General features: G+C 72.7%; 807 protein-coding genes, 14 tRNA genes, 1 other RNA gene, 14 pseudogenes and 4 riboswitches (2 of these 840 running past the window's edge). Of the genes and pseudogenes, 393 read left to right on the top strand and 443 right to left on the bottom strand.

All coding sequences use genetic code 11. The features are described from left to right. From OG937_31365 to OG937_31350, 4 genes are all read right to left on the bottom strand, one after another. On the bottom strand, nucleotides 1–119 hold the 5' end (the start) of the coding sequence (locus OG937_31365; protein ID WUD75874.1) for an alkaline phosphatase D family protein. It extends 1546 nt beyond the left edge of the window; 119 of the gene's 1665 nt are visible here — the first part of the coding sequence; its start codon is at nucleotides 117–119; its stop codon lies off the left edge, out of view. Nucleotides 120–247: 128 nt separating this feature from the next. Beyond that, on the bottom strand, nucleotides 248–1054 hold the full coding sequence (locus OG937_31360; protein ID WUD75873.1) for a DsbA family protein: 807 nt from the start codon (nucleotides 1052–1054) through the stop codon (nucleotides 248–250). A gap of 53 nt (nucleotides 1055–1107) precedes the next feature. Continuing rightward, nucleotides 1108–1755: a hypothetical protein gene (locus OG937_31355; GenBank protein ID WUD75872.1), complete on the bottom strand. Its 648-nt coding sequence runs from the start codon at nucleotides 1753–1755 to the stop codon at nucleotides 1108–1110. A gap of 63 nt (nucleotides 1756–1818) precedes the next feature. Next, nucleotides 1819–3135 (bottom strand): DUF2252 domain-containing protein, encoded by a 1317-nt coding sequence (locus OG937_31350; protein WUD75871.1) that lies wholly within the window; start codon nucleotides 3133–3135, stop codon nucleotides 1819–1821. Between the two features lie 159 nt (nucleotides 3136–3294). Here OG937_31350 and OG937_31345 point away from each other — a divergent pair, with 159 nt between their 5' ends. Then, nucleotides 3295–3831: a hypothetical protein gene (locus tag OG937_31345; protein WUD75870.1), complete on the top strand. Its 537-nt coding sequence runs from the start codon at nucleotides 3295–3297 to the stop codon at nucleotides 3829–3831. Between the two features lie 225 nt (nucleotides 3832–4056). Here OG937_31345 and OG937_31340 read toward each other — a convergent pair whose 3' ends face one another. Further along, on the bottom strand, nucleotides 4057–4665 hold the full coding sequence (locus OG937_31340) for an XRE family transcriptional regulator (protein WUD75869.1): 609 nt from the start codon (nucleotides 4663–4665) through the stop codon (nucleotides 4057–4059). A gap of 226 nt (nucleotides 4666–4891) precedes the next feature. Here OG937_31340 and OG937_31335 point away from each other — a divergent pair, with 226 nt between their 5' ends. Further along, nucleotides 4892–5248 carry a hypothetical protein gene (locus OG937_31335; GenBank protein WUD75868.1) on the top strand — a complete coding sequence of 119 codons (357 nt, stop codon included), beginning with the start codon at nucleotides 4892–4894 and terminating at the stop codon, nucleotides 5246–5248. Here the strand turns inward: OG937_31335 and OG937_31330 are convergent. Further along, complete coding sequence (locus OG937_31330) at nucleotides 5227–5715, bottom strand: hypothetical protein (protein WUD75867.1); 489 nt, start codon at nucleotides 5713–5715, stop codon at nucleotides 5227–5229. The genes OG937_31335 and OG937_31330 overlap by 22 nt on opposite strands. Nucleotides 5716–5766: 51 nt before the next feature. Beyond that, the gene (locus OG937_31325) at nucleotides 5767–6363 is read right to left on the bottom strand and encodes a dienelactone hydrolase family protein (GenBank protein ID WUD75866.1); all 597 of its coding nucleotides are present in this window, start codon (nucleotides 6361–6363) and stop codon (nucleotides 5767–5769) included. A 79-nt stretch (nucleotides 6364–6442) separates the two neighbouring features. Here OG937_31325 and OG937_31320 point away from each other — a divergent pair, with 79 nt between their 5' ends. Further along, the gene (locus tag OG937_31320) at nucleotides 6443–7546 is read left to right on the top strand and encodes a mechanosensitive ion channel family protein (GenBank protein ID WUD75865.1); all 1104 of its coding nucleotides are present in this window, start codon (nucleotides 6443–6445) and stop codon (nucleotides 7544–7546) included. 50 nt (nucleotides 7547–7596) lie between these two features. Here the strand turns inward: OG937_31320 and OG937_31315 are convergent, their stop codons facing one another. From OG937_31315 to OG937_31295, 5 genes are all read right to left on the bottom strand, one after another. Beyond that, nucleotides 7597–9192 carry a Na+/H+ antiporter gene (locus OG937_31315; protein WUD75864.1) on the bottom strand — a complete coding sequence of 532 codons (1596 nt, stop codon included), beginning with the start codon at nucleotides 9190–9192 and terminating at the stop codon, nucleotides 7597–7599. A gap of 36 nt (nucleotides 9193–9228) precedes the next feature. Next, a complete protein-coding gene (locus OG937_31310) occupies nucleotides 9229–9666 on the bottom strand; it encodes a GNAT family N-acetyltransferase (GenBank protein WUD75863.1) in 438 nt (145 codons plus the stop codon). Then, entirely contained in the window at nucleotides 9659–10600 is a 942-nt protein-coding gene (locus OG937_31305) for an RluA family pseudouridine synthase (protein ID WUD75862.1), read from the bottom strand. Before OG937_31305 ends, OG937_31310 begins: the two co-directional genes overlap by 8 nt. A 52-nt stretch (nucleotides 10601–10652) precedes the next feature. Further along, nucleotides 10653–11213, bottom strand: coding sequence for a signal peptidase II (gene lspA / locus OG937_31300; GenBank protein WUD75861.1), 561 nt, complete (start codon nucleotides 11211–11213; stop codon nucleotides 10653–10655). 120 nt (nucleotides 11214–11333) lie between these two features. Next, nucleotides 11334–11828: a TraR/DksA family transcriptional regulator gene (locus OG937_31295; GenBank protein ID WUD75860.1), complete on the bottom strand. Its 495-nt coding sequence runs from the start codon at nucleotides 11826–11828 to the stop codon at nucleotides 11334–11336. A gap of 4 nt (nucleotides 11829–11832) precedes the next feature. Between OG937_31295 and OG937_31290 the strand changes: the two genes are divergently transcribed. Both OG937_31290 and ileS read left to right on the top strand, forming a co-directional pair. Further along, complete coding sequence (locus OG937_31290) at nucleotides 11833–12705, top strand: hypothetical protein (protein WUD75859.1); 873 nt, start codon at nucleotides 11833–11835, stop codon at nucleotides 12703–12705. Nucleotides 12706–13082: 377 nt separating this feature from the next. Then, nucleotides 13083–16211, top strand: coding sequence for an isoleucine--tRNA ligase (gene ileS / locus OG937_31285; GenBank protein ID WUD75858.1), 3129 nt, complete (start codon nucleotides 13083–13085; stop codon nucleotides 16209–16211). Between the two features lie 859 nt (nucleotides 16212–17070). Here ileS and OG937_31280 read toward each other — a convergent pair. The 17 genes from OG937_31280 to mraZ form a co-directional block, all read right to left on the bottom strand. Further along, on the bottom strand, nucleotides 17071–18291 hold the full coding sequence (locus OG937_31280) for a DivIVA domain-containing protein (GenBank protein WUD75857.1): 1221 nt from the start codon (nucleotides 18289–18291) through the stop codon (nucleotides 17071–17073). 46 nt (nucleotides 18292–18337) lie between these two features. Continuing rightward, on the bottom strand, nucleotides 18338–18628 hold the full coding sequence (locus tag OG937_31275; GenBank protein WUD75856.1) for a YggT family protein: 291 nt from the start codon (nucleotides 18626–18628) through the stop codon (nucleotides 18338–18340). A gap of 62 nt (nucleotides 18629–18690) precedes the next feature. Continuing rightward, nucleotides 18691–19272 carry a cell division protein SepF gene (gene sepF / locus OG937_31270; protein WUD75855.1) on the bottom strand — a complete coding sequence of 194 codons (582 nt, stop codon included), beginning with the start codon at nucleotides 19270–19272 and terminating at the stop codon, nucleotides 18691–18693. A 63-nt stretch (nucleotides 19273–19335) separates the two neighbouring features. Next, the gene (locus OG937_31265; GenBank protein ID WUD75854.1) at nucleotides 19336–20097 is read right to left on the bottom strand and encodes a YggS family pyridoxal phosphate-dependent enzyme; all 762 of its coding nucleotides are present in this window, start codon (nucleotides 20095–20097) and stop codon (nucleotides 19336–19338) included. Beyond that, nucleotides 20069–20809, bottom strand: a complete 741-nt coding sequence (gene pgeF, locus OG937_31260) for a peptidoglycan editing factor PgeF (protein ID WUD78947.1) — start codon at nucleotides 20807–20809, stop codon at nucleotides 20069–20071. Before pgeF ends, OG937_31265 begins: the two co-directional genes overlap by 29 nt. A gap of 15 nt (nucleotides 20810–20824) precedes the next feature. Further along, complete coding sequence (ftsZ, locus tag OG937_31255) at nucleotides 20825–22036, bottom strand: cell division protein FtsZ (GenBank protein ID WUD75853.1); 1212 nt, start codon at nucleotides 22034–22036, stop codon at nucleotides 20825–20827. A gap of 246 nt (nucleotides 22037–22282) precedes the next feature. After that, a complete protein-coding gene (locus tag OG937_31250; GenBank protein ID WUD75852.1) occupies nucleotides 22283–23056 on the bottom strand; it encodes an FtsQ-type POTRA domain-containing protein in 774 nt (257 codons plus the stop codon). Nucleotides 23057–23240: 184 nt separating this feature from the next. Beyond that, entirely contained in the window at nucleotides 23241–24332 is a 1092-nt protein-coding gene (gene murG / locus OG937_31245; GenBank protein ID WUD75851.1) for an undecaprenyldiphospho-muramoylpentapeptide beta-N-acetylglucosaminyltransferase, read from the bottom strand. A 6-nt stretch (nucleotides 24333–24338) separates the two neighbouring features. Continuing rightward, nucleotides 24339–25739, bottom strand: a complete 1401-nt coding sequence (gene ftsW, locus OG937_31240; protein WUD75850.1) for a putative lipid II flippase FtsW — start codon at nucleotides 25737–25739, stop codon at nucleotides 24339–24341. Nucleotides 25740–25779: 40 nt separating this feature from the next. Further along, nucleotides 25780–27189 carry a UDP-N-acetylmuramoyl-L-alanine--D-glutamate ligase gene (murD, locus tag OG937_31235; protein ID WUD78946.1) on the bottom strand — a complete coding sequence of 470 codons (1410 nt, stop codon included), beginning with the start codon at nucleotides 27187–27189 and terminating at the stop codon, nucleotides 25780–25782. A gap of 80 nt (nucleotides 27190–27269) precedes the next feature. Beyond that, nucleotides 27270–28334, bottom strand: coding sequence for a phospho-N-acetylmuramoyl-pentapeptide-transferase (gene mraY, locus OG937_31230; protein WUD75849.1), 1065 nt, complete (start codon nucleotides 28332–28334; stop codon nucleotides 27270–27272). Then, nucleotides 28334–29758, bottom strand: a complete 1425-nt coding sequence (locus OG937_31225) for a UDP-N-acetylmuramoyl-tripeptide--D-alanyl-D-alanine ligase (protein ID WUD75848.1) — start codon at nucleotides 29756–29758, stop codon at nucleotides 28334–28336. Before OG937_31225 ends, mraY begins: the two co-directional genes overlap by 1 nt. After that, nucleotides 29755–31350: a UDP-N-acetylmuramoyl-L-alanyl-D-glutamate--2,6-diaminopimelate ligase gene (locus OG937_31220; protein ID WUD75847.1), complete on the bottom strand. Its 1596-nt coding sequence runs from the start codon at nucleotides 31348–31350 to the stop codon at nucleotides 29755–29757. The genes OG937_31225 and OG937_31220 overlap by 4 nt, the downstream gene beginning before the upstream one ends. A 169-nt stretch (nucleotides 31351–31519) precedes the next feature. After that, nucleotides 31520–33487, bottom strand: a complete 1968-nt coding sequence (locus OG937_31215) for a penicillin-binding protein 2 (GenBank protein WUD78945.1) — start codon at nucleotides 33485–33487, stop codon at nucleotides 31520–31522. Nucleotides 33488–33968: 481 nt separating this feature from the next. Next, nucleotides 33969–34406, bottom strand: a complete 438-nt coding sequence (locus OG937_31210) for a septum formation initiator family protein (GenBank protein ID WUD75846.1) — start codon at nucleotides 34404–34406, stop codon at nucleotides 33969–33971. Continuing rightward, complete coding sequence (gene rsmH / locus OG937_31205) at nucleotides 34403–35371, bottom strand: 16S rRNA (cytosine(1402)-N(4))-methyltransferase RsmH (GenBank protein WUD75845.1); 969 nt, start codon at nucleotides 35369–35371, stop codon at nucleotides 34403–34405. The genes OG937_31210 and rsmH overlap by 4 nt, the downstream gene beginning before the upstream one ends. Before the next feature lie 156 nt (nucleotides 35372–35527). Beyond that, nucleotides 35528–35959, bottom strand: a complete 432-nt coding sequence (gene mraZ, locus OG937_31200) for a division/cell wall cluster transcriptional repressor MraZ (protein WUD78944.1) — start codon at nucleotides 35957–35959, stop codon at nucleotides 35528–35530. A gap of 236 nt (nucleotides 35960–36195) precedes the next feature. Here mraZ and OG937_31195 point away from each other — a divergent pair, with 236 nt between their 5' ends. The 4 genes from OG937_31195 to OG937_31180 all read left to right on the top strand — a co-directional run bounded on the left by OG937_31195 (nucleotide 36196) and on the right by OG937_31180 (nucleotide 41748). After that, nucleotides 36196–36738 (top strand): carbonic anhydrase, encoded by a 543-nt coding sequence (locus OG937_31195; GenBank protein WUD75844.1) that lies wholly within the window; start codon nucleotides 36196–36198, stop codon nucleotides 36736–36738. Nucleotides 36739–36846: 108 nt separating this feature from the next. After that, nucleotides 36847–37824, top strand: a complete 978-nt coding sequence (locus tag OG937_31190; GenBank protein ID WUD75843.1) for a MoxR family ATPase — start codon at nucleotides 36847–36849, stop codon at nucleotides 37822–37824. A 34-nt stretch (nucleotides 37825–37858) separates the two neighbouring features. After that, nucleotides 37859–39202 (top strand): DUF58 domain-containing protein, encoded by a 1344-nt coding sequence (locus OG937_31185; GenBank protein ID WUD75842.1) that lies wholly within the window; start codon nucleotides 37859–37861, stop codon nucleotides 39200–39202. After that, nucleotides 39202–41748 (top strand): DUF3488 and transglutaminase-like domain-containing protein, encoded by a 2547-nt coding sequence (locus OG937_31180; protein WUD78943.1) that lies wholly within the window; start codon nucleotides 39202–39204, stop codon nucleotides 41746–41748. Before OG937_31185 ends, OG937_31180 begins: the two co-directional genes overlap by 1 nt. A 183-nt stretch (nucleotides 41749–41931) precedes the next feature. On the opposite strand, the gene OG937_31175 is transcribed toward OG937_31180, so the two are convergent. The 3 genes from OG937_31175 to OG937_31165 all read right to left on the bottom strand — a co-directional run bounded on the left by OG937_31175 (nucleotide 41932) and on the right by OG937_31165 (nucleotide 43926). Then, nucleotides 41932–42342 carry a DUF3040 domain-containing protein gene (locus tag OG937_31175; GenBank protein ID WUD75841.1) on the bottom strand — a complete coding sequence of 137 codons (411 nt, stop codon included), beginning with the start codon at nucleotides 42340–42342 and terminating at the stop codon, nucleotides 41932–41934. A 234-nt stretch (nucleotides 42343–42576) separates the two neighbouring features. Then, nucleotides 42577–43347 carry a methyltransferase domain-containing protein gene (locus OG937_31170; protein ID WUD75840.1) on the bottom strand — a complete coding sequence of 257 codons (771 nt, stop codon included), beginning with the start codon at nucleotides 43345–43347 and terminating at the stop codon, nucleotides 42577–42579. An 87-nt stretch (nucleotides 43348–43434) separates the two neighbouring features. After that, nucleotides 43435–43926 carry an SAV_6107 family HEPN domain-containing protein gene (locus OG937_31165; protein ID WUD75839.1) on the bottom strand — a complete coding sequence of 164 codons (492 nt, stop codon included), beginning with the start codon at nucleotides 43924–43926 and terminating at the stop codon, nucleotides 43435–43437. Between the two features lie 199 nt (nucleotides 43927–44125). On the opposite strand from OG937_31165, the gene OG937_31160 reads away from it, so the two are divergent. From OG937_31160 to OG937_31135, 6 genes are all read left to right on the top strand, one after another. Continuing rightward, nucleotides 44126–44875 (top strand): ATP-binding cassette domain-containing protein, encoded by a 750-nt coding sequence (locus OG937_31160; protein WUD75838.1) that lies wholly within the window; start codon nucleotides 44126–44128, stop codon nucleotides 44873–44875. Then, the gene (locus tag OG937_31155; protein ID WUD75837.1) at nucleotides 44847–46961 is read left to right on the top strand and encodes a YhgE/Pip domain-containing protein; all 2115 of its coding nucleotides are present in this window, start codon (nucleotides 44847–44849) and stop codon (nucleotides 46959–46961) included. The genes OG937_31160 and OG937_31155 overlap by 29 nt, the downstream gene beginning before the upstream one ends. 43 nt (nucleotides 46962–47004) lie before the next feature. Beyond that, nucleotides 47005–47616, top strand: coding sequence for a TetR/AcrR family transcriptional regulator (locus tag OG937_31150; GenBank protein WUD75836.1), 612 nt, complete (start codon nucleotides 47005–47007; stop codon nucleotides 47614–47616). Nucleotides 47617–47905: 289 nt separating this feature from the next. Continuing rightward, nucleotides 47906–48520, top strand: a complete 615-nt coding sequence (locus tag OG937_31145) for a DUF4126 domain-containing protein (protein WUD75835.1) — start codon at nucleotides 47906–47908, stop codon at nucleotides 48518–48520. 10 nt (nucleotides 48521–48530) lie between these two features. Next, nucleotides 48531–50060, top strand: coding sequence for an NAD(P)/FAD-dependent oxidoreductase (locus OG937_31140; protein WUD75834.1), 1530 nt, complete (start codon nucleotides 48531–48533; stop codon nucleotides 50058–50060). Between the two features lie 148 nt (nucleotides 50061–50208). Beyond that, nucleotides 50209–50376 carry a hypothetical protein gene (locus OG937_31135; GenBank protein WUD75833.1) on the top strand — a complete coding sequence of 56 codons (168 nt, stop codon included), beginning with the start codon at nucleotides 50209–50211 and terminating at the stop codon, nucleotides 50374–50376. Nucleotides 50377–50397: 21 nt separating this feature from the next. Here OG937_31135 and OG937_31130 read toward each other — a convergent pair whose 3' ends face one another. The 5 genes from OG937_31130 to OG937_31110 form a co-directional block, all read right to left on the bottom strand. Beyond that, nucleotides 50398–51363 carry a DUF3040 domain-containing protein gene (locus OG937_31130; GenBank protein ID WUD75832.1) on the bottom strand — a complete coding sequence of 322 codons (966 nt, stop codon included), beginning with the start codon at nucleotides 51361–51363 and terminating at the stop codon, nucleotides 50398–50400. Nucleotides 51364–51419: 56 nt separating this feature from the next. Next, complete coding sequence (metF, locus tag OG937_31125; protein WUD75831.1) at nucleotides 51420–52337, bottom strand: methylenetetrahydrofolate reductase [NAD(P)H]; 918 nt, start codon at nucleotides 52335–52337, stop codon at nucleotides 51420–51422. Nucleotides 52338–52490: 153 nt separating this feature from the next. Then, nucleotides 52491–53177, bottom strand: coding sequence for a thiamine phosphate synthase (gene thiE / locus OG937_31120; GenBank protein WUD75830.1), 687 nt, complete (start codon nucleotides 53175–53177; stop codon nucleotides 52491–52493). A 46-nt stretch (nucleotides 53178–53223) separates the two neighbouring features. Continuing rightward, nucleotides 53224–53589 (bottom strand): Rv2175c family DNA-binding protein, encoded by a 366-nt coding sequence (locus tag OG937_31115; GenBank protein WUD75829.1) that lies wholly within the window; start codon nucleotides 53587–53589, stop codon nucleotides 53224–53226. Nucleotides 53590–53689: 100 nt separating this feature from the next. Then, nucleotides 53690–54850 carry an FAD-dependent oxidoreductase gene (locus OG937_31110; protein ID WUD78942.1) on the bottom strand — a complete coding sequence of 387 codons (1161 nt, stop codon included), beginning with the start codon at nucleotides 54848–54850 and terminating at the stop codon, nucleotides 53690–53692. A 127-nt stretch (nucleotides 54851–54977) separates the two neighbouring features. Next, a riboswitch (TPP riboswitch) is annotated at nucleotides 54978–55091 on the top strand. Here OG937_31110 and thiO point away from each other — a divergent pair. From thiO to OG937_31080, 6 genes are all read left to right on the top strand, one after another. Beyond that, on the top strand, nucleotides 55088–56236 hold the full coding sequence (thiO, locus tag OG937_31105) for a glycine oxidase ThiO (GenBank protein WUD75828.1): 1149 nt from the start codon (nucleotides 55088–55090) through the stop codon (nucleotides 56234–56236). It overlaps the preceding riboswitch by 4 nt. Then, nucleotides 56233–56451 carry a sulfur carrier protein ThiS gene (thiS, locus tag OG937_31100; GenBank protein ID WUD75827.1) on the top strand — a complete coding sequence of 73 codons (219 nt, stop codon included), beginning with the start codon at nucleotides 56233–56235 and terminating at the stop codon, nucleotides 56449–56451. Before thiO ends, thiS begins: the two co-directional genes overlap by 4 nt. A gap of 5 nt (nucleotides 56452–56456) precedes the next feature. Then, nucleotides 56457–57260 carry a thiazole synthase gene (locus OG937_31095; protein ID WUD75826.1) on the top strand — a complete coding sequence of 268 codons (804 nt, stop codon included), beginning with the start codon at nucleotides 56457–56459 and terminating at the stop codon, nucleotides 57258–57260. Nucleotides 57261–57436: 176 nt separating this feature from the next. Further along, complete coding sequence (pknB, locus tag OG937_31090) at nucleotides 57437–59347, top strand: Stk1 family PASTA domain-containing Ser/Thr kinase (GenBank protein WUD75825.1); 1911 nt, start codon at nucleotides 57437–57439, stop codon at nucleotides 59345–59347. Further along, nucleotides 59335–60240: a deoxyribonuclease IV gene (locus tag OG937_31085; GenBank protein ID WUD75824.1), complete on the top strand. Its 906-nt coding sequence runs from the start codon at nucleotides 59335–59337 to the stop codon at nucleotides 60238–60240. Before pknB ends, OG937_31085 begins: the two co-directional genes overlap by 13 nt. Nucleotides 60241–60329: 89 nt before the next feature. Next, complete coding sequence (locus OG937_31080) at nucleotides 60330–60866, top strand: DUF4396 domain-containing protein (protein WUD75823.1); 537 nt, start codon at nucleotides 60330–60332, stop codon at nucleotides 60864–60866. A gap of 21 nt (nucleotides 60867–60887) precedes the next feature. On the opposite strand, the gene OG937_31075 is transcribed toward OG937_31080, so the two are convergent. Beyond that, nucleotides 60888–61502, bottom strand: a complete 615-nt coding sequence (locus tag OG937_31075) for a sulfite oxidase-like oxidoreductase (GenBank protein WUD75822.1) — start codon at nucleotides 61500–61502, stop codon at nucleotides 60888–60890. Between the two features lie 161 nt (nucleotides 61503–61663). On the opposite strand from OG937_31075, the gene bfr reads away from it, so the two are divergent. Beyond that, nucleotides 61664–62143 carry a bacterioferritin gene (gene bfr, locus OG937_31070; GenBank protein ID WUD75821.1) on the top strand — a complete coding sequence of 160 codons (480 nt, stop codon included), beginning with the start codon at nucleotides 61664–61666 and terminating at the stop codon, nucleotides 62141–62143. Between the two features lie 25 nt (nucleotides 62144–62168). Here the strand turns inward: bfr and OG937_31065 are convergent, their stop codons facing one another. Together OG937_31065 and OG937_31060 are read right to left on the bottom strand one after the other, a co-directional pair. Beyond that, nucleotides 62169–62477 (bottom strand): (2Fe-2S)-binding protein, encoded by a 309-nt coding sequence (locus tag OG937_31065; GenBank protein ID WUD75820.1) that lies wholly within the window; start codon nucleotides 62475–62477, stop codon nucleotides 62169–62171. A gap of 134 nt (nucleotides 62478–62611) precedes the next feature. Then, nucleotides 62612–63961 (bottom strand): 3-deoxy-7-phosphoheptulonate synthase class II, encoded by a 1350-nt coding sequence (locus OG937_31060; GenBank protein ID WUD75819.1) that lies wholly within the window; start codon nucleotides 63959–63961, stop codon nucleotides 62612–62614. Nucleotides 63962–64255: 294 nt separating this feature from the next. Here OG937_31060 and OG937_31055 point away from each other — a divergent pair, with 294 nt between their 5' ends. Next, nucleotides 64256–64771 (top strand): hypothetical protein, encoded by a 516-nt coding sequence (locus OG937_31055; GenBank protein WUD75818.1) that lies wholly within the window; start codon nucleotides 64256–64258, stop codon nucleotides 64769–64771. Here the strand turns inward: OG937_31055 and OG937_31050 are convergent. Beyond that, complete coding sequence (locus OG937_31050) at nucleotides 64722–65246, bottom strand: DUF1772 domain-containing protein (protein WUD75817.1); 525 nt, start codon at nucleotides 65244–65246, stop codon at nucleotides 64722–64724. The genes OG937_31055 and OG937_31050 overlap by 50 nt on opposite strands. 235 nt (nucleotides 65247–65481) lie before the next feature. Here OG937_31050 and erm point away from each other — a divergent pair, with 235 nt between their 5' ends. Both erm and OG937_31040 read left to right on the top strand, forming a co-directional pair. Continuing rightward, complete coding sequence (gene erm, locus OG937_31045) at nucleotides 65482–66252, top strand: 23S ribosomal RNA methyltransferase Erm (GenBank protein WUD75816.1); 771 nt, start codon at nucleotides 65482–65484, stop codon at nucleotides 66250–66252. 313 nt (nucleotides 66253–66565) lie between these two features. After that, nucleotides 66566–68509 (top strand): anthranilate synthase family protein, encoded by a 1944-nt coding sequence (locus OG937_31040; GenBank protein WUD75815.1) that lies wholly within the window; start codon nucleotides 66566–66568, stop codon nucleotides 68507–68509. 38 nt (nucleotides 68510–68547) lie between these two features. Here OG937_31040 and OG937_31035 read toward each other — a convergent pair whose 3' ends face one another. From OG937_31035 to OG937_31015, 5 genes are all read right to left on the bottom strand, one after another. After that, entirely contained in the window at nucleotides 68548–69210 is a 663-nt protein-coding gene (locus OG937_31035) for a hypothetical protein (protein ID WUD75814.1), read from the bottom strand. Nucleotides 69211–69341: 131 nt separating this feature from the next. Next, entirely contained in the window at nucleotides 69342–70370 is a 1029-nt protein-coding gene (locus tag OG937_31030; protein WUD75813.1) for a 6-phosphofructokinase, read from the bottom strand. Between the two features lie 180 nt (nucleotides 70371–70550). After that, a complete protein-coding gene (locus tag OG937_31025; protein WUD75812.1) occupies nucleotides 70551–71210 on the bottom strand; it encodes a response regulator transcription factor in 660 nt (219 codons plus the stop codon). A gap of 17 nt (nucleotides 71211–71227) precedes the next feature. Continuing rightward, nucleotides 71228–72388 (bottom strand): DUF5931 domain-containing protein, encoded by a 1161-nt coding sequence (locus OG937_31020; protein ID WUD75811.1) that lies wholly within the window; start codon nucleotides 72386–72388, stop codon nucleotides 71228–71230. A gap of 112 nt (nucleotides 72389–72500) precedes the next feature. Continuing rightward, a complete protein-coding gene (locus OG937_31015) occupies nucleotides 72501–73220 on the bottom strand; it encodes a 1-acyl-sn-glycerol-3-phosphate acyltransferase (protein WUD75810.1) in 720 nt (239 codons plus the stop codon). A gap of 127 nt (nucleotides 73221–73347) precedes the next feature. Between OG937_31015 and OG937_31010 the strand changes: the two genes are divergently transcribed. Both OG937_31010 and OG937_31005 read left to right on the top strand, forming a co-directional pair. Continuing rightward, nucleotides 73348–74133, top strand: a complete 786-nt coding sequence (locus OG937_31010) for an alpha/beta fold hydrolase (protein ID WUD75809.1) — start codon at nucleotides 73348–73350, stop codon at nucleotides 74131–74133. After that, on the top strand, nucleotides 74126–74698 hold the full coding sequence (locus OG937_31005; GenBank protein WUD75808.1) for a hypothetical protein: 573 nt from the start codon (nucleotides 74126–74128) through the stop codon (nucleotides 74696–74698). Before OG937_31010 ends, OG937_31005 begins: the two co-directional genes overlap by 8 nt. A gap of 9 nt (nucleotides 74699–74707) precedes the next feature. Here OG937_31005 and OG937_31000 read toward each other — a convergent pair whose 3' ends face one another. The 6 genes from OG937_31000 to OG937_30975 all read right to left on the bottom strand — a co-directional run bounded on the left by OG937_31000 (nucleotide 74708) and on the right by OG937_30975 (nucleotide 79657). Further along, nucleotides 74708–75472: an endonuclease/exonuclease/phosphatase family protein gene (locus tag OG937_31000; protein ID WUD75807.1), complete on the bottom strand. Its 765-nt coding sequence runs from the start codon at nucleotides 75470–75472 to the stop codon at nucleotides 74708–74710. A gap of 126 nt (nucleotides 75473–75598) precedes the next feature. Then, nucleotides 75599–76540: an ROK family glucokinase gene (locus OG937_30995; protein ID WUD75806.1), complete on the bottom strand. Its 942-nt coding sequence runs from the start codon at nucleotides 76538–76540 to the stop codon at nucleotides 75599–75601. Nucleotides 76541–76644: 104 nt separating this feature from the next. After that, complete coding sequence (locus OG937_30990) at nucleotides 76645–77046, bottom strand: DUF5304 domain-containing protein (GenBank protein ID WUD75805.1); 402 nt, start codon at nucleotides 77044–77046, stop codon at nucleotides 76645–76647. Between the two features lie 68 nt (nucleotides 77047–77114). Further along, nucleotides 77115–78347, bottom strand: coding sequence for an ArsA family ATPase (locus OG937_30985; GenBank protein WUD75804.1), 1233 nt, complete (start codon nucleotides 78345–78347; stop codon nucleotides 77115–77117). 1 nt (nucleotide 78348) lies between these two features. After that, a complete protein-coding gene (locus tag OG937_30980) occupies nucleotides 78349–78792 on the bottom strand; it encodes an SRPBCC family protein (GenBank protein ID WUD75803.1) in 444 nt (147 codons plus the stop codon). A 97-nt stretch (nucleotides 78793–78889) separates the two neighbouring features. Further along, nucleotides 78890–79657, bottom strand: a complete 768-nt coding sequence (locus OG937_30975) for a metallophosphoesterase (protein WUD75802.1) — start codon at nucleotides 79655–79657, stop codon at nucleotides 78890–78892. A 284-nt stretch (nucleotides 79658–79941) separates the two neighbouring features. Between OG937_30975 and OG937_30970 the strand changes: the two genes are divergently transcribed. After that, entirely contained in the window at nucleotides 79942–81738 is a 1797-nt protein-coding gene (locus OG937_30970; protein ID WUD75801.1) for an AMP-dependent synthetase/ligase, read from the top strand. A 76-nt stretch (nucleotides 81739–81814) separates the two neighbouring features. On the opposite strand, the gene OG937_30965 is transcribed toward OG937_30970, so the two are convergent. Together OG937_30965 and OG937_30960 are read right to left on the bottom strand one after the other, a co-directional pair. Next, a complete protein-coding gene (locus OG937_30965; protein WUD75800.1) occupies nucleotides 81815–83434 on the bottom strand; it encodes a GMC oxidoreductase in 1620 nt (539 codons plus the stop codon). 55 nt (nucleotides 83435–83489) lie between these two features. After that, entirely contained in the window at nucleotides 83490–84620 is a 1131-nt protein-coding gene (locus OG937_30960; protein WUD75799.1) for a glycosyltransferase family 4 protein, read from the bottom strand. A 136-nt stretch (nucleotides 84621–84756) separates the two neighbouring features. Here OG937_30960 and OG937_30955 point away from each other — a divergent pair, with 136 nt between their 5' ends. Beyond that, on the top strand, nucleotides 84757–86007 hold the full coding sequence (locus OG937_30955) for a DUF2029 domain-containing protein (protein ID WUD75798.1): 1251 nt from the start codon (nucleotides 84757–84759) through the stop codon (nucleotides 86005–86007). Here OG937_30955 and OG937_30950 read toward each other — a convergent pair. After that, nucleotides 85889–87289: an MATE family efflux transporter gene (locus OG937_30950; GenBank protein WUD75797.1), complete on the bottom strand. Its 1401-nt coding sequence runs from the start codon at nucleotides 87287–87289 to the stop codon at nucleotides 85889–85891. The two genes, OG937_30955 and OG937_30950, sit on opposite strands and share 119 nt — an antisense overlap. A gap of 106 nt (nucleotides 87290–87395) precedes the next feature. Here OG937_30950 and OG937_30945 point away from each other — a divergent pair, with 106 nt between their 5' ends. Next, nucleotides 87396–87920 carry a PadR family transcriptional regulator gene (locus tag OG937_30945; protein ID WUD75796.1) on the top strand — a complete coding sequence of 175 codons (525 nt, stop codon included), beginning with the start codon at nucleotides 87396–87398 and terminating at the stop codon, nucleotides 87918–87920. 450 nt (nucleotides 87921–88370) lie between these two features. On the opposite strand, the gene OG937_30940 is transcribed toward OG937_30945, so the two are convergent. The 6 genes from OG937_30940 to OG937_30915 all read right to left on the bottom strand — a co-directional run bounded on the left by OG937_30940 (nucleotide 88371) and on the right by OG937_30915 (nucleotide 94954). Further along, entirely contained in the window at nucleotides 88371–89462 is a 1092-nt protein-coding gene (locus OG937_30940; protein WUD75795.1) for a M48 family metallopeptidase, read from the bottom strand. Continuing rightward, nucleotides 89459–90634, bottom strand: a complete 1176-nt coding sequence (locus OG937_30935; GenBank protein WUD75794.1) for a hypothetical protein — start codon at nucleotides 90632–90634, stop codon at nucleotides 89459–89461. The genes OG937_30940 and OG937_30935 overlap by 4 nt, the downstream gene beginning before the upstream one ends. A 31-nt stretch (nucleotides 90635–90665) precedes the next feature. Next, nucleotides 90666–91721: an NlpC/P60 family protein gene (locus OG937_30930; GenBank protein WUD75793.1), complete on the bottom strand. Its 1056-nt coding sequence runs from the start codon at nucleotides 91719–91721 to the stop codon at nucleotides 90666–90668. A gap of 147 nt (nucleotides 91722–91868) precedes the next feature. Continuing rightward, nucleotides 91869–92894 carry an NlpC/P60 family protein gene (locus tag OG937_30925; GenBank protein ID WUD75792.1) on the bottom strand — a complete coding sequence of 342 codons (1026 nt, stop codon included), beginning with the start codon at nucleotides 92892–92894 and terminating at the stop codon, nucleotides 91869–91871. Between the two features lie 315 nt (nucleotides 92895–93209). Further along, nucleotides 93210–94520 carry an NYN domain-containing protein gene (locus tag OG937_30920; protein WUD78941.1) on the bottom strand — a complete coding sequence of 437 codons (1311 nt, stop codon included), beginning with the start codon at nucleotides 94518–94520 and terminating at the stop codon, nucleotides 93210–93212. A 182-nt stretch (nucleotides 94521–94702) separates the two neighbouring features. Next, entirely contained in the window at nucleotides 94703–94954 is a 252-nt protein-coding gene (locus tag OG937_30915) for a hypothetical protein (protein WUD75791.1), read from the bottom strand. Between the two features lie 114 nt (nucleotides 94955–95068). Between OG937_30915 and OG937_30910 the strand changes: the two genes are divergently transcribed. Then, nucleotides 95069–95848, top strand: a complete 780-nt coding sequence (locus OG937_30910; protein ID WUD75790.1) for a rhomboid family intramembrane serine protease — start codon at nucleotides 95069–95071, stop codon at nucleotides 95846–95848. Continuing rightward, on the top strand, nucleotides 95845–96126 hold the full coding sequence (locus OG937_30905; protein ID WUD75789.1) for an Lrp/AsnC ligand binding domain-containing protein: 282 nt from the start codon (nucleotides 95845–95847) through the stop codon (nucleotides 96124–96126). The genes OG937_30910 and OG937_30905 overlap by 4 nt, the downstream gene beginning before the upstream one ends. Before the next feature lie 47 nt (nucleotides 96127–96173). Here the strand turns inward: OG937_30905 and OG937_30900 are convergent, their stop codons facing one another. The 6 genes from OG937_30900 to OG937_30875 all read right to left on the bottom strand — a co-directional run bounded on the left by OG937_30900 (nucleotide 96174) and on the right by OG937_30875 (nucleotide 103350). Further along, the gene (locus OG937_30900) at nucleotides 96174–97568 is read right to left on the bottom strand and encodes an aminotransferase class V-fold PLP-dependent enzyme (protein WUD75788.1); all 1395 of its coding nucleotides are present in this window, start codon (nucleotides 97566–97568) and stop codon (nucleotides 96174–96176) included. A gap of 150 nt (nucleotides 97569–97718) precedes the next feature. Further along, a riboswitch (SAM riboswitch) is annotated at nucleotides 97719–97835 on the bottom strand. A 127-nt stretch (nucleotides 97836–97962) separates the two neighbouring features. Then, nucleotides 97963–99027 (bottom strand): anthranilate phosphoribosyltransferase, encoded by a 1065-nt coding sequence (trpD, locus tag OG937_30895; GenBank protein WUD75787.1) that lies wholly within the window; start codon nucleotides 99025–99027, stop codon nucleotides 97963–97965. Nucleotides 99028–99155: 128 nt separating this feature from the next. Then, nucleotides 99156–100793 carry a cytochrome bc complex cytochrome b subunit gene (locus OG937_30890; protein ID WUD75786.1) on the bottom strand — a complete coding sequence of 546 codons (1638 nt, stop codon included), beginning with the start codon at nucleotides 100791–100793 and terminating at the stop codon, nucleotides 99156–99158. After that, nucleotides 100790–101830, bottom strand: a complete 1041-nt coding sequence (locus OG937_30885) for a Rieske (2Fe-2S) protein (GenBank protein ID WUD75785.1) — start codon at nucleotides 101828–101830, stop codon at nucleotides 100790–100792. Before OG937_30885 ends, OG937_30890 begins: the two co-directional genes overlap by 4 nt. A gap of 8 nt (nucleotides 101831–101838) precedes the next feature. After that, nucleotides 101839–102648 (bottom strand): c-type cytochrome, encoded by an 810-nt coding sequence (locus tag OG937_30880; GenBank protein WUD75784.1) that lies wholly within the window; start codon nucleotides 102646–102648, stop codon nucleotides 101839–101841. An 81-nt stretch (nucleotides 102649–102729) separates the two neighbouring features. Continuing rightward, nucleotides 102730–103350, bottom strand: a complete 621-nt coding sequence (locus OG937_30875) for a heme-copper oxidase subunit III (GenBank protein ID WUD75783.1) — start codon at nucleotides 103348–103350, stop codon at nucleotides 102730–102732. 169 nt (nucleotides 103351–103519) lie between these two features. Between OG937_30875 and OG937_30870 the strand changes: the two genes are divergently transcribed. Continuing rightward, complete coding sequence (locus OG937_30870; GenBank protein ID WUD75782.1) at nucleotides 103520–103921, top strand: hypothetical protein; 402 nt, start codon at nucleotides 103520–103522, stop codon at nucleotides 103919–103921. Between the two features lie 2 nt (nucleotides 103922–103923). On the opposite strand, the gene OG937_30865 is transcribed toward OG937_30870, so the two are convergent. The 4 genes from OG937_30865 to coxB all read right to left on the bottom strand — a co-directional run bounded on the left by OG937_30865 (nucleotide 103924) and on the right by coxB (nucleotide 108409). Beyond that, complete coding sequence (locus tag OG937_30865; protein WUD75781.1) at nucleotides 103924–105189, bottom strand: Ig-like domain-containing protein; 1266 nt, start codon at nucleotides 105187–105189, stop codon at nucleotides 103924–103926. A 120-nt stretch (nucleotides 105190–105309) separates the two neighbouring features. Beyond that, entirely contained in the window at nucleotides 105310–105708 is a 399-nt protein-coding gene (locus OG937_30860) for a cytochrome c oxidase subunit 4 (protein ID WUD75780.1), read from the bottom strand. Continuing rightward, on the bottom strand, nucleotides 105705–107447 hold the full coding sequence (ctaD, locus tag OG937_30855) for a cytochrome c oxidase subunit I (GenBank protein ID WUD75779.1): 1743 nt from the start codon (nucleotides 107445–107447) through the stop codon (nucleotides 105705–105707). Before ctaD ends, OG937_30860 begins: the two co-directional genes overlap by 4 nt. Then, complete coding sequence (gene coxB / locus OG937_30850) at nucleotides 107444–108409, bottom strand: cytochrome c oxidase subunit II (GenBank protein ID WUD75778.1); 966 nt, start codon at nucleotides 108407–108409, stop codon at nucleotides 107444–107446. The genes ctaD and coxB overlap by 4 nt, the downstream gene beginning before the upstream one ends. A gap of 268 nt (nucleotides 108410–108677) precedes the next feature. On the opposite strand from coxB, the gene OG937_30845 reads away from it, so the two are divergent. Then, the gene (locus OG937_30845; GenBank protein WUD75777.1) at nucleotides 108678–110087 is read left to right on the top strand and encodes a cysteine desulfurase/sulfurtransferase TusA family protein; all 1410 of its coding nucleotides are present in this window, start codon (nucleotides 108678–108680) and stop codon (nucleotides 110085–110087) included. Between the two features lie 46 nt (nucleotides 110088–110133). On the opposite strand, the gene OG937_30840 is transcribed toward OG937_30845, so the two are convergent. After that, on the bottom strand, nucleotides 110134–111108 hold the full coding sequence (locus tag OG937_30840; protein WUD75776.1) for a carbohydrate kinase family protein: 975 nt from the start codon (nucleotides 111106–111108) through the stop codon (nucleotides 110134–110136). 137 nt (nucleotides 111109–111245) lie between these two features. Between OG937_30840 and OG937_30835 the strand changes: the two genes are divergently transcribed. Both OG937_30835 and OG937_30830 read left to right on the top strand, forming a co-directional pair. Continuing rightward, nucleotides 111246–111449 carry a hypothetical protein gene (locus OG937_30835; protein ID WUD75775.1) on the top strand — a complete coding sequence of 68 codons (204 nt, stop codon included), beginning with the start codon at nucleotides 111246–111248 and terminating at the stop codon, nucleotides 111447–111449. A gap of 102 nt (nucleotides 111450–111551) precedes the next feature. Further along, nucleotides 111552–112904, top strand: coding sequence for a hypothetical protein (locus OG937_30830; protein WUD75774.1), 1353 nt, complete (start codon nucleotides 111552–111554; stop codon nucleotides 112902–112904). Nucleotides 112905–112984: 80 nt separating this feature from the next. Here OG937_30830 and OG937_30825 read toward each other — a convergent pair whose 3' ends face one another. Further along, complete coding sequence (locus OG937_30825) at nucleotides 112985–113338, bottom strand: iron-sulfur cluster assembly accessory protein (GenBank protein WUD75773.1); 354 nt, start codon at nucleotides 113336–113338, stop codon at nucleotides 112985–112987. 242 nt (nucleotides 113339–113580) lie between these two features. Between OG937_30825 and nadA the strand changes: the two genes are divergently transcribed. Continuing rightward, entirely contained in the window at nucleotides 113581–114756 is a 1176-nt protein-coding gene (gene nadA / locus OG937_30820; protein ID WUD75772.1) for a quinolinate synthase NadA, read from the top strand. Nucleotides 114757–114771: 15 nt separating this feature from the next. Next, nucleotides 114772–115656, top strand: a complete 885-nt coding sequence (locus OG937_30815) for a GNAT family N-acetyltransferase (protein WUD75771.1) — start codon at nucleotides 114772–114774, stop codon at nucleotides 115654–115656. Between the two features lie 66 nt (nucleotides 115657–115722). On the opposite strand, the gene OG937_30810 is transcribed toward OG937_30815, so the two are convergent. The 5 genes from OG937_30810 to OG937_30790 all read right to left on the bottom strand — a co-directional run bounded on the left by OG937_30810 (nucleotide 115723) and on the right by OG937_30790 (nucleotide 122127). Then, on the bottom strand, nucleotides 115723–118863 hold the full coding sequence (locus OG937_30810; GenBank protein ID WUD75770.1) for an efflux RND transporter permease subunit: 3141 nt from the start codon (nucleotides 118861–118863) through the stop codon (nucleotides 115723–115725). 164 nt (nucleotides 118864–119027) lie between these two features. Further along, a complete protein-coding gene (locus OG937_30805) occupies nucleotides 119028–119714 on the bottom strand; it encodes a response regulator transcription factor (protein ID WUD75769.1) in 687 nt (228 codons plus the stop codon). After that, a complete protein-coding gene (locus OG937_30800) occupies nucleotides 119711–120928 on the bottom strand; it encodes a sensor histidine kinase (GenBank protein WUD78940.1) in 1218 nt (405 codons plus the stop codon). The genes OG937_30805 and OG937_30800 overlap by 4 nt, the downstream gene beginning before the upstream one ends. A gap of 110 nt (nucleotides 120929–121038) precedes the next feature. Beyond that, entirely contained in the window at nucleotides 121039–121317 is a 279-nt protein-coding gene (locus OG937_30795) for a hypothetical protein (GenBank protein ID WUD75768.1), read from the bottom strand. A gap of 21 nt (nucleotides 121318–121338) precedes the next feature. Next, nucleotides 121339–122127, bottom strand: a complete 789-nt coding sequence (locus tag OG937_30790; protein WUD75767.1) for a PspA/IM30 family protein — start codon at nucleotides 122125–122127, stop codon at nucleotides 121339–121341. Between the two features lie 150 nt (nucleotides 122128–122277). Between OG937_30790 and OG937_30785 the strand changes: the two genes are divergently transcribed. Genes OG937_30785 through OG937_30775 form a run of 3 tightly spaced genes read left to right on the top strand, consistent with a single transcriptional unit; the run spans nucleotide 122278 to nucleotide 124842 of the window. After that, a complete protein-coding gene (locus OG937_30785) occupies nucleotides 122278–122913 on the top strand; it encodes a DUF3043 domain-containing protein (protein WUD75766.1) in 636 nt (211 codons plus the stop codon). 47 nt (nucleotides 122914–122960) lie between these two features. Beyond that, a complete protein-coding gene (locus OG937_30780; GenBank protein ID WUD78939.1) occupies nucleotides 122961–123692 on the top strand; it encodes a methyltransferase domain-containing protein in 732 nt (243 codons plus the stop codon). A 49-nt stretch (nucleotides 123693–123741) separates the two neighbouring features. After that, a complete protein-coding gene (locus OG937_30775) occupies nucleotides 123742–124842 on the top strand; it encodes a trypsin-like peptidase domain-containing protein (protein ID WUD75765.1) in 1101 nt (366 codons plus the stop codon). 97 nt (nucleotides 124843–124939) lie between these two features. Here the strand turns inward: OG937_30775 and OG937_30770 are convergent, their stop codons facing one another. Next, a complete protein-coding gene (locus OG937_30770; protein ID WUD75764.1) occupies nucleotides 124940–125146 on the bottom strand; it encodes a hypothetical protein in 207 nt (68 codons plus the stop codon). A 69-nt stretch (nucleotides 125147–125215) separates the two neighbouring features. Here OG937_30770 and OG937_30765 point away from each other — a divergent pair, with 69 nt between their 5' ends. From OG937_30765 to OG937_30755, 3 genes are read left to right on the top strand one after another with little or no spacing between them, the layout of a single operon-like run. Beyond that, on the top strand, nucleotides 125216–126418 hold the full coding sequence (locus OG937_30765; GenBank protein WUD75763.1) for a bifunctional adenosylcobinamide kinase/adenosylcobinamide-phosphate guanylyltransferase: 1203 nt from the start codon (nucleotides 125216–125218) through the stop codon (nucleotides 126416–126418). Between the two features lie 40 nt (nucleotides 126419–126458). Beyond that, a complete protein-coding gene (gene cobT, locus OG937_30760; GenBank protein WUD75762.1) occupies nucleotides 126459–127502 on the top strand; it encodes a nicotinate-nucleotide--dimethylbenzimidazole phosphoribosyltransferase in 1044 nt (347 codons plus the stop codon). A 39-nt stretch (nucleotides 127503–127541) separates the two neighbouring features. After that, on the top strand, nucleotides 127542–129248 hold the full coding sequence (locus OG937_30755; protein ID WUD75761.1) for a phosphatidylglycerol lysyltransferase domain-containing protein: 1707 nt from the start codon (nucleotides 127542–127544) through the stop codon (nucleotides 129246–129248). Nucleotides 129249–129508: 260 nt separating this feature from the next. Here the strand turns inward: OG937_30755 and OG937_30750 are convergent, their stop codons facing one another. Further along, on the bottom strand, nucleotides 129509–130246 hold the full coding sequence (locus tag OG937_30750) for a hypothetical protein (GenBank protein ID WUD75760.1): 738 nt from the start codon (nucleotides 130244–130246) through the stop codon (nucleotides 129509–129511). A 69-nt stretch (nucleotides 130247–130315) separates the two neighbouring features. On the opposite strand from OG937_30750, the gene OG937_30745 reads away from it, so the two are divergent. The 6 genes from OG937_30745 (at nucleotide 130316) to OG937_30720 (ending at nucleotide 138405) form a co-directional block, all read left to right on the top strand. After that, the gene (locus tag OG937_30745; GenBank protein ID WUD75759.1) at nucleotides 130316–131122 is read left to right on the top strand and encodes an adenosylcobinamide-GDP ribazoletransferase; all 807 of its coding nucleotides are present in this window, start codon (nucleotides 130316–130318) and stop codon (nucleotides 131120–131122) included. A gap of 286 nt (nucleotides 131123–131408) precedes the next feature. Further along, nucleotides 131409–132920 carry a leucyl aminopeptidase gene (locus OG937_30740; GenBank protein ID WUD75758.1) on the top strand — a complete coding sequence of 504 codons (1512 nt, stop codon included), beginning with the start codon at nucleotides 131409–131411 and terminating at the stop codon, nucleotides 132918–132920. 303 nt (nucleotides 132921–133223) lie between these two features. Further along, nucleotides 133224–134612 carry a dihydrolipoyl dehydrogenase gene (gene lpdA, locus OG937_30735; protein WUD75757.1) on the top strand — a complete coding sequence of 463 codons (1389 nt, stop codon included), beginning with the start codon at nucleotides 133224–133226 and terminating at the stop codon, nucleotides 134610–134612. A 51-nt stretch (nucleotides 134613–134663) separates the two neighbouring features. Continuing rightward, nucleotides 134664–136427 carry a 2-oxoglutarate dehydrogenase, E2 component, dihydrolipoamide succinyltransferase gene (sucB, locus tag OG937_30730; protein ID WUD75756.1) on the top strand — a complete coding sequence of 588 codons (1764 nt, stop codon included), beginning with the start codon at nucleotides 134664–134666 and terminating at the stop codon, nucleotides 136425–136427. A 402-nt stretch (nucleotides 136428–136829) separates the two neighbouring features. Then, on the top strand, nucleotides 136830–137801 hold the full coding sequence (locus OG937_30725) for a WYL domain-containing protein (GenBank protein WUD75755.1): 972 nt from the start codon (nucleotides 136830–136832) through the stop codon (nucleotides 137799–137801). 88 nt (nucleotides 137802–137889) lie between these two features. Next, nucleotides 137890–138405: a DUF4240 domain-containing protein gene (locus tag OG937_30720; protein ID WUD75754.1), complete on the top strand. Its 516-nt coding sequence runs from the start codon at nucleotides 137890–137892 to the stop codon at nucleotides 138403–138405. 64 nt (nucleotides 138406–138469) lie between these two features. Here OG937_30720 and OG937_30715 read toward each other — a convergent pair whose 3' ends face one another. Next, nucleotides 138470–138955, bottom strand: coding sequence for a GNAT family N-acetyltransferase (locus OG937_30715; protein WUD75753.1), 486 nt, complete (start codon nucleotides 138953–138955; stop codon nucleotides 138470–138472). A gap of 50 nt (nucleotides 138956–139005) precedes the next feature. Between OG937_30715 and OG937_30710 the strand changes: the two genes are divergently transcribed. After that, nucleotides 139006–139908 (top strand): TIGR01777 family oxidoreductase, encoded by a 903-nt coding sequence (locus tag OG937_30710; GenBank protein WUD75752.1) that lies wholly within the window; start codon nucleotides 139006–139008, stop codon nucleotides 139906–139908. Nucleotides 139909–140062: 154 nt separating this feature from the next. Then, on the top strand, nucleotides 140063–141304 hold the full coding sequence (locus tag OG937_30705) for an FAD-dependent oxidoreductase (GenBank protein ID WUD75751.1): 1242 nt from the start codon (nucleotides 140063–140065) through the stop codon (nucleotides 141302–141304). Nucleotides 141305–141874: 570 nt separating this feature from the next. Here OG937_30705 and OG937_30700 read toward each other — a convergent pair. Continuing rightward, nucleotides 141875–143392 carry a regulator gene (locus tag OG937_30700; GenBank protein WUD75750.1) on the bottom strand — a complete coding sequence of 506 codons (1518 nt, stop codon included), beginning with the start codon at nucleotides 143390–143392 and terminating at the stop codon, nucleotides 141875–141877. A 372-nt stretch (nucleotides 143393–143764) separates the two neighbouring features. Between OG937_30700 and lipB the strand changes: the two genes are divergently transcribed. The 4 genes from lipB to OG937_30680 all read left to right on the top strand — a co-directional run bounded on the left by lipB (nucleotide 143765) and on the right by OG937_30680 (nucleotide 146816). After that, nucleotides 143765–144571, top strand: a complete 807-nt coding sequence (gene lipB / locus OG937_30695) for a lipoyl(octanoyl) transferase LipB (protein ID WUD75749.1) — start codon at nucleotides 143765–143767, stop codon at nucleotides 144569–144571. Between the two features lie 39 nt (nucleotides 144572–144610). After that, nucleotides 144611–145585, top strand: coding sequence for a lipoyl synthase (gene lipA, locus OG937_30690; protein WUD75748.1), 975 nt, complete (start codon nucleotides 144611–144613; stop codon nucleotides 145583–145585). Between the two features lie 238 nt (nucleotides 145586–145823). Then, nucleotides 145824–146057 carry a hypothetical protein gene (locus tag OG937_30685; GenBank protein WUD78938.1) on the top strand — a complete coding sequence of 78 codons (234 nt, stop codon included), beginning with the start codon at nucleotides 145824–145826 and terminating at the stop codon, nucleotides 146055–146057. Between the two features lie 78 nt (nucleotides 146058–146135). Further along, nucleotides 146136–146816, top strand: a complete 681-nt coding sequence (locus OG937_30680; protein WUD75747.1) for a DUF4191 domain-containing protein — start codon at nucleotides 146136–146138, stop codon at nucleotides 146814–146816. Nucleotides 146817–146910: 94 nt separating this feature from the next. Here OG937_30680 and OG937_30675 read toward each other — a convergent pair whose 3' ends face one another. After that, nucleotides 146911–147378 (bottom strand): RDD family protein, encoded by a 468-nt coding sequence (locus tag OG937_30675; GenBank protein ID WUD75746.1) that lies wholly within the window; start codon nucleotides 147376–147378, stop codon nucleotides 146911–146913. 199 nt (nucleotides 147379–147577) lie between these two features. Between OG937_30675 and glnA the strand changes: the two genes are divergently transcribed. Then, on the top strand, nucleotides 147578–148990 hold the full coding sequence (gene glnA, locus OG937_30670) for a type I glutamate--ammonia ligase (GenBank protein WUD75745.1): 1413 nt from the start codon (nucleotides 147578–147580) through the stop codon (nucleotides 148988–148990). Between the two features lie 275 nt (nucleotides 148991–149265). Here glnA and OG937_30665 read toward each other — a convergent pair whose 3' ends face one another. Further along, on the bottom strand, nucleotides 149266–149487 hold the full coding sequence (locus tag OG937_30665) for a hypothetical protein (protein ID WUD78937.1): 222 nt from the start codon (nucleotides 149485–149487) through the stop codon (nucleotides 149266–149268). A 145-nt stretch (nucleotides 149488–149632) separates the two neighbouring features. Between OG937_30665 and OG937_30660 the strand changes: the two genes are divergently transcribed. Next, complete coding sequence (locus tag OG937_30660; protein WUD75744.1) at nucleotides 149633–150091, top strand: SRPBCC family protein; 459 nt, start codon at nucleotides 149633–149635, stop codon at nucleotides 150089–150091. Between the two features lie 14 nt (nucleotides 150092–150105). Here OG937_30660 and OG937_30655 read toward each other — a convergent pair whose 3' ends face one another. The 4 genes from OG937_30655 to OG937_30640 all read right to left on the bottom strand — a co-directional run bounded on the left by OG937_30655 (nucleotide 150106) and on the right by OG937_30640 (nucleotide 153464). Then, complete coding sequence (locus OG937_30655; protein ID WUD75743.1) at nucleotides 150106–150900, bottom strand: SAM-dependent methyltransferase; 795 nt, start codon at nucleotides 150898–150900, stop codon at nucleotides 150106–150108. Nucleotides 150901–151028: 128 nt separating this feature from the next. Then, nucleotides 151029–151736, bottom strand: coding sequence for a (2Fe-2S)-binding protein (locus OG937_30650; protein ID WUD75742.1), 708 nt, complete (start codon nucleotides 151734–151736; stop codon nucleotides 151029–151031). Continuing rightward, complete coding sequence (locus OG937_30645) at nucleotides 151724–152404, bottom strand: GntR family transcriptional regulator (protein ID WUD75741.1); 681 nt, start codon at nucleotides 152402–152404, stop codon at nucleotides 151724–151726. Before OG937_30645 ends, OG937_30650 begins: the two co-directional genes overlap by 13 nt. A 58-nt stretch (nucleotides 152405–152462) precedes the next feature. Then, nucleotides 152463–153464, bottom strand: a complete 1002-nt coding sequence (locus OG937_30640; GenBank protein ID WUD75740.1) for a proline racemase family protein — start codon at nucleotides 153462–153464, stop codon at nucleotides 152463–152465. 101 nt (nucleotides 153465–153565) lie between these two features. Here OG937_30640 and OG937_30635 point away from each other — a divergent pair. Further along, nucleotides 153566–154497, top strand: a pseudogene (locus OG937_30635) (IS5 family transposase). A gap of 15 nt (nucleotides 154498–154512) precedes the next feature. Here OG937_30635 and OG937_30630 read toward each other — a convergent pair. From OG937_30630 to OG937_30605, 6 genes and pseudogenes are all read right to left on the bottom strand, one after another. Next, entirely contained in the window at nucleotides 154513–155412 is a 900-nt protein-coding gene (locus tag OG937_30630) for a dihydrodipicolinate synthase family protein (GenBank protein ID WUD75739.1), read from the bottom strand. Next, the gene (locus OG937_30625) at nucleotides 155409–156743 is read right to left on the bottom strand and encodes an FAD-dependent oxidoreductase (GenBank protein ID WUD75738.1); all 1335 of its coding nucleotides are present in this window, start codon (nucleotides 156741–156743) and stop codon (nucleotides 155409–155411) included. Before OG937_30625 ends, OG937_30630 begins: the two co-directional genes overlap by 4 nt. 352 nt (nucleotides 156744–157095) lie before the next feature. Beyond that, nucleotides 157096–157404, bottom strand: coding sequence for a (2Fe-2S)-binding protein (locus OG937_30620; protein ID WUD75737.1), 309 nt, complete (start codon nucleotides 157402–157404; stop codon nucleotides 157096–157098). Further along, the gene (locus tag OG937_30615; protein ID WUD75736.1) at nucleotides 157401–158576 is read right to left on the bottom strand and encodes an FAD-binding oxidoreductase; all 1176 of its coding nucleotides are present in this window, start codon (nucleotides 158574–158576) and stop codon (nucleotides 157401–157403) included. The genes OG937_30620 and OG937_30615 overlap by 4 nt, the downstream gene beginning before the upstream one ends. 26 nt (nucleotides 158577–158602) lie before the next feature. Further along, the gene (locus OG937_30610; protein WUD75735.1) at nucleotides 158603–159697 is read right to left on the bottom strand and encodes a magnesium and cobalt transport protein CorA; all 1095 of its coding nucleotides are present in this window, start codon (nucleotides 159695–159697) and stop codon (nucleotides 158603–158605) included. Between the two features lie 227 nt (nucleotides 159698–159924). Further along, nucleotides 159925–160325, bottom strand: a pseudogene (locus OG937_30605) (SPW repeat protein). Nucleotides 160326–160645: 320 nt separating this feature from the next. Between OG937_30605 and OG937_30600 the strand changes: the two are divergent. Next, the gene (locus OG937_30600; GenBank protein ID WUD75734.1) at nucleotides 160646–161482 is read left to right on the top strand and encodes an undecaprenyl-diphosphate phosphatase; all 837 of its coding nucleotides are present in this window, start codon (nucleotides 160646–160648) and stop codon (nucleotides 161480–161482) included. Here OG937_30600 and OG937_30595 read toward each other — a convergent pair. The 5 genes from OG937_30595 to OG937_30575 all read right to left on the bottom strand — a co-directional run bounded on the left by OG937_30595 (nucleotide 161469) and on the right by OG937_30575 (nucleotide 165211). Further along, entirely contained in the window at nucleotides 161469–162056 is a 588-nt protein-coding gene (locus tag OG937_30595) for a TIGR03086 family metal-binding protein (GenBank protein ID WUD75733.1), read from the bottom strand. The two genes, OG937_30600 and OG937_30595, sit on opposite strands and share 14 nt — an antisense overlap. Before the next feature lie 80 nt (nucleotides 162057–162136). Next, the gene (locus OG937_30590) at nucleotides 162137–163147 is read right to left on the bottom strand and encodes an NADPH:quinone reductase (GenBank protein WUD75732.1); all 1011 of its coding nucleotides are present in this window, start codon (nucleotides 163145–163147) and stop codon (nucleotides 162137–162139) included. 357 nt (nucleotides 163148–163504) lie between these two features. Beyond that, nucleotides 163505–163906, bottom strand: coding sequence for a hypothetical protein (locus OG937_30585; protein WUD75731.1), 402 nt, complete (start codon nucleotides 163904–163906; stop codon nucleotides 163505–163507). Nucleotides 163907–163964: 58 nt separating this feature from the next. Continuing rightward, entirely contained in the window at nucleotides 163965–164834 is an 870-nt protein-coding gene (locus OG937_30580) for a Gfo/Idh/MocA family oxidoreductase (protein WUD75730.1), read from the bottom strand. Between the two features lie 2 nt (nucleotides 164835–164836). Then, the gene (locus OG937_30575; GenBank protein WUD75729.1) at nucleotides 164837–165211 is read right to left on the bottom strand and encodes a 5-carboxymethyl-2-hydroxymuconate Delta-isomerase; all 375 of its coding nucleotides are present in this window, start codon (nucleotides 165209–165211) and stop codon (nucleotides 164837–164839) included. A 218-nt stretch (nucleotides 165212–165429) separates the two neighbouring features. Here OG937_30575 and OG937_30570 point away from each other — a divergent pair, with 218 nt between their 5' ends. Next, nucleotides 165430–166449 (top strand): glutamine synthetase beta-grasp domain-containing protein, encoded by a 1020-nt coding sequence (locus OG937_30570; protein WUD75728.1) that lies wholly within the window; start codon nucleotides 165430–165432, stop codon nucleotides 166447–166449. 66 nt (nucleotides 166450–166515) lie between these two features. Here OG937_30570 and OG937_30565 read toward each other — a convergent pair whose 3' ends face one another. Beyond that, entirely contained in the window at nucleotides 166516–167040 is a 525-nt protein-coding gene (locus tag OG937_30565) for a DUF1203 domain-containing protein (protein WUD75727.1), read from the bottom strand. A gap of 256 nt (nucleotides 167041–167296) precedes the next feature. On the opposite strand from OG937_30565, the gene OG937_30560 reads away from it, so the two are divergent. Both OG937_30560 and OG937_30555 read left to right on the top strand, forming a co-directional pair. Then, nucleotides 167297–168349, top strand: coding sequence for a hypothetical protein (locus OG937_30560; GenBank protein WUD75726.1), 1053 nt, complete (start codon nucleotides 167297–167299; stop codon nucleotides 168347–168349). After that, nucleotides 168346–170316 carry a hypothetical protein gene (locus tag OG937_30555; protein ID WUD75725.1) on the top strand — a complete coding sequence of 657 codons (1971 nt, stop codon included), beginning with the start codon at nucleotides 168346–168348 and terminating at the stop codon, nucleotides 170314–170316. Before OG937_30560 ends, OG937_30555 begins: the two co-directional genes overlap by 4 nt. On the opposite strand, the gene OG937_30550 is transcribed toward OG937_30555, so the two are convergent. Next, complete coding sequence (locus OG937_30550; GenBank protein ID WUD75724.1) at nucleotides 170300–170740, bottom strand: DUF6114 domain-containing protein; 441 nt, start codon at nucleotides 170738–170740, stop codon at nucleotides 170300–170302. The two genes, OG937_30555 and OG937_30550, sit on opposite strands and share 17 nt — an antisense overlap. Then, complete coding sequence (locus OG937_30545; protein ID WUD75723.1) at nucleotides 170740–171396, bottom strand: DUF6230 family protein; 657 nt, start codon at nucleotides 171394–171396, stop codon at nucleotides 170740–170742. The genes OG937_30550 and OG937_30545 overlap by 1 nt, the downstream gene beginning before the upstream one ends. Nucleotides 171397–171864: 468 nt before the next feature. Between OG937_30545 and OG937_30540 the strand changes: the two genes are divergently transcribed. Then, nucleotides 171865–172743, top strand: coding sequence for a hypothetical protein (locus tag OG937_30540; GenBank protein ID WUD75722.1), 879 nt, complete (start codon nucleotides 171865–171867; stop codon nucleotides 172741–172743). Beyond that, complete coding sequence (locus OG937_30535; GenBank protein ID WUD75721.1) at nucleotides 172740–173246, top strand: GNAT family N-acetyltransferase; 507 nt, start codon at nucleotides 172740–172742, stop codon at nucleotides 173244–173246. Before OG937_30540 ends, OG937_30535 begins: the two co-directional genes overlap by 4 nt. 81 nt (nucleotides 173247–173327) lie before the next feature. On the opposite strand, the gene OG937_30530 is transcribed toward OG937_30535, so the two are convergent. The 3 genes from OG937_30530 to pulA form a co-directional block, all read right to left on the bottom strand. Continuing rightward, the gene (locus OG937_30530; GenBank protein ID WUD75720.1) at nucleotides 173328–173660 is read right to left on the bottom strand and encodes a hypothetical protein; all 333 of its coding nucleotides are present in this window, start codon (nucleotides 173658–173660) and stop codon (nucleotides 173328–173330) included. A 29-nt stretch (nucleotides 173661–173689) separates the two neighbouring features. After that, entirely contained in the window at nucleotides 173690–174007 is a 318-nt protein-coding gene (locus OG937_30525; protein ID WUD75719.1) for a TNT domain-containing protein, read from the bottom strand. 384 nt (nucleotides 174008–174391) lie between these two features. Then, nucleotides 174392–179821: a pullulanase-type alpha-1,6-glucosidase gene (pulA, locus tag OG937_30520; protein WUD75718.1), complete on the bottom strand. Its 5430-nt coding sequence runs from the start codon at nucleotides 179819–179821 to the stop codon at nucleotides 174392–174394. Between the two features lie 324 nt (nucleotides 179822–180145). Here pulA and OG937_30515 point away from each other — a divergent pair, with 324 nt between their 5' ends. Beyond that, nucleotides 180146–181603, top strand: coding sequence for a hypothetical protein (locus OG937_30515; protein ID WUD75717.1), 1458 nt, complete (start codon nucleotides 180146–180148; stop codon nucleotides 181601–181603). 314 nt (nucleotides 181604–181917) lie between these two features. Here the strand turns inward: OG937_30515 and OG937_30510 are convergent, their stop codons facing one another. The 5 genes from OG937_30510 to OG937_30490 form a co-directional block, all read right to left on the bottom strand. Next, entirely contained in the window at nucleotides 181918–182955 is a 1038-nt protein-coding gene (locus OG937_30510) for a LacI family transcriptional regulator (GenBank protein WUD75716.1), read from the bottom strand. A 31-nt stretch (nucleotides 182956–182986) separates the two neighbouring features. Further along, nucleotides 182987–184618 (bottom strand): glycoside hydrolase family 13 protein, encoded by a 1632-nt coding sequence (locus OG937_30505; protein WUD75715.1) that lies wholly within the window; start codon nucleotides 184616–184618, stop codon nucleotides 182987–182989. 92 nt (nucleotides 184619–184710) lie between these two features. Beyond that, on the bottom strand, nucleotides 184711–185631 hold the full coding sequence (locus OG937_30500; protein WUD75714.1) for a carbohydrate ABC transporter permease: 921 nt from the start codon (nucleotides 185629–185631) through the stop codon (nucleotides 184711–184713). A 53-nt stretch (nucleotides 185632–185684) separates the two neighbouring features. Beyond that, entirely contained in the window at nucleotides 185685–186686 is a 1002-nt protein-coding gene (locus OG937_30495; protein WUD75713.1) for a sugar ABC transporter permease, read from the bottom strand. A gap of 137 nt (nucleotides 186687–186823) precedes the next feature. Further along, nucleotides 186824–188098 carry an extracellular solute-binding protein gene (locus OG937_30490; protein WUD75712.1) on the bottom strand — a complete coding sequence of 425 codons (1275 nt, stop codon included), beginning with the start codon at nucleotides 188096–188098 and terminating at the stop codon, nucleotides 186824–186826. Nucleotides 188099–188423: 325 nt separating this feature from the next. Between OG937_30490 and OG937_30485 the strand changes: the two genes are divergently transcribed. Genes OG937_30485 through OG937_30475 form a run of 3 tightly spaced genes read left to right on the top strand, consistent with a single transcriptional unit; the run spans nucleotide 188424 to nucleotide 192076 of the window. Beyond that, nucleotides 188424–190082: a glycoside hydrolase family 13 protein gene (locus OG937_30485; protein WUD75711.1), complete on the top strand. Its 1659-nt coding sequence runs from the start codon at nucleotides 188424–188426 to the stop codon at nucleotides 190080–190082. Between the two features lie 25 nt (nucleotides 190083–190107). Continuing rightward, nucleotides 190108–191196, top strand: a complete 1089-nt coding sequence (locus OG937_30480; protein WUD75710.1) for a LacI family transcriptional regulator — start codon at nucleotides 190108–190110, stop codon at nucleotides 191194–191196. Nucleotides 191197–191233: 37 nt separating this feature from the next. Beyond that, nucleotides 191234–192076, top strand: coding sequence for a phosphatase PAP2 family protein (locus OG937_30475; GenBank protein WUD75709.1), 843 nt, complete (start codon nucleotides 191234–191236; stop codon nucleotides 192074–192076). A gap of 24 nt (nucleotides 192077–192100) precedes the next feature. On the opposite strand, the gene OG937_30470 is transcribed toward OG937_30475, so the two are convergent. Next, nucleotides 192101–195061: a bifunctional [glutamine synthetase] adenylyltransferase/[glutamine synthetase]-adenylyl-L-tyrosine phosphorylase gene (locus OG937_30470; protein WUD75708.1), complete on the bottom strand. Its 2961-nt coding sequence runs from the start codon at nucleotides 195059–195061 to the stop codon at nucleotides 192101–192103. 228 nt (nucleotides 195062–195289) lie between these two features. Between OG937_30470 and OG937_30465 the strand changes: the two genes are divergently transcribed. From OG937_30465 to OG937_30450, 4 genes are all read left to right on the top strand, one after another. Beyond that, nucleotides 195290–197554: an N-acetylmuramoyl-L-alanine amidase gene (locus OG937_30465; protein ID WUD75707.1), complete on the top strand. Its 2265-nt coding sequence runs from the start codon at nucleotides 195290–195292 to the stop codon at nucleotides 197552–197554. Nucleotides 197555–197743: 189 nt separating this feature from the next. After that, nucleotides 197744–198643, top strand: coding sequence for an alkaline phosphatase family protein (locus OG937_30460; GenBank protein WUD75706.1), 900 nt, complete (start codon nucleotides 197744–197746; stop codon nucleotides 198641–198643). A 5-nt stretch (nucleotides 198644–198648) separates the two neighbouring features. After that, nucleotides 198649–199914 carry an MFS transporter gene (locus tag OG937_30455; GenBank protein ID WUD75705.1) on the top strand — a complete coding sequence of 422 codons (1266 nt, stop codon included), beginning with the start codon at nucleotides 198649–198651 and terminating at the stop codon, nucleotides 199912–199914. A gap of 20 nt (nucleotides 199915–199934) precedes the next feature. Continuing rightward, on the top strand, nucleotides 199935–200954 hold the full coding sequence (locus tag OG937_30450; protein ID WUD75704.1) for a TolB-like translocation protein: 1020 nt from the start codon (nucleotides 199935–199937) through the stop codon (nucleotides 200952–200954). A gap of 24 nt (nucleotides 200955–200978) precedes the next feature. On the opposite strand, the gene OG937_30445 is transcribed toward OG937_30450, so the two are convergent. Both OG937_30445 and OG937_30440 read right to left on the bottom strand, forming a co-directional pair. Beyond that, nucleotides 200979–201401, bottom strand: a complete 423-nt coding sequence (locus OG937_30445; GenBank protein ID WUD75703.1) for a TOBE domain-containing protein — start codon at nucleotides 201399–201401, stop codon at nucleotides 200979–200981. A 94-nt stretch (nucleotides 201402–201495) separates the two neighbouring features. After that, a complete protein-coding gene (locus OG937_30440; GenBank protein ID WUD75702.1) occupies nucleotides 201496–201921 on the bottom strand; it encodes an ATP-binding protein in 426 nt (141 codons plus the stop codon). Nucleotides 201922–202102: 181 nt separating this feature from the next. Here OG937_30440 and OG937_30435 point away from each other — a divergent pair, with 181 nt between their 5' ends. Both OG937_30435 and glpK read left to right on the top strand, forming a co-directional pair. Further along, a complete protein-coding gene (locus OG937_30435) occupies nucleotides 202103–202870 on the top strand; it encodes an IclR family transcriptional regulator (protein ID WUD75701.1) in 768 nt (255 codons plus the stop codon). Nucleotides 202871–202951: 81 nt separating this feature from the next. Continuing rightward, complete coding sequence (gene glpK, locus OG937_30430; protein WUD75700.1) at nucleotides 202952–204460, top strand: glycerol kinase GlpK; 1509 nt, start codon at nucleotides 202952–202954, stop codon at nucleotides 204458–204460. Here the strand turns inward: glpK and OG937_30425 are convergent. Next, on the bottom strand, nucleotides 204444–205328 hold the full coding sequence (locus OG937_30425) for a PhzF family phenazine biosynthesis protein (GenBank protein ID WUD75699.1): 885 nt from the start codon (nucleotides 205326–205328) through the stop codon (nucleotides 204444–204446). The genes glpK and OG937_30425 overlap by 17 nt on opposite strands. A gap of 95 nt (nucleotides 205329–205423) precedes the next feature. On the opposite strand from OG937_30425, the gene OG937_30420 reads away from it, so the two are divergent. Next, entirely contained in the window at nucleotides 205424–206338 is a 915-nt protein-coding gene (locus tag OG937_30420) for a LysR family transcriptional regulator (GenBank protein WUD75698.1), read from the top strand. 105 nt (nucleotides 206339–206443) lie between these two features. On the opposite strand, the gene OG937_30415 is transcribed toward OG937_30420, so the two are convergent. After that, nucleotides 206444–206839: a GNAT family N-acetyltransferase gene (locus OG937_30415; protein ID WUD75697.1), complete on the bottom strand. Its 396-nt coding sequence runs from the start codon at nucleotides 206837–206839 to the stop codon at nucleotides 206444–206446. A 225-nt stretch (nucleotides 206840–207064) separates the two neighbouring features. On the opposite strand from OG937_30415, the gene OG937_30410 reads away from it, so the two are divergent. Then, complete coding sequence (locus tag OG937_30410) at nucleotides 207065–207649, top strand: hypothetical protein (protein WUD75696.1); 585 nt, start codon at nucleotides 207065–207067, stop codon at nucleotides 207647–207649. A 189-nt stretch (nucleotides 207650–207838) separates the two neighbouring features. Here the strand turns inward: OG937_30410 and OG937_30405 are convergent, their stop codons facing one another. Next, a complete protein-coding gene (locus tag OG937_30405) occupies nucleotides 207839–208084 on the bottom strand; it encodes a hypothetical protein (protein WUD75695.1) in 246 nt (81 codons plus the stop codon). A gap of 879 nt (nucleotides 208085–208963) precedes the next feature. Here OG937_30405 and OG937_30400 point away from each other — a divergent pair. Continuing rightward, nucleotides 208964–209803, top strand: coding sequence for a GAP family protein (locus tag OG937_30400; protein ID WUD75694.1), 840 nt, complete (start codon nucleotides 208964–208966; stop codon nucleotides 209801–209803). Between the two features lie 983 nt (nucleotides 209804–210786). On the opposite strand, the gene OG937_30395 is transcribed toward OG937_30400, so the two are convergent. Then, nucleotides 210787–211353 (bottom strand): hypothetical protein, encoded by a 567-nt coding sequence (locus OG937_30395; GenBank protein WUD75693.1) that lies wholly within the window; start codon nucleotides 211351–211353, stop codon nucleotides 210787–210789. 275 nt (nucleotides 211354–211628) lie between these two features. Here OG937_30395 and OG937_30390 point away from each other — a divergent pair. Both OG937_30390 and OG937_30385 read left to right on the top strand, forming a co-directional pair. After that, nucleotides 211629–211805: pseudogene (locus tag OG937_30390) on the top strand (replication initiation protein). A gap of 2 nt (nucleotides 211806–211807) precedes the next feature. Continuing rightward, nucleotides 211808–211990: pseudogene (locus OG937_30385) on the top strand (integrase). 81 nt (nucleotides 211991–212071) lie between these two features. Here the strand turns inward: OG937_30385 and OG937_30380 are convergent. After that, nucleotides 212072–213433, bottom strand: coding sequence for a glutamine synthetase family protein (locus OG937_30380; GenBank protein WUD75692.1), 1362 nt, complete (start codon nucleotides 213431–213433; stop codon nucleotides 212072–212074). A 271-nt stretch (nucleotides 213434–213704) separates the two neighbouring features. Here OG937_30380 and OG937_30375 point away from each other — a divergent pair, with 271 nt between their 5' ends. After that, nucleotides 213705–215462 (top strand): NAD+ synthase, encoded by a 1758-nt coding sequence (locus OG937_30375; protein WUD75691.1) that lies wholly within the window; start codon nucleotides 213705–213707, stop codon nucleotides 215460–215462. A 689-nt stretch (nucleotides 215463–216151) separates the two neighbouring features. Here the strand turns inward: OG937_30375 and OG937_30370 are convergent. The 4 genes from OG937_30370 to OG937_30355 form a co-directional block, all read right to left on the bottom strand. Continuing rightward, nucleotides 216152–217366 carry an MFS transporter gene (locus tag OG937_30370; GenBank protein ID WUD75690.1) on the bottom strand — a complete coding sequence of 405 codons (1215 nt, stop codon included), beginning with the start codon at nucleotides 217364–217366 and terminating at the stop codon, nucleotides 216152–216154. Nucleotides 217367–217460: 94 nt separating this feature from the next. Beyond that, complete coding sequence (locus OG937_30365) at nucleotides 217461–218495, bottom strand: endonuclease/exonuclease/phosphatase family protein (protein ID WUD75689.1); 1035 nt, start codon at nucleotides 218493–218495, stop codon at nucleotides 217461–217463. 154 nt (nucleotides 218496–218649) lie between these two features. After that, nucleotides 218650–219294 carry a TetR/AcrR family transcriptional regulator gene (locus OG937_30360; GenBank protein WUD75688.1) on the bottom strand — a complete coding sequence of 215 codons (645 nt, stop codon included), beginning with the start codon at nucleotides 219292–219294 and terminating at the stop codon, nucleotides 218650–218652. Next, nucleotides 219291–220895 carry a DHA2 family efflux MFS transporter permease subunit gene (locus OG937_30355; GenBank protein ID WUD75687.1) on the bottom strand — a complete coding sequence of 535 codons (1605 nt, stop codon included), beginning with the start codon at nucleotides 220893–220895 and terminating at the stop codon, nucleotides 219291–219293. Before OG937_30355 ends, OG937_30360 begins: the two co-directional genes overlap by 4 nt. 170 nt (nucleotides 220896–221065) lie before the next feature. Here OG937_30355 and panB point away from each other — a divergent pair, with 170 nt between their 5' ends. The 7 genes from panB to OG937_30320 all read left to right on the top strand — a co-directional run bounded on the left by panB (nucleotide 221066) and on the right by OG937_30320 (nucleotide 227035). Then, a complete protein-coding gene (panB, locus tag OG937_30350) occupies nucleotides 221066–221947 on the top strand; it encodes a 3-methyl-2-oxobutanoate hydroxymethyltransferase (GenBank protein WUD75686.1) in 882 nt (293 codons plus the stop codon). 202 nt (nucleotides 221948–222149) lie between these two features. Beyond that, complete coding sequence (locus tag OG937_30345) at nucleotides 222150–222695, top strand: hypothetical protein (GenBank protein ID WUD75685.1); 546 nt, start codon at nucleotides 222150–222152, stop codon at nucleotides 222693–222695. Nucleotides 222696–222754: 59 nt separating this feature from the next. Then, nucleotides 222755–223288: a sigma-70 family RNA polymerase sigma factor gene (locus tag OG937_30340; protein WUD75684.1), complete on the top strand. Its 534-nt coding sequence runs from the start codon at nucleotides 222755–222757 to the stop codon at nucleotides 223286–223288. Next, on the top strand, nucleotides 223285–223998 hold the full coding sequence (locus tag OG937_30335) for a zf-HC2 domain-containing protein (GenBank protein WUD75683.1): 714 nt from the start codon (nucleotides 223285–223287) through the stop codon (nucleotides 223996–223998). The genes OG937_30340 and OG937_30335 overlap by 4 nt, the downstream gene beginning before the upstream one ends. Nucleotides 223999–224170: 172 nt before the next feature. Then, a complete protein-coding gene (locus OG937_30330; GenBank protein ID WUD75682.1) occupies nucleotides 224171–225151 on the top strand; it encodes an ATP-binding cassette domain-containing protein in 981 nt (326 codons plus the stop codon). Continuing rightward, nucleotides 225148–225969, top strand: coding sequence for an ABC transporter permease (locus OG937_30325; protein WUD75681.1), 822 nt, complete (start codon nucleotides 225148–225150; stop codon nucleotides 225967–225969). The genes OG937_30330 and OG937_30325 overlap by 4 nt, the downstream gene beginning before the upstream one ends. Nucleotides 225970–225979: 10 nt before the next feature. Further along, on the top strand, nucleotides 225980–227035 hold the full coding sequence (locus tag OG937_30320; protein ID WUD75680.1) for a PHP domain-containing protein: 1056 nt from the start codon (nucleotides 225980–225982) through the stop codon (nucleotides 227033–227035). Here OG937_30320 and OG937_30315 read toward each other — a convergent pair. The 3 genes from OG937_30315 to ligD all read right to left on the bottom strand — a co-directional run bounded on the left by OG937_30315 (nucleotide 227026) and on the right by ligD (nucleotide 230498). Next, nucleotides 227026–228576, bottom strand: coding sequence for a M48 family metalloprotease (locus OG937_30315; protein ID WUD75679.1), 1551 nt, complete (start codon nucleotides 228574–228576; stop codon nucleotides 227026–227028). The two genes, OG937_30320 and OG937_30315, sit on opposite strands and share 10 nt — an antisense overlap. Nucleotides 228577–228709: 133 nt before the next feature. Beyond that, entirely contained in the window at nucleotides 228710–229585 is an 876-nt protein-coding gene (locus OG937_30310; GenBank protein WUD75678.1) for an ATP-dependent DNA ligase, read from the bottom strand. A 13-nt stretch (nucleotides 229586–229598) separates the two neighbouring features. Further along, nucleotides 229599–230498, bottom strand: coding sequence for a non-homologous end-joining DNA ligase (gene ligD, locus OG937_30305; GenBank protein WUD75677.1), 900 nt, complete (start codon nucleotides 230496–230498; stop codon nucleotides 229599–229601). A 41-nt stretch (nucleotides 230499–230539) separates the two neighbouring features. Here ligD and OG937_30300 point away from each other — a divergent pair, with 41 nt between their 5' ends. Next, entirely contained in the window at nucleotides 230540–231439 is a 900-nt protein-coding gene (locus OG937_30300) for a Ku protein (GenBank protein ID WUD75676.1), read from the top strand. A 7-nt stretch (nucleotides 231440–231446) separates the two neighbouring features. Here the strand turns inward: OG937_30300 and OG937_30295 are convergent, their stop codons facing one another. Both OG937_30295 and OG937_30290 read right to left on the bottom strand, forming a co-directional pair. Then, nucleotides 231447–234788 carry a winged helix-turn-helix domain-containing protein gene (locus OG937_30295; protein WUD75675.1) on the bottom strand — a complete coding sequence of 1114 codons (3342 nt, stop codon included), beginning with the start codon at nucleotides 234786–234788 and terminating at the stop codon, nucleotides 231447–231449. Nucleotides 234789–235393: 605 nt separating this feature from the next. After that, nucleotides 235394–235909, bottom strand: coding sequence for a hypothetical protein (locus OG937_30290; GenBank protein ID WUD75674.1), 516 nt, complete (start codon nucleotides 235907–235909; stop codon nucleotides 235394–235396). 268 nt (nucleotides 235910–236177) lie between these two features. Here OG937_30290 and OG937_30285 point away from each other — a divergent pair, with 268 nt between their 5' ends. Beyond that, the gene (locus tag OG937_30285) at nucleotides 236178–236969 is read left to right on the top strand and encodes a site-2 protease family protein (protein WUD75673.1); all 792 of its coding nucleotides are present in this window, start codon (nucleotides 236178–236180) and stop codon (nucleotides 236967–236969) included. Here OG937_30285 and OG937_30280 read toward each other — a convergent pair. Both OG937_30280 and npdG read right to left on the bottom strand, forming a co-directional pair. Next, nucleotides 236959–237153, bottom strand: a complete 195-nt coding sequence (locus OG937_30280) for a hypothetical protein (protein WUD75672.1) — start codon at nucleotides 237151–237153, stop codon at nucleotides 236959–236961. The two genes, OG937_30285 and OG937_30280, sit on opposite strands and share 11 nt — an antisense overlap. A gap of 62 nt (nucleotides 237154–237215) precedes the next feature. Then, entirely contained in the window at nucleotides 237216–237932 is a 717-nt protein-coding gene (gene npdG / locus OG937_30275) for an NADPH-dependent F420 reductase (GenBank protein ID WUD75671.1), read from the bottom strand. A gap of 299 nt (nucleotides 237933–238231) precedes the next feature. Between npdG and OG937_30270 the strand changes: the two genes are divergently transcribed. The 4 genes from OG937_30270 to OG937_30255 all read left to right on the top strand — a co-directional run bounded on the left by OG937_30270 (nucleotide 238232) and on the right by OG937_30255 (nucleotide 242121). After that, complete coding sequence (locus tag OG937_30270; GenBank protein ID WUD75670.1) at nucleotides 238232–238915, top strand: FCD domain-containing protein; 684 nt, start codon at nucleotides 238232–238234, stop codon at nucleotides 238913–238915. Between the two features lie 66 nt (nucleotides 238916–238981). Further along, complete coding sequence (locus OG937_30265; GenBank protein WUD75669.1) at nucleotides 238982–239575, top strand: hypothetical protein; 594 nt, start codon at nucleotides 238982–238984, stop codon at nucleotides 239573–239575. Between the two features lie 10 nt (nucleotides 239576–239585). Continuing rightward, nucleotides 239586–240545 (top strand): dihydrodipicolinate synthase family protein, encoded by a 960-nt coding sequence (locus OG937_30260; protein WUD75668.1) that lies wholly within the window; start codon nucleotides 239586–239588, stop codon nucleotides 240543–240545. 301 nt (nucleotides 240546–240846) lie between these two features. After that, nucleotides 240847–242121, top strand: a complete 1275-nt coding sequence (locus OG937_30255) for an MFS transporter (GenBank protein WUD75667.1) — start codon at nucleotides 240847–240849, stop codon at nucleotides 242119–242121. A 21-nt stretch (nucleotides 242122–242142) separates the two neighbouring features. On the opposite strand, the gene OG937_30250 is transcribed toward OG937_30255, so the two are convergent. The 4 genes from OG937_30250 to OG937_30235 all read right to left on the bottom strand — a co-directional run bounded on the left by OG937_30250 (nucleotide 242143) and on the right by OG937_30235 (nucleotide 246085). Continuing rightward, nucleotides 242143–243840: a carbohydrate binding domain-containing protein gene (locus tag OG937_30250; protein WUD75666.1), complete on the bottom strand. Its 1698-nt coding sequence runs from the start codon at nucleotides 243838–243840 to the stop codon at nucleotides 242143–242145. Nucleotides 243841–244010: 170 nt separating this feature from the next. Next, nucleotides 244011–244697 (bottom strand): hypothetical protein, encoded by a 687-nt coding sequence (locus OG937_30245; GenBank protein ID WUD75665.1) that lies wholly within the window; start codon nucleotides 244695–244697, stop codon nucleotides 244011–244013. A 121-nt stretch (nucleotides 244698–244818) separates the two neighbouring features. Then, on the bottom strand, nucleotides 244819–245817 hold the full coding sequence (locus OG937_30240; protein WUD75664.1) for a CapA family protein: 999 nt from the start codon (nucleotides 245815–245817) through the stop codon (nucleotides 244819–244821). Nucleotides 245818–245851: 34 nt separating this feature from the next. After that, a complete protein-coding gene (locus OG937_30235) occupies nucleotides 245852–246085 on the bottom strand; it encodes a hypothetical protein (protein WUD75663.1) in 234 nt (77 codons plus the stop codon). Nucleotides 246086–246149: 64 nt separating this feature from the next. Between OG937_30235 and map the strand changes: the two genes are divergently transcribed. From map to OG937_30215, 4 genes are all read left to right on the top strand, one after another. Next, nucleotides 246150–246998 carry a type I methionyl aminopeptidase gene (map, locus tag OG937_30230; GenBank protein WUD75662.1) on the top strand — a complete coding sequence of 283 codons (849 nt, stop codon included), beginning with the start codon at nucleotides 246150–246152 and terminating at the stop codon, nucleotides 246996–246998. Between the two features lie 124 nt (nucleotides 246999–247122). Continuing rightward, nucleotides 247123–248259 carry an EfeM/EfeO family lipoprotein gene (locus OG937_30225; GenBank protein WUD75661.1) on the top strand — a complete coding sequence of 379 codons (1137 nt, stop codon included), beginning with the start codon at nucleotides 247123–247125 and terminating at the stop codon, nucleotides 248257–248259. 19 nt (nucleotides 248260–248278) lie between these two features. Beyond that, nucleotides 248279–249532 carry an iron uptake transporter deferrochelatase/peroxidase subunit gene (gene efeB, locus OG937_30220; GenBank protein WUD75660.1) on the top strand — a complete coding sequence of 418 codons (1254 nt, stop codon included), beginning with the start codon at nucleotides 248279–248281 and terminating at the stop codon, nucleotides 249530–249532. A gap of 15 nt (nucleotides 249533–249547) precedes the next feature. Continuing rightward, nucleotides 249548–250399: an FTR1 family protein gene (locus OG937_30215; GenBank protein WUD75659.1), complete on the top strand. Its 852-nt coding sequence runs from the start codon at nucleotides 249548–249550 to the stop codon at nucleotides 250397–250399. Nucleotides 250400–250434: 35 nt separating this feature from the next. Here OG937_30215 and OG937_30210 read toward each other — a convergent pair whose 3' ends face one another. Beyond that, on the bottom strand, nucleotides 250435–251181 hold the full coding sequence (locus OG937_30210; GenBank protein ID WUD75658.1) for a bifunctional DNA primase/polymerase: 747 nt from the start codon (nucleotides 251179–251181) through the stop codon (nucleotides 250435–250437). A gap of 377 nt (nucleotides 251182–251558) precedes the next feature. Here OG937_30210 and OG937_30205 point away from each other — a divergent pair, with 377 nt between their 5' ends. Continuing rightward, a complete protein-coding gene (locus OG937_30205) occupies nucleotides 251559–252230 on the top strand; it encodes a biliverdin-producing heme oxygenase (GenBank protein ID WUD75657.1) in 672 nt (223 codons plus the stop codon). A gap of 243 nt (nucleotides 252231–252473) precedes the next feature. Here the strand turns inward: OG937_30205 and OG937_30200 are convergent, their stop codons facing one another. Next, on the bottom strand, nucleotides 252474–253856 hold the full coding sequence (locus OG937_30200) for a beta-lactamase family protein (protein WUD75656.1): 1383 nt from the start codon (nucleotides 253854–253856) through the stop codon (nucleotides 252474–252476). Nucleotides 253857–253902: 46 nt separating this feature from the next. Here OG937_30200 and OG937_30195 point away from each other — a divergent pair. After that, a pseudogene (locus OG937_30195) lies at nucleotides 253903–254164 on the top strand (MFS transporter). Nucleotides 254165–254178: 14 nt separating this feature from the next. Here OG937_30195 and OG937_30190 read toward each other — a convergent pair. From OG937_30190 to OG937_30180, 3 genes are all read right to left on the bottom strand, one after another. Next, the gene (locus tag OG937_30190) at nucleotides 254179–255180 is read right to left on the bottom strand and encodes a putative sulfate exporter family transporter (protein WUD78936.1); all 1002 of its coding nucleotides are present in this window, start codon (nucleotides 255178–255180) and stop codon (nucleotides 254179–254181) included. Nucleotides 255181–255296: 116 nt separating this feature from the next. Beyond that, the gene (locus tag OG937_30185; GenBank protein WUD75655.1) at nucleotides 255297–255860 is read right to left on the bottom strand and encodes a cysteine dioxygenase family protein; all 564 of its coding nucleotides are present in this window, start codon (nucleotides 255858–255860) and stop codon (nucleotides 255297–255299) included. 86 nt (nucleotides 255861–255946) lie between these two features. Further along, nucleotides 255947–256852 (bottom strand): LysR family transcriptional regulator, encoded by a 906-nt coding sequence (locus OG937_30180; GenBank protein ID WUD75654.1) that lies wholly within the window; start codon nucleotides 256850–256852, stop codon nucleotides 255947–255949. Between the two features lie 122 nt (nucleotides 256853–256974). Between OG937_30180 and OG937_30175 the strand changes: the two genes are divergently transcribed. Then, the gene (locus tag OG937_30175; protein ID WUD75653.1) at nucleotides 256975–257829 is read left to right on the top strand and encodes an amidinotransferase; all 855 of its coding nucleotides are present in this window, start codon (nucleotides 256975–256977) and stop codon (nucleotides 257827–257829) included. 28 nt (nucleotides 257830–257857) lie between these two features. After that, on the top strand, nucleotides 257858–259390 hold the full coding sequence (locus OG937_30170) for an NAD(P)/FAD-dependent oxidoreductase (protein ID WUD78935.1): 1533 nt from the start codon (nucleotides 257858–257860) through the stop codon (nucleotides 259388–259390). Nucleotides 259391–259524: 134 nt separating this feature from the next. Here OG937_30170 and OG937_30165 read toward each other — a convergent pair whose 3' ends face one another. After that, a complete protein-coding gene (locus OG937_30165; GenBank protein WUD75652.1) occupies nucleotides 259525–260517 on the bottom strand; it encodes a small ribosomal subunit Rsm22 family protein in 993 nt (330 codons plus the stop codon). An 86-nt stretch (nucleotides 260518–260603) separates the two neighbouring features. Here OG937_30165 and OG937_30160 point away from each other — a divergent pair, with 86 nt between their 5' ends. The 3 genes from OG937_30160 to OG937_30150 are packed head-to-tail and all read left to right on the top strand — an operon-like array spanning nucleotide 260604 to nucleotide 262460. After that, on the top strand, nucleotides 260604–260843 hold the full coding sequence (locus OG937_30160) for a hypothetical protein (protein WUD75651.1): 240 nt from the start codon (nucleotides 260604–260606) through the stop codon (nucleotides 260841–260843). Between the two features lie 44 nt (nucleotides 260844–260887). Then, nucleotides 260888–262183: an MFS transporter gene (locus tag OG937_30155; GenBank protein ID WUD75650.1), complete on the top strand. Its 1296-nt coding sequence runs from the start codon at nucleotides 260888–260890 to the stop codon at nucleotides 262181–262183. 58 nt (nucleotides 262184–262241) lie between these two features. Then, on the top strand, nucleotides 262242–262460 hold the full coding sequence (locus OG937_30150) for a helix-turn-helix domain-containing protein (protein ID WUD75649.1): 219 nt from the start codon (nucleotides 262242–262244) through the stop codon (nucleotides 262458–262460). Between the two features lie 277 nt (nucleotides 262461–262737). On the opposite strand, the gene metG is transcribed toward OG937_30150, so the two are convergent. The 5 genes and pseudogenes from metG to OG937_30125 all read right to left on the bottom strand — a co-directional run bounded on the left by metG (nucleotide 262738) and on the right by OG937_30125 (nucleotide 269462). Beyond that, nucleotides 262738–264327: a methionine--tRNA ligase gene (gene metG, locus OG937_30145; GenBank protein ID WUD75648.1), complete on the bottom strand. Its 1590-nt coding sequence runs from the start codon at nucleotides 264325–264327 to the stop codon at nucleotides 262738–262740. Between the two features lie 252 nt (nucleotides 264328–264579). Continuing rightward, the gene (locus tag OG937_30140; GenBank protein WUD75647.1) at nucleotides 264580–266727 is read right to left on the bottom strand and encodes a SpoIIE family protein phosphatase; all 2148 of its coding nucleotides are present in this window, start codon (nucleotides 266725–266727) and stop codon (nucleotides 264580–264582) included. 260 nt (nucleotides 266728–266987) lie between these two features. Next, a pseudogene (locus tag OG937_30135) lies at nucleotides 266988–268070 on the bottom strand (beta-lactamase family protein). Beyond that, a complete protein-coding gene (locus OG937_30130; GenBank protein ID WUD75646.1) occupies nucleotides 268036–268233 on the bottom strand; it encodes a hypothetical protein in 198 nt (65 codons plus the stop codon). Before OG937_30130 ends, OG937_30135 begins: the two are co-directional and overlap by 35 nt. A gap of 38 nt (nucleotides 268234–268271) precedes the next feature. After that, nucleotides 268272–269462, bottom strand: a complete 1191-nt coding sequence (locus tag OG937_30125) for a multidrug effflux MFS transporter (GenBank protein WUD78934.1) — start codon at nucleotides 269460–269462, stop codon at nucleotides 268272–268274. A gap of 183 nt (nucleotides 269463–269645) precedes the next feature. On the opposite strand from OG937_30125, the gene OG937_30120 reads away from it, so the two are divergent. Continuing rightward, the gene (locus OG937_30120) at nucleotides 269646–270656 is read left to right on the top strand and encodes a Gfo/Idh/MocA family oxidoreductase (protein WUD75645.1); all 1011 of its coding nucleotides are present in this window, start codon (nucleotides 269646–269648) and stop codon (nucleotides 270654–270656) included. Between the two features lie 5 nt (nucleotides 270657–270661). Here OG937_30120 and OG937_30115 read toward each other — a convergent pair whose 3' ends face one another. Both OG937_30115 and OG937_30110 read right to left on the bottom strand, forming a co-directional pair. Further along, a complete protein-coding gene (locus OG937_30115) occupies nucleotides 270662–272305 on the bottom strand; it encodes an alkaline phosphatase D family protein (GenBank protein WUD75644.1) in 1644 nt (547 codons plus the stop codon). A 694-nt stretch (nucleotides 272306–272999) separates the two neighbouring features. Then, nucleotides 273000–273314: a 4a-hydroxytetrahydrobiopterin dehydratase gene (locus tag OG937_30110; GenBank protein ID WUD75643.1), complete on the bottom strand. Its 315-nt coding sequence runs from the start codon at nucleotides 273312–273314 to the stop codon at nucleotides 273000–273002. 34 nt (nucleotides 273315–273348) lie between these two features. Between OG937_30110 and OG937_30105 the strand changes: the two genes are divergently transcribed. From OG937_30105 to OG937_30090, 4 genes are all read left to right on the top strand, one after another. Beyond that, nucleotides 273349–274125, top strand: a complete 777-nt coding sequence (locus OG937_30105) for an SDR family oxidoreductase (protein ID WUD75642.1) — start codon at nucleotides 273349–273351, stop codon at nucleotides 274123–274125. A gap of 113 nt (nucleotides 274126–274238) precedes the next feature. Further along, the gene (locus tag OG937_30100) at nucleotides 274239–274892 is read left to right on the top strand and encodes a hypothetical protein (protein WUD75641.1); all 654 of its coding nucleotides are present in this window, start codon (nucleotides 274239–274241) and stop codon (nucleotides 274890–274892) included. Continuing rightward, nucleotides 274889–277006 carry a bifunctional polysaccharide deacetylase/glycosyltransferase family 2 protein gene (locus OG937_30095; GenBank protein WUD75640.1) on the top strand — a complete coding sequence of 706 codons (2118 nt, stop codon included), beginning with the start codon at nucleotides 274889–274891 and terminating at the stop codon, nucleotides 277004–277006. The genes OG937_30100 and OG937_30095 overlap by 4 nt, the downstream gene beginning before the upstream one ends. Nucleotides 277007–277035: 29 nt before the next feature. After that, nucleotides 277036–278241: an acyltransferase gene (locus OG937_30090; GenBank protein ID WUD75639.1), complete on the top strand. Its 1206-nt coding sequence runs from the start codon at nucleotides 277036–277038 to the stop codon at nucleotides 278239–278241. A gap of 43 nt (nucleotides 278242–278284) precedes the next feature. On the opposite strand, the gene OG937_30085 is transcribed toward OG937_30090, so the two are convergent. From OG937_30085 to OG937_30070, 4 genes are read right to left on the bottom strand one after another with little or no spacing between them, the layout of a single operon-like run. Further along, the gene (locus OG937_30085; GenBank protein ID WUD75638.1) at nucleotides 278285–279514 is read right to left on the bottom strand and encodes a patatin-like phospholipase family protein; all 1230 of its coding nucleotides are present in this window, start codon (nucleotides 279512–279514) and stop codon (nucleotides 278285–278287) included. Then, complete coding sequence (locus OG937_30080; GenBank protein WUD75637.1) at nucleotides 279507–280769, bottom strand: hypothetical protein; 1263 nt, start codon at nucleotides 280767–280769, stop codon at nucleotides 279507–279509. Before OG937_30080 ends, OG937_30085 begins: the two co-directional genes overlap by 8 nt. Before the next feature lie 6 nt (nucleotides 280770–280775). Further along, complete coding sequence (locus OG937_30075; GenBank protein ID WUD75636.1) at nucleotides 280776–281915, bottom strand: hypothetical protein; 1140 nt, start codon at nucleotides 281913–281915, stop codon at nucleotides 280776–280778. 12 nt (nucleotides 281916–281927) lie between these two features. Further along, nucleotides 281928–283754 (bottom strand): hypothetical protein, encoded by a 1827-nt coding sequence (locus tag OG937_30070; protein WUD75635.1) that lies wholly within the window; start codon nucleotides 283752–283754, stop codon nucleotides 281928–281930. Nucleotides 283755–283905: 151 nt separating this feature from the next. Here OG937_30070 and OG937_30065 point away from each other — a divergent pair, with 151 nt between their 5' ends. After that, nucleotides 283906–285729 carry a helix-turn-helix domain-containing protein gene (locus OG937_30065; GenBank protein ID WUD75634.1) on the top strand — a complete coding sequence of 608 codons (1824 nt, stop codon included), beginning with the start codon at nucleotides 283906–283908 and terminating at the stop codon, nucleotides 285727–285729. A 2-nt stretch (nucleotides 285730–285731) separates the two neighbouring features. On the opposite strand, the gene rnpB is transcribed toward OG937_30065, so the two are convergent. Both rnpB and OG937_30055 read right to left on the bottom strand, forming a co-directional pair. Continuing rightward, nucleotides 285732–286131, bottom strand: an RNA gene (gene rnpB / locus OG937_30060) — RNase P RNA component class A. A 29-nt stretch (nucleotides 286132–286160) separates the two neighbouring features. Next, nucleotides 286161–287606 (bottom strand): RNB domain-containing ribonuclease, encoded by a 1446-nt coding sequence (locus OG937_30055; GenBank protein ID WUD75633.1) that lies wholly within the window; start codon nucleotides 287604–287606, stop codon nucleotides 286161–286163. Nucleotides 287607–287671: 65 nt separating this feature from the next. On the opposite strand from OG937_30055, the gene yaaA reads away from it, so the two are divergent. Together yaaA and eda are read left to right on the top strand one after the other, a co-directional pair. After that, nucleotides 287672–288454, top strand: coding sequence for a peroxide stress protein YaaA (gene yaaA, locus OG937_30050; GenBank protein ID WUD75632.1), 783 nt, complete (start codon nucleotides 287672–287674; stop codon nucleotides 288452–288454). Between the two features lie 601 nt (nucleotides 288455–289055). After that, on the top strand, nucleotides 289056–289703 hold the full coding sequence (gene eda / locus OG937_30045) for a bifunctional 4-hydroxy-2-oxoglutarate aldolase/2-dehydro-3-deoxy-phosphogluconate aldolase (GenBank protein WUD75631.1): 648 nt from the start codon (nucleotides 289056–289058) through the stop codon (nucleotides 289701–289703). Here eda and OG937_30040 read toward each other — a convergent pair. The 3 genes from OG937_30040 to OG937_30030 are packed head-to-tail and all read right to left on the bottom strand — an operon-like array spanning nucleotide 289689 to nucleotide 292455. Further along, complete coding sequence (locus tag OG937_30040; GenBank protein WUD75630.1) at nucleotides 289689–290852, bottom strand: bifunctional RNase H/acid phosphatase; 1164 nt, start codon at nucleotides 290850–290852, stop codon at nucleotides 289689–289691. The genes eda and OG937_30040 overlap by 15 nt on opposite strands. After that, complete coding sequence (locus tag OG937_30035) at nucleotides 290852–291595, bottom strand: C4-type zinc ribbon domain-containing protein (GenBank protein WUD78933.1); 744 nt, start codon at nucleotides 291593–291595, stop codon at nucleotides 290852–290854. The genes OG937_30040 and OG937_30035 overlap by 1 nt, the downstream gene beginning before the upstream one ends. Then, nucleotides 291592–292455 carry a Nif3-like dinuclear metal center hexameric protein gene (locus tag OG937_30030; protein WUD75629.1) on the bottom strand — a complete coding sequence of 288 codons (864 nt, stop codon included), beginning with the start codon at nucleotides 292453–292455 and terminating at the stop codon, nucleotides 291592–291594. Before OG937_30030 ends, OG937_30035 begins: the two co-directional genes overlap by 4 nt. 180 nt (nucleotides 292456–292635) lie before the next feature. Here OG937_30030 and OG937_30025 point away from each other — a divergent pair, with 180 nt between their 5' ends. Both OG937_30025 and OG937_30020 read left to right on the top strand, forming a co-directional pair. Further along, entirely contained in the window at nucleotides 292636–293766 is a 1131-nt protein-coding gene (locus OG937_30025) for a hypothetical protein (protein WUD75628.1), read from the top strand. Between the two features lie 59 nt (nucleotides 293767–293825). Continuing rightward, complete coding sequence (locus OG937_30020) at nucleotides 293826–294005, top strand: hypothetical protein (GenBank protein ID WUD75627.1); 180 nt, start codon at nucleotides 293826–293828, stop codon at nucleotides 294003–294005. A gap of 26 nt (nucleotides 294006–294031) precedes the next feature. On the opposite strand, the gene OG937_30015 is transcribed toward OG937_30020, so the two are convergent. The 3 genes from OG937_30015 to OG937_30005 are packed head-to-tail and all read right to left on the bottom strand — an operon-like array spanning nucleotide 294032 to nucleotide 296938. Next, entirely contained in the window at nucleotides 294032–294970 is a 939-nt protein-coding gene (locus OG937_30015; GenBank protein ID WUD75626.1) for a 3-oxoacyl-ACP reductase, read from the bottom strand. A gap of 19 nt (nucleotides 294971–294989) precedes the next feature. Further along, complete coding sequence (locus OG937_30010) at nucleotides 294990–296066, bottom strand: Zn-dependent alcohol dehydrogenase (protein ID WUD75625.1); 1077 nt, start codon at nucleotides 296064–296066, stop codon at nucleotides 294990–294992. 26 nt (nucleotides 296067–296092) lie between these two features. Then, nucleotides 296093–296938 carry a MaoC/PaaZ C-terminal domain-containing protein gene (locus OG937_30005; protein ID WUD75624.1) on the bottom strand — a complete coding sequence of 282 codons (846 nt, stop codon included), beginning with the start codon at nucleotides 296936–296938 and terminating at the stop codon, nucleotides 296093–296095. Nucleotides 296939–297170: 232 nt separating this feature from the next. On the opposite strand from OG937_30005, the gene OG937_30000 reads away from it, so the two are divergent. From OG937_30000 to OG937_29965, 8 genes are all read left to right on the top strand, one after another. After that, on the top strand, nucleotides 297171–298115 hold the full coding sequence (locus OG937_30000) for an ABC transporter ATP-binding protein (protein ID WUD75623.1): 945 nt from the start codon (nucleotides 297171–297173) through the stop codon (nucleotides 298113–298115). Continuing rightward, the gene (locus OG937_29995; protein ID WUD75622.1) at nucleotides 298115–298846 is read left to right on the top strand and encodes an ABC transporter permease; all 732 of its coding nucleotides are present in this window, start codon (nucleotides 298115–298117) and stop codon (nucleotides 298844–298846) included. The genes OG937_30000 and OG937_29995 overlap by 1 nt, the downstream gene beginning before the upstream one ends. Nucleotides 298847–298887: 41 nt before the next feature. Next, nucleotides 298888–300072 (top strand): sensor histidine kinase, encoded by a 1185-nt coding sequence (locus OG937_29990; protein WUD75621.1) that lies wholly within the window; start codon nucleotides 298888–298890, stop codon nucleotides 300070–300072. After that, nucleotides 300069–300683, top strand: coding sequence for a response regulator transcription factor (locus OG937_29985; protein WUD75620.1), 615 nt, complete (start codon nucleotides 300069–300071; stop codon nucleotides 300681–300683). The genes OG937_29990 and OG937_29985 overlap by 4 nt, the downstream gene beginning before the upstream one ends. Before the next feature lie 667 nt (nucleotides 300684–301350). Further along, a complete protein-coding gene (locus OG937_29980) occupies nucleotides 301351–302037 on the top strand; it encodes a class I SAM-dependent methyltransferase (protein ID WUD75619.1) in 687 nt (228 codons plus the stop codon). 22 nt (nucleotides 302038–302059) lie between these two features. Continuing rightward, nucleotides 302060–302935 carry an N-acetylmuramoyl-L-alanine amidase gene (locus tag OG937_29975; GenBank protein ID WUD75618.1) on the top strand — a complete coding sequence of 292 codons (876 nt, stop codon included), beginning with the start codon at nucleotides 302060–302062 and terminating at the stop codon, nucleotides 302933–302935. A 129-nt stretch (nucleotides 302936–303064) separates the two neighbouring features. Further along, a complete protein-coding gene (locus tag OG937_29970) occupies nucleotides 303065–303910 on the top strand; it encodes a DUF5336 domain-containing protein (GenBank protein WUD75617.1) in 846 nt (281 codons plus the stop codon). Between the two features lie 135 nt (nucleotides 303911–304045). Next, nucleotides 304046–305059 (top strand): LLM class F420-dependent oxidoreductase, encoded by a 1014-nt coding sequence (locus OG937_29965; protein WUD75616.1) that lies wholly within the window; start codon nucleotides 304046–304048, stop codon nucleotides 305057–305059. Here OG937_29965 and OG937_29960 read toward each other — a convergent pair. Beyond that, a complete protein-coding gene (locus OG937_29960; GenBank protein WUD75615.1) occupies nucleotides 305046–305582 on the bottom strand; it encodes a hypothetical protein in 537 nt (178 codons plus the stop codon). The genes OG937_29965 and OG937_29960 overlap by 14 nt on opposite strands. 143 nt (nucleotides 305583–305725) lie before the next feature. Here OG937_29960 and OG937_29955 point away from each other — a divergent pair, with 143 nt between their 5' ends. After that, nucleotides 305726–306013 (top strand): hypothetical protein, encoded by a 288-nt coding sequence (locus OG937_29955; protein ID WUD75614.1) that lies wholly within the window; start codon nucleotides 305726–305728, stop codon nucleotides 306011–306013. 7 nt (nucleotides 306014–306020) lie between these two features. Here the strand turns inward: OG937_29955 and OG937_29950 are convergent, their stop codons facing one another. From OG937_29950 to OG937_29940, 3 genes are read right to left on the bottom strand one after another with little or no spacing between them, the layout of a single operon-like run. Then, on the bottom strand, nucleotides 306021–307124 hold the full coding sequence (locus OG937_29950) for a prenyltransferase (protein WUD75613.1): 1104 nt from the start codon (nucleotides 307122–307124) through the stop codon (nucleotides 306021–306023). Then, nucleotides 307121–307858 carry a class I SAM-dependent methyltransferase gene (locus OG937_29945; GenBank protein ID WUD75612.1) on the bottom strand — a complete coding sequence of 246 codons (738 nt, stop codon included), beginning with the start codon at nucleotides 307856–307858 and terminating at the stop codon, nucleotides 307121–307123. The genes OG937_29950 and OG937_29945 overlap by 4 nt, the downstream gene beginning before the upstream one ends. Next, nucleotides 307852–309177, bottom strand: a complete 1326-nt coding sequence (locus OG937_29940; protein WUD75611.1) for a glycosyltransferase family 4 protein — start codon at nucleotides 309175–309177, stop codon at nucleotides 307852–307854. Before OG937_29940 ends, OG937_29945 begins: the two co-directional genes overlap by 7 nt. 402 nt (nucleotides 309178–309579) lie before the next feature. On the opposite strand from OG937_29940, the gene OG937_29935 reads away from it, so the two are divergent. Continuing rightward, nucleotides 309580–310203 carry a TetR family transcriptional regulator gene (locus OG937_29935; GenBank protein WUD75610.1) on the top strand — a complete coding sequence of 208 codons (624 nt, stop codon included), beginning with the start codon at nucleotides 309580–309582 and terminating at the stop codon, nucleotides 310201–310203. Between the two features lie 14 nt (nucleotides 310204–310217). On the opposite strand, the gene OG937_29930 is transcribed toward OG937_29935, so the two are convergent. Together OG937_29930 and OG937_29925 are read right to left on the bottom strand one after the other, a co-directional pair. Next, complete coding sequence (locus tag OG937_29930) at nucleotides 310218–310451, bottom strand: ferredoxin (protein ID WUD75609.1); 234 nt, start codon at nucleotides 310449–310451, stop codon at nucleotides 310218–310220. 4 nt (nucleotides 310452–310455) lie between these two features. Next, complete coding sequence (locus OG937_29925; protein ID WUD75608.1) at nucleotides 310456–311919, bottom strand: aldehyde dehydrogenase; 1464 nt, start codon at nucleotides 311917–311919, stop codon at nucleotides 310456–310458. 115 nt (nucleotides 311920–312034) lie between these two features. Here OG937_29925 and OG937_29920 point away from each other — a divergent pair, with 115 nt between their 5' ends. From OG937_29920 to OG937_29895, 6 genes are all read left to right on the top strand, one after another. Beyond that, nucleotides 312035–313039: an MBL fold metallo-hydrolase gene (locus OG937_29920; GenBank protein WUD75607.1), complete on the top strand. Its 1005-nt coding sequence runs from the start codon at nucleotides 312035–312037 to the stop codon at nucleotides 313037–313039. 100 nt (nucleotides 313040–313139) lie between these two features. Continuing rightward, nucleotides 313140–313217, top strand: a riboswitch (cobalamin riboswitch). Nucleotides 313218–313326: 109 nt separating this feature from the next. Next, nucleotides 313327–314463 carry a terpene cyclase/mutase family protein gene (locus OG937_29915; GenBank protein WUD75606.1) on the top strand — a complete coding sequence of 379 codons (1137 nt, stop codon included), beginning with the start codon at nucleotides 313327–313329 and terminating at the stop codon, nucleotides 314461–314463. Next, nucleotides 314460–315083: an SCO2322 family protein gene (locus tag OG937_29910; GenBank protein WUD75605.1), complete on the top strand. Its 624-nt coding sequence runs from the start codon at nucleotides 314460–314462 to the stop codon at nucleotides 315081–315083. The genes OG937_29915 and OG937_29910 overlap by 4 nt, the downstream gene beginning before the upstream one ends. An 800-nt stretch (nucleotides 315084–315883) precedes the next feature. Next, nucleotides 315884–316912 (top strand): energy-coupling factor transporter transmembrane protein EcfT, encoded by a 1029-nt coding sequence (locus OG937_29905; GenBank protein WUD78932.1) that lies wholly within the window; start codon nucleotides 315884–315886, stop codon nucleotides 316910–316912. Then, nucleotides 316909–318522, top strand: a complete 1614-nt coding sequence (locus OG937_29900) for an ATP-binding cassette domain-containing protein (GenBank protein WUD75604.1) — start codon at nucleotides 316909–316911, stop codon at nucleotides 318520–318522. The genes OG937_29905 and OG937_29900 overlap by 4 nt, the downstream gene beginning before the upstream one ends. After that, a complete protein-coding gene (locus OG937_29895; GenBank protein WUD75603.1) occupies nucleotides 318519–319394 on the top strand; it encodes an ECF transporter S component in 876 nt (291 codons plus the stop codon). The genes OG937_29900 and OG937_29895 overlap by 4 nt, the downstream gene beginning before the upstream one ends. A gap of 323 nt (nucleotides 319395–319717) precedes the next feature. On the opposite strand, the gene OG937_29890 is transcribed toward OG937_29895, so the two are convergent. Further along, nucleotides 319718–320887 (bottom strand): steroid 3-ketoacyl-CoA thiolase, encoded by a 1170-nt coding sequence (locus tag OG937_29890; protein ID WUD75602.1) that lies wholly within the window; start codon nucleotides 320885–320887, stop codon nucleotides 319718–319720. A 327-nt stretch (nucleotides 320888–321214) separates the two neighbouring features. Between OG937_29890 and OG937_29885 the strand changes: the two genes are divergently transcribed. Further along, nucleotides 321215–322468: a cytochrome P450 gene (locus OG937_29885; protein WUD75601.1), complete on the top strand. Its 1254-nt coding sequence runs from the start codon at nucleotides 321215–321217 to the stop codon at nucleotides 322466–322468. A 64-nt stretch (nucleotides 322469–322532) separates the two neighbouring features. Next, nucleotides 322533–322607: transfer RNA gene (locus OG937_29880), tRNA-Val, on the top strand. Nucleotides 322608–322675: 68 nt separating this feature from the next. Here the strand turns inward: OG937_29880 and OG937_29875 are convergent. The 4 genes and pseudogenes from OG937_29875 to OG937_29860 form a co-directional block, all read right to left on the bottom strand. Further along, a pseudogene (locus OG937_29875) lies at nucleotides 322676–322962 on the bottom strand (tyrosine-type recombinase/integrase). A 313-nt stretch (nucleotides 322963–323275) separates the two neighbouring features. Continuing rightward, on the bottom strand, nucleotides 323276–323746 hold the full coding sequence (locus OG937_29870) for a glyoxalase (GenBank protein ID WUD75600.1): 471 nt from the start codon (nucleotides 323744–323746) through the stop codon (nucleotides 323276–323278). A 292-nt stretch (nucleotides 323747–324038) separates the two neighbouring features. Next, on the bottom strand, nucleotides 324039–325802 hold the full coding sequence (gene pstS / locus OG937_29865; protein ID WUD75599.1) for a phosphate ABC transporter substrate-binding protein PstS: 1764 nt from the start codon (nucleotides 325800–325802) through the stop codon (nucleotides 324039–324041). A 687-nt stretch (nucleotides 325803–326489) separates the two neighbouring features. Continuing rightward, a complete protein-coding gene (locus tag OG937_29860) occupies nucleotides 326490–326888 on the bottom strand; it encodes a tetratricopeptide repeat protein (GenBank protein ID WUD75598.1) in 399 nt (132 codons plus the stop codon). Between the two features lie 211 nt (nucleotides 326889–327099). Here OG937_29860 and OG937_29855 point away from each other — a divergent pair, with 211 nt between their 5' ends. Beyond that, on the top strand, nucleotides 327100–327495 hold the full coding sequence (locus OG937_29855) for a hypothetical protein (protein ID WUD75597.1): 396 nt from the start codon (nucleotides 327100–327102) through the stop codon (nucleotides 327493–327495). A 105-nt stretch (nucleotides 327496–327600) separates the two neighbouring features. On the opposite strand, the pseudogene OG937_29850 reads toward OG937_29855, so the two are convergent. After that, a pseudogene (locus OG937_29850) lies at nucleotides 327601–328384 on the bottom strand (aminoglycoside phosphotransferase). A 303-nt stretch (nucleotides 328385–328687) separates the two neighbouring features. On the opposite strand from OG937_29850, the gene OG937_29845 reads away from it, so the two are divergent. Both OG937_29845 and OG937_29840 read left to right on the top strand, forming a co-directional pair. Then, nucleotides 328688–329701, top strand: a complete 1014-nt coding sequence (locus tag OG937_29845) for a DUF1259 domain-containing protein (GenBank protein ID WUD75596.1) — start codon at nucleotides 328688–328690, stop codon at nucleotides 329699–329701. Between the two features lie 133 nt (nucleotides 329702–329834). After that, nucleotides 329835–330155, top strand: a complete 321-nt coding sequence (locus OG937_29840; GenBank protein WUD75595.1) for a hypothetical protein — start codon at nucleotides 329835–329837, stop codon at nucleotides 330153–330155. Between the two features lie 82 nt (nucleotides 330156–330237). Here OG937_29840 and OG937_29835 read toward each other — a convergent pair whose 3' ends face one another. The 5 genes from OG937_29835 to OG937_29815 form a co-directional block, all read right to left on the bottom strand. Next, entirely contained in the window at nucleotides 330238–331434 is a 1197-nt protein-coding gene (locus tag OG937_29835; protein ID WUD75594.1) for an FAD-dependent oxidoreductase, read from the bottom strand. A 98-nt stretch (nucleotides 331435–331532) separates the two neighbouring features. Next, nucleotides 331533–332486 carry an RNA polymerase sigma factor SigJ gene (gene sigJ / locus OG937_29830; GenBank protein WUD75593.1) on the bottom strand — a complete coding sequence of 318 codons (954 nt, stop codon included), beginning with the start codon at nucleotides 332484–332486 and terminating at the stop codon, nucleotides 331533–331535. Nucleotides 332487–332519: 33 nt separating this feature from the next. Next, entirely contained in the window at nucleotides 332520–332924 is a 405-nt protein-coding gene (locus tag OG937_29825) for a RidA family protein (GenBank protein WUD75592.1), read from the bottom strand. Nucleotides 332925–333110: 186 nt separating this feature from the next. Then, a complete protein-coding gene (locus OG937_29820; protein WUD75591.1) occupies nucleotides 333111–333413 on the bottom strand; it encodes a hypothetical protein in 303 nt (100 codons plus the stop codon). A 383-nt stretch (nucleotides 333414–333796) separates the two neighbouring features. Continuing rightward, complete coding sequence (locus OG937_29815; GenBank protein ID WUD75590.1) at nucleotides 333797–333988, bottom strand: hypothetical protein; 192 nt, start codon at nucleotides 333986–333988, stop codon at nucleotides 333797–333799. Nucleotides 333989–334140: 152 nt separating this feature from the next. On the opposite strand from OG937_29815, the gene OG937_29810 reads away from it, so the two are divergent. Continuing rightward, entirely contained in the window at nucleotides 334141–335490 is a 1350-nt protein-coding gene (locus OG937_29810) for a substrate-binding domain-containing protein (GenBank protein ID WUD75589.1), read from the top strand. Then, the gene (locus tag OG937_29805; protein WUD75588.1) at nucleotides 335426–335845 is read left to right on the top strand and encodes a hypothetical protein; all 420 of its coding nucleotides are present in this window, start codon (nucleotides 335426–335428) and stop codon (nucleotides 335843–335845) included. Before OG937_29810 ends, OG937_29805 begins: the two co-directional genes overlap by 65 nt. A gap of 128 nt (nucleotides 335846–335973) precedes the next feature. Here the strand turns inward: OG937_29805 and OG937_29800 are convergent, their stop codons facing one another. Further along, a complete protein-coding gene (locus OG937_29800; protein ID WUD75587.1) occupies nucleotides 335974–338148 on the bottom strand; it encodes a phospholipase C, phosphocholine-specific in 2175 nt (724 codons plus the stop codon). 286 nt (nucleotides 338149–338434) lie between these two features. Between OG937_29800 and OG937_29795 the strand changes: the two genes are divergently transcribed. Further along, complete coding sequence (locus tag OG937_29795; GenBank protein WUD75586.1) at nucleotides 338435–338950, top strand: VOC family protein; 516 nt, start codon at nucleotides 338435–338437, stop codon at nucleotides 338948–338950. 97 nt (nucleotides 338951–339047) lie between these two features. Here OG937_29795 and OG937_29790 read toward each other — a convergent pair whose 3' ends face one another. The 3 genes from OG937_29790 to OG937_29780 all read right to left on the bottom strand — a co-directional run bounded on the left by OG937_29790 (nucleotide 339048) and on the right by OG937_29780 (nucleotide 343455). Continuing rightward, nucleotides 339048–340118, bottom strand: a complete 1071-nt coding sequence (locus tag OG937_29790) for a DUF916 domain-containing protein (protein WUD75585.1) — start codon at nucleotides 340116–340118, stop codon at nucleotides 339048–339050. A 72-nt stretch (nucleotides 340119–340190) separates the two neighbouring features. Continuing rightward, nucleotides 340191–342116: a metallophosphoesterase family protein gene (locus OG937_29785; GenBank protein ID WUD75584.1), complete on the bottom strand. Its 1926-nt coding sequence runs from the start codon at nucleotides 342114–342116 to the stop codon at nucleotides 340191–340193. Nucleotides 342117–342246: 130 nt separating this feature from the next. Then, nucleotides 342247–343455, bottom strand: a complete 1209-nt coding sequence (locus OG937_29780) for a HupE/UreJ family protein (protein ID WUD75583.1) — start codon at nucleotides 343453–343455, stop codon at nucleotides 342247–342249. Nucleotides 343456–343628: 173 nt separating this feature from the next. On the opposite strand from OG937_29780, the gene OG937_29775 reads away from it, so the two are divergent. The 5 genes from OG937_29775 to OG937_29755 all read left to right on the top strand — a co-directional run bounded on the left by OG937_29775 (nucleotide 343629) and on the right by OG937_29755 (nucleotide 348119). After that, nucleotides 343629–344306: a hypothetical protein gene (locus tag OG937_29775; protein WUD75582.1), complete on the top strand. Its 678-nt coding sequence runs from the start codon at nucleotides 343629–343631 to the stop codon at nucleotides 344304–344306. Nucleotides 344307–344813: 507 nt separating this feature from the next. Further along, nucleotides 344814–345338, top strand: a complete 525-nt coding sequence (locus tag OG937_29770; GenBank protein ID WUD75581.1) for a toxin-antitoxin system HicB family antitoxin — start codon at nucleotides 344814–344816, stop codon at nucleotides 345336–345338. Nucleotides 345339–345420: 82 nt separating this feature from the next. Further along, nucleotides 345421–346263, top strand: coding sequence for a DUF4097 family beta strand repeat-containing protein (locus tag OG937_29765; GenBank protein ID WUD75580.1), 843 nt, complete (start codon nucleotides 345421–345423; stop codon nucleotides 346261–346263). A gap of 75 nt (nucleotides 346264–346338) precedes the next feature. Continuing rightward, the gene (locus tag OG937_29760; GenBank protein ID WUD78931.1) at nucleotides 346339–347328 is read left to right on the top strand and encodes an ATP-binding cassette domain-containing protein; all 990 of its coding nucleotides are present in this window, start codon (nucleotides 346339–346341) and stop codon (nucleotides 347326–347328) included. Then, on the top strand, nucleotides 347325–348119 hold the full coding sequence (locus OG937_29755; protein WUD75579.1) for an ABC transporter permease: 795 nt from the start codon (nucleotides 347325–347327) through the stop codon (nucleotides 348117–348119). The genes OG937_29760 and OG937_29755 overlap by 4 nt, the downstream gene beginning before the upstream one ends. 72 nt (nucleotides 348120–348191) lie before the next feature. Here OG937_29755 and OG937_29750 read toward each other — a convergent pair whose 3' ends face one another. The 9 genes from OG937_29750 to OG937_29710 all read right to left on the bottom strand — a co-directional run bounded on the left by OG937_29750 (nucleotide 348192) and on the right by OG937_29710 (nucleotide 358155). Continuing rightward, complete coding sequence (locus OG937_29750; protein ID WUD75578.1) at nucleotides 348192–349853, bottom strand: alkaline phosphatase family protein; 1662 nt, start codon at nucleotides 349851–349853, stop codon at nucleotides 348192–348194. A gap of 114 nt (nucleotides 349854–349967) precedes the next feature. Further along, nucleotides 349968–350639, bottom strand: a complete 672-nt coding sequence (locus OG937_29745) for an HNH endonuclease family protein (protein WUD75577.1) — start codon at nucleotides 350637–350639, stop codon at nucleotides 349968–349970. Between the two features lie 268 nt (nucleotides 350640–350907). Next, nucleotides 350908–351309, bottom strand: a complete 402-nt coding sequence (locus tag OG937_29740; protein WUD75576.1) for a DUF742 domain-containing protein — start codon at nucleotides 351307–351309, stop codon at nucleotides 350908–350910. Next, complete coding sequence (locus OG937_29735) at nucleotides 351306–351755, bottom strand: roadblock/LC7 domain-containing protein (GenBank protein ID WUD75575.1); 450 nt, start codon at nucleotides 351753–351755, stop codon at nucleotides 351306–351308. Before OG937_29735 ends, OG937_29740 begins: the two co-directional genes overlap by 4 nt. Further along, entirely contained in the window at nucleotides 351752–354088 is a 2337-nt protein-coding gene (locus tag OG937_29730; GenBank protein ID WUD75574.1) for an ATP-binding protein, read from the bottom strand. The genes OG937_29735 and OG937_29730 overlap by 4 nt, the downstream gene beginning before the upstream one ends. Before the next feature lie 254 nt (nucleotides 354089–354342). Next, entirely contained in the window at nucleotides 354343–355101 is a 759-nt protein-coding gene (locus OG937_29725) for a Mut7-C ubiquitin/RNAse domain-containing protein (protein ID WUD78930.1), read from the bottom strand. A 535-nt stretch (nucleotides 355102–355636) separates the two neighbouring features. After that, nucleotides 355637–356299: an HAD-IA family hydrolase gene (locus OG937_29720; protein WUD75573.1), complete on the bottom strand. Its 663-nt coding sequence runs from the start codon at nucleotides 356297–356299 to the stop codon at nucleotides 355637–355639. Nucleotides 356300–356484: 185 nt separating this feature from the next. Next, nucleotides 356485–357081 (bottom strand): hypothetical protein, encoded by a 597-nt coding sequence (locus tag OG937_29715; GenBank protein WUD75572.1) that lies wholly within the window; start codon nucleotides 357079–357081, stop codon nucleotides 356485–356487. Nucleotides 357082–357168: 87 nt separating this feature from the next. Continuing rightward, a complete protein-coding gene (locus OG937_29710; protein WUD75571.1) occupies nucleotides 357169–358155 on the bottom strand; it encodes a peptidoglycan-binding protein in 987 nt (328 codons plus the stop codon). A gap of 227 nt (nucleotides 358156–358382) precedes the next feature. Here OG937_29710 and OG937_29705 point away from each other — a divergent pair, with 227 nt between their 5' ends. Beyond that, entirely contained in the window at nucleotides 358383–360389 is a 2007-nt protein-coding gene (locus OG937_29705; GenBank protein WUD78929.1) for an MFS transporter, read from the top strand. 28 nt (nucleotides 360390–360417) lie between these two features. Here the strand turns inward: OG937_29705 and OG937_29700 are convergent, their stop codons facing one another. After that, a complete protein-coding gene (locus OG937_29700; protein WUD75570.1) occupies nucleotides 360418–360924 on the bottom strand; it encodes a hypothetical protein in 507 nt (168 codons plus the stop codon). Nucleotides 360925–361016: 92 nt separating this feature from the next. Next, complete coding sequence (locus tag OG937_29695) at nucleotides 361017–361346, bottom strand: antibiotic biosynthesis monooxygenase (protein ID WUD75569.1); 330 nt, start codon at nucleotides 361344–361346, stop codon at nucleotides 361017–361019. Nucleotides 361347–361445: 99 nt separating this feature from the next. On the opposite strand from OG937_29695, the gene OG937_29690 reads away from it, so the two are divergent. Next, a complete protein-coding gene (locus OG937_29690) occupies nucleotides 361446–361712 on the top strand; it encodes a DUF2087 domain-containing protein (protein ID WUD75568.1) in 267 nt (88 codons plus the stop codon). A 40-nt stretch (nucleotides 361713–361752) separates the two neighbouring features. On the opposite strand, the gene OG937_29685 is transcribed toward OG937_29690, so the two are convergent. Both OG937_29685 and OG937_29680 read right to left on the bottom strand, forming a co-directional pair. Next, nucleotides 361753–362421 carry a hypothetical protein gene (locus OG937_29685; GenBank protein WUD75567.1) on the bottom strand — a complete coding sequence of 223 codons (669 nt, stop codon included), beginning with the start codon at nucleotides 362419–362421 and terminating at the stop codon, nucleotides 361753–361755. Nucleotides 362422–362541: 120 nt separating this feature from the next. Then, on the bottom strand, nucleotides 362542–363210 hold the full coding sequence (locus tag OG937_29680) for a VTT domain-containing protein (protein ID WUD75566.1): 669 nt from the start codon (nucleotides 363208–363210) through the stop codon (nucleotides 362542–362544). A 522-nt stretch (nucleotides 363211–363732) separates the two neighbouring features. On the opposite strand from OG937_29680, the gene OG937_29675 reads away from it, so the two are divergent. The 3 genes from OG937_29675 to OG937_29665 all read left to right on the top strand — a co-directional run bounded on the left by OG937_29675 (nucleotide 363733) and on the right by OG937_29665 (nucleotide 367464). After that, nucleotides 363733–365154, top strand: coding sequence for a family 2B encapsulin nanocompartment shell protein (locus tag OG937_29675; protein WUD75565.1), 1422 nt, complete (start codon nucleotides 363733–363735; stop codon nucleotides 365152–365154). 210 nt (nucleotides 365155–365364) lie between these two features. Beyond that, nucleotides 365365–366132 carry a DUF4097 domain-containing protein gene (locus OG937_29670; GenBank protein ID WUD75564.1) on the top strand — a complete coding sequence of 256 codons (768 nt, stop codon included), beginning with the start codon at nucleotides 365365–365367 and terminating at the stop codon, nucleotides 366130–366132. A gap of 90 nt (nucleotides 366133–366222) precedes the next feature. Beyond that, nucleotides 366223–367464, top strand: a complete 1242-nt coding sequence (locus OG937_29665) for a hypothetical protein (GenBank protein WUD75563.1) — start codon at nucleotides 366223–366225, stop codon at nucleotides 367462–367464. A gap of 93 nt (nucleotides 367465–367557) precedes the next feature. Here the strand turns inward: OG937_29665 and OG937_29660 are convergent, their stop codons facing one another. The 3 genes from OG937_29660 to OG937_29650 form a co-directional block, all read right to left on the bottom strand. After that, nucleotides 367558–368781 (bottom strand): aminoglycoside phosphotransferase family protein, encoded by a 1224-nt coding sequence (locus tag OG937_29660; GenBank protein ID WUD75562.1) that lies wholly within the window; start codon nucleotides 368779–368781, stop codon nucleotides 367558–367560. A 63-nt stretch (nucleotides 368782–368844) separates the two neighbouring features. Next, nucleotides 368845–369069, bottom strand: a complete 225-nt coding sequence (locus tag OG937_29655; protein ID WUD75561.1) for a zinc ribbon domain-containing protein — start codon at nucleotides 369067–369069, stop codon at nucleotides 368845–368847. 20 nt (nucleotides 369070–369089) lie between these two features. Next, the gene (locus tag OG937_29650) at nucleotides 369090–369749 is read right to left on the bottom strand and encodes a class I SAM-dependent methyltransferase (protein WUD75560.1); all 660 of its coding nucleotides are present in this window, start codon (nucleotides 369747–369749) and stop codon (nucleotides 369090–369092) included. A gap of 22 nt (nucleotides 369750–369771) precedes the next feature. On the opposite strand from OG937_29650, the gene OG937_29645 reads away from it, so the two are divergent. Continuing rightward, nucleotides 369772–370416, top strand: a complete 645-nt coding sequence (locus OG937_29645; GenBank protein ID WUD75559.1) for a nucleoside/nucleotide kinase family protein — start codon at nucleotides 369772–369774, stop codon at nucleotides 370414–370416. Here the strand turns inward: OG937_29645 and OG937_29640 are convergent. From OG937_29640 to OG937_29630, 3 genes are read right to left on the bottom strand one after another with little or no spacing between them, the layout of a single operon-like run. Further along, nucleotides 370397–371224, bottom strand: coding sequence for an HAD family hydrolase (locus tag OG937_29640; protein ID WUD75558.1), 828 nt, complete (start codon nucleotides 371222–371224; stop codon nucleotides 370397–370399). The two genes, OG937_29645 and OG937_29640, sit on opposite strands and share 20 nt — an antisense overlap. Then, nucleotides 371221–373659, bottom strand: a complete 2439-nt coding sequence (locus OG937_29635; GenBank protein WUD75557.1) for a phosphoribosyltransferase — start codon at nucleotides 373657–373659, stop codon at nucleotides 371221–371223. The genes OG937_29640 and OG937_29635 overlap by 4 nt, the downstream gene beginning before the upstream one ends. A gap of 29 nt (nucleotides 373660–373688) precedes the next feature. Continuing rightward, complete coding sequence (locus tag OG937_29630; protein ID WUD75556.1) at nucleotides 373689–374855, bottom strand: HpcH/HpaI aldolase/citrate lyase family protein; 1167 nt, start codon at nucleotides 374853–374855, stop codon at nucleotides 373689–373691. 226 nt (nucleotides 374856–375081) lie between these two features. Here OG937_29630 and OG937_29625 point away from each other — a divergent pair, with 226 nt between their 5' ends. Next, nucleotides 375082–375996, top strand: a complete 915-nt coding sequence (locus tag OG937_29625) for a TerD family protein (GenBank protein ID WUD75555.1) — start codon at nucleotides 375082–375084, stop codon at nucleotides 375994–375996. Between the two features lie 25 nt (nucleotides 375997–376021). On the opposite strand, the gene OG937_29620 is transcribed toward OG937_29625, so the two are convergent. From OG937_29620 to OG937_29595, 6 genes are all read right to left on the bottom strand, one after another. Then, the gene (locus tag OG937_29620; protein ID WUD75554.1) at nucleotides 376022–376753 is read right to left on the bottom strand and encodes a Tellurium resistance; all 732 of its coding nucleotides are present in this window, start codon (nucleotides 376751–376753) and stop codon (nucleotides 376022–376024) included. 84 nt (nucleotides 376754–376837) lie between these two features. Then, nucleotides 376838–377980, bottom strand: coding sequence for a DUF475 domain-containing protein (locus OG937_29615; protein WUD75553.1), 1143 nt, complete (start codon nucleotides 377978–377980; stop codon nucleotides 376838–376840). A 16-nt stretch (nucleotides 377981–377996) separates the two neighbouring features. Further along, the gene (locus tag OG937_29610; protein WUD75552.1) at nucleotides 377997–378572 is read right to left on the bottom strand and encodes a TerD family protein; all 576 of its coding nucleotides are present in this window, start codon (nucleotides 378570–378572) and stop codon (nucleotides 377997–377999) included. 62 nt (nucleotides 378573–378634) lie between these two features. Further along, entirely contained in the window at nucleotides 378635–379210 is a 576-nt protein-coding gene (locus OG937_29605; protein ID WUD75551.1) for a TerD family protein, read from the bottom strand. Nucleotides 379211–379283: 73 nt separating this feature from the next. Then, entirely contained in the window at nucleotides 379284–379742 is a 459-nt protein-coding gene (locus tag OG937_29600; protein WUD75550.1) for a peroxiredoxin, read from the bottom strand. A gap of 138 nt (nucleotides 379743–379880) precedes the next feature. After that, nucleotides 379881–380321: a DUF3052 domain-containing protein gene (locus OG937_29595; GenBank protein WUD75549.1), complete on the bottom strand. Its 441-nt coding sequence runs from the start codon at nucleotides 380319–380321 to the stop codon at nucleotides 379881–379883. 406 nt (nucleotides 380322–380727) lie between these two features. Here OG937_29595 and aceE point away from each other — a divergent pair, with 406 nt between their 5' ends. Further along, nucleotides 380728–383469: a pyruvate dehydrogenase (acetyl-transferring), homodimeric type gene (gene aceE / locus OG937_29590; protein ID WUD75548.1), complete on the top strand. Its 2742-nt coding sequence runs from the start codon at nucleotides 380728–380730 to the stop codon at nucleotides 383467–383469. An 81-nt stretch (nucleotides 383470–383550) separates the two neighbouring features. Here aceE and OG937_29585 read toward each other — a convergent pair whose 3' ends face one another. Then, the gene (locus OG937_29585) at nucleotides 383551–383922 is read right to left on the bottom strand and encodes a peptidase inhibitor family I36 protein (GenBank protein WUD75547.1); all 372 of its coding nucleotides are present in this window, start codon (nucleotides 383920–383922) and stop codon (nucleotides 383551–383553) included. Nucleotides 383923–384026: 104 nt separating this feature from the next. Beyond that, a complete protein-coding gene (locus OG937_29580; GenBank protein ID WUD75546.1) occupies nucleotides 384027–385628 on the bottom strand; it encodes an MFS transporter in 1602 nt (533 codons plus the stop codon). A gap of 106 nt (nucleotides 385629–385734) precedes the next feature. Between OG937_29580 and OG937_29575 the strand changes: the two genes are divergently transcribed. From OG937_29575 to OG937_29565, 3 genes are read left to right on the top strand one after another with little or no spacing between them, the layout of a single operon-like run. After that, nucleotides 385735–386418, top strand: coding sequence for a TetR family transcriptional regulator (locus tag OG937_29575; protein WUD75545.1), 684 nt, complete (start codon nucleotides 385735–385737; stop codon nucleotides 386416–386418). 53 nt (nucleotides 386419–386471) lie between these two features. Continuing rightward, nucleotides 386472–387668 (top strand): alpha/beta hydrolase family protein, encoded by a 1197-nt coding sequence (locus OG937_29570; protein ID WUD75544.1) that lies wholly within the window; start codon nucleotides 386472–386474, stop codon nucleotides 387666–387668. Nucleotides 387669–387722: 54 nt separating this feature from the next. Next, on the top strand, nucleotides 387723–388511 hold the full coding sequence (locus OG937_29565; GenBank protein ID WUD75543.1) for a DUF4429 domain-containing protein: 789 nt from the start codon (nucleotides 387723–387725) through the stop codon (nucleotides 388509–388511). Here OG937_29565 and OG937_29560 read toward each other — a convergent pair. Together OG937_29560 and OG937_29555 are read right to left on the bottom strand one after the other, a co-directional pair. After that, a complete protein-coding gene (locus OG937_29560) occupies nucleotides 388472–389491 on the bottom strand; it encodes an aldo/keto reductase (protein WUD78928.1) in 1020 nt (339 codons plus the stop codon). The genes OG937_29565 and OG937_29560 overlap by 40 nt on opposite strands. Before the next feature lie 5 nt (nucleotides 389492–389496). Then, on the bottom strand, nucleotides 389497–389958 hold the full coding sequence (locus tag OG937_29555; GenBank protein WUD75542.1) for a MerR family transcriptional regulator: 462 nt from the start codon (nucleotides 389956–389958) through the stop codon (nucleotides 389497–389499). A 61-nt stretch (nucleotides 389959–390019) separates the two neighbouring features. Between OG937_29555 and OG937_29550 the strand changes: the two genes are divergently transcribed. Then, on the top strand, nucleotides 390020–390838 hold the full coding sequence (locus OG937_29550) for a beta-lactamase family protein (GenBank protein ID WUD75541.1): 819 nt from the start codon (nucleotides 390020–390022) through the stop codon (nucleotides 390836–390838). On the opposite strand, the gene OG937_29545 is transcribed toward OG937_29550, so the two are convergent. Beyond that, the gene (locus OG937_29545; GenBank protein WUD75540.1) at nucleotides 390810–391532 is read right to left on the bottom strand and encodes a cache domain-containing protein; all 723 of its coding nucleotides are present in this window, start codon (nucleotides 391530–391532) and stop codon (nucleotides 390810–390812) included. The genes OG937_29550 and OG937_29545 overlap by 29 nt on opposite strands. 46 nt (nucleotides 391533–391578) lie before the next feature. Then, nucleotides 391579–392325 (bottom strand): GntR family transcriptional regulator, encoded by a 747-nt coding sequence (locus OG937_29540; protein ID WUD75539.1) that lies wholly within the window; start codon nucleotides 392323–392325, stop codon nucleotides 391579–391581. Between the two features lie 106 nt (nucleotides 392326–392431). Between OG937_29540 and OG937_29535 the strand changes: the two genes are divergently transcribed. The 9 genes from OG937_29535 (at nucleotide 392432) to fabF (ending at nucleotide 401444) form a co-directional block, all read left to right on the top strand. After that, complete coding sequence (locus OG937_29535) at nucleotides 392432–393529, top strand: ABC transporter ATP-binding protein (GenBank protein ID WUD75538.1); 1098 nt, start codon at nucleotides 392432–392434, stop codon at nucleotides 393527–393529. After that, entirely contained in the window at nucleotides 393520–394719 is a 1200-nt protein-coding gene (locus tag OG937_29530; GenBank protein ID WUD75537.1) for an ABC transporter substrate-binding protein, read from the top strand. Before OG937_29535 ends, OG937_29530 begins: the two co-directional genes overlap by 10 nt. A gap of 37 nt (nucleotides 394720–394756) precedes the next feature. Next, nucleotides 394757–395626, top strand: coding sequence for an ABC transporter permease (locus OG937_29525; GenBank protein WUD78927.1), 870 nt, complete (start codon nucleotides 394757–394759; stop codon nucleotides 395624–395626). Between the two features lie 10 nt (nucleotides 395627–395636). Beyond that, nucleotides 395637–396452 (top strand): ABC transporter permease, encoded by an 816-nt coding sequence (locus OG937_29520; protein WUD78926.1) that lies wholly within the window; start codon nucleotides 395637–395639, stop codon nucleotides 396450–396452. A gap of 65 nt (nucleotides 396453–396517) precedes the next feature. Next, entirely contained in the window at nucleotides 396518–397717 is a 1200-nt protein-coding gene (locus tag OG937_29515; GenBank protein ID WUD75536.1) for a helix-turn-helix domain-containing protein, read from the top strand. 101 nt (nucleotides 397718–397818) lie between these two features. After that, a complete protein-coding gene (locus tag OG937_29510; protein ID WUD75535.1) occupies nucleotides 397819–398754 on the top strand; it encodes an ACP S-malonyltransferase in 936 nt (311 codons plus the stop codon). A 15-nt stretch (nucleotides 398755–398769) separates the two neighbouring features. Beyond that, nucleotides 398770–399801 (top strand): ketoacyl-ACP synthase III, encoded by a 1032-nt coding sequence (locus OG937_29505; protein WUD75534.1) that lies wholly within the window; start codon nucleotides 398770–398772, stop codon nucleotides 399799–399801. A 73-nt stretch (nucleotides 399802–399874) separates the two neighbouring features. Further along, complete coding sequence (locus OG937_29500) at nucleotides 399875–400120, top strand: acyl carrier protein (GenBank protein ID WUD75533.1); 246 nt, start codon at nucleotides 399875–399877, stop codon at nucleotides 400118–400120. 64 nt (nucleotides 400121–400184) lie between these two features. Further along, complete coding sequence (gene fabF, locus OG937_29495) at nucleotides 400185–401444, top strand: beta-ketoacyl-ACP synthase II (GenBank protein ID WUD75532.1); 1260 nt, start codon at nucleotides 400185–400187, stop codon at nucleotides 401442–401444. 67 nt (nucleotides 401445–401511) lie between these two features. On the opposite strand, the gene OG937_29490 is transcribed toward fabF, so the two are convergent. Continuing rightward, a complete protein-coding gene (locus OG937_29490) occupies nucleotides 401512–402468 on the bottom strand; it encodes a beta-ketoacyl-ACP synthase 3 (GenBank protein ID WUD75531.1) in 957 nt (318 codons plus the stop codon). Nucleotides 402469–402531: 63 nt separating this feature from the next. Here OG937_29490 and OG937_29485 point away from each other — a divergent pair, with 63 nt between their 5' ends. The 3 genes from OG937_29485 (at nucleotide 402532) to OG937_29475 (ending at nucleotide 404634) form a co-directional block, all read left to right on the top strand. Beyond that, nucleotides 402532–403134 (top strand): TetR/AcrR family transcriptional regulator, encoded by a 603-nt coding sequence (locus tag OG937_29485; protein WUD75530.1) that lies wholly within the window; start codon nucleotides 402532–402534, stop codon nucleotides 403132–403134. 72 nt (nucleotides 403135–403206) lie between these two features. Continuing rightward, the gene (locus OG937_29480; protein WUD75529.1) at nucleotides 403207–403869 is read left to right on the top strand and encodes a hypothetical protein; all 663 of its coding nucleotides are present in this window, start codon (nucleotides 403207–403209) and stop codon (nucleotides 403867–403869) included. Between the two features lie 3 nt (nucleotides 403870–403872). Continuing rightward, nucleotides 403873–404634 (top strand): DUF4239 domain-containing protein, encoded by a 762-nt coding sequence (locus OG937_29475; protein WUD75528.1) that lies wholly within the window; start codon nucleotides 403873–403875, stop codon nucleotides 404632–404634. Here the strand turns inward: OG937_29475 and OG937_29470 are convergent, their stop codons facing one another. After that, on the bottom strand, nucleotides 404635–405510 hold the full coding sequence (locus OG937_29470) for an NAD(P)-dependent oxidoreductase (protein WUD75527.1): 876 nt from the start codon (nucleotides 405508–405510) through the stop codon (nucleotides 404635–404637). A 99-nt stretch (nucleotides 405511–405609) separates the two neighbouring features. Between OG937_29470 and OG937_29465 the strand changes: the two genes are divergently transcribed. The 3 genes from OG937_29465 (at nucleotide 405610) to OG937_29455 (ending at nucleotide 408973) form a co-directional block, all read left to right on the top strand. Next, the gene (locus OG937_29465) at nucleotides 405610–406194 is read left to right on the top strand and encodes a sigma-70 family RNA polymerase sigma factor (GenBank protein WUD78925.1); all 585 of its coding nucleotides are present in this window, start codon (nucleotides 405610–405612) and stop codon (nucleotides 406192–406194) included. Then, nucleotides 406191–406973, top strand: coding sequence for an anti-sigma factor (locus OG937_29460; protein WUD75526.1), 783 nt, complete (start codon nucleotides 406191–406193; stop codon nucleotides 406971–406973). The genes OG937_29465 and OG937_29460 overlap by 4 nt, the downstream gene beginning before the upstream one ends. Nucleotides 406974–407614: 641 nt before the next feature. After that, complete coding sequence (locus tag OG937_29455) at nucleotides 407615–408973, top strand: DNA photolyase family protein (protein WUD75525.1); 1359 nt, start codon at nucleotides 407615–407617, stop codon at nucleotides 408971–408973. Between the two features lie 366 nt (nucleotides 408974–409339). Here OG937_29455 and OG937_29450 read toward each other — a convergent pair whose 3' ends face one another. The 5 genes from OG937_29450 to OG937_29430 are packed head-to-tail and all read right to left on the bottom strand — an operon-like array spanning nucleotide 409340 to nucleotide 414746. Beyond that, nucleotides 409340–410161, bottom strand: a complete 822-nt coding sequence (locus tag OG937_29450; GenBank protein ID WUD75524.1) for a DUF1295 domain-containing protein — start codon at nucleotides 410159–410161, stop codon at nucleotides 409340–409342. A gap of 4 nt (nucleotides 410162–410165) precedes the next feature. Beyond that, the gene (locus OG937_29445) at nucleotides 410166–411452 is read right to left on the bottom strand and encodes a cyclopropane-fatty-acyl-phospholipid synthase family protein (protein ID WUD75523.1); all 1287 of its coding nucleotides are present in this window, start codon (nucleotides 411450–411452) and stop codon (nucleotides 410166–410168) included. After that, complete coding sequence (locus tag OG937_29440; GenBank protein ID WUD75522.1) at nucleotides 411449–412723, bottom strand: cyclopropane-fatty-acyl-phospholipid synthase family protein; 1275 nt, start codon at nucleotides 412721–412723, stop codon at nucleotides 411449–411451. Before OG937_29440 ends, OG937_29445 begins: the two co-directional genes overlap by 4 nt. A 2-nt stretch (nucleotides 412724–412725) precedes the next feature. Continuing rightward, nucleotides 412726–413481, bottom strand: a complete 756-nt coding sequence (locus OG937_29435; protein ID WUD75521.1) for a DUF1365 domain-containing protein — start codon at nucleotides 413479–413481, stop codon at nucleotides 412726–412728. Further along, complete coding sequence (locus OG937_29430) at nucleotides 413475–414746, bottom strand: FAD-dependent oxidoreductase (GenBank protein ID WUD75520.1); 1272 nt, start codon at nucleotides 414744–414746, stop codon at nucleotides 413475–413477. The genes OG937_29435 and OG937_29430 overlap by 7 nt, the downstream gene beginning before the upstream one ends. 180 nt (nucleotides 414747–414926) lie before the next feature. On the opposite strand from OG937_29430, the gene OG937_29425 reads away from it, so the two are divergent. Genes OG937_29425 through OG937_29415 form a run of 3 tightly spaced genes read left to right on the top strand, consistent with a single transcriptional unit; the run spans nucleotide 414927 to nucleotide 417324 of the window. Continuing rightward, nucleotides 414927–415637 carry an alpha/beta hydrolase gene (locus tag OG937_29425; GenBank protein ID WUD75519.1) on the top strand — a complete coding sequence of 237 codons (711 nt, stop codon included), beginning with the start codon at nucleotides 414927–414929 and terminating at the stop codon, nucleotides 415635–415637. Continuing rightward, nucleotides 415634–415843 (top strand): hypothetical protein, encoded by a 210-nt coding sequence (locus OG937_29420; GenBank protein ID WUD75518.1) that lies wholly within the window; start codon nucleotides 415634–415636, stop codon nucleotides 415841–415843. Before OG937_29425 ends, OG937_29420 begins: the two co-directional genes overlap by 4 nt. Then, nucleotides 415840–417324: an SDR family oxidoreductase gene (locus OG937_29415; GenBank protein ID WUD75517.1), complete on the top strand. Its 1485-nt coding sequence runs from the start codon at nucleotides 415840–415842 to the stop codon at nucleotides 417322–417324. Before OG937_29420 ends, OG937_29415 begins: the two co-directional genes overlap by 4 nt. 34 nt (nucleotides 417325–417358) lie before the next feature. Here OG937_29415 and OG937_29410 read toward each other — a convergent pair whose 3' ends face one another. Next, on the bottom strand, nucleotides 417359–417841 hold the full coding sequence (locus tag OG937_29410; protein ID WUD75516.1) for a MarR family transcriptional regulator: 483 nt from the start codon (nucleotides 417839–417841) through the stop codon (nucleotides 417359–417361). A gap of 102 nt (nucleotides 417842–417943) precedes the next feature. On the opposite strand from OG937_29410, the gene OG937_29405 reads away from it, so the two are divergent. Continuing rightward, nucleotides 417944–420079, top strand: a complete 2136-nt coding sequence (locus OG937_29405; protein ID WUD75515.1) for an MMPL family transporter — start codon at nucleotides 417944–417946, stop codon at nucleotides 420077–420079. Here the strand turns inward: OG937_29405 and OG937_29400 are convergent. Then, nucleotides 420067–420561 (bottom strand): DUF3145 domain-containing protein, encoded by a 495-nt coding sequence (locus tag OG937_29400; protein WUD75514.1) that lies wholly within the window; start codon nucleotides 420559–420561, stop codon nucleotides 420067–420069. The genes OG937_29405 and OG937_29400 overlap by 13 nt on opposite strands. A gap of 236 nt (nucleotides 420562–420797) precedes the next feature. Between OG937_29400 and OG937_29395 the strand changes: the two genes are divergently transcribed. The 9 genes from OG937_29395 to OG937_29355 all read left to right on the top strand — a co-directional run bounded on the left by OG937_29395 (nucleotide 420798) and on the right by OG937_29355 (nucleotide 431565). Next, nucleotides 420798–421706, top strand: coding sequence for a GDSL-type esterase/lipase family protein (locus OG937_29395; protein ID WUD75513.1), 909 nt, complete (start codon nucleotides 420798–420800; stop codon nucleotides 421704–421706). 206 nt (nucleotides 421707–421912) lie between these two features. Further along, entirely contained in the window at nucleotides 421913–423073 is a 1161-nt protein-coding gene (locus OG937_29390) for a mandelate racemase/muconate lactonizing enzyme family protein (GenBank protein WUD75512.1), read from the top strand. Then, complete coding sequence (locus OG937_29385; protein ID WUD75511.1) at nucleotides 423070–424092, top strand: alcohol dehydrogenase catalytic domain-containing protein; 1023 nt, start codon at nucleotides 423070–423072, stop codon at nucleotides 424090–424092. Before OG937_29390 ends, OG937_29385 begins: the two co-directional genes overlap by 4 nt. A gap of 103 nt (nucleotides 424093–424195) precedes the next feature. Beyond that, entirely contained in the window at nucleotides 424196–425233 is a 1038-nt protein-coding gene (locus tag OG937_29380; GenBank protein ID WUD75510.1) for a hypothetical protein, read from the top strand. A gap of 6 nt (nucleotides 425234–425239) precedes the next feature. Beyond that, the gene (chvE, locus tag OG937_29375) at nucleotides 425240–426364 is read left to right on the top strand and encodes a sugar ABC transporter substrate-binding protein (protein ID WUD75509.1); all 1125 of its coding nucleotides are present in this window, start codon (nucleotides 425240–425242) and stop codon (nucleotides 426362–426364) included. A gap of 65 nt (nucleotides 426365–426429) precedes the next feature. Next, nucleotides 426430–427980, top strand: a complete 1551-nt coding sequence (gene gguA / locus OG937_29370) for a sugar ABC transporter ATP-binding protein (protein ID WUD75508.1) — start codon at nucleotides 426430–426432, stop codon at nucleotides 427978–427980. Between the two features lies 1 nt (nucleotide 427981). Beyond that, nucleotides 427982–429241: a sugar ABC transporter permease gene (gene gguB, locus OG937_29365; protein WUD75507.1), complete on the top strand. Its 1260-nt coding sequence runs from the start codon at nucleotides 427982–427984 to the stop codon at nucleotides 429239–429241. A 27-nt stretch (nucleotides 429242–429268) separates the two neighbouring features. Then, nucleotides 429269–430465, top strand: coding sequence for a galactose mutarotase (locus tag OG937_29360; protein WUD75506.1), 1197 nt, complete (start codon nucleotides 429269–429271; stop codon nucleotides 430463–430465). 215 nt (nucleotides 430466–430680) lie between these two features. Continuing rightward, entirely contained in the window at nucleotides 430681–431565 is an 885-nt protein-coding gene (locus tag OG937_29355; GenBank protein WUD75505.1) for a hypothetical protein, read from the top strand. Between the two features lie 51 nt (nucleotides 431566–431616). On the opposite strand, the gene OG937_29350 is transcribed toward OG937_29355, so the two are convergent. The 7 genes from OG937_29350 to OG937_29320 all read right to left on the bottom strand — a co-directional run bounded on the left by OG937_29350 (nucleotide 431617) and on the right by OG937_29320 (nucleotide 440377). Then, nucleotides 431617–433290 carry a histidinol-phosphate aminotransferase family protein gene (locus OG937_29350; protein ID WUD75504.1) on the bottom strand — a complete coding sequence of 558 codons (1674 nt, stop codon included), beginning with the start codon at nucleotides 433288–433290 and terminating at the stop codon, nucleotides 431617–431619. A 183-nt stretch (nucleotides 433291–433473) separates the two neighbouring features. Beyond that, the gene (locus OG937_29345) at nucleotides 433474–433869 is read right to left on the bottom strand and encodes a hypothetical protein (protein WUD75503.1); all 396 of its coding nucleotides are present in this window, start codon (nucleotides 433867–433869) and stop codon (nucleotides 433474–433476) included. A 255-nt stretch (nucleotides 433870–434124) separates the two neighbouring features. Beyond that, nucleotides 434125–435330: a pyroglutamyl peptidase gene (locus OG937_29340; GenBank protein ID WUD75502.1), complete on the bottom strand. Its 1206-nt coding sequence runs from the start codon at nucleotides 435328–435330 to the stop codon at nucleotides 434125–434127. 86 nt (nucleotides 435331–435416) lie between these two features. Further along, the gene (locus OG937_29335) at nucleotides 435417–436172 is read right to left on the bottom strand and encodes a class I SAM-dependent methyltransferase (protein ID WUD75501.1); all 756 of its coding nucleotides are present in this window, start codon (nucleotides 436170–436172) and stop codon (nucleotides 435417–435419) included. Nucleotides 436173–436257: 85 nt separating this feature from the next. After that, nucleotides 436258–437061: an EI24 domain-containing protein gene (locus OG937_29330; GenBank protein ID WUD75500.1), complete on the bottom strand. Its 804-nt coding sequence runs from the start codon at nucleotides 437059–437061 to the stop codon at nucleotides 436258–436260. A 39-nt stretch (nucleotides 437062–437100) separates the two neighbouring features. After that, the gene (locus OG937_29325; protein WUD75499.1) at nucleotides 437101–437649 is read right to left on the bottom strand and encodes a hypothetical protein; all 549 of its coding nucleotides are present in this window, start codon (nucleotides 437647–437649) and stop codon (nucleotides 437101–437103) included. Between the two features lie 211 nt (nucleotides 437650–437860). Continuing rightward, nucleotides 437861–440377: a glycoside hydrolase family 3 C-terminal domain-containing protein gene (locus OG937_29320; GenBank protein ID WUD75498.1), complete on the bottom strand. Its 2517-nt coding sequence runs from the start codon at nucleotides 440375–440377 to the stop codon at nucleotides 437861–437863. Between the two features lie 150 nt (nucleotides 440378–440527). Between OG937_29320 and OG937_29315 the strand changes: the two genes are divergently transcribed. Then, nucleotides 440528–441151 carry a TetR/AcrR family transcriptional regulator gene (locus tag OG937_29315; GenBank protein ID WUD75497.1) on the top strand — a complete coding sequence of 208 codons (624 nt, stop codon included), beginning with the start codon at nucleotides 440528–440530 and terminating at the stop codon, nucleotides 441149–441151. Nucleotides 441152–441199: 48 nt separating this feature from the next. On the opposite strand, the gene OG937_29310 is transcribed toward OG937_29315, so the two are convergent. The 4 genes from OG937_29310 to OG937_29295 form a co-directional block, all read right to left on the bottom strand. Continuing rightward, entirely contained in the window at nucleotides 441200–442207 is a 1008-nt protein-coding gene (locus tag OG937_29310; GenBank protein ID WUD75496.1) for an NADP-dependent oxidoreductase, read from the bottom strand. Nucleotides 442208–442378: 171 nt separating this feature from the next. Next, nucleotides 442379–442987, bottom strand: a complete 609-nt coding sequence (locus OG937_29305; protein WUD75495.1) for a hypothetical protein — start codon at nucleotides 442985–442987, stop codon at nucleotides 442379–442381. 245 nt (nucleotides 442988–443232) lie between these two features. Beyond that, the gene (locus OG937_29300; protein WUD75494.1) at nucleotides 443233–444096 is read right to left on the bottom strand and encodes an SMP-30/gluconolactonase/LRE family protein; all 864 of its coding nucleotides are present in this window, start codon (nucleotides 444094–444096) and stop codon (nucleotides 443233–443235) included. Continuing rightward, nucleotides 444093–444869: an IclR family transcriptional regulator gene (locus OG937_29295; protein WUD75493.1), complete on the bottom strand. Its 777-nt coding sequence runs from the start codon at nucleotides 444867–444869 to the stop codon at nucleotides 444093–444095. Before OG937_29295 ends, OG937_29300 begins: the two co-directional genes overlap by 4 nt. 235 nt (nucleotides 444870–445104) lie before the next feature. Between OG937_29295 and OG937_29290 the strand changes: the two genes are divergently transcribed. Continuing rightward, nucleotides 445105–447012, top strand: coding sequence for a glycosyl transferase (locus OG937_29290; protein ID WUD75492.1), 1908 nt, complete (start codon nucleotides 445105–445107; stop codon nucleotides 447010–447012). Nucleotides 447013–447125: 113 nt separating this feature from the next. Here OG937_29290 and OG937_29285 read toward each other — a convergent pair whose 3' ends face one another. Next, nucleotides 447126–448304, bottom strand: coding sequence for a glycoside hydrolase family 6 protein (locus OG937_29285; GenBank protein WUD75491.1), 1179 nt, complete (start codon nucleotides 448302–448304; stop codon nucleotides 447126–447128). A gap of 251 nt (nucleotides 448305–448555) precedes the next feature. On the opposite strand from OG937_29285, the gene OG937_29280 reads away from it, so the two are divergent. Continuing rightward, on the top strand, nucleotides 448556–448876 hold the full coding sequence (locus OG937_29280) for a chaplin (GenBank protein ID WUD75490.1): 321 nt from the start codon (nucleotides 448556–448558) through the stop codon (nucleotides 448874–448876). Nucleotides 448877–448955: 79 nt separating this feature from the next. On the opposite strand, the gene OG937_29275 is transcribed toward OG937_29280, so the two are convergent. From OG937_29275 to OG937_29265, 3 genes are all read right to left on the bottom strand, one after another. Further along, complete coding sequence (locus OG937_29275) at nucleotides 448956–450584, bottom strand: S8 family serine peptidase (GenBank protein ID WUD75489.1); 1629 nt, start codon at nucleotides 450582–450584, stop codon at nucleotides 448956–448958. A gap of 381 nt (nucleotides 450585–450965) precedes the next feature. Continuing rightward, complete coding sequence (locus OG937_29270; GenBank protein ID WUD75488.1) at nucleotides 450966–453110, bottom strand: MMPL family transporter; 2145 nt, start codon at nucleotides 453108–453110, stop codon at nucleotides 450966–450968. Nucleotides 453111–453323: 213 nt separating this feature from the next. Further along, on the bottom strand, nucleotides 453324–458108 hold the full coding sequence (locus tag OG937_29265) for an aminotransferase class I/II-fold pyridoxal phosphate-dependent enzyme (GenBank protein ID WUD75487.1): 4785 nt from the start codon (nucleotides 458106–458108) through the stop codon (nucleotides 453324–453326). Nucleotides 458109–458566: 458 nt separating this feature from the next. On the opposite strand from OG937_29265, the gene OG937_29260 reads away from it, so the two are divergent. Beyond that, a complete protein-coding gene (locus tag OG937_29260) occupies nucleotides 458567–459616 on the top strand; it encodes a hypothetical protein (GenBank protein ID WUD75486.1) in 1050 nt (349 codons plus the stop codon). Nucleotides 459617–459810: 194 nt separating this feature from the next. After that, nucleotides 459811–460671 (top strand): hypothetical protein, encoded by an 861-nt coding sequence (locus OG937_29255; GenBank protein ID WUD75485.1) that lies wholly within the window; start codon nucleotides 459811–459813, stop codon nucleotides 460669–460671. A 35-nt stretch (nucleotides 460672–460706) separates the two neighbouring features. Here OG937_29255 and OG937_29250 read toward each other — a convergent pair whose 3' ends face one another. From OG937_29250 to OG937_29225, 6 genes are all read right to left on the bottom strand, one after another. Beyond that, on the bottom strand, nucleotides 460707–461945 hold the full coding sequence (locus OG937_29250; GenBank protein ID WUD75484.1) for a ketosynthase chain-length factor: 1239 nt from the start codon (nucleotides 461943–461945) through the stop codon (nucleotides 460707–460709). Continuing rightward, nucleotides 461942–463240: a beta-ketoacyl-[acyl-carrier-protein] synthase family protein gene (locus OG937_29245; GenBank protein ID WUD75483.1), complete on the bottom strand. Its 1299-nt coding sequence runs from the start codon at nucleotides 463238–463240 to the stop codon at nucleotides 461942–461944. The genes OG937_29250 and OG937_29245 overlap by 4 nt, the downstream gene beginning before the upstream one ends. Next, complete coding sequence (locus OG937_29240) at nucleotides 463237–464142, bottom strand: cupin domain-containing protein (GenBank protein ID WUD75482.1); 906 nt, start codon at nucleotides 464140–464142, stop codon at nucleotides 463237–463239. Before OG937_29240 ends, OG937_29245 begins: the two co-directional genes overlap by 4 nt. 312 nt (nucleotides 464143–464454) lie before the next feature. Beyond that, nucleotides 464455–464655, bottom strand: a complete 201-nt coding sequence (locus OG937_29235; protein ID WUD75481.1) for a hypothetical protein — start codon at nucleotides 464653–464655, stop codon at nucleotides 464455–464457. A 43-nt stretch (nucleotides 464656–464698) separates the two neighbouring features. Beyond that, nucleotides 464699–465499, bottom strand: a complete 801-nt coding sequence (locus tag OG937_29230; GenBank protein ID WUD75480.1) for a family 1 encapsulin nanocompartment shell protein — start codon at nucleotides 465497–465499, stop codon at nucleotides 464699–464701. Beyond that, on the bottom strand, nucleotides 465496–466497 hold the full coding sequence (locus OG937_29225; protein WUD75479.1) for a Dyp-type peroxidase: 1002 nt from the start codon (nucleotides 466495–466497) through the stop codon (nucleotides 465496–465498). The genes OG937_29230 and OG937_29225 overlap by 4 nt, the downstream gene beginning before the upstream one ends. A gap of 125 nt (nucleotides 466498–466622) precedes the next feature. On the opposite strand from OG937_29225, the gene OG937_29220 reads away from it, so the two are divergent. Beyond that, entirely contained in the window at nucleotides 466623–467282 is a 660-nt protein-coding gene (locus tag OG937_29220) for a DUF1275 domain-containing protein (protein WUD75478.1), read from the top strand. Between the two features lie 18 nt (nucleotides 467283–467300). Here OG937_29220 and OG937_29215 read toward each other — a convergent pair whose 3' ends face one another. Continuing rightward, complete coding sequence (locus OG937_29215; protein ID WUD75477.1) at nucleotides 467301–468530, bottom strand: cytochrome P450; 1230 nt, start codon at nucleotides 468528–468530, stop codon at nucleotides 467301–467303. A gap of 379 nt (nucleotides 468531–468909) precedes the next feature. Between OG937_29215 and OG937_29210 the strand changes: the two genes are divergently transcribed. Next, nucleotides 468910–470622, top strand: coding sequence for a histidinol-phosphatase (locus OG937_29210; protein ID WUD75476.1), 1713 nt, complete (start codon nucleotides 468910–468912; stop codon nucleotides 470620–470622). Continuing rightward, nucleotides 470619–471218, top strand: a complete 600-nt coding sequence (locus tag OG937_29205; protein WUD75475.1) for a hypothetical protein — start codon at nucleotides 470619–470621, stop codon at nucleotides 471216–471218. The genes OG937_29210 and OG937_29205 overlap by 4 nt, the downstream gene beginning before the upstream one ends. A gap of 32 nt (nucleotides 471219–471250) precedes the next feature. Here the strand turns inward: OG937_29205 and OG937_29200 are convergent, their stop codons facing one another. The 3 genes from OG937_29200 to OG937_29190 all read right to left on the bottom strand — a co-directional run bounded on the left by OG937_29200 (nucleotide 471251) and on the right by OG937_29190 (nucleotide 474131). Then, nucleotides 471251–472162 carry an NAD(P)H-binding protein gene (locus OG937_29200; protein WUD75474.1) on the bottom strand — a complete coding sequence of 304 codons (912 nt, stop codon included), beginning with the start codon at nucleotides 472160–472162 and terminating at the stop codon, nucleotides 471251–471253. 15 nt (nucleotides 472163–472177) lie between these two features. Continuing rightward, on the bottom strand, nucleotides 472178–472558 hold the full coding sequence (locus tag OG937_29195; GenBank protein WUD75473.1) for a hypothetical protein: 381 nt from the start codon (nucleotides 472556–472558) through the stop codon (nucleotides 472178–472180). Between the two features lie 259 nt (nucleotides 472559–472817). Next, on the bottom strand, nucleotides 472818–474131 hold the full coding sequence (locus OG937_29190; protein ID WUD75472.1) for an alginate lyase family protein: 1314 nt from the start codon (nucleotides 474129–474131) through the stop codon (nucleotides 472818–472820). Nucleotides 474132–474362: 231 nt separating this feature from the next. On the opposite strand from OG937_29190, the gene OG937_29185 reads away from it, so the two are divergent. The 3 genes from OG937_29185 (at nucleotide 474363) to OG937_29175 (ending at nucleotide 476554) form a co-directional block, all read left to right on the top strand. Continuing rightward, the gene (locus tag OG937_29185; protein WUD75471.1) at nucleotides 474363–475607 is read left to right on the top strand and encodes a glycoside hydrolase family 88 protein; all 1245 of its coding nucleotides are present in this window, start codon (nucleotides 474363–474365) and stop codon (nucleotides 475605–475607) included. A gap of 172 nt (nucleotides 475608–475779) precedes the next feature. Next, the gene (locus OG937_29180) at nucleotides 475780–476247 is read left to right on the top strand and encodes a hypothetical protein (protein WUD75470.1); all 468 of its coding nucleotides are present in this window, start codon (nucleotides 475780–475782) and stop codon (nucleotides 476245–476247) included. A 112-nt stretch (nucleotides 476248–476359) separates the two neighbouring features. Beyond that, nucleotides 476360–476554, top strand: coding sequence for a hypothetical protein (locus tag OG937_29175; GenBank protein ID WUD75469.1), 195 nt, complete (start codon nucleotides 476360–476362; stop codon nucleotides 476552–476554). A 377-nt stretch (nucleotides 476555–476931) separates the two neighbouring features. Here OG937_29175 and OG937_29170 read toward each other — a convergent pair whose 3' ends face one another. The 4 genes from OG937_29170 to OG937_29155 all read right to left on the bottom strand — a co-directional run bounded on the left by OG937_29170 (nucleotide 476932) and on the right by OG937_29155 (nucleotide 477933). Further along, nucleotides 476932–477177, bottom strand: a complete 246-nt coding sequence (locus tag OG937_29170; protein ID WUD75468.1) for a hypothetical protein — start codon at nucleotides 477175–477177, stop codon at nucleotides 476932–476934. Between the two features lie 351 nt (nucleotides 477178–477528). After that, nucleotides 477529–477605 (bottom strand) — tRNA-Ile (locus OG937_29165). 168 nt (nucleotides 477606–477773) lie between these two features. Beyond that, nucleotides 477774–477846: transfer RNA gene (locus OG937_29160), tRNA-Asn, on the bottom strand. Nucleotides 477847–477860: 14 nt separating this feature from the next. Further along, nucleotides 477861–477933 (bottom strand) — tRNA-Asn (locus OG937_29155). Between the two features lie 177 nt (nucleotides 477934–478110). Here OG937_29155 and OG937_29150 point away from each other — a divergent pair. The 4 genes from OG937_29150 (at nucleotide 478111) to OG937_29135 (ending at nucleotide 483716) form a co-directional block, all read left to right on the top strand. Continuing rightward, nucleotides 478111–478410 carry a YtxH domain-containing protein gene (locus tag OG937_29150; protein ID WUD75467.1) on the top strand — a complete coding sequence of 100 codons (300 nt, stop codon included), beginning with the start codon at nucleotides 478111–478113 and terminating at the stop codon, nucleotides 478408–478410. Nucleotides 478411–478491: 81 nt separating this feature from the next. Beyond that, the gene (locus tag OG937_29145; protein WUD75466.1) at nucleotides 478492–479946 is read left to right on the top strand and encodes an FGGY family carbohydrate kinase; all 1455 of its coding nucleotides are present in this window, start codon (nucleotides 478492–478494) and stop codon (nucleotides 479944–479946) included. A gap of 69 nt (nucleotides 479947–480015) precedes the next feature. After that, on the top strand, nucleotides 480016–481764 hold the full coding sequence (locus OG937_29140; GenBank protein ID WUD75465.1) for an ABC transporter ATP-binding protein/permease: 1749 nt from the start codon (nucleotides 480016–480018) through the stop codon (nucleotides 481762–481764). 44 nt (nucleotides 481765–481808) lie between these two features. Next, nucleotides 481809–483716, top strand: coding sequence for an ABC transporter ATP-binding protein/permease (locus OG937_29135; GenBank protein ID WUD78924.1), 1908 nt, complete (start codon nucleotides 481809–481811; stop codon nucleotides 483714–483716). A 60-nt stretch (nucleotides 483717–483776) separates the two neighbouring features. Here the strand turns inward: OG937_29135 and OG937_29130 are convergent, their stop codons facing one another. From OG937_29130 to OG937_29100, 7 genes are all read right to left on the bottom strand, one after another. Next, a complete protein-coding gene (locus OG937_29130) occupies nucleotides 483777–485066 on the bottom strand; it encodes an RNA polymerase sigma factor (GenBank protein ID WUD75464.1) in 1290 nt (429 codons plus the stop codon). 131 nt (nucleotides 485067–485197) lie between these two features. Then, on the bottom strand, nucleotides 485198–487114 hold the full coding sequence (gene dnaG / locus OG937_29125) for a DNA primase (protein ID WUD75463.1): 1917 nt from the start codon (nucleotides 487112–487114) through the stop codon (nucleotides 485198–485200). A 31-nt stretch (nucleotides 487115–487145) separates the two neighbouring features. Further along, nucleotides 487146–487595 (bottom strand): GNAT family N-acetyltransferase, encoded by a 450-nt coding sequence (locus OG937_29120; GenBank protein WUD75462.1) that lies wholly within the window; start codon nucleotides 487593–487595, stop codon nucleotides 487146–487148. Nucleotides 487596–487625: 30 nt separating this feature from the next. Continuing rightward, complete coding sequence (locus OG937_29115; protein ID WUD75461.1) at nucleotides 487626–488888, bottom strand: FAD-dependent oxidoreductase; 1263 nt, start codon at nucleotides 488886–488888, stop codon at nucleotides 487626–487628. A 160-nt stretch (nucleotides 488889–489048) separates the two neighbouring features. Continuing rightward, the gene (locus OG937_29110; protein WUD75460.1) at nucleotides 489049–490356 is read right to left on the bottom strand and encodes a deoxyguanosinetriphosphate triphosphohydrolase; all 1308 of its coding nucleotides are present in this window, start codon (nucleotides 490354–490356) and stop codon (nucleotides 489049–489051) included. 36 nt (nucleotides 490357–490392) lie between these two features. Next, nucleotides 490393–491271 (bottom strand): sirohydrochlorin chelatase, encoded by an 879-nt coding sequence (locus OG937_29105; protein WUD75459.1) that lies wholly within the window; start codon nucleotides 491269–491271, stop codon nucleotides 490393–490395. A gap of 112 nt (nucleotides 491272–491383) precedes the next feature. Further along, a complete protein-coding gene (locus tag OG937_29100) occupies nucleotides 491384–491806 on the bottom strand; it encodes a gamma-glutamylcyclotransferase (GenBank protein ID WUD75458.1) in 423 nt (140 codons plus the stop codon). 104 nt (nucleotides 491807–491910) lie between these two features. Here OG937_29100 and OG937_29095 point away from each other — a divergent pair, with 104 nt between their 5' ends. The 11 genes from OG937_29095 to OG937_29045 all read left to right on the top strand — a co-directional run bounded on the left by OG937_29095 (nucleotide 491911) and on the right by OG937_29045 (nucleotide 504286). After that, entirely contained in the window at nucleotides 491911–492585 is a 675-nt protein-coding gene (locus OG937_29095) for a YdcF family protein (GenBank protein ID WUD78923.1), read from the top strand. A 701-nt stretch (nucleotides 492586–493286) separates the two neighbouring features. Beyond that, entirely contained in the window at nucleotides 493287–495404 is a 2118-nt protein-coding gene (locus tag OG937_29090; GenBank protein WUD75457.1) for a molybdopterin oxidoreductase family protein, read from the top strand. 51 nt (nucleotides 495405–495455) lie between these two features. Further along, entirely contained in the window at nucleotides 495456–495674 is a 219-nt protein-coding gene (locus tag OG937_29085) for a type II toxin-antitoxin system VapB family antitoxin (protein ID WUD75456.1), read from the top strand. Further along, nucleotides 495671–496075 (top strand): PIN domain-containing protein, encoded by a 405-nt coding sequence (locus tag OG937_29080; protein WUD75455.1) that lies wholly within the window; start codon nucleotides 495671–495673, stop codon nucleotides 496073–496075. Before OG937_29085 ends, OG937_29080 begins: the two co-directional genes overlap by 4 nt. 111 nt (nucleotides 496076–496186) lie before the next feature. Further along, nucleotides 496187–497527: an FAD-dependent oxidoreductase gene (locus OG937_29075; protein ID WUD75454.1), complete on the top strand. Its 1341-nt coding sequence runs from the start codon at nucleotides 496187–496189 to the stop codon at nucleotides 497525–497527. 1 nt (nucleotide 497528) lies between these two features. Continuing rightward, nucleotides 497529–500114 carry a nitrite reductase large subunit NirB gene (gene nirB / locus OG937_29070; GenBank protein WUD75453.1) on the top strand — a complete coding sequence of 862 codons (2586 nt, stop codon included), beginning with the start codon at nucleotides 497529–497531 and terminating at the stop codon, nucleotides 500112–500114. Beyond that, entirely contained in the window at nucleotides 500111–500443 is a 333-nt protein-coding gene (nirD, locus tag OG937_29065) for a nitrite reductase small subunit NirD (protein ID WUD75452.1), read from the top strand. The genes nirB and nirD overlap by 4 nt, the downstream gene beginning before the upstream one ends. Nucleotides 500444–500471: 28 nt before the next feature. Continuing rightward, nucleotides 500472–501119: a PhzF family phenazine biosynthesis protein gene (locus OG937_29060; protein ID WUD75451.1), complete on the top strand. Its 648-nt coding sequence runs from the start codon at nucleotides 500472–500474 to the stop codon at nucleotides 501117–501119. 648 nt (nucleotides 501120–501767) lie between these two features. Then, nucleotides 501768–501974 carry an antitoxin gene (locus OG937_29055; GenBank protein WUD75450.1) on the top strand — a complete coding sequence of 69 codons (207 nt, stop codon included), beginning with the start codon at nucleotides 501768–501770 and terminating at the stop codon, nucleotides 501972–501974. Between the two features lie 60 nt (nucleotides 501975–502034). Next, nucleotides 502035–502961: an oxidoreductase gene (locus OG937_29050; protein WUD75449.1), complete on the top strand. Its 927-nt coding sequence runs from the start codon at nucleotides 502035–502037 to the stop codon at nucleotides 502959–502961. 167 nt (nucleotides 502962–503128) lie between these two features. Beyond that, complete coding sequence (locus OG937_29045; protein WUD75448.1) at nucleotides 503129–504286, top strand: PhoX family protein; 1158 nt, start codon at nucleotides 503129–503131, stop codon at nucleotides 504284–504286. Nucleotides 504287–504369: 83 nt separating this feature from the next. Here OG937_29045 and ppdK read toward each other — a convergent pair whose 3' ends face one another. Together ppdK and dusB are read right to left on the bottom strand one after the other, a co-directional pair. Continuing rightward, nucleotides 504370–507084 carry a pyruvate, phosphate dikinase gene (gene ppdK / locus OG937_29040; GenBank protein WUD75447.1) on the bottom strand — a complete coding sequence of 905 codons (2715 nt, stop codon included), beginning with the start codon at nucleotides 507082–507084 and terminating at the stop codon, nucleotides 504370–504372. A 400-nt stretch (nucleotides 507085–507484) separates the two neighbouring features. Further along, nucleotides 507485–508633, bottom strand: a complete 1149-nt coding sequence (gene dusB, locus OG937_29035) for a tRNA dihydrouridine synthase DusB (protein WUD75446.1) — start codon at nucleotides 508631–508633, stop codon at nucleotides 507485–507487. 110 nt (nucleotides 508634–508743) lie between these two features. Here dusB and OG937_29030 point away from each other — a divergent pair, with 110 nt between their 5' ends. Genes OG937_29030 through OG937_29020 form a run of 3 tightly spaced genes read left to right on the top strand, consistent with a single transcriptional unit; the run spans nucleotide 508744 to nucleotide 511213 of the window. Continuing rightward, nucleotides 508744–510156: an MFS transporter gene (locus tag OG937_29030; protein ID WUD75445.1), complete on the top strand. Its 1413-nt coding sequence runs from the start codon at nucleotides 508744–508746 to the stop codon at nucleotides 510154–510156. Next, nucleotides 510153–510575, top strand: coding sequence for a MarR family transcriptional regulator (locus tag OG937_29025; protein WUD75444.1), 423 nt, complete (start codon nucleotides 510153–510155; stop codon nucleotides 510573–510575). The genes OG937_29030 and OG937_29025 overlap by 4 nt, the downstream gene beginning before the upstream one ends. Before the next feature lie 50 nt (nucleotides 510576–510625). Beyond that, nucleotides 510626–511213 (top strand): NADAR family protein, encoded by a 588-nt coding sequence (locus OG937_29020; protein WUD75443.1) that lies wholly within the window; start codon nucleotides 510626–510628, stop codon nucleotides 511211–511213. Here OG937_29020 and OG937_29015 read toward each other — a convergent pair. After that, nucleotides 511194–512060: a helix-turn-helix transcriptional regulator gene (locus tag OG937_29015; protein ID WUD75442.1), complete on the bottom strand. Its 867-nt coding sequence runs from the start codon at nucleotides 512058–512060 to the stop codon at nucleotides 511194–511196. The two genes, OG937_29020 and OG937_29015, sit on opposite strands and share 20 nt — an antisense overlap. A gap of 266 nt (nucleotides 512061–512326) precedes the next feature. Between OG937_29015 and OG937_29010 the strand changes: the two genes are divergently transcribed. The 3 genes from OG937_29010 (at nucleotide 512327) to OG937_29000 (ending at nucleotide 515455) form a co-directional block, all read left to right on the top strand. After that, nucleotides 512327–513694 (top strand): MFS transporter, encoded by a 1368-nt coding sequence (locus OG937_29010; protein WUD78922.1) that lies wholly within the window; start codon nucleotides 512327–512329, stop codon nucleotides 513692–513694. A gap of 131 nt (nucleotides 513695–513825) precedes the next feature. Next, nucleotides 513826–514836, top strand: coding sequence for an aldo/keto reductase (locus tag OG937_29005; protein ID WUD75441.1), 1011 nt, complete (start codon nucleotides 513826–513828; stop codon nucleotides 514834–514836). Nucleotides 514837–514870: 34 nt separating this feature from the next. Next, nucleotides 514871–515455 carry a TetR family transcriptional regulator gene (locus tag OG937_29000; protein WUD75440.1) on the top strand — a complete coding sequence of 195 codons (585 nt, stop codon included), beginning with the start codon at nucleotides 514871–514873 and terminating at the stop codon, nucleotides 515453–515455. Nucleotides 515456–515546: 91 nt separating this feature from the next. On the opposite strand, the gene OG937_28995 is transcribed toward OG937_29000, so the two are convergent. After that, on the bottom strand, nucleotides 515547–516929 hold the full coding sequence (locus OG937_28995) for a glycine--tRNA ligase (GenBank protein WUD75439.1): 1383 nt from the start codon (nucleotides 516927–516929) through the stop codon (nucleotides 515547–515549). 182 nt (nucleotides 516930–517111) lie between these two features. Here OG937_28995 and OG937_28990 point away from each other — a divergent pair, with 182 nt between their 5' ends. From OG937_28990 to OG937_28975, 4 genes are read left to right on the top strand one after another with little or no spacing between them, the layout of a single operon-like run. After that, a complete protein-coding gene (locus OG937_28990) occupies nucleotides 517112–518065 on the top strand; it encodes a zinc ABC transporter substrate-binding protein (protein WUD75438.1) in 954 nt (317 codons plus the stop codon). A gap of 34 nt (nucleotides 518066–518099) precedes the next feature. Continuing rightward, complete coding sequence (locus tag OG937_28985) at nucleotides 518100–518861, top strand: metal ABC transporter ATP-binding protein (GenBank protein ID WUD75437.1); 762 nt, start codon at nucleotides 518100–518102, stop codon at nucleotides 518859–518861. Continuing rightward, nucleotides 518861–519754 carry a metal ABC transporter permease gene (locus tag OG937_28980; protein WUD75436.1) on the top strand — a complete coding sequence of 298 codons (894 nt, stop codon included), beginning with the start codon at nucleotides 518861–518863 and terminating at the stop codon, nucleotides 519752–519754. The genes OG937_28985 and OG937_28980 overlap by 1 nt, the downstream gene beginning before the upstream one ends. A 52-nt stretch (nucleotides 519755–519806) precedes the next feature. Continuing rightward, nucleotides 519807–520232 (top strand): transcriptional repressor, encoded by a 426-nt coding sequence (locus OG937_28975; GenBank protein ID WUD75435.1) that lies wholly within the window; start codon nucleotides 519807–519809, stop codon nucleotides 520230–520232. Between the two features lie 67 nt (nucleotides 520233–520299). Here OG937_28975 and OG937_28970 read toward each other — a convergent pair whose 3' ends face one another. Together OG937_28970 and recO are read right to left on the bottom strand one after the other, a co-directional pair. Next, entirely contained in the window at nucleotides 520300–521139 is an 840-nt protein-coding gene (locus OG937_28970) for an isoprenyl transferase (GenBank protein WUD75434.1), read from the bottom strand. A 63-nt stretch (nucleotides 521140–521202) separates the two neighbouring features. After that, nucleotides 521203–521949, bottom strand: coding sequence for a DNA repair protein RecO (gene recO, locus OG937_28965; GenBank protein ID WUD75433.1), 747 nt, complete (start codon nucleotides 521947–521949; stop codon nucleotides 521203–521205). Nucleotides 521950–522005: 56 nt separating this feature from the next. Here recO and OG937_28960 point away from each other — a divergent pair, with 56 nt between their 5' ends. Both OG937_28960 and OG937_28955 read left to right on the top strand, forming a co-directional pair. Continuing rightward, nucleotides 522006–522368, top strand: a complete 363-nt coding sequence (locus OG937_28960; GenBank protein WUD75432.1) for a DUF1304 domain-containing protein — start codon at nucleotides 522006–522008, stop codon at nucleotides 522366–522368. Then, a complete protein-coding gene (locus OG937_28955) occupies nucleotides 522368–522667 on the top strand; it encodes a hypothetical protein (protein WUD75431.1) in 300 nt (99 codons plus the stop codon). The genes OG937_28960 and OG937_28955 overlap by 1 nt, the downstream gene beginning before the upstream one ends. Here the strand turns inward: OG937_28955 and OG937_28950 are convergent. From OG937_28950 to leuA, 5 genes are all read right to left on the bottom strand, one after another. Then, the gene (locus tag OG937_28950; GenBank protein WUD75430.1) at nucleotides 522657–523346 is read right to left on the bottom strand and encodes a response regulator transcription factor; all 690 of its coding nucleotides are present in this window, start codon (nucleotides 523344–523346) and stop codon (nucleotides 522657–522659) included. The two genes, OG937_28955 and OG937_28950, sit on opposite strands and share 11 nt — an antisense overlap. Then, nucleotides 523343–524563: a histidine kinase gene (locus OG937_28945; GenBank protein ID WUD78921.1), complete on the bottom strand. Its 1221-nt coding sequence runs from the start codon at nucleotides 524561–524563 to the stop codon at nucleotides 523343–523345. Before OG937_28945 ends, OG937_28950 begins: the two co-directional genes overlap by 4 nt. A 127-nt stretch (nucleotides 524564–524690) precedes the next feature. Beyond that, nucleotides 524691–526790, bottom strand: a complete 2100-nt coding sequence (locus OG937_28940; GenBank protein WUD78920.1) for an MMPL family transporter — start codon at nucleotides 526788–526790, stop codon at nucleotides 524691–524693. Nucleotides 526791–526956: 166 nt separating this feature from the next. Then, a complete protein-coding gene (locus OG937_28935) occupies nucleotides 526957–527694 on the bottom strand; it encodes a TerB family tellurite resistance protein (protein ID WUD75429.1) in 738 nt (245 codons plus the stop codon). Between the two features lie 182 nt (nucleotides 527695–527876). After that, complete coding sequence (gene leuA / locus OG937_28930; protein WUD75428.1) at nucleotides 527877–529640, bottom strand: 2-isopropylmalate synthase; 1764 nt, start codon at nucleotides 529638–529640, stop codon at nucleotides 527877–527879. Nucleotides 529641–529946: 306 nt separating this feature from the next. Here leuA and OG937_28925 point away from each other — a divergent pair, with 306 nt between their 5' ends. The 3 genes from OG937_28925 to OG937_28915 are packed head-to-tail and all read left to right on the top strand — an operon-like array spanning nucleotide 529947 to nucleotide 532772. Further along, a complete protein-coding gene (locus OG937_28925; GenBank protein WUD75427.1) occupies nucleotides 529947–531065 on the top strand; it encodes a M4 family metallopeptidase in 1119 nt (372 codons plus the stop codon). A 9-nt stretch (nucleotides 531066–531074) separates the two neighbouring features. Next, complete coding sequence (locus OG937_28920; protein WUD75426.1) at nucleotides 531075–531341, top strand: hypothetical protein; 267 nt, start codon at nucleotides 531075–531077, stop codon at nucleotides 531339–531341. 3 nt (nucleotides 531342–531344) lie between these two features. After that, nucleotides 531345–532772, top strand: a complete 1428-nt coding sequence (locus OG937_28915; GenBank protein WUD75425.1) for a carotenoid oxygenase family protein — start codon at nucleotides 531345–531347, stop codon at nucleotides 532770–532772. A 24-nt stretch (nucleotides 532773–532796) separates the two neighbouring features. Here the strand turns inward: OG937_28915 and era are convergent, their stop codons facing one another. Next, nucleotides 532797–533741 carry a GTPase Era gene (gene era, locus OG937_28910; GenBank protein WUD75424.1) on the bottom strand — a complete coding sequence of 315 codons (945 nt, stop codon included), beginning with the start codon at nucleotides 533739–533741 and terminating at the stop codon, nucleotides 532797–532799. A 151-nt stretch (nucleotides 533742–533892) separates the two neighbouring features. Between era and OG937_28905 the strand changes: the two genes are divergently transcribed. Beyond that, nucleotides 533893–534771, top strand: coding sequence for a LysR substrate-binding domain-containing protein (locus OG937_28905; GenBank protein ID WUD75423.1), 879 nt, complete (start codon nucleotides 533893–533895; stop codon nucleotides 534769–534771). 12 nt (nucleotides 534772–534783) lie between these two features. Here OG937_28905 and OG937_28900 read toward each other — a convergent pair whose 3' ends face one another. After that, nucleotides 534784–535131, bottom strand: coding sequence for a cytidine deaminase (locus tag OG937_28900; protein WUD75422.1), 348 nt, complete (start codon nucleotides 535129–535131; stop codon nucleotides 534784–534786). A 61-nt stretch (nucleotides 535132–535192) separates the two neighbouring features. Between OG937_28900 and OG937_28895 the strand changes: the two genes are divergently transcribed. Continuing rightward, entirely contained in the window at nucleotides 535193–535750 is a 558-nt protein-coding gene (locus OG937_28895; GenBank protein WUD75421.1) for a hypothetical protein, read from the top strand. Nucleotides 535751–535756: 6 nt separating this feature from the next. Here OG937_28895 and OG937_28890 read toward each other — a convergent pair whose 3' ends face one another. Genes OG937_28890 through OG937_28880 form a run of 3 tightly spaced genes read right to left on the bottom strand, consistent with a single transcriptional unit; the run spans nucleotide 535757 to nucleotide 538618 of the window. Then, a complete protein-coding gene (locus OG937_28890; protein ID WUD75420.1) occupies nucleotides 535757–537088 on the bottom strand; it encodes a hemolysin family protein in 1332 nt (443 codons plus the stop codon). Between the two features lie 5 nt (nucleotides 537089–537093). After that, on the bottom strand, nucleotides 537094–537591 hold the full coding sequence (gene ybeY, locus OG937_28885; GenBank protein WUD75419.1) for an rRNA maturation RNase YbeY: 498 nt from the start codon (nucleotides 537589–537591) through the stop codon (nucleotides 537094–537096). 13 nt (nucleotides 537592–537604) lie between these two features. Further along, nucleotides 537605–538618 carry a PhoH family protein gene (locus tag OG937_28880; protein WUD75418.1) on the bottom strand — a complete coding sequence of 338 codons (1014 nt, stop codon included), beginning with the start codon at nucleotides 538616–538618 and terminating at the stop codon, nucleotides 537605–537607. Between the two features lie 136 nt (nucleotides 538619–538754). On the opposite strand from OG937_28880, the gene OG937_28875 reads away from it, so the two are divergent. Continuing rightward, nucleotides 538755–539270, top strand: a complete 516-nt coding sequence (locus OG937_28875; GenBank protein WUD75417.1) for a GNAT family N-acetyltransferase — start codon at nucleotides 538755–538757, stop codon at nucleotides 539268–539270. Between the two features lie 22 nt (nucleotides 539271–539292). After that, a complete protein-coding gene (locus OG937_28870; GenBank protein ID WUD75416.1) occupies nucleotides 539293–539520 on the top strand; it encodes an antitoxin in 228 nt (75 codons plus the stop codon). Between the two features lie 11 nt (nucleotides 539521–539531). Here OG937_28870 and OG937_28865 read toward each other — a convergent pair whose 3' ends face one another. Then, on the bottom strand, nucleotides 539532–540629 hold the full coding sequence (locus OG937_28865; GenBank protein WUD75415.1) for a PfkB family carbohydrate kinase: 1098 nt from the start codon (nucleotides 540627–540629) through the stop codon (nucleotides 539532–539534). Nucleotides 540630–540756: 127 nt separating this feature from the next. Here OG937_28865 and OG937_28860 point away from each other — a divergent pair, with 127 nt between their 5' ends. Both OG937_28860 and OG937_28855 read left to right on the top strand, forming a co-directional pair. Continuing rightward, nucleotides 540757–541626 carry an FHA domain-containing protein gene (locus tag OG937_28860; GenBank protein ID WUD75414.1) on the top strand — a complete coding sequence of 290 codons (870 nt, stop codon included), beginning with the start codon at nucleotides 540757–540759 and terminating at the stop codon, nucleotides 541624–541626. A gap of 264 nt (nucleotides 541627–541890) precedes the next feature. Continuing rightward, nucleotides 541891–542706 (top strand): acid phosphatase, encoded by an 816-nt coding sequence (locus OG937_28855; GenBank protein WUD75413.1) that lies wholly within the window; start codon nucleotides 541891–541893, stop codon nucleotides 542704–542706. On the opposite strand, the gene OG937_28850 is transcribed toward OG937_28855, so the two are convergent. The 8 genes from OG937_28850 to hrcA all read right to left on the bottom strand — a co-directional run bounded on the left by OG937_28850 (nucleotide 542694) and on the right by hrcA (nucleotide 552082). Further along, entirely contained in the window at nucleotides 542694–543209 is a 516-nt protein-coding gene (locus OG937_28850) for a hypothetical protein (protein ID WUD75412.1), read from the bottom strand. The genes OG937_28855 and OG937_28850 overlap by 13 nt on opposite strands. 82 nt (nucleotides 543210–543291) lie before the next feature. After that, nucleotides 543292–544281, bottom strand: coding sequence for an adenosine deaminase (locus OG937_28845; GenBank protein ID WUD75411.1), 990 nt, complete (start codon nucleotides 544279–544281; stop codon nucleotides 543292–543294). A gap of 30 nt (nucleotides 544282–544311) precedes the next feature. Next, nucleotides 544312–545226, bottom strand: coding sequence for a ribonuclease Z (locus OG937_28840; GenBank protein WUD75410.1), 915 nt, complete (start codon nucleotides 545224–545226; stop codon nucleotides 544312–544314). 6 nt (nucleotides 545227–545232) lie between these two features. Continuing rightward, nucleotides 545233–545592: a histidine triad nucleotide-binding protein gene (locus tag OG937_28835; GenBank protein ID WUD75409.1), complete on the bottom strand. Its 360-nt coding sequence runs from the start codon at nucleotides 545590–545592 to the stop codon at nucleotides 545233–545235. Nucleotides 545593–545700: 108 nt separating this feature from the next. Beyond that, nucleotides 545701–548976, bottom strand: coding sequence for a PDZ domain-containing protein (locus tag OG937_28830; GenBank protein WUD75408.1), 3276 nt, complete (start codon nucleotides 548974–548976; stop codon nucleotides 545701–545703). An 86-nt stretch (nucleotides 548977–549062) separates the two neighbouring features. Next, nucleotides 549063–549800 carry a 16S rRNA (uracil(1498)-N(3))-methyltransferase gene (locus OG937_28825; protein ID WUD75407.1) on the bottom strand — a complete coding sequence of 246 codons (738 nt, stop codon included), beginning with the start codon at nucleotides 549798–549800 and terminating at the stop codon, nucleotides 549063–549065. A gap of 126 nt (nucleotides 549801–549926) precedes the next feature. Continuing rightward, nucleotides 549927–551066, bottom strand: a complete 1140-nt coding sequence (gene dnaJ / locus OG937_28820; protein WUD75406.1) for a molecular chaperone DnaJ — start codon at nucleotides 551064–551066, stop codon at nucleotides 549927–549929. Next, nucleotides 551066–552082, bottom strand: coding sequence for a heat-inducible transcriptional repressor HrcA (gene hrcA / locus OG937_28815; GenBank protein WUD75405.1), 1017 nt, complete (start codon nucleotides 552080–552082; stop codon nucleotides 551066–551068). Before hrcA ends, dnaJ begins: the two co-directional genes overlap by 1 nt. Before the next feature lie 206 nt (nucleotides 552083–552288). Between hrcA and OG937_28810 the strand changes: the two genes are divergently transcribed. Together OG937_28810 and OG937_28805 are read left to right on the top strand one after the other, a co-directional pair. Then, nucleotides 552289–553023 carry an MBL fold metallo-hydrolase gene (locus tag OG937_28810; GenBank protein WUD75404.1) on the top strand — a complete coding sequence of 245 codons (735 nt, stop codon included), beginning with the start codon at nucleotides 552289–552291 and terminating at the stop codon, nucleotides 553021–553023. A gap of 30 nt (nucleotides 553024–553053) precedes the next feature. Next, nucleotides 553054–553881 (top strand): DUF3097 domain-containing protein, encoded by an 828-nt coding sequence (locus OG937_28805; GenBank protein ID WUD75403.1) that lies wholly within the window; start codon nucleotides 553054–553056, stop codon nucleotides 553879–553881. A 1-nt stretch (nucleotide 553882) separates the two neighbouring features. Here the strand turns inward: OG937_28805 and hemW are convergent, their stop codons facing one another. Beyond that, the gene (gene hemW, locus OG937_28800; protein ID WUD75402.1) at nucleotides 553883–555115 is read right to left on the bottom strand and encodes a radical SAM family heme chaperone HemW; all 1233 of its coding nucleotides are present in this window, start codon (nucleotides 555113–555115) and stop codon (nucleotides 553883–553885) included. A gap of 680 nt (nucleotides 555116–555795) precedes the next feature. After that, a complete protein-coding gene (locus OG937_28795; protein WUD75401.1) occupies nucleotides 555796–557646 on the bottom strand; it encodes a SpoIIE family protein phosphatase in 1851 nt (616 codons plus the stop codon). 239 nt (nucleotides 557647–557885) lie between these two features. Between OG937_28795 and OG937_28790 the strand changes: the two genes are divergently transcribed. Next, nucleotides 557886–561956, top strand: a complete 4071-nt coding sequence (locus tag OG937_28790; GenBank protein WUD78919.1) for a HAMP domain-containing protein — start codon at nucleotides 557886–557888, stop codon at nucleotides 561954–561956. Beyond that, the gene (locus tag OG937_28785; GenBank protein WUD75400.1) at nucleotides 561953–562552 is read left to right on the top strand and encodes a response regulator; all 600 of its coding nucleotides are present in this window, start codon (nucleotides 561953–561955) and stop codon (nucleotides 562550–562552) included. The genes OG937_28790 and OG937_28785 overlap by 4 nt, the downstream gene beginning before the upstream one ends. A gap of 5 nt (nucleotides 562553–562557) precedes the next feature. Here the strand turns inward: OG937_28785 and OG937_28780 are convergent, their stop codons facing one another. The 3 genes from OG937_28780 to lepA form a co-directional block, all read right to left on the bottom strand. Next, nucleotides 562558–564435: an AMP-dependent synthetase/ligase gene (locus tag OG937_28780; protein ID WUD75399.1), complete on the bottom strand. Its 1878-nt coding sequence runs from the start codon at nucleotides 564433–564435 to the stop codon at nucleotides 562558–562560. 222 nt (nucleotides 564436–564657) lie between these two features. Further along, nucleotides 564658–564915 (bottom strand): hypothetical protein, encoded by a 258-nt coding sequence (locus tag OG937_28775; GenBank protein ID WUD75398.1) that lies wholly within the window; start codon nucleotides 564913–564915, stop codon nucleotides 564658–564660. 188 nt (nucleotides 564916–565103) lie between these two features. Beyond that, a complete protein-coding gene (gene lepA / locus OG937_28770; protein WUD75397.1) occupies nucleotides 565104–566969 on the bottom strand; it encodes a translation elongation factor 4 in 1866 nt (621 codons plus the stop codon). A gap of 237 nt (nucleotides 566970–567206) precedes the next feature. On the opposite strand from lepA, the gene rpsT reads away from it, so the two are divergent. Continuing rightward, nucleotides 567207–567473 (top strand): 30S ribosomal protein S20, encoded by a 267-nt coding sequence (rpsT, locus tag OG937_28765; protein ID WUD75396.1) that lies wholly within the window; start codon nucleotides 567207–567209, stop codon nucleotides 567471–567473. 181 nt (nucleotides 567474–567654) lie between these two features. Here the strand turns inward: rpsT and holA are convergent, their stop codons facing one another. Next, entirely contained in the window at nucleotides 567655–568638 is a 984-nt protein-coding gene (gene holA, locus OG937_28760; GenBank protein ID WUD75395.1) for a DNA polymerase III subunit delta, read from the bottom strand. Nucleotides 568639–568678: 40 nt separating this feature from the next. On the opposite strand from holA, the gene OG937_28755 reads away from it, so the two are divergent. Together OG937_28755 and OG937_28750 are read left to right on the top strand one after the other, a co-directional pair. After that, nucleotides 568679–568924: a hypothetical protein gene (locus tag OG937_28755; protein WUD75394.1), complete on the top strand. Its 246-nt coding sequence runs from the start codon at nucleotides 568679–568681 to the stop codon at nucleotides 568922–568924. Nucleotides 568925–568927: 3 nt separating this feature from the next. Then, on the top strand, nucleotides 568928–570364 hold the full coding sequence (locus OG937_28750; protein ID WUD75393.1) for a hypothetical protein: 1437 nt from the start codon (nucleotides 568928–568930) through the stop codon (nucleotides 570362–570364). Here OG937_28750 and OG937_28745 read toward each other — a convergent pair. Next, nucleotides 570327–570593 (bottom strand): GlsB/YeaQ/YmgE family stress response membrane protein, encoded by a 267-nt coding sequence (locus tag OG937_28745; GenBank protein ID WUD75392.1) that lies wholly within the window; start codon nucleotides 570591–570593, stop codon nucleotides 570327–570329. The genes OG937_28750 and OG937_28745 overlap by 38 nt on opposite strands. A 201-nt stretch (nucleotides 570594–570794) precedes the next feature. Between OG937_28745 and OG937_28740 the strand changes: the two genes are divergently transcribed. After that, on the top strand, nucleotides 570795–571193 hold the full coding sequence (locus tag OG937_28740; GenBank protein ID WUD75391.1) for a RidA family protein: 399 nt from the start codon (nucleotides 570795–570797) through the stop codon (nucleotides 571191–571193). Nucleotides 571194–571208: 15 nt separating this feature from the next. Here OG937_28740 and OG937_28735 read toward each other — a convergent pair whose 3' ends face one another. Further along, a complete protein-coding gene (locus OG937_28735; GenBank protein WUD75390.1) occupies nucleotides 571209–572645 on the bottom strand; it encodes an AAA family ATPase in 1437 nt (478 codons plus the stop codon). 72 nt (nucleotides 572646–572717) lie between these two features. Next, nucleotides 572718–573494 (bottom strand): arylamine N-acetyltransferase, encoded by a 777-nt coding sequence (locus tag OG937_28730; protein ID WUD75389.1) that lies wholly within the window; start codon nucleotides 573492–573494, stop codon nucleotides 572718–572720. Between the two features lie 56 nt (nucleotides 573495–573550). On the opposite strand from OG937_28730, the gene OG937_28725 reads away from it, so the two are divergent. Then, on the top strand, nucleotides 573551–573994 hold the full coding sequence (locus tag OG937_28725; GenBank protein WUD75388.1) for a pyridoxamine 5'-phosphate oxidase family protein: 444 nt from the start codon (nucleotides 573551–573553) through the stop codon (nucleotides 573992–573994). Between the two features lie 215 nt (nucleotides 573995–574209). Then, nucleotides 574210–575631 carry an APC family permease gene (locus OG937_28720; protein WUD75387.1) on the top strand — a complete coding sequence of 474 codons (1422 nt, stop codon included), beginning with the start codon at nucleotides 574210–574212 and terminating at the stop codon, nucleotides 575629–575631. Nucleotides 575632–575739: 108 nt separating this feature from the next. Here OG937_28720 and OG937_28715 read toward each other — a convergent pair. From OG937_28715 to OG937_28690, 6 genes and pseudogenes are all read right to left on the bottom strand, one after another. Next, nucleotides 575740–578160 (bottom strand): annotated as a pseudogene (locus OG937_28715) (ComEC/Rec2 family competence protein). After that, nucleotides 578157–578900 (bottom strand): ComEA family DNA-binding protein, encoded by a 744-nt coding sequence (locus OG937_28710; protein WUD75386.1) that lies wholly within the window; start codon nucleotides 578898–578900, stop codon nucleotides 578157–578159. Before OG937_28710 ends, OG937_28715 begins: the two are co-directional and overlap by 4 nt. Before the next feature lie 298 nt (nucleotides 578901–579198). After that, nucleotides 579199–580044, bottom strand: coding sequence for a DegV family protein (locus tag OG937_28705; GenBank protein ID WUD75385.1), 846 nt, complete (start codon nucleotides 580042–580044; stop codon nucleotides 579199–579201). A gap of 102 nt (nucleotides 580045–580146) precedes the next feature. Then, nucleotides 580147–580791, bottom strand: a complete 645-nt coding sequence (locus OG937_28700) for a hypothetical protein (protein ID WUD75384.1) — start codon at nucleotides 580789–580791, stop codon at nucleotides 580147–580149. Nucleotides 580792–581014: 223 nt separating this feature from the next. Beyond that, complete coding sequence (gene leuS / locus OG937_28695) at nucleotides 581015–583870, bottom strand: leucine--tRNA ligase (GenBank protein ID WUD75383.1); 2856 nt, start codon at nucleotides 583868–583870, stop codon at nucleotides 581015–581017. Nucleotides 583871–584136: 266 nt separating this feature from the next. After that, nucleotides 584137–586098 (bottom strand): S53 family peptidase, encoded by a 1962-nt coding sequence (locus OG937_28690; GenBank protein ID WUD75382.1) that lies wholly within the window; start codon nucleotides 586096–586098, stop codon nucleotides 584137–584139. A 336-nt stretch (nucleotides 586099–586434) separates the two neighbouring features. Here OG937_28690 and OG937_28685 point away from each other — a divergent pair, with 336 nt between their 5' ends. Both OG937_28685 and OG937_28680 read left to right on the top strand, forming a co-directional pair. Then, nucleotides 586435–587583 (top strand): hypothetical protein, encoded by a 1149-nt coding sequence (locus OG937_28685; GenBank protein ID WUD75381.1) that lies wholly within the window; start codon nucleotides 586435–586437, stop codon nucleotides 587581–587583. After that, the gene (locus OG937_28680) at nucleotides 587580–589160 is read left to right on the top strand and encodes a ferredoxin (GenBank protein WUD75380.1); all 1581 of its coding nucleotides are present in this window, start codon (nucleotides 587580–587582) and stop codon (nucleotides 589158–589160) included. The genes OG937_28685 and OG937_28680 overlap by 4 nt, the downstream gene beginning before the upstream one ends. Before the next feature lie 87 nt (nucleotides 589161–589247). On the opposite strand, the gene OG937_28675 is transcribed toward OG937_28680, so the two are convergent. After that, nucleotides 589248–589697, bottom strand: coding sequence for a MarR family transcriptional regulator (locus OG937_28675; GenBank protein WUD75379.1), 450 nt, complete (start codon nucleotides 589695–589697; stop codon nucleotides 589248–589250). Between the two features lie 116 nt (nucleotides 589698–589813). Here OG937_28675 and OG937_28670 point away from each other — a divergent pair, with 116 nt between their 5' ends. The 13 genes from OG937_28670 to OG937_28610 all read left to right on the top strand — a co-directional run bounded on the left by OG937_28670 (nucleotide 589814) and on the right by OG937_28610 (nucleotide 602541). Then, nucleotides 589814–591265, top strand: coding sequence for an MFS transporter (locus OG937_28670; protein ID WUD75378.1), 1452 nt, complete (start codon nucleotides 589814–589816; stop codon nucleotides 591263–591265). Nucleotides 591266–591564: 299 nt separating this feature from the next. Next, complete coding sequence (locus tag OG937_28665) at nucleotides 591565–593256, top strand: AMP-binding protein (protein ID WUD75377.1); 1692 nt, start codon at nucleotides 591565–591567, stop codon at nucleotides 593254–593256. Nucleotides 593257–593410: 154 nt separating this feature from the next. Beyond that, nucleotides 593411–594448, top strand: coding sequence for a ribonucleotide-diphosphate reductase subunit beta (locus OG937_28660; protein ID WUD75376.1), 1038 nt, complete (start codon nucleotides 593411–593413; stop codon nucleotides 594446–594448). Between the two features lie 39 nt (nucleotides 594449–594487). Then, nucleotides 594488–594751, top strand: coding sequence for an acyl carrier protein (locus OG937_28655; protein ID WUD75375.1), 264 nt, complete (start codon nucleotides 594488–594490; stop codon nucleotides 594749–594751). Next, entirely contained in the window at nucleotides 594748–595419 is a 672-nt protein-coding gene (locus tag OG937_28650; protein WUD75374.1) for an SGNH/GDSL hydrolase family protein, read from the top strand. Before OG937_28655 ends, OG937_28650 begins: the two co-directional genes overlap by 4 nt. Further along, nucleotides 595416–596972, top strand: a complete 1557-nt coding sequence (locus tag OG937_28645; protein WUD75373.1) for a GMC family oxidoreductase N-terminal domain-containing protein — start codon at nucleotides 595416–595418, stop codon at nucleotides 596970–596972. Before OG937_28650 ends, OG937_28645 begins: the two co-directional genes overlap by 4 nt. A 32-nt stretch (nucleotides 596973–597004) precedes the next feature. Continuing rightward, on the top strand, nucleotides 597005–597349 hold the full coding sequence (locus tag OG937_28640; protein ID WUD75372.1) for a hypothetical protein: 345 nt from the start codon (nucleotides 597005–597007) through the stop codon (nucleotides 597347–597349). A 46-nt stretch (nucleotides 597350–597395) separates the two neighbouring features. After that, the gene (locus tag OG937_28635; protein ID WUD75371.1) at nucleotides 597396–598670 is read left to right on the top strand and encodes an acyl-CoA/acyl-ACP dehydrogenase; all 1275 of its coding nucleotides are present in this window, start codon (nucleotides 597396–597398) and stop codon (nucleotides 598668–598670) included. A gap of 29 nt (nucleotides 598671–598699) precedes the next feature. Then, nucleotides 598700–599617, top strand: a complete 918-nt coding sequence (locus tag OG937_28630) for a hypothetical protein (GenBank protein ID WUD75370.1) — start codon at nucleotides 598700–598702, stop codon at nucleotides 599615–599617. Continuing rightward, entirely contained in the window at nucleotides 599614–600471 is an 858-nt protein-coding gene (locus OG937_28625) for a ThiF family adenylyltransferase (protein ID WUD75369.1), read from the top strand. The genes OG937_28630 and OG937_28625 overlap by 4 nt, the downstream gene beginning before the upstream one ends. A gap of 9 nt (nucleotides 600472–600480) precedes the next feature. Then, nucleotides 600481–601404 (top strand): diiron oxygenase, encoded by a 924-nt coding sequence (locus OG937_28620; GenBank protein ID WUD75368.1) that lies wholly within the window; start codon nucleotides 600481–600483, stop codon nucleotides 601402–601404. Further along, nucleotides 601401–601739, top strand: coding sequence for a DUF4873 domain-containing protein (locus OG937_28615; protein WUD75367.1), 339 nt, complete (start codon nucleotides 601401–601403; stop codon nucleotides 601737–601739). Before OG937_28620 ends, OG937_28615 begins: the two co-directional genes overlap by 4 nt. Before the next feature lie 28 nt (nucleotides 601740–601767). Next, nucleotides 601768–602541, top strand: a complete 774-nt coding sequence (locus OG937_28610; GenBank protein WUD75366.1) for a dienelactone hydrolase family protein — start codon at nucleotides 601768–601770, stop codon at nucleotides 602539–602541. A 74-nt stretch (nucleotides 602542–602615) separates the two neighbouring features. On the opposite strand, the gene OG937_28605 is transcribed toward OG937_28610, so the two are convergent. Continuing rightward, nucleotides 602616–602688, bottom strand: a tRNA-Ala gene (locus tag OG937_28605). A 149-nt stretch (nucleotides 602689–602837) separates the two neighbouring features. On the opposite strand from OG937_28605, the gene OG937_28600 reads away from it, so the two are divergent. Next, a complete protein-coding gene (locus tag OG937_28600; GenBank protein ID WUD75365.1) occupies nucleotides 602838–604112 on the top strand; it encodes a glycosyltransferase 87 family protein in 1275 nt (424 codons plus the stop codon). Nucleotides 604113–604266: 154 nt separating this feature from the next. Here the strand turns inward: OG937_28600 and OG937_28595 are convergent. The 6 genes from OG937_28595 to OG937_28570 all read right to left on the bottom strand — a co-directional run bounded on the left by OG937_28595 (nucleotide 604267) and on the right by OG937_28570 (nucleotide 608206). Then, nucleotides 604267–604339, bottom strand: a tRNA-Ala gene (locus OG937_28595). A 105-nt stretch (nucleotides 604340–604444) separates the two neighbouring features. After that, entirely contained in the window at nucleotides 604445–605098 is a 654-nt protein-coding gene (locus OG937_28590) for a histidine phosphatase family protein (protein ID WUD78918.1), read from the bottom strand. After that, nucleotides 605095–605532, bottom strand: a complete 438-nt coding sequence (gene rsfS, locus OG937_28585) for a ribosome silencing factor (protein ID WUD75364.1) — start codon at nucleotides 605530–605532, stop codon at nucleotides 605095–605097. The genes OG937_28590 and rsfS overlap by 4 nt, the downstream gene beginning before the upstream one ends. A gap of 86 nt (nucleotides 605533–605618) precedes the next feature. Further along, nucleotides 605619–607394: a LytR C-terminal domain-containing protein gene (locus OG937_28580; protein WUD75363.1), complete on the bottom strand. Its 1776-nt coding sequence runs from the start codon at nucleotides 607392–607394 to the stop codon at nucleotides 605619–605621. Between the two features lie 37 nt (nucleotides 607395–607431). Then, nucleotides 607432–608013: a nicotinate-nucleotide adenylyltransferase gene (nadD, locus tag OG937_28575; protein ID WUD75362.1), complete on the bottom strand. Its 582-nt coding sequence runs from the start codon at nucleotides 608011–608013 to the stop codon at nucleotides 607432–607434. Nucleotides 608014–608047: 34 nt separating this feature from the next. Further along, nucleotides 608048–608206, bottom strand: a complete 159-nt coding sequence (locus OG937_28570; GenBank protein WUD75361.1) for a hypothetical protein — start codon at nucleotides 608204–608206, stop codon at nucleotides 608048–608050. 141 nt (nucleotides 608207–608347) lie between these two features. On the opposite strand from OG937_28570, the gene OG937_28565 reads away from it, so the two are divergent. Next, a complete protein-coding gene (locus OG937_28565; GenBank protein ID WUD75360.1) occupies nucleotides 608348–609469 on the top strand; it encodes a M48 family metallopeptidase in 1122 nt (373 codons plus the stop codon). Here OG937_28565 and OG937_28560 read toward each other — a convergent pair. The 5 genes from OG937_28560 to proB all read right to left on the bottom strand — a co-directional run bounded on the left by OG937_28560 (nucleotide 609390) and on the right by proB (nucleotide 614265). Further along, on the bottom strand, nucleotides 609390–610532 hold the full coding sequence (locus tag OG937_28560; protein WUD75359.1) for a hypothetical protein: 1143 nt from the start codon (nucleotides 610530–610532) through the stop codon (nucleotides 609390–609392). The genes OG937_28565 and OG937_28560 overlap by 80 nt on opposite strands. A gap of 65 nt (nucleotides 610533–610597) precedes the next feature. Next, entirely contained in the window at nucleotides 610598–611086 is a 489-nt protein-coding gene (locus OG937_28555) for a hypothetical protein (GenBank protein WUD75358.1), read from the bottom strand. A gap of 71 nt (nucleotides 611087–611157) precedes the next feature. Then, a complete protein-coding gene (locus tag OG937_28550; GenBank protein ID WUD75357.1) occupies nucleotides 611158–612483 on the bottom strand; it encodes a glutamate-5-semialdehyde dehydrogenase in 1326 nt (441 codons plus the stop codon). 90 nt (nucleotides 612484–612573) lie between these two features. Next, entirely contained in the window at nucleotides 612574–613020 is a 447-nt protein-coding gene (locus OG937_28545) for a hypothetical protein (GenBank protein WUD75356.1), read from the bottom strand. Between the two features lie 126 nt (nucleotides 613021–613146). Beyond that, nucleotides 613147–614265 carry a glutamate 5-kinase gene (gene proB, locus OG937_28540; protein WUD78917.1) on the bottom strand — a complete coding sequence of 373 codons (1119 nt, stop codon included), beginning with the start codon at nucleotides 614263–614265 and terminating at the stop codon, nucleotides 613147–613149. Between the two features lie 382 nt (nucleotides 614266–614647). Here proB and OG937_28535 point away from each other — a divergent pair, with 382 nt between their 5' ends. Continuing rightward, a complete protein-coding gene (locus tag OG937_28535) occupies nucleotides 614648–616669 on the top strand; it encodes a hypothetical protein (protein ID WUD75355.1) in 2022 nt (673 codons plus the stop codon). Nucleotides 616670–616747: 78 nt separating this feature from the next. On the opposite strand, the gene galE is transcribed toward OG937_28535, so the two are convergent. Both galE and OG937_28525 read right to left on the bottom strand, forming a co-directional pair. Continuing rightward, nucleotides 616748–617731 (bottom strand): UDP-glucose 4-epimerase GalE, encoded by a 984-nt coding sequence (gene galE / locus OG937_28530; GenBank protein ID WUD75354.1) that lies wholly within the window; start codon nucleotides 617729–617731, stop codon nucleotides 616748–616750. 38 nt (nucleotides 617732–617769) lie between these two features. Next, nucleotides 617770–622173, bottom strand: a complete 4404-nt coding sequence (locus OG937_28525) for a bifunctional glycosyltransferase family 2 protein/CDP-glycerol:glycerophosphate glycerophosphotransferase (GenBank protein WUD75353.1) — start codon at nucleotides 622171–622173, stop codon at nucleotides 617770–617772. Between the two features lie 480 nt (nucleotides 622174–622653). Here OG937_28525 and OG937_28520 point away from each other — a divergent pair, with 480 nt between their 5' ends. Beyond that, the gene (locus OG937_28520) at nucleotides 622654–623670 is read left to right on the top strand and encodes a CDP-alcohol phosphatidyltransferase family protein (GenBank protein WUD75352.1); all 1017 of its coding nucleotides are present in this window, start codon (nucleotides 622654–622656) and stop codon (nucleotides 623668–623670) included. A gap of 99 nt (nucleotides 623671–623769) precedes the next feature. Here the strand turns inward: OG937_28520 and obgE are convergent, their stop codons facing one another. The 17 genes from obgE to OG937_28435 all read right to left on the bottom strand — a co-directional run bounded on the left by obgE (nucleotide 623770) and on the right by OG937_28435 (nucleotide 647903). Beyond that, nucleotides 623770–625209, bottom strand: a complete 1440-nt coding sequence (gene obgE / locus OG937_28515) for a GTPase ObgE (protein WUD75351.1) — start codon at nucleotides 625207–625209, stop codon at nucleotides 623770–623772. 115 nt (nucleotides 625210–625324) lie between these two features. After that, entirely contained in the window at nucleotides 625325–625579 is a 255-nt protein-coding gene (gene rpmA, locus OG937_28510) for a 50S ribosomal protein L27 (protein ID WUD75350.1), read from the bottom strand. A gap of 14 nt (nucleotides 625580–625593) precedes the next feature. Beyond that, nucleotides 625594–625914 carry a 50S ribosomal protein L21 gene (gene rplU / locus OG937_28505; protein ID WUD75349.1) on the bottom strand — a complete coding sequence of 107 codons (321 nt, stop codon included), beginning with the start codon at nucleotides 625912–625914 and terminating at the stop codon, nucleotides 625594–625596. Nucleotides 625915–626146: 232 nt separating this feature from the next. Continuing rightward, nucleotides 626147–630289 carry an Rne/Rng family ribonuclease gene (locus OG937_28500; GenBank protein WUD75348.1) on the bottom strand — a complete coding sequence of 1381 codons (4143 nt, stop codon included), beginning with the start codon at nucleotides 630287–630289 and terminating at the stop codon, nucleotides 626147–626149. A 218-nt stretch (nucleotides 630290–630507) separates the two neighbouring features. Next, nucleotides 630508–631281: a TIGR03936 family radical SAM-associated protein gene (locus OG937_28495; protein ID WUD75347.1), complete on the bottom strand. Its 774-nt coding sequence runs from the start codon at nucleotides 631279–631281 to the stop codon at nucleotides 630508–630510. Nucleotides 631282–631382: 101 nt separating this feature from the next. After that, nucleotides 631383–632477, bottom strand: a complete 1095-nt coding sequence (locus OG937_28490; protein WUD75346.1) for a hypothetical protein — start codon at nucleotides 632475–632477, stop codon at nucleotides 631383–631385. 154 nt (nucleotides 632478–632631) lie between these two features. Further along, a complete protein-coding gene (locus OG937_28485; GenBank protein ID WUD75345.1) occupies nucleotides 632632–634557 on the bottom strand; it encodes a TIGR03960 family B12-binding radical SAM protein in 1926 nt (641 codons plus the stop codon). Between the two features lie 132 nt (nucleotides 634558–634689). Further along, entirely contained in the window at nucleotides 634690–636225 is a 1536-nt protein-coding gene (locus OG937_28480) for a CYTH and CHAD domain-containing protein (GenBank protein WUD75344.1), read from the bottom strand. A 60-nt stretch (nucleotides 636226–636285) separates the two neighbouring features. Next, entirely contained in the window at nucleotides 636286–637482 is a 1197-nt protein-coding gene (gene rodA / locus OG937_28475; protein WUD75343.1) for a rod shape-determining protein RodA, read from the bottom strand. Beyond that, entirely contained in the window at nucleotides 637479–639689 is a 2211-nt protein-coding gene (mrdA, locus tag OG937_28470) for a penicillin-binding protein 2 (GenBank protein WUD75342.1), read from the bottom strand. The genes rodA and mrdA overlap by 4 nt, the downstream gene beginning before the upstream one ends. An 85-nt stretch (nucleotides 639690–639774) precedes the next feature. After that, the gene (mreD, locus tag OG937_28465) at nucleotides 639775–640383 is read right to left on the bottom strand and encodes a rod shape-determining protein MreD (protein WUD75341.1); all 609 of its coding nucleotides are present in this window, start codon (nucleotides 640381–640383) and stop codon (nucleotides 639775–639777) included. Beyond that, nucleotides 640380–641327: a rod shape-determining protein MreC gene (gene mreC / locus OG937_28460; protein ID WUD75340.1), complete on the bottom strand. Its 948-nt coding sequence runs from the start codon at nucleotides 641325–641327 to the stop codon at nucleotides 640380–640382. The genes mreD and mreC overlap by 4 nt, the downstream gene beginning before the upstream one ends. Nucleotides 641328–641449: 122 nt before the next feature. Then, nucleotides 641450–642469 (bottom strand): rod shape-determining protein, encoded by a 1020-nt coding sequence (locus OG937_28455; GenBank protein WUD78916.1) that lies wholly within the window; start codon nucleotides 642467–642469, stop codon nucleotides 641450–641452. Between the two features lie 315 nt (nucleotides 642470–642784). After that, nucleotides 642785–643198, bottom strand: a complete 414-nt coding sequence (gene ndk, locus OG937_28450; GenBank protein WUD75339.1) for a nucleoside-diphosphate kinase — start codon at nucleotides 643196–643198, stop codon at nucleotides 642785–642787. 96 nt (nucleotides 643199–643294) lie between these two features. Beyond that, nucleotides 643295–643630 carry a DUF4233 domain-containing protein gene (locus OG937_28445; GenBank protein WUD75338.1) on the bottom strand — a complete coding sequence of 112 codons (336 nt, stop codon included), beginning with the start codon at nucleotides 643628–643630 and terminating at the stop codon, nucleotides 643295–643297. A 24-nt stretch (nucleotides 643631–643654) separates the two neighbouring features. After that, nucleotides 643655–645139, bottom strand: coding sequence for a bifunctional folylpolyglutamate synthase/dihydrofolate synthase (locus OG937_28440; protein ID WUD78915.1), 1485 nt, complete (start codon nucleotides 645137–645139; stop codon nucleotides 643655–643657). A 127-nt stretch (nucleotides 645140–645266) separates the two neighbouring features. After that, on the bottom strand, nucleotides 645267–647903 hold the full coding sequence (locus OG937_28435; GenBank protein ID WUD75337.1) for a valine--tRNA ligase: 2637 nt from the start codon (nucleotides 647901–647903) through the stop codon (nucleotides 645267–645269). Between the two features lie 427 nt (nucleotides 647904–648330). Between OG937_28435 and OG937_28430 the strand changes: the two genes are divergently transcribed. Continuing rightward, nucleotides 648331–649185, top strand: coding sequence for a hypothetical protein (locus OG937_28430; GenBank protein ID WUD75336.1), 855 nt, complete (start codon nucleotides 648331–648333; stop codon nucleotides 649183–649185). Between the two features lie 66 nt (nucleotides 649186–649251). Here OG937_28430 and clpX read toward each other — a convergent pair whose 3' ends face one another. From clpX to OG937_28405, 5 genes are all read right to left on the bottom strand, one after another. Beyond that, the gene (clpX, locus tag OG937_28425; GenBank protein WUD75335.1) at nucleotides 649252–650538 is read right to left on the bottom strand and encodes an ATP-dependent Clp protease ATP-binding subunit ClpX; all 1287 of its coding nucleotides are present in this window, start codon (nucleotides 650536–650538) and stop codon (nucleotides 649252–649254) included. Nucleotides 650539–650712: 174 nt separating this feature from the next. Next, nucleotides 650713–651348 carry an ATP-dependent Clp protease proteolytic subunit gene (locus OG937_28420; protein ID WUD78914.1) on the bottom strand — a complete coding sequence of 212 codons (636 nt, stop codon included), beginning with the start codon at nucleotides 651346–651348 and terminating at the stop codon, nucleotides 650713–650715. A gap of 99 nt (nucleotides 651349–651447) precedes the next feature. After that, complete coding sequence (locus OG937_28415; protein WUD78913.1) at nucleotides 651448–652050, bottom strand: ATP-dependent Clp protease proteolytic subunit; 603 nt, start codon at nucleotides 652048–652050, stop codon at nucleotides 651448–651450. 241 nt (nucleotides 652051–652291) lie between these two features. Beyond that, on the bottom strand, nucleotides 652292–653686 hold the full coding sequence (tig, locus tag OG937_28410) for a trigger factor (protein WUD75334.1): 1395 nt from the start codon (nucleotides 653684–653686) through the stop codon (nucleotides 652292–652294). A 165-nt stretch (nucleotides 653687–653851) separates the two neighbouring features. Further along, nucleotides 653852–653928, bottom strand: a tRNA-Pro gene (locus OG937_28405). Between the two features lie 111 nt (nucleotides 653929–654039). Between OG937_28405 and OG937_28400 the strand changes: the two genes are divergently transcribed. Next, nucleotides 654040–654110: transfer RNA gene (locus tag OG937_28400), tRNA-Gly, on the top strand. Between the two features lie 569 nt (nucleotides 654111–654679). Here the strand turns inward: OG937_28400 and OG937_28395 are convergent. The 3 genes from OG937_28395 to OG937_28385 form a co-directional block, all read right to left on the bottom strand. Further along, on the bottom strand, nucleotides 654680–656170 hold the full coding sequence (locus OG937_28395) for a hypothetical protein (protein ID WUD75333.1): 1491 nt from the start codon (nucleotides 656168–656170) through the stop codon (nucleotides 654680–654682). 59 nt (nucleotides 656171–656229) lie between these two features. Beyond that, entirely contained in the window at nucleotides 656230–656958 is a 729-nt protein-coding gene (locus OG937_28390; protein ID WUD78912.1) for a polyprenol monophosphomannose synthase, read from the bottom strand. Nucleotides 656959–657493: 535 nt separating this feature from the next. Next, nucleotides 657494–657856 (bottom strand): hypothetical protein, encoded by a 363-nt coding sequence (locus tag OG937_28385; GenBank protein WUD75332.1) that lies wholly within the window; start codon nucleotides 657854–657856, stop codon nucleotides 657494–657496. Nucleotides 657857–658180: 324 nt separating this feature from the next. Here OG937_28385 and OG937_28380 point away from each other — a divergent pair, with 324 nt between their 5' ends. Together OG937_28380 and OG937_28375 are read left to right on the top strand one after the other, a co-directional pair. Next, the gene (locus tag OG937_28380) at nucleotides 658181–659146 is read left to right on the top strand and encodes a CorA family divalent cation transporter (GenBank protein ID WUD75331.1); all 966 of its coding nucleotides are present in this window, start codon (nucleotides 658181–658183) and stop codon (nucleotides 659144–659146) included. A 21-nt stretch (nucleotides 659147–659167) separates the two neighbouring features. Continuing rightward, nucleotides 659168–659542: an arsenate reductase family protein gene (locus OG937_28375; protein ID WUD75330.1), complete on the top strand. Its 375-nt coding sequence runs from the start codon at nucleotides 659168–659170 to the stop codon at nucleotides 659540–659542. Here OG937_28375 and OG937_28370 read toward each other — a convergent pair. Then, nucleotides 659539–660450, bottom strand: coding sequence for a glutaminase (locus tag OG937_28370; protein ID WUD75329.1), 912 nt, complete (start codon nucleotides 660448–660450; stop codon nucleotides 659539–659541). The two genes, OG937_28375 and OG937_28370, sit on opposite strands and share 4 nt — an antisense overlap. Before the next feature lie 36 nt (nucleotides 660451–660486). Next, nucleotides 660487–660939 (bottom strand): Lrp/AsnC family transcriptional regulator, encoded by a 453-nt coding sequence (locus OG937_28365; protein ID WUD75328.1) that lies wholly within the window; start codon nucleotides 660937–660939, stop codon nucleotides 660487–660489. Nucleotides 660940–661056: 117 nt separating this feature from the next. Between OG937_28365 and OG937_28360 the strand changes: the two genes are divergently transcribed. Beyond that, on the top strand, nucleotides 661057–662061 hold the full coding sequence (locus OG937_28360; protein ID WUD75327.1) for an asparaginase: 1005 nt from the start codon (nucleotides 661057–661059) through the stop codon (nucleotides 662059–662061). 60 nt (nucleotides 662062–662121) lie between these two features. Here the strand turns inward: OG937_28360 and OG937_28355 are convergent, their stop codons facing one another. Next, nucleotides 662122–662316, bottom strand: a complete 195-nt coding sequence (locus tag OG937_28355) for a hypothetical protein (GenBank protein WUD75326.1) — start codon at nucleotides 662314–662316, stop codon at nucleotides 662122–662124. A gap of 451 nt (nucleotides 662317–662767) precedes the next feature. On the opposite strand from OG937_28355, the gene OG937_28350 reads away from it, so the two are divergent. Then, on the top strand, nucleotides 662768–663934 hold the full coding sequence (locus tag OG937_28350; GenBank protein WUD75325.1) for an acyltransferase family protein: 1167 nt from the start codon (nucleotides 662768–662770) through the stop codon (nucleotides 663932–663934). Here OG937_28350 and OG937_28345 read toward each other — a convergent pair. Continuing rightward, on the bottom strand, nucleotides 663915–665057 hold the full coding sequence (locus tag OG937_28345; protein ID WUD75324.1) for a serine/threonine-protein phosphatase: 1143 nt from the start codon (nucleotides 665055–665057) through the stop codon (nucleotides 663915–663917). The genes OG937_28350 and OG937_28345 overlap by 20 nt on opposite strands. Before the next feature lie 128 nt (nucleotides 665058–665185). On the opposite strand from OG937_28345, the gene OG937_28340 reads away from it, so the two are divergent. Further along, complete coding sequence (locus tag OG937_28340; protein WUD75323.1) at nucleotides 665186–666415, top strand: GNAT family N-acetyltransferase; 1230 nt, start codon at nucleotides 665186–665188, stop codon at nucleotides 666413–666415. Nucleotides 666416–666496: 81 nt separating this feature from the next. Here the strand turns inward: OG937_28340 and OG937_28335 are convergent, their stop codons facing one another. Together OG937_28335 and OG937_28330 are read right to left on the bottom strand one after the other, a co-directional pair. Continuing rightward, nucleotides 666497–667312, bottom strand: coding sequence for an Fpg/Nei family DNA glycosylase (locus OG937_28335; GenBank protein ID WUD75322.1), 816 nt, complete (start codon nucleotides 667310–667312; stop codon nucleotides 666497–666499). 7 nt (nucleotides 667313–667319) lie between these two features. After that, nucleotides 667320–667808, bottom strand: a complete 489-nt coding sequence (locus OG937_28330; GenBank protein ID WUD75321.1) for a ribose-5-phosphate isomerase — start codon at nucleotides 667806–667808, stop codon at nucleotides 667320–667322. 258 nt (nucleotides 667809–668066) lie between these two features. On the opposite strand from OG937_28330, the gene OG937_28325 reads away from it, so the two are divergent. Beyond that, entirely contained in the window at nucleotides 668067–669413 is a 1347-nt protein-coding gene (locus tag OG937_28325; GenBank protein WUD78911.1) for an amino acid permease, read from the top strand. Here OG937_28325 and OG937_28320 read toward each other — a convergent pair. Beyond that, complete coding sequence (locus OG937_28320) at nucleotides 669377–671083, bottom strand: protein kinase (protein ID WUD75320.1); 1707 nt, start codon at nucleotides 671081–671083, stop codon at nucleotides 669377–669379. The genes OG937_28325 and OG937_28320 overlap by 37 nt on opposite strands. Nucleotides 671084–671419: 336 nt before the next feature. On the opposite strand from OG937_28320, the gene OG937_28315 reads away from it, so the two are divergent. Continuing rightward, nucleotides 671420–672010, top strand: coding sequence for a hypothetical protein (locus OG937_28315; GenBank protein WUD75319.1), 591 nt, complete (start codon nucleotides 671420–671422; stop codon nucleotides 672008–672010). A 66-nt stretch (nucleotides 672011–672076) separates the two neighbouring features. Here OG937_28315 and OG937_28310 read toward each other — a convergent pair whose 3' ends face one another. Next, nucleotides 672077–672670 carry a biotin transporter BioY gene (locus OG937_28310; GenBank protein WUD75318.1) on the bottom strand — a complete coding sequence of 198 codons (594 nt, stop codon included), beginning with the start codon at nucleotides 672668–672670 and terminating at the stop codon, nucleotides 672077–672079. A 252-nt stretch (nucleotides 672671–672922) separates the two neighbouring features. Between OG937_28310 and OG937_28305 the strand changes: the two genes are divergently transcribed. Continuing rightward, nucleotides 672923–673852 carry a carbohydrate kinase gene (locus OG937_28305; protein ID WUD75317.1) on the top strand — a complete coding sequence of 310 codons (930 nt, stop codon included), beginning with the start codon at nucleotides 672923–672925 and terminating at the stop codon, nucleotides 673850–673852. Nucleotides 673853–673906: 54 nt separating this feature from the next. After that, entirely contained in the window at nucleotides 673907–674608 is a 702-nt protein-coding gene (locus OG937_28300; protein WUD75316.1) for an HAD family hydrolase, read from the top strand. Between the two features lie 15 nt (nucleotides 674609–674623). Here OG937_28300 and OG937_28295 read toward each other — a convergent pair whose 3' ends face one another. Beyond that, a complete protein-coding gene (locus OG937_28295) occupies nucleotides 674624–675265 on the bottom strand; it encodes a DsbA family protein (GenBank protein WUD75315.1) in 642 nt (213 codons plus the stop codon). 160 nt (nucleotides 675266–675425) lie between these two features. On the opposite strand from OG937_28295, the gene pepN (OG937_28290) reads away from it, so the two are divergent. After that, complete coding sequence (gene pepN / locus OG937_28290) at nucleotides 675426–678005, top strand: aminopeptidase N (GenBank protein ID WUD75314.1); 2580 nt, start codon at nucleotides 675426–675428, stop codon at nucleotides 678003–678005. 246 nt (nucleotides 678006–678251) lie between these two features. Further along, nucleotides 678252–679226 carry a hypothetical protein gene (locus OG937_28285; GenBank protein ID WUD75313.1) on the top strand — a complete coding sequence of 325 codons (975 nt, stop codon included), beginning with the start codon at nucleotides 678252–678254 and terminating at the stop codon, nucleotides 679224–679226. A 9-nt stretch (nucleotides 679227–679235) separates the two neighbouring features. On the opposite strand, the gene OG937_28280 is transcribed toward OG937_28285, so the two are convergent. Continuing rightward, complete coding sequence (locus OG937_28280; protein ID WUD75312.1) at nucleotides 679236–680978, bottom strand: TIGR03767 family metallophosphoesterase; 1743 nt, start codon at nucleotides 680976–680978, stop codon at nucleotides 679236–679238. 411 nt (nucleotides 680979–681389) lie between these two features. Between OG937_28280 and OG937_28275 the strand changes: the two genes are divergently transcribed. Further along, on the top strand, nucleotides 681390–684689 hold the full coding sequence (locus OG937_28275) for a S8 family serine peptidase (protein WUD75311.1): 3300 nt from the start codon (nucleotides 681390–681392) through the stop codon (nucleotides 684687–684689). 61 nt (nucleotides 684690–684750) lie between these two features. On the opposite strand, the gene OG937_28270 is transcribed toward OG937_28275, so the two are convergent. From OG937_28270 to OG937_28260, 3 genes are read right to left on the bottom strand one after another with little or no spacing between them, the layout of a single operon-like run. Beyond that, the gene (locus OG937_28270) at nucleotides 684751–685215 is read right to left on the bottom strand and encodes a hypothetical protein (GenBank protein WUD75310.1); all 465 of its coding nucleotides are present in this window, start codon (nucleotides 685213–685215) and stop codon (nucleotides 684751–684753) included. 14 nt (nucleotides 685216–685229) lie between these two features. Continuing rightward, nucleotides 685230–685946, bottom strand: a complete 717-nt coding sequence (locus OG937_28265; protein WUD75309.1) for a hypothetical protein — start codon at nucleotides 685944–685946, stop codon at nucleotides 685230–685232. Next, the gene (locus tag OG937_28260) at nucleotides 685943–686473 is read right to left on the bottom strand and encodes a sigma-70 family RNA polymerase sigma factor (GenBank protein ID WUD75308.1); all 531 of its coding nucleotides are present in this window, start codon (nucleotides 686471–686473) and stop codon (nucleotides 685943–685945) included. The genes OG937_28265 and OG937_28260 overlap by 4 nt, the downstream gene beginning before the upstream one ends. Nucleotides 686474–686607: 134 nt before the next feature. On the opposite strand from OG937_28260, the gene OG937_28255 reads away from it, so the two are divergent. From OG937_28255 to OG937_28245, 3 genes are all read left to right on the top strand, one after another. Further along, complete coding sequence (locus tag OG937_28255) at nucleotides 686608–688008, top strand: amidase (protein WUD78910.1); 1401 nt, start codon at nucleotides 686608–686610, stop codon at nucleotides 688006–688008. Nucleotides 688009–688552: 544 nt separating this feature from the next. After that, nucleotides 688553–690637, top strand: coding sequence for a 4-alpha-glucanotransferase (gene malQ / locus OG937_28250; protein WUD75307.1), 2085 nt, complete (start codon nucleotides 688553–688555; stop codon nucleotides 690635–690637). 48 nt (nucleotides 690638–690685) lie between these two features. Beyond that, complete coding sequence (locus OG937_28245; GenBank protein WUD79097.1) at nucleotides 690686–690922, top strand: hypothetical protein; 237 nt, start codon at nucleotides 690686–690688, stop codon at nucleotides 690920–690922. 337 nt (nucleotides 690923–691259) lie between these two features. On the opposite strand, the gene pepN (OG937_28240) is transcribed toward OG937_28245, so the two are convergent. Beyond that, entirely contained in the window at nucleotides 691260–693830 is a 2571-nt protein-coding gene (gene pepN / locus OG937_28240; GenBank protein WUD75306.1) for an aminopeptidase N, read from the bottom strand. A gap of 195 nt (nucleotides 693831–694025) precedes the next feature. Here pepN (OG937_28240) and OG937_28235 point away from each other — a divergent pair, with 195 nt between their 5' ends. The 4 genes from OG937_28235 (at nucleotide 694026) to OG937_28220 (ending at nucleotide 700209) form a co-directional block, all read left to right on the top strand. Next, a complete protein-coding gene (locus OG937_28235) occupies nucleotides 694026–697436 on the top strand; it encodes a beta-N-acetylglucosaminidase domain-containing protein (protein ID WUD75305.1) in 3411 nt (1136 codons plus the stop codon). A gap of 141 nt (nucleotides 697437–697577) precedes the next feature. Next, entirely contained in the window at nucleotides 697578–698117 is a 540-nt protein-coding gene (locus OG937_28230; GenBank protein ID WUD75304.1) for a PadR family transcriptional regulator, read from the top strand. Continuing rightward, complete coding sequence (locus OG937_28225; protein WUD75303.1) at nucleotides 698114–698824, top strand: ABC transporter ATP-binding protein; 711 nt, start codon at nucleotides 698114–698116, stop codon at nucleotides 698822–698824. The genes OG937_28230 and OG937_28225 overlap by 4 nt, the downstream gene beginning before the upstream one ends. Beyond that, nucleotides 698821–700209, top strand: coding sequence for an ABC transporter permease (locus OG937_28220; protein WUD75302.1), 1389 nt, complete (start codon nucleotides 698821–698823; stop codon nucleotides 700207–700209). The genes OG937_28225 and OG937_28220 overlap by 4 nt, the downstream gene beginning before the upstream one ends. Before the next feature lie 102 nt (nucleotides 700210–700311). Here the strand turns inward: OG937_28220 and OG937_28215 are convergent, their stop codons facing one another. After that, a complete protein-coding gene (locus OG937_28215) occupies nucleotides 700312–700848 on the bottom strand; it encodes an HNH endonuclease (GenBank protein WUD75301.1) in 537 nt (178 codons plus the stop codon). Nucleotides 700849–701081: 233 nt separating this feature from the next. Between OG937_28215 and OG937_28210 the strand changes: the two genes are divergently transcribed. The 14 genes from OG937_28210 to OG937_28145 all read left to right on the top strand — a co-directional run bounded on the left by OG937_28210 (nucleotide 701082) and on the right by OG937_28145 (nucleotide 719425). Further along, nucleotides 701082–702140, top strand: coding sequence for a mechanosensitive ion channel family protein (locus OG937_28210; GenBank protein WUD75300.1), 1059 nt, complete (start codon nucleotides 701082–701084; stop codon nucleotides 702138–702140). A 322-nt stretch (nucleotides 702141–702462) separates the two neighbouring features. Continuing rightward, nucleotides 702463–703629, top strand: a complete 1167-nt coding sequence (locus OG937_28205) for an ROK family transcriptional regulator (protein WUD75299.1) — start codon at nucleotides 702463–702465, stop codon at nucleotides 703627–703629. Nucleotides 703630–703747: 118 nt separating this feature from the next. After that, complete coding sequence (locus tag OG937_28200) at nucleotides 703748–705085, top strand: ABC transporter substrate-binding protein (protein ID WUD75298.1); 1338 nt, start codon at nucleotides 703748–703750, stop codon at nucleotides 705083–705085. Next, nucleotides 705085–706032, top strand: coding sequence for a sugar ABC transporter permease (locus OG937_28195; protein WUD75297.1), 948 nt, complete (start codon nucleotides 705085–705087; stop codon nucleotides 706030–706032). The genes OG937_28200 and OG937_28195 overlap by 1 nt, the downstream gene beginning before the upstream one ends. 5 nt (nucleotides 706033–706037) lie before the next feature. Further along, nucleotides 706038–706943 carry a carbohydrate ABC transporter permease gene (locus OG937_28190; protein WUD75296.1) on the top strand — a complete coding sequence of 302 codons (906 nt, stop codon included), beginning with the start codon at nucleotides 706038–706040 and terminating at the stop codon, nucleotides 706941–706943. After that, nucleotides 706940–708202 (top strand): 6-phospho-beta-glucosidase, encoded by a 1263-nt coding sequence (locus OG937_28185; protein WUD75295.1) that lies wholly within the window; start codon nucleotides 706940–706942, stop codon nucleotides 708200–708202. The genes OG937_28190 and OG937_28185 overlap by 4 nt, the downstream gene beginning before the upstream one ends. Beyond that, nucleotides 708193–709209 carry an ATPase gene (locus OG937_28180; GenBank protein ID WUD75294.1) on the top strand — a complete coding sequence of 339 codons (1017 nt, stop codon included), beginning with the start codon at nucleotides 708193–708195 and terminating at the stop codon, nucleotides 709207–709209. The genes OG937_28185 and OG937_28180 overlap by 10 nt, the downstream gene beginning before the upstream one ends. Nucleotides 709210–709439: 230 nt before the next feature. Continuing rightward, nucleotides 709440–710828: a hypothetical protein gene (locus OG937_28175; GenBank protein WUD75293.1), complete on the top strand. Its 1389-nt coding sequence runs from the start codon at nucleotides 709440–709442 to the stop codon at nucleotides 710826–710828. Between the two features lie 17 nt (nucleotides 710829–710845). Next, on the top strand, nucleotides 710846–711865 hold the full coding sequence (locus OG937_28170) for a glutamate ABC transporter substrate-binding protein (protein WUD75292.1): 1020 nt from the start codon (nucleotides 710846–710848) through the stop codon (nucleotides 711863–711865). A 39-nt stretch (nucleotides 711866–711904) separates the two neighbouring features. Beyond that, a complete protein-coding gene (locus tag OG937_28165; GenBank protein ID WUD75291.1) occupies nucleotides 711905–713191 on the top strand; it encodes a hypothetical protein in 1287 nt (428 codons plus the stop codon). Then, nucleotides 713188–715821, top strand: coding sequence for a serine/threonine-protein kinase PknG (locus OG937_28160; protein ID WUD75290.1), 2634 nt, complete (start codon nucleotides 713188–713190; stop codon nucleotides 715819–715821). Before OG937_28165 ends, OG937_28160 begins: the two co-directional genes overlap by 4 nt. Before the next feature lie 5 nt (nucleotides 715822–715826). Beyond that, on the top strand, nucleotides 715827–717014 hold the full coding sequence (locus tag OG937_28155; GenBank protein WUD75289.1) for a protein phosphatase 2C domain-containing protein: 1188 nt from the start codon (nucleotides 715827–715829) through the stop codon (nucleotides 717012–717014). Between the two features lie 53 nt (nucleotides 717015–717067). Beyond that, the gene (locus tag OG937_28150) at nucleotides 717068–718417 is read left to right on the top strand and encodes a VWA domain-containing protein (GenBank protein WUD75288.1); all 1350 of its coding nucleotides are present in this window, start codon (nucleotides 717068–717070) and stop codon (nucleotides 718415–718417) included. Nucleotides 718418–718456: 39 nt separating this feature from the next. Further along, entirely contained in the window at nucleotides 718457–719425 is a 969-nt protein-coding gene (locus OG937_28145; protein WUD75287.1) for an FHA domain-containing protein, read from the top strand. On the opposite strand, the gene OG937_28140 is transcribed toward OG937_28145, so the two are convergent. Further along, on the bottom strand, nucleotides 719406–720557 hold the full coding sequence (locus OG937_28140) for a methyltransferase domain-containing protein (GenBank protein ID WUD75286.1): 1152 nt from the start codon (nucleotides 720555–720557) through the stop codon (nucleotides 719406–719408). The genes OG937_28145 and OG937_28140 overlap by 20 nt on opposite strands. A 53-nt stretch (nucleotides 720558–720610) precedes the next feature. Between OG937_28140 and OG937_28135 the strand changes: the two genes are divergently transcribed. Next, entirely contained in the window at nucleotides 720611–721024 is a 414-nt protein-coding gene (locus OG937_28135; GenBank protein WUD75285.1) for a globin, read from the top strand. On the opposite strand, the gene OG937_28130 is transcribed toward OG937_28135, so the two are convergent. From OG937_28130 to ettA, 3 genes are read right to left on the bottom strand one after another with little or no spacing between them, the layout of a single operon-like run. Beyond that, nucleotides 721025–721717: a hypothetical protein gene (locus tag OG937_28130; GenBank protein ID WUD75284.1), complete on the bottom strand. Its 693-nt coding sequence runs from the start codon at nucleotides 721715–721717 to the stop codon at nucleotides 721025–721027. Beyond that, nucleotides 721714–722166: an acyl-CoA thioesterase gene (locus tag OG937_28125; protein WUD75283.1), complete on the bottom strand. Its 453-nt coding sequence runs from the start codon at nucleotides 722164–722166 to the stop codon at nucleotides 721714–721716. The genes OG937_28130 and OG937_28125 overlap by 4 nt, the downstream gene beginning before the upstream one ends. Nucleotides 722167–722173: 7 nt before the next feature. Continuing rightward, nucleotides 722174–723838 carry an energy-dependent translational throttle protein EttA gene (gene ettA, locus OG937_28120; GenBank protein WUD75282.1) on the bottom strand — a complete coding sequence of 555 codons (1665 nt, stop codon included), beginning with the start codon at nucleotides 723836–723838 and terminating at the stop codon, nucleotides 722174–722176. Between the two features lie 685 nt (nucleotides 723839–724523). Between ettA and OG937_28115 the strand changes: the two genes are divergently transcribed. Further along, on the top strand, nucleotides 724524–725825 hold the full coding sequence (locus OG937_28115; GenBank protein ID WUD75281.1) for an ice-binding family protein: 1302 nt from the start codon (nucleotides 724524–724526) through the stop codon (nucleotides 725823–725825). 748 nt (nucleotides 725826–726573) lie between these two features. On the opposite strand, the gene OG937_28110 is transcribed toward OG937_28115, so the two are convergent. The 3 genes from OG937_28110 to OG937_28100 all read right to left on the bottom strand — a co-directional run bounded on the left by OG937_28110 (nucleotide 726574) and on the right by OG937_28100 (nucleotide 729959). Beyond that, nucleotides 726574–726909 (bottom strand): VOC family protein, encoded by a 336-nt coding sequence (locus tag OG937_28110; protein ID WUD78909.1) that lies wholly within the window; start codon nucleotides 726907–726909, stop codon nucleotides 726574–726576. A 378-nt stretch (nucleotides 726910–727287) separates the two neighbouring features. Further along, nucleotides 727288–728190 carry an NmrA family NAD(P)-binding protein gene (locus OG937_28105; GenBank protein WUD75280.1) on the bottom strand — a complete coding sequence of 301 codons (903 nt, stop codon included), beginning with the start codon at nucleotides 728188–728190 and terminating at the stop codon, nucleotides 727288–727290. A gap of 191 nt (nucleotides 728191–728381) precedes the next feature. Next, a complete protein-coding gene (locus OG937_28100) occupies nucleotides 728382–729959 on the bottom strand; it encodes an MFS transporter (GenBank protein ID WUD78908.1) in 1578 nt (525 codons plus the stop codon). 243 nt (nucleotides 729960–730202) lie between these two features. Here OG937_28100 and OG937_28095 point away from each other — a divergent pair, with 243 nt between their 5' ends. Together OG937_28095 and OG937_28090 are read left to right on the top strand one after the other, a co-directional pair. Continuing rightward, nucleotides 730203–730796, top strand: coding sequence for a TetR/AcrR family transcriptional regulator (locus tag OG937_28095; GenBank protein ID WUD75279.1), 594 nt, complete (start codon nucleotides 730203–730205; stop codon nucleotides 730794–730796). Nucleotides 730797–731276: 480 nt separating this feature from the next. Then, nucleotides 731277–732077, top strand: a complete 801-nt coding sequence (locus OG937_28090; protein ID WUD75278.1) for an SDR family oxidoreductase — start codon at nucleotides 731277–731279, stop codon at nucleotides 732075–732077. Nucleotides 732078–732393: 316 nt separating this feature from the next. Here the strand turns inward: OG937_28090 and OG937_28085 are convergent, their stop codons facing one another. Continuing rightward, nucleotides 732394–732615, bottom strand: coding sequence for a hypothetical protein (locus OG937_28085; protein WUD75277.1), 222 nt, complete (start codon nucleotides 732613–732615; stop codon nucleotides 732394–732396). Between the two features lie 207 nt (nucleotides 732616–732822). Between OG937_28085 and OG937_28080 the strand changes: the two genes are divergently transcribed. Then, the gene (locus OG937_28080) at nucleotides 732823–733839 is read left to right on the top strand and encodes a DNA-directed RNA polymerase subunit alpha (protein ID WUD75276.1); all 1017 of its coding nucleotides are present in this window, start codon (nucleotides 732823–732825) and stop codon (nucleotides 733837–733839) included. A gap of 288 nt (nucleotides 733840–734127) precedes the next feature. On the opposite strand, the gene OG937_28075 is transcribed toward OG937_28080, so the two are convergent. The 4 genes from OG937_28075 to OG937_28060 all read right to left on the bottom strand — a co-directional run bounded on the left by OG937_28075 (nucleotide 734128) and on the right by OG937_28060 (nucleotide 739599). Continuing rightward, complete coding sequence (locus tag OG937_28075; GenBank protein ID WUD75275.1) at nucleotides 734128–735537, bottom strand: Cys-Gln thioester bond-forming surface protein; 1410 nt, start codon at nucleotides 735535–735537, stop codon at nucleotides 734128–734130. 233 nt (nucleotides 735538–735770) lie between these two features. Beyond that, entirely contained in the window at nucleotides 735771–736214 is a 444-nt protein-coding gene (gene ssb, locus OG937_28070) for a single-stranded DNA-binding protein (GenBank protein ID WUD75274.1), read from the bottom strand. Nucleotides 736215–736328: 114 nt separating this feature from the next. After that, nucleotides 736329–737927 (bottom strand): 50S ribosome-binding GTPase, encoded by a 1599-nt coding sequence (locus OG937_28065; GenBank protein ID WUD75273.1) that lies wholly within the window; start codon nucleotides 737925–737927, stop codon nucleotides 736329–736331. A 4-nt stretch (nucleotides 737928–737931) separates the two neighbouring features. After that, the gene (locus tag OG937_28060) at nucleotides 737932–739599 is read right to left on the bottom strand and encodes a dynamin family protein (GenBank protein ID WUD75272.1); all 1668 of its coding nucleotides are present in this window, start codon (nucleotides 739597–739599) and stop codon (nucleotides 737932–737934) included. Nucleotides 739600–739903: 304 nt separating this feature from the next. Here OG937_28060 and OG937_28055 point away from each other — a divergent pair. Beyond that, nucleotides 739904–739976: transfer RNA gene (locus tag OG937_28055), tRNA-Arg, on the top strand. A 176-nt stretch (nucleotides 739977–740152) separates the two neighbouring features. Here the strand turns inward: OG937_28055 and OG937_28050 are convergent. From OG937_28050 to OG937_27995, 12 genes are all read right to left on the bottom strand, one after another. After that, on the bottom strand, nucleotides 740153–741544 hold the full coding sequence (locus OG937_28050; GenBank protein WUD75271.1) for a site-specific integrase: 1392 nt from the start codon (nucleotides 741542–741544) through the stop codon (nucleotides 740153–740155). Beyond that, the gene (locus OG937_28045; protein WUD75270.1) at nucleotides 741544–741741 is read right to left on the bottom strand and encodes a helix-turn-helix domain-containing protein; all 198 of its coding nucleotides are present in this window, start codon (nucleotides 741739–741741) and stop codon (nucleotides 741544–741546) included. The genes OG937_28050 and OG937_28045 overlap by 1 nt, the downstream gene beginning before the upstream one ends. Then, entirely contained in the window at nucleotides 741738–743120 is a 1383-nt protein-coding gene (locus tag OG937_28040; GenBank protein WUD75269.1) for a replication initiation protein, read from the bottom strand. Before OG937_28040 ends, OG937_28045 begins: the two co-directional genes overlap by 4 nt. Beyond that, nucleotides 743113–743298 (bottom strand): hypothetical protein, encoded by a 186-nt coding sequence (locus OG937_28035; GenBank protein ID WUD75268.1) that lies wholly within the window; start codon nucleotides 743296–743298, stop codon nucleotides 743113–743115. The genes OG937_28040 and OG937_28035 overlap by 8 nt, the downstream gene beginning before the upstream one ends. A gap of 91 nt (nucleotides 743299–743389) precedes the next feature. Beyond that, nucleotides 743390–743707: a SpdD-like protein gene (locus OG937_28030; GenBank protein WUD75267.1), complete on the bottom strand. Its 318-nt coding sequence runs from the start codon at nucleotides 743705–743707 to the stop codon at nucleotides 743390–743392. 11 nt (nucleotides 743708–743718) lie between these two features. Further along, a complete protein-coding gene (locus OG937_28025; GenBank protein ID WUD75266.1) occupies nucleotides 743719–743877 on the bottom strand; it encodes a hypothetical protein in 159 nt (52 codons plus the stop codon). Nucleotides 743878–743888: 11 nt separating this feature from the next. Further along, nucleotides 743889–744080 (bottom strand): Mobile element transfer, encoded by a 192-nt coding sequence (locus tag OG937_28020; protein WUD75265.1) that lies wholly within the window; start codon nucleotides 744078–744080, stop codon nucleotides 743889–743891. A 4-nt stretch (nucleotides 744081–744084) separates the two neighbouring features. Then, a complete protein-coding gene (locus OG937_28015; GenBank protein WUD75264.1) occupies nucleotides 744085–744264 on the bottom strand; it encodes a hypothetical protein in 180 nt (59 codons plus the stop codon). Between the two features lie 15 nt (nucleotides 744265–744279). Further along, entirely contained in the window at nucleotides 744280–744945 is a 666-nt protein-coding gene (locus OG937_28010) for a DUF2637 domain-containing protein (GenBank protein WUD75263.1), read from the bottom strand. Between the two features lie 82 nt (nucleotides 744946–745027). Next, complete coding sequence (locus OG937_28005; protein ID WUD75262.1) at nucleotides 745028–746389, bottom strand: FtsK/SpoIIIE domain-containing protein; 1362 nt, start codon at nucleotides 746387–746389, stop codon at nucleotides 745028–745030. Between the two features lie 2 nt (nucleotides 746390–746391). Continuing rightward, nucleotides 746392–746742 carry a hypothetical protein gene (locus tag OG937_28000; protein WUD75261.1) on the bottom strand — a complete coding sequence of 117 codons (351 nt, stop codon included), beginning with the start codon at nucleotides 746740–746742 and terminating at the stop codon, nucleotides 746392–746394. 140 nt (nucleotides 746743–746882) lie between these two features. Beyond that, the gene (locus OG937_27995; GenBank protein WUD75260.1) at nucleotides 746883–747662 is read right to left on the bottom strand and encodes a GntR family transcriptional regulator; all 780 of its coding nucleotides are present in this window, start codon (nucleotides 747660–747662) and stop codon (nucleotides 746883–746885) included. A gap of 18 nt (nucleotides 747663–747680) precedes the next feature. Between OG937_27995 and OG937_27990 the strand changes: the two genes are divergently transcribed. Both OG937_27990 and OG937_27985 read left to right on the top strand, forming a co-directional pair. Further along, nucleotides 747681–748151 carry an NUDIX domain-containing protein gene (locus OG937_27990; GenBank protein ID WUD75259.1) on the top strand — a complete coding sequence of 157 codons (471 nt, stop codon included), beginning with the start codon at nucleotides 747681–747683 and terminating at the stop codon, nucleotides 748149–748151. An 11-nt stretch (nucleotides 748152–748162) separates the two neighbouring features. Beyond that, nucleotides 748163–748624, top strand: coding sequence for a hypothetical protein (locus OG937_27985; GenBank protein WUD75258.1), 462 nt, complete (start codon nucleotides 748163–748165; stop codon nucleotides 748622–748624). A gap of 461 nt (nucleotides 748625–749085) precedes the next feature. Here OG937_27985 and OG937_27980 read toward each other — a convergent pair whose 3' ends face one another. Further along, the gene (locus tag OG937_27980) at nucleotides 749086–749556 is read right to left on the bottom strand and encodes a GNAT family N-acetyltransferase (protein ID WUD75257.1); all 471 of its coding nucleotides are present in this window, start codon (nucleotides 749554–749556) and stop codon (nucleotides 749086–749088) included. 427 nt (nucleotides 749557–749983) lie between these two features. Between OG937_27980 and OG937_27975 the strand changes: the two genes are divergently transcribed. The 3 genes from OG937_27975 (at nucleotide 749984) to OG937_27965 (ending at nucleotide 753469) form a co-directional block, all read left to right on the top strand. After that, nucleotides 749984–750298, top strand: a complete 315-nt coding sequence (locus OG937_27975) for an immunity 53 family protein (protein ID WUD75256.1) — start codon at nucleotides 749984–749986, stop codon at nucleotides 750296–750298. A gap of 644 nt (nucleotides 750299–750942) precedes the next feature. Beyond that, complete coding sequence (locus OG937_27970) at nucleotides 750943–752037, top strand: YDG/SRA domain-containing protein (protein ID WUD75255.1); 1095 nt, start codon at nucleotides 750943–750945, stop codon at nucleotides 752035–752037. Nucleotides 752038–752179: 142 nt separating this feature from the next. Continuing rightward, the gene (locus OG937_27965; GenBank protein WUD75254.1) at nucleotides 752180–753469 is read left to right on the top strand and encodes a hypothetical protein; all 1290 of its coding nucleotides are present in this window, start codon (nucleotides 752180–752182) and stop codon (nucleotides 753467–753469) included. A gap of 693 nt (nucleotides 753470–754162) precedes the next feature. Here the strand turns inward: OG937_27965 and OG937_27960 are convergent. The 18 genes and pseudogenes from OG937_27960 to OG937_27875 form a co-directional block, all read right to left on the bottom strand. Further along, complete coding sequence (locus OG937_27960) at nucleotides 754163–754567, bottom strand: hypothetical protein (protein WUD75253.1); 405 nt, start codon at nucleotides 754565–754567, stop codon at nucleotides 754163–754165. Between the two features lie 487 nt (nucleotides 754568–755054). Next, nucleotides 755055–755219, bottom strand: a pseudogene (locus OG937_27955) (site-specific integrase). 50 nt (nucleotides 755220–755269) lie between these two features. Next, nucleotides 755270–756919: a hypothetical protein gene (locus OG937_27950; GenBank protein WUD75252.1), complete on the bottom strand. Its 1650-nt coding sequence runs from the start codon at nucleotides 756917–756919 to the stop codon at nucleotides 755270–755272. Nucleotides 756920–758055: 1136 nt separating this feature from the next. After that, nucleotides 758056–758643, bottom strand: coding sequence for a flavoprotein (locus OG937_27945; GenBank protein ID WUD75251.1), 588 nt, complete (start codon nucleotides 758641–758643; stop codon nucleotides 758056–758058). Between the two features lie 9 nt (nucleotides 758644–758652). Then, the gene (locus tag OG937_27940; GenBank protein WUD78907.1) at nucleotides 758653–759417 is read right to left on the bottom strand and encodes a phosphate ABC transporter ATP-binding protein; all 765 of its coding nucleotides are present in this window, start codon (nucleotides 759415–759417) and stop codon (nucleotides 758653–758655) included. A 70-nt stretch (nucleotides 759418–759487) separates the two neighbouring features. Beyond that, nucleotides 759488–760462 carry a sortase gene (locus tag OG937_27935; protein ID WUD75250.1) on the bottom strand — a complete coding sequence of 325 codons (975 nt, stop codon included), beginning with the start codon at nucleotides 760460–760462 and terminating at the stop codon, nucleotides 759488–759490. Beyond that, the gene (locus OG937_27930) at nucleotides 760459–761766 is read right to left on the bottom strand and encodes an Ig-like domain-containing protein (GenBank protein WUD75249.1); all 1308 of its coding nucleotides are present in this window, start codon (nucleotides 761764–761766) and stop codon (nucleotides 760459–760461) included. Before OG937_27930 ends, OG937_27935 begins: the two co-directional genes overlap by 4 nt. Nucleotides 761767–761783: 17 nt before the next feature. Next, nucleotides 761784–762659 carry a hypothetical protein gene (locus tag OG937_27925; protein ID WUD75248.1) on the bottom strand — a complete coding sequence of 292 codons (876 nt, stop codon included), beginning with the start codon at nucleotides 762657–762659 and terminating at the stop codon, nucleotides 761784–761786. Between the two features lie 48 nt (nucleotides 762660–762707). Continuing rightward, complete coding sequence (locus OG937_27920) at nucleotides 762708–764597, bottom strand: DUF916 domain-containing protein (GenBank protein WUD75247.1); 1890 nt, start codon at nucleotides 764595–764597, stop codon at nucleotides 762708–762710. A gap of 128 nt (nucleotides 764598–764725) precedes the next feature. After that, nucleotides 764726–766300 (bottom strand): Ig-like domain repeat protein, encoded by a 1575-nt coding sequence (locus OG937_27915; GenBank protein ID WUD75246.1) that lies wholly within the window; start codon nucleotides 766298–766300, stop codon nucleotides 764726–764728. Between the two features lie 56 nt (nucleotides 766301–766356). Continuing rightward, the gene (locus tag OG937_27910; GenBank protein ID WUD75245.1) at nucleotides 766357–767346 is read right to left on the bottom strand and encodes a hypothetical protein; all 990 of its coding nucleotides are present in this window, start codon (nucleotides 767344–767346) and stop codon (nucleotides 766357–766359) included. Nucleotides 767347–767446: 100 nt separating this feature from the next. Next, nucleotides 767447–769936 carry a hypothetical protein gene (locus OG937_27905; GenBank protein WUD75244.1) on the bottom strand — a complete coding sequence of 830 codons (2490 nt, stop codon included), beginning with the start codon at nucleotides 769934–769936 and terminating at the stop codon, nucleotides 767447–767449. After that, entirely contained in the window at nucleotides 769933–771639 is a 1707-nt protein-coding gene (gene pstS, locus OG937_27900) for a phosphate ABC transporter substrate-binding protein PstS (protein WUD75243.1), read from the bottom strand. Before pstS (OG937_27900) ends, OG937_27905 begins: the two co-directional genes overlap by 4 nt. A 56-nt stretch (nucleotides 771640–771695) precedes the next feature. Next, a complete protein-coding gene (pstA, locus tag OG937_27895) occupies nucleotides 771696–772916 on the bottom strand; it encodes a phosphate ABC transporter permease PstA (protein ID WUD75242.1) in 1221 nt (406 codons plus the stop codon). 1 nt (nucleotide 772917) lies between these two features. Next, nucleotides 772918–773946 (bottom strand): phosphate ABC transporter permease subunit PstC, encoded by a 1029-nt coding sequence (gene pstC / locus OG937_27890; GenBank protein WUD75241.1) that lies wholly within the window; start codon nucleotides 773944–773946, stop codon nucleotides 772918–772920. Continuing rightward, on the bottom strand, nucleotides 773943–774650 hold the full coding sequence (locus OG937_27885; GenBank protein WUD75240.1) for a hypothetical protein: 708 nt from the start codon (nucleotides 774648–774650) through the stop codon (nucleotides 773943–773945). The genes pstC and OG937_27885 overlap by 4 nt, the downstream gene beginning before the upstream one ends. A 628-nt stretch (nucleotides 774651–775278) precedes the next feature. Beyond that, on the bottom strand, nucleotides 775279–775797 hold the full coding sequence (locus tag OG937_27880; protein WUD75239.1) for an FxLYD domain-containing protein: 519 nt from the start codon (nucleotides 775795–775797) through the stop codon (nucleotides 775279–775281). A gap of 349 nt (nucleotides 775798–776146) precedes the next feature. Continuing rightward, complete coding sequence (locus tag OG937_27875; GenBank protein WUD75238.1) at nucleotides 776147–778168, bottom strand: M3 family metallopeptidase; 2022 nt, start codon at nucleotides 778166–778168, stop codon at nucleotides 776147–776149. Nucleotides 778169–778227: 59 nt separating this feature from the next. On the opposite strand from OG937_27875, the gene OG937_27870 reads away from it, so the two are divergent. Together OG937_27870 and OG937_27865 are read left to right on the top strand one after the other, a co-directional pair. Then, complete coding sequence (locus OG937_27870; GenBank protein WUD75237.1) at nucleotides 778228–778896, top strand: TetR/AcrR family transcriptional regulator; 669 nt, start codon at nucleotides 778228–778230, stop codon at nucleotides 778894–778896. 193 nt (nucleotides 778897–779089) lie between these two features. Then, entirely contained in the window at nucleotides 779090–779293 is a 204-nt protein-coding gene (locus OG937_27865) for a MarR family transcriptional regulator (protein ID WUD75236.1), read from the top strand. An 18-nt stretch (nucleotides 779294–779311) separates the two neighbouring features. Here the strand turns inward: OG937_27865 and OG937_27860 are convergent, their stop codons facing one another. Further along, nucleotides 779312–781597: an MMPL family transporter gene (locus OG937_27860; GenBank protein WUD75235.1), complete on the bottom strand. Its 2286-nt coding sequence runs from the start codon at nucleotides 781595–781597 to the stop codon at nucleotides 779312–779314. A 119-nt stretch (nucleotides 781598–781716) separates the two neighbouring features. Here OG937_27860 and OG937_27855 point away from each other — a divergent pair, with 119 nt between their 5' ends. Further along, nucleotides 781717–782379 (top strand): TetR/AcrR family transcriptional regulator, encoded by a 663-nt coding sequence (locus OG937_27855; GenBank protein WUD75234.1) that lies wholly within the window; start codon nucleotides 781717–781719, stop codon nucleotides 782377–782379. 39 nt (nucleotides 782380–782418) lie between these two features. Here the strand turns inward: OG937_27855 and OG937_27850 are convergent, their stop codons facing one another. From OG937_27850 to OG937_27835, 4 genes are all read right to left on the bottom strand, one after another. Continuing rightward, the gene (locus OG937_27850; GenBank protein WUD75233.1) at nucleotides 782419–783156 is read right to left on the bottom strand and encodes a VTT domain-containing protein; all 738 of its coding nucleotides are present in this window, start codon (nucleotides 783154–783156) and stop codon (nucleotides 782419–782421) included. A 220-nt stretch (nucleotides 783157–783376) separates the two neighbouring features. Further along, entirely contained in the window at nucleotides 783377–784123 is a 747-nt protein-coding gene (locus OG937_27845) for an SDR family oxidoreductase (protein WUD75232.1), read from the bottom strand. A gap of 424 nt (nucleotides 784124–784547) precedes the next feature. Next, nucleotides 784548–785837 (bottom strand): citrate synthase, encoded by a 1290-nt coding sequence (locus tag OG937_27840; GenBank protein ID WUD75231.1) that lies wholly within the window; start codon nucleotides 785835–785837, stop codon nucleotides 784548–784550. Between the two features lie 131 nt (nucleotides 785838–785968). Continuing rightward, a complete protein-coding gene (locus OG937_27835; GenBank protein ID WUD75230.1) occupies nucleotides 785969–788188 on the bottom strand; it encodes an ATP-dependent RecD-like DNA helicase in 2220 nt (739 codons plus the stop codon). Between the two features lie 192 nt (nucleotides 788189–788380). Here OG937_27835 and OG937_27830 point away from each other — a divergent pair, with 192 nt between their 5' ends. The 6 genes and pseudogenes from OG937_27830 (at nucleotide 788381) to OG937_27805 (ending at nucleotide 794739) form a co-directional block, all read left to right on the top strand. After that, a complete protein-coding gene (locus tag OG937_27830; GenBank protein WUD75229.1) occupies nucleotides 788381–789394 on the top strand; it encodes a LacI family transcriptional regulator in 1014 nt (337 codons plus the stop codon). Between the two features lie 26 nt (nucleotides 789395–789420). Continuing rightward, a complete protein-coding gene (locus OG937_27825) occupies nucleotides 789421–790941 on the top strand; it encodes a sugar ABC transporter ATP-binding protein (protein ID WUD78906.1) in 1521 nt (506 codons plus the stop codon). Continuing rightward, a pseudogene (locus OG937_27820) lies at nucleotides 790931–792899 on the top strand (substrate-binding domain-containing protein). Before OG937_27825 ends, OG937_27820 begins: the two are co-directional and overlap by 11 nt. A gap of 43 nt (nucleotides 792900–792942) precedes the next feature. Beyond that, nucleotides 792943–793845, top strand: a complete 903-nt coding sequence (rbsK, locus tag OG937_27815; protein ID WUD75228.1) for a ribokinase — start codon at nucleotides 792943–792945, stop codon at nucleotides 793843–793845. Beyond that, nucleotides 793842–794231, top strand: coding sequence for a D-ribose pyranase (gene rbsD, locus OG937_27810; GenBank protein WUD75227.1), 390 nt, complete (start codon nucleotides 793842–793844; stop codon nucleotides 794229–794231). The genes rbsK and rbsD overlap by 4 nt, the downstream gene beginning before the upstream one ends. A gap of 64 nt (nucleotides 794232–794295) precedes the next feature. Further along, nucleotides 794296–794739 carry a DUF937 domain-containing protein gene (locus tag OG937_27805; GenBank protein ID WUD75226.1) on the top strand — a complete coding sequence of 148 codons (444 nt, stop codon included), beginning with the start codon at nucleotides 794296–794298 and terminating at the stop codon, nucleotides 794737–794739. Between the two features lie 247 nt (nucleotides 794740–794986). Here the strand turns inward: OG937_27805 and OG937_27800 are convergent, their stop codons facing one another. From OG937_27800 to OG937_27790, 3 genes are read right to left on the bottom strand one after another with little or no spacing between them, the layout of a single operon-like run. Then, a complete protein-coding gene (locus tag OG937_27800) occupies nucleotides 794987–795838 on the bottom strand; it encodes a sugar phosphate isomerase/epimerase (protein ID WUD75225.1) in 852 nt (283 codons plus the stop codon). Between the two features lie 2 nt (nucleotides 795839–795840). After that, entirely contained in the window at nucleotides 795841–797025 is a 1185-nt protein-coding gene (locus OG937_27795) for a dihydrodipicolinate synthase family protein (GenBank protein WUD75224.1), read from the bottom strand. A gap of 2 nt (nucleotides 797026–797027) precedes the next feature. Further along, nucleotides 797028–798185: a Gfo/Idh/MocA family oxidoreductase gene (locus OG937_27790; GenBank protein WUD75223.1), complete on the bottom strand. Its 1158-nt coding sequence runs from the start codon at nucleotides 798183–798185 to the stop codon at nucleotides 797028–797030. Between the two features lie 611 nt (nucleotides 798186–798796). On the opposite strand from OG937_27790, the gene OG937_27785 reads away from it, so the two are divergent. The 3 genes from OG937_27785 (at nucleotide 798797) to OG937_27775 (ending at nucleotide 801728) form a co-directional block, all read left to right on the top strand. Next, the gene (locus OG937_27785; protein WUD75222.1) at nucleotides 798797–799903 is read left to right on the top strand and encodes a LacI family transcriptional regulator; all 1107 of its coding nucleotides are present in this window, start codon (nucleotides 798797–798799) and stop codon (nucleotides 799901–799903) included. Nucleotides 799904–800008: 105 nt separating this feature from the next. Further along, nucleotides 800009–800920 carry a helix-turn-helix domain-containing GNAT family N-acetyltransferase gene (locus tag OG937_27780; GenBank protein WUD75221.1) on the top strand — a complete coding sequence of 304 codons (912 nt, stop codon included), beginning with the start codon at nucleotides 800009–800011 and terminating at the stop codon, nucleotides 800918–800920. A gap of 10 nt (nucleotides 800921–800930) precedes the next feature. Further along, nucleotides 800931–801728 carry a sugar phosphate isomerase/epimerase gene (locus OG937_27775; protein WUD75220.1) on the top strand — a complete coding sequence of 266 codons (798 nt, stop codon included), beginning with the start codon at nucleotides 800931–800933 and terminating at the stop codon, nucleotides 801726–801728. 40 nt (nucleotides 801729–801768) lie between these two features. Here OG937_27775 and OG937_27770 read toward each other — a convergent pair. Continuing rightward, nucleotides 801769–802596 (bottom strand): annotated as a pseudogene (locus tag OG937_27770) (EamA family transporter). Between the two features lie 111 nt (nucleotides 802597–802707). Here OG937_27770 and OG937_27765 point away from each other — a divergent pair. The 4 genes from OG937_27765 (at nucleotide 802708) to OG937_27750 (ending at nucleotide 807262) form a co-directional block, all read left to right on the top strand. Then, nucleotides 802708–803613 (top strand): LysR family transcriptional regulator, encoded by a 906-nt coding sequence (locus OG937_27765; protein ID WUD75219.1) that lies wholly within the window; start codon nucleotides 802708–802710, stop codon nucleotides 803611–803613. A gap of 61 nt (nucleotides 803614–803674) precedes the next feature. After that, nucleotides 803675–804667, top strand: a complete 993-nt coding sequence (locus OG937_27760; protein ID WUD75218.1) for a hypothetical protein — start codon at nucleotides 803675–803677, stop codon at nucleotides 804665–804667. Between the two features lie 79 nt (nucleotides 804668–804746). Continuing rightward, complete coding sequence (locus tag OG937_27755) at nucleotides 804747–806540, top strand: glycoside hydrolase family 3 protein (protein ID WUD75217.1); 1794 nt, start codon at nucleotides 804747–804749, stop codon at nucleotides 806538–806540. 101 nt (nucleotides 806541–806641) lie between these two features. After that, complete coding sequence (locus tag OG937_27750) at nucleotides 806642–807262, top strand: hypothetical protein (protein WUD75216.1); 621 nt, start codon at nucleotides 806642–806644, stop codon at nucleotides 807260–807262. 7 nt (nucleotides 807263–807269) lie between these two features. Here the strand turns inward: OG937_27750 and OG937_27745 are convergent, their stop codons facing one another. The 5 genes from OG937_27745 to OG937_27725 form a co-directional block, all read right to left on the bottom strand. Further along, the gene (locus tag OG937_27745) at nucleotides 807270–808679 is read right to left on the bottom strand and encodes an aminopeptidase (GenBank protein ID WUD75215.1); all 1410 of its coding nucleotides are present in this window, start codon (nucleotides 808677–808679) and stop codon (nucleotides 807270–807272) included. A gap of 136 nt (nucleotides 808680–808815) precedes the next feature. Further along, a complete protein-coding gene (locus tag OG937_27740; protein WUD78905.1) occupies nucleotides 808816–812592 on the bottom strand; it encodes an ABC transporter ATP-binding protein/permease in 3777 nt (1258 codons plus the stop codon). Between the two features lie 241 nt (nucleotides 812593–812833). After that, nucleotides 812834–814441 carry a thiamine pyrophosphate-binding protein gene (locus OG937_27735; GenBank protein WUD75214.1) on the bottom strand — a complete coding sequence of 536 codons (1608 nt, stop codon included), beginning with the start codon at nucleotides 814439–814441 and terminating at the stop codon, nucleotides 812834–812836. Beyond that, nucleotides 814438–815400 (bottom strand): agmatinase, encoded by a 963-nt coding sequence (gene speB / locus OG937_27730; protein WUD75213.1) that lies wholly within the window; start codon nucleotides 815398–815400, stop codon nucleotides 814438–814440. Before speB ends, OG937_27735 begins: the two co-directional genes overlap by 4 nt. Nucleotides 815401–815452: 52 nt before the next feature. Then, the gene (locus OG937_27725) at nucleotides 815453–816925 is read right to left on the bottom strand and encodes a sodium:solute symporter (protein WUD75212.1); all 1473 of its coding nucleotides are present in this window, start codon (nucleotides 816923–816925) and stop codon (nucleotides 815453–815455) included. Nucleotides 816926–817053: 128 nt separating this feature from the next. On the opposite strand from OG937_27725, the gene OG937_27720 reads away from it, so the two are divergent. The 4 genes from OG937_27720 to OG937_27705 all read left to right on the top strand — a co-directional run bounded on the left by OG937_27720 (nucleotide 817054) and on the right by OG937_27705 (nucleotide 821656). Then, nucleotides 817054–818550 carry a PucR family transcriptional regulator gene (locus OG937_27720; GenBank protein ID WUD75211.1) on the top strand — a complete coding sequence of 499 codons (1497 nt, stop codon included), beginning with the start codon at nucleotides 817054–817056 and terminating at the stop codon, nucleotides 818548–818550. A 103-nt stretch (nucleotides 818551–818653) separates the two neighbouring features. Next, on the top strand, nucleotides 818654–819463 hold the full coding sequence (locus OG937_27715; GenBank protein ID WUD75210.1) for a phosphatase: 810 nt from the start codon (nucleotides 818654–818656) through the stop codon (nucleotides 819461–819463). 349 nt (nucleotides 819464–819812) lie between these two features. Continuing rightward, nucleotides 819813–820475 (top strand): response regulator transcription factor, encoded by a 663-nt coding sequence (locus OG937_27710; GenBank protein ID WUD75209.1) that lies wholly within the window; start codon nucleotides 819813–819815, stop codon nucleotides 820473–820475. Then, nucleotides 820472–821656 carry a histidine kinase gene (locus OG937_27705; protein WUD75208.1) on the top strand — a complete coding sequence of 395 codons (1185 nt, stop codon included), beginning with the start codon at nucleotides 820472–820474 and terminating at the stop codon, nucleotides 821654–821656. The genes OG937_27710 and OG937_27705 overlap by 4 nt, the downstream gene beginning before the upstream one ends. Before the next feature lie 15 nt (nucleotides 821657–821671). On the opposite strand, the gene OG937_27700 is transcribed toward OG937_27705, so the two are convergent. The 3 genes from OG937_27700 to OG937_27690 are packed head-to-tail and all read right to left on the bottom strand — an operon-like array spanning nucleotide 821672 to nucleotide 824404. Next, on the bottom strand, nucleotides 821672–822553 hold the full coding sequence (locus OG937_27700; GenBank protein WUD75207.1) for an acyl-CoA thioesterase II: 882 nt from the start codon (nucleotides 822551–822553) through the stop codon (nucleotides 821672–821674). A gap of 31 nt (nucleotides 822554–822584) precedes the next feature. Continuing rightward, nucleotides 822585–823742, bottom strand: a complete 1158-nt coding sequence (locus OG937_27695; protein ID WUD75206.1) for an acyl-CoA dehydrogenase family protein — start codon at nucleotides 823740–823742, stop codon at nucleotides 822585–822587. Nucleotides 823743–823780: 38 nt separating this feature from the next. After that, nucleotides 823781–824404 (bottom strand): TetR/AcrR family transcriptional regulator, encoded by a 624-nt coding sequence (locus OG937_27690; GenBank protein ID WUD75205.1) that lies wholly within the window; start codon nucleotides 824402–824404, stop codon nucleotides 823781–823783. 140 nt (nucleotides 824405–824544) lie between these two features. On the opposite strand from OG937_27690, the gene OG937_27685 reads away from it, so the two are divergent. From OG937_27685 to glmS, 6 genes are all read left to right on the top strand, one after another. Beyond that, on the top strand, nucleotides 824545–826173 hold the full coding sequence (locus OG937_27685) for a methylcrotonoyl-CoA carboxylase (protein ID WUD75204.1): 1629 nt from the start codon (nucleotides 824545–824547) through the stop codon (nucleotides 826171–826173). Between the two features lie 22 nt (nucleotides 826174–826195). Further along, a complete protein-coding gene (locus OG937_27680; GenBank protein ID WUD78904.1) occupies nucleotides 826196–828196 on the top strand; it encodes an ATP-grasp domain-containing protein in 2001 nt (666 codons plus the stop codon). Then, nucleotides 828196–829149, top strand: coding sequence for a hydroxymethylglutaryl-CoA lyase (locus OG937_27675; protein WUD75203.1), 954 nt, complete (start codon nucleotides 828196–828198; stop codon nucleotides 829147–829149). Before OG937_27680 ends, OG937_27675 begins: the two co-directional genes overlap by 1 nt. An 8-nt stretch (nucleotides 829150–829157) precedes the next feature. Next, complete coding sequence (locus OG937_27670) at nucleotides 829158–830324, top strand: acyl-CoA dehydrogenase family protein (GenBank protein WUD75202.1); 1167 nt, start codon at nucleotides 829158–829160, stop codon at nucleotides 830322–830324. Nucleotides 830325–830397: 73 nt separating this feature from the next. Beyond that, a complete protein-coding gene (locus tag OG937_27665) occupies nucleotides 830398–830673 on the top strand; it encodes a hypothetical protein (GenBank protein WUD75201.1) in 276 nt (91 codons plus the stop codon). 43 nt (nucleotides 830674–830716) lie between these two features. Continuing rightward, complete coding sequence (glmS, locus tag OG937_27660; GenBank protein WUD75200.1) at nucleotides 830717–832531, top strand: glutamine--fructose-6-phosphate transaminase (isomerizing); 1815 nt, start codon at nucleotides 830717–830719, stop codon at nucleotides 832529–832531. Nucleotides 832532–832604: 73 nt separating this feature from the next. Here glmS and OG937_27655 read toward each other — a convergent pair whose 3' ends face one another. Then, nucleotides 832605–833201 carry an acetate uptake transporter gene (locus OG937_27655; GenBank protein WUD75199.1) on the bottom strand — a complete coding sequence of 199 codons (597 nt, stop codon included), beginning with the start codon at nucleotides 833199–833201 and terminating at the stop codon, nucleotides 832605–832607. Between the two features lie 111 nt (nucleotides 833202–833312). Continuing rightward, nucleotides 833313–833834, bottom strand: a complete 522-nt coding sequence (locus OG937_27650) for a universal stress protein (GenBank protein WUD75198.1) — start codon at nucleotides 833832–833834, stop codon at nucleotides 833313–833315. A 714-nt stretch (nucleotides 833835–834548) separates the two neighbouring features. On the opposite strand from OG937_27650, the gene OG937_27645 reads away from it, so the two are divergent. From OG937_27645 to OG937_27635, 3 genes are all read left to right on the top strand, one after another. Next, entirely contained in the window at nucleotides 834549–836069 is a 1521-nt protein-coding gene (locus tag OG937_27645; GenBank protein ID WUD75197.1) for a helix-turn-helix domain-containing protein, read from the top strand. Nucleotides 836070–836074: 5 nt separating this feature from the next. Then, nucleotides 836075–836686 carry an oligoribonuclease gene (gene orn, locus OG937_27640; protein ID WUD75196.1) on the top strand — a complete coding sequence of 204 codons (612 nt, stop codon included), beginning with the start codon at nucleotides 836075–836077 and terminating at the stop codon, nucleotides 836684–836686. A 91-nt stretch (nucleotides 836687–836777) separates the two neighbouring features. Continuing rightward, nucleotides 836778–836850 (top strand) — tRNA-His (locus OG937_27635). A gap of 80 nt (nucleotides 836851–836930) precedes the next feature. Here the strand turns inward: OG937_27635 and OG937_27630 are convergent. Further along, nucleotides 836931–837440, bottom strand: a complete 510-nt coding sequence (locus OG937_27630; GenBank protein ID WUD75195.1) for a flavoprotein — start codon at nucleotides 837438–837440, stop codon at nucleotides 836931–836933. 67 nt (nucleotides 837441–837507) lie between these two features. Beyond that, nucleotides 837508–837717, bottom strand: coding sequence for a hypothetical protein (locus OG937_27625; protein ID WUD75194.1), 210 nt, complete (start codon nucleotides 837715–837717; stop codon nucleotides 837508–837510). A gap of 108 nt (nucleotides 837718–837825) precedes the next feature. Here OG937_27625 and OG937_27620 point away from each other — a divergent pair, with 108 nt between their 5' ends. Continuing rightward, the gene (locus tag OG937_27620) at nucleotides 837826–838602 is read left to right on the top strand and encodes an isocitrate lyase/phosphoenolpyruvate mutase family protein (GenBank protein WUD75193.1); all 777 of its coding nucleotides are present in this window, start codon (nucleotides 837826–837828) and stop codon (nucleotides 838600–838602) included. A 7-nt stretch (nucleotides 838603–838609) separates the two neighbouring features. On the opposite strand, the gene OG937_27615 is transcribed toward OG937_27620, so the two are convergent. The 3 genes from OG937_27615 to OG937_27605 all read right to left on the bottom strand — a co-directional run bounded on the left by OG937_27615 (nucleotide 838610) and on the right by OG937_27605 (nucleotide 840637). Continuing rightward, nucleotides 838610–839113 (bottom strand): pyridoxamine 5'-phosphate oxidase family protein, encoded by a 504-nt coding sequence (locus OG937_27615; protein ID WUD75192.1) that lies wholly within the window; start codon nucleotides 839111–839113, stop codon nucleotides 838610–838612. Nucleotides 839114–839168: 55 nt separating this feature from the next. Further along, complete coding sequence (locus tag OG937_27610; GenBank protein ID WUD75191.1) at nucleotides 839169–839357, bottom strand: hypothetical protein; 189 nt, start codon at nucleotides 839355–839357, stop codon at nucleotides 839169–839171. A 251-nt stretch (nucleotides 839358–839608) separates the two neighbouring features. Next, nucleotides 839609–840637 carry a LacI family transcriptional regulator gene (locus OG937_27605; protein ID WUD75190.1) on the bottom strand — a complete coding sequence of 343 codons (1029 nt, stop codon included), beginning with the start codon at nucleotides 840635–840637 and terminating at the stop codon, nucleotides 839609–839611. Nucleotides 840638–840795: 158 nt separating this feature from the next. Between OG937_27605 and OG937_27600 the strand changes: the two genes are divergently transcribed. The 4 genes from OG937_27600 to OG937_27585 all read left to right on the top strand — a co-directional run bounded on the left by OG937_27600 (nucleotide 840796) and on the right by OG937_27585 (nucleotide 845650). Further along, a complete protein-coding gene (locus OG937_27600; GenBank protein WUD75189.1) occupies nucleotides 840796–842142 on the top strand; it encodes an extracellular solute-binding protein in 1347 nt (448 codons plus the stop codon). 26 nt (nucleotides 842143–842168) lie between these two features. Further along, nucleotides 842169–843179: a sugar ABC transporter permease gene (locus tag OG937_27595; protein ID WUD75188.1), complete on the top strand. Its 1011-nt coding sequence runs from the start codon at nucleotides 842169–842171 to the stop codon at nucleotides 843177–843179. Nucleotides 843180–843184: 5 nt separating this feature from the next. Continuing rightward, complete coding sequence (locus OG937_27590; GenBank protein ID WUD75187.1) at nucleotides 843185–844102, top strand: carbohydrate ABC transporter permease; 918 nt, start codon at nucleotides 843185–843187, stop codon at nucleotides 844100–844102. Nucleotides 844103–844177: 75 nt separating this feature from the next. Then, entirely contained in the window at nucleotides 844178–845650 is a 1473-nt protein-coding gene (locus tag OG937_27585; GenBank protein ID WUD75186.1) for a GH1 family beta-glucosidase, read from the top strand. 22 nt (nucleotides 845651–845672) lie between these two features. Here the strand turns inward: OG937_27585 and OG937_27580 are convergent, their stop codons facing one another. From OG937_27580 to OG937_27570, 3 genes are read right to left on the bottom strand one after another with little or no spacing between them, the layout of a single operon-like run. Further along, nucleotides 845673–845873 (bottom strand): DUF397 domain-containing protein, encoded by a 201-nt coding sequence (locus OG937_27580; protein WUD75185.1) that lies wholly within the window; start codon nucleotides 845871–845873, stop codon nucleotides 845673–845675. Further along, nucleotides 845870–846685 carry a helix-turn-helix transcriptional regulator gene (locus OG937_27575; GenBank protein WUD75184.1) on the bottom strand — a complete coding sequence of 272 codons (816 nt, stop codon included), beginning with the start codon at nucleotides 846683–846685 and terminating at the stop codon, nucleotides 845870–845872. The genes OG937_27580 and OG937_27575 overlap by 4 nt, the downstream gene beginning before the upstream one ends. Before the next feature lie 51 nt (nucleotides 846686–846736). Then, a complete protein-coding gene (locus OG937_27570) occupies nucleotides 846737–847498 on the bottom strand; it encodes a GNAT family N-acetyltransferase (protein WUD75183.1) in 762 nt (253 codons plus the stop codon). 37 nt (nucleotides 847499–847535) lie between these two features. On the opposite strand from OG937_27570, the gene OG937_27565 reads away from it, so the two are divergent. From OG937_27565 to OG937_27530, 8 genes are all read left to right on the top strand, one after another. Further along, nucleotides 847536–848156, top strand: a complete 621-nt coding sequence (locus tag OG937_27565) for a hypothetical protein (protein ID WUD75182.1) — start codon at nucleotides 847536–847538, stop codon at nucleotides 848154–848156. Nucleotides 848157–848166: 10 nt separating this feature from the next. Then, entirely contained in the window at nucleotides 848167–848733 is a 567-nt protein-coding gene (locus tag OG937_27560) for a hypothetical protein (GenBank protein WUD75181.1), read from the top strand. A 4-nt stretch (nucleotides 848734–848737) separates the two neighbouring features. Continuing rightward, complete coding sequence (locus OG937_27555) at nucleotides 848738–849757, top strand: hypothetical protein (protein WUD75180.1); 1020 nt, start codon at nucleotides 848738–848740, stop codon at nucleotides 849755–849757. Between the two features lie 99 nt (nucleotides 849758–849856). After that, nucleotides 849857–851593 (top strand): hypothetical protein, encoded by a 1737-nt coding sequence (locus OG937_27550; protein ID WUD75179.1) that lies wholly within the window; start codon nucleotides 849857–849859, stop codon nucleotides 851591–851593. Nucleotides 851594–851647: 54 nt separating this feature from the next. Continuing rightward, nucleotides 851648–852229, top strand: coding sequence for an SUKH-4 family immunity protein (locus OG937_27545; protein WUD75178.1), 582 nt, complete (start codon nucleotides 851648–851650; stop codon nucleotides 852227–852229). 38 nt (nucleotides 852230–852267) lie between these two features. Next, entirely contained in the window at nucleotides 852268–853089 is an 822-nt protein-coding gene (locus OG937_27540; protein WUD75177.1) for an SUKH-4 family immunity protein, read from the top strand. 5 nt (nucleotides 853090–853094) lie between these two features. Continuing rightward, the gene (locus tag OG937_27535; GenBank protein WUD75176.1) at nucleotides 853095–855065 is read left to right on the top strand and encodes a hypothetical protein; all 1971 of its coding nucleotides are present in this window, start codon (nucleotides 853095–853097) and stop codon (nucleotides 855063–855065) included. Between the two features lie 241 nt (nucleotides 855066–855306). Continuing rightward, nucleotides 855307–855774, top strand: a complete 468-nt coding sequence (locus OG937_27530) for an SUKH-3 domain-containing protein (protein ID WUD75175.1) — start codon at nucleotides 855307–855309, stop codon at nucleotides 855772–855774. 31 nt (nucleotides 855775–855805) lie between these two features. Here the strand turns inward: OG937_27530 and OG937_27525 are convergent, their stop codons facing one another. After that, nucleotides 855806–857128 carry a tetratricopeptide repeat protein gene (locus OG937_27525; GenBank protein ID WUD75174.1) on the bottom strand — a complete coding sequence of 441 codons (1323 nt, stop codon included), beginning with the start codon at nucleotides 857126–857128 and terminating at the stop codon, nucleotides 855806–855808. Between the two features lie 186 nt (nucleotides 857129–857314). Here OG937_27525 and OG937_27520 point away from each other — a divergent pair, with 186 nt between their 5' ends. Both OG937_27520 and OG937_27515 read left to right on the top strand, forming a co-directional pair. Next, a complete protein-coding gene (locus OG937_27520) occupies nucleotides 857315–857704 on the top strand; it encodes a hypothetical protein (protein WUD75173.1) in 390 nt (129 codons plus the stop codon). Nucleotides 857705–857737: 33 nt separating this feature from the next. Continuing rightward, nucleotides 857738–858601, top strand: a complete 864-nt coding sequence (locus OG937_27515; GenBank protein WUD75172.1) for a fused MFS/spermidine synthase — start codon at nucleotides 857738–857740, stop codon at nucleotides 858599–858601. On the opposite strand, the gene OG937_27510 is transcribed toward OG937_27515, so the two are convergent. Beyond that, the gene (locus OG937_27510) at nucleotides 858598–859152 is read right to left on the bottom strand and encodes a hypothetical protein (GenBank protein ID WUD75171.1); all 555 of its coding nucleotides are present in this window, start codon (nucleotides 859150–859152) and stop codon (nucleotides 858598–858600) included. The genes OG937_27515 and OG937_27510 overlap by 4 nt on opposite strands. Before the next feature lie 108 nt (nucleotides 859153–859260). Between OG937_27510 and OG937_27505 the strand changes: the two genes are divergently transcribed. Next, nucleotides 859261–859938, top strand: a complete 678-nt coding sequence (locus tag OG937_27505) for a response regulator transcription factor (GenBank protein WUD75170.1) — start codon at nucleotides 859261–859263, stop codon at nucleotides 859936–859938. Further along, nucleotides 859935–861323, top strand: a complete 1389-nt coding sequence (locus tag OG937_27500) for a HAMP domain-containing histidine kinase (GenBank protein WUD75169.1) — start codon at nucleotides 859935–859937, stop codon at nucleotides 861321–861323. Before OG937_27505 ends, OG937_27500 begins: the two co-directional genes overlap by 4 nt. A gap of 70 nt (nucleotides 861324–861393) precedes the next feature. Here OG937_27500 and OG937_27495 read toward each other — a convergent pair whose 3' ends face one another. Then, complete coding sequence (locus OG937_27495) at nucleotides 861394–861633, bottom strand: hypothetical protein (protein WUD75168.1); 240 nt, start codon at nucleotides 861631–861633, stop codon at nucleotides 861394–861396. A 325-nt stretch (nucleotides 861634–861958) separates the two neighbouring features. Here OG937_27495 and OG937_27490 point away from each other — a divergent pair, with 325 nt between their 5' ends. Further along, nucleotides 861959–863455, top strand: a complete 1497-nt coding sequence (locus OG937_27490) for a cellulose binding domain-containing protein (GenBank protein ID WUD75167.1) — start codon at nucleotides 861959–861961, stop codon at nucleotides 863453–863455. 95 nt (nucleotides 863456–863550) lie between these two features. On the opposite strand, the gene OG937_27485 is transcribed toward OG937_27490, so the two are convergent. Continuing rightward, nucleotides 863551–864234, bottom strand: a complete 684-nt coding sequence (locus OG937_27485; GenBank protein ID WUD75166.1) for a TetR/AcrR family transcriptional regulator — start codon at nucleotides 864232–864234, stop codon at nucleotides 863551–863553. 260 nt (nucleotides 864235–864494) lie between these two features. On the opposite strand from OG937_27485, the gene OG937_27480 reads away from it, so the two are divergent. The 7 genes from OG937_27480 to OG937_27450 all read left to right on the top strand — a co-directional run bounded on the left by OG937_27480 (nucleotide 864495) and on the right by OG937_27450 (nucleotide 870660). Then, on the top strand, nucleotides 864495–865379 hold the full coding sequence (locus OG937_27480) for a phosphatase PAP2 family protein (protein WUD75165.1): 885 nt from the start codon (nucleotides 864495–864497) through the stop codon (nucleotides 865377–865379). Nucleotides 865380–865427: 48 nt separating this feature from the next. After that, on the top strand, nucleotides 865428–866552 hold the full coding sequence (locus OG937_27475; protein ID WUD75164.1) for a hypothetical protein: 1125 nt from the start codon (nucleotides 865428–865430) through the stop codon (nucleotides 866550–866552). Beyond that, complete coding sequence (locus OG937_27470) at nucleotides 866543–868102, top strand: hypothetical protein (protein ID WUD75163.1); 1560 nt, start codon at nucleotides 866543–866545, stop codon at nucleotides 868100–868102. The genes OG937_27475 and OG937_27470 overlap by 10 nt, the downstream gene beginning before the upstream one ends. Continuing rightward, entirely contained in the window at nucleotides 868099–869424 is a 1326-nt protein-coding gene (locus OG937_27465; GenBank protein ID WUD75162.1) for an AAA family ATPase, read from the top strand. The genes OG937_27470 and OG937_27465 overlap by 4 nt, the downstream gene beginning before the upstream one ends. A 77-nt stretch (nucleotides 869425–869501) precedes the next feature. After that, complete coding sequence (locus tag OG937_27460; GenBank protein WUD75161.1) at nucleotides 869502–869873, top strand: hypothetical protein; 372 nt, start codon at nucleotides 869502–869504, stop codon at nucleotides 869871–869873. A 112-nt stretch (nucleotides 869874–869985) separates the two neighbouring features. Further along, entirely contained in the window at nucleotides 869986–870534 is a 549-nt protein-coding gene (locus OG937_27455) for a bifunctional DNA primase/polymerase (protein ID WUD75160.1), read from the top strand. Nucleotides 870535–870587: 53 nt separating this feature from the next. Beyond that, a tRNA-Lys gene (locus OG937_27450) sits at nucleotides 870588–870660 on the top strand. Nucleotides 870661–870732: 72 nt separating this feature from the next. Here OG937_27450 and OG937_27445 read toward each other — a convergent pair. Both OG937_27445 and OG937_27440 read right to left on the bottom strand, forming a co-directional pair. Beyond that, nucleotides 870733–871965 carry a M6 family metalloprotease domain-containing protein gene (locus OG937_27445; protein ID WUD75159.1) on the bottom strand — a complete coding sequence of 411 codons (1233 nt, stop codon included), beginning with the start codon at nucleotides 871963–871965 and terminating at the stop codon, nucleotides 870733–870735. A gap of 4 nt (nucleotides 871966–871969) precedes the next feature. Next, nucleotides 871970–873205 carry a M6 family metalloprotease domain-containing protein gene (locus OG937_27440; GenBank protein ID WUD78903.1) on the bottom strand — a complete coding sequence of 412 codons (1236 nt, stop codon included), beginning with the start codon at nucleotides 873203–873205 and terminating at the stop codon, nucleotides 871970–871972. Between the two features lie 330 nt (nucleotides 873206–873535). Here OG937_27440 and OG937_27435 point away from each other — a divergent pair, with 330 nt between their 5' ends. Beyond that, nucleotides 873536–875395: an EAL domain-containing protein gene (locus OG937_27435; protein WUD75158.1), complete on the top strand. Its 1860-nt coding sequence runs from the start codon at nucleotides 873536–873538 to the stop codon at nucleotides 875393–875395. Nucleotides 875396–875462: 67 nt separating this feature from the next. Then, nucleotides 875463–876557: an LLM class flavin-dependent oxidoreductase gene (locus tag OG937_27430; GenBank protein ID WUD75157.1), complete on the top strand. Its 1095-nt coding sequence runs from the start codon at nucleotides 875463–875465 to the stop codon at nucleotides 876555–876557. An 18-nt stretch (nucleotides 876558–876575) separates the two neighbouring features. Here the strand turns inward: OG937_27430 and OG937_27425 are convergent, their stop codons facing one another. Continuing rightward, nucleotides 876576–878060: an NAD-dependent succinate-semialdehyde dehydrogenase gene (locus tag OG937_27425; GenBank protein ID WUD75156.1), complete on the bottom strand. Its 1485-nt coding sequence runs from the start codon at nucleotides 878058–878060 to the stop codon at nucleotides 876576–876578. A 141-nt stretch (nucleotides 878061–878201) separates the two neighbouring features. On the opposite strand from OG937_27425, the gene ehuB reads away from it, so the two are divergent. The 5 genes from ehuB (at nucleotide 878202) to OG937_27400 (ending at nucleotide 882256) form a co-directional block, all read left to right on the top strand. Then, on the top strand, nucleotides 878202–879119 hold the full coding sequence (ehuB, locus tag OG937_27420) for an ectoine/hydroxyectoine ABC transporter substrate-binding protein EhuB (protein ID WUD75155.1): 918 nt from the start codon (nucleotides 878202–878204) through the stop codon (nucleotides 879117–879119). Nucleotides 879120–879173: 54 nt separating this feature from the next. Beyond that, nucleotides 879174–879851, top strand: coding sequence for an ectoine/hydroxyectoine ABC transporter permease subunit EhuC (gene ehuC, locus OG937_27415; GenBank protein ID WUD78902.1), 678 nt, complete (start codon nucleotides 879174–879176; stop codon nucleotides 879849–879851). Further along, complete coding sequence (gene ehuD, locus OG937_27410) at nucleotides 879851–880486, top strand: ectoine/hydroxyectoine ABC transporter permease subunit EhuD (GenBank protein ID WUD75154.1); 636 nt, start codon at nucleotides 879851–879853, stop codon at nucleotides 880484–880486. Before ehuC ends, ehuD begins: the two co-directional genes overlap by 1 nt. After that, on the top strand, nucleotides 880476–881285 hold the full coding sequence (gene ehuA, locus OG937_27405; GenBank protein ID WUD75153.1) for an ectoine/hydroxyectoine ABC transporter ATP-binding protein EhuA: 810 nt from the start codon (nucleotides 880476–880478) through the stop codon (nucleotides 881283–881285). The genes ehuD and ehuA overlap by 11 nt, the downstream gene beginning before the upstream one ends. Before the next feature lie 215 nt (nucleotides 881286–881500). Further along, nucleotides 881501–882256, top strand: coding sequence for an IclR family transcriptional regulator (locus OG937_27400; GenBank protein ID WUD75152.1), 756 nt, complete (start codon nucleotides 881501–881503; stop codon nucleotides 882254–882256). An 88-nt stretch (nucleotides 882257–882344) separates the two neighbouring features. Here OG937_27400 and OG937_27395 read toward each other — a convergent pair. The 4 genes from OG937_27395 to OG937_27380 all read right to left on the bottom strand — a co-directional run bounded on the left by OG937_27395 (nucleotide 882345) and on the right by OG937_27380 (nucleotide 887655). Further along, nucleotides 882345–882417: transfer RNA gene (locus tag OG937_27395), tRNA-Lys, on the bottom strand. A gap of 70 nt (nucleotides 882418–882487) precedes the next feature. Continuing rightward, nucleotides 882488–886177 (bottom strand): S8 family serine peptidase, encoded by a 3690-nt coding sequence (locus tag OG937_27390; protein WUD75151.1) that lies wholly within the window; start codon nucleotides 886175–886177, stop codon nucleotides 882488–882490. A 647-nt stretch (nucleotides 886178–886824) separates the two neighbouring features. Then, nucleotides 886825–887250, bottom strand: coding sequence for a hypothetical protein (locus tag OG937_27385; GenBank protein ID WUD75150.1), 426 nt, complete (start codon nucleotides 887248–887250; stop codon nucleotides 886825–886827). Nucleotides 887251–887355: 105 nt separating this feature from the next. Next, nucleotides 887356–887655 (bottom strand): hypothetical protein, encoded by a 300-nt coding sequence (locus tag OG937_27380; protein ID WUD75149.1) that lies wholly within the window; start codon nucleotides 887653–887655, stop codon nucleotides 887356–887358. 197 nt (nucleotides 887656–887852) lie between these two features. Between OG937_27380 and OG937_27375 the strand changes: the two genes are divergently transcribed. The 4 genes from OG937_27375 (at nucleotide 887853) to OG937_27360 (ending at nucleotide 894280) form a co-directional block, all read left to right on the top strand. Next, nucleotides 887853–887925 (top strand) — tRNA-Lys (locus OG937_27375). Nucleotides 887926–888060: 135 nt separating this feature from the next. Continuing rightward, nucleotides 888061–890175, top strand: coding sequence for a SpoIIE family protein phosphatase (locus tag OG937_27370; protein WUD75148.1), 2115 nt, complete (start codon nucleotides 888061–888063; stop codon nucleotides 890173–890175). Nucleotides 890176–890552: 377 nt separating this feature from the next. Next, nucleotides 890553–892355 (top strand): cellulose synthase catalytic subunit, encoded by a 1803-nt coding sequence (locus tag OG937_27365; GenBank protein ID WUD75147.1) that lies wholly within the window; start codon nucleotides 890553–890555, stop codon nucleotides 892353–892355. Beyond that, complete coding sequence (locus tag OG937_27360; GenBank protein WUD75146.1) at nucleotides 892352–894280, top strand: kelch motif-containing protein; 1929 nt, start codon at nucleotides 892352–892354, stop codon at nucleotides 894278–894280. The genes OG937_27365 and OG937_27360 overlap by 4 nt, the downstream gene beginning before the upstream one ends. Nucleotides 894281–894301: 21 nt before the next feature. On the opposite strand, the gene OG937_27355 is transcribed toward OG937_27360, so the two are convergent. Next, entirely contained in the window at nucleotides 894302–895333 is a 1032-nt protein-coding gene (locus OG937_27355; GenBank protein WUD75145.1) for a glycoside hydrolase family 6 protein, read from the bottom strand. Nucleotides 895334–895505: 172 nt separating this feature from the next. Here OG937_27355 and OG937_27350 point away from each other — a divergent pair, with 172 nt between their 5' ends. The 3 genes from OG937_27350 to OG937_27340 all read left to right on the top strand — a co-directional run bounded on the left by OG937_27350 (nucleotide 895506) and on the right by OG937_27340 (nucleotide 897333). Then, the gene (locus tag OG937_27350; GenBank protein WUD75144.1) at nucleotides 895506–896246 is read left to right on the top strand and encodes a GAF and ANTAR domain-containing protein; all 741 of its coding nucleotides are present in this window, start codon (nucleotides 895506–895508) and stop codon (nucleotides 896244–896246) included. 155 nt (nucleotides 896247–896401) lie between these two features. Then, on the top strand, nucleotides 896402–896791 hold the full coding sequence (locus OG937_27345; GenBank protein ID WUD75143.1) for an STAS domain-containing protein: 390 nt from the start codon (nucleotides 896402–896404) through the stop codon (nucleotides 896789–896791). Nucleotides 896792–896883: 92 nt separating this feature from the next. Continuing rightward, the gene (locus OG937_27340) at nucleotides 896884–897333 is read left to right on the top strand and encodes a hypothetical protein (protein WUD75142.1); all 450 of its coding nucleotides are present in this window, start codon (nucleotides 896884–896886) and stop codon (nucleotides 897331–897333) included. A 73-nt stretch (nucleotides 897334–897406) separates the two neighbouring features. Here OG937_27340 and OG937_27335 read toward each other — a convergent pair whose 3' ends face one another. Next, nucleotides 897407–898477 (bottom strand): Gfo/Idh/MocA family oxidoreductase, encoded by a 1071-nt coding sequence (locus OG937_27335; GenBank protein WUD75141.1) that lies wholly within the window; start codon nucleotides 898475–898477, stop codon nucleotides 897407–897409. Nucleotides 898478–898524: 47 nt separating this feature from the next. Here OG937_27335 and OG937_27330 point away from each other — a divergent pair, with 47 nt between their 5' ends. Beyond that, nucleotides 898525–899706: an ROK family protein gene (locus OG937_27330; GenBank protein WUD75140.1), complete on the top strand. Its 1182-nt coding sequence runs from the start codon at nucleotides 898525–898527 to the stop codon at nucleotides 899704–899706. Between the two features lie 80 nt (nucleotides 899707–899786). Beyond that, entirely contained in the window at nucleotides 899787–900728 is a 942-nt protein-coding gene (locus OG937_27325) for a hypothetical protein (protein ID WUD75139.1), read from the top strand. On the opposite strand, the gene OG937_27320 is transcribed toward OG937_27325, so the two are convergent. Next, a complete protein-coding gene (locus OG937_27320; GenBank protein ID WUD78901.1) occupies nucleotides 900712–902052 on the bottom strand; it encodes a hypothetical protein in 1341 nt (446 codons plus the stop codon). The genes OG937_27325 and OG937_27320 overlap by 17 nt on opposite strands. 262 nt (nucleotides 902053–902314) lie before the next feature. After that, nucleotides 902315–903094 (bottom strand): HAD-IIA family hydrolase, encoded by a 780-nt coding sequence (locus OG937_27315; GenBank protein ID WUD75138.1) that lies wholly within the window; start codon nucleotides 903092–903094, stop codon nucleotides 902315–902317. 192 nt (nucleotides 903095–903286) lie between these two features. Between OG937_27315 and OG937_27310 the strand changes: the two genes are divergently transcribed. Next, a complete protein-coding gene (locus OG937_27310) occupies nucleotides 903287–904279 on the top strand; it encodes a hypothetical protein (GenBank protein WUD75137.1) in 993 nt (330 codons plus the stop codon). Nucleotides 904280–904283: 4 nt separating this feature from the next. After that, complete coding sequence (locus OG937_27305; protein WUD75136.1) at nucleotides 904284–904931, top strand: class F sortase; 648 nt, start codon at nucleotides 904284–904286, stop codon at nucleotides 904929–904931. A 22-nt stretch (nucleotides 904932–904953) separates the two neighbouring features. On the opposite strand, the gene bcp is transcribed toward OG937_27305, so the two are convergent. Further along, nucleotides 904954–905421, bottom strand: coding sequence for a thioredoxin-dependent thiol peroxidase (bcp, locus tag OG937_27300; protein WUD75135.1), 468 nt, complete (start codon nucleotides 905419–905421; stop codon nucleotides 904954–904956). 100 nt (nucleotides 905422–905521) lie between these two features. On the opposite strand from bcp, the gene OG937_27295 reads away from it, so the two are divergent. The 3 genes from OG937_27295 (at nucleotide 905522) to OG937_27285 (ending at nucleotide 906615) form a co-directional block, all read left to right on the top strand. Continuing rightward, the gene (locus tag OG937_27295; GenBank protein ID WUD75134.1) at nucleotides 905522–905845 is read left to right on the top strand and encodes a DUF3618 domain-containing protein; all 324 of its coding nucleotides are present in this window, start codon (nucleotides 905522–905524) and stop codon (nucleotides 905843–905845) included. Between the two features lie 10 nt (nucleotides 905846–905855). Further along, nucleotides 905856–906194, top strand: coding sequence for a co-chaperone GroES (locus OG937_27290; protein WUD75133.1), 339 nt, complete (start codon nucleotides 905856–905858; stop codon nucleotides 906192–906194). Nucleotides 906195–906198: 4 nt separating this feature from the next. Then, a riboswitch (guanidine-III (ykkC-III) riboswitch) is annotated at nucleotides 906199–906262 on the top strand. Between the two features lie 32 nt (nucleotides 906263–906294). Further along, nucleotides 906295–906615, top strand: a complete 321-nt coding sequence (locus OG937_27285) for a multidrug efflux SMR transporter (GenBank protein WUD75132.1) — start codon at nucleotides 906295–906297, stop codon at nucleotides 906613–906615. 99 nt (nucleotides 906616–906714) lie between these two features. On the opposite strand, the gene OG937_27280 is transcribed toward OG937_27285, so the two are convergent. Next, nucleotides 906715–908946, bottom strand: coding sequence for a penicillin-binding protein (locus tag OG937_27280; protein WUD75131.1), 2232 nt, complete (start codon nucleotides 908944–908946; stop codon nucleotides 906715–906717). Between the two features lie 278 nt (nucleotides 908947–909224). On the opposite strand from OG937_27280, the pseudogene OG937_27275 reads away from it, so the two are divergent. Beyond that, a pseudogene (locus OG937_27275) lies at nucleotides 909225–909427 on the top strand (ABC transporter permease). A gap of 74 nt (nucleotides 909428–909501) precedes the next feature. Next, a pseudogene (locus OG937_27270) lies at nucleotides 909502–909657 on the top strand (methionine ABC transporter ATP-binding protein). Between the two features lie 126 nt (nucleotides 909658–909783). Here the strand turns inward: OG937_27270 and OG937_27265 are convergent. After that, nucleotides 909784–910896, bottom strand: coding sequence for an aminotransferase class V-fold PLP-dependent enzyme (locus OG937_27265; protein ID WUD75130.1), 1113 nt, complete (start codon nucleotides 910894–910896; stop codon nucleotides 909784–909786). Between the two features lie 25 nt (nucleotides 910897–910921). Next, a complete protein-coding gene (locus OG937_27260; protein ID WUD75129.1) occupies nucleotides 910922–912247 on the bottom strand; it encodes an SGNH/GDSL hydrolase family protein in 1326 nt (441 codons plus the stop codon). A 173-nt stretch (nucleotides 912248–912420) separates the two neighbouring features. Between OG937_27260 and OG937_27255 the strand changes: the two genes are divergently transcribed. From OG937_27255 to OG937_27220, 8 genes are all read left to right on the top strand, one after another. Continuing rightward, nucleotides 912421–913728, top strand: coding sequence for a DUF445 domain-containing protein (locus tag OG937_27255; protein WUD75128.1), 1308 nt, complete (start codon nucleotides 912421–912423; stop codon nucleotides 913726–913728). A 73-nt stretch (nucleotides 913729–913801) separates the two neighbouring features. Further along, on the top strand, nucleotides 913802–914563 hold the full coding sequence (locus OG937_27250) for a class E sortase (GenBank protein WUD75127.1): 762 nt from the start codon (nucleotides 913802–913804) through the stop codon (nucleotides 914561–914563). Nucleotides 914564–914613: 50 nt separating this feature from the next. Further along, entirely contained in the window at nucleotides 914614–914922 is a 309-nt protein-coding gene (locus OG937_27245) for a DUF6412 domain-containing protein (protein WUD78900.1), read from the top strand. A 101-nt stretch (nucleotides 914923–915023) separates the two neighbouring features. After that, nucleotides 915024–915695: a membrane protein insertase YidC gene (gene yidC / locus OG937_27240; GenBank protein ID WUD75126.1), complete on the top strand. Its 672-nt coding sequence runs from the start codon at nucleotides 915024–915026 to the stop codon at nucleotides 915693–915695. A gap of 56 nt (nucleotides 915696–915751) precedes the next feature. Further along, complete coding sequence (locus OG937_27235) at nucleotides 915752–916609, top strand: fumarylacetoacetate hydrolase family protein (protein WUD75125.1); 858 nt, start codon at nucleotides 915752–915754, stop codon at nucleotides 916607–916609. A 137-nt stretch (nucleotides 916610–916746) separates the two neighbouring features. Continuing rightward, nucleotides 916747–917391, top strand: a complete 645-nt coding sequence (locus OG937_27230; GenBank protein WUD75124.1) for an HNH endonuclease — start codon at nucleotides 916747–916749, stop codon at nucleotides 917389–917391. Next, nucleotides 917388–918056, top strand: a complete 669-nt coding sequence (locus OG937_27225) for an HNH endonuclease (GenBank protein ID WUD75123.1) — start codon at nucleotides 917388–917390, stop codon at nucleotides 918054–918056. Before OG937_27230 ends, OG937_27225 begins: the two co-directional genes overlap by 4 nt. A gap of 48 nt (nucleotides 918057–918104) precedes the next feature. Further along, a tRNA-Leu gene (locus OG937_27220) sits at nucleotides 918105–918191 on the top strand. A gap of 52 nt (nucleotides 918192–918243) precedes the next feature. Here the strand turns inward: OG937_27220 and rdgB are convergent. The 4 genes from rdgB to OG937_27200 all read right to left on the bottom strand — a co-directional run bounded on the left by rdgB (nucleotide 918244) and on the right by OG937_27200 (nucleotide 920401). Next, nucleotides 918244–918852, bottom strand: coding sequence for an RdgB/HAM1 family non-canonical purine NTP pyrophosphatase (rdgB, locus tag OG937_27215; GenBank protein WUD75122.1), 609 nt, complete (start codon nucleotides 918850–918852; stop codon nucleotides 918244–918246). 15 nt (nucleotides 918853–918867) lie between these two features. After that, complete coding sequence (locus OG937_27210; GenBank protein WUD75121.1) at nucleotides 918868–919263, bottom strand: hypothetical protein; 396 nt, start codon at nucleotides 919261–919263, stop codon at nucleotides 918868–918870. 56 nt (nucleotides 919264–919319) lie between these two features. Beyond that, nucleotides 919320–920066: a ribonuclease PH gene (rph, locus tag OG937_27205; GenBank protein ID WUD75120.1), complete on the bottom strand. Its 747-nt coding sequence runs from the start codon at nucleotides 920064–920066 to the stop codon at nucleotides 919320–919322. Nucleotides 920067–920167: 101 nt separating this feature from the next. Next, the gene (locus tag OG937_27200; GenBank protein WUD75119.1) at nucleotides 920168–920401 is read right to left on the bottom strand and encodes a PTS glucose/sucrose transporter subunit IIB; all 234 of its coding nucleotides are present in this window, start codon (nucleotides 920399–920401) and stop codon (nucleotides 920168–920170) included. Nucleotides 920402–920540: 139 nt separating this feature from the next. Between OG937_27200 and OG937_27195 the strand changes: the two genes are divergently transcribed. Together OG937_27195 and OG937_27190 are read left to right on the top strand one after the other, a co-directional pair. After that, nucleotides 920541–921869 (top strand): PTS transporter subunit EIIC, encoded by a 1329-nt coding sequence (locus OG937_27195; protein WUD75118.1) that lies wholly within the window; start codon nucleotides 920541–920543, stop codon nucleotides 921867–921869. A 120-nt stretch (nucleotides 921870–921989) separates the two neighbouring features. Beyond that, nucleotides 921990–922746, top strand: partial view of a PTS transporter subunit EIIC gene (locus tag OG937_27190; GenBank protein ID WUD75117.1) — the 5' portion only. Its footprint extends 497 nt past the window's final position; the window shows 757 of its 1254 coding nt (coding positions 1–757); its start codon is at nucleotides 921990–921992; the stop codon falls past the right edge of the window.

Genomic DNA, 922746 nt, shown 5'->3' with positions numbered 1-922746 from the left:
GCGGCGGAGGCCGCCAGCGGTATCAGCGCGGCACCGGTCACGACGGCGCCGGCCTTGACGACCGAACGGCGGCTCGGTGTTCTCGATGAGGTCTGTGAGGGTGCAGAGGTATCGGTCACGGGGCGTCAGATTACGCGCCGGTAACCCCTTTCCGGGACCGAATGCACAAGAGTTCGGAAGGACTTCGCCCTCCGGTCCCCCGGCGTGAGCCGGGGGACCGGAGGGCGGAACCGGCCACGGGCCGGTGCTACCCCTTGCCGATGATCTGGTCGACCGCGGCCGTGTACTGGTCGGCGGTCATCGCCTGCACGCTGTCGATGGTCTTGTCGTCGAGCTTCACGGTCGGCGTGCCCGTGATGCCGTCGTCGGTGAACTGCTGGTCCATGGTCAGCGCCCACTTGTCGTAGGTGCCGTTGCGGACCGCGTTCTCGAAGGTCTTGTTGCCCTTCAGCGCGTCGACCTTCTGCGCCAGTTCGATCAGCTTGTCGTCGCTGCCGAAGTCGTCCTTGGTCTCCTCGGGGTGGACGTCCTTGGAGTACAGCAGCGTGTGGTACTGGACGAACGCGTCCTTGCTGACGTTCAGGGCGGCGCCCAGCGCGCTCAGCGCGTTCTTCGAACCCTGGCCCTGGGCGAGGCGGTCGTCGAGGAAGGCACCCATGGTGTACGAGATCTTGTACTTGCCGTCCTTGGCGTCCTTCTGGACGGTCTCGCCCGAGGTCTGCTCGAACTGCGCGCACACCGGGCAGCGCAGGTCCTCGTACACCTTCAGCGTGTGCTTGGCGTTCTCGTCGCCGATGACGATCGACGTGCCGTTCTTGCCCGAGGAGTTGGCCGGCTTCACCAGCGGCTTGTCCGCGGCCTTCTCCCAGTAGGTGGGCGCGTTCATCTTGACGACGGCCACGGCTATGCCGGCGCCGAGCGCCAGCACGCCCAGGACGCTGCCGCCGACGACGAGCTGCCGCCGCAGCTTGTCCCGCTTCGCCTGCCGCTCGCGCTCGACGCGCAGCCGCTCGCGGGCGGCGTTCTTGGCGGCTTGGCTGTTTCGCTTGCTCATGGTGGTGTGATCTCCGACTCGTGCGTACGTGGGTGAGGGGTGGGGCGCCGTGCTCAGCGGAAGCCGAGGCGGGCGGGCGGCCCTCGCCGTACGACGGAGTGCAGGAGCAGGGGCAAGGCCGGGGCGGCGGCCACGGGCCCGGCCGCGCCGGGGCGGGCGGTGCCGCGCGGTCCGGCCGTGCGGAAGACCGCCACCGCGACGAGCAGCGGCCGGAAGGCGGCACGCAGCAGGCGGTGCAGGGCGTCCTCACCGCACCGCAGCCACCCGGCGGCGACCAGGCCGACGCAGACGTGCGCCAGGAGCAGCAGCCACGGCGAGGTGCCGGCGCCGGACATCCCCTGCCCCGTGGCGAGGGAGCCGCCGACGTCGCCGCCGTGGCAGGCCAGCGCCTCGTTGATCGAGCGCCACGAGCCGGTGACGGGACCGCCCCCGGGGCCGTAACAGGTGTGCTGGCCCGCGGTGAACAGCGTGTCGAGGGCCAGTTCCAGCGGGACGAGCAGCCCGGCGATCGGCCAGTAGCCGCGCTCCCGGCGGCCGAGCGCGTACGTGACCGCGAAGACGCCCGCGAAGGCCCCCGCCGTGGTCGTCATCGGCAGGGGCTCCCGCGAGAGCATGATGTGGGCGGTCGCGGACAGCGTCACGCACAGCGCGGCGAAGCATCCCGCGCGCAGTGCCCTCAGCCGGGGTCCGGTCCCTTCCATGGCGCAGAGTGTGCCATGCCGGTGTGTAAGCAATGCCTAAACCCCCGAACAAGGCGCCCGTGATCAGAGCCCCGGGATGCGCCCGTTGCGGAACAGGTCCACGAAGATCTGGTGGTCGGCGCGGGCCCGGGCGCCGTAGGAGTGGGCGAACTCCACCAGGGACTCCGTGAAGCCCTCCTCGTCCCGGGCGATGGCCGCGTCGATGGCGTCCTCCGTGGAGAACGGCACCAGCGAGTGCCCGCTCTCGTCGTCCGCGGCCGCGTGCATGCCGGCGGTGGCCCGGCCGAGGTCCGCGACGACGGCCTCGATCTGCTCCGGGTCGTCGAGGTCCGACCAGTCCAGGTCCACCGCGTACGGCGACACCTCGGCGACCAGCTGGCCGACGCCGTCCAGCTCGGTCCAGCCCAGGTACGGGTCGGCGTGCGCCTGCAGCGCGCGCTGCGAGATCACGGTGCGGTGGCCCTCGTGGCGGAAGTAGTCGCGCACCGCCGGGTCGGTGATGTGCCGGGAGACCGCCGGGGTCTGCCCCTGCTTCATGTAGATCACGACGTCGTTCTCCAGGGCGTCGGTGTGGCCCTCGAGGAGGATGTTGTACGAGGGCAGGCCCGCGCTGCCGATGCCCACGCCGCGGCGGCCCACGACGTCCTTGACGCGGTGGCTCTCCGGGTTGATCCGGCTGGTCTCCGGCAGCGTGTCCAGGTACGCCTCGAACGCCCGCAGCACCTTCTCGCGGGTGCCGCCGTCCAGTTCCACGGCGCCGCCCCCCGCGCCGAAGCGGCGGTCCCAGGCGCGGATCTCGGTCATCGAGTCCAGCAGCCCGAACCGGGTCTGCGAGCGGGCGTGGCGCAGCGCCTCCAGCAGCGGGCCCTGCGCCGAGTCCAGCGTCAGCGCGGGGACGGCCTCGCCCTGGGCGAGGGCGCGCACGCGCTCGCGGTAGGCGGTGGCGTAGCTGCGCACCAGGCCGGAGATCACGTCGTCGGCCAGGGCCTTGCTGTAGCCGATCAGCGCTATGGAGGCGGCGAAGCGCTGCAGGTCCCAGGTGAAGGGGCCGACGTAGGCCTCGTCGAAGTCGTTGACGTTGAAGATCAGGCGGCCGTTGGCGTCCAGGTAGGTGCCGAAGTTCTCGGCGTGCAGGTCGCCGTGGATCCACACCCGGGACGTGCGCTCGTCCAGGAACGGGCTGCCGTCCTTGGCGTCGGCCAGGTCCGCGTAGTAGAGGCACGCGGTGCCCCGGTAGAAGGCGAACGCCGACGCCGCCATCTTGCGGAACTTGACCCGGAACGCGGCCGGATCGGCGGCCAGCAGCTCCCCGAACGCGGTGCCGAAGACCTCGAGGATCCGCTCGCCGCGCTCTTCGTCCGTCGTCATGCCTGTGGCCATCGGTGCTGTGCCTCCTGGGCTGGTCCGTGTCTGCCGCGTCCAACGCAGGAGCGTACGCTCGCGTGCCCGGGGACGACCCCCTGCGGGGCGTTATTCGCGTCACCGTCGCACCGCGTCCAACCGGGCACTTCCGGCCACGGTCGCGCGTTCTGGCTTGCGATGAACACCACCAGGGGGCGGGACACCGCGCGCCGCGGCCGGCGGCGCACCATATTCGGGCTGCTACTGATCGGCGGCCTCGTACTGGCCGCCGTGGCGTGGCCCACACTCTCCGCACAGGTCCGCGCGGCCAACTGGCCGAAGCAGCAACCCCGCGGGCCGCAGCACATCACCGCCCGCATGGAGGCCGTCCGCGAGGCCGTCGTCAAGGAGTTCGGCCCCCGCGGCCTCGAGGGCGCCCCCGGCTGCTACCGCGAGGAAGGCGGCATCGCCGGCGGCGGCGAACACCCCCTGGGCCGCGCCTGCGACTTCATGCTCATGCCCGCCGGCAAGAAGGCCACCGGCAAGTCCGACGCCCTGGGCGAGGCCATCGTGGCCTGGGTGCGGGAGCACGCGGACGAATACGGCATCTGGTACGTCATCTACGAGCAGCACATCTGGTCGAGCCGACTCCCCCAACAGGGGTGGAAGTTGATGGAGGACCGCGGGTCCATCACGCAGAACCACTTCGACCACGTGCACATATCGGTCTACTGAGGCAGCGGCCTCGCCGGCCGGCGAGGAGACGAAGCCCACGCCGCTGCGGGACTGTCCCGAGCGCCGCCCGGATAGGTGAAGACCGCACTCCGCTGCCGCGACGAATCCGGTCCCTCGGTCGCGGATCCGGCATCCGGTGCGGCATGAGACTGATCCGCGTGTTGGCGATCGGCCTCAGGGACGACGACGAGCCAGTGCCGTGGGTACCCCGGCACCAGCTCGTCCTCAGCCGTCACCGCTGCCGCCCCCCTTCCCCCGGCTGGGTCTGGCGCGGACGTGCATGCGCTCGCCCTGGCGGCCGAAGAGGCTCAGGATCTCGACGGGTTGGTCGCCGGCGCTGCCGAACCAGTGCGGCAGCCGGGTGTCGAACTCGGCGGCCTCGCCGACGCCGAGGACGACCTCGCGGGCGCCCAGCAGGAGGCGGAGGCGTCCGGAGAGCACGTACAGCCACTCGTAGCCCTCGTGGACGCGGAGGTCGAGCTCGCACTGGCCCGCGGGGACGACGACCTTCCAGGCCTGCGGGGATCCCGGCTGCCGGGTCAGCGGCAGGACGGTGCGGCCGTTCACGCGGCGGGGCTTGAGGCGTACCCGGGGGTCGCCGACCTCGGGGGCGCCGACCAGTTCGTCCAGCGGTACGCGGTGGGCCCGGGCGATCGGCAGCAGGAGTTCGAGGCTGGGGCGGCGCCCGCCGGTCTCCAGGCGGGACAGCGTGCTCGTGGAGATGCCCGTGGCCTCGGACAGTGCGGCCAGCGTGAGGCCCCGCTGTGTGCGCAGGCGTTTGAGGCGGGGGCCGACCTCCGCCAGGGCGGCGGCGATCGAGGACAGGTCTTCCATCCGCCCATTCCACCCCGGCCGTCCCCGGAACGGCAACGAGCGTTGCCGTCGCGCGGAACGAGAACGCGTACGCCGTCGTGGCGATCGGCGGTGGCGCCGCCAGGCCGAGGCGCCGTGCCGACCGTCATCCACGACCTGCCGCGTTCAGCCGCTGGTACTGAGCCGGGCCTCGATCCGCTAGGTTGAACGCGTTCAAAGTGCTGTTCGCCAGGGGGAAGGGGCGGCCATGAGGGCTGAGGCGGGGCGGCCGGAGGCGCGGGCGGGGATCGGGCGGCGGCAGTGGGTGCTCGCGGTGGGGGCGTTGGCCGCGGCCGTGCCCGGGCTGCTCTTCGGGCTGGACAGCTACTACGGAGGCTTCTTCGTGCTGACCGTGGTGCCGCTGGCGCTGCCACCGCTCCTGGGGCGGTTCCCCAGGGTGTTCGCCCAGGCCTGCGTCGTTATCGCACTGGCGCTGGTCACCTGGTCCGTCATCGGCGCGGTGCCGGCGATGTACGTGTTCCTGCCCTCGGCCGCGCTCCTGCTGCTCGCCGCGGCCGCCGGGCAGCGCCGGGCCGCCCTCGCTCAGGGGCGGATCCAGCAGTAGAGGCGCCGTCCGCCCGCCGCCGCGCGGCCGGCCAGCCCGGCGAGCTCCTTGAGGAACAGCCCGAGGACGTCCGGGCCGTGGACGCCGTGGAGACCTCCGGAGGTGCGGGACCACCCCATGGCGACGTCGTCCAGCAGGTCCGCGTCGAAGGCGGCGAGGGCGTCGCGGAAACTGTCGGTGAGGGAGACGGCGACCACCCTGCCCTCGCCGGCCACGCCCACCAGGGCGCCGCGGCGCGGGTCGGAGCGCACGTCCTCGGGGGCGCGGCCGGTGATGAGCACCTCCGCGGGGAGCAACTCCACGACCGGGTCTATGCCCTGGGTCACGTGCTGGTCGCGACCGTCGCCGTCGGCCTCTCGGAACTCGCGAGGCCCGCGGAACTCGCACAGCTCGCGGAACTCCCGGACCACGGCGCGTGCGGCGTCCTTGTCGTCGGCGGCGGAGTAGTACCCGTAGAGAACACCCATGTCCCGGATGATCTCAGCGGGCACTGACAACGGCCCCCGCCCGCAACAGCGTTACGCCTCCCCCGCCGCCCCGGCCTCCGCCGCGAGGTCGGCGAGGAAGTCCAGGGCGACCGCCCAGGTCTGCTCGGCCGCCTCCGCGTCGTAGTCGTCTAGGTCCGGGTCGGTGAAGAGGTGTCCGGCGCCCCGGTAGCGGTGGATCTCCACGTCGGCGCCCGCCTTGCGCATGCGCAGGTACCAGGCGTTCAGCCAGTCGTCGGGCTCGAAGGGGTCCGGCTCGGCGACGTGCAGCTGGACGGGGAGGTCGGTGGCGGCGTCGTCGGCGATGTCGGAGGTGCCGTGCAGCAGCAGGAGGCCGCGGGCCTTCTCGTCGGCGAGGGCGAGGTTCTGCGCGATCGAACCGCCCAGCGAGAACCCCGCGTAGACCAGGCCGCGACCGGAGAGCGGGCCGGAGACGGTGACGGCGCGCATCAGCAGTTCGTCGCGGCCGATCTCGTCCTTGATGGCCATGCCCTCCTCGACGGTGTCCGCGGTGCGGCCCTCGTAGAGGTCGGGGACGAGCACCTCGTGACCGGCCGCGCGCAGCCGGTCGGCGGCGGCGTGCACGGCGGGACGCAGTCCGTAGGCCGAGTGGAACAGCACGATGGTCATGCCGGAGCTCACAATTTCACTTCCCATGAACGGCGCACGGTCGGGTACGGGCTCCATCATGCCCGTTACCGTCGAAGACATGGATTCCGTCATACGGCCGCTCGGCGTGGTGGGCGGCTCCCTCGTCGTGACGCTCGCCGTGGGCTGGGCCGTCGACCACGCGCTGCGCCGGGCCGACGGCCGGCACCCGGAGACCCCGCTGTGGAACCTGCTGCGCCGTGCGCGGCTGCCGCTCCAGCTGGTGATCTGCAGTTCGCTGCTGCGCGGCTCGTACGAGCAGGCGCACCTGGCCCGCGGCCACACCCGCGGGATCGGGCAGGTGCTGACGCTGGTGCTGATCGGGGCCTGCGCCTGGCTGGTCGTCAGGGTCGCGGCGGCCGTCGTGGAGGCGTCCTACTCGCGCTACGCCTCCGCCGCCCAGGACGCGGCGCGGGTGCGGCGGGTGCGGACGCAGGTGAGCCTGATCCAGCGGGTGGTCACCGCGGTCGTCGGCGTGGTGGCGATCGCGGCCATGCTGCTGACCTTCCCCGCGATGCGCGGCTTCGGCGCCTCGATGCTGGCCTCCGCGGGGCTGATCGGCATCGTCGCCGGCATCGCCGCCCAGTCGACGCTGGGCAACCTCTTCGCGGGGCTGCAGATCGCCTTCGGGGACATGGTCCGGATCGGCGACGCGGTGGTCGTGGAGGGCGAGTGGGGGACGGTGGAGGAGATCACCCTCACCTACCTGGTCGTCCGCACCTGGGACGAACGGCGGATCACCATGCCGGTCTCGTACTTCACCAGCAAGCCCTTCGAGAACTGGTCCCGCGGCAACGCCCGGATGACCGGCACCGTCTACTTCCACCTGGACCACGCCACGCCCGTCGACCTGATGCGCGGACACCTCCACGACGTCCTCAAGGAGTGCGAGCAGTGGGACGGCCGGGCCTGGGGCCTGGTGGTGACGGACGCCACCCCGTCCACGATCGAGGTGCGGGCCCTGGCCACGGCGAAGGACGCGGACGACATCTGGACGGTGCGCTGCGTGGTGCGGGAGCAGATGATCGACTGGCTACGCCGCGAGCACCCGTACGCGCTGCCGCGCATCAACACCGCCACCGCCCCCGGCCTGGCCGAGGCCCCGGACCGGGAGCAGGCCACGCCCGGGGCCGAGGACATCGGTCCCGGCCCCGGATCCCGCTAGGCAAATCGCCGGGCCGGCTACCAGGCCGGCCCGGCAACGGCCCGGGCCGGCTACCGGGACACGCGCAGGCTGCGCACGTCGAGCTGGCGCAGCACCCGGTCGACGATCTCGGGGTCGTAGCCGGGCTCGCTGCGGGCGGCGAGGACCTCGTGCCGGGCGGCGGAGAGCATGTCGCGCTGGACGCGCTCGACGGTCCTGATGCGGCGTACGCGGGCGGTGTGCCGCTCGCGCTTCTCGTCGTCGACGATGTCGGGGCAGATCCGGGCCCCGACGTCGAAGGCGCGGCGGTGCAGGAGTTCGGAGACCTCCTCGGAGAAGTCCTCGGTCGCCTCGACCTCCTTCAGCCGCTGCTTGGCGGCGGCCATGGCGCGCAGCGCGAGCAGCATCTCCATGTCGTGCTCCACCTGGGTGTCGCTGCTCACCCCGAGCCGCTTGACGACCTGCGGAAGGGTGAGGCCCTGCAGCACGAGGGTGGTGAGGACGACGGAGAAGGCGATGAAGAGGATCTCGTCACGCGCCGGGAAGGCCTCGCCAGCCTCCGTGGTGTGCGGGATGGCCAGCGCCAGGGCGACGGACGCCACACCGCGCATGCCGGCCCACCACATGACGACGGTCTCCCGCCAGGACATCGGGATGTCCTCGTCGAGGTCGCGCCGCTTGTGCAGCCGTCTGGTCACCGCCGCGGCCGGCATCAGGTAGGCCAGCCGTACGAGGACGACCGCGCCGACGACGATCGCCGCGTGGCTCAGCATCGTGCCCCAGCGGCCGGCGCCGACGCCGAAGACGTTGTGCAGCTCCAGGCCGATCAGGCCGAAGGCGACGCCGGTGACGAGCGTGTCGACGACCTCCCAGAAGGTGGCGCCGACCAGTCGCCCGGTCACGTCGTCGGCGTCGCGGGCGTGTTCGGCGAGGAACAGCGCGGTGGTGAGCACCGCGAGGACGCCGGAGCCGTGCGCCTCGTCGGCGATCGCGTACGAGGCGAACGGGACGAGCAGCGAGAGCCCGATCTGCAGGGTCGGGTCACCCACGACGCCCATCAGCTTGGAGGCGGTCCAGCCGAGCACGACGCCGACGCCGACCGCGACCACCGCCGACAGCAGCAGTTCGCCGAGCGCCTCAGGCCAGGAGAAGGAGCCGGTCACGGCCGCGGCGACGGCGACGTTGTAGACGACGATCGCGGTGACGTCGTTGAACAGCCCCTCGCCCTCCAGGGTCGACACCATGCGGCGCGGCAGGCCGAGGCGCCCGGCGACGGCGGTCGCGGCCACCGGGTCGGGTGGGGCGACCAGCGCGCCGAGCGCGAGGGCTGCGGCCAGCGAGATGCCGGGGACGACGGCGTTGGCGATGGCGCCCACCGCCGCGGTGGTGATCAGCACCAGTGCGACGGCCAGCAGGAAGATGGCCTTCTTGTTGACGGCGAACTGCCGCCAGGACGTGCGCTGTACGGAGGCGTAGAGCAGCGGCGGCAGCACGAGCGGCAGGATGAGCTCGGGGTTGATCTCGACGTTCGGCACGAACGGCAGGAGGGCCAGCACGACCCCGAGCAGTGTCATCAGCACGGGCGACGGCAGCCCCATCCGGTCGCCCAGCGGCACCATGACGATGGCCGCGAGCATCAGGGCGAAGAACAGCGCGAGTTGATCCACAGCCCTAGCGTGGCATGTCGGCCGCCTCCGCCCCGGTCAGAGCACGCGCCTCATCGAGAGGTGCGGGATGCCCGCCTCCTCGTACTCCTCGCCGAAGGACGTGTAGCCCAGGCGCTCGTAGAAGCCGACGGCGTGGGACTGGGCGTGCAGCTCGACGGCGGACAGGCCGTGCCGCCGGGCCTCGTCCTCGATGGCGCGCACCAGGGCCACGCCGATGCCCAGCCCGCGGGACGCGCCGGTCACGGCGAGCCGGCCGAGGATGCCGGTGCCGTCCTCCCCGAGGAGCAGCCGGCCCGCGCCGAGGCCGCCCCCGGGGCCGGTGGCCAGGACGTGCACGGCGTCGGCGTCGTGGGCGTCGTACTCCAGCTCGGCGGGGACCTTCTGCTCGACGACGAAGACCTCGTGCCGCACCGCGTAGTACGCCTTCAGGTCGTCCGGGTCGGCGGCGACCCGGACCTCGTAGGTCTCAGGCACTGTCGGCTCGCACGGCGTCCAGGGCGTACTGCAGGTCGTCGGGGTAGGAGCTCTCGAACTCCACCCAGCGGCCGTCCTCGGGGTGGGAGAAGCCCAGGCGGACGGCGTGCAGCCACTGGCGGGTGAGCTTCAGCCGTTTGGCGAGGGTGGGGTCGGCCCCGTAGGTCAGGTCGCCGACGCAGGGGTGGCGGTGGGCGGCCATGTGGACCCGGATCTGGTGGGTGCGGCCGGTCTCCAGCTTGATGTCGAGCAGGGAGGCCGCGCGGAACGCCTCGACGAGGTCGTAGTGCGTCACGCTGGGCTTGCCGTCGGCGGTCACGGCCCACTTGTAGTCGTGGTTCGGGTGGCGGCCGATCGGCGCGTCGATGGTGCCGCTGAGCGGGTCCGGATGGCCCTGGACCAGCGCGTGGTAGCGCTTGTCGACGGTGCGCTCCCGGAACTGCTGCTTGAGGTCGCTGTACGCGATCTCCGACTTGGCGACGGCCATCAGCCCCGAGGTACCGACGTCGAGCCGGTGGACGATGCCCTGGCGCTCGGCGGCGCCGGAGGTGGAGATCCGGTAGCCGGCGGCGGCCAGGCCGCCGATGACCGTGGTGCCGGTCCAGCCGGGGCTGGGGTGTGCGGCCACGCCCACGGGCTTGTCGATCACGACCACGTGCTCGTCGTCGTGGACGATACGCATGCCGGGCACCGGCTCGGCGACGACCTCCACCGGGCGCGGCGGGGCGGGCATCTCGACCTCGAGCCAGGCACCGCCCGACACCCGGTCGGACTTGGCGGCGGCGCTGCCGTCGATCGTCACCTTCCCGGCGGCGGCCAGCTCGGCCGCCTTGGTCCGCGAGAAACCGAACATGCGGGCGATGGCGGCGTCGACGCGCTCGCCCTCGAGGCCATCGGGGACGGGGAGGGATCGAACTTCGGCAGGCATACTCACCTGATCGAGTATGCCGGATCCGCGGCGCGTCCTCCGCCGCCCCGATCCCGGCTCAGTCCTTGTGGACGGTTCCGTCCGGGTCGAGACCGCGGAAGGACAGCAGGACGATCAGGATGCCGCCGCAGACGATCGCCGAGTCGGCCAGGTTGAAGACCGCGAAGTGGGTCGGCGCGATGAAGTCGACCACATGCCCCTGCAGGAAGCCCGGCGCGCGGAACACCCGGTCCGTGAGGTTGCCGAAGGCACCCCCGAGCAGCAGCCCCAGCGCGATCGCCCACGGCACGCTGTGCAGCTTGCGGGCGATCCTGGCGATCACCACGATCACCGTGACCGCGATCACCGTGAAGACGATGGTCATGCCCTGGCCGAAGCCGAAGGCCGCGCCGGCGTTGCGCACCGCCTCCAGGCGCAGGTAGCTGCCGAACACGTCGATGGGCTCGTGCCCCTCGAGGCTGGTCACCACCCAGATCTTGGAGAGGAGGTCGAGGACGTACGCGAGCGCCGCGACGCCGAGCAGCACGGCGATCCGCCGCGGCCCCTTGCCGGTGACCTCGTCCGTACCGCCGGTCGGCTCCTCGGCCGTGTCCGCCGCGGTCTCCTGTGCCTTCGCCATGTGAGTCCTTCAGCCCTGATCTGCGCCAGTCCGGATCCTGACGCAGACGAGGTTACGGCACATACGTCCGAACAGCGGGGCTGCGGGCGTTCGGGCCCCGCGATTCCCCGGTGTCCGCGGTCAGTGGCGCTCCTGGCGCTGCTTGCAGTCCACGCAGAGCGTCGCACGGGGGAAGGCCTGCATCCGCGCCTTGCCGATCGGCTTGCCGCAGGACTCGCAGAGCCCGTACGTGCCGGAGTCCAGCCGCTCCAGCGCGTGCTCGGTCTGCGCGAGCATCTCGCGGGCGTTGGCGGTCAGCGCCATCTCGTGCTCGCGCGTGATGTTCTTGGTGCCGGTGTCGGCCTGGTCGTCGCCGGCCCCGTCGCCCGAGTCGCGCAGCAGCCCGGTGATGGCGTCCTCGGAGGTGGAGATCTCGGACCGCAGCCGGTCCATCTCGGCCAGCAGCTCGGCGCGTGCCGCGTCCACCTCCTCCTCGGACCACGGCTCCTCGTCGGGCCGTACGGCCAGGTCGCCCGCGGCGACGACGCCCGTCGCCTCGGCGATGCGGGCCGTGGGGACCGCGGAGGCGGACGCCCCTGCCGCGGCCCTACCGGCCGCCGTCTTCTTCGCTGCCACCGTCTTGGCTCCCGTCTTCGTGGCCTTCGTGGCCCTCGTGGTCTTCGCCGCCGCTCGGGCGGGGGTCGTGCCGGTCTTCGCGGTCCTCGCGGGTGCGGCCGTCGCGGCCGTACCGGCGGTCTTGGCGGTCTTGGACGTCTTCGCGGCCTTCCCCGCGGGCGCGGCCTTCTTCGCCGCGGCCGGCGCCTTCGCGGGCTTCTCCGCCGCCGTGACCGCCTTCTTGGCGGGAGGCGCGGTCTTCCTCGCGGTACGTCCCGCGGTCTTCCGTGTGGACGCCGCCTTGGTCGTCTCCTCCGCCACGGCCGCCTTCTTTCCTGCGGCCTTGGCCGCGGTCTTCCCCGCGGCGGGCGCCGCGGCCTTCTTCGCGGCGGGTGCCGCCTTGCGTACGACAGCCTTCTTCGCGGGCGCCTTCTTCCCGGCCGCGGCCTTCTTCGCGGTCGTCCTGGTGGCCGGCGCCGCCTTCTCCGGCGGCGCGGACGTACGGGGGACCGCCCGCTTCGCGGGGGTCCGCTTCCCCTCGGCCGCTCCTTCGCCGGCCGTGGCGGTGTCGCTGCGAGCGGGGGACGCGGCCCTGGCCGGGCGCTTGGCCGCCGCCTTCCGCGCGGTGGGCGCGGCGCTCCTGCGGGCCGCGGAGGCGGCCGCCGGTGCCGTCTTCTTCGCCGTCGTCTTCTTCGTGACGGTGGTCTTCTTCCCCACCATGGCCGAGGCCCCTTCACATATTGTGATCTTGCTCGCGAATCGTGCCGGAACGATAAATCGACTCCGGACCCGCGGCAACGGGGCACGCCGCCTGATCCGCCTGCCGTGCCGGGTCGGGAGGCAGGTCTGCATCCGTTGTGCCCAGCTCTCCACGAGGTATTCCGGTACCAACGGGTAACAGGGTGCGGACCGGGCCATTCGGGTCACACCGGCTCCCCGCGGAAACCCGGCCGACACGGCACCCCGCGGCCCCTTACACTGGGCGGAGCGAAAGGCGTGGAAGGGGACGAGTAGCGCCGTACGCAGCCCATAGCGACCCGGGGACGGTGGAAGCCCGGGGGTGTGCGCGACGTGAAGATCACCCCGGAGCCGCCGGAAGAAAGCCCGCGAGGGCGAGTAGACCCGGTAGCGCGACCCCAATGAGGGGGTTGCGGAGCGAGCCCGCGAGGGCCCGTCCGCAGCCAAGGAGGGTGGTACCGCGGGAGCAGTCACAGCACGTGCTCTCGTCCCTCCGACGGAATACGCACGCGACGTGTCCGCCGGAGGCAGAATCCGATGACGCAGTACCGCCAGGTCCCCGCCCAGGTCGACCTGCCCGCGCTCGAGCACGAGGTGCTCGCGTTCTGGCAGGAGAACAAGGTCTTCGCCCGCTCCCTGGAGCAGACCGAGGGCAAGCCGGAATGGGTCTTCTACGAAGGCCCGCCCACCGCCAACGGCATGCCCGGCGCGCACCACATCGAGGCCCGCGTCTTCAAGGACGTCTTCCCGCGCTTCAAGACGATGCAGGGCCACCACGTGACCCGCAAGGCCGGCTGGGACTGCCACGGCCTGCCGGTCGAGCTCGCCGTCGAGAAGGAGCTGGGCTTCTCCGGCAAGAAGGACATCGAGGCGTACGGCATCGCCGAGTTCAACGCCAAGTGCCGCGAGTCCGTGACCCGGCACACCGACGCCTTCGCCGAGCTGACCACCCGCATGGGGTACTGGGTGGACCTCGACGACGCCTACCGGACGATGGACCCGGAGTACATCGAGTCCGTCTGGTGGTCGCTGAAGCAGATCTTCGACAAGGGCCTGCTGGTCCAGGACCACCGCGTCGCGCCCTGGTGCCCGCGCTGCGGCACGGGCCTGTCCGACCACGAGCTGGCGCAGGGCTACGAGACCGTGGTCGACCCCTCGGTCTACGTGCGCTTCCCGCTCACCTCCGGCCCGCTCGCGGGCGAGGCCGCGCTCCTGGTGTGGACGACCACCCCCTGGACGCTGGTCTCCAACACCGCGGTCGCCGCCCACCCCGACGTCACCTACGTCGTCGCCACCGACGGCCGGGAGAAGCTGGTCGTCGCCGAGCCGCTGCTCGGCAAGGCGCTCGGCGAGGGCTGGGAGGCCACCGGGCAGAGCTTCACCGGCCGCGAGATGGAGCGCTGGACGTACGACCGGCCCTTCGACCTGGTGGAGATGGAGGGCGCGCACTTCGTCGTCAACGCCGAGTACGTGACGACCGAGGACGGCACCGGCCTGGTCCACCAGGCGCCCGCCTTCGGTGAGGACGACCTCAAGACCTGCCGCGCCTACGGCCTGCCCGTGGTCAACCCGGTGCGCCCCGACGGCACCTTCGAGGAGGACCTGGGGCTCGTCGGCGGCCAGTTCTTCAAGAAGGCCGACGAGGCCCTCGTCGACGACCTGCAGGCGCGCGGGCTGCTCTTCCGGCACCTGCCGTACGAGCACAGCTACCCGCACTGCTGGCGCTGCCACACCGCGCTGCTCTACTACGCGCAGCCGTCCTGGTACATCCGCACGACCGCGGTCAAGGACGCCCTGCTCCGCGAGAACGAGCGCACCAACTGGTACCCGGAGGCGGTCAAGCACGGCCGCTTCGGCGACTGGCTCAACAACAACATCGACTGGGCGCTGTCCCGCAACCGCTACTGGGGCACGCCGCTGCCCATCTGGCGCTGCGAGGAGGGCCACCTCACCTGCGTCGGCTCGCTGTCCGAGCTGTCGGAGCTGACCGGCACCGACCAGACCGGCCTCGACCCGCACCGGCCCTTCATCGACGACGTCACCTTCGCGTGCCCGCAGTGCTCCGCCGAGGCCGTGCGCGTGCCCGAGGTCATCGACGCCTGGTACGACTCGGGTTCCATGCCGTTCGCGCAGTGGGGCTACCCGTACCGGAACAAGGAGCTCTTCGAGGGCACCTACCCGGCGCAGTTCATCTCCGAGGCGATCGACCAGACCCGCGGCTGGTTCTACACGCTGATGGCGGTCGGCACCCTGGTCTTCGACCGGAACGCCTACGAGAACGTGGTCTGCCTGGGCCACATCCTCGCCGAGGACGGCCGGAAGATGTCCAAGCACCTGGGCAACATCCTGCAGCCCATCCCGCTCATGGACCAGCACGGCGCCGACGCCGTGCGCTGGTTCATGGCGGCCGGCGGCTCGCCCTGGGCGGCCCGCCGGGTCGGCCACGGCACGATCCAGGAGGTCGTCCGCAAGACCCTCCTGACGTACTGGAACACGGTCGCCTTCCAGGCCCTGTACGCCCGCACCTCCGACTGGGCCCCGGGCGAGGCCGACCCGGCCCCGGCCGACCGCCCGCTGCTGGACCGCTGGCTGCTGGGCGAGCTGGGCGCGCTCGTGCGGGACGTCACCGACGCCCTGGAGTCGTACGACACCCAGCGCGCGGGCAAGCTGCTCTCGTCCTTCGTCGACGACCTGTCCAACTGGTACGTGCGCCGCTCGCGGCGCCGCTTCTGGCAGGGCGACAAGGCGGCGCTGCGCACCCTGCACGACGTCGTCGAGACGGTGACCCGGCTGATGGCGCCGCTGGTGCCGTTCATCACCGAGCGCGTCTGGCAGGACCTGGTCGTCCCGGTCACCCCGGGCGCCCCCGGGTCGGTGCACCTGGCCGGCTGGCCCACGGTGGACGAGGCGCTGGTCGACCCCGTCCTGTCCGACCAGATGGCCCTCGTACGCCGCCTGGTGGAGCTGGGCCGCGCCACGCGTGCCGAGTCCGGGGTCAAGACCCGCCAGCCCCTCTCGCGGGCCCTGGTGGCCGCCTCGGGCTTCGAGGCACTGGGCGAGGAGCTGCGGGCGCAGATCGCCGAGGAGCTCAACGTCGCCTCCCTGGCGTCCCTGAGCGAGGTCGGCGGCTCCCTGGTCGACACCACGGCCAAGGCCAACTTCCGCGCCCTCGGCAGGCGCTTCGGCAAGGGCGTCCAGGCCGTCGCCAAGGCCATCGCCGAGTGCGACGCGGCGGCGCTGTCGCTGGCGCTGCGCGAGGGCGACGCGTCGGTCCTCGTGGACGGCGAGCCGGTCGCCCTGTCGCCGGAGGAAGTGATCATCACGGAGACCCCGCGGGAGGGCTGGTCCGTCGCGTCCGACTCCGGCGCGACCGTGGCGCTCGACCTCGAGATCACCCCGGAGCTGCGCCGCGCGGGCCTGGCCCGTGACGTCATCCGGCTCGTCCAGGAGGCCCGCAAGAACAGCGGCCTGGACGTCGCGGACCGCATCGCGCTGCGCTGGGCCGCGGCGGACGCGGAACTGGCGGAGGCCCTCGCCGAGCACGCGCGGCTCGTAGCGGACGAGGTCCTCGCGACGGACTTCGCCTCCGGCGCCCCGGAGGAGGGCTACGGCCCCGCCTTCACCGACGAGGCCCTCGGCCTCACCTTCCACCTCCGCAAGCGGTAACCCCCGCGGGGCCGCACCCCACACGCCGCCCTCCGCCCACGTTCCCTGTGGGCGGAGGGCGTCGTCGTCCGCGGGCCGTTTGCGCTTGCGGCGGGCGTCCACCCACCCTCCCGCCCGATTGCCCGGCGCGGTCGGTGCGGGCCTGCGCTCCGTTGGTGTGGGGTCGGGGCCGCGCCGGCGCACTCCCCCAGCCTTCGGCCGGGGGGACCCCCACAGCGCTCGCGGTTTACCCCCGCAGTATTCGGCACCGGGTCCCCCGCTCGTCTCCCCCAGCCTTCGGCCGGGGGGACCCCCATGGGCACACCCCGCCACACCCCCTCCCGCGAGTTGGGGCAACTGACGGCCGGTGGGGGTGAGTAAGGCACCTGCGGCAACCCCGGACCGGCTCCTCACCCCCCACCGGCCGTTGGCCGCCGCTCGATACGGAGGGGGCGGGGGATGTGGGGGCACCCCCGGCCGAAGGCTGGGGGAGGGAGGGCGTTCTGGACGCTGACGTGTATTTGTTGTGCGGCACAGACAGCAAGGACCTGGACCGCCCGCCATGCACATAAATATGCGGTCCAGAATGCCCAGCCCCGCAGGCCCCGCCCCCGGCCCACCACGCACGCGCGCAGGCCCGCACCAACCGCGCCGGATGGGGGTCCCCCCGGCCGAAGGCTGGGGGAGGGAGGGAGGGCGGGGGATGCCCGCCGCAGGCGCAAACAACCCGCACACAACAACCGGGCAGCCCGGCGCAGCCGCCCGCAGGCGCAACGGACCCGCACACAACCACCGGGCCGCAAGAGGCACGCCAAAGGGCCGGGCCCCCGAGGGAAGCGATTCCCTGGGGGCCCGGCCCTGTCACGCAAGCCGCAGGCGACTAGTTGTCGTCCTCGTCAATCAGGAACCCACGCATCGGCGTCGGCGCCTGCTGCAGCGGCGCCGGCCCCTGCGGCCGCACCGGTGCCATCGGCTGCGTCATGGCGGGAGACATCTGCTGCTGGCCGCCGTACGTCGGGTTCTGCCCGCCGACGCCGCCCATGCCCTGCCCGCCGTAGCCCTGGCCGCCGCCCATGGTGCCGGCACCGGCCGTGGCCATGCCGCCCATGGTGCCGCCGCCCATCGTGCCGCCCATGCCTCCGGAACCGGAGGACAGGGACGCGGCCGCGGGGGTGCGCGGCGGGGCGAGCGAATCGTCGGCCTGGTTCTCCAGCTGACGCAGCTGGCTCTCCAGGTACGACTTCAGGCGCGTGCGGTACTCGCGCTCGAAGCCGCGCAGGTCCTCGACCTTCCGCTCCAGCGTGGCGCGGGCGGACTCCAGGGAGCCCATGGCCACGCGGTGCTTCTCCTGCGCGTCCCGCTCAAGGGCGTCGGCCTTGGCCCGGGCGTCGCGCTCGAGGCCCTCGGCGCGGCTGCGGGCCTCGCCGACGATCTTGTTCGCCTCGGCGCGCGCCTCGGCGATCGCCTGGTCGGCCGTCTGCTGGGCGAGCGAGAGCACACGGGCGGCGCTGTCGCCACCGGGGCCCTGCTGCTGCATCGGGTGACCGGGACCACCCATGGGGTGCTGGCCGTGCTGGCCCATCGGGCCGGGACCCATGGGACCGCCCTGCATCGGGCCCTGGCCCATCGGACCCTGACCCATCGGGCCTTGGCCCATGTGGCCCTGACCCATAGGACCCTGACCCATCGGGCCGGGACCCATGGGACCGCCCTGCATCGGACCCTGGCCCATCGGACCGGGGCCCTGCTGTGCGCTGGGCCCGGCGGGCAGGGCGAGGCCACTGCCGGGTCCCTGGGGACCGGGGCCGCCCATCTGCTGGGGCGGTACCGGCTGCGGTCCGGATATGGCGGCGGGCACGGGGGCCCCGGGACCGCGGCCGTCCTGCGGCTCGGGCTTGCGCATGCCCTGCTGCTGGTTCTGGGCGGCGGCACGGGTCGCCGCGGCCAGCTTGGCGCGCAGGTCCTCGTTCTCACGGAGCAGACGCGTCAGTTCCGACTCGACCTCGTCGAGGAAGGCGTCCACCTCGTCCTCGTCATAGCCTTCTCGGAGGCGGACGGTCGTGAACTGCTTGTTCCGCACATCCTCGGGGGTCAGTGGCATCTCTTCACCTCAACGTGATCGTCGACATATCGGGAGCCCGCATCGGTCATCCTCGCAAGCCCCCTACGACGGTGAGCAGGATGTACACGATGATCATCAATACGAAGAAGGACAGGTCGAGCGCCACGCCCCCGAGACGCAGCGGCGGGATGAACCGCCGCAGAAGCTTGAGTGGCGGATCGGTGACAGTGTAGGTGGCCTCCAGGACGACCACCATGGGCTTCCCAGGCTGCCACGATCGAGCGAACTGGAAAACATAGTCCATCACCAACCGGAAGATCAGGACGAGCAGGAAACACATCAGCGCGATCCACAGCACCTGGAGTGCGATGTCCATCGCGCTTCCCTCTCCCTTGCTCGTCCATGGCCCTCACGGCCGGTTTCGTACGGTTGCGTATCTCAGCTCTGATTGAAGAACCCGCCCTCGGCGATGCGGGCCTTGTCCTCCGCCGTGACATCGACGTTAGCAGGCGACAGCAGAAACACCTTCTGCGTCACCCGCTCGATGCTGCCGTGCAGCCCGAAGACCAGCCCGGCGGCAAAGTCGACAAGTCGCTTCGCGTCCGTGTCGTCCATCTCCGTCAGATTCATGATCACCGGCGTGCCCTCGCGGAAGTGTTCCCCGATCGTACGGGCTTCGTTGTACGTCCGGGGGTGGAGTGTCGTGATCCGGTACGGCTCTCGTTCCGACACGACCTTAGGCATGATCACCGGCGCGTTCTTCTCCAGGCTATGGCGTTCTTGTGTGATGGATGCCACTGCGGCGATCCGTGGTTCCCGGGGGGCCGGGGCATGCACGATGCGTGCCGGTTCCTCCGGTTGTGTCTGATGTGGTGGCTGATGGGACTGGTGCGGTCGGCGGGAGCGCTCCGGCTCGGGTTCCGGTTCGAACTCGTCGTCGGGGTCGAAGCCCGGGCCGTCGTACCCGTCGTCCTCCACGAGGCCGAGGTAGACCGCCATCTTGCGCATCGCGCCGGCCATGCTCTGCGTCCTCTCAGCGGGGAAAGACCATATTTTTTGTGTGGTCCGACTTGTTTGGTGACGTTACCCGAGCCCGGTCCGGACTCCGAGTACCGCGCTACCGATGCGTACGTGTGTCGCACCGGCGGCGATGGCCTCTTCGAGGTCCGCGCTCATCCCTGCCGAGACCATGTTTGCAGCCGGATGCGACGCGCGCAGGCAGGATGCGATTTCCGCCAGCCGATCGAAGGCGGCGCGGGGTTGACCCGCGTACGGGCCCGCCAGCGGTGCGACCGTCATCAGTCCGTCAAGGCGCAGCCCGGGGGTGGCCGCGACGGTTTCGGCGATCCCTTCGACGGCATCGGGTGCGATTCCGCCGCGGGCGCCCTGCGCCCCGGCCTCGGCGTCGAGCGCGACCTGGACCAGGCAGCCGAGTTCACGGTCGGCCCGCTCGGACTTCATGACGGCCGCGGAGAGCGCGTCGACCAGCCGGAGGCGGTCGACCGAGTGCACGACGTCCGCGTAGCGGACCACCGAGCGCACCTTGTTCGTCTGCAGCTGGCCCACGAAGTGCCAGGTCAGCGGCAGGTCCGCACAGGCATCCGCCTTGGGGGCGGCGTCCTGGTCGCGGTTCTCAGCGACCTGGCGGACGCCGAGTTCCGACAGGATCCGCACGTCGCTCGCCGGGTAGGTCTTGGTGACCACGATCAAGGTCACCTCGTCCCGCGCCCGGCCGGCCGCCGCGCAGGCCGCCGCGATGCGCTCCTCGACCGCTGCCAGGTTCCCGGCCAGCTCGGCCCTTCGCTCTTGCGTACGGTCAGTCACTCGGGCCGTCCAGCCAGACATATCCCGCGAGTCGTCCGGTGGTCCGCTCACGGCGGTACGAGAAGTGGTCGCCGGACTCCATCGTACAAATATGGGATTTCTCCCCCATCGGGACACCCAGTCGGGCAAGTTGGGCGTGCACTCCGGTGGCGATGTCCAGGGAGGGGGTGCCCCAGCTGGTGGTGGCCCGGGCCTCGGGGACGGCGGCGGCGACCTCGTCGCGCATCGCCTCGGGCACCTCGTAGCAGGCGCCGCAGACCGAGGGGCCGGTCATCGCGGTGATCCGTTCCGCGCGGGCGCCGAGGCCGACCATGGCCTCGACCGCCGCCGGGACGACCCCGGCCAGCAGACCCGGGCGGCCGGCATGGGCCGCGGCCACCACTCCGGCGTGCGCGTCGGCCATCAGGACCGGGACGCAGTCGGCGGTCAGGACCGCGAGGGCGAGTCCGGGCCGGGTGGTGACGACGGCGTCCACCTCCGGGACCCGGCCGTCGGCCCAGGGGGCGGCGACCATGGCGACGTCGTTGCCGTGCACCTGGTTCATCCACACCACCCGGGCGGGGTCGAGGCCCAGCCCGCGTGCGGCGAGGTCACGGTTGGAACGGACGGCGGCCGGGTCGTCACCGACCGCGCCGCCGAGGTTGAGGCTGTCGTACGGAGCGGCGCTCACCCCGCCCCACCTGTCGGTGAAGGCGAAGTGGGCGCCGCCCGGACGTGCGTGGTTGAGCGTTATCACGTGTGACTGTGCTTACTTCAGGAAGTCGGGTACGTCGAGTTCCTCGGCGGCGGTGTCCTGGTACGGACGCGCCGGGGGAACCTGCGGGGCGATCGGCTGGGCGGGCACCTCGGCCACCGGCTCCGGCTTCGGCCCCTCCTCACGCTGGGTGACGCTGCCCAGGCCGCTGAAGGCCGGGCGGGCCGGCTCGGCGGCCGGACGGGCCGGCGACGACGGGGAGTTCTCCTCGCGGGAGGAGTACGAGCCGAGCACCTTGTCGCGGTTGCGGGTCGGCGGCTGCCCGCCGTCGAAGCCGGCCGCGATGACGGTGACCCGGACCTCGTCGCCCAGGGCGTCGTCGATGACCGCACCGAAGATGATGTTGGCCTCGGGGTGGGCGGCCTCGCTGACCAGCTGGGCCGACTCGTTGATCTCGAACAGGCCGAGGTCGGAGCCACCGGAGATGGAGAGCAGTACGCCCCGGGCGCCGTCGATGGACGCCTCCAGCAGCGGCGAGGAGATGGCCATCTCCGCCGCGGCGACCGCGCGGTCGTCCCCGCGGGCCGAGCCGATGCCCATGAGGGCCGAACCCGCCTCGGACATCACGGACTTCACGTCGGCGAAGTCGAGGTTGATCAGACCGGGGGTGGTGATCAGGTCGGTGATGCCCTGGACACCGGAGAGCAGCACCTGGTCCGCGGAGCGGAAGGCGTCCAGCACGCTCACCTGGCGGTCCGAGATGGACAGCAGCCGGTCGTTCGGGATCACGATGAGGGTGTCGACCTCGTCGCGCAGCCCGGCGATGCCGTCCTCGGCCTGGTTGGCCCGGCGGCGTCCCTCGAAGGTGAACGGCCGGGTGACCACACCGATGGTGAGGGCGCCCAGCGTGCGGGCGATGTTGGCCACGACGGGCGCGCCGCCGGTACCGGTGCCGCCGCCCTCGCCCGCGGTGACGAAGACCATGTCGGCGCCCTTGAGCACCTCTTCGATCTCCTCGCGGTGGTCCTCGGCGGCCTTCCGGCCGACGTCCGGGTTGGCCCCGGCGCCGAGTCCACGCGTGAGTTCACGGCCGACGTCCAGCTTGACGTCGGCGTCGCTCATCAGCAGGGCCTGTGCATCGGTGTTGATCGCGATGAACTCGACGCCCTTGAGACCGACCTCGATCATCCTGTTGATGGCGTTCACGCCACCGCCGCCGATGCCGACGACCTTGATGACTGCGAGGTAGTTCTGCGGTGCTGCCACGTCGAAGGCCTCTCGCCTCGAGTTACGTATACCTGTGGGGACCGTCGGGAAGGCCGGCCGATCCGAACCCTAACCCTGAGGTTTAGGGTTACCAGTATGTCTGTCCCGCACTGCCTTTGGGACAGGACACTAAATCGACAAGCGGTTCGCGTTCAACGAACACGCCGAACCTCCCGCTTTTCTTTTGACCCTATGTGATCACGCCAGAGCCGGACCAACCAGGGTGTCGAACAGAAGGCTGGGACGTCAACCGTCCGACGCAGCAGGGGATGTTGGGGCGCTCACGTCGAAGAACTCGGCATCGTGCTCGACTTTCATCAGCGCCGTGAGGGCAACCGCTTTCTCCGCCCCTCGATCCGCGCTCCCCCACATCACCGCACGCCCACCGGTCAGTTCGACCGTAATGTCGTCATATGAGCGCACATCGATGAGCTGTGCGTCCCGGTATGCGGCCTTCGGCAGGTCCGCCGCGACCTGAACCGCCGCCGCCAATAGTCGTTTTGTCCCAAAAAGACGATAGCTCGCGGAGTCGCGGTCAGGCCTCAATTCGATGATGGGGACACCCTTGAGAGGAGTGTCCCGCTCGTCGAACCGGAAGCCGTCCGCGTCGACTTCGACGAAGTACCCGTCACCTTTCACAAGGGCGGCGGGAGTTCGCTCCGTCACTTTCAGCGTGATCGCGTGCGGCCACGAACGCTCCACTTCCACGGCGGAGATGCGCGGCAGCCGCGCCTTCAGCCGGCGGGCGATCACGTCCGTGTCCACGGAAACCAGCGGCCCGTCGAGGGGCACCTGCGCGGCGTCGCGCACCTCGTCGGGGTAGAGCACCTCCGTGCCCGTCACGCGGACCTGCGTCGCGCGCAGCCAGGCGGAGCCGTACAACAGCCAGGTACCCGTGCCGCCCAGCACGGTGGCCGCGGCGAGCGCCGTCAGGACGATGAGGCGCCGGCTCCGCCGCGGCGGGCGCTCGGTCCCGCCGTCCTGCTCGCCGGCCGCCTCGACGGTCGTCGGTACGGCCACGTTCGCCTCCGGGGTCGTCGGAACTGCCTTGCGCTTCCGGGCAGGCTAGTCGTCGTGCTGGGTGCCCGGGCGGCCGCGCGCCGCCCGGCGGGCCGGGCCTCCTCCCCCGTGACCCCAACGGAGCACGGGGGACCCCCGGCGTCGCCCGCCGGGGGTGCCGGAGGTGCCCGGCCGGCACCGGGGTTCAGCCGCGGCGGGCGGCGATCGCCTCGTAGACCATGCCGACGAGCAGCTCGTCGGCGTGCGGGCGGCCGAACTCGGCCGCGGCGCGCGACATTTCGTACAGACGGTGCGGATCAGTCAAGACCGGCAGCACGTTGCCGAGCACCCACTCCGCGCTGAGGTCCGCGTCGTCGACGATGACGCCGCCGCCCGCCTTGACGACCGGCTGCGCGTTCAGCCGCTGCTCGCCGTTGCCGATCGGCAGCGGGACGTACGCGGCCGGTAGGCCCACGGCGGAGAGCTCGGCGACGGTCATGGCGCCGGCCCGGCAGAGCATCATGTCGGCGGCGGCGTAGGCGAGGTCCATCCGGTCCAGGTAGGGGACCGGGACGTACTGCGGCATGCCGGGCATGTTGTCGGCGCGCGGGAGCTCGTTCTTCGGGCCGACCGCGTGCAGGATCTGGACGCCGGACTGCTGCAGGCGCGGGGCGACGGAGGCGATCACCTCGTTGAGCCGCCGGGCGCCCTGGGAACCGCCGGAGACCAGCAGGGTCGGCAGATTCTGGTCGAGGCCGAAGGCGGCACGCGCCTCCGCGCGGACCGCGGCGCGGTCGAGGGTCGCGATGGACCGGCGCAGCGGGATGCCGACGTAGCGGGAGTGCCGGAGCTTGCTGTCCGGGGTGCTCACGGCCACGTAGCCGGTGTAGCGGGAGCCGATCTTGTTGGCGAGGCCCGGGCGGGCGTTGGCCTCGTGCACCACGATCGGCACGCCGAGCCGCTTGGCGGCCAGGTAGCCGGGCAGGGCGACGTAGCCGCCGAAGCCGACGAGCGCGTCGGCCTTGGTCCGCTCCAGGATCTGCTCGGCGGCCTTGATGGTGCCGCGCAGCCGCCCTGGGACGGTGATCAGCTCGGGGGTGGGCTTGCGCGGCAGCGGGACGGCCGGGATGAGCGCCAGATCGTAGCCGCGTTCCGGCACCAGCCGGGTCTCCAGACCCCGCTCGGTGCCGAGTGCCGTGATCCCCACGGTCGGGTCCTGCCTGCGCAGGGCGTCGGCGAGCGCGAGCGCGGGCTCGATGTGGCCGGCGGTCCCCCCACCGGCGAGTACGACATGCACCGAAATTCACCGCTCTCCGGACGGTCGCCGTCTGACGAACCGCCTCATCGTCCGTGTCATTGCCCCCGGCCAGTAGCCGGGCCCCCGCGCGTTGAGTGCCGCTCGCGCGGCGGGCTCGCTCCTCGCGAAGGAGATGAGCAGCCCGATCGCGAACATGGTCGGCAGGAGGGCCGAGCCCCCGTAGGAGAACAGCGGGAGCGGGACACCGGCGATCGGCAGCAGGCCGAGCACCGCACCGATGTTGACCACGAACTGCGCCGTGATCCACGTCGTCACGCCTCCCGCGGCAAACCTGACGAAGGGCTCCTCCGTACGACCGGCCACGCGGATACCCGCATAGCCTAGAGCCGCGAAGAGGACGAGCACCGACAGCGTCCCCGTCAGCCCCAGTTCCTCCCCGGTCACGGCGAAGATGAAGTCGGTGTGCGGTTCGGGCAGTTGACCCCATTTTTCCACGCTCGCGCCGAGTCCGGAACCGAACCATCCGCCCGAGGCCAGGGCGTAGATCCCGTGCACGGCCTGCCAGCAGCCGCCACCGGGAGTGACGTCGGTGGCCCCGATGCAGGCCAGCCGGTCCATGCGGTTGCCGCTGGTCTTGATCAGCAGGAAGCCGATCATCCCCGCGACCCCCAGGACGCCCGCGAACAGCCGGGTGGGGGCGCCGGCGATCCACAGCAGGCCGAACAGGATCGCGGTGAGGATGATCGCGGTGCCCATGTCACCGCCGAGCATGATCAGGCCGAGCAGCAGGAAGGCCACCGGCACCAGCGGGATCAGCAGGTGCTTCCACTGGACGAGGAGCTTGAGGTCCTCCTTGCGGGCCAGCAGGTCCGCGCCCCACAGGACGAGCGCGAGCTTGCCGAACTCACTGGGCTGCAGCTGGAACGGGCCGCCGAGGTAGAGCCAGTTCTGGTTGCCGTTGACGGACTGCCCTATCCCCGGCACCTGGACCAGGGCCATGAGGAAGACCGAGCCGACGAGCAGCGGGTAGGACAGCGCCCGGTGCAGCCGCACCGGAACCCGCGAGGCCGCGACGAGCAGGCCGGTGCCGAGCACGGCGGCGAACAGCTGCTTGCGGAAGTAGTACGTGGACGGCAGCCCGTACTCCAGCGCCTTGATCTGCGAGGCGGAGAAGACCATCACCAGGCCGAGCACGGTGATCAGCAGACTGCTGCCGAGGATGACGTAGTACGCGGTCAGCGGGCGGTCCCAGGCCCGCATGGCGCGGTCCAGGACGACCCTGGCGCCGCGCAGCGCGCTGCCCCGCGACGCCTTCCCACCGGGGGTGCGCGCCCCGGAGGCGGCCGCCCCGGGCCGTGACGACGCCGCCCGCGGGGGGCGGGCGGGCGCCTTCAGGGCGTTGCGGGAACGAGAACCGGAGGCGTCACCGTGGTCGGCTGCCGTCATGTCCCCTCCTAGGTCGCGGTGCGTGCCGGGGCGGCCCCGGCTACTGCCCGGCGCCGGGCGCCCGCAGATCCCGTACGGCCTGCGCGAAGGCGTTTCCGCGAGCCTTGTAGTCCGCGAACATGTCCATCGAGGCGCAGGCCGGTGCCAGCAGCACCGTGTCCCCCGGGTGGGCGAGGTCCCGCGCGGCGTGGACGGCCGCCGCCATCGCCCCAGTGTCGGTGCGGTCGAGGTCGACGACCGGGACCTCGGGGGCGTGTCGCGCGAGCGCTTCACGGATGAGGGCGCGGTCGGCCCCCAGCAGCACCGCGCCGCGCAGCCGCTTGGCCGCGCCCTTGACCAGCTCGTCGAAGGTGGCGCCCTTGGCGAGGCCGCCGCCGATCCAGACGATGTGCTCGTAGGCCGCGAGGGAGGCCTCGGCGGCGTGGGTGTTGGTCGCCTTGGAGTCGTCGACGTAGTCCACGTCGTCGATCCGGTCCACGTGGGCGATGCGGTGGGCGTCGGGCCGGAAGGCGCGCAGGCCGTCCCGGACGGCGGCCGGCGGGGCGCCGAACGCGCGGGCGAGGGCGGCCGCGGCCAGGGCGTTGGCGATGTTGTGCGGGGCCGGCGGGTGCACGTCGGAGACCTCGGCCAGCTCCTGGGCGTTCTTGTGCCGCTCGGGCGCGAAGGCCCGGTCGACCAGGATGCCCTCGACGACCCCGAACTCCGAGGGCCGGGGGCTGCCGAGGCCGAAGCCGATCGCGCGGCAGCCCTCCTCGACGTCGGCCTCGCGCACCAGCGCCTCGGTGGCGGGGTCCGCGAGGTTGTAGACGCAGGCGACCTTGTTGCCCTCGTAGATGCGGCCCTTGTCGGCGGCGTAGGCCTCCATCGAGCCGTGCCAGTCGAGGTGGTCCGGGGCGAGGTTCAGGACGGCGGCCGAGTGCGGGCGCACCGAGGGGGCCCAGTGCAGCTGGTAGCTGGACAGCTCCACGGCGAGGACGTCGTACTCCTGCCCGGACAGGACGACGTCCAGGATCGGCGTGCCGATGTTGCCGACCGCCGCGGTGCGCAGGCCCGCAGCGCTCAGGATGGAGGCGAGCATCTGCACGGTCGTGGTCTTGCCGTTGGTGCCGGTGACGGCGAGCCAGGGCGCCGCCCCGGGGCCGCGCAGCCGCCAGGCCAGCTCCACGTCGCCCCACACGGGCACGCCCGCGGCCTCGGCGGCCGCGAAGAGCGGGCTGGTGGGCTTCCACCCGGGCGAGGTGACGATCAGTCCGGTGCCCTCGGGCAGGGTCCGGCCGTCCCCGAGCCGCACGGTGACGCCCAGCGCCTCCAGCTCGGCGGCCTGGGCCCGGGCCGGCTCGTCGTCGCCGTCGTTGACGACCGTCACGCGGGCGCCGAGGGCGTGCAGCGCCTTGGCGGCGGGCACGCCCGAGACGCCGAGGCCCGCGACGGTGACCCGGCGGCCCGGCAGTCCGAGCCGCCCGGCCGCCTCGACGGCGGCCGGCGGAAGTCCGTCCTGACGGGAGCCGGGCTCCTGCCCGGGGGCCGAGGTCACTGCGCGGCCACCCAGCCCGCGTAGAAGAGACCGAGGCCGACGGCCATGCACATGCCCTGGATGATCCAGAAGCGGACGACGACCAGGACCTCGCTCCAGCCCTTGAGCTCGAAGTGGTGCTGCAGCGGTGCCATGCGGAAGACGCGCTTGCCGGTCAGGCGGAAGGAGCCGACCTGGATGACCACGGAGAGGGTGATCAGGACGAAGAGGCCGCCCAGGATCGCCAGCAGCAGCTCGGTGCGGGAGCAGATGGCCAGACCGGCCAGGGCGCCGCCGAGCGCGAGCGAGCCGGTGTCACCCATGAAGATCTTGGCCGGCGAGGTGTTCCACCACAGGAAGCCGAAACAGGCGCCCATCAGCGCCGCGGCGACGACCGCGAGGTCGAGCGGATGCGGTACGTCGTAGCAGCCGGGTCCCGCGGTGATGACGTTGGAGCAGGACTGGCCGTACTGCCACACGCCGATGACGGTGTAGGAGGCGAAGACCATCACCGAGGCGCCGGTGGCCAGGCCGTCGAGGCCGTCGGTGAGGTTCACGCCGTTCGACATCGCGAGGATCATGAACAGGGCCCAGATCACGAAGATCACCGGGCCGAGGGACCAGCCGAAGTCCTGTGTGAAGGACAGCCGGGTGGAGGCCGGGGTGACGCCGCGGGCGTCGGAGAACTGCAGCGACAGCACCGCGAAGGTGATGCCGACGATCAGCTGGCCCGCCATCTTCGCCTTGGCCCGCAGGCCCAGGCTGCGCTGCTTGACGATCTTGATGTAGTCGTCGAGGAAGCCGACGACGCCCAGACCCGTGAAGAGGAAGAGCACCAGCACGCCGGAGATCGTCGGGCGCTCCGAGGTGATGACCTTGGTGAGCGCGTACGCGACGAGCGTGGCCAGGATGAAGGCGATGCCGCCCATCGTGGGCGTACCGCGCTTGCTGTGGTGTTCCTTGGGCCCGTCGTCGCGGATGAACTGGCCGTAGCCCTTGCGGGCCAGCAGCTTGATCAGCATCGGGGTGCCGATGAGGGACAGGAACAGACCGAGAACACCCGAGACCAGGATCTGGTTCATTACTCAGCGCCCCCGCCCTCGACGCCGTCGAGCAGCGCGAGTGCGACCCGCTCCAGGCCGACCGCCCTCGATGCCTTCACCAGCACGACGTCCCCCGGACGCAGTTCACTGCGCAACAGGTCGATCGCCGCCTCAGCGTCGGACACGTGCACCGACTCCTCACCCCACGAACCCTCGTTGTAGGCGCCCATTTGCACCCAGGCGGCCGCCTGGCCGCCGACTGCCACGAGCTTGCTGACGTTGAGCCGGACGGCCAGCCGTCCGACAGCGTCGTGCTCCGCGAGGGCCTCCCCGCCGAGCTCCGCCATCTCGCCCAGCACCGCCCACGTGCGTCCCCCGCGTGCCTCGGCGGCACGGCCCATGGCCGCGAGCGCGCGCAGGGCGGCTCGCATGGATTCGGGGTTCGCGTTGTAGGCGTCGTTCACGACCGTCACGCCGTCCGGCCGTTCGACGACCTCCATGCGCCAGCGGGACAGCGTCCCCGCCTCGGAGAGCGCGGTGGCGATCTCGTCGACGGGCATGCCGAGTTCACGGGCTACGGCGGCCGCGGCAAGCGCGTTCGACACGTGGTGCTCACCGTACAGGCGCAAGGTCACTTCGCTGCACCCGGTAGGCGTTGTGAGCGTGAAGACGGCCTGACCTCGGTCGTTGAGGCGGACGTTCTCGGCGCGGACGTCGGCGTCGGCGGACTCGCCGAACAGCACGACGCGCGCCTTGGTGCGGGAGGACATGGCGCGTACGAGGGGATCGTCCGCATTGAGCACGGCGACGCCGCCGTCGGCGGCCTCCGGCAGCGCCTCGACCAGCTCGCCCTTGGCCTGGGCGATCTGCTCTCGGCCGCCGAACTCGCCGATGTGGGCGGTGCCTACGTTGAGGACCACGCCGATCCTCGGCGGGGTCAGTTCGGTGAGGTAGTGGATGTGGCCGATGCCGCGGGCGCCCATCTCCAGCACCAGGTGCCGGGTGGAGGCGTCGGCGCGCAGCGCGGTCAGCGGCAGCCCGATCTCGTTGTTGAGCGAGCCGGGCGGCCACACGGTGGGCGCCAGCCGCTGCAGCAGCTGGGCGGTGAGGTCCTTGGTGCTGGTCTTGCCCGCCGATCCGGTCAGCGCCACGAGGGTCGCGCCGAGCCTTTCGATGACGTGCCTGGCCAGTGCGCCCAGGGCGACCTGGACGTCGTCCACGACGATCGCGGGCACACCGACCGGCCGGGCGGCCAGTACGGCGACCGCTCCGGCCGCGACGGCCCGCTCCGCGTAGTCGTGACCGTCCACGTGCTCGCCCTGGAAGGCGACGAAGAGGCCGCCCGGCGTCACCTTGCGGGAGTCGATCTCCACGGACCCGGTGACGGGCACCGTCGGGTCCGGTATGTCGTACGTGCTCCCGCCGACCGCGTGTGCGACCTCGGCGAGGGTGAGTGGGATCACAGCTGGTCCTGGTCCTTCTCCTGCGCTGGTGTGCCGGCGGCCCGTTCGATGGCCGCGCGCAGCACTTCTCGGTCGTCGAAGGGGCGTACCACTCCGGCGATGTCCTGGCCCTGCTCATGGCCCTTGCCGGCCACCAGTACGGTGTCGTCCGGCCGGGCCAGGGCGACGGCGGTCGCGATGGCCGCCGCCCGGTCGGGTTCGACGACGACATGGCCCCGCTCGTGCGCGGGCACCCCGGCCGCTCCGGCCAGCATCGCCGTGAGGATCGCGAGCGGATCCTCGGAGCGGGGGTTGTCCGAGGTCAGCACGGCCGTGTCGGCCAGCCGTGCCGCGGCGGCGCCCATCGGGCCGCGTTTGGTCTCGTCGCGGTCCCCGCCGCAGCCGAGGACGATGTGCAGGTTGCCCTTGGTGACCTTGCGCAGGGCCCGCAGCACCGATTCGACGGCGTCGGTCTTGTGTGCGTAGTCGACGACCGCGAGGTACGGCTGGCCCGCGTCGACGCGCTCCAGCCGGCCCGGCACGCCCGGGACGGCGGCGACGCCCTGGGCGGCCGTCTGCGGGTCGATCCCGGCCACCGCCAGGGCCGCGATCGCGGCGAGGGCGTTGGCGACGTTGAAGGGGCCGGGAAGGGGCGAGGCGGCCTCGATGCGCACGCCGCCCGGGCCGACGACGGTGAAGGTGGAGCGCAGCGGCCCGGTCACGACGTGCTCGGCGCGCCAGTCGGCGTCCGGGTGGCCGTCGGCGGAGAAGGTGGTGACCGGGACCTGCGACTCGCGGACCAGGCGGCGGCCGTACTCGTCGTCGATGTTGACCACGCCGGCCTTGCTGCGGCGCGGGGTGAACAACTGCGCCTTGGCCTGGAAGTAGTCCTCCATGCCCGAGTGGAACTCCATGTGCTCGGGGCTGAGGTTGTTGAAGACGGCGACGTCGAAGACCGCCCCGTCCACCCGTCCCAGCACCAGGGCGTGGCTGGAGACCTCCATGACCAGGGACTCGATCCCGCGCTCGCGCATCACCGCGAAGAGTGCCTGCAGGTCCGTGGCCTCGGGGGTGGTGCGCTCGCTCTTGATCCGCTCGTCGCCGATCCGGGACTCGACCGTGCCGATCAGTCCCGTCCTGCCCCCGTGCACCGCCCGCAGGCCGCCCTCGATGAGGTAGGCGGTGGTGGTCTTGCCGGAGGTGCCGGTGATCCCGATCTGCAGCAGGTCCTCACCTGGCCGGCCGTAGATCTCGGCGGCCAGCTCCCCCATCCGCGACCGGGGGTCCTCGACCGTCAGCACCGGCAGGCCGGTCGCCGCCGCGCGCTCGGCGCCCGCCGGGTCGGTGAGGATCGCCGCGGCCCCCAGTTCGGCCGCCTGCGGGGCGAAGTCGGCACCGTGGAAGCGGGCACCGGGCAGCGCGGCGTACAGGTCGCCGGGGCGGACGGCCCGCGAGTCGTGCGTGATCCCGGTGACCGGGGCGGCGCTCGGCGCGGGCGGTTGCGCGCCCAGCCGCGCGGCCAGTTCCGCGGTCGGTACGGGCCGGACCCGGGTGGGGCGGGGTGCGCCCGGCTGCGTCGGTTCGGGGCGGGGGGACTGATCAGCGTGTGACACGGCCGTGAGAGTACCCGCCGGGCCGGGCTCCGGGCCAAAAGCCCCTCGCCGGGCTTCCGGCCTGCTGCTTCCTCCGGTACGGTCCGCGTGCGCGGGGCTACCGCCCGTGCCTTCCGCTGTGGGGTCGTGTCCGTTCACGGCCGCCGTTCCTTCCTCCCCTGCTCGCCGGTCACGGCTTCGAGGGGTCCCACTCGACCGGCAGGTTCGGGGCCTTGGTTCCGCTGGGCGCCGCCTGCAGGGACTTCAGGGCGAACTCCATGACCCGCTTGAACACCGGGCCGCAGATCTGACCACCGAAATAACTGCCGCGGGTCGGGTTCTGGATCACGCAGGACACGGTCAGCCGCGGGTCGTCGGCGGGGGCGAATCCCATGAACGAGGCCGTGTAGCCGCTGTAGGTGCCCGTTTCCGGGTCCACCCGGTTGGCCGTGCCGGTCTTGCCCGCGACGCGGTACCCCGCGATGCGGGCCTTGGTGCCGGTGCCCTGCTCGTCGCCGACCACGGACTCCAGCATGGTGGTGAGCGTCTTGGCGGTCTTCGCGCTGACCACCCGGGTCCTCGGCGCCTGCGGGGACGGCACGAAGCGGCCGTCCGGGCCGGTCGTGCCGCGCACCAGGCTGGGCTCGACCCGTACACCACCGTTGGCGATCGTCGAGTAGACCGAGGTGGCCTGCAGCGCGTTCAGCGACAGGCCCTGCCCGAAGGGGATGGTGTACTGCTGGGACGCGTTCCACTGGTCCGGCCTCGCCAGGATGCCGGGCGTCTCGCCGGGGAAACCGACCCCCGTGGGCCGCCCGATGCCGAATTTCCTCAGGTACGAGTAGAGGACGCGGTTGGCCTGCTTCTGGTTCTTGCCGAGTTGCTCGGCGGCCAGGATCGTGCCGATGTTGCTGGACTTGGCGAGCACGCCGTTCAGGGTCAGGTGCCAGGTGCCGTGGTCCACGTCGTCGTGGAAGACGCGGTCGGCGCGCGGCAGGGTGCCGGGCACCGTGACGTGGGTGTCCGGGGTGGCCACGCCCTCGTCGAGGACCGCGGCCATGGACATCAGCTTGCTGACGCTGCCGGGCTCGTACGCGTCCTGCAGCGCGGCGTTGCCGAGGGCGGTGGGGTCGGCCCGGGTCAGGTCGTTGGGGTCAAAGCCGGGGGCGTTGGCCATGGCCAGCACCTGCCCGGTGCGGGTGTCCTGGACGATCACGTAGCCGCGGTCGGCGTCGGACGCCCTCACCTGCTGGGTGATCGCCCGCTGGGCGGCCCACTGGATGTCCCGGTCCAGGGTCAGCTCCACGTCGGTGCCGGGCTCGGCGGCGCGCTCCTGCACGCTGGCCGTGGGCACCCGGCGGCCGCCGGACTGGGCGTAGGTGACGGTGCCGTCCTTGCCCGCCAGTGCCTTGTCGAGGCGGCTCTCCAGGCCGCCGCCGCCCGCGCCGGCGGCGTTCACCCAGCCGATCACGCCCGCCGCGAGGTCACTCGCGGGGTAGACGCGCTTGGCGTGCCGGAGCCGGAACACCCCGGCGAGGTAGTTGACGCCGTCGCCCTTCTCGGCCCGGTCGGCGAGCGCGCTCTGCAGGTCCTTGATCTGGTTCCAGACCTGCGGCGACTGCTGCCGGGCGATGATCTCGTTGCGGGACCCCGGGTAGTTGGCGAGCTGCTTGGCGATCTTCTTCTGGTCGCCGTCGACGATCGGCGCGAGCAGTTCGGCGGCGCGCGCCGGGGCGTCCTTGGCCTTCGCGTACTTGGGGGTGAAGAGCATCGGGTCGGCCGTGATGTCGTACGCGTCGACGGTGGTGGCCAGGTCGACCCCGTTGCGGTCGGTGATCGTCCCGCGCTCGGCGGCGAGGGTCACCTTGACGTTGCGGTTGACCTCGGCCTTGGCGGCGTAGGTCGCGGCGTCCACGGCCTGCACCTGGAAGAGCCGGATCACGAAGGTGAGCATCACCAGCGTCAGCGCGAAGCTGACCAGCCGCAGGCGCGGCCGCGGCCGGCCCAGCCGCAGCAGCGGCGCACCGGCCGGCGTGACCGGGCGCGGGGGCCTGCGCCGCGGCGGTACGGCCCCGCGGCCGGCCCGGTCCCGGGCGCCCCTGGCGTCGCGTCCGCCGGCCGCCGGCCTGCGGGCCCCGGGAGTGCGTCCGTGCGGCACGCCGGAGGTGCCGGCGCTGCCGGACGTGCCGGATCCCTCGCGGCGGGGGGTGGGCCTGCGGGCCCGCGGGTCGCGGCCCGTCTCGCGGGCGGTCCGGCCGCCGTCGTCACGCGGCCGCGCGCCGCGTGCGGCGGGCTGGCGTGCCCCCGCCTGCTGCCCGGGCGCGGTCCTGCGGCGGGGTTCGCCGGTCTCGCCGCCGCGTGCGGGCGCTCCGGCGTCGCCGTCGCGTCCCCGGGGCACCTGGCGGCGCCGGGGGGCGGCCCCGCCGCCGTCACCGCGGCCGCCACGGCCCCGGGCGTCGGGCCCCGGGCGGCCGGCGCCGTTCTCCCGGTCGGCCCGGTCACGCCGTTCGCCCCGCTCGCCGCGGTCGCCCCGCTCGCGCGGCGGCTCCCCGTCGCGGGTCACCACGCCCCGGCACCTTCCCGGCCGGCCGGACGGGCGGATCGGGGCGGGTGGAGGGCACGGGGCCCCGGAGCAGCGGTCACGGGGTCTCCTCGGGGCTCGTGCTGGGCTTGGCGGAGGCGGACGTCGTCGGGCCCAGGGAGGCGGCCGCGGAGCCGCTGGGCGCGACGGTGGCGGGCGCCGTGCTCGGGCTGGGGGCCGGCACGTACGGCGCGGCGCCGGGGCTGCCCAGGACGGTGCCGTCGGGCGCGAGGAACGCCGGGTTGCCGCCGGGGACCATGCCCAGGTCGCGGGCCTGCTCGTCCAGCGCGTCCGGCGCCGAGTACTGGTCGACCTCCTGCTGCAGCGCCTGCTCCTCGTCGGTGTACTGGGTGGTCTTCTTCTGCAGCTCGCTGAGCTTGAAGGAGTCCCGGTTCACCGCCGAGTTGAGCAGCAGCAGGGTGATCAGGCCGCCGCCCAGCAGCAGCACGATCAGCAGGACGAAGGGCGAGCGCGCCGCCGATGTGCGCCGCCTCACGCCAGGGCCTCGCGGATCCGCTGGGCGCCGCGCAGCCGCGCCGGGGCGGCCCGGCGGTTGGCGGCGATCTCGTCCTCCGTGGGCAGCTCGGCGCCGCGGGTGAGCAGCTTGAGCCGCGGCTGGTACTGCTCCGGCACCACGGGCAGCCCGGGCGGCGCCGTGATGGCCGCGCCGGCGGCGAGGACGCCCTTGACGAGGCGGTCCTCCAGGGAGTGGTAGGACAGCACGACGATCCGGCCGCCCACGGCGAGCGTGGCGACGGCCGCGGGGATGGCGCGCTCCAGCACCGTCAGCTCCCCGTTGACCTCGATCCGCAGCGCCTGGAAGGTGCGCTTGGCCGGGTTGCCTCCGGTCCGCTTGGCGGCCTGCGGCAGCGCCTCGCGGATCAGCTCGACCAGCCGGGCGCTGGTGGTGAAGGGCTCGCGTGCCCGCTCGCGGACGACCGCCTCCACGATCTTGCGGGCGAACTTCTCCTCGCCGTAGTCGCGCAGCACCCGCACCAGCTCGCCCGGCGGGTAGGTGTTGAGGACCTCGGCGGCACTGATGCCCGCGGTCTGGTTCATGCGCATGTCCAGCGGCGCGTCCTGGGCGTAGGCGAAGCCGCGGTCGGCCTCGTCCAGCTGCATGGAGGAGACGCCCAGGTCGAACAGGACGCCCTGCACCTTGGGGACGCCGAGCCGCTCCAGCACCTCGGGGATCTCGTCGTAGACGGCGTGCACGAGGGTGGCCCGGTCGCCGTACGGGGCGAGCCGCTCACCGGCGAGCTTGAGCGCGGCGGGGTCGCGGTCGACGGCGACCAGCCGGACCTCGGGGAACCGCCGCAGCAGTGCCTCGCTGTGCCCGCCGAGGCCGAGGGTGGCGTCCACGACCACGGCGCCCGGCGCTTCGACGGCGGGCGCCAGCATGTCCAGGCAGCGGTCCAGCATGACCGGGACGTGGCGTGGCTCGGACGGGGTGGTGCTCATGAAGCCCTTCTCATCTGCTCGCGGGGACGTACCACTGGGTCCCCGCCCGCTCGTGGGCGGCCTTCTGGCACCGGGGAAGGAGTGCCAGCGGACCGGGGAGCGGGAGGAGGCCGAGCGTCACGTACTCGTACGTGAGCCATCAGGCTACGGGCGAGGTCACAGTAAGCCGGGAGGCACCTCCTGGGACAACGCCGAAAAGGCGTCTTCCTGACCCGCCAGATAGTCCTCCCAGGCCGCCGCGTCCCACACCTCGACCCGGGTGTTGGCGCCGATCACCGCGCAGTCGCGGCGCAGTCCGGCGTAGTCGCGCAGGGGCTGCGGGAGGGTGACGCGGCCCTGCTTGTCGGGGACCTCGTCATGGGCGCCGGCGAAGAGCACGCGCATGTAGTCGCGGGCCGCCCTGGAGGTGAGGGGGGCGCTGCGCAGCTCCTCGGTGAGGGCGCGGAAGCCCTCGACCGGCCATACGTACAGGCAGCGCTCCTGGCCCTTGGTGATGACCAGGCCGTCCGCGAACTGTTCGCGGAACTTCGCGGGGAGGACCAGCCGGCTCTTGTCGTCCAGCCGTGGCGCGTACGTCCCGAGGAACATCCGCACCTCCCGCACCAGGTTGGTCGACCCACTTCGCGCCACTTTACTCCACCGGCCCCCACGGTCAACGAGAAGCCTGCCCTGGCACGGGCGCCCTCGTGGGCGTCCGTGCCCGAATCACCCGCACGGGCGAGCGCGCGCGACGCCTGTGGGTTACCTCACAGTGCACCGGTTTGACCGAGATTTGCCGGACCCCGCAGCAGGTCGGAAGAGACCGTGCCCTCTACGGTCGTGTCATGTCGATAAACGCGCATGAGTCCGCGGTTCCCGCCGGCACCGGCACGGCGTCCGTCACCGACCGGCTGGTCGAGGCGAACCGGCGCTACGCGGAGCAGTTCCGCGACCCCGGCATGGACGCCCGCCCCGTTCTGCAGGTGGCCGTGGTCGCCTGCATGGACGCCCGCCTCGACCTGCACAAGGCGCTGGGCCTGGAGCTCGGCGACTGCCACACCATCCGCAACGCCGGCGGTGTGGTCACCGACGACACCATCCGCTCGCTGACCATCAGCCAGCGCGCCCTGGGCACCCGCTCGGTCGTGCTGATCCACCACACCGGCTGCGGCCTGGAGTCGCTGACCGAGGAGTTCCGCACGGAGCTGGAGGAGGAGGTGGGCCAGCGTCCGACCTGGGCGGTGGAGTCCTTCCGTGACGTCGACCAGGACGTGCGGCAGTCGATGCAGCGGGTCCGGACGTCCCCCTTCCTGACCCACACGGGCGATGTGCGGGGGTTTGTGTTCGACGTGCACACCGGCCTGCTGCGCGAAATCACAAACGAGTAACGGAAGCGGAGTGACGCGGAGCATAGTTGAAGGGGAGAATGCTTCGTGTAACGGGGAGGGCCGGTCCAGGGATGACCGTGTCCCCAGGAACGGGCCGAGGAGAACCGGGTGACGACCTATGACGCGCGAGCGAGCCTCAGCGATCTGACTGCCACGGCGGACCGCGTACGCCGGTCGGTGGAGAACGTGATCGAGGGCAAGCCCGAGGTCGTACGGACTGCGCTGACGGTGTTGCTCGCCGAGGGACATCTGCTCATCGAGGATGTCCCCGGCGTCGGCAAGACGATGCTTTCCAAGGCGCTGGCCCGGTCGATCGACTGCTCGGTCCGGCGCATCCAGTTCACGCCGGACCTGCTGCCGTCGGACATCACCGGGGTCAGCGTCTTCGACCAGCAGCGCCGCGACTTCGAGTTCAAGCCGGGCGCGATCTTCGCGCAGATCGTCGTCGGCGACGAGATCAACCGCGCGTCGCCCAAGACGCAGTCGGCGCTGCTGGAGTCGATGGAGGAGCGGCAGGTCACCATCGACGGCAGCACCTACCCGCTGCCGAGCCCCTTCATGGTCATCGCCACCCAGAACCCGGTGGAGATGGAGGGAACGTATCCCCTGCCCGAGGCGCAGCGGGACCGCTTCATGGCCCGGGTCTCCATCGGCTACCCCAGCATGGAGGCCGAGCTGGAGATGCTCGACGTGCACGCGGGCGTCAGCCCGCTGGACGACCTGCAGCCGGTCGCCCACGCGCACGAGATCGTCAAACTCGTCGACGCGGTACGGACGGTTCACGTGTCGCCGGCCGTGCGGCACTACGCGGTGAGCCTGGTCTCGGCCACCCGGGACCACCCGGACCTGAGACTCGGCGCCTCCCCACGCGCCACACTGCACCTGGTGCGCGCGGCCCGCGCCGCGGCGGCCCTGGACGGCCGGGACTACGTGCTCCCCGACGACGTCCAGACGCTGGCCGGCGCCGTGCTGGCGCACCGTCTGCTGCCGACCGCGCAGGCCCAGTTGAACCGGCGCACCCCGGAGCAGGTCGTCGCGGAGATCGTGCAGCGCACGCCGGTCCCCGACCCGTACGGCAGCCGGTGACCCGGACGACGGGCGGGGGCGCTGGAGGTGCCGCGTGACCGAGCGTGAAAGCGGCTTCCGGGCCGCCCTGGGCGGCCTCACCACGCGGGGCCGCTCGTTCCTCGCCGCGGGGATCGCGGCGGCCGTCTGCGCCTACGTCCTGGGGCAGCCGGACCTGCTGCGGGTCGGCCTGCTGCTGGCCGTGCTGCCACTGGTCTGCGTGGCCGTGCTCCACCGCACGCGCTACCGCGTCGCCGGCAGCCGCCGGCTGTCGCCCTCGCGCGTGCCGGCGATGTCCGAGGCGCGGGTGCACCTGCGGGTGGACAACGTGTCGCGGCTGCCCACCGGCCTGCTGATGCTCCAGGACCGGGTGCCGTACGTGCTGGGGCCCCGGCCCCGCTTCATCCTGGACCGGGTGGAGCCCGGCGGCCACCGCGAGGTGTCCTACCGGGTCCGTTCCGACCTGCGCGGGCGCTACCCGCTGGGGCCGCTGCAGCTGCGCCTGACCGACCCCTTCGGCATGTGCGAGCTGACCCGCTCCTTCAGCGCGTACGACACCCTGACCGTGGTGCCCCGCGTGGAGCCGCTGCCGCCGGTCAAGCTCAAGGGCGACTCCTCCGGCTACGGGGAGAGCCGCACCCGCGCGCTGACCCTGGCGGGCGAGGACGACGTGATCCCGCGCGGCTACCGCCACGGCGACGACCTGCGCCGGGTGCACTGGCGCTCGACCGCCAAGTACGGCGAGCTCATGGTGCGCCGCGAGGAGCAACCGCACCGCGCCCGGTGCACGGTGCTGCTGGACACCCGGGCCGTGGCGTACTTCGGCGCCGGGCCGGACTCGGCCTTCGAGTGGGTGGTGTCCGGGGCGGCCTCGGTGGCGATGCACATGCTGGAGCGCGGCTACTCCGTACGGCTGCTCACCGACACCGGCAGCACGGTGCCCGGGAACGACGGCTTCGGCGGCACCGACTCCTCCGACGCGGCCGGCACCCTGCTGGACACCCTGGCGGTGGTCGACCACTCGGACGGCGCCGGGCTCTCCCGTGCGCTGGACGTGCTGCGCACGGGCAGCGAGGGCCTGCTGGTGGCGTTCTTCGGGGACCTCGACGAGGAGCAGGCAGCGATGGCGGGGCGGATGAGGCAGCGGGCGGGGGCCGCCGTCGCCTTCGTCCTGGACAGCGCCGCCTGGGGGGCGCTGGACGAGGACGGGACGGGACGGCCCGAGGCGCCGCGGACGGGCGCGGACGGGGACGCGCCGGAGGACGGCTCGGCCCGGGCCGTGCGGATGCTGCACGAGGCGGGCTGGACGGTGCTCCCGGCCGCCGCCGGCGACGGGCTGCCCGACCTGTGGCAGCGCGCCGACCGGTACCGGTCGCGTGAGGAGGCGGGGACGCGATGATGAGCGGACGAGGACGGCTCGCGGTCTGCGCGGCGGCGGCGACGCTGATGACCGCCTGCTCGCTGCTGCCGCTGGCGACGCCGAACTCGTGGATCCTGCAGGCCGCCTTCCTGGTGGCGCTGCAGACCGGGGTGGGCGCGCTGGCCCGGCGGGTGCCGCTGGCCCGCCCGCTGACCGTGCTGGCGCAGGCGGTGGTCACGCTGCTGGTGCTCACCTTGATGTTCGCCGGCGAACAGGCCCTGCTCGGGTTCCTGCCGGGGCCCGCGGCGTACACCCAGTTCGGCAACCTGCTGACGGCCGCGATGCAGGACGTGACCCAGTTCGCGATCCCGGCGCCGGTCACCCCGGGCATCCGGCTGCTGCTGCTCGGCGGCGTGCTGCTGATCGGGCTGACCGTGGACGCGCTGGCGGTGACCTACGGCAGCGCGGCCCCGGCCGGGCTGCCGCTGCTGGCCCTGTACTCGATCGCGGCGGGGCTGGCCGGGGGCGACGGCACCCGCTGGCCGTACTTCCTGCTGGCCGCCGTCGGCTACCTGCTGCTCCTGCTGGCCGAGGGCCGGGACCGGATCTCGCGCTGGGGCCGGGTCTTCGGCGGCGTCGGGTCCGGGGCGCGCGCCGGGTACGGAGGACCGACCGGGGCGGTGGCCCCGGTGCGGACCGGGCGCCGCATAGGGGCGATGGCGCTCGGCATCGCCCTGGTGGCGCCGGCGGCGCTGCCCTCGATGGGCGTGGGGCTGCTGCCGACGGGGGGCTCGGGCACGGGCAGCGGGCGCGGCGGCGGCACGATCTCCGCGGTCAACCCCGTGGTCGCGCTCCAGGACAACCTCAACCAGCCCGACGACCGCGTCGTGCTCCGGTACCGGACGAACGCCGTCTCCAACGCGGACATGTACCTGCGGATCGTGGCGCTCGACCGCTTCACCGGTGACAAGTGGGAGCCCGCGCAGCGCTCCCTCACCGGCGTGCCCAAGGTGCTGCCCAGCCCCCAGGGGCTCGGTCCCGACGTGAAGGCCACCGAGGTCACCACCTCGGTCGCCGCGGACAAGAGCTACGTCCAGATGTGGCTGCCGCTGCCGTACCCGGCCACACAGGTGCAGGTCGACGGGCGCTGGCGCTTCGAGCCCACGGGCCGCACCATCATCGGCGACCGGGGCCAGACCACCTCGGACACCCGTTACCAGGTCAGCAGCCTGGCGCTGGAGCCGACCGCGCAGCAGCTGGCGAGCGCGCCGCCTGCGGACGCCCGGCTGCGGGCCGAGTACACGAAGGTGCCGGACTCGCTGCCCGCGGTGGTGGCGCAGACGGCCCTGGAGGTCACCAAGGACGCCACCAACGACTACGAGCGGGCCCTCGCGCTGCAGCGGTGGTTCACCTCGGGCGCCTTCTCGTACGACACCTCGGTGCGCTCCGGCAGCGGCGTGCAGGCCATCACCCGCTTCCTGCGCAACAAGGAAGGGTTCTGCATCCACTTCGCCTTCACGATGGCGGCGATGGCGCGGACCCTGGGCATCCCCGCGCGCGTGGCGGTCGGCTTCACGCCCGGCACCTCGGAGTCGGACGGTGCGTACGCGGTGGGGCTGAAGGACGCGCACGCCTGGCCCGAGGTGTACTTCGAGGGCGTCGGCTGGACGCGGTTCGAGCCCACGCCGACCCGCGGCACCCTGCCGGGCTACACCCAGGAGGCGGCCACCTCCGACTCCGGGCCCGCGGCGCCCGACACCCCTGAGCAGTCCGCGGGGGCCGGGGCCGGCACCGGCCCGACCGTCTCCCCGTCCTGCCTGGGCAAGGACGCCCAGCTCGGCAACTGCGACCCCCTCGGGCAGGCCTCGGGCGTCGGCACGGAGGACGAGCGGCTGTGGCCGCAGATCGTCACGTGGACGCTGCGCGTCCTCGCCTGGGCCGTGGTGCCGCTGGTGGTCCTGGTCCTGCTGCTGCCGCTGCTCTGGCGGCGCAGGCAGCGGTTCCAGCGGCTGCGCGGCGGCGGCCAGGACCCGGCGGCCCTGGCGGCGTGGCTGGAGCTCACCGGGCGCGCCCGGGGCACGGCGGGAGCCGACGGGCAGGGGCAGGGCGGGGCCCCGCAGGGCCTGACCGCCGGCGAGCTGGACGCCATGGGCGCCCGGGACGGTGCCCGGACCCTGGCGGCCTGGCTGGAGCTGATCGACACCGCCTGGGACTACGGTCTGCGGCCCGACGAGTCCGAGACCCCGCGCCGGGTCGCGGCGCGCCTCGTCCGCGACGGGGGCCTGGAAGGGCCCTCGGCGGAGGCGGCGCAGCGCCTGGCGACCGCGGTGGAGCAGGCCCTGTTCTCACCGCGACCGCCGACGACCACGGGCTCCGCGAAGGACGTCCAGCTGGTGCGGGAGGGGCTGCGCGGGAACGCGGACGTCATGACGCGGATCCGCGCCGTGCTGCTGCCGCGTTCCACGGTCCGGGTCGTCTGGCGGTCCGCGGAGCGCTGGTCGGCGGCCTCGGACCGCTTCTCGGCCCGGCTGCGCGGTGCGGGCGATGCCGTGATGCGACCGCTGCGGCAGCGCCGGAGCTCCTGAGGCCCCTGGGGGCCGGCCCGTCGGCCGGCCCCGGGGGTCCCGTCACGAGCGGCGCGCGGCGGTGCGCGGTGCCGCATGTCGGCGGGCCGCATGCCGCACCCCCCGCCGGCCCACGCGAGGACGGCATGGCGAAGGGGGCGGGGTTCCGACCGGAACCCCGCCCCCTTCGTCTTGGTCTGTGTGTCAGTGGCCCTGTTCGTCGCGGCGCCGCTGCCAGCGCTCCTCGATGCGGTCCATCATCTTGCGCCGCGGCTGGTGGCGACGGCCCCGTCCGACGGCACCCTGCGGGGAGTTCCCCGCGGGAGCGGGGGCCGCACCCGGTTTGGCGGCACGGCGCCAGCCGGTGACGGCGAGAACGGCACAGCCGAGCATCACGAGGAAGCCCACGACACTGATCCAGGGCTGCTGGGCGATCATGCCGCCCATCAACAGCCCGATGCCCACCAGGAAGCCCGCCACAGCCAGGTAGACGCGCCGCCTGGTGTAGGTGCGCAGCCCGCTTCCCTCAAGCGCCGACGCGAACTTGGGATCTTCGGCGTACAGCGCTCGCTCCATCTGCTCGAGCATGCGCTGCTCGTGCTCCGAGAGCGGCACGGAGTCCTCCTCCTCGTCGGTCGCGGGGGAGCGACCGGTACGACCCTTCCAGGATAGGCAGGGAATCGCCCCCGTGAAACCCGCCCCACTACGCCAATCCGACGGGGGGTGTTTTCCCCGTCGAACGCCACGTCATGCCAGCATAAGGCCCTGAACCGGGAATCGGGGGGCGTGTGACGGACTCCTCCCGGTGGGTGACCGGAAGAGGCAAGGGGAAGCGCCCCCCGTTCCGGCTCAGCCGCGCTCGGCCAGCACGTGCAACTGGGTCGCCACGGCGTGGAACGCGGGCTGCTCGGCGGCGGCCAGTTCCAGCCTCAGCAGGGCGTCCATCGCGCCCGGTTCGGTGTCCACCAGGACGCCGGGGACGAGGTCGGCGAAGACCCGGACACCGTGCACCGATCCGACCCGCAGTCCGGCGTCGGCGACCAGCGCGGTCAGCTCGCCCGCGGTGAAGCGGCGGGGCACCGGATCGCCCTCGCCCCAGCGGCCGTCGGGGTCGTCCAGGGTGTGCCGGGCCTCGCCGAAGTGACCGGCGAGCGCCCGGGCGAGCACGGCCCCGTGGCGACTGGCGGCGAGCAGGCTGAGGGCGCCGGAGGCGCGCAGGGTGCCCGCGGCGTTGCGCACGCCCTCGGCGGGGTCGTCCACGTACTCCAGCACGCCGTGGCAGAGCACGACGTCGTGGCTGCCGGCCGGCACGACGTCGAGCAGGCCGTGGGCGTCGCCCTGCACCCCGCGGACACGTTCGGTGACGCCTGCCTCCGCCGCGCGGCGTTCGAGGGCGAAGAGCGCGTCGGGACTGGGGTCGACCACGGTCACCCGGTGACCCAGACTGGCCACGGGTACCGCGAAGTTGCCGGTGCCGCCACCGGTGTCGAGCACGTCGAGGACGTCCCGTCCGGCGGCCTTGGCCTGCCGGTCGAGCGCATCGCGCAGGACCTCCCAGACCACGGCGGTACGCAGGGCTGCGCGGGGCCGCAGCGGTTCGGCCCCTCCTGGACGGGACATGCGGACGGCTCCTCGCGGACGGACGGGGCAGGGGACCGGTCGGCCCAGCCTGGGACCCACTCTAGTGGGCCGCCGCCCGGCGGCCGATCAAGCGGGACGGCCGGTCTGCGGCCGGTCCAGCACGGGCTGCAGCACCAGCAGGCGCTCCACGAGCCGCAGGAACATCCCCGTCGCACGGACGAGGTCGTCGGCCTCCCGGGGGCTGACCGCGCCCTGGATGCCGGCCTCGGCGCGTGCCCGCTGACGGGCTCCCGCCTCGAACAGGGCGCTCCACTCGGCCAGTTCGGGCGCGACCTCGGGCAGCACCTCCCAGGCACTGCGTATCCGCTGCCGGCGCCGCCTGGTGGGTTCGGGGCGGCCGCGCACGGCGAGGACGGCGGCCGCGGTGCGCAGGGCGGCCAAGTGGGCGGTGGCGAAACGGTCGTTGGGGGTCTCCAGGGCGGCGGCCTCATCGAGCCCCCGCCGGGCCTGGACGAGCAGGTCGAGGGCGGCCGCGGGGGCGGTGGCCTTGCGCAGCACGGGGTGGACGTCGGCGGCACCGCCGCCGACGACGGCGGCCCTGCGGGCTGGCACGGTCATCACGTTCCTCCTGTCTTCGCATGACGTGTCCGACAGTTCCTGACCTTCACCACTCATCGTGAAGCACACCTCTGACAATCGCGCTGACCTGCGCAAACGGTCGCGGTGGCCGGACAACGTCCCTGGATTCGCGGTCCGGTGACGCCATGCGTTAGTGTTTTTGCACTGACTGGTCAGTTCAAAGAATGGGGGCGGGCGAGTGATCACCGCGGAGGGGTTCGGGCTCAAGGGGCCCCGGGGCTGGGTGTTCCGGGACGTCACCTTCACCGCGCCGGCGGGCGGTCTGGTCGCCGTCGAGGGTGCCTCCGGCTCGGGCCGCACCTGTCTGCTGCTGTCGCTGACCGGGCGCATGCGCGCCACGGAGGGCCGGGCCGAGGTGGCCGGGCTCACGCTGCCCAAACAGCTCGCCGCGGTCCGCCGCGTCGCGGCGCTCGGCCCCGTCACCGGGGTCGCGGAACTCGACCCGGCCCTCACCGTCGGCGAGCACCTTCGGGAACGCGTGTTGCTGCAGCGGCGGTTCGGCGGCTCGCTGCGCGAACTGGTGCGGCCCGGCGCGACGGACGGGGCGCGCGTCGACGAGGCGCTGACGGCGGCCGGGCTGGACCTGTCGACGCTGCCCAAGGCCGAGCGCACCGCCGCCCGGGACCTGGAGCGGCTCGAGGCCCTGCGTCTGGGCACCGCCCTCGCGCTGCTGGCCCGCCCCAAGGCGCTGGCGGTGGACGACGCCGACCACAAGCTGGCCCCGTCGGAACGCGAGGAGGCCTGGGCGATGCTGCGGGCCGTCGCCGCGGGCGGCACGACCGTGCTGGCGGTGTGCTCCCAGGCTCCGGGGGACGCCGTGGTGGTGCGCACCCGGCAGCCCACCACGGAAACCGCCGCGGAAACCGACACGAAGACCGACGACGAGGAGGGGGCGGCCGATGCGCACGCCGAGGCTGGCAGCGCTTGAGCTGAGGAAGTTCGGCAGGGGGCGGCTGCCACGCGCGGCCATGGTGTCGCTGCTGCTCCTGCCGCTGCTCTACGGCGCCCTGTACCTGTGGTCCTTCTGGGACCCCTACGGGCGGCTGGACAAGATCCCCGTCGCCCTGGTGAACGCCGACCAGGGCACCACCGTGAACGGGCAACGGCTCGCCGCGGGCGACTCCATCGTGGACGGCCTGCGGGAGAGCGACACCTTCGACTGGCGCGAGACCAGCGCCGCCGAGGCGGCCAAGGGCGTCGAGGACGGCACGTACTACCTGTCGCTGACCATCCCGCGGGACTTCAGCGCGCGCGTCGCATCGAGTTCCGGCGACCACCCGCGTACCGGCGCGCTCCAGGTGCGCACCAACGACGCGAACAACTACGTCGTGGGGCAGATCTCCCGCACGGTCTTCTCCGAAGTGCGGTCCGCCGCCTCCACCAAGGCGTCGAGGGACTTCTACGACCGGATCTTCGTGGCCTTCTCCGACCTCCACGACGAGACGGTCACGGCCGCCGACGGCGCGGACGACGTCGCCAAGGGCGCGGGCTCGGCCCGGACCGGCTCCAAGAGGCTCGGTGACGGCATCTCCACCGCCGAGGACGGCGCGCGCCGGCTGGCCGGCGGCCTGCACACGGCGAAGAAGGGCAGCAGTTCGCTGGCCGGCGGGCTGGGAGCGCTCGACAGCGGCGCCGGTCAGGTCGCCTCGGGGACCCAGGCACTGGCCGACAAGGTCAACGGTGCCTCGGACGAACTGACCTTCGTCAAGCAGCACGTCAAGGAGATCAACGCGGTGGCCCGGGTCGTCGCCCGCGGCTCGCAGGCCGCCCGTGACGGCATCGGCGACCTGCCGCGGCAGTCGGCGCGGGCGGTCCGCGACGCCGAGGCGGCCGCCGCCGGGATCCACGACGCCTACGCCGAGCAGTGCCCCCTGGGCGCCGTCACCCCCCAGTGCCGGACGCTGAAGAAGGCCGTCGACGCCGCCGACGAGGTGGCAGGCGTCGCCGCCCGTCTCGACACCTACGTGCAGGGGCACTCCGCCGCACTCGACGACCTCCGCGACGACCTCGGCACGCTGCACTCGGCGGCCGTGGCGCTGTCGGACCCGGCGCTCGCCACGAAGCTGCAGAACGCCGTCGACGGTGTCAACCGGCTCAACGCGGGCGCCCACAAGGTGGCGAAGGGGCTGCGGACGGCGTCGGACGGCGCGGGCGCCCTCGACGCCGGGCTCCGGGACCTGGCCTCCGGAGCCGACACCCTGGCGGGCGGGATGTACCGGCTGTCGGACGGCAGCAACCAGCTGACGACCGGTCTGACCCGGCTCACCGACGGCAGCGGTCAGCTCGCCGACGGCCTGCACGACGGCGCGTCCCGGATCCCCGACTACGACGGCGCGGAGCGCGCCGACCGCACCGAGGTGATGGCCGACCCGGTCCGGCTCGCCGCGCAGTCGCTGCACAAGGCGCCCAACTACGGGACGGGCTTCGCCCCCTACTTCATCCCGCTGTCCCTGTGGGTCGGCGCGATGGTCGCCTACATGCTGCTGACGCCGCTCAGCAGGCGTGCCATGGCCGCGGGCGCCCCCGCCTGGCGGATCGCGGTGGCCGGGTGGCTGCCGGTGCTCGCCATAGGAGTGCTGCAGACACTGGCCCTGATGGCGGTGCTGCACTGGGCGATCGGCCTGCAGATGGTGCGGGCGGCCGGGACGGTCGGCTTCCTCGTGCTGGTGACCGCCTGCTTCGCCGCCATCGTGCAGTGGCTCAACGCCCGCTTCGGGCCGGCGGGACGCGTGCTGGTGCTGGCGCTGCTCATGCTGCAGCTCACCTCGGCGGGCGGCACCTACCCGGTGCAGACCAGCCCCGGCTTCTTCAACGCGATCCACCCCTTCCTGCCGATGACCTACGTCGTCGAGGGGCTGCGCCACCTCATCACGGGCGGCGGGCTCTGGCCGGTGTGGCGGGCGGTCCTGGTGCTGCTCGCCTTCACCGCGGGCGCGCTGGCGCTGACCGCGGTGGCGGCCCGCCGCAGGCAGGTGTGGACGCTGGACCGGTTGCATCCGGAGCTGTCCCTGTGAGGCCGCACGGAACCGGGCGCCCGGACCGTAGACAATCGTCGTCATGAACAGTGCACGACGGCAGGCCACCCGGCAGAAGCTCTTCCAGGCCGCGGTCACGCTCATCGCCGAGCAGGGCTTCTCCGCCACCACGGTCGACGAGATCGCCGAGCGCGCCGGGGTGGCCAAGGGCACCGTCTACTACAACTTCGCCAGCAAGAACGAGCTCTTCGAGGAGTTGCTGCGGCACGGCGTCGGCCTGCTCACGGCCTCCCTGAGGGAGGCGGGGGCGGGCGTCACCGCCCGCGGCGGCAGCCACGTGGACGCGATCGACGCGATGATCCGGGCCGGGCTCGCGTTCATCGCCGAGTACCCGTCCTTCACGCAGCTGTACGTGGCCGAGCTGTGGCGGACCAACCGCGCCTGGCAGGACACGCTCATGGTGCTGCGCAAGGAGGCGGTCGCGGTCGTGGAGCAGACGCTGCACGACGCGGTGACGGCGGGCGAACTCAGCGACGAGATCGACGTGCCGCTCACGGCGGCCGCTCTCTTCGGGATGGTGCTCGTCGCGGCGCTGGACTGGCTGTCCTTCCAGCCCGAGCGGTCGATCGACGACGTGCACGCGGCCCTGTCGCGGCTCCTGCAGGGACGGGTCGCGGGGCACGCCCGCACCTGAGCGCCGCACGACGGGGCGCCGCCCCGGCGCGGCCCGATCCCCCGTCGGGCCGTTCCGGGACGGCGCTCCCCCGTGCACCCCCGCTCCGGCCGGGCGCAGCGCCGTTCCGCCGCCCCGTGTCGGCGGTGCCGGTGCCGTGCCCTTCCGTTGCCTCCACCTTGGCGTCCGGGCCGCCCCGCGCTCATCCGTGCGGGTACTCAAGTGGGGGTCTGAGTACAGGTACTCATGACCGGGTCGTATCGCTCAAAGGCCGCGGTGGTTTTCCACGGCTTCGGTAGCATCACGGCCCATGTCGGTACTTCCGCTCGTGTTCACCAGCGGCTGGGCGAGCGGGATCAACGCCTACGCCGTGGTCTTCCTGCTGGGCCTGATGGGCGCCACGGGCGTCAGCGACCAGGTGCCGCCCGCCCTGGAGCGAACCGACGTGCTGATCGCCGCGGGGATCCTGTTCCTCTGCGAGGCGGTCGCGGACAAGATCCCCTACGTCGACACCACGTGGGACGCCGTGCACACCGCGATCCGGCCGGTCGCCGGGGGCGTGGTGGCGGCCCTGCTGGCCGGGCAGGACGGGTCGCTGCCGCAGCTCGCCGCGGGCGCGGTCGGCGGGACGACGGCGCTGGTGAGCCATCTGGTGAAGGCCGGGCTCCGCATGGGCGTCAACACCTCGCCGGAGCCCGTGAGCAACATCGTGATCAGCCTCGCGGAGGACGTCGGCGTCGCCGCGATCATCGTCTTCGCGCTCTTCCACCCGGTGGCCGCGGCCTGCATCGCGGCCGTGCTGCTCGTGCTGGGCGTCATCACGGTGATCTTCATACTGTCGCGGATCCGCCGTGCCTGGCAGCGCTGGAAGGCCCGCAGGGAACGCCGCAAGGCCGGTCGCGGCGTTGTCGGTGGCTGGGGTTAGAGTCCCGTTCATGGCACGGATTGCGGTGATCGGCGCGGGCATGGGCGCCATGGCTGCCGCCGCCCGGCTCGCCACCGGCGGGCACCGGGTGGCGGTGTACGAGCGGGCCGGCACCCACGGGGGCGGGGTGCGGCGACTGGAGCGCGCGGGTTTCGGGTTCGACACCGGCCCGGGCCTGCTGCACCTGCCCGCCGTCTACCGCGACCTGTTCGTCAAGACCGGCAGGGAGAGCCTGGAGGACACCGTCGCGCTGCGCCAGGTCGACCCGGCGAGCCGCCACCTCTTCTCCGACGGCACGTCCGTGTCGCTGCCCAACGCGTCCCGCGGCGGGGTCGTCGCGGCCCTGGACGCGGCGCTCGGCACCGGCGCGGGCGAGCGCTGGAGCGAGCTGCTGGTGCGGGCCCGGGAGGTGTGGGACGCCACGCGCCGCCCCCTGCTGGAGGACGCGCTCGCCGGCGACCCGGCCGCGCTCGGCCGCGATCCGTATCCGGCGCCTCCCGTGCGACGGGGGCTGTTCCGGCGCGGCGCGCCCACCCTGGCCGACGTCGGCCGGCGCGAACTGGACGATCCGCGGCTCGCCGCGCTGCTCGGCTCCTACGCCCTGGCGTACGGCTTCGACCCGCGCACCGCGCCCGGCAGCGCCACCGTGCTGCCGTACCTGGAGCAGACCTTCGGCAGTTGGTACGTACGCGGCGGCATGCGGGCGCTGGCCGACGCCGTGCACGCCCGGTGCGTGGCGCGGAGGGTGGAGTTCCACTTCGGGACCGGGGTCGCGGGGATCGTGGAGAAGGACGGCCGCGCGGCCGGTCTCGAACTCGCCGACGGCACAAGGGTGGAGGCCGACACGGTCGTCGCCGGTGTCGCCCCGTGGCTGCTGCCCCCGCTGCTGGCGCACGGCGCCGGGGGCGTCCGGGGCGCCGACCGCGTGTGGGACGGCATCGGTCCCGGCCCCCGCTGCGAGGGCCCCGGGCGCCTCACGGTCTGTCTGGCGCTGCGCGGCGCCCGGCCCTCGGACGCCGTGCACCGTACGGTCGTCCACACCGCGGACCTGGAGGCCGAGGCGGCCGCACTGGCGCGGGGCGAGCTGTACGACCGCCCGACGGTCACGGTGCTGCGCCCCGACGACGACACCTTGCGGCCCGACGACGCCTCGGAGTCGGTCACGTTGAGCGTCACGGTCCCGCCCCACGGCTCGTCGGGGGTGGACTGGCGGGCGCCGGGTCCGGCCGAGCGCGTCGCGGACGCGGCGCAGGAGGCCGCGGCCGCGGTCCTGCCCGATCTGACGGACCGCCTGCTGTGGCGGGCGGTGCACACGCCCGCCGACACCGAGGAGGAGACGGGCACCCCTGGCGGCCGGCTCCCCCGCCCCGCCCTGGCCGGCGCGGACGGGGCGCATCTGCACCCCGGCAACCGGCTCCTCGTCCCGGGTCTTTACCTGGTGGGCGGCTGGTCCCACCCCGGTGGCGGCCTCGCCCACACCGGCATGTCCGGTGCCATCGCCGCCGACCTCATTGCGGGCGGTCCCGGCGGCAGCCGCTGAGGCACGCGTCCGGCGCCCGGACACCGGTGGCGCCCCCTGCCGCCTGTGCTGCGAGATCGTCGCGCAGACCGAGTTGCCGGGCTCCGTGCCGGAGGGCGCGGACCTTACCTCCCCGGTGCCCTGAAGTCCCCGCTGGAACGCCGGCCAGTTGCTGCGGCACCTCGGGGCGAGAAGGCTGCCCTCGCGATGCGCGGCCCGCTGCTCGGACTTCTGCTCCTCGTCCACCGGCGGCGGCCCGTCGCCGCCGGTGGACGTGCAGGTCCTCGGCGACGCCGGGCCGCTGGACTTCCGGCTGGAGCGGGTCGGCTTCGGCTGACGGGTCCGCGGCCCGCGGGCGCTAGTTGTAGCGGTAGGGGTCGTACGGGTCGTACTGGCCCTGCTGTTGCCCCTGCTGCTGGCCCTGCTGGTCGTAGGTGTTCTGCTGCTGTGGGACGTAGGGCTGCTGCTCCCCGCCCTGCTGCGGCACCCACACGCCGCCCGCCGGGGTGTCGTAGCCGTACTGCTGCTGGGTGCCCTGACCCTGACCCTGGCCCTGCCCCTGGTACGGGTCCTGGTAGCCGCCCGCGTAGGTGCCGTAGGCCGCCGTCTGCTGCTGCTCCCAGCCGCCGGTCTGCTGCTGCTGTCCGTACGCGTCGTACGAGGCGGCGGCGGGCTGCTGTTGCTGCTGGCCGCCGTTCCAGTCGCCGTAGCCGGTGGTGGCGGCGTAGTCCTGGTAACCGGCGCCCGCGTACGGGTCCTGGGCGTAGTTCGGCTGCCCGTTGTACATCGGGTACTCGCCGCTGTCCTCGTGCAGGGGCATGGGCTGGTAGACCTGTGTGGAGTCCATCCCGGCGGGTGCCGCCGCGGCCGGGCCGGCGGCGGCGGCGTAGCTGTCGTAGGACTGCCCGACGCCCGCACCGGCCGGAGTGTCGCCCGCGGGCTCCTCGTACGGCGTCGTCAGGCCGTCGTCCGGCAGCTCGTCACGCTGCGCGCCCCGGCCGCGGCGGCCGGCGGCACGGCGTGGCAGCGGCGGCGCCTCCTCGTCGTCCTCGTCCTCGGCGCCCTCCTTGGGGGACCGCAGCGCCCATCCCTCGACGAAGCCGCGGCGGTAGGAGAGCGTGACGAAGGTCTGGCCCGCGCCGAAGGCGACGGCACCGACCACGATGACGAGGACCGAGGGCAGGTAGACGCCCAGGACGACACCAAGGAACCCCGCGAAGGCAAGCAGCCGCCACCTCAGCCGTGCCTTGTACTGCAGGAGCACTTCACCGAGCAGCCACAGCGCGACCACCCCGAAGGCGATGTAGAGCACTGTGTAGGCCATGAGCGCACTTCCTCACCGTTCACCGTCGTCGGCCCACTGGGGCGGCGGGTCCGCCCTCACGACCTCTGGTGCAGTCCCAGATTCTCGTAGATTTCCAACGACGCCGTGGAGTGATTAAGGGTAATGAAGTGCAGCCCCGGGATGTCCTCGGCCATCAGCCGCCGGCACATCTCGGTCGCGTACTCGACCCCGATCGCCCGCACCGCGGCCGGATCGTCCTTGACCGCGAGGATACGGTCCGCGAGCTCCTGCGGGAAAGGCGCGTTGCCGAGCTGGGCGAAGCGCTCGATCTGCTTCACGTTCGTGACCGGCATGATCTCGGGGATGATCGGGGTCTCGCAGCCCACCTTCCCGACGCGGTCACGCAGGCGCAGGTAGTCCTCGGCGTTGAAGAACATCTGGGTGATGGCGTAGTCCGCGCCGGCCCGGCACTTCTCGACGAAGTGACGCGTATCACTTTCCCAGTCGGTCGAACGGGGGTGCATCTCGGTGAAGGCGGCGACACCCACGCAGAAGTCGCCCGACTCCTTGATGAGCCGGACCAGTTCGTAGGCGTGGTCGACGCCCTCCGGGTGCCGCAGCCACTCCCCCATGGGGTCGCCGGGCGGGTCGCCGCGCAGCGCGAGCATGTTGCGGATGCCCGCGTCCGCGTACTGGCCGATGATGTTGCGCAGCTCGGCGACGGAGTGGTCGACCGCGGTCAGGTGCGCCACCGGGGTCAGGGTGGTGTCGGAGGCGATCCGCTCGGTCGCCCGGACCGTGCCTTCGCGGGACTTGCCGCCCGCGCCGTAGGTGACGGAGACGAAGGTGGGGCCCACCGCCTCGATGCGGCGGATCGCGTTCCACAGGGTCCGCTCGCCCTTCTCGGTCCTCGGCGCCATGAACTCGAAGGAGTACGAGCGCTCGCCGGAGGCCAGCAGCTCACGGATGGTGACCGCGTGATCGGTCCTGGTGGAGGCGGTTCCGAGGGCCATGCGCCTCAGGCTATCGGCGACTACTGGGCCGTCCCAACAGACGACGCCCAAATGTCCACTCCTTGGACATCCCGCACTCGCGGCGCGAGACGGCCGCGTACGGCGGCGCCCGCCCCCCTGCGGGCCACCGCTCCGCCCTCGCCCGGCCCTCGCTCAGTCCTCGTAGGAGCGCACCCGCTTGGCCAGCTCGGCCGCCGCGGCACCCGGGTCGGCCGCCTCGGTGACGGCCCGTACGACCACGATCCGTCGGGCCCCGGCGTCGAGCACCTGCTCCACGTTGGAAAGGTCGATCCCGCCGATCGCGAACCACGGCCGGTCCGTGCCCAGGTCCGCCGCGTACCGGACCAGGCCGAGGCCCGGCGCGGGCCGGCCGGGCTTGGTCGGGGTGGGCCACACCGGCCCGGTGCAGAAGTAGTCCGCACCGGGCTCCACGGCGGCCGCGGCCGCCTCGGCCTCGGAGTGGCAGGACCGCCCGATGATCACCTCGTCGCCGAGAAGCGCGCGGGCGGCCGGCACGGGCAGGTCGCCCTGGCCCAGATGCAGGACGTCCGCCCCGGCGGCGTGCGCCACGTCGGCGCGGTCGTTCACCGCGAGCAGCCTGCCGTGCCGTCCGCACTCCTCCGAGAGGACCGCGAGGTACTCCAGCTCCTCGCGGGCCTCCAGGCCCTTGTCGCGCAACTGGATGACGTCGACCCCGGAGGCGAGCACGGCGTCCGCGAACGCCGCGAACTCCTCCAGGCCGCCGTGGCGCTTGCGCGCGTCGGTGCACAGGTAGAGCCGGGCGTCGGCGAGCTGGGCGCGGATGCCCGTGCTGGTGCTCGTGCTCGTACGCGTGCTCATACGGGCGGGTCCCCTCGGGTGGCTGCGGTGGTGGCGGGTCGTTCGGTCAGACGGCGAGTGCCTGGGCGCGGCGCTTCACCTCGGTGCCGCGGTTGTCGCGCAGGGCCTGGACGGGGGTGCCGGGCAGGCTCTCATCCGGGGTGAACAGCCACTCCAGGGTCTCTTCGTCGCTGAACCCGTCGTCCTTGAGCAGGGTGAGGGTACCCGCGAGGCCCTTCACGATCTTCTCCTCGCCGATGAAGTCGGCGGGGATCATCAGCACCCGGTTCTCACCGCGGCGCACGGCGATGAGCTGGCCCTCCTTGATGAGCTGGCGGACCCGGGTCACCTCCACGCCGAGGCGCTCGGCGACATCGGGGACGTACAGCCAGGAGGGGACGAGGGAGTCAATCTTTGCGTCGATCTCGGTCACAGGACAAGCGTGCCATCCCGGACCGACACCATGGAACCGCTCAGGCCACCCGTTGCTCCGTCCTGACGGGTCCGCTACGCCTCCGACACCACCACGGGTGTCAGACGACCGCCGCCCGGAGCTGCACCGCGGGGTCGGCGGCCAGGGCGTCGTCGAGGTGGACGCCGCGGGCGATGAGCTTGCGGGCCTGCGCCAGGTCGCGGGGCCGGCCGACGGCGAACAGCGCGACCAGCTGGCCGTCGCGCAGCCACAGCACCGACCAGGCGGGCCCGTCCGGGTCCCCGCGCAGCAGCATGCGGTCGGAGTCCACGTGGTACCCGGCGTACTGCACGAAACGCCCGAACTGCTCGGACCAGAAGTAGGGGACGGGGTCGTAGGGCTCGTCGCCGCCCAGGATGTTCGCGGCGGCCGTGCGCGGCCCCTGCACCGCGTTGTCCCAGTGGTGGATCAGCAGCCGCTCCCCGTACCGCGCCGACGGGAAGGAGGCGCAGTCCCCCACGGCGTACACGTCCGGCACCGAGGTGCGCAGCCGGTCGTCGGCGAGGACCGAGCGGTCCGGCCCCAGCTCGACGCCGGAGCCGGCCAGCCACCCGGTGGCGGGCCGGGCGCCGATCCCGATGACGACCGCCTCGGCGGCGAGCACGCTGCCGTCGGCCAGGCGCACCGCGCCCGGCTCGACGGAGGAGACGACCGCGCCGGTGCGCAGCTCCACGCCCTCCTCCGCGTACCAGCCGCGCATCCGTTCGGCGATGTGCTCGGGCAGCACCCCGGCGAGCGGGTGGTCGGCGGCCTCGACGACGGTCACCTCGCACCCGGCGTGACGTGCCGCGGTGGCGAACTCGGCGCCGATCCAGCCCGCGCCGACCACCACGACCCGGTGCCGGTTCTCCAGCACCGGGCGCAGCGCGGTGGCGTCGTCCAGGGTGCGCAGCACGTGCACGCCCGGCGTGCCCTCGCTGCCCGGCAGCATGACCGGCTCGGCGCCGCTGGCCAGCACGAGCTTGTCGTAGCCGACCGGGCCGGCGTCGGTGTGGACCTGCCGCTCCCCGGGGCGCAGGGCGCTCGCGTGCCGCCCGAGCAGCAGTTCGACGTCGATCCCGGCGAAGTCGACGTCCAGCGCCGGGCCCTCCTCGGCGCCGAAGAGCACGCCCTTGGACAGCGGCGGCCGGTCGTAGGGTGCGTGCGGCTCCGCGCCGATCAGCGTGATCGTCCCGCCCCAGCCCTGCTCACGCAGGGACACGGCGGTCTGCACTCCGGCCATCCCGGCCCCGACGACGACGACGCGCTGCTCGCTGCTGCTGGTCACGCGATCACCGTAACGCCGCGGGGGCGCCGCCCGCCGGTACCGGTGCCCTACTCGCCGCGGATGGCGCGTACTAAGGTGGTTCAGGAGCACTCGCGGGAGCCCGGCGCACCGGGCTGAGAGGGCGGCTGGAGCGGCCGCCGACCGTACGAACCTGATCCGGGTCATGCCGGCGAAGGGAGGAGCGGGAACATCATGCACCGTCATGACGCCGTCGTTGTCGGCGGCGGGATCATCGGACTGGTCACCGCGTGGCGGGCCCGCGGGCGCGGCCTGCGCACGGCGGTCGCGGACCCCGAACCGGGCGGCGGGGCCGCCCGGGTGGCCGCGGGGATGCTGGCGCCGGTCACGGAGGTGCAGTACGGCGAGCAGCCGCTGCTGGAGCTCAACCTCGCGGCGGCGCGCCGCTATCCGTCCTTCGTGGCCGAACTGGAGGAGACGACGGGGCTCGACCTCGGCTACCGCACGTGCGGCACCCTCGCCGTCGCCCTCGACGCCGACGACCGGGCGCAGCTGCGCGAACTCCACTCCTTCCAGGAGTCCTTGGGCCTGGCGTCGCAGTGGCTCAGCGGCCGCGAGTGCCGCCGCCTGGAGCCGATGCTCGCCCCCGGCGTGCACGGCGGGCTGCGGGTCGACGGCGACCACCAGATCGACCCGCGGCGGCTGGCCGCGGCACTGGTGCGCGCCTGCGAGCTGTCCGGGGTGGAGTTCCGGCGGTCGCGGGTGGCGCGGGTGGACGTCACGGGCGACCGCGCCCACGGGGTGGTCCTGGAGGACGGCACCCGGATCGCCGCCGGGCAGGTGGTGCTGGCCGCCGGGAGCCTCAGCGGCCGGGTCGGCGGGCTGCCCGCACGGGCGCTGCCGCCCGTACGGCCGGTGAAGGGGCAGGTGCTGCGGCTGCGGGTGCCGGCGGCGTACGCGCCGTTCCTGTCGCGGACGGTACGGGCCGTGGTGCGCGGCGGTCACGTCTACCTGGTGCCGCGCGAGAACGGCGAGCTGGTCGTCGGCGCCACCAGCGAGGAGATGGGCTGGGACACCACCGTCACCGCCGGCGGGGTGTACGAACTGCTCCGCGACGCCCATGAATTGCTCCCGGGCATCACCGAACTCCCGCTGACCGAGACGCAGGCGGGCCTGCGCCCGGGCACGCCCGACAACGCCCCGGTGCTCGGCCGCGGCGCGCTGGACGGACTGGTGCTGGCCACCGGCCACCACCGCAACGGCGTGCTGCTGACCCCGCTGACCGGCGACGTGATGGCCGAGGTCCTCACCGGGTCGGAGGTCCCCGCGCAGGCCCGGCCCTTCTCCCCCGACCGCTTCGCCCTCCAGGAGCAGCACGCATGACCGCGCCCCTCCTTCTGTCCGTCTCCGTCAACGGCGAGGCGCGGGAGGTCGCCGAGGGCGTCACCCTCGACCGCCTCGTCGCGACCCTGACGGTCGCCCCGTCCGGAGTGGCGGCCGCGCTCAACGAGACGGTCGTCCCCCGCGCCCAGTGGCCGGCGACCCCGCTCCGCGACGGCGACCGCGTCGAGGTCCTCACCGCAGTCCAGGGAGGCTGACCCCCATGGCCGACGACCCGCTGACCATCGGCGGCACCACCTTCGAATCCCGGCTGATCATGGGCACGGGCGGAGCGCCCAGCCTGGAGGTCATGGAGCAGGCGCTGCTGGCCTCCGGCACCGAGCTGACCACGGTCGCCATGCGGCGGCTGGACCCCACGGTCAAGGGGTCCGTGCTGTCCGTGCTCGCCCGGCACGGCATCCGCGTGCTGCCGAACACCGCCGGGTGCTACACCGCGGGCGAGGCCGTCCTCACCGCCCGCCTGGCGCGTGAGGCGCTGGGCACGGACTGGGTGAAGCTGGAGGTCATCGCCGACGAGCGCACCCTGCTGCCGGACCCGGTGGAGCTGCTGGACGCGGCGGAGACCCTCGTGGACGACGGCTTCACCGTGCTGCCGTACACCAACGACGACCCGGTGCTCGCCCGGAAGCTGGAGGACGCGGGCTGCGCGGCGATCATGCCGCTGGGCTCGCCCATCGGATCGGGGCTCGGCATCCGCAACCCGCACAACTTCGAGCTGATCGTCCAGCGGGCGACGGTGCCGGTGATCCTGGACGCGGGTGCCGGGACGGCCTCGGACGCGGCCCTGGCGATGGAGCTGGGCTGCGCGGCCGTCATGCTGGCCTCCGCCGTCACCCGGGCGAGGGAACCGGTGCTCATGGCCGAGGCCATGCGGCACGCCGTCGACGCCGGGCGCCTGGCGTACCGGGCGGGGCGCATCCCCCGCCGCCACCTCGCGAACGCGTCCTCCCCGGCTGTGGGACTCGCCACGTTCGACCCCGAACGCCCCGCCTTCGGCGCCTCCTGACCCGTGGCCCGGGCACCCGGCCGCGACCTGCGGGGGTCCGCGCCGGACCGGGGCCGCGCCCGCCCCGTGGCGCGTGGCAGCGCGGGTCACGGGGCGGTCGCGGTACCGCACGGGTGAGGTACAACTTGGGCGCGTTAGCCCAGAAGGGTCATGTCGGCACCGTAAACTGCACCTTCGTGGATACGACGCTTCAGGACCCGCTCGTCGGGCAGACGCTCGACGGCCGCTACCGGGTGGAGTCCCGGATCGCGGTCGGCGGCATGGCGACGGTGTACCGGGCGCTGGACACCCGCCTGGACCGGGTGCTGGCCCTGAAGGTCATGCACCCCGCCCTCTCCGCCGAGCCCGGCTTCGTGGAGCGCTTCATCCGCGAGGCGAAGACGGTGGCGCGCCTCGACCACCCCAATGTGGTGCAGGTCTACGACCAGGGCGCCGACGGCACCTACGTCTACCTGGCCATGGAGTACATCGCGGGCTGCACCCTCCGCGACGTGCTGCGCGACCGCGGCGCCCTGCCGCCCCGCGCCGCGCTGGACATCCTGGAGCCCGTGCTGGCCGCGCTCGGCGCGGCGCACCGCGCGGGGCTGGTGCACCGCGACATGAAGCCGGAGAACGTCCTCATAGGTGACGACGGCCGCGTCAAGGTGGCGGACTTCGGCCTGGTCAGGATCGCGGGCACGCACACCAACACCTCCGCCGGCGGTGTCCTCGGCACGGTCTCGTACATGGCGCCGGAGCAGGTCGAGAGCCCCACGACCGACGAGCGCACCGATGTGTACGCGTGCGGGGTGCTGCTCTACGAGATGCTCACCGGCCTCAAGCCGCACACCGGCGGGACGCCCGTGCAGGTGGTCTACCAACTGGTGAACGAGGACGTGCCCGCCCCGTCCGCCGCCTCCCCCGGGCTGCCCCCGCAGCTGGACGCGCTGGTGGCCGAGGCGACCGCGCGTGCCGCCGCCCGGCGTCCGGCCGACGCCGCGGAGCTGCTGCGGCGGCTGCACGCGGTGCGCCAGGGCATGACGCCCGAGCAGCTGGACCTGGTGCCGCCGGGCGCGCGGACCCCCGTGCACGCCCCCGCGGCACCGGCCGGCGCCGAGGAACCGACGACGGTGGTGCACCGCACCGCGCGCCTGGAGTTCTCGCCCGAGCCGACCCGGCAGCAGCCCCGGGCGGCGACTCGGGCGGGGTCCCGGACGGCGACCCGGCCCCGGCGGCGTCCCGGGGCCATCGCCGTCGTGACGACCCTGCTGCTGGTCCTCGGCGTCGGCGCGGGCATCTGGTACATCAACGACGGCCAGTTCACCCGGACCCCCGCCGTCGTCGGGCTGCCGCAGGCGCAGGCGGAGCGCCAGCTGCGCGACGCCGGGCTGCGGGTCGAGGTCGTCGAGGCGTTCGACCCCACCATGACCAAGGGCAAGGTGGCCTCCACCGACCCGGGCACCGGCGAGCGCATCCGGGACAACGGCACGGTGACGATCACCGTGTCCAAGGGCCCGGAACGGGTGAAGGTCCCGGGCGTGGTGGGCGAGGGGCTGGCGGAGGCAAAGCGGCGCCTGAAGGCCGCCGGACTGAGCCCGGGGACGGTCTCCCGGGAGTTCAGCGACGAGGTGCCGCGGGGCCGGGTGATCTCCACCGACCCCGGCTCGGGCGCGAGCCGCCGGCCGGACTCGGCCGTGTCGCTGGTGGTGAGCAAGGGCGCGCCCGTCGACGCCCCCGACGTGGTCGGGCAGCCGCTGGAGGACGCCCGCCGGCAACTGGAGGACGCCGGGCTGCGGGTCAAGGTGGACCCGCGGCAGGTCTACTCCGACCAGGCGGACGAGGGCGCGGTCGCCGGGCAGACGCCCGGCGCGAACACGCGGCTGGCGGCCGGGGACACGGTCACGCTGCAGGTCTCCAAGGGCCAGGAGATGGTCGTGGTACCGGACGTGCAGGGCCTGGACGTCGACGAGGCGAAGGCGAAGCTGGAGGCCGCGGGCTTCGACGTGCGCGTCATCCAGTTCTTCTTCACCGGCCAGGTCAACAACCAGTCGCCCGCCGGCGGCACCGAGGCACCGAAGGGCAGCACGATCACACTGTGGGTGCGATAGTCACGTCCGATGGCGGCGCCGCCGCCGCGCTCCGCAACCCCGTCGGCGGCCATGTCGCCGTGGCCGGGGGCCTGGCCACCACCGGGCTGGCGGAGGCCGCGCGGATGGGCGCCGAGACCGTGCAGGTCTTCGTCGCCAACCCCCGCGGGTGGGCGACCCCGCCCGGCAGTCCGCGCCAGGACGAGGAGTTCCGCGAGCGCTGCGCCGCGCGGGGACTCCCCGCGTACGTCCACGCGCCGTACCTGATCAACTTCGGCTCGCACACCGGGGCGACCGTCGACCACTCGGTGGACTCGCTGCGCCACTCGCTGCGCCGCGGGCGGGCGATCGGCGCCCTGGGCACGGTCGTGCACACCGGGTCGGCGACCGGCGGCCGTTCCCGGGCCACCGCGCTGGCGCAGGTACGGGAGCGGATGCTGCCGCTGCTGGAGGAGCTGACGCACGACGACGACCCGTGGCTGCTGCTGGAGCCGACCGCGGGGCAGGGCTTCTCGCTCTGCTCGCTGGTGGAGGACCTGGGCCCGTACTTCGACGCCCTGGACCACCACCCGCGGCTGGGGGTCTGCCTGGACACCTGTCATGTGTTCGCGGCCGGGCACGACCTCGCGGCGGCCGGCGGGGTCAAGGCCGTCCTGGACGAGCTGGTGGCGACGGTCGGCGAGGGGCGGCTGAAGCTCGTCCACGCCAACGACTCCAAGGACGTCGCCGGCGCCCACAAGGACCGCCACGAGAACATCGGCGCCGGTCACATCGGTGCCGCCGCCTTCGGGGAGCTGTTCCGGCACCCCGCCACGGAGGGCGTGCCGCTGGTCGTGGAGACGCCGAACGGCGGCCCCAAGGGCACCGGGATGGCCACGGACGTGGCCGTGCTGAAGTCGCTGCGGCCGGTCTGACCGGATCGGACGGGAATACCCCAGGGGGGTAATGCGTTGAGCAGCGAGCACGCACGACGACACCCGCACTCATCCCTGGGGGACACAGGATGCAGCACGTCGAGCACTCCCACCGGCATCAGTCCCACCACGAGCATTCCCACCACGAGCAGTCCCACCACGAGCACCACACGGCGGCCCACCGCACCGGCCCGGCCTCCTGGGGCACCGCCGTCCAGGCCACCCTGCACTGCCTCACCGGCTGTGCGATCGGCGAGGTCCTCGGCATGCTGATCGGCACGGCCCTCGGCTGGCACAACGTCCCGACGATGACCCTGGCGATCGCCCTGGCCTTCGTCTTCGGCTACTCGCTCACCATGCGCGGCGTCCTGCGGGCCGGCCTGGACCTGCGCAGCGCCGTACAGGTGGCGCTCGCCGCCGACACCGTCTCGATCATCTTCATGGAACTCGCGGACAACGGGACGATCCTGCTGTTCCCGGGCGCGATGGACGCCACGCTGTCGGACGCGCTGTTCTGGATCAGCCTCGCGCTGGCCTTCGTGGTCGCCTTCCTGGTGACCACACCCGTCAACAAGTGGATGATCGGCCGCGGCAAGGGACACGCGGTCGTCCACCGGTACCACTGACCCGCTGCGCAGGCCCGGCGGCTACAACTCCGGCCCGTCGCCGGGCTCCTCCTGGTACGAGTAGCGCTGCTCGCTCCAGGGGTCGCCGAGGTTGTGGTAGCCGCGCTCCTCCCAGAAGCCGCGGCGGTCGGACGTCATGTACTCCACGCCCCTGACCCACTTGGGGCCCTTCCAGGCGTAGAGGTGGGGCACGATGAGCCGGGCCGGGAAGCCGTGCTCCGCGGTCAGCGGCTCGCCGCCGCGGTGGGTCGCGAATATCGACTTGGGGTCGGCGAAGTCCGCCAGCCGCAGGTTGGAGCTGAAGCCGTACTCGGCCCACACCATGACGTGCGTGACGTCCGGCGCGGGCGGCGCCAGCCGCAGGATCTCGGCGGTGGAGACACCGCCCCACTCGACGCCGAGCATGCTGAACTTGGTCACGCAGTGGAAGTCGCCCGTGACCGTCGTGTACGGCAGCGCGGCGAACTCCTCGTGGCCCCACGCACGCTTGCCACCGTCCGCCGTGGCGCCGAAGACCTGGAACTCCCAGCGCTCGGGTTTGAACCTGGGCACCGGACCGTAGTGGGTGACCGGCCAGCCCCGCTGGAGCCGCTGTCCGGGAGGAAGCTCCCCTTCGCGGCGTTCGGACTGACCCATGCGTCCATGGTGACAGACCGGATGCAGTGCTACCGACCAGCACCAGGTCAAAGTATGACAACCAGGGCCACCGGAGTAAGTGTGAACTTACTGGATCGCTTCCACCGGCGGTGCGAAGATGCGCCCATCGTGTGGATTCCTCCGGAAAGGACGGGCTTGCCATGCAGGGCGACCCCGAGGTCATCGAGTTCCTGAACGAGCAGCTGACGGGCGAGCTGACGGCGATCAACCAGTACTTCCTGCACGCCAAGATGCAGGAGAACCTGGGCTGGACGAAGCTCGCCAAGTACACGCGGCACGAGTCCTTCGACGAGATGAAGCATGCCGAGGTGCTGACCGACCGCATCCTCTTCCTCGACGGACTGCCGAACTACCAGCGGCTCTTCCACGTCCGGGTGGGGCAGACCGTCACCGAGATGTTCCAGGCCGACCGCCAGGTCGAGGTCGAGGCGATCGACCGCCTCAAGCGCGGCATCGAGGTCATGCGCGCGAAGGGCGACATCACGTCGGCCAACATCTTCGAGGACATCCTCGCCGACGAGGAGCACCACATCGACTACCTGGACACCCAGCTCGAGCTCATCGAGAAGCTCGGGGAGCCGCTGTACATCGCGCAGGTCATCGAGCAGCCCGACAGCTGACGGCCGTCGGCCGGGCCGCAGCCGTTCAGGCGGCGCTGGCCGCCGCGGGCAGCGGGACCGCGACCGGCACCGGCAGTGCGGGCGGGACCGGCAGGGAGGCCGGCGCGGGGGCGCCGAGGGGCTCCGCGGGCGCTCCGGGATTCGCCGTGTCGAGCTTCGTACGGGTGGCACAGCCGTCGCCGCGGCCGAGAAGCGCCTGTATCCGGCGCACGCAGGAACCGCAGTCCGTGCCCGCCTTGCAGGCGGAGGCGATCTGGCGAGGGGTGCAGCGGCCGGCGTCCGCATGCTGCTTGACCTGCTCTTCGGTGATGCCGAAGCATGAGCAGACGTACACGCGGTTCCCCTCTCTCTCGATCCCGGCCTGAGGTTAACCTAACCTTACCCGCCGGGCGAGTGGCTGAAAACCGGCGAGGGGCGCGGATCGATGTGATCCGCGCCCCTCTCAGGGTCCGCAGGGAACGGCCGCCGCTACTGGCCGCGGTACATCTCCGCCACCAGGAAGGCCAGATCGAGGGACTGGCTGCGGTTGAGCCGCGGGTCGCAGGCCGTCTCGTAGCGCTGGTGCAGGTCGTCGACGAAGATCTCGTCGCCGCCGCCCACGCACTCGGTCACGTCGTCGCCGGTGAGCTCCACGTGGATGCCGCCGGGGTGGGTGCCGAGGCCGTGGTGCACCTCGAAGAAGCCCTTGACCTCGTCGAGCACGTCGTCGAAGCGGCGCGTCTTGTGGCCGGAGGCCGCCTCGAAGGTGTTGCCGTGCATGGGGTCGCACACCCAGGCGACCTGCGCGCCCGAGGCGGTGACCTTCTCCACCAGGTTCGGCAGCAGCTCGCGCACCTTGCCGGCGCCCATGCGCGTGATGAAGGTCAGCCGGCCGGGCTCGCGGTCCGGGTCCAGCCGGTCGATCAGCGCCAGCGCCTCCTCGGGCGTGGTCGTCGGGCCGAGCTTCACACCGAGCGGGTTGCGGATCTTCGAGGCGAACTCGATGTGCGCGTGGTCGAGCTGACGGGTGCGCTCACCGATCCAGACCATGTGGCCGGACACGTCGTACAGCCGGCCGGTGCGGGAGTCCACGCGGGTCAGCGCCGACTCGTAGTCGAGCAGGAGCGCCTCGTGCGAGGCGTAGAACTCGACGGTCTTGAACTCCTCGGGGTCCGCGCCGCAGGCGCGCATGAAGTTCAGCGCGCCGTCGATCTCCCGGGCCAGGGCCTCGTAGCGCTGCCCGGACGGCGAGGACTTCACGAAGTCCTGGTTCCAGGCGTGCACCTGCCGCAGGTCGGCGTAGCCGCCGGTGGTGAAGGCCCGTACGAGGTTCAGCGTCGCGGCGGACGCGTTGTACAGGCGCTTGAGCCGCTCCGGGTCCGGCACGCGGGCCGCCTCGGTGAACTCGAAGCCGTTGACCGAGTCACCGCGGTAGGTCGGGAGGGTCACCCCGCCCCGGGTCTCCGTGGGCTTCGAACGCGGCTTGCTGTACTGACCGGCGATCCGGCCCACCTTCACGACCGGCACGGACGCGGCGTAGGTGAGGACGGCGCCCATCTGCAGCAGCGTCTTCAGCTTGTTGCGGATCTGGTCGGCCCCGATCTGGTCGAAGGCCTCCGCGCAATCGCCGCCCTGCAGCAGGAACGCCTCACCACGGGCCACGGCCCCCAGGCGGTCGCGCAGCTGGTCGCACTCGCCTGCGAAGACGAGCGGCGGATACGACTCGAGGTCCGCGATCACTTCGCGCAGAGCCTCGGGGTCGGGGTACTCAGGCTGCTGCGCCGCGGGCAGTGAGCGCCAGGTCTGGCGCCCGGCGTGGGTTTCAGCGTTCACGGTCACGCAGCCCACATTACGTGGTCGTGTCCGTTCCTTTGCGCATCGGACCAGAGGATGAGACGACCGAGTGACCCCCGCGGAGCCCCGTCGGACCCGCCCGGCGCAGGCCGCCGGGGCCCGGAGGGCGAGCCCTCCCCGCCCCCGCGCGCCGGCGCCGCCCGGCGTACGGCGACGGCGCGTCCGGCCCGCGCCGCCACCGCGGAGTCCACCCAGTGAGACGGCCCGCGCCCGGGGGCATACGCTCGGCCCGCACACCGAAGCACGAACACCGGAGCACGGACAGAAGGGGCCGCCGTCATGCCCACACCGTCCGAGGCGTTCACGTACGTGGGGCCGGACGACATCCGCGCCGCCGTGGTGCGGCCCGACGCGGCGGGCCGGGCGGTGCGGTCACCGGACGACGTCCGGGAGTGGCTGGACAGCGCCGCCGCCGACCGCGAGGAGCCCTTCACCTACGTCGTCGACCCGGCCGGCACGCTCCGTCTGGCGCCGCGCCGCAGCGAGCACGTGGCGTGCGCCGGGGGCGGGCCCGTGCCGGCCGCCGGGGAGATCACGTTCGCCGCGCGGGAGGACGGCGGGTGGGAGGTGACCGAGGTCGGCAACCAGTCGACCGGCTACTGCCCCGACCCCGAGGCGTCCTGGCCGGCCGTGGCGGAAGCCCTCGACCGGGCGGGGCTCACCCGCCCCGGCTGGTTCACGCAGGCGGTCGTCTTCCGGCACTGCCCGCGGTGCGGCGAGCGCAACCTCGTCAAGGACGGCGACTTCACATGCGCCCTGTGCGACGCGCCGCTTCCACGGCGGCGCGGCCGCTGAGGACGAGCGCCTGGCCCAGGCAGCCCAGCGCCCCCGTGCACAGGAGCGTGCGCACCAGGTTCCAGCGGACCCAGGCCGCCTCGAACCGCTCGCGCACGGCGGCGGGATCGGCGAGGCTCCCGGGGTCGCCCGCCGCGTCCAGCCGGTCGTTCAACGGGATGTTGACGCCGAAGGTGACGACGAGCACCGCCAGGTAGAGCACGGTCGCGGCGATCACCCACGGGAGCGGACCGCGGCCTCCGTCGCGCAGGCAGAGCGCCACCGCGGCGGCGCACAGCAGCAGCGAACCACCGAAGACCAGCAGGAACCAGCCGTTCTGGATGGCGGCGTTGATGCGCTGCATCGCGTCGACGAGCGTACGGTCGGCCGCCTTGGCCAGACCCGGCATGACGGCGACGGAGAAGGCGAAGAAGAGCCCGGCCATGAGGCCGACGGCGACGGTGGCCGCGACGAGGACGGCGTCTCGGGAAGTCATGCGACCAGTGAAGCCGGGCCCGGTGAGACGGAACATGGCCCGGACGCTCCGCCCCATACGCGAGCGTCCACACGGAGACCGCGGAAAACCGCGTGCGGAACCGACCGGGCCCGGGATACCGTGCGGCACATGGGTTGCACCTACTACATCAAGCTGCGCCGGGCATAGCCGCGGCGCTCTTCGCCGCGGCATCGGGTCCATCGTCGGAACCTCTCATGTCGCGGAGTGCACACCCATGCCTCACCACCGGTCCATGGTGGGCGGCCGGCACGAGCTCGGCCAGAACTTCCTCACCGACCGCACCGTCATCGCCTCCATCGAGGCCCTCGTCGCCGCCACCAGCGGACCCATCGTCGAGATCGGCCCCGGCGACGGCGCCTTGACCCTCCCCCTCAGCCGCACCGGCCGCCCCCTCACGGCCGTGGAGATCGACCCGGGACGCGCACAGCGCCTGCAGCGGCGGCTCCCGCGCGGCGCGCACGTCGTCACCACCGACGTCCTGCGCTACCGCTTCCCGCGCGAACCGCACGTGATCGTCGGCAACCTGCCCTTCCACCTCACGACCACCATCATGCGGCGCGTCCTGGCCGCGGACCGGTGGGAGTGCGCGGTGCTGCTCGTCCAGTGGGAGGTCGCCCGCCGCCGCGCGGGCGTCGCCGGCGCCAGCATGCTCACCGCCTCCTGGTGGCCCTGGTACGACTTCACCCTCCACTCCCGCGTCCCCGCCCGCGCCTTCCGCCCGGCACCCTCCGTCGACGGCGGACTGCTGACCATGACCCGGCGCCCGCAGCCGCTCGTCACCGGCGACCGCCGCGCCTACCAGGCCTTCGTCCAGCGGGTGTTCACCGGCCCGGGCCGCGGCCTGCGCGAAGTCCTCGCCCGCACCGGCCACTTCGACCGCACGGCACTGCGCGACTGGCTGCGTGCCGAACGCGTCCCCCCGCACGCCCTCCCCAAGGACCTCACGGCCGGGCAATGGGCGTCCCTGTGGCGGCTGGTGAGGTGAGGGGCGGCGGCTGCGGCCGCCCGATCCCGCCGGCCCGGCCCGGCCCGGACCAGGACGAGGTCCGGGCCGGGCCGGTTTGCGCCGGTCCAGGACGACACCCGAAAGCGTGGGACGGGGCCGCCGCGTCGTGGGCGGATGCGTTAGGGTGCGGAACATGTACGCGCAGCAGACGCACCTGCAGTGGTGGTGGACCGCGGATCCGGCGGCCCACTAGCAGCGCGTACGCACAGGCAGACGCTCAGGCCGCCCGAGGGGCGGCCTTCGGTGTTTGCGCGGCCGTCCCTTCCCTCGCCGAAGACCGGAAGGAACCGCCGTGGAGAACCACGATCCCGCCGCCGCACCCCCCGCCGCCGCGCTCGTCGAACGGCTGCTGGACCCCGCGTGCCCGCCCTTCGCTCTGCTCAGGCGCAGAGCGCCCGGCCGGGACACGGACACCGTCGAAGTGCTGCTCGGCCCGGTCACGACGGCGGAGCGGCTGACCGGCATCGCGCTGCCGACCGGGGCACCCGAAGGGGCGCGGCCCGCGGTGGACGCACTGGCGCTGGTGCCGTACCGGCAGATCAGGGAGCGCGGCTTCGACGTGCGCGACGACGGGACGCCACTGGTCGTGCTACGGCCCCGTGAGACGTACGAGCTGCCGCTCCCCGAGCTCATGGCGGCCCTGCCCGCGCACGCGGTGCGCGTGGAAGGCGGGGCCTTCGACGTCGACGACGACACGTACGCCGGGATCGTGGAGCGCGTCATCGAGGACGAGATCGGGCGCGGCGAGGGCGCGAACTTCGTCATCCGGCGCACCTTCCGCGGGGAGATCCCGGGGTTCGCGGCGGCCGACGCGCTCGCGCTGTTCCGGCGGCTGCTCGACGGCGAGCGCGGCGCCTACTGGACCTTCGTGGTGCGGACCCCGGAGCGGACCCTGGTCGGCGCGAGCCCCGAGGTGCACGTGCGGATGGCCGGCGGCACGGTCGTCATGAACCCCATCAGCGGCACCTACCGCTACCCCGCGCAGGGGCCGGACGCGGAGGGGCTGCTCGCCTTCCTGCGGGACGCCAAGGAGGCGGAGGAGCTGACGATGGTGGTCGACGAGGAACTGAAGATGATGTGCACCGTCGGCGACCTCGGCGGCGTCGTCGTCGGCCCGCGCCTGAAGGAGATGGCGCACCTGGCGCACACCGAGTACGAGTTGCGCGGCCGCAGCAGCATGGACGTGCGGGACGTGCTGCGCGAGACGATGTTCGCCGCGACGGTGACCGGCTCGCCGGTGCAGAACGCCTGCCGGGTGATCGAGCGCCACGAGCCGGGCGGCCGCGGCTACTACGCCGGTGCCCTCGCCCTGATCGGGCGGGACGCGGGCGGGGCACAGACCCTGGACTCGCCCATCCTGATCCGCACCGCGGACGTCGACGCCGCGGGCGGCCTGAAGGTCCCGGTGGGCGCGACCCTCGTCCGGCGCTCCGACCCGTACGCGGAGGTCGCCGAGACGCACGCGAAGGCGGCGGCCGTGCTGGCCGCGCTGGGGGTCCGCCCCGGACGGGCGCAGGGCCCGGCGGCTGACCGGCCACCGCTCGGCGACGACATCCGGGTGCGGGCCGCGCTGGACGGACGCCGCCGGAACCTGGCCCCGTTCTGGCTGCGCATGCGCACCGCGGAGCAGCCCGGCACGCCGACCGGGCACGCCCTCGTGGTGGACGGCGAGGACACCTTCACCGCGATGCTCGCGCACGTGCTGAGGTCGTCCGGGCTGCAGGTCACCGTGCGCCGCTTCGACGCCCCGGGACTGCGCGAGGCCGCCCTCGCACACCAGGGCCCGGTCGTCCTCGGTCCGGGCCCCGGCGACCCGTCCGACACCGGCGACCCCAAGATGGCCCTCCTGCGCGGCCTCGCCTCCGAACTCGTCCGCGGCCACCGGCACGGCCTGCTCGGGGTCTGCCTCGGCCACGAACTGATCGCCGCCGAACTCGGCCTCGACATCGTCCGCAAGGACGTCCCCTTCCAGGGCGCGCAGACATCCGTCGACCTGTTCGGGAAGGTGGAGACCGTGGGGTTCTACAACTCCTTCACCGCCCGCTGCGACGACGCGGCGGCGGAGGAGCTCGCCATGCACCGCGTCGAACTGATCCGCGACCCCGCCACCGGCGACGTCCACGCCCTGCGCGGCCCGGGCTTCGCGGGCGTCCAGTTCCACCCCGAGTCCGTGCTCACGCTGGGCGGCACGGCGATCGTGGCGGAACTCCTGGCGGGGGTGACGGTGGCGGGCTGACGCCCGCGACCTGCCGCCCGGCACGCGGCCCCGGCAGGTCAGACCGCGGCCGCCGGAAACTGGTGCGTCCGCGGGGTGACCGCGCGGGGCCGGCGGGGGCGGGCGGCGGGGACCGGGTCGGGCACGGGCCCGGGGACGGGCGACAGGAGGGGGCCGATGAGACCCAGCACCGCCGCCACCATGTCCGGGCCCTCGTTGAGGCCGTCCACCACGAGGTCGGCCAGCGCCCGCGAGGGTGCGACGTGGGCGACGTGGCGGTCCCGTCCGCTCTGCAGGTAGTTCAGCAGGGACAGCCGCGGGTCCTGCCGCTGGACCTCGATCTTGCGGAGGATCTTGCGGGCCAGCCGGACGTCGTCGGGGGCGTCCACGTACACCCGCCAGTCCGCCCGTTCCCGCACCGACGGCAGGGCCAGGGCGAACAGGCCCTCGACCACCACGAGGCGCACCCCGGGCCGCGCCAGCGCCGCGTCGATCGCGGCGCTGACGGCGGGCTCGTCGATGGAGCCGGGGTGGTTCCAGTCGAGGATGGCGTGCCCGCCGGCGCTGACCGTCCACACGCCCCTGAGGGGATCGTGCGCGGGCACGTAGTAGTCGTCCAGATGGACCAGTGCGATGCTCTCGGGACACTGCAGCGACAGGGCCTCGGCAAGGGTGGACTTGCCGGATGCGGTGCCGCCTGCGACCGCCAGTACACCCGTCATGCCGGGCGCTCCTCATGTGCTCAAGGGGGATAGACGAAGCGGCCGGACAAGCCGGGTGCAGGGAATGTACGGCCGCGTGATCGCCCATGGCAAGCGGGGAAAGCGCAGACGGCGCCGGGGAAACGCCGTGTTTACCCGAAGAAGACGGCCGCCTCGGTGTAGAGCCGCGGATCGACCGTCTTGAGCTGGGCCGTCGCGTCGCGCAGCGGGACGCGGACGATGTCCGTGCCGCGCAGGGCGACCATCTTGCCCCAGTCCTGGTCGCGGACCGCGTCGATGGCGTGCAGGCCGAAGCGGGTGGCGAGCCAGCGGTCGAAGGCGCTGGGGGTGCCGCCGCGCTGGATGTGGCCGAGGACGGTGGTGCGGGCCTCCTTGCCGGTGCGCCTCTCGATCTCCTTGGCGAGCCACTCGCCGACGCCGGAGAGCCGTACGTGGCCGAAGGAGTCGAGCGACTGGTCCTTGAGCACCATGTCGCCGTCCTTGGGCATGGCGCCCTCGGCGATCACGACGATGGGCGCGTAGCGGATCTTGAAGCGGCTCTCCACCCAGGCGCAGACCTGGTCGACGTCGAAGCGCTGCTCGGGGATGAGGATGGCGTTGGCGCCGCCGGCGAGGCCCGAGTGGAGGGCGATCCAGCCGGCGTGGCGGCCCATCACCTCGACGACGAGGACGCGCATGTGCGACTCGGCGGTGGTGTGGAGGCGGTCGATGGCCTCGGTGGCGATGTTGACGGCGGTGTCGAAGCCGAAGGTGTAGTCGGTGGCCGCCAGGTCGTTGTCGATGGTCTTGGGTACGCCGACGCAGGGGACGCCGTACTCGTCCGACAGGGCGGTGGCGACGCCGAGGGTGTCCTCGCCGCCGATCGCGATGAGTGCGTCGACCTCGTACTTGGCGAGGTTCTCCTTGACGCGGCGCACGCCGTTCTCCGCCTTGAGCGGGTTCGTGCGGGACGAGCCGAGGATCGTGCCCCCGCGCGGGAGGATGCCGCGCACGGCGGGGATGTCGAGCGGCACGGTGTCGCCCTCGAGGGGGCCGTGCCAGCCGTCCCTGAAACCGGTGAACTCGTATCCGTACTCCTGGACACCCTTGCGCACGATGGCACGGATGACCGCGTTGAGCCCGGGGCAGTCTCCGCCGCCGGTCAGCACGCCAACTCGCATGATCCATCCCTTCCCGTTCGCACCATTTGCCTGCGCCCACGACGCTAGCGTGACCGGCGTCACAGGTGGGATGGGCCGTTCGGTGAAATCCCTTGATCCGCGGGGATGTTGGTCCGCCGATTTCACCCTTCCGGGCGGCGCGCGGCGCTGGCGGGCGCGCCCCCGGAGGCGGCGTCGGGGCTATTCCTCGTCCAGTCCGCGTTCGATGGCGTAACGGACGAGTTCGACGCGGTTGTGGAGCTGGAGCTTGCCGAGGGTGTTCTGGACGTGGTTCTGGACGGTGCGGTGGGAGATGACGAGCCGTTCGGCGATCTGCTTGTAGCTCAGCCCCTTGGCGACGAGCCGCAGGACCTCGGTCTCGCGGTCGGTGAGGCGGGGCGCCTCGGGGGTGTCGGCCGCGGCGGGGGCGGGGTCGGAGGCGAGGCGGCGGTACTCGCCGAGGACGAGGCCGGCGAGGCCGGGGGTGAAGACGGGGTCGCCTACGGCGGTGCGGCGGACGGCGTTGAGGAGTTCCTCGCGGCCGGCGGACTTCAGCAGGTAGCCGGTGGCACCGGACTTCACGGCCTCCAGGACGTCCGCGTGCTCGCCGCTGGCGGAGAGCACCAGTACCCGCAGGGCGGGGTTGTCGGCGATGACGTCCTTGCAGACCTGGACACCGGACAGGCCGGGGAGGTTGAGGTCGAGGACGAGCACCTCGGGCATCGCCGCCTTGGCGCGCCGCACCGCCTCCGGACCGTCGCCGGCGGTGGCGACCACCACGTATCCGGCCTCGGTGAGGTCGCGGGCCACCGCGTCCCGCCACATGGGGTGGTCGTCGACCACCATCACCTTCACCGCCATGACCCCAATCTCCTCCCTCACTTCGCGAGCCTCAACTCGACTTCTGTCCCCTGCCCGGGCACCGACACCAGTTCCGCCGTGCCGCCGAGGTCCCGGAGCCGGCCGCGGATGGACTGGGCGACCCCGAGTCTGCCCTCGGCCTCGGCGGCGGCGAGGCGGCCTTCGGGGATGCCGGGGCCGTCGTCGCGGACGCTGACCAGTACGGCCTCGGGTTCGTCCTCGACCAGGATCCAGGCGTGGGCGTCCTCGCCCGCGTGCCGGCGGACGTTCTCCAGGGCGGCGCCCACGGCGGCGGCGAGTTCGCGTGCGGCGCGGGCCGGGACGAGGACGGGGGTGCCGGGGGCGGCGACGGTGACCCGGGCGCTGCCGTACGGGGAGAGCAGCGGGCGCAGGTCGCGGGGCGCGTCCGGGTCCTGGCCGGCGCCGGCCCCGGCCCCGGCATCGGCGCCGGTGGCACCGCGGGGGGACGGCAGGGCGGCGGCGCCGTCGGTGACCAGGGCGCGCAGGGCGGCCTCCTGCTCGCCCGCCATGCGGCCCAGGGCCTCGGCCTCGCCGCCGATCTCGGCGCCGCGCCGCTGCACCATGGCGAGCACCTGCAGCACGTTGTCGTGGATGTCGCGGGCCAGGCGCTCCCGCTCACGGGTGGCGGCCTCGATCTGCAGGGCGCGGGCGAGGGTGCGTTCACTGGCGCGGGCGACCTCGACGACGTACCCGATGGCGATGCTGGCGATGGCCACCAGCAGCACGTTGTGGAGGGTGTCGCGGGCCGGGGCGCCGCGTTCGACGAGGTTGGCGCCGCCGACGAGGCAGGAGGCGGCGGCGGCCCAGCGCCAGCCGCCCTTGATGGCGAAGGCGAGCACGGAGCCGGCGGTCCAGATCGACGGGAGGGTGGGGCCGCCGTCGAGGATGCGCTGGTGCGCCTCGACGGCCGGTGTGATGAGGATGCCGGTGATCGCGACGCCGAGGTCGATGATCAGGAAGGGCCTGGTGCAGCGCTGGGGCGAGCTCACCTTGCCGACGGTGGCCAGCGTCCACACGGCGAGCACCGCCATGTAGGCCGCGCCCGCCAGGGGGTACGCGTGCTCGTGGTAGGCGGCGGCGTAGAGCCCGATGGCGTACGCCGCGGTCAGCAGTCGGTAGCCGGTGAGGGCCCGCCACAGCGGCTGCTCGACGGACATGCGTGTGACGCGTGCGGGCCGCGCGGCGGCGGACCCGCCGGGTCTCCCCCCGGTCGCGCCGGTCTTCTCCCCGGCCATGGGCCGTCCCCCCGTTTCCCCCGGGCGCGTCCGGCTAGGACTCGCCGTGCTGTTGCTGCTGCTTCTTGGCCGCCTCGGCGATCTGCCGCTTGGCGGCGGTCGCGTAGATGTCCACGTACTCCTGGCCGGAGAGCTTCATGATCTCGTACATCACCTCGTCGGTGATCGAGCGCAGGATGAAGCGGTCGTGCTCCATGCCCATGTAGCGGCTGAAGTCCAGCGGCTTGCCGATCCGGATGCCGGGGCGCATCAGCTTGGGCATGACCTGGCCGGGCGGCTGGATCTTCTCCGTGTCGATCATGGCGACCGGGATCACGGGGGCGCCGGTGGCGAGCGCGATGCGGGCCAGGCCGCCGGGCTTGCCGCGGTAGAGACGGCCGTCGGGCGAGCGGGTGCCCTCGGGGTAGATGCCGAAGAGCTCGCCGGCCTCGATGACCTTTATCCCGCTGTTGATCGCGGCCTCGCCGGCGCCGCGCGCGCCGGAGCGGTCCACGGGGAGCTGGCCGACGCCCTTGAAGAAGGCGGCGGTGAGCTTGCCCTTGATGCCGGGCGTGGTGAAGTACTCGGCCTTGGCGATGAAGGTGACCTTGCGGTCGAGCACGGCCGGCAGGAAGAAGGAGTCCGAGAAGGACAGGTGGTTGCTCGCCAGGATCGCCGCTCCCTGCTTGGGGATGTGCTCCATCCCCTCCACCCACGGCCGGAACGCGGCCCGCAGGGGATGCCCGATGGCGATCTTCATCACGCCGTACAACAACCGATGACCTCCTGTGTCTGACGGGAAGACCTTAACGCCAGATCCGCCGGTGCTCTCCCCCGGTGTCGGCCGTCCGCGTACTGTGAGGTATCGCTTTTCGCGCATTCCACCGAACAGGAGACGTACGGTGCCGCTGATGCCCGGAGCCGAGCCCTACCGCCACGACGGCGGCGAGGTCGGTGTCCTGCTGTGCCACGGATTCACCGGCACACCGCAGTCCATGCGGCCGTGGGCCGAGTACCTGGCCGAGCGGGGCCTGACCGTGTCCGTACCGCTGCTGCCGGGGCACGGCACGCGCTGGCAGGACATGCAGCTCACCGGCTGGGAGGACTGGTACGCGGAGGTGGACCGGGAATTCCGCGCGCTGTCCGAGCGCTGTGACCGCGTGTTTGTCTTCGGAATGTCGATGGGCGGGGCCCTGACCCTGCGGCTGGCCGCGCAGCACGGCGCCGCGGTCAGTGGCATCGCCCTGGTCAACCCCTCGGTCAAGGCCGACAGCCATCAGCTGAAGGTCGTTCCCCTGTTGCGCCACTTCGTCCCCACCGTGCCGGGCATCGCGAGCGACATCGCGAAGGAGGGCTCGCAGGAGGTCGGCTACGACCGCACCCCGCTGCGGGCGGTGCACTCACTGAGCCGTTTCTGGACGCTGGTACGCCATGAGCTGCCGCAGGTGACGCAGCCGCTCCTGCTGCTGCACAGCCGGGTCGACCACGTGGTGCACCCGTCGAACTCGGCGGTCGTGCTGAGCCGGGTGTCGTCGACGGACGTCACCGAGACGGTGCTGGAGCGCAGTTACCACGTTGCGACGCTGGACCACGACGCGGAGACGGTCTTCGAGGAGTCGTACGCCTTCGTCGAGCGGCTGTCGGGTGCGGGAGAGCAGGCGGAGAAGGAGGACGCGGCCAGTGGCTGAGCCCGAGGAGGAGCGTCGCCAGGTGCCGGAGGGCGGCGAGCCGGAGCGCGCGCCGCTGGACGAGGAGTCGGCGTGGGCCGAGATCGTCGCGGCGTACGAGAAGGACCCGGAGCCCGGGACGGGTTCCTGGCCCGCGGCCGAGGACGTCCCGGCGGCGGAGCGGGACGGCGAGGGCGGGGCCGACGGCGAGCGTGACGGGAGCGAGGGCACGGCGGACCCGTCCGCGCTGCCCGCGGCGCCGGACGCGACGCGTATCGTCCTGCACCCCGTGCTGTCCGGTCCCCGTGACTACGCGCTCGACGAGGAAGCGGACGAGGGGCACTACGAGCCGCCGGAGCCGCCGCCGCTGCCGGAGGCGGACGTGACGACGAAGTTCGCGTGGCTGGCCGCCGTGGGCGGCCCGCTGCTGATCTTCGGCTTCGTCCTCTTCCAGGAGCCGATGCCGTGGTGGGCGCTCACCGTCGGCGTCGGCGGCTTCCTCGGCGGCTTCGCCACCCTGGTGACGCGCATGCGTCCGGGCGGCGACGAGGACGACGACCTGCCGGGCGGCGGCGCCGTGGTCTGACCGGCGCCGTCAGGCGGACGCGGGCACCTTGAGGGCGGCCAGGACCGGGAGGTGGTCCGTGGCCGCCCTCAGGTCGTGCGGGGTGATCCCGGGCAGGCCGTGCGGGACCCCGCAGCCGAGGACCTCGATGCCGGGGGTCGTGAAGATCGCGTCGATCCGCTGGTGCGGGTCGTACGGGGTGGAGGTGTACTCGCCGCCCCAGGGCCGGGCCGCCCAGGCGTCCTGGAGGTCGCCGGCGAGCCGGCGGAAGGTGCGGCCGTGCGGGCGGTCGTTGAGGTCGCCGCCCACGACCGCGTACGGCTCGCCCATGGCGGCGAGCCGGTCCAGCAGCATGCCGCCCTGGTCGTAGCGCTCGCGGGCCTGGAGCGAGAGGTGGCAGCTGACGACGGACAGGCGGGCTCCGCCGACGCGCACGACGGCGGTGGCGAAGCCGCGCCGGTGCAGGCCGGGTGTGCGGGGCAGCAGGACGTCCTCGGCGCGTTCCACGTGCACCCGCAGGGACGACAGCACGAGAGGCCCGGTGGCGGTGGCCCCGCCGGTGACGGCGACCAGGCCGCAGGCGCGGGCGAGGCGGGCGACGGCCTTGCGCCAGCGGAAGAAGCGGGGTGCCTCCTGGATCAGCGCGAGGTCGGGGTCGCAGGCGCGGATCACCCGGGCGAGCGCGGCGGTGTCGTCCCGCATGGAGCGGATGTTGTAGCTCAGCACGCGGACGACGGCGGAGCCGTCCGGCTCGGTACGGGACGCCGGCAGCTCCGGCAGCGGGCCCTCGCTCACGGGCTCACTGTAGCGGCGGCGCGGTCACACGGGGGCGGCGTGTGCCCGGCCGGGAAGCCGGGTGCCCCCGTCACTCCTGTGCAGGGAGTGACGGGGGCATCGGTGCCGGGCGGGTGACCGCCGGGACTAGCCCTGGCGGGCGAGGTCGGCCGCGCCGACGAGGCCGGCCTTGCCGCCGAGCTGGGCGGCGAGTACCTGGGCGTGCGGCCGGTACTGGCCGCCGACCAGCCAGCGGCGGAAGGACTTGCGGATGGGCTCGAGGACGAGTTCGCCCTCGTCGGAGACACCGCCGCCGACGATGAAGGCGGAGGGGTCGAAGAGCGAGGCCAGGTCGGCGAGCCCGGCACCGGCCCAGCGGGCCAGCTCGCGGAAGGAGTCGATCGCGACCTTGTCGCCGTCACGCGCGGCCCGGCTGATGTGCTGGCCCTGGATGCCCTCGGGCGTGCCGTCGCCGAGCGACAGCAGCAGGGTGGCGTTCTCCGGCTGGGCGACGGCCCGCTGCTTGGCGTAGCGCACCAGTGCCCGGCCGGAGGCGTACTGCTCCCAGCAGCCCTGGCTGCCGCAGCCGCACAGCAGACCGTCCGGCACCATGCGGATGTGCCCGAACTCGCCGGCCACGCCGAAACGGCCGCGGCGCAGCTTGTTGCCGATGATGATGCCGCCGCCGAGCCCGGTGCCGAGGGTGATGCAGATGACGTCGTCGTGGCCCGCGCCGGCGCCGAAGCGGTACTCGCCCCAGGCGGCGGCGTTGGCGTCGTTCTCGACGACCACGGGCAGGCCGACGCGCTGCTCGACCTTGTCCTTCAGCGGCTCGTGGCGCCACCGGATGTTGGGTGCGAAGAGCACCGTGGCGCGCTTGTCGTCGACGTAGCCGGCGGCACCGATGCCGACGGCCTCGACCGTGTGGCCGACACTGACGTCGTGCACCGCGCTCGCGATGGCGTCGACGACCCCCTCGGAGGTCTGCGGGGTCGGCACCTTGACGATCTCGAGAATCGCGCCTTCCTCGTCGACCACGCCGGCCGCGATCTTCGTGCCGCCGATGTCGACGCCGATGGTGAGTCCCATGTATCCCTCAGTATTCGGTCGAGCCCCGCTGCGTCCCACCGTACCGGAGGGCGACCCGCGCCCTGTTCGGGCCCGATGCTCGTCCCGGGTCCGCGTCGCGCCGTTCAGTCCAGGTCGATGCGTTCGCTGGGCGGGGTGTCCCCGCCGGAGGTCCAGCGTCGTTCCTGTCCGCTCACCACCGCGCGGTAGGCGGCCAGGAGTTCGGCGCCCGCGGCGGCGAGGTGGTCGAAGACCTCGGGGTTGCGCTCGACGATCGGCTCCACCGCCTGCTTGACCTGCGAGATCAGTCCCTGCGCCGCCATCTCGGCGGCGGGGCTGCGGAGCATCGACAAGCGGTCGGTGACCGCTTCCGCGAGACGCCGCAGCTCCTCGCCGGCGCTGCCGGGGGTCTGTCCGCCCTGCTGCCGTCGGCGGGCGTTCTCCGCGGCGATGTCCTCCGCGCTCGCCTTGGCCCAGGCGTCGGAATCGGTGTCGGGGCGGCCCGCGCGGTCCGTGGATTCGCTCATGGTGGCTCCGTAAGGCTCCGGGCTTGGTACCCACGACGGTACCCGAACGGGGGCGGCGTTTTCAGCGCTCAGCGGGGCCAAAGACCGGGATCCGGGGCGAACCGGACCTGCAGCGCGCCGTCGCGGAGCGCCGCACCGGCCACGGTGCAGCGGCGCAGCGCGGAGGGCAGCGGGAGGATGCGGCGGTATCCCTCGGCGTCGACGACGAGTTCGTCGCCGCGGCGTACGAGGTCGACGGTGTCGCGTGTCGCGCCGGGCAGTGGCAGCCGCCAGAGGAAGTGGCCCTCGGCGGCGAGCCGGTCCTCGGTGGTCCACGGCGGCGCCGCGGGGCCCTCGGGCGCGTCGGCGGGCGGCTGCGCGGCGAGCCGGGCGAGGTCCTCGGCGCCGCGTGGTTCCCGGCCGAGGTGGGGCAGTTCGTGGAGCGCGGTGGGCGTGCCGGCGAGTTCCGCGCGCAGGGCGCGCACTTCCTTGCGCCGGTGGGCGGCCAGTTCGGTCAGCCAGGGGTCCGGGGACCCGGCGGGCAGCATCCGGTTGGCGACCACGGCCTCGAGGCGGTGGCCGTACAGGGCCAGTCCGGTGCGGGCCCGGCGCACGGCGTCGGCGGCGTTCGTGCCGGGGGCCACGACGAGCCGGACGGTCGTGGCGGCGTCCTCGATCACGGCCTGGGCGGCGGCCAGTTCCCGGTCGGCGCGGGCGGCGGCCTCGTAGGCCCAGGCTCCGGGCGCGGGCACACCGGCGAGCTGGGCGAGGACGGGGCGCAAGGCGCGGGCGGCCTGCCGCTCCTGGGGGACCAGCCGGGCGATGTAGCGGCGCAGTTGCGCGGGCAGCGCGAGGGCGGCGAGGGCGTCGTGGACCGGTGGGAGGTCGACGACCACGAGGTCCCAGCCGCCGGCGGTGTCCCGCAGGGCGCGCAACAGCGCGAAGGCGTCGGCGCCGGGGAGTTCGGTCAGTTCCTCGGGGTCCAGCGGGGCCGCGCCGAGCAGGTCGAGCAGGGAGCCCAGGCGTTGCTGGACGGCCCCGGCGTCGGCCCGGAAGGCGGCGGCCGCGTCGACGCGCGCGGCCCACAGACCCGGTACGGACCCGACCGGCGCGATGGGCAGGGGCGCCGCCCCGTCCGGCCGCGGACCACCGCCGTCCCCGGCCGGGGGCGGCACCGGGCCCAGGACCCCGTCGAGGGAGGCGTCGCGGTCGGTGGAGAGCAGCAGCACACGCCGCCCGGGCGTGCTCGCGGCCACGGCCGTGGCGGCGGCGACCGTCGTGCGCCCGGCGCCGCCCGTGCCGGTGACCAGGAGCGTGCGCACGTCAGCCCTGGGACTCGACGCGCTTCTTCAGGCCGGCGAGGGCGCGGTCGATGATGACCTTCTCGGCCTTGCGCTTGATCATGCCGAGCATGGGGATCTTGACGTCGACGGTCAGCTGGTAGGTGACCTCGGTGCGCTTGCCGTCCTCCAGCGGGGCCAGGATGTAGGCGCCGTCCAGGGTGCGCAGCATCTGGGACTTGACCAGGGTCCAGCGGACCTCGTTGTCGCCCACCCAGGTGTAGGCGAGGGTGTGGTCGTCCTTGATGGCGCCCGCGTCCAGGAGGAGCCTGACCTGCTCGGCACGGCCGTCGCCGCCGGCGGAGAGGATCTCGGCCTCCTTCACCTCGCCGGTCCACTCCGGGTACCGGGCGAAGTCCGCGATGACGCCCATGACATCGGCCGGGGCCGCGTCGATGGTGATGCTCGACCTGGTGTGTTCCGCCATCGCCGTGGCCCCTCCGGGACGTCGCGTCGTACCTGCTGTTGTACGTCTGCTGGTGAAGGCTACCGCCTGGTCGGGCGGCCGGAGACCGCCGGGGCGGTCACCATCGCAGTGCCCAGGGTGTCCGGGTGGAGTTGAAGTGGCCGACGTTGACGCATTCGGTCCTGCCCAGGCGCATCCGCGGCACGAGCGGCTGGTGGACGTGGCCGAAGAGCGCGTAGCGGGGGCGCACCCGGCGGATCGCGTCGAGCAGTGCCTCGCTGCCGCGTTCGAGGCGCCGGGCGACGGTGTCGTAGCAGAGCTCGGGGACGGCGGGCGGGATGTGCGAGCACAGCACGTCGACCTCGCCGAGGGCGGCCACCTTGGCGGCGTACGTCTCGTCGTCGATCTCGTACGGGGTGCGGTACGGGGTGCGCAGCCCGCCGCCGACGAAACCGAAGACCAGGCCGCCGATCTCGGTGGTGGTGCCGTCGAGCACCGTGGTGCCGGGCCGGGCGTACTCCGGCCAGAGCGCGGGGATGTCGACGTTGCCGTAGGTGGCGTACGTCGGGGTGGGGAACGCGGCGAACAGCTCGGCGTACTGGCGGCGCACGGCGGACTCGATGGCGGTGCGCCGGTCGGTGCCGAGCCCCGCCCACAGTTCGCGGTCGAGGGCGCGGGCCTCGTCCCAGCGCAGGGCGGTGCGCAGCCCGACCATGCGGGAGGCGTTCTCGGCCCCGAAGAGGTCGGGGAAGATGCCCCGCGAGTGGTCGGCGTAGTCGAGGAAGAGGATCAGGTCGCCGAGGCAGATCAGCGCGTCCGCGCCCTCGCCGGCCGCGGCGAGGGCCTCGGAGGCGCCGTGGACGTCACTGACGACATGGACCCGCATGACGATCACTGTAGGACGCGCCGGGCGGGGTTGGGGAGGGCACACCGGGGCTCCGGTTACCTGCGGGTCACCGGAGGCCTCGACTAGGCTTCCGACCAGTGGATCCGCACGGTGTCGCGGTGAGCCTGCGGCGTGTGACGACGATGTGACACACAAAACATCTACACGGCACCCCCTACCGCTGAAGCTTTACCGGTGGGTAACGTCCAGGCCGTCCGTTCCACGCTCAACCATGCAGTGGACGCAGCCAGCACCGCCGCCGGCGCCGATGAGGAGCAGCAGTTTTGCGCGAGTTCAGCCTTCCGGCTCTCTACGAGGTCCCCGCGGACGGCAATCTGACGGATCTCATCCGCCGCAACGCCGCTCAGCATCCGGACGTTGCCGTCATCGCCCGGAAGACCGCGGCCGGTGACTGGGCCGACGTCACCTCGACCGCCTTCCTCGCCGAGGTACGCGCCGCCGCCAAGGGCCTGATCGCCTCGGGCGTGCAGCCCGGCGACCGGGTGGCCCTGATCTCCCGCACCCGCTACGAGTGGACGCTGTTCGACTTCGCCATCTGGAGCGCGGGCGCGGTCACCGTCCCGGTCTACGAGACCTCCTCCGCCGAGCAGGTCGAGTGGATCCTCGGCGACTCCGGCGCCGTCGCCGCCGTGGTGGAGACCGAGGCCCACGAGAAGTCCGTGGAGTCGGTGCGCGACCGCCTGCCGCAGCTGAAGCACGTGTGGCGGATCGAGGCGGGCGCGGTGGAGACGCTCGGCGCGGCCGGCACGGACGTCGCCGAGGCGACCGTGGACGAGCGCAGCGCCTGGGCCAAGGCCGACTCGCCGGCCACCATCGTGTACACCTCCGGCACCACCGGGCGCCCCAAGGGCTGCGTGCTCACGCACCGCGCGTTCTTCGCGGAGTGCGGCAACGTCGTGGAGCGCCTGAAGCCGCTCTTCCGCACCGGGGACTCCTCGATCCTGCTCTTCCTGCCGCTCGCGCACGTCTTCGGCCGGCTGGTCGAGGTCGCCGCCATCATGGCGCCGATCAAACTCGGGCACGTCAGCGACATCAAGAACCTTACCGGCGAACTGGCCGCCTTCCGCCCGACGCTGCTGCTGGGCGTGCCGCGGGTCTTCGAGAAGGTCTACAACTCCGCGCGCGCCCAGGCGCAGGCCGGCGGCAAGGGGAAGATCTTCGACAAGGCCACCGACGTGGCGATCGAGTACAGCCGCGCGCTGGACTCGGCCGGCGGTGCCTCGCTCGGCCTGAAGTTCAAGCACAAGGTCTTCGACCGGCTGGTCTACAGCAAGCTGCGCGCCGTGCTCGGCGGCCGCGCCGAGTACTCGATCTCCGGTGGGGCCCCGCTGGGCGAGCGGCTGGGCCACTTCTACCGCGGCATCGGCTTCACGGTGCTGGAGGGCTACGGCCTGACCGAGTCCTGTGCGGCCACCGCCTTCAACCCCTGGAACCGCACCAAGATCGGCACCGTCGGCCAGCCGCTGCCGGGCTCCACGGTCCGCATCGCCGACGACGGCGAGGTCCTGCTCCACGGCGAGCACCTGTTCGCGGGCTACTGGAACAACGAGGCGGCCACCGCCGAGGCCGTCACGGACGGCTGGTTCCACACCGGCGACATCGGGACGCTGGACGAGGACGGCTACATCACCATCACCGGCCGCAAGAAGGAGATCATCGTCACCGCGGGCGGCAAGAACGTCGCCCCGGCCGTGATCGAGGACCGCATCCGCGCCCACGCGCTGGTCGCCGAGTGCATGGTGGTCGGCGACGGCAAGCCCTTCATCGGCGCGCTGGTCACCCTGGACGAGGAGTTCCTGCCCCGCTGGGCCGAGCAGCACGGCAAGTCCGGCCGCACCGTCGCGGAGCTGCGCGAGGACGCGGAGCTGCTGGCCGAGGTGCAGTCGGCGATCGACGACGGCAACGCCGCGGTGTCCAAGGCGGAGGCGGTCAAGAAGTTCCGCGTCCTGGCCACGCAGTTCACCGAGGAGTCCGGTCACGTGACGCCCTCGCTGAAGCTGAAGCGCAACGTGGTACTGCGGGACTTCGCGGACGAGATCGCCGCGATCTACGGCAGGTGAGCCCGCGCTGACGGGCCCTCACCCACATCGCCGGTGGCCGCCGTGCGCCTCGGGCGTACGGCGGCCACCGGCGTTCCTAGGTGATCCCGTCCTGGGCCAGGACCCTGGCCATGGTGCGCTCGGCCAGGGCGGTGATGGTGACGAACGGGTTGACCCCGATGGAGCCCGGGACGAGCGAGCCGTCGACGACGTACAGGCCGTCGTAGCCGTTCGCGCGGCCGTAGGCGTCGGTGGCGCTGCCGAGGACGCAGCCGCCGAGCGGGTGGTAGCAGAAGTCGTCGGCGAACACCCGGTTACCGCCGAACAGGTCGTAGCGGTAGATGGTGGCGTTGGCCCGGTTGACGCGGTCGAAGAGGGTCTTCGCTGCGGCGACCGAGGGCTGGTTCTGGGAGCGGGTCCAGTTCAGCACGGCCGCGTCGGTGGCAGGGTCGTAGACGAAGGTGCCCCGCTCGGGGTTCTTGGTGATCGCGAGGTAGAGGCTGATCCACGTCTCCAGGCCGATGGGGAGCGGGGCGATCTCGGCGAACACCGGGTTGGCGGCGTTGTTCCAGTCGTTGATGCCCATCACGGGGATGGTCGACTGGTGGGCGCCGGTGGGGTTCCACAGGTGGTTGGCGCGGCCGAGCATGATGTTGCCGTTGCCCGCCCAGCCCTTGCCGACGGCGGGGCTGAGGTCGGGCAGGGCGCCCGTCTCCCTGGCGCGCAGCAGCAGTTCGGTGGTGCCGAGGCTGCCCGCGGCGAGGAACAGGGCGCCGCAGCCGACCTCGCGGGTGGCGACGACGGTGCCGGTGAGGTCGGTCTGCGCGACCGTGAGCACGTAGGTGCCGTCGGGGTCGCGGCGGACCGCCTTCACGTGGCTGAGCGTCTCGATGGTGACGTTGCCGGTGCCGAGCGCGGCGGCGAGGTAGGTCCGGTCGAGGCTGCGCTTGCCGAAGTTGTTGCCGTAGATGACCTCCTGGGCCAGGGCCGACTTGGTGGCGGTGCCGGCGGCCTCGCGCTGCATGTGGCCGAAGTCGTAGACGTTGGGCACGAAGGTGGTGGCGAGCCCGGCCCTGGCGGCCTGGGCGCGGGAGACACGGGTGAACTGGTACCACTCGGTGCCCTCGAACCAGTCGGGCGCGATGGTGTTGACGCCGAGCATGCGGTTGGCCAGCGGGAACCACGTGCCGTACATGGCGTCCGCGTCGACCTGCGGGAGGACCTCCCGGAAGTAGCCGCGGTCCGGTGTGACGGCCATGCCGCCGTTGACGAGGGATCCGCCGCCGACGCCGCGGCCGACGTAGACGGACATGCCGGGGTGGTCGACGCGGTCCAGGACGCCGGGGTACGGGGTGATGTCCTTGTTGACCACGTCGAGCCAGAGGAAGGTGGCCAGGGGTGCCGCGGTGCGGGTGCGGAACCACATGGAGCGCCGGTCCGGCGAGGCGGTGTTGCAGAAGACCTTGCCGTCGGAGGCCGGCGTGTCCCACGCCCGCCCCATCTCCAGTACGAGGGTGCTCACGCCCGCCTCGGCCAGGCGTAACGCCGCGACCGCGCCTCCGTAGCCGGAGCCGACGACGACGGCCGGTGCGTAGCCGGCGGGCTCCCCGGCCGCCGCGGCGGCCGGGGAGAGCCCGATGCGGGTGAGACCCATCACGGATGCCGTCTGCAGGGCGGCGAGGCCCAGAATCTGACGGCGCGTCAGGTTTGCTGTCATGGGCGCATCATGGGCGGAACAGCGGATTCCGCCCATACCGTGCGCTCATGGTCTTTTACAAGAGGGCCTTCAGCCGCTCCGCGAGCAGATCCCACCGCCAGGCGTCCTCGACCCACTTGCGTCCGCGCTCGCCCATACGGCGCCGCAGTTCCGCGTCGCCCAGCAGCACCAGGATCCGCTCGGCGGCCTCCGCGGGCTCCCCGCCGCGCACCACCCAGCCGGTCTCGCCGTCCAGCACCGCGTCCGGCGCCCCGCCGGAGTCGCCCGCGACGACCGGCAGGCCGGTGGCCGAGGCCTCCAGGTAGACGATGCCGAGCCCCTCGACGTCCAGCCCGCCGCGGCGCGTGCGGCACGGCATGGCGAAGACGTCCCCCGCGCCGAAGTGCGCGGGCAGCTCCTGCCAGGGCACGGCCCCGGTGAACCGCACCGACTCCGCCACCCCGGTCCGCTCGGCGAGCCGCTTCAGGTCGTCCGCGTACGGGCCGCCGCCCACGACGAGCAGGACGGCGTCGGGCTGGGCGGCCAGGATCAGCGGCATCGCCTCGATGAGGGTGTCCTGGCCCTTGCGCGGCACCAGGCGGGAGACGCAGACGACCACCGGCCGGTCGGTGAGCCCGAGCCGGGCGCGCACCGCCTCGCCGCCGGAGGCCGGGTGGAAGGTCTTCTCGTCCACGCCCGGAGGCAGTTGCACCATGCGCCCGGCGGCCTGCGGCGTCAGCGCCCGGGCGATCCGGGACCGGGTGTACTCACCCAGGTAGGTGATCGTGTCGGTGCCCTCGCCGATCCGCCGCAGCAGCCCGCGGCTCGCGGGCAGCTGCGCCCACCCCGCCTCGTGCCCGTGGGTCGTCGCCACCAGCCGGCGGGCCCCGGCCTTCCGCAGCGCGGGCGCCATCAGCCCGAGCGGGGCCGCCGCCCCGAACCACACCGAGGTGCAGCCGTGCTCACGCAGGAGCTCGGCGGCCCGCCGGGTCACTCTCGGGGTCGGCAGCAACATCGTCGTACGATCACGTACGACCGGGAAGGGCTGCTCGGCGTCGAACGCGGCAACCTCGGAGCCGTCCCGCCAGGTCGACGCGTACACCACCACCCGGCCGGGATCGAGGCGCAGCGCCATGCTGTGCACGAACGCCTGGATGCCACCGGGGCGTGGCGGGAAGTCGTTGGTGACGATCAAGGTCTTGTCCATACGTCGCCGAGGGTATCCGGTGCGGTCCGCGGCAACCGACCGCGGCCCCCCGCGCGTCTAAGCTCCACAGCCTGTCCACGGGTGAGACCGGCATCGTGCATCATCACCACAGCAGAACCGATTCGACGAGGTGGACATGGCAGGCGACAGTGGCAAGCGGCTCCCGGTCGGGCCGGTCCTCGCCTGGGCGGCCACCCGGGTCGTGCTGCTGCTCTACGTCTTCAAGGTGCTCACCCTGTCCCCGCTGGACGTGACCACCGACGTCTCGGTGATCTACCACGGCTGGTACGAGGTCCTGCGGACCGGCACCTTCCCCCACCACGACGTCACCTGGCAGTACCCGCCCGCCGCCGCGCTCGCGGTGCTCGCTCCCGCGATGCTGCCGTTCCTCGACTACGCGACCGCGTTCTTCTGGCTCGCCTGCGCCGCCGACCTCGTCGCCTTCGCGCTGCTGCTGCGCGGTTCGCGCGGCGAGGGACGGCGGGTGGCCGGCGCCTACGTGTGGGTGCTGGGCGTGCCGCTGCTGGGGCCGACCGCGTACGCGCGCTACGACGTGATGGTCACCGCCGTCGCCATGGCCGCGCTGCTGGCCACGGTGCGCCGCCCCAGGGTCGCGGGGGCGCTGATCGCGTTCGGCGCGATGCTCAAGGTCTGGCCGGTGCTGCTGCTCACCGGGGTCCGCGACCGCCGGATCTGGACGGCGGCCGTGGCCGGGGCGGGCGTCCTCGCCCTGGGCTTCTGGCTGTGGATGCCGGGGGCCTTCGCCTTCCTGCGCTTCCAGGGCGAGCGGGGCACCGAGGTGGAGTCCCTGGGCTCCCTGGTCTTCCACATCGCCCGGCACCACGGCTGGCAGGGTCAGGTCCTGCTCAACTACGGCTCGGTGGAGTTCCTCGGGCCCTACGTGGGCCTGGTCAGCGACCTCGCCCTCGGGCTGACCGCGGTGGCCTTCGCCTGGCTGCTGCTGTGGCGGCTGCGGACCCGGACGTACGGCCCGAGCACGCCCTTCGACGCCGCGTTCACCGCGGTGCTGCTGTTCACCACGACCAGCCGGGTGATCAGCCCGCAGTACATGATCTGGCTGATCGGCCTGGCGGCCGTCTGCCTCACGCTGCGGGCCAGCGTGATGGCACTGCCCGCGGTGCTGGTGCTGGCGGCGACGGTGCTCACCCTGTACGAGTTCCCGGTGCGCTTCGCCGACGTCGTCGGCAGCACCGACCTCGGCATCGCCCTGCTGCTGCTCCGCAACGGCCTGCTGGTGGCCGCCTCCGTCATCGCCTGCCGCCGGCTGTGGGTGGCTTCGACGGGCCTGCCGGAGAGGGCGCGCAGGGCTCCGGCCACACCTGTGCCCGAGCACGGCCAGGACGCCGAGAAGCTGCTGACCTGGTGAAGGCCGCCGTCACGGCCAGGCACTGCAACCCCGCCGCGACGGCCAGCGCCACGCCGACGCCCACGAGCCCCAGCCCGGCGGGGCCCGCCAGCGCGTAGGCCAGCGGCAGCTGCACCGCCGTGCCCACCAGGGTCACCCGGACCAGCAAGGTGGCCCCGCCGCCGCCCTGGAAGACGCCGCCCAGCGCGATGAAGCACCCCAGCAACACCAGGTACGGGCCCAGCGTGCGCAGGAAGACCGTCCCGGCCGCCGCCACGCCGGGCTCCGCGCCGAAGGCGGCCATGATCCACGGCGCGGCGGGCAGCAGGACGACCGCCGCGAGGAGTCCCAGCCCGCCGCCGAGCAGCAGGGCCCGGCGGCCTATCGCGTGCCGCTCGTCGCGGCCGGCGCCCAGGTGGTACGCGGTGTGGATCGAGGCCGCCTGGCGCACGGCGTAGAAGCCCATCGTCGCCACGTACATCGCCTTGGTCGCGATCCCGTACGCCGCGACCTGGGCGACGCCCAGCCGGGCCACGATCACCACCAGGGTCAGCGTGCCGGCCATCCGGACCAGGAAGTCCGCCGCCATCGGCGCCCCGGTCACGGCGGTACGGCGCAGCGCGGCCGCCACCGGTTCGGCGGGCGGCACCTGCGCGGCCTGCCGCACCAGGGGGTTCCGGCGCAGCAGCGCCAGCCCCGCGGCGAGGGCCACGGCCCGGCCCGCGACGGTGGCCACGGCGGCGCCCCGCACCCCGAGGGCGTGGATCAGGAACGGGTCGAGGAGCAGGATCAGCCCGCCCGCCAGCAGCGCGAGCCGCATCGGGGTGCGGGTGTCGCCGGCGCCCTTGAAGACCCCGTCCAGGGTGTTCTGGGCGTAGAACACCGCGGTGCCGGGGAGCGAGACCGCGAAGTACCCGGCCGCGAGGCGGACCGCCGCCGGGTCGCCGTGGGCACCGAGCAGCAGCGCCGCGAGCGGCTCCCGGCACAGGAGACCGCCGACGGCCACGGCCGGGGTCAGCAGCGCGCACAGCGCCCAGCCGCCGCGGACCGCCGCCCTGACCGCCGCCGGGTCCCGCGCTCCGGCGGCCCGCGAGACCAGCACCGTCGTCCCCTGCGCGGCCATCAGCACGACCCCGAGCAGCACGTTCTCGGTGTTCGTGGCCACCGCCACGGCCGCGACGGCCGCTCCCCCGCCGCCGAGCCGCGCCACCCACAGCACGTCGATGATCCCGGCGACGACGCCCGCGAGCAGTTCCAGGTAGACCGGGCCGGCCAGTGCGACCAGCCGGGCGCGGTGCGTCATGGGTTCCCCTCCCTCTGGTACCTCGATTCGAGATACCACGTTTAGAGGTATCATCATGGCACCACACGGGCAAGTGCGAACGCATGATCGAGAAAGGTGGCGAACGGTGCTGGAGCTGACGATCCTGGGCTTCCTGTTCAAGGAATCCCTGCACGGCTACGAGCTCAAGGAGCGCATCGCCGCACTCAACGGCCACGTCCGCCCGGTCAGCGACGGCGCGCTCTACCCGGCCATCAACCGCCTCACCTCCGCCGGACTGGTCAGCGAGCACACCGAGCCGGGTGTCGGCGCCGCACCGCGCCGCGTGCTGTCGCTCACCGACACCGGGCGCGCGCGGCTGCTCGCCCGGCTCCGCGACCCCAAGCCGATCGAGATCACCGACTCCACCCGCTTCTTCGCCGTGCTGGCCTTCCTGAGGCACCTGCCCGACGCGACGGCCCAGGCGGCGGTGCTGCGGCGCCGGCTGGAGTTCCTGGAGACCCCCTCCAGCTTCTTCTACGACCGCGGCAGGCCGGTGCGCGCCGAGGAGGCGGACGACCCCTTCCGCCAGGGCATGCTCCGCGTCGCCCGCGCCACGGGCCACGCGGAGCGCGAATGGCTCACGGAGGCCCTCGCGGACCTCACCGCCTGAGCCGTACGCCGTCCGGACGCACGGTATGCCCGCCGGACGGGCACGGGACGGGGTACGCCCGGCTGCCGCCCGGCGGAGCCAGGCGCGTGGCCGGCGACGCCCCGTGCTCCCGGTGAGTCCAGCCGGCATCTTCCGGGGCGGGGTGGCGGGAAGGGTGCGTCGGGCCCTCCGACCGCCCCGGGGCTGCGGCCGGAGGCGTGCGGAAGGCCTCGCCCATGTGCGCTCCGGCCGAACGGGCGGGCCCGGGACGGCGCGGGCCGTACGGGACGTGCTATCGCGCGCAGCCTGGGTGCGGTCCCTGCCCGGGAACCGCCCCGCGGGCCAGGCAACAACGCCGTCTCCGCCCGGCAGGCCGGTGCCGCCCGCCGCGAACGCCACGCACGGAAGCCCCACGTGGGCGACGGCGGCCACCCCGGGACGGCGTCGCCCCGCGACGCGCCGTGCCGGGCGCTACCCCGTGGCGGAGGCGAACGCGCGGGCGGCGGCGATGCGCTGGACGGGGGTGGGGTGCGTGCCGAAGAGGACGTGCAGCAGGCGCGGGGGGTCGGGGTCGGAGACGTTGGTGACGGTGAGGCGACGCTGCATGGCGATGAACCGCTCGGCGTCTCTGGTGAGTTCCAGCGCGTGCACGTCCGCCCGCCGTTCGATCCGCCGGCTCAGGGCGCAGCCGAACGGCCCGGCGCACGCCGACAGCACCGCGGCCACCGCGGCCAGCAGGAACAGCCCGCGGGGGTCACCGGTGCCGTAGGAGGATGCGGTCATGACCGCGGAGAGCACGCAGACGCCCGCCCCCGCGCCGACGGCGCCGAGCAGCGTGCCGCGCGGCACGTCGCGGTGCTTGACGTGGCCCAGTTCGTGGGCGACGACGAGTTCGACCTCCTCCGCAGGGGCCGTGCCGAGCAGCGTGTCGTAGGCGACGATCCGCCGGGTGCGGCCGAAGCCGGAGACGTACGCGTTGAGCGCGGTCGTCCGCCGGGACGCGTCGGCGACGAGCACCGCCCGCACGGGGATCCCGTCGCGCTCGGCCAGGGCCAGCAGCGCGTCGCGCAGGGGCCCGCCCTCCATCGGCCGGAAGCGGTTGAAGAGCGGTTCCAGCACGACCGGGGCGAGCCAGGACAGCACCACGGCCGCGCAGACGGCGCCCAGGGCGGCCCAGGCCCAGCCGAGGCCGTAGTAGCCGTACAGCGCGGCCAGCACGAGCGGTACGGAGACGAGCAGCCCGCGCAGGACGTCGACGGCCCAGCCGCCCCAGCCCTGGGTGACGAGCCCGTAGCGGCGCCGGACGACGCGGACCCGGGCGGAGAACGGCAGGGTGACCGCCTGCTGGAGCAGCACCAGCAGCAGGCCGCCGGCTGCCACGCGCAGGGCCCAGGCGTCGCCGAACAGCCCGGTGAGGGCGGCGCCCGCGGGGGTCAGCCCCAGCACGAGCAGCAGCGCGAGCCCGGCGAGGCGGCCGCCGAGCAGGAAGGGCAGTTGCGCGCGGCGCAGCGCCCTGCCGCGGGCGGTCTCCTCCGGCGTGAAGTCCCCGTCCGTGGCGCTCATCCCAACTCCCCCTTGACGTAGGCCCGCCAGCGCTCGGTGAGGGCGTCCTCGTCGATGCCGAGCGTGCCGCGCAGATCCGCATGGGAACGGTACAGCGCGACCAGCCGATCGGCGCCCCAGGTGTCGGCGATGAACCGGCAGGCCAGCCAGGCGCCCTCGTACGCCTGGGCCTGCGCGGGCGCGCCGGGCGCGAAGTCGGCGTCCGCGGGGAGGTGTCCGGGCGGCCCCGAGGCCGTGACGTCCCGGCGCAGCTCGGGTGCCAGGCTCGCCGCCGTACGGCCGGAGTCCCGGTAGGCGACCCAGTCGGCGAAGCCCTCGGAGAGCCACAGCGGGGTGCGGGAGGTCGTCACGGCGCGCGTGGCGACGTGGGTGGTCTCGTGGGTGAGCACGACCTGACGGCCGAAGGCCGACAGCCCGGCGAAGGCCTCGGGGTTGACGATGACGCGTCCGGCGGGCGCGGTGCCGCTGCCGCCGACCTCCCCGGTGGTGACGGCCGCGACGCCCGCGTACGTCTCCGCCGGGGCGTCCAGGAGCTGTCCCATCCGCCGCAGCGAGGACGGCACTTCCAGCACCACCCGCCCGGTCCAGCCCTGCCCGCCCCAGGCCCGCCGCACCTGCGGGACGGCCCGGTCCGCGTCGGCGGCGTACCCGGCCAGTTCCGCCCGGTCGCCGGTGCCGAGGACGAGGCTGTGGCTGCCGCGGACGACGCGCAGCGGGCCCTGTTCCCACAGCAGGCCGCCGGGGTCGCCGTCGCCGGCCACCCGCCAACGTCCGGCGCCGTCCGCGCGCAGCAGCAGGGACTCGTCGGTGGTGACCGGGGTGCTGTCGTAGCCCCCCAGGCGGTAGCGCAGCTGGACGCGGGCGGTCACCGGGTCCGCGCCCTCGGTGGAGACCAGCCGGTACGACCAGGAGGCGAGCGGGAGCTCCTCCAGGTTGCGGAAGACCTGGCGCTCGGCGGCGTGCCGGGCGGGCGTCACATCGGCCAGGTACGCCTTCTCGTCGTGCCCCAGGACCGCGTCGGCCCGCCGCTCCAGCAGCTGCCGGACGACCGGGTCCCCGGGCCCCCCGTGCTCCGCCGCCCCGTCGCCCGCGGGTCCGCAGCCCGCGAGCAGCACCGCCGCGCAGCACAGCGCGGCGGCCACGGCGCGGGTCGGCGAGCGGAAGAGGGCCACGCCGCCGATCGTACGGTCCCGGCGGGGGCGGTCACGCGGGCCGGGTCACCGCCGAGATCGGCAGCATGGCGACGGGGTCGTAGCGGACCCGGGCGCCGGGGTAGGGGGCGTGGATGACCTGGCCGTCGCCGACGTACATGGCGACGTGACTGGCGTCGCCGCGGTAGATGACCAGGTCGCCGGGGCGGGCCTGGCCGAGCGGCACGTGCCGCCCGGCGTGCAGCTGGGCCTGGGAGGTACGGGGCAGGCCCACGCCGGCCTGGCGGTACGCCCAGACCATCAGGCCGGAGCAGTCGAAGGAGCCGGGGCCGGTGGCACCCCACACGTAGGGGGCGCCGACGGCGGAGCGCGCGGCGGCGACGGCCGTCGCGGCGCGTACGGACAGGGGGCCGAGGTCGGGGATGTCGACCGTGCGACCGGAACGGGAGGCACGGGCCTCCAGGCGGCGGGCGAGCCGGGCCCGATCCTCCGGGGAGAGGGAGTTGACCAGGCGGGCGGCCGCCATCAGCTTGCGCTGCACGGCCTTCTTGCGGGCCGTGAGGCTGGTGCGGGCCCGCTCGAGCTCGTCGAGCCGTTCGGTGGCCCGGGAGCGTTCCTGGTCCAGGAACCGCTGGGCGGACCGGAGTTCGCCCAGCCGCGCGTCGCCACGGCTGCTGATCCGGTCGAGGGTGGCGGCCCGGTCGAGGTAGGTCGCGGGGTCGGGAGAGAGCAGCAGGGCGAGGGTGGGGTCCACTCCCCCGCCGCGGTACTGGGCCCCGGCGAACGTGCCGAGGTCGTCGCGGAGCCGGTTGACCCGCTCCTGGCCGCGCGCGGCCCGGTCCTGGAGCACCTCCACCTCGCGCCGGAGCCGCTGGGTGTTCTCACGGGCGGCGTTGAACTGCTCGGTGGCCCGTTCGGCCTGGGTGTAGAGGTGGTCGATGCGGGCCGCGACATCGACGGAGGTGTCCGCCGGGTCGGCGGCGGCCGTCTGCGCGGTGCCGGCCGCGCCCGCCATCGCGGCGGCGGCCGTGGCCGCCGCCGTCAGGACCGTGGCCCTGGAGGTACGCGGGGCCCGGCCGGGCTGCGGGATGCGTCGATGAGATGGCACGTCGGCTGACAGTAGTCAGCCGGACACGGGGAGTTCAAAGACCGGGTACCGCCGGGCGGCCGGGCGGGACTCCGCTTGCGCAGGTCACCGCCGGACCGTCACCGTACGAGATCACCCGATAGGTTCAACGGGCGTCGGCGCTGCCGGTCAGATCCGGACGCCGAACTGGAACGGCATGTTGTTGATGGACTCGTAGCGCACGACCGTGCCGGTGCGCGGCGCGTGCAGGACCATGCCGTTGCCCGCGTACAGGGCCACGTGGTGCTGGTCGCCGTAGAAGATGACGAGGTCGCCGGGCGCGAGCTGGCTCATCGACAGCCGCGTGCCCGCGTTGGCCTGGGACTGGGAGGTGCGCGGTATCGAGGCGCCGGCCTGGGCGTAGGCCCAGGAGGTGAGGCCGGAGCAGTCGAAGGAGCTCGGGCCGGTGGCGCCGTAGACGTACGGCGAACCGATCTTGCTCTGGGCGGCCGAGAGGGCGGCGGCGGCGAGCGAGGAGGCCGGCGCGACGTTGCCCAGGTCGACGCGCTCGTTGGAGCGGTTGGCGCGGGCGTCGGCGGCGGCGAGGGAAGCGCGCTGGGAGGCGGTCAGCGAGTTGAGGAGCTTCTGCGCCTCGGCGAGCTTCGCCTGGACTTCCTTCTTCTTCTTGCCCAGCTCGGTGCGGGTCTCGTCGAGCTCGTTGAGCTTGCTCGCGGCCTCCGCCTTCTGCTGGTTGAGGGTGCGCTTCTTCTCCGCGATCTGCTGGAGCGCCTCGGCCTGCTTGGTGCTCAGCTGGTCGAGGGTGGACGCCTTGTCGAGGTAGGTGTCCGGGTCGGCGGAGAGGAAGAGCTGGAGCGTCGGGTCGATGCCGCCGCTGCGGTACTGGGCGCTGGCCAGGGTGCCGAGGTCGTCCTGGAGGTCGTTGAGCTCCGACTGCTCGCGGGCCACCTCGTCCTGCAGGTCCTCGACCTGCTTCTGCAGCTTCTGCTGCTTCTCCTTGGCGCCGTTGAACTTCTCGGTCGCCTGCTCGGCCTGCTCGTAGAGACCGTCGACCTTGGCCTTGACGCTCTTGACGGACGGCTTGGCCGGCGCGGCCTGGGCGGCCTGCGCGGACAGGGCGACGGCTGCGGCGGCGGTCGCGGTGAGCACGGTGACACGTGTGCGACTGGCCTGCTTGGGACGACGGTGGGACGCCACTCGGGCGAGCTCCTTCTTCCTCCAGCCGCCTGCCGCATGCATCGGGAACCACGTTCCCCGGCTCCAAGCGTCGGCGTCCCCCGTCGTACGCACGGCACTTCAGATCGGCGGGACCTCCGCCGCCATCCGGACTGGATGATCGACTGGGCAGAGGTTCGAGGCACGACCCTAGTGACCATCTTGTGATCGGATCAAATCCCTGAAGAAAAAAAGTCGCTCGGCAGCGTTTTCTTTACATACATCGCACGTGCAGTGATGACGAGTTGACGCTGCGTCCCCGAAAAGCGCCCCACACGCCCCACGGTGTGCTCCAGGTCACACCCGGGCAAGTCGCTTCAGCAGCAAGGTGGATGCGACCGGGCGGGCGCCGACACGGGCCACACCGTCAGCAACTTCGCGATCGGAAGAAACCACCACAATCGGACGACCGGGAGGTTCCGCCCGAACCAGACGCCGGATCAACTCGTCCGCCGTCTCACCGGCCTTGCTGAACAGCACCCGGACCCCGCGCGGCGGTGCCAGCAGCACCGGGGCGTCCAGATCGGCACCGTCGAAGACGCAGGTGACCTCGGAACCGCTCTGCGCCGCCAGCACGGCCAGGCCGCCCAGCAGCCGCAGCCGCTGCTTCTCCAACGGCAGCGCCGGATAGCCGGTCTTGGTCACGTTGTAGCCGTCGACCACCAGATGGGACTGGGGCAGCGCCAGCAGCTGGTCCAGCAGCGCCGGGTCGTCCTCGGACAGGGCGCGCCGCGCGATGTCCTTGGGGCTGATCGCCCCCGGCGTGACCGCGTCGACGGTGTCCGCGGGCCGGGCGCCCAGGGTGTCGCGCGGCGGCAGCGCGAGCTCCCGGCGCAGTCCCGAGGCGGCGTCGAGCACGGTGTCCAGCAGCAGGCGCAGCCGCATGTCCTCGGTGCTGCGGCCCTCCCGGGCCGCCCGGCGGGACGCCTCCACGGCCTGCTCGGCCTCCGCGAGCCGGGCCCGCAGCCGGCGGGCCTCGCCGTCGGCCGACGTCTTCTCCGCGGCCGCGGCCGCGCGGGTCTCGTCCAGTTCGGCCTCGACCTTGCGCAGCGCCGCCTCGGCCCGCTTCACGTCGCTCGCCGCGCTGCGCAGCTTGCGCTGCAGCGACTCGGCCTCCTTGCGGGCCGCCTCCAGCTCGGTGCGGACCCGCATGCCCTCGGTACGCGCCTGCGCGCGGGCCTCGTCCAGTTCCACCTTCAGCTGCCGCAGCTCGCGCTGCGTTTCCTCGCCCGCCCGTTCGGCGCTGACCCGCTGCGCCTCCTCGCCCGCGGCGGCCACCAGCTTGGCCCAGCCCGCGGGACGCAGCAGGTACGCGGCGGCCGCCACGTCCAGCGGGTCGACCGCGGGGGGCGGGGTGCCGGCGTCCAGCGCATCGCACAGGTCGGGCTCGGACTCGCGCAGCCGTGCGCCCACCCGCTGCCGGAAGGACGGGTCGCCCTCCAGGGCCGTGGCGAGCGCGGTGGCGGCGAACTTGGCGCGACGGCTCGGGGTGAACCGGGCGTACGGGCGCAGCACCGCGGGAAGCTCGCCCGGGGTCAGCCCGCCGAACGCCTCCGCCGCCAGGGCGACCACGCGGTGCCGTACGCCCTCGGGCAGCGGTCGGTCCAGCGCCTCGCCGTGGACGGACTCCTCCGGCGCAGCCGTAGCCTCGGGCGCGGCCGCTTCGTCGCCGCGGCCCGGGTTACCGCCGGTCCCGTCCACCCGTCACTCCCGTCCAGTCCGTGGGCGCCTCCCCGGCCTCCTTCAACCTCTCTGGCCGCGCCGCATTCTTCTATTGTCCCCGGCGGCGCTCAGGCCTGCGTCGCCGCCGCCGCACCGGGGCGGTCGACCAGCTCGACCTGGTCCACGGCGTTGCACCAGCGGCAGCGCACCGACTCCACGGACTCGCTGAGCACCTCGCGCTCCTCGACCGTGGGCTCGCCCGCCAGGTCCAGGTGGACGTACTCGACGACCTTGCTGGAGCGGGTGACGTCGAACCGGGTCAGATTGCCGCACAGGGAGCAACGCCAGCGGGTCGTGGCGGTCGGCAGGGGCACCGGCATCGGTCGTCTCCTCGGTCGCGCGGATGCGTTCCGGTCACCCTACGGCCTCGGTGGTCCCCCGCGCTGCGGCGAGGCACCCCACGACCGTTACGCCCGTTCCGTCATGATCGGTCCATGGTCATCCCGGTGTACGACAAGAACCCCGTCCACCGCACACCCGTGGTCACGTACGCCCTGATCGGGCTGTGCGCGTTGCTCTTCCTCATCAGCCCGTCCTCCGGGCTCAACTACATGTACGGCATGGGCCACGATCAGGTGTGCGCCCAGGCGACGTACTTCGCCCGCTGGGGTGTCATCCCCGCCGAGCTCTGGCACGGCCGGATCCCCCTGGCGCAGGTGCCGATGCCGGCGGACTGCCCGCCGCTGGGGTCCTTCGCCACCTCGCCGTTCGTGTCGGTGCTCACCGCACTGTTCGTCCACGGCAGTTGGGTCCACCTGCTCGGCAACATGCTGTTCCTCTGGGTCTTCGGCGACAACGTCGAGAACCGCATGGGCCGCTTCCGGTTCCTGCTCTTCTACGTCGTCTCGGGCTACCTGGCGACGTACGGCTACGCGCTGGGACACGCCTCCTCCACCCAGACCCTGGTCGGCGCGTCCGGCGCGATCTCCGGGGTGCTCGGCGCGTACCTCTACCTCTACCCCAAGGCCCGGGTCACCAGTGTCTTCCCCTTCCTCTTCTTCCTGCCGCTGCGCTTCCCGGCCTGGATGGTGCTGATCTTCTGGTTCGTCCTCCAGTGGCTCGCCGGCGAGATCCAGCAGACCGGTCCCGGGGTGGCCTACCTCGCCCACATCACGGGCTTCGTCTTCGGCTTCCTGTGCGCGTGGGTGTGCTATCGCGCAACGCCTAAGCTTGAGCCCGCAGCCAGGGCGACCCAAGGAGACCTACAGCCGTGATCACCGCGATCGTGCTCATCAAGACCAGCGTCGACCGTATCCCCGAGATCGCGGAGTCCATCGCCGCGCTCGACAGCGTCAGCGAGGTCTACTCCGTCACGGGGACGTACGACCTGGTCGCCATGGTGCGGGTGGCCCGGCACGACGAGCTCGCGGACGTCATCCCCGGCCGGATCAGCAAGATCCCCGGTGTCGAGGCCACGGACACGCACGTGGCCTTCCGCACCTACTCCCAGCACGACCTGGAGACGGCCTTCGCCATCGGCCTGGACGCGTAGCCCGTCCGCCCGGCGCGGCGCTGCGGGGCCAGGCCGGGCCGGGCCGCTCAGGCCTGGTCCCGGTCCGGGACGCAGCGGCCGTCCTCGGTGCGGTAGCGCCACTTGGCACCGTCCGCCACGAGCTCCCGCACCGCGGCGACGAAGCGCTCCACGTGCTCGTCCGGGGTGCCCGCGCCGAACGAGACGCGGATGGCGTTGAGCGTGGGGGCACCCCCGGCCGAAGGCCCGGCGAGCTCGCCGGGGGCGGCGTCGGGGGCACCGCACTCACCCGGCTCCTGGTCGGCGCCGCCGAGCAGGGTGCGCACCAGGGGGTGCGCGCAGAAGAGGCCGTCGCGGACGCCGATCCCGTACTCGGCGGAGAGCGCCGCCGCGAAGTGGGAGCTGTTCCAGCCCTCGACGACGAAGGAGATGACGCCGACCCGGGGGGCGTCGTCGCCGAACAGCGACAGCACCTTCACCTCGGGCACCTCGGTCAGTCCGGCCCGCACCCGTGCCACCAGCGCCTGCTCGCGCTCGACCAGCCGGTCGAACCCGGCCTCTGTCAGCACGCGGCAGGCCGAGGCGATCGCGTAGGCGCCGATGACGTTGGGCGAGCCGGCCTCGTGCCGGGCGGCCGTGGTGTGCCAGTCGACGTCCACGCCGCCGTCCGCGCGCCGGGCCACCCGCCGCGAGGCGCCGCCCCCGGCCAGGTAGGGCTCGGCCGCACACAGCCAGTCGGCGCGGCCGGCGAGCACACCGGAGCCGAACGGCGCGTACAGCTTGTGCCCGGAGAAGGCCACCCAGTCCACGTCGAGTTCGGCGATGTCCACCGGGTGGTGCGGGGCCAGCTGCGCCGCGTCCAGCACGATCCGGGCACCGTGCGCGTGGGCCGCCGCGGCCAGCTCCCGCACCGGCCACAGCTCGCCGGTCACGTTGGACGCCCCGGTCACGCAGACCAGCGCCGGTCCGTACGGCTCCCGGGCGGCCAGTGCCCGCTCCAGCGTCGCCACGGCCTCCCCCGGGGTGCGGGGGGCGCCCAGGTAGGTCACGTCGGCGTTCCGCCACGGAAGCAGGGACGCGTGGTGCTCGGTCTCGAAGACGAAGACGCTCGTTCCGGCCGGTACGGCGGCGGCCAGCAGGTTCAGCGAGTCGGTGGTCGAACGGGTGAAGACCACCTGGTCGTCGGGGCGGCAGCCGAGGAACTCCGCGACCGTGGCCCGGCTCTGCTCGAACAGGTCCGTCGACAGCTGCGAGAGGTAGCCGGCCCCCCGGTGGACGCTGCCGTAGTACGGCGCGTAGGCCGCCACGTCGTCCCAGACCCGCTGCAGGGCGGGCGCGCTGGCCGCGTAGTCGAGGGCGGCGTAGCCGACCTCGCCCCCGGTCACGAGCGGCACGAGGACGTCGCGCCCGAGCACGGGCAGCGCGGTGTGGACGGACGAGGGCAGGGCAGGGCGCAGCGACATGGCGAACTCTCCTGGGAGCATGCGGGAGTGACGGGACGTCAGTGATGACGGAACAGCCCTCGGCACGACGGGCGAAGGCCCGGGGAGGGGTAGGACGGCTGGGGGCCCGAAAGGCCCTAGCGCATTCGCTTGCTCATGGAGGAACTCCTCTGACCGCGCTTGCCGCAGACCTCGCTGCCTGCGGCCTGGTCATCACCCGGGGCACCCCGCCACGGAAGGAGGGTTGCCGGACAGCGGGCCGGGGCCGTGTCGCTGTCACTCGTGACCTGCGCAGCATCATGCCACACGGGCGGGGCGCCGCAAGCCGCGGTCCGCATCCCGGACGGTCCGCCCGCGGGCGGACAGCACGGAGGGCCGGGGCAACGGCCCCGGCCCTCCACGGTCGTTCCCGCGACTACGCCTGCGTGGCCGCGGCCCACCGCTCCAGCGTCCGCGCGGCCGCACCCGAGTCGACCGACTCGGCCGCCCGGGCGATCCCGGCCGCGATCCGGTCGGTCAGCGAGCCGCCCGCACCCTCCAGCGCCACCAGCGCGGCCGCCGAGTTGAGCAGCACCGCGTCGCGGACCGGGCCCGTCTCTCCGGCCAGCAGCCGCCGGGCGACGTCGGCGTTGTACGCCGCGTCCGCGCCCCGCAGCGCCTCGATCGGCACCAGTTCGATGCCGACGTCGCGCGGGTCGAAGGACTCCTGCTCGACCTTCCCGTCCCGCACCACCCACACCTGGGAGGTGGACGTGACGGTGAGCTCGTCCAGCCCGTCGTCGCCCCGGAACACCAGCGCGGAGGAGCCGCGGCGGGCCAGCACGCCGGCGATCAGCCCGGCCATCCGGGTGTCGAAGCACCCCACGGCGGAGGCGCCCACGCGTGCCGGGTTGGTCAGCGGGCCGAGGATGTTGAACGAGGTGGGGATGCCCAGGTCGCGGCGGGCCGGGGCGGCGAACCGCATCGCGGGGTGGAACTTCGCCGCGAAGCAGAAGGTGATCCCGGTGTCCTCGGCGACCTTCGCCACCCGGTCGGCGGGCAGGTCGAGGTTGATGCCGAGCTTCTCCAGGACGTCGGAGGCGCCGCTGGCGCTGCTGGCGGCGCGGTTGCCGTGCTTGACGACCTTGGCCCCCGTGCCGGCGATGACGATGGCGGACATCGTCGAGATGTTCACCGTCTTGGCCCGGTCGCCGCCGGTGCCGACGATGTCCACGGCGGGGCCGGGGATGTGCAGCGGCTCCGCGTGCGCGTACATCGACTCGACGAGGCCGGTGACCTCCTCGACAGTCTCCCCCTTGGCCCGCAGCGCCACCATGAAGCCGGCGACCTGGGCGTCCGAGGCCTCACCGCTCATGATCCGGTCCATCGCCCACGCCGCCTCCGCGGCGGTCAGGTCCTTGCCGTTCAGCAGCGCACCCAGGACGTCGGGCCAGGAGCCGCCCGCCATTGATGCGCCTCCGGCGGGGTTCACAACGCTCATGGTCCACACTCCATGGGGTCTGACGTGCGACGGGAATCCTTCGGCTCCAGCCTATCGGCGCCGGGGAACGGGAAAGGGCCCCGTCCATCGGATGGACGGGACCCTGCCCGGTGGCACAGCTTCAGTGATCAGTGGTGACCGTGGCCGCTCGTGATCTCCTCGTACTCCTCGACCGTGGGCTTGTCGATCTGCGTCCCCTCGCCGTAGTAGCCGCGGGACAGCTTCGCGCGCAGCTTCGCCGTGGGGCCGACCTTCTTCTCCACGCCGTTCTCGTCGACCTCGGGGCCGACCTCGAGCGGCTTGGGCTGCTCGTGCTGGGTGAGCTTGAACAGCGAGCCCTGCTCCAGCGGCTCGTGGATCTCGATGAACTCACCGTGCGGGAGCCGCTTGATGATGCCGGTCTCGCGACCGTGCAGCACCTTGTCGCGGTCGCGTCGCTGCAGACCCAGGCAGATCCGCTTGGTGACGACGAAGACCAGCACCGGCAGCACGAAGAACGAGATCCGGACCACCCAGGTGATCGCGTTGATCGACAGATGGAAGCGGGTGGCGAAGAGGTCGTTGCCACCGCCGACGAGCAGGATCAGGTAGAGGCTGATCCAGGCGGCGCCGATGCCCGTGCGGACGGGCCGGTTGCGCGGCCGGTCGAGCAGGTGGTGCTCGCGCTTGTCACCGGTGACCCAGGATTCCAGGAACGGGTAGACGCCCATGAAGCCCAGGACCAGCGGGAAGATCACCAGCGGGATGAACACGCCCAGGACGAGCGTGTGGCCCGCGAAGTTGATCTCCCAGCCCGGCATGATGCGGATCAGGCCCTCGGAGAAGCCCATGTACCAGTCGGGCTGGGCGTCGGTCGACACCTGGTCCGGACGGTAGGGGCCGTACGCCCACACCGGGTTCACGGAGACCAGCGCGGACATGGCCGCGATGACACCGAAGACGATGAAGAAGAAGCCGCCCGCCTTGGCCGTGTAGACCGGGAAGAACGGCATGCCCACGACGTTCTTCTCCGACTTGCCGGGGCCGGGGAACTGCGTGTGCTTGTGGTAGACGATCAGGATCAGGTGGGCCACCAGCAGGCCCGCCATGATGCCGGGGATCAGCAGCACGTGGATCGTGTAGAACCGCGGCACGATGTCGGTGCCGGGGAACTCGCCGCCGAAGAGGAAGAACGAGAGGTACGTGCCGACGATCGGCACGGACAGCACGGCGCCTTCCATGAAGCGGATACCGGTGCCCGACAGCAGGTCGTCCGGCAGCGAGTAGCCCATGAAGCCGTCGAACATGCCGAGGAACAGCAGCAGGAAGCCGAAGACCCAGTTGACCTCGCGCGGCTTGCGGAACGCACCGGTGAAGAAGATGCGCATCATGTGCACGAGCATCGCGGCCACGAAGACGATGGCCGCCCAGTGGTGGATCTGGCGGACGAGCAGACCGCCGCGCACGTCGAAGCTGATGTGCAGGGTCGACGCGTACGCATCGGACATCGTGATGCCCTGCAGCGGCGCGTAGGAGCCGTCGTAGACGACCTCGTTCATCGCCGGGTGGAAGAACAGCGTCAGGTAGACACCGGTCAGGATGATGATGATGAAGCTGTAGAGGGCGATCTCGCCCAGCATGAAGGACCAGTGGTCCGGGAAGATCTTCCGCAGGTTGGCCTTGCCCAGGCTGTAGATGCCCAGCCGGCCGTCGGCCCAGTCGGCGACACGTTCGCCGGCGGGCGCCTTTCCGCGCTGCTTCGCGCTCGCGCTCGTGTTGGTGCTCATCCACGCTCCCAAAACGCAGGGCCCACGGGCTCTTCGAAGTCGCCCAGTGCCTCGAGGTAACCCTCACCGTTCACGCTGATGTGCAGCTGCGGCAGGGCGTGACCGGCGGGACCGAAGATCACCCGGGCACCGTCGGAAAGGTCGAACGTCGACTGGTGGCACGGGCAGAGCACGTGGTGCGTCTGCTGCTCGTAGAGGCTGATCGGGCAGCCGACGTGGGTGCAGATCTTGGAGAACGCCAGGATGCCCTGGTGCGCCCACTCGCGGGACTTCTTGTCCTTGATGTCGTCCGGCTGGATGCGGACGATCATCAGGGCCGCCTTGGCGAGCTGCGCCTGGTAGTCGTGCTGCTCCTCCTCCAGGCCCTCGGGCACGGCGAAGGTGAGCGAGCCGACGGCGACGTCCTCGGGACGCAGCGGCTTGTTGGTGTTCTGGTTGATCAGCAGCCTGCCCTTGGACCACAGCGTGTGGCGGAGCTTGTCCTCCGGCAGCGGGCCGAGGTCGCGCAGCAGGAACACACCGGAGAGCGGCACCAGGGTCAGCGCGCCGAGCATGGTGTTGCGGATCAGCTTGCGGCGGCCGATCTGGCTCTCCCCGGCCCCGGTGGCGAAGTCGGCCTTGACCTTGGCGCTGACCTCGGGGCTCGCCTCGATCGGGTGGCGGTCGTCGGCGACCTCGACGTCCGACATCAGCGTGCGGGCCCAGTGGACCGCGCCGGCGCCGATAGCGAAGAGCGAGACGCCGAGGGTCATGCCCAGCGCGAAGTTCAGCGCGCTGATGTGACCCAGCGGCCAGATGTAGACGATCTTGTCGATCGGGATGACCACGAAGCTGGCGATGAAGGCCAGTGTGGCGAGCATCGACACGGTGAACAGGAAGGCCACCGTGCGCTCGGAGGACCTCGCGGCCTTCTCGTCGATGTCCTGGCGGCGCGGCAGGTGAGCCGGGAAGCCCGGGTCCGCGAACGGGTTCTCCGCGGTCGCGAGCTGGCCGCCGCCCTGGTGTGCCGGCCTGTCCGGCAGGTTCTCTTGTGACATGTCCTGACTCATGACTTCTTCGCCTTGGTGGTGTGGGCCGCGAGCCAAATGGCGCAGGCGATCAGGGCCCCGAGGCCGAAGATCCAGCCGAAGAGACCCTCGGTGACCGGGCCGAGGCTGCCCAGCGACATGCCGCCGGGGCTCGGCGCGCCCTCGCCGTTGACGGCGTCGAGGTAAGCGATGATCTCCCGCTTGTTCTCCTCCGGCATCGTCGTGTCGGGGAAGGACGGCATGTTCTGCGGGCCGGTCAGCATGGCCTCGTACAGGTGCTTGTCGCTCACGCCTTCCAGCGTGGGCGCGTACTTGCCGTGCGTCAGCGCTCCGCCCTTGCCCTGGTAGTTGTGGCACTGGGCGCAGTTGGTGCGGAAGAGCTCCCCGCCGCGCGCGGCGTCGGCGCCGGCCGGGTCGTACTGCTCCTCGGTGGGCGTGACCGGACCGGGGCCCAGCGAGGCGATGTACGCCGCGAGCTGGTCGATCTGCTTCTGGTCGTAGATGACCTTCTTGCGCGGCACCTGGGCGCCGGGCTGCTGGGCCGGCATGCGACCGGTGCCGACCTGGAAGTCCACGGCCGCGGAGCCGACGCCGACGAGGCTGGGGCCGTCACTGCCGCCCTGCCCCGACGTACCGTGGCAGCTGGAGCAGCCGACGGCGAACAGCTTCTTGCCCTCTTCGATGGCGAGGGACTGAGAGCTGTCGTCGGCCTGCGCCTTGGGCGCCGGCGCGAGCGCGGCGTACAGCCCCCCGATGGCCGTGAGCGCGACAAGTAGGACGACGAGCGCCGCCAGCGGGTGGCGCCGTCGTGCGGAGAGCTTTTTCACGGATTACCCCGGTGTCAGGATCTCTTGCGTCGATGGTTCTGGATGTCGTTGACCGTGTGCGCAACTCGCGCGGGGCCCCGACTACTTGATCAGGTAGATCGTGGCGAAGAGGCCGATCCAGACGACATCGACGAAGTGCCAGTAGTAGGACACGACGATGGCCGCGGTGGCCTGCTCGTGGGTGAACCGCCGTGCCGCGTAGGTCCGTCCGAGGACCAGCAGGAAGGCGATGAGACCACCCGTCACGTGCAGACCGTGGAATCCGGTGGTCAGGTAGAACACCGAACCGTACGGGTCGGAGGAGAGCGAGAGGCCGTCCTCCTTGACCAGGTTGGTGTACTCGAAGATCTGACCGCCGACGAAGATCGCGCCCATGATGAACGTCACGATGAACCACGCGCGCAGCTTCTTCACGTCGCCGCGCTCGGCGGCGAAGACACCCATCTGGCAGGTGAAGGAGGAGAGCACGAGGATCGTGGTGTTCGTCGCCGAGAACGGGATGTCCAGGACGTCGGCGTGCGCCTTCCAGTACTCGGCACCCGTCACCGAGCGAAGGGTGAAGTACATCGCGAAGAGGGCCGCGAAGAACATCAGCTCGGAACTCAGCCAGATGATGGTTCCGACGCTGGTGAGGTTCGGCCGGTTGACCGACGGGTGCGCGTGCCCGGTTTCTACTGCTGTTGCTGTCGCCACGACCGACATTATGTCGGTCGCTTATCTCGCGCTCACTCCGGGGGGTGCCATTCGGTGTGTCAAGGCCCTTGAGGTAGGGAAAGGCGTCGCCCGAAGGAGCTAACCCTCCTCGAAGCACCCTGCCCGGGAGTAAGGTTCGGCCACAGGCAGGCGACTCCACGAGGGCGAGGAGGCACGGATGCAGACGACCGCGACGGTGCTGGTCTACAGCGACAACAGGAACACCCGGGAACAGGTCCGTCTGGCCGTCGGCCGCCGCCCTGCGAGCGACCTGCCGCCGGTGGAGTACATGGAGTGCGCGACCCTCCCGGCGGTCCTCAGCGCGCTGGAGAACGGCGGCATCGACGCGTGCGTGTTCGACGGCGAGGCCGTCCCGGCCGGCGGCATGGGAGTGTGCCGCCAGGTGAAGGACGAGATCTTCCGCTGCCCGCCGGTGCTGGTGCTCATCGGGCGCCCCCAGGACGCCTGGCTGGCCAGCTGGAGCCGGGCCGACGCGGCGGTGAGCCACCCGGTCGACCCGGTCGCGCTGAACGAGGCCCTGGCGGGGCTGCTGAGGCAGCGGCTGGCCGTCGACGCGTAGCGTCACATCTCGGGCTGAAGACGGGCCTCAGGGGCGTCGGTACGGTCGGCGACGGCCGGGTCGGCGCCCTTGCGCGTTCCCGTCGCACTGCCCTTGCGCCACTCGCTCCAGGACAGGTTCCAGTCGCCGAAGCCGTTGCTGAAGGCGGGCATGTCCTCACCCAGGCTGTGGACGACCGAGACGAGGTCGCCGCGCCGCACGTTGTCGAAGAACCAGTGGGCGTTCTCGGTGCTCATGCCGACGCAGCCGTGGCTGACGTTGGCGATCCCCTGCGAGCCCACCGACCAGGGCGCCGCGTGCACGTACTCACCGCTCCAGGTCACTCGGGTGGCCCACTGGACGGGCAGGTCGTAGGAGTCGGAACTGCCCGAGGCGATCCCCACGGTCTCGCTGCGCATCCGTACGTTGGCCTCCTGACCCAGCACCACCTTGATGCCGTTGCGGGTGGAGAACCCCGGCTTGCCGGTGGTCACCGGGATGGTGCGGACGAGCTTGCCGTTGCGCTTGAAGGTCATGGAGTGCGTCGCGGCGTCGGTGACGGCCTCGATGCGGTCGCCGGTGCGCAGCGTCAGCGGCTTGACGTCACCCCCGTAGAGCGAGCCCTTGATGTGCACGTTGTCCAGGGTGCTGCGCACGTCGATGCGGGCGTGCGCGGGCCAGTAGGTACGGGGGCGGTAGTGCAGGGTCTTGTCGTCGACCCAGTACCAGGCGCCCTCGTCGGCCGCCGGGGAGGCGTTGACGTGCAGGTTGCGCTCGACGACGCTCCGGCCGAGGGCGTCCTTCACGGGGGAGCTGAGCTCGGCGGTGATGGGCTGCCCGACGCCGTAGGTGCCGCTCTCCGGGCCGAAGGTGACCTTCAGATGGCGCTTGGTGCCCGTGGTGTCCACGGCGAGCGTCTTGCGTCCCTGGTGGCCCTTCGCGTCCTCGGTGGTCACCTGGACGACGTAGTGCGCCGCGGAGGAGAGCTTCGAGGTGCTGCGCCAGCGCTTGCCGTCCGCGGACAGGCGGCCGCTCACGTAGCGTCCCGAACCGTCGGTGGCCGTCACGTCGGTGATGCGGTTGCCTTCACCCTTGACGGTGATTTCCAGCGGCTTCTTGGGGTCGGCCTTCTTCGACCCGGTGATTCCCCCGGTCCACACGACCTGGCCGGCGGCGTCGTAGGGGGCGGTGGCGAGGGGATCGCCGCCGCCCGAACAGGAGGCCAGCGGCGCGGAGAGTGTCACTGCAGCGATCGCGGTCGCCATGCGGCGCGGAGAAAAGTGACCCATGGTCACCACGCTAAGCAGAGATGATCTCCGGCGCTCGCCGAGCGCGTACGAACGGGCGATGGCCCGGACCCCCCCATCGGGGTCCGGGCCATCGCCGTGCGGTGCGTGGGCGCCGGGCGCTCACTGGGTGCGGTTCTCACCCCGGTAGTACTCGAAGACCCAGCCCCACAGGCCGACGAGGATGAAGGGCGCGCCGAAGTAGATCAGCCACCAGCCGAAGATGATGCCCAGGAAGGCGGTGGCTCCACCGAAGGCCAGCAGCAGCGGCTGCCAGCTGTGCGGGCTGAAGAAGCCCAGTTCGCCGGAGTCGTCCGCGACGTCCGCATCCTCACGGTCCTGGGCGCCGGTGTCGGCGCGCCGGGCGGTGAAGGCCAGGTAGAAACCGACCATCACGGCGAGGCCGAAGGAGAGGAAGAGCGCCGTGGTGCCGACCGGCTCCTTGGACCACAGGCCGTAGACGACGGCCATGCCCAGGAAGAAGACGGACAGCCACAGGAACAGCTTGCCCTGGAACTTCACTTGCCGCTCTCCTTCTCATCGCCGCCGGAGACGGCCGGAGCCGCGCCGACGTTCTCCAGCTGGTCCAGAGCGGCCATCTCCGGGTGGTGGAGGTCGAAGGCCGGGGATTCGGACCGGATGCGGGGCAGCGTGAGGAAGTTGTGCCGCGGCGGCGGGCAGGAGGTCGCCCACTCCAGCGAGCGGCCGTAGCCCCACGGGTCGTCCACCTCGACCGGCTTGCCGTACTTCGCCGTCTTCCACACGTTGTAGACGAACGGCAGGACCGACAGGCCCAGCAGGAAGGAGCTGATCGTCGAGATGGTGTTCAGCGTGGTGAAGCCGTCGGCGGCCAGGTAGTCCGCGTAGCGGCGGGGCATGCCCTCGGCACCCAGCCAGTGCTGGACGAGGAAGGTGCCGTGGAAGCCGATGAACAGCGTCCAGAAGGTGATCTTGCCCAGGCGCTCGTCGAGCATCTTGCCGGTGAACTTCGGCCACCAGAAGTGGAAGCCGGAGAACATCGCGAAGACGACCGTGCCGAAGACGACGTAGTGGAAGTGCGCCACCACGAAGTACGAGTCGGAGACGTGGAAGTCCAGTGGCGGCGAGGCCAGGATGACACCGGTCAGACCACCGAAGGTGAAGGTGATCAGGAAGCCGATGGCCCAGAGCATGGGTGTCTCGAAGCTCAGTGAGCCCTTCCACATGGTGCCGATCCAGTTGAAGAACTTCACACCGGTCGGTACCGCGATCAGGAAGGTCATGAAGGAGAAGAACGGCAGCAGCACTCCACCGGTGACGTACATGTGGTGGGCCCACACCGTCGCCGAGAGGCCGGCGATCGAGATCGTCGCCGCGATGAGGCTGACGTAGCCGAACATCGGCTTCCGGGAGAAGACCGGGATGACCTCACTGATGATGCCGAAGAACGGCAGCGCGATGATGTACACCTCTGGGTGCCCGAAGAACCAGAAGAGGTGTTGCCACAGCAAGGCGCCGCCGTTGGCGGCGTCGAACACGTGCGCACCGAACTTCCGGTCGGCCTCCAGGGCCAGCAGCGCGGCGGCCAGCACCGGGAAAGCGAAGAGCACCAGCACACCGGTGAGCAGCACGTTCCAGACGAAGATCGGCATCCGGAACATCGTCATGCCGGGGGCGCGCATGCAGATGATCGTGGTGATGAAGTTGACCGAGCCGAGGATCGTGCCGAAGCCGGAGAACGCCAGACCCATGATCCACAGGTCGCTGCCGATGCCCGGCGAGCGGACCGCGTCGGTCAGCGGGGAGTAGGCGAACCAGCCGAAGTCGGCGGCGCCGTTCGGGGTGAGGAAGCCGGCGACCGCGATCAGCGAGCCGAACAGGTAGAGCCAGTAGGCGAACATGTTCAGCCGCGGGAACGCGACGTCGGGGGCGCCGATCTGCAGCGGCATGATCCAGTTCGCGAAGCCGGCGAAGAGCGGGGTCGCGAACATCAGCAGCATCACGGTGCCGTGCATCGTGAAGAGCTGGTTGAACTGCTCGTTGGACACCACCTGGGTGCCCGGGCGGGCGAGTTCGGCGCGCATGACGAGCGCCATCACGCCACCGATGAGGAAGAAGAAGAACGACGTCGCCAGGTAGAGCGTGCCGATCGTCTTGTGGTCGGTGGTGGTCAGCCACTTGACGATGACGTTGCCCGGCTGCTTCGTACGGACCGGCATCTCGTCCGCGTACGCGTCGTCGTGCGCGGCGGCCGCACCGTGGGGTTCGTTGAGAATGCTCACTGGGTCTTGGTCTCCGCGTTCTTGGCGTTGCCGGTGGTGGCAATGCCTGCCGGGACGTAACCGGTCTGGCCCTTCTTCGCCAGGTCCTGGAGGTGCTGCTTGTAAGCCTCCGGGGAGACGACCTTGACGTTGAAGAGCATCCGGGAGTGGTCCACACCGCACAGCTCGGCGCACTTGCCCACGAAGGTGCCCTCCTTGTTGGGGGTCACCTGGAAGACGTTGGTGTGTCCGGGGATGACGTCCATCTTCATCAGGAAGGGAACCACCCAGAAGGAGTGGATGACGTCACGCGAGGTGAGGACGAACCGGACCGACTCGCCCTTGGGGAGCCACAGGGTCGGGCCCGGGTTACCGGTGTCCTGGTCCTTGGAGGCGGGCGTGCCGAAGTCGTAGACGCCGTCGGCACCCGCCGGCGCGTCGAGCTTCTTCGCCGAGATCGTGGAGAGCTCCGCGGGCACCGTGCCGGCCGCCGGGGTCGACGGGTTGCCGTCCACGTCCTCGACGTAGTTGAAGGCCCAGCTCCACTGGAAACCGACCACGTTGACGACGTGGTCGGGCCGCGCGGAGGTCTCCAGGAGCTTGGACTCGTCCCGGGCGGTGAAGTAGAAGAGCACCGAGATGATGACCAGCGGGACGGTGGTGAAGAGCGCCTCGATCGGCATGTTGTAGCGGATCTGGGGCGGGATCTCCACCTTGGTGCGGCTGCGCCGGTGGAAGATGATGCTCCAGAGGATCAAGCCCCATACGAGCACGCCGACCGCCAGCGCGGCGGCCCAGGAACCCTGCCAGAGCGACAGGATCCGCGGTGCCTGCTCCGTGACGGGGCTGGGCATGCCGAGGCGGGGGAAGTCCTCGTATGTGCAACCGGTGGCGGTCGCAAGGACCAGGCCCGCGGCCAGCGCCTGCGGCAGAATCCGCCGCATCGGGCGCCGCGACGAGCGGTCGGAGCCGTAGGGACTCACGTAGCGCCTTCCCGAGAGTCTCGCCCACGCGTCCGGATGCCCGGCCTGTGCTGGTCGGTCGCCCTGGCGCGGGCAGTGGTGTGGATGTTTATGCGGACCAAACCCTACTGGACTCGATTTTGGGGCGCGCGGGGAGGGGTGCCAACGCGCCGGGGCTGCCCCCGAAGGGGTGTCGGGCACCGCCGCGCACCTGCGGAGGGCCCCGTTTCGGGGGCTTTTGACTGGTCCCCAGACGCCGCGTGGGACACCGGGGCGTAGCGTGCAGGACGTGCCCTACTTCGACGCCGCGTCCGCCGCACCACTGCATCCCGTCGCCCGGCAGGCACTCCTCGCCGCGCTCGACGAGGGGTGGGCCGATCCCTCCCGGCTCTACCGCGAGGGGCGCCGCGCGCGGCTGCTCCTCGACGCCGCCCGGGAGGCCGCCGCCGACGCCGTCGGGTGCCGTCCGGACGAACTCGTTTTCACTCCTTCGGGTACTCGTGCGGTGCACGCGGGGGTGGCCGGGGCGCTCGCCGGCCGACGCCGGGTCGGCCGGCACGTCGTCGTCTCGGCCGTCGAGCACTCCTCCGTGCTGCACGCGGTGGAGGACGCCGACGTCACGGAGGTGGGTACGGACCGCACGGGTCTGGTCGACGCCGGCGCCTTCGGCGCCGCGCTGCGCGAGGACACCGCGCTGGCCTGCCTGCAGTCCGCCAACCACGAGGTCGGCACGGTGCAGCCGGTCGACCGGGTCGCCGAGCTGTGCCGGGCGGCGGGGGTGCCGCTGCTCGTGGACGCCGCCCAGTCACTGGGCTGGGGCGCGGTGGCGGGTGGCTGGTCGCTGCTGACCGCGAGCGCCCACAAGTGGGGCGGACCGTCCGGCGTCGGCCTGCTGGCGGTCCGCAAGGGCACCCGCTTCGCCGCCCAGCACCCCGCGGACGAACGGGAGTCGGGGCGCGCGCCCGGCTTCGAGAACCTCCCCGCGATCGTCGCCGCGGCGGCCTCCCTGCGGGCGGTGCGCGCCGCGGCGGACGCGGAGGCGGCACGGCTGTCCGCCCTGGTCGACCGCATCCGCACCGCGGTGCCCGAACTCCTCCCGGACGTCGAGGTGGTGGGCCACCCCGAGGTGCGGCTGCCGAACGTGGTGACCTTCTCCTGCCTCTACGTGGACGGCGAGGCGCTGCTGCACGAACTGGACCGGGAGGGCTTCTCGGTCTCCTCCGGGTCGTCGTGCACCTCCAGCACGCTGACGCCCAGCCACGTGCTGGAGGCGATGGGCGTGCTGTCCGAGGGGAACGTCCGGGTCTCGCTGCCGGCGGGTACGGAGGCGGGCGACGTGGACCGCTTCCTCGAGGTGCTGCCGGGCGTGGTGCGGACGGTGCGGGAGCGGCTCGGCGCGCCGGCGCCGGCGTCCGGGCCCGCGGCGCGGGCGGTGCGGACGGCGGGGGGAGCGGGGGCGGCGGAGGAGGGCGAGCCCGACCTCGTCGTGGACTCCCTCGGCAAGCGGTGCCCGATCCCGGTCATCGAACTGGCGAAGGTCATCGGGGACGTGCCGGTGGGCGGCGTCGTGTCGGTGCTCTCCGACGACGAGGCCGCCCGGCTCGACATCCCCGCGTGGTGCGACATGCGCGAGCAGGAGTACCTCGGCGCGCACGCCGCGCCCCGCGGCGTCGCGTACTGGGTGCGTCGCGTCTCCTGAGGGGCCCGGGGGTTGCGGGCGACTGCCCGCAACCCCGCGGTGGGCCTCAGCGCAGGTGGGCGCGGACCTCTTCGGCGGCCTCGTCGCCGTAGGCCTTGGTGAAGCGGTCCATGAAGTGGGCCCGCCGCAGCTGGTACTCCTGCGTGCCGAGGGTCTCGATCACCAGCGTCGCCAGCATGCAGCCCACCTGCGCCGCCCGCTCCGCCTCGACGCCCCAGGCGAGGCCGGAGAGGAAGCCGGCGCGGAAGGCGTCGCCGACGCCGGTGGGGTCGACCTTGGCGTCCTCCTCCGGGCAGCCCACGACGATCGGCTCCTCGCCGGCCCGCTCGATGCGGACGCCGCGCGAGCCCAGCGTGGTGACGCGGGTGCCGACCCGGCCGAGGATCTCCTCGTCCGTCCAGCCGGTCTTGGACTCGATGAGGCCCTTCTCGTACTCGTTGGAGAAGAGGTAGGCCGCGCCGTCCAGCAGTATCCGGATCTCGTCGCCGTTCATGCGGGCGATCTGCTGCGAGAAGTCCGCCGCCCACGGGATGTCGCGGGAGCGGCACTCCTCGGTGTGGCGGAGCATCGCCTCGGGGTCGTCGGCGCCGATGAGCACCAGGTCGAGGCCACCGACGCGGGCGGCGACCGCGTGCAGCTCGATGAGGCGGGCCTCGCTCATGGCGCCGGTGTAGAAGGAGCCGATCTGGTTGTGGTCGGCGTCGGTGGTGCAGACGAAGCGCGCCGTGTGCAGCACCTCGGAGATGCGGACGGAGGCGGTGTCGACGCCGTGCCGGTCGAGCCAGGCGCGGTACTCGTCGAAGTCGGAGCCGGCGGCGCCGACGAGGACGGGCCGGACACCCAGCTGGCCCATGCCGAAGCAGATGTTCGCACCGACGCCACCGCGGCGTACGTCGAGCGTGTCGACCAGGAACGAGAGGGAGACCGTGTGCAGCTGGTCGGCGACGAGCTGGTCGGCGAATCGGCCGGGGAAGGTCATCAGGTGGTCGGTGGCGATGGAGCCGGTGACTGCGATACGCACGGCTGGAACGCTCCTGCGGAGGCGGGCGGCGGACGGGACCTGTCCACGCTACCGGCTGGGCCGGTGGACGCCGACATGGTGAAACTACCCGATAGTAGGGCTTTCTCCCGTGACGCCACGTGCCTAGGGTCGTATGCATGACCACTCCTCTTCCCCCCGCGCCCCTCGGCGACCCCGAGTCGCTCGCCGAGCTGATCGGCGACTGCCGCAAGATGGCCGCGCACTGGGAGGTCCCCGCGGAGGACGAGTCCGCGCGGGTCAGCCCGGCGAGTCTGCACGGGATCACGGTGCCGGCCGCGTCGTCGCACGTCGTCGAGGGCATGGCCGAGTACGCCGACTGATCGGAACCGCGAGGCGCTCCGGCCCGTCCAAGTGGCGTCCCCCGGTTGAAGGACCGGGACGTCAGCAGCTGTACGCAGCTGTGCGGAGCCGAAGGAGCCATCGTGGAGAGCGAGCCGACGCGAACGCGCCGCCGGCACAGGTCGCCGTGGGTGATGTCGACGGTGGCCGTGGCCGTACTCGCCGCCGGGGGCGGTGGCGCCTACTGGGCCTCGTCGAGTGCCGAGGGCGGTGTCCCGCGCGCCTCGGGCGGCAGCGGGAACGACGCCCCGGAGCCGCTCGAACTGGACGGCGCCACCGGCGGCACGGGAGCCGAGCTCACCGTCCGGGGCGATCTGCCCGACGGCCCCTCCTCCGCTGCCGTGCAGCGGCCGGGCACCGTGTCGCGTGCCGCCGTGGAGCGGCTCGCCCAGGCCCTGGGCGTACCCGGCACGGTGAAGTCCGACCACGGCGTCTGGAAGGCCGGCGGTACGCCGGACGGCGGCGGTCCGGTGCTCCGGGTGAACAAGGACGCGCCGGGCACCTGGGCGTACTCGTACTACGGCGGCAAGCCCCGCAAGGGCCGCGCCCCGGCCCGGGACGACCTCGCGGTGCCGGCGGCGGAGGCGCTGCGCAAGGCCGCGCCGGTCTTCGCGGCGCTGGGACTGAAGGACGCGCGGACGGACGCGAGCGAGGTCTCGGGGGTGCTGCGCACGGTCACCGCGGACCCGCGGGTGGCGGGGCTGCCCACGCACGGCTGGCGGTCGGCGGTGCAGGTCGCCTCGGACGGGCTGCTGGTCACCGGGTACGGCATGATGGCGCCGCTGACCAGGGGTGACACCTACCCGGTGGTGTCGGCGAAGGAAGCACTGAAGCTGCTGGAGCGCCCCGGGACGGGCGGTGACCTGGGGATCGGCGACTGCCCCACCGTGGTGCCGAAGCCCTCCCGTGCCCCCGGCGACGACCCGGGGCTGCCGCAGGTGCTCCCCTGTGTGCCGACGGCGCACCGGCCGATGGAGGTGCGGAAGGCCGAGTTCGGCCTGTCGGCGCAGTTCGTGGCCGGGCGCCAGACACTCGTGCCGTCCTGGCTCTTCGAGGTGGCGCAGGAGGGCGTGACGCGCACCTCGGTGCTGGCCCAGCCGGCGGTGGACCCGGCGTACGTGCGGGGCGGCACGGCCTCGCCCGCGCCCTCGGGGACGGCGGCGCCGGCCGCCGGGGCGGCGAAGGTCGAGTCGTACCGCGCCGAGGGGACGGAGCTGACCCTGCGCTTCTGGGGCGGGGTGTGCAGCGACTACACGGCCTCGGCCGACGAGTCGGGCGCGGTGGTGAAGGTCAAGGTCACCGCGGTGGAGAGGGAGCCGGGGAAGGCCTGCATCATGATCGCCGAGCGGTTCTCCCGCACGGTCCGGCTCGACACGCCGCTGGGCGACCGCAAGGTCGTCGACCTCTCCGACGGCAGCACCGTGCCGCGGAAGTAACCGGCGGGGCCCCGGCAGGGCGCGTCAGGACATGCCGAAGGCGGCGGGCACCCCGGGTGCCCGCCGCCTTCGCGCGGGGCTCAGTGGAACGAGTCGCCGCAGGCGCAGGAGCCGGTGGCGTTCGGGTTGTCGATCGTGAAGCCCTGCTTCTCGATCGTGTCGACGAAGTCGATGGAGGCGCCGCCGAGGTACGGGGCGCTCATGCGGTCGGTGACCACCTTCACGCCGCCGAAGTCCTTCACGACGTCGCCGTCGAGCGCACGCTCGTCGAAGAACAGCTGGTAGCGCAGGCCGGAGCAACCGCCCGGCTGGACGGCGACGCGCAGCGCGAGGTCGTCGCGGCCCTCCTGCTCGAGCAGGCTCTTGACCTTGGAGGCCGCCGCGTCGGACAGGATGATGCCCTCGCTCTGGCTGGTCTCGTCCTGAACCGTCATCTGATCCACTCCCGGGTTGTACGGATGCTGCCACAACGGTGAACCGGTGGCTTCCCGGATTCATTCCTCCGGGTCCCATTCGTCTTGGCGCCATCCATGCTCGCACACCGGGCCCTGTACGGGTAATGCGTCACATTGACGCGAGGGCCATCGTCATTCTGACGCGAACGGGTTATGATAGATAGTGTCAAATAGACGAAAAGGTTTGAACCGCAGTTCCGCAGAGAAAGGGCTTCGGGCCCGTGACCACCACATCCGAACCGCTGGACGTCCAGCCGACCCCGCTCGCCCTACTCCTCCTGGGCCGCGAGTCCGACCCGCGCAGCGAGCGCGGCGTCGACTGTCCCGGCGACCTGCCCGCCCCCTCGGACCCGGATCTGGTGGAGCGCGCCCGCGCCGCCAAGGCGAAGCTCGGCGAGAAGGTCTTCGTCCTGGGCCACCACTACCAGCGCGACGAGGTCATCCAGTTCGCCGACGTCACCGGCGACTCCTTCAAGCTGGCCCGTGACGCCGCCGCGCGCCCCGAGGCGGAGTACATCGTCTTCTGCGGTGTGCACTTCATGGCCGAGTCCGCGGACATCCTGACCTCCGACGCCCAGCAGGTGATCCTCCCCGACCTGGCGGCCGGCTGCTCCATGGCCGACATGGCCACCGCCGAGCAGGTCGCCGAGTGCTGGGACGTGCTCACCGAGGCCGGCGTCGCCGACGTCACCGTGCCCGTCTCGTACATGAACTCCTCCGCCGACATCAAGTCCTTCACCGGCCGTCACGGCGGCACCATCTGCACCTCCAGCAACGCCAAGCGCGCCCTGGAGTGGGCGTTCCAGCAGGGCGAGAAGGTGCTCTTCCTCCCCGACCAGCACCTCGGCCGCAACACCGCGGTCCGGGAGATGGGCTTCTCGCTGGAGGACTGCGTCCTCTACAACCCGCACAAGCCGAACGGCGGGGTCACCGCGGAGCAGCTGCGCGACGCCAAGATGATCCTGTGGCGCGGCCACTGCTCGGTGCACGGCCGCTTCTCGCTGGACTCGGTGGAGGACGTGCGCGCCCGCATCCCCGGCGTCAACGTCCTGGTGCACCCCGAGTGCAAGCACGAGGTCGTCACCGCGGCCGACCAGGTCGGCTCGACCGAGTACATCATCAAGGCCCTGGAGGCGGCTCCGGCCGGTTCGTCCTGGGCGATCGGCACCGAGCTCAACCTGGTGCGCCGGCTGGCCAAGGCGCACCCGGACAAGCAGATCGTCTTCCTCGACAAGACCGTCTGCTTCTGCTCGACCATGAACCGGATCGACCTGCCGCACCTGGTGTGGACGCTGGAGTCGCTGGCCGACGGCAAGGTCGTCAACCGCATCCAAGTCGACCGGGAGACCGAGCACTTCGCGAAGCTGGCGCTGGAACGGATGCTCGCCCTGCCGTAGGGGCAGGATGGGCGCATGATCCTGCGCCCGTTGCACGACACCGACGAGGACGCCGACGCGACAGCGGTCGTGGCCGCCGCCGCGTTCGGCGCCTCCGACGCCCTGCCCGGCGGCGGCCCGCCCGAGGAGATGCCTCCCGGGCGGGCCGCTCTGCTGCGACGGCGCAACCGGTACGTCGCGCGTACCGACCCCGGTGGCTGCTGGCTGGCCGTGGACGACACCTCCGGCATGCCTCTCGGGGTCGTCATGTCGACGCGCCGCGAGGGGACGTGGGGGCTCTCCCTGTTCGCCGTGCTGCCCTCCGCGCAGCGGCAGGGGGTCGGACGCGAACTGCTCGCCGCCGCCATGGCGTACGGGCGCGGCTGCCTGCGCGGCATCATCTGCAGCTCCCCCGACCCGCGGGCGGCGGCGACCTACCGCCGGGCGGGCTTCGCGCTGCACCCGGCGATGCGCCTGGAAGGCGCCGTCCGCAAGGGCGACCTGCCCGCGCCGGACGGGGCGGTGCACGAGGGCTCGGCCAAGCACCGCGACCTGATGGACTCCGTGGACCGGCGCACCCGGGGCGGCGCCCACGGCCCCGACCACGACCAACTGCTCACCGAGTGCCCCCTGTTGGTCGTGGACGACCTCGCCGGGAGCGGCTACTGCTACGTCGACCGGGACGGACACGTACGACTGCTGGCCGCGACCTCGCGGCGGCTGGCGTCCCGGCTGCTCACCGCCGCGCTGCTGAGCCTGCCCGAGGGCACCACCGCGCGGGTCCCCAACCTGACGGCCGAGCAGCAGTGGGCGGTGGACGTGGGCCTGACGGCCGGGCTGGAGCTGAGCACGTCAGGCTGGGTCTGCCTGCGCGGGATGCGTCCGCCCGAGCCGTACATCCCGTCCGGGTTCTTCCTGTAGACGGGGCAGGGCCCGGGGCGTTCACGAACGCCCCGGGCCCTGCCGCCGGTCGTACTGCGCCGGGTCTCAGACCTTGGCCAGCTCCGACTTCTTCTGCGTCTCCTCCTCGCCCGGGCCTGCGGCCCCGGCCGCCCGCTTCAGCGCCTTGCGCTTGGCACGGCGCTCCTTGCGGATCTCGACCATCGTGTAGAGGGTCGGGACGAGCAGCAGGGTCAGCAGCGTCGAGGTGAGCAGACCGCCGATGACGACCACGGCGAGCGGCTGGGCGATGAAGCCGCCCTCGCCGGTCACCCCGAGGGCCATCGGGAGCAGGGCGAAGATGGTCGCCAGCGCGGTCATCAGGATCGGCCGCAGACGGTGCCGGCCACCCTCGATGACGGCCTCCACGACGCCGTACCCCTGGGCGCGGTACTGGTTGATGAGGTCCATCAGCACGATCGCGTTGGTCACGACGATGCCGATGAGCATCAGCATGCCGATCAGCGCCGGGACGCCCATCGGGGTGCCGGTGATCAGCAGCAGGCCGATCGCGCCGGTGGCCGCGAACGGGATGGACACCAGCAGCACCAGCGGCTGGATCAGGCTGCGGAAGGTACCGACCAGCAGCATGAAGACGATGGCGATCGCGGCGAGCATCGCGAGCCCGAGCCCCACGAAGGCGTCGTCCTGGTCCGAGGAGACACCGCCGATCTCGGCGGTGGCGCCCTTGGGCAGGTCGAGCGACTTGATCTTCGACTGCAGGGCGGTGCTCACCGCGCCGGTGTTGTCGCCGGCCGGCGTCGCCGTGATCGTCGCGGCGCGGGCGCCGTCGATCCGGGTCTTCTGCACCGGGCCGGGGGCCTCGACGACCTCGGCGACCTTGCCGAGCTTCACCGGTCCCACGGGGGTGGGGATGGTGAGGGCCTTCAGTTCGGCGACCGTCCCGGCCTTCTGCTCGGAGACCACCCGAACGTCGCGCTCGGTGTCGTCGAGCACCGCGGTGCCGACGGTCGTACCGCGCACGGCCTGGGTGACGGCGGCGCCGATGGTGGCGTCGTTGAGGCCGTACTTGGCGGCCTCGGCCTGCTTGGCGTGGACCTCGATGCGGGGCACGCTCTGCGCGAGGTCGCTGGTGACGTCGGTGACGTCGTCCAGCCCGGCGACGGCGTCGCGGACCTCGGCGCTGGCCTTGGCCAGGGTGTCGGCGTCCGCGGCCTTGACCACGACCGACAGGTTCTGGCTGCCGAAGCCGCCGCCGCCGGAGACCGAGGTCGTACCGACGCCGTCGAGCGTCTTCAGGCCGGCGCGGATCTCGTCGAGGACGCCGGCGCTGTCGTCGGCGTTCTTCAGCTTCACCTGGAAGCTGGCCTGGTTGGCGCCGGTGCCGCCGCCGAAGGCCGCCAGGAAGCCGGAGGAACCGACGGTGACCTGGTAGTCCTGGACCTGGTCGATGCCCTCGAGGAGCTTCTCGACCTTGCGGGCCGCCGCGTCGGAGGCCGCCAGGCTGGTGCCCGGCGGGAGCTCCTGCTTGACGGTCAGGGTGTCCTGGTCGCCCTGGTCGAAGAAGTTGGTCTTGAGCATCGGGGCGAGCCCGAAGGTGCCCAGCAGGACCGCGACCGCGATCGCGATGCTGGTGAGGCGGCGCCGGGTGGCGAAGCGCAGCACGGGCACGTAGAGCCGCTGCAGCAGGCTGCGGGCCTCCTCCTCCTCGGCCCTGCGGCGGATCTCGTCCGGGTCCACGGTGCCGGCGTCGGCCGGGGGCTTGAGGAACCAGAACGAGAGCACCGGGACGACCGTCAGCGACACCAGCAGCGAGGCCAGCAGCGCGGCGGCGACGGTCAGCGAGAACGAGCCGAACAGGGCGCCCACCATGCCGCCGACCAGGCCGATCGGCACGAAGACGGCGACCGTGGTGAGCGTGGAGGCGGTGACCGCGCCGGCCACCTCGCGCACGGCAGCGATGATCGCGGACTGCTTCTCCTCACCGTAGGCGAGGTGCCGCTTGATGTTCTCCAGCACCACGATCGAGTCGTCGACGACGCGGCCGATGGCGATGGTCAGCGCGCCCAGGGTGAGCATGTTGAGCGACAGGTCGCGGGTCCACAGCACGATCAGCGTCAGCACGACGGAGAGCGGGATGGAGACCGCGGTCACCAGCGTCGAACGCAGCGACGCCAGGAAGACCAGGATGATCACGACCGCGAAGAGCAGACCGAGCAGGCCCTCGGTGGTCAGTCCGTCGATGGACTTGGAGACCGCGGGGCCCTGGTCGCTGACGACGGTGAGCTTGGCGCCCTTGCCGAGGTCGCGCTCGAGGTCGGCCAGCTTGTCCTTGACGGCCGAGGAGATCGCGACGGCGCTGCCGTCCTGGTCCATGGTGACGGCGACGCCGAGGCTCGGCTCGCCGTCGGTCCGGGTGATGGAGGCGGCGGCGTCCGGGCGCTCCGCGACGGTGGCGACGTCGCCGAGGCGCACGGGCTTGGGGGCGGCGGGGATCCGCAGGTCCTCGATCTGCCGCACCGAGGCGTACTCGCCGCCGACCTGGACGGTGCGGCTCTTGCCGCTGTCGTCGAAGGAGCCGGCCGGGACGGGGTGGCCGCCGGCCTGCAGCGCCTGCACGAGGGCGGTGGCGCCGAGCTTGCGGGCGGCGAGCTTCTTGTCGTCGGGGGTGACGGTGACGATCTGGTCCTGGACGCCGGTGACGGTCACCTGGCCGACGCCGTCGATGTCCTGCAGGACCGGGACGACCGAGCGGTCGAGCGCGTCGGCGAGTGCCTGCTGGTCCAGGCCGGTGGAGGTGGCGGCGAGGACGACGGTCGGGATGTCGTCCGTCGAGCCGGCGATGACCTGCGGGTCGGCGTCCTCCGGCAGCCGCGAGGAGACCCGGTTCACCGCCTGCTGGACGTTGGCCACCAGCTTGTCGCTGTCGTTGCCGTAGTCGAACTGGGCCATGATCACGGCAGCGCCCTCGCTGGCCGTGGACGTGATGCCCGTGATGCCGTCGACGCCCTTGACGCCGGCTTCGATCGGCTCGACGACCTGCTTCTCGACGACGTCGGGGGACGCGCCCGGGTAGGTCGTGATCACCGACACCATGGGCAGGTCGATGGAGGGCAGCAACTGCTGCTTGAGGGACGGTATCGCGATGGCGCCGAAGCCGATGGCGACCACCGCCATCAGCGCGACCAGACTGCGCTGGGCGAGGCTGAACCGGGACAGCCAGGACATCGTGGTGCGGTCTCTTCTCTGTGCTCAGAGTGCTCGGGTGTTCTCGGGTTGCGGACTTTTGTCAGCCCACGCCACTTTCTCCTGTCGCGGAGGGTGGTTTCCTCAGCCCGAGGTCGTGATTGGTTCCGGGGGCGTACTGCGGATGCGGTACACGCCGGTCGTACTCAGCGCGCCGCGGGCCGCACCAGACCCGACTCGTACGCGGCGACGACCAGCTGCGCGCGGTCGCGGGCACCGAGTTTGGCCATGGTGCGGTTCACGTGCGTCTTGACGGTGAGCGGGCTCACCCCGAGGCGTTCGGCGATCTCGTCGTTCGGCAGCCCCAGCGCGACCTCGACCAGCACCTCGCGCTCGCGTGCCGTCAGCGCGTCCAGGTCCGGGGCCGCCGGTCCGCCCTCCGAGGGCAGCGGGCGCTGACCGCCGCTCTGCGCCAGGAACTGGGCGATCAGGCTCTTGGTCGCCGACGGGGACAGCAGCGCGTCGCCCTCGGCGACGGTGCGGATCGCGGCGAGCAGCTCGGCCGGCTCGGCGCCCTTGCCGAGGAACCCGGCGGCGCCGGCCCGGATCGCCTGCGCGACGTACTCGTCCGCCTCGAAGGTCGTCAGGACCAGGACCGCCACGCCGGTCAGGTCCTCGGCGGCGGTGATCTCGCGGGTGGCGGCGAGGCCGTCCGTGCCGGGCATCCGGATGTCCATCAGGACGACGTCCGCCCGGGTGCTGCGGGCCAGCGCGACGGCCTCGGCGCCGTCCGAGGCCTCCCCCACGACCTCCATGTCCGGCTCGGACTCCACGAGGACGCGGAACGCGCCCCGCAGCAGCGCCTGGTCGTCCGCGAGCAGCACCCTGATCATGCCGGGATTCTCCCATCCCCCCGCCGGGCGGCCGGCTGACCCGGCACCACCAGCGGCAGGCGGGCGTGGACGCGGAAACCGCCCTGCGTACAGGGGCCGGCCTCGCAGGTGCCGCCGAGGGCCGCGGCCCGCTCGCGCATGCCGATCAGGCCGTGGCCGCCGCCCGCGGTGCCCGGGGCCTGCGGGCTGCCGCCACGGTCGACCACGGTGACCTCCAGCGTCCCGTCGCCGCGCACGATGCGGATCTGCGCCCGCGCGCCCGGGCCGGCGTGCTTGTGGACGTTGGTCAGCGACTCCTGGATGACCCGGTACGCGGTGAGGTCCACGCTCGCGGGAAGCGTGCCGGGGTCCTCCTCGGCCACCTCCACGGGCAGCCCGGCCCGGCGGAAGCCGTCGACCAGCTGGTCCAGCACCCCGAGGCCGGGTGCCGGTTCCATGGGTGCGGCAGGGTCCCCCGACTGCCGCAACAGGCCGACGGTCGCACGGAGTTCGTCCAGCGCAGAACGGCTCGCCTCGCGGACGTGCGCGAGGGCCTGCTTCGCCTGGTCGGGGCGGCTGTCCATGACGTGGGCGGCGACACCGGCCTGCACGTTGACCAGGGCGATGTGGTGGGCGACCACGTCGTGCAGCTCGCGGGCGATCCGCATCCGCTCCTCGGCGACGCGGCGCTTGGCCTCCTCCTCCCGGGTGCGCTCGGCCCGCTCGGCGCGCTCCTCGACTGCGGCGACGTAGGCGCGGCGGTGGCGGGTGGCCTCGCCGGCGGCGGCGGCCATGCCGCTCCACGCGAACAGGGCGATGTTCTCGGCGGAGTACCAGGGCCGGGCCCCGAAGAGCATGGCGATCGCGGGCAGCAGCAGGCAGGTGGCGAGGCCGAGCCGGAAGGTGGTGGTGCGGTCGGTGCGCGTGGAGGCGGAGAAGAGCGCCACGACGACGGTGGCGGCCACCGGGGCGCGCCCCTCCCCGGTCGCGGTGAGCAGGTAGACCACGGTGACCGCGCCGGTGAAGGCCAGGACGCCCAGCGGGCTGCGCCGGCGCACCATCAGCGCGGCGGAGCCGAGGACGGCCAGCAGGATGTCGGGGACCGAGGCGTCGTACCGCTCGGTGTGCGGCCCGATGAACATGTTGCCGAGGATCACCGCGAGGACGGCGAGCGCCAGCCCGGCGTCGAGGGCTACGGGGTGGGCCTGCGGCCACAGCCGGGCCCGGTCCTTCATCGATCGATGCTGCACGCTCACCAACGGTACGGGTCCCCGGGAACGGCCGTGCCCCGGTCCGGTGCGGTACCGGGCCGGGGCACTCAGCGGGTGCGCTGGTCGGCGAGGTGTCAGCCGGGGATGAGTCCGCCGTCCCCGAGCAGTGCCCGGACCTCCTCCAAGGTGGCCTCCGAGGCCGGCAGGATCAACTCGGACGGCTCCAGGGAGTCGTCCGGCAGAGGAGTGCCGAGCCGCCGGACGGCGTCGAGGAGCGCGGTGAGCGTGCGCCGGAACCCGGCGTCGTCACCGCTCTCCATCTCCGCCAGGAGCTCGTCGTCGAGCTTGTTGAGTTCGGTGAGGTGGCTCTCGTCCACCGTCACCTGGCCCTCGCCCATGATCCTTACGATCACGACGCCCTCCTCAGGGGTGTCTCACTGCTTGTCGAACCGGGGCTGGTCCTGGGTCTGCGACGGGGTCTGGCCCTGCTGTCCGCTCTCGATGGCCTGCTGCGGGGAGCCGCCGGCCAGCTCGGCCTTCATGCGCTGCAGCTCCAGTTCGACGTCGCTGCCGCCGGAGAGGCGGTCGAGCTCCGCCTGGATGTCGTCCTTGGCGATCCCGGTCGGGTCGTCGAGGGCGCCGGAGGCCAGCAGTTCGTCCAGGGCGCCGGCCCGGGCGCGCAGCTGCTCGGTCTTGTCCTCGGCCCGCTGGATCGCCAGGCCGACGTCGCCCATCTCCTCCGAGATGCCGGAGAAGGCCTCGCCGATCTGGGTCTGGGCCTTGGCCGCGCTGTAGGTGGCCTTGATGGTCTCCTTCTTGGTGCGGAAGGCGTCCACCTTGGCCTGCAGGCGCTGGGCGGCAAGGGTGAGCTTCTCCTCCTCGCCCTGCAGCGTCTGGTGCTGCGTCTCCAGGTCGGTGACCTGCTGCTGGAGGGCGGCCCGACGCGACAGCGCCTCGCGGGCCAGGTCCTCCCGCCCCAGGGCGAGCGCCTTGCGGCCCTGGTCCTCGTACTTCGCGGACTGCTGCTGCAGCTGGTTCAGCTGCAGCTCCAGGCGCTTGCGCGAGGTGGCGACGTCCGCCACACCGCGCCGTACCTTCTGCAGCAGCTCCAGCTGTTTCTGGTACGAGTAGTCGAGGGTCTCGCGCGGATCCTCGGCCCGGTCAAGGGCCTTGTTGGCCTTCGCGCGGAAGATCATCCCCATCCGCTTCATGACACCGCTCATGGGCCTCGCGCGCCCCCTTCATTCAGCTCGCCAGCACACCTCTACAGACCCCACAGTACGGGGCCTGGTTCCATTACCCCACTGTTCTGTTGCTGATGCGCTCATCCTTAGGAACGATCACAGTTCGATGACCTCAGGCGCAGGGAGTAGGTGAGGGGCTGGGGGTCCCGTCGGCGAGCACGTAACCTTGGAGTCGTGTTCCGACGTCGTTCCCAAAGCGAGCAGACCGCGTCCACCACTGTGGTGGACGACCGGCAGCCCCGCGACCCGCAGGCTCCCAAGGGTCGCCCCACGCCCAAGCGCAGCGATGCCCAGGGCCAGCGCCGCAAGGCGGTGACCACGCCCACCGACCGCAAGGCCGCCACCAAGCAGGCCCGCGACGCCCGGCGGGCCGATCTGGCCAAGCAGCGCGAGGCCCTGATGAACGGGGACGAGCGCTACCTGCCCGCCCGTGACAAGGGCCCGGTGCGCAAGTTCGCGCGTGACTACGTGGACTCGCGCTTCCGCATGGCCGAGTTCTTCCTGCCGCTCGCCGTGGTCATCCTCGTGCTCAGCATGCTCCGCAACCCCGCGCTGCAGAACCTCTCCCTGCTGCTGTGGCTCGTGGTCATCGTGCTGATCGTCGTCGACTCGGCCTTCACCGGCTTCCTGCTCCGCCGCGAGCTGGCCAAGCGCTTCCCGGACAAGCCCACCAAGGGCGCGGTCGCCTACGCCCTCATGCGGACCCTCCAGATGCGCCGACTGCGCCTGCCGAAGCCGCAGGTCAAGCGCGGCACCAAGCTCTGAGCGGGAACGGCGGTTTCGCAGGCGCCGCCGGCTCGTGGCTGGACCGGCTGGGCGGGCTCCGGAACACCGTGCGCCAGGAGCTGGTCGCGCGCCAGCTGGACGAGCAGATCACCGCGCGCTTCCCCGTGGGGCGCCGGCTCAGGATCCTCGACGTCGGCCCCGGCCAGGGCACCCAGGCGCTGCGGCTCGCCCGTGCCGGCCACCTGGTCACCGGTCTGGAGGCCGATCCGGAGATGGCGGGGGTCCTGCGCGGGGCCGTGGCCGCCGAGCCGGAGGGCATACGCGAGCGGATCAGCCTCGTCGAGGGCGACGGCCGGGAGACCGGCCGGCACTTCGGGCCCGGCAGCTTCGACGTCGTGCTCTGCCACGGCGTGCTGATGTACGTGCCCGAGCCGGACGCCATGGTCGCCGGGCTCGCCCGGGTGCTGGCCCCCGGCGGGCTGCTGTCGCTGCTGGTGCGGAACGCCGACGCCCTGGCGATGCGGCCCGCGCTGCAGGGCGACTGGGCCGGTGCGCTGTCCGCCTTCGCGGGCGACACGTACACCAACCGGCTGGGGCTCGCCGCCCGCGCCGACCGGCGCGCGGACCTGACGACGACCCTGAGCGCCATCGGCGCGCCGCTGCACGCCTGGTACGGGGTGCGGGTCTTCACCGACACGGCGCCGGACGACTCCGTGGAGGTGCCGGAGGAGTTGCTGGCCGCCGAGGAGCTGGCCGGCCGCACCGACCCCTACCGCGGGGTGGCGGCACTGCTGCATCTGTGCGGCGTACGGAACTGACCGGGGCGGGATACCGGGGACGGGACCCCACGAACGCGACACTTCGGTCATGCGCGATTCGAAGCCCAACCGATGGCGGCCGCCGACGGCGCTCCGGGCGGCGGCCTTGCTGCTGGCCGTCGCGTGCTGCGGGGGCGTGACCGCCGGATGCACGGGGGACTCCCCCTCCCCCGGCGCGGCATCCTCGGCGCCCGCGCCCGTCGCCGCCTCCGAGCTGGCCGGCGCCCGTGATCTGGAGCGCTCCTACCAGCAGGTGGTCAAGGCGGTGCTGCCGTCCGTCGTCCAGATCAACACGTCCGAGGGACTGGGCTCCGGCATCGTCTACGACACCAAGGGCCACATCGTCACCAACGCCCATGTCGTCGGCAACTCCGACACCTTCGAGGTCACCCTCGCCAACAGCGACACCCCGCACAAGGGCCGGCTCGTGGCCGCCTACCCCGAGCAGGACCTCGCCGTCATCGAACTCGACGACCCGCCGAGCGGGCTGCGCGCGGCGTCCTTCGGGCGCTCCCGCGACGTCCAGGTCGGCCAGATCGTGCTCGCCATGGGCAGTCCGCTCGGCCTGAACAGCAGCGTCACGCAGGGCATCGTCTCGGCCGTCGGCCGTACGGTCAGCGAATCCGGGGCCGAGGGCGGCACCGGCGCCACCCTGGCCGACATGGTGCAGACCTCGGCGCCCATCAACCCGGGCAACAGCGGCGGCGCGCTGGTCAACCTCTCCGGCCAGGTCATCGGCATCCCGACGCTCGCCGCCGTCAACCCCACCATGGGCGACTCCTCGGCCCCGGGCATCGGCTTCGCCATCCCCGCGGCGACCGTCACCCGCATCGCGGACCAGATCATCAAGCACGGCAAGGTCGTCGACTCCGGCCGCGCGGCGCTGGGCATCGTCGCGCGCACCGTCCTCGACGAGAACTTCCAGCCCGCCGGGGTGGGCGTCGTCGAGGTGACCCGGGGCGGGGCGGCGGACAAGGCCGGGATCAAGCCCGGGGACGTCATCACCGATGTCGGGGGCGAGGACATCACGACCCTCCAGTCACTGTCCGAGGCCCTGGTCCAGCACGCCCCCGGCGACACCGTGGACGTCACCTTCCAGCGCGGCGGCGGCGAGAAGACCGTCAAGGTCACGCTCGGGCAGCTCCAGTAGCGGCCGGACGCACAGCCGGGGCGGGGTCGTGGGACGTCCCACGACCCCGCCCCGGCGTGGTGCGGCGGCCGGGCCTCCCGGCCGCCCGGGCACGGGTCTACTCGTCGGCGTGCAGGCTCATCGGGCCGTAGATCTTCGTGCCGTCCTCGAAGAGGTGCACCTGGTCGGCGCCTCCCTGGAGGAGGTCCTTCCAGACCTCGCCGATCCAGGACTCGGCGTCGCCTTGCGTGGGGAACTCCTCGGGCTCGACCGCGGGGGTGACCTCCGTGCCGTCGGTCTTCTCGAAACGCCACGTCCACGCCATGTCCGTCTCCTCGTCCCTGGGGGTGCCTGCCCGGCAGCGTAGCGTGCGCGGACGCGAGAGGATCTGCACGTGGAACTGACTCTCCTCGGCACCGGTGGCCCCGACGGTCTGCCCCTCCCCGGCTGCCCGTGCGCGGCGTGCGCGACGGCGGTGGGCGACCAGGCGCGGGCGGCGACCTCGCTGCTCGTGGACGGGGTGCTGCTGCTCGACCTGACGCCGGGTCTCGCGCTGACCGCGGCGCGCTCCGGCCACTCGCTCGCCGGGGTCCGCCAGGTGCTGCTGTCGCACCCGCACGACGGGCCGGCCGTGGAGATCCCGGCGGGGCTGCCCGCGCCGGGCCGGGTGGCCGCCGGGCAGGAGATCACGCTGCTGACCGGGCACCGGGTGCGGGCGGTGCCGGTCGACGCGCCCGGGTCCGGGTACGAGGTGACGGGACCGGACGGCGAGCGGTTGCTGTACCTGCCGCCGGAGTGCGCTCCGGCGGGGCTGCCGGAGGCCGTGGAGCCCTACCGGATGGTGCTGCTGGACGCCGTGGGCCGGCCGGACGGGCTGGCGCGGCTGCGAGCGGCCGGCGCGGTCGGGAGCACCACCGACGTCGTCGCGGTCCACCTGGACCACCGCGTCCACCCCGGGCCGGAGCTGCGGCGCCGGCTGGCCGCGCTCGGCGTACGGGCGGTGCCGGACGGCACGACGCTGACGGTCGGCGACCTGCACGACGTGCCCGACGTGCCGCGGCGCACGCTCGTGCTGGGCGGGGCGCGGTCGGGGAAGTCGGTGGAGGCGGAGCGGCGGCTGTCGGCCTTCCCCGACGTGCTGTACGTGGCCACCGGCGGCACGCGCGGCGGTGACCCGGAGTGGGCGGAACGCGTGGCGCTGCACCGCGAGCGGCGTCCGCAGTCGTGGCAGACGGTGGAGACCTGCGACCTGCTGCCGCTGCTGGCCGAGGAGGACGGGCCCGCGCTGCTGATCGACTGCCTGTCGCTGTGGCTGACGCACACCATGGACGAGCTCGGCGCGTGGGACGACGAGAAGTGGGCGGAGGGCGCCGAGCGCGAACTGCGCCGCCGCGTCGGGGAACTCACCGCGGCGTGGCGCGCCACCCGCCGCACGGCCGTGGCGGTCAGCAACGAGGTCGGCTCCGGGGTCGTACCGGCCACAGCCAGCGGGCGCAGATTCCGGGACGAGCTGGGGCGGCTGAACCTCGCGCTGGCCGACGAGTCCGAGCACGTGGTGCTGGTGGTCGCGGGACAGGCGCTGCCGCTGCGGGGCTGACCTCGGCGCGCGACCCCGCGGACCGGTAGTGTTCGACCCCGTGAGCGGCCTGAACCTTGATGACTTCGCGACCCTGGTGGAGCGTCCGGACGCCGGTGTGCGCCGTGACGCACGCGACCGTTGGCAGCGGCTGGTGCGCCCGGCGAGTGCGCTGGGCGGGCTGGCCGAGCTCGCCGACTGGCTGTCGGCGGCCCAGGGCGCGGCGACCCTGCGCCCGATCGAGCACCCCAAGGCCGTGCTCTTCGCGGCGGACCACGGGGTGGCGGCACTGAAGGTGTCCGCCCGCCCCGGGGGCACCGCGGTCGAGCTGGTGCGGCGGGTCCTGGACGGGGCCTCCCCGGTCAATGTGCTGGCCCGTCAGTACGGCGCGGCGCTGCGGGTGGTGGACGTCGGCGTGGACGTGCCGGCCGATGACCTGCCCGCCGACGTGACGGCGCACCGCGTGCGGCGCGGCTCCGGCCGGATCGACGTGGAGGACGCGCTGACGGCCGAGGAGGCCGAGGCGGCGTTCCGGGCCGGCATGGCCGTCGCGGACGAGGAGGCGGACTCCGGCACGGACCTGGTGCTCCTCGGTGATCTGAGCGTGGGCGGCACCACGGTGGCCGGGGTGCTGATCGCGGCGCTGTGCGGTACCGACGCCTCGGTGGTGACCGGCCGCGGTTCGGGCATCGACGACATCGCGTGGATGCGCAAGTGCGCGGCGATCCGCGACGCGCTGCGCCGGGCCCGGCCCGTGCTGGGCGACCAGCTGGAGCTGCTGGCGGCGGTCGGCGGCGCGGACGTGGCGGCGATCACCGGTTTCCTGCTGCAGGCCTCGGTGCGGAAGCTGCCGGTGGTACTGGACGGCGTGGTGTCCGCGGCGTGCGCGCTGGTCGCGCAGCGGATCGCCTTCCGGGCGCCGGACTGGTGGCTGGCCGGCCAGGCCAGCGGCGAGCCCGGACAGGTCAAGGCGCTGGACCGGCTGTCCATCGAGCCGCTGCTCGACCAGAAGGTGACGGCGGGTGAGGGCACCGGCGCGCTGCTGGCGCTGCCCCTTCTGAAGGCGGCGGCGGCCCTGTCGGCGGAGCTGCCGGAACGTTTCTGACCCATCGCGAACCAGGTCGTTCCCGTAGGATCCGGACTTATGGGAACGGCCGTCTCGGTCTGGCGTGAACGCGCCGCGGTGTCCACCGTCCGGTACCTGCGCCTGGTCGGCCTGGTCGACCTGCTGGGTGCGGTGTGGGTGTCCTTCGGGAACGACATCCGGCGTCATGACGTCGACGAGTACGCCACCCCGTACCTGCTGACCGCCGGCTACACCCCGGCCTTCCTCGCGCTCTTCCTGGCGGTCACGATGCGCCGCAGGAAGCGCGCGGCCTGGCTGCTCAACCTCGTCCTCGCCGGGCTCTACCTGCTGTTCCTGGCCGCGGCGACGGCCGTCCCCGCGTTCCGCGGCCACCCGCAGAACTGGGTGTCGCTGGGGATCACCGCCGCCTTCTGCGCCGCGTTGCTCGCCGGGCGCCGCGCGTTCCGCGCCAAGGGCGACCGCGCCAACCCCCGGCTGGCCGCGGCGGTCGCCGTCGGCGGCGTCGCGGCCGGCGGACTCCTCGCCGCGGGGCTGGTCACCGTCACCGACACCGGGCACGGCTCGACCTTCGGCCAGCGGTACGCGTACGCCATGCTCCGCGTGGTCTCGCTGGCGGACGCCGAGGAGTCCTTCCCGGGGATCTCGACCCCGGGCTGGGTCGACGTCGCCATCAACGCCATGAGCGCCGTGCTGTTCCTGCTGGTGCTGTACGCGGCGTTCCGCTCGCCCCGCGGCCGCGAACTGCTCGGCCCGCAGGACGAGATGCGGCTGCGGGCCCTGCTGGACCGGCACGGCGAACGTGACTCGCTCGGCTACTTCGCGCTGCGCCGCGACAAGAGCGTGGTCTGGTCGCCGTCGGGCAAGTCGGCGATCGCCTACCGCGTCGTCGGCGGGGTGTCCCTCGCCTCCGGCGACCCCATCGGCGACCCCGAGGCCTGGCCCGGGGCGATCGAGGCCTGGCTCGCCGAGGCCCGCGAGCACGCCTGGGTGCCGGCGGTGGTGGGGGCCGGCGAGGAGGCCGGCACGGTCTACGCGCGGCACGGGCTGGACGCCCTGGAACTCGGCGACGAGGCGATCGTCGAGGTCGCCGACTTCACCCTGGAGGGCCGCGCGATGCGCACCGTGCGGCAGGCGTACCACCGGATCGGGCGCGCCGGGTACACCGTCCGCGTACGGCGTCACGAGGACATCCCTGCACGGGAGATGGCGGCCCTGCTGGAGCGCGCGGACCGCTGGCGGTACGGGCAGACCGAGCGGGGCTTCTCCATGGCGCTGGGGCGGCTCGGCGACCCGGCGGACGGCCGGTGCGTCATGGTGGAGTGCGCGGACGGGCGGGGCGAGCCGAGGGCGCTGCTCAGTTTCGTGCCGTGGGGGCGGCACGGGCTGTCGCTGGACCTGATGCGCCGTGACCGGGACTCCGACAACGGGCTGGTGGAGTTCATGGTGATCGAGCTGATCCGGCGCGCGGAGGAGACCGGGGTCGAGCGGGTGTCGCTCAACTTCGCCGTGTTCCGTTCGGTCTTCGAGCGCGGGGCGAGGCTGGGCGCCGGGCCGGTGCTGCGGATGTGGCGGGCGCTGCTGACCTTCTTCTCGCGGTGGTGGCAGATCGAGTCGCTGTACCGCGCCAACGCCAAGTACCGGCCGGTCTGGGAGCCGCGTTTCCTGCTCTTCGAGAAGGGCGGCGAACTGCCCCGGATCGGACTGGCGAGCGCACGGGCCGAGGGCTTCCTCGCCGCGCCCCGCATGCCCTCGCCGCGGCGGTGAGGGACCGGCCGGAGGCCGCGCCGCAGGCTCTGGACGGGGTGCTCGCCCACGCCTACGGCACCGCCTGCGGACAGGCGGCGACGGCGGGCCCGGCCGGGGCGCCGCGGCGGCCTGCACCCGGCACGCGGCCACCACGCGCGCCGGGCGTCCGACGGCCGAGGTGAAGGCCGCGGCCCGTCGGGGCGGAGACGCTCACCGACGCCGTCCGGAGGGACCGGCGAGAGCCGCCGGCGCCGCACACCCGGCGGACGCGCCGGGGCTCAGCGCTCGGTGAAGCCGCCGATCCGGTCCTGGAGCCGCCGCAACGGGCCCGACCAGCGCGCGTCGTGCCGTGCGGCGCGGGCCTCCGCCCGCCGGACCGCCCCGGGCCTGCGGGAGTAGAGCCGCTCGGCCCACAACGAGTCCGGGCGCGCCAGCCGCAGGGCCGCGTACAGCGCGACGAAGGGCACGAAGACGCCGACGACGGCGGAGCGCAGCTTGCCCTTGACGAGGGCGACGAGGACGAACAGGAAGTTGACGGCGATGGTGAGGATCACCGAGACGCGGCTCTGCTGCTCGTCCGGGGTGACCGAGTTGACGCCGAAGGGGACCAGGCCGCAGAGCATCATCAGGACGACGGAGAAGGTGACGACGACGGCCTCGACGCTCTTGCGGCCGCGATCGCTCCAGTACACGTCGTCGAGGTAGAGCACGAGCGCGAACTCGTCGAGCACCAGGCCCGCTCCGGCGCCGAACAGGACCGCGGACAGGAAGGCGCCGAAGCCCCGCGAGGAACTGGCGACGCCCCCGAAGCCGCCGATCGTCATGAGGATGATCCCGGGCACCACGTGGTGGATGTGGGTGCCGCCGGAGGAGATGTTGCGGAAGGGGCCCTTGCCGGCCCGGATGAGACGGGTGATCATCCGCGTGACCAGGAAGGTCAGCACGAACGCGCCCAGCGCGAGGAGCAGCGGCAGCTTTCCCGGCTCGATGATGTTGCGGTACCACCAGTCGCCCATGCCGATTGCTCCAGATTCGCCCCGTACGCGGCACTATACGGTTCCGGCCCGGCGATTACCCTGCACGCCATGACCGCCGACCCCGCTCCCGCGCCCCCCGCCGCCACGGCCGCCGACGGACTGCGCTTCGCCTTCGGCACCCTGACGGTGCTGCGGGTCCGGGTCACCCGCTGGGACCGCCCGGCGGCCCGCGCCGGGATGCTCTGGGCGCCCGTGGCCGGGCTGGTCGTGGGGCTGTGCGCGGCGGCGGCCGGCGGACTCCTGCTGCTCCTCGGCTCGGGGCCGCTGCCCGCCGCGGTGGCCGGCGCCGCCGTACCGGCCGCCCTGACGCGGGGGCTGCACCTGGACGGGCTGGCCGACACCGCCGACGGGCTGGGCAGCGGCAAGCCCGCGGAGGACGCGCTGCGCATCATGAAGCAGTCCGACATCGGGCCCTTCGGTGTGCTCACCCTGGTCCTCGTCCTGCTGGCCCAGGTCGCCGCGCTCGCCGAGCTGTACGGCCAGTCCTGGACCCGGGGTGCGGTCGCCGCCGCCCTGGCCGGGCTCACCGCCCGTGCCGCGATGACGCTGGCCTGCCGTGACGGTGTGCCCCCGGCCCGCCCCGGCGGGCTCGGCGCGGCCGTGGCGGGCGCTGTCCCCGCCCGTACCGCCTGGGCCTCGGCCGCGCTGACGGTGGCGGTCTGCGCCGCCTGCGGGGCCGCCTTCGGCGTGCCGGACGCGGTGCGCTGTGCGGCGGCGGCGGCGGCGGCCCTGGCCGCCGCGGAACTGCTGCTGCGGCGGTGCCGCCGGCGCCTGGGCGGCGTCACCGGTGACGTCTTCGGCGCGTTGTGCGAGACCGCCGCGACGGCCGCGCTGCTGGTGCTCACCCTGGGCTGAGCGCCACGCGACGGCCGGGCGCGATGCGGGCCGACGCCCCAACTCCCGGCGGACGGGCGGGGATCGGGACCCTGTCCGGGGCGCCGCGCGGGCCCGCTCCCATAGGGAAAACCCGCGCCTTCGCCGCCATGGGCGCAGGTCGTGGTCGCAAGCGACAGGAGTGAGCGTAAGGTCGGTGCTGCACCCCCGCCCGTGCCGCGAAGGACGCCCGGCGTCGGGCACGAGGGAGCCGGACGGAGTCCGGCGTCAAGTATTGGACCCCCGAAGGAACAGGATCCGCATCACCGTGACTGCACTGACTCTCAGCACCTCCTCCGCGGCAGCGCTGCGCGCTGACGCCGTCGTCGTCGGCGTGACCAAGGGCGCCAAGGGCCCCGAGGTCGCCGCCGGGGCGGAGGCGGTGGACCAGGCCTTCTCCGGCCGGCTCGCCGCGACGCTCGAGACACTGGGCGCCTCGGGCGCGGAGGGTGAGGTGACCAAGCTCCCCGCCCCGGACGGTCTGAAGTCCCCGGTCGTGCTGGCGGTCGGGCTCGGTGAGGCCCCGGCCGACGGCGCCGCGTACGACACCGAGGCGCTGCGCAAGGCCGCCGGCGCCGCCGCCCGCGCGCTGGCCGGGTCGAAGAAGGCCGCCTACGCCCTTCCGGTGCAGGACGCGGACGCCGCGCAGGCGGTCGCCGAGGGCGCGCTGCTCGGCGCCTACACGTACACCGCGTACCAGTCGTCCAACGGCAAGGCCCCGCTCGCCGAGGTCGCGCTGGTCGGCGCGAAGCCGCGGGACAAGGCCTTCAAGGCCGCCGCCGAGCGGGCCGCCGTCATCGCGGCGGAGGTCAACCGGGCGCGCGATCTGATCAACATGCCGCCGAACGACCTCCACCCGAAGTCCTTCGCCGCGCTCGCGCAGGAGGCCGCCAAGGAGCACGGCCTCAAGATCGAGGTGCTGGACGAGAAGGCGCTGGTCAAGGGCGGCTACGGCGGCATCATGGGCGTCGGCCAGGGCTCGGCGAACCCGCCCCGCCTGGTGAAGATCGCCTACACGGGCGCCAAGGGCCGCGGCGCCAAGCACCTGGCGCTGGTCGGCAAGGGCATCACCTACGACTCGGGCGGCATCTCCCTGAAGCCGGCCGGTCACAACGAGACCATGAAGTGCGACATGAGCGGTGCCGCCGCCGTGCTGTCCACCGTGGTCGCCGCCGCGCGCCTCGGCCTGCCCGTCAACGTCACCGGCTGGCTGGCGCTCGCCGAGAACATGCCCTCGGGCAGCGCCGCCCGCCCCGGCGACGTGCTGAAGATGTACAGCGGCAAGACCGTCGAGGTGCTCAACACCGACGCCGAGGGCCGCCTGGTGATGGCCGACGCTCTCACCCGCGCCTCGGAGGAGAAGCCCGACGCGATCATCGACGTGGCGACCCTGACCGGCGCCATGGTGCTGGCCCTGGGCAACCGCATCTTCGGTGTCATGGCCAACGACGACGCCTTCCGCACCGCGCTGCACGAGGTCGCGACCGAGGTCGGCGAGCAGTCCTGGCCGATGCCGCTCCCGGCCGACCTGCGCAAGGCCATGGACTCCCCCACCGCGGACATCGCGAACATGGGCGAGCGCATGGGCGGCGGCCTGGCGGCCGGCCTGTTCCTGAAGGAGTTCGTCGGCGAGGGCATCACCTGGGCCCACCTGGACATCGCGGGCCCCGCCTTCAACGAGTCCGGCCCCTTCGGCTACACCCCCAAGGGCGGCACCGGCTCCGCCATCCGCACCCTGGTGCGCGTGGCCGAGAAGGCCGGCGAGGGCGAGCTGCTCTGACCGCGGTGTAAGCCTCGGCACATTCCGTACGGCCCCGGGTATGGCACCCGGGGCCGTACGCGTTCGCCAAGAGTGAGCAAAGAGTGCAACCGCTCCGTATTTCGCAAGGGATACCGGCGAGTAGCCCCGGCCGGGGACGTTCCGTACGTCTCAGACACCGGCCCGGTGCCTCGTCGGCCCCGAACAAGTGCGAAGATGTTGTCTCGGCACGACAGGGCCCCGTTTAACAGAAGCGGCCGAACAAAAGCCGCCGCCCGGTCATGACGGACCGGCTCCGGCGTATCCATGCATGGAGGACGTGACGTGGCGAACGACGCCAGCACCGTTTTCGACCTAGTGATCCTCGGTGGCGGTAGCGGCGGCTACGCCGCAGCGCTGCGTGCCGCGCAGCTCGGTCTGGACGTCGCCCTGATCGAGAAGGACAAGCTCGGCGGCACCTGCCTGCACCGCGGCTGCATCCCCACGAAGGCTCTGCTGCACGCCGGTGAGATCGCGGACCAGGCCCGCGAGGCCGAGCAGTTCGGTGTCAAGGCCACTTTCGAGGGCATCGACATCGCCGGGGTCCACAAGTACAAGGACGACGTGATCTCGGGCCTCTACAAGGGCCTGCAGGGCCTGGTGGCCTCCCGCAAGGTCACCTACGTGACCGGTGAGGGCCGGCTCTCCTCCCCCACCTCCGTGGACGTGGGCGGCCAGCGCTACACCGGCCGGCACGTCCTGCTGGCGACGGGCTCCGTGCCGAAGTCGCTGCCGGGCCTGGCCATCGACGGCGACCGCATCATCTCCTCCGACCACGCGCTGGTCCTGGACCGCGTGCCGAAGTCCGCGATCATCCTCGGCGGCGGTGTCATCGGCGTCGAGTTCGCCTCGGCGTGGAAGTCCTTCGGCGCCGACGTCACCATCGTCGAGGGCCTGCCGCACCTCGTGCCGGCCGAGGACGAGAACAGCTCGAAGCTGCTGGAGCGTGCCTTCCGCAAGCGGGGCATCAAGTTCAACCTCGGCACCTTCTTCTCCAAGGCCGAGTACACCGCCGACGGCGTCAAGGTCACCCTGGCCGACGGCAAGGAGTTCGAGGCCGAGGTCCTGCTCGTGGCCGTCGGCCGCGGCCCGGTCTCCCAGGGCCTGGGCTACGAGGAGGCCGGGGTCGCCATGGACCGCGGCTACGTCCTTGCCGACGAGTACATGCGCACCAACGTGCCCACCATCTCCGCGGTCGGCGACCTCGTCCCGACCCTCCAGCTGGCCCACGTCGGCTTCGCCGAGGGCATCCTCGTCGCGGAGCGGCTGGCCGGTCTGAAGACCGTGCCGATCGACTACGACGGCGTGCCGCGCGTCACGTACTGCCACCCGGAGGTCGCCTCCGTCGGCATCTCCGAGGCCAAGGCCAAGGAGCTGTACGGCGCCGACAAGGTCGTCACCCTGAAGTACAACCTGGCCGGCAACGGCAAGAGCAAGATCCTCAAGACCGCGGGCGAGATCAAGCTCGTCCAGGTCCGCGACGGCGCCGTGGTCGGTGTCCACATGGTCGGCGACCGCATGGGCGAGCAGGTGGGCGAGGCCCAGCTGGTCTACAACTGGGAGGCGCTGCCGGCCGAGGTCGCGCAGCTCATCCACGCGCACCCGACGCAGAGCGAGGCCCTCGGCGAGGCGCACCTCGCGCTCGCCGGCAAGCCCCTGCACTCGCACGACTGACCCACGGACACGCAGACAGATCCGCACAGATCGTTAGGAGCAACCGAAACCATGGCGGTTTCCGTAACCCTGCCGGCGCTCGGCGAGAGCGTGTCCGAGGGCACCGTCACCCGCTGGCTCAAGGCCGAGGGTGAACGCGTCGAGGCCGACGAGCCGCTGCTCGAGGTGTCGACCGACAAGGTCGACACCGAGATCCCGGCGCCCGCTTCGGGCATCCTCTCCTCCATCAAGGTGGCCGAGGACGAGACGGTGGAGGTCGGCGCCGAGCTGGCCGTCATCGACGACGGCACGGGCGCCCCCGCTGCCGCCCCCGCCCCGGCCGCCGCGGCGGAGCCCGCGCCGGCTCCGGCGCAGGAGGCCCCCGCCCCCGTCGCGGCCCCGGCGCCTGCCGCCGCGGCCCCCGCCCCGGCCCCGGCCGGTGCCGCCGAGGGCACCCCGGTGCTGCTGCCGGCGCTGGGCGAGTCGGTGACCGAGGGCACCGTCACCCGCTGGCTGAAGTCGGTCGGCGAGAGCGTCGAGGCCGACGAGCCGCTGCTCGAGGTCTCCACCGACAAGGTCGACACCGAGATCCCGTCTCCGGCCGCCGGCACCCTGCTGGAGATCCTCGTCGGTGAGGACGAGACCGCCGAGGTCGGCGCCAAGCTCGCCGTCATCGGTGCGGCCGGTGCTGCACCCGCCGCCGCCCCGGCCCCCGCCGCCCCCGCTCCGGCCCCGGCCGCCGCGGCTCCGGCTCCCGCCCCGGCCGCTGCCCCGGTTCCGGCCCCCGCGCCGGCACCTGCTCCGGCCCCGGTCGCCCCGGCTCCGGTGCCCACCCCGGCCCCCGCGCCGGTCGCGGCTCCGGCTCCGGTCACCCCGGCCCCGGCCGCCCCCTCGGCGACCGCGCCGACCGACGAGGGCGCGTACGTGACCCCGCTGGTGCGCAAGCTCGCCGCCGAGAACGGCGTGGACCTCGCCTCGGTCAAGGGCACCGGTGTCGGTGGCCGCATCCGCAAGCAGGACGTCCTGGCCGCCGCCGAGGCCGCCAAGGCCGCCGCTGCCGCGCCGACCGCCCCGGCCCCGGCCGCGGGCGTCACGGTGCCGGCCGCCGCCGCCGCGCTGCGCGGGCAGACCGTCAAGATGACCCGCATCCGCAAGGTCATCGCCGAGAACATGATGAAGGCCCTGCACAGCCAGGCGCAGCTGTCGACCGTGGTCGAGGTGGACGTCACCAAGATCATGAAGCTGCGGGCCCGGGCAAAGGAGTCCTTCCTGGCCCGCGAGGGCGTCAAGCTCTCGCCGATGCCGTTCTTCGTGAAGGCCGCCGCCGAGGCGCTGAAGGCCCACCCGGTCATCAACGCCAAGATCAACGACGACGGCACCGTCACCTACCACGACGCCGAGAACGTCGGCATCGCGGTGGACTCGGAGCAGGGCCTGATGGTCCCGGTCATCAAGGGCGCCGGCGACCTGAGCCTGGCCGGCATCGCCAAGAAGACCGCCGAGCTGGCCGGCAAGGTCCGCAACAAGAAGATCAGCCCGGACGACCTGTCCGGCGGCACGTTCACGATCAGCAACACCGGCTCGCGCGGTGCGCTGTTCGACACGATCATCGTGAACTACCCGCAGGTCGCCGAGCTGGGCATCGGCGCCACCGTGCGCCGCCCGATCGTGATCAACCACCCGGACCTGGGTGAGACCATCGCGATCCGCGACGTGGCGTACCTGACCCTGTCGTACGACCACCAGCTGGTCGACGGCGCGGACGCCGCCCGCTACCTGAACGACGTCAAGGCCCGTCTCGAGGCCGGCGAGTTCGAGGGCGACCTCGGTCTGTAACCGACCGGAGTCCTCGCGGGACCGTACGACGGCCGAGGCCCCAGCCCCCTCCGGGCTGGGGCCTCGGCCGTTCTCCGGGAACTCCCCCGCCCGTTGAACGGTCCGGGCCCGGCGGACGTACGGAAGGGGGCAGGGCCCGGGGAGCCGGATGCCGGCGAACCCGCCCTGCAGCGACGGCGGATCGGCGAGGCCGACCCCCGCCGGGCGGTGACCGCGTGTCACCGCCCCCCGGCTCCCGCCGGGACGGCACCGTCCCCACCGGCCCGGCCGTCCCGGCGGGTTGCACGCTGCGGTGACCTTCCCCCCGCGCTGACGCGCACGCAGCGGGCTCCGGCGGGGCCGGTCCGGACCTCCCGGACCGGCCCCGTCCCGGTGCCCACGGCGACCGCATAGCCTCGGGGCATGCGTGCGGCACGACTGATCCACCTCGTCCTCCTGCTCCAGTCCCGCGAGTCGATGACGGCCACCGAACTCGCCAAGGCCCTGGAGGTGTCCGAGCGCACCGTCGGCCGGGACGTGCTGGCCCTGTCGGAGGCGGGGGTGCCGGTCTACGCCGAGCGGGGACGCGCCGGCGGCTACCGGCTGGTCGACGGCTACCGCACCCGGCTGACCGGGCTGGCCCGCGCGGAGGCCGAGGCGCTCTTCCTGTCCGGGGTGCCCGCCGCGCTGCGGGCCATGGGCCTGCACGACGCGGGTTCCTCGGCCCGCCTGAAGGTCTCGGCCGCCCTGTTGCCCGAACTGCGGGACGCGCCGCGCTCGGCGGCGCAGCGCTTCCACCTGGACGCGCCGGGCTGGTGGCAGGAACCGCAGACGCCGCGGCTGCTGCCGGCGCTCGCCGAGGCGGTGTGGGGGGACCGGCGGCTGCGGGCCCGATACCGGCGCGGGGAGGCGGAGATGGAGGTGGCGCGCGCGCTGGATCCGTACGGCCTCGTGCTCAAGGGGGGCGTCTGGTACGCGGTGGCGCGTTGCGGCGCGGACGTCCGGGTCTACCGGGTGGACCGGTTCACCGCGGCGGATCCGACGGAGGATCGTTTCAGCAGGGACCCGGACTTCGACCTCCCCGCGTTCTGGGACGCCCGGGCCGCCGAGTTCGCCCGCTCGGTGCTCCGGGACGAGGTCGTCCTGCGCCTGACGCCCGACGGCGCCCGCCGTCTGCCGTACGTCGCCGACCGCACGGCGGCCCGCGAGGCCCTCGCGGCCGCCGCGCCGCCGGACGCACGGGGGCGGCTGACCGTCACGCTCCCCGTCGAGAGCCAGGACGTCGCCTACGAACAACTCCTCTCCCTCGGCCCCGACGCCGAGGTGCTCGGCCCGCCCGCCCTGCGCGAACGGCTGGCCGACGCGGTCCGCGCCATGGCCGCCGTCTACGCCTGAGGGCCGTGCGGTGCGGCCCGCGACACGGGGCCGCGTCTGCCGTGTTCCGCGTGCGTCGGAGGGCCGCAGCCAGGATGCTGGAGCGGTGATGGACGAGACGGAGTTCTGGGAGATCGTCGACAGCACGCGTGAGGCAGCGGGGGGCGACCCGGAGGAGCACGCCGACCTCCTGGTCGAACGGCTGACCCAGCTCGACCCGGAGTCCGTCGTCGACTTCGCGCGGCACTTCGAGAGCCGTTTCAACCGGGCCTACCGCTGGGACGTGTGGGGCGCCGCCGACCTCATGCTGGGCGGCGCCGGCGACGACGCGTTCGACTTCTTCCGGTGCTGGCTCATCGGCCAGGGCCGGCACGTCTTCGAGGGGGCCGTCCACGACCCCGACAGCCTCGCGGAGATGACCGACTCCTTCGACCCCGAGGTCGACGGCGACGCGGAGGACCTCGGCTACGCGGCGGACGAGGCGTACGAGCAGCTCACCGGGGTCCGGCTGCCGGACCTGGACCTGCCGCCGCAGCCCGCCGAGCCGGAGGGCGTCTACATCGACTTCGAGAACACGGCCGCGGTGGCGGAACGATTCCCCCGGCTCTGGGAGCGCTTCGGCTGAGCCGGACCGCGCGCCCGGCCGCACGCCCGGCGTTCCGCGCCGCAGGGCCGTACCGGGTGACCCGTCAGACCCGGCGCCCCATGCACACGTCGTCCACGTAGACGCCGTCCAGCAGGAACTCCCCCCGCAGGACGCCCTCCACGGTGAACCCGGCCGCCTCGTACAGCCGCCGGGCCGGGGTGTTGTGGCCCAGCACCCGCAGCGTGACCCGCACCGCGCCCTGCCGGCGGGCCTCCGCCACGGCCGCCAGGACGAGTTCCAGCCCCACCCCGCGGCCCCGCGCCCAGGTGTCGACCGCCAGGCCCTGGATCTGGCGCACGTGGGCGTTGGAGGCCAGCGGCGTCGGCGGCACCACCCCGACGAAGCCGGCGACGCGGCCGTCGGCCTCCGCCACCAGGAACGCGTCCGGGCCCCAGCGCTCGCTGAAGAAGTCCTCGTTCTCCTCCCGGGGCGGCCGCACCGCGTGCAGGGTCGACCAGGTCGCCCGCTCCAGACGGACGAGCGCCGGGTCGTCGGAGAGCAACGCCGGGCGCACACGGAGGTCGGACATGCGTGTCACCCTCCCACACCACGGGGGCCGTTCCGCGCGACGATGTCCCCATGCGCATCGCCATCACCGGCTCGTCCGGCCTCATCGGCTCCGCCCTGGTCCACTCCCTGCGCTCCGACCGGCACGAGGTCGTACGCCTCGTCAGGCGCGAGCCGTCCGGGCCGGACGAGGTGCGCTGGGACCCGCGGGGAGGCACGGTCGACACCGCGGGACTCGCGGGCGTGGAGGCCGTCGTCCACCTCGCCGGCGCCGGGGTCGGCGACCACCGCTGGACGGACGACTACAAGCGGACCATCCGCGAAAGCCGCGTGCGGGGCACCGACACCCTCGCGCGGGCCCTCGCCTCCCTGGACACCCCGCCGCGGGTGCTCGTCAGCGGCTCCGGCATCAGCGCGTACGGCGATACCGGCGACCGCCGGGTCGACGAGGGCGCCCCGCTGGGCACCGGTTTCCTCCCCTCCGTCTGCCGCGACTGGGAGGCCGCCGCCGGCCCGGCCCGCGACGCCGGCGTCCGGACCGCGTTCGCCCGCACCGGCCTGGTCGTCTCCGGCAGGGGCGGGGCGTGGGGCCGGCTCTTCCCGCTCTTCAAGGCGGGCCTGGGCGGCCGGCTCGGCGACGGCCGCCAGTACTGGAGCTTCATCTCCCTGCACGACCAGATCGCGGCGCTGCGCCACATCGTCGACACCGAGTCCGTCTCCGGGCCGGTCAACCTGTGCGTGCCCGAAGCGCTGACCAACGCCGAGGTGACCCGGGCGATGGGACGGGTGCTGGGCCGGCCCACGGTGTTCGCGGTCCCCGGACCCGTACTGCGCACGGTCGTCGGGGAGTTCGCCACCGAGATCCTCGGCAGCACCCGCGCGGTGCCGCGGGTGCTGCTCGACTCCGGGTTCACCCACGCCCACCCCGGGATCGACGAGGCGATCCGCGCCGCGCTGGCCGAAGAAAGGCACTGAATGCCACCCACAGCCGTTTTCCGGCATCAGTTGGCGCGCGAGTGGGCATGACGGTTCCAGCGCCAGCTGACGCGAGCGGGGAAACGTGCCGACCTCGGGGAGGGGCATCGTGCTCTCTACAGCACGCTCTACGGGTTCACCTACGGACGTGTGCGTGATCGGAGCCGGCCTCGCCGGGCTCTCCGCGGCACATCACCTCACCGGTGCGGGGCTCACCGTCACCGTGCTGGAGGCCGAGGACCGGGTCGGTGGCCGCATGGCGACCGAGAAGGTCGACGGCTTCCTCCTCGACCGGGGTCCACAACTGCTCAGCACCTCCTACCCGGAGCTGCGCCGCACCGCGGTCCTGCGGGGCGTGCAGCTGCGGCCGCTCTCCCCCGGCGTCCTGGTACGGGCCGCCGGCCGCGGCTACCGCGTCGGCGACCCGCGCGGCGCACTCGCCGCCGCGCGGGCGCCCATCGGCTCGCCCCTGGACAAGGCCCGGCTGCGGACGGCCCTCAACCGCCTGGCCGACGCCCCCGTCGAGCGCCTCCTGGACCGCCCCGAGACCACGGCCGCCGCCGCCCTCGCCTCGCGCGGCTTCGCGCCCCGCACGGTCGACGGGTACCTGCGGCCGCTGCTGTCCGCGCTGCTCTGCGATCCGGACCTCACGACGTCCAGCCGGGTCGCCGACCTGGTCCTGCGCGGCTTCGCCCTCGGCCGTACGTGCCTGCCGGCGGGCGGCGCCGTGACGGTGCCGCAGGCCCTGGCGGCCGCGCTGCCGCCGGGGACGGTCCGCACCGGGGTGCGGGCGGTCGCCGCGGCCACCAACGGCGTCCGCACCGCGGGCGGGGACGAGATCCCGTGCCGGGCCGTGGTCGTCGCCACCGGGGCCCGCGCGGCGGCCGGACTGCTGCCGGGACTGCGGGTCCCCGCCTTCCACGGCGTCACCGTCCTGCACCACGCCGCGCCCGCGGCACCGCTGAAGCAGCCCGCGCTCGTCCTGGACGCGGACCGGCGCGGACCGGTCTCCCACACGTTTCCGGCCAGCCTCGTCGACCCCTCCCGCGCCCCCGTGGGCCGCGCCCTGGTCACCTCCGTACTGCTCGGCCGCGCCGCCGCCCCCGCCCCGGACGACATCGCCGTCCGGGCCCACCTCGCGGAGCTCTACGGCACGTCCACGGCGGCGTGGGAGCTGCTCGCCGTCCACCACGACGCCGAGGCGCTCCCCGCGATGACGGCCCCGCACGACCTGCGCCGCCCGGTGCGGATCCTGCAGGGCCTCTACGTCTGCGGTGACCACCGGGACACCAGCACCGTCCAGGGCGCCCTGCTCTCCGGCCGCCGCGCGGCCCAGCGCCTCCTCCGCGACGTCGGCCTCCCCCCGGCGCCCCCCGCCGAACCCCTGGCCGCCTGACCCCGCCCGGGGGCCGGCGCGGCGGCACACCCTGCGCCGCCCGAAGCCGTGCCGACGTGCCCGGCCTGCCCCGGCGCCAACCCGTCGGGGCAGGCGGCACTCCGCCGGTCGTGGACGCGCGGACGGGGCGGAGCCTCGGTGGAACGACACGGCGGCCGCGCACCGGCGCGGTCCCCTTCGCCACCGTCGAGTAGCTGCCGGATCGGTGGCCCGGCGACCGAGGGCTCCCACCTGAGACACCCCGCGCGGCCCGTGCCTCCCCCTGCGGCCGCCCGGTCTCTGCGGCCATCCGACATGGGTGCGCCGTCCTCCGGCCGCCGCGCTGTCCGGCGCGCCCGGCAACCTGGGCCTGCGGAGCCCCCCGCCGCTCCACGGACCGCGCCAGGCCGGTAAGCAGGCCCCCTGCGACCGCCGGACCCCCCACGCGCCCGCGCGAACCCGTCGGGGCCGGACCCCGACGACCGTGGGGCCCGGGTGAACCGACGGCAGCATGCCCCCCGTGGGTACGCCGCCCTCCGGCCGCCGCGCGGTCCCGTGCACCCGGCGGCATCCCCGCGCCGCCGACCGGTGTCACCCCGCCGGGACGCCCAGCGCGGCGGCGCGGTCGTGGAAGGCGCGGACGGGGGCGGCGTCGCGGTGGGTTTCGAGACGGCGGCTGAAGTCGCGGACGTACTCGACGGCGCGGAGCGACCGCATCTCGACCGCGGCCTGCATGGCCTCCGCGCCGAGGGCGCAGGCGGCGTCGACCTCGCCGAGACCGAGGCGCGCGGCGGCCAGTACCGTGCGGCAGAAGACGCGGCTGCGCGCGTACGCGTGGCCGCGCAGTTGCAGCGAGCGTTCGGCGTGCTGCGAGGCCGCGCGGTACTGGCCGAGGTCACGGTGGCAGTGGCCGAACTCGTCAGCGAGCTGGGCCTCGTCGAAGAAGCGCGCCCAGGACGGGACGTCGTCGCCGTTCCTCACCGCCTCCAGGGCGCGTTCGGCCCGCACCAGTGCCGCCGTGCAGGCACGGACCTCGCCGAGCAGCCCGTGGCCGCGTGCCTCCGCGGCGTGGAAGAGCGCCTGCACGACCGGCGGGGCACCGCCGGCGACGCCCTGCTGGGCGACCCGCGCGAGCTGGACGGCCTCGCGGCCGTGCCCGAGGTAGACCGCCTGGCGGCTCATCGTGACGAGGACGTACCCCCCGTAGACCCGGTCCCCGGCGGCCTGCGCGAGCCGCAGCGCCTGCACGAAGTACCGCTGGGCGAGCCCGTGCGCGCCGATGTCGTACGAGGTCCACCCCGCGAGCCGGGTGAGGTCGGCGACCGCCGCGAAGAGGCGGCGTCCCATGGTCTCCCCGTAGGTGCCGCGCAGCATGGGTTCGGCCTCGTGCTCCAGGTAGCGGACGAGGGCCTGCCGCGCGTGGCCGCCGCCGTAGGCGTTGTCGAGGGTGCGGAAGAGCTCGCCGACGGAGCGCAGGGCGGCGATGTCCCCCACGCCGACCCGCTGACCGGTGCCCCCGAAGACCGCGGGCGCGGCGACCGCCACCGGTGCGGGCGCCCCGCGCAACCCGCCCCCCGCGCGCTGCGCCGGCAGCCGCGCCGCCCCCGGACCGCCGCCGTGGCCGGGACCGGCCGGGCCGGTGCCCGGCTCGGGGCCGCGCCCCACCCGGTCGTCCGCCCGGCCGATCAGCCAGTCACGGCTGGGGACGACCAGCCCCGCGGGGGTGAACGCGATCTTGCGGAGGTCGGCCTGGTTCCCGGTGTCCTTCCGCCACAGCCCGGAGATGATCTCCACGGCCTCCTCCGGGGAGGAGGCGTACTCCAGTCCCGCGTAGACCGGGGCGACGGCGTCGAGGCCGAGGTCGTGGGCGGACAGCCGCCGGCCGAGCCGCCGGGTGAAGACCTCGGCGATGAGTGCGGGCGTCGTGCCCCGGGGCTGCTGGCCGCGCAGCCACCGGGTGACGGAGGTCTTGTCGTACCGCAGATCCAGACCGTGTTCGATGCCGAGCTGGTCCACCCGACGGGCGAGCCCGGCGTTGGAGAACCCGGCTTCGGCGATCAGAGCGGCCAGTTGACGGTTCGGGGGGCGCTGCGAGGAACGGTCGGACATCAGTGGTGCGGTCCCCTGCCTTCCGGGCGTGCGGGCGTGCGGGCGTGCGGAGTTGTGTAGTTGCGGGTGTCCGGCTGCGCGGGTGCGCGGCGCCGCGGGCGTCCGGAGCGGTGTTCACCGCCCGCGGCCCTCGGAGCCATCCGCAGAACGGCGCGAATGTAACGTTCTGTATCGACTCACTCACCACCCGAGCGCCTCGCATTCGCCGTATCGGGTGAATCTGCACCCACATATCGGCAGAACGCTTCCTTTGCCCTTCGTCGGGTGCTAAGCCCCCGGCCCCGTGCAGGACACCACCTCACCGGACGTACAGTTGCTGAGGCGCTCTTGACTCGTGGAGGAGCGCCGCAAAGGACCACAAAGGGAGCGGCCGTGAGTGACCTGCGCTTCGTCCACCTGGGCTTCGGCGAGGACGCGGTGGAGTACCTGGAGGCGTGGGAGGAGCAGCGTCGCGTGCACGCCGCGCGCTTCGCCGACGAGATCCCCGACACGTGCCTGCTGCTGGAGCACCCGCCGGTCTACACCGCGGGCCGCCGCACCGAGGACAGCGAGCGTCCGCTGGACGGCACCCCCGTGGTGGACGTCGACCGCGGCGGCAAGATCACCTGGCACGGACCGGGCCAGCTGGTCGGCTACCCCATCCTGAAGCTGCCGCGCCCGGTGGACGTGGTCGCGCACGTGCGCCGCCTGGAGGAGGCGCTGATCAACGCGTGCGCCGAGTTCGGCCTGGAGACCACCCGGGTGGAGGGCCGCAGCGGCGTGTGGGTGCTGGGCGACCCGATCGAGGACCGGCCGCCGGTGATCCCGGGGCTGACCCTGGACTTCGACCCGCGGCTGCAGGACGAGGAGTTCGACCCCCGCCTCTCGGGCCCCGAGTACGCCCCGTCCAACGCCGGCCAGCGCCGCGAGGACCGCAAGCTCGCCGCCATCGGCATCCGCGTCGCGAAGGGCGTGACGATGCACGGCTTCGCGATGAACTGCAACCCCGACAACACCTGGTTCGACCGGATCGTGCCGTGCGGCATCCGGGACGCCGGGGTGGCCTCGCTCAGCAACGAGCTCGGCCGCGAGGTCACCGTCGCCGAGGTCCTCCCGGTGGTCGAGAAGCACCTGCGGCTGGTCCTGGAGTCGGCCGAGCCGCTCCCCCGGGCCGTCCAGGAATCCACAGGCGTACGCTGATGTTCACCAAGGAAATGAAGCCGCGAGAGGGAGTCGGACGTGTCCGCTGTCGCACCTGAAGGCCGCAAGATGCTGCGTCTGGAGGTCCGCAACAGCCAGACCCCCATCGAGCGCAAGCCCGAGTGGATCAAGACCCGGGCCAAGATGGGTCCCGCGTACACCGAGCTGCACGGCCTGGTGAAGCGCGAGGGTCTGCACACGGTGTGCCAGGAGGCGGGCTGCCCCAACATCTTCGAGTGCTGGGAGGACCGCGAGGCCACCTTCCTCATCGGCGGCGACCAGTGCACCCGGCGCTGTGACTTCTGCCAGATCGACACCGGCAAGCCGCAGGCCCTCGACCGTGACGAGCCGCGCCGCGTCGGCGAGTCCGTCGTCACCATGGACCTGAACTACGCCACGATCACCGGCGTCGCCCGCGACGACCTGGAGGACGGCGGCGCCTGGCTGTACGCCGAGACCGTGCGGCAGATCCACGCCATGACCGCCGACCGGGCCGACGGCCGCACCAAGGTCGAGCTGCTGATCCCCGACTTCAACGCGGTGCCCGAGCAGCTCGCCGAGGTCTTCGGCGCCCGTCCCGAGGTGCTGGCCCACAACGTGGAGACCGTGCCGCGGATCTTCAAGCGCATCCGCCCCGGCTTCCGCTACGAGCGGTCGCTGGAGGTCATCACCAAGGCCCGCGAGGCGGGCCTGGTGACCAAGTCCAACCTCATCCTCGGCATGGGCGAGGAGCGCGCCGAGGTCAGCCAGGCGCTGCAGGACCTGCACGACGCGGGCTGCGAGCTGATCACCATCACCCAGTACCTGCGTCCGAGCCTGCGGCACCACCCGGTGGAGCGCTGGGTGAAGCCCCAGGAGTTCGTGGAGCTGAAGGAGGAGGCCGAGGAGATCGGCTTCGCCGGTGTCATGTCGGGCCCGCTCGTGCGCTCCTCGTACCGGGCCGGCCGGCTCTTCCAGCAGGCCGTCGAGCGCCGCGGCGAGCGCGGCGAGGTCGTCGCCGTACAGGCGGTCTGATCACGCTGCGGTGACCTGCGGATCACCGCCGGAACGTGCGGTTCGTCACGTCAGGGGCCCCCGCGGGGGCCCCTGACGCGTCCCTGACGTGCGGTGCGTCCGCGGAGAACGGCGCAAAGCCACCGCCGGGGTTTCACGACGGTTTGACCGACCGGTCACGGACTGGTAACACAATGTGGTGACTCTGGATAAGCGGAACATCCACCCGCGTCTGAGCCGTCCTGAGGGGGACACCACCATGCAGGCCGAGGCCGCACACCTCCACCGCCAGAGCACCACCATCCCCGGCGCCGCCGCCGGCGCGCTGCGCGCCGTGGAGTACTTCCTGTTCCGCGGCGCCGAGGAGACGGCCCGCCGCAACGCCTGGTCCGCCGTCCTGGAGGACCGCAAGCGCGCCAAGGACCGCCGCGACGCCCAGCACGTGATGGACGCCCTGGTCTCCTCGCGCGCCCCGCGCGGCGACGTCCTCTAGACCCCGCGGAGCCTCCGGGCGAAAACCGGACCCCCTCCGGTGGGGCCCGGGACGCGCGGGCCACGTATCCTGTGCGGCATGGCGAGGGAAACATCCGAGAGCAACCCTGGGCGCCTCAAGCAGATCGCCCAGACCTACAAGATGACCAGGCGGGTCGACTCCAAGGTCGGTCTCGTCCTTGCGGCTGTGGGAATCGTCACCTTCGGTGTCATCCTCGCCATCGGCTTCTTGATCGGTCACGAGATCTACGCGGGCATCCTGGGCTTCCTGCTGGCCCTGCTGGCGATGGCGGTCATCTTCGGGCGTCGTGCCGAGAAGGCCGCGTTCGGCCAGCTCGACGGACAGCCCGGCGCCGCGGCGGCGGTGCTGGACAACGTCGGCCGCGGCTGGTCGGTGACGCCCGCGGTCGCGATGACCCGCAGCCAGGACGTCGTGCACCGCGCGGTCGGCAAGGCCGGCATCGTCCTGGTCGGCGAGGGCAACCCGAACCGGGTGAAGGGCCTGCTGGCCTCCGAGAAGAAGAAGATGGCGCGCATCGTCGTCGACGTCCCGGTCACCGACTTCGTCGTGGGCAACGACGAGGGCCAGGTGCCGCTGAAGAAGATCCGCACCACCCTGCTGAAGCTGCCGCGGGTCCTGCCCGGCCCCAAGGTCACCGAGGTCAACGACCGGCTGCGGGCGCTGGGCGACCTGATGAGCAACATGCCGGTGCCGAAGGGCCCGCTCCCCAAGGGCATGCGGATGCCGAAGGGCCGCTGATCGCATACGAAACGGAACGCGAAGTGCCCCGGACGAATCGATTCGTCCGGGGCACTTCGCGTGGTGTGCGCCGCGGTCACATCCGCGGCCGCGGTCACATCCGGATCTGGACCGCCTTCACGGCCCGGTCGTGCATGCCGCGGGTGTCGCGGTCCCAGACCACCGCCGGGATGACCAGCAGGAGCAGCAGCGTCCGCAGCGCCGCCGCGCCCAGGCCCAGCCGCCCGCCGTCCTCCCGGACCACGCGCAGCCGCAGCAGGCGTTTGCCCGGGGTGGTGCCGACGGTGCCCAGCAGCAGCACGCTCATGAGGCCGAAGACCACCGTGGTCCACGGATTGGCCGCGGCCGCGTCACGGTGCGCGATCAGCCCGTATGCGATCACCGCGCACAGGCCCCAGTCGATGAAGAGGGCCGCGATGCGCCGGCCGACCGGGGCGATAGAGCCGGGGCCCTCCTCCGGCAGCCCGAGGCGCTTCCCGCGGTAGCCGAAGTCGACGCCCATCCGCTCCGCGGCGGCCTTCGGGCCCTCGATCCACGATCCGATGACATCCCTGTTGTCCACGGCTCCACGGTAACCCCCCGCCCCGGGGCCCCCGCGTCCGACCCGGCACCCGTGCGGCGGCTCGGTTAACCTGCAAGAAACAAATGGGTCACGAGAGGGAAATGCCCGATCTCTATGGTCGGCACCAACGTGCGCCACCGCACTGGTCGCACCCATGAGCTGCAATCCGGCCTCCCGGGCCGGGCCAAGGAGGAGTTGGATGTCGTTCCAAAACGCCGACGAGGTGAAGAAGTTCATCTCGGACAACGACGTCAAGTTCGTGGACGTCCGGTTCTGCGACCTGCCCGGTGTGATGCAGCACTTCACGGTCCCGGTCGAGTCCTTCGACCCGGACGAGCAGCTGATGTTCGACGGCTCCTCGATCCGCGGCTTCCAGGCCATCCACGAGTCCGACATGGCGCTGATCGCGGACCTGTCCACGGCCAAGCTGGACCCGTTCCGCAAGGACTCCACGCTCAACGTCAACTTCTTCATCCACGACCCGATCACCGGCGAGCAGTACAGCCGTGACCCGCGGAACGTGGCGAAGAAGGCCGAGGCCTACCTCGCCTCCTCCGGCATCGCCGACACCGCGTACTTCGGCCCCGAGGCCGAGTTCTACGTCTTCGACAGCGCCCGCTTCGAGACCAGCGCGAACCAGTCCTTCTACCACATCGACTCCGAGGCCGGCGCCTGGAACAGCGGTGCGGAGCAGGACAACCGCGGCTACAAGGTCAAGTACAAGGGCGGCTACTTCCCGGTCCCGCCGGTCGACCACTTCGCCGACCTGCGCGCCGAGATCACCCTGGAGCTGATCAAGTCCGGCCTGCAGGTCGAGCGCCAGCACCACGAGGTGGGCACCGCCGGCCAGGCCGAGATCAACTACAAGTTCAACACGCTGCTCGCCGCGGCCGACGACCTGATGCTCTTCAAGTACATCGTGAAGAACGTCGCCTGGCGTGCCGGCAAGACCGCGACCTTCATGCCCAAGCCGATCTTCGGTGACAACGGCTCCGGCATGCACGTCCACCAGTCGCTGTGGACCAACGGCGCCCCGCTGTTCTACGACGAGCAGGGCTACGCGGGCCTGTCCGACACCGCCCGCTACTACATCGGCGGCATCCTCAAGCACGCCCCGGCGCTGCTGGCCTTCACCAACCCCACGGTGAACTCCTACCACCGCCTGGTCCCCGGCTTCGAGGCCCCGGTCAACCTGGTCTACTCGCAGCGCAACCGCTCCGCGGCCATCCGCATCCCGATCACGGGTGCGAACCCCAAGGCCAAGCGCATCGAGTTCCGCGCCCCGGACTCCTCCGGCAACCCGTACCTGGCCTTCTCGGCGCTGCTGCTGGCCGGCCTCGACGGCATCAAGAACAAGATCGAGCCGGCCGAGCCCGTCGACAAGGACCTGTACGAGCTCGCCCCCGAGGAGCACGCGGGCGTCCCGCAGGTCCCGACCTCGCTGTCGGCGGTCCTGGAGTCCCTCGAGGCCGACCACGAGTTCCTCCTCCAGGGCGGGGTCTTCACCTCCGACCTGATCGAGACCTGGATCGACTACAAGCGGACCAACGAGATCGCGCCGATCGCGCTGCGCCCGCACCCGCACGAGTTCGAGCTCTACTTCGACATCTAAGAACGCCGCAGGTCACAGCACCTGCATCCCCTCCGGGGCCGTACCGGGGCCGTCGCCTGCGTCCTTCCTCATCCGGAAGACGCGGTCGACGGCCCCGCGCGTTCGCGCCGCCCGGCTGCCCGGCGCGTGCCGTGCTCCGCCAGAGCAAGGCCGACGTCTTCGAGGTCCCGAAGCCGTTCCTCCGCCCTACGCACTACGGTGCGGGCATGGAGCTGGCCAGCCAAGCGCCCATGAAACACCGGCCAACTGACGCCCGCCCTGATCCGCGCGGCCGGTCATGCGAACGGCGAGATTCCCTTGCTCTCCAGGTGAGCGAGTACCGCGTCAAGGCATGCGTCTGCCGTGGCCATGTCCGCGCGGAAGAACGAGTCCTCGCCGAGCGGCCCACCACTGATGATGACCATCCATGCCTTCCTACGCTCGACCATGCGGTCGCCGTCGACCTTGAACACGGTCGTGACCCCGCGCTCGGCCAGCCACCCCATCAGTTCGAACATGTCCACGCGCCCCCTCCGGGAGGATCCTCCCACCCCAGAGCCGGCCGACGGCTTTCCCGGTCCCGGGTGCCGAGTGGGGCGCGTACGGGGCGGGGCGGTGGGAGGATCACCGTGCCATGTGCCGCCGTGTCGAGGAGGGTCCGGGATGCCGTCCGCCGAACTGAAGCACGCCTTCCGGATAGCCGCGCCGCCGGAGGAGGTCTTCGCGCACCTGGCGGAGCCGTCGCACTACATCGGCCTGTCGCCGCTTCTCGTCGACGTCCGCGACGTGCGCCGCAGCGGCGGGACCATGCGCTACACGGCCGTGGAGCGGTTCCGCTTCCTCGGCCTGCTGCGGCACGACAACGTCATCGACGTCACGCTCGTCGCCGTCCCGGACCGCCTGCCGCACGCCGCCGAGATCTCCGGCGAGGTGCGCAGCCCCGCTCGGGTCCGCATGGGCTACCGCTTCGCCATCGCCCGCGACGGGGCCGGCAGCCTCGTCACCGACACCCTGCACCTGCGCACGCCGCCCGGCCTGCTGCGCTTCGCCGCCTCCCAGGCGGGGGCGGTCCAGCAGGCCAGGGCCCGGGTCCTTGCCGCGCGTCTGGACCGGCCCGCCTGAAGGGCGGAGTCCCGCTAGCCGCGGCGGGCCACGCCGCCGTAGAAGCCGATCTCGGCGGAGCGGGGCGGGACCGGGGCGTCGGGGCGCCAGAAGGGGACCTGGACGAGGCCCGGCTCCTCCAGCTCGAGACCGTCGAAGAACCGCTCGACCTCGGAGCGGGGGCGAAGGTTCAAGGTGGCGGTGGCGTTGTTGTAGACGGCCTGGGCGTCGCTGCGGTCGGCGAAGTCGCCGGTGGCGTGCGAGAGCACCACGTAGCTGCCGGCTGGGAGCGCGTCGCGCAGGGTGGCGACGACCTCCGCGGGCTTCTCCGCGTCGGTGAGGAAGTGGAGGACGGCGACGAGGAGCAGGGCGACGGGTTCGTCGAAGTCGATGACCCGGCGGACGTCGGGGTGCTCCAGGACGGCCCGCGGGTCGCGCAGGTCGGCGAGCACGACGCTGGTGGCGCCCGAGCGGCTGAGCAGGGCGTTGGCGTGCGTGTTCACGATCGGGTCGTTGTCGACGTACGCGATGCGGACGTCCGGCGCCACCTCTTGGGCGATCTCGTGCACGTTGGGGGAGGTGGGCAGGCCGGTGCCGATGTCGAGGACCTGGCGGACGCCGTTGCCGACCACGTGCCGGACGGCGCGGCGCATGAAGGCCCGGTTGGCGCGGACGCCGATCCTCACCTCGGGCGCCGCGGCGGCGAGCGCGTCGGCGGCCGTGCGGTCCACCTCGTAGTTGTCCTTGCCGCCCAGCAGGTAGTCGTAGATCCGCGCGGGGTGCGGCCTGCCGGTGTCGATCTCCTCGGCGCGGAAGCCGTTCTCCATCACGCTGCGCTCCTCTCGGCGGCCGTCCGGGCCCTGACCCGGCACCGCTGACGACAGCTTTTCACATCATCAACTTCTCTGCCCACGCGGATAGTTCCTGGTCGAGGGACCGAACGAAGGCCTTCCCGCCCTCAGCGCAGCGCGCAGTCCCCGCACAGCCCGCCGCCGGGCACGCGGTAGTACAGGCAGCAGCTGCGGCGTGCGTAGGCGGGCGCGCCGGCCCCGCTGAGCCGCAGGTCGCCGGCGTCGCGCAGCAGAGGGTCCGTCATCAGTTCCTCCGTCAGCGCGACGGCGCGGGCGGCCGCCTCGGGCCGCGCGCCCTCCCCCAGGCACCAGGAGTGCAGCACCCGCAGGGTGCCGGCGAGGGCCGAGGCGGCGTTGCCCCACAGCAGTCCGGGCGCGACGCCCGACACCGCGTGCACGGCCGCGCAAAGGGGCACGAGGTGGCCGTGGAGGACGTCCTCGCGCAGCCGCCCCGCGGGCACGTCCGGGACGTCGTCCGGCAGCCACAGCTCGTCCGGGGTGGACCGGCCGGGGTGCCACCACAGGCGTCCGCCGGACAGGTCGGGCATGCGGCCGGTCAGCGCCGCCGGGCCGAGCGCGACGGACCACAGCCGTGCGGCCAGCCCCTGGTGGGCCAGCGAGCCGGCGACGCGCCGCTCGGAGGTGCGCAGGCGCCGCCCGACCTCCGCCACCCGGCCGGTGAGCGCGGGCGACGGCCGCCCGGCGTACACCTGCGCCAGCGGCACGAAACCCTCGGCCCGCGGCTCCCCCGGCCCGGTGCGCACGGTGAAGAACGGTCCCGGTCCCACGGCGCCGGCGCCGGTCACCGCGCCCACAGGCCCCTGACGTGCCCGAGGTGGCGGGTCATGACGGCCTGTACGGCCGCGCCGTCGCGGGCGAGGAGGGCGTCCAGCAGCTCCAGGTGCTCCTCGGCGGAGGCCCGCAGCAGGCCGCGCTCGGCCAGCGCGGTGAGGCCGTACAGCCGGGAGCGCTTGCGCAGGTCGCCGACGACCTCGACCAGGTGCTCGTTGCCGGCGAGCGCGAGCAGCCCGAGGTGGAAGCGACGGTCGGCCTCCACGTAGGCGATGAGGTCGCCGGCCGCGGCGGCGGTGACGATCTCCTCGGCGGCCGGGCGCAGCGCCTCCAGCGCCGTGGCGTCGGCGGTGGAGGCGAGGCCGGTGACGGTCGGGACCTCGATGAGCGAGCGGATGTGGGTGTACTCGTCGAGCTGCCGCTCGGAGACCGCGGTCACCCGGAAGCCCTTGTTGGGCACCGGGTCGAGCAGCCCCTCCTTGGAAAGGTCCAGCAGCGCCTCGCGGACGGGCGTGGCGGAGATGCCGAAGCGGGCCGCCAGCGCGGGCACCGAGTGCACCTCGCCGGGGCGGAGCTCCCCCGCGACCAGCGCCGCGCGCAGGGCGTCCGCGACGAGCTCGCGGTAGCTGCCGGAACGCTGCCCGCCGAGGGCGGGCAGGGCGGGCAGGGCGGGCCCGTCGTGCGCTGCCATGCGGTGGCTCCTCCTCTGCGACGTGGCATGTATGCGACCAGTATCGGTGCCCGGGCGGCTAGAGGACGAATCCGGCGGGGAACGGGTCGGCCGGGTCCAGCAGGTACTGGGCGGTACCGGTGATCCAGGCGCGGCCCGTGACGGACGGCAGCACGGCGGGCAGACCGGCCACCTCGGCGGTGCCGGTGAGCCGGCCGGTGAAGTGCGTGCCGATGAAGGACTCGTTCACGAAGTCCTGGTGGAGGGGCAGTTCGCCGCGGGCGTGCAGCTGGGCCATGCGCGCGCTCGTGCCGGTGCCGCAGGGCGAACGGTCGAACCAGCCCGGGTGGATGGCCATGGCGTGCCGCGAACGGACGGCCGTGGAGCCGGGCGCCAGCAACTGGACGTGCTTGCAGCCGCGGATGGTGGGGTCCTCCGGGTGGACGGGCGGGTCCTCGGCGTTGATCGCGTCCATCAGCGCGAGGCCCGCGGCGAGGATGTCGTCCTTGCGGGAGCGGTCGAAGGGCAGGCCGAAGGCGTCCAGGGGCAGGATCGCGTAGAAGTTCCCGCCGTAGGCGAGGTCGTACGTGACCGTGCGGCCGTCGGCGAGGACGGCCTTGCGGTCCAGCGCGACGCAGAACGAGGGCACGTTGCGCAAGGTCACGGCGGTCGCCGCGCCGCCGTCGACGGCGACCTCCGCGACGACCAGGCCCGCCGGGGTGTCGAGGCGGACCGTGGTGACGGGCTCGGTCACCGGCACCATGCCGGTCTCGACGAGGACGGTCGCCACGCCGATCGTGCCGTGCCCGCACATCGGGAGGTAGCCGGAGACCTCGATGTAGATCACGCCGTAATCGGCGTCCGGACGGGTCGGCGGCTGCAGGATCGCCCCGCTCATCGCGGCGTGGCCGCGCGGCTCGTCCATCAGCAGGTGCCGTATGTGGTCGAGGTGGTCGCGGAAGTGGAGGCGGCGTTCGTTCATGGTGGCGCCGGGGACGGTGCCGATGCCGCCGGTCACGACGCGGGTGGGCATGCCCTCGGTGTGGGAGTCCACCGCGTGCAGGACGAGTTTGCTGCGCATGGGGGTGTGTCCTCCTCGTGGGTCGGGGCCGGGCCGGAGCCCGGCTAGGACTTGTCCGGCCGATCATGTGACTACTCGCCGTCCGTGTCGTTGATGTGGACATGGGGCGGGGTGACTTGAGTGATGCCGAGTGGGAACGGCTGCGGCCGTTCCTGCCGGTCAGCAACCGGCGGTGCGGCCGGTGGCGGGATCACCGGCAGGTGATCGACGGGATTTTGCACCGGGTCCGGACCGGTGTGCAGTGGCGTGACCTGCCGGAACGCTTCGGGCCGTGGAAAACGGTCTATGAACGGCACCGGCTGTGGTCAGCGGACGGAACGTGGGAACGTCTGCTGCAGCAGGTCCAGGCCGCGGCCGACGCCGCGGGCGAGATCGACTGGGATGTCTCGGTGGACTCCACCATTGTCCGCGCGCATCAGCACTCGGCCGGCGCCCGCACCGATCCACCACCGGCCCCGGCGTCAAAGGGGGCCGAGCAGGAAGAACACCAGGGCGAAACGGCGTGGCAGAGCCTGCACGCCCGCCTGGTGGAGGCGGTGCGGGAAGTGAGGGCCTGGGCCGCTCGCGGGGCGGCTTCACCAGCAAACTCCACCTGAGCGCCGACGGCCGCTGCCGCCCGCTGTCCCTGATCGTCACACCAGGCCAGCGGGCCGACTGCACCCAATTCAAGCAGGTGCTGGACAAGATCCGCATTCCCAAGCTCGGCCCCGGCAGGCCCCGCAAGAAACCCGACAGCGTCTCGGCGGACAAGGCCTACAGCAACAGACCCATCCGCGAGTACCTGCGACGTCGCGGCATCCGGCACACCATCCCAGAGAAGGCCGACAGCCAGGCCGTCCGCCTGCGCAAAGGCTCACACGGTGGACGGCCACCCGGCTTCGACGAAGACCGATACAAGAAACGCAACACCATCGAACGAGCCATCAACCGGCTCAAGCAGCACCGGGCCGTGGCCACCCGCTACGACAAACGCGGCTACGTCTACCTCGGCACAACCACCGCAGCAGCCCTCGTCATCTGGCTCCGCACATGATCGGCCGGACAAGTCCTAGGCGAGGCCGGCGGCGATCGCGGCCTCGGTGGCGGCCCGGACCTCCTTCTCCTGCTCCGGCAGCAGCGGCATGCGCGGCGGGCGGCAGGGGCCCCCGTACCGGCCGGTGAGGTCCATCGACACCTTGATGGCCTGGACGAACTCCGTCCGGGAGTCCCAGCGCAGCAGCGGGTGCAACGCCCGGTAGAGCGGCAGCGCGGTCGCGGTGTCCCCGGCGACCGCGGCGCGGAAGAGCTCGCCGCAGGCGCGGGGCAGGGCGTTGGGGTAGCCCGCCACCCAGCCCTTGGCGCCCGCGGTGGCCAGTTCGAGCAGGACGTCGTCCGCGCCGACCACGAGGTCCAGTTCCGGGGCGAGTTCGGCCAGCTCCCAGGCGCGGCGCACGTCGCCGCTGAACTCCTTCACGGCCTGGATGTGGCCCGCGCCGTGCAGCTCCGCGAGCAGGCGCGGGGTCAGGTCGACCTTGGTGTCGTAGGGGTTGTTGTACGCGACGACCGGCAGCCCCGCCCGCGCGACCTCGGCGTAGTGGGCGTGCACGGAACGCTCGTCCGCACGGTAGGCGTTGGGCGGCAGCAGCATCACGGCCGAGCAGCCGGCGTCGGCGGCGTGCTCGGCCCAGCGGCGCGCCTCGCCCGAGCCGTACGCGGCGACGCCCGGTACGACGCGCTCGCCGCCGATCGCGGCGACGGCCGTCTCCACGACCCGCGCGCGCTCGGCGGGGGTCAGGACCTGGTACTCGCCGAGGGAGCCGTTGGGCACGACGCCGTCGCAGCCGTTCGCCACCAGCCAGGCGCAGTGGGCCGCGTAGGCCTCGTAGTCGACGGACAGGTCACCTGCGCGCAGCGGCAGGGCGGTGGCGACGAGCACGCCGCGCCACGGGCGGTCGGGGGTGGTGTTCATGGCTCTTCCCTCTCTTCCTCTTCTTCTGCCCCGCCGGCCAGCAGACCGAGCGGCACGGGCCGGGCGAGGGACCGCCCGGGGTCGGTGAAGGGGCAACCGGCGACGGCGGCGACGCCTGGGCCGCAGACGCGGCCCTGGCACCAGCCCATCCCGGCGCGGGTGAGCAGCTTGACGGTGCGCAGGTCGCCGGCGCCGAGGTCGCGGACGGCCTCGCGGACGGCGGCGGCGGGCACCTCCTCGCAGCGGCACAGCAGGGTGTCGTCGGTGACGGTGGACTCCGCCCAGTCGCCGGGGAGCCGGTAGACGGCGTCGAGCACGGCGGCGAACCTCCGCAGCCGCTCGCGGCGGCGGGCGGCCGCGGCCCACGCGGCGGGGTCGGGCTCGGTGCCGCGCAGCCGGGCGGCGGCGGAACGGCCGGCGATCTCCCCCTCGGCCAGCGCGAGTTCCGCGCCGCCGACGCCGGTCACCTCGCCCGCGGCCCAGACGCCGGGGGTGGGGGTGCGCTGTTCCGCGTCCACCTCGAAGGAGTCCGCCAGGTCGGTGTGCGGCAACAGCCCGTGGCCGACGGCGAGGGCATCGCAGGCGAAGCGGCGCCGTGCGCCGTCGGGCCCGGCGAGGGTGACCGCCTCGACGCGGTCCTCGCCGTGGGCGGCGACGACCGTGTGCCGCCAGCGCACGCGGATCCCGTGCCGGGCGAGCCGGACGGCGTAGGCGGCACCCTCCACGGCCTTGCCGAGGGGTACGGCGGTGGCGTGCCGCAGCAGGTCACGCGGGTCGGCGGCCTCGGCGAGCGCCGCGACGCGCGCCCCGGCCGCCGCGAGGCCCGCCGCGACCGGCAGCAGCAGCGGCCCCGTCCCGGCGACGACGACCGTACGGCCGGGGAGCACCAGGCCGCCCTTGAGCATGGCCTGCGCGCCGCCCGCCGTGACGACCCCGGGCAGCGTCCAGCCGGGGAACGGCAGCACCTTCTCGTAGCCCCCGGTCGCGAGGACCACCGCGTCCGCCCGGATCGCGCCCGCCTCGAGCGTGTGGAGGGTGAACCCCGGCTCCATGCACCAGACCTGGCGCTGCGGCAGGTGGGTGACGCGGCCCGTGGCGAGGTGGGCCTCCAGTCGCCCGTGCAGCCCCCGCCAGGTGCGCCACGCGTGGTGCAGGGCCCGTGCCCTGCGCGCCCGGAGTCCGGGCGCGGGCTGCCGGTAGAACTGCCCGCCCGCCTGGGGCGCGGCGTCGACCAGGGCGACCCGTACGCCCGCGTCCGCGGCCGCCAGCGCCGCCGCGATCCCCGCCGGTCCGGCCCCCACGACGGCCAGCCCGTACCTGTCCCCGGTCACGCCCGCCTCCCCCGCGGGCCCGATGCGGGACGCCCCGCGCGGACCGCCCCCGGGAGCGCTGCCGAAGCCCGCACCGACCCCGACCGTCCCCCGTCGACCGCTCCGGCACCGGCGCCGACGCCGGCGGCGGTGCCGCTCGCCCCGATCGTCCCGGCCGACCTGCCGGTGCCCCGGCAGGTCGAGTCCCGGACGGCCGGCGACGTCGTCGCCGTCACCGACGGACCGGTCTGGTCCGCGGCGGGACCCGTCGTCCCCTCCCGAGGATTGCGCTGCCCGCGCGCCTTCGCCGGCGCCCACCGCGGCCCGGCCGCCCGCACCGGGACGAGGCCGGCGGCAGCCTCGACGCGGGCGCTCACGGCAGCTCCCCCGTGCCCACCTGCGGGGTGACGACGTCGCCGGGGTGGGCGGCGGTGACGCAGGCGCGCTGCCCCGGGCGGCCGTTGACCGTGACGAGGCAGTCGAAGCAGACGCCGATGCCGCAGAAGACGCCGCGCGGGGCGCCGTCGACGCGGGTGGTGCGCCAGGACAGGACGCCGGCCGACCAGAGGGCGGCGGCGACGGACTGGCCGGGGTGGGCGGGGATGTCGCGCCCCTCGAAGGTGAAGGTGAAGCCCGGGCCCGGTGCGGCGCGGGCCAGGCGCAGGGGGCTGCGTCGGCTCACGGGGTGGCCTCCTCGGCGGGGAAGCGGTCGGGGCGGAAGGGGGTGAGGTCGAGCTCGGGGCGGGCCCCGGTGAGGCACTGCGCGATCAAGTGGCCGGTGGCCGGGGCGAGTCCGATGCCGGCGCCCTCGTGGCCGCAGGCGTGGTGGAGCCCGGGGACGCGGGGGTCGGGGCCGATCGCGGGGAGGTGGTCCGGCAGGTAGGGCCGGAAGCCGGTGTAGGCGCGCAGCGTCGCGACGTCCCGGAGCACCGGGAACAGGGCGAGGGCCTGAGCGGCGAGGCGGCGGGCGACGGGGAGCGAGAAGGTGCGGTCGAAGCCGACGCGTTCGCGGCTGGCGCCGATGAGGACGGGGCCGGCGGCGGTGGCCTCGACGACGGCGGAGGTCTGCAGGGCGGCGGAGTCGCTGGCGACGTCGGCGACGTAGTCGGCCGCGTACACCTTGTGGCGGACGGTGCGCGCCGGCAGGGGCTCGGTGACCAGGACGAAGCCCCGTCGCGGCAGTACGGGCAGCCGCACTCCCGCGAGGGCGGCCACCTCGCCGCCCCAGGTGCCCGCGGCGTTGACGACGGCCGGGGCATGGATGTCGCCCCGGTCGGTGCGGACCCCGCGCACGGCGCCGTCCGGGGCGCGGAGCACCGCCGTCACCGTGGTGCCGAGCCGCGCCTGCGCCCCCAGGTCGCGGGCGGCGCGGACGAGGCGGGCGGCGGCGAGCCCGGGCTGCACCTGGGCGTCCTGGGGGTAGTGCACGCCTCCGGTGAGGCCGTCCGCCAGGTGGGGTTCGAGCTCGCGCAGCCCGTCCGCCGGGACGGGCACCGCCTCGACGCCGCTGCGTCGCTGGGCGGCGGCAAAGTCCTCCAGTGCGCGCAGTCCGTCCGCGCCGGAGGCCACGACGAGCCCGCCCTTGGCCTCGTACTCGGCGGTCGCACCCAGGTTGTGGCGTTCCGTCAATTCCTGCCACAACCGGGCGGAGAGCAGGGCGAGTCCGAGCTCCGGACCCGGCTCCTTGTCGGAGACCAGCAGATTGCCCTCGCCGGCCCCGGTGGTGCCGCCGGCCACCGGCCCGCGGTCCACGAGGACGGTGCGGAGCCCGGCCGCCGCGGCGTGGAGGGCGCAGGCCGCGCCCACCATCCCGGCGCCGACGACCACGACATCGCAGCTCGTCGGCTTGCTCACGCCGGTAATATGTCACACAGCACTGCTCACAACCAGCCGTTGCGCCGGAATCCTCGGTGGATGACGAAGCAGGCGACGACCATCACGCCCACGGCGAGCGGATAGCCGTAGGTCCAGCGCAGTTCCGGCATGTGCTCGAAGTTCATGCCGTACAGGCCGCAGATCATGGTGGGGACGGCGAGGATGGCGACCCAGGCGCTGATCTTGCGCATGTCCTCGTTCTGGGCCATGGACACCTGCGCGATGTTGGCCTGGAGGATCGAGTTGAGCAGGTCGTCGAAGGAGGTGACCTGCTCGGTGGCGCGGGCGAGGTGGTCGGCGGCGTCGCGGAAGTAGGTCCGCAGGTCGGCCTCGATGCCGGGCAGGGGCTCCTCGGCGAGCCGCTGGAGGGGGCGGCCGAGCGGGGCCACGGCCCGCTTGAGCTCCAGCAGTTCGCGTTTGAGCTGGTAGATCCGGCCGGCGTCGGTGCCGCGGCCGCGGTGGTCGGAGAAGACGTCCGTCTCGACCTGCTCGATGTCCGCGTGGACCGCGGAGGTGACGGCGAGGTACTGGTCGACGACGTGGTCGGTTATCGCGTGCAGGACGGCGGCCGGCCCCTTGGCGAGCTGGTCGGGGACCGTCTCCAGGCCCTCCCGGAGCGGGCCGAGCGAGCCGTGGCCCCCGTGGCGCACCGTGATGACGAAGTCGGGGCCGGTGAAGACCATGACGTCGCCGGTCTCCACGACCTCGCTGGTGGCGGTGAGCCGGTCGTGCTCGACGTAGCGGGCGGTCTTGAGGACGGTGAACAGGGTGTCCCCGTACTGCTCCAGCTTGGGCCGCTGCTGGGCGTGCACGGCGTCCTCGACGGCGAGCGGGTGGAGCCCGAACAGCTCGGCGACACCGGCGAACTCCGCTTCCGACGGCTCGTGGAGCCCGATCCACACGAAGCCCCGGCCGGACTTGCGGACCCGGGCGATCGCCTCGTACGCGGCGCAGTCGTCCTGGCGCAGTCCGTCCATGTAGACCACGCAGTTCACCACCGAACTGCCCAGCGGGGAACGCGCCGGGTGGCTGAGGTCCACACGCCGTTGGCGTACGTGGGTGAGGCGGACGGCTTTGCGGAGATTGCTGATCATCGACATGAAGGGCTCCTACGCAGGCATGCGGCCGCCAGTATTGCCCACGACCGGGCCTGTTCGAGCCCTCCGTCACACCGTCCTTGCACCGTGCGGGCCTTGGGGCGCTCCGCTTCCCGCCGCTCTTCCCGCCCCGCGCCGCCCCCGCGCACGCGCCGGGCCCCTCCGGCCGGTGAGGGCACACGGCGGGAGGGGCCCGGCGGGGTGCGGCGGTGCGAACGCCGCTGCCTCCTTCACATGGCGGGGGTGTCGCGCCGACCGCGGCCGAGGGTGAACGCGGCGACCAGACCGAGCAGGCAGATGACCGCGCCGACCGCCACGTTGTTGGCGATCGCCCCCGCGCCGGGGCCGGTGGTGGACACCACCCAGGGCGAGATGATCATCCAGATGCCGAGGGCCGCGATGGCCCAGCTGAGGCCGTACGTCCTGGCCGGCGCCATGGCGAGGCAGAGCCCGACGCGCGAGAAGTGGACCGTCCAGGGGGAGATGGCGCAGTAGAGGCCGGCGGGGACACCGGCCCGTCGACGAGGGCCACGTCCCGCCCGCCTTCGAGCATGCGGGCGTACCTGTCCCGCATCTCGTGCACGTCGGGGTGACCGGTGATGTCACCTGGCCGGTGGGAAAGGTCGGCCATACGACTCGCCTCCTTCGGGCCTGCACGTCGGACCGACTGCGCGGCCGCGGCACGACCGCATCACCATCGCGCTTCCACGCCTTTTCACGGTAGACATCACCTTCATCACCTTTTCCCATGGGATGCCGGTGATGTGACATGCGCGACAGGCCGCCGGACCGCGCTCCCGCGCGACCGCCCTGTTCGCGAGGTGGCAGCCTGCCGGGGCGTGCGGTCGGGGCGGACCTGGTTCGCGGGGGGCGCGGGACTTCTCTTACACTCCGTAGGGCTCCGGCCGGTGCAGGCCCGGGTATGCCACGTCCTCCGCAGAGATGGGTCCCATGAGCGCCATCAGTATCGGTCAGGCAGCTGTGCTCGGCGTCGTGGAGGGGGTCACCGAGTTCCTCCCGATCTCGTCCACCGGCCACCTGAAGATCACCGAGGGCCTGATGGGCATCCCGGTGGACGACAAGGCCGTCGTCGCCTTCTCCGCGGTCATCCAGTCCGGCGCCATCGCGGCCGTGCTGGTCTACTTCTTCAAGGACATCGTCCGGATCTGCAAGGCGTGGTTCACCGGCATCGTCAACCGCGAGGAGCGGTACCACCACGACTACAAGTTCGGCTGGTGGGTGATCTTCGCGACGATCCCGATCGTCGTCGTCGGCCTGGCGGCCAAGCCGCTCATCGAGGGGCCGCTGGCCTCACTGTGGGTGGTCGCGGGCTCGCTGATCGTCGGCAGCGGCGTGATGTGGGCGGCCGACCAGATGGGCCGCCACAAGCGCGGCGAGGACGACACCACGTTCAAGGACGCCATGCTCGTCGGCTCCTCGCAGATCCTCGCCCTGCTCTTCCCCGGCTTCTCCCGCTCCGGCGCGACGATGTCCACCGCGCTCATCCTCGACCTGGACCGGGTCGCCGCGACGCGGCTCTCGTTCTTCCTGGGCATCCCCGCGCTGACCGGTGCCGGTCTGTACGAGCTGAAGGACGCGCTCGGCGCCGGGGTGGACACGGCGCCGCTCGTCGTCGGGACGGTCGTCTCCTTCGTCGTCGCGTACGCGTCGATCGCCTGGCTGCTGAAGTTCGTGGCCAAGCACTCGTTCAACGCGTTCATCATCTACCGGCTCGTGATCGGCGTCCTCCTCTTCGGCCTGCTGGGCACGGAGGTCATCGCCGCGTAGGCGTACGGCCCGACAGGGCCAGGGCCCGCTCGAAGGCGGTGGCCGCGGCGGGGTCGGCCAGCATGACGGGCGCGGCGAATCCTTCGTACCGGCGGTAGACCTCGGCGTACCGGTCCACGACCGCCAGCACGAACGCGCCCAGGGCCTCGCCGCAGCGGTACTCCTGGCCGGTGGCACGGGCCACGTCCCAGCCGTGGACGGCGAGCTCCTTGACGATCATCGAGGCGACCTCGGCGGCCGGCATCGACCCATGGCCCAGGTCGACCTCCCCCTCCCAGGCCTCCGGCGCCGCCCACGCCGCCACGGCCCGGTCCAGCTGCTCCGCGTACGCCCCGGCCCAGTCCGGGCCGGCGGTGAAGTCGCGGGCGGTGAGCTCCTCGGGCAGCGGCTTGCGCAGCGCGCGGTGCTCCAGGCCGTGCGAGGTGTAGAGGATCCAGTGGTTGAGCAGCGTGCGGGTGTCCCACTCCCCGCAGGGCGTCGGGGCGGAGAGCCGGGCGGGGTCGCCGCCCACCCCGCGGGCGACGCGGGCGGCCTCGCCCGCGGCTTCGATCATGTACGCGTGCAGTTCGGTCATGCGGCCATGCTGCGCGCAGGGGCGGCGGCCGGTCTTGAACAAACGCGACAGCCCGGGCGGCCGCCCGCCGCGCCCGCGGCCTACACGTCCACGACGACCTTGCCCACGACGCCCTCCTCCACCGCCGCGTGGGCGTCGGCGGTGCGCTCCAGCGGGAAGCGGTGCAGCGGCAGCCCCGACTCCTCGCCGGACCGCAGGGCGCCGTCCCGCAGGGCCGCGGTGACGGCCGCGACCGCCTCGCGCTTCGCGGCGTCCGGCATGGTGTAGACGAGCACGCCGTGCCAGCGCAGATTGCGCGCGAAGGTCTCCCTGACGGGCAGCGTGAACTCGGCGCCGCCGTTGTCGGCGTAGTAGGCGACGACGCTGTTCGGCGCCAGCACCGCCAGGTCGAGCCCGCTGTTCACCGCCACCGCGACCTCCACGACGATGTCCACGCCCTCCGGCGCGGCGCGGCGGATCTCCGCGGCCGGGTCGGGGGCCGTGTAGTCCACGACGTGGTGCGCCCCCGCGGCACGGGCGAGCTCCGCCTTGTAGGGGTTGCTGACCGTGGCCACGACGAACGCCCCCGCCCAGCGCGCGAGCTGGATCGCCGCGTGGCCGACCGCGCCCGCACCGCCCGCGACCAGGACGTTCCGGCCGCCGAGGACGCCCGGGGCGAGCCTGGCCGGGCCGCCTTCCGCCACCGTCAGCGCGCGATGCGCGGTCATCGCCGGGATCCCGAGGCTCGCGCCGGTGTCGAAGGACGCGGTCGCGGGCAGCGGCACGGCGTGTGCCTCCGGGAGCGTCACGTACTCCTGGGCGGTGCCGTCCGCCCGCTGCCAGGCGGCCTCCCACAGCCACACCCGCTCACCGGTCCGTCCGGGGTCGACGCCCTCCCCGACCGCGTCGACCACCCCGGCGCCGTCCTGGTTCGGCACCTGCTCCGCGACCGTGGCGGGCGGCCCGCCGCGCCGCGACTTCCAGTCCGTCGGGTTGACCCCCGACACCTCGACCCGTACCCGTACCTCGCCAGGACCCGGCTGCGGCAGCGGCCGCTCGGTCAGGCGCAGCACCTCGGGGCCGCCGCCTTCCGTGTACACGATGGCCTTCATGATCCGTACAAGGCGGCGCCGGGGCGCATTCTTCCCGCCGCGCGCGTGTCCGGTCCGGGTAGGGCCGGCCGGTGCCGGCCGCCCTCGCCCCCGGCGGCGCCTCGTCCTGCACTCCCTGTACGCGCTGCACCACGACGGGTACGTACGGCAGCGGCACGCGGCGCACGTCGCCGGGGTGGCCGAGCCCTGGCGCCGGGGAGCGAGGCACGCCGCGTGCACGGGCGGTTCGCCGCGGAGCACCCGGAGTTCCTCGCCCTCACCGAGCGCCGCGTGGTGCTGCGGGCCGCGGCCGTGGAGACCACGGACCACGCGTCGCCACGACAGATGCGGGCGGGGCGGGGCGCGCGCCGAGGGGCGTTACGCGCGCGCCGCCCGTTCGCACAGGACGGCCGCGCCGGACGGTTCCGGCGGGGGCTCGGGGATACCCACCGCGGCCGCGCCCGGCGACCGGTGCGGGGAGCGGGGGACGAAGGCTCCGCTGGTGCCGCCGCGACCGCGGTGGACCAGGACGCCGGAGACCGGATCGGGGACGGCGTCGAGCGCCGCGCGAGTGCCGGGCAGGGCGCGCCATGCGAGCCAGTGCTCCTCTTCACGGAAGCACAACTCGAAGACGACGCCCCACCCGTACGAGTGCCATTCCCACGCCAGTGCACGGTTGGTGACCGCCGACTCCACGAGCGTCGGCGCATACGCGTCACGCCATGCCGCGGCGGATGTGCTGGCGTTGAGGACTTCGATGGACCACCAGTCCGCTGCCATACCCAAAACGATAGGCACTTCGCAAGTCGCCCGCCAGGGTCCTGCCCCTGACGGCGCGTCACACAGGGTCGGCCGAGGCCAGCAACTCCGTCACGCGCGCCGCGAAGCGGGCGTCGCAGGGGTGGGGGACACCGGTGCGCACGGCCGTGAGCAGGGCGTCGATGGCGTTGCCGAAGGCGGGCACGGGACCGTCGGCGCGGCCGGGGAGCGAGACGACCCCGGAGGTGCCGCGCAGCTCGACGGTCATGCCGGCGGCCGCCGGCGGGGCCGTGAGGCTGAGCGCCGCCGTGCTGGAGGCGCCGCTGTCGTGCCGCAGCACCAGGTGGACGGTGTCGCCGGGCCCCTGGACGGCGGTGAGCGCGGTGACGTCCCCGAGGACCGGGAGGAGCACGGACAGCGCGTGCGGCCCGACGTCCCACAGCGCGCCCTTCTCGCGCCGCCAGGGCGACGCGGCGAAGGGGCTGTCGCCGGAGGTGAACACCGATCCGAACCACTCCGCACGCGCGGTGAACCAGCCGTCCACGGCGGCCTGCTCGTCGATCCAGGCGGAACTCGTGGCGTCGAAGCGGAGGGTGAAGAAGACCACCGACGCGACCCCGGCGGCCTCGGCCACGTCGGCGACGAGGCGGGCGTCGGTCACGGTCGTCGCGACCGGCTTGTCGAGCAGCAGGTGCCGGCCGGCCTCGGCGGCACGCACGGCCAGCGGGGCCTGCACGTCCGGGGGCAGGGCGATGGCGACGGCGTCCACGTCGCCGATGAGCTCGTCCACGTCGGCGTAGGCACGGGTGCCGAGGGTCGCGGCGAGTGCGGCCGCCGCCTCGGGGCGGCGGCCCCAGATCCCGGTGAACTCGACGTCGGGGTGGGCGACGAGGGCGGGGCCGTGGGCGATCTCCGCCCAGGGGCCGGTGCCGAGCAGTCCGATGCGCATGGTCACCGCTCCCCCGCCGGCTCGGTGTGGCTGCGGTACCAGGTGCGGTCGAGCTCGACGACGTCGACGGCGGTCTGCACGCTCAGCCCCGGCGTCGGCGCGAGGTGCTCCCGCAGCAGTTCCAGGACGGCCTCGCTCAGCTGCGTCCTGGCCTCGGGCGTGCGCCCGGACAGGACGGCGGCCCGGACGAACACCAGCGCGTGCTCGGGGGCGCCGTCGGCGAGGACGTACTCGTCGGACCGGCGGAAGCGGGTCTTGCACGCCTCCACCCTGGTGTCGATGGTCTTGGCGACCAGCGGGTGCAACGCGGTCGCGAAGCCGCGCCGGTCGAAGGCGTCCGCGAGGTTGCCGGTGTAGTCCACGGTGATGTGAGGCATGGCACACACCCTACGTCCCTGGTCACGGCGGTCCGCGGGGGCCCGTCCCCGGGGCGGTGGAAGGCCTTCCGCAAGCCCTGCCGGGGTGTCCGGCAGGTGGGACGGCAGCGCGTTCACATCGGGTTAACACACGGGCAATGGATGTGAAATCGCAGGTTGTGAGGCTGCAGCGGCAACACCACCCACCCGCAAGGCCCACGCCAACAAGGATGACGCCCGTGAGCTACAAGGCCGAGTACATCTGGATCGACGGTACCGAGCCGACCGCGAAGCTGCGCTCGAAGACCAAGATCCTCGCCGACGGCGCGGAGCCCGGTGTGTGGGGCTTCGACGGCTCCAGCACCAACCAGGCCGAGGGCCACAGCTCGGACCGCGTGCTCAAGCCCGTCGCCACGTACCCGGACCCGATCCGCGGCGGCGACGACCTGCTGGTGCTGTGCGAGGTCTTCAACATCGACGACACCCCGCACTCCTCCAACACCCGTGCCCTGCTGCGCCCGGTCGCCGAGCAGTTCGCGGGCCAGGAGTCGCTGTTCGGCATCGAGCAGGAGTACACCTTCTTCCAGGGCTCGCGCCCGCTGGGCTTCCCCGAGGCCGGCTACCCGGCCCCGCAGGGCGGCTACTACTGCGGCGTCGGCGCCGACGAGATCTTCGGCCGCGAGATCGTCGAGCAGCACCTCGACAACTGCCTCGCCGCGGGCCTGGGCATCTCCGGCATCAACGCCGAGGTCATGCCCGGCCAGTGGGAGTTCCAGGTCGGCCCGCTCAGCCCCCTGGAGGTCGCCGACCAGCTGTGGGTCGCGCGCTGGCTGCTCTACCGCACCGCCGAGGAGTTCGGCGTCTCCGCCACCCTGCACCCCAAGCCGGCCCAGGGCGACTGGAACGGCGCGGGCGCGCACACCAACTTCTCCACCAAGGCCATGCGCGAGGGCTACGACGCGATCATCGAGGCCTGCGAGGCCCTGGGCCGCGACGACAAGCCGATGGAGCACATCAAGAGTTACGGCTCCGGCGTCGAGGCCCGCCTGACCGGCGCCCACGAGACCGCCCCCTGGAGCGAGTACAGCTACGGCGTCTCCGACCGCGGCGCCTCGGTCCGCATCCCGTGGCAGGTCGAGGTCGACAAGAAGGGCTACATCGAGGACCGCCGGCCCAACGCCAACGTCGACCCCTACGTCGTCACCCGCCTCATCGTCGGCACCTGCTGCTCCGCGCTGGAGAAGGCCGACCTCGTCTGACGCTCCGCACCATCCCCGAGGGCGCCCGTCCACACGCCGGGCGCCCTCGGCGCGTTCACGGCACGTTCACGGCGCGCGGACGGCCTCGAAGAGGAAGCAGCCGTACTCCACGGCCCGTACGTGCACCAGGGCGACCCGCGGATCGGCGAACCGGGCCGCCAGGACGGCGTCGGCGGCGCCCGCGGCGACCTCGTCCGCGGTCAGCCGGACCAGCCGGCCGCCGAGGATGCGGCCCCGGGCGTCGTAGCACCGGAGGACCCGCCGCTCGCCGTGCAGGGCCGCGGGGTAGCCGGGGGCGTCCGGCGGGCCGGGGCAGTCCTCCGCGGCGGCGTGCACGAAGACCGGCCCGGTCTCGTCGTACGGGCCGGGGTCGGCCCCGGTCGCGGCGGCCCAGCGGCGCAGCGGCGCGTAGGCGGCCAGCGCGATCCGCTCCCCCGGTGCGCTGTGCCGCAGGCAGCAGCGGAGCGGGGCGCCGCCCTCCGGGTCCGGCTCGGGGCGGGGGACGAGACCGGCGTCGTCGCCGCCCCGCAACTCCTCGGCGACGGCCGGGTCGAGGGCCCGGACCTCGTACGCGATGCGATGGGTGTCCATGCCCCCAGCGTCGCCCGGACCGGTCAGGAGGTCCGGCGGGATTCGGACGTCGTCTCAGGGCCCGCCACGCGGCGCGGTCGCCGGGCAGCCCGAGCCGGGCGAAGAGGGCACCCCGGTTGCCACCGCGCGGATCCCACAAGGTGTCGTGCGCGGCCAGGGCCCCGGCGTAGGCACGCTGGGCCGGGGTGGCGGTGTGGGCTGCCGGCCAGCCCTCGGGGAAGAACCGGGGCAGATAGGGGCCCAGGTCCGGGTCGGGGTGGCGCCACAGGATCAGCGGCAGGACGGCGAGGGCCGCGGGCAGCAGCCGCTCGGGGTCGGTGACGCGCCGGCACAGGGCGGCGGCGACGGTGAAGCGGGGCCGGCCGGTGAACGTGGCGGGCTTGCGGCCGAACGCCGCGTCGAGCGCGGCCGGGTCGCGCAGGGCGTCCAGCAGCACCGTGTGCGCGTCCTCGTCGCCGTCGAGGGCGGGGGCGAGCGCGGCGCAGACCCGCACGGCCGGTTCGGGGTCGGCGAGCAGGGCCCTGGGCGCCTCGCCCAGCTCCCCCAGGTGGACGGCGAGGGCGGCGCGCTCGTCCGCCCCGGCCGCGACCGAGGCCGCGGTGAGGACCCGGACGACCTCGTCCCTGCGGCCGGCGAGCGCCGGGTGCGCGGCCGTGCGCGCCACGCAGGCGGCCGCGGCGATCCGCACCTGCGGGTCGGGGTCGGTCAGGTGGACGGCGGCTGCCGCGTGGACGGCGGGCAGGGCGTCGTACACCCCCACCGCCGCGCGGACGACCGCCAGGTCGGCCATCTCGTCGTCCCACAGGGCCTGCTGCTCCTCCTCGTCCGCGTTCGCCCAGGCCTCCTGCCACGCGTCGGCCGCCGAGCCGTCCGCGGGGAACGCCCGCGCCCGCCACTCCTGCGCCTCCGCCGGGTCGGGCGCCGCCTCCGCCGCGTACCGCAGGAAGGCCAGCAGAGCCTGCCTGGGTGCGGCCGGGTGCTCCCCGGCGAGCAGTTCCGCGACCTGGCGGACGGCCGGCGGTGTGGCGGGCCAGGGTGTGCCCTGGTGGACGATCGCCCCGTTGAGGTGCTCCAGGGCGGCCCGGACGTCCGCCTCCCGGCCGGTGCGCAGGGCGGCCAGATGCCGCGGGGTGTCCGTGGCGGCGCCGTAGGCGTGGAACAGCCGTGCCCAGTCGGTCTCGTGCATGCGGCCATCATGGCGCGGGGCACCGACAACCCCTGCTCGCGGGCCGGTTGGGCACTCCGGCACCGGGGCGGCGCGCGGTGGCGGGGTGACCATCCCAGGATTCACTCGTTCTACGGAACGTGAACGCCCAGCACGCGACCGCCACCCGTCCCCGGCACGGCGCAGCCGTCATCGTGGACGTCGAGGAGGCGGAGGCCGCACTCGTCGAGAACTACCCGCACCTGGTCCGGCTGGCCTACCTGACGCTGCCGCCGTCGCTCGGCCGGCACCGGAGGGTGCTGACCGCCCACACCCTGACGCAGGGCGTGCTGCCGCGCTCGCCGTGCGAGCCGGACCCCGCCGTGGTGGACGTCCCCGGGCCGCGGGGGACCGTGGACCCGGCGTACGCCCTGGTGCGGCAGGAAGTGCTGGACACGGCACTGGCGTTCGGCCGCGAGCGGGGCTGGCGGGGCCGGCTGCGCAGGACGGTGGTGGGCGGTCCGGCCCCGTACGTCTGGGGCCTGCGGCTGCACACCAAGGCGACCGGGACGGACGAGGCGGAGCTGGACCGGGCGCTGTCCGGGCTGAGCGCGGCCGGACGGGCGGCCTACGCGCTGCTGGAACTGGAGCGGCCCCGGCACGCGGACGGCCGCGAGGTGCGCAGGCTGCTGGTGGCCGCCGGCGTGGCCGACCCGCGGGGCGCCCTGAAGGCCGCCAAGGCGGTGCCGGAGGGACTGCTGCTGGGCGGCAGCGGGTTCGACCCGTGCACGGTGCAGGCCCGGCCGACGGATCTGCTGCGCAGGCGGCAGCACGTACGGGTGGGCCTCATCGCGGCGGGCGCGATCGCCGTGACCGCGACCCTGGTCGCGGTGCTGACCGGCGGGCAGGACCCGTACGCGGCGGGCGGGTCGCCGGGTGGCGCGTACGGGACCGCGGATCTGCTGGACCCGGCGAAGCTGGTGCGGGTGCAGGACACCGCGTGGACCCGCGCCTCCCGGGTGGACTTCACGGCCTGGCCGGCCCGCGGCGGGCGCGCCGGCGACCGGGCGCTGCTGGGCCGGGCGATGGCGGTGTGGGCGCACCCCTCCGGCAACGTCGCCGTGTCGGCCACCACGGGCACCGCCGAGGGACTGCCCGCACAGCAGCCGCAGTTGCTGTACGCGGGGGACGTGGACGGCGCCACCGTGGTGCTGATGTACGACGGCCTGCGCCTGGTGCGCTACGCCGAGCCGCGCGACGGCGGGGGCTCGGCGGCCCTGGACTTCGCCCGGGTGGACGGCGCGGGCGTGACCACGGCGGCCGTGGTGCTGGGCCGCACGGACGGCAACACCCGGTTCCTGACCGCCCCCTGGGTCACCGAGGCGGCCTCCCGCGACCTGCGGGACCCGAGGCGCGCCCCGGCGAAACTGGACCGCACGGCGGACGGGGTGACCGAGCCGGTGCGGATGCCCGGTGCGGACAGCCGTCCCGGGGTGTGCGGGGACACCTGGCCCGCGCTGCAGTTCCGGGCCACCGGCGGGCTCGGCGTGGACCGGCCGTTCCTCCTCACCGACCTCGGCGACCTCGTGCCGGCGCACCTGACGTACCAGCCCGCCTCGGACGCCACGCCGCTGGAGGCGACCGGCCCCACGGGGCTGGCGAACGTGGCCCGGACGGCCTGCAACCTCTCCTCCATGAGCGGCCTGGGCACCCGGTCGGTCAACGTCTGGCGGTACGCGACGCAGCGGCTGCCGGAGGACAACGGGCAGGCGTCGTGGGTCTGCGCCCGCGCCGACACCTGGCGCGGCACGGACGGCCGGGCGCTGGCGCTGTTCCTGCCCCCGGTCTCCGAGCCGGGCACCCCGGGCGCACCGGTGGGCCAGAGCGGCCGGGACAGCGGGGCGTGCGGCCGGGCGGTGCCGCAGGTCCTGGCCGGTGCGCTGTGGAAGTCCACGGCCGGCCACTGGTACCTGCTGGCGGCGGGCAGCCGTGACGTGACGCGGATCAAGGCCACGGGCGGCGTGACCGGCGCCTCGAAGGGCCCGACGATGGCGGTGCGGGCCGAACAGGGCGCCCGGGCCGAGCTGTCGGCGGTGCTCGACTCGGGCGCGGCGCTCACGACGCTGCGCTGAGCCCGCCCTCCCCCGCCCCGGTGGCCCGTTCCGCGGGAGGACCGGCCGCCGGGGCGCCGCGCGGGGAGCGGGCGCGGCGCGGTGCTCCCCCGTCGGGGTGCCAGCCGAACGCGAGGCAGCTGCCGGCGACGCCGAGCAGCAGGCCGACGAAGAAGCCGCCGAGGTTCGAGGTGACCCAGCTGCCCAGGGCCAGCAGGACACCGACGACCGAGTAGAAGAGCCGCTGGGCCGGGTTGAGGAGGATCAGCAGCCCGCAGATCACCATCAGCCCGGGCAGCAGGTAACCCGCCAGTCCCTGCGCGCCGATGTGCAGGACGACGGGCAGCGCGGCCTTCTCGGTCACCAGGATCTCGGCGCCGCCGAGGGTCAGCAGGACTCCTCCCCAGAAGGGGCGGCGGCCGCGCCAGCGACGGAAGCCGGTCATCAGCAGCCCTCGCCGCTGAACTTCAGTTTCAGGCCGGGCAGTTTGAACACCGCGGCCGTCGTGGCGTAGTTGGTCTGCCGCAGGTTGTCGATGGTCACGGTGTCGGACTGCTGGCTGAAGACGCCGATCGGACCCTGGACGCCGGCCTTGTCGAGGGTGCTGGCGTCGTTGCCGATCTCGATGCCGTCGAAGGCGGCGTCGCCGGACAGCTCGGTGGAGTCGGTGGTCAGCCCGCGGGCGGTGACCTTCTCCGCGCCGCCGCCCGCCGTGATGACGAGGTTGGTGGCGCCGAGGTCGACGCTCTGGCAGAGGTCGGTGAGCGTCGCCTTCTTGATCGCGGAGACGACGACCAGGACCTGGCCGCCGGTGTCACCGGTGTTCGGGCTGCCCTCGGCCATCGAGTCGAGGCCGCCGAACTGCGCGAAGCCCTCGCCCTTGAGTTCGGTGGCGGTGACGGTGAACGGCATCCCGGAGATCGTGAACTGCACCCCGAGCGCGCCCTGCGCGGTGAGCACCATGAGCGTGGCGCCGATCGCGGCGGCGGGCACGGCCATCACGGCGGCACGGCGCCAGCGGACGCGGCCGGGCCGTTCGGGGGTGGCCGGTGTGGCGGGTGTGGCGGTGCCGGTGGTTCCGGGCTCTGCGGACGAGGCCATGGCTGCTCCCAGGACATGCGAATGCGGAGGAACGAGCTGACTGGCGCGGTGTCCTGGCGCGGACAGCGGCTGCGCACGTCCGTCCCCGGCGCCTCCCGGCGTGGCGCGAGGGCGTTCACGGTACGGCGCAGTGGCCGGGGTGGAAGTTACAACCGGGTAGGGGCCGGGTCAAAGGCCTTTTGTTCGTCTCATGGTGACGGTGCGTCGGTTCTGTGACGGAGGGGCGCGGCGGGCGCCAGGCAGGGCGGCGAGGAGGCGCGGGCCGGCGGCCGCGGCTCGGCGAGCCGTGCCGCGGCGGCTTCCGGCCCGAGGAAAGGACGGCGGCCCTGCCGTTTTCGTGAACTGACCGGACCGCCGCGCCAACCCCCCACGCGGCGCCGCGAGCCGCCCGGACCTGGCCGTACCCTTGGTAACTACCTCCTGCCGAAGGGTTCAGTTCCGGGCGGCGATGCGGCACCCTGTCGTGCCATGACGACTCCCGCGGACGTCCCCGGGCGCGCCGTCCGGCCCTCCCTGCGCGCGCTGTACTTCGTGCCGCTGATGCTCGCGTGCGGCTACCTGGCGCTGCTCCTGCTGCTGTTCGCCGGCGGCACGGCGGCGTACTTCGCCTGGACCGTCCGCTCCCCGCTGACCGCGGCCACCCTCGGTGCCTCGTACGCCTCCGGGGTGGCCCTGTTCGCGGTGGGGCTGCGGCTGCGGCGGTGGGTGGACGTGCGGATCGTGGCGTACACCTCGCTGGCCCAGCTGGTGCTCATGCTGGGCGTCGCCGTGCTGCACCACGACCGCCTGCACCTGACCGAGGGGGAGGTCGGCGGCTTCCTCGGCGCGTGGGGCTTCGTCGCCGTCCACGCCGTGATGCCGGTCGTGGGGCTGGTCCTGCTGGCCGTACAGTCCCGCGCTCCGGGCGGCGACCCGCCGCGGTCCGGGCCGGCCGACCTCTTCACCGGGGTGCCCATCGCCTGGGTGGCGCTGGTGGGCTGCGGCCTCGGGGCGGCCATGCTCGCGGTGCCCGGCGCGCTGAGCGGCGTGTGGCCGTGGCCGGTGACCGACCTCGACCTGCGGGCGCTGGGCGTGTGGACGCTCACCTTCGGCCTCGGCTCGCTGTGGGCGCTGCGCGAGGGCGATCCGGAGCGGATGCGCGCGGGCGCGGCCGGCTACGCCGCGGTCGGCGCCTTCTCGCTCCTGGCGGTCCTCACCCACCCCGGCGCCATGGACTGGGGCTCGGCCTTCGCCTGGCTGTACGTGCTGGGCATGCTGGGGCTCGTCGGCATGGGCCTGGTGGGCCTGGCCCTCGCGGGACCCGCCGAGCGATGGCCCGGAAACGGTTCCCTGACAATGGAGGCATGAACGACCTCTCCTTCCGCCTCGCACTGCCCGACGACGCCGCCCTCCTCGTCCGCCTCCGGGACGACGCGGCCCGCTGGATGCAGGAGCACGGCATCGACCAGTGGAAGCCCGGCGAGATGGACGAGGACCACTTCCGCACGCGCATGGCGGCGGGCGAGGTCTGGCTCACCGAACGCGAGGGCCGGATGGTCGGCGCCTGGGAGCTGTGGTGGGACGACGAGCACGCCTGGGGGGTGCGCCCGCCGGACGCGGGCTACGTCCACCGGCTCATGGTGGACCGGACGACCGCCCCGCGCGGTACCGGCCGGGCCATGCTCGACCGGGCGGAGCGCCGCATCGCCGAGTCCGGCCGCCCGTACGCGCGGCTGGACTGCGTGGCGGCCAACCCGCAACTGCGGGCGTACTACGAGGGCGCGGGCTACGCCGTCGTCGGAAAGCAGCCCCACAAGCAGAGCGGCAAGGGCAGCCCGTACGCGGTGACCCTGCTGGAGAAGAAGCTGTAGGCGCACGGAACGCGGCGGAGCGGCCCGCCCGGAGGTCGGGGGCGGGCCGCTCCGCGGTGTGCGGCTCACGGGGGCGCCGGGTCAGGTCTCCCGGCGCCGGGCCCGTTCATAGGCATCATGGGCCGCGCGCCGGATCTCCTCCCGGTCGCGGAGCACTTCCTCCATCTCCTGGTCGATCCCGGGGCCCGGGCCTGGCCCGCGGTCGGTGAGCTGGTCGTAGAGGTAGCGGCAGGCCGCGTCCTCGGTGTCGAAGCGCCGGTGCGGGTCGTGCACGCCGCGTTCGTAGTTGCCGACCACCCACGCGTCGCCCTCCTGCCGGAGGTACCTGAAGTCCGGGGGCCTCAGGTCGAACTCGTGGAATCCGGGGACCTCGTACAGCCCGCCGGGCACCCCGCGGAGGCGAGCGCCTCGCACAGTTCACGCCGGTCCCTGGTCGGGGCCCATCAGTTCAGGCGGATGAGGAAACCTTTGGTGACGAGGTTGAGTACCGAGTCGTCCGTGCCCGGGACTGTTCCCTTGAGCACGTACTGGAGGCCGTTGCCCGGCTGCCCGAACCAGGGCTCCGCGGGTCCCGCGAGGACCGTGAAGGGCTTGACGACCTTGTACAGGTGGTAGTTGAAGGGGTAGCCCGCGTCGAAGGTGTTGAGGCTCGACGGGGGAATGGAGCGCTGGGAGTACGGCGAGCCCGCCGGCGCGAGGAACCTGCCGCTCTCGTTGCCGAAGCGGTCGATCCTCTGTCCGACGGCCAGGGTCAGGTCCACGGGGGTGACGTCCGTCCGGGCCCGAGCCGGGGCGGTCGTGGGGGGCCGCGATCTGTGCGCCCGGCCCCCAGTCGTCGGCGTGGGCGGGGACGACCGCGCCCAGGAGGGTGCCGACGAGCAGGACGAACAGGGCGGGAAGGCTGGAAAGCGATATTCGCTGGCGCCGCTTCAAGGGTCCAGGGGACGACGGGAACGAGGCCTCCCGGGACGGAAATCACCGTGCGTCACCGGAGCCGCGCGGATATTTACCCCTGCCGGATCACCCACCGGAACCGACGCGCCGCCGATTCATCCGGATGGCCACCCACTTCGCCCGTACGCAGCACCGCCCGGCCGGGACCCGCGGAGAGCGGGCCGCCGACCGGGCGGTCACGGAACGTGTCGCTACTTCCGGACGAACACCGCGACGGTGCGGCCCGGCACGGTGAAGGTGCCGGACGCGGCGTCATAGGAGGCCCGCTTCACCACGGCGTCGGAGCCCGCGGCCTGCACCGGGTGGAGGGCGTAGCCCTTCCCCGACAGGGCGCCGACCCGCTGGTCCTGGGCCTTCGGGGTCGCGTTGAAGACCACCACCAGCCGGCCCAGCTGCGCGGTGATGACGCCCGGGGTCTCCTGCTCGCCCGAGAGGGGGAAGGACAGCTGCTCCTGGACCTGTGCCGCCGTGGTCAGCCCGAAGGCCGGCTCGGTGGAGCGGATCCGCAGCAGGTCCTGGTACGCGGCCGAGGCCGAGGTGGTCTGCGCGCAGCCGACCCGGAGCGTGTCCGCGGTCAGCAGCGGCTTCGCGAAGGACCACTTGGACTCGTTGTCGGCCTTGGGGGGCAGGCCGCGGCCGAAGCCGTTGCCCGAGGAGCAGTCCCAGTGGATGGCGTTGAACCAGTCGCCGGAGTCGTACGAGTTGCGGTCCAGGGACTTGGAGCGCAGCAGGTCCGAGCCCGCCTGGTAGAGCGCCGGCCCCTGGGAGAGGGCCGGGACGGCCTCGGCGACGACCTGCATGCGTGCCCGGTCGGCGGGCGAGGTGCCCTGGGGCAGCTTGAACGCGAGCGCGTCGTACAGGGCCTCGTTGTCGTGGGCGTCGGCGTAGGCGAGGGCGTCGCCGGGGGCGTCCGCGTATCCGGCGGGTGAGCCGTTGTAGTCGACCTCGGCGCCGCTGACCTCCTTGCCGCTGCTGTCGGTGAAGGAGAAGGACTTCAGGTTGCCGGTGAGGCCGACCTTGATGAGGTCCTGGTAGTGCAGCAGGCGGGCCCGCTGCTCGGCCTCGCTGCCGTTGGCGGCGGAACCGTTGGGCTCGTTGAACAGGCCCGAGGCGAAGCCCTGGACGCCCGGGTCGGAGTCGAAGGGGCCGCCGCCGCGGACCGCGTCGCGGGCCCGGTCGGAGAAGGTGGCGACTCCGGTGCCGGCCATGTTCTTCTGGGTGGCCTGCACGAAGCGGGCGTCGTCGGCGACCTCGCCGAAGTTCCACCCCTCGCCGTAGAGGATGATCTTCTTGCCGTCGACGCCGTCCTTCGCGGGGGTCAGCGCGTCCAGCGCCTTGCGGACGGCGAGGATGTTCGCCTTGGGGTGGTGGCCCATCAGGTCGAAGCGGAAGCCGTCGACCTTGTACTCCTTGGCCCAGGTGACGATCGAGTCGACGACCAGCTTGCCCATCATCGCGTTCTCGGTCGCGGTGTTGGAGCAGCAGGTGGAGTTGGCGACGGTGCCGTCGTCCAGCAGGCGCTGGTAGTAGCCGGGGACGATCCTGTCGAGGACGGACTTGTCGTCCTGGCCGCTCGCGGCGGTGTGGTTGTAGACCACGTCCATGACGACCCGCAGGCCCGCCTGGTTGAGCCCCTGCACCATCTTCCGGAACTCGACGGTGCGCTTCGTGCCGTCCGGGTCGGTGGCGTAGGAGCCCTCGGGGACGGTGTAGTGGAAGGGGTCGTAACCCCAGTTGTAGGCGTCCTTCGCGGCGACCGCGGCCACGCACTCCTGCTGCTTGTCGGAGTCGGCCGGGTAGGCGCCCAGGTCGCAGTCGACGGTGGCCTGGTCGGCGCTCTTCTCCGCGACGGTGGCGAAGTCGAACGCCGGCAGCAGGTGGACGTAGGAGATCCCGGACTTCGCCAGCGCCTTCAGGTGCGTCATCCCCGCCGAGCCGGTGTCGGTGAAGGCGGTGTACTTGCCCTTGTCCCGGGCGGGGACGGTGGAGTCCGCGACGGAGAAGTCCCGGATGTGCAGTTCCTGGATCTGCGCGTTGTTCAGGCCCACGGCCTTGGGCTTGGCCAGGTGCGACCAGCCGCCCGGGGCGAGCTTCGCGTCGTCGAGGTCGACCACCAGGCTCTGCTTCGAGTCGGCGGTCAGGGCGACCGAGTAGGGGTCGGTGACGGTGTTGGTGACGACCTTCTGCACGCCGGGCGCCCAGACCGTGACGACGTAGCGGTACGTCTTGCCGGTCCAGCTCTGCTTGCCGGTCACGCTCCACACGCCGGTGGAGGCGTCGCGCCGCATCGGGACGGTGGTGCCGTCCAGGTCCAGGGCGACGGACCGGGCGGTGGGGGCCCATACGGAGAGCGTGGGCCTGCCGCCGGTGAAGACCGGGCCGAGGGCGGCCTCGGTCGCCTTGGCCGCGTACAGGTCGTCCAGGACGCCCTGGATCTGGACGCCGGTGGCGGACAGCAAGGCGCCATTGGCAAGGTGCTGGGTGGCGACGACCTGGCCGGTGAGGGCGGTGCGGACCCGGTCGCGGTCGCGCGGGTCGATCGTGAAGGCCGCGTAGTCCTTCAGGTGCGGGAAGCGGGCCTTCTGGGCGTCGGTCAGGCCGCCCGTGACGCGCTGCAGGCGCAGCCAATGGCCCTCGCCGGTCAGAGCGCCGTCCTTGATCGCCAGGCCGCCGTCCGGGGCGTAGACCAGCTGGTAACTCGCGGCGGTGTCGCCGGTCTTCCACGCGACGGTGTCGGCGTCGATCCACTGGGCCTTGGCCGCGGACAGGTCGAGGTCGGCGGAGGAGCCGGACGTGGAGGGCAGCAGGTACTTCTCGGTGCCGTTCAGCAGCCACACCTCGTGTCCGTGGGTGGCGAGGTCCAGCGACTGGTCGGCGGGCAGGTCCTTGGTGTCGCCCTTGTGGAGGATGTAGCTGAGTGACGTGGCGCCCGCGGCGAGCGGCACCTCGAAGACCGCGCCGTAGGCGTCGGTCCGCACCGGCTGCAGCGGGGCGGTCCAGTCGGTCGGGTTCGCGGCGCCGGTCCAGGTGTGCAGGCCCCAGCCCGCGTAGTCCCCGTCCGCCCGGTGGTAGTGGAGGACCGCCTTCGTCCTGTCCTGCCCCGGCTCGGTGCCGGACGGGGCCTGGGTGGCGACGGCCTCCTTGCCCTGCTCCACCCAGAGCTCACCGTTCTTGGTGACGTCGATGAAGCGGTCGGCGGCGACGTCCTTGGTGCCGTCCTTGTCGATGACGAGGTAACCGACGCTGGACGCCCCCGGCTTGAGCTTGACGTAGGCGAAGGCGCCGTAGGCGTCGCGGCCGATGAAGTCGTGGCCGGCCGGCCAGGTGGTGCCCTCGCCGTCGGCGATGTCGCCCCAGGCGTACAGGCGCCAGTCCGTGTAGTTGTTGTCCGCGCGCTTGTAGTGGACGACGGCGTAGTCGCGGCTGCTCGCCACCGGGGGCTGCGGCGGAACCGGGGTGCCGCTGGTGGTCCCGGCGGTGGTGCTCGCGGTGCGGCCTGCGGAATCGATCACGACGGCCTTGTACCGCAGCGCGGTGCCGGGCGTCACGTCGTCACCGACCGTCTGGGTGACCTTGTACGGCGCGTGGTCCGCGGAGCCGAGGACCTTCCACGGCCCGTTGCCGGTCTGCGCGGCGAAGACCACGCGGTTGAGCTGCCCGCCGTCGACGTCGGCGGAGAGCTCGACGGTGCCGGTGGCACCCGCGGCGGGGGCCTTCAGGGTGAGGGCCGGCCGGGCGGCGGGGGCGCCGAGCGGCTTGCCCGCCTTGTAGACCACGGTGGACAGCGCCGGGACGGTCACGCCGATCTTCCGGTCGGCGCCGCTGGTGACGGAGCCCTCGGTGCCGTAGAGGGCGGTGAAGGCGGCGTTCGCGGAGCCCGTGGGGACGTCGGCGGTCCGCGCCTCGGTCGCGTTGTTGACGGCGACGACGTACTCGGTGCGGGTCTTCGCGTCGGTGCGGGAGAAGGCGTAGATCCCGGCGCCGTCGGCGACGTGGCGCTCGGTCTGGACTCCGTCGGCGAGCGCCGGGTGGGCCTTGCGGAGCGCGGCCAGCTTCGCGATCGCCCGGTAGAGGGGTGCGCCGGTGTCGTAGGCGTCGCTCGCGTGGGTGCGGTCAGTGCCCAGCTGGTCGTCGTCGAGGTAGTCGGCGGCCTTGGACGCGAACATCGTCTGGCGGGCGTCCTTGTCGCCGCCGGCGCCGGTGAAGCCCTGCTCGTCGCCGTAGTAGACGACCGGGTTGCCGCGCGAGAGGAACATCAGCTCGTTGGCGAGCCGGTCCCGCCGCACGAGTTCGGCGTCGTCGGCCTTCGGGTTGTCCTGCTTCAGGAACGTGCCGATGCGGCCCATGTCGTGGTTGCCGAGGAAGGTGACCTGCTCGTACGCGTTGGCCTTGTCGGTCGTGTACCGGTAGTCGTCACCGAAGACCCCGGCCAGCTTCGCCGCGGAGCCGCCCTGGGAGGCGTACTGACGGGCGGCGTCCTGGAAGGGGAAGTCGAGCGTCGAGTCGAGGCGGCCCTGCGTGACGTATGGGGACGTGATGGCGGTGTCGGCGGAGTAGACCTCGCCGAACATGAAGAAGTCCTTGCGGCCGTGCTTGGCCGCGTAGGAGTCGAGGGCCGTGGCCCACTGGGTCCAGAACGGCAGGTCGACGTGCTTGACGGTGTCGATGCGGAAGCCGTCGACGGCGAAGTCGCGGACCCACTTCCCGTAGATCTCCTCCATGCCCCTCACGACCTCGGGACGCTCGGTCCACAGGTCGTCCAGGCCGGAGAAGTCGCCCTGGTCGGAGCTCTCGCCGGCGAAGGTGGAGTCGCCCCGGTTGTGGTACATCGTCGGGTCGTTGAGCCAGGCCGGGACCTTGCTCTTGGCGGTGACGACGGGGGTGCGGGGGAAGGAGTCGCGGTCGACGGCGGGGAAGCCCTTGCCGCCCTTCGCGTAGTCGGCGTCGTCGAAGGGCACGCCGTCCTTCGTCAGGTAGGGGAACGCGCCCTTGGAGAGGTAGCCGTAGGACTTCTCGTCGTAGTCGACGACGTCGGCGGTGTGGTTGGTGATGACGTCGAAGAAGACCTTCATGCCCTTGGCGTGGGCCTTGGATATCAGCGCCTTGAGGTCGGCGTTGCTGCCGAAGTGGGGGTCGACCTGGGTGAAGTCGGTGATCCAGTAACCGTGGTAGCCGGCCGACGCCTGATCGCCCGAGCCCTGGACGGGCCGGTTCTTGAAGATCGGCGCCATCCATATCGCGGTGGTGCCGAGGCCCTTGATGTAGTCGAGCCGCCGGGTGAGCCCCTTGAGGTCACCGCCCTGGTAGAAGCCCTTGTCGGTGGGGTCGTAGCCGGTGCTGAGCCGGGTGCCGGTCAGACCGCCCCTGTCGTTGGACGCGTCGCCGTTGGCGAAACGGTCCGGCAGTACGAAGTAGAACTGCTCCCGCGTGAGGTCGTGACGCGCCGCCTGGGCGGCGAGCGCCGCGTCGGAGGGCGGTGGGGGCGGGGCGGCCGCCGAGGCGGCGGGTGCCGAGGCGGGGACGGCGAGGGCGGCGGCGAGGGCCGCCACCGCGACGGCTGCGGCGCCGCGTCTGCGCGCGCGTGGGCGCGTGGACGCGGGCAGCCCGGTGTGCTGGGCCACGGGGTGTTCTCCTTGCGGAATCCGTGTGCGGACGGTTGTACCTCTGGGAGCCCACGCGCCATGAGCCATCGCCCGGCAGCGGTGCCGGACCGTGACCGGGACCGTACCTCTTACAGCAGGCTTACAGCAAGATGTCGCAAGGATTTCCAACAGGACGGCCTCGACTGCGGCGGAACGCAGATGACGCCCCGTCACATCCCGGTCCGCCGCGGCCGGTCGCCGAACACTATGAACGCAAAGGCCACGGCTCTGGACCCCCACCGCCTCTGTCCCCAAGCATCGGGGCCCGCGCAACGAAGCGCCGGACGACGGAAGGACGAGACGATGGTCACCGGGCACTCCCCCCACCGCCCCCGGTCCGGATCCGCAGGACACCGCATCTCCGTGACGATCGCGGGCGTCGCCGCCCTCCTCGCCACCGCCCTGGCCGGGCCCGTACCGGCGTCCGCGGCCGACGGGCCCGCCCCCGCCGACTGCCCGGCGGAGCTGGCGGCGGAGGCCACCTGCTACCGGGGCCAGGACGCAGGCGGCGCCTTCTACGCCATGGCGGTCCCGCACGACTGGAACGGCTCGCTGGTCGTCCACGCCCACGGCGGCCCCGACCTCGGCGACACCTCCGACCCCGAACGCAGCACCGGGGACCTGGCGCGCTGGTCGGTCATGGTGAAGGAGGGATACGCCTGGGCGGGCTCCTCCTACCGCCGCGGCGGCTACGGCACGCGGATGGCGGCGAAGGACACCGAGAACGTGCGGCGGCTGTTCGTGGGGCGCTTCGGCACGCCGCGCCGGACCTTCGTCCACGGCCAGTCCTGGGGCGGCGACGTGGCGGCCAAGGTAGCCGAGATCTACGGCACCGGCCGCCATGCGCCGTACGACGGCGCCCTGCTGACCAGCGGTGTCCTGGGCGGCGGTTCACGCGGCTACGACTACCGGGTGGACCTGCGCGTGGTCTACCAGTACTACTGCCGCAACCACCCCAGGCCCACCGAGCCCCCGTACCCCCTGTGGATGGGGCTGCGCGCCGACTCGACGATGACCACCACCGGACTCCGCTCCCGCCTGCAGGAGTGCACCGGCTACGCCTCGCCCCCGCAGGAGCGCACCGCCCTGCAACAGCGCAACCTGGACGACATCCTGGCGGTGACCGGGATCCCGGAGCGGACGCTGGAGTCGCACCTGCGGTTCGCCACCTTCACCTTCCGCGACATCGTGCACAACCGGCTCGGCGGCCGGAACCCGTTCGACAACAGCACCGTCCGCTACACCGGCTCGCACGACGACGCGGCGCTCAACGCGGGCGTGGAGCGCTTCGCCGCCGACCCCACGGCCCGCCGGGACCTGTCCTACGACAGCGACGTCACCGGCGCCGTGTCGATCCCCGTGCTCACCGTCCACGCCATCGACGACCCGACCGCCTTCGTCGAGCACGAGGCGGCCTACCGGGCCTCCCTGGAGGGCGCCCACCGCGGGCGGCTGCTGGTGCAGAACTTCACGCGGGAGAGCGAGCACAGCGAGCTGAGCGACGCGGAGTACGCCGCCGCGATGCGGTCACTGGCGACCTGGGCACGGACCGGGCGCAAGCCCACCCCGGCCTCGGTGGCGGCCTCCTGCCCGGCGTTCGACGCCACCTACGGCACGGGGTGTTTCTTCGAACCGGGGTACGTCCCCCGCTCCTACGCCTCCCGCGTGTACCCCCGCCCGGGGGCGCGGCACTGGCCGGCGCTGTCCGCCGCCCAGGAGCGCGTGTGGAGCCGTCTGGACGGCGTGGGCATCGCACCCTGACCCCCTCCCACCTGCGGTCCCGCCCTTCCGAAAGGTCCCTGCAGAATCTTGCAGAAAGTTTCTGCAGGGGCCTTCCGTCCTGGCCGGAGCGGCTGTTACGTTCCTCTTCAGCCCGGTTCGGCCGGCCGGGGGTCCGCCCCTGACGGCGGGTCCCACGCGCCCGGCCGGCTGGACCGGTCGCCACCGAGACGGAGGCGGGCCCAGGACCGACGAAGCCACCCCGCTGCGCCCCGCCCGGGGCAGGTCCAGGGCCCGCCTCAACACCCGCCGCGCATCAGGCACGGTCGGGGGCGATCAGAGACGACCGGAGACGATCAGGAACGCCGGCCGGCGCCGGGCGCCTGACCCGTGGAGCCGCGGACGACCAGCTCCGTCTGGAAGACGAACTCCGCACGCTGCACCGGGTTGCCGCCGATCTCCTCCAGCAACGCGTTCACCGCGGCCGCGCCCATCGCCTCGACCGGCTGGCGGACCGTGGTCAGCGGCGGGTCGGTGAAGGCGATCAGCGGCGAGTCGTCGTAGCCGACGACCGACACGTCCCCGGGGACGGTCAGCCCCCGTTCCCGCACCGCGCGCACCGCGCCGAGCGCCATCAGGTCGCTGCCGCAGACGATGCCCGTGCAGCCCTTGTCCAGCAGCGCCCCGGCGGCCGCGTGGCCGCCCTCCACGGAGAAGAGGGTGTGCTGGACGTACTCCGCGGCCTGCTCCTCGCCGAGCCCGAGCAGGCTGCCCAGCGACTCCACGAAGCCCTCGACCTTGCGGTGCACGGGCACGAAGCGGTTGGGCCCGACGGCCAGGCCGATCCGCTGGTGCCCGAGCTCCACCAGGTGCTGGACGGCGATGCGCGCCGAGGCGCGCTCGTCCGGCGAGATGTACGGCCCGGCGATCGCCGGGTTGAAGCCGTTGACCAGCACGTAGGGCACGCCCTGGCCGAGCAGGCGGGCGTAGCGCTCGGGGTCGGCGGTGACGTCCGCGTGCAGCCCGGACAGGAAGACGATGCCGCGCACCCCGCGCTCCACGAGCGCCTCCACCAGTTCGTCCTCGGTGGAGCCGCCGGGGTGCTGGGTGCACAGCACCGCGGTGTAGCCGTAGCCGGTCAGGTTCTGCTCGATGACCTGGGCGAAGGCGGGGAAGATCGGGTTGTTGAGCTCGGGGGTGATCAGCCCGATCTGGCCGGCGCTGCGCTGGCGCAGCCGCACCGGACGCTCGTAGCCGAGCACGTCCAGTGCGGCCAGCACCTTCTGCCGGGTGGCGGGGGCGACCCCCGCCTTCCCGTTCAGCACGCGGCTGGCGGTGGCCTCGCTGACCCCCGCCTGGGCCGCGATGTCGGCAAGTCGAGCGGTGGTGTTCACAGTCCCCGACCCTATGCGACCGCGCCGCACGTCAAACGGCCCACCAGACGGTCGTGTCGGCCGGGAGGACGACCCCGTCCGCCGTGACCTCCACGGGGGAACTGGCCAGCAGCACCCGGCCCGGCGCGGGCAGCGTCACCGGAGCTCCGGTGGTGTTGACGGTGCACGCGAAGCCGGGCCGGCGGAAGGACAGCACGCCCTGCGGGGCGTCCTGCCACTGGACCGACTCGCCCGCGCCGAGGCCGTCCCGCTCGCGGCGCAGCCGCAGCGCGGAGCGGTACAGCTCCAGGGTGGAGTCCGGGTCGCCGGTCTGTGCGGCGACGCTGAGCCCCGCCCACTCCTCGGGCTGCGGCAGCCAGCTGCCGCCGCTGCCGAAGCCGTGGCTGGGGCCCTCGGCGGTCCACGGGATCGGCACCCGGCAGCCGTCGCGGAAGCCGTCCTGGCCGGCGGCGCGGAAGAACGCCGGGTCCTGACGGGCCTCGTCGGGCAGGTCGGTGACCTCGGGCAGGCCCAGTTCCTCGCCCTGGTAGACGTACGCGGAGCCGGGCAGGGCCAGCATCAGCAGGGAGGCGGCGCGGGCGCGGCGCAGGTCGTAGCCCTTCCCGTCGGGGGACAGCCGGGTGGCGTGGCGGACCACGTCGTGGTTGGACAGGACCCAGGTGGTGGGCGCGGCGACCGGGCGCATGGCGTCGAGCGAGCGGTCGATGACCTCGCGCAGCTCGACGGCGTCCCACTTCGTGCCGAGGTACTGGAAGTTGAAGGCCTGGTGCAGTTCGTCGGCGCGGACGTAGTTGGCGGTGCGCTCGACGGTGGGGGTCCAGGCCTCGGCGACGGCGATGCGCTCGCCGTCGTACTCGTCGAGGATGCGCCGCCACGAGCGGTAGACCTCGTGGACGCCGTCCTGGTCGAAGAAGGGCAGGACATCGTTGCCAAGGAGCTTGAGCTGCTCGTGGGCGCCGATGTCGGGCAGGCCGTCGGCCTTGACCAGGCCGTGGGCGACGTCGATGCGGAAGCCGTCGACGCCCATGTCGAGCCAGAAGCGCAGGATCGAGCGGAACTCGTCCTGGACGGCCGGGTGCTCCCAGTTGAAGTCGGGCTGCTCGGGCGCGAACAGGTGCAGGAACCACTCGCCGTCGGCGGCACGGGTCCAGGCCGGCCCGCCGAAGATGGACTCCCAGTCGTTGGGGGGCAGTTCGCCGTTCTCGCCCTTGCCGGGACGGAAGTGGTAGCGCGCCCGCAGCGGCGAGCCGGGACCCTCGCGCAGCGCCTGCTTGAACCACTCGTGCTGGTCGGAGGAGTGGTTGGGGACCAGGTCGACGATGATCCGCAGACCCAGCCGGTGGGCGTCGCGGATCAGGCCGTCGGCGTCGTGGAGGGTGCCGAACATCGGGTCGATGGCCCGGTAGTCGGCGACGTCGTAACCGGCGTCGGCCTGCGGGGAGGCGTAGAAGGGGCTCAGCCAGACGGCGTCGACGCCGAGGTCGCGCAGGTACGGGAGCCGCTCGCGGACGCCGGGGATGTCGCCCATGCCGTCGCCGTTCCCGTCGGCGAAGCTGCGGGGGTAGACCTGGTAGATGACCGCGTCTCTCCACCAGTCCGTGGTGGCCACGGGCTGGTCGCAGGAGTGGGGGTGACGGGTGGAGTCCGCCAGGTACTGGGTCATGGTGATCCCTTGGAAAAGTGGTTGCTCGTGCGGCGAGGGGGCGAGGCCGGGGCACCCGGCCGGTGGGCCGGGTGCCCCGGGTCGGACGACGGTCAGGACTTGGCCGCGCCGGCGGTGAGGCCGGTGACCAGGTGCCGCTGGACGACGTAGAAGAAGGCCGACGCGGGGACGGCGATGAGCACGGACGTGGCGGCCATCAGATCCCACTGGTTGTCGTGCTCGCTGATGAAGGTGGTCAGTCCGACGGCGAGGGTGTACTTGTCGTCGCCGAGCATGAAGACCGAGGCGTAGGCGACCTCTCCCCACGCCGTGAGGAAGGTGTAGAAGGCCGCCACCGCCAGACCCGGACGGGCCAGGGGCAGGACCAGCCGGTAGAAGGTGCCGAACGGGGTGAGGCCGTCGACCCGTCCGGCTTCGTCGATCTCCTGCGGGATGGTGTCGAAGTAGCCCTTGAGCAGCCACGCGCAGTACGGCACGGCGGTGGTGCAGTAGACCAGGATCAGCGCCCAGTACGTGTCCAGCAGACCCAGGTCGGCCAGGATGTTGTACAGCGGCACCATGAGGATGGCGACCGGGAACATCTGGGTCACCAGGAAGATCCACATCAGCTGCCGGTGGCCGGGGAAGCGCATCCGGGAGACCGCGTAGCCGGAACTGGCGGCGATGAACACGCCCAGCACGCAGGTGCCGAGGGCGACGATCATGGAGTTCAGGAACCACTGCAGGAAGTTCGTGTCGCCGAGGACCTTGGTGTAGTTCTCGAAGCTGAACTTGCCGGCGATGTCGGCCGGGTGCAGGAAGTCGGTCTTGTCGGGGCCGAAGGAGACCCAGGCGATCCACAGCACGGGGAAGGCCGCGATGAGGCTCGCGGTGATCAGCACGCCGTGGATCAGCACGGACGCGCCCCGGCTGCGCTCGCCGCGGCCGGTGCGCCGGCGTACGGCCGCGCGGGCGGGGGCGGCGGTCGCGCCCTGGTCGGCCCCCGTGGCGGGGAGGTCTGCGGTGGTGCTCATGGGGGTGGCTGCCCTCTCTTGCGTCATGACGATGTCCTGGCCGGGGGCGGCCGTCAGGCGGCCGCGTTCTCGGAGCGGGCGAGCCAGCGCCGGTACACGGAGGCGAAGACGATGAGCATGGACAGGATGATCACGCCGTAGGCGGCGGACCCGGCGTAGTCACGCGGGTCCTGTCCGAAGCCGAGCCGGTAGGCCCAGGTCACCAGGATCTGGGCGTCCTGTCCCGCGCTCGCGCCGAACAGCAGGAAGATGACGACGAACTGGTTGAAGGTCCAGATGATGCCGAGCAGGATCACCGTGCTGCTCACCGAGCGCAGGCCCGGGAGCGTCACGAAGCGGAACCGCTGCCAGGGGGTGGCGCCGTCCATCTCGGCCGCTTCGTACAGCTCGGAGGGGATCGACTGCAGGCCGCCGAGGAGCGAGACCATCATGAAGGGGACGCCGACCCAGGTGTTGACCATGATCGCCGCGGTCTTCTGCCAGAAGGGGTCGCTCAGCCAGGCGGGCGTCGGCAGGTGCAGCGAGTGCAGGACCGTGTTCAGGATCCCGCCGTCGTCGGCGAGGATCAGCCGCCACGAGAAGACGGTGACGAAGGTGGGCACGGCCCAGGGCAGGATCAGCACCAGCCGGTAGAAGGTGCGGCCGCGGATCTTGCGGTTCAGCAGCATGGCGAGGCCGAGGCCGAGGCCGTAGTGCAGGGTGACGCAGACGGCCGTCCAGATGATGGTCCAGGTGAAGTGCGGCCAGAACTGGTGGTCCGCCCCGGAGAGGATCTCCGTGTAGTTCTTGAAGCCCACCCAGGAGAAGGAGTCCGGGATGTGGTTGACGCCGATCGTCCGGCCGACGTTCTGGCTGTTGGCGTCGGTCAGCGACAGGTAGATGCCGCGGACCAGGGGGTAGAGCACCAGCAGGCCGATGACGGCGACCACCGGCGCCACCATGGCCCAGGCATACCAGTTGCGGTTGTACGACTGCCGGATGCGGCTGAGCGGACCGCGGCGCGGCGCCTCGCCACGCTTGGTCTTCCGGGTCCCGCCCTGGACGGCGACGGTCATCTTCGGCACCTTTTCGAGAGGTTCGCTAAGGGTGGTACGGCCGCACCGCACGGCCGGGGGGCATGCGTGCGGACGCGGGCGGGCCGCCCGGTCCGCCCCCCGCTCGGGGGAGGCGGACCGGACGGCTCATGGCTGCCTTACTGGAAGTCCTTGACGAGCTTCTTGTAGGCGTCGGCGGTCGCGTCCAGCCCCTCCTGGGTGCCGGTCTTGCCCTGCAGGACGTTCGTCAGACCGGTGTTGAAGTCGGCGAACAGGGAGCTGTACTCCGGCAGCTCCGGACGCGGGCGGGCGACGTTGGCCAGGATGTCCTGGAACTCGGCGACGCCGGGAGCGGCCTTGACCTCGGCGGTGTAGGCGGAGGTGCGGGTCGGCAGGGTGCCGTTCTTCAGCGCGATCTTGGCCTGGGTCTCACCCGAGGTCATCCAGCCGACGAACTTCTGGGCGGCTTCCTGGTGGGCCTTGTCCGAGCCGGCGTAGACGGCCAGGTTGTGGCCGCCGGTGGGGGCGCCGGCCTTGCCGGTGGAGCCGGCCGGGACGGAGGAGATGCCCAGGTTGGCCTTGTCGGAGAAGGCCGCGCCCTTGTAGATGTTGGTCAGCTCCCAGGGGCCCTGGACGATCATGGCGACCTTGCCGTTGACGAACGCGTCCTGCATGTGGGCGTAGCTGTCGGCGGTCACGTCGAGCTTGTGGACACCCGGGGCGGCGAGCACGGACTTGCTCGCGTCGACGGCCTTGACGGCCTCGGGCGAGTTGATCGTGATCTTCTTCGCCGCGGCGTCGACCATGTCGGTGCCCTCGCCGAAGAGGAAGGGCAGCTCGTAGTAGGAGTCGGCGCGGAGCCAGAAGCCGTCGACCTTGTCCTTGGCCTTGACGGCCTTGGCGACCGCCTTCAGCTCGTCCCAGGTGGCGGGGGCCTTGTCGAAGCCGGCCTTCTTCAGCAGCTCCTTGTTCCACATGAGCGCGAGGGTGTCGGTGACGATCGGGGCACCGTAGGTCTTGCCCTCGTACTGCGCCTGCTTGAGCAGGGACGGGTTGATGTCACCCTGGTCGGCCAGTGCCGGAGTGCCGTCCAGCGGCGCGAGGAACTGGGACTTCGCCCAGGAGGCGGTCCAGCCGACCTCGGCGCGGACGACGTCCGGGGCGCCCTTGCTGCCGGCGGCCGTCTGGAACTTGTTCTGGGCCTGGTCGAACGGCACGTTGACGTACGTGACCTTGATCTTCGGATTCGCCTTCTCGAAGTCCGCGATCAGAGCCTTGTAGGTCGGCGCCTCGTTCGTCGCGTTCGAGGTGTCCCACCAGGTGATGGTGACGGGACCGCCGGCCTTGTCACTGCCGCCGTCGTCGCCGCCGCAAGCCGTCGCCGCAAGCCCGAGCGCCGCAACCAGCGCGGTGGCCGCTATGCCACGCCGCATGTGATCTCCTCCAGGATGAAAGCCCGTGATGGTGCGGGGCGCGTCGCCGCGTCCCCCCTGCCGACTGCGCCTTTGCGGCCGCCGGGCTGTCGAGGAACGTAACAGGGATGAAAGCCCGACGAAAGACCTTGCTGCAAAGACTTGCAAGATCTTCCGATCGTTACATCTGCGTGTCCTCACAGTTGCAGACGGGAGACGTGACGTGGGACGCTCGCGCTCCTGGAAGCCGTTACGCGATCTTCCGCAAATTCTTGAAAGGCATTGCCGATCACGCGGCGGATCGGAATCATCGGCAGGGAACGGCGCCGACTCCCGAGGGACCGACATGACCCAAGAGCTCGCCCCCGTCATCCACGACGCGACCGACGAGACCCCGGCCGCCCCCGAAGGGGGCACACCCGGCTGGTGGCGCAGCGCCGTCATCTACCAGGTGTACGTACGCTCCTTCGCCGACGGCGACGGTGACGGCGTGGGCGACCTGCCCGGCATCCGGGCCCGGCTGCCGTACCTGGCGGAACTGGGCGCCGACGCGGTCTGGCTGACCCCCTTCTACGCCTCGCCCCAGGCGGACGGCGGCTACGACGTCGCCGACTACCGCAGCGTCGACCCCCTCTTCGGCTCCCTCGCGGACGCCGACGCGCTCATCCGCACCGCCCACGAGCTGGGCCTGCGGGTGATCGTCGACATCGTCCCGAACCACACCTCCGACCGGCACGCGTGGTTCCGGGCGGCGCTCACGGACCGGCGCGGGGGGCCGGCCCGTGAGCGCTACCACTTCCGCCCCGGCAAGGGCGAGCACGGCGAACTGCCGCCCAACGACTGGGAGTCGGTCTTCGGCGGCCCCGCGTGGACCCGGGTCGCGGACGGCGACTGGTACCTCCACCTCTTCGCGCCCGAGCAACCCGACCTCAACTGGGACCACCCCGAGGTCCGCGAGGAGTTCGACGCCGTCCTCCGCTTCTGGCTGGACCTGGGCGTGGACGGCTTCCGCATCGACGTCGCGCACGGCATGGTCAAGGCGCCCGGCCTGCCCGACATCGGCCACAAGGAGCAGGTCAAGATGATCGGCTCCCAGGTGCTCCCCTTCTTCGACCAGGACGGGGTGCACGAGATCCACCGCGCCTGGCGCCGGCTGCTCGACTCCTACTCCCCCGGCCCCGGGCCCCAGGAGCTGCCGTCCGAGCGCATCGGCGTCGCCGAGGCCTGGGCGCCCGACGCCGGGCGCATGGCGCTGTACGTCCGTCCCGACGAGCTGCACCAGGCCTTCAACTTCCACTTCCTGCAGTGCCCCTGGGAGGCCGGGGCGATGCGCGCGGTGATCGAGGAGTCCCTCGCCGCCACCGTCTCCGTGGGCGCCCCCACCACCTGGGTGCTCTCCAACCACGACGTGGTCCGGCACGTCACCCGCTACGGCGGCGGTGCGGCCGGGCTGCGCCGGGCCCGCGCCGCGGCCCTGCTGATGCTCGCGCTGCCCGGTTCCGTATACGTCTACCAGGGCGAGGAACTGGGTCTGCCCGAGGTCACCGACCTGCCGGACGAGGTCCGCCAGGACCCCTCCTTCTTCCGGGACAACGGCCAGGACGGGCTGCGCGACGGCTGCCGGGTGCCCATCCCGTGGACCGCCGACGGCCCCAGCCACGGCTTCGGCCCGGCCGGCAGCTGGCTGCCGCAGCCCGCGGGCTGGGGCGGACTGAGCGTCCAGGCGCAGACCGGCGACCCCGACTCCACCCTGGAGCTGTACCGCTCGGCCCTGCGGCTGCGCCGTGAACTGCCCGGCCTCGGCGACGGGCCGATGCGCTGGCTGGACGCTCCCGAGGGGGTGCTGGCCTTCTCCCGTCCCGGCCTGGTGTGCACCGTCAACGTCAATCCGGTGCCGGTCCAACTCCCCGTGCCGGGGCGGCCGGTGCTCTCCTCCGAGCCCGTGGCGTTCACCGGCGGATCCGTCCGTCTTCCGGCTGATTCGTGCATCTGGTGGGCGATCTGAGATGCGACCGGTACAGTCCAATCCTGTGACCGCAAGGCTTGCCGACATCGCAGCCCAGGCGGGGGTGAGCGAAGCGACCGTCAGCCGTGTCCTCAACGGCAAGCCCGGGGTCTCCGCCGCCACCCGCCAATCCGTGCTGGCCGCCCTCGACCTGCTGGGGTACGAACGGCCGGTGCGGCTGCGGCAGCGCAGCGCGGGCCTCGTCGGGCTCATCACCCCGGAGCTGGAGAACCCGATCTTCCCGGCCTTCGCGCAGGTCATCGGGCAGGCCCTGACCCGGCAGGGGTACACCCCGGTGCTGGCCACCCAGACCCCGGGCGGCTCGACCGAGGACGAACTCGTCGAGATGCTCGTCGAGCGCGGTGTCGCCGGGATCATCTTCGTCTCCGGACTGCACGCCGACTCCACCGCCGACGTGGAGCGCTATGACCGGCTGCACGGCCAGGGCGTGCCGTTCGTCCTGATCAACGGCTTCTCCGGCAAGATCAAGGCGCCGTTCGTCTCGCCCGACGACCGCGGTGCCATGCGTCTGGCCGTCACCCATCTGGCGGCGCTCGGCCACGAGCGGATCGGCCTCGCGGTCGGTCCCAAGCGGTTCGTCCCCGTGCAGCGCAAGATAGAGGGCTTCCTGCGCAGCATGGAAGAGGTGCTCGGCATAGCCGCCGACGAGGCGGCCGGGCGCATCCAGCACTCGCTGTTCACCCTCGAGGGTGGTCAAGCGGCCGCCTCCGGCCTGATCGAGTCCGGCTGCACGGCCGTGGTGTGCGCCTCCGACATGATGGCGCTCGGCGCCGTCCGCGCCGCCCGGCAGCAGGGGCTGTCCGTCCCCGGGGACGTCTCCGTCGTCGGCTTCGACGACTCCCCGCTCATCGCCTTCACCGATCCGCCGCTCACGACCATCCGGCAACCGGTCACGGCGATGGGCCAGGCCGCGGTGCGCGCGCTGCTGGAGGAGGTCGGCGGTACCCCGGCACCGCACAGCGAGTTCGTCTTCCTGCCCGAACTGGTCGTCCGCGGTTCGACGGCATCAGGTCCCAAGGCCGGGGCAGCCGTACCCGTACAGCAGTCGACCGGGAGGCGTACGCGGGATGCACGCAATCCCACCGGGGGTTGATCGGACGGCACCGGACCGCATGGCAGACTATCGCCCCATGGGGGAATCGACCGCGAAGACCATGGCCCACCGCAGTGACGCCGTACCACCGCGCTCCATCGATTCCCGTGACGCCGATGGAGCGACGACGGGCAACAGACTGCTGGCGCCACGCCGGCCCCGGCTGTGGTTCGAGATCCTGCTGATCGCCGTCAGCTACTGGATCTACTCACTGGTGCGCAACGCCGTGCCCGAGCAGCAGGACGACGCCATGCGGAACGCGGGCCACGTCTGGGGCCTGGAACGGTCCCTCGGGCTCGCCTTCGAGCACGCGGTCAATCATGCCGTGAACTCCGTAACGTGGCTCATCGTCGCGATGAACTATTACTACGCGACGCTCCACTTCATCGTCACCCTCACCGTGCTCGTCTGGCTGTTCCGCCGGCACCCCGGGCGCTACGCGCCGACCCGGCTGGTCCTCTTCGTGACGACCGGCATCGCGCTGCTCGGCTACTACTTCTTCCCCCTGGCGCCGCCCCGGCTGATGGAGGGCGGCGGCTTCATCGACACCGTGAAGATCCACCACACCTGGGGGTCGATGGCGTCGGGCGACCTGGCGCACGTCTCCAACCAGTACGCGGCCATGCCGTCGATGCACATCGGCTGGTCGCTGTGGTGCGGCATCACCGTCGCCATGCTCGCGCGGCGGGCCTGGGTGCGGGTGCTGGGCGTGCTCTACCCGGTGGTCACGCTGCTCGTCATCGTCTCCACCGCCAACCACTTCTGGCTTGACGCCGCCGGCGGCACCCTCTGCCTCGGCGTCGGCTTCGCCGCCTCCTGGGCGGTCTACGGCGGCCTCGCCTACCGGTTGCCGCGCCAGGTGCGCGTCGCCACGGCGTAGGCGGGCGCGGGCGGCGGGCGCGGACTACGTGGCGTAGAAGAGGCGCTCGACCACCGCGCGGGCCCGGCGCGTGGCCCGGCGGTACTCCTCGACCATGTCGCCCACGTGGCCCGGCTCGTAGCCGAGGTACCGCCCCACCGCGGCGAGTTCCTTGCCGTCGCCGGGGAAGGTGTCCCCGGCGCGGGCCCGGACGAGCATGACGGCGTTGCGCATCCGGCTCGCCAGGATCCAGGCGGCGTCCAGGACTTCCGCGTCCTCGGCGAGGACCAGCCCCACCGCCGCGGCCGCGGCCAGCGCCGGCCGGGTACGGGTGGTCCGCAGGCCGGGGAACTGCGCGCCGTGCTGGAGCTGCAGCAGCTGCACGGTCCACTCGACGTCGCTGAGCCCGCCCCGCCCCAGCTTGGCGTGGGTCGTCGGGTCGGCGCCGCGCGGCAGCCGCTCGGACTCCATACGGGCCTTGAGCCGGCGGATCTCGCGGACCGCCTCCTCCGGCAGCCCCTCGGCCGGGTAGCGCAGCGGGTCGACGAGGCCGATGAAGCGGGCGCCCAGGTCCTCGTCGCCCGCGACCGGTTCGGCGCGCAGCAGGGCGTGGCTCTCCCAGACCAGCGACCAGCGCCGGTAGTAGGCGGCGTACGAGCCGAGCGTGCGCACCAGCGGTCCGCTCTTGCCCTCGGGGCGCAGGTCGGCGTCGATGAGCAGCGGCGGGTCGGTGGTGGGGATCTGCAGCAGCCTGCGCAGCTCGTTGGCGACCTTGAGCGCGGCCTTGGCGGCCTGGTGCTCGTCGGTGCCCTCGTACGGCTCGTGGACGAACAGGACGTCGGCGTCGGAGCCGTAGCCCAGTTCGTGGCCGCCGAAGCGGCCCATCCCGATGACGGCGAACCGGGTCGGCAGGGGCTCCCCCTCGGCCGCCTCGACGGCGTTGACCGCGGCCTGCAGGGCCCCGGTGACGGCGGCGGCGTTGAGGTCGGTGAGGGCGGTGCCGATGGTGTCGGGGTCGTCGCGGTGGACCCCGACGAGGTCCGCGGCCGCGGTGCGGAACAGCTCGCGGCGGCGGACCCCGCGCACCGCGGCGACGGCCTGCTCGGCGGAGTCCGCGCGGTGGACCGCGGCCAGCACCTCCTGGTCCAGCGCACCGCGCGTGCGGGGCTGGAGCCCCTCGTCGTCGGCGAGCAGGGCGACCGCCTCGGGGGCCCGCATGAGCAGGTCGGGGGCGAGCCGCCCGGAGGACAGCACGCGCGCGAGGTTGACGGCGGCGGCGCCCTCGTCCCGCAGCAGCCGCAGGTACCAGGGGGTGCGGCCCAGGGCGTCGCTGACCTTGCGGAAATTGAGCAGACCCGCGTCGGGGTCCGCGGAGTCGGCGAACCAGCCGAGCAGCACCGGCAGCAGGGTCCGCTGGATGGCGGCCTTGCGGCTGACCCCCGAGGCCAGCGCCTCCAGGTGGCGCAGGGCCGCGGTGGGGTCGGCGTAGCCGAGCGCCTCCAGGCGCTGCTTGGCCGCGTCCGGGGTCAGGCCCACCTCGCCGGGGGCGAGCTGGGCGACCGCGTCGAGCAGCGGCCGGTAGAAGAGCTTCTCGTGGAGGCGGCGCACCTCCCGCGCGTGCCGCCGCCACTCCCGCTGCAGCTCCGCCACCGGGTCCGCCCGGAAGCCCAGCGAGCGGCCGAGCCGCCGCAGGTCCGCCACGTCCTCGGGCACCAGGTGGGTGCGGCGCAACTTGTGGAGCTGGATGCGGTGCTCCATCGTCCGCAGGAAGCGGTACGAGGTGTCGAGCGCCGCCGCGTCCGCCCGCCCCACGTAGCCGCCGGCGGCGAGCTGGGACAGCGCGGTCAGGGTGGTGCCGCTGCGCAGCGACGGGTCGGTGCGGCCGTGCACGAGCTGGAGCAGCTGCACCGCGAACTCCACGTCCCGCAGGCCGCCGGGGCCCAGCTTCAGCTCCCGGTCGAGGTGCGCGACGGGGATGTTCTCCACGACCCGGCGCCGCATCTCCTGCACGTCCTGGACGAAGTGCTCGCGTTCGGCGGCCTGCCACACCATGGGCGACAGCGCCTCGACGTACTCCTGCCCGAGCGCCGGGTCGCCGGCCACCGGGCGGGCCTTGAGCAGCGCCTGGAACTCCCACGTCTTGGCCCAGCGCTTGTAGTAGGCCAGATGGCTGGAGAGGGTGCGCACCAGCGGGCCGCGCCGGCCCTCGGGCCGCAGGTTGGCGTCGACCTGCCAGATGCTGCCCTCGACGGTGGTGTCGGAGCAGATCCGCATCATGCGCGAGGCCAGCCGCGTGGCGGCCTGCAGCGCCTTGGCCTCCTCGGCGTCGGGGCGGGCCTCGGCCACGAAGATGACGTCGACGTCGGAGATGTAGTTGAGCTCGTGGCCGCCGCACTTGCCCATGCCGATCACCGCCAGCCGGCACAGGGCGGCGTCACCCGGCGCCTCGGCCTCGGCCATGGCCAGGGCCGCGCGCAGCGTCGCGGTGGCGAGGTCGGCGAGCTCCGCGGCAGTCTGCACCAGGTCGCTGGTGCCGCACACGTCGCGGGCGGCGATGCCCAGCATGCAGCGCCGGTAGGCGACGCGCAGCGACTCGGGGTCGTCGGCCCCGGCCAGCCCCCGTTCGAACTCCGTGGTCCCCGGGTGCAGGTCGGCGTGCTCGTAGGTGACCAGGGCGTGCCAGTCGCGCGGATGCCGGGTGAGGTGGTCGGCCAGGGCCACGGAGGCGCCCAGCACCCCGAGCAGCCGGTCGCGCAGCGGCTTGGCCGTGGTGAGCGTGTCGAGGAGGGTGCGCCGCTCCCCGGGATCGAGGGCCTCGACGAGCCGTACGAGGGAGGCGAGCGCCTGGTCGGGGTCGGCGGTGGCGCCCAGCGCGTCGAGCAGGACCGGGTCGCTGCGCACCGGGGCGAGCTGCTCGCCGCCCAGCAGCGCCTCGGCGGCCACGGCGTCACTGAAGCCGTGCCGCAGCAGCCGCCCGAACCTGGTGTCCCGTCGCCCTTCCAGCACGCCGCCTGCCTTTCCCGGTGCTCCCGGCTGGGCCGATCCGCCCTAGAGAGAGTATCCGCCCTGCCCCGGCTCTGTTACCTGGCGGTATGCCCGGTTCGGGGTGATCGTCCGGCGGTGTGAGCGCGGTCTGGTCCTTCTGGTATAAAGCGCTTGCTGTTTCAGAGGTTTAAGAAATCAACCAACGGTACCCACGGCTACCCATGAGTGGGACGGGGCGGGGAAGAGAACATGCGGCGAATACGTCTGCGCGGGCGTGCGTGGCTCGCGGTCGGGGCGGTCGTACTCGGAGGGGCCGGTGTCATCACCGCCGCGTCCGTGGCGAGCGGTCCGGAGGGGACCGCCCCGTCGGCCGACGCGAAGGGGCCGGTGCACACCAAGGTGGACGCGCTGGCGCTCAAGGGCACCGGCGGTGAGCGGGAGCTGCCGCAGCAACGCACGGGTGCGTTCGGCACGCTCGGCGTGACCTGGGACGATCCGAAGGCGGAGCTGGACGGCACGGTGCAGCTGCGGGTCCGGGCGCAGAAGACCGGTACGTGGTCCGACTGGTTCGGGATCGAGACGCACAACGACGACGCGCCGGACGCCGGCGACGAGTCCGCGGGACGCGGTGGCACCCCTCCGCTGTGGGTGGGCTGGTCCGACGGCGTGCAGGTCCGCGTCCGGTCCGGCAAGGGCGCGGCCGGCATCCCGAAGGGCCTGAAGCTCGCCCTGGTCGGCGAGAGCGACAAGAAGAGCAGCGTCGACGTGGCGATGGCGCCCGCCGCCTTCGCCGCCGACGCCGAGGACTCCGCGTCGCCGACCGCGGACCCCACGGCGACCTCGACGCCGTCCGAGACGACCGCACCGGCCACGACGGAGCCGCCGACCACCGAGCCGAGCGCCACGGAAAGCTCCGCCCCGGCCAGCAGCGCCCCGGCGACCAGCAGCCCGCCCACGACGAGCTCGCCGACGGCCTCCGCGTCCACGCCTCCCACCTCGACGGTGCCCAAGCCGCCCATCGTCACCCGCGCGGGTTGGGGCGCCGACGAGAGCATCCGCGAGCAGACGGAGCCCTCGTACGCGCCGCAGGTGTCAGTCGTCTTCGTGCATCACACGGCTACGTACAACGCGACGAAGCACAGCGGTGACTACAGCTGCAGCGACTCGCCGAGCATCATCCGGCAGATCTACGCGTACCACGTCAGCCAGACCTGGCGGGACATCGGCTACAACTTCCTCGTCGACAAGTGCGGCACGATCTACGAGGGCCGCTACGGCGGCGTGGACCGTGCCGTGGTGGGCGCCCAGACCGAGGGCTACAACACCGGCACGGCGGGCATCGCGGTCATCGGTTACTTCCAGACCGACAAGTACGTCTCCACGGCCACGCCGATGACCTCGCAAATGCTGGGTTCGGTCACCGCGCTCGCCACCTGGAAGCTCGGCCTCGCCGGGATCAACCCCAACCCCGGCACCAAGAGCCAGACCGTCAACGGCAAGGCGTTCTACCCGATCTCGGGTCACCGCGACGGGTTCGCCACCGAGTGCCCCGGCACCAATCTGTACGCCAAGGTGCCCACGATCCGCTCCTACTCCTCCTCCGTCGCCGCGCCGACGCTGAACGGGGTCACCGGCGCCACGCTCTCCGGGTCCTCGTACTACACCAAGGGCACGGCGACGGTGGCCTGGAAGGAGAGCACGCCGACAGCCGTCCTGAAGCGGTTCGAGGTGCTGGTGGACGGCAAGGTCGCGGCCACCGCCAAGGCCACCGCCACCTCCGCGCCGATCACGGTCGCCGCGGGCAAGCACACCGTGACCGTGCGGGCGGTGCACATGAGCAACAAGACGGCGACGTCGGCGAGCTCGTACACCGTGGTCGGCGACACGACCAAGCCGACGTTCACCACCGCCCCCTCGGTGAAGATCCGCAACGCCACGGTGTCCAGCACCTCCGTGCCGGTCTCCGTGAGCTGGAAGGCCGCCGACAACGGCGCGCTCAAGAGCGTCGCGGCGACCGCCCCGACCACGGCCACCTTCGGCCCGACCACCACCTCGTGGAGCACCACGGGCAAGGCGAACACCGCGGTCACGTACGGCCTGAAGGCCACCGACGCGGCCGGGAACTACACCACCGCCTCGGTGAGCCGCACGGCGGCGATCCTGCAGGAGACCTCGGCGACGAAGGCCGGGACGTGGTCGGCGAAGAGCAGCACCAGCTACCTCGGCGGCAAGTCGCTCACCTCGTCCTCCAAGAACGCCAGCCTGACCTGGACGTTCACCGGCCGCTCGGTCGGCTGGGTGGTCTCCCGCGCCTCGACCTCCGGCCAGGCGTACGTCTACGTCGACGGGGTCAAGGCGGCCACGGTGGACCTGAAGTCCTCCACCACCGCCTACCGGCAGACGATCTGGTCCAAGACCTGGAGCACCAGCGCCAAGCACACGCTGAAGGTCGTCGTCGTCGGCACCTCCGGGCGTCCGGCGATCACCACGGACGGCATCACGTACGTCAAGTGACGTCCTGACAGCAAGGGCCCGGGGAACGCGAGTTGCGTTCCCCGGGCCCTTTTGCCTGCGCTTGACCTCAAGATCCAGAACGTACGCACCGTTCCCCGGACCTTCACTTCCGCGGCGCTTCGGACGTCCACGGCTCCCTCCTAACCTGGCGCGGCGCCACTCCCCGTCCCCCCTTCACGGAGGTCCGCCGTGTCCGGCTGGTCCCTGCCCCGTCCCCGTCGCACCGTCACCGCCCTCGCTTCCACCCTCGGCGTCGCCGCCGCCTCCCTCGGCCTGTGGGCCGGACTCGGCGGCGCCGAGACCGCCCACGCGGCCGGCAGCGTGCCGAACCCCGACCACGTGGTCGTGGTGATGCTCGAGAACCACGCCTACAGCCAGGTCATCGGCAGCTCCAGCGCCCCGTACCTCAACAACACGCTCAAGGCCGGCGGCGCCAGCCTGACGCAGTCGTACGGCGTCACGCACCCGAGCCAGCCCAACTACCTGCAGATCTTCTCGGGCGGCAACCAGGGCGTCACCGACGACGGCTGCTACACCCCCGGCTTCAGCTCCAAGCCCAACCTCGCCTCCGAGCTGATCGCCGCCGGCAAGAGCTGGGCCAGCTACAACGAGACGCTGTCCAGCCAGGGTTCCACCACCTGCAGCAGCGGCGACTACGCCCGCAAGCACAACCCGTGGTTCGCCTTCAGCAACGTCCCGACGTCGACGGCGAAGACCTTCGCGCAGTTCCCGACGGACTTCACCACCCTGCCCAAGGTCTCCTTCGTCACGCCGAACCTGTGCAGCGACATGCACGACTGCTCGGTCTCCACCGGTGACACCTGGCTGAAGAACAAGCTGGGCGCGTACGCGACCTGGGCGAAGACCCACAACAGCCTGCTCGTCGTCACCTTCGACGAGGACAACCGGCTGAGCGGCAACCGCATCCCGACCGTGCTCTACGGCCAGCCGGTCAAGGCCGGTTCGTCGTCCGCCACGACGTACAACCACTACAACGTGCTCCGCACGCTGGAGGACCTGGCGGGTCTCACCACGCACGCGGGCAACGCCGCCTCCGCCTCGGACATCACCGGCATCTGGGCGAGCTGAGGCCGGTGTACGTCGCGGACAGCCGCGGCGGAGCCGGCACCGGGGTCCGGGACGCGTCGCGTCCCGGACCCCGGGCCACCGCCGTCGCCCCCACCGTCCTCGTCCTGGGCACCGTCAGCCTCATCACCGACGTCTCGTCGGAGATGGTCACCGCCGTGCTCCCCCTCTACCTGGTCGCCGGACTCGGGCTCTCCCCGCTCGGCTTCGGCCTGCTCGACGGCGTCTACAACGGCTTCAGCGCCCTCGTGCGGCTGGCCGGCGGCCACCTCGCCGACCGGGGCGGCGGCCGGCACAAGGCCGTCGCGGCCGTCGGCTACGGCCTGTCGGCGCTGTGCAAGCCCGCGCTGCTCCTGGTCCACAGCCTGCCCCTGATCGGTGCCGTCCTCGCGGTCGACCGCACCGGCAAGGGACTGCGCACCGCACCGCGGGACGCACTGATCTCGCTGACCTCCACGCCCGGGACACGCGGGCGGGCCTTCGGCGTGCACCGCGCCATGGACACCGCCGGGGCGCTGCTGGGACCGCTGGTGGCGTTCCTCATCCTGCGGCAGGCCGCCGAGGGGTACGACGCCGTCTTCACGGTGAGCTTCTGCGTGGCCGCCGTGGGGGTGCTGGTGCTGCTGCTCTTCGTGCCGGGCCGCCTCCGCGGCGGAGCACCGGTCGCCACGGCCGCCCCCGCCCCCGCCGACGCGCCCGCGCCCTCGCTGCGGGCGTCCGTGGCGCTGCTGCGCCGCCGGGACGTGCGGCGGCTGACGGTCTGCGCGACGCTGCTGGGCCTGTCGACGGTGAGCGACTCCTTCGTCTACCTGCTGCTCCAGCACCGGCTCGGGGTCCCCGACCGCTGGTTCGCGCTGCTCCCCCTGGGCACCGCGGCGGCCTTCCTGCTGCTCGCGATGCCGCTGGGGCGGCTGGCCGACCGTGTGGGGCGCTGGCGGATGTTCCTGGCGGGACACGTCGCGCTGCTCGCCGCGTACGGGCTGATGCTCGCGCACGGCCCCGCGTACGCCGTCCTGCTGCTGCACGGCGCCTTCTACGCCGCCACGGACGGCGTGCTGATGGCCGCCGCCTCCACCGCCGTCCCCGACGAGCTGCGCGGTGCCGGGCTCGCCCTCGTCCAGACCGGGCAGGCCACGGCCCGCTTCGTCGCCTCCCTGGCCTTCGGCGCGGCCTGGACCGCCTGGGGCGACCGCACGGCGCTCACCGCCGCCGCGCTGGCGCTGACGGCGTGCGCGGTCTGCGCCGTGTACCTGCGCCCGGCGCCGAGCACGTGACCCCCGAGGAAAGGCCCCCCATGAACACCCGCAGCCGTCTGTTCGTGCTGCTCGCCGCCGTGGCGGCGCTGGCCGCCGTCGCCGCCGTGTCCGTGCTGCGCGCCGCGGACCGGGCGGCGGAGAAGGACCGCCCGCAGGCGGGCGGCCCCGCGGTCACGGCGGGGGCGGTAACGCTGGCGCCGGACGCGCCCCGCATGGTGTTCCGCAACATGGCGTGGGGCCCGCACCGGGACGAGCTCGCCACGGTCCCGGCCGGCCGCCCCGGGGCCGCGCGCACCGCCTCGGACGTCAAGTGCCTGCGCTTCTACGCGGCCGCGGGCACCGGCATCTGCCTGCAGTCCGTCAAGGGCGCCGTCCAGGACAGCTACCGCGCCGTCGTGCTCGACGCCCGGCTGCACGAACTGCGCCGCTTCCCCCTCGCGGGCATCCCGACCCGGGCCCGGGTCTCGCCCAGCGGGCGCATGGTCGCCTGGACGGTGTTCGTCGGGGGCGACTCCTACGCGGGCACGAACTTCTCCACCCGCACCTCCGTCCTGGACACCCGTACCTGGACCCTCGTCAAGAACCTCGAGGACTTCCGGATCACCAGGGAGGGCCGGCCGTACCACGCCGCCGACGTCAACTTCTGGGGCGTGACCTTCTCCGACGACACCCACTTCTACGCCACCTTGGGCACCGGCGGCCGCACCTACCTCGTCCGCGGCGACACCGCGGCCCGCTCCGTCCGCACGCTGCGCAGCAACGTCGAGTGCCCCTCGCTCTCGCCCGACGGCACCCGGCTGGTGTTCAAGAAGCGCGTCGAGGGCCTGTCCCCCGACGCGCCCTGGCGGCTGTACGTCCTGGACCTGGCCACCCTGCGCGAGACCCCGCTCGCGGAGCGGCGGAGCGTCGACGACCAGGTCGTCTGGCGGGACGACGACACGGTCGTCTACGCCCTCGCCGGGGACTTCGGCGCGGACCTGTGGACGGTGCCCGCCGACGGCACCGGCACGGCCCGCCGCATGATGACGGCGGCGCTGGCCCCCGCGTACCTCGGCTAGGCCGTGCCGCGGCCCCTCGCCCGCTCAGGTCGCCAGTGACACGTCGGTCGCCTTGACCAGCGCGACGACCGCGGCGCCCTCGGCGACGCCCAGCTCGTCGAGGGCCTCCCGGGTGATCACGGCGGTCAGCTCGCGGCCGCCCGCGAAGCCGATCCGGACGGTCGCCATGGCCTCGCCCGGCGTCACGGCGGTGACGGTCCCGGGGACCCGGTTGCGGATGCTGAGGCCCTGCACCGGGGCCGTGGCGAGGGAGACCTCTGTCGCCTTGATCAGCACGGTCACCCCGCCGCCCGGGATGATGCCGAGCTCCCGCACGGCCTCGGCGGTCACGGCCGCCGTGAAGTCCGGTCCCCCGCCGTCGAGGCGCACCGTGACCACGGCCATCACCTCGCCCGGGACCACCGAGGCGACCTTGCCGTCGATCTGGTTGCGAATGCTCAGTGCCATGAGCGGCACCGTAAGCCCGCCCCCGGCGCGCCGCGCGGAACGACCCGCCGCCCGCCCCGGGCCCGGGCGGCGGTCCGGTCCCGCCGGCGGCGGCTCAGGCGGTGACCAGGTCCGCCCAGCGGGTGAAACCGGCGCAGTCGGCACGGATGCCGTGCCGTGTGGAGAGGGCGCCCACGATGCCGAGGCCCCGGCCGTGCTCGTCCGGGTCGGTGGATCCCCCCGGCATGCATGGTCGGGCCGACGGGCCCGAGTCGGTCACCTCGATGTGCAGGGCGCTGCGCCCCTCGACCTCGGTCCAGCAGATGCGCAGGGACGCGGGGCCGTCGGCGTGCACGATCGCGTTCGTGGTCAGCTCCGATATCACCAGCAGCGCGTCCTCGGCCACCTCCGCGCGCAGCTCCCACTCCGCCAGCACGCCCCGTACCCTCCGGCGCACGACGGACAGGGCGCCGGGGATGTGCGACAGCGCGCAGACGTGCACGTCCTCGCGCTGCGGCATCGTCTCGGGCTGTGCCGCCATGGTGTCCTCCTCCCGGGGGAGTCCTGCCGGGTGGACTCCCGGGCCTGCACGAAAGCTTCCGAGACAGGACATCCCGGGTCAATGAATCGGGGTCGTCATTATCGAACGCTGCCCTGAGAGGCCGAACGACCTGCGGAAACGCGCTGATGCCCATCGTGGTCGCCGGGGATAGCATCGACATATGGCCGGCCCGCTCCAGTCCATCGAACGGGCGGCGGCGATCCTCAGGCTCCTGGCCGGCGGTCCCCGCCGGCTCGGGCTGGGCGAAGTGGCCGGCTCGCTCGGGCTGGCGAAGGGAACCGCCCACGGCATCCTGCGCACCCTCCAGCACGTGGACTTCGTCGAGCAGGACCCGGCGACCGGGAAGTACCAGCTCGGGGCGGCCCTGCTGCACCTGGGCACCAGCTACCTGGACGTCAACGAACTGCGGTCCCGGTCGATCAACTGGGCCGACGCGCTGGCCGCCCGCAGCGGCGAGGCGGTACGCCTCGGCACCCCGCTGGAGGGTCAGGTGCTCGTCGTCCACCACGTCTTCCGGCCCGACGACAGCCTGCAGACGCTCGACGTCGGAGCCCTGCTGCCGCTGCACGCCTCCTCGCTCGGCAAGATCCTGCTGGCGTACGGGGCGGCACCGCTGGAGCCGCTGCTGAAGGAGGAACTGGAGGCGTACACCCGGCACACCCTGGTGGTCCCGGAGGACCTGACCCGGGCACTCGCCGAGGTCCGCGAGCAGGGCTGGGCGCCGGAGGTGCAGGAGATGTCGATGGGCGAGGCCGGGGTCTCGGCGCCGATCCGCGGGTCGGGCGGCCTCGTCGTGGGCGCGATCGGCCTGTCCGGCCCGGTCGAGCGGATCTGCGACAGCAAGGGCCGCCCGCTGGCGTCCCTGGTCACGCTGCTCCGCGAGGCCGCGCGGGCGATCTCCAGAGACCTGGGTGCCGCCCGCTGGTGAGGCCCGCCCGAGCACCGGACACCCCGAGCACAGCGAACGCGTCGGAAAGCATCGGAAAGCATCGGAAAGCAGGCCCCGATCATGGTTGAACGGTATGTGATGTCCATCGACCAGGGCACCACCTCCACCCGATGCATCCTGTTCGACCACCGCGGGCGCCTGGTGTCGGTGGCCCAGCGCGAACACCAGCAGCACTTCCCCAGGCCCGGCTGGGTCGAGCACGACGCCCTGGAGATCTGGCGCAACCTCGAGCGCATCGTGCCGCAGGCGCTGTCCTCCGCCGAGATCGCGGCGGAGGAAGTCGCCGCGATCGGCATCGCCAACCAGCGGGAGACGACGGTGCTGTGGGACCGGAGCACGGGCGTGCCGCTGGGCCGGGCGATCGTCTGGCAGGACACCCGCACCGCGCCGCTCGTCGAGCGGCTGCGCAAGGACCCCGGCGACGACTTCTTCCTGGAGCGCTGCTGCCTGCCGCCCTCCACCTACTTCTCCGCGCCGCGGATCCGCTGGCTCTTCGACGAGGTGCCCGGGCTGGGGCAGCGCGCCCGCGACGGCGAGGTGCTCTTCGGGACGATGGAGACCTGGCTGATCTGGAACCTGACGGGCGGGGTCGACGGCGGTCTGCACATCACCGACGCCACCAACGCCAGCCGCACCATGCTGATGAACATCCGCTCGCTGACCTGGGACCAGGACCTGCTGGACTTCTTCGGCGTCCCCCGCGCGATGCTCCCGGAGATCCACGCCTCCGCCGAGAACTACGGCGCGGCCCGGACGGTCCTGCCCGGGGTCCGCATCACCGCCGCCCTCGGCGACCAGCAGGCGGCGCTCTTCGGCCAGACCTGCTTCTCCCCCGGCGAGGCGAAGTGCACCTACGGGACCGGCAGTTTCCTGCTGCTCAACACCGGGACCACGATGATCAGGTCCCGGCACGGGCTGCTCTCCACGGTCGCGTACAAGATCGACGACCAGCCGACGGTCTACGCCCTGGAGGGCTCGATCGCCGTCACCGGCTCGCTGGTGCAGTGGTTCCGCGACCGCCTCGGGCTGATCAGCAGCGCCCCGGAGATCGAGACCCTCGCCCTCACCGTCGAGGACAACGGCGGCTGCTACATCGTGCCCGCCTTCTCCGGTCTCTTCGCCCCGCACTGGCGCAGCGACGCCCGCGGCGTCATCGTCGGCCTCACCTCGTACATCACCAAGGGGCACCTCGCCCGGGCCGTCCTGGAGGCCACCGGCTGGCAGACCCGCGAGGTGGTCGACGCCATGAACGCCGACTCCTCACTCGGGCTGAAGGAGCTCAAGGTCGACGGCGGCATGACCGCGGACAACCTGCTCATGCAGTTCATCGCCGACGTCCTCGACGTCCCCGTGGTCCGTCCCATGGTCGCCGAGACCGTGTCCCTGGGCGCCGCCTACGCCGCCGGCCTCGCCTCCGGCTACTGGCCGGACCTGAAGGTGCTGCGGAACAACTGGCACCGCGCCGGGCAGTGGTTGCCCGACATGGACCCGGAGCGCCGCGACGCCGAGTACGAGAACTGGCAGCGCGCCGTCGAGCGCTCCATCGGCTGGATCAGACAGCCCCCGTGACCGGTGGCGTGACCAGGCCCACCGCCCGGCCGGTCACCCGGACGCGCGGGTCCCGCGGGTCGACGCCGACGAGCAGCTCGCTCGGGCGGCCCATGTCCTCGCCCTGCCGCACGACCACCCGGGCCGCCTCCGGCACCAGGCCGAGCTCGCGCAGGTAACCGCCGAACGCCGCCGCGGCAGCGCCGGTCGCGGGGTCCTCGACGACCCCGCCCACCGGGAAGGGGTCGCGGGCGTGGAAGCGGTCCGCGGCCTCCCGCCACACCAGGTGCACCGTGGTCCACCCGTGGCGGCGCATGACGCCGGCCAGCGCGTCGAAGTCGTACGCCAGGTCCGCCAGCCGGGCCCGCTCCGCGGCGGCCAGCACCAGATGGTGGACCCCTCCGAAGGCCACGTGCGGCGGCAGCGCGGGGTCCAGCTCGCCCCGCTCCCAGCCCAGCGCGGCGAGCGCCGCGTCCAGCTCGGCGTCCTCGGCCGGACGCGAGCGGGTCGGCACGCTGGTGAGCGTGGCGTGCAGCGCCCCCTCGCCGTCACCGGCCGTCAGCACGGGGATCTCCCCCGCCGGGGTGTCGAAGACCAGCTCACCGGGGCCGATGCGCTCCGCCAGCGCGACGGCGGTCGCGACGGTCGCGTGGCCGCAGAACTCGACCTCGGCGAGGGGGCTGAAGTAGCGCAGGGTGAACCGCCGGCGGGCGGGGTCCGCAGCCGTGACGAACGCCGTCTCGGAGTAGCCGACCTCGGCGGCGAGGGCGAGCATGCGCTCCTCGTCGAGGTCCGACGCGTCGAGGACGACGCCGGCCGGATTGCCGCCCGCGGGGTCGGAACTGAAGGCGGTGTAGCGCAGCACGTCGGTGCGGGTCCCAGGTGTCATGCCGTCCACGCTGTCACACCAAGTGCCATTGGCGGAAACGATGGTTGTTCATCGCCCCGATTGATGAGACCGATCGCAGCGGCTACGGTCGAGCCGTGGACACCCGACTGCTCAGCACCTTCCTCACCCTGGCGAGGACGGGGAACTTCACCGGCGCGGCCGCCGAACTGCACCTGTCGCAGTCCACCGTGACGGCACAGATCAAGTCCCTGGAGAAGGAGCTGGGCGTACGGCTCTTCGACCGCATGCCGCGCGGCGCACAGCTCACCGGGGCCGGACGGCGCCTGATGACGGAGGCCGAGGGCGTCCTCGAGGCGGAGACACGCCTGCGCGGCACGGCGGCCGGGGACGCCCGGTCCGGCGGTACCGTCGTCCTCGGCGCCGGGGACACGCTCTGCTCGACGCACGTGCCGCGGATCGTCGCCGCCCTGCGCCGCACCCACCCCGGCATCGACGTCCACCTCCACCCGGCGGGCAGCGACACGGCCGTGGAGGGACTGCGGGCCGGGCGGCTCGACGTCGCCCTGCTGCTGGAGGACCAGGTCGCCCTGCCCGACATGACCGCCCGCCCGCTCGCCGCCGAACCGCTGGTCCTCATCGCCGCCCCCGGCCACCCGCTGGCCGCGCTCGGCCGGCCCGTCACCTGGGAGGAACTCGCCCGGGAGACCTTCTTCCTCCACGAGGAGGGCTGCTCGTACAGCGACCGCGTCGCGCGCGAACTCCTCGGCGTCCGCGACGCCCGGCCGCGGCTGACCCGGTTCGGCAGCAGCGCGGCCGCCCGCACCTGCGTGGCCGCGGGCCTCGGGCTCGGCGTCCTCCCCCGCGCCACCGTCCGCACCGCCCTGCGCGAGGGCACCCTGAGCGCCGTCCCCGGGCCCGGCCTCCCCGACGTACCCGTCCAGCTCGTCCGCCGGCGCGGCCGCTGGACCTCCCCGGCGGTCCAGGCCGTCCTCGACGCGCTGACGGAGCACTTCGCGCGGCACCGAGACGGGGGCTCGGCGGTCGAGTAGGTCACCGTCTCCGGCAGCGTGCGCGCGCCGACTTCGACGGCGGCGGGTACGGTCGTGGTCACGCCCGGGCGGAGCGGCAGCGGAGCAGGTGAGCCGACGGCCGTGTCAGCGTTCGAGGTTCCGCTCGAACCAGTGGTGCGCGTACCGCTCGGTGCTGAATGCCTCGACCTCCACGAATCCCGCGGTCTCGTAGAGGCGTCTGGCCTCCGCGAGCGTGCGGTTCGTCTCCAGTCGCAGCGTCCGCATCCCGCGGAGGGTCGCTTCGTCCGCGAGACGCTCGAGGATGCGGCGGCCCAGGCCGAGGCCGCGAACGTCCGGGGACGCCCACATCCGCTTCACCTCCGCGATCCGCTTCCCGGGGTGGAACTTGAGCGCCCCGCACCCCATCGGAGAGCCCTGCGCGCTCGCCACCAGGAGCAATCCGTCCGGCAGCGTCATCTCCTCGTAACTCGCGGAGAGGCTCTTGGCGGGGTCGAAGCCGGTGTCGAACCGTCGTCCCAACTCCTCGCGTCAATCGTTCTTCAACCGCCTGTCGATGAGGCGTCAATGCCCACGAGGTTGGCTTATGCCGGCATCAGCAACGTCCCATCCATACGCCGGACGCCGGACCGTACGGTGCGCACCGAAGTCCAGGCGTCCGGCGCTTGGCCATCAGCGGCGACCGGTTCTCGGCAAGCCGCGGCAGGTCATCGCACAAAGATCAGAAAGATCGCAGGAAGCAGGAACGTGAACCTCAAGAGCATCTTCGGCAAGTTCGGTATGGCCGTGGCGGTGGGGGCGGTCGTGCTGACCGCGACGCCGTCCGCGATCGCCGACACGATCCCCACCCCCACCCCCGCTCAGGCGGTCGCCAACGCCATGACCCTCCCCGATTGGGATCTCGGCGACGACCACTGTGCGGACATAAAGCTCAAGTCCAAGGCCAGCAATCGTTTCGTCTCCGCCGAGATCGAATACACCGGATACGTCTCCGGAATGCTCCGCGCTCGGTCGACCTCCGCCGGAGACTGGGAGAAGTTCTCCATCTGCCCGGGAAACGGGTTCTACACCCTCTATTCGTACAGCGCCAAGGGCTGGGTGAGCGCCGAGCAGAACTACACGGGCGCCGATGCCGGCATGCTCCGGGCGCGTTCGGGCAGCGTCGGAGCGTGGGAGAAGTTCGACGTCCGCTGCACCGACTACTGCACCCTCAAGTCCCTCGCCAACGGCAAGTACGTGACCTCCGAGCTGGCCTACACGGGCTCCGGCTACGGCATGCTCCGGGCACGCTCGACCTCCGTCGGAGATTGGGAGAAGTTCTTGATCTCCTGACCGGCCGGCTGGTCATGACCACGGGCCAGGGCCGGGCGAGCTGAGACACGACCGCACGGAAGTCGAGCAGGGGGTGAGGCGGCTCGCCTCCTGCCCGACTGCGGCGCTCGCGGCACGCCTGTGTCGTCAGTGGCCCCCGGTAGCCCGGCGGGCCCCACCGGGGGGGTCACCACCGCCGACGCGCTGTGGTCAGGAACTCTCGACGAAGCGGACGGACCACGCGTAGCCGCTCAGGCAGTCGTGTGGGACTCGTCGGACTTCTCTGACCTGGCAACCATCGTGGGCGTACTTGCGGGCGAACCGGTCGAGGCGCTGCGCCTCGGTGAGATCCTCCATGGACAGCGGTGCTCCGACGACGAGGTCTTCGTGGATGACCTCTTCCTGCGCGCCACCGTCCGAGCAGGAAGAGCAATGATGCGTTTTGGGTAGGGCCATGGGATCAGTGTCCTCCTCACGCGGAGGCCCCGACGTACACAGCGCAATAGCCGCACCGCAGCGACCGTCGTGCCCACAGTTCGCATCGAGGGGTCGTGCGGTCGGGCTGCGCATGGCAAGAGCGAATGAGACGGCGCCGGGCCGACAGCATCGGCGCTGCCGGCCCGGATCGCGTCGTACCTGCGTCTACAGGTTCGGGAGGTTCTTGCGGAGCTCGAACGCCGTGACCTCGGAGCGGTACTCCTCCCACTCCTGCTTCTTGTTGCGCAGGGAGTGAATCGGGCTTCCGCCGACCTGCGATGACCAGGACGAGCATCCCTGCGATCTGCGGGAAGCCCGCCTCCGGTTGTCAGTGTCGGTCACCCCTGGGCGCCCTCGTACGTCCCACAGACGGCCCCGCCACGGTACTCGGCGGCGGTCCGACACCCGCTTTTGGCAACCCCATCCGTCCGGCCCGGGTGCTCAGGGTGAGCCGACGGGGTTGCACCTGACGTCGCAGTCATCGCGAGGTTCTCCTGCCACGGATTGGTGCAAGGGTCGCCAAGCGCCCGAACATGGGGCGCCATCGCCCTCACGACTCAATCCTGGTCGCGGACGTCCTGCTACGCAATCGTGGCGCCTGGGCCCTGGGGTCATCTGGGGCGGATTCCCGGGAAGCGCCGGCATTACGGGGCCGAGCTTGATCACTTCGTGTTTTCCCCACGATGGCCGATTACGTTTTGTGCCGCTTCTTCTTCACGGCGCCGAGAAGGAAGGCACCTTCCGGTGCGCCGACTGCCGTCCGGTTCGGGGAAGGCAGTGACGCGGGTGCGGCAGGCCGGCGCCGGAGGCCCCGTGCCCAGAGCAGCCCCGAGGACAGATCCGGCCACGCGCAGGAAGATGGAACTGGGACAGGCCGTCACCAATCTCGGGCTGCCACTCCGCATGACCGAGAAGACGAGAAGACAGCGGCGCAATCGATCGCACAACAACCCGTTGCGCTGCCCAGGCGGTTGGGGCACCGCTTCCGCCTTCCTGTTCCACTGGATCACGGAGGCAACCATGGGCGCAGTCCTCGGTGACGTACTGGGTTTCGCGGCCGCCGTAGCAATCAGCCCGCTCCCGATCATCGCCATCATCCTCATCCTCGCCACGCCCCGGGGACGTCTTAACGGGGTCCTCTTCACCGTCGGCTGGATCCTGGGGCTCTCGGCACTGGGCGCGGTGATGCTCGCGATCGCTTCCCCCGCAGGTGCCTCTGCCCACGATCACCCGGCCACCTGGGTGGGAGCTCTCAAGCTCGCGCTGGGCGTGTTCCTCGTCCTCTTCGGCGCCCGGCTGTGGCACCGGCGCCCGAGAGATCCCTCGCAAGCACGGTTGCCGAAATGGATGGGCGCGATAGACCGCCTTACGCCGGTAAAGGTCTTGGGACTCGGACTGGCCTTGGCAGCGCTCAACGCCAAGAACGCCCCACTGACCATCGCCGCGAGCGCCACCATTGGCTCAGCCGGGCTACCGGTCGGGCAGCAGATCGCATCGCTGGCGATCTTCGTCCTGATCGCCACCCTCGGCCTGCTGGCCCCCTTGGGAGTCTTCCTGCTCGGGGGAGAGCGAGCGAAGACCACACTCGGTACCTGGAAGGATTGGGCAGCTCAGCACAATGTTGCCGTGATGGCGGTCCTGTTCTTCGTTCTCGGGCTGAAACTGCTCGGTGACGGCATCGGCATCCTTACCCCCTGACGACCTGCCCACGAGTGGCACCCCTCGACTGTCAGAGCTCGGGTTCGGCATCCGCCGCATGGCCGACGTGACCGTTCCCGAATCCTTGACTGACGTGCAGCGATCGTTTGATGCGGCCCGTAAGGCGGTGCGCGAGCATCACCGGCCACGGGTCCGGTGCGTGAGTGGACTGATGAGCAGCGGGCCGAGGGAGAGCGGCTGCAAGCTGCGTGGGTAGAGGTCGCCGCGGAGCTGCGGGAGGCCATCGAGGACTCCGGCCTGGAGGCCGAGCTCGGTGCTACGAGCTGGGGCGCGCGCTACGGAAAGCTGCCTATGCAAACGACTACGCCGGCGAGTAGCCCGATCGGGTGGCCGGCGGGTTACGGGCTTGCCCGCAGCCCTCGATCGAGTCGAACGTGTGGACGAATGGCGTGACGCGGTGGAGGTGCCCGGGAGCCCGGGGAACCACCTGTGTACGTCGAGCCCATTCCGGAGTACCGGCGAGAGCGTGTGCGTTTTCAGCTCGACGGCCGCTTCTACCGCGGTGCGGCAACGGAGCGCCGCGAGTCCTCTGACGGCAGGGTGGCCGTTCACCTTCTGCTGTGGCCTGCGCTGCCGGATGGGCGCCGGTGACCGCGGTGAGCCCGATGGAGAAGCAACTCCTGGACGGCGACGTGGTCCGGATCCGTCGCGTTGACGTGCCGCCGGACCAGATCCCGAAGTACGAGGGCTTCGAGCCGGGGCGGCAGCCTCGGGTCCAGATCCGTGTGGGCGGTCAGTGGCATGACGGCGTGGTCTGGCACAAGATTCGGTACCGGGACGGGTGCCCCTGTGCTGGTGCGCCGGCTTACAAGGACGGCTGCGACGTGCGGCGAGGGTGCCCAGGTCACCTGGGCTGTAGGAGCCGATCAGGTCAGCGACGCACCTCGGCTGCGGCGAACCGCCGTTGACCGTGAGTGACCGCCGGATCTGACACGGCTGTGGCACGGCTCCGCCTCTCCCCTTCAGCGTCGACGGTTTGAGCGCCCGCGTCGGCGCCCCAGCAGGCTCGCCTGCTCGCTCTTCAGGTGAGTGAACCGGTCGCGGGTGTACTCCCTTAGCTCCCGGCCGGGGAACGGTATGAGTGACAGATGTTCTTCGTAACTGCCCTCGGCCCACTGCGCGGCGGTGATCTCGTATCCAGCGACATGCGCGCAGAGCTGGAGCAGGGCCGAAGGCATCTCCTCCTCGATCAGGAGATCGGCCTTTGTGACCACCACGTCGCGCATTGCCTGAATGTTGGGGATGAAGACGGTGGTGGCCCATGTGCGCCACCGCGCGAGCTCCTGCTCAGTGGGAGGTATGTCGTGATGGAAGGGATCGCGCCCGTCGGGGCGGGCGTACGTCTCAGAGAAGGTGTCGTAGGCGCGGCTGTTGGCTTCCATCAGCGCGAACAGAGGACCGTAGAAGTCACTCAGCTGGACGTTGACCCGCGTCAGTCGGGCCTGCCTCTGCGCCAGTCGCAGTCCGTTGAGATAGGTCGCCAGATAGCCGATGAACGCCAGCCCGACGGTCAAGATCACTGTGGCCATGAGAGGTGATAGTAGGCCGCTCCGATCGGATCATCTGATCGCTAGTCCCGTTCCCCCGCATGTCCTCGAACTCAAGGTCGGCGGAACGACTTTGGCCGAGAGCTGCTTTGGCGCGAGTGATCATGGCCCCGTAAGCTTCCGGTGCGTCGGGCAGTCTGTGGGCCTGCCCGGTAAAGCACGACGTTGGGGCCATGATCTTCGAGGCTCGCGCCAAAGTGGCTGGCTAACCCATGCCGAGCACGACCCCGCGATCGGCACACCGCTCGTCCCGAGCGTACGACTACGCGGGCGCGGTGCTGTGGAACAACCACGCAGGCGACCTGTGGCGGCTCTTCACCATCTACCTGCGCCGCGAGATCGCCGCCCGCGCCGGACTGTCGCAGACGGCCATGCAGGAGGTGTGCCGGGTCTCCTTTGGCAAGGTCGCCCAGTACCGAAAGCGCGGGGCCGTGCAAATGCGTTGAGGCACTTCTACGCCTCCGTGCTCCTGGACGCCGGCGAGAACATCAAAGCCCTGAGCAGCTACCTCGGTCACACCGACGCGGGGTTCACGCTTCGCGACTACACGCACTTGATGCCGAGCAGCGAGGGACGGACACGCAGGGCCGTCGACAGACTCTACGAAGCCACGAACCCGGCGCCAGACGGCCCAAGTGAGCTGAAACGGCTCCGGGCCGGCAGCATCGCGCTGCCGGCCCGGATCGCGTCGTACCTGCGGTTACAGGTTGGGGAGGTTCTTGCGGAGCTCGAACGCCGTGACCTCGGAGCGGTACTCCTCCCACTCCTGCTTCTTGTTGCGCAGGAAGAAGTCGAAGACGTGCTCCCCGAGCGTCTCGGCGACCAGTTCGCTGCGCTCCATGAGGGAGATGGCCTCGCCGAGGTTCTGCGGGAGGGGCTGGATGCCGAGGGCGCGGCGCTCGCCGTCGGAGAGGGCCCACACGTCGTCGTCGGCGCCGGGCGGGAGCTCGTAGCCCTCCTCGATGCCCTTGAGGCCGGCGGCCAGGAGGACGGCGTAGGTGAGGTACGGGTTGGCGCCGGAGTCGATGGAGCGGACCTCGACCCGGGTGGAGCCGGTCTTGCCGGGCTTGTACATCGGGACGCGGATGAGCGCGGACCGGTTGTTGTGGCCCCAGCAGATGTACGACGGGGCCTCGCCGCCGGCGCCCGCGGTGCGGTTGGCGCCGCCCCAGATGCGCTTGTACGAGTTGACCCACTGGTTGGTCACCGCGGAGATCTCGTCGGCGTGCCGCAGCAGGCCCGCGATGAAGGAGCGGCCGACCTTCGACAGCTGGTACTCGGCGCCCGACTCGTGGAAGGCGTTGCGGTCGCCCTCGAAGAGGGACAGGTGCGTGTGCATGCCGGAGCCGGGGTGCTGGCTGAAGGGCTTGGGCATGAACGTGGCGTTCACGCCCTGCTCCAGCGCGACCTGCTTCATGACCAGGCGGAAGGTCATGATGTTGTCGGCGGTGGACAGCGCGTCCGCGTAGCGCAGGTCGATCTCCTGCTGGCCGGGGGCGCCCTCGTGGTGGGAGAACTCCACCGAGATGCCCATCGACTCCAGCATCGTGATGGCCTGGCGGCGGAAGTCCTGGCCCACGTTCTGCGGGGTGTGGTCGAAGTAGCCGGAGTTGTCGGCGGGCACCGGCACGCTGCCGTCCAGCGGCAGGTTCTTCAGCAGGAAGAACTCGATCTCGGGGTGCGTGTAGAAGGTGAACCCGAGGTCGGAGGCCTTGGCCAGGGACCGCTTGAGGACGAAGCGGGGGTCGGCGTACGACGGGGAGCCGTCCGGCATGAGGATGTCGCAGAACATCCGGGCGGTGCCGGGTGCCTCGGCGCGCCACGGGAGGATCTGGAAGGTGCCGGGGTCGGGCTTGGCGATCATGTCCGACTCGTACACCCGCGCGAAGCCCTCGATCGCGGACCCGTCGAAGCCGATGCCCTCGTCGAAGGCCTGCTCCAGCTCGGCAGGCGCCACGGCGACCGACTTGAGGTAGCCCAGCACGTCGGTGAACCACAGCCGCACGAATCGGATGTCGCGCTCTTCGAGGGTACGGAGCACGAACTCCTGCTGCTTATCCATAGCTATCCAACCTCACAGGTCATGGGGGCCTGTTGTCCGTGCCGGCTCGAGCGAGGGCCAGACCAGTATCACGTCACGGGGTTACCGGTCTGTTTCGGCGGCGGCCGGGACCGCCGGACACCCCTCGCCACCATTGTGATGCACCCTTGCGATCTTGACACAGGGGGCCGACCCCGGAAAGGCCCGTCCGCCATGGCTTCCCGGGCCGAGTGCGCGACCCCACAGGCGTCGCCCACGACATCGCGTCGGTTTGACGATTACACTGGGCGGCGTGCCTCAACTTCGCCTCGCCCTGAATCAGATCGACTCCACCGTCGGCGACCTCGCCGGGAACGCGGAGTCGGTCGTGCGCTGGACCCGGCACGCGGCCGAACAGGGAGCCCACCTCGTGGCCTTCCCGGAGATGGCGCTGACCGGGTACCCCGTGGAGGACCTCGCCCTGCGCTCCTCCTTCGTCGAAGCCAGCCGTGCCGCCCTGGAAGCCCTCGCCGAGCGCCTGGCGGCCGAGGGCTTCGGAGAGCTGCCGGTGGTCGTCGGCTACCTCGACCGCAGCGAGAAGGCCCAGCCTCGCTACGGCCAGCCCGCCGGCTCCCCGCGCAACGCCGCCGCCGTGCTGCACGGCGGGAAGGTCGTGCTGAAGTTCGCCAAGCACCACCTGCCGAACTACGGCGTCTTCGACGAGTTCCGCTACTTCGTGCCCGGCGACACCCTCCCGGTGATCCGGGTGCACGGGGTCGACGTCGCCCTCGCCATCTGCGAGGACCTTTGGCAGGACGGCGGCCGGGTGCCCGCCGCCCGCACCGCCGGCGCCGGTCTCCTGCTCTCCGTCAACGCCTCCCCCTACGAGGTCGCCAAGGACGACACCCGCCTGGACCTGGTGCGCAAGCGCGCCCAGGAGGCCGGCTGCACCCTCGCCTACCTCGCCATGATCGGCGGGCAGGACGAACTCGTCTTCGACGGCGACTCGATCGTCGTCTCCGAGGACGGCGAGGTGATCGCACGCGCCCCGCAGTTCGAGGAGGGCTGCGTCCTGGTCGACCTCGACCTGCCCGCCGCGGACGCCACCAAGGTGCCGGGCGGCATCGCCGACGACGGCCTGGAGATCGAGCACGTCACCCTCTCCGCCGAACCGCTCCCCGCGTACGAGCCCGAGGTGCACGGCGGCGAGGCCCCGCGGCTGGGCGACGACGAGGAGGTCTACACCGCGCTGGTCGTCGGCCTGCGGGCGTACGTCGCCAAGAACGGCTTCCGCTCCGTGCTGATCGGCCTCTCCGGCGGCATCGACTCCGCCCTGGTCGCGGCCATCGCCTGCGACGCGGTCGGGGCGGCCAACGTCTACGGCGTCTCCATGCCGTCGCGGTACTCCTCCGACCACTCCAAGGACGACGCCGCCGAACTGGCCCGGCGGACCGGGCTCAACTTCCGCACCGTGCCGATCGCCCCGATGTTCGACGCCTACATGGGCTCCCTGGGGCTGACCGGACTGGCGGAGGAGAACCTGCAGTCCCGGCTGCGCGGCACGATGCTCATGGCGATCTCCAACCAGGAGGGGCACATCGTCCTCGCCCCGGGCAACAAGAGCGAGCTCGCGGTCGGCTACTCCACGCTGTACGGCGACTCGGTCGGCGCGTACGGGCCCATCAAGGACGTCTACAAGACGACCGTCTTCCGTCTCGCGCAGTGGCGCAACCAGGCCGCGGCGGAGCGGGGCCAGACCCCGCCCATCCCCGAGAACTCCATCTCCAAGCCGCCCAGCGCGGAGCTGCGGCCGGGCCAGGTCGACACGGACTCCCTGCCGGACTACGACGTCCTGGACCGGGTGCTGGCGATGTACGTCGACCAGGACAAGGGGCGCGACGCGATCGTCGCCGCCGGGTTCGACGGGGAACTCGTGGCGAAGGTGCTGCGGATGGTGGACACGGCGGAGTACAAGCGGAGGCAGTATCCGCCGGGGACGAAGATCTCCGCGAAGGGGTTCGGGAAGGACCGGAGGCTCCCCATCACGAACCGCTGGCGCGAGCACGCGTAGCGAGTGCCGGGGGTTGTGGTTGCGGCCCGTCGTTGTGTGCGGGCGGCTGCGCCGGGCTGCCCGGTTGTTTGTGCGCGGGTGCGTTGCGCCTGCGGCGGGCATCCCCCGCCCTCCCGCCCTCCCCCAGCCTTCGGCCGGGGGGACCCCCATCCGGCGCGGTCAGTGCGGGCCTGCGCTCCGTTGGGGTGGGGTCGGTGCCGCGCCGGCGCACGTCCTCAGCGCTCGCGGTTTGCGTCCACGTCGTTGCGTACCGGGTTCGCCGCTCGTCGCTTCCGGGCGCACCCCGCCACACCCCCTCCCGCGGGTTGGGGCGCATGACGGCCGGTGGGGGTTGGAAAGCGGTCCGGGGTTGCCGCAGGTGCCTTTCTGAACCCCCACCGGCCGTTAGTCGCCTACACGGCAGGAGGGGGTGTGGGGGGGTGCCCCCATGGGGGTCCCCCCGGCCGAAGGCTGGGGGAGACGAGCGGCGAACCCGGCGCCGAATACTGCAGAGGTAAACCGCGAGCGCTGTGGGGGTCCCCCCGGCCGAAGGCTGGGGGCGTACGCCGGCGCGGCACCGACCCACAACGACCGCGCGAGGCGGTCACTGACCGCGCCGGGCAATCGGGAGGGCGGCGGGGAAACCGCCCGCCGCAGGCGCAAACAACCCGCACACAACAACGGGCCGCAAGGGGCACCCCGGGCCAGGGTCAGCGCACGCGCTCCCGCACCGCGGACGGCTGCCCGGACACGACGACCCGGGACAAAGAGGACCCCGCGTCCGCGCGCCGCTCCCACAGGCCCGCGACCGTGGCGATCGCCAGCCCCGTGACCGCCAGCACCGCGCCCGCCACCGCCGGGGCGGTGTAGCCGAGGCCGTGCGCGAGGACGACCCCGCCGAGCCAGGCACCGCCCGCGTTGGCCAGGTTGAACGCGGCCTGGTTCGCGGAGGAGGCCAGCGCGGGGGCGTGCCGGGCCTTCTCCATGACGAGCATCATCATGGGCGACCCCGTCGCGAACGCCGCGATCCCGAGCAGGACGACCGTGAGCGCCGCGCTCCACCGGGCGTGCGCGGTGACCGTGAACAGCAGGAGGACGACCGCGAGCGCGCCGAGCCCGCCGAGCAGCGCGGGGCGCAGGGCGCGGTCGGCGAGGCGGGCGCCGAGGAGGTTGCCGATCGTCGCGCCGACGCCGAAAAGGGCGAGCACCAGCGTGACGCTGCTCTCCCCGAACCCGGCGACCTGCGTGAGCATCGGCGTGACGTAGCTGTAGACCGCGAAGACCGCGGCGAAGCCGAAGATCGTGGTGCCCAGCGCCAGCCAGACCTGCCCGCTGCGGAAGGCCGACAGTTCCCGGCGCAGTCCGCCGCCCGGGGCGAGGGGGATGCGGGGCACGAGCTGGGCGATGCCGGCGATGGCGACGAGGCCGATGACGCCGACGGCGAGGAAGGTGGCGCGCCAGCCGAGGTGCTGGCCGAGGAGGGTGGCGGCGGGGACGCCCACGATGTTCGCGACGGTGAGCCCGGCGATCATCAGGGAGACGGCGCGGGCCTTGCGCGCGGGGTCGACCATGCCCGCGGCCACGACCGCGCCGACGCCGAAGAAGGCGCCGTGCGGGAGTCCGGACAGCACGCGCCCGGCCAGCAGCCAGCCGAAGCTCGGGGCGAGGGCGGAGAGCGTGTTGCCGACGGTGAACAGGGCCATGAGGGACAGGAGCAGGGCCTTGCGCGGCATCCGCGTGGTGACCGCGGCGAGGAGCGGGGCGCCGATGACGACGCCGAGGGCGTAGCCGGAGACGAGGTAGCCGGCGGTCGGGATGGAGGTGTGCAGGTCGTCCGCGACGTCGGGCAGCAGGCCCATGATCACGAACTCCGTCGTACCGATGCCGAATGCGCTGATCGCCAGTGCGAGCAGGGCGAGAGGCATGACAGGCCTTTCCGGGGCAGGGTCGGGAGCAGTTATTAGTTTAACTGCGGAACAAAGTCTGCCCGGCCCGTTCTTCCCGTGGGCGAAGAACTCGTTACGGGAGTGCTACCTTCGCCGCCACCGGCCGGTGGTCGCTGCCCGTCGCGGGCAGCACCCAGGAGGCGGTCGGCTCCGCCCCCCTGACGAGGATCTGGTCGATGCGGGCGGTCGGGAACCCGGCCGGCCAGCTGAAGCCGAAGCCGTCGCCCGCGGCGCCCTGCGTGGACCGCATCTGCGAGGTGATGTTGGCGAGCGCGCGGTCGTTCATCGTGCCGTTGAGGTCGCCCATGAGGATGACGTCGGGCAGCTTCTCGTCCGCGACGGCCTCGCCGAGCGCGTCGGCGCTGCGGTCGCGCTCGCCGGCGGTGAAGCCCGCGTTGAACTTGACCCGCACCGAGGGCAGGTGCGCGACGTAGACCGCGACCTTCCCGTGCGGAGTCGTGGCGGTGGCGCGCAGGGCGCGGGTCCAGCCGAGCCGGATGTCCACCGGCCGCACCTGGCTGAGCGGGTACCTGCTCCACAGCCCGACGGTGCCCAGCACGGCGCTGTACGGGTAGCGGGCCTTGAGCCCGGACTCGTAGACGGAGACCTTCCCGGCGGGGATCTCCTCCAGCGCGACGAGGTCGGCACCGGAGCCGATGAGGTCCTGCGCGGTGCGGGCGGGGTCGGGGTTGTCGGCGTTGACGTTGTGGGTCAGCACGGTGAGGTCGCCCCCACCGGCGTCCTTGTCCGTGAGGAGCCCGCCGAAGAAGTGCAGCCACACCACGATCGGCAGCAGGACGGCGATCAGCGCGGTCGCCGAGCGCCGCAGCACGCCGACCACCAGCAGCACCGGGAGCGCGAGCCCGAGCCAGGGCAGGAAGGTCTCCAGCAGGCTGCCCAGGTTGCCGATCCGGTTGGGCACCGCGCCGTGAAAGGCCATCACCACGGCGACGGCGAGGGCCAGTACGGCTGTGACGATCCCCCGCCGCCACATGCCGTCGCCGAAGGACCAGAACCGCCGGAAGCGTCCGAAACGTCCGTTCGCACCCGAACCCTGCGGCCTGGTACCGCCGTCGGTGGTCACGTCCGCGTCGTACGCCTGAGCCATGGGGGGAGTCCTCACTGTCTTGCCAGGTGCTCAGTCGACCATAGGCGATCGACGCCCGGAGGACGGGACTCGCCGGGCGACAGGTTCCCCCGCCGCCCGGCGAAAGGGCACCCTGTGACAGAACCAGGACATTCCGCCTTGTTCCCCCAGGCGTTCAGCACCCGGCGCGGACGCCCTGCAGCACCGAGTCGACGATCAGCTCCGACAGCCCCTCCGGCAGTGCCGCGTCCGGCCGCAGCATCGAACGCGACAGCATGGGGCCGATGAAGAGGTCCCCGAGGAGTTCCGGGTCGATGTCGTCGCGGAGTTCGCCGCTGCGGATGCCCCGGCCCAGGACCTCGCGGACCTGGGCGCGCCGGGCCGCGATGACGGTGTCGTGGTAGGCGGCCCACAGCTCCGGCTCGTTCTGGGCCTGGGCGAGGACGTTGCGCAGCAGGGCGGAGGAGCGCTTGACCAGGGCCCTGCGCCGTATGAATTCGACGCAGGTGACCAGGTCGTCGCGGACCGAGCGGCCTGCGAGCCGCGGGGTCTGCTCGTCGACGGACTTCATGACGTCGAGCATCAGCGCGTTCTTGCCCGCCCAGCGCCGGTAGACGGTGGCCTTGCCGACGCCGGCGGCGCGGGCGATGCGCTCCATCGACAGCTCCCCGATCGTGGCGCCCTCCTCCAGCAGGCTGAGGACGGCCTCGATGATCGCGGTGTCGGCGGCGGCGCTGCGCGGACGGCCGCGCGGGAGGCGCCCGGCGGGCCCGGGGACCGTGTCGCCGTCGGGTTCCGTCGCCGTCCGGGTGCCGGTCACCGCTCCGCCCCCACCGGGCTGACCTCGCGTTCCTCTCCGCCCGCGGGACGCCCCCCGGCGGTCTTGCCGGGCAGGAAGACCACGACGACGAGCATGCCGAGCAGCGCGACACCGCTGGCGACGTAGGCGGTGACGTGCATGGCGTCGAGGAAGGCGTCCGTGGCCGGGGCGAGCAGCGCCTTGCCCGCGGGACCCATGCCCTCGGCCACGGCGCGCGTGGCCTCGATGGACTCGCCGGCCCGGTGCTGCACGTCGGCGGGGAGGCCGGTCAGGTGGTCCGCGATGCCGTCACGGTAGACCGTCGACATCAGCGAGCCCAGCACCGCAACGCCGAGCGCGCCGCCGACCTGCCGGAAGGTGTTGTTGACGGCGGAGCCGGAGCCGGCCTTCTCACGCGGCAGGGAGGACATGATGGCGACGGTCGCGGGCGGCATCACGTGGGCCATGGCCGTGCCCATGAGGAAGAACAGCACCTCCAGCTGCCAGATCGGGGTGTCGGCGTCGAGCAGCTGGAAGCCGAGGAAGCTGAGCGCTATCAGCGCGAGCCCGGCGGCGCAGGTGAGGCGGGCGCCGATCCTGTCGACGACCAGCCGGGCACGGGGCGCGAAGACGAGCTGGGCGACGGCGAGCGGGAGCAGCAGCAGGCCGGAGTCCAGGGCGCTGTAGCCGCGCACGCTCTGGGTGTAGAAGACCATGAAGAAGGTCACGCCCATGAGCGCGAAGAAGACCAGGCCGATCGCGGAGACCGAGGCCGAGAAGGTCGGGTTGCGGAAGTAGGAGACGTCGAAGGCGGGGTGGCTGCTGCGGGCCTCGTGCCAGACGAAGGCGCCGAGCACCACGAGGCCGCCGATGATGGCCGTCAGGGCCGTGGGGGCGGTGAAGTCCGCGAGCTGGCCGCCCTTGATGATGCCGTACACCAGCAGCACCAGGCCGACGATCGACAGCAGCACGCCGACGGGGTCGAGCCGGCCCGGCCGTGGGTCGCGGGAGTCGGGGACGATGAGCACCATCGCGACCAGGGCGACGGCGATGATCGGCACGTTCACCAGGAAGACCGAGCCCCACCAGAAGTGATCGAGGAGCAGCCCGCCGGTGACCGGGCCGATGGCTATCGCCAGGCCCACCGCACCGGTCCAGATGCCGATCGCCTTGGGCTGCTCCTCGCGCTCGAAGACGTTGATGATGATGGCGAGCGTCGCGGGCATCACGAAGGCGCCGCCGAAGCCCATGACCGCGCGGAAGGTGATCAGCTCGCCGGAGGAGCCGGCGAAGGCCGAGAGCACCGATCCGACGCCGAAGACGGCCATGCCGAAGAGGAGCACCTTCTTGCGGCCGAGGCGGTCGCCGAGCAGGCCCGCGGTGAACAGCAGACCGGCGAAGACCAGCGTGTAGGAGTTGATCGCCCACTCCAGCTGGCTCTGGGTGGCGCCCAGGCCGGTCGGGGCGGGCTCGGCGATGGTCTTCATCGCGACGTTGAGGATCGAGTTGTCCAGGACCACCACGAGGAGGCTGAACAGCAGGACGGTCAGGATCCCCCAGCGGCGGCGGTGGACCGCCTCCGGGACGCTGGGGCTCTGCGGCTGGGCTGTGTCGGCGGGCATGCCGTTAACGTAGACCTCATTTCCGATACGGGACCGTCTCGTATTGTAAAACCTCGGCAAAAGGGGGAGTGACGGACGCCCCCCTTTGCGCGGACGGCGGCGCGTGTCAGCATGGAATCGGTCCGGGGACGCCGTCAGGGCGCCTCGAGATGACACAAGGAGCAGTTGCAATGACGCATGCCGTTCCGGCTGCCCAGACGCCCGCCCAGCCCGCTCCCGACAGCAGCAAGGCGCTGTACGGCGGCAAGGGGACACGGCGGATCACCGTCCGGGACATCGCCGCCGCCAAGGAGCGCGGCGAGAAGTGGCCCATGCTCACCGCCTACGACGCCATGACCGCCTCGGTCTTCGACGAGGCCGGCATCCCCGTGCTGCTGGTCGGCGACTCGATGGGCAACTGTCACCTCGGCTACGAGAGCACCGTCCCGGTCACGCTGGACGAGATGACGATGCTGTCCGCCGCCGTGGTGCGCGGCACCAAGCGCGCGATGGTCATCGGCGACCTGCCGTTCGGCTCCTACCAGGAGGGTCCGACGCAGGCGCTGCGCAGCGCGACCCGGCTGGTCAAGGAGGCCGGGGTGGGCGCCGTGAAGCTGGAGGGCGGTGAGCGCTCCGCCCAGCAGATCGACCTGCTCGTCCAGGCCGGCATCCCCGTGATGGCCCACATCGGCCTCACCCCGCAGTCGGTCAACGCCTTCGGCGGCTACCCGGTCCAGGGCCGCGGCGAGGAGGCCGCCCAGCAGCTGCTGCGCGACGCCAAGGCCGTGCAGAACGCCGGCGCCTTCGCCGTCGTGCTGGAGCTGGTCCCGGCCGAGCTGGCCGCGGAGGTCACCCGGATCCTGCACATCCCGACGGTTGGCATCGGCGCGGGCGTGGAGTGCGACGCCCAGGTGCTGGTCTGGACGGACTTCGCCGGGATGACCGGCGGCCGGGTGCCGCGCTTCGTCAAGCAGTACGCGGCGCTGCGCGAGACCCTCGGCGGTGCGGCCAAGGCCTTCGCCGAGGACGTCGTGGGCGGTGCCTACCCGGCCCCGGAGCACAGCTTCCACTGACCCTCCGACGACCTGTCGCGGCGCCACGCGCGACTTCCCCCTGAGGCGGTGCGACCCACCGCCGGCTTCCGCCCCGGGCACCCCCTCCCCGGGGCGGAAGTTTTTTCTGGGGACGTTGAGTACACCGGCCCTCACCCCCGTATGAGTGGGCAACCGCCCACCAGGGGCGGAGCACCGACGAGACAGTGCCGGGGGCCGTGGCATGAACGTTCCGAAGTTGCGCCGATCAGTGGGGGCGGGGGCATTCGCCTCCGCCGCGCTGATCGTCGCCACCGCCTGCAACGCGGGCGTCGACAATGCCAGTCCCCCGGTGGGCGCGATCCAGGCGTCGCAGCCCGCACCGGCGCCCGGCCTCCGGACCGTCGACAACGCCCAGCTCGGCAAGCTGGTCACCGACGAGAAGGGCTGGGTGCTGTACCGCTTCGAGCAGGACAAGCCCAACCCGCCGACCTCGACCTGCACCGGCGAGTGCGCGACCCAGTGGCAGCCGGCCGCCGCGGTCTCGGACACCCAGGTGCAGGGCGTGGACCAGAACCTGGTCGGCAGCGTGAAGCGCCCCGACGGCACGATGCAGCTCACGCTCAACGGAATGCCGCTCTACCACTTCGCGGGCGACAAGAACCCGGGCGACACCAAGGGCCAGGGCGCTAACCGCACCTGGTACGCGGCCACCCCGGACGGCGAGAAGGCCGGGGCGCCCGCGCAGCCGAAGAGCGCCTCCTCCGAGAACGGGTCAGACGGGTACTGATGGGACAGCAGGCATTGAGAGGACTCGACCCCCAGCGATCAGTAGGGCAGGATGCGCTCGTGGCCGACCATCGCTCAGGTGGGGTCCCCGAAGAGGACCTCATGCGGGCGCTCTACCGCGAACACGCGGGTGCGCTCTTCGCATACGTTCTTCGGCTGGTCGGCGGTGACCGCTACCTGGCCGAGGACGTCGTGCAGGAGACCCTGCTGCGCGCGTGGAAGAGCGCGTCCCGGCTCGACCCGGGCGCCCGTTCCCTGCGGCCCTGGTTGGTGACGGTCGCCCGGCGGATCGTGATCGACGGCCACCGCAGCCGTCAGGCACGGCCCCCGGAGGCCTCCCCGGCCGCCCTCGACCAGCTCCCGGCCGAGGACGAACTCGAACGCTCCCTGAGGCTGATGACGATCTCCGACGCACTGGAAGATCTCACCGAGGCCCACCGCCAGGTGCTGATCGAAACGTACTTCAAGGGCCGGACGGTCAACGAGGCCGCGGCGGCGCTGGGGGTACCGCCCGGCACCGTGCGCTCGCGCGTCTTCTACGCCCTCCGCTCCCTGAAAATCGCTCTTGAGGAAAGGGGTGTGACCACCTCGTGACGGTCTACGGTTACGGCTCCGGGGCAGGTACCCCCCACGACCCGCACGTCGACGTCGGGGCGTACGTCCTCGGCGTGCTCGACGACGCCGACATGGCGCGCTTCGAGGAACATCTCGCCATCTGCCACCAGTGCGGACAGCAACTCGACGAGCTGAGCGGCCTCGTGCCGGTACTCGCCGAACTCGCTCCCGCCGGCGCCGGAGTGCCCCTCCCGCCCAGCGGCGACAAGGTGCTCGGACGTCTCCTCGGCAAGGTGTCCGACGACCGCAAGACCCGCGCCAGGCGCCGGATGTTCGCGCTCGCCGCCTCGGTGGCACTGATCGTGGCGGGCCCCACCGTCGCGGTGCTCGCCTCCGGCGGCGGCTCCGACGACGCCCAGGCCAGGGTCTACGCGGAGCAGTTCAAGGGCACCGACAACTCCACGGGCGTCAAGGCGACGGTCGGTGTCAACGAGAAGAAGTGGGGCAGCGAGGTCGGCCTCACCCTCGCCGGGGTCCAGGGCCCGCTGACCTGCCGCCTGGTCGTCGTCGGCAAGGACGGCTCGCAGCAGACGGTCGGCACCTGGAGCGTCCCGACGGCCGGCTACGGCACCTCCGACCAGCCCAACCCGCTCACGCTGGACGGGTCGGCGGGGATGCAGCCGGACTCCATCTCCCGGTTCGACGTGGTCACGTCCCAGGGGCAGCGGCTGGTGTCGGTCACCACGTAGGCCCTGCTGGGCCGATGCCCGACCATGCCGGAGGGGGGACGCGCGATGCGCGTCCCCCCTCGGGCGTTCTCCGGTGGCGCGCGCGGGCGGCCGGGGCCGCGTCGGCACCGTGTCGGTGGGGCTGTCAGCGATATGTCGGCGCCGTGTCGGTGGGGCGCGCGACCGTGGCGGCATGACACAACGGGATGCCAAGAGCGCGGACGCCGCCGTCAGGGTGCGGGGGCTCGTGAAGCGCTACGGGGAGACGAAGGCCCTCGACGGGGTGGACCTGGACGTGCGGCAGGGGACCGTGCTCGGCGTGCTGGGGCCGAACGGCGCTGGGAAGACGACGCTGGTGCGGATCCTGTCCACGCTGATCCGGCCGGACGCCGGCACGGCGACGGTGGCCGGCTACGACGTGGTGGCGCAGCCCCGGCAGCTGCGCCGGGTGATCGGGCTGACCGGGCAGTACGCGTCGGTCGACGAGTCCCTGTCGGGCCGCGAGAACCTCTACATGATCGGCAGGCTGCTGGACCTGCCCCGGCGGGACGCCCGGAGCAGGGCGGACGAGCTGCTGGAGCGGTTCTCGCTGACGGACGCCGCCCGCAAGCCCGCCAAGGAGTACTCCGGCGGCATGCGCCGCCGCCTGGACCTGGCGGCGTCGATGATCGGCCGCCCGGCGGTGCTGTACCTGGACGAGCCGACCACCGGCCTGGACCCCCGCACCCGCAACGAGGTGTGGGACGAGGTGCAGAACATGGTCGCGGACGGCTCGACCGTGCTGCTGACCACGCAGTACATGGAGGAGGCCGAGAAGCTCGCGCACGAGCTGACGGTCATCGACCGCGGCCGGGTGATCGCCGGCGGCCGGGTCGAGGAACTGAAGGCGAAGGTCGGCGGCCGGACCCTGCAGGTGCGGCCGGTGGACCCCGGGGAGCTGGACGCGATGGCGACGGCACTCGGCACGGGGGCGCAGGCCGTACCGGACCACGCGGGCGGGGTGCTCAACGTGCCCATCCTCAGCGACGAGCAGCTGACGGACGTCGTGGCCGCGCTCGGCACGCACGGCTTCGCCATCGCCGGCATCGACACCCATCTGCCCAGCCTGGACGAGGTGTTCCTGGCCGTCACGCGCGGCAGCGGCACCCGGGACCGAGAGGAGCTCGCGGCATGACCGCCGTCACCGTCCCCGCGGGGAACGCCAAGGCCGCCACCGCCGATCCGCGGATCGGGCTGCGCGCCAACCTCCGGCACATCGGCGCCCTCGTGCGGCGCAACGTCCTGCAGATCCGGCAGGACCCGGAGTCGATGTTCGACGCGCTGCTGATGCCGATCGTCTTCACGCTGCTGTTCGTGTACGTCTTCGGCGGCGCGCTGGAGGGCAGCCAGGAGAAGTACGTCAACTACATGGTGCCCGGCCTGATGGCCATGATGGGCATGAACATCGCCATGGCCGTCGGCACGGGCGTCAACTCGGACTTCAAGACCGGGGTGATGGACCGCTTCCGCACGATGCCCATCGCCCGCTCCTCCGTGCTGATCGCGAAGATCGTGGTGGAGATCGGCCGGGCGCTGGTCGCCACGGTGATCCTCCTCGTGATGGGCTTCATCCTCGGACTGCACGTGGACAACGGTGTGTTCGGGCTGGTGGGCGCGGTGGTGCTGTCGCTGACCTTCGGGGCCTCGCTGATGTGGGTCTTCATCCTCCTGGGTCTGGTCGCCCGGACCCCCCAGTCCGTCCAGGGACTCGCCATGATCGTCGTCCTGCCGCTGCAGTTCGGGAGCTCGATCTTCGCCAAGCCCACGACCATGCCGGGCTGGCTGGAGGCCTTCACCCGCTACAACCCGCTGTCCAACCTCGCCGACGCCTCCCGCAACCTGATCAACGGCGGTGCGGTCGCGCACTCGGCGATGATGACGCTGATGTGGGCCGTGGGCATCACGGTGATCAGCGCGCCGCTGGCGGTGGCGAGGTTCCGCAACAAGACCTGATCCTGGAGGCATGGACCCCGTCGAGGCGCTGGACCGGATCGCCTTCCTGCTGGAGCGGGACGGCGCCCCGACGTACCGGGTCCGTGCCTTCCGCGGGGCCGGCGCCGCGGTCGCCGCGATGCCGCCGGAGGAACTCCGGCGGCGCGCGGAACGGCCGGGTGGCCTGGAGGAGGTCAAGGGCCTCGGCCCGAAGACCGCCGCCGTCGTCCGGGAGGCGCTGGCGGGCGACCGGCCCGCCTATCTGACCCGGCTGGCGGAGGGCGCCGCGGACGCGGTCCCCCGCCCGGAGGGCGACGCGGGGCGGCGGATGCGGGCCGCGCTGCGCGGCGACTGCCACCTGCACTCGGACTGGTCCGACGGCGGCAGCCCGATCGAGACGATGGCCCGCACCGCGATGGAGCTGGGCCACGAGTGGGCCGCGCTCACCGACCACTCCCCCCGGCTGACCGTCGCCCGGGGGCTCACCGCCGAGCGGCTGCGCTCCCAGCTGGAGGTGGTGGCCGAGGTCGGCGCCCGCCTCCCCGGCTCCTTCCGGCTGCTGACCGGCATCGAGTGCGACATCCTCGCGGACGGCGCCCTCGACCAGAACGCGGAGCTGCTGGACCGGCTGGACGTCGTCGTCGCGTCCGTCCACTCCAAGCTGCGGATGGACCGGGAAGAGATGACCCGGCGGATGATCTCCGCGATCAGCAATCCGCTGGTGGACGTGCTGGGGCACTGCACGGGACGGCTGGTGGCCGGCAAGCTGCGCCCGGAGTCGGAGTTCGACGCGGACCTGGTCTTCGCCGCCTGCGAGCGCTTCGGGGTGGCCGTGGAGATCAACAGCCGCCCGGACCGCCTCGACCCGCCGCGGCGGCTGCTGCGCAAGGCCGTGGAGGCCGGGGTGCTCTTCAGCATCGACAGCGACGCCCACGCCCCCGGCCAGCTGGACTGGCAGATCCACGGCTGTGCCCGCGCCGAGGAGTGCGGCGTCCCCCCGCAGCGGGTGGTCAACACCTGGGACGCGGACACCCTGCTGCGCTGGACCCGCACCCGCGAGGTGCCGGCGACGGCGTCTCAGGTCTGAGCCGGTGCCCGGTCCACGGGCAGCCCGAGGAGTTCGCGGAGGCCCGAGCTGTCCGGTTCCGCTCCGTCCTGCGGGGACATGGCGGCGTCCACGGCACGGTCCAGGGCGGCGTGGACGCCCTCGTCGAACTCCAGGTGCCTGCCGCGTTCCCAGTCCAGTTCCCAGCGGGCCCGGCCGTCCTCGACCAGGGCCGCCAGCGCCAGGGAGTACAGCCCGTCCGCAGCATCGGCGCGGGCGCGCGCCCGCAGGGAGTCGTCGAGGAGCATGTGGCCCCCGTGGCCGGGGCGCGGCATGCAGTCGACGACCTCCGGCCAGCGCCCGGCGTCGAGGGCGTCCAGCAGCATCCCGAGGTCCGCGGGGGTGCGCAGGACCGCGCGGGCGGCGCGGAGCACCGGCGTCGTCTCGGCTCCGAGTTCCGCCGTCCCCACCTCGGCGGCCAGATCCCGCCACGACAGCTGACGCAGCCCGGCGGCCCCGGGGAGCGCCAGCACGGTGCGGGCACCGGTCGCCGCGGGATCCCCGAGCAGGCCGGCGCCCGCCGGTGACGGCTCGCCGGGGTACGTCCCGGCGGCGTCCGCGGGCAGCGCCTCGATCGCCGCGACCCGCTCGCGCATCGGGGGGTGCGAGTCGTAGGGCGAGGTCTTCTCCCGGGGCGGGTCGGCGATCAGCCGCCGCTCCTCCTTCCGCCAGGTCCCGCTGTCCAGGAACGCGCCGAAGCCGGGGTGCACCTCCTCGGCCGGAGGGAGCAGACCGAGCGCGGTGCCGATGCCGGCGTACTCCCGGACGTAGCGGGTGTGCGCGGCGTCGAGCAGCGGGATGCGCCGCAGGGCGGCGGCGGTGGAGTCGCGCCCGGCGATCCGCGCGGCGGCTTGGTCCGCGGCGAGTTCCCCGAGGCGTGCCTGGGCCTGCGTCGTCCGCAGGCAGAAGCGGGCGTAGCCGGCGAACATCGAGCCCATCGCGTGGCCGATGCCGTTGCCGTCCTCGGCGTACCGCTCCAGGACCCGCATCAGGCCGGCGCGGTTGCGGGCGGCCAGCCCCGCCAGGAGGGTGTCGCGCCGGGCGAAGTGGCCGAGTTCGTGGGCGATGACCGCGTCGACCTGCCGTTCCGTCAGCCCCGTCAGGTACGGGATGCCCAGCACCATCCGCCGGCGCCCGGGGACCAGGCCGAGCACCCAGGAGCTCTGCCAGACGGCCGCCACCGGCTCCGCCACGAGCCAGAGCTCGACGGGGACCGCCGTCTCCATGGCCTCGGCCACCCGGCGCACGCGCGCCCACAGCTCCGGTTGTTCGTCCGCGGTCACCCGCACCCCGGCGGGCCGGTGACGGTTGACGCCGCGGACGGAGGCGAACAGGCCCGACACCAGCGGTGAGGCGAAGGCGACGCTGATGCCCACGAACAGGAAGGTCACGTAGCCCTGTCGCAGCGCGACGTCGGTGAGGACGACGTCCGCGGCGACGATCGACGCGAGAAGGCCGACGGCCATGACGTAGAAGCCGAGCAGCAGCACAAGCAGCCGGACGGCCTGGAGGAACGCGCGCATGCCGGAAGGGGTCTCCTGGGAACCGAAGGGGGAGCCGCGCGCGACGGGCCGAGCGGCGACGCGCCATGGTATTCCCGCGCCGACCGCTGCTCAACGGCCTTTCCGGGGTGGGGTGGTGCACTCCTCCCCGCGGTCACGCGTCGGGCCGCAGGCGGAGCACCGTGGTGAGGGCGTGGCGGCCCTCGCCCTGGAGGATCTCGACGGGGAGCGGTGCGGGGAGGGGGCGGTAAGGGGTGCCGTCGTCAAGGGTCGCGCCGGGCGGGGGCTGCGGGGGGACGAGGAGCGCGGCGAGCTGGGTGCGGAGGGGGGCGTCCAGGGGCGCGGTGGCGAAGGGGCCGTCGCCGAGGTCGAGGACGAGGGCGCGGGGGGCGCGGGGGGTGCCGGTGAAGCCGATGGCCTCGGCGTCCTGCGGGACGGCGTGGCGGAGCTTGAGCCAGTCGCGGCGGTCGGGGCGGTAGCGCTGGCCGCGGCCCTTGACCACGAGGCCCTCGATGCCGGCCGGGGCGAGCGAGGCGTACCAGTGGACGGCCTCGTCGCGGTCGGTCGTCATGGGCACGGCCTGCAGCGGCGGCCCGAGCGGTTCCAGCAGGGCGACGAGGGCCGCACGGCGTTCGCGGTACGGCCGGCCGCGCAGGTCGGTGCCGGCGGCGGCGAGCAGGTCGAAGGCCGCGTAGTTGGCGGGGAGGACGGGGCCGCGGCGCGACCCGCGCAGGGCGCGGCGCTGGAGGGCGCCGAAGTCGACGCGGCCGTCCCGCCAGATGACGACCTCGCCGTCGAGGACGGTACCGGCCGGCAGGGCCCCGGCGGCCTCCGCGATCTCGGGGAAGGTGGCGGTCACGAGCCGGCCGGAGCGGGTCTGCAGGCGTACGGGGTCGGTGAGCACGACCATGCGGTGGCCGTCGAACTTCGGCTCGTACGCGCAGCCGCCGGGGAGGGCGTCGGCCGCGGGCACGGTGTCGACGCGGCGGGCCAGGGCGACGCGGACGGGGAGCGGGAGGGGATCGGTCACGAGGGGGCGCCCGTCACGGCAGGGTGCCGCGGCCGGCGGGGTCGTCCAGGGCGGCCAGCGGGTCGCCGTGGTCGGCGGCGCGCTGCAGGACCTCCTCCGGGGTGAAGGCGAGGTCCTCCGCCTTCCGGCAGGAGGCGACCTCGTCCCAGGTGACGGGCGTCGCGACGCCGGGGCGGTCGCGCAGCCGCAGGGTGTAGGGGCAGGCGGTGGTCTTCGCGGAGGCGTTCTGGGACCAGTCGATGAAGACCTTCCCGGCGCGCAGGCTGCGGGTCATGGAGAACACGACGAGGCCGGGGTGCTCGTCGCGCATGCGGGCGGCGAGCGCCTTGGCGTAGCCCGTGGCGGCGGCCTCGGTGGCGGGTCGCAGCGGCGCGTAGAGGTGGAGCCCCTTGCTGCCGGAGGTGACGGGGAAGGAGGCGAGCCCGTCGTCCTCCATCATCTGCCGCAGGCGTTCGGCGACCCGGCAGCACAGGACGAGGTCGGCGCCCTCGCCGGGGTCGAGGTCGAGGACGAGGCGGTCGTGGGCGTCACGTCCGCCCGCCACGGTCCACTGCGGGACGTGGACCTCCCAGGCGCCGAGGTTGGCCATGGTGACCAGGGCCGGGGTGGAGTCGACGACGATGTGCGGCTCGTCGGCCTCCCCCGCGGTGGTCACCCAGTCGGGCGTGCCGCCGGGCGGGCGTTTGGCGAACCAGCGCTGGGCGTGCGGGCCCTCGGGGGCGCGGACGAAGGAGGCGAGGCGCCCGGCGGCGTGCGGCACCAGCACCGGCGCGACGCGGGCGTAGTACTGCAGCAGCTGTGCCTTGGTGTGGCCGGTGACCGGGAAGACGACCTTGTCCAGGTGGGTGAGGACCACGCGGCGGCCGTCCACCTCGACCGTCTGCCGGTCGGGCGAGGCTGACGGGGCGGGCATAGTCTGGAAAGTCCCCGGAAAGGGACGAAAGTATGCGATCCATGTGGAAAGGTGCGATCGGCTTCGGGCTGGTCTCCATTCCGGTCAAGCTCTACGCGGCCACCGAGGAGCACGGCGTCTCCCTGCACCAGGTGCACGCCGAGGACGGCGGCCGCATCCGCATGAAGCGGTACTGCGAGAAGGAGGGCAAGGAGGTCCCCTACGCGGAGATCGCCAAGGGGTACGAGGACGAGACCGGCCGCACGGTGGTGCTCACCGACGAGGACCTGGCCGCCCTCCCCCTGCCCAGCAAGAAGCTGATCGACGTGCTCGCCTTCGTCGACGCCGACGAGATCGACCCGCTGTCCCTGTCGCGGGCCTACTACGTCGGCGCGGAGACCGCCGCCGCCAAGCCGTACGTCCTGCTCCGCGAGGCCCTGAGCAGCAGCGGCAAGGCCGCCGTCACCAAGATCGCGCTGCGCACCCGCGAGTCCTTGGCGCTGCTGCGCGTCCACCAGGACGTGCTGGTCCTGCACACGATGTACTGGCCCGACGAGCTCCGCGCCGCGGAGGGGCTGGCGCCGCCGGAGAAGGTCACCGTGCGGCCGCAGGAGCTGAAGATGGCGCAGAGCCTGATGGACACCCTTTCCGAGGACTTCGACCTGGAGTCGATGCACGACGAGTACCAGCACGCCCTGGACGAACTCGTCGCCGCCCGGCTGGAGGGCGAACCCGTCCCCGAGATGGCCGAGGTCACCGCCGCCCCCGACAACGTGGTGGACCTGATGGCCGCGCTCCAGGCCAGCATCGACGCCCGCGGCGGGGAGAAGGCCGGAGCGAAGAAGACCGCCTCCGGCAAGGCCCCGGCGAAGAAGACGGCCACCGGGAAGGCCCCCGCGAAGAAGGCGGCGGCCAAGAAGACCGCGGCGAAGAAGACGACGCCCCGCAAGAAGGCGGGCTGAGGACGCGTCAGACGGGCTCGCGCAGCAGCTCGACCGCCTCGGGGAAGGTAAGCCCCCCGCCCTCGCGGTAGGCCGCCGCGAAGTCCTCCTCGCCCAGGTACCCGCGCAGCCGCACCGCGTCCTCGTCCATGCTCGTCCGCTCCCACGGGGTGCAGGCGGTCTGCCGCAGCGCGTCGTGCGCGCCCAGCACCACCGCGGCGCGGCGCGCGGGGCCGCGGACGCCGTCGCCGCTGCGCAGCCCGGCGATCCCGGTGAAGAGCGCGACGCCCGGCGGGAAGAGGAGCACGCCAATGCGCGGCCCGATGACCGGGCTGAGCGGATGCCCCTCCATGTAGGCGACGGACTCGGCGAGATGGGGCAGCCCCCCGTACGGGTCGCCGGCCATGCCGGTGAGCCAGCCGCGGATGGCGGCGAGCAGTCCGACGATGAATGAGGGCATGCCGCGCGGCGGGTCGGCCTGCATGGCGTCGAGCAGCGCGAAGGACTCGTCCAGTTCGCCGCGCCGGGCGAGCAGGGCGATGAGCAGCACCCTGCCGTAGTAGCCCGCGTCGTCGCCCACCGGCCGGAAGGACGCGGCCTCGGCGACTCCCGCGCGGATCAGCCGCTCCCCCTCCTCGAGGTCGCCGGCGTTGGCGAGGGCGTCGCCGAGGCGGACCATCATGATCGGCACGTGCTGGTACGCACCGAGCTTGCGGGCGAGTTCGATGGCCAGGCGGCAGCTGTCCGCGGCACGCGCCCAGTCGCCGGCGTTGGCGCTCGCCTCGGCCTCCGCCGCCAGCGCCTCGGCCATGCCCCAGTCGTCGCCGACCCGGCCGAACAGCTCCCTGGCCTCGCGGATGTCGTCCATGGAGGCGTCGAGCCGGCCCTCCACGTCGTTCATCACCTTGGCGCGGAACTGCAGCGCGAACGCCAGCTCCCACACCCGGCCGTGCAGCCGGCAGCTCTCCACCGTCCCGTCGATGAGCTCGGGCATGCGGTCGAAGCGACCGGTCAGCATCGCGCCGAGCACGCGGAACAGCCCGGGCCGCAGGCTGGACTGCGGCAGCTCCGGCGGGTAGGCCTCGATGATCGCCTCGCCCAGACCGACCAGCCTCGGGTCATTCCACACGTCGTGCTCGCCCATGTACGCGAACACCTCGCCGGTGCGCACCCAGCGCCGCGCCTCGGTGAGTTGCTGCGGCGTCATCGGCAGCGGGTCCTCCAGCGGCCCGCGGTCCAGCGGCGGGAGCCGCAGCGGCTCGGCGAAGGCGTCCACCGGGCTCATCGCGACCACCACGGCGGGCCAGTGGCCGATCTCGCTGCGGTAGTTGCGCATCTCCCAGAACCAGCTGCAGGCGAGCACCAGGCAGAGCGCCTCCTGCTCGTCCCCGGTGTCCACCGCCCGGCGGATCGCCGCCCGCAGGTTCTCGTGCTCGCGCTCCAGCCGGTCCAGCCAGAGCAGTTGGCGCGGTCCGCGCAGCTCGGGGTCGGCGGTGCGCACGTACTCGCGGAAGTACGTGGTGTGGCGGCGCCCCACGGTGTCGCGCTCACCGGCCTCGTCGAGGCGCTCGGCCGCGTACTCGCCGATCGTCTCCAGCATCCGGTAGCGCGCGCCGTCCTCGGCGAGGTCGGCGACGACCAGCGACTTGTCGACGAGCGAGGCCAGGACGGAGGCGACGTCACGGGCGTCCACGGCGCCGCCGTCCTCGCCGCACACCGCCTCGGCGGCAGCCAGGTCCCAGCCACCGGCGAACACGGCGAAGCGTCGCAGCACGATCCGTTCGGCCTCGCTGAGCAGGCCCCAGCTCCAGTCGACGACCGCGCGCAGCGTCTGCTGACGGGGCAGCACGGTGCGACTGCCCGCGGTGAGGATGCGGAAGCGGTCGTCGAGCCGGTCCGCGAGCTGGCGGGGCGTCATCATCCGGAGCCGGGCCGCGGCCAGTTCGATGGCGAGCGGCAGTCCGTCGAGCCTGCGGCACAGCTCGGCGCAGGCCTCCGGGTCCTCGTCCGGGGTGAAGCCGGGGCGGGCCGCCGCGCCGCGGTCGGCGAGCAGCCGCAGGGCGGGGGTCTGCGGCAGCGGGTCCAGCGGCCGGATCAACTCGCCGGGCACGCCCAGGGGTTCGCGGCTGGTGGCCAGCACCGCCACACCGGGGCAGTGCGCGAGCAGCCGCTCCGCGAGCTCCGCGGCGGCGCCGATCACGTGCTCGCAGTTGTCCAGCACCAGCAGCATGCGGCGCTCCGCGCAGTACTCGGTGAGCTGCAGCAGCGGGTCCTTGGCGGCGGCCCCCTTCGCTTCGGCCGCCAGCGCCGCCTCGGTCGCCGAGGCCGCGTGCAGCAGCGTCTCGCGCAGGCCCAGCGCGTTCACCACGGCGACGGCCACGGTGCGCGGGTCCTCCACGGGCGCCAGTTCCGCGAACCAGACGCCGTCCGGCCAGCGCCCGGCGACCAGGTCGCCGGCCTCCTGCGACAGGCGGGTCTTGCCGGTGCCGCCGGGACCCGTGACGGTGACCAGCCGCGCCGCCGCCAGGTCCGCGGCGATCGCGGACAGGTCCGCCTCGCGGCCGACGAAACTGGTCAGCCGGGCCCGCGCGTTGCCGAGCCGCGCCGGGCCCCGGGAGGGTGGCGCCGGCGCGACGACCCCGGCGGGGGCGGGAGGATTCAGCAGCTCGGCGTGGAGGGCGCGCAGCTCCGGGCCCGGATCGGTGCCCAGCGTGTCCGCGAGCTCGCGCCGCACCTCCTCGTACGCCACCAGCGCGTCGGCGCCCCGGCCCGCCTCGCGCAGCGCACGCAGCCGCAGCACCTGCACCGCCTCGTTCAGCGGATGGGCCACCGCCAGCTCTACGGCCTCCGGCAGCACCTGCTCCGCGCGGCCGAGCGCCACCTCGGCGGTGATCCGCAGCCGCCGGGCGTCCAGCCGCAACGCGTCGTAGCGGGGCGCGACGGACCCACGGTCCGGGAGGTCGGCGAGCACCGGGCCGCGCCACAGCGCCAAAGCGGAGTCCAGGGCCTCGGCGGCCTTGGCGGCGTCGCCGTCGGCGAGCGCCCGGCCGCCGTCCTCCACGAGCCGCTCGAAGCGGTAGAGGTCCACGGCGTCCGGCGTGGCGACCAGGCGGTAGCCGCCGTCCACCGAGCCCACGGCCTCATGACCCACGGCCCGGCGCAACCGGGCGACCAGGGCCTGCAGCGCCCCGGTCGCGTCGGCGGGCGGTTCGCCCTCCCACACCTCGTCGATCAGCGCCTCGGTGGTCCGCACCCGCCCGGGGCGCAGCGCCAGCGCGGCGAGCAGCGCCCTCAGCCGCGTGCCGGCCAGCGGCACGACGGTGCCGTCGCCGCGGTGAGCCTGGGTCGTCCCGAGAATGCCGTAACGCACGCCCCCATTCTGTCCGAGCGGCGAGCAAGTCCGCCCCCGGGTTGTGATTGCGGCCCGGGGTGCGTTCCGTTGGGCCCGTCGTTCGTGTGCGGGTTGTTTGCGCCCGCGGGCGGCTGCGCCGGGCTGCCCGGTGGTTGCGTGCGGGTGCGTTGCGCCTGCGGCGGGCGTCCACCCGCCCGCCCTCCCTCCCCCAGCCTTCGGCCGGGGGGACCCCCAACTCCCCCGCCCCCTCCGTATCGTGCGGCGACCAACGGCCGGTGGGGGTTCAGAGAGCGGTCCGGAGTTGCCGCAAGTGCCTCACTCACCCCCCCACCGGCCGTCGTGCGCCTCGACAGCGGGAGGGGGTGTGGCGGGGTGCGCCCGGAAGCGACGAGCGGCGGACCCGGGCGCCGAACGATGTCGGGGTAAACCGCGAGCGCTGTGGGGGTCCCCCCGGCCGAAGGCTGGGGGAGTGCGCCGGCGCGGCACCGACCCAGGCACACGATGCGCAGGCCCGCACTGACCGCGCCGGATGGGGGTCCCCCCGGCCGAAGGCTGGGGGAGGGAGGGCGGGCGGGGGAGAAACCGCAACAGCAACAAACGCGGCGCCGCAGACGAAGAACCGGTCACATCCCTTCGCACCCCTCCGCCCGAAACTCGCCCATCGACGTCGTGGCGTTCCCGTCCCGGTCCGTACCCGGCACCCCCTCCCCCTTGTACCAGCGGACCTGCCCGGGCTCGAGGCTCGCGAACTGCGCCGCCGTGAACGTCACGTGCGCCGTCGACCAGGAGCCGTCGCGGGTCCAGCCGTACAGGCTGTACGTGCGGTGCGGTTCGAGGGAGGCCGTGGGCACCTCGGGGCTCCAGCCCCTGCCGCCGCCGGCCAGCGACCACACCGTGAACCCCGTGGCCGTCTTGGCGCGGCTCCACCTGCCGAGGTCGGCCGAGGCGTCCGCGTGGTCGGAGTCGAAGAGCGTCGCCCCCTCGATGTGGCCCTGGCAGACGAGCATCACCCCCAGCGGCCTGCCGTCCTCGTCCACGGCGATACCCGTGAGCCCCGCGCCCGCGGGACTGCATCCGGTCAGCGTGCCGCACACGGCGATGCCGAGCAGCGCCGGCACGGCGAACCTCTTCCACGTCATGGCTCCCCCGTCCTGACCCCGTCCTCGGGCCCCCCGGCCCCGGACGACTTCAGAGTGCGCCCGCCATGACCCCCGCGGCGACGGAGCGGATGCGATCGATGACGTATCGCAACGCGGTCGCGACCCGGGCGTCGCCGCAGGGCCGCAGGAACGTCCGGCGTCGCCGGGGCGTTATCCCGCCGTGGGTGTGCCCGGCGGCGGCCGGATGGCATGATCGGGCGGCCAGCACCACGACCGATGTCGCACCGCCTCCGCAGGAGCCCGCACGATGACCACCGCAGCAACCCGCAGTGAACGGCAGATCAGCCCGATCTTCCTGGGCCTGGCCGCGATCATGGCCGTGTCGGGCTGGGCGGTGTGGACGGACTTCTCCACCAGCACCGGCTTCGCCGTGTTCCTGTTCGTCGTGTCCGGCTGGATCGTCTCCCTGTGCCTGCACGAGTACGCGCACGCCCGTACCGCGCTGCACGGCGGCGACATCTCGATCGGGGCCAAGGGCTACCTGACCCTGAACCCGCTGAAGTACACGCACGCGCTGCTGAGCATCGTGCTGCCGGTGATCTTCGTGATCCTGGGCGGCATCGGCCTGCCCGGCGGCGCCGTCTTCATCGAGCGGGGCAGGATCCGGGGCCGCTGGAAGCACAGCCTGATCTCGGCCGCGGGCCCGCTGACCAACGTGCTGTTCGCGATCGCCCTGATGCTGCCCTTCACCTTCGGCGTCGTCACGCTGGACCAGGCCCACGCGCCCTTCGCGTCCGCGCTGGCGTTCCTGGCGATGCTGCAGGTCACGGCGGCGATCCTGAACCTGCTGCCGGTGCCGGGCCTGGACGGCTACGGCGTGATCGAGCCCTGGCTGTCGTACCGGACGCGGCGCCAGCTGGAGCCGTTCGGGCAGTTCGGGCTGCTGGCCGTCTTCGGTGTGCTGTGGATCCCCGAGGTCAACGCGGCGTTCTTCGGCTTCGTCGACTCCGTGACGGCGGTCTTCGGGATCCCGGACGGGCTGTCGAGCCTGGGCTACGCCTTCTTCCAGTTCTGGAAGGGCGACCCGTTCAGCCAGTGATCCGCTGCTCGGCGGACTCCCGCTCGGCCTTCGCCTTGCGCAGGTAGTACCAGCACATGTTGCTGGTGAGGCCCGCGATCAGGATCCAGAAGACACCGAGCCAGCTGCCCTCCACGAAGGACACGACGGCGGCGGCCACGGCGAGCGCGCACAGGACGAGCGCGTAGAGGGCGAGGCGGGGCATGGGGGGCGGCTCCTGTCGGGTCGGTCGCGAACCCGCCCATTGTCCCCCATGCCCCCGCGGGCCTAGACGTCGGTCAGGCGCAGGCCGGCGTGGGCCTTGTAGCGGCGGTTGACCGAGATCAGGTTGGCGACCAGCGCCTCCACCTGGTGCGCGTTCCGCAACCGGCCGGCGAAGACGCCGCGGATGCCGGGGATGCGCGCGGCCAGGGCCTGGACCAGGTCGGTGTCGGCGCGGCTGTCGCCGAGCACGAGGACGTCGGTGTCGATCGAGTCGATCTCCGGGTCCTCGAGGGTCACCGCGGACAGGTGGTGGAAGGCGGCGGTGACGCGGGACTCCGGCAGCAGCGCGGCGGCCTGTTCGGCGGCGCTGCCCTCCTCCGGCTTCAGGGCGTAGGCGCCCTGCTTGTCGAAGCCCAGCGGGTTGACGCAGTCGACGACGAGCTTGCCGGCGAGCTCGCCGCGCAGCGCCTGGAGGGTCTCGCCGTGGCCCTCCCACGGGACGGCGACGATGACGACGTCGCTGCGGCGGGCGGTCTCCGCGTTGTCGGCGCCCCGCACCCCGAGGCCGATCCGGTCGGCCGTGGCCTGGGCGCGGTCCGCGGCGCGCGAGCCGATGACCACCTGCTGGCCGGCCTTGGCGAGCCGGTACGCCAGGCCGCGACCCTGCGGGCCGGTGCCGCCGAGGACGCCGACGACGAGGCCGGACACGTCCGGCAGCTCCCAGGGGTCCTTCGCCGGGGCCTTGGGGGCGGGGGTCTCATTGCCACTGTCAACAGTCATACCGCGATCCTGCCAGGTGGGGGCGGTGCATGGCCCGCGCAGGCGCTGTGACGCGTCCCTCGCCGCCCGGCCGGTCCGCACCCCCTCCGCCCCGCGGCGGGGCGCTCCGCGGTGCGTGAAAGCCCCCGTACACATCGGTATTGGCTCGGGGGACGACGGATGTGAGGTATGACATCGGTGTTGCCTCCCGATGCGCGGCCGCGGGGTGGACGCCGGACGTCCCTTGTCCCGAGCGCGCCGCTCGGGACAGCTGACGGAACGTCAAAAGCGCACGACAGCACAGGGAAAGGCGGCCGCCCGTGACCAGAACCGTCGGCAGGAGCCGCGGCCCGGGGCTCCAGGACCGCATCATCGAGCTGATCCACGAGCAGCGGCTCGCCCCCGGCGCCACCCTGCCGACCGAGCCGCAGTTGATGGACCTGCTCGGTGCGAGCCGCAACAGCGTGCGCGAGGCGGTGCGCGCACTGCAGGCGCTCGGCATCGTCGAGATCCGGCACGGCACGGGGACGTTCGTCGGAGAGGCGCCGCTGCGGGTGCTGATGCCCTCGCTCACCTTCCACCTGCGGTCCCGGGTGCGCGCCCTCGCCGACCTCGTCGCGGTGCGCGAGCTGCTCGAGGTCGGCCTGATAGGCGAGGTCGCCGGGACGATACCGGCCCAGCGGCTGGACGAACTCGACGCGCTCGCCGCCCGGATGGTCGACGACCCCGACGCGGACCGGGCCTTCCACGCGCTGCTCTACGCCTCCTGCGGCAACGAGCTCGTGCTGCAGCTCGTGGACCTGTTCCGGAGCGCCTACCACGAGGTCGGCGCCGCCCTGGCGCCCGCCGACGACCCGGTCGAGCGCGTCGTCGCCAACCACCGCGCCGTCGTCGGCGCGCTGCGCACCGGGGACGCGGGCGCGGCCAGGGCCGCCATGCGGCGGCACTTCACGGACGTACGGGAGCGGGTGTCCAGGGCCCTGCCCGCGGACGGCACGGACTGACCCCGTTCGGGTGAGCACGGCGCGAAGCGGGGCCGGGCCGGTGCAGGGTCCGCGAGGATGCGGTGCATGGATGCCGTACGGGTCGAGGTCGTCCGTGAACTGCTGGCCGGGAGCGAGTGGCCGGAGCTGACCCGGTCCTTCGCCGGCTCCCTGCGCGGGTCCGTCCGCCGGGGGCCCGCGGGCGGGCTGCTGCTGGTCGGCAGCGGGGAGTACGAGCCGTGGCACATGGCGGCCCATCTGGACGACGAGGCCGCCTGGAGCGGGCTGCCGGAGCTGTCGCCGACGCTGGTGCGGCACCGCGTGCCGCCGGGCGCGCCCGCGCACCTCGCGGTCGGGACGGCCCGCCTGGAGGCGGCGCGCAGGGGCGAGACGGTGCTGGTGGTCACCCCCGAGCGGGCCGAGGCCGGGCTGCTGGAGCGGGTGGAGGACGCGCGGCGCTCCGGCGCGACGGTGCTGGCGATGGACGCGGGCGACCCGGAGCTGCGCGGGCTGGCGCACGAGGCGCTGACCGTGCCGCCGGAGCCCTCCGAGGTCGGCATGGACGTGCTGCAGCACCTGGTCAGCGCGGCGGCCGGACGCCGGGTGCGGCTGCGGGACCGGCTGCCCCGACTCGCGCGGCTCGCCGAGCAGTTGGTGTCGCCACCGCCCGCGAGCTGGTAGGAAGCGGTCCATGACCGCAACCGGGACCGATCCGCTCCGCCCGCTGCGCGGGGTCGTACCACCTCTGTGCACCCCGCTCACGGAGACGGGGGACGTGGACACCGAGGGCCTGCGCGCCCTGGTCGGGCATGTGCTCTCGGCCGGGGTGCACGGGGTCTTCGCCCTGGGGTCCAGCGGCGAGACGGCCTTCCTCACCGACGCGCAGCGGCGCACCGCGCTCACGGCGGTCGTGGAGGCCGTCGGGGGCCGGGTGCCCGTGCTCGCCGGCGTCGTCGACATGACCACCCCGCGCGTCCTGGAGCACGCGCGGGCCGCCGTCGCGGCGGGCGCCGACGCCCTGGTGGCGACCGCGCCCTTCTACGCGGCGACGCATCCGGTGGAGATCGCCGACCACTTCCGGCGGGTGCGGGACGGGGCCGGCGGGCTGCCGCTGTTCGCGTACGACATCCCCTCGGCGGTGCACACCAAGCTGCCCGCCACGACCGTGCTGGCCCTCGCGGAGGAGGGCACCCTGGCCGGCCTGAAGGACAGCAGCGGCGCCGACGGCCCCATGCGCCGGCTGCTCACCGAGTTGCGCCGCCGCGGCCTGGACTCCTCCTTCGCCCTGCTCACCGGGTCCGAACTCGCCGTGGACGGCGCCCTCCTGGCGGGCGCGCACGGCGTCGTCCCCGGCCTCGGCAACGTGGATCCGCACGGCTACGTACGGCTCCACGCGCACGCCGTCGCGGGACGCTGGCGCGAGGCCGCGGCGGAGCAGGACCGGCTCGCGCGGCTCTACGCCATCGTCGACGCGGGGGCGGACTCCACTGCGATGGGCCCGAGTTCCTCGGCGCTGGGTGCCTTCAAGGCGGCGCTGCGCCTGCGCGGCGTCATCGGCTGCGCGGCCACGGCGCCCCCGCAGGTCCCGCTGGACGACACCGCCGTCGCGGTGGTCCGGCAGCGGCTGGCGGCCGCGGGGCTGATGCGCTGACGGCGCTGCCCGCCACCGGGTCCCGCGCGGGGCGGCGGCCCACGCGGTCGCCGGTGCGTCCGCGATGCCGGGGGCCGCGGCGTGAGCGGCACCCGCAGGTGAGCCCGGCCGTGCCGTCGTCAGCGCGCACCCGCACTCGCGCGGAAGGCCGCCGGCCCACCACCGGTCGCCGGTGACGCCGGTCGAGGACAGGCGGGCCGCATCGGTGCCTCGCGGCCGCCGCCCGACCCGGCCGCTCGCGGGGCACGGGCGGAAAAACCCGGTTGCGCCGCAGGGGTCCGTGCACGGAGCATGCGACCTCGTGTCCAGACTCCTTCCCGACCTCGCACCGTGGCGGACCTCGCGCGACTTCCGCCTGATGTGGTGCGCGGGCCTGATCACGACCTTCGGCAGCTTCCTGACCTTCGTGGCCGTCCCTGTCCAGGTCAAGGAGCTGACCGGCTCCACCCTCGCGGTCGGCGCCCTCGGCGCCGTCGAACTGGTGCCGCTGATCGTCTGCGGCCTCTACGGCGGGGCGCTCGCGGACGCCCTGGACCGGCGCAAGCTCATCCTGTGGACGGAGGCGGCCCTCGGCGTGCTGTCGGCCGTGCTGCTGGTCAACGCCCTGCTGCCGCGGCCGGTGCTCTGGCCGTTGTACGTGGTCGCCGCGCTGACCAGCGCGCTGGGCGGGCTCCAGCGGCCGGCACTGGACGCGATCGTGCAGCGCATCGTCCCGCACGGGCAACTGACCGCCGCCGCCTCGCTGAACGCGCTGCGCTGGCAGATCGGGGCGATCGCGGCGCCCTCCCTCGCGGGTGTGCTGATCGCGTACGCGGGCCTGCGATGGGCGTACGCCGTCGACGCCCTCACCTTCGCCCTCTCGGTCGTCCTCGGCCTCGGGCTGCGGCCCTCACCGCCCTCGCACGATGCGAAGCGCCCCTCGCTGAGCTCGATCGCGGAGGGGGCGCGCTACGCGTGGAGCCGCAAGGAACTGCTCGGCACCTACGTGGTGGACATCGCGGCGACCGGTCTGGCCTTCCCGATCGCCGTGTTCCCCTTCATGGCGGACGACCTGGGTGCGCCCTGGTCGCTGGGCCTGATGTACGCGGCCCTGCCGGCGGGTGCGCTGCTGATGAGCCTCACCGGCGGCTGGTCGTCGCGGGTGCACCGGCACGGGCGGGCGATCGTGCTGGCCGCGGCGGGCTTCGGCCTGTGCATGGCGGCGGCGGGCTGGTCCCGCAACGTATGGCTGGTGCTGGCCTTCCTGGCGCTGGCGGGTGCGTTCGACATGGCCAGCGGGGTGTTCCGGGCGACGATCTGGAACCAGACCATCCCCGACGCGCTGCGTGGCCGGCTGGCCGGCATCGAACTGCTCTCCTTCACCATCGGCCCCCAGTTCGGCCAGGTGCGGGCCGGCGGCTCGGCCGCGCTGCTGGGCCTGCGCACATCGGTGTGGACCGGCGGGCTGGCGTGCGTGGCGGCGGTCGGGGCGCTGGCCGCCTGCCTGCCGACGCTGATGGCGTACGACGCCCGGACCAACGAGCACGCCGTGGGCATGCGGAAGGCGGCGGAGGACACGGTGTCCTCCGCCGCCTGACCCGTGGGGGCCGGGGTCCGATCAGCCGGTGAAGCCGGCGGTGATCGAGGTGAACTGCCAGGTGCTCTGGCTGATGCCGGAGCAGTTGCTGGTCACGCCGCCGCCGGGGCACGGGCGGTCCCGGTTGACGGCCCAGTAGGCGAGCCGGGCGATGTGATGGGAGTTGGCCCAGTCCCGGATCTGGGTCCAGATGGCCGGGGTGGTGTTCTCCTGCTGGTCGCTCAGCCCGTTCATGCCGGAGATGCCGAGGTGGGCGTAGGCGGTGGCGTCGTCCCAGCCGAAGGTGGACTTCAGCTTGGCCTTCAGGCCCTCGGCGGCGTTCACGGTGTTGCCGTACATGTCGGCGCCGCCGCCGAAGTCGAACGGCATGATCGTGAAGACGTCGATGTTGGCGCCGAGCGCGTTGGCCCGCTCGACGAGGCGGTTGCCCCAGTAGCTCGGGCCTGTCGTCGACGTGCCGAAGGTGACGATCGTCCGGATGCCGGGGTTGTTCTGCTTGACGATCTTGAGCGCGTTCAGGACGCGGTCCTGGACGACCTCGCTCTCGAACTCGTCGGTGTTCTCGATGTCGACGTCGATCGCCTTGAGGGCGTAGGCGTCGATCACCTTCTGGTACGCGCCGGCGAGCGCCTCGGGCGTGGAGCAGTTGGGGCCGAGCTTGTTGCCGCTCCAGCCGCCGATGGACGGGACGATGTCGCCGCCCGCGGCGCGGATCGCGTTGATGGTGGACTGGTCGGTGCCGCCGGTCAGCGGCCGGGAGCCGTCCCAGGCGGGGTTGCAGCCGCCGGAGGAGAGGATGAAGGCCATCGTGAACCACTTGATGCCGGTGGCGCTCATCACCGTGGCCGGGCTCGGCGGGTCGCCCCAGCCGAGGTAGAGGTAGGGCGCGGCCTGCTTGAAGCCGGTGCCCCCGCCGCCGCCCGCGTTGGTGGTGACGGTCACGGCGTTGGAGGCGGCGGAGGTGTTGCCCGCGGCGTCGCGCGCCTTGACGGTGAAGGTGTACGAGGTGCTCGCGGCCAGGCCGGTGACGGTGGCGGAGGTGCCGGTCACGGTGGTGGCCAGGGTGCTGCCGCGGTAGACGTCGTAGCTGGTGACGCCGGTGTTGTCGGTGGCGGCGTTCCAGGACAGCGAGACGCTGGAGGAGGTCTTGCCGGTGGAGGTGAGGCCGCTGGGCGCGGTGGGCGCCTGGGTGTCACCGCCGCCCCCGCCGCCGGGGCCGTCGAGGCTGATGTCGTCGGCGTTGTAGGTGCCCTGCGCGTACCAGCCGTGCACGTAGATCTGGACGCTGGTCTGCGAGGCGCCGGTGGTGAAGGGGACGGTCAGCTGGGTGTAGGAGGCGGCGGACGGGGTCCAGGTGGACGCGCCGCCGGTCACCCCGAGGTAGACGTACGCGCCGCGCACCCAACCGGTCAGCGAGTACGCGGTGTTGGGCTGCACGGAGACGGTCTGGGTGCACTGGGCGGTGTCGCTGCTGCTGACGGCGCCGGCGAGTGCCTTGGTGCCGCTGTGCACGGGGCTGCCGACGACCGATCCGCCGGAGCAGGACCAGCCGGAGAGGCTGCCGCTCTCGAAGCCCGGGTTGGCGACGAGGTTGGCGGCGTGGGCGGTGCCGGGCAGGGCGATCAGACTGCCCGCGGCGGCGAGGAAGGCGGCGGTGACGCCGGCGAGGATGCGGGATCTGCGCGATCCGGTACGGGGGACATGACGACGGAAGAGCACGTGACCTCCCAGTGGGGGGCGGCGGGGGGCTGCGCTGTGCGAGTGGTCTGGACCGTTGGTCTGGACCTGTCATCGCGGATTGAAGCGAAGTGTCGTGCTCCCGTCAAGAGGTCCGGACCACTGCCGCCTCCTGGTACGGCAGTGGCCCGGACCGGCCGCGGGGTCCCCGGTCAGCCGACGCGTTCGATGCGCGCCTTCCTGATCAGGAACTTGCCGGGCTCCCGGACCTGTTCGAAGGCCGCGTTGTTCAGCAGCGCACAACTGCCGGAGGTCGAGGTCACCGACACCGTGGTCGACTTGTTGTTGTCCAGGTTGGTCACCTTCAGCTTGGTGCCCAGCGGGAACTGGTTGCTGGAGGCGGCGGGCGCGCCGCCCTCGCCGGAGAGGGTGACCGTCGAGCCCGCGCAGACGACCTGGCCGACGGCGCCGCCGGCCGGCGGCGCGGCCTGACCCTGGTTCTGGCCTTGGTTCTGGCCTTGGTTCTGGCCTTGGTTCTGGTTCTGGCCCTGCTGGTTCTGTCCCTGCTGACCCTGACCCTGACCGGCGGGGGCGGCGGGCGCCGCGGGCGCCGCGGGCGCCGCCTGCGCGGCACCGCATCCGGAGGCCTCCCGCTGCACGTTGATCTGCTTGATCACCGCCTCGCGGTTGGCGATCCGGGCCGCCGACTGGGAGTCGGGATTGGCGCGTTGGGCCGCGATGAAGCTCTCGTTGTTGCGCAGCGCCTGGTCGAGCCCGTCGCACACCACCGACGCATGACCCATGCTCATGGTCACCACGGCGAAGCCGCCGGCCAGGGTGGCCGCGCCGGTCATGAGCGCGATCTTCTGCTTGGTGCTCATCGTGCGTTTCCTGGACATGGGGGCCCCTTTCCTCCGACCGGCCGTCGGTCGGATCCGGTCCACGTGTCCTTGGAAACGGAGCGTCGTTGGTCTGGACCTCAATCCGTTCGGAATCTCGGACAGGAAGGGGTCGTCTGTGCTACGGGTCGGTAGCTTCGCCGTCCCAGCGGACCACCAGCCGCCCGCCCTCCTCCGTGACCTCGTGCCCGAACCCGGCGCAGGCGCGCCGGAACCGCCGGGCGATCCAGGCCCGTTCACCGCGGTCGGCCAGCCGGGTGAAGCAGAAGTCGAGGGCGATCGGCACCGCCTCCAGCCGGACGGGGCGGTGTCCGGCGGGGTCGAAGGTGACGAGGAAGAACAGGCCGCGGTCGTTGCGCAGCCGCGGATCGGTCGCGTAGTCGTCGACGAAGTCGCCGAGGTCGTAGAGCACCCCGTCCGTCACCCCGTGGAAGACGTGCGCGGAACTGCCCGCCACGAGCGTGGCGCCCGCCGTGCGCAGGGCCGCGGCGGCGTCCCGGATGTAGCGGGCCGGGCCGGTGGTCATGTTGGGCCCCCAGTGCGGGGTGACGAGCACCGCCGCCGTCCGCGCGCCCAGGCTCGCGACGCCGTCGGAGAGCCAGCCCGGCACGCCCTCGCGCAGGTCCGCGTAGGCCACCCCGGGGCGGTCCGGTCCCGCGGCGTACTCCGCCGGATGGTCGGTGACGCCGACGACGCCCAGGCCCGGGCGGCCCCCCGCGCCCCCGGGGCCGCCCAGCACCGCCGGGGCGCGCGCCGCGCTCTCGTCCGATCCGGCCCCGACGGCGGCGATCCCGGCGGCGGCCAGGTGCTCCAGCGTGTCCAGCAACGCCGTCCGGCCGTAGTCCAGGGCGTGGTTGTTGGCCAGGTTGACGCAGCTCACGCCCAGGTGCGTCAGGGCGCGCACGGCGACGGGCGGGGCACGGAAGAAGAAGGGCTTGAAGGGGTCGGGCCAGGGCTCACCTCGGTCGGAGATCGCGCACTCCAGGTTGAGGACGAAGAGGTCCGCCTCCCGCGCGACGGCCACGACCTCCTCGGAGAACAGCGCCTCCGGAGGGGCCTCGGCCAGCCGCGCGGCCACCATGCGGCCGAGCATGGTGTCGCCGGCCAGCCCGAGCTTCACCCTTCCATCGTGCACCCGGCGGCCCCCGGCGGGCTCACTCCTCCCCGTCCTCCCGCGAGCGGTCCTTCCACCGCGGGTCGTTCTCCCACTGCAGGTTCCGCTCGGCGGCCGTCTCCATCGCCCGCTCCGCGTCCGCGCGGCTCGGGTACGGCCCCATCCGGTCCTTGGCGGGGCACTCCGGCCCCTCCTCGACCTTGTGGTGCTCGATGCAGTAGAACCACTCGCCGGGCTTCCCCGCGGGCTTGCGGACTCGCCTGAACAGCGCCATCGTCCCTCCTCCTACGACGTCCTGCCGCCATGCTGCCCGACCGGCCGCCGATACACTCGCTGACATGTCTGTCCTGGTTCCCGGCAAGCTCTCCCCCACCCGTCCCGTGCCCGCCTCGATCCCGCGTCCGGAGTACGTGGGCAGGCCCGCACCTCGGCCGTACGACGGCCCGGAGGTGCAGTCGGCGGAGACGATCGAGAAGATGCGGATCGCCTCGCGGATCGCCGCGCGGGCCATGGAGGAGGCGGCGAAGGCGATCGCGCCGGGTGTCACCACCGACGAGCTGGACCGGATCGCGCACGAGTACATGTGCGACCACCAGGCCTACCCCTCGGACCTCGGCTACCGGGGCTTCCCCAAGTCGCTGTGCTCCTCCATCAACGAGGTCATCTGCCACGGCATCCCCGACTCCACCGGGCTGCGCGACGGCGACATCGTCAACCTGGACGTCACCGCCTACATCCACGGGGTGCACGGGGACACCAACGCCACGTATCTCGTCGGTGAAGTCGCCGAGGAGTCAAGGCTGTTGGTGGAGCGCACCCGGGAATCCCTGAATCGCGCCATCAAGTCGGTGAAGCCCGGACGGCAGATCAATGTGATCGGCCGGGTCATCGAGTCCTATGCCAAACGATTCAATTACGGTGTCGTGCGCGACTTCACGGGCCACGGCATCAATACCGCCTTCCACTCCGGCCTGATCGTCCCGCATTACGACGACCCGCGTGCGACCACGATCATGAAGCCGGGCATGACCTTCACCATCGAGCCGATGCTGACCCTGGGCACCCACGAGTACGAGATCTGGGACGACGGCTGGACGGTCGTCACCAAGGACCGCAAGCGCACCGCGCAATTCGAGCACACCCTCGTGGTGACCGACACAGGCGCGGAGGTCCTGACGCTGCCTTGACCTCCTCATGGGGATTCCTTTACCGGAATGCGGCCAAGTCGCGATTGGCCTCGGATAGGTTAGGCAAGCCTTTCACAGGAAAGGCTTGCCTAAGTCATAGCTTCCCGAGCCGCCTGGAGATCGCATGTCCGCCGTCCGCATGTCCGCAGTAGCCGCCGCCGGCATAGTGGTCGCCGTCACGGCCGTCACCGGGTGCGCGGAGAAGGCGGACGGCAAGGCGTCCGACGCCGTCACGGTGACCGCGACGGACACCAAGTGCGAGGTCTCCAGGACCACTTTCCCGGCCGGGCACGTGCAGCTGGCCGTCGAGAACAAGGGCTCCAAGGTCACCGAGGTCTACGTCTACACGCCCAGCGACAAGATCGTGACCGAGCGGGAGAACATCGGCCCCGGCACCAAGGCCACGATCACCGCCGAGATCAAGGCCGGTACGTACGAGATCGCCTGCAAGCCCGGCATGAAGGGCGACGGCATCCGCCAGAAGATCACCGTCACCGGCAAGGGCGCCGCCAAGAGCGACCCGCGCCTGGACGCCGCCGTGGCCGCGTACCGCAAGTACGCCCAGGAGCAGGCCGACCAGACGATCCCGGTGGTCCAGGAGTTCGCCGACGCCGTGAAGGCGGGCGACGTGGAGAAGGCCAAGTCGCTCTTCGCGTCCTCCCGGGTCGGCTGGGAGCGCACCGAGCCGGTGGCCGAGTCCTTCGGCGACATCGACCCGCTGACCGACACCCGCGAGGACGGCCTGGAGGACGGCCAGAAGTGGACCGGCTGGCACCGGCTGGAGAAGTCCCTGTGGCAGGACAAGAAGGCCGGGGCCGAGGAGGGCGCCCTCGCCGACCAGCTCGTCACCGACCTGAAGGACTGGCAGGCGCGCGTCGGCAAGGCCGACATCACCGCCACCAGCATGGCCAACGGCGCCAAGGAACTGCTGGACGAGGTCGCCACCGGCAAGATCACCGGTGAGGAGGACCGCTACTCCCACACCGACCTGTCGGACTTCCAGGCCAATGTCGAGGGCGCGATGAAGGCCTACGAACTGCTGAAGCCGGTCGCCGCCGAGAACGACGCGGCGCTCACCGCCGACCTCGACAAGCAGTTCCCGGCTCTGACGGCGCTGCTCGACAAGTACCGCAAGGGCGGCAGCACCACGGAGTTCGTCTCCTACGACACCGTCGGCAAGGACCAGCGCAAGGAGCTCTCGGACGCGGTCAACGCGCTCGCCGAGCCCCTGTCGAAGCTCGCCGCGGCCGTCGCCAAGTAACCCCGGGGGGCTACGGACCATGTCCGATGAGAGTGTCACGTCGCGTCGCAGGGTGCTCGGCTGGACCGGTGCGGGTGTCGTCGTCGCGGCCGCCGCGGCCGGCGGCGCCGTGGCCGCGGTCCGCTCCGGGGACGACGTGCAGCCCGCGGGCGCCGCGGGCAGCGCGATCGCCTTCCACGGGGAGAACCAGGCCGGCATCACGACCCCGGTGCAGGACCGGCTCCACTTCGCGTCCTTCGACGTCAAGACCGAGGACCGCGAGGAACTGGTCGCGCTCCTGAAGGAATGGACCGACGCCGCCCGGAAGATGACGCAGGGCCGGCCGGTCGGCGAGGGCGCGGTCGGCGGCCTCGCCGAGGCCCCGCCGGACGACACCGGTGAGGCGCTGGGCCTGCAGGCCTCCCGGCTCACCCTCACCATCGGCTTCGGCCCCTCGCTGTTCACGACGAAGGACGGCGCGGACCGCTTCGGGCTGAAGGCGCACCGCCCCGGGGCGCTGGTGGACCTGCCCAAGTTCCCCGGTGACGCCCTCGACCCGAACCGCAGCGGCGGCGACCTGTGCATCCAGGCCTGCGCGGACGACCCGCAGGTGGCGGTGCACGCCATCCGCAACCTGGCCCGGATCGGCTTCGGCAAGGTCGCGATGCGCTGGTCGCAGCTCGGCTTCGGCAAGACCTCCTCGACCACTCCCGAGGAGCAGACCCCGCGCAACCTGATGGGCTTCAAGGACGGCACGCACAACGTCGCGGGCTCCGACAGGGCCACGCAGGACGAGCACGTGTGGGTGTCCGCCGAGGACGGCCCGTCCTGGATGGCCGGCGGCTCGTACCTCGTCGCCCGCCGCATCCGGATGCACATCGAGACCTGGGACCGCACCTCGCTGCAGGAGCAGGAGCAGATCTTCGGCCGGACGAAGGGCGAGGGCGCCCCGATCGGCAGGCAGCGCGAGCACGACGCCCCGGACTTCAAGGCGATGCTCCCGGACGCGCACGTCCGGCTCGCGCACCCGGACAACAGCGGTGTGACGATCCTGCGCCGCGGCTACTCCTTCACCGACGGCACCGACGGCCTGGGCCGCCTGGACGCCGGGCTGTTCTTCATCGCGTACCAGCGCGACGTCCGGGACGGCTTCGTGCCGCTGCAGATGCGGCTGGCGAAGCTCGACTCCCTCAACGAGTACATCCAGCACGTGGGTTCGGCCGTCTACGCCGTACCGCCGGGCGTCCGGGACAAGGACGACTGGTGGGGCCGCGAGCTCTTCCGACACGACTGAGAGGAAGTACCGGCGGTGTTCGCCAACTACCTGATCGGGCTCCGTGAGGGCCTGGAGGCCAGCCTGGTGGTCTGCATCCTGGTCGCGTACCTGGTGAAGACCGACCGCAAGGACAAGCTGCCGCCGGTCTGGCTCGGCGTCGGCACCGCGGTCCTGGTGAGCATGGCCTTCGGCGCCGCGCTGCAGTTCGGCTCCTCCGAGCTGACCTTCGAGGCGCAGGAGGCGCTGGGCGGTTCGCTGTCGATCGTCGCGGTCGGCCTGGTGACCTGGATGGTCTTCTGGATGCGGCGCACCGCGCGGCACCTGAAGGCCGAACTCCACGGCAAGCTGGACGCCGCGATCGCCATGGGCACCGGGGCACTGGTGATCACCTCCTTCCTCGCCGTGGGGCGTGAGGGACTGGAGACCTCGCTGTTCATCTGGACCGCCGTGCAGGCCACCGACGACGGCGTGCGCCCGCTGGTGGGCGCGGTACTGGGCCTGCTGACCTCGGTGGTGCTGGGCTGGCTGTTCTACCGGGGCGCGCTGCGCATCAACCTGGCCAAGTTCTTCACCTGGACCGGCGCCATGCTGGTGGTGGTCGCGGCGGGCGTGCTCGCGTACGGCTTCCACGACCTGCAGGAGGCCGGCTGGCTGCCGGGGCTGGGGACCGAGGCCTTCGACATCAGCGACCGGATCCCGCCGGACTCGTGGTACGGGACGCTGCTCAAGGGCGTGTTCAACTTCCAGCCGGATCCGACGTGGCTGCAGGTCGCGGTCTGGGCGCTGTACCTCGCGCCCACGATGTTCCTCTTCCTGCGCCCCGGCAGGGTCACCGCGCCGGCCGTCAAGCCGTCCGCCGCGGTTCCTGTCGGTGACGAGGGCTGAGGCCGGCGGGAGGTCCCGGACCGCCGCAGCCGGGGTCAGTGCAGCCAGCCGGCCGTCTCGGGCTCGGGCTCGACCTGGGCGCCGGCGTCGGTCAGCACCTCGAGCAGCGGCAGCGGGTCGGGCAGCACCTGGTCGGGTCCGTGGCCTGCGACCCACGCGACGGTGGCGCCGGAGGGCAGACGCGAGGGCGGGAGCAGCACGTAGCTGGCGCGGTGGTGCCAGCGCAGGCCCGGGTGCTCGTCGAGGGTCTCGGGATGGCAGTCCAGCTCGCACGGCCACCACTCGTCCTCGTCGGCCGTGGCACGGGTGGCGGTGAAGAACAGCATCCGCCCGTCGGAGACCGCGACGGGCCCGGCCGCGGAACCCTCGGCGTCCAGCCGCTCCAGGGCGATCCGGCCCGCCTCGGCGGGTACGTCCAGGACGTCGTGGGCGATGCCGGTGGCGGTGATGAAGTTGGCCAGGGGGTGCGCGCGCAGCCAGCGCCTGACCTGCTCCGCGTCCGTGGTGGCCTGGGTCTGCCAGGCGAAGGAGACGGGGTGCGTGCCCGGGGTGGGGCAGCCGATCCGGTCGCAGGAACAGCGGTAACCGGACACGGGCGACGGATGGGCGGCCGGCGCCAGCGGCAGGCCCGCGTCCGCGGCTTCCAGGAGGAGCTCGTCCCGGCGCAGGTCGTCCCCGTTCCGGCCACCGGCGGCCGCGCGGACCGCGGCCCCGTCCACTCCGGCACCGCGCTCCCCCGCTTTGCGGCGCAGCCAGTCGGACAACCTGCCCTTGGTGACCATCGAGCCCCTTTCCTCGCCCGTGAACCCTTGCTCCACCCTACGTAACGAGGGAAAGGCCGTAAGCGGAATCCACGGATGGTGGAAACCATCCTGCTCCCCGTCCGCATTCCGGCCGCGCGCGGGGTCCCCCTGGAGGGATGACCCCGTCCCGGGCGAATTCGGGCACGTTTCCCTTGTCCGCGCTGCCCGCGGCACCCGGGGCGGGGACCGGCACCGGCCTCCCCTCCGTGACCACCGTCACCCGCGGGACGACGTGCCGTCCGCCCCGAAAGGCGAATCCGCGCTAGCCTGGTTTTCCGACAGGTTGTCGGCAACCCGTTGACTTAGGGTCCCCTAAGTTGCGACGATTCCTGCAGGCCCGACGCAGGAGGATCCCCTTGACGCCAGCCCACGGCTCCGCGACCGCACCCTTCTCGGCCGTCATCCGCTCCGCCAGCCACGACCGGCACACCGAGGCCGAGACCTCGACGTTCATCGGCGACCTGCTCGGCGGCCGCCTGGGGGTCGCCGCGTACGCCCGCTACACCGAGCAGCTCTGGTTCGTCTACCGGGCGCTGGAGGGCGCCGCCGCGCAACTGGCCGGCGACCCCGTGGCCGGCCCCTTCCTGCGTCCCGAGCTGATGCGCGTCGCCGCCCTGGAACGCGACCTGGACCACCTGTTCGCCCCCGGCTGGCTCGACCGCGCCCGCGCGCTGCCCGAGACCCTCGCGTACGCCCGCCGCGTCACCGAGACCGCCCGCGCGTGGCCGGCGGGCTACGTCGCCCACCACTACACCCGCTACCTCGGCGACCTCTCGGGCGGCCAGGTCATCCGCGGCATCGCGGAGAAGACCTGGGGCTTCTCCCGCAAGGGTGACGGCGTGCGCTTCTACGTCTTCGACGCGATCGGCAACCCCGCGGCGTTCAAGCGCGAGTACCGGAGCCTGCTGGACGCCCTGCCGGTCGACGAGCTCGAGAAGCAGCGCGTCGTGGAGGAGTGCCGGCGGGCCTTCGCCCACAACTCGGCGGTCTTCGCCGCACTGGGCCGCGAGTTCCCGCTGACCGCCTGACGGCCCGACGGCCCGGCTGGTCCCCGCCGTTCGGGCGCCCGTCCCGCGTAGGCCGTGTCGTCAAATGGCCTCCCCCAACCTTCGGCCGGGGGTGCCCCCACCCCGCAACGCTCCCCCAGCTGACGCTGGGAGGTGTCCCCGGGCACGGCACCCCCAGCGAAGCCGGGGGAACCGCGGAGCCCGCCCTTCGGGCGGTGGGGGACCTCCCAGCGGTAGCTGGGGGAGCTCATTTGAGGACGCGGCCTAGCCGAGGGGGGAGGTCCAGCCCGAGGGGTCGACTCCGCCCGGGACCGGGGCCGCCGGGTCGTAGGGGGTGCGGGTGAAGACGAAGGAGCCGAGGTCGAGATGGCCGACGGTGCCGTCGGGGGCGCGCACCGCGCGGAGGGTCTCGCCGTCGTAGTAGCCGTCCAGGCCGGTCCAGGTGCCGTCCGGTTCCGCGCGGAAGCGGGCGCCGCGGGCGGTGCCGGACAGGGCGGTCAGTTCCAGGTCGCGGCCGGTGCGCACGCGCAGGACGTGCGGGGCGGTGCCCCAGTACCAGGGGCCGGTCAGGGCGAGCAGCTCCGGGTCGGGGTCGGAGACGGGCCGCCAGGGCTCGGGGATGCGGGGCTCGCGCTCGGCGACGATGCGCAGCAGGTCGGCGGCGATCGTCGTGGTCGGGGCGCCGGTGGTGGAGTTGGCGAGGACGACCGCGCCGAGTCCCTCCTCCGTGTCGCACCACAGCCCGGCCACGAAGCCGGGCATCGAGCCGCCGTGGCCCACCAGCACCCGGCCGTCCGGGGTCCTCATCAGCTGCACGCCGAGGCCCTGGTCGCCTCCGGGCGCGGCCGGCCGGCGCATCTGCTCCAGCGTCGCGGGCACCAGGACGCGCTCGTCGCCCGCGGCGAGGAAGGCGGCCCAGCGGCACAGGTCGTCGGCGGTCGACCACAGTTCGCCCGCGGGGGCCATCAGCCCGGTGTCCTGCACGGCCTCGGCCATCATCAGCTCGGCGTAGGGGTGGACGGCCCAGCCGCCGGCGTGCGGGGCCTGCGGGCGGCGCGTCGTACGGGTCATCCCCAGCGGTTCGAGGACCTCGGCGGTCAGCACCTCGTCCCAGGGCCGGCCGTCGTGGAGCGCCTCGACGACGGCGCCGAGCAGGGCGTACCCGGGGTTGGAGTAGTGGTGGCGTTCGCCGGCGGGGTGCAGCCGCGGCGTCCCGCCGAGGAGGTCGGCGGTCTCCGGCCGCAGCGCGCCGGGCGTGCGCTCCCACCAGGGGCCGGGGGTCTCCGCGGCCAGTCCGGCGGTGTGCGTGAGGAGTTGGCGCACGGTGACCCCGTCGGCGGGGGTGCCGCCGATGTGCTTCTCGACGGGGTCGTCCAGCCCGAGGCGTCCCGCGTCGCGCAGCCGCATCACCAGGACGGCCACGAAGGTCTTGGTGAGGGAGCCGATCCGGTACTGGGTGTCCCCGTCCGGGGCGTGCCCGTCCACGCAGGAGCGCGCCCCGGTCCACACGGCCTCGCCGTCCCGGACGACGGCCCCCACGAGGGAGGGGGTGCGGCTGCTGGACTGGGCGACCGCGACGCGGTGCAGCAGGGCCCGGCGGGTGTCCGGGAGCAGGGCGTCGTCGGGGTCGGTCTGTGGTGTCGGCATGCGCTCACCTTAGAGGCGGGCCCCGGCGGGGTGCCGGGCGCACGGCACCGGCTTCGCCGTCCTCCCGGTCGCCCTCGGCCTGCTCGGCCTCGGCGTGGGCCTGGCGATGCAGGCCGCCGTCGGCGCCCTCATGGCCAAGTCCCCGCGGAGAAGGCGGGCGTCGGCTCCGCCCTGAACGACACCATCCAGCAGGCCGGTACCACGCTCGGTATCGCGACCCTCGGCTCGCTGCCGGCCGGCGGCCACGACCGCGAGATGCCCGCCGGCACCCCGAGGAGGCGAGGCACTCCATCGCCGGCGCCCTGGCCGCCGGCTGGGGTCGTCAACTGGTGAGGAGCACGCCGGCGTAGGAGACGGTGGCGATGAGGGTCCAGGAGATCAGGCCGACGGCGGCCACACGCGGCCCGGTTCGCGCCAGGGCGCGCAGGTGCACCATGCTGCCGAGCCCCACCATGGCCATGGCCAGCAGCAGTTGCTGCAGTTGCTGTGCCCCGCCGAGCACGCCGGCCGGCAGGACTCCGGTGCTGCGCACGGCGATCATGACGAGGAAGCCGACGACGAACAGGGGCAGCAGCGGGGTCTGCCGCGCGGAGGCGGCGGCGTCCGGCCCCGCGGCGCCCGACATGGCGTGCCGCCGGCGCAGGGCGTAGGCGACCGCGGCGACCAGGGGCGCCAGGAGCGCGACGCGCATCAGCTTGACGAGCACCGCCTCACCGAGTGCCGCCGGGCCCGCGGTCTGGGCCGTCGCGACGACCTGTCCGACGTCGTGCACGCCGGCGCCGGCCCAGCGGCCGAACTGCACGTCGTCCAGGCCGAGCGGGTGGTGCAGCAGCGGCAGCACGCCGATGGCGAGGGTGCCGCAGAGCGTGACCAGGGCGACGGACGCGGCCACGTCCTCCTCGTCGCTGCCGCTGACCTGGCTCACCGCGCCGATGGCGGAGGCACCGCAGATGGAGTAGCCGGTGGCGATGAGCAGCGGCTGGTCGCCGCGCAGGCCCAAGCGGCGGCCGAGCCAGAGCGTGCCCCAGAAGGTGGCGGCCACGACGCACACCACCATGCCGGCCGTGGCCCAGCCCAGGCCGAGCACGTCGTCGAGGCTCAGCTGCAGTCCCAGGATCACGATGCCGATGCGCATCAGCCGTTTTCCGGCGAAGGTGAGCCCCGGTCGGGCCCGGCCGCGCAGGGTCGCGCGCAGGCCCGGCAGGTTGGCGGCGGCGATGCCGAGGAGGACGGCGGTGGTGGGCACCGGCACGGCGGGCAGCAGCCGGTGCAGTGCGGTCGCCAGGACGGCGCCGAGGGCGGTGACCAGCAGGCCGGGCAGCACGGTCGCGGCGGCCCGGCGGCGGGCCGCACCGCCTCCGGCGGGGGACGCGGCGGGGCGGGCGGTCGGCGCCGCCCCACGGGGGGCGGGCACGGGGGTGCGCGTCGCGGTGCGGAGGTTCACCGTTCGCCGACCGGCAGCCGGTAGACCCGCCGCACGCTGGAGCCCAGGCGGGAGATGTCGGCACCGTAGATGTGCAGCGATATGGCCTTGCCGGTTCCGCCGTTCCACACCTGGTGGATGTCGCCGGGCGGCGCGAAGCCGCAGACCTCGCCTTGGGCGTTGACGACGTCCTGGGTCGGGACGAGGCGGGAGCCGGTGCCGTCGGGGACCAGCCGGTAGCGGCGCTCGTGCTCCTGGCCCTGGTGCACCCCCGTGACGCACCAGGAGACGTGGTCGTGGATGGACGTCCGCTGCCCCGGCAGCCAGACCAGGGCGACGATCGAGAAGCTGCCGTCCTCCTCGGCGTGCAGGATGTGCTGCCGGTAGCGGTCCGGGTCGCCCTCGCGGTGCCGCTCGGACAGCAGGTCGGCGGCGCCGAGGTGCGGCGCGAGCCGTTCGCCCACCAGGTGGGCCGTCGGGCCGGGCGGCAGGCCGCGGCCGACCGTCTCGCGCACCTCGTCGACGAGGCGGGCCAGCCGGGCGGTGGGCGCGGAGAGCGCCGGAACGGTCGCGGAGGTCATGTCCGCAGCGTCCGTGCGCACGGGCCCGCGCGTCCACTGACAGTTCCTTCACCCCGCTTTGCCCCTCCTTATGGATGGGGTGCGGGTCAGCAGCCGCTGCGCCGCTCGGCGACCGCCTTGAGCGCGTCGAGCACCAGGGCCGCGGCCGGGATCCGCAGATGGTCGCGCGGCACGTACGCCGCGACCCGGCGCCGGGAGACGGGGTCCAGCGGCCGGCCGGTGACCCGGTCCAGCCGCATGAAGGACAGCACAAGCCCGGGCATCATCGCGACCCCCAGCCCCTCCGCGACCAGCGACTGCACCACGAGGTTGTCGTCGGTGGCGAAGGCGATGTCGGGGGCGAAGCCCAGCTCGGCGCACTCGTGGAGGAAGTTGACCCGGCAGCGCATGCAGCCGGCGATCCAGCGTTCGTCGGCCAGGTCGCCGAGCCTGACCGAGCGGGACCTGGCCAGCCGGTGCCCGGCCGGCATCAGGACCATGAGCTGGTCCTCCAGCAGCGGGATCTCGACCAGGTCGTCCGGCACCGCCTCGTGCAGCCCGGGGTAGGTGAAGGCGAGGGTGATGTCGCACTCGCCGCGGGTGACCCGCTCCAGCGAGTCGGGCGGTTCGTCCCCCAGCAGCTCGACCCGTATCCCGGGGTGCTCGGCCGCGAGCAGGGCCAGCGCCTCGGGGATCAGGGTGGCGTTGGCGCTGGGGAAGGCGCACAGCCTCACCCGGCCGGTCTCCAGCCGGGTCACCGCGCCTATCTGCTCCCAGGCCACGGTGATGCTGTCGAGGATCGTCTCGGCGTGCCGGGCCAGCGCCTCACCCGCCTCGGTCAGCCGCATGCGCCGCCCGACGCGGACGAAGAGCGCGGTGCCCACCGAGCGCTCCAGGGCCTTCATCTGCTGGGTCACCGCGGGCTGGGTGTAGCCCAGCGCCACCGCCGCGGCCGAGTAGGAGCCGGCCGTGACCACGGTGTGGAAGGTCTTGATGTGCCTGGAATCGAACACCCCCGAATCATAAGGGGAACTTTGGACAACCCGGCAGACGGCCTCCCCGTGCTTCTGGGCGGGCTCCGCCGGGGGGTGTTTGCGTCCGCAATCCGGTGCGGGGTGTCCGCTGCGGGTCCACCATGTCACTACGGCCTCAACCACACCGCGAGGAGCCTTCATTGAGCGCAGCGCGCACCGCCTCGTACCGCCGGTATCTGATGTGCCCTCCCACGTACTTCCGCGTCACGTACTCCATCAACCCCTGGATGGACCCCACGAAGCCGGTCGACCCCGCGCTCGCCCTGCTCCAGTGGGAGGACCTCCGCGACCGCTACCGCTCGCTGGGGCACACCGTCGAGATCCTGCAGCCGCTGCCGGGCCTGCCGGACATGGTCTTCGCCGCCAACGGCGCCACCGTGGTCGACGGCCGGGTCTTCGGCGCACGCTTCGCCAACGCCGAGCGGGCCGCGGAGGCGCCCGCGCACCGCGAGTGGTTCCTGAACCGCGGTTACGGCGAGGTGCACGACCCGCACCACGTCAACGAGGGCGAGGGGGACTTCGCCGTCACCGACAGCTGGCTGCTGGCCGGGAAGGGCTTCCGCAGCAGCCCGCTGTCGCACGCCGAGCTCCAGGAGTTCTTCGGCCGCCCCGTCATCGGCCTGGAGCTCACCGACCCGCACTTCTACCACCTCGACACGGCGCTGTGCGTGCTCGCCGGCGACGAGATCATGTACTACCCGGACGCCTTCTCCCCCGGCAGCCGCGCGGTGCTGCGCCGGCTCTTCCCCGACGCGCTGACCGCCACCCGCCAGGACGCCACGGCCTTCGGGCTCAACTGCGTCAGCGACGGCCTGCGCGTCCTGGTCCCCTCCGGGGCCACCGGGCTGCTGCGGCGGCTGCGCGAGCGCGGCTTCGAGCCGGTGCCGGTGGACATGTCCGAACTGCACAAGGCCGGGGGCAGCGTGAAGTGCTGCACCATGGAGCTGCGCGACTGAGCGTGATACGAAAGGGCGCATGTCGCAGCTGCCCCTTCACCCCTCGTACGACGTCGTGATCGTCGGCGGCGGCCACAACGGCCTGGTCGCCGCCGCGTACCTCGCCCGCGCGGGCCGCTCCGTGCTCCTGCTCGAGCGGCTCCCGGGCACCGGCGGCGCCGCCGTCTCCACGCGGGCGTTCACCGGTCTGGACGCACGGCTTTCCCGGTACTCGTACCTGGTGAGCCTGCTGCCCCGGAAGATCGTCGACGACCTGGGGCTGCGCTTCGCCGTCCGGCGCCGCCGCATCTCCTCCTACACCCCCTACGGCGACGGCGGACTCCTCGTCGACGCCGAGTCGCCGTCCGCGACCCGCGAGAGCTTCGTCCGGCTGACCGGCTCCGACCGCGACTTCGAGGCTTGGCAGCGCTTCTACGGCATGACGCAGCGGGTCGCCGAGCGCGTCTTCCCGACGCTGACCGCACCGCTGCCGTCCCGGGCCGAGCTGGAGCGGACCGTGGACGACCCGGAGGCCTGGTCGGCGCTGTTCGAGCGGCCGCTGGGCGAGACCGTCGAGGCCGCATTCGAGGACGACGTGGTGCGCGGCGTGGTGCTGACCGACGCCCTGATCGGCACCTTCACCCACGCGCACGACCCCTCCCTACTGCAGAACCGCTGCTTCCTGTACCACGTCATCGGCGGCGGCACGGGTGACTGGGACGTGCCCGTCGGCGGCATGGGCGCCCTCACCGACGCCCTGGCGGACGCGGCCCGGGCGGCCGGGGCGGAGATCGTGACCGGCACCGAGGTCACGGCCGTCGAGACCGACGGCACGCGGGCCGAGGTGTCGTTCGAGGGCGGCAGCGTGGGCGCGGGGCACGTGCTGGTCAACGCCTCCCCGTACGCGCTGGCCGGGCTGCTGGGGGAGGCGGCCCCGGAGAAGCCCGAAGGCGCCCAGCTCAAGGTGAACATGCTGCTGCGGCGGCTGCCGCGGCTGCGCGACACCGCGGTCGACCCGCGCGACGCCTTCGCCGGCACCTTCCACATCGCCGAGTCGTACACCCAGCTGGACCGGGCCTACCGCGAGGCGGCCGAGGGCGCGGTGCCCACGGCGCCGCCGTCCGAGATCTACTGCCACTCGCTGACGGACCCGTCGATCCTCGCCCCCGAGCTGGCCGCCCAAGGCGTGCACACCCTCACCCTCTTCGGGCTGCACGCCCCGGCGCGGCTCTTCGCCGACGACCCCGCGCAGGCCAAGGAGACCCTCCTCAAGGCCACCCTGGCGCAGCTGGACGCGGTGCTCGCGGAACCGCTGGCGGACTGCCTGGCGGTGGACGCGGACGGGCGGCCCTGCATCGAGGCGAAGTCCCCCCTCGACCTGGAGCGGGAGGTCGGCCTGCCCGGCGGGCACATCTTCCACCGCGACCTGGCGTTCCCCTACGCGGAGTCGGGCGGCGGCGCCTGGGGCGTGGGGACCGCGCACGCGAACGTGCTGCTGTGCGGGGCGGGCGCGGTGCGCGGCGGCGGGGTCAGCGGCGTCCCGGGCCACAACGCGGCCATGGCGGTGCTGGGCGACCGGTGAGCGCGCGGCCGGGTGCGGCCCTGCGCCCTGCGCCCCGCGCGGTGCCGCACGGCGTCGGCGGCAGGCGGTCGCCCCGCGGACCCGGGGCACGGGGCACAGGCCGTGCCCCCCGGTGGCCCGAGCCCGTCCCGGAGCTACTCCGGTTCCGCCGCAGGAGGCGGCCACGCGTCGCCCCAGGCGACGTCGCGGGCGGCACGGTACAGCGCCCCGTGCCGCTTGCTGACCGTGTCGCGGCGCAGGCCGTCCTCGACCGTGCACAGGTCGATGAGGACCTGTCCCTTGCGGATCTGCGGATGCCGCACCACGCGGTCCGGTGAGCCGTCGCCCGCCGCGGGGAAGCGGGCGGCCGCGACATAGCTGAACTTCTCGTCCTCGTACGGCAGGGAGCCCCCCTTGACCTGCCGGTGCAGCGAGGTGCGGGCGACCCGGGCCGCGAAGTGGCACCAGTCCGGGGCCTGCACCGGGCAGGTGCCGTCGTGGGGGCAGGGCGCGAGGACGTGGAAGCCTGCCGCGATGAGCCGCTCGCGCGCCGCGAGGACCCGGGCGTAGCCGTCCGGGGTGCCCGGTTCGACGACGAGCACGGCGCCGGCTGCGGCGCGTGCCGCCTCGGCGACGACCGCGTCGCGGTCGGCCTCCGTGAGCTCGCCGATGACGTACGACAGCGTGATCAGGTCCGCCTCGGGCAGCCGTGCCCCGGTGCCGAGCGGCGCCTTGTGCCAGCGCGCGTCCCGCACGGCGGCGTGCTCCGCCCCGGCGGCCAGCTCACGGCCGAGTGAGAGCGCCGCGTCCGACCAGTCGAGGACGGTGCTGGTGTGCGTCCCGTCCTCCCAGGCGTCGGCGACCGCCCAGGTCGCGGCGCCGGTCCCGCCGCCCACGTCCAGGTGGCTCGCCGGGGCCCACTCCCCCGCCCTGGCCCGGAACTCCGCCAGCGCCGCGCCGACCGCGGCGTGGGTGGCCGGCATGCGGTACGCCGCGTACGCCGCGACGTCGGTGCGGTCGCGGAGGATCGGGGTGCTGCTGGGCGTACGCCCCCGGTAGGTGGCGATCAGCCGGTCGACGGCCTGGGTGGCACGGCCGGGCGGGAGCCCGTCGAGGAGACCGGCGAGGGCGGCTTGCAGAGAGGACACAAGGGTCAAGGGTAAGGGTCGCCCGGAGCGGGTCGGCCCGGTCGCCGGTAGGGTGCACCGGCACCCGGTCGGCAGGAGGTCGCACGGTGTTCGTGGAGATCGTGCTCACGGCCCTGCCCCTCGACCGCGACGAGGTCGAGGAGGCGCTGGAGGCCGCGTTCGAGGCCGACGGCGAGATCACGGGCGCCGGGACCGGCATGGGCAGCTGCCACCTCGACCTGGAGGTCGACGACGACGTGGACAGGGACGGCGCTCTGCGCAGGATCCACCGCACCCTCCGGGAACTCGGCGCAAGTGACCACGCCCAGGTGATCGTCCGCGGCTGACACCGGCGCTAGGCTCCGCCGTCATGGCCTCGCCGGATGAGCAAGTGACGGATGCACGACGTGACTTCGGCCGCCTGTGGCGCGCCTACGCGGTGAGCGCGGCGGGAAGCGCGGTCGGCTCCGGGGCCCTGCCGCTGGTGGCCGTCCTGGCGCTGGACGTCACGACCTTCCAGGTCTCCCTCCTCGCGGCGCTGTCGGCACTCGCGGGCGCCGCCATCACCCTCCCCCTGGGCGGCCGCGTCGAGCACCGCCGCAAACGGCCGGTCATGATCACCGCCGATCTGCTCCGCTTCCTCGTGCTGCTCAGCGTCCCGGTCGCGGCGGCCCTCGGCGTGCTCACCTTCGCGCAGTTGTGCCTGGTGGGCATCGTCCAGGCGGCCGCGGCGATCGTGTTCGGCGCGGCGAGCACCGCGCACCTCAAGGGCCTCGTCCCGCCGGGGGACCGTCTCCGGGCGGCCTCGCGGCTGGAGACCACCGACTGGCTCAGCCTGAGCGCGGGGCCGCCGGTCGGCGGGCTGCTCGTCACCGCCTTCGGGGCGACGGTCACCCTGGCCGTGGACGCGGTCTCCTTCCTGCTGTCCGCGCTGGGCGTCCGCCGGATCCGCCGCCCCGAACCGGAGCCCCCGGCCCGGGCCGGGTCGCACGGCCGCGGCCGGGACCTCGTGGCCGGCTGGACCTACGTCCTGGGGCACCGCGGACTGCGGCCGCTCTTCTGGAACGCCATGCTCTTCGGCGGGTCCATCATGATGAGCAACCCGCTGCTGGCCGTCCTGATGCTCCGCGAACTCCACTTCACCCCGTGGCAGTACGGCCTGGCGCTGGGACTGCCGTGCCTCGGCGGCGTCCTGGGCTCCCGCCTCACCGCCCCGCTGACCGGCCGGCTCGGCCCGCACCGGGTGCTGCTGCTGTTCGGGGTGTTGCGCACCCCCTGGCTCCTGCTGCTCGCCTGGGCGCCGGCCGGTCCCCTCGGGCCCGTCGTCCTGGTCACCGCCGACACCTTCCTGCTGCTGGCCGCCGGGGTCTTCAACCCGTCGTTCATCACGTACCGCATGGCCGCCACGGACGACCGCGTCATGACCCGGGTGGTGACCGCGTGGTCGGTGAGCTCCAAGACGGCCCAGCCCCTGTCCATGCTGGCCGGCGGCGCCATCGCCGCCGTGGGGGGCGTCCGCGTGGCGATCGTCGTCGCGGGCGTGCTGTGCCTGGCCAGCGCCCTGCTCCTGCCCTGGCGTGCCCTGCCGTCCACGGCGACCGGCCCCGGCCGGGCGGAGGGGCAGGAGGAGGGACGGGAGGAGGGACGGGAGGAGGCCGAGCCCTCGGGGAAACCCGCCACGACCTGAACCGGACTCCGACAACGGGGGGTTGACAACGACAACCCCGGGTTGTCACCCTGTGGTCATGGCAGACACCAGGGACCTCTCCGCGCACGAGCCCGCCCTCCGCCGCATCAAGGAGGTGCGGGCGCAGGCCATCCACCACGCCCGCCTCGCCCAGCAGTTCGCGGCCGAGCGGCGCGAGTTGATGCAGGAGCTGATCGGCCAGGGCGTGTCGCAGGCCGACATCGCGCGGGAGCTCGGGGTGACGCGGCAGGCGATCCAGAAGATGCTGGCGGGCTAGGCACCTTTGCCCGGACCCGGCGTTCACACCCTGGTGCCGTGGCCCTTCGTACGGCGCGAGACCCCCGCGGCCGAGGAACACCGGGAACCCGAGGAACACGCACAGCCCGCGCGGGTCGCGGCGGGCGCGCCACCCACGCGGCGAGGGCGCGGGAGTGGCCACCGCATCCGCGGCCGGCGACGAGACCGGCGCCACGGGAGCGGCCACCCGCTCCGGAGCCCGGACACCCGCCGTCCACCGGCCCGCGAGCCGCCCCCGCGCCGAAGGCACCCCGCGGTCAGGCCGTCGGCCGTGCTGCCGGGGCCGGGGCCGGGGCGGCTTTCGGCGCGCCGGACTGGGGGAACAGCGGTGCGGGGGACGGGAGGCGGCCGTCGTCCCCGGCCGCGCAGCGCTGCGCGATCAGGGCCGCGGCACCCGGCAGGAAGGGCTCCAGTTCACCGGCGAGTGCACGGCAGGCCTGCACGAGGGCGGCCAGCACCGCGTCCAGGCGGCGGCCGGCGGAGGCGTTGCGGTGCCGGCGTTCGGCGCGGGCCAGTTCCCAGGGCCGGGTCTCGTCGATGCAGCGGTTGGCCTCGTCGACGATCCGCCAGACGGCGGCCGTGGCGCGCCGGAAGTCCACGTCGTGCAGAGCCGCCGCGACGGCGTCGGACGCGTCCTGACATGCCGTCAGCAGGGCCTCCGTGCCCGGCTCTCCGGGCCCGCCCGCCTCCGGGACGACGCCGTCACGGAACCGGTGGACCATCGTCACCACCCGGTGCACCAGGTTGCCGAGCCCCCCGGCCAGGTCCGCGTCGGCGCGGGCGACCAGCCGTTCGCGCGTGAAGTCCGCGTCGCCGACCCGAGGCACCTCGCGCAGCAGCCACCAGCGCACCGCGTCGGTGCCGTGCTCGGCGGTCAGTTCCTCCGGGTCGACGGTGGTGCCCGCCGACTTGCTGATCTTGCGCCCCTCCACCGTCAGGTAGTCGTGGACGAGGATGTCCGTCGGCAGCGGCAGCCCCGCCGACAGCAGCATCGCGGGCCAGTAGACGGCGTGGAAACGCAGCACGCCCTTGCCCACCAGGTGCACGCGCCGCCCGTCGCCCGCCCACCACCGGCCGTACGCCGCCTCGCTCTCCCCGTCGGGGCCGCCGTAGCCGAGGCTGGTGACGTAGTTGCCGAGCGCGTCCCACCAGACGTAGATCACCTGCCCGGGGTCGCCGGGCACCGGGATGCCCCAGCCGCGGGCCCGGGTCTGGGACCGGGAGACGGAGAAGTCGCGCAGCCCGCGCGCGAGCAGGGCGAGCACCTCGTTGCGGCGCGCGGCCGGCTCGATGCGCAGCCGCCCGTCCTCGATCAGCCCGCGCAGCTCGTCGGTGTACCGGGACAGCCGGAAGAACCAGTTCTCCTCCGCGACCGTCTGCGGCTCGGTGCCGTGCTCGGCGCAGCGGCCGCCCACCAGGTCGTCCGGGGTGTAGAACTGCTCGCAGCCCACGCAGTACAGGCCCTCGTAGTGCTCGCGGTAGAGGTCGCCCGCGGCGGCGCAGCGGCGCCAGAGCCGCTCCACGCCCGCGCGGTGGCGGGGGTCGCGGCTGGTGCGGATGAAGTCGTCCAGGGAGAGCGCGAGCGGGCCGTCCAGGGCCGCGAAGGCGGCCGCGTTGCGGTCCACGAGGTCCTGGACGGGGATGCCCTCGGCCTCGGCGGCCAGCACGTTCTTCAGCGAGTTGTCGTCGGTGCCGCTGAGGAAGCGCACCGGTTCGCCGCGTCGGCGGTGGTGCCGGGCCAGCACGTCCGCCTGCACCAGTTCGAGCGCGAAGCCGAGGTGGGGGCGGGCGTTGACGTACGGGATGGTGGTGGTGACGTAGAAACGGGAAGCCTGGGGCGCGGTCATCGGAACCTCCGGGAAGGACGGTGGCGGGGCTCCGACGCGCAAAAGGATCGAGGCCCCGGTGGGGGCCTCGGAAGACGCGGACGCGTCCGGTGTCAGCGGCCCCGGGCGGGGGCCATCATCTGCCGGTGGTACGAGTTCGCGATCATGCCTCCATGCTAGCAGCCGGGGCGCCCGGTTCGCGGAACCATTTCGCGAGGAAGGCGGCGCGCAAGAGCCGCCCGGCGTGGGGCGGGACGGCTCCCTGAGGGGTCGTCACACGGCGGGCCGGGCCGGCCGTCCCGTCACGTGGGTGAGCAGCAGGGCGATGTCGTCGTTGCGCGGGCCGGACCGCTGGGCGTGCCCGAGGAGGCTGTCGGCCAGGGCGTCCATCGAGGCCTCCGGGCCGGCCCGGGCGAGGTGCGCCGCGAGGTCGGCGGCGGACACGTCGATGTCGACGCCCGGGGTCTCCACCAGGCCGTCGGTGTACAGCGCGAGCACCGCGCCGGGCGGCAGCGCGATCTCCGTCGTCGGGTAGCAGGCGTCGGGGTCGACGCCCAGCAGCGGGCCGGGCGGCAGCGGCAGCACCTCGGTGGTGCCGTCCGGGTGCCGCAGCACCGGCGGCGGATGGCCGGCAGTGGCCACGCAGGCGGTGTGCCGTTCCAGGTCCAGCTGGGCGTAGAGGCAGCTGGCGAGCAGGCCGGGGTCGAGGTCGACGAGCAGCCGGTTGGAGCGGGCCAGCACCTCGCTCGGGGAGGCGCCCGCGGTGGCGCGGACGGCGGTGCGGACCTCCCCCATGAGCGCGGCGGCGTTCACGTTGTGACCCTGGACGTCGCCGATCGCCACGGCGCACGTGGTCGTGTCGAGCCGGATCACGTCGTAGAAGTCGCCGCCGATGTCGATGCCGCGGGTGGCCGGCATGTAGCGGGCGGCCACCTCCAGGCCGGGGACGTCCGGCAGGGCGCGGGGCAGCAGCCGCGCCTGCAGGCTGATGGCGAGGTTGTGCTCGGCGTCGTACAGGCGCGCCCGGTCCAGGGCCTGCGCGACCAGGCCGGCGATCGAGATGAGGACGCTGCGCTCGCCGGAGGAGAAGGGGTGCGGGCGGTCGTAGGCCAGGGCCATGGTGCCGACGGGCCGGCCCGAGGTGATCAGGGGCAGGAAGGCCCAGGCGGCCTTGCGGTCCCGGACGACCGTGCCGGGGTAGATCCGCAGGAACTCGTCGACGTTGGCGAAGAAGCTCGGGACCCCGGTCTTGAGGACGCGCACGGCCGGGTTGTCGACGTCCATCGGTTGGGCGTCGACGGACTCCATGAAGTCCTCGTGGTAGCCCCGGTGCCCGATGATCCGCAGTCGTCCCTCCTCGGTGGTCAGCAGGGCCACGGCCTGCACGCCGAAGACGGACAGCATCTGTTCGACGACCAGGTCGATGACGTCCTGCGTGCCGACGGCCTCGGTGAGCGTGGCCGACATGTGCAGCAGGTGGTACAGGGCGATGGCCCGGTCCGGTGTGGGGCCCGCGGGCAGTTGCGCCGCGGGGGTGTCCGCGGCCTCGGGCGTGGGGGCGGGCGTGACGCGGACGCTCACGCCGGTGCCGTCCGGGTAGAGCTCGAAGGTGAGCCAGCGGTCCGGTGGGCGCAGCGCCGTGGCCGAGCCGGGACGGCGGCTGATCATCGCGCTGCGGAAGCGGTCCTCGAAGACCGGGTCGTCCAGCCAGGGCAGCAGCTCCCAGGGCTCGGTGCCCAGGAGGTCGGGGACCTCCGCGCCGAGCAGGGCGGCGGCGGTCTCCGTGACGAAGGTGATCCGGCCGTCCAGGTCCAGGGCGAAGGAGCCCTCGGGGAGCCGTTCCGCGAGGTCGGCGGCGGCCATGGCCTCGTCCGGGCCGTGGGTGCGGGTGCGCAGCGCGGGCAGCACCCGCGGCTCGGCGGGGGGCTGCACCGGCTCCCCGTCCTCGGCGGCCCTGCGCAGGAGGCGGCCCATGCGGTCGCAGGCCCCGCGGTACGCCTCCCGGGCCCGCCGGGTGATCCGCCCAGGATGCCCGCCCGGCCACACCAGGCACAGCGCGCCCCAGATGGTGGAGCCGCTGGTGATCGGGGCCGCGGCGAGCGGGAAGTCGTACGGCAGGACGAGTGCGAGCCGGGGGTACAGCCGCGCGGTGTCCTCGTGGCCGCACAGCAGCACCATGCGTCGTTCGCGGACCGCGTCGGCGATGGGGCTGGAGGCGCCGGGCGCCACCCGCCCCCAGATCGTGTCGATCTTGCGCGAGACGCCGACGACCACCGTCAGCCGCAGCATGTCCTGCTCGGGGGTCATCAGGTAGACCAGGCCCATGGAGGCGCCCGTGTCGCGCACCACCTGGCTCAGCGGGGAGTCCAGCAGCGCCGGACCGGTGTCCGCGGCGACGAGACCGGCGAGGTCCGGCGGCATGCCCTCACCGCCTCCCGTCCGGTGCCGGGGCCGGTCGCGTCCTGACCTCGGGGACCATCGACTCCTGCGCCTCCGTTCCGCCGTGGGGGCCGGCCGGCCGACGCGGCGGCCGCCCGGGATCGCCACCCCACGTCAGCTGCCAAACTACCCGATGAACCGCATGCGGCACCTTTCGGGCGCCTGCCCCCGCCGCCCCGCCGCGCCCGGCGCGTCCCTTCGGCCCCACGGGGTTCACGCGGCTCACACCACGCGGCTCACGCCACGCCGAGCGCCCTCGCGAACCGCGTGCCCACGGCCGCCCGGGGCACGCTCCCGTCCCGCCACGTACGGCACGGGTGCACGGAGTTGGCGAGCAGCACCAGGAAGCCGTCGGTGGCGGGGTCGATCACCAGGCTGGTGCCGGTGAACCCGGTGTGGCCCGCCGCCCCGCGCCCCGCGAGGGCACCCATGAACCAGGGCCGGTCCAGCTCGAAGCCGGGGTAGGGGCCGCCGCCGTCCAGCAGCGCACGGCAGAACAGGGCGAGGTCCCAGGCGGTGGAGAACAACCCCGCGTGGCCGGCCACACCCCCCATGACGTGGGCGTTCTCGTCGTGGACGGTCCCGCGCAGCGTTCCGCGGTCCAGCCGGGCCCAGGGCCTGCGCTGGTCCTCGGTGGCGGCGATCCGCGGGGCCCAGGAGGCGGGCGGGTTGTAGCGGGTGTCGTACATCCCGAGCGGGTCGGTGACGTCCTCCCGCACGAGGGCGTCGAGGGCCTCGCCGGTGGTCCGCTCCAGGACGTGCTGCAGTGCGATGAGGTTGAGGTCGGAGTAGATCCGTTCGGTGCCGGGCGCGACGACCGGCGCCTCCTCCCAGAGCAGCTTCGCCCGGGCCTCGGCGTCGGGGTGGTCGTGGAACGGCAGCTCGGGACGGAGTCCGGAGGTGTGGTCGAGGAGTTGTCCCACGGTGATGCGCTGCTTGCCCGCGGCGGCGAACTCGGGCACGTACGCCGCGACCTCCCGGCCGAGTTCCAGCCGGCCCACCGCGACGACGGCGGTGAAGAGCTTGGTCAGCGAGGCCAGGTCGAAGACCGTGTCCGGCCGCATCGCCACCCATCGCTCGCGGGGCAGCTCCACGCCGCGGTCGGCGCCCTCGTCGTAGGAGGCGTACCGCACCGCCCAGCCCACTGCCTCGTGGAGGGCGACCGTCCCGCCGCGGCCCGCGAGCACCACCGCCCCCGCGCACCAGGGGTGCACGGAGGGGGGCACGGGCTCCAGATATGGGGTGATGTCCTCGACGAGCAGACTCAGCTCGTCGCCGCGCAGCTCCGCCTCACGGGAGGTACCTCTCGACAGCTGCGGGGCCATGCTCCTCCAGCAACTTGCGGGCCTTCTCGATGAGGGCCGGCGTCGGCTCACGGCCGGAGGCCATGACCAGGTCCTCCGGATCGATCATGTGTTCGGACCCGGTGTGCAGACAACTGTCCGCGGTCTTCCAGGCCCACCTGCTCTCGTCGATCGGCTCGGACATCGCTGCCTCCTGACTCGGCGCGGCAATGACGGGACGTATCACCGTGCATCAACAGTACGCCGCCACGGTCGGCACAGCCCGGCGAAGCAGACCCAGGCCGCCAGGACGCTGCCCAGCTGCACCAGGGCCATCGGCACCGCCGTGTGCTCGCCCGCGATCCCGACGAGCGGCGAGGCGACGGCGCCCACCAGGAAGGAGGTCGTGCCGAGCAGCGCGGAGGCCGAGCCTGCGGCGTGCCGGGTGCGCATCAGCGCGAGCGCGTTGGTGTTGGGCAGGACCAGGCTCATCGCCGCCATCAGCACGAAGAGCCCCGCGGCCACCGGCACCAGCCCCACCGGCCCGAGCCACCCCGCGGTCAGCGCCAGCAGCACGGCCGCGGCCACGGTGATCACCGCCAGCCCCACCCCGGTCACCTTGTCCATGCTGACCCGCCCGACCAGGATCTTGCCGTTGACCTGGCCCAGCGCCACCAGGCCGACGGAGTTGAGGCCGAAGAGCAGGCTGTAGGTCTGCGGCGATGCCCCGTAGATCTCCTGGACGACGAACGAGGACGCCGAGACGTAGGCGAACAGCGCGGCGAAGGTGAAGCCGCCGGTGAGCATGTAACCGGTGAAGGCGCGGTCGGCCAGCAGCCCGCGCATCGCCCCCAGCGTGGCGCCGAACCCGCCGCCATGCCGGTCCGCGGGGCGCAGTGTCTCGGGCAGGCAGCGCCACACCACGAGGGTGAGCAGCACGCCCACCACGGTCAGCACGACGAAGACCCCGCGCCAGTCGGTGATACGCAGCACCTGCCCGCCGATGAGCGGCGCGACGATCGGCGCGACCCCGGAGATCAGCATCAGGGTGGAGAAGAAGCGCGCCATCGCGACACCGTCGTACAGGTCGCGGACGATCGCGCGGGCGATCACGATGCCGGCCGCGCCGGTGAGGCCCTGCAGCAGCCGGAAGCCGATCAGCAGTTCCGTGGTGGGCGCGAAGGCGCAGACGGCGGTGGCGATGACGTAGAGCGCCATTCCGGCCAGCAGCGGGCGGCGGCGGCCCCAGCGGTCGCTCATGGGGCCGACGACCATCTGACCGAGGGCGAGGCCGAGCAGGCACGCGGTGAGCGTGAGCTGCACCGTGACCGCCGGACTGCGCAGGTCCTCGGTGACCTGCGGCAGGGCCGGCAGGTACATGTCCATGGAGAGCGCGGGGAGCGCGCTGAGCGCGCCGAGCAGGAACGTCACCATCAGGCTGGTGCGAGCTCCTGGGATGTCTCCGGCGCGTCGTACCGGGGTGGACGGCCCCGGTGTGGATATCTGGTCGGGCGGGGTCGCGCCGGCTTCCGGCATGGGTCTCTCTCCGTGGTGTGTGAATCGTTCTCTATGCTCTCAGCAATCACGAGGTGGTCGAGGCCAGGTGGGGGCAGATTCATGACGGAATCGGTCGGTTCCGGTAGGAAAGTGCGCTGGGGCATCCTGGCCACCGGCGGCATCGCAGCTTCCTTCGCCGAGGACCTGAGGGAGATGAAGGACGACGCGGAGATCGTCGCGGTCGGCTCGCGCAGCCTCGCCTCCGCGTGCGCCTTCGCGGACCGCTTCGGCATCCCGCGCGCGTACGGCAGCTGGACCGAACTCGCCGACGACGACGGCATCGACGTGGTGTACGTCGCCACCCCGCACTCGGCGCACCGCGTCGCGGCCGGGCTCTGCCTGCGGGCCGGACGGTCGGTGCTGTGCGAGAAGCCGTTCACCGTCAACGCGGTCGAGGCGCGCGAGCTGGCCGACCTCGCCAAGGCTCGCGGGCTCTTCCTGATGGAGGCGATGTGGACCTACTGCAACCCCGTGGTGCGGCGGCTGACCCAGCTGGTCGCGGACGGGGCGGTCGGCGAGGTCCGCAGCGTGCACGCGGACTTCGGCCTCGCCGGCCCCTTCGAGCCCGGCCACCGGCTGCTCGACCCGGCCCTGGGCGGCGGCGCCCTGCTGGACCTCGGTGTCTACCCGGTGTCCTTCGCCCACCTGCTGCTCGGTGAGCCCGACGAGGTCCAGGCCTGGGCCCACCTGACCGAGCACGGCGTGGACGACAACACCGGCATGCTGCTCGGGTACGACAACGGCGCCATGGCGGTGCTCAGCTGCTCCCTCACCGCCGACACCGCCCAGACCGCGGTGGTCACCGGCTCCGCGGGACGGATCGAGGTTCCCCCCGGCTTCTTCCACCCGGACCGCTTCGTGCTGCACCGCGAGGGCCGCGAGCCGGAGGAGTTCGGCGCCCCGGACGACGGACTGCGCGGGCTGCAGCACGAGGCGGCCGAGGTCATGCGCTGCCTGCGCGCGGGCGAGCGTGAGTCCCCGCTCGTCCCGCTGGAGGGCAGCCTCGCCGTCATGCGGACGCTCGACACGGTCCGGGACCGCATCGGCGTCCGCTACCCCGGTGAGGACTGAGCCCGTCAGGTCTCCCGCAGACCGGGGTCCCCGGCCTCGGTCACGAAGGACGCGGCGGTGGTCAGGTCGGCGCCCGGGGTGGTCACGGAGTCGACGGTCTTGAAGTCGGCCCGCGCCTCCTCGGCGTCCAGCCGCACGGTCACGTAGCCGCGGCGCCCGTCGTAGAACCGCAGGTGCGGGTTGGCGACCAGGAGCGACGACCAGTTGGACGGGCGCGGGGACCCGTTGCGGCCGCTGCTGATCGAGCTGGTGACCAGCTCCGTGCCGACGGTGCGCGAGGTGGGGTCGTCCCAGTCGGCCTTGATGTCCATCGCGTAGTGGACGTGCACGTCGCCGGTGAGCACCAGCAGGTTCTCGATGCCGGCGGCGCCCGCCCCGGCCAGCACGCGGTCCCGGGAGGCCGGGTAGCCGTCCCAGGCGTCCATGCTGAGCGGGGAGGCGGCGGCGGCGTTCTTCCGTCGGGAGAAAACCACCTGCTGCGGGATCACGTTCCAGATGGCGTGCGAGCGGGCGAAGCCGTCCAGCAGCCAGCGCTCCTGGGTCGCCCCGGTCATCGTGCGCGCCGGGTCCTGCGACTCCGGCCCGGGGTCGTGCCAGCGGCCCCGGTACGCCTGGTCGGTGCGGTACTGGCGGGTGTCGAGGATGTCGAACTGCGCGAGCCGTCCGTAGTGGAAGCGGCGGTAGAGCGTCATGTCCGGGCCCCAGGGGAACTGCGGGAGGCGCAGCGGCTGGTTCTCCCAGTAGGCCCGGTAGGCGGCGGCGCGGCGGACCAGGAACGCGTCGGCGGGGCCGTCGTTCTCGCCGCTGCCGCCCGCGTAGTTGTTCTCGGTCTCGTGGTCGTCCCAGGTCACGAACCAGGGGAAGGCGGCGTGCGCGGCCTGCAGGTCGGGGTCGGACTTGTAGAGGGCGTACCGCAGGCGGTAGTCCTCCAGCGTCACCGTCTCCTTGGCGAACCACTCCGGCAGGGTGCGGTCGGTGAGGGCGCGGGCGCCGCCGGTGGCGCTGACGGCGTACTCGTAGAGGTAGTCGCCCAAGTGGAAGACGGCGTCGACGTCCTCGTTCGCGAGGTGACCGAGCGCGGTGAAGTACCCGTCGTGGTACGCCTGGCAGCTCACCGCGGCCAGCCGCATCTCGTACGGGAGGGCGCCCGGCGCGGGGGCGGTGCGGGTACGGCCAGGGGGGCTGATCCAGGGGCCCGCGCGGAAGCGGTAGTAGTACACCCGGTCCGGCTGGAGGCCCTGGACGTCGACGTGCACGGTGTGGCCGAACTCCGGGTGCGCCAGCGCGGTACCGCGGCGGACGACCCGCACGAACCGGTCGTCCCGCGCGATCTCCCACCGGACGGGCACGCGGGCCTCGGGCAGTCCGTCCCCCGGCGCCGGCTCGTACGGGCGCGGCGCGAGCCGGGTCCACAGCACCACGCCCCAGGGCGTGGGGTCGCCCGACGCGACACCCAGCGTGAACGGGTCCTCGGCCAGTGCCCCGGGCGGCGCCTCGGCCGCCTGGGCGGCACCGGCGACGGGCAGGTTCGTGCTGAACGCGAGGGCCACGGCGGCCCCCGTGACGGTCAGGAAGCGGCGGCGGTCGAGCAGCGCCGCCGCGGCGCGCAGCGTGCGGTCATGGCGGCCGCGGGCCCGCGGGTGCGTCACGTGTCCCTCCCTGGCGGTGGGTTGCGTGGCTCCGGTCGCGCACACGGGCTGCCGGAACCCCCCGTTCGGCCCGCGGTGCCCCTGCCTCGTTGTTGACGCCGCGTCAGCTCCGCGACCCGGAACGGCCACCCTAACCGGGACATCTCACCCCCGCGACGCGAAGCCCCCCGTCCGGGAACCCGCGCGCACCACGCGAGCCGGGGCGACCCCTGCCCCGGCGGCACCGCAAGATCACCCCGACCGGGGACACAGGGCGCCACAGGTCACCCACCCCTGCCGTCCGCGTGACGGCCCGTCACGCAGTGGGGGCGCCGCGGGCAGGGCGCGAGCGCCGGGAGGTTACGGCCTCCCCGCCGCACCCGGACCCGAGCCCGCGCACCGCGACGGTCCCAGCTCGCGCCGGGAAGGGGTGGGCGGGCGGGGAGACACCACCCACCCGCACGCACCCCGCGAGGCGCCCGCAGCCGCACCCCCACCCCCGCCGTCGGTGTGACGGCCCGTCACCCAGAGGGTCACCGCGGGCAGGACACGAGCGCCGGGAGGTTACGGCCTCCCCGCCGCACCCGGACCCGAGCCCGCGCACCGCGACCGCCCCACCTCGCGCCGGGAAGGGGTGTGCGGGCGGGGAGACACCACCCACCGGCACGCACCCCGCGAGGCGCCCGCACCCGCACCCCCACACACGAACCCGCCGCTACGCGGCCCCGTGGGCCGGGGCGATGGCCTCGACGCGTTGCGCCAGACCGAAGTCCCGTTCCGTGAGCCGGCCGCCCGCCGCGTGCGTGGTGATGGAGACGGCGACCGACTGGTAACCCAGCGTCAGGTCGCTGTGGTGGTTCAGCTCGTCCTGGATCTGCGCGATGTGCATCACGAAGACCGCCGCCGGGATGTGCGGCAGCCGGTACGTGCGCAGCAGGCTCGCGCCGTCCTCGGAGAGGGACCAGCCGGGCAGCTCGGCGAGGCGGTCCTCGATCTCCTTGTGCGACAGGGGCTCGGCGTAGGGTGACATGGTTTCATCGTGGCACCGCATACCCTGCGGAGCCATGACTGAGATCGCGGGAAATGGAACGGGCGCCGCGCACCGGGTCGCGGTGGTCACCGGGGCCGGGTCGGGCATCGGACGGGCGGTGGCACGCGAACTGGCGGCCTCGGGCTGGGCCGTGGCCCTGGCCGGCCGGCGCGAGGAGGCGCTGCGCGGGACCGCCGACGGGCTACCGGACGCGGCGGTGGCGGTCATCCCGACGGACGTCACCCGCCCGGAGGCGGTGGACGCGCTGTTCGCCGCCGTGGGCGCCCGCTTCGGCCGGGTCGACCTGCTGTTCAACAACGCGGGCATGGGGGCGCCCGCCGTGCCGGTGGACGAGCTGACGTACGAGCAGTGGCGTGCCGTCGTCGACGTCAACCTCACCGGCGCGTTCCTGTGCGCGCAGGCCGCCTTCCGGACGATGCGCGCGCAGCGGCCGCAGGGCGGCCGGATCATCAACAACGGGTCGATCTCCGCGCACGCGCCGCGGCCGCTGAGCGTGGCGTACACGGCGACCAAGCACGCCGTCACCGGGCTGACGAAGTCCCTGTCGCTGGACGGCCGTCCGTACCGGGTCGCCTGCGGCCAGATCGACATCGGCAACGCGGCCACGGAGATGACGGAGCGGATGGCGGCCGGGACCCTGCAGGCGGACGGGCGGTTGATGACCGAGCCCCGGATGGACGTCGCCGACGTGGCCCGCACCGTCGCGCACATGGCCGCGCTGCCGCTGGAGTCGAACGTGCAGTTCGCGACGGTGATGGCGACGACGATGCCGTACATCGGCCGCGGCTGACGCCGCAGCGGGGGCCACAGCCACCCGCGGCCGAATTCGACCACTTCACCCACGGAAATGGTCAAGTCCGAAATACGTCCCATAGGACTGCTTGCGTCGCGTTACGTTGCGGCATGCTCTCCAAGCACCACCGCGACGTATGGTCAGAAACGCCCGCAGACGATGTCGGGTCCGAGGCCGGGCCCCTCGAGCCGGAGACCGAGCTGATAGCGCTGCCCGGCCCCGTGTTCGTCGATTCCAGCGGGAGACGGGCCCGTGCAGTACGCAGGGCCGGCTGGCTGGTCGGCGCGGCATGCTCCGTCTACACGGCGGCGCTGGCACTCAGCCTCTCCGGCGCGACGCCGATCGCGCCGAAGACGCTGCTGCCGCTGCCGGGGGTGCCGAGCACAGCGCCGGACGACGCGGGCTCCTCGGGGACGGGAGAACTCGACGTACCGGCCGACCAGGCCGCAGCACCCCCGGTGACGGCGGGCTTCCTCCGGGCGGGGGCGGCGGCCGCGCCGTCCCCGTCCGGGACGGCCGGCTCCCCGTCCTCCCCCAGCCCCAGCGCCTCCCCGACCAAGCGCCCGGCCAAGGGCGGCGGCGCCCCCGCCACCCCGCGGGCGACCGCGGGCAGCCCGACCACCGGAGCGACCCCGACCACCGGAGCGACGGCGTCCGAACCGGCGCCGTCCGGCTCCCCGTCGGGGCAGCCCAGCGGTTCCACCTCCCCCGCCCCGGGCGCCTCCGACGGCCCCGTCGACCAGCAGCCGCAGGGCGGCCAGTGACCGCCCTGCGCCCCCGCCTCGTCATACCCCTGCTCGCCCTCGTGGTGCTCGTGTGCGTCCTGCTGCTCGGCGGCTACGTACGCGGCGACTTCGAGGCCGACCACCGGGTCCACCCGCCGGTCTCGGCGGACAAGGTGCCGGAGGCGGTGCTGGAGGGCGGCCCGGTCGTCGACACCACCGGTGACAGGCCCCGCTCGTACCGCACCCCGGACCGCACCATCGCCCTCACCTTCGACGACGGACCCGATCCGGTCTGGACGCCGGAGGTGCTGGACGTGCTCGAGCGGCAACACGTGCGCGCCACCTTCTTCGTGACCGGCGGCATGGCCGCCCGGCACCCCGCGCTCATCCGGCGGATGGTCGCCGAGGGCCACGAGATCGGCGTGCACACCTTCTCCCACCCCGACCTGGTGTACCAGTCGCCGGGGCGGATCGACCGGGAGCTGTCCCAGACCCAGCTGGCGCTCGCGGGGGCCGCCGGCATCCACGCCTCCCTCTTCCGCCCGCCGTACTCCTCGACCGCCGACGCGCTGGACGACCTGTCCTGGCCGGTCGTCCAGCGGGTCGGCAAGCAGGGCTACGTGGCCGCCTTCATCGACCGCGACGCCGAGGACTGGCGACGGCCCGGCGTGCAGGCGATCGTCGACGCCTCCGTGCCGGCGAAGCCGGGCGAGGGCGCGATCGTGCTCATGCACGACGCCGGCGGCGACCGCTCGCAGACCGTGGCGGCGCTGGACCGGCTGATCCCGCTGCTCAAGGAGCGCGGCTACCGCTTCGCCACGGTGGGCGAGGCGGTCGGCGCCACGTCCACCAACGACAAGGTCACCGGCTCGGAGCTGTGGAAGGGACGGGTCTTCGTCGCCGCGGTGGAGGTCTCCGAGGCCGCGGTCCCGGCGCTCGCCGTCCTCCTCGCCGGGGTGGGCCTGCTGGTGCTGGCCCGGTTCGCCGCGATGCTGGTGCTGGCGCGCCGGCACGCGCGGCAGCGCCGGGCGCCCGACTTCGGCTGGGGGCCGGCGGTCACCGAACCGGTGAGCGTCATCGTCCCCGCGTACAACGAGAAGGAGTGCATCACCCACACGGTGAACTCCCTCGCCACGAGCGACCATCCCGTGGAGATCGTGGTCGTGGACGACGGCTCGACCGACGGCACCGCCGACATCGTCGAGGCCCTGGACCTGCCCGGCGTCACCCTCGTGCGGCAGCCCAACAGCGGCAAGCCCGCGGCGCTCAACAACGGTGTGGCGCACGCCCGGCACGACCTGATCGTGATGATGGACGGCGACACGGTCTTCGAGCCGGCCACCGTCCGCGAACTGGTGCAGCCCTTCGGCGACCCGCGGGTCGGCGCGGTCGCGGGCAACGCCAAGGTCGGCAACCGCACCCGGATGATCGGGCGCTGGCAGCACATCGAGTACGTGATGGGCTTCAACCTCGACCGGCGCATGTACGACCTGTTGCGCTGCATGCCCACCATCCCCGGCGCGTGCGGCGCCTTCCGGCGGGACGCGCTCCGCGACGTCGGCGGCATGAGCGACGAGACCCTCGCCGAGGACACGGACGTCACGATGGCGCTGCACCGGGCCGGCTGGCACGTGGTGTACGCCGAGCGCGCCCGCGCCTGGACCGAGGCGCCCTCCTCGGTCCGGCAGTTGTGGAAGCAGCGCTACCGCTGGAGCTACGGCACCATGCAGGCGATGTGGAAGCACCGCGGCGCCGTGCTGGACCGCGGGCACTCCGGCCGCTTCGGCCGGGTCGGGCTGCCGCTCGTCGTCCTCTTCCAGGTGCTCGCGCCGCTGCTGGCCCCGCTCATCGACGTGTTCGCGATCTACGGGCTGGTCTTCATGGACCCGTTTCGCACCGCGCTCGCGTGGGCGGGCGTGCTCGCTGTGCAGGCCGCGTGCGCGGCGTACGCCTTCCGGCTGGACGGCGAACCGCTGCGGGACCTGTGGCCGCTGCCCCTCCAGCAGGTGCTGTACCGGCAGTTGATGTACCTGGTGCTGCTGCAGTCCTGCGTGACGGCCGTCAACGGCAGCCGGCTGGGCTGGCACAAACTGCGGCGCACCGGCGAGGTCGGTGCGCCGACCGTCGGCAGCGGCACCGCCGGCCGCGTCTGAACACCCGTATTCTCCCGAGGAGTTGCCCCATGTCCGAAGCACGTGAGGCGGGAGCCCCGGCGGCTCCGCCCCGGCCCGCGGACGGCGCAGGGACGCCCATACCGGGGCCGCGCAGCTCCACCCCCGCCGCCCCCGCCCCCGCCCCGTCCACCGGGGGCGGGGGCGGCGGCCGGGACCGCTACCTCGACCTGCTGCGCGCCCTCGCCCTGGTACGGGTGGTCGTCTACCACACCTTCGGCTGGGCCTGGCTGACCCTGCTCCTCCCGTCCATCGGCATCATGTTCGCCCTGGCCGGGTCGCTGGCCGCGCACTCGCTGCAGCGGCCCGCGCTGTCCGTGGTGCGCGGCCGGCTGCGGCGGCTGCTGGTGCCCTTCTGGCTGTTCGCCGCCGCCGTGACCGTCCTGATGCTGCTCCACGGCTGGCGGCCGCACTCCTGGCACCGGATGCTGCTGTGGATCCTGCCGCTGGCGGACCCGCCCGGCACCGCCTGGGCCGAGCAGATCATCGCCCCGCTCTGGTACATCCGCACCTACCTGTGGCTCGTCCTGCTCTCCCCGTGGCTGCTCAAGGCCTTCCGGGCCGCGCCGCGCTCGTGCCTGGCCGCCTGCGGCGCACTGGTCGTCCTCGCCCAGTACGACCGGCTGCCGCTCGCCGAGCCGGCCCTCACGCCGGTGGTCGACCTCGTCACCTTCGCCGCCTGCTGGCTGCTCGGATTCGCGCACCGCGACGGCCTGCTGGACGCCCTGCGGGCCCGCACCGTGGTCGCCTCGGCCGCGCTCTGCCTCGCCGCGGGCGGCTGGTTCGCGTACACCCACCCCACCGACGAGGGCATCGACCTCGGTGAGATCCCCCTGGCCCAGGCACTGTGGTCTGCCGGTTTCGTCCTCCTGCTGCTGCGCTTCCGCCCGCGCCGGATGGGCCGCCTGCCCGTCGCCGACGGCGCCGTCGGACTGCTCAACGCCCGCGCCGTCACCGTCTACCTGTGGCACGAGGTCGCGCTCTTCGCCAGCGTCCCGCTGATCGACCTGATGTGGGACGTGCCCTTCTTCGAGGCCCATCTCCCTCTCGACGCGACCTGGTTCCAGTTCCTCGTCGTCTGGCCGCTCATCGGCGCCGCCGTCCTGCTGGTCGGCTGGACCGAGGACGTCGCCTCACGGCGCCGGCCGCGCCTGTGGCCGACGGGCGGGCGCAAGCGCGGCCGGCGGGCCCGCGGCCGCGCCGCCGGGGCCCGCTGAGTCACCGCGGCCCGGCGACGACGCCCCGCCGATACCGGCCGCCTCACGGACCGCCGCGCAGCCGGCGGCCCTTGTCGATGACGCGCTGGACCGCGTCGGCCATGAACTCCTCGGCCACGCGCACCTCGTGCGCCGCGCCGAGCAGGCCGGCGGTCCTGGCGAGCAGGCGCTCGGTGTCCTCGTAGCCGCGGGACCGCAGCCGCTCGAAGGCGGCTGGCGAGAAGTCCAGCAGTCCGCTGGGTGTGCCCAGGGTGCCCTCGGGGGTGAGCGGGCGGGACGGGCGGACGCGCAGCAGGGTCAGCCCGGGGTGCTCGATCTGCCGCACGGTCTCGCCCGGGGCGAGCTGGACGACGATGACGATGTCGCAGTGGTCGAGGTCGGCCAGCGCGCGGATGGGCGTGTTGTCCCGGCCGAGCATGCCGTCGCGGTAGTACTCCCCCGCGACCTGGCGCGGCGCGAACAGGAACGGCAGCGCGGCGCTGCCCAGCACGGCCTCCTTGATCTCCGCGTGCTCCAGGCCGTTGAGGTGGAGGATCCGCGAGCGGCTGCCGAGGAGTCCGGCCAGCCATTCGGCCGCCATCTGGCCGGCCCGCAGGTGCGGCAGCGGGTGCGGGGCCAGGACGGGGTACGCCGCGACCCGCATGGTGACGGCCGCGGGGCGTCGCAGCGCGGCCGCGTCGATCGCTCGGTCGGCGAGCCGCTCCAGGTCGCCGTGCGCGCCGAGGAGGCGGACGACCCGGGGCGCGAGGTTGCCGAACCTCTGCAGCAGGGACTCGGAGACGGCCCCGTCCGCGACGGCACGGGTGCCGAACGGGGCGTCGCCCATGCGGGAGGTGAAGTCGCGCCACAGCTCCGCCAGGCGCGCCGCCCCCTCCCGCAGGTTCGGCGCGCCGGCCAGCGCGACCCCGTTGAGGGCCCCGATGCTGGTCCCGGCGATGGCGGTGATCCGCGCGCCGTGGTGGGCCAGGCACTCGACCGCGCCCACCTGGTAGGCGCCCTTGGCGGCGCCCCCCGCCAGTACCAGCCCGAACCGGTGCGAGGCCGTCCCCTGTGCGGTCTCCCACCGGTCCGGGGCCGGTACCGCCCCCGTGCCCGGGCCTGCCGCCGCGCCGTACTCCGGCAGCGGCCCGGAACCGATGCCCGCGGCACGCCGCCGCAGGTCCCCGAAGCGGTCCGGCACGGGACCGCCCCCGTCGTCGGGCCCGATGCCCGGACCGGGTCCGGCGGGCCCCACGCCCCCCACCCCCCGGACCTCCCCCTGGTGCTCAGGCATCGGGCCCTCCCCCTTCCCCCGTCCCCCGTCGCTTCTCGGTCTCGGTGCGCAGCGCGGCGCGCGCCTGGCGGGCGGCGTCGGCCTGCTCGTGGATGACGCCGCGGACGAACTCCTCGTGGGTCACCGCGGGTACGTGGCCGCAGTCGCGGCGGGCGTCCTCGACGGCCACGCGGGCCGGGTCGTCCGGACGGCGCGCGGGCGGCCGGGTGGACAGGTCCAGCGCGCGGGCGACGGCGTAGCCGATCGGGCGGTGCGGCGGGCGCAGCCGCGCGGACAGGCCGATGCCCGCGACCTCCGCGACCATCCGCCGCTCGTCGGGGTCCGGCATGTCGGCAAGGATCCGCTCCAGCAGGGACCGCACCGGCCTGCGGTGCGGCACGGGGAGCGGATCGGCCGCCGGGGTGCGGCCGCCGGACGCCGGACGCGGACCCGGCGGACGGCCTCCGGCCTCCTCGACCGCGCGGTAGGAGGGTGCCGGAGGCGTCCCCGGCCCGGGTTCCGCCACCGGCCTGGCAGGCCAGTAGGCCTGCGCCGCCGCGGCCGCGCGCGGGTCGGCGAGGACGTCGTCGGCCAGGCGCTCCCGCCACCCCTCGTCGCCCGTGACGAACTCGTGCAGCCCCTGCCGTCCGGTCGCGCACTCCCGGGCCAGCAGCAGCACCTGGCACGGCCAGGGCAGTCCGGCGTACGCGCCCTGGTGGCGCCAGCGCCGTACCGCCGTGTCGCCGTCGGCCCAGGCCGACTGCCACAGCTCGGTGGCGAGCACCCGCCGGTCCAGTTCCAGCAGGGCGCGGGCGTGGGTGTCCAGGATCCGCTCGTGCCCGTCGAGGCGTTCGTCGATCTCGGCGAACCGGCGGTCCACGACGTCGATGAACTCGGCCAGGACGGCGGCGAGTTCGCGGATCTCCCGGAACGCCTGGCGGTTCGCCTCGTGCAGTTCCAGCACGCTGTCCTGGAGCTGCTCGACCTCCATGGCGAGCAGGCCCACCGTGAGGTCGGTGAACGCGAGGTGCCGGGCGGTCTCCTGGGCCCAGGCCACCATCCGGCGCTGGGTGAGGGCGAGCGCGGCCTGGGACTCCAGGGCGCGCTGCCGGTCCTTGCGGTTCCACCCCAGGATGACCCGGCTGAAGAAGCCGTGCTCCACCCGGGCGGCGGTCAGGTTCTCCGCCGTCTCCAGGCCGTCCACGATCTCGGCCAGCGCCCGGTTGCCCGCGATCGGGATGCGCCTGCGCAGTTCCCGCAGGTCGACGTCGCGCACGGCGGGTCAGTCCTTCCCGCCGCGCAGGGCGAACACCGTGGGTTCCAGGACGCGCAGTCCCGCCGCGCGGTAGGCGGGGCACACCACGAACGCCACGGGCCGCCCCGGCTCACAGGTCGGCCACAGGATGTGCCGGTCGGGGTCGGCGACGGTGCCGGCGGGCAGGTCGAAGACGAACTCCGTGGGGTGGCCGCTGGCGGCCATCGACTGCAGCAGGTCGGCGGCCTCCTGGCCGACCCGGTCCAGCAGCCTGCGGCCGCGCCGGTCCGGCTCGATCCGGCCGCCGTCGGTGACGATCCGGTTCAGCTCCGCCAGGTCCGGCTCGCCGGTGCCGGTGCCGAAGAGCGCGCCGCACATCTGCCGTACCAGTTCGGCCTCCCGCAGCACCACGTCGTCGCCGCCGTCGGTGGCGGTGCGCGGGCCGATCACCTCGGGGAGGCGCTGGGTGAACAGCGCCTTGAGCCGGTCGGCGAACGCGTAGTGGCTCAGGGCCCGTTCGTCGGTCAGGTCGGTGCGCTCGCTGACCTGGCCGGCCCGCATGAGGTCCAGCACCTCGTCGTGCTCCGCGAGCCTGCGGGCCGCGGCCTCCGCCGCCGCCTCGGTCGCGCCCAGGCGTACGGAGAGCGCGTCGTGCAGGCGCGACAGCCCGTCGATCCGGCTCAGTCCCGCCTCCGCGCGCACGGCCAGCTCCTCCAGCGCGGCCTCGGCGCGCTCGGCCCGGCCGGGGAGCCCGGTCAGGGCGCCGATGCGGGCCCCGAGCCGGGCCTCGCGGCGTGCGGCGTCCTGCTCCAGCGCGGTCAGCCGGCCCTCCAGCTTGTCCAGTTCGGCGATCCGGTCCAGCGCCGCGGACAGCCGCTCCCACTCGGCGCGCGGCACGGTCACCGTCGCGGGGGCCCTGCCGGGTGCCGCCCCGGAGCCTGCCCCCGTCGCCGCCCCCGTCCGAGGCGGCGTACGCCGCTCCGCCTCACGCCGCGGCGCCCGCGGCTCGCGCTCCGCCGTGCCGTCACCGCCGCCGTCACCGCCACCGTCGTGGCCGTCGTCGCCGTCGCGGTCGCCGCCGGGCGCTGGCTCCGCCTTCCGGAACCAACCGAACATGTTCTCCCCCTCGTCCTCGGCGCGTTCTTCCCTGTGGTCCGCACCGCTCATCTGCCGTCGCCCCTACATGCGGTCGAAGTCGACGCGGACCTTGTGACTGCCGCCGGTCGCCGGGTCGAAGGCCTCCACCTCGATCTCGGAGCGGCCGAAGTAGAACAGCAGCCGGATCGGCCGCTCCCGCAGCGGCCGCCCCGCGGTCTCCCCGATGTCGACGGTGAGGCGGCCGATCTCCTCGCAGCCGTCCTCGTCCACGTAGCGGGGCTCGGCCTTGACGGTGCGGTAGACCCGCAGCTCGATCTCGGTCTGGTCCTCCCGGGTGGGCAGGATGGTGAACGGGAAGGCGTCCTTCACCCGCACGCTGTCCAGCCGCCGCACGGCCACGGCGAAGCGGCCCACGCAGAGGATGTCGCCGTCGTCGTCGCGGAACATCCGCATCGGCGAGTCGACGCTCTCCTCGAACAGCTTGGAGGTCTCGAAGCCGTAGGTGTACTTGGCCTGCCGGGACAGGAACACCCGCGGGTTGTAGGCGAAGTGGGTGGCACCCTCCAGCACCGCCAGCGCCGGGTCCGGCGGCACCAGGATGCGGTGCCGGGAGCCGAAGTGCCGGTGCATGCGCTCCCGCAGCCACTGGGACTTGGCGAACCCGCCGACCAGCACCAGGGTCTCCGACCCCGTGGCGCCCGCGCCCGCGGCCTCGCCGCTGGTGCGGCGGATGGCGGCCAGCTGCTCCTCGACCTTGTCCAGGATGCCCTCGACCACGCTGTCCAGGAGGACCTCCACCTCCTCCGGCGCCAGCACCATCCGCTGCGGACGGCCTCCCGCCTCCTCCGTCAGCCGGGCCCGGCTCCCCTCGTCCAGCAACTGCCAGACGGTGACGGGCAGGTCGATCCGGACGGTGTCCATGATGTGCGGGGTGCCGTCCTCGTCCCACTCGACCTCCGCGGTGGTCTTGGCCCGCTCCCATTGCTCGGACAGCTCCAGCAGGTCCCCCGAGTGCTCCCGCTCCAGCCGCCTCAGCAGCTCGGGCCCCAGTCGCTTGCCCAGGGCCTGCTCGCGGAAGGCCTGGTTGACGTACTCCGAGCCGAGCCGGCCACCGGTGGCCACGCCGATCTCGCGGAGCGCGATGAGCTCGGCCGCGTCGCTGGAGGTCTCGTACGCCGTGATGTCCACGGTGCCGCCGCCGCAGTCGACGACCATGAAGCGGAAGCCGTCCACGTTGAGCTGCAGCCGGTCGCGCATGCCGGTGCCGTCGGTCAGGTCGGCCATCCGCAGGTAGCAGTAGAGCGCCGCGGCCTCCGGCTCGATGGACGGCAGCAGCCGCTCCGGGTCGTCGGGGAAGCCGGCGTCCACCGCCGCGCGCCGCATCGCGGCCCGGTCCTCGTCGTCCCAGATCGCCGGGACGGTGATGCACCAGCGGATCTCCCGCTCGGCGTAGCCCGCGTCCTTGATCTGGGCGACCGCCAGTTCCCTGATCTCCCGCAGGTAGGCCGTGATCAGCTCGCGCACCCGGCCGCGGTCGCCGAGGTCGACGATGCCGCCGGTGGTCGGCATGTCCACCGGGCCGCCGTCGTCCTTGAGCGCCATCTTGAACGCGTAGGCGTAGCCCAGGCCGTCCGTCCGGCCGCTGTCGGAGGCCTCCGACCACTGCTTGCGCGCCTTGTGGCCCCAGGCCACCGTGGTGCCGTCCGCGTCGACGAGCAGCGCGGTCAGGTTCTTCGGGTAGTCCACGCGGTGCTCGGGGAACCGGCTGTAGAAGGTGATCCGCCGGGACTGCGGATCGTCGTTCAGCGGGGTCACCACGGCCCAGGCGAAGCCGGTGCCGTGCGTGCCGAAGTCGACGGCGGCCACCACCTTCGGCCTGCCCGCCCCCGACGTGTCGAAGCCGCTCATCGGTCAACTCCCCCCGGTCATGGGGCGTCCGTACCCGCCCCGCACCTGACAGGCTGTCCCAATTCCGCAGTTATCCGGAGGGCCCGGGTGTTGCCAGGGCATATTTGGCAACACCCGGGCAGGGACCGGGCGACGGGAACGGAGGGGGCCCTTGGAGGCGGAACAGAACGGCTTCGGGCGGGAGTTGCGCCGCAGGCGCCAGGCGGCCGGCAAGTCGCTGGGCGAACTGGCGGAGCGCGTGCCCTGCAGTCGCAGCTTCCTGAGCCGGGTCGAGAACGGCATGCGCCGGCCGACGTACGAACTGGCCGAGAGGTGCGACCACTTCCTCGATGCCGGGGGCGAACTGCTGAGCCTCGCCCCGCGGCCGCGGCCCGCCCGCGAGCCCCGCGGCGGCAAGGAGCGCGACGGGGTCCGCGGTCCGGTCCGTACGGCGTCCAAGCTGGTCGACCGTGCCGCGCCCGTGCCGTCCGACGTCCCCGCCCTGGCCTCCGGGTACGGCGAGGAGTTCGATCGGCTCGTCCGGCGCGGCGACCTGCGGCACGCCGCGGGCCGGATGCGCGAGGCGGACCGCTGCTACCGGGAGGCGCACCGGCTGGCCGAGGGGCGGCCGCGCGCCCGGGCCCTGGCCGTGGTGCGGATCTGCCGCCGCTGGTCGGACCCGGGCCAGGTCGACCGGGAGCTGCTGCACCTGATCGGCGACAGCCTGGCCGCCCTGCGCGACGACCCCGGTCCCGAGGCCGGCGCGCTGCGCCTGCAGCTCAACGCGCATCGGGCGAAGAAGCTCTCCATGGCCGTCAGCGCGGACACCGCCGTGCCCCAGGCCGGCCCGGACAGCGGCGCGGCCCTGGCCCGGCACACGCTGCGCGGCCTGGAACGCGCGGACACCGCGGACACCGCGGACGCCTCCGGCGTCGGCGAGGAGGTGCGCTGCGAAGTGCTGACCGAGTGCCGCTGGGGCCTGTACGACTTCGCGCCGGCCGCCGCCTCCCTGGCGCTGTCGGAGCGGCTGCGCGACGCCGCCGTACGCCACGGCTCCGCGCACTTCCGGGGCGAGGCGCTGATGGGGCTGGCCGTGGACCAGCTGCGCATGGGCCGGGTGTACCCGGCGCTGTCCACGGCCCAGGAGCACCGCAGGCACGCCGCCGCGAGCCGCAGCGAACTGGCCCGCTGGCAGCAGCGCACCCTCGACACCACGCTCGACCTGTGGCGCGGCCGGTTCACGGCCGCGGCGGACTGGATCCTGCGGGAGTCCGCCGAGTACGCCGACCGGCTCGCCGCCGACCTGGACGTGCCGGCCGGCAACTTCCGGCAGACCCGGATGGGCCAGGCGTACTGGCTGCTGCGCGAGCAGGGCCGGATGCAGGAACTGTTCGCGGGCGGCCTCGCCGACGACGTGCAGGAGCACGGCTACTTCCCGGTCTGGCGGGCGGGGCTCGTCCTCGCCCTGTGCGAGACCGGCGCCCGGGACCAGGCCGCCGACCTGCTGCAGGCCTTCGCCGACGACACCGACGGCTTCCGCGCCCTGCCCCCGCACGGCTGGGCGGTGCCCACGCTCGCCCTGCTCGCCGAGGCCTGCGCCGCGATCGGCGACCAGGCCGAGCTGCGGCCCCTGGTGGCCCGGCTGCGCGAACGGCTGGCCCCGCACAACGGCACCGGCATCGCCCTGGCCGGCTGGCCCACGGTGCTGGTCGCGCCCACGGCCCAGGCATGCGGTGTGCTCGCCCTGACCGCCGGGGAACCGGACGCCGCCCTCGCGCACTTCCGCCTGGCGGCCACCCCGGCGCGTACCTCCGCCCCGCAGCTCGCCCGGCTCCGCCTGTGGCAGGCCCGCGCCCTGCGCGCCTCCGGCCGCCCGGACGCCGCCGCGGAGGCACCGCGCCTGCTGCGCTCGGCCCGCGCGGTCGCGGAGGAGTACGGGATGGCACGGCTGGCCGCGGAGTGCGCGGCGCTGCCGGCCGAGGCCGGCGGCGGGTGAGGCAGACGAGTCGAGCTGTACGCCGGGTTCTGTCCCCGGTCGGCCTCGCGGCCGGCCGGGCGACGGCCATCCATCTAGGACCGGCGTTGCCGCCGGCCTCGTGCGGTCTACCCGCGGACTCGGGCGGGCACCCTCGATCGTCCGCGCAGGGCCGTCTCACGACGGCCCCTTTTGACCTTGCTCCGGGTGGGGTTTACCTAGCTGCCCAGGTCACCCTGGGCACTGGTGGTCTCTTACACCACCGTTTCACCCTTACCGGGAGCCTTGCGGTCCCGGCGGTCTGTTTTCTGTGGCACTGTCCCGCGGGTCACCCCGGGTGGGCGTTACCCACCACCCTGCCCTGTGGAGCCCGGACGTTCCTCGGCAGGACCAGGGTCCTGACGCGGCCGCCCGCTCGGCTCGTCTGCCGTGGCGACCATGCTACCGGCCGATCACGCCGGGGTGAAAAGCACGGTGTGGCGGCCGGGGTCGGCCTGCGTCAGGCGGACCGGGAGCGGCTCGCCGAGCGGGAGGGGGGAGGTGCCACCGCGGACGCGGGCGACGACGGCCGGGTCACGCAGGTGGACCGTGCCGGAGGTCGGGTCGGAGTCCTTGATGTCGATGACGTAGGCGTCGAAGACCTCGCCGACGCGGTCCTTGAGCAGGGCCGCCTCGACGAGGTCGAGGGAGGCGCTCTCGATGGTGGCCGCGAAGTGCGATCCGCCGCGCATGTCGCGGGGCAGGTCCCGGAACGCCGCCGCGACCCACTCCGGCGGCTCCTGGCCGGCCACCGCGGCCAGGCAGAACTCGGCGGCGTAGCGGTCGACGAGGCGCCGCAGGGGCGCGGTGCAGTGCGTGTACGCCTCGGCGACGGCGGCGTGCACGGCCGGCTCGGCGGGGTGGTCGGGCCAGAAGGGCGTGTAGTCGGCGCCGCGGAACAGGCTCGTCGCCTCGTGCAGGAACGCCGCGTGGGTGGTGCGCTCCGGGTCCAGGGTGCGGACGAGCTCGGCGTACGAGGTCATGTGCGGCCAGTCGATGCGCAGCGCCGCGGCGACCCTGCGCAGCCTGGCCACCTCCCCGTGCGGGGCGAGCGGGAGCGTACGGAGGATGCCGGTGCCGGAGCGGATCATGACGCCTGCCGCGACCATGCCCGTGAGCAGGGATATCTGGGCGTTCCAGGCGTCGACGGGACGCGGCGCCCGGTACCGCAGGGCGTAGCCGCCGTCGAGCTCCACGACCTCCTGCTCGGGCACGTTCAGGGAGATGCCACCACGTGCCCTCTCCTGCTCCTCGCGCAGCCGGCCGACGGTACGGAGCAGCGCCACGGGCTCCTCGGCGGAGCCGGCGTCGATCGCGTGCTGCACGCCCGCGTAGTCCAGCCGGGCGCGGCTGCGGACGAGCGCCCGGCGGACGTCGACGTCGGTGACCGCGCCGTCCGCGTCGAGGTCGATCCGCCACAGCACGGCGGGCCGGTCCTGCCCGGCCAGCAGGCTGGCCGCCCCCTCGGCGAGCACCGGCGGGTGCAGGGGCACCCGGACGTCGGGGAAGTACAGGGTCTGCACGCGCCGGTGCGCCTCGGCGTCCAGCGCGCCGCCGGGCGTGACGAAGGCGGCGACGTCGGCGATCGCGTACGACACCCGGTAGCCGCGGCCGCCCTCGCGGACGGCCGGGTGCATCGCCTGGTCCAGGTCGAGCGACCCGGGCGGGTCGACGGTGAAGAACGGCACGTCGGTGGCGTCGTACCCGGGCAGCCGGGGATCGCGCGCCGCCTCCTCGGCCTCCGCGAGCACGTTCGCCGGGAAGTCCCGCCGCACGTGCAGGTCCGCGCGGAGCGCGTCCAGCGCGGACCTCAAGCGGACTCCGTCGGCGGTGGTGACGCGCAGGGGGCGACGAGGCATGGAGCGAGCCTAAGTCGGGCGGTCGTAGGCTGCACTGCACCGGGGAAACGTGAAGGAGAACAACTGTGCTCGTCCTGCTACCGCCGTCCGAGGGCAAGGCCACCGACGGCACCGGCCCCGCCGTCGACCTGGGCTCCCTCTCCCTGCCCGGGCTCACCACGGCCCGCGCGACGGTGCTGGACGAGCTCGTCGGGCTCTGCGCGGGCGGCGACGAGGACAAGGCGGCGGACGTGCTCGGGCTCAGCCCCGGACTGCGCGGCGAGATCGCCCGCAACGCGGGGCTGCGCGACGCGCGGACCCGGCCCGCGGGCGAGATCTACACCGGCGTGCTCTACGACGCCCTCGGCCTGGACACCCTGGACGCCGCCGCCCGGCGCCGGGCCGCCCGCTCGCTGCTGGTCTTCTCCGGGCTGTGGGGCGCGGTCGGCGTCCGGGACGCGATCCCCGCGTACCGCTGCTCGATGGGCGTGAAGCTGCCGGCCCTCGGGTCGCTCGCCACGTACTGGCGCACGCACCTCGCCGAGGCCCTCCCGGGCGCCGCGGAGGCCGCGGGCGGGGGCCTGCTCCTGGACCTGCGGTCCTCTGCGTACGGGGCGGCGTGGAAACCGGCCCCGCGCAGCGCGCTCGCGGGGCGCACGGCGACGGTGCGGGTGGTGCAGGCGGAGACGCGGAAGGTCGTCAGCCACTTCAACAAGGCGACCAAGGGGCGGATCGTGCGGGCCCTCCTGGAGTCCGGGGCGCGCCCCAAGAACCCCGACGCGCTCGTCACGGCCCTGCGCGACCTGGGCTTCACGGTGGAGGTGCCCGGGCCCGGGCGCCTCGACGTCCTCGTGTCGGACGTCCACTGAGTTCTTGTGCGGGTGGGTTGTCGTGTGCGGGTTGTCTGCGCCTGCGGCGGGCTGTTTCCCCGCCGCCCTCCCTCCCCCAGCCTTCGGCCGGGGGGACCCCCATGGGCGCACCCCGCCACACCCCCTCCGGTCGTGTGGGCGCATGACGGCCGGAGGGGGTCAGAGAGCGGTCCGGGGTTGCCGCAAGTGCTCTACTGACCCCCCACAGGTCGTTGGTCGCCCGCGATAGGGAGGGGGCGGGGGAGTTGGGGGCACCCCCGGCCGAAGGCTGGGGGAGGGTGGGCGTTCTGGACGCTGACGTGTATTTGTTGTGCGGCACAGACGGCACCGATCTGGACCGCCCGTCATGCACATAAATATGCGGTCCAGAATGCCCAGCCCCGCAGGCCCCGCCCCCGGCCCACCACGCACGCGCGCAGGCCCGCACTGACCGCGCCGGGTGGGGGTCCCCCCGGCCGAAGGCTGGGGGAGGGAGGGAGGGCGGGGGATGCCCGCCGCAGGCGCAAACAACCCGCACACAACAACAGGCCGCAAGGGGCACCCCGTTGCACAGGCCGCAACGCGCGTTGCGGGGGACGCACGGGGGCGCCACGATGCCACGGTGCTGAACCTCGCCCCCGCCGCCCCCGTGATCCCCGTCCTCACGCTGGACGACCCCGCCGACGCGGTCCCGCTCGTCCGGGCGCTGGTTCGCGGGGGGTTGACCGCGGTGGAGATCACGCTGCGGACGCCCACCGCGCTGGAGGCGATCGCCGCGGCGGCCCGCGAGGTGCCCGAGGCGGTCGTGGGGGCCGGGACCGTGGTGCGGGCGGAGCAGGTGGGGGCGGCGGCGCGGGCCGGGGCGCGGTTCCTGGTGAGCCCGGGGTGGACGGCGGGCCTGCTCGACGCGATGACCGCGTCCGGGCTGCCGTTCCTGCCCGGCGTGTCGACCGCCTCCGAGGTGGTCGCCCTGGCCGAACGCGGTGTGACGGAGCTGAAGTTCTTCCCCGCGGAGGCGGCCGGTGGCACGGCGTACCTCAGGGCGCTGGCCGCCCCGCTGCCGGGCGTCCGGTTCTGCCCGACCGGCGGCATCGACGCGGAGCGCGCGCCGGCGTATCTGGCGCTGCCCAACGTCGCCTGCGTGGGCGGCAGTTGGATGGTCCCGCAGGACGCCCTGCGGGACCACGACTGGGACCGGGTGGAGCGGCTCGCCCGCGAGGCGGCCGGACTGCGGGCAACGGCGCGGCCCGCGCCGTCAGCGCAGGTGTGACGTGTCGTTGAGCAGCCGCAGCGACGCGTTCCCGTCCCCGTAGTACGCCACCGCCGACAGTGCCGCCGGCGACAGCTCCATCCGGAACAGCGACTCCGGCGGGGCGCCCAGGGCCAGCCGGACCAGGGTCTTGATCGGGGTGACGTGGGTGACCAGCAGGACCGTGCGGCCGGGGTGACGGGCGAGGAGTTTGTCCCGGGCGAGGGAGACCCGGCGGGCGACGGCGGCGAAGCTCTCCCCGCCGGGCGGGGCGGCCTTGGCCGAGCCGAGCCAGGCGTCGAGTTCGTCCGGGTAACGCTCCTTCACCTCGGCGAAGGTGAGCCCCTCCCAGGCGCCGAAGTCGGTCTCACGCAGCCCCTCGTCGACGCGTACGTCGAGGCCGAGCCGGTCCGCGACGGCCTGCGCGGTCTGCCGGCAGCGCGCCAGCGGCGAGGTGACGACGGCCTGGACGGTGCCGCGGGCGGCGAGGGCGTCGGCGGCCCGCCGGGCCTGCCAGAGTCCCTTCTCCGAGAGTTCCGGGTCGTCGCCGCCGCTGCCGGAGAAGCGCTTGTCCGCGGTGAGCGGGGTCTCGCCGTGCCGCAGCAGGACGAACGTGGTGGGCGTGCCGAGGTCGGCCGCCGCCGCCCAGCCGACGGGCGGGGCCTTGGGGGCCTCGTCCACGGCCTCGTCCACCGGCTCCGGCTCGGTGGCGGGGGTGACCAGCGCGGCGGCGGAGCGGCCGGGCTCCCACTGCTTGCCGCGCTTGCCGGCGTCCATCGCCTCGTTGGCGAGCCGGTCGGCGTGCTTGTTCTTCTCGCGCGGGATCCACTCGTAGCTGACCTGCTCGGCCGGCAGGACGGTCTTCGCCTCGGCGGCCAGCGGCCGCATGTCCGGGTGCTTGATCTTCCAGCGGCCGGACATCTGCTCGACGACCAGCTTGGAGTCCATCCGCACCCGTACCCGGGCCTGCGGGTCGATCGCGTGCGCGGCGCGCAGCCCGGCGATCAGGCCCCGGTACTCGGCGACGTTGTTGGTGTGCCTGCCGATGAACTCGGCGGCCTCGGCGAGCACTTCACCCGTGGCGCCGTCGCAGACGACGGCGCCGTACCCGGCCGGTCCCGGGTTGCCCCGGGACCCACCGTCGGCCTCCACCACCAACGTACGGACCATTACAGGCCCGACTCGGGGGTGCGGACGAGGATGCGGCGGCAGTTCTCGCAGCGCACGACCTCGTCGGCGGCGGCCGCCCGCACCTCGTTGAGCTCGGTGATGTTCAGCTCCAGCCGGCAGCCCTCGCAGCGCTTCTGGTAGAGCCGGGCGGCGCCGACGCCGCCGGACTGGCCGCGCAGCTTGTCGTAGAGCTTCAGCAGGTCGGCGGGGACCGAACCGGCGATGATCTCGCGCTCCTTGGTGACCGTGGAGCCCTCGGCGTCGATCTCCTGCAGCACCACGTTGCGGCGCTCCGTGGACTCGCCGGCCTTGGCCTGCACGGACTCCAGGCGCCCGGTCAGCTCCTGGACCCGCTCCTGCAGGCCCTCACGGCGCTCCATGACCTCCAGGACGACGTCCTCGAGGTCGCTCTGCCGCTTGGCGAGCGAGGTGATCTCGCGCTGCAGGTTCTCCAGGTCCTTTGGGGAGGAGACCGCGCCGGAGTCCAGCCGCTCCTGGTCGCGGACGGCACGCTTGCGCACCTGGTCCACGTCCTGCTCGGCCTTGGTCTGCTCGCGGGCGGTGTCGCTCTCCTCGGTCTGGGCGGCGACCAGCAGGTCGCGCAGCTGGGTCACGTCGGAGTTCAGGCGCTCGATCTCCGCGTGCTCGGGAAGGTTGATGCGCTTGTGGTCCAGCTGCGCGAGGCGCGCGTCGAGGGCCTGGACCTCAAGCAGTCGGATCTGGTCTGCGGGCGCGGCTTTCAGCGGGGGGCTCCTGAGGTCGTGGGTTCGTCAAGGGGAAGTGCCGGGGCGTGGGCCGTCCACGGGTCGGTGACGGCGCGCGAAACGTACGTGCGCAGTGCCCAGCCGTGCCGTTCGCAGACCTCGTCGAGCCGGCGCGCGGCCTGTTCGCACCAGGGCCATTCGGTGGCCCAGTGGGCGGCGTCGACGAGCGCGGGCGGACCCGCCTGCTGCGCCTCGGACGCCGGGTGGTGGCGCAGGTCGGCGGTGAGGTAGACGTCCGCCCCGGCCCTGCGTACGTCCTCGAAGAGACTGTCGCCGGAGCCGCCGCACACCGCCACGGTGCGGACCTGCCGCTCCGGGTCGCCCGCGACGCGCAGTCCGGTCGCGGTGGCCGGCAGGCCGGCCGCCGCACGGCGGGCGAACTCCGCCAGCGTCATCGGCTCGGGCAGTTCGCCGATCCGGCCGAGGCCGCGGCGGCCGGCCGGGTCGGCGGGGTCGGGCACGAGGGGTCCGGTGACCCGCAGGCCGACGGCCTCGGCGAGGGCGTCGGAGACCCCGGGATCGGCCCGGTCGGCGTTGGTGTGCGCCACGTGCAGCGCGACGTCGTTCTTGATCAGGGTGTGCACGACGCGGCCCTTGAAGCCGGTCGCCGCGACCGTCGTCGTCCCGCGCAGGTAGAGCGGGTGGTGCGTGACCAGAAGGTCGGCGCCGGTGGCGATCGCCTCCTCGACGACCTCCCGGACCGGGTCGACGGCGAACAGGACCCGGCCGACCTCCGCGTCCGGGTCCCCGCAGACGAGGCCGACGGCATCCCACTGCTCGGCCCATGCCGGAGGCCAGAGGGCTTCGAGGGCGGCGATGACGTCGGACAGTTTCGGCACGGGTCGAGGTTACCGCGCCGGTGGCGGGCGGCCGGAATCCCGGGCTGGTCATGAGCACACCGAGCATCCGAAGTCCGACGGAACGGGACGAGAGCCACCCTTATGTGTGAAGACCACCAACTCGTGTCGGACGCCCGGGCGTGCGAAAACTAGCGTCGTGGCCCGGAGGTGAGCCACACCATGACAGCCTGCGCCACCGAGACCACCACCGTGCGACGGGCCGGGTTCACGATCGCCGCGGACGGCTCCTACGCCGCCTGCCTGGCCCAGGCACCCGACGGGGGTGACGGCTGGTACCCCGAGCGCTGGACGCTCGGCGGGCCCGAGCCGTACACCGTGCCCCTGCCCGGCAACCAGCCCGAGGAACAGTGCTCCGAGGTCCTGCCGCTGCCCGACGGCCGCGTGCTCATCCGCCGCCGGGTCGCCGACCGGTACGACCTCGCCCTGCTCTACCCGACCGGTCCCGGGACCGGCGAACTGCTCGTCGGCTCGCTGCCGGGCGGGGACGCGGAGGCGCGGCTGCTGCCCCCGGTCGCCTCCGGCGAGGCGTACGCGCTCACCTACGACCCGGTGCGCGAGGTGTCGGCGGTGTGGCTCGTGCACGACGACCGGGACCTGCGGCCGCGCCGGCTGGCGGAGGTCCCGGGCCGCTGCGGGGGCGGCGCGTGGCTGGACCGGGCGGGCCGGCTGCTCGCGCTGGACCGCGAGGCGGAGGGGACGGTCAAGACGGTCGCCGTCGACCTGGAGCGGGCCGGGGCGGTCAGCCCGCTGCTGCAGATCACCGAGGGGAGCAACGACCGGTTGCTGCTCGCGGAGCCGGACAGCGGGCTGCTGATAGTGCGCACCGACGCCACCGGCGAGGACCGCATCGGCTGGGGCGTCCTGGGCAGCCGCCGGCCCCTGCGGTTCGCCGAGTGCCTGCGCGTCCCGGACGCGCTGCTCACCCCGTTCGCGGCGCAGCCCGGCCAGGTGCTGATGCCCGAGGCGTGCGCGGTGGCACTGCGCGCGGACGGCCCGCACGGCACCTCGCTGGCGGTCTGGCGGCCCGGGGAACGCGGTACCACCTGGCTGTCGGCGCCGGAGGGTTGGCTGCCCGGGGCCGGCCTGTGGTCGGCCCGCGGGGTGCTGCGCCTGCCGTACGCCTGCGCGCACTGCCCGTGCGGCACGGTGGAGTACGAGGCGCCGCCCGCGGTGCCCGTGCCGCCCCCGCTGGGGAGCCTGGCGGAGGGCGCTCCCGCGGACGTCCCGGAGGCGGCCAGGACCAGCCCTGTGCTCCCTTTGCAGAAGGCGCCGCTGGCCACGGGATCTTGAATCGGTAAACTCCTGCGGCGTTCCGCGCACCTTGCACGCTAGTAACGGGGAGTTTCCTCATGTCCGATGCCCGACACGACACCGACGCCGAGGCCCGCCTCGAGGACGGTTCCGCCGAGGGCCAGCACGCCGGCCGCCACCGCGGTACGGCTTCCGCCCAAGACGACAACGCCCAGGTGGTCCAGGCGCCGCACGGCCGCCACCGCCGCCCCTCCGGGCCCCCCGCCATGGAGGTCTGACGGGCCCGGAGCCCGGAAGGACCGGTTCAGCCCCCGTGGCGCAGGGCCAGGACGTCGGTGGCGGCGAAGGTGTCACCGGGGTCACGGCCCGCCCAGTACGGGGTGAGCAGGTCGTCCAGCTCGTCGTGGGTGAACGCCTCCTTGGCGGTGTCGAACCTCGCCGCGACGCGGGGGCGGTCCATCACCGCCACCATCCCGCCGTGCACGACGAACAGCTGGCCGGTGATCCGGTCGGCCGCCGGTGACGCCAAGTAGCCGACGAGCGGGGCGACATGCTCCACCCCCAGCGGGTCCGGCCCGTCCCCGGGCCCCCCGAGGCCCGCGAAGACGTCCTCGGTCATCCGCGTGCGCGCCCGGGGGCAGATGGCGTTGACGCGTACGCCGTACCTGCCGAGGGCGGCGGCCGTCGACGAGGTGAGGCCGACGATGCCGCCCTTGGCGGCCGCGTAGTTGGGCTGGCCGGCCGAGCCGGCGAGGAACGCCTCGGACGAGGTGTTGACGACCCGGCCGTAGACCGGGGCGTCCGTCGTCTTGGCGCGCTCGCGCCAGTGGGCGGCGGCGAACCGGGTGGTGGCGAAGTGGCCCTTGAGGTGGACCCGGACGACGGAGTCCCACTCGTCCTCGGTCATCGAGAAGACCATCCGGTCCCGCAGGATCCCCGCGTTGTTGACCAGGATGTCGAGGGCCCCGTACGTGCCGACCGCCAGCCCGACCAGCTCCTGCGCCTGCCCGAAGTCGGCGACGTCCCCGTGGTGCGCCACCGCGTGGCCGCCGGCGGCGGCGATCTCGGCGACGACCTCGTCCGCGGGGGTCGCCGACGCCGCGCCGGAGCCGTCGCGGCCGGGCTGCCCGTAGTCGTTGACGACCACGTTGGCGCCCAGCCGCGCCAGTTCCAGCGCCTCCGCACGGCCCAGGCCGCGGCCGGCCCCCGTCACGATCGCCGTCCTGCCGTCCAGCACGCCCATGCCTTCTCCAGCCCTGATGTCAGACCGCGATGCAGGTGCGCAGCGCCTCACCGCTGCGCATCTGGTCGACGGCCTCGTTGATCTGGTCGAGCCGTACGCGGTGGGTGATGAGCCCCTCCAGGTCCACGCGTCCGGCGCGCCAGAGGCGGATGACGCGGTCGTAGGACCGCAGGACGTCGCCGCCGCCGTACAGCGAGGGCAGGATGCGCTTCTCGTCGAAGAAGAGCTCGAACATGTTGATCTGCAGGAGGTCGTCCATCGCCCCGGCGCCGACGACGCAGAGCGTCCCGCCGCGGCGGGTGGTCTCGTAGGCCGTGCGGGCCGTGGCGCTGCGGCCGACGACCTCGAAGACGTAGTCGAAGCCCTCGCCGCCGGTGATCCGGGCCTTGGCGTCGGCCAGTTCCTCCGGGGCGACCGCGTCGGTGGCGCCGAAGCGCAGGGCCGCGTCGCGGCGGGACTCCACGGGGTCGACGGCGATGATCTCCGAGGCGCCGGAGGCGCGGGCGCCCTGGATGACGCTGATGCCGACGCCGCCGCAGCCGATGACGGCGACCGACGAGCCGGGGGTGACCCGCGCGGTGTTCAGCGCGGCGCCGATGCCGGTCGTGACGCCGCAGCCGATGAGGGCGGCGATCTCGTACGGCAGGTCGTCCGGGATGGGCACGGCGCAGGAGGCGGAGACCACGACCTCCTCGGCGAAGGTGCCGGTGCCGGCGAAGCCGAAGACGTCCCCGGCGGGGCGGCGGAAGTTGGGCGTACCGGCGTTCATGAAGCCGGCCAGGCACAGGTGGGACTGGCCGCGCCGGCAGGCCGGGCAGGCGCCGCAGGCCGGGAGCCAGCAGACCAGGACCCGGTCTCCGGCCGTGAGGCCCTCGACGCCCTCGCCGGTCTCGACGATCTCCCCGGCGCCCTCGTGGCCGGGGACGAAGGGCGCGGGCTGCGGCAGGACGCCGCTCATGGCGGACAGGTCGGAGTGGCACAGCCCGGTCGCCCGCAGCCGGATGCGCACCTTGCCCGGGCCGAAGCCCACCGCCTCGATGTCGTCGACGACCTCGAGCTTGTCCTGGCCGATCTCCTGCAGGAGCGCTGCGCGCATGGGGGTTCCCCTCTCCCCTCGGGGGCCTACGAGTACTCGACGACGGTGTCGGCGAGGACCGGCGCGTGGTCCCGTTCGACGGCGGTCGCCGACGCCAGGACGCGGCCCTGTTCGGACCACATCCGGATGCGCAGGGTCTCGCCGGGGAAGAAGACCCCGGCGAAGCGGGTGGAGCAGGACCGTACACGGCCCGCGTCGTCGCCGAGCAGGGTGTCGACGACGGCCTTGAGCGTGATGCCGTAGGAGCACAGGCCGTGCAGGATGGGCCGGTCGAAGCCGGCGTGCTTGGCGAACTCGGGGTCGGCGTGCAGCGGGTTCCAGTCGCCGGAGAGCCGGTAGAGCAGTGCCTGGTCCTCGCGGGTGGCACGCAGGACGGTGCGGTCGGGGGCCCGTCCGGGCGGCTCGGTGCGTGCGGAGGGGCCGCGGTCGCCGCCGAAGCCGCCCTCGCCGCGGACGAAGATCTGCGCGTCGGAGGTCCACAGCGCCCCCTGCTCGTCGGCGACCTCGCGGCGCAGCACGATGACGGCGGCCTTGCCCTTGTCGTACACGTCGGCGACGCGCGAGGTCTGCAGCGCCCGGCCGCGGACGGGGACCGGGCGGTGCACCTCGATGCGCTGCGCGCCGTGCAGGACGGCGGCGAGGTCGATCTCGATGCCGGGCAGGGACAGCCCGCCCCGTGCCTCCCCGGCGGCGACCGAGCCGCCGGCGACGGTGGCGAAGCTGGGCAGGACCTGCAGGCCGGAGCCTTCGAGGGCGTAGTTGAGGGTGTTCGCGCCGAGGCCCAGGTGGTAGAGGATGACGTCCCTGTGGTCCCAGACGAGTTCGGCGCTGCGGGGTTCGGCCGAGGTGGCGGCGACGACGTCGATCGGCATGTCCGGCGGCTCCTTCGCTGCGCGGTGGGCCCTGGCGCGGCCGTCCGCACCGTCGGCCCCGCCAGGGCGTGCACTAGAACGCGTTCTAGCCAGCCCATGTATAACGCATCGCCCGGCCGCTGGGAATAGCTGATACATCGTCAGAACGGCTGCCGGTAGTGACATTTGTCCTGCCCGGGTCCGTACATTCCCCACTGACCCCGCGGGGGGCGGCGGCCCTAGTGTCGGTGACATGACGACGACAGTGAGTTTCACCAGGGCCGTCAAGACGTTCGGCGCGGTACGCGCGGTGGACGGCGTCGACCTGGAGATCCGGCGGGGGGAGTCCGTCGCCCTGCTCGGCCGCAACGGCGCGGGCAAGTCCACCACGATCAGCCTGCTGCTCGGGCTCAACGAACCCGACAGCGGCGAGGTCAGGCTCTTCGGCACCACCCCGCACACGGCGGTCCGGGCGGGCCGGATCGGCGCGATGCTGCAGGACGGCCGGCCGATCCCCCGCGTGACCGTACGGGAGCTGCTCACCTTCGTGGCGCGCACCTACCCCCACCCCATGCCCGTGGCCGAGGCCCTGGAGCTGGCCGGCCTCACCGAGGTCGCCGGCCGCCGCGCCGACCGGCTCTCCGGCGGCCAGGCGCAGCGGGTCCGGTTCGCCGTGGCCCTGGCCGGCAACCCCGAGCTCATCGTGCTGGACGAGCCCACCGCCGCCCTCGACGTCGAGGCCCGGCGCGCGTTCTGGGACTCGATGCGGGCGTACGCGGCCCGCGGCAACACCGTGCTGTTCTCCACCCACTACCTGGAGGAGGCGGACGAGAACGCCGACCGCATCGTGGTCATCGACCGCGGCCGTGTCGTCGCCGACGACAGCGGCGAGCGCATCAAGCGGGCGGTCGGCGGCAACCTCGTCTCCTTCGACCTGGCCGGGACGCCCACCGAGGGCCTGCGGCAACTGCCCGGGGTGGTGACCGTGGAGGTCCGCGGCGACCGCGCACTGCTGCGCTCCGCCGACTCCGACGCCACCGTCGTCGCCCTCGCCGACCGCGGCATGGTCCGCGGCCTGACGGTGACCGCCGCCAGCCTCGAGGACGCGTTCCTCTCCCTGACCTCGCAGTCCTCCGCCGAGGACGCCACCCCCGCCACCGCCACGGACACCGCCGCCCTCACCGAGGAGAAGGTCTGATGCTGCTCGCCTACGTCTCGCTGGAGATCCGCCGCACCCTGCGCGACGCCGGATTCGTGATCTTCGGCGTCGGCATGCCCGTCATGATGTACCTGCTCTTCACCAACCTCGGGGTCAGCGGCTCGGAGGAGGACAAGTCCATCGCGCTGGCCTCCATGGTCGGCATGGCCGCGTACGGCGCGCTGGGCTCGGCGGTGTCCACCGGGTCCAGCGTCGCGGAGGACAAGGGCCTCGGCTGGCTGCGCCAGCTGCGGATCACCCCCATGTCCCCGCTGCTGGTCGTCACCGGCCGCTGCATCAGCGGCTCGGTCACCGTGCTGCCCGCCATCCTGGCCGTCCTGCTGGCCGGCGGGCTGGTCAACGGCGTCGAACTCGAGCCCTGGCAGTGGGCGGCCGTCGGCGGGCTGCTCTGGGTCGGCACCGCCCCCTTCACCCTGCTCGGCCTCGGCAACGGCTACCGGCTGTCCGGGCAGACCACCGGCGTGGTGAACATGGCCTGCAACCTGGGCCTGTCCGTCGTCGGCGGGCTGTGGATCCCCTCGTCCGTCTTCCCCGGCTGGCTGCGGGCGGTCTCCGAGTGGACCCCGTCGCACCGCTTCGGACAGCTCGGCTGGAGCATCGCCGACGGCGCGGTCCCGCAGGCGGGTACCGTCGCCGTGCTCGCCGCCTGGACGGCCCTGTTCGGCGCGTACGCCGTGTACGCCTACCGCCGCTCGGCACGCACCCCGTGAAACCCACCGGCACCGTGGAGAAGAAGGAGGAGACGACGGCCATGGCGACCACGACGGGATCCCGGCCCCCGCTGCCGGCACGCATCTGGCGCGAGTGGCGGAACCTGCGGGTGACCCGGTCCGCCTCCGAGGAGATCGAGGACCTCAAGCCCCCGACCCGCTTCACCTTCCTGCCCTGGCTGCTGATGGGCGTGGGCGCCCTGTCCCACCTCCTGCAGGGCAAGGCCGCCAACCCCTGGCTCGGCGGCCTCGGCCTGCTGGCCTTCAACTCCCTCTACATCGGGGTCGTCTTCACCGCCCTCAACCCGCGCGCCGCGGCCGGGAAGGCGCCCCGGCTGTACCTGCTCGCGCTGGCCGCCGTCACCTACGCCCTCGCCATCGGCTACGGCGGCAGCTGGCTGGTGTTCTTCCCGCTGCTGTCCCTGGCCGTGGGGATCGTGGTGCGCGGCCGGCGGATGGGTCCCGTCCTCGTCGCCCTCGCGGTGTCCGCCGGAATCGTCTCCGGGCTGCGCAGCGGCGACATCTGGGACGGCGTGTCCATCGGGTACGGCAGCCTCATCTCCGGCCTGGTGACCGCGGCCATGCTCACCCTCTTCGACGCGGTGACCCAGCTGCGCGCCACCCGCCAGGAGCTGGCCCGCAACGCCGTCGCCGAGGAGCGGCTGCGCTTCTCCCGCGACCTGCACGACCTGCTGGGGCACACCCTCTCCGTGGTCGTCGTCAAGGCCGAGGCCGCCCGCCGGCTCGCCCCGCGCGACCTCGACGCCGCCCTCGCCCAGGTCGCCGACATCGAGGCGGTGGGGCGCCAGGCCCTCACCGAGATCCGCGAGGCCGTCACCGGCTACCGCGAGGGCAGCCTCTCCACCGAGCTGGACCGCGCCCGCTCGGCCCTGACGGCGGCCGGGATCGAGGCCGTCGTCAAGGAGTCCGGCCCGCCGCTGCCCTCGCAGACCGAGGTCCTCCTCGGCTGGGTGGTGCGGGAGGGGGTGACCAACGTCGTACGGCACAGCGGGGCCACCACCTGCGTCATCGAGCTCGCCGGCGCCGACGGTCGGATACGCCTGCGGATCACCGACGACGGCCGCGGCGTAGGGTCGGGCTCCGGCCTTAAGGGCCTCACGGAGCGGCTGGCCGCGGCCGGCGGTTCCCTCGGCACCGGCCCCGCGCCCCGGGGCGGGTTCCGGGTCGTCGCCGAACTGCCGGTGGAGGAGGAACAGGCCGCATGAGCAGCCCCATCAAGGTCCTGCTGGCCGAGGACCAGGGCATGATGCGCGGGGCGCTCTCCCTGCTGCTGAACCTGGAGGACGACATCGAGGTCGTCGCGCAGGTCGCCGCCGGGGACGAGATCGTCACCACGGCGCTGGAGGCCCGGCCCGACGTCGCCCTGCTCGACATCGAGCTCCCCGGGCGCAGCGGGCTCGACGCGGCGGCGGAACTGCGCGAGCGGCTCCCGCAGTGCAAGGTGCTCATCCTCACGACGTTCGGCCGCCCCGGGTACCTGCGCCGCGCCATGGAGGCCGGGGCGTCCGGCTTCCTGGTCAAGGACGGCCCCGTCGAGGACCTCGCCGCCGCGATCCGGCGCGTCCTCGCCGGGCACCGCGTCATCGACCCCGCCCTGGCCGCGGCCGCCCTCAGCACGGGGCCCAGCCCGCTGACGCCGCGCGAGCAGGACGTGCTCAACGCGGCCGCGGACGGGGCGACGGTGGCGGACATCGCGGCGCGGGTGCATCTGTCGGAGTCGACGGTGCGCAACTATCTGTCCTCCGCCATCGGGAAGACGGGCACCCGGAACCGTACGGAGGCGGTGCGCACGGCCCGCCACAACGGGTGGCTCTGACCCTTTGCCCGGGGTGCGTTCTGTAGGGCCCGGTTGTCGTGTGCGGGTTGTCTGCGCCTGCGGCGGGCATCCCCCGCCCTCCCTCCCGATTGCCCGGCGCGGTCAGTGACCGCCTCGCGCGGTCGTTGCGGGGTCGGTGCCGCGCCGGGGTACGCCCCCAGCCTTCGGCCGGGGGGACCCCCACCTCGGTGCTCGCGGCGCTGCCCCACGTCATACGGCACCGCGCCCACCGCTCGTCTCCCCCAGCATCGGCCGGGGGGACCTCCATGGGCGCACCCCGCCACACCCCCTTCGGTCGTGTGGGCGGCTGACGGCCGGAAGAAAGCGGTCCGGGGTCACCGCAAGTGCCTTACTCACCCCCCACCGGCCGTCGTGCGCCTCGACAGCGGGAGGGGGTGTGGCGGGGTGCGCCCGGAAGCGACGAGCGGCGGACCCGGGCGCCGAACGATGTCGGGGTAAACCGCGAGCGCTGTGGGGGTCCCCCCGGCCGAAGGCTGGGGGAGGGAGGGCGGGCGGGGGACGCCCGCCGCAGGCGCAAACAACCCGCACACAACCCACCGGGCAGCCCGACGCAGCCGCCCGCAGGCGCAACCAACCCGCACACAACAACGGCCCGCACGGGGCACCCCCCGCATCGGGGACCGCACGCGTGGGGGACGATGGGGGCATGAGCACGCCACCCCCCGCAGACGTCCCCGCAGACGTCCCCGCGGACGTCCCCGCGGACGCACTGGCCGCCTTCGAGGCCGCGAAGGGCTTCATGCCCACCCACGAGGGCCTCGCCCTCCACGCGGCCGCCGCCGACGCCGCCACCCGCCTCCCGGGCCTGCCCCTGCTGGAGGTCGGCACGTACTGCGGCCGCTCCACGATCCTGCTGGCCGCCGCCGCCCGCGACGCGAAGACCGTCGCCGTCACCGTCGACCACCACCGCGGCAGCGAGGAGCAGCAGCCCGGCTGGGAGTACCACGACACGGCGCTCGTCGACCCCGAGGTCGGCCTGATGGACACCCTCCCCACCTTCCGGCGCACCCTGCACGCCGCCGGGCTGGAGGAGCACGTGGTCGCGGTCGTCGGCCGCTCCCCGCAGGTCGCGGCGGTGTGGGGGAAGCCGCTCGCCCTGGTCTTCATCGACGGTGGGCACACCGACGAGCACGCCGGCAACGACTACGAGGGCTGGGCGCCGCACCTCGCGCAGGACGGCCTGCTGGTGATCCACGACGTGTTCGCGGACCCGGCCGACGGCGGCCAGGCGCCTTGGCGGATCTACCGGCGCGCGCTGGAGTCGGGCGCGTTCGAAGAGCTCTCGGAGACCGGTTCCCTGCACGTACTGCGGCGTACGGGCCCGGGAATCTGAGCCTGCGGATAGCATCGCTGACGTGTTCAAGACCAAGACACGCATCGCCGTGGCCGTGACCGCGCTGGTGCCGACCTGTGCGGCGGCCTGGCTCGTGTGGACCGCGTCGGGCGATCCGGTAGCCGGTAAGAACGCCGACCTCTCGCTGAGCGAACCGCTGCCGCCCTCGGCCGCGGCGTCGCGGCAGCCGTCGGCGCCGAAGGCCCTGTCCGTCGCCAAGCCGCTCGCCGGGAAGGTCGTCGTCCTCGACCCGGGGCACAACACGAGCAACAGCCGGCACACCCGCGAGATCAACCGCCTGGTGAACATCGGCACCGGCCGCAAGGCGTGCGACACCACGGGCACCGCGACCAACTCGGGGTACTCCGAGGCCTCGTACACGCTGGACGTGTCCCGGCGCGTGAGGGCACTGCTCGCGGCGCGCGGCGCCACGGTGAAGCTGACGCAGGACGGGAACCGCGCGTACGGCCCGTGCATCGACGAGCGCGCCCGGATCGGCAACAAGGCGAAGGCCGACGCCGTCGTGTCGGTGCACGGCGACGGGTCGGCGGCAGGCAACCGCGGCTTCCACGTCATCCTCCCGGCCTCGGTGCACCGCGGCATCGCCGACACCCGCAAGATCGTCGCGCCCTCCAAGCGGCTGGGCACCGCCGTGAAGAACCACTTCGCGACGGCGTCCGGCACCAAGCCGTCCAACTACGTGGGCCGCGGTACGGGCCTGGTCGTCCGCAGCGATCTGGGCGGCCTCAACCTCAGCACCGTGCCCAAGGTGCTGATCGAGTGCGGCAACATGCGTGACCCGAAGGACGCGGCGCTGATGAAGAGCGCGGCATGGCGGCAGAAGGCGGCCAAGGGCATCGCGGACGGCATCACGGCGTATTTGCAGGGCAGGCAGTGATCGACCGGTGTCCATCAGGTCCCGATCCTGTCACCGGGACCCTGCCCGGCTCAGCCGCGGACGCGCGTCCTCATACGATGGGGAACAGCCCTGCGACAGCGATGACGAGACGACTGACAAGGACCCCCAGTGAATAACCGCTCCCTCACCCGAGGAGACGGCGCGGTGATCGGCGCGGCGCTGCTGCTGCTGATCGCCTCGTTCCTGAACTTCTACGCCGCGAAGAACTGCGACGCGGACGGGTGCGCCGTCAGCGCCTGGAAGAGCGAGCTGTTCCCGCTGCTGCCCTCGGTGCACCTGCTGGGCCTGGTCGCCGCCGGCCTGTTCGTGGCCTCGCGTTTCCAGCCCGAGGGGCGCAAGGTGCTCGGCATCGGCCTGGCCCAGTGGGGCGCGGTGCTGTCCGTGGCCGCCGCCTGGGACGCCCTGTGGTCGCTCTTCAACGGCAACGAGGCCTTCGAGCTGGGCGCCGGCGCGTACCTCTCCTTCGTCGCCGCCGCCGCTCTCGCCGCCGCCATGCTGCTCACCCTGCAGGGCCTGCCCGCCCTGAAGGCGCCGCTGCTGCCCGCTCCCAAGCCGCAGCAGCCCCAGCAGGCGCAGCCGTACGGCGGCCAGCAGGGTCAGCCGTACCCGGGCGTGCAGCAGGGCGGCTACGGGTACCCGGGGCAGACCGGCGGGCACGGCGCGCCGGCCGACCCGTCGTTCGGCGGCGGGCAGTACGGCTACCCGCAGGGACAGCAGCAGCCCCAGCAGCAGCCGCCGCAGGCCCAGCCCTCGGCGGAGTTCACGGCCTTCTGGTTCGCGGTGCCCGTGGCACGGCCGCTGTACGCGGAGGACGGTTCGGGCCGGCAGATCGCCGAACTGACCCCCGGCACCTGGTACCTGGCGGTGGACCAGAGCGGCACCACCCTGGTCGCGCAGACCCAGGACGGCCGGCGCGGCGTCCTGCAGGACGCCGACGGCATCCAGCGCGGCTGATCCCCCGCTCCTCGCGCACGCACGAGCCGTGCCCCGGGCCGTCCGGTCCGGGGCACGGCTGTTTCCCTTCCGGGGTGGGGGAGGTTGCCGTACCGTACGGCTGACATACCGTCAGATGCGGCAGGAGGCGTGCGCATGCGGCTCGGTCTGGCCCTCGGCTACTGGGGGCGCGGCCCCTCCCCCGACCACCTGGCCCTGGCGCAGGAGGCCGAGCGGCTCGGCTACGACTCGGTGTGGACGGCCGAGGCCTGGGGCTCGGACGTGTTCACCCCGCTCACCTGGATCGCCGCGCACACCAGCCGGATCCGGCTCGGCACGGGCATCGCCCAGATGGCGGCCCGCTCCCCCACCGCCACCGCGATGCACGCGCTGACCCTGGACCACCTCTCCGGCGGCCGGGTCATGCTGGGTCTCGGCCTGTCGGGGCCGCAGGTGGTGGAGGGCTGGTACGGCAGGCCGTTCCCGCGCAGTCCGCTGACCGCGACCCGGGAGTACGTGGACGTCGTACGGCAGGTGCTGCGCCGCGAGGGCCCGGTGGCGCTGGACGGGCGCTTCCATCCGCTGCCGTACGCGGGGCCGGACGCGACCGGCCTCGGCAGGCCGCTCAAGCCGATCACGCATCCGCTCCGGGCCGGCCTGCCGATCCTGCTGGGCGCCGAGGGCCCGAAGAACATCGCCCAGACCACCCGCATCGCCGACGGCTGGCTGCCGCTGTACTGGTCGCCGTTCCGCACGGACGTGTACGAGGCCTCACTGGCGGACGCGCCGAAGGAGTTCATGATCGCCCCGATGGCGCGCGCCCGGCTGTGCGACGACCCGGCGGAGGGGCTGCTGCCGGTGAAGGCGATGCTCGGCTTCTACATCGGCGGGATGGGCGCCGCCTCCCGCAACTTCCACGCCGACCTGATGGCCAGGATGGGGTACGAGGAGGAGGCGCGGCGCATCCAGGAGCTGTTCCTGGCCGGGCGGCGCGAGGAGGCGGTGGCGGCGGTGCCGGACGCCTTCGCGGACGAGATCTCGCTCGTCGGCCCGCGCGGGAGGATCGCGGAGCGGCTGGAGGTGTGGCGGTCGGGCCCGGTGACCGACCTGCTGGTCACCGCGCCCGACCCGGCCACCCTGCGGGTGCTGGCCGAGCTCATCCGCCGCTGAGCTGGGACAGCGAGGGCACCTTGTCGGTGACCTTGGCGCCGGCGTCCTCGCCGGCCGACTTGACGCCGCTGATGGTGTCCTGGAACGTGCCCACGATGTCGTCCGTGCCCTGGCCGCTGCGCAGCTTGGCCGGCAGGTCCTTGAGCGAGTCGATGCCCGCCGTCAGCGGGGCCACCAGCTTGGAGAGGGTCGGGTCGCCCTTGGCGTTCTCCGAGGCGGCCTTGAGCCGGTTGTAGGCGAAGGCCCCGGCGAGGCCGGCCTTCACCAGGGCGAGCTTGCGGCCGTCGGCGTCCTTCTTGAACTTGCCCTCGCGGTAGGGCTTGACGATCCACTGGTAGGTCGCGCCGGCGGCCAGTCCGGCGTTGGCGACGAAGCGGGTCTTGGCGAGCTTCTGCTTCTGCACGGAGGAGGTGGGGCTCGCGGTGCCGCCGCTCGCGCTCCCGTCGGAGTCGCCGCCGCAGGCGGGGACTCCGAGGAGGACGCCGGAGAGCAGGAGGGCGGTCAGGGCGCGGCGCAAGGGCATGACGGTTTCTCCCGGGGGATGCGGTGCGTGATCGCATCCTCGCCCGGGCCCCGGGGACCGGCCACCGCACAGGGCCGTACGGGGTGTCAGGCGCGCGCCGGCCCGGAACGTTTCAGTCCGCCGATCGGGGCAAGACGGCAGGTATGTCCAGACGTTATCGCGGCAATCTGGCGGCCACGATCATCATGGTGGCCGCGGACGTGGCGGCATTCATCCTGATCCTTTGGATCGTGCTGTGGGTCCTCGACGCCAACCGGGCGAACGACCTCGTGGAGTGGATCCACGACATGGCGTCCTGGCTCGGTGGCTGGGCCCACGACATCTTCTCCACCCAATCCGCATGGGCGCGCACCCTGCTGAACTACGGTCTGCCGGCGGCGGTCTACCTGATCGTCGGGCACGCCGTGGCGGGTCGCGTCAACCGGGCCTGACGCCCGCTCACCGGCCGGCGCAGCACCCCGCCGCCTCGGGCACCAGCCCGAGCGGCAGCCGGTCGCCCCCGAAGACCGCCGTCGTCGCCTCGTCCCCTCCGAGGGCGGCGACGGCGAGCAGCAGGGCCCCGGCCGTCCACGTGGTGCGTTCCCGGGGCCACACGGCAGGTCCGGTGCCGGCCTGCGCGTCGCCCTCGAAGACGTACCCGGTCCAGTACATGCCGTCCTCGGCGCGCAGGTGGCGGATCGCGGCCAGGATCTCCACCGCGCGGTCGGACTCGCCCATCGCCCACAGGGCGAGGGCGAGTTCGGCGCTCTCCCCGCCGGTCACCCAGGGGTTGGGCACCACGCAGCGGACGCCGAGGCCGGGCACGACGAACTCGTCCCAGCGTGCCAGGACGCGCTCCCGGGCGGCCTCGCCGCGCAGCACCCCGCCGAGGACCGGGTAGTACCAGTCCATCGAGTAGCGGTCCTTGTCCAGGAACCGCTCGGGGTGGTGGGCGATGGCGTGCCCGAGGGCACCGGCGGCCAGCTCCCAGTCGGGCTGCGGGTCCTCGCGGTGCTCGGCGACGGCCAGCGCGCAGCGCAGCGCCTGGTACATCGACGAGCAGCCGGTCAGCAGCGCCTCCTGCGGGAACGTCCCGTCCTCCTCGCGCTTCCAGGCGATCTGCCCGCCGGGCAGCTGGAGTTCCAGGACGTACTCGACGGCCGCGTACAGCACCGGCCACATGCTCTCCACGAAGGCGTCGTCGCCGGTGGACAGGTAGTGGTGCCACACGCCGACGGCGACGTAGGCGCAGAAGTTGCTCTCCCGGCCCAGGTCGGTGGGTTCGCCCTCGGCGCCGTCGGCGTAGCCGTAGGCGGCGTACCAGGAGCCGTCCGGGTTCTGCCGTCGGGCGAGCCAGGTGTAGGCGGCCTCGGCGTGCTCGTGCTCGCCCGCGGCGTCCAGCGCCATGGCGGCCTCGACGTGGTCCCAGGGGTCGAGGTGGCCGCCCTCGAACCACGGTATGGCGCCGTCGGGCCGCTGGACGGCGAGGATCCCGGCGACGGTCTGCGCGGCCTGCTCGGAGGTCAGGACGCCGGGCAGGACGAGGTGTTCGGTCCGCCTCACGCGTCGACGCCCGCCTTCGGGTTGTGCGGCTTGGTGGCGTAGGCGACGAAGCTCTTGCCGATCAGCGGGTTGAGCGTGTTCTCGGCGAGCCGGGTGGCCAGCGGCTTCTTCATGATGTCCCAGACCAGCAGCTTGTGGTACAGCTTCACCGGCAGGGCCTTGTCGTTGTCCACGCCGACGGCGCACTTGATCCACCAGTACGGGGAGTGCAGCGCGTGCGCGTGGTGGGTGCCGTACGGGCGCAGGCCGGCCTCACGTATCTTGCCCAGCAGCTCGTCGGCCCGGTAGATGCGGATGTGCCCGCCCTCGACCTCGTGGTACGCGTCGGACAGCGCCCAGCAGATCTTCTCCGGCCCGTAGCGCGGCACGGTGATCGCGATCAGCCCGCCCGGCTTGAGGACGCGCACCATCTCGGCGAGCACGCCCTTGTCGTCCGGGATGTGCTCCATGACCTCGGAGATGATGACGCGGTCGAAGCTGTCGTCGGGGAACGGCAGGCTGAGCGCGTCGCCCTCCATGGCCGTGGCGGTCGCGCCGGCCGGGGCCTCCCCGGCCTCCTTCATGGCGGCGAACCACTTGGCGACCTCGCGGATCTCGTCGCCGTTCCGGTCCAGGGCGACCACGTTCGCACCGCGCCGGTAGCACTCGAAGGCGTGGCGGCCCGCGCCGCAGCCCAGGTCGAGCACGCGGTCACCCGGAGCGAGCGGGAAGCGGGAGAAGTCGACGGTCAGCACGTGGAGTCTGCTTTCGTCCGGGACGGTGACTGGACAGTGGGCCGCGGCCCCCCGGCGGCCTCGATCGCCGCGCGGTAGTGCTCGGCGGTGCCGATGGCGGCCCGCTCCCAGGTGAAGCGGGCCAGTACGCGTTCCCGGCCGGCCCGGCCGAGACGGCGGCGCAGCCCGGAGTCGCGCAGCAGCCGGCCCAGCGCCGCGGCCAGCGCGCCCGGGTCCCCCGGCGGCACGGCGAGGCAGGTCTCCCCGTCCGGTCCGGCCACCTCGGGGATGGCACCGCCGGTGGTCGCGACCAGCGGCGTCCCGGTGGCCATGGCCTCGGCGGCCGGCAGCGAGAAGCCCTCGTACAGCGACGGCACGCACGCCACCTGGGCGCTGCGCACCAGGTCGACCAGCTCCGCGTCGCTGATGCCCTTGACGAAGTCGACGGCGCCGCCCAGCCCGTACCGCTCGATGGCGGCGGCCACCGGGCCGTCGTCGGCCCGCTTGCCGACGACGACGAGGTGCGCGTCGGGGTGCTCGGTGCGCAGCTTGGCGAGGGCCTCCACGAGGTGGACCAGGCCCTTGAGGGGCACGTCGGCGCTGGACGTGGTGACGATCCGGCCCGGCACCTCGGGCACGGACGGGTCGGGCGAGAACAGCCCGGTGTCGGCGCCGATGTGCACGACGTGCACGCGGTCCTCGCGCACCCCGAGGTGGTCGACGATCTCCTGGCGGGAGCTGCCGGAGACGGTCAGCACGGACGGCAGCCGGCGCGAGACCCGCTTCTGCATCCGGGTGAAGCCGTACCAGCGGCGGACCGACGCCCGGCGCTTCCACCCCTGCGCGACGTCGAGTTCGAGCTGCCGGTCGACGGTGATGGGGTGGTGGATGGTCGTCACCAGCGGCGCGCCGAGGGCGTCCGGGCCGCCGAGGAGGCCGTAGCCGAGCGTCTGGTTGTCGTGGATGACGTCGAAGGCCCCGCGCCGGGCGGCCAGGTGACGGCGGGCGCGCAAGCTGAACGTCAGCGGCTCCGGGAAGCCGCCGGTCCACATCGTGCCGACCTCCAGCGCGTCCACCCAGTCGCGGTACTCGCCGCGCTTCGGGGTGCGGAACGGGTCCGGCTGGCGGTAGAGGTCCATGCTCGGCAGCTCGGTGAGGCGTACCCCGTCACCGACCGCGTCGAGCACGGGGTAGGGCTGGGCGCCGATCACCTCGACGCTGTGCCCGAGCCGGGCGAGTTCCCTGGACAGATGGCGTACGTAGACGCCCTGGCCCCCGCAGAACGGGTTCCCCTTGTAGGTGAGCAGCGCGATCCGGAGCGGCCTGGCCTCTGCGGTCACTCACGGCCCCCTTCTCACTGCACTTCAGCGGGAGCGTAGCCGCCCGTGCCTCGCTAGAACAAGTTTCAGAATCGGTTACTCAGGAGTTGGCCCGAGAGCACGAAGATACCTGTAGCCGTGCGGGGTGCCCTGGTCGGTCCGGGTGATTCCCGCCACGCCGCGCCTGCGGCGCGCCCGGTGTTCGCGTGCGGGTTGTTCGCGCCCGCGTCGCCTCCGGCGAGCGGCCGACCCGCAACCAGGTGACCGCGCCGGATGAGGGCACCCCCGGCCGAAGGGGACGCCCGCCGCAGGCGCAGCGCACCCGAACACAACCACCGGGCCGCAAGGGGCACCCCCCACAGAAAGGCACCGCAGTACGCTGGGGGCCGGTTCCGCACGGCGCACAGATTCGGATTGGGACAGATGACCGCAGCTCCTCAGCCGACGCCGTCCCCCGTGCCGCTGACCGAGCGTCAGGAAGCCCGCCGCCGCCGCATCCTGCGCACCAGCGCCGAGCTCGCCGTGCGGGGCGGATTCGACGCCGTCCAGATGCGCGAGGTCGCCGAGCAGTCGAACGTCGCGCTGGGCACCCTCTACCGCTACTTCCCGTCCAAGATCCATCTGCTCGTCGCCACGATGCGGGACCAGCTGGAGCACCTCCACGAGGCGCTGCGCAAGCGCCCGCCCTCGGCCGCCGAGCCCGCGGACCGCGTGGCGGAGACGCTGATGCGCGCGTTCCGCGCGATGCAGCGCGAGCCGCACCTCGCGGACGCCATGGTGCGGGCGCTGACCTTCGCCGACCGTTCCGTCAGCCCGGAGGTGGACGCCGTGTCGCGGCTGACGACCGCGATCGTCCTGGACGCGATGCGGCTGGACGGGCCGCCCGGGCCCGAGCTGCTGTCCGCGGTCCGTGTCATCGAGCACACCTGGCACTCGGCCCTGGTGACCTGGCTGTCGGGACGCGCCTCGATCGCCCAGGTGAAGATCGACATCGAAACGGTGTGCCGGCTGATCGACCTCACCGATCCGCGCCGCGCGAAGCCCTGACCCTTCCGGCCCGTTCACTCCTCGGGCGGGAAGACCGCCTCGCCGGAGTCGGCCAGCGTGATGCTGATCGCCTCCACCGGGCAGCCCTCCGCCGCCGCGAGCAGCGCCTCGGCGGCGTCGGTGTCCGGGGCCGCCGGATGGGACTGGCGGGCGGCGTCGAGGGTGAAGCCGCCCGGCGCGGAGTTCACGCACATGCCCGAGCCGATGCACACCCCCCGGTCGACCTCGAGGTGCCACCGGTCCCCCACGGGGTCAGCCCTCCCAGCCGGCGGGCAGGTGGATCATCTTGTGCTCCAGGTACTCGCCCAGCCCCTCGGGGCCGAACTCGCGCCCGAGCCCGGAGTTCTTGTAGCCGCCGAAGGGTCCGAGCATGTCGAGGCTGAAGGTGTTGACGTTGAAGGTGCCGGTGCGCACCCGGCGGGCGACGTCGATGCCGTGCTCGACGTCGCCGGTCCACACGCTGCCGGACAGGCCGTAGTCGGAGTCGTTGGCGATGCGGACGGCCTCGGCCTCGTCCTCGTACGGCAGCAGGCAGATGACCGGGCCGAAGATCTCCTCGCGGGCGATCCGCATGGAGTTGGTGACGTCGCCGAAGAGGGTGGGCTCGACGTACCAGCCGGTGGGCTGCGCCTGCGGGCGGCCGCCGCCGGTGAGGACCTTGGCGCCCTCCTGCTGGCCGAGGGCGATGTAGTCCAGGGAGCGCTGCTGCTGGCGGCGGGCGACCAGCGGGCCGACCTGGGTGGCGGGGTCGAGGGGGTCGCCGACGACGAGGGCGGAGGCGGCGGCCGCCAGGCGCTCGGCGGTCTCGTCGTAGCGGGAGCGGGGCGCGAGGATGCGGGTCTGGGCGACGCAGGCCTGGCCGTTGTTCATCCAGGCGGCCGAGACGATGCCGGGGACGGCGGTGTCCAGGTCGGCGTCGGGCAGGACCAGCGCGGCGGACTTGCCGCCGAGTTCCAGCGTCACACGGGTGAGGTTGCGGGAGGCGACCTCCATGACGCGCTTGCCGGCAGCGACCGAGCCGGTGAAGGAGACCTTGTCGACGCCGGGGTGGCCGACCAGGTACTCGCTGACCTCGCGGTCGGCGGGCAGGATCGACAGCACGCCCTCGGGCAGCCCCGCCTCGGCGGCGATCTCGCCGAGCAGGTACGCGTCGAGCGGTGACTCCGGCGACGGCTTGAGGACCACCGCGCACCCGGCGAGCAGCGCGGGGGCGAGCTTGGCGGCGGCGGTGAACTGCGGGACGTTCCAGGGGACGACGGCGGCGACGACGCCGGCCGGCTCGCGGCGCACCAGGAGCGGCCCGAGCACGCCGGCCCGTCGTTCCTCCCAGGTGAAGCCGCGTGCGACGGTGATCGCGGCGTCCCACACCATCATCGCGCCGAGCGCCTGCGCGAGCACGCTCCAGGAGTAGGGCGAGCCGTTCTGGGAGCTGATGACGCGGGCGATCTCGTCGTGGCGCACGGCGATCGCGTCTTTGATGCGCATGACGACCGCGATGCGCTCGTCGAGGGCCGTACGCGGCCACGGGCCCTCGTCGAAGGCCCTGCGGGCGGCGGCGACGGCCCGGTCGACGTCCTCGCGGGAGGCGTGCGGCACCCGCGCGAAGACCTGCTCGGTGTGGGGCGAGACGACCTCGATGGTGCCGGTGCCGAGCGGGTCCACCAACTCCCCGCCGATGAAGAGCTGTCCGTGTTCGACGATCCCGTTCCCGTCCATGCCTGTCCCGTCCCGCCTTTGGCTGATGCCTCGTCAGAAAGTGACTCTGCTTCAGAACTGATACCAGTTCTAGTTATGGTGGGCAATGCATGCGACGGAGCGGAGAGGGGCCCTCATGGAGCACGGCGACGGCATCTGGAGCATCCCGGTCCCGATCCCCGACAACCCCCTGGGCCACACGCTCGTCTACGTCGTCGACACCGACCGCGGCCCCGTCCTGGTCGACACCGGCTGGGACGACCCCGCCTCCTACGACGCCCTCGCCCACGGCCTCACCGCGCTCGGCACCCGTGTCGCCGACGTCCACGGCGTCCTGGTCACCCACCACCACCCCGACCACCACGGCCTGTCCGGCCAGGTCCGCGAGGCCTCCGGCGCCTGGATCGCCATGCACCCCGCCGACACCGCCGTCGTCCGCCGCGCCCGCGGCGCCGCACCGGGCCTGTGGCTGGACTACCTCGCCGCCAAACTCGCCGCCGCCGGCGCCCCCGAGGAGCACCTCGCCCCGCTGCGGGCGGTGCGCGCCGAGCGCCGCGCCGCGAACGTACCGGGTCTGCGGCCCGCCCTCCCCGACCGCGACATCGTCCCCGGTGAGCGGGTCCCGCTGGCCGGCCGCGCCATCCGCGCGGTGTGGACCCCCGGCCACACCCCCGGTCACGTCTGCCTCTTCGAGGAGGACGGCCGCCGCCTCTTCTCCGGCGACCACCTGCTACCGGGGATCTCCCCGCACATCGGCCTGTACGAGGACCCCGACGAGACGACCGCCGGCGACCCCCTGGGCGACTACCTCGACTCCCTGGAACGCGTCGCCCGGCTCGACCCCGCCGAGGTGCTGCCCGCCCACAAGCACCCCTTCACCGACGCCGGCGCCCGCGTGCGCGAGCTGCTGGACCACCACGCCGACCGCCTCGCCTCGCTCCGCGCCCTGATCGCCGAGGCCCCGCGCACCCCGTGGCAGCTGGCCGAGGCCATGCAGTGGAACCGCCCCTGGGAGCAGATCCCCTTCCCCTCCCGGAACATCGCCGTCGCCGAGGCCGAGGCGCACCTGCGCCGCCTGGTCAAGCTCGGGCACGCCGAACCCGTGCCCGGGTCGGATCCGGTCGTGTACACCGCGGTGTGAGCCCGCCGGTGTGAGCCAGACCGCACACGGCCGGGCACGGCGCGGCGCGCGGTCCCGGCTAAGGTGTGGTCGACACACCAAGTCCAATCACGTCCGAGCGGGGGAAGCCGGTGCGAATCCGGCGCTGACCCGCAACCGTGAGCCGTCCCCCTCCGGGGAGGGCCCAGCCGGAGCACCCGCACGGACGGGAGCGGCTCTTCCGTCGAGGTACACGGAGCCGGAGCCCGGTGCCGTGACCGCGCGCCCGCATCCGTCTGCGCGACCGCTCACCCGAAAGGCACCACCCGATGCACCTGCGCCGCACCGCCGCGGCCGCCCTGGCCGCCTTCAGCACGCTCCTCATAGCCGCGTCGCCGTCACCGTCGCCCGCGGCGGCGCCCGCCGCGCTGTACGGGGAGGCCGACCCGACGTACGACGGCGTGTGGCGTCAGTCGTACGCGCTGCTGGCGCTCCACGCGGCCGACACGGAACCGGCCGGGAACGCGGTGGAGTGGCTCGCCAAGCAGCAGTGCGCGGACGGCGGCTTCGCCTCGTACCGTCCCGACCCGACGGCGCCCTGCGACCCGAAGACCGAGGACACCAACGCCACCGCCATCGCGGTCCAGGCGCTCGCCGTCCACGGCCAGGACTTCGCCGTCAAGCGCGCCGCCGAATGGCTCGCCAAGGTGCAGAACCGCGACGGCGGCTGGTCCTACAACCCCGGCGGCGCCTCCGACGCCGACTCCACCGGCGTCGTCATCGGCGGCCTCAAGGCCGCCGGCACCGACGTCAAGTCCGTGACCACCGACGGCCGGTCGCCCTACGACGCGCTGCGCTCCCTCCAAGTGGCCTGCGGCAAGAAGGACGGCGGCGCGTTCGCCTACCAGCCCGACCCCAAGTCCGGTGCCCTCGCGGCCAACGCCAAGGCCACCGCCGACGCCGTGCGCGGCGCCGAGGGCGCGGGCTTCGTCGTCGAGGCCCCCGACCGCGACGTCCCCGTGCGCGACGGGTGCGGCGGCAGCGCCTCCGACGCCGGCGCCGCCTGGCTCGCCGGCGGTCTCACCGCCGGCGGCAGCCACTTCGACGCGGTCACCCCGGGCTCCGACCAGAAGACCCCCGACTTCGGCACCACCGCCGACGCCGTCGTCGCCCTCGCCGCCGGCGGCCACCTCGACGCCGCCAAGGGCGCGTACAACTGGCTCGCCGCCAACTCCGCCGCCTGGTCCAAGGACAACCCCACCGCCCTCGCGCAGCTCGCCCTGGCCGCTTACGCCACCGGCAACCCCCTGCGCGACCACATCACGCAGCTCAGCGCCCTCGGTCCGGTCGCGGAACAGAAGCCCGACTCCTCCGGCGGCAGTTCGGTGTGGTGGATCGTCGGCGCCTGCCTGGTCGCGGGGATCGGCATCGGGGTGCTGCTCGCCGGCCGGAAGCACCGGCTGTGAGGCGGCCGCCCCTCACGGCGGCGGCACTCCTCCTGGCCCTGGTGGCCGCCCTCGTCGCGACGCCCGCGCACGCGGCCACCTACCGGTACTGGTCCTTCTGGCAGCGTGACGCGGCCACCGACGCCTGGGCGTACGCCCAGACCGGCCCCGCCCTCAGCCGCCCCGACGACGGTGCCGTCGAGGGCTGGCGCTTCGGCGTCAGCCCCGACGCCGACTCGGCCGCCCGCCCCCGCGGCGCCGCCCGGTTCGCCGATGTCTGCGACGGCACCCCGGCCCGCCCCGGCACCAAGCGCGTCGCCCTGCTGCTCGACTTCGGCACCGCCGCCGACGCCCCGGCCGCCCGCACCGCCTGCGCCCGCGTCCCCGCCGACGCCACTTCCGCCGACGCCCTGGCCGCCGTCGCGCCCCCGCTCCGCTACAACTCCGCGGGCCTCGTCTGCGCCATCGCCGGCTACCCCGCCACGGGCTGCGGCGAGCAGGTCACCGACGACGCCGCGGCCCCCGCGCCCGCTCCCTCCTCCGGTCCCGCGCTCGGCACGTACGGCGCCGCCGCCGTCGTCCTCGTCGTCGCCGCGGCCGCCACCTGGCAGGTCCGGCGGCGCCGGAGCGACCGCCCGTGACCACCGCTACGCCCCTGCCGTGGACCAGCGGCGCGCCGGTCTCCGGCCCGCGTGCCCTGCGGGCCCTCGCCTTGCTTCCGCGACTGCGCCCGCGCAACCGCGACGACCTGACCGGCCCGGCCGCCCGGCCCCGGCGGACGGACCTCCCCTCTGCCGGCACCCCCGCCGAACCACGCACGGGCGACGCAACCGCCGCGCAGGCCGAGGTATCGGGCGCCCTCGCCCGACTGCGTCCGCGCACCCGGGAGGACTTGGCAGGCCCGACGGCGCCGGAGCGACCACTGACCGCCCCTGCGCCCTCCCCGCGGCACGGCGCCGCCGCCCTCCCCTCGCGCGCCGCCAGGGCCGCGACGCAGGGCGCGCACACCGCCGCCACCGCGGCCACCGCCGGTGGGGGCCGACGCCACCGCGCCGGCACCGGCGGACGCGCGGACGGGCCGACCGGCACGCCGGCCACGGCATCGCGGGCCCTCGCCCTGCTCACTTGGCTGCGCCCCCGCAGGCGCGGCGACTCACCCACCCCGGCCGCCCGCCCTGCCGTCTTGGCGGCGCGGCTCCTGCCGGACGTCACCGCCAGGGGCGGCGCAACCGCCGAGCGGGGCTCGGCGGCGCGGACCAGGCGGGCCCTCACGCCGCCCGCGGGGGCCGACCATCACGCCGTCGCCCGTAGCGTGGACGGCGGCGGTTCCGCCCGCTTGCGCGCGCTGTTGCGGCTGCGGCAGCCGGACCACGCCGGTGACGCGGGCGCGGCAGGCGGGCGGGCGGGCCGCAGGCGCGGGCCGCACGCGGGGGCGTGGTGGCTGTGGGCGCTGGGGCTCGCCACGGCCGCGTCGCGGACGACGAACCCGGCACTGCTCGCGCTGCTCGCCGCCGTCGCGGGGTACGTCGTGGCCGTGTGCCGGGTGCCGGACGCACCCTGGTCGCGGTCGTACGCCGCGTTCCTCCGCCTGGGTCTGGTGGTCATCGCCATCCGGCTCGGCTTCGCCGTCGTCCTGGGGTCCCCGATCCCCGGCACGCACACCGTGGTGTCCCTCCCCGAAGTGCCGCTGCCCGACTGGGCGCGGGGCGTCCGTCTCGGCGGGCGGGTCACCGCCGAGGGGCTGTGGTTCGCCTTCCGCGAGGGGATGAAGCTGGCCACGCTCCTGGCGTGCCTCGGCGCCGCCAACGCCCTGGCCAACCCCGCCCGGCTGCTGAAGTCGCTGCCCGGCGCCCTGTACGAGGCGGGCGTCGCCGTGGTCGTCGCGATGACGTTCGCGCCGCACCTGGTCGCCGACGTCCGGCGACTGCGGACGGCCCGAAGGCTGCGGGGCCGCGCGGACAAGGGCGTACGGGCGCTGCTCCAGGTCGGCCTGCCCGTGCTCGAGGGCGCGCTGGAGCGTTCCGTCGCCCTCGCGGCCGCCATGGACGCCCGCGGTTACGGCCGTACGGCCGAGGTTCCGCCCGCCGTGCGCCGGGCGACCGTCGCGCTGACCCTCGGCGGGCTGCTCGGGCTGTGCGCCGGCACCTACGCGCTGCTGGCCGCCGCGGGCGCCGCGTACGGCCTGCCCCTGCTGCTGGCCGGTCTGGCCGCCGCCGTCGCGGGGCTGCGGCTCGGCGGGCGCCGTTCCATCCGCACCCGCTACCGCCCCGACCGCTGGGACGCGACCGCGTGGCTGATCACCGCCTCGGGCGTGGCCGTCGCCGCGCTGACGATCTGGGCCGCCGGGGCGTCCCCCGCCGACCTGGATCCGCCCGTGGTGCCGCTGACCGCGCCGTCGCTGCCGCTGTGGCCCGCGGCGGCCGCCCTGCTGGGGCTGCTGCCCGCGCACCTGAAGGGAGCCCGCCCGTGATCCGCTTCGAGCAGGTCTCCGTCACGTACGACGGCGCCGCGGCGCCCGCCGTGACCGGTGTCGAGCTGACCGTCCCCGAGGGCGAACTCTGCCTGGTCGTCGGGCCCTCCGGCACCGGCAAGTCCACCCTCCTCGGCGCCGTCTCCGGCCTCGTGCCGTACTTCACCGGCGGCGTCCTCACCGGCCGGGTCACCGTCGCCGGGCACGACACGCGCCGCAACAAACCGCGCGAACTCGCCCATCTGGTCGGCACCGTGGGCCAGGACCCGCTCGCGCACTTCGTCACCGACACCGTCGAGGACGAACTCGCCTACGGCATGGAGTCGATCGGCCTCGCCCCCGACGTGATGCGCCGCCGTGTCGAGGAGACCCTCGACCTGCTCGGCCTCGCCGACCTGCGCGACCGCCCGATCAGCACCCTCTCCGGCGGGCAGCAGCAGCGCGTCGCCATCGGCTCCGTCCTGACCGTCCACCCGCGGGTACTGGTGCTGGACGAGCCGACGTCCGCGCTCGACCCCGCCGCGGCCGAGGAGGTGCTCGCCGTGCTGCAGCGGCTCGTCCACGACCTGGGGACGACCGTGCTGATGGCCGAGCACCGCCTGGAGCGGGTCGTGCAGTACGCCGACCAGGTCGTCCTCCTCCCGGGCGGGGGCGCCGCCCCGGTCTCCGGGCCGCCCGCCGAGGTCATGGCGGTCTCGCCGGTCCGTCCGCCGGTCGTCGCGCTCGGCCGTCTCGCGGGCTGGTCCCCGCTGCCGCTGTCGGTGCGCGACGCCCGCCGCGCCGCCGCGCCGCTGCGCGAACGCCTCACCGACCGCACCCCGCCCGCGCCGCCCGCGCCCGCCGCGGGCGAGCCCGTCGCGGCCGTGGCGGGACTCACCGTGCGCCGCGGACGGCTGGAGGCGCTGCGCGGGGTCGACCTGACCGTACGGCCCGGCGAGACCGTGGCCCTCATGGGCCGCAACGGCGCGGGCAAGTCCACCCTGCTGTCCACCCTCGCCGGGATGCGGCCCCCCACGTCGGGGAGCGTGACCGTCGGCGGGCTGGAGCCGTCGCGCACCAGGCCCGCGGAGCTGATCCGCCGCGTGGGCCTGGTCCCTCAGGACCCCCGGGACCTGCTGTACGCCGACACCGTCGCCGCCGAGTGCGCCGCCGCCGACACCGACGCCCGCGCCACCCCCGGCACCTGCCGTGCCCTCGTCGGCGCACTGCTGCCCGGGGTCGCCGACGGCACCCACCCGCGCGACCTGTCCGAAGGCCAGCGCCTCGCGCTCGCCCTCGCCGTCGTGCTGACCGCCCGGCCCCCGCTGATCCTGCTCGACGAGCCGACCCGCGGCCTGGACTACGCCGCCAAGGCCCGTCTCGCCGCGCACCTGCGCGCGCTCGCCGCGGACGGCCACGCCGTCGTCCTCGCCACCCACGACGTCGAACTCGCCGCCGAACTCGCCCACCGCGTCGTCGTCCTCGCCGACGGCGACCTCGTCGCGGACGGCCCCACCCCCGACGTCGTCGTCTCCTCCCCCGCCTTCGCCCCGCAGGTGGCCAAGGTGCTCAGCCCGCTGCCCTGGCTGACGGTCGGCCAGGTCGAGGCGGCCTTGGCGGGCACGGCGTGACCGCGCGTCCGCCGCGCGCGGTCCGGCTGGGCCGCCGGGCCGTCGTCGCGCTGACGCTCGTCTCCGTGATCGGCGTCGCCGCCTTCGGCTGGCCGCTGCTCGCCGACCCGGGCTCGGGGCTGGCCCACAGCGAGGACGCGCCCTGGTTGTTCGCGCTGCTCCTGCCGCTGCTGCTCGCCGTCGTCATGGCGACGATCGCGGACGACGAGGAGGGCCTGAGCGCCAAGTCCGTCGCCATGCTGGGGGTGCTGGCCGCCGCGGGAGCGGCCCTGCGTCCGCTCGGCGGCGGCACGGCGGGCATCGAGCCCATGTTCTTCCTGGTCGTGCTGTCCGGCCGGGTGCTCGGCCCCGGCTTCGGCTTCGCGCTGGGGGCGTTGACGATGTTCGCGTCGGCCCTGCTCACGGGTGGGGTCGGGCCGTGGATGCCGTTCCAGATGCTCTCGATGGGCTGGGTGGCGCTCGGCGCGGGCCTGCTCCCGGGCGCCGCCAGGCTGCGCGGCCGGGGCGAGCTCGTACTCCTCGCCGGCTACGGGGCGGTGTCCTCGATCGCCTACGGAACGATCATGAACCTGCAGGGCTGGCCGTACCTCGGCGGCATGTCCTCCGGGGTCTCCTTCGTGCCGGGCGGCCCGCTCCCCGACAACCTCGCCCGCTTCGTCGCGTACTGCCTGGCCACCTCGCTCGGCTGGGACGTCCCGCGCGCCGTGCTGACCGCCGTCCTGGTCCTCACCCTGGGCCCGTTCGTGCTGCGCGCCCTGCGCCGGGCCACCCGGCGCGCCGCGTTCGGCGCGCCGGTGGCCTTCGTGGACGCGCACGGTGGCGGGGACGGGAGTGCGGACGGCGCGCCGCGCGTGCCGCCTCAGGCGCGCTGACGGGCCGGCGCCGCGAACCAGCGCGCGACGCCGGGCGTCGGGCGCCGAGCGCAGGAACGCGCCGAAGTGGTCGGTGTCGCCGGTGTCGGCCGGCGCCGTCCGCACGCAGTGCGCCGCGAGGTCGGCGCGGCAGATCCCGCCGTTGCCGATCGGCACGTCGCGGTCGCCGCTCGCGGTGTACAGCCGCACCGGCACGGCCGGCCGCCGGCCGCAGGTGCCGGCGGCCTGGTCCATGGCCCGGCGCAGCGCCCCGGTGGGGTGCCCGCGTCCCGGAATGCGGCCGACCCCCGGGCGTACCCGGGGGCCGGCCCCACCCCGCCGGCTCAGATCCGCTGGATGATCGTGCCCGTGGCGAGCGCCCCGCCCGCGCACATCACGATCAGCGCGAACTCCTTGTCCGCGCGTTCCAGTTCGTGCAGTGCGGTGGCGATCAGACGGGCCCCGGTGGCCCCCACGGGGTGGCCGAGTGCGATCCCGCCACCGTTGACGTTCACCTTCTCCAGGTCCTGGTCGAAGACCTGTGCCCAGGACAGCACCACCGAGGCGAAGGCCTCGTTGATCTCGACGAGGTCGATGTCGTCGAGTGTCATGCCGGCCTTGCCGAGGACCGCGCGCGTCGCGTCGATCGGTCCGTCCAGGTGGTAGTGCGTGTCCGTACCGACCAGCGCCTGCGCCACGATCCGGGCCCGCGGCCGCAGCTTCAGGGCGCGCGCCATCCGCTTGGACGCCCACATCACGGCCGCCGCGCCGTCGGAGATCTGCGAGGAGTTCCCCGCCGTGTGCACGGCCGTCGGCATGATCGCCTTCAGCCCGGCCAGTGCCTCCATGCTGGTGTCGCGCAGCCCCTCGTCGCGGTCGACCAGCCGCCACATGCCCTGGCCGGCGAGTTGCTCCTCCTCCGTCGTGGGCACCTGCACGGCGAAGGTCTCCCGCTTGAAGCGCTCCTCGGCCCAGGCCCGCCCGGCCCGCTCCTGCGAGATCAGCCCGAGCCGGTCGACGTGCTCCCGGGTCAGCCCGCGGCGCCGGGCGATGCGCTCGGCCGCCTCGAACTGGTTGGGCAGGTCCACGTTCCACTCGTCCGGGAAGGGCTTGCCGGGGCCGTGCTTGGAACCGCTGCCGAGCGGCACCCGCGACATGGCCTCGACGCCGCAGCCGATGCCGATGTCGATCACCCCCGCCGCGATCATGTTGGCGACCATGTGGTTGGCCTGCTGCGAGGAACCGCACTGGCAGTCCACGGTCGTCGCGGCCGTCTCGTACGGCAGCCCGCAGGCCAGCCAGGCGGTGCGCGCCGGGTTCATCGACTGCTCCCCTGCGTGGGTGACCGTACCGCCGACGATCTGTTCCACGGCGTCGGGCTGGATGCCGGTGCGGCCGAGCAGTTCGCGGTACGTCTCACCGAGCAGGTAGGCGGGGTGCAGATTGGCGAGCGCGCCGCCGCGCTTGCCGATGGGGGTGCGTACAGCTTCGACGATGACGGGTTCAGCGGCCATGTACCTCGTCCTCTCCTCGGCCGCGGGGCGTCCCGGCGCCCACGGCAGAACTAGTACGCGTTCTAGTTCCGCCCAGCAGTCTGATTACCGGCGGTACGCGGGCGCAAGGGGCGTGCACCAAGCCGGCCGATCCGCACCGTCACGGGCCTTGCGACTTGCAGGGGCCGGAGCTACCGTCCACAGGCATATCTGATGGAGCGTCAGCAAGCGGTGCGCGGGGACGTCCGCGGACCGCCACCCAGGGAAGCCCGGAGCCACCACGGAGACATCCGGACCAACCGGATCACGACCCGGACCACGCCGGACCACCCGGACCAGGAGCCGCCGATGTCCGCCACGCCGCCGCCCTCCTCCTGCCCCGCCCTCCCCGACGGCTTCGACTTCACCGACCCGGACGTCAACCAGGAGCGCATACCCCTCCCGGAGTTCGCCGCCCTCCGGCACACCGCTCCCGTCTCCTGGATCCCCCAGCCCCACGGCATCGCGGGCTTCGGGGACGACGGCTACTGGGCTGTCACCCGCCACGCCGACGTCAAGACGGTCTCCACCACCCCCGAGACCTTCTCCTCCCGCACCAACACCGCGATCATCCGCTTCAACGAGCACATGCAGCGGGACCGGATCGACGCCCAGCAGCTGATCATCCTCAACATGGACCCGCCCGAGCACACCCGCCTGCGGCAGATCGTCCAGCGCGGCTTCACCCCCCGCGCCATCCGCGCCCTCAAGGACGCCCTGCGCCGGCGCGCCGAACGCATCGTCGCCGGCGCCGCCGCCCACGGCAGCGGCGACTTCGTCACCGACGTCGCCTGCGAACTGCCCCTCCAGGCCATCGCCGAACTCATCGGCGTCCCCCAGGAGGACCGCGGCAAGATCTTCGAGTGGTCGAACAACATGATCGGCTACGACGACCCCGAGCTCGCCATCACCGAGGAGATCGGCACCGAGTCCTCCATCGAGCTCATCTCCTACGCGATGAACATGGCCGACGAACGCAAGGCCTGCCCCGCCCACGACATCGTCACCAAGCTCGTCGCCGCCGAGGACGAGGGCAACCTCACCACCGACGAGTTCGGCTTCTTCGTCCTCGTCCTGGCCGTCGCCGGCAACGAGACCACGCGCAACGCCATCACCCACGGCATGCACGCCTTCCTCACCCACCCCGACCAGTGGGACCTCTTCCGCGCCGAGCGCCCCCGCACCGCCGCCGACGAGATCGTCCGCTGGGCCACCCCGGTCACCTCCTTCCAGCGCACCGCCACCCACGACACGGAGCTGGGCGGCGCCAAGATCCGCGAGGGCGACCGCGTCGGCATCTTCTACGCCTCCGCCAACCACGACCCCGAGGTCTTCACCGCCCCCGACACCTTCGACGTCACCCGCGACCCCAACCCCCACCTCGGCTTCGGCGGCGGCGGCCCCCACTTCTGCCTCGGCGCCAGCCTCGCCCGCCTCGAGATCGACCTCATCTTCAACGCCATCGCCGACACCCTCCCCGCCATCCGCCTCGCCGGCGCCCCCCGCCGCCTCCGCTCCCCCTGGCTCAACGGCGTGAAGGAACTCCGTGTGACCTACACCTGACCTCGAGCGTGCGTTTGCTGGTCACGGGGTATGGCAGGGTAGGGTGTGCTTTCGCGTGTCCAGCGGGCGTGTAGCTCAGCGGTAGAGCGCTGCCCTTACAAGGCAGATGTCGGCGGTTCGAAACCGTCCACGCCCACCAGTGAGAAGACCCCCAGCCGGTCATGGCTGGGGGTCTTTGACATCCAGATCCGACATCAACGGCCACGCTCACTCACGGCCGGGACGCCTCCGCAGCAGCCGGTCCATGTGGCTGACGGCTTCACGCTGGGTGTCCTGCACGACGTGCGTGTAGACGTTCATCGTGACCGCGATCTGGCTATGGCCCAGGATCTCCATCACCACGCGGGGCGTGACGCCGGCCGCGGTGAGAAGCGTGGCGCAGCCCTGCCGGGCGCCATGCAGCCGGATCACGCGCAGGCGGCGTTTCCCGCCACGCGCGTGAACGAGCGGTACAGGTTACGCGGCTCGACGGGCCGCCCCGTGTGGGTGGTGAAGGGTGGGCTGCGCTTCCCGGCTCCGCCCTCCCAGGACAGCCATGCACGGCGCCGGCGCCTCCACACGCTCGCGGAAGCGGTCGCTGCGGCAGAAGTCACCGTTCCCGGCCCGATCTCGTGACGGTAAGGATTTCCCGCAGCACGAGATCGGTCGAGCAGACCGCAACGGCCGTCCCGCCCATGAATCGCATCGAGAGGGTCACCAGCACGGATGCCGTGCCACTGTCGTGCCGGAACGGGCGGGGAGCCAGGGGGACTCTCGGTGCGCAGAGGGAGGCGCCACCCACTCCATCCGAAGTGGGAAATCCACAGGTCAGGACGGGGTGTCGGCGTCCTGGGTGGAGGTCGCGAACGCCTCGGGGCCCTGCTCCGCCGCTGCCGGGTCCATCCACATGACCTGCCAGCCGTGGCCGTCGGGGTCGAAGAAGCTGCGTGAGTACATGAAGCCGTAGTCCTCGGCGTCATCCGCCTCGGAGCCGCCCGCCGCGAGTGCAGTGGCGCTGACCGTGTCGACCTCATCACGGGACGACACGCTGAAGCAGTACAACGCCAGCGTGTGCGTGGTGGCGTCGGCCATCGGCAGTTTCGCGAACTCCGCGAACTTCTCGCGGCTGAGCAGCATGACGAAGGCCTGCTCGCCGACCAGCATGCAGGCTGCGGACTCGTCGGTGAACTTCGGGTTGAAGCCGAACCCGAGCTTGGCGAAGAACGCCTTGCTGAGTTCGAGGTCCGCTACGGGGAGGTTCACGAACAGCATGCGGCCGGGGTGCGCGGGAATCGTCATGGTGGGTCTCCAGTCGGTGGCTCGATGGCGTGCGTACTGATAGACCGGCCCGACCGGCGGAACTCATCGGTGTGCCTTCGCCCACCGCGTCGAGTTGACCTCCAAGGCAAGGCGATCAGCCACTGGATCGGCCGAGTCTCCACCCGCGTGACAACGCCCAACACCGGCGGACGACCGCCCAGAGCATGCCCGGTGGGCGTGAGGTGAGAACCGCGCAGGCGGCCGTCCCGTCCGGCCGTAGCCGAACGGGACGGCCCACCGGCGGGGGCGTCAGCTCTCCTGCGGATGGGGATCAGATGACGGTCAGCGTCAGGACCGCCGTGTACGTGCCGGGCGGCGTGGAGGTCGGTGCGTCGAAGTCGAGCCCGGCCCCGGCATCCGCGGTGCCGGGGCCGATGCCGGTGGCCAGCGTCCGGGACTCCTTGAGCCCGTTGCCGTCGCCGGGGACGACCGGGGCGCCCGGCGTGATGGACGGGACATTGCCGCGGTCGGCGATCGCGGGGGCCCAGGTCAGGCTGCTCCCGTCAATGGTGCTTCCGGTCGGGCCGGTGAAGTCGCCGACCTGGCCGGATACCGTCCAGCCGATGTTGCCGGAGCGGGTGTCGGTGACGGTGACCGGGGTCATCTGCCCCGAGGTGTGGAGGAACTCGCCCGACGGGTCGAGCACCGGACCGGGCAACTCGACGTGCGGGTCGCCCGCGACGGAGATCAGCAGTGCCCCGGGCTCGAGGGTCGTCGTGATCGACTGCGACCGGCCGCCGGGGGCGGTGCCGTCGCACGGAGTGCTGCCCACCCGGTCGCAGGGGGACGGGTAAGGGGCCGTCAGGGCGAGGGTGTTGGTGCCGTCGGTGGAGAAGGTGGGGTTGTGGCAGCTCTTGATGTCGATGCTCTGGACGTCCACGCCGGGAATCCTGCGGACCTGGTTCAGGGCCGCTTGCACGAGGTTGATGGGCAGCGGCGAGTAGCCCAGTTTGTCCACGTGCTGCTGCCCCTGGCAGAGGAAGTAGTAGGCGAAGGCACCGAGGGACTCGCCCTTCTGAAGGGTGAAGTTGTGCTCCACCTTGGTCGGGACGATCGCGTAGCTGTAGCCGGAGAGAGGATAGGCGCGCGGGTCCGTGCTGTTGTAGACGCCGTCGAGGGCCTGCGTGAGGTAGTCGGGCCAGGAACTGTCCTCGTTGGTCCGCGCCTTCAGCAGCGCGACCGCCACGTTCTGCGCGGTGGGCGCGACGTAGTACCCGGCCTTGTTGAGCACCTTGGCGACCGGGAACCTGGTGGTGAGTGCCGCGTAGGAGTACTCGACGTAGGTGATGGTGCCCACGTTGCGGGACTGCGCCACATAGCCGGAGACGCCGTTCGAGCCTGCCTGGCGGACGAAGGTGCCGCCCGGCACGGCCGGGTAGACCGACGCCGTCCCGCAGGGGGTGCTGCGGCCGGCCCGGCGGCAGTAGTCGTCCCACAGCGACGGGTACTGCTTGCTCATCCATGCGCTGAACTGCGCCGTGGTGCCGGATCCGTCGGAGCGCACCACCGGGACGACCGGGCGGGCGGGCAGCGTGGAAGCGAGCGCGGGATTGTCGGCCTTGATGGCGGGATCGTTCCAGGTCGTGATCTGTCCGGTGAAGATCTTGGCGATGACCTCGCCGGACAGCCGCAGGTCGGTGACGCGCCGGCTGCCGATGGTGAGGTTGTACATGAACGACGTACCACCGGCCACGATCGGCATGTACGCGTACTTGCGGGACGGCGGCGGGTCGGCCACGCCGGAGTCCTCGAGGCCGTAGGGGATGTCGGAGACGGCGAAGTCCACCGTGCTGTTGCGGAAGTGGTTGCGGCCGTCCGACGAGCCCGTGCCGTTGTAGCTCACGCGCATGTCGTACTGCTGGACGTTGGCCGTCCACTGGTCGAGCGCGTTCTGGCTCCAGGTCGACCCGGCGCCCGCGATCGGCACGTGTGTCGCGGCGGTCGCCGGGGTGGCGCCGAACAAGAGGACGGCAAGAAGGGAGAGCGCGGTGACGATTCTCGGGCGGGCGAGGAGTGCCGGAGGCGGGCCGGGCATGGCGGGTGACTCCTGGTCGGTGTGGGTGCGTGCGGGCCGTGGTGGTGGGGCGGTTGCTCGGTGCCCTGGGCGGTGACCGGAGGACCCGAGGTGGGCTCGCCTGCTCATGCGTGCTCGACGTCCCGGCGCGGGCCTGCACAGACCGGTGCCGCTGATCGCCGACCGCTTCCCATGAACCGTCGTTCCCCCCTGTCGCGGGGCACGGTGTCCGTGCCCGCAGCGCGATCGACGGCCGCCCCCTGAGCCTTGATCGCATCGCGTAAGCATGCGCGGATCGCCGCAACCCAGGGCGACGGACAGGCGAAGGACGAACAGCGAACGCACCAACGCCGAGTCCGCGGTGATCCGGGGCTCTGACGGTAGGCGACCGGATCCGCCCGCCCCGAACGGCTGATGAGGGAACAGAAGGCCTCGCCGCCGGTGACGTGGCCGAGCCAGGCTGAGGTGACAGCAACGTCTCATCCTCGACCGGGGTTGGAGGCGCTCCGTCCAGGTCGACGCCGCGCTCAACTCGATGTACAGCACCCGGCGTCAACTCAGTGGCCTACTGCGCTACAACGGCCCAGCACCGAGGCGCACCACCACGGACGAACGCTGACAGTCCGAGCTTGGTCGCTGAACCGCTCCTCAGGGCCCCGAGCTCGATGTACACGCGTCCGGGCCGGTCACCAGGCCACACCGGCGTGTTCAGTTCGTGCTGATGCTCCGGGCCTTGGCCACGAGGCTCGGGGGCAGACCCGGTCCCGCGCACGCGTAGTCGATCAGCTGGTCCCGGTAGGAGGTGTTCGCGAGCTCCGGCGCCAGGGCGATCAGGTCCCGCAGGTCGTCGGACGAGCCGGACAGGCGCGTGCGATAGGCGGCACCCGCCGCGCGCAGGGAGGCTTCGTGCGGTTCGTTCTGCAGACCCTGTTCGACGAGGGCCACCGCTGCGGCGAAGTCGCCCTGCAAAGCACGTACGTCGGCAAGGTCCAGGTAGAGGGACCAGTTGGTGGCATCCAGTGTCAGGGCCTGCTCGAAGGCCGCCGCAGCTTGGTCCAGGTCGCCCATCGCGAGCCAGGTGTTCGCTCGTGCGACCTCGGTCCACATGTCCCGATCGACGGCATCGGCGCGGTCGCACAGGGCGAAGGCCAGTTCGTCAGATCGCCGGGTGCGGAAAGGGAACCAACAAGGCAGGCCCCGCCAGTCACGGTGAGCCCAAGCGGACACGCTCCATCAGCCGTTTCCGTCGCCACCGGGGCGTGCGTACATGCCTGCGCACCGCCAACTGCCCTGACCTGGGCAGATAGCATTCCCCGCCATGAGACGTTCATTGATCGCGCTGGGTACCGCGGGGGCGATCGCTCTTGCCGTGGGCGGCTACGCAGTCGGAGCGACGCAGCAGTCGCGGGCGCCGGAGCCGTCCGTGACGTGTGAGCAGCCGAGGCAGGAGTTCGGGGCTCGGGCCGCGCAGATCCGGAAGCAGCTTCAACGGGAGGAACAGACGGGGGAGATCGATGCCCAGCAGAGCACCTTCGACACGACGCGGGCGAAGATTCTCAGCGTGATCGTGGAGCAGAATCCAACCTGCTTCAAGGCTGGGACTCGTGCAGCAGCCGCGGTCCTGCAGCAGCATCCCTCCGAAGGCGAAGCCGACGTGGCCGTGTGTGATCTCACCGGCATCGAGCCCGATTCGTGCTGGGTCTCCGTCGACTGATCTGCCTGTACCTGCGCCCGCCTTTGCGCCTTCGCCGCAACGCAGCTACTGGCGGCGGTAGTTCACATCAGCTCCTGGGCACTCCGCACGGCAACCGCGGCTCGCTCAGCCGCCTCGGTGCCGGTGCCACGCGGCGGCCGCGGTCTGCATCCTGGCTGTCCACTCGTTCGGGGAGTCGCCGGCGATCTCGTCCCCTGAGCCGGTGCTGGGCTCGCGCGAACGTGTCGAGCTCAAGTCCGGGGGCGGCGGCGAACGCGGGGTGCTCGGCGGACAACTGCTCGGCCTGCTCGGGAGCGGAGGCGATGAGCCAGATGGCCCACAGGGCGGGGTCGATCCACCCGGCGCCTCGGGCGGCCCAGGCCCAGTCGACGAGCCGGGCCCGTCCGGCGATGAGGACGTTGTGCGGGTTCCAGTCGGTGTGGAGCAGCCGGTCCCCGGTGAACAGCTCGGCGTCATCGCCGGCGTAGGCCCGCATCCGGTCCGGCATGGTCCTGAGCGGCAGGTCGGGTAGCGGCAGGCCCGCGAGGGTCTGCATCGCGTCGGCGACGAGGGCCAGGTGGGGCGAGCCGGGGGCGTAGTCGGCGTGGGGGCCGTCGAGGTCCTCGAAGCCGAGGAGGTCCCAGCCCGCGCACTGGGTGTGCCAGAGGAGGGCTGGAGCCGGCGGCGTGACGTGCGGGGCGATGGCCGCTTCGCGTTCCTGCGTCCACGCCCGTGGATGCTCGAGCCGCAGTCCCTTGACGAAGACGGCGCCTGTCGCCGTACGGATACGGGCCGCGATTTCGGAATTGAGGCCCGTCGGGACCGGCTCGGCTTCCAGCACCGGCCCGGTGTGCTTCTCGATGACGGCCAAGACGTCGGCGGGGACCTCGGTGAAGCGGTGCGTCGTCATGGTCGGAGGGTTCCAGAATGGGCCGGAGGGGGCCACGCCGTGCACACGGCACGGCTTCCCCCGGTGACGGTCCGTCGCAGGGTTCGCCTGCCCGGGCCCCTGCACTGCGCCGGTCGGCCGAGCACGCGGAGCTTCGTGGCGCAGTTGGGGGGCCGCCAGGCGTGGCCGGGGCAGGCGTACGGGCTCCGTCGGCGGGCCGGCTCACCCGTTTGCCGACGGGCGCTTCACCCACCTGGCCGCAGTGCTGGTGGTGCTGGGGTCTGTCCGTGGCTCGTCGTGCTTCCATCCCGTCAGGAGGCACACATGATGCGTGAGGACCGACAGCAGGACACCCACCCGCAGGCGGGTGCGTCACGGCGGCATCTGCTCGCCGCGGCCACTCTGGCGCCGATGCTGGGCGGGGCGATCTCCGCGTGCGCGCCAACCGGAACGTCGAAACAGCACAACCACCCGTCGGTCATGCCCGTGCGCACCGCTCTGACGGACTGGAAGGACGTGTCCGTCGCGCTCGGGCGGACGGGCGACATCAGGCGCGAGTTCATGTACCACACGGGTCTGCCGCGCCGGGACCTCAAGGTGGTCTCACAGGGCGTCACCGTCAAACCGGGGCTCGCCCTGGGCTCGCACGTGTCCTTCGTCCGCTACGCCGACGGGAACACGCTGCTGATGGGCGACGTGGTGGTCACCGAGAAGGAGATGCAGTCGTTCGCCGACGTGCTGCACGAGCGCAAGATCGAGCAGACCGCGATCCACAAGCACCTGCTGTCGCAGGACCCGGAGATCTGGTGGGTCCACGTCCACGCGCACGGCAAGGACCCCGTGGCCATCGCCACGGGGCTGCGTGCGGCGCTCGACCGGACCGGCGCCCCGCCGCCGGGGCGGCCGGACCACACGGTGCCGCGCAAGCTCGACATGGACGTCGCCACCATCGACAAGGTGATGGGCATCAAGGGCGGCATCGACGACGGGGTCTACAAGAACACCTTCGTGCGCCGGGAGACCATCACCGACGCCGGCATGGTCCTGCCGCCGGGCCTCGGATCCACCAGTGCGATCAACTACCAGCCGCTGGGCAACGGCAGGGCCGCGGTCAGCGGCGACTGCGCCATGATCGCCAGTGAGGTCCAGGACGTCCTGGCGGCTCTCAGGCGTGCCGGGTGCCAACTCGTGGAGCTGCACAACCACGGGCTGACGGACGAACCGCGGCTCTTCTTCGTCCACTTCTGGGCCGTCGGTGACGCGGTCAAGCTCGCCAAGGGGATCCGGAAGGCGTTGGACGCCACCAACGTCAAGGGTATGGCGGTGGAGATCGGCTGACGCCCGACCGGCAGCGGGTACGGGTGGCCCGACCGCCGCTCCGCGCGGGAAGTCCGTTGCGGCTGCGGCGGTCGGCTCCGTCCGCCCTCGTTGTACCGTCTCCCACAGACGATCACGGGGAGGGGCGACGGGGATGACCAGACGGTGGTACACCGCCCTGGGCGTGAATCTGCTGCTGGGGATCCCGGGCGTGGTGCCGATCTGGATGCTCTGGTACCTCGCCGCGAACTGGCCGCTCGCCGACCTGGGTCTGACCGTGCGGGAGCCGACGGAGAACGACGGCATCCTGCCCGGGCTGCTGCTCTTCGGGCCCGTCGTGCTCCTCTACGCCGTGCTCTGGTGGGTGGCCAACCGGCCCCTCGCCGTCCGGACGGCGCTCACCGCACGCACCTACTGGCTGCTCAGCGTCCTGGGCACGTTGCTGCCGACGGCGGCGCTGATCGCCAACTCCTGATCCCCCGAGCGCCCGCAGCCCCGCAGCCCCGCAGCCCCGTCGCGGGGCGGCTCCCCCGCGGCAGGACATCGCGCGCTGCGGGTCAGGCAGGCGTCCGGACCGCGGGTCCGGAGGGGGCGGGCTGGGGGGTGACGCGGCGGCGGCGGGTGGGGAGGCCCATCGTCGGGTTGGCGACGCCCCAGGCGGCGCCCTTGCAGATCAGTTCCTTGTAGAGGGCGGCGAGCCGTCCGGTCAGGGCCGCGCTGACCGCGCGGTCGTCGGCGGTGACGTACTGGATCAGGCCTTCCTTGCGGCCCAGCGAGATGCACTGGTTGAAGTACCGCAGTGGGGCGTTGGGGAGCTTGCCGCCGGTCAGGCGGGCCGCGATGGCGTCGGCGGCCTGCCAGGCGGTGGGGATGCCCGAGGCGCACGACATCCGCAGCGGCTTGTCGCCGGGGCCCATCGCCAGGGCGGCGTCGCCGATGGCGTAGACGTTCGGGTGGGAGACCGAGCGCATGGTGCCGTCGACCACGATCCGGCCGGTGCCGGTCGTCTCCAGGGTGGTGGCCCCGGCGATCGGGTGGACGGCGAAGCCGGTGGTCCACACGGTGACCGCGGCCGGGATGGAGGTGCCGTCGGAGGTGGTGACGTGGTCGGCCGCCACGGCGGTGACGGTGGTGTGCTCGTGAACGGTGATGCCGAGCCGGTCGACGACCTTGCGCAGGTGCCGGGCGCCCTTGGCGGAGAGCCAGTCGCCGAGGCCGCCGTGGGCGGCGAGGGCGACGGCGAGGTCCGGGCGGGCCTCGGCGATCTCGGTCGCGGCCTCCAGGCCGGTGAGGCCGCCGCCGACCACGAGCACGGGCCGTCCGGCGTCCAGGGCGGCCAGGCGCTCGCGCACCCGCAGTGCCCCGGGGCGGCCGGCGATCTCGTGGGCGTGCTCGGCGGCGCCGGGGACGCCCTGGTCCTTCCAGCCGCTGCCGAGGGCGTAGACGAGGGTGTCGTACGTCAGTTCCCCGGCGCCGTCCGCGCCGTGGACGGCGACGGTCCTGCGGTCGGGGTCGACGCCGGTGACCTTCGCCGCCTTCAGTGCGACGCCGGTGCCCGCGAACATCTCGCCGAGGGGCCGGGTGGTGAGGTCCTGGCCGGTCGCGAGCTGGTGCATCCGGACGCGCTCGACGAAGTCGGGCTCCGCGTTGACGAGGGTGATGGCGACGTCCTCGCGGTGCAGCCGCCTGGCGAGGCGCCCGGCGGCGCTGGCTCCGGTGTATCCGGCTCCGAGGACGACGATGCGGTGCTGCATGTCCTGGCTCCTGTCTTCTCTCCAGCGGGTTCGCCCCTTGAACCGGGCGGCCCGCCGTTTCCTGACAGGAACGTGATGTGAAGCACGTCACACCGGGGTCAGAAGGCGTGGAGCAGGGGTTCCCCGTGGTCGCCGGCCGCCCATCGGCCGGTCGCGCGCCGGAGCTTGTCGGGGTTGACCTGGTTGCGTACGGCGGCGATGCCCTCGGCGGTGACCTCCAGGCACATGACGCCGACGACCCGGCCGTCGACGACCGCCACGACGGCGGGGCCGCCGTTGGCGGCCGTCGCGTGGATCTCGGCCGAGCCGCCGACCAGGGCACGCTTGGCCGTGCCGGGCTTGAACAGGCCGCGCAGGAACTTCGCGACGGCGAGCGCGCCTTCGAACGCCTTCGCGCGGGCCGGGACCTTCCCGCCGCCGTCGCCGACCGCGACGACGTCCTGGGTGAGCAGCCGCACGAGCGGCTCGGTCCGGCCGCTGGTGGCGGCCGCCAGGAACTCCTCGACGACCCGCCGGGTGGCCGCCTCGTCGACCTCGGTACCGGCCTTGCGGGCCTTGCCGTCCGCGATGTGCTTCCTGGCGCGGTGGTGGATCTGCTGGCTGGCGGCCTCGGTGATGTCGAGGATCCCCGCGATCTCGCGGTGCGGGTAGTCGAAGGCCTCCCGCAGCACGTACACCGCGCGCTCGTTGGGGCTGAGGCGCTCCAGCAGGACGAGGACCGCGTACGAGACGGATTCGCGCTGTTCGGCGGTGTCGGCCGGGCCGAGCATCGGGTCACCGGCGAGCAGCGGTTCGGGGAGCCACTGGCCCACGTAGGTCTCGCGCCGGGCCCGGGCCGAGGTCAGCTGGTTGAGGCACAGGTTGGTGAGCACCTTCGTCAGCCACGCCTCGGGGACGTCGATGCGGTCGACGTCGACGGCCTGCCAGCGCAGGAAGGTCTCCTGCACGGCGTCCTCGGCCTCGCTCGCGGAGCCGAGGAGCCGGTAGGCGACGGCCTCCAGGCGGGGCCTGGAGGCCTCGAACCGGTCCACGTCGTGCAGGGTCAGGGCCATGGCCCGGATCCTAGCCCCGCGTCCGGTGTCCGGTCAGTGGGTGATGTCGAGGCGGACGACCGCGCCGATCTCCACGAGCTGGTCGGGCAGGGCCAGGTCGGACACGCCCATGACGGTGCTGGTGGGGCGGTGGTCGCCGCAGTAGGCGGCGTGCAGGCGGGCGACGGTGTCGAAGTGGTCGCGCAGGCCCCTGACCAGGACGGTGGTCTCGACGATCTGGTCGCGGCCGGCGCCGAAGTGCTCCAGCACGCGGTCGAGGTTGTCGAGGGTCGTGCTCATCTGGAGCTCGAAGTCGCCGGTCCCGATGAAGGTTCCGGCGCTGTCGTGGGACAACTGACCCGAGATGTAGAGCGTGTCGCCGGCCTGTACGGCCTGGCTGTACCCGTAGAGCGATTCCCACGGCATGCCGAAGTTGAATTCCCTGGACCGAACGGTCACGGTGCCCTCCTCGTCGTCGACTGGACCGGCCCCGCGTGGACGGGGGCCGACAGCTGAGACCGGAGCCGTCGTGGGGGTGTGACAGGAGCGGGGCGAGGGCGGCCCGCCGGCCGGAAGCCCCGTGGCGGTTCGTCACGGAGCTTCCGGCCGGTCGGGGTGTGCCGCGGTCGGTGGGGCGGGGAGGCCTCAGCGGAACGGGAAGTACCCGCCGCCGAAGCCGCCGACGGGGACGGCCACGGGGACGACGACGACGGGGACGAAACCGCCGTAGAAGTTGTTGCCGTAGAACCCGTTGCCGCGGAAGCCGCCGATGCCGCCGAAGCCGCCGCCGAAGCCGCCGCCGCCCTGGACGTAGCTGGTCGGCGCCGTCTGGAGGGCTGAGGTCGTGATCTGTGGTGCCGCTTCGGCGGTGCCCGCCGCGACGACGGCGAGCAACGGTGCCGCCAGCGCTGCGGCGACAGTCCGGCGGACGGTGATGTTTGCACGCATGTCAATCTCCTTCGTACGTGAAGATTGGTGGACAACGGCCGTGCCATTTCCGACCGTCGTCGAACCGGCTTCGTGTGCCTGGAGCCGGTAGGACGAGGGGCACGTGACCCACGCGTTCTCGCTCACCGGGCAGGGACGCCGTGATGCAAGGCGGCAAACGCCGAGGACATGACCGTGACACGGGTGGGGCCCGTAGTCAAAAGAAAGCGCCCCGGCGCAGCGTCGCGGCGGGCGCTTCTTCGCAGGTCAGGGGCTATGCGAGGGCGCCGTGGGAAATCTTCCGGGCGCCGGGGGCGGGCGTTCACCCACCGGCGGCCCTTGGCCAGGACCCGGGGGTCACGGTCACCCTCCGTCGCCGGCGGTCCGGCCCGCGCCCGGCCGCGTCACACGATCGCCGGGTCCGCCTCCTCGCGCGCCGTCCACGAGGGGCCGTCCGGGAGGGCCGTACTCGCTTCTCCGGTCCCGCGCGACGGGAGGACGACCACCGAGGCGGCGGCCGGCGTGCACAGGAGCCGATCGGCCGCCCGGTGTCCTGCGCCCGCGCGGCGGTGGCACTGCGTTCGTTCGTCCTTCATCTTTCCGTCGCGCCGGGTTGCGGCGGGGCGCGCACTCTTGCGCGATGCGATCGAGGCACGGGGCGGGGGTCGTACGGACGCGCCGTGACGGGCGGAGGGGACCGGGAGTGACGCGAGTGAACGGGGCGGCGGTACGCGGAGGTTGTCCGCGGGTGCGCCGACGGGGCCGGGTGCGGGGGGCCGTCGCCTCGGCGGCGGCGGTGCTCCTCGTCTCCCTGGGCACCGCGCCGCCCGCGCACGCGGCGGCAGGCGCGCCGGTCGCCGGGGCCGGTTCGACGTGGGCAAACGGCCCGCTCGACCAGTGGCGGTACACCGCGGGCAGGTCCGGCCTCGGCATCGTCGGCTACTCCGGCACCGGCTCGGCCGACGGACGCAACCAGTTCCGGAACGGCACCGTGGACTACGCGGTGTCGGACCTGCCGTACGGCCTGACCGAGGGCGGGGTGACCGACCGGCCGCCCGCCAGGCCGTTCGCCTACGTCCCGGCCGTGGTGGGTGGCATCGGCTTCCACTACAACGTGCAGGTCGACGGCGAGCGCATCACGAACCTGCGGCTGTCCCCGGCGACGGTGGCCGGGATCTTCACCCGGGGCATCACCCGGTGGGACGACCCGGCGATCCGGGCGGACAACCCGGGGACCCGGCTGCCGGACGTCCCGGTCGTCCCGGTCGTCCGCGCCGACGCCAGCGGCACCACCGCCGCGCTGACCCAGTGGCTGGCCGACCGGCAGCCGGCGGTGTGGGGCGCCTACTGCGGCGCGGCGGGGCGCGGCGCGGGCTGCGGCGCGACCTCGCTCTTCCCGACGGTCCCCGGGGACGTGGCCGTGGCGGGCTCGAACGGCGTGACCGGCTACGTGGCGGGGCACGCGGGCAACGGCGCGATCACGTACGCCGAGTCGAGCTACGCGCAGATCGCGCGCACGGTGATGGCCAGGCTGCTCAACCGCGCCGGCTACTACACCTCCCCCACCCAGGGTGGTGTGACGGTGGGTCTGGCCACGACCGCGTCCGACCCCTCGGGCACTCGTCAGGCCCGCCGGCGCCTACACCGACCCGGACCCGCGGACGTATCCCCTGCCGATCGTCGGCTACCTGATCGTCCCGACGGCGACCGATCAACGCTTCTCGACGGCCAAGGGGCGGACGCTCGCCTCGTTCGCCTCGCTCGCGCTGTGCGAGCAGGACGCGTCGGCGCGCCTGGGCAACTCCGTCCTTCCGCCGAACCTGGTCGGCAAGGGCCTGAACACCGCGGCAGGCATTCCCGGTTCCACGTCCGGCGACGTCGACGCCTCGGGCTGCGCCGCCTCGGCCGCCGAGGCCCTGCGGAGCGCTCCGCAACCGCGGGCGTGCGACCGGCTGGGCGTCCCCTCGTGCGAGAACACGGCCCCGGGAGGGCACGAGCAGTCGATCACGACGATCGTGGAACCCGGGGCGCTGGTGATCTCCATCGAGGGCAGCCCGCGCGTCGTGCTGCCGGGTCCGGTGCTCGACGCGTCGGGTGAACACCTCCACGCCTCGGGGCGGATGACCCCGGTCACCGTCACCGACACCCGTCCCGGGAGCGTCGGCTGGACGGCCTCGGGACAGGCCGGCGACTTCGCGGGCCCGTACGGCACCGGCATCCCCGCGAGCAGTCTGACCTGGGCTCCCGAGGTCGTGGACGCGGGCAACGTCCGGGGCGTCACGGCGGGCCCCCCGGTACTCCCCGGCGACGACGGCGGGCTGGGGCGGGCCCGGACCCTGGCCACCGGCGCCGGCCCCGGCACCGCCGACGTGGGGGCGCGGCTGGACCTCGACGCGCCCACGGACACGCGGCCCGGCACCTACACGGCGGTCCTGACGCTCACCGTCATCTGACCGCGGCCGGGACGCCGGGCACGGACGCGGCCGGGGACGGGCGACGGCGGTCGCCCGTCCCCGGCCGTTCAGGTCAGGTCAGGTCAAGTGAGGCTTGGTCAGGTCCAGTCGGGTCCCGGCGGATCAGGTCAGCCGGTGACGCTGGCCCGGCCGGTCTCCAGGTGGCCGGTGAAGCGCTGCGACCAGGTGTGGTCGCAGTCGGCCGTGACGGTCACGTCGTACCAGCCGCCGCTGACCTCCAGCGGGCTGACCGTCCACGCCTCCTTGCCGTGCGGGGCGACCCGCACCTTCGTGGGGGCGCCGGGGATGTAGTGGTTGTGCGTGACGGTGAACGTCACCGGCTTGCGGCCGTTGTTGCGCAGCCACAGCTTGAGCTTCGGGTGGGCGGTCGCCCTGCCGTCGTGGTAGCGGGCCTCGACGACGAGGTCCTTGCCGGCGCCGGCGGTGTCGCCGGTGAAGCGGCGCAGGAACCGGTTGGGGCCCGTGACCGTCAGGTCGTAGGCGGTGTCGCCGGCGGCGGAGCCGACGGGACCGGTGCCGGTGACCCGCGCGCCCGCGGGGACGGTGTACTGGCCGGGGAACGCGGCCGGGTACGCGGCCAGGGAGGGGAACCCGCCGAGGTTGTTGTGGACGGAGAAGTGGCTCGCCTTGGTGGCGAAGGGGGCCTCGTTGCCCAACTCCAGCTCGACCGCGCCCTCGGCGAAGCCGGTCAGGTTGGCACTGGGCTGGTACGGCAGCGGGCGGGCCCGCTTGGTGCCCTTCTCCTGCGTGGGCATCGCGTTGTCGCCGGGCAGCGGGGTGTACCGGGTCTCGGGGACGAGCGGGCCGGTGTCGGGCAGGTGGGGCAGCCCGTAGACGGGGGAGGCGAAGTCGAGGGCGCCGGTGAGGTCGCCGCACACCTCGCGCCGCCAGTCGCTGATGTTGGGGCAGATGGCGGGCGTGCCGAGGGCGGTGGTCCACTTCTCCAGGAACTGGATGACCGAGGTGTGGTCGGAGACCTCCGAGGTCACCCAGCCGCCGCGGGTCCAGGGCGAGATGAGCAGCAGCGGCACGCGGAAGCCGAGGCCGACCGGGAGGGGCTCGGTGACGCCGTACTGGCCCATGGTGCCGGAGACGAACTCGTCGGCCTCGCCGGGGGCGGGGACGGGCGGCGGGACGTGGTCGAACTGGCCGTCGTTCTCGTCGTAGTTGACGATCACCAGCGTCGAGTCGAAGACGTCCGGGTCGGCGTGGAGGGCCTCCAGGACGCCGCGCAGGAAGTACCCGCCGTTGCTGGGCGCGGTGACCGGGTGCTCGGAGAAGAACTGGTTGTTGACGACCCAGCTGACCTGCGGCAGCGTGCCGCCCAGCACGTCCGCGCGGATCGCGGCGTTGATGTTGTCGGCGTTGCCCGCGAGGCCGGTGACCGGCTCGGGGACGTCCTTGACGCCGTTGTCGTAGTAGACGTCGCCGGGGGCGGCCCGACCCCCCTGGGTGGGGTCGAGCCTGGCGAAGGTGCCGAAGTACTCCAGGCCGTTGTCGCCGTAGTCGTCGGCGCACTGGTAGACGCGCCAGCTGACGCCGGCCTCCTGGAGCGTCTCGGCGTAGGACTCCCAGGGCAGGAACCTGCCGCGCTCGTCGCCGCCGTCGTTGGCGGTGAAGTCGCCGTGCTTCTTGTCGGCGTTGATGGTGCCGCCCCACAGGTAGGTGCGGTTCGGGCCGGTCGCGCTGAGCACGGAGCAGTGGTAGGCGTCGCCGACGGTGTAGGTGTCGGCGAGGGCGTAGTGGAAGGGCAGGTCCTTGCGGTCCAGGTAGCCGAGGGTGGTGGGGCCGCCCTTGGCGTAGTACCAGCCGTTCATGAGGCCGCCGTACCAGGCGCCGTGCTGGTCGGTCCAGCCGTGGCTGGTGCCGCCGTAGTTGGCGGCGCCGAGCTCGGCGCTCGGCGGGGTCGGGCCGCTCCAGGACTTCGCGCCGCTCAGCCGCCACGGGTACTGGGTCTCGGCGCCCTCCGTCGGCGCCTTGGGCTGCTGCCACACGGACCCGCCGCCGGGCAGCTGGATCGTCGCGCGGTCGCCGAAGCCGCGTACGCCCTTGAGGGCGCCGAAGTAGTGGTCGAAACTGCGGTTCTCCTGCATGATCACGACGACGTGCTTGATGTCGCGGATGTCGCCGTGCGGGCGACCGTGGCCGTGGCCGCGCGGGGCGGGCCCGGCCTGGGCGGGGGTCGCGGCGGCGCTCACGCCGGGCAGCGTGGCGCCGATGGCGGCCGCGCCGGCGACGGTCGCGGCGGTGCCGAGAAAGTCTCTCCGGGACACTGAGGACATGGCTCAAAACCTCCGGATGGGAGATACAACTACCTGGAGACCTTGATCCCGCGTCCTTGCCCACGGGTGTCGGGAACCGGGCGCGGACATGGACGGGCCGAGGCGCCCGTCCTTCCGCCGCCCTGCCTGCCTGCCGGAAGCCCGGCCCCCTTCCCTAATTCTTGACGTGTCAAACAAATGCCTCTATGTTTGCTTGACGCGTCAAGCGATGAATGGAGCTGGGCGGGCCCCGTACCGTCGCCCCCGGGGCCCGCCCGCGCCGCCCCCAGGATGAGGAGTCACGACCATGGCACAGCCGCACGGCGAGGAGCTGCAGGCGATCCTGGAGCGCCAGGCGGAACTGAGGGACCGTTATCTCCTCCCGGCCGGGGAACGCCCGGCACCCACCACCCAGGGGGTCCACCACGCCGCGTTCATCGCCCGGGACGTCGAGGAGACCATCCTCTTCTACCGGGACGTGCTGGGTCTCCCGCTGGTGGACCTGGTCGAGAACCGCGACTACCGCGGATCGACCCACTTCTTCTTCGACCTGGGCGGCGAGAACATGCTCGCCTTCTTCGACTTCCCCGGCCACCCCCACCCCGACTACGCGGAGACGGTGGGCGGCGGCCACCACGTCGCCCTCGCGGTCACGCAGGAGGCCTACGACATGGTGAAGGCCCGCCTCGACGAGCGGGGCCTGCCGTATGCGGCCTTCCCGACCGAGGTCGCGGACAGCATGTTCCTGGCCGACCCCAACGGGCTCAGGATCGAGCTCATCACGGAGCGGAAGGGCTACGCGCTCGGGGAGTACATCCTCTGACGCGGCGGGCCCTTCCCGCGCATCTTCGGGTCCTGGCAGCGGGGCGGAGGCCTCATGGCCCCGGGGCCCCGCGGTCGTCGCGGACTGACGGCCCGGGTCAGCTCTTCTGCGTCTCCTTGTCGCGGAGCGCCTTCTCCACGGCGTCCCGGACGCGGGTGTCCTCGCGCTGCTTGCGCCGCGTGCGGCCGCGGCGGGTGAGGACGATCGCGGCGGCGACGGCCGCGGCGAGGAGGACGATCAGCAGGACCAGGACCCAGGGCACGGCCCAGCCGTGGGCAGTGGCCTCGACCGGGTCCAGGGGGGTGATGGAGCCCGACGCGTCGGTGAGCATCGGGGTGAGGGTGGCGGTCGCGGTGAGGCTGACGGCGGGTGCGACGCCGTGGACGGGCACCTTCACCTTCCAGCTCTCGCCGGGGAGCAGCTCCGGCGGCGCGGGGATGTCGCCGGCCTTCGCCCGCAGCCATCCGAACGGACCGGCCACCGAGACGGACTGGCGGGCCGACAGCATCGCGTTGCCGGTGTTGTGGATCGTGTAGGTGACGGTGGCGTCGCCCGAGGCGAAGGGGCTCGCCGGGCCGTCGTAGTCGACGTGGAGGTCCTCGACGGCGAGCTTCGGCTTGAGCTCCCCGCTGACCCGCAGCTTGACCCGGATGCCCAGTCGCCGGTCCACGTTGATGCCCTGGGCCTCGTCGGACTGCTTGAGCGAGGTCAGGATGCCGCCCACGTAGTCGCCGGGGGTGGCGTTGTCCGGGACGGTGACGGTGAAGGGGATCTCGGCGGTCTTGCCGGGCTTGATCTCGACGCTGTCGCGGTCGGCGTGGACCCAGGCGCCGATCCCGACGGACTTCTTGTCCTTGGTGAGCAGGTCGAGCTGCCCGGTGTCGGTGGTGTAGCCGTCGGCGGCGTAGAGCGCGAGCCGCAGCGCGGAGGTGCTGCGGTTGGCCACGACCATGGCGTCCTTGACCTGTCCGCCGGGGTTCGCGGTGTAGCTGTAGCTGGACCGGTCGTCGCCGAACCCGTTCGCGGCCGTCCTGACCGTCCAGGTGACGTCGCCGTCGGCCGCACGGGCGGGGCCGGCGTGGAGGCCCACGAGGGCGAGGGCCGCGAGCAGGACCAGGACGGCGGTGCGGGCGAGGGGCGTCGTGCGGCGCGGTGCGGACGGGTGCATGTCGGGGTTCTCCTGGAGCGGGAGGCGGGGCAGGCACCGGACGGTGCCTGCCCCGCCGTCAAACGGGTACGGTCAGCTGCTCAGCGCAGTGATCGTGAGGGTGGCGCGGTAGCCGCCCTTCTCGACGCTGTCCGGGATCTTCAGATCCAGGTCGGCGCCGAGCTTGGCGGAACCCCGCGGGTGGCCCTGCGCGGCGGAGCCGAGGCCACGCGAGACGGACAGGCCCTGGCCGTGGTCGTCGTAACCGGACGCCACCGGGTCGCCCGCCGCGGCACCGGCGCCGCCGTCCAGGACGTACGGCGTCCAGCCGAGGTAGGAGCCGGGGAACGTCTTGTCGGCGTCCTTGAAGTCGCCCACGTTGGCCGAGATCGACCACGGGGCGAGCGAACGGCGGCTGTCGGAGACGAGGATCGGGTTGATCTTGCCGCCCGCGACGAAGTGGTCGCCGTTCTGCTCCTTGGCGGTACCGAGGTCCACCAGGCCGTTGTAGCCGTCGATCGTCCAGCCGAACTCACCCGGAGCCGGGTTGGGGACGTTGACCTGCAGGTCCTGCTTGTCCCCGTGGTACGGGTGCACCGTGACGTCGTCGACGTGCGAACCGACCGGCTGGTCGGCGCCGTTGGCGGCGCTGCGGATGTTCTCGACCACGAGCTTGTCGTTGCGCACCTGGACCTTGACGTAGGTGCGGACGTGCTCCTGGTTCTGGACCGAGTTGTACCAGTAGCTGTCCGGGTTCAGCGGGTCGGCGCCGTTGCCCGCGCCGCTGGTGCCGCTGCTGTCCGGCTTGGTGATGTCGTAGTACTTCGAGCCCGAGGCGGAGTTGGCCGTCACGTAGAGGACGCCGCCGGGACCCGGGTACACGTCGGAGGCACCCGGCTGCTCGGCCGGGTTCTCCTTCTCACCGTTCTTGATCAGGTAGCTGCGGGAGTAGCTGTGGTCGTGGCCCTGCAGGACCAGGTCCACCCCGAGCTTGGAGAACGTCGTCGGGAAGTCCAGACGACGCTGCTTGTTGTCGCCGTCCTTGGCGTGCGAGGCCGGCGAGTAGATCGCGTGGTGGTAGACGAGGACCTTCCACTTGGCCTCGTTGCCGTGCTTGTTGATGACGTCGGTCACGTAGTTGACGTGTGCCGCGTCACCGCCGCCGTTGGCGGAGTTGTAGCTGTTGCTGTTCAGGTCGATGAACAGCACGTCCTTGTAGATGTACCAGTAGTCACCGCCGGACTTGGTGCCCGCGGGGTTCCCGTTGTCGTAGTACGGGGCCGAGCGGTCGGTGTTCGGGGTGGTGAAGTGCTGCTCGTAGGCCTTGCCGCCGACGTCGTGGTTGCCGATGGTGGCGGCCCACGGGTACTGGCGCAGCCCGTCGGGCGCGAGGAAGGAGTTCCACTGGGACTCGGTGTTGGCCGTCTCGACCTGGTCACCGCCCGACACCAGGATCTCGGCGTTCGGGTTGGCCCTCAGCGAGACGTCGACCGTGTCCTGCCAGCCGGCCTGGTCGGCGGCCAGGTTGCCGGACGAGCCGATCTGCGGGTCGCCGTAGAACAGGAAGTCGTACTCGCCCTCGAAGTCCTGCGTCTTGAAGGAGTACGCGGTGGACCAGTTGCCCTCGCTGCCGACCCGGTAGGAGTACTGGGTGTTCTCCTTCAGGCCGGTGATCGTCGCGTGGCGGTTGAAGCCGCCGCTGGTGGCGATGTTCGCCGCGCCGATGGCGTCGAAGGTGGCGGAGCCGGCCGGGAACTGGCCGTCGGTCACCTGCGCGGTCGGGGCGACCTGGATCTGCTGCGCCGTGTCGGCGGAGGAGTACCAGGTCACGGTGCGCTGGGTCTCGTTGGCGCCGACACCGAGGACGATGCCGCTGAGGGTGGCGGTGTCGGCGGCGGACGCCGAGGTCACAAGCCCGTTGCCAAGGGCAACCGTCAGGCCGAGGAACGCCGCGGTGGCCCCGGTGGCCACACGGCGCCGCGCGGACCCGGAGGTCCGCGAGGAGTTGCTCGATCTCATTTTTGTCTTTTCCTTCTGTGCACGAATCGTGTGCATCGAGTGGAGACCCCCACGCTCACCTCGGCAGGTAAAGCGAACATAAATGCGAGCTACGTGATAGTTGAACAACGCACGAGCCCTGGACGGAGTCTCAGAATCCGGACACTCGTTGCACGAACCACACCAGCCCCATGACGGACACCCCCGCGGAAATCGCACCCGTGGTCCAGAGCCCGGCCCGCGCCGAACGGCGGCGCAGCACGAGCAGCAGCGGGAAGACGACGGCGATGATGGCCAGTTGGACGGCCTCGATGCCGACGTTGAACACCAGCAGGGACCACAGCAGGGTCCACGACCACGCCTCGTCGATCCCCAGCGCGCCCGCGAAGCCGAGGCCGTGCACCAGGCCGAAGCAGAACACCACGCCGAGGCGGGTCCATCCGGCCCGGTCCAGGCTGAAATGCCCCTGCCCGGCGGCCTCGAGGTCGGTCGCGTGGTCGCCCCGCCGCCAGATCCGCCACAGGTACCAGCCGGCGACCACGGCGATCGACAGCGCGATGACGGGCTCCACGATCCGCGCGGGCACGTCGACCACGCCCAGCGCGGCGAGCATGAACGTCACCGAGTGCGCCAGGGTGAAGCTGGTGGCCGCCAGCACGATCTCGCGCGGCCGCCGCGAACCGGCGATCAGGGCGAGCAGGAACAGGATGTGGTCGATCCCGGTCAGCAGGTGCTCGGCGCCGAGGCGGAAGAACTCCCAGAACCGCTCGTACCAGGACTGGCCGATGGAGAAGGACGGGTGCTCGGCGTCGAGCGCGGCACTGCCCGAACTGCCGTCGACCGCGTACGTGACGATCGTCTTGGTGCCCTTGACGTAGCCCTCGGAATCGGGGAACAGCCCGCTGCGCACCTCGCGGTCCTCGCCCTGCGGGCAGTTCCAGTCCAGGCGGAGGGTGGCGTACGGCACGCCCTCCCGGCGGCCCATCGTGAAGCCTCCGGCCTGGGCGGGGGTGCAGGCCGTGCCGTCGGAACTCACCGCGAAACGCCCGGTGGCGTACGCGACGGCCGACTTCGCGTGCGCCTCCAGCGCCGCGGCCTGGGCGGTGGCGTCGCCGGCGTCGAACGCGGCGGTCCCTTCGCGGAAGAGGGTGTCGTCGTGCTGGTAGTCGGCGGCGGACACGACGAAGAGGTCGTACTCGAGCTGCAGCGTGGTCCGTATCCGGCCTCCGTCGGCCGGGGCGACGTCCACGTACACGGTCGAGGTGAAGCCGTGCGCGAGCGCGGACTGCTGCCCGAGGCCCAGGAAGGCGATCACCGCCGCGGTGATCCCGACGAGGGTGCGGCGGACGCGATGTGACATGTGGCTCCTTCAGGTTGCCACTGCACCGTGCACGTCGCGGGTGAACCGGAACCGGCCGGTCGGCGAATCGTGCGAAAACAAGTTCGACAACGGCGCCCCCTGGATGGAGACGACGGGAACGGGATTGCAGGATGGGGGCAGCACCACCTGTCACCACCCGGAGGTCGATCGCCTTGCGCCCCCCGCTTCGCGCCGCCGCCACCCTGGCCGCGGCCGCCGCGCTGCTCACCGGATGCGGCTCCGGCGACGACTGGTCACACCCGCACCCCAGCCCCAGCGCCGTCGGCACCCCGGGTCCCGGGTTCGTCGACCGCGCCGCCCCGCCCGCCCCCGAGGCCACGGCCACCCCGCGCCCCGGCTCCTGGTCCGGGGTCCACCCCTCGGAGGGCTACCGCGTCGTCCTGCTGACCGCGGGCGACGACCGGCCCGCCAAGGCGCTGGCGACCGCGGTCAAGGAGTGGGCCGAGGCCGAGCACGTCGACCTCAGGACGGTCGTCACCGACCACCCCGCCGACCTCCTCGCCAGCACCACCCGCGCCCTCGACATGCATCCGGACCTCATCGTCAGTGCCGGCAACGACCTGATCGACCCCCTCGCCACGGTCACCCCGAACCACCTCTCCCAGCAGTTCCTCGTGGTGGGCGCGGAGTTGGCCGAGCCCACCGCCAACGTCACCGCCGTCGACTGGTCCGGCGCGTCGTTCCGCGGCGAGGGGCTGGGCATGTCCTCGACGTACGACCCCGCCACCTTCACCCCCGCCCGCTGCGCCGCGGCCGTCCGCGCCGGCGTCGCGGCCGTCCTGGGCGGTGTGACCGGAATCGTCCTCTGGCTCGACGAGCACGGGGGATAGCGCCCCCGGTGCCCGTCCCCTGGCGATCCGCCGACGAGGCCCTGGCCGCGCTCTCGTTCGGGCGGCGTCGGCTCGCGGTCCATGACACCGTCGGCAACCGCGACGACCCCCACCGGCAACCCACCACGCCATCGGCGCGCCCAGGACCGCCGCGCTCGCGGAGACGCTCCGCCTGATCCGGTCCTACCCGCAGTTGGCCGCCATGTGGCGGGCCACGCCTGTGCGCAGCACCGTCACCTCGGAGCGGGCGGGCTGATCGCGGGACGGGTGTACCGGCGGTGGCAGCTCTTGGCACCACATGGCGCCATCTGGCACCACGTGGCACCGCGTGGCACCATCCGGCGCCATCCGGCGCCATCCATGGCACATCGCGCACACGTGGCGCCATCATGGCTCAGGCCACCGCCATCACGTTTCGCCAGGTCAGAGCAACTACGCCGCAGAGTGCGCAATGCGCGGCGCCATTCAGGCTTGCGCATGGCGCCATAGTGGTGCCACTATGACGTCATGGACCTCACCCCGTATGTCGACACCCTCCGCCGTGAACTCGCGGTGGCCGCCGAAGCCGGCGGGGAGGATGCCCGCGAGCTGGCCGAGCGGCTCACCGCTCCGCTGGAGTCGGCGACCCGCCTGACCATGCTCAACGTGCTCTCCGCCGCGATGGACGAGATCACCCGCGAACTCGCCCCCGGCTCGGTCGACGTACGGCTGCGCGGGCTGGACCCCGACTTCGTGGTGACGCTGCCGCCCACCGGCGGCGGCCCCGCGGACCGGGTGGACGCGCCCGTCGAACCGCTCAAGGCCCCGGCCCCCGCCGCGGCCGAAGGCGACGAGGGCGGCACCGCACGCGTCAACCTGCGCCTGCCGGCGCACCTCAAGGCCCGTGCCGAGGAGGCCGCCAACCGCGAGGGCCTGTCGGTCAACGCGTGGCTGGTACGGGCCGTGTCGGCCGCGGTCGACGGCGGCCCGCAGCAGCGTGCGGCGGAGAAGACCCGCACCACCGGACAGAGCTTCACGGGCTGGGTGCGCTAGCCGCGCCCGCGCCCGCTCCACGTCACCCACACCACGTCCCACCAGCGGGGACGACCCCAAGACCCAAGAGGACGGGACAGCCATGCCTTCTTTCGACACCCCCGAACCGATCTCCGTCACCGCCCACGTGGGCGCCGGTTCCATCCGGTTCACCGCGGGCGACCGCCCCGACACCGTCGTCGAGGTGCTGCCCCGCGACCCGAAGCGGGACAAGGACGTACGGGCGGCCGGCCAGACCGAGGTCACCTACGCGAACGGCGCCCTGACCGTCAGGACCAAGGAGCGCTACCTCATCGGGCCCAGCGGCGCCGTCGACGTGACGGTCGAACTGCCCACGGGCTCGCGCGTCAACGTGACCGGCTCCTGGACCCAGGTGCTCGGCGAGGGGCGGCTCGGCGAGGTCCGGGTGAAGACCTCGTCCAACGACGTCCGCTTCGACACGACCGGCCCGCTGCAGCTGACCGCCTCCCACGGCTCGATCACCGTCGACCGGATCGAGGGCACGGCCGAGATCACCACCAGCTCCGGCAGCCTGCGCGTCGGCACCCTCGACGGTCCCGCCGTCCTGAAGAACTCGCACGGCACCACGACCGTCGGCGCCGCGCTCGGCGAACTGCGGGTGCGCGGAGCCCACGGCAACGTCGACGTCGAGCGCGCCGAGAGCTCGGTCACGGCCACCGTCGCCCACGGCAACCTACGCGTCGCCGAGGTCGCCCGCGGCACCGTCCAGCTGGAGACCTCCTACGGCGCCATCGAGGTCGGCGTCCGCGAGGGCACCGCCGCCTGGCTCGACGTCAGCTCCGAGCGCGGGCAGGTGCGCAACACGCTCACCGCGTCCGGGACCCCGGAGGCGACCGAGGACACCGTCGAGGTCCACGCCCGGACCCGCTGGGGCAACATCGACATCCGCCGCGCCCGGGTCTGAGCACCACGACCCCGACCCGCGCCGGCCCCCACCCACTTCAGCCTTCGAATGGAGGGCCCCGTGCCTTCTTCTGTCATGCCCACGCCCAGGCGGGATGACGGTCACGCGTCACCCGCCGCCATCTCCGCCATCGGTCTGCGCAAGTCCTACGGCGACAAGACCGTGCTCGACGGCATCGACCTGCGCATCCCGGCCGGATCCGTGTTCGCGTTGCTGGGTCCGAACGGGGCGGGGAAGACCACCGCGGTGAAGATCCTGTCCACGCTCGTCTCCGCCGACGGCGGACAGGCCCAGGTCGCCGGCCACGACCTGGCCGGGGATCCGCAGGCGGTGCGTGCCGCGATCGGGGTCACCGGGCAGTTCTCCGCCGTCGACGGGCTGATCACCGGCGAGGAGAACATGCTGCTGATGGCGGACCTGCACCACCTGTCCAAGGCCGAGGGACGGCGGGTGGCCGCCGCGCTGCTGGAACGCTTCGACCTCACCGAGGCCGCCGGCAAGCCCGCCGCCACCTACTCCGGCGGCATGAAACGGCGCCTGGACATCGCCATGACCCTGGTCGGCGACCCCCGCGTCATCTTCCTCGACGAACCCACCACCGGCCTGGACCCCCGATCCCGCCACACCATGTGGCAGATCATCCGCGAACTCGTCACCGGCGGCGTCACCGTCTTCCTCACCACCCAGTACCTGGACGAGGCCGACGAACTCGCCGACCGGATCGCCGTCCTCCACAACGGCACCATCGCCGCCGAAGGCACCCCCGACGAACTCAAACGCCTCATCCCCGGCGGCCACATCCGGCTGCGCTTCACCGACCCCACCGCCTACCAGCACGCCGTCACCGCCCTGCCCGGCGCGGCCAGCGACGACGACGCCCTGACCCTGCAACTGCCCAGCGACGGCAGCCAACGCGACCTGCGCACGCTGCTGGACCAGCTCGACGCCGGCGCCGTCCACGCCGACGAGCTGACCGTCCACACCCCCGACCTCGACGACGTCTTCTTCGCCCTCACCGGCGACACCGCCACCGTCCCCCACCAGCCCACGGAGGCCCTGCGATGAGCACCCCGACCCACGCCCTGCGCGACTGCTCCACCATGCTGCGCCGCAACCTCCTGCACGCCCGCCGCTACCCCTCCCTCACCCTCAACCTGCTCCTCACCCCGATCATGCTGCTCCTGCTGTTCGTCTACGTCTTCGGCGACACCATGAGCGCCGGCATCGCGGGCGGCACCCCCGACCGCTCCGCCTACATCGCCTACCTCGTCCCCGGCCTGCTCCTGATGACCATCGGCAGCACCACCATCGGCACCGCCGTCTCGGTCTCCAACGACATGACCGAGGGCATCATCGCCCGCTTCCGCACCATGGCCATCCACCGCGGCTCCGTGATCGTCGGACACGTCATCGGCAGCGTCCTGCAATCCGTCCTGAGCGTCGTCCTCGTAGCGGCCGTCGCCGTCGCCATCGGCTTCCGCTCCACCCACGCCACCCCCCTGGAATGGCTCGCCGCCCTGGCCCTGCTCGTCGGCTTCGCCACCGCACTGACCTGGATCGCCGTCGGCATGGGCCTGGTCAGCCCCAATGCCGAGGCCGCCAGCAACAACGCCACCCCCCTGATCCTGCTCCCCCTGCTGTCCAGCGCCTTCGTCCCCCTGCACTCCATGCCCGGCTGGTTCCAGCCCATCGCCCAGTACCAGCCCTTCACCCCCGCCATCGAGACCCTCCGCGGCCTCCTCCTGGGCACCGGCATCGGCGACAACGCGTGGATCGCCGCCGCCTGGTGCGCCGGACTCACCGTCCTCGGCTACCGGTGGTCCACCGCGAGGTTCAACAGCGCCGGCACCTTCTGATCCGGTGCACGCACCACGGCGGAGGGCCCCGCGCGGCACGCGGGGCCCTCCGCTCGGGTTTCGCGTCCCTGCTCAGTCCGTCGTGAGGTGCGTGTCCATCACCGTCACCAGCGCGGCCCGCCGTTCCGTCCCCTTCGGGGCCCGGGTCTGGTCCAGCCGGAGCGCGGCGGCGCGGCCGCGCAGGGACAGGGTCATGAGCTGGTTGCCGAACCAGGGGCCGCCCGTCTTGCGCCAGCGCAGCGACGGGGTGCCGGCGCGGCCGTGGCGGGCGAGGGCGCGGCCGATGAGCCGGGCGGGGCCCGTCCAGGCGAAGCGGAAGGCCAGGCGCATGAAGCCGGGGATCGTGTTGTGGACCGGCGAACAGGTCAGCTGCAGCAGACGGGAGCGCAACGGCGTGCCGGGGCGGTGGGCCTCGGCGGTGTAGGCGTGGTGGACGTCGCCGGACAGGACGCAGATCGTGGCGGGGGCCTCGGGGTCGTCGGCGGCGTCGGTGAGGAGCCCGGCGAGGGCGTCGAAGGAGTCAGGGAAGGCCGACCAGTGTTCGAGGTCGCCTGCCTGGCGCAGGCGTTCGCCGCGGTGCGTCCAGCGGTGGCCGCGGCTGCCGCCGCAGAGGGCGGAGCTCCACGCCTCGGCGTCGTGGACGGCGTGCGGGAGGAGCCAGGGCAGGGAGGTGCCGATGAGCAGGTGGTCGAAACTGCCGTCGGGGCGGACGTTCTGGCGCAGCCAGTCGAGTTCCGCCGGGTCGAGCATGGCGCGGTCGTGCTCGTCCAGGACGCGGGCGGCGCGTGAGTCGACCATGAGCAGGCGGGTGCGTCCGAGGTCGCGGCGGTAACTCCAGCGGGTGTGCGCCGGGTCGGCCTCCACGCGTGCGGCGAAGGCGCGCAGGGTCTCCGTGCCGTCGTCGGCGGCGCGCACCGCGGCGAGGAGCTTGTCGGCGGCGAGTTCGGCGGGGGTGAGGTTGCCGAGGTGCTGGTGGACCCAGTACGAGGTGAGGCCGCTGGTGACGCGCTCGTGCCACCAGGCCGTCTCCCGCATGGTGTTGCGCCACGTGTGGGAGGTGTTCCAGTCGTCTATGACGTCGTGGTCGTCGAAGATCATGCAGCTGGGCACCGTCGACAGCAGCCAGCGGATGTCCGGGTCGAGCCAGGACTCGTAGTAGAGGTGGGTGTATTCCTCGTAGTCGGCGACCTGGTCCCAGGGCGGCTCGTTCAGGTCGCGGCGCCGGGCGAGCCAGCGGCGGGTGGCCGCGGAGGTCTCGTCGGCGTAGATCTGGTCGCCGAGCAGCAGCAGGAGGTCGGGGCGGGGCGCGTCGCCGGAGCCGATGTGGTGGGCGAGGGTGTCCAGCGCGTCGGGGCCGATGGGGTCGGGTTCGTCCGGGGGCGGCGCGGCCCAGCGGCAGGAGCCGAAGGCGACGCGCAGCGGCTGTCCGTCCTCCCCGCCGTCCCCGACGTGCCCGGCGGTGTGGATGGTGCTCGGCGGGTACGGGGAGCCGGGCAGCGGCCAGACCTGCTGCCCGTCCAGGAGGACGCGGTAGGGCGTGGAGGTGCCGGGGCGCAGCCCGGTCACGGTGACGATCGCGTAGTGGTGGCCCGCGATCTGCCAGGTGCGCTCGCTGCCGGTGGCCCCGTCCTCGCAGGCGACGGTCGCCGTGGCGGGGCGGTCCGCCTCGACCCACACGGTGGCCGTGTCCTCGTCCACGTATCTCAGCAGCGGGCCCAGGCGCAGTTCTGCCATGGCGGTCGGCCTTCCCTCCGTCGTCGTGAGTTGTGGACGTCGGAGGGAAGGCGTGAGTTCCCGGCAGCCGCCCGGGCCGCGGTCCCGGCGGCCGGGCGGGGCCGGGACGCGCCGTCAGCAGCCGCTGAGGACGCTGCTGAGCTTGCTCTTCTCTGCGGAGTCGACCGCCAGGCCGTAGTAGTACTTCACCTGGACCCAGGCGCGCACGTAGGTGCAGGCGTACGCGGTGCGGGACGGCATCCACGTGGCCGGGTCCTGGTCGCCCTTGGCCTGGTTCACGTTGTCGGTGACGGCGATGAGCTGCGGACGGGTGAGGTCGTTGGCGAAGGCCTGCCGCTGGGAGGTGGTCCAGGCGGAGGCGCCGGAGTCCCAGGCCTCGGCGAGGGGCACGAGGTGGTCGATGTCGAGGTCGGAGGCGGCGGTCCAGGTGGCGCCGTCGTAGACGGAGTACCAGCTGCCGCTGGTGGCGGCACAGGAGGAGTCGGTGACCACGCCGCTGCCGTCGCGCTTGAGCACCGTCTCACGGGTGTTGCAGGCCCCGCTGATGGTGATCCAGTGGGGGAACAGGTCGCGGTTGTAGCCGGTGCGGTTCTCGGTGGCGACCCTGAGCGAGGCCAGGTAGGTGCGGGCGGTGGCGGCGCTGACGGGGGTGGGGAGCGCCGCCTGGGCGGTGGGGCCGTTCAGGGTCGCGAAGCCGGCGAACAGGCTGGTGAGCGCCACGAGGAGACCCAGGCGTCGACGCGCGTAGACACCGCGCCGCGCGAGAGCACTGCGTATCCGGGACATAGGGAACTCCCTTGGTGTGGGGGCGTTTGGCCGCTGGAACCGTCGGCCATCCTTCTGCTGGGACGTTTCTGCCGGACGAGCGGCAGGTAACAGGTTGGCGACATGGACACGTCATGTCTAGGGGTCGGACGGCACCGGATCCGCGCCACCGTGCGCCGGGGACGGACCGCGTGCCACGGCCTCCCCTCGCGCCCGCCGGTGCGGCGTGCGACTCCCGCCCGGCCGGGGCGGCTTCACTCCCCCGCGGGCCGGCGCGGGGAACCCGCCCTCACAGGGCGCGCAGCCCGCGGATCACCTCGCGCAGCAGATCCGCGTCGGGCCGCTCGGCGACGGCCGGTGGCGGGTCCACCCGGGCGAGCCCGGCGTCGACCAGGTCGCCGAGCACCACGCGCACCACGGTGACCGGGAGGTCGGCGCCGGCCGCCAGCTCCACCAGGGGCAGCGGCCCCTGACGGCGCAGCAGTTCCAGCAGGGAGGCGCGCGCGTGGTCGGCCAGCCCGTGCGCCCGCGGGTCCGTGGGCTCGCCCAGGGCCCGGACCCGGTCCATCAGCGTGAAGGAGCGCTCCGTGTCGGGGCGGGTACGGCCCCCGGTCACGGTGTACGGGCGGACGATCGGGCCGGACTCCTCGTCGTACCAGCGGTCCTCGCCGCCCTCGGCGCGCCGGGTCACTCCTCGCCCGGCTCGTCCGCCGCGCGGGCGGGAGTGGCCAGGTGCCGTCCGGTGCGCTTGACGAGCAGGCCCATCTCGTAGGCCAGTTGCCCGACGTCCGCGCCCGAGGCGCACAGGACCGCCAGGCAACTGCCCTCGCCGGCCGGGGTGACGAACAGGTAGGCGTCGTCCAGCATCACCATGACCTGGCGGACCCCGCCCACCGCGAACGACCGGCCGGCCGACTTGGCCAGGCCGTTGAAGCCGGAGCACACCGCGGCCAGATGGTCGACGTCCTTGCCGGTCAGCCCCTTGGACGAGGCCGTCGCCAGGCCGTCGCCGGACAGCAGCACGGCCTGGCGCACGTGATCCGTGCGGTCCACCAGGTCGTCCAGCAGCCAGTCGAGGCCCTCGGCGGCCCCGGCGTCCTCGGGATGTGCCGTGCCGGACGGCTCGGCGTCTGTCATGTCGCTGCCCCTCCTTCTCCCGCACCGTCGCGTCCCCGGTTCAGCCCTCGCTGGAAGGCCCCGAAGATCGCCCCCATCTGCTCCGGCGACGGGCCGGCGCCGGACACCTCGCGCCCGTCCCCCGGATCGCCGGTCTCGGCGCGCAGTTGCGGGGCCAGGTTCGCCTGGCGCACCCGCGTGGGCAGTGCCGCCGCCGCGCCGGTCCCGGGAGCCGCGGGCGCGGCCGGGGCCGGCCCGGGGACCGCCCCGGTGGCCGGCTCACGTCTGCGTCGCGGCAGCGGGCCGGACGGCTCCGCCGCGGCCCCGTCACCCGGCGCGCTCCCCGCGGTCACCGCCCGGGCCCCGGTGGCGGTCGCCACGGGCTCCGGCGCCGGCCCGGACCCCGTACCCGGCCCGGCGGTGACGGGCGCCAGCACCGGCCCCGGCAGGAAGACCACCGCCGTGGTGCCGCCGAACGGGGAGCGGGTGAGCGTCACTTCGACGCCGTGCCGGTGGGCGAGGCGGCCGACGACGTACAGGCCGAGCCGTTCGCTGCGCGCCGGGTCGAAGTCCTCCGCGTGCCGGAGGGTGGCGTTGGCCTGTTCGAGCTCGTCGGCGTCCATGCCGAGGCCGCGGTCGTCGATCTCCAGGGCGAAGCCGTGCGCGGCCTCGCCGACCCGCATGGTCACCTGGGTGCGCGGCGGGGAGAACACCGTGGCGTTCTCGACCAGTTCGGCGATGAGGTGGATCAGGTCGACCACGGCCTCGCCGACCACGCCGACCTCCGGCATGGGCGGCACGACCACGCGGGCGTAGTCCTCGACCTCGCCGACCGCCGCGCCGACGACGTCGACGATCGGCACCGGCTTGCGCCAGACGCGTCCCGGCGCGGCCCCGGAGAGGATGATCAGGCCCTCGGCGTGGCGGCGCATGCGGGTGGTGAGGTGGTCGATGCGGAACAGGTCGGCGAGCGCGTCGGGGTCGGAGGTGCGCCGTTCGAGGGTGTCGACGAGCTTCAGCTGGCGGTGCACCAGCGCCTGGTTGCGGCGGGCGATGTTGAGGAACAGCGCCGACATCGCGCGCCGCAGGTCGGCCTGCTGGACGGCCGCCTCGACCGCGGCCCGGCGCGCCGCGTTCAGCGCGCGGCCGACCTGCCCGATCTCGTCCGGGCCCGCGCTGTCGGAGCCGTCGTCCTCCGGCCGCCCGAAGGCGAGCGGCGGCGCCTCGGCGGCCACGTCGACCTGCTCACCCGCGCCCAGCCGCCGGGTCACCTCGGGAAGCTGGCGCACCGCCAGGGTGTCGGCGGCGTCCCGCAGTTCCTCCAGCCGCCGGGTGATCCGGCGCCCGGTGTGGACGGAGAACCAGAGGGACAGCCCCACGCCGAGCAGCCCCGCGCCGCCCGCGGCACCCGCGTACAGCATCTCGCGCCGGGCGAAGTCCCGGCCGCGGGCGGCGGCGTTCTTCGCCGCGTCGGTGCACAGCAGCATGTACCTGCGGACGGCGTCGTCCATGGTCCGCCGCCACGACGCGCTCACCAGCACCTTGCCGGTGCCGGTCGCGCCGGCCCGGAGCAGGGCGTCCTCGCCCTCGACCAGGGACCGGTAGAGCGGCCCGCGCTCGAACTCCCGGAAGAGGGCGCGCGAGTCGGCGGGCAGGGCCGGTACGTAGGTGCGCTGGAAGACGCGGCGGTCCTCGATCGTGGCGGCCAAGCGGCGGAACTGCGTACTGGTGAAGCCGCCGGCGACCCGTCCTCCGGTCACCAGCGCGTCCTCGTGGGAGACGAACTCGCGCACCCGGACGAGCCCGGTGACGTTCTGCGCCTCGCGGGCCAACTGCCCGTTCTGCAGGGCGGTCAGGCCGGTCTGCACCTCGAAGGTGGGCAGGACGACGTCGGTGTAGCGGTCCACGGCGCGCGCCCAGTCGATCCGCCCGGCGATGACGTCGCGGCGCAGCGCGGGCAGCCGGTTCACGGCGGCGAGCGCCCGGGTGAGCACCCGGCTCTGGCCGGCGCTGAGGTCCCCGCGCTCGCCCCGGTCGCCGATCGCCGCGCGCATCGCGGCGATCACCTCGTCGGTGTGCCGCTGCTGCCCGGTGAGGTCGGCCAGCGCGCTCCGGCTGCTCCCGGAGGCCAGGTACGCGGCGGACATCCGCCGTTCGACCTGGATCTGGCCGACGGCGGTGTCGACCGGGGTGCCGTAGTGGACGTAGACGGCCTGCAGCCGGATGAGGTCGCGCAGTTCGCCCGTCACCGAGACCACGGCGAAGGTCCACAGCGAGACGAGGACGACGACGGGGATCAGCACCAGGGCGAGGATCCGGGTGCGGATCGTGCGGCTGCCGGGACGGCGACGCATGCACTCTCCAGGCTGCTCGGACGGTGGACAGCCGGATCCCGCCGCGCCGGGACACGCTACGCGCCCGTACGACTACGTTCCGCTCGGCGGAACCGGTTGCGCAGTACCGTAGCGACGGCCCCTACCGGTGAGTAGCCGGTGGGACGAATCGTGAAGTGCAAGCGCTGTGCCATGGCTCACAGTTGCCGCGGGTTGTGAGCTTTTGGGGCGCTTGTCCCCACCGCGGGAGCCGGCCCCGGAGCCGCCCGCGACCCTCAGGAACCCCCGGCCCCCGACGGCACGGCGGAGCCGCCGCCGAACTCGCCCACCGCGTCCCGGACGATCGCGTCCAGCCGGGCGTGGTGCGCGCCGCGCCAGTACGGGCGCTCGCAGACGACGCACTGCGCGAACACGTCGTAGCTGCGCCGGGTGCCGTGCTCCAGCTTCTCCCACACGGCGTCCTTGTCGGCCTCCCGCAGCGGCCCGTTGCACGCCGTGCAGCGCGTCCAGGGCGCCAGGACGGGGGCGAACCGGCCCAGCACGTCGCGCAGTTGCTCGTCGGGCCGGTCGCTGTAGACGTAGGCGCCCGCCCACAGTTCCCGGCGGCGCAGCAGGCCGCGGTCCCGCGAGAGCATCACCCGCCGTTCGGCGGCCGACCGGGCGGCCAGGGCGGGGTCGCCGATGTCCTCGCTCTCGTACGCGGCGTCGACCCCCAGCAGCCGCAACCGCCGGGCGAGCGTGCCCAGGTGCACGTCGAGCAGGAAGCGCAGCGGCGCCCCCGGCACGGACTGGGGCCGGGTGACGGGCTCGACCTCGACGTGCACGCCGGCGACCGGGACGTACGAGACGGGGACCTCGCGGCCGTCCGCCAGCAGCCGGCCGACCTCGGTGAGCGGGACGCCGAGCGACTCCACGACGTGCCCCAGCGTGGACACGCCGTCGGTGACGACGGTGGTCCGCCCCTCCCGTCGTGGCGCCGCGGCGAAGAGCCGCAGCGCGGAGGCGAAGCTGATGCCGATCTCGGGTCCGTTCACACCGCTCACCCGGCCAGGATGCCACCCCGGCGGCGCGGGGCACACGGGGTTTCCCCGCGGCGGGTCACACCGCGCCGTGCTCGACGAGGCTCCGGGCGCAGTCCAGCACCGCCTGCCGGGCCGGCCACCTTGCGGCCGTCCTCGCCGAGCCCCTCGCGCCGGGCCATGTCCGCCATCCAGCGGAACTCGCCCGTGGCCAGGAAGCGTTCGCCCGCAGCACGGTTGTTCGTTACGGGTGCGGCCTGCTGCGGGGTGCGCCCGGAAGCGACGAGCGGCGGACCCGGGCGCCGAACGATGTCGGGGTAAACCGCGAGCGCTGAGGACGTGCGCCGGCGCGGCACCGACCCAGGCACACGGTACGAGACCCGCACTGACCGCGCCGGGCAATCGGGAGGGCGGTGGGGGATGCCCGCCGCAGGCGCAAACAACCCGCACACAACCCACCGGGCAGCCCGACGCAGCCGCCCGCAGGCGCAACCAACCCGCACACAACAACGGGCCCCAAGGGGCACCCCGGTCCGGGGCGCCGGAGGCGCTAGCGGATGTGGAGCAGGAGCGTCCCGTCGGCGGCGGCCTCGACACGGACCTGGGCGAGGGTGTCGACGTGGACCGTGGGCTCGTGGGCCGCGGCGCGGGGGCCGACACCGACCACGCGCATGCCGGCGGCCTTGCCGGCCGCGATGCCGACCTCGGAGTCCTCGAAGACCACGCAGTCCTCGGGGCCGAAGCCCAGCTCGGCGGCGCCCTTGAGGAAGCCCTCCGGGTCCGGCTTGCTGGCGCTGACGCGCTCCGCGGTGACCATGACGGCGGGCATCGGGAGGCGGGCGGCGTCCATGCGGGCCCGGGCGAGGGCCTCGTCCGCGGAGGTCACCAGCGCGTGCGGGCGGCCCTGCAGCGCGGCCATGAAGGCCGGGGCACCCTCGACCGGGACCACGCCGTCGACGTCGGCGGTCTCCTCGGCGAGCATGCGGGCGTTGTCGGCGTGGTTCTCCGCCATCGGGCGGTCCGGGAGGAGCACCGCCATCGTGGCGTAGCCCTGGCGGCCGTGGACGACCTTCATCACGGCGTCGCCGTCGAGCCCGTGCGTCGCGGCCCACCGGCGCCAGCAGCGTTCGACCACGGCGTCGGAGTTGACCAGCGTGCCGTCCATGTCCAGCAGCAGGGCGCGGGCGGGGACGACGGTGGACGGCGACAGCATGGAACTCCCTCGGACGAACAAATCAAGTGGCCCGCCCGCCGGTCAGGGGAAACGGGCGGAGCCACTTTGTTCCTACACGATACAAAACCGTACCGCGGTTCCGCCAGGGGGGGGTGCCCGAACGCGGCCGCCACCGGACCGGCCGCGCCTCCCGGGCCGGCCGCGCCTCCCGGGCCCCGCGGGCCTCAGGGTGCGTCGCCCGCCCCGTCCACGTACTGCAGCAGTCCGTAGGTGAAGCCGGCGGTCCGGCGGCCGGCCCCCGGCGGGGCCTGCGGGTCGGTGAACTCCAGCCGCCAGCGGGTCGGGGCGTCGCCCTCCAGGGGCCGTGCGGGCGGGAACGCCCGCGCCACCTCGTCGACGGTGCAGGACCACGGCGTGAGGTCCTCGAGGCCCGACAGCCGCGGCCCCCGCTCCTCCGGGGCGCGGACAAGCCACTCGTTCCAGACCGCCCCGCCGCCCGGGGCGCACAGCACCTCGAACCGCAGGGTCGGCCACAGCGGGACCGGCCACAGCAGTGCCGGGCAGGTCAGGTCGCCCACCTTCCGCCGGAGCACCGCCTCGGGCGGCCCGAGCACCGCGCGGTAGCGGCGCTCGCCGCGCGGGAAGCCCTTGGCGTGTCCCCATGCCTGCCAGCGGCGGTTCGCCTCCCGCATCTCGGTACGGCTCGCCCCGAGCGTGCGCAGCGCCTCCTCCACCAGTTCGGGCCGGTGGTCGGCCATGCGCCGCAGCAGGACGAGCTGGAAGCCCCTGGGGCCGAAGTCGTCGATCACCACGCCCCCCATCCTGCCGGAGCGCCCAGGGGCCGGACATGGCGGCGCCCGCCGCGGGACCTGGTCCCGGGGCGGGCGCTCACGGACGACGGAGGCCGGTCAGCCCCAGCCGTTCCCGTTCCCGTTGCCGTCGTCGGAGTCCGGGTCCGGTGTCGCGCCGGTCTTCGCCTCCAGGGCCGCCCGGGTGTTGGGCCCGTAGACGCCCTGCGGATCGCCCTTGACCCCGTAGAAGAACTGGAAGCGGGCCACGGCGTCGCCGACCTTCCGGTCGAATTCGCCGTTCGCGGGGCCGTAGTAGAGCCGCACCGCCTTGAGGCGGTTCTGGAGGTCCACGACGGCGGGGCCGCTGTCGCCGCGCTGCAGCGTCGCGGGCGCGGCCGGCGGCGCTGCCGAGCTGGGCGCCTGGGAGACCTGGCCGCTGGCGGACGCCGTCGGCTGCGACGCGGTGGCGCTGGGCGTCGGGGCGCCGGTCGTGGCCGAGGCCGAGGCGCTCGCGGACGCGAGCGTGGAGGGGGTGACGCTGGGCGAGGCCGAGCGCGAGGCGGAGGCCGAGGGCCGCGCGGAGGACGGCAGTTCGACCGCCGGTTCGGAGGCGCCCTGATCGGGGGCCGCCTCCGTACGGTCCGGCAGGCCGGTCAGCTGTGCGGTGAGGAACACCGCGCCGACGGCGAGGCCGACGGCCCCGATGCCCGCGCCGGCGACGAGCGCACCGCGGCGGCGGCGATGGGCCCCGGCGCGGCGCCTGCTCACGGCACGGGACGGGTAGGGCACCAGTTCACGGGACGTGGCGGCCACCGGCACCGGCAGCCGGTCCGAGGAGACCGTGCCGAGGTCGATGACGTCGGTGTCCTCCTCCGGCCCCGCGGCCCCCGCGGCCCCCTCCGGCGGCACCGGCGCCAGGGGCGCGGTCGGCGGGTCAGCGTCCTGCGGTGGGAAGGCCTCGGCGGCCCCCGCCGCCACGGCGGCCGGGACGGCCTCCTCCGCGTCCGCGTACTCCTCCGGTCCCGGCACGTACGGCCGTACCCGGAGGGACTCGTACTCGTGCTCCTCCTGCGAAGCCGGTGATGCCGGCTTGTCAGACGCCACCGGCGCCCCCTCCCCATCCCCTGACAGACGCAGTGATTATGCAGACCACGCATGCCCGGTGCCCAGGCGCCTCCGTTCCCGACGGTCGTACAAACGGAGCCAATCTTGTGGAAAGGGTGTGAATATTTATAAGGAAGTGACGTGAACGCGGTACCGGAGCCCCCGGTGCCCGAGCGGAACGAGTCCTTATGGCGCAGGACGACACCACTTCCCCAGCGGGGCGGGCCATGGCGGACGGCCCGGCGGAAGTGACCGACAAGCGGTCCGTCTACGTCGCGATCGGCGCGCTCGCGCTCGGTCTGCTGCTCGCCGCCCTCGACCAGACGATCGTCTCCACCGCGCTGCCGACGATCGTCAGCGACCTCGGCGGGCTGAAGCACCTCTCCTGGGTGGTCACCGCCTACCTGCTGGCCTCCACCGCCGCCACCCCGCTGTGGGGCAAGCTCGGCGACATGTACGGACGGAAGAAGCTCTTCCAGTCCGTCATCGTGATCTTCCTGATCGGCTCGGCGCTGTGCGGCCTCTCCCGGAGCATGGGCGAGCTCATCGCCTTCCGCGCGCTGCAGGGCCTGGGCGGCGGCGGCCTGATCGTCCTGTCGATGGCGATCGTGGGCGACATCGTGCCGCCGCGCGACCGAGGGCGCTACCAGGGGGTGTTCGGGGCGGTCTTCGGTGCGAGCAGCGTGCTCGGGCCGCTGCTGGGCGGGCTGTTCGTGGACACCCTCAGCTGGCGCTGGGTGTTCTACGTCAACCTGCCGCTGGGCATCGTCGCGCTCGCCGTGATCGCGACCGTGCTCCACATCCCGGTGCGGCGGACCACGCACCGCATCGACTACGGGGGCATGGTGCTGGTGGCGGCCGCGGCGACCTGCCTGGTGCTGATGACCTCGCTGGGCGGTACGACCTGGGCCTGGGGCTCCTGGCAGGTCGTCGGGCTCGCGGTGCTCGGCGTGCTGCTGGTCGCGGCCTTCGTCCTGGTCGAGCGGCGGGCCGAGGAACCGGTGCTGCCGTTGCGGCTGTTCCGCATCCGCACCTTCTGGATGTGCTCGGTGATCTCCTTCGTCGTCGGCTTCGCCATGTTCGGCTCGCTGACCTTCCTGCCGACCTTCCTCCAGGTCGTGCACGGCTACTCGCCGACCTGGTCCGGCGTGCACATGATCCCGATGGTGGTGGGCATGCTGGTGGCCTCCACCGCCTCCGGCCAGATCGTCTCCCGCACCGGCCACTACAAGGTCTTCCCGATCGCCGGGACCGCCGTCACGATCGTCGGGCTGGTCCTGCTGCACCGGCTCGACGAGACCACCGAGGTCTGGGCGCTGAGCCTGTTCCTGCTCGTCTTCGGCCTCGGGCTCGGCCTGGTCATGCAGGTGCTGATCCTCGCCGTGCAGAACGCCGTCGGCTACGCCGACCTTGGCGCGGCCACCTCCGGCGCCACCTTCTTCCGCTCCATCGGGGCGGCCTTCGGCGTCTCCATCTTCGGCACCATCTTCTCGACCAACCTCGCCCGCGAGATCACCGCCGCCCTCGCCGGGCTCACCCTGCCGCCCGGCTTCGACCCAGCGATGATCCAGTCCGATCCGCGCGGCGTGCGGCAGCTCCCGCCGTCCCTGCGCGACCCGGTGCTGCACGCGTACTCCACCGCCATCACCGGCGTCTTCCTGTGGGCGGTGCCGGTGTGCGCGCTGGCCTTCGTCCTGGCCTGGTTCCTGAAGGAGCAGCCGCTGCGGCGCACGCTCACCGTGCCCGACGCGAGCGAGACGATCGGCACCAACCCCGTGGACCGCTCCTCCCTCGACGAGATCGCCCGCGGCCTGAGCGTCCTCGGCAGCCGGGAGGCCCGCCGCGACCTGTACGTACGGATCACCGCGCTGACCGGCCTCGGCCTCCGGCCCGCCTCCGCCTGGCTGCTGCTGTACATCGCCCGCACCGGCTCCGCCGACCCCGTCGACCTCGCCCTGCAGACCACGGTGCCGTACACGGTCATCGAGGGCGCCGCCTTCGAGGTCGAGGAACACCGCTACGCCGTCCGCCGGGGCAACCCGCTGTACCTCACCGACCGCGGCCAGGAGGTCGTGGCCCTGCTCACCGAGGCCCGCCGCAAGGTGCTGGCCGAACTCCTGGGCGACTGGAACCCCGAACGCCACGCCGACCTGGCCGCCCTGCTCACCCGTCTGACCACCGAACTCTGCGGCCAGGACCAGGACCGCCCCGGCCCCCACCGCCCCGCGGCGTGAGCAGACGGGGCGGCCGGGACCGGGACGGTCACCGCGGTGACCCGGCGAAGGCGGCGAGCGCGGTGAAGTCGGGCTCGCGCAGGCCGACACGCGGGTCGACGTGGTGCAGGAGCGCGGGACCGGGGTGGTGGGTGGCGACCCAGTCCGTGTCGGCGGGGCCCTGCTCGTCGTCGACCCAGGCGAAACGGCGGCCGGCGGCGTACGCCACGAGCGCCTCGGTCTTCCAGTGCACGAGGTCGGGACGGTGCGCGAACAGCGCGGCGCCGAAGTCGACGTACGGCAGCTCGGGCAGGCCGATGACCGGCGCGATCCAGCGGTTGGCCGCCGCCATCCAGGTGGTGGCCCAGCACAGGTCGAAACCCAGCCCGAGCAGCGCCTCGCCGTGCGCGGGGTTGAGCCACACCCGCAACGGGCGCGCGGAGACGCCGGGCATCGGCACCCGCAGCGTGGTGTAGCCCTCGGGCCTGCGGGTGCGCTTGGCCGCGTACGGGTTGAGGGGGCCGTCGACGTCGAGGAAGAGCAGCGGCCGGTCCATGGTCACAGCCTGACGTCCGGTGATCGCGGACGGCAAGGCGGTTTCCCGGGCCGGTGTGCGGCGCCCCGTGGGCACGGGGCGCCGCGCGGGGGTCAGGCCTGCTTCGGCGCGGCCTGCTGGACGACCTCGAAGGACCACAGCGTGGACCCGCTGGCGGCCGGCCTGGGCCGCTCCGCACCGCCCTCGCCGCCCTCGCGGTGCGCGGCCTGCATCGGGCCGGACATCCACGTGCGGAAGTCCTCCTCGCTGCGCCACCGCGTGTAGACGAGGTACTGGTCGGTGCCCTCGACCGGGCGCAGCAGCTCGAACCACTCGAAGCCGTCCGAGCTCTCCACGGCGCCCGCCCGTGAGGCGAACCGCTTCTCCAGGACCTCGCGCTGCTCGGCCGGGACGGTCAGTACGTTGATCTTGACGACGCTCATGTCCCTATCGTGCCAGCCGAAATTCGCGTGCCCCCGATCAACCCCGCGTGTCACGCTGCCCGGCGGAATGTGTCGTCCCGAGCATTGGAGGAGTGCGCTGTGTCCGAGAGCGGTGCGCATGCGGTGTCGGCCCTGTTCTCGCAGGGGCGGCTCACGGTCATCCCGCGCCGGGCGGCGCGGCGCGAGCAGTTGCTGCGGCATCTGACCGAGACCCTCTTCCGGCCGGGGCGGGAGTACCACGAGCGCGAGGTCAACGAGGCGCTGCGCACGGTGCACGACGACTGCGCGGCCCTCCGCCGCTACCTGGTGGAAGGCGGCTGGCTGGAGCGGTCGGCGGACGGTACCGCGTACCGCAGGACGCGCTGAGCCGCGGCCCCGCGCGGCCGGAGCCCGCTGCGCAGCGGTCTCAGCGGCCGGTGTTGTCCCGCGGCTGACCGGGGGCGGCCGGGCCGGGACCGCCCGGCGTGCCCTGCCGTTGCCCCGGTGCGAGCAGGATCACGCACACGGCGATGACCCACAGCCCGGCGAGCCCGAGGCCGATGAAGCCGGCGTACGGGATGAACATCAGCACGCCCAGGACGAAGGCCACCCAGCCCAGCCAGTGCGGCAGCGGGTCGCCGTCGCCGCGGGAGATCGCCAGTCCCGCCCCGAGCAGCATGACCCCGATCCCGGCCAGGATGGGCATGAACAGGTCGCTGCCGAGGGCGTTGAGCGCCTGGAGGGCGCCGCCGCCGACCAGGGCCCGGTCGCTGGCCTCGACCAGGCTGAGGGTGAGCCCGGCGCTGATCCAGAAGCCGAGGGCGGCCAGGATGCCACCGGCGAAGGCGACCTGGGGCAGCCAGCCGGTGCGGTCGGACGTGGCAAGGACGTGCCGCAGGTAGCCGGCGAAGAAGACCAGGAAGAGTCCCGCGACGAGCAGCAGGTACAGGCCGACGCCCTGCCGCGTGTCGTGGGTGAGGTAGAACGCCCTGACCGCGACCCCCGAGCTGCCGATCCCCGGGGTGTCCCCCTGGAGCGCGTAGGAGACGGCGGCGAGGATCACGGCAGCCAGGCCGGTGAGCGGTCCGAGTCGCATCGGGGGGTCTCCGATCCGTCCGTTGGCCCCCCAGACCGGTTTCTGTCCGTACCGATGCTGTCACGGCTCGTGCGGGGCCGCCCATCGGCGGCGCCCACCCGGGGTGCGGACCGGTGCGGCTCAGCGGGCCTCGGCGACGGTGGCCCGTTCGGGCGTGGCCGCGGCCTGCGCGGGCAGCGTCACCGGGACGACCGTCTGGGCGCGGCGCTCCCGGCGGAAGACGTACGCGGCGAGGGAGCCGGAGCCGACCAGCGCGACGGCGGAGGTGGCGGTGCCGAGCCAGCCGGCGCCGAGCCACTGGCCGCCCGCGTAGCCCAGGCCCACGCTGTACGCGGCCCAGGCCAGGCCGGCCAGCGCCGACCAGGGCAGGAACTCGCGGATGCGGCGGTGCGCGGCGCCGGCCGTGAGGCTGACGACGGAGCGGCCGGCCGGGGCGAAGCGGGCGAGCACGACGAGCGCGCCACCGCCGCGGGACAGGACGGCACCCAGGATCTCCTGGGCGGTGGAGAGCCGGCGCGAGTGCGCCACGTGCTGGTCGATCCACTCGCCGCCGCGCCAGGCGAGGCGGTAGGCGGCCAGGTCGCCCAGGGTGGAGGCGACGGCCGCGCAGAGCAGCAGGGCGAGCACGTCGAGGATGTCGTTGCCGCCGGCGGCGGTGCCGGCCGTGGCCGCCGAGATCAGCAGGACGCCGCTCGGCATCACCGGCAGGAAGACGTCGAGCACGATGGAGGCGGCTACCAGGGCGTAGATCCACGGTGAATCGAACAGGGAACCTGCTCCGATGAACACCGCGTCCTCCTCTCCCTGCGAGTGCGCGGCGCCATCGAGGTGTGAGGCGGTGTCGCGCAGAAGCGGTTCTTCTGCGATCCGCTCTCAGCCGTACAGCGTACGCCAGCCATGCTCCTGTGATCCCCTCGGGGCGCGTGACGTTTTCCTCATCTTCGATGGTGACGATCGGGAATAGCACGCGATTAACCGGGAGGGACGACAGAACGTCCCCGGAACGAGATGTTCCGCTCGACTTCCGGCCCACATCATGGACATGCCACGCAATGGGCCCTCCGGCATCCGGCACCCGCCTTCGCACACGCGTACGTCCACGACCGGTCGGCCCACTCCGGCGGGCCCGGGACACCAGGCTCACCCGAATGAGTGAGTGCAGGGCGCTCCATCCGGTGGGTAGCTTCCGAGAGGAAAGCGGCAGAAGGCAGGGGGAACCACCGCACAAGAAACCTCGTTTCACCGTGAATTGATTGCCTAATCCACGCTTTTGTGCGCGTGGGCCATCGGGCCGCAAGGGAAGGACCATCCATGACGGTTGAGCCGGGTGTCGCGTCGGAGGCGGCGACGGGGAACGGCCAGTCTCAGCGGAGTCTGGGCACCGCTGCCGCGCGGAATTTGGCGACGACCACCAAATCCGCGCCGCAGATGCAGGGAATCACATCGCGGTGGCTGCTGCGGGTGCTGCCGTGGGTCGAGGCCGCCGGCGGCGCCTACCGGGTCAACCGGAGGCTCAGCTACTCGGTGGGCGACGGAAGGGTGGACTTCGTCCAGACCGGCTCCGAGGTCCGGGTGATCCCGGCGGAGCTCGGCGAACTGCCACTGCTGCGCGGGTTCACCGACGACGCGGTGCTGACCACGCTCGCCGGGCAGTTCGAGCAACGGGAGTTCACGGCCGGCGAGACGCTCGTGGCCGCCGGGCAGCCGGCCGACCACGTCTTCCTCGTCGCCCACGGCAGGATCGACAAGCTGGCCCCGGCCAAGTGGGACGGCCAGGGCGTGATCGGCAGCATCGCCGACGGCGACCACTTCGGCTCCGAAGGGCTGGCCGGCCCCGACAGCACCTGGGACTACACCGCCAGGGCGGCCACCGCCGTCACCGTGCTCGCCCTGCCGCGCCAGGCCTTCCAGGCCGTCATGCAGCAGGCCGACGGGCTGCGCGAGCACGTCGCGGGCTTCGTCACCGGCACCCAGCAGGCGCAGAACAAGTACGGCGAGAAGGCCATCGAACTGGCCTCGGGCCACGTCGGGGAACCGGACCTGCCCGGCACCTTCGTGGACTACGACCTCTCCCCGCGCGAGTACGAACTGAGCGTCGCCCAGACCGTGCTGAAGGTCCACACCCGCGTCGCCGACCTGTACAACCAGCCCTACAACCAGGTCGAGCAGCAGGTGAAGCTGACCGTCGAGGCACTGCGCGAACGACAGGAGCACGAACTGCTCAACAACCGGGAGTTCGGCCTGCTGCACAACGCCGACTACCGGCAGCGCATCACCACGCACTCCGGACCGCCCACCCCCGACGACCTCGACGAACTGATCAGCCGGCGCCGCAACGCCCAGTACCTGCTGGCCCATCCGCGGGCCATCGCGGCCATCGGAAGGGAATTCAACAGCCGCGGCCTGGTGCCGCACACCATCGATTTCCACGGCCACCACGTGCCGTCGTGGCGCGGAATCCCGATCCTCCCCTGCAACAAGATCCCGATTTCCCGGGAGAACACCACCTCGATCCTGGTGATGCGCACCGGCGAGGACAACCAGGGCGTGATCGGCCTGCACCAGACGGGAATTCCGGACGAGTACGAGCCGGGCCTGTCGGTGCGTTTCATGGGGATCGACGAGAAGGCGATCATCTCCTATCTCGTCAGCACCTACTATTCGGCGGCCGTCCTCGTCCCCGACGCCCTCGGCGTCCTGGAGAACGTGGAGATCGCGCGTCCCGGAGCCTAGGCCCGGAGCCCGGTCCCGGCGCGCACGCGGCCTCCAAGAGCGGCGGCGCGTGCTCGTGGCGAGGCGGGCGGCCCCGGCCGGCCCGTACCGTCCGCCACGAGCACGGCCGTCGGCCCGCCGAACCCCCGGGCGGGGCGGGGGTTTTCCCCACCCCGCTTCCGGTGGGCGGCCTGATTCCGGGCACATCGGACGCTCCGTAGCGTCCTGGGTATGACGAAGAGCACCCGCACGTTGAGGACCCTCGCCGCCGCCGCGGGCGTCGTGGCGCTGATCGGTACGGCGTCCGCCTGCGCGAACGCCTCCGACGACAGCGAGCCGGAGCGCAAGAGCTTCGCGCTCGACGGGAACGAACTGACCATCGACTCCTCCGACAGCAAGGTCGTGGTGAAACCGGCCGACGTGGACGAGATCCGGGTCACCCGGTGGTTCGACGGCTGGGCCGTGTTCGGCGACACGCCGAAGGCCACCTGGTCGATGCACGGGCACACCCTGACCTTCCGCACCAAGTGCCAGGGCGCCGTGCAGGACTGCTCGGTGCGCCACGAGGTGCTGGTGCCGCGCGGGGTCCGCCTGACGGTGGTCAACGGCGACGGCAGCGTGGAGGCGAGCGGCTTCAGCACCCCGCTGGAGCTCACCACGGGCGACGGCTCGGTGGTCGTCCGAAACGTGACCGGCCCGCTCCGGCTCTCCAGCGGCGACGGCCGGATCGACGCCGGCGGCATCCGCTCCCGCGAGGTCAGCGCCCACACCTCGGACGGCTCGGTGAAGCTGGCCTTCGACAAGGTGCCCGACCTCGTCGAGGCGACGACCGGCGACGGACGGGTCAGCGTCGTGCTGCCCCACCAGAGCTACAAGGTCTCCGCACGCTCCGGCGACGGGCACGTCAGCGTGGACGTCCCCCGCGACGACACCAGCGGCCACGTCGTGACGGTCCGTACGGGCGACGGCTCGGTGAGCGTCACGGAAGCCGGCCGCTGACCGCAACCGCCCGGCCCGTGTATTCGTCCCAGCCAGGTGGGAGACTGGAGCGGACAACCACCGGCGGCGGACCTGCGGGAGAGGGCGACTGTGACGACGGCACGCTCGTGGTGGCGGCGCGGTGACAATCTGCGCGCCGACGCCCAGGCCGCGAAGGACGCCGCCGCCGAGGCGTTCTACGAGCTGGACACCGCCCAGCGCGACCTGGTGATCTCCATAGAGACCATCACCGCCGTCGACAGCTCCCCCGCCGCACGGCGCGCCACCGATGACTTCCGGGCGCTGGGCGAGCGCATCGACCAGGTCAGCGCCGCCTACATCGCTGCGGTCGACGCCTACGACCTGGACCGCGACGAGTTGGAGGCCGCCACCGCGGCCCGCGCCCGTACCGAGCTCACCAAGGCGAAGGACGACCTGGTCCGTGCCAGGACCGACCTGGACGCCTTCGCGCGGGGGCTCGGCCCGCTGCTGGACAAGGCCGAGACCCAGCTCGCCCGCCTCGCCCCCGCCGTCGAACGGGCCCGCCAGGCCCTGCTCGCCGCGTCCAACGCACTGGACGCCGTACGGGCATCGGGTCTTCGCGCCGACGACCTCGCGGCCCGGCTGGCGGCCCTCGGCCCGGAGCTGACCAAGCTCAACCAGGGCGCCGGCGCGCACGGCGTGCAGGAGACCATCCGGCGCGCCGACGAGGTGCTGCGCACGGCCGAGGCCATCCGCGCGGAGGCCGAACGCCTGCCCGAGCGGGCCCGTGAGATCGACAAGCGGATCGTGTCGCTGCGGACCCGGACCCAGGCCCTGGCGACCCGCACGGAGGGCGTCGATCCGGTCCTGAGCGAGCTGCGCCGCCGGTTCAGCATGGCGTGCTGGCAGGACCTGCAGCACGTGCCGGAGCGGGCGACGGAGGCCGTGGGCCGCGCGGAGCAGAAGCTCTCGGAGGCGGCGAAGGCCCGCGACGAGCAGCGCTGGCCGGACGCGACGGCCCTGCTCGGCACGGTGCGGGCGCTGCTCGACGACGCCGACGCGGCGGTGTCCGCGGCCGGCGACCGGCTGCGGCGGCTCAACGAGGTCAGCAAGGACCCGCACGGCGAGATCGAGCGGACCCGGTTCGCCGTCCGGGACGCCCAGCGGCTCGCCATGCAGGGCCGTACGACGCCTGAGCAGCGGCACGCGCGCCCCCTCGACGAGGCCGTCGCCCGGCTCGACCGCGCCGTCGACGGACTCCAGGGCCGGCACCCCGACTGGTGGCACTTCCTCACCGAGACCGCCGCGGTGCGCGACGCGGCGACCCGGGTCGTCGCCGCGATCCGCGAGGACCGTGCCTCGGGACGGTAGCCGTACGCGGTGATGAGGCCGTCGGGCGCGGGACGGCCGGGCGGCGGACGGCCGAACCTCCGGCACCCACCCACCGGCACCCGCCCCCCGGCACTACCGCTCGGCGCAGGACAGCGCGGCGCGGATCTCGGCGGCGGGGTCGCCCTCGTGGTAGACCCGCTCGCTCGGTTCGATGTTGTCCAGGAACTCCTGGTAGCGGACGGCGTACAGCAGATGCGCCAGCGGCTCGCCCACCGTGAGCGCCCGCCGGGGGTCGGCCGCGGGCAGCAGTGCCGACCAGGTCCGGACCCAGGCCTCGGCGGCGGCCTCCCAACTGCGTGGGTCGAGGAACTCCCGTGGGCGCAGGCCGTCGAGGACGGGGTGGCCGTAGTGGCTGTCGGCGAAGTCCACCATGACGACGCGCCGCCCGTCGCAACGCCAGTTCCCCGGGCGGAAGTCGCCGTGCACGACGGTGTGCGGCAGCCCGCAGGCGTCCAGTTCCGCGACGAGCGCGGGCAGTCGCCCGGCCAGCAGGCGGGCCCGGGTCCGCTCCGCCGGGGTGAGTTCCCGGCCGGCCTCGCCGTCCAGCAGCCGGTGCACCCGGGCGGCCAGGGTGCGTGGTGTGCGGTCGCACAGCCCGGCGGGCGCCGTCGTCGTGGCGAGCGCGGCTTGCGCGGACGCCAGCCGCCGCACGGCGGCCGCCGCGACCCGCGGGGCGGCCCGCCAACAGTCGTCGCCGGGCACGTGCCCGAGCAGCACCCTCCGCCGCGGGGTGTCCGCCGCCAGGACCTCGGGGACGAACGCCCGGTCCGCGGCGGCGAAGAGCCCGATGACGGTGGCCTCGCAGGCGTTGAAGCGGGGGCTGGTCGTCTTCAGCCAGGCCGTGCGGCCGTCGCCGGCCGTCATGCGGAACAGCCCGGAGAGGTTCCACGTCCTGACCTGCTCGGCCGTGCCACCGCCCAGCACGCCGTGCGCCCAGGCCAGCGCCTCCCGCAGGCCCGGCGCCGTCGCCCAGTCGGCCCGCAACGCCTCCGGGCCCGGGACCGCACGGTCGCCGCCGCTGGCCGCGGGCCCGAGCGGCACTCCGCCGGGCGGCCTGCGCAGGGCCTCGGCGTGGTACGTCACCGCGCCGTCGCGCCCGCCCTCGCCGCCCTCGACCGCGACCAGCCGCAGCACGGCCACCGGCACGCCGAGCAGGGCCTCCAGGCGTGCCACGACCTCCGTGACGTCGGACCACCAAGGGCCCGCGACGGTGAAGGGGCCGCACCCGCCCAGCCGTTCGCCGTCGCACGTCACCACGACGTCGACCACGCGTCCTGCCGCCGGCTGCTGCGTCACCCGGGCAGTGTCCCGCCCTGGGGCGCCGTCCCGCGAACGGTTATCCGGCCCCGCCGCGGCCCGTCAGCCGCAGCAGCCGCCGCCGCAGCAGCCCCCGCCGCCCGCGGCCGGGCGGGGGGCCGCCGCCGCGGAGGCGGCGGCGGTGCCGCCGACCGCGACCGTCGACAGGAGCTTGACGGTGTCGTCGTGCCCGGCGGGGCACTCCGCCGGCGCGGCGGACTCCGCCATCGGCCGGCTCAGCTCGAACGTGGTGCCGCAGGAGCGGCAGCGGTACTCGTAACGGGGCATGGGCACAGATTAACCACGGCTCACAGCTTGCGCGCCAGGGTCAGTCCGTCCGCCACGGTCAGCAGCAGCCCCTCGACGCGCCCGTCGGCCGCGACGCGGTCGTTGAACGCCCGGATCCCCGCCGTGTCACCCGTGGCGCGCGGGTCCACGACCCGCCCGTGGAAGAGCGTGTTGTCGGCGGCGATGATCCCGCCGGGCCGCATCCGCGGCACCAGCTCCTCCCAGTAGTTGACGTAGTTGCCCTTGTCGGCGTCGAGGTAGACCAGGTCGATCCACGGATCGCGCGGCAGCGCCCGCAGCGTGTCCAGGGCGGGCGCGATCCGCAGGTCCACGCGGTCGGCGACACCGGCCTTGGCCCAGGCCTCCCGGGCGACCGCGGTCCACTCCTCGGAGATGTCGCAGGCGATCAGGCACCCGTCCGCGGGCAGCGCCTGCGCCATGGACAGGGCGGAGAAGCCGGTGAAGGTGCCGACCTCCACGACCTGCCGGGCCCCGGTCAGCCGCACCAGGAAGGCCAGCAGCGGACCCTGCTCGCGCGCCGACTGCATGCCCGCCGCGTCACCGAAGCGGGTGTGCGTGATCTCGACCAGTTCCTCCTGGACCGGGTCCAGGGGCGGATTGTGCTCGAGGACGTACGCGTACAGTTCGGGCGTGAGCTGCGGGTTCTTGGTCTCGGGCACGGCTGCTCCTTAAGGTGGCGGCATGTACGTGGATGACGTCCTCGCCCTGGTGCCCAGCATGCCAGGCAGGCGGGTGCTCCTGGGGTTGGCGGGCGCGCCCGCGGCGGGCAAGTCGACCCTGGCCCGTTCGCTGGTGGAGGGGGTCGACGCGCGGCTCGGCGCGGGTACGGCGGCGTACGTGCCGATGGACGGCTTCCACCTCTCCAACGCCCAGCTGGACCGGCTCGGACTGCGCGGCCGCAAGGGCGCGCCGGAGACCTTCGACGTGGACGGCTACGTCCATCTGCTGCGGCGGCTGCGCTCGTGGCAGGGCCGCGCCGTCTACGCGCCGGACTTCGACCGGGACCTCGACGAGCCGGTCGCGGCGGGGATCGCCGTACTCCCGCAGGCCCGGCTGGTGGTGACGGAGGGGAACTACCTGGCCGACGACGGCGCCGGCTGGCACGAGGTCAGGGACCTGCTGGACGAGCTGTGGTTCGTCGAGGCCGACCCCGAGGTGCGTGAGGACCGGCTGCTGGTCAGGCATGTGACGGGCGGTCGCACGGAGGCGGAGGCCCGGGCCTTCATCGAGGCCAGCGAACGGCCGAACGCGCTGCGCGTCGAGGCGACGCGCAGCGCGTGCACCCGGGTGGTGCGGACCGGCGGGGTCAGCGGCGCGCCACGCTGAGCATCCGGCGCAGGATCTCCTCCCCCGCCGCGACGCCGGGCAGGGTCAGCGCGTCGACGTGCGGCGCGCCCCAGCCGGTGTCGGCGAGTTCGCCGTGGCCGGGACGCCAGGCGGTGTGGGCGGCGAGCAGCAGCTCCGCGTCCAGCAGGGAGTCGCCCGCGGCGAGGACGTGGTCGGCGCCGGTGCGGCGGACGACCTCGGCCAGCGCCGCGGACTTGGTGAGCGGCTTGGGCACGGCGTAGACCTTGCGGCCCTGCAGCGAGACCGTCCAGCCGCGCTCCTCCGCCCATTCGGCGAGGTCCTTCACCCAGCGCTCGGGCAGCAGCGACCGCTCCACGACCAGGTAGACGAACAGGTCCTCGGCGACGCGTTCCTTGCGCAGCCAGGACTCGTCGGAGGTGCGGGCCATGAACTCGCGGACCTCGGCCAGCGGCGCGCAGCCCTCGTCGAGGCGGCGGCGCATCTCGGCGTTCCAGTCGTGGTCGGTGTGGCCCTTGACCAGGATGTGCCCGCCGTTGGCGCAGATCGCGTACCGGGGGACGGGGCCCGGGAGGTTGATGCGCCGGTACTGCTTGCGGGTGCGGGTCGTCGCCGGGACGAACTCGGCGGCGGCCGCGAGCCGCTGGATCAGCGCGGCGGCGTTCTCGGTCATGAAGGACAGCGGCCGGCCCTCGTGCACCTCGACGCACAGCAGCCGCGGCGCCTCCTCGTCGGCCATGGACAGGGCCAGGGCCGACGGCGAGTAGATGAGGGTGCGGTCCAGGTCGCTGGCGACGAGGGACTTCACGATCTCGGGGCGCTGCTTCACTTGGCCTCCACCGCCTTGCCGTCCGTGCCGGTCGCGCCCCGGGTGAAGCGGGGGTGGATCAGCCCGACGCACGAGTACGGCAGGTCGTCCACCTCCTCCACCGGGACGCCGCGCTGCTCGGCGAGCAGCCGGATGTGCGCCAGGTCCTGTCCCGCGCCGCGCCGGGCGAGCACCCGCCACGGCACGCGGCGCAGCAGCACCCGGGTGGTCTCGCCGACGCCCGGCTTGACCAGGTTGACGTCCCCGATCCCGTACTCCTCGCTGATCCGCTCGACCGCGGCCCAGCCCTCCCAGGTGGGCGTGCGGTCGCCGGCCTGGAGCTCCTTGACGTCCCGGGCGACCTCGTCGGTCACGGCGGCGAAGCGGGCCGAGACCTCGTCCAGGAAGAGGCCGGAGACGTCCGAGCCGGCCAGCTCGCGGTAGAACTTGGCGCCGTGGAACTCGTCGGGGCCGATCAGGTCCGCACGCAGCACGGTGCGCGAGACGAGGCCGGAGACCGTGGAGTTCAGGCACGCGGACGGGATGAGGAAGTCGTCGCGGGTGCCGAAGGTGCGGACGCACGACCCGGGGTCGGCGAGCACCGCGATCTCCGGGTCGAAGCCCCCGTACGGGGCCACGGCGTCGGCCAGTTCGCGGGTGATGGCGCCCTTGCCGGTCCAGCCGTCCACGAACACCGCCCGCGCGGGGTCGTGGTGCTCCGCCAGCCAGCGCAGGGCGGTGGTGTCGATGCCCCGGCCGCGGACGATGGACACGGCGTAGTGCGGCAGGTCCAGGCCGTGCGCGTGCCGGGCCCAGCGGCGCATCAGCACGCCGACCGGGGTGCCCGCCCGGGCCAGCGACACCAGGACGGCGTCCGGGCCGCGTTCGGCGAGCACCAGCTCGGTCACGGCACCGACGGCGCGGGCGATCCGGCCCGCGGATTCCGCCAGCGCGACCCGGAACAGCTCCTGGTACTCCGCGCTGGGCTGGTACTCCACGGGCAGCGACTCCGCGTAGTGCGCCCCGCCGCTCTGGATCGCCTCCTCGCGCTCCTCGGTCGGCGCCTCCAGTTCGGTCTCGGAGAGGTCCTTCAGCAGCCAGCCGACCTCGTCGGGCGCGTACGAGGAGAACGCGGGCCCGCGCAGCGGCTCCGGGAGCGTCGGGGCGGGCGGGCGGGGTTCGTACGAGGGGACCACGGCCAGCAGGAGCCTTTCGGTGTGACCGGCGAGCTGCGCGAGCAGCCCTCCGGGGGCGTGCAGGGCGGGCGTGTCGCCCGCGCTGTCCACGACGGCGACGATCGCGTCGAAGCCCGCGCCCGCCACGTTGTACGCGTAGCGCTCGCCGGGGCCGTCCGCCGGGTCGTCGTGGTCGGGGAAGGTGATCCGGGTGCGTATCGCGTACCCCGGGTCGTCCACGGCCAGGACCGGGGAACGCGTTGTCGTGGAGAACCGCACCTCCGCGGCGGGCAGGGCGTCCTGCAGTGCCCGCGCCAGCCGCAGCGGGGCGTACATGAGCTCCTCGTTGCCGAGCACGAGGACGCGGGCTGCCGGGGCGTCCCCGGCGCCGTCGCCGTCGCCGGGCGGGCGCAGGCCTTCCGCCAGACGGGCCCCCATCGCGGGCAGCGCCGCCTCCAGCCGCGCGCGGTGCGCGGGTGTGAAGCCGTGCCGGCCGCCGTCGGGCAGCCCGGCGGGCCAGTCCAGGTGCACCCGCAGGGGTACCGCTCCCCCGGCCGGCCGGGCGGGCTCGGCGGCGCCGTGCGCGGCGACCAGCGCCCGGCCGCGCTCCAGCACCCCGTCCGGGAGGACGACGGTGCCCGAGGCCAGGGCGAGGACGTCGACGCCCGCGCCCAGCTCCGCCGCGAACCGGGCGAGCAGTGCGCGGTCGGCCTCCGAGCGCATGTCGACCAGGGCGACCACGACGTACCGGCGGCGCGGGTAGCGGGCGTGCAGCGCCCGCACCGTGTTGAGCACCGTCCGGCCGGTGGAGAACTCGTCGTCGACCAGCACCAGCGGCCCGTCCCCGGCCAGCAGGCCGGTGTCCTCGGGCAGCAGCAGGTGCGAGGTCGCGTGGCTGTGCTCCTCCTCGAAGCCGCCGACCGGCTCGGCCCCGGGGACCGGGCGCCGCGTGGAGTGCAGGTACGGGGCGGTGCCGACACCGTCGGCCACGGCGTGCCCGAGGCCCGTCGCGGTCTCGGCGTAGCCGAGCACCACGGCCCGGGCCGCCTCGTTCTCGCCCAGCAGCTCCCGCACGCGCATCCCGAGCCCGTACCCGGCGTCGTAGACGACGTGCGGGCGCTGCGGCACGTGCTTGCCCAGCACGTTGGAGACGAGCAGGTGCGCCCGCTTGGGGTTGCGGCGCAGGGCGAGGCCGAGCAGACCGCTCAGGCCGTCCCCCCGCAGGGTGACCCCGAGCCGGTCGGCGACCCACTGCCCGGACCAGACGTGCTCCACTGTCATGCCTTCGGCACTCTCCCTCTCGTTGCCGGTCACGATGGCACGCACGCGGAGAGCAGCTCGACGAAGCCGATCTCCTCCCGCGCCACGCCGAAGACCTCGGCGCGCCGCACGGTGCGCTCGGCCCAGGCGCGGTGCGGCTTCACCTCGTTCATCTTGTTCGTGTAGGCCGAGCGCAGCACGCCCCCGCCGCTGCGGTCCTCGTGCAGGATGTCGACGGCGTCGCTCCACTCCTCGTGGGAGACGACGCTGAGCGCGTGCACGGGCTGGACGTGCGAGGGGTGGATGCAGGTCTTGCCCTGCAGGCCGTTCGTCCGGTCCAGTTCGATCTCGCGCAGCAGCCCGTCCATGTCCCGCTGGATGAGGGCCTCGCGCAGGTCGACGGCCTCGGGGACGAAGGGGCTCTGCCGCAGCAGCGGCTTGAACATGCGCTCGGAGTGCTTGAAGTACTCCCAGACCGGTCCGGTGATGGTGAAGCCCGTGCCGTCGGCGCGCCCGAGGACGTTGACCACGTCGGCGATGATCGAGGCGACGATGCGGACGTCGTAGGCGGTCATGTCGGGCGAGCGGCGCAGCCCGTAGGCGGAGCAGAAGTCGGTGACGCCGAGCCGCAGCGCGAGCACGCGGTCGCGGTACTTGTCGACGGTCCGGGAGATGCCGTACAGCGTCTCGGTGCGGGTCTCCAGGTGGAGCAGCTGCGGGGACTCCAGTACCGGCATCGCGTACAGCCGCCGCCCGCAGTCCGCCTCGGCGGCGGCGAGGGCCTCCAGGAAGGGGACCCCGGACTCCTCGGTGAACTTGGGGAGCACGAATCCGGAGAGCAGGGACACGTCGTCGCCGAGCCGGCGCACGAGGTCGGTGATCTGGCCGGGGGTGCGGACCCGTATGAAGAGCAGCGGGGGGTCGCCGTCGGGGATCCGGTGGGCGAGATCGCCGAACTGGCGGACCAGGTTCTCCTCCGCGGCCTCGACCTCCCGGTCGTCGATGGAGTCCTCCAGGCACAGCACCATCGACACCACACCGCGCGCGGCCTGCTTGAGCACGTCGTCGGCGAGCCTCGACCGGGTCGCCGGGCAGTAGAGGGTGGCGCCGAGGGCGACGGCGAGCGTGCCGGCCGACGAGGCCGCGGTGAACTCGGCGGGCTCCCGGTGGAAGAGCTCGTTCCGTACGTCCGGCGCGAGGTGCCCGAAGTGGCGCATGCTTTCCCCCGTGGCAGGTGGTGGTTGGAGAGGTGGGAAGCGTCCCCCGACGCCGTGGCCGATTATCGTACGTGTGAGCCCCCTCCGGACGTTCCCGGCGTACGTGAAAATCAGGTAACCCCCTCGGGTCCGGTACGTGTCGCCCTGTCCCCATCTTTCCCCGCCGGCGCACCCGCCGTACGCCCCGCGTTGTGGGCGCGGCCCCCGGGAGGGCAGGATTGCGCGCATGACGCAGGCGATGGTGAAGGGCTCCAACATCCCGGTGACGGCCTCGGGGGTGCGGGCGGTGCTCCGCTGGAGCCCGGGGGCGGGTGTGCCGGACGTCGACGCCTCGGCGCTGCTGCTGGGTGCGGACGGCCAGGTGCGCTCGGACGAGGACTTCATCTTCTACAACCAGCCCCGGCACCCGGGCGGCGCCGCCCGGCACCTGCCCAAGCGCAGCGAGCCGGCCGGGCTGACGGACGCCGTCGAGGTGGACCTGGCCGCACTCGAGGCGGGCGTGGACCGGGTGGTCGTCGCGGCCTCCGCGGACGGCGGCCCCTTCGCCCTCGTCTCCGACCTGACGGTGCTGCTCTACGACACGGCCGCGGGCTCCGACGCCGAGCCGCTGGCGGTCTTCGACGTCGTCCCGGACACCGGCGACGAGTCGGCGCTGATCTGCGGCGAGCTGTACCGCAGGGCGGGTGGCTGGAAGTTCCGCGCGCTGGGGCAGGGCTACGCCTCGGGGCTGGAGGCGCTCGCCACCGAGTTCGGCATCACCGTCGAGGAGGGCGACCTCGACGAGGCACCGCCGCCGCGGCCGGAGGGCGAGGCGGCCTCGGTGCCGCAGCCCGTGCCGCCGACCGTCCTGACCACCGAGCCGCCCGACGCGTACACCCTGCAGGCCCCCGCGCCGGTGCCCCCGCAGCCCACCGCGCCGCCCGCCTACGGCTACCCGCAGGAGCCGCAGCCGACGGTGGCGGCCCCGGCGTACGGCTACCCGCAGGAGCCCCAGCCGACGGTGGCCGCACCGGCCTACGGCTACCCGCCGCAGCAGCCCGCGCCGACCGCGGCCGCCCCCGCCCCCGCGTACGGCTATCCGCAGCCGATGCAGGGGTTCCGGCTGCCGCCGATGGGCCCGCAGTTCCAGGAACGCCGCTGAGCGCGCCCGGTACGGGGCCGCGCGGTCAGACCTTGGTCTTGTAGCCGCGGCCCCACTGCAGGCCCCAGCCGTACAGCCGGTCGAGCTCGGCCTGGAAGCCGTAGACGTACTTCACCTCGCGGCGCACGGTCAGGTCGCCCTTCTTGTTCTCGATGAGCACCACGGCGCACGAGCGGGCCTGCGGCTCGCGCTCGTCCAGCAGGATCTCGATCCGCGGGCCCGAGCTGGGGAAGATCTCCACCTTGGCGTGGGTGCGGTCGAAGGCGGGCGTGCCGTCGTAGATGTAGACGAAGACGAGCATGCGCTTGAACTCGTCGTGCTTGTCGAGGTTGATGTAGAGCGTCTCGCCGGACGAGCCGCCGAAGCGGTCGTCGCCGGTCATCTGGATGTACGGCGGGGCGTCGAGGTCGCCGAGGAAGTTGCCGAGCGGCTGGACGACGCCCTTGGTCCCGTCCGCCAGCTCGTACATGCACGCCAGGTCGAGGTCGACGTTGACCATGGCGGGGCCGGCGGCCTGCACGGGCTCCGGCTTGAACAGGTGCATCTGGCGGCTCAGCCACGAGCCGCTGCGCTGGTTCCAGCCGCCGGTGTCGGAGGTGCGCATCTGCCAGGACAGGTTGATGCGCAGGTTGCCGACGGCCGCGCCCTGCTTGGACAGCGAGACGACCTGGTGCCGCCTGGTGAGCTCGATGGTGTGCGCGTTCGCCATGTCGAACTGCGCGTTGAAGCCGCCGCTCGGCCGCAGGAAGTTCCACATGTCCGTCCGTCCCCTGCACGCAGGCCGCCCCCCGCCGGGTCGGCGGGGGGGCGGCGTGACCCGAATGTCGTGACGAGACGGGGGTCAGACCCCGCTCGTCACCTCCGCTTTGTCGTCCCGCTGCTCGGAGCTTTCCCCGAGACGGCGGTTTCGCACCACCGACGACCAGTAGGAGGCGCCGATCAGGACGACGCCGATGAGGCCGGTGATGACCTCGTTGATCTCGAACTTGATGGTGACCAGGAGGATGACCGCCAGCGCGCCGATCGCGTAGTGCGCGCCGTGCTCCAGGTAGACGTAGTCGTCCAGGGTGCCCTTGCGGACCAGGAACACGGTGAGCGACCGGATGTACATCGCACCGATGCCGAGGCCGAGGGCGATGATGAAGATGTCGTTGGAGATCGCGAACGCGCCGATGACGCCGTCGAAGGAGAACGACGCGTCGATGACCTCCAGGTAGAGGAAGAGGAAGAACGCCGCCTTGCCCGCCAGGCCCACGGCCGAGGCGCCGCTGCCGGCCGGCTTGCCACCCGCGCTCCGCTCCTCGAGCTCCTCGTCGGCCTCGTCGGCCTCGTCCTCCAGCTTGTCCTCGAAGTAGCTCGAGATGCCGCCGACGACGAGGTACGTGATGAGGCCGCCGATCCCGGCGAGCAGCACCGTGGAGGACTTGTCGCCACCGCCGTGCGAGACGTCCGTGGCGAGCGTGGTGGCGGTGATCAGCAGGGCGACCAGGGCGACGACGACGGAGAGCGTGTCGAGCTTGCCGAGCTTGGAGAGCGGCTTCTCCAGCCAGGCGAGCCACTTGTGCTCACGCTCCTCGAAGATGAAGTCGAGGAAGATCATCAACAGGAACATCCCGCCGAACGCGGCGATCGCCGGGTGCGCGGACGTGACGAGGTGCTCGTACTGTTCCTTGTTGTTGATCGCCAGGTCGATGGCCTCGATGGGCCCGATCTTCGCCGTGATCGACACGATGATGATCGGGAAGACCAGGCGCATGCCGAAGACGGCGATCAGAATGCCGATGGTGAGGAAGATCTTCTGCCAGAAGGCATTCATCTTCCGCAGGATGCCGGCGTTGATCACCGCGTTGTCGAAGGAGAGCGAGATCTCCAGCACCGACAGGATGGCGACGAGGGCAAGCCCCTCCGCACCCCACAGGAAACCGGCGAGGGCGAGGCCGGCGGCGGTGACACCGAACGACCAGCCGAAAGTTCGGAGGAGCACTGGATATCCAATCCCTTTACGAAACGTTGACCCCAAAGTCTAGGGCGATGCCCCGGAGGCCTGATGCATACCCCTGGCCAACGGCTCGGAACTTCCATTCGCCGCCGTACCGGTACAGCTCTCCGAAGATCATCGCCGTTTCGCTGGAGGCGTCCTCGGAGAGGTCGTAGCGCGCCAGTTCGCTCTGGTCGGTCTGGTTGACCACCCGGATGAAGGCGTTGCTGACCTGGCCGAAGGTCTGGCCGCGGGCGTCGGCGTCGTAGATGGAGACCGGGAAGACGATCTTGTCGACCCGCTCGGGCACGGCCGACAGGTCCACCAGCAGGACCTCGTCGTCGCCGTCGCCGTCACCGGTCAGGTTGTCGCCGGTGTGCTCGACCGAGCCCTCCGGGCTCTTGAGGTTGTTGTAGAAGACGAAGTACTCGTCGCCGAGCACCCGGCCCGAGGCGCACAGCAGCGCGCTGGCGTCCAGGTCGAAGGGCGCCCCGGTGGTGGAGCGCGCGTCCCAGCCGAGCCCGATCAGCACGTTGGTCAGATTGGGTGCGGCCTTGGTGAGGGAGACGTTGCCCCCCTTGGCGAGCGTCACGCCCATGCTGTTCTCCTCCCCCGCGGGGCTCGCGGTCCGCCGGACGCGGACCGCGAGGCCCCGGCGAATCAGACGTTGACGCCGAAGTCCTGCGCGATGCCGCGCAGGCCGGACGCGTATCCCTGGCCGATGGCCCGGAACTTCCATTCCGCGCCGTGCCGGTACAGCTCGCCGAAGACCATCGCCGTCTCGGTCGACGCGTCCTCGGTGAGGTCGTAACGGGCCAGTTCCTTGTCGTCGGCCTGGTTGACGACGCGGATGAAGGCGTTGCGGACCTGGCCGAACGACTGCTGGCGGGTCTCGGCGTCGTAGATCGACACCGGGAAGACGATCTTGGCGACCTCGGCCGGCACGCCGGCCAGGTTCACCTTGATCTGCTCGTCGTCCCCCTCGCCCTCACCGGTGATGTTGTCGCCGGTGTGCTCCACGGAGCCGTCGGGGCTCCTGAGGTTGTTGAAGAAGACGAAGTGCTGGTCGGAGAGGACCTTGCCCTCCGTACCGGTGAGCAGGGCACTGGCGTCGAGGTCGAAGTCCGCGCCCGCGGTGGTGCGGGCGTCCCAGCCGAGGCCGACGATGACGGCCGTGAGGTTGGGGGCCTCCTTCGTCAGCGATACGTTGCCACCCTTGCTGAGGCTGACTCCCACGAGTCCTCCCATGTCATCGCGTGCTGCTCGTATCAGGATCAACGCCCTGAGGTTAGTACCCGGTTCCCCAGGACTACAGGGCTTCGAGCGCCTTGACGTACTCGTTCAGGTCACGGGCGTCCGGCAGGCCGTTGACGACGGTCCAACGGACCACGCCCTCCTTGTCGATGACGAAGGTGCCGCGCACCGCGCAGCCCTTGTCCTCGGCGAAGACGCCGTAGGCCCGGGAGACCTCGCCGTGCGGCCAGAAGTCGGACAGCAGCGGGTACTCCAGGCCCTCCTGCTCGGAGAAGACGCGCTGGGTGTGCATCGAGTCGTTGGAGACCGCGAGCAACTGGACCTCGTCGTTCTGGAAGGCCGGCAGCTCGTCGCGGAGCGCGCACAGCTCGCCCGTGCAGACCCCGGTGAAGGCGAAGGGGAAGAAGAGCAGGACGACGTTCCTGGAGCCCTGGAAGTCGGACAGCCGCACGGTCCGGCCGTGCTGGTCCCGCAGCTCGAAGTCGGGGGCCTTTTCGCCTACGGCGAGCGCCATGGTGGACACACCTCTCCGGTGGCGGTGACGGGACCCGCGGCGCGGGCCCCGCGGCCAGTCTCGCACCGCCCCGCCGGGGCAATGCGACGCGCCCCCGCGACGCTCGGTCACGGGGGCGCGGTGCCGGTCAGGAACGCCTCAGCGCTTGCCGGCCTTCGCCGTCTTGGGGGTCACCAGTCGACTGGCGGTCCAGTCCTTGGAGACGTTGACACTGCTGGTCTGAGCCAGGCCGGCGGTCTGCGCGGCCTCTCCGATGTCACTCGGCTCGACGTGCCCGTCACGGCCGGTCTTCGGGGTCATGAGCCAGATCTGGGCGCCCTCATCGATGGCGGACGTGGCGTCGACCAGGGCGTCGGTCAGATCGCCGTCATCATCACGGAACCAGAGGATGACGCCGTCGGCGACGTCGTCGTACTCCTCGTCCGCGAGCTCTTCGCCCGTGATCCCCTCAATACCCTCACGGAGCTCGTGATCGACGTCATCGTCGTAGCCGAGCTCCTGGACCACCTGTCCGGGCTCAAAACCAAGCCGGCTCGCCGGGTTGGTTTGCTCCTCCGCGTGGCCCGCGGTCGCGCTCACGCTCTGCCTCCTGTCATGGGGGTTGTCTTCCCGCTCCTGTGCGGGGTTATGGGCGGTAGTCCACACGGGCGCGGCGGATCGCGCAAGTACCCAGCCGCCCATCCCGCCCAAACGTTGACGTGTCACCGCAACCCGAACCGTGAGGGGTGACGTGGCTCACTCCACTATGCCAGGGTTTCTCCCGAATCGGGGTTGCGGTCGGTCGTACGTCCGAGTGGGCGTAGAGTTGCGGTTTGGTCGTACGGCCACCGGACAGCCATGCGAGAGCCTCAAGAGGGTCTGGAAGAGGGGTCTGTCTCACTTAGTGGTGGTTACCGCTCAGTAGAGATGACGTATCCCGAACGCGCGGTACACGATGGAGGCGGCGCGACCCAGCAGAGCAAGACCCTAGAAGCGAAGGAATAGCGTGGCTTCCGGATCAGATCGCAACCCGATCATCATTGGCGGCCTTCCCAGCCAGGTCCCGGATTTCGATCCCGAGGAGACGGCGGAATGGCTCGACTCGCTTGACGCCGCCATCGACGAGCGCGGACGCGAGCGCGCCCGCTACCTCATGCTCCGCCTGATCGAGCGAGCCCGCGAGCGGCGGGTTGCCGTGCCCGAGATGCGCAGCACGGATTACGTCAACACCATCGCGACCAAGGACGAGCCGTTCTTCCCCGGCAACGAGGACATCGAGCGGCGCATCCTCAACGCGACCCGCTGGAACGCGGCGGTCATGGTGTCCCGGGCGCAGCGTCCGGGTATCGGCGTCGGCGGGCACATCGCCACCTTCGCTTCCTCCGCCTCTCTGTACGACGTGGGCTTCAACCACTTCTTCCGGGGCAAGGACGACGGCAAGGGCGGGGACCAGATCTTCTTCCAGGGCCACGCCTCCCCTGGTGTGTACGCCCGTGCCTTCCTGCTGGACCGGCTCTCCGAGACCCAGCTCGACGCGTTCCGCCAGGAGAAGTCCAAGGCGCCGTACGGCCTGTCGAGCTACCCGCACCCGCGGCTCATGCCGGACTTCTGGGAGTTCCCGACCGTCTCCATGGGCCTCGGCCCGCTGGGCGCGATCTACCAGGCCCGGATGAACCGTTACCTGCAGGCGCGCGGCATCGCCGACACCGAGCAGTCGCACGTGTGGGCCTTCCTCGGCGACGGCGAGATGGACGAGCCGGAGTCGCTCGGCCAGCTGTCCCTGGCCGCCCGTGAGGGCCTGGACAACCTGACCTTCGTCGTCAACTGCAACCTGCAGCGGCTCGACGGCCCGGTGCGCGGCAACGGCAAGATCATCCAGGAGCTGGAGTCGCAGTTCCGCGGCGCCGGCTGGAACGTCATCAAGCTGATCTGGGACCGCACCTGGGACCCGCTGCTCGCGCAGGACCGCGACGGCGTGCTGGTGAACAAGCTCAACACCACGCCCGACGGCCAGTTCCAGACCTACGCCACCGAGACCGGCTCGTACATCCGCGACCACTTCTTCGGTGACGACCACCGGCTGCGCAAGATGGTCGAGGGCCTCACCGACGACCAGGTCCTGCACCTGGGCCGCGGCGGCCACGACCACCGCAAGATCTACGCGGCGTACAAGGCGGCCCGCGAGCACAAGGGCCAGCCGACCGTGATCCTGGCCCAGACCGTCAAGGGCTGGACGCTCGGCCCGAACTTCGAGGGCCGCAACGCGACCCACCAGATGAAGAAGCTGACGGTCGACGACCTCAAGCGCTTCCGCGACCGGCTGCACCTGCCGATCTCCGACAAGGAGCTGGAGTCCGGCGCCCCGCCGTACTACCACCCGGGCCGGAACTCGGAGGAGATCCAGTACATGCACGACCGGCGCAAGGGCCTGGGCGGTTACGTCCCGACCCGCGTCGTGCGCGCCAAGCCGCTGGCACTGCCGGACGACAAGGCCTACGCGGGGACCCGCAAGGGCTCCGGCCAGCAGACGATCGCCACCACGATGGCCTTCGTCCGGCTGCTGAAGGACCTCATGCGGGACAAGGAGATCGGCAAGCGCTTCGTGCCGATCGCCCCCGACGAGTACCGCACCTTCGGCATGGACTCGCTCTTCCCGTCGGCCAAGATCTACAACCCGCTGGGCCAGACGTACGAGTCCGTCGACCGCGAGCTGCTGCTGGCGTACAAGGAGTCCCCGACCGGTCAGATGCTGCACGACGGCATCTCCGAGGCGGGCTGCACCGCCTCGCTGATCGCCGCCGGGTCCTCCTACGCCACGCACGGCGAGCCGCTGATCCCGGTCTACGTCTTCTACTCGATGTTCGGCTTCCAGCGCACCGGCGACCAGTTCTGGCAGATGGCCGACCAGCTGGCGCGCGGCTTCGTGCTCGGCGCCACGGCGGGCCGCACCACCCTCACCGGTGAGGGCCTGCAGCACGCCGACGGCCACTCGCACCTGCTGGCCTCGACCAACCCGGCCGTCGTCGCGTACGACCCCGCGTTCGGCTTCGAGATCGCGCACATCGTCAGGGACGGTCTGCGCCGCATGTACGGCGGGACCCCCGAGGCGAACGAGGACGTCTTCTACTACCTCACCGTCTACAACGAGCCGATCGTGCAGCCGGCCGAGCCGGAGGGCGTGGACACCGAGGGCATCCTCAAGGGCCTGTACAGGTACCGGACCGCCGAGGCGGGCGCGATCCCGGCGCAGATCCTGGCGTCCGGCGTGGCCGTGCCGTGGGCGCTCCAGGCCCAGAAGATCCTCGCCGAGGAGTGGAACGTCCGGGCCGACGTGTGGTCCGCGACCTCCTGGAACGAGCTGCGGCGCGACGCCGTCGAGGCCGAGGAGCACAACCTGCTCCACCCCGAGGAGGAGCAGCGCGTCCCGTACGTGACGCAGAAGCTCAGCGGCTCCGAGGGCCCGTTCGTGGCCGTCTCGGACTGGATGCGGGCCGTCCCGGACCAGATCTCCCGCTGGGTGCCGGGCACCTGGCAGTCCCTCGGTGCCGACGGCTTCGGCTTCGCCGACACCCGTGGCGCGGCGCGCCGGTTCTTCCACATCGACGCCCAGTCGGTGGTCCTCGGCGTGCTCACCGAGCTCGCCAAGGAGGGGAAGATCGACCGGTCCGTGCTGAAGCAGGCGATCGACCGCTACCAGCTGCTCGACGTCGCCGCCGCCGACCCCGGCGCTGCGGGCGGCGACGCGTAACGCCGTCGTCCAGGCCGGGGCCCCCGTCGCGCGACCGCGCGACGGGGGCCCCGGCCTTTCCCGGCTCCCCGCGGGCTGGTGTCACTGGTCGACGATCTGGAAGGCGCGGACCGTGTGCCGGGACTCCGGGACCCAGGTGCCGGACGGGAACGTCACGAAGTCGCCCTCGGTGGAGCACTCGGCGCTCTGATAGGTCGTCACGAGCTTGCGGGTCCGGTTGACGAACGACTTCGCGGACGTCCCGGGCGGTAGCGGCACGCAGGAGTTGACGTCGGTGTCGGCGAGCTCGTGGACCAGGCGCGCCCCGCGGTAGTCCGGTCTGCTCCACAGGCACAGCTCCCCGGGGTCGCAGCCGCCCGCGGGGGCGGCCGTCGCGTGCGGGGCCGGGGCGGCCAGGGCCGCGGCGGCCACGACGGCCGCGGTCAGGGCAAGGGTCAGGGCTGCACTGCGCATGTGGATCACTCCCCCGTGGTGGTCGGAGCTCCACGGTGAACGGCGAGGCCCGGGGCCGCCAAGGGCCCCGGGCCTCGTTCACCCGGATAGGGAATCGTCCGGCGTCAGATGTGCACCCCGCCGCCGGCGGCGTCCGCGTTGACGCCGCGCTTGGTCAGGAAGGCGATGCCCGCCGCGAAGGCGGCCACGATGCCGGCGACGGTGAAGGCCAGCCCCATCCCCGAGAGGAAGGTCTCGTTGGTGATCTTCGTGATCACCGCGACGATCTCGGCCGGGGTGTCCTTGGCGACCGGCGGCACACCGACCACGACCGCGTCGGCGGCCTGCGCGGCCTGCTCGCCCTTGAGCGGGGGCAGTCCGGCCGCGGCCCACTTCTCGGGCAGCAGGCCGTCCACACGGGACGCCATGACCGTACCGAGGACGGCGGTGCCGAGACTGCCGCCGACCTGCATCGCGGAGCCCTGGAGGCCGCCGGCCACGCCGGACAGCTCCAGCGGCGCGTTGCCGACGATGACGTCGGTGGCGCCGACCATCACCGGGGCCAGGCCGAGGCCCAGCAGCGCGAACCACACGGACATGACCAGGGTGCCGGAGTCCGCCTCCAGGCCGGTCATCCCGAACATGGCGACCGCCGTGCACACCATGCCGCCGACCAGCGGCACCCGCGGGCCGAACTTGGTGATCAGCGCGCCGGCGACCGGCGAGCTGACGATCATCATCGCGGTGAGCGGCAGCAGGTGGACACCGCACTCCACCGCCGACATCCCGTGCACGTTCTGCAGGTAGAAGGTGACGAAGAACAGGCCGCCCAGGAAGGCGAAGGCCATCAGCACCATCAGCGCGGTACCCGCGGACAGCGGCACCGAGCGGAACATCCGCAGCGGGATCAGCGGCTCGGAGGCCTTGGTCTCCCAGAACGCGAACAGGACGAACAGCAGCACCGAGCCGACCAGGAAGCCCAGGGTCAGCGGGTCGCCCCAGCCCCACTCCGGAGCCTTGATCAAGCCCCACACCAGGCCGAACATCGCGCCGGAGAGCGCCAGGATGCCGGGGATGTCGAAGGACCGCGGCGCGTTCTCGGCCCGTACGTCCTTCAGGATGACCAGGCCCAGGACCAGCGCGACCAGACCCACGGGCACGTTGATGAAGAAGACCGATTCCCAGCTGACGTGCTCGACCAGCAGACCGCCCGCGATCGGCCCGGCGGCGGTGGAGGCACCGATGACCATGCCCCAGATGCCGATGGCCATGTTGAGCTTCTCGGCCGGGAAGGTGGCGCGCAGCAGGCCGAGCGCGGCGGGCTGGAGCAGCGCGCCGAACACGCCCTGCAGGACGCGGAGCGCGATCACCATGCCGACGCCGCTGGACACGCCGATCAGACCGGAGGTGACGGCGAAGCCCGCGAGGCCGACGAGGAAGGTCTGCCGGTGCCCGAACCGGTCGCCGAGCTTGCCCGCGGTGATCAGCGAGACCGCCAGGGCCAGCATGTAGCCGGTGGTGATCCACTGGATCTGCTCGCGGGAGGCACCGAGGTCGGCCTGGATGGCCGGGTTGGCGACGGCGACGATCGTGCCGTCCAGGGCCACCACCATGACGCCGATGGCGACCGAGAACAGGGTCAGCCAGGGGTGGCCGCGCAGGGGCTTCTTGGAAGGCGCCGGTATCGAGTCCGGGCCCTTGTCGGTGACGACGGAGGCTTGGGTCATGGGCAAGAGATTATGTCAGCCCCTGACATTTGACCAAAGCAGTCATCCGTCGGTAACTGTCAGGAGGCACGCAAGTATCGTGGTGCCCCCTGGAGGTGGACGGCAGATGAAGCACGCGATGCGCGCGACGCCCGTGTGCGGACTGCGCGAACGCAAGAAGCAGCGGACGCGCGACGCGCTCATACGGGCCGCGATCGAGCTGTTCGTCCTCAAGGGGTACGAGCGCACGACCGTCGACGAGATCGCCGCCGAGGTGGAGGTCTCGCAGCGCACCTTCTTCCGCTACTTCGCCGGCAAGGAGGAGGTCGCGCTCGCGCTGGAGGACAGCGTCGAGGAGGCCTTCGTCACCGCGGTGGCCGAGCGGCCGGCCGGCGAACCGCCCTTCGTGGCGCTGCGCGCGGCGCTGGACGATTCCTGGCACAGCATCAGCGCCGTCATCGCCGCCGTCGTGCCGCTGTCCACGTACATGGCGATGTACCGGGTGATCGAGTCCACGCCGCCGCTGCTGTCCGCCCAGATGCGCCACTCGGCGCTCGTCGAGGAACGGCTCGCCTCGGTCATCGCCGCCCGCGAGGGCCTGGACCCGGCGGACCCGCGACCGCGGGTCCTGGTGGCGGCCGTCGGCGGGGTCATCCGGGTGGCCCAGCGGCTGTGGGGCGACGGTGACGAGACCAGCGTGGAGTCCATCCGCCGGATCACCGAGGAACACCTTGACCTGCTGGTCCCGGTCCTGGCACAACCGTGGGCCGAACACGAGGGTGTGTCCGGAATCTCCTTGTTCCAAACGTGACTTGGGTCACGGGGTGCGCAGGGGATCTCCGGCGTCTCCTAGGGTGTCCCCCAGTGAACCTCGTCGACGAGCGCTTCAGCTCCCCCTCCCTGCGCGCCCTCCTGGCCCTGGCCGTGGTCTTCGTCATGCTGGCGACCACCGGCTGGACCGCGCTGCGCCACCACAAGGGCGGCGGGGACGCGCTGGCGGTGGCCACGGCCGCGTGGCGGCACGGCTCGGTGGGCGGGCGTCCGCTCCCCGACCCCCAGGCGGCCCCCGGCGTCATCGCGCGCTTCTTCGCCTCGGTCGGGCCGGACGGGGCCAAGCGGCTCGCCGTCCGCTACCCGCTCGTCGTCGGCAACCTCAACGGCGCCCCGATCGCCCTGCGTTACCAGGCCAACCGGCGCTCGCTCGGCACGGCCCGCGCCCAGGAGACCGCCCGCTCGCACAGCTCCCTGCTGACCGCCGAGGGCCGCCAGGACGCCGCGCAGCGCGCCGAGCGGTACACCTCCCTGCTCGACGGCGGCCGGCAGATCCTCGCCTTCGACCCCACCGGCCGCGGCCGGGCCGCCGAGGTCTTCGGCGATCTCGGCACCGCCGAACGGGTGTCGCTCGTCGTGCCCGGGGTCGACACCGACGTGCTCTCCTTCGAACGCGAGGACGATCCGACGCGCGCCCCCGTCGGCATGGCCCGCTCGCTGTACGCGGCCGAGCACGCCGCCGCCCCGCACACGCGCACGGCCGTCATCGCCTGGGCCGACTACACCACCCCGCAGGGCGTCGGCCTGGACGCCTCCACCGGGGAACTGGCGGAGCAGGGCGCCGTCCGGCTGGCCGCGCTGGTGCGGGCGCTGCCGGCGCGCGGCAGCGTCTCGCTGTTCTGCCACTCCTACGGCTCGGTGCTGTGCGGTGTCGCCGCCCCGGACCTGCCGTCCGGCCGGGTCTCCGACATCGCCGTCTTCGGCAGCCCCGGCATGCGGGTGGACAAGGCGGCCGACCTGGGCACGGCCGCCCGGGTGTGGGCCACCCGCGACAGCACCGACTGGATCGGCGACGTGCCGCACATGGAGTTCGCCGGGCTCGGCCACGGCGCCGACCCCGTCTCCCGGTCCTTCGGCGCCCGCGTGGTGACCTCCGAGGACGCCGAGGGACACGCGGGCTACTTCCGCTCCGGCACCGACAGCCTCGCCAACTTCACCAGCATCGCCCTCGGCCGCTACCCGGACGTCCGGTGCGCCGACGGCAGCCGGTGCACGGCGGACGTGGCCTAGTCCGGCCGCGCCCGGCCGGTTCCCGAAACGGCGACGCGGCCTACGATGACCCGTATGGGTGACGTATTGGCCGGATCCAACGCCGTATGGGAGTTCGATGCCGATGCGGTGCTCATCCGTTACGAGCGGGGGATGCGCAACTCGAAGCTGCTGCAGACCCTGGGGCGGCGGCGTGTCCCCTACGAGGCCCTCGCGGGCGTCGAACTGGTCCCGGGGCGGCGCGGCGCCATCGCGCTGCGCATGCTCCCGCGGCGGGGCGCCGATCCGCTGATGGAGGCCGCGAAGGGCCAGCTCAAGGAGACCGCCGACCCCTACCGCCTGGTGCTGCCCGCCGAGCGGGAACTGCTCGCCGAGTACTACGCCGGGGAACTGCTGTCCGCGATCGCGACGGCCGGCGGCGGCGCGGACGCGGAACCGGCCCCGCGCCACCTGGTGGACGTGCCGTCCGCGCCCCTGTCGTTCAAGGCGTACGACGGCAAGGCCTCCTTCGACGGCGGGACGGTGTCCTTCCGCTGGTTCTGGACGGGCGCCTCGACGGCCAAGTGGAAGGCCGGCGACCAGCACTTCCCGGTCGACGGGCTGTCCGGGGTCGACTGGCGCTCCCCCGAGATGCTCGGCGGCCACCTGCGGCTGCTGCCGCGCGACGCCGACGGCCACCGCTCCGGCAACCCCGACGACGACCCCGCGACCGTCGTGTTCGGCCTCGGGTACGGCCTCGTCCACGAGTCGCTGCCGCTGGCGGCGGCGGTCCTCGCGGCGGTCCAGCGGGCCGCGCGGACGCGGCCCGCCCTGGACCGGGACGGCTACTCGCGCGCCGCCGACGTGGACGACATGTCCGGGTAGCGGTCCCCCGCGACCTGCCCGGCGATCGGTTCCAGCCGGCCCAGCTCGGTCCCGTCCAAGGCGATCCGGGTGGCGGCGGTGTTCTCCCGCAGGCGCTCGGCCTTGCGGGTGCCCGGGATCGGCACCACGGTCAGCCCGTGGACCTGCGCCCGCTGCTGCACCCAGGCCAGGGCGATCTGGGCGGGTGTGGCGCCGTGCGCCTCGGCGACCCGGCGCAGCGGCTCCAGCAGGTCGAGGTTGCGCTTGGCGTTCTCCCCGGAGAAGCGCGGCTGGTACTGGCGGAAGTCGTCCGCCGACAGCTGGGAGGCGTCCTGGAAGGAGCCGGTCAGAAAGCCGCGGCCCAGCGGGGAGTACGGCACGAGTGCCACCCCCAGCTCGGCGGCGGCACCGGTCAGCGAGATCTCGACGTCCCGGCTGAACAGCGACCACTCCGACTGCACGGCCGCGATCGGGTGCACGGCGTGCGCCTCGCGCAGCTCGGCCCCGGTCACCTCGGACAGGCCCAGGTGCTTCACCTTGCCGGCCCGCACCAGCTCGGCCATCGCGCCGACGGACTCGGCCAGCGGCACGGCGGGGTCGCGGCGGTGCATGTAGTACAGGTCGATGACGTCCACGCCGAGGCGGCGCAGGCTGCCGTCGACGGCCTCCCGGATGTAGTCGGGGTCGTTGCGGACGCCCCGGTACCGCGCGTCGTCGGCCTTCCGCTCTATGCCGAACTTGGTGGCGAGGGTGATCTCGTCCCGGTGCTCGCGCACGAAGGGGGCGATGAACTCCTCGTTGGCGCCCAGGCCGTACACGTCGGCGGTGTCGAAGAGCGTGACCCCGAGGTCCAGCGCCGCGTCGAGGGTGGCGCGGGCGGCGGCCTCGTCGGTGGGACCGTAGAACTCGCTCATGCCCATGCAGCCCAGACCCTGCACGCCGACCAGGGGGCCGCCGGTGCCGAGCGTGACCTTGGCGATCGGTTCGTTGTTGTCGCTCATGCCGTTCATGCCCTCTCCGACGCCCGGCGGGCGTCAGCGTAGGTGTCGATCTTGTGGTCGAGGACCGCGAGGGTGTCCTGCAGCTCGGCGATCCGCCGCAGCACGTCGCGCCGGGTCGACTCCAGCAGCTCCTGGCGCTGGGGGAAGGTGTGCTCCCCCCGCCGCACCAGCTCGGCGTAGCGGACCATGTCCGCGACCGGCATCCCGGTCAGCCGCAGCTTGCCGACGAAGCCCAGCCAGTCGAGGTCGCGGTTGGTGAAGCGGCGCTGCCCGGTGTGGGAGCGGTCGACGTGCGGCATCAGCCCGATCCGCTCGTACCAGCGCAGCGTGTGCGCGCTCAGCCCGGTGAAGGCCGCCACCTCGCTGATCGTGTAGCGGTCCCGGCCGTCCGGGAGGGGGCGCCGCGCCTCGTCGGCGCAGCTGCGTACGCTGCCGGGCTTGCTCTTGGCCACCTGCGTCACGGTCATGGGTTCCACGCTAAAACCCTGGAGTGCACTCCAGGCAAGGCCATTCGTTAGGCTCACGCCCATGCGGAGCCTGAACAGCCTGAGCGCGATCGAGAACTGGCCTGTCCCGACGGCCGCGGCGGCGGTCGTCCGCCGCGACGGCACGGTCCTGGGAGCGTACGGCGGGACCGGGCGGCGCTTCCGGCTGGCCTCGGTGACCAAGCCGCTGTCCGCCTACGCGGCGCTGGTCGCGGTCGAGGAGGGCGCGGTCGAGCTGGACGAACCGGCCGGCCCCGAGGGCTCGACCGTACGGCACCTGCTCGCCCACACCTCCGGCCTCGCCTTCGACGAGCACCGGGTGATGGCGGCCCCCGGCACGCGGCGGATCTACTCCAACGCGGGCTTCGACGCGCTGGCGGACCACATCGCCAAGGCCACCGAGATCCCCTTCGCCGAGTACCTGCGGCAGGCGGTGCTGGAGCCGCTCGGCATGCACGCCACCGACTGCCCGGGCTCGGCCGGCGCGGGCGCCGTCTCCACCGTCGACGACCTGGTCCGCTTCGCCGCCGAGCTGCAGGCACCGCGGCTGCTGGCCCCGGAGACCGTCGCCGCGGCGACCTCCGTCGCCTTCCCCGGTCTCAAGGGCGTGCTGCCCGGCTACGGCGGCCAGAACCCCAACGACTGGGGCCTGGGATTCGAGATCCGGGACCACAAGTCCCCGCACTGGACGGGCGCCTCGTCCTCCCCGCGCACCTTCGGCCACTTCGGCCAGTCCGGCACCTTCCTGTGGGTCGACCCCGACGCCGGCGCCGCCTGCGTCGTCCTGACGGACCGTGATTTCGGCGAGTGGGCCCTGCCGTTGTGGCCGGCGCTCACGGAGGCGGTGCTGGCAGAGCTGTGACCAGCGTCAGCGGGATCGGTCCGCAGGACCGGCCGCTGACGCTGCGCAGGAGCGAGCCGGCCAGGTGCCGGGGGTCGGTGGAGGCGGCGACCCGGCCGCGGGCGTTGACCAGGGCGGCCGGCGCGGGCAGGCGGCGCAGCAGGGGCAGCACGGCGGCCTCGAAGTGGCGCAGGTAGACGTCGGCGGCGGCGACGCCGAGGAAGCGGCCGCCGTGCTGGACCGGCACCGACAGGGTGAGGCTGTACTCGTCGGAGCACAGGTAGTCCACGTACGGTCCGGCCACGGCGCGTTCACCGGTGGCGCGGGGCAGGGCGAACCAGTCCCAGTGGGTGTAGTCGGAGTAGGCCGAGGTGCCCGGGTCGAGGTCGGGCAGGAGCGGCCGCAGCCCGTCCTCCCCGTGGTTCTGCCACCACTCCAGCCAGGCCGGTACGTCGCCGAGCAGCCCGGGTTCCGCGATGAAGCCGATGCCGGAGATCAGGTCGTGCCGGCGCCGCAGCCGCTCGTGCAGCAGCGGGCGCAGGGCGGCGAGGTCGGCGGTGGTCGGGGCCCGGCCGGCGGCGCGGACCGCGGCGATGGCGGTGGTGCGCTCGGCGACCTGGGCGACGGCGGCGAAGACGTCCTCCAGGGTGCCGCGGACCCGGTCCACGACGTCGGCGACGACGCTGTCGACCAAGGCGGTTGAGCTGACGGCCACGGCGGCTGCCTCCGGTGCGGGAGGACGGGTGGTGCGGACGCCCGGGTCAGCCGGTGACGGTCAGACGCAGTCCGATCAGGCGCTCCATCGCGTCCTGCACCCGCCGTTCGGCCAGGGACCGGGCCAGCTCCGCGTCGCCGTCGCGCACGGCGCTGAGCAGCGCGCGGTGCAGCTCGACGACCGCCGCGCGGGCGTCGTCCTCCCCGAGTGCGAGACAGATTAGCGCTCCGATCTCCGCCTGGATACGGATCTCCTCCTTGGTGAGACGGGCCGACTGGGCGGCCGCGGCGAGCTCCACGTGGAGCCGGCCGTAGACGCGGCCGCGGGCGGCGAGGTCGCCGGCGGCCTCGAACTCCTCCAGGGAGCGTTCCAGCGGGGCGAGGTCCGCGGGCTCGGTGCGCCGGGCGGCCAGCCGGGCGGCGGTGCCGGCGACGGCGGCCCAGTGGTCGGCGAGGTCGCGCAGTTCCTCGGTGCTCCAGTCGGCCAGCCGGTGGCCGAGCCGGGCGGTGCGCGGCTGGTCGGGGGCGGTGACGAAGCTGCCGCCGCCGCGGCCGCGGCGGGTGGTGACCAGTCCCTGCTGGCGCAGGGCCATGAGGGCCTCGCGCAAGGTCACGGTGGAGACACCGAGGCGGGTGGCGAGCTCGCTCTCACCGGGGAGCTGCTCGCCGTCGGCGAGCAGGCCCAGTTCGATGGCGTCCGCGAGGCGCCGTACGACCGCGTCGACCCGGGCGAGGTTGCCGACCGGTGCGAAGACGGCGTGCAGTGCGCCATTCGAAAGTTTGCTCACCCGCACACCTTCTCACTTGGGGAAAGTTTTACCCCGGCTGGGCCTTGTCCTCTGAACTATAACTTCATAGGTTTTCGATCAACGAGCCGGCGAAGAGAAGGGTTCCCCGCCGATGGAGGGAACGGCCAAGGAAACGGACACCGGGACGCCCGCGATACGCCTGCGGGACCTGCGCAAGTCCTTCGGCCAGGTGCACGCGGTCGCCGGGGTGGACCTGGAGATCGCCGACGGCGAGTTCTTCTCGATGCTGGGCCCCTCCGGTTCCGGCAAGACCACGGTGCTGCGGATGGTCGCGGGTTTCGAGGCCCCCACCGCCGGCACCGTGGAGCTGGCCGGCCGGGACGTCACCCGGCTCGCCCCCTTCGAGCGGGACGTCAACACCGTCTTCCAGGACTACGCGCTCTTCCCGCACATGACGGTGGAACAGAACGTCGCCTACGGCCTGAAGGTGCGCAAGGTGCCCAAGGCGGAACGGACCGAACGCGCCCGCGCGGCGCTCGCCTCGGTCCGGCTGGAGGGGTTCGGCGGGCGCCGTCCGCGACAGCTGTCCGGCGGCCAGCGGCAGCGGGTCGCACTGGCCCGCGCCCTGGTGGGGCGTCCCCGGGTGCTGCTGCTCGACGAGCCGCTGGGGGCGCTCGACCTCAAGCTGCGCGAGCAGATGCAGGTCGAACTGAAGGCGATCCAGCGCGAGGTGGGCATCACCTTCGTCTTCGTCACCCACGACCAGGAGGAGGCGCTGACCCTCAGCGACCGGATCGCGGTCTTCAACGGCGGCCGGATCGAGCAGGTCGGCACCCCCGCCGAGGTGTACGAGCGGCCGGCCACGCCCTTCGTCGCCGGCTTCGTCGGCACCTCCAACCTGCTGACCGACGACACCGGGACGTACAGCGTCCGCCCGGAGAAGATCCGCCTGCTGGGCCCCGGCGCTCCCACCGGCCCCTCGGATGCCCCGGACGCCCCGGACGCCCCGGACGACGGGCTGCGCACCGTCTCCGGCACCGTCGCCGAGGTCATCTACCTCGGTGACACCACGCGCTTCCTGGTCGACCTCGACGAGGGCGGCCGGCTGACCGCCCTGCAGCAGAACCAGGAGACCTCCTCGGCCGACGTCGCCGCCTACCGGGGAACCCGTGTCCGCCTCCAGTGGCACCGCCGACACAACGTCACCGTCCAGTCCCCCCACCCGGAAACGGAGTCCACGTGCGTCTGACCCGTGCCCTCGCAGCCTGTACCGTCCTGGCCCTGGCCACCGCCTGCGGCGGGTCGTCCTCCCCCGGCAAGGGCGCCGGCTCCTCCGGCGGCGCCTTCACCCCGCCCAAGCTCAGCGCGCCCAAGGCCCTGGGCAAGACCGAGGGCGCGGTCAACCTGATCGCCTGGGCCGGCTACGCCGAGGACGGCTCCAACGACAAGTCCGTCGACTGGGTCACCCCGTTCGAGAAGGAGACCGGCTGCCAGGTCAACACCAAGGTCGCGGGCACCTCCGACGAGATGGTCAGCCTGATGAAGACCGGCCAGTACGACGCGGTCTCGGCCTCCGGCGACGCCTCGCTGCGCCTGATCGCCTCGGGCGACGCGGCGCCGGTCAACACCGACCTGGTCCCCAACTACAAGGACGTCTTCGCCAGCCTGAAGATGCAGAAGTGGAACTCGGTGGACAAGGTCGCCTACGGCATCCCGCACGGCCGCGGCGCCAACCTGCTGATGTACCGCACCGACAAGGTCTCCCCGGCCCCCACCTCCTGGTCGGCGGTCTTCGACAAGGCCTCCCCCTACAAGGGCCACGTCACCGCGTACGACTCCGCCATCTACATCGCGGACGCCGCGCTCTACCTGATGAAGACCAAGCCGGAGCTGGGGATCAAGGACCCGTACGCGCTGGACCAGAAGCAGTTCGACGCCTCCGTCGCCCTGCTGAAGGAGCAGAACGCGGACGTCGGCGAGTACTGGAGCGACTACCTGAAGGAGATCTCCGCCTTCAAGAGCGGCGACTCCGTCATCGGCACCAGTTGGCAGGTCATCGCCAACCTCGCCAAGGCCGAGAAGGCGCCGGTCGAGGCGGTCCTGCCGAGCGAGGGCGCCACCGGCTGGTCCGACACCTGGATGGTCTCGGCCAAGGCCCAGCACCCCAACTGCGCCTACAAGTGGCTGGACTGGATCGTCTCGCCGAAGGTGAACGCCCAGGTCGCCGAGTGGTTCGGCGAGGCCCCGGCGAACGAGAAGTCCTGCGCCCTGACCACGGACAAGAACCACTGCACGGTCTTCCACGCGGCCGACGAGCCGTACTGGAAGCAGGTCCACTTCTGGAACACGCCCATCCCGCAGTGCCTGGACGGCCGCACCGACGTCCGTTGCGTGCCGTACGCCAAGTGGGTCCAGGCCTGGACCGAGATCAAGGGCTGAGCCGTCCGTGACGACCCCGTCCACCCCGTCCACCACGATGAGCGGCACCCTCGGGCGGCGGCTGGCAGGTTCCCTGCACCGCCGCCCGCGGCTGCGGCTGTCGCTGCTGCTGTCCGCCCCGCTGCTGTGGCTGGTCCTCGCCTACCTGGGCTCGCTGGCCGCGCTCTTCCTCTCCGCGTTCTGGACGACCGACGCCTTCACCTCCGACGTCGTCAAGGTCTGGAGCACCGACAACTTCCGCACCGTCCTGACCACGGACGTCTACCGGGACGTCGCCCTGCGCAGCGTCGGCGTCGCGGTCGCGGTGACGGTCATCGACATCGTCATCGCCTTCCCGATCGCCTTCTACACCGCCCGGGTCGCCGCCCCGCGGTACCGGCACCTGCTGGTCGTCGCCGTGCTCACCCCGCTGTGGGCCAGCTACCTGGTCAAGGCGTACGCCTGGCGGATCATGCTCTCCGAGAACGGGCCGCTGGACTGGGCGCTGAGGCCGCTCGGCCTGGACGGACCCGGCTACGGCCTGCCCGCGACGATCATGGTGCTGGCCTACCTGTGGCTGCCGTACATGATCCTGCCGGTCCACGCCGGGCTGGAGCAGCTGCCGGCCAGCCTGCTGGACGCCTCCGCCGACCTCGGGGCCCGCACCTGGCGCACCTTCCGGTCCGTGGTGCTGCCGATGGTGCTGCCGTCGGTCGCGGCCGGCTCGGTCTTCACCTTCTCGCTCAGCCTCGGCGACTACATCGCCGTGCAGATCGTCGGCGGCAAGACCCAGCTGATCGGCAACGTCGTCTACTCCAACATCACCCTCGACCTGCCGCTCGCCGCCGCGCTGGGCACCGTGCCGGTCGCGGTCATCGTCGTCTACCTGCTGGCCATGCGGCGCACCGGCGCGCTCCAGAGTCTGTGAGGCCGTGACCATGCAACTCTCCCGTCCCGCCCGCATCGTCCTGCGCGTCGCGGCCGCGCTGGGCTTCACCGTCATCTACGTGCCGCTGCTCCTCGTCCTGCTCAACTCCTTCAACGCCGCCCGCGGCTTCGGCTGGCCCCCCTCGGGCCTGACCCTGCACTGGTGGGCCGACGCGTGGCACAGCTCCGGTGCCCGCTCCGCGCTGTGGACCTCGGTGAAGGCGGGCCTGGGCGCGACGGCGGTGTCCCTGGTGCTGGGCACCCTGCTCGCCTTCGCGGTCTCCCGGTACCGCTTCTTCGGGCGGGAGGCGCTCTCCTTCGTCGTCGTGCTGCCGATCGCGCTGCCCGGCATCGTCACGGGCATCGCCCTGAACACCGCGTTCCGCACGGTGCTGGAGCCGCTCGGCGTCGGGCTGGGCCTGTTCACGGTCGTCGTCGGCCACGCCACCTTCTGCGTCGTGGTGGTCTTCAACAACGTCGTGGCCCGGCTGCGGCGCACCTCCGGCTCGTACGAGGAGGCGGCGATGGACCTGGGGGCCGACACCTTCCAGGTCTTCCGCGACATCACCTTCCCGCTGGTGCGCACGGCGCTGCTGGCGGGCGGGCTGCTCGCCTTCGCGCTCTCCTTCGACGAGATCGTCGTCACCACCTTCACCGCGGGTCCCGGCGTCCAGACCCTCCCCGTGTGGATCTTCGGCAACATGGCCAGGCCGCAGCAGGCGCCCGTCGTCAACGTGGTGGCCGCCGTCCTGGTCGCCGCGTCGGTGATCCCGGTCTACCTCGCCCAGCGGCTGTCCGCGGACTCCGCCGCGGGAGGCCGTATCTGAGCCACGGGTGCACGGAGCCGAGGGGTCCGTGCCATGCATCCGCCCGGATAAGGCAGGCTTGTACCGTGCCAGAACCCGCGCTGAACGCATTCGACCCCGCCCGCGACCACCCCCACTCCGCCACGCTGAGGAGGCTGGAGAAGTCCTCGGGGCGCCTGGCGGCGGCCGCGATCGCGCGGATGGACGGGCAGCTGCCCTGGTACCGGGCCATGCCCCCGGAGAACCGCTCGTGGATCGGGCTGGTGGCGCAGGCGGGCATCGCGGCCTTCACGGAGTGGTTCCGCCACCCCGAGACCCCGCAGGCGATCAGCACCGACGTCTTCGGCACCGCCCCGCGGGAGCTGACCCGGGCGATCTCGCTGCGCCAGACGGTGGAGATGGTGCGCACCACCATCGAGGTCATGGAGGCGGCGATCGACGAGGTCGCGGCCCCCGGCGACGAGTCGGTGCTGCGCGAGGCGCTGCTGGTGTACGCGAGGGAGATCGCCTTCGCGACGGCCCAGGTCTACGCCCAGGCCGCCGAGGCGCGCGGCGCCTGGGACGCGCGGCTGGAGTCCCTGGTGGTCAACGCGGTGCTGTCCGGGGAGGCGGACGAGGGCGTGCTGTCCCGGGCGGCGGCGCTCGGCTGGAGCTCCCCCGACAAGATCGCGGTGGTGCTGGGCACGGCACCCAACGGCGACAGCGAGCTCACCGTCGAGGCGATCCGGCGGGCGGCGCGGCACGCCAAGCTGCAGGTGCTCACCGGGGTGCTCGGCGACCGGCTGATCGTGGTCGCGGGCGGCGACGGGGATCCGCTGCGGGTGGCCAAGGCGCTGATCGGGCCGTTCGCCGCGGGGCCGGTCGTGGCCGGGCCCGTGGTGGGCGACCTGCTGGCGGCGTCGAAGTCCGCGCAGGCCGCGGCCGCGGGCCTGCGGGCGTGTGCGGCCTGGCCCGACGCGCCGCGTCCGGTGCTCTCCGACGACCTGCTCCCGGAGCGCGCGATGGCGGGCGACCGACACGCCCGCGATCAGTTGGTGGAGGAGATCTACAGGCCGTTGGAGGAAGCTGGTTCGGCACTGCTTGAGACTCTGTCCGTCTACCTCGAACAGGCCTCGTCGCTGGAAGGGGCCGCCCGAATGTTGTTCGTTCACCCCAACACCGTTCGCTACCGGCTTCGACGTGTGACGGACGTCACCGGCTGGTCGCCGTCGGACGTGCGCTCCGCATTCACCCTACGTATCGCGCTCATCCTGGGCCGGCTCTCCGACGCGGGGCACACACCGTAGATACGATCAGGGCCTTTGTGGGACACCAACAAATCGCCCGTCGGTTCTTGGTCCCTGTCCCCACGGGCGGGGATCACCTCGCTCAAGAGAGAGTTGAAAGCGTGCTCGTACTCGTCGCTCCCGGCCAGGGTGCCCAGGCCCCCGGCTTCCTGAACCCCTGGCTCGAACTCCCCGGTGTCGCCGACCGTCTCGCCGGTCTGTCCTCGACCGCCGGGCTCGACCTCGCCCACTTCGGCACCAAGGCCGAGGCCGAGGAGATCCGTGACACCGCCGTCGCCCAGCCCCTGCTGGTCGCGGCCGGCTTGGTCGCGGCGGAGCAGTTGTTCGGCGACCCGGCCGCCGCGCGTTCCGCGCTGGGCGCCGTGGCCGGTCACAGCGTCGGAGAGATCACGGCGGCGGCCGTCGGCGGCGTGCTGAGCGCGGAAGCGGCGATGACCTTCGTCCGCACCCGCAGCACCGCCATGGCCCAGGCCGCGGCCATCATCGAGACCGGCATGTCGGCCGTGCTCGGCGGCGACCCGGACCTGGTCGTCGCCCACCTGGGGAACCTCGGCCTCACCCCGGCGAACATCAACGGCGCCGGTCAGATCGTGGCGGCCGGCACGGCGAAGCAGCTCGCGGAGCTGACCGCGGACAAGCCGGAGAAGGCGCGGGTCATCCCGCTGAAGGTGGCGGGCGCGTTCCACACCCACCACATGGCCCCGGCCGTGGCCGTGCTGGAGGAACTGGCGCAGACGCTGCAGGTCTCCGACCCCGCGCTGCCGTACGTGTCCAACACCGACGGTGCGGTCGTCGCCTCCGGCGCCGAGATCGTCTCCCGCCTGGTGACGCAGGTGTCCAACCCGGTGCGCTGGGACCTGTGCATGGAGACCTTCAAGGACATGGGTGTCACCGCGATCATCGAGCTGGTTCCGGGTGGCACCCTGGTGGGCCTGGCCAAGCGCGCGCTGCCCGGCATCGCGACCCTGGCCCTGAAGACCCCGGACGACCTCGACGCCGCCCGCGCGATCGTGGCCGAGCACGGCCCCCAGGAATAAGGAGTCCCCCCAGACATGGCGAAGATCAGGCCCAGCAAGGGCTCCCCGTACGCGCGCATCATGGGCGTCGGCGGCTACCGGCCGACCCGGGTGGTGCCCAACGAGGTGATCCTGGAGACCATCGACTCCAGCGACGAGTGGATCCGCTCCCGCTCCGGCATCGCCTCCCGGCACTGGGCCGGCCCGGACGAGACGGTCGCCGAGATGTCGGTCATCGCGGCGGGCAAGGCCATCGCCGACGCGGGGATCTCGGCCGAGGACATCGGGGGCGTCATCGTCGCCACCGTCTCCCACTTCAAGCAGACCCCGGCCGTCGCGACCGAGATCGCGCACCGCATCGGCGCCGGCAAGCCGGCCGCGTTCGACATCTCGGCGGGTTGCGCGGGCTTCACGTACGCCGTGACCCTCGCCAAGGGCATGGTCACCGAGGGCAGCGCCAAGCACGTCCTGGTGATCGGCGTCGAACGGCTGAGCGACCTCACCGACAAGACGGACCGCGCCACCGCCTTCCTCTTCGGCGACGGCGCCGGCGCGGTCATCATCGGCCCGGCCGACGAGCCGGAGATCGGCCCGACCGTCTGGGGCTCGGAGGGCGACAAGTCCAACACCATCACCCAGACCGTGGCGTGGGACCGCTTCCGTGTGGGTGACGTCGCGCAGCTGCCGGTGGACGAGAACGGGGAGCTGAAGTTCCCCGCGATCACCCAGGAGGGCCAGACGGTCTTCCGCTGGGCGGTGTTCGAGATGGCCAAGGTGGCCCAGGAGGCGCTGGACGCCGCCGGGATCACCGCGGACGACCTGGACGTCTTCATCCCGCACCAGGCCAACATGCGCATCATCGACTCGATGATCAAGGCGCTCAAGCTGCCGGAGCACGTCGCGGTCGCCCGCGACATCGAGACCACCGGCAACACCTCCGCCGCGTCGATCCCGCTCGCGATGGAGCGCCTGCTCGCCACCGGACAGGCGAAGAGCGGCGACACGGCCCTGATCATCGGTTTCGGGGCGGGGCTCGTCTACGCCGCCACTGTCGTTACCCTCCCCTAGGCAACACTCACGCGGCGCGCACTCCCGCCCGCCGCAGCCCGTAGTAACCAGCACGAAGAAGGAGAGCGCCGCCATGGCCACCCAGGAAGAGATCGTCGAGGGTCTCGCGGAGATCGTGAACGAGATCGCCGGCATCCCGACCGAGGACGTCCAGCTGGACAAGTCCTTCACCGACGACCTGGACGTCGACTCGCTGTCCATGGTCGAGGTCGTCGTCGCCGCCGAGGAGCGCTTCGAGGTCAAGATCCCGGACGACGACGTCAAGCAGCTGAAGACCGTCGGCGACGCCGTCGACTACATCCTCAAGGCCCAGGGCTGAGCCTGAGCCACCCCTGGACGACGTGTCTGTCGCCCGCCCTTCTAGACGTGGAGAGACAATCCCTGTGAGCCCGACCAATCACACCGTGGTCGTCACCGGTATCGGCGCAACCACTCCGCTGGGCGGGGACAGCGCGTCGACCTGGGAGGGACTGATCGCCGGGCGTTCCGGCGTCACCCCCCTGAAGCAGGACTGGGCCGCCGAGCTCTCGGTGCGCATCGCCGCGCAGATCGCCGTGGAACCGCTGGAGATCCTGCCCCGCCCGGTCGCCCGCAAGCTGGACCGCTCGGCGCAGTTCGCGCTGATCGCCACCCGCGAGGCGTGGGCCGACGCGGGCTTCACCGCCAAGGCCGGTGAGGACAGCTCGGTCGACCCCGACCGCCTCGGCGCGGTCATCGCCTCCGGTATCGGCGGCGTCACCACGCTGCTCGACCAGTACGACAACCTCAAGGCGTCCGGCCCGCGCAAGGTGTCCCCGCACACCGTGCCGATGCTGATGCCCAACAGCCCCTCGGCCAACGTCGGCCTGGAGGTCAACGCCCGCGCCGGTGTCCACACCCCGGTCAGCGCCTGCGCCTCCGGTGCCGAGGCCGTCGGCTACGCGTACGAGATGATCCGCTCCGGCCGTGCCGACGTGGTCATCGCCGGCGGCACGGAAGCGGCCATCCACCCGCTGCCGATCGCGGCCTTCGCCAACATGATGGCGATGTCGAAGAACAACGACGACCCGCAGGGCGCCTCCCGCCCGTACGACAAGGGCCGCGACGGCTTCGTCCTCGGCGAGGGCGCGGGTGTCGTCGTCCTGGAGTCGGCCGAGCACGCCGCCAGGCGCGGGGCCCGGGTCTACGCCGAGGTGCTGGGCCAGGGCCTGTCGGCCGACGCCCACCACATCGCGCAGCCGGAGCCCACCGGCCGCGGCATCGCCGCCGCGCTGGAGCAGCTGATCGCCGCGACCGGCCTGGACCTGGCGCAGGTCGCGCACCTCAACGCGCACGCGACGTCCACCCCGCAGGGTGACGTCGCCGAGGTCAAGGCGCTCCGCAAGGTGCTCGGCGACCACCTCGACCACGTGGCCATCTCCGCCACCAAGTCGATGACCGGTCACCTCCTGGGCGGCGCGGGCGGCATCGAGACGGTCGCCACCGTCCTCGCCCTGCACCACCGGATCGCCCCGCCGACGATCAACATCGCGGACCTGGACGACGAGATCGACCCCGGTCTGGTCTCCACCGAGGCGCGGAAGCTGCCGGACGGCCCGATCGTGGCCATCAACAACTCCTTCGGCTTCGGCGGCCACAACGTCGTCCTGGCCCTCAAGGCCTGAGCCGTACCGCACCCCTGAGGGCCGGTCAGCCGCACGCGCGGCCGACCGGCCCTCGGTCGTCCCCGGGTCAGGGGCAGCCGACGACCTGCCCGGCCCAGGACAGCCCGCCGCCGAAACCGAGCAGCAGCACGGGCGCGCCGGGGGCGAGTTCGCCGCGCTCGACGAGCTTGGAGAAGGCGAGCGGCACGGAGGCGGCGGAGGTGTTGCCGGAGTCGACGACGTCCCGGGCCACCACCGCCTGCAGGGCGCCCAGTTGGCGTACGACGCCCTCGATGATCCGCAGGTTGGCCTGGTGCGTCACGATGCCCCCGAGGTCGCCGACGGCGACACCGGCGCGGGCACAGGCCTCCTCGGCGATCGGGGCGAGGGTCGTGGTGGCCCAGCGGAAGACCGCCTGGCCGTCCTGGGCGAAGCGGGGCTGCCAGGCGCCGGCCAGCCGTACGGCGTCGGCACGGGTGGGGTCCGAGCCCCACACGACGGGGCCGATGCCGGGGAGCGTCCCCGGGGCGGCATCGGCGGCGCTGACGACGGCCGCGCCCGCCCCGTCGCCCAGCAGGACGCAGGTGCTGCGGTCGCTCCAGTCGGTGAGGTCGGACATCTTCTCGGCGCCGATGACCAGCGCGTGCCGGGCGGCGCCGGCCCGCACGGAGTGGTCGGCGGCGGCGAGCGCGGTGGTGAAGCCCGCGCAGGCGTTGTTGAGGTCGTAGGAGGCGGGAGCCGTCATGCCGAGCCGGGCCGCGACCTGGGCGGCGGTGCTGGGGCAGCGGTCGACGGCGCTGGAGGTGGCCACGACGACCAGGTCGATGTCGGCGGCGTCCAGGCCCGCCGCGGCGAGCGCCTTGCCCGCCGCGGCGCTCGCCATGTCGGCGACCGTCTCGTCCTCGGCGGCGATGTGCCGGGTCGCGATGCCGGTGCGCTGCCGGATCCAGGCGTCGCTGGTGTCGACCATGGCGGCCAAGTCGTCGTTGGTGAGGACACGTTCCGGCTGGTGGTGGCCGAGGGCGGCGATGCGGGATGCAGTCATGGCCGGAACTATAGCGACCGATCGGTCGGACTCTAAATGGGGAGGGGTGGCTACGATGGCCCCATGAGCCCACGCAAGTCCGCCGCCGAGGCACGCCACACCCGCGAGCGGATCATCGAGCGCAGTGTCGCGGTCGCCTCCGTGGAGGGCCTGGAGGGCCTCACGATCGGCCGGCTCGCGACCGACCTCGGGATCAGCAAGTCCGGGCTGCTGGGCCACTTCGGTACCAAGGAGGCCCTGCAGATCGCCGCCCTGCGGCGGGCCTCGGAGATCTTCACCCGCGCCGTCTGGGTGCCCGCCGCGGGGGCCGCTCCCGGGCTCGCCCGGCTGACCGCGATCTGCGAGGCGTGGGTGACCTACCTGGACCGCGAACGCGAGGCCTTCCCCGGCGGCTGCCTGTTCACCGCCTCCGCCGTGGAGTTCGACGGCCGCGAGGGGCCGGTACGGAACGCGGTCGCCCGGCTCTACACCGTCTGGCGCCGCCGGCTGACCCGCGACATCCGGGCGGCCGTGGAACTCGGCGAACTGCCGCCCGGCACCGACCCGGAGCAACTGGTCTTCGAGCTGAACGGGATCTACTTCTCCCTCAACCACGCCGTCCAGCTCTTCGGCGACCGGACCGCCCCCGACCGCGCCCGGCGTGCGCTGCGGCGCGTGCTGAGCTGACGAATCAGCCCTTCGGGGGGATTGGCCGGGTCCCCCGGATGGGCCCGCACGGCGCCGCGCAGGATCTTGTCCATGAGCATCTGGCTGAGGGGGGCCGGCCTCGCGGCGGCCGCGGCACTGACGGTGCTGGGGACGGGGGCGGCCGGGGGGACGGCGTACGCGCATGATCCGCCGGGTCCACCGGGCCCGCCCGTGGTCCGGTTCCTGCCCGACGGCACCGTACGGGTGGAGACCGGCGGCGGCGCCGTCCGCGTGGAGACCCGCGACGGGGAGACGAGGGCCCGGGTCACCCACGGCGGGGACACCGTGGACGCGCGCACCGGCAGCGGCGGTTCGTCCGCGACCGTCCGGCGGCGGCACTGCCCCGCGTACGAGTCGACGGTGAACGCCCGCACGGACAGCGGCGGTTCTCGGGGCTCGGTGTCCTGGCGACACCCCTGCGGGCCGGCACCGCGGCCCACCCCCGCCCGTCCCGTGCGCCGCGCACCGGCCCCCACCCCCACCCCCACGCCCACTCCCACACCGACACCGACACCCACCCCGACGCCCACACCCACGCCGACCCCCACCCCGACGCACCGCGCGGAACTCCCGCCGGTCGCCTACCGCAAGGCGAGCCCGCCGCCCGCCCCCGACGGCCCGAGCATCGTCCATCTCATGCTGCTGGTCACCGCGCCCGCGGTCCTGTCCGCCGCCGCGCTCAAGCCCCGCTCCCAAGCCCGCTCACGGAGGTGATCGATGTCGGACTGGCTCGTCCTGGCCATCGCGATGGCCGCGGCCTGCGCGGTCGTCCTGACCATCGTGGCCATCAACCACCGTCGCATCGGAGACGACGACGACCCCTCGGAGACCCCCGACGTCATCGAGTACATGACGATGATGATCGGCGTGGTGTACGCCATCGTCCTCGGCCTCGCCATCGCCGGCGTGTGGGAGGCGCGCGGCGGCGCCGAGGACACGCTGCACCGCGAGACCCAGGCCCTGCACGAGGTGCGCCAGCGGGTGCAGGTCTACCCCGCCGCCGTCCGCGACCAGGTGCGCGCCGACGTGGACGCGTACGTCTCCTACGTCGCGCACACCGAGCTGCCCTACATGCTCAAGCACGGCGAGAACACCCAGCGCGGCTCGGAACTCCTCGGCAAGGTGCGCCGCGACGTGACCGACTTCGAGCCGCGCACCCCGCTGGCCAACCAGGCGTACCAGCCGGTCGTCGACCAGGTCGCGGCCGCCGACGACGCGCGCACGGCCCGCGGCGAGAACGCCGGGCCGACCATGCCGGGGGTGGTGTGGTTCGGCCTGGTCACCGGCGCCCTCGTCGCGGTGGGGCTGATCTTCAGCCTGCAGATCAGGCGCTCCCGGCGCGAACTGCTCCTCGCCGGGCTCTACAGCGCCCTGATCGCCTTCCTGCTCTTCCTCATCTGGGACCTGGACGCCCCCTTCGGCCGGGACGCCGCCGAGGCGGCGGCGTACTTCACCAGCCTCTTCCCGCACATCGGGTGATCACTTCTCGAAGCTCGCGAAGTACGAGGCCGCCATGTCCTCCCCGCCGTGCCCGAGCTCGGCCGCGCGGCGGAAGCGCTCGGCGCCGGCCGCGGCCACGTCGAGCCGGACCCCCACGGACTCCCCCGCCTCCACGATCAGGCGGGCGTCCTTCTCCGCGGTCCGCACGGCGAAGCTGGGGCTGAAGTCCCCGGCCAGGATCGACGCCCCCTTCGCCTGCAGGTAGCCCATGTCGAGGGGGCCGCCGGAGACGGCCTTGAGGAAGTCCGCGGCGTCCACGCCGAGGCCCTTCGCCAGTGCGAGGGCCTCGGCCGTGCCGTGGGTGACGGTCAGCACCCAGCTGTTGATCACCAGCTTCAGCCGGCTGGCCGCGCCCTCGGCCGCGTCCTCCCCCACCCACACGGTGCGGCTGCCGATCGCGTCGAAGACCGGCGCCACCGTCTGCCGGGCCTCCTGCGGCCCTGCGGCCAGCACCAGGAGCTGCCCGTTCTCCGCGGGCTGCCTGGTGCCCAGCACGGGCGAGTCGAGGAAGACGACGCCGTGCTCGCGGGCGAACCGCGCGAACGCCCCGAGGGCGCCCACGCCCGCGGTGGTGGACTGCGCCCACACCGCGCCCTTCCGCAGCGCCGGCGCCGCCTGCCGCATGGTCTCGAGGGCGGAGTCCGCGTCGTGCAGGATGGTCAGCACCACGTCGGCGCCGTCCACCGCCTCCGCGGGGGTGCCGGCGACGCGTGCGCCGTCCTTGCTGAGCGGCTGTGCCTTCTCCTTCGTACGGTTCCACACACGGACGTCGAGGCCGGCCCTGGCGAGGTTGCGGGCCATCGCGGCACCCATGATCCCGGTGCCCAGGACTGCTGCTGAGGTGGTGTCGGACATGACTGCCACGGTACGACGGACCAATCCGAATCGCTCGCGGCGCCGAATGCCGGACGCGAGACTTGTCCTCGACACACGGAATCGAACGCTGGAGGTGTGGTGAGGGAACCGCTGCGGTTCGGCAGGCCCGCACGGCAGGGGCCGGACCTCTCGGAGCTGCTGCTCGCCGTCGCGCGCGGCGACCAGGAGGCCTTCGCCCGGCTGTACGACGCCGTGAGCGGACCGGTGCTCGGACTGGTGCGCGGAGTGCTCAGGGACCCCGCCCAGTCGGAGGAGGTGACGCAGGAGGTGCTGGTGGAGGTGTGGCGCACCGCCGCCCGCTTCCGGCCGGAGAAGGGCAGCGCGATGACCTGGGTGATGACCCTGGCCCACCGCAGGGCCGTGGACCGGGTACGGTCCGCCAGCGCGGCGGCGGACCGCGAGCACAGGGCGGCGCTGCTGGAGCGCACCCCCGCGTACGACGAGGTGACCGAGCAGGTGGAGGCCCGGCTGGAGGCCGAACAGGTGCGGCGCTGCATGCGCACCCTCACCGAGGTGCAGCACCAGTCGGTGACCCTCGCCTACTACCGGGGGCTGACGTACCGGGAGGTGGCCGAGCTGCTGTCGCTTCCGCTGGGCACCGTCAAGACCCGGCTGCGGGACGGCCTGATCCGGCTGCGCGACTGCCTGGGGGTGACCGCGTGAGCACCGAGGCCGAGCTGCACACCCTCACCGGCGCCTACGCCGTCGACGCGCTGACGCGGCACGAGCGCGCGGAGTTCGAACGCCACCTCGCGGAGTGCGAGGCCTGCGCGCTGGAGGTGCGCGAGCTGGCCGCGACCGCCGCCCGCCTCGGGCTCGCCGCGGCCGAACCCGTCCCGCCCCGCATGAAGGACGACGTCATGCGGCTCATCGTCAACGTACGGCAGGAGCCGCCGTCGGTGCCCGAGCCGCCGCGCGCCGCGGCCCGCGCGATGCGCCGCCGCGCCTCGCAGCCAGCGCGGCGCCGCGTCCGCTTCGCCCTGGCGGCCTGCCTCGCCGCGGCAGCGGCCCTGGGCGGGGTCGCGGTCTGGCAGCAGCAACAGCTCGGCGACCTGCGCCAGGAGAACCAGCGGACCCAGGTCCAGGCGGAGCAGATCTCCCGGGTCCTGGCCGCGCCCGACGCCGTCACCACCTCCGCGAAGCTCGCGGGCGGCGCCAGCGGCACGGTCGTCATCTCCCGCAGCCAGGACCGCGCGGTCTTCTTCGCCCACGGCATGCCCGCGCTGAGCGGCAACCGGGTCTACCAGCTCTGGTACGCCGACGGCGGCACGATGCGCTCCGCGGGCCTCATGCCGAAGCCGTCCGGCGGCGACACGACCCAGGCCGTCCTCCTCCAGGGCACCGTCGACGGCGCCTCCGGCATGGGCATCACCGTCGAACCCGCCGGCGGCTCCCCGCAGCCGACCTCCGACCCCCTGGCCCTGATGAACTTCCCGGCCTGACGCCGCCGCGCCGCGCACCGCGCCGCACCCCGTCCGGTGCGGTGCGCGGGGGCGGGCCGCCCGGCCGGACAATCCGAAGGTCCTGGGCGGCCGCTGCGGCATGGGGCACCACGCCGGGGCTCCCGTCGTACCCCGGGGAGCCGCGCCCCCCCCGGGGGGCACGGCTTCGCCCGCGGCACGGCACCCAGGGCCCGCGACACGGCACCCCGGCCGGACCCCGGGCAGCGCCCGCCCCCGGGGACACCGCGCCCGCGGCTGCCCCGTGGCAACACCGCGATGAGGCAGCCGGCCGAGGGGACCGGGCGAGCCCCGCCCACGGGACACAGCCGTGCCCGAGCGCCCGGGGACGCCCCACACCGGCCACCCGGCCCAACGCACGGTCACACGGCCTCGCCTGCGGCTGCCCTGCGGCGCGGCCCGCCTCCCGAGGACCGGAAAGGCCTGGAGCCCCGGGAGAGCCCGGCCCCCATGGGGCGAGGGCCCCGCGCGGGGGCGCGCCGCCGTGGGGGCGCTCGCGAGGGCGTGGCTCCCCGGGTAACGCCCAGCGCTCGCGGGGCGCGGCGGGGCGCCTCACGCCGCGGTGGGAGGCGGCGCCATAGGCTCGCCGGGCGCGAATGCCGGCCAGGAGGAGTGCCCCGGACGTGACGACGACGTCGATCTGCCTGTTCACCGCCGATCTGCGGCTCCACGACAACCCGGTCCTGCGGGCCGCCCTCGACTCCGCGGAGCAGGTCGTCCCCCTGTTCGTGCTCGACGAGGCCATCGAGGCCGCGGGCTTCGCCGCCCCGAACCGCGCCGCGTTCCTCGCGGGCTGCCTCGCCGACCTGGACGAGCGGCTGCGCATGCGCGGCGGGCGGCTGGTGCTGCGCCACGGGGACGTGGTGCGCGAGACGTGCCGGGTCGCGGAGGAGACCGGCGCCGGGCAGGTGAACGTCGCCGCGGGGGTGAGCCGGTACGCCGCGCGGCGCGAGGAGCGGCTGCGGGAGGCCCTGGCAGCGGCGGGCCGCGAACTCCGGGTGCACGACGCCGTGCTGACCGCGGTGCCGCCCGGCGCGGTGACCCCGGCCGGGAAGGACAGCTTCGGGGTGTTCACGCCGTACTTCCGGCGCTGGGAGACCACGGATCTGCGCCACCCGCTGGGTGCGCCCCGCGTGGTCCGCGTCCCGGACGGCGTGGCGTCCCGGCCGCTCCCGGAGGCGCCCAAGGGCACGTCGCCCGGGCTGCCCGCGGGCGGGGAGACCGGGGCCCGCGAGCGCTGGCGGGCCTGGCGGGCTTCGGGGCTCGCCGCGTACGAGGACCGCCACGACGACCTCGCGGGCGACGCCACCTCGCGTCTGTCGCCGTACCTGCACTTCGGCTGCCTGTCGGCCACCGAGCTGGTCCGGCGCGCCCGCGAGGCCGGCGGGCCGGGCGCGGACGCGTTCGTGCGGCAGGTCGCGTGGCGGGAGTTCCACCACCAGGTGCTCGCCGCCCGCCCCGACGCCGCCTCCCGGGACCTGCGGCCGCGCGGTGACCGCTGGCGCGGTGACGGACCCGAGGCGGACGCGTGGCGCGAGGGCCGTACCGGCTACCCGCTGATCGACGCGGCGATGCGGCAGCTGCGGCACGAGGGCTGGATGCACAACCGGGCGCGGCTGCTGGCCGCGAGCTTCCTGACCAAGACGCTGTACGTGGACTGGCGGATCGGCGCCGCGCACTTCCTGGAACTGCTGGTGGACGGCGACATCGCCAACAACCAGCTGAACTGGCAGTGGGTGGCCGGCACCGGCACCGACACCCGCCCGAACCGGGTGCTCAACCCCCTGGTGCAGGCCCGCCGTTTCGACCCGGACGGCGCCTACGTGCGCCGCTGGGTGCCGGAGCTGGCGGAGGTGCGGGGCGGCGCCGTGCACCGCCCCTGGCGGCTCCCCGAGGACGAGCGGGCCGCCCTGGACTACCCCGCCCCCCTCGTCGACCTCGACGAGGCCCTCGCCCGCTTCCGCGGCGCCCGCGGCAAGTAGCCGCCCCGCGGGTCGACGGCCGCGGCGACGGCCCGGGGGCGTGAGCACCCGGGCCGCCCGCCCCGAGGCACACACGGCGGGCGGCACGCGGGCAGTCCCGCCCGCCGGGGGCCACCCCATCGCCCGCCTCGACGCGGCGCCCAACCCCGCCCACGCGGAACCACGCATCACCACCGCACCACGTGCCCCGCGGGTCGAGAACCGCGGCGGCGGTGGAGCCCCGGCGATCGACCGGCCCGGCGTCCTGCGCGCGGCCTGCCGGAGAAGTCCCGGGCTGCCGGCAACACCCCGCCCGCGCCCGGGGGCGTGGGCACCCGGGCCGCCTGCCCCGAGGCGCCACCGGCGGCACCGTCACGCCCCGCCCCGTCACCCCGGCGGAACGCCGGCGCGCCGGCGCGGGGGCCGGGGGAAGAAGCCGCTGGTGCGCGACGCGTAGGCGGCCCAGTCGGGGCGGTCCGCCATGTGCCGTTCCAGGAGGGCCTTCCCGCTGCCCCGGGTCAGCAGGTACGACATCAGCAGCGGGGACGCGACCGACACCGCGGCGGCCTGCCAGGCGTCGCAGGTCAGCGCGAACAGCCCCCACCAGACGCAGAAGTCGCCGAAGTAGTTGGGGTGCCGGGTCCAGCTCCACAGGCCGCGGTCCATGATGCTGCCCCGGTGCGCCGGGTCGGCCTTGAACCGGGCCAACTGGTGGTCACCGACGGCCTCGAAGAGCAGGCCGGTGAGCCAGAGCAGCGCGCCGACCGCGGCCGCCGGGCCGAGCGGCCCGGGGATGTACGAGGCGGCCTGGACGGGCAGCGAGACGACCAGGACGAGCGCGCCCTGCAGCAGGTACACCGCGCGGAGGGCGTAGGCGGCCCGGCTGCCGCGGGCCTTGGCCAGGAAGGCCTCGTAGCGGGGGTCCTCACCGTGGCCGCGGCCGCGGTGGGCGATGTGGACGGCCAGCCGCAGGCCCCACACGGCGGTCAGCGCGAGCACCAGCGCGCGGCGGGCCGGGTCGCCGTGTCCGGCGGACATGCCGTAGGCGGACCCGGCGACCGCGGTGAAGGCCACGCCCCAGGCGACGTCGACGTAGCGGTGCCTGCCGCGGGACAGGGCGAACGCGAAGGTGGCGAGCATGACGGCGAGCGCGGCCCCGGCCGCCACTGCCACGCCCACCCCGAAGGCGCCCCAGGGGAAGCCGTTCACCGCCTCACCACCCCGCGTACCAGGCGGCGGGCGTGCCGGCCGTGCCGCCGGCGCCGTCGGCCGCGGGCCGGACGGCGAGGATCTGGTCGACGCCCATGCGGCGTTCGGCGAAGGCCAGCGCCCCGCCCGCCAGGTACAGCCGCCACACGCGGGCGGTCTCCTCGCCGGCCAGGAGGACGACGTCGGACCAGCGCCGCTCCAGGGTGGCCAGCCAGGCCCGCACCGTGTGGACGTAGTGCTCGCGCAGGGACTCCACCGCCCGCACCTCCAGGCCCGCGTCCTCCAGCAGCGCCACGGTCCGGCCGAGCGGGCGCATGTGCATGTCGGGGGCGATGTACGTCTCGATGAAGGCGCCGCCACCGGGGGCGACGCGGCCGCGGGACATCTGCTGCACCAGCGCCCTGCCCCGGGGGCGCAGCATGCGGTGGATCGCGCCGGCGAACCGCGGGTAGTGCTCGTCGCCGACGTGCTCGCCCATCTCGATCGCGGTGACCGCCTCGTAGCCGCCGCTGCCCTCCAGGTCGCGGGAGTCGCGCAGTTCGACGGTGACGTACTGCTCCAGGCCGCGTTCGCGGATCCGGTCCCGTACGAAGTCCCGCTGGGCGCGGGAGAGGGTGACCGCGTGGACCTGCGCGCGGTGGGTCTGCGCGGCGTACAGGGCGAGCGCGCCCCAGCCGCAGCCGATGTCGAGCAGCCGCATGCCGGGGCGCAGGTCCAGCTTGCGGCAGATGAGTTCGAGCTTGTCGCGCTGGGCGTCGGCGAGGCCGTACGACGGGTCGTCGTGGCGGGTCCAGTAGCCGCAGGAGTAGGCCATGGAGGCGTCGAGGAGGAGTTCGTAGAAGTCGTTGGACAGGTCGTAGTGGTGGCTGATGGCGGCCCGGTCGCGGCCCCTGGTGTGCGGGGTGCCGTTCAGCCGGGCGCGTCCGCGCGGGGCGGGCGGGCGGGGGCCGACCGCGCCGAGCCGTACGGCGACGCCGGCGGCGCGGAGCCGGTCGGCCGCGCTGAGCCGGGGAGGGCGCAGCCCGCCGTCGCGTGCCGCGTGCCACGCGGCGCGCAGGCCTTCGGTGAGGTCGCCGCGCACGTCGATGTCCCCGGTGATGTACGCCTCGGCGAGGCCGAGTTCGCCGGGCTGCCACAGGAGTCTTCGCAGCGCGCGCCGGGAGCGCAGGACGACCACGGGGGCGTCGCGCGGCCCGGCGGTGCTGCCGTCCCAGGCCCGCAGCCGCACGGGCAGCGGGCCGCCGGTGAACTGCTCCAGCAGCGGGGCGAGGGTGTCCGCGGCGCCCTTCACCTGGCGGTCTCCCCCCGGGTCAGGCGCAGTTGGCACACGTCGAGGTAGCCGGAGCGGAAGCCGGCCTCGGAGTAGGCGAGGTAGAGGGTCCACATGCGGCGGAAGGTCTCGTCGAAGCCGAGGGCGGCGACGTCGGCGGCGCGTTCGGTGAAGCGCTCGCGCCACAGCCGCAGCGTCTCGGCGTAGTGCGGTCCGAAGCCGTCGCAGGAGGTGACGCGCAGCGCAGTGTGCTCGTCGAGGGTCCGCTCGATCGCCTCCAGGGAGGGGATGAGCCCGCCGGGGAAGACGTACTTCTGCATCCAGGTGTGGGTGTCGCGGGTGGCGAGCATGCGCTCGTCGGGCATGGTGATCGCCTGGAGCGCGACCGTGCCGCCGGGGGCGAGCAGCCGGTCCAGGGCGGTGAAGTACACCGGCCAGTACTCGGCGCCGACGGCCTCGATCATCTCGACGCTGACGATGGCGTCGTAGCTCCCGGTCACCTGCCGGTAGTCGCGCAGCCGGACGGTGGCCCGGTCCTGCTGCCCCGCGGCGGCGATCCGGGCCGTGGCGAGCCGGCGCTGTTCCTCGGAGAGGGTCACGGAGACGACCTCGGCGCCGCGGCGGGCGGCGCGGACGGCGAGTTCTCCCCAGCCGGTGCCGATCTCCAGCAGCCGGGTGCCCTCGCCGACGCCCGCCAGGTCGAGCAGCCGGTCGATCTTGCGGTGCTGTGCGGCGGCCAGCTGGGCGCGCCGGGCGGGGAAGCCGCGGAAGACGGCCGAGGAGTAGGTGAGGGTCTCGTCGAGGAAGAGGGCGAAGAGCTCGTTGGACAGGTCGTAGTGGGCGTGGATGTTGCCGCGGGCGCCGTCGAGGGTGTTGCGCCGCTCGGTGGGCTGCCGGTGTGCCCACAGGGCGCGCAGCCGCTGCAGCGGCCGGGGGACGAGCTCGGTGACGTGCGAGGCGAGCACGGTGAGGACGGCCGGCAGGTCCGGCGCGTCCCATTCGCCGGCCATGTAGGACTCGCCGAAGCCGATGAGTCCTCCGGTGCCGACGCGGCGGTGGAAGACCTCGGGGTCGGCGATCAGCACGGTGGGACCGCCCGTGCCGAGGACCGGGCCGCCGTCGCCGAGCCGGCAGCGCAGCGGGAGCCCGCTCAGGGCACGTCGCAGCACGGCACCGGCGACGGCGGCACGCAGCCGTGAGCACCGTGGCGGCGCGGCGACGTCCGGCCAGCGGCGGGGGTCCACGCCGGCGGCGGGTGCGGAAGCGGAGAGTGGGACGGACGTGGTGGACATGGTCACTCGAAACCCTCCTGGGGCGCGTGGACGGGACGGGGCTGCACGGGCAGTCCGCGCAGCAGCAGCCGGATGCCGTGCCGGCGGATGCCGGCCGACACCGCGGCCGTGGACCAGGGGTGGCGGGCGGCGGCGCGCAGCAGGCCCGGCGCGGTGGCCGGACGCCGCTCGCCGCGCACGGTGGCGGTGAACGGGGTGCCGCCGCCGGGCCGTTCCAGGTGGACGGTGAGGTGGAGCCGGTCGTGCGGCTCGGGCAGCCGCATGCGGTAGCCGCCGTCGACGGGGAGGAACGGGGAGACGTAGAAGTCCTTGGCGACGTGGGCGGTGTCGCGTCCGTCGGTGCGCAGCAGGTAGGCGTGCCGTTCCCCGTAGGTGTTGTGGACCTCGGCGACCACGCACAGGAGGGCGCCGTCCCGGTCGTGGCACCAGTACAGGGTCAGCGGGTTGAACACGTGGCCGAGGACCCGGGCGTGGCTGAGCATCCGGACCGGGCCTCCGTGCAGGTCGACGCCCTGCGCGGCGAGCCAGGCGTCGAGGGCGGCCCGTACGGTCGGGTGCCGGCCGCCGAAGTGGTCGCGGGGGTCGAAGCGGGCGAGCGGGCGCAGCGCGGCGGGGAGCCGGGGCGGCCGGGCGGGGTCGGTCAGCCACATGTAGGTGCGGTGGGTGAAGGCGTGCCGCAGCGGATCGGTGCGCACGTGGGTGATCGTGCACTCGTACAGGGCGGGCACCTGCGGCGGCAGGCCCGCGGGGGTCACCATCGCGCCCCCAGGTGGCGGGCGGCCTCGGCGCCGGAGCGGCAGCCGTCCTCGTGGAAGCCCCAGCCGTGGTACGCCCCGGCGAAGGCGGTGACGGGGGTCGCGAGGGCCGGCAGCCGCCGTCGCGCGGCCAGCGACGCGGGGGTGTAGACGGGGTGTTCGTACACCATGCGGGCGAGCACCCGGGCGGGGTCGACGCGTTCCTCTTCGCCGAGGGTGACGACGTAGCGCTCGGGGGTGTCCAGCCGCTGGAGGCGGTTCATGTCGTAGCTGACGCGGACCCCGCCGGGGTCGGGGGCGCAGGTGGGCATGAGGTAGTTCCACGAGGCGCGGGCGCCGCGGCTGCGGGGCAGCAGCGTGGTGTCGGTGTGCAGCAGCGTCGGGTTGCTGGAGTACGGGATGGCGCCGAGCACCCGGCGCTCCTCCGCGGTGGGGTCGGCGAGCAGCCGTAGTGCCTGGTCGGGGTGGGTGGCGACGACCACCGCGTCGTACGTCTCGGTCTCCCCGTCGTCCGTGACGACGTCGGCGCCGTCGGCGTGCCGGCGCAGGGCGCGTACGGGGGTGGCGGTACGGATCGCGGTGAGCCGTTTGACGATGCGCTCGACGTAGACGCGTGATCCGCCGGTGACGGTCCGCCAGGTGGGTGAGCCGCCCACCGAGAGCATCCCGTGGTGGTCGAGGAACCGGAAGAGGTAGACCGCCGGGTAGTGCGCCGCGGTCCGCGGCGAGCAGGACCAGACGCAGGCCACCAGCGGGGTCGTGAAGTGGGCCGTGAAGTACGCCGAGAACTCCCCCGCGCCGAGGAACTCCCCCAGCGTGGTGGTGTCGTCGGAACCGCCCTCCGCGAGCAGCCGCCGGGCCAGGCGGTGGAATCGGGGCACTTCGGCCAGCATACGCAGATAGGCCGGGCGCAGCGCGTTGCGCGGTTGCGCGAAGATCCCCGAGGGGCCACGCGCGCCCGCGTACTCCAGGCCGCAGCCCTCGCAGCGCACGGACATGCTCATCTCGGACTCCTGCGTGGGGACGCCGAGTTCGGCGAAGATCCTCAGCAGGGTGGGGTAGGTGCGCTCGTTGTGGACGATGAAGCCGGTGTCGACGGCGGTCACCCGGCCGTCGCAGGAGGGTACGTCGTGTGTGTGGGCGTGCCCGCCGAGCCGGTCGTCGGCCTCGAACAGCGACACGTCGCAGTGCCGTTGCAGCAGGTAGGCGGCGGTGAGCCCGGCGACGCCGCTGCCCACGACGGCCACCCTTCGCCTTGCTTCGGTCACGTCCCGTCCCTTCGTCGCGGTCCTCTCCCTGCTGGTGGTTCGGAGCCCGCGGCGGGAGGGATTGGTCGGTGCGGCAATCCGCCGGGCGGGCGGCCGCGAATCCATGGGTGGACGCACGTGACGGGCGTCGTCACGGAGGGCGGCCGATAATGACGGAGAGCGCACGAGAGGGGCGATCCGATGACGTACGGTGACGAAGCGGGCGGCGGTACGCCACGTCCGGCGCTGGTCCCGTACGAGCTGCCCCAGCGGCCGCGCGCCGCCGTCCTGGTGCTGCACGGCGGCCGTGCGGAGGGCCTGGAACCGCCCCCGCCGTGGAATCTGCCGGGGGCCCGGATGCGTCCCTTCGTCCGTGCGATCGGCCGGGCCACCGCCGGGCACGCGGTGGCGCTGGCCGGGGTCCGCTACCGGCACCGCGGCTGGAACGGCGGGCGGGAGGACGCGGCGCGGGACGCCCTGCGGGCGCTGGAGGCACTGCGGCAACGCGCCGGGGAGGTGCCCGTGGTGCTGGTGGGGCACTCGATGGGCGGCCGGGCGGCGCTGCGCGTGGCCGGTCATCCGCTGGTGGGCGCGGTCGTGGGGCTGGCGCCGTGGTGTCCCGAGGACGAGCCGGTGGGGCATCTGGCGGGGCGCCGTCTGGTGCTGCTGCACGGCGACCGGGACCGGGTCACCGATCCGGCCGGCTCGCTGACCCTGGCGGACCGGGCGCGGGCGGCGGGCGCCCAGGCCTGTCACCTGGTGGTGCCGGGCGGCGACCACGCGATGCTGCGCGGTGCCGGGACCTGGCACGCCCTGACGGCGCGCCTGGTCGCCGGGCTGCTGCGGCTGCGTCCGCTGCCGCCGGAGGTGGCGGGCGCGCTGACCGCCCCGGGAACGGAGGGAGCGCGATGAGCCTGCGCCTGCGAACGGACGCCCGGCCGGTGGCGGGGCCGCCGGGCACCGCGCCGGCCCCGCGCCACGCCGGGGCGCCGCTTCTGCCGCTCCTGCCGCTCCTGATCACGGCCGCGCTGACGGCACTGGCGGCGCTGCTGCGCACCCTGCTGCCGCCCGAGCCGACGGCCGGCCCCTTCGCCCGCGACGCCGGGAGCCCGCGATGAGCCTCACCTGCCTGGTGACGGGCGCGACCGGCTACATCGGCGGCCGGCTCGTCCCCGAACTGCTGGAGGCCGGGCACCGAGTGCGCTGCCTGGCCCGTACGCCCGGCAAGCTGCGCGACCACCCGTGGTCGGGCGAGGTGGAGGTCGTCCGGGGCGACGTCACCGACCCCGACTCGGTGCGGGCGGCCATGGAGGGCGTGGACGTCGCGTACTACCTCGTCCACGCCCTGGGCAGCGGAGGGGACTTCGAGCGGACCGACCGGGAGGCCGCGGAGGTCTTCGGGTCCCGGGCGAAGGCCGCGGGCGTGCGGCGGATCGTGTACCTGGGCGGTCTGACCCCCGCCGGGGTGCCCGAACGGGAGCTGTCGCCGCACCTGCGCTCACGCGCCGAGGTGGGCCGGGTGCTGCTCGCCTCCGGAGTGCCGACGGCGGCGCTGCGGGCGGCGGTGATCATCGGCTCCGGCTCGGCCTCCTTCGAGATGCTGCGCTACCTCACGGAACGGCTGCCGGTGATGGTCACCCCGCGCTGGGTGGGCACCCGGATCCAGCCGATCGCCGTACGGGACGTGCTGCGCTACCTCGTGGGCTGCGCCACGCTGCCGCCCGAGGTGAGCCGCGCCTTCGACATCGGCGGCCCGGACGTGCTCACCTACCGCGCCATGATGCTGGAGTACGCCGAGGTGGCGGGGCTGCCGCACCGGCTGATCGTGCCGGTGCCGGTGCTGACGCCGCGTCTGTCGAGCCACTGGGTGGGGCTGGTGACCCCGGTGCCGGCGGGCATCGCGCGGCCCCTGACGGAGTCGCTGCGGTACGAGGTGGTCTGCCACGACCGCGACATCGCCGCGTGGGTGCCGGACCCGCCCGAGGGCATGATCGGCGTCGAGGCGGCGCTGCGGCTGGCGCTGCAGCGCATCCGCGAGGCGAACGTGGTCACCCGCTGGTCCTCGGCCTCCGTGCCCGGCGCGCCGAGCGACCCGCTGCCGACGGACCCTGACTGGGCGGGCGGCTCCCTCTACACCGACCGCCGGACACGGATCGTGGACGCCTCGCCCGAGGCGCTGTGGCGGGTCATCGAGGGCATCGGCGGCGACAACGGCTGGTACTCCTTCCCGCTGGCCTGGGCCGTGCGCGGCTGGCTCGACCGCTTCGTGGGCGGGGTCGGGCTGCGCCGGGGCCGCCGGGACGCGACGCACCTGCGGGTGGGCGACTCGCTGGACTTCTGGCGGGTGGAGGAGATCGAGCCGGGCCGGCTGCTGCGGTTGCGCGCCGAGATGCGGCTGCCGGGCCTGGCCTGGCTGGAGCTGACGTCCGGACGGGACGGTACCGGGCGCACCGTCTACGGGCAGCGCGCGCTGTTCCATCCGCGCGGGCTGGCGGGGCACGCGTACTGGTGGAGCGTCTCGCCGTTCCACTCCGTGGTCTTCGGCGGCATGGCGCGCAACATAGCCGCCGCGGCCCGGGCGGGCGCGGCAGGGCCGTAGCAAAGGGCCGCGCGGGGCCGTGACGGACGCGGGCTCAGTCCGGGACGGGGGCCCGCAGGGCGGTCAGCTCGTCGTTCATCGCGGCCAGGAAGCGCATCACGACGACGAGTTCGTCCTCGGTGAAGCGGGCGCGCGCCGCGTCGGTGCCCCGGGCGAGCGGGCGGAAGAACTCCCGCGCCACCTCCATCCCCCGCGGGGCGTAGTGCAGATGGACCACGCGGCGGTCGGCGGCGTCGCGGGTGCGGCGGACGTGGCCGGCGCGTTCCAGCCGGTCCAGGCAGGCGGTGACGGCACCGGAGGTCAGATTGAGGCGTTCGCGCAGCAGACCGGGGGTCATGGCCCCGCCGTGGCCGTCGCCGTCCAGGATCGCGACCAGCGCCTGCACGTCGGTGTGGTGCAGCTTCTGGCTCTGCGCGAAGTCCTGCGCGATGCGGTTGAACTCGCTGTTCATCCTGCGCAGCTGCACGGCGAAGGCCTGCAGCCCGGTCGGGGACTCGTCCTGGAAGTTGTCGGGCACCCCTCCATCGTAAATAATCTCGATGATTAAGATACTCAATAGCTGAGATACATCCTTCCGCACGGGGGCAGTCCCCCGTTCCGCATCCCACGGGAGAGAGCGATGACATCCCTGCCGCGTGCCGTCCGATGGCTGCTGCCCGTGGTGATGCTGGTCGCCTGGCTGGGCGTCGGGGGCACCCTCGGCCCCTACGCGGGCAGGCTCGGCGAGGTCTCCACCAACGACCAGGCGGCCTTCCTGCCGCGCAGTGCCGAATCGACGAAGGCCGTCGCCGAACGGACGGCCTTCAACCGGAACGGGACCGTACCGGCGATCGTCGTCTGGACCGCCGAACGCGGCCGCGTGACCGACGCCCAGCAGCAGGCCGCCACGGCGGCGCTGGCCTCGCTCGCCGGCACCGAGGGGGTCACCGGGCGCCCCTCCCCCGCGCTGCGCTCCGACGACGGCAGGGCCCTGCAGGGCGTCGTGCAGCTCCGCCCCGACCTCGGACGGGACGTCGGGGACGCCGTCGGCCGGATCCAGGACACCGCGGCCCGGGTCGCGGGGACCACCGCCCATGTCGCCGGGCCCGCGGCCTCGCAGGCCGACCTGGGCGAGGCCTTCGCGGGCATCGACGGACTGCTGCTGTTCACCGCGCTCGGCGTCGTGCTGGCGATCCTGCTGCTGGTCTACCGCGCGCTGCTGCTGCCCCTGGTCATCATCGTCGGCTCGGTCTTCTCGCTCGGCCTGGCCTGCGGGGTGGTGTACGTGCTGGCCGACCACGGCGTCGTCCGGGTCGACGGCCAGGTCCAGGGCATCCTGTCGATCCTCGTCATCGGCGCGGCCACCGACTACGCCCTGCTGCTCGCGGCCCGCTTCCGGGAGGAACTCGCGCTCCACGGCGACCGGTTCGCGGCGATGCGCGCCGCGCTGCGCCGCTCGGCCGGGGCGATCGTGGCGAGCGCGGCCACCGTGGCCCTCGGCCTGCTCGCCCTGCTGGCCAGCGACCTCACCAACAACCGGGCCCTGGGCCCGGTCGGCGCCGTCGGCATCGTCTGCGCCGTCGCGAGCAGCCTGACCTTCCTGCCCGCGGCGCTGCTGCTGCTCGGCCGGGCCGCCTACTGGCCCGCCCGGCCCCGGGACAGGCGTCCGGAGGGGGAGGGCGTGTGGCGGAGGATCGCGGCCCTCGTGGACCGCGCGCCGCGCCGGGTGTGGGCCGCGAGCCTGGCGCTGCTGGTGGGCTGTGCCGCCTTCTCCCCCGCGCTGACCGCCCGGGGGGTGCCGCTGGACGAGATCTTCGTCCACCAGGCGCCCTCGGTGACCGCCCAGCGCGCCCTCGGCGAGCACTTCCCCGGAGGTGCGGGGAACCCCGCCGTGGTCATCGCGGAGGCGGACCGGCTCGACCCGGTCACCCGGGCCGCGGCCGGCACCGACGGCGTCGACTCCGTCGCCCCGCTCACCGCCGCCGGCCGGCCCGGCGGGGGCGAGCCGCTCGTCGCCGGCGGCCGGGTCCTGCTGGAGGTGACGCTGAAGGACGCCGCCGACAGCGACGCCGCCAAGGCCACGGTGCAGCGGCTGCGCACGGCCGTGCACGCGGTACCCGGCGCGGACGCGGTGGTCGGCGGCTACACGGCCCAGCAGCTGGACACCCAGCGGACCGCGGAGCGCGACCGCACGCTCGTCGTCCCCGTCGTCCTCGCGATCATCCTGGTGATCCTGGCCGCCCTGCTGCGCAGCCTGCTGCTGCCGCTGCTCATGGTCGCCACGGTGGCGCTCAACTTCGCCGCCACCCTGGGCGTGTCGGCGCTGGTCTTCCGCCATGCGTTCGGCTTCTCGGCGACGGACGCCTCGGTGCCGCTGTACGGCTTCGTCTTCCTGGTCGCCCTCGGGGTGGACTACAACATCTTCCTGATGACGCGGGTCCGCGAGGAGACGCTGCGTCACGGCACGCGGCAGGGCGTCCTGCGCGGGCTGACCGCCACCGGAGGGGTGATCACCTCGGCGGGCGTGGTGCTCGCCGCCACCTTCGCGGCGCTCGGCGTGATCCCCCTGGCCTTCCTGGCGCAGATCGCCTTCATCGTGGCCTTCGGGGTGCTGCTGGACACCCTGCTGGTGCGCTCGCTGCTGCTGCCCGCGCTGGTAAGGGACATCGGCCCGAAGGTGTGGTGGCCGGGCGCCGCGGCGCGCGGGGGCGACGAGCCGCCGGCGCCGGACGGCGCCGCGGCACCGCGGCGGGTGGCGGAGCGTCAGACGACCTGATGCAGCCAGCGCACGGGGGCGCCCTCACCCGCGTAGCGGAAGGGCTCCAACTCGTCGTCCCACGGCTTGCCGAGCAGCTTGGCGACTTCCGTCTCCAGGTCGGCCTCGCCCTTGCGGGCGCGGGCGAGCGCGGCGCGCAGCCGGTCCTCGGGGATGAGGATGTCCCCGTGGATGCCGGTGACGGCGTGGAAGATGCCGAGTTCGGGCGTGCTGCTGTAGCGCTCCCCCTCGGCGGTGGCACACGGCTCCGCCGTGACCTCGAAGCGCAGCAGATGCCAGCCGCGCAGCGCGGACGCCAGTTTGGAGGCGGTGCCGGGTTCCGCCTGCCAGGAGAACTCGGCCCGCCAGGTGCCGGGAGAGGCGGGCTGGCGGATCCAGTCCAGGTTCACGCGCACGCCGAGCACGCCCGCGACGGCCCACTCGACGTGCGGGCAGAGCGCGCGTGGCGCGGAGTGCACGTACAGAACTCCACGTGTCGTCACCGGGACCTCCAGTGTGGGACGAGGTACGCCTTCCCCAGCGGCCTCATGCCCATAACCGAGCCATCCGGGACAGCAGTGGACATTCTGCACTAATCATAACGAATGAGACAAGATCTGACCTCTGATCACCTCTTTCGCACCACCTGTCAGGGAAAAAGCTACCGCGCGGCGTCAGGTGAGGAGTGACGTACTGTCGGGATCAGCGAGAAGTCACCCACTCGTCCGAGGGAGAACGGATGCGCCAGTCGCTCCCGCGCGGGGTCAGCGGCGCCCTGATCGCGCTGGTCACGCTGCTCACGACGGCACTCGGGGCCGGCTGCTCGGCCACCGACGGCCCCGGGAGCACCGAGGCCGGTGCCGCCGGGCGGGCGGGCACGGCGAAGCGCCCCGCGCAGGTGTGGGACACCACCCCCGCCTCGCTGGCCGCGCTCGGCGACTCCATCACCCGCGCCTTCGACGCCTGCGGGATCCTGACGGACTGTCCGGACCTGTCCTGGGCGACCGGCAGCCGCAGCTCCGTGAAGAGCGTGGCCACCCGGGTGCTGAACCGGCCGGCCACCGAGAGCTGGAACCTGGCGGCCAGCGGCGCCCGGATGCACGACCTGCCGGCGCAGGCCGAGAAGGCGGTCGCGCTGCGGCCGCAGCAGGTGACGATCCTGATGGGGGCCAACGACGCGTGCGCGCGCAGCATCGACCGCATGACCCCGGTGGCCGAATACCGCAAGGATTTCTCCACCGCCCTGCGCACCCTCGACAGCAAGCTACCGAAGGCCCAGGTCTTCGTCGCGAGCGTGCCCGACCTGATGCGCCTGTGGGACGTCGGCCGGCAGAACGTGCTGGGACGGCAGATCTGGAAGCTGGGCCTGTGCCCGTCGATGCTGTCCGACGCGGAGTCGATGAGCACGGCCGCCCGCGAACGGCGGCAGACCGTACGCGAAAGGGTGATGGCGTACAACGACGTGCTGCGGCAGGAGTGCGCGCGCCACGTGCGCTGCCGCTACGACGGCGGCATGGTCTTCGACTACCGCTTCACCCAGAAGGAGCTCAGCCCCTGGGACTGGTTCCACCCCAGCGCCGAGGGACAGGCCAAGCTCGCGGGGCTGGTCTACGCGGCGGCCTTCGGGCCGAACCCGGCCGGCGGCTAGGCCCAGCCGGGCCGGGTTCGGCCGTTCGTCCGGGGTTTCGGACACGGAACGGCACGCGTCACGGGCGGACGGACTCACTTCGGCAACATCGCCGACACCTGCCCGGCACACCCATTGACACCGCCGGGAGCCCGTAACTACGTTCCCTTCAACATTTCGAACGTGTGACGAAATCTCGAACGACACCCTGTAAGGGGCGGCTTCCCGTGCGCATCACCGGCATCAGCACCCATGTGGTCGGTACACCCTGGCGAAATCTCACCTATGTACTCGTCCACACCGACGAGGGGCTCACGGGCGTCGGCGAGACCCGCATGCTCGGCCACACCGACGCGTTGCTCGGCTACCTCCGCGAGGCGGAGGCCAACCACATATCCGGTTCCGACCCCTTCGCGGTGGAGGACCTGGTCCGCCGGATGAAGTACGGCGACTACGGGCGGGCCGGAGAGATCGTCATGTCCGGCATCGCCGTCATCGAGATGGCCTGCTGGGACATCAAGGGCAAGGCCCTCGGCGTCCCCGTGTGGCAGCTGCTCGGCGGCAAGGTGAACGAGAAGGTCAAGGCGTACGCCAACGGCTGGTACACCACCGAGCGCACCCCGGAGGCCTACCACAAGGCCGCCCGCGCCGTGGTGGACCGCGGCTACCGCGCGCTGAAGATCGACCCCTTCGGCACCGGCCACTTCGAGCTGGACCACGCGGCCACCACCTACTCCGTCTCCCTCATCGAGGCCGTGCGCGACGCGATCGGCCCCGAGGCCGAGCTGCTGGTGGAGATGCACGGGCGGTTCAGCCCGGCGACCGCGATCCGCGTCGCCAACGAGCTGGCGCCCTTCAAGCCGAGCTGGATCGAGGAGCCGGTGCCGCCGGAGAACCTCAAGGCCCTGGCGAAGGTGGCCGCCCACACCGATCTGCCGATCGCCACGGGTGAACGCATCCACGACCGCTACGAGTTCCGCGAGCTGTTCGAACTCCAGGCCGCCGACATCATCCAGCCCGACCTCGGGCACATCGGCGGCATCAGCGAGGTCCGCAAGCTGGCCGCCACCGCGGAGACCCACTACGTGCTGGTCGCCCCGCACAACGTCGGCGGCTCCGTGCTCACCGCCGCGAGCCTTCAGCTCGCCGGGTGCACCCCCAACTTCAAGATCCTCGAGCACTTCAACGACTTCGCGGACTCCGAGATCAAGAAGGTCGTCAAGGGCGCCCCCGTGGTCGGCGAGGACGGGTACTTCACGCTCTCGGACGCGCCGGGCCTCGGTGTCGAGCTCGACGTCGACGCCGCCGCCGAGTTCCCCCAGCAGCAGGCCCGCTTCGACCTGTGGGCCGAGGGCTGGGAGCGCCGGAAGCCGAAGGGCGCCAAGTGACCGTCCACGCCCCCCGCGCCGTCGTCCTCGACGGACCCGGACGGCACCGGATCGTGCCGACCGGACCGGTCGCGCCCGGTCCGGGCGAGGCGCTGGTCCGCGTCCACGCCGCGGGCATCTGCGGCAGCGACCGGGAGGTGCACGCCGGCACCCGCCCCGAGGGGTACGTCCGCTACCCCGTCACCCCCGGCCACGAGTGGTCCGGCACGGTCGAGGCGGTCGGCACCGGGGTGACCGCCGGCCTGGTGGGCCGGAAGGTCGTCGGCGAGGGCTTCCGCAACTGCCAGGTCTGCGAGCGCTGTCACGCCGGGGAGACCACGCTGTGCAGCGCGCCGTACGAGGAGACCGGCTTCACGCAGCCCGGTGCCATGGCGGACACCCTGACGCTGCCCGCCCGGCTGCTGCACGTCCTGGACGACGCGGCCGACCTGCGCACCGCCGTGCTCCTGGAGCCGGCCGCGTGCGTGGCGGCGGCTCTGCTGAAGGCCCCGGCCGCACCGGGCGAGCGGGTGGCGGTCGTCGGCACCGGCACGCTCGGCATGCTGGCGGTGCAGTTCCTGGCCGCGGTGTCGCCGGCGGAGCTGCTGGTGGTGGGCACCGGCCGGGACCGGGAGGAGCTGGCCGCCTCCTTCGGCGCGACGCGCTTCCGCACGGCCGGCGAACTGGCCGCTGAGGACGGGAAGTACGACCTGGTGGTCGAGGCCGCCGGGTCCGCCTCCGCGGCCCGTGTGTCGGCGGGGCTGCTGCGCCGCGGCGGGCGGCTGGCGCTGACCGGCATCCCCGCGCCGGGAGCGCTCGGGCTCGACCCCACCGACCTGGTGGTGCGCCAGCTGACCGTGCACACGGTCTTCGGGGCGCCGCCCGCCGCCTGGGCCCACACCGTACGGGCCTTCGACGCCGGGATCCTGGACCCGGCGCCGCTGATCACGCACGACCTGCCGCTGGAGGAGTACGCCGACGCCCTCGGACTGCTGGGGAACAGGGATCCGAAGGTGGGGAAGGTGCTGCTGCGTCCGTGACCGCTCCGTGCACGGCGGACATCCGATGTCCCATCCGTGCCCACCCATACCCAATGAACCGAACGTCGTCCGAGATCTCGAACGGCGAGAACGAAGGAGCACCGTGACCGACGCACCCACCCCGAGCCCCGGCACGGCCGGCGGTCCCCGACACCCGGGCCAGTACGCGCTCACCCTCCTCGGTCACGGCGCGCCGGCGGACGACCCGGCCGACACCTCCCCGCACTCCTTCCCCGACGGGGGCACCTGGCGCACCGAGATCCCCTCCGTGGAGGGCCCGGAGGCGCTGGCCACCGTGCTGGAGGAGAGCGAGCGGCTGGAGGTGCCGGTGCACCGGATCAGCCAGGGCAGCGGCATCTGGATGCTGACGGACGCGGAGATCACCGAGATGGTCACCGCCTGCGCCGAACGGGACGTGGAGCTCTGCCTGTTCACCGGTCCCCGGGGCACCTGGGACATCGGCGCCGCCACCCGCACCGACTCCCGCGGCGGGGGCCTGCGCGCCCGCGGCCATGACCAGGTGGCCGGCTGCGTCGAGGACGCGCTGCGCGCCGCCGCCCTGGGCGTGCGCTGCCTGCTCGTCGCCGACGAGGGCGTGCTGTGGCTGCTGCACCAGCTGCGCGAGCAGGGCCTGCTGCCGGCCGACACCACCTTCAAGGTCTCGGCGCTGGTCGGCCCGGTCAACCCGGCGGGTTACGCGGTGTGGGAGCGGCTGGGCGCCGACTCGATCAACATCCCCTCCGACCTGACCCTCCAGCAGATCACCGAGATCCGCCGGGTCAGCCGGGCGCCGATGGACTTCTACATCGAGGCCCCGGACGACCTCGGCGGCTTCGTCCGGCTCTACGACGCGGCGGAGCTGATCCGTCGCGGCGCGCCGATCTACCTCAAGTTCGGGCTGAGCAAGGCCCCCGGCATCTACCCGTACGGACGTCAGCTGCGGGAGGTCGCCCTGACGACCGCCCGCGAGCGGGTCCGGCGCGGCCGCCTTGTGCTCGACCTGCTCTCCCGGCTGGGCGCGGACGGCGGGCTCTCCCCGCTGGGCGCGCGGCAGCCGGGTCCGCTCCACCGCTTCCCCTTGGACATCGCGACCGACCCGGACCAGGCGACCGACCCCCGCCTGGCCGCCGAAAGGATCTGATCAGCCATGCGCATCGCCAGAGCCGCACGTCTGCGCACCACAGCCGCGCTGATAGCCACCCTCGCCCTCGGCGCCACCGCGACCGCCTGCGGGCAGAGCGACAACACCGGAGGCGGCGGCGACAAGGACGGTGGGAAGGGCGGCACCATCGGCATCGCCATGCCCACCAAGTCCTCGGAGCGCTGGATCGCCGACGGCGACAACATGGTCAAGCAGTTCCAGGCCCAGGGCTACAAGACCGACCTGCAGTACGGCGACGACAAGGTCGAGAACCAGGTCGCCCAGATCCAGAACATGATCACCAAGGGCGACAAGCTGCTGGTCATCGCCGCCATCGACGGCTCGGCCCTCAGCGACGTCCTGCAGCAGGCCCACGACGCGGGCATCAAGGTGATCTCCTACGACCGCCTCATCCTGGGCTCGGCGAACGTCGACTACTACGCGACCTTCGACAACTACAAGGTCGGCCAGCTCCAGGCCGGCTACATCCTCGAGAAGCTGGGCCTGCAGGACGGCAGCAAAAAGGGCCCCTTCAACATCGAGCTCTTCGCCGGCTCGCCCGACGACAACAACACCAAGTACTTCTTCAACGGCGCGATGGACACCCTCAAGCCGTACATCGACAAGAAGCAGCTGGTGGTCAAGAGCGGCCAGACCGAGCTCAACCAGGTCACCACCCTGCGCTGGGACGGCGCCACCGCCCAGGCCCGCATGGACGACCTGCTCAGCAAGTCGTACACCTCCGACGACGTGGACGCGGTGCTCTCCCCCTACGACGGCATCTCCCGCGGCATCATCTCGGCGCTGAAGAGCGTCAGCTACGGCACCGGCAAGAAGCCGCTCCCGATCGTCACCGGTCAGGACGCCGAGGTCGCCTCGATCAAGTCGATCATCGCGGGCGAGCAGGCCCAGACCGTCTACAAGGACACCCGCGAACTGGCCAAGGTCGCCGTCCAGATGGGCAACGCGGTGCTGACCGGCGGCAAGCCGGAGACCAACGACTCCAAGACCTACAACAACGGCACCAAGGTCGTCCCGACCTACCTGCTGCCGCCGGTGAGCGTCGACAAGTCGAACTACAAGGAGATCGTCGTCGACTCCGGCTACATCAAGGAGTCCGAGCTCCAGTAGTCCCGGAGCCGGACCACGACCGACGATCGTCACTTCCCACCACCCGAGGAGAACGGAAAGCAGGAATGGCCGGACCCGTCCTCGAAATGCGCTCCATCACCAAGACCTTCCCAGGGGTCAAGGCGCTCTCCGACGTCACCTTGACTGTCGCCGAGGGCGAGGTCCACGCCATCTGCGGTGAGAACGGTGCGGGCAAGTCGACCCTGATGAAGGTGCTCAGCGGGGTCTACCCACACGGCAGTTACGAAGGGGAGATCCTCTTCCAGGGGGAGACCTGCGAGTTCCGCGACATCCGCGCGAGCGAGCAGCGCGGCATCGTGATCATCCACCAGGAGCTCGCCCTGGTGCCGTACCTGTCCATCGCCGAGAACATCTTCCTCGGCAACGAACACTCCACCCGCGGTGTCATCAGCTGGAACGAGACGCTGCGGCACGCGGGCCGGCTGCTCAAGCGGGTCGGGCTCACCGACGGGCCCACCACCCGCGTGGCGGACATCGGCGTGGGCAAGCAGCAGCTCGTCGAGATCGCCAAGGCGCTGTCCAAGGAGGTCAAGCTCCTCATCCTGGACGAGCCGACCGCCGCCCTGAACGACGAGGACAGCCGCAAGCTCCTTGACCTCATCATGGAGTTCAAGGAGCACGGCATCTCCTGCATCATCATCTCGCACAAGCTCAACGAGATCGCCAGGGTCGCCGACTCCATCACGATCCTGCGCGACGGGCGGACCATCGAGACGCTCGACATGAAGGCCACCGACGAGGACGGCCACAGCACCGTCACCGAGGAGCGGATCATCCGCGGCATGGTGGGCCGCGACCTCGACCACCGCTTCCCCGAGCGGGAGCCGGAGATCGGCGAGGTGGCCTTCGCCGTCGAGGACTGGACCGTGCACCACCCGATCGACCAGCAGCGCAAGGTCGTCGACGGGGTCTCCCTCGACGTCCGGCGCGGCGAGATCGTGGGCATCGCCGGGCTGATGGGGGCCGGCCGCACCGAACTGGCCATGAGCGTCTTCGGCCGCTCCTACGGCCGTAACATCAGCGGCCGGGTCTACCTGCACGGCAAGGAGATCCGCACCCGCACCGTCCCGGAGGCGGTGGGCCACGGCATCGCGTACGTCACCGAGGACCGCAAGCACTACGGGCTGAACCTCATCGACGACATCAGCCGCAACATCTCGCTCAGCGCCCTGTCCAAGGTCGCCCGGCGCGGCGTCGTCAACCAGCACGAGGAGGCCCGGGTCGCCGAGTCCTTCCGCTCCACGATGAACATCAAGACCCCGACGGTCTTCGAGACCACGGGCAAGCTGAGCGGTGGCAACCAGCAGAAGGTCGTCCTCAGCAAGTGGATCTTCGCCGGGCCGGAGGTCCTCATCCTCGACGAGCCCACCCGGGGCATCGACGTCGGGGCCAAGTACGAGATCTACACGGTCATCAACGACCTGGCGGCCCAGGGCAAGGCCGTCGTCTTCATCTCCTCCGAACTGCCGGAGCTGCTCGGCATGTGCGACCGCATCTACACGATGTCCGCGGGCCGGCTGACCGGGGAGATCCCGCGCGAGAGCGCGACCCAGGAAGTGCTGATGCGCCACATGACCATGGACCGAGGTAACTGAGATGGGCAGCCCGGTGAAGACCGACAAGACTCCTCCGCCGCCCGCCGGGGGCGCGGCAACGGCCGCCGAGGGCGGCGGCGCGGCGGCCGGAGCCGCCGGCCTCCTGCTGCAGGCGGCCCGGCGCAACATGCGCCAGTACGGCATGATCATCGCGCTGGTGCTGATCGCGGCGCTGTTCCAGATATGGTCCGGCGGCATCCTGCTCAAACCGCAGAACGTCACCAACCTCATCGGCCAGAACAGCTACATCCTGATCCTGGCGATCGGCATGATGGTCGTGATCATCGCCGGTCACATCGACCTGTCCGTCGGCTCGCTCGCGGCCTTCGTCAGCGCGGCCGGCGCAGTGATGATCATCCACCACCACGTCTCGTGGCCGCTCGCCCTGGTCGCCTGCCTGCTCATCGGCGCGGTCGCCGGTGCCTGGCAGGGCTACTTCATCGCGTACGTCGGGATCCCGTCGTTCATCGTGACCCTGGCCGGCATGCTGCTCTTCCGCGGCGGCACCCAGATCTTCCTGGAGGGCCAGTCCATCTCGCCCTTCCCGCGCGGCTTCCAGAAGATCGGCAACGGCTTCCTGCCCGAGGTCGGGCCGCACACCAACTACCACAACCTGACGCTGCTCATCGGTCTCGTGGTGATCGCCATCGCCGTCGTCCAGGAGATCCGCGACCGCCGCCAGCAGCTCGCGTACGACCTGGACGTGCTGCCGCGCAACTTCTTCCTGCTGAAGCTGCTCGCCATCGTCGCCTGCGTCGTCGCCTTCACCATGACGCTGGCCAGCTACCACGGCGTGCCGATCGTGCTGCTCATCCTGGCCGGGCTGCTCATCGTCTTCGGCTTCGTGATGCGCAACGCGGTGATCGGCCGCCATGTGTACGCGCTCGGCGGCAACCAGGCGGCGGCGAAGCTCTCCGGCGTCAAGGACAAGCGGGTCGTCTTCCTGGTCTTCGTGAACATGGGCGTGCTCGCCGCGCTCGCGGGTGTGGTCTACGCGGCACGGCTCAACGCCGGTGTCCCGCAGGCCGGCATCAACTTCGAGCTCGAGGCCATCGCGGCCGCCTTCATCGGCGGCGCCTCCGCCACCGGCGGCGTCGGCACCGTGCTGGGCGCCATCATCGGCGGCCTGGTGCTCGGGGTGCTCAACAACGGGATGTCGCTCGTCGGCATCGGCACGGACTACCAGCAGGTCATCAAGGGCCTGGTGCTCCTGGCCGCGGTCGGCTTCGACGTCTGGAACAAGCGCAAGGTCGGTTCGTAAAGCAGCTACCTATCGAAGGAGCCGCAAGTGAACAGACGTACATTGATCGCGGGCGCGGCGCTCGGGGCGGTCGCGCCCGCGATCAGCGGGACGAGCGCCTGGGCGGCCGGAAGGGCCGGCACGGCGGGGCAGACCGCCGACGCCCGGCACAGGCCCGCAGGCGGGAGCAAGGTGAGCAAGGAACACTTCGGGACCTTGGAGGACGGCACCAAGGTCGACATCTGGACGGTCAGCAACGGCGGGATCACGCTCAAGGTGCTCTCGTACGGCGGTGTCGTCCAGACCCTGGAGCTGCCCGACCGGCGCGGCCGCCGCGTCAACGTGTCCCTCGGATTCGACGACATCGCCGGCTACGTGGCGAACAGCCCGTACTTCGGCGCGTTGATCGGTCGCTACGGCAACCGCATCGCGGGCGGGAAGTTCACCCTGGACGGCCACGCCTACCAGCTGCCCGTCAACGACGGACCGAACAGCCTGCACGGCGGTGACCGGGGCTTCGACAAGCGGGTCTGGGAGGTCGAGGGCTTCAAGGCGGGCTCGGACGCCGGCCTGGTGCTGCGCTACACCAGCGCGGACGGCGAGATGGGCTACCCGGGCACGCTGAAGGTCAAGGTCGTCTACACCCTGACCGCCGACGCGCGGTGGCGGATCGACTACACCGCCACCACCGACAAGGCGACGGTCGTCAACCTCACCAACCACACGTACTTCAACCTGCGCGGCGAGGGCGACGGCGGCATCTACGACCACGAGGTCCAGATCGCCGCCCGCCGCTACACCCCGGTCGGCTCCACCCTGATCCCCACCGGTGAGCTGGCGCCCGTCGCGGGCACCCCGTTCGACTTCCGCTCGGCGAAGACGATCGGCCGCGACATCCGCTCCGCGCACCAGCAGATCCTGTACGGACAGGGCATCGACCACAACTTCGTGCTCGACAAGGGCCGCACCGCCGCGCCCGAGCACATCGTGACGGTCACCGAGCCCGTCTCCGGCCGGGTCATGCGGATCGCCACCACCGAGCCCGGTGTGCAGTTCTACACGGGCAACTTCCTGACCGGGGCGTTCGCCGGCTCCTCGGGCCGGGTCTACCGGCAGGGCGACGGCTTCTGCCTGGAGACCCAGCACTTCCCGGACTCCCCCAACCACCCCTCGTTCCCGTCGACGGTCCTGCGGCCGGGGCAGACCTACCGCTCCACCACCGTGCACTCCTTCGGCACCCGCTGAGCGGCGCGCCAACCTCCCCGCGGGCGGGGGCGGCCGGGATTCTCTCCCGGCCGCCCCCGCCTGTCGACTTCGGGACCGGCACCGGGTGAACCCCCGTCGGCCGTACGGGGATGTTCTGGGCCACCGGAATGACTCCGGCGGAGAGTCCGCGCGCAGACGGGTACGCATCCCGTCGATCGAACCCCGCGCTTTCGCACTCGACGAGGGAGTCCCCCATGAGTCCTGACGGCAGGCCGCCTTCGCCGCGCAGGTCCCGGCGGTACGGACGGCTGACCGGTGTGGTCGTGCCGCTCGCCGTCGCCGCGGCCGCGGTGTCGGCGCCCGTGCTCGCCACGACCCCCGGCGCCGTGACCACCGCGGCCGGCACGACGACGGCCGTGGACGACCCGCGGCCGCCCGGCACGCGGAGCGTCGCCGCGGACGACGACGAGGAGGAGGGCGAGGACGGCGGCCGCGACGAGGAGGCCCGTGACGAGGGCGGTCGCGAGGACGGCGGGGACGACGGGGACCAGCGCGGCGGCCGGGAGACCGACCGGGGCGACAACGGCCGGGACGAGGGCGACGACGAGCGCGCCGACGAGCGCCGGGACGACCGGGGCGACGAGAACGGCGGGAACGACGAGCGCCGGGACGACCGCGGCGATGAACGCGGCGACGAGCGCGAACAGCAGCGCCGCGACGACCAGGGCGGGAACCGCGGGGACGGCCGCAAGGACGAGCGGGGGAACGGCCGGGACGACGGGCCCCGGAACGACCGCGGCGACGGCCGCGACGGATCCTGCGTCAGCATCGACTCCACCCTCCGCAAGGGCGACCAGGAGATCTCCGTCGCGGTGTTCGAGGGCCGGGTCTTCATCGGCGGCCGCACCCTTCCCCGCGGGCCCTTCGTCTGGCACTCCCTCAGCGGCAACCGCGGCTACCCGCGCGGCGTCTGCGGAGCCACGGTGACCTCCGTCGGCTCCGGGGTGTGGGTCAAGGCGATCACCCGGGACGGCCGGGTGGTCGAGACGCACTGCGTCATCCGCGAGGCCCAGGGCAAGCAGAGCTCGTGCGGGGAGTGGAAGACCCTGGACAGCCGCTCGTTCCGGGCGGCCAGGTGACCCCGCGCCCGCGCCGGCCGGTGAGCGACCGGCCCGCGCGGGCGCGGTGCGTCAGGAGGCGTCCTGCCAGTACAGCGCCGGCCGCGGGGTGCCGGGCGGCGCCGACGCGAAGGCCGGCGGGACCTCGGCGGTCAGCGCGGGGTACATGTCCGGAGCGGGCGCCTGGGGGCGCGGCTGGGGCTGCGTCTGAGGCGGCACCTGAGGCTGCGGCTCGGGCCTGAACTCGTAGACCGGCTGCTGCTGGGGCTGCGGCTCGGGCCTGAACTCGTAGACCGGCTGCTGCTGGGGCTGCGGCTCGGGCCTGAACTCGTAGACCGGCTGCGGCTGGGGCTGCGGCTCGGGCCTGAACTCGTAGACCGGCTGCGGCGGCATCGGCGGCGGCCCCATGGGCTGCTCGCACATCGGCTGGGGCGGCGGGGCCTGCTGGATCTGCGGGAGCGGCTGCACCGGCGGCATGGCGGGCTGTACGGGCGGCGCGGGCTGGATCTGCGGCAGCTGCTGCGGAGCGGGCTGCGGGGGCTGCTCCTGGACGGGCGCGGCGGCCGCGGGCGTGGGCGCGGGCGCCGCGTACCAGGTGCTGCCGTACAGCACCGTGCTCAGCCCGGTCAGCAGCCGCTGGACGTCGGCCTGCGGCCGGACCACGAGCCGCATGAAACGGCTGCTGCTGCCCAGCTTGTTGCCGCACTCGCGGACCAGCACCCCGTGCTCGGCCAGCAGCCGGTCGCGCAGCACGGCGCCGTCGACGCCGTCGGGGAGCTTGACGAAGACGAAGTTGCCCTGGGACGGGTAGACGGTCAGCCCCGGCAGCGCCGCGAGCTGCCAGGTCATCTCCTGCCGGTCGCGGGAGACCAGGCGCAGGCTCTGTGCGTACTCCTCGCGGTGGTCCTTGAGCATGAAGACCACCGCCTCCGCGAAGGAGTTGAGGTTCCACTTCGGCAGCATGCGGCGGACCTTCCCGGCCAGCGCGGGGTTGGCGACGAGGTAGCCGAAGCGGATGCCGTGCAGGCCGAAGTTCTTGCCGAGGCTGCGCAGGACGATCACGTTGGGCCGCAGGACGGCCTCGTTGGCCACGCTCGGCCAGGCCTCGGCGTCGGTGAAGTCGAGGAAGGACTCGTCGATCACGACGAGGTCGAGGTCGGACAGGGCGTCCATGAGCGCGACGACGGCGTGCTTGGGGAGGAAGCCGCCGTCGGGGTTGTTGGGGTTGCAGATCACGGCCGTACGGGAACCCCGCGCGCGGACGAACGAGACGAAGGCCGCCGGATCGAGGGCGAATCCGGCGGCCTCCGGGAGGAGGAACATGTCGACGCGCTTGCCGGTCTCCATGGGCTGGTCGGTCCAGCGGCCGAAGGTGGGTATGGGGATGGCCAGGCTCTCGCGGACCAGCAGGTGGTCGATCCAGGTGATCAGCTCGGTGGAGCCGTTGCCCATGGCCACGGTCTGCGGGTTGAGGCCGAGCAGCGAGCACAGCTCGTTGGTGATGACGTCCGTGCTGCTCGGGTAGTAGGTGAGGATGTCCCGCATCGACTCCTGGAGCCGGTCGTACATGGCCGGGCTCGGGAAGTACGGGTTGCACGGGATGCAGAAGTCGACGATGTCGTGTCCTGCGTCGGTGGACGACAGGCCGCCGGCGGCGCGGCGCAGCGCGAAGTACGAGGGACTGTGCGCGGTGTTGGCGCGGAACAACTCGGTGGCATTACCGGTGACGCCGACTGCGACGGTCACGGCAGAACCTCCCTCGATCACGGGGGCCACGCCGCGGCGGCCCGCTTCCCCTTGCCTGCACCACCTTGTCGCACATTCCTCACATCTGGTGCATGTGGGACGTTTGTGGGACAAGTAGTGCGCGGTTCGGCTATCTTGCGGCCGTCCCCGGTCTCATACGGGCCGGGCGGGGCTTCCGTTCAGTCACCGCCTCCCCTGTCCGCGCAGGCCCACGGCGACGGTGGTGATCTGGCCCGCGGCGGCCGGCGCGACGAGCTTCACGTCCCCGGCCGGGACGTGGTTGAGCACCCAGGTCCGTGTCCGGTCCCTGTCCTTGTAGGACTTGGCGGCGACCTTCCGGCCGTCCACGTACAGGGTCCAGGTGTGCGTGGCGGCCCTGGTGCCGGTGGCGTCCACGGACACCGCGAGGCTGCCGCCCCGGTGGTCGGCGAGCGAGACGGCGACGCCCTTGCCCCGTTGGGACGTTCCGGAGACGTGGTCGCGGTCGTGTCCCGCGGCGGAGGCGGTGGCGGCGCCGGTGGCGAGCGCGGTGGCGGCGAGGGTGGTGACGGCGACCGCCTTGACGGAGAACGCGCGCATGGGTTCAACTCCCTTTCGAATGGGGGTAAATTCCGGTCGTCCGGAATTCCGGACACCCACATAGTAGGAGCGGGAATGATGCGCGCACATTCCCGGAAGTGATCGCCGGGACGCCTCCCACCTGTTCTTTCACCTCCCCTCAGGCAACGGATGAGGAATTCTCATCCACCACCGGGAGCCGCCCGGTGAATTCGCGGGAAAGCACGTGCGGGCGATCACAGGAAAAGGCCGCATGAGAATCTCGGCGTGTTTCTCTCAGCCGAGCGTGCCGACGGCCGCGACGAGGAGGGCACGGATCTGGGCGGTGACCGCGAGCCGCTGGGCGACGAAGGCGGGGTCGGTGACCGTGCCGGTGGCCGGGTCGGTGTTGCCGGGGCCGAAGTGCAGCACCGGGGTGTGGACATGGCCGCCCGGGGCGGGCAGCGCGAGCCTGTCCCGCAGCAGGGTGGCCCGGTAGGCGATCTCGTTGGAGAGGTAGTCGCCGCCGCCCCCGGCGCGCGCCGCTGAGCCGGAGGTCGGACCGCCGTCGCGGGTGACGGGGTCGGTTGCCCCGGCGGGGACCTCGGTGACGGTGGTGCGGTCGTACACCGGGAAGGGGCCGGTGCCGGCGGCGGCGAGCGCCGCGTACGGGAGCGTGGACGCCGTCCACTGCGGCTGCCGGTCGGCGACGGCCACGGGGACCGGGACCGGGCCGGTGACGGACAGGCCGGTGTTGTCGGGGTGGCCGCCGCGCCATGCGCCGTTGAAGCGTTCGAGGTCGAAGCGTCCGTCCCGGCCCTGGCTGACGGTGGCGAACAGGTCGACCCGGCGCGGGCCGGGCCGGAAGCGGGGGCGCAGGACGCGTTCGACCGTGCCGTCGGCGAAGTCGCCCCAGCGCACCGGGAAGACGACGGTCTCGACGCGGGCGGCACCCGCGGCGGTCGCGAGGGTGACGCCGTCCAGGGCGAGCGCCGCGGCCCCGGAGGGATTGCTGCAGCGTATGTCGGTGTCCAGCCGGAAGGGGTCGAAGCCGGTCAGCAGGATGCGCCGCACGCCCTCGGCCAGGGGCGGCCGGACGGCGTCCTGTCCGCGCGAGGCGCGCTCCAGTCGGGCCGCCAGCGCGGCACGGCCGGCGGCGGGCAGCGCGAACGCCGGTTGCCACCGCCGCAGTTCCGCGCCGAGGGCGAGCCGGGCCCAGTACAGCGGCCGGTCGTCGTCGTGGCTCAGGTCGCCGCCCACCGCCCCGCGCCCCTGGACCCGGTCCACCGCGGCCCGCCACAGGGCGCGCCCGTGCCGCCGCACGCTCCGGGCGGCCGAGGCCGGGTCGCGGGCCTCCGCCAGGGCCCGGGCGAACCGCGGGGCCGCGGTGTCGAAGCCGCCGCGGCGCAGGATCTCCCGCGGCGCGGCCCGCTCCAGGCGCAGTTCCTCCGCCGTGGGCGGCGGCACGTCGGCGGGCACGGCAGGGCGGAGCGGCAGGCGCATCGCGGGGAACCTCCGGGCGGTCGGGTACGGGTCGGCCGCCCGGAGCATGGCGCACCGGGGCAGCGCTCCGCCAGGGGTCCCGGGCGCTACGCCGGCTTGCGGGCGAGGAAGAAGATGCTCGGCCCGAACCCCACACGGGCCAGCGGGGACTGCAGCGCCCCCTCGGCCCGTACCAGCGTCGCGTGCGGTACCACCCGCTTGAGCCGCGCGCTGCGCAGGTTGGACACCGACAGCCGGCGCTCCACGCGCAGCCCCGCTGCCTCCAGCTGCGCGGCGACCGTGCGCGGGTGGTGGTTGACGAACGGGATGCTGTCGCGCTCGCGGTTCTCCGCCGAGCGGATGTCCACCGGTGACCGCGGCACCCGCCGGCGGTGCGCCGCGTAGCGCAGCCGGTTGGCGGCGTGCGCGAGGTTGGCGGTCTCGACGACGGCGGTGCCGCCCGGCCGCAGCACCCGGGCGATCTCGGTCAGCGCGGCCCCCGGGTCGGGCAGGTGGTGCATGACGCGGATCATGGTGACCAGGTCGACGCTCGCGGAGTGCAGGCCGAGGCCCCCCGCGCTCATCAGCCGCATGCTCACCCCGGCGAGCCCCTTGAGGAACTCCTCCGCGTCGTCCAGCTGCTTGCGGCTGGCGTCCACCAGCGTGACCCGGTCGGCGAACTCCCGCAGCACCGGCACGAGCCGGCCGAAGCCGCCGCCGACGTCCGCCGCGTGGCCGAAGTGCCGCCCTTCGAGCAGCCGCCGCAACGCGGCCACCTCGGCGTCGTGTTCGTAGCCGCGGCCTTCCCAGTAGGTGCGGTAGCTCTGCGGATTGTCGTCGTACTGGTTGGTGCGCTGCGCCATGGCGCGCCTCCCCCTCGCGTGCTCGTCCTCAGGACATAAGTCACGCGGCAGGGGCGGAACGGTTCCCTCCGGATCGCTCCGGCGGCTACGGCTTTCGGAAGTCCAGCCGCCCCACGGGCGCACCCGGCTCCGGCCGCGGCTCGGGCACCTCCTGCGGATGCGTCAACGCACGCACCAGAAGCGTCGCACCCGCCACCGCACCCGGCATGAGCAGGACGGACACCAACGGCACCAGGAAGCACAGGATCAACGGCACACCGAAGCCCAGCGTGAGCGCCATCCGCCCGCGCAGCATCCGCATCCGCATCCGCAACGGGACCTCGCGCCGCTGGAAGGCCACGCCACTGAGTTCGAGGGCGAGGAAGTACCCGGAGACGCAGAAGCCGATCGCGGGGACGACGGTCTGGCCGACGAAGGGGATGAAGCCGGCGGCGAACAGCAGGACGCCCCAGACGGCGACCCGGACCAGCACCCGCAGGCTGTCCCGGGCGGACTGCAGCAGCTCCCGCCACAGCGGGACGTCGGGTGCGTCGGGCGCGCCGCCCTCGGTGACGTCGACCCGCTCGGCGAGGGACTCGTAGAAGGGCTGGCCGACCAGGAGCGTCACCGCGGTGAAGGAGATCACCGCCAGCAGCAGGCCGCCGCCGAAGGCGACCGCGGTGAGCAGCCCGCGGAACAGGCCGCGCCAGGGCGAGTCCCAGTCGTCGGCGAAAGGTGTGGCCCAGGCGGTCGCGTCGTCGGCCCAGAAGGCGAGGACGACCAGTGCCGCCACGTAGCCGACGAGGGTGATCAGCGCCGGCAGCAGCCCGAAGCCGAACCAGCGGCCGTGCCGGAGCACCCAGCGCTGGCCGTCCACGAAGAGCCGTATCCCGTTGGCAAGATCTCGCATGCGCGACAGGGTATGCGAACCGCGCGCGGCCGGTGGGGCTCAGACCATGACCTCGCAGTCCCGGGCGCCCGAGGGGTCCGGGTCGAAGAGGCAGACGTCGGAGCCCGTGTCGCCGGTGACGACGCCGGTGCCGGCGATGTCCTCGGCCTTCAGGAAGAGCACGTCGTCGCCCGGCCCGCCGCCCACGGTGCCGGAGTTGGCCCCGGCGTCGCCGATCAGGTCGACGAGGTCGTCGCCCTCGCCGCCGGTGACCCGGCCGCTGTTCTCGCCGTTGATCTCGATCATGTCGGCCCCGCCGCCGCCGTCGACGGTCCCCGCGTTGCCGCCGTGGACCGTGATGACGTCGACGCCGCCGCCCCCGGCGACCACGACGCCCGCGGGGACGCCGCCCGGGCAGTCGATCTCGTCGAAACCCTCGGTACCGGTGACGACACCCTCGGTGACCGTCCGGCCGTTCACCGTGCAGCCGGCGACGGCGGGCGCGGGCGGTTCGCCGGCCCGCGCGGAGCCGGTCAGCAGCGCGGACGCGCCGGCCAGGACGAGTGCCGCGCCGGCCAGGACCGGACGGGTGCGCCTACGTGCCGTCATCGCTGCTCCTCGGGTGGACGCCCGGAGTGGGGTGCGGTTGGCACGAGCGTCACGTCACGGGAGGCGGCCCGCAATCGGGCGGGGGCCGGCCGGGGGACCGCACCCGGAACGGGGCCTGACGATCCGTCATCATGCGGCGGGCGTCCCCGGGCCGGGCGACGACGACCCCGCACCCCGGGGAGGGTGTCAGGGACCTCCCCGGGGTGGTGGGTCAGCCGCCCACGGCCACCGGGACCGTGAGACGGCGGTCGGCGACGCTGCGCGCGACCTCGGCGGTGTACGTACCCGCAAGAGTGCGCCAGTCACCCTCCGAGGGGTCCCAGATCTGCGCGGCACGGCGGGGCAGCGCGATCCGGGCCTCCGTCACGGCGCCCGCCGGAAGCTCGACCGGGAGGAATCCGGCCAGGACGCGGGCCGGGCGCCCGCCCGCCGGGTCCTCGCCCGCGGGCGCCGCCAGGTAGACCTGGACGACCTCCCGCCCGGGCCGGTCACCGGTGTTGCGCAGCCGTACGGTGAGCGTGCCCAGGGTGTCTCGCCCGCCGTCCGCGGCCGGTCCCTCCGCCGGTGCGAAGGAGGCGTCCTCGTAGGCCCAGTCGGTGTAGCCGAGCCCGTGCCCGAACGGGTACGCGGGCTCCGCCCCGGCCCGCTCCCAGGCGCGGTAGCCGATGAAGACGCCCTCGTCGTAGCGCAGGACCCCGTCCCGGGGCACGACCTCGCCGACCGGGGCGTCGGCCAGCCGGGCTGGCCAGGTGGTGGGCAGCCGGCCGCCGGGCTCGGCGGCGCCGAGGAGGACGTCGGCGAGCGCCGCGCCAGCCTCCTGCCCGGGGAACCACCCGATCAGCACCGCGGCGACCTCCTCGCGCCACGGCATCTCCACCGGCGAGCCGGCGTTCACCACGACCACCGTCCGGGGGTTCACCGCGGCCACCGCGTGCACGAGTTCGTCCTGACGGCCCGGCAGCCGCAGGTCCGCGCGGTCGAAGCCCTCGCTCTCGACCCGCTCGGTGGTCGCGACCACGACCACCGCCACTTCCGCCGCCCGCGCCGCCGCGACGGCCTCCGCGATCAACTCGTCCCCGTCCCGCTGCGGTTCGCCGTGGACGAGCGAGAAGACGACCGCCCGGACCGGCCCCCTGCCGTCCCGGGGCACGACGTGGGTCAGGGAGACCTCGACGGGCACCCCGGCGGTCAGTCCGACCCGGCCGCGTTCGACGGGCGCGCCGAACATCCCCTCGAAGGGGCCGGACTCGGGGCCGGCGGCCTGGGTCCCTTCGTAGACCGGCGCACCGTCCACGACGAGCCGGAAGCCGCCCAGCCCCCGGGTGCCGAAGTGGTGGGCGCCGCTCTCGCGGGGGGTGAAGGTGCCGGTCACCTCGACCGAGTGCAGGGCGTCGTGGGTCACTCCGTCGGGCAGGTCGCCGCCCATCCACTGCACGTGGCCCCCGGGCAGCGTGCAGGTGCCGAGGACCTCGCCCGCGGCGTCCCGGCAGACCGCGCGCAGCGCGAAGCCGGGCCCGGCGGGCGCGAGTTCCTCGTTGGGGTCGGCGCCCACGGCGTAGGCCAAGGGGGTGCCCTCCGGCAGCGCCGCGCGCAGGCCGTCCAGCGGCGCGACCACGTGGGCGGGGAAGACCTGCGCGGACCCGCCGCCGAGCACCCGGGCGTCACGTGCGGCCGCGCCGATGAGCGCGATCCCGCGCACCGCGGCGGGGTCGACCGGCAGGACGGGCCGCCCGCCGCGCGGCTCGTTGCGGACCAGGACGAAGGAGCGGCGGGCGATCTCCCGGGCGAGCGCGGGGCCGTCGATCGCGGCGGGGATCCGGTCGGCGGGCACCGCCGCGGGGGTGTCCGCCAGCAGGCCCACCCGGGCGGCGAGCCGCAGCACGTTGCGCACCGCCGTGTCCACGGCGGACTCCTCGACGCGGCCCTCGCGCACCGCGCGGGCCAGCGCCTGCCCGTAGACGGTGCGCGGTCCCGGCATGGCCACGTCGAGGCCGCCGGCGAGGGCGGCGGCTGTGTCCCGGGCGGCCGCCCAGTCGGAGACGACGAAGCCGTCGAAGCCCCACTCCTCGCGCAGCACCTCGTTCTGCAGCCGGTGGTGCTCGGTCATCGTGGTGCCGTTGACGGAGTTGTAGGCGGCCATGACGCCCCAGGGCCGGGCGTTCCTGACGATGGCCTCGAAGGGCGCGAGGTAGAGCTCGCGCAGGGCGCGCTCGCCGATGACGTTGTCGACGGTGAAGCGCTCGGTCTCGGCGTCGTTGGCGACGAAGTGCTTGACGGTCGTGCCGACCCCGCCGTCCTGGACGCCCGCGACGTAGCCGGTGCCGATCTCACCGGTGAGGTACGGATCCTCGGAGTACGCCTCGAAGTGCCGTCCGCCCAGCGGCGAACGGTGCAGGTTGACGGTCGGGGCGAGCAGGACGTGCACGCCCTTGCGGCGGGCCTCCTGGGCGAGCAGCCGCCCGGTGCGGCGGGCGAGGGCGGGGTCCCAGGTGGCGGCGAGCGCCGTGGGGCTGGGCAGCGCGATCGAGGGGTCGTCCGCGGTCCAGCGCACGCCGCGCACCCCGATGGGCCCGTCCGACATGACCAGCGAGCCCAGTCCGATCTCGGGCAGCGCGGGCAGCGACCACATGTCCTGCCCGGCCAGCAGCCGTGCCTTCGCGTCGAGGTCGAGCTTGCCCAGCGCGCGTTCGACCGCGTCGTCGAGCGGGGTTCCGGAGGTGTCGCTCATGGGGTGGACTCCTTCGTGAGGACGTGACAACCCGTCGCCTGCCTGCCTGACTGGTCGCCATCCTCCGACCCGCGCCCTGTTGATCGGTAGCTGTTGTCACCTCTTCGTTACTTTCAGCCCTGTACCCGGCACCGGGCTAGGCTCACGCCTGTGACGGCCAACGACCGCGGCCGGGGACTCGGCCGCGCGGTCCGCAACGAGGACCGCAAGGCGGAGATCATCCAGGCCGCCCTCGAAGTGATCGCCGAACGCGGCTACCGGGGGGCTTCGCTGGCCGCCGTCGCGGAGCGGGTCGGGCTCACGCAGCAGGGGCTGCTCCACTACTTCCCGACCAAGGAGGCCCTGCTCGTCGCGGTGCTCGAGGTCCGCGACCGGTGGGACATGGCCTCGGCGGCGCTGCACGGCACGGCCTGGCCGATGGAGATGGTGGCCAACCTGGTCGAGTACAACGCCACCCGGCCGGGCGTCGTCCAGGTCTTCAGCGTGCTCGCCGGCGACAGCGTCACCGAGGACCATCCCGCGCGGGAGTACTTCAGGGACCGCTACACGCGGGTGCGCCGCTGGGCCGCCGACTCGCTGCGCGCCGAGTACGGCGGGACGCTGCCCGGCGGCCTCACGCCCGAGCAGGCCGCCCCGTTGCTCGTGGCCGTCATGGACGGTCTGCAGCTGCAGTGGCTGCACGACCCCGGCGAGGTGGACATGCCGGCGCTCTTCCGGCGCTTCGTCGCCCTGCTCGACCCGGCCGGCGACGGCGGGGAACCCGGCGGCGCGTGAGGGGCGCACCCGCCCGGGCACGCCCCTCGTCCCCGTTCCCACCCGCTGCTAATCGGGCAGACGCACCAGCATCTTCCCGGTGTTGTCGCCGCGCAGGACGCCGAGGAAGGCCTCCAGGTTGTTCTCGATCCCGTCGACGACGGTCTCGCGGTAGCGCAGCCTGCCCTCGCGGATCCAGCCGCCGACCTCCTGGACGAACTGCGGCTGCAGGTCGTAGTGGTCGCCGACGAGGAAGCCCTCGATGCGCAGCCGGTTCTGGATGAGCCGGGACAGGTTGCGGGGGCCGGGGGCGGGCTCGGTCGCGTTGTAGAGGGCGATCATGCCGCAGACGGCCACCCGGCCGCGCAGGTTGAGGGCGCCGATGGCCGCCTCGAGGTGCTCGCCGCCCACGTTGTCGAAGTAGACGTCGATGCCGTCGGGCGCGGCCGCCGCCAACTGCTCGGCCACGGGGCCGTCCTTGTAGTTGAAGGCGGCGTCGAAGCCGTACTCCTCGACGAGGAGCTTGACCTTCTCGTCCGAACCGGCGCTGCCGATCACCCGGGAGGCACCCTTGAGCTTGGCGATCTGGCCGACCTGGCTGCCGACCGCGCCCGCCGCGCCGGAGACGAAGACCGCGTCGCCCTCCTTGAGGCCGGCGACGCGCAACAGGCCCGCGTAGGCGGTGAGACCGGTCATCCCGAGCACTCCCAGGTAGGTGCTCAGCGGGGCGAGGTCGGGGTCGACCTTGACCGCGGTCTCCGCGTTGACCAGGGCGTACTCACGCCAGCCGAGGAAGTGCAGCACGTGGTCGCCGGGGGCGAAGCCCTCCGCGCCCGAGGCGACGACCCGGCCGACCGCGCCGCCGTGCATCGGCTTGTCCAGCCGGTACGGCTCCGCGTACGACTTCGCGTCGTTCATACGGCCCCGCATGTAGGGGTCGACCGACACGTAGAGGTTGCGCACGAGGATCTCACCGGGTCCGGGCTCGGGGACCTCGGTCTCGCGCAGCGCGAAGTCCTCGGGCTTCGGCCACCCGTGCGGGCGGGCGACCAGGTGCCATTCACGGCTCTTCGGCATGGGGGAACGCCTCCAAAGCTTTAGGTTCTTAACTAACCATGAGCCTGGATGTTTGAGGAAGTCAAATAAATCGGCATGGGCGTGTCCCGTCGCACACCGCGGCGACGGCCGGTGGGGCCGCAGGACGGAGCGGGTCGGCGGACGAGCCGGGGAGGACGGGCCCGGCGCCCGTCAGGTGCACCACCACAGGAAACGGGTGCAGGAGGGCGTCGGCTTCGGCGTGTGCGTGGGGGGCGCGGACGCCGGGCTCGAGTTCTGCGGCGCCGAGGTGGTGGGTCCCCCGCCGGCGGGGGGCTTGGTCCCGGAGCCGGCGGGCGGGTGGCTGACCGAGGCGGAGGCCGAGGCCGAGGGGGACGGCGACTCCTTGTCGCTCTCCGAGGCGCTGGGCGACGCGGAGGCGCTCGCGCTCTCGGACGCCGGGGCGTCGGAGGCGGGTGCCGCCGGGTCCCCGGAGGTGTCGCCCCCGGGCGAGGAGGTCGGGCTCGGAGAGGCGCCGTCGGTCCGCGTGTCGTCCGAGGCGGCCGAACTCGCGCCCGTCACGTAGCCGGCGAGCGGGAGTTCCGCCACGCTCCAGCCGACGAGCACGATCGCGGCGCCCACCAGGGTGCCGACCAGCAGCCGCGAGCGGCGGCGGGTGCGGACGCGGCGGGTGCGGGCCCGGCTGCCGGAACGGCGCGGGGAGCTCTCCGCGGAGCCCCGCCCCGCGGCCTTGCGGCGTTCCGCACGACCGCCCTCGGGGGGTGCGGCGGTCTCGCCCTCGTCGGTCCCGGGCTCCTGCACGGGCGCGTCGGCAGGCCCGTGCGCACCGAGCTGGTGAGCGGGCGTTCCGCACCCCGGGCAAGACAGGGCGCCGTTGATGTGCCGTCGGCATGCTGCGCAGTAGTCCATTGCCCCGGCAGCGTATGGGACGCGACGATACGACGTACATATGAGTTGACCGTCGATCCCGTGAAACCTCTGTGAAACCCGGGACATGCGGGTTTAGAGGCCGATCAGCCCCGAATCAACCCCGAACCACCACGGAATCAACCACCGAACGGCACATCGGGCATCCCCTGCCCCGCTCCCGGCACCACCAGCAGCGATCCCGACAGGGGCCGCTCCGCCAGCTCCCGGGCGTCAAGGCCCGTGCTCGCGGAGGTGATGTAGAGGTCGGTCAGCGACGGGCCGCCGAACGCGCAGGCGGTGGGCCGCCGTACCGGCACCTCCACGACCCGGTCCAGGTCCCCCCGAGGGGTGTAGCGGCGGACGGCGGCCCCGTCCCACAGGGCCACCCAGACGCAGCCCTCGGCGTCCACGGTGAGGCCGTCCGGGAGCCCCGCGGCCTCCTCGACCTCCGCGAACGGCCGCCGCCCGCGGACGAGTCCGGTGTCCCGGTCGACGTCGAAGACGTCGACGCGCCGGGTCGGGCTGTCCACGTAGTACATGAGGGAGCCGTCGGGGCTCCAGTCGGTGCCGTTGCTGACGGTCACGTCGTCCAGCACCGGCTCGACCGTGCCGTCCGGGGCCACCCGGCGCAGGGTCCCGCCGCCGGGCGCCTCGTCGTAGCGCATGGTGCCGGCCCACAGGGTGCCCGCGGCGTCCACGGCGGCGTCGTTGGCCCGCCGGCCGGGGACGGGGTCGCGGTGCAGCCAGCGGAAGGCGCCGTCCGCGTCGTACAGCCCCACGCCGTCGCGCAGGTTCACCACGACGCCGCCGGCCGCGCGCGGCTTGGCCGCGCCGACGTGCTGCCCGGTCGCCATCACCGACTCGCCGCCGCCGGCCGGGTCGTACCAGTGCACCCGGGAGGCGAGGATGTCCACCCACAGCAACCGCGCGCCGACCGGGTCCCAGGTGGGGCCCTCGCCGAGCCGCGCCCCGGCCTTGAGTGCGAGTTCGACCCCGCTCATCGCGCACCGCCCCGGTGCCCGAGGCGCTCGGACAGCTCGGCGGCCCCCTTGACGGCCAGTTCCTCCAGCTCGGCCCGGCGCTCCTCGGTCCAGCGGATCATCGGCACGGAGATGCTGAGCGCGGCCACCACCCGTCCCGCCGAGTTGCGGACCGGGGCGGCGACGCAGGAGACGTCCGGGTTGGACTCGCGCCGCTCGACGGCGACCCCCCGCTCGCGCACCGCACCGAGCTGGCGCCGCAGTTCGCCGGCCGAGGTGATGCTGTGCTCGGTCATCGCGGGCAGCGGCCCGTCGCCGGGCAGGCGTTCGTCGAGGGCGTCCGGGGGCAGCGAGGCCAGCAGCATCTTGCCGACGGAGGTGCAGTGCGCGGGCAGCCTGCGCCCGGCCGCCGACACCATCCGGACCGCGTGGGTGCTGTCCACCTTGGCGATGTAGATGACGTCGGCGCCCTCCAGGATCGCCACGTGCACCGTCTCGTCGCAGGTCTCCGCGACCGAACGGGCCACCTGCTGCCCCTCGGCCGCGAGGTCCAGCTGCTCGGCGTAGCGGCTGCCGAGCTGGTACGTGCGCACGCCGAGGCGGTAGCGGCCGGACTGACCGGGCTGCGGCACCAGGTAGTTGCGCGCGGCGAGGGTCGTCACCAGCTCGTGCACGGTGGTGCGCGGCAGACCCAGCCTGCGGGTGATCTCGGGCGCGGACATCGTGCCGTCGCCTTCGAGGAAGAGCTCCAGGATGTCCAGGGCTCTGGTCACGGCGGGTACGAGACGTCCCATCTCTGCTCGCTCTCTCCGGCGCCTGTTCGATATTCCGTATAACGATCGGTATCGCGAACGCAGCGTATCCGCGCCGGGTCGTGACGGGCAATGGCCGCGCACCACGCCACGCCGATTGTCTGCTTGTCGGATAACTCTAGGGCCCTTTGCTACTTTCTCAGTGCCCATCAGGGGCTTTGCACCGCTTTCTCACCTTTCGGTGATTCCTTCACCTCTCTCCTCCTACGGGGTCGCCGTGACGATCACGCCCAGCAGCATGCGCAAGACGCCCACCCGGCCTGGCGGGCTCGTCCCCTCACCGGCCACCGGCGACGGCGACCGGCCGGTCCCGGTCCCCGGCGCCCCCCGCCGCTACGACTACGCGCGCCACGGGACGCTCGCCGGACCCCTCAACGACCCCCCGCGGCCAGGGGTGCTGTACCGGGTCAGGTACCGCAGCCTGATCTCCCGCGAAGGGCACCGGATCCGCACCTGGCTGCTGCTCACCGCCGCGCCCCTGGCCTCGCTGGGCGTGCTGGTCTGGCTCGTGCAGCCGCGCCACTGGACGGCCCGCGAGACCGCGCCGCAGTGGGCGCACGTCGCGGACACCGCGATGCTGGTCTCCCTCGGCCTCCTCGAACTCCTCCGCCTGGTCTCCGTCCTCGCCCACGCCCATGCCACCCTGGTCGCCCGCGACCCGGTCCCGGTCGCCCCGGCACCGGGCACCCGGGTCGCCCTCCTGGCCTCCTCCGCCCCGGGCGGGGAGTCCCTGGAGGGGCTGCGGGCCACGCTGGAGGGCGCGGTACGCGTCCGGCACGACGGCCCCGTCGACGTATGGCTGCTGGACCAGGACGACGACCCGGAGGTCCGGCGGCTCTGCGAGACGCTGGGCGTACGGCACTTCACCCGCAAGGGCGTCGCGCGCTGGAACCACCCCAAGGGCGCCCTGCGCGCCGGCGCCCGGCACGGCGACCACAACGCCTGGCTCGACGCCCACGGCGACGACTACGAGTTCACCGCCTGCGTCGGCACCGGCCAGGTCCCGCTCCCCCACTACCTGGAGCGGATGCTCGGTTACTTCCGGGACCCGGACGTCGCCTTCGTCGTCGGACCGCAGGTCCACGGCGACCACGACACCGCCGTGACGAGGGCCGCCGAGAGCCACCGCTTCCTCGTCCACGCCTCCGCGCAACGGGCCGGCAACCGCTACGGCTCCGCCCTGTTCACCGGCACCACCGACGTCGTCCGCGTCTCGGCGCTGCGGCAGGCCGGCGGCATGTACGACTCCGCCGCCGGCGACCTGGCCACCGGGCTGGAGATCCACGCCCGCCGCAACCCCGCCACCGGCCGCAAGTGGCGCTCGGTCCACACCCCGGACGTGGTGGCCGTCGGCCGGGGACCGTCCTCCTGGAACGGCTTCTTCGCCCAGGAGCTGCGCCGCGGCCGCGACGCCCACGAGTCCCTCCTGCGGCAGTTCTGGAAGGCCCCGTGGAAGCTGCGGCCCGGCAGCCTGCTCACCTACACGCTGACGGCCGCCCGTTACCCCCTCTCGGGCCTCGGCTGGATCCTCTCCGCGCTGGCCTGCGTGCTCTTCCTGGGGCTCGGCGCCTCCGGCGCCCCCTTCGACCCCACGGCGTGGCTGGCGCTCCACGGCACCGCCGTCGCGTTCCGGATCGCCCTGTGCCTGGGGACCCGCGGGCGCAACGCCGGCCCCCACCGGCCGAAGGGGTCCTTCGGCGTCGCGGGGTTGCTGATGTCCGCGGTGTCCGCCCCGCTCCACGTGCTCTCCCTCGTGACGACGGTGCTCCGGCGCCCGCCGGGCCGGCTCGCCGCGGCCGAGGGCGACCCGGCCCGCCCGGACCGGCTCGCCACCTTCCGCGTCCACCTGCTGTGGGCGGCCCTGGTCGCCGGTTCGCTGCTCGCCTCGGTCCCCCGCGGCCACGCCCACCCGGCGATGCGCGTCTGGGCCGCGATCGCTCTGCTGACCTCCCTGGTCCCGCTGCTGGTCTGGCGGTGCAGCGTGCTGCGGCGCCGGGTGGCGGGCGCCCTGGCCGCACGGCGGGCACGACGGGCCCGGCGTACGGCCAGGGGCCGGCACCGCGCGCCCAGGCAGCGCGCCTCCGCCCGCATGGCGGCGGTACGGCACCACATGGTGCGGCGCTGAGGAACACGGCAGGACCCGGCACACGAGGACGGCCGCCCGGTACGGGCGGCCGTCCTTGCTTCGTCCTTGCTTCGTCCTTGCTTCGTCCTTGCTTCGTCCTTGCTTCGTCCTCCTCAACTCCCGCCGGGCGCCGCGGGTCCGGACGGGACGGCCACCGAAGCGGGGGCGGACGCCGGAGCCGGGGCATTCGACGGAGCCGGGGCAACCACCGATGGCGGGGCGGACGCCAAGGGCGGAACGGCCACCGAAGCGGGGGCGGGCGCCGACGGGGTCCAGGTGGGTACGGCGGGGGCGGGTCGCAACGCCCGTGCCGCCGGGCGCCGCCCGGCCTCCCGGGCCAGTTCGAGCGCGTACGCCGCCCACCAGTGCCCCGCGGGCGGCGCCCCCTGGCAGGCGCCGTCGGACTCACCGGGCCTGTTCACCCACAGGTAGGCGTCCACCAGCGGACTGCCGGTACGCACCGTGGGCGCGGGGCCGAGCGCCCGGTCCGGCGGATTGCACCAGGACTGCGCGTTCCTGCGTACGGCCGCCCAGGGGCCCTTGCCGTTGCGGCTGGTGTCGATGACGTAGTGGGCGCCGCCGAGCAGCCCGGACAGCCGGTCGCCGTACTCCGTGCTGACCCCGGTGGTGTGGAAGCCGGCGACGTTCAGCGCGAAGCCGTCGGCCCGGCCGATCCCGGCGAGCCGCAGCGCCGCGGCGAGCCGGCGCAGGTCGGGGACCCGCCCCGGGTTCCCCGCGTCGAGGTAGACCCGGGTACCGGTACGCGCCTTGAGGAGCCCCACGGCCTCGGCCAGCAGCGCCGCCCGGCCCGGGGGCGGTACGGCGGCGGCTCCCCCGCAGCCGGCCACCAGACCGGCGACCGCGTCCGGTTCGAGGACCACCACGGCCGCACGGCCGCCGATGCCGCCGGAGACGCCGGTGATCCAGCGGCGGTAGGCGGCCGCGTCGGCGGCGCCGGTCGGGCGGCGGACGCAGTCGCGCCGCGGGAGGTGGTGGAGGACCAGCACCGGGATGCGGTGGGCGCGTTCGGCCGCCGCGGTGATCCGGCGAGCCTCGCCCGCGGCGTCCGGGGTCCGGTCGTCGAGCCAGGTGGCCAGCGGTTGGTCGGCGATCCGCCGCAGCAGCGCGGCATCCGCCGTCCGGCCGCGGGCCTCCCCGGCTTCGGCCTGCCGGGCGGCCCGGCTGTCCGGGTCCACCCAGAACGGGGAGGGCCCGCCGGTGGCCGGCGGGGCCTCCGCCAGGGCGGGGCCTGCGGCCCACCCCGGTGACAGCAGCACCGACGCTCCGGCCATTCCGGCGACGATGCGTCCTGCACCGGCATTGAGTCGTCGAGTGGGTGCGGTGGCAGCGAGAACCATGTGACCCACCGTCACATCGGCGGCCGCGCCCCGCCGTTTCTGGTGCGCCGAACGGTCACCCCGAACCCAGAAAACCGACGATTCGTCACAGGGAATCCAAATCCGGTACGACTATTCGGGTGATCAACCGCATCTCGGGTCAAAACCACTCGTTGACCAAATCAAGACCCTTGGTCCCATCAAGCATGAAAGGCACAAAAGTGATCCGTTTCTCCAAGGCCGTCGCACTGACGGTCGCCACCGGTGCCCTCGTCCTCGGCTCGGCCACCGGCGCCCTCGCCGCCGGTTACGGCGACGACTACGGCAAGAGCGGCGACCACGGCTACGGCAAGGGCTACGGCTACGGCGGCGCCTACGCCTCGGCCATCGCCGTCGGCTCCCCCGGCATCCTGAGCGGAAACGTCATCCAGCATCCGATCAACATCCCGATCAACCACTGCGGCAACGGGCACAACCACTTCGCCCTGCTCAACCCGACGGTCGGCAACATCTGCGTCAACGGCTGACGCAGTCGCCCCACCCATCAGAGGCCGCCGGGGGTACTCCCTCCGGCGGCCTCTGGTCGGAGCAGGGCGGGGCGCCGGGTCACAGATCATTGGTGAAGGCGCTCAGCCGGGCAGTGCCGTAACCGCCGTCGATGGGCACATTGCGGATCGCGCGGCCGGTGAGCCACTCGCTCAGGGTTGCGAAGGACGCGTCACCGTGGGTGTCCTTGTACAAGGCGGCGATCCCAGTGACGTGCGGAGCGGCCATGGCCGTGCCGTCCATGTCGCGGAAGCTCCCGTTGAGATACGCGGACAGGATGCCCATCCCCGGCGCGTGGATGTCCACGCAGGTACCCCAGTTGCTGAACCAGGCCCTGCGGTCCTCCTGGTCGATCGCGCCGACCGTGAACGCCGACTGCGCACTCGCCGGAGAGACGAAGCACGCGTTGAGGTTGTCGTTGCCCGCCGCAGCCACCGGGAAGACACCGGCCCTGGCCAGCCCCTCCACGGCACGGTTGGCGGCGAGCGACCAGCGCCCGGCGAAGGACAGGTTCGCCACCGCCGGCTTCTTGGCGTGCCCGGCGACCCAGTCGATACCGGCGATGACCGCGGAGTTCGCCGTACGCCCGACGCAGGGGAAGACCCGCACCGACACCAGCGTCGTCTTGCGGGCGACGCCCGTGTAGCTGCCTCCGACCGTGCCCGCCACATGGGTGCCGTGCCCGTTGCAGTCCCCGCCGTCCAGACCGTCGCCGATCGCGTCGTAGCCGGGTACGGCCCGACCGCCGAAGTCCGGGTGGGAGAACTCGATGCCGCTGTCGACGATGTACGAGGTCACCTTCGCGCCGGTGGCCCGGACGGAGTAACCGGATCCGCCGAGGGCCCGGTTGTTGATCCGGGTCAGGCCCCAGGGGGTGAAGCCGCCCAGTCCGCGCACCGCCTTCGCCCGTGTGGGTCCGGAGGAGTCCGGTACCGGGGCGGAGGGCGAGGCGGGGCCGGGGACCTGCTCCGGGAGCAGGACCGGCTTGGTCCCCGGCTTCGGGGAGCCGGACGCCCCCGGCGGCCCGGGATCGGTCGCCTGCTCCGGTCCGGACAGTTCCGGTCCGGGCTGTTCCGGTCCGGTCTCCTCGGGCATCGCCTGCTCCGGTCCGGCCGGTTCCGGCATCGCCTGCTCGGGCGGCTGCTGTTCCGATCCCGCCGGCCCCGGGGCCTCCTCCCCGCCGGGTGCCGGCTGTGGTGCCCCGTCTGGGGCGCCCCCACCCGACGGACCCCGGTCCGGGCCGGGGTCCGGTGACGCGGCGCCGGGTGCGGCGGTGTCCTGCGGGAAGTCGACGGGGCCGGTCGGCTCGCCCGGGAGGTCGACCGGATAGGGCGGTTCCAGGTCGCTGTCGGCGGGGGCGTCCTCGCCGAGCGGGATGGTCACCACGGCGTCCTGCTCCACCTCGTCGACACCCGGCGCGGCACGCACCCGCTGCACTTGCCCGGCGGTGAGCCTGGCGGCGAAGCCGGGCAGCGCGTGCCCGTAGGTGAACAGCGGCTTGACGCCCAGCCCGTCGAGGACGGTGTTCGGCGAGGTACCGGGGTCCAGGGTGACGATGTACTGCCCGGGGATCGCGCCCGGGGGGCCGGGCCGCGGTTCCGCCGCGCTCGGGAGGGACGCCGCCAGGGCAAGGGCGGGAAGGGCAGTTATCAGAGCGACGGATGCTGTTCGCCGCAAGGAAATTCGCATCTGCGGGGCTCCTTGACCGTTCTATTCATTTGACCTGACGACCCCCCAGGTCCTGGTTATCATCAGAAATTTCCACCCGCCCGCTTGGACGGCTGTCCAGGTGACGCTCTGGATCCGAAGACTCGCCCATTGGCGGCTTGGTGCGTTGCTCCCGCTGCGCCTACTCGCCGTGCCCGGCGCGACGACCTCACCGGCCGGCATCGCCCGAATCGCCGCCGACAGCACTGGCGACCTGTCGCCCGGGCGGGCCCTGTTCCGCACTGCTTGCCTTGGCCGTGCAACACGCTCCGAGCCCCGCCACAGGGCTGGGCTCGGAGGGATGCCGATTGTCTGCCGATGCATCATGCTGCTGCCAGGCGCCGCCCTTTGGAGACGGCGCGGTCAGTGGCCGGCGGCCATCTCGATCTTGCGAGTCAGTCTTTTCACGGAATCCGGGGCCCACCAGGCCAGGGGGCCGGCCAGCCGGAAGAACACCGGGACCAGCACTCCGCGGATCAGCACCGCATCCAGGAGGATTGCGATGCCGGTGCCAAGGCCGAAGAACTTGGCCAGGGAGACTCCGGACAGGGCGATGGCGAAGAAGGAGACGGCCAGCAGCCCCGCGGCCGCGCTGATGAGGGGACCGCTTTCGCCGAGGCCGGCGCGGACCGACAGTTCAGTGGGGTCTCCGGCGATGTGCCGTTCCTTGATACGGGACAGAAGGAAGATCTCGTAATCCATGGACAGCGCGTACGCCACGCACACCAGGAGTACCGGCATCGTGATGGCCAGCGGCGACGGGGTGAAGCCGAGAAGACCGGACAGATGGCCGTCGTTGAAGACCCACACCATCGCACCGACGACTGCCGCCAGCCCGAGGGCATTGAGCAGAACCGCCTTGACCGGCAGCAGCAAGCTGCCGGTGGCCAGTAGAAGGAGCACAAGGGTGATCAGCACGGTCAGGCCGAGTGCCCAAGGCAGTCCTTTCGCCAACGCACTTGTGGTGTCCACGAGTTGCGGAGCCAGTCCCGCGATGAGCACCTCCCGATGACCGGGCACCGGTGCCGCGCGCACCTGTTTGGCCAGCCGGCTGCCTTGAGGGGAGTAGGGCACGACACGGGTGTGCAGGTCGAGCCGTACGCTCCGATCCTTGCGCAGGGCCGCCGCGGCGCTGTCCGCCGGTGTTTTCGCGGCCTGTGGCCGGCCGTGGGCGAATCGGCCAACGGGGCTGTCCACCCGGTCGACACCGGGCACACGGGACAGCGTCCGGGCGTACGTGGCCAGAGCGGTTGCCGAGGGGTCCCGGTCCCATGCCGGCGCCACCACGCTGATCGTGTCACCGCCGGCGCTGCCGGCGAAGCCCGTACGCAGCACCTCGGCCACCTGTCGGCTCTCGGTGTCCTTTGGCAGGGCGCGTTCGTCCGGGATCCCGAACTGCGCGTGGCCCAGCGGCAGGGCGAGTACCAGCAGCCCGATGGTCGCCATCAAGCCCCACACCGCGGGGCGGCGCATCGAGCCGCCGGCAATGCGGCCCCATAGCCGGCGCTCGGGAGCGACCTGCTCGGCGCGCGTCCGCAGCACGCGCCACTTGTCGACCCGCTTCCCCAACAGCAGGAGCATGGCGGGCAGCGGCCCGAGCGCGCCCAGCACAGTGATCGCCACAGTCGCCACGCCCGCGAACGCGAACGACCGCAGGAAGTACAGAGGGAAGACCAGCAAAGTGAGCAGCACGCTGGCCACGATCGCGGCGCTGAAGACCACTGTGCGGCCTGCTGTACGCAGGGTGCGCAGCAACGCCTCCATGTCATCGCCGCCGCTGGCGCGTTCCTGTCGGTAGCGGGCCACGATCAGCAGGCTGTAGTCCACCGCGAGGCCGAGGCCAAGCGCGGTGATCAGATTGGTGGAGAACACCGAGACCGAGGTCAGCTGGGCCAGGCACCACAGCACGGCCATCGCCCCGACGATGGCCGACATCCCGACGGCCAGTGGCAGCAGCGCCGCGACGACACCCCGGAAGACCAGGACCAGCAACAACAGCGTCAGCGGAATCGCCACCGACTCCGCGAGCTTGAGGTCCTGCTCGGTCCGGTCATTGAGGTCGTTGTTGATCTGGGTGATACCGCCGAAGCGCACCTCGGCGTCACCCCGCTCTCCGGCGAGCCTGGTGTGCAGGTCCTTGGTCTTGCGGTCCGCGGCATCCTGGTCGCCGGCGACGGTGACTGCGGTCAGGCCCGCCGCACCGTCGGCCGAGCGGAGCGCCGGGTCAGGGGTGCGGTAATACGAGGCCACGATGTGCACGCCACGTTCACGGGAAAGCTCCTCGAGCACGGACCGGCCGGCATGGGTGGCCGCCGTACTGTTCGCGTCCCCGCCCTTGTCCCGGACGAGCAGGAACAGGTTGGGCTGTGCGGTGGGGAACTTCTCCCGAAGCAACCGCGTGGCCGCGGCGGAATCCGATGACGGATCGTCGAATCCCCCCGATTTGAGTACGTTGAGTGTGCCGCCCGCGACAACCCCGGCCAGGGCGATGAGGAACAGCCAGGCCACGAGGACAGCGCGAGGGCGGCGCAGCGGTAGCGGAAGGCGCGCCGACCGGCCCGGGGGCAGCGGGCTGCCGGACGCCTCACCGGACGTGATGGTCGCTGTCCCCGTCATGGTCTCGGGGGACGATACTGGGGGAGGCTTCACCGGAGCCTGCTCCTCGCTTCGCGTGTGGACTTCTCGGTCAGGGGCGTCCGCGTACCCGGGGACGCCGGGAGTTCAGCTGTTCAACGAGTGGCAGTGGGAAGCGAGTACGGACACGCAGGACTCGATCTGCTGCGCGGTGTGCTCGCTGGTGACGAAGAACCGAAGCCGCGTCAGCTCCTCCGCTACTGCCGGATGAAGAATCGGGTTGACGCTGATCCCTGCGTCGAACAGTGCCGCAGACAGTCGCAGGGCCTTGGACGAGTCCTTGACGATGGCGGGGATGACCGGCGAACCGAGGCTGTCGCCTGTGTCGATCCCGGCTTGCCGGGCCAGTTGCAGGAAGAGTTCCGCGTTCTCGCGCAACCTCTGCAGTCGCTCCGGCTCCGCGCGCAAGACCCGGAGTGCCGCGAGCGAGGCCGCCGCATTCGCCGGGGTCATGCCCACGCTGTAGACGAACCCGGGGACGGAGGCCTTGAGGTAGTCGACGACGCGTGCCGTACTGGCCACGTAACCGCCACAGCCCGCCAGAGATTTCGACAATGTGCCCGACCACAGGTCCACTGCCGAGCGGTCGACGGCGAAGTGATCGCCGACTCCGCCGCCGTGGGGCCCGACAACGCCGATGCTGTGTGCCTCGTCGATCATCACCATGGCGCCGTGCCGCTGTTTGACTTCGATGAGGGCCGGCAGGTCGACGATGTCGCCATCCATGCTGTAGACACCCTCGACCACGATCAGGACACGGCGGTAATGGTGCCTGATCCGCCCGAGCATCACGTCGAGCGCCGCCATGTCGTTGTGCGGGAAGGGGCGGCGCCTTGCCCCGGAGAGGTTGCAGCCCTGCAGGATGCTGTCGTGCGCGAGGCCGTCGTGCAGGATCAGGTCATCGGGGCCCACGAGGTGACCGATCACGCTCACGTTGGTGGCGTGCCCACTGACCAGGGCGATGGCCGCTTCGCAACCGTTCAGCGCGGCGAGTTCCGACTCCAGCTCGCGGTGCAGTGGCCGGTCGCCGGACAGGAAACGACTCGCCGAAACCGAGGTACCGTATCGGTCGACGGCCTCCTTGACCGCGGCGGCGACCATCGGGTGGCCGGACAGGCCGAGGTAGTTGTACCCGGAGAAGGAGATCAACTCCCGGCCTTCGATCCGGGTGGTGTCCCGCAGTGTGCCTTCGTGCAGCAGGAAGTACGGGCTGCGTCCGAGGGAGGCCCGGCGTCCCTCCATCTCAAGGAGCTCGGGGAAGTCCTCGATACGGCTCTCGGCCCGCACTGCCGTGGCAGGGACCGGATCGGCCATGGCCACCCCGCCCTCGGCAGCGAGTCGGGAATGCCCGTTCGACAACGTAGCCGCAGCGCGCTCGACAGCGACGCGGCCATTCGCCAACGTACTCACGGCACCCTCGGCGCGGGCCGGAAAGGCCGCCGCGGACACGACGGCAGTCGCGATCGAGGCCCTTCGATCCACCTTGAGCAGTTCGGCCACCGCCTCGACCGCCTGGGCAATGGTGGGCTGCCGGGGAATGAATCCCTCAGTGACGCCCTCGGCGACCTCCGGGAAGGCCCGACGAAGCCGCACCAGCAGCTCGGTGGTCATCAGAGAGTCGAAGCCCAGCTCTTGGACGATGTTCAGTTCATCCGTCAACTGCTCCACGGGGAAGGCGCTGACGGCCGACAACTCGGCGTACACGCGAGCACGCACCCGCTCGTAGTCCGCCCCGGCGGCCGGCTCGCGGGCATCACGGTGTCCGACCGTAGGCAGGCTGAGCACATCCATACCAGCGGCCCACTGCTGGATGAGCGGCGGAGTCCCGGCGGGCGAGGCCGCCGGGCGGTCCGCGACGGGAGCGGCCGTGCCGAAGGTCTGCAACAGGTTCAGCTGCTCCCTCAGCAGCGTCACGACGTCATGCATCACGAAATCCTTGTGATCGGGGGAACTCGGGGGAGGGGCAGCGGCGGGTGGCACCTGGGCCGCCCCTGCGCTGTGTGGCTCGGGCAACGCGGCGGGAGCCTTGTTCGTCAGGACGTCCGGAGACCGGTCAGGTCCCGTGACGGTCTGCTGGAGATCCCCCTCGACGGCCCCCAGACCAGGGACGGTGGGCGGGGCTGGGCGCCGTGAGGCGACGCGGGGGTACCAGTACGACTTCGTTGCAAGGGGGGAGGGCGGCAGCGTCACCAGTGGCGTCCCCTCCGGTACGAGCCCCGCGGCGTCGATGTCGACCCCGAGCACGGCGAGCTCGCCGAGCGTGGCGAGGAAGGTGCGGGCCTGGTCGGAACCGTCCTTGGTCAGCGCCATGCACCGGACCGCGCTCTGCTCCGGAACACTGTGCCGTACGGCACCGAGCAGCCCGCTGCCCCCGCAGACCTGCACGAACACCCTCGCGCCGGCCTCGTATGCGGCGCGAGCTGCGTCGCCGAAGCGGGCAGGGGCACTGGCATGGCGGCCCCACAGCTCCCGCAGCACGTCAGGGTCGTCCTCGGCCGCGCCACTCACCGATGAGACGAATTCGTACCGGGGGCGGGTGATCGTACGGGTCGCGAGGTCCGCCGCGAGATCGTCGAGGGCGGGATCGAGAAGTGGGGAGTGGAAACCGTTGGAGACCCGCAGTGACGCGGCCGCCAGGCCCGCCTCCGCACAGCGCCGCGCCAGCTCCTCCAGCTCCGTCGCCGTGCCGCTGTACACGACCTGGCGGGGGTGGATGAAGCAGGCGGCCCACACCTCCTCCAGCCCCTGCGTCACACGGTCCGCCTCGTCCTGCGAGGCCCGGATGACGAGCATGCCGCCACGCCGTACCGACTCTGCGCTGCGCATGCGGGCGCCGCGCGCCAGGAGGAGCCGCAGGCACTCGGATTCGTCCAGGGCACCGGCATTGACCGCGGCGGGGAACTCCCCCACGCTGTGGCCGAAGGTGACGGCCGGGACGGCGCCCAGCGACTCCACGAAGCGTGCGAGCGCCACGCCGAACGCACCGAGCACCGGCTGGCAGACGTCTGTGCCGGTGAGCCGCTCCTGTCCTTCCGGGGTAAGGCTGGCCGGCCCGTACACCGAGTCCAGTAGCGAAAGCCCGTTCTCCGAGACGGCCAGCGCGTCGAAGGCATCGATGGTGGAGCGCACGGCGGGGAAGCGCTCATACAGGTCCCCCACCATCCCCGGCTGCTGGCTGCCCTGTCCGGGGAAGACAAAGGCGATCGTACGCTCCGATGCCGGCAGCGGTGCGACGGCCGAGTACAGGCCCTCGTCCAGCGCGCCCACCCTGCCTTGGGCGAGCGCGGACCGGGCCTGCTGCACCCGCGTCCGCAATTCCGCGTGGCCGCCGGCGACGACCGCGAGCCGGGCCGTGAGCAGCCGCCTGCTCGCCAGGGTCCGCGCGATGGCGCTCAGTGGCATGTCGGGGGCGTCCTGCAGGGTCTCCAGAACATGGACGAGGTGGGACTCCAACCGGTCCACGCTGCCGGCGGAGAAGAGGAAGAGCTGCGGCTCGTCGTCCTGCGTCCCCGGCGCCTCCTCTGGCTGCTTCCGGCCGGTGGTCCGGCGCCCGGCGGCCGGCGGCTCAACTCCGTGCAACCGCGGGCTGGACTCCGGCGCCTCCTCCAGTACGGCGTGCACATTGGTGCCGCCGAAGCCGAAGTTGCTCACTCCGGCGCGACGCGGTTGGCCCCCGGAATGCTCCCAGGGCTCAACAGCTCGCGGAATCCGCAGTCTCGACCCCGCGAGATCCTCCGGACGAGCGGGATCGGTCTCCGGCATGGGCACGATCGTGCGGTGGTGCAGTTCCAACGCGCTCTTGATCAAGGAAGCGGCACCGGAAGCCCCCAGGGAGTGGCCGATCAGCGACTTCACCGACGACAGGCAGGCGGTACCGTCCGAGTCACCCTCGGCCTCCTCTCGAAGCTTGATGATCGCGTCGAGCTCGGTGGCATCCCCGACCATGGTGGCGGTGCCGTGTGCCTCGAAGACCCCGATCGATCGGGGGGAGCATCCGGCATCCGCATAGGCGCGGCGCAGCGCTGTCATCTGGCCATCGCGGCTCGGCGTCATCGGGCCTTCCGCTGCCGCCCCGTCGTTACTTGCGCCGATGCCCTGGATCACCGCGTAGACCCGGTCGCCTGCGGCCAACGCGTCCCGAAGCGGGCGCAGCACGACCACCCCGACGCCTTCGCCCAGTACGAAACCGTCGGCCTCCCGGTCGAAGGGCCTGCACACACCGGCCGCCGAGATCGCCCCTACCTTCGAGAAGGCCAGCAGCGAGCGCGGCTCCAGAGTGAGATAGGCGCCGCCCACCAACGCCACACGGCACTCTCCGGTGGCCAGATGGCTCAGGGCCTGGTGCAACGCGACCAAGGTCGCAGAGCACGCGGCATCGACCGTGAAACTGGGGCCGCGCAGGTCGAAGAACCGGCTCACATTCGCCGCCGCCATGTTGAGCAGCGCTCCCGGAACCGAGGACGGCTGCATGGTGACGATGTCGGGTACCAGTTCCATGTATTCGCTGATGCCCAGGCCGAAGAACACGCCGGCCGACTGGCGGTCGAACTCCTGTCGCTCCCATCCGGCGTCCTGCAGCGCCTCACGGGAGGCGTCCAGGAGCAGGCGGTGCTGCGGGTCCAATCCCTGCACCCGGCGCGGCGACATCCGGTAGTGCCGGGCGTCGAACTGATCGACGGCGGCGATCGGAGCGATGATGTCCGTGTACGTTCCGGCGCGGGCGCGCTTGTCCTGCGGGGTGTGGAAGGGCGTGTGATCCCAGCGTTCGGGAGGCACAGCTCGGAACTGGCGTTCACCCTTGCGGAGCATCCGCCAATATTCGGGGAGATTCCGGGCTGCCGGAAATCTGCAACCCATGCCGACGATGGCCACGTTACGCAACGCAACTCCCAATGCAGATGAGCCAGATGAAATGAAAATCACTCGATGCGCTCTCGGCGGATCCACGCGGTGCGGGGCGGATGGCCTGGCAGGGCGGCTGTGCGCCGTATCCGTGCCCGACCGGGTGAGCAAACTGCCCCAGGTCCCGTGTTTCTAATGCTGTGACAGATTTGAATCGGGCGCCCGTCAGAAGATCCGTTTGAGTTATGACTCCACCTGGCCCGCCCCCGCGGACAGCGGCGACTCCGCCGTTCCGGCCCTTGATCTCCGTTCCGGGACCTTCGACGTTTGCTCGCCGTGGAATCGGGTGCACCGCATAGCGCGCAGTCGCCGTAGCCCACGTGGGGGAAACCTTGGTGACACCGTATCGGGGCCGACCTGGACATCGTTGCCAAGAAAGGGACCAGGGGGTATCGGAACTCCTGGCCCGTCCGAGAGGAACGGTGCAGGTGCAGAAGATCAGGAGGGTCACACTGATGGCCCTGGCAGTGGGTGGCCTGACATTCGGGGGATCTGAGTTCGCCTCGGCCGACAGCGGCGGCGCCACCGCCGACGGCGGCTTTGGCGCGATCGGAAGCCTGCTGCAGCAGAACACCGCCCAAGAACGCGGGCAGAACAACAACTGCGCCAACCCGAACGCTGCGTTTGTGCAACCGGGTCTGTTGGGCGGGCCTACGCAGACCCGCTGCGGGACCGGCGATGCCTCCTTCAACAAGCACACCGTGAACCACGGTGGCGGCAGCCACGCGACCGGCGGCTCGGGCAAGGTCGGCCAAATGATCCAGCAGAACACCGCTCAGAAGGGCCGACAGAACAACAACTGCGCCAACCCGAACGACACCATTTTCTCCCATGGCGAAGGCGTGACGGACAGTTTCTGCATCGACCAGGACGGCTCCCACAACAAGCACACCCTGACCAAGGGCGGCGGCAGCCATGCGACCGGCGGCTCCGGCAAGGTCGGCCACCTGGTCCAGCAGAACACCGCCCAAGAGGGCCGGCAGAACAACAACTGCGCCAATCCCAACCAGTCCGACATCACCGCGAGCGACGACCTGATGGCCAGTCACTGCAGCAACCTGGATCGCTCCCACAACAAGCACACCCTGGCCGTGGACGGCGGCAGCCACGCCACCGGCGGCTCCGGCAAGGTCGGCCACCTGGTCCAGCAGAACACCGCCCAAGAGGGCCGGCAGAACAACAACTGCGCCAATCCCAATGACACGTTCATTACATCGCCGCATACCGGTGCACAGACCCGTTGCGCAAGCATCGACCATTCGACCAACGTGCGAACCGCCGAGTTCAGCGGCGGCAGCCACGCGACCGGGGGCAACGGCGAGGTCGGTCACCTGGTCCAGCAGAACACCGCCCAGGAGGGCCGGCAGAACAACAACTGCGGCAGTCGCAACGGCATGACCCTGATCGCCTCGGGCCACACCCGGACCCAGTGCGTCGCCGTCGACGAGTCCAAGAACTTCGACTCCTTCAATCGGTAGTGAGAGCAGACAAAGCAATGGCCTTCGTGCCGGATCGGCCCCGCCCGGCGTCCCGGACGGGGCCGGCCCCGTTCCCGGCGAAGCGTCGGTTTTCAGTGGGCTGGGCATTCTCGACCGAGCCGGCGGTCGCCACGGCGCGACAGAACGCGAGTGCCGGTACAGCAGACTCGACTCAATGGCAGGGGATCACGACGATGGGACAGCACACGGCGGCCGGCGCAATTGCGCAAAAGGCCCGCAGGGCGGCGGCAGTCCTGCTCACCGCCGGCGCGTTGGTCTCCGCGGGCGGCGGCAGCGCCTTCGCCGATGTGCTCAGCGACACTCCGCTCAGCGGGCAGCTCAATACCGACCAGGACGGAGAGCAGAACCTGGACTGCGGCAACTCCGCCCGCCTGGTCCGCCTCAACATCGGCAAGACGGTGCGGCGGGAGCGGGTCTGCGTCGACACCGACGGTCATACCCGCCGACACAGCGGCCACCCGAGTGGTGCCCGGGCGGTGGGCGGGGCAACCCTCGGCCCTCAGGTCAACACCGCACAGACCGGCAGGCAGAACCTCAACTGCGGCAACTCCGCGGACACGCTCACCGTCAACGTACTGGGGACCATGCATCAGGAGACCACCTGCGTGGCGGTGGACGGCAGCCGCTCCCCCGGCAGGGACCGCGGACACGGCCACGGTGAACACATCGGTGACGCCGGGGCGGAAGGCGGCCACTCGGTCGGTCAGGTCAACACCGCGCAGACCGGCAGGCAGAACCTGAACTGCGGCAACTCCGCGGACACGGCCACCGTCAACGTTCTGGGCACCATCCGGAAGCACACCACATGCGTCGCCGCCGACCACTCCCACCGTGCCGGTCCCGCCACCGTTCATCGGGGCCAGGCCTCCGCCGGCACCACCGAGGTGGTCGGATCCGAGACCAACACCGCGCAGAACGGCCGGCAGAATCAGAACTGCGGCAATCCCGGCACGCTCGTCGACCTTCCCCTCGGCCATAGCGAGCGCGAGACCCGGTGCACCGTGCGGGACAGCTCCAGCCACCGAACACGGTGACCGCGACGATGCCGGGAACACGTCGTGCCCGGTAGTCAGTCAAGCGCTCCCAGGACGACGGCGCTGTTGAACCCGCCGGTGCCGCGGGCGAGCACCACGGCCGTCGTCAGCCGTTCCGGCCGTGTCCAGCGGGTGACCAGGCGGACGCCGTACCGCTCGCGGGCGGCCCGCGCGTCGCCGCCGCGGGTGGGCGGGATCACGCCGGTGCGCAGGGCGAGGGCGGCGGTCACCGCGTCCAGCGCGCCGGCGCCGGAGGTCAGCCGGCCGACGCCCGCCTTGGGCACCGTCACCGGGACCTCCGCCAGCCGGTCGCCGAAGACCCGCTGGAGCGCCGCCGCCTCGGCCGCGTCCCCGGCCGGGTCGCCGGCGCCGTCGGCGAAGACCACGTCCACGTCCCCGGGAGCGCGGCCGGCCTGCTCGAGCGCCGTGGTGACGGCCCGGGCCAGCTGGACGCCGTCGGGCGCGGGCGCCGTGTGGTGGTGCGCGTCGTGCGTGGCGGCGTGGCCGAGCAGTTCGGCGTAACCGCGCACCCCGCGCTCGGCGGCGTGCGCCTTCTCCTCCAGGACCATCAGGGCACCGCCCTCGCCGGGGACGAACCCCGAGGCGTACGGGCTGAAGGGCAGGTAGGCCCGTTCGGGGTCGGTGCCGCGGTGCACCGTGGGCAGGGTGGACTGGCAGGCGAGCGCGAAGGGCGACAGCGGCGCCTCGGTGCCGCCGACGATCACGGCCTTGCCGCCGCGCCGCAGCCGCCGCCAGGCGTGCTTGAGCGCGTCCAGGCCGCCCGCGCCGTCCGCGGCGACGACGCCGCAGCCGCCGGTCAGCCCGTGCCGGATGGAGATCTGTGCGGCGCCGGCCGCGTGGAACCAGGCGATGGACTGGTGGGCGTCGGCCTCGCCGGGCTGCCGTGCCCACAGGGCGTGGGTCTCCCGCTGGCCGGACTCGTTGCCGCCGGAGCCGCTGGAGGTGACCACCGACAGGTGGAACGGGGGGTGGTCGGCGGGCCGCAGCGCCGCGTCGGCCAGCGCCATCTCGGCCGCGGCCAGGGCGAACCAGGTCCAGCGGTCGGTCTCGGCGCGCAGGGTGTCGTCGATCCAGCGGGCGGCGTCGAACCCGGTGACCTCCCCGGCGAGCACGACCGGGGAGCGGCTCGCGTCGGGCCTGCCGATCGGCCGGATGCCGTTGCGCCCGGCGACGGTGGCCCGCCAGTAGGGGCGGGCGCCGACACCGGTGGGGGCGACGACCCCGAGTCCGCTGATGACCGCGCGTGTGGTCATGCCTCCGCCTCCCGTTCCGGGTCCGGCTCCAGGGCCGAGAAGACCATCGCCGACTGGAAACCACCGAGGCCGCAGGCCACCGACAGCGCGTGCCGCACCCGCCGTTCGCGGGCGAGGACCGGCGTGTAGTCGAGGTCGCACTGCGGGTCGGGCCGCAGCAGGTTCGCGGTCGGCGGGATCACCCCCCGCCGGACGGCGAGGGCGCAGGCGGCCATCTCCAGGGCGCCCGCCGCGCCGAGGCAGTGGCCGATGACGGACTTGACGGAGCTCACCGGGACCTTGCGCGCGTACTCGCCGAGGGCGCGTTTGTAGGCGGCCGTCTCGTAGCGGTCGTTCTGCACCGTGCCGGAGCCGTGCGCGCTGATCCAGTCGAGCTGCTCGGGGGCGATGCCGGCCTCCGACATGGCGGAGATGATCGCCTCGCTCAGGTCGTAGCCGTCGGGGCGCAGACCGGTCATGTGGTAGGCGCCGGTCCGGTTGTCCCAGCCGCGGACCTCGCAGTAGACGGACGCGCCCCGGGCGCGGGCGTGCTCCAGTTCCTCCAGCACGAGCACCGCGCCGCCCTCGCCGAGCACGAAGCCGTCGCGCCGGGCGTCGAAGGGCGCCGGCGTCCGCTCGGGATCGCCGGTGAAGGCGGTGGTGGCGCGGATCGCGTCGAAGCAGGCCACCGTGACCGGGGAGATGGGCGCCTCACTCGCGCCCGCCAGCATGACGTCGGCCTCGCCGTCGCTCAGCGTCCGGAAGGCGCAGCCGATCGCGTCGACGCCGGAGGTGCAGCCGGTGGAGACGACCGAGGACGGGCCGTGCAGGCCGTGCCGGAGCGAGAGTTCGGCGGCGGCCGAGGAGGGGTGCATCGCCCGGTGGAGGAAGGGCATGCCGTGGTCCGGGCTGACCTCCCAGTGGCGGCCGCCGTCGCTGGCGACCACGTACTCGTCCTCCAGGGTGACGGTGGCGCCGACGGCGGTGCCGAGGCAGACCCCGATGCGGTCGGTGTCCTCGGCTTCCGTGCGCAGCCCGCTGTCGGCGAGCGCCTCGGCGGCCGCGGCGAGCGCGAACTGGGCGAACCGGCCGTTGCGGCGTATCTCCCGGGGGGTGAGCCCGGCCGCGAGGGGGTCGAAGTCGGCCTCGGCGGCGATCCGCGAGCGGTACCGCGAGGGGTCGAAGCGGGTGATCCGGCGGATCGCCGGCCCGCCCCCGACGATCCGCTCCCAGAACGCCTCCCGCCCGACGCCGCCGGCGGCGACGGCTCCGACGCCCGTCACCACCACCCTGCGCGCGGTACGGCCTGCGGTCACCGGTCGACCAGTTCGCGGCCCGGCGCCGGGCCCTCCGTCGCCGGACCCGTCGCGGTGGCGGCGCGGGCGATGGCGGCGGCCTGCTCGTGGGTCTCGGTGTCGACGTGCCCCAGCTCCGGACGCGGCGCGAGCGGGGCCAGGAAGAACACGGCGCGGGCCACCGCGTCGGAGGTGTTCACCAGCCGGTGGCGGACCCCGCGCGGGACGAGCAGGGCCTCGTTGGCGGCGACGCTGCGCGGGCAGCCGTCGAGGTCCACCCGCACCTCGCCCTCGACGACGACCAGTTGCTCCTGCGAGTACGGGTGGTAGTGCTCGGCGACGGCCTCGCCGGGGCCGACGGTGACCATGCCGCAGAACCCGTCCGTCGTGCCGACCGAGGCGGTGGTCAGCAGGGTGCGGATGTCGCCGCCGCGGCGGGTGTCCGCGTGGGTGTCCAGGGTGCCGACGGGACGGATCCGGCGGGATTCCAGCCGGTCCTTGACCAGCTGCATCTGGACGCGGGAGTTGCTGTTGATGCGTTGCCGCATGCCCTCGTCGTCGACGGGCGCGTCCACCTTCATCCGGAAGTCCTGCAGCCAGCGCATGCGGGTGCTCTCCGGGCCGAGTTCCTCGTACTGCCAGTAGATGTTCATGAACTCGAACGGCCCGGTCTCCAGCCGCCGGGCCCGCACGGTACGGGTGGCCGGGTCGGCGGTGCGCTCGGACACCCAGGACCAGACGCGGCCCTTCTCGTCGGGGTGCATGGTCAGGCGGAAGCGGGTGGTGTCGCCCTCCTGGGAGATGATCTCGGCCTCGGCGTACTCGCTGAACAGGGTGGGCCAGCCGGCGACGTCGTTGGTCCGCAGCCACACGTACCGCAGGGGCGCGTCGATGACGATCTCGTTCTCGGTGTGCATCGTCATCGGGTCCGCACCTCCGCCGCGGGATGGCCGGACTGACGTTCCGTCACTGAGGTCATGGGGGCACTACCTCCAACCGAGCGGGCCGAATAATCACACAATCGGTCCCCGCGGTGACGGAACGTGTCACGCCCTCCCGGCCCGCTCCACCCGTACGGGGGCACACTTCGTGAGGGCCCGTCAGCGGCCCTTCCGGCGCCGGTCGACGCGGGCGGGCAGGACCTCCGCCTCCTCCCCCATCCCGTGTCCCCGCGCGCCGCCCCCATGCCGGCGGACGGGGCACGAGGCGGTCCTGCGTCCGGCGCGGGCCCGCTGTCACGCGCGGTGGTGGGGCGCCTCCGTGCCGTCCACGTGGGTGCCGGGCACCACCGGGGCGTGGGCGGGCGGGAGGTCCTCGGGGACGGGCTCACGACGGCCGTCGTCCTCGCCCGCCGAGGCGGCGTGGCGGGCGGGCCCGCCGGTCCTGACCTCGGAACGGTGCGGCCAGAGCGATGTCTTCCTGTGTTTTCCGGTCATAACGGGCGAATACCCGTATCGGGCGCCCGTCACCCGTCACCCGTCACGCGGCCGTGAGCGCGACCGCCGCCTCCGCCGTGTGCACCAGGAAGGTGAGGGTCTCCTGGAAGTACAGCCGCACGCTGGTGTCGTCGTGCGACAGGTAGCCGATGGACACGTCCTGGCCGATGCGCAGCTCGAAGTCGCCGCCGCGGGTGGAGAGCAGGAACGCCCCGTCGATGGCGGGCGCCCACACGATCTCCCCGTCGAGGAGCCGGGCCAGGTGGGCGTGGATCGGGTAGCCGTAGTGGGAGGTCTCGTTGACGGCGGTGTACGCGTCGGCGCTCAGCGCGAGCGTGTACGGGCCGCCGACGCCCGCGAGGCGGAGCGCGGAGATGGCCTGGCTGACGGCGTTGGGGTAGTCGCGCACGTCCGCGGGGAGGCTCAGCGGCGGGTTCGAGGCGCTCGCGCGGATGCCGGTGATGCCGGCCGCCGCGTACCCCTCGAAGACCGCCCGGTCCTCGGTGAACGCGATGCGCCGGGCGGCGTCCTTCACGGGCTGCCAGTCCGCGTCCTGGGCACCGCGCTCGACGATGTCGACCTCGCCGCGGTCGACCGTGAAGGGCACGCGCAGCTCGACGACCGGCTGCGCGCGGCGCACCCGGGCGAGCACGTCCTCGTGGGGCGCCTCGACCGGGTCGAGGTGGCCGGTGTTCACCCCGGCGAACTCGGGGCCGGCGGCCTCGGGCACGTCGACGATCCGGCGGGCGGCGACGTGGCGCTTGAAGGTGCGCCGTGCCTCCTCCTCCAGGTCGTCCCAGGCGGCTTCGGAGATCGGGGCGAGTTCCCGGTGCAGGTTGTTCATGATGTGACGGTCTTCCTCAGGTCGCCGATCCCCAGCGACTTCGCGGCCGGGGCGGCCACGACGGCGGGGGGATCGGGAAGGTCGTCCAGGAAGTCGGCGGAGGGCACGAAGAAGAGCGTGCCGGTCACGGCCCGGGAGAAGTCCAGGATCCGGTCGTGGCTCGCCTGCCCGTCGCCGAGGAACATGTTGCGCAGCATCCGCTCGGTGACCTCCGGGGTCCGCGCGTAGCCGATGAAGTACGTCCCGAACTCGGCGGTGCCCACCCGGCCGAAGGGCATGTTGTCGCGGAGGATCTGCCGTTCGGTGCCGTCCGGTTCGACGATCGTGGTCAGGGCGACGTGGGAGTCGGCGGGCTTGACGTCGTCGTCCATCTCGATGTTGCCCAGTTTGCTGCGGCCGATCACCCGCTCCTGCGCCTCCACGGGCAGGGCGTTCCAGGCGTCGAGGTCGTGGACGTACTTCTGCACGATCACGTAGCTGCCGCAACGGAAGTCCGGGTCCTCGTCGCCGACCAGGACCGCCTCGGTCGCCTCGGGGCCGACCGGGTTCTCCGTGCCGTCGACGAACCCCAGCAGGTCGCGGACGTCGAGGTACTTGAAGCCGTGCACCTCGTCACGGACCGTGACATGGCCGCGCAGCCGGTCCATGACCAGCTGGGCCAGGGTGAAGCACAGGTCCAGCCGGCTGGCCCGGATGTGGAAGAGCAGGTCGCCCGGGGTGGCGGGCGCCTGGTGGCGGGGTCCGGTCAGCTCGGTGAAGGGGTGCAGTCCGGCGGGGCGCGGCCCGCCGAAGAGGCGGCCCCACACGTTCGACCCCACCCCGGCGACACAGCTCAGCCGCCCGTCGGGGGTGCCGAAGCCGACCGAGCGCTGCAGTCCGGACAGGTCCTCCAGCAGATCGCGGACGGCGGTCTCCCCGCCGGGGTCGACCGTCACGACCAGGAAGATCGCGGACGTGGTGAGAGGGCTGAGCACCGGCTGCGGCAGCGGTTCCGCCATCACCACGCTCCTTCGGTTCGGGGGCGCGCCCGGGTCGGGGCGGACACGCACAAGTCTGCTCCGGGGCCCGGCCCGGTGCATCCTGACCAGGAGCGGCGGCGAACCCCTGCGGAAGGCGGCTGGACATGAGCGGTGGCCCGGAAGGGGACCGGCAGCGCCTGCTGACCGTGCTGCTGCTCGTCCTCACCGTGCTCAGCGGGCTGGTCGACGCCGTGAGCATCCTCAGCCTGGGTCATGTCTTCGTGGCGAACATGACGGGCAACCTGGTCTTCGTCAGCCTCGGCCTGGCCGGGGCGCCCCAGTTCTCGGTCGTCACCTCGCTGGTGGCCCTCGGCGGCTTCGCCGTGGGCATCCTCTTCTGCCGGGCGGCACTGGCCCGGCTGACCCGCCCGATCGCGCTGGTGAGCGCGGCCGCGGTGTGCGAGACCGCGCTGCTGGCCTCGGCCACGGCACTGCACGCGCTGGACGGGCCGCGGCGCGTGCTGGTGGTGGTCTGCGCGGTGGCGATGGGCATCCAGAACGCGATGGCCGGACGCGTCGGCGTCGCGGGCCTGACCACGACCGTGATGACCCGCACCCTGGTCGGGCTGCTCAGCGGCACCGGCGCCACGGCGCACGACCGGCGGATGGCCCTGCGCCAGGCACTGAGCGTCGCCGCCCTGGTGGCCGGCGCCCTGGCCGGGGGCCTCCTGGTGCTCCTGGTGACACCGCCCGCCGCCCTGGGTGCGGCCACCGGGTGCGCGCTGACGGTGGCCGTGGCGGCGACCGTCGCCGCCCGCCGGTGACCCGTCCCGTACCGCCGGTCAGAAACGGACCGGGAGGTCCACCAGGCCGCGGGTGCGCATCGACGGGCGCCACCGCAGCTCCGCGGGATCCGCGTCCAGGGCGAGCCCCGGGAAGCGGGCCAGCAGCCCGGTGAGCGCGATCTCGGTCTCCAGCCGGGCCAGCGGAGCGCCGAGGCAGTAGTGGATGCCGTGCCCGAGGCCGAGGTGCGCGGTGTCGGCGCGGCCGAGGTCGAGCCGGTCGGCCTCCGGGAAGCGGGCGGGGTCGCGGTTGGCCGCGGCCAGCGAGAGCAGCACCGTCTCGCCGGCGGGGACCGTCACGCCGCCGATGGTGACGTCCTCCAGCGGGAAGCGCCGGATGGCCAGCGGCGCCGGCCCGTCCCAGCGGGTCAGCTCCTCGACCGCCGCCGCGGCCCCGCCCGGCTCGGCCCGCAGGGCGGCCAGTTGCCCGGGGTGCGTCAGCAGCGCCAGGACGGCGTTGCCGATGAGCTGCACGGTGTTCTCGTACCCGGCGAACAGGAGGAGGAAGGTCAGCGACATCAGCTCGTCCTCGCTGAGCCGGTCGCCGTCGTCGCGGGCGGCGATCATCGCGGATAGCAGGTCGTCCTCGGGGTGGGCGCGCTTGCGCGCGATGAGCTGCCCGAAGTACCCGAGCATGGCGGCGACCGCCTCCTTCGCCGCGGAGGGACGCGAAGGGTCCGGGGCGACCAGGGCGTCCGTCCAGCCCCGGAAGTCGCGGCGGTCGCCGGGGGCGACGCCGAGCAGGTCGCAGATCACGCGGATCGGCAGTGGCGCGGCATAGGCGGCGATCAGGTCGGCGCGGCCGTCGGGGGCCACGGCGTCCAGGAGTTCGGCGGCCGTACGGCGGACCGGCTCGCGCAGGTCCGCGACGCGGCGCGGGGTGAAGGCCTGCGACACCAGACGCCGGATGCGGGTGTGGTCCGGCGGGTCCATGTTCAGCAGGTTGGCGTCGAGGGCGGGCGGCAGCGCGAACCCCGAGTAGTTGCCGGGCAGGGCGTTGCGCTTGTCCAGGGACAGCAGAGGGTCGCCGAGCGCCTGGCGCACGTCCTCGTACCGGGTGACCACCCAGGCGGGACGCCCGTCGGTGCCGGTGACGCGGTGGACGGGACCGGCCTCGCGGAGCCTGCCGTACGCCCCGTAGGGATCGGCGATCAGCTCGGCGGGGTCAACAAGAACCTGCCCGGGCGGTGTTGCGTCCGGAGCGGCGTTCGGCGGGGTCGAGGAGGCCATGCCCCCACCCTAAGAGCCGGATCGTGGCGCTCCGGCCCCGCCCGTGGGGGACGGCCCGGTACGGGTGATCTTCAGGTTGATCACGGTGGCCAGTCCGCCGACGAATCCGGCGGGAAGCCCGCCGAGCACGATCAGCACCAACAGCCGGCTCGCACACCCGACTCCCGTCCAGGGAACGGCTCCACGACGTCCCGGCCGGCAACCGCCTCCGCACCGCGGTGGAGTGATCACCTCCGTTCCCCGTGTCCCAGCCCACATGTCGCGTCCCGGTGGTGTCCACCCGCGCGGCCCGGGGAGTTCATCCGGCATCCGCAGGCTCTCCTGACGCACGCCCCAGTCAGCGCGGACCGGCGCCCTCGCGGAGGGCAAGGAGCGGATCATGGGCCACGGCCACCAGCACGGGCACGACCACACCCACGCGCACCACCACCACGGCGACGGCGCGGAGTCCCTGCCGCCGGCGCTCGACCTCTCCGTCCCGGACGAGGAACTGACCCCGGGCCAGCTCTCCCGGCGCTCCATGCTGCGCCGCACCGGACTGCTCGGCGCCGGGCTGGCCGCGGGCAGTGTGCTCGCCGGTGCCGGCCAGGCCGCCGCCCACGGCTCCTCCCCGCAGGGGCACCAGGGGCACGGCGGGTCGCGCCCCGGTGGCTACCTGTGGCTGGCCGGCGACCACCACATCCACACCCAGTTCAGCTCCGACGCGAAGTACCGCGTCATCGACCACGTCCGCCACGCCAACGCGAACGGCCTGGACTGGATGGTCATCACCGACCACGGCAGCGAGCAGCACGCCAAGATCGGCGTGGAGAAGGTCAACCCGCAGATCGTCGCGGCCCGCGGGGAGATCTCCGACACCCTGGTCTTCCAGGGCCTGGAGTGGAACATCCCGGCCGCCGAGCACGGCACGGTCTTCGTCCACCCCGGCCGCAACGAGGTCGCCGTACTGAAGGAGTTCGAGAACTCCTTCGACGGCTCGGTCAAGGGTGCCACCGCGCCCACCCCCGCCAACGAGGCGCTGGCCGTCGCGGGGCTGGACTTCCTCGCCGACGCCGTCCGCCGCAAGAAGGTCCAGGACGCGCTGTTCCTGGCCAACCACCCCGCGCGCAAGGGTCTGGACTCCCCGCACGAGATCCGCGCCTGGCGCGACGCCCAGCCCACCATCGCGGTCGGCATGGAGGGCGCGCCCGGCCACCAGGCCGCCGGCCTGCCCGCGCCGCAGGGCCCCGGCTCCGGCCGCGGCTTCTACGACAGCAGCCCGAGCGCCCAGTCCTGGCCCGGCTACCCGCTGGAGAGCTACCGCACCTGGGGCGGCTTCGACTGGATGACCGCCACCGTCGGCGGCCTGTGGGACAGCCTCCTCGCCGAGGGCAGGCCGTGGTGGATCACCGCCAACTCCGACGCGCACAACGTGTACGCCGACACCGCCGTCCGCGGCGGTGGCGACTTCGCCACCCAGGGCCACTACGACGACCCGGTCTACGGCGGCGGACTCAGCCTGACCGACGGCGACTTCTGGCCGGGCCAGTACAGCCGCACCCACGTCGGGGCCGCCGGCTTCTCGTACCGCGCGGTCATGGACGCCCTCCGCGAGGGCCGCGTCTGGGTCGACCACGGCGGGCTGATCAGCGGGCTCGACGCGCGGCTGCGCTCCGGCGGGTACGAGCAGACGCTCGGCGGCATGCTGCGGGTCCGCCGCGGCGACAAGGTCGACCTCGTCGTCGACATCGACCTGGCGAACGGCCCCAACTGGGCCCAGTTCGTGCCGGAGCTGGCCCGTGTGGACGTCATCCGCGGCGCGGTCACCGGCCGGGCCTCCGACCGGGACACCTTCGCCGCCCCGGACACCAGGGTCGTGAAGTCCTTCGAGGTGGGCCGCTCGGCGGGGTCGGTGCGGCTGACGTACTCCCTGGGCCGCGTCGACAAGCCGCTCTACGTCCGGCTGCGCGGCACGGACGGCAACCGCGGCGCCGTCGGCATCAACGGCGCCGCGGTGGACCCGGCCGGCCCGGCGATCGACGTCCTCGGCGACGCGGACCCCTGGAAGGACCTGTGGTTCTACTCCAACCCGATCTGGGTGCTGCCCGCGTGACGACGGCCCCCGCGGTCCTCGGCGTCGACACCGGTTCCCCCGGCCTGCGGGAGGCCGACCACCTGGTCCACCACCTGGTGGACCGGCTCGGCCTCCCCGCGGACACCGTCGCGTGCACGCACCTGGTCCGCGGCGGCGATCCGCACACGGCGGTCTCCCTGACGCTGCCGGACCCCGCCGCCGCGCAGGCGGCGTGGCGCTCGCTCACGGAGACCTCGGGGACCGGCGCCCCGCTGGGCGTCTTCCTGGCCGGCCGCGGCCACGGACCGGCTCCGCTGGCCGAGGCGGCGGCCGGCGCCGCCGCCGAGGCCGCGGCGCTCAGCGGCGGCCGGGCCGTGGTCTACCCGGGCGTCGACGGCCTCACCGGTACGGTCACCGTGGCCGACCTGCTGGCCCGCACCGCGATCACGCGGCTGGTCGTGCTCGGCTCCCCCGCGGACGAGCGGCCCGCGCCGGACGCCGAGGTCCTCACCGCCCGCCACGTCCGCCCCGAGTGGCGGGCCGGAGAACTGGTCCTGCCGCTGGTCCCCGCAGTGGGCGGGCGTCTCGCCCCGTTCGAGGTGCCCAACCCGACGCCCTGCTGCGCGGACCACTGACGAACCACTGACGCCGCGGTCCGCCGGGGGCGTCAGCCGAACACCTCCGGGTGCTCCCGGACCAACTCGCGTATGCCGGAGGCCGGTCTGCCCAGGATCTCCCTGACGTCGTCGGTCGCGCGGTCGTACCGGTTCGCCGCGTGGAGGCGGGCCATGGTGGCGATGTGCTGCCGTACGTGCTCGGGGAGTCCCAGGGCGTCCAGTTCCCCGGCCCACTCCTCGTACGGCACGTCGACGTAACGGACCTTCCGCCCCAGCACCTCGGTGAACTCGGCGGCGATCGCCGTCATGTCCCGGGACTCGGCCCCGGTCAGCTCGTGGACCCGGCCGACGTGCGACGCCGGGTCGGCCAGCACCGCCGTGACCACCTCGGCGACGTCCCGGGCCGCGACGGGGGAGGTCCGCGCGTCGCCGAAGGGCAGGCGGATCGTGCCGTCCCGGGCGACCGAGCGGAAACCGAGGCCGAGGAAGAGCGGGTTCTCCATGAAGACCGTCGGCCGGATGTGGCAGACCGGCACCCCCGACCAGTCCATGACCTGCTCCGCCAGCCACTGCTGCCACTGCTGCTTCGACTCGGACGTGCTGCTGAGGTTCATCTGGGACACCGTCATCTGCGACATGTTGACCAGCACGTCGAGTCCGCCGTGGGCGCGGGCCACGGCCGCCGTCGTCGCGGCGGCCTGCAGGTACTGCGCCGACACGCCCATCCCGAAGTACATCCGGCCGCAGCCCTCGGCGGCCCGCGCGACGTCCGCGGTCCTGGTCAGGTCACCGGCGACCACCTCCGCCCCGGTGTCCCGCAGTTGCACCGCCCGCTCGTCCTCGCGGTGGACGAAGGCGCGGACGGGGAAGCCGCGTTCCCTCAGCAACTCGACGGTCGTGTGCCCGACCGCCCCCACGCTCCCGGCGGCGCCGGTCACGAGGACCATCGGGCTGTCCGGCATCGTCCGGCCCTTCCGTCAGGACGGCGACATCACGCAGGACGCCGGTGCGCCGCCCGCCTCCAGGCAGGAGACAACCGGCTCCAGCGCCGCCGCCAACTGGTCCTGCGTCATGCCGGGGTGCGCCTCCAGCCACTGCGTGGCGAGGGCGGCGAAGGCCTGTACATGGGGATCGGCGGCGATGTCCGGATGGGCCTGCAGGAAGGACTGCAGCGCCTCCTGGACGTCCGCCGCGGACCATCCCGAGTCGCCCGGCAGGCAGTGCGACACGGAGCCGTCCTGCCCGTTCCCGGCGTGGCAGCCGTCATCGGCGACCGCCGTACCGGTGCCGCCGAGGACCAGGGCCCCCGTCGCGAGCGCGGCGATCGTTCCTGCGGCGAGCTTCTTCGGGAGAGCCATGGACTCCACCTCGGATCGGGTGGTCGGATCGGTCGGATCGGTCGGATCGGTCGGATCGGTCGGTGCCGGCGCTCCCGAGGCACCGGGCACACGACGGTGCCTGCGAGGGAGCGCGGATCACCGGCCCCCTGGGGAGGGGCGGGATGGCCGGGGCCCGTGGCACCCGGATCGCGGTGCCGGGCCGTCATCGACAGCTCCAGCACATCACAGTCACCCGGATGGCGCATCCGGAGGGAACCGGGGCCCCGGCCGTCCCCGTTCAGCCCGTGATGCCGTCCAGTTGCTCCGGTACGGGCCGCAGCGCCCACAGGTCACCGCCCGGGGGCGCCTCCAGGTCCGCGAGCGCGGCGCGCGCCCGCCGGTCGCCGTGGTCGGCGGCGGCGTGGACGAGGTCGGAGGCGGCGTAGGCGTGGAAGTCCAGCTCGGGGTGGGGCCACGGCCCGGCACCGGTGGCGGCCGGCAGCAGGAAGTCGACGGCCCGCCGCAGTGACGCACCGCCCGGGCCCGTGTGGTGCCACAGGTCGACGCCCACGTGGTCGCCGACGGCGGCGAGCCGGGTGAAGGCCACCAGGTTGAAGGTGGAGTAGTGCCAGCTGCGGGTGCGCGCCAGCTCCTGCGGCTGGCTGCCGTCGGCGGCGATCTGAGGGTCGATCAGCCCGGCCCGCGCGGCGGTGACGGTCTGCCGGGCGAGCGCGGTGCGGCCGGTGGCGGCGGCGAGCGCGGCGACCTGCATGTGGTGGAAGGTGCCGTGGTTGTTGGCGGCGGCGCCCTCCTGCCTGCCGAAGTCGCTGTCCACCAGCCAGTCGAGGAACCCGTTCTCCCAGGCGCTCATGCCGTCACGGTCCCGCGCCGACCAGCCGGGTGCGCCCAGATCGAGGACCGCGGTGGCGTCGAGGAGGCTGGTGAAGCCCTGGGAGAAGTCGATGATGCCGATGGCACGCCCGTCGTAACGGCACGGGATGGCCTGCGCGTTGCCCAGGTTCGGGTTCATCCGTGTCGCCGGGTCGACGAACCACGTGCGCAGGATGCGGGCGGCGTGCTCGGCGTAGGCGCGCCTGCCGGTGTAGTACCAGGCGAGGGAGAGCTCGTAGGCCGACTCGAAGACCTTGCCCCGCTCGTCGTGGTCGGTGAGCCCGTCGACCTCGGGGTTGCGCTCCCCGTCGCGCTGCACGTACGGGCAGCCCTGGGGGTTGTCCGGGGTCTTGGGCGCGCCGGGCCACCAGTAGGGGGCCTGGCTGAAGTAGTCGTGCAGGTCGCCGCTGGGCGGGACGCGGTCCTTGTCCACGACCGTCCAGGGGCCCTGCCCCAGCCAGGCGTCGGCCTGGACGACGAGGTCCCGCAGGGCGCGGCGGGCCCCCGGATCGCCGGCGCGGAGCCGGGCCTTGGCCCGTACCAGGTCCTTCCCGTCGAGGACGACCGTCCGCGGTGCCGCGGTGGGCCCGCCGGCCGTGCCGTGGTGCGCGTCCGGCCGGGCCGCGGCCGGGGCGGCGGAGGCCAGCGGGACGAGGAGGGCCGCGAGGACGGCGACGACGCCTGCGCGGCGGCGCCGGGAGTGGCCCCAGGGGGTGCGCATATCTCTTCTCCCTCTGTCTCTGTACATGAATGGAGCACATCTCCATGAACGCGCCACCGGAACCTAGGACGGTGCCGACGGGGCGTCAAGAGCGCCCCTCCGGCCATCGCCGACGATTGTTCGTTCACGTACAGGAACTCTCGCCACGTAGGTGTACAGCAATGTCATAGGCATGCCACGCTGACCCTGGCCTCCTCGTGAACCACCCCCCACTCCGAATGGCAGGCACCCATGGGCATCTCCCGGCGCCATCTGCTGACCACCGCCGCCGGCGCCGCCGCGGCGACCACCGCGCTCGCTCCCCCGGCGCAGGCCACGCCCCCCGCGCACACCGCGTACGCCGACGACCCGGCCGCAACCACCCGCACGCTGCGGGAGGCGGCGGACTACGCGGTGGCGAAGCTGCGCGCGGTGGCACCCGGGGTGACCTCCTTCCCGGTCATCACGAAGTTCGAGAAGTGGACCTACTCCGCCGGCGGCGACTGGGTCGGCGGGTTCTGGCCCGGCACGCTGTGGATGGCGTGGCTGCACAGCGGCGACGCGCAGTTCCGCTCCCTGGCCCTCGCCGCCGCGGAACGGCTGGCGCCCCGACGCACCGACACCGGCACGCACGACCTCGGTTTCCTCTTCTCCCCGTCCTGGGTGACCGCCTGGCGCCTGACCGGCGACCCCAAGTGGCGCGACGGCGCCCTGCAGGCGGCTTCCTCCCTGATCAAGCGGTACAACACGGCAGGCCGCTTCATCCGGGCCTGGGGCGCGCTCGGCAGCGCCGAGAACGCGGGCCGGGTGATCATGGACACGATGATGAACCTCGACCTCTTGGCCTTCGCCGGCCGGCAGACCGGGGACCCGGCCTATCTCGACATCGCCGTCGCGCACGCGCGGACCACCCAGCGCCACTTCCTGCGACCCGACGGCTCCACCCCGCACGTCTTCGACTTCGACCCGGCCACCGGCGCCCCCGTCGGGCCCAACACCGTGCAGGGCTACAGCCCCGCCTCCTGCTGGTCCCGCGGCCAGGCCTGGGGCGTCTACGGCTTCACCACGATGTTCCGCCGCACCGGCCACCCGGAGTTCCTCGCCACCGCCCGCAGGCTCGCGGACTTCGCGCTCGGCGCGCTGACGCCCGATCACGTGCCCGTCTGGGACTACCTCGCCCCGCAGCAGCCGAACGACGTCAAGGACGCCTCGGCCGGCGCGGTCATGGCCTGCGGCCTGCTCGACCTCGCCGCGGCCACCGGCACGGCCCGCTACCGCGAGAGCGCTCTGCAGCTGCTCCTCGCCCTGTCCCGCACCTGCCTGACCACCCGCTCCACCCGCGCCCAGGCCGTCGTCGCCCGCTGCACCCGCAACCGCCCCGCCGAGGACGGCGTCGAGGTCTCCGTCCCCTACGCCGACTACTACCTCCTGGAGGGCATCCTCCGTGTCCTGCGCCCCGCGGACGCCGACCGGGCGATCGACCTGTCCACGGTGTGACACGCCGTCCGACGGCGCCGGATTCCCGCGCGGCCCTTCCCCGGCGAACGCGGCAGCGCACCACGGCAGTTGACGCCCCCGCGCAGGTACCGTCGCCCCTCGTCACCGTTCCGTCCACGGCGCCTTCGCGGACGCGTAGGATGCGCAGGCCACTCACACGGGGAGGGCCGGAATGGCCGCCAATGAGAGCTCCGACCTCGCACCGCACGCACGCAGCCGATCAGGGCTGCGTGCAGCACTGGCCGTCTGTGCCGCCGCAACGACGGCCTTCACCCTCGCCGGGTGCACATCGAGCAGTAACGGCGCTACCAGGCAGAAAGCCACAGCCCGGGCCGAAGCACAGTCCGTCTGCCGATCATGGGGCTTCGGCCAGGACGCCGCTCTTCCGGGCCCCGACCCCACTGTGCCGGTACACGTGGACACGGCAGCGGCAGAGGCGAACGCCACCGCCAACAAGGCTTCGCACGCCGAAAACCTCGACACGTCATGGACCCCGCTCGCGCGGGCTTCCCACACGATGGCGGTGATCATGCAGGGCGAGGTCCCGTTCGAGTACTTGCCACCTGATGTCCAAAGCGACTTCCGCGACGCGTACGTCACGGCAGCCGGGGAGTGCCGCGAAGCGTACGCGGCTGGGTGACGACGGGACCCGCAGCCCGCACCCGCCTGCACCCCGCCGACGGTGCGCCTCAGCGAATGGGCGTACCGGCGGCCCGTCCCGGCGGCTGCTCCTGCCACCGGGAGGGCTTGCGATGATCCAGCTCTGCTCCCACTGCAGCGGGCTCATCGAGGACAAGGGCGTGCCGGTCGGCGAGGCCGGCGGCGCATCCGGGCCCAGCGTCATCCTGTACGCCCACCCCGAGCACGCCCACCTCGTCGAGCGCCCCGACGCCAACGGCGCCGCGCTCCTGGCCCGCATCCGCGCCCGACGCGCTGGCGCAGCCTGAGACCACCGCCGGCCTCCGACGGCAAGCACCACGGGAGGCCGACGGCCGAAGCCCCCACCGCAGTTGCCACGGTGGGGGCCTCGTAATGGGTGGGCCGCGTCGTCAAACCGCGCGCTCCACCTGGCATGCCGGGCTTTGACAGGCCGGGCACAGTTCATGGCGCCCCTGGTCGGTGACGACCGTTCCCCAGCCGCGGCATACATCGCAGCTACGGGCCAGCAGCATGTTGGGGCGGGGCGGGGATTCCGAAGCATCGAAGCCTCCGTGGGGCATTGTGGGCTCCTCAGAGGCGCAGCGATGCGACCGGTATGGGATATTTGTTCGGTTACTTCATGTATACACCTTTCCGGGCGTATAACGAAGGCCGGCGCTCGCCGCTACTCCGTCGCGTGCAGCCCGTCGTCCCTGCTCAGCGGCACGTCGTCGAACACGACGATCTCCCACCACTCCTGGTAGTGGCCTGGTCGGCCCCCGGGCCGCACGACGTTGCGCACCTGGATGCCGACCCCGAACATCCGGGCGCCCTTCATCGCTTCCGTGACGTCGTCCATTTCCTGGGTGAGCATGAGCTTGGTCCGCCGAGGATTCGTCGTGCAGCCGTCGTCGTTCTCGGCTGCCGCCATCCGGGCCTCCCAGGTCGAAGTGGTCAGCCAACGAGTATCCCGACGATCGCCGCGGCGAGAGTGGGCATCCCGAGAAAGCACCGGCTGCGACCGTGCTGCGGACGCGGCAACGACTGGCGCTGGCCACAAGACTCGGCCTTTGGGCAGGACGAGGCCCCCACCGCACCCCGGCGGTGGGGGCTCACCCATGTCCGGCATGAGGCTGTCGGGGTGACAGCGCGTCGGGCGTGATCGCTGGCAACTCGGGCCGGCAGCGGGCCGGCTAACGATCAGTGAAGCCCCTCCGGGTGACCCGGAGGGGCTTCGTTCGTTATCTCGCTGCAGGTCCTGAACCTGCGGGCCCGCGGCCCTTGGTGGGGCGGGTGGGACTCGAACCCACGACCGACGGATTATGAGTCCGCTGCTCTAACCGGCTGAGCTACCGCCCCGTACGGCGTGCCGTCACCATCCTGTGCACGCCGTCTGCCGCAGCATAGCTGCTCATACGATCTGTCGCCCTCGCGGGTCACAGACGCACCACCTGGTGGACTGCGATCACCGGATGATCGGTTCCCGGGGACACGAAAAAGGACCCCCGCGGGGGTCCTTGACCGCTGCTCCCCCGACTGGACTCGAACCAGTAACCTGCCGGTTAACAGCCGGCTGCTCTGCCAATTGAGCTACAGGGGATAGAGGAGCGCGAGCTCCCCCGACTGGACTCGAACCAGTAACCTGCCGGTTAACAGCCGGCTGCTCTGCCAATTGAGCTACAGGGGATCGCTCCGCTTGCACCGAATGCACCCGTTTCCGGCATCCCGGACGGCGTGCGCTCGCTGCGACACATACATTAGCGCAAGGTGGGGGGTGCTCCGCCAACCGGTATCTCCGTGGTTGTCCGCAGGCCACGACGGGTAGGCGCGAAGCACAGCCCCGATACGAGGAGAGGGTGGAGCCATGCGCTACCGGCTGACGTTCATCAGCGGGGTCGCCGTCGGGTACGTGCTCGGGGCGCGGGCCGGCCGCGACCGGTACGAGCAGCTGCGCAAGAGCGCCCAGCGCATCGCGCAGAACCCGGCGGTGCGGAACACCGTGGAGTCCGCGGGCCAGGCGGGCCGCGGGGCGGCCGTGAAGGCCGTGGACGCGGTGACCGCCAAGGTCGGGGACCGGCTGCCGCCGGCGGTCGCGGAGCGGCTGCGCCGCGTGCGCGGCAACGGCTCGGCGGTCGAGGACGACTGGGGCACCAGCAACACCTGACGACGCCGGTCCGGCGCGGGCGGATGCGGGTGAAGGTGCCCGGTTTTCCGCCGTACGCGCCGGGTGCGGCATGATGCCCGCATGGGGATTGTGGCGGGGATCGACAGCTCGGGCAGCGGCACGACGGTCGTCGTGTGCGACACCGGCAGCGGAGCCGTGCTCCGGCAGACGCACGCCCCGCACCCCCTGCCGGGCGGCGAGGGCGCAGGGCCGCCGACCGAGATCGACCCCGAGGCCTGGCTGCTGTCGCTGGGCGAGGCGGCCAAGGGCGGGATGCTCGAGGGCGTACAGGCCATCGGGGTCTCCGGACAGCAGCACGGGATGCTGGCGCTGGACGCCGGCGGGGCGCTCGTACGGCCCGCACTGCTCTGGAACGACAAGCGGGCGCAGATCCAGGCCGCCGACCTGACCGAGGAGCTGGGCGGTCCCGGCGCCTGGGCCGAGGCGGTCGGGGCGGTGCCGCAGGCCGCGTACCCGGTGGCCAAGCTGCGCTGGCTGGCCCGGCACGAACCCGCCTCGGCGCAGCGCACCGCGCAGGTGCTGCTGCCGCACGACTGGCTGGTGTGGCAGCTCATGGGCCGCCCCCGGCGGCGCACGACGGACCGGGGCGACGCCTCGGGCACGGGCTACTGGTCGGCGGCGACCGGACAGTGGCGCACGGACATCGTGGAGCTGGCGCTCGGCCATCCGGTGCAGCTGCCCGACGTGCTGGCCCCCGCCGAGCCGGCCGGCCGGACCCCGGAGGGGCTGCTGATCTCGGCCGGTACCGGGGACAACATGGCGGCCGCCCTCGGACTGGGCGTCGGCCCGGGGGACGCGGTGGTGTCGCTGGGCGCGGCGGGGACGGTCTTCGCGGTGCATCACCACGCGCTGAGCGACCCGACCGGCCTGATCACCTCCTTCGCCGACGCGACCGGCCGCCATCTGCCGGTCGTCCACACCCGCAACGCGGTACGGGTGCTGCGCGGCACCGCCGAGCTCCTCGGCACCGACCTGGCCGGGCTGTCGGAGCTGGCGATGCGCTCCACCCCGGGTTCGTACGGCCTGGTGCTGCTGCCGTACCTGGAGGGCGAGCGCACACCCGACCTGCCGCACACCGCGGGGACGCTGCACGGGCTGCGGCGGGAGAGCATGAAGCCGGAGCACCTGGCGCGCGCGGCGTTCGAGGGGATGCTGTGCGGGCTGGCGGACGCGCTGGACGTGCTGCGGGCGCGCGGGGTGGAGGTGCGCCGGATCTTCCTGCTGGGCCCGGCGGGTGACCTCCCCGCCGTACGGTCGATGGCCCCGGCGCTGCTGGGCGCGCAGGTCGTCGTGCCGCCGCCGGGCGAGTACGCGGCACTGGGCGCGGCCCGGCAGGCGGCCTGGTCACTGGGGGTGGTGAACGGCACGGCCTCGCCGGTGCAGCCGCCGTACTGGCACCCCGCGGACTACGCCGTGGCCGAACCCGGCCCGGACGACGGGCCGATCGGGCACTCGGTGCGGCAGCAGTACGTCGCGGTGCGTGAGCAGACGCATCCGGGGGCGTTCCCGGGTTGATCCCGGTGTCGGCCATGAGCCGGTAAACCGTGTGCCTACGGCAACCATCGGACTATAGGGTCATCCGTCGTGCTGATCCGTCTCCTCCGGTCCCATCTCCTGCCCTACAGGCGTGCCGTCTCCGTGCTCGTCGTGCTGCAGCTCGTGGCGACCCTCGCCATGCTCTACCTGCCCACCCTCAACGCCGACATCATCGACGACGGCGTCGTCAAGGGGGACACGGGCTACATCCTCCGGGTCGGCGGCGTCATGCTCGCCGTGACCCTCGTCCAGCTCGCCTGCTCGGTGGGCGCCGTCTACCACGGCGCCCGCACCTCGATGGCGGTCGGCCGGGACATCCGCGCCTCCGTCTTCGACCGGGTGCAGCGCTTCTCCTCCCGCGAGGTGGGGCAGTTCGGCGCCCCCTCGCTGATCACCCGGACGACCAACGACGTCCAGCAGGTGCAGATGCTGGTGCTGATGACCTTCACGCTGATGGTCTCGGCACCGATCATGTGCTTCGGCGGCATCATCATGGCGCTCGGCCAGGACGTGCCGCTGTCCTCGCTGCTGCTGGCGGTGGTGCCGGTGCTGGGCGTGCTGGTGCTGCTGCTGGTGCGGAAGCTGCGTCCGCTCTTCCGCTCCATGCAGGAGCGGCTCGACACGGTGAACCGGGTGCTGCGGGAGCAGATCACCGGCATCCGGGTCATCCGCGCCTTCGTCAAGGACGACTTCGAGCAGGCCCGCTTCCGCAAGGCCAACGACGACCTGACGGATGTCGCGCTGCGCGCCGGGCGGATGATGACGCTGATGTTCCCGGTCGCGATGGCCGTCGTGAACATCACGAGCGTGGCCGTGCTGTGGTTCGGCGCCCACCGGATCGACAGCGGCGGCATGCAGATCGGCGCGCTCACCGCCTTCATCAGCTACCTGATGCAGATCCTCATGTCGATCATGATGGCCACCTTCATGGTGATGATGGTGCCGCGCGCCGAGGTCTGCGCCGAGCGCATCGAGGAGGTGCTGGGCACCGACCCCAGCGTCACCCCGCCCGCCGATCCGGTGCGGCTCGCGGTACGGCGCGGCGAGCTGGAGCTGCGCGCCGCGGACTTCGCGTACCCGGGCGCCGAGGCCGAGGTGCTGCGCGGCGTCGACCTGGTCGCCCGGCCCGGTGAGACCACGGCGGTGATCGGCTCCACCGGCAGCGGCAAGACGACCCTGCTGGGTCTGGTGCCGCGGCTGTTCGACGCCACCGGCGGCCGGGTGCTGATCGACGGCACCGACGTCCGCGAACTGGACGCGGCGCACCTGGCCGAGACGGTCGCCCTGGTCCCGCAGAAGCCGTACCTGTTCACCGGGACGGTCGCGTCCAACCTGCGCTACGGCAACCCCGAGGCCACCGACGAGGAGCTCTGGCACGCCCTGGAGATCGCACAGGCCCGGGACTTCGTGGAGCGGCTCGCGCAGGAGGGCGGCGGCTCCGGACTCGACGCCCCGATCGCCCAGGGCGGCACCAACGTCTCCGGCGGCCAGCGCCAGCGCCTCGCCATCGCGCGGGCCCTGGTGCGCAAGCCCAGCGTCTACCTCTTCGACGACTCCTTCTCCGCGCTGGACTACGCCACCGACGCCGCGCTGCGCCGGGCGCTGGCCCGGGAGACGGCGGACGCGACGGTCGTGATCGTCGCACAGCGGGTCAGCACCATCCGCGACGCCGACCGGATCGTGGTCCTCGACGAGGGCCGTGTGGTCGGCACGGGCACCCACCACGAACTGATGGACGGCAATCCCACGTACCGGGAGATCGTGCTCTCCCAGCTCACCGAGCAGGAGGCGGCATGAGCGTCCCCGCGCCCCGGAGGGGGCCCGCACCCACGGCGGGGCCGATGCGGTTCATGGGCGGCCAGCCCACCGAGCGGTCCATGGACTTCAAGGGCTCCGGCAAGCGGCTGCTGGGGCTGATGCGCCCCGAGCGCACCCTGGTCGTCGCCATGCTGGCCTGCACGACGCTGGGCGTCGCCCTCAACGTCATCGGCCCCAAGATCCTGGGCAAGGCCACCGACCTGATCTTCGCCGGGGTCCTCGGCCGTTCGCTGCCCGCGGGCACCGACAAGGCCGGGGCGATCGAGCACCTGCGGCAGCAGGGCAGCGACACCCTCGCCGACCTGCTGCAGTCCGCCGACTTCACCCCGGGCGCCGGGATCGACTTCGACGCCGTGGGCCACGTGCTGCTGACCGCCCTCGCGATCTACGCGGCCGCCGCGGTCTTCGCGGTCGTCCAGGGCCGGCTGGCCACGACGGTCATCCAGCGCACCGTGTTCCGGCTGCGCCAGGACGTCGAGGCGAAGCTGGCCCGGCTGCCGCTGTCGTACTTCGACCGGCAGCCGCGCGGCGAGGTGCTGAGCCGGGCCACCAACGACATCGACAACATCGGCCAGACGCTGCAGCAGACGATGGGGCAGATCATCTTCGCGCTGCTGTCGATCGTGGGCGTGCTGGTGATGATGTTCTCGATCTCCTGGCTGCTGGCGCTGGTGGCGCTGGTGACCGTGCCGCTGTCGGTGTTCGTCGCCACGGCGGTCGGCAAGCGGGCCCAGCCGCAGTTCGTGCAGCAGTGGCGGACCACCGGCAAGCTCAACGCCCACATCGAGGAGATGTACACCGGGCACACCCTGGTGAAGGTCTTCGGCCGCCAGGAGGAGTCCGCGGAGGCCTTCCGCGAGCAGAACGAGGCGCTCTACCAGTCGGGCTTCCGGGCGCAGTTCATCTCGGGCGTGATCCAGCCCGCGATGATGTTCATCGGGAACGTCAACTACATCCTGGTGGCCGTCGTGGGCGGGCTGCGGGTGGCCGGCGGCGCGCTGTCCATCGGCGACGTCCAGGCCTTCATCCAGTACAGCCGGCAGTTCAGCCAGCCGCTGACCCAGGTGGCGAGCATGTCCAACCTGGTGCAGTCCGGGGTCGCCTCCGCCGAGCGGGTCTTCGAGCTGCTCGACGCGCAGGAGCAGAGCCCCGAGCCGAAGACGCTCGGGCTGCGCAAGGAGCGGCACGGCGAGGTCCGCTTCGAGGACGTGGCGTTCCGCTACGAGCCGGAGAAGCCGCTCATCGAGGACCTGTCGCTGACCGTCGAACCGGGCCACACGGTCGCCATCGTCGGCCCGACCGGCGCGGGCAAGACCACGCTGGTCAACCTGCTCATGCGCTTCTACGAGGTCACCGGCGGCCGGATCACCGTCGACGGCACCGACATCGCGTCCCTGCCGCGGGAGGAACTGCGCTCCGGCATCGGCATGGTGCTGCAGGACACGTGGCTGTTCGGCGGCACGATCGCGGAGAACATCGCGTACGGAACCGAGGGGGCGACCCGCGAGCAGGTCGAGGAGGCCGCGCGCGCCGCCCACGCGGACCGCTTCGTCCGCACCCTCCCGGACGGGTACGACAGCGTCATCGACGACGAGGGCACGGGCGTCAGCGCCGGCGAGAAGCAGCTGATCACCATCGCGCGGGCGTTCCTGTCCGACCCGGTGATCCTCGTCCTCGACGAGGCCACCAGCTCGGTCGACACCCGTACCGAGGTGCTGATCCAGCGGGCCATGGCGCAGCTCAGCCACGGGCGGACCAGCTTCGTCATCGCGCACCGGCTGTCCACGATCCGCGACGCGGACGTCATCTTGGTGATGGAGAGCGGCGCCATCGTCGAACAGGGCACCCACGGGGAGCTGCTGGCCAAGGACGGTGCCTACGCCCGCCTGTACGCGGCGCAGTTCGCGCAGGCGGTGGCGGAGGTCGACTGACCGAGCACGAGGCCGCGACGCGAGCCCCCGCCGGCCCGGCCGGCGGGGGCTCGCGCGTGCTCAGTCCAGGTAGCCGCGCAGCTGGTCGGCGAAGGCGTGGTCGCGCAGCTTGTTGAGGGTCTTGGACTCGATCTGCCGGATGCGCTCGCGGGTGACGCCGAAGATCCGGCCGATCTCCTCCAGGGTGCGCGGGCGCCCGTCGGCCAGGCCGTACCGCAACTGGACGACCTTGCGCTCGCGCTCGCCGAGGGTGGACAGCACCGCCTCCAGGTGCTCGCGCAGCAGCAGGAAGGCGGCGGACTCCACGGGTGAGGTGGCGTCGCCGTCCTCGATGAGGTCGCCGAGGGCGACGTCCTCCTCCTCGCCGACCGGGGCGTGCAGGCTCACCGGTTCCTGCGCCAGGCGCAGCACCTCGCTCACCCGCTCCGGGGGGATCTCCAGGTGGGCGCCTACCTCTTCGGTGGAGGGCTCGTAGCCGCGTTCCTGCAGCAGGCGGCGCTGGACGCGCACGACGCGGTTGATCAGCTCCACGACGTGGACCGGGACCCGGATGGTGCGGGCCTGGTCGGCCAGGGCGCGGCTCATGGCCTGGCGGATCCACCAGGTCGCGTAGGTGGAGAACTTGTAGCCGCGGGCGTAGTCGAACTTCTCCACGGCGCGGATCAGCCCGAGGTTGCCCTCTTGGACCAGGTCGAGCATGGTCAGGCCGCGGCCCACGTACCGCTTGGCGACGGAGACGACCAGGCGCAGGTTGGCCTCGATCAGGCGGCGCTTGGCCATCCGGCCGAGCACGACCAGCCGGTCGAGGTCGACGGCGAGCCGGGAGTCGGGGTCCGGAGTGCCGTTCAGCTTCTCCTCGGCGAAGAGGCCGGCCTCGACCCGGCGGGCGAGCTCGACCTCCTCCTCGGCGGTGAGCAGGGGTATCCGGCCGATCTCGCGCAGGTACTGGCGGAACAGGTCCGCGGACGGGCCGGAGACCTCGTCGCCGGACCGCCGTACGGGGCCCGGGTCGGCATCGGACTCGGGGTCGGACCCCGTCTCCGCCGCGGCCTCCGCCCGCGCCTGCGCCTCGTCGGGTTCGCCGGCCGGTTCCTCGGGGTGCACGGCCGCGTGGTTCTGCTCCGGCACGCGCTCCAGCAGGTCGTCGGCCGGGGCCGTCAGGGGCGTCAGTGTCTGGATGTGCACGGGAGAGACCTCCACGGTGAGCGCAGCCACGGACTCGGAGACGCGCCGCGACGGAACGGTCGCGGCGTCCTCGCCACGGCCCGTCCGGGAGTTCGCCGTCAGCGGCACTCCGGTGGCGTCACCATCGACACCGCTCGGCAGTCCGCGCTCCGAGGACTCTTGCACCGCCCCCAGTGTGGCCTACGGCACACCATGCCCACGAGGGTCGTGCGCCGCTTTTTTGTGACGGAGGGCAACCCCCTCGTCACGCCCGCGTCCCCGTCCGTTCCCGGGCAGGACGGCCGTCCGCGCCCGGCTCAGAGGGCGGCGACGCCCTGTTCGCGCAGGCGCTGGCCGTACTGCTGGAGCGCCCACAGCTCGCCCTGGACGGCGGCGAGCTGGGCCTCGTCGGCGCGCGGGCCCTGGGCGCTCAGCCGGGTGTGGTCGGCGTTGAGCTGGGCGATGCGGCGGGCGACCGCCTGACGGCGTACGTCGACGAGGATCTTGCCGGCGTAGATGTCCGGCGCCTTGTGCTGGACCGGCTCGACGGCGAGTTCGGTCACCAGCGAGCGCACGGTGTCGTCCGGGGCCACGTCGCGGACCCGGACGAGGAACTCGGCGTCCGCAGCCTCGGCACCGCCCGCCTCGGCGATGGCGCGGCGCACGGCGGCGTACGGCGGTGCGGTGAACTCGTCCTCGCCGTAGGCGTCGAAGGCCGGGGAGACCAGTTCCGGGTGCTGGAGGGCGAGCTTGAGCAGTTCGCGCTCGACCCGGTGGGCGGGGCTGCGCATGTCCAGCCGCGGCCCGCGCGGACCGGCCGGAGCGGAGGGGCCCGGGGCCGCGTCGGGGCGCGCCGCGGCGCCCCGGCCCAGCTGGGCGGCGCCGCCGGACTGGCGGCGTTCGCGCTGCCAGCGGGCGAGCTGGGAGACACGGCGCACCACGAACTGCGAGTCGAGGATGCCGAGCATGCCGGCCAGCTGCACCGCGTACTCGTGCTGGATGGACGCGTTCTTGATGCCCGCGACGATGGGCGCGCCCGCCTCCAGCGCGGAGGCCCGGCCCTCGGCGGTGTCGAGGTTGTAGCGGGCGACGACCGAGGTCAGGGCGAAGGCGAACAGCGGGGTACGGGTGTCGACCAGCCGCTGTACGGCGGCGTCTCCCTCGGCGAGGCGCAGGTCGCAGGGGTCCATGCCGCCGGGGGTGATGGCGATGGACGTCTCGGCGGCGAACTTCTGGTCGTCCTCGAAGGCGCGCAGGGCGGCCTTCTGGCCGGCCTCGTCGCCGTCGAAGGTGAAGACGACCTCGGCACCCGAGTTGTCCATCAGCAGCCGGCGGAGGATCTTGATGTGATCGCCGCCGAAGGCGGTGCCGCAGGTCGCGATGGCGGTGGTGACGCCCGCGAGGTGGCACGCCATGACGTCGGTGTAGCCCTCGACGACGACGGCCCGGCTGGTGCGGGCGATCTCCTTCTTCGCCAGGTCGATGCCGTACAGGACCTGGGACTTCTTGTAGATCGGCGTCTCGGGGGTGTTGAGGTACTTCGGGCCCTGGTCGTCCTCGCGCAGCTTGCGCGCGCCGAAGCCGATCACCTCGCCGGTGATGTCGCGGATCGGCCAGATCAGCCGGCCGCGGAAGCGGTCGATGGCACCGCCGCGGCGGCTCTCGCTGGCGAGTCCGGAGACGATCAGCTCGCGGTCGGTGAAGCCCTTGCCGCGCAGGAAGCGGACGAGGTGGTCCCAGCCCGCCGGGGCGTAGCCGACGCCGAAGTGCTCGGCGGCGGCCTGGTCGAAGCCCCGCTCGGTGAGGAACTTCCGGCCGATCTCGGCCTCGGCGCCGCCCAGCTGCTCGACGTAGAACTGCGCGGCCGCCTTGTGCGCCTCGACCAGCCGGATCCGCTCGCCCTGCTGCCGGCCCGGGGTGTAGCCGCCCTCCTCGTACCGCAGCGTGATGCCCGCCACGGCGGCGAGCCGCTCGACCGCCTCCGAGAAGGACAGGTGGTCGACCTTCATCACGAAGTCGAGGGTGTCGCCGCCCTCCTGGCAGCCGAAGCAGTGGTAGAGCCCCTTGCTCGGGCTCACGTGGAAGGAGGGCGACTTCTCGTCGTGGAAGGGGCACAGGCCCTTCAGGTTGCCGCCGCCCGCGTTCCTGAGCTGCAGGTACTCGGACACGACGGCGTCGATCGGGACCGCGTCCCGTACCGCCTTGACGTCCTCGTCCCTGATCCGCCCAGCCACGGAAGGATTCTACGGCGCGGCCCGAGGAAGGTCAGACCAGCTTGGCGACGAAGAGGAAGTGCGGCCCGGCCGGCTCCAGCACGAACTCCTCCCCCACCGCCATGAAGCCCTGCCCCTCCCAGAAGCCGCGCGCAGAGGTACGGCCGTTGCACCACACCAGCTCGGCACCGCGCTGCCGGGCCTGCTCCAGCGCGGCGTGCAGCAGCGCCGCGCCGTAGCCGCGGCCGCGGACCTCCGGGGCGCTGGCCATGCCGCGGATGCGGTACGCGATCGCGCCGTCGCCGGGCAGCTGCTCCGGGAAGAGCGTGACGCACGCCACGACCTCGTCGCCGCCGTCGCCGTCGTAGGCCGCCATGTGGAAGGCGAGCGGATGACCGTCCTCCAGGAAGATCGCCGACTTCCGCGGGAGCCCGGGCCGCAGCACCCTCCAGCGCAGTTCGAAGATCTCCTCGACGGGTACGACGGCGGTCCTGGGCTCCATGACAGCCATGCTAGGTGACCGCCCCCGGGCTCACTCCAGGAGGGAGGCCAGGGGCACCGTGGGGTCGGCCAGCGCGTCGGTGTCGACCTGGCGGCCGGAACGGATGAGCTTCTGGACGGTGTCGGTCACGTCCCACACGTTGACGTTCATCCCGGCCAGCACCCTGCCGTCGCGCAGCCAGAAGGCGATGAACTGCCGCTTGCCCACGTCTCCCCGGGCCAGCACCTGGTCGTAGGTGCCGGGGGCGGCGTGCCCGGAGAACTCCATGCCCAGGTCGTACTGGTCGGTGAAGAAGTACGGGACCCGGTCGTACACCACGTCCCCGCCGAGCATCGCACGGGCCGCCACGGGCCCGCTGTTGAGGGCGTTCGCCCAGTGCTCGACCCGCAACCGGCCGCCCAGCAGGGGGTGTTCGGCGTTGGCGACGTCTCCGGCGGCGAAGACGTCCGGGTCGGAGGTGCGCAGCGAGGCGTCCACGGCGATGCCGCCGCCGGCGGCGCGGTCGGCCAGCGCGAGCCCGGCGGCCTCGGCGAGCGCGGTGCGCGGGGCGGCGCCGATCGCGGCGAGCACGTGGTGGGCGGGGTGCTCCTCGCCGTCGTCGGTGAGCACCGACATCACCATGCCGTCCTGGCCGGTGATCTCGGTGAGCCGCGCGCCGAAGTGGAACCGCACCCCGTGCTCGCGGTGCAGGTCGGCGAAGACCTCGCCGAGCTCCGGGCCGAGGACCGAGTGCAGCGGGCACGGCTGCGGCTCGACGACCGTGACCTCGACGCCGTAGCCGCGGGCGGCGGCCGCCACCTCCAGGCCGATCCAGCCCGCTCCGGCGATCACCAGGTGGCCGTTCTCGCGGCCGAGCGAGGTCAGCACGTTCTTCAGCCGCTCGGCGTGCGCGAGACGGCGCAGGTGGTGCACCCCGGCCAGGTCGGTGCCGGGGATGTCCAGCCGGCGCGGCTCGGCGCCGGTGGTCAGCAGCAGCCTGTCGTACGGGATGGAGGTGCCGTCGCCCAGGGTGATCCGCTTGCCGGTCCGGTCCAGGCCGGTGACCGGCTGGCCGAGGTGGAGTTCCACGTCGTGCTCGGCGTACCAGGCGGCGGGATGGACGAAGACCGATTCGCGCTCCTCGTTGCCCAGCAGGAAGCCCTTGGAGAGCGCGGGTCGTTCGTAGGGGTGGTCGCGTTCGTCTCCGATCAGTATCACGCGGCCGGTGAAACCCTCGGAGCGCAGCGTCTCCGCCGCTTTCGCCCCGGCGAGCCCCGCCCCGACGATGACGAATGTGTGGTCTGCGTCCACCACTGTGCGCCTCCCTGGTGTCCTCGGGTGCCCGGGGGCCCTCCCTCTGGCAATTGCCAGTCATGTGAGCGTCCCGCACGGCAGGGCCGACGTGAAGAGTGCCGCGCCGACCGGGAACGGGGGCGGCGCGGCGCGCGGGGGCGGCCGGGGGCCCGCCGGGGGCTCACCGGGGGGCGGTGAGCCGGGCGTGCAGGGCGGTCGCGGCCGCGTCGGTGAGCGAGGCGATCTGGTCGACGACGGCCCGCTGCCGGGCCCGGTCGTCCTTGGCCTCGTCGAAGATGCCGCGGAACTGCGGGTCCAGCCCCTCCGGCGCCCGGGACAGCAGGGCCTCGGCGAGCTCCCCGATGACCACGCGCTGCTGGGCGCGCCGCCGCTCCTGCGCCTCGCGCTGCATGACGTACCGGTCGGCGACCGCCTTCAGGACGGCGCACTCCAGCCGCTGGTCGCGCGGGACGACCAGCTGGGCGCGGTGACGGGTGAGCCGGCCGGTGCCGTAGGCGTCCCGGGTGGCGCGCTCGGCGGCCAGGCAGAAGCGGCCGATCAGCTGCGAGGTGGCGTCCTTCAGGCGGGCCTGGGCGATGGCGGAACCGTCGTAGCCGTGCGGCCACCACTCCATCTCCAGCAGCCGGTCCAGGGCCTGCGCGAGCTCGTCCTCGGCCGCCCCGGGGGCGTAGCGGCCGGCGGCGACGGCGAAGATCTCGCGGCGCTCGGGCTCGGCGAGCAGCACCGCCGGGTCCAGATGGCCGGCGTGCAGCCCGTCCTCGACGTCGTGGACGGAGTACGCCACGTCGTCGGCCCAGTCCATGACCTGCGCCTCGAAGCACTGCACGTACGGGCGGTCGGCGGGGGCGGTGCGGCGCAGCCACTCGAAGACCGGCAGGTCGTCCTCGTACACGCCGAACTTGGGGCTGGTGGGGTCGGTGGGGTGCCCGCCGCGCGGCCAGGGGTACTTCGTCGCCGCGTCCAGCGCCGCCCGGGTCAGGTTGAGGCCCACGCTGGTCAGCGTGCCGTCGTCGGCGTGGGCGAAACGCTTCGGCTCCAGCCGGGTCAGGATGCGCAGGCTCTGGGCGTTGCCCTCGAAGCCGCCGCAGCCGGCCGCGACCTCGGCGAGCACCATCTCCCCGTTGTGCCCGAAGGGCGGATGGCCGATGTCGTGGGCCAGGCAGGCGGTCTCCACCAGGTCCGGGTCGCAGCCGAGGGCCGCCCCGAGCTCCCGGCCGACCTGGGCGCACTCCAGGCTGTGCGTCAGCCGCGTCCGGGGGCTGCTGTTGAGCGCCCGGGCGTCGTCGACCGGGTCCACCACCTGCGTCTTCCCGGCCAGCCTGCGCAGCCCCGCGGAGTGCAGCATGCGGGCCCGGTCCCGCTGGAACGACGTGCGGCCGGGCCGCTTGTCGGGCTCGGGCACGTAGCGCTCGGTGTCGGCTTCGCTGTAGGGGGCGTAGTCGGTCGCCGCAGGGTGGTTCGCGTCCATACCGCGACGGTAGCGGGCGCGACCCGGTACCGGCGGCTACGCCGTGGCCAGCTGCGCCGCGGCGGCGGGACCCGCCGTGCCGGCCAGCGCCCGGTCGTAGCGGTGCAGCACCAGCGCCGCCATCGCCGGATGCGCGCCGAGCGGGGCGGCGGCGATCCACGGCGCCGCGGCGGCCGCCGCCGTCGCGAAGCGGCCCGGCGCGGCGAAGCAGGAGGCCACCGCGACCCGGTCCCGGCCGTCGGCCGACAGCTGCCGCACCGCCGCGGCGACGTCCGGCCCGCCCGACGCGTACGCGGGCACCACCGGCACCCCACCGCCCAGCCGGGCCTGCAGCAGCGCGGCCGTCGCCTCGGTGTCCCGGGCCGACTGCGGGTCCCGGGACCCTGCGGCGGCCAGCACGATCCCGGCACGCCGGGCGGCCCGCGGGGGGCCGGTGCGCCAGCCCGCCTCGGCCAGGCGGTCGTACAGCGCCTCGGCGAGCAGCGGGTGCGGGCCGAGCGGCGCCGCGACCCGCCCCCTCAGGTGCCGCGCACGGGCCAGCGCCCCGGGGACGTCCCGCTTGACGTGGTGGCCGCGGGTCAGCATCAGCGGCACCAGGACGGCCTCGCCGCGCAGGGCCGCAAGGGTGTCGTCCAGCGACGGCTCGTCGATCTCGATGTGGCCGAGCCGCACCGAAAGCCCCGGGCGCAGGTCCCTGATCCGCTCCAGCAGGGCGTGCGCGGTGCGCAGCGCCTCCGGGTCGCGGCTGCCGTGCGCGACGGCGACCAGGACCGGGCGGCGGGGGGCCGCGGAGCGCAGCGTCACCCGGGAGAGCTGGCTGCTGAGCTGCGTGGTGATCCGGGACATGAGCTGCGCCGTGCTGTCGAAGTGGTCCGGTCCTGGCACGCCGTGCGGCGCGGGTTCCTCGGCCGTCATGCACCGAGTGTGGCGAGCGGGGGTTGCCACCCCGTTGCACCGAGATGACGACTGGTTTCCGCCGCTTCACACTCCGTGCGGGCGGGTGTGAGGGGCGCCCGCGGAGCGTGCGTCAGCGGCGCTTCCAGTCCCCGCCCTCGATGGGGCGCCCCTTCTCGCGCAGCTCCCGTTCGTGGTCCGCGGCCGCCAGGTACACCCATGCGGGCACCGTCCGCCCGGCGTAGGTGCGCACGTCGCGGACCACCCGCTCGTACAGGTTTCCGGCGGCGCCCGGGCTGTACTCCTCAAGGCGGTCCAGGTCCGCGAGCACCTCCTGGTACAGGTCTTCGACCGGATGGATGACGTCGCCGTGGATGCGGCCGCGGTCGTCGGCCACGGCGTACGGGTAGCCCGGACCGTCGAAGAGCAGCGCGCCGTGCAGCACGGCGGGCGTCTCGGACGTCGTCCGGCCGCGCAGCAGCCAGGAGTGGTTGATCTCGCCGGGCCGCAAGGTCCCGTACACGAAGAACGGGAGGCGGGAATGGTCGTCACGCATCACCCTCATGGAACCGCAGGGACGTACGGGACGTCGACTCGGACGTGGAACGAAGCCTGAACCGGAAGACGCCAGGGGTACGCGTGGGGGCCGTGCTGCCGCGTCTGCGTCGGCTCGCGCGGCTGCCACGGCTACCGCGGTCCAGACGGGGGCGGCGGCACCTGCTGTGGGCCGCCGTGGCCCTGGGCGTACTGGCGCTGCTGCCCGCGACGTGGCTCCAGGTCACCGCGGACGACCGGGTCCGTACGGTGGCGGACGCCCCCGCGGAGCCCGTCGCCGTCGTCTTCGGCGCGGGCCTGTGGAACGGCGAGCCCTCCCCCTACCTGGCCCACCGCCTCGACGCGGCCGCCGAACTGTGGACGGCGCGCAAGGTGCGGGCGGTCCTCGTCACGGGCGACAACAGCCGCACCGACTACGACGAGCCGACCGCGATGCGGGACTACCTGGCCGCACACGGCGTGCCCCGTGACAAGGTCGTCCTCGACTACGCCGGCTTCGACACGTGGGACTCCTGCGCCCGGGCCCGGCGCGTCTTCGGCGTCGACAGGGCGCTGCTGGTGAGCCAGGGCTTCCACATACGGCGGGCGCTGGCGCTGTGCGGGGCGGCCGGGATCGAGGCGTACGGGATCGGGGTCGACGAGCGGCACGACGCGACCTGGTACTACGGGGGGACCCGCGAGGTCGCGGGAGCCGTGAAGGCCGCGTTCGACGCCGCGTTCACCCCGGACCCCCGCTTCCTCGGCCCCCGCGAGGCCGGCGTCCAGCGCGCCCTGGGGTGACCCCCCACCCGGACCGGGGTACCCCGTGTCGCCGCGTGCGGGTGCGTTGTGGTTGCGGTTGGGGGTTTCCCCGCCGCCCGCCCTCCCCCAGCCTTCGGCCGGGGGGACCCCCACAGCGCTCGCGGTTTGCCCCAACATTGTTCGGCGCCGGGTTCGCCGCTCGTCTCCCCCAGCCTTCGGCCGTGGGGACCCCCATGGGCGCACCCCGCCACACCCCCTCCCGTCGTATGGGCGCATGACGGCCGGTGGAGGGTGAGTGAGGCACTTGCGGCAACCCCGGACCGCTCTCTGAACCCCCACCGGCCGTTGGCCGCCGCACGATACGGAGGGGGCGGGGGAGTTGGGGACACCCCCGGCCGAAGGCTGGGGGAGGGTGGGCGTTCTGGACGCTGACGTGTATTTGTTGTGCGGCATCCGGGGTCCGACCTGGACCGCCCGCCATGCACATAAATATGCGGTCCAGAATGCCCAGCCCCGCAGGCCCCGACCCCGGCCCACCACCAACCGCGCGAAGCCCGCACCAACCGCGCCGGGCAAACGGGCGGGCGGGCGGGGAAACCGCCCGCCGCAGGCGCAACGCACCCGCACACGACAACGGGCCGCACCCTCACACCCCGCACAGCCCCGCAGGGAGCGCACCGTACGCCGGGCGTAACGCCCCCGCCCGTGGGGCGAAACACCGGCGCCGCATCGTGGGCGGCATGAGCGCCAGCGGAACCGTCGACACCCACTGCCCCTACTGCGCCCTGCAGTGCGGAATGGGCCTCCGCCGCACCGCCGGGGGCAGCGGCATCCCGGACGTCGTGGAGCGCGACTTCCCCGTGAACAAGGGCGCCCTGTGCGGCAAGGGCCGCACCGCGCCCGCCGTGCTGGCCCCGGAGGCACGGCTGACCGGGCCCCTGGTCAGGGACCGCGCCTCGGGGCGGCTGGAGCCGGCCCCCTGGGAGGACGCCCTGGACCGGGTCGCGGAAGGCCTGCTGCGGGTGCGGGCCGCGCACGGCCCCGACGCGGTCGGCGTCTTCGGCGGCGGGGGCCTGACCAACGAGAAGGCGTACGCCCTCGGCAAGTTCGCCCGGGTCGTGCTGCGGACGTCCCAGATCGACTACAACGGCCGCTTCTGCATGTCCTCCGCCGCGGCCGCCCACACCAGGGCCTTCGGCCTGGACCGGGGCCTGCCGTTCCCGCTGGCGGACGTCCCGCGGACGGGCTGCGTGATCCTGGTCGGCTCGAACCTCGCCGAGACGATGCCGCCCGCACTGCGCTACTTCACGGAGCTGAAGGAGAACGGCGGCCGCCTGATCGTCGTGGACCCGCGCCGTACGCGCACCGCCGAGCACGCCGACCTGCACCTGCAGCCGCGCCCCGGCACCGACCTCGCCCTGGCGCTCGGCCTGCTGCACCTGGTGGTCGCGGAGGGCCGCGTGGACGAGGACTTCGTCGCGGAGCGGACGACCGGCTGGCCGGAGGCGCGGGCCTCGGCGATGGCGCTCTGGCCGGAGCTGGTCGAGCGGATCACCGGGGTGCCGGTGCCCAGGCTCCGGGAGGCGGTGGAGCTGTTCTGCGGCGTGCCGGAGGCGATGGTGCTGACCGCGCGCGGCCCGGAGCAGCAGTCGAAGGGCACGGACACGGTGAGCGCGTGGATCAACCTGTGCCTGGCGACGGGCCGCGCGGGGCGCCCGCTGTCGGGGTACGGCTGTCTCACGGGGCAGGGCAACGGCCAGGGCGGCCGGGAGCACGGCCAGAAGGCCGATCAGCTGCCCGGCTACCGCAAGCTCGACGACCCGGCGGCGCGCGCCCATGTGGCCCGGGTGTGGGGGGTCGACCCGGACGACCTGCCGGGGCCGGGACGCAGCGCGTACGAGCTGCTGGACGCGCTGGGCCGGGACGTGAAGGGCCTGCTGCTGATGGGCTCCAACCCGGTGGTCTCCGCGCCGCGGGCGGCGCACGTCACGGAGCGCATCGCGGCGCTGGACTTCCTCGCCGTATGCGACGTGGTGCTGTCGGAGACGGCGGCGATGGCCGACGTGGTGCTGCCGGTGACGCAGTGGGCCGAGGAGACGGGGACCACGACGAACCTGGAGGGCAGGGTGCTGCTGCGGCACAAGGCCCTGGACCCGCCGGAGGGCGTGCGCAGCGACCTGTACGTGCTGAACGGGCTGGCCGCGCGCCTGGGCCGGGAGAAGGGCTTCCCTGCCGACCCGGAGGAGGTCTTCGAGGAGTTGCGCCGCGCGTCGGCGGGCGGGCCCGCGGACTACTCGGGGATCACCTACCGCCGCATCGAGGCGGAGGACGGGGTGTTCTGGCCGTGCCCGGACGTCCCGGCCGGGGACGCCGGGGCGCACCCGGGCACACCCCGGCTGTTCCTCGACCGGTTCGCGACGCCGGACGGCCGGGCCAGGTTCGTGCCGGTGCTGCACCGGCCGGCGGCCGAGGAGCCGGACGGGGACTTCCCGCTGTACCTGACGACCGGACGGGTGCTGGCGCAGTACCAGTCGGGCGCCCAGACCCGGCGGGTGGCGGAGCTGAACGCCGCCGCGCCCGGTCCGTTCGTGCAGCTCCATCCGCGCCTCGCCGAGCGCATCGGTGTCGCCGAGGGCGACCCGGTCGCCGTCACGTCCCGCCGCGGCCGCGCGGTGGCGCCGGCCCGGGTGGACCGCGCCATCCGTCCGGACACGGTCTTCATGCCCTTCCACTGGGCGGGCGAGGGCAGGGCGAACACCCTCACCAACCCGGCGCTCGACCCGACCTCCCGCATGCCGGAGTTCAAGGTGTGCGCGGTCCGCGTCGAGCGGGCGCAGCCGCGGTCCATCGACGCCTGATATCGCGGTTGATATACTGGCATCCTGCCTGATATCAACCGGGAGGTCGTCATGGCACGCACGGTCATCGATCTGGACGACGCGATGCTCGCCCTCGCCCAGCGGCAGCTCGGCACCAAGACGAAGCGCGAGACGATCAACCTGGCCCTGTCGATAGCGGCCGGGACGAGCGCCGACGACCGTGCCCGCGGGCTCGCATGGCTCCAGGAGCACGCCGAGGACGTCCTGGACTTCGACTACCTGGCGGAGCAGGAGCGCGGCGGCCGATGAGCTACCTCGCTGACACCTCGGCGGTGTGGCGCCTGTTGCGGTGGCAGATCCCCGAGCCGTGGCCCACGCATGTGGCCCGGGGGCTGGTCGCCATGTGTCCGCCGGTCGAAGCCGAGTTGATGACCGGTGTGCGCTCCGATCGCGAGTACGAGCCGTTTCTCGCCGTACTGCGCCGGACCTTCGGCTGGTGCCCGACGCTCGACGATCCCTGGCGCCGGATCCACGCCGTGCAGCGTGATCTGATCGCCATCGGGCACCACAGGGGACCGTCGCCCATGGACATCCTCATCGCGCTGACCGCGGAGGCCCACGGCCTGACCCTGATCCACGCCGATCAGGACTTCGCGTCGGTGGCCAAGGTCCGGCCCGGGATCGCCATGATCAGGGTCGACGGGCCGTAGCCGGAGGCCGCTTCGGGCTCACAGTCGGGCCGGGCGGGCGCTGAGGGCACTGTTCCCCGGGGGAAACGACGGGGATGCGGCCGGGTAACAGCGGCGCCGCAGGCTCGTGCCATGAGGATGGTGGTGGTCGGCGGCGGAATGGCGGGGGCGCGCCTCGCGCAGCGTCTGGCGCCCTCCGGCGCGGACGTCACGGTGATCGGCGAGGAGCGGCACGCCCCGTACAACCGGGTGCTGCTCGCGGAGGTGCTGGCGGGCCGGTACGCGCCGGAGGTGGTCGCGCTGCCGGGGGTGCCCGGCACGGTGGTGCGCCGGGGTGTCCGGGTGGTGCGGATCGACCGCGACGAGCGGGCCGTGGTCTGCGACGACGGTGGCGTGGTCCGGTACGACCGGCTGGTGCTGGCGACCGGCTCCAATCCGGTGCTGCCGCCGCTGCGCGGGCTGTTCGCGGAGGACGGCGGCACGTTCCCGGAGGGGGTGCACGCCTTCCGGACGATGGACGACTGCCTGGCGCTCTCGGCGGCGGTGCGTCCCGGGGCGCGTGCGGTGGTCGTCGGCGGCGGGCTGCTCGGGGTGTCGGCGGCGCGGGCGCTGGCGGCGCGCGGGGCGCAGGTGGTGGTCGCCACGCAGGGCGAGCATCTGATGGAACGTCATCTCGACGAGGCCGCCTCGCAGTTGCTGCGTGCACACCTGGAGGGGCTGGGCGTCGAGGTGCACACCCAGTGCCGGGTGCGTGGTCTGCTGACCCAGGACGAAGACGGGGTCGGGGTCGCGCGGCCCTCCCGGCGACTGCGGCCGTCCGTGGCGGCGCGTACGGGAGGCGGGTTCGCCGCGGCGCGCCCGCTGACCCTGCCCCGCGGGGCCGCCGGCGACGGCCGGGCGGCGCGGTCCGTGGTCACCGCGGTCGAACTCGCCGACGGCTACCGCCTCGGCACCGACCTGGTCGTGCTGGCCTGCGGCGTCCGGCCGCGCGTCGGGCTCGCCCAGGCGGCGGGGCTGGCGGTCGCCAAGGGGGTGGTCGTGGACGACGCGCTGCGCACCTCGGACCCGTCGGTCCACGCGATCGGCGACTGCGCCCAGCACGGCGGCGTCGTCTACGGCCTCGCGGGCCCGGCCACCGAGCAGGCGGACGCGCTGGCGGACGTCCTGACGGCCGACCCCGCGCCCCGGTACGGCGGCACCCGTTCGCTGACCCGGCTCACCCTCAACGGCCCGGCGGCCCTGGACATCGCCTCCTTCGGCGAGACCACGCCCGCCCCGGGCGACGACGTGCTCCGCCTCGCCGACGCCACACGCGGCGCGTACCGGAAGGTCGTCCTGCGCGGTGACCGCCTCGTCGGCGGCATCCTCCTCGGCGACCTCGGCACCGTGGGCGCGCTCGCCCGCACCTGGGAGGGCGACGAGCCGCTGCCCGTTCCCCCGCTCCACCTGCTCACCGACAACGGAGGGTCCTGACATGACCACGCCCACCATCGTCCTCGTCGGCCACGGGATGGTCGGACAGCGGTTCCTGGAGGCGCTGGCCGACCGCGGCCTGACCTCCCGCGCCCGTGTGGTGGTGCTCTGCGAGGAGCCCCGCCCGGCGTACGACCGCGTCCACCTCAGCTCGTACTTCGCCGGCACCGGCCCGGAGGGGCTGTCCCTGGTGGAGGCCGGCTTCATGGCGGAGCACGGCATCGAACTCCACCTGGGCGACCCGGCGGTCGCCGTGGACCGCCGGGCCCGGACCGTCACCGCCCGCTCCGGGCTCACGGTCGGCTACGACACCCTGGTGCTCGCCACCGGTTCGTACCCCTTCGTGCCGCCGGTCCCCGGCAAGGACGCGACGGGGTGCTTCGTCTACCGCACCATCGAGGACCTGCTGGCGATCGAGGAGTACGCGATGACCTCGCGCACCGGCGCGGTCGTCGGCGGGGGGCTGCTCGGGCTGGAGGCGGCCGGCGCGCTCAAGGGGCTCGGACTGGACACGCACGTCGTGGAGTTCGCGCCCCGGCTGATGCCGGTGCAGGTCGACGAGGGCGGCGGCGAGGCGCTGCGGCGCACGGTCGAGGGCATGGGCGTGACCGTCCACACGGGGGTGGGCACGCAGGAGATCGTCACGACCGCCGACGGCTCGGTCCGGGCCATGGCCTTGTCGGACGGCTCGTCGCTCGACGTCGACCTGGTGGTCTTCTCCGCGGGCGTACGGCCGCGCGACCAGCTCGCCCGTGAGTGCGGGCTGCCGGTCGGCGAGCGCGGCGGGATCGTCGTCGACGCGACCTGCCGCACCGAGGACCCGCGGGTCTACGCGATCGGCGAGTGCGCCCTGGCCTCGGACGGCAGGGTGTACGGCCTGGTGGCGCCGGGCTACGACATGGCGGAGACCGCGGCGAAGGCCATCGCCGGCCAGGAGGGCTCCTTCACCGGCGCCGACACCTCCACCAAGCTCAAGCTGCTCGGCGTGGACGTGGCCTCCTTCGGCGACGCCCACGGCGCGACCGCGGGCTGCCTCGACGTTGTCTACTCCGACTCGCGCTCCGGGGTCTACAAGAAGCTGGTCGTCTCGCCGGACGGCGTGCTGCTGGGCGGCATCCTCGTCGGCGACGCCGAGCAGTACGGCATGCTGCGCCCGCTCACCGGCTCGGTGCCCCCGGTCCCCGCGGAGCAGCTGGTGCTCCCGGCGGGCGCGGGCACCCCCGTGGCGCTGGGCCCGTCGGCGCTGCCGGACGAGGCGGTGATCTGCTCCTGCCACAACGTCACCAAGGGCACGATCCGCGGCGCGGTCACGGAGCACGGCTGCACGACGGTCCCCGAGGTGAAGAAGTGCACCAGGGCCGGGACCGGCTGCGGCAGTTGCGTGAAGGTGCTGGGTCAGTTGGTCACCGCCGAGCTGGAGGCCTCCGGCGTCGAGGTCGACAAAGGGCTGTGCGGCTGCTTCGCCCAGACCCGCCAGGAGCTCTACGAGATCGTGCGGGCGCTGCGGATCACCGGTTTCCGCGAGCTGCTCGACCGTCACGGCCGCGAGGGCGCACGCGGCGGCGACGGCTGCGAGGTCTGCAAGCCGGCCGTCGGGTCGATCATCGCCTCGCTCGCCCCGGCGATCGGCGCCTCCGGCTACGTCCTGGACGGCGAGCAGGCCGCGCTGCAGGACACCAACGACCACTTCCTGGCCAACCTGCAGAGAAACGGGTCGTACTCGATCGTGCCCCGCATCCCGGGCGGGGAGATCACCCCGGAGAAGCTGATCGTCATCGGAGAGGTGGCCCGCGACTTCGGCCTCTACACCAAGATCACCGGTGGTCAGCGGATCGACCTGTTCGGCGCCCGGGTCGACCAGCTCCCGATGATCTGGACCCGGCTGGTGGACGCCGGCTTCGAGTCCGGGCACGCGTACGGCAAGGCGCTGCGCACCGTGAAGTCCTGCGTCGGGCAGACCTGGTGCCGCTACGGCGTGCAGGACAGCGTCCGCATGGCCATCGACCTGGAACTGCGCTACCGGGGCCTGCGGTCCCCGCACAAGCTCAAGTCCGCCGTCTCCGGCTGCCAGCGCGAGTGCGCGGAGGCGCGGAGCAAGGACTTCGGCGTCATCGCCACCGCGAGCGGCTGGAACCTCTACGTCGGCGGCAACGGCGGCGCCACCCCGCGTCACGCGGACCTGCTCGCCCAGGACCTGAGCGACGCCGAACTGGTCCGGCTGGTCGACCGATTCCTGATGTTCTACATCCGCACCGCCGACCGCCTGGAGCGCACCTCCGCCTGGCTGGAGCGGATCGAGGGCGGGCTCGGCCACGTACGCGACGTCGTCGTCCACGACTCGCTCGGCATCTGCGGGGAGCTGGAGCGGCTGATGGCCGACCACGTCGCCCACTACCGCGACGAGTGGGCGCAGACGCTGGGGGACCCGGAGCGGCTGCGGCGCTTCGTCTCCTTCGTCAACGCGCCCGGCGTGCCCGACCCCTCGGTCCGCTTCGTCCCCGAGCGGGACCAGGTCAAGCCCGACCTCGACCTGCTCGCCGGCCCCGTGCTCCCCGTCCGCACCCTCGAAGGGACCACCACCGCATGAACGTCGAAGTCCTCCTCCCCGGAACCGCCGGCTGGTTCGCCGTCTGCGACCACGACGCCCTCACCCCCGGCCGCGGCGTCGCCGCCCTCCTCCCCGACGGCCGGCAGGCGGCCCTCTTCACCGACCGGCACGGGCGCCCGTACGCCATCGACAACCGCGACCCCTTCACCGGCGCCTACGTCCTGTCCCGCGGCCTGCTCGGCTCCACCGCCGAGGGCCGGGCCTTCGTCGCCTCCCCGCTGCTCAAGCAGCGCTTCGACCTGGAGGACGGCCGCTGCCTCGACGACGAGGCGGTCTCGGTGCCGGCCTTCCCGGTGCGGGTGCGGTGACGGGCCGGGCACCTGCTTGAATCGGTCCATGGCCGAGGTCGAGGTGCTGCGCGTGTTCATCGGCCCCGAGGGGCGGGGCGGGAACCTGCTCGGGGTGGTACGGGACGGTGCGTCCGTACCCGGGACGCAGGCGCGGCAGCGGTTCGCCGCGGAGCTCGGCTACAGCGAGACCGTGTTCGTCGACGACGCCGCACGCGGCGTCGTCGACATCTGGACGCCGAGCGTGCGGCTGCCCTTCGCGGGCCATCCGACGGTGGGGACGGCGTGGCTGCTCGGGGCCGAGGTGCTGCGGCCGCCGGCCGGCGAGGTGAAGGCCTGGACGGAGGGCGCCTTCACCTGGGTGCGCGCGCGAGCGGAGTGGGCGTCGGGGCGTCGCACCCAGCGGTTCGGCTCACCCGAGGAGGTGGACGCGCTCCCCGCGCCACCGCCCGGTGAGGGCTGGCTCTACGCCTGGGCCTGGGCGGACGAGGCGGCCGGACGCGTCCGGGCACGGGCCTTCCCGCGCCGCGGCGACGGGATCGTGGAGGACGAGGCGACGGGCGCCGCGGCGCTCGTGCTCACCGGCGAGCTGGGACGCCCGCTGGACGTCCGCCAGGGCGTGGGCTCACAGATCCTGACCCGGGTCCACCCCGACGGCACCGTCGACATCGGCGGCCGGGTGTCCCCCGCCCCCTGACCGGCCGCCCGTCCGGCACGCGTCCCGATGGGCCCGGCGCGACGGCGAACCCGACGGTCGCCCCCGCCCGGCACGGCGCCTCGCACCCAGACCCGGATTCCGGTCGCCCTCCGACGCCACTGCCGCGTCTCCCCTCCCAGAGCGAAACGTCGGACCCGCCGGGCTCCCCTGTTGGGGCAGGCGGCCGCACCGGCACAATGGGTCACCCCGGATCGCTGCCGACACGAGACCACCACGCGAGCGCCCGCAATCCGCCCCTCACACCGCGGCCCAGCCCGCAGGCATGTGCAACCGCACGAGCGCCCGCCGCGGCCGCACCTCGCGTCGACCGCCCGGGGCCCGTGGCCCTCGGCGGCAACCGCCGTGCGCTGGACGGCGCGTGTGCCACCGCCCCGCGACCCCTGCCCGGGGGCTTCGGACGGCGGGCCTCGCCGCCGGTGCGCCGCCGCCACGGGACGCCCCCGGCCGGTGGTCCCCGTGACTGCGGCTCCGGGGTCCGGGCACGGCGTCCGGCCCCGGCCACGCCGCGCTTCACGCCCCGCGTCACCGCTCTGACCTGCGACTTCGACCACTCGCGGGTTCCGGATGCGGATCTTCGGCGGGGCGGTGATGCTGAGAGAAGTGCCACTCACGGCGAGGAGGACAGCGATGTCCATGTTCGACAAGATCAAGGCCAAGCTGAAGGGCCACGAGAGCCAGTCCCAGAAGGGCATCGACAAGGGCGGCGACATGCTGGACGAGAAGACCGGCGGGAAGTACCAGCGCCAGGTCGACACCGCTCAGGACAAGCTGGGCGACGAGTTCGGCACCGGCGGCACCGGCGGCACCGGCGAGGACCGTCCCCCGCACTCCTGACGCCGACGGGCCGTCGCGCACCCGTGTGGAGGGCGGCGCGGCGGCCCTACGCTGGCCCGCATGGCTTGGAGCGCGCACGACATCCCCGACCAGAGCGGCCGCACGGCCGTCGTCACCGGTGCGAACAGCGGCATCGGCTACTGCACCGCCCGCGAGCTCGCCCGCAGGGGCGCCAGGGTGCTGCTCGCCTGCCGCAGCGAGACGCGCGGCAAGGAGGCCGTCGACCGCCTGAAGGCCGAGGTGCCCGACGCCCGCGCCGGATACCGTCACCTCGACCTGGGCGACCTGTCCTCGGTGCGCGCCTTCGCCGCCGGGTACGACGGCACCGGGCTTGACCTGCTGGTCAACAACGCCGGTGTGATGGCCCTGCCGCACGGCACCACCGCCGACGGCTTCGAGACCCAGATGGGTGTGAACCACCTCGGCCACTTCGCCCTCACCGGGCTGCTGCTGCCGCGCCTGCTGTCCACCCCGGGCGCGCGGGTCGTCTCCGTCTCCAGCAGCATGCACGCGGTCGCCACCATCGACCCCGGTGACCTCAACAGCGAGCGCCGCTACCGCCGTTGGGTCGCCTACGCCCGTTCCAAGAGCGCCAACCTGCTCTTCGTCCACGAGCTGTCCCGGCGGCTGGCGGCCGCGGGCGCCGGCACCGTCGTCGCGGCGGCGCACCCCGGCTACGCGAGCACCGCGTTGCAGACCCGCGCCGCGCGCATGGAGAACCGCCGGACCGTCGAACGCGTGGTGAACCTCGGCAACCGGGTGATCGCCCAGTCCGCGGACGCCGGCGCGCTCCCGCTGCTGTACGCCGCCACGGCCCCCGGCGTGCTCCCCGACTCCTTCACCGGTCCCCGCTTCCAGGGCTGGCGCGGCTCCCCGGCCCCCTCCTGGCGCGCCCCGTGGACCCGCGACGACCGGGCGGGCGAGCTGCTGTGGGCGGCCTCCGAACAACTGACGGGCGTCCGCTACGAGCTGCCCGCGGCGGGGTGAGCCGCCGCGTCCCACGCCCTCTGCCATGACGGTGAATCCGACAGACCGTGGCGGGGGGTTCACGCTGTGTTGGTGAAGACGTCGGGGGGCGCACCCTAGCCTTCCGGTGCGCGACCCGCCCGCGGCGATGGGTCCGGGCGGGCCACCCCGTCGTCCCTGGAGTGATCGTGGAACGTCGAACCTTCCTGCGCGGAGCGGTGGTCGGCAGCTCGGCGGCCGCCTTCGGCGGCACCCTGATGCGCGGGGCGGTCCACGCCGCACCCGCCCAGCCCGGTGTCGGCCCCTACGGCGCGCTGCAGGCGCCCGACGCCAACGGCATCGCCCTGCCCGGCGGTTTCACCAGCCGTGTCGTCGCCCGCTCCGGCCAGAAGGTCGCGGGCACGTCGTACACCTGGCACAGCGCGCCCGACGGCGGCGCGTGCTTCGCCGACGGCACCGGCTGGATCTACGTCTCCAACTCGGAGATCGACCCGAACGGTGGTGCGAGCGCGGTGCGGTTCAACGCCTCGGGCAGCGTCACGGGCGCCTACCGCATCCTCTCCGGTACCCGGCAGAACTGCGCGGGCGGCAGGACGCCCTGGAACAGCTGGCTGTCCTGCGAGGAGGTCAGCCTCGGCCACGTGTACGAGACCGACCCCCGGGGCGTGGAGGCGGCCGTCCGCCGCGCCGCCATGGGCAGGTTCAAGCACGAGGCGGCCGCCGCCGACCCCGTGCGCGAGGTGGTCTACCTGACCGAGGACGAGACCAACGGCTGCTTCTACCGGTTCGTCCCGGCCACTTGGGGCGACCTGTCGGCCGGGACCCTGCAGGTGCTGGTCGCCGGCACCGCCGCCTCGGGCTCCTTCACCTGGGCGAACGTGCCCGACCCCGACGGCTCCCCGACCGCCACCCGCAGCCAGGTGTCCGGCGCGAAGAGGTTCAACGGCGGCGAGGGCTGCCACTACGCCGACGACACCGTCTGGTTCACCACCAAGGGCGACAACCGCGTCTGGCGGCTCGACCTGGCCGCCGGCACCTACGCGCTGGCGTACGACGACTCCCTCGTCTCCGGCAGCGCCCCGCTGACGGGTGTGGACAACATCACCGGCAGCTCCTCGGGGGACCTCTACGTCGCCGAGGACGGCGGCACCATGGAGATCTGCCTGATCACCCCGGACGACGTCGTCTCGCCGTTCCTGCGGGTCAGCGGCCAGTCCGCCTCCGAGATCACCGGTCCCGCCTTCTCCCCCGACGGCACCCGGCTGTACTTCTCCTCGCAGCGCGGCACGAGCGGCAGTTCGTCGGGCGGCATCACCTACGAGGTGCGCGGCCCGTTCCGTTCGTAGCCGGGCGGAACGGAAGCGGGGGCGGCACCTTCGCACAAAGGTGCCGCCCCCGGTGAGGGTGGGAGATGGTCTTCCGGGCCGGGCTACCGGCAGTCGCTGCCCTTGCTCTGCGCCGCGGCCCGGCCCGCCTCCAGGCGGGCGACGGGGATGCGGAACGGGGAGCAGGAGACGTAGTCCAGGCCCACCTCGTGGAAGAAGTGGACGGACTCGGGGTCGCCGCCGTGCTCGCCGCACACGCCGAGCTTGAGGTCGGGCCGGGTGGCACGGCCGGCCTCCGCGGCGGAGCGGACGAGGGCGCCGACGCCCTCCTTGTCGATGGTCTCGAACGGGGAGACGCCGAAGATGCCCTTCTCCAGGTAGGCGGTGAAGAAGCTCGCCTCGACGTCGTCGCGGCTGAAGCCCCAGACCGTCTGGGTCAGGTCGTTGGTGCCGAAGGAGAAGAACTCGGCGGCCTCGGCGATCTGAGCGGCGGTCAGGGCGGCGCGGGGCAGCTCGATCATCGTGCCGAGGGTGAGGCTGAGCTCGGTGCCCGTGGCGGCCTCGACCTCGGCGATGACGGCCTCGGCCTCCTCACGGACGATCTCCAGCTCCTGGACGGTGCCCACCAGCGGGATCATGATCTCGGCCCGCGGGTCGCCCTTGGCGTTCCTGCGCTCCGCGGTGGCCTCGGCGATCGCCCGTACCTGCATGGCGAACAGACCGGGGATGACCAGCCCGAGGCGGACACCGCGCAGGCCGAGCATCGGGTTCTGCTCGTGGAGCTTGTGGACGGCCTGCAGCAGGCGCAGGTCGTTCTCGTTGGCGTCCTTGCGGGACTCGGCGAGCGCGACCCGCACCGACAGTTCGGTGATGTCGGGCAGGAACTCGTGCAGCGGCGGGTCCAGCAGGCGCACCGTCACCGGCAGCCCGTCCATCGCCTCGAAGAGCTCGATGAAGTCGGACCGCTGCAGCGGCAGCAGCGCGGAGAGCGCCTTGTCGCGTTCGGAGTCGGTGTCGGCGAGGATCAGCCGCTCCACCATCTCGCGGCGCTCGCCGAGGAACATGTGCTCGGTGCGGCACAGGCCGATGCCCTGGGCGCCGAAGCGGCGGGCGCGGGAGGCGTCCTCGGCGTTGTCGGCGTTGGCGCGCACCCGCAGCCGGCGGACCCGGTCCGCGTACGCCATGATCCGGTGCACGGCCCGCACCAGCTCGTCGGCGTCGTCGGCGCCGGCGTGCATGCGGCCCTCGAAGTACTCCACGACCGGGGACGGCACGACCGGCACCTTGCCGAGGTAGACCTTGCCGGAGGAGCCGTCGATGGACAGGACGTCGCCCTCCTCGACGACGACCCCGCCGGGCGCGGTCATCCGGCGCCGTTTGGTGTCGACCTCGAGCTCCTCGGCGCCGCAGACGCAGGTCTTGCCCATGCCGCGGGCGACGACGGCCGCGTGCGAGGTCTTGCCGCCGCGCGAGGTGAGGATGCCCTCGGCCGCGATCATGCCGTTGAGGTCGTCGGGGTTGGTCTCGCGGCGGATGAGGATGACCTTCTCGCCGGAGCGCGACCACTTCACGGCGGTGTACGAGTCGAAGACGGCCTTGCCGACGGCCGCGCCCGGTGAGGCGGCGATGCCCCAGCCGATCCGCTCGGCCTTCGCCTTCTCGTCGAAGCGGGGGAACATCAGCTGCGCCAGTTGCGCGCCGTTGACCCGCTGCAGCGCCTCGGCCTCGTCGATCAGGCCCTGGTCGACCAGCTGGGTGGCGATGCGGAAGGCGGCGGCGGCGGTGCGCTTGCCGACGCGGGTCTGCAGCATCCACAGCTTGCCGCGCTCGATGGTGAACTCGATGTCGCACAGGTCCTTGTAGTGCGTCTCGAGGGTCTCCATGATCTGCATCAGCTGGTCGTAGGACGTCTTGTCCAGCTGCTCCAGCTCGGCGAGCGGCACGGTGTTGCGGATGCCCGCCACGACGTCCTCGCCCTGCGCGTTGCTCAGGTAGTCGCCGTACACGCCCTGGTGGCCGGTGGCCGGGTCGCGGGTGAAGGCGACGCCGGTGCCGGAGTCGGAACCGAGGTTGCCGAAGACCATGGAGCAGACGTTGACGGCCGTGCCGAGGTCGCCGGGGATGCGCTCCTGGCGGCGGTAGAGCTTGGCGCGCTCGCCGTTCCACGAGTCGAAGACGGCACGGACGGCCAGGTCCATCTGCTCGCGCGGCTCCTGCGGGAAGTCCCGCCCGGTCTCCTTGGCGACGACGGCCTTGAACTGCTCGACCAGGCCCTGCAGGTCGCCCGCGTCCAGGTCGAGGTCGTCGTGGGTGCCCTTGGCGCGCTTGGCGTCCTCCAGCGCGTCCTCGAAGAGTTCGCCGTCGACACCCAGCACGGTCTTGCCGAACATCTGGATGAGGCGCCGGTAGGAGTCCCACGCGAAGCGCTCGTTGCCGGCCTGCGCGGCCAGGCCCGCGACCGAGGCGTCGGACAGGCCGATGTTGAGGACCGTGTCCATCATGCCCGGCATGCTGAACTTCGCCCCCGAACGGACGGAGACGAGCAACGGGTCGTCCGCCTGACCGAGCTTCTTGCCCATCCTCTGCTCGAGCGCCTCGAGGTGCGCACTCACCTCGTCGCGCAGCGCCGCGGGTGCGGCGCCCGACTCCAGGTAGACCTTGCACGCCTCGGTGGTGATCGTGAAGCCCGGAGGGACGGGCAGGCCGAGGTTGGTCATCTCGGCGAGGTTCGCGCCCTTGCCGCCGAGCAGGTCCTTGAGGTCCTTGTTGCCCTCAGTGAAGTCGTAGACGAACTTCTGGATTACTTGTTCTTCCGACACGGGACTCGCTCCTCGCGGCCGGGATGCCCTGACGGCGGGGAGCGTACCCATCTCGAAGGCGCTGCAGTACGTCAATCACCAGGTCACACGGTCGTAACCACCCATCCGCCGAGAGATCGAAAGTCATGGCGTCCCTCCGGGTGAACGGAGGATGCGTTCAACCATCGAACACATGCTCTCGCCACGTGATCGCCGCGCTCGGAGCCGGTCACTCCACGTGAGGGATGACTTGACCATGTGGCCACGACAACGATGACACTCAGTGCCACTCATTGGAGAGGTGTGGTGACACTCGGGGTGCTCATTTGAGCGATACCCCTATCAGGCGTGGCGAGAATCACTCGCTCTGCCCGCGGTTCGTCTTACAGTCCGGACGTCCCCGCGGACCGGCGAAACGTCCTCAGCCGCCCGAAGTGTCCAGCTCGGCGTCGGCGCCGACGACCACCGAGCAGTCGTACGGGTCCTCCAGCCAGCCGTCCGGGAGCACCACGCGCTTGCTCCCGGCCGTCCGGCCGCGCGGTCCCTCGGCGCCATCCGGCCATTCCTGGTCCAGGTCGAGGTCGGCGAGGTGGGCGTCGAGCTCGGCGAGGGAGGAGGTCATCGCGAGCTTGCGGCGCATCTCCGAGCCGACCGAGAAGCCCTTGGTGTACCAGGCGACGTGCTTGCGGAAGTCGATGACGCCGCGCCCCTCGTCGCCCAACCACTCCCCCAGCAGCCCGGCGTGCCGCCGCATGACGCCGGCGACCTCGCGCAGCGTCGGGGCGGCGGGGGCGCCGCCGCCCTCGAAGGCGGCCACGAGGTCGCCGAAGAGCCACGGGCGGCCGAGGCAGCCGCGGCCGACGACGACACCGTCGCAACCCGTCTCCCGCATCATCCGGACGGCGTCCGCGGCGCTCCAGATGTCGCCGTTGCCCAGCACCGGGATCTCCGGGACGTGCTCCTTGAGGCGGGCGATCGCCTCCCAGTCGGCCGTGCCGCCGTAGTGCTGGGCGGCGGTCCTGCCGTGCAGCGCGACGGCGGTGACACCCTCCTCGACCGCGATCCGGCCGGCGTCCAGGTAGGTGGTGTGGTCGTCGTCGATGCCCTTGCGCATCTTGATGGTGACCGGCAGGTCGCCCGCGTTGCCGACCGCCTCGCGCAGGATCGAGCGGAGCAGGTTGCGCTTGTAGGGCAGGGCCGAGCCGCCGCCCTTGCGGGTCACCTTCGGGACCGGGCAGCCGAAGTTCAGGTCGATGTGGTCGGCGAGGTCCTCGTCGACGATCATCCGGACCGCCTTGCCGACGGTGACCGGGTCCACCCCGTACAGCTGGATCGAACGGGGCTTCTCGGTGCCGTCGAAGTGGATCAGCTGCATCGTCTTGTCGTTGCGCTCGACGAGGGCACGGGTGGTGATCATCTCCGAGACGAAGAGCCCCTTGCCGCCGGAGAACTCGCGGCACAGCGTGCGGAACGGCGCGTTGGTGATCCCCGCCATCGGTGCCAGCACCACCGGGGGCCACACGGTGTGCGGGCCGATGCGGAGTGCGGGAGCGGTGGCGTCAGCAGTCATGTGGACCATTCTCCCGTATCACCCGGGGGGGGGATTGGGTGTAGCGTGAAATGGTTACACATGTACAATCAATCCACCGATAGCACCGACCACGGAGACGGGAACGGCCGATGCCCGAGCTGAGCCGGCGCAGACGTCTGCTGGTGCTGGCCGTCTGCTGCATGAGCCTGCTGATCGTCAGCCTCGACAACACCATCCTCAACGTCGCGCTGCCCGCCATGCGCCGGGACCTGCACACCTCCATCTCCGGACTGCAGTGGACCATCGACGCCTACACGCTCGTGCTGGCCTCGCTGCTCATGCTCTCCGGCTCGACCGCCGACCGGATCGGCCGCCGACGGATCTTCCGCGTCGGCCTGGTGATCTTCACCGTGGCCTCCGGGCTCTGCAGCATCGCCCCCAGCCTGGAATGGCTGGTGGTCTTCCGCATGCTGCAGGCGGTCGGCGGCTCGATGCTCAACCCCGTCGCGATGTCGATCATCACCAACGTCTTCACCGATCCGCGCGAGCGCGCGCGGGCGATCGGGGCGTGGGGCGGCGTCGTCGGCATCAGCATGGCCGCCGGGCCGATCATCGGCGGCGCGCTGGTGGAGTCGGTCGGCTGGCGCTCGGTGTTCTGGATCAACCTGCCCATCGGCCTGCTCGCCCTGGTGCTCACCGCGCTGTACGTGCCCGAGTCCCGTGCCCCCCGGCCACGCCGGATCGACCCGGTCGGGCAGCTGATGGTCATCGCGCTGCTCGGCTCGCTGACGTACGCCATCATCGAGGCGCCCGCGGCGGGCTGGGGCTCCCCGGTCATCGTCGGCTGCCTCGTGCTCGCCCTGTGCTCCGCGGTGGCCCTGGTCCCGTACGAACGGCGGCGCAGGGAACCGCTGATCGATCCGCGCTTCTTCCGCAGCGCACCCTTCAGCGGGGCGACGGTGATAGCGGTGAGCGCCTTCGCGGCCCTCGCCGGCTTCCTCTTCCTCAACACCCTGTACCTCCAGGACCAGCGCGGCATGTCCGCCCTGGACGCCGGTCTGCACCTGCTGCCGATGGCGGCCATGGCCCTGGTCTGCGCCCCGCTGTCCGGGCGCATGGTCGGCAGCCGCGGCCCGCGCCTGCCGCTGCTGCTGGCGGGCCTGGCCACCACGGCGAGCGGAGTGATGTTCGCCGCGCTGGACGCGACCGCCTCGGACGCGAAGCTGTTCACCGCGTACGTCCTGTTCGGCATCGGCTTCGGCTTCGTCAACGCCCCGATCACCAACACCGCCGTCTCCGGCATGCCGCGGACCCAGGCCGGGGTCGCCGCGGCGGTGGCCTCCACCAGCCGGCAGGTCGGGCAGTCCCTGGGCGTGGCCGTCATCGGCGCCGCGCTCGCCGCCGGACTCGACCTCACGGCGTGGTGGATCATCACGGGCTGCGGTGTGGCGATCCTGGCGCTGGGGTGGCTGACCTCGGGCCACTGGGCGGCGGCAACCGCGGAACGCGCCGCGAAGCGGCTCGGCGCGGACGCCGCCCGCGAGCCGGTGGGCGCCCGGTGAACGAGGCCACGGCCACCCGGGTGTGGCGCGACCTGCGCACGCTCGTCCTCGAACGCAACGAACGGCGCCGCGAGGTCGCCGACGCCCTCGGCATGAGCTTCTTCCGCGTCAAGGCGCTGCGCCGGATCGCGGCGGCCCCCGTGACGCCGGGCGACCTCGCCGCCGACCTCATGACGGACCGCCCGTACGTCACGCTGGTCGTCGACGACCTCGTCCGGCGCGGGCTGGTGGAACGCACACCGCACCCGCGCGACCGGCGCCGCAAGCTCCTGAGCGTCACACCCGAGGGCGCCGCGGCGGCGCAGGAGGCCGACCGCATCCTGGGCACTCCCCCATCGGGCCTGGTGGAGCTGGACACGGAGGAACTCGCGGCGCTGGACCGGGTGGTGACCAAGCTGCTGGGGTCGGCCCCGGGGTGAGCCGGGAAAACCGGGGGCCGTTGTCGGTGCCCGGCGCTACGGTCGGTGCCATGACGACGCAGATCACCGAGCCCCGCGACGCCCGTTCCCGGGCTGCGCTGACGGCACTGACCGCGCGTGGCGTCCGGCCGAAGTACCTGTTCTTCTGGGGCCATCAGCCGCAGCGCGACGGCAGCGTGGGCGCGGGCTGCCTGAGCCAGTGGTGGCCCTCGGAATTCACCGTCGACGGCATCGGCTACGCCACGGCGGAGCACTGGATGATGGCCGGCAAGGCCCGGCTCTTCGACGACGACCGGACCCTCGCCGGGATCCTCGCCGCCCCGCACCCGCACGCCGCGAAGACACTGGGACGGCAGGTGCGCGGCTTCGACAACGCGACCTGGGAGCGGCACCGCGAGGAACTGGTCGTGGCGGGCAACGTCGCCAAGTTCGGCCAGGACCCGGCCCTGCGGGACTACCTGCTGGGCACCGGCTCGCGCGTGCTGGTGGAGGCCAGCCCCGTGGACCGGATATGGGGCATCGGCCTGGCCGCCGACGACGAGCACGCCGCCGATCCCGACCGGTGGCGTGGCCTGAACCTGCTGGGCTTCGCCCTCATGGAGGCGCGGCAGCGGCTGCTCACACCGGCATCGGCATAGCGCTCGGCGCGGACCGGGCGATCTCGTACAGCCGGTCCAGCCGTTCGCGGGTGGCGGCGTCCGCCGGGAAGTAGGTGACCAGCCGGGGGCCCTGGCTGGGACCGAGCCACAGATGCGTGAAGTGGAAGGTCAGCAGACCGACCCGGGGGTTGAGGAAGCGCTTGGTGCGGTTCTCCGGTTCCTGCACCTCATGCCGCTCCCACAGCTCGCAGAACTCCGGGGAGGCCTGCTCCAGCCGCTTGACCAGGGACTTCCACGCGGGCTCCGCAAGATGCTCGGCCATCGCCGCACGGTACTTGGCGACCAGCTGCCGGCTGGTCTCGTGCCAGTCCGGCAGGCCCTCGCGCCAGGCGGGGTCGGTGAAGGCCAGCCACATGATGTTGCGGTCCTCGAAGGGGAGCCGGTCGAGGTCGTCGACCAGCCGCGCGTAGGTGCGGTTGTGGGCGATGACGTCGGTACGGCTGTTGAGGACCGCGGCCGGCAGCGGCTCCAGCTTCGCCAGCATCTCCCGGATCTGGTCCGACATCCCCGGGCACTGGGCGCGTGGATTGGGGTCCGGCACCCCGGCGAGCAGGAAGAGGTGGGTGCGCTCGTTCGGGTCCAGCATCAGGGCCCGGGCGATGGAGTCGGCCACCTGGGCGGAGATCTGGATCTCCCGGGCCTGCTCGAGCCAGGTGTACCAGGTCACCCCTACCGCGGCGAGCTGTGCCACCTCCTCGCGCCGCAGCCCGGGGGTGCGGCGGCGGCGGCCGGGCGGGAGTCCGACCTGCTCGGGGGAGATCCGTTCACGGCGGCTGCGGAGGAAGGAAGCGAGCTCGCTCCGCGCTGCGGCGCTGGGAGACGTCATACCTCCAGAGTGCCTGACGTCCCAAACCATTGCCAGGTGGTCGCGATACCTGGATAAACGCTCTCTGGTACCCCCCTGGGAACAAGGTCATCGTGGCATACGTGACCGATCACATCGAAGCCCCCGTCTCCGCCGACCTCCGTTCCCGCGCCCAGGTACGCCCCCGCGTCATCCGGGTCGGCACCGGCGGCCCGGCACCGGCCGCGAGAACCACGCCACCGGCCGCCGAGGCACCGCCCGGCCCCGCCGCGCCGGCGCTCGGCCCGCTGGGCCTGTTCACCGTGCTGCTGGGCGCGGCACTGCCGCTCATCGACTTCTTCATCGTCAACGTCGCCCTGCCCGCCATCGAGACCGACCTCGACGCGGGGGCCGCCGTGCTGGAGCTGGTCGTGGCCGGCTACGGCGTGGCGTACGCCGTGCTGCTGGTGCTCGGCGGCCGGCTCGGCGACTCCTTCGGCCGCCGCCGGCTCTTCCTCGCCGGCATGGCGGCCTTCGGCCTGACCTCGCTCGCCTGCGGCCTGGCGCCCGACGCCTGGGTGCTGGTGGGCGCCCGGGTCGCGCAGGGCGGGGCGGCCGCGCTGATGCTGCCCCAGGTACTGGCCACCATCCACTCCGCGACCGCCGGCCACCGCAGGGCCAAGGCGCTGAGCCTGTACGGCGCGACCGCGGGCCTGTCCATGGTCGCGGGCCAGATCCTCGGCGGCGTCCTGGTCGCCGCGGACATCGCGGGCACCGGCTGGCGCGCGGTCTTCCTGGTCAACGTGCCGGTCGCGGCGGCCGGGCTGCTGCTCGCGGTGCGCTCGGTGCCGGAGACCCGCTCCGACCGCCCCGCGCCGGTCGACCGGCCGGGCACCCTGCTGCTGGCGGTGTCGCTGGTGACCCTGCTGGTTCCGCTGACCGAGGGCCGGGCGGCCGGCTGGCCGGCGTGGACGTGGGTGTCGCTGGCCGTCTTCCCGTTCGCGGCCCTGGCGTTCTTCCTGGTCGAGCGGCGGGCCGACCGGGCCGGGCGGATCCCGCTCGTGCCGCCGAGCCTGTTCGCGCTCACCGGGATGCGGCGGGCGCTGCCGCTGCTGGTGCCGTTCTCCATCGGCTTCGGCGGCTTCATGTTCGTGATCGCGGTCGCCCTGCAGCAGGGCCTGCGGTACGGACCGGTGGAGGCGGGCACCACGCTCGTGCCGATGGCCGTGGCGTTCTTCCTGGCCTCGCTGGCCGGGCCACGCCTGGTGGGCCGGTACGGCGGGCGCGTGGTCACCGCGGGAGGTGTCCTGCAGGGCGTCGGCGTCACGGTGCTGGCGCTGACCGTGGCCCGCAGCTGGGAACCCGGGATGACGGCGTGGGCCCTGCTGCCGGGTGTGGCGATCGCCGGCCTCGGCCAGGGGCTGCAACTGCCGGTGCTGTTCCGGCTGGTGCTCGCGGACGTACCGGCCGAGCGGGCCGGCGTGGGCAGCGGGGTCATGGTCACCACCCAGCAGTCGGCGCTGGCCCTGGGCGTGGCCACCCTCGGCACGCTCTTCCTCGCCCTGGTCCCCTCGCACGGGACGCGGGAGGCACTGGTCACGGTGCTGGTCGTGCAGCTCGCGGCGGTGGTCGTGACGGCGCTCGCCAGCCTGCGGCTGCCGCGCCAGGTGGCCTGAGGGGCCGCGGGGAGGGACCGGCCCGTACCGGAGTGACAGCCATTCACTGACAGATATTGAAATCTGTCAGTGCATGTGTCACTGTTGTCGGCATCCCCGCACGACCTCCTCATCCCGACCAAGGAGTCCCCTTGCAGAACCGCACCCTCGGTTCCACCGGCCCCACCGTCTCCGCGCTCGGCCTCGGCGCCATGGGCATGTCCGCGCTCTACGGCGACGCCGACCGCGGCGAGTCGATCGCCACGATCCACGCCGCCCTCGACGCGGGCGTCACGTTGATCGACACCGGCGACTTCTACGGCATGGGCCACAACGAGATGCTCATCGGCGAAGCCCTGCGCGCGGCCTCCCCGGCCGACCGCGAGAAGGCGCTGATCAGCGTCAAGTTCGGCGCCCTGCGCGGCCCCGACGGCACGTGGCTGGGCTACGACGGCCGCCCCCAGGCCGTCAGGAACTTCGCCTCGTACTCGCTGCAGCGCCTGGGCACCGACCACATCGACGTCTACCGCATCGCCCGGGTCGACCCCGCCGTCCCGATCGAGGAGACCGTCGGCGCCATCGCGGAGCTCGTCCAGGCCGGTTACGTGCGCCACATCGGCCTGTCCGAGGTCGGCGCCGCCACCCTGCGCCGGGCCGCGGCCGTGGCCCCGATCAGTGACCTGCAGATCGAGTACTCGCTGATCTCCCGCGGCATCGAGGACGAGATCCTGCCGACCGCCCGCGAACTGGGCATCGGCGTCACGGCGTACGGCGTGCTGTCCCGCGGTCTGATCAGCGGCCACTTCACCCGTGACCGGCAGCTGGCCGGCAACGACTTCCGCGCGATGAGCCCCCGCTTCCGGGGCGAGAACCTGGAGCACAACCTCGGTCTGGTGGAGGCGCTGCGCAAGATCGCGGAGCAGAAGGGCGTCACCGTCGCCCAGACCGCCATCGCCTGGGTGCTGTCCCGGGGCGAGGACATCGTCCCGCTGGTCGGCGCCCGCACCCGCGAGCGGCTGACCGAGGCACTGGGCGCGCTGGACGTGACCCTCGACGCGGCCGACCTGGCGGCGATCGAGACCGCGGTCCCGGCCGACGCGGCCGCGGGCGAGCGTTACCCGGAGTCCCAGATGGCGCACCTGGACAGTGAGCAGCGGCACTGACCGGCACCCGCCCGGCCCTGGGAGAATGACGACCATGCCACCCGAGACGCTGACCGCCGAACGCATCCTGGAGACCACGGAGGAGGTGCTGCGCCGTTACGGCCCGGCCAAGGCGACCGTGGTCGACGTGGCGCGCGCCCTCGGGGTCAGCCACGGCAGCGTCTACCGGCACTTCCGCACCAAGGCCGCGCTGCGGGAGGCGGTCACCCAGCGATGGCTGGACCAGGCCCACGCGGAGCTGACCGCGATAGCGCAGGACGACGGCCGCCCGGGGCCGCAGCGGCTGCGCGCCTGGCTGGAGGCGCTGTTCGCGGCCAAGCGGCGCAAGGCCGGCGGCGATCCCGAGCTGTTCGCCACGTACATGGCGCTCACCGTCGAGCACAGCGCGGTGGTCGCCCAGCACGTCGCCTTCATGGTCGGGCTCCTCGCGCGGATCGTCCGGGACGGCGTGACCGCCGGCGAGTTCGCCGCCGGTGACCCCGATGCCGCCGCGCAGGCGGTGTGGGACGCGACCGTCCGCTTCCACGACCCGGCGTACGCCGCCGAGTGGTTCGCCCCGGGCATCGACGCCGCGTTCTCCGCGGTCAACGACCTGATCCTGCGCGGCCTGGAGGCCTGAGCGCCCCGCCCCGCGGACGCACGAAGGCGCCCGGCCACCCCCGAGGGGGGTGGCCGGGCGCCTTTCGCGTACGTCCGGGTGCGGTGCGGATCTAGCAGCCGAGCAGCCGGCCGCCGAGGTAGGCCTCGACCTGGTCCAGCGAGACGCGCTCCTGCTTCATGGTGTCGCGCTCGCGCACGGTGACCGCGTTGTCCTCGAGGGTGTCGAAGTCGACGGTCACGCAGAACGGGGTGCCGATCTCGTCCTGACGGCGGTAGCGGCGGCCGATGGCGCCGGCGTCGTCGAACTCGATGTTCCAGTGGCGGCGCAGGTCGGCCGCGAGGCCCTTGGCCTTCGGCGAGAGCTGCGGGTTGCGCGACAGCGGCAGGACGGCGACCTTGACCGGCGCCAGGCGCGGGTCGAGGCGCATGACGGTGCGCTTCTCCATCACGCCCTTGGCGTTCGGGGCCTCGTCCTCGTTGTACGCGTCGAGCATGAAGGCGAGCATGGCGCGGTTGAGACCCGCCGCGGGCTCGATGACGTACGGGAAGTAGCGCTCACCGGCCTCCTGGTCGAAGTACGACAGGTCCTGGCCGCTGGCCTGGCTGTGGGCCTTGAGGTCGTAGTCCGTGCGGTTGGCGATGCCCTCGAGCTCGGAGTACTCGGTGCCGCCGAAGTTGAAGCGGTACTCGATGTCGACGGTGCGCTTCGAGTAGTGGGACAGCTTCTCCTTGGCGTGCTCGTACCAGCGCATGTTCTCCTCGCGCATGCCGAGGCCCCGGTACCAGTCCCAGCGCTGCTGCATCCAGTACTCGTGCCAGGTCTCGTCCTCGCCCGGCTTGACGAAGAACTCCATCTCCATCTGCTCGAACTCGCGGGTCCGGAAGATGAAGTTGCCGGGCGTGATCTCGTTGCGGAAGGACTTGCCGGTCTGGGCGATGCCGAACGGCGGCTTGCGGCGCGAGGTCGTCTGCACCTGGGAGAAGTTGGTGAAGATGCCCTGTGCCGTCTCCGGGCGCAGGTAGGCCACGGCGCCCGAGTCCTGGGTCGGGCCCAGGTGGGTGGACAGCAGCCCGGAGAACTGCTTGGGCTCGGTGAAGGTGCCCTTGTTGCCGCAGTTGGGGCAGTTGAGGTCGGTCAGGCCGTTGGCCGGCAGGTGGCCGTGCTTGGCCTCGTACGCCTCCTCCAGGTGGTCGGCGCGGTAGCGCTTGTGACAGGAGGTGCACTCGGTGAGCGGGTCGGTGAACGTGGCGACGTGACCGGAGGCCTCCCAGACCTCGCGGGCCAGGATCACCGAGGAGTCGAGGCCGACCACGTCCTCCCGGGAGGTGACCATCGCGCGCCACCACTGGCGCTTGATGTTCTCCTTCAGTTCGACGCCCAGCGGCCCGTAGTCCCAGGCGGCCTTCTGGCCGCCGTAGATCTCGCTGCAGGGGAAAACGAAGCCACGGCGCTTGCTCAGGCTGACGATGGTGTCGATCTTGTCGGCGGCCACGGTGCTCTCTTCAGACGACGAAGCGGTCGGTGGGGTCCGCCGGGTCGCGTGCGGTCCGGCGAATACCTCAGATTACCGGCGGGTGCGGGGCCTGTATCAAATCGGTTCCGCAGTCCGGGGCCGCCGGGGCCGGCCACTAAGCCAATTGACAATCGTTTCCAGTTTTGTTGAAAATGGGTGTCATGAACATAGGTCGCGCTCTGGTCCCCCTCGCCGCCGTCGCCGGGCTGGTCGCCCTCTCCGCCTGTTCCACCGCGGGCGGGGGCGGGGCGGACGGCAGGGTCAAGGTCACGGCCTCCTTCTACCCGATGCAGTTCCTGGCCGAGCAGATCGGCGGCGGGCACGTCGACGTGACCGGACTGACCAAGCCGGGGACCGAACCGCACGACCTGGAGCTCACCCCCCGGCAGACCGGCGAGCTGGGCGAGTCGGACGTCATCGTCTATCTCAAGGGCCTGCAGCCCGCCGTCGACGACGCGATAGCGCAGTCCGGCGTGGCGAACACCGTCGACGCCGCCGCGCTGACCCCGCTGGAGGACCACGGCACCGAGGTCGACGGCCACGACCACAGCACCGGGGACAACCACACCGGGCACGAGGACCAGGAGGACGCGGGCGCCGACCCGCACATCTGGCTCGACCCGGTCCGCTACGCCCAGGTCGCCGAAGGCGTCGGCAAGGCCCTCGCCAAGGCCGACCCGGACCACGAGGCGACCTACGAGAAGAACACCGCCGCGCTGGTGAAGAAGCTCGACGCGCTGAACACCGACTTCCAGGACGGGCTGGAGAACCGCACCTCGGACACCTTCATCACCACCCACGCGGCCTTCGGCTACCTCGCCGAGCGCTACGGGCTGGTCGAGGAGGCGATCAGCGGCATCGACCCGGAGTCCGAGCCCAGCGCCGCCCGGATGAAGACGCTGCACACCCTCGCCGAGGACAAGGGCGTCAGCACCGTATTCTTCGAGACGCTCGCCAGCGACCGGACCGCCAAGACCCTCGCGGGCGACCTCGGCCTGAAGACCGCGGTGCTCGACCCCATCGAGGGCATCACCGACAAGTCCGCGGGCCGCGACTACTTCGAGGTCCAGCACAGCAACCTTCAGGCCCTGCGCACGGCGCTCGGCGCGAAGTGAGGCAACGATGACGGAGCCCGGTACGGAGGCTGGAATGGACACGGTCATATCGATGCGGGGGGCGACCGCCTCGCTCGGCTCACGGCCGGTGCTGCGCGGCGTCGACCTGACCGTGCGGCGCGGGGAGGTCGTCGCGCTGCTCGGCGCCAACGGCTCGGGCAAGTCCACCGCGATCCGCGCCGTGGTCGGCCAGGTGCCGCTCACCGCGGGCGGCCTGGAGCTCTTCGGCACCCCGCTGAACCGGTTCCGCGACTGGGCCCGGATCGGCTACGTGCCGCAGCGCACCACGGCGGCCTCCGGCGTCCCCGCCACCGTGCGCGAGGTCGTCTCCGCAGGGCGGCTGGCCCGTACGAGGCTGGGGCTGCCCCGCAAGGCGGACCGCCGGGCCGTGGAGCGCGCCCTGGAGCTGGTCGGGATGGCCGACCGGGCCGGCGATCCGGTCGAGGCGCTCTCCGGCGGCCAGCACCAGCGGGTGCTCATCGCCCGCGCGCTGTCCGTCGAGCCCGAACTGCTGATCATGGACGAGCCGATGGCGGGCGTCGACATCGCCAGCCAGGAGGTGCTCGCCGGGACACTGCGCGAACAGGTCTCGCTGGGCACCACCGTGCTCCTGGTCCTGCACGAACTCGGGCCGCTGGAGCCGCTGATCGACCGCGCGGTGGTGCTGCGCGACGGCTGCGTCGTCCACGACGGGCCCCCGCCGAAGGCCCAGGGGCAGCACGCGCTGCCCGGCCACGACCATGTCCACCCGCACGCCGGCCACGTGGCCGAGCCGATCCGGACGGGGCTGTTCTGATGGAGCTGTTCTCCTACGCCTTCATGCAGCGGGCGCTGATCGCCGCCGTCCTCGTGGGCATCACCGCCCCCGCGATCGGCATCTACCTCGTCCAGCGCCGCCAGGCCCTCATGGGCGACGGCATCGGCCACGTCGCCCTCACCGGCGTCGGCCTCGGCTTCCTGCTCAGCACCAACCCGGTGTGGATGGCGACGGCCGTGTCGGTCGCGGGCGCCGTCGTCATGGAACTCATCCGCTGGTACGGCAGGACGCGCGGCGACATCGCGCTCGCCATGCTCTTCTACGGCGGCATGGCGGCCGGCGTGCTGTTCACCTCGCTCGCGCCGAACGGCTCCAACGCCAACCTGCTCACCTACCTGTTCGGCTCCATCACCACCGTCTCCCCGCAGGACATCACCGCGATCTGCCTGCTGGCCGGCTTCGTGGTGCTGGTCACCGTGGGCCTGCGGCGGCAGCTGTTCGCGGTCTCCCAGGACGAGGAGTTCGCCCGGGTGACCGGCCTGCCGGTGCGGCTGCTGAACCTGCTGGTCGCCGTCACCGCGGCGGTCACGGTCACGGTCGCCATGCGGGTCGTCGGACTGCTGCTGGTCAGCGCGCTGATGGTGATCCCGGTCGCCGCCTCCCAGCAGATCGCCCGCAGCTTCGCCACGGCCTTCGCGCTGTCGGTCGTGATCGGCGTGACGGTCGCCTTCTCCGGCACGGTGACCTCGTACTACGCCGACGTGCCCTCAGGGGCGACCATCGTGCTGCTGGCCATCGGTGTCTTCGTCACGCTGACGCTGCTGGCCGCGCCGCTGGCGAAAAAGCGTGCACGCCGTGCCGCGGAGGACGGAACACGGTGCACCCTGGAGGTACCCGCGGCGCGTCCCACCGAGGACGACGTCCGGGTATGAGCTCCAGGCCTGGCAGAATGACCGACCGAACCGACCGAGTAGGAGGCCACCGGTGACGACCGCCAAGCCCCCCGTCCGCGGACGATCGACCCGGCAGCGTGCCGCCGTCGCCGCGGCCCTCGCCGAGGTCGACGAGTTCCGCAGCGCCCAGGAACTGCACGACCTCCTCAAGCACCGGGGTGACTCGGTCGGCCTCACCACGGTCTACCGCACGCTGCAGTCCCTCGCCGACGCCGGCGAGATCGACGTCCTGCGCACCGGGGAGGGCGAGTCCGTCTACCGGCGCTGCAGCAGCGGTCACCACCACCACCTGGTCTGCCGCATCTGCGGCAAGGCGGTCGAGGTCGAGGGTCCCGCGGTCGAGAAGTGGGCCGACACCATCGCCGAGGAGCACGGCTTCGTCGACGTCGCCCACACCGTGGAGATCTTCGGGACCTGCGCCGACTGCGCCGGCTGCGGCGGCCCCGCCGCGAACTGAACGCGGGTCCGAGGGCGTACGGCCGTGTCCCGCGGTCGCCCGTCGACGACCGCGGGGTGACCACTGACTACTCGGTGTCCGCGTCGCTCTCCGTCGCCGGCGGCTGCTCGTTGGGCAGCGCGCCGCCGAAACGGCGGTCGCGGGAGGCGTACTCCAGGCACGCGCGCCACAGGTCGCGGCGGTCGAAGTCCGGCCAGAGGACGTCCTGGAAGACCATCTCGGCGTAGGCGGACTGCCAGATCAGGAAGTTGGAGGTGCGCTGCTCGCCGGAGGGGCGGACGAACAGGTCCACGTCCGGCATGTCCGGGTGGTACATGTACTTGGCGAGGGTCTTCTCGTTGACCTTGGAGGGATCGAGGCGACCCGCCTTTATGTCCTCGGCCAGGCGCGCCGCCGCGTCGGCGATCTCGGCACGGCCGCCGTAGTTGACGCACATGTACAGCGTCATCGCGTCGTTGTCGCGGGTCATCTCCTCCGCGACCTGGAGCTCCTTGACGACCGACTTCCACAGCCGGGGCATGCGCCCGGCCCAGCGGATGCGGATGCCCATCTCGTGCATCTCGTCGCGGCGGCGGTGGATGACGTCCCGGTTGAAGTTCATCAGGAAGCGGACCTCGTCGGGCGAGCGCTTCCAGTTCTCGGTCGAGAAGGCGTACAGGGAGAGGTTCTTGACCCCCAGCTCCAGGCAGCCCTTGAGGACGTCCAGCACGACGGTCTCGCCGACCTTGTGCCCCTCGGTGCGGGGCAGGCCGCGCTCCTTGGCCCAGCGGCCGTTGCCGTCCATCACGATGGCCACGTGCTGGGGGACCAGCTCACCTGGGATCTTGGGGGGCTGCGCGCCGGACGGGTGCGGGTCGGGAGCCCGGTACTCGCGCCGGGGACGGCTCAGAATCCCGCGTACTGCCATGACCTTGCTCTCCACTTCCTGTGCCTCACGAGTTGGTGCTGCCGGGCCCGCCGGGTACCGCTGCTACTTCTCGATGAAACGCAGACTGCGCAAGCCGCGCTCCAGATGCCACTGCAGATACGCGGCGACCAGTCCGCTGCCCTCCCGGCAGTGGCGCGGTTCGCACGCGTCGGCGGTCTCCCAGTCCCCTCCGAGCAACGCGCCGAGGAGTTCCAGTGACTCCAGTGAGGGTACGACGCTTCCGGCCGGGCGGCACTCGCCGCATACGACTCCTCCCGCGCCGACCGAAAAGAACCGATTCGGGCCGGGCATCCCGCACTTCGCGCAGTCCCCGAAGCTGGGCGCGTAGCCGTTGACCGCCAGCGAGCGCAGCAGGAAGGCGTCGAGCACCAGACGCGGGTCGTGCTCACCGTCGGCGAGCGTGCGCAAGCCGCCGACCAGCAGCAGGTACTGCTGCACCGCCGGTTCGCCCTCGTGGTCGGTGAAGCGCTCGGCGGTCTCCAGCATGGCCGTGCCCGCGGTGTAGCGGGCGTAGTCGGTGACGATGCGGCTGCCGTAGGGGGCGATCGTCTCGCCCTGGGTGCACAGCGGCAGGCCGCGGCCGATCAGCTCGCCCCCGCGCGCGAAGAGCTGCACGTCCACGTGGGAGAACGGTTCCAGCCGCGCCCCGAACTTGGACTTCGTCCGCCGCACGCCGCGGGCCACCGCCCGCACCCGGCCGTGCCGGCGGGTGAGCAGGGTGATGATCCGGTCCGCCTCGCCCAGCTTCTGGGTGCGCAGCACGATGCCGTCGTCGCGGAACAGACTCATGCGCCCATTCTTCCGTACGCGGCGACCGGACCGGCCCGGGTCGTACGCTACGGCCCATGTCGATCACAGCGACCGTCGCCGTGCTGCTCATAGCGGCCCTCCACCTCTACATCCTGGTCCTGGAGATGTTCCTGTGGACCACCCCCCGCGCCAGGGGGGCCTTCGGGACCACCGCGGAGTTCGCGCAGGCGAGCAAGGCACTCGCGGCCAACCAGGGGCTCTACAACGGTTTCCTCGCCGCCGGGCTGGTGTGGGGCGCCGTGGCCGCCGACCCGGTGGGCTTCCAGGCCAAGGTGTTCTTCCTCATCTGCGTGGCGGTCGCCGGGCTGTACGGCGCCGCGACCGCGAGCCGCCGCATCCTCCTCGTGCAGACCGTGCCGGCCCTCGTCGCCCTGGCCCTGGTGCTGGTGGCCCGCTGATGGACTCCATCACCCACCACATCACCGCGACCGGCCCCGACGGCACCGCCCTGGAGGTGCTGTACGGCTACGCGGACCGCGGGCGGCGGATTCTCGAGTGCCGGCACTGCGCGTGGCGCGAGCAGATCACCTGGGGCGGCGCCAGGGACAAGGCGCTGGCCCACCTCTCGCAGGCCCACGGAGCCGGCGGGGCGCCGGCGATGGCCGCGGACACGCGGACGCTGGGCGCGACGGTGTGGACCGTGCTCGCCTGCTTCGCCGTCGCCGCCGCGATCCTGGTCTGGGCGGTCAGCCGCTGAGCCCCGCCGTCCCGCCGGGCGCGACCAGCCCCGACTCGTAGGCCGCGATCACCAGCTGGGCGCGGTCGCGGGCGCCGAGCTTGCCCATGATCCGGCTGACGTGCGTCTTGGCGGTGAGCGGGCTGAGGCCCAGCGCCTCGGCGACCTCCGTGTTGTTCAGGCCCCGCGCGACGAGGGTGAGCACCTGCCGCTCCCGTGCGGACAGCGCGGCGAGGCGTTCCGGGGCCGGCCCGCCCGGCGGCGGGCCCTCCGGGAGGCGCAGCACCCGGGCGATGAGCCGCGCGGTCGGCCCCGGCGAGAGCAGCGCCTCGCCCGCGGCGACCGTGCGGATGGCGTCCAGGAGGTCGGCGGGGCGGGTGTCCTTGACGAGGAAGCCGCTGGCCCCGGCGCGCAGCGCGGGGACGACGTGGTCGTCGCTGTCGTACGTGGTGAGCACCAGCACCCGGACCCCGGCCAGGTCGTCGTCGGCGGCGATCAGCCGGGTGGCCTCGATGCCGTCGAGGTCCGGCATGCGGATGTCCATGATCACCACGTCGGCGCGGCAGGCGCGGGCCGCCGCCACGGCTTCCCGCCCGGTGGCCGCGTGCCCGACGACCTGCATGTCGGGGGCGGACTCGACGAGCATCGCGAAGGCCTCACGGACCAGGGTCTGGTCGTCGGCGAGCAGGACGCGGATCACGCCGGGCCCCCCGCGAACGGCAGAACGGCGGCCACCTGGAAACCGCCCTCGGGCCGGGGCCCGGCGGTCAGCGTGCCGCCGACGCTGCGGGCGCGCTCGCGCATGCCGATGAGGCCGTAGCCGGCGGCGGGTACGGTCTCCGCCGGGCCGGCGTCCGCGGGGGGCCTCGGGGGTGCCGCGGCGCGCCAGGGCCGCCATCGGGCGTCGGGGCGGTCCGGTTCGTGCTCGGCCTCCGTCCCCGGGCAGGGGCCGTCGTCGGTGACGGCGATCCGCAGGGCGGTGCCGCGGTCCGCGTCGGTGCCGAGTTCCACCCCGACCCGGACCGAGGTGCCCCCGGCGTGCCGTACGGCGTTGGTGAGGGCCTCCTGCACGATGCGGTAGGCGGCGGCCCCGATGGCCGGGGGCACCCCGTTCGCACCGGCCGCGACGGCCAGCTCCACCCGGGCGCCGGCGGCCTCGGCGGAGCGGGCCAGGTCGGCCACGGCCGCCAGGCCCGGCAGCGGGCCGCGCTCGTCGTCGCCGCGCAGCACCTGGAGGGTGGCGCGCAGTTCGGCGCGGGCGTCGCGGCAGGTGCCGGCGATGCTGTCGAGGGCGCCGGCGACGGCCGTGCGGTCCAGCCGCTCGGGGTCGGCGAGCAGGACGTGTGCGGCGACCGAGGTCTGCACGCCGATGAGGGTGATGCTGTGGGCGAGCAGGTCGTGCAGGTCGCGGGCGATCCGCAGCCGCTCCTCGGCGACGCGCCGGGCCGCCTCCTCCTCCCGGGTGCGTTCGGCGCGTTCGGCGCGCCCGACGATGGCGGCCACGTACTTGCGGTGGATGCGGACCGCCTCGCCGGTCAGTGCCACCGCCACCACCCAGCCGCCGCTGCGCAGCATGTCGGTCGCCGCGTGCCGGTCGGGTGTCGCCGACATCACCCCGACCATGATCGCGACGACCGCCGCCACGGTGAGGTACGTCCGCGGCGGCGGCCCGGCGACCGCGAGCGAGTAGATCGCCACCATGCTGGCCGGAACCACGGCCAGGTGGAGGTTGTCCATGGCGTGGTACGGGGCGACGGCCGCGACCATGACGAGCATCACGGTCATCGGCCACCGCCGCCGGGCGGCCAGCACCAGCGCGGTGACCACCAGCAGCGCCCAGCCCGCAGCGTCCGGGCGGTGCCCCTGTCCGGACGGCAGGAGGGCGCCCATAGCGCACTGGAGCGCGAGCACGCCCACGGCGAGGGCGGCGTCCTTGTGCGCGCGGACGGCGGGCGGGAGGGGCGGCGGCTTCGGCACGGCTCCATCTTCCGTTACGGGGTCGGCGGCGTGACAGACCGGTTCACGGGCCGGTTCACGGGCCGGTTCACGGGCTCGTGCGCGGCCGGCTCAGCCGGCCCGGCCACCAGAGCCGCTCGCGCAGCGCCACGCTCGCGGAGGTGACCAGGTAGGTGCGGACGAGGAAGGTGTCCAGCAGGACGCCCACGGCGATGACGAAGCCCATCTCGACCAGCGACACCAACGGCATGTTGACCAGTACCGAGAAGGTGGCCGCCAGCACCAGCCCGGCCGAGGCGATCACCCCGCCCGTGGTGCGCAGCGCGGTGACGGCCGCGGCGGCCGGCGCGGCCCCCGCCAGCGACTCCTCGCGCATCCGGTGCATGAGGAAGATGCCGTAGTCGACGCCGAGCGCCACGAGGAAGACGAACGACAGCAGCGGCAGCCCCGGGTCCGTGCCCTCGAAGCCGAAGAGCGGCCCGAAGACCAGCCCGCCGATGCCCAGCGCGGCGCCCCACACCGCGATCACGGCCACCACGAGCAGCAGCGGCGCGACCAGGCTGCGCAGCAGCACGACGAGGATCAGCAGCACGGCCGCCAGGACGAGCGGCACGACGACCCAGCGGTCGCGGGAACTGGTGCCGGCCAGGTCGGCCTGCTGGGCACCGGGCCCGCCGACGTGGGCGCCGTAGGGGCCGTCCAGCTCCGCGCGCAGGGCGTGGATGGTCGCGGTCTCGCCGGGCGACTCGGGCGGCGCCTGCGCGGTCACCGACACCTCCGTCCAGCCGCCGCCGCTGCGCCCGCGTTCGGCGGACGCGACGCCTTCGGTGCCCCGGACCGCGGCCAGCACCTCGCCGGCCCGGCCGGTGGGTGCCATGACGGTGATCGGCTGGGCGGAGCGGCCGGGGTCGGCCTCGGCGAGGGTGCGCATGGCGGCGACCGACTCCGGGGCACTGGTGAAGGCGTCGTCGTTCTTCAGGCTGCCGGGCAGGGCCAGGGTCCCGAGCGCCAGCGCCCCGAGCAGCACCGCGCCACCCGCGAGCACGGCCAGCGGACGGCGTGCGGCCGAGCCCCCCATCGCCGCGAACAGGCCGCGCGGACGCGGCACTTCGCTGCCGTACGCCGGGACCAGCGGCCAGAAGACCCGGCGGCCCAGCAGCACCAGCAGCGCGGGCAGCAGGGTCGTCATGGCGACCAGCGCGCACAGCACGCCGACCGCGGCGATCGGGCCCATGCCCCGGCTGCTGTTGAGGTCCGCGGCGAGCAGGCACAGCAGGCCCGCGGCCACCGTCGCGGAGGAGGCCAGGACCGCGGGCCCGCAACCGCGCAGCGCGGCGCGCATGGCGTCGTACGGGCGTGGCACGCGCCGGAGTTCCTCGCGGTAGCGGGAGACGAGCAGCAGCGCGTAGTCGGTGCCGGCGCCGAAGACCAGGATGGTCATCACGCCCTGGCTCTGGCCGGTGACGGTGATGCCGAGGGCCTGGTGGAGTCCGTGGACGACGGCCATCGCGGCGGCGTCGGCGACGCCTGCGACGAGCAGGGGCAGCAGCCACAACAGGGGGCTGCGGTAGATGAGGATCAGCAGGACGGCGACGACGGCCACCGTGGTCCACAGCAACGGCCCGTCGAGGGAGGAGTAGACCTCCTTCATGTCGGTGTTGAGCGCGCCGGGGCCGCCCACGTGGACGGTCAGCCCGCCGCCGCCCTCGGCCCGGTCCCGGACGTCGGTGACGAAGGCGTCCTTGGCCGCGTCGTCCTGGCCGGGCTCGGTGCTCGCCACGGGGTACATCAGCGTGTCGCCGTGCGACAGGACGGCGTGCGGCGCGCCGCCGGTGAGCCGGTGGGCCCGCGCGACACCGGCGATCTGGGCGGCGGCCTTGTCGCGGTCGGCGGCGGTCAGCCCGCCGTCGCGGTGGTAGACGACCACGAGTTCGGTGGCCTCGCCGCCGGGCAGCGCGTCCTGGAGCCGGGCGACCTGCGTGGAGTCGGCGCTCGCCGGGAGGTAGTCCACCGCCCGGTTCCGCTGGTCGTCCGCGAGCTTGCCGGCCAGGGGACCGGCCAGCGCCAGTACGGCGATCCACAGTGCGAGCACCGCCCAGGGGATCGCGCGGGCGCCCCGGCTCCTCCCCCGTCCTCGCGTCGGCGGCGGCACGGCGGCCGGTGTGGTCTCAGTGGTCGGGGCCCCCATCATGGGCCTCCCTCCGGGCCGGTGGTCTGGTCCTTTCCAGACTTCCGGCGCGGGGGCGCCTTTTCGTCGGGCCCGGGACCGAGCCCGGCGTTACTGCCCGGGGTGCGGTGCGGGCCCCGTTACTCCCCGGGGAGTACGCCCGGCGGTGGCGGTGAGGGGCGGCCCGTCAGGACGGCGTACGGGCCGCGGCCTCCAGGATGCGTTCGGTGTCCTCGCCGACGAGGCCGAGGCAGCGGCCGACGGCGCCGAGGACCTCCCGCTCGGCGGGCAGGTAGGGGCCGTCGGCGAGGGCGATGAGGGCGCCCTGGACCAGGATGTGCTCGCGGCCCTGGGGGGCGAGGTGGCGGGAGAGGGGTCCCAGGGCCTCGTGGAGCTCGATGGACAGCCAGCTGCCGCAGCCGTCGAGGGCGTCCGCGAGCCCGTCGGCGTCCAGGGCGTCGGAGGCGCCGGGGAAGCGGCCCTCGTCGGCGACGATCGCCGCGAGCAGGCCGAGCAGCTGGTCCTCGGTGCAGTCGGTGAACCCGGCCGAGCGGACCGCGCCGACGGCGGCCTCGCGGGCGCCGCGCCCCATGGCGCCGCCCGCGGTGAGCACGGCGAGGGCGACGGTGTGGACGGCATCGCGGAGCATGGCGGAGAAGACGGTGGTGGTGGGCTGCTCCAGGACCTCGGGGCCGCGGTGGGCGCGGCACACCACGCACTCCACGACCGCGCCGGCCGAGCCGCGCGGCAGGAGGGGCAGGCCCAGCAGGGTCAGCCGCCGGGTGCCGGTGCGCCGCCGGTAGCCGCGGTCGCCGCCGCAGCCGGCGCAGAAGAACTCCCCGTCACCTTCGGTGTGCCAGACCGTCCGCACGCCCAAGATGCACAAGCCCTTGATGTGGAGCACTTCGCACCCTCCGGCCGCCATCCCGATTACACCGGTTCGTCCCTTTACGCGCCGTACGCGTGGGTAACGCTCCGGCAACGGCGCCGTAATGACGTGATGTTAGCCACATGGGCGGCACGTAGTCAGTACCACGTGAGGGCCGAATACGAGAACCGGCCACGGCGCCCGAGCGGGCGCCGTGGCCGGTTCACCGTGCGTGGTGACTAGCGGGCCGCGCGGTTGACGGCGGAGACGACCGCCTTCAGCGAGGCGCGGGTGGTGTTGGCGTCGATGCCGATGCCCCACAGGACCTGGCCGTCGATGGCGCACTCGATGTACGAGGCGGCCTGGGCGCTGGCGCCCTCGCTCATGGTGTGCTCGGTGTAGTCCAGCAGGCGGGCGTCGACCCCGACCGAGGCCAGCGCGTCGAAGAACGCGGAGATCGGGCCGTTGCCGGTGCCCGTCAGGACCGTCTCCGCGCCGTCCACGACCGCCTCGACGGTCAGGGTGTCGGTGCCGTCGCTGCTGGTCGAGGTCTGCGCCTTGCGCAGCGCGACGCGGCCCCAGGCGTTCTCCGGGGTGGGCAGGTACTCGTCCTCGAAGATCGCCCAGATCTCCTTCGGGGTGACCTCGCCGCCCTCGGCGTCGGTCTTCGCCTGGATGATCTTCGAGAACTCGATCTGCATGCGGCGCGGCAGGTCCAGCTTGTGGTCGTTCTTCAGGACGTACGCGACGCCGCCCTTGCCGGACTGCGAGTTCACGCGGATGACGGCCTCGTAGGAGCGGCCGACGTCCTTGGGGTCGATCGGCAGGTACGGGACCGCCCACTCGATGTCGTCGACGGTCCGGCCCTGGGCGGCCGCGTCGGCCTCCATGGCGTCGAACCCCTTCTTGATGGCGTCCTGGTGGGAGCCGGAGAAGGACGTGTAGACCAGGTCGCCCACGTACGGGTGGCGCGGGTGGACCTCCATCTGGTTGCAGTACTCGGCGGTGCGGCGGACCTCGTCGATCTGGGAGAAGTCGATCATCGGGTCCACGCCCTGGCTGAACAGGTTCATGCCCAGGGTGACCAGGTCGACGTTGCCGGTGCGCTCGCCCTGGCCGAACAGGCAGCCCTCGATGCGGTCGGCGCCGGCCATCAGCGCCAGCTCCGCGGCGGCCACGGCCGTGCCGCGGTCGTTGTGCGGGTGGACCGACAGGCACACGTACTCGCGGCGCGACAGGTTCCGCGACATCCACTCGAAGCGGTCCGCGTGGGTGGAGGGCGTGGAGCGCTCGACGGTCGCCGGCAGGTTCAGGATGATCTCGCGGCCCTCCTCGGGCTGCCAGACGTCCATCACCGACTCGCAGACCTCCAGCGCGAAGTCCAGCTCGGTGTCGGTGAAGATCTCCGGGCTGTACTGGTAGCCGAAGACGGTCTCGTCGCCCAGGATCTTGTCCGCGTACTCCATGACCAGCCGCGTCCCGTCCACGGCGATCTGCCGGATCTGCTCCTTGGAGCCGCGGAAGACCACCCGGCGGAAGGTCGGGGCGGTCGCGTTGTACAGGTGCACGGTCGCGCGCGCCGCGCCTCGCAGGGACTCCACGGTCCGCTCGATCAGTTCCTCGCGGGCCTGGGTCAGTACGGAGATGGTGACGTCGTCGGGGATCGCCCCCTCTTCGATGATGGAGCGCACGAAGGCGAAGTCGGTCTCGCCCGAGGCCGGGAAGCCGACCTCGATCTCCTTGTAGCCCATCTTCACCAGCAGGTCGAACATCGCGCGCTTGCGGGCCGGTGACATCGGGTCGATCAGCGCCTGGTTGCCGTCCCGCAGGTCGGTCGACAGCCAGCGGGGGGCCTTGGTGATCCGCCGGTCCGGCCAGGTGCGGTCCGGGATCTCCACGGCCTCGTACGGCTTGTACTTGTGGACCGGCATCGCGGTCGGGCGCTGGCGCACCGTCGCGGCGGTGATGGGCGTGGGGCGGCCGACGGCGTTCGGGGTGGACATCTGCGGGGGTGCTCCTCGGTTGCGGCTGTGGAGGCGGCCGACCGGCGCTGGTGCAACGCCAAACCCCGCGGGGAGGGAGTCGACCTGGACTACAGGCCCTCGCCGCGGCAGCTAAGAAGAAGCAGCCCGAAACGCATGATGCTGTCGACCATAACCGAGCCCCCGGGGACCCTGCAGCCGCTGCGGCGTTCTTCTCAGTATGCAAGACCGCCCGTGATGACATGAAAAACGTACATGTTCCCCCCTTTTCGTGGATCATGGTCACACCTAGTGACAGACAGTGAGCACCGTGCCACATTGCCCTGCATGGAGCAGACACCTGTTTTCTGCACGATCGTGCCGCCGCACGTCCTCGACAAGGTCGCCCGCAACGAGGACCGCGCACTCGCCGAGCCCGCCCGCCGCACCCTGGAACGCGACGCCGCGGAGCGCACCCGCCGCCGGCTGACCACCGTCATCGGCGCCCTCCCGGTGATCGGGGCGGAGCCGTCGGACCGGCCGCGCCGCACGATCAGCGACGCGCAGCACCGCACGGACCTGCCGGGACGGGCCGTCCGCGGGGAGGGCGACCCCGCCCTCGCCGACGACACCGTCAACCGGGCCTACGACGGACTGGGGGCGACCTTCGAGCTCTTCCTGACGGCGTACGGCCGCCACTCCATCGACGACGCCGGGCTGCCGCTGGACGCCACCGTCCACTACGACCGGGACTACAACAACGCCTTCTGGAACGGCGAGCAGATGGTCTTCGGGGACGGCGACGGGGAGATCTTCCTCGACTTCACGCTCCCCCTCGACGTCATCGGCCACGAACTCACCCACGGCGTCACCCAGTACAGCGCCAACCTCGACTACTTCGGCCAGTCCGGCGCCCTCAACGAGTCGATGTCGGACGTCTTCGGCTCCCTCATCAAGCAGCACGCGCTCGGCCAGACCGCCGAGGAGGCCGACTGGCTGATCGGCGCCGGGCTGCTCGCCCCGCGCGTCACGGGCGTGGCGCTGCGCTCCATGAAGGCCCCCGGCACGGCCTACGACGACGACGTCCTCGGCAAGGACCCGCAGCCCGGCCACATGGACGCCTACGTCCGCACCTCGCGGGACAACGGGGGCGTGCACATCAACTCCGGCATCCCCAACCGGGCGTTCCACCTGCTGGCCGTCGCGCTGGGCGGCAACGCCTGGGAGCGGGCCGGGCTGATCTGGTACGACGTGCTGACCGGCGGCGCGCTGTCGCCCAGGGCGACGTTCGCCGAGTTCGCCCAGGCGACGGTCGCCTCGGCCGCCGAGCGCTTCGGTGAGGGCGAGGAGCACGCGGCGGTGGTGAAGGCGTGGTCGGAGGTCGGCATCCCGACCTCCGTGAACGGCACCGACGTGCCGCGCCAGTCGCCGGTCCCGGAAGGTGCGCGACCGCCCGCACAGGGGTAGACGTCCGCCATGCGCATACAGGTGATCCGCTCCGGCGGTTTCGCGGGGATCGAGCGCCGGGCCGTGCTGGACACCGCCGGCCGGCCCGACGCCTTCCGTCTGCACGCCCTGGCCCGCGACGTCCTCGCCGCGGGCCCGGCCGCGCCCCCGCAGGGCGTACCGGACGGTTTCCGGTACGAGATCACGGTGGAGGGCCGCACGGTGCACTGCGCCGACCCGCGGCTGACGGAGGAACAACGCGAACTGGTCCAACTGGTGCTGAAGGAGGGCGCGTAGCCGATGAGCGGGCACACGACCGGGCTGCGCAGCCTGACCGACGAGGTGACCGTCCCCGAACTGCCGGTGCGGGGACGGCTACCGCGGTGGCTCGACGGGGTGCTGCTGCGCAACGGCCCCGCCCTCTTCGAGGTCGGGGAGCGCCGCTACCGGCACTGGTTCGACGGCCAGGCGATGCTCCACCGGTTCGCGATCGAGGACGGCCGGGTCTCCTACGCCAACCGCTTCCTGGACGTCCCGAGCAGCCGTACCGCGCGGCACGAGGGCCGCATCGGCTACCAGGAGTTCGCCACCGACCCCTGCCGCTCGCTCTTCGCCCGGGTGCTCACCCCGTTCCTCCGCAAGCCGTCGGGGAACGCCAACGTCAGCGTCGCCCGCTTCGGCGAACGCTTCGTCGCGCTGACCGAGACCCCGATGCCGGTGGAGTTCGACCCGAGGACGCTGGAGACGGTGGGCGTCGTCGGCTACGAGGACGCGCTGGCCGGTCAGTGGACCACGGCGCACCCTCACCAGGACCCGGTCACCGGCGAACTGGTCAACTTCGTGGCGCACTTCGCGCGGCGCAGCGAGTACCGCGTCTACCGCCAGTCCTCCGACGGCACGGCCCGCCGCAGGCTCCTGGGCAGCCTGCCCGTCACCCGGCCCGGCTACATGCACAGCTTCGCGATCACCGACCGCCATGTGGTGCTCGTGGAGTTCCCGCTCGTCGTCAACCCGCCGGCCCTGCTGCTCAGCGGCCGGCCCTTCATCGAGAACTACCGCTGGCGCCCTGAGCGCGGCACCCGCTTCATCGTCATGGACCGGAGGGACGGCACCGTCCGCCGCGTCGCCAAGGGCCCCGCCTTCTTCGCCTTCCACCACGTCAACGCCTTCGAGGACGGCGACGCGCTGGTGCTGGACCTGTGCGCCTACGAGGACCCGTCCGTCATCGACGCCCTCTACCTCGACCGGCTGCGCGACGGCGGCGGCGTCCCGCAGGCCCGCCCCACGCGGTACCGGATCGGCGCGGACGGCGCGGTGACGGCCGAGCGGCTCGGCGAGGAGCCGATGGAACTCCCCCGCATCGACTACGGGCGGTGCAACGGCCGCCCCTACCGCTTCGCGTACGGCGTCGGCAGCCGCGACGGGCGGGGCGAGCACTTCACCGACCAGCTGGTGCGGCTCGACACGGCCGACGGCGGCACCGTGACCTGGTCGCAGGAGGACTGCTACCCCGGGGAGCCCGTCTTCGTCGCGGCCCCGGAGGCCGGGGCGGAGGGCGAGGGCGTGGTGCTCTCCGTCGTCCTCGACGCCGCGGCCGGCTCGTCCTTCCTGCTGGTGCTGGACGCCGCCACGTTCCGCGAGCTGGCCCGCGCCGAGGTCCCGCACGCGGTGCCGTTCGGCTTCCACGGGATCTTCAGCGGCGGGACCGCCGGGGGTGCGACGGCCTAGGCCCGGTCGCCTGGGCCGTGTCGCCTAGAAGCCCAGCTTGCGCAGCTGCTTGGGGTCGCGCTGCCAGTCCTTGGCGACCTTCACGTGCAGGTCGAGGAAGACCGGCGTCCCGAGCAGCGCCTCGATGTGGCGGCGGGACTTGGTGCCGACCTCCTTCAGCCGGGAGCCCTTGGGGCCGATGATGATGCCCTTCTGGCTGGGGCGCTCGATGTAGATGTTGGCGTGCACGTCCAGCAGCGGCTTCTCCGCCGGACGTCCCTCGCGCGGCAGCATCTCCTCGACCACGACGGCGATGGAGTGCGGCAGCTCGTCCCGTACGCCTTCGAGCGCCGCCTCGCGGATCAGCTCGGCGACCATGACCTGCTCGGGCTCGTCGGTGAGGTCGCCCTCCGGGTAGAGGGCCGGGCTCTCCGGGAGCAGCGGGACGAGGAGGTCCGCCAGGAGCGAGACCTGCTTGTCGCCGACGGCGGAGACCGGGATGATCTCGGCCCACTCGATGCCGAGTTCGGCGCCGAGCAGGTCGATGGCGACCAACTGCTCGGCGAGGCGCTTGGAGTCCACCAGGTCGGTCTTGGTGACGATGGCGACCTTGGGGGTCTTGCGGACCTCGGCCAGCTCCTTGGCGATGTAGCGGTCCCCGGGGCCGAGCTTCTGGTCGGCGGGCAGGCAGAAGCCGATCACGTCGACCTCGGCCCAGGTGGTGCGGACGACGTCGTTGAGCCGCTCGCCGAGCAGGGTGCGCGGCTTGTGCAGACCGGGGGTGTCGACGAGGACCAGCTGGGCGTCCGGGCGGTGCACGATGCCGCGCACGGTGTGCCGGGTGGTCTGCGGCCGGTTGGAGGTGATGGCCACCTTCGTGCCGACCAGAGCGTTGGTCAGGGTGGACTTGCCCGCATTGGGGCGGCCCACGAAGCAGGCGAAGCCGGCCCGGTGGGCGGGGGCGGGGGTCGTCTCGGTGCGAACGCTCATGGCGACCATTGTCCCTGATCCACCGGGCCCCGCTGACGCCCTCGGGCGGCGGCGCCGCCCGGCGGACCGGACGGGCCGTTCCCCCGGGTGTCGCCCGGTGTTCCCCCGAGGGCACGGCACAGGCCACGATCCGCTGCTATAACCGATGGATATGGACGTCCATGTGCGCGACCTCCGCTACTTCGTCACGGTCGCGGACGAGCTGCACTTCACGCGGGCCGCCGAGCGGCTGCGCATCTCCCAGCCCGCGCTCTCCAAGCAGATCCGGGCCCTGGAACGGCAGCTCGGCTTCCGCCTCTTCGACCGCGGGCCGCGCGGCGTCGGCCTCACCGTGCCGGGCGAGGCGCTGCTGCCCGCCGCGCGCGCCCTGGTCGGCGACTGGGAGAACGCCCTGCGCGCGGCCCGTTGGGCGGGGCACGGCTTCGCGCTGACCGTCGGCGTGCAGACGGCGGTCGGCCGCGACCTGCGGCGCGACGTCCTGCGCGCCCTCCACGAGCGCGGCCGGCAGGTCACCCTGCGCCCGGCCGGCTGGGACGACCCGACGGCCGGCCTCGCCGACGGCGGCAGTGACGTCGCCCTACTCTGGCTGCCGGTGCCCGGTGAGCGTCTGTCCGCACGGGTGCTGGTGCGCGCGCCGCGGATGGTCGCGCTGCCCGCCGGCCATCCGCTCGCGGGCCGGGACGCGATCGACTTCGCCGAGCTGTACGACGAGCCCTTCGTGGCCCTGCCGCGCGAGGCGGGGGCGCTGCGCGACTTCTGGCTCGGCCTCGACGCGCGCGGCGGCCGCGACGCCGTCGTGGGTACGGAGGCCGCCACCCCGGACGACGTCGTCGAGGCCGTGGCGGCGGGTCTCGGCGTCGCCCTCGTCGCGGGGGGCGACGCGGAACTCCACCCGCACCCCGGGGTCGTGGTGCGCCCCGTACGGGGGCCGGCGCCCGCGGAACTGGCCCTGGTGTGGCGGGAGGACGATCGGCGGCCCGAGGTCGCGGAGTTGGCGGCGGCGTTCCCGGCGGCGGCCTCCGGCGGCTGAGCCGACGCCGGCTCAGCCCGCTTCGACCGTCGCCCGGACCACACCGTCGGGGCCGGCCAGCAGCACGGGTGTGCCCGCGCCGCCCAGGTCGCGCACGGCCGCGCGGTCCTCGTCCGGCACCGCGTGCGCCTCGGACACCACGGCCGCCGCCTCCAGGGACGTGGCACCGCTGGCGACCGCCATGGCCACCGCCGTCCGCAGCGCGCTGAGCGACAACGACTGAAGGGCCACGGTCCCCGCCACGTAGGTGCGCCCCGTCTCGTCGCGCACGGCCGCCCCCTCGGCGACCCCGTTGCGGGCGCGGGCGGAGCGGGCCAGGCTGATGATCTTGCGGTCTTCCGGGTGCAGCTCGTCGCTCATGCGGTCAGCGTATCCGTCCCCGTGGGTTCCCCTCGGGGACGGGCATTGTCATGATCCCGGCATGGATGACAACGCGGCGCCGACCCACGAGGCGCGCTACGGCTTCGACCGCCGAACGGTCACCGTGCTGCTGGGGGCGGCCGTGTTCACCGCGGTCCTGGTGATGCCGGGCATGGGTGTCCCGCCGGCGATGCGGATCGCGGGAGGCGTCCTCTTCGGCGGCGGCGGGCTGCTCGTCGCCGCGAACTCGCTGACCCGCAAGGTGGCCCTGCGCGTCGACGCGACGGGCGTGCTCCTCGGCGGGACGCCCCTGCGCCACCGAGCCACCACCGTGCACGTGCCGTGGGAGGACGTCACCGCCGTGGTGCTGTGGAAACAGCCGGTCCCGCACGGCCACCGGCTGCCCTGGATCGGGGTGACGCGCCGCGAGGGGGCTCCGCCCCTGCCCGGCGCCGGGCAGGGCCGGCTGGCACGCGCCGCCGCGGGGGCCCTGGCCCCCGTACCGTTCGACCTGCTCATGGCGTCCCGCCAGGTGAACGGCTGGCGGCTCGACCGGCGGCGCCTGGCCGCCGCGCTGAAGCACTTCGCCCCCGGCGTCCCGCTCGTCGACGAGGACTGACCGGCGCTACCCGCCGTGCATCGCCCCGTCCGGCTCCGGGCCCGAAGGGTCCTCCGCGACGACCGGGACCGGCTCGACGAGGACCGCCCCGATGCGGTTGCGGCGGCCCGACGGGGCCTCCGCGGTGAGCCGGAGCGCGGCGGGGGCGTGCGGGGCCGAGGCGGTCTCGGGGAGCGCGACGACGGCGGAGGCACCGGGGATCGGCACCCGGCCGAGGGTCTTGGCGAGCAGGCCGCCGACGGTCTCGACGTCCTCGTCGTCCAGGTCCACGCCGTAGAGCTCGCCCAGGTCTCCGAGGTCGAGGCGGGAGGTGACGCGGTAGCGGCCCCCGCCGAGCTCCTCGACGGGCGGCACCTCGCGGTCGTACTCGTCGGTGATCTCGCCGACGATCTCCTCCAGGATGTCCTCGATGGTGACGACGCCGGCCGTGCCGCCGTACTCGTCGATGACGACGGCGACGTGGTTGCGCTCGCGCTGCATCTCGCGCAGCAGGTCGCCGGCGTTCTTGGTGTCGGGGACGAAGAAGGCCGGGCGCATCAGCGAGGAGACCGGGTCGGTCTCGGCGTCCCGGTTGATGTGCACCCGGCGGGCGAGGTCCTTGAGGTAGACGATGCCGACGATGTCGTCCTCGCTCTCGCCCGTGACCGGGATGCGCGAGAAACCGCTGCGCAGGGCGAGGGTCATGGCCTGGCGGATCGTCTTGAAGCGCTCGATGGCGACGAGCTCGGTGCGCGGCACCATCACCTCGCGCACCAGGGTGTCGCCGAGCTCGAAGACGGAGTGCACCATACGGCGCTCCTCGTCCTCGATCAGGGACTCGCTCTCCGCGAGGTCCACCAGCGCGCGCAGCTCCGCCTCGGAGGCGAACGGGCCCTGGCGGAAGCCCTTGCCGGGAGTGAGGGCGTTGCCGAGCAGGATCAGCAGCGCCGGGATCGGGCCCATGACCCGGGCCAGCGGCAGCAGCACGTACGCCGCCGCGGTGGCGGTGTTCAGCGGGTGCTGGCGGCCGATGGTGCGGGGCGACACGCCCACCGCGACGTACGAGACCACGATCATGACGGCGACCGCCACCAGGACCGCCTGCCAGGTCTCCTCGAAGTGCCGGACGCACACGACGGTGACCAGCACCGCCGCCGCCATCTCGCAGGCCACCCGGACCAGCAGCGCGACGTTGAGGTAGCGGGTCGGGTCCGAGGACACCGCCAGCAGCTTGTCCGCGCCGCGCCGGCCGGCCCGCACCGCGGCCTCCGCCCGGAAGCGCGAGGTACGGGCGATGCCGGCCTCGGCGCAGGCGGCGAGCCAGGCGACGACGACCAGCAGGACGGCGAAGACCACCATCGCGATCAGTGGGTGGTCGTCGGGGCCGGCGACGGGCCCTGGATGCCGCGTTCGGCGCGCCAGCCGTCGAGGATGGCCTTCTGCAGGCCGAACATCTCGGCCTTCTCGTCGGCCTCCTCGTGGTCGTAACCGAGCAGGTGCAGCACCCCGTGGACGGTGAGCAGCTGCAGCTCCTCGTCCATGGAGTGCTTGGTCACGGCCTCGTCGCCCTGCTTCTTCGCCACCTCGGGGCAGAGCACGATGTCCCCGAGCAGTCCCTGCGGGGGCTCCTCGTCCTCCTTCCCGGGACGAAGCTCGTCCATCGGGAAGGACATGACGTCGGTGGGGCCCGGTTCGTCCATCCACTGGATGTGCAGCTGCTCCATGGCGTCGGCGTCGACCGCGATGACCGAGAGCTCGGACAGCGGGTGGATGCGCATGTGCTGCAGGGCGTAGCGGCTGATGTCGAGCACCGCCGCCTCGTCGAAATCCCAGCCGGATTCGTTGTTGACGTCGATCGCCATAGTGCTTCGGAGGCTACTTTCGGTTGCCGTTGAGGTCGTCGTAGCGCTCGTAGGCGTCCACGATGCGCCCGACCAGCTTATGGCGTACGACATCCGTGCTCGTCAGGCGCGAGAAGTGCACGTCCTCGACGCCGTCCAGGATGTCCACGACCTGCCGCAGTCCGCTCTTCGTGCCACCGGGGAGGTCCACCTGGGTGACGTCACCGGTGATGACGATCTTGGAGTCGAAGCCGAGCCGGGTGAGGAACATCTTCATCTGCTCGGCGCTGGTGTTCTGCGCCTCGTCGAGGATGATGAAGGCGTCGTTGAGCGTGCGGCCGCGCATGTACGCCAGAGGAGCGACCTCGATCGTCCCGCTCGCCATGAGGCGCGGGATCGAGTCGGGGTCGATCATGTCGTGCAGCGCGTCGTACAGCGGACGCAGGTACGGGTCGATCTTCTCGTAGAGCGTGCCCGGCAGGAACCCGAGCCGCTCGCCCGCCTCAACGGCGGGGCGGGTCAGGATGATCCGGTTGACCTGCTTGGACTGCAGCGCCTGGACGGCCTTGGCCATGGCCAGGTAGGTCTTGCCGGTACCGGCGGGGCCGATGCCGAACACGATCGTGTGCTTGTCGATCGCGTCGACGTAGCGCTTCTGGTTGAGGGTCTTGGGGCGGATGGTGCGGCCCCGGCTGGACAGGATGTTCTGGGTGAGCACCTGGGAGGGGGTCTCCTCCAGGCCGTCGGCTCCGCTGTCCTGGCGGAGCATGGCGATCGACCGCTCCACTGCGTCCTCCGTCATCGGCTGGCCTGTGCGCAGTACCAGCATCATCTCGTCGAAAAGGCGCTGGACCAGCGCGACGTCCGCGGATTCACCGCTCGCGCTGACCTCATTGCCTCGTACATGGATGTCGACGGCCGGGAACGCCTGCTCTATCACGCGCAGGAGCGAGTCACCGGACCCCAGGACCGTCACCATGGGGTGCTTGGCCGGTACGACGAAGTGGGCGCTCGCCTGCGGTTGCTGCGTTGTCGGTGTCTGAGTCATGGGCCAGGCTCGACGGCCTGCTCATCCCGCCTTCTGCTGTTCGACATGCCACTGGGCTTGGGGTTCAAGGGTACGTCGGTGCGGCTGGGGTGCCGAGGGGTTTTACGCTGCGTCACGCGCCGGGTAGAACTGCGGGATGGAGATCCGTACCGGAGGACCCGAGGACCTGCCCGCGACGCTCGCCCTGCTGGACGGAGCCGTCGCCTGGCTGACCGCCCGCGGCCACACCGGCCAGTGGGGCACCCGCCCCTGGTCCTCCCGGCCCCCGGCGGTGGAGCGCGTGGCCCGGTACGCGAAGGAGTACCTGCTGCGCGCGGCGGTGGCCGACGGCCGGGTGGTGGGCGTGTGCGTGCTGGCCGAGGAGAAGCCCGACTACGCCCCGCCCGTGGAGGGGCGCGAGCTGTACCTGCGGCTGCTCGTCACCGACCGGGCGCTGTCCGGCAGCGGCATCGGCGCGGCCCTGGTGGAGGACGCCGTCGCCGAGACGCGGCGGCGCGGCATCCCGCTGCTGCGGGTCGACTGCTACGCGGGCGGCGAGGGCCGCCTCGTCCGGCAGTACGAGGCCCTGGGCTTCACCCGCGCCGAGCCCTTCACCGTGCCCCAGGCCGAGGGCGCCCCCTGGCCGGGCCGGATCCTGGAGCGCCGGGTCTGACGACGCCGCCATACTGACGGGCATGCCCACCATCCGGATCCGGGACATCCCCGATGACGTGGACCGCACACTACGGGGCCGTGCGGCCGAGGCCGGCCTGTCCCTCGACGCCTACCTGTTGCGGCAGCCGACCGAGGAGGCACGCACGCCGACGGCGGACGACATCCGGGGCCGCACGGGCCGTCCGGCGCCGGCCGGGTCCTCCCTGGAGCACCTCACCGGCCGCGACTGCGTACCGCCGGCCTCCTGAGCGTCGCGGCGTCAGCGGAAGGGCGGCGGACGGAAGCCGATCGTCGGCACGGCGCGGCGCAGGGGCCAGCGGCGGGTGCCGGTGGGCAGCAGGTCGTCCAGGAAGGCGTAGCGGCGCAGCGCCGAGCGGTCCTGGTCGTCGTAGGCCTTGGCGTGCTGCCACCAGGCCGCGATCTCGATCCAGCCGGGCGCCGAGAGCGAACCCCCGAACTCCTGCACCGACAGCGCGGCCGTGAGGCACGCGAAGGCCAGCCGGTCGGCGAGCGACCAGCCGGCCAGGGTGCCGGTCAGGAAGCCCGCCACGAAGACGTCCCCGGCGCCCGTGGGGTCCAGGGCCTCCACCGAGAGCGCCGGCACCTCGGCGGCCTGGCCGGCGGCGGAGTCGACCGCGTACGCGCCCTCGGCGCCGAGCGTCACCACCGCCAGCGGGACCAGCTCGGCGAGCTTGCGGGCGGCGGCCCGGGGGCAGTCGGTGCGGGTGTAGCGCATGGCCTCGGCGGCGTTCGGCAGGAAGGCCTCGCAGTGCGCCAGGTCGGCCAGGTCCGCGCGGTCCCAGCGGCCGCTGTCGTCCCAGCCGACGTCGGCGAAGATCCGGCTGCCCCGCCCGGCGGCGGTGCCGATCCACTCCTGCTGGGGGACCCCGGGCACCAGCGAGGCCACGCACGCCCGGCTCGGCGGCGGGCAGGGCGGCGCGGGCTCCTCGGGCGGCGGCGCCTCGTGGCCGTGGCTGACCATGGTGCGCTCGCCCTCGTACGCCATGGAGACCGTGACCGGCGAGTGCCAGCCGCGGATCTTGCGGGACAGCCCCAGCTCGATGCCCTCCCCCGCGGCGAGGGCGTCCCAGCAGTAGTCCCCGTACACGTCGTCGCCGAAAGCGGCCGCCAGCGAGGTGCGCAGCCCCAGCCGGGCGAGGGCGGTCGCCATGTTGGCCACGCCACCGGGACTCGATCCCATGCCGCGTGCCCAGGACTCGGTGCCGCGCACGGGCGCGCTGTCGAGGCCGGTGAAGATGATGTCCAGGAAGACCGTGCCGGTCAGGTACACATCGGTCTCCGGGTCGTCCGGCCCGCGCACCGCCGCGAGCGGATCGAGGACGGGCTGGTCTTCCACCCGGGCTCCTCCCGACCTGGTGTCGTTCCGACCGATCGTACGCGCGCCCGGGGCCGTGACCAGCGTTTGTCCGCACGGGGACGCGGACGGATCCTGAGGGAAAGCGGATGACCCCCAGGGGCTGGAGATGCCCGGACACTCGGCCGCACCGCCACAACTGATCGTGACCACGGGGCCGGACACCGGACGGGCCTACCCCGTACCGGCCGGCTACTGCGAGATCGGCAGGCTCGCCGGCAGCGGGATCCGGCTCGACGAGGAGGGCGTGAGCCGGCGGCACGCCGCGATGAACCGCGCCGGGAGCCATGTGGTGCTCAGCGACCTCGGCTCGACCAACGGCACCTACCTCAACGGGACCCTGCTCGACGCGCCGCGCCCCCTCCACGACGGTGACCTGCTCCGCATCGGCCACGTCGAGCTGCGGCTGTCGGTGGAGTCGGCCCGGCAGGAGGACCCCGGGGACACGGCGGACCCCCCGGAAGCCGGAGGGGCCGCGGAAGCCGCGGAGGCCCCGGGTGGCGCTCCCCCGCCGCTGACCGTGCTCCACGACCTCGGGGACACCCGGGGCCGGTCCGGGCCCGGCCCCACCCGCCGCTACCCGTCCGGGCGCGCGCAGTACCTCGCCGGGCGCCGGCACCACGGGGACGGCGGCGACGGGCGGGAGGCGGACCCCGGGGCCGCCGAGGAGGCCTGCACCGGGCTGTTCCGGGTGCGCGGGCCGGGCCGGGTGCTCATGGCCGCCGGGGTGCTGGTGGCGCTCGCCGGGTTCGCCGTCTGGGTGTCCCTGATCCTCAGCCTGCTGGGCGGCGTGGGCAGCGCGCAGGCCCCGCCGGACCCCTTCGCGGAGACCCTGTGGGGGCTGCCGAAGGCACCGCTGGGCTTCACCGCGTTCGCGGTGGGCGTCGTGCTCTTCGGGGGCGGCGCGGCCCTGTCGAGGGCCACCCGCAGGAGGGGCGCCGCGTCGGGGCGGCGGCGTCCGGGACGGCACCGCCACTGACCCTCGGACGGGCACGGGCACGGCGGCGCGGGGCCCGGCCGCGACGGCATACCAAAGCTTTGCCGGTCCTTTCCGCACGTGGCGACCTGGGCTGATCCGTCCTCGGGCGGCCCTTCGGGGTCATCGCGCGTAGACAGCCCTTGACCAGCACGATCGGGGCCCCTAGCGTCACCGCGTCAACGAGCCCCGCAGGGCCGGGCGTTCCCCCGAAGCGCGTGGGCCCGGCCGTGCGTGCCCTCCGGCCGGATCGAAGGAGCCCTCCAGATGCCCGCAGCCAGGCCGTCCGTGTTCACCCGCGGGCGCACCCGCACCCTCGCCGCCGCCGTCGCCGCGGTGGCGGCGGCCGCCACCCTCTACGGGGTCGGCGCGGCGACCGCGGACACCTCCGTGCCGCGCAGCGACAAGCAGATCCCCAACCTGACCGACGTGGTCAACGACATCAAGGCGTACTACGGCGACACCGTGGACGCCTCCGGTGAGCACCAGGCCGCGACCGACGGCAACTACGCCAAGCAGGTCGCCGGCATCGAGAAGAAGGCCCAGGACTACCTGCGGGACGCCCTCGCGAAGTCCGCGCACCACCGCCACGGCAAGCCCGCGATCGTCCTGGACGTCGACGACACGTCCCTGCTGACGTACAACTACGAGCTCGAGGTGGGCTTCAACTACACGCCGGCCTCGAACGACGCGTACATCCAGAACAAGGACATGGCCCCGGTCTTCGGCATGCCCCAGCTGGCCAACTGGGCCGCCGACCACGGCGTGACGGTCTTCTGGATCACCGGCCGCCCGGAGACGCAGCGCGCCGCGAGCGTCCGCAACCTCGGGACCGCCGGCTACAGCTCCACCGCCGACCCGGCCCACTTCTTCCTGAAGAACAAGGTCGCGACCGACTACCTGCCCTGCTCCGCCCCGACGTGGACCTGCTCCACCGTCGACTACAAGGCGGGCACCCGGGCCCACATCGAGGCGCAGGGGTACGACATCGTCGCCAACTTCGGCGACCAGTACAGCGACCTGAACGGCGGGCACGCCGACAAGTCGTTCAAGCTCCCCAACCCGATGTACTACGTGCCCTGACCGGCGGCGGGCCGCCAGCCCGCGGTGCCCGTCCCCCCGCGCGGGGGGCGGGTGCCGCGGCGCCGTGAGCGGGCCAGCCACAGGCCCCGGCCCAGCGACCACAGCACCAGCCCGGCGACCACCGGCCCACCGAGCAGGATCGCCAGCCCGGCGCCGATGTTGGCGCCGATGACCCCGGCGGTCACCGTCCGCCAGATCGCTCCGGTCAGCAGCCCGGCCGCGAGAAGCGGCCCGATGACCTCCCACCACCGGCCGTCGAAGCGGTCCGGTCCGGGACGGGAGGCCCGGCCCAGCAGCACGGCCGCGCCGGCGGCCAGCACGGCCGCGGCCGCGCCGATCGCGGTCTCCGCCCCCTCCGGGATGGCGAAGGGCCGCACCAGGTAGTCCAGTTCGGCGGGTTCGAAGCCGGCCGCGTCCTGCCGGCCCATGAGCCCCCAGGTGGCGACGGGCGTGGTCACGATCAGCGTGACGGCCGCTGCGGGCCGTATCAGGTGCCTTCGCATGACTCCATGCTCCGCCCGCGCGGTGCGGCCCGCATGAGTGCGCGTACTCATGTCGGCACGCGCGCACGCACTCAGAACGCGCTCAGAACGTGTGGGCGTCCACCTCGGCGAGGTACCGGGCGCGCAGTTCCTCGTCGTCGTCGAGGAAGGCGGCCAGGAAGGAGTTGCGGGCGAGCCCGCGCAGGGCGTCCTCGCCGAGCGGGAGCGCACCGGCCACGGCGTCGAAGGTGTCGCCCGCGTAGCCGCCGAAGTAGGCGGGGTCGTCGGAGTTCAGGGTGACCAGCAGCCCGGCGTCGAGCATGGCGGGCAGCGGATGGTCGGCGAGGGTGTCCACGCAGCGCAACCGCACGTTGGACAGCGGGCAGACGGTCAGCGGCACCTGGTCGCGGACCAGCCGGGCCACCAGCTCCGGGTCCTCCATGCTGCGGATGCCGTGGTCGATCCGGTCGACGCCGAGCACGTCCAGCGCCTCCCACACGTACGCCGGCGGGCCCTCCTCGCCCGCGTGCGCGACCCGGCGCAGGCCCGCCGCGGCGGCGGCCTCGTAGACCGCGCGGAACTTCGACGGCGGGTGGCCGACCTCGGCGGAGTCCAGGCCGACGGCGCTGATCCGGTGCAGGTGGGGCCGGGCGGCCTCGAAGGTCTCCAGCGCGGACTCGGCCGACTCGTCCCGCAGGAAGCACATGATCAGCCGCGTGCTGACGCCGTGCCGCTCCCGGCTGCCGTCCAGGGCCCGCGCCAGGCCCTCGACGACGGTGCCGATCGGGACGCCCCGCGCGGTGTGCGCCTGCGGGTCGAAGAAGACCTCGGCGTGCCGCACGCCCTGCGCGGCGGCCCGGGCGAGGTAGGCGTCGGCGAGGTCCGCGAAGTCCTGCTCGGTGCGGAGCACGGCCATGAGCGCGTAGTACAGGTCCAGGAAGGACTGCAGGTCGCTGAAGGAGTAGGCCTGCCGCAGCTCCTCGGTCGAGGCGTAGGGCAGGTCGGCCCCGTTGCGCTCGGCGAGGGCGAAGGCGAGCTCGGGTTCGAGGGTGCCTTCGATGTGCAGATGGAGTTCGGCCTTCGGGATGCTCACCCCGCAACCGTACAGGTCACAGGGGTGTGGCTAGGTCTGGCGGCGCTTCGGCACGGCGACCCGGCCGAGGTCCTGGGCGACCGTCAGCTCACCCTGGAAACCCGCGTCCCGGGCCTGGCGCTCGAAGTCCGCCGGGTCGGTGTAGCGCTGCGAGAAGTGCGTGAGCACCAGGTGGCGCACGCCCGATTCGGCCGCCACCCGGGCTGCCTGGCCGGCCGTCAGGTGGCCGTGCTCCTCGGCCAGCGCGGCGTCCTCGTCCAGGAAGGTCGACTCGATGACGAGCAGGTCGCAGCCGTCGGCGAGGGCGTACACCGCGTCGCACAGCCGGGTGTCCATCACGAAGGCGAAGCGCTGACCCGGGCGCGTCTCGCTCACCTCGGCGAGCGTCACCCCGTCCACCTCGCCCTCGCGCTGCAGCCGGCCCACCACCGGGCCGGTGATGCCGTGCGCGGCCAGGCGCTCCGGCAGCATGCGGCGCCCGTCGGGCTCGACCAGCCGGTAGCCGTACGCCTCCACCGGGTGCGACAGCCGGCGCGCCTCCAGCAGGAAGGCCTCGGAGTCGACCAGCACCGCGGCCTCGCCCGCCACCGGTTCCTCGCGCAGCCGCACGGTCTCGCGGTAGGCGGTGGCGTACCGCAGCCGGTCGAAGAACCGCCTGCCCGACTCGGGGTAGTGGGCGGTGATCGGGTGCGGCACCCGGTCGAGGTTGATCCGCTGGATCACCCCGGCCAGGCCCAGGCTGTGGTCCCCGTGGAAGTGGCTCACGCACAGCCTGGTGAGGTCGTGCGCCGCCACACCGGCCCGCAGCATCTGACGCTGGGTGCCCTCCCCCGGGTCGAAGAGGATGCCCTCGGCGTCCCAGCGCAGGAAGTAGCCGTTGTGGTTGCGGTGCCGGGTCGGGACCTGGCTGGCCGTGCCGAGCACGACCAATTCACGTGCGGACACCGGTGGTTATCCGGGAGGCCACTCGAGGCCACGGCCGCCCAGCACGTGGGCGTGCGCGTGGAAGACGGTCTGGCCCGCCCCTGCGCCGGTGTTGAAGACGACCCGGTAGCCGGTGCCGTCCACCTTGTCCCCGGCCGCGACCTCGCCCGCCTCCCGCAGCACGTCCGCGGCGAGCTGGGGCGCCTGGGCGGCCAGCGAGGCGGCGTCCGGGTAGTGCGCCTTGGGGATGACCAGGACGTGCGTCGGTGCCTGGGGGTTTATGTCGCGGAACGCGACCGTCGTCTCGGTCTCCCGCACGACGGTCGCGGGGATGCTCCCCGCGACGATCTTGCAGAACAGGCAGTCCGCCTGCGGTTCTCCCGCCACCTGACGCCTCCGTCCAGCGGTTGATCAGTACGCCCCGCATGCTACCGGTGCCCCTCGCGGGGGCGCGCCGTCGCGGGGCCCGGGTCGCGCCGGGCCCCGCTCCCGCCGCTACGGCAACGGGGGCGCGGTACGGGCCGGGTTGGCCTCCAGCGCCTCCAGGGCGATGCGGACGGCCTCGTCCAGCTGCGGGTCGCGCCCGGCGGCCCAGTCCTGCGGGGTGTGGACGACCTCCACGTCCGGGTCGACGCCGTGGTTCTCCACGTCCCAGCCCACGCCCTCCAGCCACGTGGCGTACTTCGGCTGGGTGACCAGCGTCCCGTCGACCAGGTGGTAGCGGGAGTCGATGCCGATGACGCCGCCCCAGGTCCTGGTGCCCACCACGGGCCCGATGCCCAGCGCCTTGATCGCCGCGTTGACGATGTCGCCGTCCGAGCCGGAGAACTCGTTGGCGACGGCCACGACGGGCCCGCGCGGCGCGTCCAGCGGGTAGCTGAAGGCGGGCAGCCCGCGCGGCAGGTCCCAGCCCACGATCCGCCGCGCCAGCTTCTCCACGACCAGTTGGGAGGTGTGGCCGCCGCGGTTCTCCCGCACGTCCACGACCAGACCCTCCCGGGTGACCTCCACGCGCAGGTCGCGGTGGATCTGGGCCCAGCCGGAGCCGACCATGTCGGGGACGTGCAGGTACCCCAGCCGTCCGCCGGACAGCTCGCGCACGTACGCCCGGCGCCCGGCCACCCAGTCGTGGTAGCGCAGCGGCTCCTCGTCGCCGATGGGCACGACGACGACATGGCGCACCGCCCCGCCGTCGGCCGGGCCGACGGTGAGCTCCACCGGCTTGCGCACGGTGCCGAGGAGCAGCGGGCCGGGGCCGGCCAGCGGGTCCACGGGCCGTCCGTCCACCGCGAGGATCGCGTCGCCGGCGCGGACCGCGGCGCCCGGCGCTGCCAGCGGGGAGCCGGCCCGGGGGTCGGAGGTCTCCGAGGGCAGCACCCGCTCCACGCGCCACACGCCGTCCGCGTCGCGGGCGAGGTCCGCGCCGAGCAGGCCCTGGCGGTTCAGCGCGTCACCGCGGCCGCCGGGCGGGGAGACGTAGGCGTGCGAGGTGCCGAGCTCGCCCGCCACCTCCCAGAGCAGGTCGACGAGGTCGTCATGGGTGGCGACCCGGTCCAGGACGGGCCGGTAGCGCTCGCGCACGCCGTCCCAGTCGACGCCGCCCATGTCGGCGCGCCAGAAGTTGTCCCGCATCAGGCGGTGCGACTCGTCGTACATCTGGCGCCACTCGGCCTGCGGGTCCACGGTGACGCGGACCCGGGAGAGGTCGACGGTCACGTTGCTGTCGGTCTCGTCGTCGGACGGCGCCGACTTGTGGTCGGCCGCGGCCACCCGCAGCCGGTGACCGGACGTCACCAGCACCTTGTTGCCGTCCCCGCTGACGGCGTAGTCGTCGGCGTCGTCGGCGATGTCCTCCACGCGCAGCTGCTTGAGGTCGTACCGCTCCAGCGCGGTGGACGGCGGCTCGGCATCGGGCGAGGCCAGGCTCGCGCCCAGGACGCCGCGCACGGGGTGCCGGAGCCACAGGACGCCGTCCTTGGCCGCGCGCAGCGTGGAGTAGCGGGCCGCCTCCACCGGGAAGGGCACGATGCGGTCGGCCAGGCCCTCGGCGTCCACCTTGGTGACGGGGGTGCGGTGCCGGTCCTCGCCGTCCTCCTTGCGGGAGTCCTTCTTGCCCTCGTCCTGGCCGCGGTCGTCGCCGTCCTTGTCCTCGGACGAGGAGTCGACCGGCCGCCCGTGGCGCTGCGGGCCGAAGGGCGAGGGCGTGGTGGCGGCGAGCGTGATCAGGTGGGGACGGCAGGAACCGAGGAAGGCGAGGTCGAAGACGTGCTCGTCGTAGACCGGGTCGAAGGAGCGCTCGGACAGGAACGCCAGGTGCTTGCCGTCGGCGGTGAAGGCGGGCGAGAAGTCCCGGAAGCGCAGCGGGGTCGCGTCGACGACGGTGAGGTCGGCGGTCGAGGCGAGCTTGAGCTGGCGCAGCGGATCGGGTCCGGCGTGCGACCAGGCGAGCCAGGCCGAGTCCGGCGAGAAGGCGAGGCCGCTCGCGTGGCCGTGCTCACCCTCGACGACGGTGCGGACCTCGCCGGTCTGGGCCTCGACGAGCAGCACCCGGCCGTCGTGCGAGGCGACGGCGATCCGGTGGCCGTCCGGGGAGACGCTCATGGACAGGACCCGGCCGAGCCGCCCCGCGGCCAGCCGGCGGGGCGCGGCCGTCCCGGAGCCCGCCGCGGGGGCGATCTCCAGCGCGTCCTCGCCCTCGGCGTCGGTGACCCAGACGACCTGCTGGTCGCCCTCGCCGCCGAACACCCGCGGCAGCCTCGTGCGCACCCCTTGCTCGGCGGACAACGCCCGCGCCGGGCCGCCGCGGTGGGTGACCCAGTGCGTGGTGCCGCGGATCTCCACCGCGCTGCCGCGGCCGGTGTGGTCGGGCCGGGCGTCGCCGAGGTGGTGGGCCGCGTGGACCGGGTGCGGCTGCAGGTCGGCACGCTGGCCGCCGAGGCGTACCTCGACCGGACGGGCCTGCGCGCCGTCGAGGTCGTCCAGCAGGAACAGCCGGCCGGTGCTGGTGTAGACGACGCGGGTGCCGTCGGTGGCGGCCTGCCGCGCGTAGAAGCCGCCGTCCTCCACAGAGGTGTGGCGGCGCAGTTCGCTGCCGTCGGGGAGGCTGGAGTAGAGCGCGCCGACGCCCTCGTGGTCGGAGAGGAAGGCGATCCTCTCCCCCACCCACATCGCGCACTCCAGGTTGCCGTCCAGGTCCGTGTGGATCCGCTCGAACTCCCCGTCGCCGGTGCGGTCGATCCACAGCTTGCCCGCGGTGCCGCCCCGGTAGCGCTTCCAGGCCGCGGCCTCGCGGCCCATCGTGGCCGACAGCAGCAGCACGGCCCCGTCCGGCCCGTGGGCGACGTCGCCGACCGGCCCGTACGGCAGCGTCGACGCGGGACCGCCGTCGACCGGGATCGCCCGCGCCCAGCTGCGGCGCAGCGACGCCTGCCCGGACGTGCTGATGGCCAGTACGTCGCCGCCGGGCGTCCAGCCGCGCACGGAGGTGCGGCCGCTGCCCCAGTACGTCAGGCGTTTCGACGGCCCGCCGTCGGTGGCCGCGACGTGCACCTCGGGTGCGCCGTCCCGCGTGGAGGTCCACGCGATGAGCGCCCCGTCGGGCGAGAACCGCGGATGGCCGACGGGCATGTTGTCCGCGCTGACCCGCCAGGCCCGGCCGGCGCCGTCCAGCGGGGCGGCCCAGACGTCGTCCTCGGCGGTGAAGGTGATCAGGTCACCGTGCAGGTGCGGGAAGCGGAGGTACGCGGGGTGCGAAGGCTGCGGCTGCGTCACGTCGTCACACTAACCACCCGGCGCCCTGCTGGTCAGGGGTTTTCGATCTCATTGCCCGCCGGGGGGATTCCGGCCCGGCGGCCGCCTCAGCCCCAGCGCCCGGTGCGGCCGAGCAGGAGGGCGGTCGCGGCGACGCCGGCGGTGGAGGTGCGCAGGACACTGGCGCCGAGTCGGTACGGCTTGGCGCCGGCCGCGGCGAAGGCGTCGAGCTCCTCCGGGGAGACCCCGCCCTCGGGACCGACGACGAGCACGATGTCGCCCTCGGGCGGCAGCGGGGCCGCGGCGAGCGGCTCGGAGCCCTCCTCGTGGAGGACCGCGGCGAACGCCGCACCGGACAGCAGTCCGGCGAGATGACGGGTCGTCATCAACTCGGCGACCTCGGGGAACCTCAGGCGCCGGGCCTGCTTGGCGGCCTCGCGGGCGGTGGAACGCCATTTGGCCAGGGACTTGGCGCCGCGCTCGCCCTTCCACTGGGTGATGCAGCGCGCGGCGGCCCACGGCACGACCGCGTCGACGCCGACCTCGGTCATGGTCTCGACGGCGAGTTCCCCGCGGTCGCCCTTGGGCAGCGCCTGGACGACGGTGATCCGCGGGCGGGGCTCGGCCTCCTCGCGGACGTCGGCGACGGCGACCTCGAGCGTGTCCTTGCCGTCGACGGCCGCCACCGTGCCGTACGCGCCGCGTCCCAGGCCGTCGGTGAGCACGATCTCCTCGCCGACCCGCAGCCGGCGTACCGACACCGCGTGCCGCCCCTCGGGGCCGGAGAGCGTGATGCGGTCCGGGCCCAGCGCTCCGGGTTCGACGACGAAGACGGGTGCGGTCACGGCGCGGTCCTCGGGGAGCGGTGGGTCAGGGCGGCCATGCGCCCATCGTTTCACGGCACGCGACGGCCCGCGGTCCAGGGTGTCCACCCCGGACCGCGGGCCGGTGAGCGGCCAGGCCGTGTCGGCCTAACGCCCGTTGAACGCGTCCTTCAGGCGGGAGAACAGGCCCTGCTGGCCCGGCTGGAACTGCCCCATGGGCCGTTCCTCACCGCGCAGCTTCGCCAGGCGGCGCATCAGCTCCTCCTGCTCCGGGTCGAGCTTGCCCGGGGTCTGGACCTCGACGTGCACGATGAGGTCGCCCCGGCCGCCGCCCCGCAGGTGGGTGATGCCGCGCTGGTGGAGCGGGATCGACTGGCCGGACTGCGTCCCGGGCCGGATGTCGATCTCCTCCAGGCCGTCCAGGGTCTCCAGCGGGACCTTGGTGCCCAGCGCCGCGGCCGTCATCGGGATGGTGACGGTGCAGTGCAGGTCGTCGCCGCGCCGCTGGAAGACCTGGTGCGGCAGTTCGCGGATCTCGACGTACAGGTCGCCGGCGGGGCCGCCGCCGGGACCGACCTCGCCCTCGCCCGCGAGCTGGATGCGGGTGCCGTTGTCGACACCGGCCGGGATCTTGACCGTGAGCGTGCGCCGCGACCGGATCCGGCCGTCGCCCGCGCACTCCGGGCACGGGGTGGGGACGACGGTGCCGAAGCCCTGGCACTGGGGGCACGGCCGGGAGGTCATGACCTGGCCCAGGAAGGACCGCGTGACCTGCGAGACCTCACCGCGGCCGCGGCACATGTCACACGTCTGCGCGGTCGTGCCCGGGGCCGCGCCCTCGCCGTGGCAGGTGTTGCAGATGATGGCCGTGTCGACCTGGATGTCCTTGGTCGTGCCGAAGGCCGCCTCGTCCAGCTCGATCTCCAGCCGGATCATCGCGTCCTGGCCGCGCCGCGTGCGCGAGCGCGGACCGCGCTGGGACGCCGTGCCGAAGAAGGCGTCCATGATGTCGCTGAAGTTGCCGAAGCCCTGGCCGAAGCCCGCGCCTGCGCCCGCGCCGCCGCCGTTGGCCGACAGCGGGTCGCCGCCGAGGTCGTAGACCTGCTTCTTCTGCGGGTCCGAGAGCACCTCGTAAGCGGCGTTGATCTCCTTGAACCGCTCCTGGGTCTTCGGATCCGGATTGACGTCCGGGTGCAGCTCGCGCGCAAGACGGCGGAAGGCCTTCTTGATCTCGTCCGGGCTTGCGTCGCGGCGTACGCCGAGCACGGCGTAATAGTCCGTGGCCACTACGACTCCGCCAGGATCTGTCCGACGTAACGTGCCACTGCGCGTACCGCTCCCATCGTTCCGGGGTAGTCCATGCGGGTCGGTCCGACCACGCCGAGTTTCGCCACCGCCTCGTCGCCCGAACCGTAGCCGACGGAGACGACCGATGTGGAGTTCAGGCCCTCATGGAAGTTCTCGTGACCGATTCTCACCGTCACGCCCGAGTCCTTGGCCTCGCCCAGCAGCTTGAGGAGCACCACCTGCTCCTCGAGCGCCTCCAGCACCGGGCGGATCGTCAGCGGGAAGTCGTGCCCGAAGCGGGTCAGGTTGGCCGTGCCGCCGAGCATGATCCGCTCCTCGGTCTCCTCGACCAGGGTCTCCAGCAGTGTGGCGAGGACCACCTGGACGGAGGGCCGGTCGTCGGGCTCGAAGCCCTCGGGGAGCTCCTGCACCAGCGGCGGGACGTCGCTGAACCGGCGTCCCACCACCCGGCTGTTCAGCCGGGCGCGCAGGTCGGCCAGCACGGTCTCGCCGACCGGCGCCGGGGCGTCCACCAGCCGCTGCTCCACCCGTCCGGTGTCCGTGATCAGCACGAGCATGATCCGGGCCGGGGCGAGCGCGAGCAGCTCGACGTGGCGCACGGTCGAGCGGGTGAGCGACGGGTACTGGACGATCGCGACCTGCCGGGTCAGCTGCGCCAGCAGCCGCACCGTGCGGGCCACCACGTCGTCGAGGTCGACGGCGCCGTCCAGGAAGTTCCCGATGGCCCGGCGCTCGGCGCCGGACAAGGGCTTGACGCTGGTGAGCCGGTCGACGAAGAGCCGGTAGCCCTTGTCGGTCGGCACGCGGCCCGCGCTGGTGTGGGGCTGCTGGATGTAGCCCTCGTCCTCCAGCACGGCCATGTCGTTGCGGACGGTGGCCGGGGAGACGCCGAGGGCGTGCCGCTCGGTGAGCGCCTTCGAGCCGACCGGCTCCTCGGTGCCCACGTAGTCCTGGACGATGGCACGCAGCACTTCGAGACGTCGTTCGCTGAGCATCGCGCACCTCCAGTCGCTCGGTCACCGTGCGGGTCGTGTCGCCCCCGTGGCCTGGCACTCCTCTTCCCTGAGTGCCAGTTTTCCCCAAGTCAGTGTACGGCGGGGTGGCAAGACCTCGGCAAGGGCCGTCCACAGGTCCGGCCCGGGGCGTCCTTGACCGGCCACCGTAGCGGGCGCGAGGCGTCCCGCGGGGATACCGTCGCGTTGTGGAGACCACACCGACCGCACCGGACTCCCCCGGCGGCTGGGAGCAGCTCGCACCGGGGGTGGCGCGGCGGCGGCTGTCCTTCCTCGACGTGACCGTCGGAGTCGTCGTCGGCGACGAGGGCGTGCTGCTGATCGACACGGGTTCCTCGGTCCCCGAGGGCGCCGGACTGCGCCGGGAGGTACGCGAACTGACCGGACGGGACGTGACGCACATCGCATTCACCCACGGCCACTTCGACCACGTCTTCGGCGCCGCCGCCTTCGAGGGCGTCCAGGTCTTCGGGGAGATGGCCCTCGACGCCTACCTCGACCGCGAGCGCTTCTCGCTGGGCCTGGACGCGGTCAAGCACGGCGCCGGCGAGGCCGAGTCCGCACGGGCCGCGGACGCCCTCGTCCGCCCCGGCCACCTCGTGGACGGCTCCTACGAGCTCGACCTCGGCGGTGACCGCCAGGTCCTGCTGGTCCACCCGGGTGAGGGCCACACCACGCACGACCTGGTGGTGGTCGTGCCGGGCACGCCGGCCGTGGTCTTCTGCGGGGACCTCGTCGAGGAGTCCGGCGAGCCCCAGGCCGGGCCCGACGCCGCCCCGCACTCCTGGCCCGCGACCCTGGACCGGCTGCTGCGGCTGGGCGGCGAGACCGCGCTGTACGTGCCGGGCCACGGCGCCGTCGTCGACGCCCGCTTCGTCCGCGCCCAACGGGACGCGCTCGCCGCCCGGTTCGGATCCGCTTGAGCGGTGCGCCGCGCGGATACGATCCCTGGCATGCGCAGCCGCAACTACGACCCCGACCTCACCCCGCCGTGGAAACGTCCCGCCACGCCCGCGCCCGAGGTCGCGGCCGAGCGGGACCTGGTGGTGGAGGAGGTGTCCACCGGCTACTGCGGCGCGGTCGTCCGCTGCGAGAAGACCGCCGAGGGCCCCACGGTCACCCTGGAGGACCGCTTCGGCAAGCACCGCGTGTTCCCGATGACTCCCCGCGGCTTCCTCCTGGAGGGCCGCGTGGTCACCCTCGTACGCCCCTCCGCCGCCCCCGCGGCCGGCCCCCGGCTGACCGCCTCCGGCTCCCTCGCCCTCCCCGGCGCCCGCGCCCGGGTCGCCCGCGCCGGCCGGATCTACGTCGAGGGCCGCCACGACGCGGAACTGGTCGAACGCGTCTGGGGCGACGACCTGCGCGTCGAGGGCGTCGTCGTCGAGTACCTGGACGGCGTCGACGACCTCCCGGCCATCGTCGCCTCCTTCGCGCCCGGCCCGGACGCGCGCCTCGGCGTCCTCGTGGACCACCTCGTCCCGGGCAGCAAGGAGTCCCGCATCGCCGCGGAGGTCACCGGCGAGCACGTCCTGGTCGCCGGCCACCCCTACATCGACGTCTGGGAGGCCGTGAAGCCCTCCTCCGTCGGCATCCCCGCCTGGCCGGCCGTCCCCCGCGGCCAGGACTGGAAGACCGGCGTGTGCCGCGCCCTGGGCTGGCCGGAGAACACCGGCGCCGCCTGGCAGCGCATCCTGGGCGCCGTCCACTCCTACCGGGACCTGCAGCCGGAACTGCTGGGCCGCGTGGAGGAGCTGATCGACTTCGTCACGGCCCCGGGCTGAGTCAGTCGACCAGGTCCCTGACGACGGCGTCGGCGAGCAGGCGACCGCGCAGGGTGAGGACGGCACGGCCCTCGCGGTAAGGACCGGTCTCCAGAAGGCCGTCCCTTACGGCGAGCTCCGCGGCCTCGGCACCCGCCGGGGCCAGCAGGTCGAGCGGGCAGCCGTCGGACAGCCTCAGCTCCAGCAGGATCCGCTCCACGCGGCGGTCCTCCGCCGCCAGCACCTCACGGCCCGCCCCGGGACTGCGGCCCTCCGCGAGCGCCGCCGCGTACGCCGCCGGGTGCTTCACGTTCCACCACCGCACCCCGCCCACGTGGCTGTGCGCACCCGGCCCGGCGCCCCACCAGTCCGCGCCGGTCCAGTAGAGCTCGTTGTGGCGGCACCGGGCCGCGTCCGAGGTCGCCCAGTTCGACACCTCGTACCAGCCGTAGCCGGCCGCCGCCAGGCGCTCCTCCGCGATCAGGTAGCGGTCCGCGTGCACGTCGTCGTCCGTCATCGGCACCTCGCCGCGCCGGATCCTGCGCGCCAGCTGCGTGCCCTCCTCCACGATGAGCGCGTACGCCGACACGTGGTCCGGCCCCGCGCCGATCGCGGCGTCCAGCGACGCCCGCCAGTCGTCGTCCGACTCCCCGGGCGTGCCGTAGATCAGGTCCAGGTTGACGTGCTCGAACCCCGCCGCCCGCGCCTCCGCCACGCACTGCTCCGGGCGGCCGGGCGTGTGCCGCCGGTCCAGCACCTGCAGCACGTGCGGCCGGGCGCTCTGCATCCCGAACGAGACCCGTGTGTACCCCCCGGCCCGCAGCTCCTCCAGGTACGCCGGGTCCACGGACTCCGGGTTCGCCTCCGTCGTGACCTCCGCCCCCTCCGCCAGGCCGAACTCGTCACGGATGGCCCCCAGCATCCGGGCCAGGTCCGCGGCCGGCAACAGGGTGGGGGTCCCGCCGCCCACGAACACGGTCTCCACGCGGCGGGGGTCGTCGCCCAGCACCTTGCGGGCCAGCCGGATCTCGTCGACCAGGGTGTCCGCGTAGTTCTCCCGGGAGGCGAGCACGCCGCCGGTGCCGCGCAGCTCGGCGGCGGTGTAGGTGTTGAAGTCGCAGTAGCCGCAGCGGGTCGCGCAGTACGGGACGTGCAGGTAGAACCCCAGCGGGCGGGACTCCGCGCCGCGCAGGGCGGTCGGCGGGAGCGCGCCGTCCTCAGGCATGGGCTCCCCGTCGGGCAGTACGGATGGCATGCGTCCCATTGTCCGCCATCCCCCGCGGGCGCTTCGCCGGATGGCCGGGGTGCCCCTCGCCGCCGGCGGTTGTGTGCGCCTGCGGCGGGCGGTTTCCCCGCCGCCCTCCCGATTGCCCGGCGCGATTGGTGCGGGCCTGCGCACCGTGTGCCTGAGTCGGTGCCGCGCCGGGGGTACGCCCCCAGCCTTCGGCCGGGGGGACCCCCATGGGCGCACCCCGCCACACCCCCTTCGGTCGTGTGGGCGGCTGACGGCCGGAAGAAAGCGGTCCGGGGTCACCGCAAGTGCCTTACTCACCCCCCACCGGCCGTCGTGCGCCTCGACAGCGGGAGGGGGTGTGGCGGGGTGCGCCCGGAAGCGACGAGCGGCGGACCCGGGCGCCGAACGATGTCGGGGTAAACCGCGAGCGCTGTGGGGGTCCCCCCGGCCGAAGGCTGGGGGAGTGCGCCGGCGCGGCACCGACCCAGGCACACGATGCGCAGGCCCGCACTGACCGCGCCGGATGGGGGTCCCCCCGGCCGAAGGCTGGGGGAGGGAGGGCGGGCGGGGGATGCCCGCCGCAGGCGCAAACAACCCGCACACAACCACCGGGCAGCCCGGCGCAGCCGCCCGCAGACGCAACGCACCCGCACACAACCACCGGCCGCAACCACAACCCCCCGCACACAGCGACCGCACCCTCACTGGGCCTGAAGCACAAGCACCGCGAGATCGTCATCCGGCGGCGCCACGTCGTACTCGTGCACCGCCCGCCGGACCCGCTCCGCCACCCCCGCCGCCCCCAGTCCGGTGCACGCCGCGAGCACGGCCGCGAGCCCGTCGTCGTCGTCGAACTGACGGCTCCCGTTGCGCCGCTCCGTCACCCCGTCCGTGACGCACAGCAGCGTGTCCCCGGGGGCCAGCCGGAACGATTCGCTGCGGTACCGCGCGTCGTCCGTGATCCCGAGCAGTATCTGCGGCACCGCCGCGGGCCGTACCGCGCCGCCTCCCGTGAGGAGCAGCGGAAGGGGGTGCCCGGCGCTGGCCAAAGTGCACAAGGCACCACCACCCGCACCACCACCCGCACCGCCACCCGCCGCGCCCTCCCCCGCCCCCTCCGGGACGATCTCCCCGTACAGCAGGGACAGGAAGCGCGGCCCCGCGTCCCACCCCGGCCCGAGCGCGTCGCCGAGCGTGGCGGCCGCGGCCTCGTCCGACAGGGCGCGGTTGAGCCGGTCGAGGACCTCCGCCACGCCGTACCCCTCGCGCGCGAGGAGCCGCATGACGGGCCGGGCGAGGCCGGTGACCGCGGCGGCCTCGGGGCCGTTGCCCTGGACGTCGCCGAGGGCGAAGCACCAGCGGCCGCCGCCCGCGGGGAAGAGGTCGTAGAAGTCACCGCCGACGACGTCGGCACGCGTGGGCTCGTAGACGACGGCCGTGTCGACGCCCGGCACCGCGCCGAGCCCCGCGGGCAGCAGGCCGCGCTGCAGGACCCGGCTGATCATGGCCTGCCGCGTGTACTGGCGGGCGGTGCCCACCGCGAGCGCGACACGGCGCGCGAAGTCCTCGATGAGGCCGATGACCTCGTCGGGGAAGCGCATCAGCCCCGTGCGCCCGAGGAGCAGCGTGCCGTGCCAGCGGCCGCCGGTGACCAGGGGGCAGGCGAGTGCCGCGCCGACCGCTTCCGTGCCGTGGGCGACGGCGGGCCACGGCCAGGGCACGGCGCCGGGGCGGGAGCCGGGCGGCGGCGGTTCCTTCTCCAGCACCATGCGGAGCCCGTCGATGCGGCCCTCCGCCGCGTGCCAGACGCGCGCCAGGCGCGGCTCGGAGCCCTCGGGACCGTCCCCGGAGAGCCAGACGGCGCACCAGTCGGCGAGCCGGGGCACCAGCAGCTGCCCGGCGAGGGAGGCGACCATGTCCTCGTCGAGCTGCCCGGCGAGCAGGTCGGAGGCCTCGGCGAGGAAGGAGAGCGAACCGCGGCTGATCCACTCGCTGTCGTGCCGCCGCGGGAGGCGGTGCGCCGTGGGTGCGAGGATCTCGGTGGCGCGCAGTCCGCGCAGCAGGGCGCGCTCGGCCTCGGGCGCCGGCGGCAGCGTCTCCCCGGGTTCGCGGGCGGCGGTCAGCCGGCACCAGATGGTCTTGAGGTCGCGCCGGTAGGTGATGCCCCACTCCTCGGAGAGCGCGGAGACGAGCTGCAGGCCGCGCCCGCCGTCGCGGCCCTCGCGGGCGAGTTCGGCCCGGTCGCGGACGACCCGGGCGGGGTGGTGGTCGGAGACCTCGACGACGAGGCCGCCGTCCTCGCGTGCGCCGGGTGCCGCGCTCTCCAGCCGGCAGAGCAGCTCGACCGTGGTACCGGCGTGGATGACCGCGTTCGTGACGAGTTCGCTCACGAGCAGCACCGCGTCGTCCACGAGGTGGTCACCGATGCTCTCGGCCGGCCAGGGCTCCTCCGTGGTCCACTCGGCCAGCGCGGCGCGGACGAACTTCCGTGCCGCGGAGGCCGCCAGCTGGTTGCCGGGCAGGCTGGTACGGGAAACGAACTCCCGTGGCATGGAATCTGGCCCCACTGTGCGGCTCCCGAGCAGATCCGGCATTGCGCCCTTAACGGCACGCACAGCGTGACAGACTGAGCGCGCTCATAAGCGCCGAGTCACCGAAGAAGGCCGTCATGGCTCTTAAATCGGCTGTTCCCGCCCCGAAAACCGCGACTCCTGCGCGTCCGCGTGTCGTCGACCCGCCGCCGGACGGTGAGTGGATACGCGCGGCGGAACTGCGGCCGCTGCTCACGGCGATGCGCTCCCTGTGCGACGGCGACTTCCGGGTGCGGCTGGGTGACGGTGCCGAAGGGGTGCTGGCCGAACTCGCCGGAACGTTCAACCGGATCGTCGCGCGGGAGCAGCACTTCTCCGCCGAACTGGGCCGGGTCAAGCGGGAGGTCGTACGTCGGGGCAGGCTGGACGAGCGGCTCGCGGACAGCCCGGGCCAGGGATCCTGGGCGATGAGCGTGCAGGCGGCGAACTCCCTGATCGACGCGCTGGTCATCCCGGCGGCGAACGCCACCCGGGTGCTGGACGCCGTGGCGGACGGCGACTTGACGCAGCGGGTGGACCTGCACGACGGCAGCCGGCCGCTCCGCGGGGACCTGCGCAGGCTCGGCCGGGCGGTCAACCGCATGGTGGACCAGCTGTCGCTGTTCACCGGTGAGGTGACCCGGGTCGCCCGCGAGGTCGGCACCGAGGGCCGACTCGGCGGCCGGGCCAAGGTGCGCGGGCTCTCGGGCAGTTGGCGGGACGTGACCGAGGCGGTCAACACGATGGCCGCCCGGCTGACCGCCCAGGTCCGCGACATCGCGCTGGTGACGACGGCGGTGGCGCGGGGCGACCTGACCCGCGAGGTGACGGTCGAGGCGACCGGTGAGCTGCTGGAACTCAAGCTCACCGTCAACACGATGGTGGACCAGCTCTCCGCCTTCGCCGACGAGGTGACCCGGGTCGCCCGCGAGGTCGGCACCGAGGGCCGGCTCGGCGGCCGCGCCCAGGTCCGCGGCGTCTTCGGCGTCTGGAAGGACCTCACCGACAACGTCAACTTCATGGCGTCCAACCTCACCTCGCAGGTCCGCAACATCGCCCAGGTGACCACGGCGGTCGCCAACGGCGACCTCTCGCAGAAGATCACGGTCGACGCGCAGGGCGAGATCCTGCAGCTGAAGTCGACGATCAACACGATGGTGGGGCAGCTCTCCGCCTTCGCCGACGAGGTGACCCGGGTCGCCCGCGAGGTCGGCACCGAGGGCCAGCTGGGCGGCCGCGCCCAGGTCCGTGGCGTCTCGGGCGTCTGGAAGGACCTCACCGACAACGTCAACTTCATGGCCGACAACCTGACCTCCCAGGTCAGGAACATCGCCCAGGTCGCCACCGCCGTCGCCCAGGGCGACCTCGGCAAGACCATCACCGTGGAGGCCAAGGGCGAGATCCTGGAGCTCAAGTCGACCATCAACACGATGGTCGACCAGCTCTCCGCCTTCGCCGACGAGGTGACCCGGGTCGCGCGCGAGGTCGGCACCGAGGGCAACCTCGGCGGTCAGGCCCAGGTCCGCGGCGTCTCCGGCGTCTGGAAGGACCTCACCGACAACGTCAACTTCATGGCGTCCAACCTCACCTCGCAGGTCCGCAACATCGCCCAGGTGACCACGTCGGTGGCGAACGGCGACCTGTCGAAGAAGATCACGGTCGACGCCCGCGGCGAGATCCTGGAGCTCAAGGACACCATCAACACGATGGTCGACCAGCTCCGCGGCTTCGCGGACGAGGTGACCCGGGTCGCGCGCGAGGTCGGCACCGAGGGCCGGCTCGGCGGCCGCGCCCAGGTCCGCGGCGTCTCCGGCGTCTGGAAGGACCTCACCGACAACGTCAACTTCATGGCCGACAACCTGACCTCCCAGGTCAGGAACATCGCCCAGGTCGCCACCGCCGTCGCCCAGGGCGACCTGTCGAAGAAGATCGACGTGGACGCGCGCGGCGAGATCCTGGAGCTGAAGACGACCATCAACACGATGGTGGACACGCTGTCGTCCTTCTCCTCCGAGGTGACCCGGGTCGCCCGTGAGGTCGGCAGCGAGGGCCAGCTGGGCGGCCAGGCCCGAGTGGAGGGCGTATACGGCACGTGGAAGCGCCTGACGACGGGTGTGAACGAGCTGGCGTCCAACCTGACCACCCAGGTGCGGGCCATCGCCGAGGTGGCCTCCGCGGTCGCCCAGGGCGACATGTCGCGCAGCATCGCGGTCGAGGCGCAGGGCGAGGTCGCCGAGCTGAAGAACAACGTCAACCTGATGGTGGCCAACCTCCGCGAGACCACCCGCGCCAAGGACTGGCTGGAGTCCAACCTGGCCCGCCTGGCCGGCCTGATGCAGGGCCACCGCGACCTGATGGAGGTCGCGGACCTCATCCTGCGCGAGCTGACCCCGCTGGTGAACGCCCAGTACGGGGCGTTCTTCCTGGCCCAGACCGACGCCGGCCGGAGCGGCACCGCCCAGCCGCGGGCCCCGCGCGGGCTGGCCTTCATCGCCGGGTACGGCTCGGCGCAGGGCGCCACGGTGGACACCCCCGGCATGCCCGGACACGGGCTGGTGCGGCAGGCGGCGCTGGAGAAGAAACGCATCCTCGTGGAGGAGGCGCCACCCGACTACATCACCATCACCTCGGGTCTCGGCGAGGCGGCTCCGACCAGCGTCGTGATCATCCCCATCCTCTTCGAGGACGAACTGCTCGGCGTCATCGAACTGGCTTCCTTCTCCCGCTTCTCCGACGTCCACCTGGCCTTCTTCGACCAGTTCGTCAGCACCATCGGCGTGGCGATCAACACCATCATCGCCAACTCCCGCACGGAGTCGCTGCTGTCGGAGTCCCAGCGGCTCGCCCAGCAGTTGCAGGAGAGGTCGGACGAACTCCAGCGGCAGCAGGCCGAGCTGCAGCGCTCCAACGCCGAGCTGGAGGAGAAGGCGGCCCTGCTGGCCACCTCCTCGCAGTACAAGTCGGAGTTCCTGGCCAACATGTCGCACGAACTGCGCACTCCGCTCAACTCGCTGCTGATCCTGGCCCGGCTGCTCGCGGACAACCCGGACGGTCATCTGTCGGAGCAGGAGGTGCACTTCGCCACCACGATCCACCGCTCCGGCTCGGACCTGCTGCAGCTGATCAACGACATCCTGGACCTGTCGAAGATCGAGGCGGGCCGCATGGACGTCCGTCCCAAGAAGCTGCCGCTGATCAAGCTGCTGGACTACGTGCACGCCACCTTCCGCCCGGTCACCCTCGACCGCGGGCTCACCTTCGACGTCGCCGTGGGCGAGGACGTGCCCCGCGAGATGTTCTCGGACGAGCAGCGGCTGCAGCAGGTGCTGCGCAACCTGCTCTCCAACGCGATCAAGTTCACCTCCCAGGGCCGGGTGGAACTGCGGGTGTCGCGCTGCGAGGACGCCGACGACCTGATCGCCTTCGCCGTACGGGACACCGGCATCGGCATCCCCGGCGAGAAACTCCCGGTGATCTTCGAGGCCTTCCAGCAGGCCGACGGCACCACCAACCGCAAGTACGGCGGCACCGGGCTGGGCCTGTCCATCAGCCGGGAGATCGCCGGGCTGCTCGGCGGCCGCATCGTCGCCGAGAGCGAGCCCGGCCGGGGCAGCACCTTCACGCTGTACGTCCCGGCGATGTACGCGGGCCACGGCGGCCCCGGCGAGCCCGAGCCGCAGCACGGCCCCGCGGGCGGCGGAGCGGAGGCCGGGGGCGGCCCGGTGCCCGTGGCCGCGGCGTACGACGCCGAGCGCCGGACGTCCGGCCCGGTCGCGCCGGGGGACACCTGGCCCACCTCGAACCGGATCGACGAGTGGCGGGACGGCCGCACCGGCCGGGTCCTGGCCGGCAACCGCGTGCTCATCGTCGACGACGACATCCGCAACGTCTTCGCCCTCACCCACGTCCTGGGCCGGATCGGGATGCCCGTCCTGTACGCGGAGAACGGCCGCGAGGGCATCGAGACCCTGGAGCGGAACCCCGACGTCGCCCTCGTGCTGATGGACATCATGATGCCCGAGATGGACGGGTACGAGACGATCGAGGCCATCCGCCGCACCCCGCGCTTCGCCGAGCTGCCGATCATCGCCCTCACGGCGAAGGCGATGCCGGGCGACCGGGAGCGCTCGATCGCCTGCGGCGCCAACGACTACGTGCCCAAACCGGTGGACGTGGACCGGCTGCTGCACGCGGCGCACCTGCTGCTCGACCCCGACGCGGGCCGGGACGCCGAACGGTCCTGCCCCGGCGGCCACGACGACTCCGACGGCCCCGCGAGGCCCACCTCGTGACCCCGGGCGGCACCGGCACGGTCACGGGGAAGGCCGGCATCCTCCTCGTCGACGACATGGAGGACAACCTGATCGCCCTGGAGGCCATCCTCGGCACGCTCGACCAGCCGCTGGTGCGCGCCCGTTCCGGGGAGGAGGCGATGAAGGCGCTGCTGCGCCAGGAGTTCGCGGTGGTGCTGCTCGACGTCCTGATGCCGGGCATGGACGGCTTCGAGACCGCCGCGAACATCAAGCGCCTCGACCAGACCAAGGACATCCCGATCATCTTCCTGACCGGGAACGACCTGGACACCACCTTCGCCTTCCGCGGCTACGCCACCGGCGCGGCGGACTACCTCACCAAGCCCTTCGACCCCTGGGTGCTGCGGGCCAAGGTCACCGTCTTCCTCGAACTGCACCACAAGACCCGCCAGTTGCGGGGCCTTCTGGAGCGCGACCGGGACCGGCTGGAGGCGATCGAGCAGCGCCTCGCGGCCGTCGAGCGGCAACTCGCCGCCGACGGCCGTCCGGACGTCACCGCGCTCGCCCACCGCGTGGCCCGGCTGGAACACGCGCTGCGCGACGTGGACCTGCCGGGCCCCCGGGTGGGTGACTGAGACGCTCAGTCCTCCCGCGTGCCGGCGTACATGTCCTCGATCAGGTCCTTGAACTCGCGCTCCACGACCGGCCGCTTGAGCTTCAGGCTCGGCGTGAGGTCACCGTGCTCGACGTCCAGGTCGCGCGGCAGCACGCGGAAGGTCTTGATCTGCTGCCAGCGCTGCAGGTCCGCGTTGACCCGCTGCACGTAGCCGTCCATCAGGACCCGCACCTGCTCGGAGCCGACGACCTCCGCGTAGGGCTTGCCCTCCAGGCCGTTCTCCTTCGCCCAGCCGAGGATCGTGGGCTCGTCGAGGGCGAACAGGGCGGTGCAGAAGTTGCGGTCGGCGCCGATCACCAGGACGTTGCTGATGAACGGACAGGCGGCCTTGAACTGGCCCTCGACCGCGGCCGGCGCGATGTACTTGCCGTTGGAGTTCTTGATGATGTCCTTCTTGCGGTCGGTGATGGTGAGGTAGCCGTCCGCGGAGAGCTCCCCGATGTCACCGGTGTGGAACCAGCCGTCCGACTCCAGCACTTCGGCCGTCTTCTCGGGCAGCCCGTGGTAGCCCTGCATGATGCCGGGGCCGCGCAGCAGGATCTCGCCGTCCTCCGCGATGCGGACCTCGGTGCCGGGCAGCGGCTTGCCGACGGTACCGGTCCGGTAGGCCTCGCCGGGGTTGACGAAGCTGGCGGCGCTGGACTCGGTCAGGCCGTAGCCCTCCAGGATGTGGATGCCGGCGCCGGAGAAAAAGTAGCCGATCTCCGGGGAGAGGGCGGCGGAGCCGGAGACACAGGCGCGCAGCTTGCCGCCGAAGGCGTCGCGGAGCTTGGCGTACACCAGGCGGTCGGCGACGGCGTGCTTGGCGGAGAGCCCGAAGGGGGCGCCGGCGTTGCCGGTGCGGCGGCGGTTGTCCTGGGTGACCTTGGCGTACTCGCGGGCGACCTCGGCGGCCCACTTGAAGATCCGGTACTTCGCCGCGCCGCCCGCGCGGGCCTTGGCGGCGACACCGTTGTAGACCTTCTCGAAGATGCGCGGGACGGCGGCCATGTAGGTGGGCTGCACGACCGGCAGGTTCTCGATGATCTTGTCGACGCGGCCGTCGACCGCGGTCACGTGGCCAATGGTGATGTGCCCGGCGGTGAGTACCTTGCCGAAGACGTGCGCCAGCGGCAGCCAGAGGTACTGGACGTCCTCCGCCTCCAGCAGGCCGTTCGCCTGGATCGCGCGGGCCATGTACGCCCAGCAGTCGTGCGGCAGCCGCACACCCTTGGGGCGGCCGGTCGTGCCGGAGGTGTAGATGAGGGTGGCCAGCTGGTCCTTGGTGATGTCGCCCACGGTCTTGCGGACGGCCTCGGGGTTCTTCTCCAGGTAGACCTTGCCGCGCTGCTCCAGCTGGGCCAGCGAGAGCGCCCACCCGTCCTCCCCGAGGTCGGCGCCCTCGGCGTCCACGACCACGACGTGGGCCAGTTCGGGCAGCTCGGCGCGGCGCTCGACGGCCTTGGCCAGCTGCACGGCGTTCTCGGCGATCAGCACCCGGCTGCCGGAGTCGGCCAGGATGAAGGCCGTCTCGTCGGCGTTGGTGCTCGGGTAGACGGTGGTGGTCGCCGCACCGGCGCAGAGCACGCCGAGGTCGGCCAGGATCCACTCGACCCGGGTGGCGGAGGCGATGGCCACCCGCTCCTCGGGGCGCACCCCCAGGTCCATCAGGCCCGCGGCGATGGCATGGACCCGGTCCGCGGCCTGCTTCCAGGTGAGCGACCTCCATGTCTCCGGACCGCCGCCGGCCGACGGCACCGGGAAGCGGTACGCCTCGGCATCGGGCGTCGCCTCGACGCGCTCCAGGAACAGGTTCGCCACGGAGGGCGGCCGGTTCTCGATCAAAGTCTGCGTGTCGGTCACGACAACCTCCGGGGGCCCGCCTCTTTGCTGGGTGACTCGTGAGTAACTAACGAGTGGTGATCAGAGTAGGGAATCGGCGCCCGCTTGGTAAGGGGCCGCGGCCACCGCGATACAACCGTGACGACCAGATACATGGTACGTACACATAACGGCGGGCCCGCCCGGAATCCGGGGAGCCCGCCTTCCGGCCACCCGTCGGCGGCACCGCGGGACGTGCGGCGCTCAGCCGCCGATGGGCAGACCGCCGATCATGCCCTTGGTGCCCCCCGTCTTGCCGGCACCGCCGAGCAGCTCGTTCGTCTTGCCCGTGACCGCCTTCAGACCGGTCTTGGCGACCTCGTCCTTGGCGTCCAGGATCTTCATCGGCCCGTTGCCGAGCGGGAGGGCCTCCCCGGCGAAGGCGGGGGACGCGGCGGCACCGGCGGCGCCCAGCGCGATCACGGAACCGGCGACGACGGCCGCGGCCTTCGAGTACTTCACTTCACATTCCCCTTCCGCAGCGACGCCTTTCGCCGCTGTCACGATGAGTAACGTCCTCGATCCCCGGCAGAAACCGCGCGGCCCGGGGTTTTTGCCAATCACCCGAATGCCGGTCCGCTCATACGAAAGGGCGCCTGCCCGGTCATCGGACAAGCGCCCTTCCTGTGCGGTGCGTCGGACCGCGCCGGCTACTTCTTCTTGGCCGCGCCCTCGTCGCTGGAGAGCACCGCGATGAAGGCCTCCTGCGGCACCTCCACGGAACCGACCATCTTCATCCGCTTCTTGCCCTCCTTCTGCTTCTCCAGCAGCTTCCGCTTACGGGAGATGTCACCGCCGTAGCACTTGGCGAGGACGTCCTTGCGGATGGCGCGGATGGTCTCGCGGGCGATGACCCGGGAGCCGATGGCGGCCTGGATGGGCACCTCGAAGGCCTGCCGCGGGATGAGCTCGCGCAGCTTGGCGACCAGGCGCACCCCGTACGCGTACGCCGCGTCCTTGTGGGTGATCGCCGAGAAGGCGTCCACCTTGTCGCCGTGCAGCAGGATGTCGACCTTGACCAGGCTGGAGGTCTGCTCGCCGGTGGGCTCGTAGTCCAGCGAGGCGTAGCCGCGGGTCTTGGACTTCAGCTGGTCGAAGAAGTCGAAGACGATCTCGGCGAGCGGGAGGGTGTAGCGGATCTCCACCCGGTCCTCGGAGAGGTAGTCCATGCCGAGCAGCGAGCCGCGCCGGGTCTGGCAGAGCTCCATGATCGCGCCGATGAACTCCGTGGGCGCCAGGATCGTGGCCCGCACCACCGGCTCGTACACCTCGGCGATCTTGCCCTCGGGGAACTCGCTGGGGTTGGTGACGACGTGTTCGGCGCCGTCCTCCATCACCACCCGGTAGACCACGTTGGGCGCGGTGGCGATCAGGTCGAGCCCGAACTCGCGCTCCAGCCGCTCGCGGATCACGTCGAGGTGCAGCAGGCCGAGGAAGCCCACGCGGAAACCGAAGCCGAGGGCCGCGGAGGTCTCCGGCTCGTAGACCAGCGCGGCGTCGTTGAGCTGCAGCTTGTCCAGCGCGTCGCGCAGCTCCGGGTAGTCGGAGCCGTCCAGCGGGTACAGGCCGGAGAACACCATGGGCTTGGGGTCCTTGTAGCCGCCCAGTGCCTCGGTGGCGCCCTTGGACTGCTGGGTGATCGTGTCACCCACCTTGGACTGGCGGACGTCCTTCACACCCGTGATCAGGTAGCCCACCTCGCCGACGCCGAGGCCGTCGGCCGACAGCATCTCGGGCGAGTTGGTGCCGATCTCCAGCAGCTCGTGGGTCGCGCCGGTGGACATCATCCTGATGCGCTCGCGCTTGCTGAGCTGCCCGTCGACGACCCGGACGTAGGTGACGACGCCGCGGTAGGAGTCGTACACGGAGTCGAAGATCATCGCGCGGGCGGGCGCGTCGGCGACGCCGACCGGGGCCGGGACGGTCTCCACGACGCGGTCCAGCAGGGCCTCGACGCCGAGTCCGGTCTTGGCGGAGACCCGCAGCACGTCGGAGGGGTCGCAGCCGATGAGGTTGGCCAGCTCCTCGGAGAACTTCTCGGGCTGCGCGGCCGGCAGGTCGATCTTGTTCAGCACCGGGACGATGGTGAGGTCGTTCTCCATCGCCAGGTACAGGTTGGCCAGCGTCTGCGCCTCGATGCCCTGCGCGGCGTCGACCAGCAGGACCGTGCCCTCGCAGGCCGCGAGCGACCGGGAGACCTCGTAGGTGAAGTCCACGTGCCCCGGGGTGTCGATCATGTTCAGGATGTGGGTCTTCCCCTGACCGGCGCCCTCGGTGGGCGCCCAGGGCAGCCGGACCGCCTGGGACTTGATCGTGATGCCGCGCTCGCGCTCGATGTCCATGCGGTCGAGGTATTGGGCACGCATCTGCCGCTGATCCACCACACCGGTCAGCTGGAGCATCCGGTCGGCAAGGGTCGACTTGCCGTGGTCGATGTGCGCGATGATGCAGAAATTGCGGATCAGTGCCGGGTCGGTACGGCTCGGCTCCGGCACGTTCGAAGGGGTCGCGGGCACGCAGGGTCCTGTCTCTTGAGGCGCCTGTCGCCTCTGGTCGGATCGATACGTATGGCTCCCATAGTCCCATGGCCGGGGCCCACGGCCGTGCCGGGCGGTGCGGGAGGCGCCGCGGGACCCGCCACGGGCCACCGGTTTGGGCGGCGCGGCGGCCGACTGCTAGCCTGGGCAGTCGCGCCTCGTGCCCTCTTACCCGAGGCGCGGACCCCATCAGACCAAACCTGAAAAGGCTCTTTCGTGGCGAACATCAAGTCCCAGATCAAGCGCAACAAGACCAACGAGAAGGCGCGCCTGCGCAACAAGGCCGTCAAGTCCGAGCTCAAGACCGCCATCCGTCGCACCCGTGAGGCCGTGGCCACCGGCGACGTCGAGAAGGCGACCGAGGCCGCGCGTCTCGCCTCCAAGAAGCTCGACAAGGCCGTGAGCAAGGGCGTCATCCACAAGAACCAGGCCGCCAACAAGAAGTCGGCGCTGGCTCTCAAGGTCGCCGGCCTCCAGGGCTGAGCCTTCCCGCAGCAGTACCCGTCGGTGACGGACACAGCGGTCCCTCTCACCCGCTCCTCCACCGGCACCCTTGATCTTCCGGCCGCACGCGGCCTGCGTTCGCCACGCGGGTGCGGCCTCCGAAGGGCCCCGTACCTCCCGGTACGGGGCCCTTCGGCATGTCCGGCTCCGTTCGCGGCTCTCAGCGGGCCCGCGCGGCCCGGGCCACGGCGACGACCGCCTTCTCCAGGGCGTAGGCCGGGTCCGCGCCGCCGCCCTTGACCGCGGCGTCGGCCTCGGCGACCGCACGCAGGGCGGCGGAGACACCGTCCCCTGACCAGCCGCGCATCTGCTGCCGGACGCGGTCGATCTTCCACGGCGGCATGCCCAGCTCCCGCGCCAGGTCCGCGGGGCGCGCCCCGCGCGGGGCGGAGGCGAGCTTGCCGATGGCCCGGACGCCCGAGGCGAGCGCGAACGTGATGCCGGGCAGCGGCTGGCCGACCGCGATCGCCCAGCGCAGCCGCTCCAGCGCCTCGGCGGCGCGGCCGGTCACCGCGAGGTCGGCGACCTCGAAGCCGGTGGCCTCGGCCCGGCCCGTGTAGTAGCGGGCGACCACGGCCGCGTCGATCGCGCCCTCCACGTCGGCGGCGAGCTGGGCGCAGGCGCTCGCCAGCTCCCGCAGGTCGCTGCCGATGGCGTCCACCAGTGCCTGGCAGGCCTCGGGGGTCGCGGACCGCCCCAGCGCGCGGAACTCCTGGCGGACGAAGGCCAGCCGGTCGGCGGGCTTGGTCATCTTCGGGCAGGCCACCTCACGCGCCCCGGCCTTGCGGGCCGCGTCCAGCAGGCCCTTGCCCTTGGCGCCGCCCGCGTGCAGCAGGACGAGCGTGATCTCCTCGGCGGGGGCGTCCAGATAGGCCTTGACGTCCTTGATGGTGTCCGCGGACAGGTCGTGCGCGTTCCGTACGACCACGACCTTGCGCTCGGCGAAGAGCGAGGGGCTGGTGAGCTCCGCCAGCGTGCCCGGCTGGAGCGCGTCCGGGGTGAGGTCGCGCACATCGGTGTCGGCGTCGGCGGCCCGCGCCGCCTGCACGACCTCCCGTACCGCGCGGTCGAGGAGCAGGTCCTCCTGCCCCACCGCGATCGTCACGGGGGCGAGCGGGCTGTCTGTCGTACTGTTCCTGGCCATCGCCGTCCAGCATCCCACGCGGGTCCGACACAATGTCCCGGTGAATGACGTCAGACATGTGCTCGTCCTCCCCGACCGCGATGCCGCGGAGGAGGCCGCCGACGAAGCCACCGAGCGCTTCGACCTGCCCGCCCGCCCCCAGCTCCTCCGGGACGCCCTCGCCGGCGAGGACGACGCCGAGGACGCCCAGTGGCTCCTGCTCATCAACGACGAGGACGAGGAACTGGACCCCGCCGCGCTGAACGAACTGGCGGAGGAGTTCGAGGGCTGGCTGGAGGAGGACTAGGCCGTGCCGCTGCGCGTTCCCGCCCAGCGCCGCCGCTCGCAGGAGCCGGGGGCGGAGCGCCCCGGGGTGGCCGGGGCGCTCCCGGCCGTCCCGTTCAACCAGCGCGTACGTCTCCTGGTCGAGGCCGTCGACGAGCCCGACGAGCTCGCCCTCGCCCAGGGGCTGATGGAGGCGCGGGGCTGGGCGGTGCGCCGCGCCGGCCGTGAGGACGCCCCGGCCACCGCGGGCGCCGGCCGCGTCGCGCTCGTCGTCGAGGTACGGCTGAGCGGCTCCCGCTGGCGGGCCGAGAAGGCGGCGTGCGGGGCCGTGGAACGCCTGGCGAGGACCCATCAGCTCGGCCTGTGGGTCCGGGACGCGGCGCTGCTGCTGCGGCCGGACGACCCGCGGACCGAGTACCGCGTGATCCGCCGTCCCGGCGCGGGCGGCGGAGGGCGCGACCGGCTCGCTCGGTGGTGGGCCGCGTGCGGCGGGCGTGGCGCGCACCGGCTGCTGCGGCTGCCGTCCGGGCTCACCCGGGAGGCCGTCGAGCGGGAGCTTTCGGAACGTCCCCTCGGCGGAGACGCGTTCACGCCCGACGCCTACGAACTGCGGCCCGCACCGCCCGAGACGGACGTCCCGGCGGCCACCGGGACGCACCGTGCCGCGCTCCGGGTGCGGACGCTGCCCGGCGTGGCCGGCGCCGCCGCCGCGGCGGCGCTGCTGGGCTGGACGGCCTCCGGGGCGGACGCGGAACTCCTGTGGTGGCCCCTGGCGGCGGTGGCCCTCCTCTGCGCGCCGGGGGTCCACTTCGCCCTGCGCGACTCGTGGTTCTCACGGAACGCGGTCTGGCTGGTGCCGCTCGCCCTGCCCGTGGGGTGGTCGCTGGTGACCTGGCTCGGGCGGCTGATGCAGGCGTTCTACCTCGACCGGTTCGGCATCCCGTCCGGCTCGGTCCGCTCCACCGGGGACCTGTGGCCGTACGCGGCCGCCGCCGAACCGCTGGGCCTCGCCCTGGGGTTCGTGCTGTTCTTCACGGCGGTCGCGGGCTGGCTGCGGCACGTGCACATCGCCAAGGGCGACAACCGCCTCGCCCTGGTGGCCGTCACCGTGCTGCTGTCGGCGGCCTTCGCGGCCACCACGCTCGTCGCCGGCGCCCACGACGCGGACCGGGCCGCCCGCGACGCGGCGTCCGCGGCCGGGCGGGGGCACGTACCGGCGACGTACTTCGGGCTGCACGGCACCTTGATGTGCGTCGTGCCCGTCGGCGAGGGCCCCGTCCCCGTGGAGAACGGACCGGTGCCGGCCGACCACGCCGTCCTGTCCTTCGGAGCCTCCGGGGACTGGATCTGGCTGTGGGACCCGCGCCGTTCGCAGGCCCTGTCGGTGCGCCGGGAGGACGTGCAGCCGCTCCCCGCGCCGGCGGTCAGCGGCGGGAGTCCCCGAACAGGATGCGGTAGATGATCAGGAGAGCGAGCGCGCCGCCTATGGCCGCGCCCCACGTGGGCAGGTCGTAGAAGTCCTTGGTGATGGGGTGGTCGAGGAACTTCGCCGAGATCCAGCCGCCCACCACCGCGCCCGCGATGCCGATCAGCGTCGTCCCGACCAGACCGCCCGGGTCCTTCCCGGGCAGCAGTATCTTCGCGATGGCGCCCGCTATCAGGCCCAGTACGATCCAGCCGATGATGGTCATGCCGTCAACCTGCCACGGCCCCCGCCCCTTCATGCGCGCCGAGACGGAGCCATGGGCAAGCCGTGACACGGCGGTTGCACTTCTCAGGGAACTCTCAGCCCGGCGGCAGGCGGGTGACGCGGGGTGCGGGAAAACCGGGTGACATCCGTGCCGGCGGCTCTGCAGGATCACCGGGTCAGCCGCTCCCGACCAGGAGGCCCCGTGGTGCACCGCAGGATCGTCCCGACCTTGTTCCCGCCGCCCGGTTACGCGCACGCCGCGGTCGTCGAGGCCGGGCAGCGGCTCGCCTTCATGGCGGGTTCCGTACCCCTCGACGCGCAGGGCGCCCTGGTGGGGCCCGGCGATCCCGTCGCGCAGGCGCGCCAGGTCGTCGCCAATCTCGACGAGGCGCTGCGGGCCGTGGGCAGCGGCCTGGAGCACGTGGTCGCCTCCACCGTGTACGTCGTGGGCACCGGCCCCGCCGAACTGTCGCGGGTCTGGGAGGTCGTCCGGGCCTCGGGACTGAGCGAGGGGCCCCACACGTCGACGCTGCTCGGGGTCGGCTGCCTCGGGTACGCCGGCCAGCTGGTGGAGGTCACCGCGACGGCGGTGGTGCCCTGAACCGCGGCGGACGGTTCAGCGGCGCCAGGCGCGGACCAGGTCCTCGGGGCCCCAGTGGGCGGCCAGGGGGAGGCCGGGGGTGACGCCGCAGCGCGAGACGGCGACGAGGGGGGTGGCGGGGGTCGCGCCGGGGACGGCGGTCACGTCGCGGACGAGGGCGTCGTATTCGTGGCGGCCGAAGGGGTGGGTGTCGAACCACTTGACGGAGCCGACGAAGTGGACCTGCGTGGCCACCGGTTCGCGGTCGGCGCCGACGAGGTCGACCTCGGGGTTGTTCTGGCGGTTCCACCAGCCGCCGACGGCCTCGGTGCGGGGCCAGGCCTCGTCGGGGAGCAGCCTGAGCAGGGACGCGCGGACGACGGGCTCGACCGCGCGGCCGCGCCAGGTGGACCAGGACCGCTCGAAGCGTTCCAGGGCGAGGTCGCCCCGGCCGCGTTCGATCAGGGGGAGGGCGCGGTCCACGAAGGCGAGCCAGAAGCGCAGGTAGGGGTCGGCGATGCGGTAGCGCTTGTTCTTGGTGTCGGCCTTGGTCGACAGGGGGAGGTCGGCGGCGAGCACGCGCTTGGCCAGGAGGGTGCCGAGCAGGGGCGACAGGGTGCCCGAGGGGAGCGGGTGGGCGCCCCCGGTACGGGCCGCGATGGAGGAGAAGGTGCGTTCTCCGCTGCCGACGGCCTCCAGGACGGCACGGGAGTGGGAGGCCTCGGGGAACTCGCCGAGCAGGGAGAGCTCCCCCGCGACGAGGAGCGGGGAGAGCGGGGTGGAGAGGGCCTCGCGCAGGAACGCGGTGCGGGAGGTGCCGGGCCGCCACGACTGGACGATCTCCGGGAAGCCGCCGGTGATCAGGAGGGCGTCCACCGCGTCGGCGGCGCCGAGCCCGGTCATGGACTGCACGTCGGCGAGGTGGAGCGGGCGGACGGTCATCTTGGTGCCGCGGCCGTAGAAGGGGCGGCCGTAGGTCTGGAGCGCCTCCATCACCGACATGTCGCTGCCGACCAGCACCAGCAGGACGGGCTTGGCGGACAGGTGGCGGTCCCAGACGGTCTGCAGGGCGCCCTCGAACTCGGGGTCCTGCTCCACCAGCCAGGGCACCTCGTCGATCACGGCGATGCTCGGTGTGGTGTCGGGGACGGCGAGGGCGAGCGAGCGCAGCGCCTGGTTCCAGTCGCCGCCCTGGAGGCCGGCGACGAGGTCGGCGCCGGGCAGGCCGGAGTGGGCGAGGGCCGTGGCGAAGTCCGCCCGTTCCGCTGCGGGGTTCCGGCCGCGGGTGGCCTGGAAGACGACGTACGGCACCCCGGAGCGGTCGCAGAACTCCTGGACCAGACGGGACTTCCCGACCCGGCGCCGGCCCGTCACGATCACGGCTTGGCCGCGGGTGGCGGCCGTGCCGTCGGTGACCCGGCGCAGCAGGTCGGTGAGGTGCTCGAGGTCGGCTGTGCGGCCCGTGAACTCCATCGGCGTCGGCCCCCGCGGCTGGCTGGGAAGGTGGACCTGGAAAGGTAGACCAGATCTTACGTAGATCGAGTCTTACTTTACCTCGGGAACCCGGTCCAGGGCGAGGCCGAAGCGCTCGCGGTAGGCGGCGAGGACGGCGGCGTCGCCGTCCAGGGCGTCTTCCCGGCGGATGCCGTCGGGGGCGGTGGTGATGAGCGTGCGGCCGGAGAGGGTCAGCCTCCCGCCGTCCCCGGTCAGACGGGAGCAGACCAGGGACCGCGTGAAGTGGGAGTGCGGCGAGGTCTGCTGGTACCAGGAGCCGACCTCGAAGTCGGCGAGTTCCCGGGGGCGGGGTTCGAGGCGGAAGACCGGCTCGCCGTCGTGGTGGAGGTCGAGGTCGCCGTACGGGGCCGGGGTGAAGCGGAAGACGCCGCCGGGGTCCTTCTGGTCGACGTCGGGGGTGAGGTCGAGGGGGAGGTGCGCATGGCGGCCGAAGCCGACGTCCGCGAGGAGGGTGACACCGTCGCAGGTGCGGACGCGGAGCGCCATGTGGTCGAAGGGGATGCCGAGGCGCGGGCCGTTGACGGAACGGGCCGCGTAGAGCGTGACGTCGTAGCCCAGGGCGGTGAGCAGGGCGCCGAAGGCGCCGTTGACCTCGTAGCAGAAGCCGCCGCGGCGGGCGATCACGATCTTGTCGTAGAGGACCTCGGGGTCCAGGGAGACGTCTTCTCCGAGGTGGATGGAGAGGTTCTCGAAGGGCACGGCGACGAGATGGCGCAGGTGCAGCTCGCACAGGGCCGCCGCGTCAGGGCGTTCGGGGCGCGCGGCGCCGATGCGGCGGAGGTAGGCGTCGGCCTGGGGAGCGTCCATGGCGTCAGTCTTGGGGAACCGGCGACGATCACGCCAGACCCGGATAGCTTCGCGGCATGACGCGAACACTGCGCGAGCGGCACGCCGCGGCGATGGGCCGACTCAAGGACGACGAGGACGTGTGGGTGGCGACGGCGGACGCGCGCGGGGTGCCGTGCCTCGTCCCGCTGTCGTTCTGGTGGGACGGAGAGGAGCTGTGGCTCGCCACACGGAGGACGAATCCCACCGGGAGGAACCTGGAGTCCTCGGGACGGGTGCGGCTGAGCCTGGGTCACACGAGAGATCTGGTGCTCATCGACGGCACGGCACGGGTCGTGGACTTCGCGCGGCTGCCGGACGGTGTCGGTGACGCCTTCGCGGCGAAGGCCGAGTGGGATCCCCGTGGTGACGGACCTTCGTACGCGTTCTACGCGATCCGGCCGCAATGGGTGCAGGCCTGGGGGACGCTGCCGGAGATGCGGGACCGGGACCTGATGAAGGAAGGGGTGTGGCTATTCTGATCGACAATCGGCGATATACACAGTGCCAGACCGCAAGTTGCCGGTTTTACGTCGGACATAGGCTGGTTGATCTTCGGATTTCGTTGTCCGGAGACTCTTGACGGGGGCTTGACGCGCGCGGTTTCATCCTCGGAAGCGGAGGTGAACATTCCGTTTCATGTTTCCCTGGACCGGAGGCGGTAGCCCCCTCGAGCCCGACCCGATCGGATGCGCGCATGACCGACACGCTCCACCCGCCGACGGCCCCGCACTCGCCGCCGGCCCCGCCCATCGAGGCTCCGAAGTCGCTCAAGAGGTCGATCGGCGTGGTCGGCGGAACGCTGCTGACGCTGTCGTGCCTGACCCCGGCCTCCTCGCTGTTCGTCATCGTGCCCCCGCTCTTCGCCGACCTGGGAACCGGGACGGCGCTGACCATCGTGATCGCGGCGGTCCTCTGCATCGCGGTGGCCTTCTGCTATTCGGAACTCGGGACGCTGATACCGAGCGCGGGCGGCGAGTACGCGATGGTCGGCACGCTCATCGGGCGGCTGGCCGGGTGGATCGTGTTCGTGCTGTCCCTGATCGTCGTGATGATCGTGCCGCCGATCATCGCGCTCGGCACGGGCGAGTACCTGGCGCCGATCATGCAGATCGACCCGAAGATCGCGGGCGCCGCCGTCATGCTGCTGGCCACCGTCATGGGTCTGCTGGACCTGCGGGCCAATGCCTGGATCACCGGCATCTTCCTGGTCCTGGAGGTCGTCGCGGCGGCGGTCGTGGCCTTCCTCGGCTTCTCCCACACCTCGCGGTCGGCCTCGGTGCTGATCCACCCGGTGACGGAGGCCGGGCACGGGGTGGGGTCGGCGGTCACGGCGGGGACGATCATCGCGGGGCTGGCGATCGCGCTCTTCGTGCTGCAGGGCTTCAGCACGGCCGTGTACCTGTCCGAGGAGATGGAGAACCCGCGGCGCACGGTCTCCCGGACCGTGCTGTGGACGCTCGGCATCGGCGCCCTGGTGGTGATCGTGCCGACGATCGCGATCACGCTGGGCGCGCCCGACATGAACTCCCTGATGGCGGGCGACCTCTCGGCGCTCGTACGGGGCTGGAGCAACTCGGCGGTCGGCACCTTCGTCAGCCTCTGCATCGCGCTGGCCATCATCAACGCGGGCATCGTGATGGTCATCCAGAACTCCCGGGTGCTGTACGCCTCCGCGCGGGACCGCGCCTGGCCGACCCCGGTCAACAAGGCCTTCGGCACGCTGAGCAAGCGGTTCGGCGCCCCGTGGATCGCGACGCTCGCGGTGGGCGTGCCGGGTGCGGTGCTGTGCTTCGTGCCGGTGGAGACGCTGAGCGGCGTCACCGGTGTGGCGGTCGCCGCGATGTACATCGTCGTCGCCCTCGCGGCCCTCGGCTCGCGCCGCGCCGGGCACAAGGCGCGTGCGGCCTGGCGCATGCCGCTGTGGCCCGCGGTGCCGCTGCTGCTGGTCGTCGTGCTGGCGTACGTGCTGACCCGGCAGACCGCGCAGGACCTGGTGATCACCGGTGTGATCGTCGCCGCCTCGCTGGCCTACTGGCTCTTCTACCTCCGGCCGCGGCAGAGCACCCGCTGGGTGATCTCCGTGCCCGAGGAGGAGATGGGCCTGGAGGACGCCTGAGCCGCCCGTCCCCGGCACCCGTGGGGCCCGTACCGGTCGTGCACCGGTGCGGGCCCTTCGCCGTCCCCGGACGGCCCGCTCCGCGACGGGCGACGGACCGGTCGCGGCGGCCCGCAGGTCCTCCCGGTCGCCCAGGACGGCGACCGGGCCGTCCCGGTCGGTGCGAAGGACCGTGGCGCCCTGGGCGCGCAGCGCGGCGAGGGTCCGGGGCGACGGGTGTCCGTACGGGTTCCCGGCCCCGCAGCTGACGAGCGCGAGACGGGGCCGGATGCGGGCCAGCAGCGCCGGGTCCTGGTAGGCGGAGCCGTGGTGGGCGACCTTCAGGACGTCGACGCGCGGGAGGTCCGGGACGGCGGTCAGGAGCGCGTGCTGGGCCGCGGGCTCCAGGTCGCCGAGGAGGAGCACGGTGAGCCCTGCGGTGCGGACCAGCAGGGTGACGCTGGCGTCGTTGGGATTGGCACCGTCGGAGCCCGCGAAGAGGGAGGGCACGGCAGGCCACAGCACACGCCAGTCGAGGGGGCCCAGGCGGCGGCGCTCCCCGGGCGTCGCGCGCAGCAGGGGAACGCGGGCGGCGGCCGCCTGACGGCGTACGAAGGCGGCCTGGTCGGAGGGTTCGTCGAGGGTGGTGGTCTCGATCGCGCCCACGGAACGGCCGCGCAGGACCCCGGGGAGGCCGGCGACATGGTCGGCGTGGAAATGCGTGAGGACGAGCAGCGGGATCGCGGTGACCCCGAGCGAACGCAGGCAGCGGTCGACGAGGCGGGGCTCCGGGCCGGTGTCCACCACGACGGCGGCGCCGTCGCCCGCGGAGAGCACCAGAGCGTCGCCCTGGCCGACGTCGCAGGCCACCAGCCGCCAGGCCGGGGGCGGCCAGCCGGTCACCGAGCGGGGCAGCGGCGCGGGACGTACGACGGCCAGCACGAGCAGCAGCGCGGCGGCCGCGCACAGCCAGGGACGGTGCAGGAGGCGGCGCCCCGCCGCGACCACCACCACGGTGACGGCCGTCAGCAACAGGGCGCCCGCCCAGGTGCCGGGCCAGTCGAGCGTCGCCCCGGGCAGGGCGGCGCCGCGCCGGGCCACCGCCGCGATCCAGCCGGCGGGCCAGCCCGCGACCCAGGCGAGGGCCTTGGCGACGGGCATGGCGAAGGGCGCCGCGGCCAGGGCGGCGAAGCCGAGGACGGTGGCGGGGCCCACCGCGAGTTCCGCCAGCAGGTTGCAGGGGACGGCGACCAGGCTGACGTGGGCGGCCAGCACCGCCACCACCGGGGCGCACACCGCCTGTGCGGCCGCCGCCGCGGCCAGGACCTCCGCGAGGCGCGGTGGCACCCGCCGGTGCCGTAGGGCGGTGCTCCAGCGCGGGGCGAGGACCAGGAGCGCACCGGTGGCCAGCACGGACAGCGCGAAGCCGTACGAGCGGGCGAGCCAGGGATCGTGGAGGAGCAGCAGCAGGGCGGCCCCGCACAGCGCGGGCAGCAGGCTGCGGCGGCGGCCCGTGCCGATGGCCAGCAGGGTGATCAGCCCGCAGGCGGCCGCGCGCAGCACGCTCGGGTCCGGCCGGCACACGACGACGAAGGCCACGGTGAGCACTCCCCCGAGCACAGCCGTCACACGGAGCGGGAGGGCCAGCCGCGGTGCCAGGCCGCCGCGCTCGGCGCGCAGCGCGAGACCGGGCGGACCGATCAGCAGGATCAGCACGAGTGAGAGGTTGGAACCGCTGACCGCGGTCAGATGGGTCAGGTCGGTGGCCTCGAACGCGTCGTGCAACTCCACCGGGATACGGGAGGTGTCCCCGACGACCAGCCCGGGAAGGAGGGCACGGGCGTCGGGCGGCAGGCCCTCGGTGGCCTCGCGCAGCCCCGCGCGGAGTCCGCCGGCCACACGTTGCGCACGGCCGGGCGGCCCCACGACGCGCGGCGGCCCTCGCACCGACAGCACCGCGGCGATCCGGTCGCCCGGCCCCGCCGCCGGGGCGAGCCGGGCCTCCGCCTCGACGCGTGTGCCGGGCAGCAACGTCAGCCAGGTACGGGCGGGTTGCCGGGCGATGAGCAGCACCGGTGTGCGGACGGCGGTCGTCGTGCCCCTTGCCGCCACGCGTACGGCCTCGGCCTCCACCAGCACCGCGTCCGGCGCCCGGACGGCCCCGCGCACCTGCGGGCGGATCAGCCGGGGATCCGCCGTCAGCCGCAACTCCACCCTCGCATGCGCGTGTTCGGCCGCCAGGGCGGGCACCGGGCCACGGTGCAGGTCCGCGGAGTGCAGTCCCGCCACGGCCGCGGACGCCGCCGCGCAGAGCGCCACGGTGGCCACCGACGTCCACCGGCGTACGAACGACGCGAGCGCCACCAGGACGACCAGCGCGCACGCCCCCACCACGGCTCGCCCCGGCGCCGCGAGGGCGACGCCCGCGGCGAGCCAGGCCGCGAGGGCCGGGGCCACCAGACGGAGGTCCGGCGGGCCCTCCTGGCGCGGGTTCGACGCGCCCCGGGGTGAGGCGGCCGCCGCGTGCACCGCCGGGCGGGGCGCGCTCATGGGGTGACCAGTGGCTTGAGATCGGAGAACCGGCGGTCCCCGATGCCGTTGACGTCACGCAGTTGCTCGACGGAGGTGAAACCGCCGTGCCGGCCGCGGTAGTCGATGATGTGCCGGGCGAGCACCGGCCCCACACCGGGCAGGGCGTCCAACTGCTCGGCGGTGGCGGCGCTGAGGCTGACCGGACCGCTCGCCGCGGCGGTTCCCTCGCCCCCGGTGGCCGGTTGCGGGGCGGGGCGGCCCACGACGATCTGCTCCCCGTCGGCCAGCAGGCGGGCCAGGTTCAGGGCGCTGGTGTCCGTACCGGGCAGCGCTCCCCCGGCGGCGTCCACGGCGTCCGCCACCCGGGACCCCTCGGGCAGCCGGCGCAACCCCGGCCTCCTGACCTTGCCGGCGACGTCCACGACCAGCACCGGTTTCGCCCCCGGCGCGGGGCTCGGCGCCCGTGACCCGGCCGCGGCGGAAGCCCGCGCGGCGGCGGGGGCCTCGGCCGCGGCGGGCAGCGCCGCGGCGACCGGCGGCACCGCCACGGTGCACGGCCGGCCGGTCCAGAAGTGGTGCACCGCGAAGGCGACGGCGACGAGGAGGACGACGGCCAGGGCGGCCGCCGTCTTCGCCTCGATGCCGCAGCGGACGGAGAGCCAGGTGGGGAGGCGCTCGGTGAGGGCCAGGCGCCAGGCGCCCCCGGTGCGGCGTCCCGGCGGATCCGGCGCCCCCGGCGCAGCCGGTCGTTCCGGCACGGCCAACCGCTCCGGCGCATCCGGTCGTTCCGGTGGATCTGGTGCCGCCGCGCCCGCCCCACCCCGTGGCGCGGAACGGGCCGGCGGACGGTCGAAGAGGGCTGCGGCCCGTTCCCGGACCGCGCCGGCGGCGGGCCCGGGTGCGGGCACGCGTGCGGACGGGTGCCTGCGGTGGCGAGGAGTTGCGGTGGTCGATCCCATGTCAGGGACGGTAGGCGGACCGGCGCCAACAAGATGATCTTGCGCAAGTCCTGTGGATTGTCCAGAGGTTGTGGATAACCCCGTCACCCGAAAGGGGTCACAGCGGGGAGACGACCGCCCCCAGCAGCCCGGGCCCCGTGTGGGCGCCGATCACCGCGCCGACCTCGCTGAGGACGAGGGTGTTGAGCCCGGGGACCCGCGCCCGCAGCCGCTCCGCCAGGGCGGACGCGCGGTCCGCGGCGGCGAGGTGGTGGACGGCGATGTCCACCGGACGGGTGCCCGCCCGCTCGACGACGATCTCCTCGAGCCGCGCCAGCGCCTTGGAGGCCGTACGCACCTTCTCCAGCAGCTGGATGCGGCCCTCGTCCAGCTGCAGCAGCGGCTTCACCGCGAGCGCCGACCCGAGCAGCGCCTGCGCCGCGCCGATGCGTCCGCCCCGGCGCAGGTAGTCCAGGGTGTCCACGTAGAAGTACGCCGACGTGTCCGACGCCCGCTTCTCCGCCGCCGCCACGATCTCGTCCGCGGAGCCGCCCCCCTCCGCCGCCTCGGCGGCGCTCAGCACCGGGAACCCGAGGGCCATGGCGACCATCGCGGTGTCCACGACGCGCACCGGCACGGGCGCGTCCGCCCCCGCGAGCAGCGCGGCGTCGTAGGTGCCGGAGAACTCCGCCGACAGGTGCAGGGAGACGATCTCGGTCGCGCCCGACTCCGCCACCGCGCGGTAGGCGGCGGCGAATTCCTCGGGGCTCGGCCGCGACGTGGTGACGGGCTTGCGGCGTTGCAAGGCGCGGGCGACCGCGGGCGCCGACACCTCGGTGCCCTCTTCCAGCGCTTCGTCGCCGATCACCACCGCCAGGGGCACCACGGTGATCCGGTGCCGGGTCAGGGCCTCCTGCGGCAGGTAGGCCGTGGAATCGGTGACGATAGCGACATGGGACGACATGTGCGGGAGGTTACCCGCGCCGAAGGCCGGGCGACAGTACGGCTCCGCCGAGGTGAACCCTGGTGAACGTCCCCGGGGCCCGTCCCGGCCGCGCCCGGCCCCTCACAGCGCCTTGGGCGGCTGCCCGGCGCCCGGCTCGGGCATCCGCTCGCGCCGCATCCCCGGCTGAGTGCGCGGTTCCGGTTCCGGCTCCGGCAGCGCCGAGGGCGCCCAGTGCCGCAACGCCCCGGCCTCCAGGTCGATGTCGCGGCCCAGCGCCGCGAGGTCGTCGTCGGCGAAGCGGCGGGCCCGGTCCTGGGCTGCCCAGCGCAGCGAGTCCGCGGAGTGGGTGATGCGCCGCGTGCGCTCCTGGAGCTCGCCGATCCGGGCCGCGATGCGGGAGCGGTCGGGCTCGCGCTCCAGCAGCCGCAGCTCCGCGTCGAGCTCCCGGGCGTGGGAGCTCAGCCTGGCGAGCAGCGCGACGGCCTCGCTCAGCGACGGGTCGACGGCGGCCTGCCCTTCCAGCGCCGCTTCCGTGCTCGTGACGGACGTACGCAGCGCCAGGCGCAGCTCGGCGAGCTTCCCGGCGGGCCCGGGCCGGCTGTAGCGGCGGGCCTTCAGACCGGTGTCCTCGACCACGCGGCGGGCCTCGATGCTGGTGCGCTCCACCCCGCGCTTGACCGCCCGCGCCGTCTTGACCGCGGCGACGACACCGAGCGCCACGAAGGAGGCGAAGAGCAGCAGGATCACGGCGACGGCGACATCCACGGCGGCTCCTCTGCCCGGTCGGCCCGGTCCGTCCGACCGGCCCGATCTGCTCGATCGGTTGTATGCCCACCGTAAACGGACGGGGGCGGGCAAGGGTTCCGGGAGAACCCCTACCCGCCCCTTACACCGACCTGCACCGACCGGGCGATCAGCCGGGCATCAGGCCCGAGCCGAGCACGCCATCAGCCCATCAGACCGAGCGCGTCACCGCGCCGGCACGCCATCAGGCAGGAACGATGTTCACCAGCTTCGGCGCCCGCACGATCACCTTGCGGACCCCCGCGCCTTCCAGCGCGGCCACGACCGCCGGGTCGGCCAGGGCCTGGGCCTCCAGGTCGGCGTCGGAGATCGTCGGCGGCACCTCCAGACGGGCCTTGATCTTGCCCTTGATCTGGACGACGCAGGTGACGGTCTCGTCCACCACGTACGCCGGGTCGGCCACCGGCAGGTCCTCGTGCGCCAGCGACCCGTCGTGCCCCAGCCGCCGCCACAGCTCCTCGGCGATGTGCGGGGCCAGCGGCGCGATCAGCAGCACCAGCGGCTCGGCGACCGAGCGCGACACCGGGCCGCCCGCCTTGGTCAGGTGGTTGTTCAGCTCGGTGATCTTGGCGATGGCGGTGTTGAAGCGCAGGCCCTCCAGGTCCTGGCGGACGCCGTCGATCGCCTTGTGCAGGGCGCGCAGGGTGTCCTCGTCCGGCTCGGCGCCGGTCACCGTGACCTCGCCGGTCGTCTCGTCCACGACGTTGCGCCACAGCCGCTGCAGCAGCCGGTACTGGCCGACGACCGCGCGGGTGTCCCAGGGCCGGGAGACGTCCAGCGGGCCCATCGCCATCTCGTACAGGCGCAGGGTGTCGGCGCCGTACTCGGCGGCGATCTCGTCCGGGGTGACGGCGTTCTTCAGGGACTTGCCCATCTTGCCCAGCTCGCGCTTGACCTGCTCGCCGCCGTACCACCAGCCGCCGTCGCGCTCCTCGACCTCGGCCGCCGGAACGGGGAAGCCGCGGCCGTCGCGGTAGACGTAGGCCTGGATCATTCCCTGGTTGAACAGCTTGTGGAACGGCTCCACCGACGACACGTGGCCCAGGTCGAACAGCACCTTGGACCAGAAGCGCGCGTACAGCAGGTGCAGCACCGCGTGCTCGGCGCCGCCGACGTACAGGTCGACGCCGCCGTGCGGCTGCCCCTCGCGCGGCCCCATCCAGTACCGCTCGATCTCGGGGTCGACCAGCTTCCGGTCGTTGTGCGGGTCCAGGTAGCGCAGCTCGTACCAGCAGGAACCGGCCCAGTTGGGCATGGTGTTGGTCTCGCGGCGGTACGGGCGCACGCCGCGGCCGTCGCCCAGGTCCAGCTCGACGTGGACCCACTCCGCGTTGCGGGACAGCGGGGTCTCGGGCTCGGTGTCCGCGTCGTCCGGTTCGAAGGTGCGCGGGGAGTAGTCCTCGACCTCGGGCAGCTCCAGCGGCAGCATCGACTCGGGCAGCGGGTGGGCGACGCCGTCCTCGTCGTAGACGATCGGGAAGGGCTCGCCCCAGTACCGCTGGCGGCTGAACAGCCAGTCGCGCAGGCGGAAGTTGATGGTGCCCTCGCCGATGCCGCGCTGCTCCAGGTACGCGATGACCTTGCGCTTGGCGTCGGCGACCTCCAGGCCGTTCAGGTCGATCTCGTCGTTGGCGGAGTTGATCGCCGGGCCCTGGCCGGTGTACGCCTCGCCCTCCCAGCCCTCGGGCGGCCGTACGGTGCGGATGATGGGCAGGTCGAAGACGGTGGCGAACTCCCAGTCGCGCTCGTCCTGGCCGGGGACGGCCATGATCGCGCCGGTGCCGTAGCCCATCAGGACGTAGTCGGCGACGAAGACCGGGACGCGGGTGCCGGTCAGCGGGTTCACGGCGTACGCGCCGCTGAAGACGCCGGTCTTGTTCTTGCCCTCGGTCTGCCGCTCGACGTCCGACTTGGACTGGGCCTGCTTGCGGTACTCCGCGACGGCCTCGGCCGGGGTGGCCGCGCCGCCGGTCCAGGCCTCCTTGGTGCCCTCCGGCCACGCGGCCGGCACCACGGTGTCGACCAGCGGGTGCTCGGGGGCCAGCACCATGTAGGTGGCGCCGAACAGGGTGTCCGGACGCGTGGTGAAGACGGTGATCGGGCTCTCGCCGTGGCCCTCGACCGCGAAGTCGACCCTGGCGCCCTCGGAGCGCCCGATCCAGTTGCGCTGCTGCAGCTTGATCGCCTCGGGCCAGTCCAGGGCGTCCAGGTCGGCCAGCAGGCGGTCCGCGTAGGCGGTGATGCGCATCATCCACTGGCGCAGCTTGGCCTTGAAGACGGGGAAGTTCCCGCGCTCGGAGCGGCCGTCGGCGGTGACCTCCTCGTTGGCCAGCACGGTGCCCAGGCCGGGGCACCAGTTGACCGGGGACTCCGAGGCGTAGGCCAGGCGGTACTCACCCAGGACGGCGTCGCGCTCGACGGGGCTCAGCTCGGCCCAGGCGCGCCCGTCGGGTGCCCGCCGCTCGCCCTTCTCGAACTGCTCGACCAGCTCGCCGATGGGGCGGGCGCGGTCGGCCTGGGGGTCGTACCAGGAGTTGAAGATCTGCAGGAAGATCCACTGGGTCCACTTGTAGTAGTCCGGGTCGATCGTGGCGAACGACCGGCGCCTGTCGTGGCCCAGGCCCAGCCGGCGCAGCTGGGACTTCATGTTGTTCATGGCCGCCTCGGTGGTGACCCGAGGGTGCTCGCCGGTCTGCACGGCGTGCTGCTCGGCGGGCAGGCCGAAGGCGTCGAAGCCCAGGGTGTGCAGCACGTTGTGCCCGGTCATCCGCTGGAAGCGGGCGAAGACGTCGGTGGCGATGTAGCCCAGGGGGTGACCGACGTGCAGTCCCGCGCCCGAGGGGTACGGGAACATGTCCATGATGAACTTCTTGGGCTTGGCCAGCTCGCCGTCCCCGGCCAGGTCACCGGTGGGGTTGGGCGCGGCGAAGGTCTGGTGCTCGTCCCAGAAGTCCTGCCAGCGGCTCTCGATGTCGGCGGCCAGGGCGGCCGTGTAGCGGTGGGGCGCAGCCGCCTCCGCGGCGGGGGTGGTCTCGCTCATCGTCCTTCGTACTCCATCGCTGTCATGACGGCCTGCGGCCCGGCCGCCGTACGGACATCTGCCTGCGCAACTGCGGAAACGAAAAAGCCCCTCGCACAGGAGGGGCGCCGCACTGACATCGATCGTGGTCAGCGCGGCTTGCTAAGCAGAAGGCGTACGGCACGCATGGGGTCAGGGTACCGCAGAGCGGGAAGGGCCCGCACCGAGGTTCCCCCCGGTGCGGGCCCTTCCCTGCCGTTCCCACCGCTGATCAGCGGTGGTGCGGCTCAGCGGTGGTGCGGTCGGTACGAGTCGAGGTAGCCGCGCGCCGGGGTGCCGACGCCGGTCACGTCGTCGTAGCCGACGACCGCGGACAGCGAGCTGTCCTTGCCGAGGCTGCGGAGCGAGGTGATCGTGCCGTCCGCCGCGTCGAAGCCGTTGGCGTAGTCCACGCGGACGACCGCGAGGTCCTTGCCGCGGCCCAGCGGGTGGTCGGTCACGTCGTGGTACGCGCCGGTGCCGTACCGGTCGTAGATCAGCGGGTTGGCGAAGCCGATCGGCACGCCGTGCCGGGCCTGCTGCGCCAGCGCCTGGACGCCCGCGATCACCGGGGCGGCGAGCGACGTGCCGCCGATCCGGTACTCGCTGTACTGGAAGGACCCGTCCGGGAAGGCCTGGGTCTGGCCGACCAGGAAGCCGGTGTTCGGGTCGGCGACGGCCGAGATGTCCGGCTCGACGCGCTGCTTGACCGTGCCGCCGTTGGCCAGCGCGAGCGAGTTGGGAACCACGCCGCGCTGGTAGAAGGGCTGTGCGTAGAGCTTGCTGGTGCCGCCGCCGGCGCCGGAGGTGTAGGCGCCGGGGAAGGCCGTCCAGCTCGAGCCGTCCTTGGCCAGCGTGGCCTTCAGGGTGCCCCAGCCGGTCTCCCACTGGTACTTGTCTCCCTTGCCGACGGCGAGCGAGGTGCCGCCGACGGAGGTGACCCAGGGGGAGTTCGCCGGGGTGTCGACCTGCTTCGCGCCGTGCGCCGCGACGTTGTCGCCCGCGTCGCCCGAGGAGAAGTAGAAGCCGATGCCCTCGACCGCGCCGATCTGGAAGATCTGGTCGTACGCGGCGGCGATGTCCGGGGTCTCGTTGCTCTCGATGTCGCCCCAGGAGTTGGAGACGATGTCGGCGAGCCGGTGGTCGACGATCTTGCCGAGCGCGTCGAGCAGGTCGTCGTCGGTGCAGGAGGAGGCGCCGACGTAGGTGATGTCGGCGGCCGGGGCGACCGCGTGCACCGCCTCGACGTCCAGGGTCTCCTCGCCGTACCAGCCGGAGGCGTCGCACTCGTCGGGGCTCGTGTAGCGGTAGTCGGCCGGCAGCACCTGGGAGAGCTGGCCGCGCTCGTAGGCCGCGTCGCCGTTGCGGGCGGCGTACTTCTTGGCGTCGGCGACGATCGTCGGGGAGGCGAACGCGTCGGTGATGGCGACGGTGACGCCCTTGCCGTTGTACGAGCCCGCGCCGTAGGCGGCGCGCAGCTGCTTGCCCGTGTAGCCCTTGACGGCGTAGGGGGCGCGCGTGCCGTAGGCGACCGGCAGCTTCTTGTTCGTGTTCGACCCGTAGTACGTGGAGAAGGGGCCGGAGTTCTTGAAGACGGCGCCGGGCGGCGGCAGCGTGTCCTGGTGCTGCGCGCGCCGCGGGGAGTTGTCCAGGCCGGTGACGGTGAGCACCGCGCCGCCCAGGGAGGCGGGGACGGAGGCGGTCCCGGTCGGGGCGTGGTAGGTCTTGGCGCCCTTCGCGTAGTTGTGGAGCTGGGTGCCGAACGCCTGCTCCGCGTCGGCGACGTCGCCGGTCACGGTCAGGTAGCGCTCGTCGACGCCGGTGACCTTCAGCCCGGAGGACTCCAGCCACTGCCGCGTCTGCGCGATCTGCTGCGCGGAGGCGCCGAAGCGGGCCTTGGCCTGCTTCGCCGAGAGGAACGTGCCGTACGAGGCGGAACCGGGGTCGGACACGGCCTGGGCGTAGGCGGCCAGGCCCTGGGCGTCACGGCCGGCCAGGTACACCCGGAGGGTGACCTGGGCCGAGTCGGCGGTGGCGCCCTTGTCGGCCTTGGCGGTGGCCCAGGCCGGCTTGCTGCCGGCGAGGCTGTGACGTCCGTGCGGTGCGTCGGCCTGGGCGTTGGGTATGCCCATCGCCAGCGCACCGGCGACCAGAGGCAGTGTCGCTGCCAGGGCCAGGCCGGCCCGCTTTCTCGAGCGGGTTGAGCTCATGAAACCCCCTGCTGTGTGAAGTTCGCGCGGAGTGGCGGCGCGCCGGAAACGGCAGCGCGCGTGGACCGCCACGCCACTCTCGCGGTGAACAGCTCATGCCAGGGACATGTGTTCGCCAAGAAGGACTCAAGGAAGGCCCACGAAAGGGCAATTGGGACGGCAATCCGATCCGGAATGCGGACATATAGTGCCGGAGAGCGGACGTTCCGGTAAAGGACCGATCATCCTTGCCGAACGGAGCCCGAACAAACCAACGTTAGCAGTTCGTAATGATCCTCATCCCGGGTTGTCGAAAGACGATCGTTCCGGCCACCCGTACGGGTTAGCGTCTGCCGCATGCGCACCAACCGACAGTCCCCGGACGGTCGCCGGACCCCCCCGATACCGGCGAGCGACATCCTGTCCGGGGCCCTTCGCGCCGCACGGTCGCCCCGCGCCTGGGCGATCGCCGGCACCGCCGCCGCCCTGCTCGTCCTCGCCGTCACCGCGGGTCCGTACCTGCGGGCGTTCCTGGACTTCGGCGCCGGCGTCCTCACCCTCGTCTCCCTGAGCTGCACCGTCATCTGGGGTCTGGTGTCCACCGACACCGTCTTCCTCGGGCCCCGCGAACGCCTGCTCACCCAGGGCATCCACCGCGGTCTGGGCGTCGCCGCGATCGGATTCCTGGTCCTGCACGTGACGACGAAGGTCGTCGAGGCCCGGGTCACCACCCCCGGCGCCTTCCTCCCTCTCGGCGTGACCGGCCGGGACGGCCTCATCTCCCTCGGCGTGCTCGCCGCCTACCTGATGATCCTCGCCGCCGCCACGGGCGCCATGCGCAGCGTCTTCGCCGCCAACCGGCACCCCGTGCGGTGGCGCATCCTGCACAGCACCGCCTACGCGTCCTGGTGCATGGCGCTGATCCACGGCCTGCAGTCCGGCCGCTCCGCCAAGACCTGGATCATCGTCGCCTACGGGATCTGCCTGGTGGGTGTCGCCATCGGGCTGATCTACCGGCTCCGCAGGACCCGTGGCGAGGCGCTCTTCCCCGAGACGCGGGAACGCTCGGCCTCCTACCGCAAGCTCGGCGGCGAACGGGCCGCGTCCCGGGGCGGTTCCGGCCGCCGGCGTGCCGTGCCCCGGGAGGAGACCGGGCCCAGCCTGGCCAGCGCCTACAGCGAACCGCTGCCGCCGCTGCCCAACTTCCCCACCGCCCAGCAGTACACGGCTGTTCCTCCCCCGGCCCCGGACCGTACCCTCGGCATGGATCCCGCGGCCGCCACGATGCAACTGCCGCAGGTGCCCGCCGACCCCCAGGCGACGTACCAGCAGCAACCGCAGGTGCCGTACCAGCAGCAACCCCAGCAGACCGGCTGGGACGGCACTCCCGCATGGGGCACCCCGGTGCCGGACGGCAGGCAGGGCGCGGATCCGCTGGGAGCCGACAGGCTCCAGCCGATCGCCTGGCAGCAGTCCACGCCCGGACCCTATGAAGGACAACGATGAGCGTTCCCGCCATACCGGACCGGTCACCCGCCCCTCGCTCGGGGGCGGGTGATGTGCTCCCCGACGTGCGCACCGTCGGGCTGCCCCGGATCACCGCGGGGTTCGACGAGGTGGAGCGCCTGGACCGGGTGACCCACCTCAATGTGCACGGCTCCATGCCGAGCATGACCGAGGGCGAACTGCTCGACCTCGCCGAGCTGATGGGCCTGCGCGGCCGCGGCGGGGCGGGCTTCCCCTTCTACAAGAAGCTCAAGGCCGTCGGTGAGGCCGCGCGCCGGCGCGGCTCGCCGACCGCGGTGATGGTCAACGGCTGCGAGGGCGAACCGGCCTGCCGCAAGGACGCCGTCATCCTGCGCCGCGCCCCGCACCTCATGCTGGACGGGGCCCTGCTGTGCGCCGAGATCCTCGGCGCACGCGAACTCGTCATCAGCGTCACGCGCGACACCAACGAACAGTCCGTGCGCGACGCCCTGGCCGAGCGCGGCCTGGGCACCAAGCGGGGCCGCCAGCTGAGGGCCCGGATCGTGCGCATGCCGGAGCGCTTCGTGTCGGGCGAGTCCTCGGGCATCATCTCGGCGGCCAACGGCGGCCTCCCCCTGCCGCCCGGCAAGAAGGTGAGCGCGAGCGAGTCCGGCCTCGGCGGCATGCCGACGCTCTTCTCCAACACCGAGACCTTCACCCAACTGGCCATCGGCGCCCGCATGGGGGCGATCCGCTTCGGCTCCGCGGGCGCCCCGGGCGAGCCCGGTACGGCCATGCTGACCGTGTCCGGCTCGGTGCCCCGGCAGACGGTCGTGGAGACCCCGACGGGTGTGCCGATGTCGTACATCCTGCAGATGTGCGGCGGGAATCCGGGGCAGGGCGTGCTCGTCGGCGGCTACCACGGCAACTGGATCGACCCCAGCGTCGCCTCGATGGTGACCATCGCCCGCGAGAGCCTGGAGGCCCACAAGGCCACCCTGGGCGCGGGCGCCCTGCTCCCGCTGGACCCGGGCCTGTGCCCGCTGGGCGAGTCGCTGCGGGTCGCGCAGTGGCTGGCCGCCGAGACGGCCGGGCAGTGCGGGCCGTGCCGCCTCGGGCTGCCCCGTATGGCCGGACTGCTGCAGGACGTGCTCAACGGCGGCGGGCAGGCCGCGCTGGAGCAACTGCGGCAGACCGCGGTCGCGGTGAAGGGGCGCGGGGTGTGCAAGCACCCCGACGGCTCGATGCGCTTCGTGATGTCCACCATCAACGCCTTCACCGACGACCTCGCCGCCCACGTCCTCGGCGGCGGCTGCGGCCGCCCCACCGTGGGCGTGCTGCCGCTGCTGAAGTCCGACCCGCCGGCGCCGCGCGGCGGCGCCCCCGCCGGCGCGGCCGCGCAGACCAGCAACAAGCGGCTGAACGTCGACTGGACGCTGTGCAAGGGCCACGGCCTGTGCGCCGGCGTCCTCCCGGAGATCGTACGGCTGGACCGGGACGGCTACCCCGACATCGCCGGCACGCCCGTCCCGCCGCACCTGGACGCGGCCGCGCAGCGTGCGGTGGCCCGCTGCCCCGCACTGGCGCTGCGCATGGAGGAGGGCGGCCGCCGCTGACCCCGGCCGCACGCAGGAGGGCCCGGCACCGTCGCGGTGCCGGGCCCTTCGTACGTCCGCGCCGGCCTTCGGGCCGGCACCCCGCGCTCACTCCGCGCGGTCACCGGTCATGCGCCGCAGCCACTGCCGGGCCAGGCGGCGTTCCTCGTCGCTGAACCCGGCCTCGAGCTCCCGTTCGCGCTCACGCACCACGGGCCGGGCCTTCTCCAGGCGCTCGCGCCCGGCGTCGGTCAGGAAGACCTGCTGGCTGCGGCCGTCCGTGGGGTGCCGCCGGCGTTCCACCAGACCCTGGTCCGCAAGCCCGGCGAGCAGTTCGTTGGCCGACTGGCGGGTGCTGGCGACGGCACGGGCCAGGTCGGCGATGGTGATGCCCGGCTGGTCCGCCAGCACGAGCAGGGAGGCGTACTGGGCGACGGACAGCCCGAGCCCCGACAACGCGCCGTCCATGGCCCCGCGCATGTTCAGCCACGCCTGACGGACCAGGAAGCTCAGGCAGAGCTCATCGCTGTCGGCGTCCACCAAGGTCTCCCCTCGCATTGACAGGAACCTTACGTTCTTGGCACGCTAAGAACGTAAGGACCCTGTCCATCTTACCCGAGACGGCCGGTCCGCAGCAGTTCCGTCGTACCCGCTCACCGGAGGTGTGCCGCACTATGTCCGAAGACTTAAGGAGTGGGCAGGGAGAGCCCGAGGTCAATCCGGGCCTGGTGCTGCTCCTCTGCTCGGGCGCGACCTTCATGGCGTTCCTCGACCTGTCCGTCGTGAACATCGCGTTCCCCAAGATCATCGAGAAGTTCCCGGACACCGGGATGGCCACGCTGACCTGGGTGGTCAGCGGTTACGCGGTGATGTTCGCCGCCGTACTGACGCCGGCGGGACGGCTGGCCGACACCGTCGGGCGCACCAAGGTCTTCCTCTGGTCGCTGACCGGCTTCACGCTCGCCTCACTGGCCTGCGGCGCGGCCACGGGCCCGGAGTGGCTGATCGTGGCGCGGTTCGCGCAGGGCGCGCTGGCGGCGGGGATGATCCCCTCGGCGCTCAGCCTGATCATGTCCTCGACCCCGCTGGAGAAGCTGATCAAGGCGATCGGCACGTGGTCGGCGGTGGCGGGCTTCTCCGCGGTGGTCGGCCCGGCCATCGGCGGCGTGCTCGTGGAGCAGCTCAGCTGGCGCGCGGTCTTCTACATCAACGTGCCCATCGGCGTCCTGCTGGCCGTCGCCGGGCTGAGGGCGCTCCCCCGCCACCAGCCCGCGACGGGCAGCAGGCTTCCCGACATCGTGGGCACCGCGGCGCTCGCGCTCGGCATCGGACTGGTCGTGGCCTCGCTCACCGAGGGCGACTCATGGGGATGGACGAGCGCCCGCACCCTCGGCCTGCTCGCCGGCGGACTGGCCCTGGGCGCGTTCGCGGTGCTGAGGTCGCGGCGGCACGAGTCCCCGGCCATCGCCACCGATCTGTGGAAGAGCCGGAAGTACGCGGTGGTCAACGGCGTCTCCGCGGTCTTCGGCGTGTCGATGTTCGCCTGGCTGCTGGCGGGCGCGCTGTTCGCCACCGGGGTGTGGCACTGGAGCATCATGGAGGCCGCCGGGGCGATGAGCGTCGGCGCGGTCGCCTCCATGATCACCTCGACCGCCGCCGGCCGGGTCTCCAAACCGGCGACGCACCGCTGGCTGGTGGTCCTCGGCGCGGCGATGTTCGCCACGTGCACCGCGCTGATGGGCAGTGACTTCCTGGGCGCCGAGCCCGACTTCTGGGGAGCCTGGGTCCCGACCGGACTCCTGGGCGGTGGCGGCCTCGGCTTCGCCGTCACCTCGCTGTCGTCCATCGCGGCGACCGCGCTCCCGCCGCTGCAGTTCGCGGCCGGCGTGGGCATGAACCTCACCGCGCGCCAGATCGGCGGCGCCCTGGGGACGGCGATGCTGGCCGCCATCATGGCCGCGCACTCGGCGCCGGGCGTCGAAGCCTTCCACGACCTGTACCGGGTGTGCACGGCCGTCACCGTCGTGGCGGCGCTCGCCGCCCTGGGGCTCACCGACCGGGCTCCCGCGGCCGCCCCGCGGCAGGAGGCGGGCACGCCGGCACCGGCGGAGGTCCCCGGCTCCTGAGACCCCCGCCCGGAGCCGGGAAAACCGGCGGCCGGGAGAACGTTGAATCGTTCTCCCGGTCGCCGCCCTCCCGTTTTCCGTCAACATTCCCCACCATTACTCACCGCGTGGCGGAGTAAATCGTTCGGAAACAATTCAAGGAATAAACCAATCCGCTCTCGCCGATCATTACCGGCGGGTCGGCGCAAATAATTTTCTTGCAGTCAACCCCTCCCCATGGCAGACTCGAACGCGGCAGGGCCGGAACTTCGAAAACGACCATGTTCCGGCTCGTAGATCAGTGACCGCGGGGGGACCTGATGCACACCGTTCTTGACTGGCTCGACCATGCCGCCGACGATCGGGGAATCCATTTCTCGGATTCCGGGACCGGCTGGTCGTTCGTCTCCTACACCACACTGGCCGGCGAGGCGCACCAAGTGGCCTCCTTACTCCACGCCCACGGCGCACAGCCCGGCGACGTTGTGTCTCTACTGGTCAGCGAGGTGCGCGACTTCGCACCCGCCTTCCTGGGCACCATGCTCGCCGGCCTCACACCGGCACCGATCGCCTCGCCCCTCACCTTCCAGGGAAACGATCGTTACACCGAGCACGTCACGGACATCCTGAAGGTCGCGGAACCGGCCCTGATACTGTCCGACGCGTCCCTCTCGGAAATAGCCGAGAAAAGCTCAACGCAGCTGGACGGCGGCTCCGCGGTACTCCTCGAGGGGTCGGCGGAATTATCGATCGAGGATTCCGCGCGACGCGCACCGGCGGACCTCGGACTCCTGCAGTTCACCTCGGGATCCAGCGGCACCCCGAAGGGGGTCCGGGTGTCCCAGGACAATCTGGCGGCGAACGTCCGGAGCATTCACGAGTGGCTGGGGATAACCGCCGCCGACTCCTGCTCCTCCTGGCTCCCGCTCTACCACGACATGGGACTCATCGGAACGTTCCTCGGTTCGCTCACGGCCCAGATCGACCTGTGGCTCATGTCGCCCCTGGACTTCGTGCGGGACCCGCTGCGCTGGCTGGAGGCGCACGGCCGGCACGGCGCGACCGTGACCACCGCCCCCAACTTCGGGTACGGCTACACCGCCAAACGCGTCCGTCCGCAGGACCTGGAGGGAATGGACTTCTCCCGCTGGCGGGTCGCCATGAACGGAGCGGAGCGCATCGATCCCCGGGCCGCCGCCGCGTTCGGCGCACTGCTGGCCCCCCACGGCTTCCGCACCACGGCCTTCGCCCCCTGCTACGGACTCGCCGAGGCCACCCTGGCCGTCTCGGGCGTCACGCCGGGCACCAGGGCACGCACCGTACGGCTGGAAGGCGGACTGCACACCGGCCGGCCGGTCGTGCCCACCGGCCGGGGACGGCTCGGGACCGCCCACCCGGACGGCGGGGCGAACTGGCTGACGTCCTGCGGCCCGGCGGTGCCGGGCGCCGCCGTGGACATCGTCGACGAGGACGGCGCGCCGCTCCCCGAGGGGCACTTCGGCGAGATCCGCGTCCGGGGGGCATCCGTGGCGAGCGGCTACCGCTCCTCCGTACCGGACGCCTCGTCGAACTTCACGGACGGCGGCCTGCGCACCGGCGACTCCGGATTCCTGCTGGACGGCGAACTGTTCGTGGTCGGCCGGGTCGGCGACAGCATCAAGGTCCGCGGCCGGAAGGTGCACGCGGAGGACCTCGAGACCGCGCTCACCGTGATCGACGGCATCCCGTCCGGGCGGTGCGCCGTCGCCCTCGGCACGACCGGTGAGGCCCACCACGTGGTGGCCGTCGTCGAATCGGGGGAGGCCGGCTGGCTCGACGGCGCGCTCGCCGTGGTCCGCGCCGCCACCGACGACACCGTCAGGGTCACCGTGGTCCGCACCGCGCGGGGCGGCATCCCCCGCACCTCCAGCGGCAAGCCGCGCCGGCGCCTGCTCTGGCGCCGCTTCCAGGACGGGGAGGCCATCGGGGAGGTCGTGCACGGCACGGCTCCCGCCACCCCCGTCACCGGCTGAGCCGGCGCGTCCCGCCCATCCGGCGCGCCCGGCGTCCCCGGCACGCGCGCCGCAGTTGCAGTGATTCCTTTTCCGTCATCCGTGAATTCCGCCGCGTTCCCGCCGCGGTCACGCATGCCCTGACGACGTGAATTCCCACGAGGAGACGAGTGCAATGACGACTGCCGCCACCACGGACACCGGACCCGGCCAGGGCTACGTCCCCGACATCACCGCGGAAACCGGCACCGACGAGCACGGACCCGGCCAGGACCGGCAGGGCCGGCTCGCCACCTCCGCCGACCTCTACCGCCGCTGGGAACGGCAGCAGTGGAGCGTCGCCGAGGTCAGGCCGGCCCGTGACGTGGAGCGCTGGAACGCCCTCACCCCGTTCATGCGGCAGCAGATGCTGGGCGCGCTGGCCGAACTGGAGGTCGGCGAGGTCGCGGTGACCCACACCCTCGGCACGCTGATCGACAGCCCGCCGACCGAGGACGACCGCATCTACCTGTGCACCCAGCTCGCCGACGAGGCCCGCCACGTGCGGTTCTTCCAGACCTACCTGGAGGACGCCTGCGGTATCGACCTCGACGCCGCGGAGGGCGGCGACCTGGAGGCGGCGGCCGACTACGCCAAGGTCTTCGCCCCCGAGCTCACCAGGGTCACCTCGGAGGTCCGGCGCAGCGGCGACACCGAGTCCTGGTACCGCGCCCTGGTCTACTACCACCTGATCACCGAGGGCGTACTGGCCGCCACCGCGCTGCGCACCACCCGCTTCCTCGCCCGGCGGCTGCGGCTGGCCGCCCTGGAGGAGGGGCTCACCAACGTCACGCGGGACGAGTCCCGGCACGTCTCGTTCGGGCTGCGGGCCGCCGAGGACGGCGTGGCGCGCGGTTTCGGCCGGGTGGTCGAGGACGCCCACTTCGAGGCGATCGGGATGGCGGCCTGGGTGCTCATCGGCCCCGCCCGGCACAACCCCTCGCCCGCCATCCCCGCCGCGCTCGCCAGCCGGGCCGCGCAGTTGCAGGGTGCCGTCGACATCGGCGAGGAGCGGCTGGTCAAGCAGCTGCGCCTGATCGGCCTGCCCGAACTGGCCGACCGCGCCCAGCGGGCCTGGCGCGAGGAGATCGGCAAGGCGCTGTCCGCCTACGAGGAGCGGTGGTCGGCGCCGCACCCGATCCGTGCCGCCGCGGCCCGCGCCGCCGCCCGGTGACCCATCCGTCAGTACCCCTCTCAGGAAAGTGAGTTCGGCATGTCCAACGAGTCCACGCGCGCCAAGGTCCGCGAGATCGTCGGCGAGATGAGCCCGAGCGGCAAGCGGGACGTCGCCCCCGCGGACCTCCTGGTGGAGGACCTCGGCTACGACTCCCTCGCCGTGATCGAGCTGTCGCTGCAGATCGAGTCCGCCTTCGGTCTCAGGTCCATGAGCCAGGGGACGGTGCCCGACATCACCACCGTCCAGGACGTCGAGGAGCTGGTCGTGCAGGCCCTCGCCACCCCCATCGACGCCGCGTGAGCGCCGCCGTGACCCCGACGAAGGAACGCGCCGACCGGCACTGCCTGGCGAAGGACGCGGCGGCGGAGCTGCTGCGCCCCGCACCCTGGCAGCGGTTCGCCGTGATGGGCGACAGCTTCGCCCAGGGCGTGGGCGGCCCGTGCCCCGGCTTCGCCGACGTGCCCTGGCCCGAGCGGGTCGCGGGCGCCCTGCGGGCCACCCGGCCCGGCCTGGAGTACCTCAACACCGGCGAGACGGGGCTGCGCACCGGCCAGGTGCGCGAGACCCAGCTGGAGCGGGTGCTGGCGTTCCGCCCCGACCTGGTGAACGTGGCCTCCGGCGGCAACGACCTCTTCGTGCCGGAGCCCGACCTGGCAGCGGTCGAGGCCGACCTCGACGCCATCTACCGGGCGCTGCACGAGCAGAAGGCGCACATCTTCGCGTTCACGGTCGCCGACATCTTCGACGCCTTCCCCGAACTGGCCGAGTTCCGCACCAGGATCGCCGCGCTGAACGAGCGGATCAGGGCGGTGGCCGGCCGCTACGACGCCACCGTCGTGGAGATGGAGCGGCATCCGGTCCGGAACGAGCCCACGCTGATGAGCGGGGACGGGATCCACTTCTCGATGCACGGGCATGCGGTGCTCGCGTCCGAGATCATCCGCAACCTCGCGCAGGACATCGCGTGACCGGGCCCGCCGCCTCGGTCGCCGGCGCCGACTACGTCGTGGTCGGCGCCGGCTCGGCCGGCTGCGTCCTCGCCGCGCGGCTCAGCGAGGACCCCTCGGTACGGGTCGTCCTCGTCGAGGCGGGCGGACCCGACCGCAAGGCCGAGATCAGCATCCCGGCCGCGTTCCCCAAGCTGTTCGGCACGGAGTACGACTGGGCCTTCTCCACCGCCCCCCAGCGCGCCCTGGGCGGCCGTGAGGTCTTCTGGCCGCGGGGCAGGACCCTGGGCGGTTCCTCCTCGCTCAACGCCCAGATCTGGACGCGCGGTCACCGCGCGGACTACGACGGCTGGGCTGCCGCCGGCCTCACCGGCTGGGGCTTCACCGAGGTGGAGCCGTACTTCCGGCGGGCCGAGGCGACCCTGGGCGTCCGGCACCTGCGCGATCCCAACCCGACCACCGCCGACTTCCTCGCCGCCTGTGCCAAGGCGGGCGTCCCCCCGATGGGCGACACCGAGTGGACGGCTCCCGAGGGCTGCGGACCGATCCGCGTCACCCAGCGCAACGGCCGCCGCTGGAGCACCGCCGACGCCTATCTACGCCCGGCCCTCGGCCGGGACAACCTGACCGTCCTCACCGCGGGGCACGCCCGGCGGGTCGTGCTCGACGGGACCCGCGCGACCGGCGTCGAGGTCGCCACGCCGGACGGCATACGGACGGTGGCGGCGGCCCGCGAGGTGATCCTCGCCGCGGGCGCCGTGGGCAGCCCGCACCTGCTCATGCTGTCCGGCGTCGGCGACCCGGAACAGCTGCGCGCGCACGGCGTCCCGGTCGCCGTGGAACTGCCGGCGGTGGGCCGGGGGCTGAGCGACCACCTCTTCGCGCCGCTCGCGCTGGCCGCCCGCGAACCGGTCTCGCCGGGCATCGGCGACCAGGGCGAGGACGTGATGCAGTACTTCCGCCACCGCACCGGGAAGCTGAGCTCCAACCTCGCCGAGGCCGTGGTCTGGCTGCGCACCGACGAGCGTCGGGCGGCCCCGGACGTCGAACTGCTTTGGATGCCGGTGCCGTTCCTCGACCACGGGCGCGGCGACCCCGGGCACGGGGTGACGCTCAGCGTCGTCCTGCTGCAGCCCGAGAGCCGCGGCCGGATCACGCTGCGGTCCGCCGACCCGGCCGCGGCACCCCTGATCGACCCCGGCTACCTGACCGACCCGGGCGGGGCCGACCTGGCCACGCTGACCGCGGGCGTCCGCCGGGCCCAGGACATCCTCCGCCGGGAACCGCTGGCGCCGTGGCTCGGGGAGCCGCTGGTCGCCGGGGTCCTGGACGATTCCGCCGACGCCGTGGCCGCCCTCGTGCGACGCCACGCGGAGACGCTCTACCACCCCGTGGGCACCTGCCGCATGGGGGCGGACGAGGCGTCGGTCGTGGATCCCCTGTTCTGCGTGCGGGGGACCGCGGGACTGCGCGTCGTCGATGCCAGCGCACTTCCTGTCGTCCCCCGCGCGCACACCCACGCGCCGACCGTGATGCTCGCCGAGCGCGCGGCCGACCTGCTGCGCACCGCCTGATCCGAGCCCGACGAACCGAGAGGCACTCCGCCATGACCGTGGACCACCGGACGCTGTTCGGCGCCCTGCTCGCCGACGACGACTTCACCGCCAAGCTGAAGGACCGCGGGCTCTCGCTGTTCTTCGTCCAGCCCGAGGCCGGCGCCGCCGTCTTCGTCTCCTCCGACGGCCTGGTGACGGGCGAGCCGCCCTTCCCTCCCACCCTGCGCTTCGAAATGGGGCCGGACACCGCCCACGAGGTGTGGAGCGGCCGGCTGCCGCTGATGAACGCCGTGGTGGAGCGCCGGCTGACCATCAAGGGCCCGGTCGCCCAGGTCCGGCAGCTGGCCGACCTGCTGCCGGCGGTGGGCGCCAAATACGCGGAGCTGTCCGCCTGACCCCGTCCGAGACGCGTTCGACGACCGTACGACATCGATGAAAGGCATGACCGCCATGACCGCCGCCGTCAGCACCGGCATCGTGACCAACGCGCCGACCCTGTCCGACGCGGCCGCCCTCAGTGCGGCCGCCATGCCCTCCCTGTTCACGCTGCCGCCCGAGGTGGAGCGGCTGCGCGACGAGGTCCGCGAGTTCGCGCGCACCGTCGTCAAGCCCCGGGTGCTCGACAACGACCTCGCGCCGCACGACGACTTCGACTGGGAGATCGTCCGCAAGGGCCACGAACTGGGGCTGCTGCGGATGACCCTGCCCCGGGAGTTCGGCGGCCGCGGCGTGGGGGTGCTCGGGGTCGCCGTCGCCCTGGAGGAGCTGGCCGCCGTCTGCGCCAGCACCGCGTTGATCTTCGGCGCGTCGCTGCTCGGCCAGAGCAGCGTGCTCGCCTCCGGCGACCCCGGCCTCCAGGCCCGGTTCATCCCCGGGTTCCTCGGCGCCGAGCCGGTGCTCGCCTGCAACGCCATCACCGAGGAGGTGGCCGGCTGCGACCTGCTCATCCCGGAGAACTCCCCGCACGCGCAGGAGGTGACGACCGCCCGCCGGGAGGGCGACAGCTACGTCCTCAACGGCATCAAGCGGTTCATCACCAACGGCAAGGTCGCGCAGTGGTGCACCGTCTTCGCCAACCTCGAGGGACATCCCGGGGCGGACGGCCTGACCACCTTCGTCGTCCCGCTGGACAGCGAGGGCGTGACCCGCGGCCCGGTCGCGGACAAGATGGGCTACCGCGCCTGCCTCGGCACCACCCTGGTCTTCGAGGACGTCCGTGTGCCCGCCGCGAACGTGGTGCACGGCGAGGGCAACGGCTGGAACTTCCTCACCATGCAGTCCAACCAGGCCCGCACCACCGTCGCCGCGATCTCCACCGGTGTCGCCCGGGGCGCGTTCGAGATCGCCAAGCAGTGGTGCGGCGAGCGCGTCCAGGCCGGGGTGCCGCTGTACCGCCACCAGTTCAGCGCGCGGAAGCTCGCCGACATGTCCGTGAAGATCGACGCCGCCCGGCTGCTCTACCTCCAGGCCGCCCACCAGGCCGACAACATGCTGCCCGCCCCCACCTACGGCCCGGCCGCCGCCAAGCTCTACGCGGACCGGATCGCCATCGAGGTGGCCGAGGAGGCCATGTCGATGCTCGGCGCCCGCGGCTACTGCCGGGAGTACGACGTCGAGAAGTTCGTCCGCGAGTCCTTCGGGGCCCGCATCTACGAGGGCACCCCCGAGGTCCTCGCGCTGGCCGTCACGGGCGCGCTCTACGGCCACCGCGCCTGATCCACGATCCGGCCGAGGGAGCCATCGCGATGGAGCAGACACTCGAACGGGCCCGGAGCACCGACGTCTACGCCTCCGAGGTGCAGATGGTGCACAGCCTGACCAGTTTCACGGGGCTCGCCGCCCAGGTGCCCGCGGAGAGCCTCCTGTACCACTGCGAGCGGCCCGGCGGCCCGACCGTCCTCGCCGTGCGCAACGACGGGCTGCCGGAGCCGTACCGCCACGGCGTCTACGGCTTCCGGCTCGCCCAGTACCTGCGCCTGAGGTTCGCCAGCGCGGATCTCGCCTTCCGGCGCTCGCTGGTGACCGAACCCCACGGCGGCCACCGGAACGAGATCCACGTGCTCGCCCTCGACGGGCCGAGCGGCGCGATCCTGCGCTATCTCTCGCTGGTCGGCTCGACCGACCCGGTGCCCCTGCGCCTCAAGGACCCCGCACGGTCGCTCTTCCCGTGCGAGGTCGCCCACGGGGTCAATCTCTTCGAGCACGTGGAGTGCGACGGGGACCTCGACACCAGCCGCGTGTGGGAGGTCAAGCGGCTGGTGCACCGCGCTGAGGAGAATCGTTCCAGCGCCCACGCGCGGCTCCGCCTGACGCTGGAGCTGATGCTCGGCTTCTACACCGCGCTGGGCCGGATCGAGCCGGCCCCCGAGGTGCTCGTGGGGGACGGCGAGGAGGGCGTCGCCATCCGCAGGCTGCTGCGCAGCCTGAAGGACATCACGGTGCTGGAGGGCACCCGTCCCTCGCTGCCCGCCGACGACCTGATGTTCCCGCTCTACACGCAGCGCGACGTGGTGAAGCCCTTCGTGGCGCGGGCTCCGCACGGCGAGGAACTGCAGCGACTGATCCGACACATCGACCGCGCCCTGACCGACCGCAATCCGCTGGACGCCCTCAAGGGCCTGGTGGAGACGGTCGGCGGCCGCCTGCGGAGGGTTCACGTATGACCGGCATCCACACGACCGCGCCCGTTCCGGCCGTCGCCGCGACCGGCGCCACGGGGACGGACGGCGCCCCCGACGCTTTCTACGCCGCGTTCACCGAACGCAACCGCGGCCTGATCCCGGACGCCGCGCAGCGGGCGCTGCGGACGGCCGTGGTGCTCGTCGCGGGCTGCGGATCGACGGGCGGGGCGGCCGTCGATCCGCTGACCCGGCTGGGCGTGCAGCACTTCGTCCTCGCCGAGCCAGGCGCGTACGAGCTGAACAACCTCAACCGGCAGCACGCGGCGCACGCCGACATCGGCCGCAACAAGGCCGATGTGGCCGCCGAGCGCGTCCGCGCGGTCAACCCGCACGCGGTCGCCGAGGTGTGCCCGGAGGGGATCCGGCCGGAGAACGTGGCGGCGCTGCTGGGCGGTTGCGACATCGTCGTCGACGGCGTCGACGTGACCACCCCGGAGGGCTGGCGCGCCAAGTACGCCCTGCACGCCGAGGCGGCGGCCCAGGGCCGGCCCGTCGTCTCCGGCTACGACATGTCCGGCACCCAGTACGTCCGCTACTACGACTACCGCCTCGGGCTGCCGCCGCTGGCCGGCGAGGTCACCGCGGAACAGGTCGCCTCCGAGTCGGTGTGGGAGCTGCTCCTGCGGATCGTGCCGCGCGAGCTGGTGCCCGAGGACCTGCTGGCCGATGTGCGCGCCCACCGCGACGAGCCGGACTACAGCGTTCCGCAGCTGGTCTACACCTCGCTGCTCTTCGGCGTTCTGACGGCCCGTTACGTCGTCGAGGTGCTGGCCGGCCGTCCCGTCCGCGAGGCGCTGTCGCTGGACGTCCACCAGATTGTCCGACCGCAGTCCTAGGAGGAAGAGATGACGTCCGAACTGCTCAAGCCCGATCTCAAGGCCGATCCGGTCGCCCGCCAGACGAAGAAGGCGGCCCAGCTGCTCATCGCGTCCGCCCGGCACTCGTACGACCCCCTGGTGGACATCGACTGGGACGCGCCGCTCGTCGAGGGCAAGTGGTTCCTCGCGGAGAAGCGCTGCTCGCTCTACGGCACCGAGCTGTGGGACTCGCTCGGCGCCGAGCAGCGGATGCTGCTCAGCCGTGAGGAACTGGCCGCCTCGGTCGCCGTCGGGGTGTGGACCGAGCACGTACTGCTCCATCTGGTCTCCCGGTACGTCTACAAGCGCGACGTGTCGACCCCGCAGGTGCAGTTCGCCCTGACGGAGGTCGCGGACGAGGTCCGGCACATGATCATGTTCGCCAAACTGGTGGAGAAGATCGGGGCCGAGATCTACCCGACGCCGCCGAAGACCCTGCGGAGCGGACTGCTGCTCAAGACCTTCGCGCCGGTGCCGGCGCTGTGGGCGCTGATCCTGCTCACCGAGGAGTTCTTCGACCGCTTCCAGCGCGAGCAGTCGGGCGACGAGACCATCCAGCCCGTCGTGCGCGCGGTCGCCCGCATCCACGTGGTCGAGGAGGCCCGGCACATCTCCTTCGCCCGCACCGAGCTCGAGCGGTTCGTGCCCACCCTGTCCAAGGCCCGGCTCGGCGCCCTGCGCAGGCTGCTCGCGGGGATCGTCGCCGGCATGCGCAAGGACCGCTACAACCCGCTGATGTACCAGCGGGCCGGGCTCGACCCCAAGACCGCGATCGCGGCGGCCCGGGCCAACCCCCACAACATCGAGAACGCGAAGTACGGGGGTCAGCGGATCGCCGCGTACTACCACCAGATAGGGCTGATCGGCGGCCCCACGGAGAAGGTCTGGCGCGAGGCCGGCTGGCTGTCGTGACCGCCCACGGCGCCGACCACGCCCACGCCCACGACGAGGACGGCTACGCCGGACCGGCCACCCTGCTGGTGGACGGCCGGACCCTCGACGTCGAGATCCGGCTGACCGGCTGCTTCCAGCCCCTCGACGGCCGCTACCACTGGTACGGCCGGCTGGCCCCCGACGCGCGGCTGTCCGCGCTGGCGGACGGCCGGCCGGTCCCGGTCACCGTGTGCACGCCGCACGGCCGGGCCGAGGGCGAGCTCTGCGACCCCGACCTGTGGCAGCGGATGCGGGTCGAGGGCACCAGCACGCCCCCGTTCACCGCCATGGCCATGCCCAGCCCCGAGAACTGACCCGCGAGAACCCCCAGGGAGCCGCACCATGTGCTTCGACGCCGATTCCGCGCCTCCGGTGCCCCACGGGCCGCAGGCCCTCGCCCGGGACCACCGGATCACGCTCACCGCCCGGGACGGGGCCCGCTTCGCCGCCTTCGAGGCCGTACCGGAGGACCCCTCCGGCCTCGGCGTCGTCATCCTGCCCGATGTGCGCGGGCTCTACCGCTTCTACATCGAGCTGGCCCGGCGCTTCGCCGAGAACGGCCACCACGCGGTGGTCGTGGACTACTACGGCCGCACCGCGGGGGTGGGCGAGCGGGGGACGGACTTCCCGGTGAACGAGCACATGGTGCGGCTGACGCCGCGCGGCCTGTACGACGACCTCTCCGCCGCGGTGGCGCACCTGCGCTCCCCCGAGGGCGGCGAGCGGCGCCGGATCGTCACCGCCGGCTTCTGCATCGGGGGCCGGCTGGCCGTCCTCGCGGGCACGGAGAAGGCGGGCCACGGCCTCGCCGGGACGGTGGGCTTCTACTGCTGGCCCGCCCCGGGCCCGGACGGCGCGCCCGGCCCCACCCAGCGGGCGGGTGAGCTGACCGCCCCGGTGCTCGCGCTGATGGCGGGCGACGACCCCGGCATCCCGCAGGGCCACGTCGACGCCTTCGAGCGCGCCCTCGCCGAGGCGGGGATCGAGCACGAGGTGGTCAGCTACCCCGGCGCCCCGCACAGCTTCTTCGACGTGAAGCAGGGCGACCACGTCGAAGCGTCGGCCGACGCTTGGCGCAGGGTGCTGGCCTTCACCGGGCGCGCGGCCGCCAGGTGAGGGACGGCCGCCGCGGAATGCGAGGAGCCCGTCCGATCGCGGCGATCGGACGGGCTCCCGTCACACTGTGGAAGTGGAGCTACGGGGATTCGAACCCCGGACCTCTTGCATGCCATGCAAGCGCTCTACCAACTGAGCTATAGCCCCGCGCTGTCGTTTCCCCGGGTTCCCCCGGCGACCTGGCATACATTACACGGCCCTGGGGGCGGTTCGCCAAATCCATTCCTGGCCGTCGCGACAGGGCTCCCGGTACTGTCGGCTGACCCCCTCACCGACCGAGAGCGGAGCAGGCCGCCGTGACCGCGACACAGCCCAGGGCCATCGCCGAGAACGCGCCCCGGAGCCTCCCGGCGCGGCGGGCCGTCCTCATCGCGGCACTCGCCTGCCTGGTCTCCTTCACGGCCTTCTGGGCCGCCCAACGCGCCGCACACGTCTCGATGATCGACCTCACCGTCTACCGCGCCGAGGGCTGGACGGTGCGCAACGGCGGGGACCTCTACGCGATGCGCGTCACCCACGCGCAGCTGCCCAACACCTACCCGCCGTTCGCGGCGCTGCTCTTCACGCCGCTGACGCTGCTCGGCACCGGCGCCTGCCGGATCGCGGCGACCCTGCTCAACCTGGGCCTGCTGGTGGCGCTCTGCCATCTGTCGCTCCGGCTGGCCGGACTGCCGCGGCGGCTCCCGCCGGCGGCGGCCGCGCTCGGCGTGGCGGCGGCCGCCGTGTGGTGCGAGCCGGTGTGGACGACGCTGCGGTACGGGCAGATCAACCTGCTGCTCGCGGTCCTGGTGCTGTGGGACCTCACCCGGCGCGGGAACCGGGCGGCCGGAATCGGCATCGGCATCGCCGCGGGGATCAAGCTGACCCCGCTGCTGTTCGTGGTCTTCCTGGCCGTCGGCGGAGCGGCGGTGGCCTGGCGGCGGCGCGAGCGGTGGAACCCACGGCTGCGGCAGGCCGCCGTGGCGTGCGTCACCTTCGCGGCGACCGTGGGCCTTTCCGCGCTCGTACTGCCGCGCGACTCGGGGCGCTTCTGGGGCGGGGTCGTCTTCTCCGCCGACCGCGCCGGCAACGCCGAGGACACCGCCAACCAGTCCCTGCGGGGGGTGCTCGCGCGGGCGCTGCACACCGGCGACCCGGGCGGCTGGTGGCTCGTCGCGGCCGCTCTCGCGGCCTGCACGGGCCTGGCCGTCGCCACGGCGCACCTGCGGGCCGGGGAGCACGCCTGGGCGGTGCTGTCCTGTGCCGTGACGGGCCTCCTGGTCAGCCCCGTCTCCTGGTCGCACCACTGGGTGTGGGCGGTCCCCCTGGTCGTGTTCCTCGCCGGACGTGCCCCGCGCAGCCGCCGGCCCGCGCTCTGGTGGGGCGGCACCGCGCTGTACGGCCTGCTCTTCTGCTCGTACGCGCTGTGGCTCACGCCGCACGGCGACGGGGTCGCACGTCCCGAACTCCACCAGTCCGTGCCCCAGATGGCGCTGTCGGCGGTCTACCCGGCCGCCGGGGCGGCGTTCCTGTGCCTCGCGGCGGCCGTCGCGTGGCGCGGCCGGGGGAACCGCGCCACGGCCCCCGCCTGAGGCGCCCGGCCCGGGGCCGACCCCCAACAGGCCGACCGGAAAGGCCGCTTCCCGCTGCCCCGGCGGTTCACCGGCGCCAGCCCGCGGCGCGGCACGGCGGGGCGAACGCGAAGATCCCGCCTCCCCTGGGGGGAGACGGGATCCGATGCCGCTGTGGAGCTACGGGGATTCGAACCCCGGACCTCTTGCATGCCATGCAAGCGCTCTACCAACTGAGCTATAGCCCCGCTGTCCTCGGGCTTTCCGCCCGGCGAACGAGAAGAAGCTTAGCCGGTCAGGGCCGGATTCCTGAAATCGGCTGCGTCCCGGCCCCGCCCCGGCTCCCGGCCCGGTCAGTCGTCGTCGCCGAGCACCGGCTCGGGCAGGGTTCCGGCGTTGTGCTCCAGCAGCCGCCAGCCACGGGCGCCCTCGCCGAGGACCGACCAGCAGGTGTTGGACAGCCCGCCGAGCGCCTCCCAGCTGCGCGGGTCCAGCCCGAGGAGCCGGCCGATGGTGGTGCGGATGGCGCCGCCGTGGCTGACGACGACCAGCACACCGCCGTCGGGCAGCTTGTCGGCCGCCGCGAGCACCACCGGGGCGGCCCGGTCGGCCACCTCGGTCTCCAGCTCGCCGCCGCCGCGCCGCACGGGCTCGCCGCGCTTCCAGGCCGCGTACTCCTCGCCGTACCGCTCGGTGATCTCCTCGTGGGTCAGGCCCTGCCACACGCCCGCGTAGGTCTCCCGCAGCCCCTCGTCGTACGAGATGTCCAGCTCCGTGACGGCGGCCAGCTCGGCGGCGGTGTCGGCGGCGCGCTGCAGGTCGGAGGAGACGATCGCGTCCGGCTGCAGCGCGGCCAGCAACCGGGCGGCGCGCTTGGCCTGCGCGACGCCGGTCGAGGTAAGCGGTATGTCCGTGGAGCCCTGGAAGCGGCCCTCCACGTTCCAGGAGGTCTGCCCGTGCCGCCAGAAGACGACGCGGCGGCCGCGACCCCGCGTGTGGCCGTTCAGATCAGCTCTCCGTCCTCGTCGGCGGCCGCGGTGGCGCGGGCGTGCTCCTCGGCCTTGCCGCGGGTGGCGACGGCGTCCTTGGGGAGCTCCAGCTCGGGGCAGTCCTTCCAGAGCCGCTCCAGCGCGTAGAAGACCCGCTCCTCCGAGTGCTGGACGTGCACCACGATGTCGACGTAGTCGAGCAGGACCCAGCGACCCTCGCGCTCGCCCTCACGGCGCACCGGCTTGACGCCGAGCTCCTCCTGCAGCCGCTCCTCGACCTCGTCGACGATGGCCTTCACCTGGCGGTCGTTGGGCGCGGAGGCCAGCAGGAACGCGTCGGTGATGGAGAGGACGTCGCTGACGTCGTAGGCGATGATGTCGTGCGCGAGCTTGTCGGCGGCCGCCTGGGCGGCGGTCTGAATGAGCTCGATGGAGCGGTCCGTGGCGGTCACAGGTAAGGCTTTCCGGTCGGGGACGTCGTACGTCCAGGGTCTCACGGACCGCGCTCGGTCCCCGACCGGTTATGGACCGCCCCCGGTCAGGTCTTCTCCGGCGGGCTGTAGTCCTGGCCCAGGACGACCGTGATGTCGGCGTTGGAGGCCACGCCGCCCTTCTTGGCGGCCTTGGCGGACAGGCCCAGCGTCTTGGCCAGCTCCTCCGCGTTCGTCTTCTGGCCGGCGTCGGCGTACAGGACCTGCGAGGTGGCCTGGGTGTCCGCGGTGGCGCCGGAGACGAAGGTGTAGCCGCCGCCGACGATCTGCACCTGGGCCTCGCCGGTGTTGGCGGCGACGCCGGTGGCGTTGCGCAGGGTGACCCGGGGGATGCCGTCGGAGTCGGTGTTGGTGACGGTGCCGCCGAGCACCTTCTTGACCACGTCCTCGGTGGCCTTCTCGCTCAGCGTGCCGTCGGGCTCCACCGGCAGCGTCTCGGTGGTGTAGTCGCCGCCCTTGGCCTCCTCCGACAGGGCCGCGAGGCTGCTGCCGAGGTCCTTCTCGGTCAGCGGGGGCTCGATGACCTGGTTGAGCCCCTCGACGGTCTTGGTCGCCAGGTCCGGGTCGCTGTACATCTTCTTCAGCACGGCCTGGACGACCTGCCCGAAGCGGGCCAGCTGCTTGTCGGGCCCCTCGCCCGGTCCCCGGTAAATGGCGTACGCGACGGCGGCCTGGCCGCCCAGCTCCTGCTGCTTGCCGGGCTTGACGAGGGTCTTGCCGTCCTGCTTCTTGCCTGCCTTCACCGTGGCGTCGGTGTCGACGAGGACTCCGCCGAGGGACTCGACGAGGTTGTCCAGGTACGGGGTGTCCAGCCGCCAGGTACCGCTGATCTTGGTGCCGAGCAGGCCTTCCAGCGCCTCACGGGTGGGGGCGGAACCGTTCTCCACGACGGACTTGCCGAGCGTGGTGCTGCCGCCGTCGTCGCTGCTCACGGCGAGCGAGTTCGGGAGCAGGACGGTGGTGCCCTTCTTGGTGGTCGAGTTGCTGACCAGCAGCGCGGTCGAGGTCACCTCGCTGCCGACCGGGCGCAGGTGCAGCACGATGACGTCGCGCTTCTGGCCGCCTGCGGCCTGCTGGGCGGTCCCGGAGTCCCCGCCGAGGCCGGGGATCTTGCCGGCCTTCCACAGGTAGCCGACGCCGCCGACGGCGGCCAGCACCAGGACGACGACCGCGGCGACCACGCGGTTGCGGCCGCGGCGCCTGGCCTCCTCGCGCCGCTCGGTGCGGGACTCGGTGAACTTCAGCCAGTCGATGACCTCTTCCGACTCCTCGGTCTCCTCGTCGACGAAGGAGAACTGGCCGGTGTGGTAATCGGCTTCGGCCGCGGCGGAGCGGCCGGCGGCGGGCCGGGCCGGCGGCTCCTCGTAGGCGGGCTGCCGCTGGGCCGGAGGGGCCTGCGGCGGGGTCTGCGGCGCGGTCTGCGGGGGTGCCGGCGGCTGCTGTCCGTACTGCTGCTGCTCGTAGTACGGCTCCTGGTACTGCGGCTGCTGCGGGATCCACCCCTGGTACTGCTGCGTCTGCTGGGGCTGTTGGGGGTGCTGGGGTTGCTGGGGTTGCTGCTGCGGCGGCTGCGGCTGCTGGTACTGCTGCTGCTCCTGCGGGTAGTACGGCTGCCCGGAGTACCCCTGCTGGTCCTGGTAGGACTGCTGCCGGCCGGTCTGCTCACCGGCCTGCTGGGCGTACGGGTCGTACTGGCCGTACTCGTTGCCGTAACCGTTTGCGTAGTCGCCCGGCTGCTGTGCGTAGGGGTCTTCTCCGTAGGGGTCCTGACCGCCCCGCTCGGGTGTTCCCTCGGCGTATTGCCATCGGGGGTAGTCGTTCACTGGGGACCCCTCCAGTTGCCGATCAGCCGCTGATCACTTACCGGTACAGCCTGCGTTTGTCGATGTAGCGAACGACGCCGTCGGGCACGAGGTACCAGACCGGCTCCCCCTTGGCGACCCGCTGACGGCAGTCGGTCGAGGAGATCGCCAGGGCGGGCACCTCCACCAGGGAGACCCCGCCGGCCGGGAAGCCGGGGTCGGACAGGGTGTGCCCGGGGCGGGTGACGCCGATGAAGTGCGCCAGCGAGAACAGCTCCTCGGCCTTGCGCCAGGAGAAGATCTGGGCCAGCGCGTCCGCACCCGTGATGAAGAACAGCTCCGCCTCGGGGTGCTCGGCCCGCAGGTCGCGAAGCGTGTCGATGGTGTACGTGCGGCCACCGCGCTCGATGTCGCTGCGGCTGACCGAGAACTGCGGGTTCGACGCGGTGGCGATCACCGTCATCAGGTAGCGGTCCTCGGCCGCCGACACCTTCTGCTCGCTCTTCTGCCAGGGCCGGCCGGTGGGCACGAAGACCACTTCGTCCAGCTGGAAAAGGTGCGCCACCTCGCTGGCCGCCACGAGGTGGCCGTGGTGGATGGGATCGAACGTCCCACCCATCACACCGATTCGCTCCTTCATGCGGATAGACCCTACCCGCATCGCCTGATCGAGCTCAGCGGTCGCGGTTGAAGCGGGTGGTGATGAAGAGCAGCAGCAGCAGCGCGAACAGCGCGCCGCCGCCCGTGAGGTAGGGGCTCAGGCTCTCGTGGTTGCCGCCGCCCTCGCCCTCGGCGAGCGTGGTCAGAACGGCGGCGGTCGCGTAGGAGGTCATTCGGCTGTCCCTTGGTGGCTTCGGGGTCTGTCGACGGGCGGAAGACTCGGCAACATCGTACGGGCGGCCGGGGTGGAACTTCGCGGTGGCTCCGCGCGTCCTCACTAGGTACCCAACGGCCGAACAGGGGGGCGGGGACATATGTCCGGTCCGAACGATTCGAGTGGTGCGAGCGGCGGCGCGAACGACGGGCAGCGGCTGCCCGGACGCAACCGGCGGCGCTTCGAGGGCATCTCCTCGCGCGCGTACGAACACCCGGCGGACCGTTCCGCGCTGGTGGCACTGCGCAAGCTGAGCGGGTTCGACACCGTCTTCAAGGCGCTCAGCGGCCTGCTGCCGGAGCGCTCGCTGCGGCTGCTGTTCCTCTCGGACTCGGTGCGCGTCGGCGACCAGCAGTTCGCGCACCTCAACGACATGCTGCGGGACGCCTGCTACATCCTCGACCTGCCCAAGGTCCCGGCGATGTACGTCACCCAGGACCCGCAGCCCAACGCGATGTGCATCGGGCTGGACGAGCCCATCATCGTCGTGACCACCGGGCTGGTGGAGCTGCTGGACGAGGAGGAGATGCGGGCCGTCGTGGGCCACGAGGTCGGCCACGCGCTGTCCGGCCACTCCGTCTACCGCACGATCCTGCTCTTCCTGACCAGCCTGGCGCTGCGGGTGGCGTGGATACCGCTCGGCAACCTCGCGATCATGGCGATCGTCACCGCACTGCGCGAGTGGTTCCGCAAGTCGGAGCTCTCCGCGGACCGTGCCGGACTCCTGGTCGGCCAGGACCTGCAGGCCTCGATGCGCGGCCTGATGAAGATCGCCGGCGGCAACCACCTGCACGAGATGAACGTGGACGCCTTCCTGAAGCAGGCCGAGGAGTACGAGGAGTCCGGCGACCTGCGCGACTCCGTGCTGAAGATCCTCAACGTCCTGCCGCGCAGCCACCCGTTCACCACGGTGCGGGCCGCGGAGCTGAAGAAGTGGGCCGCGAGCCGCGACCACCAGCGCATCATGGACGGCCACTACCCGCGGCGCAGCGAGGACAAGGACACCTCGGTCTACGACTCGTTCAAGGAATCCGCGAGCCACTACGCCGAAACGGTGAAGACGAGCAAGGACCCGCTCATGAAGCTGCTCTCCGACATCGGGTCGGGGGCCGGCGACGTCGGCGGCCGGCTGCGCGACCGCTTCACCGGGACGCCGGGCTCGGGCTCCGGCCCGTCGGGGCGCCCGCCGAAGGACTCGCAGGACCCGCCGCCGGAGGGCTGATCGCCGGTCCGGCCGCCGGGGCCGGGGCGAGCACCCCGCACACCGAGCTGATCTCGTGGCGGTGGTCGTAGGGGTCGACCCCGGGCTGCACCGGCGGCCGCTGCCCGGCCAGCAGCGGCAGGAAGTGCGCCACGGGGGCGGTCACGCAGGACAGCGGCCCGGCCTCCACGGCGGCCTGCAGCAGTTCCACGTGCTTGTCGCGCAGGTCGGCGCGGTCGAAGCGCAGCCTCAGCTCGCGCCGCACGGTGAACAGCGAGGCCTGGCCGCTGCCCCCGGTGGCGGCCTGCACGGCGTAGACCAGGGTGTGGTCCGTGACGACCTCCAGGGCCCCCTCCCCCGCCTCGGCCACGGTCATGGTGCCGCGCACCTTGACCTCGTCGTCGGCGAGGGCGACGCGGGCGGGGTCGAAGCGCACCAGCCAGCCGGTCGCCGCGTGGCGCCCGTCGTCGGCGGGCCGCTCCAGGCTGCGGTCGAACTGGTCGAGCTGCCCGGGGTCCAGCATGGTGCGCACCGTGCGGATGTCCCCGCCGGTCAGCGCGTCGGGATCGGCGGAGGAGGCGACCAGGTAGTCCTTGGCGGAGACCAGGGCCTGCATGACCTGGCTCTCACTGAAGTGCGCGGTGCGGCGCGCCGGCGGCAGCGCGTACCCGGTCGCGCCGGCCCGGTAGTGCTCGGCGCGCTGCCCGGCGAACGGCCGGGCCCGGTCCACGGCGGCCACCGCGGCCGTGGGGGCGAGCGGCAGCAGGGTGATCTGCAGCGACTGCGCCATGGGAGGGGCGGGCTGGTCGTAGGGATTGCGTATGCCCAGGTAGACGGCGGTGCCGAAGGCCACGGCGATCAGGAGGACGAGGACCAGGGCCTGGCGCGGGGCGCCGCCGCGGGCCCAGAGCCGGCGGGTGCGCACCGAGCGGGCCGATCCGTCCAGCCGCTCCCGCGCGGAGAACTCCTGTATCCGGGCAGCGCGGACGAACGATTCGTCGAAGACGACGGATCGGTACTCGTCCTCACCACCTCCCGGGGAGCCCTCGGGGTTCCCCTCCGGTGGGTCTCCAGGCCCGGCCATACAACAAGCGTAGGTCTGTCAGGGCCCTTTAAAACGTCCTGGTACGAGACAAGTTCGAGAGGCGTTCAGGGGGTGTGGCTGACCGCCACCGGGGGTAGCGACGGGGCTCCGATCCGGCCGGTCGGGGAGGGCGGTACGGAGGGCTGGCGGGCCCCTCCGGCGCCCCGGTAGACCGCCGCGAACGTCAGGGCGACGACGCCGATGCCCATCACCACGGCGAGCACCCACGCCACGGTCCGGTGCCAGCGGCCGTGCCCCCGGTACGGGCGGCGCTGGGCGTAGAGGTCCTCGTACTCCTCGTCCTCCGCGGAGTGCTCGGCCTCCTCCCGGTCGTACGGACCGCCGCCGTCCTCCCCGCCCAGCACACGCGGACGGGACGCCTCGGCCTCGGCCTGTGCCGTGGCGGCGGCGAGCATGCGCTCGTGGGCGCTCGGTTCATGGAAGGCGGCCGCCCGTATGAAGGCCTCGTCGAGCACCACGGACGCGAATTCGTCATCCGCGCCACCGTGGTCCTCGCCGTCCGGGAACGGCTTGCCCCCCAGTTCGTCCGGCACCCGTCCAGAATAGGGCCGATGACGCGGATTGGGCAGGCCGCTCGGAAACTCCGTCCGTCCGCCGGGGCCGGTCAGCCGCGGACGTGGCCGTCCCCGGTGTAGACGTACTTGGTCGAGGTCAGCTCCGGAAGGCCCATCGGCCCCCGGGCGTGCAGCTTCTGGGTGGAGATGCCGATCTCCGCGCCGAAGCCGAACTGCCCGCCGTCGGTGAACCGGGTCGAGGCGTTGACGGCGACGGCCGCGGAATCCACCAACCGGGTGAACCGCCGGGCGGCCGGCTGCGAGGTGGTGACGATGGCCTCGGTGTGCCCGGAGGACCACAGCCGGATGTGCTGCACGGCGGCGTCCAGCGAGTCCACCACGGCGGCGGCGATGTCGTAGCTCAGGTACTCCGTCTCCCAGTCCTCCGCGGTGGCCGGGACGACGGTGGCCTTGGTGCCGCTCTTCTCGGCCAGTTCCCGCACCCGCTCGTCGGCGTGCACGGTGACCCCGGCCTCGGCCAGCGCGTCCAGGGCGCGCGGCAGGAAGTCGGCGGCGATGTCCCGGTGCACCAGCAGCGTCTCGGCGGCGTTGCACACGCTCGGGCGCTGCGCCTTGGAGTTGAGCAGGACCGCGACGGCCGTGTCGAGGTCGGCCTGCGCGTCCACGTACACATGGCAGTTGCCGGTGCCGGTCTCGATCACCGGGACGATGGACTCCTCGACCACCGTCTTGATGAGGGAGGCGCCACCGCGCGGGATGAGCACGTCGACCATGCCGCGGGCGCGCATCAGCTCGCGCACCGACTCCCGGCTCTCCCCCGGCACCAACTGGACGGCGTCGGCGGGCAGTCCGGCGCCGCCGACCGCGTCGCGCACCACCGTCACCAGCGCGGAGTTGGAGTGGAACGCGGAGGAGGAGCCGCGCAGCAGCACCGCGTTGCCGGACTTCAGGCACAGCGAGGCCGCGTCCACGGTGACGTTGGGCCGGGCCTCGTAGATGATGCCGACCACGCCCAGCGGCACGCGGATCTGGCGCAGGTCCAGCCCGTTGGGCAGCGTGGAGCCGCGCACCACCTCGCCGACCGGGTCGGGCAGGCCGGCCACGTCCCGCACGTCGGAGGCGATGGCGCGGACCCGCTCGGGGGTCAGCGTCAGCCGGTCCACGATCGCCTCGTCGGTGCCCGCCTCACGGGCGCGGGCGACGTCCTCGGCGTTGGCCTCGACGATCTCCCGCGTGCGGACGACCAGGGCGTCGGCGATGGCCAGCAGCGCGTCGTCCTTCACCGAGCGCGGCAGCGGCGCGAGGTCTTCGGCGGCCGCACGGGCGCGGTAGGCGGCCTGCAGCACCGGGCTCTTCGGCCACGGCGAGGGCAGGGAGGCGGCGAGGTCGTCGTTGCTGTGGCTGCGGCTGCTCATAGCGGCCAGGGTACGGCGTGGGCGCCGGCCGGCGGGACGGCTTTCCGGCGGGTGAGACCGTGCCGCGCACGGCGGCCGGGCCGGTGCGGCTCAGTAGGGGTGCACGCCGATGGGCGCCGCCGGGGGCGGTCCGTAACCCTCCGCGAGGCGCTGGTGGTAGGTGTCGCGGTCGATGACCTCCAGGCCCACCGTCTCCCAGGGCGGCAGGTTGGCGGAGGAGCGGTGCTCGCCCCACAGCCGCAGCGCGATCGCGGCGGCGTCGTGCAGGTCGCGGGCCTCCTCCCAGTACCGGATCTCGGCGTGGTCGGCCGCGTACCGGCTGGTCAGCAGGAAGGGGTGGTCGTTCGCGAGCTGCTCCAGCGCGCGCCGCACCTCGGCGAGCGGGGCCTCGGGCCCGGAGACGCTGAGCGTCACGTGCCAGAGCCGGGACACGGGGCGCTCCCGCGCCGGCGGGGCGGTGTCGTCGCTCGTCACGCTCACCAGTGTCCGCTCCGCCGTCCCTCGGGACGACGATGCCCCTGGGCGCCCTCGTCTCACCGGCGGCCTCCCTGTCGTCCCTGTCGTCGCGTCCCTGGCCGGATTCCGTGCTCCGCCCTCAAAGTCCAGCAGCCCGGGAGCGGGCGCGGGGCGGTTTTCACGAAGTAACCACGAAGGAGGTCCGCCTCAGTGGTGCAGCAGTACGAGGTCGTCCCGGTGCACGACCTCGCGCTCGTAGGCGGGGCCGAGCTCCCGCGCCAGTTCGCGGGTCGAGCGCCCGAGCAGCCGGGGCAGCTCCTTGGCGTCGAAGTTCACCAGGCCCCGCGCGACGGCGTGGCCGGAGGTGTCGCGCAGTTCGACCGGGTCGCCGGCGGTGAAGTGGCCCTCGACCGCCGCGATGCCGGCCGGCAGCAGCGAGGTGCGGCGCTTGACGACCGCCTGCACGGCGCCGTCGTCCAGGATCAGCGCGCCGAGCGGGGTGGAGGCGTGGGCCAGCCACAGCAGCCGGTCGGCGGAGCGCTTGCCCGTGGCGTGGAAGACGGTGCCGGTCCGCCGTCCGGCCAGGGCGTCCGCGGCCTGCGAGGCGGAGGTGAGGACGACCGGGATGCCGGCGCCGGCGGCGATCCGGGCGGCCTCGACCTTGGTGACCATGCCCCCGGTGCCGACGCCGGCCTTGCCCGCGCTGCCGATGGAGACGCCCTCCAGGTCCCGCGGCCCGTGGACCTCCTCGATGCGCGAGGTGCCCGGGAGGGCGGGGTCGCCGTCGTAGAGCCCGTCCACGTCGGAGAGCAGGACGAGCAGGTCGGCGCGGACCAGGTGGGCGACGAGGGCGGCGAGGCGGTCGTTGTCGCCGAAGCGGATCTCGTCGGTGGCCACCGTGTCGTTCTCGTTCACGATCGGCATGGCGCCCATGGCGAGCAACTTGTCCAGCGTGCGGTAGGCGTTGCGGTAGTGCGCCCGGCGGCTCATGTCGTCGGAGGTGAGCAGCACCTGGCCGACCCGTACGCCGTACCGGGCGAAGGAGGCCGTGTAGCGGGCGACGAGCAGACCCTGGCCGACGCTGGCGGCGGCCTGCTGCCGCGCCAGGTCCCGGGGCCGCCGGGTGAGCCCGAGCGGTGCCAGGCCGGCGGCGATGGCGCCGGAGGAGACCAGGACGACCTCCTTGGCGGCCGCGCCCTCCTGGGTCCCGCGCGCCTTGGCCAGCACGTCCACGAGGGCGTCCACCCGGTCGGCGTCCAGGCCCCCGGCCGCCGTCGTCAGCGACGACGACCCGACCTTGACCACGACCCGCCGGGCCTCCGCCACGTCCTGCCTCGCGCTCGCCACGTCCGTCCCTTCCCTCTCCCGGCTTCGCAATCTACGGCAGTCGGGCGACCCGGCGCCGCCGCCTTCCACCCACCGGACCGGGAGTGGGACGCGCGGACCGGGGCAGGTGCGTGGGAAACCTGTACGCGGGGCCTGACGGAGAGGTAAGAAGTTCTCATAACGCGACTCTTCGATTCGTAATCGTTCAGGTCGGACATCACCGATCAATGGGAACGATTTGCCAGTGGAATCGAACAGGGGGCAGCGTGCACGTGAACGGCGGCCCGCGGCCCCGAACGGAGTGTGCACGCTTGCGCTCCGCGGCGGTTCCGTCGGGCCAGCGCACGTACGACGATGGGAAGTTGCTGCTGTGAAACGTGCCATGGGGAGCGGGCCGGAGGTCCACCAATTCGGCCTCCTGCTGGTCCAGGCCTGCGCCTTGATCGCCCAGGCCGCGGGCGTGGTCCTGCCGAACGCGTACCTGCTGGCCGGCGCCGCGGCCGTGGGCTACGTCGCCGACGTCTGCCTGTACTCGGGGCAGCGACCTCCGACCCGGGTCCTCGGCCTGCTCCAGGCGGAGGCGATCACCCGTCAGTCACTGCGCGACCTGCTGCTCGTCATCGGACTGCTGCGCCTGGACCACCCGGCGTCGACGTGGTTCCACCTCGTGTGCCTGGCCGGCCTGCTGTACGTCCACGGCGCGCACATCGGGCTCCAGGCGGGAACGATCCTGGTGCAGCGCGCCCGGCGGCTGCCCGTCATCACCCGGAACATCGACACCTCCGAGCTGCCGCTGCCCGCACCTCCCCCGGCCCTGATCACCCGTCAGCCCGGACTGCGGCTGCTGCTCATCGGGCTCCCCGCGACCACCGGGCTCACCGTCACCGCGGCGACCGGCACCACCCTCTTCGCCGCCGACGGAATCCTGCTGTCCGCGGTCCTGGCCTCCGTGGCCCTCGCGGTGCTCGGCCGGTCCCTGCTGCCGGGCCGGCGCCCGCCGCGGCAGGACGAGGTCCTCGAGTGGTTCGACCGCTGGCTGGAGCGCTACCAGCCCACGGTCGGCATGTACTTCTCCGGCAGCGCCAACTCCGCGTATCAGGCCAACATGTGGCTGTCCGCCCTGGCCCAGATGGACGGCCGGCCGGTCATCGTGCTGCGCGAGCGGACGATGGTGCAGCGCATCGGCCCCACCGACGTCCCCATCGTGTGCCTCCCGAAGGTCGCCCACCTGTTGCGGCTGAGCGACTCCAGCCTCAAGGTGATGATCCACCCGGCCAACGCGGCCAAGACCTCCCAGGTGCTGCGCATCCCGACGATCATGCACGCCTTCGTCAACCACGGCGAGAGCGACAAGCTGTCCAGCTGCAACCCGTACGCCAAGGCCTACGACGAGGTCTGGGTGGCCGGCCCCGCGGCCCGCGAGCGCTACGCCCTGGCCTCGGTCGGCGTGGCGGACGAGGACGTCACGGAGGTCGGTCGTCCCCAGCTGGCAGGCATCCTGCCGTACGGCGGGCCGCCCGCGCCCGGTGACCCGGTCACGGTGCTCTACGCGCCGACCTGGGAGGGCTGGACCGAGGACCCGGGCAACACCTCGATCGTGCTGGCCGGGGAAGCCCTCGTCCGCCGGCTGCTGGCCGAACCCGGCGTCCGCCTGGTCTACCGGCCGCATCCGCTCACCGGCACCGTGGACCCGCGGGCGGGTGCCGCCCACCGGCGGATCGTCGCGCTGATCGAGAAGGCCAACCACGAGCGTCCCCCGGCCCCGCCCCTGCCCGCGCAGCGCGAGCTGCTCCACCGCATGGAGCGCGAGCTGGGCCGGCTGACCGACGCCTGGTCGCTGACCGACGCCGACGACCTGGAGCGCATGGCGGACCGCGGCAGGACGCAGGACGGGAGCATCGCCGAGGCCGTGCAGCGGGCGACCCTCTCGTGGGAGACGGCGTACTGGTCGGTGCACCCCGCCGAGGAGCACCAGGTGATCGTCGATGAGCGCCCCGGCCTCTACTCCTGCTTCAACCACTGCGACGTGCTGATCACCGACGTGTCGAGCGTGATCTCCGAGTTCCTGATGAGCGGCAAGCCCTACGCCGTGACCAACACCACCGACCTGACCGAGGCCGGGTTCCGCAAGGCGTTCCCCACCGTCCGGGCCGGGACCGTGCTCACCCCCGACGCGGCGGGTCTCGGCGAGTTGCTGGCCGTCGTGCGCGGCAAGGCGGAGGACACCCTGGCAGCGGCCCGTCTGGACCTGAAGGGGCACCTGCTGGGCCCGGCCGCGCCGCCTTCCTCCGAGCGCTTCCGGGACGCGGTGCAGGCGCTCGCCGCCCGGGCCGACGAACGACGCGCCAGGACGGCCGGCGGCACCGCGCAGGCGGTACCGAAGCAGCGCGCCAACGCCCTATGAGCAATGGCGACGCAACGGACGAGGCTTTTGGCCGAGCGCTGCCGCTCGGCCAAAAGCCTCGTCCGTCAGGTCGCGGGGTCAGCCCCGGGCCGACTCCGGGTGGCGCAGGCACCAGCCCGCCCAGGCGGACGCGACCATCTCGCGCACCTCGTGGCGGGCCGTCCAGCCCAGCTCCTCCTCGATCCGCGAGGCGGAGGCGACGACACGGGCAGGGTCGCCGGGGCGGCGCTCGATGACCTGCGGCGTCGCGTCGGTGCGGCCGGTGACCGAGCCGATGATGCCCACCATCTCGGCGACCGAGACGCCCTCGCCACGGCCGATGTTCAGCACCAGGGCGGCGGTCGGGTCCTCCGCCAGCCGGCGCGCGGCGGCGACGTGGGCCGACGCGATGTCCTCGACGTGGATGAAGTCACGGATGCAGGTGCCGTCGGCGGTCTCGTAGTCGTCACCGAAGATCAGCGGCGGCTTGTCCTGGGAGAGCCGCTCGAAGACCATCGGCACGAGGTTGAAGATCCCCGCGTCACCCAGCTCGGGGGTGGCCGCGCCGGCCACGTTGAAGTAGCGCAGGCAGGCGGTGGCGATGCCGTGGGCAGCACCCGTCGCCCGGACCATCCACTCGCCGACGAGCTTGGTCTCACCGTATGGGCTCATGGGCGCGCACGGGGTCTCCTCGGTCACCAGGTCGACGTCGGGCATCCCGTAGACGGCGGCGGAGGACGAGAACAGGAAGCTGGTCACCCCCGCGCGCACCGCGGCCTCCAGGACGGTCTGCAGGCCCTGGACGTTCTCCCGGTAGTAGTGGAGCGGACGCTCCACCGACTCCCCGACCTGCTTCTTCGCCGCGATGTGCACGATGCCGCGCACCGAGTGCTCCCGCAGCACCCGGTCGAGCAGCTCCGCGTCGAGTACGGAGCCCTTCTCCAGGTGCACGCCGGCGGGCAGCCGCTGCGGGTCGCCGGTGCTCAGATCGTCCACGACCACGACCTGCTCGCCGCCGTCGACCATCGCCTTCACCACGTGCGAGCCGATGTAGCCGGCGCCGCCGGTGATCAGCCACGTCATCGTTCTCATCCTCTCCACAGGCCCTTCAGGACCGTCCGTCAGGAGCGGCCGGCCTTCGCGCCGAGCCGGTTGACCGCGTCGTACACGCGGGCACAGTTGTCCCTGTCCCGGTGGACGAAGAACGAGTTCACCCGCTCGCGGTACGGACTGCTCACCTCGAACCGCCCGTCGATGGCGGCGATGATCTCGTCGACCGCGTCGTCGACCGTGTGGCAGACGGGGCCGAAGCCGTCCTCGGTGAGGTTGTAGTAACCGCGCCGGTAGTGCTGGGTGTAGAACTCTTCCTCGTCGTAGGGCACGTAGACCACGGGCTTGCCCATGTAGGCGACGTCGAAGAAGACCGACGAGTAGTCCGTGACCAGGAGGGAGCACTCCCTCATGGCCTCCTGGACACCGCGCTTGGTCTGGTCGGCGACCTCGATGCTCGGGTGGTCCACCTGGAAGTGCCGCAGGTAGGGGCGGATCTCGTAGTGCGGGTAGAACTCCAGCCGCACGCCGGAGCGCTCGAGCGCCCCGCGCAGTCGCTCGTCGGCGAGCAGCCGCGAGTAGAAGCGGAAGTACTCGGAGGCCGCGAACTGCACCGCCGGGCGCCGACTGCGGTTGTAGGAGGGCACCACGATGTCACGCCGCCAGGTCGGCATCAGCAGGATCGTCGGACGGTCCGCCTCCGCGGGCTCCAGCTTGTCGAAGCGCGGGAAGCCGAGCGCGACGACCTCGTCCTTGCTGTAACCCATCTCCCGGGAGATGTAGTCGGCCTCGCTCTCCGCCACGGCCACGAAGAGGTCCACGTTGGTGAACTGACGGTGGGCCGACTGCGACACGTCGTTGTACGTCACTCCGTGCTGCAGGAACACCCGGCGGTAGTGGAGCAGGTCGCCGAAGCGGCGCAGGAACTCCGGCTTGGAGATGTTGGGGGGCGCGAGGTAGGCCTCGAGGTCGTACGGCGAGATCAGCCGCGTCGCGTTGAGGAGGTAGAGACGGTGCCGCAGCGTGCCGCGGGCCACGACGTTGCCGAAGGGCGCGACCTTGGCGCGGTCGGCCGCCTTGGCGTCGATCACGTAGTAGACGTTCCGCCGCGCGTGGTTCTCCCGCATGTACCGGAAGAAGTGGTAGCCGTTGTCCTGGGCGGTGTCGTGGCGCTCCCCGACCACCCAGATGTCCCTGCGGCCGAGGACGGGGCGGCTGATCCAGTAGAGCAGCCGCAGCAGCCACCCGGGCCGGCGCGCGAGGACGTCGGCCGTCTCGGACCACAGGCGGTTCAGGGAGTGGCCGATCCGCCGGACGGACCCGGCGCGGGCCACCTTCAGGCTCGGCGTGTTGTCCGCGCCGATGCCGACCTCGTAACGGAAGCGGCCGATCCGCTCGGTGCCCTTGGTACGGTGCGCCACGGGGCGCGCCGTCAACGGGATGCCCACGGAGGCGTCGCCGTCGTGCACCCGGAGGGTGAGCGAGTAGGAGCCGCCCTTCAGCGCGGACAGGTCCGCGGGGGTCAGCACCGCGCGCCAGCCGCCGTGGAGGTCCTGGCGCTTGCGGGCGTGCCAGCGGTCCCTCCGGTAGACCTGGACCACCGGCACCGACACACGGTGCGAGGCGGTCTCCAGGTCCAGCGTGAGCTCGTTCTCCAGGAGCGGGGTGAGGTCGACGCCGCTCAGCTGCAGCAGACCCTCGACCTGCAGGTCGCCGTCGACCGGCCGGATCGACTCCAGAAGGGCGGCCCGCCCCTCGACCTGGAGGATCGTGGAGGGCTCGATGTCCCCCTCGAGCCGGCGGTGCACTGCCTCGCCGGTGATGAACAGCCGCGGCACGTACACCGGCGCGTCACCGGGGGCGCAGAAGACCGACAGGCTGCCCGACTTCACGGCGTGGTGCAGCAGCCGGGAGCGCTCGGTCACGGCGTAGTCGAGGATCACGTCGTCCGGGATGTCCTTGTACAACGCGCGGACGTCCGCGTAGATCTCGGCCAGGCCCGCCCGGTTCAGCATCTTGGGCAGCGTGGTCATGCACGCCTCGAAGGAACCCGCGACGAAACGCTGCAGCAGCGCGCGGCTGCCCGCGTCGGCCGGCAGCGGGTCGGACAGCAGGGACGTGCACAGCGTCAGCAGCTGCCGGGCCTCGGAGAGCCGGTCACGGATCACCGGGGCCGCCTCGTCCCCGGACACGGCCGCGGCGGTGCCGTACACATGGGCGTCGACGAGCGCGATCCGCTTGGCCCGCAGGAGGGCGGAGACACCGAGGCGGACCCGGTCCGACCGCCCGTCGGGGCCCAGGTCGGCCGTCAGGCCGCGCAGCGTCCCGGCGCTGAACAGCTTGTTGGCGAGATCCGTGGCGAAGACCAGCTCCGGGGCGGCGGCGGCTCCCTCGAACACCTCCTGGCCCGCGCCGAAGTACTGCTTCCAGGCCACTTCGGGGGCGGTGTCCTCGGCGCGGGGGCCCCGGTCGAGGTCACCGAGCACGACGTCCGCCGAGTGCCGCGCGGCGACGGCGACCAGTCGGCCGAGCGCGCCCTCGGCGAGGACACCGGAGCCGTCGAGGAAGATCACGTAGGGGGCGGTCGCCTGCTCCAGGACCGTTTCCGCGGAACTGCCCGCCGCGCCGTCGACGACGCTCACGTTGCCGTGCGCCGCCACGACGTCCGCGACGGCCCCGGCTCCGGCTCCGGTGCCCACGATCAGCACCTGCGCCCGGGGGAACTCGTCCTGGAGGACGACCGAGCTCAGGCAGGCGCGCAGCGCCTGCGGCTCCTCGCCGGCCGGGACGACCACCGTGACGGACGGGGACTGCGGTGCCACCGCTGCGGCCGGCGCCGGGCGCTCGCGCCACCAGCCCCAGTCCGCCTCGTGCACGCGCAGACGGGCGAAGCCCGCTCCGTCGAGGCCGGTGAAGCGACGCAGGGCGAGGTTGCCGCTGGCCGTCGTGTACGCCTCGAACCCGTTCGCGCTCAGCGTCCGGTTGAGGGCGCCGAGGTCCCGGCCGCGGACGCACACGGCGGTGGTGTGCTTGCGGTCCTTCCAGACGAGCTGGCACATCACGTTCACGGTTCCCTCTGCGGGGAACTCACCGACCAGCTCGTCGAGGGTCAGCGACGCCGTGTAGCTGATCGTCGAGGGGGTCACACGGACGTCGGCCACCCGGCCGATCGTCTTCTTCCCCAGTTCCTTGGAGCGGCTGAACAGGACCAGCTCCAGCTTGTCGCCCGCGGCCAGGCGGCCGAACTGGTTGACGATCTCACCGGAGAAGGCGAGGGTGCGCCCCGTCAGGTCCAGCGAGACGGCCTGGTTGAACATCCGGGAGCTCTCGAACCTCTCGTTCTCCAGTCCCAGCTCGGTCACGTCGAGGAAGGTGCGGGCGCCCGGCAGGGAGAGGTGGCTGCCCGACCAGTAGACGCGCCCGTCCTCCGTGTGCAGGTCCGTGGAGACGACACCGCGGCGCTGCTCGAAGTCGGCGACGGTGAGCGCCTCGGGGATCATCGTGTGGCGCAGGTAGAAGGCCCTCACCCGGTCCAGCGGCGCGCACAGGCCGTAGGCCTCCTCGTCCATGCCGCCGAGGTAGCCGGAGACCAGCCGGCCGAACTCCGCCAGGTAGGTCTCGTCTGCCTGGCGCAGTTCCTTCATGTAGAGCCGGACGTCGTGGCTGATGAACTTCGCGTCCTTGTAGAGCTTCAGCTCCCGGGCGTCGTTCTCCAGCAAATAGGCGTCCGCCATGCGGTGCACACGAACACGGTCGGATATGCTCCGGATCTCACCACGCCTATTCGTGATGGAAGCCGCGTCGCCCGTATCGACCGCCTTGTCCTCCCAGATCCAGTGGTAAACCGGCTCCGCGAGAACGGATATCCCCCGGGCCCGGTGGTAGGACTTCACCGAGAAATACGTGTCCTCGTAGAACACACCCTCCGGAAAGAAGACCTCGTTGTCCACCAGGAATTCACGGCGGTAGAGCTTGGCCGCGGCAATGGGGTCGTTCAGCAGCTCGGGCCATTCCGTGACGCTTGCCACGTGGCGGTCCGAGGTGTAGAGGGCGGGCTGCCAGGTCGTCATGGTGCCGCGCCCGAGGTTCACCCGCTCCGCACGCCCGGCGGTGATGTCCGCCCCGGTCCGCTCGGCACCGGCGAGGAGCAGCTCGCACGCCGTGGCGGGGATCTCGTCGTCGGAGTCGAGGAACATGACGTAGGTGCCGCGGGCGGCCCGGATGCCGTCGTTGCGCGGCGCGCCCACCCCGCCGCTGTTGCTCTCCCGGCGGATCAGGCGGAGTCCCGGGACGCGATCGGCGTAGTCCTCCACCACGTCACAGGTGGGGTCACCGGAGGCGTCGTCGACGACGACGACCTCGAAATCCTGGAATGTCTGGACCGCCAATGAGTCCAGAGTCCGTCCGACGGTCTCCGCCGCGTTATATGCGGGCACGATCACCGTGATCAATGGATGAGCGTCGCGCGGGGACATCAAGCCTCCATTTCAGGAACTTCTCACCGGGACACGGCTGGCCCCTGCTTTGGAAGCTCGTGACATCCCAAACCGTTGGAGACGAGTTCACACCTGCCACATGAACAGTGGGTGACAGGAGGACCGGCGGACCCCCGAACCACATACAATAGCCTGCCGCCCCTCAGGGCCATCCCATCCTAAGTGCACAACGGTACAAATCGGACTGTGTCCTACGCCACATCCATTGGGTCGTGCACGCATCTTGACATCGGCGGATCGCGGCGATTCAAGCCCCCCAAGGGACCATTGCCAGGGGCGGCCCCGCGTTCCCATTGCCCGCAGGCTGTATGGTATTTCAGGCGGATGCCTTGGATCAGCCGGGACCGCGGGTGCGACAGCCCCACCGGCGACAGCAACGGCGCTACTGCGTCAGCCGTCAAAGTGATCAGGCCGCGGAAGCGCCTGGATGCCCAATTCGCCTCGAAAGGGTCCTCTTTCATGGAAATACCGCCCCTCGCGGAAGTACGTCGCCTCACCGAGAAAAAGCGGGACGCCTGGTGGACCGTATTCCTGGTCGACCCGGTGGCGACGCCCTTGGTGCGCTGGACGGCCATGCGGACCCGTCTCACCCCGAACCAGATCACCTGGGGCGCGCTCCTGCTGGGCCTCGGGGCGGCGGCCTGTTTCGCGCTGGCCGACTGGAAGTGGCTGATCCTGGGTGCGGTCCTTTACCACTTCAGCTTCATCCTCGACTGCATGGACGGGAAGCTGGCGCGCCTCACCGGCAGGGGCTCGGAGTTCGGCGGCTGGCTGGACTACATCTTCGACCGCGTGCGCGTGGTGTGCTGCGCCGCCGCCCTCATGGGCGGCCAGTTCTACCGCACCGGTGACTCCATCTACATGTGGCTCGCCCTCGCCGTCATCTTCCTCGACGCCCTGCGGTACCTCGACGCCCTGCAGATCTTCAAGGTCCGCGCCAACATGCGGAAGAAGCTCGAGCTGCGCCAGTCCGAGGTGCACTCGAAGCAGTCCCTGCGGTTCATGGAGGACCTGCTCCGCGAGGAGGAGGCCGGCGACGAGACGCCGAAGGGCGTCGTCCCCGCCCAGCGCGGTGCCGTGCCCGCCACCACCCAGACGGTGACGGCCGACGCCGGCGCCCAGGGCGAGCCCGCCGACGGTCAGGCACCGGTCGTCGACCTCCAGCAGAGCTTCAAGAAGCGCTTCGCCTCCTACGGGGCCTTCCGCGACTTCCTGATCCGGCACCGCGTGCGGCCGCACCTCATCAGCGGCATCGAGTTCCAGATGGCGGTGTTCATCATCGCGCCGCTGACCGGCGCCGTCATCGGCACCACCATCGCCGCGGCCGTGCTGCTGCTGCTCTTCGAGTTCGCCATCATCTACAAGCTGCTGCTCTCCACCCGCGACTTCGAGCGGTTGATGGCCCGCCTCGACGAGGACGCCCGGTCGAACGCCGATAACGACGGCACCGCGCCCCTGCACGCGTCCATGAGCTGACCCCACCCGCCTGCCGGCCCCCTCGGAGGCCGGACGCGCACGACAAGGGCCGGTCCCCCTCGATGAGGGGGACCGGCCCTTGTGCGTTGTCGCCGGGGCTCAGGATTCGAAGGGGTCGAAGCCCTCGAACTCCTCCTGTGCGTCATCGCGTTCGGCGTCGCGGTCCTTGCGGCGCTGGGCGGCGGGGCGGGGCGCGTCGAAGCGGTGGTCCTCGCCGCGCCGTCCGAGCATCTCCGCGCCGGCCGCCACCGACGGCTCCCAGTCGAAGACCACGGAGTCGTCCTCGTCGCCGATGACGACCTCGTCGCCCTCGCGGGCGCCGGCCTTGACCAGTTGCTCCTCGACACCGAGGCGGGCGAGCCGGTCGGCGAGGTAGCCGACGGCCTCGTCATTGGCGAAGTCGGTCTGGCGCACCCAGCGTTCGGGCTTCTCGCCGCGGACGCGGTAGAAGCCGTCCTCGGCGGTGACGGTGAAGCCGGCGTCGTCCACGGCCTTGGGCCGGATGACGATGCGGGTGGCCTCCTGGACCGGCTGGGCCGCGCGCGCCTCGGCCACGATGCCGGCGAGGGCGTAGGACAGCTCGTTGAGGCCCTTGTGGGCCACCGCCGACACCTCGAAGACCCGGTAGCCGCGCGCCTCGAGGTCGGGGCGGACCATGTCGGCGAGGTCCTGGCCGTCGGGGATGTCGACCTTGTTGAGGACGACGATCCGCGGACGGTCCTCGAGGCCGCCGTACGCCCGCAGTTCCGCCTCGATGACGTCGAGGTCGCTCAGCGGGTCGCGCTCGGACTCCAGGGTGGCGGTGTCCAGGACGTGCACCAGGACGCTGCACCGCTCGACGTGCCGCAGGAACTCCAGGCCCAGGCCGCGTCCCTCGCTGGCGCCCGGGATGAGCCCGGGGACGTCGGCGACGGTGAAGACGGTCGAACCGGCCGTGACCACGCCCAGGTTGGGGACGAGCGTGGTGAAGGGGTAGTCCGCGATCTTCGGCTTGGCCGCCGAGAGCACGGAGATGAGCGAGGACTTGCCCGCGCTCGGGTAACCGACCAGCGCCACGTCGGCGACCGTCTTCAGCTCCAGGACGAGGTCCCGGCTCTGACCGGGCTCACCCAGCAGCGCGAACCCCGGCGCCTTGCGGCGTGCCGAGGCCAGCGCCGCGTTGCCGAGGCCTCCGCGGCCGCCCTGGCCGGCGATGTAGGTGGTGCCGTGGCCGACGAGGTCCGCGAGCACGTTGCCGTGCCCGTCCATCACGACGGTGCCGTCCGGGACGGGCAGGACCAGGTCCGTGCCCTCCTTGCCGGAACGGTTGCCGCCCTCGCCGGGCTTGCCGTTGGTGGCCTTGCGGTGCGGGTGGTGGTGGTACTCGATGAGCGTGGTGACCGACTGGTCGACGACCAGCGTCACATCGCCGCCACGGCCGCCGTTGCCGCCGTCCGGGCCGCCCAGCGGCTTGAACTTCTCCCGGTGCACGGAGGCGCAGCCATGGCCCCCGTTACCCGCGGCGACGTGCAGCTCGACGCGGTCCACGAAGGTGGTCATGCGGATGTTCCTCCAGATGCGTACGGGAATGTCTGTGGGTTAACGCGCCGAGGGCGGACCTGCTTCCCGGTCCGGGAAACAGGGTCCGCCCTCGGTGAAGTCGTATCGCGGCCGATCAGGCGACCGGGACGATGTTCACGACCTTGCGACCACGGCTGGTGCCGAACTCGACCGCACCGGCGGCGAGGGCGAACAGCGTGTCGTCCTTGCCACGGCCGACGCCCGAGCCGGGGTGGAAGTGGGTGCCGCGCTGGCGGACGATGATCTCACCGGCGTTCACGACCTGGCCGCCGAAGCGCTTGACGCCGAGCCGCTGGGCGTTGGAGTCGCGACCGTTCCGGGTGGACGATGCGCCCTTCTTGTGTGCCATCTCTCCTCAGTCCCTTACTTCGCAGCGGCGGGGATGCCGGTGATCTTCAGCGCCGTGTACTGCTGACGGTGACCCTGACGACGGCGGTAGCCGGTCTTGTTCTTGTACCGCAGGATGTCGATCTTCTGGCCCTTGTGGTGGTCCACGATCTCGGCCTGGACCTTGATCCCGGCCAGCACCCACGGGTCGCTGGTGACAGCGTCGCCGTCGACGACGAGGAGCGTCGAGAGCTCGACCGCGTCGCCAACCTTGCCAGTGGAAATCTTGTCAACCTCGACGATGTCGCCGACGGCCACCTTGTGCTGGCGGCCACCGCTGCGCACGATTGCGTACACGCGGAACTCACTCTCTCGCTCGGATCGTCACTCCTGACGCCAGCCGTCCCTGCGGTGCTGGGGGGCCTCTGCCGGCCGTGGCCGGTAGGAAGATGCTCAGGAATGGGCGTCAAAACGCCGAAGGTCAAGGTTACGGGGCGTCCCCGATGGGGTCAAACCGGGGCCTGCGCGACCCCGTACGCGCCGCGGGCCGTCCCCCGGTGGGGAACGGCCCGCGGACGGTGACCCGGGGTCAGGACGCCTCTGTGGGCGCCTCGGCCGTGGCCTTGGCGGCGGCCTTCTTCGCCGTCGTCTTCTTGGCCACCGTCTTCTTGGTGGCGGTCTTCTTGGCGACCGTCTTCTTCGCGGCGGCCTTCTTCGCCGGTGCCTTCTTCGCGGCCGTCTTGCGCGCGGCCCGCTTCTTCGGCTCCGCCTGCCCGGCCTCGACGGCCTCCGTCTCCGCCTCGGCCGCCGGGGTCTCCTCCGGCTGCGCCTCGGTGCCGGGGACGACCACGACCGCGGCCTCCTCGCCGGCGGACGGCGCACCCGCGGGGGCGGACACCCTGCGCGTGGCACGACGGCGCACCGGCGCGGCCGGCGCCTGGACCTCCGCCACCGGCTCCGGCTCGGGGGCCTGGGCCGGAACGGCCGTCTCCGCAGCGGGGACGACCACGGTGGCCGCCTCACCGGCGGGGGCGCTCGGCGCGGTGGCCTTGCGGGTCGCCCGGCGCCGGCCGCGGACCGGTGCGGCGGGCTCCTGCGCCGCCTCGCCGGTACCCACGACGGCGGGCGCCTCGGGGGCGGTGGCCGTCGCGGCCTCCGCCGCCTGGGGCTCGGTGACCGGGGCGACCGACGGGACGACGGTGACGATCTCGGCCGTGGCGTCCGGCGAGCTCATCGGGGCGGTGACCCGCCGCGAGGCGCGCCGCCGGGAACGCCGGCCCGCCGCCGCCTCGGCCTCGGCCGGGCTGCCGTACCAGTCCTCGTCCCCGCCGACGGCGGGCACCAGCTCGGCCTCGGTGACCGCGACCGGCTCCAGCTCGGGAGCCTCCTCCGCGGCCTCCTCGGCCTCGGTGAGGGCGGCGGTCTCCGCGACCGCCGGCTCCTCCGCCGCGCCGCCGCGACGGCGCTTGCGCTTGCCGCCGCCACCGGCCGCCGTGGCCTGGTCCATGTGGACGATGACGCCGCGGCCGTTGCAGTGCACGCAGGTCTCGGAGAAGGACTCCAGCAGGCCCTGGCCGACCCGCTTGCGGGTCATCTGCACCAGGCCCAGCGAGGTGACCTCGGCCACCTGGTGCTTGGTGCGGTCCCGGCCCAGGCACTCCAGCAGCCGGCGCATGACGAGGTCGCGGTTGGACTCCAGCACCATGTCGATGAAGTCGATCACGATGATGCCGCCCAGGTCGCGCAGCCGCAGCTGGCGCACGATCTCCTCGGCCGCCTCCAGGTTGTTCCTGGTGACCGTCTCCTCCAGGTTGCCGCCCTGGCCGGTGAACTTGCCGGTGTTGACGTCGATGACGACCATCGCCTCGGTCCGGTCGATCACCAGCGAACCGCCGCTCGGCAGCCAGACCTTGCGGTCCAGCGCCTTCAGCAGCTGCTCGTCGATCCGGTACGTGGCGAAGACGTCGACCTCGGAGGTCCAGCGGCCCAGCCGCTCGGCCAGGTCCGGCGCGACGTGCGAGACGTAGCCGTGGATGGTCTCCCAGGCGGTGTCGCCGCTGACGATGACCTTGCCGAAGTCCTCGTTGAAGATGTCGCGGACGACCCGGACGGTCATGTCCGGCTCGCCGTAGAGCAGCGACGGGGCGTTGCCGCTCTTGGCCTTCTTCTGGATGTCCTCCCACTGCGACTGCAGCCGCTCGACGTCACGGCGCAGCTCGTCCTCGCTCGCGCCCTCGGCGGCGGTGCGCACGATGACGCCCGCGTCCTCGGGGACGATCTTCTTGAGGATCTGCTTCAGCCGGGCGCGCTCGGTGTCGGGCAGCTTGCGGCTGATGCCGGTCATCGAGCCCTCGGGCACGTAGACCAGGTAGCGGCCGGGCAGCGAGACCTGGCTAGTCAGGCGGGCGCCCTTGTGGCCGATCGGGTCCTTCGTGACCTGGACCAGCACCGACTGGCCGGACTTGAGGGCCGCCTCGATGCGCCGCGGGCCGTTGCCCATGCCCAGCGCCTCGAAGTTGACCTCACCGGCGTACAGCACCGCGTTGCGGCCCTTGCCGATGTCGACGAACGCGGCCTCCATGGACGGCAGCACGTTCTGGACCTTGCCCAGGTAGACGTTGCCGACGTACGAGGTGGCCTGCTCCTTGTTGACGTAGTGCTCGACGAGGACGCCGTCCTCCAGCACGCCGATCTGCGTCCGGTCGCCGTTCTCACGGACGACCATGACGCGCTCGACCGCCTCCCGGCGGGCCAGGAACTCGGCCTCGGTGATGATCGGCACACGGCGGCGGCCCTGCTCGCGGCCCTCGCGGCGGCGCTGCTTCTTGGCCTCCAGACGGGTGGAGCCCTTGATGGACTGCACCTCGTCGACCGGCTCGGCCGTCTTGCGCGGCTCACGGATCTTGACGACCGTGCGCTCCGGAGCGTCCTCGCCCAGGCCCTCCTCGGCCGTCCCCTCGCCGCCACGGCGGCGACGACGGCGACGGCGGCGGCTGGTGCTGCTGCTCTCGGCGTCCTGGTCCTCGTCCTCGTCGGACTCGTCCCCGGACTCCTCGTCCTCGTCGGAGGTCTCCTCGTCCTCGGCGGCCTCGCCGCGACGACGACGACGGCCACCGCGACGGCGACGACGGGACGTCCGCTCGCCCTCCTCGTGCTCGTCGGCCTCGGACTCCTCCGTCTCGGCCCCGGCCTCCGCCTCGTCCTCGTGGGCGGACTCGGGCTCCTCGTCGGCGTGCTCCGTCACGACCGTCTGCGCGGCCTCCACGGCCTCCGCGGGCTCGCCACGGCGACGACGGCGGCGACGGCGCCCGGCGGTGCCGCCGGCGTACTCCTCGGCCTCGGCCCCGGCCTCGGCCTCGGCCTCCTCCTGCTCCTCGGTCTCCACGGGCTCCGCCGGCTGCCCGGCCTGCGCCTGAGCGGGGGCCTGGAACACCGGTGCCTGGAACACGGCCATGGGCGGCCGCACGACCCGGCGACGGCCGCGCGCCGGGGCGGGCTCCGCCTCGGGCTCGACCTCAGGGGCGGCCTCGGCCTCGGGGACCGCGGCGGGCTCGGCGCCCTGCGCCTCCTGGACCTCGATGACGATCGTGTCCGCGGGGACGCCGAACGCCTCCGCGACGGCCGCGACCGCGGCGACGCGGGCCTCCTCGACGGTGTCGCCGTAGCCGCGGATCTCGTAGGCGTCCTCGACCTCGACGGCCCAGCCGGAACCGTCCGGGACGGCCTTGGCGGTGTAGGTGCGCCGCTCAGGGGCGGCGCCCTCGGCGGCCTCGTCCCCGGCCCGGGCCCCCGCCTCGTCACGCGGCGCGAGAGCGCCCGGCTTCAGACGGCGGGAGCCGTCGTCGGCGGCGAGGAAGGAGGCGGCCGGAGCGGTACGCCGCCGCGAACGGGTGGTCCTGGACTTCTCGGCCTGGGGCTTCTCGGCCCTGCCCCGCTTCGGCTTCTCCGCAGGCTCCTCCTGCAGGGCCTTCGCGGGAGCGTCGGCGGCGGCCACGGCCGCGGCCACGTCCTCGGCCGGGGCCGGCTCGGGGCTGGTCACCTTGCGCGTGGCGCGGCGCCGGCCACGGGCCGGAGCCGCAGGCTGCTCGGCCTGCTCCGCCCCGGGGGCGGCCTCGGCGTGCAGCGGCAGGTCGGCCTGGAGCTCCTTCGCCTGCGTGTCGGCGGCGGCCGCGGGGCCGGCCGTCTCCTCGCCGCCCGCGACCGGCTCGGGGCTGGTCACCTTGCGCGTGGCACGGCGCCGGGTACGGGCCGGAGCCGCAGGCTGCTCGGCCTGCTCGGTCCCCGGGGTCTCGGTGGCAGCGGTCACCGCGGCAGGGGTCTCCGCGGCGGTGGCCTCGGGGGCGGCCGCAGGAGCGGTGGCCTTCCGCGTCGCGCGGCGACGCGCCGGGGCGGGGGCGGCCTCGGCCGCCTCCTCCTCGGCGGACCCGGCAGGCTGCGGCTCCGGGGCGGCGGACTTGCGGGTCGCCCGGCGCCGGGTGCGCGCGGGGGCGGGTTCGGTCTCGGAATCGGCGGATGGGGCCTCGGCCGGTATGGCCGGCGGCTCGGCGGCCCCAGCGGGGGCGCCGGACGTCACGTCCTGACCGGCCTCGCCGGCCGCGGGCGGTCCCGCTGGGCGGCTGGCCGCGCGGCGACGGCGGCGCGGAGCGACCGTCGCCTCGGTGTCGGTGCCGCCGGAGGCGGCTTCGGTGGCGCCGTTCTCCGGCGCCTCGTTCGGCTCGTTGTGCTCGAGCATGCGGGCATTTCTCCCGTCACGCTCCCGGGCGCCGCGTCCTGGTCCGGTTCGCGGCGGTCCGCGTCCTCGCGGTTCCGCCGCCCGGGGGCGCGGGCGCCACACGGGAGCTGTCGTGTAGCTCGTCGGCACCGCCCTAACGGGCCGACGAAAGTCTCGTCTGATGCGTGCTGCCGGACCCGGGTCTCCCCAGATACGTCGGCCGCACAACGACGACGGTCCTAGGCGGAACCCTCCGGCACCGTCGCGGCATCGCGGTCGGGCGCGAGCGGATCGGTCACCGTGCCGGTCTCCTCGTCGAGCGGCCCCTGCGCCAGCCTGGTCACCGCAGCGGGGACCGGCGGCGCGAGGTCGGCCACCGCACGGAGGCCGGACAGGACGTCGTCGGGTCGTACGGCGGGTGTCACATGCCGAACAACCAGCCGCAGTATCGCACAAGCTCCTGGCGTCGGCCTATCGGCACCCTGTTCGAACATGCCGTCCTGGGCCCCGGCCACCTGCGGATCGACCGCTTCGAGCCGGGTGACGGCCTCGCGCGCGTCGAAAGTCCGCACGCCGTTCTTCGTCATGCGCTGGACCTCGACGGTCCCCGCGGCCAGGAAAGCGGCCACGGCCCGCTCGGCCGCGACGTGCTCCACACCGTCCAGCCGCAGCTGCCACACGGACGCCTCCAGCCGCTCGGCGAGCCCCGAGGTACGGGCCTCCACGGCCTCGACCACGTCGAGTCCGTCCGGCAGCGACTCGTCCAGCAGCAGGCGCAGCTTCTCCGGCTCACGGGCCTCGGAGAGCGCGATCTCCAGGTACTCGGCCTCGCTCGCGACGCCGGTGGGTGCGGCGTTGGCGTACGACACCTTCGGGTGCGGGGTGAAGCCCGCCGAGTACGCCATGGGCACCTCGGCGCGCCGCAGCGCCCGCTCGAATGCGCGCTGGAAGTCGCGGTGGCTGGTGAACCGGAGGCGGCCGCGCTTGGTGTAGCGCAGTCGGATGCGCTGCACCGCGGGTGCGGGCGGCGGGCCTTCGGGCTGTCGCTTGCCCAGTGTCGTTCAGTCCCTCGTACGTCTGGTCACCCCGGACGGGGTTGCTTGTGTCTTCCAGATTACTGGGGGTTCCGGCCTTCCGGTTCCCCACGGCGCCCGCCACGCTCCACCGGTCGCGGCGCACCCGTCAACGCCCTCCGCAGATCGGCGCGCACCCCGCGCACGGTCTCCCGCACGGTGGCCAGCGCGTCGCGCACCACCCGGCCCGCCTCGGCCGCCGCCCGCCGCACCGGTCGCCACACGGGCAGCACGAGGGTGCGCCACACCCAGCCGGCCGGAACCACCAGAACCACGGTGACCAGCCACTTCAGCGCCCGCCCCACGGCCCGCGACACGTACCCCGCCACACGCCAGCCCACCAGCAGGGCATCCCGGAGCTCCCGGGCGACCGGCACGAGCACCCTGCCCCACAGGAAGCGCAACGGGGCCACGACCACCCACCGCACCAGCCACCCCACCGCCACGGCCAGCGGCACCAGGACATGGCGGTACACCGCGACCACCGGAACCACCACGAGGACCCGGACCGCCCACCGGACCAGCCACGCCGCCCCGGCGGCCAGCGGCACCAGGACATGGGCGTACAGCGCCGCCAAGGGCACCACCAGCAGCACCCGGACCGCCCACACCGCCCCCGCACCGGCCGCCCGCCCCAGCGGGACGAGCACGTACCGCCACAGCGCCACCGCCGGCAACACGACCAGCGCGGCGACCACCCACGCCACGGCGACCCCCACGGCCCGCCCGACCGGCACCAGCACGTACCGCCACAACGCCACCACCGGAACCACGACCAGGCAGTGGACCAGCCACACGACGGCACGCCCCACCGGCACCAGCACGTACCGCCACAGCGCCACCGCCGGAACCACGACCACGTACCGGACCAGCCCCCGCACCACCCACACCACGGCACGCCCCACCGGCACCAGCACGTACCGCCACAACGCCACCGCGGGGGCGACCACCAGCACCCGGCCCAGCCATCCCCCGGCGCGGCCCAGCGCCCGGCCCGCGACCGTCATGGCGTCCCACGCCATGCGCAGCGGAAGGACCACCACCAGCGCGACGATCCGCGCCGGCATCCTGATCGCCACCGTCAGGCAGCCGTCCCCGTTCCCGCCGTACCCACCGGCGTCCCCCCGTTCCTGCATACCCGAACGTTACGCCCGGAAGCGCGCCTTCCCCCCGTCCGCCGACGTACGGGGTCAACCGCCGTGCGGTGGCGCAGATCTGACGGCCGTTCCGCTCCCCCGTACGCACGAAGGCCCCCCGCCGTCCGGCGGGGGGCCTCGTCTCCACGACGGGCTACTTCACGACGGTCAGCGGGAGCAGCTTCTTCCCCGTCGGGCCGATCTGGATGTGGGTGTCCATCTGAGGACACACCCCACAATCGAAGCACGGCGTCCAGCGGCAGTCCTCGACCTCGGTCTCGTCGAGGGCGTCCTGCCAGTCCTCCCAGAGCCAGTCCTTGTCGAGGCCGGAGTCCAGGTGGTCCCAGGGCAGGACCTCCTCGTAGGTGCGCTCGCGCGTGGTGTACCAGGCGAGGTCGACGCCCTGCTCCGGGAGCGCCTTCTCGCACATGCGGATCCACCGGTCGTACGAGAAGTGCTCGCGCCATCCGTCGAAGCGGCCGCCGTCCTCGTAGACGGCGCGGATGACGGCGCCCACGCGGCGGTCGCCGCGGGAGAGCAGGCCCTCGATGATGCCCGGCTTGCCGTCGTGGTAGCGGAAGCCGATGTTGCGGCCGTACTTCCTGTCGCCGCGGATGGCGTCGCGCAGCTTCTCCAGGCGGGCGTCGGTCTCCTCGACGCCGAGCTGCGGGGCCCACTGGAAGGGGGTGTGCGGCTTGGGCACGAAGCCGCCGATCGACACCGTGGCGCGGATGTCGTTCTGGCCGGTGACCTCGCGCCCCTTCTGGATGACGTTCTTCGCCATGTCGGCGATCTGCAGGACGTCCTCGTCGGTCTCGGTGGGCAGACCGCACATGAAGTACAGCTTCACCTGGCGCCAGCCGTTGCCGTAGGCGGTGGCGACGGTGCGGATCAGGTCCTCCTCCGAGACCATCTTGTTGATGACCTTGCGGATGCGCTCGGAGCCGCCCTCCGGGGCGAAGGTCAGACCCGAGCGGCGGCCGTTGCGGGTCAGCTCGTTGGCCAGGTCGATGTTGAAGGCGTCGACGCGGGTGGAGGGCAGGGACAGGCCGATCTTGTCCTCCGTGTACCGGTCGGCGAGACCCTTGGCGACGTCGGCGATCTCGGAGTGGTCGGCGGAGGACAGCGACAGCAGGCCGACCTCCTCGAACCCGGTGGCCTTCAGGCCCTTGTCGACCATCTCGCCGATGCCGGTGATGCTGCGCTCGCGCACCGGGCGGGTGATCATGCCTGCCTGGCAGAAGCGGCAGCCGCGGGTGCAGCCGCGGAAGATCTCCACGGACATGCGCTCGTGGACCGTCTCCGCGAGCGGGACCAGCGGCTGCTTGGGGTACGGCCATTCGTCGAGGTCCATGACGGTGTGCTTGGACACCCGCCACGGCACGCCGGAGCGGTTGGGGACGACGCGGGCGATCCGGCCGTCGGCCAGGTACTCCACGTCGTAGAACTTCGGCACGTACACCCCGCCGGTGCGGGCCAGCCGGAACAGCAGCTCGTCGCGGCCGCCGGGGCGGCCCTCGGCCTTCCAGGCGCGGATCACGTCGGTGATCTCCAGGACGGCCTGCTCGCCGTCGCCGATCACGGCGGCGTCCAGGAAGTCCGCGATGGGCTCCGGGTTGAAGGCCGCGTGGCCGCCGGCGAGCACGATCGGGTCGTCCTCGGTGCGGTCCCGGGCCTCCAGCGGGATGCCCGCGAGGTCCAGGGCGGTGAGCATGTTGGTGTAGCCGAGCTCCGTGGAGAAGCTGAGGCCGAAGACGTCGAAGGCCTTGACCGGGCGGTGCGCGTCCACGGTGAACTGCGGCACGCCGTGTTCGCGCATCAGTGCCTCGAGGTCCGGCCACACGCTGTAGGTGCGCTCGGCGAGGACCCCCTCGCGCTCGTTCAGCACCTCGTAGAGGATCATGACGCCCTGGTTGGGCAGCCCGACCTCGTAGGCGTCCGGGTACATCAGGGACCAACGGACGTCGCACTCGTCCCAGGGCTTGACGGTGGAGTTCAGTTCCCCGCCGACGTACTGGATCGGCTTCTGCACATGCGGCAGCAGGGCCTCGAGCTGGGGGAAGACCGACTCGACAGGCATCAGAGGTGTCTTTCGTGAGCTGGCAAGGGTGACCATTCAGCGTAACGCGTCACAGAGGGCTTCCCGGCCGCGTCCGCGCGGCGCCGGGCGCTGCGGGACGCGGCGGCGCGGTGGTGGCCGTCCCGGGCCGGCTCAGCCGGCCAGCGTGCCGCGGTCGGCCTGGGGCCACTCCTTCGGGAGCTGCCGCTCTGCGGCGGCGGCGCGGTCGCGTTCCAGCTGGTAGAGCACGCCGTACGCGAAGGTGTCCTCGCCGGCCTCGCGGGCGTCCGAGGCGAGGCGGAGGACGGCGTCGCGGCAGATGACGCTGTCCTGGTGCTCGCCGAGGAGCTGCTGGACGGCTTTCATGCGCTGGGTGTGCTTCTTGGCGGGCTTGCGCAGCGCCGGGACGGCCCGGGCCGCCTCACTGCTGTAGCGGGCCCGCTTGGCGGCCTTGCGGGCGTCGTGGAGGACGAGGTCGCGCTCGTGGCCGGGTTCCATCTCCAGGGCCGACTCGACGCGGGTGCGCAGCCGCCGGTGGTCGCGGCGCACGGCCTTGGGGACGGCGTCGGCCGCGGGGGCCGCGGCCGCGTCGAGCAGGGGCGGGTGGGCGAGCAGTGACTCCAGGGTGTCCAGGAGCCGGAAGTAGCGCCTGCCGCCGAGTTCGCGCAGGAGCTCCTTGCGGGCGCCCTCGTGGACGGGGGCGTCGCCGCCGATGCGCGCGGTGAGGACCTCCGTGACGAGTTCCTCCGGCAGTTCGGCCTCGCGGTCGCGGAGGCGGTCGGCGAGGACCTCGCGGTCGCGTTCCAGGCCCAGCACCCCGGCGAGCCACTTCAGCTCCTCGCCGATGGGGTCGGTCGCCTCGCGGTCGAGTTCGCGGCGGAAGGATTTGAAGGCGCTGCGCAGCCGCCGGGTGGAGACCCGCATCTGGTGGACGGAGTCCGGCTCGTCGCGGCGGACCTCCGGGTCCCAGCCGGTGATCGCGGCGACCTGCTGGTGCACGTAGGCCAGGGCGACGTCCCCGGCGGTGTCGGTGGAGGACGGCGGCTGCGGCGGCCCGGGTGCGTCGGCCAGGCGCTCACCGAGGGCGCGGGCGAGCTTCGAGGGGGACTTCGAGCGCCGCAGGCCTGCCGTGCGGAGCCGCTTCTCGACGGCGTCGAGGAGGGCGGTGTCGCCGTCGATGAGTTCGGTCTCGACCTCGGTCCAGGCGGTCTCCGAACCGTCGCCGTGGTCGAGGAGGGTGGCCCGGACGTGGTCGTGGGCGATCTCCAGCAAGGGTGCGCCCCCGGCGTCGACGAGGTGCACCCGCTTGCGGGTGTTGCGCAGCCGGACGACTGGGACGAGCTCGCGGTCGCGGACGATCGCGGCGACCTCGGCGAGCAGGGACTTGGGGACCCTGGGGCCGCCCTTGCGGCCCTGCTTGCCGAGGGGCGCGTGCACCTCGGTGCGGGTGTCGGCCTGTGAGCTCGGCAGTTTCAGGTGCCAGCCGGCGTCGTCGCCGCCGGTGCGGCGCCGCAGCGTGATCTTGTGGGTGGCCAGCCGCAGGTCGGCGGTGTCGACGTAGACGGCGTCCAGTTCGGCCGGTTCCAGGACGCGTACCGCCGCGACGCCGGGCAGGCCTTCGAGGTCGGGCTCACCGGTCTGCTCGGCGGCTTCGTACTTGCGCTCGGTCTCCGCGACACGCTTCCCCATGTCAGGAACCTAATCGCGGGTTCGCCCGGCCGCAATGGTGCGTTCACCCGGTGGACGGGATCAGGCCGACATGGGCCGCTTCATGTGGATGGCCTGCAGCAGCCCGATGGCGATCCAGACCGCGAACATCGACGATCCGCCGTACGAGACGAACGGCAGCGGCAGACCGGCCACGGGCATGATGCCGAGGGTCATGCCGATGTTCTCGAAGGACTGGAAGGCGAACCAGGCGACGATGCCGGCCGCGATGATCGTGCCGTACAGGTCGGTGGCGTTCCGGGCGACGCGGCAGCCGCGCCACATGATCACGCCCAGCAGCACGATGATCAGGGCCGCCCCGACGAAGCCGAGCTCCTCCCCCGCCACGGTGAAGACGAAGTCGGTCTGCTGCTCGGGCACGAACTGCCCGGTGGTCTGGCTGCCGTCGAACAGGCCCTTGCCGAGCAGCCCGCCGGAGCCGATGGCGATGCGCGCCTGGTTGGTGTTGTAGCCGACGCCCGCGGGGTCGAGTGCGGGGTTCGCGAAGGCCGCGAAGCGGTCGATCTGGTACTGGTCCAGGACGCCGAGCTGCCAGACCGCGATCGCGCCGCCGGCACCCGCCGTGATCAGGCCGAGGACCCAGCGGTTGGAGGCGCCGGAGGCCAGCAGCACGCCGAGCACGATGACCGCCATCACCATGACCGAGCCGAGGTCGGGCATCAGCATGACGATCGCCATCGGCAGTATGGCGAAGCCGAGCGACTGGGCGACCGTGCGGTGGTCGGGGAAGAGCCGGTCGCCCGCGTCGACGCGGGCGGACAGCATCATCGCCATGCCCAGGATGATGGTGATCTTGGTGAACTCGGACGGCTGCAGGGAGAAGCCGCCGCCCAGCACGATCCAGGCGTGCGCGCCGTTGACCGTGGACCCCAAAGGGGTGAGGACCGCGGTCACCAGCAGCACCGAGATGGCGTAGAGCACCGGCACCGCGCCGCGCAGCCGGCGGTGGCCCAGGGCCACGGTGCCGGCGGCGAGGGCGAAGCCGATCGCGGTGTTGAGGATGTGCCGCAGCAGGAAGTAGTACGGGTCCCCGTGGGTGAGCTCGGTGCGGTTGCGCGTGGCGGAGAACACCAGCGCCGTACCGATCAGGGACAGCGCGAGGGCGGCGCCGAGCAGCAGCCAGTCCATCCGGCGCAGTATCGAGTCCCGGGCCAGGAGCTTGCCCAGGGTGCCGCGTTCCGGGGTGAAGCGACGCGTCGCGTAGCCGTGCGCGCTCATGACCAGTACCTCCTGCCCAGCAGGAGCTTCTCGGTGCGCTCCGGGGGCAGCGCGGCGGCGGCCAGCGCCGTGTCCCGCGGCGCGGAGGGCGCCTGCGGCACGTCGACCCAGGAGGCCTTGGTGATCTTGATGGTGCCGTCGGAGTCGATCTTCGGGAGCTTGCTCAAGGGGCGCGGGAGCAGCGCCTTCTTGTTGTCGATCGACCCGTCTTTCTGGACGCCGTACATGGCCTCGTAGATCTTGCGGACGGCCGGACCGGAACCACCGGAACCGGTACCACCCTGGGAGATCGTCATGACGATCGCGTAGTCCTTGCTGTACGTCGTGAACCACGACGTGGTCTGCTTGCCGGCGACCTCCGCGGTACCGGTCTTGGCGTGCAGGGCGATCTTGTCCTGCGGCCAGCCGCCGAACCTCCACGCGGCCGTACCGTGCGTGACGACGCCTTCCAGGGCCTCGTTGATGTACTTCAGCGTGTTCTTGGTGGCCGGTGCGTGCCCGTTCACCTTCGGCTTGATCCGGGTGACCTTCTTGCCGTCGGCGCTGATGATCGCCTTGCCGATGGTGGGCTGGTAGAGCGTGCCGCCGTTGGAGATGGCCGAGTAGATGTTGGCCATCTGGATCGGGGTGACGAGGGTGTCGCCCTGGCCGATGGCGTAGTTGACCGAGTCACCGGCGCGCATCACGTAGCCGTCGACGCAGTTCTCGCGCGCGATCTGGCTCGCGTAGTCCTGCTTGTCGCTCTTGGCGACCTTGCACCAGTAGTTCTTGTTGGCCTCGTAGTAGTCGCGCTTCCACTGCCGGTCCGGGATCCGGCCGGTGACCTCGGAGGGCAGGTCGATGCCGGTCACCGAGCCGAGGCCGTACTCCTTGGCGGTCTTGTAGAACCAGTCCTTGGGGTGCTTCTTGGGCTTGGTGCCGCCGTCCTTCAGCCACTGGTCGTACGACAGGCCGTAGAAGACGGTGTCGCAGGAGATCTCCAGGGCGTGGGCGAGGGTGATGGAGCCCGCGCTCTCCCCCTCGAAGTTGTTGAAGACCCGGCCGCCGATGGTCATCGACGACGGGCAGGGGTAGCGCCCGTTGATGTCGTAGCCGGCCTGCACGGCGGCCGAGGTGGAGATCGCCTTGAAGGTCGAGCCAGGGGCCGACTGACCCTGTATGGCCCGGTTGAGCAGCGGGAAGTTGGACTTCTTGCCCGTCAGCTTGGCGTAGTCCTTGGCGGAGATGCCACCGACCCAGACGTTCGGGTCGTACGTGGGCGCGCTGGCCATCGCGATGACCTGACCGGTGTGCACGTCCATGACGACGACCGCGCCGGAGTCCGCCTTGTAGAGGCTGCCGGTGACCTTGTCGAAGGTCTTCCGGGCGACCTTGATCGCCTCGTCGAGCTCCTTCTCGGCGACCCTCTGGACGCGGGCGTCGATGCTGGTGACCAGGTGGCTGCCGGGCTCCGCGGCGGTCTCGCCCGCCTTGCCGATGACCCGGCCGAGGTTGTCCACCTCGTAGCGGGTGACGCCGGCCTTGCCGCGCAGCTCGCTGTCGTAGGTGCGCTCCAGGCCGGAACGGCCGATCTGGTCCGAGCGCAGCAGGGACTGGCCCTTCTTCTCCGCGGCGGTCAGCTCGTCGTCCGTGACGGGCGAGAGGTAGCCGAGGACCTGGGAGGTGTTGGACCCGAACGGAGAGGTGTAGCGGCGCACCGCGGTGGGCTCGGCGGTGATGCCGGGGAAGTCCTCACGGCGCTCCATGATCTGCAGCGCCTGCTGGGTGGTGGCCTCGTCGGTGATCGGGATCGGCTGGTACGGCGAGCCGTTCCAGCACGGCTTGGGGGTCTGCGAGTCGCAGAGCCGGACCTTGCCCAGGACCTCTTCCGGCTTCATGTGCAGCACGCCGGCGAGCCGGGTCAGCACCGCCTTGCCGTCGTCCTTCTGCTTCAGCAGGTCGGTGCGGCTCGCGGAGACCACAAGCCGGGTCTCGTTGTCGGCGAGCGCCACGCCCTTGTCGTCCAGGATCGACCCGCGGACGGCGGGCGCGACGACCTCCTGGACGTTGTTGCTGTTGGCCTGCGCCGTGTACTCCTGGCCGTTGCGGATCTGCAGGAACCACAACCGCCCGCCGAGGGTGAACAGCAGGGACAGGACGAGGATCTGCAGGACCACCAGCCGGATCGTGACCCGCGGCGTCCGCCCCGTCTCGGGGATGTTGCTCACGCCGCCACTCCCGCTTCTCCGCCCGCTCGGCACGACAGCGCGCGCTCCGTCGTCGGCCGCTGCCCGGCGGCCTCGCGTGCGTCGGTCACAACCGCCGCCCTCCCTTGGCGACGCTCCCCACCCTGCCCAGAAGGCTCGAGCGCTGGCCGCCGATGCGTGCGCCGAAGCCGGGGCCGGAGGCGTCCTCGCCGAGCGGGTCGCCCTGGAACCGGCGGGCCAGTGCCATGATCCACGGCACGGTGAACGGCGCGAGCAGCAGGTCGTACAGGGCGGCGGTGAACAGCAGTTTGCCCAGGCCGACGTGCTGGGCCGCGGTGTCGCCCACGAGGGCGCCCACGGCCGCGTACAGCACCGTGGAGCCGATGGCGGCGCCCACCACGACCAGCATCGGCCTGGTGGCCGACCGCAGCTGGCCGCCGTCGGGCTTGACCAGGCCCGCGATGTAGCCGACGACGCACAGCACGAGGGCGTAGCGGCCCGCGGCGTGGTCGGCGGGCGGGGCGAGGTCGGCGAGCAGGCCGGCGCCGAAGCCGATGAGGCAGCCGGCCACGTGGCCGTACGTCAGTGCGAGGCCGAGGACGACGAGCAGCAGCAGGTCGGGGACGGCGCCGGGCAGGTGGAGGCGGGCCAGGACACACACCTGGACGACCATGCCGGCGACGACGAGGCCGGTGGCGAGCAGCGCGCGCTTCATCGGACCTCCTCCTGTCCGTAGAGCGAGGACTGAGAGGGGCTCACACTGGGCGTCGCCGTGACGGTGACCGTCGGGACCGGCTTCGGCCCGGCGGGCAGCACCGAGTCACGCGGGTCCTTGCGCGGGCCCTGGACGACGACGCCGACGATGTCGAGCTTGGTGAAGCCGACGAACGGGGTGACCTCGACCGTACGGGTGAGGCCGCCGCCCGCGGGGTCGACCTTGGCGACCGTGCCGACCGGCACGCCGGGGACGAAGGGCTTGTCCGCCTGCGAGCCGAAGGTGACCAACCGGGAGCCCTTCTTCACGTGGGCCTTGCCGTTGAGGAGCTGCACCCGCATCGGCCGGTTGCCCTGGCCGGTGGCGAAGCCGAGTTCGGAGGACTTCTCCAGCCGGGTGCCGACCGTGAAGTCCGGGTCGCAGGCGAGCAGGACGGTCGAGGTGGAGGGGCCGACGGTGGTGACCCGGCCGACCAGTCCGTCACCGTTGACGACCGTCATGTCGCGCTGGATGCCGTCGTTGGCGCCGGAGTCGATGGTGACCGTCCAGGAGAAGCCCTGGGCGGCTCCTATCGCGATGACCTGCGCGCCCTTGACCCGGTACTGACCGGCTCCGGCGAGCTTGAGCAGCTTGTCGAGTTCGCGGGCCCGCTCGCGCGTGACGTCCTTGCTGCCGAGCTGCTGCTTCAGCTCGGCGTTCTCCCGCTCCAGTTCGCTAATGCGGCTGCTGCGGTCGCCGGAGTCGCGTACCGCGTCCACCGCGTTGTCCACCGGGTCGACCGCGGCCGCGACCCCGTCCTCGACGGGGCCGAAGACGGCGGCCGCGGCGGACCGGGCGCCGTCGAGCGGTGAGTCCTCACCGCCGCGGATGTCGACGGTGATCAGCGCGAAAGCGATCGCCACCAGCAGTACCAGCAGAAGCCGGCTCTCTCGTGTGTCCCTCACGGGGGCCAGTCCGTGCCTTCCTCGTCAGAGCGTGTGAGCCCGTGGGCCCGATGGGCCGTGCCGGGAGGTAGAACGATCCGGCGTACCGGCGGGACTTCACCCGTACGACGGATCGTGAGGACTCATCTGCGCGGCTGCGCGTCCAGGACCTGCTGCAGCGCCTCGAACTCCTCGACGCACTTGCCGGCCCCGAGGGCCACGCAGTCCAGCGGGGACTCGGCGATGTGGATCGGCATGCCGGTCTCGTGGCGCAGCCGTTCGTCCAGGCCGCGCAGCATCGCACCGCCGCCGGCCAGGACGATGCCGCGGTCCATGATGTCGCCGGACAGCTCGGGCGGGCACTTGTCGAGGGTCGTCTTGACCGCGTCGACGATGGCGTTGACCGGCTCCTCGATCGCCTTGCGTACCTCGGCGGCGGAGATCACCACCGTCTTGGGCAGGCCGGAGACCAGGTCGCGGCCGCGGATCTCGGTGTGCTCCTCGTTCTCGACCGCGAAGGCCGAGCCGATGGTGAGCTTGATCGATTCCGCGGTGCGCTCGCCCAGCAGGAGGCTGTACTCCTTCTTGATGTGCTGGATGATCGCGTTGTCCAGCTCGTCACCCGCCACCCGGATGGACTGCGCGGTGACGATGCCGCCGAGCGAGATGACGGCGACCTCGGTGGTGCCGCCGCCGATGTCGACGACCATGTTGCCGGTCGCCTCGTGGACCGGGAGCCCGGCGCCGATCGCGGCGGCCATGGGCTCCTCGATGATGTGCACCTGGCGCGCGCCGGCCTGGGTGGCGGCCTCGATGACGGCGCGGCGCTCGACTCCGGTGATGCCGGAGGGCACGCAGACCACGACGCGGGGGCGCGCCAGGTAGCGGCGCTTGTGGATCTTGAGGATGAAGTAGCGCAGCATGCGTTCGGTGATCTCGAAGTCCGCGATCACCCCGTCCTTGAGAGGACGGACCGCGACGATGTTGCCGGGGGTCCGGCCGATCATCTTCTTCGCTTCGGAGCCGACCGCCAGGATGCCGCCCGTATTGGTGTTGATGGCGACGACGGACGGCTCGTTGAGGACGATCCCGCGACCCCTGACGTACACCAGCGTGTTGGCGGTGCCGAGGTCGACAGCCATGTCACGGCCGATGAACGACATGTTGTTCGCCATGAGGATACGTCTGGCCTTCCCGAGCTGGAGCGATGTGGGGGTGAGCACGGCGGATGCGCTGCTGTGCGCTGAGCCGGAGGTGCGGAGATTCCATGGTAGTCGCGCCCGACCGGGCACGGGGTCAGGGTTCCGCCGCCATTGTCATCAGAACACACAGCTGTCCTCTGCAATGGTGACGCCGTGTCGGCGGAATTGGTTCCCCCGAACTCCCGGCATATGCCTGCGGGCGGCCGGGAAATTTCCGGCCGCCCGTTGAGCTGATCGGGCGTCAGCAGTGAATTCGGGGCGAATCCTCGCGGAGGATCAGGCCAGACCGGGGAAGAAGATCTTGATCTCGCGCTCGGCGGACTCCTCGGAGTCCGAGGCGTGGATCAGGTTCTCCCGGACGATCGTGCCGAAGTCGCCGCGGATCGAACCGGGGGCGGCGGCGATCGGGTCGGTCGGGCCGGCCAGCGCGCGCAGTCCCTCGATGACCCGCTCGCCCTCGACGACGAGGGCGACGGCCGGGCCGGAGGCCATGAACTCCACCAGCGGCTCGTAGAAGGGCCGGCCGACGTGCTCGGCGTAGTGCTGTTCGAGGATCGTGCGGTCGAGCGTGCGCAGTTCCAGCGCGGTGATGCTCCAGCCCGCCTTGCGCTCGATGCGGCCGAGGATCTCGCCGACCAGGCCGCGACGTACGGCGTCCGGCTTGAGAAGGACGAGGGTGCGCTGGGACACGGTGTGACTCCTATGTGCGGGGTGCGGGTACGACGACATTACCGGTGATCCCCACGACCCACGGCACCCCCTCGGCCCGGGGCACGACGCGTGCGATCAGGCCGGCTGCGCGGCCCGTGCCGCCTTGGCCTCGTCGACCTTCCGGCCGAAGTGGACGGCGGCCCACCACAGGGCGGCGAAGACCGCGCCGAGGAAGAACATCACCGGGACGGCGAAGCCGCTCACGATCAACCCGGCCTGCAGCAGCCAGCCGACGGCCAGCCCGCCGCGCCGCCCGAGCATGCCGCACAGCAGCACGCACAGGGCCATGGCGATGCCGCTGACCGTCCATACCGTGCCGGCCGTCAGCTCCGGCTGCTTCATCGCCACCAGACCGGCGAAGCCGATCACGAAGAACTCACCGATCAGGGTGCTCGCGCACAGGGTCCGCATCCGCTTGGCTTCGCTTCCCGCTCGTCACTTCCGGCCCAGCAGCAGCCGGGCCTCTCCAACGGTGATCACCGAACCGGTGATCAGCACCCCGGCGCCGGAGTACTCCCCCTGATCCTCGGCGAGCGTCACGGCCGCCTCGATCGCGTCGTCCAGCCGCGGCTCGACCTGCACACGCTCGTCGCCGAAGACCTCGACCGCGAGCGCGGCCAACTCGTCCACGTCCATGGCGCGGTGGGTGGAGTTCTGGGTCACCACGACCTCGGCGAAGACCGGCTCGAAGGCCTCCAGCAGCCCCCGTACGTCCTTGTCGCCGCTCGGCCCGACCACGCCCACCAGATGGGTGAAACCGAAGGCCTCGCCCAGCGCGGCGGCCGCCGCCCGGGCCCCCGCCGGGTTGTGCGCCGCGTCCAGCACCACGGCGGGGCTGCGGCGCACGACCTCCAGCCGGCCCGGCGAGGTGACATTGGCGAAGGCGGTGCGGACGGTGTCGACGTCCAGGGTGCGGGCGTGCAGGGTGCCGATGCCGAAGAAGGCCTCCACCGCGGCGAGCGCCACCGCCGCGTTGTGGGCCTGGTGCTCACCGTGCAGCGGCAGGAAGACCTGCTCGTACTCCCCGCCCAGACCGCGCAGGGTCAGCATCTGCCCGCCGACGGCCACCTCGCGGTGCGTGACGCCGAACTCCATGCCCTCCCGGGCGACCGTCGCGTCCACCTCGACGGCCCGCTTCAGCAGCACCTGGGCCGCCTCCACGGGCTGCTGGGCCAGCACGGCGGTGGCGTCCTTCTTGACGATCCCGCTCTTCTCCACCGCGATCTCGCCGGCCGTCTCGCCCAGGCGGTCGGTGTGGTCCAGGTCGATCGGGGTCACGACGGCGACCGTGCCGTCCACCACGTTGGTCGCGTCCCAGCTGCCGCCCATGCCGACCTCGACGACGGCCACGTCCACCGGGGCGTCGGCGAAGGCGGCGTACGCCATGCCGGTCAGCACCTCGAAGAACGACATCCGGTACGGCTGCGATGCGTCCACCATCTCCACGTACGGCTGGAGGTCGCGGTACGTCTCGATGAAGCTCTCCGGCGCGATCGGCCGGCCGTCGAGACTGATCCGCTCGGTGACGGACTGCACGTGCGGGCTGGTGTAGCGGCCGGTGCGCAGGTCGAAGGCGAGCAGCAGCTGCTCGATCATGCGGGCGGTGCTGGTCTTGCCGTTGGTGCCGGTGATGTGGATCGAGGGGTAGGAGCGCTGCGGCTCGCCCAGGATGTCCATCAGCGCGGTCATCCGGTCCAGGGACGGCTCCAGCTTCGTCTCCGGCCAGCGGCCGGCCAGCTCCGCCTCGACCTCGCGGAGGGCCTTGTCGACCGCCGGGTCGGCGGGGCGGGCCGGGACGCCGTCGTCCTGCGGCACCGGTCCCCCGGCCCGGAGGGTACGGCTGCCCGCCTCGATCACCGCCAGGTCGGCCTCGCGGCCGGGGTCGATGTCGGCTTCGTCCTCGTCGCCGCCCAGACCCATCGCGGCCAGCGGGTCGGAAAGGGGCTCGTCGTTCTCGGGGCGCGGGTTGCTCACGACCACATTGTACGAAGCGGCCAGGTAGATCCGGGTTGTGGGCAGGCGTTTCCGCCTGCCCACCCCGGGTGCGTCAGCTCTGCGGCAGCGAGGACAGCTGCGCGGTGATGCGGGCCATGTCCGCCTCGGCCGCCTCCAGGCGGGTGCGGATCTTGGCGACGACGGGCTCCGGTGCCTTCGCGAGGAACGCCTCGTTGCCCAGCTTCGCCGTGGCCTGCGCCTTCTCCTTCTCGGCAGCGGCCAGGTCCTTCGCGAGCCGCTTCCGCTCGGCGTCGACGTCGATCGCCCCGGAGAGGTCCAGCGCGACCGTCGCGCCCGCGACCGGGAGGGTCGCCGTCGCGGTGAAGCCCTCGCCCTCCGGCTGCAGGCGCAGCAGTTGGCGGACCGCCGCCTCATGGGCCTCCAGGCCGGTGGAGCCGAGGTCGAGCCGGGCCGGGACCTTCTGGCCCGGCTGCAGGCCCTGGTCGGCGCGGAACCGCCGGACCTCGGTGACCAGCGACTGCACCGCCGCGATCTCCTTCTCGGCGGCCGCGTCGCGGAAGCCGGAGTCGGCCGGCCAGTCGGCGACGACGACCGACTCGCGCCCGGTGAGCGTGGTCCACAGCGTCTCGGTCACGAAGGGGACCACCGGGTGGAGCAGTCGCAGCAGCTTGTCCAGGACCTCGCCCAGCACGCGCCGGGAGACCTCGGCCGGGCGGCCGCCCGCCAGGAAGGTGGTCTTGGACAGCTCGACGTACCAGTCGAAGACCTCGTCCCACGCGAAGTGGAAGAGGACGTCGCTGAGCTTGGCGAACTGGTAGTCGTCGTAGAGCGCGTCGGCCTCGGCGACCGTGGCGTTCAGCCGGGACAGGATCCAGCGGTCGGTGGCCGACATCTCCTCGGGCGCGGGCAGGTCGCCCCCGACCGTGGCGCCGTTCATCAGCGCGAAGCGCGTGGCGTTCCAGATCTTGTTGGTGAAGTTGCGGGAGCCCTGGACCCAGTCCTCGCCGATCGGCACGTCGGTGCCGGGGTTGGCGCCGCGCGCGAGGGTGAAGCGCAGCGCGTCGGAGCCGTAGGTGTCCATCCAGTCCAGCGGGTTGACCGCGTTGCCGAAGGACTTCGACATCTTCTTGCCGAACTGGTCGCGGACCATGCCGTGCAGGGCGATGGTGTGGAACGGCGGGGTGCCGTCCATCGCGTAGAGACCGAACATCATCATCCGGGCGACCCAGAAGAAGAGGATGTCGTACCCGGTGACCAGGACGGAGTTCGGATAGAACTTCGCGAGGCTCTCGGTCTCCTCGGGCCAGCCGAGCGTGGAGAACGGCCACAGACCGGAGGAGAACCAGGTGTCGAGGACATCGGTCTCCTGGGTCCAGCCCTCGCCGCCCGGGGGCTCCTCGTCGGGACCGACGCAGACGATCTCGCCGTCCGGTCCGTACCAGACGGGGATGCGGTGACCCCACCACAGCTGGCGCGAGATGCACCAGTCGTGGAGGTTGTCGACCCAGTCGAAGTACCTCTTCTCCATCTCCTGGGGGTGGATCTTGACCTTGCCGTCGCGGACGGCGTCACCCGCGGCCTTCGCCAGCGGGCCGACCTTGACCCACCACTGCATGGACAACCGCGGCTCGATGGTGGTCTTGCAGCGCGAGCAGTGGCCGACGGAGTGGACGTACGGGCGCTTCTCGGCGACGATCCGGCCCTCGGCGCGCAGCGCGGCGACGATGGCGGAGCGGGCCTCCAGGCGGTCCAGGCCCTGGAAGGGGCCGTGCGCGGTGATGACCGCGCGCTCGTCCATGACGGCGAGGTTCGGCAGACCGTGGCGCTGGCCGATCTCGAAGTCGTTCGGGTCGTGCGCGGGCGTGACCTTGACGGCGCCCGTGCCGAACTGCGGGTCGACGTGCTCGTCGGCGACGACCGGGATGCGGCGGCCGGTGAGCGGCAGCTCGATCTCGCGGCCGACGAGGTGCCGGTAGCGCTCGTCCTCCGGGTGGACGGCGACGGCGGTGTCGCCGAGCATCGTCTCGGCGCGGGTCGTCGCGACGACGATGGAGTCCTCGCCCTCGCCGTAGCGGATCGAGACCAGCTCGCCGTCGTCGTCCTGGTACTCGACCTCGATGTCCGAGATGGCCGTCAGACAGCGCGGGCACCAGTTGATGATGCGCTCGGCGCGGTAGATGAGCTCGTCGTCGTAGAGCTTCTTGAAGATGGTCTGGACGGCCTTGGACAGGCCCTCGTCCATGGTGAAGCGCTCACGCGACCAGGCGACGCCGTCACCGAGGCGCCTCATCTGCCCGGAGATCTGCCCGCCGGACTCCGCCTTCCACTGCCAGACGCGCTCGATGAACGCCTCGCGGCCGAGGTCGTGGCGGGACTTGCCCTCCTTGGCGAGCTCGCGCTCGACGACGTTCTGCGTGGCGATGCCGGCGTGGTCCATGCCGGGCTGCCACAGCGTCTCGTACCCCTGCATCCGCTTCCGGCGGGTGAGTGCGTCGATCAGCGTGTGCTCGAAGGCGTGGCCCAGGTGGAGGCTGCCGGTGACGTTCGGCGGCGGGATGACGACCGTGTACGGCTTCTTGCCGCTCTTGGCGTCGGCCTCGAAGTAACCGCGCTCTACCCAGCGCTCGTACAGGGGCCCCTCTACCTCGGCCGGCGCGTACTGGGTCGGCAGTTCGGGGGTCGCGCTGTTCGGTCCGCTCTCGGCGGCCTGCTGAGTGTTGTCGGTCACGGCGCTCAGTTTACGGGCGGGGCGGGCCCCGTTACGAATCCACCGGTGCCCGGGCGCGAGGGTCGGGGACGGGCCCCCGAGAACGCGCGCCCGCCGCGGGGCCCGGCAGGGGGTGCTCGCGGTCCGGATCCGGGGGCGCGTGGTGCCGTCCCCGGCTGCGCCGGGCGGCCGGGGCCGGGAGCCGGGAGACCCCCGCCGCCCCGGGGGGCGGCCGCCGCGTCCGAACCACCGCCGGACGAGGGACTCCTGATGGGAAACCGGCAGATCGGACGGGTCGGCGGTACCCGACCGCACCGGTGGTCGGGGTGATCAACCGGGCATCTGCACCGTCTTGTTACCAAGTCCTGACGACGCCGGTGTAAAGACGGCCTAAACAATCCGCAAGGATGAGTACGAGGAGACAGCAGTTCAACGAGGGGACTCACCGATGAGCTTCAACCAGCCGCCGCCGCAGCCGGGTTACGGCGGCCAGCCTGGCTACGGGGGCCAGCCCGGCCACCCCCAGCAGCCACCGGTCCCGCCCGGCCCGCCCCAGCAGCCCGCACCGGGCTACGGCTACCCCCAGCAGCCCACGGCCCCGCAGCCGGCCCCGGGCTACGGCCACCCGCAGCAGCCCGGCCCGTACGCCCAGCAGCCGGGCCCCTACGCCCAGCAGGCCGGCGCCTGGGGTGCCCCGCCGCCGCCGTCGTCCGGGGGCAAGGGCAAGATCATCGGCATCGTGGTCGGCGTCGTGGTCGCCGTCGCGGTCATAGGCGGCGGCGTCCTCGCCCTCACGGGCAGCGGCGGCAGCGGCGGTGACCACAAGCTCGCCATGCCGGCCACGCTGCTGGACGGTCAGTACACCAAGTCCGGCAACGACCCCGGACTCAGCAACGGCGAGACCGGGGACGACACCGGCATCGACGACGCCACCACGGTCTCCGGAAACTACAAGAAGGGCGCCACCGAGCAGCTGATCGTCACCGGCGCCTACGGTGACGTCAGCGACCCGGGCAGCGTGCTCGACAAGATGCTCGCCGCCTTCACCTCCAAGGCCGGCAGCTCCGGTGGCGAGGCCCCGAAGGAGGTCCACCCCTCGGGCTTCGACGGCGACATCATGAAGTGCGGCACGATCGGCTCGGCCGGGGTCAGCTTCCCGTACTGCGCATGGGCCGACGACAGCACGGTCGCCATGGCCATGGACATGAACGTCGACATCACCGGCGCCACCGAGCCCCCCTCCCTCACGGAGTGGGCGGACAGCACCGTGAAGATCCGCGACGAGGTCCGCGTCACGAAGTGACCCGCCCGTACGGCGAAGGGGGCGCCCGGCAGCTGCCGGGCGCCCCCTTTCGTGTGCCGGGGTGCGCTACGCGCTCTTCTGCTCGCCCTTGCCGATGATGCGGGGCTCGCGCGGGACCAGGGTCGGGTTCACGTTGGAGTGGACGACGTCCTCGCTGATGACGACGCGGGCGACGTCCTTGCGCGAGGGCACCTCGTACATCACCGACATCAGCACCTCCTCCATGATGGCGCGCAGGCCCCGGGCACCGGTCTGGCGGAGGATGGCCTGGTCGGCGATGGCCTCCAGGGCGCCGCGCTCGAACTCCAGCTCGACGCCGTCGAGCTCGAAGAGCCGCTGGTACTGCTTGACCAGGGCGTTGCGCGGCTCCACCAGGATCTGCAGCAGCGCCTCACGGTCGAGGTTGTGCACGCTGGTGATGACCGGCAGACGGCCGATGAACTCGGGGATCATGCCGAACTTCACCAGGTCCTCCGGCATGACCTCGGAGAACTGGTCGGCGGAGTCGATCTCCCGCTTGGAGCGGATGGTCGCGCCGAAACCGATGCCCTTGGCGCCGGCCCGCGACTCGATGATCTTCTCCAGGCCGGCGAAGGCACCGCCGACGATGAAGAGCACGTTGGTGGTGTCGATCTGGATGAACTCCTGGTGCGGGTGCTTGCGCCCGCCCTGCGGCGGCACCGAGGCGGTGGTGCCCTCCAGGATCTTCAGCAGCGCCTGCTGCACGCCCTCGCCCGAGACGTCGCGCGTGATCGACGGGTTCTCGCTCTTGCGGGCGACCTTGTCGATCTCGTCGATGTAGATGATCCCCGTCTCGGCCTTCTTGACGTCGTAGTCGGCCGCCTGGATCAGCTTGAGCAGGATGTTCTCGACGTCCTCGCCGACGTACCCGGCCTCGGTCAGCGCGGTGGCGTCCGCGATGGCGAACGGCACGTTCAGCATCCGGGCCAGGGTCTGGGCGAGCAGGGTCTTGCCCGAGCCCGTGGGACCGAGCAGCAGGATGTTGGACTTGGCGAGCTCGATGCCGTCGTCGTGGCCTCGGCCGCCGCCGTTCTCACCAGCCTGCACCCGCTTGTAGTGGTTGTAGACCGCCACGGAGAGCGCCTTCTTCGCCGGCTCCTGGCCGACGACGTAGCTCTCGAGGAACTCGTAGATCTCGCGCGGCTTCGGCAGGTCCTCCCACCGCACCTCGGAGGACTCGGCGAGCTCCTCCTCGATGATCTCGTTGCAGAGGTCGATGCACTCGTCGCAGATGTACACACCGGGTCCTGCGATGAGCTTCTTCACCTGCTTCTGGCTCTTTCCGCAGAACGAGCACTTGAGCAGATCGCCGCCGTCACCGATGCGTGCCACGAGGTGCTTCCCCTTCGCCTGGGTCCCGTCAGTTCGACGAGTCCTGGTGCTTGCCTATCGACGGTACCTTGCCGCGCCCCCAGTGCGGGCCCCCCTTGGAGCTACTGGGCCGTGACCTGCACAACCCCGCGGCTCCAAGAGGGGACTTCTTGTCGCAGAATGCCCTGCCGGGCGTCAGACCGCGACCGCCGAACCCTTGCGGGTCGAGACGATCTGGTCGACCAGACCGTAGGAGAGGGCTTCCTCGGCCGTGAGGATCTTGTCGCGCTCGATGTCGTCGCGGATCTTCTCGATCGGGGTGCTGGAGTGCTTGGCCAGCATCTCCTCCAGCTGGGCCCGCATCCGCAGGATCTCGTTGGCGGCGATCTCCAGGTCCGAGACCTGGCCGCGGCCGGTCTCGCTGTACGGCTGGTGGATCAGGATGCGGGCGTTCGGCAGCGCCATCCGCTTGCCGGGCGTACCGGCGGCGAGCAGCACGGCCGCGGCGGAGGCCGCCTGGCCCATGCAGACCGTCTGGATGTCGGGCTTCACGAACTGCATCGTGTCGTAGATGGCCGTCAGCGCCGTGAAGGAGCCGCCGGGGCTGTTGATGTAGACCGAGATGTCGCGGTCCGGGTCCATCGACTCCAGGCACAGCAGCTGCGCCATGACGTCGTTGGCGGAGGCGTCGTCGATCTGCACCCCGAGGAAGATCACGCGCTCCTCGAAGAGCTTCGCGTACGGGTCGTACTCGCGGATGCCCTGCGAGGTGCGCTCCACGAAGCGCGGCACCACGTACCGGGCCTCGGCGGCGTTCGCGCGGTCGTACATGCCGCTGCCGGGGAAGTTCTGGGTGGTCACGTTCACCGTCCTGAAGATGAGCAGTGGGCTGGGGTCGGTCCTGCGGGGCAGTACGGGCGTCAGGCCCGGTCAGGCCCCGGTGCCGCCGCCGCCCGGCACGTTCACGGCGTGCGTGATGACGTCGTCGATCAGGCCGTACTCCTTGGCCGCATCGGCGGAGAACCAGCGGTCGCGGTCGGAGTCACGGGTGATCGCCTCGACGCTCTGGCCGGAGTGCTCCGCGATGAGCTCGGCCATGCGCTTCTTCGTGCGCAGCAGCTGCTCGGCGTGGATCTTGATGTCGGAGGCCGAGCCGGCGAGGCCGGCGGAGGGCTGGTGCATCAGGATGTCGGTGTTCGGCAGCGAGAAGCGCTTGCCGGGGGTACCGGCCGTCAGCAGGAACTGGCCCATGGAGGCCGCGAGGCCCATGGCGATGGTGACCACGTCGTTCTTGATGAACTGCATGGTGTCGTAGATCGCCATGCCGGCCGTCACGGAACCGCCGGGGCTGTTGATGTAGAGGTAGATGTCCTTGTCCGGCTCGGCGGCAAGGAGGAGCAGCTGCGCGGTGATCTTGTTGGCGATGTCGTCGTCCACCGGCTGGCCGAGGAAGATGATCCGCTCGCCGAGCAGCCGGTTGTAGACCTGGTCGCCGAGGCCACCGATGGTCGGCTCGCCGGCGGCGGAAGGCATCGGAGTCGTCACGTATCCACCTGCTCGTTGTCGGACGGCGCGGACGCCGTCACAGGGTCTTCTCGTAGGGCACGGGCCCTCGTACTTACGGACCCTAACGCGCAGGTGGGGCCCAGCAATCCCCCACGCGGAACTGTTCGCTGTCAGCGCAGGGAGGGTGTAAGCGGAGAGCGAAACCGAGCAGAACGGGCCCGGACGAACTGGTCGTCCGGGCCCGTCGGATGGTGCTGCGGGGCGAGGCTCAGGCCTCGGAGCCCTCACCCTTGGCGGTCTCGGCGTCCGTGTCCTCGGAGGTGGCCTCGACCGTCTCGCCGGTCTCGTCCTCCTCGTCCTCCAGGTCGACGACCTCGCCGTTGGTGTCCTTGACCGTGGCGGCCTCGACGACCAGGGCCAGCGCCTTGCCGCGGGCGACCTCACCGACGAGCAGCGGCACCTGGCCGCCCTCGACGACCGCCTGGGCGAACTGGTCCGGGCTCATGCCGGAGGAGGCGGCACGACGCATGAGGTGCTCGGTGAGCTCCTCCTGGTTGACCGAGAGCTTCTCGGTGGAGACGAGCTCGTCCAGGACGAACTGGGTCTTGATGCCCTTCTTCGCCTGCCCCTCGATCTCCTGGTCGTACTCCTCGCGGGTCTTGCCCTCGTTCTCCAGGAAGGAGTCCCAGTCCAGGCCCATGGCCGGGAACTGGTGGTGCTCCAGGTTGTGGACGCGGGTCTCGATCTCGTCCTTGAGCAGCTTCTCCGGCAGCGGGATGTCGACCAGCTCCAGGAGGGCGTCCAGCACCTTCTCCTGGGCCTGGGTGGCCTGGTCGTACTGCTTGATGCGCTCCTGGCGCTTCACGGCGTCGGCGCGGAGCTCCTCGAGGGTGTCGAACTCGCTCGCCAGCTGGGCGAAGTCGTCGTCCAGCTCGGGCAGCTCACGGGCCTGGACGGTGGTGACGTCCACCTTGACCTGGGCCTCCTTGCCGGCGGCGGAGCCGCCCTTGAGCTCGGAGGTGAAGGTGGCCGAACCGCCGGCCTCCAGGCCGGTGACGGCCTCGTCGATGCCGTCGAGCAGCTGGCCGGAGCCGATGGTGTAGGTGACGCCGCTGGCGACGCCGTCCTCCAGCACCTCGCCCTCGACCGAGGCCTCCAGGTCGACGACGACGACGTCGCCGTCGGCGGCGGCACGCTCCACGACGGTGGTGGAGGCGAAGCGCTCGCGCAGCTGCTCCAGGGCCTTGTCGACGTCCTCGTCGGACACCTCGACGGCGTCGACGGTGACCTCGATGCCGGAGTAGTCCGGGATCTCGATGACCGGGCGGATGTCCACCTCGGCGGTGAACTTCAGCTCCTGGCCGTCGTTGAACTCGGTGATGTCCACCTCGGGCTGGCCGAGGACGTTGAGCTCGCCCTCGTTGACCGCCTCCGTGTAGAACTTCGGCAGTGCGTCGTTGATGGCCTCTTCGAGGACCGCGCCACGGCCGAACCGCTGGTCGATGACGCGCGCGGGGATCTTGCCCTTACGGAAGCCCGGCACCGTGACCTGCTGGTTGATCTTCTTGTACGCCGCGTCGAGGCTGGGCTTGAGCTCCTCGAAGGGCACCTCGACAGTGAGTCGAACCCGGGTCGGGTTCAGAGTCTCGACGGCGCTCTTCACGGTTGGGTCTCCTTGGGGGCTTTACGTTGATGGGCGGCCGCTCGGCGATCGTGCGGGGCGGCTGGTGTTCGACCTGGCTTTTCCGCGTTTCAGTGGCCGACGACCCATCCTACCGGTACCACAATCCTGCGGCCGGGCCCTGCTCGGCACAGGGCGGCCGAGCACTGGTCGGGGTGGCCGGATTCGAACCGACGACCTTCCGCTCCCAAAGCGGACGCGCTACCAAGCTGCGCCACACCCCGTCGGTGCGACACGTAGAGTACATGCCTCCGCACACCCTGACGGCCACATATGCCGTACGCGGGAGCCGGGTCGATCGGCTACGATCTGATGTGCCAGAATGACTGGCCGTTGCGGGCGTAGCTCAATGGTAGAGCCCCAGTCTTCCAAACTGGCTACGCGGGTTCGATTCCCGTCGCCCGCTCTGCACACGAAGGCCCAGGTCAGGGGAATGTTCCCCGGTCCTGGGCCTTCGTCGTTCCTCGGCCGGATCAGTCGTCCGTGCCCGCCACGTGCCCCTGTCGGCGCGATCCCCGCTTCACAGCCCTGACGATCATGGCGCTTTTCGCCCCGCCGAAGACACGCCCGGCGGCGCCGGTCTCTGCGCTTGCCTGCTTCGCTCTTGGTTGCCTTGTAGACCGGTTGCCCGCTGGTGAGCTCGGCCACCGAACGGCGTACGCGGATCGCCGTGGTCGAGGTCAACATCTTGACGACGCAGGCCGATCAACTCACCCCATCGGAGGCCGCGGAAGTCGGCCAGGAGGACGAGCGCCTTGTACCGCGGCGTTCCTGGCGCAGCGCCCCGAGGGGCGGCGTCAGCGCAGGACTCGTCAAGCACGAACCCGCTGAACCCGATTGACATGTGCGGAGCCGTCGCGTGAGTCCCCGATGCACGCCGTACAGCAGAGGAGTACGGCAATCTCCGTGCCCACGGATGGCCACCACCGCATCGAGGGGATCGGGCGGGCCACCGTGGTCACGACGACGCATCACCTACTGCGCGTGGACACGGTAAAGGCGCTGCCCGTCGTTCCCCTCGGCAACCAGAGAGAGCAAACCGCGCGGTGGGGCGGGGTCACCTCGGTCCAGAAGCACCCAGCGCACCTTCCACCGGGTCAGGATCCGTTCCTGCTGCTGCCGGCTTGTCGCCGGGGAATAGAAGCGGGCCGTGTCGGCGAGTCGCCGGCGCTGGTCAGGCAGGAAGAAATCGGGGTAGCCAGGCGCCACGGTGTACGGGCCGTAGGCGGGCAGTTGCCGGCCGGGCCGCTCCCGCGCCATCACCACATCGCCCCAGTTCATCCGGTCGGTCGCCCAGGCGTAGCCGGGCCATGGCGTTCGGTAGGCCTCGGCGACCGGTCCTGGCAGCAGTCGGGGCGGCACGACGTAGCCGAGCGCGCCACGCTGGGCCCACGCGCCCACCAGCAGGGCCGCGGCGACGAGCAACGCGAATCCGCGGGCGACGCTCCGCCGCCCGGCCCCAGCGGCTTCCAGAGCGGCCGCCAGCTGCGCGGGGATCAATGCCGCCGGCAGCGCCCGTCCCCACGAGTAGTGTCCGGTGAGCCCACCCGCGGCGAAGACCGCCGCGCCGGAGAGGAAGAACAGCACCAGGGGATCCCGCAGGTCCCGGCGGGCACGCAGGGCCAGCGCCGCCACGCCCAGCAGCACCAGGCCGAACCGGACCGTCAAACGGTGGTAGAGCGGCTCGTGGATCGCCTCCAGGCCACCCACCCCGGCCAGCGCGAAGAAGTCGTAGTAGGGCCACAGGGCGAGCAGTGTCACTCCGCACAGCGCCCCGGTGCCCAGCCGTAGCCAGACGCTCCGCGCGGGCCAGGGGCGCGCTCCGCCGAGCAGGGCCAGCACCCCGAGGGTCGCTATGACTCCGGTGAACTGGTGGTTCAGCAGGGTCACCGCCCACAGGAGTCCCATGGCGAGCGCGGCCGTCCAGGTCAGTACACGTCCGGACCCCAGTTGACGGTGGAGCCACGCCCACAGGTGGAAGGCGCAGCCGAGGGCGAAGGTGGACGGGTACGAGCAGGTGAGGGAGAGCGAGCTGAGCCCGACGAAGCCGCTCCAGGAGAACTCCGTGGTGCCCCAGAGCAGCAGGATGCAGAGCACGGCGAGCGGCCCGGCGAGTGCGACCCCACCGGGGCGGGCCAGTGATCGGGCGAATCGCCAGATCCCGGAGATGAGCAGCGGCAGGGCGATCAGTGCGGCGATCCTGAGCACCCCGAACACCGGCCATCCGGTGACTTCTGCCAGCAACCCGAGCAGGAGCATCCACGGCGAGTAATAGGGGCTGGTGGTGTCCGAGTCCACCATCGGGTTCCCGGGGTCCCCCGGGGAATGCGAGAGCCGCTGCAGGGTCGCCGCGTGAACTCCCAGGTCGCCGTTCCACGGCAGCTTCACCACGACCAGGAGCAGGAATATGCCGAGCAGCACGGCGACGGCAACCGACACAACGGTGGACAAGCGCGCGGCAGCCACCGGTTGTCCGTGCCCGCGGGTGGGGGCGGGGGCGCGGTCCTGGACTGCGCCGGCGCGTATCACGAGTGCTCGCCCGGAGCCCTGCGCGCCCGCAGCTTCCACGGCATGACGATCGACTCCAGTTGGACCGCCAGATTCATCTTCGACTCGCCGATCGTGCGGTCTTCGAAGTGGATCGGCACCTCCATGGCGCCTACGCCCCGGCGCAGCGCCCGGTACTTCATCTCCACCTGGAAGCTGTAGCCGGCCGAGTCGACGGAGGCCAGGTCGATGGCCCGCAGCACATCGGCCTGCCAGAGGTTGAAGCCGCCGGTAATGTCGCGGATCCGGGTACCGAGGATGGTCCCGGCATAAGTGTTCGCCCAGCGCGACAACAGCTTGCGGTGAAGGCCCCATGCCTCGGAGAGACTGCCGCCCTGCACGTACCGGGATCCGATCACCACGCCGGCGCCCGTCGACAGTGCGACGCCGAGCATCTCGGGGATCTTCGAGGAGGGATGGCTGCCGTCGGCGTCCATCTGCAGGACGTAGTGTGCGCCCTCGGCCACCGCCAGGCTCATGCCGGCGCTGTAGGCACGGCCGAGGCCGTTCTTCTCGGCTCGGTGCAGGACGGAGATTCGGGGTGGGTCGCCGGCCTCGTTGAATCGCGCCGCGAGGTCCTCCGCGAGGTCGCCCGTACCGTCTGGACTGGAGTCGTCGACAACGAGCAGTCGCAGCCCGGGCAGGGCGAGGCCCATGAGTAGATCGACCATGCCCGGCAGGTTGGCTGCTTCGTTGTAGGTCGGCATGACCACGGTCAGAGGCGTCGTCGCCCAGGTTTCGGGCAGTGGGCGAGGAAGCGTGCCCAAGCGATCCTCTTGTTCGTTGCGCACAGCCTGCCTTTCTCTGGATTCCCACGCTCGGGCCCTCACGCAGCCTGAAGCGCACCTGTGATCACACCGGCGAACGGCCTGACTGCAGGCGATCCGCCACTTTCCGCAATGTGGATCGCTGACGCAAAAGTCAAGATCCGGAAGAAAAGGGAAAACCGTCTCCGGAGCCGCCCGTACCACATGGTTCGGTCTCACGGAGCGCCCCGGCCCCAAGGGTCGAGAGCCGAGCGGGGATCTTACACCGCGACGACTGAGGCCCATCCGGAAGGTTGCGCCACAGCAAACGCGAAATGACGCCGCAGCTCAACCGGTGTCACACTGCGTGTCGGATGCCTCTCGGAGTGTGCCTGATCGCCGCCCAAAGGACGTGCGGGCCATTTGCCGGATCACCCCAACGGAGCGGCGCGGCCGGGGTGGGGGGCCGGCCGCGCCTGGGTGGTGGGCTGAGGGATCAGTTGTTGAAGACCGGGATGTTGTTGTTCACCCCGCCCCCGAAGAAACCGCCACCCCCGTTGTTGAAGATCGGGATGTTGTTGTTCACCCCGCCCCCGAAGAAACCACCGCCGCCGTTGTTGAAGACCGGGATGTTGTTGTTCACCTGGCCTCCGAAGAAACCACCGGTGTTATTGAAGAGGGGGATGTTGTTGTTCACCCCGCCGCCGTCACTGACGTGAAGGCTGTGCTGCTGGGGCGCGGCCTGGGCGGCGCTGACGTGGGCGGGGGCGGCCGCGAACGCGCTGGTCGGGAGCAGGGCGCCACCGGCGGCGAGGGTGGTGGCGGCGGTCAGCATGACGATCTTGCGGGTGCGGGACATGGCGGTTCTCCTCAGGCGATGCGGGGCGGGGATTCCGGATGACCCCTTTTCGGGTGACCCGGCACCGGGGGGAATATCCCGGTGGTTCCTTTCGGTCGGTATTGCGCGACCTCTTGACTCCAGTAAGCCCCGGTGTTCCGCCCTCGTCACGTCGCTGCATTTCGGGGCTTGACATGCGACCGGGGGCTCGTTAAAAGACGGCCCGCCGGTACCGCGGATCCCCTGTACCGGACACCTCCGCATGCGTGGACGCCGGAGTCTGCGCAGGCTGGGAGGTGTGCCGGTGATCCACGGTGAGGAACGATGATCGTTACGGTGGTGTCGATGCCCGAGGGCACCGTCGCCCGCGCCGCCGTGTCGGAGGCGCGGGAGCGGCTCGCGGCGTCGCGCTTCCTCCTCGTGGACATCGAGGTGCCCGGGGAAGGACGGCCCGACGAGCCGCCGATCGCCCACGAACTCGGCCTGGAGGCCGAGGACCTGGCGTGGCTGGGCAGGGAGGGCGAGAGCGCGCGGGCGGAGTTCCACGGGGACAACGCCCGGTTCGTCGTACCGGTCATCGAGGACGACGAGGTCGTCCACCTCCACGTCTTCGTGACCGGGCGGTACCTGGTCACGGTCCACCGGGGGCCGAACACGCTCCTCGGGCGGTTCATCACCCGGCTGCCGCACCAGCGGCCCGCGGACACCACCGCCACGCTCTTCCTGCTGCTGGAGCACGCCCTGGAGACCTTCCGCAAGTCCGCCGTGGAAGCGCTGCTGCAGGTGGAGGACCTCGAGGACGAGATGTTCGAGAGCCGGAACCCGCAGCAGGTGTACCGGCTGGCGCAGCTGCGGCGGCGCGCGGCGCTGCTGCACCACGCCCTGCTGCCGTACCTGCAGGCGACCGACGAGACCATCACCCGGCGGATGATGAGCGGCAGCTTCCCGGAGGAGCGGCAGCGGCTGGCCGCCTCGTACCAGCGGGCCGCGCGGATGGTGCTCTCCAGCATCGAGTCGCTCCAGGACGCCGCCCGGCGGGCGTTCGCCAGCTACTCCTCCCTGGTGTCCGGCGAGCAGAACGGTGTGATCAACCGGCTGGCCATCGTGTCGACGATCTTCCTTCCGCTGACCTTCCTGACCGGCTTCTTCGGCATGAACTTCACCTACATGACCGATGAGTTGGAGAGCAAGGTCGTCTTCTGGCTGCTCGCCGTGGGGCTGCAGGCGCTCGTCCTGTCCGTCGCCGTCTACGTGCTCCACCGCACCCGCATCTGGCGCAGACTGCGCGACGACGGGCGCGACGACTGCTGAGCGCCTCACTACATTGGCGGCATGGAGATCTGGATCAACCCCGCGTGCTCGAAGTGCCGCTCCGCGCTGCACCTGCTGGACGAGGAGGGCGCGCGGTACACCGTGCGGCGCTACCTGGAGGACCCGCCGGACACGGACGAGATCCGGGCGGTGCTGGAGCGGCTCGGGCTGGAGCCGTGGGACATCGTGCGGACCCAGGAGGCCGAGGCGAAGGAACTGGGACTGAAGGAGTGGCCGCGCGAGCCGGGTGAGCGGGAGCGCTGGATCGGGGCGCTGGCGGCGCACCCCCGGCTGATCCAGCGTCCCATCATCACCGCCGAGGACGGCACGGCGGTGGTCGCGCGCTCGAAGGAGGCGGTGCGGGACGCGCTGGGACGCGCCCCGGGCTCCGTCTAGAACACCGACAGCCCGGTGGCGGTGGTGAACGCGTCGAGGGCGGCCATGGCGCCGACGGAGTTGCCGGCCGGGTCGAGGCCGGGGCTCCAGGCGCACAGGGCGCCCCGGCCCGGGAGGACGGCGAGGATGGCCCCGCCGACACCGCTCTTGCCGGGCAGGCCCACGCGGTAGGCGAACTCCCCCGCGGCGTCGTAGGTGCCGCAGGTGAGCAGCACGGCGTTGAGGCGTTTGGCGTCGGTGCGGGACAGCAGCCGGTTGCCGTCGGCGCGCAGTCCGTGCCGGGCGAGGAAGCCGCCCGCAAGGGCGAGGTCGCGGCAGGAGGCCTCGAGGGCGCAGTGGGCGTAGTAGTGCTCCAGGACGGTGTCCACGGGGTTGTGCAGGTTGCCGAAGTGCGCGAGGAAGTGCGCCAGGGCGGCGTTCCGGTGGCCGTGGGCGGCCTCGGAGGCGGCGACCGCCGGGGCGGTGGCGAGGGCCGGGTTGCCCGACTCGGCGCGCAGCAGTTCGCGTACGGCGCCCGAGGCGTCGCCGGTGAGGGTCAGCAGGGCGTCGGTGACGACCAGGGCTCCGGCGTTGATGAAGGGGTTGCGCGGGATGCCCTGCTCGGTCTCCAGCTGGATGAGCGAGTTGAAGGGGTTGCCCGAGGGCTCGCGGCCGACGCGGCGCCACAGGGCGTCGCCGCCGTGGTGGAGCGCCAGGGCGAGCGTGAAGAGCTTGGAGACGCTCTGGACGGAGAACGGCTCGGCGAAGTCCCCGACGCCGTGGACCTCGCCCCCGACGGTGGCCAGGGCCATGCCGAAGGCGCCGGCGTCGGCGGCCGCGAGGGCGGGGATGTAGTCGGCGACCTTGCCGCGGCCGAGCTCCGGAAGGGCCGCGGCCATGGCCTGCTCGAGGAAACGCTGGTAGTCCACCGGCCCATTGAACCCGGACCCCGGTGAACCCGGGCCCTAGCCGACCGGCACACCCTTCGGGCCCTTGATCCGCTTCATGATCATCTGCGAGTTCACCTCGCTCACGCCCGGCAGGGCGATCAGCTTCTCGGTCCAGAAGCGCTCGTAGGCGTCGCTGTCGGCCACCGCGATCCGCAGCAGGCAGCCGGGCGCGCCGTAGAGCCGGTAGGCCTCGACGATGTCGGGGATGGCCTGCACCTGCTCCTCGAAGGCGGCGACGGACTCGCGGTCCCTCCGTACCTCGACGGAGGCGAAGACCTCGAAGCCGCGGCCGACGGCAGCCGGGTCGACGACGGCCCGGTAGCTCTGGATCACCCCGTCCTCCTCCAGCTGGCGCACCCTGCGCAGGCACGGGGAGGGGGTGAGGCCGACGCGGGCGGCCAGTTCCTGGTTGGTGAGCCGGCCGTCGGCCTGGAGCTCGCGCAAGATTCTTCTGTCGATGGCATCCATGGGGGCGATAGATACCACATCTGGCCGATCTACGCGGGCTGATTGGCAATCCGATGCCGGGGTTCACCGCATATCCTTGCTGCGGAGAGGTCAGGCGAACGCACGAGTGAGGGACACGTGAAGCACATCGTCGTGATCGGCACCGGCGGCACGATCGCCAGCCGGTGGCAGGGGGCCGGGTACGCGGCCGAGGCCGCCGGCCACGAGGTGCTGGCGGCGGGCGCGATCCCCGAGGGCGTCGAGGTGACCGTGCGCGACCTGTTCACCGTGAACAGCTCGCGGCTGACCTCCGCCCACCAGCTGGAACTGCTGCGGACGGTCCACGAGGTGCTGGCGGACCCGGCCGTGGACGGCGTCGTGGTGACCCACGGCACCGACACCATGGAGGAGTCCGCCTTCCTCCTGGACCTCCACCACGACGACCGGCGCCCGGTGGTCTTCACCGGCGCCCAGCTCCCGCTGGACGCCGTGGACGGGGACGCCGCGGGCAACCTCTACGACGCGCTGCTGACCGCCGCGACCGGCGAGGACATCGGCGTGGTCATCGCCTTCGGCGGCTTCGTGCACGCCGCCCGGGGCACGGTCAAGGCACACACCCTGGACGTCCAGGCCTTCGCCGACCCCTCGGGCCGGCCGCTGGGACGGGTGAAGTTCGGCGAGATCGCCTGGGGCGCCCCGCGGCCGCGTGCCGCGGCGCTGCCGCTGCCGGACGCACGTGTCGCGGCGCCGCGCGTCGACGTCGTGATGCACCACGTGGACGCCGACCCCGTGCTCTTCGAGGCCGCACTGGGCGCGGGGGCCGAGGGCATCGTGCTGGTCGGCACCGGCGCGGGCAACGCGACGCCCGATTTCGTGGCGGCGGTGCGCCGCGCGGTGGAGGCCGGGGTGCTGGTCGCCGTGAGCACCCGGGTGGCGGCCGGGCCGGTGGCGCCGATGTACACCGGGGGCGGCGCGGTGGACCTCGCCGCGGCCGGCGGTGTGCTGGCCGGGACGTTGCGCGCGGGGCAGGCCCGCATCGCCGTACTGACGGCGTTGCTGTCCGCCCGGGGCCCGCAGGAGCGGGCCGCCACGCTGCGCCGCATCATCGGGACGGCCGAGGACCGCACACCGGCCGTCGCCTGACTCCCCGTCACCCGGCGCGGCCACCGCGCCGGGTGACGGGTGACCTGTGACGGGGACCGCTCAGAGGTTTATCTGGTTGATGGTGTCCGCCAACGAGTCGAGGAACTTGTTGATCGCCGGCGCCATGCCCGTGGAGGCAAGGAAGAAGCCGAAGAGCGCGGCAACGATGGCCGGACCGACCTTGAGCGTCTTGCCCCTTATCAGGACGATCATGATGATCGCCAACAACAGCACCACGGACAGGGAGATGGCCACTGGGGATCACATCCTCGGTCTGACGCCTCACCGTTCCGGGGGGAGCCACGCAGCCGCACCCCCGCGACGTCCATCGTGCCACCTGCCACCGACACCGTGACCCCGCGGGACACCCCTTCCCCGCGCGCCGGGGTCGCACACCTGTGACGCAGGACATCGCGATCACTTCTGATCACTTCGGATGAGGCTAATCTCGCAATTGCACGGCACGTTCGAGTGAATTTCCCCCAAGCTATTTCCCCGCACATGCACTTGCCACACAAACGATCATCAAAAAACCTGCACAGACTCCAACCCGTCTGCCGATATGCCCTGTTCAACCCTTATATGACCGCCCATAGCGTCATGGAACGGACAGTGGCATGACACATGCATTCCGGGGTAGCAGCGCCGCTACCGCCATTCCGATCGAGAATTTACTCAGGCAGAGGCGCCCGCTATGGTGCATCAGATGTTCCAGCCCCACCGCACGAACAGCCTGTCCCCCGGCAGGACCCAGACCGGGAATTCCGTTCTCCCCGCCCCCCGCAAGGAGGCCGCCCCCGGCCCCGGGCCGGCCGCCCCCGCGGGGTCCGCCACGCCCGCCACGGCCTCCGTACCCTCCGCCGGGCGCGACCCGTTCTTCGACAACGCCAAGTACCTCGCGATCGTCCTGGTCGCGATGGGCCACGCCTGGGAACCGCTCACCGGGCACAGCAGGGCCGCCGGCGCGCTCTACATCCTCGTGTACGCGTTCCACATGCCGGCCTTCATCGTCATCTCCGGCTACTTCTCGAAGAGTTTCGACGCCCGTCCGGACCGCGTCAGGAGACTGATCACCGGCGTCGCCGTCCCGTACCTGCTCTTCGAGGCCGCCTACTCGCTCTTCCGGAACTGGGCCGACGACGCGGCGCCGCAACCGCTGAGCCTGCTCGACCCCTGGTACCTCACCTGGTTCCTCGCCGCCCTCTTCATCTGGCGCCTCACCGCCCCCATCTGGCGGATCGTCCGGCAGCCGGTCGCGGTCGCCCTGGTGATCGCGGCCCTGGCATCCGTCACCTCGACCATCGGCGCCGACCTGGAACTCCAGCGCGTCCTGCAGTTCCTGCCGTTCTTCGTGCTCGGCATGTGCCTGAAGGCGGAGCACTTCCACCTCGCCCGGCGCCGGGTGGTGCGCGTGCTGTCCGTTCCTGTGGGGCTCGCCGCGCTGGTCGTCTCCTACTGGGTGGTGCCCCGGCTGAACCGGGCCTGGCTCTACCACCGCACGAGCGCCCAGGAGCTGGGCGCGCCCTGGTGGACGGGGCCGGTCATGACGCTGGCGCTGTTCTGCTGCTCCCTGGCGCTGACGGTGTGCTTCTTCGCCTGGGTGCCGCGCCGCCGCATGTGGTTCACGGCCCTCGGCGCCGGCACGCTCTACGGGTACCTGCTGCACGGCTTCCTCGCCAAGGGCTCGCGCTTCGGCAGCTGGTACGACCACAACTGGGTCCACACCCCGCTGGGCCAGGTCGCGGTGACCGCGATCGCCGTCGTGGTGGTCACCGCGCTGTGCACCCCGCCGGTGCAGCGGCTGTTCCGCTTCGCGATGGAGCCGAAGATGTCCTGGGCGTTCCGGCCGGCGGCTAGTCCCGGCACACGATGAGCAGGGCGCGGTCGTCGTTGACGTCCTTGGCGACCGCCTCGATCAGCTGCCAGGCCGCGCCGCGGAAGCCGTGCGCGACGTACCGGTCGGCCTCGCCGATGAGCCGGTCGATGCCTTCGGTGAGGTCGCGGCCGGCGGCCTCGACCAGGCCGTCGGTGAAGAGCAGCAGGACGTCGCCGGAGCGCAGCGTGCCCTTCACGCTGTTGAACTCGGCGCCGTCGTACACCCCCAGCAGCGGGCCCTCGGCCGCCTTCTCCTCCCAGCGGCCGGTGCCCGCGCTGAGCTGCATGCCCGGCAGGTGGCCCGCGGAGAGCAGCTCGTAGTCGCCGGTCTCCACGTCCAGCACCAGGTGGACCGAGGTGGCGAAGCCCTCGTCCCAGTTCTGCCGGAGCAGGTAGCCGTTGGCGGCGGTGAGGAAGGCGTGCGGCGGCAGTGAGCCGAGCAGGCCGCCGAAGGCGCCGGAGAGCAGCAGGGCGCGGGAGCCGGCGTCCATGCCCTTGCCCGACACGTCGGTGAGGACGGCCTCCAGGATCCGCCCGCCCGAGGTGCGGGTGGCCACCACGAAGTCGCCGGAGAAGGACTGGCCGCCGGCCGGCCGCAGCGCCATCTCGGCGTGCCAGCCGTCGGGCAGCCTCGGCAGCCTGCTCTGCACCCGGATGCGCTCGCGCAGGTCGAAGAGCATCGTGCCGCCGCGCATCCAGGGCACGCCGACCCGGGCGCGGAACTGCGCGACGATCAGCCCGGCCAGCGCCACGGCCGCCACCACCAGCACGGTGCCCGGCGTCACCCGGCCGACGCCGTCGCGGTACGGGCCGAGGACGGCGGACTCCACGACCATCGCGGCGGCGCTCGCCCCGTACAGCAGCAGGAGGCTGGAGGGGCGCAGCAGCAGGCCGCCGACGAGGACGGGCAGCACCAGGGTGGTGGGCGGGCACCATTGCGGCGCCAGCACCGTGGCCCAGGCGATCAGCGGGACGCTGATCGTCAGGACGGTCAGGGCCAGCCAGTCGGCCGCGTCGCCGCGGAAGTAGTCCACGGCGGATTTGCGCAGGCCTACGCGGGCCCGGTGGACCGTCCTGCGCCACCGGGCCCCGAATCCGTCTCCTACCGGGCGTCGTGCCATGTTCCCGGCGACCCTATCCACCCTCACCCGTTCTCCGCATCGGAGGTGCCCCTCATGGTGCGCCGATTCGCCGCCACGACCGGCGAAAACCGTTCGCCCGTCCTTGGGGCGACTGGTAGGCAGGGCACATGACGGTGGAGTTGCGGGTTCTCGAGTCCGAACAGTGGGACGAGTGGTTCAGCACGCTGGAACGCGCGTTCGGCAGCGCGGTCTGGCCGACGGAGGAGCGGGAGTTCGACCGCGGGGTGACCGAACTCACCCGGTCGATCGCGGCCTGGGACGGCGCGGAGGTCGTCGGCACCGCGGGGGCGTTCTCCTTCCGCATGGCGGTGCCGGGCGGCGCCGTCGTCCCGGCGGCCGGCGTCACCATGGTCAGCGTCGCCTCGACGCACCGCCGACGCGGGCTGCTGACCTCGATGATGCGGCGGCAGCTGGACGAGGTGCACGAACTGGGCGAGCCCCTCGCGGTGCTCACGGCGTCCGAGCCGGCGATCTACGGCCGGTACGGCTACGAGGTCGCCACCCGCCAGACGGCCCTGGAGGTCGACACCCTGCGGGCGGGCCTCACCGTCCCCGCGGGCGCCGACGAGGTCACGCTGCGCTTCGCCGACCCGCAGGAGGCCCTGGCGGCCTGCGAGCAGGTCTACGGGCGGCTGGTGCCCACCCGGCCCGGCATGCTGGAGCGGCGGCCGAACTGGGAGCGCAAGGGCGTGCTCGACCCGGAGGCGTTCCGCGACGGCGCGTCGAAACTGCTCTGCGTGGTCGCCGAACGCGACGGAGAGGTGCGGGGCTACACGCGGTACGCGGTGAAGTCCGCCTGGAACGCGGCCGGACCGGACGGAACGGTGGTGCTGCGCGACCTGGAGGCACTGGATCCGGACACATATGCCGCGCTGTGGCGCTACCTGTTCGGCATCGACCTCACCTGCCGCATCACCGCGCGCAACCGTCCCGCCGACGACCCGGTCCTGCACCTGGTCGACGACGTACGCCGCTGCGGCGTGCGCGTCAGGGAAGGCCTGCTGCTGCGCCCGGTCGAGGTGGGCGCGGCCCTGTCGGCCCGTACCTACGCGGCCCCGCTGGACGTCGTGCTGGACGTCTCGGACCCCTTCTGCCCGTGGAACGAGGGCCGCTGGCGGCTCGGCGGCGACACCAAGGGCGCCACGTGCGAGCGGACGACGGACGCCGCGGACCTGGCGCTGTCGGTGCGCGAACTGGGCGCGGCCTACCTGGGCGGCGTCTCGCTGACCGCGCTGGCGCGGGCCGGACGCGTACGGGAGCTGCGCCAGGGCGCGCTGCGGGAGGCCGCGGTGGCCTTCGGCGGTGACCTCGCCCCCTGGCTGCCGCACGGCTTCTAGGCCCCCGCTCGGGCCCGAGTCGACCGGCCGGGGTGCTCCCTCGGTGGTGTCCCCCGGCCGGCCCCCGGTCTGAGCGGGGCGTCAGCCCCGGACGGGCTGGCAGGCGGGGCACCAGAAGAGGTTGCGCGCCACCAGGGAGGCGGTGCGCACCTCGGTGCCGCAGACGTGGCACGGCATCCCCGCCCGGCGGTAGACGTAGACCTCGCCGCCGTGGTCGTCGACGCGCGGCGGACGGCCCATGGCCTCGGGGGTGTGCTCGGGGCGGACGGTGTCGATGCGGTTGTTCCGCACGCCCTCGCGCATCAGGGCGACCAGATCGGCCCAGATCGCGTCCCACCGCGCGCGGTCCAGGTCGCGTCCCGCCAGGTACGGGTCGACGCCGTGGCGGAAGAGGACCTCCGCACGGTAGACGTTGCCGACGCCGGCGACGACCTTCTGGTCCATGAGCAGCGCGGCGACGCTGGTGCGGCTGCGCGCCACGCGGGCCCAGGCGCGCTCCCCGGTGTCGGCGGGCCGCAGCGGGTCCGGGCCGAGCCGGTCGTGTATCGCCTGCTTCTCGGCCCCGGTGATCAGCTCGCAGGCCGTCGGACCGCGCAGGTCGGCGTGGTGCTCGTCGGTGGCCAGGCGCAGCCTGACCTGGCCGACGGGGGCCCCGCCCGGCCCGGTGCCGAAACCGGACTTCCCGTACAGCCCGAGGTGGACGTGGACCCAGCCGACCGGGCCGAACCCCAGGAAGAGGTGCTTGCCGTGGGCCTCCGCGGACTCCATCACGGCGCCGTCCAGGAGGGCGGCGCCGTCGGAGAACTTGCCCTGCGGACTGTTCGCGCGGACCACCCGGCCGGCGAAGCGTTCCTCGTGGTCCGCGGCGAGGCGGTGGATCGTATGCCCCTCGGGCATGCCCGGATCAGCCCTCCTGCGGGTGGTGCGGCGGGATCGGGGGCAGCTCGCCGGTGGTCTCGTACGCGGTGAGCATGTCGATGCGGCGGGTGTGGCGCGGCTCACCCGAGTAGGGCGTGCCGAGGAAGACCTCGACGAACTTGGTGGCCTCGTCGGTGGTGTGCATGCGGGCGCCGATGCTGATGACGTTGGCGTCGTTGTGCTCGCGGCCGAGGGTCGCGGTCTCCTGGCTCCAGGCGAGCGCGGCCCGCACGCCCTTGACCTTGTTGGCCGCGATGGCCTCGCCGTTGCCCGAGCCGCCGATCACGATGCCGAGGGAGCCGGGGTCCGCGGCGGTGCGCTCCGCGGCGCGCAGGCAGAACGGCGGGTAGTCGTCCTGGGCGTCGTAAATGTGCGGGCCGCAGTCGACGGGCTCGTGCCCGTTGGCCTCGAGCCACTCCACAAGGTGGTTCTTGAGTTCAAAGCCGGCATGGTCGGAACCGAGGTACACGCGCATACGGACGAGTGTCGCACGGGCACGCTGGGCGACATGCCGTGGGTGTTGCGTGAGGGGGATTTGAGGGTGCCTTGAGGGTAAGACAACAAAACGGAATCAAAGGTTCCCCCGGTCCAGCCGGGCCGTGTTTCATGCCACCCCATGAGTACACGTCCCCCCACCCCAGTGGCCGACTCCACCGCTCCGGCCCACGAGGCCGCGACGGAACAGCAGGACGGCTCGGGCCTGAAGGCCGGGCTCAAGAACCGCCACCTGTCGATGATCGCGATCGGCGGCGTGATCGGCGCCGGCCTCTTCGTCGGCTCCGCCTCCGGCATCGCCGCCGCCGGCCCCGGCATCCTCCTGTCGTACGCCCTCGTCGGCACCATGGTCGTCTTCGTCATGCGCATGCTGGGCGAGATGGCGGCCGCGAACCCCACCTCCGGCTCCTTCTCCGCCTACGCCGATCGCGCGCTGGGCCGCTGGGCCGGCTTCTCCATCGGCTGGCTGTACTGGTTCTTCTGGGTCGTGGTGCTGGCGGTCGAGGCGACCGCCGGGGCCAAGATCCTGGAGGGCTGGGTCCCGGCCGTGCCCCAGTGGGGCTGGGCGCTGATCGTGATGGTCGTGCTCACCGCGACCAACCTGGCCTCGGTGGCCTCCTACGGCGAGTTCGAGTTCTGGTTCGCCGGGATCAAGGTCGTGGCCATCGCCGGCTTCATCGTGCTCGGCGCGCTCGCGGTCTTCGGCGTGCTGCCCGGCAGCCACGACGACGCCGTGGGGCTGGGCAACCTCACCGCGCACGGCGGCTTCCTCCCCAACGGCCCCGGCAAGATCCTCACCGGTGTGCTACTGGTCGTGTTCTCCTTCATGGGCAGCGAGATCGTCACACTGGCCGCGGGCGAGTCCGCCGACCCCGAGCGCGCGGTCACCAAGGCCACCAACAGCGTGATCTGGCGGATCGGCGTCTTCTACCTGGGCTCGATCTTCATCGTGGTGTCGCTGCTGCCGTGGAACGACCCGTCGATCGCCAAGGACGGCTCCTACGTCGCCGCGCTGAACTCGATCGGCATCGCGCACGCCGGCCAGATCATGAACGTGATCGTGCTCACGGCCGTGCTGTCCTGCCTCAACTCCGGCCTCTACACGGCCTCGCGCATGGCCTTCTCGCTGGGCCGGCGCGGTGACGCGCCGAAGGCGTTCGCCCGCACCACCAAGCGCGGTGTGCCGCAGGCGGCGATCCTGGGCTCGGTCGTCTTCGGCTTCGTCGCGGTCTTCTTCAACTACAAGTACCCCGACACCGTCTTCCTCTTCCTGCTCAACGCCTCCGGTGCGATCGCGCTGTTCGTGTGGCTGGTGATCTGCTTCTCCCAGCTGCGCATGCGGAAGATCATCCTGAAGGAGGCCCCGGAGCGGCTGCGGGTGCGGATGTGGCTGTACCCGTACCTGACCTGGGCGACGATCGCGATGATCGTGTTCGTGCTCGGCTACATGCTCACCGACACCGCCGACGGCGGCGGTCGGGACCAGGTGGTCGTCTCGGTGCTGGTGGGGCTCGGCGTGGTCGCCGTCGCGGTGGTGCGCCAGCTGCTTCACAAGGGCCGGAAGGACTCCCCCACCCGGTCGTAGGCGGCCAGCGCGGCGGACTCGGCGGAAGCCGCGTACCAGACGTTCAGCTGGTACGACTTGCCCCCCTCGGTGAAGCCGAGCTGCCGCGCCCGCCAGGGCGCGCCGGCCTGGGTGAAGGCGTACTCCCACACGACGGCGGGACGACCGCGGAACGACGTCCGCTCCAGCCGGGTCTTCCGGTAGCCGGGCACGTCGTGGGAACCGGCCTCGAAGGCGCGCCACTGCTCCAGGAGATCGCCGCCCCGTGCGAGTGCGTACGAGGCGGCGATCTCCTGCCGTCCGTCCGGGGCGTGGTAGTGGACGTTGGACGGGCTCTTGGCGCTGCGCGTCCAGCCCCGCGGCGGCTCCCAGGCGAAGCCGGTCTCGTTGCGCTCCCCGGGGGCGGGAGTGCCGGTGGACGTGCCGGTGGACGAGGTGGCGCCGGTGGACGGGGGACGGCTGGTGCCCGCGACGACGGGGCCCTCGCGATGGCCGGTGCGCGGCGCAGTGAGCAGGACGGCGGTGACGGCGACGGCCGCGGCGGACGCTCCCGCGGCGGTCAGCAGGGCCACCCGTCGGACGCGCGAGGAGGCCGGGGGGCGCGGGGACACCGGCGGCGCCGCGGGGTCCGGCTCCGGTCCGGGGCCCTGTCGCGGTCCGGGGTCCGGTTCCGGTCCTGGCGCCGGTGATGCCTCCGTGATGCGGCGCTCCCAGCCCGGCGGGACGGCGTCCTGCGGCTCGGGCGCCGCTTCCGGTCCGCCAGCCGGCTCCCGGGCGGCCCGTCCGACGGCGAGCGTCGGGGTGCGCCCCTCCTCCGGGGGCGGCGGCGCCTGCCGGGTGACGACGGTCGGGCCGCCCGGGGGCGCGGCGAGGGCCGCGAGCGCCTCGTCGAGGCCGTCCAGGGTCATCCGCTCCGCCGGGTCCTTGCGCAGCAGGGCCGCCAGGGTGCCGTGGAGCGGCCCGGCGCCGGCCGGCAGCAGGGGCTCCTCGTAGAGCACCGCGTGCAGCGTGGCCAGGGTGGTGGCGCGGGAGAACGGGGACCTGCCCTCGAGGGCGGCGCAGAGGGTCGCGCCCAGGGACCACAGGTCCGACGGCGGTCCCTGGTGGCGGCCCTCCACGCGCTCGGGGGCCATGTAGTCGGGCGAGCCGACCAGCATCCCGGCCATCGTCAGCGCCGTGGCGTCCTGGATCGCCGCGATGCCGAAGTCGGTGAGGACGACCCGTCCCCGGGCGTCGATCAGCACGTTGCCGGGCTTGATGTCGCGGTGCAGCACGCCGACCGCGTGCACCTCGCGCAGCGCGCGGGCCAGCCCGGTCCCGATCCGTACGGCCTCGGTCACGGCCACCGGGCCGTCCTGCGCCAGCATCTGTTCCAGGGACCGGCAGTCGACCAGCTCCATCACGATCCAGAGCCGGTCGTCCTCCTGGACCACGTCGTAGATCCGGACCACGTTCGGGTGGTCGATCCGGGCCGTGGCGCGCGCCTCCCGCAGGCTGCGCTCGCGACGGACCCGGGCGTCCTCCGCCTCCATGTCGTCCAGTCGCATCTCCTTGACCGCGACCTGCCGGTCCAGCACCTCGTCGACCGCCCGCCAGACGCGGCCCATGCCGCCCTGACCGATCGGCTCCCCCAGTCGGTAGCGGCCGACCACCAGCCGGCCGCGCACCTCACCACCCGCATTTCCCACCATGCCCGGACTCCCCACTGCGGGAAGAATTCCCCATGCCCCTCAATTCCTGTCCGGTGGCCCGCAATTCACGCGGGGACCGGGACAGAAGTATGAACTTGCCACCATGACAGCATAGTTGCCCGGAATCTTGTGGTACCTCTCTTCAGATACCGCTGATGCGGGGCAGAAGAGGGAAGAAAAATGCGCCTTTTCAATCGGCGAATTCATGTTCGGAAATCGGCCGCGGCGGCCGCGGTGCTGGCGCTGGCGTTCGCCGGACCTGTGTACGGTGCCGAGCCCGTGCCGGGCAGCGGCCAGGGGGGTACGCCTGGTCCGAGCGCCCCGGCCGGGGTGAAGGTGAGCACGGAACTGCCGTCCAGGATCTCCGTCGACAACACGACAGAAAAGACCTCGATCACGGCCCGGGTGGTCAACAAGAGTGACGCCCAGTCCCCTGGGCTCCGGCTCCTGGTGGTCGGTTTCGACGCCCTCGCGGTGACCGCCGTGCGGGGCTGCGACCCGATTCCGAAGGCACAGCTCCCGGACGGTTCCAACAGCGGATTCAGCTGCGCCGTCGGAAAACTGGCCGCGGGGAAGAGCAGGACCTACACCGTGTCCGCGACCTACGACCTCCAGGGCAAGGGCAAGATCTGCCTGCCCGTGATGCTCGGCGACACCGGCACCCTGCTGTGGCAGCAGGGACCGGTTCCGTTCGGCACCGGCAAGCCAACGCCGAACGCCCCCGACACCCCGCTGCTGCTGGGCACCGACAACGTGCCCTTCGGCCCCGACACCTCCGCGAGCGCCGGTCCCTCCGCACCCGGCACGCTGCCGGACACCGGCGCCCCCGGCCGCACGGCCGTCCTCCTGCTGGGCGGCGGCCTGCTGCTGGCCGCGGGCGGCGCGGGCCTGTGGCTGACCCGGCGCGGGCCGGCGCCACGGCACTGACGGAGAACGGGTGGGGGCGGGGCCTTCGCCCCGCCCCCACCCGGGTGCGTCGCAGGTCGTGGCCGGTCAGTCGCGCCAGTCGACCAGCTTCCAGGCGGCGGGCAGCGCGCCCATGGCGAGGGCGGCCTTCAGCGCGTCGCCGATGAGGTACGGGGTCAGGCCCAGCGCCACGGCCTGGCCCAGCGTCAGGTGCGCGGCCAGCGCGAGGTAGGGGACGCCCACGGCGTAGGTGACGGCGCTGCCGGCCACCATGACGCCGGCCATCCGCCACACGCTGCGGTCCGCACCCCGCCGGGCCAGCGCGCCCACGAGCGCCGACGCCAGCGCCATGCCGAGGATGTAGCCGAAGCTCGGCGCCGCAGCGCCCGACGAACCCTCCGCGAACCACGGCACGCCTGCGACACCGGCGACCGCGTACAGCGCGAGCGCCAGGAAGCCGCGGCGAGCGCCGAGGGCGGTGCCCACCAGCAGCGCGGCGAAGGTCTGGCCCGTCACGGGCACCGGCGACCCGGGGACCGGGACCGACAACTGCGCGGCCAGGCCGGTCAGTACGGCGCCACCGGCGACGAGGGCCACGTCGCGCAACCGCGACGCGGGGATGAGGTCGGCGAGGACCGGGTGGGTCCGTACGGCGGAAGCGGCGGGAACTGCGCTGGCCATCGGGTGACTCCGCGGGGTGAGGGTCGGTTCGGGACACCGTGACGTTAACCCGCCTCGCCCCCGCCGATCATCGTCCGCCGATCACAAAGGCCTGATCACGGCGTTGGTCGCCTTCCTACAAGGATGCGGCGCCGAGCGTGAGCTTCGTCACCCGAGCCTTAGTGGGGTTTCTCCAATCACCGCCGGAGCGGCGCCACCGGCCGGGTCCGACACCGCTCCGGCGCCCGTACGACGGCCTCCTATGCTGCCCGCATGAGCGCTCCGTCCTCCCCCTCCCGCGTCGGCGTCGTCGGCGAGGTCCTCGTCGACCTGCTGTGGCGTTCCGGGGAGCGGCAGGTCACCCCCGTGCCGGGCGGCAGCCCGGCCAACGTCGCGGTCGGCCTGCACCGGCTGGGGCGGCCCACCACCCTGGTCACCACGTGGGGCGACGACCCGCCCGGCGAACTGGTGCGGGCGCACCTGGAGTCCACCGGGGTCGAGGTCGTCCGCGCCACGAGCCCGGCCGGGCGCACCACGCTGGCGATGGCCTACCTGGACCGGGACGGCTCCGCCTCCTACGACTTCCTGGCCGCGTGGGACCCGGAGCGGCTGCCGCTGCCCGCGGACACCGCGGTGCTGCACACCGGTTCGCTCGCCGCGGTGGTCGAACCGGGTGCGACGCGGGTGCTGGAACTCTGCCGCGACCTGCACGCCCTGCCGGGGCGCACCGTCGTCGCCGACCTCAACGTGCGCCCGGCCGTCCAGCCCGACCGGCTGGCCTACCGCCGGGCGTGCCTGCGGCTGGCCGGGGTCACCGACGTGGTCAAGGCCAGTGACGCCGACCTGGCCTGGCTCTTCCCGCGGCTCGCCCCGGAGGAGGCCGCCCGGGCGCTGCTCGCCGAGGGGCCGCGGCTCGCGGTCGTCACGCTGGGTCCGGACGGCGCGTTCGCGGTGACCGACGGTGCCCTCGTACGGGTGGCCGCGCCCGAGGTCGACGTCGTCGACACCATCGGCGCGGGCGACGCCTTCCAGGCGGCGCTGCTTGACGCGATCGCCGGCGAGGGTGTCCCCGCCTCGCGGGAGGGGCTCGCCGCCGTACTGGAGCGCTGCGTCACGGCCGCGGCGCTCAACTGCACGCGGGTGGGCGCCGATCCGCCGTCCCGCGCGGAGCTGGACGCGGCCCTCGCCGGACGGCACGCGTAGCGCCGCGCGGAAAATGCGCGGCCCCAGGAGGCAGGTGCTGGATACGCTCGCGGGATGGACGAGGCACGGCTGACCGGACAGGTACTGGTCTTCGACGCGGACGACACGTTGTGGGAGAACAACGTGGTCTTCGAGCGGGTCATAGAGGACTTCCTGGACTGGGTGGACCATCCCGTCCTGGACCGCGCGCAGATCAGGGCGCTGCTCAACGAGATCGAGGCGGCGAACGCGGTCGTCCACGGCTACGGCAGCAAGGTCTTCCTGCGCAGCCTCGGCGAGCTCCTGGAGCGGCTGCGGGAGCGGCCCGTCACGCAGGCCGAGCTCCGGCGGGTGGACGAGCTGGCGGTGGCCTTCGTGGAGCACCGGGTGGAGCTGATGCCCGGTGTGGCGAGCACGCTGGAGGAGCTGGGCACCCGCCACGAGCTGCTGCTGCTCACCAAGGGCGACGAGGAGGAGCAGGCGCGCAAGGTGGCCGCCTCGGGGCTGGCGGACCGCTTCCGCGGGGTGCACATCGTGCCGGAGAAGGCCGCGGACACCTACCGCGACCTGCTGGCGGGGTACGGCTACGCGCCGGGCAGGAGCTGGATGATCGGGAACTCCCCGAAGTCGGACATCCTGCCCGCGCGCGAGGCGGGGATGAGCGCGGTGTTCATCCCCAACGAGAACACCTGGGTGCTGGAGCAGTCCGAGCTCGACACGGCCGACGGGCGGGTGCTGCGGCTGACGGCCTTCCCCGAACTGCTCCGGCACTTTTGAACCGGACCGGCTGCCTCAGTCGAAGACCGGGCCCTGGTCGCGGGTCCGCTTGATCTCGTAGAAGCCGGGGGTCGACGCGACGAGCAGGGTGCCGTCCCACAGGCGGGCCGCGGCCTCGCCCTTGGGCGCCGGCGTGACGACCGGACCGAAGAAGGCGATCTGCTCGCCGTCGGCACCGGGCACCGCGATGACCGGGGTGCCGACGTCCTGGCCGACCTTGGAGATGCCCTCCTGGTGGGAGGCACGCAGCTCCGCGTCGTAGGCGTCGCTGCGGGCGAAGTCGGCGAGGTCGGCGGGCAGGCCCGCCTCCTCCAGGGCGGCGACGATGACGTCGTGGTCCTTGTGGCCGAGGCCCTGGTTGTGGATACGGGTGCCCAGGGCGGTGTAGAGGGGGCCGAGCACCTTGCTGCCGTACTTCTGCTCGGCGGCGATGCAGACGCGGACCGGGCCCCAGGCCGTGGTCAGGAACTCCCGGTACTGCTCGGGCAGCTCGTCACGGTTCTCGTTGAGCACCGCGAGGCTCATCACGTGCCAGCGCACCTCGACGGGGCGCACCTTCTCCACCTCCAGCATCCAGCGTGAGGTCATCCACGCCCAAGGGCAGGCGGGGTCGAACCAGAAGTCCACCGGGGTGGGGGTGGTCGTGGTCTCGGTCACGGTTCTCTCCTCTGGGCATGATGCGGTGACACGTGGTCCGCAACGCGCAACGCCCTCGGTGCCATCCCCATTCCCGTGCGCCGCCGTCAGGGCCGACGTGCGAAGATGCCTGGCGTCCACAAGACAGATCCCACGACGGCGTGCGAAGGATGGAGACCCCGTGCCCGGTGAGAACCTCACGCGTGACGAGGCCCGAGAGCGGGCACGGCTGCTGGCCGTGGACGGTTACGAGGTCGCCCTCGACCTGCGGTCGGCGCTGCGCCCGGAGGAGCGGACGTTCCGGTCCGTGACCACCGTCAGGTTCCGCTGCACGGAGCCCGGCGCGTCCAGCTTCGCGGACCTGCTCGCGCCCTCCGTCACGTCCGTGACGCTCAACGGCCGGGAGCTGGACCCCGCGGTGGTCTTCGACGGGACGCGGATCACGCTGGACGACCTGGCCGCCGAGAACGTCCTGGTCGTCGACGCGCAGTGCGCCTACAGCCGGACGGGCGAGGGCATGCACCGCTTCACCGACCCCGAGGACGGCGAGGTCTACCTCTACACGCAGTACGAGCCGGCCGACGCCCGCCGGGTCTTCGCCGACTTCGAGCAGCCCGACCTGAAGGCGCCGTTCACCTTCTCCGTCACCGCGCCCGAGTCCTGGGTGGTGCTCGGCAACGAGCGTGTCACCGGGGTCTCCGACGGCGGCGAGACGCGGCACTTCGCGCCGACCCGGCCGATCTCCACGTACATCACGGCCGTCGTCGCCGGGCCGTACCACATGGTCCACGACACCTACCGGCGCGCGCTGCCGGACGGCTCCGAGCTGGAGATCCCCCTGGGGGCGCTGTGCCGCAAGGGCCTCGCCCGGCACTTCGACGCCGAGGAGATCTTCACCGTCACCAAGCAGGGCCTGGACTTCTTCCACGACCACTTCGGCTACCCGTACCCCTTCGGGAAGTACGACCAGGCCTTCGTGCCCGAGTACAACATCGGCGCGATGGAGAACCCGGGGCTGGTCACCTTCCGCGAGGAGTACGTCTTCCGCGGCAAGGTCACCCAGGCGTCCTACGAGGGCCGGGCGAACGTCATCCTGCACGAGATGGCGCACATGTGGTTCGGCGACCTGGTCACCATGCGGTGGTGGGACGACCTGTGGCTGAAGGAGTCCTTCGCCGACTTCATGGGCGCGTTCTCGCTGGTGGAGGCCACCCGGTACAAGGAGGGCTGGATCACCTTCGCCAACCGCCGCAAGGCCTGGGCCTACCGCGCCGACCAGTTGCCCTCCACCCACCCGGTCACGGCCGACATCCGCGACCTGGAGGACGCCAAGCTCAACTTCGACGGCATCACCTACGCCAAGGGCGCCAGCGTGCTCAAGCAGCTGGTCGCCTACGTCGGGCGGGACGCCTTCCTGGAGGGCGCGCGCCGCTACTTCCAGCGCCACGCCTACGGCAACACCGAGCTGGGCGACCTGCTGTCGGTGCTGGCGGAGACCTCGGGGCGCGACATGGCCGGGTGGTCCCGGTCCTGGCTGCAGACCGCGGGCGTCAACTCGCTGACCCCGCAGGCGACGTACGACGCCGACGGGCGGATCGCCGAGCTGGCCGTGGTGCAGGAGGCCGCGGCCTCGCACCCCGAGCTGCGCCCGCACCGGGTCGTGGTGGGGCTCTACCGGCGCACCGCGGACGGCACCGTGGAGCGCTACGCGCGCGCCGAGACCGACGTCGCGGGCCCGCGCACGGTGGTGGGCGAGCTGGCCGGGGCGGAGCGGCCCGACCTGGTGCTGGTCAACGACGACGACCTGACCTACTGCAAGATCCGCTTCGACGAGGACTCCCTGGCCACGGTCCGGGAGCACCTGGGCTCGCTCACCGACCCCATGGCCCGCGCCCTGGCCTGGTCCGCGGTGTGGAACATGACCCGCGACGGCCTGATGCCCGCCCGCGACTACCTCGGCCTGGTGCTGCGCTTCGCCGGCGCCGAGACCGACATCGGCGTCCTGCAGGGGCTGCACATGCAGGCCCGTACGGCCCTGAACGACTACGCGGCACCCGCCTGGCGCGGGCAGGGCGGGCGCGAGCTGGCGGACGGCGCGCTGCGCGAGCTTCGCGCGGCGGCCCCGGGCAGCGGCCACCAGCTGGCCTGGGCCCGCTTCTACGCGGCCGTCGCCTCCGGGGAGGCCGGGGCGGACGTGCTGCGCGGGCTGCTCGACGGCACCGAGAAGATCGACGGACTCGACGTGGACCAGGAGCTGCGCTGGACCTTCCTGGAAGCGCTGGCCGCCGGCGGCACGGCCGACGAGGCCGCCGTCGCGGCGGAGCTCGCCCGCGACGACACCGCCTCCGGCAAGCGGCACCAGGTGCGCTGCCTGGCGGCACGGCCCTCCGCGGCCGTCAAGGAGCAGTGCTGGGCGTCGGTCGTGGAGTCCGACGCGCTGTCCAACGCGCTCGTCGAGGCCACCATCGCGGGCTTCGACCAGGCGGGCCAGCGCGAGCTGCTCGCCCCCTACGCGGACCGCTACTTCGACGTGATCGGGCGGGTCTGGAAGGAGCGCTCGATCGAGATCGGCATGGCCGTCGTCCGCGGGCTCTTCCCGCACCACCAGGACCGGCCCGCCACCCTCGACGCCGCCGACGCCTGGCTGGGCGGGCACGCGGACGCGCCGCCGGCGCTGCGCCGGCTGGTCGCCGAGTGCCGTGACGACCTCGCGCGGGCGCTGCGGGCCCAGGAGCGGGACGCGGCGGCGGGGGCGGTCTGAGGCCTCCCTCCCGGAAGGGAACAGGTGACCGGTCACCCCAATGGCGTACGTGGGGTACCGCCCGGCCCGGTGGTGCGGCAGCATCGCCAGGGCCGGGGAGCAGGTGGGGCAAGGCCGGTCACCCGGATAGGTGAAAAATGGCACTCGGCAACCGAACGTCTGAACTTTAGTGCGGGGATGTCCGCATTTGTCGACGGTACGGTAACAGCCGTTAGGCTCCCTGAGGGATGCGGGAATCCACCCGGCATGAACCACAACATCCCCCTCAGCCCCCGCCCCCTCGACCACCTCTCCCGTACCCGGCCGACGGTGCTGTCGGCCCGGCAGTTGCGGGAGCACGGCGTCACCCCCGAGACGCTGGCCGAGCGCTGCCGCCCCGGCGGCCCCTGGCAGGAGGTGCTGCCCCGGGTGTACGTCCTGCACCGCGGGCGGCCCACCGGCGACGAGCGGGTCCGGGCGGCGCTGCTCTACGCGGGCCGCGAGGCGATGGTCACGGGCCTCGCGGCGCTCGCCCTGCACCGCTTCTCCTCGGTGCCGCCGCTGGTCGGCCTGGACCGGATCGACCTGCTGGTGGCCCGGCAGCGCAGGCTGCGCGCCGTGGGTGACGTGGGACTGGTGCGCACCACCGCGCTGCCCCGGCCGCGGGAGGTGCAGGGCATGCCGTGCGCGCCGCTGCCCCGGGCGCTGGCGGACGCGGTGGAGGAGCTGGACGACGCCCGGGCGGTCCACCAGGTGCTGACCGAGGCGGTGCGTGGCGGCCACTGCGAGGCGACGGCGCTGGTCGGGGAGCTGAGCCGGGCCCGTCTGCTGTCCCGGCCGCACGTGGTGGAGGCGGTCGACGCGCTGGTGGCCGAGGGCCGGGCGATCGCCGAGAGCCGGCTGTACACGATGGTGCGCTGCTTCGGGCTGCCCGATCCGCTGTGGAACGTCGACCTGCGGCTGCCGGGCGGCCCGCACCTGGGCGGCGTGGACGCGTACTGGCCGGAGCACGCGGTCGCGGTGGAGCTCGACGCCCGCGTGCCCCGGCAGGAGGACGACGCCCTGTGGGGCGAGTACGCCCGCAAGCGCGAGCACCTGGAGCGGCTCGGCATCTCGGTCGTGCACATCACGCCGCGCAAGCTGCGGGAGTCCCTGGAGCAGCAGGCCACCGTCGTCCGTACGGCCCTGATGGCCGCGGCCGACCGCAACCCCGCGTCGTGGGTGGTGGTGCTCCCGCGGTGAGCGCGGCGGTCAGCGCTTCTTCAGCAGCAGTTCCACGTTGCGGTCGCCCGGCTCGCCGGAGAGCGTCGTGCGGGCTCCCGGGGAGTTGAACGCGAGCTCGCGGTAGAGGGCGGCGAGTCCGGTCTGCGACAGGTCGGTGAAGTCGGTGCGGTAGGGAGCCGCGGACTCCACGAGCGTGCAGAGCAGCGAGAGCGTGCCGTCGTGGTTGTCGGTCAGCTCGACGATCCGGGCCAGCTGCGGGTGGTCGACGTGGGAGGCGGTGGAGACCTCCCAGAAGGTGCCGTGCGGGACGATCTTGTTCTTGTGGCTGTGCCCGTTGATCCAGGCGGCGACGTTGCGGTGCCTGCGGAGCAGCGCGAGCACCTCGTCGCCACCGTGCCGCCGCTCGCTGGGGCGGGCGGGGTCGCGGACCAGGTTGGTCATCGACCAGCTGGGGTGGTGGCTGAAGACCAGGACGGTGTCGTCGGCGTGCGTGGTGAGCGTCCGGTCCAGCCAGTCCAACTGGGCCGTGCCGAGGGAGCCCCGGTAGTCGCCGCCCCGGTCGGTGGTGTCGAGGCTGACGCCGAGCACGCCGCCGGAGATCCGGAACGCGTAGTGGAGCAGGCCGGAGTCGAGTTCGGCCGTCGTGTAGCCGTGGCCGACGGGACCGGCGCCGGCGTGCGCCGGGTCCAGGTGGGCGGCGATGTACTCGCGCGGGGTTACCGGTGCCCGACGTTCGTCGGGGGTGACGGTGCGGGCGCCGGACTTGTAGCGGTTCCAGGCCTGGCGGAAGCGGGTGCCCTGGGGGTCGGGTCCCTCGCGCAGGGACGCGTTGACGGCTTCGGCCTCGGCCGGAGGCAGCGAGAACAACTTGCGTGAGCCGAGCGCGAGGTCGTGGAAGAAGGACGAGGCGGCGTACGAACCCCCGTACAGCTGGTCGTGGTTGCCGATGGTGGAGTACCAGGGGACGTTCAGTCCCGGGCTGTTGAGCTCGCGGACCGCGGCGGCCAGGAAACCGGGCAGGCGGGGGTAGCCGAGCGCCTTGTCGACGTCGCGCAGGGCGGCGTCCGGCTGCCAGAAGAGCTTCAGGCCCGAGTCCTGGACGCCCTCGTAGTGGTGCGGGTCACCGGAGTCGGGGGTGAAGCGGCCACCGCTCATCACCGCGAGGAACCAGTCCAGTTCGATCCGCGAGTTGTTGTCGGTGTTGTCGCCGGTGGTCATGACGAAACCGATGGGCGTGCCGGTGGCGGGCCCGTGCCGCAGGGCGTTGACCCGTTCGACCAGGGAGACGGCGCCGGCGTTGGTGAGCGCCTCCTGGGGACGCCAGCCCGCGGAGGCGGCGGAGCGCAGGAACTCGTAACGCTGCGGGTTCTGCACGTCCGTGAGGTGCAGGTCGGTGAACTGCACGAAGCAGGACAGGGGTGTACGGCGCGCGGCGCGGCCGCTCTTGGCGGCGCCCAGTTCGGTGCGGACGACCCGCTTCCACCCGGGGCCGTCACCGAGCCGGCGATAGCCCCCGCCGCCGCGCGGCGAGGCGACGGACTGGAGGGTCGTGCCGGCGGTGAAGGGCTCGGCGGCGGCCGGAGCGGACGGTGCCGACGGGGCGGCACCGGAGGCGGGTTCGGCGCCGGGTTCGGCGCCGGGCGGCTGTGCCTTCGCGTCGCCCGAACCGGGGACGAGGGCGAAACCGAGCCCCGTACCCAGGGCGGTCACACCCGAGGCGATCAGGACGTTGCGACGGCTGAGGGCGGCAGCGGACACGGGACCAGACATGGCGGGTTCCCCCGGTGGACGGTGGCTGCGGCGGCACCGCGGTGCCGCTCCTCACCGGATCGTTGGCACCCTGGATGGCCTGCGGTGCAACGGAAACGGAACGTCCGGCACCCATCTGCGGACATGGATCAGCAGTCCTCCCGCCGGTCACCGGCGGCCGGTCCCCAGGCGGCCGGACGCTCATCCGGTGTTCACCGACCGCCCCGGCGCCGCGCACCGTCGCGAGCCCCGGGTCATCGGACGGCCGGACGCAATGGGCCGGTTCGGGATGCTTCGCGCCCCGTGACGGGTCCCGGCTTCTTGACGTATTCGCGTCATGTCGGTCTTACGCCATCTACGGCACTCCCCAACAGCCCCACGGATGGCGCAATGTGTCGGTCAACTGGCGCCCAAATCTTGAACAGGATGCCCATGTCTCTCGATCACATACGCGGGAAGAGACGCGTGGTCCGTGTCGCGCTCGCGGCGGGCCTGGTGGCCGCGCTGACGACGACCGGAATCTCCGCCTCCACCGCTTTCGCCGACACGACCGGCGACCCGGCGGACGCGGCGGTGAAGACCGCGCACGACAAGCTCGGAGCGGCCGACGCCGAACTGCTCGCCGAGGCCAAGGCCGGTGGCGACAAGAACGTCACCCTCATGATCGCCACCAAGAAGGGCTCCACCGAGCAGGTCTCGGACGAGCTCGGCGCGCTCAAGGGCGCGTCGGTGGACCGGACCTACGACAACCTCGGCTACGTCCGCGCCACGGTCCCGACGGGCAAGGCGGACACGGCGATCGCGGCGGCGCAGAAGCTCTCGTCGGTGCAGGCGATCGACCTCAAGCAGGAGATCGTCCTCGACGACCCGTCCCCGTCGGCCGACGGCGGCAAGGGGTCCTCGAAGGGCCACGGCCACGGCTCCACCACCTACCCGGGTCCCGACGCGAAGACCCCGGCGAAGAACCCCTACCAGCCGGCCTTCGAGACCGGCGCGGTGGACTTCGTCAAGGACAACCCCAAGGCCGACGGCCGCGGCGTCACCATCGGCATCCTCGACTCGGGCGTGGACCTCGGTCACCCGGCGCTGCAGAAGACCACGACCGGCGAGCGCAAGATCGTCGACTGGGTCACCGCGACCGACCCGATCACCGACGGCGACGCCACCTGGCGCCGCATGACCAACGGTCCGCGCGTCACCTACCAGGGCCGCACCTGGACCGCCCCCGAGGCGACGCAGCAGGTCACGGTCTTCTTCGAGTCCGCCACCGCCGGTGGCGACATGGCCGGTGACCTCAACCGCGACGGCGACACCACCGACTACTGGGGCGTGCTGTACGACCCGGCGAAGGGCACCGTCCGCCTCGACCTGAACGACAACGGGGACTTCACCGACGACACCGAGATGAAGCCGTACAAGGACGGCTTCCAGATCGGCTACTTCGGCACCGACAACCCCGCCACCGCCATCTCCGAGCGGATCCCCTTCGTGGTGCAGGTCCGCAAGGACGTCCCCACGGACCCGTACGGCGGCACCTGGGTCGGCAAGAAGGCCGACTTCGTCAACATCGGCGTCATCGAGTCCGAGCACGGCACGCACGTCGCGGGCATCACCTCCGCCAACGGCCTGTTCGGCGGCAAGATGAACGGCGCGGCGCCGGGCGCGAAGATCGTCTCGTCGCGCGCCTGCACCTGGTCCGGCGGCTGCACCAACGTGGCGCTGACCGAGGGCATGATCGACCTGGTGGTCAACCGCGGTGTGGACATCGTCAACATGTCCATCGGCGGCCTGCCCGCGCTGAACGACGGCAACAACGTCCGCGCGCAGCTGTACACCCGCCTCATCGACGACTTCGGCGTGCAGCTGGTCATCTCGGCCGGCAACAGCGGCCCCGGCGCCAACACCATCGGTGACCCCGGCCTGGCCGACAAGGTCCTGAGCGTCGGCGCCACCATCTCCAAGGAGACCTGGGCGGCCAACTACGGCTCGCAGGTGACCAAGGCGTACGACATGATGCCCTTCTCCTCGCGCGGTCCGCGTGAGGACGGCGGCTTCGCGCCGATCATCTCCGCGCCGGGTGCGTCCATCAACACCATCCCGACCTGGGAGCCCGGTGGCCCGGTCGCCGAGGCCGGCTACACCCTGCCGCCCGGCTACGCCATGCTGCAGGGCACGTCGATGGCCTCCCCGCAGGCGGCCGGCGCCTCCGCGCTGCTGCTGTCCGCGGCCAAGCAGGCCCGCATCGCGCTGACCCCGGCGGCCCTGCGCACCGCGCTGACCAGCACGGCGCACAAGATCAAGGACGTCCCGGCGTACGCCCAGGGCTCCGGCCTGATCGACATCGAGGACGCCTGGCGCCTGATCAGGGCCGGTGCCGGCGCCCACACCTACACGGTCAAGGCCCCGGTTTCCACGGCCCTGTCGCAGTTCCTGGCGACCCCGGGCTACGGCACCGGCATCTACGACCGCGAGGGCGGCCTGAAGGCCGGTCAGAGCAAGACGTACGACGTCACCATCACCCGCACCACCGGTCCGGACCGGTCCATCCGGCACGACCTGGACTGGGTGAACAACGACGGCACCTTCCGCTTCGCCGACGACGACGACGTACGGCTGCCGCTGAACAAGCCGGTGACCGTGCGCGTCAAGGCCAAGCCCGGTTCCACCGGTCTGCACAGCGCGATCCTGACGGTCGACGACCCCTCGACGCGCGGCACCGACCAGCAGATCCTCAACACCGTGGTCGTGGCCTCCGCGCAGGCCAAGCCGTCGTTCGCGGTCAAGGCGTCGGGCTCGGTGCAGCGCAACGGCACCAAGTCCTACTTCGTGACCGTCCCCGAGGGCGCCAAGACGCTCGAGGTCAAGATGGGCGGCCTGGCCACCGGCAGCCAGACGCGCTTCATCGCGATCACCCCGTGGGGCGTCCCGGCGGACAACACCACGACGACGTTCTGCTACCCGAACTACACCACCACCAACGGGTGCCGTCCCGACCTGCGCTCCTACGCCAACCCGATCCCGGGCGTGTGGGAGATCGAGGTCGAGGCGCGCCGTACCTCGCCGGTGCTGGACAACCCGTACAACCTGACCGCGACCGCGCTCGGCGTCTCCTTCGACCCCGAGGTCCAGACCGTCGAGGAGGCCACGGTCGGCACCGCCGCCCCGGTCTCGTGGAAGGTCACCAACGGCTACGCCCCGGTCCAGGGCAAGCTGAAGGGCGGCGCGCTCGGCTCCGCCGCGGCGGCGCGCAAGACGATCGCCGACGGTGACAGCGTCACCAGCACGGTCGTCGTCCCCGCGGGCGCGTCCCGGCTGGACGTCGCCATCGGCGGCACCTCCGACACCTCCGCGGACCTCGACCTGACCGTGTCCCTCAACGGCGCGGTGGTCGGCCAGTCCGCGGACGGCGACTCGGAGGAGGCCGTGAGCATCGCCAACCCGGCGGCCGGCACGTACACCATCACGGTGGACGGCTACTCGGTCCCGGCCGGCACCACCGAGTACGACTACCGCGACGTCTTCTACTCGACGACGCTGGGCTCGGTCTCCGTGGACGAGGCGGCGACCGTGCCGCTGGCCAACGGCGCCTCCGCGAACGTCGCGGCGAACGTCCTGGTCGCGGCCCCGGCTCCCGAGGGACGTCAGTTCTTCGGCGAGGTCCAGCTGCTCAACGCCGACGGCACCGCCGCCGGCACCGGCAGCGTGCTGATCAACAAGGTCAACGCGGGCTGAACCGCGGCCACGGCCTGATCACCGCCTGAAGGGGCGGGCGCTCCCCGGAGCGCCCGCCCCTTCAGCTCTGTCGCCACTCGTACTCCTGCTCCCCGCAGCGCAGCGTGCGCGAGCGGGGCAGCGCTCGCTCCATCCACTCCCGCGCAGGGGCGATGTCCTCGCCCTGGCGGACGAAGGTGTAGCCCGCGGGCCGCAGCATCACGCTGACGAGCAGCCGGCTCCCCACGGCCATCTCGGGCTCCCCCTCCTCGTCGCGGTCGACGGGGAAGGTCAGCCGGCGGTCTGCTCGCTCCCCCTTGAGGTAGCGGTCCACCTCCATCCGCACCGACACCCGGTCCGGTCCCTCCCCGGGCGTCACCCGCAGCACCGTCCCCTCGGCGACGAGTTCGGTGCAGGCCAGCACTTCCGCGTCGGTGCTGCGGACCGACTCGGAGTCGGTCTCGCCGGTGCCGGCCCCGCAGCCGGCGAGCGCGGCGAGCGCGAGCAGCGCCGCCGCGGTGAGGGCCGGTCCCGTCCTGCGTCCCATGTCCATCACTCCTCTCATCCGGTGTCGCTCTCGCACTGCAGGCCCCGGGAGGCCGGTAGGGCCTTCTCCATCCAGGCGCGGGCGGAGGCGATGTCCGCGGCGCCCTCGTACAGGTCCACGGGCTCGCCGGGGAGGACGGAGACCATCACCAGGACCCGGGACCCGGGTCCGGGGGGCGGGGCCACGTCGTCGTGGTCGTCGTCGACGTGGATCGTAAACGCCAGCCGAGAGTCGCCCACGGCGGGCTTGAGGCGGCGGTCGACGTCCATCACCACGCGCAGGTCCCCCGGTTCGCCGGTGAGCGTCACCTCGCGCACGGTGCCCTCGGCGATGTCGCTCGCGCAGGCGACGATGCCCTCCGGCGTGGACTTCGCGTCGCCCGCTGCCGAGCGGTCGCCCACGGCCGCGTTCCTCGCCAGGACGACCCCGGTGACCCCCACCACGCCCGCCACGACCGCGGCCAGGCACAGCGCGAGCGCCCTGCGCCCGCGGGGGCGTCGTTCCGCGGCCGGTGCGGGCCGTGCGGCAAGCGCGTCGCCGATCAGCCGCACCTGGGTGCGCAGCAGGGCCACGTCGGCGCGCGCGGCGTCGTACGCCCGGTACGCCTCGCTGTCGGCGGACACCTCCGGCGGCACGTCCGCGAGGGCGGCCGACAGTGCCTCGTCCGTCACGTCCGCCTCGTCCGTCTGATCCGCTGCGTCTGCCCTGTGCTCGTTCCCGTTCATCGTCACACCACCTCCTTGGTGTGCAGCCGGCCGCGCAGCGCGCGGACGGCGGCGTGCAAACGGCTCTTGACCGTGCCCTCCGGGACACCGAGCGCCGTGGCGATCTGCGCCACGGGCAGGTCCGCGTAGAAGCGCAGCGTCAGCACCTGCCGCTGCTGCGGCGGGAGTTCCTGCAGGCCGTCGGCGACCGCCAGGGCCAGCACGTGCGCCTCTCCCCCGCCGTACCGGGCCTCGTCCCGGGGCGTCAGGGCCGCCAGGCGTTCGCCGAGCCGCTGCTGACGGCGGCGCGAACGGTGCCAGTCCATCGCCACGTTGGAGGCGGCGACGGCCGCCCACGCCCCCGGGTCCCGCAGCGGCTCGCGGCCGCCCGCCCGGTGCTCCAGCAGCTTCAGCCGCACCTGCTGCACCCCGTCCTGCAGGTCCCCCGCCGGCACCCCGCCGAGCGCCAGGACGGCCCGTACGCGATCGAGGTGCTCCGGCGCGAGGGGGTCCTCCCCCTCCCCCGGCCGGGACCTCCGTCTCAGCAGCGCCACGCCCCGCCCCTCCCCTTCCGCGATTTCCCCTATGACGCGGCAGCGGCGGAAAACGTTCACCTCACCGTTCACCTCGTGTCCGGTCCCGGGGCAGGCCCTAACCTGGCGGGGTGTCCGCCCCTCATGAACTGACGATGCTGGAACAGGCCGCGGCCATCCGGGCGGGTGCGTTGTCGCCCGTGGAGCTGACGGCCCACTACCTCGACCGGATCGAGCGGCTCGACCCTGCCCTCGGGGCCTACCTGACCGTCACGCCCGAACGCGCCCTGGAGGACGCGCGGCGCGCCGAACGCGTGCTCAAGGAGGGCGGGCGGCTGCCTCCGCTGCTCGGCGTGCCGGTGCCGGTGAAGGACCTGACGCCGGTCGCCGGGGTGCGCTTCACCTCCGGATCGGCGGTCTTCGCCGACCGGGTCGCCGACCAGGACGCCCACCTCGTCCGTCTGCTGCGGGACGCGGGGACCGTCCTGACCGGGAAGACCAGCACCCCCGAATTCGGGCTGCCCGCCTACACCGAGGGCGCCGTGGGCCCGCCCGCCCGTACCCCGTACGACCTCGCGCGCGGCGCCGGCGGCAGCAGCGGCGGCGCGGCCGCGGCCGTGGCGGCCGGGCTCGCGGCGGCGGCGCAGGGCAGCGACGGGGGCGGCTCGATCCGCATCCCGGCGAGCTGCTGCGGGGTCGTCGGGCTGAAGCCCAGCCGGGGCCGGGTCAGCCCCGCGCCGTGGGGCGACGGAAGCGGACTGGCCGTCAACGGGCCCATCGCGCGCACGGTCCGCGACACCGCCGCCCTGCTCGACGTGCTGGCGGTGCCCGCGCCCGGAGACCCCCTCCGGCTGGCGCCGCCGGAGCGGTCGTTCCTGCAGTGGTGCGAGCAGGAGCCGCGCCGGCTGCGGATCGCCCGCTGGGCGGTGCCGGACGTCGCGGGCGTACGGGTCGACCCGCAGGTGCTGGCGGCGTACGAACGCACCTCGGCGCTGCTGGCCGGGCTCGGGCACGAGGTGGTGGACGTGCCGCAGCCGCTCGCCCCGGGCGACCGCGACGCGTTCACCCCGGTGTGGGCCGTGCTGGCGGCGCTGACGCCCGTGTCACCGGAACGGGAGCGGGACCTGCTGCCGCTCACCCGCTGGCTGCGTGCCCAGGGGCAGGACGTAAGCGGCCTCGACTACGCCCGCACGCTGGGGGTGATGCAGGGCGTGGGCCGCAAACTGGCCGAGGCCGCCGAGCCGTACGACGCGGTGCTCACCCCGACGCTGGCGCAGCTCCCCGCCCCGGTGGGCGCCCTGCGCGACGACGCCGATCCGGAGGCCGACTTCGCGGCGCAGCTGGCGTTCACGCCGTTCACCGCGCCCTGGAACATCGCCGGGCTGCCCGCGGTGTCGCTGCCGCTGGAATGGTCCCCGGCGGGGCTGCCCATCGGCATGATGCTCGGCGCCCGGCACGGCGAGGAGGGGCCCCTGCTCGCCCTCGCCGCCCAGCTGGAGGCCGCCTCCCCCTGGCGGGCCCGTACCGCGCGCGCGTTCGACCTGCCGTTCGCCTGAGCATCGGCGGCCCGGTTGGGTGCGGGCCGGTTGTTCGTGTGCGGGCTTCTTGCGCCTGCGGCGGGCGGTTTCCCCGCCCGCCCTCCCGTGACCCCGGTCGGTCAGCGCGGGCCTCGCACCGTGTGCCTGAGTCGGGGCCGCGCCGGCGCACGTCCTCAGCGCTCGCGGATTCGCCGGACATCATTCGTCACCGGCATCACCGCTCGTCGCTTCCGGGCGCGCCCCGACACACCCCCTCCCGTCGTATGGGCGCATGACGGCCGGTGGGGGGTGAGGAAGCACTAGGGGCAACCCCGGTTCGCCTTCTTCACCCCCCACCGGCCGTTGGTCGCGGGACCGGCGGAGAGGGTGGGGGAGGTGGGGGTCCCCCCGGCCGAAGGCTGGGGGGAGGGCGGGTGGCTTCGCGGCGCAACCCGGGATCACGACGTGCCGCCACTCCTGGGGGGAGCGCGTGCACGGAATGCGACTGTGCGGCCACGCAGTGGGTATGGCTGAGGCTGTCCGGAGAAAGCGCACTTGCGATGACGCCCCAGGAGGGCATCCCATGACCGAAGCCGCCGACCGGGACAGACTCGCCGCGCTGCACGGCGTGGACGTCACCTACCGTCCGTCGCCGGACCGCGAGGTGCGCGTGCCGGACGGGACGGTCGTGGCGGTGCTGGCCGCGCTGGGCGTCGACGCCTCGACCCCGGCGGCGGTGCGGAACGCGCTGGCGGAGCACGATCACCGTACGGGGCGGCGGCTGCTCCCCCGCAGCGTCGTGATGCGGACGGGACGTCCGCTCCGGCACCGGCTGCCCGAGGGCACCGCGCTGCGGCTGACGACGGAGGACGGCGGCGAGACGACCTGGGACAGCGGCACGCCGCTGCCCGTGGGGCGGCACGTGCTGCGCGCGCAGGCCCCCGACGGGCGCACGGCGCAGGCGCAGCTCGTCGTGGCGCCGGAACGGCTGCCCGGGCCCCCGGAGCGGGTCCTGGGCTTCATGGCGCAGCTGTACGCCGTGCTGTCCTCGCGGTCCTGGGGCATGGGCGACCTCGGCGACCTCGCGGACCTCGCGGCCTGGACGGGCCGGGCGCTGCACGCGGGCTTCCTGCAGGTCAACCCGTTGCACGTGGCCGTGCCGGGGCATCCCACGGACCCGTCGCCGTACCGTCCGTCCTCTCGGCGCTTCCCCGATCCGGTGTACCTGCGGGTGGAGGAGATCCCGGAGTACGCCTACCTCGACCCCGACGACCGCGAGCGGGCCGCGGACCTGCTGCGCAAGGCGGCCGTGCTGCGCGACTCGGTACTGCTCAAGGACGCCCTGATCGACCGTGACGCGGTGTGGGAGCTGAAGCGCGAGGCGCTCGCGCTGGTCCGCAAGGTGCCGCTGTCGCCGGGACGGCGGGCCGCGTACTGCGACTTCCTCGCGGACCAGGGGCAGGCACTGGACGACCACGCCACCTGGTCGATGCTGGCCGAGCTGCACGGCCCGCAGTGGCGCGGCTGGCCGGCGGGGCTGCGCGACCCGCGCTCGGGGCGGGTCGCGCGGCTCCGCGGCGAACGTCTGGACCAGGTCGACTTCCACTGCTGGCTGGCCTGGCTGACGGACTCCCAGTTGGCCGCGGCCCAGCGTTCGGCGCGGGACGCCGGCATGGCGGTCGGCATCGTCCACGACCTCGCGGTCGGCGTGCACCCCTCCGGTTCCGACGCCTGGGCGCTGCAGGACGCCCTCGCCCACGGGATGTCGGTCGGCGCGCCGCCGGACGCCTTCAACGCCCACGGCCAGGACTGGGGCCTGCCGCCGTGGCGCCCGGACGCCCTGGCCGCCACGGGGTACGCGCCCTACCGCGACCTGCTGCGCAACGTGCTGCGGCACGCGGGGGGCCTGCGCATCGACCATGTGATGGGGCTCTTCCGCTTGTGGTGGGTGCCCGAGGGCGAGCCGCCGACGCGGGGCGCGTACGTCCGTTACGACGCCGAGGCGATGCTCGGCGTCCTCGCGCTGGAGGCGCAGCGCGCCGGTGCCGTCGTCATAGGGGAGGACCTCGGCACGGTCGAGCCGGGCGTCCGCGAGGAGCTGGCCGACCGGGGCATCCTCGGCACGTCGGTGCTCTGGTTCGAGCGCGACTGGGAGGGGGCGCACGGCTCCGCGCACGCCCGTCCGCTGCCGCCCGCGGCCTGGCGGGCGGACGCGCTGGCGACGGTGACCACGCACGACCTGCCGACGACGGCGGCCCGGCTGACCGGGGAGCACGTCGGGCTGCGGCACCGGCTGGGCCTGCTGACCCGGCCGCTGGAGGTGGAGCAGGTCGAGGACGCCGTGGAGGTCGCGGAGTGGCTGGCGCTGCTCGGCCGGCTGGGGATGCTGCCGGAGGGCACCCGCGACGAGGAGGCGGTCGTCAAGGCCGTCCACCGCTTCCTCGCACGGACACCGGCCCGCATGGTCGGCGTCTGGCTGCCGGACGGGGTCGGCGACCGCCGTCCGCAGAACCTGCCGGGCACCTGGGACCAGTACCCCAACTGGCGGCTGCCGGTGGCGGACGCCGAGGGCCGGCCGCTCACCCTGGAGCAGCTGACCGCCTTGCCCCGGCTGCACGCGCTGGCGCACGAGGTGCGGACCGCGATGGCGGCGCCCGACGGGCCGTAACACCACCCCGGACGCGCGGGCCGCCGGAGCGTTCGCTACTTTGAGAGCGTGGACAAGCTCAACAAGAACGCCCTGCGCGCCGGTGCCGTCACGGCCGGTACGGCGCTGATGCTGCTGATGTCGTCCCCCGCGTTCGCGAACACCCGCGACGACGGCGACGACCCGGGTTCCGGTCTGAGCGTGCTCCAGACGCTGGGCCTGTACGTCGCCCTGCCGATCGCCCTGTTCCTCGTCATCGCGGGTCTGGTCGTCGCGACCGACAAGTCCCGCAAGGCCCAGGGCTGATCCCCTTCCCACCTCGCTGACCGGGCCGCGGAGCACCGCGGCCCGGCTTCAGGTGTTCCCCGGCACCTCGTGCCGGTCGTACCGCCCGCGGGAGCGTTCCGGCCCGTCCGGCGGTCCCGGCGCGCCCCCGTCGTCAGGCATCCGCATCGCCGGCGGCCGGCCCGGCGTCGGCACCTAGGACTCCCCGAACGGCCCAGCGTTCCTCGGGACGTCGCGAGGCAGCGGCCCCCGCGGCGCCCCGCGCGCCCCCCGTGCCAGAGCGCGGAGGACTCCCGGAGGACCCGAGGGCCCCCGCGGCGGTGCGCCGCGGGGGCCCTCACAGGGCTGTGCCCACCGGTCAGCCGGCCGCCGCGTCCGCGGCCTGGGCCTTCAGCGCGCGCTCGACCCCGGCACGGCACTCCGTCACCATGCGCCGCAGCGCCGGCGCCGGATCGGCCGCCGTCAGCCAGGCGTCGGTGGCGTCCAGGGTGTCCTGGGAGACCTGGAGCGCCGGGTAGAGCCCGACGATGATCTGCTGGGCCATCTCGTGGCTCCGGGACGCGAAGACGTCCGAGACCGCCTCGAAGTACCGCTGCGTGTACGGCGCCAGCAGCTCGCGCTGGTCCGGCTCGTAGAAGCCGGCGATGACCGCCTCCTGCACGGCGTTGGTGAGCGTCTCCGCCTCGACGACCGAGGCCCACGCCCCGGCCTTCGCCTCCGCCGTCGGCCGCGCGGCGCGCGCGGTCGCCGCGTGCCGCTCACCGGCCGCCGTGGCGTCCCGGCCGAGCTCGGCGGCGATGGGCTCCTCGTCGGCGCGGCCCGTGGCGGCCAGCCGCTCCAGGAGGGACCAGCGCAGCTCGGTGTCGACGGCCAGGCCCTCGATCGTCTCCGTGCCGCCGAGCAGCCCGGCGATCAGGTCCAGCTGGTCCTTGGTGCGGGCCGTCGCGGTGAACGCACGGGCCCAGGCGAGCTGGTGGTCGCTGCCGGGGGCGGCCGCGCGCAGGTGCTCCAGCGTCGCCTCGGTCCAGCGGGCGAGGCCGGTCTCGCGCCACTCGGGCGCGGCGTACAGCTCCAGCGCCGTCTTCACCTGGCGGTGCAGGGACTGCACGACGCCGATGTCGGACTCCTTGCCGATGCCGGAGAGCACCAGCTCCAGGTAGTCACGGGTGGCGAGTTCGCCGTCGCGGGTCATGTCCCACGCGGAGGCCCACACCAGGGCGCGCGGCAGCGACTCGGTGAAGTCGCCGAGGTGCTCGCGGACGGTGTCCAGCGAGACCTCGTCGAGCCGCACCTTGGCGTACGACAGGTCGTCGTCGTTGAGCAGCACGACTGCCGGGCGCGTGACGCCGACGAGCTCGGGCACCGCCGTCAGCTCGCCGTCGACGTCGAGCTCGACGCGCTGGACGCGGACCAGCTTGCCGTCCTGGAGCTCGTAGGCGCCGATCGCGATGCGGTGCGGCCGCAGGATCGACTCGCCCTTGGCCCCGGCCGGCAGCGCCGGGGCCTCCTGGCGCACGGCGAAGGAGGTGATGGTGCCGTCGGCGGCGGTCTCGATCTCCGGGCGGAGGATGTTGATGCCCGCGGTCTCCAGCCACTTCTTCGACCAGGTCTTCAGGTCGCGGCCGGAGGTCTCCTCCAGGGCGGACAGCAGGTCGGCCAGACGGGTGTTCTTCCAGGCGTGGCGCTTGAAGTACGCCTGCACGCCGGTGAAGAACTCGTCCATGCCGACGTAGGCCACCAGCTGCTTCAGGACGGAGGCGCCCTTGGCGTAGGTGATGCCGTCGAAGTTGACCTGGACGTCCTGCAGGTCGTTGATCTCCGCCATGATCGGGTGGGTGGACGGCAGCTGGTCCTGCCGGTACGCCCAGGTCTTCATGGAGTTGGCGAAGGTGGTCCACGAGTGCGGCCACCGGCTGCCGGGCGCGTAGGCCAGGCAGGCGATGGAGGTGTAGGTGGCGAACGACTCGTTCAGCCACAGGTCGTTCCACCACTCCATGGTGACCAGGTCGCCGAACCACATGTGGGCCAGCTCGTGGAGGATCGTCTCGGCGCGCACCTCGTAGGCCGCGTCGGTCACCTTGGAGCGGAAGACGTACTGGTCGCGGATGGTGACCGCGCCCGCGTTCTCCATCGCGCCGGCGTTGAACTCCGGTACGAAGAGCTGGTCGTACTTGGCGAAGGGGTAGGGGAAGTCGAACTTCTCCTCGAACCAGTCGAAGCCCTGCCGGGTGACCTCGAAGATGGCGTCGGCGTCGAGGAACTCCGTCAGCGACGGACGGCAGTACAGGCCCAGCGGCACGCTGCGGCCGCCCTCGCCCTCCCAGGTGCTGTGCACGGCGTGGTAGGGGCCGGCGATCAGCGCGGTGATGTACGTGGAGATGCGCGGGGTGGCCGCGAAGCTCCAGATGTTGTCGACCGGCTCGGGGGTCGGGGAGTTCGAGATGACCGTCCAGCCGGCTGGGGCCTTCACGGTGAAGGTGAAGCTCGCCTTGAGGTCGGGCTGCTCGAAGTTGGCGAAGACCCGGCGGGCGTCCGGCACCTCGAACTGGGTGTAGAGGTACGCCTGCTTGTCGACCGGGTCGACGAAGCGGTGCAGGCCCTCGCCGGTGTTGGTGTACGCCGCGTCCGCGACGACCCGCAGCTCGTTGGCGCCGGCCTGCAGCGACGGCAGGGCGATGCGGCTGTCCGCGAAGACCTCGGCCGGGTCCAGCGCGGTGCCGTTGAGCACCACCTCGTGGACCGTGGGGGCGACCAGGTCGATGAAGGTCGAGGCACCCGCCTCGGCGGAGTCGAAGCGCACCGTGGTCACCGACCGGAAGGTGCCGCCCTCCTGGGCCCCGCTCAGGTCGAGCTCGATGTCGTACGCGTCCACGGTGAGCAGGCGCGCTCGCTGCCGCGCCTCCTCACGGGTGAGGTTGGTGCCGGGCACGTGTCCGTCTCCTTCGTCGGGTTTTCGGCCATCCTCGCACGCGGGAGGGGTGGGACGGCCGGGGGTTTTCCCTCGACCGGCCGGTCGTGTCCCCGGGCGCCGCCCGCTACCGGCGGTACGGCCCGCGGACACGGGCCGGAAGGGGCGCGTCGCTGCGTTGACACGCCCTCCGTGCGGGTGATGGGCTGTCGGACCATGACCCCGGGCAGGAGAACCGCCGCGACCCACACGGCAGCGCTCGTCGCCGCCGTCGTCGGCGGGGTGCTCGGGACCACGCCGGCCGCCCTGGCCGCTCCACCCGCCACCCCGACGACGGCGCCCGGCACCACGGACGACACCGTGACGGCGGACGCCGCGCCCGCCGTCCACCCCAAGCCGCAGTCGCTGCGCAGTCGCGGCGGCACCGTCGCCGTACCGGACACGGCGACCCTGGTCGCCGGGCCCGGGGCGGACCCCTACGCCCTGGACGCCCTCCGCGCGATCCTGCGCGGCGCGGGCGTGACCACGCTCCACGAGGGGGCGGCGGAGCCGCGGGGGCTGGTGGTCTACGCCGGCGGCGCACGGGCCGACGCCGCGCTGCGCGCCCTGGGCGCCGCGCCCACCGGCGACCTGCCCTCCGGCGGCTACCGGCTCGCCGTGGGACGCACCGGCGGCCGCGCCGTCGTGGCGATGGACGGGGCGGGCGAGGACGGGCTGTTCCACGCGGCGCAGACGCTGCGCCAGTTGACGACCGCGCGCGGTCTGCCGGGCATCGTCGTCCGCGACTGGCCCGCGGCGGCGACGCGCGGCGTCACCGAGAGCTTCTACGGCGAGCCGTGGACCCCGCGGCAGCGGCTCGCCCAGCTGGACTTCCTCGGCCGCACCAAGCAGAACCGCTACCTGTACGCCCCCGGCGACGACCCCTACCGCCAGGAGCGGTGGCGCGAGCCCTACCCCGCAGCGCGCCGCGCGGAGTTCCGCGCGCTGGCCGAGCGGGCCCGGGCCAACCACGTGACGCTGGCGTGGGCGGTGTCGCCGGGCCAGGCGCTGTGCTTCTCCTCTCAGGAGGACCGCAGGGCTCTGCTGCGCAAGGCCGACGCGATGTGGGCGCTGGGCGTGCGCGGCTTCCAGCTGCAGTTCCAGGACGTGAGCTACAGCGAGTGGCACTGCAACGCCGACGCGGACGCGTACGGCGACGGCCCCGAGGCGGCGGCCCGGGCACAGGCCGACGTGGCCAACGCGCTCGCCGCCCACCTGGCGGAGCGCCACGGGGCGGCCGTACCGCTGTCGCTGCTGCCGACGGAGTACTACCAGGACGGCGCCACCGACTTCCGGGGCGAGCTGGCCCGGGTGCTCGACCGGGGCGTCGAGGTGGCCTGGACGGGCGTCGGCGTCGTCCCGGGGGAGATCACCGGGCGGCAGGTCGCCGACGCGCGGGCGGCGTTGCAGCATCCGATGCTGACGATGGACGACTACCCGGTCAACGACTTCGCCGAGGACCGGATCTTCCTCGGCCCCTACACCGGACGTGAGCCCGCGGTCGCGACGGCGTCCGCGGGACTGCTGGCGACGGCGATGCGCCAGCCCGCCGCCTCCCGGATCGCGCTGTTCACGGTGGCCGACTACGCGTGGAACCCGCGGGGGTACGACCGTGCGGCCTCCTGGCGCGCGGCCGTCGACGACCTGGCGGGCCGCGATCCCGGAGCCCGCGACGCACTGCGCGCCCTGGCGGGCAACGAGGCCTCCTCGGCGCTGGACGAGGGCGAGTCGGCGTATCTGCGCCCGCTCATCGCGGAGTTCCTGGACGCCTACGCGAACGGCGGCCGGGAGCGGCTGGAGAAGGCGGCCGGCCGGCTGCGCGGGGCGTTCACCACGATGCGCGGCGCCCCGGAACGCCTGGACGGACTGGCGGACGGCTCCTTCGGCGGCGAGGTGCGGCCGTGGCTGAGCCAGCTGGCCCGGTACGGTTCGGCGGGCGAGCACGCCGTCGACATGCTGGTGGCCCTGCGCGCGGGTGACGGCACCGGCGCGTGGCGGGACCGGCTGGCACTGGAGCGGACCCGCCGGCGGATAGCGGACAGCCCGGCGACCGTGGGGCACGGGGTGCTCGACCCGTTCCTGGCGAGGACGCTGGCCACGGCGGACGCGTGGACCGGCGTGCGCACCGCGGGCCGCAAGGCCACCGCCACCCTGGGCTCGGCCCGGTCCACCGACCCGTCGCTGATGACCGACGGCAAGGACGGCACCGCCTGGGCCAGCGACGCCCCGCCGCAGCAGGACGACGCCTTCGGGGTCGACCTGGGCGGCACCCGCACGATCCGCAGCGTGCGCGTCGCCATGGGTGCCGCGCAGCGCGGCCCCGAGCGGGACGACTACCTGCGCGAGGCGGTGTTGGAGTACTCCGCGGGCGACGAGGGCGGCTGGCGGACCGCCGCCACGGTGCACGACGACCGGACCGTGACCGTGCGGCTGCCCGAGGGCACCCGGGCGCGGTACGTGCGGCTGCGCGCGACCGCCGCGCAGGAGAACGCCGTGACGGTGCGGGAGTTCACCGTCGGTACGGAGGACGACGGCACCTCCGGCGTCCTCGCCGCCGACCCCGCGTCCCTGGCGGCCTCCGACGGCGACGCCACGACCACCGTCCGCGTGCCCGCCGGGGGGCTGACCCTGGAGTACGGCTCGCCCCGCCCGCTGGAGGCGCTGACCGTGCTCACCGACACCGGGCCGGGTACCGCCGGGTCGGTCGAGGTGCGGGTGCCCGGCCAGGGCTGGCACCGGCTCGGTTCGCTGGGCGGCGGCTGGACCGAACTGCCGGCGCAGGGCCTGCGGGCGGACGCGGTGCGGGTCACCCCGTCGGCGGGGGCCCACCCGCCGGTCGTCCACGAGATCGTCCCCTGGTACGCGGACCGGCCCGCCGCCCGGATGACCCTGGACCGCACGGAGACCGACCTGGAACTCGGCGGCGCCCCCGCGACCGTCACCGCGGAGCTGACCGACGCCTCGCCCGCCGCCGCCAGGGTGTCGCTGACCGCCGAGGCCCCGGAGGGCGTCGTGGCCGTCACGCCCGGTGAGGTGGAACTGCCGCGCGGCGGCAAGGTCGTGGTGCCGGTGCGGTTGTCCCTGCCCGCTGACGGTGTGCCCGGTCTGTACGAGGTGCCGCTGGCGTTCCGCGCCGAGGGCCGCACCGTGCGGCAGACCGTCACGGTGCACGCCTATCCGCGCACCGGCGGCCCCGACCTGGCCGCGGGCGCCGCGGCCACCTCCTCCGGTGACGAGACCGCCGACTTCCCGGCCTCGGCGCTGACCGACGGTGACCCCGGGACCCGCTGGTCCTCCCGTGTGCGGGACGACGCCTGGGTGCAGGCCGAGCTCCCGCGGGCCGCCAGGATCGGCCGGGTGGTGCTGCGCTGGCAGGACGCGTACGCCTCCCGCTACACGGTCCTGACCTCGGCCGACGGGCAGAGCTGGCACACCGCGGCGGTGATCTCCGACGGCCGCGGCGGCACCGATTCCGTACGGCTGGACGCCCCTTCCGACACGCGCTTCCTCCGCGTGCAGGGGCTGGAGCGCGGCACGAAGTACGGCTACTCGCTGTACTCGATGCAGGCGTACGCCGTCACCGACTGACCCGGCACCACCCACCCCCGCAAGCCCTCCCCCGCCGTCCGCCGTGCCCCCGCGGACCGTTGCGGACCGTTGCGGGGTGGTCGCACATCTGTCACTATTCACTGAGTACATGTATTGAGTGAAGAGAAGGGGGGACGTCGCATGAGCACCGGCAACGTCCTGCTGGGACTGCTCGCCGCCGGTCCCGGCCACGGCTACGACCTGAAGCGGCGGCACGACGAACGCTTCCCCCAGGCCCGCCCCCTCGCCTACGGCCAGGTCTACACGAGCCTGCAGCGCCTGATGCGCGACGGCCTCGCCGAGGTCGACGCCACCGAGAGCGACGGCGGCCCGGAGCGCACCACCTACCGGCTCACCGAACAGGGCTCGCTGGCACTGCGGACCTGGCTCGGCGAGCCCGTACCGCCCGCGCCCGTCAGCGCGGCCAACGAGATCTTCGCCAAGGTCACGGCGATCATGGCCTCCGGCTACGGCGACCCGGCCGCGTTCCTGCGCCTGCAGCGCGCCGCCCACCTCGCCCGGATGCGCGAGCTCACCGCGGTGAAGACCGCACCCGGCGCCCCGCTGTCGGCCGTGCTCTCCGCCGACTACGCCCTCACCCATCTCGACGCCGACCTGCGCTGGATCGACAACGCCGCGCAGCGCCTCGGCGCCCTGGCCGAGGAGGTCACCTCAGCATGACCACACCCCTGATCGAGGCCCGCGGCCTCGTCAAGCGGTACGGCACCACCGACGCCCTGCGCGGCGCCTCGCTGCGCCTGCTGCCCGGGGAGGTCCTGGCCGTCACCGGCCCGAGCGGCAGCGGGAAGTCCACGCTGCTGCACTGCATGTCGGGCATCGTCCGGCCGGACGAGGGCGAGGTCCGCTACACGGGCGGCGAGGCCGGCGCGGAACGGCTCGACCAGGCCGGGGAGACCCGCCGCTCCACGCTGCGGCGCACCGACTTCGGCGTCGTCTTCCAGTTCGGCCAACTGGTCGGCGAGCTGACCGCCCTGGACAACGTGGCCCTGCCCCTGCTGCTGGCCGGGACCTCCCGCGCCGCCGCCCACGACCGTGCGGGCACCTGGCTGGAGCGCTTCGGGGTGCGCGGTCAGGCCGCCCTGCGCCCCGGCGAGATGTCGGGCGGGCAGGCACAGCGCGTCGCCCTGGCCCGTGCGATGGTCACCGGCCCGAAGGCGGTCTTCGCGGACGAGCCGACCGGGGCCCTGGACTCCCTCGCCGGTGAGCAGGTCATGACCGCCCTGGTCCACGCCGCCCGCGAGTCCGGTACCGCCGTGCTCCTGATCACGCACGACGCCCAGGTCGCGGCGTACGCGGACCGCGAGGCGACGGTGCGGGACGGCGTCGTCGAGTCAGAGGACGAGCCCGCCGCCGAGGTGACCCGGTGAGGGGGCTGCGGGGGGACGCCCTGCTGGCCTGGGCACTGCTGCGGGGCTCCCCGCGCAGCGAGTGGTGGCGCCTGGCGCTCACCGCGCTCGGCGCGGCCCTCGGCACGGGCTTCGCCCTGGCGGCCGCCGTCGTGGCCGTGATCGGCACCCGGTACGCGGACGGGACGCCCCGGTACACCAACGACCTGCTCAACCTCGCCGGGCTGCGGCCGGGGGTCATCGCCGTGCTCCTGCTGCTCCTGGTCCCGGTGATCGCCTTCCTCGGCCAGTGCACCCGGATCGGCGCGCTGCGGCGTGAGCACCGGCTGGCCGCGCTCCGCCTGTCCGGGGCCACCCCGCGGCAGGTCCGGCGGATCGCCGCACTGGAGGCGGGCGCCGCCGGCGGCCTGGGGGCGGTGGCCGGGCTGGTGGGCTTCCTCGCGCTGCGGGCCGTGCTCGCGGCGGTGCAGGGCGACCGCAGGACACCGACCTGGCCCACCGACGTGCCGGTGCCGTGGCTTCCCGCCGCCCTGGTCGTCCTGGCGGTGCCGGTGCTGGCCACCCTGGAGGCACGGTTCGCCCTCCGCCGGTCGGCGCACGACCCGCTGGGCGTGGTCGCGAAGCGACGGCCGCCGCTCGGCGGGGCGATCCGCTGGCTGCTGGGCCCGGTGGCGCTGCTCGCGGGGACCGCGCTGATGCTGGCGGGGACGCGGGTGGCGCTGGACCGCGCACCGGCCGTGGTGGTGGTGCCGACGTTCCTGGTCCTGTACGTCTACGGGCTCCTCCACAGCAGCGCGGGGCTGGCACTGCTCACCGGACGGCTCGCCGCCCGGTCGGGCCGTCCGGTGCTGCTGATCGCCGGGGAACGGCTGCGGAACGACCCCTGGGCAGCGGCCCGGGCCCACTCGGTGCTGATGCTCGCGGCACTGGTGGGGGCGGGCTGGGTGGCCATGCGCCGGGTGACGGTGGACGGACTGCGCGCGGAACCGGGCTACAGCGCCGACGACCTGGCCTTCTACATCGGCGGCTGGAACCTGGCGGGGCTCGCCATCCTGATCGGCAGTGCGGTCACCGTGAGCGGCGTCGCGGTGGGCGTCGTGGAGTCGCTCATGACCCGCCGCCGGACCCTGGCCGCCCTGGCCGCGGCGGGCACGCCCCGGAAGGTGCTGTGGCGCGCCACGCTGCTGGAGACGGCGCTGCCCCTCGTCCCGGCGCTGCTGCTCGGCGCCGGCTGCGGCCTGACGCTCGTCGTCCCCGTCGTGCTCCACGACGAGCGGCGCGCTCTGCCGCTGCTGGAGCCGGCGCTGCTCACGGGCGGCCTGCTGGCCGCCGCCCTGCTGGCGACCGCCGCCTGCCTGCCGCTGCTGCGCCGCACCGTGCACCCGGCGCAGCTGCGCCACGAGTAGGGGGCCGACGGGCACGGGAAGGGGCCCCGGACCGGCACGGGGGTGCGGTCCGGGGCCCTGAGCCCGGTCCGGGACGGTTCAGGACAACACGAAGGCCCGGTCTCAGGCGGATATGCCGTCGATCCGGGCCATGGCGTCCTCCGCGCCGAATGGCTGCAGGTATGGCAGCCAGCGCGGGTCCCTATGCCCCGTCCCGATGATCCGCCAGGCGAGACCGGACGGCGGGGCGGGCTGGTTGCGCATCCGCCAGCCGAGCTCGGCGACATGGCGGTCGGCCTTGAGGTGGTTGCACCGGCGGCATGCCGCGACCACGTTGTCCCACGTGTGCTGGCCTCCGCGGCTGCGCGGGATCACGTGGTCGACGCTGGTTGCGACGCCTCCGCAGTACGCGCACCGGCCGCCGTCCCGCGCGAACAGCGCCCGCCGGGTCAGGGGCACGGGGCCGCGAAAGGGGACTCGGACGAATTTGGTGAGCTTGACGACACTCGGAGCGGGGACAGTACAGGTCGCGCTGTGCATATAGGCGCCGGATTCCTCGAGGCACACGGCCTTCTTGTTCAGCACGAGGATGAGCGCGCGGCGGAGCGGTACGACGCCGAGCGGCTCGTACGACGCGTTGAGGACCAGGACATGCGGCACGGGTGCCTCCTTTTACGCCGGCGGCGCGTGGCTCGCGCCGGGACGATCTGCCCACAGTCTCTCCGGAAGCCCGGTCACGGCGCCACCATGACCGGGTAACGGAGCGAGGGTGTTTTCAACCACACCCCTTTTACATGCCCTGAATCACCGCACGTCGCGCTCGAACAACACAACGGGACACTTCGCCTCCCCCGTTAGTGTTGGGAACCTGCCCAACCCGGAGGTTTCCGCCCGTGTCCCCCTCGCCGTCCACCGTCACGACGATCGACGACGCCCAGAAGAGCGCGACCGACGCCGCCGACTACATCAGCCAGAACTGGGCGGACTGGCTCTCCGCCGGGCTGCGCATCCTGCTGATCATGGTGATCGCGCTGGTGCTGCGGTCCGTCGTCCGCCGCATGATCACCAAGTTCATCGAGCGCATGAACCGCGGCGCCGAGGTCGCGGCGACGAGCGCGCTGGGCGGGCTGCTGGTCAACGCCGAGCGGCGGCGGCAGCGCAGTGAGGCGATCGGCTCGGTGCTGCGCAGCGTGGCCTCGTTCGTGATCATGGGGACGGCGGCACTGACGGTGCTGTCCGTACTGAAGATCAACCTGGCTCCGCTGCTGGCCAGCGCGGGTGTGGCCGGTGTGGCGATCGGCTTCGGCGCGCGGAACCTGGTGACCGACTTCCTCTCCGGCGTCTTCATGATCCTGGAGGACCAGTACGGCGTCGGCGACGTGATCGACGCGGGCGTCGCCAGCGGCACCGTGGTCGAGGTCGGACTGCGGGTGACCAAGCTGCGCGGCGACAACGGCGAGATCTGGTACGTCCGCAACGGCGAGGTCAAGCGGATCGGCAACCTCAGCCAGGGCTGGGCGACGGCCGTGGTGGACGTCCAGGTCGGCTACGGGGAGGACCTGGACCGGGCCCGCACGGTGATCGAGGAGGCCGCCGCCGCCATGGCCAAGGACCAGCCGTGGGACGAGGTGCTCTGGGAGCCGGTCGAGGTGCTGGGCCTGGAGTCGGTGACCTCGGACTCGGTGCTGATCCAGACGCAGGTCAAGACGATGCCGGGCAAGTCGGCGGCGGTCGGCCGGGAGCTGCGCTGGAGGATCAAGCGGGCCTTCGACGCGGCCGGGATCGCGATCGTCGGCGGAACCCCGCAGGCGGTGGAGGAAGCCGAGCCGGCCGACCCCTCGTCCGCCGTCGCCCCGCCGTCCGCGCTGGCCAACCCCGCCTCCCCGCAGGCCCTGGCGGCCCAGCCGCTGGCCCCGGCGCCGGCGTCGTCCCAGCCGAGCACCGTCAAGTAGCGACACCGCCCACCAGGGGCGCCGGGCACCGCCCGGCGCCCCTTTTCCGTGCCGCGGCGCGGCCGGTAACGCTTTGGCGCCGACCTCGCGAACCGCCCTTGACGCTCCGGCCACGGGCGCCTACCTTGCCTTTCACCAACAGGAAAGTTTCCTAACTACCAACACCGGGCACACCAGCCCCCCTGACCCCACCCAGCCCATCAGCCCCGTGCCGTAGCCTGCGGCGCGAGCCGTCACGACGAGGGAGGACGAGACCGTGGCCGGTACCCCCGGAAGCCCAGGCACACCTGGCACCCCCGGCACACCGCGCGTACTGCGGGCGATGAACGACCGCGCCGCGCTCGACCTGCTCATCGAACACGGCCCGCTCTCCCGTACCCGGATCGGCAAGCTCACCGGCCTGTCGAAGCCCACCGCCTCCCAACTGCTCGCCCGTCTCGAAGCGGCCGGGCTGGTCCTCGCCACCGGTACGACGGCCGGGCGCCCGGGGCCCAACGCCCAGCTGTACGCGGTCAACCCCGCGGCCGCGCACGTCGCCGGCCTCGACGTGACGACCGAGCGCATCCGTGCCGCCGTCGCCGACATCACCGGCCGGGTGGCCGGCGTGTTCGAGCTCGCCGCCCCGGGCCGCGGCCGGCGCGGCCAGGGCGGCGCCGTCGAGCAGGTCGTCCAGGCCGTCGACGGCGCGGTGAAGGCGGCCGGGCTGCACCGCACCGACCTGCACCGGATCGTCGTCGGCACCCCCGGCGCCTTCGACCCCAGCACCGGCCGGCTGCGTTACGCGAGCCACCTCCCCGGCTGGCACTCCCCCACCCTCCTGGACGAGTTGGCCGCCGCCCTGCCCGTCCCCCTGGAGTACGACAACGACGTGAACCTCGCCGCCGTCGCCGAGCAGCGGCTCGGCGCGGCCCGGGACCACGACGACTTCGTCCTGCTGTGGAACGAGGAGGGCATCGGCGCGGCCATCGTGATCGGCGGCCGGCTGCACCGCGGCTGGACCGGCGGCGCCGGCGAGGTCGGCTTCATGCCGGTGCCGGGGACCCCCCTGGTCCGGCACGTCGCCAAGGCCAACGCCGGCGGCTTCCAGGAACTGGCCGGCTGCAACGCGGTCCTGCGCATCGCGCGGGAACTGGGACTCGCCGTGCCGCGGGGCACCCAGGCCGAGGGCGCCTCGGCGCTGCTCGCCGCGGCGGCGGGGACCGGCGACGACGCGCACGCGGAGCTGCTGCGGCGCTTCGCCACCGGGCTCGCCATCGGGCTGGCCTCGCTGGTGACCGTCCTCGACCCCGAACTGATCGTCCTGGCCGGCGGGGTGATCGCCGCGGGCGGGGAGCCGCTGCGCTCCCTGGTCCAGTCCGAACTGGCCGAACTGGCCGTGCCCCGGCCCCGGCTGGTGCTCGGCGGCGTACCGAACGACCCCGTCCTGTCCGGGGCGCTGCAGAGCGCCCTCGCCACCACCCGCGACGAGGTGTTCGACACCTCGCGCTGAACGCACCAGCCCACCCGTCCCACCCACCCACCCGCACACACAGCGGACGGACCCACCGCGGGTCCCTCCGCCGGTCTCGCACACCCTCGAACCGCCCGAAGTCCCCGGAGGAAGCGAAGTGTCCGGTTCCACCAAGACGGCCGCGGCCGCCGTCGCGGCCGCCGCCGCGATAACCCTGCTGACGAGCGCGTGCACGGGCTCCGGCAACAACACCGCAGGCGACGACCCCAGCAAGGACGTGACCATCACCTTCTGGCACGGCTGGTCCGCGCCGAGCGAGGTGAAGGCGATCGACGCCAACGTCAAGGCGTTCGAGAAGGCCCACCCCAACATCCACGTCAAGGTGCAGGGCAACATCACCGACGACAAGATCAACCAGGCGCTGCGGGCCGGCGGCCCCAACGCCCCGGACGTCGTCTCCTCCTTCACCACCGACAACGTCGGCAAGTTCTGCTCGTCCAACGCCTTCGCCGACCTGGACCCGTTCCTGAAAAAGTCCGGCATCGACCCGGCCGCCACCTTCCCCAAGCCGATGCTGGAGTACACCCAGTTCGAGGGGAAGCGCTGCACGCTGCCGCTGCTCGGCGACGCCTACGGCCTGTACTACAACAAGGACGCCTTCAAGGCCGCCGGGATCACCTCCCCGCCGAAGACCCTCTCGGAGTTCAAGGCCGACGCGGTCAAGCTCACCAAGAGCAAGGGCGACTCGTACTCCCAGCTCGGATTCATGCCGAACTTCCACGGCTACGAGTCCACCACCACGCACCTGGCCGCACAGTGGGGCGCGAAGTACTTCGACGCCGACGGCAAGTCCGGCGTCGCCAAGGACCCGGGCTTCGCGGCCATGTTCACCTGGCAGCAGGACATGGTGAAGGCGCTCGGCGGCTTCAAGAAGCTGGAGAAGTACCGGTCGGGCTTCGGTGACGAGTGGGGCGCCAAGAACCCCTTCCACACCGGCCAGGTGGCCATGGCCATCGACGGCGAGTGGCGGGCCGGCATGGCCGGGGAGGCGGGCACGAAGTTCGAGATCGGCGTCGCCCCCTTCCCCGTGCCGGACGACCAGGCCGACACCTACGGCAAGGGCTACCTGTCGGGCACGATCATCGGCGTCGCCAACACCAGCGCCAAGAAGAACGCCGCCTGGGAGCTGGTGAAGTACATGGCCACCGACACCCACGCGGTGGTGAGCTTCGCCAACGCCATCCACAACGTGCCCTCCACGCTGGCCGCGCTGAAGTCCCCGGAGCTGGACGCCGATCCCCTCTTCCGCACCTTCGTGGAGATCGCGCAGAACCCCAACAGCACCACCACCCCCGCCAGCGTCAACGGCGGCACCTACCAGCTGACGCTGCAGGACTTCGGCTACGCCTACGAGGCGGGCAAGCAGACCGACCTGGCCGCCGGCCTCAAGGGCGTCGACGAGCAGGTCGACAAGGACATCGCGCAGGCCCGCTGATGAGCACCGTCCACCCGATGCTGAGGGCGAAGCGCCGCCGCGAGGCGCTTCGCACCCTCGCCTTCCTCTCGCCCTGGTTGATCGGCTTCAGCGTCTTCTTCGCCTACCCGCTGGTCTCGACCGTCTACTTCTCCTTCATGAAGTACGACGGCTTCACCGCCCCCACCTGGAACGGCCTCAAGAACTGGTCGTACGTCTTCAGCGACTACCCGTTCTTCTGGCCGGCGCTGCGCAACACCCTGTGGCTGGTCGTGGTCATGGTCAGCCTGCGGGTCGTGTTCGGGCTCGGGATCGGGCTGCTGATCACGAAGATCAAGACGGGCGCGGGGCTGTTCCGCACCGCCTTCTACCTGCCCTACCTGGCCCCGCCGGTGGCCGCGACCATGGCCTTCGCCTTCCTGCTCAACCCCGGCACCGGGCCGGTCAACCACCTGCTGGGCAGCGTCGGGCTGCCGACGCCCGGCTGGTTCAACGACCCATCCTGGTCCAAGCCCGCCCTCACGCTGCTGGCCCTGTGGGGCATCGGCGACCTCATGGTCATCTTCATGGCGGCGCTGCTCGACGTGCCCAAGGAGCAGTACGAGGCCGCCGAGCTGGACGGCGCCGGCCCCTGGTCGCGGTTCCGCTACGTCACGCTGCCGAACATCTCGCCCATCGTGATGTTCTCCGTCGTGACCGGGGTGATCCAGACGATGCAGTACTACACACAGCCCCTGGTCGCCGGGAAGGTCGCCAGCGGCATCATCGGCGGCTCCGGCCAGCAGTTCGAACCCGGCTACCCGGAGAAGTCCACGCTGACCCTGCCGCAACTGGTCTACAACCTCGGCTTCCAGCGCTTCGACACCGGCTCGGCCTGTGTGATCGCCCTCGTGCTCTTCGCGCTCTCCATGGCCTTCACCGCGCTCCTGATGCGCCGCCGCAGCGGCTTCCTGACGGCGGAGGACTGACACCCATGACGACCCACGCGACCCTCGCCCCCTCCGCCCCGGCGTCCGCCACCGGACTCCCCTCCGGTGCGCGGCGCACCGCGGCCCGCAAGGCGGCGCTGCACTGGATCGCGGTGCACGCCCTCGGCATCGCCGCCGCGCTCTTCTTCGTCCTGCCGTTCGTCTTCGTCTTCCTCACCGCGGTGATGAGCGACAACCAGGCCCTCACCCGCGACCTGTGGCCCAGGACCTGGGAGTGGGGCAACTTCGGCACCGTCTGGGACACCCCGGGTTTCCTCACCTGGTGGCGCAACACCCTGCTGTACGCGGGCCTCGGGACCGTGCTGACCGTCGTCTCCAGCACGCCGGTCGCCTACGCGCTGGCCAAGTTCCGCTTCCGCGGGCGGAATCTGTCGATGATGCTCGTGATCTCCACGATGATGCTGCCCCCGCAGGTCGTCATCGTGCCCATGTACCTGTTCTGGGCGAAGCAGCTGCACCTGTCGGGGACGCTGTGGCCGCTGATCATCCCGATGGCCTTCGGCGACGCGTTCACCATCTTCCTGCTCCGGCAGTTCCTGCTCACCATCCCCAAGGAGTACACGGACGCGGCGAAGGTCGACGGCTGCGGCGAACTGCGCACGATGCTGCGCGTCGTGCTCCCGATGGCGAAGCCGGCCATCGCCGCGGTGGCGCTGTTCCAGTTCTTCTACTGCTGGAACGACTACTTCGGCCCGCAGATCTACGCGAGCGAGAACCCGGCCGCCTGGACCCTGAGCTACGGCCTGGAGTCCTTCAAGGGCGCCCACCACACCAACTGGAACCTGACGATGGCCGCCACGGTGCTGGTCATGGCACCCGTGATCGTCGTCTTCTTCTTCGCGCAAAAGGCCTTCATCGAAGGCGTGACGTTGACGGGAGTCAAAGGATGAAGCTGGCGGTCGTGGGCGGCGGGTCCACGTACACCCCGGAACTCATCGACGGTTTCGCCCGGTTGCGGGAGACCCTGCCGGTCGAGGAGCTGGTCCTGGTCGACCCCGCCGAGGACCGGCTGCGGCTGGTCGGCGGGCTCGCCCGGCGGATCTTCGCGAGGCAGGGCCACCCCGGCACCGTGACCACCACCTCGGACCTGGACGCGGGCGTGGCCGGGGCCGACGCCGTGCTGCTGCAACTGCGCGTGGGCGGCCAGGCCGCCCGGGCGCAGGACGAGGCGTGGCCGCTGGAGTGCGGCTGCGTCGGTCAGGAGACCACCGGCGCGGGCGGGCTGGCCAAGGCGCTGCGCACGGTGCCGGTGGTGCTGGACATCGCCGAGCGGGTCCGCCGGGCCGCTCCCGGTGCCTGGATCATCGACTTCACCAACCCGGTCGGCATCGTCACCCGCGCCCTGCTGCAGGCCGGTCACAAGGCCGTCGGGCTGTGCAACGTCGCCATCGGCTTCCAGCGGAAGTTCGCCGGGCTGCTCGGCGTGGCGCCCGAGGACGTCCACCTGGACCACGTGGGCCTCAACCACCTCACCTGGGAACGCGGCGTCCGGCTCGGCGGCCCCGCCGGCGAGGACGTCCTGCCGAAGCTGCTCGCCGGGCACGCCGACACCATCGCCGCCGACCTCCACCTGCCCCGCCCGGTGCTGGACCGGCTGGGCGTGGTGCCCTCGTACTACCTGCGCTACTACTACGCCCACGACGAGGTCGTTCGGGAGATGCGGACCAAGCCGTCCCGGGCCGCCGAGGTGGCCGCCATCGAGGCGGAGCTGCTGGGGATGTACGGGGACGAGACCCTCGACGAGAAGCCGGAGCTGCTCTCCCGGCGCGGCGGGGCCTACTACTCCGAGGCCGCCGTGGCCCTCGCCTCCTCCCTCCTGCGGGACACCGGCGACGTCCAGGTCGTCAACACCCTCAACAACGGCACCCTCGCGTTCCTCCCCGACGACGCCGTCATCGAGGTCCCGGCCACCGTGGACGCGAACGGGACGCACCCGCTGCCCGTCCCGCCCCTGGACCCGCTGTTCGCCGGTCTGGTCGCGAACGTCACCGCCTACGAGGACCTGGCGCTGACCGCCGCCGTGCACGGCGGACGCGACCGGGTCTTCAAGGCCCTGCTCTCGCACCCCCTCGTCGGCCAGTACGAGTACGCCGAGGCCCTGACCGACCGTCTGATCGCGCACAACCGGGAGCACCTCGCGTGGGCCTGAACCCTCTCGTCGTCGACGGGGTGCTCGCCGTCGACGCGGGCAACAGCAAGACCGACGTCGCCCTCGTCGCCGCCGACGGGACGGTGCTGGCCACCGCCCGCGGCGGCGGGTTCCAGCCGCAGATCGTCGGCACCGAGACGGCGGTCGAGGTGATCGCGCGCATCGTCGAGCGGGCCGCCGACGCCGCCGGCCTCGCCCCGCGGCCCGGGGGGCCGCTGGTGCGGCACGTCTCCGCGTGCCTGGCCAACGCCGACCTCCCCGTGGAGGAGCAGCAGCTCGAACTGGCCGTCCACGCCCGGGGCTGGGGCGAGACCACCCGGGTCGCCAACGACACCTTCGCCCTCCTGCGGGCGGGCGTCGACGGGCCGCGCGGGGTCGCCGTGGTGTGCGGCGCCGGCATCAACTGCGCGGGCATGCTCCCGGACGGGCGCACGGCCCGCTTCCCGGCCATCGGCCACCTGTCCGGCGACTGGGGCGGCGGGGCGGGCCTGGCCGACGAGGCCCTGTGGTGGGCGGCGCGCGCCGAGGACGGCCGCGGCGGCGCCACCGCGCTCGCCGCCGCGCTCCCCGGGCACTTCGGGCTGACCTCGATGTACGCCCTGATCGAGGCCCTGCACCTGGGCCACCTCGCGATCTCCCGCAAGCACGAGCTGACCCCCGTCCTCTTCGCGACCGCGCAGGCCGGCGACCCGGTCGCCCGGGCCATCGTGGAGCGGCAGGCCGAGGAGATCGTGGTCATGGCCACGGTCGCGCTGCGCCGGCTCGACCTGCTCGACGAGGAGGCCGACGTCGTCCTGGGCGGCGGTGTGCTGGCCGCCCGCCACCCCTTGCTGATGGACTCCGTGACCTCCCTGCTGGCCGCCGCGGCGCCCAAGGCCGTCCCCAAGGTGGTGACCTCACCGCCGGTGCTGGGCGCCGCCCTGCTGGGCCTGGACCGCACCGGCGCGACGGCGGAGGCGCACGCCCGGCTGCGGGCGCACTACGCATCGGTGGGCTCCGTGTCGTAACCGGCGCGCACGCCGGGGGAACCGAACGCACTCCCCCGTGCGTGGTGAGCTGCGAGGGGGCGGCGCGCGGGGGGACCCGACGGGCGGCAGACGGGCTGTACGGACGGCAAGATCCACGCAATCCCTGGGTGGATGCCGGTGACGACGGCCATACTGCTGGTCATGGGCTCGTCGCGCGTACGCGCGGGCGAACGGGTCGGGGGGAGGGCCGGCAGGTGACACGGACGCCGATGGAAACGGAGTCGCCGACCGTGCGGGCGGACACGCCCGCACCCGGCGGCAGGCGACCACGGGCGTGGGTGGAGCAACTACGCGTGTGGCGCGCCGCGGCCACCACGGAACCGGGACGGCTGCGGATCATCGGAGCGCTGCTGGCCCTGCTCGTCGTCGCCTTCGGCGCGGTGACGGCGTGGCAGATCACCGAGCGCGCCGCCGCGGCCGACGACGTGATCCACCACAGCGAGCCGCTGAGCGCCCGGGCCGCGGACATCTACCGCTCGCTCGCCGACGCGGACGCCACCGCCGCCGGCGGCTTCCTCGCCGGCGGCGACGACCCCGCGCAGGACCGCGAGCGGTACGCCCGGGACATCGAGATCGCCTCACGGAACATCGCCGACGCGGCGGCCAGTTCCGAGGACTCCGCCCAGGCGCAGGCCCGCCTGGAGCGGCTGAACCAGCGGCTGTCGGTCTACACCGGCCTGGTCGAACGGGCCCGCGCCAACAACCGCCAGGGCTTCCCGGTCGGCGGGGCGTACCTGCGGCGCGCCAACAAGATGATGAGCGAGGAGATCCTCCCGGACGCCAAGCAGCTGTGGACGATCGAGACCGCACGGCTGGGCGAGGACTACCAGGACGCCAAGGCCCTGCCGCTGGCCGCCTGGGGCCTCGGCCTCGTCGCGCTGGGCGCGCTGGTGTGGGCGCAGCGGCGCTCGTACCGGCGGACCCACCGGGTGTTCAACCCGGGCATGCTGGCCGGCACGGTGGCCACCGCCGTGGTGCTGCTGTGGCTGGTCGCCGGGCACGGCGTCGCCCGTGCCCAGTTGGACGACTCCTACGCGCACGGCGCGCGGTCGCTGCAGGTCCTCAACGAGGCCCGGATCCAGACCCTGCAGGCCCGTGGCAACGAGAACCTGACGCTCGTGGCCCGCGGCGGCGGGGACGCCTACAGCACGGCGTACGACGAGCAACTGCAGGGCCTGGCGGGCACGGACGCCGACGGGCGGACGGGCCTGCTGGCGCGGGCGCTCGACCTCGCCGACGACGACCAGGGCCGCAAGAGCATCACGTCCGCGATGGAGGCCGCGAAGGCCTGGTGGGGACTGCACGGCGAGGCCCGCGAGAAGGACGACGCGGGCAACTACCTGGACGCCGTGGCCCAGACGATCGGCGGCACGTACGAGAACGGGCAACGGCCCGAGCAGTTCACCGGCTTCTGCTTCGACCAGGTCGACACCGACCTCGCCCGCGCCGTCGACCACGAGCAGCAGGAGTTCGAACGGGCCGCCGCCGACGGGCGCGGCGCGCTGGACGGTCTGGTGGCGGGTGCCGCGCTGCTGGCGGTGCTCGGCGCCGCGGGCGCGGTGCTCGGCATCGGGCGCCGGCTGTCGGAGTACCGGTGAGCGGGGGGAGGCGGCTGATGGGACGCCAGGAGCGTGGGTGGCGCGTGCGGGGCTGGGCGGCCGTGGTCTCGGCGGCCGCGTTGTGCGCGGCCGCGGCCGCCGGCGCCGTGCTGCCGCTGCAGTACGGCAAAGACGGGGACCGGGACCGGCCGGAGGCACGGGCGGCGGCCACCGGGACGCCGGCCGCCGCGCCGGGGAAGGCCACGGCCGACGACGACTGCGGCGGCCACCCGGAGGCGAGTCTGCGGCCGTCCTCAGCGAGCGGACCGGCGATCGAACGGATCAAAAAGCGCGGCAAACTGGTCATCGGGGTCGACCAGAACGGCTACCGCTGGAGCTACCGCGACCCGGTATCCCGGAAGATCGTCGGCTTCGACATCGACCTGGCCAAGGCCATCGCCAAGGACATCCTCGGCAGCGAGGACGCCATCCTCTACAAGACCGTGCCGACCGCCAAGCGCTTCGACGCCGTCAACAACCGTGACGTGGACCTGCTGGTGCGCACCGTGAGCATCACCTGCGAACGGATCAAGGAGAAGCACATCGCCTTCTCCACCGCCTACTTCGAGGCGGGGCAGCAACTGCTGGTCCCCCGTCAGGGTTCCGCCATCAAGGGGTTCGACTCCTCCGTGAAGGGGAAACGGATCTGCGTCGCCCAGGGGAGCACCGGGCAGGCCGAGCTGGAGAAGGAGAAGGAGCGGCTGCAGCCCCGCGTCCTGCTCGTGGCGAACCAGCTGGACTGCCTGGTGATGCTGCAACTCGGCGAGGCGGACGCCGTCTTCACCGACAACGCGCTGGCCGCCGGCCAGGCCGCCCAGGACCCGGCGGTGCGGCTGGTGGGCACCCCGGTCACCACCGAGTACTACGGCGTGGCGATGAACGAGAAGGACACCGACCTGGTGCGCCGGGTCAACAGGGTGCTGGAGGACTACCGCAGCGGTGGCCCGGACAGTCCTTGGATGCAGGCGTACCGTACCTGGCTGGAGGCGGACCTTCCCGGCATCGAGGGGCCGCCGGAACCGCTCTACAAGGACTGACGCGAAGCACGGGGACCGGCGGGAGAGAAGGAAGGTGCGATGGCGGTCGCGGGACCATCCGGACCGGCGATGAGCCGTGAGGACGCCGACCGTGCCCTGGCACGGCTCGGTGACGAGCGGGACGCGATCGAGGCGTCCCTGCTCGCGCTGCAGGACCACTCCGGCCGAAGGCTGCTGGAGGGCGCGGCGCTGAGCGGTGCCACCAAGGAGCGCTGGGCCGCGGCCGAGCAGGCCGTCGCCCTGCTGTGGGCGCACTTCGACACGTACACGGAGGCCCTCATCACCGCCCGGGCCCTGCGCGGCCGCCGCCGCTGGCCCACCCAGAGCGAACTGCGGGAACTGACCGAGCTGCTGCGCGGCTCCGGCGTCACCGTCGCCGGCGGCGCCCTGCCGGAGGCGGCACGGGGCCTGACGGGTCCGGCACGGCTGAGCGAACGGGTCAGCCTGGAGCAGCTGCTGGCGCGGATGAACGAGTGGTACGCGCAGGTGATGGACGTGGTGTCCGCCGCCGACGCGGTGTGGTCGGCGCTGCCCGCGCGCATCGACCTGCTGATCGCGGAGGCGCAGCGGGTCCGTTCGCTCGCCGAGTCCGTCGGGGTGCGCCCCGGCACCCACCCCTCGGGCGACGACCTGGCGGGGATGCTGGACTCGCTGGCGGCGCTGCGCGCCGAGGTGGTCTGCGACCCGCTCGCCTTCTGGTCCGGGGGCCGGCCCGACACCGGGCGCTACGACCGGGCCGGGCGGACCCTGGAGGACATACGGCGTGAGGTCGAGGCCGTGCTGCACGTCCGCGACGACGCCGACCACCGGCTGATGCGGCTGCGGGACGTCCTGTCGCGCGCCGACCGCACCCTCACCGAGGCGCGCAGCGCCCGGGTCGAGGTGCTCGCCAAGATCGCGGCCTCGGAGGTGCCCGCGGTGAGCGGGGCGCCGGTCGCGCTGCACGATCAGCTCTCCGCCGCGGTCGACTTCCGCAGGACCGGCCAGTGGCACCGTCTCTCCCCGCTGCTGGACGGCCTCGAACAGCGCGCGGACGACGAACTGCTGCGCGCCCGCGAGTCGCTGACCGCGGTCACCGCGCCGCTGGCCGTCCGCGCCGAGCTGCGCGGCCGGCTCGACGCGTACCGGGCGAAGGTGGCGCGTCACGGAATGGCGGAGGACCCGCTCCTGATGGAGCGCTACGACCACGCACGGCGTCTCCTGTGGAGCGCGCCGTGCGACCTGCGCGCCGCGGAGCACGCGGTGCTGCGCTATCAGCAGGCCGTTGCCGAGTTGCTGGTGCCGGGGCAGGCGGGACCTGCCGACCACAGGGGGGATGCACGATGAACTGCCAGCGTCCGGGCTGCGACGGGACGATCGAGGACGTCGGCGGCGGTGAGCTGTTCTGCGACACGTGCGGGCTGGCGCCGCTCGCCGCGGCGGCGGGGCCGGCCGCCGGCCCGGGCGGGGGCGGGGGCTCGTCGAAGCCGTCGCAGCCGTCGCGGGCCACGGGGACCGGACCGGGTTCCGGAGCCTCCTCGCGCTCGTCGCGGACCTCGGGCTCGTCCCGCTCCTCGCGCCGTTCGGTGTCGGGGCGGCTGTCCCGTTCGCTGAGCGGCACCACGAGCGGTGCCGCCTCCGTCTCCGTGCGCAGTTCGCGCTCCGGCTCCAGCGGGCCGACCCGTGGCAAGCTGGGCGCCGGCCTGGTGACCGTACCGCCCATCCCCCGGCCGGACCCGGCCGCCGCGGTGCTGCACGACCCGCAGGTCCCCGAGCGGAAGCGGTTCTGCAGCAAGGGCGACTGCGGGGCGCCGGTCGGACGCAGCCGCGGCGACCGGGCCGGGCGCACCGAGGGCTTCTGCACCAAGTGCGGTCACCCGTACTCGTTCACGCCCAAGCTGCGGGCGGGCGACGTGGTGCACGGCCAGTACGAGGTCGTGGGCTGCCTGGCGCACGGCGGCCTGGGCTGGATCTACCTGGCCGTGGACCGGGCGGTCAGCGACCGCTGGGTGGTGCTCAAGGGCCTGCTCGACACCGGCGACGAGGACGCGCTGGCCGCGGCGGTCTCCGAACGTCGCTTCCTCGCCGAGATCGAGCACCCCAACATCGTGCGGATCTACAACTTCGTCGAGCACCTCGACCCGCGGGGCGGCACCCTCGACGGCTACATCGTCATGGAGTACGTCGGCGGCAAGTCCCTCAAGGAGATCGCCAACGAGCGCCGCAGCGCCGACGGAAGACGCGAGCCGCTCCCCGTCGACCAGGCCATCGCCTACGCGATCGAGGCGCTGGACGCCCTCGGCCACCTGCACAGCCGCAACCTGCTCTACTGCGACTTCAAGGTCGACAACGCCATCCAGACCGAGGACCGGCTGGAACTGATCGACATGGGCGCCGTCCGCAGGATGGACGACCAGGACAGCCCGATCTACGGGACGGTCGGCTACCAGGCGCCCGAGGTGCCCGAGGTCGGCCCGTCCGTCGCCTCGGACCTGTACACGGTGGCGCGGACGCTGGCCGTGCTCACCTTCGACTTCCAGGGCTACACGAACGTGTTCGCGGACAGCCTGCCGGACCCGGACGGCATCGAGGTCTTCTCCCGCTACGAGTCCTTCTACCGGCTGCTGGTCCGTGCCACCGACCCCGACCCGGGGCGGCGCTTCGCCTCGGCGGAGGAGATGAGCGATCAGTTGCTGGGCGTGCTGCGCGAGGTCGTGGCGCTCGGCACCGGCAAGCCGCGGCCCGCCCTGTCCACCCTGTTCGGCCCGGAACTGCGGGTGGTCGACACCGAGTTGCTGGCGGCCGCCGAGGACGCCTCCACCCTGGGCGACCGCGGCGCGAACGGTGCGAACGGCGACCGCAGGGGCGCCGGGCCGGCCCTGACCGCCGCGGCCGCCGCCGCTCCTGCCCTGCCCCTGCCCCCGTCGCCGGCACCGGTGCCCGGCCCCGGCGGGTACGGCACGACCGTGCCGGGCACCCCGTTCACCGTGCCCGCCCAGCGGACCGCCCCGCCGGCCCTGGCGGCCGGGCCCGCCGTCTCGTCCCTCGACGTACGGGCCGCGGCGCTCTCGCTGCCCGTGCCGCACGTCGACCCCGCCGACCCCAACGCCGGTTTCCTGGCCGGACTCGCGGCCGCCGCGCCGTCCGAGCTGGTGGCCGCGCTGCAGGCGGCACCGGTGCGCTCCCCGGAGCTGAGGCTGCGCGTCGTGCGCGCCCGGCTCGACAACGACGACGCGCCCGCGGCCGCCGAGGAGTTGCGGAGACTGCAGGAGGAGCATCCCGACGACTGGCGCGTGGTGTGGCACCGAGGTCTGGCCGCGCTCGTCACCCGTGACGACGGCACCGCCGCGCTGTCCTTCGACGCGGTCTACGACGCCTTCCCCGGCGAGCCCGCCCCGAAGCTGGCGCTCGGCGTCTGCGCCGAGGTGCTGGGCCAGCTGGACAACGCCGCCGAGTACTACCGGCTGGTGTGGACCACCGACCAGAGCTACGTGAGCGCGGCCTTCGGCCTGGCCCGCGTCCGGCTGGCCGCGGGCGACCGGGCGGGGGCGGTGGCCGCCCTGGAGTCGGTCCCGGAGTCCTCGATCCACTACACGGCCGCGCGGGTGGCGGCCGTCCGCGCGCGGCTGCGCGGACGCGCCCCGCAGGAGCCGCTCCTGGACGACCTGCGTGCCGCGGCCCGGCAGGTCGAGGACCTGCAACGGCTGGGTCTTGACACGCGGTTGCGCGAGCAGCTGTCCACCGAGGTGCTGGGCAGCGCGCTGGACTGGGTGCTGGCCGGGCAGCAGGGCGCGGCCGGCGTCCCGTCCGCCGGATCCGCCACGCCCGGGCTCCTGGGCCGGGACCTGGACGAACGGGGGCTGCGCTTCGGCCTGGAACACTCGTACCGGGTACTGGCCCGGCTCGCCGACCAGGGCCGCACAAGGATCGATCTGGTGGAGCGGGCCAACCGCCTCCGCCCCCGGACGTGGGTGTAACCGCCATGCCGCACGAGACCGTTTGCCCGGAGTGCAGCGAGCCTCTGGAACCCGACGACAAGTTCTGCGGCGTCTGCGGCGCCGACCTGTCCGCGCCCCGGCAACCGGACGCGTACGAACTGGCGCCGCCCGACCCCGCCGCCGCCCCCGGACCGCCGGGCGGTGAGCCGGAGTCGTACGAACTGGCCCCGCCGGGGAGGGACACCGACACCCTCCCCTTCGGCCTGGGCACCGCCGACCTGCCCCGGGCGCGGATCACCGATCCGCGGCTGGACCCGTCCCCGGGCGGGACGTCCGCGGCCTCGCCGCGGTGCGTCGCCTGCGGCATGGGCGACGTCGACGGGGACGGCTACTGCGAGCACTGCGGGCACGCACAGCCCCGGCCCCGCGACCACCAGGAGCAGGAGTGCGACGGCGTGGCCGCCGTGACCGACCGGGGCCTGCGGCACCACCGCAACGAGGACGCCTTCGCGCTGGCGACGACCGCGCTGCCCGACGGCACGCCCGCCGTCGTCGCCGTGGTGTGCGACGGGGTGTCCTCCGCGTACCGTCCCGACGACGCCTCGGAGACGGCCGCGGGCACCGCGAGCACGTCCCTCGTGCGGTCCCTCGCCCGCGGCGCCCACCCCGAGGAGGCGATGCGCGACGCGCTGCTCGTCGCCGCCCAGGCGGTGACGGACCTGGCGGCCGAGACCCCCGAGGAGGAGGCCCGGCGCCACCACAACGCGCCCGCGTGCACCTGCGTCAGCGCGATCACCTCCGGCAAGACCTTCACCGTGGGCTGGATCGGGGACAGCCGTGCCTACTGGATCCCCGACGACCGCTCCGCCCCCGCCTCCCGGCTGACCGAGGACGACTCGTGGGCCGAACGCATGGTGGCGATGGGCCTGATGACCCAGGCCGAGGCGTACGCGGACGAGCGGGCCCACGCCATCACCGGCTGGCTCGGCGCGGACGCCGTGGAACTGGACCCGCACACCGCTTCCTTCGAACCGGACGAACCGGGTGTAGTGGTGGTGTGCACCGACGGACTGTGGAACTACGCGGAGTCGGCCGCGGAGTTGGCCTCCGTGGTGCCCGAGGACGCCCGCACCCGGCCGCTGACGTGCGCCCGCACGCTGGTCGGGGTCGCCATCGACGGTGGCGGCCACGACAACATCACCGTCGCCGTGCTGCCGTTCCCGGCCGCGTGACCTCTCCCTGATGCTCTCTTCCGAAGGTTGAACAAGCGCAAGGAGCGCACCCGATGGCCAACTTCTCCAAGTCGAACGTGCCGCAGTTCTCCGTCGACATCTACCAGAACGAGTTCCTCCCGGAGGGCGGGCGCGAGGTCAACGCGATCGTCACCGTGACCTCGACCGGCGGCGGCACCACCGGCGGGCTGCCGCTGGCCACCCACGCGCCCGGCGACGTGCCGGGCTCCGCGCCCGGTGCGGCCGTGGTGATCATGGTGGACTGCTCGGGCTCCATGGACTACCCGCCGACCAAGATGCGCAGCGCCCGCGACGCGACCGCCGCCGCCATCGACACCATCCGCGACGGCGTCGCCTTCGCCGTGGTCGCCGGCACCCACCAGGCCAAGGAGGTCTACCCGGCGAACGGCGGTCTGGCCGTCGCCGACCCGGCCACCCGGCACCAGGCCAAGGACGCCCTGCGCCGCCTCAGTTCGGGCGGCGGCACCGCGATCGGCACCTGGCTGCGGCTGGCCGACCGGCTGCTGGCCACGTCCGACGTGTCGATACGGCATGGCATCCTGCTCACCGACGGCCGCAACGAGCACGAGAAGCCGGAGGTGCTGCGCGCCGCGCTGGACGCCTGCGCGGGCCGCTTCACCTGCGACGCGCGTGGCGTCGGCACCGACTGGGAGGTCAAGGAGCTGACCGGGATCGCCTCCGCGCTGCTCGGCACGGTGGACATCGTCGCCGACCCGTCCGGCCTGGAGGCGGACTTCCGGCAGATGATGGAGACCGCGATGGGCAAGGAGGTCGCGGACGTGGCCCTGCGCCTGTGGACCCCGCAGGGCGCGGAGATCCGGTACGTCAAGCAGGTCGCGCCGACCGTGGAGGACCTCACCGCCCGCCGCACCGAGGCCGGTCCGCGCGCAGGCGACTACCCGACGGGCTCCTGGGGCGACGAGTCGCGCGACTACCATGTCAACGTGGTGGTGCCGGCGGCCGGCGTCGGTCAGGAGATGCTGGCGGCCCGGATCTCCCTCGTCCTGCCCCAGCCGGACGGCACCGCGCGCGTGCTCGGCCAGGGGCTGGTGCGTGCGGTGTGGACGGACGACATGGCGGCCTCGACGCGGATCAACCCGCAGGTCGCCCACTACACCGGGCAGGCGGAACTGGCCCAGGTCATCCAGCAGGGCCTGGAGGCCCGCAAGCAGGGCGACCTCGACTCCGCGACCGCCAAGCTCGGCCGGGCGGTGCAGCTCGCCAGCGACTCCGGCAACGAGGACACCGCCAAGCTGCTGGCCAAGGTCGTGGACGTGGTGGACGCGGCGACGGGTACTGTGCGGCTGAAGGCCCGGGTGGCCGACGCGGACGAGATGACCCTCGAGACACGTTCGACGAAGACCGTCCGCGTGAAGAAATAGAGCAGCGGGACAGGGCGGGGCAGAGGGGGAGAGCACGACATGTCGACGTGTCCGAACGGTCACCAGTCCACGACGGACGACTGGTGCGAGGTGTGCGGAATGCGCATGTCCGCGCCACCGTCCCCCTCCGTCCCCGGCCCGTCGTCCCCGCCGCCCACGTACGCGGCACCGGCGCCGGCGCCCCCGTACTCCGGCGGCTACTCCCCGGGCCACACGCCCGGTTACGAACCCGCCTACGAACCGGCGTACGACCCCGGGTACGGCCAGGGCGGGCTCGGCTACGACCCGGACGCCACCGCCGCCGCCGAGCCCTGCCCCAACTGCGGCACCCCGCGCGAGGGATACGCCCAGTTCTGCGAGGAGTGCCGCTACAACTTCGTCACCCAGGCCGGGACGACCTTCGTCCCGCAGGCGCCGCCCTCCTCCCCCGGCTACCCGCCGGACGGGCCGCCGTACCAGCGCTACGAGTCGCAGCGGTCCCGGCCGTCGCAGATCAACCGCCCGGCCGAGCCGCTGGCCCCGCAGTCGGTGACCTCCGGCTCGGGCGACTTCCTGCTCACCCCGCCGAACCCGCCGGATCCCGGGCCCCCGCAGGCGGGCCCGCGCACCTGGACCGCCGTGATCGCCGCCGACCGGGACTACTTCACCGACATGATGGCCCGCAGCGGCCCCGACGCACGCGGCCTGTACTTCCCGTCGTACTCCCCCGAGCAGCGGATGCCGCTGACGGGCCCCCAGGTCACCGTCGGCCGGCGCCGGCACAGCACGGGCGTGGCCCCCGACATCGACCTGTCCCGGGCGCCCGAGGACCCGGGCGTCTCCCACCAGCACGCCGTGCTGGTGGAGCAGCCCGACGGCAGCTGGTCGTTGGTGGACCAGGGCTCCACCAACGGGACCACCGTCAACGGCGGCGAGGACCCCATCGACCCCTTCGTGCCCGTCCCGCTGACGGACGGCGACCGCGTCCACGTCGGCGCCTGGACGACGATCACGATCGTCCGCGACTGACCCCGGCCGTTCCCGGCGCGGGCCGCAGCTCCCAGCGGTGCGGCCCGTCCGGGCGGTCCAGCCAGGTCCACTGGCGGCCCTCCGCCACGCTCATGCCGAAGCGGTCCCGGGGCGGCTGCCCCTGGCCGCGCCACAGGACGTACGCCTCCTCGACCGCGGCCCACAGGTCCCGCGGCCCGGTGAGCCGGACAATGCCGTCCCGGGCGGCGTGCGCGGCGGAGCCGTCGGCGGCGGTGACGGTGGGGCCGCCCGGGGTCCAGTGGACCTCGGCGTCCCCGGCGTACAGGCCGAGCAGGAAGCGGAACAGCTCGTTCTCCAGGACCCGCGGCGGGGTGTCGCTGGCACGGCTGCGCCCGGAAGTGCCGTCGGTGCCGACGGCCGCCCGGCGCGGGGCCGCGCCGGCGCCCCGCAGCGAGACGAAGTACGCGGGGGTGTGCAGGAAGCGCCCCTCGGCCCGCTCCGGGCCGGTCACGCGCAGCGCGATCAGCCCACCCGCGAAGGGCGCGAGGATCAGCCCGCCGGGCCGGCACTGCCGGGGCCATGCCTCCGGTACCGACGGCAGCTCGCAGGTGGCGACGATCCGGTCGTACGGCGCGCGGTCCGGGCAGCCCAGCGCCCCGTCCCCGGTGACCACCGTCGCCCGGCGCCCCGCCGCGGCCAGGTGCGCGCGGGCGGCCTCGGTGATCTCCGCGTCGAGGTCCACGCTGGTCACCGCCCCGGTACCGAGGCGGTGCGCGAGCAGCGCGGCGTTGTACCCGGTCCCCGCGCCGATCTCCAGCACCCGCTGCCCGTCCTCGACCCGCAGCGCCTCCAGCATGGCGGCCATCAGCGAGGGCTGGCTGCTGGAGGAGACCAGTTCCCCGCCCCGGACCAGGGTGATCAGCGGTACGTCCGCGTAGGCGCCGGACAGCCAGCGGGACCGGCCGCGCGGGTCGGCGTCGTCCGCCGACAGCAGGGTGAACCCTCCGCCGGAGCGGGGCCGGTGGTAGACGGGGACGAACAGATGGCGCGGCACCTCCTCGAACGCGGCCCGCCACCGCGGGTCCGCCAGCCCCCCGGCCGCGGCGATCCGGCGCACCAGCCGGGCCCGCAACGGCACCGCCGCCGCGGCGTACCGGTCGCCATCCGTCATACGACCACTCTGCGACGGTGACCCCCTCCGGACAACGCGGGCCGTCTGAGAGCATGGGAGGCGTGAATGAGATCCCGCGGGGCACCGTCGAGCAGCAGACGTTCTTCGAGTCGGTCGGCGGCGAGCCGACCTTCCGGCGGCTCGTCCGCCGCTTCTACGAAGGCGTCGCCGAGGACCCGGTCCTGCGCCCCATGTACCCGGAGGAGGACCTCGGGCCCGCCGAGGAGCGCATGAGGCTCTTCCTCATGCAGTACTGGGGCGGTCCCCGCACGTACAGCGAGAACCGCGGACACCCCCGGTTGCGGATGCGCCACGCGCCCTTCCGGGTCGACCAGGCCGCCCACGACGCCTGGCTGCGGCGCATGAGGACCGCGCTGGACGAGCTGGAGCTGGAGCCCGACCACGAGCGGCAGCTGTGGGACTACCTGGTCTACGCGGCGGCGTCGATGGTGAACACCGCGGGATGATCACACCGGGCTGACCGACAGCCCCGGCACCCCGCGCCGGACGGCGACCGAGCCGTACGGCGTGCGCAGCCGCAGCCACGGCCCCACCGTGAGCAGCTCCACCGCCGGCCGACCGACCGTGCGCGGTGCCGGGACGGGGGTGCGCACCGGGCGGAGGAAGCCCAGCGCGTGGGCGGCGTGGACCACCCGCAGCGGCAGGCCGGTGACGCCGAGCTGCCGGGACCAGATGTCGTCGGCGATGGCGTCCAGCTCCGCGCGGGTGCGGCTTTCCGGCCGCAGTGCCTCGCTGCGGTCGCGGAACTCGGTCACCGCGGCGGCGGCCACGGCGCGCACGTCCTCCGCGGACGGCAGGCCCCGCACCCGCTCCCAGCCGCCGCGCGGCGGGAGCACTCCTGCCCAGGCCGGCCCCGTGACTGCCGCGGGCACGGCGACCGTGCCCGTCACCTCGTCGATGCCGTCGAGCAACTGCCCGGCGGAGACGGTCGAGTCCAGGTCGCCGGCGGCCCCGTCCAGCTCGGCCGTGCGGACGGCCAGGACCCCGCCGCCGAACGGCGGTTGCCCGAACACGGCGAGCACCGTGCCCGAGGCGCGCAGCCGGACGACGGCGGCCTTGTCCCAGCGCAGCAGCCGGGCCAGGAAGGCGGCGAAACCGTCCGCCTCCCTGGCATCGGCGAGTCGCAGGGGCGCCGTCATGCGGCGACTGCCCCCTTGCCGGCGTCACCGGGCGAACCCGCGCTGTCGTCGAAGTACCCCTCGAGGAAGGACCGCTCCTCCGCCGTGATCCGGCGCGGCCGGCCCTTCTCGAGGTCGTACGGCACCACGATCGTGGAGGCGCGTACGTAGACCGCCTCCGCGTCCTTGACCTCGTACGCGACGGTCAGTGAGGCGGCCCCCACCTTGGTCACCCACGTCTCCACCGTCACCGGCTCGTGCCGGTGCACCAGCGGGCGCAGGTAGTCGATCTCGTGGCGGGCGACGACGGACCCGCCCGTGAACGACTCGCTGCCCTCCCCGGGCGCCAGCCGGAACATGAAGTCGATCCGGGCCTCCTCCAGGTAGCGGAGGAAGACCACGTTGTTGACGTGCCCGAAGGCGTCCATGTCTGACCAGCGCAGCGGGCAGCGGTAGATGTGCCGGGCCATCTCCCGCTCAGCCCCGGGTGAGCTTCTTGTAGGTGGCGCGGTGCGGCCGGGCCGCGTCGGCGCCGAGCCGCTCGACCTTGTTCTTCTCGTACGACTCGAAGTTGCCCTCGAACCAGAACCACTTGGACTCGCCCTCGTAGGCGAGGATGTGGGTGGCCACCCGGTCCAGGAACCAGCGGTCGTGGGAGACGACCACGGCGCAGCCGGGGAAGTCCAGCAGCGCGTTCTCCAGCGAGGACAGGGTCTCGACGTCGAGGTCGTTGGTCGGCTCGTCGAGGAGCAGCAGGTTGCCGCCCTGCTTGAGGGTGAGCGCCAGGTTGAGGCGGTTGCGCTCACCGCCGGACAGGATGCCGGCCGGCTTCTGCTGGTCCGGGCCCTTGAAGCCGAAGGCGCTGACGTACGCGCGGGACGGCATCTCGACCTGGCCGACGTTGATGTAGTCCAGCTCGTCCGACACGACCGCCCAGAGGGTCTTCTTGGGGTCGATGTTGGCGCGGGTCTGGTCGACGTAGGAGATCTTGACCGTCTCGCCGACCTTGATCGTGCCGGCGTCCGGGGCCTCCAGGCCCTGGATCATCTTGAACAGCGTGGTCTTGCCGGCGCCGTTGGGGCCGATGATGCCCACGATGCCGTTGCGCGGCAGCGTGAAGGACAGGTCGTCGATGAGGACCTTGTCGCCGAACGCCTTGGAGAGGTTGTTGACCTCGACCACGATGCTGCCCAGACGCGGGCCCGGCGGGATCTGGATCTCCTCGAAGTCGAGCTTGCGCATCTTCTCGGCTTCGGCGGCCATCTCCTCGTACCGGGCGAGGCGGGCCTTGGACTTGGCCTGGCGGCCCTTGGCGTTGGAGCGGACCCACTCCAGCTCTTCCTTGAGCCGCTTGGCGCGCTTGGCGTCCTTCTGGCCCTCGACCTTGAGACGGGACTGCTTGGTCTCCAGGTACGTGGAGTAGTTGCCCTCGTACGGGTAGGCGCGGCCGCGGTCGAGCTCGAGGATCCACTCGGCGACGTTGTCCAGGAAGTACCGGTCGTGGGTGATCGCCACGACGGTGCCCGCGTACTTGGCCAGGTGCTGCTCCAGCCACTGCACGGACTCGGCGTCCAGGTGGTTGGTGGGCTCGTCGAGCAGCAGCAGGTCGGGGGCCTCCAGCAGCAGCTTGCAGAGCGCGACGCGGCGCTTCTCACCACCGGAGAGGTTGACCACCGGCCAGTCGCCGGGCGGGCAGCCGAGGGCGTCCATCGCCTGCTCCAGCTGGGCGTCCAGGTCCCAGGCGTTGGCGTGGTCCAGGTCCTCCTGCAGCTTGCCCATCTCGTCGAGCAGCGCGTCTGAGTAGTCGGTCGCCATCAGCTCGGCGATCTCGTTGAACCGGTCCAGCTTGGCCTTGACCGGGCCCACGCCGTCCTGGACGTTCTCCAGCACGGTCTTGGACTCGTCCAGCGGCGGCTCCTGCAGCAGGATGCCGACCGAGTAGCCGGGCGAGAGGAACGCGTCGCCGTTGGACGGCTGCTCCAGTCCCGCCATGATCTTGAGCACGGTGGACTTACCGGCACCGTTGGGCCCCACGACACCGATCTTCGCGCCGGGCAGGAAGCTCAGGGTGACGTCGTCCAGGATCACCTTGTCGCCGTGCGCCTTGCGCGTCTTGCGCATGGTGTAGATGAACTCAGCCAAGAGAAACCGTCCGGCGTTCGATGTGTGGGCAGATACACCCCATCTTGCCGTACCGCCACCCCCCGGCGGAAACGAGTAGGTGAGCGACCTGGCTCACGTCTCTGACCTGGGCTCGGTCATTCCGCGGCCCGTCGTACTTGGTCGTCGTTGGTCAACGCGGGGCGACCTCGGACGGCCCAGAGACGGCCCAGAGGTCGCTGTCCGCGCCGCCAGAGAGCTCCGCGTCCGCGCAGCGGCTTCGCCCTGTTGGATCTTGGCGTCCACCGCTTCGAGCTGCATCTGTAGGTGCAGGCGGATCACTCGCAGGCGCCGTGGACACGAGAGCAAGATCGCACACACATTTGATATCGGCCTGTCGATCGGGATGGATTCAGGGCCGGACACTCAACCTGATCGGGCTGGCGTATGCCACCAGACACCGCCAGTGGAATGAATTAGCGACCCACCATGCCCCTTTTGGCTCTTTACATCTTTGCGCACCATATCTGTTTTTTACTAGGTTCTGCCCCGTGAGTGATGGGCACGTTTGCATCCTCGGCGAGTGAGAGCATCGGGGCCCCCTTGGGGGTTGAGTCCTCGACGTCTCGATGCCAAATGAGAGTTGCAGCCCTGACCCGAGCTCACTTCGTAATCTCGGCGCCCCCTTGCTGGGGCAGCGCAACAGCGACAAGAAAGGTCTTGTCCTATGGAATTGGTTGCAATTCCGCCCTCCCATATAGGCCGGGTGCGGAGACGTGCTCGGCTCAAGGCGACCCTCACTACGATTCCCGCACTGGCGTTGCTGACGACGGTCAGCGTGCTCGCAAACGCAGCGCATGCGGCGGAAGCCCCCGTGGGGCTGGGGACGGCTACCAGTTACGCCATCCTGGCCGGTACGACGGTCACCAATACGGGCCCAAGCGTTGTCAACGGCGACATAGGTGTCAGCCCCGGCTTCGCGGTGACAGGCTTTCCACCCGGAATCGTCAACGGCGTGGTTCGCGTCGGCGGAGGCGCCCTCCAGGCCCAGAATGACCTGGGCGCTGCGTATGTCGACGCGGCCGGCCGAGCGACGACGGGGCCCATGCCCGATGCGGTCGAACTCGGCGGGGAGACGTTGCTACCAGGCGTCTACACGAACGGGACCTATGAGATCAACGGCACCCTCACTCTCGACGGACAGAACAACCCCGACGCCGTCTTCATCTTCCAGACTGCCACGACCCTGGTCACAGGTTCGAACAGCAGTGTCAACCTCATCAACGGGGCGAATCCCTGCAACGTGTTCTGGAAGGTGGGCAGCTCGGCCACCCTTGGGACCGGTACCGCCTTCCAGGGCACCATTCTGGCCCTGACCTCGATCACGGCAAATACCGGCGCGACGGTCGAAGGCCGACTCCTTGCGCGTAATGGCGCAGTTACGCTGGACAGCAACACCATCACGCGGCGGGCCTGCGGAGTCATCCCCCCGCCCGAGCCTTCTGGCCCGCCCGGGCCTCCCGGCGCCCCCGGCGCTCCCGGCGCCCCCGGTGCTCCCGGTGCTCCCGGCGCTCCCGGCGCTCCCGGCGCTCCCGGCGCTCCCGGCGCTCCCGGCGCTCCCGGCGCTCCCGGTACTGACGGTACTGACGGTACTGACGGTACTGACGGTACTGACGGTGCTCCCGGCGCTCCCGGCGCTCCCGGCGCTGACGGTGCCCCCGGTGCCCCCGGTGCCCCCGGCGCTGACGGTGCCCCCGGTGCCCCCGGCGCCCCCGGTACTGACGGCGCTCCCGGTGCTCCCGGCGCCCCCGGGCCCGCTGGACCCGCCGGGCCTCCCGGGCCTCCCGGGCCTCCCGGACCCGCCGGGCCCGGATACCCGGACCACGGCGACTACCCGGACGAGGACGACCACCCTTGTGGCTCCTGTCTCCCACACCATCACGGCAGCCACGACAAGGATGACGAGGACTGGGATTGCCTTTGGGAGTGGCGCGCGCCGCTCATGCCTCGGCAAACATCCTGCGACTAAGCGATCAGTCCTCATCCGGCGCATAGCTAGATGAGTCCATCGCAGGCGTGACCGCCCCGTGCCCCCGGTCAGTCGACCTCGGGTACGGGGCGGGATCGCCACACCCCCAAGCGACCTGACCCACCGGAATCGCTCCGGGATCCGCCATCAGCACGGCAGATCTCAAACGCGGTCTCAGGTGCGATCTCTGCGGATCCGCACCTGCCTGTAGACGTCGCGGGTGGCGATCAGGAGCACGACCCCGGCGCCAAGAGCCCACACCGTGGTGCGCCAGCTGTCCGACTACCTGGCGATCAACCCCGCTCCCCTCCCGAGACCGGCACCAATCCGTGCGGACGGCGCGGAGAGGGTTTGCGCGGGAGCTGCCATGGGGCGAGAGATCGGGGCCCGTACGCTGGCCGCGAATCGGGCTGGCTCCTTGCCTGCCCGCAATAGCCCGATGTGGGCCTCGATCTTCGAGGCTCGCCCCATGGTGGCTGCGTAAAGCCTCGGAGCGCCGGCCGCCCCAGCCACCGCATTCTGACCTCACGCCCCTCGGCCTACCTATGTGAGCGCGCGGCGGCGGACGGCGCGCCGAGCGGGACGGAGGCAGGAGCGTGGGCGCGGCCGGGAGTCGGCCGCGCGCCCGGCGGAGTGTGAGCGACGCCGGGTGCCTTGATGAAGTAGAGAAACTCTTACCGCGCCACTGCGTGATCGTCTTGTTTCGGTACAAGGCGTATCGCAGATCCAGCGCACGCATCTGGGTCGCTCATCCCCGGCTACCGATGCAAAAGGGGTGTCCGGCCGGGTCGAGCATCACCACCAGTCCGCCCGCGCGGTTTGGCTGGTACTCGGCCGTCGTGGCGCCGAAGGCGGTCAACTTCTCCTCAGCTGCAACGATGTCGTCGACGCAGTACTCCACGTGCATCTGCTGCGGTACAGCGCGCGAGGGCCAGGACGGGGCCACGTAGTCCTCGACCCTGCGGAAGATCCACAACGTTCCTGCGATCTTGACCCAAGCCGAGTCGGCATCCTCTCGGACGAGTTCACCATCGGCCGCCGCTATATAGAAGTTGGCCATCGGAGCAGGATCTGCGCAGTCCACAGTGATGGCGGCAAGCTCGATTGTTGCAGGCACTGGCTCTCCTCGGCTGGATGGCGATCGCCGGCATGCTGCCAGGGGAGAGACAGCCGGAAGCCGAGGTCGGTTCAAGCGGGGACCGACCCCGCGTCGGAGCGCGCGGCTTTCGCGCCCTCCCCCGGCAAGTAACACGTTCGATATTGGCTTCGTCCGTCCGCTTACGCATGCCCTCACAGCGATCCCGCTGCCGTCCTTGGTGCGTCCTCCGTACCGGCAGCGGTCCTTCGCTTGCCAACGACCGATAGGGACGCGGCGGCGTGAGAGCTGGTCCGGTAGTCAAGGTTGGGGCACGGCCGACCCCGTGGCATCAGTCGCCCCGGGGCCGACCTTGGCCTGGGTGGTTTAGCCCAGGTAGAAGTCCTTTCGGGCGGTCACGAACCCCTCGATCGACTGGGGTGGTGTGCCCGTCACGCGCTCGACACCGCCGGCGGTCCGGTTGTAGCGGTTGTCCCGGTGAAGTTGGGCCATGGTCGCGACGTGCTGTTCGAGGTGCGGCGGCATCCCCAGCTTCGGAAGCTGGGCCTCCCACCTCTCCGGGGGCACGTCCACATAGGACACCGGACGGCCCAGCGCCCGCGAGAACTCCTCGGCCAGCTCCGTCATATCCACCGAGCGCGGCCCGGTGAGCTCGTAGACCTGCCCGATGTGCGGTGCCGGATCGCGGAGCACGGTGGCGATGACCCGGGCGACGTCATCCACGGCAACCGGCGAGGTCCGTCCGGCGCCGAACGGAAGCGCGATGGTGCCGTTCTCCTGGATCGACCGTGCCGCCATCGTGGTGAAGAGCGGGGTGTCCAGGAATGCCGTCGGCCGGATGTGCACCACGGGCAGACCGCACCAGTTCAGTACCTGCTCCGCCAGCCAGTGCAGCCGCTGCTGGTGCGACTCCGCGGTGCTGGTGGCGGTCATCTGCGACACCGTCATCTGCGACAAGTCGACCAGTGCCTCCAGCTTCCCGTACGCCTTCGCGACGGAGGCCACCACGGTTGCCGCCAGAAGGTGGTCCGGCGACACGCGCATCGCGAAGTACATCCGCGTCACGCCCTGCAGTGCGGCCGCCACCGTCTCCGGCCGGGTCAGGTCGCCGATGACAACCTCTGCGCCGAGCGCCCGCAGTTCGGCCGCACGCTCGTCCTCACGACGGACCATGAAACGCACGGGCACGTGCTGAGCCCTCAATTGATCGAAGACCGTGCGGCCCACACCGCCGGCACCGGGGATGAGAACAAGGTTGTCGGCAACCATCAGTCGATCTCCTTCGGAGAATGGATTAGGCGAGTGGTGGTGTGATCAGAGCGTCAACAGAGCTGGCAGCGAGGGGTTCCGGATCGACGTGCCGCGGAGTTCCCCGGTGTCGGCAGCGGCACTGCGGAGATGCCCCGTGGAGGTGGTCGCCTCCGGTGTCTCGCGGGGATGGTTCGGGATCACCGTCGGGATCAGACGGTCCGGCGCCGGGACTTGTCACTGGCGACGGCCTCAGCGGCATCCTTGCCCGGCAGGAAGGCGAGCACGACCAGGGCACCGACCAGGGCGACGGCCGCCGACCCTAGGGCGGTGAGGTGCATGGCATGGATGAAAGAGTCCTTCGCGGGCCGCACCAGCGCCCTGCCGACCGGTCCGAGCTTCTCGGCGACAGTCAGGGTGGCCTGGAGGGATTCACCTGCGGCATGCCGGTCGGAGGCGGGCAGTACACCCAGGTGGCCGTCGATACCGTTGCGATAGGTGGTGGACAGCAGCGACCCCAGCACGGCGACCCCCATGGCGCCGCCGACCTGCCGGAAGGTGTTGTTGACCGCCGATCCCGAGCCGGCCTTCTGTCTCGGCAGCGACGACATGATCATGACGGTGGCGGGCGGCATCACATGGGCCATCCCCGCGCCCATCAGGAAGAACAGCACCTCCAGTACCCAGATGGGGGTGTCCTGGCCGAGCACCAAAAAGCCGGCAAAGGACACGGCGGTCAGGACCAGGCCGGTAGCGCACACGGCTCGGGCGCCGAAGCGGTTGACGACCAGCCGGGCCCGCGGGGCGAAGAACATCTGGGAGGCGGCCAGCGGCAGCACGAGAAGACCGGACTGCAGGACGCTGTAGCCGCGAACGCTCTGGTTGTAGAAGACGCTGAAGAACGTGACGCCCATGAGGGCGAAGAAGACCAGGCCGATGGCGGCGACGGACGCCGAGAACCGCCGGTTGCGGAAGTAGGCGACGTCGAGGGCCGGATGATCGCTATGGGCCTCGTACGCCACGAATCCGGCCAGGAGCGCCAGACCGCCGAGGATCGTCACCCAGACCTCGGGCCGGGTGAAGTCGCCCAGCTGACCGCCCTTGATGATGCCGTAGACCAGCAGCGCCAGACCGGCGATCGACAGCAGCACGCCGACCGGGTCGAGCCTGCCGGGCCCGGGGTCCTTGGAGTCGGGGACGATCGCCACCATCGCGACCAGGGCGGCGAGCACGATCGGCACATTGACCAGGAAGACCGAGCCCCACCAGAAGTGCTCCAGCAGGATGCCACCCGCGATCGGGCCGGCGGCGATGGCGAAACCGACCACACCGGTCCATATGCCGATGGCCTTGGGCTGCTCCTCGCGCTCGAAAACGTTCATGATGATCGCGAGGGTGGCGGGCAGGATGAAGGCGCCGCCGAAGCCCATAACGGCGCGGAAGGCTATGAGCTGCCCGGAGGAGTCCGACAACGCGGACAGCGCGGATCCCGCACCGAACACCAGCATGCCGAAGAGCAGCACCTTCTTGCGGCCGAGCCGGTCACCGAGCAGGCCCGCAGTGAAGAGCAGCCCGGCGAAGACCAGCGTGTAGGAGTTGACCGCCCACTCCAACTGGCTCTGGGTGGAACCGAGTCCGGCGGGAGCCGGCTCGGCAATGACCTTCATCGCCACGTTGAGGATCGAGTTGTCCAGCATCACCACCAAGAGGCTGCACGACAGCACGACCAGGGTCGCCCAGCGCCGGCGGTGGACCGCCTCGGAAACGCTCCGTCGCTGGGCAGGCGGCACGGGCGACGGGGGCTCCGCGGGTGCCGAGGACTCGGTGGGGGTGGGCGGTGGCGCCACAGAGGTCTCCAGTGCTTTCGGTAGTGCTGCGATTGCGGGACGGACGCCGCCGGCCTCGGGCAGGGAGACAGCTCAGGGCCCTGCATGACCTGCCGGGATCCCGTCGACGCAAAATAGCTGTCGCAATACAACTAAACACACGTTAAGATAGATGACAAGTGACAGCCATTCGAGGAGGGTGATTCCGTGGGCCGCGTGTCCAAGGCGCAAGCACAGGAGAACCGGCAGCACGTCGTGGCCACCGCCTCCCGGATGTTCCGTGAGAAGGGCACCGCGGTCAGCATCGCCGACCTGATGAAAGCCGTCGGGCTCACCCATGGCGCGTTCTACAAGCAGTTCACTTCCAAGGAGGACCTGGTCGACACCGCCATCGCCCACGCCTTCGCGGATCCGGCGGCGCACTCACCGGTGACGCCCGAGGAACAGACCGAGGACCCCGAGGCCGCCCGCAGGACGCTGATCGAGCAGTACCTCTCGATCTGGCACCGCGATCACGCCGGCGACGGCTGCCCCGTCTCCGGATTCGCCGCCGACCTGGGGCGCGACTTCGACCAGGCCGCCCGCTCCCAGCAGGCTTACATCAAGGGTGTACGGAACCGCGCCGCTCGGCTGGCCACCGGCGACGACGACGGCATGGCCCAGCTCTGCACCATGGTCGGTGCCCTTGTCCTTGCCCGCGCCACCCGGGGCAACCCGATCTCCGAAGAGCTACTGCAGGCCGCACGCACCGCTCTCGCCAAGAACGTCAGCGGACGGTCCGACACGGCCGTAGCGCAGTGACCGAGCCAACGGCCTAGAGCCGACCCCGAGACGGGCTCAACTTGCAGGGGCGACACCCGCTCCAGAAATTCGGGCCAGACCTTAGTCGGCCTGCCAGGAGACCCCGCGACAGGCGGCCCCGTCCTGCCTCCGGCTGCCGCGTTCCGCAGCATGTACCGGGCCGCCGGCAGAACCGACGACGGCCCAGGCACGGCCCAGGCTGCCTGACACGGCCCCTCATCGGCGGGAAACCTGCTGGTGAGGGGCCTTTTCGCGCCCCCCGGCAAGTAACACCCCATCTTGCCAGCCGTCCACCCCTGGGCGGAAACGAGTACCCGGGCGACCTCGCTCACGCTTCCGGCCGGCTCCGCGGGCGCGCCGGAACCGGAGGCGACTCGTACACGCATTCGACGGCCACCGCACATGGGAGCCCCTCTGTCAGTACCGGCGTCTAAGGTGCCCGCACGATCGACAAACAGACTCTGATCAGGGGGACCGGACATGCTGCTGGAGCACAAGACCGCAGTCGTCTACGGCGCGGGCGGTGCGGTCGGGCGGACCGTGGCCCGGACCTTCGGCCGCGAGGGAGCACGGGTCTTCCTCACCGGTCGCAGGCTCGCCGGGCTGAAGGAGCTGGCCGAGGAAATCGAGTCCGCCGGCGGCCGGGCCGACGTCGCGCAGGTCGACGCGCTCGACCGGGAGGCGGTCGAGCGGCACGCCGCCGAGGTGGTCCGGACGACGGGCCGGCTCGACGTCTCCGTGAACGCGGTCAGCATCCGCGGTGACCTGCAGGGCACGCCACTGACCGGTATGTCCGTGGACGACTTCCTGACGCCGATCACCACCGCGGCCACCGCCAACTTCGTCACCGCGACGACCGCGGCCCGGTACATGGCCGAACAGGGCTCGGGCGTCATCGTGACCTTCTCCACGGCGGCAGCCCACCTCTCCGGCCGGGACCAGGGCTTCCACGCCACCGGGGGCTTCGGTGTCGCCTGCGGCGCCGTGGAACTGCTCTCCCGGCACCTGGCCGGTGAGGTCGGACCGCGCGGCGTACGTGTCGTCTGCCTGCGTCCGGACGGCATCCCGGAGGCCTGGGTGTCCTGGGGCATGATCGACGACGCCGAGCCCGATCCCGAGGACAGCCCCACGGTGAAGGCCTACATGGAACGCGGCACGGCGCTGCGCCGGCTGCCGAAGCTGGCCGAAGTCGCGGAGACGGCCGCTTTCATGGCCTCCGACCGGGCGGGCGCCATCACGGGAACCGTGGTCAACCTCAGCTGCGGATCCGTCAGCGGCTGAGTCCGGGCCTGGTTCCGTGGTCGTCCCGCTGCGTGCCGGCAGAACCGCCGGCACTCGTGGGAGCTACCTGCCCTTGGGCCGCGGGGCACGCATGCCCGGGGCAGGCTCCTCTACGTCCTCGGGAGCGAAGGTCTCGTCTTCCCCGAAGTCCGGGGCCTGGAAGGGGTTCGTCGTCGGAGACGGCGACGCTGCGGTGGTACCGCGGGGTTGCCCTTCCGGGGCGGAGAACAGCGACGTCACATCGATGAGAGGTTTCCCTTTCGTAAAACAGGACCCCCTGAAGGGCCCTGGCGTGCCGAGACCCGGCACAGCGGTCCTACAGCTTGGTCATCTTGCTGTACGGGCTCAAGATCCGCATTTGCGCCGAGCCGAAATCCACGATCACCGCGGTTCCCTCGTCGACGTCGACGACCCGACCGAGACCGTGAATGTCGTGCGTGACCTGGTCGCCCACCGCGAAGTGCTTGGGAGCGGGCGCGACCGGGGCCTTGAAGGGGCTGGTGGGCAAATGACGCTTCGGTGCAGCAGGCTTAGTCATTGCCCCCAGTATGCACCCACGAAATGCCCCAGTGGCTGACTCTCGGGGGCACGGATAGCTGATCGTTGTACTCGGCGCCAGCAGGCGCCGGGCCGCCGACCGACCGGCGGACGGGCGGGTCAGCCACGCGGGAGGCCGTAGCACCCGTACCCTTCATGGTGTCTACGGCGTCACATAGCGGGCGCCAAACACTGGAGGCAATACCCCGTGCTGATTGCTCAGCGTCCCTCACTGACCGAAGAGGTCGTCGACGAGTTCCGTTCCCGGTTCGTGATCGAGCCGCTGGAGCCGGGCTTCGGCTACACCCTCGGCAACTCGCTCCGCCGCACCCTCCTGTCGTCGATCCCGGGTGCCGCCGTCACCTCGATCCGGGTCGACGGCGTCCTGCACGAGTTCACCACCGTGCCGGGTGTCAAGGAGGACGTCACCGACCTCATCCTCAACATCAAGCAGCTCGTCGTCTCCTCGGAGCACGACGAGCCCGTCGTGATGTACCTGCGCAAGCAGGGCCCCGGCGTCGTCACCGCCGCCGACATCGCGCCCCCGGCCGGAGTCGAGGTGCACAACCCCGACCTCGTCCTGGCCACCCTGAACGGCAAGGGCAAGCTGGAGGTGGAGCTGACCGTCGAGCGCGGTCGCGGCTACGTCTCGGCCGTCCAGAACAAGCAGCAGGGCCAGGAGATCGGCCGCATCCCGGTCGACTCCATCTACAGCCCCGTGCTCAAGGTCACCTACAAGGTCGAGGCGACCCGTGTCGAGCAGCGCACCGACTTCGACAAGCTGATCGTCGACGTCGAGACCAAGCAGGCCATGCGTCCCCGCGACGCCATGGCCTCGGCCGGCAAGACCCTCGTCGAGCTGTTCGGTCTCGCCCGCGAGCTGAACGTCGACGCCGAGGGCATCGACATGGGCCCGTCCCCCACGGACGCCGCGCTCGCCGCCGACATGGCGCTGCCGATCGAGGAGCTCGAGCTCACCGTCCGTTCCTACAACTGCCTCAAGCGCGAGGGCGTTCACTCGGTGGGTGAGCTGCTGGCGCGCTCCGAGGCCGACCTGCTCGACATCCGCAACTTCGGTGCGAAGTCGATCGACGAGGTCAAGGCGAAGCTGGCCGGCCTGGGCCTGGCCCTCAAGGACAGCCCGCCCGGATTCGACCCGACCGCCGCCGCCTTCGGCGCGGACGACGGCGCGGACGCCGGTTTCGTGGAGACCGAACAGTACTGAGCCCGTGCCACGTGGCGTCCCCCTCGGAGATCACTCCGAGGGGGACGTCGCGGCACCGCCCCGGTCGCACTCGGCCTCGTCGCCCACGCGGACCCGCCCGCACCCCCGACCAGATGTCGAACGACGCCTGATCGTCGGCTCATGCGGCGGCGCCGCCAAGCCGCTGTCCGCGGTCGGGGTGGACCCGCAGACCTGTTCCGGGCGTCCGTGCGTGCCGCGGAACGGCGAAGGGGGCGGAGGTCTGTCGACCTCCGCCCCCTTCACTCAGGAGCGGCCAGTGGTGTCAGCTCACTCGGCGGACGGGGCCGCCTTCTTCTTGCGGAGGAAGAAGACCGCGCCGCCACCGAGGACGACCAGGGCGATCGCGATGCCGGCGATCACCGGGGTGGCGCTGCTCGAACCGGTCTCGGCGAGGTCGCCGCCGGTGGTGGAGCCGGTGTCACCGGTGCCCTCGGAGCCGCCGGCCGTGGCCGGGCTGGGCGAGGAGGACGGGGTGCCACCGCCGTTGCCGGCGGTCTCGCAGTCGAGGACGCCCTCGAAGGTCTTCTCGAAGCCCTCGGGGCCGGTGATGGTGACCTTGTAGTGCTGGTCCTCGGCCACCGGCACGGTGATGGTCTCGGACTTTCCGGCCTCGACCGTGTACTCCTTGTCGGCCAGCGTGAAGGTGAACGGCTTGTCACCCTCGTTGGCGGCCGTCACGTCCAGGCCGTTCTTGGCGCAGTTGACCTCGGCGGAGACCGCCGGGATCGGGCCCTTGGCGGCCCAGGTGCCGGTGGCCGTCGCGGAGACGGAGCTGTCGCTGGAGCCGGCGAGGATCTGGACCTGCGTGGTGCTGTTGACGCCCGTGAACGCGCGGCCGACCGGGAGCTTGGTGTTCGCGGTGGCGGTCAGCGAGGTCGTGCCGTCGGGGGTGCCGGCCTCGACGTCGAAGTAGACCTCGTCGCCGTCCTTGGCGGAGGTGACCGCGGTGCCGTTCTTGTCGGTGACCTTGACGCCGGAGGGGTTGCTGGGCGCGGGGCTCACCTGGACGGTGGAGGCGTTGGTGTGGACGGTGATCGGACCGAGCAGGTCACCGGCCTTGCCGGAGACCGCCGGCGGGTCGAGGGTCAGCGACGCCGCGGGCTCCCGGAGGTCCTTGGCGTGGTCCTCCAGCCAGTCCGCGAGCTCCTCGGCGACCGGGTCGACCGCCGTCACGTCGGCCTTGTCGGAGAAGCGCCAGATGGCCACCTGGGTACCCGCGGCGGCGAGCTTGTCGGTGAGGGGGCCGGACAGGGCCGCGGTCTTCTGCAGCGCCGCGAGGTCGTTCACCTGCGGGTAGGAGTTCTGCAGAATCCAGTTGATCTTGCCGGCGTCCGCGTTGTCGTGGAGGCTCGACTCGTCCCAGGAGACCTCCTTGTAGGCGGCGTTGTCCTGGGTCGGGTTGTGCAGGTCGATGCAGTACGTCTGGATCGTGCCACCGCCCTCGACGGACATCTCGAAGAGTCCGGCGCTGACCGGGTCCTCCTTGCCGCCTTCATTGATGACGGCCTCGCCGAAGGTCTTCAGACCGCCGAGCGTCGCCGTCGCACCGGGCGCGGTGGGGGTCGCGTCGTCCGCGATGGCGGACCCGGCAACGGCTATGGAACCCGCGGCGAGGAGGCCTGAGGCCACCATCGCTACGGCAAGACGGGCAGCTCCCCGCCTCCGTACAGTGAACATGAATTTCCCCTCCGGGCGAGGCTGGTCGTGGGGGTACACCTCGCCGACAGCTGTGGATCCCCGCGGAAAGCCGGGGTTCCGCAGAATCCTAGGAACCAACCGCACCAAAGCCACCAGGATTCACGGCCGCCCGGGTATTCGAATCGCAATCGTTACCCGCGCGTAGGCATAGACGTGAAATTGTCGATAAATCATCGACGTTTTACCACCGGGCGAATGCCCAGCTGTCCGGCTTATCCGGACAGGGCGGCCAGCGGATCAGCGAGCGGCTCCCCGGCACCCGCGGCGGAATTCGGAACCATCAGTTCCGGGCGGCCCACGGACACCCGCCGGAACGCCGAGGTGCCGCGCGTCAGATCGTGGCCGCAGGCGATCGCGTCGACGTCGGCGGAGATCCAGCGCTGGCCGTCGCGCTCCTCCTCACGCACCCTCAGGCGTCCCTGGACGAGCAGCGGTTCGCCGACCCCGACCGATGCCACCACGTTCTCCCCCAGCTGCCGCCAGGCCCACACCGTGTAGAAGCTGGTGTGCCCGTCGGACCAGCCGCCGCGCTCCCGGTCCCAGCGGCGCGCGGTCGTCGCCAGCCGGAACCTGGCGACCGGCACGCCCGTGGGCGTCTTCCGGAATTCCGGCCTGGTCGCGACATTCCCCACGACGGTGACCAGTGTCTCGTTCATTGCCGATGCTCCCCGTTGCCGTCGCCGGCCGGCGGCCCCCTGCCGCCGGCCCCGCGATGGCTCCATGGTGCGCCCGCCGCGCCCTCCGTGGAGAAATGGGATTCAACCTGTGGATTACTGGCCTGTTGTGGACAACTCCGTCACCCGGAAGTGGTTTCCAGAGAGCACCCCGTACTGTTCCCGCACTTCCCGGTAGCGCAGCAATTCCGCCGCCAGCGGTTCCAGCACCCGCGCCCGCCCGCAGTCGGCCGCCGCGTCGGCCATCCGCCGCTCCGCGGCCTGGCCGTGCCGCCGGGCCGGGCCGCGGGCCGCGAACCGGCTCACCCGGGTGAGCAGCGGACCGCCCAGTGCGCCCACGGCCAGCAGCGCGGGCGGCAGCCACCACGGCAGCCGCAACGCGCCTGCCGCCGTCACGATCCCCGACGCCAGCGCCACCGTCGCGAGCAGCGCCAGCAGCCACTGCGCCGTACCGACCACCGTCCACCACCGGGGGCGCAGCGGCTCGTCCGGCGCCACCCGCTCCACCGTCGCGTCCAGCGCCTCCGGGAGCGTGCGGCCACCGCGGCGCGCGGCTTCCCGTACCGCCTGCGCCCAGGGAGCGGGCAACCCCTCGACGGCCTCCGCCGCGACCGCGCGCACCGCCTCGTCGACCGACGCACGGGACGCCGACAGCGCCGGACGGCGGCCGTCGAGGGCGCCGTCGCGCAGACCGACGCCGCGTCCGCGGCGCAGCCGCCGCCACGGAGTGCCGCACGCCTCCTCGGCGGCCCTGGCCCAGGTGCGCTCCGCCACCCGGCCCGCCGCCGCGGCGCCCACGGCGTGGGCGAGGCTCGCCGTGAAGTCCTCGCGGGACCGGTCGGTGAGCCCCGTCATCCCCTCGGCGACGTACAGCGGCCGCAGCCGCTCGGCGAGCCCGTCCACGTCCGCGGACAACCGCCGGCTCGCAGCCGCGCGCTCCGCCACGACCTGGCCGATGGCCGCCCGCAGCTCCGGCACGCCGTCACCGTTCAGCGCCGAGGTGGCCAGCACCATGGCGCCGTCCTCGCCGTGCTCGCCGACGGCGAGCCCGTCGTCGTCGAGCAGCCGCCGCAGGTCGTCCAGGACCTGCTCGACGGCCTCCTCCGGGAGCCGGTCGATCTGGTTGAGGACGACGACGGTCACGTCGGCGTGCCCGGCCAGCGGCCGCAGGTAGCGCTCGTGCAGCGCCGCGTCCGCGTACTTCTCCGGGTCGAGCACCCACACGATCACGTCGACGAGCTTCAGCACCCGGTCCACCTGGTCGCGGTGGGCGGTCGCCGCCGAGTCGTGGTCCGGCAGGTCGAGCAGGACCAGGCCGGCGGGCCCGTCGTCCGTCCGTTCCGCCACCGCGTCCAGGGCGCTGTGCCGGGCGAACCGCGCCTTGGGGCCGATGCCGAGCCGGTCCAGCAGCCCGGAGGCGCCCCGGGGGTCCCAGGCACAGGCGACCGGCGCCGAGGTGGTGGGCCGGCGGACGCCGATCCGCGACAGTTCCAGGCCGGTCAGCGCGTTGAACAGGGACGACTTCCCGCTGCCCGTCGCCCCCGCCAGCGCCACCACCGTGTGGTCCGCGGAGAGCCGGCGCCGGTCGCCGACCCGTTCCAGCAGTTCCCCGGCCCCGTCGAGCGCCTCGTGGCTCACGCGGGTGCGCGACAGCCCGAGCAGTTCCGACAGGGCGTCCACCCGCTCTGTGAGCACCTGATCACCTCTCCTGGAGTCCGTACGACTTCTGCACGACCGAAAGCTCCGCGATCAGCGACGCCTGCTGGGCCGCCGTCACATCCAGCGCGTCCACCGGGAGCGCCCGCAGTTCCCGCTCCGCGTCGAGCACGTCGCCGACGAGCCGGTCCAGCTCCTCGCGCGCCCGGTCGCCCGCCCGCAGCGCCGCCTGCGCGCCGACCAGGGAGGCGAGCCGCTCGCCCGCGACCGTGCCCTTGCGGCCGCCGAGCACGGCGACCGCGATCAGTGCCGCCGCGTGCTGCGGGTCGACGCCCTCCGCGCTGCCGTGCACCGACTGGTGCGCGAGGCGGTTCACCGTGAACCCCCAGGTGTCGACGGCGTCCTCGATCCGCTCGGCGGCGTCGTCGGCGGCCGCCTCCGGGTCGGCGTCCTCCGTCAGGACGGCGCCCGCGCGGTCGCCACGCCAGGCGTCGAGGGTCCGCTCGTCCGCCGTCGCGACCTCGGTGCGCAGCTGGACCGCCAGGCTCTCGGCGAGGGCGCACAGCAGGGCCGCAGGACCGCAGTCGGGGTAGCCGCGCCAGCTGGCCAGGGCGTCCCCGGCGAGCAGCGCCCCGGCGCCGACGGCCTCCTGCACGCGCGACTCGGCCTCGTCGTAGGCCTTGTCCACGTGGCGGGTCAGACGTACCGCGGCGGCGTGCTGCGCGGCCGAGGCGCCGGCCAGCTCCGGGAGCCGGTTGCCGAGCGAGCCGAGCACCCCGGACACGGTGCGCCGTGCCGCCTGGTGCCGCGCGGCCGGGTCCTCGGCGCAGTGCGCGAGCCAGCTGCCGAGCGCCGCCACCGCGGTGTGCGGCAGCAGCCCGCCGGCCCCCGCGGACTCGGGCAGTTCCGGGACGGTGAACCGCGGCACGTCCCCGAGCCCGGCCCGGGTCAGCAGGGCCGCGTAGTGCTGCGAGACGTCCTCGGCGATCTGGTGCGGCACCCGGTCCAGGACGGTGGCCAGGGTGACGTCGTACTCCTTGGCCGTACGCAGCAGGTGCCAGGGCACGGCGTCGGCGTAGCGCGACGCGGTGGTCACCAGGATCCAGATGTCGGCCGCGCAGAGCAGTTCTGCGGCGAGCTCGCGGTTGCGGGAGACGAGGGAGTCGATGTCGGGCGCGTCCAGCAGGGCGAGTCCGCGCGGCAGCGTGTCGTCGGTCTCCAGGCGCAGCCACAGCCTGGTCTCCTCCGCCTCGCGTTCCTCGTCGTTCCCGTCCGGCCTCTCCTCCCCGTCGGCGTCGGCCGCGGTCCTGGGGCGCGGTGCCCAGGCGCGGGCCAGGCCCGGCAGCACCCGCGGATCGGCGAACCACGCGCGGTCCTGGGGGTGGCACACCAGCACCGGTGTGCGCGTCGTGGGACGCAGCACGCCCGCGTCACTCACCCGCCGCCCGATCAGCGAGTTCACGAGCGTGGACTTCCCCGCTCCCGTCGAACCGCCCACCACGGCCAGCAGCGGCGCTTCGGGCGCCTTCAGCCGGGGCACCAGGTAGTCGTCGAGCTGCGCCAGCAGCTCTTGACGTGTGCGGCGGGCCCGCTCGGCTCCGGGAAGGGGGAGGGGAAAGCGCGCGTCCGCGACGCGGTCGCGCAGCGCCGACAGCGCGTCGAGGAGTTCGGGCCGTACATCCAAGATCGCCACAGTGGCAGAATGCCCCATTTTGATGGGTTTTTGAAGCGTATTCCGCCTAGTTCACGTCTTTCGGCCCGCAAGAAGGCCGGAACGGGACGGAAGGGCCGGAAGAGACACCGGCATAACGAGTGCACAACAGCCGTCGGCTGAGGCGCCAAAACTGGTGCGACATTCGCACCTGCCTGCGATTATCAGACCGCTTCACCGAACCTACACAACGTGTCATGAAGGCGAAGCAACCGGCCGCACATCAGCCGCGCCCTATCCTTGTCCCCGGCAAGGTCACGGAACCGTCGACACAAGGGGCGGGTTCGGTCGCGGCCAACGTCCGGCCCCCGTAGCTCAGTGGATAGAGCAGGCGCCTTCTAAGCGCTTGGCCGCAGGTTCGAGTCCTGCCGGGGGCACCCACTGCGCCCCTCCCTATGGAGGGGCTTTTTTGCTGGTCAGAGCCTCGCCACGCGGAGCGGAGCAGCGCCGGACCACCCGCGGATGATCACGGGAACCCTCCGGCGCCGTCCGGCTGTCACCGGGTTTGCGCGGGTGGCTCTGTCGAATACGTGTCGAAGTTCCGGGGACCGGTTCAGCGATCTTCGTCCGGCTCGGGGAGGTCTCCCCCGGCCTCGATCCGCCTCTGGTGATCCCTTAGCTGACCGGAGATACAACGCGCGTAGGTGGCAAGCAAGACGGGGACGCTGTTGCCCGCCCACTCGGCAACCTGCGCTGGCGGGACGCCCGCGTTGAGCCACGACGTCAGGCAGGTATGCCGCAGGTCATAGACGCGCTTGCCGAGCGGCGAGGCGAACTCTGCCGGCGCGAGCACCTGCTGCCGAGCGGTGCGCCAGGCGCGGCGAAAAACCGACCCCGCGAGGGTGTCCCCGTGCTCCCCGGGGAAGAGCAGATCGCCGGGCTTCAGGTCCTCCGCCTTCACGTGCTCCCGCAGGATGCGCGTCAGCGCCGGACGACACGGCACGACGCGGGTGTCGTCCTTGGCCCTGCCCTTCAGCCCGCGCACCTCATGGACCATGCCGGTATCCGTCCACTGCTTCCCCACCTCCGGCCGAGCGGTGTGGAGCAGCAGCTCGCCCCATTGGTCTTCGTCGTCCTCGGCGGGCAGCTGGGCGTCCAGGACACGCATGGCCACCGCTTCCTCCGGCCGGGGCCCCGCGTAGTACAGCGTGGAGAAGAAGGCGTGCAGCCGGCGGCCACCGCGAGGACGGCGCCAGATCCAGCCCAGGAGACTCGCGGCGTGGTCAGGGTTAATGAGTGATCGCTTGTCGACCGCGGACGACGTCTGAGGGGCGGTACCCCGACCCTTCGGAAGAGGATTGGTGCGCAGGACGGCGTGCTTCACGGCGTACTCCATGGCCACGTTCAGCACCCTCCGATTCCGCTTGATCGAGGACGCCGCAGCGGCCGAGCCGTCGAGCTTCGACGCGAGCGAGTGGAGCACGCCGTCGACCTTCCGGGGGTCCTCCCAGGCCGCCATCGACTCGGTGTTGCGCTCCACCCACCGCAGGATCGTGGACACCTCGGGGGGCGCTTCGCCGCGGCGGTTCGTGTTGAAGGCGAACTCCCGCAGCGCGGTCCGTACGTCCACGGCAGCGAAGCGGCTGGGCAGAGGACTACGGAACAGGGCAATCGTCGTGGTCATGAGCGCCTTGGCGACGTTCTTCCGGTTGTTGCCGGACGTGCGGCGCCACAGAACGTCGGTGAACTCGATCGCGAAGGCGTACCAGTTGACGGCACTCGCTCCGGACTGGTGGGATACCGGCCGCCCTGTGCTGACGCTGAAGGCCTCACCCCGGCGTGTCGCGGAGACCAGATCCGAGCGGAAGGAGTCCGCCAAAGCTGAGGTGCCGAACGTCTCGCGGAAGGGCTTGCCGGCGACGACCCATCGCACGGTGTAGGAGGTCTTACGGCTGCCCTTGTAGATAAGAATCTTGTAGACCCGGACATCAAACGTGGTCTCCATCAGGCCGCGTCCTCGTGGTCGTCGAGCCAGTGGTCCAGGTCGCTACGCCGGATGCGCAGATCTCCGTTCGGCAGCTTGATGCACCGGGGGGCACGCCGCTTCTGCCGCCACTCGTAGAAGGTCGACCGCGAGATCTTCAGTTCCTCGCAGACGTCAGCCATGGTGAGCATCCCTGCTGATCGACGTGCAGTCGTCATGCCAGTCCCCCTCCGCTGTGGGCAAGTTCCTCGCGTGCGGTTTCGCGGTTGAGCTGGATGTCCCGGGCGATGGACGCTGCGAGGGCGGATTCGCCGGGGGTGTGGCCGTGGCCGGCGTATTGCCAGTCGGCCAGGACCAGGACGGTGTCGGGCTCGATGGGCTCCAGGCCGAGGTCTGCGTGCTCTTGGGCGGCGCGGTAGTCGGCGCGTTCCTGGCGCAGCGCCCCGAGGGTGGTGGAGTAGGCGCGGGATTTGGTGGAGAAGTGGCCGCGGAAGCCGAGCATGTGTGCCCAGGCCCACAGCCGCCGGTCGGGGTAGAGGTCGTCGAGGTCGCGGCAGGCCTGGATGAGGTGGCGGGCGTGGTCGGGCACGCAGTGTCGGTCGAGCTCCGTCAGTTCGCCGATGCGGCGGTCGAGGGTGCCGGTGGTCTCGGCGGATTTGGTGGCGTACTTGGCGACGTAGGAGGCGACGGCCTGTTCGGTGATGTCGGAGCTGTCCCCGAAGGCTTTGACCGGGCGGACGTCGAGCTGAGTGCCCCAGCGGAAGGTCCGGGCCGGTTGGTCCCCGGCGGCCGGGACGCTGACGCTCGTGTAACCGTGGTGGGCGGCGGCGCGGATGGTGTCTTCCAGTAAGCCCGTGGTGGCCCAGGACGGGGGCTCGGTGTCGGGACCTTCGGGGCCGTCGAGGCGGATGACGGCGTGGAAGTGGACGGCTCCGCGCTTTTGGAATTCGGCGACCTTGCCGAAGGAGACGCGCAGGACCTCTGCCATGGCGCGTTGGGTGAGGCCGGCGCGGGCGGCGATCTCGCGGCGGAGCCGGTTGGTGAACCGCTGCCACAGCTGTCCGGCGTGGTTGTTGAACAGCACCGCCCCCGCATAGTCGTACGTCTGTGGGTCGAGCGCGGTCCCAAGGGCCGGATCGTCGGCCGGGTGCTGGGTGCCGCAGCGGCAGCGGCCGGTGTCGGGGCGGTTGTGCACGCGGCCGAAGGAGGGGGCGGTGAGGGTGGCGAAGACCCTCGGGTGATCCCGGACGGTGGTGGGGATGTCTCGGCGCTGGTCGCCTGCCAGTCCCGCGCGGATGAGGTGGTAGGTGTCGCCGGCGTAGGTCCAGGCGCAGGCCGGGCAGCGAGATGCGCGGCGGTTGCCGCACGCGATGCGGAGGCGTCCGCCGGGCTCGTGCTTGGTGGAGTAGTGATGCAGGGTCTCGCCGCTCACCTTGTCTTTGGTCAGGGTCCAGCCGGTCAGGTGGACGGGGTCGGAGCAGCCGCCGGTGCGGCGGATCTGGTCTTCCCAGCGGTGGAAGCCCGGGGACCCGGCCACCCGCAGCAGGTCGGTCAGGGTGGTCGGGTCCAGGCCCGCGAGGGTCGCGGTGTCAGACACGGGCGCCCTCCCGCGTCCGGACGGGTCGGAGGGTGCTGGCGCCGTGGCAGGCCGGGCAGTGCACGGTGAGGGTGCGCAGGTGGCCGTTACGGTCGCGTCCGCCGAGGGTGACGGCGGCGGAGGCGAAGCCGTCGCAGGCCGGGCAGATCCGTGCCGGGGGCGGTGTGGGGTGGGTCATGATGGGAGTTCCTTCCGGATCGCTGGTTCGGGCAGGGGCACGGCTCCCGGGGCGGGCGATACTTGGCGGTTGAGACCGCCCCGGGAGCCGGTCAGCGCTTGTGCTGGCCGTTGAGCATCGAGCGCAGGACCACGGCGCACACGGCGACCGATGCGGCGGTGACGGCGACCGCCAGCAGCAGCGAGACCAGGACCGTGCCGACGACCAGGACCACCGCGGTGCCGCCGCCGACGAGCGCGACCAGGGCGCCGGGCGTGAGCTGCACGACGGGCCGGGACGACACCGGAGCCGCCGGAACGGGCGCGGGTACGGAGGCCGGCACGGACTGCACGACGGTGGTCGGCTCGACAGGCAGCGGGATGGTGACGCCGGTCGGGGTGGGGTTGGTCGGGATCTTCGGCCGGAGCATGAGCGGTCTCCCTACTTCTCGATGAGGGTGTCGATGACGGGGGCGAGGAGGCTGTCGGCGATGAGGTAGCCGCCCAGGAGCAGCACCAGGACGAGCCAGAGCGGTGGGCGGATGAGTTTGCAGCCGAGGTAGCCGACGACGATCAGGGCGAACCAGAGCGGGACGTCCACGGGCGGGCCTCCTATCGGGCCGTGCAGCGGTGGGTGCGGGCGGCCAGCTGGGCGGCTGACTGGCTGGAGTAGTCGGCGGACCAGCCGCAGCGGTCGTTGGTGCACACCGCGGCGTGTTTGGTGGTGCCGTGTCGGTCGCGGTGGGTGCCGATCTGCACGGGGCCGATCCGCATCACGGAGTGGAAGAAGTCGCGGGCGGGCATGGGGTCAGTCCTCCTGTCCGGTGAAGTCACCGACGTGGTCGGTGAGCCACTGTCGGATCTCGGGGTGTTCGTCGTCGGTGGCCTGGTTGATCGCGTCCTCGCCCAGGCGCATGGCGTCCACCAGGCGGTGGTTCCGGGTGAGTTCGGCGGACCGTTCCAGGGCGGCGCGGATGTGCGGGCGCATGCTTTGTCCTCCTTGTCAGGTGAGGTGGGCGGCGATGGCGTCGGCCAGCTGGGCGGGGACGCCGAGCCGGAGGCGCAGGGTGTCGGTGTCGATCGGGATCCCGGTGCGGGCGTGGTGGTCGTCGGCGACCTTCCGGGCGTGGGTAACCAGTGCGGCCGGGACTGCGGGAAGGGCTGGCGGGGGCGCGGGCAGGGCCGGGACGGGCTCGGCGGCCTCGACGGCGTCCGGCACGGGCTCGGGCTCAGGGGCGCGTTCGAGGTCGGCCGCCTCGGTCACGTCGGGGGCCGGGGCTTCCTGGCGTCCTTGGGCGGGGCTTGGGGCGTGCACGAGGAGGGTGCCGCCGAGGAAGGCCAGGGCGGGCCATCCGGCGACGAGGATGCTCAGCCAGTCCGGCACGTGGTCCAGGTCGAGGAGGCCGGCGGTGGCCACGTTGGCGCCGAGGGATGCGGCCAGGGCCGTGGCGAACCAGAACCACGCAGCCCGCACCGGTTCACCGCTGGGACGGAGGGAGCGGAGCTTTCGCCAGGCGGCGACGAGGAGCAGGTCGACGCTGATCGGGTAGGCCCAGGCTTTCCAGCCGCTCTGTCCGGCTGCGGCGGCGAGGTCGTGCAGGTGGGCGAAGGACAGGGCACCGGCGATCACGGCCTGTACGAGGACGGCGTCCACGCGGAGCTTGGGCATCGTCGGTCTCCTTCCTGTTTTCGGCATGGGTCGGGTAGGGACATGGCGCGAGGCGGTCGCGCCGGCCGTTGGCGGGGAGGGATCAAGCCGCAGCAGGGGCCGGTGTCTTGGCGGGCGGTGCCGTCACCGGGGTGAGGTGGGCAGCCAGGGCGGGCCGGAACGGGGCCAGTTCAGGGAGGTCCGGGGTGCGGTCGGCGTGCCGGTTGCAGGCGTTGACGGCCTGGCGCAGCGTGGTGTGGGGGGTGCGGATGCGGGCCCATCCGCCGGTGGAGTCACCGGCCACGGCGATACCGGGGGCGTCCGGGGAGATTTGGATGGCGGCAAGGACGGCGTCAGGGGCAATGTCGCCGAAGGCCATATTCGCGGAGGGTTCGTCGTTGACGCGGTGGGCGGTGCGGCCGGTGAGCTGGGCGCGGAGCATGGTGATGCCCTTGCCGAGTTCGGAGCCGAAGCGCTGGCCGCAGATCTCCAGGTAGATGCCGGCGGCGCGGCCGAGCTGGGCGAGCCGGGCCAGTGCGGTGATGATGCGGTCGCGGCGCTTTTCTTCGTCCTTGGTGGTGAACAGGGCGAGTTCGGCGACCTCATCGACCAGGACCACGACCGGGGTCGGGCGCAGGTGGTCGGGCAGGTCCCAGATGTCGGCGGCGATCTCCGCGTCGGGCACGTCGGCGGTGATCCGCTGCTCGGCTCGGATGAGCTGGTAGACGGCCTCCATGCGGGCGATGAGGGCGTCGAGGAGGTCGGCGGCGGTGTCGGGGTTGTCGGCCAGCGCGGAGAACCGGCGGGCCAGCGGGAACAGCTCCACACCCTGCTTGCAGTCGATCCCGACCAGCGCGACGTCCTGCGCGGCCAGTTCGGCGACCAGGTTCCGCTGGTAGACGGACTTGCCGGACTTCGTGGCTCCGAGGGTCAGGGCGTGCGGGACGGTGCGGTAGTCGCGGTAGTGAACGGCGCCATCTTCGCGCAGGGCGACCGGGACCCGCATCGGGGTGCGGTCGATCTTCGCGGGCATCTGCACCCGCTTGAGGACGTCGTATCCGGTCATCCGCAGCTCGACCACACCCGAGCGCAGCTCGCGCGAGGTCACGCCGTACATGCCGAACGAGTGCCGCAGCCGGTCACAGGAGGCGGCGACGTCGAAGGCGTCCTGCCCCGGCCGCAGACCTAACCGCACCACCAGGCCCGTACGGGTGGGACGCAGTCGCAGGATGCGCGGGGCTCGCGGTCCGGGGGCGGGGCGGTTGGTGGCCCGCGCGAGTGCCATGCGCCAGCGGGACGGCGGCACGGTCAGCCCGCACGCCTCCATGACGGTGGCGTACCGGACCAGGACCCGCAGCACGGCGAGGGTGACGCCGAAGGTCAGCCAGTACCAGGCGGGGCGCCGCCACCGCAGGACTAACGCGGTGGCGACGACCAGCAGCAACGCGACCGTAAACCGGGTCATGCTCAGGCCGCCTTCGCGGTGCCGGCGGCGAGCGAGGTGACCGCGACCGCCCGGAAGCTGATCCCGTGGCGGCGCTGGCCGTTGAACTCGTTCTCCCACGGCCGGGCCACCAGGCCCGTGATCGCGACCGGGGTGCCCATCACCAGCTCGCCGGAGATGCCCGGCTCCGGGACGGCCACCGACAGGATCTCGACCTCGCCGTTCGCCGCGAACATCACGTCCACGGTCATCATCGTCGCGCCGGTCTCAGCGTCGGTGGCGATCTCGCCCGTGCGGCGGTCGCGGACCTTGGGCTGGGGCGGCTGGGCGACCATCACGGTGGCCGCGGAGGTGTCGACGGGGATCTGACGCACAGAAGATCACTCCTCTATAGAGGCTTCGACTCTGTCACTCATGTATAGGAGTGACATGAAGAAGAGTGCCCGACTCCTATACATGAGTCAACCCGCCGTGAAGAAGAAATCACGGCGGGCTGCGAGGAGTTGAATGAGCGTCAGTCCACTGCGGGGATGCGGTAGGTGAAAACGAACTGGTCAGCGGCCATGAGCGTGTCGCACGCCTCCACGACCCGACCGTCCACGGTGACCGCGTTCCGGATGAGGTGGATCACTGGCGCACCAGGGCTGAGCGCCAGTTCCGAGGACTCCGCCTTGGAGGCCGGCCGGGCCTGCAAGGTCTCGACGTACTCGGCGAACTCGTGCCCGTGGTCTTCCAGCCGGGCGTAGATGCCACCGCCGCCCGGGTTCTCGGCGAACAGCTCGGGGATGTCCTTCGCCACGTCCCACGGCAGGTACGAGGTAGCCGTCTCCACCGGGGTGCCGTTGCGGAAGTAGAGCCGCCGCCGTGCCAGCACCTTGGCGCCGACCTCCACACCCAGCCGCTCGGCGATGTCCTCGGGAGCCTCCACGGGACCGATGTAGAGGACGCTGACCTTCGCCGTTGCGCCGGACTGCTCGGACTCAGCCAGGTACGCGGCCTTGCCACCCCGGCGGAGCGAGCGACGGAAGCGATCCGACGACCGATGCCGCACCGGCGGGCGGTCCTTGACCGTCGAGCCCTTGCCGTGGCGCGTCTCCACCAGGCCGCTCGCGCGGACCTCTGTCATCGCTCTGCGGATCGTGCCACCGGAGACGCCGTAGCGGTCCATGAGTTCCGACTCGCTCGGCACCGTGTCGCCGGGCTTGAGAACGCCCTGCCGGATCTGCAGAACGATCTCATCGGCAATCTCCACGTACCGAGGCACCAACCTCGCCCCTCCTACCGCGGTTCCCATAGTCCTTCTCCGCCTCCTATGCTCCTGTACATGAGTAAATCGCAGGGGCCCACACCGACGCCAGCACTGCACTCCGTATCAGTAGCCGGAGCAGTCGTGCGCGAAGACGGCCGGCTCCTGGCGATCCGTCGTGCCGACAACGGCACTTGGGAGCTCCCGGGCGGCATCCTCGAACTGAACGAGACCCCCGAGGACGGCGTCAAGCGCGAAGTCTGGGAAGAGACCGGCATGCACGTCGAGGTCGACCAGCTCACCGGGGTCTACAAGAACACCACCCGCGGCATCGTTGCTCTGGTCTTCCGCTGCAAGCCCTCCGGCGGCGCCGAGCGCACCTCCGACGAGTCCACAGCCGTCGACTGGCTCACGCCCGACGAGGTCGCAGAGCGCATGTCCGAGGTCTTCGCGGTCCGGCTCCTCGACGCCCTGGACGGGAACGGACCGCATGTCCGGAGTCACGACGGGCGGCACCTGGCCGTCAACTCCTGGTAGAGACTTTCCTCATGACGAACTCGGTTGCTCTCTGGTTCGAGCACCTGGCAGGGAAGCACTGGCATAACGATCTTCGACTGCACATCGGAGGTCACCGCCACACCTGCGACTCGTACTACCTGACACTGGAGTCGCGGCACCTCGGCGCGAATCTGGCACGCCTGCTAGAGCAGTGGATAGCGCAGATCAACGAGCTCAAGGGCGCAGGAGGCACCGCCTACCTCCCCTACGACTTCTCAGATCAGTGCACAGCATGGCTGCGCGTCTCCTCCACGGACGGCCATGCCACGGTCGTCGAGGCTGGGTGGAGCCTCATCGAGGCATGGGGCATCGACCCCTCGGACTACCGCGCGACAGCGCCAGACGTCACGGGCTTCGAGCCGATCGCGAACGCTCGGATCGAGTGCTCACTGGACGACCTCGCTACGCGTATCGCGCTCAACCGAGGCAGCTTCGCGACACTGAGGCACTAGCGCGGTAAGAGTTTCTCTACTTCATCAAGGCACCCGGCGTCGCTCACGCTCCGCCGGGCGCGCGGCCGGCGTCCGGCCGCGCCCACACTCCTGTCTTCGCCCCGCTCGGCGCGCCGTCCGCCACCGCGCGCCCACGCATGGATAGGGCCGATGGCCATGAGGCGAGCGCACCGTACCCGGACACTGGCCAAGACAGTGCCTCCGGCGGGGGATCGGCCAGCACCGGGATGGCGGGGGCGCCGTTGCCGACTGCGGGCGCGTGGTGGCGTGCGTGGAAGCTCCCATCCCTGCCGCCCTCGACCCAGGCAAAGCCGAGCAGACGCGGCCCCGGGCGTCCAGGTCGTTCGTACAGTGGCGCGCTCCACCTGGACGCCCGGAACCACGCCCGCTCCACGGTGTGCGGGTCGACGGCGTACGGGATGGGAGCCGGGGAAAGTGGTGGTTGAGGAGGCGGAAGGCAGCTACCCAGCGCTGAAGGACTTACGCAGCAGATGATGCGTCGTGGTCTCCCCGGCGGGGGAGAACCCTTCAGCCAGGTACAGACGGTGAGCGTCCTCATTCACGCGATGCACTTGAAGAAGCGTGCCGACACCTTGCTTGCCCGCGCGTTCCACAACCCAGCGCAAGGCGAGGGTGCCGTAGCCACGGCGCTGAAGTTCGGGAAGAATCTCGACGAGTTCAAGCCACACGTCACCGTCGCGCTCACCTAGGTAGACAGCGCCGACTCGGCGGTCACCATTGCTGAAGATGAACACATCATGATCGCTCACCAAAGGCACGAAGAAAGCACGTTGCTGGTCTTGCTTCCAAGGCCCGTATACCCGCTCGACCAATGCCCTGTGCGCTTGCTCGTGCAGCTCGTAAAGCCACTGGTGGTCTTCCTCGGTGGCGAGGCGTACCTCAACTGACATTGCTGCGGTGATGTTCGTCACGCCTGCCCCCTTGAGCTACATCCGGGCGATCAGCATAGTGCTACCCAGCCAGTGACCTGCATGTATTACAGCTCGGTCAACCGCCGGACATGAGCACCCTTGGTTCAAGAACACCCGCTCAGCTCGCCAGGCTCTGAGGTAGCGGTACAGCAACCACAGCAACCAGCCCTGTCCAGCGGCGCCCTCGTCGGGCTATCACCCGACCGGTATGCCCGTCACCGACCGATCCGCATAGAGCTACGGATCAGAAGGTCGCCGTGCCCGTTCCGTGCCCGAGAGGGCGGTAAACCACGGTCAACGACGGATGCTGGGGCGAGCCCGATGGTTCGCCCCAACTGCCGTTGGCGCTGGTCAGAGCACGACCCGGGGCCCAAGGCCCGGTGATTCCCAAGCTCAGGGCTCCGGTTACCCCAGCTAGCCTTGGCGCGTGAGCGAATCGACAGACGTCCTTGCTTGGCTCCAAGAGTGGTACCTCGCCCAGTGTGATGGGGATTGGGAACACCAGTGGGGGATCAAGATCGAAACGCTCGACAACCCGGGGTGGACTGTCCGGATCGAGATCGGCGGGACGGTCCTCGAACGCTGCACCTACTCGAAGCAGAGCATCGAGCGCAGTGACGATGATTGGGTTGAGACATGGCGCTCACAGCATGCGTTCCACGCTGCCTGCGGACCAGAGAACCTCGCGGAAGTTTTGACCCTGTTCCGGGACTGGGCGCGGGCCGCTGACATCCGAGCCTGACATCAACGGCGGCAGATGACTGCGTATCCCGACACTCCCTGATGGAGGCGACACGCCTCGCCGGCGGCTGCTGACTAGAGCAGACACAACGGGCGAATCGAACTTACAAGGCAGATGTCGGCGGTTCGAATCCGGCTGCACCCACCAGCGCGAAGGCCCGCAGCGATCATGCTGCGGGGCGTTTGACGGTAGCGCTTGACGGCAACGGAGCGGCCCGCCGGCCGAGCTCAGCAACCGCTGCGCCGTCGATACACTCCTGAGCACCTGAGCCAAGCCCTACTCCCAGGAGCCCTTGGGTTGCGTTCGCGCACCGCCGAGACCCGAAGCACATCGTCGTACCGTTAGTTAGCTAATCTGTCTCTTCACAACCTGGCAGAGGGGTCGGCAAGTTGAGCGCTTGGGTGCTGGTGTGCAACCCGAAGAAGTTCCGCCTGGATGAGCTCCTGGCAGATGGGGGCGAGCTTGACTCATGGTCCGTTGGCAGGCACCTATTGGAGCTCCAATCAGGTGCCCAATTCGCTCTGTGGTTGAGCGGCCCTAGCGGCGGAGTTGCCGCTCTGGGCGAGTTGACGGGCGACCCGTTCTGGACCGTTGCTGAGAACGACGACGGGTACTGGGATGAGGAACCAGGACCCCGACACGCAGTGCCGATCAGGATTACCACCTGGTTGCCGCGTCGAATCCCTCGAAGCTGGTTCAAGAATAATAAAGTCTTCGACGGGACCGGAGTGCTCACGCAACCGTTCGCCGCAAACCCTCACCGACTCACTGATGAACAGTGGAGTGCGCTCGTTGCGGAGGCCGAACGAGACGTTCCCACTTCAGATGCTTCCAACCTTCCGCCTGACGATGACTGGCTCCTGAAGCCGGGGGAGGAGATTCGCAGGGTAGATCTCCATAATCGGTACGGAGGAAGTCGCCAGGGCGGCATTAGCCCCTCCCAACAGACGGATAACATCCTCATCTTCACGGATGCCACAGCTGGCCCGCAGCACGGCTATGAGGATCGGTGGGAGTCTGACGGAACGTTCCGGTATACAGGCGAAGGCCAGATCGGCGATCAAACCTTCACCAAGGGCAATAAGGCCATCCGAGATCACCTCAAGAACGGGAAGCGCCTTCGCCTGTTCATTGGGAGCCGTGGCGTCGTTCGCTATACCGGAGAATGGGTTCTTAACCCGGGTAAGCCATACTCTTGGGGCAGTGCACCTTCAACAAACAACGGGCCACTGCGAACCGTTATTTATTTCCATCTCCTCAGAGTCGGCGATGCCGTGATGGCACCGAACGTTCCGATCGGTAGCGAATACCGGCCCGAGAATGAGTCGGTTATTCCACTGCCGGCCACGCCGAGCGCCCCAGACTGGCTACTGGTCGGAAGGAATCTTGCGACACATCGTGGCCTGCAGAATGCTCTGGCTGACCTAGTGCGCGCGCACGGCATGACACCGCTTTCGCCGACCCTCACGGATCCGGCTTTCGACCTTGCCTGGAAGCGTGAAGAGATTCTGACAGTCGCCGAGGTGAAATCTCTTCGCTTGGAGAATGAGACTGAGCAGCTTCGCTCAGGCCTAGGGCAACTGCTTGATTACGTAGATCAACTCAGCGCCCGCGCGCCTAACGTACGGGGAGTTCTCTGGGTCGAGCGAGCTCCGTCGGAAAGTCGATGGCTTGGCATCTGTGAGCGGGCCGGAATTGTGCTCGCTTGGCCTGGCCAAGATATGAGGATTTGGATGTGAGCGAGGCGCGCCAAGTTGCCTCCAGCTCCTGCCAGGCCGTCAGCTGCTATGAGTGATCAGTGGCCCCGCACGATTCAGGATGCCCCGCTTCCCAGGTTTAGGGAAGAACCGAGCCAGCCCCGACCGATGAGGTATCTGTCCAATGAGTGAGCACACCCTTGAGAGTGCAATCGAGCTGCTCAAGCAAATCCTCAGGATCGAGACCCAAACGGACCAACACATCTTCCTGAAATCACCGGCGCAGGCCAGCGAGGGGCAGGCAGTTGCTCGATTTGAGGTCTCTGAGCTTAGAGAAGCCATTGAACGACTCAATAAAGCAAGTTCCGTCGGTTCTGGTCTTGATTGGGGGCAGCGCTGCGAGTTCCTCGTTGCCATGAATGGCTCAGCGAGACTGGGGCACCTTCGAGAGGAAGAAGTCGACTCGTCCGACGAAAATGGCCTAAAATTCCGCCTTGGGGCACCCTCTCTTGAGTACGCCTTGCATCTGCTTTTCGCGGCACGTAAAGACGGGCCCGGCTCGCTCTCCGCAGTCACGAGAAATATCCAGCGCAGACTGCGAGAAATACGGTACGCGGTAGATACGGAGTCAGACGAATACGTTGATTCCATCAGCTTGGCTGACTTTCTGGGGCGATCACTTTCGTTTACTACGCTCCAGATTGGATCACCAAAGAATCGACAAGACTTCCAGGACATCGCAGATGCGTTCCTATTTCAGCTCGCGTATAATTATGACCTTTCATATCGCGTCCCGCCAGGATTTGATCATCTATTCTCGCTCGGGCAAATACGGCGCCGCCGGCGGGCGGGTGCTGGAGCGCCCGACGCCCCCCGAATGACGTACAGCTCGGATCTGGTTCACCACTATCAGTTGGCGGTTTCAGCCGAAAGTCCCATGCTGCAATATCTTTCCTACTATCACATTGCAGAACATTTCTTCGAAAAGGTATTTAACGATGACTTCGTAGAGCAGGTTCGTCGAAAGATTGCAGACCCATCCTTTTCGCTAAAGCGGTCGAAGGATATTCAGGGCATCATCAAGCTAGTTACAGCCACCCAGCGGCGCGTGCGAGATGAGGGGGGCGTGGACGAGCAGCGCGCCCTTATGCTTGTATTGGAACGCTTCGTTGATAACGCCCGTCTGGTTGCAGATATCAGGGCTCATGACGATGCGCTGATCCAGCACTATAAGGCCTGTTCCCCGTCTTTTTCCGAGAATGTGCTCGCGGACTTGACGCTGGAGCGAGATGCCGAGGTCAGGTCTGCTCTGGCGAAGCGCATATACATGACTCGGAATTCGCTCGTGCATGCCAAAGACGGTGCGCGACCTCGGTACTTTCCGTTCGTGAATGATGCTGAGTTGATTCAGGAAATCCCACTCGTTAGATTTTGCGCCGAACAGATCATCATTGCCCACGGCAGGATCATCTAAATGCTGTCCCGCTTCGGCGAGCCGGCCCTCCTCGGTCATGCCGCGCTTGGGCGCGTCAAGCGCTGATTACGGCTGCTGGCTGCTGTAATAGGCCAAGTGATTGGCCATCGCTCGAGCGCCGGCCAATCACAAGGACGCGGCAGGCTTGGGACGCCACGATCAACCGTGCCCGTCGCGTGCCCGTTCCGGCGGGACGCAACGGGGACTCACGGGGAACAGAGGCGCCGATCGCCCTCCGGCCCAGGTCAGTGCCTTGCCAGGTCGGTCGCGATCCGCATACGGCGTCTTCCAAACTGGCTACGCCTGGGGATCAAAGCGTGCGTGTTGGTGTAGATCATCTTGGCCTCAGTGCAGATTGTGCCGCGCCGCAGATCCGGATGGTGGTGCTGTCAGCCGAGAGGCCGCGACGAAGACAACGATGGCTAACATCGCGCCGACGGCCGTGGCGAATCCGTGTTCACCGCCCCATGTTCGCGGCTGCCGATGATAGGCGTGCCACATCCGTGCCACATCGGACGGTCAGCCGCGGACAATGACGGTTCGTCGCAGTCAAGATGACCTGCTGAGCTGGGATCGCTTCAGACATGGCCTGACCTGCATACCCACGATGACCCTGACCACCAGGCTTACAAGGCAGATGTCGGCGGTTCAAAACCCTCCACGCCCACCACCCCCATCGGGCGTTCCGAGGCCTCAGGGGAGCATGTCTCCCCGGTTCACGCAGTAGTACGAGCCGTCGTCATTGCGCCCCACGCTGTCGTACGACCAGCAGTGGAGCGCCGGAGCGAGCGTCCACATCCGTAGTGCCATGAGGGCACCGATGCAGGCGACAGCAGCCCATCCCCCGTAGGACCGCCAGCCAGAGAGCGCCAGTCCGCCGACGCCAACCAGCGCTGCGAACACCAGCATGTAGACGATCACAGGCCCCATGTTCTCCCGCAGCCCGGGAAACGACTCCATCTCAATGGTCCCCCCAAAGCTGAACAAGACCACGAGCACGGCAAAGGCGAAGGCGAGGGCGGCCGTGCAACCACGGGCTGCGCGCGCGTATGGCTCGAGCGTGGCCTCGGCCCGATTGGCAGAGTGCTCCTCGTTCACGACACCTCCTCATTCGTGAGTGAGCCGCGATCGTAACGGGCAGACAGAGCACCACAGGAGGCAGCCACAACGGACTCAGCATTGCCGACGAGCACTTGGCAGATCCAATGATGGCCGTGCCAGGCCCCCGGGACACCTTGTCGAATGCGTGTCGGAGTCGGCACGCAAGGCTCCGTCAGGCAACGCGACTGTGCAGGTCAGCCGACTACTGCGGGCGAACGAGCGGGGCGCCTTCTAAGCGCCGCCTCGGTCGCGGCTGACATCACCGGATGACATCAACGTCGAGGGACAGCTGCGGAACACGGCAGCCGAAGGCAAGGCAGGGGGCCCCTGTCGCGGGGTCTCCCGGCAGGCCGACTGAGGTCTCGCCCCAACTTACAAGGCAGATGTCGGCGGTTCGAAACCGTCCACGCCCACCAGTGAGAAGACCCCCAGCCGGTCATGGCTGGGGGTCTTCGGCATCCGGATCAGACATCAACGGCCACGCTCACTCGCGGCCGGGACGCCTCCGCAGCAGCCGGCCCATGTGGCTCACGGCCTCACGCTGGGTGTCCTGCACCACGTGGGTGTGGACGTTCATCGTGACGGCGATCTGGGAGTGCCCGAGGATCTCCATCACTACGCGAGGCGCGACGCCGGCCGCGGTCAGCAGCGCGGTGACGCCGACGAGGTGGACGCGCCGGGTGCCGTGCTCGATGGATATCAGGGCGTACAGGCGCTTGAGTGAGACGGTGTCGAGGTGCAGGAAGTCGGCGGCGATGATGCCGCGGGCCTGGTCGGTGAGGAACTGGCGCCAGGTCGGGCCGGAGCGTTGCGGGGCAGGGTCGATTCAGGCTGCATGAAGGATTTCCCAGACTGTGGATGGGGCGATCGGGTAGCCGAGGCAGGCGAGTTCGCCTTGTGTTCGGCGGTGGCCCCAGCTGCTGTTTTCGCGGGCCAAGGGCAGGATGAGCCGCTTGACGGCCGGGGTGACGGATGGGCGGCCGGGGCGACGGTGCTGGGCGGAGGTCCATCTGCGTGCGGCGAGTTGCCCATGCCGGCGCAGCAGTGCGGTCGGGGTGACTGCGAAGGCCGCGCGCCATCGCCCGCGTGGGACCCACCGCGACAGCACGGCCGGCCGGATCCGCTCGCCACGGTGACGGAGGTGGGGTTGCCGTTCACGATCGCGGTGAACGTACCGGCGGCGTACGTGTGGCTGGTCTGCCCGCTCCCGGTGGCGTCCAGGGCGACGGTGACCGTGGAGCTGCCGTCCCCGAAGTCCACCACCGCTGTCCCGCTCGGAGTGCCCCCGGAAATGCTGAACGTCACCGATTGTTCGCACTTCGGCGACGTGGGTGAGGTCGTCACCGTCAATGGCGAAATCGCCGTCACGTTCGCCGAATTGGCGTTGGTGACGTAGACGTTGCTGTTCTGCGCCGCCGCCACGTAGAACGGGAACGCGCCGGCGGGGACGGTGGCCAGGACGGTGTTCGTGGCACTGTCGATCACGGTCACGTTGTTCGAATTTGAGTTGCCGACGTAGACCTTGCCGGTCGGCGCCACCGCTATCCCGAACGGGCCCCCGCCGGCGGGGACGGTGGCCAGGACGGTGTTCGTGGCACTGTCGATCACCGTCACGTTGTTCGAGACGGTGTTGGTGACGTAGACGTTGCCGTTCGGCGCCACCGCGACCACCCCCGGGACCGTGCCGGCGGGGACGGTGGCCAGGACGGTGTTCGTGGCGCTGCTGATCACCGTCACGTTGTTCGAGGTCTGGTTGGCGATGTAGACGTTGCCGTTCGCCGCCACCGCCGCCGCGCCAGGGAACCCGCCGGAGGGGAGGGTGGTCAGGACGGTGTTCGTGGCGCTGTCGATCACCGTCACGGTGCCCGCGTTTCGGTTGGCGACGTAGACGTTGCCGTTCGGCGCCACCGCCACCGCGTCCGGGACCGCGCCGACGGGTACGGTGGCCAGGACCGTGTTATTGCTACTGTCGATCACCGTCACGTTGTTCGACGTCGAGTTGGCGACGTAGACCCTGCCGTTGGGCGCCACCGCCAACGCGAACGGGCCCCCGCCGGTGGGGACAGTGGCCAGGACCGTGTTATTGGTGCTGTCGATCACTGTTACGTTGTTCGAGCTTTGGTTGGTGACGTAGACGTTGCCGTTCGCCGCCACCGCCACCATGGCCGGGCTCGAGCCGACGGGGACGGTGGCCAGGACGGTGTTCGTGGTGCTGCTGATCACCGTCACATTGCTCGAATTGGCGTTGCCGACGTAGACGTTGCCGTTCGGCGCCACCGCCACCGGGATCGGGCTCGTGCCCGCCGGGATCGTCACCGTGGAGAACGCCGCGCTCAACGGCGCGGCCACACGCCCTTGCACAGCGGGCACCTCAGATCCGCCCGCGGGGTTCAAGCGATTGTGGGGCAAGTCTTTCTGTGTTGCTGCGAAGGCGTGAGGAGCAGCGGTCGGCAGGAGGGCGAGGGAAAGGGCTGCCAGGATGACGCTCAACCGGGTGAGCCATTGGTGCCGTGCGCTACGGCGTAAGTCTGCGAAGACGCCGCTGGATATGAGCGCAGGGGAGATGAGGGACATTGTTTCTCCAGGCCGGTCGGCTCTTGGGAGCCGTCATGATGAATTGCGACGGCTGAGCAGCAATAAGAGCCCAGCCGTCCGTCAATGCACATCCTTTGGGCCGCTACGCTGCCCTGCCAGCCGGAATGCGCTGAACGTGACCGCTTCCCGGGACTTCGCTCATGAGCTCAGGAATGTTTCTGTTGCGCTTCACGCAGCGTCATCGTGGACGTCTCATGGGCGCAGACAGCGTCGTGACGGCCAGGAGCAGCCCAGCCTGATACTTAGCGACGATCGGCTGGGGGGCTGATCTCAGTCGTGGTCTCATTCGCATGCGTTCAGCCCCGTCCAGACGAGTCCCACCTCCGGCCGGAACCTGCAGGAACGAGCCAACGTGAACAGAGGGGAATGATCCCGTACCGACCTGTGACTGGCATACGCAGACTTGGAAAGCGTGCACGTGAGTCATTCGGTCGAGCGACGGCAGCGCTGACGGCAACGAGGGCGAACGACGGCAACTCCCACCAACCCGCCGCAGCGGTCCCGGAAGCCTGCCGGCGCGAGCTACGGGGGGTGTGCCCGCATCTTCTAAGCGCTTGGCCGCAGGTTCGAGTCCTGCCGGGGGCACCCACTGCGCCCCTCCACATGGAGGGGCTTTTTTGCTGGTCACCCTGGGTGCGAGGGCGGTCGCCCGGGCGTGCCGGAGGTGTGCACGGCGTGCGTGCCGCGGGGTGGGGGCGGGGTCGCAACGGGCGGGCCGGCGGCGGTCAGTGGGGCCGGCGGGTGGGGCGTCCGGTGCCGCGGGAGGGCCTTCGGGGCGACGCCCGGCGGCCGCCGGGGAGCGGCTTTCCCGCAACGCGCGCCGCGCCTGAATCGGCCGTTCACGATTGGCCGGTCTCCTTCCCTTCCCCGCGATGGACGGACCGCCGCCGTCATCCCGTCGTACGGTCGACCGCGTCCAGGACGTCGGCCCACGGGAGACCGCGGCCGTCCGGCGCCTCGCCCGGTTCGGGGAGGGGCCGGGCGTCCGGGTCGTGGAGGAGGTGGACGCCGGCCGCGCGGAGGGTGGCGAGGTGGCGGGGCCAGGCCGGGTGGCGGGCGTGGGCCGCGTTGACGGCAGGGACGGCGACCAGCGGCACGTGCGGGGTGCCGAGGACCTCCGCGAGCAGGGTGAGGGCCTGGTTGTCGGCGATGCCGAGGGCGAGTTTGGCCAGGGTGTTGGCGGTGGCCGGGGCCAGCACGCAGCAGTCGGCGGCCGGATGGGGCCGCGGCTCGCCGGGGAGCCGCGACCGGTCGCGCACGGGGAGGCCGGTCACGTCGCGCAGCCGCCCGGTCTCGCCCTGTTCCCCAAGCCGGCGTGCGGCGGTCGGGGTGAGCGTGACGGCGACGCGCCAGCCGCGGGCGAGCGCGGGCAGGACGAGGCCCTCGCGCAGGGTCTCGACGCCGTCGGCGGCCGAGCCGACGACGGCGAGGACCCCGCGGACCGGCCGCACCTGGGGTGGTGAGGTGTGAGGAGGCATGGACACCCCTTACCCGAACCGGCCCTCGACGTAGTCGGCCGTCCGCGGATCGGTCGGGCTGCCGAACATGGCGGGGGTGGGGCCGTGCTCCACGATCCCGCCGGGGGTGCCCTGTTCGGCGAGGAAGAAGGCGCACTGGTCCGAAACGCGGGCGGCCTGCTGCATGTTGTGGGTGACGATCACGATCGTGACCTCGTGGGCGAGTTCGCGGATCGTCTCCTCGATGCGCCGGGTCGAGGTGGGGTCCAGGGCCGAGCAGGGCTCATCCATGAGCAGCGCCTTGGGCCGGACGGCCAGCGAGCGGGCGATGCACAGGCGTTGCTGCTGGCCACCGGAGAGGGCGCCGCCGGGCTGGCGCAGCCGGGCCCGGACCTCCTTCCAGAGGCCGGCCTTGGTCAGGCACTCCTCGACGAGTGCGTCCTTCGCGGCGTCGCGGACCCGCTGCCCGGTGAGCTTCAGGCCCGCGGTGACGTTGTCGTAGATCGACATCGCCGGGAAGGGGTTGGGCTTCTGGAAGACCATGCCGATGCGGCGCCGGGCCTCGGTGAGGCGGCGCCCACGGGCGTAGATGTCCTCGCCGTCCAGCAGGACTTCGCCCGCCAGGGAGGCGGACGGCACGAGTTCGTGCATGCGGTTGAGGGTCCGCAGGAAGGTGGACTTGCCGCAGCCCGAGGGGCCGATGAGGGCGGTGACCTGCCCGGCGGGCATGGTCAGGGAGACCCGTTCGAGGACCTTGTGGTCGCCGAACCAGCACGAGATACGGCGGGCCTCCAGGGTGGCGCCGGGGCGGGCGTCCTGCGTGATCGGCGGGAGCGGGATGGTGGTCTCGGTCACGAACGGGTCCTCACATCAGGTTGGGCAGGAGCAGTGCCGCGTGGTCCGCGACGAGGAGGCCGAGCAGGCCGAGCACGGGGACACCGACGACCCAGGCGTGCCGCCGTCCCCAGCGGGCGTGCGCCCAGGCGAGGCCGGCGGCGGCCAGGAGCAGGCCCTGGCCCCACAGGACGACGGGCAGCCAGGCGGTTTCCTGGACGGCCATGGCGGTCTCGTCCGCCGGCAGCGCGCCGGGCGCGACGGCGGGGGCGGAGGCGGGCTGGACGTCGGACATCAGGTCGGCGTCCACCCGCAGGATGCCGCGCGGCATGAAGGCGGTGCCCTCGGCGGTGATCAGCGTCAGGCGGCCCTTGCCGGCCGCGGGGGGCGCGGGCTGGGGGTCACCGGCGCGGCGGACCGCGACGACGCGGTAGCGGTGCACGCCCTGGCCGGTGGTCACCGTGAGCTGCTCGCCCGGGTGGAGGCCGCCGAGGTGCCGGAAGGGGCCTCCATAGGTGGCCTGGCGCCCCATGATGACGCTGGTGCCGGCCTGACCGGGCAGCGGCGTGTCGCGGCGATGGCCCGGGCCGCGGGTCAGGACCTCCGAGGTGGTGCCCTCGCCGACGACCTCGCGCAGTCCGAGCCCGGGGACGGAGAGCACCGCCACCGGGGTGCCGGTGGTGAGCGGCTTGAGGCCGTCGCCCGAGCCGCCCACGGGTGCCACCCCGTTGGCGAGGTCATTGCGCAGGGCGGCGTAGTCGACCTGCTGGTCGCGGGCGTGGCGGACCTGGCCGAGCAGGCCCACGTCCACGACGAAGCCGAGGAGCAGGGCCGCCAGGATGCTCAGGGCCGCCCCGGCGACCCGCAGGCCGGGGCCGGCCGGACGCGTGGTTCGCGTCCGGCCGGCCGCCGGCCCCGGCGGGGTGAGGTCCGCCGGCCCGTTCCCCGAGGGGGCGGGCCGGTCGTGGGCGGGAGCCACGCGGACCGGGGTGCCGACCGGGGTCATCCCACCCTCACCGACTTGGAGGTGGCGCTGCCGTTGGTGTAGCCCGACCGCTTCGCGGTGATCTTGAGCGCGACGCGGTGCCCGCGGTCGGCCTTGGTCAGCACGTACGTGGAGTGCGTGGCGCCGCGGATCGCCTTGCCGTCGCGCCGCCACTCGTAGCTGTAGGACGTGGCCGAGGGCTTCCAGCTGCCGGCCTTGGCGGTGAGCCGCTTGCCGGTCTTGGCGGTGCCGCTGATCGTCGGCAGCTTGGTGTTCTTCAGGGCCGGGCCGACGCCCACGGTCACCGCGGGGCTCGTCGCCGCGGTGCTGCCGGTGGTGTTCTTCGCGGTCACCCGGCAGGCGACCTTGTGCTTGTAGTCGGCGGAGGTCAGGCCCCAGGTCTTCGCGGTCGCGCCGCTGACGACCTTCTTGTCGCGCAGCCAGGCGTACGTGTACGAGGTCGCCCCGCCGAACGTGGCGGAGCAGGTCACCATCGAGGCGACCTTGACGGTGCCGGTCACCTTCGGGGCCGTGACGACGACCGGGGGCTTGACCTTGACGGTGTACGGGAGCGCCGCGGAGGCCGACGGCTTGTACGCCGCCGCGTCGGCCGGGGTGAACGCCGCGCTCAGCGCGTGGGTGCCGACGCCCAGGGCGGTGGTGGTCAGCGAGGCCGCGCCGTTCGACACCGTGACCGCGGAGCCGATCTGGGTCGCGCCGTCCAGGAAGCGGACCGAGCCCGCGGCCGCGGCAGGGACCACCGTCGCGGTCAGCTTCACCGCGGTGCCCTGGACCACCGGGCTCGGCGGACCGGCGGCGAGGGTGGTCGTGGTGGCGACCTGGGTGGGGGGCGGGGTGCTCTGGTACGTGGTGTTGGAGGTGAACCAGATGGCGGAGGTGAAGTCGCCGAAGGTGTCCGCCCCGAAGGCCTTGCGGCAGGTCAGGGTGAAGTCGTAGCGGCCCTTCAGCTCGGTGAAGCCCGCGTCCTTCGCGTAGTCGCGCATCGTCTGCATCAGCGGCACGGTGAACCCGCCGCCGGGCACCGCCGGGTAGATGGCGATCTCCGAGTTGCCCACCACGTTCTGGCCCTCGGCCGGGAAGCCGGCGCCCTTCACCTTGAGGATGAGGTTGGTCGCCTCCTCGGGGCAGGGACCCGACGTGGTGAGCGAGATCCCCGAGACGTCCGTGCCGATGGCCGGGGCGACCTCCATGGAGCCGATGACCTCGGCCCTGGCGGTTCCGGCGGCGGCGACGGCGATGCCGCCCGCGGCGATCGCCGAGGCGAGCACCAGCGACAGTCTCCGGCGTACGGTGGTGATCTTCATGGTCGCCTCCCGCCGTCTCAGTCGTTCGAGGAGTCGTTGAAGGACAGCAGACCGCGGCGGCGCGCCTGCCGGACGGCGATGGTGCCGGCCGCGACCAGGGCGGCCGCGACGGCGGCGAGCCAGCCCGCGTCGGCGCCGGTGGCCGCCAGCGAGTCGCCGTCACCGCCCGAGGCGCCGCCGTCGACCTCGGTGGAGATGTCCTGCGAGTCACCGCCCGTGGTGTCGTCACCCGTGTCACCACTGGTGTCACCACCGGTGGTGTCCGTGGGCTCGCCGGTGTCCGTCGGCTCGCCGGTGTCGGTCGGCTCGCCGGTGTCGGTCGGGTCCGTCGTCGGCGTGGGGCTGTCCGTCGGCGTGGTGGTGTTCGTCGGGGTGGTGCTCGGGGTCGGCGTGGGCGTCGGGGTGCCGCTCGCGGGGTCGGTGTCCTGGTAGGTGGTGTTGGTGGTGAACCAGATCGAGCCCTTGAAGTCGCCGTACGTGGTATCCAAGAACGCCTGGCGGCAGATGACCGTGAACTCGTAGCGGCCCTTGAGCTCGTCGAAGCCCGCGTCCTTCGCGTAGTCGCGCATCGTCTGCGTCAGCGGAACGCGGAAGCCGCCCTCCTCCGTCGCGGGGTAGATGCTGCCCGGCGCGTTGCTGACCACGTTCGCGCCCTGCTCAGGGAAGCCCGAGCCGGTCACCTTGACCATGACGTAGGTCGCCTCGGCCGGGCAGGTGCCCGAGGTGGAGAGCTCTATTCCGCCGGTGTCCGAGCCCGTGCCCGGGGTCACCTTCAGCGTGCCGATGGTCTCCGCGTGCGCGGAGGTCGCGGCCATGATGCCCACCGCCCCGCCGGCCAGGACGAGCGAGCCGAGTGCGGCCGCGGTCGAGCGGTGCAGGCGTGTGAAGGACACTGTCTTTCTCCTCTTGTCTTGCTTGTGGATGGACGGGGTGACGGGTGCTCAGCCGGACGTGTCCGCCCGCGCGGCACGTCCCCTGCGCCCCCGCACCCACTGGGCGGCTCCCGCCAGGAGCACCAGGAAGGCGACCGCGAAGCCGCCGAGCGACCAGGCGACGAGGGAGCCGTGCCCGTCCCCGGCCGGGTCGGCCGAGGCGGCGTTCACGACCCCGGTGACACCGCCCTGGGCGGCGGGCGCGCCGGAGGCGTACGGGGAACCGGAGGGTGGGGAACCCGGGCCGCCGGCGGGGGCGGACGGGCCGGACCCGTCAGGAGTGGACGACTGCCCCTGCCCTGCCGTGCCGCCCGGCTGCGCGGAGGATCCCGCCGCGGGCTTCTCGGGGGTGGCCCGGGTGCCGTCCGTGTAGGAGGTCTTGGAGGTGAAGCGGAGCGAACCGCTGAAGTCCCGCAGGCTCTTGAGGCCGAACGGGGCCTCCAGGCAGCTGACGGTGAAGGTGTAGGTGCCGCGCAGGGTGCTGAAGCCCGCGTCAAGGGCGTAGTCCTGCATCGTGTAGGTCAGCGGGACCACCAGTCCGCCGCCGGGTGCCGCCGGGTAGGTGCCGATCTCGGAGTTGCCGACGACGATCTTGCCGTCGCGGGGGAATCCGGCGCCCTTGACCCGGGCGATGACGTTCCGCGTCCCGTCGGGGCAGGGCCCGGCGGCGGTCAGGGTGATGGGCTCGGCGGCGCTGCCGTGCTGCGGCGCGACCGTGAGGTCGCCGGGTGCCGCGGCGTGGGCCGCGGGCGCGGCCGCCCACAGCGAGAGGGCGGCCAGCACCATGGCGACGGGAGCCGACGCGCGCGAGGCGGGGGCCGGCTTCTTCGGCGCGGTCCCGGCGGTGCGGGCTGCGTCCGGACGCGGTCCGCGGCGGCGGCGCCTGCGGCGGACCCACCACGCGACGGCCACCGCGGCGACGGCCGCCAGGACGGCGAACAGGGACCAGGGCACGGCCCAAAAGCCCTGGGAGCGGGTCAGGCTCGGCAGGTCGGGGATCGCGACGTCACCGCGCACGGAGACCGCGTCGACCGAGACGGTGGTGGTGTCCCGCACCGTCGGCAGGACGCCGGTGGCCGTGACGCTGATCCTCAGCGCGTTGCCCGGGAGGATCTCGGCGAGGTCGCGCGAGCCCTTCACCGTGGCGATGCCCCCGAACGCGTCGCGGACGCGGACCGTCTGCTCGGCGGCCAGCCGGACGTTGCCGGTGTTGCGCACGGTGTACGACACCGTCGCGGTGCCGGTCCCGAAGGGGTTGGCCGTGCCGTGGTAGTCGGTGTGCAGGTCCTCGACGGCGAGCAGCGGCCTGAGTTGGCCGGCCACCCGCAGGTACATCCGGGCGCCGACGCGCTGGTCGACCTGGACCCGGTCGCCCTTGGCGCCGGTGCGCACCGCGGACAGCGACGCGACGATGCCGGCGGGGTGGTCGCCGGGGGTGACCGTGCGCGGCACGGTCAGCGTGAAGGGGACGATGACGCGGGAACGGGCGGCCACGGTCACCCGGGACCTGCCGAGCTTGATCCAGGTGCCGGCGTCGCTGGACCTGGCGGCCCGCGCGAGCAGGTCGAAGCCGCCCTCGGCGGAGTTGATGGCGTCGGCGGCGTAGACGCTCAGCGTCAGGGGCTTGGCGCTGTAGTTCCAGATGGCGATGTGGTCCCGGATGACGGCACCCGGGGTCACGCCGTAGGAGTAGTTGGGCCGGCCGTCGGGCTTGTCGGCCGTGGACGGCTGGACGCCGAAGGTGGTGCGCCCGTTCGGGCCCGCGCCGGGTCGTGCGGCGGCCGCGTGCGAGGCGGCGGCCTGCGGGGCGGCGGCCGACGCCGTTTCGGCGGCCGGGAGTACGGCGAGGACGCAGGCGGCCAGGACGCCGGCGATACGGCGGGCTGATCGTGTGATCATGTCAGGTCGTCCGATCGGGCGCGGGTGGGACAGGGTGGTGCGGGACGTGCTTGCCGGGACGGGCATCGCTGCCCGTCCCGGCCCGGGCCGGACCCGGGGGCGTCACCGCCCCCGGGCCGTTCGCCAGCTCAGATCGCCGTGAGGGTGAGGGTCGCGGTGTAGGTGCCGGCCACGGTCGAGGTCGGCACGTTCAGGGAGAGGCCCGCACCCAGGTGCGCGGTACCGAGGCCGGTACCGGTGGCGAGGGAGCGGGAGGACTTCAGACCGCCCTGGCCAGCGTCGCCGGGGGCGACGCCCTGCGCCGCGGAGACCGCGGAGCCGGCGGTGACGGTCTGCGCCGGGGCGTGGTCGACCACGTCCGGCGTCCAGCCCAGGTTCTGGCCGTTGATGGCGTGCGTGCCGCCGTCGGAGAAGTCGGTCACCTGGCCGCTGACGCTCCAGCCGGGGTTGCCGGCGCGGGCGTCGGTCAGGGTGACCGTGTTGATCCCGCCCGTGGTGGTCAGCAGGTCGCCGTCGGCGTTCAGCACCGGCGACGGCAGCGTGACGTGCGGGTTGTCGACGCTGATGACCAGGGCGCCGGACTCGACGGTCGTGGTGATGTCCTGCGAGGCGGAGACGCCGGCGAAGTCACCGATCAGGTACGGGACCGCACCGGAGTCGGAACCGGTGTAGGCCGCGCTGTTCGCCGGGACGAAGGTCGCGGAGAAGCTGTGCTCGCCCTTCGCCAGGCTGCTGGTGGTGTAGGAGGCCTGGCCGCCCGAGACGGGGACGGTGGCCAGCGTGGTGGTGGCGCCGCCCACGGTGTCCTGGAACTTCACGGAACCGGCCGCGGCGGCGGGGGTGACCGTGGCGTTCATGGTGACCGGGCTGAACTGCGGCGTGGTGTCGGACGGCGAGATGGCCAGCGAGGTCGTCGTCGCGGTCGCCTGCGGCGCGTTCACCTTGTACGCCACCGCGGTGGAGGCGGACGGGTTGTAGGCGGCGCCGGTCGGGGTGAACTCGGCGGTCAGGTCGTGGTTGCCCGCGGCCAGGGCGTTCGTGGTGAGGACCGCGGTGCCGCCGGAGACGGTGACCGGGGAGCCGAGCGCGGTGCCGTTGTCCTTGAACTGCACCTTGCCCTCGGCGGCCGCCGGGGCCACGTTGGCGGTCAGCGTGACGGTCTCGCCCTCGGTGACCGGGCTGGCCGGCGAGACCGCGAGGGCGGTGGAGGTGTCGGTCTTCACGCTCGGGTCGGTGTTCTGGTACGTCTCGTTGGACGTGAACCAGATCGATCCGGTGAAGTCGCCGAAGTTCGAGGAGCCGAAGGCCAGCCGGCAGGTGACCTTGAAGGAGTACTCGCCCTTCAGCTCGTTGAAGCCGGCGTCCTTGGCGTAGTCGCGCATGGTCTGCGTCAGCGGGACGATCATCCCGCCGTCACCGGAGATCGGGTAGATGTCCTTCGACGCGTTGCCGACGACGGTCTGGCCCTCGGCCGGGAAGCCCGAACCGGTGACGGACACGATGACGTTGGTCGCCTCGTCGGGACACACGTCCGAGGTGGTCAGCGCGATGCCCGTGGTGTCGGTGCCGGTGGCCGGGTTGAAGGTCACGGTGCCGATCTCGGCGGCGTGCGCGGCCGGGGCCGCGATCAGGCCCGCCGCGCAGGCGGCGACCAGGCTCGCGAGACCGCCCGCCATGGCCCGCGAGAGCTTGTTCTTGAACACTGTCGTGTTCTCCCTCTTCGGAGGTTGCGGAAGTGACGGAGACAGCAGGGCGTGGATCAGGGGGTCTGCTTGCTGGTGTCACCGCAGTTGGCGTTGGCGGCGAAGCCGTAGGTGTTGATCACGTCGGTCTTCTGGCAGATCAGCGAGTTGGAGCCGACGAAGACCGTGCTCCACGGCGCGGTGCCGACCTTGCTGGTCGGGATCACGTTGTAGACGTCGCGCTTCACACCGAAGCTGCTGTTCAGCACGGTCGGCGCGATGCCGTCGATGGTGCCGAGGACCGCCTTGCCGCGCAGGTCCGCGATGGTCTGCGTGGACTGCGAGTTGTACTGGGCGATGGAGAACGGCACGATCGACTTGTCGTCGAGGATGCGGCCGTCGTGCTCCTGCACCGGGTTGCCGCCCTTGGCGTCCTTGATGCAGGGGTAGACGCCGTTCTTCACGTCGGTGTCCGAGATGCCGACGGTGGACTCCCAGAAGCTGCGCGTGCCGGAGCCCGCCTGCGGGAGGTAGGCCGTCATGGTGAAGTTCGGCGCGGTGCCCACGTAAGCGGGGTTGCAGGTGTAGATCTGCTTCAGGTCGTTCAGCGTGAGCTTGCGCGGGATCTGGCTGGAGCCGGTGATCGCGTAGGTCACGCCGTCCACGGCGAACGGGACGTAGGTGAGGTCCGGGTCGACGGCGCCCAGGCTGAGGCTGGAGGACCGGGCGAAGTCCAGGCAGTTGTCGCCGGCCTGCAAGGAGGCGACCAGCGCGTTGCGGCCGGCACCCGAGCCGTTCGGGCGGTCGATGGTGCAGGTCGTGCCGCTCTTGGTGGTGATCTTCGCCGAACCGGTGGCGTCGTAGGAGCCGATCACCTTCTGGCCGCCGATCGTGATCGACTGGGCCATGCCGTTCATGACGTCCTGGGTGGTGTCGGAGCCGACACCGGACAGCTGGCGGAAGGCCGGGGCGCCGGAAGGGTCGGCGACGGCGACGCTGCCGCAGACGGTGCCGGTGAGCAGACCGGCGGCACCGATGACGGCCACTGCGAACTTGCGCTTGTTCACTTGCGTTTACCTCTCGGATAGGCTTGCGCCGGGTGGTGCCCGGCACGGTTGTTTCAGACAGTTCGTTGGCGCGGACCTGTCGTGGTCTCGGGTTCGGGCATCACCCCCTCGGCTCTCGGCCGGACGTGCCCTTGGCACGCCAGGTCCGGAGACCTGCCGCGAGCCGCGGCGCCACCCTCGGCAGGAGGGGGCCGCAGACGGCCGCGACGAGCCCGGCGACCAGGGCGATCAGGAGGACGTAGCGCACGGCGCCCAGCACCCACTCCGGCGTGCGGGACAGCGGGCTGTCGGCGGCCACGGGGACCGGCGGCGCCGTGGAGGCCTGGGTGCTCGTCGAGGGCGACGGGGGCGGTGTCGAGGACGGCTCGTTGCCGGCGGTCTGGCCACCGTCACCGCCGCCCGAACCGCCGCCCGTGCCGGAGGTGTTCTCGCTCTCCTCTTCCTCCTCGGGCGCGGAGGGGCCCGACCGGGACACGATGGCGTCGGCGGCGGACTCGGTCTGCTCGCGCAGCGACGCCGGCAGCGGGGCGTACCCGTCGGGGAGGGTGCCGGGGGTCACTCCGGGCGCCTGGCCCTTGCCGACGGCGTACCGCAGCAGTGCGGCGTAGTCCCGGCCCTCCTGCTTGCTGAGCAATTCGGGGACGGTGGCCGCGTAGGTGAGGAGCGTGAGCGGGTAGGCGTCCTTGGCCGCAGCCCTGGGGTCGCTCACCAGGACTCCGCTGACCGGGCCCGGCTTCATGGCCTTCTGCGCGGAGAGCATGGCCGCGTCGGTGGGCGCCACGAACGCGCCTGAGGCGTTCTGCAGCTTGGCCGTCACCAGTCCATAGCGCCGGGCGGTCGCGGTGTCGGTCACCGCGAGGATGGCCCGCCGGCCCGCCGGCTGCGGAGGGTCCTTCTTGTAGGCGGGCGGCTGGCTGGTCGGGTCCCAGTTGCCGCGGGCCAGCGTGTCGCCGCGGGCGGCGGAGCGGGCCGCGTTCTTCAAGTCGGTCGCGTAGGGGTGCTTGTCCAGGATGCACAGCGGCTGGTCCGGGTGGTCCGGGAACTGCTGGCAGTACGGGTCGCTCTTGGGGAAGACGTCGACGGGCAGGTCCAGGTCCTTGTAGTTCGGGTTGACCGTCATGCCCGAGAAACCCGGATCGCCATGGCTGCCCTCGTTGTCGGGCGTGCCGCCGAGGAACTCCCGCGCCGCGGGATCGCCGTCGACCCACTCCCACAGCTGCGAGGTCGCGTCGGAGAGCGGCTGCGGCACCAGCGCGTCGCCGAGGGCGCCGAGGAAGTCCAGGTCCTCGTAGTCTGGGTTGTACTTGATGAACTCCGGGTCGTGCCCCAGGTTGTACGGGTTCTTCGCGGTGCTCTCGGCGAAGCGCGAATTGCCGTCCTGGTACGACTCGGTGAGCAGCTTGGCCACCAGTCGCGGAGTGAGGTTGAGCGAGGTCAGCCGATTGCCGTTGCGTGCGCGGACCGCCTCGGAGGCGGAGGACGCCGCGTGACTCTCGATGAAGAACCCGAGGGTCAGCCCGGACAGGGTCACCGGTGCGTAGACGGGCTTGGTGTCCGGGGGCAACGTGGCCGGATCCGCCGCATGGTTGAGGAACACCATGCCCGGCGCGTCCGTGGTCAGGTTCTCGCGGGCGCCGACGTCGCCGGCCGGCGAGAAGCCGTAGATGGTCTTGTCGCCGGTCTGGCACAGGGTGGGCTGCCAGCGGTGCACGGCCTCGGCGACGAATTCGGTGCCCAGGGTGGGACGCTCGGCGGCCCCGATCGGGCAGTAGGTGCCGGCCCGCTCGAAGCGCAGCGGGAAGACCAGGCGCTCCTTCCAGTTGGTCGCCGACAGCGGCGAGGACTGGAGCAGGCCGTCCGACTGCGCCCGATACGAGGTCCCGTCGACCTCCGTCTCACCACGGGGGACGACGACGAGCCAGCACGAGCGCGCGCCGGACTTCCCCTTCGGGACGTCCCCGCACCCGAGACCGGGGGCCTCCGCCGCGGTCTGGACCTCGAAGTACACCTCCCCGGTGCCGCTGGAACCGGTGCGCGCGTAGGGCACCTCGTTGGTGGTGTTCGAGTCGAAGAAGTCGTTGGTGTTGCCGCTGTCGAACACGTCTCCGCTCACGGCGCGGAAGGGCGCGAACGAGATGCTGCTGCCCGGAGCGGGCGCCGGGAGCGTCTGCGCGGGGTCCTTGAGGCCTCCGTAGCTGAGCTGCCGGGTGTTGGTCCAGGCGCCGGCCGCCTGCCCGCCCGTGCCCGCGCCGAGGTCGGCCGAACCGCCGAACTGGCACTGCTCGGGGCTCGGCCCCGAGGGGTCGTCGCCCCAGCACTGCATGATCTGCAGGTAGTCGGCGGGGTACTTGCTGTCGTCGACGGTGGGGACCGCGCCCTTCCAGGTGATCTTCACGACCTGGTTGACCAGGCTGCTCGTCTGGTCGACGGTCACCTTGAGGCCGGCGAAGTCCCCCTTGCCGGAGACGGTCATCGCGGAGCCGGAATCGGCCTGCGAGACGGTGGCCGGCGCGGCCGCCGCGGCCATCACCAGGGCGCAGGCGACGAGTACGGCGCGGTGTGCCGCCCGGCGGAAGCGCGAGGGGATCACGACCGCCTCCGCTTCGTGTTCAGCAGCGACGTGAGCAGCGGCGGCGCGACCGTCAGCGCCAGCAGCAGCACCGCGGCGAGCACCATCAGGGCGGTGCGCGTGCCGCCGCCGATGCTGCTGGAGGTGGTGACCGACGTGGAGTACGCCCCGTCGTCGCCGCCGGTGACCGAACCGTCGTTCGCGATCACCTGTCCCGTGTCCGGGTCGACCGACGGCGAGGCGCTCGCGTCGGCACCGCCGGACGACGTGCCGTCCGTACCACCGCCGTTCGCGCCCGCAGAGGAACCGTTCCCGCTGCCGTTCGTGCCGCCGTTGGTACCGCTGCCGGAACCGCCGGAGCCCGAGCCGCCCGAGGAACCCGAGCCTCCGCGGACCGTGGTCGGGGTCTTGTTGCCGCCGGTGCCGGTGGCGCACTGGCTGGAACCCCGCCTGTCGCAGGCCGCCGGGTAGGGCGCGTTCTTGGCCAGGGTGTTGGTGCCGTCGGTGGAGAAGGTGGGGTTCTGGCAATTCTTGACGTCGATCGACTCGACGTCGACCCCGGGGATGCGACGCACCTGCTGGAGACCGGCCTTCACCAGGTTGATCGGCAGCGGGGAGAACCCGAGTTTGCCGACGCTCTTCTGGCCTTCGCACAGGAAGTAGTACGCGAACGCGCCGAGGGTCCTGCCTTTCAGCTCGCTGAAGTTGTTCTCGGCCTTGGTGGGGATGATCATGTAGCTGTAGCTGGACAGCGGATAGGTCCGGCGGTCGGTGTCGTTGTAGACGCCGTCCAGCTTCTGCGTGAGCGTCTTGTCGTCGATCTGCGCCTTCAGCAGCGCCACCGCCACGTTCTTGTCGGTCGGCTCGACGTAGTAGCCCGCCTTGTTGAGCACCTTGACCACCGGGAAGTGCGTGGTGACCTTCGCGTAGGAGTACTCGACGTAGGTGATCGTGCCGACGTTGCGCTGCGCGGCGACGTAGCCGGAGACACCGTTGGAGCCCGCCTGGGCGACGACGGCGGAGGATCCGGAGATCTTGGGGTAGATGGACGTCGTGCCGCACGGCGTGGTGCGGCCGGCCTTGCGGCAGTAGTCGTCCCACAGCCCGCCGTACTGCTTGGCCATCCAGGTCGTGAACTGCGCGGTGGTGCCGGAGCCGTCCGAGCGGACCACGGGGACGACCGGACGCGCGGGCAGCGAGGCCGCGAGCGCCGGATTGTCCTTCTTGATCGCCGGGTCGTTCCAGGTCTTGATGACACCGGTGAAGATCTTGGTGATGACCTCGCCGGACAGCCGCAGGTTGGTCACCTGCTTGTTGCCGATCTTGAGGTTGTACATGAACGACGTGCCGCCGGCCACGATCGGCATGTACGCGTACTTGCGGCGCGGCGGGGTGTCGACGACACCCGAGTCCTTGATGCCGTAGGGGATCTCGGAGACGGCGAAGTCGACGGTGCCGTTGCGGAACTGGTTGCGGCCGTCGGAGGAGCCGGTCCCGGTGTAGGTGACCTTCATGTTGTACTGCTGGACGTTGGCCGTCCACTGGTCCATGGCGTTCTGGCTCCACGTCGAGCCGACGCCCGCGATCGGGACGTACGTCGCGGCGGCCGCCTCCTCGGCGACGGGCAGCGAGGCGCCGAACAGCAGCGCCGCCAGCATCAGGGCGAGGGCGGTCAGAGCTCTGACGCGGGAACGTTCGGACGGTGCCGGACGTGCTCCGGGCATGGCGGGTGACTCCTGATCGGTGCGGTCGGTGCCCTGCGTGCGGGCGGGGTGGACGGTCACGGCCGGGTCCCGGTCGCGGCTGCGGCTGTGGCCTGCGCGAGCGGATCCGGACGGCGGCTCATGCGCTCCGCGTCACGGCGGGAGGCCAGCACCCGCCGGTGCTGCTGGCCGCGGGACAGCTCGCCCGGGCCGCGGCCGCCGAGGACGCGGGCCAGCAGGAACAGCAGCAGCACGAGCGCCATCAGCAGCCCGGCGCAGCCGAACCCGCGGGCGATCATGTTGGGCTGGGGAGAGGCCACCAACTGGAAGGTGGCCAGCGGCAGTGACACCTGGGGCCCGCTCAGCGGGTCGGCGTTGAGCGAGGGGTTGGATCCGGCGGTGAGCAGCACCGGGGAGGTCTCACCGATACCGCGGGCGGTGCCCAGGATCACCGCGGTCGTGAGCCCGGAACGGGAGGTCGGCAGCACCACGGTCCAGATCGTGCGCCACTGTCCCGAACCGAGCGCGTAGGAGGCCTCGCGCAGGGAACTCGGCACCAGGCGGATGACCACGTCGGCCGCGCGGATGATGATGGGCAGCATCATCACGCTCAGCGCGAGCCCGGCGGCGAGGCCGGACTTCTCGAAGTGGAAGATGAGGATGAACGTGGCGTAGATGAACAGGCCCGCCACGATCGACGGCAGCGCGGTCATCGCCTCGACGACGGTCCGTACGAAGCGGGCGTAGGCGCCCGGAACCTCGTTCAGGAACACCGCGCACATCAGACCCAGCGGCACGGTGATCGCCAGCGCGATGCCGATCTGCTCCAGGGTGCCGACCATCGCGTGCAGCACGCCGCCCTGGGTGAGCGGCGCCAAAGGGCCCGTGCCCCCCATGGTCTGGGTGAAGAAGTTGAGGTGTGTCAGCGCGGGTCTGCCGCGGTACAGGGCGTACCCGACCACGAAGAGCAGGGCCAGCAGGAGCAGCGTCGCCAGGCTCTGCCAGATCACGGCGGCGACCCGGTCGCGCACCGCGACGCGGTTCTGGTCGAGGGAGACCAGCACCGCGTACAGGCCGATGAACAGGACGTAGGCGACGACCACGAAGCCCAGCAGCGAGTCGAACGGGGCGATCCAGCCGAACAGCACGAACGTCAGGGCCACGGAACCGGCCAGTGCGCCGGCCAGTGCCAGCCGGTCCTCCGCCGTCACGGGCGAGGTGCTGCGGCGCACCTCCGGCCCCGCGTCGTCCTCGCGGATCGGCGTCGTCGTCCGCGGTGTCTTGAGGAGATCGGTCATTTCAGGCCTCCGCCCCCGCGCCCGAGCGGCTGCGCGCCACGATCGAGGAGGCGATGAAGTTGACGATGAGGGTCATGACGAAGAGGGCGAGACCCGCGGCCATGAGGGCCGACATGCCGAGTTCGCTCGCGGATCCGTAGCGGAGGGCGATCAGCGACGACACGGAGATGGCGCCGTTCTGCAGGATGTGCGGCTGGATCTCGAAGACCGGCGAGATGATCATGTAGACCGCGATGGTCTCGCCCAGTGCCCGGCCGAGGCCGAGCATCGTCCCGCCGATCACGCCGCCGAGCCCGAAGGGCAGGACGACGGAGCGGATCATGCCCCACTTGGTGGCGCCGAGGGCGAACGCGCCCTCGCGCTCGCCGGGCGGTGCCTGGGAGAACGTCTCACGCATGACCGAGCAGGCGATCGGCGTGACCATGAGCGCCACCACCATGCCGGCGATGAAGGTGGAGGACGTGTAGACGGTCATGCTCGCGAGCGGGTTGTGCGGCTCGGCCCCGTTCACCTTGAAGATCGGGATCCAGCCGAAGTAGGTGGAGATCCAGCGGGAGAGTCCGACGACGTGGCCCTGCAGGAAGAACGCCCCCCACAGGCCGTAGACCACGCTCGGCACCGCCGCCATGAGGTCGACGAGGCTGACCAGGAACCGCTTCAGGCGCCGCGGGGCGTACTCCGAGATGTACAGCGCCGTGCCCAGCGCCAGGGGCAGCGCGAAGCAGATGGCGACCAGGCCGATCAGCACCGTGCCGGTGAGCACCGCCGCGATGCCGAAGTGGTGGGAGTCGGGCTCCCAGGCGGTGGTGGTGAGGAACGAGAAGCCGGCGACGCTCAGCGCCTCCCAGGCGCGGTAGGTGAGGAAGAAGCCGACCAGCAGCATGATCGCGAGCACCGCGGCACCGCTGCCCCGGGCGACGGAGCGGAAGACGCGGTCGCTCGGCTCGGCGGACGACCGGATGTCGCGCGGTACGTCCTCGGTTTCGGGAGCGGGCTCGGTGCCGGTGAGACCGGGAACGAGGGAGGTCATCGCGCCACCGCCCCGACCCGGGTCCCGGCAGGCGCGGTTGCTGCGGTGCGTGCGACCGGCGGAGCCTGCACGGCGGTCTCCCGCCGGGCCCGCCCACCGCGGGGTTCGTCCGGTTCTTCTCGCGTAGACCGCGCGGGCGCCGATGCGCGCAGGCCGCGCAGCCGCGGGCGGTGGGCCGTGCCCTCGGTCATCTCGGCGACCGTGACCGCGGCCAGGAAGAGGCCGAGGTTCTGCTGGCACTCGCGCAGGCGGTGGTACGTCCGCCCGGACACGGCGACGTTCCTGCCGCCGAGTTCGACGCGCCACGTCCAGGTGCCGCCCGCGTCGGCCATGGACAGCTGAGCCCGGACCTGGCCGATGTGCTCGCGGAGCAGGAGCACGGCGGCCTGGCACTCCGCGAGGGAGGCGTAGGTGCCCGCGCTGCGGCCCAGTTCGCGGTTGTTGGCGCCGACCAGCCGCCAGCCGACCGCGGTGACCGGTGCCCCGGCCCGGTCGGCCCGGTCGTGCCGGTCACCGCGGTCGTCACGACCGCGGCGGTCCTGGCCGTCGGGTCTGGCTCCCCTGTCGGGACTCGCCGTACGCGACGGGCCCTCCGCGGAGGGCCCGGGATCCTCCGGGCTTCCCGGTCCCGCAGGCGATGAGGCCTGTGGCAGGTACCTGCCACCACTGTGAGCCGACATGTACAGAACGCGTGGCCGGACCATGGCGGCCGACCTCCCTCCCCTTCGCGCTGTGGTGCCTCAGGCCGAAATACGTCCTCAGGCGGCACTGACAGTCGCGGCCCATGAGGGGGCTGCGCTCAAGGAAGAGTGAAGGCCGAACGGAGAGAAGATGAACGAAACGTGCAGGTCCACGCAAGGTAATCGGGATCAGGGCATCGGTGACGCTCCGCACCGGAACGGGGGTCTGTGGCGGGCGGTCCGACACGGACCGTCCCCGCACGACACCCCAGGGCGACCGGGACGGTCCGTCAGATGAGGGGACCCACCCGGGGTTACCGCACGTCCGTGACGCTTTTCCGCCATTTCGCCGCTACCTGGAGGGTGTCGGGGCCGTATGCGGAACCTTCACGGAATCCGGCTCCCGCCCGCACGGCGAGGGCCTCGGCGGGAAGCGCTCCCGGGTGCACCGTCGTTCGCCGGTCGGCGGGCAGGCCCGCCACCTGGTGCCACGGTCCCGGCCGGGCGCCTGCGGGCACTGCGCGCCGTCCCCCCGGACGGACCCCGCGGTCGCGTGCCGCGGGGTCCGGAAGGCGAAACGGAGTCACCGGCTGCCGGAGGGGGAGGCGGAGTGTGCCACGCGCTCACCCTCGGCGGCAGGGCGGGCGAGGGGTCAACTCGCCTTGCGCAGGACCTCGGTGACCTTGCAGTCGATCTCGCCGGAGGCCGGGTCGCTCCCCTGGGCGCTCGTCTGCGCCTCGTCCCCCGCGGTCAGGCCGGTCGTGGTCGCGACGGCCTGGGCGATGCGCGTTCCGCCGCCGTCCACGAACTCGATGCGCACCTGGTAGTCGGAGGTCTCCGAGCTGTGGTTGGTGAGGGTCACCTCGGCAGTGGGCAACTTGCTGAAGTCGGCGAGGCCGCACGAGGTGACCTTCGCGTCACCCGGGGCCGCCTTCCCGCCGCTGTCCTCGGCCGGGGACGCGCTGACCGCGGAGGAGTCACCCCCCGAACCGCCCTTGTCGTCCCCGGTCTTGAGGGCGAAGGCGACGCTGCCCCCCACGACGATGACGATGGCGACGATCCCGAAACCAAGTATCTTCCCCGCCCCCGTCTTCTTAGGCGGCCGGCTCCAGTCCGGCTCCTGGGGCGGCGGGTAGTGGCCCGGTGGCGAGGCGTGCGACGGCTGAGACATGGTGAACCCCCTGAGGCTCGGTTGTGAAGACACCGTGACAGAGCTTCACCATGCGCGCAGAGACAAAAGCTGTCTGTAATGTTGCCGTGACCGATCCGGTATAGATCATTCCTGATAGGTCTGCGCCAAGGGTCCGATCGGGCGGCCCGGAGCACCTCAGGGGATCGCGGGTCCCGCCCCGCCGGGCACCACCGCCGGTTGGCCGACGAGGCGTTGGGCCTCGCCGGCCACCGGCTCGGTGGGAAGCGGCGGGAAGCGGCGGGACGACGGAACGGACGCCGTCGCCGTCCCTCGGCCGGGGAAGGACCCCGGAGAGGTCAGCCGGTCAGCCGGTCAGCCGGTCAGGCAGTCAGCCGGTCAGACCGCGGCGCGTCAACAGCGGCTCGATGCGCGGCGCACGGCCCCGGAAGCCCTCGAACGCGGCCATCGGGTCGACGCTGCCCCCGCGGGAGAGCAGTTCGCGGCGGAAGGTGTCCCCGTTCTCGCGCCGCAGGCCGCCGTTCTCCTTGAACCACTCCACGGTGTCCGCGTCGAGCACCTCGCTCCAGATGTACGAGTAGTACCCGGCGCTGTAGCCGTGGGCGAAGATGTGCGCGAAGTAGGTGCTGCGGTAGCGCGGCGGGATCGCGGGCAGCGCGAGCCCGGCCTCCTTCAGGGCGGCGGCCTCGAACTCCTCCGCGTCGCCCGGGTCGTGGCCGGCCGGGATGGTGTGCCAGGCCCAGTCGAGGACGGCGGCCGCCAGGTACTCCACCGTACGGAAGCCCTGCCCGAACCGCTCCGCGGCCTCCATCCGGGCCACCAGTTCGGCGGGCATGGGCTCGCCGGTCTCGTGGTGGCGGGCGTAGTGGGCCAGCACCTGCGGCCAGGTCACCCACATCTCGTTGACCTGGGAGGGGTACTCGACGAAGTCGCGCGGGACGGCCGTACCGGAGAAGAAGGGGTGGCGGACGTCGGAGAACAGGCCGTGCAGGGCGTGGCCGAACTCGTGGAAGAGGGTGTTGACCTCGTCGTAGGTGAGCAGCGCGGGCTCGCCGGCGGCGGGCTTGGCGACGTTGAGGTTGTTGACCACGACGGGCTTGCGGCCGAAGAGCGCGGACTGGTCGACCAGGCTGTTCATCCAGGCGCCGCCGCGCTTGGAGGCGCGGGCGAAGTAGTCGCCCAGGTAGAGGCCGAGGGGCGATCCGTCGGCGTTGAAGACCTCGAAGACCCGGACGTCGGGGTGGTAGCCGGCGAGGTCGGCGCGCTCGGTGAAGCTCAGACCGTAGACCTGGCCGGCGGCGAAGAAGACGCCGTCCTGGAGGACCCGGTCCAGCTCGAAGTAGGGGCGCATGACGGCGGTGTCGATGTCGTACTCCGCCTTGCGGACCTTCTCCGACCAGTACGTCCAGTCCCAGGCGGAGAAGTCCTCCAGCCCGGAGGCGGCGGTCAGGGCGGCGGCCTCGCGCTCGGCGTTGGCGACGGCGGGCGGGACCAGACGCGCGAGCAGCGAGGTCACGGCCTCGGGGGTGCCGGCGGTCTGGTCGGCGACGACGTACGCGGCGTGGTTCTCGTAGCCGAGCAGGGCGGCGCGCTCGGCGCGCAGCCGGGCGAGGCGGGCGGTGAGTTCGCGGTTGGAGGTCAGGCCGCGGCCGAGCGAGGCCTCCAGCAGGCGGCGGCGCAGGGCACGGTCGTCGAGCGAGGCCAGTTCGGACTGGTTGGAGAAGTTCTTCAGGCTGAGGACGTACCGGCCGTCGTGGCCGAGGGCCGTGGCGTTGGCGGCCGCGGCGGCGACGGCGTCGGCGGAGAGCCCGGCCAGTTCGTCGGCGCCGTCGAGGACGAGGGCGGCGGCCTTGGTGTCGGCGAACAGGTTCTGCTCGAAGGCGGTGGAGGCTTCCGCGATCTCCGCGTTGAGCGCCCTCAGGCGCTCGCGGCCCTCCTCGGTGAGTTCGGCGCCCGCGCGGACGAAACGGGTGTGGTAGCGCTCCAGCAGCCGCAGCGCCTCGGCGTCCAGGCCGAGTTCCCGGCGGGTCTCGTACAGCGCCTTGACGCGGCCGTAGAGGACGGGGTCGAGGTGGATGGCGTCGGCGTGCGCGGCGAGGGCCGGGTTGATCCTGGCCTCGATCTCCTGGATGCCCGGACCGGTGTCGGCGCTCGCGCGGTTGAAGAAGACCTTCGACACGCGGTCCAGCAGGTCTCCGGAGCGCTCCAGGGCGACGATCGTGTTCTCGAAGCCCGGTGGTTCGGGGTTCGCGGCGACGGCCTCGGTCTCGGCGAGCTGCTCGGCCATCCCCTGCTCGAAGGCGGGGAGGTAGTGCTCCTCGCGGATGTCGGCGAAGGGCGGCAGCTCGTACGGGAGGGTGCTCGGGCTGAGGAAGGGATTCGTCGAGGTCACGCCACCGACCTTACGCCCGGTGCCTGCCGCCCGGACGTGGCCTTCCCTAGGATGCCCGGATGGCAGCTACGCGTACGGACGGCCGGGTGGAGCGCGGCAACCAGACCCGCCGGCTGGTGCTGGACCGCACCATGGCGATCGCCTCGGTCGAGGGTCTGGAGGGACTGTCGCTGGGCCGGCTGGCGACCGAACTCGGGCTCAGCAAGAGCGGGGTGTTCGCCCTGTTCGGGTCGAAGGAGGAGCTGCAGCTCGCCACCGTGCGGGCGGCCCGCGAGGTGTACATCCGGCAGGTGGTGGAGCCGTCGCGGGAGCTGCCGGCGGGGCTGGCCCGGGTGTGGCGGCTGTGCGACTCGTGGCTGGACTACTCGCGGCGGCGGGTGTTCCCAGGCGGCTGCTTCCTGCTGGCGGTGTCGGCGGAGTACGACGCGCGCAGCGGGCCGGTGCACGACGTGGTCGCCCAGGCGCGGCTGGAGTGGACGACCTACGTCGAGATCACCCTCGAGAAGGCCCGGCGGACGGGACAGCTGCGCACGGATGCCGACATCCCGTTGCTGGCCTTCGAGCTGGTCGCGCTGCTGGACACCGGCAACCTGCAGTCGGTGCTCTTCGACGACGTCGCGGCCTACACCCGGGCGGGCACCGCCATCCTCAATCGTCTGAGGGCCGTGGCCGACGGGGACGCGGCCGAGGGGGAAGTCCCCCCGCTGCCCGCCCGGTTCGAGGGCTGAGGGGCGCGGCTTCCCGCACCCGGACGGCTTCTCCGACAATCGGGGAGGCCGGTCATGCCTCCGCCACATTTGTCACCGTTACGCGGGCTTCGCGTCATAGATGATCAACAGCCCCTTGCGCCCTTGATCGCATGTCGTTGTCCCGGCGAGGCCGGCCACCCCCCGAGGCCGGCGCATGGGAGGTGCGTGGGAGATGACGGACCGGACCCTCTGGTCGTACGCCGAGATCGCCGCTCACATCCGGGTGCAGGTCGACACCGTGCGCTCGTACCGCAAGCACGGGCACCTGCCGCCCCCCGACATCGTGGAGGGCGGCAAGCCGTTCTGGTACGCGGACACCATCCGTCTGTGGAGCTCCCGGCGCCCCGGGAACCGCGGACGCCAGGAGTTCGGCTGACGTCGGCCCGGCCGCCGCTCAGCCCGAGCGGGCCGGCTCCGGCTCCGGGTCCGGGTCCGGTACGGGCTCCTCCCGCACAGGGGCCCGGCCGGGGCCCTCGCCCTCGCTCAGCCCGAACCGGTCGTGCAGCGCCTTCAGCGGCCGCGGCGCCCACCAGGTGGCCCGGCCGGTCAGCCGCATCACGGCGGGCACGAGCAAGGTGCGCACCACCATCGCGTCCATGAGGACGGCGAGCGCGATCCCGAGGCCCAGCATCTTGGTGTTGGCGATCCGCGAGGTGCCGATGGCGACCATCACCACCGCCAGGATCACCGCGGCCGCGGTGATGAGGCCGCCGGTGCGGCGCACCCCGAAGACGACCGCCGCACGGTGGTCACCGGTCCGGTCGTGCTCCTCCTTGATGCGCGACAGGAGGAAGACGCCGTAGTCCATCGAGAGTCCGAAGGCGACGCAGAACATCAGCACCGGCAGTGTGGTCTCGATGCTGCCCGTCGCGGTGAAGTCGAGCAGGCCGGACAGATGACCGTCCTGGAACACCCACACCACCGCGCCGAACATGGCGGTGAGGCTCAGCGCGTTGAGCAGCACGGCCTGCAGCGGGATGACCGCGCTGCCGGTGAGGAGGAAGACCAGCACCAAGGTCACCGCGGCGATCAGGGCGGCCGCCCACGGCAGGCGGTCGGCTATGACGTCCTTGGTGTCGACCAACTGGGCCGCGGTGCCGGTGGCGGAGACCTTGAAGGGGGCGTCGACCGCCCGGATCCTGCCGACGAGGTCCTGGCTCGCCTCGTCCACGGACTCCGCCTTCGGCAGCACGGTGAGGTAGGCCGCGCCGTCGGTGGCCCTGGCCGCCTCGGCCGGGCCGGGCGCGGCGGTCCGCCGGCCCTGCGCGTACTGGCCGGCCGGACCGTCGACGACGACCACTCCGGGCAGCGCGGACAGCCTGCCGCTGTAGTCGCCGAGCTGGGCCGCGGTGGGACGGCCCTCGGCGAGCACGGTGATCTCTCCGCCGGGGTTGCCGGGGAACCCGTCGCGTATGTGCTGCTGCACGACGTGCGCCTCGGCCGTCGCGGGCAGCTGGCGGTCGTCGGCGGTGCCGAACTGCACCTGCAGGAAGGGCAGCCCGAGCAGGACCAGCCCGGCGACCGTGCCGATCGCGAACAGCGGGGCACGCCGCATCACGAGGCGGGCGAGCCGCGCGTAGCCCGCGCCCGGCTCCCGTCCGGCCTTCCCGCTCCGCCGGCGCGACAGGAGACGGCGCAGGTCCAGGGAGTTGACCCGGTGGCCGAGCACCACCAGCGCGGCGGGCAGGATCACCAGCGCGGCGGCGGCCGCGAGCAGCACCACGGCGATGCCCGCGTACGCGAACGAGCGCAGGAAGTACTGCGGGAACAGGAACATCGCGGAGAGCGCGGCGGCCACGGTGAGGGCCGAGAAGAGCACCGTGCGCCCGGCCGTGCGCAGCGTGGCGCCCACGGCGGTCAACGGGTCGGCCCCGGTGTCCAGCTCCTCCCGGAAGCGCCGCACGACGAACAGGGCGTAGTCGATGGCGAGTCCGAGGCCGAGGGCCGTGGTGAGGTTCTGCGCGAAGATCGAGACGTCCGTGAACGTCGTGATGCCCCGCAGCACGGCGTTGGTGCCCAGGATCGCCACGACGCCGACGCCCAGCGGCAGTACGGCCGCGACGGCGCTGCCGAACACCATGATGAGCAGCAGGAGGGTGATCGGCAGCGCGATGAGCTCGGCGCGGGCCAGGTCCTCCTGGATCGTGGTCTGCAGGTCGTGCCGGAACGCGGCCATGCCGCCGACCTTGACCTCCACCGCGCCGTGCCGTCCCCGGTATTCGGGGGCGATGCGCTCGACGGCCGCGGCGACGGCGTCGTCGTCGCCGCCGATCCGGGCGACGATCATGGCCTCACGGCCGTCCTCGGCGCGCAGCGCGGAGGCCCGGGTCGTCCAGTACGAGGTGACGCCGGTGATGTCCTCGTCCGCCGCGAGCCGGCGACCGAGCTCCCGTCCCTCGGCCGCCACCTCCGGGGAGTCCACACCGGCGCCACGGCCGTCGACGAGGAGGATCAGATTGGGCTGCGAGTCCGGGAAGTACCTCTCCAGCGCGTCCGCCGCGTAGGCCGACTCCGAGCCGGGGGCTTCCCATCCGCCGCTGCGCAGCCGGTCCGCGACGCCGCTGCCCGCGACCACGGCGAGGGCGGTGAACAGCAGCGCCAGCAGCAGGGTGAGGCGAGGACGGGCGGTCATCGCCCGGGTCCAGCCCCCCGGCGGGCGCTCACGGTTGACATCCGACATGACAGAGGTGTCCCCTCCCCTGAGGAACCGCCGTAAAATGGCGAACACGAGCAATCACTCGCGTTTCTTCAGAATGTGAGCGACCACTCGCGTTTGTCAAACATGATTGGGGATTACACGTGCCTGAGGAGCAGAAGCCTCGACGCCGGCAGGCCCGCGGCGAACGGCGCGTGGCGCAGCTGCTGGAGGCGGCGGCCGACGTGTTCTGCAAGGTGGGCTACACCGCGGCCACCACGAACGCGATCGCCCGCGAGGCGGGCGTGTCCCCGGGCACGCTCTACCAGTTCTTCCCGAACAAGGAGGCCATCGCCATCGAGCTGGGCGGCATCCTCAACCAGCGGATGCGCGAGGGGCACGGGGAGCTGTTCACCCCCGAGAACGCCTCGCTGCCGCTGCGCGAGATGCTCGAGGTCATCGTCGCCCCGATGATCGAGTTCAACTGCCAGAACCCCGCCTTCCTCGCCCTGGTCCACGACAGCGACATCCCCGGCACGGTCGTCATGGAGCACGACACCCTGCACACCTCCCTGCTGGAGCGCGTGGAGACCCTGCTCGGCCTGCGCGCGCCCGCCCTATCGGCCGCCGAGCGGGCGCGGGTGGCCGCGATGGCCTTCGGCCTGTTCAAGGCGGGCCTGGCCCTGGTCCTGGCGCACGAGGGCGCCGAGCGGGACGCGTACGTCGGCGAGGTCAAGGCCGCGCTGTACGGCTACCTCGCCCCGCACGTCGGCACCGGGGCCGTCGCCATCACGGAAGCCGTCAGCACCCCCGCCGCGACCCCCTGAGACCGGGACCGGCACCGCCCGCTCCCCCGGCGGCGCGCCTCAGCCCCGCATCGCCCGGTCCGCCGGCTTCCCCTGCTGGGCGTCCCCCTCCGGTTCGTCCGTCCCGGAGGACGCGGCGCCGCCCGAGGCCACCACGCGTCCGGGGGACGTCGTACCCGCCGGGGCCGAGCGGCGCCCGGAGAGCACTTGCGCCACGCTGCCGATTGCGGCCACGGCCAGGGAGACCCCGAGGCCCAGCGCGACGGCGTACAGCGAGTTGGACATGGCGAGGCCGCCGAAGTAGCCCAGGCCCACCGAGTACGTCGCCCAGACCGCCTCGGCCACGCCCGCGCCGATCAGGTAACGGCGGGCCGGGTAGCGCACGATGCCCGCCGAGAGGCCGCCGACGACCCGCCCGCTGGGCAGGAAGCGGACGCCGATGACGAAGGGAATCCCGTGCCGCTGTATCCGGATGCTGGCCCACTCCAGCAGCGCACGGCGCCGCTGCCGCCGGTACAGCCGGGTCAGGACCCGGCCGCTGACGGCGCGGCCGGTGCGGTGGATCAGCAGGTCACCCAGGAGCGCGCTGCCGGCGACGACCAGCAGGACCAGGGCGATGTCCAGCCGTCCCTGGGCGGCCAGCACGCCCCCTGTGACCAGGAGCGCCGCGTTGGGCACCAGGGGCGGCGCGGTGGTGGCAGCGAGCACCGCGTACGCCCAGATCACGTGGCCGTCCCGCAGGTACCCCTCGAGGCCCGCGGTGAAGTCCAGGGCCGACACGATCCGTGCAACGTCCATCCGGCCGCCCCTCTTCCCGCCCCGGCCCGTCCCCCGTCTTCCGTCCCAGGCCTCAACGCTGGCAGGGCCGCGATGGAGGGGGCAAGGCGATTTCGCCGGGATCGGGGCATTCCCAGGGTTTTCCCGGGGGCGCCTCATCCTCAGGTACGGGGCCGGAGGGTCCGGCTGTGGCGCGGGGAGTACGCCCGGCGTACTCCCCGCGGGACGCGCGTGCGTCAGCTCAGCGGCCGAGCAGTTCGCCGCCGTTGCACTGCAGGATCTCCCCGGTGATGAAACCCGCCTCGGGGGAGGCGAGGAAGACCACCGCGGAGGCGACGTCCTCGGGCCGTCCGACCCGGCCGACCAGGGTCCGGCCGGCCCTGCGGGTCAGCTCGGCGGCGTCGAGCCGGGCGCCGAAGAACTCGGTGCCCGCCACGGTGCCCGGGGCGACGATGTTGCAGGTCACCCCACGCGGGCCGAGCTGCGCCGCCAGGGAGTGGTTCCAGGCGTGCAGGGCGGCCTTGGAGGCCCCGTAGGAGCCCCCGCCGCGCAGCGCGGCCACCGAGGTGACGGTGATGACCCGGCCGCCCTCGGGGAGCCGGTCACGTACGGATTCGGTCACCAGGACGGCGGTGAGGACGTTGCGTTCGAAGTCGCCGCGCCAGCGGGCCAGCACCCCGTGCGGGCCGGCCCCGATCGCGAGTTCCCGGCTGCCCGCGTTGTTGACCAGGACGTCGATGCGCCGGGGCAGCCGCTCGAGGGTCGCCTCCACGTCGTCGGGGTCGGCGAGGTCGCAGACGACCGGGGTGACGTCGTAACCGTGCTGGGAGCGCAGTTCGTCGGCGGTGGCGCGCAGCACCTCGCGGCGCCGGCCGACGATGGTCACATGGTCGCCGGCCTCGGCGAAGAGGGTGGCCACCGACCGGCCGATTCCCGTTCCCCCGCCGGTCACCACGACGTGCCGGCCCACACTTGCGTTCTGCGACATCACGCTCCGCCCCTCGAGGAGGAACAGCACGTTACGGGACGGGGGCTACGCGACCGGCACGGGGGTCTGCCATGATGCGGATGACGTAGGAGATGCGTAGCCGAGACCGAGATCACACTGGCTGGAACGTAACCTTTTGGTTTACGAGGGGGTCTAACCCGGCGAAGACACCGGGCTCCCGGCGGACTCGGTGAGATGATGAGCGGGTTGTCTTTGGGGGACAGCCCGGTCGCCATGCCGGGGCGAACTGCCCGGAGAGCTTTGAGCGGCCCTCCCGGGTGCTTGGTCCCGGCTGGGCGAGCGCACCCAAAGAACGCCCGGTACGGACCCGTGGGGGGATCCGCTCCGGGAAACAGGAGCGCCCCGTGCCGAACCCGTGGGGGGATTCGGCGCGGGGCGTTTCTCTGTGCGCGGGGCGCTCGCGTCAGCGGGCCTCGACCGGGACGTAGTCCCGCTCGACGATGCCCGTGTAGACCTGGCGCGGACGGCCGATCCGGGAACCCGGCTCGGTGATCATCTCGTGCCACTGGGCGATCCAGCCGGGGAGCCGGCCGAGCGCGAAGAGCACCGTGAACATCGTGGTCGGGAAGCCCATGGCCCGGTAGATCAGGCCGGTGTAGAAGTCGACGTTCGGGTACAGGTTGCGCGAGACGAAGTAGTCGTCGCTGAGGGCGTGCTCCTCGAGCTTCAGCGCGATGTCCAGCAGCTCGTCGGACTTGCCCAGGGCGGAGAGCACGTCGTGGGCGGCGGCCTTGATGATCTTCGCCCGGGGGTCGAAGCTCTTGTAGACCCGGTGGCCGAAGCCCATCAGGCGGACGCCGTCCTCCTTGTTCTTCACCTTGCGGATGAAGGCGTCCACGTCGCCGCCGTCGGCCTGGATGGCCTCCAGCATCTCCAGCACGCTCTGGTTGGCGCCGCCGTGCAGCGGGCCCCACAGGGCGTTGATGCCCGCGGAGATCGACGCGAACAGGTTGGCCTGCGAGGAGCCGACCAGGCGGACGGTGGAGGTGGAGCAGTTCTGCTCGTGGTCCGCGTGGAGGATGAGGAGCTTGTCCAGGGCGTCGACGACGACCGGGTTGAGCTCGTACTCCTCGGCGGGCACGGCGAAGGTCATCCGCAGGAAGTTCTCGACGTAGCCGAGGTCGTTGCGCGGGTAGACGAAGGGGTGGCCGACCGACTTCTTGAAGGCGTACGCGGCGATCGTCGGCAGCTTGGCGAGGAGCCGGATCGTCGAGAGGTAGCGCTGCTTCTCGTCGAACGGGTTGTGGCTGTCCTGGTAGAAGGTCGACAGCGCGCTGACCACGGAGGACAGCATCGCCATCGGGTGGGCGTCCCGCGGGAAGCCCTGGAAGAACCGTTTGACGTCCTCGTGGAGGAGCGTGTGCTGCGTGATGTCGCCGCGGAAGGCGGCGAGCTCGTCGACGGTGGGGAGCTCACCGTTGATGAGAAGGTACGCGGTCTCCAGGAAGGTGCCGCGCTCGGCGATCTGCTCGATGGGGTAGCCGCGGTAGCGGAGGATTCCCTGCTCGCCGTCGAGGTAGGTGATCGCGGACTTGTAGGCCGCGGTGTTGCCGTAGCCGCTGTCCAGGGTGACCAGGCCGGTGTTGGCGCGCAGCTTGCCGATGTCGAAGCCGTCGTCCCCAACGGTGCCCTCGATCACCGGGTAGCTGTACTCGCTGTCCCCGTACCGCAGTACTACAGAGTTGTCGCTCACGTCATTCCCTCACCGACGTCGTGCCTCTTCTTCGAGGTTGGTAGGTGCCCTGACTACCCCTACTGTCCCCCATTTGGCGTGGCCACGTGCACTCGGGGTCGGTCGAGGAGCCGAATGATGGCACTCAGTGCCTATCTTGCCGCCCGAGTCAGCCGGTGGTCGAGTGCCGTGAAGCGTCTGCCTGCGGAGACGGTGCGCACCGCTTGGCCGATCGCCTTGCGCGAACCCACGAGCACGACCAATCGCTTTGCCCGGGTAACGGCGGTATACAGCAGGTTCCGCTGGAGCATCATCCACGCCCCGGTGGTGACAGGGATCACCACGGCGGGATACTCGCTGCCCTGTGACCGGTGGATCGTCACCGCGTAGGCGTGCGCCAGCTCGTCCAGCTCGTCGAAGTCGTAAGGGATCTCCTCGTCCTCGTCGGTCAGTACGGTGAGCCGCTGCTCCACGGCGTCCAGGGAGGTGACGACCCCCACCGTTCCATTGAAGACTCCATTGGCGCCTTTTTCATAGTTGTTCCTGATCTGCGTCACCTTGTCGCCCACGCGGAAGGTGCGGCCGCCGAAGCGCCGCTCCGGCAGGTCGGGGCGGGCCGGGGTGACGGCCTGCTGCAGCAGCCCGTTCAGCACGCCGGCGCCCGCGGGGCCGCGGTGCATGGGGGCGAGCACCTGGACGTCACGGCGCGGGTCGAGGCCGAACCGGCGCGGGATGCGGCGGGCCGCCACGTCCACCGTGAGCCGGGCCGTCTCCTCGCCGTCCTCCTCCACGAAGAGGAAGAAGTCGTCCAGCCCCTGGGTGACCGGGTGCGCTCCGGAGTTGATCCGGTGCGCGTTGGTCACCACGCCGGACTCCTGGGCCTGCCGGAAGATGCGGGTCAGCCGGACCGACGGGACCGGGCCGCCCTCGGCCAGCAGATCGCGCAGCACCTCGCCGGCGCCGACGCTGGGCAGCTGGTCGACGTCACCGACGAAGAGCAGGTGGGCCCCCGGCGGCACGGCCTTGACCAGCTTGTTCGCCAGCAGCAGGTCGAGCATCGAGGCCTCGTCGACGACGACCAGGTCGGCGTCGAGGGGCCGCTCCCGGTCGTACGCGGCGTCTCCGCCCGGCTTGAGCTCCAGCAGCCGGTGGACCGTCGAGGCCTCGGCCCCGGTGAGCTCGGCCAGCCGCTTGGCCGCCCTGCCGGTGGGCGCGGCCAGTACGACCTTGGCCTTCTTCGCCTGCGCCAGGGCCACCACGGACCTGACGGTGAAGGACTTGCCGCAGCCCGGCCCGCCGGTCAGCACGGCGACCTTCTCGGTGAGCGCCAGCCGCACCGCCTGCTGCTGTTCGGGGGCGAGGTCCGCGCCCGTCCGCTCGGCGAGCCAGGTCAGCGCCTTGTCCCAGTCCACGTCACGGAAGCCGGGCATCCGGTCCTCCGTGCCGCGCAGCAGCCGCAGCAGCGAGCCGGCCAGGGAGATCTCCGCCCGGTGGAAGGGCACCAGGTACACCGCGCGCACCGGGTCGCCACCGCCGTCGGGGGCGGGCACGGGCTCGATGACCACGCCCTCCTCGCCGGCCAGCTCCGCGAGGCAGTCGATGACCAACCCGATGTCCACCTGGAGCAGTTTCACCGCGTCCGACAGCAGTTGCTCCTCGGGCAGGAAGCAGTTGCCGCTGTCGGTCGCCTGCGACAGGGCGTACTGGAGACCGGCCTTGACGCGCTCGGGGCTGTCGTGCGGGATGCCGACGGCCCGCGCGATGCGGTCGGCGGTGAGGAAGCCGATGCCCCAGACGTCGGCCGCCAGCCGGTAGGGCTGGTTCTTCACCACGGAGATCGAGGAGTCCCCGTACTCCTTGTAGATCCGCACCGCGATCGAGGTGGACACGCCGACGCCCTGGAGGAAGACCATGACCTCCTTGATGGCCTTCTGCTCCTCCCAGGCGGCGCCGATCAGCTTGGTGCGCTTGGGGCCCAGGCCCGGGACCTCCACCAGCCGCGCGGGCTCCCGCTCGATGACCTCCAGGGTGTCGGTGCCGAAGTGCTCGACGATCCGCTCGGCGATCCGCGGGCCGATGCCCTTGATCAGCCCGGAGCCGAGGTAGCGCCGTATGCCCTGGATCGTGGCCGGGAGGACGGTGGTGTAGTTCTCCACGGTGAACTGCTTGCCGTACTGCGGATGGGAGCCCCAACGGCCCTCCATGCGCAGCGACTCGCCCGGCTGGGCGCCGAGCAGCGAGCCGACCACGGTCAGCAGATCGCCGGCGCCGCGACCGGTGTCGACCCGGGCGACCGTGTACCCGTTCTCCTCGTTGGCGTACGTGATCCGTTCGAGGACGCCCTCGACGACGGCCAGTCTCAACTCCCCCACGGCGCGGGCCACCTCCCCGGATCTGCGATGTGATCCGACGGTACCGCCCGGCCCCGACAGGCCGCCGAGGGCTGTGGACAACTCCGCCCGGCGGGGCCCCGGAATGTAACGATCCGGTTTCGTACTCTTGCCCTGGAGCATGTAATCGATTCCAATCCTCTTTGTAATCGATTCCACGAGGAGGTGGGACGGGTGGCGAGCATCAAGGACGTGGCATCACGCGCGGGTGTCTCCGTCGCGACGGTCTCCCGCGTGCTCAATGACCACCCGGCGGTCCGCCCGGGCACCCGCACCCGGGTGCTGGAGGCCGTGGCCGAGCTCGGCTACCGGCCCAACGCGGTGGCGCGCTCGCTGCGCACCGACCAGACCCGGACCCTCGGCCTGGTCATCAGCGACGTGCTGAACCCCTTCTTCACCGAGCTCGCCCGCTCGGTGGAGGACGAGGCCAGGGCACTGGGCTACAGCGTGATCATCGGCAACGCCGACGAGCGGCCGGAGCAGCAGGACCACCACATCCGCACGCTGCTGGACCGCCGCATCGACGGACTGCTGGTCAGCCCCACCGACGGCGGTTCCCCCCTGATCCTGGACGCGGTGCTCGCCGGCACCCCGATGGTCTTCGTCGACCGCTGGATCCCCGGCGTCGGCAACGACGTCCCGGTGATCCGCACCGACGGCTGCGACGCGGTGCGCGACCTGGTCGCCCACCTCCACGGCCTGGGCCACCGCCGGCTGGCGATCATCGCGGGCCCCGCCGCGACCACCACGGGCCGCGAGCGGGTGCGGGCCTTCCGTGAGGCGCTGGCCGCCTTCGGCCTGCAGCTGCCCGACGAGTACATAGGCCAGGGCGACTTCCAGGCGGACAGCGGCCGCAGGGCCACCGCCCGCTTCCTGGACCTGCCGGTCCCGCCCGACGTGGTCTTCGCCGCGGACAACCTGATGGCGCTCGGCGCCATGGACGAGATCCGCGCCCGCGGCCTGCGCGTGCCCGACGACATCGCGCTCGCCGCCTTCGACGACATCCCGTGGTTCCTCCACACCGATCCGCCGATCACCGCCATCGCCCAGCCCACCGGCGAGCTCGGCCGCGCGGCCGTGCGCTCGCTGATCGACCGGGTGGAGGGCAGGCCGGCGCCGTCGGTCACCGTGTCCGCCCGTCTCGTAGTCCGCCGCTCCTGCGGCGCGTCCGAAGGGAGTTCCCGTTGAGCACGAGCAGCCCCGAGCTCCTCCGCATGGAGGGCGTCCGCAAGGTCTTCCCCGGTGTGGTGGCCCTCGACGGCGTCGACTTCGACCTGCGCGGAGGCGAGGTGCACGTCCTGCTCGGCGAGAACGGCGCGGGCAAGAGCACCCTGATCAAGATGCTCTCCGGCGCCAACCGCCCCGACGGGGGCCGGATCCTCGTCGACGGCGCGGAGGTGCGCATCCATGGTGCGCAGGACGCCGAGAAGCTGGGCATCGCGACCATCTACCAGGAGTTCAACCTCGTCCCGGCGCTGAGCGTCGCCGAGAACATCTTCCTGGGCCGCCAGCCGCGCCGACTCGGCCTGGTGAACCGCAAGCAGATGAACGCGGACGCCGCGGCCCTGCTGGCCCGGGTCGGCGTCGACGTCGACCCGCGCACCCCGGTCTCCGAACTGGGCATCGCCCGCCTGCAGATGGTGGAGATCGCCAAGGCGCTCAGCCTGGAGACGCGCGTCCTGATCATGGACGAGCCGACCGCGGTGCTCACCAGCGAGGAGGTCGACAAGCTCTTCCGGATCGTGCGCAAGCTGCGCGAGGACGGCGTCGGCATCGTCTTCATCACCCACCACCTGGAGGAGATCGCCGCGCTCGGCGACCGCGTGACCGTCCTGCGTGACGGCCGCAGCGTCTCCCAGGTGCCCGCGAGCACCCCCGAGGACGAACTGGTCCGGCTGATGGTGGGCCGCAGCATCGAGCAGCAGTACCCGCGCGAGCGCGCCGAAGCGGGCGCGCCCCTGCTGCGGGTCGAGGGCCTCACCCGGGGCGGCGTCTTCCACGACGTGAGCTTCGAGGTGCGGGCCGGCGAGGTCGTCGGCCTGGCCGGGCTCGTCGGCGCCGGGCGCACCGAGGTCGTCCGCGCGGTCTTCGGCGCCGACCCGTACGACTCCGGAACGGTCGAGGTGCTGGGCAAGCGGCTGCGCCGCCACGACGTCAACGCCGCCATGGACGCGGGCATCGGCCTGGTGCCGGAGGACCGCAAGGGCCAGGGCCTGGTGCTGGACGCCACCATCCAGGAGAACCTGGGGCTGGTCACGCTCGGCCGGGCCACCCGCGCCGGGTTCGTCGACCGGGCCGGGCAGCGCAAGGCGGCCGACCGGATCTCGGGGCAGCTCAAGGTCCGCATGGCCGGGCTGCACCAGCACGTACGCACCCTGTCGGGCGGCAACCAGCAGAAGATCGTCATCGGCAAGTGGCTGCTGGCCGACACCAAGGTGCTCATCCTCGACGAGCCGACCCGGGGCATCGACGTCGGCGCCAAGGTCGAGATCTACCAACTCGTCAACCAGCTCACGGCCTCCGGCCACGCGGTGCTGATGATCTCCAGCGACCTCCCCGAGGTGCTGGGCATGAGCGACCGCGTCCTGGTGATGTCCCAGGGCCGGATCGCCGGTGAACTCCCCTCGCACGAGGCCACCCAGGACTCCGTCATGGCCCTGGCCGTCGGCACAGCGCCCACCGAGGGCGGCAACGCAACAGCAACGAAGGATGTGGAGGGCTCCCGTGGCCACTGACACGCTCAAAAGCAGTACGGACACGGGCGGCGTCGCCGCGGCGCGCCGTGTGCTCCTCAACAACGGCGCGCTCAGCGCGCTGGTGGTCCTGCTGGTGGCACTGTCGTTCCTGTCGGGCGACTTCCTGTCCACGCAGAACCTGCTCAACGTCGGCGTCCAGGCGGCCGTCGTCGCCATCCTCGCCTTCGGCTCCACCTTCGTGATCGTGGCGGCCGGCATCGACCTGTCGGTGGGCTCGGTCGCCGCGCTCTCCGCGACGGTGCTGGCCTGGAGCGCGAGTTCGGCGGGCCTGCCGGTGTGGCTGGCGGTCGTGCTGTCCGTCGCCACGGGTGTCGCCAGCGGTCTGCTGAGCGGCCTGCTGATCTCCTTCGGCAAGCTGCCGCCGTTCATCGCGACCCTCGCGATGCTGTCGATCGGCCGCGGCCTCACCCTGGTCATCTCCCAGGGCAGCCCCATCGCCTTCCCCGACTCCGTCTCCCACCTGGGCGACACCATCGGCGGCTGGCTGCCCGTCCCGGTCCTGGTGATGATCGTCGCGGGTGCCGCGACGGCGATCATCCTCGGCCGCACCTACATAGGCCGCGCCATGTACGCGATCGGCGGCAACGAGGAGGCGGCCCGCCTCTCCGGCATCCGCGTCAAGCGCCAGAAGATCATCATCTACGCGCTGTCCGGCCTCTTCGCGGCGGTCGCGGGCATCGTGCTCGCCTCCCGTCTCGCCTCGGCGCAGCCGCAGGCCGCCTACGGCTACGAGCTGGACGCCATCGCGGCGGTCGTCATCGGCGGCGCCAGCCTCTCCGGCGGCGTCGGCAAGGCGTCCGGCACCCTGATCGGCGCGCTGATCCTCGCCGTCCTCCGCAACGGCCTCAACCTGCTGTCGGTCTCCGCCTTCTGGCAGCAGGTCGTCATCGGCGCGGTCATCGCGCTGGCCGTCCTGCTCGACACCCTGCGACGCCGCGCCTGACCGCGCCGCGCGCACCACAGACCCCCACTTCTTCTCCGCACCGCACCAGCAAGGAACCACCATGCGCACCAAGCTCATCTCCGCCACCACCGTCGCCGTCGCCGCCCTGGCGCTCACCGCGACCGCCTGCAACTCCGGCTCCGGCTCGTCCTCCGACGTGAAGGTGGGCCTGTCGGTCTCCACCCTCAACAACCCGTTCTTCGTGCAGCTGAAGGAGGGCGCGCAGGCCGAGGCGAAGAAGGAGGGCGTCGACCTGACCGTCACCGACGCGCAGAACGACGCGTCGCAGCAGGCCAACCAGCTGCAGAACTTCACCAGCCAGAACGTGAAGTCGATCATCGTCAACCCGGTCGACTCCGACGCGGCCGGTCCCTCGGTGAAGGCCGCCAACAAGGCCGGCATCCCCGTCGTCGCGGCCGACCGCGGCGTCAACAAGGCCGAGCTCGCCACCACCGTCGCCTCCGACAACGTCGAGGGCGGCCGGCTCGCCGCCAAGACCCTGGCCGATTCGCTGGGCGGCAAGGGCACCGTCGTCGTCCTCCAGGGCACCGCCGGCACCTCCGCGGCCAACGAGCGCGGCCAGGGCTTCAACGAGGGCATCAAGGCCTACCCGGGCATCAAGGTCGTGGCCCAGCAGGCCGCCGACTTCGACCGCACCAAGGGCCTGGACGTCATGACCAACCTGCTGCAGGCCCACTCCGACGTCACCGGCGTCTTCGCCCAGAACGACGAGATGGCCCTCGGCGCGATCAAGGCGCTCGGCGACAAGGCCGGCAAGTCGGTCAAGGTCGTCGGCTTCGACGGCACCCCCGACGGCCTCACCGCGGTCAAGGCCGGCACCCTGACCGCGTCCGTGGCACAGCAGCCGAAGGAGCTCGGCAAGCTGGCCGTGCAGAACGCGGTGAAGGCCGCCAAGGGCGAGAAGCTCGGCAGCCTGGTGAAGGTTCCGGTCAAGGTCGTCACCGAGAAGAACGTCGCCGACTTCTCCTCCTGACAGACCGCACCGGTACGGCAGGACCCCCGAAGGGAACACGCAGATGCACGGCTACGACCTGCTGGTCGTAGGGTCGGCCAACGCCGACCTGGTGATCCATGTCGACCGCCGCCCGGCGGCCGGCGAGACGGTCCTCGGCTCGGACCTCGCCACCCACCCGGGTGGCAAGGGGGCCAACCAGGCCGTCGCCGCCGCCCGCCTGGGCGCGCGCACGGCGCTCCTCGCGCGGGTCGGCGACGACGCCCACGGGCGGCTGCTCACCGGCTCGCTGAGATCGGCCGGCGTCGACACCACCGGCGTCCTCGGCGGCGACACCCCCACGGGGGTCGCGCTGATCACCGTGGACCCCTCGGGTGACAACAGCATCGTGGTGTCGCCGGGCGCCAACGCCCGGCTCACCGCGGCGGACGTGACCGGGGCGCGCGAGCTGCTGGCCGCCGCCCGGGTGATCTCGCTGCAACTGGAGATCCCCCTGGAGTCCGTGGCCGCCGCCGTGGCGACGGCCACGGCGGCCGGGACGCGGGTCGTACTGAACCCCTCGCCGCCCGCGGCACTGCCCCGGGAGGTGCTCGCCGGCTGCGACCCGCTCGTGGTCAACGAGCACGAGGCCCGTGTCCTGCTGGGCCCGGACGCCGGGGAGACCCCCGAGGCGTGGGCGGCGGGGCTGCTCGCCCTCGGCCCGCGCTCGGTGGTCGTCACGCTCGGTGGGGCGGGCGCGCTCGCCGCGACGCCGGACGGCACCGTGCGCATACCGAGCCCGCGGGTGGCGGCCGTCGACACCACCGGCGCCGGCGACTCCTTCACGGGGGCGCTGGCCTGGCGGCTCGGCGCGGGCGACGACCTGGTGACCGCCGTGCGGTTCGCGGTGCGGGTGGGCGCCGCCGCCGTCACGAAGCCGGGTGCGCAGGAATCCTTCCCCACCCTCGAAGAAGTGGGTCAGCTGTGAAGAAGTCCGGAATCCTCAACCGCCATCTCGCGGGCGCACTCGCCGTGCTGGGCCACACCGACCTGGTCGTGGTCTGCGACGCGGGGCTCCCGATCCCTCCCGGGCCGATCGTCGTCGACCTCGCCTTCCGGGCCGGCACCCCGTCCTTCTCCGAGGTCCTCGACGGCCTGCTGGAGGAGCTCGTGGTGGAGGGGGCGATCGCGGCCAAGGAGGTCCGCGAGCACAATCCCGAGGTGACCGCCCAGCTCGACGGTGCCTTCCCGGACCTGGAACTGGTGCCGCACGAGGAGTTCAAGGCCCGCACCCGGCAGGCCCGCCTGGTCGTCCGCACCGGCGAGTCCCGGCCGTACGCCAACGTCATCCTGCGCTGCGGCGTGCCCTTCTAGCGCGTACATCCGTCCGGCTGCGGTCGGCGGGCCGGGCGGGCGATTCGCGCGTAGCGTCCCGACCATGAGCGACCGACCGCTGAAGGACGAGGTGCTGGAGGAGCTGGGGGACGACCGGCTCCGGGAGATCACCGAGCTGCTCGGGACCGACGCCGGACAGGCGCAGCGGGTCGTGGGGAGCGCGGTGGCCTCGATCACGGGGGTGCTGACCGACGACGCGGTGACGCCCGGCGGCACCGCGGAGCTGTGCCAGGCCATGGAGCAGGCCGCGAACGAGCCCGAGCCGCTGCCCGCGGCCGCCGTCGGCTTCGCCGGGGTGCAGGGCGGTACGGGACCGGAACCGGGCCGTGGGGTGCTGGCGGCCGTCCTGGCCAAGGTGGCCGCCCCGGCGGCGCGGGCGGTGGCCAAGCGGACCGGCCTCCCGGTCGAGGCGGTCACGGCGGCGCTGCAGACGCTGATCCCCGTGATGGCGTCCGTGCTGGCCCGGCGGGCCCGCGAGAAACGCTGAACCGCGGCGGACCGGTGGACCGGGCGAGTGGGCGAGTGGGCTTGTCGGACATGGCGAAAGGGGTCCGGCTGAGCCGGACCCCTTTGGCGTTCCCCTCCCTCTGCGCGAGACCCCGAGCCCCCTCCGGGTGCCGCGCTCTCCCCCACTCAAGACCCTTGTGAGGCCCCCCTCTGGGTCTTGACGCTACGTAGACACACCGGCCCCAGGGATGGTTGCACGGCTTCCGGAAGAAATTTTCAGAGATTTCTCAGAGCACGTGCCGGCGGTACCTGCCGGCCGTCTCGGCCAGCACCTCGGCCCCGTCGCGCGCCCACAGCGCGGCGTTGAAGATCTCCACCTCGACGGCTCCCGCGTAGCCGGCCGCGTCCACCCGCTCGCGGAACCCGCGCAGGTCGACACAGCCGTCGCCGAGCTGGCCTCGGCCCAGGAGCACGCCCTCGGGGAGCGGGGTGACCCAGTCGGCGAGCTGGAACGAGGCGATCCGTCCGCCGGCGCCGGCCCGGGCGATGCCCTCGGCCGCCCGGTCGTCCCACCACAGGTGGTAGGTGTCCACGACGACGCCGACCTGCTCCGCGGGGAAGCGCTCGGCGATGTCCAGGGCCTGGGCGAGGGTCGACACGACACAGCGGTCGGAGGCGTACATCGGGTGCAGCGGCTCGATCGCCAGGCGCACTCCGCGTTCCCGAGCGTACGGGGCGAGCTCGGCGACCGCGTCGGCGACGCGTTCACGGGCGCCGGCGATGTCGCGGTCCCCGGCCGGGAGCCCGCCGGAGACCAGGACGAGGGTGCCGGTGCCCAGGGCCGCCGCCTCGTCCAGGGCCGCCCGGTTGTCGGCCAGCGCTGCGGCGCGCTCGTCCGGGTCGGAGGCGGTGAAGAAGCCCCCGCGGCAGAGCGTGGTGACCGTGAGCCCGGCTTCGCGCACCAGCTTCGCGGTCGCCTCGACGCCGTACTCCCGGACCGGCCCGCGCCACAGTCCGACGCCGGGGACACCGAGCGTCACCAGCCCCTCGACCAGCTCGGGGAGGGGCAGTTGCCGCACGGTCTCCTGGTTGATGCTGAGCCGGGCGAGGTCGCCGGAGGCCCGGTTGTCAGTACGCAATGTCACACTCCGTACACGGAGAGAAGCCCGCTCATACGGGACGCGGCGAGCGCCGGGTCGGGGAACAGTCCGATCCGGTCGGCCAGTTCGTAGGCGCGGGCCAGATGGGGGAGGGAGCGCGCCGAGTGGAGACCACCGACCATCGTGAAGTGCGACTGGTGGCCGGCCAGCCAGGCGAGGAGGACGACACCCGTCTTGTAGTGGCGGGTCGGGGCGCCGAAGAGGTGGCGGGACAGCTCGACGGTGGGGTCGAGCAGCGCCCGGAAGCCCGTGGTGCCACCGGGGTCGCCGTCGTCCAGCAGGCGCACGGCCCGGGCGGCCAGCGGCGCGAGCGGATCGAAGACGCCGAGCAGGGCGTGGCTGAAGCCCCGGTCGTCACCGGCGATCAGCTCGGGATAGTGGAAGTCGTCGCCGGTGTAGCAGCGCACGCCGTCGGGGAGGCGGCGGCGCAGTTCGACCTCGCGCCCGGCGTCGAGCAGGGAGATCTTGACGCCGTCGACCTTGCCGGGGTGGGCGGCGACCACCTCGAGGAAGGTGTTCGTGGCCGCGTCCAGGTCCGTGCTGCCCCAGTAACCCTCCAGTGCGGGGTCGAACATCGGGCCCAGCCAGTGCAGCACGACGGGCCCGGCGGCCTGGCGCAGGAGGTGGCCGTAGACCTCCAGGTAGTCGTCGGGGCCCTTGGCGACGGCGGCCAGCGCGCGGGAGGCCATGAGGACGGCCCGCGAGCCCGCGTCCTCGACGACGGCGAACTGCTCCTCGTAGGCGGCCCGGATCTCCGTGAGGCCGTAGGGGTGGCCGAACTCGGTCGGTGCCAGCTGGTCGGTGCCCACGCCGCAGGCGATACGGCCGCCCTCGGCACGGGCCTCGGCCGAGGAGCGGCGGATCAGTTCGGCGGCCCCGGCCCAGTCCAGGCCCATGCCGCGCTGTGCGGTGTCCATGGCCTCGGCGACGCCGAGTCCGTGCGACCACAGGTGACGGCGGAAGGCCAGCGTGGCCTCCCAGTCCAGCGCGGCGGGCCGGTCGGCCGCGGTGCGGAAGGGGTCGGCGACGACGTGGGCCGCCGCATAGACGACGCGGCTGCGCGGCTCGTCCGCCGTCGCGGGGGTCCCGGCGTGGGCCGCGGGCTCGGTGCGCGGCCGGTAGGCGTACAGCTCGCCCGCCTCGGTGGGGAGGTGAAGGAGCGTCACGGTCACAGGGTCAGCTCCGGTACGTCGAGACGGCGGCCCTCGGCGGAGGACCTCAGGCCCAGTTCCGCGAGCTGGACACCGCGGGCACCGGCCAGCAGGTCCCAGGTGTACGGCTCGTCGAGGTGGACGTGGCGCAGGAAGAGCTCCCACTGGGCCTTGAAGCCGTTGGCGAACTCGCCGTTGTCCGGGACCTGCTGCCACTGGTCGCGGAAGACCTCGGTGGCGGGCAGGTCGGGGTTCCAGACCGGCTTGGGGGTGGCGGAGCGGTGCTGGGCACGGCAGTTGCGCAGCCCCGCGACGGCCGAGCCCTCGGTGCCGTCGACCTGGAACTCCACCAGCTCGTCACGGTTGACGCGCACGGCCCAGGAGGAGTTGACCTGGGCGACCACGCCGCCCTCGAGCTCGAAGATCCCGTAGGCGGCGTCGTCGGCCGTGGCGTCGTAGGGCTTGTGCTGCTCGTCCCAGCGCTGCGGCACGTGCGTGGTGGCGAGCGCCTGCACGGACAGCACGCGGCCGAACAGCTCGTGCAGGACGTACTCCCAGTGCGGGAACATGTCGACGACGATGCCGCCGCCGTCCTCGGCGCGGTAGTTCCAGGAGGGGCGCTGGGCGGACTGCCAGTCGCCCTCGAAGACCCAGTAGCCGAACTCGCCGCGGACGGAGAGGATCCGCCCGAAGAAGCCGCCGTCGACCAGCCGCCGGAGCTTGAGCAGGCCGGGGAGGAAGAGCTTGTCCTGGACGACGCCGTGGCGGACGCCGGCGGCGGTGGCCAGGCGGGCCAGCCGCAGCGCTCCGTCCAGACCGGTCGCGGTGGGCTTCTCGGTGTAGATGTGCTTGCCGGCGGCGATCGCCTTGCTGATCGCCTCCTCGCGGGCGCCGGTGACCTGGGCGTCGAAGTAGATCTCGGTGGCGGGGTCGGCGAGCACGGCGTCCAGGTCGGTGGAGACCAGGGCGGGGTCCAGGCCGTGGCGGTCGGCGAGGGCGCGCAGCGCGTGCTCGCGGCGGCCGACGAGGACGGGCTCAGGCCACAGCACGGTGCCGTCGCCGAGGTCGAGCCCGCCCTGCTCGCGCAGGGCGAGGATCGAGCGGACGAGGTGCTGGCGATAGCCCATACGGCCGGTGACGCCGTTCATGGCGATCCGCACGGTCCTGCGTGTCACGTGGGGTTCCTCTCTCCGGCGGGGCGCCGAGCGACAGCAAGCGCTTTCCACTTCGTCACGCTAGCCGCCGTCGAACACCTTCGACAAGGGGAGGGACTTCGGGAAGAAAGCGCCTACCCGGCGCCTGACGTGGAGTCATCGTCCTGGATGCGGGGACGCCGCCGCCGCCGGAGAGCCCTCGCCCCGGCGGCCCCACACGCCCCGGCCCGCGCGGCGGGCCGGGGCCCGCGGCCGCGAGGCGAGCGGGCACCGGATGCCCCGGGGCGCCCTCGGCGAGGGTCCGCGGCAGGGCGCCGCACGGGCGCTCGGCGGCGGCCACCGCTCCCGAGCGCCAACACGCCTCCCAGGCCGGGGCCTTCGGCGCGACCGGATCGCGCGCGGCGGAGAAGCCGGGACCGGGGTCGCGAGCGGGCCCGGCCCCCGGCCACGGCCGCGCCCCGCGGCTCCCGAATGACGACAGAAAGCGCTTTCCCATAGAGTGACCCCAGGGCGGTGGAACGCCCCGCGCAAGGTGCTGTGCGACTCCGCTCCCCCACCGGCCCCCGAGGTGAGAGCATGTGCGGCTACGGGCGGACGGCCCGAGGAGGACCGACCCGGAGGAAACAGACAAGATGGCAGTGACCCTGGCCGACGTGGCGGCGCGCGCCGGAGTGTCCGCCGCAACCGTGTCGCGCGTCCTGAACGGCAACTACCCGGTCGCGGGCAGTACGCGCGAGCGGGTCCTGCGGGCCGTCGACGACCTCGACTACGTCGTGAACGGGCACGCCCGCGCGCTGGCCGCCGCCACCTCCGACCTGGTCGGGGTACTCGTCAACGACGTCGCCGACCCCTTCTTCGGGCTCATCGCCAGCGCCGTGCAGAGCGAGATCAGCGGCGGCACCGAGCATCCGCCCGGGCTGCCCGCGGGCGCCGGGAAACTCGCCGTGGTCTGCAACACCGGGGGCTCCCCCGAGGCCGAGCTCAACTACCTGACCCTGCTGGAGCGGCAGCGTGCCGCGGGCGTGGTGCTCACCGGGGGCGCCGTGGAAGGCACCGGGCACAGCGCCGCCGTCGCCGCCCGCCTCGCCCGGCTCGCCGCCTCCGGCACCCGGATCGTCCTGTGCGGCCGCCCGCCCCTGCCGGAACTCGCCGAACTGCCCGGCCCCGCCGCGGACGCCGTGATGACCGTCGCCTTCGACAACCGCGGCGGCGCGCAGCGCCTCACCGAGCACCTGCTGGCCCTCGGCCACCGCACCATCGGCTACGTCGCGGGCCCCGCGGAGCGCAGCACCACCCGGCACCGCCTGGAGGGCCACCGTGCCGCCCTGGCCGAGGCCGGGCTCGCGGGCTCCCCCGCCGACCTCGACCGCCTCACCGTGCACGGCTACTACGACCGCTCCTCCGGGTACGACGCCGCGCTGGAACTGCTGCGCCGCGAACCGGGGCTGACCGCGGTCGTCGCCGCCAACGACACGGTGGCGCTCGGCGTCTGCGCGGCACTGCGCGAGCGCGGGCTGCGCACCCCCGAGGACGTCTCGGTCGCCGGCTTCGACGACCTGCCCTTCAGCGTGGACGCCGCGCCCGCGCTCACGACGGTGCGCATACCGCTGCAGGAGGCGGGCGCCCGCGCCGGCCGCCTGGTCATGGGCCGCCAGGCACCGCCTCCCGGCGGGCTCGCGACCGTACGGACGGAGCTGATGGTGCGGGCCTCGACGGCGGCACCGCGAAGCGGTGCATAGAGGCACGCGGGCCGCCGGGACACCCGGCGCGCCGGCGCCTGTCCAGAACGGCCCCACAGGGATACCTTTGACGCAGTCAAAGAATTTCCGCGAGGGGAACCCGCCGTGGCCGTCCAGGAGATCCGGGCGTTCAACCGCTTCTACACCAACCTCATCGGCGCGCTCGACTACAGCCGCCATCTGCACACCCCGTACACCCTCACCGAGGCCCGCGTCCTGTACGAGCTCGCCCACGCCGCCGGCGGCGGGCTGGACGCCGCCGACCTGCGCACGGCCCTGTCCGTGGACGCCGGGCAGCTCAGCCGGATGCTGGCGGCCTTCGGGGAGCGGGGACTGCTGACCCGCGCGCCGTCACCACGGGACGCCCGGCGGCAGCGCGTGGAACTGACCCCCGACGGCCGGGAGGCCGCCCGGCTCCTGGAGGACCGGTCACGGGAGGCCGTCGCGACCATAGTCGGCGGGCTCGCCCCGCGCGACCGCGAACGTCTGACGGAGGCCATGCGCACCGTCCGCGACGTCCTCGGCGGTACCGCCGCGCCGGGGGCGCCTCCCGGGCCACGGGTCCGGCTGCGCGAGCCGCGGCCCGGCGACCTCGGCTGGGTGGTCCAGCGCAATGCCGAGGTCTACGCCGAGGAGTACGGCTGGAACACCGAGTACGAGACCCTCGTCGCCCGGATCGTCGCGGACGGCCACGAGCGGGCGTGGATCGCCGAACTGGACGGCGAACGCGCCGGCTGCGTCTTCTGCGTACGCACCGACGAGCCCGGCACGGCACGGCTGCGCCTGCTGCTGGTGGACCCGGCCGCCCGGGGCCACGGCATCGGCCGGCGGCTGGTCGACGCCTGCGTCGGGCACGCCCGCGCGACCGGTCACCACGAGCTGGTGCTGTGGACGAACGACGTGCTGGTCTCCGCCCGGCGGATCTACGAGGCGGTCGGTTTCGAGCTCGTCGGGGAGAAGCCGCACCGCAGTTTCGGCCGCGATCTCGTCGGGCAGGACTGGCGGCTGGTGCTGTAACGTCCGAAAAGTGAAGCTCGCGTTCTCGACCCTCGGCGTGCCGGGGCTCCCCGTGCCGGACGTGGTCCGGCTCGCCGCGGAGCACGGTTACCACGGCGTGGAGCTGCGGGCGGGCCACGAGGAGCCGGTGCACAGCGGACTGACGGAGCGGCAGCGCGCCGATGTGGCCGGGGAGTTCCGGGGCTCCGGTGTCGCGGTCCTGGCGGTCGCCTCCTACGTGCAGGTGGCAGCGCCGGGTGAGGACGCTCCGGCGCTGCGCGGCCTGCGCGACCACGTACGCCTCGCCGCCGACCTCGGCGCTCCCTACGTACGGGTGTTCCCCGGCGCCGGTGACGACGACGGGGACGCCGCCGACACCCGGGCGGCCCGCCGGCTGGCGGCGGTGGCCCCGGAGGCGGCGGACGCGGGCGTGCGGGTGCTGGTGGAGACCCACGACTCGCACCGGACCGGCGCGGACGTCGCGCGGATCCTGGGTCTGGTGGGCCATCACCACGCGGGCGCGCTGTGGGACGTGATGCACCCCTGGCTGGGCGGCGAACAGCCCGAGCACACCTATCCGGTGCTCGCCCCCTACCTGGGCTACGTGCAGGTCAAGGACGTGTCCTCGGCGGAGGACACCACCCCGCTGCCGCTCGGCCACGGGGCGCTGCCGCTGGCCGGCACGGTGGAGGTGCTCAGTCGCGCGGGCTGGGACGGCTGGCTGTGCTGGGAGTACGAGAAGCTCTGGTACCCGCAGGTCCGGGCGCTGCCGGAGCTGCTGTCGCGGGGGCGTTCGCACCTGCTGCGGCTGCTCGGCGAGTCGGCCTGAGCCCGGCGCCCGCCCGGAGCGAGCCCAGCGAGGTCACGGCGACGCCGCCCACCAGCAGCACGGCGGCCGCCCAGCGCAGCGGGCCGACGCCCTCGTCCAGCAGCACGGCCGCCGAGGTCATGCCGAAGACCGGGACGAGCAGGGAGAACGGGGCCACCGCGGAGGCGTCGTACGTCCGCAGCAGGAAACCCCAGGCGCCGAAGCCGAGGACGGTGGTGACCCAGGCGACGTAGACGATCGCGCCGGCGCCGCTCCAGTCGAGGCCGCGCAGCGCGGCGGCGTCCGCGGCGGGGCCCTCGAAGACCATGGAGAGGGCGAGCAGCGGCAGCGGCGGGACGAGGCTGACCCAGACCATCCAGCTCAGCGCGTCCGGCGGGGCGGCGCGCCGGGTGAGGACGTTGGACAGCCCCCAGAGGGCGGCGGCCGCGACGACCAGCACGAACGCGCCGAGCGGCCCCGAGGTGCCCTCGTCGTACGCGGCGACGCCGATCCCCGCGAACGCGACGCCCATGCCCGCGATCCGCGCCCGGCCGGGCCGCTCGCCCAGCAGGGCGACCGCGAGGAGGGCGGTGAAGACCGCCTGGACCTGCAGCACCAACGAGGACAGCCCGGCGGGCATGCCCTGGTCCATGCCGATGAAGAGCAGGCCGAACTTGGCGACGCCGAGGACGAGTCCGACGGCCACGACCCAGCGCAGCGCGACGCCGGGCCGGCGGACGAAGAAGACCGCGGGCACGGCCGCGACCAGGAAGCGCAGGGCGCAGAAGAGTAGCGGCGGGAAGTGGCCCAGCCCGACCTCGATGACCACGAAGTTGACGCCCCAGACCGCGGCGACGAGGACCGCGAGGGCGAGGTGTACCGGTCGCATCGCTCCAGCATCGGGCACCGTACTCTTAAGCACTAGCGAGTATTACTGCACTGTCGGCTTCAGCGTTGCTGAACGGTGCGCCTCCGGCGCACGGGATGACGAGGTGAGCGGATGCTGGACCTGGCCCGGCTGCGGGCGCTGCACGCCGTACATGTGCACGGATCGGTGGGGGCGGCGGCCACGGCCCTCGGCTACACCGCGTCCGCGGTGTCCCAGCAGATCGCGAAGCTGGAGCGGGAGACCCGTACGACGCTCCTGGAGCGGCAGGGCCGCGGCGTGGCGCTCACCGAGGCCGCCCAGTTGCTGGCGGAGACCGCACAGGAGCTGATGGCGATCGTGGAGCGGGCCGAGGTGGCGCTGGAGGAACGGCGCGGCCGCCCCACCGGGCGGCTGACCATGGCCGCCTTCCCGACCGCCGCGCGCGGTCTGCTCCCGGAGGTGCTGGCCGGGCTGACGGCCGCCCACCCGTCGCTGGAGCTGCGGCTGGTGGAGGAGGGCGCGCACCTGTCGGTCGACCTGGTCTCCCGCGGCGTCGTCGACCTGGCCGTGGTGCACGACTGGGACATCGCCCCGCTGCCCGCGCCCGAGGGCCTGGAGCGGGTGGTGATCGGCGAGGACCGCTGCGACGTGCTCGTCCCCGCCGGGCATCCGCTGGCGGCCCGCGCGGCGCTGGTCCGCGAGGACGTCGTCGACCAGCGGTGGATCTGCCAGCCGCCCGGACACGTGTGCCACGACTGGCTGGTGCGGACCCTGCGGGAGGCGGGCACCGAGCCGGACCTGGCGTTCCAGGTCGCCGAGTACCAGACGCAACTGGCGCTGGTGGCGGCCGGGCTGGGGATCGCGCTGGTGCCGCGGCTGGGGCGCGGGCCGGTGCCGGACGGCGTGGTCGTGGTGCCGCTGGAGCCGGCGCCCGTGCGGCGGCTGTACGCCTTGTGGCGGACGGGGGCGTCACGACGTCCGGCCATCACGGAGACGGTTCGGGCGTTGCGCGTCCACTACCCCCGGGTCGTTGCCTGACCATGGGCGGATGTCACCCACCCGCAGGGAACCGCTTCCGTACCGATCCCGTCCAACCGGCATGCTGCTGGGAAATCTCCGCAAAGCGGTGTCGGTCACGCTGCTGGCCGCGTCACTGACGACCCTCTCCGTCGCATGCGGCCGGCAGCAGCCCGCCACCGGTGCACCCCCCTCCGACAACGCCGGTGGCGGCCCCGCCCCCTCCGCGATCACCACCGCGCCCGCCGGCCCGGGCACGGCGACCTCCGCCCCCGCGGACCCGGCACCGTCCACCGCGGCGTCCCCGCCGGTGAACGGGGCGGTCTCCACCCGGCGCGTGTACTTCACCGAGACCACGCGCGGGGTGCCCGCGGTGCACACGGTCCTCGACGACGAGCGCGACCTCGGCCGTTTCCCCGGCTACTTCATGAAGTCGGCGCCGCAGATCGCCGACGCCATCGCCCAGCGCGCCGCACGGACCGACTTCTCGCGCTCGGTCCTGGTCGCCTGGAGCCGCACCACCGGCTGCAACAGCACGAAGGACGCGATCCTCTTCCGCAGCGGCGACCAGCTGGTGCTCGGCCTCGCACAGACCCCGATGGGCCAGTGCCTGGTCGCCAACCAGGTGGTCGTCGTGTTCGAGGTGCCGCGCGACCGGATGCCGAAGCGGCCGCGCTTCGCGCAGGAGACGGACCCGCGGGCCGATCCGCCCGCCCCGGGGAACACGCTGGCGTTCGGGGGTCTCGAGGACACCCGGGAACCCGGCGGCCGCCGCAGCTCCGAGGTCACCTCGTCCCGGCAGCTCGAGGCCTTCCTCGCCGGTCTGCCCCGCAAGGGGGCCGCCGCGCTGCGCGAGCAACTGGCACGGCATCCGCGGCGCGGTGACGAGCGGCGCTTCGGCTTCGTGCTGACGGGCTGTCGGCCCACCGGAGCCGTCCTGACCATCGGCCGGCGGGAACTGTCGGCGTCCCCCACCGGGGACGAGACCATCCGCTGCATCCAGACCCAGCGCTACGCGGCGGTGCTCGCGGTGCCGTCCCGGCTCGTCCCGGCGCGTGCCCAACTCATTGACTGACAATAACTTTCCGGCTAAGCGTGTCTGCTTGAAGGTTTCTTTCAGCACGCCCCCCACCTCCTGCCGGAAGGAGTCCGTCATGCACTCCAGTCCCCATCCGTCCCGCCGCACGGTGCTCGGTGCCGCCGCGGCCGCCTCCACCGCCCTCGCCCTCGGCGTCCCGGGCACCGCGAACGCGGCCGCGACGGACCGCAGACGCGTCCGTGCGCTCATCGACCGCATGAGCATCGAGGAGAAGATCGGCCAGCTCTTCGTCATGCGCGTATACGGCCATTCGGCCACCGCCCCCGATCCGGCCGACGTCGCCGCGAACCAGGCCGAGATCGGGGTCTCCAACGCGGCCGAGCTGATCGCCAAGTACCACGTCGGCGGCATCATCTACTTCGCGTGGGCCCACAACACCCGCGATCCGCACCAGATCGCCGACCTGTCCAACGGCATACAGCGGGCCTCCAGGATCCCCCTGCTGATCTCCACCGACCAGGAGCACGGCGCCGTCGCCCGGGTCGGCTCCCCCGCCACGCTCTTCCCCGGCGGGATGGCGCTCGGTGCGGGCGGCAGCACCGCGGACGCCCGGGCGGCCGCGGCCGTCGCCGGGGCCGAACTGGCGGCGATGGGCATCACCCAGGACTACGCGCCGGTCGCCGACGTCAACGTCAACCCCGCCAACCCCGTCATCGGAGTGCGCTCCTTCGGCGCCGACCCGAAGGCCGTCGCCGCGCTCGTCGCCGCCCAGGTGGAGGGGTACCAGCGGGCCGGGATCGTCGCCACCGCCAAGCACTTCCCCGGTCACGGTGACACCGGCACCGACAGCCACTTCGAACTGCCGATCATCACGCATTCGCTCGAGGAGTGGCGGCGTCTGGACGCCCCGCCCTTCCGCGCGGCGATCGCCGCCGGCATCGACTCGATCATGACCGCGCACATCCTGGTGCCCGCCCTCGACGACTCCGGTGACCCCGCCACCCTGTCCCGGCCGATCCTCACCGGCATCCTGCGCGAGGAACTCGGTTACGACGGCGTGGTCGTCACCGACTCCCTCGGCATGGAGGGCGTGCGCCAGAAGTACGGCGACGACCGGGTCCCGGTGCTCGCCCTGAAGGCCGGCGCCGACCAGCTGCTCAACCCGCCGGTCCTGGAGACCGCCTGGCAGGGCGTCCTGGCCGCCGTGAAGTCCGGCGAGCTCACCGAGGAACGTCTCGACGAGTCCCTCACCCGGGTCCTCATGCTCAAGGCGCGGCGCGGGCTGCTCGACGACCCGTACGTCACCCACCGCGGCGTGGACCGGGTGGTCGGCACCCGCGGCCACCTGGCGGAGGCCGACCGGATCACCGGACGCACCGTCACCCTGCTGGCGAACCAGGGGGCGCTGCCGCTGCCCGCGCACCGCCGGCTGCTGGTCGTCGGCGCCGACCCTGCCGCGCCCTCGGGCACCGGCGGGCCGCCCACCGCGGTGCTCGGCGCGGCCCTGGCCGGCCTCGGGCACACCGCGCAGGTCCTGTCGACCGGGACCGCGCCGGGCCAGGCCGTGATCGACCAGGCGGTGGCCGCCGCGCGGGACAAGGACGCCGTGGTGGTGGCCACGTACAACGTCACCGGTGCGTCGACGGGTCAGATCGCGCTGGTGGCCGCGCTCGTCGCGACGGGCGTGCCGGTGGTGCAGATCGCGATCCGCAACCCCTACGACGTCGCCCGGCTGGACGGGGTGGCCGCCGCGCTGGCCACCTACGGCTGGACGGACGTGTCGATGCGGGCGGCCGCACGGGTGCTGGCGGGCAAGGTACGGCCACGCGGGAAGCTGCCGGTGGCCGTTCCGGCGGCGGACGACCCGGCGCGGACGCTCTATCCCGTCGGCTGGGGCCTGCGGTACTGAACCCGCCGCGCGCGGGGCGGCCCCTCCCGGGAACGGGCCACGCCACCTATCCTGCCGAAAACGGGCAACTCGCCCGGGGGGACGGGTGGGGGGGGGCCGCCATGCGCGTGTCGTCCGGGCAACTCCTGGGTGCGGCATGGCTGGTCGCCGTGCTGCTCGCCGCCTGCTCGCCGGGCGCGGGCGGCACGGGCAGCAGCGCCGCCGGCCCGGACGCCTCACCCGCCACGCACGACGCGGTCTTCCTGGACCAGGGGGAGTGCGCGGCCGGCGACCCGGTGGGCTCCTACCGGGAGGTGGCGTGCTCGGGCCCGGGCGCCCGGGCCCGGGTCGTCGGCCGGCTGTACGGGCTGCTGCCCGCCTCGCCGTCGCCCGCTCCCCCGCCCACCCCGCGGGCCGGCGACCGCTGCCCGCCGACCACGGACTTCCTGCTCACCGTCACCGCCGCCCGTCTCCAGGGGTACGCCTGCATGCGCAACCTGAAGGCCCCGCACCCAGGGGATCCCGGCGGGGGCGGCGGGCCCCGGACGATCGCGGGCGACTGCGTCTACGGCTCCCGGAGGGGACAGGTGAAGGAGACGCCCTGCGACGGTTCGGGGCCGCACGCCCCGCAGTTCCGGGTCGTGGAGCTGGCCCGCGACCGCCGGTCCTGCCCCCAGGGGACGGCGCTGTACGTCGGGGTGGGCGGCGGGCCGGCGGGCGTGGGATGCGCCCGCCGGCTCTGACACCCGATCAGAAGGGCAGCCGGCCGGCGGCCTCGGTGCTCCGGTCGAGCTTGGCGTCGTAGGCCGCCAGCGGCTTGGCCGCCTCAGGGTCGGCACGTACGGCCGCGGGGGCGACCCCGGCCCACTCCAGCACCTCAGCGGTGGCCTTCGCCTTGTCGGCCGCGCCCAGCGCGCCGATGACCGCGCCGTGGTTGGCGCCGGGCGCCCACATCACGTACGAGTCGTGCGCCCCCCGCGAGAGGCGGAACGGTTCGGCTCCCCACGGGTCGTTCCGGCCGTAGACGAAGAGCATGCGCTCGGCGTGGTGGCGCACCCAGGTGTCGACGTCGTGCATCGCGCGGGGCTGGAAGCGCATCGGGATGGAACGCGGCACGTAGGAACGCGGCTGGTAGATCCCGGGGTAGCGCAGCAGGCCCTTCAGGTGCGGGGTCGCGAAGGTCGGAGCGCCGAGCTGCGTGCCCGCCTGGTAGTAGTACGGCGTGTAGTACTCCAGGCCCTGGTCGGTGTAGAAGTCGAAGCCGGAGACGGAGTCGACGAAGGAGTAGAGGGCGTCCGTGGTGGCGGTCGCCGCGGGCACGTCCGCGCATTCCGACTGCTGGTGGTACTGCCAGAAGGCCCACACCAGGTCCAGCACCACGTTCTCGTACGCCTTGTCCGCGCTGCCGACGGTGGTGAAGGTCAGCCCGTTGTCGGCGGCGTACTGCTGGTAGCGGGCGACGATCACGCCGCGGCGGACGAGTGCCTCGCGCTGCACGGCGTTCAGCCGCGCCCGGCAGTCGGCGGTGCCGACGGTGCGGAAGAAGCGGGTGTAGGCGGAGTCCTCGTCGTCGACCACGTCGTTGGGGGCGACGTAGGCGACGGTGCCGGCCATGTCGTGCGGGTAGAAGCGGCGGTAGTACGTGGCCGTCATGCCGCCCTTGCTGGCGCCGGTGGCGAGCCAGTTCTCGGCGTAGATCCGGCTCAGCGCCCGGTGGATGCGGTGCTGGTCGCTGGCGGCCTGCCAGATGTCGAGCTTCGACCAGTCGGCGGGGGCGGGACGGGACGGGGTGAAGAAGCGGTACTCCATGGAGACCTGGTTGCCGTCCACGATCTGCGTCGGCTCGCGGCGGGAGGGGGTCGTGGAGAGACCGTAGCCGGAGGTGTAGAAGACGGTGGGCCGGTCGGTCCCCTTGTGCAGCACGGTGATCCGCTGCTGGAACGTCCCCTTGGACGGGTGCCGGTGGTCCACCGGCTGCGTGTAGTTGAGGACGAAGAAGCGGTATCCGGTGACCGGCTTCTCCTCGATCAGGCTCATCCCGGGTATCGCCAGGATGCGGTCCTTGATGTCCGGCTCGTCAGCGGTCGCGGTGGCGACTCCACCGCCGGCGGTGCCTATGAGCAACACCAGCGCCAGCAGCCATCTGAGCGCGTTGCGCATGCCCCCTCCTTCGGGGTTCGACGGGCGTCGCCCGTGAACCTATGAGGAGGAAGTGGTCCGCCGCCAGGGGGCGTTGGGCAAAGAGCGGCGGCCCGGACCACCGGGGGTCCGGGCCGCGGGAGCGCCAAGGGAGGGCCTAGGCGACGGCCTCGCTGCTCTCGTCCTCGCCGACGAAGGTGCGCCACAGCTCGGCGTAGCGGCCGTCGGCGGCGAGGAGCTGCTCGTGCGTGCCGTCCTCGACGACCCGGCCGTGGTCGAGGAGGACGACCCGGTCGGCGCGGGCGGCGGTGGTCAGCCGGTGGGCGACGACCAGGGTGGTGCGGCGTACGGCGAGCCGGTCGGCGGCCCGGTTGACCAGGGCCTCGGTGGCCAGGTCCAGGGCGGCCGTCGCCTCGTCGAGCAGCAGGACGTCGGGGTCGACCAGCTCGGCGCGGGCCAGGGCGATCAACTGCCGCTGTCCGGCGGAGAGGTTGCGGCCCCGCTCGGAGACCGAGTGCAGGTAGCCGCCGTCCAGCGTGGCGATCATGTCGTGGGCGCCGACGGCCCGGGCCGCGGCCTCGACCTCGGCGTCGGTGGCGTCCATCCGCCCGTAGGCGATGGCGTCGCGGACCGTCCCCTCGAAGAGGTAGGCCTCCTGCGGGACGACGCCGAGCCGCTGCCGGTAGCCGGTCAGGTCGAGCTCGCGGATGTCCTGGCCGTCGACGAGGACCGCGCCCGAGGTCGGGTCGTAGAACCGGGCCACCATCTTGACCAGGGTCGACTTGCCCGCGCCCGTCTCGCCGACGAAGGCCACCGTCTGGCCCGCGGGGATCCGCAGGTCGATCCCGGACAGCGCCTCGGCGCCCTCCTCGGTGTAGCGGAAGTGCACGTCGCGGAAGGCGATCTCGCCGCGCAGCCGGCCGACGCTGCGCGGGGACCCGGCGGGCGGGGTGGCGGTCGGCGTGCGGAGCAGTTCGCGGATGCGGCCCAGGGACACCGACGCCTGCTGGTAGCCGTCGAAGACCTGGGAGAGCTGCTGCACGGGCGAGAAGAACAGGTCGATGTAGAGCAGGTAGGCCACCAGGGCGCCTGCGGTGAGCGTGCCCGCGCCGACCCGGTGGGCGCCGACGATCAGCACCAGGGCGGCGGCGACGCTGGACAGCAGCTGCACGAAGGGGAAGTACACCGAGATCAGCCACTGCCCGCGCACACGCGCCTGCCGGTAGGCGTCGCTGCGGTCGGCGAAGCGCTCGGCGCCGCCGCGCTCGCCCCGGAAGGCCTGCACGACGCGGAGTCCGGCGACGTGCTCCTGCAGGTCCGCGTTGACGACGCTGACCCGCTCCCGGGCCAGCTCGTAGGCCTTCACGGACTTGCGGCGGAAGACCCAGGTGGCGACGAAGAGCACCGGCAGGGTGGCGAAGACGATCAGCGCCAGCTGGACGTCGATCACCAGCAGCGCGACCAGGATGCCGAGGAAGGTGAGCACGCTGACCAGCGCGGTGACCAGTCCGGTCTGCAGGAACGTCGACAGCGCGTCGACGTCGGTCGTCATCCGGGTCATGATGCGGCCGCTCAGCTCGCGCTCGTAGTAGTCGAGCCCGAGCCGGTGCAGGTGGGAGAAGATCTTCACCCGGAGCGTGTAGAGCACGCGCTCGCCGGTACGGCCGGTCAGGCGCGTGGAGCCCCACTGCGCGCCCCACTGCGCGGCGACCACGGCGAGTCCCAGCAACGAGGCGGCCCAGACGGCGCCGAGCGCGGCCTGCCGCACACCGGAGTCGATGCCGTGCCGGATCAGGACCGGCAGCAGCAGCCCGGCCAGCGCGTCGACGGCGACGAACAGCAGGCTGAGCAGCAGGGGGCCACGGAAGCCGCGCAGCAGACTGCGCAGGCCGAAGTCCTTCTCGACGGAGGCCGCCCGGTCCTCGTCGACGTCCGGGGTGTCCAGGGCCGGGGGCAGCGCCGCCACCTGCGCGAGCAGCTCGGGGGTGGCGGGCATCCCGGCCATGGCCGAGGCCATGCCGCCCGGGCCGCCGCGCGTGGCGGCCGGGGAGGGCGCCGACTGCGTCCGCCCGGTGTCCTCGTCTCGGTGCCGGCGGTCCTGCGGCCACAGGGCCGCCGTCACGCCGCCCTCCGCGGGCGCCTCGGCGGCGGGACGTGCCGCCGGGGCCGCGATCGCGCCCTCGCCGGGCCACTCGGTCAGCGGCACGACCTCGCCCGCGGGGTCGTGCGTGACGACGTCCGAGCCGAGCTCGTCGGGGTCGGTGAGCAGCCGCCGGTACAGCGGGCAGCGGGCCTCCAGCTCCTCGTGGGTGCCCACGTCGACCAGCCGGCCGGCCTCCAGCACGGCGATCCGGTCGGCGAGGGCGAGGGTGGAGCGCCGGTGGGCGATGAGCAGGGTCGTGCGGCCCGCCATCACCTCGCGCAGCGCGTCGTGGATCTCGGCCTCGACGCGGGCGTCCACGGCGGAGGTCGCGTCGTCGAGGACGAGCAGCCGCGGGTCGGTGAGGATGGCGCGGGCCAGGGCGACGCGCTGGCGCTGGCCGCCGGAGAGGGTCAGTCCCTGCTCGCCGACGACGGTGCCGTACCCCTCGGGCAGGGCGCTGATGAACTCGTCCGCCTGGGCGTGCCGGGTCGCGGTGAGGATCTGCTCGTCGGTGGCGTCGGGGTGGCCGTAGGCGATGTTGGCGCGGACGGTGTCGGAGAACAGGAAGCTGTCCTCCGGGACGAGCCCTATGGCGTCGCGCAGGGAGTCGAAGGTCAGGTCGCGCACGTCCCGGCCGCCGACGCGGACGGCGCCGCCGGTCACGTCGTAGAAGCGCGGCAGCAGCAGCGAGACGGTCGACTTGCCGCTGCCGGAGGCGCCGACGACGGCGACGGTCTCGCCGGGCTCGACGGTGAGCGAGAAGTCGTCCAGCACGGGACGGGTGCGGTCGTAGCCGAAGCTGACGTGATCGAACTCGACGGTGGCCGGGGCCTCGCGGGGCAGCTGCCCGGCGCCCTCCTCCAGGCTGGGCCGGGTGTCGATGAGCTCGGTGACGCGCTCGACCCCGGCCCTGGCCTGCTGGCCGACGGTGAGCATCATCGTGAGCATGCGCACCGGGCCGGTCAGCTGGGCGAGGTAGGTCGAGAACGCGACGAAGGTGCCCAGGGTGATCTGGCCCTTCACGGCCATCCAGCCGCCGAGCGCCAGCATGCCGACCTGCCCGAGCGAGGGCACCGCCTGGAGCGCGGGGCCGTAGCGCGCGTTGAACCTGATGGTGCGCAGCCGTCCGGCGAAGAGCCGCTCGCTGACCGAGCGCAGCTTGGACATCTCCTGCTGCTCCTGGCCGAAGCCCTTCACGACGCGGACGCCGGTCACCGAGCCGTCCACGATCCCGGCGACGGCGGCGGCCTGGCCCTGGGCGTACCAGGTGGCGGGGAAGAGCCGCTTGCGGCTGCGGTCGGCCAGGAACCACAGGGCGGGCGCGACGGCGAGGGCGATCAGGGTCAGCATCGGCGAGAGCACGAACATCACGACGATCGACAGGACGAAGAGCAGGACGTTGCCGATCATCATGGGCGCCATGAAGAGCAGGCCCTGGATGAGCTGCAGGTCACTGGTGGCCCGGCCGACGACCTGGCCGGTGTTGAGCTCGTCCTGGCGCGCGCCGTCCAGCCGGGTGAGCGAGTGGAACATGTCCGTGCGCATGTCGTGCTGCACGTCGAGGGCGAGCCTGCCGCCGTAGAAGCGCCGCAGGAACGTCATCAGGTAGACCACGACCGCGGCGGCGATCAGCACGGCCGCCCAGGGGGCGAGCGGCTTGTCGTGCTTGACGATGACGTCGTCGATGATCAACTTGGGGACGAGCGGCACGAGGGCCATCACGGCCATGCCGGCGAGGGAGGAACCGAGCGCGAGGCCCACGTTCCCCCGGTAACGCCAGCAGTACCCCATCAGCCGCCGCAGCCACCCCTCGGCCCTCACGGCCTCGCCGGCCTTCGCTTCGTCGTCCTTCGCCGCCACCCGGTGTCCTCCCGTCCCGTCCTTTTCGCCGGAGGATCACAACGCCCTGGAGTGCGGATTTCATCCTCCCGCAACAAAACTACGACCAGGGTCCGACAGCGCTCGGTCGGAGGTCTCGGGACAAAGCCCGCCGAAACGTTTCCCCCTCTCTCGGCCGGGACCGGGCGCCGGTTCACCCCAGGTGCGTCGGCGCGAACATCCGCAGCAGCGCGGGGAGCACGACCACGGAGGGGCCGGGCGCCGCGAGGGCGTCCGCGAGGTCGTCCCGGAGCCGCTCGGGGCTCGTACGGACCGCCGGGACGCCGAAGGCCCCGGCGAGTGCGACGAAGTCCGGCCGGGCCAGCTCGGTGCCGGTGGCCTCGCCGAAGGCGTCCGTCATGTACTCGCGCAGGATGCCGTAGCCGCCGTCGTCGACGATCAGCCAGGTGACGGGCAGGCCGTACTGCCGGGCCGTGGCGAGCTCGGCGATGGAGTACATCGCGCCGCCGTCGCCCGACACGGCCAGCACGGGCCGGGCGCGGTCCGCGGCGGCCGCGCCCAGCGCGGCGGGGAAGCCGTAGCCGAGGCCGCCGGCGCCCTGGGCGGAGTGCATCGGGCCGGGCCAGGCGGACCAGGCCCAGTAGGCGAGGATCGTCATGTCCCAGAAGCTGGGGGCGTCCTCGGGGAGGGCGTCCCGCACGGCGGCGAGGACGCGCTGCTCCAGACCGAGGTCCTGGCCGTCGAGGCGCTCCCGGACCCGTTCCAGCAGGGCCGCCACCGCCTCGGGCGCGCCCGCGTCGCGGCGCTCGTCCACGGCCGCGGCGAGCGCGCCGAGGGCGAGCCGGGCGTCGGCGTGGATGCCGAGCGCCGGGTGGTTGGACTCCAGCTTGCCGAGGTCGGCCTCGACCTGGATCACCCGGCCGCGCGGGCGGAAGGTGTGGTAGTTCGAGGAGAGCTCGCCCAGCCCGGAGCCGACGACCAGCAGGACGTCGGCCTCCTCCAGGAAGTCGGTGGTGTACCGGTCCTCCAGCCAGCTCCGCAGCGACAGCGGGTGTTCCCACGGGAAGGCCCCCTTGCCGCCGAAGGTGCAGGCGACCGGGGCGTCGAGCCGCTCGGCGAGGGCGCGCAGTTCGGCCTCGGCCCCCGAGCGCGCGACGCCGCCGCCTGCCAGCACGACCGGCCGCTCGGCGCGGGACAGCAGCGCCGCCGCCTCGGCGATCAGCTCGGCGCGAGGGCGCAGCGGCCGGGGCCCGGCCGCCAGCTCCCCGACCGGCGGCACCGTGACGGGGGCGAGCAGCACGTCCTGCGGGATCTCCACCCACACCGGCCCGTACGGCGCGGTCAGCGCCGACTCCCAGGCGGCGGCGAGGGCCGAGGGGATCTGGGACGCGGTGCGGACGGTGTGCACCGACTTGACGATGTCGCGGAAGGACGCCTTCTGGTCGGCGAGTTCGTGCAGGTAGCCGTGGCGGCCGCCGCCGAGCCCGGCGACCGGCACCTGGCTGCCGATGGCGATGACCGGCGCCGAGGCGGCGGCCGACTCCTGCAGCGCGGCGAGCGTCATCAGCGCGCCGGGGCCGGTGGAGACCAGCAGCGGCGCGGCGCCGCCCGTGACGCGGGCGTACGCGTCCGCGGCGAAGCCCGCGTTGTTCTCCACCCGCAGGCCCAGGTAGTCCAGCTTCGAGCGCCGCAGCGCGTCGAAGGCGCCCAGCGCGTGCTGCCCGGGCAGGCCGAAGACCGTCGTCGCGCCGAGCGCCGTCAGGGATTCGACGACGAGGTCGCCGCCGTTGCGCCCGCTCATGCGCGGCCGGCCGCGATCTGCCGGGTCATGATCGTGGTCAGCTCGTACGCGGTGTGGGAGGCCGCGACGCTGGTGATCTCGGCGTGGTCGTAGGCGGGGGCGACCTCGACGACGTCGGCGGAGATCAGGTGGCAGGAGGCCAGGCCCCGCAGGATCTCCAGCAGCTCGCGGGAGGTGATGCCGCCGGCCTCGGGGGTGCCGGTGCCGGGGGCGTGGGCCGGGTCGAGGACGTCGATGTCGATGGAGATGTACAGCGGGCGGTCGCCGATGCGCTCGCGCAGCTGCTGGGCGACCTCGTCGGCGCCGCGCCGGTAGACGTCGGCGGAGGTGACGATGCCGAAGCCCATCTTCTCGTCGTCGGTGAGGTCCTGCTTGCCGTACAGCGGGCCGCGGGTGCCGACGTGGGAGAGCGCGGAGGTGTCGAGGACGCCTTCCTCCACGGCCCGCCGGAACGGGGTGCCGTGGGTGTACTCGGCCCCGAAGTAGGTGTCCCAGGTGTCGAGGTGGGCGTCGAAGTGGAGCAGGGCGACCGGGCCGTGCTTGCGGGCCATGGCGCGCAGCAGGGGCAGCGAGATGGTGTGGTCGCCGCCGAGGGTCATCAGGCGGGCGCCGGTGTCGAGCAGGTCGTCGGCGGCGGCCTGGATGGACTCGACGGCCTCGTTGATGTTGAACGGGTTGGCGGCGATGTCACCGGCGTCCGCGACCTGGGCGAGCGCGAAGGGCGAGGCGTCCTGCGCCGGGTTGTACGGGCGCAGCAGACGGGAGGCCTCGCGGATCGCGTTGCCGCCGAAGCGGGCGCCGGGGCGGTAGGAGACGCCCGCGTCGAAGGGCACGCCGACCACGGCGACGTCGGTGGTGCCGACCTCGTCGAGGCGCGGGAGCCGCGCGAACGTGGCGGGACCGGCGTACCGCGGGGTGCGGGAGGAGTCGATGGGGCCGCGCGGTTCGGTGCTGCTCATGGGTAACTGCCTTCTTTCATGCGCTTCGTTGCGCTCTGCTCGCTTTGTGACTTTATCCGACCGGGACGGTCCCCTCGGCGGCCGGGACGGGGGTCCGTCCGGCCAGCCGCTCCCGCCAGGCCGCCAGCACGGCGGCGTCGGTCGGCTTGGTGGCGAGGCTCACCGCGACGTAGACGACGAGGGAGGCCAGCAGGCCGTAGTAGACCGGCTCGTTGGCCAGGATGCCCTTCCAGACCATCAGGCCCACGACGGCCAGGCCGCCGACGGCCACCGAGGCGAGGGCGCCCGCCGCGGTGCCGCGCCGCCACAGCAGACCGCCGAGGATCGGCACCAGCAGCCCGCCGACGAGCAGGTTGTACGCCACGGTCAGCGCCTCGACGACGTTGTTCAGCGCGATGGCGGTGACGATGACGACCACGCCCATGATCAGGATGAAGACGCGGTTGCCCGAGACCTCGTCGTGCGCGCCCTCCTCGCCGTCCCGCCCGCGGCCGACCACGCCGCGCAGCCGCGACCAGATGTCGTTGTTGGCCACGGTGGCGCAGGCGATCAGCGCGCCGGAGGAGGTGGACATCACCGCGGAGAGCGCGGCGGCCAGCACCAGGCCGCGCACGCCCACCGGCAGCGCGTCCTTGACGATGGTGGCGAAGGCGTCGTCGGCCGCGGCCAGGTTCGGGTACAGCACCTTGGCGGCGGTGCCGATGACGGCGCCGGCGATCGCGTAGACCAGGCAGTAGACGCCTGCGACGGTGCCGCCGAGCTTGGCGATCCTGTCGCTGCGGGCGGTGAACACGCGCTGCCAGATGTCCTGGCCGATGAGCATGCCGAAGGTGTAGATCAGCACGTAGGTGAAGATCGTCTGCCCGCCGATGCCCAGGGGCGCGAAGTACTCGCTCGGCAGCTGCGCCTTCATCTCCGCGAAGCCGCCCGCCTTGATCACCGCGATCGGCAGCAGCAGGACCAGCACGCCGAGGGTCTTGACCACGAACTGCACCATGTCGGTGAGCGTGATCGACCACATGCCGCCCAGCGTGGAGTACGCCACCACGACGGCGCCGCCCAGGATGATCGCCAGGGTGCGGTCCATCCCGAACAGGACGTCGAAGATCGTCGCGTAGGCGATCGTCGAGGTCACCGCGAGCATCAGCGTGTACGCCCACATGACGACGCCGGAGATGACGCCGGCCGAGCCGCCGTAGCGCAGGTCGAGCATCTCCGAGACGGTGTAGACCTTCAGGCGGGCGATGCGGGCCGAGAAGAAGGCGCTCAGCGCCAGCAGGCCGAGGCCGATGGTGAAGACCATCCAGGCGCCGGACAGGCCGTACTGGTAGCCGAGGCCGACGCCGCCGATGGTGGAGGCGCCGCCGAGGACGATCGCGGCCATGGTGCCGGAGTACATCGACGGGCCCAGCCTGCGGCCGGCGACCAGGAACTCGCTCTTGGACCTGGCGCGGCGCATGCCCCACCAGCCCACGGCGAGCATGCCGGCCAGATAGCCGATGATCACGGCGTAGTCGACGGCCATGAGCCCTCCTCCATCGGTCGCGCGGGCGGAGCCGCGGGCTTTCCTTTGCGGTGACGATAGGTGGCCGGGAAGAAGCGCTGAAGTGTACGTTTCATCCATCGCACCCGGTCCGTATGGAGGAAACGCACATGACTCCCCCGCGTCAGGACCTGGCGCCGCTCACGCCGCCGATCCCGCTCGCCACCCTGCTCGCCCTGCCCGACCTCGGGCTGCGCCAGGTCGCGGGACCGTCCGCGGCCGACCGGGACGTCCGCGTCCAGTGGGTGCACACCAGCGAGATGGAGGACCCCTTCCCGTACCTGCTCGGCGGGGAGCTGCTGCTGACCGCGGGGGTGCACTTCGCGTCGGCGGCGGGCGCCGGCGCCTACCTGGACCGCTACGTGGCCCGCACGGTCGAGGCGGAGGCGGCGGCGCTCGGCTTCGGTCTCGCCCCGGTGCACGACGAGACCCCGGCGGCGCTGGTCGCCGCCTGCGACCGGCACGGCCTGCCGCTGGTGGAGGTGCCGCCGCGGACCCCCTTCACCGCGGTCGCGCGGGCCGTCTGGCAGGCCATGGGCGAGGCCCGGGTCCGTGAGCTGCGGCACGTCACCGAGGCACAGCAGGCGCTCGCCGCGGCCGCCGGGCGCCCGGACCCCGTGCCCTCGGTGCTGCGCAGGCTCGCCGGCCGCCTGGGCGCGTGGGCCGCGCTGATCGCCCCGGACGGTTCCGAGGTGTACGCGGCGGGCACCGCCCCGGACCCGGAGGCGCGTGCGGCGGCGGTACGGCTGGCCGGGGTGGTCCTGCCGGCGCCGGACGCGCACGCGCCCTCCTCGGCGACCGACACCCACGGCGGGACGCGTCTGTCGGCGTACGCGCTGGCCGGCGGCACCCCGAGCGAGCGGCCGGCGCTCGTCCTGGTCACGGGCCGCCCCGATCCGGGCGACCACGCGGTCGCCAACGTCGCCGCGGTCCTGCTCTCCCTGCTCACCGGCCCGCACCTGGGCAGCGCGGAGGCGGGCCGGTCGGCGGCGCTGGTGCGGCTGCTGCTGGGCGCGGAGCCGCAGGAGGCGGCCCCGCTGCTGGGGCCGGAGTCCCGCTGGGCCGTCGTGCACGCCCGCAGGCGCGGCGGGCCGGCCGGACCGCTGGCGGCCGCCGCCCTCGGCACGGCGCTGGGCACCGCGCTGATCGAGCCGGGCGACACCGTCGTACGCCTGCTCCTGCCGGCCGGCCGCGAGGTGACCGCCCAGCCGGGGTGGACCCTCGGGGTGAGCGGCCCGGTCGCCGTGGCCGCCCTCGTCACCGGGGACGGCCAGGCCGCGGGCGCGCTGCGTCGGGCGGTCGCCACCCGTGCGCCGCTGGTGATCCATCGCGGAGCCGGCCCCGGCATGAGCGGACTGGTCACCCCGGACGACGCCCGGTCCAGGGCACGGGAGCTGCTGGCGCCGGTGGCGGACTCGCCCGCCCTGGTGGAGACGCTGCGCACCTGGATCGGCCTGCACGGGAGCTGGGACCGTACGGCCGTCGCCCTGGAGGTGCACCGCAACACCGTGCGCCAGCGCATCGGGCGCGCGGCGGCCCTGCTGGAGGCAGACCTGGACGACCCGGACGTACGCATGGAGCTGTGGTTCGCGCTGCGCTGGCTGTGAACCCGTGCACCCCGCCGCGGCGGGCTTTCTGACGTCCCGGCAGGAGGTAACGGACCGGCGTCGATCGGCGGCCCTCCGCACGCACGTCCGACAGCAGGCGACAATGGGGGTCATGCTGCCCCATGTCACCGTGCCGTCCCGCAAGGCCCTCGCCGACCACCTCGTACGCACGCGCATCGCGGGCGACGTCGCCACCCCCCGCGAGAACAACCGCTCCCACTACCGCAGACTCGCCGAGGGCGACCGCCACTACTGGTTCGGCCTGGAGTTCGGCGAGCGCTGGACGGACGAGGAGGCGGTGCTGGCGGTCATGGCCGAGCGCTGCGGGGTCGTGGCCGACCCCGGGTACCTCATGGGGCAGGACACCATCGACCCCGAGCTGACGATCAGCGCCCTGGACCGGGCCGCCCGGATGCTCTGCAAGGCCGTGGAGGGCGGGCAGCGGGTGCTGTTCGCCACCGGCCACCCCGGCGGTCTGCTGGACGTCCACCGCACCCTGGCCGCGGCCGTGCGGGCCGCCGGCGCCGAGGTCGTCGCGATCCCCGGGGGGCTGTCCACCGACGAGGGCGGCGTCTTCCAGTTCTGCGACGTGGCCATGCTGGAGCGCGGCGCCACGCTGTGGCACACCCACTCCCCCGGCCCGATGGCGGCGGTCCTCGACGCGCTGACCGCACAGGGCCGGCCGCTGCCCGACCTGGTCGTCGCCGACCACGGCTGGGCGGGGTGCGCCGGACAGCGCGGCATCGACGCGATCGGCTTCGCGGACTGCAACGACCCGGCCCTCTTCCTCGCCGAGGCGGAGGGCACGGTCTCGGTGACCGTCCCGCTGGACGACCACGTCACCGACCCGCGCCACTACGACGCGATGACCGCCTATCTGCTGGACGCGGCGGGCCTGACCGGCTCCGCATGACAGGGGGCCACGCCCCCGAGGGGGCGTGGCCCGCCACTCCCGACGGGCCCCGGGCCGCCGTCTTCCGGCGACCCGGGGCCCGATGTCGACAGGCCGGGGCCTTCGCCCCCGCCCTTGGTCCGCGACATGAGAACCCCCGTTCCCCGTGAGCCCCCGTTTTCCCCCGTGGGCCCCCGTTTCCCCCGTCGACCGACGGGCACGGCCGCCCGGACATGCGACCCGGCGGCGTGCTCGTTACGATCGCCGTCGATTCTTCCGGTCCGGCGCCGCCGGTGGATCAACCCCGGGATGGAGTTCGCAGTCCACCCTCGGGTGGAGTGGAAGGCCGTCCGGAGAAAGGCGCGGGATCGTGATACGGGTCGTGATCGTCGACGACGAGACACTGGTGAGGACCGCCCTGCGGCGCATCCTGGAGTCCGCGGGCGACATCGGGGTGGTCGCGGACTGCGACAGCCGCGCGGCACTGGCCGCCGTCCGCGCGCGCAAGCCCGACCTGGTGCTCCTGGACACGGTGATGCCGGAACCCGACGGGCTGACCGTGCTGCGGGCCGTACGGGCGCTGCCCGATCCGCCGGCCGTCGCGATGCTCACCGGATTCGACACCAGCGCCCACATCACCGCCGCCATGCGCGCGGGCGCGACCGGCTTCCTGCTCAAGGACACGGCGGTCGCCACCCTCATCGACGCCGTCCGCGTGCTCGCCTCCGGCGGGACGGTCTTCACGCCCACCGTCAGCCGCGCCGTGGTCGACGGCTACCTGGGCACGGCCGACGCGCAGGAGGCCGACCCCGCCAGGGCGCCCCTGGACCGGCTGACCGGACGGGAGCGGGAGGTGCTGCTGCTGGTCGCCGGGGGCCTGTCGAACCTGGAGATCGCCGAGCGGCTGCACATCACCGTCGCCACGGTGAAGGACCACGTCCGCGCCCTGCTGCGCAAGCTCGACGCGCCGAACCGGGTGTCGCTGGCGATCCTGGCGCACCGGGCCGGGCTCTCGCCGGGGAGCGCCGCGTGAGACTCCCCCGGGCCGCCGTCGACGGGTGCCTGGTCGCCGTCGCGGCGACCGAGGCCTGGGCGACCCGTTCCCTGGGCGGTCCCCTCGCGCTGTCGGCGGCGTACGTGGCCGCCGGCGCCCTCGCGCTGCGCCGCCGGCTGCCGTTGACGGTGCTGCTGGCGACGCTGCCCGCCCTGTCGCTGGGCTATGTGTGGCTGGCCCCCATGGCCGCGCTGTACACGATCGCCGCCGACGGCGGCGCCCTGACCGTGGCCCGCGCCCGGCGGCGGCTGCGACGGGGGCCGCCGCCGCTCCCCGGCCGGAGGCGGATCCCGCCGCCCATGGTGGTGTCGCTGGGCAGCGCGGCAGCCGTCGCCTTTGTGTCGTTCTTCCCCTGGCCGTGGATCGGGGAGGTCGACTGGGCCCCCGCGGCGACCGTGCTCGCGGTGCTGTTGTCGGCGCTGCTGGCCGTGGCCCCGACGGCGCTGGGGCTGCTCGCCGCCTCACGCCGTGAACTCGCGGCGAGACTCGCCGAGCTGGCGGAGAGCCGGGAGCGGGAACGGCGGCTGGCCGCGGAACGGGCGGTGGTGCGGGAGCGCACCCGGCTCGCGCGGGAGATGCACGACACCGTGGCCCACCACATCAGTCTGATCGCCGTGCAGTCGGGCGCCCTGGAGGCGACCGCCCGGGGCGAGGAGGCGCGGGCCGCCGCCGGTACGGTGCGGCAGCTCAGCCGCGACGCCCTGGACGAACTGCGGCACATGGTGGGGCTGTTGCGGATGTCGGTGACGGTGGGCGGCGAGGACGCCGGCCCGGGCCTCGCGGACCTGCCCACGCTCCTCGCCGCGGCCGGGCCGCAGGTGCACGGCGACCTCACCGCCCTGGGCCGGCCCGGGTGCCCGCCGCCGGTGCAGCACGCGGCGTACCGCACCGTGCAGGAGGCCCTGACCAACGTGCGCAAGCACGCTCCCGGCGCGCGCACCGAGGTGGCCGTGCGGCTCGCCGCCGACGCGCTGCACGTCGCGGTGCGCAACGCGCCGTGCGGCGGGGACGCGCCCGGCCCGGCGCTGCCGTCCGGCGGCCACGGCCTCACCGGGCTGCGTGAGCGCGCCGCCCAGCTGGGCGGCACCCTGGACGCGGGTCCGGAGCCGGACGGCGGCTTCCTGGTGCGGGCGACACTGCCGCTGGACGCGGACCGGTGACGGTGACCCGGCGGCTCAGTCCCGCGGTACGCGGACCACGCCCTCCTGGATGACGGAGACGGCGAGCCGCCCGTCCTGGGTGTAGATGCGCGCGGTGCCGAGCCCGCGCCCGCCGGAGGCGGAGGGACTCTGCTGGTCGTACAGCAGCCATTCGTCGGCGCGGAACGGCCGGTGGAACCACATGGCGTGGTCCAGGCTGGCGCCCACCACGTCGCCGACCGCCCAGCCGCCGCGCCCGTGGGCGAGCAGCACGGAGTCCAGCAGCGTCATGTCCGACACATAGGTGGCGAGGCAGACGTGGAGCAGCGGGTCGTCGGCGAGCTTCCCGTTGGTACGGAACCACACCTGGGAGCGGGGCTCACGCGGTCCGGCCCCGGCGGCGAGGAAGGGCGGGGCGTCGACGTAGCGCAGGTCGACGGCGGCGCGGGCCTCCAGGAGGCGGTCCACGACCGAGGGGTCGGGGAACCGGTCCTTGTGCGGCCGCAGCAGTTCCTCGCCGGTGGGCAGGCTCTCCGGGTCGGGTGCCGGCGGCATCGGCTCCTGGTGCTCCAGCCCGTCCTCGTACGTCTGGAAGGACGCGGACAGGTGGAAGATCGGCTGCCCGTGCTGCACCGCGACCACCCGGCGGGTGGTGAAGGAGCGGCCGTCGCGGATGCGGTCGACCTGGTAGACGATCGGCGCGCCCGGGTCGCCCATGCGCAGGAAGTAGGCGTGCAGGGAGTGGGCGTCGCGTCCTTCCGGGACCGTGCGCCCCGCCGCGACCAGCGCCTGTGCGGCGACCTGGCCCCCGAAGACGCGGGGGACGACGGCGGGGCGGCTGGCGCCGCGGAAGATGTCCTGCTCGATCCGCTCGAGGTCGAGGAGGTCGAGCAGGGACTGCAGTGCGTGGTTGGTCACGTGTGTCTCTCGGGGTCGGCGGACCGTCCGGTCACAGCCCCATCGACTTGGCGATGATCGACTTCATGACCTCGCTGGTGCCGCCGTAGATACGGTGCACGCGGTTGTCCGCGTACAGGCGGGCGATCGGGTACTCCAGCATGTAGCCGTAGCCACCGTGCAGTTGGAGGCAGCGGTCGATGACCTTGGCCGCGGTCTCGGTGCAGAAGAGCTTGGCGCGCGCGGCGTCGGCGGCGGTGAAGTCGCCGAGCTCGTGGGCCTCCAGGGCGCGGTCGACGACGGCCTGCATGGCGTCGACGTCGGAGGCGCACTCGGCGAGCACGAACTTGGTGTTCTGGAACTCGGCGACGCTCTTGCCGAAGACCTTGCGGTCGCGCACGTACTGGGCCGCGAAGCGGACGGCGGCGTCGGCCTGGGCGTAGGAGCCGAAGGCGATCGCGAGGCGCTCGACCGGCAGGTTGTGGGCGAGGTAGGAGAAGGCCTTGCCCTCCTCGCCGAGCAGGTCCTCGACGGGGACCTTGACGTCGGTGAAGGACAGCTCCGCGGTGTCGGAGGTGCGCAGGCCGATCTTCTCCAGCTTGCGGCCGACGGCGTAGCCCTCGCTCGTGGTGTCGACCGCGAGGATCGACAGACCTCGGCGGCGGTCCTCCGGGGTGGCCGGCGAGGTGCGGCAGACGACCAGCACGCGGTCGGCGACCACGCCGCCGGTGATGAAGGTCTTGGCGCCGTTGAGGACGTAGTGGGTGCCGTCCTCGGAGAGCTTCGCGGTGGTGGTCATGCCGGCCAGGTCGGAGCCGGTGCCGGGCTCGGTCATGGCGATGGCGGTCATCATGTCGCCGCTGATGAAGTCGGGCAGCCAGCGCTTCTTCTGCTCCTCGTTCGCGAACTCGAGGAGGTACGGGAGCACCAGGCCGGTGTGCACGCCGCTGCTGCCGAAGCTGACGCCCGCGCGGGCGCACTCCTCGGTCACCACGGCGCTGAACTTCCAGCCCGTGATGCCGGCGCCGCCGTACTCCTCGGGCACCTCGATGCCGAAGATGCCCAGCTCGCCCAGGCGCCGGTAGAAGTCGCGGGGCGGGTACCCCGCCTCCTCCCACTCGGGGTAGACGGGCACGACCTCGTTGGCGATGAAGTCCCGGATCGTCTCCCGGAAGGCCTCGTGGTCCTCGTTGAATACCGTGCGACGCACTTGGCGCCTCCTCTGCACACTGGGCGATAAGCAAGCGCTCAGTAAGTTACTTCCCGGTTGTGCGCGCTGTCCAGAGCGGCGAAGGCGCCCAGGGCCAGCCGGTGCAGCAGCACGGCGGTCGCCGCGCGGCCGGGCAGCCCCCCGTGCGGGCCGAGGTGCGGGGTGGAGTTGAGCAGGCCGAAGACGGCGTGCACGGCCGCGCGGACCTCGGGCTCGGCCGCCCCCGGGTGGACCTCGCGGACGACCGTGACCCACTGCTCGACGTACTGGCGCTGCAGCTGGCGCACGAGCTTGCGGTCGGAGTCGCGGAGCCGGTCCAGTTCGCGGTCGTGGAGGGTGATCAGCGCCCGGTCGTCCAGGGCGAAGTCGATGTGCCCGCGGACCAGGGCGTCCAGCGCGGCGGCCGCGCCGTCGGCCTCCGCCACCCGCATGCGTCCCGCGGAGTGCAGCCGGCCGCTGATCCCGACGAGCAGCTCGGCGAGCATCGCGTCCTTGCCCGCGAAGTGCCGGTACAGCCCGGGGCCGCTGATGCCGACGGCCGCCCCTATCTCGTCCACGCCGACCCCGTGGAACCCGCGCTCGGCGAAGAGCCGCGCGGCCTCCCTCAGGATCTGGTCGCGCCTGCCGCTGGCCGCCTTGGCCGCCGTCCTCGTGGGCTCCACACCGCACCTTTCCGCGAGGCGTCCGGTCTGCGGATGCCCCCGCGATCTCATCGTCCTACCATTCTAGACAGCCGTGTTAACGACCGCTAACGTGGTCGACAACACGTTAACGACCGCTAACTCCTCCGGGGGCCCGTGACATGGAAGCACCCGTCCTCGCCAGCGCCGCGGATCCGGCGAGCGAGGCCTACCGCGCCAACGAGAAGGCGCACGCCGAGCTGTCCGCGCGGCTGCGCGAGAAGCTCGCCGCCGCCGCGCTCGGCGGCGGCGAGAAGGCCCGCGCCCGGCACACCGCGCGCGGCAAGCTGCTCCCCCGCGACCGCGTGGACGGGCTGCTCGACCCCGGATCGCCCTTCCTGGAGCTCGCCCCGCTGGCCGCCGACGGCATGTACGAAGGCCAGGCACCGGCCGCCGGCGTCGTCGCCGGGATCGGCCGGGTCTCCGGCCGCGAGGTCGTGATCGTCGCCAACGACGCCACCGTCAAGGGCGGCACGTACTACCCGATGACGGTCAAGAAGCACCTGCGCGCCCAGGAGATCGCCCTGGACAACCGGCTGCCGTGCGTCTACCTGGTCGACTCCGGCGGCGCCTTCCTGCCGAAGCAGGACGAGGTCTTCCCCGACCGCGACCACTTCGGGCGGATCTTCTTCAACCAGGCCACCCTGTCCGCGCGCGGCATCCCGCAGGTCGCCGCCGTCCTCGGCTCCTGCACGGCGGGCGGCGCCTACGTCCCCGCGATGAGCGACGAGGCGGTGATCGTCCGCGGCCAGGGCACGATCTTCCTGGGCGGCCCGCCGCTGGTGAAGGCCGCCACCGGCGAGGTGGTCACGGCCGAGGAGCTAGGCGGCGGCGAGGTGCACTCCCGCACCTCCGGCGTCACCGACCACCTGGCCGAGGACGACGCCCACGCGCTGCGCATCGTGCGGAACATCGTGGCGACCCTGCCCGCCCGCGGCGCACTGCCGTGGACGGTCGGCCCCGTCGAGGAGCCCGCCGTCGACCCGGCCGGGCTCTACGGCGCGGTCCCGGTCGACTCGCGCACCCCCTACGACGTCCGCGAGGTCATCGCCCGCCTCGTCGACGGCAGCCGCTTCGCGGAGTTCAAGGCCGAGTACGGCACGACGCTGGTCACCGGCTTCGCCCGGATCCACGGCCACCCGGTCGGGATCGTCGCCAACAACGGCATCCTGTTCTCCGAATCGGCCCAGAAGGGCGCGCACTTCATCGAGCTGTGCGACCAGCGCGGCATCCCGCTGCTCTTCCTGCAGAACATCTCGGGCTTCATGGTGGGCCGTCAGTACGAGGCGGGCGGCATCGCCAAGCACGGCGCCAAGATGGTCACCGCGGTGGCCACGACCCGGGTGCCCAAGCTGACCGTGGTCATCGGCGGCTCCTACGGCGCGGGCAACTACTCGATGTGCGGCCGCGCCTATTCGCCGCGCTTCCTGTGGATGTGGCCCAACGCCAAGATCTCCGTCATGGGCGGCGAGCAGGCCGCCTCGGTGCTGGCCACCGTCAAGCGCGACCAGATCGAGGCGGCCGGCGACACCTGGGCGGCGGAGGACGAGGAGGGCTTCAAGGCCCCCATCCGCGCCCAGTACGAGGAGCAGGGCAACGCCTACTACGCGACGGCACGGCTGTGGGACGACGGGGTCATCGACCCCCTGCAGACCCGCCAGGTGCTGGGACTGGCCCTGACCGCGTGCGCCAACGCGCCGATTCCGCAACGCGATCCGCAAGCGCCGGGCTTCGGCGTCTTCCGGATGTAGGGGGAGCACTCAGATGTCAGCGATGTTCGACACCGTCCTGGTGGCCAACCGCGGCGAGATCGCGGTCCGCGTCATCCGCACCCTGCGGCGGCTCGGGATCCGTTCGGTCGCCGTCTTCAGCGATGCCGACGCCGGGGCACGCCATGTGCGCGAGGCCGACACCGCCGTGCGCATCGGCCCGGCGGCGGCCACCGAGAGCTACCTTTCGATCGAGCGGCTGCTGGCGGCGGCCGCCCGCACCGGCGCCCAGGCCGTCCACCCCGGCTACGGTTTCCTCGCCGAGAACGCCGCCTTCGCCCGTGCCTGCGCGGAGGCGGGGCTCGCCTTCATCGGGCCGCCCGCCCGGGCCATCGAGCTCATGGGCGACAAGATCCGCGCCAAGGAGACCGTCCGCGAGGCCGGGGTCCCGGTGGTGCCGGGCAGCAGCGGCAGCGGGCTCACCGACGAGCAGCTGACGGCCGCCGCCCTGGAGATCGGCACCCCCGTGCTGCTGAAGCCCTCCGCGGGCGGCGGCGGCAAGGGCATGCGCCTGGTGCGCGACACGGCCCTGCTCCCCGAGGAGATCGCGGCCGCCCGCCGCGAGGCGCGCGGCTCCTTCGGGGACGACACCCTGCTGGTGGAACGGTGGATCGACCGTCCCCGGCACATCGAGATCCAGGTGCTGGCCGACGGCCACGGCAACGTGGTGCACCTCGGCGAGCGCGAGTGCTCGCTGCAGCGCCGCCACCAGAAGGTGATCGAGGAGGCCCCCTCGGTCCTGCTGGACGAGACGACCCGGGCCGCCATGGGCGCCGCCGCCGTGCAGGCCGCGCTGTCCTGCGGCTACGTCGGCGCGGGCACCGTGGAGTTCATCGTCCCGGGCGCCGACCCCTCCGCCTACTGCTTCATGGAGATGAACACCCGCCTCCAGGTCGAGCACCCCGTCACGGAACTGGTGACCGGGCTGGACCTGGTGGAGTGGCAGCTGCGGATCGCCGCGGGCGAGCGGCTGTCCTTCGGACAGGACGAGGTCGCCCTGACCGGGCACGCCGTCGAGGCCCGGATCTGCGCCGAGGTGCCCTCGCGCAACTTCCTGCCGTCGGCGGGCACCGTGCTGGCGCTGGACGAGCCCGTCGGCGAGGGCGTGCGCGTCGACTCCGGGCTCAGTGCGGGCAGCGAGATCGGCACGTCCTACGACCCGATGCTCGCCAAGGTCATCGCGTACGGCCCCGACCGCCCGACGGCGCTGCGGCGGCTGCGGGCCGCCCTCGCCGGGACGACCGTGCTGGGCCTGGAGACCAACACCGGCTTCCTGCGCCGCCTCCTGGCCCACCCCGACGTCGTCTCCGGCGAGATGGACACCGGCCTGATCGACCGGGAGCTGGCGGGCCTGGTGCCTTCCGAGGTGCCCGTCGAGGTGTACGCGGCGGCCGCGCTGCTGCGCCACGCGGCCCTGGAACCGGCGGCGGCCGGCGGAGGCTGGCGGGACCCCTTCTCCGTGCCGAGCGGCTGGCGGCTCGGCGGGGAGCCCGCCTGGACCGACCACTGGCTGCGGGTACCCGGGTGCGAGGCCGTGCGGGTCCGCGTCCGCGGCAGCGCCCCGGAGGCCGAGGTGCGGATCGACGAGGCCGCCGCGGTGCGCGCCCGGCTGCTCCCCGGTTCCGGGCAGCGGATCACCGTCGAGTGGGACGGCGTCACGCACGCCTTCGACCACGCCGGCGACTGGCTGGGCAGGGACGGCGACGGCTGGCGCCTGCAGCCGTACGACCCGGTCGAGGCCGCGCTGCGCGGCGCGGCCGGGGCGGGCGGGGTGGACACCCTGGCCGCGCCCATGCCGGGCACGGTGACCGTGGTCAAGGTCGCCAAGGGCGACGAGGTCACCGCGGGCCAGAGCCTGCTCGTGGTGGAGGCGATGAAGATGGAGCATGTCATCACCGCCCCGCACGACGGCACCGTCACCGAGATCGACGTGACCCCGGGCAGCACCGTCGCCATGGACCAGGTGCTCGCGGTCGTCGCCCCGCACCAGGAGGAGGCCGAGTGATGGCCGTCGAGCGAACTCCCGGGCTGCCCATGTCCGTGCCGCTGGACGGGCTCCCGCGGCGGGTGCGCATCCACGAGGTCGGCGCACGTGACGGGCTGCAGAACGAGAAGGCCACGGTGCCCACCGAGGTCAAGGCGGAGTTCGTGCACCGCCTGGCCGACGCCGGGCTGACCACCATCGAGGCGACCAGCTTCGTGCACCCCACGTGGGTGCCCCAGCTCGCCGACGCCGAGCAGCTGATGCCGCTGCTGGACGACCTGGGCGACGGGGTCCGGCTGCCGGTGCTGGTGCCCAACCAGCGCGGACTGGAGCGGGCCCTGGCCCTGGGGGTGCGCGAGGTCGCCGTCTTCGGCAGCGCGACCGAGTCCTTCGCGAAGGCCAACCTCAACCGCACGGTCGACGAGTCGCTGGAGATGTTCGCGCCGGTCGTCGCCGCCGCCAAAGAGGCGGGGGCGAGGGTGCGCGGCTACCTGTCGATGTGCTTCGGCGACCCGTGGGAGGGCGCCGTGCCCGTCCCGCAGGTGGCCGCGGTGGCCCGCCGGCTCTACGACCTGGGCTGCGACGAGCTGAGCCTCGGCGACACCATCGGCGTCGCCACGCCCGGCCACGTCGTGGCGCTGCTCGACACCCTGACCGGCCTGGACGTGCCGGTCGAGCGGCTCGCCGTCCACTTCCACGACACCTACGGCCAGGCACTGTCCAACACCCTGGCCGCCCTCCGGCACGGCGTGGGCGTCGTCGACGCCTCCGCCGGCGGCCTCGGCGGCTGCCCGTACGCCAAGAGCGCCACCGGGAACCTCGCCACCGAAGACCTGGTCTGGATGCTCGACGGCCTCGGCGTCGAGACCGGGGTCGACCTCAGCCGCCTCACCGCCACCAGCGTGTGGATGGCGGAGCAATTGGGCCGACCGAGCCCGTCCCGTACCGTCCACGCCCTCTCCCACCAGGAGTGACCACAGCCATGACGACCGCCCACCGGCTCCCCGCCGAGTACGAGGAACTCCGCCGCACGGTGGAGGAGTTCGCGCACGACGTCGTCGCGCCGAAGATCGGCGAGTTCTACGAGCACGACGAGTTCCCCTACGAGATCATCCGCGAGATGGGCCGCATGGGCCTGTTCGGCCTGCCCTTCCCCGAGGAGTACGGCGGCATGGGCGGCGACTACTTCGCCCTCTGCATCGCCCTGGAGGAGCTCGCCCGGGTGGACTCCTCCGTGGCGATCACCCTGGAGGCGGGGGTCTCGCTCGGCGCCATGCCGGTCTTCCGCTTCGGCACCGAGGAGCAGAAGCGGCAGTGGCTGCCGCAGCTGACCGCCGGCGAGCAGTTGGGCGCGTTCGGGCTGACCGAGCCGGACTGCGGTTCCGACGCCGGCGGCACCCGCACCACGGCCCGGCTGGACGAGGCGACCGGCGAGTGGGTGATCAACGGCACCAAGAGCTTCATCACCAACTCGGGCACCGACATCACCTCGCTGGTCACGGTCACGGCCGTCACCGGCCGCAAGGAGGACGGCCGCCCGGAGATCTCCTCGATCATCGTGCCCTCCGGCACCCCGGGCTTCACGGTGTCGAAGAAGTACAGCAAGGTCGGCTGGAACGCCTCCGACACCCGTGAGCTGTCCTTCTCCGACTGCCGTGTGCCGGCCGCCAACCTGCTGGGCGAGCGGGGCCGGGGCTACGCCCAGTTCCTGCGCATCCTGGACGAGGGCCGGATCGCCATCGCGGCGCTGGCCACCGGTCTGGCGCAGGGCTGTGTGGACGAGTCGGTGGCGTACGCCAAGGAGCGCACCGCCTTCGGCCGCCCGATCGGGAGCAACCAGGCGGTCGCCTTCAAGCTCGCCGACATGGAGATGCGCGCCCACACCGCCCGGCTGGCCTGGCGGGACGCGGCGTCCCGGCTGGTCGCCGGGGAGCCCTTCAAGAAGGAGGCGGCGATGGCCAAGCTCTACTCCTCGGAGATCGCGGTCACCAACGCCCGCGAGGCCACCCAGGTGCACGGCGGCTACGGCTTCATGAACGAGTACCCGGTCGCCCGCATGTGGCGGGACTCCAAGATCCTGGAGATCGGCGAGGGCACCAGCGAGGTGCAGCGCATGCTGATCGCGCGCGAGCTCGGCCTTCCGGCGTAGTTTTCGCCACTCCCCTGCCCGATATCGGGCAGAAATCTTGCGATCAGCCTCCTCCTTCCCTCAGTATCGACCGGTGCTCGAACGCCGGACGACACATGACGACCTCGTCGACCACCTGGTGCGGACCACGCCGCTGCAACGCGGTGAGGCCGCCCGGGTGGTCCTCGACGTCCTGGCGTACTTCGACGAGACGGCCGAGGACTTCGTACGGCGCCGCCACCGCGAGCTACAGGCCAAGGGTCTGCAGAACGCGGAGATCTTCGGACAGATCACGGCCGAGCTGCCGTACCGGGCGGTCACCCCGCCCGAGTACTCACTGCGGCAGTTGCGCCGCATCGTCTACGGCTGACAGCGAGACCGGGCCGCCTCGAGCGACCGGGAGGGACGGAAACATGTGTGGAATCGTCGGCTACATCGGGAAGCGTGATGTCGCCCCGCTGCTGCTGGAGGGCCTGCAGCGGCTGGAGTACCGCGGTTACGACTCCGCGGGCATCGTGGTCGCCGGCAAGTCCGGCGGACTCAAGGCCGTCAAGGCCAAGGGCCGGGTCCGTGAGCTGGAGGCACGGGTCCCCAAGCGCTTCGCCGGTACCACCGGCATAGCCCACACCCGCTGGGCCACCCACGGCGCGCCCAGCGACGAGAACGCGCACCCGCACCTCGACACCGAGGGCAAGGTCGCCGTCGTCCACAACGGCATCGTCGACAACGCCGCCGAGCTGCGCGCCAAGCTGGAGGCCGACGGCGTGGTCTTCGCCTCCGAGACCGACACCGAGGTCATCACCCACCTCGTCGCCCGCTCCCAGGCCGAGTCCCTGGAGGAGAAGGTCCGCGAGGCGCTGAAGGTCATCGAGGGCACGTACGGCATCGCGGTCATGCACGCCGACTTCCCCGACCGGATCGTCGTGGCCCGCAACGGCTCGCCGGTGGTCCTCGGCATCGGCGAGAAGGAGATGTTCGTCGCCTCCGACGTCGCCGCGCTGATCTCCCACACCCGCCAGGTCGTCACCCTCGACGACGGCGAGATGGCCACCCTCAAGGCCGACGACTTCCGCACCTACACGACCTCGGGCACCCGCACCACGGCCACCCCCGAGACCGTGGAGTGGGAGGCCGCCTCCTACGACATGGGCGGTCACGACACGTACATGCACAAGGAGATCAGCGAGCAGCCCGACGCGGTCGACCGCGTGCTGCGCGGCCGGATCGACGACAAGTTCTCCACCGTGCACCTGGGTGGCCTGAACCTCGACGCCCGCGAGGCCCGCGGCATCCGCCGCGTGAAGATCCTCGGCTGCGGCACTTCGTACCACGCAGGGATGATCGGTGCCTCGCTGATCGAGGGCCTGGCCCGTATCCCCGCCGACTCCGAGCCCGCCTCCGAGTTCCGCTACCGCAACCCGGTCGTGGACCCCGACACCCTCTACATCGCCGTCTCGCAGTCCGGTGAGACGTACGACGTGCTGGCGGCGGTGCAGGAGCTCAAGCGCAAGGGCGCCCGTGTCCTCGGCGTGGTGAACGTGGTGGGTTCCGCGATCGCCCGTGAGACCGACGGCGGCATGTACGTCCACGCCGGCCCTGAGGTCTGCGTCGTCTCCACCAAGTGCTTCACCAACACCGTCGTCGCCTTCGCGCTGCTCGCCCTGCACCTGGGCCGCATCCGCGACCTGTCGGTGGCCGACGGCAAGCGGATCATCGAGGGCCTGCGCAGGCTGCCCGAGCAGATCCAGGAGATCCTCACGCAGGAGGAGGACATCAAGAAGCTGGCGGCCGAATACGCGGACGCCAAGTCGATGATGTTCATCGGCCGGGTGCGCGGTTACCCGGTCGCGCTGGAGGCGTCCCTGAAGCTGAAGGAGATCTCCTACATCCACGCGGAGGCGTACCCGGCCTCCGAGCTCAAGCACGGCCCGCTGGCCCTGATCGAGCCCGCGATGCCGACGGTCGCGATCATCCCGGACGACTCGCTGCTGGAGAAGAACCGCGCCGCGATGGAGGAGATCAAGGCCCGCAGCGGCCGGATCCTGGCGGTCGCGCACCAGGAACAGGCGAAGGCCGACCACACGCTTCTCGTCCCGAAGAACGAGGACGAGCTCGACCCGATCCTGATGGGCATCCCGCTCCAGCTGCTGGCGTACCACACGGCGCTGGCCCTGGGCCGGGACATCGACAAGCCGCGCAACCTCGCGAAGTCCGTGACGGTCGAGTAGCCGACGGCCCCGGCACGCACGAGGTCCCCCGCGCCCTTCGGCGCGGGGGACCTCGCCGTTGCCTCCCCGGACGTCAGGCCGCGTGCCCGCGGTGCGGCATGGCCAGCCGCCACCCGTCGGCGAGGGCGCGCCGGCCCCACGTGGCGTTGGTGAGCAGTGCGGTCCCGCCGTACCAGGCGACCGCGCCGGCCGCGAGGCCGACCCAGCCGGCCGCCTTGCCGAGACCGCTGTTGGAGGCGAGTGCCGCGATGCCGGACAGGGCCATGGCCACGGTCAGCAGCCCGAAGACCGCCTGCGCCACGCCGCCCATCTGCCACGCGGCCATGGTCAGGCTGAGCGCCAGCAGCGCCCACAGGAGCATGAAGAGCCCGGCGACCTCCTTGCTCGCGCCCGCGCCGGACCCCGCCGACCAGGTCACCCAGAAGGCGCCCAGTGAGGCGAAGGCGGTGCCGGTGAAGCCGTTGCCACCGTAGAACTCCCACATGCCGGCGACGAATTGCGTGACGCCGCCGACGACCAGGGCGAGCCGGGCGGCGTCCGCCGCCGCGGTGTTGTCGAATACGCCGGTGCCGAGCAGCCCGTAGGCGATCAGCGTCAGGCCGAGTGTCAGATATCCCAGAGCCGTAGCGCCGGCTCCTGCTGTGCGCGCCGTGGAGACGTCGTTGTCCACCGCGGGCCCCCTTCGTGTACGAGGGAAGGAAGAAACTGCAGATGAGATACCCTTCACAAGGGCACAAGCAATCCTGCGGAGGCCGTATTCACGGCGGCGTGCACCGAATCGTTATGGAATGACCACGACAGGCCGCTGGGCGCGCCGCGCGAGCCGTCCGGCGACCGACCCGAAGATCTTGCCGATGATCCCGTGCGTCCCACCCACCACGATGGCGTCGGCCTCGTACTCCCGGCCGACCTCCTCCAGCTCGTGGCAGATGTCGCCGCCGCGCTCGACCAGGATCCACGGGACCTCCGACAGGTGGTCGGCGCAGGCGAGTTCCAGGCCGAGCACCTCGGTGCGGTGGTCGGGGACGTCGACGAAGACGGGCGGCTCGCAGCCCGCCCACACGGTCGCCGGGAGCCGGTTGGCGACGTGCACGATGATCAGCGCCGAACCGGACCGGCGTGCCATGCCGATGGCGTACGCGAGGGCCCGTTCACTCGACACGGAGCCGTCGAAACCGACGACCACGCCGTGCCGGAACGCGGGATCACAGGAAGTGCGCGGCTCGCAGGCCGCCTCCGGAGCCGCCGCCGATTCGGCGAGCGGCTTTCCGTCGGCGGGCTCGGGGAGCTCGTAACCGGCCATGATGCGGTTTCTCGGCAAGGTCGGCGCCGGGAGCGCCGAGTGGGCGGACAACAACAGTGCGGGGGCCGCGGGACCGGCCTGATTTCGACCGGTAAGGGGCTGCCCTTCCCGCTGACTCCAGAGTACGGCGACTGGGGGCCCCTGCACAGATGCGCAGGTGCCCTCACAGCGTCCCCCTACCCCGGAGTTTCCAGGAGAATGCCGGAGCCGGCCGCCGAGCGCAACGCCCCGCCGCCAATCGGACAAGTCACCTCGCGCCCGGCCCTCTCCCGCTGTCCGCCTCCGGCCATATCCGGAATCGTCCTCCCGGCCGTGCGAGGCACAGGGGGCGCACTCGTTCTCCGGCCACACAAGGGGCGTACGACGGAGCGCTGACCAGGGGTGCGTACAGGACTTCCCATCATTTTCGGCCAACTTCCCTCTGCACAAGGGGACTTGGGATCATGTGCCACAACCCCCGCCGCCACCAGGGCGGAAGCGGAATGAGGGGGCGCACGGGCGTTGTGCGCCGGTTCCCCTCGCGGAAGGCACACTTCACGAGGGGAACGCTTCGTGATCGAATGCTTCACGCCACGTGGTCATGTCGACATACCGGCAGGTGGTGAACTTGCCACTGCGGGTACAGCGGAACCAGTAGATTCGATCTTGAGTGACAACGGCGGGGGACCCGTGCAGGACCGAGAGGACCAGACGACCGAGGGGGGCTTGAGCTCCATGACACAGGAGTCCAGGACCGGCACCATGGCGGAGATCCAGTCGGCCGCCGGCATGTCCACCGCACCGTCCGCGTCGACGGGGGCACCGGGCGTCCCGCACGTCCCGGGAGCGTCCGGCGTCCCGGTGAGCACCTCCGTTCCGTCAGGCCCGGCCGGCCCGTCCGCCACCGCCCAACAGGGCCGCGGACCACGGAAGTTGTCGGCACGACGCCGTCAGGAGGTCGTCGCCGTACTGCTGTTCAGCGGCGGCCCGATCTTCGAGAGCTCGATCCCGCTCTCCGTGTTCGGCATCGACCGCCAGGACGCGGGCGTGCCGCGCTACCGGCTGCTGGTCTGCGCCGGTGAGGACGGCCCGCTGCGCACCACCGGCGGGCTGGAGTTGTCGGCCCCGTACGGGCTGGAGGCGCTGTCGCGGGCCGGCACGGTCGTCGTGCCCGCCTGGCGCTCGATCTCGCAGCCGCCGCCCGCCGAGGCGCTGGACGCGCTGCGCCGCGCCCACGAGGAGGGCGCGCGCATCATCGGGCTGTGCACCGGCGCCTTCGTGCTCGCCGCCGCGGGGCTGCTGGACGGCCGCCCGGCCACCACGCACTGGATGTACGCGCCGACCCTCGCCAAGCGCTATCCGTCCGTCCACGTCGACCCGCGCGAGCTGTTCGTCGACGACGGCGACGTCCTCACCAGCGCGGGCACCGCCGCCGGCATCGACCTGTGCCTGCACGTCGTACGCAGCGACCACGGCGGCGAGGCCGCCAACGCGCTCGCCCGCCGGCTGGTCGTGCCGCCGCGGCGCGGCGACTGGGGCGGCCAGCCCCGGCACCTCGACCGCTCTTTACCGGAGGAGATCGGCGGCGACCCGCTCGCCGAGGTCGTCGCCTGGGCGCTGGAGCACCTGCACGAGCAGTTCGACGTGGAGACCCTCGCCGCCCGCGCCTACATGAGCCGCCGCACCTTCGACCGCCGCTTCCGCACGCTGACCGGCAGCGCGCCGCTGCAGTGGCTGATCACCCAGCGCGTCCTGCAGGCCCAGCGGCTGCTGGAGACCTCCGACTACTCCGTGGACGAGGTCGCCGCGCGCTGCGGCTTCCGCTCGCCCGTCGCGCTGCGCGGTCACTTCCGCCGCCAGCTGGGCTCCTCCCCCGCCTCGTACCGGGCCGCCTACCGGGCCCGGCGCCCGCAGGACGACCCGGACCCCGGGCTCGCCGCCGCCCGGGAACCGCGCGGCGGCGAGGCGGCCGGCGGCCCGGTGCCGGCCCCGCGCCGCAGCCCCGTGCCCACCGCGGACCGCGGTCACGGCGGGGTGCTGCAGATCGCAGGACAGGCCGGTCCCGGCGGTGGCCCGGGCACGGCCAAGACCGACGCCGAGCCGCCCTACGCGACGCGCATCCCGGAGCAGCCCGGCAGCCGGTTCGACGCCCGCGAGCCGCACGGCGCCCGGCGGCCGCGCGGCGACCGGGACGGCCGTGACGGACGCAGCCGCAGCGCGACTATGCCTGCTCCGCGGGATCGCCCCGTAGGGTGAGACGTATGAACGACCGGATGGTGTGGATCGACTGCGAGATGACCGGGCTCTCCCTGGCCCAGGACGCTCTGATCGAGGTGGCGGCGCTCGTCACCGACTCGGAGCTCAACGTGCTCGGCGAGGGGGTGGACATCGTCATCCGTCCGCCGGCCGAGTCGCTGGAGAGCATGCCGGAGATCGTCCGCACGATGCACACCGCCTCCGGCCTGCTGGAGGAGCTCGACGGCGGGGTGACGCTGGAGGAGGCGGAGAAGCTGGTCCTGGACTACGTCCGCCAGTACGTGGCCGAGCCCCGCAAGGCGCCGCTGTGCGGGAACTCGGTCTCCACCGACCGCGGCTTCCTCGCCCGCGACATGCCCACGCTCGAGCAGCACCTGCACTACCGCATCGTGGACGTCTCCTCCATCAAGGAGCTGTCCCGGCGCTGGTACCCGCGCGCCTACTTCGCCAGCCCGGAGAAGAACGGCAACCACCGCGCCCTCGCCGACATCCGCGAGTCCATCGCGGAGTTGCGCTACTACCGTGAGGCGGTCTTCGTGCCCCAGCCCGGGCCGGACACCGACACGGCGCGCTCGATCGCCGCGAAGTACGTCCTGCCTGCGGAAACCTCGGACTGAGCGACCCACGGAAAACGTGGCAGCGAGCACCCCTCCGGACCCTGTACACTTTTTCTCGGCCGGTGGGAAGCAGTAGGAATCACCGGTCATGGTGGGTGTAGCTCAGCTGGTAGAGCACCTGGTTGTGGTCCAGGATGCCGCGGGTTCGAGTCCCGTCACTCACCCTCACCGAGGAAGGCCCGGCCTGCAGAAGCAGGCCGGGCCTTCGTCGTCCCCGGGCCTTCGGGACCCCGGGCGGGGCGGGTCAGCCCGCGACCGCCTCGGCGGCGGCGAGCGCCGGCTGCCAGGGGTACTCCGGGCCGGACCCGGCGTCGCCGAAGAGCACCGTGACCCCGGCGGCGCGCAGGGTCTCCAGCGAGCGCTCGTACTGCGGGTGCTGCATGAGCGCCGCGTTCACGGACGGCATCGCCACCATCGGGACGCGCTTGCCGATGCTCTCGGCGAGGGTGCCGGCCACGAACGTCTCGGTCAGGCCCAGTGCCCATCCGTTGATCGTGTTGAAGGTGGCCGGGGCCACCAGGATCACGTCGGCCGGGGGCCAGACCTCGGGCCCGCCGGGCAGCGGGTACTCGTGGCGCACCGGGCGGCCGGTCAGCGCGGCCAGTCCGTCCAGGCTCGGCTCCAGCCAGCGGGCCGCGGTGGGCGTCAGGCCGAGGCAGACGTCCCAGCCGCGCACCTGGGCGTCCTCGATGACGCGCGCGACGTCGAAGACGGAGGGGGCGGCACCGGCGAAGAGGTAGAGGGTCCGAGTCATGCGGACCACCCAATCGCGGGAAGTGGATCTTACGCAACCGTACGGAGGACCGGACGTCCGGAGGGCCTCACGGGGCCCAGTGGTACTTGCCCCCGCCGAGCCAGCGCACGGCCTGGGGGTCGTCGAAGTCGACGTGCTCCCGCCCGGCGTCGAGGGCGATGCGGACGACGTCGAGCAGGTCATGGGCGATGCCGACGGGTTCCCCGTCGATCTGCACGATGCGGAAGGGCGGGTCCCCGGCCTGGACGGGGGACACGACGATCGGGGTGGTGCTCACCCGTCCAGCTTGCGGCACCCCGGCGCCCGGCGCACCCGAAGTGGCCCTGCCGCACGACGGGTGAATGGCCCTCGGCGAGTCCGGGCCCGCGCTCGTAGCGTGGAGGGCATGAGCACCGAGCCCTCCCGTACGGCCCTCGCCTCCCGACTCCGCGCCCTGCACGTGCCGGGCCACCCGCTGGTCCTGCCGAACGTCTGGGACGCCGCCTCGGCGCGTGCCGTGGCCGACGCGGGCTTCCCGGCGGTCGCCACCGGGAGCGCGGCCGTGGCGCCCACCCTGGGCTACGAGGACCAGGAGGACACGCCCGCGGACGAGATGTGCGCCGCGGTCGCCCGCATCGCCCGTGCCGTCCCCGTACCGGTGACGGCCGACATGGAGCGGGGCTACGGGCTGCCGCCCGCGGAGCTGGCGCAGCGGCTGGCCGCGACCGGCGCCGTGGGCTGCAACCTGGAGGACACCGACCACCGTACGGGGCTGCTGGCCGACCCCGGGGAGCAGGCGGCTTACATCGCCGCCCTGCGCGCGGCGGCCCCGGAGCTGGTGATCAACGCCCGGACGGACTGCTTCCTCCGCGGCGGCGCCGGTCCCGCGGAGCGGCTGGCGGACGCGGCGGGCCGGGCACGGGCGTACCTGGAGGCGGGCGCGGACTGCGTCTACCCGATCGGGGCGCTGGACGAGGCCACCGTCCGGGCCGTGGTCGAGGCCGTGGACGGCCGCCCGGTCAACGTGCTGTCCCGGCCGGGCGGGCCCTCACCGGCCCGTCTGGCGGAGCTGGGGGTGGCGCGGATCAGCTTCGGCCACCAGCTCCACCAGCTGGTCCAGCGGTACTTCGCCGCGCTCCTCGCGACCGTGGCGCGCGGGGACAGTCCCTTCCCCGAGGGCTGACGGCACCTCAGCCGTCCGTGCGCGGGGGCGACTCGTCGTTGCCGCGGCGCACGGTGCGCAGCGGACCGCCGGGCCGCCACACCTGCAGGACGAGGTCGGGGTCCTCGACGTAGGTGCGCACGACCTCTGCGATGTCGGCGCGGAAGAGGTGGAAGGGCCCTTCCGGCACCGTCACCTCGCCGGTGAAGCGGGCGATCGTCGCCGGGTCGGTGACCTCGACGGCGCGTCCGGAGATCCGCACGTCGCCCCCGTCCATGGAGGTGTCGGGGCCGGGGTTGACGTGGAGCGCGAAGCGCGGGTCGCGGCGCAGGTCGAGGGCCTTGCGGGAGCCGGGCATCATGCCGAGCCACAGCTCGCCGAGCCGGAACTCGGCCTCGATGCCGCTGAGCCGGGGTGAGCCGTCGGCACGGAGGGTGCCGAGGACGTGGTGCTTGTAGCCGCCGAATCGGGTGCGCACGGCCTCGGCGAGGCCGGGCTGTGCTTCCTGGAAGTCTGTCCAGCTGGTCGTCATGCCGCCATGCTCCCCGGCATACCCGACATCCTCTGTCGGCATTGCCGGGGCGGTGTCACTCCTCGCCCGGAAGGCGGCGGGCCGGGGCGTCGCCCTGGCCCTGGCGGGCGGCCTGCCAGATCCCGCGGAGGCGGTCCAGCTCGGCCAGTTCGGCACGCGACCAGGTGCGCCGGCCCGCGACGTACCGCCGTATGGCCTCATTGGCGGCTTCGACGGAGCGGCGGTCCAGAACGGTCGGTGGCATGTCTTGATTTTAGGAGAGGGGTGTGACAAAGAGCCGCGGTTGGCGCCCCGTGGGCCCATGTCACACCGTGAGCCTCCTCACGTGACGGGGCTCACTCCCCGGCATCCGGGCCAACTCCTCCGGGCGCACGCCTCACTTGGCACTACGGTCCGCCGGGACCGGCGAGGGCGCGCCCACGCGCCCGACCGGCGCCCCGGCCCCACGGCGGGCCGTTCCGGGTCCGTGCGCCCGCCCCGGCTCCGGAGTGGCGGTCACGCGGACTCGCGGCGCACCAGTTCGGTCGACAGCACGACGTGCCGGCGGGTGGCGGTGCTCGCCGCGATCTCCTCCAGCAGCACCCGCGCCATGGTGCGGCCCATCTCCTCGATCGGCTGCCGCACGCTGGTCAGGGGCGGGTCGGTGTGGCGCGCGATGGCGGAGTCGTCGAAGCCGATCAGCGCCACGTCGTCGGGCACCCGCCGGCCCCGCTCGCGCAGCACCTGCAGCGCGCCGCCGGCCATGACGTCCGAGGCCGCGAAGACCGCGTCGACGTCGGGGCGGCGCTCCAGCAGCGCCCGCATCGCGGCGCGGCCGCCCTCCTCGGTGAAGTCGCCGGCCGCGACCAGCGCGTTGTCGTGGACCAGCCCGGCGGCCTCGACCGCCTGGCGGTAGCCGTCGAGGCGGCAGCGGGCGACGTACATGTCCAGGGGGCCGGTGATGGTCGCGACGCTCCTGCGCCCGAGCCCCAGCAGGTGGGCGACCGCCGAACGGGCGCCGCCGACGTTGTCGGAGTCGACGTACGACACCGACTCCAGGTCGGAGCGGCGGCCGCTGAGCACCGTCGGCATCTCCAGCTGCTCCAGCAGGTCGGGCAGCGGGTCGTCCTCGTGCACCGAGGCCAGCAGGACGCCGTCGACCCGGTGGGCGGTGAGGTACTGGGCGAAGCGCTGCCGTTCCTTGGGCGTCCGCAGCAGCGTGAGCAGCAGCTGCATGTCGGTGTCGGCGAGCTCGGCGCCCACGCCCCGGATGATGTCGGAGAAGTACGGCTCCGCGAAGAGCCTGGTCTCGGCCTCCGGGATGACCAGGGCGATCGCGTCCGTCCGGTTGCCCGCCAGGGCGCGCGCCGCGCGGTTGGGGACGTAGCCGAGCTCGGCGATGGCGGCCTCGACCGCGGCCTTGGCATGGTCGCTCACCCGAGGTGATCCGTTGATCACCCGGGAGACGGTGCCCCGGCCCACTCCGGCCCGCGCGGCGACCTCTTCGAGCGTCGGCCTGCCGCTGCGCCGTCCGCCGATCACCATTGCGGCCTCCCAATCACGAGGTGGTAACTGCGCCAACTTAGAGCGTCTGCTCCCTTGACACCTCATCGGGGAACGGAGACTCTTCAACACATCACATGTGGGAGCGCTCCCACACTAGCGAACACGTACACTTCCCGCACGTATCCCGGAGGACCCGAATGCGCACGACAAGGAAGTCGTCCCGGCCACGAGGCCGTACCGCTGCCGTAGCGATAACCGCGGTGGCCGCGCTCGGAGTGAGCCTGCTCGCCGGCTGCTCCAAGGACAGCGACGAGCCCGCCAAGGCCGGTGGCTCGGAGGGTGACGGCAAGGGCAAGATCACCCTCACGGTCGGCACCTTCGGTGTCTTCGGCTACAAGCAGGCCGGTCTGTACGAGGAGTACGAGAAGGCGCATCCGAACATCACGATCAAGGAGAACGTGATCGAGCGGAACGACGCCTACTACCCGCAGCTCCTCACCCACCTCGCCGCCGGCAGCGGCCTGAGCGACATCCAGGCCATCGAGGTCGGCAACATCAACGAGATCGTCACCACCCAGGCGGCGAAGTTCGAGGACCTCTCCAAGGCCGAGGGCGTCGAGAAGTCGAACTACCTCGACTGGAAGTGGGCCCAGGCCAGCACCTCCGACGGCAAGACCATCGGCCTCGGCACCGACATCGGCCCGATGGCCATCTGCTACCGCACCGACCTGTTCAAGAAGGCGGGGCTGCCCACCGACCGCGCCGAGGTCGGCAAGCTGTGGGCCGGTGACTGGAGCAAGTACCTGGACGCGGGCAAGACCTACACCGAGAACGCGCCCAAGGGCACCACGTTCCTGGACTCGTCCGCCGGTCTCTACCAGGCGATCAGCAACTCCGCCTCCGAGCGCTACTACGACAGCAGCGGCAAGGTCATCTACAAGACCAGCCCCTCCGTGAAGGAGGCCTGGGACCTGGCCATGGAGGCCACCACCGGCAAGATGACGGCCAAGCTGAAGCTGTTCGACAAGGCCTGGGACCAGGGCTTCGCCAACGGCCGCTTCGCCTCGCTCCCCTGCCCGTCGTGGATGCTCGGCTACATCCAGGAGAAGGCCGGCGACGCGGGCAAGGGCAAGTGGGACGTCGCCGCCGCGCCGAAGCCCGCCAACTGGGGCGGCTCCTTCGTGGGCGTGCCCTCGGCCGGCAAGAACAAGGAAGAGGCCGTGAAGCTGGCCGCGTGGCTGACCGCCCCGGCGCAGCAGGCCAAGGTCTTCGCCAAGCAGGCGAGCTTCCCGAGCGCCCCGGGCGCCTATGACCTGCCCGAGGTCAAGGACGCCAAGCACGAGTACTTCAACAACGCGCCGATCGGCCAGATCTTCGCCGACGCGGCCAAGAGCATCCCGACCCTGGTGATCGGTCCGAAGGACCAGCAGATCTACACGGCCATCACCGACGTCGGCATCCTGCAGGTCGAGCAGCAGGGCAAGACCCCTGCTCAGGGCTGGGCGGCTGCCGAGAAGGAAATCGACAACGCACTGGACCAGTGACCCGCATGGCTTCGGAGATCTCCGACATGACCGCAGTGACCGCGCCCCCCTCCGAGGGGGGCGCGGCCCCGCGCGGCGGCTCCGGCCGTCCGCGCGACGCACGTGACGAGCGACGCGGCCGCTGGCGCAGCCGCCGCTACCGGTGGGACGTCAAGGCGATGCCGTACGCCTTCGTCTCGCCCTTCTTCCTGTTCTTCGCCGCCTTCGGCCTCTTCCCGCTGATCTACACGGGCTGGTCCTCCTTCTACCGGGTGGAGCTCACCAACCTCGACGCGCGCGAGTTCGTCGGCTTCCACAACTACACCCGTCTGCTGGAGGACGAGTTCTTCTGGAACGCCCTGAAGAACACGTTCACCATCGGTGTGATCTCGACCGTCCCGCAGCTGCTCATCGCGCTGGGCCTGGCCCACCTGCTCAACTACAAGCTGCGCGGCTCGACCTTCTTCCGGGTCGCGATGCTCACCCCGTACGCCACGTCGGTGGCCGCCGCGACGCTGGTCTTCACGCTGATGTTCGGCACCGACTACGGCATGATCAACTGGGCGCTGGAGCACCTCGGGTTCAGCAACCACATCGACTGGCGGGCGGGCACCTGGTCCTCCCAGATCGCCGTCTCGTCGATCGTGATCTGGCGCTGGACCGGTTACAACACCTTGATCTACCTGGCCGCCATGCAGGCCGTGCCGCACGATCTGTACGAGTCCGCCGCCCTGGACGGCGCCTCGCGCTGGCAGCAGTTCCGCCACGTGACCATCCCGATGCTGCGGCCGACGATCCTCTTCACGATCGTGGTCTCGACGATCGGTGCCACCCAGCTGTTCGGCGAGCCGTTCCTCTTCGGCGGCCCCGGCGGCGAGAAGGGCGGCTCCTCCCACCAGTTCCAGACGCTGGGCCTGTACCTGTACGAGCAGGGCTGGACGAACTACCACCTCGGGCGGGCCTCGGCCATCGCCTGGGCGATGTTCCTGATCCTGCTGCTGATCGCCGCCGTCAACGGGCTGGTCGCCCGCTGGCTGCGCAAGAACCACGAGGGGTGACGACGATGGCCACCATCTCGACCAACCCGGCGGATCAGGCGGCCGGCGCAGCGGACGCGCCCCGCAAGGCGAAGCGCCGCACCCCCGGGGCGCCCAAGGCCGGACGGCAGCTGCACGCAGGCCCGTTCACCTACATCGTGCTGATCGTCTTCACGGCGATATCGCTCTTCCCCCTGGTGTGGACCGCGATCGCCGCCTCCCGGACGAACTCGCGGCTGGCGCAGACCCCGCCGCCGTTCTGGTTCGGCTCGAACCTCTTCGGCAACCTGCAGACCGCGTGGACCGAGGCCAACCTCAGCACGGCGCTGCTGAACACGGCCATCGTCGCCGGCAGCATCACCATCGGCACGGTGCTGTTCTCGACGATCGCCGGCTTCGCCTTCGCCAAGCTGCAGTTCAAGATGAAGAACTTCCTGCTCATGCTGACCATCGGCACCATGATGGTGCCGCCGCAGCTGAGCGTGGTGCCGCTGTTCCTGTGGATCGCGGACCTGGACTGGACGAACCACCTCCAGGCGGTGATCCTGCCTACCTTCGTCAGCGCCTTCGGTGTCTTCTTCATGCGGCAGTACCTCTCCCAGGCGCTGCCCACCGAGATCATCGAGGCCGCCCGCGTCGACGGCGCCAGCAGCCTGCGGATCGTCTGGCACGTGGTCTTCCCGGCCGCCCGGCCCGCGATGGCGGTCCTGGGCATGCTGACCTTCGTCGCGGCCTGGAACGACTTCTTCTGGCCGATCATCGCGCTGACCCAGGAGAACCCGACCGTGCAGGTCGCGCTCACCAGCCTCGGCCGCGGCTACATCCCCGACGAGTCCGTCATCATGGCCGGCGCGCTGCTCGGCACGCTCCCGCTGCTGCTGGTCTTCGTGATCTTCGGCAAGCAGATCGTCGGCGGCATCATGCAGGGCGCGGTCAAGGGCTGAGCCCTCCCCGGCCACGGCCGCGCCCCTTCCCCCTTACTTCCTCTTGTTCACTCGTTCCGATGGGAGCGCTCCCGTATGACAGCGTCCGACATCCGTCCCGCAGCGAGCGGCACCGCCGCGGCAAGCGGCCACCAGTTCCCGCCCGGCTTCCTGTGGGGCGCGGCCACCGCCGCGTACCAGATCGAGGGCGCCGCTGCCGAGGACGGGCGCACCCCGTCGATCTGGGACACCTTCAGCCACACCCCCGGCAAGGTCTTCGAGGGCCACAGCGGCGACGTGGCCGCCGACCACTACCACCGTTTCCGTGACGACGTACGGCTCATGGCCGACCTCGGCCTGAGCGCCTACCGGTTCTCCGTCTCCTGGTCCCGCGTCCAGCCCACCGGCCGTGGGCCGGCGGTGGAGCGCGGCCTCGACTTCTACCGCGCGCTCACCGACGAGCTGCTGGAGCACGGCATCCAGCCGGCCGTCACCCTCTACCACTGGGACCTGCCGCAGGAGCTCGAGGACGCCGGCGGCTGGCCCGCCCGCGACACCGCGGAGCGCTTCGGCGAGTACGCGCGGATCGTCGCCGAGGCCCTCGGCGACCGCGTCCAGCTGTGGACCACCCTCAACGAGCCCTGGTGCAGCGCCTTCCTCGGCTACGGCTCCGGCGTCCACGCCCCGGGCCGCACCGACCCGGTCGCCGCCCTGCGCGCCGCCCACCACCTCAACCTCGGCCACGGCCGCGCCGCCGAGGCGCTGCGCTCGGTCCTCCCGGCCCGCGCCCAGCTCGGCATCACGCTCAACCTGCACCAGGTCCGCGCGCTCACCGGCTCCCCCGCCGACGTGGACGCCGCACGCCGCATCGACGCCGTCGGCAACCGGGTCTTCACCGGCCCCCTGCTCAAGGGCGCCTACCCGAAGGACCTGCTCGAGGACACCCGCGGCCTGACCGACTGGTCCTTCGTCCAGGACGGCGACCTCGCCGCGATCAAGCGCCACCCGCTGGACGTGCTCGGCATCAACTACTACACGCCCACCCTGGTGTCGGACGGCGCTTCCGTCGACGGGCCGCGCAGCGACGGCCACGGCTCCAGCGCGTTCTCCCCCTGGCCGGGCGCGGACGACGTCGCCTTCCACCAGCCCCCGGGCGAGCGGACCGCGATGGGCTGGTCCGTCGACCCCACGGGCCTGTACGACCTGCTGATGCGGATGAACCGCGAGTTCCCCGACCTGCCGCTGCTCATCACCGAGAACGGCGCGGCCTACGAGGACTCCGTGGGCCCCGACGGCGCCGTGCACGACCCCGAGCGCGTGGAGTACCTGCGCGTCCACCTGGAGGCCGTCCACCGCGCCATGCGCAGCGGCGCCGACGTGCGGGGCTACTTCCTGTGGTCCCTGATGGACAACTTCGAGTGGGCGTACGGGTACAGCAAGCGCTTCGGCGCGGTCTACGTCGACTACGAGACGCAGGAGCGCATCCCGAAGTCCAGCGCCCACTGGTACGCGGGCGTCGCCCGCGCGGGCGCGCTCCCCGACGCGGCGGAGGCGGACACCGCGTCGTGACGGACCGGCGGGACGCGGCGCACTACTCGGAGGGGGGTGCCGCGTCCCGTCCCACGCCGCGGAGGAACTCCGTCCACGCGGCGGGGGTGAAGGAGAGGAAGGGGCCGTCCGGGTCCTTGCTGTCCCGGACGTGCACGCGGTGGGGGGTGGTGGCGACCTCGACGCAGTTGCTGCCTTCGGTGTCGCTGTACGTCGACTTGCGCCAGGACAGTTCGCCGCTCATGCCTCACCCGCCATCCGCTTGATGAACCGCGCCGATTCGTCGGCGCCGAGGGCCTCCGTCCGGATCATGCCATGCCGTTGCGTCAGCGCACCCACCTGTTCGGGGTCCGCTGTCAGCAGGCTGAGGGACTGCCCCTCCGTGAGGGCGAGGCGTTCGTGCTCCCGGGTCTCCAGCAGCACGAGGGGCCCGTTGAGTCCGGGGTGAGCACCGGCGACGAAGGGCAGCACCTGCAAGGAGACGTTGCGCAGCTCGGCCACCTCCAGCAGGTGCAGAAGCTGCCGCTTCGCCGTGTCCGTGCCGCCCACGGGACAGCGCAAGGCCGCCTCGTACACCACGAAGCTGAACTCGGCGGGTGGACTGCGCCGCAGCAGTGACTGGCGTTCCAGCCGTGCCCGGACCCGTTCTTCCAGGGTCGCGTCGTCAAGCGGAGGCCGGTGCGCTCCGAGCAGCGCGCGCACGGTGGCCTCGATCTGGAGCAGCCCGGGGATCAGCAGTGGTTCGTACGACCAGAGGCTCACCGCCTCCGCCTCGTAGCGGAAGAAGTCCTGGGACCTCGCCGGAAACCTCTCCGGCTTGAGGTACGCCTCCGCTGCGGCCAGCTTCCCCTGGGCCCCGCACAGATGATCCGCGATCTGCAGGAAGCGGGAACTGGGTCGGCGGCGGCCCTGCTCCATGGACTTCACGGTCTCGTAGCCGTACGCCGCCTCGCGCGCCAACTGCTCGCGCGTGACGCCCGCTTGCTCACGCCAGAGCTTGACCTGGTTGCCGCAGTACCGCCACGCCATCGGCGGCTGGGTCACCTCGCCGGTCATACGCACCCACCCCCGCACTCTCCGTGGTCACAAGACTACGGAACGACGCTGTCAGTCGCGTCCGAAGCTGTGGAAGCGGCCGATGGCGGTGAAGCCGCGGCGCGCGTACCAGTTCCGGGGCCAGTCGTCCGCGTCGGCGACGAGGAAGCGGGTGGCGCACCCGGCATCGACGGCCTGGCGCAGCGCCGTGGACAGGACGGCGTCGGCGTGGCCGCGGCCGAGGTGGGCCTCGGAGGTGATGAGGTCCTCGATCTGGGCGGTGCCTGAGGCGGGGTCGATGTAGAGGTCCGCCCAGGAGGCGACGTCTCCCTCGGGCGTCCGCGCGCCGATGAAACGGACGACGTCCGCACCGCGCCGGCGGACCTCGCGGCGGTCGACGAGCTGGCGGATGACCTCGTCGTCGGCCTCCGGGAGGAAGCCGCGCCAGCGCCGGGCGAGGGGGGTGCGGAAGGCGTCGAGGTCCACTTCCGCCGCGGGGCCGCCGTCCGGTACCGGGCCGGTGTGCAGCATGACGAGCTCGGCGGAGTGGTGGTAGCCGGCGCGGATCAGGGGCGCGGCGCAGGCGGTGCCCGTGGCGTCGTCCAGGACGGTGATCGCGCGGTGCTTCAGGTGGCCCAGCGTCTCGTCGGCGAGGGCGGGCAGCGCCTCGGGATCCACGGCGCCGTCCACGACCACGTGGTTGTTGCCGTGCGAGTGCGCGTAGGCGTCGTCGAGGACGGCGTAGCCACCGGGGAGGTCGACGGTGCGCGCGGCCTGACGGCGGGCGAAGGCGGCGACGAAGGCGCGGATCTGCGGCATTTGCGGTCCTGACATGGGGGCAGCCTAGGCCGGACCGCTAGGGTCGCGTGCCATGGCGATACAACTCTTCGACGCCGACGAGGCTTTCGTGGACCGGATGATCGCTCTGGCGGGCCTGCCGTGGAGCCGCCGGGCGGTCGAGGACGCGTTCGTGGCCAACGGTTGGGAGGTCCCGGAGGACGAGGAGGAGGGGCCGGACATCGGCTGGTGGGAGGTCCAGTTCCTCCCCGGGCCTGAGGAGGGCGTCGACGACTGGTGGCTGGAGCTGGGCGAACGGCCCGGCTGCATGGACGACGGTTCCCCCGACGCCGTGTGCGCCCACGCCGGATGCGGTGCGGGGAGCTACGTCCTGCACCCCTTCGCGTACTTCGCCGACCCCGAAGACCCGGCCGAGTGGGACAACGAGTTCGGGCCCTGGCACAGCCGCCCCGACGTGCGGCACGAGGCGACGGCGGAGGACCACGACGCCGAGTACCGGCGGGTGGCCGCGCTGCTGCGCGACCGGCTCGGCGAGCCGGAGCCCGCGGGACCCTGGCCCTACGAGGACATCGACGCCATTCGGCACGTCCGCTGGTCGCGGGGCGACGCGTACGTGATCCTCCTCGACGGGAACGACGCCATGTCGTACGGCGCCTACCGCCGCGCGGGCGTCGCCGTCCGGCCGAAGCGTTAGGTTCGCCGTCATGGCCGTGCAACTCCGGGACGTCGACGACGATCTGCTGGACCGGATCATCGAACTGGCGGACCTGCCCTGGAGCTACCGGGCCTTCGAGGACGCGTTCGTGCGCAACGGATGGCACCACGTGGGTGCGGGCGGGGAGCCCGTCATCGGCTGGCTCGACGCCTGGCCGATCGGTGGGCACTGGCTGGAGCTCGGCGAGTACCCGGGCTGCGGGGACGACACCGACGCGGTGTGCGACCACCCGGAGTGCCGTACGGACTGCTCGATCGTGCTGCCGTTCGCGTACGTCACGGAGGGCGAGATCCCCGAGGGGTGGGACGCGGACGGCGGTGTCGACGCGTACGAGGCCGCGTGGGACCGGATGGCGCGGCGGCTGAGCGCCCGGCTCGGCGCACCTGAGCCGCCCGGGCCGGACACCGAGGTGTCCGAGTTCGCGTCCCGGTCCGTGGTGTGGTCGCGCGGCGAGGCGTGGGTCGTGCTGCTCGACGGCGACGACCCCTTCTCCTACGGCCCCTGGCGGCGGGCGGGCATCGAGGTCCGCCCCCGGTCGGACGGCGGGGAGGCGTAGCGGGGTGCGCGGCGGCAGGGTGCTCGCGGAACAGGTGGCACAGGAGGCGTGCCCGGGGGTCGGGGACGCCCTCGGGAGGCGGGACGGGTGCCAGGTGCGGCAGGGCGGCACGTGGCTCGTCGGGCACGACCGCGGTGAGATCACCGTCAGGCGGCTGTCCGACGACCCCTCACGGGTCTTCTCCGAGGCCGCGGCTTTCCCCGAGCCCTGTCCGGGGGAACGCGGATACGCGACACCGGCGCCGGACGGGCTGGTCGTGGCGGGGAGCGACCGGGTCACCTCGCTCGCCGCGGACGGCTCGGTGCGCTGGACCTTCCGCCACGCCGCCTGGCCGGTCGACGGCCTGGGTCGTGGGGCCTGCGTCGTGACGCCGACCGGTGCGGTCGTCCTGGTCACGGTCACGGGCCGGCTCATGGAGGACGGGTACGAGGGCGATCTGTGCATCGCGCTGGACGGCGCCTCCGGCGAGCCGCTCGGCGAGAGGGTGCTGCCGACCTGCTCCGCGGCCTACGGTTTCCAGCAGGCCCTCGTGCCTTCGGACGTCGTCTTCCTCTCGGCGGGGCAGGGGCAGGACGACGCGCACTCCCTCCTGGTCTCGTACGCGGGCGACGGCATCCGCGCACTGCCCGCGGGCCCGGCCGACGAACCGTTCACCGGCAACAGCCTGGACGGCGTGGGTTTCCTCAAGCTGACCCGGGGAGGCGAGATCCTCACCCGGTACGAGGCGACCGCGTCCGGTCTCTGCCGGGCCGGGGCGGACGTGGCGGCCGCGACCGCGCTGGAGGATCCGGAGCTGTGCTTCGCCGGCAGCCCGGGATTCCTCGACCGGCACCGGGTGCTCGCGGCGGTCGCGTACGACATCTGGCCGGAGGAGTCGCGGCACCTCCTGCTCGACGCGACGTCCCTGGAGCCGCTGGCCGAGATCGTGTACCCCTTCGCCGTGAGCCCCGAACCGGTTCCCCTGGGGGACGGCACCTGGATCACCGTGCGCGACGACGACGTGCTCAAGTGGCGCGTCCGATAGACAGCCCGTCATTTCCAAGCCAGTTGAGGAACTGGAGCCTCTCACGTAGCGTCAAAATCTCTGCTGCTGCAGTCAAGAAAAGACACGGGGGTGTCCGCGGTGGGTGTCGTACTGCCCGACGAACTGGCGTACGTGCTCGACCTGATCGGCATCGCGTGGCCGAACGTCGACGAGGACGACTACCGCGAGATGGCCACGTCCCTGCGGGACTTCGCGGACGACATCGACGGCGGCGCCATGGACGCCCACACCGCCGTGCAGGAGCTGCTGGGCGCGAACGCGGGCGCCGCGATGGACGCCTTCGAGGCGCACTGGGGCAAGGTCAAGGGCACGCATCTGGCCAATCTCGCCGAGGCCGCGCGGATGGGGGCGACGGCGCTCGACGGGGTGGCGATCGCGATCGAAGTCGCGAAGGTCGCGGCGATCGTCCAACTCGGCATCCTGGCAGCCGAGATCGTCGCGACCATCGCCTCCGCCCCCTTCACGCTCGGGCTGTCGAGCTTCGCCGGGGCCGCCGCGACCCAGGCGACCCGGATGATCGTCAAGAAGATCTTCCGCGAGGTCATCAACCAGGTCGTCGACCAGCTGATGTCCATCGCCACCGCCCCGATCTACGCCGCCTTGGAGTCGATGGCCGCCGACCTGATCATCCAGGTCGGTTCCAACGCCCTCGGCCTGCAGAAGGGCGTCGACCTCGGCCGGACCGCCGACGCCGGCAAGGAGGGCTTCGGCGAGGGCGTCGACGGCGCCAAGAAGCAGGCCGACAGCTTCACCCTCGCCAGCGCCGGAGGCGGCGGCGGGGGCGGTGGCGGGGGCGGGGGCGGGGGCACCGGTGGCGGGGGCGGCGGGGGCACTCACTTCCAGAGCGACGGGGACAGCTTCGACCGGATCGACACCCAGCTCGACGGCATCACCGGCTCCCTGCACGGCAAGTCGAAGGGGCACATAGGCCGGGCCCGCGACGCCAAGAACCGTACCGGCGGCCGCGGCGAGATCGCCGGGCACATCATGCCGATCGCCACGAAGATCGTGGACGGCATCGGCGAGGCGGCCGAGAAGGCCGTGGGCCATGTGCGCAACGACATGCGCAAGGGCCTCAAGCAGATGCACCAGAACCACCGCGACAACGACGACAGCATCGCGACCGAGCTGCAGCAGTTGCAGAAGACGGGCAGGGGCAAGCCGGTCTACGTCCTCGAGTCCGACGGGCAGATCAAGCGCCTGGACGACCAGGGCAAACTCGTCGACCTCACGGACGACGACAAGAAGTCCGGCATCACACGGCTCCTGCAGGACCGCGACGGCAACCCCACGGACCGGACGAGCCTCCCGAAGCCCGGCAAGCGGACCGTGGGCCAACTGCCCGGCGGCAAGCCCGCCAAGAAGAAGGAGTCCACCGAGGTTCCGCTGTCGTCCACTCCCCTCGCGGACGCCACCCGCAGGGCCCGCCACGCGAAGGGCCACTACGGGACGTACGAGAAGCAGGGCACCGACGACGAGACCTTCAGCAGCAACAACTACGCGGCCGCCCACTACCGCGACGAGGCGAACGACCACGAATTCGTCCTCGTCACGTACAGCGAACGCCCGTACCACTCGGAGAAGCGCCTGGCGACACCGTTCATGGACAGGGGCATGGACGGAAACGTCACGCACATGTACACGGAGCGCGAGCCGTGTTACGACAAGTCGCCCACCTGCGCCTACTGGCTGGAGGGGTACATGCCGCACGTCGACGTCAGCCACAGCGTGGAGTACGGCGATGCGGATTCCCAGGAGCGGGGCAACGCGATCATGAAGGGCTACCTCGACGACCTCCGGGCGGGCCGACGGTAGGATCGGCAGCCCGCGAACGACCGCCCACACCCATGACGTGCAGGAGAGGGGATCATGCCACCGACGGTGACACGCGCCCTGCTGGAGTCCGTCTTCCCTCCCGGTGAGCTGGTCACCCTGGACGACCCGGCGATGTCCCTGATCACCCACGAGCCTTCGCGGGAGTTCCTGCGGGACATCGGCCTGCCCCTCCAGGAGAGCGGCGTGTTCGTGCTGGACCCGGACTTCCCGACGCACATGACGACCATCCACGACTGGCACCTGGGCGACGACGCCCCTCCGGGCGCCGCGGGCTTCCTGTACCTGGCCCAGCTGCACTACGACCACGTGGTCCTGGACGGGGCGTCCGGGCGGGTCTGGGCACTGCCCGAGGCGGAGCCGGAGGTGTTCCCCCTCCACGAGGACCTGCATTCGCTCGCGTACTTCCTCTGCGCCGCCGAACGCGAACGCCCGGCCTACGACCCGCAGTTCCCGGACGCCGTCGTGCGGGCGGCGCGTTGGGACCCGCGGGGGGCGGCCGACCGGCTCCTCGCAGAACTGCGTCCGCTGGAGCCCATGGCGTTCGGACACGAGAACAGCCCGTGGTCCCTGTTCCTCCAGGACGCCTCGAAGGGTTTCGACGGCGTGGCCGGCTAGGGCGGCGCCGGAGGACCAGGAGAAGGAGACGACAGGCAATGGACGGCCGCCCAGAGGTGACGGCAAGCGTGGTGGCCCGGTTCGGCGACGGCGGGGTGCGGCGGTTCGCGGGGGCGCCCGAGGTGGTGGTGCCCCTGCAGGTGGGACCGTACTTCGCCACGTCGCCCGAGGAACCGGAGACCCTGGCCGCCTTCGCCGACGCATTGGAAGCGGAGGTGCCCGAGCGGGCGCGGGAGTACCTGCGCCTGGGCACCGACCGGGGGTACGAGATCTGCCTCGCCCCGGACGGCGCCGTGCGCGGGGTCCTCGTCGGCTACGACGAGCCCGAGCGGCATGTGAGCGGCACAGCGGAGGCGTTCGCCCGGAGCCTGGTGGCGCTGGACGAGGCCCTCACCGCGATCGCGGGGACCGACCGGCCCGAGGCGGCGTCACAGGCGTTCGCGGCGCTGGAGACGCGGCTGCGGGAACTGGACGCGACGGCGTTCGCGGACCGCGAGGACTGGTGGCCGCAGGTGCTGGACGACATCCGGGACACCGCGGGCGCGGAGTGGTTCGCTGCGTTCGAGGTCGTCGACACCGACGCGGAGGCGAAGATCCTGACCTCCTCGGGCGGGATCTGCGTGCACCCCGAGGAGCGGCTGTGGGCGAACCTTCGGGCTGCCGGGGTGGAACCGGAGCAGGTCAGGCGCATCCACACCGAACTGGAGTCGTGCTTCATGCCGGGGCACTACTGCTCGATGATGCTCGCGGACCTCTTCCCGGAGGCCGGGCTGACGCACAACTTCCCCTACGGGGAGACGGCGGAGTCCCGGGCCGCCGGCATCCGGGGATTGCGCGAGGCGGCGGCACAGGAGGGCTGAGGAAGATGACGGGGGAACTGGGGACGGCGGACCGGCCCGCTCTCGGGGCCGGCCGGGGGCCCGCCGGGCGGCGGATCCTGGAGTGGGCGACGTCGGGCACCAAGGCACCGCTGGCGGTGACCGGTTCCCCCGGGGCCGGCAAGAGCCATCTGCTGGCGTGGTTCGCGGCCGGCGCGCACCGGGACCCCGGCACAATGGTGCACGGGCTCGCCCCCGCCCACGGCCTGACCGCGGACGCCGTGTCCTGGGAACTGGGACGGCAGTTGGGGTACGGGCCGTTGTCCACGGAGGACCTGCTGGGGCGGATCCTGGCCGACCCGCGTCCGCTGACCCTCGGCTTCGCCGACCTGCACGGTGCCCGGCCGGGCTGCCGGGCGGCCCTCGTGGACCCCCTGCTGGGCTTCGCGCACGTGCGCGTGCTGCTCGAAGCGGGGGACACAGGGAGCGTTCCGGACGGGGCCTTCGTGGTCGACCTGGACGACCCCGCGCTGACCGATCGCGCGGAGTTCGCCGCCTGGTACGCCGGGCTGGTCCCCGCCGGCGCCGCCTTCACCGCGGACCAGGTCTTCCCTCACCCGGCGACGGCCCGCCTGGCCGCCACGGTCCCCGGGCCGCCTGCCGAGGGAGCCGTACCGTCCGTGTGGTGGGCGCGGCTGCCCGAGACGGCTCGTCCCGCGCTGCACACGCTGGCCGCGCTGCGCGGGCCGGTCCCCCTGGACGTGTGGGAGTTGCTGCACGCGCACCTGACGGGCGACCCGGCGGCGCGGGAGGCCGTCGCCGCCGCCGTGGAGCGCCTGCCCGGGGGAGCCCGGTACGAGGTGCCGCCCGGCGGGCCCGTCGTCGCGGGCCTGGACCAACGCATCGTCGACGTCCTCAAGTCCCGCGCCCTGACCAGCTCCTACGCCCGGGAGCACGTGCTCGGCCACGCCGTCGCCGCCGGTACGGCGGACCGGCTGCTGCGTGACGCGGGCTTCCTCGTCCACGGCTCCGCGACGGCCGTGACGGCGGCTCTCTCGGACCCGGACACCGCAACCGCGGCCCCCGCGGTACTGGTCCGCCTGTGGCGCCGCGCGGCGCCCGTGCTGACGAACACCGGCATGAGCGACCCCGAGCGCGCCGCCGTCCTGCACGCCGCCGCGCTCGCCGACGCGCCGCAGATGGCCGCGCTGCTGCGCCCCGTCGCCGAACGGCACACCTGGACCGCCGAGTGGTTCCGCCCCGGCGAGTCCTTCACCGCCCTCGGCCCCGGCACGGTCGAGGGGGAGCTGCTCGCGGCCGATCCCCTCGGCCGGCTGCACGCCCTCGACCCCGCCACGGGCGCGGACCTGCGCAGGGTGCCCTCCCCCGCCGAGGTACGGCCGCTGGCCCTGGCGGCTCTCGGCGACGGCATGCTGCTCCTCGACCGCGACCAGGTCCTGCACGTCTTCCCGCCCGGCACGGTCGCCTTCGGCGAGGCCGCCCACCGCCACAACCAGGACGGCCCCTCGGCCCTGGCCTCGGTGCCCGCCTCCGGTCTCCTGGCCGTCGGTGACGCCGAGGGCCGCGTCCACCTGTGGCGCTCCCCCGCGTACGACCCCGAGCCCCTCAGCCGCCCCCTGCACCAGGCCCCCGTCTCCACGCTCGCCCACGTCCACTCGGCCCGGCACGACCTGTCGTTCTGCCTCAGCGGCGGGCTGGACGGCACCCTGCGCCTGTGGGCGACCTCGGGCGAACCGATGCCGGACCCCGTGGAGCGGCGCGACTGCGTCATCACCGCCCTGGCCGCCGCGGACACCCCCGCCCACGGCCCGGTCGCCGTCGCCGCCTGGGCCGACGGCCGCGCGAGCGTCTGGAACCTGCTCGACGCCCGCGTCCGCCCCCTTCCGCTGCTGCACCGCGCGGACGCCATCGCCCTCGCCCCCGACGGCGCCCTCACCGTCACCGGCCCCGGCGGGACGTACGGCCTCCGGCTCCACTTCGACCGGCTGTGGGCGTAGCGGTGGGCGAACCGTACGCGGGATTCCTCGACCACATCGAGGCTCACCTGGGACCGGTCCAGGATGCGGAGGGCCCCACGGCGGGAGGCGGAAACCGTGGTTTCCGCCTGTTCTCCTGCCGATCGGGAGACGGAGATCCGGTCACCGCCGTGACGAACGGTCCGAGGTTCCGGAACCTCACCGCGATCATGCCGTTGGAGCAGGAGACCGATCTGCTCGACGTGACGAGGGCGGCGGCGGTTTGACGCACGAGGCGACGGTCCGGCCGTGGCTGCGGGAGCACGGCTGGTACCCCGGGCGGGACGTGCGGGACCGGATCGGCGAGCATCTCGCCTTCCGGCTGCACGAGGCCGAACGCCAGGGGTTCCCGCTCACCACGTTCGCCGCCGCCCTGGGATTCCTGGGCTCCTACGGGCTGTTGCGCCTTCCGTACCGGGCGGCACCCGAGATCGCTCTCGTCGTCCGCCCGGACGTCGGTTACGAGGGCGACGCCGAGGATTTCGCCGAGCTCGGCGGCAACCTGCGCCGGCCGGTGTTCCCCGTCGGGTACGAGACCTCGGAAGGCGGGATCGTGCTGGTCGACGACCTGGGCCGGGTGTTCTACCAGCACCCCACCGGGCCGTACTTCCTGGGCCACGACGCCTACGAGGCCTTCGCCCGCCGCCTTTCCGGGAGCGCTCTGCCGGACGCGGAGGACTTCTACGTCTGACGCGGCCCCCGGCACAGCGCAGCGCGCCGGCTCACGCCGGCCGCGACTGCGCCTGCCTGCGCAGGAATTCGGCGACGTCCTTGCGCCGGGAGTACGGCTGGAGGGTCTGGGCGGTGGAGGAGAGCATGCCCCGCACGCGCGGGGACTGGACGCGGCCCAGGAGGTCCAGGACGCGGATGCCGGCGTCCGTGGCCTCGTCGACGTGGCGGGCGGAGGCGAGGTTGTCGGCGAGCTCCGCGGTGTACAGCGCGGCGTTGCGCGTGAAGTGCGGCGCCTGCAGGCCGACCGCGCGCCGCGCGTGCTCGACGGCGCGGTGGTGGTCGCCGAGGGCGGACCAGGACTGGGCCTCCAGCCCGGCGAGTTCGGCCTCGCCGTAGAAGGTCATCCACTCCGGGTCCGCGGCGCGGGGGCCGCGGCCGAACAGGGTCTGGGCGCGGGCGAGGGCGCGTTCGCAGCCGGGGCGGTCGCCGAGGCCGGCCCAGCCGCCCGCCTCGCGGAGTGCGAGCAGCGAGAGCAGGCGGGGCGAGCCGAGGTGGCGGGCGGCCTGCTGGGCGGCCTGGGCGGCGCGGACGGCCTCGCGGGGGCGCCCGGCGTCACGGGCGAGGAAGGAGGCGTTGCAGAAGGCGTGCGCCTCCAGGGCGCGGTCGCCGGCCATGCGGGCGGTGGCGAGGGCCTCGCCGTAGAAGGAGCGGGCGTCGGCGAGGCGCCCGGAGTCGTGGGCCAGCCAGCCCACGGAGATGGCGAGTTCGCCGGCGCCGCCCATCAGGTCCTCGGCGACGGCCTGGCTGTAGGTGCCCTCGTCGAGGAGGCGGTAGGCGGCCCCGAGGGAGTGGCCGGCCTGGCGGTAGAGCGCGCCGGCGCCGTGCCGGTCGTCGTGCAGGCGGATCTCGCGGACGGCCGCGCGGACGGCCCGGGCCTGCGGTCTGCCGACCTTGTGCACCGGCTCCGCCGCGGCGGCGGGCCCCAGCATCAGGGTCGTGGCGATGGCGGCCGGGCCGCCGGTCATGAACGCGCGACGCAGCACGTCGCTCTCCTCGTCGGTTTCGGTCTCGTACGGGGCCGGCCGGGGGGCCGGGACCGCCGTGCCGCGCCGGCCGCGGACCAGCTCACGCGGCTCGAAGCCCATGTCGGCGAGGTCGCGGCCGGGGAACATGTGCCGGAAGACCCGCTCGTAGGCGTAGTTGGGGCAGCGGATCTCCCCGGACTCCACGCGGCCGATGTAGCGGGCGTCGCAGCTGACCTGTTCGCCGATGTCCCGCCCCGCGCGGCGCACGGCGGCGGCGAACTCACCGGGGGACCGGTCTCCGCGCAGGCGCCGGAAGGCTGTGTTGGGGGTGGAAGGTGACGAGTGCATCGCCGGGCTCCCGTTGGACGGTCGGTGCGGTGCCGGTTGGCGGCGCGACGACCGTACTCGCTGTGAGGGCCCGAGTACCGTGGGTTTGGCTACAAAAGGGATATCTCACCCTCCATTCGCCATGAAACGCCACCCCTGTCGGCGTCAAGCGGGCGTAGCCGTTGACGTCCGCGCGCGTTGGACACCGTGCAACCCACCGTCCGACCCCAAGGAGGATTCGCCTTGTTGGACGAACCATGGGATCTGGTCACCGTCCCGACCCGGCAGGGACTGGAGGCCGTGGACATCCTGCGCATGCGGACCGGTCTCGGGCCCGTGCTGCACGACAGCTCGGGTCACAGCCTCGGCTTCCTGGTGCCGCCGGGCACGGCCGACGGCTGGGACATGCCGGGCAGCGCCTGCACGCAGACCGAGGGCGGCGGCTTCACCGTCCCCGGCGAGCTGCGGGAGCCGCCGGTGGCGGGCACCGGCTGGCTGGTGCCCCCGCACGACGACAGCGCCGTGACGGACCCGGCGGTGCTGCGTGACGCGCTGGGCGAGGCCGCCCGGATGATCGAGCTGGCCGACCGGCTCTGAGCTCCGCGTCGCCCGCCGCCCATACTGGGGTGCATGGCACCGCGCAGGACGAGGACGACGAAGGCACCGGACGGCATACGCGAGCAGGTCGGCGGGGGTCTCGCCGAGCTCGTGCCGGACCGGGACCGACCGCGGGGCTGGTCGCTGCTGATCGACGGGGCGCCGCAGTCGCACGTCGACCTCGGCGACCCGGAGTACCTGGACTTCTCCTACCAGCGCAGGCTCGGCCACGTCGTCGACCTCGCCGCGCCGCCCGGCCGCCCGCTGCGCGTGCTGCACCTGGGCGGCGGCGCGCTGACCCTGGCCCGCTACACCGCGGCGACCCGGCCGCGATCGACGCAGCAGGTGGTGGAGCTGGACACCGCGCTGGTCGAGCTGGTGCGGCGGGAGCTGCCCTGGGACCGCACCTGGCGCATCAAGGTGCGCGGCGGCGACGCCCGCGAGGGCCTGGCGAAGGTCCCGGAGGGCTGGGCGGACCTGGTCATCACGGACGTCTTCGGCGGGGCCCGTACACCCGCCCACCTGACCAGTACGGAGTTCCTCGCGCAGGTGCGGAGCGCGCTGACGCCTGGCGGGCTCTACGCCGCCAATGTGGCGGACGGCGGACGGCTGGAGTTCCTGCGGGCGCAGATCGCGACGGTGCGGGCCTGCTTCCCGCACGCGTGCCTGGCGGCGGATCCCGCCGTCCTGCGGGGGCGGCGCTTCGGCAACGTCATCCTGGTGGCCGCGGACGGCGAACTGCCCGTGGCGGAGTTCACCCGGCGGGTGGCCTCGGACCCGCATCCGGGGCGGGTCGAGCACGGCGGGGAGCTGGACGCCTTCGCGGGCGGCGCGGCGCCGGTCACCGACGCCACGGCGGCGGCCTCGCCCGCTCCGCCGGAGTCGGTGTTCCGCTAGCCGCCCGTGTTCTGCGCCTTGTAGGTGTCGACGGTGGGCGGATGCCCGTTCCAGGTGCAGAAGAGCGACGAGGTCGTGGTGGCCGAGACGAAGTCGACGCGGATCCACTCCGGTTGCTTCCAGACCTTCATCTCCCAGCCGGAGTCGGGCGTCGCCGAGACCAGGGTCGCGGAAGCCTCGCCCAGGTCGAGCACGACCCGTCCGCCCTCGACCGTGTAGCCGTGCACGTTGCCGGTGTCGGCGGAGGAGGTCGTGGCGGGGGTGGCCGAACCGGGCGGCCTGGCCGGCGCGGTGGAGGGGGTGCGCGGCGTGGCGGGGGCGCTCCGGGCCGGACCGGTGGCCGTGGGCCCGGCCGCGCGGTGGGTGGCTCCGCCGTCCGGGGACTGCGTGGGGGCGGGGACCTTGTCGGAGACCGGCTCGGAGATCGGCAGGGCCCGCGGCGGGTCGTAGGCCGTTCCCGCCAGCACGTGGTGGACGCCGAACCACGACAGTGCGACGGCGGCGCTCGTGGCGAGCGTCCACGCTCCGGCGTGCGCCAGTCCTTTTCGCATCCGCCCATAGTGCCGGACGCACCCGCCAAACGGAGCCGGGGGTTGCGCTTCAGGTTCTGACGTGCTCGCGCCCACCCGGCATCCCCCTCATGGGCTAAGTTGCGGGCCATGGCAAGTGTGCTCGTGGTCGAGGACGACCAGTTCGTGCGCTCCGCCCTCATCCGGCACCTCACCGAGGCCGCGCACGCCGTACGGAGCGTGGGCACGGCCCTGGAGGCGCTCCGGGAGGTCGCGCAGGTCGGCTTCGACGTGGTGATCCTGGACCTCGGCCTGCCGGACCTGGACGGGGCCGAGGCGCTGAAGATGCTGCGCGGCATCACGGACGTGCCGGTGATCATCGCGACGGCGCGGGACGACGAGTCGGAGATCGTGCGGCTGCTCAACGCGGGCGCCGACGACTACCTCATCAAGCCGTTCTCGGTCGAGCACCTGTCGGCGCGCATGGCGGCGGTGCTGCGCCGCTCGCGGTCGGCGGAGGCGGACCGCGTACTGCGGGTGGGCGGGCTGCAGATCGACGTCCTGCGCCGCCAGGCCGTCCTGGACGGGGCGCTGCTGGACCTGACCCGCCGTGAGTTCGACCTGCTGTCCTTCCTGGCGGCCCGGCCGGGCGTGGTGGTGGCACGGCGCGAGCTGCTGTCGGAGGTGTGGCAGCAGTCGTACGGCGACGACCAGACCATCGACGTCCATCTGTCGTGGCTGCGGCGCAAGCTGGGGGAGACCGCGGCCCGGCCGCGCTACCTGCACACGCTGCGCGGGGTGGGAGTGAAGCTGGAGCCACCGCGGTGAGGTGGGCGCTGGTCAAGGTCTGCGTCGCGGTGACGGCCATGGTCGTCGTCGCCTTCGCGGTGCCGCTGGCGCTCACCGTCAAGGAGATGGCCCGGGACCGGGCGATCGGCAACGCGGAGCGGCAGGCCGCGGCCATAGGGCCGGCGCTGGCGATCACCACCGACCGCACCCAGCTGGAGCGGGCGGTGGCCTCGACGCAGGCGGGCGCCGACGGCCGGATCGCGGTGCGGGTGCCGGCGACGGAGGGCACGGCGGGGGTGGAGATCGGCGACCCGCACGCGCCGGACGGCGACCTGGACCGGGCGTCGGAACTGGGCCGGGCCTCCACCGTCCCGGTGGCCGGGGGCTACGCCCTGCTCCAGCCGACCGCGGTCGGTTCGGGCTCGGTGGCGGTGGTCGAGGTGTTCGTGCCGGACGGCGAGGTCAGCCGCGGGGTCACCGCCGCCTGGGCGGTGCTGGCGCTGGTCGGCGTGGGCCTGATCGTCGGCGCGGTGGCCGTGGCGGACCGGCTCGGCACGCGCATGGTGCGACCGGCCGAGCGCCTCGCGGAGGCCGCGCACGGCCTGGGGCGCGGGGACCTGACCGTACGCGTCCCGGAGGACGGCCCGGCCGAACTGCGCTCCGCCGCCGTCGCGTTCAACGCGATGGCGGACCAGGTGGTGCAACTGCTCGCCAACGAGCGGGAGCTGGCCGCCGACCTGTCGCACCGGCTGCGGACCCCGCTGACCGTGCTGCGGCTCAACGCGGCCTCGCTCGGCGACGGCCTCGCCGGGGAGCAGACCCGGCAGGCGGTGGCCCAGCTGGAGCGCGAGGTGGACCAGATCATCCGCACCGCACGGGCCCAGCAGGCGCAGAGCCAGCCGGTCGCGGTGGGCTGCGACGCGGCCGAGGTGATCCGGGAGCGGATGGCCTTCTGGTCGGCGCTCGCCGAGGACCAGGGCCGCGAGGTGAGCACCGCGGGCGTCGAACGCCCGGTGCGGGTACCGGTGGCGCGGGCCGATCTGGTGGCGTCGCTGGACGCCATGCTCGGCAACGTCTTCCGGCACACCCCCGAGGGCACGGCCTTCGCGGTGGACGTGCACAGCAGCCAGGAGGCGGTGATCGTGCTGGTCTCCGACGCGGGCCCGGGCATCAAGGACCCGGCGGCCGCGCTGCGGCGCGGTCAGGGCGCGGGCGGCGACGGTTCCACGGGCCTCGGGCTGGACATCGTACGGCGCCTCGCGGAATCCACCGGGGGCGACGTCCGGCTCGGCTCCTCGGTGCTGGGAGGCGCGGAGATCCGGGTGTGGATCGCGCTGCGGCCGCTCGCCGCGGGCGGGAAGCGGAACCACCGCGTGGTGCGCCGCAGGCGGCTGAAGCGGACCGCCGCGACCACGGGGCTCTGAACGATCGAGGCCGGGCGGCTCTCACCACCCGGCCGGCATTCGAGTCGTATTTCGCGAGGGCCGGTCCGGGTCAACCCCAGTAAATGTCGCAGGCCTCGTAATAGTAATAGTATGCGTCCTCCCCGGAATAGCAGTAGTCGTCGCTGACGTAGCCGCTGACGGCGCCGGCCCGCTGCTGGGAGGTCTGCGTCACCACGGAGCCGGCCTGGGCCGACGCCGGGGCGGCGAACGCCGTGGTGGGGATCAGGGCACCTCCCGCGGCCAGGGCGGCGGAAGCGGTGAGGACTACCAGACGTCGTGTGCGAGTCATCGGGATTCTCCTTGCGTGAGGAATTGCGGGGAGGGAAATACGGGAACGGTCCTGTCCGGAATTTCACTTCGGATTTCCGGCTCTGCGTCAACCCATGTCTCCATTAACCCCGGCCCGGCGCCCCGCGTCATGCCCCTGGATTTCGGGGCTTGACAGAGGCCGCCGGCCCCGGGCGCCGGGGACCGGCCGCGAGCAGCACCGCGCCGCCCGCAGAGGTCTGAACCTTTAACCGGCCCCGATGGCTCCCTTAAGCGCGCCATAAGAAGCCGAACGCCCGCACGACTCTGGGCATTTGTCCGAATCGGCATCGCTAGCGTGCGGCCTCATGAGGAACTCACATCGTCGTCGTCCCACCCGCAAGGTCGCCCTCCTCGGGGGCGTGACCGCGGGCGCGGTCGTCGCGGCCGGGGCCTTCGCGCTCGCGGGCTCGGCCCAGGCCGCCACCGTCGGTGCCGCGTACAGCAAGACCAGCGACTGGAGCACCGGGTACACGGGCCGGTACGAGATCGCCAATTCCTCGAACGCGACGCTGTCCGACTGGACGCTGAAGTTCGACCTGCCCGCGGGCACGAGCATCAGCTCGCTCTGGAACGCCACCTACACGGTGTCCGGGCAGCACGTGACCGTGCGCCCCGCGAGCTGGAACAAGGACATCGCCGCGGGGAAGACGGCCGAGGTCGGCTTCGTGACGAAGTCCGCCGCGAAGGCGGGCGACCCGGTCAACTGCCGGATCAACGACGTGAAGTGCTCCGTCGACGACGGTGTGACCGCCTCCCCCAGCGGGCGCCCCACCGCCGGCGCGAGCCCGACGGCGACCGTCACCCCCACCAGGACGCCGACCGCCACCCCCACGAAGACCTCCTCGCCCACGGCCACCGCAACCCCGACCGCGACCGCGAGCCCGACCTCGGGCACCGGCTCGCCGTCCTTTGCCGGCTTCGCGCCGTACGTCGACACCTCGCTCTACCCGGCCTTCGACCTGCTCGCCCACTCCCGGGCGACCGGCGTCAAGCAGTACAACCTGGCCTTCGTCACCGACGGCGGCGGCTGCACGCCCAAGTGGGGCGGGGTCAGCGACCTGGCGAACGACGGCGTCGCGGCCCAGATCGGCGACCTGCGCAGGGCAGGCGGTGACGTCCGGGTCTCCTTCGGCGGCGCGTCCGGCTCGGAGCTGGCGACGACCTGCTCCTCGGTCTCCGCGCTGACCGCGGCGTACGCCAAGGTCGTCGACACCTACAAGCTCACCAAGGTGGACTTCGACGTCGAGGGCGGCGCCATCGCCAACACGGCCGCCAACACCCGCCGGGCGCAGGCCATCTCACAGCTCCAGGCGAGCCACAGCGGCCTGGAGGTCTCCTACACCCTGCCGGTGATGCCGACCGGCCTCACCCAGGACGGTGTCGGCCTCCTGGCGGACGCCAGGTCCCGCGGTGTGCGGATCACCGCGGTCAACATCATGGCGATGGACTACGGCGCCTCCTTCAGCGGCGACATGGGCGGCTACGCGATCGACGCCGCCACCGCCACCCAGGGACAGCTCAAGGGCATGCTGGGGCTGTCGGACGCCGCGGCCTGGAGGACCGTCGCGGTCACCCCGATGATCGGCGTGAACGACGTCACCACGGAGGTCTTCAGGGTCGACGACGCGACGCAGCTGGTGACCTTCGCCCGGTCCAAGGGCCTGGGCTGGCTGTCGATGTGGTCGGGCACGCGGGACAAGCAGTGCCCCGGGGGTGCCAAGAACGTCGCCGACGCGACGTGCAGTTCGATCCTCCAGGAGGCGGGCGCCTTCTCCAAGGCCCTCGCGGCCTACGGCGGCTGAGGCCGCACGCGACCACCCCCCTCCCCCCACACGGGCGCCCCGGCCGGCAGTTCAGCACCCCCGCCCCGGCCGGGGCGCTCCCGTGTGCGCCGCGCTCAGGAGCGGAGCAGACCGTCCAGCAGCGCGGACAGCCCGGCCTCGTACTGCGCGCGGCCGGACTGCTGGGCCGCGACGAGTTCGGGGGCCAGCCCCACGAGCGAGGGATAGCTGTCCGGCGGCAGGTCGGCGAGCCGGCTGCGGATCCTCTCGCGCAGCCCGGCCTCGGCCTCCTCGCACTCCGCGCGTTTGCGCCGCACCACCCACAGCGCGGCGCCGACCGTGTACTGCATCAGCGCCACCTGGGCGCGCGCGGCGGCGGGCGGGTCCAGTCCCGCCGTGATCAGCAGGCAGAGCATCCGGTCGATGACGGCGATGGCCTCGTCGCCGCGGAGCGGGCGGCTCGTCAGCAGTTGGAGCGCGGAGGGGTGCTCACTGAAAAGCCGGTACACACCGACACAGAGTTCAATAAGCTGCTCGCGCGGCACGCCGGAGCCGGGGGGCATCTCGATCTCGGCGAGCAGCCGTTCGTTGACCGCGTCGATGATCTCGTCCTTGCCCTTGAAGTGGGAGTAGACGGCCATGGTCGCGACGCCGAGCTCCTGGGCGAGCGCGCGCATGGTGAAGGCCTCGGGCCCGTGGCGGTCGAGGAGCCCGACCGCGGCGTCGAGGATGCGGTCCGGGTTGAGGGTGTTGCGGGGGACGCGGCGCCGTGGGGAGCGGGCCGGCGGGGTGACAGTCATGAGGGATGCGTGTCCGGTCGGGGGGAATCGTGCGCGAGCGGTCGGAAGGTTGAGCGGTTTCCTTGATTCTCCCGCGTTCCCGGGCAACCCGGGGAGGAAGCGGGGCGTCTTTTCGCACGTCTTCCCGAGCACAGCTCCGTGAATCCAGGACGAATCGGTGGTGAAGGGAATAGTCGGGGGCGCTGCCCGGGTTGCCTAGCGTACGCCGTACGGTAGATCGAAGCGACTCTCACAGGGAGAGATGGGGGGAGAACGGCCGGATGACGATGAGCACCACCGCCCCACGGGCGTCCGCCTACCGGGGCGGGCTCCGCTGGTGGACCGAGCTGCCGCTGATCGCGGTGGTCTACGGCCTCTACACCGCGGGCCGTCTCCTCGTACGCGGCGACGTGGGCCGGGCAGTCGACCACGGCATCGCCATACTCCACCTGGAACGCGCGCTCAGCATCGACCCCGAGCGCTCGCTCAACTCCCTCTTCAGCCGCTACCGGTCGCTCGGTGTTCCCGCCGACTTCTGGTACGCCTCGCTCCACTACCTGGTCACCCCGCTGGTGCTGGTCTGGCTGTGGCGCCGGCGGCCGACCGTCTACCGCTTCGCGCGCACATGGCTGCTGATGTCCACCCTCGTCGGGCTGATCGGCTTCACGCTCATGCCCACCGCGCCGCCGCGGCTGCTGGCCGCCGGCCACGGCTTCGTCGACACCATGGCGCAGTACGGTTCGTACGGCTGGTGGGGCGCGGAGGCGAGCGCGCCGCGCGGGCTGGGCGGGATGACCAACCAGTACGCGGCCATGCCGAGCCTGCACGTCGGCTGGTCCCTGTGGTGCGGCATCATGCTCTGGCGCCACGGACGCACGCCCTTCGTCCGCGCGCTGGGCGTCCTCTACCCCCTCGGCACCACCCTCGTGGTCATGGGCACCGCCAACCACTACCTGCTGGACGCCCTCGCCGGGATCGCCGTGATGGGGATCGGCTTCCTGCTCGCGCGGCCCGCGCTGCGTGTGGTGGACCTCATACGCGACGGGGCGCGCACCCGGTTCGCGACGCCGCGGCCCGCCTCCTCCACCGTCGTCGCGACCTCCCGCGACGTCGCCCCGGCGGACGTGGGGTTCCTGCCCGGAACCGCGGTCGAACCGCGACGCTGACGCTCCGGCGGAGGCCGCGGACCCGCGGCCTCCGCATTGTGGCCCGCGTTGTCGGTGGGGGGTGCGAGACTTGCCCGGGTGAGCACTACGCACGATCTGCGAGAGCGGCTGGCCGCGTTGCGCGGTCCGACGACCGTGCCGCGCCCGATGGACGCGCGCGCCCTGGCGGCGCTCGCCGCGAACCCCGGGTGCCGCCGCCGGGCGCTGCTGGACGCCGCCGGGGTGGACAAGGCGGCGGTGGCGCGCGTCCTGGGCAACCCCGCGCCCTTCGGGCAGTCGCAGTTCGCGTTCGTACGGGGCCATGCCTTCGAGGCCCGGGTGAAGGCCGCGGGGTGCGCCGAGCTGCTGCGCCTGCTGGGCGCGCCCGAGACCGCGGACGCCGTGCTGCCCGATCTGTCCGCCCCGGGCCCCGAGGGCCGGGTGGCCCGTACCCGCCTCGCGCTCAAGGAGGCGACCGCGGCGGGCCGGTGGACGCTGCTCGACCACCCCCTGCTCGTGCTCGAGGTCGCCGACGCCCCGGTCTACCTCGAACCGGACGCCATCGCCGTGCGGCCGGACGGCTCGTGGACGGTGGTGGAGGTCAAGTCCTTCCCGATCCTGGACGGTTCCGCGGACGCCGTGAAGGTCGGCGCTGCGGCCCGCCAGGCCGCGGTGTACGTCCTGGCGCTGGAGCGGCTGGGGTTCGGCACGCCGGAGCACCGGGTGCTGCTGGTGTGCCCCAAGGACTTCTCCAACCTGCCCGCCGCCGAGTTCGTCGACGTGCGCAAGCAACTGGCGGTCACCCGGCGGCAGCTGGCCCGGCTGACCCGGATCGAGGAGATCGCCGCCGCCCTCCCCGAGGGCACGACCTTCGACCTGCGGCTCACCGACGACGGACGGACGGCGACCCGCCCCGCCGCGGAGCTCTCCGATGCGGTGGACCGGCTGCCCGCGGCGTACGCGCCCGAGTGCCTGGCCAGTTGCGAGCTGTCCTTCCACTGCCGCGACCAGGCCCGGGCCTGCGGCGCGGTGGAGGTCCTCGGCCGCGGCGTGCGCGGTGAACTGGGCGGCCTGACCGAAGTGGAGCAGGTGCTGGCGGCCGCGCTGGGCACCGAGGGCGATCCGGCGGATCCCGCGGTTGCCGCGCTGCGGCGGGCGCAGGCCCTGCGGGCGGAGGCGCTGGGATGTCGCTGATCTCGGTGCTGGCCCGGGCGGAGGCCCTTTCGACCGGCCGGGCGACCCCGCTCGCGACGGTGCGCCACCGCCATCTGTCGGACCGGCCGCTGGTCCTCGTCCCGCTGACCACCGCGGGCGAGGTCGGCGCCCCGCTGGGCGCCCTGGTCGGCACGGACCGGGACGAGCCCCGGCTGCTGGCGGTGCCGCAGCCGCGCGACCGCGACCTGCGCTTCGCCTTCCTGGCCGAGCTGGCGCAGGTCGTGCTGCCCTACCTGGAGTCCTACGCGGACGACACGGAGACCGAGCCGGCGACCCGCAACCGGGAAGAGTCGGAGGTCTGCGCCGACGCACCCCAGATCGTGGTCGCGAACACCCCCGCGGTGGAGTACGTGCGCCTGCTCGGGCGTTCCACCCGCTTCCGCCGCACCGCCGAGGACGACCCCGACGAGCCGCACCCGGTCCCGGCCCGGGTGCCGCTGCTCGGCCGCTGGCTCACCCACTACGGGGAACGCGCCCGCACCCCCGGCTCCGCGCTGCTGCTGTCCGCGACCGAACTGCTCACCCGGCACTGGGCGACCGGCCAGAGCAACCTCGAGGACCAGCACCTGGGCGCCCTGCTGGCCTGGATCGAACCCACCGACGGCATGACGGGCATGGAGGCGGCCCGCCGCGCCGAGTCCCACCGCGGCCCGGACGGCCTGCTGACGTTCCCGCCGGCCGGCCCCGCGACGGACCCGGTCTTCGACAACACCGTGCTCGCCCCGGCCACCGCCCGCTACGACGCCGGGATCACCGGGGCCGGCGAGGACATCGCCCGCCTGCTGGCCGGCCAGATGCGCCCCACCTGGGACGCGGTGTGGCGGTCACTGGACCTGCTGCGCGAGCTGCCCGAGGGCGCCCGCGTCGCGGACCGCTGGAAACGGGACCGCTGGTCGTACACCTCCCACCGGGACCGCGTGCGCGCCGGGGAGCCGCCGCAGCCCCGCCGTGACGACGCCGTGTCGGCGGCGCAGAAGCTCGCCGGCCGGGAGACCGCCCAGGTGCGGCTGGAGGCCCAGGAAGCGCTGGACGACCCGCTGGTGATGGCCGGGCGGCGACTGGCCGGGGAGGCCTTCGCGGGCCGGGTGGACCGGGTGGAGATGGCGATGAGCGAGGGCAAGGTGCCCAAGCCGCGCCCGCTGGTGACGGTTCTCACACAGGACCGCCCGCATCTGGACGAGGACGCGAAGCTTTACCGCGCGCTGCCGGACGGCCGTACGCAGCAGGCGCAGTTCGTGGAGTGGGCCGGACCCGGTGCGGTACTCCTGCGGGTGGTGAACGGCATGGGCCGCGGCAAGGTCCCCGAGCCCGGCACGGTGCCGGAGGAAGGGGACGAGGTGTGCTGGACGTTGTTCGAGCACGCGCCGCGTGGCGGTGCCGGGCTGCCGGAGCCCGAGGACACCCCGTGGACGCACGGCGGGCCCCCGGGCACCGCGGCCGCGAGCGTGACCGCCGGCCGGGCCGCGGGCACGACCGCGGCCGCCGTCGCCGAGAGCCCTGACCCCGCGACCACGGAGGACTATCTGTGAGCCCGGTGAGCGACGCCGCCCGGGCGGCCGGCACCGCGACCGAGCGGATCCTGCACGACACCCTGCACGGGACGCACCGCGGCGTCGTGGTGGACTCGCCGCCCGGCGCGGGCAAGTCCACGCTGGTCGTGCGCGCCGCCCGTGAGCTGGTCGCGGCGGGCGAGACCCTGATGGTGGTCGCCCAGACGAACGCCCAGGTGGACGACCTGGTGGATCGGCTGGCCACCGCCGAACCCGGACTGCCGATCGGCCGGCTGCACGGCAGCGACTCGCCCCCGGACCCGGTGCTGGACCGCCACGAGGCCGTCCTCAAGTCGAGCAAGGCGGCCGACCTCGCCGGGGCCAAGGTGGTGATCGCGACCGCCGCGAAGTGGGCCTTCGTGAAGGACACGGAGCCCTGGCGGCACGCCATCGTCGACGAGGCCTACCAGATGCGTTCGGACGCCCTGCTGCAGGTGGCGGGGTTGTTCGAGCGGGCGCTGTTCGTCGGCGACCCGGGTCAGCTGGATCCGTTCAGCGTGGTCGGCGCCGAGCAGTGGGCGGGGCTGAGCTACGACCCGTCGGCGAGCGCGGTGGTCACCCTGCTGGCCCACAACCCGGGGCTGCCGCAGCACCGGCTGCCGGTCTCCTGGCGGCTGCCGGCCTCCGCCGCGCCGCTGGTCTCCGACGCCTTCTACCCGTACACCCCGTTCCGCAGCGGCACCGACCACGGTGACCGGCGGCTCTCCTTCGGCGTGCCCGGTGACGGCTCGGGCCCGGACCGGGTGGTGGACGAGGCCGCGGCGTCCGGCTGGGGCCTGCTGGAGCTGCCCGCGCGGCGCACCCCGCGGACCGACCCCGAGGCGGTGCGCGCGGTCGCGCTGGTCGTCCGGCGGCTGCTGGACCGCGGCGGCATGGCGGTCTCCGAGCGGGGCACCGCCCCGGTGGGCCCGGACCGGATCGCCGTGGGCACCGCCCACCGCGACCAGGCGGCGGCGGTCCGCGCGGCGCTGGCGGACCTGGGCGTGACCGGGGTCACCGTGGACACCGCCAACCGGCTGCAGGGCCGCGAGTTCGACGTCACCGTGGTGCTCCACCCGTTGTCCGGGCGTCCCGACGCCACCGCGTTCCACCTGGAGACGGGGCGGCTGTGCGTGCTGGCCTCGCGCCACCGGCACGCGTGCATCGTAGTGTGCCGCGCCGGGGTCTCGGAGCTGCTGGACGAGCACCCCTCGACGGAGCCGGTCCAGCTCGGGGTGACCGTGAAGTTCCCGGACGGCTGGGAGGCCAACCACGCCGTGCTGGCCCACCTGTCCGAGCACCGCGTGGCCTGGCGGCCGTAGCGCGCCGGCCGTCCGCCCGGGGCACTCTTGCGCGGGGCGGGACAATGGAAGGCGCTGACGATCCTGGAGGTACGTTCATGTCCGAGCCGCAGTCGGCTCACAGCGCGGCGGGCAAGCAGCCCGCCCCGCGCCTGAAACCCGCCCAGCTGCTGTTCGAGCCCGCCGCCCTGGCCGAGGACGAGGAGCACTTCTTCGACCTGGAGTCCATCGAGGACCCCCGGGAGCTGCTGGCCCGTTCCACGGAGCTCACGCTCGCCTTCCGCGCGGCCGCGGACCGGGCGACGGAGTTCCAGGCCATAGCAGCGGCCCAGCTCGCCGACCCCAAGCGTTTCGACCGGCTGACCCCCGCCGCCATCGGCGCGCAGGCGGGCTGGTCGGAGGACTACGCCAAGCGGATGATCGAGTTCGGCGAGGGCCTGATGCGGGGCGGGGACGCAGCGCTGTCCTGACGACGCACCTGGCATATGCGTTCGGGGCAAGGTACCCGACACATGGCGGGCGTGTCCGGCCTTCGGACGATGTCGCGTAGCGAAACGTTCACTCACGGTAGTTGTATGGGTCATGAGTGATTGGCAGTGGCACACATGGCCGGGGGGCGTGCCGGAGTCCGCCTCCCACCCATATCCGTACGCGCAGTACCCCACCCCCGACGGGGCCGACTGGCTGGCCTCCGCCAGCGCCTTCCCGCGCAGCGTGCGGGCGCTGTGGTCCGCACGGCCCACGGCGCCCAGCGTGCTGCCCTGCGGGACGGCCTTCGACGCGGTGAACCTGCCGGCCCTGTTCGGACGCCGGGTCCTGGAGCAATTGTGGTCCTCGGGCCCCGGCTCAGGCCCGGCCGCCACGCTCCGCGGCAGGGTGCTGCTGCTCGCCGAGCCGGGCACCGCCGCACGCCTCCCCGGGCTGCTGACCTGGGAGGAGTGGGGGCTGACCGTGCCGCCGGTGCTCTGCCACGGCGAGGGGGACTCGGTGGCGCTGCCCCCGCCGTACGGCGACACCGGCCACGGGCGCTCCCGCTGGCTGGTCGCCCCCGACACCCGCCGCCCCTGGCTCCCCGGGGCCGACGTCCTGCTGTGGGCCTGCGTCCGGGCGGCCCGCGCGGAGGCCGGTTGATTATCGATTTTCACCCGCCCGCAAGCGGATGCTAATCTCTACGACGTCAGCGAGCGCCGCTAGCTCAACTGGCAGAGCAGCTGACTCTTAATCAGCGGGTTCGGGGTTCGAGTCCCTGGCGGCGCACTCACGGCACAGCCGTTGACCTGGGCGCTCTCCCATCGGGAGGGCGCCTTTCGTCATGTCGGGGCCGTGGCCCTAGGGGCCGTCCCACAGGGGGCGCGAGGTGGTGATCCGCACGGTCCAGCCCTCGTCGTCCGGGTCCCGGCCGAGGACGTCGACGGTGAGGCCCCGGCCGCGGTCGGTGAAGCGTCCGCCGGAGGAGAACGGCGCGTCGTTGAGCGCGTTGAAGGTGGCGCTGCTGTACTCGCAGGCGGTGGTGCGCGGATGGGCGTCCTCGACGGTGACGGGTCCGTGGCCCGAGTCGACGTCGGTGCGCACCTGGTAGATCAGCACCCCTTCGCGGCAGGCCTCGCTGTCGTTGCCGCGGGCGGCGCGCGCCTCGATGACGTACGCGCGGGTCCGGCCGAGGGGGATGACGGCCACCTTGCGGCCGCCGGGCACCTCGACCGGCGTGAGGTGCACCGAGCGGGCGCCCGGGTCGCGGACGCAGACGACCTGCCAGTCGTCGAGCCAGCCCAGGCGCCACTTGTGCCAGGCGAAGAGGTCGCCCTGCAGCCCCCAGTCCAGGGACATGCCGTCCCACTGGCCCGCGAGGGTGTCGGTGTGCCCGAAGTCCTCGACGGAGTACAGGTCGGGCAGCCCGAAGGCATGGCCGTTCTCGTGGCTGAGCACCCGCGCGCCGGACTGGTCGTGGCCGTAGACCAGGGAGACCCGGTCCAGGCTCGTGCCGTCGTCGGTGGTGGCGGCCGAGGCGCCGGTCCAGGTCACCGAGAGGACGGCCTGTTCGGCGGGCGGCCCGGCGTTGGGCGTGACGAGGACGTTGACCAGGTCGTACCCGGAGAAGTCGATCTTCCGGTCGGCGACGCGCAGCAGGTCCCGCATCATGGCCGTGTGCGTGCGCCAGCCGTAGCCGCGCCCTATCCCGTACGACGTGAAGGGCTTCGGCATGCGGATGTAGCGCAGCACCGGCGTGGAGACGTAGCGCAGCTTCCCGTACGAGGCGCGGTAGAACCAGTGCCGCACGGCGGGGAAGAACTCGCGGTAGCGCTCGGCGGCGCTGTACGGGGCGGGCTTGTCCGGGAAGTCGACGAGCAGGGTGAGCGCCCGCACCTCGCCGGTGGCGCGGGCGAACTCGCGGCCGTCCGCGCCCCCGAACCCCTCGGACATCGTGACGCCCGGCGCGGCGCGCAGCGCGCAGGGACGGTCGGCCGGCGGGGCCGCGGCGGGTGCGCCCTCGGTGGCGGCGGTGCTGCCGGCCGCGAAGAGGAGCACCGATGCCAGGACCGCGAGCGCCCGGGGTCCGCGCATCGGCTCAGCCCTGGGTGACCTGGACGGTCCAGGACCCGTCGGAGTGGCGGTCCGCCACGTGGACGTGCGCCGAGCGGCCGAGGGCGTACGTCTCCCCGCTCCGCAGTGGCGCGTCGGCGAGCGGCGGGTACACCGAGGACTCCCAGCAGTCGCCGCTGCCCGGGTGGCCGTCGATGACGTCGACAGGGCCGTCGCCTGACGACACGTCGGCCCGGACGCGGTACATCAGGACGCCCTGGCCGCAGGTGAGGCGGTCGTTGCCGAGGGCGGCGCGGGCCTCGATGGCGACGGCGCCGTCCACGCCCGCGGGCAGCACCAGCAGCTTGGTGCCGCCGCGCTGCTCGACGGGGCTCAGGCGGAAGGTGTGGGTGCCGCCCTCGGTGACGCAGCGGACCTGCGAGCGCCCGAGCCAGCCCAGCTTCCACTTGTGCCAGGCGAAGAAGTCCGGGGCCAGCCCGAACTGACTGCCCATGAGGTCCCAGTCGCCGACGTGGGTGTCCCAGTCGGCGTTGCTGCCCAGGGGCGGCCGGTAGTAGAGGTCGGGCAGGTCGAAGGCGTGCCCGGTCTCGTGGGCGAGCACGTTGACGTCCGGCGGGTGGCCCTCGAAGACGGTGACGAAGCGGTGCAGGTCCGCACCGTCGACTCGGACCGGTCTGCCCAGGTTGACGACCTTGGTGGCGTCCGGGTCGACACCGGGCGCGTCGGGATCGGCCACCAGGTAGACGACCCCGTACCGGGAGAAGTCCACCTCCCGGTCGGCCGCCACCACGGCGTCCCGCAGGTAGCGGGCGCGCAGGTCGGGGCTCCAGTCCCGGCCGATGCCGTACGCGGTGGACGCCGCGGGCATGCGCAGCCAGTGCGGCAGGATGCGCGGCCGCAGCCGGAAGGTGCCGTACGAGGCCCGGGCGAAGAAGTCCGTGGTAGCCGGGAAGTGATCGGCCGCCAGTTCGCCGGGACTGATGGTGGGGACGGCGTCGGGGAACGCCAGGAACACCATCAGGGCGTCAACGTCGCCACGGGCCCGCGGGTAGGCGGCGTTCCAGGCGCTGACGCCCTCGGAGTGGTGCGCCCGGGTCCGCGGCAGGGAGCACAGCGAGGAGTCGGAGCCCCCGGCCGCGGGGCCGGTGACCAGCGTCCACGCGACGACGGCCGCGAAGACGCTGACGGCGGCGATGGCCGCCCGGAGCCCATCGGGGGCATGCCCGCGGACGCTCCGGCGGAAGCGCCGATGCGCACGTATGGGTAGCCCTGACAGCGGCACGTGGACCTCCCGTACGGGGTCGGGACACCCACATCACGCTGCTACGGTTTGCTATGTTTTGCCCTGTTGTGCTGCGCCGCCCGGGTTACCGTCCGATCACTACAGTGCGTAATGAGTGACGAAAAGCGATCAATGGAATTCAGTGGCCAATCACAAACGATCAAGATCGCATCGCACGTGCCGAGAATCACCACGACGGCGGTGGCCGCGGCAATTCCCCAACGTCTATGATCGGCACATTTCCAGGCCGAACGCCGCCTCTTGGCGGTCATTCGATTCCTCCACGACCATGTGTGCGAGACGACACCTATGCGGGAGCCAGCGGTGGGCGGACCCTCGGGAAGCCCGGACCTCAAGCCCGAGGCGGCGGCCACGACGGTCACTCAACGTCACGCTTCGGCCCCGGAACGGTCAGCCCCGGAACGTCCGGCCTCGGAGGTGCGCGACTACCGCGCCGCCTTCAACGTCGCCCGGCTGCCGATGGCACTGGTCGGTTCCGACGGCCGGGTGCGCGAGGCCAATCCGGCGCTCGGCGCGCTGCTCGGCGCGGACCCGGTGCTGCTCACCGCCCGCACCGCGGCGGAGCTGGTCGGCCTCACCGGCGCCGGCGGCGAGGTCCCCCCGCTCGGGGAGAGCCCGGAGTACGCCGAGTACGAGGACGTGCTGACCGGCCGGCGCGGGGAGTTGCGCCGCACCAGACCCGTCCGCGGACCGGACGGGAGCACGGTCTGGGCCGAGGTCGTCGTGGTGCCCGTGCCCGGCGGCGTCCTGATGTCCGTCCAGGACCTGGGCGAGACCCGCGAACTGCGCGAGCAGCTCCGGCACTTGCGGATGCACGACCCGGTCACCCGGCTCCCCAACCGGCAGTTGTTCTTCGAGCGCCTCGCCACCGCGCTGGAGGGCGCCGACAGCCGCACCGGCCGGATCGGCCTGTGCTACCTCGACCTCGACGGCTTCAAGGCCATCAACGACACCCTCGGCCACCGGGTCGGCGACCGGCTGCTCAAGGCCGTCGCCGGCCGGCTGTCGGACTGCGCGGGCCGCCTCGGGCGCAGCGGGACGCTCGTCGCCCGGCTGGGCGGCGACGAGTTCGCCGTCCTCGTCGAGGACTCCACCGGCACCGGGCAGGCCACCGGGCTCGCCGAATCCGTACTGACCGCGCTGCAGCTGCCGTTCGACCTCGCCGGGCAGCGGCTGGCGGTCTCGGCGAGCATCGGCGTCGTCGAGCGCGAGGCCGCCGGGGCCACCGCCACCGGCATCATGCAGGCCGCCGACACCACGCTGTACTGGGCCAAGGCCGACGGCAAGGCCCGCTGGACGCTCTTCGACCCCGAGCGCAACGCCCACCGGATGACCAAGCAGGCGCTGTCCAGCACCCTGCGGCAGGCCGTGGAACGCGGGGAGTTCACTCTGGAGTACCAGCCCCTGGTGGAGCTCGGCAGCGGCAGTCTGCGCGGGGTGGAGGCCCTGGTGCGCTGGCAGCACCCGCACTTCGGGCTGCTCGGGCCGAACCGGTTCATCCCGCTGGCGGAGGAGAACGGCTCCATCGTCCAGCTCGGCCGCTGGGTGCTCGCCGAATCGTGCCGCCAGGCCCGGCAGTGGCAGAAGGACTGGCCCGACGACCCGATCTTCGTCAGCGTCAACGTCGCCGTGCGCCAGGTCTGGGACTCCGACCTGGTCGCCGACGTCGCGGAGATCCTCGACGACACCGGGCTGCCGGCCGGGCTGCTGCAACTGGAGCTCACCGAGTCGGCGGTGATGGGCTCGGCCGGACGGCCCCTGCAGGCGCTGCACGCCCTGCAGGAGATGGGCGTGCGCATCGCCATCGACGACTTCGGCACCGGCTACTCCAACCTCGCCTACCTCAGCCGGCTGCCGGTCTCCGCGCTCAAGCTCGACGGCAGCTTCGTGCACGGCTTCCGCGACGGCCTGCACCCCAACCCGGCCGACGAGACGATCGTCGAGGCGCTGGTGCAGCTCGCCCACCGGCTCGGCCTGACGGTCACCGCCGAGTGCGTGGAGAACGCCGAGCAGGCGGAGCGGCTGCGCCGGATCGGCTGCGACACCGGGCAGGGCTGGCTGTACTCGCGGCCCGTGCCACCCGAGGGGATCGCCGCGCTGCGCGGCTTCGGGCCGGCCGCCGCCCCCGGCGCCGGCCCCGGGGAATAGCCGGAGCCGGTTGCCGGTTGCTCGTTGCCGTAGACGAGGACCCGGCCGCAGGAGGCGACGCAGGAACGTGGACACGAACGACCCGGTACGAGGCACCACCCTCGGCAGCGCACCCGTCCCGCTCTCCGTCCTCGACCTGGCGGGCGTCGGCAGCGGACTGACCGCGAGGGACGCCCTCGCCGCCGGTGTCGCGCTGGCCCGGCTCGCCGAGGCCCGCGGCTACCACCGCTACTGGGTCGCCGAGCACCACTCGATGCCCGGGGTCGCGTCCTCCTCCCCCGCCGTGATCCTCGCGCACCTCGCCGCCCACACCGAGCGCATACGCCTCGGCTCCGGCGGCGTCATGCTGCCCAACCACGCGCCGCTGGTCATCGCCGAGCAGTTCGGCACCCTGGAGGCCCTGGCGCCGGGCCGGATCGACCTCGGCCTCGGCCGCGCCCCGGGCACGGACGGCGCCACCGCCGCCGCGCTGAGGCGCACCGACCGGCTGAACGAGGGCGCCGACGAGTTCCCGCAGCAGCTGTCCGAACTCATCCGTTTCCTGGACGACGACTTCCCCGACGGCCACCCCTACGCCCGTATCCACGCCATCCCCGGTCCCGTGCAGGGCACCGTTCCGGGCGGCGTGCAGTCCGCCGCGCGGCCGTCGATCTGGCTGCTCGGCTCCAGCACCTTCAGCGCCCGGCTGGCCGCGGTCCTCGGGCTGCCCTTCGCCTTCGCCCACCACTTCTCCGCGGCCAACACCGAACCGGCGCTGGAGCTGTACCGCAGGTCCTTCCGGCCCTCGGAGGTGCTGGACGAGCCGTACGCGCTGATCGGCGTCGCGGCGCTGGCGGCGGACGAGGAGAAGGACGCCCGCCGGCAGGTGCTCAGCGGCGCCCTGGCCATGCTGCGGCTGCGCATGGGACGCCCCGGCCTGGTGCCCACCCCGGAGGAGGCGGAGGCGTACGAGTTCAGCCCGGCCGAGCGGGACTTCGTCGACGCGTGGCTCGGCAACGTGGTGCACGGCACGCCGGACGCGGTCCGGGACGGCCTGGACGCGCTGGTGCGCCGCACGGGGGCGCAGGAGCTGATGATCACGGCCAACGCCCACACCCCCGCCGCGCGGCTGCGCTCCCATGAGCTCATCGCCGACGCGTACGGCCTGCCCGGCGGCGCCTGACCCTGCGGGGTCCGGGCCCTAGACGTCCACCGCCACGTACTTCATCTCCAGGTACTCGTCGATCCCCACGGCGCCGCCCTCGCGGCCGGTCCCGGACTGCTTGACGCCGCCGAAAGGCGCCGCGGGGGTGGAGACGACGCCCTTGTTCAGGCCGAGCATGCCCGTCTCCAGTTCCTCGGCGTAGCGGATGCCGCGCCGCAGGCTCTCCGTGAAGACGTAGCCGACCAGGCCGAACACGGTGTCGTTGGCCAGCCGGATCGCCTCGTCGTCGTCCTGGAAGGTGACGACCGGCGCGACCGGCCCGAAGATCTCCTCCCGGAGCATCGCCGCGTCCGGCGGCACGTCGGCCAGCACGGTGGGCGGGTAGAAGTACCCGGGGCGGTTGGAGAGCGGGGCGCCGCCGGTGACCGCGCGGGCCCCGGCCGAGACGGCGTCCTGCACCAGGCGGTCCACCTTGTCCAGGCCCGCGCCGTCGATGAGCGGGCCGACCTGGGTGCCGGGCTCGGTTCCGCGGCCGACGACCATGGAACCCAGCTTCTCGGCGAGGCGCCCGGTGAAGGCCTCGGCCAGGTCGCGGTGGACGTAGATCCGGTTGGCCGCCGTGCAGGCCTCCCCGATGTTGCGCATCTTGGCGACGGCCGCGCCCTCCACGGCCTTCTCCAGGTCCGCGTCCCGGCAGACGATGAGGGGGGCGTTGCCGCCCAGCTCCATGGAGGTCCGCAGCACCTGCCGCGCGCTGAGCTCGATGAGCTTCTGCCCGACGCCGGTGGAACCGGTGAACGAGAGCTTGCGCAGCCGCGGGTCCTCCGTCAGGGGGCCGCTGATCTCCGCGGGGTGCGAGGTGGTGAGGACGTTGAGCACGCCGTCCGGCAACCCGGCCTGGCCGAGGATCTCGGCGAGGGCGAGCATGGACAGCGGCGTCTGGTGGGCCGGCTTGACGATCATGGTGCAGCCGGCGGCGACGGCGGGACCGATCTTGCGGGTGCCCATCGCCATGGGGAAGTTCCACGGGGTGATCAGCAGCGCCGGGCCCACGGGCTGGCGCATCACCCAGATCCGGCCGTTGCCGTCGGGCGCGGTGCGCCAGCCGCCCTCGATGCGCACCGCCTCCTCGGAGAACCAGCGGAAGAACTCGGCGGCGTAGAGGATCTCGCTGCGGGACTCGGCGACCGGCTTGCCCATCTCCAGGGTCATCAGGAGGGCGAGTTCCTGCTGCCGCTCCACGATGAGCTCGAAGGCCCGGCGCAGGATCTCCCCGCGCTCACGCGGCGCCGTGGCCGCCCATCCCTCCTGCGCGGCGGCCGCGGCGTCCATCGCGGCCTTGGCGTCCTCGGCCCCGGCGTCCGGCACGGCGCACAGCGGTCGCGCGGTGGACGGGTCCTCCACCTCGTACTCGCGCCCGTCGCTCGCCGGCCGCCAGCGGCCGCCGACGAGCAGTGCCTTCGGCACCCGCTCCACGACCAGCTGCTCGCGCTTGCCGTTCCCTTCGGTGCTGTCGCTCATGGCAGCTCCCTGCCTCCCGCGGACGTTCCGGACATCGGGTACCCCACCAGATTCGCATGAATGCCCCCTGTGCGCCGGGGTAGGCGCGGCCCTCGTGTGGTCACCGCACCGCACGGAAGCGAACTACCGGAGGTCTGGTCCATGTCCGAGCACAGTCCCCTGTCCCGCAGGGGTTTCCTCTCCCGTACCGCAGGCGTGGGCGGTCTCGTGGCGGTCCCCGGGCTGCTGGCGGCGTGCAGCCGTACGCAGGCCGGCACCGGCGCGCCCACCGGCGACGGGGACCTGCTGGCCAAGCTGAGGAAACAGGGGTATGTGCGGGTCGGCTTCGCGGGCGAGGCGCCGTACGGGTACCGGGACGGCGACGAGCTGGCCGGCGAGGCGCCCACCCTCCACCGGGAGATCTTCACGGCGCTCGGGGTGCCGGAACTGCGGCCCACGCTCACCGACTTCGGCGCGCTCATACCGGGCCTGACGGCCGACCGCTTCGACGTGGTCAGCGCCGGGATGGCGATCACGCCCGACCGCTGCCAGAAGGTGATCTTCTCGGAGCCCGAGTTCGTCTCGCCGACCGCCCTGATGGTCCGCGCGGGCAACCCCAAGGGGCTGAGTGACCTGGTGTCCTGCGCCCGCGGGAAGGCCACCGTCGGCGTGCTGAGCGCGGCGGTCGAGGCGGACTACGCGGACGCCGCCGGGGTACCGCTGACCTCGGTGAAGTCCCTGGCCAAGCAGCAGGACGGGGTGGACGCGCTGCTCGCCGGCCGGATCGACGCCTTCGCGCTGACCGGGATCTCGCTGCGCTGGCTGGCCCGCACCAACAAGGGCGCCGCGGTGGAGGTGCTCGACCCCTTCCTGCCGGTGGTCGGCGGCCGCAAGCAGTACAGCCCGGGCGGCGCGGTGTTCCGGCAGGACGCGACGGGCCTGCGCGACGCGTTCAACAGGGAACTCAAGAAGATCACCGCCGACCCCGGCCGCTACACGTCCCTCATCGGGAAGTACGGCTTCACCAAGGCGGAGGTCCCGCCTGCGACGCTGCGCACGGCGCAGCTGTGCGCGGCGTGAGGCGGCGCCTTGTCCTCGTACCCCTTCCCCGCCGGTGACCTCGCCGGTGAATCCATGTCCGGCTTCACGGAGTTCACGCACTCGCTGCCCAGCGTGGGCGCGGGTCTGTGGGTCACCGTGCAGGCCACCGTCCTCGGCGCGGCGCTCGCGCTGCTGATCGCCTTCGTCCTCGGCTTCATGGCGCGCTCGCGGCGGATGCTCGTGCGCGGGACCTCCCGGGTGGTCGTGGAGTTCTTCCGCGGCACCTCGCTGTACGTCCAGCTGTTCTGGCTGTTCTTCGCGCTGCCGATCCTCGGCTTCAAGCTCGTGCCGCTCGCCTGCGCCGTGGTCGCCTTCGGGCTCAACTACGGGGCGTACGGCTCGGAGGTCGTCCGGGGCGCCCTGGACGCCGTGCCCCGCGGGCAGCGGGAGGCGGCCGTCGCGCTGAGCATGACGCCGTGGCAGCGGATGCGCCTGGTCGTCCTGCCGCAGGCCTGGCCGCAGATGATCCCGCCGTTCAACAACCTGCTGATCCAGTTGCTGAAGTGCACCCCGCTGATGTCGCTGATCACCATTTCGGACGTCACCTTCCAGATGGACCAGCTCCGTTCGACGACGGGCGACACCGCGACGGCGTACCTGCTGCTCCTGGCGATCTACTTCGTCCTCGCGTACGCGCTGACGCTGGCCATGAACGGCCTGGAGGCCGTGGCCAAGGCGCGGCTCGGACAGCCGGCGGGAGGTCGGGCCTGATGTGGGACTGGGAGACGGCCCGCGAGGGCCTGCCGCTGATCCTGCACGGCTTCGGGATCACCCTGCTGGCCACGGTGCTCGGCTCGCTGCTCGCCGTCACGCTGGGTCTGGGCATCGCGGTGCTGCGGCGCACGCCCAGCCGCTGGGTGACGCTGCCGCTGCGGGCGGCCGTGGAGTTCGTGCGCTCCACACCGGTGATGATCCAGCTCTTCGCGGTGTGGGTGCTGGTCCCGGGACTGGACCCGCTGGTGATCGGCATAGCCGTGCTGGGCGTGCACTACGCGACGTACACCTCGGAGGTGTACCGGGCGGGCATCGAGGCGGTGCCGAGGGGGCAGTGGGAGGCGGCGGTCGCGCTGTCCCTGCCGCGGGCGCGCACCTGGTCCGCCGTGGTGCTGCCGCAGGCGGTGCGGAAGATCGTGCCGGCCCTCGGCAACTACGTGATCTCGATGTTCAAGGAGACACCGTTCCTGTCGGTCATCACCGTCGACGAGATGGTGCACGAGGCGAACCGTTTCGGCAGTGACCACTTCGCCTACCTGGAGGCGTTCACCATCGCCGCCGTGATCTTCCTGGTCGCGAGCTGCCCCACCTCGATCCTCATGCGGAAGCTGGAGAAGCGCCTTGCTCACTGACGAGTCCCCCACCCCCGCCAAGTCCGGCCCGGCGGCGCCCGCCGTCCGCTTCGACCAGGTGGTCAAGCGGTACGGGGACACCACCGTGCTGGACCACCTCGACCTGGAGGTCCGGCGCGGTGAGCGCGTCACCCTGATCGGCCCGAGCGGTTCGGGCAAGACGACCATCCTGCGGCTGCTGATGACCCTGGAGCGGCTCACCGAGGGCGTCATCCACGTGGACGGCGAGCCCTTCTCGCACATGCCGGGCCGCGGCGGCCGGCTCGTGCCGGCCGACGAGCGGCACCTGCGCGGCACGCGTCGCCGGATCGGCATGGTGTTCCAGCACTTCAACCTCTTCCCGAACATGAAGGTGCTGGACAACGTCACCGAGGCCCCGGTGCACGTCCTCGGCCTGGACCGGGACGAGGCCGCCGAGCGCGCCCGCGGGCTGCTGGAGCTGGTGGGCCTGGCCGACAAACAGGACGCCCACCCCACCCGGCTCTCCGGCGGCCAGCAGCAGCGGGTGGCCATCGCCCGCGCGCTGGCGATGCGGCCCGACATCCTGCTGCTGGACGAGGTGACCTCGGCGCTCGACCCCGAACTGGTGGCCGGGGTGCTGGACGTGCTCAGGGACGTCGCCCGCAGCACGGACATCACCCTGCTCTGCGTCACCCACGAGATGGGGTTCGCCCGGGACGTCTCGGACCGCGTACTGATGTTCGACGGCGGACGGGTCGTCGAGTCGGGTCCGCCGGAGCACATCTTCGGCTCCCCGGAGCACCACAGGACCCGGGAATTCCTCGGTGCGGTGCTCTGAGGAAAAGTGGGCCGTGCCATCGGCATATGCCAGAGTGGCCCGTTCCTGCGTATACGCCTGCGGCCGCCCACATAAAGCTTCAACGGGCTCTACCGCAAACCGCATTGAGGCTATCGTGGAATCCGGCCCAGCTGCCGGGCCCGCCTGTCGTGCCCGGCAGCCGTGACCAGTAGCTACAGCAAGGACGCAAACGGTCACACCTGTAGGGGGACACCGTGGCGCTTGAGCACCGACAGGTCGCGCCGGTCTACGCGGTCCAGCACGCGCTGCGCGTGCTCGAGACCGTGGACAAGCACAGGAACGGCGTCACCGCCGAGCAGCTCGCCCGCGAGATCGGAGTGCCCATCGGCTACCTCGGCCAACTCCTCACCATGCTCAATCGCGAGCGCTACCTCAACGCCCTGCCCGGCGGCGGCTACGCCGTCGGCGAGTCGCTGGTCCTGCTCGGCAGCGCCAGCCGCGACCTGGCGCTCGGCGAGAAGATCAAGAAGATCCTGACGGCGCTGCGCGACGAGGTCGGCGCCGCCGTCTACTTCAGCCGTTACGACGACGGCGAGGTCAAGATCGTCGACTTCGCGGACGGCCCGGAAGCACCCAAGGTCAACGAGTGGGTGGACTTCCGCTTCGCCGCCCACGCCAGCGCGGTCGGCAAGTGCCTGCTCACCCAGCTCGACCACAACGGGCGCCGCGACCACCTGTCCCGGCACAAGACGGTACGGCTCACCTCCAAGACCACGATCAGCGAGAAGGTGCTGCTGACCAAGCTGGAGAGCCAGCCGGCCAGCGCCCCCACCCTGGACCTGCAGGAGTACGCGATCGGCACGGTCTGCGCCGCCATCCCGATCACCGTCGGCAGGACGGTCGGCTGCCTCGCCCTCTCCCTCCCCGTCACCCAGGCCCACCGCCTCAAGGGCGCGGCCGACACCCTCAACGAACGCGCGGCGCCGGTGCTGCTGTCGCTGGCCATCTGAGGCCCGGGGCCGTTCGGCGCACCACGCACGACGCCCACCGGAACACGACGAAGGGCGCCCTTCCCGAAGGAAGGGCGCCCTCTCGCTGTGCGCCGCCAGGGACTCGAACCCCGAACCCGCTGATTAAGAGTCAGCTGCTCTGCCAGTTGAGCTAGCGGCGCGTGCAGGACAATCATACGGGGTCGGAGGGGGTGCTCATGACCGCTCCCTCCGACCCCGTACCGGACCGGATCAGCTCAGGCCGAACGCCCGGACGACCTCCTGCTCCACCGTGCCGCCGCGGCCGTCGGAGGCCGTCGCCCGCAGGGACACGAACCCGCCCGGGGTGCGGGGGGTTCGCAGTTCGGCCGACCAGTGGCCGCTGCCGCCGGCGGCACGCCGCAGGGGCACGGGCTGCCAGGTCCTCCCGTCGTCGTACGACACGGACAGCGTCGCGGACGTGGCCCGCGTCACCTCGTCGAGCCACTCCTGGGTGGCGGCGGACAGGCCGAGCGGCACCTTGGCGCCGGCCGGCACGTCGCCGGCGAGGTCCGTGGTGACGTCGTAGTCCAGCTGGAGCAGCTCGATGTCCTGCTCCCAGACGCCGTCCGGGACCGCGCCGGAGCGGAAGCCCCACTCCGTACGGCTGCGCACCGAGGTGCGCCAGCGGTCGGCGTCGCGCGAGGCGTCCAGGACGAGGCGGTACGGCAGGATCTGCGCGGGGACCGGGTCGAAGAGGTACAGCGCCCGGCCGGCGGACTTCCGCAGCAGCGTGTCGCCCTGGTACAGCGCGATGGTGCCGGTGTCGTACTCGTCGTCCGGCATGGAGCCGGAGTGGCCCGCGCCCGAGTCCGTCCACGGCGTGATGTTGAACTGCAGGCCACCGGCGGCGTCACGGCTGGGGCCCCAGAAGCCCTGGCCGAGGCGCGGACGCTGGACGGGGGCGAACCACTCGGTGCGGTAGTGACGGCCGGCCGTCACGCGGTCGTTGCCGCTGCGCATCTCCTGCAAGGTCTCGTCCTGCGGGCCGAGGACGGAGTGGTCCTCGTACCAGAAGGCCGCGCCGCGCAGCGGGGTCAGCCACTCGGTGCGCAGCGAGGGGTAGCTCTCGCGCTCGCCGAAGCCGAAGCCGGGGCCGTAGGCGGGGATGTTGTAGCGGAAGCCGCCGCCCGGGGCCTTCGTCCGGCCGTAGTAGGTGGCGTCGACCCGGGCGAGGTCGCGGTCCGGGTCCGGGGCGTAGGCCAGGGAGCGGTCCGGGATGGCGCCGTCGTGCTGGGAGACCAGGTCGTACAGGAAGCGGCCGTGGGCGCGCTGGGTGACGGTGACCCTCTTGCGCAGGACGCGCTCGCGGTCGCCGCGCATGGCGGAGACGACGGGCAGCCCGGCGGCCTCGCCGTAGTACTCGCTGAGCCTGCCGTCGCCGTCGTTGACGACGATCAGCAGGGCGGCACCGGCGGCCACCGCCGCGGCCGCGCGGTCGGCCGGGGCGACGGCGTCGGAGCGGTCCACCACGACGGCCTTGCCCTTCGCGCCCAGTCCGGCGTAGTCGGCGGCCGCGCCGTGGCCCGCGTACACCGTGGCGAGCTCGCGTCTGCCCTCCCGCAGGGTGCTGCCGGCCTGGACGACGAGGTCGTCCAGGGAGTCGACGGCGACCTGCTTCTCGGCCAGCCGCCAGCGGGTGGTGAAGCTCATGGAGGCCCCGGTGACCTTGCCGGTCGGCTGGGCCCACAGCGTGTCGTACTTCAGGGGCACCTGGTAGCCGCTGCGGACGACCCCGCCGGCGGCGGAGACCACCGCGAAGTCCATCTGCCGCTGCGTGTCCGCCGTGTCCTTGGGCACGGACGCGCTGATCCTCCGTGCCCTGCTCGCGTCGAGCGAGACGGTGGCCGGCTTGTCCAGCACCGTACGCGGCGCGGACAGGAAGGCCAGGCCCAGCGAGTCCGGCTCGTCGCCGGGGACGTCCATGTAGGTGTACGCGGTGTACGTGCCCGGGGGCAGGCGCAGGGTGCGCCGTCCGTCGACGGCGTACTGGTACTGGTAGAAGTCGTTCTCCACGCCCAGGTACACCGTGCCGGAGGCGGGCTTGCCGTCCCGGTCCTTCAGCTCGACCGTGTAGTCGTAGAGTTCCTGCTCCTTGACCAGGGCGAAGCCGGTGTGCGCCACGAGGGTCCCGGTGGCCCGGTCGGTGGCGAGGACCTGGCCGGAGAAGGTCGTGGCGGGCTCCACCGCGGACGGGTCGAGGCGCAGCGTGACGTCGGCGGTGCCCCCGGCGGGAACGGTGACGGACGGCGCCGAGAGCGAGTAGGCGGCCGCGTCGGCGTCGGTCGCCAGGTCGAGGGTGACGCCCTCCGTGCCGGTGTTGCGGTAGGTGACGGTGCGGGTGGCGACCGGGTCGTCGGCGCCGTGCGGCCAGTCGTAGAAGGCGGTCGCGACGGAACCGGTGGCCCGGACCGTGCCGTCGACGGCCTTCAGCACGTCCACCCGGCCGGTGCCCTGCTGGTAGGGGGTGTAGCCGGTGAGCGGCGTGGACGAGCTCATCAGCGCGTCCTTCAGCTGCCGCCCGGACCAGTCGGGGTGGCGCTGCTTGAGGACGGCCGCCGCCCCGGCGACGTGCGGGGTGGCCATGGAGGTCCCGGACATCGTCTGGTACCCGCCGCCGGGCTTGGCGGCGGTGATGTCGGAGCCGGGCGCGGAGATGTCCGGCTTGAGGCCGTAACTGCCCGTCAGCGGGCCCATGCTGGAGAAGTCCGAGCGCTCGTCGGACTTGGTGACGGAGGCGACCGTCAGGGCGGACGCGGCCGAGCCGGGCGCGCCGATGGTGAACTCCCCGTAGGAGTTGCCCGCCGCGATGACGAAGAGCGGCCCGCCGTCGGCGGACAGCGTGTCGACGGCCTGGGCCATGGGGCTGGTCCCGTCGTCCGGCACCTGGGAGCCGAGGCTCATGCTCACCACGTCGGCGCCCTGGGCCTTCGCCCACTCCATGCCCGCGATGATCCAGGAGTCCTCGCCGTAGCCCTCGTCGGAGAGGACCTTGCCCACCAGCAGCTCGGCGCCGGGCGCGACGCCTCGGTAGGTCGAGCCGTCGCCCGCGACCGTGGACGCGACGTGCGTGCCGTGGCCGTTGCCGTCGGCGACCGGCTGGTCCGGTACGAAGCTCCGCTCGGCGGCTATCCGCCCCTTGAGGTCCGGGTGGGTGTCGTCCACGCCGGTGTCGAGCACGGCGACCTTCCGCCCGGTGCCGTCGTAGCCCTCCGCCCACGCCTGCGGGGCGTTGATCTGCGGCACGGACTCGGCGAGGTCGGCCTCCACCCGGCCGTCCAGCCACAGCTTCCCGATGCCCCCGTCCAGCGACCGGGCCCGGGGCACGGTGCCGGCCACGTCCTTCCAGAAGGTGCGGGCGGTGGCCTTGGCGGCCCGCAGCGCGGCACCGTCGATGCTGGGCAGCCGGCGCTCGACCGTGCTGCCCGCAGGCGCCGTCACGCCGCCCCGGTAGGTGGCGATCAGCGGGACCCCGCCGGTGCGGGTGTCGTCGTACCCCATCGCCACCAGCGTGGTCACGTCGAACAGCCGGCGGTCGAGCCTGCCCGCGGTCAGCAGGGCCTCGGCCTCATCGGGGACCACCGAGAGGCGGCCGCCGCTCTGCTGGATCTTCACGCCCCCGGTCGCACCCTCGGGGCGGTCCACGGTGACGGTGTCCTGCGCGGTACCGGGCCGGTCGGTGAAGTGCACGACGTCACCGGTGACGAGGGTGATGTCGTGGGCGGTGGCGCGCGGCACGGACGCGGCCGGGTCCTTGACCGGGGCCGCCGCGGCGGTCGTGGCGGGCAGCACGAGGGTGCCGCCGACCAGCGCGCACGCGGTGGCGGTCGCGGTCAGCAGGGCATGACGGGCAGCCCGAACGGGTCGTGCGTCTCGGGCACTTGGGGGGTGGGCGAATGTCATGCACAGGAGGTCTACCGGTGCGGCAACCGCTTGCGCACCGCTCCCGTGCGGCGTGAATCCGCCGTGGCGGATACCCGCCTCCCCTGCACGCGGGCATGCTGAGGGGCCCGGCAAGAGGGGGGAGGTATGCCGGGCCCATCAGCGTGGGGGGAGGGGGTGTGGCTATTTGGGGGGTGTTGTTGTCTTTGGGGGTACTGCCCGCCTGATTTACCAGGTGAGATCGTTGGCTACCGCCCAGGTGAGGTCACCCGGCATGGGCTGGGCGGAGGCTGTGGCCGCTCCGATCAGCCCCAATGAGACGGCGGCTACGACACCCACTACGGCACGAATGACGTTGCGGCGAATCGATGACATGGCAGACCTGTCCAGGAGGTGTGAGCTGGGGTTTTGCGGGGCCGAGGGCGCTACTCCGGTCTGGAGGAACCGTACGGCTGACTGAATTCTGTCGGATCGCAAGCCGCTGGTCTGTAGTTTTCACGTTCCGGATTCGGACATGGCCCTATGCGGACACATGGGACCGGATGGGCCCCGAAGGGTCCATACACGAGCCCCGCCCCTTAACCTGATCGAAGCCGGGGGTGACGTGAAGCATTGGGGGTGCGGGCAGTGACCGACGACGACCTTTTGCGCGCCCGGGCGCAGGAACTCTACGCCCTGGCGCTGGCGGACGCCGACTGGACGCCGGAAAGCGTCTGTTCGCTCACCGGCTGGTCCCGCGCCGAACTCGACGACGCCCTCCATACGCTCGCGTCCTTCGGCCTCACGACCAGGTTCCCCTCCTCCCGCAGCGGCTGGTCGGTGCACTCCCCCGCCACGGCGATGGCCCAGCTGGTCGAGGGCAGCCGGCGGCGCACCGAGGAACTGGTCAGGACGATCACCGACGCGCACGCCGCGCTCAGCCAGGTGGCCGGCGAATTCCAGCCAGTGCACATGCGGCACCTGGCCGAGGCCCGGATCGAGGTGGCCGCCCAGCCGGCGCAGATCGCCGCGATCCTCGACGAGGGGGCCAGCACCGCCACCACCGAGATCCTCTCGATGCACCCGACCGTGCCGGGGGAGATCCCCCTGTTCAAGGCCGACGACCGCAACCGTGAACTCTTCAACCGCGGGGTCAGGCAGCGGTCGATCTACCTCGCGACGGCCGCGGCCGTGCCGAACGTCCGCGCGCATCTGCGGACCTACGCCAACGACGGCGGCGAGGTGCGGACGGCCGCGACGCTGCCCATGAAGCTGATCATCGTGGACCACACGCTCGCCGTCGTACCGGCCCTGGGCCTGGACGACCGGGCCGGCGAGGGGGTCGAGGGCTCCGCCATGGTCCTGCGCAGCCCCGCCATGGTGGCCGTGCTGCGCCAGATGTTCGAGCACTGCTGGGCCGCGGCCTCGGACCTGTTCACCGACGACGTCGGCGCCGCGCCCGCCGCACGGCACCGGGAGGTCGTCCGGCTGCTCGCCTCGGGGCTGACGGACGAGGCCATCGGCCGCAAGCTGGGCCTGTCCGACCGGACGGTGCGGCGGATAGTGGCCGAGCTGATGCAGCAGATAGGGGCCGACAGCCGGTTCCAGGCCGGGGTGAAGATGGTCCGCCTCGGCTGGCTGGACGACGACCCCGCGCTCCTGGACGAGGTGGTCGGGAGCACCGCCACTGGTCAGGTAGGATCCTCTCTGTCGGTGAGCGCCGCTAGCTCAACTGGCAGAGCAGCTGACTCTTAATCAGCGGGTTCGGGGTTCGAGTCCCTGGCGGCGCACAATGTGAGGGCGTCCTTCCTTCGGGAAGGGCGCCCTCGCTCATTTGTGGGGGAAGGGCGGCGCCCCGGGTGACTCAGTGCGAAAATATCCCCTAACGATGATGTGAGAGCTCTACGGGGGCTCACGAGGAGGCCATGCGCGAGCACGATCCGCCGCCGCCCGGCACGGGCAGGGAGGCCCGGCCGAGTCCAGGGGCCGCCTCGCCCGGGGGCCTGCTCGACCTGCTGCAGGTGGCGGCGATGGTGCTGGACCGCACCGGCCACATCGTGCTGTGGAGCCCGGAGGCCGAACATCTGTTCGGCTACTCGGCCGAGGAGGCCCTGGGCCAGAACGCCGGCCTGCTGCTGGTGGCACCCGACAAGCTGGAGCTGGTCACCGAGCTGTTCAAGCAGGTCAGGGCGGGTGCCATCTGGCAGGGCGTGTTCCCGATCGTGCACGCCGACGGCACGACCCGTGACGTCGAGTTCCGCAACATGCGGATGCACGACGTGGACGGCGGCGTCTACGCGCTGGGCCTGGGCGCCGACCTCTCCACCGTGCGGCGCGTGGAGACGGACATGGCGCTGTCCAGCAGCCTCGTCGACCAGTCCCCGATCGGACTGGCCGTCTTCGACACGGACCTGCGGATCGTGCGCGTCAACCGCGCCATGGAGGAGCTGCACGGCCTGCCCGCGGCGGCCATGCTCGGGCGCCGGGTGCGCGAGATCTCGCCGGGGGCGGAGTTCCGGGCGATCGAGGCCCGGATGCGGCAGGTGCTGGAGACCGGGGAGCCGCTGCTGGACCTGGACACCGTGGTCAGGACGTACGCCGACCAGGAGCACGACCACGCCTGGTCGATCTCGTACTACCGGATCCAGGACCCCACCGGGCGGGTGCTGGGCCTGGCCGCGTCGATCGCGGACTTCACCGAGCGCCACCAGGCGGCCGAGGAGATCGCCGAGGCCCGGGGCCGGCTCGCGGTGATCGCCGAGGCAGGGACCCGGATCGGCACCACGCTGGACCTGCAGCAGACCGCGCGGGAACTGGCCTCGGTGGTGGTGCCCACGCTCGCCGACATCGCCACCGTCGACGTCCTGGACGAGGTGCTGCGCGGCGGCCCGGTACCCAAGGTGCGCGCCCAGCAGTCGGCCGAGTTCCGGGCGCTGGCGGTCGCGGCCGCCGAGTCCAGCGAGGCGATCGGCGCCGTCGACCCGGTCGGGGAGCTGGCCCGGTACGCCGACGACCGGCTGATCACCAAGACCGTGCGGGAGGGCCAGCCGGTGGTCGTGCACCGGGTGAGCAGCCGCATGCTGCGCCGCATAGCCCGCGACGACCGGGCCGCCGCCCAGCTGAAACGGGCGGGGGCGCACTCGTACCTCGCCGCGCCGCTCATCGCCCGCGGCGAGGTGCTGGGGGCGGTCGGGATGTTCCGCACCCGCAACCAGAAGCCCTTCGACGACGAGGACCGCACGCTGGCGGTGGAGCTGGCCGCCCGGGCCGCGATATCCATCGACAACGCGCGGCTCTACGCGGGTGAGCGCAACGCCGCGCTCACCCTCCAGCGCAGCCTGCTGCCGCACGAGCCGCCACGCGTGGACGGGATGGAGATCTCCGCCCGCTACATCCCCGCCGTCCGGGAGGTCGGCGGGGACTGGTACGACGTCCTGCAGCTGCGGGACGGCAAGGTCGGGCTGATCGTCGGGGACGTGATGGGCAAGGGCCTGCACGCGGCCGCGATCATGGGCCAGCTGCGCACGGCGACCCGGGCCTTCGCCCGGCTCGACCTGCCGCCGGACGAGGTGCTGGCGCACCTCGACAACATCACCGGCAGCGCCGAGGGCGACTTCATCGCCACCTGCGTCTACGCCGTCTGCGACCCCGCGACGGGCCGCTGCCAGTTCTCCACCGCCGGGCACCTGCCGCCGGTGCTGGTGCCGCCCGGCGGCCGCGCCGAGCTGATCGACCTGCCCAACGCGGTACCGCTGGGCGTCGGCGGGATCCGCTTCCACACGGTGGAGCGGAAGCTCGCCGAGGGCACCTTGCTGGCGCTGTTCACCGACGGGCTGGTCGAGGACCGGCGGCAGTCGATCGACGTGGGGCTGCGCACGCTGATGCGCGTCCTCAAGCTCAAGAGCCGCCGCCGCTCGCTGGAGGACACCTGCGACGTCGTGCTGGGCGCGCAGCTGCAGTCCCCCGACGACGACGTCGCCCTGCTGCTGGCCCGGATGGGGACGCCCGCGGCCGAGGACGAGGCCTCCGTCGTGCTGTGAGCCGACAACCGGACCAAATCGCTCATACGACCGGTTAACAACTCGTTTCGCGCCTTGCCATCAAGACGGGCATTCCGGGACGCTGGGTCCGCGGGACATCCATGCGCCAACCGGACCCATGCGCCCTCACCGGTGAGCCAACGGGTCGGATTCCGGCGGCTTTTCCGTGTGCGGGCCCAGGGGAGGGCCCCGGGGGCGAGAGGGGTGGATTCAGGCGTTACCTCACGGTGGTCCGGTCGTTGACGAGTCATAGCCAGCCTCACGCGACCCGGAGGCCACAGAACGCCCACGCATGTCCCGGGGACGGGGGGCCGCAGCGCCCGGGGCACCAACACCGCCGCGACAGCGGCGCGACATGCTTCGGGGGGAGCATCCACATGCCGCCGACACCCGGCGCCCAGCAGTACACGACCGACCCTCGGGCCGGCACGCCCGTGCCCGTCATACCCCGGCGTTCCCGCCCCGGCCCGTCCCGGCCGGAACCCGGCGCGGTGGCGCCCCGGTACGACTACGAGCACTACAGCAGACTCGCCGGCCCGCTCACCGAGCCGGAACCCGGCGTCCCGTACCGGGTGAAGTACCGCAGCCTGCTCGCGGAGGAACCCCACCGGATCCGCGCGGCGCTGCTGCTCGGCGCGGCCCCGGTGCTCTCGGCGGTGCTGCTCGCCTGGCTGATGCAGCCGGCCCACTGGACCCGCCGGGAACACGCGCCGGGCTGGCTGGTCGCCGCCGACGCCGTGATGCTCATATCCATCGGCCTGATCGAGCTCTTCCGGCTGATCAACGTGACGTCGAACGCCCATGCGACGCTCGTCGCGCGCGATCCGGTACCCGTCGTACCCGAGAAGGGCAGCAAGGTCGCCTTCGTGACCACCTTCGTCCCGGGCAAGGAGCCCCTGGCGATGGTGCGGGCGACCCTGGAGGCCGCGGTCCGCCTGCGCCACCGCGGCACGTTGCACATCTGGCTCCTGGACGAGGGCGACGACCCCGAGGTCAAGAGCCTGTGCGAGCGCCTGAACGTACGCCACTTCACCCGCAAGGGCGTGGAGCGGTGGAACCGGCCCAGCGGCGCCTTCCGCGCCCGCACCAAGCACGGCAACTACAACGCCTGGCTCGACGCCCACGGCGACGACTACGACGTCTTCGCCTCCGTCGACACCGACCACGTCCCGCTCCCCAACTTCCTCGAGCGGATGCTCGGTTACTTCCGGGACCCGGACGTCGCCTTCGTCGTCGGCCCGCAGGTCTACGGCAACTACGACAGCGCGGTGACCAAGGCCGCCGAGAGCCAGCAGTTCCTCTTCCACGCGCTCATCCAGCGGGCCGGCAACGCTTACGGCTCCCCCATGTTCGTCGGGACCAACAACGCGGTGCGCATCAGCGCCATCAGAAGCGTCGGCGGGCTGTACGACTCCATCACCGAGGACATGGCCACCGGCCTGGAACTGCACCGGCACCGCAACCCCGCCACCGGCCGCAAGTGGCGCTCGGTCTACACCCCGGACGTCCTCGCCGTCGGCGAGGGGCCGTCCTCCTGGACCGACTTCTTCACCCAGCAGCTGCGCTGGAGCCGCGGCACCTACGAGACGCTCATCAAGCAGTTCTGGAAGGTGCCGTTCACCCTCTCCCCCGGCCGCCTGCTCAACTACACGCTGATGGTCGTCTACTACCCGATGACGGCGGTCAACTGGCTCCTGGGCGGCCTGAGCTGTGCGCTGTTCCTCGGGCTCGGCGCCTCGGGCATCCAGATCGACTCCGAGGTCTGGATGATGCTCTACAGCGACGCCGCCGCGCTGCAGATCGGCCTGTACGTGTGGAACCGGCGGCACAACGTCAGCCCCCACGAGCCGGAGGGCTCCTCGGGCGCGGCGGGCATGGTGATGTCGGCGCTGTCCGCGCCGATCTACGCCCGCTCGCTGATGGACGCGGTGCTGCGGCGCAAGAGCAGGTTCGTGGTCACCCCCAAGGGGGACTCCGCGAGCCCGGACCGGCTGCTGTCCACCTTCCGCATCCACCTGTTCTGGCTGCTCGTCTTCGGCGGCTCGCTCGCCGCCAGCTTCTTCAACGGCCACACCCATGTGGCGATGCGCACGTGGGCGACGCTGGCCCTCGTCCTGGCCCTGGCACCGATCGCCGTCTGGTCCCTGTCCCTCGTCCGTTCCAGGAGCGCCACCCGATGAGCTACCGACCCAGCCGCAGACTGCGGAAGATCGCCGTCGGGAGCACGGCCGTGGGGGTGCTCGCCGGAATGAACGCGCCCGCGATCTACGGCTACTCGGCGGAGAAGTACCACGACTACAAGATCAACCAGCCCGGGTACAAGGCCGCGTACGGCCACTGGGACCTGGTCGAGGTGCCCGAGGAGTTCCGCGTCAACGCCATCCACGCGGCGCTGCTGCGCACCGGGAAGGTGCTGCTGATCGCCGGTTCCGGCAACGACGAGCGGAACTTCAAGGCCAAGTCCTTCAAGAGCGTGCTCTGGGACCCGGTGGAGAACACCTTCAAGGAGATCGACACCCCCAAGGACATGTTCTGCGCCGGGCACACGCAGCTGGACGACGGCACGCTGCTGGTGGCCGGCGGCACCGCCCGCTACGAGAAGCTCAAGGAGGCCGTGGACCGGGCGGGCGGCGCGATGCTCATCAAGAACGAGGACCCGGACAAGCCGCGGACCTTCCCCAAGGGCACGGTCTTCGTCAACAACGAGAACGGCCGGGCCTTCCGGTCGGAGTTCCCCGTCAACGTGCCCCGTGCCAAGAAGACCGTCGACGCCCGGACCGGCAAGGTCACCGTGACCGCGAGCGAGGCGCGGGTGTTCGTGCAGTCGCTGGTCAAGGGCGAGAAGGGCATCGTCAACACCGCGGCGCAGTACGCGATCCGGGGCCTTGCGGGCGAGGACGGGGAGAACTTCTACGGGCTGGCCACCAAGCTCGGCCTGGACAAGAAGGACTTCCAGGGGATCAAGAACACCTACGAGTTCGACCCGGTGGCCGAGGCTTACGTCCCGGTCGACCCGATGAACGAGGCCCGCTGGTACCCGACGCTGGTCACCCTCGCGGACGGCCGGGTGCTCTCCGTCTCAGGGCTCGACGACATCGGCCAGGTCGTCCCGGGCAAGAACGAGGTCTACGACCCGAAGACCCGGACGTGGACCTACACCGGCGAGCGCTACTTCCCCACCTACCCCGCGCTCTTCCTGATGAAGGGCGGGAAGATCTTCTACTCGGGCGCCAACGCGGGGTACGGGCCGGCCGACGAGGGCCGTGTCCCGGGCGTGTGGGACCTGCGCACCAACCGCTTCACCGCGGTCCCCGGGCTGGAGGACGCCGAGGACCTGGAGACGGCCGGCTCGGTGCTGCTGCCGCCCGCGCAGGACCAAAGGGTGATGGTGCTGGGCGGCGGCGGGGTCGGCGAGTCGCACTCCTCGACCACCCGCACCGCCGTGGTGGACCTGGACGCCGCGGACCCGCGGTACACGACGGGCCCCGACCTGCCCGAGCCCACCCGCTACCTGAACACGGTGATCCTGCCGGACGACACCGTGTTCACCACCGGCGGCTCCCGTGACTACCGGGGCCGCGGCGGCAGCGACATCCTGCGGGCGCAGATCTACGACCCGGCGGACGACACCTTCCGGGAGGCCGCCGACCCGTCGGTGGGCCGCAACTACCACTCCGAGGCGCTGCTGCTGCCCGACGGCCGGGTGGCGGTCTTCGGGTCCAACCCGCTCTTCGGGGACCCGGCCGACACCAAGCCGGGCTTCTTCGAGCAGCGGATCGAGGTCTACACCCCGGCGTACCGCTACCGGGACTCCCGGCCCTCGCTCGGCGCGGGCCCGCAAGCCCTCCGGCGCGGCGGCACGGCCACCTTCCCGACCGCGCACGCGGAGCGCGTCAAGGCGGCACGGCTGATGCGGCCGAGCGCGGTCACCCACGCCACCGACGTGGAGCAGCGGTCGATCGCGCTGGACGTGGAGCGCGGCGAGGGGTCGGTGAGCGTGACCGTCCCCGAGGACCCGTCGATCGTGCCGCCGGGCTGGTACATGCTGGTCGTCACCGACGACGAGGGCACGCCGTCGCAGGCGCGCTGGGTGCGGGTGACCTGACGGGAGGGGCCCGGCGGGCGGTCAGGAGGCCGCGCGCCGGGCCAGTCCCAGGGCGTACTCGGGCCACCAGTCACCCGCCCGCGGGCCGCCCTTGCAGGTGCCGTCGGAGTCGCCGGGCCGCTTGATCCACAGGTAGGCGTCGACGAGTTCGTCACCGGTGTCGGTGGTGGGCGGGGTGCCCAGGCCGCGGCCGGGCGGGTTGCACCAGGCCTCGTCGTGGGCGCCGTCGAGGGGGCCGCGGCCGTTGCGGCTGGTGTCGATGACGAAGTGCTTGCCGCCGAGCCGCGCGGAGAGCTTCCTGCCGTACGTGGTGTTCGCGGCGGTGCTGTAGAAGTTCGAGGTGTTGAGGGCGAAGCCGTCCGCCGCGGCGACGCCGGCCGCGCGCAGCGGGCCGGCCAGGCGGGCGGGGTCGCTGACCCAGCCGGCGTTGCCGGCGTCGAGGTAGACCCGCACGCGGGGCAGCGCGCCCAGGGTGTCCACGGCGTGGGTCAGCAGGGCGTAGCGCTCCTTCTGGAAACCGCGGGGCGTGCAGCCGTCGACGATGTGGGTGAGGGCGTCCGGTTCGAGCACCACCAGCGCCTCGCGCTCGCCGATGCCGGCGGCGACCGCGTCGACCCAGGCGCGGTAGGCGGCGCCGTCGGCGGCGCCGCCCTGGGAGTACTGACCGCAGTCGCGGTGCGGGATGTTGTAGAGCACGAGCACGGGCGTCCGGCCGTCGCGGGCGGCGGCCTCGGTGTAGCCCCTGGCCCGGTCCTCTGCGTCGTCCTGGCCGATCCACTCGGCGACGGGCCGGCCCGCGATCCGTTCCAGCAGTTCGGCGTCGGCCGCCCGGCCGTCCTGGCGCCACTGCGCCGCCTGACGGGCCGCGGCCGTGTCCGGGTTGACCCAGAACGGCGCCCCGGCGGTGCTCCCGGGGCCGCTGCCGCCGCCCTTGTCCTGGCTCCCCCCGGGCTTGCCGGTGCCGAAGCAGCCGCCCAGCGCCACGGAGAGCAGTCCGGCGGCGGACACGGCGCAGGCCGCCCTGCGCAGCGGGCCGGTGTTGGTGCCGAACATCCACTCCCCCTTGGATGGCGGGACGAGACCGGTCGTCGCCAATCCTGACATACCGAACGGTCAAAGGGCCCTCAGATCAGGGCAGTCGGTGTCTTTCCCGTCGAATGCCGCGCCTGCTCCCCATGGCAGAATCCCCCGGCGAAGCCGTGTCCGCAGAGGGCTGGAGCCGGACGTGACAGAGCACCCGACGCACCGTGCGCGCGAGCTGCGGCTCGCCGAGGTCTTCGTGGACCTCGCCGACACCCTGGACGGCGACTTCGACGTGGGCGTCTTCCTGGAGCGGGTGGCCGGCCGCTGCGTGGAGCTGCTGGACGTCACGGCGGCCGGACTGCTGCTGGACGACGGGCGCGGCGAGCTGCGGACCGCGGCCGGCTGCGGCGGCGCGGGCGAACTCCTGCGCCGGCAGCGGGAGGAGGGGCCCTGTCTGGACTGCTACCGGGGTTCGGACGTGGTCACCGCCCCGGACCTCGCGCGCTGCGACGACCGCTGGCCGCGCTTCGCCCCGCTCGCCCGCGACCGGGGCTTCCACGCGACGTACGCCGTGCCGCTGCGGCGCCGGGCCGAGGTGATCGGCGCGCTGAACCTGTTCCGCGGGGTGCCCGGCGATCCCCCGGGCGGTGACGTGGCGCTGGCCCGGGCCTTCGCGGACGCCGCCGCCATCGGGATACTCCAGGAACGGGCCCGGCAGCGGCAGGAGGCGCTGGCCGCCCAGTTGCAGGCCGCGCTGGACAGCCGGGTCGTCCTGGAGCAGGCCAAGGGCGTGCTGGCGGAGCGCTGGGGCGTCGGCGTCGACGAGGCGTTCACGGCGCTGCGGCGGTACGCGCGCACCCACCGGGTGCGGCTCGCGGAACTGGCCCGGGGTGTCGTTGCGGGCACGGTGGACTCCGACGCGCTGCGGAGGGCCGGCGACTGACCCGCCGGCGGGGGAGGTCACGGGTTCGTCCTCGGCCGGACCGGTGACGGCACGTCGGGCATAGGCTGGGCCCACCACCCCGGACCCCGGTGGCGTCCCGTCCTGTTCCCGTCCCCGTGCCGCATGCGCCAGGCTCCCGTCCCCGGAGACGTCCCATGTCCGACGACGCCACAGACACCATGCCCCGGATCGACCGGCGCACCGACGGGTCCAGCACCCTGGTGACGCTCGGCGGCGAGGTGGACGCGCTCACCGCGCCCGGGCTGTCCGCCGCCCTCGACGCGCTGACCGGGGCCGACCGCCCGGACATCGTGGTGGACCTGCGGCCGGTGGAGTTCATCGACTGCAGCGGCCTGTCGGCGCTGGTGCGCGCCCGGCGCCGCGCCGAGGAGCGCTCCGGGCGGGTACGGCTGGTGTGCCGGGACGAGTTCACGCTGCGCACGCTGCGGGCGACCCGGCTGACCCGGTGCTTCACGATCCTGCCGGACTGGCCGGAGCCCACGAGCGAACACGCGCCCCGCACGCGCGCCCCCCACACGCCCTAGCCCGGCCGCGTTCGGGTGTTCTAGCCTGACAGGGCGGCCCAGGACCCCGGTCGCCGGAAGTGCTTCCTACGCCTTCAGGACGTGGTCCGGCCATGGCCAAGCTCGCGGCCTCCTCACGACTGTCCCTGTCCGATCCGCAAAGATCCGCAACCGACGTCTCCTGGACCTTCTCCCTGCGGCGCGCCCCGGGCAGCGACGCCCCGGCCGCCCGGATGAGCGGGGCGGCGCTGCGAGCCCTGGCGTACGGCACCGCGGCAACGCGGGTGGCCGAGGCGGTCAGGGTCGCCCGCGGCTACGTCCTCGCGCACGGGCAGGCGCGCCGGGTCCGCGTGCCCCTCGGTGTGGACCGGGCCCGTCGTTCGGTGTGCGTCACGGACACCGGCTACGGCCACCCGCCCACCGTGCCCGTCGGCGTGCCTCCGGAGCCGCCGTCCCGGGACGCGACAACCCGGCTGTGCCGGGCGCCGGCCGGCCCGGGGCGGGTCCACCGTCTCTCCCCTGACGCACCGGACCACTCCCGCGGTCCCGGCGCCCGAGGGTGAGGAGCGCCCGGCCGGCGGCTCCGGGAGGAGCGGACCGCGGGCCGGGCGCTACGCCCCGGGGAAGAGCCTTTGGTCAGGCCTTCGGCGTGAGCCGCACGGTCCGTCCCTCGCGGGCCGAGACGGCGGCCGCCTCGATGACCGTGAGCGCGTCGGCGGCCTCGCGGGCGGTCACCGGAGGCGCGGTGCCGTCACGCAGGGCGGCGGCGACGGCGGCGTAGTACGCGGGGTAGTCGCCCGGCACGGTCGGCACGGGGCGCACCTCGTCGCCGGCGCCCAGCACGCCCCACTCGGCCTCCGGTTCGGTGCCCCACACGGCGCCGGGGGCGGGGCGGGCGCCGTCGCGCAGCGCGGCCTCCTGCGGGTCCAGGCCGTGCTTGACGTATCCCGCGGCGCTGCCGAGCACCCGGAAGCGGGGGCCGAGCTGGGCGGTGGTGGCGCTCATCCACAGGTGGGAGCGGACGCCCCCGGCGTGGGTGACGGCCACGAAGGCGTCGTCGTCCACCTGGGCGCCGGGCCGGCGCACGTCCAGCTCGCCGTACACGCAGACGGCGGGCCCGAAGAGGGTCAGCGCCTGGTCGACGAGGTGGCTGCCGAGGTCGTAGAGCAGGCCGCCGATCTCGGCGGGGTCGCCGGACTCACGCCAGCCGCCCTTCAGGCTCGGCCGCCACCGCTCGAAGCGGGACTCGAAGCGCCACACCTCGCCCAGTTCGCCGCGCTCCAGCAGCCCGCGCAGGGTGAGGAAGTCGTTGTCCCAGCGGCGGTTCTGGAAGACCGAGAGCAGCAGGCCGCGCTCGTCGGCGAGGTCCGCGAGGGCGTGCGCCTCGGCCGCGGTGCCGGCGACCGGCTTGTCGACGACGACCGCGAGTCCGGCCTCCAGCGCGGCGGTCGCGAACGGGACGTGGGTCTTGTTCGGCGAGGCCAGGACGATCAGGTCGAGCTCGCCGGCGCGCTTCCACAGCTCGTCCGGGTGGCCGGCGATGCGGACGTCCGGGTGCTCGGCGCGTGCCTGCGCCTGGCGCTCCGGGTTGCCGGTGACGACGGTGTCCAGGACGAGGCCGTCGGTGGTGGAGATCAGCGGGGCGTGGAAGACCGAGCCGGCCAGACCGTAGCCGACCAGCCCGACGCGAAGAGGTGCGGGAGCCATGGCACCACTTAAGCAACGCTGTTGCCAAAGTGCAAGCGAACCTGACAATGGGAGATGTGAACAGGGGAATCTCCGGGGCCAACCTGCCCGCGCTGCGCAGCCACAACGCCGCCCTCGTCCTGGGCCTGCTGCGGACGGCGACCGTGGGCGAGGGCGCCGGCATCAGCCGCCTGGAACTGGCCGAGCGCACCGGGCTCACCCCCCAGGCCGTCAGCAAGATCACCGCACGGCTGCGGGCCGACGGCCTGGTCGACGAGGCGGGGCGCGGCGCCCCCACCGGCGGCAAGCCGCGCACCCTGCTGCGGCTGGCGCGCCGCGCCCGGTACGCCGTGGGGGTGCACCTGGACCGCGACGAGTTGACGGTGGTGCTCGCCGACCTGGCGGGCGGCGTGGTGGACGCCCGGACCGTCCCCCTGGACCTGCGCCGCCCGGCCGGGGAGGTGCTGGAGGCGGTGGCGGGACTGGTCCGGGAGACCGTCGGCGCCACGCCCGGCGCGGACGGGGCGGTGCTCGGCGCCGGGCTCGCCTGCCCGGGCCCGCTCGACCACACCGCGGGGATGCTGCACCGCGTCACGGGCCTGCCGGGATGGGACGGCTACCCGCTGCGCGACGCGCTGGCCGAACGCCTCGGGCTGCCCGTCGTGCTGGACAAGGACACCAACGCGGCGGCCCTCGCCGTGCTCCCGCCCGGCGGGGACGGGGACCGGGACGGCACGGACGGTGCATACGGCGCGGGGGCGGGCCCGGCGGGCCCCGGCGCCGGGGACTCGTTCGGCTATCTGCACCTGGGGACCGGCCTCGGCGCGGGCCTCGTGCTCGACGGCACGCTGCACCGCGGCGCCCGCACCGGCGCGGGCGAGTTCGGCCACCAGGCGGTCGCCCTGGACGGCCCGGTGTGTGCCTGCGGCAACCGGGGCTGCCTGGAGGCGCTGTGCCTGGCCGCCGTCGGCCGCGGGGACACGGCGCAGGCCGCGCGGCTGCTCGGCGTCGGCGCCGCCAACCTGGTCTCCCTGCTGGACATCGACCGGGTCGTGCTCGGCGGCCGCACCGTGCTGGCGGACCCCGTGCTCTTCGCGCGCGAGGTGGCCGCCGCCATGGACCCGCGCACCCTGCGCGCGGCCGGCCGCACGGTGCCCGTCACCGTCGCCGCGGCCGGGCGGCGCGTGGTCGCCGAGGGGGCCGCGCTGCTGGCGCTGGCGCCGCTCTTCGGCCAGACGGCGGTCGGCTAGCCGCCCGTACGGGTGCGGGGGCGGGCCGTCACCGCGTCGCGCGGTGATATCAGCGGATGACCGTGAGAGCTTCGCTGCCCATGAGGTGGTGCAGCGCTCTGGCCGTCGCGGCGGCCGCGGTCGTGGCGGCGGCCCCCCAGTCGGCCGCGGAGCCCTTCCCGGTCACCGCCCGGCTGCTGGGCGGCCCCCACACCTACACGGCGGGGGCCGGGCCCGAGGAGTTCCGGGTGGAACTGGAGAACACGTCGAGCGGGCCGCTGCGCGACGTGCACCCGGTCCTCGTCTTCGTCGACCGCGGACGGAAGCTGACGCCCGATCAGATCCGCCTGGAGTACCGGATGCCGGCCCCCGTCGCGGGAGCCCGGAGCGCACGGGACCGCTCGTGGCGGCCGGTGGCCGTCGAGCGCACGGACAACGACGAGAACATCGCCGTGGTGGGCGGCAAGGACGGGCCGGGCACCACGCTGCCCTCGCGCCGCAAGGTGGCGATCGCACTGCGGCTGCGTTTCACCGCGCCCACGCCCGCCGGACCGGTCACGGCGTCGGCCACGATCATGGAGCGCCGCGGCACGGACGGCGACTGGGTCGGGGAGTCCGCCGGCTACGACTTCGACGTCGTCCCCCACCGGGACGCCACGGCCGGGCCGCAGTCCCCGCGCCCCGGCCGGCCCGGTGAGGAGGGGCAACCGGACGGCGGCGGAGGCGGGGACGGCGGCGAAGGCACCGGACCGGGTGACGGGCCGGGCACACGCCCGGGCGGGTCCCCGGCACCGGATCCCTCCGTGGGCGCCGGGCCGGGCCCCGGTCCCGGCACCGGACCGGGTACGGGTCCCGGTACGGGATCCGGGCCGGCACCCGTACCCGGCAAGGGCGACGAGACCGCCCCGGGCAGCGCCCCGGGCACCCCACCGCGCCTGGCCGCCACGGGCGAACAGCACCGGGCGCCCGCGCTGATGCTCACGGGCGCCGGCGTGCTGCTGGTCATGGGCGGTGCGGCCCTGCGGTTCAGCCGCCGAGGGTGAACCAGGTGCTGCGGGACTTCTGCCACTCGGGGTGGCTGAGGTCCTTGGCCTCCTTGCCGTCCCCGTAGAGGTCGGCGGCGCCGTTGTCGGTCATCAGCTGCGCCCGGGCACCTGCCGCGGTCAGGTCCGGAACGTCCACGATGGCCTCCCAGGCGCCCGGATCGGAGGTGGGCAGGTCGAGCAGCTTGACGGGCGCGCTGCCGGCGTTGCCGTCCCAGGAGTAGAGGGCGTACGGGTCGCTGTTGTCGTCGGCTGCCCAGGAACCGGCCAGGATCAGGTACTGCCCGGCGGCGTTGCGGCGGATGTCACGGACGCTGAGGCCGCCGAGGTCGAGGGTGACCGGGGTGCCGAAGGTGGCGTGGACGGAGGTGTTGGGCTTGCCGCCGACCAGCTTGTCGAGGTTGGTGACCGGCACCAGCAGCGCCTTCCCGCCGGAGGCCGGGGGCACCAGCGGGGCGCGGAAGCCGATGTACGCGGTGCTGGTCGAGCCGGGGGCGAACTCCATGCCCTCGGCGTTGAAGCCGTCGATGGCCTTGGGTATCTCACCGGAAGCGGCGCCCGCGGCGAAGCCGTAGCGGTTCCCGCCCGCCTTGTCCCAGGCGATCAGGTCGGCGCGCAGGCCCTCGTAGTAGCCGGAGACGGTCAGCTGGGTGTCGGCGCCGCTGCCGGTGACGGTGGTGGCGAAGAGCGTGGAGCGGTCGGCCTTCACCTCGCCGTCCTTGTTGTTGCCCATGGAGCCGGTCCAGTAGATGGTGTCGCCCGCCCGGGTGCCGGCCTCGATGTCGATCTCGGAGGAGGCGCCGGCCTTGGAGCCGATGTCCCAGGTGCGCACGGCGGCGCCGGAGCCGTCGCGCCGGTACAGCCGCAGCACGTTGCTCTCGTCGTCGGCGACGACCATGTAGCCGCCGCCGACGTCCACGGCGGCGGAGGCGTCGCTGGAGCCGGTGGTGTACCGGGTGTCGGCGGCGTGGGTGACGGCGGCGGAGGCGGCGAAGTGCAGCGTCTTGGTGGCGGTCTTGCCGCCGAGGCCGGTCACCTTGACCGTCAGGTCGGCGTAGCCGCGGGCACGGGGGGCGACCGCCAGGGTGCGGCTGCCGCCCGTGCCGGTGACGGTCACGTCGCCGGTGCCGGCGACCGAGGTCTTGGTGCTGGCGGAGGCGGCGACGGTGAGCGCCGAGGCGTCCGCGCCGCTCTGCGCGACGGTGACCGTGACGGTCGGGTCGGCGGTGGCACCGACCGCGCCGGAGAGGTAGGAGGCGGACAGGGAGATCGTCGGGGTGCCGTACGAGGCGGCGCCCGCCGGGGTGCCGAGGAGCGGCACCATCGTGGCGGCGAGCACGGTGGCGACCGCGCCGGGGACGAGGGTGGCCGTGCGGGTGCGGGACAGCATCGGTGGACGCCCTTCCAAGATCGCTGAGGAAATGCGGGGAGAGCCTGCTCCGCCGCCCCCAACTCCCGCCGCCCGGCAGATGATCATCCGGTGAACGTCCCGCGGCGCGGCGTCACCGTGCGGCCGCCCCGGATCGTGGAGGGTGCCACCGCCCCCGGCCGGTCGCGGCCGGGGGCGGTGCCGTCGTCAGCCGAGGTCAGACGAGGTCGACGAGGTCCGCGATGGAGTCCACGACGGTGGTCGGCCGGTAGGGGAAGCGGTCGATGTCGCCCGCCTTGGTCAGGCCGGTCAGCACCAGGAAGGTCTGCATCCCGGCCTCCAGCCCCGCCAGCACGTCGGTGTCCATGCGGTCGCCGATCATGGCGGAGGTCTCCGAGTGCGCGCCGATGGTGTTGAGGCCGGTCCGCATCATCAGCGGGTTCGGCTTGCCGACGAAGTACGGGTCCTTCCCCGTCGCCTTGGTGATCAGGGCGGCGACCGAGCCCGTGGCGGGCAGCGCCCCCTCGGGCGAGGGCCCGGTGTTGTCGGGGTTGGTGGCGATGAACCGGGACCCCGCGTTGATCAGGCGGATGGCCTTGGTGAGGGCCTCGAAGGAGTAGGTTCGCGTCTCGCCCAGGATCACGAAGTCGGGCTCGTGGTCGGTCAGCACGTAGCCCGCGTCGTGCAGGGCCGTGGTGAGGCCGGCCTCCCCGATGACGTACGCCGTCCCGCCGGGGTGCTGGGCGTCCAGGAAGCGGGCCGTGGCCAGCGCGGAGGTCCAGATGTTCTCGGCCGGCACGTCCAGGCCGATGCGGCTGAGCCGCGCCGCCAGGTCGCGGGGCGTGTAGATCGAGTTGTTCGTCAGGACGAGGAACGGGCGGCCCGAGTCCCGCAGCCGCTTGATAAAGGCGTCCGCGCCGGGCACCGGGATGCCCTCGTGCATCAGGACGCCGTCCATGTCGGTGAGCCAGGATTCAATGGGCTTGCGCGCTGTCATGGCTGCGGACTCTAGTCCGGCCGGGTGACCTGTGCACATGCGCGCGGCGTCCGCCCCTTGTCCCCGGTCCGGGCGACCCTTCGACCCGTCCGGACCACCACCGCATGCGAGGGCCCGCGCGGGAAGGGACCTTCGAAACACCGGGGCCGACCAATCCGACGACGTGAGCCCGGTTGAGTGGAGGTTGTGATCATGGGCTCTGTCATGGGAGCCGCCCGCGTTCCCTTGTGTGCCGCCGCGGCGGCGACGCTGATCGCGCTGTGCGGTCCCGCCGCCGTGGCCGACGACGGACCGGACGACTCCAGCGGGACCTCGTTCCAGTTCGGCGGAGGCGGCGGAGGTGGCGGAGGCGGGGATGACGGGGACCAGGACGGCGGCAGCAACAACCCCCTCCTGCAGTTCGGCAACAAGGGCGACGACGACGGCCAGGACAACGGCCGGCAGAACAACAACAACAACGACGACGATGACGACGACAGCGGGCGCGGCAACGGCGACAACAACAGCGACAACGACAACGAGGATTCCGGCCGTGACAACGGCGGCCGTGACGACTCCGGACAGGACGACGACGGCCCGGACAGCGGCCCGGACGACGACGGCGGCACCGGCGGAACCGGGGGCATTGGCGGCACCGGTGGGATCGGCGGCACCGGTGGGATCGGCGGCACCGGGGGCATCGGCGGGACCGGCGGCGTCGGTGGCGGCGTCGGTGGCGGCGTCGGCGGCGTCGGCGGAACCGGCGGAACCGGCAGCGGCCCGGTGAGGATCACCCCCGGCACGGCCGGCCCCGGCGGCGACGTCGACGTCCGCACCGACCAGTGCGACCGCGCCAAGACCGGCACCGTCAGCTCCTCCGCGTTCGTCACCCCGGTCACCCTCGCCCCGGCCAGCGACGGCGGGATGTACGCCTCCGCCGTGGTCCGCTCCGGGCTGACCCCGGGCTCCTACCGGGTCTCCATCACCTGCGACGGCAAGAGCCACGAGGGCACGCTGGAGGTCACCGAGGCCGCCTCCGGCTTCCCGTCCGCTCCGGTCCCCGCGGGCGGCGGCGCCATGGCGGCGCACCAGGCCACGGCGGAGCAGCAGCAGCCGGCGGGCGTGCCCGGCATCGTGGCGGCCGGGGTCCTGGCCGTGGCAGGGGCAGCGGGACTGGTCGTGCACCGTCGCCGCACCCGGGACTGACCCGGTGCAGGGACGTACCGTCGCGACCCTCGCGACCGTCGTGGTGCTCGGCGCGGCATGGCTGAGGGGATACGTCCACCCGGGCCTGCCGGGCTCCGGGTCGGGCGCCCCCGCGACCGCCGCGACCGCGGACGCCGGAGCCGCGGGGCGGCCCGCCCAGGTCTACGCGGCGCACACGCCGCTGTCCCCGGCGCGCCCCCTGCGGATCGACATCCCCTCGGCCGGCATCCACGCCAAGCTGGTGGAGCGGGGGCTCACCGCCGACGGCGCGGTGGACCCGCCGCCGTTCACCACGCCGAACGTGGCCGGCTGGTACGGGCACGGCCCCGCCCCCGGGGACGCGGGGGCGGCGCTGATCGTCGGGCACGTCGACACCCGCACCAAGGCGGCGGTCTTCTACACCCTGAGCACGGTCACCCAGGGCGACCTGGTGGAGGTCACCCGCTCGGACGGCTCGGTCGCCGAGTTCGCCGTCGAGGGCGTGGCGATCGTCGACAAAACGGGCTTCCGCCCGGACCGGGTGTACGGCTCGGGGGTCCGCCCCGAACTGCGGCTGATCACCTGCGGCGGCACCTTCGACCACGCCACCCAGTCCTACTCGGCGAACGTCGTGGTATACGCGGCGCTGACCGGCTCGCACACCCGGGCGTGACCGGTCCCGGCCCGGCGGGGCGTCAGATGCCCAGGTCGCGGATGAGCTTGGCGACGTGGCCGGTGGCCTTGACGTTGTACCAGGCGTGCTCGACCTTGCCCTGCTCGTCGACGACGACGGTGGAGCGGATCACCCCGGTCACCACCTTGCCGTACAGCTTCTTCTCGCCGAAGGCGCCGTACGCGCTCAGCACCGACTTGTCGGGGTCGGCGAGCAGGGTGACCTTCAGGGATTCCTTCTCGCGGAACTTGGCCAGCTTCTCCGGCTTGTCGGGCGAGATCCCGATGACGTCGTAGCCGGCGCCCGCGAGCAGATCGAGGTTGTCGGTGAAGTCGCAGGCCTGCTTGGTGCAACCGGGCGTGAGGGCGGCCGGGTAGAAGTACACGACGACCTTGCGGCCCGCGTGGCCGGCGAGGGAGACCTCGTTGCCGTCGGCGTCGGGAAGGGTGAAGGCGGGGGCGGTGTCGCCGGGCTGGAGGCGCTCGCTCATGGTGCAGTTCTCCGATTCGGGGTGCCGACGGGCATCGGCACGGACGGGCTGACAGACTGTCTGCACGGTACCGGTCGACAAGGACGATGGAGGCGGAGCAGTGTCGGATGGCAGGAGCCCTGCTCAGATCGAGGCGGACATCGCCCTCAAGCGGCAGGCGCTCGCCGCGACGCTGGACGAGATCGCGGTGCGGGTGCACCCCAGCACGATCGCGGCGGACGCCAAGGCGAAGGTCGCATCCGCGGTGGACCGCACCGCGGGCCGCGCGTACGTGGCGGTCAACCGGGGCGTGACCGAGCTGCGGGGCCACTTCGTCGCGGAGGACGGCGCGCCGCGCGTGGAGCGCATCGTGCCGGTCGCGGTGGCGGCGGTGGCGCTGGTCGCCGTGGTGGCCGGGCTCTCACTGCGCCGGCGTCGCCGGTAACGTCGTACCTGTGAGTTCGAATACGCATGACAAGCTGCCCATCCGCATGCTGCACGACCGCGTGCTGGTGCGCTCCGACGTCCCCGAGGGTGAGCGGCGCTCCGGCGGCGGCATCCTGATCCCCGCCACGGCGGCCGTCGGCAAGCGGCTCGCCTGGGCCGAGGTGGTCGCGGTGGGACAGAACGTACGGACCGTGGAGGTCGGCGACCGGGTGCTCTTCGACCCGGAGGACCGGGCCGAGGTCGAGGTGCGCGGCACGGCGTACGTGCTGATGCGTGAGCGGGACCTGCACGCGGTGGCGGCGGAGCGGCTGCAGGGCTCGGAGGACTCCACCGGCCTCTACCTCTGATTTGTTATCGTCGGGTTCGTCCCCTGACGAGACGCGCCGTACCAGGGCCCATGCAAAGACGACGCCCCCTGACCCGTTGAGGATCGTGGAGGTGCCCGTCATGGCATGGGTCCTGTTGTGTGCCGCCGGCCTGCTCGAGGTCGGCTGGTCGATCGGCATGAAGTACACCGACGGCTTCACCCGGCTGTGGCCCAGCCTCGGCACGGGGCTCGGCATCGTGGCGAGCATGCTGCTGTTGTCGTACGCGGCGAGGACGCTGCCGATCGGCACCGCCTACGGGGTGTGGGTCGGGATCGGGGCGGCCGGCGCGGCGGTACTCGGCATCGTCGTGCTGGGTGAGCCGGCGACCGCCGCCCGGATCTTCTTCATCTGCCTGCTGCTGGTGTCCGTGGTCGGCCTGAAGGCGACCTCGGGGCACTGACCGGCGCTGTCCGGCGCTGACCGGAACGGGGCCGCGCGGGGCCGCGCGGGGCCGCACCGGGCGCCGCCGGGGAGACCCCGGCGACGCCCGGCCCTGTGCCTACGGGAAGTCGTCCCCGCCGCCGGGGTCGCCGTCCAGGCCGCCGATGGGCAGTCCGCCGCCCTCGGTGCCGCCGTCCTCGCCGGGGCTGGCCGGGCCGCTGGGCTCGGTCGGCGTCTCACTGGTGGGCGGTTCCTCCGTGCCGGGCGGGGCGGAGGTCGTCGGCGGGGCCGAGGTCGTCGGCGGGGCCGAAGTGGTGGGCGGGGCGGAGGTGGCCGGCGGGGCGGAGGTCGGCGGGGCCTGGGCACCGGGCTCCAGCCGCAGCTTGAAGTTCTTCGCCGGCTTCCCCTTCAGCGCGTCGGCCGTGTACTGGGCCCAGATCTGCGTGGGGAAGCCGCCGCCGTTGACACGGGGCAGTCCCGTGGTGCCGTACAGCTTCTTCTGGGCGCCGGTCTCGGAGTCCTGGCCCATCACGGCGACGACGGTGGCCAGGTCCGGGGTGTAGCCGGCGAACCAGGCGGCCCTGTCCTCCTCCGCGGTGCCGGTCTTGCCCGCGGCGGGCCGGCCCGCGGCCTGCGCCGCGGTGGCGGTGCCGCCCCGGACCACCGAACGCAGGATGGAGGTCGTGGTGTCGGCGGCCTCGCGGTGGACGGCCTGCGTGGGCCGGCGCGTGGGCAGCTGCACGTCGTGCCCGTTCTTGGTGATCTTCACCACCATGGTGTACGGGACGTAGCGGCCGTGGTTGGCGAGCGTCGCGTAGGTCTGCGCCATGTCCAGCGGGCTCGCCGTCATCGTGCCCAGCGCCATCGCCGGGGTGGTCACCAGCTTCACCTTCTCCGGCATGCCCAGCGCCCGCACCGTGTCGTTGACCTTGCCCGGGCCGACGTCCTGCGCCATCTGGGCGTAGACCGAGTTCACGGACTTGTCCATGGCGTTGGTGACGGTGATCGGCCCGTAGGAGACGCCGTCCTCGTTCCCCGGGGCGTAACCGGTGGGGCCGTCCGGCCCGATGACCTCGCGCTTGTTCCGGCCGTCGTAGACGGTGTACGGGGTGATGCGCCGGCCGTTCTGGGTGGTGGAGTCGTTCTGGACGGCGGAGGCGAAGATGAACGGCTTGAAGGTGGAGCCCACCTGGTAGTCCGCGCGGGTCGCGTTGTTGACGTACTGCTTGGTGTAGTCGACGCCGCCGTACATCGCGACGACCTTGCCCGTGGCCGGGTCGATGGACGCGCCTCCGACCCGCACGAACTTGTCCACCGGGTGCTTCTTCGGGTCGAGCTTGTCCAGGAGTTGCTCCTCGGCCGCCTCGACGAAGGCCTTCTCCTTCTTGCGGTCGATGGTGGTGGTGATGCGGTAACCGCCGGAGCGCAGCGTCTCCTCGTCCAGGATCCCGGCCCCGTACAGGTAGTCCTTGACGGCCTCGACCAGGTAGCCGCGCTGGCCGGACATCCCGGTGGCGGCCTTGGCCTTCTGCGGCGTCGGGAACGTCAGCCCGGCGCGCTCGCCCTCGCTCAGCCAGCCCTCCTTGACCATGCCGTCCAGCACGTAGTCCCAGCGCGCCTCCGCCTTGGCCTTGTTCTCCGGGTGGGCCACGATGTCGTACTCGCTGGGCGCGTTGAGCAGGGTCGCCAGGTAGGCGCCCTCGGCGGCGTCGAGTTCGTCGGCGTCCTTGCCGAAGTAGGCCTGGGCGGCGGCCTGGATGCCGTAGGCGTTGCGGCCGTAGTAGCTGGTGTTGAGGTAGCCCTCGAGGATCTCCTCCTTGGTCTTCTCGCGGTCCAGCTTGATCGCGATGAAGAACTCCTTGGCCTTGCGGACCGCCGTCTGCTCCTGGTTGAGGTAGTAGTTCTTGACGTACTGCTGGGTGATGGTCGAACCGGACTGCTTGCCCTTGCCGGTGACGGTGTTCCACGCGGCGCGCAGCATCGCCTTCGGACTGATCGCGGACTCGTGGTAGAAGTTGCGGTCCTCGGCGGCCAGGGTGGCGTGCTGGGCGACCTCGGACACCTGGTCCAGGCCCACGTTCTCGCGGTTGACCGCGCCGTCCCGGGCGAGCTGGGTGCCGTCGGAGTACAGGTAGACGTTGCTCTGCGCGACCGCGCCCGCGTTCGCCTTGGGGATGTCGACCAGCTGGTAGCCGATGATGAACGCCCCCGCGCACGCCAGCACGACCAACAAGAACGCGCCGAGCACCGCGCGCCAGCTCGGGATCAGTCTGCGGGCACCGGTGCGCTTCGGCTTCTTGCCGGAGGGCCGGTTCTCCCAGCCGCCGGGGGAAGCGTTGCTGCTGCTCATGTCTGTACTGACTCCTCCGCGGCCGCCGAGGGTTGTGCCGCCGGCGGAACATCTTGGGTCAATCGTGCCGTACGGCCCGCCGGACACTCTCCCACCATCAGGGCAAATGGGGTCATCGCGGCGCATCCGTGACAAGCCTGTGACAGGCCGAAAGCGTGACGCCCACCACCCCGGCGGGTGAAACCTCCGTGGCACCCGGCGGTCACCGCGAGTAAGGTCGGGCGCTTGCGCGCGAACGGGTGGACCCGTTCCCCGCACCGTGAGGAGGGACCACGCACCTGTACGCGACCGTGGCGGCGAGCGGCTTCCGGCGCCACGCCACCTACCGGGTGGCCACCGCGGCCGGCGTCTCCACCGACACCGTCTTCGGCTCCATCACCGCATACACCTACCTCGCCCTCCGGCACGAACGCCCCATCTGGGGGGCTACTACCGGTCCATGACGTTGACGTACCTACGGATCGGCCAGGCGCTGTTCGCGACGTCCGCCCTCACCTGCGCCGCCCCGCCGCGAACGCCACCAGGTGCGCGCCGTGGACGGCATCTCCTTCGTGCGACGGCGGGCTCGACGGGCTGCACGCCGCCGGGGAGACCGAGCGCACCCTCGTCGCCGACGTCGAACGGGAGCTGCCGCCCGTGCAACTGCCGGGCGCCCGCTGCGAGCGCGTCGAAGGCCCCCGGCAATGGATCGCCTTCCCCGCGGCCGCCGCGACCGTACCGGCAGCCCGCCCGGGGCAGGTCCCCCGGCCGCGATCCGTCGCGTGCCCGGCAGGCTCGCTCCCCTCAGCGGCACACCGAAGGGCCCCCGGCTGCCGTCGCCACCGCGGCGCGGCCCGGTCAGCGCAGCGAGGCCAGCGCGGCGCGTACGCGATCGACGGCGCCCGTCGTGGTCGACGCGTGGGCCGACAGCCGGACGGAGTCCGCCCGCACCGACGGGGTGACCCCGTGCGCGTGCAGCGCCTTGGCGATCCGGTCCGGGTCCACGTCCGGCAGCGCGAAGGACACGATGCCCGCCCGCTCGGCGCGGGCCACCGGGGACAGCACCTGCCCGCCGGCCGAACGGACCACGTCGATCAGCTCGTCGACCCGGCGCGCGACGTGCGCCTCGACGGCGGCCACCCCCACGCCCTCGACCAGCTCCAGCGCCGCCGCGAAGGCCGCGGCCGTCACCGGGCTCAGATTGGTGATGCTCCAGCGCAGCGCGTCCGGCGCGACCGGGTGCTCGGTGTCGTCGAAGACGGCGACGTCCTCGACCCCGGTCCATCCCGTCAGCGTGGGCTCAAGCCGCTCCAGTGCCCGGTCCGACAGCGCCGCGAACCCGGTCGCCCAGCTGGCCCGCAGCCACTTCTGGCCGCCCGCCACGACCACGTCCGCCGCCTGCCACGGCTGCTCGACGACGCCGAACGCCTGCATCGCGTCCACCACGAGCAGCCGGTCGCCGATCACCTCGCGCAGCGCCGCGAGGTCGGCCCGGTAGCCGGTGCGGAAGTCCACGGCGCTGATCGAGACCGCCACCACGTCGTCCGCCAGCGCCTCGCGCACCGCGTCCGGGGTCGGCGCGCCGTCCAGCCAGCGCGGGACCGCCCGGCCCAGGGCGGCCGTGCGCCGCCACGGGTAGTGGTTGGCCGGGAAGTCGGCCGACGGCACCAGGACGGCGCCGCCGGGCACGCCGAAGGCGGCGTGGAAGATCCCGATGGAGGCGTTGGGCAGCAGCGCCACGTGCCCGGTGTCCGTACCCGCCAGCCGGGCCGCCGCGGCCCGGGCGCGCGGCTCGGCCCGCATCAGGTCGTTGACGGTGGTGTGGTCGGCCTCCGCTGAGGCCGCCAGCGCGGCCGCCGTGGCGTCGAGGACGTCCCGCGAGGGCGGGCCGTAGCGGGCGAAGTCCAGGTAGCCCTCGGGCTCGCCGAAGTGCTCCGCGTAGCCGGGCAGACCGCCCGCGTGCTCCGTCATGGGTGTCGCCGTCCGTCCGTACTCGTCACACCTTGGCCGCCGCGCCGCCCTTGAGCAGCGACAACTCCACAGTTTCCGCCATGCGCAGGTAGCCGGCGTCACTGGGGTGCAGATGGTCGCCGGAGTCGTAGGCGGGCAGCAGCACGGAGGGACGGTTCGGGTCGCGCAGCGCCCGGTCGAAGTCGATCACCTCGTCGAAGACCGTGCCCGCCCGGATCGCGGCGTTCACCTGCTGCCGCACCGCCTCGGTGCGCGTGTTGAAGCCGGCGTGGCCGCCGCACGGGGTCAGCGTGGCACCCAGTACCCGCAGTCCGCGCTCATGACCGCGCGCCACGATCTCCCGCAGCCCGGAGAGGATCTCCTCCGCACCGGTCCGCTGCGGCGGTCGCAGGACGTCGTTGATGCCCAGCTCGACGACGAGCGTGCGGACGCCGGTCTGGGAGAGCGCGTCGCGGTCGAGGCGGCTCAGGCCGCTGGGATTGCCGCCGTCCCCGCCGTCGCGCAGCACCCGGTTGCCGCTGATCCCCTGGTTGAGCACGCCCAGCCGCAGCCCCCGGTCCCCGGAGCCGCGCAGCCGCGTCGCCAGGCGGTCCGGCCAGCGGTGGTTCGCGCCGGAGGTGGAGGTGATGCCGTCGGTGATCGAGTCGCCGAACAGCACCACCGAGCCGGCCGCCTGCCGCGTGAAGACGTCCACCCCCGTGACGTAGCGCCAGTAGGGGGTCAAGGTGGTGTACCCGGAGCCGTCGGTCCGCGCGGTGCGCTCACCGACCGCCATGAACGAGGTCTGCTGCGCCCGCGGGTGGTACGTCACCGGGCCCGAGGACTTCGGCGTGTACGTCGTGATCAGCAGGTCCGCCGCGTGGGGCACGGCCAGTTGGACGGGATCGCTGACGACCTCGCCGCCCGCGGGGATCCGCACCGACGTCCGCCCGCCGAAGGTCAGCGACCGCATCGTGCCGTCCGCCGCGGCCGGCGACCCCGGGGACGCCGCGACGGCGACCGTCGACCGGCCGATCAGCAGCGGCGACCGGCCGAAGAGGTTGGAGAGGTGGACGCGCGCCGAGGTGCCGCCGACACTGGTGTGCACGACGTTGCGGATCGACCACCCGGCGTAGCCGTCCGGCACGTTCGGCTCGCCCCCGGCGGGGGACGTCGACCAGGTGCCGACCCACGCACCGGACGCCGCGGGCGCGGCCTGGCCCGGAACACCCGGGAGTCCGGCCGCCACCATGGGCTGCCCGGAGCGGCCGGATCCGTCGGTACGGCTGACGGTGACGAAGATCGCGGCGGAGATGACCGCGACCAGCGCGACAATTCCGGCGAGCAGTGCATAACCCGTCGACCTGGCCATGCGGTGCTTCACTCCTGGGATCAAAGGGCGGGAAACCGGCGCGATCCGCTGCCGCCATGATCCCATGGAGGCGTCGGGCCTGCCCGTCTGCATTGTCGGACGCCGGGAACTCGTCGTTCGTTGCACTCGAAGAGTGTGGTGTGGACGATACGCGGAAGGAGTGGATACGACGGATGGAAACGGCCCCGGTGACCGGATCGGACCAAGACCCGACTCCGGCGTTCTCATACAGCCCCGCCGACGAGGACCGGCGGCGGGGCGTACGACGCATGAAGGTGATCGCCACCGGCCTGCTGCTGGCGGCCACCGCGGTCTACGCGCTGGCCAAGTGGGCCGAGTCGGCGGGAGCCGGCGGATGGTCCGGCTACGTCGCGGCCGCCGCCGAGGCCGGCATGGTCGGTGCCCTCGCCGACTGGTTCGCGGTGACCGCGCTCTTCCGCAGGCCGCTCGGCCTGCCCATCCCGCACACCGCGATCATCCCCACCAAGAAGGACGCGCTCGGCCGCACCCTCGGCGACTTCGTCGGCGAGAACTTCCTGTCCCCGCAGGTCGTCCGCACCCGGCTGCGCAAGGTCGGCATCGCCCGGCGGCTCGGCGCCTGGCTGGAACACCCCGAACACGCCGACCGCGTCACCGAGCAGGGCGCCGCGGCGCTGCGCGGCGCCCTCACCGTGCTGCGCGACTCCGACGTCCAGGCGGTGGTCGGCGAGGCCATCACCCGCCGCGCGGACGCCCAGGAGATCGCCCCGGGGATAGGGAAGATGCTGGAGCGCGTCGTCGCCGACGGCGGGCACCGGCGGGTGGTCGACCTGGTCTGCGTCCGGGCCCACGACTGGCTGGTCGAGCACTCCGACTCGGTGATGCACGCCGTCCAGGAGGGCGCCCCCGGGTGGACACCGCGCTTCGTGGACCGCCGGGTCGGCGAACGCGTCTACAAGGAACTCGTGCGCTTCACCGCCGAGATGCGGGACATGCCCGAGCACCCCGCCCGCGGCGCCATCGACCGCTTCCTGGCCGACTTCGCCTTCGAGCTGCAGTCCGACCCGGACACCCGGGCCCGCGTCGAGCGGCTCAAGAAGGACCTGATCGCCCGCAACGAGGTCCAGGACCTCATCGAGTCCGCGTGGGGCTCGGTCCGCGGCATGATCGTCGCCGCCGCCGAGGACGAGCGCAGCGAGCTGCGGCTGCGGGCCCGGGCCTCACTGCTGTCACTGGGCGCGCGGATGACCGAGGACCCCCGGCTGACCGCCAAGATCGACGGCTGGCTGGAGGACGCCGCCACCTACGTGGTCACCACCTACCGCGACGAGATCACCGCGCTGATCACCGACACCATCGCCGGCTGGGACCCCGAGCAGACCACCCGCAAGATCGAGGCCAACGTCGGGCGCGACCTGCAGTTCATCCGGATCAACGGCACCGTCGTCGGCGCCCTGGCGGGCCTGGCCATCTACAGCGTGTCCCGGCTCCTGGCCGGGTGACGGAGCCGCGGGCGGGGCGGCCGGCGGGGCCGCGACCCTGGGAATCTGACGCGACGTCATCTACCGTGCCCGCATGCCCACCCGCGCCCACGCCCCGCTGCGCTGGCAGGGACGCGCACTGTGGGGCGCCGGCGAAGCCGCCCTCACCCTCGGCGCCGTCCTCCTGCTGCTGGTCGCCCACCAACTGTGGTGGACCAACCTGCGGGCGCAATCCGCCGCCGCACACCGGGTGACCGCCCTGGAACGACAGTGGGACGACGCCGACACCTCCGATACATCGGAGGAATCCACGGCCGCCGTCGCCGTCGGTACCGCACCCACGAGCCGCTCCCGAAGCAACGGCACCGGCACCCGCACCGGGAACGCCACCTCCGGCCCGCGGCCCTCCCAGGCCTACGCCGTCCTCCGCATCCCCCGCATCGGCGTCACCGCCCCCATCGCCGAAGGCATCAGCCGCGCCAAGGTCCTCAACCACGGATACGCCGGCCACTACCCGCACACCGCCGGACCCGGACAGCCCGGCAACTTCGCCCTCGCCGGCCACCGCAACACCCACGGCGAACCCTTCCGCCGCATCGACCGGCTCCGCCCCGGCGACACCCTCCTCGTCGAGACCGCCACCACCCGCTACACCTACGTCGTCCAGCAGACCGTCCCCCGCACCACCCCCTCCGACGGCACCGTCATCGCCCCCGTCCCCCACAGCACCGTCCACCCCCGCCGGCACATGACCGGACCCGGCCGCTACATCACCCTCACCACCTGCACCCCCGAGTTCACCTCCGCCTACCGCCTCGTCGTCTGGGGCGGACTCGCCGCCGCGGAACCACGCTGACCCCCCGTTCGTCATCCCCTGCGGAACGAACGGAAGGAGCAGCCCACGTGATCCGCAGGACCGCCGCGGCCGCACGCCTGCACGGCGCCGCACTCCTGCTCCTCCTCACCGCACTGCTGCTCACCCACACCGGCCTCACCGCCGCCGTCGCCGCCGCCGCGACCACCGCCGCCGTCGGCCTCCTGCTCGGCAGCGCCCTCCGTCTCACGGCCACGGCACCACCCGTACCCCGCGGACGCGTCCGCACCGCGCTCCGCGACCGGCAACGCCGCACCGCCTTCCTCCCCCAGCGCGACCCCGACGCCTCCGGCCGCCCACGCCCCAGGGCCCCCGGCCGCCCCCTCCCGACGGCCGCCTAGGGGCAACGCCACCGCACCCCGGCACCCGCTGCCCCACCGCGCCCCGTCACGCCGCGCCCACCCCGACCGGCACGACGACACCCGCGGAGGGTCCCACCCCCATGTCCGTGTTCACGCAACTCCTGCTCGCCCTCACCCACACCCTCACCCCCCTCGCCGGACCCGCCGCCGCACCCGCCGCCGCGGTCGTCCTGTTCACCGTCCTCGTCAGGCTCGCCCTCCACCCGCTCGCGCGCGCCGCCGCCCGCGGCGAGAAGACCCGCGCCGCCCTCGCCCCGCGCGTCGCCGAACTGCGCCGCAAGCACGGGCGCGACCCGCAGAAACTCCAGCGCGCACTGACCGACCTCTACGCCGACGAGGGCTCCTCCCCCCTCGCCGGCATGCTCCCCACGCTCCTCCAACTCCCCGCCTTCTTCGTGCTCTACCACGCTTCCTCCGCCACCCGGATCGGCGACGACCGCGCCGGCGCCCTCCACGCCGCGATCCTCGTCGTGGTCGCCGCCGTCGCCTACTGGTCCTACCGCCGCGCCCGCAAGGCCGCCCCCGACGCCCAGGGCCTCGCCAAGCACCTGCCGCTGCTCTCCTTCGGCACCCTCGTCACCGCCGCGGTCGTCCCCCCGGCCGCCGGGCTCTACATCGCCACCTCGACCGCCTGGACCGCCGCCGAACGCGCCTGGCTGCACCGTCCACACCATGGTCAAGGGGTTGCGGACGCCACCCCCGCCGCTGGAGGATCAACCAAGACCTCCGATGACCGCCCCCATCGGACATGACCCCGGACACGACCTCGGCCACGACCACCACCCCCCGACCACACCCGGAGAGTCTTGTGAAGCTGCTGCGAGTCGGCCCCGCCGGAGCCGAACGCCCGGCCCTGCTCGACCAGGACGGCACCCTGCGCGACCTGTCCTCCCTCACCCCCGACATCGACGGCCCCCTGCTCGCCGACACGGACGCCCTCGCCCGCATCCGCACCGCGGCCGCCGACGGCACCCTCCCCGCCCTCGACCCCGAGGACCTGCGCGTCGGCCCCCCGCTCAGCCGCATCGGCAAGATCGTCTGCATCGGCCTCAACTACCACGACCACGCCCGCGAGACCGGCGCCGCCGTCCCCGACGAGCCCATCCTGTTCATGAAGGCCCCCGACACCGTCGTCGGTCCCGACGACACCGTCCTCGTCCCCCGCGGCAGCCTCAAGACCGACTGGGAGGTCGAACTCGCCGTCGTCATCGGCCGTGAACTGCGCTACGCGGCCGACGGCACCGAGGCCCTCGCCGCCGTCGCGGGCTACGCCGTCGCCCACGACGTATCCGAACGCGCCTTCCAGATCGAACGCGGCGGCCAGTGGGACAAGGGCAAGAACTGCGAGACCTTCAACCCCCTCGGCCCCTGGCTCGTCACCGCCGACGAGATCCCCGACCCCCAGGCCCTGGGCCTGCGGCTGTGGGTCAACGGCGACCTCAAGCAGGACGGCACCACCGCCGACCAGATCTTCCCGGTCGCCGAAGTCGTCCGCTACGTCAGCCGGTTCATGACCCTCTACCCCGGCGACGTCATCAACACCGGCACCCCTGCCGGCGTCGCCCTCGGCCGCCCCGAGCCCAAGCCCTACCTCCGGGCCGGCGACGTCGTCGAACTCGAGATCGACGGCCTCGGCCACCAGCGCCAGGTCCTCAAGGACGCGTAGCCCCACCTCCCCCTCCGAAGGGCGCCCGGCATCTCGTTCCGGGCGCCCTTCGGCGTATCCCGGTCGGCGTAACCGTCGTACAAGCGGGTCGTTAAAACGTGCGAAAGTGCAACACACGATCGCATGGGGGGATATCAGTGCCCGCAAGCCCCTACACCCGTGAACTCCTCACCGAGGCGGCGGCGTCCTCGCGGACGCTGTCCGAGATGCTGACGAGACTGGGCGTGGACCCCAGGAGTTCGACCCGCGGCTACCTGCGGGAGCGGATGAGACGTATGGGTGTGGACACCTCGCACTTCGAGCGGGAAGGCGGTCGCTGGACACGTGACCTCCACGCCGAAGCAGTCGCCGCATCGGCCAACATGTACGAGGTGCTGCGCCATCTGGGAGTGGAAGCCGTCGGAGGCCAGCACACGCACATCAGCCGCCGCATCCGCGGGTTCGGCATCGACACCGCGCATTTCGTCACCAGGCCGCGTGGCGCGGGTCGGCGGTCGCACGACGAGATCCTGGTCAGGCAGGAAGCGGACACTGCCCGCCGGGTGCACAGTGACCGGCTCAAGCGGGCGATGCTGGCCCGGGGCATCGCCGAACGCTGCGCCCTCTGCGGAACGGAGCCCGTGTGGTGCGGCCAGCCGCTCACCCTGGAGGTCGACCACCTGGACGGCAACTGGCGGGACAACCGCCTGGCCAATCTCCGCCTGCTGTGCCCCAACTGCCACGCGACGACGGACACCCACCGGGGCCGGGGCAAACGGCGCGACCGGGACGTGGTCCGGTGAGCGCCGGAACCCCGTACACCCGCGAACTGCTCGAGGCGGCAGCGGCACGGTGCCACTCCATGAAGGAGGTCGTGGCGTTCCTCGGCAGGACGCCCTATGGAAAGCTGCACCGCTACCTGGAGAAGCGGTTCGGTGATTTCGGCATCGACATCTCCCATTTCCGCAGGCCCTCTTCCGGCAGAGGCCACAAGCGCCCCCGCCCCACGCCCGCGGAACTCCGCGCGGCAGTGGCGCACTCCGTTGCCGTGGCCGAGACCCTCCGCCGGCTCGACAGGCCCGACAACACCCGCACCCGCGCGCTGTTGCGCGCATGGCTGGCCGAGGACGGACTGGACACCGACCACTTCCTGGGGCAGGCGCACGGCAACAGGAACGGACCCAACGCCAGGAAGCCCGCGGCCGCCATCCTGGTCGCCCGCACCGACGGCTACCGCACCAAAGCCGTGCTGTTGCGGAGGGCCCTCGCCGAAATCGGCACACCCTCCCGGTGCGCACAATGCGGCACCGGCGAAAGCTGGCTCGGCAAGCCGATGACCTTGGAAGTGGATCACATCAACGGGGACCGCCTGGACGACCGGGCGGAGAACCTGCGTCTACTCTGCCCGAACTGCCATGCCGTCACCGACACATGGTGCCGAGGGGGCAGACGCACACCGAGCCGGTAAACCGTATGCGATCCCGCAGCCGCCACCCGTTACCATGGGTGGCGGCTAGCGGCGGTGGCGCAGTGGCGACGCAGCAGACTTAGGATCTGTGGCCCTTGATCGGGCTTGAGGGTTCGAATCCCTTCCGCCGCACCATTCGTGGCCTGCGAATCCAAGACTTGGATACGCAGGCCACGTCTTTGGACACTCACCCCACCAGTTCCCGCACCACCGGCACCAGGCCCCGGAAGGCCAGGCCGCGGTGGCTGATGGCGTTCTTCTCCTCCGCGGTGAGTTCGGCGCAGGTCCGGGACTCGCCGAGCGGCTGGAGGATCGGGTCGTAGCCGAAGCCGTTCGCGCCGTGGGGCTCGAAGCGCAGCGTGCCGAGGAGGCGGCCCTCGACGACGCGTTCGGTGCCGTCGGGGAGGGCGAGGGCGGCGGCGCACATGAAGTGGGCGGCGCGGTGCGGGGTGTCGATGTCGGAGAGCTGGGCGAGGAGGAGTTCGAGGTTGGCGCGGTCGTCGCCGTGCTTGCCGGCCCAGCGGGCGGAGAAGATGCCGGGGGCGCCGCCGAGGACGTCGACGCAGAGGCCGGAGTCGTCGGCGACGGCGGGGAGGCCGGTGGCCTGGGCAAGGGCGTGGGCCTTGAGGAGGGCGTTCTCGGCGAAGGTGACGCCGGTTTCGCGGACGTCGGGGATCTCGGGGTAGGCGTCGGCGCCGACGAGCTCCACGCCGAGTCCGGCGTCGGCCAGGATGGCGTGGAGTTCGGCGACCTTGTGGGCGTTGCGGGTGGCGAGGACCAGGCGGGTGTGCGGCATGGTCCGATTATCCCGTCAGCCGGGGGTGCAGACCTTGGAGAGTTCGGATGCGGCGTCTGCGACGGGGGTGATGTCGGGGACGTCGCCGTTCTCGGCGGCCTTCTGTGCGTTCTCGACGGCCTTCTGGAGGTCGCCCACGGCGGTGTTGACGTCGGCGTTGCCGGTCTTGTCGTCGAGGCCGGCGAGGTCGTCGGCGATCTGGTCGAGGGCGTTGGCGGCGTCCTGCGGGCTGTTGCCTGCGTTGCTGACGGCGTTCTGCAGGTTCTGGACGTCGGTGGCGACCTGGGCTGCGACGTTGGCGCAGTCGAGGGCCTTGTCGACGGCGTCGACGGCGCTGCAGCCGATGAGGACGGTGGTGCCGAGGGCGGCCGCGGTGGCGAGCGCCGCGAGGCGGCGGGTGCGTGGGTGCATACCTTTACATACGCACCGCGCCGTCCTCGGGTTGCGTTTTGCAGACGCGCTCTTTGTCAGTTCTTGGTGATCTGTTCGAGGTCGGCGAGGGCGGCGCGCTGGAGCGCGTCGAGTTCGGCGCAGCCGGCGACGGCGAGGTCGAGGAGGCTGTTGAGTTCCTTGCGGTCGAAGGGCTGGCCTTCGGCGGTTCCCTGGACCTCGACGAAGCGGCCGTCGCCGGTGCAGACGACGTTCATGTCGGTCTCGGCGCGGACGTCCTCCTCGTAGCAGAGGTCGAGCATGGGGACGCCGTCGATGATGCCGACGCTGACGGCGCTGACGGTGCCGTTGAGGGGCTGGGCCTTGGCGCGGAGGATCTTGCGGCCGTGCATCCAGGTGACGGCGTCGGCGAGGGCGACGTAGGCGCCGGTGATGGCGGCGGTGCGGGTGCCGCCGTCGGCCTGGAGGACGTCGCAGTCGAGGACGACGGTGTTCTCCCCGAGCGCCTTGTAGTCGATGACGGCGCGCAGGGAGCGGCCGATGAGGCGGGAGATCTCGTGGGTGCGGCCGCCGATCTTGCCGCGGACGGACTCGCGGTCGCCTCGGGTGTTGGTGGCGCGGGGCAGCATGGCGTACTCGGCGGTGACCCAGCCTTCGCCGCTGCCCTTGCGCCAGCGGGGGACGCCCTCGGTGACGGATGCGGTGCAGAGGACCTTGGTGTCGCCGAAGGAGACGAGGACGGATCCTTCGGCGTGCTTGCTCCAGCCGCGCTGGATGGTGACGGGGCGGAGCTCTTCGGGGGTGCGGCCGTCGATACGAGACATGGCGTCGAGCCTAGTCGTAGCGCGGCCCGGGGCCCGTGCCGGTCCGGGAACGGGCCCCTTGCGGGTGAGGTGGGGGGGTGGCCCCGGCGGTCAGCGCCGGGTCACATCATGTCCTCGATGTCGGCGGCGATGGGGTCGGCGTCGGTGCCGATGACGACCTGGATCGCGTTGCCCATCTTGACGACGCCGTGCGCTCCGGCGGCCTTGAGCGCGGCGTCGTCGACGAGCGAGGCGTCCTTGACCTCGGTGCGGAGACGGGTGATGCAGCCCTCGACCTCTTCGATGTTGTCGAGTCCGCCGAGCCCGGCGACGATCTTCTCTGCCTTGCTGGCCATCTGTACTCCTGGTTGGTCTCGGCCGTTCGGTCCGATTTCACACCGTAATGCAGTGGCGGACCGCTTTTGCGGGGATGCATGGGTGACGCAGCCGTGCCGCAACTGGTCTACACCACATTACCTGCCGGGAGGTAGTCCCATGGGTCCGGACGCCGCCGCAGCCGCCCCGCGTCCGAGCCGGAAGTGGAGCGGTGTCCTGTTCCAGGGCCTGCAGAAGATGGGACGGAGTCTGCAGCTGCCGATCGCGGTGCTGCCGGCGGCGGGCATCCTGAACCGGCTGGGCCAGGACGACGTCTTCGGCCCGAAGGGCCTGGGCTGGGACAACGTGGCGAAGGTCTTCGACGGCGCGGGCGGGGCGCTGCTGGACGGTTCGCTGGGGCTGCCGCTGCTGTTCGCGGTGGGCGTCGCGATCGGGATGGCGAAGAAGTCGGACGGTTCGACGGCGCTGGCGGCGGTCGCGGGTTTCCTCGTCTACTACGGGGTGCTGCACCAGTTCCCGCAGGACTGCCCGCCGGGGACGGCCTTCCTGGCGACGAGCACCATCAGCGGGGCGTGCATCCCGCCGGGGACGCCGTCGGCGGCGGCTCCGGCGGCGTACCAGAACCCGGGGGTGTTCGGCGGGATCGTGATCGGGCTGCTGACGGCGTTCTTCTGGCAGCGCTACCACCGCACGAGGCTGGTGGACTGGCTGGGCTTCTTCAACGGGCGTCGGCTGGTGCCGATCGTCATGGCGTTCGTCGCGATCGTCTTCGCGGTGCTGTGCGTGTTCGTCTGGCCGCCGATCGGTGCCGGGCTCACCGCCTTCAGCCAGTGGCTCACGGACCTGGGTTCGTACGGGGCGGGGATCTTCGGCGTGGCGAACCGGGCGCTGCTGACGGTGGGGCTGCACCAGTTCCTCAACGTCTTCGTGTGGTTCCAGTTCGGCAGTTTCACCAAGCCGGACGGGACGGTGGTGCACGGGGACATCACGCGTTTCCTGGCGGGTGACCCGACGGCCGGGCAGTTCACCTCTGGCTTCTTCCCGATCATGATGTTCGCCCTGCCGGCCGCCGCGCTGGCGATCACGCACTGCGCCCGCCCGGGCCGCCGCAAGGAGGTCGGGGGCCTGATGCTGTCGGTGGCGCTGACCTCGTTCGTGACGGGCATCACCGAGCCGGTCGAGTACTCGTTCCTCTTCATCGCGCCGGCGCTGTACGCGATCCACGCGGTGCTGACGGGGGTGTCGATGGCGGTGACGTGGGGGCTGGGTGTGCACGACGGCTTCAGCTTCTCGGCGGGGCTGATCGACTACGTCATCAACTGGCACCTGGCGACGAAGCCCTGGTTGATCGTCCCGATCGGGCTGGTCTTCGCGGCGGTGTACTACGTGCTCTTCCGCTTCGTGATCACCAGGTTCGACCTGGCGACGCCGGGGCGTGAGCCGGAGGAGGTCGCGGAGGAGATGGAGCGGGGCAACGTCAAGGCGTAGCGGAGGCGCCACGCTCAGGAGTGTGGTCTAGACCACACCGGAGGAGCCTTTCCTTGACGCGTCGCTTACATGTTAATACTGGTCTACACCACTCGGTGGTTTAGACCAGGAGGACCCCCCATGACAACCGCCACCGCATCGGCGGCCCCCGCAGCGAAGAAGCGGGGCTCCGGCCTTTTCCAAGGCCTGCAGAAGGTCGGCCGCAGCCTGCAGCTGCCGATCGCCGTCCTGCCGGCGGCGGGCATTCTGCTCCGTCTCGGCCAGCCCGACGTCTTCGGCGCGGACGGCCTCGGCTGGGACAAGGTCGCCTCGGTGTTCGCCACCGCCGGCGGCGCCGTGTTCGACAACCTGCCGCTGCTGTTCTGCATCGGCGTCGCCATCGGCTTCGCCAAGAAGGCCGACGGCTCGACCGCCCTCGCCGCGCTGGTCGGCTTCCTGGTCTACAGCAACGTCCTGAAGGCCTTCCCGGTCACCGAGGCCAAGATCCAGGCCGGCGCGGACATCCCCGCCACCTACAACAACCCCGGTGTGCTCGGCGGCATCATCATGGGTCTGCTCGCCGCCGTCCTGTGGCAGCGCTACCACCGCAAGAAGCTGGTGGACTGGCTCGGCTTCTTCAACGGCCGCCGCCTCGTGCCGATCATCATGGCCTTCGTCGGCGTCCTGGTCGGTGTGTTCTTCGGTCTGGTCTGGGAGCCCATCGGCGAGGTCATCAGCAACTTCGGCGAGTGGATGACCGGTCTCGGCTCGGTCGGCGCCGCGCTGTTCGGTCTGATCAACCGTGCGCTGATCCCGATCGGCATGCACCAGTTCGTGAACTCGGTGGCCTGGTTCCAGCTGGGTGACTTCACCAACTCCGCGGGCACCGTCGTCCACG

It is taken from the genome of Streptomyces sp. NBC_00510, from assembly GCA_036013505.1.
GTDB lineage: Bacteria > Actinomycetota > Actinomycetes > Streptomycetales > Streptomycetaceae > Actinacidiphila.
The sequence above is the reverse complement of the archived record's forward strand: the minus strand, read 5'-3'. Positions and strand labels throughout refer to the sequence as shown.

Bases quoted from the DNA above. Each gene is read 5' to 3' on its own strand.
- OG937_31360 (WUD75873.1), bottom strand. From the start codon at position 1,054: ATGAGCAAGCGAAACAGCCAAGCCGCCAAGAACGCCGCCCGCGAGCGG.
- OG937_31355 (WUD75872.1), bottom strand. From the start codon at position 1,755: ATGGAAGGGACCGGACCCCGGCTGAGGGCACTGCGCGCGGGATGCTTC.
- OG937_31350 (WUD75871.1), bottom strand. From the start codon at position 3,135: ATGGCCACAGGCATGACGACGGACGAAGAGCGCGGCGAGCGGATCCTC.
- OG937_31345 (WUD75870.1), top strand. From the start codon at position 3,295: ATGAACACCACCAGGGGGCGGGACACCGCGCGCCGCGGCCGGCGGCGC.
- OG937_31340 (WUD75869.1), bottom strand. From the start codon at position 4,665: ATGGAAGACCTGTCCTCGATCGCCGCCGCCCTGGCGGAGGTCGGCCCC.
- OG937_31335 (WUD75868.1), top strand. From the start codon at position 4,892: ATGAGGGCTGAGGCGGGGCGGCCGGAGGCGCGGGCGGGGATCGGGCGG.
- OG937_31330 (WUD75867.1), bottom strand. From the start codon at position 5,715: ATGGGTGTTCTCTACGGGTACTACTCCGCCGCCGACGACAAGGACGCC.
- OG937_31325 (WUD75866.1), bottom strand. From the start codon at position 6,363: ATGACCATCGTGCTGTTCCACTCGGCCTACGGACTGCGTCCCGCCGTG.
- OG937_31320 (WUD75865.1), top strand. From the start codon at position 6,443: ATGGATTCCGTCATACGGCCGCTCGGCGTGGTGGGCGGCTCCCTCGTC.
- lspA (WUD75861.1), bottom strand. From the start codon at position 11,213: ATGGCGAAGGCACAGGAGACCGCGGCGGACACGGCCGAGGAGCCGACC.
- ileS (WUD75858.1), top strand. From the start codon at position 13,083: ATGACGCAGTACCGCCAGGTCCCCGCCCAGGTCGACCTGCCCGCGCTC.
- OG937_31280 (WUD75857.1), bottom strand. From the start codon at position 18,291: ATGCCACTGACCCCCGAGGATGTGCGGAACAAGCAGTTCACGACCGTC.
- OG937_31275 (WUD75856.1), bottom strand. From the start codon at position 18,628: ATGGACATCGCACTCCAGGTGCTGTGGATCGCGCTGATGTGTTTCCTG.
- sepF (WUD75855.1), bottom strand. From the start codon at position 19,272: ATGGCCGGCGCGATGCGCAAGATGGCGGTCTACCTCGGCCTCGTGGAG.
- OG937_31265 (WUD75854.1), bottom strand. From the start codon at position 20,097: ATGTCTGGCTGGACGGCCCGAGTGACTGACCGTACGCAAGAGCGAAGG.
- ftsW (WUD75850.1), bottom strand. From the start codon at position 25,739: ATGACGGCAGCCGACCACGGTGACGCCTCCGGTTCTCGTTCCCGCAAC.
- mraY (WUD75849.1), bottom strand. From the start codon at position 28,334: ATGAACCAGATCCTGGTCTCGGGTGTTCTCGGTCTGTTCCTGTCCCTC.
- rsmH (WUD75845.1), bottom strand. From the start codon at position 35,371: ATGAGCACCACCCCGTCCGAGCCACGCCACGTCCCGGTCATGCTGGAC.
- mraZ (WUD78944.1), bottom strand. From the start codon at position 35,959: ATGTTCCTCGGGACGTACGCGCCACGGCTGGACGACAAGAGCCGGCTG.
- OG937_31195 (WUD75844.1), top strand. From the start codon at position 36,196: ATGTCGATAAACGCGCATGAGTCCGCGGTTCCCGCCGGCACCGGCACG.
- OG937_31180 (WUD78943.1), top strand. From the start codon at position 39,202: ATGAGCGGACGAGGACGGCTCGCGGTCTGCGCGGCGGCGGCGACGCTG.
- OG937_31170 (WUD75840.1), bottom strand. From the start codon at position 43,347: ATGTCCCGTCCAGGAGGGGCCGAACCGCTGCGGCCCCGCGCAGCCCTG.
- OG937_31165 (WUD75839.1), bottom strand. From the start codon at position 43,926: ATGACCGTGCCAGCCCGCAGGGCCGCCGTCGTCGGCGGCGGTGCCGCC.
- OG937_31155 (WUD75837.1), top strand. From the start codon at position 44,847: ATGCGCACGCCGAGGCTGGCAGCGCTTGAGCTGAGGAAGTTCGGCAGG.
- OG937_31150 (WUD75836.1), top strand. From the start codon at position 47,005: ATGAACAGTGCACGACGGCAGGCCACCCGGCAGAAGCTCTTCCAGGCC.
- OG937_31145 (WUD75835.1), top strand. From the start codon at position 47,906: ATGTCGGTACTTCCGCTCGTGTTCACCAGCGGCTGGGCGAGCGGGATC.
- OG937_31140 (WUD75834.1), top strand. From the start codon at position 48,531: ATGGCACGGATTGCGGTGATCGGCGCGGGCATGGGCGCCATGGCTGCC.
- OG937_31130 (WUD75832.1), bottom strand. From the start codon at position 51,363: ATGGCCTACACAGTGCTCTACATCGCCTTCGGGGTGGTCGCGCTGTGG.
- metF (WUD75831.1), bottom strand. From the start codon at position 52,337: ATGGCCCTCGGAACCGCCTCCACCAGGACCGATCACGCGGTCACCATC.
- thiE (WUD75830.1), bottom strand. From the start codon at position 53,177: ATGAGCACGCGTACGAGCACGAGCACCAGCACGGGCATCCGCGCCCAG.
- OG937_31110 (WUD78942.1), bottom strand. From the start codon at position 54,850: ATGGCCGGAGTGCAGACCGCCGTGTCCCTGCGTGAGCAGGGCTGGGGC.
- thiO (WUD75828.1), top strand. From the start codon at position 55,088: ATGCACCGTCATGACGCCGTCGTTGTCGGCGGCGGGATCATCGGACTG.
- thiS (WUD75827.1), top strand. From the start codon at position 56,233: ATGACCGCGCCCCTCCTTCTGTCCGTCTCCGTCAACGGCGAGGCGCGG.
- OG937_31095 (WUD75826.1), top strand. From the start codon at position 56,457: ATGGCCGACGACCCGCTGACCATCGGCGGCACCACCTTCGAATCCCGG.
- OG937_31080 (WUD75823.1), top strand. From the start codon at position 60,330: ATGCAGCACGTCGAGCACTCCCACCGGCATCAGTCCCACCACGAGCAT.
- OG937_31075 (WUD75822.1), bottom strand. From the start codon at position 61,502: ATGGGTCAGTCCGAACGCCGCGAAGGGGAGCTTCCTCCCGGACAGCGG.
- bfr (WUD75821.1), top strand. From the start codon at position 61,664: ATGCAGGGCGACCCCGAGGTCATCGAGTTCCTGAACGAGCAGCTGACG.
- OG937_31055 (WUD75818.1), top strand. From the start codon at position 64,256: ATGCCCACACCGTCCGAGGCGTTCACGTACGTGGGGCCGGACGACATC.
- OG937_31050 (WUD75817.1), bottom strand. From the start codon at position 65,246: ATGACTTCCCGAGACGCCGTCCTCGTCGCGGCCACCGTCGCCGTCGGC.
- erm (WUD75816.1), top strand. From the start codon at position 65,482: ATGCCTCACCACCGGTCCATGGTGGGCGGCCGGCACGAGCTCGGCCAG.
- OG937_31035 (WUD75814.1), bottom strand. From the start codon at position 69,210: ATGACGGGTGTACTGGCGGTCGCAGGCGGCACCGCATCCGGCAAGTCC.
- OG937_31030 (WUD75813.1), bottom strand. From the start codon at position 70,370: ATGCGAGTTGGCGTGCTGACCGGCGGCGGAGACTGCCCCGGGCTCAAC.
- OG937_31025 (WUD75812.1), bottom strand. From the start codon at position 71,210: ATGGCGGTGAAGGTGATGGTGGTCGACGACCACCCCATGTGGCGGGAC.
- OG937_31020 (WUD75811.1), bottom strand. From the start codon at position 72,388: ATGTCCGTCGAGCAGCCGCTGTGGCGGGCCCTCACCGGCTACCGACTG.
- OG937_30995 (WUD75806.1), bottom strand. From the start codon at position 76,540: ATGGGACTCACCATCGGCGTCGACATCGGCGGCACGAAGATCGCGGCC.
- OG937_30990 (WUD75805.1), bottom strand. From the start codon at position 77,046: ATGAGCGAATCCACGGACCGCGCGGGCCGCCCCGACACCGATTCCGAC.
- OG937_30980 (WUD75803.1), bottom strand. From the start codon at position 78,792: ATGGCGGAACACACCAGGTCGAGCATCACCATCGACGCGGCCCCGGCC.
- OG937_30975 (WUD75802.1), bottom strand. From the start codon at position 79,657: ATGCGGGTCCATGTCGTCAGTGACGTCCACGGCGCCTCCGAGGCCCTC.
- OG937_30965 (WUD75800.1), bottom strand. From the start codon at position 83,434: ATGACAGCAAACCTGACGCGCCGTCAGATTCTGGGCCTCGCCGCCCTG.
- OG937_30960 (WUD75799.1), bottom strand. From the start codon at position 84,620: ATGGACAAGACCTTGATCGTCACCAACGACTTCCCGCCACGCCCCGGT.
- OG937_30955 (WUD75798.1), top strand. From the start codon at position 84,757: ATGGCAGGCGACAGTGGCAAGCGGCTCCCGGTCGGGCCGGTCCTCGCC.
- OG937_30950 (WUD75797.1), bottom strand. From the start codon at position 87,289: ATGACGCACCGCGCCCGGCTGGTCGCACTGGCCGGCCCGGTCTACCTG.
- OG937_30940 (WUD75795.1), bottom strand. From the start codon at position 89,462: ATGAGCGCCACGGACGGGGACTTCACGCCGGAGGAGACCGCCCGCGGC.
- OG937_30915 (WUD75791.1), bottom strand. From the start codon at position 94,954: ATGCCGGTGCCCCTGCCGACCGCCACGACCCGCTGGCGTTGCTCCCTG.
- OG937_30910 (WUD75790.1), top strand. From the start codon at position 95,069: ATGGTCATCCCGGTGTACGACAAGAACCCCGTCCACCGCACACCCGTG.
- OG937_30900 (WUD75788.1), bottom strand. From the start codon at position 97,568: ATGTCGCTGCGCCCTGCCCTGCCCTCGTCCGTCCACACCGCGCTGCCC.
- trpD (WUD75787.1), bottom strand. From the start codon at position 99,027: ATGAGCGTTGTGAACCCCGCCGGAGGCGCATCAATGGCGGGCGGCTCC.
- OG937_30890 (WUD75786.1), bottom strand. From the start codon at position 100,793: ATGAGCACCAACACGAGCGCGAGCGCGAAGCAGCGCGGAAAGGCGCCC.
- OG937_30885 (WUD75785.1), bottom strand. From the start codon at position 101,830: ATGTCACAAGAGAACCTGCCGGACAGGCCGGCACACCAGGGCGGCGGC.
- OG937_30875 (WUD75783.1), bottom strand. From the start codon at position 103,350: ATGTCGGTCGTGGCGACAGCAACAGCAGTAGAAACCGGGCACGCGCAC.
- OG937_30870 (WUD75782.1), top strand. From the start codon at position 103,520: ATGCAGACGACCGCGACGGTGCTGGTCTACAGCGACAACAGGAACACC.
- OG937_30865 (WUD75781.1), bottom strand. From the start codon at position 105,189: ATGGGTCACTTTTCTCCGCGCCGCATGGCGACCGCGATCGCTGCAGTG.
- OG937_30835 (WUD75775.1), top strand. From the start codon at position 111,246: ATGACCACTCCTCTTCCCCCCGCGCCCCTCGGCGACCCCGAGTCGCTC.
- OG937_30825 (WUD75773.1), bottom strand. From the start codon at position 113,338: ATGACGGTTCAGGACGAGACCAGCCAGAGCGAGGGCATCATCCTGTCC.
- OG937_30815 (WUD75771.1), top strand. From the start codon at position 114,772: ATGATCCTGCGCCCGTTGCACGACACCGACGAGGACGCCGACGCGACA.
- OG937_30810 (WUD75770.1), bottom strand. From the start codon at position 118,863: ATGTCCTGGCTGTCCCGGTTCAGCCTCGCCCAGCGCAGTCTGGTCGCG.
- OG937_30805 (WUD75769.1), bottom strand. From the start codon at position 119,714: ATGATCAGGGTGCTGCTCGCGGACGACCAGGCGCTGCTGCGGGGCGCG.
- OG937_30800 (WUD78940.1), bottom strand. From the start codon at position 120,928: ATGAAGGACCGGGCCCGGCTGTGGCCGCAGGCCCACCCCGTAGCCCTC.
- OG937_30790 (WUD75767.1), bottom strand. From the start codon at position 122,127: ATGAGCGGTGTCATGAAGCGGATGGGGATGATCTTCCGCGCGAAGGCC.
- OG937_30775 (WUD75765.1), top strand. From the start codon at position 123,742: ATGCGCGATTCGAAGCCCAACCGATGGCGGCCGCCGACGGCGCTCCGG.
- OG937_30770 (WUD75764.1), bottom strand. From the start codon at position 125,146: ATGGCGTGGACGTGGCGTTTCGAGAAGACCGACGGCACGGAGGTCACC.
- OG937_30755 (WUD75761.1), top strand. From the start codon at position 127,542: ATGGGAACGGCCGTCTCGGTCTGGCGTGAACGCGCCGCGGTGTCCACC.
- OG937_30750 (WUD75760.1), bottom strand. From the start codon at position 130,246: ATGGGCGACTGGTGGTACCGCAACATCATCGAGCCGGGAAAGCTGCCG.
- OG937_30745 (WUD75759.1), top strand. From the start codon at position 130,316: ATGACCGCCGACCCCGCTCCCGCGCCCCCCGCCGCCACGGCCGCCGAC.
- sucB (WUD75756.1), top strand. From the start codon at position 134,664: ATGGCGGTTTCCGTAACCCTGCCGGCGCTCGGCGAGAGCGTGTCCGAG.
- OG937_30725 (WUD75755.1), top strand. From the start codon at position 136,830: ATGCGTGCGGCACGACTGATCCACCTCGTCCTCCTGCTCCAGTCCCGC.
- OG937_30720 (WUD75754.1), top strand. From the start codon at position 137,890: ATGGACGAGACGGAGTTCTGGGAGATCGTCGACAGCACGCGTGAGGCA.
- OG937_30715 (WUD75753.1), bottom strand. From the start codon at position 138,955: ATGTCCGACCTCCGTGTGCGCCCGGCGTTGCTCTCCGACGACCCGGCG.
- OG937_30710 (WUD75752.1), top strand. From the start codon at position 139,006: ATGCGCATCGCCATCACCGGCTCGTCCGGCCTCATCGGCTCCGCCCTG.
- OG937_30700 (WUD75750.1), bottom strand. From the start codon at position 143,392: ATGTCCGACCGTTCCTCGCAGCGCCCCCCGAACCGTCAACTGGCCGCT.
- OG937_30685 (WUD78938.1), top strand. From the start codon at position 145,824: ATGCAGGCCGAGGCCGCACACCTCCACCGCCAGAGCACCACCATCCCC.
- OG937_30680 (WUD75747.1), top strand. From the start codon at position 146,136: ATGGCGAGGGAAACATCCGAGAGCAACCCTGGGCGCCTCAAGCAGATC.
- glnA (WUD75745.1), top strand. From the start codon at position 147,578: ATGTCGTTCCAAAACGCCGACGAGGTGAAGAAGTTCATCTCGGACAAC.
- OG937_30665 (WUD78937.1), bottom strand. From the start codon at position 149,487: ATGTTCGAACTGATGGGGTGGCTGGCCGAGCGCGGGGTCACGACCGTG.
- OG937_30660 (WUD75744.1), top strand. From the start codon at position 149,633: ATGCCGTCCGCCGAACTGAAGCACGCCTTCCGGATAGCCGCGCCGCCG.
- OG937_30645 (WUD75741.1), bottom strand. From the start codon at position 152,404: ATGGCAGCGCACGACGGGCCCGCCCTGCCCGCCCTGCCCGCCCTCGGC.
- OG937_30640 (WUD75740.1), bottom strand. From the start codon at position 153,464: ATGCGCAGCAAACTCGTCCTGCACGCGGTGGACTCCCACACCGAGGGC.
- OG937_30630 (WUD75739.1), bottom strand. From the start codon at position 155,412: ATGAACACCACCCCCGACCGCCCGTGGCGCGGCGTGCTCGTCGCCACC.
- OG937_30610 (WUD75735.1), bottom strand. From the start codon at position 159,697: ATGTCGATGATCAGCAATCTCCGCAAAGCCGTCCGCCTCACCCACGTA.
- OG937_30600 (WUD75734.1), top strand. From the start codon at position 160,646: ATGAGCGCCATCAGTATCGGTCAGGCAGCTGTGCTCGGCGTCGTGGAG.
- OG937_30595 (WUD75733.1), bottom strand. From the start codon at position 162,056: ATGACCGAACTGCACGCGTACATGATCGAAGCCGCGGGCGAGGCCGCC.
- OG937_30590 (WUD75732.1), bottom strand. From the start codon at position 163,147: ATGAAGGCCATCGTGTACACGGAAGGCGGCGGCCCCGAGGTGCTGCGC.
- OG937_30585 (WUD75731.1), bottom strand. From the start codon at position 163,906: ATGGCAGCGGACTGGTGGTCCATCGAAGTCCTCAACGCCAGCACATCC.
- OG937_30580 (WUD75730.1), bottom strand. From the start codon at position 164,834: ATGCGCATCGGACTGCTCGGCACCGGCCCCTGGGCGGAGATCGCCCAC.
- OG937_30575 (WUD75729.1), bottom strand. From the start codon at position 165,211: ATGCCTCACATCACCGTGGACTACACCGGCAACCTCGCGGACGCCTTC.
- OG937_30565 (WUD75727.1), bottom strand. From the start codon at position 167,040: ATGGACACCCATCGCATCGCGTACGAGGTCCGGGCCCTCGACCCGGCC.
- OG937_30550 (WUD75724.1), bottom strand. From the start codon at position 170,740: ATGACCGGCTTCCGTCGCTGGCGCGGCCGCCGCCCCTTCTGGGGAGGA.
- OG937_30545 (WUD75723.1), bottom strand. From the start codon at position 171,396: ATGGCCTCGTCCGCAGAGCCCGGAACCACCGGCACCGCCACACCCGCC.
- OG937_30540 (WUD75722.1), top strand. From the start codon at position 171,865: ATGACGACTCCCGCGGACGTCCCCGGGCGCGCCGTCCGGCCCTCCCTG.
- OG937_30535 (WUD75721.1), top strand. From the start codon at position 172,740: ATGAACGACCTCTCCTTCCGCCTCGCACTGCCCGACGACGCCGCCCTC.
- OG937_30515 (WUD75717.1), top strand. From the start codon at position 180,146: ATGGTCACCGGGCACTCCCCCCACCGCCCCCGGTCCGGATCCGCAGGA.
- OG937_30505 (WUD75715.1), bottom strand. From the start codon at position 184,618: ATGACCCAGTACCTGGCGGACTCCACCCGTCACCCCCACTCCTGCGAC.
- OG937_30500 (WUD75714.1), bottom strand. From the start codon at position 185,631: ATGAGCACCACCGCAGACCTCCCCGCCACGGGGGCCGACCAGGGCGCG.
- OG937_30495 (WUD75713.1), bottom strand. From the start codon at position 186,686: ATGACCGTCGCCGTCCAGGGCGGGACCCGGAAGACCAAGCGTGGCGAG.
- OG937_30490 (WUD75712.1), bottom strand. From the start codon at position 188,098: ATGCGGCGTGGCATAGCGGCCACCGCGCTGGTTGCGGCGCTCGGGCTT.
- OG937_30485 (WUD75711.1), top strand. From the start codon at position 188,424: ATGACCCAAGAGCTCGCCCCCGTCATCCACGACGCGACCGACGAGACC.
- OG937_30475 (WUD75709.1), top strand. From the start codon at position 191,234: ATGGGGGAATCGACCGCGAAGACCATGGCCCACCGCAGTGACGCCGTA.
- OG937_30465 (WUD75707.1), top strand. From the start codon at position 195,290: ATGCGGCGAATACGTCTGCGCGGGCGTGCGTGGCTCGCGGTCGGGGCG.
- OG937_30450 (WUD75704.1), top strand. From the start codon at position 199,935: ATGAACACCCGCAGCCGTCTGTTCGTGCTGCTCGCCGCCGTGGCGGCG.
- OG937_30445 (WUD75703.1), bottom strand. From the start codon at position 201,401: ATGGCACTGAGCATTCGCAACCAGATCGACGGCAAGGTCGCCTCGGTG.
- OG937_30440 (WUD75702.1), bottom strand. From the start codon at position 201,921: ATGGCGGCACAGCCCGAGACGATGCCGCAGCGCGAGGACGTGCACGTC.
- OG937_30435 (WUD75701.1), top strand. From the start codon at position 202,103: ATGGCCGGCCCGCTCCAGTCCATCGAACGGGCGGCGGCGATCCTCAGG.
- glpK (WUD75700.1), top strand. From the start codon at position 202,952: ATGGTTGAACGGTATGTGATGTCCATCGACCAGGGCACCACCTCCACC.
- OG937_30425 (WUD75699.1), bottom strand. From the start codon at position 205,328: ATGACACCTGGGACCCGCACCGACGTGCTGCGCTACACCGCCTTCAGT.
- OG937_30405 (WUD75695.1), bottom strand. From the start codon at position 208,084: ATGGCCCTACCCAAAACGCATCATTGCTCTTCCTGCTCGGACGGTGGC.
- OG937_30400 (WUD75694.1), top strand. From the start codon at position 208,964: ATGGAACTGGGACAGGCCGTCACCAATCTCGGGCTGCCACTCCGCATG.
- OG937_30395 (WUD75693.1), bottom strand. From the start codon at position 211,353: ATGGCCACAGTGATCTTGACCGTCGGGCTGGCGTTCATCGGCTATCTG.
- OG937_30380 (WUD75692.1), bottom strand. From the start codon at position 213,433: ATGGATAAGCAGCAGGAGTTCGTGCTCCGTACCCTCGAAGAGCGCGAC.
- OG937_30370 (WUD75690.1), bottom strand. From the start codon at position 217,366: ATGCCTCTCGCCCTGCTCGCACTGGCGATCAGCGCATTCGGCATCGGT.
- OG937_30365 (WUD75689.1), bottom strand. From the start codon at position 218,495: ATGGCTCAGGCGTACGACGCGGACGTGACCACCGACGGCGGTACCAGG.
- OG937_30355 (WUD75687.1), bottom strand. From the start codon at position 220,895: ATGCCCGCCGACACAGCCCAGCCGCAGAGCCCCAGCGTCCCGGAGGCG.
- panB (WUD75686.1), top strand. From the start codon at position 221,066: ATGACGCATGCCGTTCCGGCTGCCCAGACGCCCGCCCAGCCCGCTCCC.
- OG937_30345 (WUD75685.1), top strand. From the start codon at position 222,150: ATGAACGTTCCGAAGTTGCGCCGATCAGTGGGGGCGGGGGCATTCGCC.
- OG937_30330 (WUD75682.1), top strand. From the start codon at position 224,171: ATGACACAACGGGATGCCAAGAGCGCGGACGCCGCCGTCAGGGTGCGG.
- OG937_30325 (WUD75681.1), top strand. From the start codon at position 225,148: ATGACCGCCGTCACCGTCCCCGCGGGGAACGCCAAGGCCGCCACCGCC.
- OG937_30320 (WUD75680.1), top strand. From the start codon at position 225,980: ATGGACCCCGTCGAGGCGCTGGACCGGATCGCCTTCCTGCTGGAGCGG.
- OG937_30315 (WUD75679.1), bottom strand. From the start codon at position 228,576: ATGCGCGCGTTCCTCCAGGCCGTCCGGCTGCTTGTGCTGCTGCTCGGC.
- ligD (WUD75677.1), bottom strand. From the start codon at position 230,498: ATGCCCGCCCCGTCAGCCTCGCCCGACCGGCAGACGGTCGAGGTGGAC.
- OG937_30300 (WUD75676.1), top strand. From the start codon at position 230,540: ATGTGGAAAGGTGCGATCGGCTTCGGGCTGGTCTCCATTCCGGTCAAG.
- OG937_30290 (WUD75674.1), bottom strand. From the start codon at position 235,909: ATGACGTGGAAGAGGTTCGCCGTGCCGGCGCTGCTCGGCATCGCCGTG.
- OG937_30285 (WUD75673.1), top strand. From the start codon at position 236,178: ATGACCACCGCAGCAACCCGCAGTGAACGGCAGATCAGCCCGATCTTC.
- OG937_30280 (WUD75672.1), bottom strand. From the start codon at position 237,153: ATGCCCCGCCTCGCCCTCTACGCGCTCGTCCTGTGCGCGCTCGCCGTG.
- npdG (WUD75671.1), bottom strand. From the start codon at position 237,932: ATGACTGTTGACAGTGGCAATGAGACCCCCGCCCCCAAGGCCCCGGCG.
- OG937_30265 (WUD75669.1), top strand. From the start codon at position 238,982: ATGGATGCCGTACGGGTCGAGGTCGTCCGTGAACTGCTGGCCGGGAGC.
- OG937_30260 (WUD75668.1), top strand. From the start codon at position 239,586: ATGACCGCAACCGGGACCGATCCGCTCCGCCCGCTGCGCGGGGTCGTA.
- OG937_30245 (WUD75665.1), bottom strand. From the start codon at position 244,697: ATGTCCAGGAAACGCACGATGAGCACCAAGCAGAAGATCGCGCTCATG.
- OG937_30235 (WUD75663.1), bottom strand. From the start codon at position 246,085: ATGGCGCTGTTCAGGCGAGTCCGCAAGCCCGCGGGGAAGCCCGGCGAG.
- map (WUD75662.1), top strand. From the start codon at position 246,150: ATGTCTGTCCTGGTTCCCGGCAAGCTCTCCCCCACCCGTCCCGTGCCC.
- OG937_30225 (WUD75661.1), top strand. From the start codon at position 247,123: ATGTCCGCCGTCCGCATGTCCGCAGTAGCCGCCGCCGGCATAGTGGTC.
- efeB (WUD75660.1), top strand. From the start codon at position 248,279: ATGTCCGATGAGAGTGTCACGTCGCGTCGCAGGGTGCTCGGCTGGACC.
- OG937_30210 (WUD75658.1), bottom strand. From the start codon at position 251,181: ATGGTCACCAAGGGCAGGTTGTCCGACTGGCTGCGCCGCAAAGCGGGG.
- OG937_30200 (WUD75656.1), bottom strand. From the start codon at position 253,856: ATGCCGACACCACAGACCGACCCCGACGACGCCCTGCTCCCGGACACC.
- OG937_30185 (WUD75655.1), bottom strand. From the start codon at position 255,860: ATGACCTCCGCGACCGTTCCGGCGCTCTCCGCGCCCACCGCCCGGCTG.
- OG937_30175 (WUD75653.1), top strand. From the start codon at position 256,975: ATGTCACTACGGCCTCAACCACACCGCGAGGAGCCTTCATTGAGCGCA.
- OG937_30150 (WUD75649.1), top strand. From the start codon at position 262,242: ATGGCAGACACCAGGGACCTCTCCGCGCACGAGCCCGCCCTCCGCCGC.
- metG (WUD75648.1), bottom strand. From the start codon at position 264,327: ATGACCGCGCCCCAGGCTTCCCGTTTCTACGTCACCACCACCATCCCG.
- OG937_30140 (WUD75647.1), bottom strand. From the start codon at position 266,727: ATGCCGCCGGACCTCGCCGGTCTCGTCGCCGCGGACACCGGTCCGGCG.
- OG937_30130 (WUD75646.1), bottom strand. From the start codon at position 268,233: ATGTCCGAGCCGATCGACGAGAGCAGGTGGGCCTGGAAGACCGCGGAC.
- OG937_30125 (WUD78934.1), bottom strand. From the start codon at position 269,462: ATGGTGACGTTCCTGCTCGGCGCGCTCAGCGCGCTCCCCGCGCTCTCC.
- OG937_30120 (WUD75645.1), top strand. From the start codon at position 269,646: ATGACGGAATCGGTCGGTTCCGGTAGGAAAGTGCGCTGGGGCATCCTG.
- OG937_30110 (WUD75643.1), bottom strand. From the start codon at position 273,314: ATGTCACCCTACGCCGAGCCCCTGTCGCACAAGGAGATCGAGGACCGC.
- OG937_30105 (WUD75642.1), top strand. From the start codon at position 273,349: ATGACTGAGATCGCGGGAAATGGAACGGGCGCCGCGCACCGGGTCGCG.
- OG937_30100 (WUD75641.1), top strand. From the start codon at position 274,239: ATGCTCTCCAAGCACCACCGCGACGTATGGTCAGAAACGCCCGCAGAC.
- OG937_30090 (WUD75639.1), top strand. From the start codon at position 277,036: ATGTCCGAAGCACGTGAGGCGGGAGCCCCGGCGGCTCCGCCCCGGCCC.
- OG937_30085 (WUD75638.1), bottom strand. From the start codon at position 279,514: ATGCCTGAGCACCAGGGGGAGGTCCGGGGGGTGGGGGGCGTGGGGCCC.
- OG937_30075 (WUD75636.1), bottom strand. From the start codon at position 281,915: ATGAGCGGTGCGGACCACAGGGAAGAACGCGCCGAGGACGAGGGGGAG.
- OG937_30070 (WUD75635.1), bottom strand. From the start codon at position 283,754: ATGAGCGGCTTCGACACGTCGGGGGCGGGCAGGCCGAAGGTGGTGGCC.
- OG937_30055 (WUD75633.1), bottom strand. From the start codon at position 287,606: ATGCCTCGTCGCCCCCTGCGCGTCACCACCGCCGACGGAGTCCGCTTG.
- OG937_30040 (WUD75630.1), bottom strand. From the start codon at position 290,852: ATGGTCCGTACGTTGGTGGTGGAGGCCGACGGTGGGTCCCGGGGCAAC.
- OG937_30025 (WUD75628.1), top strand. From the start codon at position 292,636: ATGACAGCCTGCGCCACCGAGACCACCACCGTGCGACGGGCCGGGTTC.
- OG937_30020 (WUD75627.1), top strand. From the start codon at position 293,826: ATGTCCGATGCCCGACACGACACCGACGCCGAGGCCCGCCTCGAGGAC.
- OG937_30015 (WUD75626.1), bottom strand. From the start codon at position 294,970: ATGGGCGTGCTGGACGGCAGGACGGCGATCGTGACGGGGGCCGGCCGC.
- OG937_30010 (WUD75625.1), bottom strand. From the start codon at position 296,066: ATGCGCGCAGCGCTCCTGCAGGAGATCGGCCAGGACAAGCTCGAGGTC.
- OG937_30005 (WUD75624.1), bottom strand. From the start codon at position 296,938: ATGCCGATCGACGTCGTCGCCGCCACCTCGGCCGAACCCCGCAGCGCC.
- OG937_30000 (WUD75623.1), top strand. From the start codon at position 297,171: ATGACGACGACAGTGAGTTTCACCAGGGCCGTCAAGACGTTCGGCGCG.
- OG937_29995 (WUD75622.1), top strand. From the start codon at position 298,115: ATGCTGCTCGCCTACGTCTCGCTGGAGATCCGCCGCACCCTGCGCGAC.
- OG937_29990 (WUD75621.1), top strand. From the start codon at position 298,888: ATGGCGACCACGACGGGATCCCGGCCCCCGCTGCCGGCACGCATCTGG.
- OG937_29985 (WUD75620.1), top strand. From the start codon at position 300,069: ATGAGCAGCCCCATCAAGGTCCTGCTGGCCGAGGACCAGGGCATGATG.
- OG937_29980 (WUD75619.1), top strand. From the start codon at position 301,351: ATGAGCACGCCACCCCCCGCAGACGTCCCCGCAGACGTCCCCGCGGAC.
- OG937_29965 (WUD75616.1), top strand. From the start codon at position 304,046: ATGCGGCTCGGTCTGGCCCTCGGCTACTGGGGGCGCGGCCCCTCCCCC.
- OG937_29960 (WUD75615.1), bottom strand. From the start codon at position 305,582: ATGCCCTTGCGCCGCGCCCTGACCGCCCTCCTGCTCTCCGGCGTCCTC.
- OG937_29955 (WUD75614.1), top strand. From the start codon at position 305,726: ATGTCCAGACGTTATCGCGGCAATCTGGCGGCCACGATCATCATGGTG.
- OG937_29935 (WUD75610.1), top strand. From the start codon at position 309,580: ATGACCGCAGCTCCTCAGCCGACGCCGTCCCCCGTGCCGCTGACCGAG.
- OG937_29925 (WUD75608.1), bottom strand. From the start codon at position 311,919: ATGGACGGGAACGGGATCGTCGAACACGGACAGCTCTTCATCGGCGGG.
- OG937_29920 (WUD75607.1), top strand. From the start codon at position 312,035: ATGGAGCACGGCGACGGCATCTGGAGCATCCCGGTCCCGATCCCCGAC.
- OG937_29915 (WUD75606.1), top strand. From the start codon at position 313,327: ATGCACCTGCGCCGCACCGCCGCGGCCGCCCTGGCCGCCTTCAGCACG.
- OG937_29890 (WUD75602.1), bottom strand. From the start codon at position 320,887: ATGGCCGCTGAACCCGTCATCGTCGAAGCTGTACGCACCCCCATCGGC.
- OG937_29885 (WUD75601.1), top strand. From the start codon at position 321,215: ATGTCCGCCACGCCGCCGCCCTCCTCCTGCCCCGCCCTCCCCGACGGC.
- OG937_29870 (WUD75600.1), bottom strand. From the start codon at position 323,746: ATGACGATTCCCGCGCACCCCGGCCGCATGCTGTTCGTGAACCTCCCC.
- pstS (WUD75599.1), bottom strand. From the start codon at position 325,802: ATGCCCGGCCCGCCTCCGGCACTCCTCGCCCGCCCGAGAATCGTCACC.
- OG937_29860 (WUD75598.1), bottom strand. From the start codon at position 326,888: ATGTGGACCGAGGTCGCACGAGCGAACACCTGGCTCGCGATGGGCGAC.
- OG937_29855 (WUD75597.1), top strand. From the start codon at position 327,100: ATGAGACGTTCATTGATCGCGCTGGGTACCGCGGGGGCGATCGCTCTT.
- OG937_29845 (WUD75596.1), top strand. From the start codon at position 328,688: ATGATGCGTGAGGACCGACAGCAGGACACCCACCCGCAGGCGGGTGCG.
- OG937_29840 (WUD75595.1), top strand. From the start codon at position 329,835: ATGACCAGACGGTGGTACACCGCCCTGGGCGTGAATCTGCTGCTGGGG.
- OG937_29835 (WUD75594.1), bottom strand. From the start codon at position 331,434: ATGCAGCACCGCATCGTCGTCCTCGGAGCCGGATACACCGGAGCCAGC.
- sigJ (WUD75593.1), bottom strand. From the start codon at position 332,486: ATGGCCCTGACCCTGCACGACGTGGACCGGTTCGAGGCCTCCAGGCCC.
- OG937_29820 (WUD75591.1), bottom strand. From the start codon at position 333,413: ATGCGTGCAAACATCACCGTCCGCCGGACTGTCGCCGCAGCGCTGGCG.
- OG937_29815 (WUD75590.1), bottom strand. From the start codon at position 333,988: ATGAAGGACGAACGAACGCAGTGCCACCGCCGCGCGGGCGCAGGACAC.
- OG937_29800 (WUD75587.1), bottom strand. From the start codon at position 338,148: ATGTCCTCAGTGTCCCGGAGAGACTTTCTCGGCACCGCCGCGACCGTC.
- OG937_29795 (WUD75586.1), top strand. From the start codon at position 338,435: ATGGCACAGCCGCACGGCGAGGAGCTGCAGGCGATCCTGGAGCGCCAG.
- OG937_29790 (WUD75585.1), bottom strand. From the start codon at position 340,118: ATGCACCCGTCCGCACCGCGCCGCACGACGCCCCTCGCCCGCACCGCC.
- OG937_29785 (WUD75584.1), bottom strand. From the start codon at position 342,116: ATGAGATCGAGCAACTCCTCGCGGACCTCCGGGTCCGCGCGGCGCCGT.
- OG937_29780 (WUD75583.1), bottom strand. From the start codon at position 343,455: ATGTCACATCGCGTCCGCCGCACCCTCGTCGGGATCACCGCGGCGGTG.
- OG937_29770 (WUD75581.1), top strand. From the start codon at position 344,814: ATGGACCTCACCCCGTATGTCGACACCCTCCGCCGTGAACTCGCGGTG.
- OG937_29765 (WUD75580.1), top strand. From the start codon at position 345,421: ATGCCTTCTTTCGACACCCCCGAACCGATCTCCGTCACCGCCCACGTG.
- OG937_29760 (WUD78931.1), top strand. From the start codon at position 346,339: ATGCCCACGCCCAGGCGGGATGACGGTCACGCGTCACCCGCCGCCATC.
- OG937_29755 (WUD75579.1), top strand. From the start codon at position 347,325: ATGAGCACCCCGACCCACGCCCTGCGCGACTGCTCCACCATGCTGCGC.
- OG937_29750 (WUD75578.1), bottom strand. From the start codon at position 349,853: ATGGCAGAACTGCGCCTGGGCCCGCTGCTGAGATACGTGGACGAGGAC.
- OG937_29745 (WUD75577.1), bottom strand. From the start codon at position 350,639: ATGTCCCGGATACGCAGTGCTCTCGCGCGGCGCGGTGTCTACGCGCGT.
- OG937_29735 (WUD75575.1), bottom strand. From the start codon at position 351,755: ATGACAGACGCCGAGCCGTCCGGCACGGCACATCCCGAGGACGCCGGG.
- OG937_29730 (WUD75574.1), bottom strand. From the start codon at position 354,088: ATGCGTCGCCGTCCCGGCAGCCGCACGATCCGCACCCGGATCCTCGCC.
- OG937_29720 (WUD75573.1), bottom strand. From the start codon at position 356,299: ATGCTGTCGCCGTCCACCGTCGTCCCCGCCCGCGCCCTGCTGCTGGAC.
- OG937_29715 (WUD75572.1), bottom strand. From the start codon at position 357,081: ATGGGGGGCGTGGTGATCGACGACTTCGGCCCCAGGGGCTTCCAGCTC.
- OG937_29705 (WUD78929.1), top strand. From the start codon at position 358,383: ATGGCGGACGGCCCGGCGGAAGTGACCGACAAGCGGTCCGTCTACGTC.
- OG937_29700 (WUD75570.1), bottom strand. From the start codon at position 360,924: ATGGACCGGCCGCTGCTCTTCCTCGACGTCGACGGCCCCCTCAACCCG.
- OG937_29695 (WUD75569.1), bottom strand. From the start codon at position 361,346: ATGAGCGTCGTCAAGATCAACGTACTGACCGTCCCGGCCGAGCAGCGC.
- OG937_29685 (WUD75567.1), bottom strand. From the start codon at position 362,421: ATGCGACTCGGACCGCTCACCGGCCTGGCTGCCGTGATCCTCGCCGCC.
- OG937_29675 (WUD75565.1), top strand. From the start codon at position 363,733: ATGACGGTTGAGCCGGGTGTCGCGTCGGAGGCGGCGACGGGGAACGGC.
- OG937_29670 (WUD75564.1), top strand. From the start codon at position 365,365: ATGACGAAGAGCACCCGCACGTTGAGGACCCTCGCCGCCGCCGCGGGC.
- OG937_29655 (WUD75561.1), bottom strand. From the start codon at position 369,069: ATGCCCCGTTACGAGTACCGCTGCCGCTCCTGCGGCACCACGTTCGAG.
- OG937_29645 (WUD75559.1), top strand. From the start codon at position 369,772: ATGTACGTGGATGACGTCCTCGCCCTGGTGCCCAGCATGCCAGGCAGG.
- OG937_29635 (WUD75557.1), bottom strand. From the start codon at position 373,659: ATGACAGTGGAGCACGTCTGGTCCGGGCAGTGGGTCGCCGACCGGCTC.
- OG937_29630 (WUD75556.1), bottom strand. From the start codon at position 374,855: ATGCGCCACTTCGGGCACCTCGCGCCGGACGTACGGAACGAGCTCTTC.
- OG937_29625 (WUD75555.1), top strand. From the start codon at position 375,082: ATGACGCAGGCGATGGTGAAGGGCTCCAACATCCCGGTGACGGCCTCG.
- OG937_29620 (WUD75554.1), bottom strand. From the start codon at position 376,753: ATGTGGAACTTCCTGCGGCCGAGCGGCGGCTTCAACGCGCAGTTCGAC.
- OG937_29610 (WUD75552.1), bottom strand. From the start codon at position 378,572: ATGGGCGTGACGCTCGCCAAGGGGGGCAACGTCTCCCTCACCAAGGCC.
- OG937_29600 (WUD75550.1), bottom strand. From the start codon at position 379,742: ATGGCGCTCGCCGTAGGCGAAAAGGCCCCCGACTTCGAGCTGCGGGAC.
- OG937_29585 (WUD75547.1), bottom strand. From the start codon at position 383,922: ATGCGCAGTGCAGCCCTGACCCTTGCCCTGACCGCGGCCGTCGTGGCC.
- OG937_29580 (WUD75546.1), bottom strand. From the start codon at position 385,628: ATGACCCAAGCCTCCGTCGTCACCGACAAGGGCCCGGACTCGATACCG.
- OG937_29575 (WUD75545.1), top strand. From the start codon at position 385,735: ATGAAGCACGCGATGCGCGCGACGCCCGTGTGCGGACTGCGCGAACGC.
- OG937_29565 (WUD75543.1), top strand. From the start codon at position 387,723: ATGGGTGACGTATTGGCCGGATCCAACGCCGTATGGGAGTTCGATGCC.
- OG937_29560 (WUD78928.1), bottom strand. From the start codon at position 389,491: ATGAGCGACAACAACGAACCGATCGCCAAGGTCACGCTCGGCACCGGC.
- OG937_29555 (WUD75542.1), bottom strand. From the start codon at position 389,958: ATGACCGTGACGCAGGTGGCCAAGAGCAAGCCCGGCAGCGTACGCAGC.
- OG937_29550 (WUD75541.1), top strand. From the start codon at position 390,020: ATGCGGAGCCTGAACAGCCTGAGCGCGATCGAGAACTGGCCTGTCCCG.
- OG937_29535 (WUD75538.1), top strand. From the start codon at position 392,432: ATGGAGGGAACGGCCAAGGAAACGGACACCGGGACGCCCGCGATACGC.
- OG937_29525 (WUD78927.1), top strand. From the start codon at position 394,757: ATGAGCGGCACCCTCGGGCGGCGGCTGGCAGGTTCCCTGCACCGCCGC.
- OG937_29520 (WUD78926.1), top strand. From the start codon at position 395,637: ATGCAACTCTCCCGTCCCGCCCGCATCGTCCTGCGCGTCGCGGCCGCG.
- OG937_29505 (WUD75534.1), top strand. From the start codon at position 398,770: ATGGCGAAGATCAGGCCCAGCAAGGGCTCCCCGTACGCGCGCATCATG.
- OG937_29500 (WUD75533.1), top strand. From the start codon at position 399,875: ATGGCCACCCAGGAAGAGATCGTCGAGGGTCTCGCGGAGATCGTGAAC.
- OG937_29490 (WUD75531.1), bottom strand. From the start codon at position 402,468: ATGACTGCATCCCGCATCGCCGCCCTCGGCCACCACCAGCCGGAACGT.
- OG937_29485 (WUD75530.1), top strand. From the start codon at position 402,532: ATGAGCCCACGCAAGTCCGCCGCCGAGGCACGCCACACCCGCGAGCGG.
- OG937_29480 (WUD75529.1), top strand. From the start codon at position 403,207: ATGAGCATCTGGCTGAGGGGGGCCGGCCTCGCGGCGGCCGCGGCACTG.
- OG937_29475 (WUD75528.1), top strand. From the start codon at position 403,873: ATGTCGGACTGGCTCGTCCTGGCCATCGCGATGGCCGCGGCCTGCGCG.
- OG937_29470 (WUD75527.1), bottom strand. From the start codon at position 405,510: ATGTCCGACACCACCTCAGCAGCAGTCCTGGGCACCGGGATCATGGGT.
- OG937_29440 (WUD75522.1), bottom strand. From the start codon at position 412,723: ATGTCCACCACGTCCGTCCCACTCTCCGCTTCCGCACCCGCCGCCGGC.
- OG937_29435 (WUD75521.1), bottom strand. From the start codon at position 413,481: ATGGTGACCCCCGCGGGCCTGCCGCCGCAGGTGCCCGCCCTGTACGAG.
- OG937_29425 (WUD75519.1), top strand. From the start codon at position 414,927: ATGACGTACGGTGACGAAGCGGGCGGCGGTACGCCACGTCCGGCGCTG.
- OG937_29420 (WUD75518.1), top strand. From the start codon at position 415,634: ATGAGCCTGCGCCTGCGAACGGACGCCCGGCCGGTGGCGGGGCCGCCG.
- OG937_29415 (WUD75517.1), top strand. From the start codon at position 415,840: ATGAGCCTCACCTGCCTGGTGACGGGCGCGACCGGCTACATCGGCGGC.
- OG937_29405 (WUD75515.1), top strand. From the start codon at position 417,944: ATGACATCCCTGCCGCGTGCCGTCCGATGGCTGCTGCCCGTGGTGATG.
- OG937_29395 (WUD75513.1), top strand. From the start codon at position 420,798: ATGCGCCAGTCGCTCCCGCGCGGGGTCAGCGGCGCCCTGATCGCGCTG.
- chvE (WUD75509.1), top strand. From the start codon at position 425,240: ATGCGCATCGCCAGAGCCGCACGTCTGCGCACCACAGCCGCGCTGATA.
- gguA (WUD75508.1), top strand. From the start codon at position 426,430: ATGGCCGGACCCGTCCTCGAAATGCGCTCCATCACCAAGACCTTCCCA.
- gguB (WUD75507.1), top strand. From the start codon at position 427,982: ATGGGCAGCCCGGTGAAGACCGACAAGACTCCTCCGCCGCCCGCCGGG.
- OG937_29355 (WUD75505.1), top strand. From the start codon at position 430,681: ATGAGTCCTGACGGCAGGCCGCCTTCGCCGCGCAGGTCCCGGCGGTAC.
- OG937_29345 (WUD75503.1), bottom strand. From the start codon at position 433,869: ATGCGCGCGTTCTCCGTCAAGGCGGTCGCCGTCACCACCCTCGCCGCC.
- OG937_29340 (WUD75502.1), bottom strand. From the start codon at position 435,330: ATGCGCCTGCCGCTCCGCCCTGCCGTGCCCGCCGACGTGCCGCCGCCC.
- OG937_29335 (WUD75501.1), bottom strand. From the start codon at position 436,172: ATGGCGCAGCGCACCAACCAGTACGACGACAATCCGCAGAGCTACCGC.
- OG937_29330 (WUD75500.1), bottom strand. From the start codon at position 437,061: ATGCGAGATCTTGCCAACGGGATACGGCTCTTCGTGGACGGCCAGCGC.
- OG937_29325 (WUD75499.1), bottom strand. From the start codon at position 437,649: ATGACGGCACGTAGGCGCACCCGTCCGGTCCTGGCCGGCGCGGCACTC.
- OG937_29320 (WUD75498.1), bottom strand. From the start codon at position 440,377: ATGAGCGACACCTCCGGAACCCCGCTCGACGACGCGGTCGAACGCGCG.
- OG937_29310 (WUD75496.1), bottom strand. From the start codon at position 442,207: ATGCCGAAGAGCCGTGAATGGCACCTGGTCGCCCGCCCGCACGGGTGG.
- OG937_29300 (WUD75494.1), bottom strand. From the start codon at position 444,096: ATGAGCGGGGTCGAACTCGCACTCAAGGCCGGGGCGCGGCTCGGCGAG.
- OG937_29295 (WUD75493.1), bottom strand. From the start codon at position 444,869: ATGGGACGTCTCGTACCCGCCGTGACCAGAGCCCTGGACATCCTGGAG.
- OG937_29285 (WUD75491.1), bottom strand. From the start codon at position 448,304: ATGGCCGGAGCGTCGGTGCTGCTGTCACCGGGGTGGGCCGCAGGCCCC.
- OG937_29280 (WUD75490.1), top strand. From the start codon at position 448,556: ATGAAAGGCACAAAAGTGATCCGTTTCTCCAAGGCCGTCGCACTGACG.
- OG937_29275 (WUD75489.1), bottom strand. From the start codon at position 450,584: ATGCGAATTTCCTTGCGGCGAACAGCATCCGTCGCTCTGATAACTGCC.
- OG937_29255 (WUD75485.1), top strand. From the start codon at position 459,811: ATGGGACAGCACACGGCGGCCGGCGCAATTGCGCAAAAGGCCCGCAGG.
- OG937_29250 (WUD75484.1), bottom strand. From the start codon at position 461,945: ATGACCACACGCGCGGTCATCAGCGGACTCGGGGTCGTCGCCCCCACC.
- OG937_29240 (WUD75482.1), bottom strand. From the start codon at position 464,142: ATGACGATGCACACCGAGAACGAGATCGTCATCGACGCGCCCCTGCGG.
- OG937_29235 (WUD75481.1), bottom strand. From the start codon at position 464,655: ATGACCGGAAAACACAGGAAGACATCGCTCTGGCCGCACCGTTCCGAG.
- OG937_29230 (WUD75480.1), bottom strand. From the start codon at position 465,499: ATGAACAACCTGCACCGGGAACTCGCCCCGATCTCCGAAGCCGCCTGG.
- OG937_29225 (WUD75479.1), bottom strand. From the start codon at position 466,497: ATGGCGGAACCGCTGCCGCAGCCGGTGCTCAGCCCTCTCACCACGTCC.
- OG937_29220 (WUD75478.1), top strand. From the start codon at position 466,623: ATGAGCGGTGGCCCGGAAGGGGACCGGCAGCGCCTGCTGACCGTGCTG.
- OG937_29215 (WUD75477.1), bottom strand. From the start codon at position 468,530: ATGGCCTCCTCGACCCCGCCGAACGCCGCTCCGGACGCAACACCGCCC.
- OG937_29210 (WUD75476.1), top strand. From the start codon at position 468,910: ATGGGCCACGGCCACCAGCACGGGCACGACCACACCCACGCGCACCAC.
- OG937_29200 (WUD75474.1), bottom strand. From the start codon at position 472,162: ATGCCGGACAGCCCGATGGTCCTCGTGACCGGCGCCGCCGGGAGCGTG.
- OG937_29195 (WUD75473.1), bottom strand. From the start codon at position 472,558: ATGGCTCTCCCGAAGAAGCTCGCCGCAGGAACGATCGCCGCGCTCGCG.
- OG937_29190 (WUD75472.1), bottom strand. From the start codon at position 474,131: ATGCGCACCCCCTGGGGCCACTCCCGGCGCCGCCGCGCAGGCGTCGTC.
- OG937_29185 (WUD75471.1), top strand. From the start codon at position 474,363: ATGGGCATCTCCCGGCGCCATCTGCTGACCACCGCCGCCGGCGCCGCC.
- OG937_29180 (WUD75470.1), top strand. From the start codon at position 475,780: ATGGCCGCCAATGAGAGCTCCGACCTCGCACCGCACGCACGCAGCCGA.
- OG937_29175 (WUD75469.1), top strand. From the start codon at position 476,360: ATGATCCAGCTCTGCTCCCACTGCAGCGGGCTCATCGAGGACAAGGGC.
- OG937_29170 (WUD75468.1), bottom strand. From the start codon at position 477,177: ATGGCGGCAGCCGAGAACGACGACGGCTGCACGACGAATCCTCGGCGG.
- OG937_29150 (WUD75467.1), top strand. From the start codon at position 478,111: ATGCGCTACCGGCTGACGTTCATCAGCGGGGTCGCCGTCGGGTACGTG.
- OG937_29145 (WUD75466.1), top strand. From the start codon at position 478,492: ATGGGGATTGTGGCGGGGATCGACAGCTCGGGCAGCGGCACGACGGTC.
- OG937_29135 (WUD78924.1), top strand. From the start codon at position 481,809: ATGCGGTTCATGGGCGGCCAGCCCACCGAGCGGTCCATGGACTTCAAG.
- OG937_29120 (WUD75462.1), bottom strand. From the start codon at position 487,595: ATGGAGCCCAGGACCGCCGTCGTACCCGTCGAGGAGATCTTCGAACTG.
- OG937_29110 (WUD75460.1), bottom strand. From the start codon at position 490,356: ATGGACGCGAACCACCCTGCGGCGACCGACTACGCCCCCTACAGCGAA.
- OG937_29105 (WUD75459.1), bottom strand. From the start codon at position 491,271: ATGACGGCCGAGGAACCCGCGCCGCACGGCGTGCCAGGACCGGACCAC.
- OG937_29100 (WUD75458.1), bottom strand. From the start codon at position 491,806: ATGCGTGACGACCATTCCCGCCTCCCGTTCTTCGTGTACGGGACCTTG.
- OG937_29090 (WUD75457.1), top strand. From the start codon at position 493,287: ATGAGCGCCAGCGGAACCGTCGACACCCACTGCCCCTACTGCGCCCTG.
- OG937_29085 (WUD75456.1), top strand. From the start codon at position 495,456: ATGGCACGCACGGTCATCGATCTGGACGACGCGATGCTCGCCCTCGCC.
- OG937_29080 (WUD75455.1), top strand. From the start codon at position 495,671: ATGAGCTACCTCGCTGACACCTCGGCGGTGTGGCGCCTGTTGCGGTGG.
- OG937_29075 (WUD75454.1), top strand. From the start codon at position 496,187: ATGAGGATGGTGGTGGTCGGCGGCGGAATGGCGGGGGCGCGCCTCGCG.
- nirB (WUD75453.1), top strand. From the start codon at position 497,529: ATGACCACGCCCACCATCGTCCTCGTCGGCCACGGGATGGTCGGACAG.
- nirD (WUD75452.1), top strand. From the start codon at position 500,111: ATGAACGTCGAAGTCCTCCTCCCCGGAACCGCCGGCTGGTTCGCCGTC.
- OG937_29060 (WUD75451.1), top strand. From the start codon at position 500,472: ATGGCCGAGGTCGAGGTGCTGCGCGTGTTCATCGGCCCCGAGGGGCGG.
- OG937_29055 (WUD75450.1), top strand. From the start codon at position 501,768: ATGTCCATGTTCGACAAGATCAAGGCCAAGCTGAAGGGCCACGAGAGC.
- OG937_29050 (WUD75449.1), top strand. From the start codon at position 502,035: ATGGCTTGGAGCGCGCACGACATCCCCGACCAGAGCGGCCGCACGGCC.
- dusB (WUD75446.1), bottom strand. From the start codon at position 508,633: ATGACTGCTGACGCCACCGCTCCCGCACTCCGCATCGGCCCGCACACC.
- OG937_29030 (WUD75445.1), top strand. From the start codon at position 508,744: ATGCCCGAGCTGAGCCGGCGCAGACGTCTGCTGGTGCTGGCCGTCTGC.
- OG937_29020 (WUD75443.1), top strand. From the start codon at position 510,626: ATGACGACGCAGATCACCGAGCCCCGCGACGCCCGTTCCCGGGCTGCG.
- OG937_29015 (WUD75442.1), bottom strand. From the start codon at position 512,060: ATGACGTCTCCCAGCGCCGCAGCGCGGAGCGAGCTCGCTTCCTTCCTC.
- OG937_29000 (WUD75440.1), top strand. From the start codon at position 514,871: ATGCCACCCGAGACGCTGACCGCCGAACGCATCCTGGAGACCACGGAG.
- OG937_28990 (WUD75438.1), top strand. From the start codon at position 517,112: ATGAACATAGGTCGCGCTCTGGTCCCCCTCGCCGCCGTCGCCGGGCTG.
- OG937_28985 (WUD75437.1), top strand. From the start codon at position 518,100: ATGGACACGGTCATATCGATGCGGGGGGCGACCGCCTCGCTCGGCTCA.
- OG937_28980 (WUD75436.1), top strand. From the start codon at position 518,861: ATGGAGCTGTTCTCCTACGCCTTCATGCAGCGGGCGCTGATCGCCGCC.
- OG937_28970 (WUD75434.1), bottom strand. From the start codon at position 521,139: ATGGCAGTACGCGGGATTCTGAGCCGTCCCCGGCGCGAGTACCGGGCT.
- recO (WUD75433.1), bottom strand. From the start codon at position 521,949: ATGAGTCTGTTCCGCGACGACGGCATCGTGCTGCGCACCCAGAAGCTG.
- OG937_28960 (WUD75432.1), top strand. From the start codon at position 522,006: ATGTCGATCACAGCGACCGTCGCCGTGCTGCTCATAGCGGCCCTCCAC.
- OG937_28955 (WUD75431.1), top strand. From the start codon at position 522,368: ATGGACTCCATCACCCACCACATCACCGCGACCGGCCCCGACGGCACC.
- OG937_28940 (WUD78920.1), bottom strand. From the start codon at position 526,790: ATGGGGGCCCCGACCACTGAGACCACACCGGCCGCCGTGCCGCCGCCG.
- OG937_28935 (WUD75429.1), bottom strand. From the start codon at position 527,694: ATGGCGGCCGGAGGGTGCGAAGTGCTCCACATCAAGGGCTTGTGCATC.
- leuA (WUD75428.1), bottom strand. From the start codon at position 529,640: ATGTCCACCCCGAACGCCGTCGGCCGCCCCACGCCCATCACCGCCGCG.
- OG937_28925 (WUD75427.1), top strand. From the start codon at position 529,947: ATGGAGCAGACACCTGTTTTCTGCACGATCGTGCCGCCGCACGTCCTC.
- OG937_28920 (WUD75426.1), top strand. From the start codon at position 531,075: ATGCGCATACAGGTGATCCGCTCCGGCGGTTTCGCGGGGATCGAGCGC.
- OG937_28915 (WUD75425.1), top strand. From the start codon at position 531,345: ATGAGCGGGCACACGACCGGGCTGCGCAGCCTGACCGACGAGGTGACC.
- era (WUD75424.1), bottom strand. From the start codon at position 533,741: ATGAGCGTTCGCACCGAGACGACCCCCGCCCCCGCCCACCGGGCCGGC.
- OG937_28905 (WUD75423.1), top strand. From the start codon at position 533,893: ATGGACGTCCATGTGCGCGACCTCCGCTACTTCGTCACGGTCGCGGAC.
- OG937_28900 (WUD75422.1), bottom strand. From the start codon at position 535,131: ATGAGCGACGAGCTGCACCCGGAAGACCGCAAGATCATCAGCCTGGCC.
- OG937_28895 (WUD75421.1), top strand. From the start codon at position 535,193: ATGGATGACAACGCGGCGCCGACCCACGAGGCGCGCTACGGCTTCGAC.
- OG937_28890 (WUD75420.1), bottom strand. From the start codon at position 537,088: ATGGTGGTCTTCGCCGTCCTGCTGGTCGTCGTCGCCTGGCTCGCCGCC.
- ybeY (WUD75419.1), bottom strand. From the start codon at position 537,591: ATGGCGATCGACGTCAACAACGAATCCGGCTGGGATTTCGACGAGGCG.
- OG937_28880 (WUD75418.1), bottom strand. From the start codon at position 538,618: ATGACTCAGACACCGACAACGCAGCAACCGCAGGCGAGCGCCCACTTC.
- OG937_28875 (WUD75417.1), top strand. From the start codon at position 538,755: ATGGAGATCCGTACCGGAGGACCCGAGGACCTGCCCGCGACGCTCGCC.
- OG937_28870 (WUD75416.1), top strand. From the start codon at position 539,293: ATGCCCACCATCCGGATCCGGGACATCCCCGATGACGTGGACCGCACA.
- OG937_28860 (WUD75414.1), top strand. From the start codon at position 540,757: ATGCCCGGACACTCGGCCGCACCGCCACAACTGATCGTGACCACGGGG.
- OG937_28855 (WUD75413.1), top strand. From the start codon at position 541,891: ATGCCCGCAGCCAGGCCGTCCGTGTTCACCCGCGGGCGCACCCGCACC.
- OG937_28850 (WUD75412.1), bottom strand. From the start codon at position 543,209: ATGCGAAGGCACCTGATACGGCCCGCAGCGGCCGTCACGCTGATCGTG.
- hrcA (WUD75405.1), bottom strand. From the start codon at position 552,082: ATGCTCAGCGAACGACGTCTCGAAGTGCTGCGTGCCATCGTCCAGGAC.
- OG937_28805 (WUD75403.1), top strand. From the start codon at position 553,054: ATGCGCAGCCGCAACTACGACCCCGACCTCACCCCGCCGTGGAAACGT.
- hemW (WUD75402.1), bottom strand. From the start codon at position 555,115: ATGCCATCCGTACTGCCCGACGGGGAGCCCATGCCTGAGGACGGCGCG.
- OG937_28795 (WUD75401.1), bottom strand. From the start codon at position 557,646: ATGCCACGGGAGTTCGTTTCCCGTACCAGCCTGCCCGGCAACCAGCTG.
- OG937_28790 (WUD78919.1), top strand. From the start codon at position 557,886: ATGCGCTCCCTGTGCGACGGCGACTTCCGGGTGCGGCTGGGTGACGGT.
- holA (WUD75395.1), bottom strand. From the start codon at position 568,638: ATGGCCAGGAACAGTACGACAGACAGCCCGCTCGCCCCCGTGACGATC.
- OG937_28745 (WUD75392.1), bottom strand. From the start codon at position 570,593: ATGACCATCATCGGCTGGATCGTACTGGGCCTGATAGCGGGCGCCATC.
- OG937_28735 (WUD75390.1), bottom strand. From the start codon at position 572,645: ATGGAGTTCACGGGCCGCACAGCCGACCTCGAGCACCTCACCGACCTG.
- OG937_28730 (WUD75389.1), bottom strand. From the start codon at position 573,494: ATGGACGCTCCCCAGGCCGACGCCTACCTCCGCCGCATCGGCGCCGCG.
- OG937_28725 (WUD75388.1), top strand. From the start codon at position 573,551: ATGACGCGAACACTGCGCGAGCGGCACGCCGCGGCGATGGGCCGACTC.
- OG937_28720 (WUD75387.1), top strand. From the start codon at position 574,210: ATGACCGACACGCTCCACCCGCCGACGGCCCCGCACTCGCCGCCGGCC.
- OG937_28705 (WUD75385.1), bottom strand. From the start codon at position 580,044: ATGTCGTCCCATGTCGCTATCGTCACCGATTCCACGGCCTACCTGCCG.
- leuS (WUD75383.1), bottom strand. From the start codon at position 583,870: ATGAGCGAGACCACCCCCGCCGCGGAGGCGGCTGCGCCCCACCGCTAC.
- OG937_28690 (WUD75382.1), bottom strand. From the start codon at position 586,098: ATGAGCTCAACCCGCTCGAGAAAGCGGGCCGGCCTGGCCCTGGCAGCG.
- OG937_28685 (WUD75381.1), top strand. From the start codon at position 586,435: ATGCGCACCAACCGACAGTCCCCGGACGGTCGCCGGACCCCCCCGATA.
- OG937_28680 (WUD75380.1), top strand. From the start codon at position 587,580: ATGAGCGTTCCCGCCATACCGGACCGGTCACCCGCCCCTCGCTCGGGG.
- OG937_28675 (WUD75379.1), bottom strand. From the start codon at position 589,697: ATGCGAGGGGAGACCTTGGTGGACGCCGACAGCGATGAGCTCTGCCTG.
- OG937_28670 (WUD75378.1), top strand. From the start codon at position 589,814: ATGTCCGAAGACTTAAGGAGTGGGCAGGGAGAGCCCGAGGTCAATCCG.
- OG937_28665 (WUD75377.1), top strand. From the start codon at position 591,565: ATGCACACCGTTCTTGACTGGCTCGACCATGCCGCCGACGATCGGGGA.
- OG937_28660 (WUD75376.1), top strand. From the start codon at position 593,411: ATGACGACTGCCGCCACCACGGACACCGGACCCGGCCAGGGCTACGTC.
- OG937_28655 (WUD75375.1), top strand. From the start codon at position 594,488: ATGTCCAACGAGTCCACGCGCGCCAAGGTCCGCGAGATCGTCGGCGAG.
- OG937_28640 (WUD75372.1), top strand. From the start codon at position 597,005: ATGACCGTGGACCACCGGACGCTGTTCGGCGCCCTGCTCGCCGACGAC.
- OG937_28635 (WUD75371.1), top strand. From the start codon at position 597,396: ATGACCGCCATGACCGCCGCCGTCAGCACCGGCATCGTGACCAACGCG.
- OG937_28630 (WUD75370.1), top strand. From the start codon at position 598,700: ATGGAGCAGACACTCGAACGGGCCCGGAGCACCGACGTCTACGCCTCC.
- OG937_28625 (WUD75369.1), top strand. From the start codon at position 599,614: ATGACCGGCATCCACACGACCGCGCCCGTTCCGGCCGTCGCCGCGACC.
- OG937_28620 (WUD75368.1), top strand. From the start codon at position 600,481: ATGACGTCCGAACTGCTCAAGCCCGATCTCAAGGCCGATCCGGTCGCC.
- OG937_28610 (WUD75366.1), top strand. From the start codon at position 601,768: ATGTGCTTCGACGCCGATTCCGCGCCTCCGGTGCCCCACGGGCCGCAG.
- nadD (WUD75362.1), bottom strand. From the start codon at position 608,013: ATGAAGGAGCGAATCGGTGTGATGGGTGGGACGTTCGATCCCATCCAC.
- OG937_28570 (WUD75361.1), bottom strand. From the start codon at position 608,206: ATGACCTCCTACGCGACCGCCGCCGTTCTGACCACGCTCGCCGAGGGC.
- OG937_28565 (WUD75360.1), top strand. From the start codon at position 608,348: ATGTCCGGTCCGAACGATTCGAGTGGTGCGAGCGGCGGCGCGAACGAC.
- OG937_28560 (WUD75359.1), bottom strand. From the start codon at position 610,532: ATGGCCGGGCCTGGAGACCCACCGGAGGGGAACCCCGAGGGCTCCCCG.
- OG937_28550 (WUD75357.1), bottom strand. From the start codon at position 612,483: ATGAGCAGCCGCAGCCACAGCAACGACGACCTCGCCGCCTCCCTGCCC.
- OG937_28535 (WUD75355.1), top strand. From the start codon at position 614,648: ATGGGGAGCGGGCCGGAGGTCCACCAATTCGGCCTCCTGCTGGTCCAG.
- galE (WUD75354.1), bottom strand. From the start codon at position 617,731: ATGACGTGGCTGATCACCGGCGGCGCCGGCTACATCGGCTCGCACGTG.
- OG937_28525 (WUD75353.1), bottom strand. From the start codon at position 622,173: ATGTCCCCGCGCGACGCTCATCCATTGATCACGGTGATCGTGCCCGCA.
- OG937_28520 (WUD75352.1), top strand. From the start codon at position 622,654: ATGGAAATACCGCCCCTCGCGGAAGTACGTCGCCTCACCGAGAAAAAG.
- obgE (WUD75351.1), bottom strand. From the start codon at position 625,209: ATGACCACCTTCGTGGACCGCGTCGAGCTGCACGTCGCCGCGGGTAAC.
- rpmA (WUD75350.1), bottom strand. From the start codon at position 625,579: ATGGCACACAAGAAGGGCGCATCGTCCACCCGGAACGGTCGCGACTCC.
- OG937_28500 (WUD75348.1), bottom strand. From the start codon at position 630,289: ATGCTCGAGCACAACGAGCCGAACGAGGCGCCGGAGAACGGCGCCACC.
- OG937_28490 (WUD75346.1), bottom strand. From the start codon at position 632,477: ATGCAGGAACGGGGGGACGCCGGTGGGTACGGCGGGAACGGGGACGGC.
- OG937_28485 (WUD75345.1), bottom strand. From the start codon at position 634,557: ATGCCTGTCGAGTCGGTCTTCCCCCAGCTCGAGGCCCTGCTGCCGCAT.
- OG937_28480 (WUD75344.1), bottom strand. From the start codon at position 636,225: ATGGGGAAGCGTGTCGCGGAGACCGAGCGCAAGTACGAAGCCGCCGAG.
- rodA (WUD75343.1), bottom strand. From the start codon at position 637,482: ATGAGCGCGCACGGCTACGCGACGCGTCGCTTCACCCCGGAACGCGGC.
- mreD (WUD75341.1), bottom strand. From the start codon at position 640,383: ATGAAGCGCGCGCTGCTCGCCACCGGCCTCGTCGTCGCCGGCATGGTC.
- OG937_28455 (WUD78916.1), bottom strand. From the start codon at position 642,469: ATGTCGTTCATCGGCCGTGACATGGCTGTCGACCTCGGCACCGCCAAC.
- OG937_28445 (WUD75338.1), bottom strand. From the start codon at position 643,630: ATGCGGACCCTGTGCGCGAGCACCCTGATCGGTGAGTTCTTCGTGATC.
- OG937_28440 (WUD78915.1), bottom strand. From the start codon at position 645,139: ATGGGTCTGGGCGGCGACGAGGACGAAGCCGACATCGACCCCGGCCGC.
- OG937_28430 (WUD75336.1), top strand. From the start codon at position 648,331: ATGAGCTTCAACCAGCCGCCGCCGCAGCCGGGTTACGGCGGCCAGCCT.
- OG937_28420 (WUD78914.1), bottom strand. From the start codon at position 651,348: ATGTACGACCGCGCGAACGCCGCCGAGGCCCGGTACGTGGTGCCGCGC.
- OG937_28415 (WUD78913.1), bottom strand. From the start codon at position 652,050: ATGCCTTCCGCCGCCGGCGAGCCGACCATCGGTGGCCTCGGCGACCAG.
- OG937_28390 (WUD78912.1), bottom strand. From the start codon at position 656,958: ATGCCGACCTACAACGAAGCAGCCAACCTGCCGGGCATGGTCGATCTA.
- OG937_28385 (WUD75332.1), bottom strand. From the start codon at position 657,856: ATGTCCCGCACCCGCAAGATCGTCATGCTGACCGCCGCCACCACCCTC.
- OG937_28380 (WUD75331.1), top strand. From the start codon at position 658,181: ATGCCCGAGGGCACCGTCGCCCGCGCCGCCGTGTCGGAGGCGCGGGAG.
- OG937_28375 (WUD75330.1), top strand. From the start codon at position 659,168: ATGGAGATCTGGATCAACCCCGCGTGCTCGAAGTGCCGCTCCGCGCTG.
- OG937_28365 (WUD75328.1), bottom strand. From the start codon at position 660,939: ATGGATGCCATCGACAGAAGAATCTTGCGCGAGCTCCAGGCCGACGGC.
- OG937_28350 (WUD75325.1), top strand. From the start codon at position 662,768: ATGTTCCAGCCCCACCGCACGAACAGCCTGTCCCCCGGCAGGACCCAG.
- OG937_28345 (WUD75324.1), bottom strand. From the start codon at position 665,057: ATGGCACGACGCCCGGTAGGAGACGGATTCGGGGCCCGGTGGCGCAGG.
- OG937_28340 (WUD75323.1), top strand. From the start codon at position 665,186: ATGACGGTGGAGTTGCGGGTTCTCGAGTCCGAACAGTGGGACGAGTGG.
- OG937_28335 (WUD75322.1), bottom strand. From the start codon at position 667,312: ATGCCCGAGGGGCATACGATCCACCGCCTCGCCGCGGACCACGAGGAA.
- OG937_28330 (WUD75321.1), bottom strand. From the start codon at position 667,808: ATGCGCGTGTACCTCGGTTCCGACCATGCCGGCTTTGAACTCAAGAAC.
- OG937_28325 (WUD78911.1), top strand. From the start codon at position 668,067: ATGATCGCGATCGGCGGCGTGATCGGCGCCGGCCTCTTCGTCGGCTCC.
- OG937_28320 (WUD75320.1), bottom strand. From the start codon at position 671,083: ATGGTGGGAAATGCGGGTGGTGAGGTGCGCGGCCGGCTGGTGGTCGGC.
- OG937_28310 (WUD75318.1), bottom strand. From the start codon at position 672,670: ATGGCCAGCGCAGTTCCCGCCGCTTCCGCCGTACGGACCCACCCGGTC.
- OG937_28305 (WUD75317.1), top strand. From the start codon at position 672,923: ATGAGCGCTCCGTCCTCCCCCTCCCGCGTCGGCGTCGTCGGCGAGGTC.
- OG937_28300 (WUD75316.1), top strand. From the start codon at position 673,907: ATGGACGAGGCACGGCTGACCGGACAGGTACTGGTCTTCGACGCGGAC.
- OG937_28285 (WUD75313.1), top strand. From the start codon at position 678,252: ATGAACCACAACATCCCCCTCAGCCCCCGCCCCCTCGACCACCTCTCC.
- OG937_28280 (WUD75312.1), bottom strand. From the start codon at position 680,978: ATGTCTGGTCCCGTGTCCGCTGCCGCCCTCAGCCGTCGCAACGTCCTG.
- OG937_28275 (WUD75311.1), top strand. From the start codon at position 681,390: ATGTCTCTCGATCACATACGCGGGAAGAGACGCGTGGTCCGTGTCGCG.
- OG937_28270 (WUD75310.1), bottom strand. From the start codon at position 685,215: ATGGGACGCAGGACGGGACCGGCCCTCACCGCGGCGGCGCTGCTCGCG.
- OG937_28255 (WUD78910.1), top strand. From the start codon at position 686,608: ATGCTGGAACAGGCCGCGGCCATCCGGGCGGGTGCGTTGTCGCCCGTG.
- malQ (WUD75307.1), top strand. From the start codon at position 688,553: ATGACCGAAGCCGCCGACCGGGACAGACTCGCCGCGCTGCACGGCGTG.
- OG937_28235 (WUD75305.1), top strand. From the start codon at position 694,026: ATGACCCCGGGCAGGAGAACCGCCGCGACCCACACGGCAGCGCTCGTC.
- OG937_28230 (WUD75304.1), top strand. From the start codon at position 697,578: ATGAGCACCGGCAACGTCCTGCTGGGACTGCTCGCCGCCGGTCCCGGC.
- OG937_28225 (WUD75303.1), top strand. From the start codon at position 698,114: ATGACCACACCCCTGATCGAGGCCCGCGGCCTCGTCAAGCGGTACGGC.
- OG937_28205 (WUD75299.1), top strand. From the start codon at position 702,463: ATGAACGACCGCGCCGCGCTCGACCTGCTCATCGAACACGGCCCGCTC.
- OG937_28195 (WUD75297.1), top strand. From the start codon at position 705,085: ATGAGCACCGTCCACCCGATGCTGAGGGCGAAGCGCCGCCGCGAGGCG.
- OG937_28190 (WUD75296.1), top strand. From the start codon at position 706,038: ATGACGACCCACGCGACCCTCGCCCCCTCCGCCCCGGCGTCCGCCACC.
- OG937_28185 (WUD75295.1), top strand. From the start codon at position 706,940: ATGAAGCTGGCGGTCGTGGGCGGCGGGTCCACGTACACCCCGGAACTC.
- OG937_28175 (WUD75293.1), top strand. From the start codon at position 709,440: ATGGAAACGGAGTCGCCGACCGTGCGGGCGGACACGCCCGCACCCGGC.
- OG937_28170 (WUD75292.1), top strand. From the start codon at position 710,846: ATGGGACGCCAGGAGCGTGGGTGGCGCGTGCGGGGCTGGGCGGCCGTG.
- OG937_28165 (WUD75291.1), top strand. From the start codon at position 711,905: ATGGCGGTCGCGGGACCATCCGGACCGGCGATGAGCCGTGAGGACGCC.
- OG937_28160 (WUD75290.1), top strand. From the start codon at position 713,188: ATGAACTGCCAGCGTCCGGGCTGCGACGGGACGATCGAGGACGTCGGC.
- OG937_28155 (WUD75289.1), top strand. From the start codon at position 715,827: ATGCCGCACGAGACCGTTTGCCCGGAGTGCAGCGAGCCTCTGGAACCC.
- OG937_28150 (WUD75288.1), top strand. From the start codon at position 717,068: ATGGCCAACTTCTCCAAGTCGAACGTGCCGCAGTTCTCCGTCGACATC.
- OG937_28145 (WUD75287.1), top strand. From the start codon at position 718,457: ATGTCGACGTGTCCGAACGGTCACCAGTCCACGACGGACGACTGGTGC.
- OG937_28140 (WUD75286.1), bottom strand. From the start codon at position 720,557: ATGACGGATGGCGACCGGTACGCCGCGGCGGCGGTGCCGTTGCGGGCC.
- OG937_28135 (WUD75285.1), top strand. From the start codon at position 720,611: ATGGGAGGCGTGAATGAGATCCCGCGGGGCACCGTCGAGCAGCAGACG.
- OG937_28130 (WUD75284.1), bottom strand. From the start codon at position 721,717: ATGACGGCGCCCCTGCGACTCGCCGATGCCAGGGAGGCGGACGGTTTC.
- OG937_28125 (WUD75283.1), bottom strand. From the start codon at position 722,166: ATGGCCCGGCACATCTACCGCTGCCCGCTGCGCTGGTCAGACATGGAC.
- OG937_28115 (WUD75281.1), top strand. From the start codon at position 724,524: ATGGAATTGGTTGCAATTCCGCCCTCCCATATAGGCCGGGTGCGGAGA.
- OG937_28105 (WUD75280.1), bottom strand. From the start codon at position 728,190: ATGGTTGCCGACAACCTTGTTCTCATCCCCGGTGCCGGCGGTGTGGGC.
- OG937_28090 (WUD75278.1), top strand. From the start codon at position 731,277: ATGCTGCTGGAGCACAAGACCGCAGTCGTCTACGGCGCGGGCGGTGCG.
- OG937_28085 (WUD75277.1), bottom strand. From the start codon at position 732,615: ATGACTAAGCCTGCTGCACCGAAGCGTCATTTGCCCACCAGCCCCTTC.
- OG937_28075 (WUD75275.1), bottom strand. From the start codon at position 735,537: ATGTTCACTGTACGGAGGCGGGGAGCTGCCCGTCTTGCCGTAGCGATG.
- ssb (WUD75274.1), bottom strand. From the start codon at position 736,214: ATGAACGAGACACTGGTCACCGTCGTGGGGAATGTCGCGACCAGGCCG.
- OG937_28060 (WUD75272.1), bottom strand. From the start codon at position 739,599: ATGGGGCATTCTGCCACTGTGGCGATCTTGGATGTACGGCCCGAACTC.
- OG937_28050 (WUD75271.1), bottom strand. From the start codon at position 741,544: ATGGAGACCACGTTTGATGTCCGGGTCTACAAGATTCTTATCTACAAG.
- OG937_28045 (WUD75270.1), bottom strand. From the start codon at position 741,741: ATGACGACTGCACGTCGATCAGCAGGGATGCTCACCATGGCTGACGTC.
- OG937_28035 (WUD75268.1), bottom strand. From the start codon at position 743,298: ATGACCCACCCCACACCGCCCCCGGCACGGATCTGCCCGGCCTGCGAC.
- OG937_28030 (WUD75267.1), bottom strand. From the start codon at position 743,707: ATGCTCCGGCCGAAGATCCCGACCAACCCCACCCCGACCGGCGTCACC.
- OG937_28020 (WUD75265.1), bottom strand. From the start codon at position 744,080: ATGCCCGCCCGCGACTTCTTCCACTCCGTGATGCGGATCGGCCCCGTG.
- OG937_28015 (WUD75264.1), bottom strand. From the start codon at position 744,264: ATGCGCCCGCACATCCGCGCCGCCCTGGAACGGTCCGCCGAACTCACC.
- OG937_28010 (WUD75263.1), bottom strand. From the start codon at position 744,945: ATGCCCAAGCTCCGCGTGGACGCCGTCCTCGTACAGGCCGTGATCGCC.
- OG937_28005 (WUD75262.1), bottom strand. From the start codon at position 746,389: ATGACCCGGTTTACGGTCGCGTTGCTGCTGGTCGTCGCCACCGCGTTA.
- OG937_27995 (WUD75260.1), bottom strand. From the start codon at position 747,662: ATGGGAACCGCGGTAGGAGGGGCGAGGTTGGTGCCTCGGTACGTGGAG.
- OG937_27990 (WUD75259.1), top strand. From the start codon at position 747,681: ATGCTCCTGTACATGAGTAAATCGCAGGGGCCCACACCGACGCCAGCA.
- OG937_27985 (WUD75258.1), top strand. From the start codon at position 748,163: ATGACGAACTCGGTTGCTCTCTGGTTCGAGCACCTGGCAGGGAAGCAC.
- OG937_27965 (WUD75254.1), top strand. From the start codon at position 752,180: ATGAGTGAGCACACCCTTGAGAGTGCAATCGAGCTGCTCAAGCAAATC.
- OG937_27945 (WUD75251.1), bottom strand. From the start codon at position 758,643: ATGCCTCCTCACACCTCACCACCCCAGGTGCGGCCGGTCCGCGGGGTC.
- OG937_27935 (WUD75250.1), bottom strand. From the start codon at position 760,462: ATGACCCCGGTCGGCACCCCGGTCCGCGTGGCTCCCGCCCACGACCGG.
- OG937_27930 (WUD75249.1), bottom strand. From the start codon at position 761,766: ATGAAGATCACCACCGTACGCCGGAGACTGTCGCTGGTGCTCGCCTCG.
- OG937_27920 (WUD75247.1), bottom strand. From the start codon at position 764,597: ATGATCACACGATCAGCCCGCCGTATCGCCGGCGTCCTGGCCGCCTGC.
- pstS (WUD75243.1), bottom strand. From the start codon at position 771,639: ATGCCCGGAGCACGTCCGGCACCGTCCGAACGTTCCCGCGTCAGAGCT.
- pstA (WUD75242.1), bottom strand. From the start codon at position 772,916: ATGACCGATCTCCTCAAGACACCGCGGACGACGACGCCGATCCGCGAG.
- pstC (WUD75241.1), bottom strand. From the start codon at position 773,946: ATGACCTCCCTCGTTCCCGGTCTCACCGGCACCGAGCCCGCTCCCGAA.
- OG937_27885 (WUD75240.1), bottom strand. From the start codon at position 774,650: ATGGTCCGGCCACGCGTTCTGTACATGTCGGCTCACAGTGGTGGCAGG.
- OG937_27880 (WUD75239.1), bottom strand. From the start codon at position 775,797: ATGTCTCAGCCGTCGCACGCCTCGCCACCGGGCCACTACCCGCCGCCC.
- OG937_27870 (WUD75237.1), top strand. From the start codon at position 778,228: ATGGCAGCTACGCGTACGGACGGCCGGGTGGAGCGCGGCAACCAGACC.
- OG937_27865 (WUD75236.1), top strand. From the start codon at position 779,090: ATGACGGACCGGACCCTCTGGTCGTACGCCGAGATCGCCGCTCACATC.
- OG937_27860 (WUD75235.1), bottom strand. From the start codon at position 781,597: ATGTCGGATGTCAACCGTGAGCGCCCGCCGGGGGGCTGGACCCGGGCG.
- OG937_27850 (WUD75233.1), bottom strand. From the start codon at position 783,156: ATGGACGTTGCACGGATCGTGTCGGCCCTGGACTTCACCGCGGGCCTC.
- OG937_27845 (WUD75232.1), bottom strand. From the start codon at position 784,123: ATGTCGCAGAACGCAAGTGTGGGCCGGCACGTCGTGGTGACCGGCGGG.
- OG937_27825 (WUD78906.1), top strand. From the start codon at position 789,421: ATGGAGGGCGTCCGCAAGGTCTTCCCCGGTGTGGTGGCCCTCGACGGC.
- rbsK (WUD75228.1), top strand. From the start codon at position 792,943: ATGCACGGCTACGACCTGCTGGTCGTAGGGTCGGCCAACGCCGACCTG.
- OG937_27805 (WUD75226.1), top strand. From the start codon at position 794,296: ATGAGCGACCGACCGCTGAAGGACGAGGTGCTGGAGGAGCTGGGGGAC.
- OG937_27785 (WUD75222.1), top strand. From the start codon at position 798,797: ATGGCAGTGACCCTGGCCGACGTGGCGGCGCGCGCCGGAGTGTCCGCC.
- OG937_27765 (WUD75219.1), top strand. From the start codon at position 802,708: ATGCTGGACCTGGCCCGGCTGCGGGCGCTGCACGCCGTACATGTGCAC.
- OG937_27760 (WUD75218.1), top strand. From the start codon at position 803,675: ATGCTGCTGGGAAATCTCCGCAAAGCGGTGTCGGTCACGCTGCTGGCC.
- OG937_27755 (WUD75217.1), top strand. From the start codon at position 804,747: ATGCACTCCAGTCCCCATCCGTCCCGCCGCACGGTGCTCGGTGCCGCC.
- OG937_27750 (WUD75216.1), top strand. From the start codon at position 806,642: ATGCGCGTGTCGTCCGGGCAACTCCTGGGTGCGGCATGGCTGGTCGCC.
- OG937_27745 (WUD75215.1), bottom strand. From the start codon at position 808,679: ATGCGCAACGCGCTCAGATGGCTGCTGGCGCTGGTGTTGCTCATAGGC.
- OG937_27740 (WUD78905.1), bottom strand. From the start codon at position 812,592: ATGGGGTACTGCTGGCGTTACCGGGGGAACGTGGGCCTCGCGCTCGGT.
- OG937_27735 (WUD75214.1), bottom strand. From the start codon at position 814,441: ATGAGCGGGCGCAACGGCGGCGACCTCGTCGTCGAATCCCTGACGGCG.
- speB (WUD75213.1), bottom strand. From the start codon at position 815,400: ATGAGCAGCACCGAACCGCGCGGCCCCATCGACTCCTCCCGCACCCCG.
- OG937_27725 (WUD75212.1), bottom strand. From the start codon at position 816,925: ATGGCCGTCGACTACGCCGTGATCATCGGCTATCTGGCCGGCATGCTC.
- OG937_27720 (WUD75211.1), top strand. From the start codon at position 817,054: ATGACTCCCCCGCGTCAGGACCTGGCGCCGCTCACGCCGCCGATCCCG.
- OG937_27715 (WUD75210.1), top strand. From the start codon at position 818,654: ATGGGGGTCATGCTGCCCCATGTCACCGTGCCGTCCCGCAAGGCCCTC.
- OG937_27685 (WUD75204.1), top strand. From the start codon at position 824,545: ATGGAAGCACCCGTCCTCGCCAGCGCCGCGGATCCGGCGAGCGAGGCC.
- OG937_27680 (WUD78904.1), top strand. From the start codon at position 826,196: ATGTTCGACACCGTCCTGGTGGCCAACCGCGGCGAGATCGCGGTCCGC.
- OG937_27675 (WUD75203.1), top strand. From the start codon at position 828,196: ATGGCCGTCGAGCGAACTCCCGGGCTGCCCATGTCCGTGCCGCTGGAC.
- OG937_27670 (WUD75202.1), top strand. From the start codon at position 829,158: ATGACGACCGCCCACCGGCTCCCCGCCGAGTACGAGGAACTCCGCCGC.
- glmS (WUD75200.1), top strand. From the start codon at position 830,717: ATGTGTGGAATCGTCGGCTACATCGGGAAGCGTGATGTCGCCCCGCTG.
- OG937_27650 (WUD75198.1), bottom strand. From the start codon at position 833,834: ATGGCCGGTTACGAGCTCCCCGAGCCCGCCGACGGAAAGCCGCTCGCC.
- OG937_27645 (WUD75197.1), top strand. From the start codon at position 834,549: ATGACACAGGAGTCCAGGACCGGCACCATGGCGGAGATCCAGTCGGCC.
- orn (WUD75196.1), top strand. From the start codon at position 836,075: ATGAACGACCGGATGGTGTGGATCGACTGCGAGATGACCGGGCTCTCC.
- OG937_27630 (WUD75195.1), bottom strand. From the start codon at position 837,440: ATGACTCGGACCCTCTACCTCTTCGCCGGTGCCGCCCCCTCCGTCTTC.
- OG937_27620 (WUD75193.1), top strand. From the start codon at position 837,826: ATGAGCACCGAGCCCTCCCGTACGGCCCTCGCCTCCCGACTCCGCGCC.
- OG937_27615 (WUD75192.1), bottom strand. From the start codon at position 839,113: ATGACGACCAGCTGGACAGACTTCCAGGAAGCACAGCCCGGCCTCGCC.
- OG937_27610 (WUD75191.1), bottom strand. From the start codon at position 839,357: ATGCCACCGACCGTTCTGGACCGCCGCTCCGTCGAAGCCGCCAATGAG.
- OG937_27605 (WUD75190.1), bottom strand. From the start codon at position 840,637: ATGGTGATCGGCGGACGGCGCAGCGGCAGGCCGACGCTCGAAGAGGTC.
- OG937_27600 (WUD75189.1), top strand. From the start codon at position 840,796: ATGCGCACGACAAGGAAGTCGTCCCGGCCACGAGGCCGTACCGCTGCC.
- OG937_27595 (WUD75188.1), top strand. From the start codon at position 842,169: ATGACCGCAGTGACCGCGCCCCCCTCCGAGGGGGGCGCGGCCCCGCGC.
- OG937_27590 (WUD75187.1), top strand. From the start codon at position 843,185: ATGGCCACCATCTCGACCAACCCGGCGGATCAGGCGGCCGGCGCAGCG.
- OG937_27585 (WUD75186.1), top strand. From the start codon at position 844,178: ATGACAGCGTCCGACATCCGTCCCGCAGCGAGCGGCACCGCCGCGGCA.
- OG937_27580 (WUD75185.1), bottom strand. From the start codon at position 845,873: ATGAGCGGCGAACTGTCCTGGCGCAAGTCGACGTACAGCGACACCGAA.
- OG937_27575 (WUD75184.1), bottom strand. From the start codon at position 846,685: ATGACCGGCGAGGTGACCCAGCCGCCGATGGCGTGGCGGTACTGCGGC.
- OG937_27570 (WUD75183.1), bottom strand. From the start codon at position 847,498: ATGTCAGGACCGCAAATGCCGCAGATCCGCGCCTTCGTCGCCGCCTTC.
- OG937_27565 (WUD75182.1), top strand. From the start codon at position 847,536: ATGGCGATACAACTCTTCGACGCCGACGAGGCTTTCGTGGACCGGATG.
- OG937_27560 (WUD75181.1), top strand. From the start codon at position 848,167: ATGGCCGTGCAACTCCGGGACGTCGACGACGATCTGCTGGACCGGATC.
- OG937_27545 (WUD75178.1), top strand. From the start codon at position 851,648: ATGCCACCGACGGTGACACGCGCCCTGCTGGAGTCCGTCTTCCCTCCC.
- OG937_27540 (WUD75177.1), top strand. From the start codon at position 852,268: ATGGACGGCCGCCCAGAGGTGACGGCAAGCGTGGTGGCCCGGTTCGGC.
- OG937_27535 (WUD75176.1), top strand. From the start codon at position 853,095: ATGACGGGGGAACTGGGGACGGCGGACCGGCCCGCTCTCGGGGCCGGC.
- OG937_27525 (WUD75174.1), bottom strand. From the start codon at position 857,128: ATGCACTCGTCACCTTCCACCCCCAACACAGCCTTCCGGCGCCTGCGC.
- OG937_27515 (WUD75172.1), top strand. From the start codon at position 857,738: ATGGCACCGCGCAGGACGAGGACGACGAAGGCACCGGACGGCATACGC.
- OG937_27510 (WUD75171.1), bottom strand. From the start codon at position 859,152: ATGCGAAAAGGACTGGCGCACGCCGGAGCGTGGACGCTCGCCACGAGC.
- OG937_27505 (WUD75170.1), top strand. From the start codon at position 859,261: ATGGCAAGTGTGCTCGTGGTCGAGGACGACCAGTTCGTGCGCTCCGCC.
- OG937_27495 (WUD75168.1), bottom strand. From the start codon at position 861,633: ATGACTCGCACACGACGTCTGGTAGTCCTCACCGCTTCCGCCGCCCTG.
- OG937_27490 (WUD75167.1), top strand. From the start codon at position 861,959: ATGAGGAACTCACATCGTCGTCGTCCCACCCGCAAGGTCGCCCTCCTC.
- OG937_27485 (WUD75166.1), bottom strand. From the start codon at position 864,234: ATGACTGTCACCCCGCCGGCCCGCTCCCCACGGCGCCGCGTCCCCCGC.
- OG937_27480 (WUD75165.1), top strand. From the start codon at position 864,495: ATGACGATGAGCACCACCGCCCCACGGGCGTCCGCCTACCGGGGCGGG.
- OG937_27470 (WUD75163.1), top strand. From the start codon at position 866,543: ATGTCGCTGATCTCGGTGCTGGCCCGGGCGGAGGCCCTTTCGACCGGC.
- OG937_27460 (WUD75161.1), top strand. From the start codon at position 869,502: ATGTCCGAGCCGCAGTCGGCTCACAGCGCGGCGGGCAAGCAGCCCGCC.
- OG937_27455 (WUD75160.1), top strand. From the start codon at position 869,986: ATGAGTGATTGGCAGTGGCACACATGGCCGGGGGGCGTGCCGGAGTCC.
- OG937_27445 (WUD75159.1), bottom strand. From the start codon at position 871,965: ATGCGCGGACCCCGGGCGCTCGCGGTCCTGGCATCGGTGCTCCTCTTC.
- OG937_27435 (WUD75158.1), top strand. From the start codon at position 873,536: ATGCGGGAGCCAGCGGTGGGCGGACCCTCGGGAAGCCCGGACCTCAAG.
- OG937_27425 (WUD75156.1), bottom strand. From the start codon at position 878,060: ATGAGCGACAGCACCGAAGGGAACGGCAAGCGCGAGCAGCTGGTCGTG.
- ehuB (WUD75155.1), top strand. From the start codon at position 878,202: ATGTCCGAGCACAGTCCCCTGTCCCGCAGGGGTTTCCTCTCCCGTACC.
- ehuC (WUD78902.1), top strand. From the start codon at position 879,174: ATGTCCGGCTTCACGGAGTTCACGCACTCGCTGCCCAGCGTGGGCGCG.
- ehuD (WUD75154.1), top strand. From the start codon at position 879,851: ATGTGGGACTGGGAGACGGCCCGCGAGGGCCTGCCGCTGATCCTGCAC.
- OG937_27390 (WUD75151.1), bottom strand. From the start codon at position 886,177: ATGACATTCGCCCACCCCCCAAGTGCCCGAGACGCACGACCCGTTCGG.
- OG937_27380 (WUD75149.1), bottom strand. From the start codon at position 887,655: ATGGCCTCGTCCGTCAGCCCCGAGGCGAGCAGCCGGACGACCTCCCGG.
- OG937_27370 (WUD75148.1), top strand. From the start codon at position 888,061: ATGCGCGAGCACGATCCGCCGCCGCCCGGCACGGGCAGGGAGGCCCGG.
- OG937_27365 (WUD75147.1), top strand. From the start codon at position 890,553: ATGCCGCCGACACCCGGCGCCCAGCAGTACACGACCGACCCTCGGGCC.
- OG937_27360 (WUD75146.1), top strand. From the start codon at position 892,352: ATGAGCTACCGACCCAGCCGCAGACTGCGGAAGATCGCCGTCGGGAGC.
- OG937_27355 (WUD75145.1), bottom strand. From the start codon at position 895,333: ATGTTCGGCACCAACACCGGCCCGCTGCGCAGGGCGGCCTGCGCCGTG.
- OG937_27345 (WUD75143.1), top strand. From the start codon at position 896,402: ATGTCCGACGACGCCACAGACACCATGCCCCGGATCGACCGGCGCACC.
- OG937_27340 (WUD75142.1), top strand. From the start codon at position 896,884: ATGGCCAAGCTCGCGGCCTCCTCACGACTGTCCCTGTCCGATCCGCAA.
- OG937_27335 (WUD75141.1), bottom strand. From the start codon at position 898,477: ATGGCTCCCGCACCTCTTCGCGTCGGGCTGGTCGGCTACGGTCTGGCC.
- OG937_27330 (WUD75140.1), top strand. From the start codon at position 898,525: ATGGGAGATGTGAACAGGGGAATCTCCGGGGCCAACCTGCCCGCGCTG.
- OG937_27325 (WUD75139.1), top strand. From the start codon at position 899,787: ATGAGGTGGTGCAGCGCTCTGGCCGTCGCGGCGGCCGCGGTCGTGGCG.
- OG937_27320 (WUD78901.1), bottom strand. From the start codon at position 902,052: ATGGTGCCGCTCCTCGGCACCCCGGCGGGCGCCGCCTCGTACGGCACC.
- OG937_27315 (WUD75138.1), bottom strand. From the start codon at position 903,094: ATGACAGCGCGCAAGCCCATTGAATCCTGGCTCACCGACATGGACGGC.
- OG937_27310 (WUD75137.1), top strand. From the start codon at position 903,287: ATGGGCTCTGTCATGGGAGCCGCCCGCGTTCCCTTGTGTGCCGCCGCG.
- bcp (WUD75135.1), bottom strand. From the start codon at position 905,421: ATGAGCGAGCGCCTCCAGCCCGGCGACACCGCCCCCGCCTTCACCCTT.
- OG937_27285 (WUD75132.1), top strand. From the start codon at position 906,295: ATGGCATGGGTCCTGTTGTGTGCCGCCGGCCTGCTCGAGGTCGGCTGG.
- OG937_27280 (WUD75131.1), bottom strand. From the start codon at position 908,946: ATGAGCAGCAGCAACGCTTCCCCCGGCGGCTGGGAGAACCGGCCCTCC.
- OG937_27265 (WUD75130.1), bottom strand. From the start codon at position 910,896: ATGACGGAGCACGCGGGCGGTCTGCCCGGCTACGCGGAGCACTTCGGC.
- OG937_27260 (WUD75129.1), bottom strand. From the start codon at position 912,247: ATGGCCAGGTCGACGGGTTATGCACTGCTCGCCGGAATTGTCGCGCTG.
- OG937_27255 (WUD75128.1), top strand. From the start codon at position 912,421: ATGGAAACGGCCCCGGTGACCGGATCGGACCAAGACCCGACTCCGGCG.
- OG937_27250 (WUD75127.1), top strand. From the start codon at position 913,802: ATGCCCACCCGCGCCCACGCCCCGCTGCGCTGGCAGGGACGCGCACTG.
- yidC (WUD75126.1), top strand. From the start codon at position 915,024: ATGTCCGTGTTCACGCAACTCCTGCTCGCCCTCACCCACACCCTCACC.
- rdgB (WUD75122.1), bottom strand. From the start codon at position 918,852: ATGCCGCACACCCGCCTGGTCCTCGCCACCCGCAACGCCCACAAGGTC.
- OG937_27210 (WUD75121.1), bottom strand. From the start codon at position 919,263: ATGCACCCACGCACCCGCCGCCTCGCGGCGCTCGCCACCGCGGCCGCC.
- rph (WUD75120.1), bottom strand. From the start codon at position 920,066: ATGTCTCGTATCGACGGCCGCACCCCCGAAGAGCTCCGCCCCGTCACC.
- OG937_27200 (WUD75119.1), bottom strand. From the start codon at position 920,401: ATGGCCAGCAAGGCAGAGAAGATCGTCGCCGGGCTCGGCGGACTCGAC.
- OG937_27195 (WUD75118.1), top strand. From the start codon at position 920,541: ATGGGTCCGGACGCCGCCGCAGCCGCCCCGCGTCCGAGCCGGAAGTGG.